Origin of the sequence: Microbacterium sp. EYE_78 (assembly GCF_023149035.1) — a bacterium.
In the GTDB taxonomy this organism is placed as follows: Bacteria; Actinomycetota; Actinomycetes; order Actinomycetales; family Microbacteriaceae; genus Microbacterium.
This window is the reverse complement of the sequence record NZ_JAHXMY010000002.1, coordinates 396,726-1,303,761: the sequence shown is the minus strand read 5'-3', so window position 1 is coordinate 1,303,761 and position 907,036 is coordinate 396,726. Positions and strand designations below refer to the sequence as shown.

The following is a 907,036-nucleotide window of genomic DNA, read 5'->3' as shown; positions in this document are numbered from 1 at the left end:
TCTCACGCATCCCCAGTACCTCGTCATGCTCGCGCTCTGGGAGCGGGCGCCGCAATCGCTGCGCGAGCTGGCCACCGCCCTCGCCGTGGAGGCGCCCTCGCTCTCGCCGACCATCAAGCGGCTCGAGGCGCAGGGGCTCGTCACCCGTCGTCGACGCTCATCCGACGAGCGCGTCCTCGACATCGCGCTCACGGAGGAGGGGACCGCGCTCCGCGCGAGAGCCCTCGATGTGCCGGGTCAGGTGATGGCGCGTGTGGGGCTGGACGTCGCTGCGGTGGAACGGCTCCGCGACGGTCTGCAGCCGTTCGCGGGCACCCGTCCGCCTGTCGACTGATCGCCCGGAGCGAAGGCCGGAGCCCATGTCGGTGGCCCGACCTAGGATTGTCCGGTGCCCATCGTCCCCGTTCCCTCCGCGTCCAAGCTCAGTGTCCGTGGCGCCCGCGTCCACAACCTGAAGAACGTCGACCTCGAGATCCCGCGCGATGCGCTCGTCGTCTTCACCGGCCTTTCCGGGTCCGGCAAATCGAGCCTCGCCTTCGACACGATCTTCGCCGAAGGGCAGCGCCGGTACATCGAGTCGCTCAGCTCCTACGCCCGCCAGTTCCTCGGCCAGGTCGACCGACCCGACGTCGACTTCATCGAGGGGCTCAGCCCGGCCGTGTCGATCGACCAGAAGTCGACCAACCGCAACCCCCGCTCGACCGTCGGAACGATCACCGAGATCAACGACTACATGCGCCTCCTGTGGGCCCGCATCGGGGTGCCCCATTGCCCGGAGTGCGGCGAGCGCATCCAGCGTCAAACCGTGCAGCAGATCGCCGATCAGCTCATGGAGCTGCCGGAGCGGACGCGCTATCAGATCGTCGCGCCCGTCGTCTCGCAGAAGAAGGGCGAGTTCGTCGACCTCTTCAAGGAGCTCTCAGCCAAGGGGTACGCGCGCGCCATCGTCGACGGGGAGGTCGCGCAGCTGGCTGAACCGCCGGTGCTGAAGAAGAGCTACAAGCACGACATCGCCGTCGTCGTCGACCGGCTGGTCGCCGGCCCCGACATCCTGAGCCGCGTGACCGATTCGGTCGAGACCGCCCTGGGGCTCGCGGGCGGCATCCTGCAGGTCAACTTCGTGGACGAGGAGGGCGACGCAGCCTGGCAGAGCTACAGCGAAAAGCTCGCCTGCCCGAACGGCCACGCGCTGCAGCTCACCGAGATCGAGCCGCGCACGTTCTCGTTCAACGCCCCCTTCGGTGCGTGTCCGGCGTGCTCGGGCCTCGGCACGCGCATGTCGGTCGACACCGAGCTGCTGCTCGGCGACGAGGAGCTCTCGATCGCGGAAGGCGTGATCATCCCGTGGACGACCCAGGGCAAAGGACTGTTCCAGTACTACGAGCGGCTGCTCGTCGGGCTCGCCGACGACCTGGGCTTCTCGCTGAACACCCCCTGGAAGAGGCTGCCGCAGGACGTGCAGGATGCGGTCCTCAGCGGCGAGAACTACAAAGTCACGGTCAAGTGGAAAAACCGCTACGGGCGGGAGATGCGCTACGCCTCGGGCTTCGAGGGCGTCATCCCGTACATCGAGCGACAGTTCACGCAGGCGGAGAGCGACACCCAGCGACAGCGCTGGTCGGAGTTCCTGCGCGAGGTCCCCTGCCCGGTCTGCAACGGCGACCGCCTCAAGCCCGAGGTCCTGTCGGTGCTCGTGCACGGACATTCCATCGCGGATGCCTCGCGTCTCAGCCTGGGCGAAGCCCAGGAATACTTCGCGAAGCTCTCGCTGACCGACCGTGAGGCGACGATCGCGGCTGCCGTGCTGCGTGAGATCCGCGCCCGCCTCGACTTCCTCATCCAGGTCGGCCTGAACTATCTGAGCCTCAGTCGCTCCGCGGGATCGCTGTCGGGCGGCGAAGCGCAGCGCATCCGCCTCGCGACGCAGATCGGGTCGGGGCTCACCGGCGTCCTGTACGTCCTGGACGAGCCGTCGATCGGTCTGCACCAGCGTGACAACCGGCGACTGATCGAGACGCTCGTGCGTCTGAAGAACCTCGGCAACACCCTGGTCGTCGTCGAGCACGACGAGGAGACCATCCACGCATCGGACTGGGTCGTCGACATCGGTCCGCGCGCCGGAGTCGAAGGCGGCAACGTCGTCCACTCCGGGCCGGTCGACGCGCTGCTGACAGACGAGCAGTCCATCACCGGCGCGTACCTGAGCGGCCGTCGCGAGATCACGCGACCGAAGAAGCGTCGCAAGATCGACAAGGGGCGCCAGCTCCGAGTCGTCGGTGCGCGCGCGAACAACCTGCAGAACGTGACGGTGGATTTCCCGCTCGGCGTCCTCACCTCGGTGACCGGCGTGAGCGGGTCGGGCAAGTCGTCGCTCGTGAACGGCATCCTCTACGAGGTCCTCGCCACGCGCCTGAACGGCGCGCGTCGCGTCGCGGGCAAGCACACCCGCGTCACCGGACTCGAACACCTCGACAAGGTGGTCCACGTCGACCAGGCGCCGATCGGACGGACGCCCCGCTCCAACCCGGCGACCTACACCGGTGTCTTCGACCGCATCCGTTCGCTGTTCGCCGAGACGACCGAGGCCAAGGCGCGCGGCTACCAGCCCGGCCGGTTCAGCTTCAATGTGAAGGGCGGCCGGTGCGAGGCGTGCTCGGGTGACGGCACCATCAAGATCGAGATGAACTTCCTGCCCGACGTCTACGTCGACTGCGAGGTCTGCCACGGTCAGCGGTACAACCGCGACACCCTCGCCGTGCACTACAAGGGCAAGAACATCGCCGAGGTGCTCAACATGCCGATCTCCGAGGCGGCCGAGTTCTTCGAGCCGATCCAGGCGATCCACCGCTATCTGCGCACCCTCGTCGACGTCGGGCTGGGATACGTCCGCCTCGGGCAGTCGGCGACCACGCTGTCCGGAGGAGAGGCGCAGCGCGTGAAGCTCGCCACCGAGCTCCAGCGCCGCTCGAACGGTCGCACCATCTACGTCCTCGACGAGCCGACCACCGGTCTCCACTTCGAAGACGTGCAGCGCCTGCTCGACGTCCTGAACAGCTTGGTGGACAAGGGCAACTCCGTTCTCGTGATCGAGCACAACCTCGACGTCATCAAGTCGTCGGACTGGGTGATCGACCTCGGCCCCGAAGGCGGCTCAGGCGGCGGCACGGTCGTCGCGACGGGCACACCGGAGCAGATCGCCACCGTCGCCGAGAGCCACACCGGCCAGTTCCTCGCCGAGATCCTGGAAGTGGCTCCGGCGCGCAAGGCGGGCTGACGTGGCATCCACCCTCTCCTACCGCCCAAAACCGGGCGAGATCCCCACGAACCCGGGGGTGTACCGCTTCCTCGACTCGGACGGCCGCATCCTCTACGTGGGTAAGGCGAAGAACCTGCGCGCGCGGCTGTCGAACTACTTCGCGCCGCTGCACACCCTGCACGAGCGCACGCGGCGAATGGTGACGACCGCGGCCAAGGTGGAGTGGACGGTCGTGAAGACCGACATCGATTCGCTGCAGCTCGAGTACACCTGGATCCAGGAGTACTCGCCGCCGTTCAACGTCCGGTACAAGGACGACAAGTCCTACCCGTATATGGCGGTGACCCTCGGCGACGAGGCACCGCGCGTCATCGTCACCCGGAACCGCCGCATCAAGGGCGCCAAATACTTCGGGCCGTACCCGAAGGTCTGGGCCGTCCACGACACGATCGATCAGCTGATCAAGGTCTTCCCGATCCGGACGTGCAGCGACTCGTCCTACAAGAAGGCGATGACCTCCGGGCGGCCGTGCTTCCCGGGGCAGATCGGACGCTGCGGCGGTCCATGCTCGATGAAGGTCACGATCGAGGAGCATCGCGCGATCGTCGACGACTTCGTCGCGTTCATGTCGGGCAGCGACAAACGCTTCATCAAGCGTCTCGAGGCGCGGATGCGCGAAGCCGCGGCCGCGATGGACTACGAGTCCGCCGCAGGCTACCGCGACAAGCTGCAGGCGCTCGATGCCGTGTTGAACCGCAGTGCGCTCGTGCTCACCGAGGACACCGATGCCGACCTCTTCGGTGTCGCTGAGGACGAGCTGTCGGCGGCCGTGCAGCACTTCATCGTTCGCGGCGGCCGCGTGCGGGGCGTCCGGGCGACCACGATCGACAAGGAACTCGACATCTCGGGGCCGGAGCTGATCGACCAGATCCTGCAGCGTGCCTATGGATCCGCCCTTCCCGACGACATCCCCCGGCAGGTCCTCGTCCCCTCCCTCCCCGAGGACTCCGCCGAGCTGGAGGAGTGGCTGCACGCACGCCGCGGCAAGCGGGTCAGCCTGCAGGTCGCCCAGCGGGGCCAGAAGGCGGACCTCCTCCGCACGGCGACGCTGAACGCCCAGCAGGCGCTCATGCTCCACAAGACCCGGCGCACGAGCGACTACACCGCGCGGACGAAAGCGCTCACCGACCTTCAGGAGGCACTCGGCCTCACCGAAGCGCCGCTGCGCATCGAGTGCTACGACGTGTCCCACCTGGGCGGAACGAACGTCGTCGCGTCGATGGTGGTCTTCGAGGACGGGCTGCCGCGCAAGGATCAGTACCGCTCGTTCTCCGTGACCGAGACGACCGACGACACCGACTCGATGTACCAGGTGCTGACCCGGCGTCTCGCCCACATCGATCGCGACGAGGCGGCCGAGGAGGCGGTGGACCCCCTGGCCGAGGGAGAGGTGGAGACCTCACGCAAGCGGCCGCGCTTCGCCTACCGCCCGCAGCTGCTCCTCGTCGACGGCGGCAAGCCGCAGGTCGAGGCGGCCGCGCGAGCGCTGCGCGACGCGGGGCACGAGGAGATCGCCCTCTGCGGCATCGCGAAGAGGCTCGAGGAGGTGTGGCTCCCCGGCGACGACTTCCCCGTCATCCTGCCGCGATCCTCCGAGGCGCTGTACCTGCTGCAGCGGCTCCGCGACGAGGCCCACCGGTTCGCCATCACGCACCAGCGGAAGAAGCGCAAACGGGACATCTCGACGGTCCTCTCCGAGGTCCCGGGTCTCGGCAGTTCCCGCATCCGGGCGCTGCTCCGGCACTTCGGATCGGTCTCGGCGCTCAAGCAGGCGACGCCGGAGCAGATCCAGGAGCTGCCCGGCATCGGCCCGCGCCTGGCCGCGAGCGTGCACGCGCACCTCGCCACCGGTACGGAGTCGGACTCGTCCGACGGATAGGCTGGACGCCGAGACGGGGAGAGGTGGGCATCGTGACGGACGGCCAGGCGTCGGGCGAGGTCCTGATCGTCACCGGCATGTCCGGGGCGGGGCGCACCACGGCCGCGAACGCCCTCGAGGACCTCGACTGGTACGTCGTCGACAACCTGCCGCCCCAGATGCTGTCGCACCTGCTGGAGCTGACCGCGCTGGCCGCTGAGGCGCTCCCCAAGGTCGCCGCCGTCGTCGACGTCCGGGGCCGCCAGCTGTTCAGCGAGCTGCCCGCCGTGACCCGCGCGCTGCGCGACGGGCGGCACCTCCGCATCCTGTTCCTGGATGCCGCGGACGACGTCCTCGTGCGCCGGTTCGAGGCGGTGCGCCGCCCCCACCCGCTGCAGGGGGAGGGGACGATCCTCGACGGCATCCGGCGGGAGCGCGACCGTCTCGCCGCGATCCGCGAAGCGGCCGACGTCATCGTCGACACGAGCAGCCTCAACATCCACCAGCTCGCGAACCGCATCGTCGACCTGTTCAGCAGCGACGGCGACGCGCGGCACACCGTCACGGTCATGAGCTTCGGCTTCAAGTACGGGCTGCCGCCGGACGTCGACCTCGTCGCCGACATGCGGTTCCTCCCGAACCCGTATTGGGAGCCCGCCCTGCGCGCGCTGACGGGGGAGGACGACACCGTCCGGGACTTCGTGCTCCGCCAGGAGGGGGCGACCGAGTTCATCGATGCCTACGCGCAGGCGCTCCATCCCGTCCTGCAGGGCTATCAGCGCGAGAACAAGCGTCACTCCGTCATCGCGGTGGGATGCACGGGAGGCAAGCACCGCTCGGTCGTGACCGTCCGCGAGCTCGCGGAACGGCTGTCGGACGAGCACGGGGTCGCGGTCCGCGTCACGCATCGGGACCTGGGTCGCGAGTAAGCTGATCCTTCGTCCCCGCCAGCCCACCCGAAGGATCGACGTGCCTCTGACTGCTGATGTGAAGACGGAGCTCACCTCGGTCCGCGACCCCCGACCGACGGCGCGAGTCGCCGAGCTCACGACGATCCTCCGCTTCTCGGGCGGCCTCCACTCGATCGCCGGACGGGTCGCCGTCGAGGCCGAGCTCGAGACCGATCTCCTCGCACGCCGTGTCGCGCGCGACCTCGTCGAGATCTACGGCGTCCGCCCCGAACTCGCACACGTGCAGTCGTCCGCCGGTCGCACCGGCAACCTCGTCGCCGTCCGCGTCATCGAAGGGGGCGAGACCCTCGCCCGTCAGACGGGGCTCCTCGACAGCCGTCGGCGTCCCGTCCGCGGGCTGCCGAACAAGCTCACCACCGGCGCCCGCCCCGACCTCGCCGCCGTCTGGCGGGGTGCCTTCCTCGCGACCGGCACCCTGTCCGACCCCGGCCGCTCCGCCGCGCTCGAGGTGTCGTGCCCGTCTGGCGAGGCCGCGATGGCGCTCGTCGGGGCAGCGCACCGTCTCGGAATCGCCGCCAAGGCGCGCGAGGTCCGGGGCATCCCGCGGGTCGTCGTCCGCGACGGTGAGGCGATCCGCGCCGCCCTGCAGATGATGGGAGCGCAGAAGACGGCGGCCGCCTGGGAGGAGATGCGCCAGCGCCGCGAAGTCCGCGCCGGCGTCAACCGCCTCGTGAACTTCGACGACGCCAACCTGCGGCGGTCGGCGCAGGCAGCCGTGGCCGCCTGCGCGCGGGTCGAGCGTGCCCTCGAGATCCTCGGCGACACCGTGCCCGACCACCTCAAGCAGGCCGGCGACCTCCGCCTCGCGCACCGTGACGCGAGCCTCGACGAGCTGGGCCACCACGCCGATCCGCCGCTGACGAAGGATGCCGTGGCCGGCCGCATCCGGCGCCTGCTCGCCATGGCCGACAAGAAGGCCGCGCAGGACGGCGTGCCCGACACGGACTCGGCCGTTCCCGCCGGTCTCGAGGACTGACGGGTACATCGGCGCTTCTCGGGAAGCAACCGGGTGTCGGGTGGGTTGGCCCTCAATAGGATGAATCCGACCGGCCGCGCTCCGGCGCGGCACCGACAGAAGGAAGAGGACATGGCGAAGTACACGCTGCCTGAGCTCCCGTACGACTACTCCGCGCTCGAGCCGAGCATCAGCGGCAAGATCATGGAGCTTCACCACTCGAAGCACCACCAGGCGTACGTCACGGGAGCGAACACCGCTCTCGAGCAGCTCGCCGAGGCGCGGGAGACCGGCAACCTCGCGAACGTGAACAAGCTCGAGAAGGACCTCGCCTTCAACCTGGGCGGGCACGTCAACCACTCGATCTTCTGGACCAACCTCGCTCCCGCCTCGCAGGGCGGCGGCGGCGAGCCCGAGGGTGAGCTCCGCGCGGCGATCGACGAGTTCTTCGGCGGGTTCGACAAGTTCCAGGCCCACTTCACCGCGGCTGCCACCGGCATCCAGGGCTCGGGCTGGGCCGTCCTCAGCTGGGACCCGATCGGTCAGCAGCTGATCATCCAGCAGCTGTTCGACCAGCAGTCGAACACGGCGCAGGGCACCGTCCCGATCTTCCAGCTCGACATGTGGGAGCACGCCTTCTACCTCGACTACCTCAACGTCAAGGCGGACTACGTGAAGGCGGCGTGGAACATCGCGAACTGGCAGAACGTCGCACAGCGTCTCGACGCGGCACGCGAGAAGACGGCCGGCCTGCTCTAGTAGTAGGGTCATAGACAGGTGAGGATGCCGGGCTCCTCCCGGCGACGGGAGCCGAGTCCCGGCATCCTCTTCCATTTCCAGCACATCGCACGCGGGCCCCACCCGGGGGTTCCGTGCGACGAGAAACGGGAGACATCGTGTCTGTCAAGATCGGCATCAACGGCTTCGGCCGCATCGGACGCAACTACCTCCGCGCGGCACTCGCGCAGGGCGCGGACCTCGACATCGTGGCGGTGAACGACCTCACCGACAACAAGACCCTCGCGCACCTCCTCAAGTACGACTCGATCCTCGGGCGCCTCGACGCCGAGGTCTCGTACACCGGTGACTCGATCACCGTGGGCGACAAGACCATCAAGGTCTTCGAGGAGCGCGACCCCGCGAACCTGCCCTGGGGCGAGCTCGGCGTCGACATCGTCATCGAGTCGACCGGCCGGTTCACCAAGGCGGAGGATGCCGGCAAGCACATCGCCGGTGGCGCCAAGAAGGTCCTCATCTCCGCTCCCGCTTCGGGCGAGGACGGCACGTTCGTCATCGGTGCGAACGAGGAGACCTACGACCCGGCGAACCACCACATCATCTCGAACGCCTCCTGCACGACGAACTGCCTCGCGCCCCTGGCGAAGGTCCTCAACGACGAGTTCGGCATCGTCAAGGGCCTGATGACGACGGTCCACGCTTACACCGCCGACCAGAACCTCCAGGACGGCCCCCACAGCGACCTGCGTCGCGCTCGCGCGGCCGCGCTCAACATCGTCCCGACCTCGACCGGTGCCGCCAAGGCCATCGGCCTGGTGCTCCCCGAGCTCAAGGGCAAGCTCGACGGCTTCGCGCTCCGTGTCCCGGTGCCCACCGGCTCCGCCACCGACCTGACGGTCGAGCTCGACCGCGAGGTCACCGTCGACGAGATCAAGGCCGCGTACAAGGCTGCCGCCGAGGGTCCCCTCAAGGGCATCCTCAAGTACACCGAGGACGAGATCGTCTCCAGCGACATCGTCACCGACGACCACTCGTGCATCTTCGACGCCGGTCTCACGCGCGTCATCGGCAACCAGGTCAAGGTCGTCGGCTGGTACGACAACGAGTGGGGCTACTCGAACCGCCTCGTGGACCTCACCGAGCTCGTCGCCAGCAAGCTCTGACGATGGCTCTGCGCACCCTCGATTCGCTGGGTTCGCTCGCAGGCAAGCGCGTCATCGTCCGTGTCGACTTCAACGTCCCCCTGAAGGACGGCGTCATCACGGACGATGGCCGCGTGCGTGCGGCCATCCCCACGCTTCGCGCGTTGGTCGAGCAGGGGGCGCGCGTCATCGCGGTGTCCCACCTCGGCCGCCCCGACGGCGCGCCGGACGCGAAGTACAGCCTCGCGCCCGTCGCGACCCGGCTGTCCGAGCTGCTCGGCCAGGACGTCGCCTTCGCGACGGACACGGTCGGCGACTCCGCTCGTGACACCGTCGCGGCGCTCGAGGACGGCCAGGTCGCCGTGCTCGAGAACCTGCGGTTCAACGCGGGCGAGACGGCGAAGGACGACGCCACCCGTCGCGCCTTCGCCGAGCAGCTCGCCGCGCACGGCGACGCGCTCGTCTCCGACGGATTCGGTGTCGTGCACCGCAAGCAGGCGTCGGTCTACGACCTCGCCGAGCTGCTGCCGTCGGCTGCGGGTCTGCTCATCGAGAAGGAGGTCGACGTCCTCGACCGCCTCACCGAGCGTCCCGAGCGCCCCTACGCCGTCGTCCTCGGCGGGTCGAAGGTCAGCGACAAGCTCGGCGTCATCGAGCACCTCCTGCCCCGCGTGGACAAGATCCTCGTCGGCGGCGGCATGCTCTTCACCTTCCTCGCGGCCCAGGGCCACAAGGTCGGCAAGAGCCTGCTCGAACTCGATCAGCTCGACACCGTCCGTGGCTACATGGAGACGGCGGGCGAGCGCGGCGTGGAGCTCATCCTCCCCGTCGACGCCGTGATGGCGTCCGGCTTCGCCGCGGACGCAGACCACGTCGTGGCATCCGCCGACGCGCTCGAGGACACCGACTTCGGTGCCGACGGCATGGGCCTCGACATCGGTCCGAGGACGGCGGAATTGTTCGCCGATGCGATCCGCGGTGCGAAGACGGTGTTCTGGAACGGCCCCATGGGCGTGTTCGAGATGGACGCCTTCGCCGCCGGGACGAAGACGGTCGCGCAGGCGCTCACCGAGGTCGACGGTCTGTCCGTCGTCGGCGGTGGCGACTCGGCGGCCGCGGTGCGGCAGCTCGGGTTCGACGACGACCAGTTCGGTCACATCTCCACCGGTGGTGGAGCCAGCCTCGAGTTCCTCGAGGGTAAGAAGCTGCCCGGATTGGAGATCCTCGGATGGGAAGCGTGACCCGCAAGCCCCTCATCGCCGGCAACTGGAAGATGAACCTCGACCACCTGCAGGCGGTCGCGTTCGTCCAGAAGCTGCACTGGACGCTGAAGGATGCCGCGCACGAGACCGACTCGGTCGAGGTCGCGGTGTTCCCGCCGTTCACCGACATCCGCACGGTGCAGACGCTCATCGACGCCGACAAGATCCCGTTCGCACTCGGGGCGCAGGACCTGTCGACGAAGGACTCGGGCGCCTACACCGGTGAGGTTTCCGGCGCGTTCCTCAAGAAGCTCGACGTCGACTACGTGATCATCGGGCACTCCGAGCGTCGTGAATACCATGCCGAGTCGGACGCGGTTGTCGCGGCGAAGGTCCAGGCCGCGCTGAAGCACGGTCTGATCCCCGTCATCTGCGTGGGCGAGACGCTGGAGCAGCGCGAGGAGTCCGGCCCCACGGCCGTCTCGGTCGCGCAGCTCCGCGCGGCGCTCGAGGGCGTCTCAGCGGACGCGGATGTGGTCGTCGCCTACGAGCCCGTGTGGGCCATCGGCACCGGCCAGGTCGCATCCCCGGAGCAGGCGCAGGACGTGTGCGCCGCCCTGCGCGCCGTCGTCGCCGAGAGCCTGGGGGATGCCGCGGCGGACCGCACCCGCATCCTCTACGGCGGATCGGTCAAGTCCGGCAACATCGCGAGCTTCATGCGCGAGCCCGATGTCGACGGCGCCCTGGTCGGTGGAGCGAGCCTGCTCGCCGACGAGTTCGCCGCGATCATCCGCTACCAGAAGCACGTCGGCGTGTGACCTGTGCGGTGCGGCGCCTCCGGGCGCCGCACCGCACAGCCGGTATACTCGTGCGAGCGCTGAGCGACTCGGCGACCCGAAAGGCTTTCAACGACTGTGGACATCCTCCAGCTTGTGCTGCAGGTGCTGCTGGGACTCACCAGCCTCCTGCTCACGCTCCTGATCCTTCTGCACAAAGGCCGCGGTGGCGGCCTCTCCGACATGTTCGGCGGCGGCATGAGCTCGGCGATGGGGTCCTCGGGCCTCGCCGAGCGGAACCTCAACCGCTTCACGGTCGTCCTCGCACTCGTCTGGTTCGTCGCAATCGTCGCGCTCGGCCTGATCACGAAGTTCCAGAGCATCTGATGGCGACCGGGGGCAACGCCATCCGCGGCACCCGCGTCGGCGCGGGACCGATGGGGGAGCAGGACCACGGCCACCACGCGGATCGCGTCGCGGTCTCGTACTGGGACGCGCTCGGCAACGAGACCGTCCGCTACTTCGCGGCGGGCATCGCCGAGGAGGAGATCCCCGAGACGATCGACTCTCCGCACTCCGGGCTGCCCGCCGGTCGCGACAAGGCGAACCCGCCCGCAGTCGCCAAGACAGAGCCCTACAAGACGCACCTCGCGTACGTGAAGGAGCGCCGTTCGGACGACGAGGCGGAGTCGATCCTCGATGACGCGCTCAAGCAGCTGCGCGAGCGGCGCGGTCAGGACTGACCGGCCTCGCAGACGCCGATACGACCCCGGGTTCGATCAGAACTCGGGGTCGATCAGTTCTTCCGGCACGCCTTCTGCTGCCGCCTGGTCGACGAAGAAGACGGTCTGCTTCCGACCCTTCGCGCCCGCGGCCGGGACCGAGTGGTAGCTTGCGCCCGCGAGGGCGAGACCGAGCGCGGATGCCTTGTCGACGCCGGGCAGCACCAGCCAGACCCGCCGCGACGAGTTGATGACGGGGCGGGTGAGGGTGATCCGGTCCTCCGGGGGGACCGGGGAATCCCGCACCGGGAGGACGGCGTGCTCTGTGTCGGCGATCTCGCTGCGATCGGGGAAGAGCGAGGCGATGTGCCCGTCGGGACCGACGCCGAGGAACGCCACCGTGAAGACGGGCCACGCGTGAGCGTTGCCGGCGAAGCGGGCGAGCTCCTCGGCGTACGCGCGCGCGGCGCCGTCATGGTCGAGTCCCGCGTCGGATGCCGCGATCGGATGGATGTTGGCCTCCGGCACGTCGATCCGTGACAGGAACGCCTCCGTCGCCGCCGCCTGGTTCCGCTCGGGGTCGGCGGCGGGGACGAAGCGCTCATCGCCCCACCAGAAGTGGACGAGCGACCAGTCGATGCCCTCCCGGGCGGCACTCGCACCCGCCGCGCGCAGCACCGCCGCGCTGGCGCTTCCACCCGAGAGGAGGATGTGCGTCGTCTTCCCGGAGGCCGTCCGCCGGGAGATCCGCTGGAAGAGCCGTCGGGCGACGCCCTCTGCGAGCTTCTCGGCATCGGGACTGACGACGACGCGCTTCTCCGCGCGGAACTCCGACATGCGACTCCTACCTCGTGGGAGGGTCGAGGAGCTCCCACCCTTCGGTGATGACTCGACCATACAAGAGGTCGGGATCCAGTCGGCGCAGCTCCTCCGCGAGGCACTCACGCAGCGAACGCCTCGGCAGGACGATGTCGTGCGTGGGCTGACCGGGCTGCGTCAGGGTCGCATCCGTCTCGTTGGACCGTTCGAGGACGATGTCGCCGGACGGGCGGGACAGCGTGACGGAGCGGATGCCGTGCGCCCACTCCTCGGCCGAGGCGTAGTGCCAGTCCACGGCGACGTCCAGCTTCATCCGCAGCCACGCAGCGAGCAGTCCCGTCGAGGGGGAGCTGCCGGCGCCGACGACGCGGACGGCCGCGACCTCTTCGAAAGGTGGCTGATCCAGGACGGCCGCGAGCTGCTCCCGCCAATGCGTGAGGCGGGTCCACGCGAGATCCGTGTCGCCGGGCGCGTAGACCGAGCCGAGCTGCGAGAGACGGTCGTGCGCCACCGGCTTCGTCGAGGCATCCGTGATCCGTCGCTGCGCCATCCGCCCGATGGGCGACTGCGCGGGGTCTGCGGGCGGGTCGTCCGGCCACCAGGCCACGACCGGGGCGTCGGGCAGGAGGAGCCCGTTGACGAGGCTCTCCTGGTTGCCGGCGGCCTCGCCGCGTGCGCGCAGCACGACGACCTCACTCGCGCCCGCGTCGCCGCCGACACGGATCTGTGCGTCGAGTCCGGTCGGGCCGTCCGGCTCGACCACGAGGACGATGACCCGCATGGGGTGTTCGCGAGAGGCCGCGTTGGCGGCCTCGATGGCCTCCTCGTCGAACCCGCCGGTCGAGACGATGACGAGGGTCAGGACTCGTCCGAGGGCGACGGCGCCACCCTCTTCGCGAACGCTCACGAGCTTCTTCGCGATGGTCGACACCGTGGTGTCAGGAAGATCGACGATCACGGGCGCCTCCAGACGCGGCCGTCACGGGCCAGGAGTTCATCGGCGGACGGGGGTCCCCAGGAACCGGGGGAGTACTGTTCGAGCGGTTCGTCCTGCTCCGCCCAGTACTGCTCGACGGGGTCAAGGATCCGCCAGGAGAGCTCGACCTCTTCGTGGCGTGGGAACAGCGGCGGGTCGCCGAGGAGCACATCGAGGATGAGCCGCTCGTACGCCTCCGGGCTCGACTCGGTGAACGCGTGCCCGTAGCCGAAGTCCATCGTCACGTCGCGCACTTCGTTGCCGGCACCCGGCACCTTCGAGCCGAAGCGGAGGGTCACGCCCTCATCGGGCTGGATGCGGATGACGAGCGCGTTCTGCCCGAGCTGGAGCGCCTGGCTGCGCAGGAAGAGCAGCGGCGGCGTGTGCTTGAAGACCACGGCGATCTCCGTGACGCGGCGCCCGAGGCGCTTGCCGGTGCGCAGGTAGAAGGGGACTCCGTTCCAGCGTCGGGTCGCGATCTCCAGCTTGATGGCGGCGTAGGTCTCGGTCGTCGACTCGGGGTTCATCCCGTCCTCGTCGAGGAAGCCGGTCACGTGCTCACCGCCCTGCCATCCACCGGCGTACTGCCCGCGGGCGGTCGCGGTCGACAGGTCGTCGGGCAGCTTGACGGCGGCGAGGACCTTCTCCTTCTCGGCACGCAGGTGCTCCGCGTCCAGCGAGATCGGCTCCTCCATCGCCGTGAGGGCGAGGAGCTGGAGGAGGTGGTTCTGGATCACGTCGCGGGCGGCGCCGATTCCGTCGTAGTACCCCGCGCGTCCGCCGACGCCGATGTCCTCCGCCATCGTGATCTGCACGTGGTCGACGTAGTTGGCGTTCCACAGCGGCTCGTACAGCTCGTTCGCGAAGCGCAGCGCCAGGATGTTCTGGACCGTCTCCTTGCCGAGGTAGTGGTCGATCCGGAAGATCGCATCGGCCGGGAAGGCGACCTCGAGCGCCTCGTTCAGCTCACGCGCGGTCTGCAGGTCGCTGCCGAACGGCTTCTCGATGACCACCCGGCGCCAGTTGTCGCTGTCGGCCGTGTCGTCCACCAGCCCCGAGTCGCGCAGCTGACGCGCGACGATCGGGAAGTCCTTCGGCGGTATCGACAGGTAGTAGGCGTGGTTGCCCATCGTCCCGCGATCGGAGTCGAGTCGCTCGACCGTCTCCCGAAGACGGGCGAAGGATGCCGCGTCGTCGAACTCGCCCTGGACGAAACGGATGCCCTGCAGCAGCTGCTTCCAGGTCTCCTCGCGGAAGGGCGTGCGCGCGTGCTGACGCACGGCCTCGTAGACGACCTGCGCGAAGTCCTGGTCCTCCCAGTCGCGACGGGCGAACCCGACGAGCGCGAATCCGGGCGGCAGGAGTCCGCGGTTGGCGAGGTCGTACACCGCCGGCATCAGCTTCTTCCGCGACAGGTCTCCTGTGACGCCGAAGATGACGAGTGCGCTCGGACCCGCGATGCGGTTGAGGCGACGATCGTCGGGGTCGCGCAGCGGATTGTGTCCGCGTGAGATCTCCGCGGCCATCGTCAGTGCGCGGACTCGAGCGCCGTGCGCACCGTTCCCTGGAGGTCGTGCCAGGAGACGATGAACTTCTCGACACCCTCGTCCTCGAGGACCTGGGTGACATCGACGAGGTCGACGCCGGCCTCGGCCAGCTCGTCGAAGACGCGGTGCGCGTCGTCGTACGAACCGGTCACCGTGTCACCGGTCACCGCGCCGTGGTCGAACGTGGCCTCGAGCGTCTTCTCAGGCATGGTGTTGACCGTGCCCGGTGCGACAAGCTCCGTGACGTAGAGCGTGTCGGGGAGCGCCGGGTCCTTGACGCCGGTGGAGGCCCAGAGCGGTCGCTGCACGGTGGCGCCGGCCTCGATCAGCTCGGCGGCACCGGGGGCGGCGAAGGCCTTCTCGAACAGCTCGTACGCAAGGCGGGCGTTCGCGACACCCGCCTTGCCCTTCAGGGAGCTCGCGGCGTCCGTCCCGATCGCTTCGAGGCGCTTGTCGACCTCGGTGTCGACGCGCGACACGAAGAACGAGGCGACCGAGTGGATCGCGGCGATGTCGTGTCCGTTCGCCTTGGCCTGGCGGATGCCCTCGAGGTAGGCCTCGATGACCGCCGCGTAGCGCTCCAGGCTGAAGATCAGCGTCACGTTCACCGAGATGCCCTCAGCGAGGACCGCCGTGATGGCCGGGAGCCCCGCGAGGGTCGCGGGGATCTTGATGAGGGTGTTCGGACGGTCGACCTTGGCCCACAGCTCCTTCGCCTGCGCGACCGTCGCGTCGGTGTCGTGCGCGAGGTCGGGGGAGACCTCGATCGACACCCGGCCGTCGACGCCGCCCGTGCGGTCGAAGACCGGACGGAAGATGTCGGCCGCATCGCGGACGTCGGTGGTGGTGATCTCGAAGATCGCGGTGTCGACGTCGGCGCCCTCGGCTGCGAGCTTCTGCAGCGGCGCGTCGTAGGAGTCGTCCTCCTTGTTGCCGATGGCGGCCTGGAAGATCGACGGGTTCGTCGTGACGCCGACAACGTCGCGCGTCTCGATCAGCTGTGCGAGGTTGCCGCTGTCGATGCGCGCACGGGAGAGGTCGTCGAGCCAGATGCTGACGCCGGCTGCGGACAGGTCTTCGGTGGGGGTGCTCATGCGTTCTCCTCAACGGTTGCGCGGGCCGCCTCGACGACCGCCTCGGCGGTGACGCCGAACTTCTGGAACAGGGTCTTGTAGTCGGCCGATGCGCCGAAGTGGTCGATGCCGACCGTGCGGCCGGTGTCGCCGACGATGCCGCGCCACAGTCCGGTGGCACCCGCCTCGACCGAGACCCGGGCCTTCAGGCCGGCGGGGATGACGGACTCGCGGTACGCGGCATCCTGCTCCGCGAACCACTCGAGGCTGGGTGCCGACACGACGCGCGCGCCGATGCCCTCGGCCGCCAGCGTCTCGCGGGCGGCGACGGCAAGCTGGACCTCGGAGCCGGTGGCGATGAGGACGACGTCGGGCGTGCCCTCGGGCGCGTCCAGCAGGACGTAGGCGCCCTTGGCGACTCCCTCGGTGGTGGCGTAGCCGTTCTCACCCCGCGGGAAGACCGCGATGTTCTGACGGGTCAGCGCGATGCCGGTGGGACCGTCCTGACGACGGAGGATCTCGAGCCACGCCGCCGCGGTCTCGTTCGCGTCGGCGGGCCGCACCACGGTGAAATTGGGGATGAGCCGCAGCGTGGCGAGCTGCTCGATCGGCTGGTGCGTCGGGCCGTCCTCGCCGAGGGCGACGGAGTCGTGCGTCCAGACGAACACCGAGGGGATGTTCATCAGGGCTGCGAGGCGGACGGCGGGCCGCATGTAGTCGCTGAAGATCAGGAACGTGCCGCCGAACGGCCGCGTCGGGCCGTGCAGCTTGATGCCGTTGACGATCGCGCCCATCGCGTGCTCACGGATGCCGAAGTGCAGCACCCGGCCGTAGGGGTCGCCCGACCACTCGTGCGTCGACCACTCCGCGGGGATGAAGCTCTTGGCATCCTTGATCGTCGTCAGGTTCGACTCGGCCAGATCGGCGGATCCGCCCCAGAGCTCGGGGAGCTCGGCGGCGAGGGCGTTGAGGACGACGCCGGATGCCGCCCGGGTGGAGACATCCTTGCCGGCCTCGAACGTCGGCAGCGCGTCATCGATGCCCTCGGGGAGCGTGGCGGCCTCGAGTCGGTCGAGGAGGGCCTTGCGGTCCGGGTTCGCGGTGGCCCACGCGTCGAAGGTCTCCTGCCACGCGGCGCGCTCGGTCGCGGCGCGCTCGGCGAGGGACCGGGTGTGCGCGATCACGTCGTCGGCGACGACGAAGCTCTGCTCGGGGTCGAACCCGAGGACCTTCTTCGTGGCGGCGAGCTCGTCGGCGCCGAGCGCGGACCCGTGGATCTTGCCGGTGTTCTGCTTGCCCGGGGCGGGCCAGCCGATGATCGTCTTCAAGACGATGAGGGACGGCTTCGAGGTCTCGGCCTTCGCGGCCTCGATGGCCGCGTGCAGGGCAGCGACGTCCTCGACGTACTCGCCGGTCTGCTTCCAGTCGACCGTCTGCACCTGCCAGCCGTACGCCTCGTAGCGCTGCTGCACGTCCTCGGTGAAGGCGACGTTCGTGTCGTCCTCGATCGAGATCTGGTTCGAGTCGTAGATCGCGATGAGGTTGCCGAGCTGCTGGTGGCCCGCAAGCGAACCCGCCTCGGCGGTCACGCCCTCCTGCAGGTCGCCGTCGCCGGCGATGACGAACACGTGGTGGTCGAAGGGCGACGTGCCCGCTTCCGCCTCGGGGTCGAACAGGCCCCGCTCATACCGTGCGGCGTAGGCGAAGCCGACTGCCGACGCGAGGCCCTGGCCCAGCGGGCCGGTGGTGATCTCGACACCCTTGGTGTGGCCGTACTCGGGGTGGCCCGGCGTCAGCGAGCCCCAGGTGCGAAGGGCCTTGAGGTCATCGAGTTCGAGACCGAATCCGCCCAGGTACAGCTGGACGTACTGCGTGAGGGAGGAGTGTCCCGCCGAGAGGATGAAGCGGTCGCGGCCCAGCCAGTGGGTGTCGGCCGGATCGTGGCGCAGGACACGCTGGTACAGGAGGTACGCCGCGGGAGCCAGGCTCATCGCCGTGCCGGGGTGCCCGTTGCCCACCTTCTCCACGGCGTCCGCCGCCAGCACGCGCGCGGTGTCCACCGCTCGCCGATCGATCTCGTCCCATGCCAGCTCAGACACCTGGTCGCCTTTCGTCGGGGAATCGGCGCGGACGACCGCTGTAGGAGATAGAGGGGTCCGTCCCGCGTCGGGATTTTCAGCATATCCATCCGGCACCCCCTGCACGGGCCGCTCGACGTTGTGTGACGGTGCGCTGTGAGCGAAGTCGCACCGGCGCCCGCAGGAAGCCGGGTCCGCACGATGGCGTAGACTCGTAGAGACGATCTACAGCGGCAGGGGCGATGGCAATCACGGACACCGGCGCGCGCGTATCCGCGCCCGCTCGACAGTCTCTCGGCCGCACCGTCCGCGCCTACGTCCAGCTGACGAAGCCTCGCGTCCTCGAGCTGCTGCTGGTCACCACGATTCCGGTGATGTTCCTGGCGGCGGACGGATTGCCCGATCTCTGGCTGATCCTCGCGACCGTCGTCGGAGGCGCCATGAGCGCCGGCTCCGCGGCATCCTTCAACATGTACCTGGACCGCGACATCGATGCGCACATGAAGCGCACGAAGAACCGCCCGCTGGTCACGGGCGAGGTCACGCCCCGCGGCGCGCTGACGTTCTCGTGGACGCTCGCCGTCCTGTCGACCATCTGGCTCTGGGTCTTCACGAACTGGGTGGCGGCCGCGTTGAGTGCCGGCGCCATCTTCTTCTATGTCGTCATCTACACGATGCTGCTCAAGCGCCGCACCGAGCAGAACATCGTGTGGGGCGGGATCGCCGGATGCTTCCCCGTCATCATCGGATGGTCGGCGGTCACCGGATCGCTCACCTGGACCCCCTTCATCCTCTTCCTGCTCGTCTTCCTGTGGACGCCGCCGCACTACTGGCCGCTGTCCATGAAGTACAAGGGGGACTACGAGGAGGTCGACGTCCCCATGCTGGGCGCGACCCGCAACGGGGTGCAGGTCGGGCTGCAGGTCATCCTCTACGCGTGGGCGACCGTCGCCAGTTCGCTCCTGCTCATCCCGGTGGGCGAGATGGGCCTCGTCTACACCGTCTCGGCACTCGTCTTCGGCGGATGGTTCGTGTTCGAGTCGCACGTGCTCTACGCCCGCGCGGTCCGCGGCGAGCAGGTCAAGCCGATGCGCGTCTTCCACGCGTCGATCACCTACCTGACCCTGCTGTTCGTCGCGATCGCGATCGACCCGCTGCTGCCCTTCTGACGCGCAGCGGGCCGACCGGTCGGTGTCAGCGCGCGGCGGTCTCGAGCGTCGAACGCTCGGTGGGGTCGCTCTCGCCGAGGTCGAGGTCCGACGCGGTGTCGACCGCGTCGCGCTCCGATGGGGCCTCGAGCTCCGCCGCTTCGTCCACGTGAGCAGGCGACTCGACTGCGGCGGGCGCGTACGCCCGGAGCGCCGCCAACCCGAACGCCAGGAGCAGGCCGACGACGCCGGCGCCCACGAGGATCGCCCCGAGGACGCCCCAGATCTGGCCGACGTAGACCTCCACGCCGGTCGCCGTGCCGCTGGTGAGGGCGGCGCTCATGACGCCGAGCTTGTCCACGAGCAGGAAGGCACCTGCACCGGCCGATGCGAGGGAGCCGCCCACGAGCAGCCAGAACGGGATGCTGCGGGTCAGGCGGGGTCGGGTGTTCATCGAATCTCCTCCGGGTAGGGACCGTTCGGTTCCGAACGGCCCGGGACACTGTTCCCGACAGACCCGGGCGGAGTCGATGCGGATCCTATGAGGCGGCAGTGTGCGCGGCGACCGCCACAGGCGCCACGGCGTCCGCCGCGGCGGGCTGCTTCAGGCGCAGGACGACCACCGTCATCGTCGCCGCGGCCAGCGCGGCGAGGACCATGTGGACGCCGACGGCGAGTTCGGGCAGTCCGTTGCGCGCCTGGTAGAGACCGACGGCGATTTGGACGAGCTCGACGGCGAGGAGAGTGCTCACCCACGCGCGAGGGCGGAGGTCCGAACGCCACGCGGCGACGACGAGCACGAGGGTCAGCGCGAAGAGGATGTACCCCGGCCACGCGTGGATGTGCTCGAGCACCTCGGCGTTGAAGCCGTTCCTCCCCGCGGCGGCATCACCGGAGTGCGGACCCGCACCCGTGGTGAGGACGCCGAACGCGATCGTGAACGCCATCGCGAGCGTCGTCACGTGTGCGAGGACCGCGTACCAGGCGGGGACGGCGCGGACCCGTGGGCCGGACGCCTCGTCCATGCGGGTCAGGAAGGCAGCGCAGACGCAGACGAGCAGCAGGGACACGACGTAGTGGAACCCGACGATGAAGGGGTTCAAGCCCGTCAGCACGGTGATGCCGCCGACGATCGCCTGCGCGACGACGCCGCCGAGGACCACCAGCGAGAGCGCGAGGAGGTCGCGTCGGCTGCGTCGCAGCCAGAGCACCAGGACGACCACGGCGAGGGCCAGGATGCCGACGAGACCGGTCAGAGTCCGGTTGCCGAACTCGATCACGCCGTGGATGCCCATCTCAGGGGTGTTCACGAGCGATTCGGCGGTGCACGTCGGCCAGGTGGGGCATCCCAGTCCCGACCCGGTCAGCCGCACCGCGCCGCCCGTCGCGATGATCAGCGTCTCCGCGAGGAAGGACAGCCAGGCGACGACGCGCAGCAGTCGGGGTGCTCGCGTCGCCGGCGCGGACGTCGGCATCGACTCGGTCATGAGCATGGGTCGCCTCCCGGCGCGGGTCCGGCACGCCGCGGGGGATGGCCGTGCCTGTAGAATGGAGCAGTCGGCGAGTGCGATCTCCATCGCGTCTCGCACAACGATTCTAGGCGCGGTATCGCGTCATCAGAGCGGCCAGCAGCGGCATCCCCCTCGTGCACTCCTCTCGGGGACGGGAATGCCGGAACGGATGACACCGTTGCCGCCCGTAGGGAGGAAAAGTCATGTCGGATGTGCTCATCGACCGTCCCGAACTCGAAGGCCTGGGGGTGTACGAGTTCGGCTGGCACGACACGGATGCCGCCGGCGCCGTCGCCCAGCGCGGGATCAACGAGGACGTCGTCCGCGGCATCTCGTCCCTGAAGAGCGAGCCCGAATGGATGCTGAAAACCCGCCTCAAGGGCTACCAGCTCTTCGGCCGCAAGCCGATGCCCACGTGGGGTGCCGACCTGTCGGACATCGACTTCGACAACATCAAATACTTCGTGCGCTCCACCGAGAAGCAGGCGCAGACGTGGGAGGACCTCCCGGAGGAGATTCGGAGCACCTACGAGAAGCTCGGCATCCCCGAGGCGGAGCGCCAGCGACTGGTCGCGGGTGTCGCCGCGCAGTACGAGTCCGAGGTCGTCTATCACCAGATCCGCGAGGACCTGGAGGAGCAGGGCGTCATCTTCATGGACACCGACACCGCCCTGCGCGAGCACCCCGAGTTCTTCGAGGAATACTTCGGCACCGTCATCCCCGCCGGAGACAACAAGTTCGCCGCGCTGAACACGGCCGTCTGGTCGGGCGGGTCGTTCGTCTACGTCCCGAAGGGCGTCCACGTCGAGATCCCGCTGCAGGCCTACTTCCGCATCAACACCGAGAACATGGGTCAGTTCGAGCGGACGCTCATCATCGCCGACGAGGACAGCTACGTCCACTACATCGAGGGCTGCACCGCCCCGATCTACAAGAGCGACTCGCTGCACTCGGCGGTCGTCGAGATCATCGTGAAGAAGAACGCCCGCGTGCGGTACACGACGATCCAGAACTGGTCGAACAACGTCTACAACCTCGTCACCAAGCGCGCCGTCGCCCACGAGGGCGCGACCATGGAGTGGGTCGACGGCAACATCGGCTCGAAGGTCACGATGAAGTACCCGTCGATCTACCTGATGGGCGAGCACGCGAAGGGCGAGACCCTGTCGGTCGCCTTCGCAGGTCCCGGCCAGCACCAGGACGCCGGCGCGAAGATGATCCACATGGCGCCGTACACGCAGTCCTCGATCGTCTCGAAGTCGATCGCCCGCGGCGGCGGCCGGGCGGGATACCGCGGCGAGGTCCGGGTGGACGCGAACGCGCACCACTCCGCCAACACCGTGCGCTGCGACGCCCTGCTGGTCGACACCATTTCGCGGTCGGACACCTACCCGGCGATCGACATCCGCGTCGACGACGTCCAGCTCGGCCACGAGGCCACGGTCTCGAAGGTCAGCGAGGAGCAGCTGTTCTACCTCATGAGCCGCGGCATGCCCGAGGACGAGGCGATGGCGATGATCGTGCGCGGCTTCATCGAGCCGATCGCGCGCGAACTGCCCATGGAGTACGCCCTCGAGCTGAACAAGCTCATCGAGATGGGCATGGAAGGATCCGTCGGCTGATGACGACAGCGACTCAGGCCCCCGCATCCGCTGCGAAGGGCCACATCGACCCTGCGGCCGAACTGACCGGGACCGCCGTCGTGCCGGTGCAGACGCGCTCCGAGCGCCCCTGGTCATACGACCCCGCCGACTTCGGCGCACCCACCGGTCGCGAGGTCAACTGGAAGCACACACCCCTCGACCGGCTGAAGGCGCTGCTGGTCGACGAACCCGCACCGCACGACGTCATCGGCGTCGAGGTGACCGGACCGGATGCCGTCGAGCACCGCCGCCTGCAGAAGGACGAAGCGCCCCGCGGCGAGGTGTTCCGCCCCGAGGACGTCGTCAGCGCCATCGCGTGGGCCCAGGAGCCCGAGGCGCCGCTCATCTCGATCCCGGCCGACACGGAGCTCGACGAGCCCGTGACGGTGACGCTCACCGGTCGGGGCGGCGTGGCGCACGCGCACGTCGTCATCGAGGCGCAGCCGCATTCCCGCGGCACCGTCATCCTGCGGCACGAGGGCAGTGCCCAGCAGGCGCAGAACGTCGAGATCATCGTCCGCGACGGCGCATCGCTCACCGTGGTCTCCGTCCAGCGCTGGGACGACGACGCCGTGCACCTCGCTTCGCACCAGGCCCGCGTCGACCGCGACGCATCCCTCACCCACATCGTCGCCACCCTCGGTGGCGGGGTCGTCCGGGTGAACCCGTCCGTCGAGCTCGCAGGCGCCGGCGCGCAGGGCAAGCTCTACGGCCTCTCGTTCGCCGACTCGGGGCAGCACCTCGAGTCGCAGGTGTACCTGCACCACAAGGGCGCCCACACCACGGGTGACGTCCTCTACAAGGGCGCGCTGCAGGGCGAGAGCGCGCGCAGCGTCTGGATCGGCGACGTCCTCATCGGACCGGATGCCGTCGGCACCGACTCCTACGAAGCCAACCGGAATCTCGTGCTCACCGACGGTGCGCGCGCCGACTCGATCCCGAACCTCGAGATCGAGACCGGCGACATCGTGGGGGCGGGTCACGCGAGCGCGACGGGTCGTTTCGACGACGAGCAGCTCTTCTACCTGCAGGCGCGCGGCATCGACGAGGAAGAGGCACGGCGACTCGTCGTCCTCGGCTTCCTCATCGAGATCGTCCAGAAGATGGGGATCCCCTCGCTGGAGGAGGAGTTCACGGCCGCCATCGAGGCCGAGCTGGCGGGGGAGGCCTCCGCATGAGCGCAGAAAAGGTGCTGCAACTCAGCGAGCTGACGCAGGACACCGCCGTGCGCGTCGAGGTCGGCGGGGTCGCCATCGCGGTCGTCCTGGACGGCCAGGGTGAGGTGCACGCGATCGGCGACACGTGCACGCACGGCGACATCTCGCTCGCCGACGGTTTCGTCGAGGGCGAGTCCCTCGAATGCTGGGCGCACGGCTCGGCGTTCTCGCTGCGCACCGGTCGCCCCCTCAATCTTCCGGCCTACGAGCCGGTGCCCGTCTACGAGGTCACGATCGACGGGGACGACATCCTCATCGATCCCGCCGTGACCAAAGAAGTGAACTGAAGGAAGTAGCTGACACATGTCTGTCCTCGAGATCCGCGACCTCCACGTGACGGTCGAGACCGAAGCCGGCGAGACCCCGATCCTCAACGGCGTCACGCTCACCGTGCGCACCGGCGAGACCCACGCCATCATGGGCCCGAACGGCTCGGGCAAGTCCACCCTCGCGTACACGATCGCCGGACACCCCAAGTACACCGTCACCGGGGGCACCATCACGCTGGACGGTGAGGACGTGCTCGCGATGTCCGTCGACGAGCGTGCGCGCGCCGGCCTCTTCCTCGCGATGCAGTACCCCGTCGAGATCCCCGGCGTCACCGTCACGAACTTCCTCCGCACCGCGAAGACCGCGATCGACGGCGAGGCTCCCTCCATCCGCGCATGGACGAAGGACGTCAAGGGCGCCATGCAGAATCTCCGCATGGACCCGAAGTTCGCCGCGCGCAACGTCAACGAGGGCTTCTCGGGCGGCGAGAAGAAGCGCCACGAGATCCTGCAGCTCGAGCTCTTGAAGCCTCGGATCGCGGTGCTGGACGAGACCGACTCCGGACTGGATGTCGACGCACTGAAGGTCGTCTCCGAGGGCGTGAACCGGGCGAAGGAGCAGACCGACATGGGCGTGCTCCTGATCACGCACTACACGCGCATCCTCCGGTACATCCAGCCCGACTTCGTCCACGTCCTCGTGAACGGCCGCGTCGCCGAGGAGGGCGGACCCGAGCTCGCCGCACGCCTCGAGGACGAGGGCTACGACCGCTTCCTGGCCCCCGCGGCCGAGCAGGCCTAGGATCTTCGCATGCCCGAGACGCTCGCACCCGAGAAATACGACGAGGTGACCGAAGCCCTGAAGGACGTCATGGACCCCGAACTGGGGATCAACGTCGTCGACCTGGGACTCATCTACGACCTCGGCTGGGACGACGAGAACGACGCGCTCGTCATCCACATGACGCTCACCTCCGCCGGCTGCCCGCTGACCGATGTGCTCGAGGAGCAGACCGGCCAGGCACTGGACGGCGTGGTCGACCGGTTCCGCATCAACTGGGTGTGGATGCCGCCGTGGGGTCCCGAGCGGATCACCGATGACGGCCGCGACATGATGCGGGCGCTCGGCTTCGCCATCTGACCACGGCGCACCGCGCACCGTCACGGAGTGTCACGCGGAGAGGGTTCCGCCGACGCCTGCATAGGCTCGGACGATGACCGTCGCTCCGCTGGATGCTTTACCGCTGCACGTCCTCCGCCGACGGTCGAGCACCAAATGGCGCTCGTATCCCGAGGACGTCATCCCCATGTTCGTCGCGGAGACGGACTTCGCCCTGGCGCCGCCCATCACCGACGCCCTCCGCGCAGCGGTCGAGATCGGCGACACCGGCTACACGCCGCCGCGCCCCGGCGTCGCGGACGCCTTCGTCGGCTTCGCGGGGCGTCGCTGGGGCTGGGAGATCGACCCCGCACGCGTCCGATGGACCGGCGACGTCATGATGGGCGTCGTCGAACTCCTGCGTGCGGCCGTGGCGCCGGGCGCCCGGGTGGTCGTCACCCCGCCGGTCTACCCGCCGTTCTTCGACACGGTGCGAGAGGCAGGGGTCGTCGTCGAGGAGGTCCCGCTCGAGGACACCGGGTCTGGCTGGCGTCTGGACCTCCCCGGGATCGATGCGGCGCTGCGCAGCGGCGCGCGGGCCGTGCTGCTGTGCAACCCGCACAACCCCACCGGGACGGCCCACTCCGCGTCCGATCTCGCGGAACTCGCCCGCATCGCAGCCCGCCACGCGGCTGTCGTCATCAGCGACGAGATCCATGGCCCGCTGACCCGACCGGACATCGCGTTCACCCCCTTCCTCACGGCGTCCCCCGACGCCGCCGAGGTGGGTTTCGCCGTGACGAGCGCTTCGAAGACGTTCAACCTCGCGGGCCTGAAGTGCGCGGTCATGGTCGCGGGCTCCGACGCGCACGCCGAGGTGCTGCGGGGGTTGCCGTGGGAGGTCGAGTGGCGCACCGGGCTGTTCGGTGCCTTGGCGCACAATGCGGCGTTCTCACCGGCATCCGACGACTGGCTCGACCGACTGCTGGCGCGTCTCGACGAGAACCGCGCCCTCCTCGTCGACCTCGTGGCGAGCCACCTTCCCCGGGCACGGTTCCGGGTGCCCGATGCGGGCTTCCTCGCGTGGCTCGACGTGTCGGCGTACGGGTGGGGGGACGACCCGGCGGTCACCGTCCGTCGCGATGCGCGCGTCGCGCTCCATCACGGGCCGTACTTCGGGCCGCAGGGCGTCGGGCACGTCCGGTTGAACTTCGGGTGCGGCCCCGACCTCCTGCGAGAGGCGATCGAGCGCATCGGGCGCCTCGCCGCACGATGACGGGGGTCAGTTCTCCGAACGGCCCAGGCGCCAGTAGCCCATGAACGCCACCGCGCGACGGTCCACGCCGACCTCGCCGACCAGATGGCGCCGCAGCGCCTTGATGGCGGATGCCTCACCTGCGAGCCACGCGTAGAGCGGAGCGCGCTTCAGCGCCGCGCCGCCCTTGGCGGTCCGCGGCACCTCCCACAGGATGTCGGTGTCGACGTCGATCTCCTCGACCTCGGCGCCGATCCCCGCCGGGGCGAGTCGTCGCGCGACGTCCTCGACCGCGGCGATGAGGTGACCGTGCCGCTCGCCCTCGTTGTCGCGGGCAGCCGTGATCAGTTCGAACCCGGGGTGCCGGGGGAGGTACGTGACGTCCTCGGGGTGCGGCACCTCGAGGACCACGACGCCCCGGGCATCGGCGGGAAGCTGTTCGAGGATGCGGGCGATCGCGGGGGCCGCGGTCTCGTCACCGGCGAGGAGGATCGCGTCCGTGCGCGCGGGCGGGACGAAATCGATGCCGTAGCTGACACCGGTGTGCTCGACGGTGGGGGCGAGGATCAGGACTTCGTCTCCCACCTGCGCGTCGGCGATCCAGGCCGATGCCGGTCCGAGCACATCGTGGGCGACCATGTCGATGTCGACCTCGTTCGCGGACGTGCGCACCGCCCGCGTCGTGTACGTGCGCATGACGGGACGCGCCTCGTCGGGCATGGCCCGCCAGCGGTCGTACCAGTCGGCATCCGTCGGCATCGCATCCAGCGTCGCCGTCTTCGTCGGGAACATGATCTTGACGCGCTGATCGAAGCCGGGGTCACCGTACGCGCCGAGCGCGTCGTCGCGGAAGGTGAAGCGGCGGAAGCTCGGCGTCAGATCGGTGACGGCGGCGACCGGCGCGCGGAAGAAGTTCATGGTGTTCAGCGACATGCGTCCCTCGGGTTGGGTCTGCGGCTCAGATGCCGGCGGGTACGTGGTGGCGGCCGATGGGCAGGACCATCGGGCGGCCGGTGAGCGGGTCGGGGATCACGCGACTGTCCATCCCGAAGACGTCCTTCACCGTCTCGGCGGTGAGCACATCGCCCGGGTCTCCGGCCGCGTGGAGGCGTCCCGCGGCCATCGCCACGAGATGGTCGGCGTATCGCGCCGCGAGATTGAGGTCGTGGAGGACCATGACGATCGTGGTGCCGCTGCGCCGGTTCAGATCTGTCAACAGGTCCAGCACGTCGATCTGGTGGCTGACGTCGAGGAACGTCGTGGGCTCGTCGAGGAGCAGGACGTCCGTCTGCTGCGCGAGCGCCATGGCGATCCAGACGCGCTGTCGCTGGCCGCCCGAGAGCTCGTCGACGGCGCGGTCGGCGAGCGATGCGGTGTCGGTCGCGTCGAGTGCAGCGGCCACGGCCTCGTCGTCGGCGCGGGTCCAGCGCGAGAGCGGCCCGTGGTGCGGGGTGCGGCCGCGTCCGACCAGGTCGGAGACGACGATGCCCTCCGGCGCGATGGGGGACTGCGGCAGCAGTCCGAGGTTCCTGGCCACCTGCTTGGTCGGGAGCTTGTGGATGTCCTTGCCGTCGAGCAGCACCTGGCCCTCGCGCGGGCCGAGCAGGCGCGCCATCGATTTCAGGATGGTCGACTTGCCGCAGGCGTTCGCGCCGACGATGGCCGTGATCCGCCCCGGCGGGACGATGAGATCGAGGTGGTCGACGATGACGCGGTCGCCGTAGGCGAGCCGCAGTCCCGAAGCCTGGAGCGTGCGGTCCGCGGTCATAGGGAGCCTCCTGAGCGGCTGCTGCGGATGAGCAGGAAGATGAGGTAGGGGGCGCCGAGGACGCCGGTGACGACGCCGACCGGCAGACGCATCCCCAGCAGGTACTGCCCGGTGAGGTCGGCGAGCAGGACGAGGAACGAGCCGAACAGGCCTGCCACGAGGATGGGCGATCCGACGGGGCCGAGCATCCGCGCGGCGATGGGACCAGAAAGGAACGCGACGAACGAGATCGGGCCGACGGCGGCGGTGGCGAACGCGAGCAGCGCCACGGCGGCGATGATGAGGAGGATGCGTCGGCGCTCGACCGGCACGCCCAGCCCGGCCGCCGTGTCGTCGCCCAGCCGCATGAGCTCGAGATCGCGGGTCAGCCACAGCAGCACCGGCACGACGACGATCATCGCGCCTGCCAGGGGCACGACGTCGTCCCAGGATGCGCCGTTCAGGTTGCCGGTGATCCATCGCATCGCGGCCTGCAGATCCCACTCCGCCGCCCGCGACAGGACGTACGCGACGACGCTGTTGAAGATCGCCGCGACGCCGATCCCGATCAGGATGAACCGTGCCCCTGCACCGCCGTCCTTGAACGCGAGCAGGTAGATCATCAGCGCGGTGGCCACCGCGGCGACGGTCGCGAGCAGGGAGACCGCCGTCCCCGAGAGGGACAGGAAGACGATGCCGACGACGGCGGCTGCGCTCGCCCCGGCGTTGATGCCGATGATGTCGGGGCTTGCGAGCGGGTTGCGCAGCATCGTCTGGAAGACGGCGCCGCCCATCCCGAAGCAGAGTCCCGTGAGCAGGGCGACCGTGGAGCGGGGGAGTCGGAGCTCGCCGACGGTGAATGATGCCCCGGGCACGGTGTGCCCCGTCATGACGGCCCACACCTCGGCCGGTGTGTAGAAGGTCTGGCCGACCATCAGCGAGACGAGGTAGGCGACGAGGACGCCGACGAGCAGTGCGCCCGTGACGAGGACGCGTCGGCGCGCGCGGCGGGCCCGGCCGGCTGCGACGGCGGAGAGCGTGGCGGGGGTGGCGGTGAGGGTGCTCACAGTGCCCGCATCCTCTGACGTCGGACGATGGCGATGAAGAAGGGTGCGCCGATCAGGGCGGTGACGACACCGACCTCGACCTCTTGCGGCCGTGCGATCACGCGTCCGACGACATCGGCGATGGTCAGGAGGCCGCCGCCGACCAGCGCCGACACCGGCAGCAGCCACCGGTGGTCGGGTCCCACGATGAGGCGGCAGATGTGGGGCACGATGAGGCCGACGAATCCGATGGGACCTGCGACAGCGGTCGCGGCTCCGCAGAGGATGACGGCGCCGAGGGCGGAGAACAGGCGAGCGGTCCGCACCTTCTCTCCCAGTCCCGTCGCGAGCTCGTCGCCGAGTGCGAGCGCGTTGAGCGCCCCGGAGGATGCGAGGCAGATGACGAAGCCGACGACGATGAAGGGGATGACCAGGAGGATGTTGTCGACCGTGGCACCGCCGACCCCTCCGATCTGCCAGAACCGGAAGACGCTCATGACGTCGATGCGGGGCAGGAGGATGGCGCTGATCAGCGACGAGACCGCCACGGCGGTCGCCGCCCCCGCGAGTGCGAGCTTGAGCGGGCTGGCGCCGCCGCGTCCCAGCGACCCGATCGTGTAGACGAACAGGGCGGCGAGGGCGGCCCCCAGCATGGCGAGCCAGATGTACCCGACGGCGCTCGTGACGCCGAAGAAGGCGAGTCCGGTCACCACGGCGAGTGAGGCGCCGCCGTTGATGCCGAGGATCTGGGGGTCGGCGAGGGGGTTCCGCGTGACTCCCTGCATGACGGCGCCGGAGACCGCGAGGGCCGCGCCGACCAGCAGGGCCAGGATCGTCCGCGGGACACGTCGGGCGACGGCCGCGGCGTTGTTCGACTCGATGTCGCCGGTGAGTCCCGCGACGATGTCGGGGAGGCTCACGGTCCGATTGCCGAAGGTCACCGACATGACGCAGACGACGGCGACGACGGCGATGAGGACGATCAGCCAGACGACCCGTCGCCGACCCGACCGACGTCGGGAGGACGCGGTCGAGGCGGCGACGGGAGTCGAGGCGAGGGTGGTCATGGGAAGAGGTGACGGATGCTTCCGGTCAGTCGGCGACCTTGGCCGCCGCTTCGCCCAGGAGGTCGACGTACTCCGCCGTCAGCGGGTTGGGGATCGACAGGGGGCTGGGGTTGACGGCCGCCGACAGCGGAGCGTTGGCGATGGGCAGCACCACGACGGACCCGTTCGCGACGGCGGGGATCCGCGAGAGTAGCGGGTCGGCCTGCATCGTCGCGAGGGTGGTGTCGTCGCCGTAGGTCACGAGCACGTCGAGGTCGCTGAAGCGCTCGACCTCTTCGGTGCTGTTGGTGATCCAGAACTGGTCGGTGTTCTCGGACTGCTCGGTCACGGTCGCGGCGGGCGCCATGCCGAGGTCCTGCAGGAAGAGCTGGCGCGGGTCCTGCAGCGAGTAGAAGCCGATCTCGGCGAGGTTCGTGGCGTCGAACGAGCTGAACATCGTGGTCTTGCCGGCGATGTCGGGCTGCGCGGCGGTCAGCTCGCCGAGCTGATCGGTCAGGTCGGCCACCAGCGCCTCGGCCTCGTCCTTCAGGCCGAGCGCGGTCCCGTTGATCGTGGTGAGCTCCTGCCAGGTGGTGCCCCAGGCCACATCGGGGTAGGCCACGACGGGGGCGATCTTGCTCAGCGTGTCGTAGTCCTCCTGGGTGAGGCCGGAGTAGGCGGCGAGGATCACGTCCGGCTGGGTGTCCGCGACGCCCTCGAAGTCGATGCCTTCCGCCTCGTCGAACAGGACAGGCGTCTCGGCGCCCAGCTCCTCGAGCTTGTCCTCGACCCACGGCAGCACGCCGTCGCCGTTGTCATCGCCCCACGTGACGGCGGGCATGCCGACGGGGACGACGCCGAGCGCAAGGGCCGCCTCCTGGTTTGCCCACGAGACCGTGGCGACGCGCTCGGGCTTGCTCTCGATCGTGGTCTCGCCGAACGCGTGCTCGATCGTGACCGGGAAGGCGGTGTCGTCGGCTGCAGCCTCGGACGGGGCGCCGCCTGCGGTCTGGGTCGACGCGGTCGCGCAGCCGGTGAGCAGGAGCAGGGATGCCGCCGCGAGGGCGGCGACGGAGCGGATGCGGGGCACGGGTTCTCCTGTGCTGGAAGGGGAGGGGATTGACCGCTATTAGGGTCGCCTAACCTTACAACGGGATGCGACCCGGATGGAAACCGCCCACCCCGCCGGGCGTCGGGACGCGGCACCGTATACTGGGGATTTGGCCACTCGGCCGCATCCCCGCAGAAGAACGGACGTCCGCTGTGCTCGCCGTGCACGATCTCGAGATCCGCGTGGGCGCCCGCACCCTCATGTCGGACGTCGCCTTCCGCGTGTCACCCGGTGACAAGATCGGGCTGGTCGGCCGCAACGGCGCCGGCAAGACCACGCTGACGAAGGTCCTCGCCGGCGACCTCCTGCCGGCCGAGGGCCGGGTCGACCGCTCGGGCGAGCTCGGCTACCTCCCGCAGGACCCTCGTTCGGGCGATCCCGAGATGCTCGCCCGCACCCGCATCCTCGACGCTCGCGGTCTCGGCACCCTCGCCCTCGGCATGCGCGAGAACGCGGAGCGGATGGCCTCCGAGGATCCCGCGGTGGCGGACCGCGCGATGCGCAAGTACGCCTCGCTGACCGAGCGCTTCGAGGCCCTGGGCGGCTACGCGGCCGAAGCCGAGGCCGCCTCGATCGCCCACAACCTGTCGCTCCCCGATCGCATCCTGGATCAACCGCTCAAGACGCTGTCCGGCGGCCAGCGTCGACGCATCGAGCTGGCGCGCATCCTGTTCTCGGACGCGCAGACGATGATCCTCGACGAGCCGACCAACCACCTCGACGCCGACAGCGTCGTCTGGTTGCGCGAATTCCTCAAGGGGTACAAGGGCGGGCTCATCGTCATCAGCCACGACATCGAGCTCGTGGGCGAGACGGTCAACCGCGTCTTCTACCTCGACGCGATGCGACAGGTCATCGACGTCTACAACATGAACTGGAAGAACTACCAGCGTCAGCGCGTGGCGGACGAGGAACGCCGCAAGAAGGAGCGGGCGAACGCGGAGAAGAAGGCCACGGCGCTGCAGCAGCAGGCCGCGCGCTTCGGCGCCAAGGCGAGCAAGGCCGCCGCCGCGCACCAGATGGTCGCCCGCGCCGAGAAGCTCCTGGCCGGGCTCGACGACGTGCGCCAGGAGGATCGGGTCGCGAAGCTGCGGTTCCCCAAGCCTGCGCCCTGCGGCAAGACGCCGCTCATGGCCAAGGACCTCTCCAAGTCCTACGGCTCGCTGGAGATCTTCGCGGGGGTCGACCTCGCGATCGACCGAGGGTCCCGCGTGGTCGTCCTGGGCCTGAACGGCGCCGGCAAGACGACGCTCCTTCGCATCCTGGCCGGCGTCGACAAGGCTGACACCGGCGTCATCGAACCCGGGCACGGGCTGAAGATCGGCTACTACGCGCAGGAGCACGAGAACCTCGATGTGAGCCGCTCCGTCCTCGACAACATGATGTCCGCAGCGCCGGACATCACGGCGACGGAGGCGCGGAAGGTGCTCGGCTCGTTCCTCTTCACCGGAGACGATGTCCTGAAACCCGCCGGCGTCCTCTCCGGCGGCGAGAAGACCCGCCTGTCATTGGCGACGCTCGTCGTGTCCTCGGCGAACATGCTGCTGCTCGACGAGCCCACGAACAACCTCGACCCGGCCTCGCGCGAGGAGATCCTCGGCGCCCTGGCCCACTACGAGGGGGCGGTCGTCCTCGTCTCGCACGACGAAGGAGCGGTCGAGGCGCTGAATCCCGAGCGCGTCCTCATCCTGCCGGACGGCGTGGAGGACATCTGGGGACGCGACTACATCGATCTGATCACCCTCGCCTGACGCGCCTGCTCGGCGCGATCCTGTGCGTCGGCGTCAGCGGGCGTCGAGGAGCTCGTCCTCGGCCTCCATGTCACGATCACGCCGTCGCGAACCGCGCTGAGCCGGTGTGCGGATCCCGGCCTCGATCTCCTCGTCCTCGCGGCGGTGACGGATCTCGGTCCGGATCATGTACCAGATGAACGCGAAACCCATGACGGCGAAGAGGATCCACTGGATCGCGTACGACAGGTGCGGGCCCGGATCCTCCGACGGGGACTCAAGGGCCCGCGGACGCTCGGCTGGTGCGGGATCCTCGCTCGTCATCAGGACGTAGGCCGAATCGATGAGGTCACCGCTTCCGACGCGCTCGCCGATCAGGGGCAGGTCGATTGTCGGGACCTGGCCCTCGGGCGCGGATCGCCCATCGCGCGCGGACATCTCGCCCGGCTGCAGCCTTCCCTGCACGGTCACCTCGCCTGCGGGCGGAGCCGGGATCGCGTCGGGCTCCGGCCGATCCCGACCGGGCGGCACCCAGCCGCGGTCCACCACGACGACACGGCCGTCGTCGGTGCGGAACGGGACGAGGACCTCGAACGCGCTGGTGCCGCCGTGCGGGCGGTTCCGCACGAGGAGCGCCTCGTCCTCGAGGTACTCGCCGCGGAGGAGCACCGGGCGCCATTCGTCCGAGGGGTCGAAACGGTCCTCGCCCGGGATGAGCTCGGCGAGGGGGACGGGTGCCTGCTCGTAATTGTCGGCGACGAGGGCCAACTCGGCGTCGCGCTCGGCGCTGCGGGCGAACTGCCAGTTCGACAGCATCGCGCAGGCGAGCGCGAACAGCACAGCGACGGCGACGTACCCGCTCCACCGCAGCGCGGTGCCGCGGTTCACGACGCGTCTGCCGAGGCGAAGGCGGCCACCTCGACGGGGAAGGAACGGGATGCCAGGTAGTCGCGGAGGAAGTCGACATGCTCGCCGCATGCCGCCCACACCTTCCGCCGATCAGCGGGATGGATGCGGGGGTTCCGCCAGACGACCTGCCACGCGGCGTCACCGCGGCATCCCGCACGGGAGCACTGCGGTGCGTTCATCCCTGATCCTTCGGGGGTGTCTCCCGGATCCGGATGACTCCGTCATCAGGGTCGCCGGGGGTGGTCGGTGCGGCGGGCGCCGCCTCGATCTCACGGGCGGGTCGCTGCGCCATCACGACCTCGTCCCCGCTGCCGACATTGGCCACGACGACCGCGAGGTAGGGGAGCACGGCGGCGCCGGCGGCGAAGATCCACGTCTGCCATCCGTACGGCGTCACGGTCACCATGAGGATGAAGCACGCCACGCGGACCGTCATCATGATGACGTATTTCCTCGTGCGGTTGCGTGCGTCGACCTCGGGAGCGGTCGCGAGCGATGTCGCGGACTGTGCGGGATCGTGCTTGGTGCGGCGGGACGTGATGCGCCTCCTAGGACGGATAGCTGCCGTAGCTTGCGCCTGCGGCCGCGAGCCCGATGAAGAAGAGGACGGCGATGATGATGCCCAGTACCCACAGGCCGAGGCTGACCCACCCGACGATGGTGCCGCCGAGGGCGAGCCCGCGCCCGTTCTCGCCGGTCCGCTCGATCTGCTTGAGGGACATGTGACCGGTGATCACTGCGGCGATCGAACCGAGGAACGGGATGAGCGACAGCCCCGCGATCGCGGAGATGAGCGAGATGATCGCCAGGACGTTCGTGGGGCGGGGGGCCGCGTAGCCGTAGCCTCCCTGCGGGTAGCCCTGCTGACCGTAGCCCTGGGGTGCGGAGGCGGGGTAGGTCGGAGGCGTGTAGGCGGGCTGCTGCGACGCCGCCGGAGGCGGCGGGTAGGAGCCCTCGTACGAGGGCGCGGCGGGCGGCGTCGGCACGACCGGGCGGTCGGGCTGCGGCGGGGTGTTCGTGGCGTCGGTCACGTCCGTCTCCTTCTGGCGCGTTGCCTCCAGCGTACCCGTCGTGCGCGCGGCTAGGCTGGTGCGGTTCACCCCGCATCCGAGCAAGGAGCAGCATGTCCCGCGAACGCGTCGTCCTCGTCACCGGTGGCAATCGCGGCATCGGCCGCGCCATCGCCGAGCGCTTCGTCGCCGACGGCTACTCGGTCGCCGTGACCGCGCGGTCCGGAGAGGGCCCCGCGGGCACACTGACCGTCCGGGCCGACGTCACGGACGGTGCCGCACTCGACGCCGCCTACAGCGAGGTCGAGCAGAAGCTGGGCCCCATCGGGATCGTCGTGGCCAACGCCGGCATCACGAAGGACACGCTGTTGCTCCGCATGAGCGAGGACGACTTCGACAGCGTGGTGTCGACCAATCTGGGCGGGGCCTTCCGCGTCGTCAAGCGCGCCGCGAAGGGCATGCTGCGCGCCAAGTGGGGACGCGTCATCCTCATCTCGTCGGTCGTCGGTCTGTACGGTTCGGCGGGGCAGATCAACTACTCGTCGTCGAAGAGTGCGCTCGTCGGATTCGCCCGTTCCCTCACGCGCGAACTCGGCTCGCGAGGCATCACGGCGAACGTGGTCGCCCCCGGGTTCATCGAGACGGACATGACCGCTGCCCTTCCCGACGAGACTCAGGCCGATTACAAGAAGAACATCCCGGCCGCGCGCTTCGGCTCCGCCGAAGAGGTCGCGGCGGCGGTGGCCTGGCTCGCTTCGGACGACGCCGCCTACATCTCGGGCGCGGTCATCCCCGTGGATGGCGGCCTCGGGATGGGGCACTGACGACGCGCGTCAGCCCACGGCGCTGAGGATCTCGCGCGACAGCAGCGCCGGGTCCGAGAACTGCGGCCAGTGGCCGGTGCCGAGGCGCACCACCCGCGCGTCGCGGATCGCCTCGAACTCTCGCGCGAACGCTCCCCAGTTCTGCACCTCGGAGCGGAACGCGGCCTCGTCCATGCCGCCCATGAGCAGCGTGACGGGCACACCGTGGCGCCGCACCCCGGTCAGCTCGACGCCATCGGCAGGCACATGCTCGGGGACGGCGCGGGTCATCGGCGCCGTCCGCTCGCGCGTCGCCGCGTCGAGGTCGCGTGTGTCATCCTCGTCGAAGAAGTCCCATCCGGGGAAGGGGATGACCCCGTCCGTCACCGGGAACTCTGAGATCGAGGCGCCAGGAGGCGGCGGCGTCGTGTCCACGAAGACGACGCGCGCGACGCGGTCGGCGCGCTCCTCCGCCGCCGCCCAGGCGACGTTGCCGCCTCCGCTGTGCCCCACGAGCACGACGGGCCCGTCGATCCGATCGATCTCGGCGACGACGGATGCGACCCAGTCCGCCAGACGGACCGGCGGGACGGATGCCGCGGACCCGACGCCGGGGAGGGTGAGGGGATGCGGGGTGTGCCCCGCGTCGGTCAGGGCAGGGACCACGTCGTCCCACGAGGGTGCGTCGAGCCAGAGGCCGGGGATCAGGATGATGTCCATGCCGCGAGGGTACGCGCGACCCCCGACATCCCCGGGTGCGGTCAGGGGAGTAGGGGCACGACCTGTGCGAGGTCGACGGCTTCGACGACGAGGTCCGCCCGGCGCCGCACCGCGGGCTTGGCGTTGAACGCGATGCCGAGGCCCGCGGCATCCATCATCAGGAGGTCGTTCGCGCCGTCGCCGATGGCGATGGTGCGGTGCAGCGGGATGCCGCGCGCCGCCGCCCACTCGCGCAGCGCCGCGGCCTTGCCCGCCGCGTCGACGATGGGGCCGTCGACGACGCCGGTGAGCGTCCCGGCCGCGGAGGCGAGCCGGTTGGCGCGCCACACGTCGATCCCGAGACCGGGGGCGACGGTGTCGAGGATCTCGTGGAAGCCTCCGGAGACGACCGCCGCGACGCCGCCGCGTGCGTGGATCGACGCGATGAGCTCGCGGACGCCGGGCGTGGGCTCGATGCGCGACAGCACACTGGCGAACGCGGTGATCGGAACGCCCGACAGTGCGGTGACCCGCGAGCGGAGACTCGTGGCGAAGTCGACCTCACCGCGCATCGCCGCCTCGGTCGCCGCGGCGACCTCGGGCCCGCGGCCCGCCTCGTCGGCGATCAGCTCGATGACCTCATTGCGGATGAGCGTGGAGTCGGCGTCGAAGACGACGAGGAACCGGGCGTCGGGCACCCGTCCACGTTATCGGAGGCGAAGGCGGCCGACCGACGGACGGTCGGCGGGCGTCACGGGGTGATGCGGACGTTCTTCCCGACGACGGTCAGCCCGCTGTCGGTGACCGTGAAGCCCCGCGACAGGTCGAGTTCGCGGTCGACGCCGACCGTGGCCCCCGGCTCGAGGACGACGTTCTTGTCGAGGATCGCCCGATGCACCCGGGCTCCCGCGCCGACGCTGACGTGATCGAAGAGGACCGAGTCGGTGATGGTCGAGCCGCCGCCCGACAGCGTCCAGGGTCCCAGCACGCTCCGTTCGAGGTGCGTGCCCGAGAGCACGCAGCCGAGGGAGACGATCGAGTCGATCGCGTTGCCGATGCGCCCGACCCCGTCGCGCACGAACTTCGCCGGCGGCGAGTTCACCGACTGCGAACGGATCGGCCAGTCCATGTTGTACAGGTTGAAGACCGGCAGGGCGGAGATGAGATCCATGTGCGCGTCGAAGAACGAGTCGATCGTCCCCACGTCCCGCCAGTAGTCGCGGTCGCGATCCGTCGAGCCCGGGACGTCGTTGCGCTTGAAGTCGTACACCGCCGCCTCGCCGCGCGAGACGAAGTAGGGGATGATGTCGCCGCCCATGTCGTGGTTGGACGTCGGCAGCTCGCCGTCCGCCTCGACCGCCTCGATGAGGGCGTCGGTGTCGAAGACGTAGTTGCCCATCGACGCCAGCACCTCGCCGGGGCTGTCGGTGAGGCCGGTCGGGTTCTGCGGCTTCTCGAGGAAGTCGCGGATGGTGACGCCGTCGGCCGGGTCGACGTCGATGACGCCGAACTGGTTCGCGAGACCGATGGGCTGACGGATGCCGGCGACCGAGGCGCGTGCGCCCGAGGCGATGTGCGCGTCGATCATCTGCTGGAAGTCCATGCGGTAGACGTGATCGGCGCCGATGACCGCGACGATGTCGGGCTTCTCGTCGTGGATGAGGTTCAGCGACTGGAGGATCGCGTCCGCCGACCCCGAGAACCACCGCTTGCCGAGTCGCTGCTGCGCCGGCACCGACGTCACGTAGGCACCGAGGAGCGCCGACATGCGCCAGGTCTGCGAGACGTGCCGGTCGAGGCTGTGCGACTTGTACTGCGTCAGGACGACGATCTGCCGCAGCTCCGAGTTGATCAGATTCGAGATGGCGAAGTCGATCAGCCGATATTGACCGCCGAAGGGGACGGCCGGCTTGGCGCGGTCCTGGGTCAGCGGCATCAGCCGCTTCCCCTCGCCGCCGGCGAGGACGATCCCGAGGACCTTGGGTGATGCTGGCATGTGCCCACACTATGGGGGATCGAGACCGCGCGACCAGGACTGTGTCGACGTGTCACGGTGCCCTAGAGTTCGGTCCATGCGCGTCGACATCGTCACGAAGGAATATCCGCCGGAGATCTACGGCGGAGCCGGTGTCCACGTCACGGAACTCGTGAAGTCGCTGCGTTCGCGGATCGAGGTCCAGGTGCGGGCGTTCGGCGGCGAACGCGACGAGGCGGACACGACCTCCTACGCGGTGCCGGACGGACTGTCGACCGCCAACGCCGCCGTGCAGACCCTCGGGACCGACCTCGAGATCGTCGGCGACGTCGCCGGCGCCGACGTCGTCCACAGCCACACCTGGTACGCGAACTACGCCGGCTTCCTCGCCTCGATGCTGCACGGCATCCCGCACGTCGTGACCGCCCACTCGCTCGAGCCGCTGCGTCCGTGGAAGGCCGAGCAGCTCGGCGGCGGCTACGCCGTCTCGAGCTATGTCGAGAAGACGGCCTACGAGCATGCGGCGGCCGTCGTCGCGGTCAGCGACGGGATGCGGCGGGACATCCTCCGCAGCTATCCCGCGCTCGACCCCGCCAAGGTGCGCGTCATCTACAACGGCATCGACGTCGACGCGTGGCAGCCGCGCGAGGACCCTGCCCTGCTCGAGCGGTGGGGCATCGATCCGGCCCGACCCTCGGTCGTCTTCGTGGGTCGCATCACCCGGCAGAAGGGCCTGCCGTACTTCCTGCGCGCCGCCGAGCAGCTGCCGCCCGAGGTGCAACTGGTGCTGTGCGCCGGGGCTCCGGACACCCCGGAGATCATGGCGGAGGTCCAGGGGCTCGTGCGTGATCTGCAGCGCACCCGAGACGGTGTCGTCTGGATCGAGGAGTTCCTGCCGCGCCCCGACCTCTGCGCGATCCTCACCTCCGCGACCACGTTCGTCTGCCCGTCGATCTACGAGCCGCTCGGCATCGTGAACCTCGAGGCGATGGCCTGCGGGGCCGCGGTCGTGGGGACGGCGACGGGCGGCATCCCCGAGGTCGTCATCGACGGTGTGACGGGGCGTCTCGTCGAGATCGAGCAGGTCGAGGACGGCACGGGCACGCCCGTCGACCCCGATCGCTTCGTCGCGGACCTCGCGGCGACCCTGACCGAGGTGGTCGCCGATCCCGAGCGCGCACGCGAGTACGGGCGTGCGGGGCGCGAGCGTGCGGCGTCCGCCTTCAGCTGGGAGGCCATCGCGGACGCGACCGCTGCGCTCTACCGCGAGGTCGCCGCGTCCGCGCGGTAGGCGACCCGCCGCTCGATAGGCTGGGGGCATGCCTCAGGTCCTCGAGCTCGCCGACGTCGTCGTCCGCCGCAACGCCCGCAACATCGTCGACGGGATCGACTGGACCGTGGAGTCCGACCAGCGGTGGGTCGTGCTCGGGCCCAACGGCGCCGGCAAGACGACGGTGCTGCAGCTCGCGGCGACCCTCATCCACCCGACCTCGGGCGAGGTGACCGTCCTCGACGAGACGCTCGGGCGCACCGACGTGTTCGACCTGCGTCCCCGCATCGGCTTCGCGTCGTCGGCGATGGCCAAGCGCGTGCCCCAGGACGAGACGGTCCTCGACGTCGTCCTCACGGCCGCCTACTCGGTGCTCGGCCGCTGGCGCGAGGACTACGAGGCGATCGACGAGCGTCGAGCGAGGCGTGTGCTGGGGGAGTGGAGCCTGGCGCACCTCGCGGACCGCACCTTCGGGACGCTGTCGGACGGCGAGCAGAAGCGCGTCCAGATCGCCCGCGCCGTCATGACCGACCCCGAGGTGCTGCTCCTCGACGAGCCCACCGCGAGCCTCGACCTCGGCGCGCGGGAGGAGCTCCTGAGCCTGCTCGGCGGGTACGCGCAGGAGGAGTCGACGCCCGCGATGATCATTGTCACGCACCACGTCGAGGAGATCCCGGTCGGGTTCACGCACGTCCTGCTGCTGCGCGACGGCAAGATCGTCGCGCAGGGTCCGATCGCCGAGACGCTCACCGCGGACGCGCTCACGGAGGCGTTCGGTCTGCCGATCACGCTGACGGCCGAGGGCGGACGGTTCGCCGCGCGCGCCGCATCCTGATAAGATCTTCCTTTGGCGCGGTCGCGCCGCAGACTTCCACCCGCATCTGGCAAAATCCAGGGCACTTCGTGAGGAACCCAATGAAGACTGACATCCACCCCGAGTACCGCGCCGTCGTGTTCCGCGACCTCGGCTCCGGCGAGACCTTCCTGACCCGTTCGACGGTCTCCAGTGACAAGACGATCGAGCTGGACGGCGAGACCTACCCGGTCATCGACGTCGAGATCTCGTCCGCCTCGCACCCGTTCTACACGGGCAAGCAGCGCATCATGGACTCGGCTGGTCGCGTCGAGAAGTTCAACCAGCGCTTCAAGAACTTCGGCAGCAAGTAAGCAGCCCGCATCGAAGGCCCCGCTCCGGCGGGGCCTTCGTCGTTGTCGGGCGACGCCCGGGCGCTCAGCGGATGGGCCAGCTGCCGTCGACCTCGGCATCGAGCCGCCCGATGCGTACGAAGTACGCGCCGAGGCTCTCGGCCTGCGCGCGCGCCCACCCGATCTGCTGCGCATGCAGTTCGTCCGCTGAGAGCTCGAGGGTGAATCGGGCGGCGATGGCCTGTGCGACGCGACCCGCTGCGATGGCGTCCGCTGCGGCGTCGTGCGCGCCCTCCAGCGGGACGGCGTAGTGCGCGGCGACGACCTCCAGGGTGCGCTTGCCGCGTCGGTACCGGTCGTACGTCTTGTCCACGACGAGTGGGTCGATGACCGGCGACGGGGCCGCGATCGGCTCGACACCGTGACGGATGCCCTCGTACTTCAGCAGGGAGAAGTCGAACGGGGCGTTGTAGGCGACCACCGGGATGCCGGCGGCGAAGAGGTCGCGGAGCGTCGCGGTGACCTCTGCGACGACCTCGGCCGCGGGTCGGCCCTCCGCGCGGGCTCGTTCCGTCGTGATGCCGTGGACGGCCGTCGCACCGTCGGGGATCTCGACGCCCGGATCCGCGAGCCACGTGCGCGCGTCGATCACGGCGCCGGAGGCGTCGAGCACGCCGACGTGCGCGGTCACGATCCGATCGGAGCGGACGTCGACGCCCGTGGTCTCGAGGTCGAACACCCCGAGGGGACCGGTACAGGGTCCGGCGGAGACGACGGCGGGGATGACGGCGGGCGCCGGTTCGGCGACGACGAGCACTATCGGCTCCGGCGGAACGACGGCAGGCGTGCTGCCCTGCGCGCCGAGGTCGTTCCACGTGTCGTCATCCCACAGCGGAACTTCCTGCCACGCGCCCATGCGTCGACGCTACGGTCGACGGCCGACATCGAGGCGGACGACGCGCCGCCGGTGGGGAGGTGGACGCCGCGCTCGTAGACTCGACAGGGTGACCGTCGCCCATCCGTACGCCGAGCGTCTCGCGAGCATCCCCGTCGATCGGCGCGAGGTGACCGTCGCGGGAACGCGGACCGCGTACTGGGTGTACGGTCCGGAGGACGCCGAGACGACGATCCTGGCCGTCCACGGATTCCGCGGCGAGCATCACGGGCTCGAACCGATCGTCGCGTTCCTGGGCGCCGTCCGCGTCGTCTCGCCCGACCTCCCCGGCTTCGGCGAGACCCCGCGCCTCCCGGGCCGTCACGACCTCGACGGCTACGCCTCGTGGCTCACGGCGTTCGCCGCGGCCGTCGCGCCGGACGCCGTCGTCCTCGGTCACTCCTTCGGGTCGATCGTCGCCTCCGCCGCGGTCGCCCGCGGCCTGTCCGCGCCGCGACTGATCCTCGTGAACCCGATCGGCGCGCCGGCGCTCGAGGGACCCCGCGGCATCCTCACCCGCCTCGCGATCTTCTACTACTGGGCCGGTGCCCGGCTGCCCCGGCCGCTCGGTGACGCGCTCCTGCGCAACCGTCTCATCGTCCGGGTGACGAGCGTCGCGATGGCCAAGACCACGGACCGTGGCCTCCGCGCCTTCATCCACGACCAGCACGACACCTACTTCTCGCGGTTCGCCGACCGCGACACCCTGCACGAGGCGTTCGTCACCTCCGTCTCGCACGACGTCCGCGAGGCTGCCGGGCGCATCCACGTCCCGACGCTGCTCATTGCGGCGGAGAAGGACGACATCACCCCGGTTTCGGCGCAGCACGAGCTGCAGCGACTGTTCCCCGACGCCGAGCTCGAGGTGATCCCCGAGGTCGGGCACCTCATCCATTACGAGACGCCGCGGGCAGCGGCATCCGCGATCACGCGCTTTCTTCGGCCTTCCGCCGGCGATACGCGTTGACGTTCATGCGGTTGCCGCAGTTGCCGGTGTCGCAGTAGCGCTTCGAGCCGTTCTTCGAGTAGTCGATGTAGACCGCGTCGCAGTCGTCCGCGGAGCAGACGCGCACGCGGTCGAAGTGATCCGACCGGATGACGTCGACGAAGGCCATCGCGACCTCGACCGTGATGCGCGTCGCGAGCGGCGCCGCGTCGTCCGTTGCGTGGATGTGCCAGTCATACGCGTCGTGGATGACGAGCTGGGGGAGTGCCTTCCCCTCCCGGAGCATCGCGTTCACGATGGGGACGGCCGCCTCCCGATCGCCGGTCCAGAGGGTCCGGAGGCGTGCGCGCGCGGCGCGGAGTTCGGACAGCTCGACGTCGTCGCGGCGGATCACCCCGCTGTAGGGGAATTCCCGCAAGAACGCCGCCAGGTCCTCGAGCGTCGCGAGGCGGTCGATGCCGTCGTCGTCGATCGCCGGCAGCGAGTTGACCAGTGCGGTCGCCGCGCGCAGCGATGTCTCCGTGTCACGAATGAACATGTCATTGACTCCTGACGCTGTCGAGCGTTACGGTCACCAGTGTAAAGACCTTTCGGTCATGACATCTCGGATCCGCGCAGGATCCCACGCGCCTCGAGGAGGACCGATGGTCACGACGGCATCCGCCCCCGCGACGGGCTCCGTCCGTCTGCCGTCCATCCGGTCGCGCGGACTGGTCCTCGCCGTGACGAGCGCGCTCGCGTTCTCGATCAGCGGCCCGATCGCGAAGCCGCTCCTCGAGGGCGGATGGTCGCTCGCCGCGGTCCTCGCGGTGCGCATGGGCGTGGCCGGTCTCGTCCTGTCGCCGGCGCTCGTCCGCACGCTGGTGCAGCACCGCGGGTTCCTGCGCACTCATTGGCTCTCCCTCGTGGCATTCGGGCTGATCCCGGTGGCCGGATGCCAGCTGTTCTACTTCTCGGCGCTGCAGCGGATGCCGGTGGGCATCGCCCTGCTGATCCAGTACCTCGCGCCCGTCATGCTGGTCCTGTTCGTCTGGGCGCGCACGCGTCGCGCGCCGTCCCGCGTGGTCCTGGCGGGTTCGGTCGTCGCGATGGTCGGGCTCGTCCTCGTCGTCGACATCGCGGGCGCTCGCGTCGACCCGCTGGGCATCGCCTTCGCCCTGCTCGCCGCCGTGTGCGCGTGCTTCTACTTCGTCATGAGCGAGCGCACCGGCGCGGATCTGCCGCCGCTCGCGCTCGCGTCCGGGGGCCTGCTCATCGGCACGGCGACCGTGCTCGGGCTGGCGCTCGTCGGCATCCTCCCGCTCGCGGCCCCGCCGCTGGAGATCCTCGTGGGCGACATGGTGCTGACGCCGATCGCGCCGCTGCTGCTCATCGGATGCTGCACGGCCCTCGGCTACGCGTTCGGGGTGATGGCGGTGCCGCGCATCGGCTCGCGGCTGGCATCGTTCGTCGGGCTCGCCGAGGTCCTGTTCGCGCTGATGTTCGCGTGGCTGCTGCTCGGAGAGGCGCCCGCCGGCATCCAATTCGTCGGGGGAGCGCTCATCCTCGCGGGCGTCGTCCTCGTCCGCGCCGACGAGCGCACCGCCGCCGATGTCAGCTCTCCCGTCGAGCCGCTGCCAGGAGAGGTCGGACCCGGTACCCGATGACCTCGCCCATCGCGAGTGAGGTCTCGGTCCGCTCGACCCCGTCGATCGCGAGGATGCGGGCATCGACGTCGAACAGGTGCTTCGTGTCGCGCGCGGCCACCCGGACGAGCAGATCCACGGGTCCGCTGAGGCCATGGCACTGCACCACCTCCGGGATCTCCTCGAGCTCCACGGTGATGCGCGGCAGGTCGGCCTGACGCACCTGCACGTGCAGGATCGCGTCGATCGTGTACCCCAGGGCGGCGGGTGACATCGCCCGCTCGAAGGACAGGAAGACCCCGGACCGCTCGAGCTTGGCCATCCGCGCCTGCACCGTGTTCCGCGAGAGGCCGAGGCGCTCGGCCAGAGCGACGACGGTGGCGCGATGATCCTCGGCGAGGGCGTTCAGCAGCTCGAGATCGACATGGTCCAGGGCGCTCATAGTGCCACACCATAGCAGGAGCATCGGCGTTCGCTTACGCATCCTGCTCAACATGTCGATCGATGCTTGAGCGAGGTGCGATGTCGGCATAGTCTCGCGACATCCGGCGATGATGCCGGTGTTCTGCGCAGGTCGGTCGTTCACGAGACGTCCGGCCGCGATCAGAGAGGGACGAAGATGACCGACACTCTGACCCCAGCCCGCGACGTGTCCACCGACACGGAGGGCGTCGCCCGGCTGCTCGACCACGAAGGTCGTCGCGTGCACGACGAGCGGCTGGAGCCGTGGGCCGCCGACATCGATGCGGCGATGCTCCGCCAGGTCTATCGCGACATGTTCCTCACCCGCCGGCTCGACGCCGAGGGCGTGGCACTGCAGCGCCAGGGCCACGTGGCGCTGTGGGCGCCGGCGCAGGGGCAGGAGGCGGTGCAGGTGGGCACGGCGTGGGGGAGCCACGACGACGACTTCCTCTTCCCGAGCTATCGCGAGATCGGCATCGAGGTCGTCCGCGGCGTGCAGCCGCGCGACTTCGTCATCGTCTGGCACGGCGCGCAGCACTCGAGCTGGGACCCCTTCGACGTTCACGTCGCGAACCCGCAGATCATCATCGGGGCGCAGACCCTCCACGCCGTCGGCTACGCGATGGGCATCCAGCGCGACGGCGGCGACCAGGTCGCCGTCGCCTACTTCGGCGACGGCGCGACGAGCCAGGGCGACGTCAACGAGGCCATGATCTTCGGCGCGTCCTTCGGCGTTCCGGTGGTCTTCGTCTGCTCCAACAACCACTGGGCGATCTCCGAGCCCGTGGGCCTGCAGGCCCGCATCCCCATCGCCGACCGGGCGCCGGGCTTCGGCATCCCGAGCCTGCGCATCGACGGCAACGACGTGCTCGCGTGCATCGCCGCGATGCGATGGGCGGCTGATCACGCGCGCAGCGGCCGGGGACCGGCCTACATCGAGGCGGTCACCTACCGGATCGGCCCGCACACCACCTCGGACGACCCGACCCGCTACCGCGACCCGGCCGAGGTGGCGCACTGGCGCGAGCGCGACCCGCTGGCCCGTGTCGAGGCGCACCTCCGCGCGGCGGGCGCGTTCGACGACGCCTTCCGCGACTCGCTGACCGCCGACGCGGACCGCTTCACGACCGCGATGCGCAGCGCCGTCATTGGGCTCGCACCGCCCGAGCCGATGCGTGTGTTCGACAACGTCTACGCCGAGCCGCACAGCGGCATCGACGAGCAGCGAACCCGCTTCGCCGCCTACCTCGACGGCTTCGGCGAGGGGGGTGCCCGATGACCGAGATGACCATGGGCAAGGCGCTGAACGCCGCCCTCCGCGACACCCTCGCCGCCGACGACCGCGTCCTCATCATGGGCGAGGACATCGGCAAGCTCGGCGGCGTCTTCCGCATCACCGACGGCCTGCAGAAGGAGTTCGGGCCGCGACGCGTCGTCGACACGCCGCTGGCCGAGTCCGGCATCGTCGGGACCGCCGTCGGGCTGGCCTTCCGCGGCTTCCGCCCCGTCGTCGAGATCCAGTTCGACGGCTTCGTGTACCCCGCCTTCGACCAGATCGTCAGCCAGGTCGCGAAGCTGCACTACCGCACGCAGGGGCGCGTGAAGATGCCGATCACCATCCGCATCCCCTGGGCCGGGGGCGTGGGGGCGGCCGAGCACCACTCCGAGTCACCCGAGGCGTACTTCGTGCACACGGCGGGCCTGCGCGTGGTCGCGGTGTCGAATCCGCAGGACGCCTACACGATGCTCCGTCAGGCGATCGCGTCCGACGACCCCGTCGTGTTCTTCGAGCCCAAGCGGCTCTATCACTCGAAGGGCGAGGTCGACCTCGACGGCGATGTCGCCGACGCGGCACCGCTGGGCCTCGCCAGAGTCGTCCGTGAGGGGACGGACGTCACGGTGCTCACCTACGGCGCGCAGGTGACGACGGCGATGGATGCCGCGATCGCCGCCGAGGACGAGGGCGTCTCGCTCGAGGTCATCGATCTCCGCTCGATCTCGCCCGTCGACTACGCCACCGTCGCGGCGTCGGTCCGCCGGACCGGCCGCGTCGTGGTCACCCATGAGGCCTCGCGCGAAGGCGGCGTGGCGGCGGAGGTGATCGCGAGCGTCACCGAGAAGTGCTTCCACTACCTCGAGGCGCCGCCGCTGCGGGTCACGGGGCACGACGTGCCGTACCCGCCGTCCAAGCTGGAGCATCACCATCTGCCCGATCTCGACCGCATCCTGGATGCCGTCGACCAGGTCATGGGCCGGCCGTCGAGCTACTCGGAGGTGACCGCGTGAGCACGGACTTCCTGCTCCCGGACCTGGGCGAGGGGCTCGTCGAGGCCGAGATCGTGCAGTGGCACGTCGCGGAGGGCGATGTCGTCACGCTGAACCAGACGATCGCCGAGGTCGAGACGGCGAAGGCCGTCGTCGAACTCCCGTCCCCGTTCGCCGGGACGGTCGCGGCGCTGCGTCACGCCGAGGGCGATGTCGTCCCGGTCGGGGAGGTGCTGATCTCGTTCGACGTCGACGGCGGCGAGACCCCCGGGCCGACCCCTGCGGCGACCGAGGAGAAGCGCGAGCCGAACCTCGTCGGATACGGTGCGGCTCCCCGCGCCGCGGCCCGCCCGCAGCGCCGTGCCCGGTCTGCGTCGTCCGCAGGCACCGTGGACACGGCCGTGCGCGAGGCGGCCCCGCACGACGCGATCGTCGATGCCCCACCCGAGCGAGAGCTCCGCGACCGCCCGCGGTCGACGCCCCCGGTGCGCAAGTTCGCGAAGGACCTCGGCGTGGACCTCGACCTCGTTGCCGCATCCGGCGTCACCGGGATCATCACCCGCGAGGACGTCGAGGCGTACGCGTCGCAGACCGAGCCCGCCGCCGTCGCCCCGGTGACGACGATGCGCGCGGCCCACACCCCGGAGGACGAACGCATCCCGATCCGGGGCGTCCGCAAGCACACGGCCGAGGCCATGGTGCGATCGGCGTTCACCGCACCGCATGCGTCGACGTTCCTGACGGTCGACGTGACGGCATCCGTCGCCCTCGTCGATGGCCTGCGCGCAGACCGTCGCTTCGCAGAGCACCGCATCGGGATCATGGCCGTCGCGGCCAAGGCGGTCTGCCTCGCACTGCGACGCTCTCCCGAGCTCAATGCGCGGTGGGATGACGCGGCCGGGGAGATCATCCGGTTCGGACGCGTCAACCTCGGGATCGCGGCGGCCACCGACCGCGGACTGGTCGTGCCGTCGGTGAAGGATGCCGGCAGTATGTCGCTCGTCGAGCTGTCGGACGCCATCCGCGGCGTCGCCGAGACGGCGCGCGCCGGCAAGGCCACGCCCGCTGACCTCTCGGGCGGCACGTTCTCCATCACGAACTACGGCGTCTTCGGCGTCGACGCCGGAACGCCCATCCTCGTTCCCGGCGAGGCCGGCATCCTGGGGCTCGGCGCCGTCCAGCGTCGGCCCTGGGAGCACGAGGGGCAGGTCGCCCTGCGCGACGTGATGACCCTCAGCCTGTCGTTCGACCACCGGCTCGTGGACGGTGCCGAGGCGGCTCGCTTCGTGACGGACGTCGCCGATGTCCTCCGCGAGCCGGGACGGGCGATGGTGCTCGCATGACTCTGTCGCTGCACGGATACGACCTCAGCGAGGAGCAGGTCGAGCTCGCCGGGCTGGTACGCTCGTTCGCCGACGAGGTCGTCGCTCCGGTCTCGTACGAGGCGGACCGCACCAAGACGCTGCCGTTGGACATCGTCGCGCAGATGGGCGACATGGGACTGTTCGGACTCCCGTTCCCCGACGAGGTGGGCGGTCAGGGCGGCGACTACACCACCCTGGGCCTCGCCATCGAGGCGCTCGCCCGGGTCGACCAGTCCATCGCGATCACGCTGGAGGCGGGTGTCAGCCTCGGCGCGATGCCGATCTTCCGCTTCGGCACCGACGCGCAGCGCGAGGAGCATCTGCCCGACCTCCTCGCCGGACGCGCGCTCGCCGGCTTCGGTCTGACCGAGCCCGAGGCGGGATCGGATGCCGGGGCCACCCGCACGACCGCGCGCCTCGACGGCGACGAGTGGGTGATCGACGGTGCGAAGCAGTTCATCACGAACTCCGGCACCGCGATCACCCGGTTCGTGACGGTCACGGCCGTCACGAGCGATCCTGGCGCGGAGCGCCGCGAGGTCTCGACGATCATCGTCCCGAACGGCACCCCCGGGTTCACGGTGGGGCCGGCGTACGACAAGGTGGGCTGGCACGCCAGCGACACGCATCCGCTGTCCTTCCAGGGCGTCCGCGTCCCCGAGGCGAACCTCCTGGGCGAGCGAGGTCGCGGGTTCGCGGGCTTCCTGCACATCCTCGACGAGGGCCGCATCGCGATCGCGGCGCTCGCCACCGGTGCGGCAGAGGGATGCCTCGAGGCGGCGATCGACTACGCGAACAGCCGGGTCGTGTTCGGCGAGACGCTCGGCAGCCGCCAGAGCATCCAGTTCATGATCGCGCGGATGCAGCAGCGCGTGCATGTGTCGCGGCTCGCGTGGCTGCACGCGGCCCGGCTGCGCGATGCGGGGCGCCCGTTCAAGACCGAGGCGGCGATCGCGAAGATGACCTCGAGCGATGCCGCGATGGACAACGCCCGCGACGCGACCCAGATCTTCGGAGGCAACGGGTTCATCAACGAGTACCCCGTGGCGCGGCACTACCGCGACTCGAAGATCCTCGAGGTGGGTGAGGGGACGACCGAGGTGCAGCTGCTGCTGATCGCGCGGTCGCTCGGGCTCGCCTGAGTCAGACGGGGAGGGCTGACGAGGTCAGCAGCGACAGCCGGTCGCGCTCGAACCGGAAGGTGTGCGCCGAGCCGTTGGCGAGCTTGTGGCCCGGCTCCGGGAACTCGCCGGCAGTCGCGTGGGAGATGACCATCCGGATGAGCGCGCCGTGCGCGACGGCGATCACCTGCGCAGACGCGGGCGAGGTCAGACGGCGCGCGTCCGCGACGGCCTCGCGGATGCCGCTGAGCGCCCGCGCGGTGACATCAGGCCAGGGCTCGGCTCCGGGCACCTCGGCCGTGTGCCACGGTCCCCAGCGGTCGAAGAACTCGACGTCGGTCAGCCCCTCGGCATCCCCGTATCCGCGCTCCCGCAGCGCGGGATAGGTGACCGGCTCTGCGAGATCCAACACCTCGGCGATGATGCGTGCCGTCTCGTGCGCCCGGGCGAGGTCGCTCGAGGCGATCACGGTGGGCGCGTGCGGATCGAGGGTGTCGGCGAGCTCGAGGCCGGCGGCACGAGCCTGCGCGCGTCCGGTGTCGTTCAGGGGGATGTCGCTGGAGCCCTGGATGCGTCGGTGCAGGTTCCAGTCGGTCTCGCCGTGGCGCACGAGGGTGAGGATCGTCACCCGTCGAGCCTACGTGGGGCGCGTCGACCGGGCGTTCAGCTGCGGCCGGCCAGCGCTGCCGCGAGGGTCGTCAGGACCTCCGAGGTGCCGGCGTCGATCTTGACGGTGGCGCGCGCGTCGCCCCGTGTCTCGCCGCGGTTGACGATGACCACCGGCAGCTTGCGCCTGCGGGCGCGGTCGAGCAGGCGGATGCCGGAGTTCACGACGAGCGAGGACCCCGCGATGAGCAGCGCCGTGCTCCCGCGGACGAGCTGCTCCGCCTCACGGAACTTCTCGACGGGGATGAACTCGCCGAAGAAGACGACCTCGGGCTTCAGGACGCCTCCGCACACCGAGCACGCGGGCACCACGAAGTCGTCGCCGGCAGAGGGGAGGACGTCGCCATCGGGGCCCAGCTCGACGTTCTCCGGCACGGTGATCCACGGGTTGTCGCGTTCGATGCGCTCCGCGAGGTCGCGACGGTCGAACACCTGGCCGCAGTGCAGACACGTCACCCGACGCATCGTGCCGTGCAGCTCGACGACCCGTCGGCTGCCGGCGCGCAGATGCAGGCCGTCGACGTTCTGGGTGATGACGCCGCTGGCGACTCCTGCTCGCTCCAGGTCGGCGATCGCCCGGTGACCGTCGTTGGGTGCGGCTGCCGCGAAGGTCCGCCAGCCCAGATGGCTGCCGACCCAGTACCGGCGCCGGGATGCATCGTCGGCGAGGAATTGCTGCGCGGTCATCGGGGTGCGCACCGGCGCACCTTTGCCGCGGTAGTCCGGGATGCCGGAGTCCGTCGAGACGCCTGCGCCGGTAAGCACCGCGACGCGGTGACCGGCGAGGGCATCGACCGCGCGGTCGACCGCCGCCGCGGCGTCGACGTCCAGCACGGTCATGGCTCCTCCTCGACGTTCGAGCCTACGCCGTCCCGGTTTCGCGGGCGTCACAGCGTGGTCGTGCCAGCATGAAGGCATGCGCATCGTTCGGATCGACGACCCCGCCGATCCGCGGCTGCACGACTACCGCGACCTGACCGACACGGCGCTCCGGCGAGCGCTCGAACCGGAGGGCGGCCTGTACATCGCCGAGTCGGCGAAGGTGATCGCGCGGGCGGTCGCGGCGGGCCACCGCCCGCGGTCCGTCCTCGTGCAGGAGAAGTGGGTCGCGGATGCTGCGCCGCTGGCGGGGGATGCGCCCGTGTACGTCGTCCCCGACGGGGTTGCCGAGGCGCTCACCGGCTTCGCCGTGCACCGGGGTGCGATGGCGGCGATGCACCGGCCCGTGCTGCCGGCGGCATCCGACCTCCTCGCGGGTGCGCGGACGGTGGTCGTCCTCGAGGACATCGTCGATCACACGAACGTCGGTGCCGCCTTCCGCGCCGCGGCCGCCCTGGGGGCCGACGCGGTGCTCGTGACGCCGCGGTCCGGAGACCCGCTCTATCGCCGGAGCGTCCGCGTCAGCATGGGGACGGTCTTCCAGGTGCCGTGGGCCCGACTGCCCGAATGGGATGCCGCGGCCCCGCTGTTCGCGCGGGCCGGCATCCATCTCGCCGCGATGGCGCTCGCCGCCGACGCCGTGCCCCTGGACGCGTTCGCTGCGAGGCGTCCCGAGCGATTGGCGGTCATGCTCGGTTCGGAGGGCGACGGGCTGTCGGCGGCAGCGCTCGCCGCCGCCGACACGATCGTCACCATCCCGATGGCGGGCGGCGTGGACTCGCTGAACGTCGCCTCGGCGTCGGCCGTCGCGCTCTGGGCGCTCCGGTAGGGCGGCCTACGACTCCACGCGGTTCGAGAACGGAAGCGCGTCGGGGCGCTTGGCGGTGATGTGATCACCGGAGGACTGGTGGCGCAGGCGCCGCAGCACCCACGGCACGAAGTACTCGCGAGCCCAGACGAGGTCGTTCGCGCGGGCGGCGCGCCAGGTCATGGGCGGGAGGGTGTCGGGCTGCATGGGGTGCAGCTCGTTCGGCACGTTCAGCGCGCGGAGCACCATGCGCGCGACCTCGTGGTGTCCGAGGCTGTTGTAGTGCAGGCGGTCGTCGTCGAAGAAGCGCATGTCCTGCACCTCCTTGAGCGCCCACTGGTCGGCGACGATGCAGTCGTACCGGTCGGCGATTGCACGGATGTTCTCGTTGTAGATCGCGACGCGTCCGCGGATGCCGCGGAACACGGGCGTGAACTCGGTGTCGATCGCGGTGAAGACGAGGAGCGTCGCACCCTGCGACGACAGGCGCGCGACGGCATCCTCGAAGAGTTCGGCGACGGCGTCGGGGTCGCCGCCGGGACGGATCACGTCGTTGCCGCCGGCGGAGAAGGTGATGAGGTCGGGTCGCAGCGCGAGGGCGGGCTCGATCTGCGTCTGCACGATCTGCCGGATGAGCTTGCCGCGGACGGCGAGGTTCGCGTACGCGAAGTCCTCGACCTGCGCCGAGAGCACTTCCGCCACCCGGTCCGCCCAGCCGCGGTGCCCGCCCTCACGGGACGGTTCGGGGTCGCCGATGCCCTCGGTGAAGGAATCGCCGATCGACACCATGCGCCGCCAGGGGTGCGCGGTCGCGTTGGGGACGTAGGGCGAACGGTGGTCAGCCGGATCAGGCTCGGTCTCGCTCATGGCACCTCCGCGTCGAGGGTACCCGGACCGTCCGCGGAGCCGACAGTCGGTGGGAGCGCCTATGGTGGATCGACGTGACAGGCGAGACGGCGATGGAGGAGGGCATCATCGACCAGGAAGCCCACTTCGGAAGCTTCGCCGCCGAGCACCTCTCGCCCGCCTTCCCGCAGCGTGCTCCCTGGGGCACGGCCCAGAACCTCCGAGCCTGGCAGGCCGAGGCGCTCGAGCAGTACTTCGAGTCCGATGGGCCCGACGGCGTCGGCGGCGGCCCCCGGGACTTCCTCGCCGCGGCGACCCCCGGCGCCGGCAAGACGACATTCGCCCTCCGCCTCGCCAGCGAGCTGATGCGACGTCGCATCATCGACCGCATCATCGTCGTCGCCCCGACCGAGCACCTGAAGACCCAGTGGGCGGATGCCGCGGCAAGGGTCTCGCTCCGTCTCGACCCGCGGTTCAGCAACAAGCACTTCTCCCCGGCCCGTCACTACCACGGGGTCGCGGTGACGTATGCGCAGGTGGCGGTGAAGGCATCCGTCCACGAACGTCTCGTGCTGGACTCGCGGGCCCTCGTCATCCTGGACGAGGTGCACCACGGCGGCGACGCCCTCAGCTGGGGCGACGCGCTCCGCGAGGCCTACGGGCGGGCGACGCGCCGGCTGCTCCTGTCCGGCACGCCGTTCCGCAGCGACACGGCGCCCATCCCCTTCGTCGAGTACCACCCGAACGACAAGGGCATCCGCCTCTCCCGCACCGACTACAACTACGGCTATGGGCGTGCGCTCGCCGACGGCGTCGTCCGCCCCGTCCTCTTCCACGTCTACGCGGGCCAGATGAAATGGCGCACCAAGGCGGGTGACGAATACGAGGCCCACCTCGGGCAGGACAACACGAAGGACATCAACTCGCAGGCCTGGCGAACCGCGCTGAATCCCGAGGGCGAGTGGATCTCGGCCGTCCTCCGCTCCGCCGACCGCCGTCTCACCGAGGTGCGTCAGGACGTGCCGGATGCCGGGGGCCTCGTCATCGCGACGGATCAGACCGCGGCGCGCGCCTACGCGGCGATCCTCCGCGACATCACCGGCGAACCCACGACGGTCGTCCTGTCCGACGACAAGGCGGCGTCGGGACGCATCGAGACCTTCTCCCAGTCCACCAGCCGGTGGATGGTCGCCGTCCGCATGGTGTCCGAGGGCGTCGACGTCCCCCGGCTCGCCGTCGGCGTCTACGCGACCAGTGCGTCGACCCCGCTGTTCTTCGCGCAGGCGATCGGCCGCTTCGTCCGCGCCCGCCGCCGGGGCGAGGCGGCATCCGTCTTCCTGCCGAACGTCCCGCCGCTGCTCGCCCTCGCGAACGAGATGGAGCGCGAGCGCGACCACGCACTCGACCGGGAGTCGGACGGCGAGGACGGTCTCGATGACTCTCTCCTCGAGGAGGCAGAGCGCGAGGACAAGGCCTCGGACGCACTCGTCGAGGAGGGCAGCTTCCAGGCCCTCGGCTCGTCGGCCCACTTCGATCGCGTCCTCTACGACGGCAAGGAATTCGGCCAACTCGCCGTCCCCGGCACGCTCGAGGAGGAGGAGTTCCTCGGCATCCCGGGGCTGCTCGAGCCCGAACACGTGCACGAATTGCTGATGCAGCGGCAGTCGCGGCAGACGCGGCACCGTCACGCGCGCGAAGCGCAGGAGAAGACCACGCGGGAGGCGACGGGGGAGCCTGAGCACACGCTGCCCCCCGCGTTGCACCGCACCCTGCGCGAGCAGCGTCAGCTGTTGAACAGTCTGGTCGGACTGTATGCGCGGCAGAGCGGCGAGCCGCACGGGGCCGTGCACGCGGAGCTCCGGCGCGTGTGCGGCGGTCCTGAGGTGGCCCGTGCCACGGTCGCCCAGCTGCAGGCGCGGATCGAGGTCCTGCGACGCCGCGTGCATTCCTGAGGCGGCGTGTTCGGATCCCCGAAATGCTGGCAGTTCCGGCATTCGGGCATGCCGGCCCGCTCGCGCTGGCTAGCGTGAAGAGGTCATGAGCACGGTGAACACGACCCCCGTCCCCGACGCGACCCCTCGAGACCGGCGGAGGTGGGCCGGGTACCTCGTCGACGAGCGTGCCGAGGCGCGGGTCTACCGCGAGCTCGCCGCGCGGAAGACGGGGGAGGAGCGCGACATCCTCGTCGCACTCGCAGACGCGGAGGGGCGCCACGAAGCCCACTGGCTCGCGCTGCTGGGCGGCGAGCCGCACCGCCCTCCGCGCGCCTCGATCCGCACCCGCATGCTGGCGGCGATGGCGCGGCGGTTCGGTTCGATCTTCGTGCTCGCCCTCGCGCAGAACGCCGAGAACCGCTCGCCGTACGACGACGACCCGCACGCGACGCCCGCGATGCGAGCGGACGAGAAGATCCACGGCGAAGTCGTGCGGGGCCTCGCGGCCCGCGGGCGGATGCGGCTGTCGGGGACGTTCCGCGCGGCGGTGTTCGGCGCGAACGACGGACTCGTCTCCAACCTCGCCCTCGTCATGGGGATCGGGGCCACCGGGGTCGCGCCGCAATTCGTCCTCTTCAGCGGGATCGCGGGCCTGCTCGCCGGTGCGCTCTCGATGGCGGCCGGGGAGTTCGTCTCGGTCCGGTCGCAGCGCGAGCTCATCGAGGCGACGCATCCGAACAACGACACCGACCATGTGCTGCCCGACCTCGATCTCGACGCCAACGAGCTCGCACTCGTCTACCGGGCGAGGGGTTTGGACGAGGAGGCCGCACTCGAGCGCGCCCGGAGCGTCATCGGCGCAGCGCAGGCGAGCGACCGGGCCGTGCCGTACCGGCGGGCTGCCGAGCCGCCCGCAGATCTGGAGTCGGTCGGGTCGGCATTCGGCGCGGCCGCCTCGAGCTTCGCCTTCTTCGCCTCGGGTGCCGTCATCCCGGTGCTGCCGTGGATCCTCGGCCTGTCCGGGCTCGCCGCGGTCGCGCTCGCGCTCGCGCTGGTCGGTCTGGCGCTGCTCCTCACCGGCGCGACCGTCGGGCTGCTCTCGGGCGCTCCGCCGCTGCGACGCGGACTGCGCCAGCTCCTCATCGGGTTCGGGGCCGCCGCCGTGACCTATCTGCTCGGTCTGCTGTTCGGCGTCTCCGCCGCGTGAGCCGGCCCGATTCTTCACATCGCCGGGAACGTGCTAGTCTCGATCCTCGGTTGCGAAACCGAAAATCCCGGCCGAAAGCCGGGGAAAACTCTGCGCGGGTGGCGGAATAGGTAGACGCGCTAGCTTGAGGTGCTAGTGCCCGAATAGGGCGTGGGGGTTCAAGTCCCCCCTCGCGCACAGAGTCAGAATGGGTCCCGGAAACGGGGCCCATTCGTCGTTTTCGGTCGCAGTCCGAGCCGCCGTCACGAGCGCCGCTAGCGTGGGGGGATGTCCGCTCACGACGATCTGCCCGAGGTCGCGCGCGTCGCGCGCGACCTGATCCGATTCGACACGACGAACTACGGGGAGGGCCGCGCGCACGGCGAGCGGGAGGCGGCGGAGTACGTCGGCGCCTACCTGGAGTCCCTCGGCCTCACCCCGGAGTACTACGAGCCGGTCCCTCGTCGCACCAACGTGACGGCGCGCATCCCGGGCCGCGACCGCGACAAGCCCGCGCTGATCCTGCACGGTCACCTCGACGTCGTCCCCGCCGTGGCCGACGACTGGAGCGTCGACCCGTTCGCCGGCGTGGTGAAGGACGGCATGCTCTGGGGACGCGGCGCCGTCGACATGAAGGACATGGACGCCATGATCCTCACCTCGGTGGCCGACATCCTCCGCGCCGGCGAGCAGCCCGAGCGCGACCTCATCGTCACGTTCTTCGCCGACGAGGAGAACGGCGGCGTCGAGGGATCGCAGCTCGTCGTGAAGGACCGCGCGGAGTGGTTCGCGGGCGCGACCGAGGCGATCAGCGAGGTCGGCGGCTACTCGATCGCCGTCGGCGACACGCGCGCCTACCTGCTGCAGGTGGGGGAGAAGGCGCTCATCTGGATCCGGCTGCATGCCAAGGGGCTCGCAGGCCACGGCAGCCGTCATCACCCCGACAACGCGGTCACCCGCCTCGCCGAAGCCGTCGCCGCCCTCGGCCGCACGGGGTGGCCGATCGAGCTGACCTCGACCACCCGCCAGCTCGTCGGGTCGCTCGCCGACATCTCCGGGACTCCGGCCGATGACCCCGACACCGTCGCGGACGCGGCGGGCCCGGCATCCGCCTTCCTCCGATCCACCTTCCGCACCACCACCAACCCCACGGGCCTGACCGCCGGCTACAAGCACAACGTGATCCCGGATGCGGCAACCGCCGCGATCGACGTCCGCACCCTGCCTGGGCACGAGGACGCCGTCATCGCCCAGGTCCAGCGCATCGTCGGCGACGACATCGTCATCGAGGTCGTGCACCGGGACATCGGACTCGAGGTCCCCTTCGCCGGGGATCTCGTGGACGCGATGGTCGGCGCGCTGGGGCGGCATGATCCCGGAATCCCGGTGATCCCGTACCTTATGGGGGGAGGGACCGACAACAAGGCCCTCGCCGAACTCGGCATCGCGGGGTTCGGCTTCGCACCGCTGCGACTGCCCGCCGACCTGGACTTCACCGGCATGTTCCACGGTGTCGACGAGCGCGTCCCCATCGACGCGCTGGTCTTCGGGCAGCGCGTGCTCACCGATCTGCTCCGTACGTACTGAAAGGCCCCCGCATGCAGTTCATCGAGGCGATCATCCTCGGCATCGTCCAGGGCCTGACCGAGTTCCTGCCGATCTCCTCGAGCGCACACCTGCGCATCGTGGGGGAGTTCCTCCCGTCGGCCGAGGACCCGGGTGCCACGTTCACCGCGATCACGCAGATCGGGACCGAGCTCGCCGTCCTCGTCTACTTCTGGAACCGCATCGTTCGGATCATCGCGGCGTGGGCGAAATCGCTCACGGGCCGAATCCCGCGGAACGACCCCGATGCCCGCATGGGCTGGATCGTCATCATCGGCACCCTCCCGATCGGCGTGCTGGGCTTCCTCTTCCAGGACGTCATCCGCGACACGTTCCGGAACCTCTGGCTCGTCGCGATCGTCCTGATCGTCTTCGGTGTGATCCTCGGCGTCGCCGACGCCTTGGGCCGACGGGTGCGCACCGAGAAGGACCTGACGATGGGGCACGGTCTCACGCTCGGCTTCGCGCAGGCACTCGCCCTGATCCCGGGCGTCTCGCGCTCGGGCGCCACCACGACGGCCGGACTCGCGCTCGGGTACACGCGGCCGGCGGCCGCCGAGGTGGCCTTCCTCCTCGCCGTCCCCGCCGTCTTCGGCAGCGGGCTCTACGAGCTCGTCCAGGCGATCCGCGAACCCGGCGAGTCGGTGTTCAGCCTCGGCGAGACCGCCGTCGCGACAGTGGTCTCCTTCGGTGTCGGGCTCGCCGTCATCGCCTACCTGATGCGCTACCTGAAGAAGGGCAGCTTCCTGCCCTTCGTCGTCTACCGGGTCGTCCTCGGCGCGGTGCTGATCGTGCTGCTCGCGACCGGAGCGCTGCAGGCGTACTGATCCGCCGCGTCAGCGCCGGGGGTCGTCCTTCGGCCCGCGCGGTCCGTCGCCGCGGCGGCGCAGGTACTGCTCGAACTCCTGGGCGATCGCGTCGCCGGATGCCTCCGGGGAGTCCCAGGCGTCCCGGGTGCTCTCCAGCTGCTTGATGTACTCCGTCATCTCCTCGTCGTCTGCGGCGGCCGCGTCGATCGAGGCCTCCCACGCGAGAGCGTCGGCCGGCAGGACACCGCGTTCGATGACGGCCCCGGTGATCTCCGACAGCTTGTCCAGCAGGGCCAGCGTGGCCTTGGGGGAGGGCGTGTGGCCCGCGACGTAGTGCGGCACACTCGCCCAGAGCCCGGCGGTCGGGATGCCGGCGGCCTCACCGGCCGCGGCGAGCGCGGAGAGGATGCCGACGGGGCCTTCGTACGTCGAGCGCTCGAGCTCGAGCGCACTGCGGAGCTCTTCGTTCTCCGACCCGGCGAAGACCGAGATCGGTCGCGTGTGGGGGACATCGCTCATCATCGACCCGAGGGCGACGATGCCGGTGATGTCCTCGCGCAGCGCGGCGTCGACGAACTCCGCAGCGAACGCCTGCCACGCCCGCGCCGGCTCCGTGCCGGTCAGCAGCCAGAGGTCGACGCCCTCGGGGTGCCGGGCGGCCGGGCGCCACAGCGTGGCATCGGGCCACACGAGTCGGCGAGCGCCGTCGGGATCGAGACGCATCTGCGGCCGCGTGTACTGGTAGTCGAAATAGAGCTCGGGATCGACCCCGAAGACCTTCTCGAACTCACCCGAGGAACGCAGCTGGGATGCCGCGGCCGTCGCCGCCTCTCCGGCGTCGTTCCAGCCGTCGAAGGCGATCACGAGCACCCGCTGTCCCAGTCCCTGCACGGACGTCCTCTCTGTCGGTACCCCCACGATACGCCCGCGCTCACAGGGGCGGGCAGAGGTGCTCGCATACGATTGACCGGTGACTTCCCCCCTTCCCGCCGCGGTCCTCTGGGACATGGACGGCACCCTCGTCGACACCGAGCCGTACTGGATGGCCGCCGAGACCCCGCTCGTCGAGCGCTTCGGCGGCTCCTGGACCCACGAGCAGGCGCTCGGCATGGTCGGTCTGGGGCTCGAGGACGCCGCCCGCATCCTCCAGGGCGCGGGCGTCCGGCTGGAGGTCGATGAGATCGTCGCGCATCTGACCGACGAGGTGCTGCGCCAGCTGCGTGAGCTCGGCGTCCCGTTCCGTCCGGGTGCACGGGAGCTGCTGCGCGAGCTGCGCGCCGCGGGCGTCCCCACGGCGCTCGTGACCATGTCGATGAGCAGGATGGCCCGCGAGATCGTCGACCTCATCGACTTCGATGCGTTCGACCTCGTCATCGGCGGCGACGACGTGGCCCGGCCGAAGCCCCACCCCGACCCGTACCTGCAGGCGTGCGAGGCGCTGGGCGTCGCGCCCGCCGACACGGTGGCGTTCGAGGACTCGGTCAACGGCGCCCGCTCGGCGATCGCATCGGGCGCGGTGACCGTCGGCATCCCGCACATGATCCCGCTCGGCGAGGTCGGGGCGCACGCGCTATGGGACACGCTCGAGGGTCGCAGCGTCGCGGACGTCGCCGCCGTCTTCGCCTCCGCGCGGGCGGAGGTGGACGCGTGAGCGCCGATCTGCGCCCCAGCGGACCGTTCCGTCTCGGCGACCGGGTGCAGCTGACGGGCCCCAAAGGTCGCCTGCACACGATCACCCTGCGCGAGGGCGGTGAGCTGCACACCCACCACGGCGTGCTCCGCCACGAGGGCATCATCGGCCAGCCCGACGGCTCGGTGGTCGTGGGCAGCGGCGGCCACGAATACCTGGCGCTCCGTCCGCTGCTGCGCGACTTCGTGATGTCCATGCCGCGCGGGGCGGCGATCGTCTACCCGAAGGACGCCGCCCAGATCCTCGCCGCCGCGGACATCTTCCCGGGCGCGACCGTCGTCGAGGCGGGCGTCGGCTCGGGTGCGCTGTCGCTGTGGCTGCTGCGGGCCATCGGCACCTCCGGCAGACTCCACTCGTTCGAACGCCGGGAGGAGTTCTCCCAGGTCGCCGAGGCCAACGTGGAGACCTTCCTCGGCCACTACCCCGATGCATGGAACGTGGTCGTCGGCGACCTCGTCGAGGAGCTCCCTCGCGTCGCCGATCCCGGAACGGTCGACCGGGTCGTCCTCGACATGCTGGCGCCCTGGGAGTGCATCGACGCGGTCGCCGAGGCGCTGACCCCCGGTGGCGTCGTGCTCTGCTACATCGCGACGGCGACCCAGCTCAGCCGGGTCGCCGAGTACATCCGCCACTCGGGCCTGTTCACCGAGCCCGAGGCGACCGAGACCATGGTGCGCGGCTGGCACGTCGAAGGACTGGCGGTGCGCCCGGATCACCGCATGGTCGCGCACACCGGGTTCCTGCTCACGGCGCGACGGCTGGCACCGGGCGCCATGCCGCCCGACGTCCGCAAGCGGGCGCTCAAGAAGCCGTCCTATGCGGACGCGGACGTCGAGGCCTGGACCCCGGGCGCCGTCGGTGATCGCGAGATCACCGACAAGAATCTGCGCAAGCGGGTCCGCGACGCCCAGCGCGCGGTCGAGGGAGCCCGTCAGGCGTCCGGAGACCGGTCGGACGACACCGTAGACTGAGCGAATGCGTCGAATTCCCGCTGCCGTGGCCGCGCTCGGCCTCACCGCGCTCGCACTGGTCGGCTGCGCACCCGGCGGATCCGCCGCGGCCGCGTGCGACCGCACGACATCGGACGCGTCCTCGCTCGCGCTCGTGGATGTGACGGGCGAGCAGGGTCAGCCCGCCGCCACGACGACTGCGCCCGTCTACGTGACGAAGACCGCGTTCACCGATCTGGCGGAGGGATCGGGCACGCCGATCACGACCTCGGCACAGGACGTCCAGGTCGGGATCGCGGTCCTGAACGGGGCGACCGGTCAGACCGTCCTCGCCGCGCCCACGACCGTGGTGTCCGTCGCCACGCTCGACGACACCTTCACCGGGGTCGCGGACATGCTGCAGTGCGCCCGTCCGGGCTCCCGCACGGTCGGCGCGATCCCGGCATCCGATCTCCCCGCCGAGGTCGTGTCGCAGATCGGCATCGACGAGGATCAGTCCGCGGTCGTCGTCCTCGACCTCAACACGGTGTTCCTCGCCGCCGCGAACGGGACGCCGCAGTACGTCGACGGCAGCGGCATCCCGACGGTCGTCCTGGCCCCCGACGGCACGCCCGGGATCGTCGTTCCGGACGCCGCGCCGCCGGCAGACCTCGTGGTCAAGACCCTCAAGAAGGGTGACGGTGCGGTCATCGACGCCGACTCGCGCCCGCGGGTGCACTACACCGGCGTCCTCTGGGAGACCGGAGAGGTGTTCGATTCCTCGTGGCAGAACGGCTCCCCGCAGACGTTCTCGCTCGACGGTGTCGTCGACGGGTTCGCCCAGGCGATCGAGGGCCAGACCGTCGGCTCCCAGGTGCTGGTCGTCATCCCGCCGGAGCTCGGCTACGGCGACGAGGACTCCGGCACTATCCCGGGCGGTTCGACCCTCGTCTTCGTGATCGACATCCTCGGCATCGACGACATCACGACCGAGCAGCCCGCCCCGACACAGTGAGGGTCCGCCCCGACGCAGGGGCCGGCAGTGCCTAGGATTGCAGGGTGCCCACCGAACCGATCCGCAGCGCGCCCGAGGAACGTCTCGTCAACCTCGTCGTCGCGCTGCTCGCGACGGAACAAGGACTGACGAAGGACGCCATCCTCTCGTCCGTGTCGGGCTATCGCGAGCAGTCCGATGCCGGTGCGTCGAAGGACGCACTCGAGAAGATGTTCGAACGCGACAAGGAGAGCCTCCGCTCCCTGGGCGTCCCGATCGAGACGATCGGCGACTACGCGGACCCCGACGACCTCCGCGAGGCGCGCTACCGCATCCCGACCGCGGAGTACTCCCTCCCGGTCGACATCGACTTCACCCCCGCCGAGATCGCCGTCCTCAACCTCGCGAGCGGCGTGTGGGGCGAGACGTCAATGTCGGCGTCCGCGCGCAGCGGGCTCCGCAAGATCCGGGCCCTCGGCATCGACGTGGACGCGCCCATCATCGGCTACGCACCCCGCATCAGCCTGCGCGAGCCCTCCTTCGCGCCGCTTCAGCGAGCGATCGAGCAGGGGCGGGTGGTCGAGTTCGACTACATCAAGGGCGGGTCGGATGCCGCCCATCGCCGCCGCGTGCAGCCGTTGGCGCTCATCGACTACGAGGGGCGCTGGCACGTGTACGGCTTCGATCTCGGTCAGGGCGCGGAGCGGACCTTCCTGCTCACCCGCATCTCCTCCGCGGTCGTCGTGACCCGCACGCCGTTCGACCTCTCACTCCGCGACGGTGCCGGTGAGCAGGCGCTGGCGGGTCTGGCCGCCGTCGCGGAGCGGCAGCGCGCGCTGCTCGAGGTCGAACCCGGCACCGAGGCCGCGCTGCGGCTCCTGCGCCGCGCCGTCTCGAGCGACGCCGAGCAGGGCATCCGCGTGCCGTACGTCGACGCGCAGGTCTTCGCCGACGAGCTCGCCTCGTACGGTCCCGAGGTCCGGGTGGTCGAACCCGCCGCTCTCCGGCGGGACGTGATCGAGCGGTTGCGCCGGGCATCCGATGTACACGGCGGGATGCCGGGAGGTGCAGCCTCGTGAGTCCGCTGCCCCTGGTCGCGACCGACCGCGCATCGCTCATCCTGCAGCTCGTTCCGTACCTCATCGCGAAGGGGGAGGTCTCGCTCGCCGACGCCGCTGCTGATTTCGACGTCGCGCCCGAGGAGATGCGGGAGATGGTCGAGAAGCTCACGGTCATCGGCCTTCCGGGCGAGGGCGGCTTCTGGCAGATGGCCAACGACCTCTTCGACATCGACTGGGATCTGCTCGACGAGCAGGACCGCATCTCCCTCACCAACTCCGTGGGGCTCGAGCGGACGCCGCGCCTGACCGCGCGCGAGGCGGCGGCGCTGCTGGCCGGCTTGCAGCTCGCGGCCTCGCTCCCGGGTGTCGGGGACAGCGGTGTGGTGCAGGGACTGCTCGCCAAGCTGGCACGAGGCGCCTCGAGTTCGCCCGCCGAGGTGATCGTCGCGACGCCGGCCGTGGACGGCGTGCGCACCGCGGTCGCCGAGGCGCTCTCGCGCGGTGTGGCGGTCTCGTTCACCTACCAGGCGCCGGATGCCGCGCCGACCACGCGCACGGTCGACCCCGTCAAGGTGCACATCGCCGACGGCCAGTGGTACCTGCAGGGCTGGTGTCACCTGCGCGAGGCGGTGCGCACCTTCCATCTGGACCGGGTCTCGGACGTCGAGGTGACCGGCATCCCGAGTCTGCACGGCGCCGACGCCGTGCCGGGGCTGTTCCAGCCGGCGGACTCCGACCCGCTCGTCGAGCTGCGCTGCCGCGCCGACGTCGTTCCGCTCCTCGGGGACTTCGTCGCGCAGGCCGCGGTCTCGGGCTCGGGTGAGTTCCGCAGGATCCGCGTCCGCGTCGCGGACGAGCGCAGCCTGAAGCGGATCGCGACGCGTCTCGGCGGGGACGTCGAGATCGTCGCCCCGCCGTCCGCCAGGGCCGCCGCGGCCGAGTGGGCGGATGCCGGGCTCGCCCACTATCGCTGAGGCCGCCCTCCGCGAGGCCGGTTAGACTGGCGTGAGACCCCGACCTGAGGAGCTTTCATGGGCTTGCAAGGATGGCACCTGCTCATCGTCCTGGCGGTGATCCTGCTTCTGTTCGGTGCGGCGAAGCTGCCCGCGCTCGCGAAGAGCGTCGGCCAGTCGGCTCGCGTCTTCAAGGGCGAGATGAAGGCGATGAAGGAGGAGGACGGTCCCGCCGAGACGCCGAACCACCAGGCGCCGCATGCACCGTCATCCGTCACGCCGCTGACCCCGCCGCCTGCGCAGGGCCCATCGCAGGGTCCCACGTCCTGACCCGGTGACCACCACCGAGAGGGACGCGAAGAGCGACGACGTCCCTTACCGCGACAAGCGGATGACGCTCGGCGATCATCTGCGAGAGTTCCGCAAACGCGTGCTCATCGCTGCCGCGGCCCTCGTCGTCGGCATGATCGTCTCGTTCATCCTCACCGACGGCATCATCTGGGCGATGACCGAACCCATCCGCGTCGTCGCCGAACGCCGCGGTGACGAGGGGGCGGTGACCCTCATGTTCGCCACCGTCACGTCGGCCTTCGACCTCCGCATCCGCATCGCGTTCGCGGTCGGTCTCCTGCTCTCGGCGCCTGTCTGGCTCTGGCAGATCTGGGCGTTCCTCATGCCGGGTCTCACGCGGAAGGAGGTCCGGTACACCGTCGGCTTCGTCGCCGCGGCCGTCCCCCTCTTCTTCAGCGGTGCCTTCTTCGGGTGGATCATGCTGCCGCACCTCGTCGAGTTGATGGCGGGGTTCACACCCACCGGCGCGTCGAACTTCTACGACGCGAAGTACTACTACGACTTCACCTTCAAGCTGCTCCTCGTCGTCGGCGTCTCGTTCGTCACGCCGGTGTTCCTCGTCGCGCTGAACCTGGCGGGCGTGATGACGGGACGCGAGATCATGAAGGGCTGGCGTGTCGCGATCGTGATCGCCACGGTCTTCGCGGGTGCGGCCACCCCCGCAGCCGACGTCGTGAGCATGCTCGTGCTCGCCGTCATCCTCACCATCCTCTTCTTCGCAGCGGCGGGACTCTCGATGCTGTTCGACCGCCGACGAGGCAAGCGGGAAGCGGCCCTGCTCGGATCGGCCGCGTGAGCGACCCCGCGTCGCGGTTCGCGCGGGCCCAGGCCGACCGCGTCCACCCCGTCACCGCGTTCTTCGCCTCGCTGCAGCGGTTCGAGCTGGACCCGTTCCAGATCGCCGGGTGTCACGCGCTGGAGGAGGGACGGAGCGTCCTGGTCGCCGCGCCCACCGGCGCCGGCAAGACGATCGTCGGCGAGTTCGCCGTGCACATGGCGATGCGCGAGCCCGGGGACAAGGCGTTCTACACGACGCCGATGAAGGCGCTGTCGAACCAGAAGTTCCGCGAGCTGCAGGAGGTCTACGGCGAGAGCGAGGTCGGCCTCCTCACCGGCGACACCAACATCAACGGGAACGCCCGCGTGGTCGTCATGACCACCGAGGTGCTCCGCAACATGCTCTACGCGGACTCCCCGGCGCTGCGAGGACTCCGGTACGTCGTCATGGACGAGGTGCACTACCTCGCCGACCGGTTCCGGGGACCCGTGTGGGAGGAGGTCATCCTGCACCTCCCGCCGTCCGTCCGACTCGTCTCCCTCTCGGCCACCGTGTCCAACGCCGAGGAGTTCGGCGATTGGCTCGACACCGTCCGGGGTGACACGGCGGTCGTCGTCTCCGAGACGCGCCCCGTGCCGCTGGAGCAGCACGTCCTCGTCCGCGGCGACCTGCTCCCGCTGTTCGACGACCGTGCCGGCGTCGCCACGGCGCAGGTCAATCAGGAGCTCACCCGCATCCGCTCGCCGAAGGGCGCCGCCTACGAGAACAATCGGCGTGCCATGGAGCACCGCTCGCACGGGGGCCGCGAGGGCCGTCGTCCGCACCGGGGCGGCACGCGTCCCGTGCGGCCGTCCACGGCGGCGCGGATCGAGCGGATGGACCGTCCCCAGGTCGTCGAGATGCTCGGTCGGGCGAACCTCCTGCCGGCCATCTTCTTCATCTTCAGCCGCGTCGGATGCGACGCCGCCGTCCAGCAGGTCCGCCGGGCCGGGGTGCGTCTGACCAGCACGCCCGAACGCGACGAGATCCGCTGGATCATCGACGAGCGGATGCGTGCGCTGCAGGACGAGGACCTCGCCGTCCTCGGCTACTGGGAGTGGCGCGACAATCTGGAGCGCGGGATCGCCTCCCACCACGCGGGGCTGCTCCCGGCCTTCAAGGAGGTCGTCGAGGAGCTCTTCCAGCGCAAGCTCGTGAAGGTGGTCTTCGCCACCGAGACGCTGGCGCTCGGCATCAACATGCCCGCCCGCACGGTCGTGCTCGAGAAGCTCGAGAAGTTCAACGGCGAGGCGCGGGTCGCCATCACGTCGGGGGAGTACACCCAGCTGACCGGCCGCGCGGGGCGTCGCGGGATCGACGTCGAGGGGCACGCCGTGGTCCAGTGGACCGAGGGGCTGGACCCGCAGGCGGTCGCCGCGCTCGCCTCGCGCCGCACCTACCCGCTGAACTCCAGCTTCCGGCCCACCTACAACATGGCCGTGAACCTCATCGATCAGTTCGGGCGCGACCGCGCACGCGAGATCCTCGAATCCTCCTTCGCCCAGTTCCAGGCCGACCGCGCGGTCGTCGGGCTGGCTCGGCAGGTGAAGGATGCCGAGGCATCCCTCGCCGGCTACGAGAAATCCATGACCTGCGATCGCGGGGACTACGCCGAGTACTCGGGGATCCGCCGCGACCTGAGCGACGCGGAGAAGCTGAACCGGGCCGACCGGACGGCGCCAGCCCGCATCCGACAGCAGCGGCAGAACGAGATCCAGTCGCTGCGTCGTCGCATGCAGCGGCATCCCTGCCACTCGTGCCCCGATCGCGAGAACCACGCCCGGTGGGCGGAGCGGTACTGGAAGCTCCGTCGGAAGACCGATCGGATGCGGCGCGACATCGAGACCCGCACGGGCACGGTGGCGCGCATCTTCGACCGCATCATCGACGTCCTGGCCGAGCTCGACTACGTCGCCTTCGACGCGGACGGCGCCGCCTCGCTGACGGCGGAGGGGCGCACGATGCGCCGCATCTACGGCGAACGCGATCTGCTGGTCGCCGAATCGCTCCGACGCGGACTGTGGCGCGACCTCGATCCCGCCGGGCTCGCTGCCCTGGCCTGCTGTCTCGTGTACGAGCCGCGACGGGACGAGGCCGGCGAATACCGACTGCCGCGCGGGCCGTTCCGCGAGGCCCTGCACCGGACGCAGGACCTGTGGAGCCGTCTCGACGACCTCGAGCAGGAGCACCACCTTCCCGGCACCGAAGCCGTGGCCACCGGGCTCGCGCAGGCGATGAACTCCTGGGCGCGCGGCGCATCCCTCGACCTGGTCCTTCAGGAGGCCGACATGGCCGCCGGCGACTTCGTCCGCTGGTCGAAGCAGACGATCGACCTGCTCGACCAGCTCTCCATCGTTGCGGACGCGGACGTCGCGGGCACCGCCCGGAAGGCGCTGGATGCCGTGCGCCGCGGCATCGTCGCGTACAGCTCCGTCTGACCGGAACGATGAAGCCCCGACCCACCGGCGGTGGATCGGGGCTGATGGAGGGGGCGACGGGAATCGAACCCGCGCCACCAGTTTGGAAGACTGGAGCTCTACCATTGAGCTACGCCCCCGCGGCTGCCCGCGGCATCCTGAAGAGTCTACAGGTCCGCGTCGGCTAGACTGACCAACGGCCGTTTTTCGGCGCTCGCCAGCGTGCGCGCCCGGGGCGTAGCTCAGCTTGGTAGAGCGCCCGCTTTGGGAGCGGGAGGTCGCAGGTTCAAATCCTGTCGCCCCGACAACACGGCCCCACGAACCCAGACCACCCAAAACGGACGCGCGTGTGTGCGGCCGGACAAGGAGAACGACAGGCATGGTCACCAGCACCGTCGAGCAGCTCAACCCGACCCGGGTGAAGCTCCACATCACGGTCACCCCCGAAGAGCTCAAGCCGAGCATCGCCCACGCGTACGAGCACATCGCGCGCGACGTGCAGATCCCGGGCTTCCGCAAGGGCAAGGTCCCCGCCCCGATCATCGACCAGCGCATCGGGCGCGAGGCCGTCCTCGAGCACGCGGTGAGCGAAGGACTCGACGAGTTCTACCGCCAGGCGGTCAGCGCGAACGAGGTCCGCATCGTCGGCCGCCCCGCGGCGGAGATCGTCGAGTGGCCGAGCACGAAGGACTTCTCGGGCGACCTCAAGGTCGAGGTCGAGGTCGACGTCCGACCGGAGTTCGAGCTGCCGTCCTACGACGACATCACCATCGAGGTCGACGCCGTCGAGACCGACGAGGCCGCCGTCGACGAGGAGCTCGACAAGCTCCGCAGCCGCTTCGGCACGCTCGTCACGGTCGACCGACCGGCCAAGGCCGGCGACTTCGTCGAGCTGGACCTCGTCGCCACGATCGACGGCAACGAGATCGACCGTGCCGAGGGCGTGTCGTACGAGGTCGGCTCGGGAGAGCTCCTCGAGGGCATCGACGAGGCCGTCGAGTCGCTCACCGCCGGTGAGGACACCACCTTCCGCTCGAAGCTCGTCGGCGGCGACCACGCCGGCGAAGAGGCTGAGGTCGCCGTGACCATCAAGGCGGTCAAGGAGCGCGAGCTCCCCGAGGCCGACGACGACTTCGCGCAGGTCGCTTCCGAGTTCGACACCATCGCCGAGCTCCGCGAGAGCCTCGTCGAGCGCGTCTCGCAGCAGGCCGTCTTCACGCAGGGTTCCGCGGCGCGGGACAAGCTCATCGAGGTCCTGATCGAGAAGTCGGACATCCCCGTCCCGCCGAAGCTCGTCGAGGACGAGGTCCACGCCCACCTCGAGAACGAGGGGCGTCTGGAGGACGACGTGCACCGCGCCGAGGTCGCCGAGGCGAGCGAGAAGCAGTTCCGCACCCAGATGGTCCTCGACAAGATCGCCGAGAAGCACGAGGTGCAGGTGTCGCAGGACGAGCTGACGCAGTACCTCATCCAGTCGTCGTCGCAGTACGGCATGTCGCCGCAGGACTTCGTCAACGCGCTCCAGGAGGGCAACCAGATCCCCCTCATGGTCGGCGAGGTCGCCCGCAACAAGGCCCTCGCGGTCGCGCTCGGCAAGGTGACCGTCGTCGACACCGCCGGCAAGAAGGTCGACCTGACCGGCTTCGCCGCGGATGAGGACGAGGCTGCGGACGACGCCGCCGAGACCGCGGACGAGAAGCCCGCCGCGAAGAAGGCTCCCGCCAAGAAGGCTCCCGCCAAGAAGGCTCCCGCCAAGAAGGCTCCCGCCAAGAAGGCTCCCGCCGAGAAGGCGCCGGCCAAGAAGCCCGCCGCGAAGGAGGCCGACGCCGCCGACGCTGCGGACGAGAAGCCCGCCGCGAGGAAGGCTCCCGCGAAGAAGCCGGCCGCCAAGAAGGCCGACGCGGATGCCGCTGAGGAGCCCGCGAAGAAGGCTCCCGCCAAGCGCACGACCAAGAAGGCCGCCGACAGCGAGTGACCCTCACCGACGGGCGGTGGGTGCCTTCGGGCCCCACCGCCCGTCGTCGTTTCCGGGCGCCGGAGGCAGTCGATGCCGCCCCTGGTATGCCCATGGCGAACACGGGCGAGACGCTCGGAACGCGCCACTAGATTCGAAGCACGAACACGAATCCAGGAGAGCATCCATGGCTGAACCCCTTATGGCGACCAGTGTCTTCGACCGGCTGCTGAAGGACCGAATCATCTGGCTCGGTTCCGAGGTGCGCGACGAGAACGCGAACGAGATCTGCGCCAAGATCCTGCTGCTCGCGGCCGAGGATTCCGAGAAGGACATCTACCTCTACATCAACTCGCCCGGTGGCTCGATCACCGCGGGTATGGCGATCTACGACACGATGCAGTTCGTGCCGAACGACATCGTCACCGTCGGTATCGGCATGGCCGCCTCGATGGGCCAGCTGCTGCTGACCAGCGGCACGAAGGGCAAGCGCTACATCACGCCCAACGCCCGCGTCCTGCTGCACCAGCCCCACGGCGGGTTCGGCGGCACCGCGAGCGACATCCAGACCCAGGCGCAGCTCATCATCTCGATGAAGAACCGTCTCGCCGAGATCACCTCCGCCCAGACCGGCAAGTCGGTCGAGCAGATCAACGCCGACGGTGACCGCGACCGCTGGTTCACCGCCGAGGAAGCCCTCGAGTACGGCTTCGTCGACCACATCCGCGAGCACGCTGCCGACGTCGCCGGCGGCGGTGGGACCGAGAACTGAGCGTCGGAGGACAACGCATGAACACCCCTATCTTCGGTCGCGTGCAGAGCGACATGATGCCCTCGAGCCGGTACATCCTGCCGCAGTTCGAGGAGCGCACCGCCTACGGCTACAAGCGTCAGGACCCGTACAACAAGCTGTTCGAAGACCGCGTGATCTTCCTCGGCGTGCAGGTCGACGACGCGTCCGCCGATGACGTGATGGCGCAGCTCCTGGTCCTCGAGTCGATGGACCCCGACCGCGACATCATCATGTACATCAACTCGCCCGGTGGCTCGTTCACCGCGATGACGGCGATCTACGACACGATGCAGTACATCTCGCCTCAGGTCTCGACGGTCGTCCTCGGCCAGGCGGCCTCGGCGGCGTCCGTGCTGCTCGCCGCCGGCGCCACCGGCAAGCGACTCGCGCTTCCCAACGCCCGCATCCTGATGCACCAGCCTGCGGTCGGCGAGTCCGGGCACGGGCAGGCGTCCGACATCGAGATCCAGGCGGCGGAGATCCTCCGCATGCGCACCTGGCTCGAGGAGACGATGGCCCGCCACACCAACCGTTCTGTGGAGCAGGTCAACAAGGACATCGACCGCGACAAGATCCTCTCGGCGCAGGAAGCGCTCGAGTACGGCATCGTCGACCAGGTCCTGACCTCGCGCAAGCGGACCCCGGCCGCCATCACGGCCTGACCGCTGGACCCGACGCCCCGCCGATCCGTCGGCGGGGCGTCGTCGTCCACACTCGCGTCGCAATCCACCCCGTGTCGGATTCTGCGATTAGGCTCATCATCACCACCACGAATCCTGAGGGGGAGCACATGGCACGCATCGGTGAGAGCGCCGACCTGTTCAAGTGCTCGTTCTGCGGGAAGAGCCAGAAGCAGGTGCAGCAGCTGATCGCCGGTCCCGGCGTCTACATCTGCGACGAGTGCGTCGAGCTGTGCAACGAGATCATCGAGGAGCGGATGGCGGAGTCCGGCGACGGGGAGGTCGCCGAGTTCGACCTGCCGAAGCCGCGCGAGATCTTCAGCTTCCTCGAGGAGTACGTCGTCGGTCAGGACCCTGCGAAACGGGCGCTGGCCGTCGCGGTCTACAACCACTACAAGCGCGTCCGCGCACGCGGCACCATCCAGTCCGCCGAGCAGCGCGCGGACGAGGTCGAGATCGCGAAGAGCAACATCCTGCTGCTCGGCCCGACCGGGTGCGGCAAGACCTACCTCGCGCAGACGCTCGCGAAGCGTCTCAACGTCCCCTTCGCGGTCGCGGACGCGACCGCGCTGACCGAGGCCGGCTACGTGGGTGAGGACGTCGAGAACATCCTCCTCAAGCTCCTGCAGGCCGCCGACTTCGACGTCAAGCGCGCGGAGACCGGCATCATCTACATCGACGAGGTCGACAAGATCGCCCGAAAGGCCGAGAACCCGTCGATCACGAGGGACGTCTCGGGCGAGGGCGTGCAGCAGGCGCTGCTGAAGATCCTCGAGGGAACCGTCGCGTCGGTCCCGCCGCAGGGCGGCCGAAAGCATCCGCACCAGGAGTTCATCCAGATCGACACGACGAACGTCCTGTTCATCGTCGCGGGTGCGTTCGCCGGTCTCGAGGACATCATCTCGTCCCGCGTGGGAAAGCACGGCGTCGGGTTCGGGGCTCCGCTGCAGGACAAGGAGCAGGAGCTCGACGTCTTCCGCGACGTCCAGCCCGAGGACCTGCACAAGTTCGGGCTCATCCCCGAGTTCATCGGTCGCCTGCCCGTCGTCACCACCGTGTCGCCGCTGGATCAGACGGCGCTCATCGAGATCCTCACCGGTCCGAAGAACGCCTTCGTGAAGCAGTATCAGCGGATGTTCGAGCTGGACGGCGTCGAGCTCGAGTTCGAGGACGAGGCGCTGCGAGCGATCGCCGATCTGGCGGTGGCGCGCAAGACCGGCGCGCGCGGGCTCCGTGCGATCCTCGAGGACGTGCTCGGACCGATCATGTTCGAGATCCCGTCGGCCGAGGACGTCGACAAGGTCATCGTCACCCGTGCGGCCGTCGACGACGGCGCTCCGCCGACGCTCGTCCTGCGTCAGAAGCGCAAGAGCGCCTGACCCGGGACCGCCGCGATGTCGGCGGTCGCCGGTAGCGTCGCGGCCATGGGACGCATCCTCTTCGACACCGCCACCTCGGTCAACGGCTTCATCGCGGACGCTCAGAACTCGCTCGCCTGGCTGTTCGCCGTCGAGAACGGCGAGACTCCCGACGACACCCTTCTCCCGCACGGGGCGACCGTGCTCGTCGAGGGCTCGACCACCTACGAGTGGGTGCTCGCCGAGTCGGACATCCTCGCGAACCCGGAACGGTGGCGCGAGTTCCACGGCGACCGTCCGACGTTCGTCTTCACGACCCGCGACCTGCCGGCCCCGGAGGGCGCCGATGTGACCTTCGTGCGGGGGGACGTGGCATCCGTTCTGCCGCGGTTGCGTGAGGCCGCGGGTGACGGGGACATCTGGGTCGTGGGGGGCGGGGACCTCGCCGGTCAGTTCCTGGATGTCGGCGCGCTCGATGAGATCGCGGTCTCGGTCGCGCCGGTGTTCCTCGACGGGGGCGCGCCGCTGCTGCCGCGACGCATCGAATCGGACCGTCTGCGGCTCAGGTCGGCCGACGCGGTCGGACAGTTCGCACGACTCGTGTACGAGGTGCGCGGCTGACCGGTGTCAGCCGGTGAGTCCGCGTCGCTCGAGCAACGGCTCGATGCGGGCATCCCGGCCGCGGAAGTCGCGGTACGCCTCGAGCGGATCCTTCGATCCGCCGACGCCCAGCAGGCGCTGCCGGAAGCGGTCGCCGTTCGCTCTGGTCAGCCCGCCGTTCTCGCGGAACCACTCGACGGTGTCGGCGTCGAGCACCTCGCTCCAGATGTAGGAGTAATAGCCGGCGCTGTACCCACCCGAGAAGATGTGCGCGAAGTACGTCGAGGAGTAGCGAGTGGGGACGGCGGGGTTGTCGAGGCCGATGTCGGCCAGCGCCGTCGCCTCGAAACCGTCGACGTCCATCTCCGACGCCGCCTCGTCGGCGTCGAGGCTGTGCCATGCCTGGTCGATCCACGACGCGGCGAGGTACTCGCTCGTCGCGAACCCCTGGTTGAAGGACTCCGAGGCGCGCAAGCGATCGACCACGTCGGCGGGGAGCGGCTCGTCGGTGTCGACGTGCCGGGCGTAGGCGGTGAGGATCTCGGGCCAGAAGATCCACATCTCGTTCACCTGGCTCGGGAACTCGACGAAGTCGCGGAAGACCGCGGTTCCGGCGAAGTGCGGGTAGGTGACCGTTGCGAACAACCCGTGCAGCGCATGCCCGAATTCGTGGAAGAGCGTCGTCACCTCGTCGAGTGTCAGCAGGGTGGGGCTGCCGGGGGCCGGCTGCGGCACATTCAGGTTGTTGACGACGATCGGCGCCGTGCCGCGGAGGGCTGATTGCGACACGATCGAGTTCATCCACGCGCCGCCGCGCTTCGAATCGCGGGTGTAGAGATCGAGGATGTACAGGCCCAGGTGCGAACCGTCCTCGTTGCGAACCTCGAACACCCGGGCGCCGGAGTGGTAGGCCGGCAGGTCCGGGCGCTCGACGAAGGTAATGCCGTAGAGCTCGGTCGCGGCGCGGAAGACGCCGTCCGTGAGCACCCGCTCGGCCTCGAACCACGGCCGGAGCGCCGTGCGGTCCAGGTCGTAGCGTGCGGCACGGACGCGTTCGGTGTAGAAGGCCCAGTCGTGGGCCTCGAGTGCGAACCCGTCACCGTCGCCGTCGATGATCGCCTGCAGCGCCGCCTGCTCGTGACTGGCGTTCTCCGCCGCGGGTACGGCGAGACGGCGGAGCAGCTCGTGCACCGCTTCGGGTGAACCCGCGGTCTCGTCGGCGGTCACATACGCCGAGTGCGATTCGTAGCCGAGGACGCGCGCGCGTTCGGAGCGCAGGCGGACGATCTCGGTGAGCACATCGCGGTTGTCGTTGTCGTTGCCGCGTCTGCCGCGGCTGCGGGACGCGTCCATGAGGCGCTTCCTGCTGTCGCGCGAGGTGAGCGATGAGAGATAGGGATGCCCGGTGAACAGCGTCAGCGTGATGACGAACTTCCCGTCGAGGCCGCGGTCGGCGGCGTTGCGTGCGGCCGCGGAGAGCTCACCCTCGGTCAGCCCGTCGAGGTCCGCAGCGTCGTCGAAGACGACGGCGAGGTCGTTGGTGTCGGCCAGCAGGTTCTTCTCGAAGGTCGTGGTGAGGACGGACAGCTGCTGGTTGAGCTCGGTGAGGACGGTCTTGTCGGCGTCGTCCAGTCCGGCCCCGGCGTTGGTCATCTCGCGGTAGGTGCGTTCGACCAGGTGCAGATCCTCGCCCGTGAGGCCGAGTCGCTCCCGCTCCGCGTACACCTCGGCGACGCGCGCATACAGGCGCGAGTCGAGCGTCACGGCGTCCTGGTGCGCGGACATCAGGGGAGCGAGATGCTCGTCGATCTCCTGGATCTCGGATGTCGCGTCGGCGGAGGAGACCGTATAGAAGGTACGAGCGATCTGACCCAGCAGCTCACCGGAGCGCTCCAGCGCGACGAGGGTGTTCTCGAAACTCGGCCGGTCGGCGGAGGTCGCGATCGCGTCGATCTCAGCGCGGTGCACCGCGAAGGCGTGCTCGAACGCAGGGAGGTAGTGGGCGGGCCGGATGGACGGGTAGTCCGGCAGCGAGAACGGGAGGGGGGAGGGCGAGAGGAGCGGGTTCGCAGCGGCATCCGTCATCGTCCCAGCGTACGTCCCGGGCGCGGCGCTGCCGTCTTCGCGTTGGATGCAAAGACATCCTTGCAAAGATTCTTCTGCAAAGGTACCTTTGCACTGTGACCGAACAGACCACCGTCCGCGAAGACCGCAAGCTGGATGCCGGAGCGCTCCGCGCGCTCGCGCACCCGCTGCGGGTGCAGCTGTTCGACATCCTGTCGCAGTACGGCCCGCAGACGGCGAGCTCGCTGGCCGAGCGGACAGGTGAGTCGTCCGGATCGACGAGCTACCACCTGCGGGCACTGGCCAAGCAGGAGCTCATCCGCGAGATCCCCGAGCGCGGGTCGGCGCGGGAGCGCTGGTGGGAACGCTCCGACAAAAGCGTGTCCTTCGACAGTCCCGAGGCGCTCGCGTCGCCGGGCATTCGGTCGGCGACGCAGCTGATCATGACGGAGTTCCTCGGACGCCGCCAGCAGCAGCTCATGCGCCACGTGAGCGAGAGCATCGCGGCTCCCGACAAGGATGACGACGGGTCAGCGATGATCTCCACCGCCAACATCCACCTCACGCGAGCGCAAGCGCGGGACATGATCGTGCGTCTCTCGGCGATCGTCGACGAGGTGGCCGCGGGTGCGCGCGGGCACGAGGAGGACCCCGATCGATTGCCGTTCACCGTGCGGGTGGACGTGTTCGCACTGCCCGAGGACGGAGACGGACGATGACCACCATCACGATCCCGGCGTTCGACGCCGCCGCGCGCCCGACCCGCCTCGAGGCCGCGTTGCTCGCGGGTGCGGCGGCGGTGCAGCGGACGATCGGGGCCCGGATGCTGCGGCGCGCCGAGCGGTCGATCGCTCGATCAGCGGCGGACCGGCACGCCGAGCAGACGCGCGAGCACGCGCTCACGCACCTCGCACGTCACCCTCGCGTGTGAGCGCCGGTCAGGACATCCCGTCGTCGTCGATGTGCCCGACGACGACCTCGCCCTCGCGGTCGACCCGCACCACGACGCCGTTCTCGAGCTCCGCGACGGGGCGGCCTTCGAGCCACGTCAGGGTCCACCGCGGTCGAGGCTGCCCCAGCGGGTCCTGATCGACCGCGGTGTCGACTGCGGCGATCTGCTCGCGCAGGATCTCCGGCACGGCACGGGGCGGCTCGTCGCCGCTGGTCCACCTGGTTCCGAGCTGCATGGTCAGACCTCCTGCGTGGTCAGGACGATGTCGCCGACCGACACCGTGTCACCGGACGCGTACGAGACCTGCGCGATGCGTCCCACTGCGGCGAGGTCGCCCTCAGCGGAGCGGATGGCGTCGAGTGCGGCATCCGGACCCGTGATGGTGAGGGAATCGACGGGCGTCTTCTGCGAGGCCTTGGCCTCGGTCTTCGCACGACGCACGCTGATCAGCGCCTCGCCGACGGTCTTGAGCACGGCGGGGTCGCCCTCGATGCCGAGCGTCTCGGGCCAGGACGCGGTGTGCACCGAGCCCTCCTCGAACCAGGACCACGCCTCCTCGGCGGCGAACGACAGCACGGGGGCGAGCAGGCGCAGCAGCGTCGACAGCGCCGTGCGCAGCGCGAGGGCGGCCGATGCCTGGCCGGCGTCGGCCTGGTTGTAGGCGCGCTCCTTCACGAGCTCGAGGTAGTCGTCGCAGAACGTCCAGAAGAACGCCTCGGTGATCTCCAGCGCCCGGGCGTGATCGAAGGCGTCGAAGGCCTTCGTGGCATCCCGGACGACCTGGTCGAGGGTCGCGAGCATCGACGCGTCGAGCGCGTGGGTGATGCGGGCGTCCTCGGGGACGGGGAACGACAGCACGAACTTGGCCGCGTTCAGCACCTTGATCGCGAGGCGGCGGCCGATCTTCACCTGCGTCGGGTTCTGGGGGTCGAACGCCGCGTCGGCGCCGAGGCGGCTGGAGGCCGCCCAGTAGCGGACCGCGTCGGTCCCGTGCGCGTCGAGGATGTCCGCGGGCGTCACGACGTTGCCCTTCGACTTCGACATCTTCTTGCGGTCGGGGTCGACGATGAAGCCGGAGATGGCGGCATCCGTCCACGGCGCGCGGCCGTCCTCGAGCACGGAGCGCACCATCGTGGAGAACAGCCATGTGCGGATGATGTCCTGACCCTGCGGGCGGACGTCGAACGGTGCCACGAGGTCCCAGAGCTCGGGGTCGCGCTCCCACCCGCCCGCGAGCTGCGGGGTGAGGGAGGACGTCGCCCAGGTGTCGAAGATGTCGCGCTCGGCGTCGAAGCCGCCGGGCACGCCGCGCTGGTCCTCGGTGTAGCCGTCCGGCACGTCCGTGGTCGGGTCGACCGGCAGACGCGAGAGATCGGGGGTCAGCACGCGGTCGTAGTCCCGCTCGCCGTTCTCGTCGAGGCCGTACCAGACCGGGATCGGCACGCCGAAGAAGCGCTGCCGCGAGACGAGCCAGTCGCCGGTGAGGCCGTTCGTCCAGTTCTCGTAGCGCACACGCATGAAGTCCGGGTGCCAGCCCATGCCGCGGCCCATGTCGATGAGCTTGTCGCGCAGCTCCCCGTCGCGGGCGCCGTTGCGGAGGTACCACTGGCGCGTCGAGACGATCTCGAGAGGGCGGTCGCCCTTCTCGTAGAATTTCACCGGGTGCGTGAACGGCTTCGAGACCTCGAGCAGCTCACCGGATTCCTGCAGGAGCTCCACGATGCGCTTCTTGGCGCTGAACACGGTCTTGCCGGCGAGCTCGGCATAGGCGGCCTTCGCGGCATCCGTCACGAGCACGTCGGGGGCCTCGTCGATGATGCGGCCGTCGCGACCGAGGATCGTGCGGTTCGGCAGGTCGAGCTCGCGCCACCAGATGATGTCGGTCACGTCGCCGAACGTGCAGATCATCGCGATGCCGGTGCCCTTGTCCTTCACCGCGAGCGGGTGGGGGAGGATCGGCACCTCGACGTCGAACAGCGGGGTGCGCACCGTCGAGCCGAAGTACGGCTGGTAGCGCTCGTCGTCGGGGTTCGCCACGAGCGCCACGCAGGCGGGAAGCAGCTCGGGCCGCGTCGTCTCGATGTGGATGTCGCCCGAACCATCGCTCTTGTGGAAGGCGACGCGGTGATACGACGCCTGCTGGTCGCGGTCCTCGAGCTCGGCCTGCGCGATGGCGGAGCGGAAGTCGATGTCCCACAGGGTGGGCGCCATGGCCTGGTAGGCCTCGCCGCGGTCGAGGTTCCGCAGGAACGCGAGCTGGCTGGTGCGGATCGTGTCGTCCGAGATGGTGCGGTACGTCTGCGTCCAGTCCACCGACAGACCGAGCTTGCGGAACAGGTCCTCGAACTGCTTCTCGTCCTCGATCGTCAGCTCCTCGCAGAGCTCGATGAAGTTGCGACGGCTGATCGGCACCTGGTCGGCCGGCTTCAGGCTCTTCGCGTCACCGTGGAAGGGCGGGGTGAAGTCCGGGTCGTAGGGGAGCGAGGTGTCGCAGCGCACGCCGTAGTAGTTCTGCACGCGACGCTCGGTCGGCAGACCGTTGTCGTCCCAGCCCATCGGGTAGAACACGGTCTTGCCGCGCATGCGCTCGTAGCGCACCTTGACGTCGGTGTGCGTGTAGCTGAACACGTGCCCGATGTGGAGCGAGCCGGATGCCGTCGGGGGAGGCGTGTCGATCGAGAAGACGCCCGCGCGCCCCTTGGCCTTCGCCGCGTCGCGGTCGAACAGGTACGTGCCGGCGCCGGACCACGCGGCATCCCACTTCTGCTCGAGGCCTTCCAGGGCGGGCTTGTCGGGAATGTGCGCGTTCGTCATGGTGAGGCTCCTCGAGCGATATGTGCGGCACTGTGTGAGCGTGCCTGAGTGTGGGTTGCCGCTCAGTCTACCGCCGGGTCGCATGCGGGACCGTGGGGATGCGCGGCTTCGCGAGGAGATGCGGGTTCCCGAGGAGCGGATGCCGGGATCCGGCCCTCGGGACGCGTCATCTCCTCGCGAAGCGACGCGCGAGGGCTCCTCCCGAGCTCGCCGCACATGCGATCCCTGCACAGACAGTGCCGAGGCTCCAAGGCAAGACGGCACACGGCGGATCCTCGGGGCATGAGGGTGACGGATGCCGTGGCGCAGCGCGGCGGTATCGTCCGCGCGGCGCAGGTGCGGCGGCTGGGATTCGGTGACCGTGCGGTGAGCGGAGCGGTGCGGGAGGGCGAATTGGTGCGCCCGAGGAGGGGGTGGCTGGCGACGCCGTCGAGCGATCCGCTGCTGCGAGCGGCCGCGCAGGCGGGAGTGGTCATCTCGTGCGTGACGCAGGCGCAGCGACTCGGGCTGTGGGTGCTGCGCGCGGATGCGGCGCACGTGGCGGCATCCGCTCATTCGGGCTCGGTGCGGATCGAGGATCCCAGCACCGTCGTCCACTGGGCGGAGCCGATCGTGCCGCGCGCGCCGGACGCGCTCGTCGACCCGATCGAGAACGTCCTCGCCCTCACCGCGGCCTGCCTGCCGTTCGAAGAGGCGCTCGCGATCTGGGAGTCGGCTCTCGAACGGGGACTCGTCTCCCTGCCGGCGCTGCGCCGGCTGCCATTCCGGGGGCGCGCACGCGAGGTCCTCGGCACCGCGTCGCCGTTCTCAGGCTCTGGAGTCGAGTCCTTCATCCCGCCCCGGCTGGCCTGGCTGCGGGTGCCGATCGTGCCGCAGGCGTGGATCGCCGGTCATCGGGTGGACTTCCTGATCGGCGATCGTCTCGTCCTGCAGATCGACGGCGGCACGCACATCGGAGCGCAGCGCGACGGCGACAACGCGCACGACGCCGAGCTCCTGCTCCTCGGGTACCACGTCGTCCGCGTCGGCTACGCGCAGGTCGTGCACCGCTGGCACGTCGTGCAGGACACGATCGCCCAAGCGGTGGCGCAGGGACTCCACCTCGTCGATCGGTGACGCTTCGCGAGGAGATGCGGGTTCCCGAGGAGCGGATGCCGGGATCCGGCCCTCGGGACGCGTCATCTCCTCGCGAAGCGACGCGCGACGAAGCGACGCGCGAGCAAGCGACGCGCGAGCAGTCTCAGAACGCGGTCTCGATCGTCTCGTTGCCGTCGATGATCTCGCGCACCGGGTCGCTCGTGAAGGCGTCGACGAGCGCGTCGGTGGACGCGGCATCCTTCTCCTCGTCCGGGACGACGAGCTGCAGGGCGAATCGGTCGTCGAGCTCGGTGATGAGGCCGTCGTCCTGGGGGGTGAGACCCAGGGCGGCGATGTGCGAGGGCCACTGGAAGACGAGGTCGGCCTCGTCGTAGGCCGTGTTGAGCTGGTTGATCTGCAGTTCGAGGAACTCGAGGCCCTTCGGGTTCTCGGCGATGTCGTCGACCGTCGCGGCGTACGGGTCCACCCCCTCGGCGAGCGTGACGACGCCTTCGTCGGCGAGCAGCTTCAACGCGCGGCCGGTGTTCGAGGCGTCGTTGGGGATCGCGACCGTCGCACCCTGGGGCAGATCCTCGATGTCGTCGACCGTCTTGGAGTAGAACGCGATCGTGAAGTTGTAGATCGGCTGCACGGCCACGAGCGACGCGTCGTTGGCCGCGTTGAACTCCTGCATGTAGGGCTCGTGCTGCGAGAAGTTGGCGTCGATGTCGCCGGCGGCGAGCATCTGGTTGATGGTGACGTAGTCGGCGACCTCGACGAGCTCGATCTCGTAGCCGTCCTCGATCTCGTCGGCGGCGGCCTCGACGATGTCGGTCATCGGCGAGGTGACGGCGCCGACGCGGAGGGTCTGGACGTCGTCGCCGCTGCCGGAGGATGCCGGGGCGCAGCCGGCGAGGACGGCGACGGCTGCGGCGGTGAGGGCTGCGGCGAGGGTGAGGCGGCGCGGGGACATGGTGCTCCTTGTGGGATAGGGGTGTCAGCGGTGGTCGAGGCGAACGGAGATCCGCTGCCCGATCGCCTGGATGACGAGGACGATGGCGAGGATGACGAGGATCGTGAAGTACATGAGCACGTCGTCGTACTCCTGGTAGCCGTAGCGGAGCGCGAAGTCGCCGATCCCGCCGCCGCCGACGACCCCGAGGACGGTCGAATACGACAGCAGGCTGATGCTCGCCGAGGTCAGGGCGTACACGAGCCCCGGCACGGCCTCGGGCAGCAGGAACCGCACCACGGTCTGCGGCACCGTCGCGCCGAGGGTCTGCGCGACCCGGGGGATGCCGGGGCTCACCTCACGGAGGATCTGCTCGACGAGACGGCCGTACACGGCGACGGCGACGACGCACAGCGAGAAGGTCGCCGCGGGTGTGCCGAACGTCGTGCCGTAGACCGCGCGTGTCACCGGCACGAGGAACACGACCAGCAGGAGGAACGGGAACGAGCGGATGACGTTGATCAGGGTGTCCGCGACCGCGAAGACGGCGCGGTTCGACACGATCCCCCCGGGTCGGGTGAGGTAGACGGCGGTGCCGAGCGGGAGGCCCAGGAGGACGGCGGCGGCGAGGGAGACGCCGAGCATGTACGCCGTCTCGCCGAGTGCCTCGACGAGGTCGTCCCCGCGTTCGGCGAGCGATGCGCCGAGCGAGGCGAGGATGTCGTCGGGGCCGCTCACGCGCCGAGCTCCCGCCGGGCGCGATCGAGGTAGGTCTCGGGTTCGAGGCGTCCGGTGCGTCGGACGGGCAGCACGTCGGCGAGCGCACCGCCGTCGAAGAGCGCGACGCGGTCGCAGACCGCCCGCACGACGTCGAGGTCGTGCGTGACGATGAGAACGGTCGCCCCGAACCGGTCGCGCGCGTCGCGGATGAGGTCGAGCACCTCGCCCGCGGTCGCGGCGTCGAGCGCAGACGTCGGCTCGTCGCAGAGCAGCAGGCGCGGGCGCGTCACGAGGGCGCGAGCGATGCCCACGCGCTGGCGCTGTCCGCCGCTGAGCTGGGCGGGGAAGGCGTCCGCCCGGTGGTCGAGACCCACGAACCGCAGCACCTCGTCCACGGCCGCGGTGTCGCGCTCGCGTCGGGGGCGGAGCGTGAGCGGAGCCGCGACGTTCTGCCGCACGGTTCGATTGGCGAGCAGGTGGACGCCTTGGAACACGACGCCGATCTCGCGTCGCAACACCCGGAGTGCCGCGCGGTCGAGCGCGGCGACGTCCTGCCCGAGGACCGACACCGCACCGGCGGTGGCGGTGGTCTCGCCCGTCAGGAGGTTCAGGAGCGTGCTCTTACCGGCGCCGCTCTCGCCGATGACGCCGAGGATCTCACCGGCACGCACGGTGAGTTCGACGGAGCCGAGCCCGCGGACGCCGTTCGGGTACGTCACACCCGCAGCGGTGAGTTCGACCGGGGGAGCGGACAGCACGACGAGACCTCGAAACGATTGTTGGATGCCGTCCAACTATAGTTCTGCCATGAGCACCAGGTACCGGACCGAGGCGATCAACGACGACGGCGGCACCGCTGTGAGCCGGGTCGTCGGCGGCCTCGAGGTCGCGGTGATGAACCCGCTCAGTACCGACGCGGACCTCACGCGGAGCAATCCCGAGCAGCTCCTCGCCCTCGCATGGGCGACGTGCCTGGACGCGACGCTCCAGGCGATCGTCAAGGGCGCGCATCGCACGCGGGTGCGGGTCGAGGTGGAGCTCCACGACTCTCCCGCGCGCGGCGGCTACGAATTCCACGTCACGGCCTTCGTGTCGGCACACGGGCGCACACTGGGGGAGACCGAGGAACTCGTCGGCGCGGCACACGATCGATGCCCGATCTCCCGTCTGCTGCAGGATGCGGCGACCGTCGGCATCCGTGCCGAGGAGTGGGCCGACGAACGGTCCACGGCGAACCCGAGGTGCGGCATGTCGACGCCTCGGTAGTGCGTGACGAAGCGGCGACGCACGGTCATCCCCAGGCGGATGGCGACGTGCATCGACGCGATGTTCGTGTCCCGGACCTTCGCCCACACGGTCGGCGCGTCCAACTCGCGGAATGCCCAGTCGCGCGACGCCGCAGCGGCCTCCGTCGCGTACCCCCGGTGCCAGTGCGCCCGGCGGAACAGATACCCGACCTCGAGGACCTCGTCGTCGTCGATGCGCTGCCGCGTGATGCCGCACTGCCCGATCATCTCGCCCGGGGCGTCGGCGAGTTCGACGGCCCACAGCCCGAACCCGTCCTCCGTGTAGCGCTGGAGGTTGCGCTCGAGCCACGCCCGGCACTCGGCCTCGGTGAAGGCGCCCTCGTACGCGGTCATCGCGACCGGGTCGGTGAGGATCGCCCGGAGCGCCGGCAGGTCGTCCTCGCTCATGTCGCGGAGGACCAGCCGAGCCGTCCGCAGCGTCACTCGTCCGTTCGCACGTCGATGCCGAGGGATACCGCGAACGCGAGTGCGTGCGAGGTCGCCTGGTCGCCGGTCAAGGTGACGCCCCGCAGCATCCGGACGTCCGTGAAGGACAGCACCTCGGCTCCCCGCAGGTCGACGTCGCCCGCTTGCCACTCCCGGACGTCCATCTCGTCCACCGTCGATCCGGTGATCCGCACCCGCTCGAGGCGGGCGCCGGGAAGGTCGAGGGTGCCGATGCGGCATCCGGTCACGTCGATGTCGCGGAGCGTCGCGCCGCCCGCCGTCAGGTAGTCGACGCGCACGCCGTCCAGGACGAGGCCGTCGCAGCGCGCGCGCGACAGATCGAGCGTCCCGATCCGTCCCCCGCGGACGACGACGGTCCGCCACGTCCCCTCGCGGGCGAGCAGCTCGGCTGTCGACACGGCGTCGAGGACGACGTCCGTGAGGATCGCGCCGGTCAGATCGAGGGTCTGGACGGATGCCGGGGCCACGACGCTCTCGCTGATGCGGGTGTGCGCGGCATCCGTCGCCCCGGGGTCGAGATCGATGCGCGCTTCGGACGTCTCGCCCGACCGGCGCAGCGTCGCGGGCGTCAGCTCGCGCGGGAGATCCGGGTCCGGGATGCGGGGAGGCTCGGGGCGGATGCGGGGGCGGGCCATGACGCCAGGCTATGCCGACGGTATGATTGTGCCCATCAGCACCGATCCGGCCATCACCGGGGAGCTCTCGGAAGAACAGCGGTCCGCCGCCCAGTAGAACCGAGCGGGGCAGGCCCGTCATCGCCGCAGGTGAGTGGGTGCATCCGGAACCGGGTCGCGCCAAGCGGGGTGGTACCGCGGTCTCCGGATCGTCCTCGCAGGAGCAGACCTGCAGGAGTGACATGACCTACCCCCGACCTTCCGCCTTCGGCCCCGCCGCCGATGCGCCCGCGGCCGTCGTCCCGAGCCCGCGTTTTCCCGACCTCGAGCGCGAGGTCCTCGCGTTCTGGGAGCAGGACGACACGTTCCGCGCGTCGATCGCGCAGCGCGATGGCGCCGACGAGTGGGTGTTCTACGACGGCCCGCCGTTCGCCAACGGCCTGCCGCACTACGGCCACCTCCTGACCGGCTACGCGAAGGACCTCTTCCCGCGGTTCCAGACGATGCGCGGCAAGAAGGTCGACCGCGTCTTCGGATGGGACACGCACGGCCTGCCCGCCGAACTGGAGGCCATGAAGCAGCTCGGCATCACCGAGAAGAGCGAGATCGAGGAGATGGGGATCGCCGCCTTCAACGCGAAGGCGCGGTCATCCGTCCTCGAGTACACGCAGGAGTGGGAGAACTACGTCACCCGCCAGGCGCGCTGGGTCGACTTCGAGCGCGGCTACAAGACCCTGGACACCGGGTACATGGAGTCGGTGCTGTGGGCGTTCAAGGAGCTCTACGACAAGGACCTCGCCTACGAGGGCCACCGCGTGCTGCCGTACTGCTGGCGCGACGAGACGCCGCTGTCGAACCACGAGCTGCGCATGGACGACGACGTCTACAAGATGCGTCAGGACCCGTCCGTGACGGTCACCTTCCCGCTCGTCGGTGCGAAGGCCGAAGCCCTCGGCCTGACCGCCGTCCGCGCGCTCGCCTGGACCACGACCCCGTGGACCCTCCCGACCAACCTCGCGCTCGCCGTCGGCCCCGACATCGAGTACGTCGTCCTGCCGGGCGGCCCGGCAGGCGCCGCCGACATCCACGAGGACGCCCTCGAGGGGCAGTCGCATCGCTACCTGCTCGCCGCCGACCTGCTCGCGAACTATGCCAAGGACCTCGGATACGCGTCCGCCGATGAGGCCCGCGACGCGGTCGACCAGACCGTCCGCGGTGCCGACCTCGCCGACGTCGCCTACGACCGGCTCTTCGACTACTACGCCGACAAGGAGACCTGGGGCACCCAGCACGCCTGGCGCATCCTCGTCGACGACTACGTCACCACGACCGACGGGACGGGCATCGTCCACCAGGCCCCGGCCTACGGCGAGGACGACCAGCGTGTGACGGGGGCCGCCGGCATCCCGCTCATCATGAGCCTCGACGACGGCGGCCGCTTCCTGCCCCAGGTGACCGACGTCGCGGGCGAACTGTGGATGGACGCCAACCGTCCGCTCATCCGCCTGCTGAAGGCCGAGGGACGTCTGCTGCGCGAGGCGTCGTACGAGCACTCGTACCCGCACTGCTGGCGCTGCCGGAACCCCCTCATCTACAAGGCGGTCTCGAGCTGGTTCGTCCGGGTCACCTCGATCAAGGACCGCCTCGTCGAGCTCAACGAGCAGATCACGTGGGCGCCCGAGAACGTCAAGCACGGCCAGTTCGGCAAGTGGCTCGAGGGCGCGCGCGACTGGTCGATCAGCCGCAACCGGTTCTGGGGTTCGCCGATCCCGGTGTGGAAGAGCGACGATCCCGAGTACCCGCGCGTCGACGTGTACGGCTCGCTCGAGGACCTCGAGCGCGACTTCGGCCGGCTGCCGGTCAACGAGGCGAACGAGGTCGACCTGCACCGCCCGTTCATCGACGACCTCACGCGTCCGAACCCCGACGACCCGACGGGGAACTCCACGATGCGCCGCATCGAGGACGTCTTCGACGTGTGGTTCGACTCCGGCTCGATGCCGTACGCGCAGGTGCACTACCCGTTCGAGAACCGCGACTGGTTCGATGAGCACGCCCCCGCCGACTTCATCGTCGAGTACATCGGTCAGACCCGTGGCTGGTTCTACGTCATGCACGTCCTGTCGGGCGCGCTGTTCGACCGCCCGGCGTTCTCGGGCGTCGCCTGCCACGGCATCGTGCTCGGCAGCGATGGGCAGAAGATGTCGAAGTCGCTCCGGAACTACCCCGACGTCAGCGAGGTGTTCGACCGCGACGGATCCGACGCGATGCGGTGGTTCCTCATGAGCTCGTCGGTCCTGCGCGGCGGCAACCTCGTCGTCACCGAGGAGGGCATCCGCTCCGGCGTCCGCGAGTTCCTGCTGCCGCTGTGGAACGCGTGGTACTTCTTCTCGACGTACGCGAACGCCGCGGGCGGCCCCGATGGTGTCGGCTACGAGGCCCGTCGCCGCACGGACTCGACGAACGTCCTCGACCGCCACATCCTGGCGCTCACGGGTGACCTCGTCCGGGGCGTCGCCGCAGACCTCGAGGCGCTCGACTCGACGATGGCGGCCGCGAAGCTCCGCGAGTTCGCGGAAGCGCTGACCAACTGGTACATCCGTCGATCGCGAGACCGCTTCTGGGTGGGGGTGGATGCCGCCGACCCGACCACGACGGAGGCGTTCGACACGCTGTTCACGGTGCTCGAGACGCTCACTCGCGTCGCAGCCCCCCTCATCCCGCTCGTCTCGGAGCGCGTCTGGCGGGGACTCACCGGGGGGCGCAGCGTCCACCTCGAGGACTGGCCCGACGCCGACGAGTTCGCCCCGGCATCCGACATCCGCGAGGCGATGGACACCGTCCGCGAGGTGTCGTCCGTCGCGAACGCCCTCCGCAAGAAGGAGGGCAAGCGCGTGCGTCTGCCGCTCGCGAACCTCACCGTCGCGGTGGGCGGTGCCGACGCGCTCGCGCAGTTCGAGGACATCGTGCGCGACGAGCTCAACGTCAAGGCCGTCGAGGTCGTCGAGCTCACCGAGGGCCTCGCCGAGCAGTACGGCATCAGCCAGCGCCTCGCCGTCAACGCGCGCGCGGCCGGTCCGCGCCTCGGCAAGCAGGTGCAGCACGTCATCAAGGGCGCCAAAGCAGGCCTGTGGAGCGAGGAGGACGGCGTGGTCGTCGTCGACGGCATCGCGCTCGAGCCGGGGGAGTACGACCTCACGCTCGAGGCGGGCGGCGTCGCCGAGGGCACCGCGATCGCGCTCCTGCCGCGCGGCGGGTTCGTGCTGCTCGACACCACGACGACGCCCGAGCTCGAGGCCGAGGGCCTCGCGCGCGACGTCATCCGCGCCGTGCAGGACGCCCGCAAGGCGGCCGGCTTCGAGGTGAGCGACCGCATCGCGCTGCAGCTCACCTTCGACGACACCGGCGACGCCGAGGCGGTCGCCGCCGCATTCGACGTGGCCGACGTCGCGGGGGAGACCCTGTCGGTCGCCGACCTCGTCGCCACCGCCGATGGCACCGCCCTGCGCGGTGAGGCGCTGCGCTCCACGCCGGAGCACACGGCATCCGTCCCCGCCGGCACGTACGCGAACGCCGGTTCCTTCACGATCGGCGTGCGCCGGATCGGAGCGACCTCATGAGCGACCGGACACGAGCGGACGCCGTCTACGCGGCGCTCCTGGAACGGCAGGGCGAGCGCTGGGTCGAACCCCGTGTCGAGCGCACGCGCCGTGTGCTCGAACTGCTCGACGACCCGCAGCGCACGTACCGCGTGGTGCACATCACCGGCACGAACGGCAAGACCTCGACGAGCCGCATCATCGAATCGATCGTGCGCGCGCACGGGCTCCGCACAGGGCTCTTCACGAGCCCTCACCTCGAGCGGTTCACCGAGCGGATCACGGTCGACGGCCAGCCGATCGAGGACGGCGCCGTCGCGGACGCGTGGGACGAGATCTCACCCATCGTCGACCTCGTCGACGCCGAGCTCGACGGTCGGGGGGAGCCGCCGCTGACGTTCTTCGAGCTGCTCACGGTCCTCGCCTTCGTCGCGTTCGCCGATGCGCCCGTGGACGTCGCGGTGATCGAGGTCGGGATGGGCGGGTCGTGGGATGCCACGAACACCGCCGACGGGGATGTCGCCGTCTTCGCTCCGATCGACATCGACCACGCGGACAAGCTCGGCGACACGATCGCGGAGATCGCGACGGTGAAGGCCGGGATCATCAAGGATCGCGCGGCCGCCGTGTCTGCGGCTCAGGACCCGGCCGCGGCCGGTGTGCTCACCGCCGCGGCCCGCGCGAAGGAGGCGTCGCTCGCTTTCGAGGGCGAGCAGTTCGGTCTCCTCGACCAGAAGCTCGCCGTCGGCGGGCAGCTGCTCACCGTCCGCGGCCTCGCGGCGACCTACGACGAGCTCTACCTGCCCCTCTACGGTGCCCACCAGGGGAGGAACGCGGCCCTCGCCGTCGCCGCCGTCGAGTCGCTCATCGGCGGCGCGACCCAGCCGCTCGCCGCCGACGTCCTCGCGGACGGGTTCGCGACCGCGACCTCGCCCGGGCGCCTGCAGCTCATCGGCATCGCACCGACCGTGCTCGTCGACAGTGCGCACAATCCCCACGGCGCCCGGTCGCTGGTGTCGGCACTCGGGGAGTCGTTCGACTTCGACGAGTGGGGCCTCGTGCTCGGCGCCTTCGCGGACAAGGACGTCGACGGGATCGTCCAGACGCTCGCTCCGGCCGTGGCGCAGGTGTTCGCGACCGCACCGGAATCCGACCGTGCCGAGGAGCCCGACCGGATCGCCGACATCGTGGAGGAGGTCGGGACGCCCGTGACCGTGCACCGCGACCTCGCCGAGGCGGCGGAGGCCGCTCGGGCGTGGGCCGCGGCATCCGATCGACGGGCGGTCGTCATCGCGGGCAGCGTCGTGCTGGCCGGCGAGGCCGTCGTCTTGGCGGAGGCCGAGGGGTGGAAGTCGGGGTACGACGCGTGAGCCCGCGAGTGCGTCGACAGCGCGGCGCACGTGAGTCGCTCCTGTCGGTGATCCTCGGATTCGAATCGATCGTCGCGTTCCTCGCGGGCCTCTCCGTCTACGGACTGAAGGCGTTGCCTGCGGGGATCGAGCCGTGGTGGGGAATCGTCGGGGGAGCCGTCCTGGGCGTCCTGATGATCGCCCTCGCGGGGTTCACCCGGCACACGTGGGCGGTCGTCGCGGGCGGTGCACTGCAGGTCGTCATCGCGCTCGGCGCCTTCTTCGTGCCGGCCCTGCTGATCGCCGCCGCGGTTTTCGGCGGGCTGTACGTGTATGCCACCATCAAGGGCGGCGCGCTCGATCAGCGCAACGCCTCACTCGCCGCAGACGCGGACCAGAACGGAGACTGACATGGCCACCGAACAGACCCTCGTCCTCGTGAAGCCCGACGGGGTCGCCCGTGGACTCACCGGAGCGATCCTCGCCCGCATCGAGGCGAAGGGCTACGCGCTCGTCGACATCCGCCTCGTGGAGCCGGACCGCGCCCGCCTGGAGCAGCACTACGCCGAGCACGAAGGCAAGCCGTTCTACGAGCCGCTGCTGGAGTTCATGATGTCGGGTCCCTCCGTGGCGATCCGCCTTGCGGGCAACCGCGTCATCGAGGGATTCCGCTCGCTCGCCGGCACCACCGACCCCACGACCGCGGCCCCCGGCACCATCCGCGGGGACTTCGGGCGCGACTGGGGCCTGGCCGTCCAGCAGAACCTCGTCCACGGCAGCGACAGCACCGAGTCCGCCGCGCGCGAGCTCGGCATCTGGTTCGCCTGAGCCGAGACCCACGACGATGCCCCCGCTCTTCACGGAGCGGGGCATCGTCGTGTCAGCGGGTGAACTCCGCGATCCAATCCAGCTGCAGCTGCGCGAGCAGACCGACGACCGCGAACGTGACGATCGCCATGAGCGGCACCCAGGCCATCAGCCTGCCCGCGCCGCGACGAGCCGACGCGGATGCCGGGATCGCCCCGATCCGCACGAGGTGCACGACGACGGCGTAGAACGAGGGGATCGTCACCAGCCACGTCACCATGCACCACGGGCAGAGGGTGCCGAGCACGTACACGCTCTGCGAGATCAGCCACAGCACGAACCCGAACGCGAAGGTCATACCGAGGCCGAAGACGAGCCAGAACCAGCGAGCGAACCTCGCGCCGGCGAGCAGAGCGGCCCCGACGACGGCAGGCGCCATCCACCCGGTCAGACCCAGGACGGGGTTCGGGAACCCGAACACCGAGCCCTGCGCCGACTGGAGATTCGCGCCGCACTGCACCAGGAGACTGATGTCGCAGGCCGCAGTGGCGTTCGGGTCGGCCAACAGACGAAGTCGTTCCACGGTGAGTTCGAACGCGGCGAACCATCCCACGGCACCTGCCAGGATCAGCCAGACGGCGAGGCCGAGGGGGCGTGGGGAGCCGGTCCGGGAGGTCATGCGGGCGATTATCGCACCGCCGGTCATGGGTGCCCTGGAGGCCTCGGCCGTGCATAACCCACCGATCGGTCATGGAATCGCCCCGGAAAGTGGGATACTGGGAGTCGACGTCCCCGCGGCCGCGCCGCCCGGACGTCACCAGGAGACTTCGGGCGATGACCGCCCGCGCAGCGTCACCTCGCCCAGAGAGCGAGGATCGGCTGCAGACCGAGAGAGTTCGCGGCCCCTCCGAGAACGGAGCGGCGCCGCCAGAGTTACGCCGGACGGCGCGCGGAGCCGTCGGCTGGGAGTACGCCAGAGATGGCCGATGACAACAACGAAGCAACCACGCCGGACCAGGACGAGGCGCTGACCTCCGCCCCTGAGCAGGAGACGGCCACGCCGACGCCGGAGGCGCCCGCTGAGCCCGAGGCGCCCGCTGAGCCCGAGGCGCCTGCCGAGCCCGAGGCGCCCGCTGAGCCCGAGGCGCCCGCCGAGCCCACGGCACCCGCTGAGCCTGAGGAATCTGCTGAGCCCGAGACGCCCGCCGAGCCGCAGACGCCCGCCGAGCAGGAAGCGTCGGCTGGGCCTGCGGCGTCGGCTGAGCCTGCGGGGTCGGCTGAGCCTGCGGGGTCGGCTGAGCCTGCCGAACCCGAGGTGCCCGTCGCGCCGGAGACTCCGACCGCGATCAGCCTGGGGCTCATCCCCGAGCAGTTCGTGTCGGCGGTGTCGACGGCGCTGCACTTCTACGCGCCCGAGATCACGCCTCTCCCGGCGCTGCAGCGGGACGATCGTGACGAGCGCGAGGACGGTGCGTCCGACTCGCCGTCGAGCTCGCGACGCCGCAACCGCCGTCGAGGCGGCAACGGGGGCGAGTCGCAGGACGAGCCTGCGCCGCGCCGCCGGGCGGTCGAAGTCATCACCGAGCCGCAGCGCATCAAGGGGTCCACGCGGCTCGAGGCGAAGAAACAGCGCCGCCGCGACGGTCGCGAGGCCGGTCGCCGCCGCCCCGTCGTCACCGAGGCCGAGTTCCTCGCCCGTCGCGAGTCGGTCGACCGCGACATGATCGTGCGCTCCAAGAGCGGTCGGATCCAGATCGCCGTGCTGGAGGACAACGTCCTCGTCGAGCACTACGTCGCCCGCAACCAGGACGCTTCACTCATCGGCAACGTCTACCTCGGCCGCGTGCAGAACGTGCTCCCCAGCATGGAGGCCGCGTTCGTGGACATCGGTCGCGGCCGCAACGCCGTGCTGTACTCCGGCGAGGTGGACTGGGATGCCGTCGAGACCGGCAACCAGCCGCGCCGCATCGAACTCGCGCTCAAGTCCGGCGACCGGGTGCTCGTGCAGGTCACGAAGGACCCGGTGGGGCACAAGGGCGCCCGTCTGACCAGCCAGATCTCGCTGCCCGGCCGGTACCTCGTGTACGTCCCCGGTGGCGCGATGAACGGCATCTCGAGGAAGCTCCCCGACACCGAGCGTGCCCGGCTGAAGAAGATCCTCAAGGAGGTGCTGCCGGAATCCTCGGGCGTCATCGTGCGCACCGCGGCGGAGGGCGCCACCGAGGAGCAGCTCACGCGGGACGTGCAGCGCCTCACCTCGCAGTGGGAGCACATCAGCACCCAGGCCCAGTCGGGCCAGGCACCCGCCCTGCTGCACTCCGAGCCCGATCTCCTCGTGAAGATCGTGCGCGACGTCTTCAACGAGGACTTCCGCAAGATGCTCATCCAGGGCGACGAGGCGTACCAGACCATCACCTCGTACCTCACGGGAGTCGCTCCGGATCTGCTGGAGCGGATCGAGAAGTACGACGGCGACCACGACCCGTTCGATGAATTCCGCGTCACGGAGCAGATCGAGAAGGCCCTCGATCGCAAGGTCTGGCTGCCCTCGGGCGGTTCGCTCGTCATCGACCGCACCGAGGCCATGACGGTCGTCGACGTGAACACGGGCAAGTTCGTCGGCACCGGGGGCAACCTCGAGGAGACCGTCACGAAGAACAACCTCGAGGCGGCTGAGGAGATCGTGCGCCAGCTGCGGCTGCGCGACATCGGCGGCATCATCGTCGTCGACTTCATCGACATGGTCCTCGAGTCCAACCGGGACCTCGTCCTGCGCCGCCTCGTCGAATGCCTGAGCCGCGACCGCACCAAGCATCAGGTCGCCGAGGTGACGTCGCTCGGACTCGTGCAGATGACCCGCAAGAAGATCGGCCTCGGGCTGCTCGAGACCTTCAGCGAGGCGTGCGAGGTCTGCGCCGGGCGTGGCGTCATCGTCCACCACGACCCGGTCGTGAAGCACCGCGCGAACGGCAGCGGCACCGGTGGGAACGGCGGCAACGGCGGTGGGCGCCGCTCGCGTCAGAACGGCGCCTCGCCGCAGCAGTCGGCGGCCGCGACGCCGACGGGCGGCACCCACGTCATCACCGAAGGTGTGAAGTCCGCACTCGCGCAGATCGCCGCCTCCACGATGAAGCCGCACGAGGAGCAGGTGGCCGTCGAGCCCGAGGCGGAGGCGCCGGTCGAGGCGCAGCCGCGCGCCGAACGCGCGAAGCGCCCGCGCCGCAAGAAGGCGGACGCTGCCCCGAAGTCGGACGCCGAGCGCATGCTCGACTCGGTCCTCGAGGCGCTGCCCGAGCCGAAGGCACCCGGGCAGGGCCGCGCACGCCGCCGGGTGACGACCGCCGCGCTGACCGGCACGCCGGTGTCGACCTCGCCGGAAGAGGACTGACCCTCAGGTCACCGTCCGCGCCGCTCGCGGGCGGTGACCCGCAGCCCCGAAGCGATGAGCCGGCGGACGAGCTCATGTGCGCTGACTCGCTCCGCGCCGCCGGCGACCAACCGGTCGAGGGCGTCGGCGGGGACGTCGTAGTGATCACGGTCGAACGCGCGTGGCGGGATGCCGTGGGCCGCCGCGAATGCATGCAGCTCGGACAGGTCGCTGTCCGAGACCATGTGGGCCCAGAGCCGGCCGTGCGCGGGCCACATCGCGGAGTCGACCAGGATCGCCATCCGCCGATCATAGGCACGGGGAGGTCGCGGGGCACCCGTGCCGACACGGCCCCGAGCGCTTTTGCCCTCTCCGCGGGGATCGGGTATTCTGGACCCTTGGTGCGTCACGTGTCGCAGGACGATGCGACCCAGAGCCTGGCTTCCGCACCACGACTTCCAGTCTCATCAGACAATCGGAGCCGAGCGCTCCACAGAAGAAACAAGGTGTGAAGTGGTTTACGCAGTTGTGCGCGCCGGTGGCCGTCAGGAGAAGGTCCAGGTCGGCACCATCGTCGTCCTCGACCGTCAGGCGGCGAAGGTCGGCGACAAGATCGAGCTCCCGGCCGTCCTCTTCGTCGACGGCGACGCCGTGACGACCGACGCCGACAAGCTCGCGAAGGTCAAGGTCACCGCCGAGGTCCTCGGCGAGGAGCGCGGTCCGAAGATCGTGATCCAGAAGTTCAAGAACAAGACCGGCTACAAGAAGCGCCAGGGCCACCGTCAGGACCTCACGCGCGTCAAGATCACCGGCATCAAGTAAGCAGCCGAGAGGACACGAGAGATGGCACATAAAAAGGGCGCAAGCTCCACCCGTAACGGTCGTGACTCCAACGCACAGCGCCTCGGCGTGAAGCGTTTCGGCGGCCAGCAGGTCCTCGCCGGCGAGATCATCGTCCGTCAGCGCGGCACCCACTTCCACCCGGGCGCCGGTGTCGGCCGCGGTGGCGACGACACGCTGTTCGCGCTTGCCGCGGGTGCGGTCGAGTTCGGCACGAAGGGCGGCCGCAAGGTCGTCAACATCGTGTCGGCCGCTGAGTGATCAGACAACATTCTCGATGAGGGGCGGGCTGCGGCCCGCCCCTCATTCTTTCCCCCGCCGGCCCCGGTCGGCTTCCCGTCAGGAGACACCGCATGGTGACGTTCGTCGATCGCGTGACGCTGCACTTGAGCGCAGGCAAGGGCGGCAACGGCTGTGTCTCGGTCAAGCGAGAGAAGTTCAAGCCCCTCGCCGGCCCTGACGGCGGGAACGGCGGACACGGTGGCGACATCATCCTCGTATCCGACCCGCAGGTCACCACGCTGCTGTCCTACCACCACTCACCGCATCGTTCCGCCGGTAATGGCGGCTTCGGCATGGGCGATCACCGCTCCGGCGCCCAGGGCGAGCCGCTGGAGCTCCCGGTCCCGGTCGGGACGGTCGTGAAGGACGAGGACGGCGAGACGCTCGTCGACATGGCGACGCCCGGCATCCGCTTCGTCGTCGCACCCGGTGGGCAGGGAGGGCTCGGCAACGCCTCGCTCGCGAACCCGAAGCGCAAGGCGCCCGGCTTCGCCCTCCTCGGCACCCCGGGGTGGGAGGGCGATGTCCAGCTCGAGCTGAAGACCGTCGCCGATGTGGCCCTCGTCGGCTACCCGTCGGCGGGCAAGTCCAGCCTCATCGCCGCCATCTCGGCCGCACGGCCGAAGATCGCCGACTACCCCTTCACGACGCTGCACCCGAACCTCGGCGTCGTGCAGGCGGGCGAGGCCCGCTACACGGTCGCCGACGTGCCGGGGCTCATCGAGGGTGCGAGCGAGGGCAAGGGACTCGGGCTCGAGTTCCTCCGCCACGTCGAACGCTGCACGGCCCTCGTCCACGTCCTCGACTGCGCGACCCTCGACCCGGGTCGCGACCCCATCAGCGATCTCGACGTCATCCTCGCGGAGCTGGCGGCCTATCCCGTCCCCGACGGCCAGGTCCCGCTGCTCGAGCGTCCGCAGCTCGTCGCGTTGAACAAGCTGGACGTCCCCGAGGCGAAGGATCTCGCCGACCTCGTCCGCCCCGACCTCGAGGCCCGCGGCTTCCGGGTGTTCGACATCTCCACGGTCAGCCGTGACGGCCTGCGACAGTTGACGTTCGCGCTCGGCGAGATCGTGGAGGAGCATCGGGCGGCCGCTGCGGCGGCGCCCGCGCCCGAGCGGATCGTCATCCGTCCGCAGGGGTCGGAGAAGGACTTCGAGATCCGTGTCGAAGGCGGCACCTACGGCAACATCTACCGCATCCTCGGCGACAAGCCCGTGCGCTGGGTGCAGCAGACCGACTTCCAGAACGAGGAGGCCGTCGGGTTCCTCGCCGACCGCCTCGAGAAGCTGGGCGTCGAGGATGGGCTCTACCGCGCCGGGGCCGAGGCGGGCTCGACCGTCGTGATCGGCAAGGGCGACGGCATCGTCTTCGACTGGCACCCGTCGCTCGGTTCCGCCGCCGAGCTGATGACCGCGCCGCGCGGCACCGATCCGCGCCTCGACCTGAACCCGCGTCGCACCACCTCCCAGCGTCGCGACCGCTACCACGAGCGCATGGACGCCAAGGCCGAGGCGCGTGCCGAGCTCGAATCCGAACGCCTCGCCGCGCGCGGCGACGGCTGGGGGGACGAGAGCGAGTCGTGACGCTGCAGGATCGCGCGGGAATCGCGGGGGCGCGTCGCGTCGTCGTCAAAGTCGGCTCGTCGTCCATCAGCGGTGAGAACGCCGAGAAGATCGGCCCGATCGTCGACGCTCTCGCCGAGGCGCACGCACGCGGCACCGAGGTCGTCCTCGTCTCGTCCGGTGCCATCGCGACCGGCATGCCGTTCCTGCTGCTCGATTCCCGGCCGAGTGATCTCGCCACCCAGCAGGCCGCGGCCGCGGTGGGGCAGAACGTCCTCATCTACCGGTACCAAGAAGCCCTCCGGCCTTTCGAGATCGTGGCCGGCCAGGTGCTGCTCACGGCGGGCGACCTCGAGAACCCCACCCACCGGTCGAACGCACGTCGCGCCATGGAACGTCTGTTGGGGCTTCGGATCCTGCCCATCGTCAATGAGAACGACACCGTCGCGACGCACGAGATCCGCTTCGGCGACAACGACCGGCTGGCTGCACTCGTGGCGCAGCTGATCGGCGCCGATGCGCTCGTGCTGCTCAGCGACATCGAAAGCCTGTACACCCGCCCGCCTGGGGAGCCCGGCGCCCGCCCGATCGACGAGGTCGCGTTCGGTGACGATCTCTCGGGCTACGAATTCGGGTCCGTGGTCGTCAACAGCGTCGGAACCGGAGGGGCTGCCACCAAGGCCTCGGCCGCCCGTCTTGCCTCCGCGGCGGGGGTCGCCGTGCTCGTCACGAGCGCCGACCTCGTGCACGCGGCGCTGCGAGGGGATCGCGTCGGCACGTGGTTCGCTCCGGACCCGAACCCCGCGGTGCCGGCGGGGACCGCGCCCGTGCGTGTTCCTGCGGAATGACCGCGTCCCGCACAGCCGTAGACTGACGAGATGACCACGACCGTCCTCAGCCCGCTCGAGCGCATGCGATCCGCGCGGGAGGCATCCCGGTCCGTCGGTCTCCTGACGGATGCCGCGAAGGTCGACCTGCTCCGGGGCATCGCCGATGCGATCGAGGCCGACGTGCCCCGCATCGTCGCGGCGAATGCCGAAGACCTCGCCCGCGGCGAGTCGAACGGCCTCACGCCCGGGCTCATCGATCGGCTGAGACTCGACGAGCCGCGCGTGCGCGCGCTGGCGGCGGCCGTCCGCGAGGTCGCAGTGCTGCCCGACCCGGTGGGGCGTGTGCTCGACGATCGCACGCTGGAGAACGGCATCCGTCTGCAGAAGGTCTCGGTGCCGTTCGGTGTCGTCGGTTCGATCTACGAAGCCCGGCCGAACGTCACGGTCGACATCACCGCGCTCGCCCTGCGGTCGGGTAACGCGGTGGTCCTCCGCGGCGGCAGCGCGGCCCAGTCCTCGAACGCCGCCCTCGTCGCGGTGATGCGGGGCGCCCTCTCCGCGGCGGGTGTCGACCCGGAAGCGATCCAGACGGTCGACGATTTCGGCCGTGACGGCGCGAACGCGCTGATGCGCGCACGCGGACTCGTCGACGTGCTGGTTCCGCGGGGCAGTGCGCAGCTCATCGAGACCGTCGTCACCGAGTCGACGGTGCCCGTCATCGAGACGGGGGCCGGCGTCGTCCACATCGTCCTGGACGCGTCCGCGCCGCTCGAGTGGGCCACCGACATCGTCGTCAACGCGAAGGTCCAGCGGCCGAGCGTCTGCAACTCGGTGGAGACGGTCCTCGTCCATCGCGATGCGGCGCAGCGGGTCGTCGCCCCGATCGTCGCGACACTGCAGGAGCGCGGCGTGACCGTCCACGGCGACGACGAGACGCGCCGACTCGCCGGCGGGGTCGTCCCCGCTGTCGAGGCCGACTGGTCGACGGAGCACATGAGCCTGGACGTCTCGTTCCGCATCGTCGACGACCTCGACGAAGCCCTCGCGCACATCCGGACGTATTCGACCCAGCACACGGAGTCGATCATCACGGCCGACGAGTCGGCCGCGGAGCGTTTCCTGGCCGAGGTCGACTCCGCCGTCGTGATGGTGAACACCTCGACCCGGTTCACGGACGGCGGCGAGTTCGGGTTCGGCGCCGAGGTCGGCATCTCGACCCAGAAGCTGCACGCGCGCGGTCCGATGGGGCTCGCCGAGCTCACGACGACGAAGTGGCTGGCGCGGGGCGCCGGGCAGATCCGACCCTGACCGCCTAAACTGTCACTGCACGCGTCCCCTCGAACGGAGCCTGAATGAACCTCGCGACGACCCTCGCCCTCGCCGCAGCCGAGACCGAGCACCACGGCAACGTGATGGCGGAGACCTTCATCTTCGGAGTCATCGCATTCATCCTCTTCCTCGCGCTCGGCTTCGTGGTGCTGTCGTACCGCAACGTCGCCAACCGTCACTCGCACAAGGCCGAGGCCTACGCCGCCAAGAACCCCGTGCAGCAGCAGGCGGGCCACGGCAAGCACTGAGGCTGCGTCGATGGCAACCGCGCGGGCGCAGCGAATCGGTGTGATGGGTGGCACCTTCGACCCCATCCATCATGGACACCTGGTCGCCGCCAGCGAGGTCGCGCAATCGTTCGACCTCGACGAGGTGGTCTTCGTCCCGACCGGTCAGCCCTGGCAGAAGTCGGGTGTCTCGTCGGCGGAGCACCGGTACCTGATGACCGTCATCGCGACGGCATCCAACCCGATGTTCACGGTCAGTCGTGTCGATGTCGACAGGCGCGGCGCGACCTACACGATCGACACCCTGCGCGACCTGAAGGAGCAGCGGCCGGACGCGGAGCTGTTCTTCATCACGGGCGCCGACGCAATCGCACAGATCCTGAGCTGGCGTGACGTCAGTGAGCTGTGGGACCTCGCGCACTTCGTCGCCGTCTCGCGCCCCGGACACACGCTCAGCGTGGAGGGACTCCCGTCCGACGACGTGAGTGTGCTCGAGATCCCCGCACTGTCGATCTCCTCGACCGACTGCCGTGCGCGCGTGCGTCGCGGACACCCCGTCTGGTACCTCGTCCCCGACGGCGTGGTCCAATACATTGCGAAGCACCACCTGTATCGGAGCAAGGCATGAGCACACCAGACCAGCCGAGCCCACCGCTGACCCGGCGGCAGCTGCGCGAGCTGCGCAACACGGCATCCACCCCGATCATCACCTCGGAGGAGGCGGAAGCCGCCGCCGAGGAGGCAGCCAAGACGACCGCCCCGTCGGCTCCGCTGCCGCGCGCCGCCGAGCCCGTGCAGCTGCCCGAGGCGCCCGATCCCGACGTCGACCTCGACGAGCATCCGTTCACCCGTCGGCGGGCGCGTCAGCAGGCGAAGCTGCGGACCGCGTCGATCGATGTCATCCCGGCCGGCTCCGACGAGGCGCCCGCTCCGGCGGATGTCGAGCCGGACGCGGAGATCGAGGATGCCTCGCGCGAGGAGGAGTCGCCCGCCGTTGGAGAGGGCACCGTCGAGCAGGATGCCGAGACGGAACCGACCGGTGACGAGGCGGCGCCTGTCGAGGCGGAGCCCGACGCCGAGCCCGAGGACTTCGAGCCCGAGGAGGGGGAGCCCGAGGAGGCGGAGCCCGTCGAGTCGGAGCCCGCGGGATCCGACCCTGAGGTCGTCGACGAACCGGACGCGGAGGTCGAGCCGGACACCGAACCCGAGAACGGCGACGCCGAGTTCGAGCAGGGTGACGCGGAATCCGAAGCGGACACCGCCGAGTCCACGCAGGACGACGCCGAGTCTGACGGTGGCGCCGCGCTCGAAGAGGACGTCCTGATCGAGGACGATGCCGAGGAGCACGCGGACGCGGAGTCCCGCACCGACACCGAGCTTGACCGCGAGGACGCGCCGGTCATCGCCCCCGCGCTCGGCGCGCAGCTGCTCGAGGGCGGTGCCGCCGACATCGAGCTGCCGCCGTCGTTCGATCAGCTGCTGACGCGCGGTGGCAGCGGATCGTCCTCTGCGCCGAACGCGCTCATCCTCTCCCAGACCCCTGACACCGATTCGCTGTCGGTGCCGATCCTGGGAACCGGCGAGCTCATCATCACCGGCAGCTACAACCTCCCGGAGAACTACGGGTCGACCGGCACCGCACCGGGCACGTCCGACGGCAAGGACATCGACGCGGCACTCATCGACGGCGAGCTCCCCCCAGCATCCTCACCCACCCCCATCGCCGCGTCGTCGGCGATCAGCACGATCAAGAGCGCGGACGAGATCATCCGCCCGCCGGCGCCCGAGAAGGGCAGCCGGCTCATCATGACCCTCGCGATCTGTGCCGGTGCGCTCGGCCTGGCACTCGCAACGGTCCTCATCCTCGCCGTCACGAACGGAGTCTTCTGAATGGTCGCCGCACCGCACACCCACGAACTCGTCCAGGTGGCAGCCGCTGCCGCCGACAGCAAGGGCGGTGAGGACCTGGTCGCCTTCGACGTCTCCGAGCCGTTGCCGCTCGTCGATGCGTTCCTCCTCGTGACGGGGAGCAGCGAGCGCAACGTCGCGGCGATCGCCGACGAGGTCGAGGAGAAGATGCTCGAAGCCGGCCAGAAGCGGTTGCGCCGCGAGGGTCGCGAGGAGTCCCGGTGGATCCTGCTGGACTTCGGCGACCTCGTCGTGCACGTCTTCCACGAGCAGGAGCGCGTGTTCTACGGCCTCGAACGGCTGTGGAAGGACTGCCCGGTCATCGCCGTCAGCCTTCCCGAGCACACGCCGGGCGACAACTGACGGCGGCCGTGGTTCGGACCACAGTTCGGCGTGTAGTAAACTGAATGAGTTGCCGCGAGCGGCGACGAAGGGCCTGTGGCGCAGCTGGTAGCGCACCTGCATGGCATGCAGGGGGTCAGGGGTTCGAGTCCCCTCAGGTCCACCAAACACCCCGGTTCGCCGGGGGTTTTGTGTCTCTGCGGCGAGAGCCGCGGTCGGGTCCGCTCGATATCGAACGGAGACCATCGTCCTCCGATCCGCTCGCTACGCTGATCCCGTGCGCCGCAGCCTCCTCATCCTCCCGGCCATCGCCGGCATCGTCGTCTTGCTGAGCGGCTGCATGCCGGGTCGGACCGATGGTGGCCTCATCGGGATCGAGTCCGAGTCGCCTGCGGCAGAGGTGTCGAGGACTCCTGTGCCGACTCCGGCAGCCACGGCCGAACCGGACGCGTCACCGACCGCAGCGCCGTCGCCGGCCTCGCTCGTCGCGCCTGAGTGCGACGCGATCGCGAGCCTCGACTGGATGCATCAGAACCTCGACGACGAGATCGACGAGCCCGTTGAGAACGTCGACGAGTTCAGCCCCGAGAGCCTGCCGGGACCCGCCGCGCAGCGGGCTGCCGCCGGCTCCGACCCCCTCGGCAGCTGCACCTGGGGCATTCCCGGCTCCGACGGTGCGTTCACCGTGTCATTCCTCGCCATCCCGCCGAACGAGCGGACGACCCTCATCACCGCACTGGAGTCCTCGCCGACGTACACGCGCCGTGAGGACGGCTACGTCGCCGACGACGGCCGGCCCGCACCCACGTACTCCCATCTGTTCGAAGAAGGCATCGGCTACGGCCTGGCCTACTCGTTCCACGGCGGGTTCTGGGTCTCCGTCGCAGGCACCATGATCAGCCCCGACGACGCGGTCGAGCTGTCGAGTATGGCGCTCGACGCTGCGATCTCGGACAGCTGACGGGTGACGTCAGTCCTCGCCGTCTGACTCCGGCATCCGCTCATCGGGCACGGTGTCACGATCGACCTCGAGGCGGCCGCCTTCGGGGGCGACGAAGCGCTCCTCGGGCGACGCGGTGCCGGCACCGTCCGGCGCGCCTTCGGGTGCCGGAGGAAGTCCTTCCTGCTCGCCGCCGACGAAGCGGTCGAGGTCGGGGGAGTGCGAGGTGCTGTCGGCGTTCACGGCGATCCTTTCGACGCCCCCAGCCTCCCCGTTGCAACGCCGGAGGTCGAGGCCCTTGACGTCACCGCCGCGTGCCATCAGCGCGCCTCTGTCGTGGGGACGCCGGGCTGAGTAGCCTCGTGGCTGGCCCCATCCCCTGGGAGCCGGGAACGGAGAGACGATGAAGTTCTTCCAGAGGCTCGGCAGGTCGCTCATGCTGCCGGTCGCCGTCCTTCCGGTCGCAGCGATCCTGTCGGGCATCGGCTACTGGATCAAGAACGCGAACGGTGGGTCCGACAACATCGGGTCGGCGTTCCTCAGCGCGGCCGGCGGTGCGCTGCTGAACAACCTCGCGCTCCTGTTCGCGGTCGGTGTGTCCATCGGCATGGCGAAGAAGTCGGACGGGACGTCCGCCCTTGCGGGCCTCGTCTCCTGGCTGACCGTGACGACGATGCTGAGTCCGGCGACCATGTCGGCACTCACCGGCGTCGACGTCGAGGCCGTCGATCCCGCCTTCACAAAGGTCCAGAACGTCTTCGTGGGCATCATCTGCGGCCTCATCGGCGCCTGGTGTTACAACCGGTTCAAGGACACGAAGCTCCCTGACGCCCTCTCGTTCTTCTCGGGAAAGCGTTCCGTCGCCATCGTCACGGCGGGCCTGTCGCTCATCGTCGCGATCGTCCTCGTGTTCCTGTGGCCGCTGGTCTACGGCGGACTCGTCAGCTTCGGCGAATGGATCGTCACCCTCGGACCGGTCGGTGCCGGACTCTACGGATTCTTCAACCGCCTGCTGATCCCCCTCGGCCTGCACCACGCCTTGAACTCGGTGTTCTGGTTCGATGTCGCGGGCATCAACGATCTGAACAACTTCCTGCAGGGCTCCGCGGGCGACGGGGTCGCCGGTGAGACGGGTCAGTACATGACCGGTTTCTTCCCCGTCATGATGTTCGGGCTCCCGGGAGCCGCGCTGGCGATGTACGTGACCGCGAAGACCACGCGTCGCAAGGTGGCCGCCGGCATCCTGCTGTCCGGTGCCATCTCGTCGTTCTTCGTCGGTGTCACCGAGCCGCTCGAGTTCTCGTTCATGTTCCTCGCGCCGTGGCTCTATCTCGTCCACGCCGTGTTCATGGGCATCTCGCTCTTCGTCTCCGCGCTGCTGCCCGTGCGGATGGGATTCGGCTTCTCAGGCGGATTCATCGATCTCGTTCTGGGCTGGGTGAACCCTTTGGCGCAGAACCCATGGATCATCCTCATCATGGGTCCGATCTGGTTCGTGATCTACTTCGTCGTCTTCCGGTGGATCATCCGACGGTTCGATCTGAAGACACCCGGACGCGAAGACGACGAGGCCATGGACGACGAGGAGACGGATGCCGCGCCGCGAGGCGACTTCCACACAACGGCGGAGCGGTTCGTCGATGCGCTGGGCGGGAAGGACAACATCGTCGAACTCGACAACTGCGCCACGCGCCTCCGTATGGAGATCGCGGACGTCTCGCGCGTGGACGAGTCCGCCCTCCGGAGAGCCGGCGCGGCGGGCACGATCAAGCCGGGGGGACGGTCGGTTCAGGTGGTCTACGGGCTCAACGTCCAATTCGTGAAGGACGCGATGGAGGATGTCATCGCCGGGCGCAGCGCCTCGAGCCGCGTCCCCGCGGCCGCTGGAGTCGCCATCGAGACGCAGGCGCCCGCGGTGGTCCGACTCACCGCGCCCGTCGCCGGCCGCATCCTCGCCCTCTCCGACGTGCCGGACGCCATGTTCTCGGACGGCACGATGGGGCCGGGCATCGCGATCGACCCCTCTGATGAGGTCGTCACCGCCCCGGCGGACGGGATGGTGGAGAGTGTCTTCCCGACAGGTCACGCCGTCGGGCTGAGGCTGGACGACGGCACGGAGCTGCTCATCCACATCGGGATCGACACCGTCGAGATGCAGGGGGACGGCTTCCGCACGCTCGTCTCCGCAGGCCAACGAGTGAAGACGGGCGATCCGCTGGTGCGATTCGATCGTCAGCGCATCGTCGCCGCGGGCCACTCGCCCGTCACGCCGGTGGTCATCCTGAACAATCCCGACGCGCGCATCGATCTGGTGTGAGGTCGACCGGGCTCAGTCGATCAGGGCGAGGAGGCTCGTGCGGATCGGCTGGGCCCGATCGGTGAACCCCCGCTGCGCCGAGACGTATGCGGACTTGCCCGCGGGCGTCTCGACGGCCACGGGCGCGTAGCCCCAGTCGCGCAGGTCGTACGGGGACGCGCGCATATCGAGTTCGCGGATGTCGCGGGCGAGTTCGAACGCGTCGAGGAGGAGCTCGCCCGGCACCAGAGGCCCCAGTTTGACCGCCCACTTGTAGAGGTCCATCCCCGTATGCAGGCAGCCGGGCTGCTCGGTGGCCGCCTGCGTCTCGCGCGTCGGAGCGAAGCGGTTGCGGGGAACGGCCTCGTCGGTGAAGAACCGGAAGGCGTCGATGTGCGTGCAGCGGAGGTCGTGCGACTCGACCACCGCGTCGGTGGCGTCCGGCCCGAGTCGGAGCGGGACGGGATGCCGCGTGGCACGATCCCGGTACACCATGGCCCACTCGTGCATGCCGAAGCAGCCGAACGATCCGGTGCGGGCGAGCGTGCTCGAGAGGATGCCTCGGATCGCCCGGACCAGCGGTTGCTTGTCGGACAGGAAACCCTCCGCATCGGCGACCACGACGGCACCGTCGGACCGATACCACCGCCATCCCGCGTGCGGAGCATCCGCCGCGTCTCCAAGGGCCGTCCCGCGGCCGGGATGCCAGCGCCGCAGCAACGACGGCTTGTACGAGTAGTACGTGTAGAGGAAGTCGTCCACCGGGTGGGTCTCACCGCGCTCGGCACGCCTCCGACGTCCCGCGGTGAGTGCGTCCGCGCGACCGGCGTGGGCCCGCATCCGCTCGGCCCAGTCGGACCGTTCGAGGATGGGGGAGTGCCGCGTGCCCACGCGGGCCTCAGACCGGGTCGATGAGCGCGGGCGAGTCGTTGCGCACATTGCCGACAGCGGCATCCACCACATGGTCGGTGAGCCCCTCGACGACGTGCGGCGCTGCGTCGACGGCGGCGTCGAGCAGATCGCCGACGTTGTCGACGTCGGTGTCGAGCCAGGCATCGGCGAAGTCTGCGTCGAGGAACAGCGGCATCCGGTCATGGATCGATCCGAGCGGAGCCACCGCGTCGCGGGTGAGGATCGTGAACGACAGCACCCACCGGGTCGGGTCGTCATCCGCCTTCTGCGGATCCTTCCACCACTCGTAGAGGCCGGCGAACAGCAACGGCGACCCGTCGGCGGGATGGATGAAGTAGGGCGTCTTCCCCTCGTCGGTGCTCTGCCATTCGTAGTAGCCGGTGGCAGGGACGACGGCTCGGCGCTTGATGAGCGCCTGGCGGAACATCGGCTTGTCCTCGAGCTCCTCGGAGCGGGCGTTGAACGCGCGCGCGCCGACCTTGAGATCCTTCGCCCATCCGGGGACGAGGCCCCACCGAGCGGACTCGAGACGCCGCGTCGGCGGGTCGGTCTTCGCGGAATCGAGCACGATGCCGACCTGCGCGGTCGGGGCGACGTTGTACGACGGGGCGGGCAGGTCGTCACCCTCGACGTCGACCCGGAGGACACCGACGAGCTCGGAGGCGACGTTCGCGACGACGAAGCGACCACACATGCGATCAGCCTAGGAGGGGTCGGGGACATCGCGGACGACCGCGACGTCGGTGAGACGCTCGAGCAGATCCGCGCCGTCGTCACCGGTCACCCACGGCACGCCTGCGGCCGTGTGGTCGTCGACGGTCGTCCGTCCACCGGCGAGGATCGCCTCGGCGGGGGTGAGGCGTCGGATCGCGACGGCGGCGACCTGGTCGGGGTGCTCCACGGTGAACGCCGTGTAGATGGCGTCATCGTGCTGACCGTCGTCGCCCACCAGGAGCCAGTCGATCTGCGGGAACTCGCGCGCGAGGCGCCGCAGGTTCTCCGTCTTGTGGTCCTTGCCGCTGCGGAACCATCGGTCGTGCGTGGGGCCCCAGTCGGTGAGCAGGAGCGCGCCCGAGGGGAACAGATGACGGCGTTGGAACCTGACCAGCGTCGGCGCCACGTTCCAGGCGCCCGTGGACAGGTAGAGGATCGGTGCGCCGGGGTTGTCTCGCATGAGTCGCTCCAGGAGCACCGCCATTCCGGGCACCGGCTGACGCGCGTGCTCGTTCAGGACGAACGAGTTCCACGCGGCGAGGAACGGGCGGGGGAGCGCCGTCACCATGACGGTGTCGTCGATGTCGGAGATGACCCCGAAGCGCACGTCGTCGGCCACGATGAACACCCGCGCTTCGACGGGTTCGCTGCCCTCGACGCTCATGGTGACGGTCTGCCACCCCGCGGGGAGCGACGCGGGGAGGACGATGTCGACGACGCCGCCTCGATCGGCGGCGACCTCGTGCGAGACCCCGTCGACCTCGACGGTCACGGAGGCGTGGGCGACGGGGACGGACGCGAAGCTCCGCCAGCCGCGCACGCCCGCGTAGTCACCGCGTTCGCGGGTCTTCTGCTTGGGCGGGATCAGGACGCGTCCGAGGACCCGGACCCACTCGGTGCTGCCGTACCCGGGGAAGGCCGCGACGGTCGGGCGGCGCCCACGCGCACGGGCGCGATTCTCGCGCCAGGCGTGGAACCGGTACTCGAGGCGCGCCAGCCAGAGCACCTTGGTCTCGCGCGGTGAGGGTGTAGCCACCGATTCAGTCTTTCACGTCCTCCGCACCCGGTTCGGACTCCGGAGCGAGATGCCGTGCCTCCCGCGCGCCGATGATGCGCTTGACGACGTAGACCGCGATCAGGAAGACGACGATCGCCCCGACGAACAGGTACCCGGCGTAGTGCAGGCTGTCCGAGATCTCGCGGTACCCCTCCGCCGCCACCGCGGTGACGGACACGTACGCGATGGACCAGAGGGCGCAGGCGGGTGTCGTCCATGCGAGGAAACGCCGATAGGCGAACCCGCTCATCCCCACCGTCAGGGGCACGAGCGAGTGGAGGACGGGAAGGAAGCGCGAGAGGAAGATCGCGGGTCCTCCGCGGCGGCGGAGGTACAGCTCCGCCCGGGTCCAGTTGTGCTCGCCGATCAGGCGGCCGACGCGGGAGAACCGGATGCGGGGCCCCAGCCACCTGCCCAGGGCGTACCCGATGCTCTCCCCGACGAGCGCTCCGACCAGGACTGCGAGAACGAGCCAGGCGCCTTCGGCCAGGCTGTCGACAGCCGTGCCCGCCACGATGACGATCGTGTCACCCGGCACGATGAGCCCCACGAGCACACTGGTCTCGAGCATCACCGCGACTCCGGCGACCAGCGTGCGAACGACGGGGTCGACGGCCTGCACGGTCTCGAGCAGCCAGTCGAGGATGTCGTTCACGTGCTCAGAGTATCCGCGCTGCCGTCCGTCTACCCTGAGGAGGTGTCCAGCGTCCTCGTCGCCCGAGCGATCTCCGGCTGGAACGACCCGGCGGCGCTGTACGCGGCGCTGTCGGCGGACGCGGAGCACTCCTTCTGGCTCGATGCCGGCCCCGCGGCGACGGACGGCTGGAGCTGGCTCGGGACGGGGCTCCCGGCATCCGCCGCGACCGAGGTGGTGTGCGCCGGCGCACCGGACGCGGCCGTGGGGCCCTTCCGCGGCGGATGGGTCGGCTGGTCCGGCTACGACGCGGCGGCGGCGCGGGCGGGAGCGCCCTCCGCACACGATGACGCGCCGCCGGAGCGCTGGCTGCGGGTGGAGCGGCTCGTCGCCGTGGACCACGCCGCGCGGCGGATGATCGCGTTCGCGCACGCGGACGGGCTCGCTGCGTGGTGCGCAGAGGTCGAGGCGCAGATCTCCGCGGCGCACCCGCGCGAGGTGCCGGTCGCGGACGCGGTCCGCATCCGCGGGCGACACACGCCCGACCGCTATGCCGCGCTCATCGAGGAGTGTCGCGACGAGATCCGGGAGGGGAACGCGTATCAGCTGTGCCTGACGACGCGGTTCGAGACCGAGGCATCCATCGATCCCGTCGACGCCTACCTCCGCCTCCGCGAGGCGACGCCGTCGCACCACGGGGGTGTCATCCGGAGCGGACCGCACGCGCTCGTCAGCGCGTCGCCCGAGCAGTTCGTCACCGTCGGCGGCGGTGTCATCCGCACGAAGCCCATCAAGGGGACGAGGCCGCGGGGCACGGATGCCGCGACGGATGCCGCGCTCGCCGCCGAGCTGCGCGGGAGCGAGAAGGAGCAGGCGGAGAACGTCATGATCGTCGACCTCATGCGGAACGACCTGCAGCGGGTCTGCATCCCCGGGTCGGTGACGGTCGAGAAGCTCCTCGAGGTCGAGTCCTACCCGGCGGTGCACCAGCTCGTGAGCACGGTGGCGGGACGGCTGCGCCCGCAGACGACGATCGGCGATGTCCTCGACGCGACGTTCCCGGCGGGGAGCATGACCGGCGCCCCGAAGCTGTCGGCGATGCAGATCCTGCACCGTCTGGAGCAGGAGCCGAGGGGCGTGTACTCGGGATGCTTCGGGTGGATCGGCGACGACGGCGGAGCGGACCTCGCGATGGTCATCCGCTCGGTGGTGATCCACCCTCGAGGCGCGTTCGTCGGGGCGGGCGGCGGCATCACCTGGGGCTCGGTCGCGGCGGACGAGGTCGCGGAGGTCGGGATCAAGGCGCGAGGACCGCTCGCCGCGATCGGCGGGGCACTGCCTCCGGGCTGGTGAAACGGCCGTTCCGCTAGTCTGGACGGGCGCTTTCGCGCGCCCTCCCGACTTGCACGATTGGTTCACCGTGTCCTCCAGCACCTCCCACGACGCCGCTGCCTCCGAGCAGACGAGCTTCGACCCCCGCGCCATCCAGACCAAGTGGCAGGCCCGCTGGGCCGAAGCGGACCCGTTCAAAGCGGGAGGCGACGACGACACGAGGCCTCGCAAGTACGTGCTCGGGATGTTCCCGTATCCCTCCGGCGATCTGCACATGGGTCACGCCGAGAACTACGCGTACGTCGACGCGGTCGCGCGCTTCTGGCGCCACCGCGGGTACAACGTGCTGAACCCCATCGGATGGGACTCGTTCGGCCTCCCCGCCGAGAACGCCGCCATCAAGGGTGGCGCCGGTTCGGACCCGCGCGAGTGGACGTACAACAACATCGACCAGCACAAGGTCAGCTTCCGAGCCTTCGGCTCGTCCTACGACTGGAGCCGTGTGCTCCACACGAGCGACCCGGAGTACTACCGCTGGAACCAGTGGCTGTTCCAGCGTCTCTTCGAGCGCGGGCTCGCCTACCGCAAGCAGAGCGCCGTCAACTGGTGCCCGAACGATCAGACGGTGCTCGCGAACGAGCAGGTCGTCGACGGTCACTGCGAGCGGTGCGGCTTCGAGGTCGTGAAGAAGAAGCTGACGCAGTGGTACTTCAAGATCACCGAGTACGCGGACCGTCTGCTCGATGACCTGAACCAGCTCGAGGGCTTCTGGCCGCACAAGGTGCTGCAGATGCAGCGCAACTGGATCGGCCGCTCCATCGGCGCCGACATCGATTTCGAGATCGAGGGTCGTGCCGAGAAGATCACGGTCTTCTCAACGCGCCCCGACACGCTCCACGGCGCGACCTTCATGGTCGTCGCCCCCGACTCCGACCTCGCCGCCGAGCTCGTCGGGGGGTCGTCGTCGGAGGTGCAGCAGCGGTTCCGCGACTATCTCGACACGGTGCAGAAGACGAGCGAGATCGAGCGTCAAACGGCAGACCGGCCCAAGACCGGCGTCTTCCTCGACCGTTTCGCGATCAACCCGATCAACGGCGAGCGTCTGCCGATCTGGGCGGCGGACTACGTCCTGGCCGACTACGGGCACGGTGCGGTCATGGCCGTTCCCGCGCACGATCAGCGCGACCTCGACTTCGCTCGTGCCTTCGACCTGCCCGTGAAGGTCGTCGTCGACACGACGGCACCCGTGACCGGTGCGATCCCGGTGATCGAGGTCGACGAGGACGGTGTCCCGATCGACGATGACCTCGAGTCGATCGATCCCGTGCGTACGGGTGTCGCGTTGACGGGCGAAGGGCGCCTCATCAACTCGGGATCGCTGAACGGGCTGTCGAAGCGGAATGCGATCGCTCGTGCCATCGAGGAGCTCACCGCCTCCGGCAACGGGCGCGCCGCGAAGACCTACCGCCTCCGCGACTGGCTCATCTCGCGTCAGCGCTTCTGGGGTACGCCGATCCCGATGATCCACACCGAGGACGGGCGCATCGTCCCCGTTCCCGACGAGCAGCTGCCCGTCATCCTGCCCGACGCGAAGGGACTCGACCTCAAGCCCAAGGGCACGTCTCCGCTGGGCGGTGCGACGGACTGGATGTCGACGGTCGACCCCGAGACCGGGGAGCCCGCTCTTCGCGACGCGGACACGATGGACACCTTCGTCGACAGCTCGTGGTACTTCCTGCGCTTCCTGGCCCCGAACGGGGCGACCGAGCCGTTCCCGACGGCGGAGGCATCCAAGTGGGCGCCGGTCGACTCGTACATCGGCGGCGTCGAGCACGCCATCCTCCACCTGCTGTACGCGCGCTTCATCACCAAGGTCCTCTTCGACATGGGCCTCGTCGACTTCACGGAGCCGTTCACGAGCCTGATCAACCAGGGCATGGTGCTCCTCGACGGATCGAAGATGTCGAAGTCGAAGGGCAATCTCGTCGAGTTCGCCTCGAGCATGGACGACCCGGGCGCCGACGCCGTCCGCGTCGCGATCGCCTTCGCCGGCCCCGTCGAGGACGACATCAACTGGGAGGACGTCTCGACGACCGGCGCGCAGAAGTTCCTCTCGCGTGCCCTCCGCGTGGCAGCCGACGTCGCGTGCCCGACCGATGTGGTGTGGGCGGAGGGCGACACATCGCTCCGACGGATCACGCACCGCCTGTGGGCGGATGTGGTGGGCCTGGTCGAACAGTCCAAGTTCAACGTGGTCGTGGCACGCCTCATGGAGCTCGTCAACGCGACGCGCAAGACGATCGACTCCGGCGCCGGCGCGTCCGACGCGGCCGTCCGTGAGGCGGCGGAGGCGGTTGCGATGGTGCTCGACCTGTTCGCGCCGCACACCGCGGAGGAGATGTGGGAGATCCTCGGCTACGAGCCGTTCGTCGGCGTGACGCCCTGGCGTCAGCCGGACCCCACGCTCCTCGTCGAGGAGTCGGTCACCGCTGTCGTGCAGATCAACGGCAAGGTGCGCGGCACCCTGTCGGTTCCGGCGAAGATCTCGAGCGAAGAGCTCGAGAAGGTGGCGCTGGCGGATGAGAAGGTTCGTCGCGCGATCGGCGACATGGAGATCACGCGCGCCGTCGTCCGGGCTCCGAAGGTCGTCAGCTTCACCGTCGCATGACCTCGAGCGGTCTCGACCACGCGATCTCGTGATTGAGCTTGCCGGTTCGTCGGAAGAGTGCGACCTGGTGGGTGTTCGAAAGACGGTGCGCCAGCTCGTCGCGGTCGGCGGGCTGAAAGCCGAGACGCTGCCAGAACGGCCCTGATCGCCTGCTGAACAGCCACGCAGTGCGCGCGCCGTCCGCTGTCGCGCGGGCCAGCGCCGCGCGGGCCAGCATCGTCCCTCGACCCTCGCGGCGGCCGGACGGGTCGACGGCGACGCTGCGGATGAGCGCGTGGCGCCGGTCGTCGCTCAGCTCGTACCCGGTCGTGCCGCGGATGGCGCCGTCATCGCCGCGGTCGATCCAGATCCGGATGCCGACCCCGTCCAGACCGCTCAGCGTCAGATCGACGCGAGTGAGGAACCGGATGAGGTCCGCCTCGTCCTCGCGTCGGTAGGGGAGCAGCTCCATCCCGCCAGTGAAGCACGCGGCTCCGCCGCGTGCCGCTCAGAACGGTGCGGGGTCGGATGGCGCGGGGCCGTTCTCGGGACCCGGTGGTGTGGCAGGGGTGAAGGCGACGGCTGGGGTGGGTGCGTCTTCTCTGTAGGTCCTGCCTGCGGGTGAGGTCCATTCCAGGACGCCACCCGACAGTTGTCGGACCCGCCACCGCGTGCATTGCTTCGCCCGGTCGGAAGCGATCAGTCGGCCGACGCGTGGGTGGAACTGACGAAGAGGACGGGATCGAGGTGCCCTCTGGAGCGGAGGAAAGACTCGGGCGCGATCGCGTCGGTGTAGACGATGCGCACCGGCGGCTGCGCGCCCCGAGCGCTGTCCACCGCTCGCCGAACCGCATCATTCATCTCACGACCCCCTCCCGAACTGGTCGGAGAAGCCGCTCCCGACTGCGGCTCTCCGTCTCCCGCCCAGTTCCCTTCTCCATGGTGACGCCGATCGGCGTTCTTGTCCACCATTTGGGGGACAAAAGCCCTCAGAGGCACGTCCGACGACTTCTCCACGACGCCGCGCCGGATGCGTCTGTCCACCGCCGAAGAGGCTCAGTGCGTCGCTTCGGCCGCCGCGCAGCACCATCGATCCATGGGTGCGCAGACGGTGCCGGGGTCGCGACGCCGTCTCGGCATCGGGGCCGCGATCGTCTTGGTCGTCGTGGTTGCGGCGGTCACCATCTGCATCGGCATCGTCCGCACCGGGGCACAGGCGGCGATCGAGACCGTCCCGGACGCCGGTCCCCGTGCGACCGTCGAACCCGCGACGGTGTACGTGCATGTGTCGGGCGAGGTGCGAGCGCCCGGTCTGTACCGACTCGACCACTCAGCCCGCGTGGTCGACGCCGTCTCCGCTGCGGGCGGCTTCACCGACGGCGCAGCCCGCGAAGGGGTCAATCTCGCGCGACCCGTCACCGACGGGGAGCAGTTGGTCGTCCCCGCGGTGGGTGATGAAAGCGTCGAGGTCGCCGAGCAGAGCCCGGACGACGGGCGCGTGAACCTGAACACCGCAGACGTCGCGGAGCTCGACACCCTGCCGCGCATCGGCCCGGCGATCGCGCAGCGGATCCTCGATTGGCGCGAGTCCAACGGTCGTTTTACGAGCGTCGACGATCTGATGGCTGTTCCCGGGATCGGCGAGAAGATGCTCGCTTCGCTTCGCGATCTGGTGACGGTGTGAGCAGACGCACCGCGCGACGGCGCGACCTCCGCCTCCTCCCCATTGCCGCGGTCGCGTGGGCCGGCACCGGCGTCGCGATCCTCGCGCCGGACGCCGCGTCCACCCTCGCGCTCGTGCTGTGGCCGACGTCGGCTCTCACGCTCCTGCTCGCACGCCGACTGCGGTGGACGACCACCCTGGCGGTCGCAGCCGTCGCTCTCGCCGTGGCGGCTGCGGCCGCCTCGCATGTCGCGATCGGTCAGCCCGCCCGCGCGGCCCTCGCGGACCTCCCGGTCGACGGCGGACGGAGCGTCACCTTCGCCGTGGACGTGGTCGGCAAGGTCGAGCGATCTGCGACCGGCTATCGCTTCGACGCCGTGACGCGGTCGGTGAGGATCGGCTCCGAGACACGGCACGCCGCCGCCCCGGTGCTCGTCCGCATCGGCGACCGTCCGCACGGCCTGGATCTCGGATCGACGCTGGAGGTGACCGGGACGGCGTTCGAGGCGGATGCCGGGGACCGGGCGGTCCTCGTCGTGGAGGGCGCCTCGACCGACCGCATCCGCGCACCGACGGGTGCCCTCGCGGTCGCCGCGTCGCTCCGTCAAGGTCTCGTCGTCGCAGTCGAGGGGCTGCCCGCGCCCGCAGCGGGGCTCGTTCCGGGGCTCGCTGTCGGGGACACCTCCGCGGTCGGCGACGATCTCGACGCGCAGATGAAGGCGGCATCCTTGTCACACCTCACGGCGGTGTCCGGGGCGAACTGTGCGCTGGTCGTCGGCATCGCCTTCGGCATCGCGGCGTGGTGCGGTGCTCGACGATCCGTCCGGGTCGCTGCGGGACTGCTGACCCTCGTGGCCTTCGTCGTCCTGGTCTCGCCCGAGCCGAGCGTGGTCCGGGCGGCGACCATGGCGGCGATCGCGATGCTGGGCGTGCTGCTCGGACGCATCGGCGCAGGGGTCTCGGTGCTCGCTGTCTCCGTCTGCGTTCTGCTGATCCTCGACCCGTGGATCGCCGCCTCGCTCGGCTTCGCACTCTCGACCGTCGCGACGGCGTCGCTGCTCCTGTTCGCGGGACCGCTGGCCGATGGGCTGTCGAGATGGATGCCGTCGCCCGCCGCGCTCGCGCTGTCCGTCCCGCTCGCCGCACAGCTGGCCTGCGGACCGCTCATCGTCCTGATCGAGCCCACCGTGCCCGTGTTCGGCGTTCTCGCGAATCTGCTCGCGGGTCCGGCCGCACCGGCGGCGACCGTGCTGGGACTCCTGGCCTGCGTGGCGCTGCCGGTGCCCGTCCTCGCGCAGGGGCTGGCGGCGATCGCGTGGCTCCCGGCGGCGTGGATCGCGGGCACCGCTCAGCTGTTCTCCGCGCTGCCGGGGACGTCGCTCGCGTGGCTCGAGGGCCTTCCGGGGCTTCTCGCCCTCGCCGCCGGCGGCGCGGCGCTCGGGGTGGTCGTCGGCGTCCGGCACGCCGCTGCGAGGCGATGGGCGTCGGCCGTGCTCGCCGGCATCCTCGTCGTCGCGGTGGCAGCGGGACCCGCTCGTGTGCTGTGGGACCGCGCGCGCGTACCCCCGGACTGGACCATCGCCGCCTGCGAGGTCGGCCAGGGGGACGCCGTGCTCGTGCGCAGCGCAGGCGAGACCATGCTCATCGACACGGGGCCGGACCCAGCAGCGCTGCACGGATGCCTCGAGCGCTTCTCCGTCGACCGGCTCGACATCGTCGTGCTGACGCATTTCGACCTCGATCACAAGGGCGGAGCAGACGCGGTCCTCGAGCGATCGGACGTGCTCCTGCACGGACCGATCGCCGCGCCGGAGGACGCCAGTCTGGTGGCTGCCTTCGCCGACGCGGGGGCCGAGACCGAACAGGTGTCGGCAGGGCAGCGCGGTCGCCTGGGTCGATGCGCCTGGTCGGTGCTGTGGCCGAAGCGGGACGACCCGGTGTACCCGTCGGGCAACGACGCGAGCGTCATCGTCGAGATGACGGGCTGCGAGACGCCGGACGCGCTGTTCCTCGGCGACCTGTCGGCGCAGGCTCAGCGGTCGCTCGCCGCAACCGGGGCGCTGCCCGGGTCCGCCGATGTCGTCAAGGTCGCCCATCACGGCAGCGCCGACCAGGATCCCGTGCTGTACGAGCAGCTCGATGCGGCCCTCGCGCTCGTGACGGTCGGTGAGAACACCTACGGTCATCCGCGCGACGAGATCCTGGATCTGCTCCGAACCGAGGATGCGACCATCGCGCGCACGGATCTCTCCGGCGACATCGCACTGTGGCGCGACGGCGAACATTTGCGGGTGTGGCGCTCCCGCGACGGCGCGAGATGACGGCGTGTCCGCCGCCGTCGGTAGGCTGGAGCCATGCCGAGTCCGCGTCGTCCTGCTGCCAAGGCGACGAAGTCGGTCATCCCGCAGATCTCCTGGCGCGCCCCGCAGCCGGCACCCGTCGTGCTCATCTCCGGACCCGAGGAGATCTGCGCGGAGCGGGCGACCGCCGGCATCCGGGATTACCTGCGCGCCGAGGATCCGAGCCTCGAGGTCACCGATGTCCGCGCCGACGACTACGCGCCGGGCACCCTCCTCGCCGTTTCGTCGCCGTCGCTGTTCGGCGAGCCGCGTCTGGTGCGTGTCTCGGGTGTCGAGAAGTGCTCGGACGCGTTCCTCATGGAGGCGATCTCCTATCTCCAGAACCCGCAGGACGGTGCGACCGTCGTCCTCCGTCACACGGGTGCGAGCGTCCGGGGCAAGAAGCTGCTCGACGCGATCCGTTCCGGCAGTGGCGGCGGCGTGGAGATCGCGTGTCCCGCCGTCAAACGGGACTCGGATCGGTTCGACTTCGCAGCGGGGGAGTTCCAGGCGGCGAAGCGCCGGATCGCTCCGGCGGCGCTGCGGGCCCTCGTCTCCGCGTTCTCCGATGACCTGACCGAGCTCGCGGCTGCCTGTCAGCAGCTCATCTCCGACGTCGAGGGCGACATCGGCGAGCAGGTCGTCACCCGTTACTACGGCGGCCGGGTCGAGACGACGGCGTTCGCCGTGGCCGACACCGCGATCGCGGGCCGCTACGGCGACGCCCTCATCGCCCTGCGGCATGCGCTGGCGTCCGGGGCCGACCCCGTTCCGATGGTCGCGGCGATCGCATCGAAGCTGCGCACCATGGCGCGGGTCGCGGGCACACGCGAGCCCTCGGCGAAGCTCGCCGCGCGCATCGGGATGAAGGACTGGCAGGTCGACCGTGCCCGGCGCGACCTGGCCGGGTGGACGGAGTCCTCGCTCGGTGTCGCCATCCAGGCCGCCGCGCGCGCCGACGCCGAGGTGAAGGGCGCGTCGCGCGATGCCGTCTTCGCCGTCGAGCGGCTCGTGACCGTCGTCGCCACGCGGGCACCCTACGGCGCCTGACTCCGCACGCCGGTCCTCGGAACGACGAAGGCCCGCCCCTTGCGGGACGGGCCTTCGGAAGCGTTGCGGCTCAGAGAGCGGCGACCTGCTTGGCGATCGAGGACTTGCGGTTCGCAGCCTGGTTCTCGTGGATGACGCCCTTGCTGACGGCCTTGTCGAGCTTCTTGGTGGCCTTGAGCAGCGCGGTCTCGGCAGCGGCCTTGTCGCCGGCGGCGATGGCCTCGCGCGCCTGACGGACGACCGTCTTCAGCTGGCTCTTGACAGCCTTGTTGCGCTCGCGCGCCTTCTCGTTGGTCTTGTTGCGCTTGATCTGCGACTTGATGTTCGCCACGTTCGACGTATCTTTCGTTCGGAGTTATCGGATGAGTGTGCCGAGCGACAGAAGAGGGCTGTCACGCGGCGGTCGTGTGAGGGAGATACCCACACGCAAGCCAAAAACCGAGTCTACCAGGCGACGCGCGGATCCCGAACTCCGGATCACTGCTCGGCGTCGACGGTCGCGAGGGCGAGGTCGAGGACCGCGTTGAACACGCGGGGTCGCATCGCCGTCACGAGGTGCGAGGTCCGCGGGACGACGATGAGCTCCGCCTCGGGGACGAGTGAGGCGAAGAGCCGCTCGTTGCGCCGCAGCTGATCCCACTGACCGTTGACGAACCACATCGGGATGCGGATGCGGCGCAGTGCCGCGACGAGGTCGAGCACCGACAGGCTGCGCAGCGCCACGTCCTGCGCGTCGTATGCGTAGCCTCCGGCACCGAAATCCGCCCGGGTCTCGGCCGGCAGGGTCCGGTCGAGCACGATGTCCGTGAACCATTGACCCCGCCGGGGGAGGCGATCGAAACCACGCGCGAGCGCCCGGTAGATCGCGAGTCCTGCGCCGCGCGGGATCGAGGTGCACCCCGCCGCGATGAACGCGGCGACCGGGGGCGGTTGCTCGGCGCCGACGTACTCGATCGCCACGAGCCCACCCATCGAGTGGGCCACGAGGACGACCGGACCTCGGGTCGCGGCATCCCGCACGGCGGCGTCGATCGTCTCGAACGCGCCGTCGAGCGTGAACGTCTCCGCCATCCGGGTGCCGTGGCCGGGTAGGTCGACCGCCACGCACGGAACGCCGAGCGACTCCAGGTGCTCGACCTGCGCGCGCCACATCGTCGCGGAGGTGCGGATGCCGTGGACGAACACCACCTGAGCCGTCATGGGTCCAGCCTACGAACGCAGGCCGGTCCACGCGCAGCGGGGCGGGTCGGAAGACCCACCCCGCTGCGGCGATGCCATGCCTCAGAAGAGGACGCGCACCCGCACAGGCGAGCTCTGCGATCCTGCGGCCGCGGCGGGGTCGGCCGGGACGAAGGTCGCGGTGTACACGTGCGACCCCTTCGAGAGACGGGGGAGTCGTGCGGTTGCGACGCCCCGCTTCACCTCGACCGAGGCGACGACCGTCGATCCCTCGCGGAACTCCACGACGCCGTCGGGACGGCCGCCGTCCTGGGCCACATACGCGAACAGCGTCGCGTGGAGGAGACCGTTGATCTGCACCGGCGGCAGCGCGATCAGGCTCGTCGTGGTGCTCGCGGCGGGCTCCGCCGGCGCCTCCACCGTCAGCGGCACGCGGACGACGGTCCCGCTCGGCGCGGCCGTGAGGGTGAGCGTGGCTGCACCGGCCGCGGTGTCCGCGGGCAGCGCGACGTTGACCGATGCCGCGCCGTCCGTGACGGGCACGGTGCCGAGCGTCTGCTCGCCCAGTGCGACGGTCAGCTCGGTGTTGGCGGGCGATCCTTGGCTGGTCAGGTTCAGGCCGGCGACCTCGAACGAGACGGTCTCACCCGCCGCCGCAGTCTCGGGCGCCCCCGACACCTGGACGGCTCGCTTCGCGAACGAGGACGCGATCGGCGAGTTCTCCGCGATGTAGTCGACCCATGCCTCGTAGTCCACGAGTCCGGTGTCGACGTAGTCGTCGCCCTCGGTGAAGGCGCGGAAGTTGTCGCCTCCGGCTGCGAGGAACGAGAACGTGCCGATCCGATACGTGCCCTGGGGGTCGATCGGCTGGCCGTCGACGGTCACCGAGGTGATCCGCTCGCCCTCGGGGAGTGCCGGGTCGTAGGTGTACGACACGTTGTCCGAAAGCCCCAGCTGCAGATACGGGCGCTGCGGGACGTTGCCCTGGGCGTCGCGCTGCCACTGCTGCTCGAGCAGCGTCGTGAACTCCTCGCCCGTCAGGGTGACGAGCGCCAGCGTGTTGTTGAACGGCAGGACCGCGTTCGCCTGGCTGAACGAGAGCGACCCGTCCGCAAGGCCCGCGACGGCGTTCGCGCCGAACTCCGCCTGCGTGTCCCAGAGATCCGCGCGCAGACCGCCCGGGTTGGTGACGCCGATGACCGCGCCGTTCGGGAGGTCGGCCAGGCTGTCGCGCAGCATGTCGGCCACCGTGTTGCCGAGCGTCGACTCCGCTGCGCGGTTGTCGCGGGATCCGCCCGCGTACACGCCGTCGACGTAGGACCCACCGGTGAACGCCGTCGTGATGTCGTCCTCGATCTGACCGACCTCGGTGTTGCCGACGGCGGCCGCGTTGGCCACCGCCGCCTGCACGATGCGGTCGACCTCGGCGACCCTCGGGTACTCGGAGATCAGGTCGGCGGCAGGGGTGGCCGTCCGTGCGACGTTGCGCTCGGTGTGGGCCGAGACGTCGCCGGTGGCCGGGTCGACCGTCAGCGTGATCTCACCGATCTTGGCGCCGTACGACCCGGTCTGGACGACGGGACGCGTCCGGTCGGTGCCGGGGATCGGCGCGGACCACGCGTACTCCTTGTGCGTGTGGCCGGTGAAGATGGCATCGATCTCGGCCGAGGTGTCCTCGATGATCGCGCCGAAGGCTCCGCCCGCGGCGACCTCTTCTTCGAGCGTGGCGCCGTCCGGTGTCCCCGCCCCGGCACCCTCGTGGTACAGCGCGACGAGCACGTCGGCCTCGCCGTTCGCGGCGTCGCCGTCGCTGAGCTGCGCCGCGACGCGGTTCACCGCCGCGACGGGGTCGCTGAAGTCGACCGTCTCGATGCCGGTCGGCGTCACGAGCGTCGGGGTCTCCTCCGTCACGGCGCCGATCACGCCGAGCGTCAGCCCGTCGACGTCGATGAGGGCGTACTCGTCGAGGGCGGGGGTGTCCGTCCCCTTCTCGTACACGTTCGCGCCGAGCTGCGGTGCATCGGAGGCGTCGGAGACGCGACCCTCGAGGTCGGCGAAACCGCGGTCGAACTCGTGGTTGCCCACGGCGCTCGCCTCGAGGCCCATCGCGTTCAGCACGTCGATCGTGGGCTTGTCCTGCGCGACCGAGGACGCGAACAGCGAGGCCCCGATGTTGTCGCCGGCCGAGAGGAACACGGTGGGGCCGGATGCCGCATCCCGCAGCTCCTCGACGGTTCCTGCGAAGGCGACCGTGTTGCCGTCGATGCGACCGTGGAAGTCGTTGATGCCGAGCAGCGTCAGCTGCACCGGGGCGGCGTCCGCCTGCATCCCGACGACGACCGGGTCGTGGTCGCTGGAGCGGAACGGGTCGGCTGAGTAGAACTCCGTGCCGTGCGACCGGAAGCGGCTGTACTCGAGGGCGATGGACTCCCCGGAGTTGATGTTCCAGATGTCGGCGTCCGTGGCGCGAGCCAGCGCGGACTCGTTCAGCAGGACGTGGTCGAGCGAACCCGACAGTCCCGAGAAGCTGTACGACGATGAATCGACCTCGAAGGCGGTCTCGGCGTCGCTGTAGCCCGCGTCGTACAGGACCTGCAGCGGGTCCTCCTGACCGTAGGAGTTGAAGTCGCCGGCGAGCGCGACGGCGTCGACCTCACCCTTGATGCCGTCGATCCAGTCGCGGAGGGCGGTGGCCTGCCGCACACGGGACTCGTTCGACGATCCCTGGCCGTCGCCGTTGTCGGCATCGCCGGGCCACGGACCCGCCGACCCCTTGGACTTGAAGTGGTTCACGGCGAACAGGAGCGGTGCGCCGCCGCCCGTGGGCTCGAACACCTGCGCGATGGGCTCACGGGCGTTGCCGAATGCCTCGTCGTCGCCGCTCTGGTCGCCGAGGGCGCGCGCGGCGCCGACGGGGGAGACCTCGGCCGGCTGGTAGATGATCGCGTTGGTGATGACGTCCTGCTCGGATGCCGGGGGCAGGTCCGCCGACGAGGGGACGAACGCCCACGTGCCCGCCCCGGCCTCGGCGTTGAGCGCGGCGACGAGCGTGGCGGTCGCCTCGTCGGTCGCCTCGCCGAGCGCGGCGGAGTTCTCGATCTCCATCAGTCCGACCACTGAGGCATCGACCGTGGTGATGGCCTCGACGAGCTTGGCCTGCTGGCGCTCGAGATCCGCGGCATCCCACGCCCCGCGCTGGTCGCAGCCCTCGCGGACCGTGACGCCGTCGCCGAAGCGGTCGGTGTAGGCGACGCACGAGGCGTCGTCGGTGCCCAAGGTGGTGAAGTAGTTGAGGACGTTGAACGACGCGAGCGTCAGGTCGCCTCCGACCGCCTCGGGCGCCGACGTGCGGACGTTCTCGAACGTGACGCCGTCGGCACCGGTGCCGTCGCCGACGAGGGGCTCGAGGGGATTCAGCTTCCAGGCGCCGTTGCGGTAGTCGACGACCAGCGGCTCGGTGAAGGAGACCGAGGCTCCGACCGTGATGGGCTCGGTGAGCGAGACGTAGGCCGGCGTCAGGCCGGAGTTCGCCCGGCTGCTGAAGTCGGTGCTGCCGCCGTCGTCCAGGCGGACGCCGCGTGCGGCGTTGTCGGCTGCGACGGCCTTTGCGGCATCGCTGCCGGGACGCGCGACGTCGGTCGGCTGGCGCAGCGGCTCGGTGCCGGTGGCGAGTCCCACGTCTCCGAATCGGTTGGTGCTGTAGGTGTCGCTGACCGTGAACCCGCCCTCGGGTGCGATGAGCATCGACTCGAGGGACTCGCGCTGCGCGTCCGTCTCGGGCCAGCCGACGGCTGCGGGTCGGGGCGCCTCGGCGTCTGCCACGACCTCCGCGTCGCCCGCATCGACGGTGATCTCGGTGAGGCCCTCGTACTCCGAGACCGAGCCGGTGACGGTCACGGTGTCGCCGAGCGCGACGTCGTCCACGGCACCCGGCGCGTAGACGAAGACCGCGTCCGACGCGGTGTGCGCCGACAGGTCGAGGTCGCCGCCGGTGCCGGGCGTCTGGATGACGTACCCGTCGTATCCGCGGGTGGGGTAGTGCGCGGTGACGACGCCGGTCGTCGTGACCGTCCGTCCGGCCAGGGGCGATGCGTCGCTCGTCCCCTGCACCTCGGCGATCGTGGCGACCTGCGGCTCCGGGTCGGGTTCGGGCTCGGGGTCCACCGCACCGAGACCGACGGGGGTCGGGGTGACCGCGTCGAAGTCCGCAGCGTTGTCGGCGGTGTTCGAGAAGTCGGCGTCACGGGACACGCTGGTGCCGTTGCCGGTCCCGGGGGCGGGGCCGCTGCCGGCGAAGCTGTTGGTCGTGGCGCCCCACCCGACGAGGTCGACGACTTGGTCGAGGGCGGCGATGCCGGTGCTGCCGGCGAGCGCGGTCTCGGAGGAGACGAGGGCGACCTTGGCACCGGACCCGCTCATCGCGATCGTGCCCTCCACGTCCGCGTCGAAGCCGGGGAGTGCGGTGTTCGATCCCGTCGCCTGGCCGACGAGCAGCTGCTGACCCGCGGGGAGGTCGACGTCGCCGAGCTTCGTGACCTGCCAGGACACGCCGGTCGCCGACGCGTACTGCACGCTGTAGCCGCTGAGGTCGATCGTGGTGTCGCCGGTGTTGGCGAGCTCCACGAAGTCCCGGTTGAACGCGGCGCCGCTGTTGCCGCCGCCTCCGTACACCTCCGAGATGACCAGCGGCGAATCGGCGTCGACCGCTGCGGACGCCGCACTCGGCACGAGCGCCAGGCCGCCGGCCGTGACGACTACGGCGGTCAGGGCGGCGCAGGAACGACGGAACGTCGACCGCGTGAAAGAAGGGGGAACGGGTGGCTGCGACACGGTGGGGTCTCCCGAGGCGGCTCGGGCACGGGGCTTTTCGCGCAGGAACCGGCCGCCACATTGAGCATCTGTTCGGTTTCCCGCCCCCACAAGTGGCAGATCGGTTAACTCTTTCTCATCGGTGGGGTTGCTGGCGTGTCGTCGCGGCGTCGGGTTACAGTGCGGCACTCGCGGCAGCCGGCGGGAGGTCGCGGCGCCCGTCGCCGGTAGACTCCTCTCGTCATGTCACCCCGCGCCCTTGAGCCCCTGCAGCCTGCGGCCACGCCGCCCGCGCAGCTCCGCAACTTCTGCATCATCGCCCACATCGACCACGGCAAGTCCACCCTGGCCGACCGCATGCTGCAGATCACCGGCGTGGTCTCGGACCGCGACATGCGCGCCCAGTACCTCGACCGCATGGACATCGAGCGCGAGCGCGGGATCACGATCAAGAGCCAGGCGGTGCGGATGCCGTGGGCCACCGCCGACGGCACGTTCGCCCTCAACATGATCGACACCCCCGGCCACGTCGACTTCACGTACGAGGTCAGCCGGTCGCTCGCTGCGTGCGAGGGCGCCATCCTGCTCGTCGACGCCGCACAGGGCATCGAGGCGCAGACCCTCGCGAATCTGTACCTGGCGCTCGAGAACGACCTCGAGATCATCCCGGTCCTCAACAAGATCGATCTGCCCGCCGCCGACCCTGAGAAGTACGCGGCCGAGCTCGCGAACCTCATCGGCGGCGACCCCGCCGACGTCCTGAAGGTCAGCGGCAAGACCGGCATCGGCGTCGAGGAGCTGCTCGACCGGATCGTCGAGCGGATCCCCGCCCCGGTGGGGGATGCCGACGCCCCCGCGCGCGCCATGATCTTCGACTCGGTCTACGACGCCTACCGCGGGGTCGTGACCTACGTCCGGATGGTCGACGGCAAGCTGGAGCCGCGCGAGCGCATCCAGATGATGTCGTCCCGGGCTGCGCACGACCTGCTCGAGATCGGGGTCTCGAGCCCGGAGCCGGTGCCCACGAAGGGACTCGGCGTCGGCGAGGTCGGCTACCTCATCACCGGCGTGAAGGACGTGCGGCAGTCGAAGGTCGGCGACACGATCACGAACCACCGCAAGCCCGCCGCCGACGCCCTCGCCGGGTACACCGATCCGAAGCCCATGGTCTTCTCCGGCATCTACCCGATCGACGGCAGTGACTACGCGGAGCTCCGCGAGGCGCTCGACAAGCTGAAGCTGTCGGACGCGTCCCTGCAGTACGAGCCCGAGACCTCGGTCGCGCTCGGCTTCGGCTTCCGATGCGGCTTCCTGGGCCTCCTCCACCTCGAGATCATCACCGAGCGCCTCTCGCGCGAATTCGGACTCGACCTCATCACCACCGCCCCCTCCGTGACCTACACAGTCACGACCGACACGGGGGAGACGGTCACCGTCACGAACCCGAGCGAATACCCCGACGGGCGCGTCGCCGAGGTGTCCGAGCCGGTCGTCAAGGTCGGCATCCTGCTGCCGAAGGACTACGTGGGCACCGTCATGGAGCTCTGCCAGTCCCGCCGCGGGTCGCTGCTCGGCATGGACTACCTCAGCGAGGACCGGGTCGAGCTGCGCTACAACATGCCGCTCGGTGAGATCGTCTTCGACTTCTTCGACCACCTCAAGTCGAAGACGCAGGGCTACGCGAGCCTGGACTACGAGCCCGCCGGGTCGCAGACCGCCGACCTCGTGAAGGTCGACATCCTCCTGCAGGGCGAGAAGGTCGACGCGTTCAGCTCGATCGTCCACCGCGACAAGGCCTACGGCTACGGCACGATGATGACCGAGCGTCTCCGCAAGCTCATCCCCCGTCAGCAGTTCGAGGTGCCGATCCAGGCAGCGATCGGCGCCCGCATCATCGCCCGCGAGAACATCCGCGCCATCCGCAAGGACGTCCTCGCGAAGTGTTACGGCGGCGACATCACCCGCAAGCGCAAGCTGCTCGAGAAGCAGAAGGAGGGCAAGAAGCGCATGAAGATGGTCGGCCGCGTCGAGGTCCCCCAAGAGGCGTTCATCGCCGCGTTGTCGGGAGACGTCGAGGGCAAGGACAAGAAGTAACGGGAGGCTGGGACGATGCGCCGCGGAAACTTCCAGGCAGGGACCGTCGACTACGCCGCCGTCGGAGCCACGCAGGCTCCGGACCTCATGGGCTATCCGCCGAAGGGGACCATCCCCGCGGAGGCCTCGTGGCGGCTCGGCAGCGGTCAGGACCGTTTCACCAGCTCGAGTGAGACCCTCCTCGGGTGGGGGGCGCAGCGTGGAGCGGGGTTGCTCGTGCGCGACGTGCACCCGGCACCCGGTCCCATGTACTCCGGCGTCGGCTTCGACGCCGACGGCAACGCGATCCAGCCGAGCCGCCTCGACGACGAGCAGCGCTTCGACGCCGACGGCACGCCCTTCGTCAGCGCGGGTGCGAGCGCGCACGTGAAGGGGCGGGTCGGCGGGATGCGCGCCGACGCCGAGCTGCGGGTCATCTCGGTCACCGACGAGACGCGACGGGTGGGCTTCGTCCTCGGGACGGTCGGCGGCTCCGTCGTCAGCGGCGAGGAGTCGTTCCTGCTGGAGTGGCGCGACGACGACGAAGTCTGGTTCACCGTCCGCGCCTTCGACCGGCCGACGGGATTCCTCTACCGCGTCTGGCGACCGCTGATGAAGCGCCGCCGGCGGGCGCTGTTCCAGGGTTACCACCAGGCGCTGTCGCCGATGTACGCGACCGGCTCCTGATGGGGGCCGCGCTTCCCCTCGGAGATCCCGCACCCCCCGACGGCGCCCTGCCGACCGACGTGTCGATCGACGACCGCGTCGACTTCGGCGTGTACCTTCACGTCCCGTTCTGCCGGGTGCGCTGCGGCTACTGCGACTTCAACACCTACACGGCGACCGAGCTGCGCGGAGCCCGTCAGGACGCGTACGCCGACGAGGTGCTCCGCGAGATCGACATGTCCCGTCGCGTCCTCGGCGACCGCGGGGCCCTCCGTGCCGCGCAGACGGTCTTCTTCGGAGGCGGGACGCCGACGCTCCTGCCACCGGGCGACCTGGATCGGATGCTCGCGGGCGTCCGCGATGCATTCGGACTCGCCGACGCCGCGGAGGTCACCGTCGAGGCGAACCCCGACACGATGACGGATGCCGTCGCCCAGACCCTCGCCGACGCCGGGGTCACGCGCCTGTCCATCGGCATGCAGTCCGCCGTGCCCCATGTGCTCGCGGCGCTCGACCGCACGCACGATCCGGCGAACGTCGAGACCGCCGTCACGGCGGCCCGACGCGCCGGACTGGACGTCAGCCTCGACCTCATCTACGGCGCGCCGGGGGAGTCGCTCGCGGATTGGCGCACGTCGCTCGAGACCGCGGTCGCGCTGCGCCCCGACCACGTGTCCGCCTACGCGCTCATCGTCGAGGACGGCACGAAGCTCGAGCGGCAGATCCGTCGCGGCGAGGTGCCGGCACCCGACGACGACCTGCAGGCCGACATGTACGAGCTCGCCGATGAGACCCTCGCCGCGGCCGGGTACGGATGGTACGAGGTCTCGAACTGGTCGACCTCGGCCTCGCAGCGATCGCGCCACAACCTCTCGTACTGGACGGGGCAGGACTGGTGGGGCTACGGGCCCGGTGCCCACAGCCACATCGGGGGGCTCCGCTGGTGGAACGTCAAGCATCCGGCCGCCTACGCGCAGCGCCTGGCCGCGGCGGAATCGCCGGCTGCGGGTCGTGAGCTGCCGGATGCCGAGGCTCGCCGCCTCGAGGACATCCTGCTGCGATCGCGCATCGTCGACGGCGTCGCCGTGTCCGAGGCGACGGATGCCGGGCGCCGGGCCGTGGCATCCCTCATCGCCGACGGGCTGATCGACGGGGCGTCCGCCATCGGCGGTCGGGTCGTGCTCACACGCCGAGGTCGCCTGCTCGCCGACGCCGTCGTCCGCGCCCTCACCGCGTGATCCGCGCGGATCGCTCGACGCGCGGTAGAATTGGCACTCAGACTTCGAGAGTGCCAGCGGAGGAGGGGTGATGGTCTCGGAACGCGGACTGCAGGTGCTGCGGGCGATCGTCCAGGACTACGTGGACACGCGCGAGCCCGTCGGCAGCAAGGCGATCGTCGATCGGCATCAGTTCGGCGTGTCCGCCGCCACGATCCGCAACGACATGGCGCTGCTGGAGGACGAGGAGCTCATCGCCGCACCCCACACGTCGTCCGGTCGCGTGCCCACGGACAAGGGGTACCGCGTCTTCGTGGACCACCTGGCGGAGGTGCGTCCGCTGACCTCCGCGCAGCGCTCCGCGATCGGCTCGTTCCTCGAGGACACCGGTGACCTCGACGATCTGCTCGTACGCACCGTCCGGACCCTCACGCGCCTGACGGGGCAGGTCGCGATCGTGCAGTACCCGTCGTTCGCGCGCGCGAACATCTCGCACGTCGAGGTCGTCCACCTCGGCGGCACGCGGGTCGTCATCATCGTCGTGACCGACACCGGCAGGGTCTCGCAGCGCGTCGCCTTCCTCACCACGGAGCCCGACGTCGAGGAGGCGGGGCAGCTCAAGCTCGCGATGGCGGCCCTGCTGACCGGCAAGAGCGTGCGGGACGGCGCCGCCGCGATCGCCCGGATGCTCGAGGACCCGCCCGCCGGCGGGCGCGAGGACAACGCCCGGATCGTCCTCCGGGCGATCGGCGAGGAACTGGACGAATTCCGGCACGACCGCATGGTGATGGCGGGATCGGCGACGCTCGCTCGCCGCGAATCCGACTTCCGAGGCAGCATCTACCCACTGCTCGAGGCGATCGAGGAGCAGGTGACGCTCCTCCGCCTGATGGGCGAGATGGTCGCGGACGACCGTGGGCTGGCGACCAGCATCGGTCGCGAGAACGAGCCGTTCGGCTTGGCCGAGGCATCCGTCGTCGCGGGGGACTACGACGCCGGCGGGTCGCAGGCCCGGCTCGGCGTCCTCGGCCCGACCCGCATGGACTATCCCAGCAACCTGGCGGCCGTCCGCGCCGTCGCGCACTACTTGACGCGCCTGCTCGAAGAAGACGAGAAGGCGCGCTGATCGATCGGCCCTCGGGCCGGAGAGGTGATTGTGGCAGACCACTACGAGGTCCTGGGTGTCGCGCGCGACGCGAGCCCGGAGGAGATCAAGAAGGCGTACCGTCGTCTCGCGCGGCAGCTGCACCCGGACGTGAACCCGGGTGAGGATGCCGCCGAGCGGTTCAAGCTCGTGACGCACGCCTACGACGTCCTCAGCGACCCCGATCAGCGCCAGCGGTACGACATCGGCGGCGACGGGGGAGGCTTCGGCGGTGGCGGCGCCGGGTTCGGCGGGTTCAGCGACATCTTCGAGACCTTCTTCGGCGGGGGCGGGGGCGGGACCCGTGCGGGACGCCCGCGCTCCCGGCGCGAACGGGGTCAGGACGCCCTCGTCCGCGTCGACCTGACCCTCGGTGACGTGGTCTTCGGTGTCCACCGCGACATCGAGGTCGACACGGCGATCCTGTGCGAGACGTGCCAGGGGTCGTGCTGCCAGCCGGGCACCCAGCCCGTGACGTGCGACATCTGCCACGGCTCGGGACAGGTGCAGCGCACGGTTCGGAGCCTGCTCGGCAACGTCGTCACCTCGCAGCCGTGCACCACCTGCCAGGGGTACGGGACGACCATCCCCTACCCGTGCTCGACGTGTCAGGGGCAGGGCCGCGTGCGCTCGCGCCGCACCGTCTCGATCGACATCCCCGCGGGCGTCGAGACCGGGCTGCGACTGCAGCTCCCGGGCTCCGGCGAGGTCGGGCCCGCAGGCGGACCGAACGGCGACCTGTACCTCGAGGTCACCGTCGCGCCGCACGACGTGTTCAGCCGCGACGGCGACGATCTCCTCGCGACCCTCGAGGTCTCGATGATCGACGCCATCCTCGGCACGAGCGTCACGATCGACTCCCTCGACGGCAAGGTCGACCTCGAGCTGCGCTCGGGGGTCCAGGCGGGCGACGAGCTCACGATCCGCGGGCGAGGCATCACGCCGCTGCGCGGCGACCAGCGCGGCGACCTCCGCGTGGGGGTCCAGGTGGTCACGCCTTCGCACCTCGACCCGAAGGCCAAGGCGCTGGTCCAGGAGCTCGCCAAGCGGACGAAGCCCGCACCCCCGCACCTGGCCGAGTTCCACCCGGGCCTGTTCTCCAAGCTCCGCGGCAAGTTCAAGCGCTGATCATGGCGCTGCACTTCCTCACCGGCGATGCGACCGCCGCCCGGCCGGGCGACACGGTCACTCTCACGGGCGCCGAGGCGCACCACGCCGCGGCGGTCCGCCGCATCCGCGTCGGTGAGGACGTGACCGTCGGCGACGGTCGCGGCGCGTGGCTGAGTGGCACGGTCGCATCCGTCGCGCCGAAGGAGGTCACCCTCGAGGTCACCTCACGTGCGGACGTCCCCGCGCCCTCGCCGCGCACCGTCCTCGTCCAGGCGCTCGCGAAGGGCGATCGGGACGAGCTCGCGGTCCAGGCGGCGACCGAGCTCGGCGTGGACGCGATCGTGCCGTGGCAGTCCGGCCGCAGTGTCTCGCGGTGGGACGGCCCGAAGGTCGCGAAAGGTGTGGCGCGGTGGGAGACCATCGCGCGGGAGGCGGCGAAGCAGGCCCACCGAGCCTGGCTCGCCGACATCGAGCAGCCCTCGAGCACGCGGGACCTGGCGGCGAGGGCGGGGAGCGCCCGGATGCTGGTGCTCGAACCGACGGCATCCCTCGCCCTCACGGCGGTCGACCTGGATCCTGCCGACGACCGGGACGTCGTGCTCGTGGTCGGCCCCGAGGGCGGCATCGCGCCCGAGGAGCTCGACGCGCTTGGCGCGGCGGGGGCGACCCTCGTCCGTCTCGGCGACACAGTCCTGCGCACCTCCACGGCGGGACCGGTCGCGCTCGCCCTCGTGAACGCCGCCCTCTCGCGCTGGTAGGCGGACAGGCCCGGCTCGCTGCGGGACCCGCTGACTAGACTGAAGGGATGAGCGACGCATCGGTGTTCACCCGCATCCTCCGGGGTGAGATCCCCTCCGAGATCATCGCCGAGACCGACAGCGCGTTCGCGATCCGCGACATCGCCCCGAAGGCGCCGGTCCACCTGCTCGTCATCCCCAAGACCGAGCAGTACCGCAACGTCGTCGAGCTCGCCGCGGGGGACCCCGACCTGCTCGCCGAGGTCGTGGGACTCGCGAACTCCGTCGCCGCCGAGCACGCGGGCGGCGACTTCAGACTCATCTTCAACACCGGCCCCGGGGCGGGCCAGACCGTCTTTCACGTGCACGCGCACGTGCTCGGCGGCGGACTCACGGAAGGAAGCCTCGGTGACTGACGAACGCGAACCCACCGTCGCCCGCATCTACGCAGACGGCGTCGCGATGGTGCAGCTGCTCGGGCCGCAGGACCGTCTCCTGCGAACGGTCGAGCGCGAGCACCCCGAGGTCCAGGTGCACGTCCGCGGCAACGAGATCACCCTCACCGGCGAGCAGGACGCCGTCGGCCGTGCGAAGGAACTGGTCGACGAGCTCATCGGGATGGCGCGCGCGGGGCAGGGGCTCGACCCGAGCGATGTGACCCAATCGAGCCGCATCCTCCGCGACAACAGCGGGATGCGGCCCTCCGAGGTGCTCGGTGAGGCCATCCTCTCGTCGCGCGGCAAGGTCATCCGGCCCAAGACGCTCGGTCAGAAGGAGTACGTCGACGCGATCGAGGAGAACACGATCGTCTTCGGCATCGGACCCGCGGGCACCGGCAAGACGTACCTCGCGATGGCCAAGGCCGTGCAGGCGCTGCAGCGCAAGGAGGTCAGCCGCATCATCCTGACCCGCCCCGCCGTGGAGGCGGGGGAGCGGCTGGGATTCCTTCCCGGGACGCTGACGGACAAGATCGATCCGTACCTGCGTCCGCTCTACGACGCCCTGAACGAGATGATGGACCCCGAACTCGTGCCCAAGCTCATGGCGTCGGGGACGATCGAGGTCGCCCCGCTGGCGTACATGCGCGGCCGGACGCTCAACGACTCGTTCGTCGTCCTCGACGAGGCGCAGAACACGACACCCGAGCAGATGAAGATGTTCCTGACGCGTCTCGGGTTCGGCACCCGGATGGTGGTGACGGGCGACATCACGCAGGTCGACCTCCCGCAGGGGGCGTCGGGCCTGCGACTGGTCACCCGGGTCCTGAAGGACATCGACGACATCCATTTCTCCCGCTTGACCAGCGACGACGTCGTCCGGCACACGCTCGTCGGCCGGATCGTCGACGCGTACAGCGCCTACGACGAGGAGAAGCTGGTCGCCCGCCGCGAGCGCGACGAGGCCAGCGAGTTCGCCAACCGCGCGGAGCGACGAGCGGGGCTTCGCCCCGCCGGCCCCCGCGACCGCCAGCCCAAGCGAGGACGTTCATGACCATCGAGATCACCAACGAGTCGGGTGTCGACGTCGACGAGACGGTGCTCCTGCGCCTGACCGAGCACAACCTGGCCGAGCTGCACGTGAGCCCCGATGCCGACCTCGCGATCCTCCTGGTCGACGAGGGCGCCATGGAGGCGCTCCACGTGCAGTGGATGGACGAGCCCGGGCCCACGGACGTGCTGAGCTTCCCGATGGACGAACTGCGTCCGGGAACCGACGAATCGCCGACCCCCGCCGGCCTCCTCGGCGACATCGTGCTGTGCCCGCAGGTCGCCGAGACCCAGGCGCAGGCGGCGAACCATCCGACGGTCGACGAGCTCATCCTCCTGACCACCCACGGCCTGCTCCACCTCCTCGGCTTCGATCACGCCGAGCCCGAGGAGGAGAAGGAGATGTTCGGGCTGCAGAAGGAGCTCATCGCCTCGTTCCGCGCGAGCGAGCGCCGCCGGCGCGCATGACCGAGATCCTCCTCCTCGTCGCGGCGGTCCTGCTCGTCGCGCTCGGCGGGTTGATGGCCTCGCTCGAGGCGGCACTCGACGTCACGTCGCGTGCCGACCTCGCGGACCTCGCCGACGAGGCGCGCTCGGGTGGTTCGCTCCGGCGCATCGCGGCGGATCCGGATGCCCACCGCACCGCGGTGGTCTTCATCCGCATCCTGATCGAGACGGCCGCCGCCGTGCTGGTGACGGTCGCGTTCATGCTGTTCTTCGACAACATCTGGTGGGCCATGCTCGCCGCCGTCGTCGTCATGACCGTCGCGTCCTTCGTGCTCGTCGGCGCGTCCCCCCGCGCCGTCGGTCGTCAGCACTCCAAAGGCTTCCTGCGCGTCTGCGCTCCCCTCATCCGGGCGGCACGCGTCGTGCTCGGCCCTCTCGCGCATCTGCTCGTGGTCATCGGCGATCGCCTCACCCCCGGCATCCACCGCGGTGCGTCGTTCGCGTCCGAGGAGCAGCTGCTCAGCATGGTCGACGAGGCGGCGTCGCAGGACCTGATCGAGGCCGACGACCGCGACCTCATCCACTCGGTGTTCGATTTCACCGACCGTTTCGTGCGCGCGGTGATGGTGCCCCGGACCGACATGGTGACGATGGATGCCGCGGCCACCACGCAGCAGGCCATGACGCTCTTCCTCGACAAGGGGGTGTCCCGGATCCCCGTCGCCGACGGCGAAGCCGACGACATCACCGGCGTCGTGTACCTGAAGGACCTCGTGCAGTTCGCCTACCGCGACGAGACCGCGTGGCGGGGCGTCCCCGTCGCGCAGATCGCACGGCCGGCCGTCTTCGTCCCGGAGTCGATGCGGGCCGAGACCCTGCTGCAGCAGATGAAGCGAGAGGCCGTGCACGTCTGCATGGTCGTCGACGAGTACGGCGGTGTCTCTGGGCTCGTGACCCTCGAGGACCTCATCGAGGAGCTCGTGGGCGAGATCGCCGACGAGTACGACCTGCGCTCGAGCGAGGTGTCGGACCTGGGCGGCGGCCGGTTCCGTGTGAGCACGCGACTGGCCCTGGACGAGGTCGGCGACCTGTTCGGCATCGAGCTCGAGGACGATGACGTCGACTCGATCGGCGGGCTGTTCGGCAAGGTGCTGGGCAGCGTCCCTGTGCCCGGTGCACGCGTCGAGCACAGCGGGCTCGTGCTCACCGGCGGTACCTCCCTCGGGCGGGGCCGCGGGCTGGCCACCGTGTTCGTCGAGCGTGCCGAGAGCCTCGAGGCGCTCGAGCGCGCATTCCCCGCCACCACCGGAGAGATCCGCGTCTCGCGGGGATCGGAGTGACCATGACCGACCGTTCCGGATTCGTGACGTTCGTCGGACGCCCCAACGTGGGCAAGTCCACGCTGACCAACGCCCTCGTCGGCGAGAAGGTCGCCATCACCAGCGACAAGCCGCAGACGACGCGCCGTGCGATCCGCGGCATCGTGAACCGCTCGGGCGGTCAGCTCGTGATCGTCGACACCCCCGGCATCCACAAGCCGCGGACCCTGCTGGGTCAGCGGCTGAACGACCTCGTCGAGCAGGTGCTCGGCGACGTCGACGCGATCGGGTTCCTGGTCCCGGCGACCGAGAAGGTCGGGCCCGGCGACCGCCGCATCGCGGCGTCGCTGGACGGCTACGGCCGCGCGAAGAAGATCGCGATCGTCACGAAGGTCGACATCGCGAGCCGCGACGAGATCACCGAGCGACTCATGGAGGTCGACGCGCTTCGTGAGGACTGGGACGCCGTCATCCCGCTGTCGGCGGTGACCGATGACCAGCTCGACGTCCTCGCGGACGAGCTCCTGAAGCTCATGCCGGAGGGTCCCGCGCTCTACCCCGAGGGCGTCGTCACCGACGAGAGCCTCGAGGACCGCATCGCGGAGATCATCCGCGAAGCCGCGCTCGACGGGGTGCGCGACGAGCTGCCCCACTCGATCGCCGTGACCGTCGAGGACATCAGCGCCCGGGAGGACAGCGACCTCACCGACGTCTACGCGAACATCGTGGTCGAGCGGGACAGCCAGAAGGCCATCATCATCGGCCGCAAGGGCTCCCGCCTGGCGGACGTCGGTGCCCGATCACGCGCGGGCATCGAGCCTCTCGTGGGCGGCCGGGTGTACCTCTCGCTCCATGTCCGGGTGGCCAAGGAGTGGCAGCGCGACCCGAAGCAGTTGGGCCGCCTCGGATTCTGACGGCGACGACGCCGACACGACAGGAAGGACGACGCATGGCACAGGCATGGTTCGCGACGGGGCCCGGCGGCATCGCGGAGTGGGAATTCCGCGAGGTCGAGGCGCCGGCTCCGGTCGCGGGCGAGATCACGATCCGCGTGCACGCGGCGGGCATGAACCCGGCCGACGTCAAGCACAGCGCCCGCCCGGGGGCGGAGTTCCCGGTGCCGCTCGGGTACGAGGTGTCGGGGGAGATCGCCGCGATCGGACCCGACACGGTCATCGGCTCGGGCGCTGCCTCCGTCGGCGACGAGGTCGTCGCGTTCCGGGTCACCGGCGGCTACACGACCGAGCTGACGATCCCCGCCGACAAGGCGTTCGCCAAGCCGTCGACGCTCACCCACCCCGAGGCGGCGAACCTGCTGCTCGCGGGAGCGACCGCCGCGGAGCTGCTCGAGCGGAGCGGGGCGCAGCGGGGCGACACCGTTCTCTTCCACGCCGCGTCCGGCGCCGTGGGGGTCAGCTTCCTGCAGCAGGCGGCCGTGCGGGGCATCCGGGTCGTCGGGACCGCCGGTGCGCGCAATCTCGACACCGTCCGTCGCTACGGCGGCGTCGCGATCGAGTACGGCGACGGTCTCGTGGAGCGGGCGAGGGATGCCGCAGCCGGCGCGCCGTTCGTCGCCGCGCTCGACGGCGTGGGCACCGACGAGGCCATCGCCTCGTCGCTCGAACTCGTCGAGGACCGCGCGCGGATCATCACGATCGTCCGGGCCGACCTCGTCGAGGCTGAGGGGATCGTCATGATCGGCGGGATGAAAAAGGCGAGCGCCGTCTTCCGCGACGGTGTGCGCGCGGACCTCGTCGATCTCGCAGCCCGGGGCCGCCTCGAGGTCCCCGTCGCTCGGACCTACCCGATGACCGAGGCGAAAGCCGCCGCCGACCTCCTCATGAGCGGTCACCCCGGCGGAAAGCTCGCGCTGCTGCCCTGACGTCGGTCAGTCGCCGCGGGTGCCGTGAGCGCATGCCGGGGTGTAACGTGGACGCATGCGCTCCGGCACGCTTCTCCTTCTTAGCTGCCGCGACGAGACCTCGTAGGAACAGGGCCACTCTCGTCGCGGAGCTTTCCGTGGGCCCGAAACCACGTCGACGAGAGAAGAAGCACCATCATGCGAAACACCCAGAAGCCCTCGGGCGCCCCGATCCACAAGTACCGTCCGTACCACGAGCAGATCCGGGTCGACCTGCCCGACCGCACGTGGCCGAGCAACCGCATCGAGGTCGCGCCCCGTTGGTGCGCCGTCGATCTGCGTGACGGCAACCAGGCGCTGATCGACCCGATGAGCCCCGAGCGCAAGCGGATCATGTTCGAGCTGCTCGTGAAGATGGGCTACAAGGAGATCGAGGTCGGCTTCCCGAGCGCGAGCCAGACCGACTTCGACTTCGTCCGGCAGTTGATCGACGAGGACCTCATCCCCGAGGACGTCACCATCCAGGTCCTGACGCAGGCCCGCGACCACCTGATCAAGCGCACGTACGAGTCCATCGCCGGCGCCAAGCAGGCGATCGTGCACCTGTACAACTCGACGAGCGTGCTGCAGCGCGAGGTCGTCTTCCGCACCGACCGGCAGGGCATCATCGACATCGCCCTCGAGGGTGCCCGGCTGTGCCGCGAGTACGAGAAGACGGTCCCCGAGACGACGGTCTACTACGAGTACTCGCCCGAGAGCTACACCGGCACCGAGCTCGAGTTCGCCGTCGACGTCTGCAACCAGGTGATCGAGGTCTTCGAGCCGACGCCCGAGCGCAAGGTCATCATCAACCTGCCGGCGACCGTCGAGATGGCGACGCCGAACGTCTACGCCGACTCCATCGAGTGGATGAGCCGTCACCTGGCGCACCGCGAGAACGTCATCCTGTCGCTGCACCCCCACAACGACCGCGGCACCGCGATCGCCGCGGCGGAACTCGGCTACATGGCCGGTGCCGACCGTATCGAAGGATGCCTGTTCGGCAACGGCGAGCGCACCGGCAACGTCGACCTGGTCGCCCTGGGGATCAACCTGCTGACGCAGGGCATCGATCCGCAGATCGACTTCAGCGACATCGACCACGTCAAGCGGACCGCGGAGTACTGCAACCAGCTGCCCGTCCCCGAGCGCAGCCCGTGGGCCGGCGATCTGGTGTTCACCGCGTTCAGCGGCTCGCACCAGGACGCCATCAAGAAGGGCTTCGAGGCGATGGAGGCGCGGGCGACGGCATCCGGCGTCACCGTCGACGAGATCGAGTGGGCCGTCCCGTACCTGCCGATCGACCCGAAGGACCTGGGGCGGTCGTACGAGGCGGTCATCCGCGTCAACTCGCAGTCCGGCAAGGGCGGCGTCGCCTATCTCTTGAAGTCCGACCACGCCCTGGATCTGCCGCGGAAGCTCCAGATCGAGTTCTCCGGCGTCGTGCAGGCCAAGACGGATGCCGAGGGGGGCGAGGTCTCGAGCGGCCAGATCTGGTCGATCTTCTCCGACGAGTACCTGCCCGCGGCGGCGGCCGACGAGAAGTGGGGCCGCTTCGAACTGCTCTCCACCCGCACGCAGAGCGACATGTCGGGTGACATCGCGCTCGACGTGTCGCTGCGCGACGGCGACGAGCGTGTCACAGCGACGGGATCGGGCAACGGCCCCATCGCGGCGTTCCTGCGTGTGCTCGGCGAGCGCGGCTTCGACATCTCGTTGTACGACTACGTGGAGCACACCCTCGGCGCCGGCGGCGACGCGCACGCAGCCGCCTACGTCGAGCTGCAGGTCGAGGACCAGCGCCTGTGGGGCGTCGGCATCGACGGCGACATCTCGACCGCGAGCCTCAAAGCGATCGTCTCTGCGGTGAACCGCGCCATCCGCAGCCGCGCACGCACGGGCGAGCTCGCCGGAGTCTGATCCGGCAGGGTCGCCGTCAGGGCTTGATGATCGGGATCGTCGAGGTCTCGACGGCGACCTTGCGTCGGTAGAGCGCTCGCTGTTCGGGCAGGGAGATGTCGAAGACGACGGCGAGCACGCGGATGACGGCGGTCACCGCGATGCAGGTGATCGCCGCCGGGACCGCCGCCCCGCCGATGAGGCTCATGACGGCGAGCACGGCGCATCCGACGGCGGCGGCGACGGCGTAGAGCGAGCCGACGTGCATCATGGCGACCGGCAGGCCCATGAAGACGTCGCGGAGCAGACCGCCTCCGACGGCGGCGCACGCGCCGACGAACACGGACGGGATGAGCGGCAGGCCGAGCGCCAGTGCCTTCGTCGTGCCGAGCGCGCCGAACATGCCGATGGCCACTGCGTCGAGCGCGACGATCACCGCGTTCATGCGTCGGAAGAGGTTCGCAAGCAGCATCCCGACGAGCGCTGCGGCCGTCACGGTGATGAGGTATGCGTCGCTCTGGAGGGCCACGGGCGTCGTGTTCAGCAGCAGGTCGCGGATCATGCCGCCGCCGAGCCCCATGACGACGCCGATGATTGCGACACCGAGCAGATCGAGGCGCCGCTGACCCTGGAATCCTGAGGCGAACAGCGCGCCCTGCACGCCGCCCAGGCCGACGGCGGTGAGGTCGGCCCAGAGGGGGATGAGGAACTGCGGCTCGGTCACGCCTTCATTGTGCCCGGTCGCGGGATAATCGAAGGGTGCCCACTTACCGCGACGAGGTCGTGGTCCTGCGCACCCACAAGCTGGGGGAGGCGGACCGCATCGTGACGATGCTCAGCCGCCGTCACGGCAAGGTGCGCGCCGTGGCGAAGGGCGTGCGCCGGACCTCGTCGAAGTTCGGTGCCCGGCTCGAGCCGTTCATGGTGGCCGACGTGCAGCTCTACAAGGGCCGCTCGCTCGACATCGTGCAGCAGGCGGAGTCCATCGGCGCCTACGGCGCGGACATCGCGACGGACTACGACCGGTACACCGCGGCATCCGCCATGTCAGAGACGGCGGACCGGCTGAACGAGGCCGAGACGACGCCGCAGCAGTATCTGCTGCTCGTCGGCGGGCTCCGCGCCCTGGCGCGCGGCGATCACGCCGCCCGCTCCGTGCTCGACTCGTACCTCCTGCGCGTCATGTCCCTGTCGGGATGGGCGCCGTCGCTCCGCGAGTGCGCCCGCTGCGGGGCCCCCGGTCCGCACGACTGGTTCGTGGCGCAGCTCGGCGGGATCGTCTGCGGTGCGTGCGCGCCGGCGGGCTCCCCCCGCGTCAGTCCCGAGACCGGCGACCTGCTGCGCGCCCTGCTGGCGGGCGAATGGGACGTGGTGGATGCCGCGTCGCACGGCGCGACCGCGGCATCCTCCGGTCTCATCGCCGCCTACGCGCAGTGGCACACCGAGCGCGGCATCCGTTCCCTGTCCCATCTGGAGGCGCCTCGGTGAGTCCGAAGCCGTACACGCATCGCGACGCGGTGCCCTACCGTCCGCTCGACTGGACCGGCGTGTACCCGCCGGAGTACCCGAAGGGGGCCGTGCCCGAACACGTCGCGATCGTCATGGACGGCAACGGCCGCTGGGCCAACCGGCGCGGACTCACGCGCATCGAGGGACACCGTGCGGGCGAGGAGGTCCTCCTCGACGTGGTCGCCGGCGCGATCCAGGCGGGCGTGAAGCATCTGAGCGTCTACGCCTTCTCGACCGAGAACTGGGCGCGCTCGCCCGAAGAGGTCCGCTTCCTCATGGGGTACAACCGCGACGTCCTCCACCGGCGCCGCGATCAGCTGAACGAGTGGGACGTCCGCATCCGGTGGGCGGGACGCAAGCCCCGGCTGTGGGGATCGGTCATCAAGGAGCTCCAGTACGCCGAGGAGCTCACGCGCGCCAACCGCGGCCTGACCCTGACGATGTGCGTCAACTACGGGGGACGCCACGAGATCGTCGACGCGATGCGGGCGATGGGCGAGGAGATCGCACGGGGCCGACTGAAGCCCTCGGCCATCACCGAGAAGACGCTCCGCCGCCACCTGTACGTCCCCGACATGCCCGACGTCGACCTCTTCGTCCGCTCCAGCGGCGAGCAGCGGACCTCGAACTTCCTGCTGTGGGAGGCGGCGTACGCCGAGATGGTCTTCCTCGACACCCTGTGGCCCGACTTCTCGCGCAGCGACCTGTGGGCTGCGATCGACCTCTACCTCTCCCGCGATCGCCGCTTCGGCGGTGCGAAGGACGCCCCGACCGCCTCCTGAATCACGGGGCGACCTCGGCGGCGGGACCCGCGAGCCACCGGTCGACGTCCCGCGCACGGGTGAGGCGCACGACGGGGAGATCGTAGTCGGCGCTGACGCGCGGCATCCGTTCCCGCCAGGTGCCGTGGGTCCGCATCTCCCACCGGAGGATGTGATCGGGGTCGCGGAAGACCGTCCACAGCGGGGGCTCCGTGTTGCCGTTCCACAGCGGCTCCCGGCGGATGCGGCGGCGCACCGTCCGGCGCAGCAGACGGGTCCGCGCGACCCGGCGAGGCAGATCCAGCCACACCGCGAGGTCAGCGCGCTCGCCGAGCAGCTGCCCGCCGCCCGCGCCGAAGTAGTTCCATTCGGACACCCAACGTTCGCCGCTCGCGACGCGTCGCACGTCGTCGAGGAACTCCGGTCGAGGCGTCCAGCCGGGGCCGTGGAACAGCGAGTCGAGCTCGGTGTGCTCGAGGTCCCACAGTCGCGCGAGCCGTCGCGCCAGTGTCGTCTTGCCGACCCCGGTCGTGCCTGCCACCACGACGCGGTGCGGAGAGAACCCCAGCGGATCGTCGGCCGACAGCATCCGATCAGCGTAGAGCGGATGCGGGGGAATAGACCACGGCACCCGCGGCGTTGCACGGGGTGTGACGGACGCTATCAAGATCGACGTGTGGAGTGACATCGCCTGCCCCTGGTGCTACATCGGCAAGCGGAACCTGGAGACGGGACTGGGCGAGACGGCGACGGATGCCGACGCCCCCCGTGTGGAGGTGACCTACCACTCGTACGAACTGTCGCCCGACACCCCGGTCGACTTCGACGGCACCGAGATCGAGTTCCTCTCGGAGTACAAGGGGATGCCCGCGGACCAGGTCCAGCAGATGCTCGATCGCGTCACCGGCGTCGCCGCCGACGCGGGCCTGGGGTACCGATTCGACATCCTCAAGCACACGAACACCGTGAAGGCGCACGAGCTGCTGCACTTCGCGAAGGAGCAGGGCCTGCAGAAGGAGACCACGGAGCGTCTCATGTCGGCCTACTTCACCGAAGGTCGCCACGTGGGCCGCGTCGACGACCTCGTCGACCTCGCCGCCGAGGCGGGACTCGACCGCGACGCCGCCCGCGAGGCGCTGGAGACCGGCCGCTACCTCGATGCGGTCCGCGCCGACCAGGCGCAGGCGCAGGCCTACGGCATCCAGGGCGTCCCGTTCTTCGTCATCGACGGCAAGTACGGCGTCAGCGGCGCCCAGCCCGCTGCCGCCTTCGCGCAGATCGCCCGGCAGGTGTGGTCTGAGCGCGCCGAGGCACCCGCCGCGAGCTGACGTCGTCGCAGACACGAAGGCCGCATCCCCGTTTCGGGATGCGGCCTTCGTCATCGCGGCGGGTCAGGCCAGCGCCCCCTCGATGGCGGCGATGACCTCGGGCTCGTTCGGCTTGGTCTGCGGGCGGAACCGGTGCAGCTCCCCGTCCCGGGTGACGAGGAACTTCTCGAAGTTCCACATGACGGGTCCCTTGGCGCGCTCGACGTTGGCGGTCTTCTTCAGCGCCTTGTACAGGGGGGCCGCGTGCGAGCCGTTCACGCGCACCTTGTCCATGATCGGGAACGTGATGCCCCAGTTGACGGCGCAGTAGTCGAGGATCTCCTCCATCGACCCGGGCTCCTGACCCATGAACTGGTTGCACGGGAACCCGATGACCTGCAGTCCCTGATCGCCGTACTGCTTCTGCAGCTCCTCGAGCTGCTCGTACTGGGGAGCCAGCCCGCACTTGGACGCCACGTTGACGATCAGGAACGCCTTGTCGCCGAAGTCGCCGAGTGTCGCCTCCTTCCCGTCTGCCGTCGTGAACGGGATCTCGTGCAGGGAGGGGGTCTCGGTCATGTCTCCACGATAGGACGCGCGCCGATGCCCGAAGCGCTCGCCGTCTGGGAGAATGGGAAGGATATGTCCACGACCCTCGCTCCGCCCGCGCCGCTGCGCATCGGGCCCATCACCCTCGATGCGCCCGTCGTGCTGGCGCCGATGGCGGGCATCACCAACACCGCCTTCCGACGCCTGTGCCGCGAATACGGTGCCGGCCTCTACGTGAGCGAGATGATCACGACTCGCGCGCTCGTGGAGCGGAACGCCACGACCATGCGCCTGATCCGCCACCACGAGTCCGAGACCCCGCGGTCGATCCAGCTGTACGGTGTCGACCCCGCGACGGTCGAGGCCGCCGTCCGCATCATCGTCGAAGAGGACCACGCGGATCACGTGGACCTCAACTTCGGCTGCCCGGTCCCGAAGGTGACCCGCAAGGGCGGGGGAGCGGCCCTGCCCTGGAAGACCGAGCTCTTCCGGGAGATCGTCGAGCGCGCCGCGACGGCCGCGGGGTCGGTCCCGCTGACGGTGAAGATGCGCAAGGGCATCGACTCGGACCACCTCACGTACCTCGAGGCCGGCCGGATCGCCGAGGGCGCCGGTGTCGCCGCCGTCGCGCTGCACGCGCGGACGGCGTCGGAGTTCTACTCGGGGCACGCCGACTGGTCCGCGATCGCGAAGCTGAAGGAGACGGTGACGAGCGTCCCCGTCCTCGGCAACGGCGACATCTGGTCTGCGGAGGACGCCCGCCGCATGATGGCCGACACCGGCTGCGACGGGGTCGTCGTCGGACGGGGATGCCTCGGCCGCCCCTGGCTCTTCGGTGACCTCGCGCGCGAGCTCGGCACCGGGCACGCGGCCGACCCCGTCGACGCGACCCTCGGATTCGTCGCCGCGGCGTTCCGTCGCCATGCGGAACTCCTGGTGGAGTTCTTCGAGAGCGAGGACCGCGGCTGCCGCGACATCCGCAAGCACGTGGCGTGGTACTTCAAGGGGTATCCCGTGGGCGGCGATCTCCGCGCCAAGCTCGCGACGGTCTCGAGTCTCGACGAGATCGACGGGCTGCTCGCGACCCTCGACCTCGACGCGCCCTACCCCGGTGCCGCGGCCGAGGGTCAGCGCGGCCGCGCCGGCACACCCAAGCGGCCCGCCCTGCCCGACGGGTGGCTGGATTCCCGGGAGATCGGCCAAGCGGCATCCACCGCCCTCGCCGATGCGGAGCTCGACACCAGTGGCGGCTGAGTCGGCGGCCGCGGTCGGTGTCGCCTCCGGACGACCGACCGGTTACGACGACCACGACGCGGAGCGCTTCCACCCCGAACGGCACCGGTCGCTGCGCGACGGCTTCGCCCGCGACCGTGCCCGCGTGCTGCACTCGGCCGCCTTCCGGCGGCTCGCCGCCAAGACGCAGGTCCTGAGCCCCGCCAGCCCGGCGGACTTCGCCCGCAACCGCCTGACGCATTCGCTGGAGGTCGCGCAGGTGGGTCGCGAGCTCGCGATCTCGCTGCAGCTGTCGCCGGACGTCGTCGACACGGCCTGCCTCAGTCACGACCTCGGACACCCGCCCTTCGGACACAACGGCGAGCGCGCGCTCAACGACTGGGCCGAGGACATCGGCGGCTTCGAAGGCAACGCGCAATCGTTGCGCATCCTGGCCCGGCTCGAGCCGAAGGTGGTCGACGACGACGGCGAGAGGTTCGGGCTCAATCTGACGCGCGCAAGTCTCGATGCCACCTGCAAGTACCCGTGGGCCGAGGAGCACGCGATCCCGGACCCCGGCGGCCGTCAGAAGTTCGGCGTCTACGCCGAGGACGAGGCGGTCTTCCGGTGGATGCGACAGGGCGCGCCGGGTCGCGTCCGCTGCATCGAAGCCGAGGTCATGGACCTCTCCGACGACATCGCGTACTCGGTGCACGACTTCGAGGACGCCGTGCTCAACGGCTACCTCGACCCCCGCCGGCTCGCGGACGCTCGGGAGCGGGAATCGCTCCTGACGGCGATCCAGTCCTGGGTCGGCCTCGGGTTCAGCCGCGACGAGCTCGCCGACGCGCTGTACCGTCTCGTGCGACTGCCGGAGTGGATGACCGAGTACGACGGGACCCGGGCGTCGGTCGCGCGCCTCAAGAACCTGACGTCGGACTTCATCGGCCGCTTCGCGCGGGCCGCGACCGCCGCCACGCGCGAGCACTACGACTCGCCGGCGCTCACCCGTTACCGCGGGCGCATGATCGTCCCTCGCGTGATCGAGGCCGAGATGGCCGTCCTCAAGGGCACGATCGGCGCGTTCGTCGTGTCGATCGACGGTCGGAAGGGGCTCTACAAGGAGCAGCGGCGCGTCCTCAAGCGGCTCGCATCGGCGCTGATGGACAGGCCGGAGCACCTCGACCGGATCCACGCGGTCGATTTCGCCGCAGCGCAGACGGATGCTGAGCGCAAGCGCGTCGTCGTCGACCAGGTGGCGACGCTGACCGACCGATTCGCGATCGAGTGGCACTCCGCGCTCGTCGGCCCCGTCGATCTGCGCGAGCTGGGGCTGTGGCCTGCGGGATCGCGGGTCGTCGCGAACCCCGGCTACGCGTTGCCCGAACCCATCGAGGGGCTCTGATGGCCCGCATCCGTCAGGCAGACGTCGACGAGGTGAAGGCCCGCACCAACATCGTCGACATCGTCGGCGAGCGGGTGGCGCTGAAGTCCGCCGGCGTGGGATCGATGAAGGGGCTGTGTCCCTTCCACGACGAGCGGAGCCCGAGCTTCAACGTCCGCGCGCAGGCCGGGTACTACCACTGCTTCGGATGCGGCGAGTCCGGCGACGTCTACTCCTTCCTCCGCGCGATGGACCACCTGACCTTCACCGAGGCCGTCGAGCGCCTCGCCGCCCGCATCGGCTACCAGCTCCACTACGAGGACGGCGGGGCGGCGCCCGAGACGAGCGGCCGCACCCGGCTCTACCAGGCGAACACCGCGGCCGCCGAGTTCTACCGCTCGCAGCTCGCGAGTCCCGAAGCCGAGGCGGGGCGCCGCTTCCTGGGCGAGCGCGGCTTCGATGCCGGCGCCGCCGCGCACTTCGGCGTCGGCTACGCGCCGAAGGGGTGGAACAACCTCCGCGACGCACTGCGGTCGCAGGGCTTCACCGACGAGGAACTCTCGAACGCGGGCCTCGTCTCGCAGGGGCAGCGCGGCGTCTACGACCGGTTCCGTGGTCGCGTGGTGTGGCCGATCCGCGATCTCACCGGGCAGACGATCGGCTTCGGCGCGCGGAAGCTGTACGACGACGACCAGGGGCCGAAGTACCTCAACACACCGGAGACCGTCATCTACAAGAAGGCGCAGGTCCTCTACGGCCTCGACCTCGCGAAGAAGGACGTCTCGCGGTCCCACCGCGTCGTGGTCGTCGAGGGGTACACCGACGTGATGGCCTGCCATCTGGCGGGGGTCACGACGGCGATCGCCACATGCGGCACCGCATTCGGCTCCGATCACATCACCGTGCTCCGGCGGGTGATGGGCGACGACAGCGCATCGGGTGAGGTGATCTTCACGTTCGATCCGGATGCCGCCGGGCAGAAGGCCGCGCTCCGCGCCTTCTCGGAGGAGAAGCGCTTCGCAGCCCAGACCTACGTCGCGGTCGCGCCCGACGGGCTCGATCCGTGCGACCTGCGGCTGAACAGGGGCGACGGCGCCGTCCGGTCGCTGATGGACGCGAAGGCGCCGATGTTCGAGTTCGTCATCGATCAGAAGCTCGCGGGCTTCGACCTGGCCAGCGTCGAAGGCCGGGTGGGTGCGCTCCGCGCCGCGGCGCCGATCGTCGCCGAGATCCGCGATCCGTCACTGCGCCCGGGGTACACCCGTGTCCTCGCACGCAAGCTCGGCATGGACCTCGGCGAGGTGACCCCGGCCGTCGAGCGCGCCGCCCGCGGCAGTCGGACCTCCCGCGACAACGCCTCGCCGCCCGTCGAGGTGCCGGGGGCGGCATCAGATCAGGCGCCCACGGTCCGCGTCACGATCGCGACCCTGCCGCGCGACGCGTCCGTCGTCCTCGAGCGCGACGCGCTCATGGGGATCCTCCAGTACGGGCACGTCATCGACGCCGCCGAGGTGGATGCCGCCCTCGCACTGCCCATGCAGCATCCCGCCCTGGAGGCCGTGCGGCAGGCGATCACCGGCCAGCCCGACCGCTCCCGGGTCGGATGGTCCACCGCAGCCGTCGATGCCACGCGCGAGCCCTACCGGGGTCTCGCGGCCGAACTCCTGACGGCGACGTTCCCGGCGCTGACCGAGGCCGAGGCGAAGGCGTCGGCGTTCGCGATGTGCCGTCGGCTGCGCCTGCGGGCGATCGACCGTGAGAAGGCGGAACTCCTCGGGGCGGTGCAGCGGGTCCCCGCCGACTCGGAGGAGGGACGCGCGGTGCGCGTCGCGCTGCGGGATCTCGATCAGCGCCGTCGTGCCCTGGCCGACCTCGACTAGCGTCCGTCCGGTGCAGCGGGGAGGATGGAACGCGTGCCCCGCCTGATCGACTCCGATGCCGCCATCAGCTGCGACGACCTGTCGGTCGCCCGCTCGACAGCCGAGACGAGGGTGGTCGACGGGGTCGGGTTCCGGTTGCAGGCGGGGGAGGTCCTCGCCGTGATGGGCGCGACGGGATCCGGCAAGTCGAGCCTCGCCGCGTGCCTCGCGGGTGCGGACCCGCGGAGTCTGCGCGTCGTCGGCGGCACCGCCGAGGTCGCAGGCATCTCCCTGCGCGCGCGCGGCAAGGCGCGCCGCATCCGGTCGTACCGGACCGGGTACCTCGCGCAGGGCAGCAATTCCGCCCTCCCGTCGCGGCTGACGATCGCCGAGATCGTCGCCGAACCGATCACGGCTCGTGACCGGAAGGTGAACGACCGAGCGCTCGCGCTGCGGGTGGCGTCGCTCCTGGACGAGCTCCAGCTGCCGATCGGGGCGTCGGAGAAGTATCCGTACGAGTTGAGCTCGGGCATGCGGCAGCGGGTCGCCATCGCCCGCAGCCTCGTGCTCGACCCGGTCGTGATGATCGCCGACGAACCGTATGCGAACCTCGACGTCGATGTCCGACCTGCCGTCGCGGCGGCCCTCGGGCGGCGCGTCGCGGACGGCATGGCCCTGCTGGTCGTGACCAACGAACGCGACCTCGTCGAGGAGCTCGGCGCCCGCGTGCTCGTGCTCAGGGACGGGCATCCGATCGGCATCGGTCCGAGCCTGGATGCCCTGCTCTGGACACCTGACGAGGCGACACGCATCGGCGGCTGATGTCACGAACACCCCCGAGGCTTTGCTACGATTGTGGGGTTGCCCGCTCGCGGGGAACGGATGATCCTCGGTAGCTCAATTGGCAGAGCAATCGGCTGTTAACCGATAGGTTCTTGGTTCGAGTCCAAGCCGGGGAGCCAGCGATACGACGAAGCCCCCGGTGCACCCGGGGGCTTCGTCGTTCTCGGGATGCCGATGCCCTGCACTCAGTCTGTGAACGCCGATGCCTGCGCCGCGAATGCGTCGGCGTACCAGCCCCCGAGACGGAGCAGCTCCTCGTGCGTCCCTTCTCGGGCGCGGGAGGGCGACGTCACCTCGACGATGCGCGCGGCGCGGCGTGCCCACTGCATCCGGTGGGTGACGAGGATGACCGTCTTCCCCACCAGCAGCTGCATGACGCGGTCGAGCAGTTCGATCTCGCTGAGGGCGTCGAGGGCCGCCGTCGGTTCGTCGAGGACGACGATGTCAGCCGTGCGGGCGCGCAGGAGCAGGCGCGCGACCGCGAGCCGCTGCCACTGACCGCCGGACAGCTCCGTGGCCGTGTCGGTGCTGTCCCGGTGGAGCGGAGCGTCCAGCCCCGAGGGGAGCGAGCGCACCTTGTCGGACAGGCCGACCACGTCGAGCACCTCCCAGACGTCCGCGTCGTCATGGTTCCTCCCCGCCGTCACGTTCTCGCGCACCGAGAACGGGAACCGGGCGAAGTCCTGATGCATCACGGCGCGCTGACCGCGCGTGCCCAGCGAGACCGATCCGCGGTCGGGCTCCGACGTCTCGTCCAGGAGTCGGATCAGGGTGGATTTGCCGGCGCCGTTGGGCCCGACGACCACGTTGAGCGCGCGGGGTTCGAACCGACAGGTGAGGCGGTCGAGCGACGGAGCTGCGGCGCCCGGATAGGTGTAGACGGCCTCCCTCGTCCCCATCCACGACGCCTCGGCCGCGTCGAGCGGGGACTCCTCCTCGTGCGTCACGAACGCGAGGTAGGCCTGCAGGGGGCGCGTCACCTGCGCGAGGTCGCCGGCCGCCTGCACGAGCACAGCGAGCGAGGTGGTGACCTGGAGCAGCAGTCCGATCAGGATCACGAGATCGGCCGGGGAGGACTCCGCGGGGACGAGGGCGAAGAGCGCCGCTATGAGGATTCCGGTGCCCACGAGCGACCAGGCCGTCACGTGCACGGTCGTCCTGCGTCGGACAGCGCCGACCTCGCGGAGCAGTCGCGTCTGCGTCGCGAGCCACGAGCGACTCACCCACGGCGCGAGCTCGAACGAGCGGAGATCGCTCGCCGCCCGGGCGTCCGTGGCCGCATCCGCCAGACCTTCGCCGCGGAGCACGAGCGGCAGCCGCACCGATCTCGCATCCCAGGCGCGTCGGTACAGGGCGGACAGCCCGAACGCCAAGGGGAGGCCGCCGGCGACAGCGGCGAGTACGATCCACGGGCTGATGGACACCGCCGCGCCGGCCACCGGCGCGATGCCCGCAAGCGACGCCGTGATCAGGCCGAGGAGGACGGGGACGTTGACGAGCGCGGCGATCGCGCGCTCCGCCTCGGATCGGAGCCTGACGAGTTCCGGCTCCTCGAAGACCCGCAGCGTCCGCCAGAACGCGACCTTCGTCATCCAGCGGCGCCGCAGGACCATCGACGTCCGATCGCCGATCTGGCTCCGGAGTCCCGGGGAGACGGCGTCCGCGATGGTTCCGATCAGCAGGATCCCGCCCAGCCATGCCACGAGGACGGGCACCGGCGGCGGAGACGGGCCGACGGCCGTCGCGGTCAGGAGGATCAGACCTGCGGGCGCGAATCCGAACGCGATCTGCAGCACCAGGTAGATCGGCACGCTCGGGCCGAGCTCGGCCGCAAGGGAAGCGATCTCACGACGCCTGCTCGGATGCCCCGCCATCTCCTCATCCTGGTGCAGATCGACGGAGCCCGGCGGGGTTGTCCACGGGTCCGGGGGATCGATGATCGTCCTCCCGGACGATGGCGCCGGACCACACCCAGCAGCGCCGCTCCCGACCGCCGATGCGGAACCTGATCGCGGCGGCGCGATCGGTCCACATGCACAGCTCGGCCTCGACGATCGCCGGCTCGGGACCGAACCTCACCCATGCCCGCACCCGCGCCGGCCGCGGGTCGGTCGTCACCGGCGCGCGGTCGAGTCCGAGTTCCTCCGCGGTCAGGGATTGCAGGGTGCCGCGCGACGCGAGCCGCTCGAGAATGCGGTCGTCCATCCGCGCGTCGATGCTGGCCGCGTAGCGCCTGTTCGAACCCAACCGGCATCCCTCTCTCCGGCCGACGCTGTGATGGTACGCACGACCGCCGACACCGCCGTCACGCGTTCAGCTGCGCGAGGATCTCGGCATCGCCGGACCCGCTGGATGCCACGACCCTCCCGCCGTCGACGCGCAGGAAGACGAACTCCGCGACGTTGACGTGTCTGCGGGTGGGTGGGATGCCGCGCCACGGACCCGTGTGCGTCCCCCCGCCGCGGAGGTGTGCGGCGATGCGATCGTCTTCGGCCACGAGCTGGATCGCCTTCCAGCGCCAGTCGGGGAACCCGTGGAACAGGTCGGCGAGATCGTCCAGCCAGGCGTCCGCGCCGGCGGGCAGGTGCGCCCGCCGCACCGCGGGGTCGAGGAGATCCCGGATGGCACCCAGGTCGTGCCGGTTGCAGGCGTCGAGGTAGTCCTCGAACCACCCGTGCAGTTCCCACGGCTCCATGCCGCGCGACTCAGGCGTCGAGGTCGTCGACGCCCGGCATCCAGCTCTGTCCGGGCTTGCCCCAGCCGCGCTTGCGGGCGATCTTCTGGGTCGTCTTCCAGTCCGAGTCGTCGAGCCGGTCGATGTAGAGGATGCCGTTCAGGTGATCGAACTCGTGCTGCATGATGCGTGCGCGCCAGCCGTCCACGCGGATGTCGACCGGCGCGCCCTCGAGGTCGGTGCCCGTCACGCGCACCTCGTCGGAGCGGCGCAGTGCGAACCGCTCGCCGGGGAACGACAGGCATCCCTCCGACTCGTCGTCCGGGTCGGGGGAGCCGGGCTCGGGCGGGGTCATCCAGAGCTCGGGGTTCAAGATGACGCCGCGCCAGGGCGCACCGTCGTCGTCCTGGTAGGAGTACGTGAAGACCCGCAGGCCGACGCCGACCTGCGGAGCCGCGAGGCCGACGCCGGGCGCGGTGTCCATGGTCTCGAACATGTCCGCCACGAGCGTGCGGATCTCGTCGGTGACCTCGCCTACGGGCGAGGCGACGGAATGGAGGACGGGATCGCCCATGATGCGAATCGGAAGTACGGCCACGTCAGAAGCCTAACGACGCGGTCGGCCGGTATGGTCGAGGCGTGATGCTCCCCGGGACGCCGATCGACGACCTGACCGACGAGCTCGTCGGGGTGTTCGGCAACCCGGCGATCCTGATCGGGATCCCGCTCGCCGTCCTCGGTGCGGTCTTCATGTCCTTCGGGGCCCAATACCAGCACCGCGGTGTCCAGAAGGTCGAGCGTCTGACGGCGCAGGCCGGCGTGTCGGGCCTGACCGGCGGGCAGCTGCTGCGCCTGCTGCGTCGGCCGTCGTGGGTCCTCGGCACCGTCATGCTCGGTCTCGCCATCGTGTGCCAGCTCGCGGCGCTCTCCTTCGCGCCGCTCATCCTGGTCCAGCCCATCGGCGCGATCTCGCTGGTCATCACGACCCTGCTCAACGCTCGCGTCAGCGGCCACAAGCCGACGAGGCGCTCGATCACGTCGATCGCGCTGTGCGTGGGCGGCATCTTCATCTTCGTCACCGTCGCCGCGCTCTACGCGACCGAGCGTCCCATCAGCGACCCGCAGCTGCTGACCGTCCTGTGGATCCTCCTTGGCGTCGTCGTCGTCCTGGGGGTGCTGTGGGTGACGCTCCGCAAGCGGATGCGGGCGCTGTTCTACATCGTCGCCGCCGGCATCGTGTACGGCTTCGTCGCGACGCTCGCGAAGGTCGTCATCAACCGCATCTCGAACGGCGACTTCGAGTGGCTCACGGTGCTCTGCATCGTCGCGCTCCTGGCCGGCACCGCGATGGGCGCGTACTTCGTTCAGACGGCCTACTCGTCGGGTCCTCCGGACCTCGTGATCGCAGGGCTGACGGTGATCGACCCGATCGTCGCGATCGTCATCGGCCTGACCGTGCTGCAAGAGGCCAGCGGCGCGCCCGTCTGGGCGTACATCGGCTTCGTCTTCGCCGGTGCCCTCGCCATCGTGGGTGTGTTCCAGCTCGCGCGCTACCACCCGCAGGTGATCAGCGACAGCCAGGAAATCCCGATCGCGCGGGGCAGCGCGGAGTTCACCGACGGCAAGAGGCAGACCACGGGTTCCATCCGCCTCACCGAGACCGTGTCGAAGGTGTGGCCCGAGCCGCCGGTGAAGGACGAGGAACGACCGAAACGCTAGGCTCGTTCCCACAGGGGGCGGTGGCCAAGCTGGTCAAGGCAGCGGGCTCATAACCCGACGATCGTGGGTTCAAGTCCCACCCGCCCTACCGATCGCGGTGCTGCACCGCGTCGTACGACGGCTGCCGCAGTGCGCTGACCCAGGGATACATCCGTGCACCGGGGATGAGCCGACGACCGGCATCCGCTCGCATCGTGTCCGCCGCGTCAGTGCTTCGCAGGCGCAGGAGGGCGAAGGGATGCCACGCGCCTGACGGCGTCGCGTGGGCGAGCTCGAGCCACCACGAATCCCGCCGGAGCGCCGCTCCGAGCGCACGGAGTCCCGCCGGCAGCGGTGGGCCGACCGGATGTGCGCGCAGGAGCACGCCGCCCTGCTCGCCTCGGTAGGGCAGCAGGATGCCGAATGGACCGCTCGAGGGACGCCGGCGGGGGAGCAGCGCGAACCGCAGCGGGACGGTGGATCCGGTGGAGGCGAGTTCGATGTCCGCAGCGCCGGCCGCCGTCTGCACGCGGAGCGCGAGGCCGAGGACGTCGGGGAGGACATCGGGCAGACCGAGCGAGCGCGAGAATCGCGCCTCGACGTCATGTCGTTCCCCCGCCACCGGATCATCGATCCAGCGGATACCGGCTGTCTCGTCTCGGGGCAGCCAGTGGAGCGATCCCGCCAGCGCGAGCCCGCGGGAGTGGATCGGTCGGGGAGGGCGCACGCGCTGAAGGCCGACGAAGAAGGCGCGGAGGGCGAGACCGACAGAGGTCGCAGGAGAGCGGAGCACGCGGTCATCCGACCCCACGGATCGCATGCGGCGAACGGGGTTGCGGATGAGGACACCGCTGTGTCTCGAAACGTCAGGTCTTGGCGTCCTGAGCCGGGATGAACACCTGACGGACGATGAGCAGCAGCGACGCCGTCACCGGAATCGCCACGAGTGCGCCGAGGAGTCCCAGCAGCGTGCCGCCGACGAGCGCCCCGATGACGACGAGCGCACCGGGAACGGCGATGGTCCGGTTCATCACGCGCGGCGTCAGGAGGTACGCCTCGATCTGGATGTAGACGAGGTAGACGACCGCGAAGACGAGTGCAGGCGTGAACCCGTCGAGCAGCGCGAGCCCGGATGCGACGATCCAGAAGAGCACCGAGCCGATGAGCGGGATGAGGGTGAGGCAGAACGCGACGACCGCCATCAGCTGCGGGAACGGCAGACCGAGCAGCAGCTGGATGATGAACACGACGACCGCGTTGATGGCCGCGAGGATCACCATCCCGGCGAGGTACCCGCCCACGGACGCGGTGATCTGATCGGTGAGATCGCGGACGCTGGTGCGGCTGCGAGCCGGAGCGAGACGGACGAACCCCTCCTTCATCGCGGGGACCGACGCGATGAAGTACAGGCTGAGGACGATCACGATGATCACACCCGACACGCCCGTCGCGAGCGTCGTACCGACCTGGAGCAGGCCGCCGCCGATCGAGGCCAGATTCGCCGGATCCGACAGGAACCGCTGCAGCTCGGTGAGGAGGTCGTCGACGCGGTCGCCGAACGACCGCTCGATGAAGGCAGCGAACTCCGATGTGCGGAAGTCGTCGATCAGCGTCGGGAGGGATGTGACGAAGCCCGTCACCTGGTCGGTCACGGTCGGCGAGACCAGGACGACCACGAGACCGATCGCGGCGACGAAGGCGACGCAGACGATCACGATGGCCCACGCGCGTGCGATGCCTCGCTGCTCAAGACGCCCGACGACCGGCTCGAGACCGAGCGCGATGAAGAGGGCGCACGCCACGTAGATGAGGACGAGCGAGAGACTCGTGATCGCCAACCCGAGCGCCAGCGCGGCGAGACCGCCGAGCGTGACGAGGAACCCGGTGCCGAAGGGGCGGCGAAGCAGCGCCGCCCGTGCAGGCTCCCGCTCGTCCGAGACCGGCGCAGGCTGACCGTTCGACTTCCTCATTCCTGCCACTGTAGGGCTCCCGGGAATTTCCTTCCGGGACCCGCGTCACGGATGCGTGATCGCCGGGCCCTGCGGGAACGGCTCGTCGCCGCCCCGATCACGGTCGCCGTCCCCTGCGCGGGCGGCGTCCTCCTTCACCTCGTCGCTGGCTGCGTCCGTCGGAGGCGCGTCGTCCGCGTGAGCGTCGTCGGCGTCGCGGTGGTGGGGGGTCTTGTCGTTCATGGGGTTCCTTCCGTTCGTGTGTCCACACTCGCCCGGCGAGGGGCATCGGCACACGGGCTTGACGGATGATCGATGCCCGGGCACGGGGGCGCATGACACGGTTGTGATTCGAGGGCATCCTGGGCGATAATGGCGGCACAACCGGATATCCGGCCAGCACTCTCCATCAGGTCGTAGGGGAAGACGTACCTGAACGAAACGGAGAGATCGATGGCCACACCTCAGGCGCGCGGAGTGATCTACATCCACTCCGCGCCACGCGCGCTGTGCCCCCACCTCGAGTGGGCGGCCGGGCGCGCCCTCGGGCATGCCGTCAACTTCGAGTGGGCCGAGCAGCCCGTCCTCGACGGCAGTCGCAGAGCCGAGTTCTACTGGGAGGGTCCCGCCGGCACCGGCGCCGCCCTGGCCACCGCGATGCGCGGGTGGGAGCACCTCCGGTACGAGGTGAGCGAAGACCCCACCCCCCGCAGCGACGGTGGCCGGTGGCTCCACACCCCGAGCCTCGGCATCCACTACGCGCAGACCGACTCGGCCGGCAACGTCGTCATCGGCGAGGACAGGCTGCGGTACGCCATGGAGATCGCGGCCGGCGACATCCACGAACTCCAGCGCGAGCTCGACGTCGCTCTCGGCGCAGCCTGGGACGACGAGCTCGAACCGTTCCGGCACGCGAGCGACGACGCGCCGGTCGTCTGGCTCCACAAGGTCGGCTGAGACGATCCCGCCCGGCCCGACACTTCACAACAGCACAGACCTTCAGGCGGGCGACCCGCAGCAGCGGCGACGTCATGACCGGCTCCGGACAGCTTCCCGGGGACCGGGGGGACGTCGGCCCGCCTGATACACGACAGACGCCCCCGGTGGCTTCCCGGGGGCGTCTGTCGTGTGTCGGTCAGACCGAGCGGAACGCCACGACCGCGTTGTGCCCGCCGAAGCCGAACGAGTTGCTGATCGCGAGCTGATCGCCCTCCCCGAGCGAGACGCCCTCGCCCGACAGGCGGAACGGGACCGCCGGGTCCGGCTCGGTGATGTTGATCGTGGGCGGCGCGACACGGTCTCGGATCGCGAGGACGGTGAACATCGCCTCGAGCGCACCGGTGCCGCCGAGGAGGTGGCCGGTGGCGGCCTTGGTCGCCGAGACCGGCATCTCATCGATGCGGTCGCCGAAGACGGACTTCAGCGCGACGTACTCGTTCGGGTCGCCCACGGGGGTCGAGGTCGCGTGGGCGTTGACGTGGGTGACGTCGGCGGGTGAGGCATCCGCCATGTCGAGCGCGAGGCGCACGGCGCGAGCGGCGCCCGTCCCCTCGGGGTCGTTGGCGGTGATGTGGTACGAGTCCGCCGTCACGCCGCCGCCGACGAGTTCGGCGTAGATCTTCGCGCCGCGGGCCTTCGCGTGCTCCTCGGTCTCGAGGATGAGGACGGCGGCACCCTCGCCCATGACGAAGCCGTCGCGGTCGATGCTGCCGGGGCGGGATGCCGTCTCGGGCGAGTCGTTGCGTCGCGAGAGCGCCTGCATCGACGCGAACGACGCGATCGTGATCGGGTGGATGGCCGACTCCGTACCGCCGGCGATCACGATGTCGGCGAGCCCGGCGCGCATGTGCTCGAGGGCGTTGACGAGCGACTCCGTGCTCGACGCGCAGGCGCTGGCGAAGGTACGGGCGTACGCGCGTGCGCCGAAGTGCAGCGACAGGTTGCCCGCGGCGGCGTTCGGCATGAGCATGGGCACGGTCATCGGCATGACCCGCCGCGGCCCCTTCTCGCGCAGCGTGTCCCAGGCGTCGAGCAGCGTCCAGACGCCGCCGATGCCGGTGGCGAACTCGACGCCCAGACGCTCGGGATCCACCTCGGGTGCGCCGGCGTCCTCCCAGGCCTCCTTCGCGGCGACCATCGCCAGCTGCGACGACGGATCGAGGCGCTTGGCGATGGGGCGCTCCAGCACCGTGTCCGGGCGCACCTTGGCCTCGGCGGCGAAGGTGACGGGCAGCTGATACTGCTCGACCCAGTCGTGCTCGAGCGTGCGGGCGCCCGACTCTCCGGCGAGGAGGGCGTCCCAGCTCTCGCCGGCGGTGCCGCCGATGGGGGAGGTCGCACCGATGCCGGTGACGAAGATTCGCGTGTTGCTCATGGTTCCCTCGTGCTGCTCCGGTGGGGGCGCACCCCCACCGGACGCGCGGATCAGGCCTGGTTGGACGAGATGTAGGTGACGGCGTCGCCGACGGTCTTGAGGTTCTTGACCTCGTCGTCGGGAATGGTGACGCCGAACTTCTCCTCGGCGTTGACGACGATCGTCATCATCGAGATCGAGTCGATGTCGAGGTCGTCCGTGAAGGACTTCTCGAGCGCGACCTCGTCGGCCGAGATGCCGGTCTCGTCGGTGATGAGCTCGGCCAGGCCGGCGAGGACCTCGTCGTTCGTGAATGCCATGGGATTTCTCCTTCTGTGGGGGTCGGGCCCAGCCGGGCCGGTTGTCAGTTTAGGTGCGGGTCGGGCGTGGTCACGGGAGGACGACGACCTGGGCGCCGAACACGAGTCCCGCGCCGAAGCCGATCTGCAGCGCGAGTCCGCCGCTGAGCTCGGGGTGCTCTTCGAGCAGACGGTGCGTGGCGAGCGGGATGGATGCCGCCGAGGTGTTGCCCGTGGTCTCGATGTCACGCCCGATCACCACGGTGTCGGGCAGCTTCAGCTGCTTCGCGAACTCGTCGATGATGCGCATGTTCGCCTGGTGAGGCACGAAGGCGGCGAGGTCGTCGGGTGTGATGCCCGCGGCCTCGATCGCCTGGCGGGCGACCTTCACCATCTCCCAGACGGCCCAGCGGAAGACCGTCGGGCCCTCCTGTCGGAGCGTCGGCCAGGGCGCCGCGCCGTCGCGGAACTCGGTCAGCGTGTGGTTCATGCCCACGGCATCCGCCTTCGATCCGTCCGATCCCCAGACGGTCGGGCCGATGCCGGGTGCGTCGCTCGGGCCGATGACGACGGCGCCCGCGCCGTCACCGAGGAGGAACGAGATCGAGCGATCGGTCGGATCGACGACGTCGCTGAGCTTCTCGGTGCCGATGACGACGGCGTACGTCGCGGCGCCTGCGCGGATGAGCGCGTCGGCCTGCGCGACGCCGTAGGCGAAGCCCGCGCACGCGGCGTTCAGGTCGTAGGCGGCCGCCGGGTTCGCGCCCACGCGGTCGGCGACGATCGCCGACACCGAAGGCGTCTGCTTCGGGTTGGAGATCGTCGCCACGATGACGGCGTCGACCTGCTCGGGGGAGATGCCCGACCGCTCGATCGCTTCGGCCGCCGCGTCCGTGGCGAGGTCGATCGCGTCGGTGCCCGCGTTCGCGCGCACGCGGGTGACGATGCCGGTGCGCTGGCGGATCCACTCGTCGCTCGAGTCGATGGGACCGATGAGGTCCTCATTGGGGACGGCGTTCTCGCCCCGCGCCGCGCCGTACGAGTAGATGCGGGTGTGGGCGGGCCCGGTGGGCTGGACGAGCTGGGGGGTCATGCGTTCTCTCCGGTCAGCAGCCCGGCCGCGGCCGGAAGGTCGTCGGGTGTCTTCACGGCGACCGACGGTACCCCGCGAAGACCGCGTTTGGCGAGTCCGACGAGCGTGCCCGCGGGGGCCAGTTCGACGATGCCGGTGACACCGGCCGCGGCGAACGACGACATGCAGAGGTCCCAGCGGACGGGGTTCGCGACCTGCGCGACGAGCAGGTCGACCGCGGCGCGACCGTCGGTCACGACGCCGCCGTCGCGGTTGCTCCAGAGGGTGAGGGCGGGGGCGGATGCCTCGACGTCGGCGGCGGCCGTGCGGAGGATCTCGACAGCGGGAGCCATGAATCGCGTGTGGAACGCACCCGCCACCTGCAGTGGGATCACGCGGGTGCCTCGCGGCGCGTCTGCCGCGAGCTCGCCGAGCGCGGGCAGCGACCCGGCGGCGACGATCTGCCCGCCGCCGTTGTAGTTCGCCGGCGTGAGGTCCAGCGCCTCGAGCCGCTCGAGGACGACGGCCTCGTCACCGCCGAGGACGGCGCTCATCCCGGTCGCCTCCAGGCCGGCAGCCTCCGCCATGGCGCGGCCTCGGATGCCGACCAGACGCATGCCGTCGGCGGCCGTCAGCACGCCCGCGGCCACGAGTGCGGCGATCTCGCCGACGGAGTGTCCGGCGACGCCCGCCGGCGTCGTACCCGACTCGGTGAGCGCCTGCCAGGACAGCAGGCTCGCCGCGACGATGAGGGGCTGGGCGACCTGGGTGTCGCGGATGCGGTCGGCATCCCATGCCGTTCCGGCGGCGATGAGGTCGACTCCGGCGTACTCGGAATACTCCTCGAGGAGGGCGCGGGAGCCCTCGCGGTCGAGCCACGGCGTGAGGAAGCCCGGGGTCTGCGAACCCTGGCCGGGGAAGACGGCGATGATCACGATGTCCATCCTTGCAAGTCCGGTGGCGGCCCCGCTGTCGGAGGCCGCACAAGAAACCTCGCACCCTTTGTGCGCGGCGTACAGAACGGTGGGGGAGCTGTGCTCAGCCTCGCCGTCCACCGACCGAGCGACGCCGCGTGACGTCGCCGCCGATCGACCCCAGGATCAATGCGGTCTGGAGGATGAGCGCCTCGCGCGGTCCGGTTGCGTCCCACCCGATCACGTCCGAGACGCGCTTCAGTCGGTACCGCACCGTGTTCGGGTGGACGAACAGCTCGCGGGCGGTCGCTTCGAGGGATCGTCCGTTGTCGAGGTAACTCCAGAGCGTCGTCACCAGATCGGTCGAGTGCGCCTGCAGCGGGCGGTAGATGCGCTCGATCAGGGTCGCCTTCGCGAGGGGGTCGCCCGCGAGCGCGCGCTCGGGCAGCAGATCGTCCGCGTCGACGGGGCGGGGGGCGTGCCGCCAGGACTTCGCGACCGCGAAACCCGCCAGTGCCCCGCGGGCGCTCAGCCCCGCGTCGAGCAGGGCAGGCGCTGTGGGGCCGAGGACGAGATGACCGTTGCCGAACCCTGGTTCGAGGCGGGTGGCGATCTCCGAGAACGCGAGCTCCTCGGCATCCTCCCGCCCGCTCTGATCGGCTCGTCCGATGACGAGGACCAGACGCGACCCCTGCACGCCGATCAGGACGTCGACGCCGAGTTTGCGTGCCGTCCGACGGAGCTGGTCCACGTCCAGCTGCGGAGGCGTGGTGCCCACGAGGACGGCGACCTCCCCGTGACCGTGCCAGCCGAGCGCCGCGATGCGGCTGGGAAGCTCCTCGTCGGCCTCTCCGGTGAGGATCGAGTCCACGACGAGCGCCTCGAGCCGGGCATCCCACAGGCCGCGCGCCTCAGCGGCGCGGGCATAGACGTCCGCCGCGGCGAAGGCGACCTCGCGGGAGTACAGCAGGATGCTCTCCCGCAGGCCGTTGCCGCGCCCCGCGACCCGCTGCTCGGTCGTCTCGACCGTCACGCGGATGAGCTGCAGTGTCTGCGTCAGGCTGATGCTGCGCAGCAGCTCCCGCGGTGCGGACGCGAAGATGTCCGCAGCGATCCACGGCGTCGAGTTCGGGTCGTCGTACCAGTCGATGAACGACGAGATCCCCGACTGCGCGACGAGACCGACCGCCGACCGCCGCCCCGGAGGCATCTCGCCGTACCAGGGCAGCGAGTCCTCGAGGCGTCGGAGGGTCGTGGTCGCCAGATCCCCCGAGATGCGGCGGAGCCACGCGAGTGTCTCCGCCTTCTCCTGGGCGGTCGGTCGATCGGTCATCGGCGGTGTCAGGCCTCGCCGCCCGCGTTGCCGGAGGTGCCGGCGTTGACGTCGTGCAAGCGGTACTTCTCGATCGCCTGCGCCGACAGGGACCGGTCGATCACACCTTCCTCAGCCAGTGACTGCAGCGTGCGCACCACGATCGACGGTCCGTCGATCTTGAACTGACGGCGTGCCGCGGCACGGGTGTCGGAGAAGCCGAACCCGTCGGCGCCCAGGGTCGCGTAGCGACGCGGCATCCACTGACGGATCTGGTCCTGGACGGCGTGCATGAAGTCGCTCACGGCCACGATGGGGCCCTCCGAGTCGCGCAGCTTCTCGGTGATGTACGCGGTCCAGGGCTCCTCGGTGGGGTGGAGGAAGTTGTGCTCGTCCGCGGCCAGGCCGTCGCGACGGAGCTCGGTCCAGCTCGTGACCGACCACACGTCGGCGACGACGCCCCAGTCTTCCCTCAGCAGTTTCTGCGCCTCGTGCGCCCATGCGAGACCGACACCCGACGAGAGGATCTGGGCGCGGTGGCCCTCGCCCTCACCGACGGAGACGCGGTGGATGCCGCGGACGATGCCGTCCACATCCACGTCCTCGGGCTCCTTCGGCTGCACGATCGGCTCGTTGTAGACCGTGATGTAGTACATGACGTTCGGGTCGGGGTGCTCGCCGCCGTACATGCGCTCGAGTCCGGACTGCACGATGTGCGCGATCTCGTAGCCGTAGGCCGGGTCGTACGACACGGTCGCGGGGTTGGTCGAGGCGAGCAGGTGCGAATGGCCGTCGGCGTGCTGCAGGCCTTCACCGGTGAGCGTCGTGCGACCGGCGGTCGCGCCGATGATGAAACCGCGCGCCATCTGGTCGCCGGCGGCCCACTGCGCGTCGCCCGTGCGCTGGAACCCGAACATCGAGTAGAAGACGTAGACCGGGATGAGCGGCTCGCCGTGCGTCGCGTAGGACGTGCCGACGCCAGTGAACGCGGCGAGGGCGCCGGCCTCGTTGATGCCGACGTGCATGATCTGGCCCTGCGGGCTCTCCTTGTAGGCGAGCAGCAGCTCCCGGTCGACCGACGTGTAGTTCTGGCCGTTCGGGTTGTAGATCTTCGCCGTCGGGAAATACGCGTCCATGCCGAACGTGCGTGCCTCATCGGGGATGATCGGCACGATGCGGTGGCCGAAGTCCTTCGCGCGCAGCAGGTCCTTGAGCAGGCGCACGAAGGCCATCGTGGTGGCGACCTCCTGCGTACCGGATCCCTTCTTCGGCAGCGCGTAGACGCTGTCGTCCGGGAGCGACAGCGAGGTGTGCGTGCTGCGGCGCTGGGGGAGCGTCCCGCCCAGGGCGCGACGACGCTCGACCATGTACTTGATGGTCTCGTCCTCGGCACCCGGGTGGTAGTACGGCGGCTCGTAGGGGTTCTCCTCGAGCTGGGCGTCCGTCAGCGGGATGTGCATCTGGTCGCGGAACAGCTTGAGGTCGTCGAGGGTCATCTTCTTCATCTGGTGCGTCGCGTTGCGCCCCTCGAAGTGCGGACCGAGACCGTACCCCTTGACCGTCTTCGCGAGGATGACGGTGGGCTGGCCCTTGTGCTCGACGGCCGCCTTGTATGCGGCGTAGACCTTGCGGTAGTCGTGGCCGCCGCGCTTGAGGTTCCAGATCTGCTCGTCCGAGTAGTCCTTCACGAGGGCCGCAGCGCGCTCGTCGCGACCGAAGAAGTGCTCGCGGACGAAGGCGCCGTTCTCGGCCTTGTAGGTCTGGAAGTCGCCGTCGGGGGTGACGTTCATCAGGTTGCGGAGGGCGCCGTCGCTGTCGCGGGCGAGGAGGTCGTCCCACTCGCGGCCCCACACGACCTTGATGACGTTCCACCCCGCGCCGCGGAAGAAGCTCTCGAGCTCCTGGACGATCTTGCCGTTGCCTCGGACGGGGCCGTCCAGACGCTGGAGGTTGCAGTTGACGACGAAGGTCAGGTTGTCGAGTCCCTCGTTGGCGGCAACCTGGAGCTGGCCGCGGCTCTCGACCTCGTCCATCTCGCCGTCGCCGAGGAAGGCCCAGACGTGGGAGTCCGAGACGTCCTTGATGCCGCGGTTCGTCAGGTACTTGTTGGTCATCGCCTGGTAGATCGCGTTGATCGGACCGAGGCCCATCGAGACCGTGGGGAACTGCCAGTAGTCCTGCATGAGCCGCGGGTGCGGGTAGGACGGCAGTCCGTTCGGGGCGGCGGACGCCTCCTGGCGGAAGCCGTCGAGCTGCTCGCTGGTGAGCCCGCCCTCGAGGAACGACCGCGCGTACATGCCGGGGGAGGCGTGACCCTGGAAGAAGATCTGGTCGCCGCCGCTCTCGTGCTCGGGGCCGCGGAAGAAGTGGTTGAAGCCCACCTCGTAGAGCGCAGCGGAGGACGCGTAGGTCGAGATGTGACCGCCGACGCCGATGCCGGGGCGCTGCGCGCGGTGGACGGTGATCGCCGCGTTCCAGCGGATCCAGCTGCGGTAGCGGCGCTCGATCTCCTCGTCGCCGGGGAAGTCGGGCTCGCTGTCGGGCGCGATCGTGTTGATGTAGTCCGTCGTGGGGACCTGGGGGACGTTCAGGTGGAGCTCGCGGGAACGCTGCAGGAGGCTCAGCATGACCTCGCGGCCGCGGCCGGCGCCCCGGGCGTCGACGAGCTGCTGCAGGGATTCCTGCCACTCCGACGTCTCTTCCGGGTCGCTGTCCTGCGGGCCCTGCGAGTACGGATCCTGATCGTTGACAGTCACAAGAGGCCTTTCGTCGCCTGGCAGATCGTGCCAGGAAGGAGGGATCGGGCGGATGTGGGCTTGTTCGCCTCGCACAACTCGCTTGTCCTCAGCCTACCCATTCCGCCGCGGGGCGTTCGCCGCTGCGGGCGGGCTCGTGGGTCGACCCGGGACGGATACCGGTGGTGGGCCCTGCCGGGATCGAACCGACGACATCCACGGTGTAAACGTGGCGCTCTACCAGCTGAGCTAAAGGCCCTGACCCGTCGAGTCTACGGGCCTGCCGAGGCGCGAGTTGCGACGGGAGAACGCGAAGTAGATGACGAATCCGATGGCGAGCCAAATGAGGAACCGCAGCCAGGTCTCGACCGTGAGGTTCAGCATCAGGTACACGCAGACGACCGCCGACAGGGCGGGGAGCCACGGGTTCAACGGCACGCGGAAGCCCCGCGGAAGGTCGGGGCGGCGCCGTCGGAGCACGATCACCCCGATCGAGACGAGGACGAACGCCGACAGGGTCCCGATGTTGACCATCTCCTCCAGCACCCCGATCGGGGTGAAGCCGGCGACGACCGCGACGATCACGGTGACGATGGCGGAGATGAGCCAGGGCGTGCGGAACCGGGGGTGAACCCTGGCCAGGCGCCGCGGCAGGAGCGCGTCGCGCGACATCGCGAAGATGATGCGCGTCGCGCCGATCATCAGCGTCAGGACGACCGTGGTGAGTCCGGCGACGGCGCCTGCTGAGATGACGGTCGCCATCCACGTCTGCCCGTGGAACGCGAAGGCGTTCGCGAAGGCGGCCGCCGGGTCGAGCTCCTGGTACGGCACCATGCCGGTGACCACCAGGGCGACGGCGCCGTAGAGGACGGTGCAGATGACGAGCGACGCGATGATGCCGATCGGGAGGTCGCGCTGCGGCCGCTTCGTCTCCTCCGCCGTCGTGGCGACGACGTCGAAGCCGATGTAGGCGAAGAACACGAGCGCGGCGCCGGCGAAGATGCCGCCGACGCCGAAGGCCGTCGGCTCGATGCCGGAGAAGAACTGCAGCAACGGTTGCGTCAGCCCCGTCGCGGTCTCGCGCGGGGTGGGATCTGGCACGAACGGCGAGTAGTTCGCGGGGTTGACGAACAGCAGGCCCGCGATGATGACGAAGAGGACGATGAAGAGCTTCACGGCGACGAGGACGAGGTTGACGCGCAGCGACTCCCGGATGCCGACGGTGATCAGCCCTCCGAGGACCAGCACCAGGAGGACCGCCATGAGGTCGACCGTGCCGCCGTACCCGATGGCCTCGGGGATCGGCGCCCCGAGCTGCTCCATGAGCGTCCCGAGGTAGGCGCTCCAGCCCTGCGCCACGACGCTCGCGCCGAGGAACATCTCGAGGATGAGATCCCACCCGATGATCCAGGCGAAGAGCTCGCCGAGGGAGGCGTAGGAGAAGGTGTAGGCCGAACCCGAGACGGGGACGGTCGAGGCGAATTCGGCATAGCACATCGCGGCGAGGCCGCACGCGATGGCCGCGACGACGAAGCTGATGACGACGGCCGGGCCGGCGACCTCGTGCGCGGCGCGCCCGGTGAGGGTGAAGATGCCCGCGCCGATGACGACACCGACGCCGAAGACGGTGAGGTCGAGGGCGGAGAGGGACTTCTTGAGCCGGAACTCCGGTTCTTCGGTGTCGGCGATCGACTGCTCGACCGACTTGGTGCGCAGCACGCTCATGATGGGTCTCCTCCCGCGCTGTTCCGGCACGTCATGGTAGTGCCCGCAGGCTCCCGCCCGGAACCGCAGGAGCCGGATCGCGATCGCGCCCGCGGGGTAGGTTGGAGGGCGTGAAAGCCAGCCCCGCCGACCAGCGCCGCCTCCTCGATCTCGCCGACGCGGACCTCGCCGTCCGCCAGGCCGACAATGCGCGCCGCAATCCCGAGCAGGCGGGCCGCGTCAAGGAGCTCCTCGCCGATCGCGCCACGCACTCCGCGGAGCTGACCCGGCGCCTCGGCGCACGGGACGACGCGAAGGCGGAGCTCGCCCGGATCGAGTCGGACGTCGAGGTGGTCGATGCGCGGACCGCCCGTGACAACGAGCGCCTCGCGGCCACCACGAGCGCGAAGGACGCGCAGGGTCTCGAGCACGAGATCGCCTCCCTCGCCAAGCGCAAATCGGACCTCGAGGACGCCGAGCTGGAGGTCATGGAACGACTGGACGCTGCGGAGGCCGCCGTCGCCGAACAGGAAGCGCTGATCGCCTCGGTGAACGAGGAGGGTACCCGCCTGAGCGCGGCCGCGAAGGAGTCCGTCGCCGACGCGACCTCGCGCCACGAGTCTGCATCGCGCGACCGCGCCGCCATCGCATCGTCACTGCCTGCGGACCTCGTCGGGATGTACGAGCGGCTCGCCGCGCGTGGCAACGGTGCGGGTCTGCTGCAGCGTCGCACCTGCGGCGGCTGCCACATGGTCCTCTCGGGCACGGACCTGAACGTCCTCCGGGCCGCCGCCGAGGACGACGTCGTCACCTGCCCCGAGTGCGGCTGCATCCTCGTCCGCGGCGAGGACTCCGGGCTCTGACCGACACGGATCGTCGCGGCGTCGAGGTGTCGGCCCCAGGCATCCCCTGGACCGTCGTCGGAACGGCGGGCGTCGATCGTGTCGCGCTGCACCCGATCTCGGCCGACGGCGTCGTCGGCGAGGCGACGATCGCCGCGCGGTCGGACCTCGGCCGGCACATCGCCGAGTCGGCGCCGACGACGCGATGGGTCTGGAGCGACACCGCCCACTGGTACCCCGACCTCGTCGCGGCAGGGGTCCGGACGTCGCGGTGTCACGACCTGAGACTGGTCCACGCCATCCTGCGCGACAGCGCCGTCGTCGTCGGCGCCGAGGGCGTGCGTGCAGCGACGGAGTGGGATGCCGCGGCATCCGCGACGGGCGCCGCAACGACCGCGCTCTTCGATCTCGAGGGCGGCTCGCGGGAGGTACCGCACGACGCCGACGCCGCGCTCGCGGAGTTCGTCCGCCAGCACGCCGTGATCGAGGCGAGTCCCGCGTCGCTGCGCCTGCTCGTCGCCGCGGAGTCGGTCGGAGCGCTGGTCGCCGTGGAGATGCACGCGGCTGGGGTGCCGTGGGACGGTGACGTCCACGACGGCATCCTGACCGACATGCTGGGGGAGCGCGCCGTGAGCGGACGGCTGCCCGCACGGCTCGAGGCGCTCGCTGCGGAGATCCGGGCGCTGCTCGGCGACGCCGCGGCGAGCCTCGATTCGCAGCCGAAGCTGCTCCGCTCCCTGCATCGCGTGGGTGTCGCCGCGACGTCGACCAGCAAGTGGGAGCTGCGCGAGTACGACCATCCGGTGATCGGCCCCCTGCTCGAGTACAAGCGGCTGATGCGACTCCTCTCGGCGAACGGCTGGGCGTGGCGGGACGAGTGGGCGCCGGAGGGTCGCTTCCGTCCCGTGTACGTCCCCGGCGGAGTGGTCACGGGCCGGTGGGCCTCATCGGGCGGGGGCGCGCTGCAGCTGCCCCGCCAGCTGCGCCCGGCCGTGCGTGCCGACGACGGCTGGACCCTCGTGGTCGCCGACGTCGCCCAGCTCGAGCCGCGCGTCCTGGCGGCGATGTCACGGGATGCCGCACTGGCCGACAGCGCGCGGGGCGCCGATCTCTACGAGGGGATCGTGGCACGCGGGGTCGTGACCACGCGTTCCGAGGCGAAGTTCGCGCTCCTGGGCGCGATGTACGGGGCCACCACCGGCGACAGCGGCAGGCTCGTGCCGGCACTGCGGCGGGCCTACCCGCGCGCCATGGGTCTCGTCGACGACGCGGCGCGGACGGGCGAGGAGGGCGGCGTCGTCTCGACGTGGCTCGGGCGGTCGAGCCCGCCGCCGTCGCGGGGATGGCACGAGCTCCAAGCGCGGGCGGGCGACCCGGACGCGACGGACAGCGACCGCACGAGGGCGCGGCGCGCTGCACGCGATCGCGGACGCTTCACCCGCAACTTCGTCGTCCAGGGCACCGCCGCCGAATGGGCGCTCGCATGGCTCGGCGAGCTGCGGGCGCGCCTGGCGTCATTGCCCGAGGTCGACACCGCCTCGGAGGCATCCCGGTCCGGAACGCTGCAGGCCAGGCGGGCCCACCTCGCGTTCTTCCTGCACGACGAGGTCATCGTCCACACGCCCGTCGCGCAGGCCGATGCGGCGGCCGGAGCGGTGCAGCAGGCGGCTGACGCGGCCACGCGACTGCTGTTCGGGGACATCCCGCTCGACTTCCGACTCGACCTGCAGGTGCGGGTCGACGCCGCAAAGGACTGACCGCGCGGCCGACTAGACTCGACCGCGCGAATGGGTCGGCTGGACGGTCGCGTGGCGCGAGAGCGCACCGAGGAACGTCCGGGCTCCACAGGGCAGGGCGGTGGGTAACACCCACCCGGAGTGATCCGCGAGACAGTGCCACAGAGAGCAGACCGCCCCGGTTCCGACCGGGGTAAGGGTGAAAGGGTGGTGTAAGAGACCACCGGGGCCGTGGTGACACGGCCCGCACGGTAAACCTCGCCCGGAGCAAGGTCAGACAGGGGATGCCGACGCGGCCCGCCGAGTCCCCGGGTAGACCGCTGGAGCGGCACGGCAACGTGTCGCCGAGAGAGATGACCGTCCACGGGGCCTCGCGCCCCCGGACAGAACCCGGCGTACAGGCCGGCCCATTCGCCCTCTCGAGAAGCGTCAGCGTGCGGTCGTGCCGGCGAGGTCTGCGCCCTCGTCGGCTGAGACGCCGGATCCGTCCCCCGCTAGGGCGAGCGCCGCCGCGCCGATGATGCCCGCGTTGTTGCGGTGCACGGCGGGGACGATCTCGGTCTGCAGGTCGAGCAGCGGCAAGAACTTCTCCGAGTGCTTCGACACCCCGCCGCCGACGACGAAGAGGTCGGGTGTGAACAGGAACTCGAGGTGGCTGTAGTACTGCTGCAGGCGGCCGGCCCAGGCATCCCACTCGAGCTCTTCGCGCTCCATCGCCGAATAGGCGGCGAAGTGCTCGAAGTCCTTCTTGTGCCCCGCGCGGTTGAGGTGCCCCAGCTCGCTGTTGGGGACGAGGACGCCGTTGTAGATCATGGCGGTGCCGATGCCGGTGCCGAGCGTCGTCAGGATCACCAGCCCGTCGCGCCCCTTCGCTGCGCCGTACCGCAGCTCGGCGACACCGGCGACATCGGCGTCGTTGGCGAAGTGGATGGCGCGACCGAGCCCCTGCTCGAAGAACGCCTCCGCCTCGAAGCCGATCCAGGTCTCCGCGACGTTCGCGGCCGAGAGCGTCCGACCGTTCTTCACGATCGCGGGGAACGCGACGCCGAGCGGCACATCCGCGTCCGTCACCTCGAGGCGGTCGAGCACCTCGGTGACGGCCTTCAGCACGTCATCCGGCTCGGCGCCCTTGGGTGTCGGGACCTTGATGCGGTCCGTCAGCAGCGATCCCTCGGCGAGGTCGACGAGGGCACCCTTGATGCCCGTCCCCCCGATGTCGATCCCGACGGCGGTGGTGGCGCTCGAAGTCATGGTTCCGAGCCTAGTCCGAGCGGGGCATCCGATCCGTAGGATGAAGGCGTCCACGAGCCGAGGAGGGCGCGATGAGCGACACCGAGCAGTACTGGTACAACCTGAACACCGGCGAGGTCGAGCGCGGATTCGAGTCGCCGGCCGTCGACCGGGCGGGCCCGTTCGCGACCGCCGAGGAGGCGTCGCGCGCCCCCGAGCTCCTCAAGCGCCGCTCGCAGGCGTGGGCGGAGGAGGAAGCCCGCGAGGACGACTGGGGGAGCCGTCCGGGATCGGAATCGACGGGCTCGTCGGACCGATAGTCTGACAGTCGGCTCGGCACCGGGAAGGATGCGATGGACAAGCAGCGTGACTTCGTTCTGAGGACGATCGAGGAACGGGGGGTGAAGTTCATCCGGCTGTGGTTCACCGATGTGACGGGGACCCTCAAGTCGGTGGCGATCGCCCCCGCCGAGGTGGAGGGCGCGTTCGCCGAAGGCCTCGGCTTCGACGGATCGGCGATCGAGGGCCTCACGCGCTCCTACGAGTCCGACCTGCTCGCGCACCCGGACCCGTCGACGTTCCAGGTGCTGCCGTGGCGGGGGGAGATCGACCCCACCGCCCGGATGTTCTGCGACATCACGACGCCCGACGGCCAGCCCGCCGTCGCCGACCCCCGCAACGTGCTCAAGCGCGCCCTCGCCAAGGCGAGCGACGCGGGCTTCACGTTCTACACGCACCCCGAGATCGAGTTCTACCTGCTGAAGTCGTCGTCCTTCGGCCCCGAGGGCCCGCAGCCGGTCGACTCGGCCGGATACTTCGACAATGTCCCCGGCGGCACTGCCCACGACTTCCGCCGCCGCTCCGTGCGCATGCTCGAGGACCTCGGCATCTCGGTGGAGTTCAGCCACCACGAGGGTGGTCCGGGTCAGAACGAGATCGACCTGCGCTACGCCGACGCTCTGGCCACCGCCGACAACATCATGACCTTCCGCACGGTCGTGAAGGAGGTCGCGATCGAGCAGGGCGTCTACGCGACGTTCATGCCGAAGCCGCTCAGCGGCCAGCCCGGCAGCGGGATGCACACCCACATGTCGCTCTTCGAGGGCGATGTGAACGCGTTCTACGAGGAGGGCGCGCAGTACCAGCTCTCCAAGGTCGGCCGCCACTTCATCGCGGGGCTCCTCCGTCACGCCAACGAGATCTCGGCCGTGACGAACCAGTTCGTCAACTCCTACAAGCGCCTCTGGGGCGGCGACGAGGCGCCCAGCTTCGTCTGCTGGGGGCACAACAACCGCTCCGCCCTCGTCCGCGTTCCGATGTACAAGCCGAAGAAGGGCGGTTCGACGCGGGTCGAGTACCGCGCCCTCGACTCCGCGGCGAACCCCTACCTCGCCTACGCCCTCATGCTCGCCGCCGGCCTCAAGGGCATCGAGGAAGAGTACGAGCTCCCCGCCGAGGCCGAGGACAACGTGTGGTCGTTGACGGATGCCGAGCGCCGGGCCCTCGGCTACGGCCCGCTGCCGTCGAGCCTCGACCACGCGCTCGAGTACATGGAGGAGTCCGAACTCGTCGCCGAGACGCTCGGCGAGCAGGTGTTCAACTATGTCCTGCTCAACAAGCGTCGGGAGTGGCGGGAGTACCGCGCCCAGGTGACGCCGTTCGAGCTGCAGAAGAACCTCGAGATGCTCTGAGGCCATGGCCTCCACCGAGCGCAGGGCGGCGCTCACCGACCTCGCGCGGGCGGGCTTCGCCGACCTCACGTCGTCGTCCGCCGCGCTCGACGAGCTCAGCGAGCTCGTCGAGGTCGCGCGGGATGACCTCGTCGAACGTGCGCGTCGGGCGGCCGATCCTGACGGCGCGGTGCAGGCGTGCCTGCGGATCGCCCGGCGGGACGCCGCCGCGCTCGTCCGCGCGCTGACGGACGCGGGCGACGTCCTCTGGCTGCTGTTGGGGGCGTCCTCTGGGTTGGCCGACTTCTTCTTCCGGCATCCCGAGGAGCTGGCGGAGCTCCGCGGATCGGGACACGCCCTCCCGGCACCCGAGGAGATGCGCGCCACGCTCCTCGAGGCGGTCGGCGCCGATGCCGAGGGCTTCGCGTCGGCATCCGACGAGACCGCGTGGAACGCGCTCCGGGTGCGGTACCGGCGGATCGTCGCGCGGATCGCCGCGTACGACCTCTCGGCGGCGGACGCGACCGCGGTCCTGCCCGATGTCGCGGCCGCGCTCGCGGACGCGGCCGGTGCCGCCTTGGACGCCTCACTGTGCGCTGCCCGGACCCGTGCGGCGCAGGCCATGTTCCCTCGAGAGCAGGTCGCGGCGACCAGACTCGCCGTGATCGGCATGGGCAAGACCGGCGCGCGCGAGCTCAACTACGTGAGCGACGTGGACGTGATCTTCGTCGGGGGAGCCGTCGAGGACGCCGAGCTCTCGGAGGGTAGGGCGATCGACATCGCGACGCGGCTGGCGACCCTCACGATGCGCGGCATCTCGGACGTCGAGATCGAGCCGGCGCTGTGGGAGGTCGACCCGAACCTGCGTCCTGAGGGCAAGCAGGGCGCCCTCGTCCGCACGCTCGAGTCGCACCTCTCCTACTACGACCGATGGGCCAAGAGCTGGGAGTTCCAGGCCCTCCTGAAAGCCCGTCCGCTGGCGGGAGACCTCGCGCTCGGCGGTGAGTACTGCGCGGCGGTGCAGCCGAAGGTGTGGACGAGCAGCGCGCGGGAGAACTTCGTCGACAGCGTCCAGCGGATGCGCGAACGCGTCACCGAGCACATCCCGGCCTCCGAGGTGCCGCGCCAGCTGAAGCTGGGGCCCGGCGGCATCCGCGACATCGAGTTCACCGTGCAGCTGCTGCAGCTCGTCCACGGCCTGTCGGACGACGGCATCCGTCAGCAGAGCACCCTTGCGGCGCTGGTCGCCCTCGTCAGCGAGGGGTACATCGGTCGAACGGATGCGGCGGCCTTCGGCCAGCACTACCGCACCCTGCGGGTGCTCGAGCACCGCCTGCAGCTGCGCCGCCTGCAGCGGACGCACCTCATGCCGACCACCGACGACGAGCTCCGAACCCTCGCCCGCGCCAGTGGGTTGGCGGCGAACGCCGCCGGCATCGCGGCCGTGTGGGAGGACGTGAAGCAGCGGGTCCGCGAGATCCACGTCCGGCTCTTCTACCGGCCGCTCCTGTCGGCGGTCGCCGCTCTGCCGGCCGATGAGCAGACGCTCTCGTCCGCGCAGGCGCATGACCGCCTCGCGGCGATCGGCTTCCGCGATCCCGCCGGCACCCTGCGGCACATCGGGGCGCTGACCAGTGGCCTCAGCCGCAAGGCGACGATCCAGCGGCACCTCATGCCGGTGATGATCCGATGGTTCGCGGACGGGGTCGACCCGGACTACGGGATGGTGTCCTTCCGCCGCATCAGCGAGCGTCTGGGTGACACGCCGTGGTTCCTCCGGATGCTCCGCGACTCGTCCGGTGCGGCGGAGCGGCTCACCCGCGTCCTGTCGGGGTCGCGCTACGCGGCGGATCTCATGGAGTGGATCCCGGAGGCGGCCGCGTGGCTGGATTCGCCGGAGCAGCTGCGACCGCGCTCGGGCTTCGCCCTGCAGCAGGAGGCCCGGGCGATCCAGGGCAGGCATCAGTCGATCGGCGATGCGATGCGCTCGGTCCGGGCGCTGCGTCGCCGCGAGCTGCTGCGCCTCGCGCTCGGCGCACTGCTCGGCGAACTCACGATCGCCGAGCTCGCCGAGGGGCTGAGTTCCATCAGCGAGGTGACCATCCAGGCGACGTTGCGGGCGGTGTGGCGGGAGGTCGTGCCGCCGGAGGACGAGGCGCTCGACTTCGCGGTCATCGCGATGGGCAGGTTCGGGGGCGCAGAACTCGGGTTCGGCTCGGATGCCGACGTCATGTACGTGTACGACCCGAACGGGGTGCCGCCGCAGCGCGCGCAGGAGCTCGCGCTGAAGATCGTCCAGGGGCTGCGCACGCACTCCGAGGACCATCGGGCGCCGTTCGAGCTGGACGCCGGGCTCCGGCCCGAGGGGCGCAACGGGCCGATGGCACGGTCGATCGACGCCTACGCCGAGTACTACCGGCGCTGGTCGTTGTCGTGGGAGGCGCAAGCGCTGCTGCGCGCGCGAGGCGTCGCGGGCAGCGTCAAGCTCATCGCGCGGTTCATGGCGCTCGCAGACGACCTGCGGTACCCGGTGGACCCCGACCCGCAGGGACTGCGGGAGATCAAACGCATCAAGGCCCGGGTCGAGAACGAGCGCCTGCCGCAGGGCGTGGACCGCAGTCGCCACCTGAAGCTGGGACCGGGGGGACTCAGCGACGTCGAGTGGCTCGTCCAGCTCCTCCAGCTCCAGCACGCCGCAGACGTCGAGGGGCTGCGGACGACGTCCACCACCGCTGCGCTCCACGCCGCGCGCGGCGCGGGCCTCCTCCCCGAGGCCGCCGCCGAGCGCCTCGAGGCGGCCTGGTGGCTGGCGAGCCGTCTGCGCTCCGCCAACACGCTGCTGTCCGGCCAGACGAGCGACGTGCTCCCCAGCGACCGCGGCAAGCTCGACGGGATCGGCCGACTCCTCGAGTACGCGCCCCGCTCCGCCACGCAGGTGGAGGAGGATTGGCTGCGCACCGCGCGCCGCGCGCGCCGCGCGTTCGAGAACCTGTTCTACGGCTGATCGCCGCATCCGTCCGGAAAGGACCCCCATGTCCGTTGGTCTGTTGGCCGTCGTCGACGACATCCTGAGCGCCGCATTGAAGGCATCCTCGAAGACGGCAGGTGTCGTCATCGACGATGCGGCGGTGACACCGCAGTACGTCCAGGGCGTGACACCGGCGCGGGAACTGCCGATCGTGGGGAAGATCGCCCTCGGATCGCTCGTCAACAAGTTCCTCATCATCATCCCGATCGCGCTCGTCCTCACGGCGTTCGCGCCGCAGGTGCTGCCGTTCCTCCTCATCCTCGGTGGACTGTTCCTGTGCTTCGAAGGGGCGGAGAAGGTGCTCGAATGGGTCGGCTTCCACCTGCACCACGAGGAGGAGGGGCCGCGTGACGAGAAGAAGCTCGTCCTCGGCGCGGTCCGCACCGACCTGATCCTCTCCAGCGAGATCATGCTGATCTCGCTCGACAGCCTCGAGGACGGTCTCGACGTCTGGACGACCCTGGCGATCCTCGCCGTGATCGCCCTGCTCATGACGGGGGTGGTCTACGGCGCGGTCGCTCTGCTCGTGAAGATCGACGACATCGGCTTGAAGATGGCCAAGAGCCCCGTCCGTCGCGTTCGTCACAACGGTGCTCGGATCGTCCGGTCGATGCCGGCCGTGTTCCGCGGCATCAGCATCCTCGGCACCGTGGCGATGCTCTGGGTCGGCGGCCATCTGGTGCTCGAGAACGTCGGCAAGGTCGGCTGGCACTGGACGACCGACCTGCTCCATGGCGTCGAGCACCTGCTCGAGGCGCTGGGTCCGGTCGTCGTCTGGTTCGGCGAGACCCTGGTCTCGGCCATCGCCGGACTCGCCCTCGGGCTCGTCATCGTCGGGGTGATCGTCCTCGTCGAGCGGCTGCGCACCGGAAACCGTGCTCGCACCGACGCGTCCGCGGGGCACTGAGGCTGTCAAGGGGGCCGATGGTCCGGCGACGTCGGCGTAGCGTCCGAGCATGACGAGCGATCACCAGACCCCGGCGGACGAGACCCGGACCGGCGAGCCCACCCCAGCGACGGACACGCCGCACTCCCAGACCGACCAGGTCGATCAGGACACGGCCTACAGTCCCGGGAGCGAGACCGAGACGCAGCAGAAGCAGGACGAGCACGTCTCCGACGAGGTGCGCGGCGACGTGGATGAGGACCAGGTGCAGGTCGCGCCCGGCACTGGAGGACCGGACGACGTCGGTGACGTCGAGGTCGACCCGAAGGACATCAACCTGCCGGGCTTCTGAATGGCGGGCGTCCGTCCCGACCTCGCCTCCCTCGATCTCCGAGCGATCGCCGCGCGAGCGGGGGAGCATGACGGGGGAGCGGTGAATAGCAGCATCCCGGCCCTCGCAGCGGCGGACCCGGGCATGCTCGGCATCGCACTCGTCGGGATCGACGGCGCCCTGCGGTCGACGGGTGATGCTGACGTCGCCTTCAGTCTCCAATCGGCGGTCAAGCCGTTTCTCTTCGCGCTCGCCCTCGCCGACACGCACGGCGAAGCGCTCGACCGGGTGGGGATCGAGCCGACCGGTGAGGCCTTCGACGCCGTGAAGCTCGAGAGTGGAACCGGGCGACCACCGAATCCGATGGTGAACGCGGGGGCGATCCTGACCGCGTCGCTGGTCGACGGCGACTCGGTCGACGAACGGCGGGGTCGGATCCTGCAGGGGTTGTCATCATTCGCCGGGCGTCAACTCGCCGTCGACGAGGAGATCGCCGAGGACGAGCACCTGCGCGGCGATCGCAATCACGCGCTGGCGCATCTGATGCGCTCCGAAGGCACGCTCGCCGAGACAGCCGACGACGCGGTCGCCGTCTACGCCGCCGCCTGCGCGGTGATGGTCGATGTCGGCGGCCTCGCAGTCATGGGCGCGACGCTCGCGAACAACGGGGCGAATCCGGTCACGGGCGAACAGGTGGTCTCGCCTCGCATCGCGCGAGACGTGGTGTCGGTGATGGCGACGTGCGGCGTGTACGACGGTTCCGGCAGATGGATGCGGAGCGTCGGCATCCCCGCCAAGTCGAGCGTCTCCGGTGCGCTGGTGCTCTCATCGCCCGGCGTTCTGGGTGCAGGTGTGATCAGTCCGCCGCTCGACGAGCAGGGCACGAGTGTCCGCGGACACGTCGTCGCCGACATCCTGAGCGCCGAACTCGGGCTGCACGCGTTCGGGCGCTGCTGACGCGGGCAACGCGGAAGGCCCGCCGGCAGGTCGCCGGCGGGCCTTCGCGGTACGGGGAGATCAGACCCCGAAGTACAGCTCGTACTCGAACGGGTGCGGACGGGCCGCGATCGGCTTGATCTCGTTCTCGATCTTGTACTCGATCCACGTCTCGATGAGCTCAGGCGTGAACACGTTGCCGCGGGTGAGGAATTCGTGGTCGGCACGCAGCGCCTCGAGCGAGTCGAGGAGCGAGTTGGGGACCTGCGGGATGTTCTTCGCTTCCTCGGGCGGCAGCTCGTACAGGTCCTTGTCGACCGGCTCGTGCGGCTCGATGCGGTTGATGATGCCGTCGAGGCCGGCCATCATCTGCGCCGCGAAGGCGAGGTACGGGTTTCCGGAGGCATCCGGAGCGCGGAACTCGATGCGCTTGGCCTTCGGGTTCGAGCCGGTGATCGGGATGCGGATCGCAGCCGAACGGTTGCCGGCGGAGTACACCAGGTTGACGGGGGCCTCGTAGCCCTTGACCAGGCGCTTGTACGAGTTGATCGTCGGGTTGGTGAAGGCGAGCACCGCGGGGGCGTGCGCGAGCAGGCCGCCGATGTACCAGCGGGCAGTGTCCGAAAGCCCGCCGTAGCCCTTCTCGTCGTAGAAGAGGGGCTTGCCCTCCAGCCACAGCGACTGGTGCGTGTGCATGCCGGAACCATTGTCGCCGAAGAGGGGCTTCGGCATGAAGGTCGCGACCTTGCCCCACTCCTCAGCCGTGTTCTTGACGATGTACTTGAACTTCAGGATGTCGTCCGCCGAGTGCACCATGGTGTCGAAGCGGTAGTTGATCTCCTGCTGGCCGCCGGTGCCCACCTCGTGGTGCGAGCGCTCGAGCACGAAGCCGGACTCGATCAGCTTGAGGGTGATGTCGTCGCGCAGGTCAGCCGTCTTGTCGACCGGGCTGACGGGGAAGTAGCCACCCTTGTACGGGGTCTTGTTGGCGAGGTTTCCGCCCTCTTCGACGCGGCCGGTGTTCCAGGCGCCTTCCTCGGAATCGACGGAGTAGAAGCTCGAGTTCTGCTTCACCTCGTAGCGCACGTCGTCGAAGATGTAGAACTCCGCCTCAGGGGCGAAGAACGCGGTGTCGGCGATGCCGGTCGAGGCGAGGTACTTCTCCGCCTTCTTGGCGACCTGGCGCGGGTCCTTGTGGTAGATCTCGCCGGTGCGCGGGTTGTAGATGTCGAAGATCATGACGAGCGTCTTCGCCTCGCGGAACTGGTCCAGGTAGGCCGTCGTGACATCCGGGATCAACTGCATGTCCGACTCGTGGATGTTCGCGAAGCCGCGGATCGACGAGCCGTCGAAGAGCTGGCCGACCGTGAAGAACTCCTCGTCGACGGTCGAGGCCGGGATGTTGAAGTGCTGCTGCACACCAGGGAGGTCCGTGAAACGGATGTCGAGGAACTTGACGTCCTCGTCCTTGATGAACGCGAGCACCTCGGAAGAATCTTTGAACATGGAGTCTCCAAGATCGGTGCGTTGTCGACGCCTGTCGGATCAGGCGCCCCTCGAACCTATCCGGAGCCGGTTGCTCGCCAGTATCCCCTGTGTTTCGAGGATGTTACGCGGCGCCGATTAGGCTGGTCTGGTGTCCGCTACCGCTTCCGACTACCCCGGCGAGCGGCTCGGCCGTCCCGTCTCCGGCAGGGGCAGCATCGGCCGTCCCGGCCGCCGCATCGGTGCCCTCTTCATCGACTATGCCGCTGCCACCATCCTCGCGACCGCGTTCCTCGGATACGACCAGTTCGCGCTGCCCGAGCAGGCCGGCTGGACGCTCTTCTCACCGATGATCGTCTTCGCGGCGCTGCAGATCCTGTTCATCCCCACCCTGGGCGGCAGCCCGGGGCACCGCATCGTCGGCATGCGCGTCGAGCGTGTGACCGGCGGCTGGGCAGGGCTGTGGCGACCCGTCGTCCGCACGGCGCTGCTCGTCGTCGTCCTGCCGGCCGTCATCTGGGATGCCGACCAGCGGGGGTTGCACGACAAGGTGTCGGGACTGATCCTCGTCCGCAGCTGAGCCGAGCCGGATCAGCGGGGCCGCTGCGCCCGAGCGCGCATCGGGTCGACGCCCTTCGGGATCGGCAGCGAGGTGACCGACTGCGACACCGAGTCGATGCGCTTGACGACGGCCGCGAGCGTCGCCCGGTCGACGGTCTTCGGGAGCGCCTTGATCGTCTTGGCGAGCTGTGAGATCGGGACGGCGCCCTCTTCGTGGCCCACGTAGATGACCTCGACGTTGACGCCGGACGCCACGCGGGAGACCTTCTTGCGCTCGTCGCTGACGAGGCGGGTGAGCCGTCCGCGCGCGCCCTCGCCGATGATGACGACGCCGCCGCGACCGACGGCGCGGTAGACGGCGTCCTGGGTGCGCGGGTTGACGCCTACCGGCATGTCGGACGTGACCCAGCGGCGGCCGAGGCCCGTGGAGAGCACGTGGCCGGTGGCCCCCGGCATGCCGTCGAGCTTCTTGTACATGACGCGGGTCGACAGGCGGGTGAGCAGGATCATCGCGAACAGGATGCCGAGGAGGATGCCGCTCACCCCCCAGAGGATGATGCTCCAGAGCTGGAGGGGCGGGATGAGGAACCCGATGCCCACGCCGATGGCGATGCCCAGGACGAGCGCGCCCGCCAGCGCCCACGGGAGCCAGCGGAACTCGCTGTGCGTGAAGGTGTAGAGCGAGCGGATCTGCGAGAAGAAGCCGGGACGCTTCTCGGGCGCGGTACTGCGGGATGCCATGGTGCTCAGCCTACCTTCGCGGCGCCTCGACTTCTCCCCACCGGCGCGCTCGCAGCGCTCGTCCACCGCGTGCTCCCCGGTGCGCATTTCGGGTCGCCCTCGAGGGAGGGTGATGGACATGGAGCCCATCGCCGTCGACCGTCCTCCCGCCCTCCGCGAGCTCGGTCCCGGAGATGCGCCGTTTCCGGGGACCCTCCGCGGAGGCGAGGTCCCGACGGTGTGGGTGGATGCCGCGGCGTTCGAGTCGTCGCCCGCGTGGCGAGCGGCGGATGCGGAGCACGTCCTGCGTCCGCTCGACCTCGCGCAGGGGGAGGACGGGCTGCAGGTGCTCCTGCCGCACTGCCCGGTGCGGGTCGAGGCGATCCTCGGCCCGGAGGAGCTGTCCGACGGCGCGGCCGTCACCTTCGCCGTCAGCGCGCTCCGGGGGGCGCTCGAGGCGGACCGACTCGATGCGCCGATCGGGTCGTGGTGGGTCACGTCGGACGGGCGGCCCGTGCTCGCCCTGACGGGGTCGACGCCGTGGCGGGACGAGACGGTCGCGATGATCCACGAAGTCGCAGACCACACCGGGCCGCAGCTCGCCGACATCCTGCACCGGACCGCCGCGACGATCTCGGATCCGCGCCTCCTCGTTCGAGAATCGGCGGACATCGAGGGCGAGCTGTTCGGCGTCGCCGCGGCGGAGCCGCTCCCCACGGCGGCGGTGTCGGCGGAGGTCGCATCGGTCGCTGGGCGTCGACCCTCGCCTCCGCGCGACGTCGGGGGAGCTCGGGGGCGACTGCTGCACGAGGTCGTCGCTCGATTCGTCGATCGGGAACTCGCGCGGCGTCTCCGCGCGACTGTCGTCCCAGTCCGGCGGCGCGGACGAAGAGGACGTTCGGCGAGCCCTCGACCTGCGGCGACCGCTCGAAGCCGGAGACGTCTGTGGATCCCGGCGGCCGCTGCCGCGGTCGCCGTCATGGCCGTGGGGCTGTCCTGGCCGACGGACGGAGAGGCGCCGGCAGAGGCATCCGACACGCGCACCGCCTCCGCCTCCGACGCAGGGAAGCGCGTCGAGTCGGACGGAACCGGCACCTCGGAGTCGAGCGTGACGCCGGCAGCGTCCGCGGACGTCGGACCACCGGAGCTCATCGCCGCGACCCGCGCGCTGTTGGACGATGGGGCGACCTGCGAGGACCGTTGCGACGCCGTGTGGGAGGACGCCGGCGCGTGGCGACCAGTGGAGGCGGCTGCGGGCGCCTATCGCCTCGAGATCGTCGATGAGTACGGCGGTGTCGCCGCCGTTCGGGTCTCGGGCGCGGAGCGGACGCAGGTCGTGGTCGTCGTCGAATCCGACGAGCGGTGGCTCATCAGGGACGTCTACGACGTCGCGCAGGAACCCTGACACGCAGCCGGTGAGAGCGGACTGCCAGGGCAGGCCGAATAGAATCGACGCCCGTGAACACCCGAACGAGCGAGCTGCCGATCGTCACCGACGGCCGTCGTACGCGCGGACGGCACGTCCCGAGCCTGTTCCGGAGCGACATCCAGGCCCTCCGCGCGATCGCCGTCCTGCTCGTCGTCGTCTACCACCTCCGGCCCGAGCGGCTGACAGGTGGCTACATCGGTGTCGACGTCTTCTTCGTGATCTCCGGCTTCTTGATCACGAGTCACCTGCTCCGCGAGGCAACGCGTTCGGGACGCGTCCGACTCGGCGCGTTCTGGGCAGCTCGCGCGCGGCGCATCCTCCCCGCGAGCCTCGTCGCGATCGCGGCCACGGTCCTGGTCTCCCTGCTCGTCGTCCCGGTCACTGCGTTGGCGAACCTGCAGACGCAGGCGCTCGCGTCGATCTTCTACGTGCAGAACTGGGTGCTGGCGAGCGACTCCGTCGATTACTCGGCGGCGGAGAACGACGCGACCGCATTCCAGCACTTCTGGTCGCTCTCGGTCGAGGAGCAGTTCTATCTGTTCTGGCCGCTCATCGTCGTGCTCGCGCTCTGGGTCGTGGCTCGTCGATCGCGGGTGTCCGACGCCGGGCGCGGGGGTGAGTTCGCGCTCCGCCGCAATCTGCTCCTCATGTTCGGCGTCGTCGTCGCCGGCTCATTCGTCTACTCCCTCGTCATGGTGCTGGACGGCAGGGCTGACGCGTACTTCGTGACCACCACCCGGGTGTGGGAGCTCGGCGCGGGCGGACTCCTCGCAGTGATCTCACTGCGGCGGGTGTCCCACCTGTGGCGCCACATCCTCGCCTATGGCGGGCTGGCCGCTATCGGACTGTCCGCTCTCGTCTTGACCAACGAGACGCCGTTCCCGGGAGCGGCCGCGCTCCCGGTCATCCTCGGCACCATGGCGGTCATCCTGGCCGGGACGCGAGGTGAGGACGAGGGTCCGGTGACGCTGCCGCGGTGGGACCCCTGGCTCTGGGCCTCGCGACTGCGTGTGACGCAGTGGATCGGCGATCGCTCCTACTCGCTGTACCTCTGGCACTTCCCGGTCATCGTCCTGTGGCCCATCGCCTCGCAGCGCAGCATCGGCTACGTCGATCTCGTCGGCATGACGGTCGTCTCATTCGTGCTCGCGCACTTCAGCTACCAGTGGATCGAGCAACCGGTCCGCCGAGCTCAGTACTTCGCGACGTCCACGAAGCGATCCCTCCTCGGCGCCGGGGTCAGCATGCTTCTCGTGGCCGCGCTCACCTTCGCCTATCCCGTGGCGACGGCTGCGACGGCGGGGCAGTGGCGTGCGCTCGCTCAGCAGGCCCAGGGCGTCGAACGGCTGGGCGCGGCAGCCGCATCCGATCCCGCCCTGCCCGCGTTCGAGGACGGTCTCGTTGCGTTGACGCCCAGCCCCCTCGACGCCGGGAAGGACCGGAACATCGCGTTCAGCGACGCCGAGTGTGTGTCGAAGCAGCGCGACCCCGACACCGTCTCCTGCACGGCAGGTCCCGCCGAGGCGGAGATGTCCGTGACGCTCGTGGGTGATTCGCACGCTCGCATGTACTCGACGGTGCTGGCCGACATGGCCGAGGAGGGAGGGTGGGGCCTGCGCACGTACCTGCACAACGCCTGCCCGTTCAGCCCCACACCACGGGTGGAGGAGGCGGCGAACCAGACGGTCTGCACGGCGCCGAACGCCGACGTGATGGATCAGATCCTGGCGGACCGGCCCGACCTCGTCATCACGACCTGGTCGGCCGCGTCGACATTCGTGGATGACGGGAGCGATGACCAGAACGGCGCTGTGGGTCTTGCGACCTACTGGAATCGACTGGAGGAGGCCGGGATCCAAGTGCTGGTGCTGCGTGACGTGCCGCGGATGCAGCGGAACATCCCCAACTGCGTCGCAACGGATTACGACAAGCCGGAGCGGTGCTCGGTGAGCCGCGAGAACGGGCTCAAAGGCGTGGAGATCACCGCCGAGGCGGCGCGGCTCGCGCCGGAGGTCACCCTGGCGGACTTCACGGACACCTTCTGCACCGAATCCAGATGCAAAGGCGTCCTCGGCAACGTCATCGTCTACTCCGACGACCACCACCTCACAGACACGTTCGCCCGGACGATGATCCCGCAGCTGCAGGATGCCATGGACACGGCTGCCGCCTCCGGCTGATCCTCTTCTGAAGGCTCCGACGACGAAAGGGCCGGTCCGCAGGTGCGGACCGGCCCTTTCGTCGTCAGGTGATCAGGCGCCGAGCTGACCCTCGAACTGCGCAGCCTCGAGACGCGTCTTCACGGCGCTCAGGAAGCGCGCGGCGTCCGCACCGTCGATGACGCGGTGGTCGTAGGACAGCGCCAGGTAGACGTAGGAGCGGATGCCGATGGCATCCTTGCCGTCAACCGAGACCAGTCCGGGGCGCTTGACGACGACGCCGGTGCCGAGGATCGCCGACTGCGGCAGGAACACGACCGGCGTGTCGAACAGTGCACCGCGAGACCCGGTGTTGGTGAGGGTGAAGGTGCCGCCGGCGAGCTCGTCGGGCTTCAGCTTGTTGTTGCGCGTGCGGTCGGCGAGGTCGGCGATCTCGTGAGCGATCTGGGCGATGTTCTTGTCGCCCGCATCGCGGAGCACCGGTGTCAGCAGGCCGCGCTCGGTGTCGACCGCGATCGAGAGGTTCTCGCTCGCGGGGTAGACGATCTGGTCGCCGTCCACCGTCGCGTTGATGATCGGGAAGGCCTTCAGCGCTTCGGCCGCGGCGAGGGCGAAGAAGGGCAGGAACGACAGCTTGTCGCCGGTCTTCTCCTGGAAGGACACCTTGACGCTGTCGCGGTAGTTCGCGAGCTTCGTGACGTCCACCTCGACGACGGTGGTGAGCTGCGCCGTCTGCTGCATCGACTCGACGGCGCGGCTCGCCAGGACCTTGCGCAGGCGCGACATCGCCTGGGTCGTGCCGCGCAGCGGAGAGGCCTCGACGGGTGCCGGTGCAGCGGCGGCGGGCGCCTCGGCGGCGGGTGCAGACTTCGCACCCTCCGCCGCCTTCAGCACGTCCTCCTTGCGGATGCGGCCGCCGACACCGCTGCCGGTGACGGAGGCGAGGTCGACACCGTGCTGCTGCGCGAGCTTGCGGACCAGGGGAGTGACGTAGGTCACGCCGTCCTCCGCCGCACCGTCCTGCGGTGCCGGAGCGGGGGCGGACTTCTCCTCCGCCGCCGGGGCGGGGGAGGCGGCAGGCTTCGACTCGGCCGGGGCCGCCTCGGCGGGCTTCTCCGCGGCGGGCTCGGGGGCCTGCTCCTGGGCAGGCTCAGGTGCCTTCTCCGCAGCGGGAGCAGGCGCTGCCGGCGCGTCCTGCGCGGGCGCACCGGAACCGACGCGGGCGAGCACAGCGCCGACCTCGACGGTCTCGTCCTCCTGGACGAGGATCTCTGTCAGCGTGCCGGCCACCGGCGAGGGGATCTCGGTGTCGACCTTGTCCGTGGAGATCTCGAGCAGCGGCTCGTCGACCGCGACGTCGTCGCCGACGGCCTTCAGCCACCGGGTGACGGTGCCCTCTGTCACGCTCTCGCCGAGCTCGGGGAGGACGACGTCTTTCGCGTCGCCGGACGCTGCAGGCGCGGATGCGGCCGGAGCCGACTCCTCCGCCGGCGCCTCGGCCTGAGCGGGCTCGGGAGCGGACTCCTCGGCGGGAGCGGACTGCTCAGCCGACGCGGACTCTTCCGCCGGTGCCTCCGCCGGAGCGGACGAGCCGTCCCCGATCTTGGCGAGGACGGCGCCGACCTCGACGGTCTCGTCCTCCTCCACGAGGATCTCCTCGATCACGCCGCTCACGGGCGACGGGATCTCCGTGTCGACCTTGTCGGTCGAGATCTCGAGCAGACCCTCGTCGGCCTGGATCGAATCACCGACCTTCTTGAGCCAGCGGGTGACCGTTCCCTCGGTCACGCTCTCGCCGAGCGCAGGGAGGACCACGGATGTGCTCATGGGGATGTCTCCTTCAAGAAAGTTCGATGTCGTGTCTAGCTTAGTGTCGCCCGTGCGACGGGGTCAGATGGTATGGAGGGGCTTGCCCGCAAGGGCGAGGAACGCCTCGCCGAGCGCTTCGCTCTGCGTGGGGTGCGCGTGCACCAGGGGAGCGATGTCCTCCGGATGCGCCTCCCACCCGATGACGAGCTGCGCCTCGGTGATGAGCTCGCCCACGCGGTCTCCGACGAGGTGGACGCCGACGACCGGCCCGTCCGCGATCCTGACGACCTTCGCGACGCCGGCCGTGCCGAGGATCTCGCTCTTCGCGTTGCCCGCGAGGTTGTACTCGTAGGCGGCGACCGCGTCACCGTGGATCGCTCGCGCCTGATCCTCCGTGAGCCCCACCGAGGCGACCTCGGGGTGTGAATAGGCCACCCGCGGGATCCCCGACTCCGGTACGGGGACGGGGGACATGCCCGCGATCTGCTCGGCGACGAAGATGCCCTGCTGGAACGAGCGGTGCGCGAGCTGCAGTCCCGGGACGATGTCCCCGACGGCCCACACGTGCGGGACGCTGCTCTGCAGGCGTTCGTCGACGGTGACGAACCCGCGGTCCATGGCGACGCCCGCCTCCGCGAAGCCGAGGCCGTCGGTGACGGGGCCTCTGCCCACGGCGACCAGGACGTAGTCCGCCTCGACGACGGTCCCGTTCGAGAGCGCGACGCTCACCCCGGCATCCGTCGACGTGACGCCCTCGCAGCGGGTGCTGAGTGCCGTGTCGATGCCGCGCTTGCGGTAGGCGCGCTCCAGTGCCTTGCGCGAGGTCGCGTCCTCGGCCGGGAGGAGGTGATCGAGGGCTTCGACGATCAGGACCTCGGCGCCGAGGGAACGCCAGGCGCTCGCGAACTCGACGCCGATCACGCCGCCGCCGAGCACGACGACTCGTCCGGGTACCTCGTCGAGCGTGAGTGCGGTCTCGCTCGTGAGCACCCGCCCGCCGATCTCGATGCCGGGCAGCGTGCGCGTGTACGACCCCGTCGCCAGCACGACGTCGGCGCCCGTGTAGACGTCGTCGCCGACCGCGACCGCGTGGTCAGCAGTCAGGGTGCCTGCACCCGCGACGACGGTGATCCCTCGCCCGGCGACGAGGCTCTGCAGGCCCCGGTACTTCTTCGCCACGATGCCCTCGCGGTAGGCGGTCATCCGCGCTGGATCGATCCCCGAGAGCGTCGCGTCCACGCCGACCTCGGCGGCCTGCCTGACGTGGTCGGCGATCTCCGCGGTGTGCAGCAGTGCCTTGGTCGGCACGCACCCGCGGTGCAGACAGGTGCCTCCGAGCTTGTCCTTCTCGATGACGGCGACGCTCTTGCCGAGCTCGGCTGCGCGCAGCGCTGCCGCATATCCGCCGCTCCCGCCGCCCAGGACGACGACGTCGAACGAGAACGCGGTCATCGCGCCTGCTCCTGCAGGAGGGCGATCAGCGGCCGGACCGCCGCCGCCGTGGGCCCCTTGTCGGTCGGCCCGAACGGCGCCGACTTGTTCTCGCCGCTTCCGGCGATGTCGAGGTGGATCCAGGGGATGCGGGGGGAGTCCGCGTCGTCGCCGGTTCGGCCGACGAAGCGCTGCAGGAAGAGCCCGGCGAACATCGTCCCGCCGGCGGGGTCGCCGACCTTCGCGTTGCGCAGATCGGCGATCGGCGAGTCGAGTTCGTCCTCCATGTGGGCGGGAAGGGGGAGCTGCCAGGCGAGCTCTCCGGTCGAGGAGGACGCAGCGAGGTACTCGGCCACCGCGTCGTCGTCGCCCATCACGCCGGTATGGCGGTTGCCGAGCGCGACGATGACGGCACCCGTCAGCGTCGCGACGTCGACGATCAGGTCGGGCGATGTGCGGCTCGCCGCGACCAGTCCGTCGGCCATGACGAGGCGACCTTCGGCATCCGTGTTGAGGACCTCGACCGAGGTGCCGTCCAGCATCCGCAGGACGTCGCCCGGGCGGGTCGCGCGTCCGGACGGCATGTTGTCGGCGATGCAGAGCCAGGCGCTCACGGCGATGGGGAGCTCGAGCTGCGCGGCGGCGCGCACGACGGCGAGGGCGGTCGCCGCTCCCGCCATGTCGAACTTCATGCCGACCATGGATGCCGGTGGCTTCAGCGACAGCCCGCCGGTGTCGAATGTGATGCCCTTTCCGACGATCGCCACGTGTCGCGCGGAGCCCTCGGGTGCGTAGGTCAGGTGCACGAGGCGTGGCGGCCTGTCCGAGCCCTTGCCGACCCCCAGGATGCCCCCGTACCCCTGCGCTGCGAGGTCGGACTCGTCGAGCACCTCGACGTCCACCGGCAGGCCCGCGACCGCCTCGATGGCCCTCTCGGCGAGGTCGGCGGGGCCGAGCCATTCGGCCGGGATGTGCACGAGATCCTTCACGAGCGCGACAGCGGAGCCGATGGCGCCGACGGCGCGCAGATCCGCATCGTCCGGCGCCGACGACAGGTGCAGGGTCACGCGCGAGGCGCGGGATTTGCCGGCATCCGTCTTCTTGTATCCCGCGAAGCGATAGCCGCCGAGCACCGCTCCTTCCGCTGCGGCACGCCAGTGGTCCTCCGCGCCGGGGATCGCGACGGCGAGGTGCTCGTACCCGGTGGTGGTCCGCACCGCGGCGCCCACGGCATCCCGGACGGTGTCGGGCGTCGGCGACGGGCCCGTGCCGACGACGAACAGGGCGCCGTCGCGGGCCTCCGGCGCGAAGACGCGCACGCTGGTGCCCTTCGCTCCGGTGAAGTCGAGTCCTCGGAGGACGGCGTCGACGCCGGGCCAGGACGCGAGCGCGTCGCCGGCATCGTCCAAGGGGGGCAGCGCCAGGATGACGGCGTCTGCCTCGCCGTCGTGAACAGGGGTGGTGGACACGGTCAGCTCGGGGTACGGCATGGACTCCATCCTATGGAGCGGGCGTTCGCTGAGAGCGGGACGTGGCCGAGCCGAGCCCTCCGACGGGCCTCGTACAGTGGAGGCATGCCCCTGTCTGGCCCCCTCTACGAGCGCATCACCACTGCACCCGCCGTCCCGGCGGGTCTGCCCATGGTCGTCGCGCTGACCGGTTTCACCGACGCCGGTTCCGCGGTGTCGCGCCTGGTGGACCACATCCGCACCGAACACGAGCCGAACCCGGTCGTCGCCTTCAACGCCGACGTCCTCTTCGACTACCGCGCGCGACGGCCGCTCATCACGTTCGACGGTGACCACCTCGTGGATTACCAGCCGCCGCGGCTCGACCTCTCGCTCGTGCGCGATTCGCTCGGCCAGCCCTTCGTGCTCCTCTCCGGGTACGAGCCCGACTTCTCCTGGGATGCGTTCACCGACACCGTGGTGGGCCTCGCCGAGGGCCTCGAGGTCCGTTCCATCACGTGGGTCCACGCAATCCCGATGCCGGTCCCGCACACGCGTCCCCTCGGCACGACCGTGAGCGGCACCCGCTCCGACCTCACCGAGGCGCACTCGGTGTGGAAGCCTCACACGCAGGTGCCCTCGACCGCGGGTCACCTGTTGGAGTACCGACTGGCGGATGCGGGGATGTCGGTCGCCGGCTTCGCGCTGCTGATCCCGCACTACCTCGCCGAGACCGATTTCCCGGCCGCGGCCATCGCGGCGCTGGACAGCATCTCGATCGCGACGGGGCTCGTGTTCGACAGCGACACGCTCCGCGAGGAGAACCGCGAATACCTCGAGAAGGTCGACGACCAGGTCTCGGGGAGCGACGAGCTCACGACGATGCTGCACAACCTCGAGAACCGGTACGACGCCTACATGGCGGGATCGACGCAGGCGCAGCCGATCATCCACACCGGCGACCTGCCCTCCGCGGATGAGCTGGCGGCCGAACTCGAGCGCTTCCTGGCCAACCGGCCTTCGGGCGACGAGGACCGGCGTCCGGGGCTCGGCTGACCCGTCGCCGACAGGGAATGCGCTCACCCGATTCGGTGTTGACACGGGTACGTCCTTCATGCATCCGAGACGTATGAGAGAATGGACGAAACGACCCGTTGCCAGGGCTGATCGAGTGCAGGTGTTTCGCGCTGTTCGGACTTGACAAGGGTCTTACTAGTGTCCGAAACCCGGCGGAGGGCCGTCGGTGAAAGGCGAGACGTGACTTCGAGCACGAGGACCACCCGTACACGACCGGCCGAAGAGGTCGAAGAGGCGGAAGCCCCGGCCACGGCGACCGCCGCAAAGAAGGCCCCTGCCCGCAAGACCGCCGCGAAGAAGTCGACGACGAAGGCGTCGCCGGCCAAGGCGCGCGCCTCCAAGAAGTCCGACGAGGACGAGGAGGACGACGTCGAGGTCGACGAGGTCGAGGTCGACATCGACGCATCCGACGATGCGGACGACGTCGCCGACGAGGCGAAGAAGGACGGCGAAGCCGGCGACGGCGACGACGAAGAGGGGACGGCGAAGCCCGTCGCATCCGAGCCGCTGCCCACCGGCGCGATCGTCATCACGTCCTCCGATGACGACGAGGTCCCCGTCTACTCGACGCAGATCACCGGCGCGACCGCCGACCCGGTCAAGGACTACCTGAAGCAGATCGGCAAGGTCCCGCTGCTGAACGCCGCGGAAGAGGTCGAGCTCGCGATGCGCATCGAGGCGGGCCTGTTCGCCGAGGAGAAGCTGTCGCACATGACGGCTGCCGAGAAGTCGTCGCAGCTCGGGCTCGACCTGCAGTGGGTGGCCCGTGACGGCCAGCGCGCGAAGAGCCACCTGCTCGGCGCGAACCTGCGCCTGGTCGTGTCGCTCGCGAAGCGCTACACGGGTCGCGGCATGCAGTTCCTCGACCTCATCCAGGAGGGCAACCTCGGCCTCATCCGCGCGGTCGAGAAGTTCGACTACACCAAGGGCTTCAAGTTCTCGACGTACGCGACCTGGTGGATCCGTCAGGCCATCACGCGCGCCATGGCCGACCAGGCGCGGACGATCCGCATCCCGGTCCACATGGTCGAGGTCATCAACAAGCTCGCCCGCGTGCAGCGTCAGATGCTCCAGGACCTGGGACGCGAGCCCACGCCCGAGGAGCTCAGCCGCGAGCTGGACATGACCCCCGAGAAGGTCATCGAGGTGCAGAAGTACGGGCGCGAGCCCATCTCGCTGCACACCCCGCTCGGCGAGGACGGCGACAGCGAGTTCGGCGACCTGATCGAGGACACCGAGGCCGTGGTCCCGGCGGACGCCGTCGGCTTCACGATGCTGCAGCGCCAGCTGGAGTCCCTCCTCGACTCGCTGAGCGAGCGCGAGGCGGGCGTCATCCGGATGCGCTTCGGTCTCGGCGACGGCCAGCCCAAGACGCTCGACCAGATCGGCGACACCTTCGGCGTGACCCGCGAGCGCATCCGTCAGATCGAGTCCAAGACGATGGCGAAGCTGCGGCACCCGTCGCGTTCGCAGTCGCTGCGGGACTACCTCGAATGAGCGGCGCCGCGAACGAGGGCAAGGAACTCACGCGGGCGGTCGACGGGGCCTCGTACGCCCGGATTCCGATCCGCACCCACGTCGTCATGCCCGGCGAGGACATCGACGCGATCGTCGAGCAGTACGCGGCGTCCGAGCTGCAGCCGGGCGACCTGCTGTTCGTGACGGAGAAGATCGTCGCGATCACGCAGGGTCGCTCGTACCTGGTCGAGGACATCAACCCGCGCCCGCTGGCCCGCTTCCTCTCGCGCTACGTCGTGAAGACGAAGTACGGCATCGGCCTCGGCATGCCGGAGACGATGGAGATGGCGCTCCGCGAGTGCGGGACGCCCCGCATCGTGTTCGCGGCAGCCGTCGCCGCCGTCACGAAGCTCTTCGGGCGGCGCGGCGACTTCTATCGGATCGCCGGCGATAAGGCCCGGTCCATCGACGGACCCACGCCGCACACGATCCCGCCCTACAACAAGGCGGTCGTGCTCGGTCCCAAGGAGCCGTCCGCGGTCGCAGCGCGACTGAAGGCGCGACTCGGCGGCTCCAACGAGGTCGCCGTGGTCGACATCAACGACATCGGCGGCAACATCCTCGGATCGACGCTGGACAAGGCGGGGGAGCAGCGGCTCGTCCGCATCCTGTCGGACAACCCGCTCGGTCAGGGCCACCAGTCCACGCCCCTCGGCATCATCCGCACGACCGGGGCCTGATCGTGGGTGCCCTGCACAGGCTCTACCGGCGCGCCCGATTCTTCGTGCGACGCATCGTGAACTTCGACGGCGACCGGGTCCTCCAGTTCGCACGCCAGTCGTCAGCGCTCTCGAAGGCGCCGCTGTGGTGGGTCGTCGCGGACATGATCTGGTGTTCGGTCCGCTACGAGACGACGTTCGAGAACTACTCGGAGTGGGACTTCCGGATCCTGAAGGGTCGCGAGCGCAAGACCTACATGACCGACCCCAAGTCGTTCCACCTGTCGCGACGGCTCAACGACAACGCGCAGCGTGCGATCTTCGACGACAAGCTGCAGTTCGCCACCCGTTTCGGCGGCGAGCTCGGCCGCGAGTGGATCGACCTCGACAAGACGGATGCCGCGACCTTCGCCGACTTCGTCGGTCGACACGCCCGCATCATCGCGAAGAACCCGGGTGGCGTCGGCGGCAACGGGATCAGCCTCGTGGACTCGGTCGAGATCGCCGATCCGACCGCGTTCAGAGAGCGGCTGCTCGCCGACGGGCAGACGCTCGTCGAGGAGGTGCTCGTCCAGCATCCCGAGATGGCGGCGCTGTATCCGGGCAGCGTCAACTCGCTGCGCATGGTGTCGTACATCGATCCGGACGGTGAGGTGCACGTGCTCGCCGGTGTGCTGAAGATCGGCAACGGCGGCGTCATCGACAACTTCAGCAACGGCGGGATGTACACGATGCTCGATGAGCAGGGGCGTGCGCTCCACGCCGCGAGCGACGAGGAGGGGCATCCGTTCGCGGTCCATCCCGCCACGGGCGTCCCGATCACGGGATTCCAGGTGCCGCTCTACGACGAGGTCCTCGGCCTCGTCGATCGTCTCGCGCGACGCGTGCCGGCTTTCCCCTACATCGGCTGGGACATCGCCATCACGCCGACCGGTCCCGTCGTGATCGAGGGCAACCACAACTCGGGCGTCTTCCAGTCCAAGCCGTCGGTCTCGGGCATCCGCCGAGGGCTGCTGCCCCGGTATCGCGCCGCGATGCGATTCTGACCGATTCGAACACCGGAGGGAACGCCATGCGCCGCATCCGCGTCCGCCTGCAGTACCTGATCCGACGGGCGCGCAAGCTCCGTCCCGGCAACCTCGTCGAGTTCGCTCGGACCGTGCAGCAGGTGTCGAAGGCGCCGCTGCCCATCATCATCGCGGACATGCTGTGGTGTTCCGTCCGGTACGACATGGCGTTCCGCGACTACGCCGTCTGGGACATCCGCCTGCTCAGCGCGAGCGAGCGGAAGACGTGGATGACGCATCCCAAGTCGTTCCGCATCACGAAGATGTACAACACGCCCGAGGGCCGTTCGAAGCTCGAGGACAAGCGTCGTTTCGCGCGGGAGTACGCCGACCTGCTGGGTCGGGAGACGATCGATCTCCGCGACGTCGACGACGTGCAGCTGGGGGAGTTCCTCGCGCGGCACCCGAAGGTGCTCGCCAAGCCGAACGAGGGCCACGGCGGCGGCGGCATCGATCTCCACGAGGTCGGTGCGGGAACGGATGCCGCGGGATTCCGCGCGGCGGTCACCGCGAAGGGTCAGACCGTGCTCGACGAGTTCATCGTGCAGCACCTGGAGATGTCGGCGCTCTACCCGGACGCGGTGAACACCGTCCGCCTCATCACCTTCCTCGACGGTGAGGACCGCGTGCATCTCCTGGCCGCCGTCCTCCGGATCGGCAACGGCGACGTGATCGACAACTTCGCCTCGGGCGGGATGTTCACCATGCTCGACGACGAGGGCGTCGCCCTCTATCCCGGTGTCGACAAGAACAGCAATGTGTACCGCGAGCACCCGGTGACGGGCACCGCGATCGTCGGCTTCCGCGTTCCCCAGTACGACCGCGTCCTGGACCTGGTGGCCGCGCTCGCGCGCCGCACGCCCGAGGCTCCGTACGTCGGCTGGGACATCGCGATCACGCCCAGCGGCCCGGTCGTCATCGAGGGCAACCACAACTCGAGTGTCTTCCAGCCCAAGCCGTCCGCGTCAGGTGTGCGGACCGGGCTGCTCCCGGTCTACCAGGCGGCCGTCGGCTTCTGATCCATCCACACGTCGAAGGCCCCCTGCGATGCAGGGGGCCTTCGACGTGATCGGGCTGCCGCGCTTCAGACGCTCTCGGAGAGTCGCGCGGTCTCGTCGTGCCAGGAGGTCGCGACGGCGCGGAGCTTCTCTTCGTACTTGCGGCCATGGTGCGCGCAGAACAGCAGCTCGCTGCCGTTGACCTCAGCCGCGATGTACGCCTGCGCTCCGCAGGAGTCGCAGCGGTCCATGGCGGTGAGACGGTGCTCGAGGACGGCTCCAGGCTCGGTGGTGGTCGACGTGCTCATGTCAGGTGCCTCCTCGTACTGCTCAAGACGGTGAACTGTCATGACATACAACCACGGGGATGTTGCAGGTATGCCGCCATTGCGCGACATTTCGCTGTGCGCGTACGGTGTGCGTCCGCATCCCCATGACGGGTCGGTCACACCGCGTGTGTCGAGCCGCCGGTGTCGGCCGCCGCGCATACGATGGGAGATCGTGACAGCCGAGTACTCAGCCCACCACCTCCAGGTCCTCGAGGGACTCGAAGCCGTCCGCAAGCGACCGGGCATGTACATCGGCTCGACCGATTCGCGCGGCCTCATGCACTGCCTCTGGGAGATCATCGACAACTCCGTCGACGAGGCGCTCGGCGGGCACGGATCGCGCATCGACATCCTGCTGCACGCGGACGGGAGCGTCGAGGTGCGCGACCGGGCCCGCGGCATCCCCGTCGACGTGGAGCCCCGGACCGGTCTCACCGGTGTCGAGGTCGTGTTCACGAAGCTGCACGCCGGGGGCAAGTTCGGCGGTGGGTCGTACGCGGCCTCCGGTGGACTCCACGGCGTGGGCGCCTCGGTCGTGAACGCCCTGTCCGAGCGGCTCGACGTCGAGGTCGACCGGGCGGGCAAGACGTACGCCATGTCGTTCCACCGTGGTGAGCCGGGGCGCTTCGACGGCGATTCGCCGGCATCCGGGTTCCGGCCGTTCGAGAAGTCGAGCGAACTCCGTGTCGTCGGCAAGGCCGCCAAGGGGGCCACCGGCACCCGCATCCGCTACTGGGCCGATCGTCAGATCTTCACGAAGGACGCCGCGTTCGACCTCGGCGAGCTCGAACAGCGCGCCCGCCAGACCGCGTTCCTCGTGCCGGGCCTCGAGATCGTCATCGTCGACCAGCGCGCCGAGGAGCCGATCGAGACCAGCTACCGCTTCGACGGCGGCATCTCGGAGTTCGCCGAGTTCCTCGCACCGGATGCCCCGATCACCGACACGTGGCGACTCAGCGGCACAGGGACCTTCACCGAGACGGTTCCCGTCCTGCAGGCCTCGGGGGCGATGGTGCCGACCGATGTGCAGCGTGAATGCGAGGTCGACGTCGCACTGCGGTGGGGGACGGGGTACGAAACGGTCTCGCGGTCGTTCGTCAACATCATCGCCACGCCGAAGGGCGGCACTCATCAGCAGGGGTTCGAGCAGGGCCTCATGAAGACCATCCGCGGCCAGATCGAGACCAACGCACGCAAGCTCAAGGTCGGCGCCAGCGAGAAGATCGAGAAGGACGACATCCTCGCCGGTCTCTCGGCCGTGCTGACGGTCCGCCTGCCCGAGCCGCAGTTCGAGGGTCAGACGAAGGAGATCCTCGGGACACCGGCGGTCCGCAACATCGTGACCTCGGTCGTCTCCAAGGAGCTCGCGGCGAAGTTCGCCTCGACGAAGCGCGACGACAAGGCGCAGACCGCTCAGCTGCTCGAGAAGGTCGTCTCCGAGATGAAGGCGCGCATCTCGGCGCGGACCCACAAGGAGACCCAGCGTCGGAAGAACGCGCTGGAGTCCTCGTCCCTCCCCACCAAGCTCGCCGACTGCCGGACCAACGACGTCGCGGAGTCGGAGCTGTTCATCGTCGAGGGGGATTCGGCGCTCGGTACGGCCAAGCACGCCCGCAACAGCGAGTATCAGGCGCTGCTGCCCATCCGGGGCAAGATCCTCAACGTCCAGAAGGCGTCGATCAGCGACATGCTCTCGAACGCCGAGTGCGCCGCCATCATCCAGGTCATCGGCGCCGGCTCCGGTCGCTCGTTCGACCTCGACGCGGCGCGGTACGGCAAGATCATCCTGATGAGCGATGCGGACGTCGACGGCGCCCACATCCGGACGCTGCTGCTGACGCTGTTCTTCCGCTACATGCGACCGCTCATCGAAGAGGGCAGAGTCTATGCGGCCGTCCCACCGCTGCACCGCGTCGTGGTCGTCAATCCCGGCTCCAAGCCCAATGACACCACCTACACCTACAGCGAGCAGGAGCTGCACGCACTGTTGGCCAAGCTCACGAAATCGGGGAAGCGCTGGCAGGAGCCGGTGCAGCGATACAAGGGCCTCGGAGAGATGGATGCCGACCAGCTGGCGACGACGACGATGGATCGGGCGGGTCGCACGCTCCGCCGGGTCCGGGTGCAGGACGCGGAGTCCGCGTCCACCGTCTTCGAGCTCCTGATGGGCTCCGAGGTGGCGCCGCGCCGCGACTTCATCGTCACCTCCAGCGAGCGGCTCGATCGCGAGCGCATCGACGCCTGACCCGCGGCGCGATCGACGGTAGCCTCCCGAATATGAGCTCGCACCGCGTGACCGCACCCGTCCTCGCCCCAGGGGACAAGCCCCAAGGTCCTGCCTCGTACTTCCCGAGCATCGAGAAGACCTACGGGCAGCCCGTCCAGCACTGGCTCGACATCGCCGCCGACGCGCTGGACACCCGCACGCACATGGAGGCGGTGTCGCTGCTGAAGGACGCGCACGGCCTCGGGCACGGCCACGCCAACGCGATCGTCGCCTACGTCAAGGCGAAGCTCGCCGGCTGAGTCAGCCGACGACGGTGCCGATGGCACCGATCGCCGCATCGAGCGGCTGTCCCGAGGCATCCCGCTTCGCTCCGGTGGCAGGCAGCGGGCGGACCGCGCCATCGACCCCGACCGCGCGCGGATCGTCACCGACCCACGCGATCAGGAGTGCGTCCTCCCACCGCAGGAAGCGCTGCGCGCGCACCCCGCCGGTGGCGCGTCCCTTCGGCGGGAACTCCGCCAACAGCGATACCTTCGCCGAACCCGGGTCGGTCCCGGGCAGGGCCGCGGAGGAACCCGCAACCGTCGCGACGACCGTGTCCTCGCCCGCCTGGACGGCGGCGAAGGCGATGACGCGGGCCCCGTCGGCGAGGCGTATGCCGGCCATGCCTCCCGCAGAGCGGCCCTGGGGGCGCACCGACGCGGCGTCGAAGCGCAGCAGCTGCGCGTCGCTCGACACGAAGACGAGTTCGCTTCCGTCACCGGCGAGGGCCGCGCCGACGACTGTGTCACCGGGCTTGAGCGCGATCACCTCGACCTCGGGCTTGCCCGCCGGCAGTTCTGAGGCCGCGACGCGCTTCACGACGCCCTGCGCGGTGCCGAGGGCGATCGGGGCATCCGCGTCGAGCGGCACGATCGCCACGACGTGCTCACCTGAGGCGAGCCCCAGATACTGGTCGGCGCGGGTCCCGGCGCCGAGCTGAACCGAGTTCGCCGGCACCGAGGGCAGGTCGACCGGCGTGAACCGGACGAGTCGGCCTGCGGTCGTCACCGCGCCGAGGTCGCCGCGCGTCGTGGCGTCGACGGCGGACCGGATCGCGTCGTGCTTCGACCGGCGCGCGGGTGCGACGACGCCACCGCGCGGCGCGTCGGCGACCAGCTCCGCCCGCACCATGCGGCCGGAGGCGGAGAGGAAGACGCGGCAGGGCGCATCCGCGATCTGGAGGTCGGCCGGTGAGGCCGCGCGCCCCCGCGGGGTGACGGGGCCGCCGTTGAGCAGCAGCGTGCGGCGTGGCGTGCCGTGGGCCTCGGCCGCGGCATCCAGTTCCAGCGCGACCTGACGACGCAGCAGCACGTCGCTGCCGAGGAGCTCTTCGAGGCTCGCGATCTCGCTCTTCAGGGTGTCGCGCTCCGCCTCGAGCTCGACCCGGGAGAACTTCGTCAGCCGTCGCAGGCGGAGTTCGAGGATGTACTCGGCCTGGAGCTGCGTCAGATCGAAGACGTCCATCAGGCGCGTGCGGGCCTGCTCGCTGTCGTCCGAGGTGCGGATGACCTGGATGACCTCGTCGATGTCGAGGATCGCGATGAGGAGTCCCTCGACGAGGTGCAGTCGCTCCTGCTTGCGCGCGAGCCGGTAGCGGCTGCGTCGCGTGACGACCTGGATCCGATGATCGAGGTAGACCCGCAGGAGTTCCTTGAGCCCGAGCGTCTGCGGCTGCCCGCGGACGAGTGCGACGTTGTTGATGCCGAAGGAGTCCTCGAGCGGGGTGAGGCGGTACAGCTGCTCGAGGACGGCGCTCGGGTCGAAGCCCGTCTTGACGCCGATCACCAGGCGCAGACCGTGGTTGCGGTCCGTGAGGTCCGTGAGGTCCGAGATGCCGGTGAGCTTCTTCGACGAGACGGCGTCGCGGATCTTCTCCATGACGCGTTCCGGGCCCACCATGTAGGGCAGCTCCGTGACGACGATGCCGGTGCGTCGCGGTCCGAGCGACTCGATGGAGGTCTTCGCCCGGGTGCGGAAGGTGCCGCGGCCGCTCTCGTAGGCCTCTTTGATGCCGTCGAGGCCGACGATGACGCCGCCGCCGGGCAGGTCCGGACCCGGGACGAACTCCATGAGCTCCTCGAGCGTGGCCTCGGGGTGCTCGAGCAGATGGATGGCGGCGGAGACGACCTCGATGAGGTTGTGGGGCGCCATGTTGGTCGCCATGCCGACGGCGATACCCGTCGCACCGTTCACGAGCAGGTTCGGGAACGCCGCCGACAGGACCTCGGGCTGCTGGAACTGGCCGTCGTAGTTCGGGATGAAGTCGACGACGTCCTCGTCGAGGTGCTCGGTGAGGGCCAGTGCGGATGCCGCGAGTCGAGCCTCCGTGTATCGCGCGGCGGCGGGGCCGTCATCGAGCGAGCCGAAGTTCCCGTGGCCGTCGACGAGCGGCACACGGAGCGCGAAGTCCTGCGCCAGGCGGACGAGCGCGTCGTAGATCGCGGAGTCGCCGTGGGGGTGCAGCTTCCCCATGACCTCGCCGACGACGCGCGCGCTCTTGACGTGTCCGCGGTCGGGGCGCAGCCCCATCTCGGCCATCTGGAAGAGGATGCGACGCTGCACCGGCTTCAAGCCGTCACGGGCGTCGGGGAGGGCACGCGAGTAGATCACCGAGTAGGCGTACTCGAGGAACGATCCCTGCATCTCGTCGGCGAGGTCGACGTCCTCGATGCGCTCGACGGCGGGCTGCGGGGGAGGGGTGCGGGATGCGGCCATGTCCTCGATCGGTCTTCGTGCTGCAGTCGGGTGTGCTGCCGGAGCGTGTCCGGAGGGCGCGGGAATCCGTGTGGGAGACTGGCCCGGATGTCTCTCAGCCTACCCGCGGACCCGCCGACGGCCCGGAGCCTCACCGGTGTCGTGCCGCAGATCCTCTCCTCGCTCGAGGGTCGTGGCGACTGGTTCCCACCGGCCCGCTCGGCCGTCGTCCTCGTCGTCGACGGCCTCGGTCGCGCGAACCTCTCGGCGCGTGCGGGTCACGCCCGATTCCTGGCGCAGCGGATGACGAAACGAGATGCCGCGCGCACCGTCTTCCCCGCCACGACCGCCTCGGCGCTCACCAGCCTCCTCACCGGCGAGGCGCCCGGGCGTCACGGACTCGTGGGGTACCGGGTCCGCATCCCGGGCACCGATCGCGCCCCGAATCAGCTCAAGGGATGGGAGACCGACGGACTCGACCCGCTCACGTGGCAGCGCGCCGAGCCGATCCTCGAGCGCGAGGCCGCCGGCGGTCGTCCGTGCTTCGTGGTCTCCAAGCCGATGTATGCGGAGACGGGCTTCACCGCGGCCCTCCAGCGAGGGGCACGGTTCGTCGGGGCGGCGACGATCGCCGAGCGCGTCGACGTCTCGGCGGAGCTCGCCCTGCGACACCCCGGCGCGCTCGTCTACACGTACGTGCCCGAGCTCGACACCATCGCCCACGCCCGGGGCTGGGAGAGCGACGAGTGGTCCGCTGGGCTCGAGGTCGTCGATGCCGCGGCGCGGCGGCTCGACGCCGCCATGGGCACCACGGCGGGAGCCGTCGTCACGGCCGACCACGGCATCGTCGACGTTCCCCGGCACCGCCACCTGCTCTTCGGCGACGGCGACGCGCTGGTCGACGGGGTGCGCCTCGTCGGCGGAGAGCCGCGCATGCTGCACCTCTACGCAGAGGACGGTGCCGCGGAGGACGTCCTCCGCACCTGGCGGGATGCCGAGTCCCGCCGGGCCTGGGTGATGTCGAGGAGCGAGGCGGTCGATGCCGGCCTGTTCGGTGCCGAGGTGGATCCCGAGGTCACCCCTCGGATCGGCGACGTCCTGGTCGCCGCTCGCGCCTCAGTGGCGTACTACGACGACCGCGAGCGGGACAAGAAGCCGCAGAACATGGTCGGACAGCACGGGTCGCTGACCGATGAGGAACGCGTCGTGCCGTTGCTGCGCCTCGGCGCCTTCGCCTGAGGGACTCAGCCGTCCTCGGTCCGGGCGCCGAACACGATCTCGTCCCATGACGGCATCGAGGTGCGGCCGCGGCGTCGCGTCTGCTCCGCCGGTGCCTCCGGCGACGGTTCCGGCTCGTCGGCGGATGCCTCGGGCTCGGCGGGCGTCTCGTACCCGGGCTCGAGCGCATCGAACAGGGCGACCGGCGACGAGGCGCGCTCGTCCTTGCGCGGCTCGGCCTCGCCGGGCATCGGCTCCCGCTGTCCCCGCCGGCGGCGGAGCGCCTCGAGCAGATCGGCGGTCTCGGCGGACGTCACCGGCGCGTCGGGTGCGCGCTTGATCGCCGCTTGCTGCACCGCGGGGGACGATGAGGTCCGCACCTCCGGTGCGTCGGTCGTCGCGTCGGCGTCGGGCACGGCGCGCGGTCCGAACGCGCCGCTGTCGAAGCGCGAGGCATCCTTCTGGGTCGAGGAATCGAGCGCGCGGAGCCGGGGGATGAGCCCCTCCGGCAGCGAGCCCTGACGCGACAGCTGGACGGCGTCCGAGTTCTGCGGGGCGAGGGAGGATCGGCGCGGATCGAAGGACCACCGCGCGTCGTGGTCGACGTCGCCGACGGTGAACTCGAGCTTGACGGTCCAGCCGTTCTGATCCTTCCAGCTCGTCCACCGTTCGCCGGTGGCGCCGGCCTCGGTGAGCTTCGCGCGGACGGCGTTGCCGAAGGTGGGCTGTGCGCCCGGGTCGAGTTCCCCGCCGATCAGGACGGTGACGGCGAGCGCCTGTCCGACGACGTGCTCGCGCTCGGCGAGCACGGGTCCCTCGAACCGCTGCACGTCCTCCACTCGGACCCCGAGGAGTTCGGCGACGTCCTCGGCCGACATGCCCGCGCGGATGTGCGATTGGATGTCGCGCGGATTCGCCCGCGTCGTGCGCGGCTCCGTGTCGCGCTGCAGTCTGCGAAGCTGCGCGCGCAGCGACTCGTCGACAGCCAGCGAGAAACGGTCGCCCGCCTCGGTCGCGAGCATGAGTCGACCGTCCTCGGTGCCGATCACCTTGAGCTGTTCCATGCGGACGTCCTCCAGATCCAGCGTGTGCGCCCATGGTGTCACGCGCCACCCCCGTCCTCGGGAATATCCGGGGCGTGCCGCGAGTTTGCGGTGAGGCCCCTCCGAAAGGCGGCGGCGGCCCGGCGGTTCATTTGCGATTCACCGACTGGTGATGCAAACTATCGCCGCCCTGATCGGGCCGCACCCACAGCAACACCCCGAAAGTTGAGACGTTCTCGCATGGCCACGGATTACGACGCCCCCCGGAAGACCGAAGACGACAGCAGCGAGTCGATCGAGGCCCTCAAGGAGCGCGTCCCCGACAAGCTCTCAGGTTCGGTGGACGTCGAGGACTCCGACAACCCCACCGGGTTTGAGCTCCCCGGCGCCGACCTCTCCGATGTCGACCTCGACGTCGTCGTCCTGCCTCCGCAGGAGGACGAGTTCACCTGCGTCGAGTGCTTCCTCGTGAAGCACCGCACCCAGATCGATCACCAGACCTCCATCGGTGCCATCTGCACCGAGTGCGCCGCCTGAGGTCGCTCCGACTCACAGACCCCGCTGTGCGCGGGTGATCATCGCCGCCACCCGGTCGGGTGTGCGGGACGAGAACACCCAGCGTGCGGTGGGGTCTTCCGCATCCACGACCGGGACGCGCACCACGCCGTCGATCCCACCGCGGAGCAGATGCCAGTCGGCGCGCCCCAACTCGGCCCCGCGGGCGGTCCTTGCGGCGTCTGCGGTCAGGACCTCGGGCGCACCCAGATCGCTCACAGGGATGTGCGCGCGTCCTACCCGGAGCACGCCGCCTTCGACACTCACCCGGGGCGCGGCGACGATGAGGGCGCCGACGAGCAGCACGCCGACCGCCAGTCCGACCACGAGCGCGAGGGTCGTGTCGATCGGTGAGAAGACGACGGCGGCCATGGGCGCGCACACGGCGGCGCTCACGAGCAGCCACAGCGAGGGGCTCAGGCGTTCTCGATAGGAGACGGGCGCGGTGCGGTCGACGTTGTGCATTAGCCTCGGGGAGTGATGGATACCGTGGACGTTCCCATTATCTCGGCACATGTCCCCGTCTACGCCCACCCCGGCGATGCGGGAGCGGACCTCGTCTCGACCGAACAGGTACGCCTGGAGCCCGGGCGCCGTGCACTCGTGGGCACGGGTGTGCGCATCGCGCTGCCCGAGGGGTACGTCGCCTTCGTGGTCCCCCGCAGCGGACTGGCCGCGCGCCACGGCATCACGGTCGTCAACGCGCCCGGTACCGTCGATGCGGGATACCGCGGCGAGATCAAGGTCTCCCTGCTCAACACCGACCCCGATGAGGCCTTCGACGTCGCTCCCGGCGACCGCATCGCGCAGCTCATCGTCATGCCCGTTCCGCGGGTCACCTTCATCCCCGTCGAGACCCTGCCCGAGAGTGTTCGCGGCGAGGGCGGTTTCGGCTCCACCGGCTACACGACAGGACCATCCGCATGAGCGATGAGCTCGCCCCGAAGTCGGCTCCGCTCGACCGCGCCGAGAACGGCCCGTTCGACGAGACCGAGGCGAACCCGGTTCGCCCCTACATCGACCTCGGGGGAGTGAAGGTCCTGCCTCGGGAGGGCCTCAACCTCCGACTCGAAGTCGAAGAGCAGACCAAGCGCATCGTGGCCGTCGGCCTCGACTACGCGGGGTCCACCCTGCAGGTTCAGCCCTTCGCCGCTCCGCGATCGAGCGGCCTGTGGGAGGAGACCCGCGAGCAGATCCGGCAGCAGGTGCGGCAGCAGGGCGGACGCGTGGAGGAGCGGGAGGGGCCGCTCGGACCCGAATTGCTCGCCGAGGTCCCCGTCGCCGGTGCCGAGGGCGCCTCGGGCAAGCGGCTGGCACGGTTCGTCGGCATCGACGGTCCGCGATGGTTCCTGCGCGGTGTGATCGGCGGCGCCGCAGCGAGCGATCTGGATGCGGCGGCACAGGTGGAGGACCTCTTCCGATCGCTGGTCGTCGTGCGCGGCGGCACCCCGATGCCCCCGCGAGACCTCATCCCGCTGAAGATGCCCGCCTCTCCCGGCAGCGCATGACCTCGCCGCAGGATCGTTCCGACCCGCCCGAGCCGATGCGGAGGCCCTCGGATCTCGAGCCACCGGCGGCAGCGGAGCCCACGGCATCCGGTCTCATCGGTCAGGCGCTCGGCGGGGCCGCGCAGCGGGCGGGGCTTGACCCGACGCAGGACGCGACGACGGGGCACGTCGTCTGGCGTGCGATGGGCGGATGGCGGGGCATCGTCGAATCGGTGCTGCCGGGTCTCGTCTTCGTGGTCCTCTTCACGGTGACGGGGCAGGATCTCGTCCTGTCGCTGGCCGCCTCGGTCGGCCTGGCCGCAGTCTTCACCGTCGTCCGGCTGCTGCAGCGGTCCCCGGCGGCCGCAGCCTTCGGCGGTCTGATCGCGACCGGTGTCGCCGCCGCCTTGGCGCTGTTCACGGGACGCGGTGAAGACAACTTCGTCCCCGGTCTGATCACCAACGCCGCATACGGCACGGCCTTCCTCGTCTCGGCCCTCATCGGGTGGTCGCTCATCGGACTGGCGGTCGGCGTCCTCATGAACGAGGGCGTCGCGTGGCGTTCGGATCGCCGCAAGCGACGGGTCTTCTTCTGGTTGGCGATCGCATGGGCCGCGCTGTTCTTCGTCAGGCTGGCGGTCCAGTTGCCGCTCTACCTGGCGGGCGAGGTCGCCGCCTTGGGCACGCTGAAGCTCGTCATGGGACTGCCGCTGTTCGCCCCGATGGTCGCCGTCACGTGGCTCGCCGTGCGAGCGCTGTACCCGCGCCGGGCCGGCTGACGCGGCATCCCGTTCTCACCCCGGATGCACGGCCGGGGCCGCGCGAGGACTGCTTCACTGGGACACATGGATGCCGTCCCGATGTTCCCGCTCGGAAGCGTGCTCTTCCCGCACACGCCGCTGGTCCTGCGCATCTTCGAACCGCGCTACCTCACCATGATTGGTCGCCTGCTCGAGGAGGAGGAGCCCGCGTTCGGCGTGGTCCTCATCGAACGCGGACTCGAGTCGGGCGGCGGGGAGGAGCGGTCCTCGTTCGGCACGATGGCCCGCATCGTACGGGTCGAACCGGCGGCGGAGGACATCTACGTGGTCGCCGTGGGCGGTGAGCGGGTCTCCGTCGATCGGTGGGGTGCCGACGACCCGCATCCGATCGCGGACCTCACCCCGCTGCCGCCGCTCGAATGGGATGACGGCCTCGAGCCCCTGCGCCGTGAGGCCGAGCGGATCGTCCGTCGCGTGGCCACCCTCGCGGCGGTCCTGGAGGAAGCGCGGTGGGATCCGGATGCCGAGCTGTCGGACGACCCGGTCGAGGCATCGTGGCAGCTCGCTGCGATCGCGCCGCTGAGTGAGTACGACCGCTTCCGTCTGCTGCGATCGGCGGATCTCGGCGCACTCCTGGGCTCGCTGATCGACATGTGCCTGGAGGAGGAGCCCGTCCTCGTCGCTCGGGTCGCCGACGCGACGCGCGATGATGAGGGCACGGTCTGAACGGCAGTCGGGACGGGAGTGAGGTATCTTGATATCAAGATATATTTCGCTCCGCCGCAGTAAGGCGAACCTCACTAGCCGCTGGGACCCGGCGGGGCGAAGATGGGAGGGCCGGCTCACGCCGCGCCCGCCGACGAAGGAGAGCACACGTGTCCACTGTTGACAGCTTCGGTGCGAAGAGCACACTCACGGTCGGCGACACCGACTACGAGATCTTCCGAATCGACACCGTTCCCGGCTACGAGAAGCTTCCGTACAGCCTCAAGATCCTCCTCGAGAACCTGCTGCGCACCGAGGACGGTGCCAACGTCACCAAGGAGCAGATCGAGGCTCTCGGCAACTGGCAGCCCGACGCGGAGCCGAACACCGAGATCCAGTTCACACCCGCACGCGTCGTGATGCAGGACTTCACGGGTGTCCCCTGCATCGTCGACCTCGCGACCATGCGCGAGGCGGTCACGGCCCTCGGCGGCGACCCCAGCAAGATCAACCCGCTGTCGCCGGCCGAGATGGTCATCGACCACTCCGTCATCGCCGACCTCTTCGGCAGTGAGAACGCCCTCGAGCGCAACGTCGAGATCGAGTACGAGCGCAACGGTGAGCGCTACCAGTTCCTCCGGTGGGGCCAGACGGCGTTCGATGACTTCAAGGTCGTCCCGCCGGGCACCGGCATCGTCCACCAGGTCAACATCGAGCACCTCGCCAAGGTGGTCTACGACCGCACCGTCGACGGCGTGCTGCGCGCCTACCCCGACACCTGCGTCGGCACCGACTCGCACACCACGATGGTGAACGGCCTCGGCGTCCTCGGTTGGGGCGTCGGCGGCATCGAGGCCGAGGCGGCCATGCTCGGCCAGCCCGTCTCCATGCTCATCCCGCGCGTGGTCGGCTTCAAGCTGACCGGCGAGATCCCCGCGGGCGTGACCGCGACCGACGTCGTCCTCACCATCACGGACATGCTCCGCAAGCACGGCGTCGTCGGCAAGTTCGTCGAGTTCTACGGCGAGGGCGTCGCCCAGGTGCCCCTCGCCAACCGCGCCACGATCGGCAACATGAGCCCCGAGTTCGGCTCGACGGCAGCGATGTTCCCCGTCGACGACGTCACGCTGGACTACCTGCGCCTCACCGGCCGCGACGAGCAGACCGTCGCCCTCGTCGAGGCCTACGCGAAGGCGCAGTCGCTCTGGCACGACCCGGCCCGCGACCTCAGCTTCAGCGAGTTCATGGAGCTCGACCTCTCCACCGTCGTCCCCTCCATCGCCGGCCCGAAGCGTCCGCAGGACCGCATCCTGTTGTCCGAGGCGAAGAACCAGTTCGAGAAGGACATCCTCAACTACGCGGATGCCGCCGAGGAGGACTCCGTCGAGATCGAGGGGACGTTCCCGGCGTCCGACCCGGGCACCGCTCCCGGTGTCGAGCACGAGACGGTGTCGGCAGAGGGTGTCTCGCACCAGCACGAGCACGAGCACGTGCCCTCGATGATCTCGAGCGGCCCGCGCCACGCGGCATCCAAGCCGGTCAAGGTCACGACGCCCGATGGGCAGTCCTACATGCTCGACAACGGCGCGGTGACACTCGCCGCCATCACGTCGTGCACGAACACGTCGAACCCGTCGGTCATGATCGCCGCGGGCCTTCTCGCGAAGAAGGCGACCGACAAGGGCCTGAAGCGCAAGCCCTGGGTGAAGACCACGCTCGGCCCGGGCTCGAAGGTCGTCACCGACTACTACGAGAAGTCCGGCCTCGACAAGGCACTCGAGGCCCTCGACTTCTACACCGTCGGGTACGGCTGCACGATCTGCATCGGCAACTCCGGTCCGCTCATCGACGAGGTCTCGGCGGCCATCAACGAGAACGACCTCGCGGTCACCGCGGTCCTCTCGGGCAACCGCAACTTCGAGGGCCGCATCAGCCCCGACGTGAAGATGAACTACCTCGCGTCGCCGCCGCTGGTCGTCGCCTACGCCCTCGCCGGCTCGATGAACTTCGACTTCGAGACCGATGCGCTCGGCAAGGACGCGAACGGCGACGACGTGTTCCTGAAGGACATCTGGCCCTCGCCCGACGAGGTCCAGGAAGTCATCGACCACTCGATCTCGCGCGAGCAGTTCATCAAGCAGTACTCGACCGTCTTCGACGGCGACGAGCGCTGGAAGAACCTCCCAACGCCTACCGGACCCGTCTTCGAATGGGACGAGGACTCGACGTACGTCCGTAAGGCGCCGTACTTCGACGGCATGGAGCGCACCCCGGCCCCCGTCACCGACATCTCGGGTGCGCGCGTGATGGCGACCCTCGGCGACTCGGTCACCACCGACCACATCAGCCCGGCTGGGAACATCAAGGCGGGCACCCCCGCCGCGCAGTACCTCACCGAGCACGGCGTCGCGCAGAAGGACTTCAACTCCTACGGCTCGCGCCGCGGGAACCACGAGGTCATGATCCGCGGGACGTTCGCCAACATCCGGCTCAAGAACGAGATCGTGGCGGCGGTCAACGACGGCAAGGTCGTCGAGGGTGGGTTCACCCGCGATTTCACGCAGCCCGGCGGCCCGCAGTCCTACATCTACGACGCGAGCCAGAACTACCAGGCGCAGGGCACCCCGCTCGTCGTCTTCGGTGGCAAGGAGTACGGCTCGGGGTCGTCGCGTGACTGGGCGGCCAAGGGCACGAGCCTGCTGGGCGTCAAGGCGGTCATCACCGAGAGCTTCGAGCGCATCCACCGGTCGAATTTGATCGGCATGGGTGTCGTCCCGCTCCAGTTCCCCGCCGGGGAGAGCTGGGCCTCGCTCGGCCTCGACGGGACCGAGATCGTGTCGATCACCGGCCTTGAGCAGCTGAACGAGGGCGTCACCCCGAAGACGGTCAAGGTCGTCGCGGAGCCCAGCGAGTTCTCGCCCGAGGGCAAGGAGACCGTCGAGTTCGACGCGGTCGTGCGCATCGACACCCCCGGTGAGGCGGACTACTACCGCAACGGCGGCATCCTGCAGTACGTGCTGCGTTCGCTGGTCTGACGCGCGCTGTCAAGAGGACCCCGGCTCCGTGCGGAGTCGGGGTCCTCTGCGTCTGCGCCACGTAGACTCTGGACATGGGACTTCTCGAGAGCATTTCCGGTCCGCGCGACCTCGATCGCCTCTCGAGCGAGGAGCTGCACACCCTCGCCGATGAGGTTCGCGCGTTCCTCGTCGAGAACGTCGCGCGAACGGGCGGGCACCTGGGGCCGAACCTCGGCGTCGTCGAGCTCACGATCGCGCTGCACCGGGTGTTCGACTCACCGAACGACCCGTTCATCTTCGACACGGGCCACCAGTCCTACGTCCACAAGCTCCTCACCGGTCGGCAGGACTTCTCCCGGCTCCGCTCCCGCGGCGGTCTCGCCGGCTACCCGCAGCGGTCCGAGAGCCCGCACGACGTCGTGGAGTCCTCCCACGCCTCGAGCTCGCTGAGCTGGGCGGACGGGGTCTCCCGCGCCCTCACGCGCACCGGGCGAAAGGATCGCCACGTCGTCGCCGTCGTGGGCGACGGCTCGTTGACGGGTGGGATGACGTGGGAGGCGCTCAACAACATCTCGGACGACAACGACCGCAACCTCGTCATCGTCGTCAACGACAACGGCCGGTCGTACGCGCCGACGATCGGCGGCATGGCCCGCTACCTGAACCGCGTCCGCACGGCGGACACGTACCAGACGCTGCGGCGCGGCTCGGCGAGCGTGTCCCACTGGCTCGGTCCGATCGGACGGGCCGTCTACCGCGGCGTCCGAGGCGGCACGCACGGCTTCCTGTCGCGGTTCACGAACAACGGGGCGCTCTACTCGAACCTCGACATCAAGTACCTGGGCCCCGTCGACGGTCACGACTTGGACGCGCTGGAAGAGACGCTGCGACTGGCGAAGGAGTACGGCGCGCCGGTCATCGTCCACGCGATCACCGACAAGGGACGCGGGTACGAGCCGGCGCGGCGCGACGAGGCCGATCAGTTCCACGCGGTCGGCAAAATCGATCCGGTGACCGGCGAGCCGATCGCATCCTCGGATGCCGTCGCTTGGACGGACGTGTTCTCCGAGGCGCTCGTGGCTGCTGGGGAGCGACGCGACGACGTCATCGCGATGACAGCGGCGATGCTCCGTCCGACGGGCCTCCAGCCCTTCGCGCAGCGTTTCCCGGAGCGGGTCTACGACGTCGGCATCGCGGAGCAGCACGCCGTGGCCTCCGCCGCCGGCCTCGCCTTCGGCGGGCTGCACCCTGTCGTCGCGATCTACGCGACCTTCATGAACCGCGCCTTCGACCAGGTGATGATGGACGTGGCGCTGCACAAGGCGGGTGTCACCTTCGTCCTGGACCGCTCCGGCGTCACGGGACCCGACGGACCCAGCCACCACGGGATCTGGGATCTGGCCATGCTCCAGCTCGTCCCGGGCATCCGCATCGCGGCCCCGCGTGACGGCGAGCGGCTGCGCGAGCTGTTCGACGAAGCCGTCGAGATCGAGGATGCCCCGACCGTCGTCCGGTTCCCGAAGGGGTCTGTGCCGACGCCCTTAGACGCCGTCGAGCGCCTGGCCGACGGCACCGATGTGCTCTTCCGCAGCGGCGCCGAGGACGTCCTCCTCGTCGGGATCGGGCCGATGGCGCACACCGCGGTCGACGTGGCTCAGCGCCTGCGCGCGCAGGGGATCGGTGCGACGGTGATCGACCCCCGCTGGGCGGTACCGATCCGCCCGGCCGTGGTGGATCTCGCCGCCAGTCACCGCCTCGTGATCACGATGGAGGACGGCATCCGCGTGGGCGGCGTCGGCACGCGCGTCCGGCAGGTCCTCCGGGAGGCGGGTGTGTCGACCGCCGTCGACGAGCTGGGGCTGCCCGACGAGTTCATCGATCACGCATCGCGCGAGCAGATCCTCGAGGACGCCGGGCTCACGGCGGCGAAGATCGCACAGGACGTCGTCGCGCAGGTGCTCGGCACGAGGGTGCCGGTCGCTCGACAGAGCGCGGATGACGACGTCTGGACGTCGTCGCAGGTCCAGCTCGGCGGGCCTTCGGAGGGTCGCTCCGAGTGATCGCGTCGGGGCTGCGTGACAGCATGGAGGAATGCGAACCGAGCAGCCCACAGGCGACCCGAATCTGAGCCGAGCGGATGCCGCCGCACGCGCATCCGCCCTCGTCCTCGACACGATCGAGGTGGACCTCGACCTCCGGAGCGCGCCGGATCAGGGCAGCACGTCCTTCGTGACGCAGAGCACGCTGGTGTTCGAGGCGAGCGCCGCCGAGACGTGGGTCGACTTCCTGGGAGAAGCCGTCGACGCGGTCGAGGTCGACGGTGCGGAGGTCGCCGTCGACTGGGACGGCGCCCGCATCCGACTCGCGGGTCTGCGTCCTGGACGACGCACGGTCCGCATCACGGCGCGCGGGCACTACAGCCGCTCGGGGGAGGGACTCCACCGGTTCGTCGATCCCGTCGACGGCGCCGTCTACCTCTACACCCAGTACGAACCCGCCGACAGCCGCCGGGTCTATCCCTGCTTCGAGCAGCCCGACCTCAAGGCCCGCTGGACCTTCCACGTCACCGCCGCAGCCGACTGGCGAGTCCTCTCCGGCATGCCGGAGCGGCACCGCGAGCTCGTCGAGGGCGGGGTCCGCGTCTCGTTCCACCCGACGCCGCCCCTGTCCAGCTACGTCACGGCGATTGCCGCGGGCCCGTACCACCGAGTCGACGGCCGGTGGGACGGCGAGCGGCAGTCGGTCGACCTCGGCGTGCTCTGCCGCGCCTCACTGGCCTCGCACCTCGAAGCCGAACAGATCCTCGACGTCACCCGCCGCGGCCTGGACTTCTTCACCACGGCATTCGCGCAGGACTACCCGTGGGGCAAGTACGACCAGATCTTCGTCCCCGAGTACAACCTCGGCGCCATGGAGAACCCCGGCCTCGTCACGTTCACCGAGGCCTACGTCTTCCGGGGAGCCGCGACGGCGGCGCAGCGCGAAGCGCGTGCGAACACGATCCTGCACGAGATGGCGCACATGTGGTTCGGCGACCTCGTCACCATGCGCTGGTGGGATGACCTCTGGCTCAAAGAATCCTTCGCCGACTACATGGGGTCGCACGCCGCGGCGGCGGTCGGTGGATTCCCGGATGCCTGGGTCACGTTCGCGAGCCGTCGGAAGGGGTGGGCGTACACCCAGGACCAGCTGCCGACGACCCATCCGGTCGTGGCGGACATCGTCGACCTCGAAGCGGCGAAGCTAAACTTCGACGGCATCACCTACGCGAAGGGCGCGTCCGTCCTGAAGCAGCTCGTCGGATACGTCGGCCAGGACGCGTTCTTCCGCGGTGCGCAGCGCTACTTCGCCGACCACGCATTCGGCAACACCACCCTCGAGGACCTCCTGTCGGCACTCGAACGCGCATCAGGCCGCGACCTGCGGGCGTGGAGTGCAGCGTGGCTCGAGACGACGGGTGTTCCCACGGTCGCCGTCGAGCGCGACCCGCTGGCGATCGTGCAGGAGCCGGCGCGCCCGCACCGACTGACGCTCGGACTGCTCGGGTGGGAAGGTCCGCAACTGGTGCCCCGTGCCGAGGTCGCCGTCGACGTCGCATCGGAGCGGACAGCGGTCACCGCGCCGACATTGCCGGATGCGGACCTCATCATCGCGAACGTCGACGATCGCTCCTACGCGAAGGTCCGGCTGGACGACCGGTCCACCGCCGCAGTGTCGCAGGGGCTTTCCACCATCGAGGACGCCGTCACCCGTGGTGTGCTGTGGGCAGCGCTGTGGAACGCGACGCGCGACGGCGAGCTGGCGGCATCCCGCTACCTCGCCATCGCGTCGACGCATGCCCCCGTCGAGTCGAACCCGGCCCTCCTGGCCGACGTCCTCGCGCACGCCGCGGTCGCGCTCCGTCACTACGTGGCGGACGCCGAGGCGTCGGCGGCCCGGACGAGGTGGCTCGAAACTGCTTGGCGGGCGATGCACGACGCCGCTCCGGGTTCCGATGCGCAGCTGTCGTGGGCGCGAGCGGTCGGTGCGGCTGCCGAGATCGCACCCGACCGGGGGGAGGAGATGATCGGGATGCTGGCAGGCGCACGTCCCGTCCCCGCGGGACTCGCCCTCGACCCCGAGCTGCGTTGGTCGTGGCTGTTCGCGTTGTCGGCCGCCGGTGCGGTGACTGCCGCGGACCTCGCCGCCGAGCTCGAGCGGGACGCGACGGCATCCGGTCGGACGGCGTACATAGCGGCGATGCACGCTCGTCCGGATTCGGACGTCCGCGGCGACGCCTGGCGTGCGGTGTGGGAGGACGAGACCCTCACGAACGACCACCTCGACGCCACGATCCGCGGGGCGCGGGCGGGTGGGCGCCGTGATCTGCTCGCACCCCTCGACGCCGACTACTACTCGCGCATCCTGCCGACCTGGCGGAGCCGCAGCATCGAGATCGCGGCGCGCGCGGTGCGTGGGCTGTTCCCGGCATCCTCTGAGACCCGGGATGCCGACGCATGGCTCGATGCGCACCCGGACGCACCGGGTGCCCTCCGCCGCATCGTGATCGAGCAGCGTGACCACCTCGCTCGCGATCTGCGGGTACGGGCTGCGCAGGAGCGTCTCGCGCGATCCTGAACGCGACGCGCAGAACGCCCCCGGTACCGGGCCGGGGGCGTTCACGTCGCGACGTCAGGCGATGCCGCGGATGGGCGGGTGGTGGAACGTGTCGCCGAAGACGCGTTCGCTCGCGCCTTCGCGATCGAGATAGGGCGTCGCGCCGCCGTCGATGAACGGCCAGCCGGCACCGAGGATGAGGCAGAGATCGATGTCCTCGACCTCGGGGACCACGTCCTCGTCGAGCATGATCCGGATCTCCTGGGCGAGCCCCTCCTGCACACGGCGCAGGATCTCGTCGCGTGAGGTGGGCGAGGAGCCCGCGGCCTTCTTGACGATCTTCTCCGCCGTCTTGGTGAAACCGGTGACCCGACCTCCCTTGTCCTTCTCCACGACCTCGGAGAGCGCCGCCAGCTCGTGGAAGTTCTCGTTGGCGTAGAACCGGTCCGGGAACGCGCGCACCATCGTGTCCTGCACGTGCGCCGCGACCTTCCACCCGACGAGATCGATGAGCTGGAAGGGTCCCATCGGCAGACCGAGCGGTGCGAAGGCCTTCTCGACCTCGCTGACCGGCGTGCCTTCGTAGACGGCGCGGGCCGCTTCGCCCATGACCTTCGCGAGCAGCCGGTTGACGACGAAGCCCGGGGCATCCGCGGTGAGCACCGCGTTCTTGCCGAGCCCCTTCGCGACGACGAACGCCGTCGACAGGGCGGCGTCGGACGTGTGCGGCGTCTTCACGACCTCGATCAGCGGCATCACCGCGACGGGGTTGAAGAAGTGGAAGCCCACGAGGCGCTCGGGGTGCGCGAGCTTCGCGCCGATCTCCTCGACCGAGAGCGAGGAGGTGTTCGTCGCGAGGATCGCGTCCTCCGCCACGACGGACTCGATCTCCGCGAAGACGGACTGCTTCACGCCGACCTCCTCGAACACGGCTTCGATGACGAAGTCGCAGTCCGCGTAGGCGGCCTTGTCGGTCGTCCCGGTCACGAGTGCCCGGAGCTTGTTCGCAGTGTCGCCATCGAGGCGGCCCTTGGCCTCGAGCGTGCCGATCTCGTCGTGGATGTAGGCGACACCCTTGTCCACGCGTGCCTGGTCGAGGTCGGTGATCAGCACGGGCACCTGGAGCTTCCGAACGAACAGCAGCGCGAACTGGCTGGCCATCAGGCCGGCACCGATGATGCCCACCTTGGTGACCTTCTTCGCGAGCGCCTTGTCGGGTGCGCCCACCGGACGCTTGGCTCGTTTCTGGACGAGGTCGAACGCGTACATGGATGCCGCGAACTGGTCACCCGTCACGAGGTCGGCGAGCGCCTCGTCCTCGCGGGCGAATCCCTCCTCCTTCGAGCCGCTCTTCGCCTTGTCGAGCAGCTCCAGCGCGACATACGGCGAACGGGGGACGGTGCCGATCTTCGACTCCAGCATGCCGCGTGCGACCTTGATCGCGATCGGCCACTTGGTGAGGCGCTCGATCTTGCCGGGTTCGTTCTTGCGCTCCACTTTCACGGTTCCGGACAGCACGCCGTCCGCCCAGCGGAGCGAGTCCTCGAGGTAGGTGGAGGCGGGGAAGATCGCGTCCATGATCCCGAGCTCGAACGCCTGCGCCGGCTTCAGCACCCGATTCTGCTTCAGCGGGTTGGAGACGACCACCTCGAGGGCGTTCTCGATGCCGATCAGGTTCGGGAGGAGGTACGCGCCGCCCCACCCGGGGATGATGCCGAGGAAGACCTCGGGCAGAGCGACGGCGGCGGCGGAGGCATCCACCGTCCGGTAGGTGGAGTTCAGCGCGATTTCAAGGCCGCCGCCGAGGGCGAGCCCGTTCACGAACGCGAACGAGGGCACACCGAGCGTCGACAGCTTGCCGAGCACGTGATGCCCCAGCTGCGCGATCATCCGGGCGTTGTCCTTCGATCCGACGCTGCTCACCTCGCTCAGGTCGGCGCCGGCGGCGAGGATGTACTGCTTGCCGGTGACCGCGACGGCGGCGATGTCACCCGCGTCCGCGCGAGCGCGGAGCGCGTCGAGCGTCGTGCCGAGCTCGGTGAGGGTCGCCGGTCCGAGTGTGTTCGGACGCGTGTGGTCCCGCCCGTTGTCGAGCGTGATGAGCGCGAGCACCTTGCCGCTCGGCAGAGGCACATCGCGCACGCGCGAGTGGGTGACGACCTCGTCGTCGGACAGTGCGAGAAGGGGACTGAAGTCGATCTGCTCGTAGTTCGTCATGTGCGCGCGCTCACTTCTTCTTCTTGCCGTTGTAGTGCGGGTTCTCCCAGATGACCGAGCCGCCCTGGCCGAGGCCGACGCACATCGCGGTGAGCCCGTAGCGGACGTCGGGTCGCTCGGCGAAGTGCGCCGCGAGCTGGATCATGAGCCGGACGCCTGACGCCGCGAGCGGGTGCCCGAGCGCGATGGCACCACCCCAGGGGTTGACTCGGGGATCGTCGTCGGCGATGCCGAAGTGGTCGAGCAGGGAGATGACCTGCACCGCGAAGGCCTCGTTCAGCTCGAAGAGACCGATGTCGTCGATCGTCAGTCCGGCCTTCTCGAGTGCCTTCTCGGTCGATGGGATCGGGCCGATCCCCATGATCTCGGGCTGGACGCCCGCGAAGGCGAACGAGACCAGACGCATCTTCGGCGAGAGGCCCAGCTCCTTCACCGCGCGCCCACCGGCGAGCAGCGACATCGTCGCCCCGTCCGTGAGGGGCGACGACGTTCCAGCGGTCACGCGACCGTGCGGTCGGAAGGGCGTCTTGAGCGCCGCGAGGTCGGCCATCGTGGTCTGCGGACGGCGGCCTTCGTCCTCGGTCGCGAGGCCCCAGGCCCCCTCCGCGTCCTTCACGGCGACGGACACGAGGTCGGGCTGGAAGCGGCCGGCCTCGTACGCCGCCTGCGCTTTGTGCTGGCTGAGCATCCCGAACCGGTCGGAACGCTCTTTCGTGAGCTGCGGGAAGCGGTCGAAGATGCGCTCCGCGGTCACGCCCATGTTCAGCGCGCCGGGGTCGACCATCTTCTCCGCGACGAACCGCGGGTTCGGGTCGGCATTGCCGCCGATCGGATAGTGGCCCATGTGCTCGACGCCCCCTGCGAGGGCCACGTCGTACATGCCGACGCCGATCGATGCCGCCATCGTGGTCACGCTCGTCATCGCTCCCGCGCACATGCGGTCGATGGCGAATCCGGGAACCGTCTGGGGGAGACCCGCCAGGATCGCGACCGAGCGGCCGAGGGTCAGGCCCTGCTCGCCGGTCTGGCTGGTGGCGGCGATCGCGACGTCATCGACGCGGTCGGCCGGCACCCCCTGATTCCGCTCCATCAGACCGATCGTCGCCTTGACGGCGAGGTCGTCGGCCCGGGTGTTCCAGTACATGCCCTTCTCGCCGGCGCGCCCGAACGGGGTGCGCATGCCGTCGACGAAGAAGACGTCCGAAATCTCGGCCACACTGCCTCCAAAGGTTGGTTTCCTTCAGCCTAGGGAGGCGCGGATCGCGGAAAAATCGGTTGGGTCGAACCTACGAAGCAGCGTCGGCGGCCGACTCGGCCTCGTGCACGGAATCGACAAAGGCGGTCGCGATCGGCTGTGCGGTCTGTGCAACCTGCCACGGTCGCGCCCCCAGCGCCGACAGCGCTGCGCCGACGGATGCCGCCGTCACCTCGCCGGGGGGATTCCACGCGACGCGGCGCAGCATGTCCGGAGTCAGAAGGTTCTCCGTGGGCATGCGGAGTTCCTCCGCGAGCGCCTCGACGATGGGTCGTGCGGCCTTCAGACGCGCATCGGCGGCGGGGTTGCGGTCGGCCCAGGCGCGAGGCGGCGGCATCCCGTCCCCGCTGCCGCGCTCGGTGGGGAGGGCCGGATCAGCGCGACCCGCTTCGATCGCGGCCCACCAGCGGTCGAGCTGGCTGCGGCTGGCGCGTCCGGTGAAGTCCTTCACGCGGGCGAGGTCCTGCTTGGTCTCGGGGTTCGCGGCCACAGCGGCGACCAGGGACCGGTCGGGGACGAGGCGACCCGGCGAGACGTCCTCCTCGCGCGCGTACTCCTCGCGCGCCGTCCACAGCGCGCGCGCGATGGCCAGGGCGCGTCGCCCGCGCACGGTGTGCAGACCGCTCAGGCGACGCCAGGGCTCCTCGCGAGGCGGTTTCGGCGCCCGGGTGCGGACGGCTTCGAACTCCTCCTCGGCGAACGCGGCCTTCCCCTGATCCTGGAGTTCGGCGGCCAGCGCGTCGCGCACATCGATGAGATGGAGGACGTCGAGCGCAGCGTATTCGAGCCAGTTCTGCGGGAGGGGACGAGTGGACCAGTCGGCGGCGGAGTGCGCCTTGGCCAGCGTGATGCCGAGGGTGTCCTCGACCACCGCGCCGAGACCGACCCGCTCGTGACCGAGCAGACGCGCGGCGAGCTCGGTGTCGAAGATCACGGGAGGCTCGAGTCCGGCCTCGCGCAGCGAGGGGAGGTCCTGGCTCGCCGCGTGCAGGACCCACTCGGCGTCGCCGATCGCGGCCTGCAGCGCGGAGAGGTCGCCGATGGCGGGCGGGTCGAAGAGGAAGACCTCGCTGCCGCGCCGATAGACCTGGATCAGGTAGGCCCGCTGCGAGTAGCGGAAGCCCGACGCGCGCTCGACGTCGACGGCGACCGGCCCGGTCCCCTCGGCGAGGCGCGCCGCCGCGGCCGCCGCCGCATCCCGATCGGCGATGACCTGATATTCACCCACGTGCACTCCGCTGTCCGCCGAACACGGCGATGTTCTCCGAGCCCGGGGGAAGACCGGCCAACATGCAGACCAGTTCGCCCCAAGCATCCATATGACTGGCCGGATCGCCGTCCGGCGACCACGAGGCACGCAGTTCGATCTGCGCGCCGTCACCCTCGGCGGCCAGCGTCCCGAACCCCTTCGACAGGGTCTTGGTCGCTGTGCCGGATGCCGCGTGGAAACCGGCTCCACGGGCGGCGAGAGCATCGACCAGCCAGGACCAGGCTACGTCGGCCAGCAGCGGATCGGTGCCGATCTCGGGTTCGAGGGGGGCTTGCGCGAAGCACACGATGCGCCATGGGCCGCCCCAGGCATCCGGCTCCTCCGGGTCGTGGAGGATGACGATGCGGCCGGTCCCGTACGGCGAGTCGCCGTCCTCGTCCGGGCGGACATCACCCGCGAAGGCGATCGCCTCGGGCGCGAGTGCGGCTGGCGCGGCGATCTCACGGACGACGAAGTCGGCGCGGAAGCGCAGCGCGCGCAGGGCCTCACTGACGGCGAGGAACTCCGGCGTCCCGGTCGGGGGTTCGGTCACGGCGACAGACTAGAGTGGGCGCACCATGAAGGCTTCCAGGCGCGCCGTGCCCGACGACGCCGGCGACGCCACGGTCGTGGCCGTCCGGAGCGTCGTCGTGGCACTCACCACGGCGCTCGTCAGTGTGACCGGCCTGCTCGCGCTCCTGGCGGGGCGGGTCGCACGTCGTGTCGTGACGCCGGCCTCCCGCGTCCCGGACACGCGCATCGTCGACGTCGACACCGCCGCGCAGACGGTGACCCTCTCGCGGTCCGCCGACACGGTCCTCGCGGGGCGCTACGGGTTGTTCACCCGAGGGACCCAGGAGTACCTGAAGCTCGGGACGGTGCTGACCAGCGACCGCGACACCGTCGTCCGGAAACTGCTCACCGAGATCGACCGCGGCGACACGATCGCGCCCGACGCGGCGTTCAGCGGGTGGTACTTCGCCGGGCCCGAAGAGCTGCACCTCCCGTTCGAGCGGATCACCGTCCCGACCTCCCTCGGACACTGCCCGGCGTGGCTGTTCCCGGCGGCGGGCGACACCGATGTGTGGGCCGTGCACGTGCATGGACGCGGTACGACCCGCGCCGAGAGCCTGCGCGCTGTGCCGGTGTTCCACTCGGCCGGCATCACGTCGCTGCTCGTGTCGTATCGCAACGACCCCGACGCACCTCGCAGCCGCGGCGGCACGTACGCCCTGGGTGCGACCGAATGGCGCGACGTCGACCGCGCGGTGGGCCTCGCCCGACGCGCCGGAGCCCGGCGGATCGTGCTCGTGGGCTGGTCGATGGGCGGTGCCATCGCGCTGCAGGTCGCGCTCAACTCGGCCCACCGCGATCGGATCGTCGGCGTCGTCCTCGATTCACCGGTCGTCGACTGGCGGCAGGTGCTGCGCCATCAGGCCGCGCGCACCGGAGTGCCGAAGACACTCACGCGGCTGGCGCTCGGTGCGCTCACCCGGTCCTGGGCCGGACGACTGACCGGGTCTGCCGACGTCATCCCGTTCGACCGGCTCGATCTGGTGGCGCGTGCGTCCGAACTGACCTCGCCGGTGCTCATCCTCCACAGCTCCGGGGACGATTTCGTTCCGGTGGAGGCGTCACGCGCGCTCCGGGAACGCCGCCCCGACCTCGTCGACCTGGAGGAGTTCTCCGAGGCGCGACACACGAAGCTGTGGAACTACGACGAGGAGCGGTGGAACGGACGCATCCGCGCGTGGCTCGCGGAGCACGACGTCATGCCGGCTGCAGGCGCAGGTAACTGAACCCCGCCTCGTCGACGAGCACGCCGACCGGTCGGGTGGGGACGGGTTCCGCAACGGGGAGGAACGGGCCCGGCGCGGGCACGAGCGTGGGCGCGGAGGTGACGCAGTACTCGTCGACGACACCTGCCGCGGCGAACTGCGCCGCGAGGGACGGCCCGCCCTCGCACACCAGGCGGTGCAGGCCCCGTTCGGCCAGGAGGTGGAGGATGCCGCCGACCGGCATCCTCCCGTCGATCACGGGGAGGCGCAGGACCGTCGCTCCGTGGATCGGCGCGGGTTCGCGGGCATCGGCGCCGAGGACGTGGATTACCTGGTCGGGCGGGCCGTCCGGGTCGGGTCGCAGGCGGTGACCGGTGAGGTCGCCCGACGCGGAGACGACGACCAGACGGGAGCGCCGGGGGAGGACGTAGCCCTCAGCCCGCACGGTCTGCGCACCGACGACGACGGCGTCCGCGTCCGCGCGGATGGCGCCGAGGATCGCGCGGTCGACGCGATTGGTGAGGGTGTCACTCGTCCCGTCCGAGCCGACGGCGGAGCCGGTGAGCGAGGTGATCATGTTCAGCCGCACCCAGCGGCCGTCCGGTGCGGCGTAGCGGTCGGCCAGCCACGCGCGAGCCTCCGCGGTCGAGGCATCCACGCGTTCGCCGGTCGACGGCAGCACCTCGGTCACCCACACGTCGTCATCCTCGCATGCGGCGGCAGCGACGGCAGGGGGTGCGCGCCCGCGGACTAGGGTTGGAGGGTGCCTCTCACGTCTGCCGGAACCACGCATCTGAGCGACCGCGATCCGCAGGTCAGCGGCGCCGAGATGGTGGCTGCGCTGGTGCCGCCGCCGCAGTTCGACGAGGCGACGTTCGACACGTACCGTGCTGATGCCGACTACCCGTCCCAGCAGGAGGCGAAGGATCTCCTCGAGCGCTTCGCCGGGGCCCGGGGCTCGACCCCGGCGCGCGGGGGCTTCTTCCGTCGTGCGAAGCGCGAGCCCGAGATGCAGCCGGGCGTGTATCTCGACGGTGGGTTCGGCGTCGGCAAGACGCACCTCCTGGCGGCGATCTACCACGCGATGCCGGCTCGCCGGAAGTACTTCGGCTCGTTCATCGAGTACACCGCCCTCGTCGGCGCCCTCGGTTACCAGAAGACCGTGGAGCTCTTCCGGGGTGCCGATCTGCTCTGCATCGATGAGTTCGAGCTCGACGATCCGGGCGACACGATGGTGATGACGCGTCTCATCGCCGAACTCGTGCCGACCGGCACCAAGCTCGCCGCGACCTCGAACACGCCGCCGAACGCCCTCGGCGAGGGGCGTTTCGCCGCACAGGACTTCCTCCGCGAGATCCACGCGATGGCTGAGCACTTCCAGACCATCCGGATCGACGGCACCGACTACCGCCAGCGCGCCGTCGACGGGCACGCCGTCGTCCTCGACGACGCCGCGTACCGCACGACGATGACGGATGCCGCGGCATCCACCCTGGTCTCGGACGACGACTTCGGCTCGTTCATCCGCCACCTCGCCTCGGTGCATCCGTCGCGATACATCCGGCTGATCGAGGGGGTGGGGGCCATCGGACTCCGCGACGTCGCGGGGTTCGACGACCAGTCGGCGGCGTTGCGATTCGTCGCGTTCGTCGACAGGGCCTACGACGCGCAGATCCCGATCCGGGCGACCGGCACGGCGCTGGACCAGGTGTTCCGCGAGGACATGCTGAACGGCGGCTACCGGAAGAAGTACCTGCGGGCCATCTCGCGGCTCGTCGCTCTCACGCACTCCTGAGCGGTGGCATCGGGTGTTCGCCGCCTCGCGAAACCTGATGTTTACCTTCACGCTGCTGTCGTAACCACCGCGAAACACGGGCACGACGCCGGGCGAAACCGGCGACCTCGACACTGGGGACACCCGACGCTACACCTGCGTCCCTGCAGAGAGGTTCCCTTTCGAGATGGATCAAGGCAACACCGCATTCATACTCATCGCGGCCGCATTCGTCCTGCTGATGACCCCCGGGCTGGCGTTCTTCTACGGCGGTCTCGTCAAGGCGAAGAGCGTCATCAGCATGATGATGATGTCCTTCGGCGCGCTCGGCCTCATCGGCGTCCTCTGGGTCGTCTTCGGCTACGCGATCGCCTTCCCGGGTGCTGAGGGCACCCTGTTCCCGTGGGCGATCGACTGGAGCGCGATCGGGCTCGAGAGCCTGCTTGAGACCCCCGAAGGTGCGGCGTTCCCGCCGCTGGCCTTCGTGTGCTTCCAGGCGACCTTCGCCATCCTGACCGTCGCCCTCGTCTCGGGTGCGATCGCGGACCGCGCCAAGTTCGGCGCGTGGATGATCTTCGCCGGTGTGTGGGCGACCGTCGTCTACTTCCCGGTCGCCAGCTGGGTCTTCAACTTCGGTCTCGCCGACGACGGTTCGTTCGCCTATGGGGGCTGGATCACCCACGGCCTCCAGGAGACATTCGGCGTCGGCGCGATCGACTTCGCCGGTGGCACCGCGGTCCACATCAACGCCGGTGCCGCAGCCCTCGCCCTCGCGCTCGTCCTCGGCAAGCGCGTCGGTTTCCAGAAGGGCGTCCACGTCCCGCACAACCCGCCGTTCGTGCTGCTCGGCGCGGGCCTCCTGTGGTTCGGCTGGTTCGGCTTCAACGCCGGTTCGGAGCTGGCGGCTGACAACACCGCAGCGGTCGCGTTCATCAACACGATCGCCGCCCCCGCCGCGGCGCTGCTGGCCTGGCTCGTCGTCGAGAAGATCAAGGACGGCAAGCCCACCTCCGTCGGTGCCGCCTCGGGCGCCGTCGCCGGCCTCGTCGCGATCACGCCGGCCTGCGCCTCCGTCGACCCGATCTGGGCGATCGTCCTCGGCATCATCGCCGGCGCGGTCTGCGCCCTGGCCATCGAGCTGAAGTTCAAGCTGGGCTTCGACGACTCGCTCGACGTGGTCGGCATCCACCTGGTCGGCGGTCTCATCGGCACGCTGTACCTCGGCTTCTTCGCCAACGGCACCGGCTTGTTCATGGGTGGGGACGCCACCCAGCTGCTGGTGCAGGCGATCGCCGCCTTCACGGTGCTCATCTACTCCTTCGTGCTGGCCTTCGTCATCGGTTTCGCGATCGAGAAGACGATCGGGTTCCGCGTGAAGAACGAGGACGAGATCGCGGGCATCGACACGGTCGTGCACGGCGAGGCCGGCTACACCCTGGCGGACGCCAAGGTCTGACACCGGCACGTCGTCCGAAGGGCGTCGCGGGTTCTCCGCGGCGCCCTTCGGCGTGCCTGCCCTTCGGTGTGGGAGCGCCTTCCTCCCGGTGTCAAGCCCCTCGGGCGCGGTCCGCGCCGTTCGTACCGTGCGGGGCATGTCAGCCGTGGACCAGACGACCGAGGCGAAGCGGCCCGGGCCGGACCTGCCACGCGTCCTCCGCCTGGCGGAGCTCGCGGCACTCGTGCGGGCGACGCCGGGGCTGCACGTCAGGTGGTCGGAAGGCCCCGACCGGGACGCGGCCCGGACCAGCATCGACACCGAGAGCGGTCTGCGGCTGCCCGGGCTGTCGGTGAATCCGTTGGACCCCGAGGCGTGGTGGACGCGGCCCTGGGAGGACTGGCTGGCTCGCCAACTGTCCCAGTACCGCCACCTGGGCGACGAGAACCCGGATCGGTACGCGTGGGTGCTCCGCGGCGAGCTCGTCGGGCGAGGGCCGGACTGCGAGCCGCTCCTGAGTGACGTCGAACCCGTCGCACTCCTGAGCGGTGAGCTCCTCCGCGAGGCGGAGGAGCGCTATCGCGGTGCGTTCGACGCCGGCCGTGGACCGGAGGATTGAGCAGTGCGCGCGACAGCCTGGAGCGAGGATCGGCCCGGATTCTTCCGACTCACTGTGGCCGACACGAACTGCTACCTCGTCCGCACCGCGGACGGCGCGACCCTCGTCGATGCCGGCCTGCCGGCCACGGGCAGGGCATTGGATGCGCTGCTGCGACATCTGGGGATGCGGCGGACGGACATCGACGCCGTCATCCTGACCCATGGTCACTTCGACCACGTCGGGATGGCACGGTCGCTGCACGCCGCGGATGTCCCGGTGCTCGTGCACGAGCGGGACCAGCGACTCGCGAGGCATCCGTACAGCTACCGGCCTGCGCGTGCGCGGGTTCCCTACCTGATCTCTCACCCTGGCGGCATCCCGGTCATCGGGCGGATGGCACTGGCGGGCGCCCTCGCCGTCCGGGGCGTAGCGGCGCGTGCCGACGCCGTCGACGGCGTCCGTGTCGACGCGCCGGGACGGCCGATGACGATCCACACCCCCGGGCACACGGACGGTCACTGCGCGTACGTGTTCCCGGATGCCGGGGTTCTGGTCTCCGGCGACGCTCTGGTGACCCTGGACCCGTACACCGGTCGCCGGGGCCCTCAGATCGTGGCCGACGCGGCGACGTCGGATGCGGGGGTCGCCCTCCGCTCGCTCGAGCGGCTGGCGGAGACCGGCGCCGACCTCGTGCTGCCCGGTCACGGCGAGCCGTGGTCGGGAGGAATTTCCCGCGCGGTCGCCTCAGCGTTGCGCGTGGGTCGCCATTGAAATGGAACAGCCCCGGCGGGTGGGAACCTGCCGGGGCTGTCTTCTGTGGGCGATGCCGGACTCGAACCGACGACCTCTTCCGTGTGAAGGAAGCGCGCTACCAACTGCGCCAATCGCCCGGGTGTGACAAGCGGGCCGGTGATCGAGCATACCGGATCGAGACGCCGCCGCCGTACCGGCGCGGACGGCGTGGACGAGACACGCGCGGGGCGCCGCCGGTTTTGCGCTCGGCCCGGAATCGTCTAATGTTTAACGAGTGCCGGAGAGATCCGGAACGGAATGCGGATGTAGCGCAGTGGTAGCGCATCACCTTGCCAAGGTGAGGGTCGCGAGTTCGAATCTCGTCATCCGCTCGAGTGTGGGGATTTTCCTCCGGGGAGATCGCGTCACGTGGGTCGAACCACACACGGTGGCGTGGCCGAGTGGCTAGGCAGCGGCCTGCAAAGCCGTCCACACGGGTTCGAATCCCGTCGCCACCTCCACTCACAACTCAACAGCCCTCGGGCGCGATTGGCGCAGCGGTAGCGCGCTTCCCTGACACGGAAGAGGTCACTGGTTCGATCCCAGTATCGCGCACAGACAAAACCCCCGGTCATCCGGGGGTTTTTTTCGTTCGCGCCGCACGTGAGGGCGCCGGGCACACCGAACCGCGCAGCGCAAGACACAGCCGCGACTTTCTCCATCCGCTAGTGTGAAGCAACGGATCTGGGCAGGCGGGGGAGTCATGTCTGAGTGGAAGTGGCGCGAGCGCGCGGATCACCGTCGGAGACTGATCCGAACGGCGATCATCGCGGTCGGCGCGGGCATCACCCTGGCGCTCACGACACTGGCGAGCCCGGTCCTGGCCCTGCTGTAGGCGGAGCGCCCTCAGCCGGCGGCCTCAGCGGCTTCCGGCTCTGGGAGCTCGTGCAACCCTTGAGGCGAGTTGGCCGCCGACATCAGCCGCGCGATCCATTCCGGATTGATCGGGATGCGGGTGTCCCACCTCCGGCGGAAGACGAGCCGCGCACCGCGACTGATCCATACCGTCGTCCGCCCCGAGCCCTCGCCCGCGGCGCGGTTCCAGGTGAACAGGAATGGCTCGCCGCGGCGGAGCTTGGCGTAGACGACGGCTTCGACGTGCGCGATCGTTCGATCGTCGATCTCGAAGCGCGTCGAGTTGTTGTAGGTGAGGAGTCCCATGAGGCCGACCCGGGTGTGAAACGAACGGACAGAACGTCGGAGCTGCGGCCTCCGGATTCGATCATCGCACCCCAGCCCGGTGGGGGGCGGCATCCGACCGTCGTGTCATCTGCCCGACACGCCCCGGTGTCAGACTGGCGATCATGACCACCGCCCGGATCATCGTCCTGTTCGCCCTGGCAGCCGTCGCCGAGATCGGCGGCGCGTGGCTCATCTGGCAGGCGGTCCGCGAGAACCGGGGGTGGTGGCTCGCGCTGCTGGGCATCGTCGCGCTGGGCGCGTACGGCTTCGTGGCGGCACTGCAGCCCGACGCGAACTTCGGTCGCGTGCTCGCGGCGTACGGCGGCGTGTTCGTTGCCGGGTCGCTCGCATGGGGCGTCATCGTCGACGGCTTCCGGCCGACCACGTGGGATTACGTCGGATCCGCTGTCGCGCTGCTCGGGGCCGCGATCATCATCTTCGCGCCGGTCGCCACCGACGTCGCGGAGCTATGACCGCAGCCCCCCCCCGATCGTCAGGGGACGATGACCGCCCTGCCGCGGACCGTTCCCGCCGCGAGCGCCTCATAGGCCTTCGGACCGTCGTCGAGCGAGTACCGCTGCACCTCGACGCCGACCTGACCGGTGCGGGCGAGCTCGAGCACTTCGATCAGCTCGCTGCGCGTCCCCCAATACGGAATGCGCAGGGCGGCGTCGTACGGGATCGTGCCGAAGCCGACGTGCGCGGTGCCGCCGCCGATTCCGACGATCGTGATGTCGGCCTCCGTCGCCGCCGCTGCGACCGCCGTGGCGATCGTCGGTTCTGCGCCGACGAAGTCGAAGACGGCGTCCGCACCCAGGCCGCCGGTCAGGTCCCGGATCACGTCGGCGGCGTTCGCGTCGCTGAGGACGGCGTGGTGCGCGCCGACCTCTCGTGCGAGTGCCAGTTTCTCGTCGTTCACATCGAGTGCGACGACGGTCGCGGCGGAGACGGCGCGGAGGATCTGGATCGCGACGTGCCCGAGGCCGCCGGTGCCGATGACGACGGCGGTGGAGCCGGCGCCGAGCTTCGGCAGGGACGTCTTGATCGCGTGATACGGCGTCAGGCCGGCATCTGTGAGCGACACGTTCTCCACGGGGTCGAGGTCGCCGAGGGGGACGAGGTGACGGGCGCTGTCGACCACCATGTACTCGGCCATCGAGCCGGGTGATCCGAGTCCGGGAGGCATGATCCCCTCAGCCTGCGCGTTCGTGCAGTAGTTCTCCTTCCCCTGCGCGCAGTTGCGGCACCGTCCGCAGCCCCACGGGCCGTACACGGCGACAGCGTCGCCGACCTGCAGGTGCTCGACACCCTCGCCGAGCTCCTCCACGATGCCGGCGCCCTCGTGCCCGAGGGTGAGCGGCAGCGGGTATCCGGCCGCGAGGTACTCCTCTTCGCCCAGCCCCATGACGAACTCGTCGGAGTGGCAGACGCCCGCCGCGGTCACCTTCAGGAGCACCTGGCCAGGGCCCGGCGTGGGCTTGTCGATATCGACGACTTCGGGATGCGAGCCGATTCGTGTGTATTGGAGTGCCTTCATGCCGTGCACGCTACGCCGGACGCGCGCGGCGACGCAGGGCCCTGCGTCCGCGCGGGTCGACCGATAGGATCCCGCCATGGCCCACCTCGTGCTCACCGTGGTCGGCGACGACCGCCCCGGACTCGTCAACGCCCTCGCCGAGCAGGTCGCCGCCCACGGCGGCAACTGGGAGCGCAGCGAACTGGCCGAACTCGCCGGGGCGTTCGCGGGCATCGTGCTCGTCTCGGTCCCCGACGACCGGCAGGCCGCCTTCACGGATGCCCTCCAGAGCTTGGACGGGATGCTGCGCGTCACGGCCCACGGCGGCGGCTCCACCGCCGAGACCGTCGCCGGGGAGCGCGCGCTCGAGGTGACCGTCCTCGGCAACGACCGTCCGGGGATCGTCCGCGACGTCACCGCGGCGATCGCCCGGCACGCACTCAGCATCGACACCTTCCGCAGCCGCACGCTCGAGGCCCCGATGGCGGGAGGCACGCTGTTCGAAGCGGTCGTGGTGTTCCGCGTTCCGCAGGACGCCGACGCGGGCACGGTGACCACGGCGCTCGAGCAGCTCGCGGGCGAGATCCAGGTGGATCTGACCGTGGCCTGACGTGGACCGCGTCGAGCTGATCCGCGCGCACCTCCGCGAGGTCGCTGACCCGGCGCGCGCGACGGGACAGCAGGCGTACATGAAGTCCGACATGCCCTTTCTCGGGGTCCGCGTGCCCGACGCCCGGCGCATCGCGCGGGCGGCGGTCGGGGACGAGCGCGATCCGCTGCGCATCCTCGACGATGCGCGGAGACTGTGGGATGCGGCATCCCATCGTGAGGAGCGATCGGCCGCGATGATGCTGCTCGCCGTCGCCCCGGCCCGCGGGGACCTCCGCATCGTCCCCCTCATCGAGCACATGGTGCGCACGGGGCGGTGGTGGGACGTCACCGACGAGCTCGCCGGGCGGGTGCGGGAGCTGCTCGACGCGCACCCGCGAGACGGCGAGTCGCTCGTGCGCGGCTGGTGCCTCAGCGAGGAGCTGTGGCTCCGCCGTCTCGCGATCCTCAGCCAACTGGGCCGTCGCGACCGCGCGGATCTGCGCCTGCTCGCCGACGTGCTGGAGCCGAATCTCCGCGAACCCGAGTTCTTCATCCGCAAGGCCGTCGGATGGGCGCTCCGCGACGCCGCGCGCGCCTTCCCCGAGTGGGTGAGCGCATACGCATCCGCGCACGCACTCAGCCCCCTCAGCCGTCGCGAGGCGCTGAAGCACCTCTGACGGCGGTCAGCGCAGCAGGAAGGGGAGCGTGGCGGCGCTCACCACCAGGGGAGCGGCGAGGAGCCCGAGGAGGCAGAAGCGGCGCCAGGAGAGCTCCACGCCGGCAGCGACGAGCCGCTGATGCCACAGCAGGGTGGCGAGCGATGCCCACGGGGTGATGAGCGGTCCGGCGTTCACGCCGATGAGGAGTGCGGCCAGGCGTTCGGGCGAGTCTGCGGTCGACTCCAGCAGCAGGTATGCGGGGAGGTTGTCGAGGGTGTTCGCCGTGGCCATCCCGGTCCCGGCGAGGCGGAGGAGGTCGGCGGGACCGTCGCCGGTTCCCGCGATCGCTGCGGCGACGGCGCCGGATCCCCACGCCTCGAGGGCGGCGACGGCGGCGAACAGCCCCGCGGCGAAGATCAGGAGCGACCACGGCACGAGACGCCAGCCGAGGGCCTTGGGTGACCGCCAGGCGAAGAGGACCAGCAGCACGATCGCCGCAGCGGTCGCGGGGACCCACGGCTCCACGCCGCTCACGAGCAGCGGGAGCAGGGCGACGACGACGACCGCGGCCACTCGCAGCTGCGTCGCGTCGGCAACCCGCGGAGGGGTGGCGACGTCGAAGCGTCCCCGCAGCTCGCGGCGGTGGACCGCCCAGAGCAGCACGACAGTGATCACGACGGCGACCGCGGCCGACGGCCCCAGGAGGCGCAGGAAGGATGCCGGATCGCCGCCGCCCGGCATCCGGGACACCGCCAGCAGGTTCGTGAGGTTCGACACCGGAAGCAGCAGGGATGCGGTGTTGGCGAGCCAGACCGTCGTGAAGGCGAAGGGCAGGGCGGGTAGGCCGTTCGCACGCGCGACGGCGATCACGACGGGGGTGAGGAGCACCGCCGTGGTGTCGAGCGAAAGGAAGGCCGTCGTCGCCGTCGCGAGAGCGACCACCAGCAGCCACAGGGCCGCCGTGCGTCCCCGAGACATCCGCGCGAGCCATGATGCGGCCACGTCGAAGACGCCCGCCTTCGCACCCAGCTCGGCGACGATCGTCACGGCGACGACGAATCCGAGGATGGGGGCGACGCGCTCGGCGACCACGACGAGCGACGAGAGGGGGAGCACCCCGAGCAGGACGGCCGCGACGGCCCCCGCGAGCAGGAGGACTCCCGCGAGAGCGAGCTTCACGGCATCCATCATCGCGCCTGCGGAGCGCCCAGTAGACTCGCAGGATGCTGAACGGCTGGTTCCTCGTCACCGCCGCCACGCGAACGCCGATGGCCTGAGCGGGCGGAGCGCGGTGCGCGCTCGAAGCTGAGTAGCCATGAACCGAGCCACTTTCTGGAGATCTCCCCTTGACTGATGTGATCGCGCCGGCGGATGTCGCCCTTCCCGCCGATGGATTCGCCCTGTTCCCCGACCGCTCCGTGGTCGCCCTCCGCGTGGACGGCGAGCTGAAAGACCTCGCGACCGTCGTCGACCGGCTCGACGGCGTCGAGGCGGTCACGGTGTCCAGTCCCGACGGCCTGAACATCCTGCGCCACTCCACGGCGCACATCCTCGCGCAGGCCGTGCAGCGCGTGCGCCCTCAGTCGAACCTGGGCATCGGGCCGCCCGTGACCGACGGCTTCTACTACGACTTCGGCGTCGATGAGCCTTTCACCCCCGAGGACCTGAAGTTGATCAAGAAAGAGATGGAGCGCATCGTCCGAGAGGGGCAGCGCTTCGTCCGTCGCGTCGTCACGGATGAGGAGGCGCGCGCGGAACTCGTCGACGAGCCGTTCAAGCTCGAGCTGATCGGACTCAAGGGCGGCTCGAAGGAGGCGGCCGAAGGAGCATCCGTCGAGGTCGGGGCCGGCGAGCTGACGATCTACGACAACGTCACCCGCGACGGCGAGACCGCGTGGAAGGACCTCTGCCGCGGACCGCACGTTCCGAACACCCGCATGGTGGGCAACGGCTGGGACCTGACCCGCATCGCCGGCGCCTACTGGCGCGGCAGCGAGAAGAACCCGCAACTGCAGCGCATCTACGGCACCGCCTGGCCGTCGAAGGACGAGCTGCGCGCCTACCAGCACCGCCTCGAAGAGGCCGCCAAGCGCGACCACCGCAAACTCGGCAAGGAGCTCGACCTCTTCTCGTTCCCCGACGAGATCGGCTCGGGCCTGAGCGTCTGGCACCCGCGCGGCGGCATCGTCCGCGGCGAGATGGAGCAGCACGCGCGCCGTCGGCACATCGAGGGCGGCTACACCTACGTGTACACGCCGCACATCTCGAAGGAGGACCTGTTCCTCACGTCCAACCACCTCGTCACCTACCGCGACGGCATGTTCCCGCCGATCGTCATGGATGAAGAGCGGGATGCCGACGGCAACGTCACCAAGCAGGGTCAGGACTACTACCTGAAGCCGATGAACTGCCCGATGCACATCCTCATCTACAAGGAGCGCGCACGCAGCTACCGGGACCTGCCCCTCCGGTTCGCCGAGAACGGCACCGTGTACCGGAACGAACTGTCGGGTGCACTGCACGGGCTCACCCGCGTGCGCGGCTTCACCCAGGACGACTCCCACCTCTTCGTGACCCCGGACCAGCTCGAGGCGGAGGCGACCCGCGTCCTCGAGTTCGTGATCTCCATGCTCCGCGACTTCGGCCTCGAGGACTTCGAGCTCGAGCTGTCGATGCGCGACGACGAGAAGGAGAAGTGGATCGGCTCCGAGGAGTTCTGGCAGTACTCGACGGATGCCCTGCGCAATGTCGCCGTCGCCAGCGGTCTGAAGCTGACGGAGGTGCCCGGCGAGGCCGCGTTCTACGGCCCCAAGATCGACCTGAAGACGAAGGACGCCATCGGCCGGACGTGGCAGCTGTCCACCGTGCAGGTCGACCCGAACCTGCCCGAGCGCTTCGGCCTGGAGTACACCGGCGCCGACGGCGAGAAGCACCGACCGATCATGATCCACCGGGCGCTGTTCGGGTCGATCGAGCGCTTCTTCGCCATCCTCCTCGAGCACTACGCCGGAGCGTTCCCGGTATGGCTCTCACCCGTGCAGGTGGTCGGCATCCCCGTCGCCGAGCAGTACGGCGACTACCTGGACGACATCGTCGCGCGCCTGCGGGCGCGGGGCGTGCGCGCGGAGGTCGATCACAGCGACGACCGCATGCAGAAGAAGATCCGCACCCACACCACGCAGAAGGTCCCCCTCCAGCTGATCGCGGGGGAGCAGGACCGCTCGGGCGGCACCGTGTCGTTCCGGTTCCGGGACGGGTCGCAGACCAACGGCATCCCCGTGGACCAGGCGATCGACACGATCGTCGCGGCGATCGAGAGCCGCGCCCTCGTGAACACGGCCGGGGACCTCGCATGAGCGAGGGCTCGGGCCGCCGCGTCGAGGATGCCGCGGAGCTCGCAGGCGTCCCGGACGAGTTCCAGCGGCTGTGGACGCCGCATCGCATGGCGTACATCCAGGCGGGACCGGAGCCGCTCAAGCACGACTGCCCGTTCTGTGCGGCACCGGACAAGTCCGATGAAGAGGGCCTCATCGTCGCCCGCGGCGAGACCGCCTACGTGCTGCTGAACCTCTTCCCCTACAACTCGGGCCACCTGCTGGTGTGTCCGTACCGCCACTTCGCGACGTACGACGAGGCCACGCCCGAGGAGGTCGCCGAGATCGGCGCCCTCACGCAGGTCGCGATGCGCGTGCTCCGCCGCGTGGCGAACTGCGACGGGTTCAACCTCGGCATGAACCAGGGTGCGGTGGCAGGCGCCGGCGTCGCGGAGCACCTGCACCAGCACGTCGTGCCGCGCTGGGCGACGGACGCGAACTTCTTCCCGATCATCGCGAAGACCAAGGCGCTGCCCCAGCTGCTCGGCGAGGTTCGCCAGGCCGTCGCCGACGGGTGGCCCGTCATCTGACGAACCGGGCCGTCGGCGTGGCTCAGCGGACCTGCGTCACCTCGAACTGCTCGCGCGGGCTCGCGTAGAACTCCTGCGACTCGATGAGCTGCAGCTCCCGCGAACCCGCGTCGTAGGTCGTCTGCAGCAGGTCGAAGACACTCGAGGTCGTCTTGGCGAGGGATGCGGCGGCGTCCCCGCTGCGCGTGTAGTGCGCGGTGAAGAGGGCGGCCGTCACGTCGCCGGACCCGTTGGCCTTCATCGGGATGCGCGGGGTGCGGACGATCCACGCGCCCTGGTCGGTGACGGCGAGCATCTCGATCGTCCCCTCCGGCGCGTCCGGGCGCTCGACGCTCGTGACGAGGACGGTCGACGGCCCCATCGCCCGGGCCGCGTCGGCGGCGGCGAGCGTGGATTCGAGGTCGGCCGGGTCGGTCTCCGTCAGGAAACCGAGCTCGAACTGGTTCGGCGTGATGATGTCGGCAGCAGGCACGACGCGCTCGCGCAGCAGCACGGGGATGGCGGGGGCGACGAAGCATCCGCTCTTCGCGTTCCCCATCACCGGATCGCAGGCGTACACCGCTGCCGGGTTCGCCGCCTTCACGCGGGCGACCGCGTCGAGGATGACGTCGGCGATCCCCTCGCCGCCCTGATACCCCGAGAGGACGACGTCGATGTCGGCGAACGCACCCCGCTCCTCGATGCCCGTGATGACGTCGGCCACGTCCTGCGGGCTGATGAGCGGACCACGCCATGCGCCGTAGCCCGTGTGATTCGAGAAGTTCACCGTGTACACGGGGTGCACCTCGACGCCGATGCGCTGCAGCGGGAACACGGCGGCCGAGTTGCCGACGTGGCCGTAGGCGACGGCGGATTGGATGGAGAGGATCTTCACGGGGCGGTGCTCGCTTTCGGGTGAGGCGCGACGGATCGCGCTGCGGCGGCGACGTCGGCGGCCAGGCGCGCGGCGTCGGAGTCGGACAGGTCGTGCACGGTGAGACGGAGGCGGTCGGATGCGTCGCCCCCGTCGAGCTGGAACTCGTCGCCGGCCCGGGCGAGCCAGCCGCGGCGCATGAGCTGCTCGGCGACCGCCCGCGCGGGGGAGGGGACACGGACCCAGAGGCTGAGTCCGTCGCCGGCGGCTGTCGGGACGCCTTCGGCTGTCAGGAGATGCGCGAACGCGTCGTTCCGGGCGCGGTAGTGATCGCCGGCTCGGTCGACGAATGCCATCAGGGCCGGATCGGAGACGAGGGCGACGACGAGACGTTGCAGCAGATGGCTGACCCAGGTCGAGCCGGGGCTGAGGCGTCGCGCGAGGCGATTGGCGGTGTCGGCATCGCTCGCGGTGACCGCGAGGCACATGTCGGGACCCAGGAACTTGGAGACCGAGCGGATCAGGGCCCAGCGCCGGTGGCCTTCCCCGATGATCGAGTGGTACCGCTCGCGGGACAGCATCGAGAAGTGGTCGTCCTCGATCACGAGGACGTAGGGATGCGTCGCGAGGACGGCACGCAACTGCGCCGCCCGCTCGGCTGTCAGGCTCACCCCGGTGGGGTTCTGCGCGCGCGGCGTGCACACGATGGCGCGAACGCCCGCCTCGAGCGCGGCACGGAGGCCGTCGACGGTCATCCCCTCGTCGTCGACGGGGATCGCCACGGGACGGTAGCCGCCGATGCGGACGGTGCGGAGCGCGGACAGGAAGCACGGGTCCTCGAGGCCGACGAGATCGTCGCGCGTCAGTGCGTCGGCGAAGAGGCGTTCCAGGGCGTCCACCGCCCCGCCCGTGATGGTGACCCGCAGGTCCTCGCGCGCGGAGAGGTCCGCACGCACCCAGTCCGTCGCCCATGCTTCCAGAGCCGGATCGATGGTGGGCTCGCCGTAGAGCACCGGGCGTCCCGCGAGTGTCGCCAGCGCGGGCCCCGGATCGGGGATGCGCGACGGATCGGGGTTGCCGGTGGCGACGTCGCGGAGGACGGTGTCCGAGGCGAACCCCTCCTGGGCCACGACGGCGCCCGCGCTCACACGGGTGCCCGCCCTCCCGGCGGTCTCGACGACGCCGGCGCCCGCGAGGTGGCGGTACGCGGACACGACAGTGTTGCGATTGACGCCGATGGACTCCGCGAGCGCGCGGACCGGGGGGAGGGGGTCGCCGGGGCCGAGCTCGCCACGGTCGATGAGCGCCCGGACGCTGTCTGCGATCTCGGCGGCGGTCTCGCCGCCGATCTCCAGGACCACGTTCGTCATACGGTCAAGTCTATGTCCAAGCCATGATAGCTTTTGGCCTATGTCAAACACCGTCACGGGAACCGGTCGCGTGAAGCGCGGCCTCGCGGAGATGCTCAAGGGCGGCGTCATCATGGACGTCGTCACGGCCGACCAGGCGAAGATCGCCGAGGATGCCGGCGCGGTCGCCGTGATGGCGCTGGAGCGCGTTCCCGCCGACATCCGCTCCCAGGGCGGTGTCGCGCGGATGAGCGACCCCGACCTCATCGACGACATCATCGCGTCGGTGTCCATCCCCGTCATGGCGAAGGCCCGCATCGGGCACTTCGTCGAGGCGCAGGTGCTGCAGGAGCTTGGTGTCGATTACATCGACGAGTCCGAGGTCCTCTCCCCGGCGGACTACGTGAACCACATCGACAAGTGGGGGTTCACCGTCCCCTTCGTGTGCGGGGCGACCAACCTGGGCGAAGCCCTGCGCCGCATCACGGAAGGGGCGGCGATGATCCGCTCCAAGGGTGAGGCGGGCACCGGCGACGTCTCAGAGGCGATGAAGCACATCCGCAAGATCCGGGGCGAGATCGCCGCGCTCGCCGCGCTCCCGAAGGACGAGCTGTACGTCGCGGCCAAGGAGCTGCAGGCCCCGTACGAGCTGGTGGCCGAGATCGCCGAGACCGGGGTCCTGCCGGTGGTCCTCTTCGTCGCCGGCGGCGTCGCCACTCCCGCTGACGCGGCGATGATGATGCAGCTGGGCGCCGATGGCGTCTTCGTCGGCTCGGGCATCTTCAAGAGCGGCAACCCGGCCGAGCGGGCCGCGGCCATCGTGAGGGCGACGACGTTCTTCGACGACCCGAAGGTCATCGCCGATGTCTCGCGCGGTCTCGGCGAGGCGATGGTGGGGATCAACGTGTCGGATCTGCCGGCGCCGCACCGCCTCGCCGAGCGGGGCTGGTGACCGCTCCCGTCGTCGGCGTCCTCGCCCTGCAGGGCGACGTGCGCGAGCACGCGCGCGTCCTCACGGGACTCGGCGCCGAGGTGGTGCTCGTCCGGCGACCGGAGGAGCTGGCGCGGGTGCGGGGCCTCGTCCTTCCCGGCGGTGAGTCGAGCGTCATCGACAAGCTGTCGCGGTCGTTCGGGATGCGCGACCCGATCCGGTCCGCGATCCGGGGCGGGATGCCGGTGTACGGCACGTGCGCCGGGCTCATCCTCCTCGCGGACCGGCTCACGAACGCCATCGACGGGCAGCAGACCTTCGGCGGGCTCGACGTGACGGTCGAGCGGAACGCCTTCGGCTCCCAGACCGAGTCGTTCGAAGCGCTCCTGCAGGTCCCCGCCGTCGGCGACCCGCCGGTGCGGGCGACGTTCATCCGGGCACCCGTGGTGGTGGCGACCGGGCCCACGGTCGACGTGCTCGCCCGGCTCGACGACGGGCGGATCGTCGCCGTCCGCCACGGGCGGGTCCTGGCGACGTCGTTCCACCCCGAGCTGAACGGCGACACCCGGTTCCACCGGCTCTTCCTCGACACGGTCGGGGCCGCGGTGTCCTGAACCTACGCCGGCACGAGTGAGCGCACGGCGTCGAGGGTCCGGCGGACGTCGTCCGCGGTCGTGGCCCAGGAGGACACGGAGCACCGGATCACCGCGCGCCCCGCCCACTCTGCGCCGGTCATCGCCGAGGTCCCGTCTCGGAGGACGGCCGCACCCAGCTCGCGCGTCGCCGCGTCGTCGTCGAGGCGGAACATCACCTGCGTGTACTCGACGTCGTTCACCACGCTCACCCCGGCCATCTCGCGCAGACCGTCGGCGAGTCGCCGGGCGTTCGCGCACATCCCCTCGACGAGGGATGCCACGCCCGAGCGTCCGAGCGATCGCAGCGCCGCCCAGGCGGGAACGCCACGTCCGCGCCTCGACAACTCGGGCGTGACGTCCCACGGATCCAACCGGGAGTACATGAGGTAGTCGCCGCCGGTGCGGAACATCGCGATCGAATCGGCGGGGTCGCGCACGATTGCCATCCCGCAGTCGTACGGCACGTTGAGGGTCTTATGGCCGTCCGTCGTCCACGAATCAGCGCCGCCGACACCCGCCACGAGGTGCCGCAACCGCGGCGACGCCCCGGCCCACAGGCCGAACGCCCCGTCGACGTGCACCCAGGCGCCGCTGCGCCGCGCGATCGGGATCAGCTCCTCGAACGGGTCGAAGGCGCCGGTGTGGACCTCGCCCGCCTGCAGGCACACGATGGAAGGACGGCCCGCCAGCGCGGCCATCGCCTCGGCGAGGGCGTCGACCCGCATCCGTCCCTGATCGTCGCTCGGCACGACGACGAGCTCCTCGGACCCCCACCCGCAGAATCGAGCTGCGCGATCGATCGACGCGTGACGGTGCGCGCCGACGACGAGCGCGACCGGCGGTGCGCCCCGCAGGCCTTGCCGGACCTGGTCCCAGCCCGCCCGCCGCAGGACGGCGTGCTGCGCGGTCGCGAGGCACACGGTGTTCGACACCTGCGCACCGGTGACGAACCCGACGGATGCGGTCTCGGGCAGACCGAGCAGGTCGCAGACCCACCGGCCCGCGGTGCGCTCGACCGCTGCGACCGCGGTGGTCATCGTCGTCGATCCGCTGTTCTGATCCCACGCCGAGACCAGCCAGTCGGCTGCAAGCGCGGCCGGGAGGGTGCCTCCGATGACGAAGCCGAAGAAGCGGCCGCCGGGGATCCCGACGAGACCGGGGTCGGCGTCGCGCGCGAGCGACTCGACGACGTCGCCCGGGTCGAGGCCGTCGTCGGGCAGGGGGCCACCGAAGACGGCATCCATGTCGTCCACGCCTGCGCGTGGCCAGACGGGCCTGTCCTCGAGCGAGCCGAGGAACCGCAGTGCCTCACGATGCGCCACCTCGAGCGCGCGTTCCCGAGCGTCCATGCCCAGGAGTGTCCTCCTGCCGGCGGGGGCGCACAACGCCCCTCCCGCGGCCACGCTCGTGACGGTCGTAGACTGGTACCCGCGCTTTTTCGGAGAGGAGTCCCGTGAGCGGACATTCCAAGTGGGCCACCACGAAGCACAAGAAGGCCGTCGTCGACGCCCGACGGGCCAAGTCGTGGGCGAAGCTCATCAAGAACATCGAGGTCGCGGCCAAGCTCGGCGGCCCCGACCTGCAGGGCAACCCGACGCTCTTCGACGCCGTCCTGAAGGCGAAGAAGACCTCGGTCCCGAAGGACAACATCGACCGCGCGGTCAAGCGCGGCGCCGGCATCGGCGGCGAATCGGTCGAGTACACGTCGATCATGTACGAGGCGTACGGACCGAGCGGCGTCGCACTCATGGTCGAGTGTCTGACCGACAACAAGAACCGTGCCGCCGCAGAGGTGCGCACCGCGCTCACCCGCAACGGCGGGACGCTCGCCGACCCTGGCTCGGTCGCCTACAACTTCAGCCGGAAGGGCGTCATCGTCGTCTCGGGCGAGGGGACGACCGAGGACGACGTCATGATGGCGGCGCTGGAGGCTGGGGCCGAGGAGATCGAGCCCCGAGCGGAGGGCTTCGAGGTCGTCACCGAGGCGTCGGACCTCGTCGCCGTGCGCTCCGCGCTCACCGAGGCCGGGATCGACTACGACTCCGCCGACGTCGAGTTCGTGCCGAACCTCAAGGTCGAGATCGACGCCGACACCGCCCGCAAGATCTTCCGCCTCATCGACGCCCTCGAGGACAGCGACGACGTGCAGAACGTGTACGCCAACTTCGACCTGACCGCCGAGGTGCAGGCCGAGTTGGAGACCGACGACGAGGACTGAGTCCCTCCGCGCGTCCCGAGCGGATGCCGCATCCCACCCGTCTAGCGTGGGGGATGTGGCATCCGCTCTTCGCGTCCTCGGCATCGACCCGGGCCTCACCCGCTGCGGTGTGGGCGTCGTCGACGTCGGCCGGGACAGACGGGCCTCGCTGGTGCACGTCGGGGTCGTGCGCTCCGCCCCGGACGCGCCGATCGAGCGGCGTCTGGCGACCATCGCGGCGGGAATCCGCGCGGTCCTCGCCGAGCACAGTCCCGACGTCGTCGCGGTGGAGCGCGTGTTCGCGCAGCACAACCGCAGCACCGTGATGGGCACCGCGCAGGCCAGCGGCATCGCCCTCATGCTCGCGGCGGAGCACGGCCTTCCCGCCGCGACCCACACGCCGTCGGAGGTGAAGGCGGCGGTCACCGGATACGGGAGTGCGGACAAGCTGCAGGTGCAGACGATGGTCGCGCGCGTGCTGCGCTTGGACGCGCTCCCGCAACCCGCCGACGCGGCCGACGCCCTGGCCCTGGCTCTCTGCCACGCGTGGCGGCGGAATGCCTCGACATCGACGTCCGACGGTGCGTCGACCCCCGCGCAGCGGGCGTGGGCGGCTGCCGAGCGGGCGACGCGCCGCTGAGCGTGTCGCTCGAACATAGGTCCGAAGCCTCGCGTAGGGTCGGAGCATGATCTCCTCGCTGCGCGGACGCGTCGTCCACCTCGAACCGGAGTCCATCGTGCTCGACGTGCACGGTGTGGGCTACGCCGTCGCGGTCACCTCGCAGCACGCGCGACGCCTGCACCTCGGGGACGAGGTCTTCGTGCACACGTCGCTGATCGTCCGCGAGGACGCGATGTCGCTGTTCGGGTTCGAGTCGCGGTCCGAGCTCGATGTCTTCGGGCACCTCCTGAGCGTGTCCGGCGTCGGACCGAAGTCCGCACTGGGCGTGCTCTCGTCGCTCACCGTCGACCAGATCGCCGGTGCCGTCGCGGGCGAGGACGACGCCCCGTTCCGGCGCGTGTCGGGCATCGGGCCGAAGACCGCGAAGCTCATCGTCGTGCAGCTCGCCGGCAAGCTCACCGCCCCCGCCACGGCAGCCACCGCGTCCGTCCCCCCGGCCGGTCTGGGCGATCAGGTGGTCGCCGCCCTCGTCGCCCTGGGATGGAGCGAGCGGATCGCGACCGAAGCCGCCGCAGCCGTCGTCGACGACGCGCCAGCGGGCGCGACCGTTCCCGCGCTGCTGAAGCTCGCGCTCGCGCAGCTGGGCCCTGCCCGCAAGGAACGCACGGGTGTCTGACGCGCGCGATCAGGACCGTCCCGCGGACGAGACCGAGCTCGCCGTCGAAGGTGCCCTTCGGCCCTCGTCGCTGGCGGAGTTCGTCGGACAGACGAAGGTGCGGGGACAGCTGCAGCTGCTGCTGGATGCCGCACGCATCCAACTGCGTCCACCCGACCACATCCTGCTGTCGGGCCCGCCCGGACTCGGCAAGACCACCCTCGCGATGATCGTCGCGCACGAGAGCGAGCGGCCGCTGCGGCTCTCGAGCGGGCCTGCGATCCAGCACGCCGGCGACCTCGCCGCGCTCCTGTCGAGCCTCGTCCCCGGCGAGGTCCTCTTCATCGACGAGATCCACCGGATGGCGCGGTCGGCGGAGGAGATGCTGTACCTCGCGATGGAGGACTTCCGCATCGACATCATGGTCGGGAAGGGCGCGGGGGCCACCAGCATCCCGCTCGATCTCGCCCCGTTCACCCTGGTCGGCGCGACGACCCGATCGGGCCTGCTGCCCAACCCGCTGCGCGACCGCTTCGGGTTCACGGCGCACCTCGAATACTACGAACCCGGTGAACTCGAGCAGGTGATCGCCCGATCCGCCGTCATGCTCGACGTCGACCTGCCTGCGGCGTCCCGATCGGAGATCGCCCGCCGCTCGCGGGGCACACCGCGCATCGCCAATCGGCTGCTGCGTCGTGTCCGGGACTACGTGGTCGTCCACGGCGGCACGTCGACCGTCGCGACGACGCAGGACGTCGCCGACGCGCTCGACCTGTACGACGTCGACGACCTCGGCCTCGACCGCCTCGACCGCGCCGTCCTCGACGCGCTGATCCGCCGGTTCCGCGGCGGGCCGGTGGGACTCAACACGCTCGCCGTCGCGGTCGGGGAGGAGTCGGACACGATCGAGTCGGTCGTCGAGCCGTACCTGGTGCGCATCGGCTTCATGGGGCGCACGCCGCGCGGCCGCGTCGCCACCCCCGAGGCGTACGCGCACCTCGGCGTGCCGCGGCGCGACGGGGCGCTGACGCTCGATGACCTATAATCCTTGAAGGCTCCGGCCTCCCACCCTCTTCCGCGTCGCTGCGGCGTGCCCACTCGAAAGGCGGACACTCGTCCATGTTCCTTCTCACCCAGCAGAACACCCAGCAGGCCACCGGAGGGAACTTCCTCATGGACTACGGCCTGCTCATCCTGCTGGCGGGCCTCCTGGTGTTCATGTTCATCAGCTCGCGCCGTCGCACGAAGCGGATGAAGGAGGAGCAGGAGAAGAAGGCCCAGCAGATGGTGCCCGGCGTGAAGGTCCTGCTGCAGGGCGGGCTGTACGGCACCATCGTCGAGTACGACGGCGACGACCTGTCGAAGGCGGCGCACGTCGAGCTCGCCCCCGGCGTCGTCGTCGAGGTGCACAGCCAGGCGATCCTCCGCATCGTCGAGGATGAGGCCGTCATCGAGGAGCCCGCTGCCGACGCTCAGGTGGCCGGCGACGACGTGATCGTCTCGCGCGACGAGGCCGTCCTCGAGCGCCCGGTCGCCGACGCCCCCGTCGACACGACCCCCGACGCGGACGACAAGCCCAAGGCCTGACCCGACCGCCCCCGCGGTCTCCCGACGAAAGCACTCCTGTGGCCTCTTCGACCCCTGTCCGCCGTGCCTGGCGCGCCCTCATCGGCCTGCTGGCGATCACCGCGGTCCTCTTCGGCGTGAACGCCCTCGGCGTCTACGCCTTCGAGCGCAGCTCGTGGCTGCCCGAGCTCGCCCTGGACCTCCAGGGCGGCACGCAGATCATCCTCCAGGCGCAGACGGAGGACGGCGCGCAGCCGTCCGACGACCAGATGCAGCAGGCGGTGTCGATCATCCGACAGCGCGTGGATGCCTCGGGCATCGGTGAGACGGACATCACGACGCAGGCGGGCAACCAGATCGTCGTCCAGCTCCCCGGGCAGGCCGACGAGGAGACACGAGATCGCATCGAGCGCTCGGCCCAGATGCAGCTCCGCGCCGTGCTGTTCACCTCCGCTCCGTCCAACACCTTCGTCGGTGAGGACGGCGAAGAGACGCCGTATCCGACGCCGGACCCGACGCTGAACGCCACGCCGACCCCGTCTCCGACGAACGGGAGCGACATCGCCTGGGCGACGGACGCCCTGCAGGCGGAGTTCCTCGCGTACGACTGCGCGGACGACGCCAACAATCCCGCCGAGGAACCGGCCGACCAGCCGCTCATCACCTGCGACGCGGACGGGTCGGCGAAGTTCCTGCTCGGCCCCGTCGAACTCGACGGCTCGGCCATCAGCGATGCCACGAACGGCATCAACCAGCAGAACGGCCAGTGGGCGGTCAACATCGTCTTCGACAGCGCCGGCGCCGACACCTTCGGCGACATCAGCCAGCGCCTGTTCAACCTGCAGCCGCCGCAGAACCAGTTCGCGTTCGTGCTCGACGGCGAGGTCATCTCGGCCCCGTCGATGAACGCGGTCATCACCGACGGCCGTCCGCAGATCACGGGGAACTTCGATCAGGACACGTCGAAGGTCCTCGCCGACCAGCTGAAGTACGGCGCACTGCCCCTCAGCTTCGAGGTCCAGAGCAGCAACTCGATCTCCGCGACGCTCGGCTCGCAGCAGCTCACCATCGGCCTCGTCGCGGGCCTCATCGGGCTCGCGCTCGTCGCGGTCTACTCGCTGACGGTCTACCGCGCGCTCGGCTCGGTCATCATCGCGTCGCTCGCGGTCATGGCGATCCTGACCTACATCACGCTCTGCATCCTCGCGTGGCGCATGGGCTTCCGACTGTCGTTGGCCGGTGTCGCGGGCCTGATCGTCACGATCGGATTCACGGCGGACTCTTTCATCGTCTACTTCGAACGCATCAGGGACGAGCTCCGGGACGGCAAGTCGATCACGAGTGCCGTGGAGGACGGCTGGGCGCGTGCCAAGCGGACGATCTACATCTCGAAGTCGATCAACATCCTGGCCGCCGTGGTCCTCTACATCCTTGCGGACGCCACCGTGAAGGGCTTCGCGTTCACGCTGGGCCTGACGACCGTCATCGACATCCTGATCTTCATCCTGTTCACCCACCCGGTGCTCCAGCTGCTGGCGCGCACGCGCTTCTTCGGGGGCGGTCACCGCCTCTCGGGTCTCGACCCCGAGGCGCTGGGCGCCGTGTACCGGGGCCGCGCGCAGTTCCGGGCCCCCGCAGCGGCCGGTGGCCGCACACAGGCCGAGAAGCGCTCGTCCCGTTCGCGCGGCGAAGCGGCGAAGCGGCAGACCATCGCCGAGCGGAAGCTCGCTCAGCAATCGAGTGATATGCGCTCCGCGGGGGAGGGGAACGACTGATGCGCTCCATGAACGAGTTCGGCAACGACCTCTACACGGGAAAGGTCTCCTTCCCGTTCGTCGGACGCCGGCGCCTGTGGTTCATCATCGCGGCCGTGCTCGTGATTGGCTCGGCGCTCGTCCCGCTGTTCCGCCCCATCCAGTTCTCCATCGAGTTCACCGGCGGTTCGCAGTTCACCGTCAACAGCGTGAGCGCCCCCGACCAGCTCCTCGCGAGCGAAGCCGTCGAGTCCGTCGTCCCGGGGGCGGCGACCCGCGTGGCGACGATCGGCGAGGACTCGCTCCGCGTCCAGACCGATCAGATGACCGACGTGGAGACGCGCGAGGTGACGGCGGCCCTGGCCGAGGCGTACGACGTGGAGCCGTCCCGGGTCAGCTCGTCCTTCATCGGCCCGAGCTGGGGAGAGAGCGTCACGCGGCAGTCGTTGTGGGGCCTCGGGATCTTCCTCGTGCTGACCTTCCTCATCCTCGCCCTCTACTTCCGCACGTGGAAGATGTCCGTCGCGGCGATGATCGGCCTGGTCGACGTCCTCGTCGTCACGGTCGGCGTCTACGCGCTGTTCGGCTTCGAGATCTCGCCGGCCGCCGTGATCGGGTTCCTGACGATCCTGTCGTACTCGCTGTACGACACGACGGTCGTCTTCGACAAGATTCGAGAGAACACGTACGAGGACGGCGAGAAATCGGGACGCACCTTCGGCGAGTCCGTGAACCTGGCGACGAACCAGACCCTCGTCCGTTCGATCAACACCACCGTCGTGGCGGTGCTCCCCACCGGGGCGATCCTGTTCATCGGCGCGCTGTGGCTCGGTGCCCAGACCCTCACCGACATCTCGCTGTCGATCTTCGTCGGGACCATCGTCGCGGCGTACTCCACGCTGTTCGTCGCTGCGCCGCTGTACTCGCTGCTGCGTGAGAACGAGCCCGAGCTGAAGGCCCGCGATGCCCGCGCGCTGGAGGCCCGTTCGGCGGCTGTCGCCACGGTCTGACGCGTGTGCGGGCGGGCGTAGGATTGACCAGATCCAGACGCGCACGCGGAGAGACCGGAGGTGGTCGCATGGCAGAGGCGGTCACCCCGACGGGGTCCGCGTCGAGCGGACAGTCGCTGCGCCGCCTCGTGCCTCGGATCTTCTCGCGTGCTCCCTCGCGCGATGCCCTCGAAGAGCTCATGCGCACCGTGCGCATGCACCATCCGAAGGGCGACATCGCGATCGTCGAACGTGCGTACCGCGTCGCTGCGAAGGCGCACTCGTCGCAGAAGCGGCAGAGCGGTGAGCCGTACATCACGCATCCGCTCGCTGTCGCACAGATCCTCGCCGAGCTCGGCCTCGGACCGCGGGCGATCGCGGCCGCTCTCCTCCACGACACCGTCGAGGACACGGATTATTCGCTGAGCCAGCTCACCGACGAGTTCGGCGACGAGGTCGCGATGCTCGTGGACGGGGTCACCAAGCTCGACAAGGTCAAGTACGGCGACGCCGCGCAGGCCGAGACGGTGCGGAAGATGATCGTCGCGATGTCGAAGGACATCCGCGTCCTGCTGATCAAGCTCGCCGACCGCCTGCACAATGCGCGCACGTGGGGCTTCGTCCCGCCGGAGAAGGCGGCCAAGAAGGCCCGCGAGACCCTCGAGATCTACGCACCGCTGGCCCACCGTCTCGGCATCCAGACCGCGAAGAGCGAGCTCGAGGACCTGTCGTTCGCGGTGCTGCACCCGAAGCTGTACGCCGAGATCGACTCGCTCGTGAAGCAGCGGACGCCGCAGCGCGAGCAGTATGTGCACACCGTCATCGACAACGTCGAGTCGGACCTCCGCGATCTCAAGATCCGCGGGCGCGTCATGGGCCGTCCCAAGCAGCTGTACTCCGTGTACCAGAAGATGGTCGTCCGCGGTCGCGAGTTCGACGACATCTACGACCTCATCGGCATCCGGATCATGGTCGGCACGGTGCGCGATTGCTACGCCGTCCTCGGCGCGATCCACGCCCGATGGACGCCGATCCCGGGACGGTTCAAGGACTACATCGCGACGCCGAAGTTCAACCTGTACCAGTCGCTCCACACCACCGTGATCGGGCCGGGCGGTCGGACGGTCGAGATCCAGATCCGCACGCACGAGATGCACCAGCAGGCGGAGTACGGCGTCGCGGCGCACTGGAAGTACAAGGAGCAGGTCGCCGGCGGCAAGAGCGACTCGAAGGCGCTCGACCAGGACATGGCGTGGCTCGCCCACATCTCGGACTGGCAGGCCGAGACGGCCGACCCCAGCGAGTTCCTCGACTCGCTGCGCTTCGAGATCGGTGCCAAAGAGGTCTACGTCTTCACGCCGAAGGGCCGCGTGGTCGGTCTACCCGCGGGGGCGACGCCCGTCGATTTCGCGTACGCCGTGCACACCGAGATCGGCCATCGGACGATGGGCGCCAAGGTCAACGGGCGACTCGTGCCGCTCGAGTCCGAGCTCCATTCGGGCGACGTGGTCGAGGTCTTCACCTCGAAGAACCCGGATGCCGGGCCGAGCCAGGACTGGCTGGCATTCGTCAAGAGCACCCGCGCACGCAACAAGATCCGCGGGTGGTTCACCAAGGAGCGCCGCGACGAGGCGGTCGAGCAGGGCAAGGACGCGATCGCGCGCGCGATGCGCCGGCAGAACCTGCCGCTGCAGCGGCTGATGAGCCAGGATTCGTTCACCGCAGTCGCGCACCAGCTGCGCTACGAGGACGTCACGGCGCTGTACGCCGCCGTCGGCGAGGGGCACGTCTCGACCCAGTCGGTCATCGAGAAGGTCACGGCCCTCGTCCGATCGGAGGAGGAGGACACCTCCACCGGACCGATCGATCTCCCGGCCGTCGGCCGGTCCCGGGCTCCGCGCGGCGGTGACTCGGGAGTCCTCGTCCGAGGAGCCGGCGACATCCTCGTGAAGCTCGCGAAGTGCTGCACCCCCGTCCCGGGTGACCAGATCGTCGGGTTCGTGACCCGCGGCAGCGGCGTATCCGTCCACCGAGCCGACTGCACCAACGTGCAGTCGTTGCACGATCAGCCGGACCGGATGATCGACGTGTCGTGGGCGCCGACCTCGAAGAGCGTGTTCCTCGTCCACATCCAGGTCGAGGCGCTCGATCGATCTGGTCTGCTCAGCGACATCACCCGCGTCCTCAGCGAGCATCACGTCAACATCCTGTCGGCATCGGTGCAGACGACGAATGACCGACTGGCGCTCAGCCGCTACGTGTTCGAGATGGGCGACACCGTCCACCTCGATCGCGTCCTGAACGCCGTCCGCCGCATCGACGCGGTCTACGACGTGTACCGCGTCACGTCCTCCTGACGGCTCCGCAACTCCGCGTACGCCGCGCGCTTGTGATGGACCGGGCCCGAGGTCTCCATCCAGCGGAGCGCGTCCGCCACAAGCGCGGGGCGCCAGGCGAGCATCTCGTCGACATGCGCCCGCGGTCCCGCGCCGGCAACCGCGTCCCGGACGAGATCGACCAGCGTCCGGACGGGCGTGGTCACCGCCACGCCGCTGATGGACAGCAGGTCGGCCGCGGGGATCCGCACGTCCCGGAACCGGATGCGTCCGTCCACCGGGACCGCCGCGCGCCTGTCCGACGCGCGCTGCAGGGTGTGCACCGCCGGCGGCGCGGCGAGCGCGCCGTGGATCCACGCGGCGCTCCCGTGAGTGACGGCCCGCTGGCTGCCCGCCGCGAGACGGAAGGATGCGGCGCGGAGCTCCCGCGTCTCCACGGCGTCGGCAGGCATGAACGCGTCGCCGATCTCGACGAGGTCGCCGTCGAGCCGGGCGGCCGTCAGCTCCGCCGTGGAGAGGCGGTCGTCGACGAAGTAGAGGAACGGCCACATGGGGGCAGTCTCCTCCGCCGGCGGGGGGAGCACCGGCATCCGGCGCCGGTTGTGGAGAACACCGCCCCCGAACCGGCGCCGGAGGAGGGCGTCAGCCGCCGAGCGCCCGCAACCAACCCTTCCGGGCTTCGAGCGCGTCCTTCGCCTTCGCGATCGCGGCCTTGTCCTTCGACGCCTCCGCCGCGGCGAGGTCCTCTTCGAGCTTGGTGATCGCGTCCTGGAGCTGGCTCGTCATGTCGTTCTGACGCGCCTTGGTCTCGGGGTTGTTGCGCTTCCAGTCCTCGTCCTCGCGGGACTTCAGGGCGTTCTCGATCTTCCGGAGCTGGTCGTCGAGTCCGCGCTCAGCGTCGCGCGGGAAGATCCGACCGATCTCGTCCCAGCGGCGCTGGATGGCCGTCAGCAGTTGGCGGGCCTTCGCGTTGTCCTTCTCGCGTCCGACGGCGGCGGCCTCGTCGAGCAGCGCCCGCTTGGCGTCGATCTTCTCCTTCGACGCCTCGGCGTCGGCGTGCTCGCGGTCCACGCGGGCGGCGTAGAGGACGTCGCCCGCGGCCTTGAACCGCGCCCAGAGCGCGTCGTCGGCCTTCCGGCCGGCACGACCGGAGGACTTCCACTGATCGAGCAGGGCGCGATACGCGGGGATGCCGTCCTCGCCCTGCGAGGAGAGGGCCTCCGCACGCTCGACCAGCCTGCTCTTCGCATCGCGGGCACTCTTGTGCTGCTCGTCGAGGCCGGAATAGAACTCGCGGCGGTGCTTGTCGATGACGGACCGTGCGTCGCGGAATCGCTTCCACAGCTGCTGGCCGGCCGTCTTGGGCAGGCGGGGGCCGGTGCTCTGGTGCTCCTGCCAGCGGGCGAAGAGCGCGGTGACGTCCGCAGTCGTCTGCTTCCACTGGATGGAACGGGGGTCCTTCGCGGCGATCGCCTCGATCTCGGTGACGATGCCCTCGCGCTCCGCGATCGCGGCATCCACCGCGGCTCGCTGCGCCTTCGTCTCCTCGGCGCTGGCCTCGGAGAGGGCGCCTTCGAGGGCGGTGACCCGCGCCTCCAGCGACGCCAGGTCGCCGACCGCCGCCGCGCCGTCGAGACGCTCGCGGATGGTTCGCGCCGTGCCCCGGAGATCGGATGCCGACGCTCCGCCGCGGCGGTGACGCACCTCGAGGAGGGTCACCTCCGAGGCGAGGTCGGAGAACTTCCGCTCGAAGTAGGCGAGCGCTTCCTCCGGGGTGCCGTCGGGGTACTGACCGACGACACGCCACTGGTCGCCCTCGCGGACGGAGACGGTGCCGTCGTCATCGACGCGGCCCCAGGGCTGGGTCTCGGGGGATTCGGGGGTGGCGGAACTCACGGGGGTCACCTCGTCGGCGGCATGCGCCGCATGGGGGTCGGATTCGGCACTCAGCCTAGTACGGCCGCGGTCACGGGGTCGGGGTCGAGGTGGCCGTTTCGGACGGAGACGGCGCCACCGACGGCGACGGCGACACGACGGGCGACGGCGAGACCGACGGCGACGGGGACACGGCCGGTACCGGCTCCGGTGCTCCCGGCCCGAGCGTGTAGTACGCGATCTGCCCGCCGAGGACGGCGAGGATCAGCGCCCCGCCGATCGCGCCGGCGAGGACGTTGTCGCGGCGACGCCGGGCGATGACCGATTCGTGGAAGCGTCGTCGCGCCTCGTACAGCCGCGCGCGCGCCTGCTGCTGACCGCTGTCGCGTCCTCTGCCGGATCTGCCCATGGCCACGCCGCTCCCTCCTCGGCCGCGCTCGAGCGCACGACCACCTGCAGGGTATGCAGGCGGCATCCGGGGCGCCAATCCGGGGACGCCGCCATGTCGGCGCCGACGGATAGCCTTGAGGGATGGCCCAGGGAGACGCGCTGTTCCGCGGAGCGACGCCCCTCGCCGTCCGCATGCGACCGGCATCCCTCGACGAAGTCGCCGGACAGTCCCATCTGCTCCGTCCGGGGTCGCCGCTGGTGGCCCTCGCCGATCCCGGCAGGGCGACGACCGGCGCGGTGTCGGTGATCCTCTGGGGGCCTCCCGGCACCGGCAAGACCACGCTGGCGCAGGCCATCGCCCGCACCTCGGGACGCCGGTTCGTGGAGCTGTCCGCCGTCACTGCCGGGGTGAAGGACGTCCGCGAGGTGATGCAGGAGGCGATGACCCAGCGGGATCTGTACGGAGCGTCGACCATCCTGTTCCTCGACGAGATCCACCGGTTCACGAAGGCGCAGCAGGACGCCCTGCTGCCCGGCGTCGAGAACGGGTGGGTCATCCTCATCGCGGCGACGACCGAGAATCCGTCGTTCTCGGTCATCTCTCCGCTCCTGTCCCGATCGCTGCTGCTGACGCTGCAGCCACTCACGGACGACGACCTCGGCATCCTCATCGACCGCGCCGTCTCGGACGCCCGAGGCCTGGCGGACGCGGTTCGGCTCGCCCCCGAGGCGCGGGCCGCCCTGATCCACCTGGCTTCCGGAGACGCGCGACGGGCCCTGACCTCCCTCGAGGCGGCTGCAGCGATGCCGGACGCGCCGGACGACGGCGAGAGCCCGCTCGTGACAGCGGACCACGTCGCCCAGGCCGTCGACCGCGCGCTGCTGCGCTACGACCGACAGGGGGATGAGCATTACGACGTCATCAGCGCGTTCATCAAGTCGATCCGCGGGTCCGATGCGGACGCGGCGATGCACTACCTCGCCCGGATGATCGAGGCCGGCGAGGACCCCCGCTTCATCGCGCGACGGCTCGTCATCTCGGCGGCGGAGGACATCGGGCTCGCCGACCCCCAGGCGCTGCAGATCGCCGTCGCCGCAGCCGATGCGGTGGCCTTCATCGGGATGCCGGAGGGCCGCATCCCGCTCGCAGAGGCGACCGCCTACCTCGCGACCACGGCGAAGTCGAATGCGGCCTACAACGCGATCAACGCCGCGATCGCCGACGTCCGAGCCGGCGGATTCGGGCGCGTCCCCGTGCACCTCCGCGACGCGCACTACGCGGGCGCGAAGCGCCTCGGCCACGGCAAGGGGTACGTCTACCCGCACGACCTCGACGTCGGCGTCGCGACGCAGCAGTACCTGCCCGACGAACTCCGCGGACGCCGGTACTACACGCCGACATCGCGGGGCGTCGAGCGCGACATCTCCGCTCGGGTGGAAAAGATCCGGAGGATCCTCGGTGACTGAACACGGGTGGGTCCGCGAGTCGAGCGGCGTCGTGTACGACGGGTTCACTCGCATCCGCCGCGACGTCTACCGGTCCGCGGACGGCGAATCGAGCGAGTGGGACGTCCTCGATCAGGGCGACACGGTCGCCGTCATCGCCTTCACACCCCGCGACACCGTCGTCCTCTTCGATCAGTTCCGGGTCGGACCGCGGCGCGTCATCGCCGAGCTCCCGGGAGGGGCCGTCGACGAGGGGGAGGGGCCGGTGGATGCCGGCATCCGGGAACTGGCGGAGGAGACGGGTTATCGGCCCGGAGCGGTCTTCCACGCGGGATCCGAGTGGGGTGGCGCGAATTCGACGCGGCGCAAGCACGTCCTCATCGCCGCGGAGTGCGACCGTGCCGGTCCGCCGACGTGGGGCCGCTTCGAGAGCGGTGTCGTGCGCGAACTCCCGGTCGACTCGCTCGTGTCGCATCTCGTCTCGGGCGACCTCAGCGACGCCGGTGTCGCCCTCCGCGGCCTGCACGCGTTCATGCGAGCCACGGAGCTCGACGGCCCGCTCGTCCCGCTGCAGCACCCGGTCAGGAAGATCCTCGCGAGCGGCGCAACCGGCGACGTCGATCCCGGGGACCAACGGGAGCAGCGCATCGCCGACGTCTGGGCATCCGCGGACGATGCCCGTCCCGATGCGCTCCGCGCCGCGATGGACGGGGCGCTCGGGCCCGAGGCGACGGACGATGCGCGCGCGCTGTTCGAACGCGCCTCGGTCGAGGACTTCCTGGGGGAGGAGGCGGCGGCGATCCCGCTGTACCGGGCGGCGCTCGACGCGGGCCTCACCTCGCCGTTGCGGAGCCAGGCCATCATTCAACTCGCGAGCTCGCTGCGGAACGTGGGGGATGCGTCCGGCGCGATTGCCGTGCTGCGGCGGATGCCGGCGGGAGACGCCCTGGCGGGTGCCGCCGGAGGGTTCCGCGCGCTCGCGCTCTACGACGACGACAAGCCCGCCCGCGCCCTGCGGACGGCACTCGACGCGCTGGCCGGCGAGGTGCCGATGTACTCCCGCGCGCTCCGCGCGTATGCCGAGGACGTGCGATCGCGACCGCGCATCCGGGTCATCGCCGTCGCCGTCCTCGTCCGCGACGGACACGTCCTCGCGGAGGAGTACCCGGCGACGGCCGCCCGCGGTGCGTTCCTGCGTGCGCCCGGCGGGGGAGTGCAGCCGGGAGAGACCGTGGATGCGGCCGTCCGCCGGGAGCTCGCGGAAGAACTCGGCGCCACCGTCACCGAGGCGACGCTGCTGGGGGTCCTCGAGAACATCTTCGACAACGAGGGGCGCCCCGGGCACGAGATCGTGCACGTGTTCGGGGTGCGCAGTCCCGAGCTGGAGGCGCTCCCGGTCAGGAGCCGGCTGTCGGTCCTCGACGGGGACACGTCCGTCGGCTGGTACCCCCTCGACCGGATCGACGCCGTCCGTCTCCCCTTCCACCCGCCGGGCGCGCTGGACCTCGCCCGCACCGGGGAGTGATCCGGCCCGTCTGTTAGACTGGACCGGCTCGAAACCGTGTTTTCGGGCATCCCCGTCTCTCTTTCCCACCTTCCGGCGTGCCCCGGCGTGCAGTCCGGAAGGGCGAGAGGCGGCGATACGCCCGTGAGCCGCGAGAGACGCGGCCACGTCATGGAAGGAAGATTTCGTGGCAACGAAGTCCCAGGACCGCCGCAAGGTCCGTCTCTCCCGCGCCCTCGGCGTCGCACTGACCCCGAAGGCCGCCCGTTACCTCGAGAAGCGTCCCTACGCTCCCGGTGAGCACGGTCGCACCAAGCGCAAGCAGGACAGCGACTACGCCGTCCGCCTCCGCGAGAAGCAGCGTCTGCGCGAGCAGTACGGCATCCGCGAGAAGCAGATGCGCAACACCTTCAACGAGGCGCGTCGTACCGAGGGTCTGACCGGTGAGAACCTGGTCGAGCTCCTCGAGATGCGTCTGGACGCCCTCGTGCTGCGTTCGGGCTTCGCCCGCACCACCGCGCAGGCGCGCCAGCTCGTCGTGCACCGTCACATCCTCGTCGACGGCCAGCTCGTCGACCGCCCGTCGTTCCGGGTGAAGCCGGGCCAGACCATCGGCGTCAAGGCCAAGAGCGAGGGCACCGAGCCGTTCCAGGTCGCAGCCGCCGGCGGTCACGCTGAGGTCCTGCCCCCGGTTCCGGCTTACCTCTCCGTCGAGCTCGACAAGCTGCAGGCCCGTCTCGAGCGTCGCCCCAAGCGCGCCGAGGTCCCGGTGACCTGTGAGGTCCAGCTCGTGGTCGAGTACTACGCCGCGCGCTGAGCGAGGCGTAGCCGCTCGGTATGCGGTTCGAAGGGGCGTCGGGTTCACCCGGCGCCCCTTCTGCTTTGCACCTAACATGGATCCCATGAAGAACGTGCTCTGGTTCCTGCTGGGCATCGCCGGCGGGTTCGTCGCCGCGCACCTGGTGAACAAGGACCCGCGGGGGCAGGAGCTTCTCGCCGAGGTCGACGCACGCATCTCGGAGTTCACCGACCGGATGGCCGACGCGTATCACGCGCAGGAGGCGAAGATCGACGGCATCGTCGCCGATGCGAAGAGCGTGGCCGCCGACGTCGCGGACGACGTGAAGGACGCCGCATCCGACCTCGCCGACGGCGTCGCCGCAGCCGGTCGGTCGGCTGCCGCGAAGCACGACGACTGACCAACCCCCATCTCCCGGTCGCGGCCTCCCGGTCGCGACCGATCCCGCATGCAGTTTGAGGACACACGATGAAGACCGCTGAGATCGCCCGGCGCTACCTGGACTACTTCGAGAAGCGCGGGCACACGATCGTGCCCTCGGCATCCCTGGTCAGCGACGACCCGGCGCTGCTGTTCACGGTCGCCGGCATGGTCCCCTTCATCCCGTACCTCTCGGGCGACGTGCCGGCGCCGTACGCGCGGGCCGCGGACAACCAGAAGTGCATCCGCACCAACGACATCGAGGAGGTCGGCAAGACCCCGCGCCACGGCACGTTCTTCCAGATGCTCGGCAACTGGTCGTTCGGCGACTACTTCAAGAAGGACGCGATCCGGTACGCCTGGGAGCTCCTCACCACGCCCGACGAAGACGGTGGACTCGGCTTCGACCCGAAGGACCTCTGGGTCACGGTCTACGAGGAGGATGACGAGGCCATCCAGCTCTGGCTCGAGCACTCGACCCTCCCCGAGGAGCGCATCCAGCGCCTGGGCAGGGACACGAACTACTGGACCACGGGGCTTCCCGGTCCCGCCGGCCCGTGCTCCGAGATCTTCTTCGACCGCGGTCCCGAATACGGCGTCGACGGCGGACCCGCCACGGACGACGACCGCTACGTCGAGATCTGGAACCTCGTGTTCATGCAGTACGAGATCACGAACGTCCGCTCGAAGTACGAGTTCGACATCTTCGGCGACCTGCCGGCGCAGAACATCGACACCGGCATGGGTCTCGAGCGTGTCGCCTTCATCAAGCAGGGCGTGGACAACATGTACGAGACGGACCAGGTGCGTCCCGTCCTCGACAAGGCCGTGGAGCTCTCGGGCAAGCGGTACGGCGAGCACCACGACGACGACGTGCGCTTCCGCGTGGTGGCCGACCACATCCGCTCCTCGCTCATGCTGCTCTCGGACGGCGTCACCCCCGCCAACGACGGACGCGGCTACATCCTGCGTCGCCTGATGCGCCGCGCCATCCGCTCGATGCGCCTGCTCGGCGTGGACGGCCCGACCTTCGCCGAGCTGTTCGCGGTGTCCCGCGACGCGATGAAAGAGGCCTACCCGATCGTCGAGACGGACTACGCGCGTCTGTCGCAGTACGCGCTTGCCGAGGAGGCGACCTTCCTCCGCACACTCGCGAGCGGGTCCGAGATCCTCGACACCTCGATCGAGGCGGCGAAGTCCTCACAGTCGACGTCGCTGAGCGGATCGCAGGCGTTCCTCCTGCACGACACGTACGGATTCCCCATCGACCTCACGCTCGAGATCGCCGAGGAGGCCGGTCTCAGCGTGGATCGTGCGTCCTTCGACACCCTCATGAAGGAGCAGCGCGATCGCGCCAAGGCGGACGCGCGCTCCCGCAAGGGTCAGCTGGCGGACACGAGCGTCTACCGCGACTTCCGAGCCCTCGGCGAGACGGTCTTCACGGGGTACACCGATCTCGAGACCGAGTCGCGCGTGCTCGGCATCCTCGTCGACGGCGCACCCGCCGACCGCGCCTCGCAGGGCCAGATCGCCGAGGTCATCACCGCGGAGACCGCGCTCTACGCCGAGTCCGGCGGGCAGGTCGCCGACAAGGGTGTCATCGTCGGTCCCGGCTACGAGCTCGAGGTCCTCGACGTGCAGAAGCCCGTCCCGGGGCTCATCAGCCACACGGTGGAGGTGACCACGGGTGAGGTCGCCGTCGGTCACGCCGCGACGACGGTGGTGGATGCCGCGAACCGCCGCGCCGCGGCGCAGGCCCACTCGGCCACCCACCTCGTGCACGCGGCCCTCCGCGACACGCTCGGCAGGAGTGCAACGCAAGCGGGCTCGCTCAACCGGGCCGGATACCTCCGGTTCGACTTCTCGTGGGGCCAGGCGCTCTCGCCCGAGACCCGCAGCGAGATCGAGGAGATCGCCAACACCGCGGTCCGCGACGACCTCGAGGTGACGACCCGCGTGATGTCCCTCGACGACGCGAAGGCCGCGGGGGCCATGGCCCTGTTCGGCGAGAAGTACGGCGACACCGTGCGCATGGTCGACATCGGCGGTCCGTGGTCGCGCGAGCTCTGCGCGGGCACGCACGTCGCCTCCAGCGCGCAGGTGGGCCTCATCAACCTCGTGGGCGAGTCGTCGGTGGGCGCCTCCAACCGCCGCGTCGAGGCGCTCGTCGGCCAGGACGCCTTCCGCGAGCTCGCTGCCGAGCGTGCCATCGTGTCGCAGCTGACGTCGGGCTTGAAGATCCCGCGCGACCAGCTGCCCGCGCGCATCGCCGAACTCCAGGCGAGCCTGAAGGCGGCCGAGAAGAAGATCGCCCAGTTCGAGGCGAAGGCGCTCGGCGAGCGTGTACCGGCCTTGGCCGGGTCGGCCGAGCGGGCGGGCGCGCACGCGGTCGTCGCGCAGTCGCTCGGCACCGTCGGATCGGCCGACGACCTCCGCTCGCTCGCACTGCAGGTGCGGGACCGGCTGGGGTCGGATGCCGCAGTCGTCGCGCTCGGCGCAGAGGTGAACGGGCGACCGGTCGTGATCGTCGCCACCAACGACGCAGCCCGCTCGGCCGGCGCGAAGGCGGGTGCGCTCGCGAAGGGCGCCGCTGCGGCGCTCGGCGGTGGCGGCGGTGGCAGGGACGACGTCGCCCAGGGCGGCGGAACGGATGCGTCGGCGCTGCCCGCCGCGCTGCTGGGCGTCGTCGACGCGTTGCGAGGCGCGGCCGCGTGAGCGGATTCCGTCGCGGCATCCGACTCGGTGTCGATGTGGGCAAGGCGCGCGTCGGCGTCGCGCGCTGCGACCCGGACGGCCTGCTCGCCGTGCCCGTCGAGACCGTGCCGCGCGGCGATGCGTCGGTGTCGCGGATCGCCGAGCTGGCCGGGGAGTACGACGCGATGGAGGTCCTCGTCGGTCTGCCGATCAGCCTGAGCGGCAACGAGACGTCCTCGACGGCCGACGCGCGGGACTTCGCCGCCGAACTGGCCGCCGCCCTCACGGTGCCGGTCCGACTCGTCGACGAGCGCCTCAGTACGGTGTCCGCGAACGCCATGCTCCGCGACAACGGGCGTTCTCAGAAGTCATCTCGTAGGATTGTCGACCAGGTCGCCGCTGTGGTCCTCCTCCAGCAGGCGATCGACGTCGAGAAGAGCACCGGTAACCCGGCCGGCATGCCGCTGTAGAAGACGCAGGAGCCCCGATGCCCGACTATCCGCTGCGCGGCGATCAGCCCGACGAAGCGCGCGCTCCCGGGACGGACGAAGCCCCGACCTCCCGGCGTGCCGCGCGTCGCGCCCGACAGACCGAGCCGGCTCTGGCGCCATCGGACGAGGCCACCCGATCCACGCCGGCCGAGGCACGCGAGCCGGTCCTCGCGTCGTCGCCGCCGCGCGGAGAGGGGACGGCGGAGGCGCCCCGTCGCCAGGCATCCGTTCCCGCGTCGTCGACGGCACCCCTCGACGCCCTCTTCGAGGAGCGCGGGATGTCGGCTCCGAGCGCGCCGGCGCGTCACGATCGCGACCGGCGGAAGAGCCGTGCCGCGGCGTGGGGCGTGTTCGTCGTGATCCTCGCCCTGATCGGCGGCGTGGCGGCCGGCGGGCTGTGGGTCTGGAACACCTACGAGGACCAGATCCGCGCCGTCATGGGGTGGGAGGAGCCGAAGGACTTCGAGCCCGGGCTCGCGGAGGGGGAGGCGACGGTCACCGTCCTCGACGGCGACACCGGAGCCGACGTCTCGAAGACGCTGTTCGACGCAGGGGTGATCAAGACCTCAGGCGCACTGTACGACTACCTCATCTCGACGGGGCAGCAGCCCGCGTTCATCCCCGGCGTCTTCCAGCTGCAGCAGAAGATGACGTCCGAGGCCGCCTATGAGGCGCTCACGAACGCGGAGAACAAGCTCGAGTCGACCGCGCAGCTGCGCGAGGGCCTCACCGTCGCCCAGTCGATCCCGCGGATCGCGGAAGGCGTCGGACTGCCCGAGGACGAGGTGCGCGCTGCCGTGCAGGACCCGAGCGCGTATGGGGTAGAGCAGGACAGCCTGGAGGGGTGGCTGTTCCCGGCCACCTACACGTTCGACCCCGGCGTGACCGCCCAGCAGGTCATTCAGCGGATGGTCGATCGCACCGTCGAGGCGCTCGACAACGCCGGCGTGCCCACGGAGCGGCGCGAGGAGATCCTCACGATCGCGTCGATCATCGAGAAGGAGGCGCGCTACGAGGACGACTTCTACAAGGTCTCCCGCGTCATCCAGAACCGCATGGACCCGGAGATCAGCGAGACCGGCGGGCTTCTGCAGATGGATTCGACCGCGCAGTACTTCTTCGATGAGCGCGAGGGCGGCACCAGCTCCAACGACGAAGAGCTGAACGACGAGAACCTCTGGAACACGTACGTGCACCCGGGCTTGCCCGCGGGCCCGATCGCGAACCCTGGCGACACCGCTATCGACGCCGCCATGAACCCGGTCGACGGCTCATGGCAGTACTTCGTCACGGTGAACCTCGACACCGGCGAGACGGTCTTCACCGACACCTTCGCCCAGCACGAGCAGGAAGTGGCGAAGTACCAGCAGTGGTGCCGTGACAACCCCGATGGAGGCTGCTGACCGATGCCGGCGACCGCCCTGGAGGTGTGGGGCGACCCGATCGACCACAGCCTGTCGCCCGTCATGCATCGCGCCGCCTACGCGGTGCTGGGTTGGGGCTGGCGCTACGACCGTCGACGCGTGGACGAGGCCGCCTTCGCAGCGCAGCTCGCGTCGCTGGGCGCCGAGTACCGCGGACTGTCGCTCACGATGCCGCTCAAGCGCGTCGCGTGGGAGGCGGCATCCCGGCGGGACGACCGTGCCGTCCTGACGGGAGCCGCCAACACCCTGGTCCGGTCCGCCGGCGGCTGGCGTGCCTTCAACACCGACGTCGGCGGCATCGTCGCGGCCCTCGGCGAGCAGGGGGTGACCGCCGTCGCCCGGGCCCGCATCGTGGGCGCCGGTGCGACCGCGGCATCCGCGCTCGTGGCGCTGAGCGAGCTCGGAGGGGACCGCGTCGAGGTGGTCGCGCGCAGAGCCGCTGCCGTCGACCCGCTCATCGCCCTGGGAGCGTCGCTCGGTGTGCACGTCACGGCGGCGGGCTTCGCCGAGGTCGATCCGGAGCCGCAGGACGTCACGATCGCGACCCTGCCCGGTGGCGCGAACCTTCCTGAGGCGGCCGCGGACGCGCTGGCGGATGCCGGCGGCCCCCTCCTGGACGTCGTGTACGGTCACTGGCCGACCGACCTCTCCAGGGCGTGGGAGCGCGCGGGGCTGCCGGCGCAGAACGGCGCCGCCATGCTCCTCCATCAGGCCGTCCTGCAGATCCGCGCCTTCGCGACCGGCGATGTGATCGAGCCGCTGCCGCGCGAGACCGAGGTCGTGGCCGTCATGCGCCGCGCGCTCGTGGGAGACTAGAGCAATGCTCCGCGTGCTCACGGCCGGCGAATCCCACGGCCCCGAACTCGTCGCCGTCATGGAGGGTCTGCCCTCCGGCGTCCCCGTCTCCCTCGACGCCATCCGCGCCGACCTCGCTCGCCGCAAGCTCGGCTACGGGCGCGGGTCGCGGATGAAGTTCGAGGAGGACGAACTGACGCTGTCGGGCGGTGTCCGTCACGGCCTTTCGCTCGGGAGCCCGATCGCGCTGCGGATCGGCAACACCGAATGGCCGAAGTGGATCGAGGTCATGAACCCCGAGCCCACCGAGCTCAGCGACCGCTCGCGCGGGCGCGGCGCCGCCCTCACGCGGCCGCGTCCCGGTCACGCCGACCTCGTCGGCATGCAGAAATACGACTTCGACGAGGCCCGCCCCATCCTCGAACGGGCCAGCGCCCGCGAGACCGCGGCACGCGTCGCGCTCGGCGCGATCGCGCGGTCGTTCCTGTCGGAGCTCGGCATCCGTCTCGTGAGCCACACGCTCTCGATCGGACCGGTGCAGGCACCCGAGGGGAGCCCGCTGCCGACCCCCGACGACGTCGACGCCCTCGACGCGGATCCGCTGCGGTGCTTCGACGCTGCGACCTCGGAGCGCATGGTCGCCGAGGTCGACGCGGCGAAGAAGGACGGCGACACCCTCGGCGGCATCGTCGAGGTGCTCGCCTACGGCCTTCCGCCCGGCGTCGGTTCGCACGTGCACTGGGACCGCCGCCTCGACGGCAAGCTCGCGCAGGCGCTCATGAGCGTCCAGGCGATCAAGGGCGTCGAGGTCGGCGACGGCTTCGAGACCACGCGTCGCCGCGGATCCGCAGCCCACGACGAGCTCTTCGTGACCGACGACGGCATCAGCCGCGCGTCCGACCGCGCCGGCGGCACCGAGGGCGGCATGTCGACCGGGACCGTGCTCCGCGTCCGCGCCGGCATGAAGCCCATCGCGACGGTGCCCCGCGCGCTCCGCACGGTCGACGTCGCGACGGGCGACACCGCGGCAGCGCACCACCAGCGGTCCGACGTGTGCGCCGTGCCGGCCGCGGGTGTCGTGGCGGAGGCGATGGTCGCCATCGTGCTCGCCGACGCCGTGCTCGAGAAGTTCGGCGGCGACAGCATCCGCGAGACCCGCCGCAACCTCGAGTCGTACCTCGCCGCCATCCCGGAGGCGCTCAAGACGACGCCCGCGTCGGAGGCGGCTCTGCTCGAGCATGACCTCGCCTGATCCGCGCGCACTCGTGCTCATCGGTCCGATGGGGGCCGGGAAGACGAGCATCGGCAAGCGGGTCGCGAAGCGACTCGATCGAACCTTCACCGACACGGACGCCGTGATCGTCCGCGCCCACGGCTCGATCGCCGAGCTGTTCCAGGCGCACGGCGAGCCCCACTTCCGACGGCTCGAGCGCGAGGCGGTCGCCGCCGCGCTGGACGGCGGCGGCGTCGTGGCGCTCGGCGGGGGAGCAGTGCTCGACGAGTCCACTCGCGAGCGACTGCGCGCCCACCGCGTGGCCCTGCTCACGGTGTCGCCGCGCGTCGTCGCGCGGCGCATCGGCGACGGCGCGAAGCGGCCCCTCCTGGGAGCGGACGATGAGACGCCGCTCGCACGTTGGGAGCGCATCTACGCCGAGCGACGCCCGATCTACGACGCCGTCGCAGACGCGACGTTCGACACCTCCTCCGGCCCCCTCGACCACGTCGTCACGGCGATCGTCGACTGGGCCGAACTCCCGGCATCCTCAACCGAAGGCAGCGCATGACCTCCTCGACCATCAGCGTCACCGGTACCACCCCGTACGACATCCACGTGGGTCGAGGGTTGCTCGCCGGGATCCGCGAGCACCTCGCCCCGACGGTGAAGAAGGTCCTCGTCGTCCACACGCCGCGGCTGGGCGCGAAGGCGGCGGCGCTGCGGGAGCAGCTGCTGGAGGACGGCACCCTCGAGGTCCTGACCGCCGAGGTCCCCGACGCCGAGGACGGCAAGCGCATCGAGGTCGCGGCGTTCTGCTGGCAGGTGATGGGGCAGGCCGACTTCACCCGCACCGACGCCGTCATCGGCTTCGGCGGCGGCGCCGTGACCGACCTGGCCGGCTTCGTCGCGGCATCCTGGCTGCGCGGGGTGCAGGTCGTCCAGGTGCCGACGACGGTGCTCGGGATGGTGGATGCCGCGGTCGGCGGCAAGACGGGTGTCAACACCGCCGAGGGCAAGAACCTCGTGGGCGCGTTCTGGGCGCCGCGCTCGGTGATCTGCGACCTCGACGTCCTCGACACCCTGCCGCGGAACGAGATCGTGGCGGGCTTCGCCGAGGTCGTCAAAGCAGGGTTCATCTGGTTCCCCGAGATCCTCGACATCGTCGAGCGCGACCCCGAGGCCGCCGTGGACCCCGCCAGCGACGAGTTCCGTCGCTGCATCGAGCTCGCCATCGAGATGAAGGCTCGGGTGGTGAGCGAGGACTTCCGCGAGGCGGGACTGCGCGAAGTGCTCAACTACGGGCACACCCTGGGGCACGCCATCGAGCACGCCGAGCGCTACCGCTGGCGCCACGGGGCGGCGATCTCGATCGGCATGATGTACGCCGCCGAGCTCTCGCGACTGGCGGGTCGCCTGTCGGACGACGACGTCGCGCGGCACCGTCGGATCCTCGACCTGCTCGGTCTCCCGACGAGCTACCGGATGGACGGGTGGCAGCACCTGCTCGGCGTGATGCAGCGCGACAAGAAAGCGCGTGCGGGCATGCTCCGCTTCATCGTGCTCGACGCGATCGGCAAGCCGACGGTGATGCAGGCGCCCGACGAGTCGCTGCTGTTCGCGGCGTACCAGGAGATCGCCGGGTGAACGACGGCCCGGTCGACTCGCCGGGTCACCGTGTCAGCATCCGGCGGGTCCGCCTCCACGAATGGCGCGAGGTGCGGGAGCTGCGCATCCGCGCGGTGAGCGACCCCGCGGCATCCATCGCGTTCCTCGCCTCCCTCGAGGACGAGATCGCGCGCGAGGACGCGTTCTGGCAGTCCCGCACGGCCGACGCGGCGCTGGGGGAGAACGCCGCACAATTCATCGCGGAGGCGGACGGCCGCTGGATCGGCACCGCGACGGTGCTCGTCCGGAGCGCGGGGGAGCGCGACACCCTCGGCCGGGTGGTGCCTATGTCCCAAGCCGACCTGGTGGGCGTCTTCGTGGATGCCGCGAACCGGGGCGCCGGCATCCTCGGTGAGCTCGTCGCGGCAGCCGATGCCTGGGCGCGCGGGGCGGTCGGTGCGGTCGGACTCACGCTCGACGTCCATGCCGAGAACCTCAGGGCGCAGGCCGCCTATCGCAAGCTCGGCTTCGAGCCGACCGGTCTCGTCCTCGAGACGGTGAGCGGCTCGGAGATCCAGATGATCCGGGCGGCCGGGTAGGGTGCTCAGGTGCCCACACCCCGCCGCCTGCTCCTGGTCAACGGCCCGAACCTGAACCTGCTCGGCATCCGCGAGCCGGACGTGTACGGACACGACACCCTGGCCGATGTGGTCTCGTTGGTCGAGCGGACCGCGGCGGAATCCGGCGTCGAGGTCCGCGCGGTGCAGAGCAATCACGAGGGTGTCCTGATCGATGCGATCCACGAGGCACGGACGGATTGCGTCGGCATCGTCATCAACCCCGGCGGCCTCTCCCACACCTCGGTGGTCCTCCGCGACGCCCTCACCGGCGTCGCCCTTCCGGTGGCCGAGGTCCACATCTCCGACGTGTACGCGCGCGAATCCTTTCGGCACCACTCCTACGTCACCGACGTCGCCGTCGTGCACGTCACAGGCAAGGGGGTCGCGGGCTACGCCGAGGCGGTCCGCCTGCTGCTCGACACGATCGGGACCTGACCCCCGCCAAGGGCGGATGCCCCGGCATCCCGTAGAATCGATCCTCGGCCGCTCCGGCCGCGAACTCCACCGAACGGAAACCCGACCTCTCATGGCATCCACCGCAGACATCAAGAACGGCGTCGTCCTGTCGATCGACGGGCAGCTCTGGAACGTCGTGGAGTTCCAGCACGTCAAGCCCGGCAAGGGCGGCGCATTCGTGCGCACCAAGCTCAAGAACGTCGTCTCGGGCAAGGTCGTCGACCGCACCTACAACGCCGGCGCGAAGATCGAGATCGAGAACGTCGACCGCCGCGACTTCACCTACCTCTACAACGACGGCGACAGCTACGTCTTCATGGACGTCGCCGACTACGACCAGCTGAGCGTCTCCGCTACGGTCGTCGGCGACGCGGCCAACTACCTGCTCGAGAACCAGCAGGTCCAGATCGCCCTGAACAACGGCAACCCGCTGTACGTCGAGATGCCCGCCTCGGTCGTGCTCGAGATCACCTACACCGAGCCGGGCCTGCAGGGTGACCGCTCGTCGGCGGGGACGAAGTCCGCGACGCTGGAGACCGGCTACGAGATCCAGGTGCCGCTCTTCGTCGAGCAGGGCACGAAGGTCAAGGTCGACACGCGCACCGGGGACTACCTCGGCCGCGTGAACTGACCCCCCGATGAGCGCACGGAGCAAGGCGCGCAAGCGCGCCCTCGACATCCTGTACCAGTCGGACATCCGCGGCGACGACCTCGCCGTCACGCTCGCCGCCGAGGCGAAGCGCGCCGCGAACGAGCCGGCCCGCGAGGCGTCCTGGCTCTACGCCCGCGAGATCGTCGACGGCATCGTCGACACCCGCGACGAGATCGACGAGCAGATCATCACGCACGCGCGGGATTGGAAGCTCGAGCGGATGCCGGCGGTCGACCGCGCGATCCTCCGCATCGGGGTGTGGGAGATCCTGCACAACGATCAGGTCCCCACCGCCGTCGCGATCGACGAGGCGGTCGAGCTCGCCAAGGAGTTCTCGACCGACGACTCCGGATCGTTCGTCCACGGGGTGCTTGCCCGCATCGCCCGCGCCTGACGGCGGCGCCCTTCCTGGCCGCGCCGACGCTGCCGTCCAGCGGAGATCCGCCGGCCCGCGGGGATCCGCTGTCCAGCGGACGGTTCGGCAGTCGTTCGTCCGCTGGAGTGCGGATCTCCGCTCGACGGCGGCTCACTCATGCGAGGTGCAGCCCCTGCGCCAGCGCGCGGAGGATCCGATCCTGCACCTCGGGCCACCGGCCCATCACGTCGGCGTAGCCGACACGAGTCACCGTGTAGCCATGCAGGGCGAGAACGGTGTCGTGCGCGTTGTCGGCCTCGCGCTGTGCCCCAACGTGATGGCGTCCGTCGATCTGGAGCACGAGCCGTGCCCCGATGAGAAAGTCGACCCGGTGACCGTGCAGGTGCACCTGCGGGTGGACGGTGGCCGGAATCCAGCGGAGCCGGACCGAGACAAACGTCTCGAGACCGGAGTCGAGGTGGGCGCATGCGTGCTCGAGCACGCGCCTCGCCGCGGGTCGAAGGTCGAACCTGCGCATGAGCTCTGCGGAAGCCTGCCCCTGTCGGAACGCGGAATCCCAGACGGCGAGGGCCTCCTCGAACGGTCGGCACTCGGCGACGATCGCGAGGACGTTCTCGACGGGGTCCTCCAGAGCACCCGGCACTCGTGCGATCAGCGGCGCGCTCCAGTGCACCCGCGCCCCGCGAGCCGAGACGGCACCGGATGCCGGTGGCGCGCCCACGTGCGCATGCCGCGGATCGTCCACGGTCCAGAGGCCGAGTCGCCGCGCCTGCGTGACGCATGTGAGGACCACGCCGGTGCGTGCCGCGCTGCGCAGGAGCGGATCCGCTTCCTGCGCGGCGACCCAGCCGCGGCGCGGCCGTTCCAGGCCCGCCGCGCCGATTCGATGCCGGGAGAACCCGGCATCCCGAAGGTCTGAGGTCCGCACCACGCCGCCGTGGTGCCGCACCCATTCGCGCACGTCCATCCATCGAGGGTGGCGCGCCCGCCACCTGCGGTTGTGCGTGCGGGCGTCGGTGTGGGCGAGGGTCGCCGCGCACCGGATGTGGAGAGACCCGGGTGTCGGCGCGGCGCTCGCGCGGAGATCCGCCGTCCAGCGGACGATCCGGCCGACGTTCGTCCGTTGGAGCGCGGATGTCAGCGGATAGCGCGGGATGCCTCGCGTCGCGCGACGCCCTTCGCTCCCGCGCGAGCGAGCAATCCTGCGCCGACCCCCACCGCCAGGCAGAAGGCGACGGAGCTCACCCCGGCGAGGACGAGCCACACCTCGGAGTCTGCGCCGAGCACGGGGAACGCGTCGCCGAGGTCGCCCAGGGACATCCCCACGCCGAACGCCAGAGCGAAGTACACCGGGAGCCCGCCGGCCAGCAGGGCGAGGTAGGCGAAGGCGACCCACACCGAGTCGAACGCCGGGATCGTGATGGCGGTGACGAGGACGGCCGATGCGAGCGCGACCCCGACGAGCGGCAGGACGACGGCGAGCGGCGTGAAGACGGGCTCGCCGGCGGCCTCCGCCACCGCGGCGATCCGGCCGAGGGTCGCCCCGGGGACCGTGGACAGCGGCGTGAGGATCTGCGTGACGACGTACATCAACTGCGCGTAGAGGACGACCAGGACCGTGCCGGCCACCACGACGGTCTCGCGCACAGGTCCCATGTCTTCCCCCGGGCCCATCCTGACACGGAGCGCGTGCGCGTCGCCCGACCGGCTAAGCTGGGTCCGAACCACAGCAACCTTTAACACCGTCCTGTGAGGCGGAGAAGGGAGCGGCGGATGACCTCGCGCATCGTTCTGCACGACGCCGACATCGCCCGCGCACTCACGCGCATCTCGCACGAGATCCTCGAGTCGAACAAGGGCCCCGACGGGCTCGTGCTCCTCGGGATCCCCACCCGCGGCGTCACCCTCGCCGAGCGGATCGCCGCGCTCATCGCGTCCTTCACCGGCGCCACCGTCCCGGTCGGCGCGCTTGATGTGACGATGTACCGCGACGACCTGCACCGCAACCCGACGCGGACGCCCCGCCCGACGGAGATCCCCGCCGGCGGGATCGACGCGAAGACGGTCGTCCTGGTCGACGACGTGCTGTTCTCGGGGCGCTCGATCCGCGCGGCGCTCGATGCGCTGCAGGACATCGGCCGCCCCGCGGCGGTTCGGCTGGCGATCCTCGTCGACCGGGGCCACCGAGAGCTGCCGATCCGGCCCGACTTCGTCGGCAAGAACCTGCCGAGCTCACGCGACGAACGCGTCAACGTCCGACTCGCGGACATCGACGGCGCCGAAGAGGTGACGATCGCATCGTGAGGCACCTCCTCGACACCCGGACCCTCGCCCGCGAGGACGCCCTCCGCATCCTCGACGTCGCCGAGGACATGCGCGACACGCAGTCGCGCGAGATCAAGAAGCTCCCGACGCTTCGCGGCAAGACCGTCGTCAACCTCTTCTTCGAGGACTCGACCCGCACCCGCATCTCGTTCGAAGCCGCAGCCAAGCGGCTGTCCGCGGACGTCATCAACTTCTCCGCGAAGGGGTCGTCGGTCTCGAAGGGCGAATCGCTCCAGGACACCGCCCAGACCCTGCAGGCCATGGGTGCGGATGCCGTCGTCATCCGCCACGGTGCCTCCGGCGCCCCGCACACGCTCGCGACGAGCGGCTGGATCTCGGCGGGGGTCCTGAACGCAGGCGACGGCACCCATGAGCACCCGACACAGGCACTCCTGGACGCCTTCACCATCCGCAAGCGTGTCTTCGGCGACGCCAGCCGCGGCAGGGACCTGGCGGGGCTCCACGTCGCGATCGTGGGGGACATCCTCCACTCGCGGGTCGCGCGCTCGAACGTCTGGCTGCTCACGACGCTCGGCGCTCGCGTGACCCTGGTCGCGCCGCCGACGCTCGTACCGCAGGACGTCTCGGCCTGGCCCGTGACCGTCGTCTACGACCTCGACCAGGCGATCGCCGACGCCCCTGACGCGCTCATGATGCTCCGCATCCAGCTCGAACGCATGAACGCCGCCTATTTCCCGACTGAGCGGGAGTATTCGCGGCGGTGGGGGCTCGACGCCGCGCGGATGGCGGCCCTCCCGACCGATAGCATTGTCATGCATCCCGGACCCATGAACCGGGGTCTGGAGATCTCCGCCGACGCCGCCGATTCGCCACGGTCGACCGTTCTCGAACAGGTCGCGAACGGGGTGTCGGTGCGCATGGCGGCGCTCTACCTGCTCCTCGCGGGGGAGCGGCCCACCACGAACGCAGAGGAGGACGTCCGATGAGCGAAGCCATCCTCATCCGCGGAGCACGCATCCAGGGCGGCGAGGCCGCCGACATCCTCATCGAGGACGGCGTCATCGCCGCGCTCGGATCCGACGCCTCCCGCGCCGGGGCACGCGTGGTGGATGCCGCGGGCCTGATCGCGCTCCCGGGTCTCGTCGACCTCCACACCCACCTCCGCGAGCCCGGCTATGAGGCTTCCGAGACGATCCTCACCGGCTCCCGCGCCGCCGCCGCCGGCGGGTACGCCACCGTTTTCGCGATGCCGAACACCTCGCCGGTGGCCGACACGGCGGGCGTCGTCGAGCAGGAGCTGGCGCTGGGCGAGGCGGCGGGGTACGTCCACGTCCAGCCGATCGGCGCGGTGACCGTCGGGCAGAAGGGCGAGCGGCTCGCCGAGCTCGGTGCGATGGCCGCCTCGCGCGCCCGGGTCCGGGTCTTCAGCGACGACGGATTCTGCGTCTTCGACCCGCTCATCATGCGGCGCGCCCTCGAGTACGTGAAGTCGTTCGGCGGCGTCGTCGCGCAGCACGCGCAGGACCCGCGACTGACCGAGGGCGCCCAGATGAACGAGGGCACGGTGTCGGCAGAGCTCGGTCTCACCGGCTGGCCCGCCGTCGCCGAGGAGTCGATCATCGCCCGCGACGTGCTCCTCGCCGAGCACGTCGGTTCGCGCCTGCACGTGTGCCACCTGTCGACGGCCGGCTCGGTGGACCTGATCCGGTGGGCGAAGAAGCGCGGCATCGCGGTCACCGCCGAGGTCACCCCGCACCACCTGCTGCTGACCGAGGAGCTCGTGCGGGGCTACGACCCGCGCTTCAAGGTCAACCCGCCGCTCCGCCGCGATGAGGACGTGCGCGCGGTCCGCGAGGGCCTCGCCGACGGCACCATCGACATCGTCGCGACCGACCACGCACCGCACCCCGCCGAGGCGAAGAACTGCGAGTGGCAGGCGGCTGCGAACGGCATGGTGGGCCTCGAGTCGGCCCTCCGCGTGGTCCACGCCGCGATGGTCGACACCGGCCTCCTCGATTGGGACGACGTGGCCCGGGTCATGTCGTCCGCCCCGGCTCGGATCGGTGGTCTGGATGCCGCCGGCGCACCCCTCGCGGTCGGCGCCCCGGCATCCCTCGCCCTCTACGACCCCGCGCCGGCCCGCGCGTTCTCCACCGCAGACCTCCGCGGTCGGAGTGTCAACTCGCCCTACCTCGGACGGGAGCTGCCGGGAGAGGTGCGCCACACCTTCTACCGTGGCCGCGCGACGGTGGTCGATGGAGCCGTCGTCGACGAGGTCGCCTCGTGACCCGCGAGGGCGCGGCGCTCGTGATGGCCGCGGTCGCCGCCCTGCTGATCACGGCCGGACTCATCGCGTGGTTCCGACGATCGCGGCGCGACGCCGCCATCGCGGCGCCGGTCGGTGAGATCCCGGACGGCGCGCGCGAGACGCTCCGGTCCGAGGGGCTGTACGTCGCCACGACGCGTCACGACGAACCCCTCGAGCGCCTCGCGATCCGCGGTCTCGCGTTCCGTTCCCGCGCGGACGTGACCGTCACGGACCGTGGCGTGGCGCTCGACCTGACGGGTCAGCCGCGCGTGTTCCTGGCGGCATCCGCCATCGGCTCCGTCGGGCAGGCCACCGTCGCCATCGACCGCGTGGTCGAGCGCGACGGCCTCGTCCGGCTGGTCTGGACCGCGCCCGGCGGGCAGACCGTCGACAGTTACCTCCGCCCTCAGGACGTGTCGGCCCGCCGCCTCGCGGACACCATTCAGGCCGTCCTCCCCTCTCCCTCCTCTCCCCAGCAGACCCCCGGAAGCGACGCATGAGCACCCAGAGATTCCAGGCTCCCGAACCCGCCGTCCTCGTCCTCGAGGACGGCACCCGACACCCCGGGCACGCCTACGGCGCCCGCGGCACCACCCTCGGCGAGGTCGTCTTCGCCACGGCGATGACCGGCTACCAGGAGACGATCACCGACCCCTCCTACGCGGGTCAGATCGTGCTGCAGACCGCCCCGCACATCGGCAACACCGGCATGAACGGCGAGGACCACGAGTCCCGCCGCATCTGGGTGTCGGGGTACGTCGTGCGCGACCCCTCGCGCATCGTCTCCAACTGGCGCGCCGACCACTCGCTCGAGGACGCGCTCGTCCGCGACGGCATCGTCGGCATCAGCGGCATCGACACGCGCGCGGTCACCCGGGTGCTGCGATCGGCGGGCTCCATGCGGGGCGGGGTGTTCTCAGGGGATGCCGCGGCGCTCAGCGACGACGAGCAGCTGCGCATCGTGCGCGAGGCGCCCGAGATGAGCGGGCAGAACCTGTCCGCCGACGTCTCGGTGCCCGCCGCGCAGGTGACCCCTGCGATCGGCGAGAAGATCGGCAACCTCGCGATCCTCGACCTCGGCGTGAAGCAGGCGACGGTGAACAACCTCGCCGCCCGCGGCTTCGAGGTCCACGTCCTGCCGCAGACGATCTCGTTCGCCGACATCCAGGCCGTCGACCCCGTCGCCGTCTTCTACTCGAACGGCCCCGGCGACCCCGCGGCATCCGATCGTCACGTCGCGCTCCTGCGCGAGGTCCTCGATGCCCGACTGCCGTTCTTCGGCATCTGCTTCGGCAACCAGCTGTTCGGCAGGGCCCTCGGGTTCGGCACCTACAAGCTGCCGTTCGGGCACCGCGGCATCAACCAGCCGGTCCTCGACAAGACCACGGGCCGCGTCGAGATCACCGCCCACAACCACGGCTTCGCCGTCGACGCGCCCATCGAGGGCGTCATCGACAGCCCGAACGGCTACGGCCGTGTCGAGGTGAGCCACGTGGGCCTCAACGACAACGTGGTCGAGGGGCTCCGCGCCCTCGACCTCCCGGCGTTCAGCGTGCAGTACCACCCCGAGGCCGCCGCCGGCCCGCACGACGCCAACTACCTGTTCGACCGCTTCCGCGACCTCGTGGTCGCCACCCAGGAGACGAAGAATGCCTAAGCGCGACGACATCCAGAGCGTCCTCGTCATCGGATCGGGCCCGATCGTCATCGGTCAGGCCTGCGAGTTCGACTACTCGGGCACCCAGGCGTGCCGCGTGCTCCGCGAGGAGGGCGTGCGCGTCATCCTCGTGAACTCGAACCCGGCCACGATCATGACCGACCCCGACTTCGCCGACGCGACCTACGTCGAACCGATCACCCCCGAGGTGATCGAGACCATCATCGCCAAGGAGAAGCCCGACGCGATCCTGCCGACCCTCGGCGGCCAGACGGCGCTCAACGCCGCGATGGCGCTCCACGACCGCGGCATCCTCGAGAAGTACGGCGTCGAGCTCATCGGAGCCAAGGTCGACGCGATCCGCAAGGGCGAGGACCGCCAGGTCTTCAAGGAACTCGTCCTGGAGTCCGGGGCCGACGTCGCGCGCAGCGTCATCGCCCACACCATGGACGACCTGCTCGCCGGTGCCGAGGAGCTCGGCTACCCGCTCGTGGTCCGTCCGTCATTCACGATGGGCGGCCTCGGGTCCGGCTTCGCGTACGACGAGGAGGACCTCCGCCGCATCGGCGGCGCGGGCCTGCGCGACTCGCCCACGACCGAGGTGCTCCTCGAGGAGTCGATCCTCGGGTGGAAGGAGTACGAGCTCGAGCTCATGCGCGACACCGCCGACAACACGGTCGTCGTGTGCTCGATCGAGAACGTCGACCCCGTCGGTGTCCACACCGGCGACTCGATCACGGTCGCGCCCGCGCTGACGCTGACCGACCGCGAGTACCAGAAGCTCCGCGACATCGGCATCGACATCATCCGCGCCGTCGGCGTCGACACCGGCGGGTGCAACATCCAGTTCGCCGTCGACCCGGCGACCGGCCGCATCATCGTCATCGAGATGAACCCCCGCGTCTCGCGCTCGTCCGCCCTCGCGTCGAAGGCGACGGGCTTCCCGATCGCCAAGCTCGCCGCGAAGCTCGCGATCGGCTACCGCCTCGACGAGGTGCCGAACGACATCACGAAGGCGACGCCGGCGAGCTTCGAGCCGACGCTGGACTACGTCGTCGTCAAGGTGCCGCGCTTCAACTTCGAGAAGTTCCCCGCCGCCGACACGACCCTCACGACCACCATGAAGTCGGTCGGCGAGGCGATGGCGATCGGCCGCAACTACACGACCGCCCTCCAGAAGGCGCTCCGCTCGCTCGAGAAGCGCGGCTCCAGCTTCCACTGGGGAGCCGAGGATCGCTCCGCCGAGGAGCTCCTCGAGATCTCCAGGACGCCCACCGACGGTCGGATCGTGGTGCTGCAGCAGGCGCTCCGCAAGGGCGCCACCCTCGAGCAGGCGTTCGACGCGACGGCGATCGACCCCTGGTTCCTCGACCAGATGATCCTCATCAACGAGGTCGCCGAGCACATCCGCGAGGCGGACGAGCTGACCGAGGACATCCTGCGCCTCGCGAAGGATCACGGATTCAGCGACGCGCAGATCGCGGAGCTGCGCGACCTCGACGAGGCCGCTGTCCGCAGCATCCGTCACGGCTTCGGCCTGCGGCCCGTCTACAAGACGGTCGACACCTGTGCGGGCGAGTTCCCGGCCCTGACCCCGTACCACTACTCGTCCTACGACCGCGAGACCGAGGTGACCCCCAGCGACCGGCGCAAGGTCGTCATCATCGGCTCGGGCCCCAACCGCATCGGCCAGGGTGTCGAGTTCGACTACTCCTGCGTGCATGCGTCGTTCGCGCTGGCGGATGCCGGCTTCGAGACGATCATGGTCAACTGCAACCCCGAGACCGTCTCCACCGACTACGACACGAGCGACCGCCTCTACTTCGAGCCGCTCACTCTGGAGGACGTCCTCGAGGTGCTGCACGCCGAGGCGCAGTCGGGCGAGATCGTCGGCGTCATCTGCCAGCTCGGCGGGCAGACGCCGCTGGGCCTCGCGAAGGGCATCGAGGCGGCCGGCTACACCATTCTGGGCACGAAGCCCGCCGCGATCGACATCGCGGAGGAGCGCGAACTCTTCTCGCAGCTGCTCGACCGCGCGGGACTCACGGCGCCGCGTCACGGCACCGCCACCGATGAGGCCGGCGCCATCGCGATCGCCGAGGAGATCGGCTACCCGGTGCTCGTCCGCCCCAGCTTCGTGCTCGGCGGGCGCGGCATGGAGATCGTCTACGACACCGAGAGCCTGCGGGACTACTTCGTCCGTATCGCCGACCAGGCGATCATCCGCGACGACGCACCGCTTCTGGTCGACCGCTTCCTCGACGACGCGGTGGAGATCGACGTCGACGCCCTCTTCGACGGCGAGCAGCTCTACATCGGCGGCGTGATGGAGCACCTCGAGGAGGCCGGCATCCACTCCGGCGACTCGTCGTGCACCCTGCCGCCCATGTCGCTGGGTCGGAATGAGATCGACCGCGTCCGCGAGGCGACCCGCGCCATCGCGGAGGGCGTCGGCGTCCGCGGCCTGCTGAACGTGCAGTTCGCGGTGTCCGCCGGCGTGCTGTACGTCATCGAGGCGAACCCCCGCGCGTCGCGCACCGTCCCGTTCGTGTCCAAGGCCCTGGGCATCCCCATGGCCAAGGCCGCCAGCCGTGTCATGGCGGGCGCATCCATCGCCGAGCTGATCGCCGAGGGTCTCCTGCCCGAGCAGGACGGTTCGCGGGTGCCGCTGGACGCACCGGTCGCCGTCAAGGAGGCCGTGCTGCCGTTCAAGCGGTTCCGGACCGCGGACGGTCGCACCGTGGACTCGGTCCTCGGCCCCGAGATGCGCTCGACGGGAGAGGTCATGGGCATCGACCGCGACTTCCCGACGGCCTTCGCGAAGAGTCAGGCCGCAGCGTACGGCGGGATGCCGACCTCGGGCACCGTGTTCCTCTCGGTCGCCGACGACGACAAGCGCGCCGTCATCCTGCCCGCCCACCGCCTGCAGGAGCTCGGATTCCGCCTCATCGCCACCGAGGGCACGGCCGAGATCCTCGCACGCAACGGGATCTCCGTCGACGTCGTCTCGAAGTACTCCGAGACGCAGGGCTCGGGCGAGCAGAACGTCGTCGACCTCATCAACGCCGGCGAGATCGACATCGTCGTCAACACCCCCTCGGGGGGCATCGCACGCGCGGACGGGTACGAGATCCGCGCCGCCGCGGTCGCCGCCGACAAGGCGCTGTTCACGACGATGGCGGTCCTCGGGGCGGCGGTGTCGGCCATGCCGGTGCTGCGCGAGGGCTTCGCCGTCCGCAGCCTGCAGGAGTTCGCCGCCGATCGGAAGGCGATGGTGTGACCTCATTCGGTGCGCGGCTGGCCGCGGCGATGGACGCCCGCGGTCCGTTGTGCGTCGGCATCGATCCTCACGCGGGCCTGCTCGCGGACTGGGGTCTGAATGCCTCGGCAGCGGCCGCCCGCGAGTTCGGGCTGCGCGTGGTCGAGGCTGCCGCGGGCCGCGTGGGCGTCGTGAAACCGCAGGTCGCGTTCTTCGAGCGCTTCGGCTCGGCCGGCTTCTCGGCGCTGGAGGACGTCATCGTCGCGGCGCGGAGCGCCGGTCTGCTCGTCATCGCTGACGCCAAGCGCGGCGACATCGGCAGCACGATGGATGGGTACGCCGAGGCGTGGCTGGGGGAGGGCTCGCCGCTCGAGTCCGATGCCGTCACGGTCAGCCCGTACCTCGGGCCCGATTCGCTCCGCGGCGTGATCGGCGCCGCGGTGCGCGGCGGGAAGGGCGTCTACGTCCTCGCCGCGACGAGCAACCCCGAGGCCGCCGGCCTGCAGTCGGCGGAGGTCACGACGGTCGACGCCGAGCGCGGACAGACGGTGGCCGATTGGGTGGCGCAGCGTGCGGGTGCGGCCAACGCGTCGGCGGTCGTCGGCGACGACCGATTCGGTCCGGTGGGCTTCGTCGTGGGGGCTACAGTGGAGCGCGCGGATCTCGGGATGACCGACGCATCGCTCCGGCGGGCGTCGATCCTCGCACCCGGCTTCGGCGCGCAGGGTGCCCGCCTGCGCGAGCTTCCCGCCCGCTTCGGTCCGCTTGCGCCGCAGGTGCTCGCGAGCGCCAGCCGCAGCATCCTCTCCGCCGGTCCTCAGGGGCTTGCGGACGCCATCGATCGACACAACTCCGAACTGCAGGACCCGTCACATGCCTGATTCCCGTACCCCTCCCGAGGTCGACCGCGCCGCCGCGTCGCGACGCGCGGTCGCCGCGCGTCGCGAGCGAGCAGCCCTCAAGCGCGACGTCTCGACCCGGGTGATCAGCCCGCAGGACCTGCTGCGGCGCGCGTGGGCGGAGCCGGATTCCGCGGCCGCCGCCATGCGGGTGACGGAGTTCCTGACGGCGATCCCCGCGATCGGCGAGGGCAAGCGCGACCGCATCCTCGCGGACCTGCAGATCGCACCGGTGAAGAAGATCGGCGGTCTGGGCGTCCGCCAGCGACAGGTGCTGGGGGACTACCTCGACCGTCGGCTGCCCGAGCCGAAGGCGCGCGGCGGACGCAGTCGCCTCATCGTCCTCGCCGGTCCCACCGCGGTCGGCAAGGGCACGGTGGCAGCGCACATCAAGGAGCACCACCCCGAGATCCTGCTCTCCGTCTCGGCCACCACCCGGCCGCCTCGTCCCGGCGAGGTCGAAGGCGAGCATTACTTCTTCGTCGACGACGGCGAGTTCGACCGGCTCGTGCGCGACGGGGAACTCCTCGAGCACGCGACGGTGCACAACGCCTACCGGTACGGCACCCCCCGGCGTCCGATCGACGCGGCCCTCGACGAGGGGCGCACCGTCCTCCTCGAGATCGATCTGCAGGGTGCGCGCCAGGTCCGGGCCGCGGCTCCCGACGCGACGCTCGTCTTCCTCCTGCCGCCCAGCTGGGACGAACTCGTGAATCGACTGGTCGGACGCGGGACCGAGGGGGCCGAGGAGCGCGCGCGCCGGTTGAAGACGGCCCGTGTCGAGCTGGCGTCGCAGGGGGAGTTCGACTACCGCGTCGTGAACGACGACGTCTCCCGCGCCGCCGCCGAGGTCGCTTCGCTCGCGAGCTGACGCCCGCCGCCGGGCGGATCCTGCCGCGTTTCGTCCCGTTACAGCCGATGGGGCGTTCGCGCCCGGGCCCGGGATGCTGGAGGAATGTCCACTCCCTCCGTCGCCGGTCGCACCGTCGCCTCCCGCGGCGCCGTCACCGTCTCGGCCGTCGGCCGGACGTTCGGAGCGGCATCCGGGTCGACGACCGTCCTCCGCGACATCGACCTCACCGTCGCACCGGGCGAGATCGTCTCGGTGATCGGCCCGTCGGGCTGCGGCAAGTCGACCCTCCTCCGACTCCTCGCGGGACTCGACGCTCCGACGACCGGTGAGGTGCGACTCGACGGCACCCCGCTGCGGGACACCGACGACCGGACCGCGGTCGCCTTCCAGGAACCGCGCCTGCTGCCGTGGCGGACGATCGCCGAGAACGTGGCGCTCGGGATGCCGCGCGGCGCGGCGCGATCGGACGTCGCACGCCGCGTCGGCGAGCTGCTCGCTCTCGTCGGCCTGACCGCCGCCGCGCACCTCCGCCCGAGCCAGGTGTCCGGCGGCATGGCGCAGCGCGCATCGTTGGCCCGCGCCCTCGCCCGCGGACCCGAGGTGCTCCTGCTCGACGAGCCGTTCGGAGCGCTCGACGCGCTCACGCGGCTGCGGATGCAGGACCTCCTCCTCGAGATCCACGCCGCCGAGCCCACGACGGTCGTCCTCGTGACGCACGACGTCGAGGAGGCGCTCTATCTCGCCGACCGTGTGCTGCAGCTGCAGACGCTCGGCAGCGACCCCGGGACGCGGTCGATCGCGCGCGTGATCGACGTCCCCGGCATCCGACCCCGCGACCGTGCCGATCACGGATTCGCGGACCTGCGCGCCGAGCTCCTCGACGGACTCGGCGTCGCCACCCACCGATCGAGCCTTCAGGAGACCCGATGAGCACCGTCATCCGCCGCACCGCCCCCGTCCTCGCCCTGGGCACCGCGGTCATGCTCATGGCGACCGGATGCCTCGCGGGCGAGAACGCCAGCTCGTCCGGCGACGACGGCGCGACCGCCGGGGAGTGGTCGACCGACACCCTGTCGATCGACTTCGCCACGTACAACCCGCTGAGCCTCGTCGTGAAGGACCAGGGCCTCATCGAGAAGGCCCTCGGCGACGACGTGGACGTGGAGTGGACGCAGTCCGCCGGGTCGAACAAGGCGAACGAGCTGCTGCGCGCGGGCTCGCTCGACGTGGGATCGACGGCGGGGTCGGCGGCGCTGCTCGCCCGCGCGAACGGCTCGCCCATCAAGGTCATCGACATCTACTCGCAGCCCGAGTGGTCGGCCCTGGTCGTCGGACCCGACAGCGACATCACGTCCGTCGCGGACCTCGAGGGCAAGACGATCGCCGCCACCACCGGCACGGACCCGTACTTCTTCCTGCTGCAGGCCCTCGAGACCGCGGGGCTCAGCGTGTCGGACGTCGAGGTGCAGAACCTGCAGCACGCCGACGGCCGGACCGCGCTCGACGGCGGCTCGGTCGACGCGTGGGCGGGGCTCGACCCCATCATGGGCGCCGCGGAGGTGGAGTCCGGCGACGAGCTGCTGTACCGGAACGTCGACTTCAACTCCTACGGCTTCCTGAACGCGACCGAGGAGTTCATCACCGAGCACGCGGACCTCGCGCAGGTCGTCGTGGACGCGTACGAGCAGGCGCGGCAGTGGGCACTGGAGAACCCGGCCGAGACCGCGGCGCTGCTCGCGGAGGTCGCGGGCATCGACACCGAGGTGGCCGACACGGTCATCTCGGAGCGCTCGAACCTCGACGTCAGCGGCATCCCCGGTGACGACCAGCTCGCCGTCCTCGAGAAGATCGCCCCGGTGCTCGTCGAGTCCGACGCCGTGACCGGCGGCGAGGCCGCAGTCGAGGACGCCCTCGCCACGATCGTCGAGCCCTCGTTCGCCGAGAAGGCCGCGGGCTGAGGATGACGGCCACCGCACCGCCACCCACCGCCGCCCCGTCCTCGGACGCGGCGGCGGTCCGGCCGTTCTGGTCGCGCACCGGCGTCCGCGTCGCGGGCGGGTTCGTCGTGCCCGTCGCACTGTTCGCGGTCTGGCAGGCCGTCACAGGTCTCGGGCTCGTCCCCACCTATCGGCTGCCGGCGCCCGTGGACGTCGTCTCCGCCGCCGCCCAGCTCGCCGACGACGGAGCGCTCTGGCTGTACATCGCGATCTCGGTGCAGCGCGTCATCCTCGGATTCGCCATCGGCTCGGCGGTGGGCCTCGCGGTGGCGGCGGTGGTGGGTCTCACCCGTTCCGGTGACGTCCTCCTCAGCCCCATCCTGGCGGCGTTCCGCGCCATCCCGTCGCTCGCGCTCGTCCCGCTGCTGCTGCTGTGGCTCGGCGCCGGCGAGGAGTCCAAGGTCACGCTCGTGGCGATCGGCGCGTTCTTCCCGGTGTTCACGACCGTCGCCGGTGCCCTGCGTCACGTCGATCCCCACCTGGTCGAGATGGGCCGATCCTTCGGACTGCGCGGCTGGCAGCTCTTCCGCTCCGTGCAGCTGCCCGCGACGATCCCGTCGTTCATCTCGGGGCTGCGTCTCGCCCTCGCGCAGTCGTGGCTCTTCCTCGTGGCCGCCGAGCTGCTCGGCGCCTCGATGGGGCTCGGATTCCTCCTCGACGAGTCCCGGCAGACCGGCCGGGTGGATCGCATCTTCCTGGCCATCGTCATCCTCGCGGTGCTGGGCGCCGTGTCCAACGCGCTCGTCACCCTCGTGCAGCGGCGCCTCCTGCGGCGGTGGGCCTGAGCCATGTCGGACCTGCGTGCACCCGTGACCGAGCCGTCGGCGGAGGAAGTCCGACTCGTCGAGGCGCGGCAGTTCCCGCCCCCCGCCGCCTTCGCCGCCCAGGCGAACCTCGGCGCGGAGGCGTACGACCGCGCGGCTGCCGATCCCCTCGCCTTCTGGGAGGAGGCCGCCGAGCGACTGGATTGGGCCGCCCGGTGGCACACCGCGCTGCACTGGCGCCCGCCGGTCCGGGAGGCCGACGGCGAGCTGACGATCCCCGCCGCACGCTGGTTCGACGGGGGAACGCTCAACGTGGCGGTGAACTGCGTCGACCGCCACGTCGACGCGGGGCGAGGCGACAAGGTCGCGCTCCACTTCGAGGGTGAGCCCGGCGACCGGGTCGCGGTGACCTACGCCGACCTGCAGGCTCGCGTCGCGCGCGCGGCGAACGCCCTGACCTCCCTCGGCATCGTGCCCGGCGACCGCGTCGTCGTCTACCTCCCGGTCCTCGTCGAGACCGTCGTCATCGCGCTCGCCTGCGCTCGGATCGGTGCGGTGCACTCGCTCGTGTTCGGCGGTTTCTCAGCCGAGGCGGTGCGCTTCCGTCTCGAGGACACCGGCGCCAAGCTGCTCGTGACCAGTGACGGCCAGTTCCGTCGTGGCGGCGCCGTCGAGGTCAAGTCGACGGCGGATGCCGCAGCCGCGGGGGTCGCGTCCGTGGAACACGTCCTCGTCGTCCGGCGCACGGGACACGATGTGCCGTGGACTGCGGGCCGCGACGTCTGGTGGCACGAGGTCGTCGACACGGCCGCGTCGGTGCACGAGGCGACGGCGTTCGACGCGGAGCATCCGCTGTTCATCATCTACACGTCGGGGACCACGGGGAAGCCGAAGGGTCTCGTCCACAGCTCGGGCGGATACCTGACGCATGCGAGCTGGGCCCACTGGGCGCACTTCGACGCGAAGCCGGACGACGTGCACTGGTGCACGGCCGACCTCGCCTGGGTGACGGCGCACACGTACGAGATCTACGGCCCGCTGTCGAACGGGCTGACCCAGGTGATCTACGAGGGCACGCCGGATGCCCCGCACCGCGAGCGCCATCTCGAGATCATCGAGCGGTACGGCGTGACCGTCTACTACACGGCGCCCACCCTCATCCGCACCTTCATGACCTGGTTCGGCGACGACCTCCCGGCCGGACACGATCTGTCGAGCATCCGCCTGCTCGGCACGGTGGGGGAGGCGATCAACCCGGCCGCGTGGGTGTGGTTCCGGCGGAACTTCGGGCGCGACGACGTGCCCGTCGTGGACACCTGGTGGCAGTCCGAGACGGGGGCTGCGATGGTGGCACCCCTGCCGGGCGTCACGACGCTCACACCGGGATCTGCGACCGTTCCCCTCCCGGGCATCGACGCCGCCGTGGTGGATGAGGACGGCCGGGAGGTCGAGCCCGGACGATCGGGCACGCTGGTGGTCCGCCGCCCCTGGCCCGGGATGGCGCGCACGGTGTGGGGGAACCCCGAGCGCTACCGCGACTCGTACTGGTCTGCCTATTGCGGCCACGGCGTGCACGGCGGGTACTACGTGGCAGGTGACGGGGCGACGCGCGACGCCGCGGGCAACATCTTCATCCTGGGGCGACTGGACGACGTGGTGAACGTCTCCGGTCACCGACTGTCGACGATCGAGATCGAGTCCGCCCTCGTGGCGCACCGCTCGGTCGGCGAGGCGGGCACCACTGCCGTCGTCGATCCGGTGACGGGGCATGCGGTCGCCGCCTTCGTCGTGCCCTCCGGCGTCGGAGCGCCGGATGCCGCGACCCTGCGCGCGCACGTCGCGCACCAGATCGGTCCGGTGGCGAAGCCGAGACACGTCGTCGTCGTCCCGGACCTGCCCAAGACGCGGTCGGGCAAGATCCTGCGTCGCCTGCTCGCCCAGCTCTGGGAGGCTGAGCAGGACCGCCGCGCCGGGCGCCGACCCGCGCCCCTCGGCGACACGACATCCCTGCAGAACCCCGAGGCGGTCGCACAGATCGCCGCCGCGCTGGCTGCAGCGTGACCGAACCGCAGCACCGTTCCGGAGAGAGAACCTCATGACCGAAGACCGCCGATTCGGCTTCCGCACGCGTGCGCTCCACGCCGGAGGAACCCCGGATGCCGCGACCGGCGCCCGCGCCGTCCCGATCTATCAGACCTCGTCGTTCGTCTTCGACGATGCGACGGATGCCGCGAACCTCTTCGCGCTGCAGAAGTACGGCAACATCTACTCGCGCATCGGCAACCCGACGGTCGCCGCGCTCGAGGAGCGGCTGGCCGCACTCGAGGGCGGCATCGGCGCCGTCGCCACCGCCTCGGGGATGAGCGCCGAGTTCATCACCTTCGCCGCGCTCGTCGGCGTCGGCGACCACGTGGTCGCGTCGGCGCAGCTCTACGGCGGCACCGTCACGCAGCTCGACGTCACCCTGCGCCGCTTCGGCGTCGACACGACGTTCGTCCGCTCCAGCGACCCCGCCGACTTCGCGGCGGCGATCCGACCCGAGACGAAGGTGCTGTACGTCGAGACGATCGGCAACCCCTCCGGCGAGATCGCCGACATCGAAGGGCTCGCGGAGGTCGCGCACGCCGCCGGCATCCCCCTCGTCGTCGACTCGACGCTCGCGACGCCGTACCTCGCGCGGCCCCTCGAGCACGGCGCCGACATCGTCATCCACTCCGTCACGAAGTTCCTCGGCGGTCACGGCACGACCCTGGGCGGTGTCGTCGTCGAGAAGGGGACCTTCGACTGGGGCAACGGCAAGTTCCCGCAGATGACGGAGCCGGTGTCGTCGTACGGCGGCATCCGGTGGTGGGACAACTTCGGCGAGTACGGCTTCCTCACCAAACTCCGCAGCGAGCAGCTGCGGGACATCGGCGCCGCCCTGAGCCCGCACTCCGCGTTCCTGCTGCTGCAGGGCGTCGAGACGCTGCCGCAGCGCATCGACGCGCACCTGGAGGGCGCGCGCATCGTGGCGGAGTGGCTCGCCACCGACCCGCGGGTGTCCTTCGTGACCTGGGCGGGGCTTCCGGACCACCCCCACCACGAGCGCGCGGCGAAGTACCTTCCGCTCGGGCCCGGATCGGTCTTCGCCTTCGGCGTGAAGGCGGGCGACGACGCCGCGACCGACGAGGAGCGCGTCGCGGCGGGGCGCCGCGCGGGGGAGGCCGTCATCGACGCCCTGCGCCTGGCATCCCATCTCGCCAACATCGGCGACGCGCGGACGCTCGTGATCCATCCGGCCTCGACGACCCACCAGCAGCTCACGCCCTCGCAGCTCGAGGCGGCGGGGGTGCCGGCGGACCTCATCCGCATCTCGGTCGGCCTCGAAGATCCGGAGGACATCCTGTGGGACCTGGATCAGGCGCTCACCGCGGCGACGGGAGCGAGCCGATGAGCGACGCGATCGCGTGCGCCCTGCCCACTGCGCCGGCCGCTCATCCGGAGCGCACCCGCACCCCGGCGAGCGCACAGGAGCGCTTCGAGATCCTGCGCCGCGCCAGATCGGTCGCGATCGTCGGGGCATCCGACAACCCCGCGCGGGCGAGCTACTTCGTCGCCACCTACCTCCTCGGCAGCACGCCGTACGACGTGTACTTCGTGAACCCGCGCGCGACCGAGATCCTCGGGCGGCCCGCCTACGCGTCCCTCGCCGATCTGCCGGTCGTGCCCGACATCGTCGACGTGTTCCGTCGGCACGACGACCTGCCGGGCGTCGCGCAGGAGGCCGTCGATGTCGGGGCATCGACGCTGTGGCTGCAGCTCGGTTCGTGGCACGAGGGCGCTGCGGAGCTCGCCGCGGACGCCGGGCTGTCGGTCGTCATGGACCGCTGCGTGAAGATCGAGCACGCGCGGTTCCACGGCGGGTTGCACCTCGCGGGCTTCGACACCGGCGTCATCAGCGCCAAGCGTCAGCTGCTGAGCCGCTGACGACGCCGCGCCGCGCTCGGGTGGTGCGGGCTGTAGACTGGGGGGATGCCGCATCCGCCCAGCAGGCGGTGCGCCGAGACTTCCCACCTCATGGATCCAGGAGGACCCCCATGGCCAATCGTGACCAGGGCATCATCGACCCGCCCATCGACGCGCTGCTCGAGAAGGTCGACTCGAAGTACCAGCTCGTGATCTACGCATCCAAGCGCGCGCGTCAGATCAACGACTACTACTCCGATCTGCACGAGGGCAACCTCTTCGACAACGTCGGCCCGCTCGTCGACTCGAACGTCGAGGACAAGCCCCTCACGATCGCGCTGCACGAGATCCACGAGGACAAGCTGCGCCTTCGCGCCGCCGAGTGATCTCGACACGACCCTGACGCCATCCGGCGTCATCATCATGCCCGTGTGTCCCCGATGTCGGGGACCGCGGGCATGATGGTGTCACACCCCGATCCCCGTCCTGGAGGACCGATGACCTCGCTGCGCCTGTTCACATCGGAGTCGGTGACCGAAGGTCACCCCGACAAGATCTGCGACCAGATCTCCGACAGCATCCTCGACGCCCTCCTGGCGGTCGACCGGGGGAGCCGCGTCGCGGTCGAGACCCTCGTGACGACCGGACTCGTCCACGTCGCCGGCGAGGTGCGCACCGACGGCTACGTCGACATCCCCGGGATCGTCCGCCGCGTCGTGAACCGCATCGGCTACACCTCATCCGAGACCGGCTTCGACGGCGACTCGTGCGGCGTCACCGTCTCGATCGGCGAGCAGTCCGGCGACATCGCCGCCGGTGTCGACAACGCCCTCGAGCACCGCGAGGGCGGGTCGGTCGACGCGCTCGACGCGCTGGGAGCCGGCGACCAGGGGATCATGTTCGGCTACGCGACCAACGAGACGCCGCAGCTCATGCCCACGGCGATCTGGACGGCGCACCGGCTCGCCGAGCGCTTGACCGAGGCCCGCCGCAGCGGCTCCCTGCCGTTCCTGCGTCCCGACGGCAAGACGCAGGTCACGCTCGGCTACGACGGCAGCACGCCGCGGACGGTCGACACCGTCGTCTTGTCGACGCAGCACAACCCCGACATCTCGCTGCCCGCGCTCCGCGCCGCAGTGCAGGCCGAGGTCATCGACCCCGTGCTCGCGCAGACCGGCCTCGACGTCTCGGACGTCCGCTACGTCATCAACCCCGCGGGGCCCTTCGTCGTCGGCGGCCCGAAGGGCGACGCCGGTCTCACCGGCCGCAAGATCATCATCGACACGTACGGCGGCGCCGCCCGGCACGGCGGTGGCGCCTTCAGCGGCAAGGACCCGTCCAAGGTCGATCGCTCCGCCGCCTACGCGATGCGGTGGGTCGCGAAGAACGCCGTCGCAGCGGGGCTCGCCGACCGGCTCGAGGTGCAGGTCGCCTACGCCATCGGTCGCGCCGCTCCGGTCGGGCTGTACGTCGAGACGTTCGGCACCGGCCACGTGTCAGATGAGGTCATCACCGCGGCCATCCGCGACGTCTTCGACCTCCGGCCGCAGGCGATCATCGACGACCTCGACCTGCTGCGGCCGATCTACGCGCAGACGGCGGCGTACGGGCACTTCGGTCGCGAGCTCTCCGAATTCACGTGGGAGCGCACCGACCGCGTCGACGCGTTGCGGACCGCCGCCGGTCTCTGACCCGCCGTGCTGTCCGTCGCACGCGTCCTCCTCGACTCGCCCCTGCCGCAGCTCGACCGGCTGTTCGACTACGCGATCCCCGAGTCCATGCGCGAGTCTGCGCAGCCCGGGGTGCGCGTGAAGGCGCCGCTGCGCAGCGCGGGGCGGATGGTGGAGGGGTGGCTCATCGCCCTCGGCGAGGCCGAGCCCGGCGGCCGCCCGCTGTCGGAGCTCGCGTCCGTCGTCTCGCCGGTCGCGGCACTGCCGGCATCCCTCTACGAGCTCTCCCGCCGGGTGGCCGACCGTGCAGCCGGGTCGGCGAACGACGTCCTGCGTCTCGCCGTGCCCAAGCGGATGGTCCGCGCGGAGAAGTCGTGGCTGGCGTCCGAACCTCCGCCCACCCCGGTGGTGTCCCCGGATGCCGCGGCGCGCGCAGCCGAGGTGGCGTCCGCCTTTCCCGGGCTCGCCGACGCCGTGGGAGCCGGGGAGCGGTTGGTCGTGGATGCCCCGCCCCACCCGTCGCCGGGCGCGACCCGCGGGGCGTGGGCGGACCTCGTCGCGGCGCTCGCGACCCTGACCCTCGCGCAGGGCCGGAGCGCGCTCGTCGTCGTGCCCGATCACCGGGATCAGACGCAGGTGCTCGAGGCCCTCGACGCCCTCGCTCCGGCGGATGCCGTCGTGCGCGACGATGCGCGCCGATCGGGTCCCGAGCGGTACGCGACGTACCTGAGGATGCTGACGCCCGTGCCGTGCATCGTCGTCGGCAACCGCTCGACGGTGTACGCGCCCGCGCACGAGACGGGCCTGGTCATCGTCTGGGACGACGGCGATCCGCTCCTTGCGGAGCCGCTCAGCCCCGGTGTCCACGCGCGGGACGCCGCGCTGGTCCGCCAGGAGCTGGAGCACTCGGCGCTCGTGTTCGCCGGGCACACCCGGACGACCGACGTCGAGCGCCTCGTCCAGATCGGATGGGTGCGGGAGGTGCCCGCGAGCAGGCGGCAGAGTCCGCGCGTCGTGCTGTCGGCGACCCACGAGGCGGAGCACCGCGGCGCCCGGGTGCCGTCGGCGGCCTTCGCCGCCGCCCGCGACGGGCTGCAGCACGGACCCGTCCTCGTCCAGGTCGCCCGACCGGGATACTCGCCCGTGCTGGTCTGCGCCGACTGCCGGACGCCGGCGCGGTGCCGGCACTGCAGCGGCCCGCTGCGGGCTCGCCGCCCGGGCGCGACGCCGGACTGCGGGTGGTGCGGCCGCTCCGCGCCGAACTGGTCGTGCGCGAAGTGCTCGGGTACGCGATTCCGGATGGCGTCGTCGGGCAGCGAACGTACCGCCGACGAGCTGGGTCGCGCATTCGCCGGGATCCGGGTCATCGTCGCCGACGGCGAGCACCCGGTCGCCGCGGTCGACGAGCGTCCCGCACTCGTCGTCGCCACCCGGGGTGCCGAGCCACCCGCCGTCGGCGGTTATCAGGCCGTGATCCTGCTCGACGGCGATCGGATGCTGATGGCCGAGCAGCTGCGGATCGGTGAGTCCGCGCTCCGCTGGTGGTCGCATGCGGCGACCCTCGCCGCGCCCGGTGCGCCCGTCCATCTGGTGGGCGTGGCAGGGCCCGTGGCCCGGGCGCTCGCGACGTGGACGCAGGCGGCCTACGCCCGGGCCGAGCTGGCCGACAGGGCGCCGCTGCTCATGCCGCCGACCGTGCGGGTCGCCGCCGTCGAGGGCACCGCGACGGCCGTCGATCGGGCCCTCGCCGACGTGCGCGCCGATGTGCCGGGGCTCTCCCCGCTCGCGATCCTCGGGCCGGTCCCGACCGACGACGGGGTCCGCGCGCTCGTGCGCATCGACTACGCACACGGACGCGCCGTCGCGGAGCACCTGCGGGCCTCCGTCGTCGCCGAAGCGGTACGAGGCCGGAAGAGGGGTCCAGGGCCCCGGACTACACTCAGAGTCCGGCTCGATGTGCCCGAGCTCGATCTGTGAGGAAGTCCATGCGCGTCGTCTTCGCCGGTACCCCTGCACCGGCCGTCCCCTCGCTGCGCGCGCTCGCGGCCTCCCACCACGAGCTCGTCGGCGTCGTCACCCGGCGGGACGCACCCCTGGGACGCAAGCGCGTCCTCACCCCGTCACCGGTCGCCGCAGCCGCCGACGAGCTCGGCGTTCCGACCATCAAGGCGGACCGGCTGGACGCCGACGCGACGGCTGCGATCGCCGCGCTGGACGCCGAGCTGGGGGTCATCGTCGCCTACGGCGGACTCGTGCGCGAGCCGCTGCTGTCGATGCCCGCGCACGGCTGGATCAACCTGCACTTCTCGCTGCTCCCGCGCTGGCGTGGCGCCGCACCGGTGCAGCACGCCCTCATCGCGGGCGACCGGACGACGGGCGCCGCAGTCTTCCGACTCGTCCCGGCGCTGGACGCGGGCGACGTGTTCGCGGAGTCGCGCTACGACGTCCCGCGCGGAGCGACCGCCGGAGACGTCCTCGGCCACCTCGCCGAGACGGGTGCGGAGCTGCTGACCCGCGTCGTGGACGGGATCGCCGACGGCACTGCGCGCGCGGTGCCGCAGGTCGGTGAGGCGACCCTCGCGCCCAAGCTCACGCTCGTCGACGGGGCGCTCGACGCCGCACAGCCTGCCGACCGCGTCGTCGACCGGTTCCGGGGGACGACGCCGGAGCCCGGTGCGCACGTGAGCATCGAGGGCCAGCGGCTCAAGGTGCTCGCCGCCCACCGTGGCCCCGACGCGGCGCTCGAACCCGGACGGATCGCCCTCGTCGGCAAGGACGTCCTCCTCGGAGCCGCTGACGGGACGGTGCTGCTGCGGACGGTGCAGCCCGCCGGGCGCGGGGCGATGCCGGCGGCCGACTGGTGGCGCGGACAGCGCGCCGACGATCTGCGCGTCGACCTGCCCGAGGCATCCTCGTGACGACGTCCCGGGAGGTCGCCTACACCGTCCTCCGCGCCGTGCACGAGGACGACGCCTACGCCAACCTCCTGCTGCCCCGCGAACTCGCGCGGACCCGGCTCGGGCAAGCCGATGCGGCACTCGCGACCGAGCTCACCTACGGGACGCTCCGCCGACTCGGCACGTACGACGCGATCATCGCCGTCGCGGCGTCGCGCGACGTCGACGGCATCGATCCCGCCGTCCTCGACGCCCTCCGACTCGGCACGCATCAGCTGCTCGCGACCCGCGTCCCCGCCCATGCCGCCGTGCACGAGAGCGTCGATCTCGTGCGACGCGCGGTCGGCGCACGCGCCACCGGGTTCGCGAACGCGGTCCTGCGCCGTGTGTCCGAGCGCGACGAGGATGCCTGGCTGTCGACGATCGAGGCGGCGGCGCGCTCCGACGACGAACGACTCGCAGTGCGGTTCGCGCACCCGGTGTGGGTGATCCGTGCGCTCCGCCGGGCACTCGGCGCAGAGGGACGCGCTGACGAACTGCTCGACCTTCTCGCGGCGGACAACGCCGCGCCGACCGTGACGATGGCGGCCCTTCCGGGCGTCGGCGAACCACCCGTGGACGCGGTCCGCACGCCGCAGTCGCCGATCGGTTTCCGGCTCGCGGGCGGCGACCCCGAGGCGCTCATCCGCGGGTCGGGAGGAGCGCTGCGGGTGCAGGACGAGGGGTCGCAGCTCGCCGCACTCGCCTTGACGAGGGCGGTCCCCGTGCGCGCGGGGGAGCGCTGGCTCGACCTGTGCGCCGCGCCGGGAGGCAAGACCGCGGTCCTCGCCGCCGAAGCCGCCACGGCGGGTGCCTCGGTCGAGGCGAACGAGATCTCCGCCGCGCGTGCGCGGCTCGTCCGCCGGTCGGTGGCGGCCGTCCCGATCGACGTGCCCGTGTCCGAGGAGGATGGGCGCACGCGGGCGGGCCGCTCGAGCTACGACCGGATCCTGGTCGACGCGCCGTGCACCGGGCTCGGTGCGCTCCGGCGTCGACCGGAGGCGCGGTGGCGGAAGACCGCTGCCGACGTGCCCCAGCTGAGCCTCCTGCAGGCCGAGCTGCTCGACGCGGCGGTGGGCGCCCTCGCGCCGGGCGGCATCGTCGCCTACGTGACCTGCTCGCCCCACCTGGCCGAGACCGCGGGGGTGGTCGCAGAGATCGAGCGTCGCCACGAGGGACGGATCGAGCAGCTCGATGCGCGAGCCGTGGTCGCGTCCATCAGCCGGACGCCGATCGACCTCCCGCCGCAGGCGGACGGCTCCGGCCGTGCGCAGCTCTGGCCGCACCGGCACGGCACCGACGCGATGTCCATCTCGCTGCTGCGCCGCGTGTGATCGGCCGTCCTGCCCGTCACCGGGATAATGGCTGACGTGGCCGACTCCGACGTGCGCATCAACCCCAGCATCCTCGCCGCCGACTTCGTGAACATGCAGGCCGAGCTCGCTCGCATCGCGACGGCCGACTTCGTCCACGTCGACGTCATGGACAACCACTTCGTGCCGAACCTCACCTTCGGCACGCAGATGGTCGAGCGCATCCAGGCGACGAGCCCCGTGCCGCTCGACGTCCACCTCATGATCAGCGACGCCGATCGGTGGGCGCCCGGCTATGCGGAGCTCGGCGCGGCATCCGTCACCTTCCACCTCGAGGCCGCAGCGGAACCCGTGACCCTCGCTCGCCGGTTGCGGCAGATCGGCGCACGAGCGGGCGTCGCGGTGAAGCCGGCGACCCCCGTCGAGCAGCTGTTCGACGTCCTCGACGAGTTCGACCAGATCCTCGTGATGACCGTCGAGCCGGGGTTCGGCGGGCAGAGCTTCATGGCCGATCAGATGCCCAAGCTGCGGCGCCTGGCCGACGAGGCGCGTCGGCGCGGCTCCCAGGTGTGGCTGCAGGTCGACGGCGGCATCGGCGAGTCGACGATCGCGCAGGCGGCGGATGCCGGTGCCGACACGTTCGTGGCGGGGTCGGCCGTCTTCGGCGCCGAGGACCCCGGTGCGGCGATCACCGCGCTCCGTTCGGCCGCGGCATCCGCCCACCGGCACTGACGCGGGCGTCACGAGCACCGGCCCGTCGCGGCGGCCCGGTACCCTGGAAGGTGTGAAGACCTTCGACGGACTGTTCTCCGAGCTGACTGAGACGGCGTCCACCCGTCCCGAGGGATCCGGCACCGTCGCGCAGCTCGACCGCGGCGTGCACGCCATCGGCAAGAAGATCGTCGAAGAAGCCGCCGAGGTCTGGATGGCCGCCGAGTACCAGTCCGATGCGGAGACCGCCGAGGAGATCTCGCAGCTGCTGTACCACCTGCAGGTGCTGATGCTCGCGAAGGGACTGACGCTCGAGGACGTGTACCGACATCTCTGATCGGTTCGTCCCGCCGTCCCGCCACCTCCACACCGAAAGACGCTCCATGCTGCGCATCGCCGTCCCGAACAAGGGCATGCTCGCCGAGACCACGGCGGGGATGCTCGCCGAAGCCGGGTACACCGGCCGACGCGACCCCAAGGACCTCCACGTCATCGACCCGGTCAACGACGTCGAGTTCTTCTACCTCCGGCCGAAGGACATCGCGACCTACGTCGGATCCGGTGCGCTCCACGTGGGCATCACCGGCCGCGACCTGCTCTTGGATGCCCGGATGCCGGGTGCCCGCGAGATCGAGCAGCTCGGCTTCGGCGGCTCGACGTTCCGCTTCGCCGGCCCTCCGGGACGCTTCACCGAACTCGCCGACCTCGACGGCCTGCGCGTCGCGACCGCCTATCCAGGGCTCGTCGACGCCTACCTCGACGACCACGGCGTCGCCGTCGACCTGGTGCCGCTGGACGGTGCCGTCGAGTCCGCGGTGCAGCTCGGCGTGGCGGACGCCGTCGCCGACGTCGTCTCGACGGGCACCACCCTGCGCCAGGCGGGGCTCGAGATCTTCGGGCCCGTCCTGCTGGAGTCCGAGGCGGTCCTCATCGGCGCGCCGACCGAGGCCGACGGCACCGAGACCCTGCTCCGACGCCTCCGCGGCGTCATGGTCGCCCGCCGGTACGTCCTGATCGACTACGACCTGCCGGCGCACCTCGTCGACCAGGCGGTCGCGCTGACGCCCGGCATCGAGTCGCCGACGATCTCGCCGCTGCGCGACCCGGAGTGGGTCGCGGTGCGCGTGATGAGCCCGCGGAAGACCGCGAACCAGGTCATGGATGCGCTGTACGAGATGGGCGCCCGCGCGATCCTCGTCACCGCGATCCACAACGCGAGGCTCTGACGTGTCGCTCGTCTGCCGCGTGATCCCGTGCCTCGACGTCGCAGCCGGCAAGGTCGTCAAGGGGGTCAACTTCGAGAATCTCCGCGAGATGGGCGACCCGGTCGAGCTGGCGCGCCGGTACTACGAGCAGGGCGCGGACGAGATCACCTTCCTCGACGTCACCGCGACCGTCGACGCCCGCGACACGACCTACGACGTCGTGCAACGCACCGCGGAGCAGGTCTTCATCCCGCTGACGGTGGGGGGTGGCGTCCGCTCCGTCGAGGACGTCGCCCGTCTGCTGGGCGTCGGTGCCGACAAGGTCGGCGTCAACTCGGCGGCCATCGCGCGACCGGCGCTTCTCGGCGAGATCGCCGACCGTTTCGGTGCCCAGGTGCTCGTCTTGTCGCTCGACGTGAAGCGCGCCGCCGGCACCCCCTCCGGTTTCGCCGTGACCACCCACGGCGGCCGGACCGTCACCGACATCGACGCCCTCGCCTGGGCGCGCGAGGCGGTCGAGCGCGGCGCGGGCGAGCTCCTCGTCAACTCGATCGACGCGGACGGCACGAAGGACGGGTTCGACCTCGAGCTCGTCTCGGCGATGCGCGAGGTCGCATCGGTTCCCGTGATCGCCTCCGGCGGGGCGGGGGATGCCGCGCACTTCGGCCCCGCGATCGCCGCCGGTGCCGACGCGGTGCTCGCGGCATCCGTCTTCCACTCGGGACAGCTGACCGTCGGCGACGTGAAGGACGCCCTCGTGGCGGATGGCGTGGAGGTGCGGCGATGACCCGATCGATCGAGGAGCGCCTGGCCCGCGTGGTCTACAACGCCGACGGCCTCGTGCCGGCGATCGTGCAGCAGCACGACACCGGCGAAGTGCTGATGCTGGCGTGGATGGATGCCGAATCGCTTCGTCGCACGCTCACCGAGGGGCGGGTCACCTTCTGGTCGCGTTCGCGGCAGGAGTACTGGCGAAAGGGCGACACGTCCGGGCACGCGCAGTACGTGAAGGGCGTGCGGCTGGACTGCGACGGCGACACCGTCCTCGTCACCGTCGACCAGGTCGGCGGGGCGTGCCACACCGGCGACCGCACCTGCTTCGACGCCGACGACCTCGATCCCGTCGTGGGCGAGTTCCGGTGACACCGAGACGGATGCGGCTCGCCGCCGTGCTGGCGATCCTGCTCGGCGGGATCGTGGGGATCATCGGCTCGACGCAGACCTGGCTCGACGTGACCCTCAGTGACGGCGCACAGCAGTCGGTCGCCGTGCCCGGCGCGGACGCGCTCTCCGTGCTCGCACCGCTGAGCCTCGCCGCACTCGCCCTCGGGCTCGCTCTGACGATCGTGGGACGCGTGCTGCGGTACGTGTTCGGCGCCGTCGGTGCCGCCCTCGGCGCCGGGCTCGCGTGGGGGGCCGCGCGGATCGCGCTGGAGCAGCCGATCGACAGCGTCGCCGGGCCCGTCACCGATGCGACGGGCCTCAGCGGGGTCGACGGGATCTCCCGCATCGTGTCGGAGATCACCTCGACGCCGTGGCCCACCGTCACGATCGCCGCCGGCGTGCTCATCCTGGTCGGATCCCTCACGGCGCTGCTCACCGCGCATCGATGGAGCGCGACGGGGCGCAAGTACCGCACCGAACGCACCGCGGCGTCGGGCCCGCGCGATGCCGTCGACTCGTGGGACGAGCTCTCACGGGGTGAGGACCCGACGACGTGACACCGGGCGGGGGAGCGCGCTCGCCCCGCTAGACTTGAGCGTGCGGCTTCGGTCGCCCCCAGACCCGCGCTTCGCGCACATCCGCGCTTCGCATCCGAAGGAGAACTATGAGCGGCATCGAGGACCCCGGCCACGGACACTCCCCGGCGGCCTGGACGACTGTCGTGATCATGCTCGTCGCGATCTCGTTCGGCACGCTGTTCTTCTTCCTCGAGATGCCGCTGCTCGTCTGGCTCTCCGTCGTCCTCCTGGTCATCGGCCTCGTCGTGGGCTTCATCATGACCAAGGCGGGGTACGGCGTCGGAGGATCCAAGACCGTCACGAAGCAGCACTGACGTGCTCGCCGACCTGACGGCCGGCGCGGTGGAGGATGCTCGGGAGCGCGAGACCGCGCGCCCGCTGCAGGTGGTCGAGAAGCTCGCGCTCGCGCAGGCTCCGGCGATCGACGCCCTCGCTGCGCTGGCACCTGCCGACCGCGTCAAGATCATCGCCGAGGTGAAGCGGGCGAGCCCCTCACGGGGCCATCTCGCAGAGATCCCCGATCCCGCGCTGCAGGCCCGCCGGTACGAGGAGGGCGGCGCGTCCGCGATCTCGGTCCTGACCGAGGGTCGCCGGTTCAAAGGCACGCTCGCCGACCTCGAGGCCGTCCGGGCGGCCGTCACGCTGCCGGTCCTGCGCAAGGACTTCATCGCCACGCCGTATCAGGTGCTCGAAGCCCGCGCCGCCGGTGCGGACCTCGTGCTCCTCATCGTCGCGGGGCTCGAGCAGTCGCTGCTGGCGGAGCTGCACCGGCTCGTGATCGAGCTCGGCATGACGCCGCTGGTCGAGACCCACTCATACGACGAGGTGCTGCGCGCGAACGACATCGGCGCACGGCTGGTCGGGGTGAACGCCCGCGACCTCTCGACCTTCGAGCTCGACCGCGACCTGTTCGGCCGGCTCGCCCCGCATCTCCCGGACGGCGTCGTGAAGATCGCCGAGTCCGCGGTGCTCTCACCCGACGACGTCGCGCACTACCGGGCCGCCGGCGCGGACGTCGTCCTCATCGGCGAGGCGCTGGTCACGAACGACCCCGTCGCCACGCTCGCCGCATTCCTGGAGGCAGGTTCATGAGTCTTCGCGAGGTCGCCGGTCCCTTCTTCGGGGAATTCGGTGGACGCTACATGCCCGAGTCGCTCATCGCGGCGATTGACGAGCTGACCGAGGTGTACGAGGCCTCGAAGGCCGACCCCGCCTTCGCCGCCGAGTTCTCCCGGCTGCTGAACGTGTACGCGGGGCGTCCCTCCGCCCTCACCGAGGTGCCGCGTTTCGCCGAGCACGCCGGCGGCGCCCGCGTCTTCCTCAAGCGTGAGGATCTGAACCACACCGGCTCGCACAAGATCAACAACGTGCTCGGTCAGGCCCTGCTCACGCAGCGCCTCGGCAAGACCCGCGTCATCGCCGAGACGGGCGCCGGTCAGCACGGCGTCGCGACGGCGACGGCAGCGGCCCTGTTCGGCTTCGAGTGCACGATCTACATGGGCGAGGTCGACACCGAGCGGCAAGCCCTCAACGTTGCGCGGATGCGGCTGCTCGGCGCCGAGGTCGTGCCGGTCACGACCGGGTCCCGCACGCTGAAGGATGCGATCAACGAGGCGTATCGCGACTGGGTCGCCTCCGTCGAGACGACCAACTACATCTTCGGCACGGCCGCGGGTCCGCACCCGTTCCCCGCCATGGTCCGCGACTTCCAGAAGATCATCAGCGAGGAGGCGCGCCAGCAGCTCCTCGACGAGACCGGACGCCTCCCCGACGCCGTCATCGCGTGCGTGGGCGGCGGCTCGAACGCGATCGGCATGTTCGACGCGTTCCTCGACGACGAGGGCGTCGCTCTCTACGGCGTCGAAGCGGCAGGTGACGGCGTCGACACGCCCAAGCACGCGGCATCCATCGAGCGGGGTCGTCCCGGCATCCTCCACGGCGCCAAGACCTTCGTCCTGCAGGACGAGGACGGGCAGACCGTCGAGTCGCACTCCATCTCGGCGGGCCTCGACTATCCGGGCGTCGGGCCCGAGCACGCGTGGCTCTCGAGCATCGGCCGCGCGCAGTACATCCCCGCGACCGACACCGAGGCGATGGAGGCGCTGCGCCTGCTCAGTCGCACGGAGGGCATCATCCCCGCGATCGAATCCGCCCACGCCCTGGCCGGTGCACTCCGCATCGGTCGCGAGCTGGGTCCCGACGCGATCCTCGCGATCAACCTCTCGGGGCGCGGCGACAAGGACATGGACACGGCGGCCCGCTGGTTCGACCTGTACGACGCCGGCGCCGAGCCGGTGAACGCGCCGGAGGATCCCGAGCCCGGCAGCGGCGAAGGAGTCGAGCTGTGAGCTCCCGTGTCACCGCAGCGATGAACGCTGCCAAGGCGGAGGGGCGCGGCGCGTTCGTCGGTTACCTCCCGATCGGCTACCCCGACCTGCAGACGAGCATCGAGGCGGCCGTCGCCCTCGCCGAGAACGGCGCGGACATCCTCGAACTCGGCCCGCCCTACTCCGATCCCGTCATGGACGGCGTCGTCATCCAGGAGGCGACGCAGGCAGCCCTCGCAGCCGGGTTCCGCCTGCGCGACACGTTCACCGCGGTCGCCGCGATCGCCGAGCGGGTGGATGTCCCGATCGTCGTGATGACCTACTGGAACCCGGTGTTCCAGTACGGCGTCGACCGGTTCGCGGACGATCTGGCGGCAGCGGGCGGTGCAGGACTCATCACGCCCGACATCACACCCGATGCGGCTTCGGAATGGATTGCAGCCTCCGAGCGCACCGGGCTCGACCGGATCTTCCTCGCCGCGCCGACTTCCACCGATGAGCGCCTCGCGATGATCGCCGAGCAGTCCACCGGGTTCGTCTACACAGTCTCGACGATGGGCATCACCGGCGAACGCGCAGAAGTGGATGCCGCGGCGCGCAGCCTCGTCGCACGGCTGCGTGCGCACGGCGTCGAGAACGCCTGCGTCGGCATCGGCATCTCGACCGCGGACCAGGTCACCGGGGTCCTCGATTACGCAGACGGCGCGATCGTCGGCACGGCGCTCGTGCGGGCGCTGCGCGACGGGGGACTGGAGGGCTTGGCGGCGGAGACCCGCGAGCTGTCTGCGGGCACCCGGTCCGCAGGGGCCACGGCCTGACGGACACGGACGCCCGGCGCGGCGAAGTAGACTCGCCGTCGTGACTTCCGCAGCCCTCTCCGTCGTGGCGAGCCTTCCCAGCCCGCCGATCAGCTCGTTCCAGGTCGGTCCGCTGACGATCCACTTCTACGCCCTGTGCATCCTGACCGGGATCGTCGTGGCCACGTTCTGGACGAACCGCCGGCTCACCAAGCGCGGTGCGGAGCCCTGGGTCGTCATCGACATCGCGCTGCTCGCGGTGCCGCTTGCCATCATCGGCGCGCGCATCTTCCACGTCGTCACCCACCCGGGGTTCTACTTCGGCGAGGACAAGGACATCTGGGCGATCTTCCGGATCTGGGAGGGGGGCATCGCGATCTTCGGCGCCCTCATCGGCGGTGCGATCGGTGCCTGGCTCGGCTGCAAGTGGAGCGGCATCCGGTTCTGGACCTTCGCCGACGCGCTCGCGCCGGGCCTGCTGCTCGCCCAGGCGCTCGGCCGGTTCGGCAACTGGTTCAACCAGGAGCTGTTCGGTCTTCCCACCGATCTGCCGTGGGGCCTCGAGATCGATTACCCCAACGCCGCGTGGCCCGCCGGTCTCCCCGAGGACACGCTCTTCCACCCGACCTTCCTGTACGAGGTCATCTGGAACGTCATGGGCGTCATCATCATCGCCGCGGCGGGCCGCCGCTTCCACCTGCAGTGGGGTCGCCTGTTCGGGCTCTACCTCGTCTGGTACTCCGCCGGTCGCATCGTGTGGGAATCCATCCGCATCGATCCGAGCGAAGTGTTCCTGGGCCTGCGCACGAACGTCTGGGCATCGATCCTCGGTGTCGCGGTGGGTCTTGCCATCATGATCGTCCAGCAGCGACGGCACCCCGGCTACGAGCCGTCGCCGTACCAGCCGGGTCGCGAATGGACTGCTCCGGGCGCTGTACAATCGCAAGCATCCGATGACTTCGTGGACGTGAGCGCACCCCCCGCGTCCGAAGAATCCTCCGACGGGGCCACAAGCTCAGTCACCACCCGATAGCACCGCAGGGCCGACGTCGTCCCAGGTCGAGCACCAATGTGAGGACGGTAGGCATGCCCTCGAGCTCCCGTCACGAAGACACCCTGTCCGCTGTGCAGGGGACCGCGCCCGGTGGGTCGTTCCCTGCGAAGCAGGGCATGTACAACCCCGCCTTCGAGAAGGACGCGTGTGGCCTGGCCATGGTCGCGACCCTCCGTGGCGAGGCCGGACACGACATCGTCGACCTCGCGTTGACGGCGCTGCGCAACCTCGAGCACCGAGGTGCGATCGGCTCGGATGCCGGAACCGGCGACGGCGCCGGCATCCTGACCCAGATGCCCGACGCATTCCTGCGCGCGGTGGTCGACTTCGACCTGCCGCCGGCGGGGGAGTACGCGGTCGGCCTCGCCTTCCTGCCGATCGATCACGACGAGCGCACGGCCCAGAAGGCGGCTGTGGAGAAGATCGCGCTGAGCGAGGGTCTCTCCGTGCTCGGCTGGCGCGACGTGCCGACCGCTGACGAGCACCTCGGCAAGCTCGCCTTCAACGCGCGACCCGCGTTCGAGCAGCTGTTCGTCTCGCGCCCTGCCGTCGGTGACGCGCCGGCACTGTCGGGCATCGCCCTGGACCGCCGCACCTACCGACTCCGCAAACGCGCGCAGCACGAGCTCGACGCCTACTTCGTGTCGCTGTCCAGCCGCACCCTCGGCTACAAGGGCATGGTCACGACCCTGCAGCTGGAGCCCTTCTACCCCGACCTGCAGGACGAGCGCTTCGCGACCGAGCTCGCGGTCGTGCACTCGCGGTACTCCACGAACACCTTCCCGTCGTGGCCGCTCGCCCAGCCGCTGCGCATGCTCGCGCACAACGGCGAGATCAACACGGTGAACGGCAACCGCAACTGGATGCGGGCACGCCAGTCGCAGCTCGAGTCCGAAGTGCTCGGCGACATCCGTCCGCTGCTGCCGATCTGCAGCCCCGGCCAGAGCGACTCCGCATCGTTCGACGAGGTGCTCGAGCTCCTCACCTTGACCGGGCGCAGCCTGCCGCACGCAATCATGATGATGGTCCCCGAGGCCTACGAGAAGCAGGCGGACATCCCGGCCGACCTCCGTGCGTTCTACGAGTACCACTCGATGCAGATGGAGCCGTGGGACGGGCCCGCCGCCCTCATCTTCACCGACGGCTCCCTGGTCGGCGCGACGCTCGACCGCAACGGCCTGCGTCCGGGGCGCTGGACCGAGACCACCGACGGCCTCGTCGTCATCGGCAGCGAGACGGGCGTGCTCGACTTCGCGCCGGAGCGCATCAAGCGCCGGGGTCGGCTGCGGCCGGGCCGCATGTTCGTCGTCGACACCGCCCAGGGGCGGATCGTCGAGGACGACGAGATCAAGCGCGACCTCGCGAACCTGCACCCGTGGCAGCAGTGGCTCGACGAGGGCCGTGTGCGGCTGAAGGACCTCCCCGAGCGGGAGCACATCGTCCACCCGATCGCATCGATCACCCGCCGCCAGCGCACCTTCGGGTACACCGAGGAGGAGGTCCGCATCCTCCTGACCCCGATGGGGCAGGCGGGGGCGGAACCGCTGGGCGCCATGGGGTCCGACACACCGATCGCCGTCCTCAGCGAGCGGCCGCGACTCCTGTTCGACTACTTCGTCCAGCAGTTCGCACAGGTGACGAACCCGCCGCTCGACTCGATCCGCGAGGAGGTCGTCACCTCCCTCGGCCTCGGTCTCGGTCCCGAGCGCAACCTGCTCTCGTCGGGTGCCGACCACACCCGTGTCATCACGCTGGACTTCCCGGTGATCGACAACGACGAGCTCGCCAAACTGCAGAACATCGACCGTGCGCTGCCGGGTCGTCGCTCGATCACGATCCGGGGGCTCTACCGGGCCGACGCGGGCTCGGGGTCGATGCGTCGACGGCTCGACGAGATCTGCGCCGAGGTGGATGCCGCGATCGCCGACGGCGTCGAGTTCATCATCCTCAGCGACCGCGACTCGACGAAGGACCTCGTCCCGATCCCGTCGCTGCTGACGCTCTCCGCCGTGCACCACCACCTCATCCGCAACGAGAACCGCATGAAGGTCGGTCTCGTCGTCGAGGCAGGTGACGTGCGCGAGGTCCACCATGTCGCGACGCTCATCGGTTACGGCGCGTCCGCGGTCAACCCGTACCTCGCGATGGAGACGGCGGAGTACCTCGTCCGTGCGGGCTACATCACCGGCGTCTCGCAGGAGAAGGCGGTCAAGAACCTGATCTACGCCCTCGGCAAGGGCGTGCTGAAGATCATGTCCAAGATGGGCATCTCGACGGTGTCGTCCTACGCAGGTGCCCAGGTCTTCGAGGCCGTCGGTCTGTCGCAGGAGTTCATCGACACGTACTTCACCGGCACCGAGACGAAGCTCGGCGGCATCGGCATCGATGAGATCGCCCGCGAGAACCAGGCGCGGCACGACTTCGCCTACCCCTCGGATCAGGCCGTGCGTGCGCACGAGCGGCTCTGGACGGGCGGCGAGTACCAGTGGCGCCGCGACGGTGCCCCGCACCTGTTCAACCCCGACACGGTGTTCCGCCTGCAGCACGCCACGCGGACGCGTCGGTACGACATCTTCCGCGAGTACACGCACATGGTCGACGAGCAGGCGTCCGAGCTCAAGACCCTCCGTGGGCTGTTCCGACTGAAGACGGGCGTGCGTCCGGCCGTGCCGATCGACGAGGTCGAGCCGGTGTCGTCCATCGTCAAGCGCTTCTCGACGGGCGCGATGAGCTACGGGTCGATCTCGAAGGAGGCGCACGAGACCCTCGCGATCGCGATGAACCGCCTCGGCGCCAAGTCGAACACCGGTGAGGGCGGCGAAGACGTCGACCGGCTGCTCGATCCTGAGCGGCGCAGCGCGATCAAGCAGGTCGCGTCGGGTCGGTTCGGCGTCACGAGCATGTACCTCACCCACGCGGACGACATCCAGATCAAGCTCGCCCAGGGTGCCAAGCCCGGCGAGGGCGGACAGCTGCCGCCGGGCAAGGTCTATCCCTGGATCGCCCGCACCCGCGGGGGGACGCCCGGCGTCGGGCTCATCTCCCCGCCGCCGCACCACGACATCTACTCCATCGAGGACCTCAAGCAGCTCATCTTCGACGTCAAGCGCGCCAACCCGTCGGCGCGCGTCCACGTCAAGCTGGTGAGCCAGTCGGGCATCGGTGCGGTCGCCGCCGGGACCGCGAAGGCCCTCGCCGACGTCATCCTGGTCTCGGGCCACGACGGCGGAACCGGAGCGAGTCCGCTGAACTCGCTGAAGCACGCGGGCACCCCGTGGGAGCTCGGGCTCGCCGAGACGCAGCAGACGCTCATGATCAACGACATGCGCGGGCGCGTGGTCGTGCAGGCCGACGGGCAGCTCAAGTCGGGCCGTGACGTCCTCATCGCCGCGCTCCTGGGCGCCGAGGAGTTCGGGTTCGCCACGAGCGCGCTCGTCGTCGAGGGCTGCATCATGATGCGCGTCTGCCACCTCGACACCTGCCCCGTCGGTGTCGCGACCCAGAACCCCGAGTTGCGCAGGCGCTTCACGGGCAAGGCCGAGTACGTCGTGAACTTCATGGAGTTCATCGCCCAGGAGGTGCGGGAGTACCTCGCAGAGCTCGGCTTCCGCTCCATCGAAGAGGCCGTGGGCCACACCGAGGTCCTCGACGTGCAGCCCGCCGTCGACCACTGGAAGGCGTACGGGCTCGACCTCTCGCCGATCCTGCACGGCCCGGCCTTCGGAGCCGACGCACCTCGCCACCGTGTCATCGAGCAGGAGCACGAGCTCGAGAACCACTTCGATGTGGCGCTGCTCGAGAGTGCCCGCGATGTCGTCGCGCACGGCGGGCACATCGCCATCGATCTCCCGGTGCGCAACACCGAGCGCGCGGTGGGCACGATGCTCGGCCACCACGTCACCAAGGCGCACGGGGCGAACGGACTCCCCGCGGGGACGATCGAGGTGAACCTCACCGGCTCGGCGGGACAGTCCTTCGGCGCCTTCCTGCCGTCGGGCATCACGCTGCGGCTCGAGGGGGACTCGAACGACTACGTGGGCAAGGGGCTCTCGGGTGGCGAGATCGTCGTCCGCCCGCCGCGTGGGGCAACCTTCGACGCCTCGAAGAACGTCATCGCCGGCAACGTGATCGGCTACGGCGCGACCCAGGGCTCCATGTTCCTGCGGGGCGTGGTCGGTGAGCGCTTCCTCGTCCGCAACTCGGGGGCGACGGCCGTCGTCGAGGGGGTGGGGGACCACGCGCTCGAGTACATGACGGGTGGTCTGGCGGTGATCCTCGGCGCCACCGGTCGCAACCTCGGTGCGGGCATGTCCGGCGGCTCCGCGTACATCTACCAGCTCGACCGCGCGCTCATCAACCGCGAGGCGCTGGCCACGGGCGAGCTCGAGCTCACCGAGCTCGGGTCGGGTGACGTCGAGATCCTCCGCGACCTCCTGACCCGTCACGTCGAGGAGACCGGCTCCGACCTCGCCGAGCGGCTGCTCGCCGACCTGGAGACGGAAGCCGCGAACTTCACCCGTGTCCTGCCGCGCGATTACGCGGCCGTCCTGAAAACCCGCCAGGAGGCGATCGACGAGGGGCTCGACCCCGACAGCGACGTCGTCTGGACCCGCATCCTGGAGGTGACCGGTGGCTGATCCCAAGGGCTTCCTCAAAGTCACCGAGCGCGAGCTCCCGCCGCGCCGGCCCGTTCCCGTCCGCATCATGGACTGGAAGGAGGTGTACGAGCAGGGCGACCAGGCCGTGCTCCGACGCCAGGCCGGCCGGTGCATGGACTGCGGCATCCCGTTCTGCCATCAGGGGTGCCCGCTGGGCAACCTGATCCCGGAGTGGAACGACCTCACCTGGCGCGGTGAGGGGCGTGCGGCGATCGAACGCCTGCACGCCACGAACAACTTCCCGGAGTTCACGGGCCGACTGTGCCCGGCGCCCTGCGAGAGCTCGTGCGTACTGGGCATCAACCAGCCTGCGGTCACGATCAAGCAGATCGAGGTCTCGACGATCGACGAGGCGTTCGCGAACGGCTGGGTCGAGGCCGAGCCTCCCGGGCGACTCACGGGCAAGACCGTCGCCGTCGTGGGCTCGGGGCCTGCGGGTCTCGCCGCCGCACAGCAGCTGACGCGCGCCGGCCACACGGTCGCCGTGTACGAGCGCGACGACCGCATCGGCGGTCTGCTGCGCTACGGCATCCCCGATTTCAAGATGGAGAAGCGCCACCTCGAGACCCGGCTGCGTCAGATGCGCGACGAGGGCACCCGCTTCCGGGCGGGCGTCGAGATCGGCAAGGACCTGTCGTGGGCGGACCTGCGTGCCCGCTACGACGCGGTCGTCATCGCGACCGGCGCGACTGAGCCGCGCGACCTCGCCATCCCCGGCCGCGACCTCGCCGGCGTGCACTTCGCGATGGAGTACCTCGTCGAGTCGAACAAGGCGGTCGCGGGCGATCAGGTGCCGCACCAGATCCACGCCGAGGGGAAGCACGTCGTCGTCATCGGCGGCGGCGACACGGGCGCCGACTGCATCGGCACGGCGCACCGGCAGGGCGCGCTGAGCGTCACCAACCTCGCCATCGGCACGCAGCCGCCCGAGGCGCGACCGGACCACCAGCCGTGGCCGATGATGCCGACGCTCTTCGAGGTCGCATCGGCCCATGAAGAGGGCGGCGAGCGGTCCTACCTCGCCTCGACCGTCGAGTTCCTCTCGAACGAGGTCGGCGAGGTCCGCGCGCTGCGCGTGGCCGAGACGGAGTTCGTCGACGGTCGACGCGTCCCCAAGAGCGGGACCGAGCGGGAGATCCCGGCGGACCTCGTCCTCATCGCCATGGGCTTCACGGGACCCGAGCGTCCCGCGCTCGAGCAGCAGCTCGGGGCGGTGTTCACCGATCGCGGCAACGTCGAGCGGGCCGACGACTGGCAGTCGACCGCACCGGGCGTCTTCGTGGCGGGGGATGCCGGGCGCGGCCAGTCCCTCATCGTGTGGGCCATCGCTGAGGGGCGAGCCGCGGCATCCGCCGTCGACGAGTACCTCATGGGCGCCACCGACCTCCCGGCGCCGGTCCGACCGACCGACGTCGCGATCGGGCTCCAGCACGCCTAGGCTGAGACCGTTCACAACCTCCCCTCATCACTACCCGACGGAGTCATTTCTGTGAGACGCGCGAAGATCGTCGCCACTCTGGGTCCCGCCACCGAAAGCTACGAGATGGTCCGTGCCATCATCGACGCCGGTGTCGACGTGACCCGATTCAACCTCAGCCACGGCGACTACGCCGATCACGATGCCCGCTTGGCGAACGTCCGGAAGGCGGCAGAGGATGCCGGCCGTGCCGTCGCCGTCCTCGTCGACCTGCAGGGCCCGAAGATCCGCCTCGGACGCTTCGCGGCCGGTCCGCACGAGCTCGCCGTCGGCGACGTGTTCAAGATCACGACCGACGACATCCCCGGCACCAAGGAGATCGTCTCGACGACCTTCAAGGGCCTGCCGAACGACGTGAAGCCCGGGGACTACCTGCTCATCGACGACGGCAAGGTGCGCGTGCAGGTCACCTCGGTCGACGGCCCGGTCGTGACCACCGAGGTCATCGTCGCCGGACCGGTGTCGAACAACAAGGGCATCAACCTGCCCGGTGTCGCAGTCAACGTGCCGGCCCTGTCGGAGAAGGACGAGGCCGACCTCCGTTGGGGTCTCCAGGCCGGCGCCGACATCATCGCGCTGTCGTTCGTGCGCAACGCCGCCGACGTCACCCGTGTGCACGAGATCATGGCGGAGGAGGGCCGCAAGGTCCCCGTCATCGCCAAGATCGAGAAGCCCCAGGCCGTGGACGCCCTCGAGGAGATCATCGACGCCTTCGACGGCATCATGGTCGCCCGAGGCGACCTCGGCGTCGAGCTGCCGCTCGAGGCGGTGCCGATCGTGCAGAAGCGCGCCGTCGAGCTCTGCCGTCGCATGGCCAAGCCCGTCATCGTCGCGACGCAGATGCTCGAGACGATGATCGAGAACCCGGTGCCGACCCGCGCCGAGACGAGCGACGTCGCCAACGCCGTCCTCGACGGCGCGGACGCGGTCATGCTCTCGGGCGAGACCAGCGTCGGCAAGCACCCGGTCGGCGTCGTCGAGACGATGGCCCGCATCATCGACGCGACCGAGACCCACGGCCTCGAGCGCATCCCCCCGCTGACGGCCAAGCCCCGTACGCAGGGCGGCATCATCACCCTCGCCGCCAACGAGGTCGCGGAGTTCGTCGAGGCGAAGTACATCTGCCTCTTCACCGAGTCGGGCGACACGGCGCGGCGCATGTCGCGCCTGCGCTCGGGCATCCCCATCATGGCGTTCACGATCGAACCGGCGATCCGTCGTCGCATGGCGGTGACCTGGGGCGTCCAGTCCACGCTCGTCGAGCACGTCGCGCACACCGACCTCATGTTCCTGCAGGTCGACGACTACTTCCTCTCCCGCGGCCTGCTGCAGGAAGGGGACAAGGTGGTCGTCATCTCCGGATCCCCTCCCGGGATCATCGGGGCGACCAACGACATCCGCATCCACAAGATCGGCGACGCGGTCAACGGCAAGGCGCCCATCTACAAGGCCGAGGGCTGACCCCGAGCCGTTCCGCGAGAGGCGGGCATCCCTTCGGGGTGCCCGCCTCTAGCACTGTCGGGGGAGCGGGGGAAGGCCTGCCGCCGGGGGCTCCGCGAGGCGTACCTTCACGCCACAGGTATCCGTTTCCCGGCCACAGGAGGTCATCATGGGGTTCATCGGTTTTCTGATTCTGGGGCTCATCGCCGGCGCGATCGCGAAGCTGATCCTTCCGGGCAAGCAGGGCGGCGGCTGGTTCATCACCCTGATCCTGGGCGTGGTGGGAGCGCTGTTGGGCGGCTGGCTCGGCAGCGTGCTCTTCAACCGCCCGCTCGAGGAGTTCTTCAGCATCCAGACATGGCTGCTCGCCATCGGCGGCTCGCTGATCGTGCTGCTGATCTACGGCCTCATCGTCGGCCGCCGTCGGACGACCTGACCGCGGACGGAGACGGGAACGGCGCCCCCTCGGGGGCGCCGCTCTGCTGGTGCCGGTGGTGGGAGTCGAACCCACACGCCCTTTCGGGCAACCGAGTTTGAGTCGGTCGCGTCTGCCATTCCGCCACACCGGCGCGCGCCTGATCGACCCTACCGCAGGAAGCATGCACGGCCTGGCCTAGGATGGACGACGTGACTGAGCAGGAACCCACCTCCGCCCCCCAGGCAGCTCCCGCTCCCCGACGCGTCGTCGTCGCGGAGGATGAGTCGCTGATCCGCCTCGACATCGTCGAGATCCTGCGCGACAGCGGCTTCGACGTGGTCGGCGAGGCGGGCGACGGTGAGACCGCCGTGCAGCTCGCGACGGAGCTGCGTCCGGACCTCGTCATCATGGACGTGAAGATGCCCGTCCTCGACGGCATCAGTGCGGCAGAGAAGCTGAGCAAGAACCACGTGGCGCCGGTCGTCCTCCTGACGGCCTTCAGCCAGAAGGAGCTCGTCGAGCGCGCGAGTGAAGCAGGCGCCCTCGCCTACGTCGTCAAGCCGTTCACGCCGAACGACCTGCTCCCGGCGATCGAGATCGCGCTCGCACGCTACGAGCAGATCATCACGCTCGAGGCCGAGGTCGCCGACATGGTCGAGCGCTTCGAGACCCGCAAGCTCGTCGACCGCGCCAAGGGCCTGCTCAACGAGAAGATGGGCCTGTCCGAGCCCGAGGCGTTCCGCTGGATCCAGAAGGCGTCGATGGATCGTCGCCTCACGATGCAGGACGTCGCCAAGGCGATCATCGAGCAGCTCGCGCCCAAGAAGTCCTGACACCCCGGTCGTGATCGACGAGCTCGATCTCCCGGTCCTCCTCGCATCGCGAGAGGGACCGGTCCGGCTGCGGGGCGCGATGCGGGACGACGTCGATGCGATCATCGCGCTGCTCTCGGATGACCCGGTCAGCGCCGGGCGCGGCGACGTGGCTGCGGCGGAGGACCGTGGCCTGTACCAGCGGGGCCTGGTGCGCATCCTGGCCTCGGAGAGCAACGACCTCCTGGTGGTGGAGAGCGATGACCTCGTCGTCGCGACGATGCAGCTGACCGTGATCCCCGGGATGGCGCGACGCGGCAGCACGCGGCTCCTGGTCGAAGCGGTCCGGGTCGCGCAGGCATGGCGATCACAGGGCGTCGGCTCCGCCATTATGCGCTGGGTGGCGGACGTCGCCGCGCCGTCGGTCGGCGCGACGGTCGTCCAACTGACCTCGGATGCCGCACGGACCGACGCGCACCGGTTCTACACGCGACTGGGGTTCGTCGACTCCCACGTCGGCTTCAAACTCGTCCTCCCGAGTTGAGAAGGCGCGAGCCTCAGGATGCCGGCTGGTCGCGCACCATGTTGGTGATCCGCACCGTCGAGCACCGCCTGCCCTGATCGTCGGTGACGACGATCTCGTGGACGGTCATGCTCCGGCCGAGGTGGATCGGCGTGCAGACGCCGGTGACCCACCCCTCCGTCGCCGATCGGGTGTGGGTCGCGTTGATGTCGATGCCGACCGCCAGTCGCCCCTCGCCCGCGTGCAGGTTGGCGTGCATCGATCCCAGCGACTCGCCGAGCACGACATACGCGCCGCCGTGCAGGAGCCCGACGGGCTGCGTGTTGCCGGCCACCGGCATCCGGGCCACCGCCCGTTCCGGGGTGAACTCGACGAACTCGATCCCCATCTTCTCGGCCAGGGCGCCCATGCCGCGGCCGGCGGCCCAGTCGAGGGCGTCGGCGGGGGAGGAGGCGGTCTCGGGCATGGCGCATCACCTTCGGTTCGGGTGGTGCCGACCCGGCACCGGTGCGGGGAAGTCGGTGTCGCATGCCCGAACTAGGCTGGTCGGGTGAGCGACTCCGGAAAGCCTACTCTGCTCGTCGTCGACGGCCACTCGTTGGCCTACCGGGCCTTCTTCGCCCTCCCGGTCGACAATTTCTCGACGAAGGACGGCCAGCACACCAACGGCATCTACGGGTTCCTGTCGATGTTCGTGAACCTCGTCAAGGCCGAGCAGCCGACCCACCTCGCGGTCGCCTTCGACACCTCGCGGCAGTCGTTCCGCACGCGTGTCTACGAGGAGTACAAGGCGAACCGCTCGGAGTCCCCGTCGGAGTTCAAGGGCCAGATCCCGCTCTTGCAGGAGTGCCTCGCAGCCATGGGCGTGCCCGTCCTCGCCAAGGAGGACATCGAGGCCGACGACATCCTCGCGACCCTGGCGACGCAGGGCGTGGAGCGCGGCTTCGACGTCCTCGTCTGCTCCGGCGACCGCGACACCATCCAGCTGGTGACCGATGAGGTCACCCTCCTGTACCCGAGCGTCCAGGGCGTCTCGCAGCTCAAGCGCTACACGCCCGAGGCGGTCGTGGAGAAGTACGGTCTGCCTCCGCAGAACTACCCGGACATCGCAGCGCTGGTCGGCGAGACGAGCGACAACCTGCCGGGTGTGCCGAAGGTCGGCGAGAAGACCGCGGTCAAGTGGCTCACGCAGTTCGGCACCCTGGACGAGCTGCTCTCCCGCGCCGGTGAGATCAAGGGGGTCGTCGGCGGCAACCTCCGAGACCACATCGAGGACGTCCGCCGCAATCGTCAGTTGAACACGCTGCTGCGCGACGTCGAGCTCCCGGTCGCACCCGACGACCTGGCTGTGCAGCCGCTCGACGCGCAGGCGGTGCGCGAGATCTTCGCGCGGCTGGAGTTCCGCACGCTCCTGCCCCGGGTCTTCGAAGCGATGGGTGCCGAGCCCGAGCCCGTGACCCCCGAGGTCGAGGCCCCCGTCGCGCACGAGACGGATGCCGCGACCCTTGCCGAGTGGCTCGCATCGCGCGAGGGTGATGTCGCCGTCACGCTCACCGTCGCAGGCGGTCTGCCGACACGCGTGGGCGTCGCCACGATCGAGGAGGCCCACGAGACGGCATGGGACGACAGCGCCCGGTCGGCCCTGACGCCATGGCTCGAGAGCGATGCGCCCAAGGTGCTGGCGGACGCCAAGTCTCAGGTGAAAGCGCTCCGTCGGGGCGGCGTCCGGCTGGGTGGCCTGGCGTTCGACGTCATGCTCGCGGGCTGGCTGCTGCGCCCGAGTCTGCCCGACAAGAACCTCGCCGATCTGGTCGACCGTCACCTCGACGAGAAGCTGCCCGAGGCGGATCCGTCGCAGCTGGTGCCCGAGACCGAGGGCGCGACCCCCGGACAGCTCGCCTGGTTCATCCTGCGGGTCGCCGCCGCGCAGCGTGATGAGCTCGCCGACTCGGTTGCTCGGGTGCTCACCGAGATCGAACTGCCCACCCTCGACGCCCTCGCCGACATGGAGCTCGCCGGCGTCTCGGTCTCGCGCGAGAAGCTGTCGGGCTTCTCCGGCGAGCTCGCCGAGCGAGCTGACGGCATCGCGCAGGAGGCCTACGCCATCATCGGGCGGGAGGTGAACCTCGGGTCGCCGAAGCAGCTGCAGGAGGTGCTGTTCGACCAGCTCGAGTTGCCCAAGACCCGCAAGACCAAGACCGGGTACTCGACGGATGCCGCAGTGCTCGCCGATCTGCAGGAGTCGAACCCGCATCCCTTCCTCGGTCTGCTGCTGCAGCATCGAGAGGCGACGAAGCTCCGTCAGATCATCGAGTCGCTGACGGTCGGGATCGCCGACGACGGCCGCATCCACACCACGTACGTGCAGACCGGCAGCCAGACCGGCCGACTCTCGAGCACCGATCCCAACCTGCAGAACATCCCCATCCGGAACGAGGAATCCCGCCGCATCCGCGCGGCCTTCGAGGTCGGCGCCGGGTACGAGACGCTCCTCACCGCCGACTACTCCCAGATCGAGATGCGCATCATGGCGCATCTGTCGGGCGACCCCGGCCTCATCGAGGCGTTCAACTCGGGCGAGGACCTCCACCGCTTCGTCGGTGCACGCGTCTTCGGCGTCGAGCCGGCGGAGGTGACCTCCGCCATGCGCACCAAGGTGAAGGCGATGTCGTACGGTCTCGTCTACGGGCTCAGCGCCTTCGGCCTGTCGAAGCAGCTGCGGATCGAGCAGTCTGAGGCCAAGCAGCTCATGCTCGAGTACTTCGCCCGCTTCGGCGCCGTGCGGGACTACCTGCGCTCATCGGTCGAGCAGGCGCGCATTGACGGCTACACCGAGACCATCTTCGGCCGTCGCCGCCCGTTCCCCGACCTGACGAGCCCGAACCGCGTCCTGCGGGAGAACGCCGAGCGCGCCGCGCTCAACGCGCCCATCCAGGGCAGTGCGGCCGACATCATGAAGATCGCGCTGTACGAGATCCACAGCGATCTCCGCGAGCGGGAGCTGGCGTCGCGGGTGCTGCTGCAGATCCACGACGAACTCGTCGTCGAGGTGGCGACGGGTGAGTGGGACGCGGTCGAGGAGATCGTCCGGCTCCGGATGGGCGACGCCGCCGACCTGTCCGTTCCGCTCGATGTCCAGATCGGCCGCGGCGGCGACTGGGACGAAGCCGCGCACTGACCCGGACGGCGGCCCGGTCTACGCTCGGACCATGACCGACGAACAACGCACTCCCACGCGCATCGACACGATCGCGGACGCCTGGGTGGACACTCTCGCCGAGCTTTCGCCGAGCCTCGCGACCTATATCGGCCGTTTCGAGCACAACGGGCGTCTCGACGACCTCTCGCCGGAAGGGACCGAACGGGCGGCGACAGCCGCTGCGACAACCCTCCGCGACCTCGAGGCCGCCGAGGCCGCCGACGAGGTCGACGAGGTCACGAAGATGGACCTCTCATCGGAGCTCTCCCTGCAGCTCGCGCTCCACGAGGCGGGGGCGCACCTTCGCGACGTGAACGTGATCGCCTCGCCCGCGCAGGACCTCCGCGCGGTCTTCGACCTGATGCCGACCGACACGGTCGAGGACTGGGCCGTCATCGCGGAGCGCCTGGGCGCGGTGCCCGCCGCCATCACCGGCTACATCGAGACGCTGCGCAGCGGCATCGCGCAGGGCGTCGTCCCTGCTCGCCGTCAGGTCACCGAGGTCGTCACCCAGATCGCCCGCTACACCGGCGACGCCGGCTTCTTCGCCACCTTCGCAGGCGGTGCGGCGTCGTCCGAGGGGGAGCTCCCGGCATCCCTCACCCGCGACCTCGCGGAAGGCTCCGGCGCCGCTCGGGTCGCCTACGACCAGCTGGCCGCGTTCCTGTCCGACGAGCTCGCGCCCGCGTCCGGCGACGTGGACGCCGTGGGCCGCGAGTTGTACGCGCTGCATTCCCGACGGTTCCTCGGCGCGACCATCGACCTGGACGAGACCTACGAGTGGGGTGTCGAGGAGCTCGCCCGCATGGTCGCCGAGCAGGAGTCGATCGCCGACGAGATCAAGGCGGGGGCCTCGGTCGAGGAGGCGGTCGCGTTCCTCGAGCAGGACGAGAGCCGCAAGCTCCGCAGCACGGACGCTCTGCAGCGGTGGATGCAGGAGACCAGCGACCGGGCGGTCGATGAGCTCGGGCGCACCCACTTCGACATCCCCGAGCCCATCCGCCGTCTGGAGTGCATGATCGCGCCCACGAACGAGGGTGGGATCTACTACACGGGTCCGACCGACGACTTCTCCCGACCCGGGCGCATGTGGTGGTCGGTGCCGGAGGGGGTCGACTCGTTCGACACGTGGCGCGAGCTGACGACGGTCTACCACGAGGGCGTTCCCGGTCATCACCTGCAGATCGCCCAGGCCGTCTACAACCGCACCGAGCTGAACTCGTGGCGACGCCTACTCGCGGGATCGAGCGGACACGCCGAGGGCTGGGCCCTCTATGCGGAGCGACTGATGGAGCAGCTCGGCTACCTCGACGACCCGGCGGACCGGCTGGGGATGCTCGACGGTCAGCGGATGCGGGCCGCCCGGGTCGTCCTGGACATCGGCGTGCACCTCGGCAAGCAGCGCCCGGACGGCGGCGGTGTCTGGGACGCCGACTATGCGCTGGAATTCATGCGCCGCAACGTGAACATGTCGGACGAGTTCATCCGGTTCGAGGTGAACCGGTACCTGGGCTGGCCAGGACAGGCACCGTCGTACAAGGTCGGCCAGCGGATCTGGGAGCAGATCCGCGACGACGCGCAGCAGCGCGAGGGAGCGGATTTCGACGTCAAGCGCTTCCACATGCGCGCGCTGCGTCTGGGCGGCGTCGGGCTCGACACGCTCCGGGCCGCCCTCGCGAAGGGCTGACGGGCCGCGGTCGGGGGGCGTCGGGAATACCCGGCGCCCTCCGTCGTTCTCCTTCCTCGCAGGTTCATGCATCTGAATGAAAGGGGCCGACGTGGCCGCAGTGGAACTGGGACTCGACACCTTCGGTGACATCACGCTGGATGCCGACGGTCAGCGCGTCTCGCACGCGCAGGCGATCCGCAACCTCGTCGACCAGGCAGCCCTCGCCGACGCCGTGGGCGTCGACTTCATCGGGGTCGGGGAGCATCACCGCCGCGAGTACGCCGTCTCGAGTCCCGAGATCGTGCTGGCCGCGATCGCCGCCCGGACCGAGCGCATCCGACTCGGCACGGCCGTCACCGTGCTCTCGAGCGACGACCCGGTCCGCGTCTACGAGCGCTTCGCGACGCTCGACGCCGTCTCGAACGGACGCGCGGAGGTCATCCTCGGCCGCGGCTCGTTCATCGAGTCCTTCCCGCTGTTCGGCTATGACCTGTCGGACTACGAGGCCCTCTTCGAGGAGAAGCTCGAGCTGTTCTCGATCCTCCGGGAGGAGAAGCCCGTCACGTGGCAGGGGACGATGCGCGCGTCGCTCTCGCAGGCCGATGTGTTCCCGAAGACTGAGAACGGGATCCGTGCGTGGGTCGGCGTCGGGGGATCGCCGGAGTCCGTCATCCGCACCGCCCGGTACGGCTACGGTCTGATGCTCGCCATCATCGGCGGCCCCGCGGCCCGGTTCCGCCCTTACGTCGACCTGTATCACCGCGCGGTCGACGAGCTCGGCACCCCGGCCCTGCCCATCGGCATCCACTCGCCGGGACACATCGCCGAGACCGACGAGCAAGCGTGGGAGGAGGCGTACCCGGGCTTCGAGGCGCAGAACAACACCATCGGCGCCGAACGCGGGTGGCCGCCGTACAGCCGGATGCGGTTCCAGCAGGAGGTGGGACCGGGAGGATCCATCTACGCGGGGTCGCCGGAGACGGTCGCGCGGAAGATCGCGGACACTGTGCAGACGCTCGGGGCCGGCCGGTTCGACCTGAAGTACGCCAACGGGACCTTGGGTCACGACAAGCTCATGCGATCGGTCGAGCTCTACGGCACGAGGGTGATCCCGCTCGTCCGGGAGATGCTGGGGAAGTGAGGCGACGCCGGGCATCCCGTCGCACTCGTACGATGCAGGGATGACCGAAACGACGACGGCGCCCCCCGGGGCGAGACTCGACCGTCTGCCCTTCACCTGCACGCACCTCCGGGTGCTCACGGGGTCGGGCACCGGCTGGGCGCTCGACGCGATGGACGTCGGGCTGATCTCCTTCGTCATCGCGGCCCTCGTCGCGGAATGGCAGCTGACCACGGCGGCGTCGTCGTGGATCGCCTCGGCGGGATTCGCCGGCATGGCCGTCGGGGCGACCCTCGGCGGGCTGCTGGCCGACCGCATCGGTCGGCGTTCCGTCTTCGCGCTCACGCTGCTCATCTACGGGCTCGCGACGGGGGCGAGCGCCCTGGCGGGCGGGCTCGCCGCGCTCATCGCCCTGCGGTTCGTGGTGGGGCTGGGCCTCGGCGCCGAACTGCCGGTGGCCAGCACCTACGTGAGCGAGTTCGCACCGGCCCGCATGCGGGGCCGGGTCATCGTCGTCCTCGAAGCCTTCTGGGCCGTCGGCTGGACCGCGTCGGCACTCATCGGGTACCTCGTCATCCCGAATGTCGAAGATGGGTGGCGGTGGGCGCTGGCGATCGGCGCGATCCCGGCGGTGTACGCCATCGTCGTGCGGTGGGGACTCCCTGAGTCGCCGCGATGGCTCGCCTCGAGAGGTCGCGCCGCCGAGGCGGAGCGGGTCGTCGCCGACATAGAGCGTTCCCCCGCGCTCTTCGGCACCCGGCGTGTGGAGGGTGCCGCGACGGCCCCTGCGTCCGCCGTCGCCGCGAGCACCGTCGGGGAGCGGCTGCGGGCGCTCTGGGCATCGCGGCTGCGGCGACGCACGGCATCCCTGTGGGTCGTCTGGTTCTGCGTCAACTTCGCCTACTACGGCGCCTTCATCTGGATCCCCACCCTGCTGTACACGCAGGGGTACGACCTGGTGCGGACCTTCGGGTTCACGCTCGTCATCACCCTGGCTCAGCTTCCGGGGTACGCCGTCGCCGCGTGGCTCATCGAGCGATGGGGTCGTCGGGCGACCCTGTCGGTGTTCCTGGCCGGGTCTGCGGTCGCCGCGCTGCTGTTCGGGCAGGCCACGACCGTGCCGATGATCCTCGCGACGGGCATGGCGCTTTCGTTCTTCAACCTCGGCGCCTGGGGTGCGCTCTACGCGGTCACGCCCGAGTCCTATCCGACCTCCCTTCGCGGGACGGGGGCGGGCTGGGCCGCGGGTGTCGGGCGGATCGCGTCAATCCTGGCGCCGCCGGCTGTTCCCCTGTTGCAGGGTGTCGGCGGTGTCCCGCTCGTGTTCGTCGTGCTGGGCGCGTTCTTCGTCGTCGCGGCGGCGGCGACCTGGGGGCTCGCGGATGCCCGGGGTCGGAGCCTCGAGGAGTGACCGGCGTGGACGGCCCCGTCTAGGCTTGCCGGGTGCAGGAGATCCGCTACGTCGCCATCGGGGATTCGTTCACGGAGGGCGTCGGCGATGAACTGCCCGATGGGACCGTGCGAGGGTGGGCCGACCTCGTCGCGCAGGGCTGGGCCGATTCGCGCGGCGCCGCGATCTCGTACGCGAACCTCGCCATCCGCGGCAAGCTGATCCAGCCGATCGTCGACGAGCAACTGGAGCGCGCACTGGCGTTGCGGCCGACCCACCTCTCGTTCAACGGCGGCGGCAACGACATGCTCCGCCCTCGGACGCCGATCTCGCGGACCGCCGACGCCTTCTCGCACGTGCTGCGCCGTTGCGACGAGGAGGGGGTGACGATGATCGTGCTGTCGGGGGCGAACCCGTCGGCGCAGCTGCCCCTGCCACGCCTCATCCAACGGCGCGGCGATGCACTGTCCCACGCCGTCGTCGACCGCATCGCCGACCGCGACGACCTCGTGGTGGCCCTCAACTGGCCCGACCGCGAGCTCTCGGACCCGTCGTTCTGGTCCGTGGACCGCCTGCACATGAACTCGCGTGGTCATCACCGGGTCGCGGCACGGGTGCTGGACGCACTCGGTCAACAGGTGCCCGCCGGGTGGTGGCGGCTGGAAGGTCTCGACGAGACCGTGCGCCTCGGCCGATCGCGATACCTCCGCGAGCATCTGGGGCCCTGGGTGAAACGGCGTCTGACCGGGACGTCGTCCGGCGACGGGCGATCGGCGAAGTTCGCCGACTGGTTGCGCGTCGAGCCGCGCGGCTAGGCACAGTCGTCCGGAGGGTGTCAAGACGGTGCCGGGCGCGGTCGGCATCCGCCATCATCGGGAGCACCATCCTGGAAAGGGAGTGCTCTCATGAGTATCGGAACCGGCATCGTGCTGTTCGTGATCGGGGCGATCCTGGTCTTCGCGGTGAACGTCGACGTGGAGGCCGTCAACCTCGACATGATCGGCTACATCCTGATGGGTGCGGGAGCGCTGGTGTTCATCATCGGTCTCGCACTGATGTTCAAGCGGCGTTCCAGCGAATCGACCGTCCGCACCGTCGACCCCGTCGCGGGGGAGCGGGTCACCCGCTCCGAGACCCGCACGTCGGGAGACGGCACCATCTGACCCCCGAACATCGACACGACGAAGGGCCCGGTCGCCGAGACCGAGCCCTTCGTCGTGTGTCAGCGTCGCGGCTGACGCGGCTGATCCCAGCCGAGGTGGATGCGGGTGCGCCTGCGTTCGACCGAGATGAAGATCGCGCCGAGCAGCCACAGCGGCAGTTGCGTGAGGAACGCCACCCGGAACGCGTCGAGCCGGTAGGTGTCGGGCGTCCCGGCACCCTGGAGGTCGAGCGCGAGGCCGATCGCGAAGACCGCGACGAGGGCCGCCAGGAACCCGCCCGCGTTCGTGACGCCGGTGGCGGTGCTGAGCCGGTGGGTGGGGTTGTGCGTGCGCGCGTGGTCGAAGGCGATCATCGAGGCGGGGCCGCCCATCGACAGCGCCACCATCAGGGCGATGAGCACCCACAGCGGCGCGGGACCAGGCCAGACGATGACCACCATCCAGGCGACGAACTGGACGCCCACTGCGGGAAGGACCAGCGCTCGGGAGCGCATGTGGGGGATGCGGCGGGAGAGATCGCCGAGGACGGGACCCAGCGCCATTCCGGCGAAGACGTAGAGCGACATCAGCGTGGTCGCCTCGGCGAGCGTGCGGCCCTCGCCGGCCGTGAGGAACGGGACGCCCCACAGCAGGATGAAGGCGGTGCCCGCGAACGGGGTGGTGAAGTGCGACCAGAACGCCAGTCGCGTCCCGGGGTGCGCCCACGCCGCCCGGATGCCGACCCCGGTGTCGATGCTCGAGGTCACCACGCGGATGGCGCCGGTGTCGGTGTTCACGCTGACGTCTCGCGTCGCCTCCGGCGGGCGGTTGCGCACGAGGGCGAACACCAGGACGGCGAACAGGACGCACAGCCCGGCGATGCCGCCGAAGGTGATCGTCCAGTCGGTCGCGTGCAGGACGGCGGCGATGGGGACGACGGCGACGAGCTGACCCGCTTGGCCGAGGATGCCGGTCAGCTGCACCATGAGCGGGCCACGCTGCGCGGGGAACCAGGTCGCGACCAACCGGAGCACCGCGGGGAAGACCGCGGCGTCGCCCGCGCCGAGCAGCATGCGTGCGACGATGGCCACGCCCACGCTGGGTGAGAGGGCCATCACCAGCTGCCCGGCGGCCATGAGCAGCATCCCGATCGTCATGATGGGGCGTGAGCCGAAGCGGTCGAGCAGCACGCCGACGGGGATCTGCATGCCGCCGTACACCGCGAGCTGGACGACCGCGAAGAGCGACAGGGTTGCAGCGTCCGCCTGGAACCGCTCCGCGGCGTCGACCCCGACAGTCGACAGCGACGTCCGGTTGGTGACCGCGAGGACGTACGCCGCGACGCCGGTGCCCCAGATGAGCCATGCGCGCCACCCCGGCCCGGAGCCGGCCACCCGCGAGACGTCGGCCGTCACGAGCGCGGCCCGCGGATCGGCTCGGGGAGGGGTGTGGGCACTCGACAACGCTACCCCTGCGATACCGCGTCCCCCCGCGAGGCTGTTCCCTGTCGGGGGCCGGGTCTACCCTGAGCGCAGGCGGCGCACCGTCGCCGTCTCGGCGAGAGGACAGCACATGAAGGCCACCATCGGCGACACCGTCATCGCGGAGGCATCCGACGACGAGATCATCCGCATCGAGGGGAACCCGTACTTCCCGCCGTCCTCGATCGCAGACGGTGTGCTCGTCGAGAGCCCCACGCCGTACACCTGTCCGTGGAAAGGCGTCTGCCAGTACTTCCACATCGAGGCGGGCGATGACTCGCTGAAGGATGGGGCGTGGTCGTACCCCGACCCGTACCCGACGGCGTTCGACCGGGTCGGCAAGGACTTCTCCGGCTACGTCGCCTTCTCACCGGGCGTGACGGTCTCGTCGTGAGCGAGGCGCGGGCTGCCACCCTCGAGGCGATCCGCGGGCTCGTGGCGGACCTGCATCCGGTGGAGAAGTCGATGTTCGGCTGCATCGCCCTCATGGTCGACGACGAGATGCTTCTGGCGGTCAATAGGGACGGCAGCCTGCTCGTGCGTGTCGACCGTCACGAGGATGCCGTCCTGCGACAGGAGTCCGACCGCGAGCGTGCCGTGATGGGCCCCCGTCGACGCGACATGGGTGAGGGATGGCTCCGAGCCGATGTCTCGCAGGATGAGACCGGGGAACGGCCGGCGTTCTGGGTGGCCGCGGCACGCCGCCGGCGCGAGCCTGCACGGAGCGGAGCATGAGCGGTCTGTACGCGCAGGTGCCCTACCGGGATGCCCCCGCGATGCTCGAGTGGCTGCGGCGCGCGTTCGGCGTGACGGTGGTGACGCAATGGCCCGACGAGGACGGCGGCGTCATGCACGCGGAGGTGCGGCTGGGAGACGCGGTGTTCACCGTGTTCAGCGATCGGGCGGGCTACTCCCGGCCGGAACCGCGCGGCGAGTCGGTAGGACTGGGCCTCGTCATCGTGCGCGACGATGCCGCGGAGGTGGATGCCGCATTCCGCACGGCCGTCGCCGCCGGCGCGGAGGTCGTCATCGAGCCGACGGACACGGAGTGGGGCAACTATCGGTTCCGGGTGCGCGACCCCGAGGGGTACGAGTGGACCTTCGGCACGTACATGCCCGGCGAGCCGCAGGAGTGGTCCGAGGAGGAGTACGCGTCGCCGACCTGATCCGGCGTCGCGCTCACACGGATGCCGGTGGCAGCAGGCCGTCGATGGCGAGGGTCACGACGTCGTGGCCGAGGCGGGAGCCGTCGATGGGGCCATCCGGCCGGTACCACTCGACGAGCGAGTTGATCATGCCGAAGATGAGACGTGCTGCGACGGCGGCATCCACGTCGTCGCGGATGTCGCCGTCCCGCTGGGCCTCGGCGACGAGCGCTGTCACGCGCTGGTCGAAGGTGCGCCGGCGCGACAGGGCGCGCTGCTCGACCTCCCCGTTGCCGCGGACGCGCAGCAGCAGGGTGACGTAGGGCAGGTTCGCGACGAGCGCGTCCGTCGCGCCGCGGAAGACGTCGCGCAGCTCTTCGAGGGCGGTGCGCTCCCCGCGGGGTCGGTCGAGGGTCGCCTCGAGGCTGTCCAGCGCGCGACCGAGAGCGATGTCGAGCACGGCTTCCTTCGACGGGAAGTGGTGGTACAGCGCGGACTTCGTCACTCCCAGCCGCCCGGCGACGTCCGCCACCGACGTCGCGTCGTAGCCGCGCTCGTTGAAGAGTGCGACGGCAGCGTCGAGCACGCCTTCCCGATCGTGACCGGGGCGACCTCGTCGCGCGGTGGCGGGTGCGGTGTCCATCCGGTCAGTCTGTCATCGTCGACGTGGGTCAGGCATCGACGATGAGATTCGTGATCCGAGCGGTGGCGACCAGGCCGCCGGCCCCGTCCGCCACGCGGATATCGTAGGTCGCCGTCCGCCGACCGCGGTGGAGCGCCGTCGCCGTCGCGGTCACGGTGTCGCCGCGGGGGCCCCGATGGTGGGTGATGTTGAGGTCCACCCCGACGCAGACCTTGCCCATCGTGCTGGCATGGATCATCGCCGCCCAGGAGCCCGTGGCCTCGGCGAGCGCCGCGGTGGCGCCGCCGTGCAGGCGCCCGAGGGACTGCGTGTTGCCGGCGACCGGCATCCGCGTCACCACCTGGTCGGCGGACTGCGACAGCAGCTCGATGCCGAGCTTGTCGTCCAGCGCGCCGGGGGAGATGGACCACAGTTCGTTCGTCACGTCTCATCCTCTGCTCGAGTTGTCCTCCACGTCCACGTCTGACACTATTACTGAACGAACGGTCTGCAAATAGTCCGCAGTCCCGGAGCACTGGCGCTCATGGAGGATGACGATGTCCGAGGCATACCTGGTGGGTGGTGTCCGCACCCCGGTGGGCCGCTACGGGGGAGCTCTCGCCGACGTGCGTCCCGACGATCTCGCCGCACTCGTCGTCCGCGAAGCGATAGCCCGATCGGGCCTCCCCGACGGGGCGCTCGACGAGGTGTACCTCGGCGCCGCGAACCAGGCGGGGGAGGACAATCGCAACGTCGCCCGGATGGCCGTGCTGCTGGCGGGTCTGCCCGACACGGTCCCGGGTTTGACCGTCAACCGACTCTGCGCGTCGGGGATGTCCGCCATCGCGCTGGCGTCGCAGGCGATCCGAGCGGGGGATGCCGACGCGATCGTCGCGGGCGGGGTGGAATCCATGACGCGAGCCCCCTGGGTGCAGGCGAAGCCGCCCCGGGCCTGGTCGAAGCCGGGGGAGTCGTTCGACACCTCGATCGGCTGGCGGTTCACGAACCCGCGACTCGCCGGGCGGGCGAAGGTGACGTTCACGATGCCGGAGACCGCCGAGGAGGTCGCCCGGGTCGACGGCATCTCTCGTGAGGACGCCGACGCCTTCGCCCTCCGCAGCCACCGGCGCGCAGTCGACGCGATCGATGCCGGTCGGTTCGCGGCCGAGATCGTGGCGGTCCCGACGCGGCGCGGTCGGGTCGACGCCGACGAGGGGCCTCGGCGCGATACGTCGGCGGAGGTGCTGGCGGGGCTCCGGCCGGTCGTCGCGGGAGGTTCGGTCGTGACGGCGGGCAACTCGAGTTCGCTGAACGACGGGGCATCCGCCGTCGTCGTCGCCAGCGCTGCGGCGGTTGATCGGCACGGTCTGCGGCCCCGTGCGCGGATCGTCGCCTCCGCGACGGCCGCCCTCGCCCCCGAGATCATGGGACTCGGTCCCGTGCCGGCGACGGAGCGGGCGCTCGCAAGGGCCGGTCTGACCACCGACGACCTCGACGCCGTCGAGCTGAACGAAGCCTTCGCCTCGCAGTCCCTGGCCTGCGTCCGCCGCCTGGGATTCGACCCCGAGATCGTCAACGCCGACGGGGGCGCGATCGCGCTCGGGCATCCGCTCGGTTCCAGCGGCTCGCGTCTGCTGGTCACCCTGCTCGGCCGCCTCGAACGTGGCGGTGGGCGATACGGCCTCGCGACGATGTGCGTCGGCGTCGGCCAGGGGACCGCGATGATCGTGGAGCGGATCGATGGCTGACGCGCTCACGGTCGAGCGTGCGTCCGATCGCACGGTCGTCACCCTGTCCCGTCCGGAGAAGAAGAACGCGATCGATCAGCAGATGATCGACGCGCTCCACGCCGTCTGCGACGAGCTCGAGGCGCATCCGCGGGTCCTCATCCTGCACGGTGCGGGCGGCGTCTTCGCCGCGGGTGCCGACATCGCGCAGCTGCGGGAGCGCCGCGCAGAGGATGCCCGCCGCGGCATCAACACCCACGCGTTCCGGCGCGTGCGCGCGCTGCCGATGCCGGTGATCGCCGCGATCGACGGGTGGGCCCTCGGGGGCGGCGCCGAGCTCGCGTACGCGGCCGACATCCGCATCGGCACGCCGTCCGCGCGCATCGGGAACCCGGAGACCGGGCTCGGAATCATCGCCGCCGCCGGTGCGACGTGGCGTCTTCCCGAAATCGTCGGCCATGCGCGCGCGAGCGAGATGCTCCTCACCGGGCGCATCCTCCGCGCGGAGGAAGCGCTCGCCTGGGGACTCCTCTCGTCGCTGCACGAGTCCGGCGAGGTCCTCGCGGCCGCGCACGCGATCGCCGATCGCATCGCGGCGAACGACGCCCTCGCCACGCGACACACCAAGACGGCGCTGCTCGCGGTGGCCGACCAGCATCCCGCGATCGAACTCGACCTGCAGGCCGAGCTCTTCGAGCGTCCCGAGAAGGAGCAGCGCATGACCCGATTCCTCGCGCGGAAGGCGGACCGGTGACCGCCGCGTCGGCCGGAGCGCCGGGCGTGGTGGGCGTCATCGGCGGCGGCAGGATGGGGGCCGGCATCGCGCACGCGTTCGTCCTCGCCGGCTCCCGCGTCGTGGTCGTCGAGCGCGACGCGGACGCGGCGGATGCAGCGGATGCCCGCATCCAGCGCAGCCTCGCGATCTCCGTCGACCGCGGCGCCACGACGGCGTCGCTCGACGACCTGCGGGCATTCGTCGAGGCGGTCGTCGATCCGACCGCACTGGCCGATGCCGACCTCGTGATCGAAGCGGTGCCCGAGGACCGGCAGCTGAAGGTCGAGGCGCTCCGGCGCGCGGCATCCGCCGTCCGCACCGATGCCGCCCTCGCCACCAACACCTCCTCGATCTCCATCGACGACCTCGCCGGTGCGTTGGAGCGGCCCGCCGACTTCATCGGCCTGCACTTCTTCAACCCCGTTCCCGCGTCGGGTCTCGTCGAGGTCGTGGTCGGCGCGCGGACCGCCGACACCCTCCGCGAGGCCGCGGTCGGCTGGGTGCAGGCGCTCGGGAAGACGCCGGTCGTCGTCCGCGATGCCCCGGGCTTCGCGTCGAGCCGGCTGGGTGTCGCCCTGGCCCTCGAAGCCATCCGGATGGTCGAGGAGGGCGTGGCGGATGTCGCGGCCATCGACGCCGCGATGGAGCTCGGCTACCGGCATCCCACCGGTCCGCTGCGCACCACCGACATCGTCGGGCTCGACGTCCGCCTCGGGATCGCGGAGGAGCTCGCCGCGAAGCTCGGCCCGCGGTTCGAGCCCCCGCGCCTGCTGCGCGAGATGGTCGAGGACGGTCGCCTCGGGCGCAAGAGCGGCATCGGATTCTACGAATGGAGTGACTCGTGAGCAGCATCCTTCCCAGCTACGTGCGCGACGGCTGGTGGACGCCGCCGGCATTGGGCGACGTGACCGAGGTGCAGGATGCGTCGACCGGCGCCGTCGTCGCGCGCGTCAGCACGGCGGGCATCGACGTGCCGGGCGTCCTCGATCACGGGCGGACGGTCGGGCAGCGCTCACTCGGAGCGCTCACCTTCCACGAACGAGCGATGCTCCTCAAGCAGTTCGCGCTCGCGCTGTCGGGCCGCAAGGAGGAGCTGTACGCCCTCTCGATGCACAGCGGCTCGACGAGGCGGGATTCCTTGAGCGATGTCGACGGGGGCATCGGTGTGCTGTTCACCTACTCGTCGAAAGGGCGCCGCGAACTGCCGAACGCGCGGGTCGTCGTCGACGGCCCGGTCGAGCCGCTCTCGAAGGACGGCTCCTTCCTCGGCGAGCACGTGTTCACCCGCCTCCCCGGCGTCGCCGTGCAGATCAACGCGTTCAACTTCCCGATGTGGGGCGCGCTCGAGAAGTTCGCCCCGGCGTTCCTCGCGGGCGTCCCGACCATCGTCAAGCCCGCGACGCCCACGGTCTACGTCGCCGAGGCGTGGGTCCGCATCCTCGTCGAGACGGGCCTGCTGCCGGACGGATCATTGCAGCTGGTCAGCGGCCGGTTCGGCGACGTGCTCGACCACCTGCGCCTGGGCGACCTCGTGGGTTTCACGGGCAGCGCATCGACGGCGGCCCGGCTTCGAGACCATCCGCGCATCGAGTCCGGCGAGGTGCGGTTCACGAGTGAGACGGACTCCATCAACGCGTCCGTCCTCGGCCCGGATGCGCGTCCGGGCACGCCGGAGTTCGACGCCTTCGTCAGCCAGCTGATGGTCGAGCTCACGACCAAAGCCGGGCAGAAGTGCACGGCGATCCGCCGCGCCATCGTCCCCGCCGGCGTCGCGGGCGACGTCGCCGACGCACTCCGCACCAAGATCGAATCGCGCGTCGTCATCGGCGATCCGCGGGCCGACGGCGTCACCATGGGGCCGCTCGTCTCGCTCGCACAGCGGGACGACGTCCTGCGACAGGTCGCGAAGCTGCAGGATGCCGGTGGACACCTTCTCGTGGGCTCGACCGACGCACCGCAGACCGTCCGCGCCGACGGCACGGTGGGCGTGACCGACGACGGCGCGTTCCTCGCTCCCATGCTCCTCGCCTTCGCCGACCCGACGGCGCCCGCCGCCCACGAGGTCGAGGCGTTCGGCCCGGTCGCGAGCATCCTCGAGTACGACTCGATCGCGGATGCCGCCGACCTCGTCGCGCGCGGTGGCGGCTCGCTCGTCACGAGCGTCGTGACGCACGACCAGGACGTCGCCGTCGAGCTCCTCACCCGCATCGGCGCCTTCAACGGTCGGGTGCTCTTCCTGAGCCGTGAGAACGCGCGCACCTCGACCGGGCACGGCGCCCCCGTGCCGCACCTCGTGCACGGGGGACCCGGTCGCGCCGGCGGGGGAGAGGAGCTCGGCGGCATCCGGGCGGTCCTGCACCACATGCAGCGCACCGCGATCCAGGGCTCGCCCGACATGCTGACCGCCATCACGGGCGTGTGGCATGCCGGCGCCGCGCACCGCGTCGACGGGACGCATCCGTTCCGGAAGTCGTTGGCAGACCTGCGGATCGGCGACGGCATCGAGTCCGTCGCCCGCACGGTGAGCCTCGCCGACATCGAGACGTTCGCGGAGTTCACCGGTGACACGTTCTACGCGCACATGGACGAGGAGTCGGCCGCGGCGAACCCCTTCTTCCCCGGGCGGGTGGCCCACGGCTACCTGCTGGTCTCGTGGGCGGCCGGGCTCTTCGTCGACCCGGATCCCGGGCCGGTGCTGGCCAACTACGGACTGGAGAACCTCCGGTTCATCACACCGGTGTCACCGGGCGACGAGATCCGGGTCGCGCTGACGGCGAAGCAGATCACACCGCGCGAGACCGACGAGTACGGCGAGGTCCGTTGGGATGCCGTCATCCGCAACCAGCAGGACGAGATCGTCGCCACCTACGACGTCCTCACGCTGGTCGCCAAGACCGACGCCGAGCCCCGACCCGAGGTGGTGAGCGCCCGATGAGCGGGACCGAGCTCCGCGAGATGATGCAGCACGACCTCGCGTCCGCCTCGCTCGGGATGATCGTCGAACGCGATGAGCCCGGTGAATCCGTCGTGTCGATGACCGTCCGCGAGGACATGACGAACGGGTTCCGGATCACGCACGGGGGATTCGTGTTCACCCTCGCCGACACCGCGTTCGCCCTCGCATGCAACGAGGACGATGCCGTCACCGTCGCTGCCGGCGCAGACATCGTCTTCGTGAAGTCGACGCGCGCCGGTGCCGTCCTCACCGCGCACGCGAGGCGACGCTCCCGTTCGGGTCGGGCCGGCGTCTACGACGTCACCGTGACCGACGCGACCGGCGACACGGTCGCCGAGTTCCGCGGCCGATCCCTCACCACCCGCCGTCCGACCTGAACCCGCCGTCCGACCTGAACCCGCCGTCCGAACCGCGCCGGCCCGTCGGACTGGACCCGAACGAGAAGGAGACGCGATGTCGAAGACGACCACCGCTGCCCCCGTCCGCGCTGCGACGGCGCCGGAGGCGATCTCGCGCGCCGAGCTCGAAGCGCTGCAGCTCGAGCGACTGCAATGGACGGTCCACCATGCGTGGGAGCACGTGCCGCTGTACCGCCGGAAGTTCGCCGATGCCGGCGTCACGCCCGACGACATCCGCTCGCTCGACGACGTCCGTCGGCTGCCCTTCACCACGAAGGAGGACCTGCGGGAGACCTACCCGTTCGGCATGTTCGCCGTGCCGATGGAACAGGTCCGGCGCATCCACGCGTCGTCCGGGACGACGGGTCGTCCGACGGTCGTCGGGTACACCGAGGGCGACCTCTCCCGGTGGGCCTCGCTCGTCGCGCGATCGCTGGGTGCGGCCGGCATCACCGCCGGGATGCGGGTGCACAACGCGTACGGCTACGGGCTCTTCACGGGCGGACTCGGCGCGCACGCGGGCATCGAGGCGCTCGGTGCCACCGTCATCCCGATGTCGGGCGGACAGACCGCCCGGCAGGTGCAGCTGATCCGCGACTTCGAACCGGCCGCGATCCTCTGCACGCCCAGCTATCTGCTGACCATCGCGGATGCGATCGAAGCGGCCGGCATGGATCCTCGCGCGACGTCGCTGCGCGTCGCGGTGCTCGGGGCCGAGCCGTGGACGAATGAGATGCGGTCCGAGATCGAGCGCCGGCTGGCGATCGACGCCGTCGACATCTACGGCCTGAGCGAGGTCATGGGTCCCGGTGTCGCGAGCGAGAGCGTGCTGACGAAGGACGGTCCGCACATCTGGGAGGACCACTTCCTGCCGGAGGCGATCGACGGGGCGACGGGGGAGCGGGTCGCGGACGGCGAGCTCGGCGAGCTCGTCTTCACCTCGCTCACGAAGGAGGCGTTCCCCGTCATCCGCTATCGCACGCGTGATCTCACTCGGCTCCTGCCCGGCACCGCGTACCCCGCCATGCGGCGGATGGAGAAGATCACCGGCCGCAACGACGACATGATCATCCTCCGCGGCGTCAATCTCTTCCCCACGCAGATCGAGGAGCTCGTGATGGGGATCGAGACCCTGACGCCGCATTTCGTCCTCGAGCTGACGAAACACGGCCGGATGGACTGCATGACGGTGCGCATCGAGCGCCACCCGGCGCTCGAACGGTCGGTCTGTGAGGCGGCGGCGAAGGTGCTGCAGCAGCGGATCAAGGTGCACATCGGCACGACCGTCGACGTCGAGCTCGAGGAGCCCGGCGCGCTGCCTCGCAGCGAGGGCAAGTACAAGCGCGTCTACGACAACCGCTGACCCATTGCCGCCGCGAGCGGCCGACGCTAAACTTACTGAACGATCGTTCTGGAAAGGATCGATGATGACTCCTTCGCCCGAGCTCACCGTCGTGACCGACGATGCCGACGAGCAGTCGCACTTCGACGGGCTCATCGCCGCCGAGCAGCGGATCGAGCCTCGGGACTGGATGCCGGCGGCGTACCGCAAGACGCTCATCCGCCAGATCTCGCAGCACGGTCACTCCGAGATCATCGGCATGCAGCCCGAGGGCAACTGGATCAGCCGCGCACCGAGCCTCAAGCGCAAGGCGATCCTCATGGCGAAGGTCCAAGACGAAGCGGGTCACGGGCTCTACCTGTACTCCGCGGCCCAGACGCTCGGCATCACGCGCGACGAGATGACGCAGCAGCTCATCGACGGCAAGGCCAAGTACTCGTCGATCTTCAACTACCCGACGCCGACATGGGCCGACATGGGGGCGATCGGCTGGCTGGTGGACGGCGCCGCGATCGCGAACCAGGTGCCCCTGTGCCGGGCGTCCTACGGTCCGTACGGCCGCGCGATGGTGCGGATCTGCAAGGAGGAGTCGTTCCACCAGCGTCAGGGGTTCGAGATCCTGCTCACGCTCATGCAGGGCACGCAGGCTCAGCGTGACATGGCGCAGGACGCGGTGGACCGGTGGTACTGGCCGAGCCTCATGATGTTCGGTCCGCCCGACGACCAGTCGCCGAACTCCGCGCAGTCGATGGCGTGGAAGATCAAGCGGTTCTCGAACGACGAACTGCGGCAGCGGTTCATCGGGATGCTGGTGCCCCAGGCCGAGATCCTCGGGGTGACCCTGCCGGATCCCGAGCTCCGCTACGACGCGGATGCCGGGCGCTGGCACACGAGCGAAATCGACTGGACCGAGTTCCACGAGATCCTCGCCGGCCGCGGGCCGATGAACGCGGTGCGTCTCCAGAACCGCCGCCGTGCCCACGAGGACGGCGCGTGGGTCCGCGAGGCTGCGGCCGAGTATGCGCGCAAGCGCGCCGAGCGTGCGGCGGAGGTGGCCTGATGGCGACGCCGGGAGCGACCTCGGGGGAGACCTGGCCGCTGTGGGAGGTGTTCGTCCGCGCGGGCCGCGGCCTCAGCCACGTCCACGTCGGTTCGTTGCACGCGCCCGACGCGGAGCTGGCGCTGCGGAACGCACGCGACCTGTACACCCGTCGGAACGAGGGCGTCTCGATCTGGGTCGTGCCGTCCGAGGCGGTCACCACGAGTGACCCCGACGCGAAGGGCGCCTTCTTCGAAAGCCCTGCGGGCAAGAACTACCGCCACGCCGTGTACTACACGGCGACCGAAGGGGTGCCGCACCTGTGAGCGGGGCCGACGACGTGCACGGCGACGTGACGGTCGACACGATCGACCTCGCGTCCGAGCTGAGCGGCGCGGAGGGTCGCGCGAGCTCCGCCGACCTCGCGGAGTACGCCCTCCGCCTCGGCGACGACGCGCTCATCCTCGCGCAGCAGCTCTCGGGCTGGATCGCCCGGGCGCCCGAGCTCGAGGAAGACGTCGCCCTCGCCAACATCGCCCTGGATCTGCTCGGGCACGCGCGATCGCTGCTGCGGTTCGCCGGCACCTGGGACGGGCGCAGCGAGGACGACCTCGCATACCTCCGCGACGAGGTCGAGTTCCGCTCCGCCTGGCTGTTCGAGCAGCCGAACGGGGACTTCGCGCACACGATCGCGCGCCAGCTGGCCGCATCCGTCTACATGTTCGAGCTCTACTCGGCACTGTCGGCCTCGTCCGATCCGACGATCGCCGCCGTGGCGGCGAAAGCGGTGAAGGAGGTCGATTACCACCGTGATCACGCCGTGCAGTGGACGCTCCGGCTCGGTGACGGAACGGACGAGTCGCACCGACGGATGGCCGTCGCCGTGCAGGACGTGTGGCCGTACGTGGCGGAGCTCTTCGAGGACGACGAGCTGATCGACCGCCTCGGCACCGCCGCCGTCCGGCCGTCCACGCTCCGCCCTCGCTTCGACGAGGTGATCGACGAGGTGCTGCGCGAGGCGACACTGGAGGTCCCCGATGTGCCGCCGGCCATGGGTCGGGGCCGCACGGGCGGGCACTTCCCGACGCTCGGCTACCTCCTCGCCGAGATGCAGGTGCTCGCTCGTCAGCACCCGGGGGCGACGTGGTGACGGCGACGGCCGACGCGTGGCGCATCGCGGCATCCGTCCACGACCCCGAGGTGCCGGTCCTCACCATCGAGGACCTCGGCATCCTGCGGGACGTGCGCGAGGACGCCGGGCAGGTGACGGTGACGGTCACGCCGACCTACTCGGGGTGCCCCGCGATGGACACGATCCGGCAGGATCTCGAGCTCGCGTTCTCAGCAGCCGGATACGACCGGATCCACGTCACCACCGTGCTGTCGCCTGCGTGGACCACCGACTGGATGACCGACCAGGGCAAGCGCAAGCTCGAGGCGTACGGCATCGCGCCGCCGACGGGCACGGCCGCAGCCGCCACGGGACCGATCCGGGTCGCGCTCGCGGTGAAGTGCCCGCAGTGCGGGTCGCTTCGCACCCGCGAGGTGTCGCGCTTCGGATCGACCTCCTGCAAGGCGCTCTTCGAGTGCCTCGCCTGCCTCGAACCCTTCGATCACTTCAAGGTGCACTGACATGACGGATGCGTCGACGATGACGGACCCTGCAGCGATCGCGGACGCGCTGGTGTCGAGCGCGGTCGGCGGCGCGCGTGGACCCCGCGCCCGAGCCCGATTCCACACGCTCGCGGTGAGCGACATCCGGCCCCTCACGGCCGACGCCGTGGAGGTGACCTTCGAGATCCCGGAGCGTCTCGTCGACGAGTACCGGTACCTGCCGGGGCAGTACGTGGCTCTGCGCACCACCCTGGACGGCGAGGACGCCCGACGCTCCTACTCGCTCTGCCGGCCCCCGAGCCGGACATCCATCAGCGTCGCGATCAAACGCGACCACGGGGGTCGCTTCTCGACCTGGGCGCAGGAGGGACTGCGGGTCGGCGACGAACTCGAGGTCATGAGCCCGCAGGGCGGATTCACGTCGAGCATCGATGATCTCGCGGCGGTGCACGTGGCCGGTATCGCCGCGGGCTCGGGCATCACCCCGCTCATGTCGCTCGCGACGACCGTCCTGGCACGCTCGGCGACCGCGCGTTTCAGCCTGGTCTACACCAACCGCTCCACGAAGGACGTCATGTTCCTCGAGGAACTCGCCGACCTCAAGGACCGGTACCCGACGCGGTTCGCGCTGCACCACGTGCTCTCACGCGAGCAGCGGGCGGCGCCGGTGCTGTCCGGGCGGATCGACGAGGAGCGGCTCGGACGCATCCTCGACGGCCTGGTCCGGCCCGAGACGGTCGATGAGTGGTTCCTCTGCGGACCCCTCGAGCTCGTCCAGCTCTGCCGCGAGACCCTCCGCGTCCGGAGCGTGGAGGACGAGCGGGTGCGCTTCGAGCTGTTCTCGACGGGGGAGGAGAGACGAGGACCCCGGCCACCCGTCGTCGTCCGCGACGATGCGCCGACCGTGACGATCGAGTTCACGCTCGACGGCCAATCCGCGACGGTCGACAGTCCCGTCGACGCGAACGAGTCGATCCTGGATGCCGCGCTCCGCGTCCGCCCGGACGTGCCCTTCGCGTGCGCCGGGGGAGTGTGCGGCACCTGTCGGGCCCGGGTGCTCGCAGGATCCGTGCACATGACCGACAACTACGCCCTCGAGCCCGACGAGCTCGACCGCGGCTACGTGCTCACTTGTCAGTCCCACCCGACCACCGACCGCGTCACGGTCGACTACGACAGCTGAGGCATCCGTGATCGATCTCCAGATCCAGGGCGACGTCGCCCACATCCGCCTCGACAATCCCGCGCGGCTCAACGCTCTCGACGAGCAGGCCGTGCGCGATCTCCACGAGGCGTACCGGGCAGCGGGCCGTGAAGGGGTGCGCGCGCTGACGCTGACGGGGGAGGGGCGGTCCTTCTGCGCCGGACGCGACATCTCCGGCGTCGATCCCCGCGACGACGACGTGCTCGGCTACCTCGAAGGTCTGGTCGCGCCCCTCATGCGGACGATGGCGGAGTTCCCCGCGCCGACCTTCGCCGTGGCGCAGGGCGCGGCGCTGGGGGTCGGACTCGGCCTCCTCATCGCAACCGACGTCGTCTACGTCGCAGACGACGCGAAAATCGGGTCGCCCTTCGCCGCCCTCGGGGCCACGCTCGACTCCGGCGGCCACGCGCTGTTCTTCGAGCGCCTCGGCGCGCACCGGGCGCTCGACCTCATCTACACCGGCAGGCTGATGTCCGGGGAGGAGGCGGTGCATGCCGGTCTCTTCTCACGGTGCTATCCCGCCGCCGAGCTCGAGCAGGCGGTCCAGGATGCCGCGACCACCGCGGCTGCGGGTGCGACGCAGGCGTTCGTCGCGAGCAAGCGTCTGATCGCGCAGCTGCGCGCGCATCGAGTCGGACTGTGGGACGCGATCTCCGCGGAGAACCGCGCGCAGGCTGCGCTCTGCGACACCGCCGACTACCGCGAGGGGTTCGCGGCGTTCCAGGAGAAGCGGCGTCCAGAGTTCCGAGGTCGCTGACCTTCACACGTCCCCGCGGGAGGGCCCGTCCCGTACGTCACCTCGAACGATGGAGTTCACATGGCAACCGATACGTCCGCTCGGCCCCGCACGGGGGCCGCCACGACACGAGAAGAACGAAGGGTGCTCGCCGGCACCCTCGTCGGCACGTCGATCGAGTGGTACGACTTCTTCATCTATGCGCAGGCGGCGGGGCTCGTCCTCGCGCCGCTGTTCCTCGCCCCGCTGGCCGAGTCGAACCCCGGCGCTGCACAGGTGCTCTCGTTCGCGACGATCGGCATCTCGTTCCTGTTCCGACCGCTGGGCGCCGTCGTGGCCGGGTGGCTGGGCGACCGGATCGGGCGCAAGAAGCTCCTCGTCTTCACCCTCATCATGATGGGCGTCTCGACCTCTCTGATCGGTGTGCTCCCGACCTACGAGGCGATCGGCATCGCCGCGCCGATCCTCCTCATCACCCTGCGCATCCTGCAGGGGTTCTCGGCGGGAGGGGAGTGGGGCGGTGCCGCGCTCCTGTCCGTCGAGCATGCGCCGAAGGGGCGCCGCGGCTTCTTCGGTGCCTTCCCGCAGATCGGCGTCCCAGTCGGGATGATCCTCGCGACGGGGACGCTGTGGATCCTCACGTCGTCGATGACGCCGGAGGCGTTCCTGGCGTGGGGCTGGCGAGTGCCGTTCCTGCTGTCGATCGTCCTCATCGTCGTCGGATACATCATCCGTCGCGCCGTGGAGGAGAGCCCCGTCTTCGAGGACCTGCTGCGCCGTCGCAAGGAGTCGTCCGCGCCGCTCGGCCAGCTGTTCCGGGGGAACTGGCGCGAGGTCGCGCTGACCGCGGTCGTGTTCATCGGCAACAACGCGGCCGGGTACCTGCTCATCGCCTTCTTCTCGACCTATGCGGTGGCGGCGCTCGGGATGGATCGGCCCACGGTCCTGCTGGCCACGGCGCTCGCATCGTTCGGCTGGCTCGCGTTCACACTCTGGGGCGGCCGGCTCTCGGACCGTCTGGGCAGGGTCCGGACCTTCCAGATCGGCTACATCGTCCTGGCGCTGTGGGCAGTGCCCATGTGGTTCCTCATCGACACCGCGAACATCCTCTGGTACTTCGTGGCACTCTTCGTGATGACGTTCGGGCTGGGACTGTCCTACGGCCCGCAGGCCGCCCTGTACGCCGAGCTGTTCCCGGCGAACGTGCGCTACTCGGGCGTCTCGATCGGCTACGCACTGGGGGCGATCCTGGGTGGGGCGTTCGCACCGATGATCGCCGAGGCGCTGCTGAACGCAACCGGGATGTCCTGGACGATCGGCGTCTACATCGCGGTCGTCGCACTCATCTCGCTCGTCGGCGTCTCGCTCATCAAGGAACCGAAGGACGTCGACCTGCACGCCTGAGCGCCGCGCGCACGGTGGTCCACCCGGCACGACGACGGGTGGACCACCGTGCAGCAGGGGACGGCACTCGTCAGCGACCTGACATAATGTGCATTATCGGATATCCCTCATTCCATCTCAATCCCGCGAAACTGCAGTCGCGCGTCGAGACAGCGGGGTGACGCCGCAGTCTCGACGCCCACGTGCTGTCTCGCGGGCGTGCGGGCGCGCGAGGACGTTCAGTCCGCGCCCGGCTCCCACCGCAGGAGGTCGCCCGGTTGGCAGTCCAGTGCTTCGCACAGCGCATCGAGCGTCGTGAATCGCACGGCCTTCGCGCGCCCGTTCTTCAGCACCGCGAGGTTCGCGGGCGTGATGCCGATACGCGTCGACAGCTCGCCGACAGACATCTTCCGACGCGCGAGCATGACGTCGATGTCGACGACGATGGGCATCAGACGACCTCGTCGAGCTCGGTGCGCATGGCGATCGCCTTCCGCAGCAACGACTTCATGACCACGACGACGAGGGCCACACCGCCCGTCGCCAATGCCGCCCCGAACACGAGGGCGACGACGCCCGGCGGGGCCTCACCCGGTACCAGCATGCTCGCCAGGGCTGCCGTCAGCACAGCGGCGACGGCGATCGCGCCGATGACGACGTCGACGAATCGGAACGCGCGTGACGTGAAGACCGCGCCGGCCGCCGCCATCGACACGAGGCGCCAGATGCACAGCGCCACGACCTGGAGGCAGACGATCCAGAGGACGATGATGCTCACGGCGGCGACTCGCACGCCCGCCGGCGCATCGACCAGATCCGCCCAGATGGTCGGCACGATGAGGAGCTGCACCGCAAGCGAGCCGACGAGCGAGAGGGCGAGGATGATGCGGAGGACCATGATCGTGATCGGATGCACGTGATCTCCATTCGATAGGTATCTCTCGAAAAACGATAGTCACTCCCCCGATGCGAAGCAAGCACTGGCAGTCGTTCTAGGCTCGGAGCGTGCTCGAGGTGCTCACGGGATTCGTCGTCATCGGTGTGGCGATCCTCGTCGGCTGGATCATCGGGCGGATCGACCTGCTCGGCCCGACCGGCGGCCAGGTCCTCAGCAGACTGACGTTCTTCGTCCTCAGCCCGTTCCTCCTCTTCGTCGTGCTCTCGCAGGCAGACGTCGCGACCCTGTTCTCCGCACTGCTCCCGGTGTCCGCCATCACGGCATTCGTGGTCTTCGCCCTCTTCACCGTCGTGTCGCGGTTCGTCTGGCGGCGCCCCGCCGGAGAGGTGCTCATCGGTGCGCTGTCCGCGGGTCAGGTGAACTCGAACAACATCGGCATCCCGCTCTCGCTGTACCTGCTCGGCAGTGCGGCGTTCCCCGCCCCCGTCATCCTGTTCCAGCTGCTCGTGCTCACACCGATCACCATGGCGATCTTCGAGGCGCTGACCTCCCCCACCGGGCGGCGACCCTGGCCGATCATCCGTCGCACGGTGTCGAACCCGATCGTCATCGGCTCGGTGCTCGGCACGGTGGTGTCGGCGACCGGCATCCCGCTCCCGGCAATCGTCATCGATCCGCTGGAACTGGTCGCGAACGCCGCCGTCCCCGTCCTGCTCATCAGCTACGGCATCTCCCTCAACGGGCAGCGCGTGCTCGGAACGTCGGGTCGGCGACGCGACATCCTCCTCGCGAGCGGCCTGAAGCTCTTCGCGATGCCGCTCATCGCCTGGGCGATCGCCGCATTCGCGTTCCGCCTCTCCCCCGCCGAGATCCTCGTCGTGACCGTGCTGGCGGCGCTCCCGACCGCACAGAACGTCTTCAACTACGCGCAGCGGTACGCGACGGGTCAGACCCTCGCGAGGGATACCGTCTTCGTCACGACGATCGGATGCGTCCCGGTGCTGTTCCTCGTCGTGATCCTGCTCGGCCCTGCGGCCGGTTGACCGTCAGCCCTCGAACGAGCTGACGTCGCCGATGAGGCGTGTGTTGTCGGCCGGGATCGGCTCGAGGGCCGCTCGAGCGACCTCGGCGGCGAACTCCGACACGTTGTAGAGCTTGCCCGCGCTCTCGCGGCGGGCCTCGATGGCGCCGGGGTTCGCACGTTCGAGGAGCGTCGCCGTGATCGTGCCCTCGATCATGTCGCCGGAGACGACCACGAACTCGACGCCCTGCTCGGTGAGCGCCGGGATGCGCTCGCGGAGTGCGTCCTCACCGGCACGCTTCGACCTCGCGACGGGTTCGTACTCCGGCATGGTCGGGGTCGTGTGGATGAAGTGAGCCTGGTGGCTCGTGACGAAGACCACTCGTCCGCCTTCGGGGATCAACGGCAGTGCTGCCTCGAGGGCACCGACCTGCGCGTCGCGGTTGAGAGTGAGGGCGTAGTCCTCCGCCATCCCGCCCTCCATTCCGCCAGAGGCGTTGAGGACGAGGATGTCGAGGGATCCGAAGCGCTCCCGGACCGCTCGGAACATCTCGGCGACGGATGCCGCATCCGTCAGGTCCGCACCGACGGTGAGCACCTCGACACCGAGCCCGCGCAGCTCCGTCGCGAGCTTCTCCGCGCGGGGCGCCTTGTTGCGGAAGTTGATGACGACGTTCGCGCCCGCCTGTGCGAGGTAGCGAGCGGTGTCGGCACCGATGCCGCGTGAGGATCCGGTGACCAGGGCGGTCTTGCCGGTCAGGGATGCGGCGGGAAGGGGCTGCGACATGGGGCTCTCCTGCGAGGTGCTCGGCGGATGGCGCGAGACGGACGGGGCATCGACGAGCCTATCAATCACGCCCGTTCCGTCCTGCCGGAGACCCCGGCCTGTATGGTTCGAGGAGACGGTGACGGAAGGAGCCGCCGATGATGTTCCCGGACCTCGTCCAGTACCTGTGGATCGCGTGGTTGGTGCTCGCGGTGCTCTTCGTGATCATCGAACTGCTCACGCTGGAGTTCACGTTCTTGATGCTCGCGTCCGGGACGCTCATCGGCGGGCTCGGGGTGAACCTCCTGGGCGGGACGTGGTGGCTGCAGGTGCTCGCCGCAGCGGCGGTCTCGGCGCTGCTGCTGTTCACCATCCGCCCGCTGCTCCTGCGAGCGCTCCACCGCTCCAGCCAGCACATCCCCACGAACGTCGACGCTCTGACCGGGATGTCGGCGCGCGTCGTCGGCGCGTTCACCGATGGCGACGGATCGGTGAAGCTCGACAACGGTGAGACCTGGACCGCCCGCCTCGCCGACGCCTCCGCATCCGTCGCACCCGGTCAACGCGTGACCGTCACCGCCGTCCGCGGCGCCACCGTCGTGGTCGCGCCCGAAGAAGGGACCCCCGCATGACCCTCCCCCTCAGCGTGAACGTCGGCGCCTTCGTCGGCCAGATCTTCGTGGTGGTCCTCCTCGTCGTCGTGGCGATCTTCGTCGTCGTCGTCCTGTTCCGCGCGATCCGGATCATCCCGCAGGCCTACTCGGGGGTCGTGGAACGGCTCGGCCGCTACCAGCGCACGCTCTCCCCCGGTCTGAACATCCTGATCCCGTTCATCGACCGCCTGCTGCCGCTCGTCGACATGCGCGAGCAGGTGGTGTCGTTCCCGCCGCAGCCGGTCATCACCGAGGACAACCTCGTCGTCTCGATCGACACCGTCGTCTATTTCCAGGTCACCGACGCCCGCGCGGCCACGTACGAGATCAATAACTACCTCGGCGCCGTCGAGCAGCTCACCACCACCAACCTCCGCAACGTCGTCGGCGGCCTCAACCTCGAGGAGGCGCTGACCAGCCGGGACAACATCAACACGCAGCTTCGCGTGGTGCTCGATGAAGCGACCGGCAAGTGGGGCATCCGCGTCTCACGCGTCGAGCTGAAGGCCATCGACCCGCCCGTGTCGATCCAGGACTCGATGGAGAAGCAGATGCGCGCCGAGCGGGACCGCCGCGCCGCGATCCTCACCGCCGAGGGTTCCAAGCAGTCGCAGATCCTCGAGGCCGAAGGCCGCCGCCAGGCGGAGATCCTCCGCGCGGAGGGCGACAAGCAGGCCGCGGTCCTGCGTGCCCAGGGCGAGGCGGAAGCGATCCAGTCGGTGTTCGACGCCATCCACAAGGGCAACCCCGACGAGAAGCTACTCGCCTACCAGTACCTGCAGACGCTGCCGAAGATCAGCGAAAGCTCGTCGAGCAAGCTCTGGATCATCCCCAGCGAGTTCACCGACGCGCTGAAGTCCTTCAGCACGGCGTTCGGCGGCGACAAGCACGTCGAGGGGACGACGCCGGCTCCATGACGCACCCGTGGTTCCGCGGCGAGGAGACACCCCGCACCCTCGCCCACCGGGGCTTCGTGCCGCCCGATTCCGAACACGTCGTCGAGAACTCCGTCGCTGCACTCGCCGCGGGGCGCGCAGCCGGCACCGTCTACCTCGAGTCGGACTGCCATCTGACGGCGGACGGCGACGTGGTCCTGTTCCACGACGACGACCTGCGCCGCGTGACCGGCGACGCGAGACTCGTCGCCGACGTGCGGACGCGTGAGCTCGTCGAGATCATGTCGACACGCGGTGGCCTCGCGCTCCTTCGCGACGTGCTCGACGCGTTCCCCGACGCGCGATTCAATCTGGATGTGAAGGCGGATGCCGCGGCTGAGGCCGTCGGTGAGGCCGTCGCGCGCGAGGCGCACCGCGTGTTGCTCACGAGCTTCTCGGACGACCGGCGTCAGGCGGCGCTCGCGGCTGCGGCGGCTCGAGGCGGGACGCCGGCGACGTCGGCGGGATCGCGGACACTGGGCCGGGTCGTCGCGGCCCTCGCCGCGAGGCTCCCCCGGCTCGCGGCGAGACACCTCACCGGCCTCGATGCGCTGCAGGTCCCGGAACGGCACCGCGGGCTGCGTATCGTCTCACCCCGGCTGATCGACGCCGCGCACCGGGCGGGCGTCGAGGTGCACGTGTGGACGGTCAACGACGTCGAGACGATGACACGCCTCATCGGTATGGGCGTCGACGGGATCGTCACCGATCGCGCCGACCTCGCCCGGGCCGTGGTCTCGGATCGCGGCGTATAACCCGCGGCCCTGGAGATCGGCTGTGAATAGCACATCTCCTGAGGTCTTCTCGGATGATCCGCACAGGTGGGTTCGTTATACCTGAGGACGACGAGAGGACCACACAATGGCAGATCGCAGCCTGCGCGGCATGCGACTCGGCGCTTCGAGCCTACAGAGCGAAGAAGGCGTCGTGTTCGTGGAGCGCACCAACCACACCTACGTCTGCACGCAGTGCGAGCGCGAGACCGTTCTGACGTTCGCTGCCGATGCAGAGGTTCCCGAGGCCTGGGAGTGCCGCACCTGCGGCGCAGAGGCGCTTCGACGGATCGGCGACACGGTCGCCGAGGTCGACCACTCCGGTGACAAGGCGGCCCGTACCCACTGGGACATGCTCCTGGAGCGCCGCACCATCCCCGAGCTCGAGGAGCTCCTCGAGGAGCGCCTCGGCCTGCTCCGCGCTCGCCGTGGCGAGGACGCGGGCAAGCTGAGCGCCTGACCCTCACACTTCAGCGGCGCCGTCCTTCGCGGGCGGCGCCGCTTTCGTGCGCCTGCGGACCAGGAGACCCAGGACGAGCAGCGCCGGCAGGGCGGACCAGCCGAGGATCCACCGGACCGCTGGGCCGATGATGACGGCGGGCGTGAGCCCGGTGCGCAGCGGGACGTCCACGAGCAGGTGACCGGCGGTGTCGGCCGCGAGCCCGTCGATGACCGTGCCGTCCGGGGCGATGACCTGGCTGGTGCCGACGGTCGAGATGTTGACGACGGCGCGTCCGGTCTCGATCGCCCGCATGCGGGCGAAGCCCAGCTGCTGCAGGTTCTCGTCGGTTCCTCGGAAGTCGGCGTTGTTCGTCTGGAACATGTAGACCTCGGCGCCGTCCTGCGCGCCATCCCAGATGACGTCGTCGTAGATGACGTCGAAGCAGATCGCCAAGCCCACACCGACGCCGTTCACATCGAAGAAGGGCGGATTGGACCCCGGGGTGTACTCGCGCTGGATCAGCCCGATGAGGTCGGGCACGATCGCCTCGAAGAACCAGCGGTCGGGGACGTACTCCCCCATCGGCACGGGGTTGGCCTTGTCGTGGATGTCGAGCGGATTCTCCGCGCCGGCCTGCCAGAGCATCGAGCTGTTGTACACGTGGTCACCGCGCTCGGTGGCGGCGTTCACGATGAGTGGGGCGTCGACGTCGAGCGAGAGCTGATCAAGCGCCGCGGCGATCGAGTCGTTGCCCAGGGGGTCCGCGTCGACCCCTCCTTCGGGCCACAGCAGCACATCGATGTCCTGGCCGAAGAGGGGACGGGATGCCTCGAGCTGGGCGCGGTAGACGTCGTACGCCTCACGCCGGTCGAAGTAGCCCGACGGGCCGTTGCCCTGGACCGCGCCGACGCGCATCGTCCCCGCATCCGTCGTCGGGAACTGCGGGACGAGGAGAAGGACCAGGGCGCCGGTCACGGCCGGGATCGCGAGCGGGAGCCGCCGCCACACCCGCAGGCGCACCGCTTCGATCGCGGCCGCGACGACGAACGTCATCGCGAAGGTCAGGCCGCTCACCCCCACCCACGACGCGAGTTCGGCGAGCGGACTCGCCGCCTGGCTCATCCCGAGCCGGCCCCAGGGGAACCCGGTGTAGGGCCACGAACCGAGGAACTGCTCGCGTGCGGTCCACGCCGCGGCGACCAGGGCGGGAAGCACGATGACGCGCGCCCATGCGCCCGGCAGCAGGCGCGGAAGCCACCGGTAGGACAGCGTGATGAGCACGGCACCCGCCGCGCTGAGCACCGTCTCGACCCCGGCCAGTCCGAACCACGGGATCGGACCGAGGTACCGGGTGATCCACACGATGTGGATGAGGGTGAAGGATGCTGCGAAGGCCGCGCCGACGGCGACCGACCCCCACAGCGATCGTCCGATCAGCGTGACGAGCGAGACCGCGACGCCGACGAACGCGAGCGGCCAGATGCCGACGTCCGGATACGCCAGGTCGAGGACCGCGCCACCGGCGACCGCGACGGGAAGAGCGAGCCAGAGCGGGAGCAGCGGGCGCACGTGCACCGTCGAAGCCTAGGCGAGCCCGGCTATGCCGGGGCTGAGGATGCCCCGCCGTGGCGCGCGGCGTGCGCGAGGTACACCTCGGCGTTCCGGCGGAGCCCCGCGCGCTCGTCCTCGGTCAGCTCGCGCCGCACCTTCGCCGGCACGCCGGCGACCAGTGACCCGTCGGGCACGACGGTGCCCTCGAGCACGACGGCTCCTCCGGCGACGAGGCATCCTGCGCCGATGGCCGCGCCCGAGAGGACGACGGCGCCCATGCCGATCAACGAGCCGTCACCGATCCGGCAGCCGTGCACGACGGCGTTGTGCCCGATCGAGACGTCCTCGCCGATCTCGACCGGGTGCGTCGCGTCCACATGGACGGAGACGTTGTCCTGCACGTTGCTGCGCGCGCCGACCGTGATGTCGGCGCTGTCGCCTCGGAGGACCGCGTTGTACCAGACGCTGGATTCGGACCCGAGGGTGACCGAGCCCACCACGCGGGCTCCGGCGGCGACGAACGCGTCTGCGGCGAGGGCGGGCTCGGCGCCCGGGAGGGCGACGACGGATGCATCGCGTGACACGGTCATGAGCTGTCCTCTCAGACGGCGATGTGGGTGAGGCGGCCCGCGATCAGCGTCGCCGCCACCGTCGTGCCGCGGAGCGCGCGGTCGTCGGCGGTCAGCGGATCGCGGTCGATGAGCGCGAGGTCGGCTGTGGAGCCGGGCTCGAGGGCGCTGCCTGCGTGCGACCCGCCCGAGGTCGATGCCGCCAGTGCGGTTGCGGCATCGAGCGCCTGATCCGGATGCCACGGCTCTCGACCGTCGCGGGTCCGGTGCACGGCAGCCGCCATCGCCGCCCACGGGTCGAGGGGTGAGACCGGTGCGTCGGATCCGAACAGCAGGTTGGCCCCGGATGCCGCCAGGGCGCGGAGCGGATAGGGCAGCGCGGTCTGCGACGCCCACACCGAATCGGTGAGATCCCGATCGTCGACGGCGTGTTCGGGCTGCACGCTCGCAGCGACGCCCAGTCGGGCGAATCGAGGGATGTCCGCGTGGGCCACGAGCTGAGCGTGCTCGATCGTTCCCGTCGCGCCCGACACGGCGAAGGCGTCGAGCGCGTGGGAGTTCGCGACGTCGCCGATCGCGTGGATCGCGCATGACAGTCCTGCCCCGGTCGCCCGGGTCATGAGGTCGAGGAGGTCGTCCGGCGGAACGGTGAGCACACCGAAGTTCGCCGGATCGCCGGGATAGTGATGCGAGCATGCCGCGGTGCGCGTCCCGAGGGAGCCGTCGGTGATGGCCTTCAACGATCCCATGCGGACGAGCCCGGCGGGATCGAGGGCATCGCCCGTCTCGAGACCCTCGGCGATCGTCCGATCGAGCAGCGCGGGATAGACCCCGAAGGACACCCGCATGCCGTCGAAGCCGGCATCCAGCCGCCGCGACCAGGAGCCCGCGTTCCACGCCATGTCGAGGTCGACGATGCCCGTGACGCCCTTCGCCGCGGCGCGCCGCAGGGCGTCCGCCACGAGGCGGTCGGCGACGGCGGGATCGACGTCGTTGAGGCGGCGCGAGACCTCGAATGCCGGCTCCTCACGGAGGATCCCGTCGTCGGTGGGGGTCATGGACTCGCGACGGAACGCGGCGGAATTGAGCCACACGCTGTGGACGTCGGCGTTGATGAGGTACGTCGGCACGTCGCCGGTGGCGGCGTCGAGGAGCGCACGAGTCGGCTCGTCCGTCCAGAACGCGTCGCGGAAGCCGGTGCCGATGCGTCGCCCGTCGGCCAGGATCGGTGCGGCGCCCATGACCGATGCCGCCTCCGCTGCACTGTCGACGTCGCCCAGCTCGACCCGCTGGGTCACCAGGGCCCACTGCACCGTGTGGACGTGGTGGTCCCAGAGCCCGGGCACGAGCCAACCCCCCGTCCCGTCGATCACGAGACCGCGGGTCGCGAGCGCGCCGGCCGGCGCGATGTCGGCGATGATGCCGTCCCGCAGATGCACGTCCACCGGATCATCGCCGAAGGGGTCCGTCCGGCCCGCTCCGGTGAGCCGCACGCCGGTGATGACCCCGACCCGCTCGCCGCGCGCGGCGCTCACGCGCCGGTCCCCCGGGCCGCGCGCATCGCGTCGTGTGCGCGGCGCATCTCGGCAGCGAGTGCGGGATCGGCATACGGACTCGCCCCGGCATCCAACCGGTCAATGATCGTGTCGACCACGTCGTCGGGCTTGTTCTGACTGAGCTTGCGTTTCGCGGTCACGTTCGTCGGGGTCAGGCGGAAGCCGACGGTCCCTCGCTCCAGGCGCCGGATGAAGTCGGGATCGTTCGGCGCCTGCCACATGCGGCGGGGCTCCGGCATCCCGTCCTCGAAGCGGTCGACGAGTCGCTCGAGGACCGCGAGGTTGTCCTCCGCCGGGAGGATCTCCGGGACGCCGCGCAGGTGCACGGAGACGAAGTTCCACGTCGGGACCCCGGGACCGTCGCCGTACCAGCCCGGCGAGACGTAGCCGTGCGGCCCCTGCACGACGACCAGGATCTCCCGCTCCCCCAGTCCGTGCAGCAGGTCGTCGGGACGACCGACGTGCCCGACGATCGTCAGGTCGTCGCGCTCCTCATCCAGGAGGACCGCGTAGTGCGAGGCCACGAGTCCGCCGTCGGTGTCGCTGACGATCGTGACCCACGGATGCCGGTCGATGACCCGCCTGATCTCGGCGACGTCCGTGAAGGCGAAGCTCGGATTCTGTCTCATCGGTGTCCCTCGGTCAGGCCTGGCACCTGGGGCACCAGTAGAGCTTGCGGGTCGCCATCTCCTCGAGGACGATCTCGGTGCCGCACACGCGACACGGCAGACCCGCGCGGTGGTACACCCAGTGCCGGTCGTCGCGATGGGCCATCGCCCGCCGATACGCCTCCGGGTCGAGGTCGTCCATCGTCATCATCTGGCCGGTCTCCACACCGATCGCCAGGAGCCGCACCCAGTCACGCCACAGCGCTCGGACGGTCTCCTCGGGGACGTCGCGTCCCGGCGTGTGCGGATTCAGGTTCGCGCGGAAGAGCATCTCGGCGCGGTAGACGTTGCCGATGCCGCTGACCACCTTCTGGTCCATGAGCAGCTGACCGATCGGCGTCGGCTTCTTCCGGACCGCGGCGACAAAGCGCTCCTCCCCCTCCGCGACGTCGTCGACGAGGGGGTCTGGGCCCAGCGACGCTACGGTCGCGAGCATCTCGTCGACTGTCTGGAGCTGGCACGCCGTCGGTCCGCGAAGATCCGCGCACGTCGCATTCGTGAGCAGACGCAGCCGCACCTGGCCCACGATCGGCGGCGGCCACTCCTGGTCGTCCGCCGCCGCGAGATCCTTCGTCTGCTCGCTCATCCGCACGGCCCCGCGCGCTCGCCTGGGAGCGCCGATCGATGAGAGCGAGTTCTCCCCGGCGGTGTCGAAGACGGGGTCGACACCGCGCTGGTTGGTCTGGCCCATGCGTCCGTTCGCGGAGGCGATCGTCGGATCGAGCAGCACGTCGCCCGCGAAGTCCCAGGCACCGTAGATCCCGAGGTGGACGCGCAGCCACACATCGGCGTCGAACTCCAGGAACATCTGCTTGCCGACGGCTCGCACCTGCGTCGGGACGCTTCCGTCGAGGACCGCCGCCCCATCGGCGAACCGGCCCTGCGGACTGGATGCCGCGACCCGCCGCCCGACGAAGTTCCGATCGAACTGCCGGGCGATGCGATGGACGGAATGCCCCTCCGGCATCAGCCTGCTTCCGGATCGAAGGTGTCGGACGCGTCGAGGACGTCGGCCGTCGCCGATCGCGGGTCGGGCTCGAGCGATCCGTCTGTTTCGTAGGCGGCGAGCTGCGCGATCCGGCGGGCGTGACGCTCCTCCCCCGAGAACGGGGTCGCGATGAAGCGGTCGATGAAGCCGGCGGCCTCGTCGAAGGTGTGCTGGCGTGCGCCGATCGCGATCACGTTCGCATCGTTGTGCTCGCGGGCGAGCTCCGCGGTGGCCAGGCTCCAGACGAGGGCGGCACGCACGCCCCGCACCTTGTTCGCCGCGATCTGCTCGCCGTTGCCCGATCCGCCGAAGACGACGCCGAGCGTCTCGACGCCGGCCGCCTGATCGCGGACGACCGCCTGGGCGGCGCGGATGCAGAACGACGGGTAGTCATCGAGCGGGTCGTAGTCCACCGGACCGTGGTCCACGACGTCGTGGCCGGCTTCGGCGAGGTGGTGCTGCAGGCGGGTGGAGAACTCCAGGCCCGCGTGATCGGTCGCGATGTGGATGCGCATGTGACGATTCTAGGGAGCACGCTCCCCCGTACCGGCGGCCTGTCGGCGTAGGCTGGACCGGTTGCCACCGGCGCCAGCAGCGCCCGTCCGCGGCATCCACCCTCACCCCTGGGAGACACGCACGTGCCTGGAGAGAACCTCACCCGCATCGAAGCGCAGGAGCGCCGCGCGATCGTCGAGACGCAGTCGTACGACATCGCGCTCGATCTCACCACCGGCGACGAGGTCTTCGCGTCGCGCAGCACGGTCCGCTTCACGGCGACCGAGGGCGCAGCGACGTTCATCGACCTCATCGCGCGCGAGGTGCGCGAGATCACCCTCAACGGTCGTCGGATCGATCCGGCGGCGGCCTTCGCCGACTCGCGCATCGCACTCGACGGACTCGCCGCCGACAACGAGCTGACGATCGTCGCCGACTGCGAGTACACGAACACCGGCGAGGGCCTGCACCGTTTCGTCGACCCGGTCGACGGCGAGGTCTACCTGTACTCGCAGTTCGAGGTCCCCGACTCCCGTCGCGTGTACGCGGTCTTCGAGCAGCCCGACCTGAAGGCGACGTTCCGCTTCACCGTCACTGCGCCGAGCAGGTGGAAGGTCGTCTCCAACTCCCCGACGCCCGAACCGCAGCTCGCCGGCGACGGCTCCGCGACCTGGTCGTTCGAGCCGACCCCGCGCATCTCGTCGTACATCACCGCCCTCGTCGCCGGCCCCTACGAGCAGGTGTTCTCCGAGCTGACGAGCGCCGACGGCCGTGTCATCCCGCTGGGCGTCTACGCACGGAAGAGCCTGTGGCAGTACCTCGACGCGGACTACATCTTCGAGAAGACCCGGCAGGGCTTCGCCTACTTCGAGGACAAGTTCGGCGTCCCCTACCCCTTCGAGAAGTACGACCAGCTCTTCGTGCCCGAGTTCAACGCGGGCGCGATGGAGAACGCCGGAGCGGTGACGTTCACCGAGACCTACGTCTTCCGCTCGAAGGTGACGGACGCCGTCAAGGAGCGTCGCGTCGTCACCATCCTGCACGAGCTGGCGCACATGTGGTTCGGCGACCTCGTCACGATGAAGTGGTGGAACGACCTGTGGCTGAACGAGTCGTTCGCCGAGTGGGCGTCGACGATCGCGACCGCCGAGGCGACGGAGTGGACCGAGGCCTGGACGACGTTCAACGCCATGGAGAAGACCTGGGCCTACCGCCAGGATCAGCTGCCCTCGACCCACCCCGTCTTCGCCGCCATCAACGACCTCGAAGACGTCCAGGTGAACTTCGACGGCATCACGTACGCGAAGGGCGGCTCGGTCCTGAAGCAGCTCGCCGCATGGGTGGGCATCGACGCCTTCTTCGGTGGCGTATCGGCCTACTTCCAGAAGCACGCCTGGGGCAACACCGAGCTGAGCGACCTGCTGGTCGAGCTCGAGGCCACGAGCGGTCGCGAGCTGACGTCGTGGTCGAAGAAGTGGCTCGAGACCGCGGGCGTGAACACGCTCGCCCCCGAGATCCGGACCGACGGCGACGGCGTCATCACGCGCTTCGCGATCGTGCAGACGGCCCCAGCGGACTACCCGACCATCCGCCCCCACCGTCTCGGCGTGGGCTTCTACTCCCTCGACGGCGACGCATTGGTGCGCACCCATCACGTCGAGCTCGACGTCGACGGCGACCTCACCGAGGTCCCGGAGCTGAAGGGCCACCGTCAGCCCGACCTCGTGCTGCTCAACGACGACGACCTGGCCTACGCGAAGATCCGGCTCGACGAGCGGTCGCTGCGCACCGCCACGGCGCACCTCAGCAGCATCAGCGACCCGCTCGCACGGTCGCTGGTGTGGGGTGCGGCGTGGGACCAGACGCGCGACGCCGAGGCATCCGCCAGCGAGTACCTCGACCTCGTCCTCCAGAACATCGCGAGCGAGACCGAGTCCACCACCGTCCGCACGACGCTGGCGCAGCTGCAGCTCGCGGCGAACTCGTACGTCGCCCCGGGCTCCCGCGACGCCGCCCGCGAACGCGTCGCGGACGGTCTGTGGGAGCTGGCCCAGGCGGCCGAGCCGGGCAGCGACAGCCAGCTGCAGTTCGTGTCCGCCTTCGCATCCGCGGCCGCCACGCCGTCGCAGTGGGACCGCGTCGCCCGGCTGCGCTCGGGCGAGTCGACCCTCCCGGGTCTCGACGTGGACGCGGACCTCTCCTGGGCGCTGCTCGTCTCCCTTGCTGCCGGCGGCGTCGTCGATGCGTCGGACATCGACGCCGCGCTCGAGGCCGACAACACCGCGAAGGGCGGCGAGTTCGCCGCCCAGGCCCGCGCTGCGCTGCCGACGATCGACGCCAAGCGGGCGGCGTGGGCGTCGCTCGTGGACAGCGCCGACCTGCCGAACACGGTCGTCCGCTCGGTGGCCGCCGGCTTCGTGCACCCCGCCGGCACGGCGGTGCTGGGCGAGTTCGTCGATGCGTACTTCGCCATGCTGCTGCCGGTCTGGGAGTCGCGCACCTATCAGATCGCCCAGTATCTGATCGTCGGGCTCTACCCCGCACCGCTCGCGGACGTCGCGCTGCGCGACGCCACGCGCCGGTGGCTCGCGGAGCACAAGGATGCTCCCGCGGCACTGCGGCGGCTCGTGAACGAGAACCTGGCGGGCGTCGAGCGCGCACTCTCGGTCCAGGACCGCGACCAGCAGGACTGAGGTCCCGCATCCGTGAGGGGGCGTCGTACCACGGTAGGACGCCCCCTCACGCATATCGGTCTCACGGGGGACGCGCGGGGCCGCCGGGCTCCGTAGCGTCGGAGTCATGATCGTTGCAGAAGGCCTCACCAAGAGGTACGGAGACAAGACCGCCGTCGACGGGATCGACTTCGCCGTCCAGCCGGGCAAGGTGACCGGATTCCTCGGCCCGAACGGCGCGGGGAAGTCGACCACGATGCGCATGATCGTGGGGCTCGATCGGCCGACGGCCGGGCGGGTGACCCTCGACGGCCGCGAGTACCGGGCGATGCGGTCCCCGCTCACCGAAGTCGGGATCCTGCTCGACGCGAAGGCGGTCCACACGGGGCGGAGTGCCCGGAACCACCTGCGCGCGATGGCCGCGACCCACGGCATCCCGCGGTCGAGGGTCGATGAGGTCATCGAGATCACCGGACTCCAGAGCGTCGCCGGCAAGCGCGCGGGCGGATTCTCGCTCGGCATGGGACAGCGGCTCGGCATCGCTGCCGCTCTGCTCGGCGACCCGCGCATCCTGATCCTCGACGAGCCGGTCAACGGACTCGACCCCGAGGGCGTCCGCTGGGTCCGTCAGTTCGTCCGCGCCCAGGCCGCCGAGGGGCGGACGGTGCTGCTCTCCAGTCACCTCATGAGCGAGATGGCGCAGACCGCCGACCACGTCATCGTCCTCGGAAAGGGCCGGGTCCTGGCGGATGCCGGCATCGACGAGATCGTCCGCGCCTGGACGAGCACGACCGTCGCGGTCAGATCCCCGCGCGCGGACGAGCTCGGAGCCCTGCTCGCCGGTCCAGATGTCACGGTGACGTCGGTCGAGTCGGGCCTGCTCGAGGTGACAGGAGTCGCCGCGTCGACGATCGGCGACACGGCGGCGAACGCCGGCATCGCACTGCACGAACTGACCCCCCGCAGCGGATCGCTCGAGGACGCCTACCTGGCCCTCACCGAAGGCGCCGTCGAGTACCACACGAAGGAGGTCGGCCGATGACCACGACCATCGACACCGCACGCCCGCTCCCGTCCGCGACCGGCACAGGGGTCCGTCCCGCCCACCTGTCGTTCTCCCGGCTCGTGCGCAGCGAGACGCTCAAGCTCCTCACACTCCGCTCGACCTGGTGGTCCCTCGGCGTGACTGCGGCGCTGGCCGTCGGCCTCGCCATCCTCATCGCCGCCGCCTCATCGAGCTTCGGCGGCGGGATGAACGCCGTGACGACGATCGTCGCCCCGACCCAGTTCACGATGCTGGTCGCCGGCATTCTCGGCGCGATGGCCATCACCGGTGAGTACTCGACCGGCATGATCCGCTCGACGCTGACGGCCGAGCCGCGCCGGGGCGCCGTGCTCCTCGCCAAGGCCGTCGTCGTCTCCCTCGTCCTGGCGGTCCTCACGATCGCGACGATCCTCGTCGCGTCCGTCGCGGTCCTGCCGATCATCGGTGCAGATGCGTTCGCCGTCGACGACGCCGCCGCGTTCTGGTGGCCGCTCGCGCTGAGCGTCGTCTCCATGGTCACCTTCGGGCTGCTGGGCCTCGGATGGGGGTTCCTCATCCGGAACGGCGCGGGTGCGATCGCGGCGACCGTCGGGATCCTGTTCGTCCTCCCCATCGTCGTCAGCCTGTTCATGATCGGCGGCGAGTCGTGGCAGTGGCTGGTGGACCTCGGTCGCTGGCTGCCGTCCAACGCGTCCGCGCTCGTGACGACCGACACCGGCAGCGACGACTTCGTCCCCTCGCTCGTGGCGATGCTCGCCTGGCCGGCGGTCGCGCTGCTCGCCGGCTGGACGGTGCTGCGCTCGCGCGACGCGTAAGGTCGTGGCGTGACGAACGGCGACCGCGGCTCCTCCTCGTCCGAGGCGGAGCCGCGGCTGCCGCGTCCGCCGGGCCTGCTGCGACGGTTCTGGTCGCGGCACCCGCTGTTCGCCGACATCCTCATCGCGGGCGTCTGCCTCGTCATCTCCGCAGGACCCGTCATCGTGGCCCGCCGCTTCCCGGAGGGCGCCCAGCCGGCCGCTGAGGACTGGGACCGGGCCTGGCCGGTGATCGCGACGGTCGTCGTGCTGGGATGCTTCGCTCTGCTCGTGCGTCGACGGTTCCCCGTCGCGGTGTTCGCGGCATCCATGGCGGTGGCGCTCTGCTACCTCCTCGCGCCGGTGTCCCTCGGCGGTCCCCTGCTCGGCGTCGCGACGTACACCCTCGCCGTCTACCGCGGGACGCGCACGTGGCTCCTCGCCGTGGGGTTCGGACTGTCGACCCTCGCCCTCATCGCGGGCTCGCTCGGAGCTGCCGGACTCATCCGTCCCGACATCGCCTGGAACTCCATCATCGGCGAGGGCATCACCATGCTCATCGGCGGCCTCATCGGGTCGAACGTCGGCGGCAGGAAGCGATACGTCGAGGCGCTGATCGCGCACTCCCAGCGGCTCCTCGTCGAGCGCGACCAGCAGGCCCAGCTCGCCGCCGCCGCTGAGCGGGAGCGCATCGCCCGTGAGCTGCACGACATCGTGGCGCACTCGCTGACGGTGATGGTGGCGCTGGCCGAGGGGGTCGCCGCCTCGCAGGACGTCGACCGGACCCGTCCCGGCGCGGAGGCGATCGCCGCCACAGGGCGGGACGCTCTCCGCGACATGCGGGCGACCCTCGGCGTGCTCCGCGACGCGTCGCCCGTCCCATTCGCGCCGATCGTCCGCGATTCGACCGCGGACACGGTGGCGTCGGCGCGCGCCGCAGGGTACGACACCCGACTGACGGTGACCGGGGACGCGAGTACCGCTCCGGCCGGGACGCAGCTGGCGGTGTCGCGCATCGTTCAGGAGGCGGTGACCAATGTCATCCGACATGCGGTTGCGGCCACCCGCATCGACGTCGACGTGACGCACTCGGAGGACGGCGTGACCGTGACCGTCGTCGACGACGGCCGTCCTGTCACGGCACCGTCTCACTCCCCCGGCTTCGGTCTGCAGGGCGTGCGCGAGCGGGTCGAACTCGCCGGCGGCAGCGTGAGCGCGGGCCCGGGAGAACGACGGGGCTGGGCGGTCCGCGCACGGCTACCCCGACGAAGCGAGGACGATGAACGCTGACGCACCCATCCGGGTCCTGATCGCCGACGACCAGCCGCTCATCCGGCTCGGCTTCCGCATGGTGCTCGAGGCGGCTGACGGGATCGAGGTGATCGGAGAGGCGGCGGACGGGGCCGAGGCGGTCACGCGAGTGGCCGAGACCGCGCCAGACGTCGTCCTGATGGACGTGAGGATGCCGGGGGTCGACGGGATCGAGGCCACTGCGCGCATCGCGCGTCACCACCCCGCGACGCGCGTGCTGGTGCTCACCACCTTCGACCTCGACGAGTACGCGTTCGGCGCCCTCCGCGCCGGCGCCGGCGGGTTCCTCCTGAAGGATGCGGAGCGCGACGACCTCGTGGACGCGGTCCGGGCCGTCGCCGCCGGCGAAGCGACCCTCGCACCACGCATCACGAAGCGGATGATCGAGCTCGTGACGGCGGAGGGTCGACCCACGCCGGTGCCTGCGCGGCTGGACGCGCTCACCGCCCGCGAGCACGAGGTGCTGGACGCGATGGCGCGCGGGATGACCAACCTCGAGATCGCCGGGACCCTGTTCCTCGGCGAGTCCACCGTGAAGACCCACGTGGGCCGGATCCTCGCGAAGCTCCCCGCCCGGGATCGGGTGCACGCCGTCCTCATCGCCCACGGCCTGGCCGAGCCGGGGGTCGCGTGACGCCGCCGCGGACACCCAGGGCCGCGGCATCCGTCTCGGTAGAATCGATCCGATGAACTCGAACGATCCGCTGGACTGGCAGACCATCCGCGACGGCTTCCTGACATTCCTGGTGCAGGCAGGCTGGAACATCCTCTGGGTCGCCGTCACCGTCGTCATCGCGCTCGCCCTCTCGTGGCTGATGCGGCGACTCATCGCACGCGTGGTCGACCGCATCGTCACCGGTGCGAAGTCGCGGGCAGCCGCCGAGGACACCCGTGCGATCGACATGTCGCCGCTGGCGCAGGTCCGCGTCGTCCAGCGCACCCGGACGCTCGGGGCGATCCTCACGAACATCGTCAACGTCGCGATCGTCATCGTCACCGTCCTCACGATCGTCTCGATCATCAACGCCGGCGTCCTCGGCTCGTTCGCCCTCCTGTCCGCCGCCATCGGCGCGGGACTCGGCTTCGGTGCGCAGAACATCGTGAAGGACGTCCTGAACGGCATCTTCATCGTCGCGGAGGATCAGGTCGGCATCGGCGACGTGGTCGACCTCGGTCTGGCCACGGGGATCGTGGAGTACGTCAGCGTCCGCGTGACGCATGTCCGCGACGTCAACGGCACCCTCTGGTATGTCCGCAACGGCGAGATCACCCGGATCGGGAACATGTCGCAGGGCTGGTCGCGGGTGGTCGTCGACGTCGGCGTCCCCGTCGACACCGACATCGACGCGGCGGAGGACGCGATGCTGACCGCTGCGAAGGACCTCGTCCGCGAGCCGAAGTGGCGCACGCGGATCGTGGAGAAGCCCGAGCTGTGGGGCCTCGAGTCGATCGACGGCGAGACGCTGGTCCTGCGCCTCGTGCTGAAGACGCGGCCGAATGCGAAGGATGACGTCGCCCGAGCTCTCCGGCTGCGGATCAAGCGCGCCCTGGATGCGATCGGGGTGGCGGTGCCGCAGCTCACGTCGCCGCAGCTCGAGGGCGCCGAGGCAGTGCAGAGCATCCGAGGCGCGAACCCGCCGAAGACCAAGCCGCAGCCGGTCGCACCGGTCGCAGGTCCCGCGGCGCGGCTGACGTGGCGGCCGAAGAAGAAGTCCCGGCCCGCCGACGAGGGGCCGACCGACGCGGACGGCGGGACGCCGAGGACGGGGACGCCGTGAGCGAGCCCCTGAGCTTCTACGACGAGGTGGGCGGGCACGACTTCTTCCGCCGGCTGGTGGACGTCTTCTATCGTGAGGTCGCGTCGGACGACGTGCTCCGGCCGATGTACCCCGAGGAAGACCTCGGTCCCGCGGCGGAGCGGCTGACGCTCTTCCTGGAACAGTACTGGGGCGGCCCGACGACCTACAGCGAGCGGCGAGGTCACCCACGGCTGCGGATGCGGCACATGCCGTTCCACGTGAACCCGGACGCGCGCGACCGGTGGCTGCGGGCGATGCGGATCGCCGTCGACGAGTCCGGCGTCCCGCCGCTGCACGAGGCCACCCTGTGGGACTACCTCCAGCGGGCCGCGCACGCCATGGTCAACACCTTCGAGCCGACGGGGATCGGTCCCGCCCGGGGCGGCGCCGCGGGGTCGACGCTGCCGCTGCACCCGGAGCGCTGAGGGTCAGAGGCCGCCGGTCGTCCGGACCGCGGTCAACCCGGTCGGGTTGCCGGCGCGCACGAGCACGTGACCGCGCTCCAGACTGACACGGGTCCAGGTGCCGCTGCGCCGGACGGCTGCCGCGCCCGCGCCGTCGGCGGTGAGGAACCCGAGGGCATCGGCTGCGAACGCCACACCAGCGATGAGTCCGTCCAGCGACGCCTCCGGCCGGCCCCAGACCGCCGAACGGACCGTCCGGACGACGTCCTCCCCCGGGCTGGCCGGCAGCGCGGCCGCGACATCCGCGACGCCACGACGGACGACCTCGCGGAGCGCGGCCTCCGGCACCTCGGCCCCCGGCATCCAGCCCGAGCGTGGCGGCGAGATGCCCGCCCAGGCCGCGGACACACCGCTGTCGGGCAGCATGATGCGGTCGGCGCCGACCGGATCGGCGCGAAGCGTCCCCGCGTCGACGACCAGATCGCAGGACAGGTCCGGATCGCTCCGCAGGAAGCGCATCGCGAGCACGGTGGGTGTGTCATCCCCGAAGCCGCGGGGCGACAACGGTGCCGCTGAGACCGCCATCGTGCCCTGCGCGGCACGCAGCCGGACGATCGGGTCCCCGAGGCGCACAACACGCGAGGCGAAGGTGAGGAGGTCGGCCGCCGAGCGCGGATCGGGGAACACGAGCTGGGGAGCCATCCCACCTAGACTATCGAGCGGGCGGCTCGACGCGCCCCGGAGCGGAGTGGTGCAGTGAGTGAAGCCGGCCACGTCGACGGGCTGCTCGCGGTGCTCGACCTCGCCTCGAGCGATGCGCGCACGACCGAGGACATCTTCACCGGCGTCTCGCAGTCGATGCCGCTCGGACGCGTCTTCGGCGGCCAGGTCCTCGCGCAGGCGATCGTCGCAGCGGAGCGGACGGTCGGCGACGACCGTGCGGCGCACTCGATGCACGGCTACTTCCTGCGGCCCGGCGATTCGACCCGCGGCATGACCTTCTCGGTCGACCGGATCCACGACGGCCGCTCGTTCTCGACGCGGCGCACCCAGGCATACCAGGACGGCGTCCCGATCTTCTCCATGATCGCCTCGTTCGAGACGGATGCCGCCGGCCTCGAGCACCAGGACGAGATGCCGCACGACATCCCCGATCCCGAGACGCTCTCGGATCAGGCGGTCCTCGAAGGGCTGCATCCGATGAGTCGGCGGCACTTCGACAGGAGCCCCGTCGATGTACGACACGTCGAGGCTCCGATCTACGCGAGCGTCGAGGGCGCCCATGTGCCCCGACAGGCGGTGTGGGTCCGCACGCGCGGCGCAGTGCCCGATGATGCCCGGCTGCATCGGGCTGCGCTGGCGTACATGAGCGACCTCACCATCCAGGAGTCGGTGCTGCGCGCGCACGGCGCTTCGTGGTCGACGCCCGGGCTGAAGGTGGCGAGCCTCGACCACGCGATGTGGTGGCACCGGCCGGCGCGGGTGGACGACTGGCTGCTCTACGTGCAGCAGTCCCCCAGCGCCCAGGGCGGTCGCGGCCTCGCGACGGGCCGCATCTTCTCGCGGGACGGGCAGCTCGTTGCATCCGTCGCCCAGGAGATCATGATCCGCGTTCCCCAGGACTGAGGGGGGCGCCACCGGCCGAGGCGTCGGGTCAGCGTCGCCCGAGTGGTGGGAGCGGGTCTCCGAGGTAGGGCTCCCAGGCGGCGCGGGTCTCCGGGGTCAGCCGGATCGGCCGCCCGGAGACGGCGTCGACCTGGACGATGACCGTCGAGGCTCGGGCGTAGAGGACCCGCGGCTCGACGGTCTCAGGGCTGAAGACCTCGTAGTGGACCTCGGCGCTCGAACCGCCGATCTTGCCGAACCACATCTGCACGTCGATCGGATCGCGCTGGTACGGGACGGGCGCGAGGTACTCGATCTCCTGGCGGGCGATGAGGGTCAGCTGCGCCGCCCCGTGGCTGGCGTCGATCACGGCCGTCGGCACCGCGCGCTCGGTGGCGCCGGGGATCCAGAACGCGCGCACCCGTGCTTCCTCGAGGAGTTTGAGCATCGAGGCGTTGTTCACATGGTTGTACGCGTCCAGATCGCCCCACCGCAGGTGGATGGGGACCCGGATCCGCACCTCAGTCACGCGTGAGCTTGCGATAGGTCGACTTGGCGGGGTTCGCTGCGTCGGCCCCCAGTCGCTCGACCTTGTTGGCCTCGTACGCCTCGAAGTTGCCCTCGAACCAGTACCACTTGTCGGGGTCCTCCGGGGTGCCCTCGTACGCGAGGATGTGCGTGGCGATGCGGTCGAGGAACCACCGGTCGTGGGTGATGACGACGGCGCAGCCGGGGAACTCCAGCAGCGCGTTCTCGAGCGAGGACAGGGTCTCGACGTCGAGGTCGTTGGTCGGCTCGTCGAGGAGCAGCAGGTTGCCGCCCTCCTTGAGGGTGAGCGCGAGGTTCAGGCGGTTCCGCTCACCGCCGGAGAGCACGCCGGCCTTCTTCTGCTGGTCCGGGCCCTTGAAGCCGAACTTCGACACGTACGCGCGCGAGGGGATCTCGGTCTTGCCGACGGTGATGATGTCCAGACCGTCGGAGACGACCTCCCACAGCGTCTTGTTCGGGTCGATGTTCGAGCGGGACTGGTCGACGTAGCTGATCTTGACCGTCTCGCCGATCTTGAGGTCGCCGCCGTCGAGGGGTTCGAGGCCGACGATCGTCTTGAACAGCGTCGTCTTGCCGACGCCGTTCGGGCCGATGACGCCGACGATGCCGTTCGGCGGCAGGCTGAAGCTCAGCCCGTCGATGAGGGACCGGGAATCGAATCCCTTCTGCAGCTTCTTCGCCTCGATGACGACGCTGCCCAGGCGCGGCCCCGGCGGGATCGTGATCTCTTCGAAGTCCAGCTTCCGCGTCCGGTCCGCTTCGGCGGCCATCTCCTCGTAGCGCGCCAGGCGGGCCTTCGACTTCGTCTGGCGTCCCTTGGCGCTGGAGCGGACCCATTCGAGCTCGTCCTTCAGACGCTTGGCGAGCTTGGCGTCCTTCTTGCCCTGGATGTCGAGGCGCTCGGCCTTCTTCTCCAGGTACGTCGAGTAGTTGCCCTCGTAGCCGATGAGGCGCCCTCGGTCGACCTCCGCGATCCACTGCGCGACGTTGTCGAGGAAGTACCGATCGTGGGTGATGGCGATGACCGCACCCTTGTACGCCTGCAGGTGTTGCTCGAGCCAGAGCACGCTCTCGGCGTCGAGGTGGTTGGTGGGCTCGTCGAGCAGCAGGAGGTCAGGCTTCTGCAGCAGCAGCTTGGCGAGTGCGACGCGGCGCTTCTCACCTCCGGACAGCGGACCGACGGCGGCGTCGGCCGGGGGTGTGCGCAGTGCGTCCATCGCCTGCCCGAGCTGCGAGTCGAGGTCCCAGCCGTCTGCGGCGTCGATCTCCTCCTGCAGCGTGCCCATCTCGGCCAGCAGCGCGTCGAAGTCGGCGTCGGGGTCGGCCATCAAGGCAGAGATCTCGTTGAAGCGGTCGAGCTTGGGCTTGATCGCGACGCCGTCCTCGATGTTCTCGAGCACGGTCTTCGACTCGTCGAGCTCGGGCTCCTGCATGAGGATGCCAACCGAGAAGCCGGGCGAGAGCTTTGCCTCGCCGTTGGAGGGGGTGTCGAGACCCGCCATGATCTTGAGGATGGTCGACTTTCCGGCCCCGTTCGGGCCGACCATGCCGATCTTCGCGCCGGGCAGGAACGCCATCGTGACGTCGTCGAGGATGAGCTTTTCGCCGACCGCCTTGCGGGCGCGGACCATGGAGTAGATGTATTCGGCCATAACGGCCCAAGTCTACGCGGGACGCCTCGGGCCGGGCGACACGTCGGCGGTCGCGTCGCCGGTTCTCACCAGTCGATCGGCCGGGTCTCCCCCAACAGGCACGTGCCATCAGACAGGCCGGGCATGACGAGCGCCGTCGGGCGACTGACCGAAGGACCCACCTGACCGATGAGGCAGTCGTCCGCCACGCGGACGGCGAATTGGATGCTGTCGGCGGGATCGCCGACGGAGGTCTCATCGAAGGTCACCTGCATGTCGTCCTTCGCGAATCCCGCGGCGATGAGCGCGTCGACGTAGTCGCGACCGGCGACCGACCGGGAGTCGTCCCACACCGACTGCACGGTGGCTCGGAAGTCCGCCAGGCGCCCGTCGGCGCCGCTCGCGGTGGCGGTGGGAGTGGGAGAGGCAACCGGCGCCGACGCGGCGGGGGTCGCTGCGGACGCGGTGGCGCTCGCAGCAGGTGCCGGGTCACCGGCAGGTGCGCAGCCGGCGACGGCGATTGTGAACGTCGTCGCCACCGCGACGACGACGAGGCGGGTGGCCCGGAGGGGTTGCTGTCGACGCACGGGCGCGAGTCTAGGGGCTGCAACCTTCGGATTGCCTCCGGGCCGTGCGTTCGTCAGAACGGCGTCGGGACCGGTTCCGCGGCCCACTCGTCCTCTCTGGAGGCATCCTCGGCCGGCTCCCCCTCCGCCCGCTCGACGGTCACGACCCTCGGTCGCGCCTCCGGGGTGAAGACCGTCGTCCCGAAGGCGAGGTCGTGCCCCACCGCGACCGCATCGATCTCGGCATCCGTGCCGCTCTTGTCCCCCGCCTCCCATCGCTTGATCGTCAGCGTGCCGTGGACGACGACGCGCTGACCCTTGCGAACCGAGGCCGCGACGTGTTCGCCGAGGGTACGGAACACCGAGACGCGGTACCAGCTGGTGGGGCCGTCGACCCACGCGCCGGCCTTCGCATCGAAGCGGCGCTCGGTGCTGGCCAGGCGCAGCGATGAGACGGGGGTGCCGTCCGGCAGACGGCGGAACTCGGGGTCCGCTCCGACGTTGCCCACCACGGTGATGTGATCCTTCATGTCGACTCCAGTCGTCGGGGCACAGGTCAGCTCGTGCTCCGACCCCCGCGTGCCCGGCGGGAGTCGGAGCTGCTCCAGCGTCGTGGCTCCCCCGGGCGCGTGAACGGCTCGGCCCCCGACCGGGGGAACCCGATCGAGGGCCGAGCCGTTGTGGAGGAGGCTCAGGCGCGGGCGTACTCCGCGAACCGTGCGCGAACCTTGTTGACCTTGGGGACGGCGACCGCGAGGCAGTAGCCCTGACCGGGGTTCTTCGCGAAGAAGTCCTGGTGGTAGTCCTCGGCCGGGTACCACTCCGAGAGCGGCTCCACCGTCGTCACGAGCCCGCCGCCCCACCAGTCCGAGGCGCGCTCCGCCGCGCGGGCGAAATCGGCGCGTTGGGCGTCGTCGGCGGGGAACATCGCCGACCGGTACTGCGTGCCCACATCGTTGCCCTGGCGGTTCAGCTGACGCGGATCGTGCATCGTGAAGAAGGCGTCGAGGATGACGTCCCCCGGGATCACCTCTTCGTCGAAGGTCACCTTGACGGCTTCCGCGTGACCCGTCGTGCCCGTGCACACCTGCTCGTAGGTGGGTGCGGGGACGCTGCCACCGACGTAGCCGGACTCCACTTCGACGACACCGTCGAGCGCGCGGTAGGCGGCGTCGAGGCACCAGAAGCAGCCACCAGCGAGTACATAGGTCTGCATTCGAGACCATCCTTTCCATCACTTCGTCATCCGGTGCAACGCGTGGAGTGTCCCCGCTGTTCCGCCGTGCGGGCGGACGGAGAGGGTGTCGGAGGCCGAGCGTACCCTGCCGGCAGGGAGAGGAGACAGGGTGGGAACGGATACGGCAGCAGCGCGATCGGTCGCCGCTGGGTACCGCCTCGTCCAGGCCGCAGCGCACCTCCATCGCGTGGTCGACCCGAGCGGGCGCGTCATCGGCCACGTCGCCGACCACGAGGTGGACGGCGTCCGTCGGGTCATCGCGCGACGCTTCCACGCCGCCACGGGCGCCTTCGTCGACGTCGGCGCCTTCTGGGATGTCGACGACGCCGTCACCGCGCTGCACCACTCCCGGTGATTCAGACGATGGCCGCGGTCGCCTCCCGCTCGTCGGCGGTCGCCGCACCGGACCCGGCGACGACATCGGGCCAGAGAGCGGCGAGCACCGACACGGCCCGACGGATCTCCTCCGGAGGGGCGGTGAAAGGGATGCGCAGGTAGCCGTCATATCCCCCGTCGAGTCCGAATCTCGGTCCCGACGAGAGGAGCACCCCACGCCTGCGTGCCGCCAGCACCAGCGAGCCGCTGAGCGGCGCGTCCAGACCCACCCAGAGGCAGAGTCCGCCGTCGACGCTCGGGACCCGCCACGAGGGGAACGCCTCGGCGAGGGCGCTGACGGTCGCATCATGGCCGGACCGGAGCAGCTCCGCACGCTGCGGCTGGATGAGCGGCAGCATCCGGACCAATCGTGCGGCGATCGCCTGCTCCAGCTCGGGGGTGCCCAGGTCGCGACGCGGGCGCAGTTCGACGAGCCGTCGCACCAGGTTCCGATCCGCGCGCACCCATCCGACCCGCAGGCCACCCCAGACGGATTTGCCGAGGGATCCGATGCGGACCGCACTCGGACCGAAGTCCAGTTCGTGGGGCGCGGCACCGGAGAAGGAGAGGTCTGCGGTCGTCTCGTCGATCACGAGGGTCGCGTCGGCGCGTTCCGCGGCCGCACGCATCGTGACGGCGTCGCCGGGCGTCATGGAGCGACCGGTCGGGTTCTGGAACCAGGGCATGAGGTAGGCGAGGGCGGGACGGGCCCGGCGGAACGCCTGGACAGCACGATCGAGATCCCAACCGGCGTCGGTCGTCACGGGGATGCCCGTCGGCCGCGCCCCGGTGGACCGCACCGCCTCCGCGGCGTGCGGGTAGGTCGGCGTCTCGAGCAGCGCGGTGCTCCGAGGAGTCAGCAGCGCGGTCGTGACCAGGTGGATGGCGTGCTGGGCGCCGTTGGTCACCAGGATCTCGTCCGGGTCCGTCGGCAGACCGCGCGCGGTGTACCGATCCGCGAGCGCGACGCGGAGATCCAGACTGCCGACGATGTCGAACCCCGGCCGACCGACGAGGGATGCCGCATCCGCCGCGACGTCGGAGATGACGCCGGCGAGGCCGGGCCACGCCGCCGGGCTGGCCTGCTGGAGGTCGATCCCCGCTCCGCCGTCGAAGATCCGGCTCGTGCCCCGCGGCGGTTGCGGGAGGGTGACGCTCCCCGAACCCCGGAGGCTCTCGATGTGGCCGCTCGCGCGAAGACTGCGGTACGCGGCCGCGACGGTCGCCCGGCTCAGGCTCAGCGCCGCAGCCAGCTCGCGCTCAGCCGGGAGGGCGGTGTGCGCGGCGAGCCGGTTGTCGAGGCAGAGGAGGCGGATGCCGTCTGCCAAGGCCTCGTACGTCGGGTTCCGTGTGCGCCAGCCGCCGAGCGAGACGGAGAGCGCGCGTGCGCTGATGCGTGAGTCCATGGAGCCACCGATCGAGGATTGGACTGTCCTGTCAGGTCCAATCATAGGGTGAAATAGTGGACATGACCGTTCGCCTGCTCCGCCTCCTCGTCGGCCTCGCCCTCTTCGGTGTCGGTTGCGCCCTCCTGGTGCAGGCGGGGGTCGGGCTCGACCCCTGGACCGTGCTGGCAGAGGGCCTGTCGACCCAGACCGGCATCGGGATCGGGTGGATCGTCGTCATCACCGGAGCCCTCGTGCTGCTGGCATGGATCCCGTTGCGCCAACGCCCGGGGATCGGCACCATCGCCAACATCCTCGTCGTCGGCACCGTGATGCAGGGAGCCCTCGCGGTCATCCCGCCCGTCGAGGGCTTCTTCTGGGGCGTGCTCGTCTTCCTCCTCGGTATCGCGGTGATCGCCGGCGGCTCGGGGGTCTACCTCGGCACCGATCTCGGCCCGGGGCCGCGTGACGGGCTGATGACGGGGCTCCACGCCAGATTCGGCTGGCCGATCTGGCTCTGCCGATTCCTCGTCGAAGGCTCGGTGCTCGTCGTGGGGTGGTTGCTGGGCGGGACCGCGGGCCTCGGGACGGTCCTCTTCGCGGTCCTGATCGGTCCGAGCGTCCACGTCGCGATGGGCCTGTCCGACCGTTGGGCAGCTCGCAGGGCGACCCGACGGGCGGCCTCCGCACGCGTCGTCGTCTGAGCGGTAGCCTGAAGGGGAGCATCCTTCCCTCCATAGCTCAGTGGATAGAGCGAGCGGTTTCTACCCGCCAGGTCGGGGGTTCGAATCCTCCTGGAGGGGCTCGGGTCGTCCCGACGGGACGGACCCCCCGTGTGAGGAGACCCTGTGTCAGCCGCTGAGAACGACCGCCTCGTCTGGATCGACTGCGAGATGACGGGCCTCGATCTGTCCGTCGACGAACTCGTGGAGGTCGCGGTGGTCATCACCGACTTCGAGCTCCGCGTGCTCGACCCGGGCTTCCAGATCGTCATCAAACCCGACGACTCCGCCCTGGCGCACATGAACGACTTCGTCACGAAGATGCACGAGAGCTCGGGTCTGCTGGAGGAGATCCCGCACGGCGTGAGCCTCGCCGACGCGGAGTTCCAGGTGCTGGAGTACATCCAGCGGTTCGTCCCGGAAGGGAAGGCGCCGCTGGCGGGCAACACGATCGGCACGGATCGCATGTTCCTCGCGCGGTACATGCCCCGCGTCGACCGCTGGCTGCACTACCGCAACGTCGACGTGTCGAGCGTCAAGGAGCTCGCCCGCCGCTGGTACCCGCGTGCGTACTTCAACGCACCGACGAAGGACGGCGGCCACCGGGCGCTGGCCGACATCCGCGAGAGCGTCCGCGAACTGGCGTACTACCGAGAGACGGTCTTCGTGCCGGCGCCGGGCCCCACCAGCGACGACGCGAGAAACGCCGCGGCGACCGCCGTGTCGTCGTTCGCCTCCGGGCTGTAATACACTTGGGGGGTTGCCCGCTCGCGGGCACATGGTGGGTATAGCTCAGTTGGTAGAGCACCTGGTTGTGGTCCAGGGGGTCGCGGGTTCGAGTCCCGTTACTCACCCCAATTCTTCCCTCATGAGACGTGGTCATGATCGAGATGGATGCCGAGGCGTTCGAGGCCCTGGTCGCGTCCGAGCTCGACGCGCTGCCCGATGAGATGGTGGACGGACTCGACAACGTCGTCCTCGTCGTCGAGGACCGACCCGAAGACGGCAGTATGGACCTCTTCGGTCTGTACGACGGACTCGCGATCACCGAGCGCGGCCGTTACGGGCTGGGCGAGCTCCCGGACCGCATCATGATCTACCGTGAGCCGCACCTCCACGCGTGCGATGACCTCGACGAGCTGCGAGACGAGGTCCACACGACACTCGTCCACGAGATCGCGCACTACTACGGGATCGACGACCAGCGGCTGCATGAACTGGGGTGGGCGTGATGAGCACCGCGATGCCCCTCGAGGACGTCGCCCTGGACCTGCGGGCGTCGACATCGGGTCCGTGGGAGACGGTCGTCTGGAACGACCCGGTGAACCTGATGAGCTATGTCGTGCACGTCTTCCGCGAGTACTTCGGCTACCCGCGTGAGCAGGCTGAGCGCCTCATGCTCGCGGTGCACCACGACGGCCACGCGGTCGTGTCCGAAGGCTCGCGCGAGCAGATGGAGCTGCACGCGCAGGCGATGCACGATTACGGCCTGTGGGCCACGGTCCGCGAGGTCGGGACGTGAGCAGTACGCGGATGACGATGCGGATGACCCTCCTCGAGGCCGCGCATCTGAGCGACCTCGTCGGGCAGCTCCAGGAACTCCTGGCTGCCGGCGCGGGCTCCGACCCGGCGGTCCGACGCCTCGTCCCGGATGCATACCGTGATGACCCTGAGGCGTCCGCCGAGTTCCGGGGTCTCACACAGGCTGACCTCCTCGCCCGCCGAGCCGCCGATGCGGGAACGGTGCGCGCCTCGCTCCGGCACGACGGCGGCGACCTCGTCGCCGCGGAGCTCGATCGCACGCAGGCGGAGGACGTCCTCGAGGTGGAGCTCGACCGCGAGGTGTCGGATGCATGGTTGCGGACACTCGCGGCGCTGCGTCTCGTGATGGCCGAGCGCCTCGGGGTCACCGACGAGGAACACCGTGACGATGATCCGCGGTTCGGCGTCTACGAGTGGCTCGGCTACCGCCTCGAAGGACTGCTGCAGGCGCTCGACCAGGAGTGAGCTCAGGGGAGATCGAGGACGACGTCCGCCAGATCGCGGGGACCGTGCGCCCGGAGGTGATCCTCCTCCTGCGCAGCCCAGCGCTCCCAGTGCGGACGGTACGCGTCGCCGTCTCGCCGCAACGCCCGCTCGCGCCGCGTTCGAGCCGGCGCATCGAGCCACACGCGCACGTCGGCCACCGCTGCGGACGCCGGGGTCAGCACACCCGCGCCTTCGACGATGAGCACGGGCGCGGGGCCGACGACACGACGTCGGCCGGAAGGGATGCCTCGGGCCCAATCCCAGGTCTCCCACTCGCCCGCTCGGCCCGCAAGCACCGGCCGGATGACCTGCGTCAGTGCTGTGTCCGCCCCCTGGCGGAGCCCGTCCCAGCCCGGGTAGATCTCGTCGAGCGCGACCAGCGCCGCCTCATCGAAGGACGCCGCGAGCATCGCGGCGAAGGTCGACTTCCCCGCTCCTGATCGGCCGTCGACGAGGATCACCGTCGGCACCGACCCGAGGCTCGACGCTCTCCGCAGCGCGGAGGCGACGCCGTCCGAGAGGAGGCGCTGGAGCGCTGGGTCGCCGTCAGCGCTTGAGGGCACGGATGATGCGGCTGAGCGCACGCCCCGCGACCCACACGAAAGGGATGCCGACGGCGAGCAACGACACGAGGTTCGGCTCGAAGCGCAGGTCGTCACCCTTGCGGATGTACGCCCCGACGGGGATCGCCGCACCGCCGCCACCACCACCCGCTCCGCCCGCGGTGTCCTCGCCGGCACCGAACCCCGACCAGGTCAGCGCGACCGGGATGAGACGGATGCCGTCGACGTCCTGCTGCTCGCCGTAGACGGTCGAGGCTCCGAGGGAGGCGAACTGCTTGCCGAGTTCGAGAGGGAGATTGGCCATGGGTCAACGGTATCGGCTGGACTCCGCGAACACAGGGGGTTGCGAAGACGCGGCGGTTGCGGGAGCACGGGGCACCGTCATTCCCGCGGCGGCCGGGGATTCGTCGGGAGGGCGCCCGTATCGCGCCGGGGGCCGAGCGTGCTGGCCCTCGTGACCGCTCCGCGGCCGAATCGCGTTCGTGCGTCGTCGAGCGCCGCGTCCACTCGCCGCCATTCCGCATCGTCGTCCCAGAGTGCCAGGCCCCCCAGTCCGTCGGTGGTGAGCTTCTCCCCGCGGACTCCGATGAGACGAACGGGCTGGACGAGGTCGATCTTCCCGAACAGCTCGAGCGCGACGTCCCCGATGCGCTGGCCCACATTCGTCGGTTCGGGGACGCTCACCGAGCGGGAGAGCGTGGTGAAGTCGGAGAAGCGGACCTTGATGGCGATCGTCCGGGCCTCCCACCCGCCGGCTCGGAGCCGGGAGGCGACCCGATCCGCGAGCCGCCGGAACTCGCTGCGCAGCATCCCCACGTCGGAGAGGTCCTCCAGGAAGGTCTCCTCGTGGCCGACGCTCTTCTCCGTGTGCTCGGTCTGCACCGACCGCGGGTCGATCCCCCGCGCGAGCTGCGACACCCGCGCGCCCATCGCGGGGCCCAGCGCCCGATCGAGCACGCCGCGCGGGGTGTGCAGGATGTCGGATACCATCCGGATGCCGCGGGCCTCCAGCGCTTCGGCGGCTTTCGGACCCACCCCCCAGAGTGCACCGACGGGGCGTGCCGCGAGGAAGGCCTGCGTGTCGGGTTCGCTCACGACGAGCAGCCCGTCGGGCTTGGAGACCGTCGAGGCGATCTTGGCGACGTGCTTGGTCGCGGCCACGCCGATGCTGCAGGTCAGGCCGGTCTCCTCCAGGACGCGCCGCCTGACCATCCGCCCGATCTCGCCCGGACTCCCCCACAACCGGCGTGCGCCGCTCACATCGAGGAAGGCCTCGTCGATCGAGAGGGGTTCGACGAGCGGGGTGACGTCGCGGAAGATCGCCATGACCTTCTTCGACAGCTCCGAGTAACGCTCGAAACGCGGCATGACGACGACCGCGTGCGGGCACAGCTGCAGCGCCTTGCCGACCGACATCGCCGAGCGGACGCCGAATCGACGGGCTTCGTAGGAGGCGCTCGAGACGACGCCTCGGCCTTCCATCCCGCCCACGATCAGCGGCTTGCCCGCGAGTGATGGGTCGTAGAGGACCTCGACGGACGCATAGAAGGCGTCCATGTCGACATGGAGGATGCGCGTGCCGGTGTCGTCGGCGTCGTCGGGCGAGACGATCCGTCCCGTCCCGTCGCCGCGTCCCATGTCTCCATTGTCGACGATGCCGCCGACACCGAGCCCGGACGGGGCTCCGGCGCGGCGGCACCGTGGACGGAGCGTCAGGCCTGGCCGGCACGCTCCAGGATGAGCTCCCGGACGCGAGCGGCATCCGCCTGGCCCTTCATCGCCTTCATGACGGCCCCGATCACGGCACCGGCGGCCTGCACCTTGCCGTCCTGGATCTTCGCCAGGACGTCGGGTTGCGCGGCGAGGGCGTCATCGATGGCGGCGATCAGCGCACCGTCGTCCGAGACGACCGCGAGCCCGCGGGCGTCGACGACCTCCTGGGGAGTCCCCTCCCCAGCCATGACGCCCTCGAGGACCTGACGAGCGAGCTTGTCGGTGAGGGTGCCGGCATCCACGAGCCGCTGCAGCTCCGCAACGGACTCGGCCGACACGAGCGCAGCGGGCTCTGCGCCCTTTGCGTTCGCGACCCGGGTGATCTCGCCGGTCCACCACTTGCGGGCGGATGCCGGTGAGGCGCCGGCGGCGATCGTCGCCTCGACCTCCGCGAGCAGACCGCCGTTGGCGACGTCCTGGAACTCGAGATCGGTGAAACCCCACTCGCTCTTCAGGCGGCGTCGGTGGACCGACGGCGCCTCCGGGAGTGCGGCGCGCAACTCCTCGATGAGCTCCTCCGACGGCTCGACGGGCAGGAGGTCGGGCTCGGGGAAGTAGCGGTAGTCGTCGGCATCCGACTTCGGACGGCCGGGCGAGGTGCGTCCCGTGTCCTCGTGCCAGTGCCGCGTCTCCTGCGTGATCGAGCCGCCGGCGGCGAGGATCGCCGCCTGGCGCTGGATCTCGTAGCGGACAGCCCGCTCGACCGAGCGCATCGAGTTGACGTTCTTCGTCTCGGTGCGCGTCCCGAGCTTCTCCTGTCCGCGGGGACGGAGCGAGACGTTCGCGTCGCAACGGAGGTTGCCGCGCTCCATCCGAGCCTCCGAGATCCCCAGCGACCGCACGATGTCGCGGATCGCTGCGACGTAGGCCTTGGCGACCTCGGGCGCGCGGTGCTCGGTGCCGAAGATGGGCTTCGTGACGATCTCGACGAGCGGCACGCCGGCGCGGTTGTAGTCGACGAGCGAGTACTCCGCGCCCTGGATGCGGCCGGTCGCGCCGCCCATGTGGGTGAGCTTGCCCGCATCCTCCTCCATGTGCGCGCGCTCGATGGGGACGACGACGACATCGCCGCCCTCGAGCTCGATCTCGACGCTGCCCTCGAACGCGATGGGCTCGTCGTACTGCGAGATCTGATAGTTCTTCCCGAGATCCGGGTAGAAGTAGTTCTTCCGCGCGAACCGGCTCGACGGCGCGATCGAGCAGCCGAGGGCCAGCCCCAGGCTGATCGAGGAGCGCACAGCGGTCTCGTTGACGACGGGGAGCGAACCCGGGAGGCCCATGTCCACCGGGGCGACGAGCGTGTTGGGCGCGGCGTCATGGTTGGCGGCATGGGCGGGGTTGCCGGCCGGCGAGAACATCTTGGTCTCGGTGTTGAGCTCGACGTGGACCTCGAAGCCGAGCACGGGCTCGAACAGCTCGAGCGCCTTGTCGAAGTCCATCAGCGCATCCTTGGCCATCAGCGGGCTCCTCCGAGGATCGGGGCGCGGTCCAGGATCGGACCGCCCCAGCTGTCGACGAGCAGCGCCTCGAGCGCCGCACCGACGCGATAGAGGCGAGCGTCCTCGCGGGCGGGTGCGACGAACTGGATGCCGACGGGCAGCCCGTCCTCCGCTGCGAGTCCCGAGGGGATCGAGATGCCGGGGACGCCGGCGAGGTTGACCGGGATGGTCGTCACGTCGTTGAGGTACATCTGCAGCGGGTCGTCGAGCTGCTCGCCGAGGCGGAAGGCCGTCGTCGGTGCCGACGGCGTCGCGATGACGTCCACCTGCGCGAACGCCTCGTCGAAGTCACGCTGGATGAGGGTGCGGACCTTCTGGGCGCTGCCGTAATAGGCGTCGTAGTACCCGGCCGACAGGGCGTAGGTGCCGAGGATGACGCGCCGCTTGACCTCGTCACCGAAGCCCGCGTCGCGGGTCGCGGCCATGACGTCCTCGACCGTCCCGCCCGGGACGTTCACGCGCATGCCGAAGCGCACGGAGTCGAACTTGGCGAGATTGCTGGACGCCTCGGCGGGGAGGATCAGGTAGTAGGCGGCCACGCCGTACTCGAAGTGCGGTGCGCTGACCTCGACGATCTCGGCGCCGGCGGCCTCCATGGCGGCGAGCGATGCTCGGAACGACTCCGAGACGCCGGCCTGGAAGCCGGAGTCGTCGAGTTCGCGGATGACGCCGACCTTCAGGCCCTTGAGGACCTCGCCGGTCGCGCCCTCGCGGGCCGCGCCGGCGAACGACGGCCAGGCGTCGGTGAGCGAGGTCGCGTCGTGCGGATCGTGCCCGCCGATGACGTCGTGGAGGAGCGCGGAGTCGAGGACGGTCCGCGAGACGGGGCCGACCTGGTCGAGGCTCGACGCGAGCGCGATGGCGCCGTACCGGCTGACGCCGCCGTACGTCGGCTTCATGCCGACGGTGCCCGTCACGTGCGCGGGCTGACGGATCGAGCCGCCCGTGTCCGATCCGAGCGCCAGGGGCGCCTCGAATGCGGCGACGGCGGCAGCGGAGCCACCGCCCGAGCCGCCGGGGATCCGGTCGAGGTCCCACGGGTTGTGCGTCGGGCCGTACGCGGAGTGCTCGGTCGACGACCCCATCGCGAACTCGTCCATGTTCGTCTTCCCCAGCGGCACGAGGCCGGCGGCGCGGGAGCGCGCCACGACGGTCGCGTCGTAGGGCGACATGTAACCCTCGAGGATCTTCGATCCGCTGGTCGAGGGCATGTCGGTCGTCACGAGGACGTCCTTGATGGCGAGCGGCACGCCGGCCAGTTCGCCGAGCTCCTCGCCCGCGGCGCGGCGCCGGTCGACGTCCTGGGCGACCTCGACCGCGTGATCGGAGACGTGCAGGAACGCGTGGACGTCGCCGTCGACGGCGGCGATGCGGTCGAGGTGGGCCTGCGTGGCCTCGACGCTCGACAGTTCACCGGAACGGAGCTTCGCCGACAGGTCGGCGGCGGTCAGCTTCAGGATGTCGCTCACTGCTCCTCCCCGAGGATCGCGGTCACGCGGAAGCGGCCGTCAGCGGCATCCGGTGCGTTCTGCAGCACCTCGTCGCGGGTGAGCATGTCGCCGGGGACGTCGGGACGGAACACGTTGCTGAGCGGGATCGGGTGGCTCGTCGCGGCGACCTCGGGGGTGGCGACCTCGGAGACCTTGGCGATGTTGTCGACGATGGCGTCGAGCTGGCCGGTGAGACGTTCCACCTCCTCGTCGCTCAGCTGGATCCGGGCGAGCACGCCGAGATGGCGCACGAGATCGGGGGTGATTTCAGACACTCCCCCAGTCTAGTTCGGGCCGCTCGCGCTCCCGAGCGGTCGCCCTAGGCTGGGGTCGTGACCGATTCGCCCTCCGCCGATCGCCCATGGCTCTCGTCCTACGGCGAGGGCGTCCCCCTCGACCTGCCTCCGGTGACCGGTTCGCTGATGGACCTGCTCGATGAGTCTGCGCGTGACTACCCGGACGCGCCGGCGCTGCAGTTCTTCGGCCGGGAGACGACGTATCGCGCCCTGGACGACGCGGTCTCCCGCGCGGCGGCCGGGCTGCGCGATCTCGGCGTGAAGAAGGGCGACCGCGTCGCGATCGTGCTCCCCAACTGTCCGCAGCACATCATCGCGTTCTACGCGGTGCTGCGGCTCGGCGCCGTCGTCGTCGAGCACAACCCGCTCTACACCCCGCGCGAACTCCGGACCCAGTTCCAAGATCACGGCGCGCGTCACGCCATCGTCTGGAGCAAGGTGGCCGGGACCGTGCAGGAGTTCCCCGCCGACCTCCGCGTCGAAGCGATCATCTCCGTGGACATCACCACCGCGCTCCCCCTGCGGACGCGACTCGCGCTGCGCCTCCCTGTGAAGAAGGCGCGCGAGTCCCGCGACGCGCTGACCTCCCCGGTGAAGGGCGCGCTGTCGTGGGACGACCTCGTCCGCACCGCCCCCCTGCCGGCATCCCATCCCCGCCCTGGCACCGGCGATCTCGCCGTGCTCCAGTACACGTCGGGGACGACCGGGACGCCGAAGGGCGCGATGCTCACGCACCGGAACCTGCTCGCCAACGCCCGGCAGAGCCAGGCGTTCATCCCCGCGGTGACCAGGGGCGATGGATGCGTCTTCTACGCGGTGCTGCCGATGTTCCACGCGTACGGGCTCACGCTCTGCCTCACGTTCGCCATGTCGATGGGTGCCCGCCTCGTGCTGTTCCCGAAGTTCGACGCCGACATGGTGATCGACGCGATCAAGAAGCATCCGCCGACCGTCCTCCCGCTCGTCCCGCCGATCGCCGAGCGGCTGCTGGCCAGGGCGCGGGAGCGCGGTGCCTCGATCCGCGGCATCCGGATCGGCGTGTCGGGTGCGATGGCGCTCTCCGCTGCGCTCGTCGAGCCGTTCGAGGAGGCCAGCGGCGGGTACCTCATCGAGGGGTACGGACTCAGCGAGTGCTCGCCGGTGCTCATGGTCAACCCGCCCGCGGACAATCGCAAAGCGGGGACCATCGGCATCCCGATCCCCGGCACCGATGCCCGTGTGGTCGACCCGGAGGACCCGTCGCGGATCCTGGGCGCCGGTGAGCCGGGTGAGCTCGTCGTGCGTGGTCCGCAGGTGTTCTCGGGCTACTACGGCAAGCCCGAGGAGACCGAGAAGGTGCTCATCGACGGGTGGTTCCGCACCGGCGACATCGTCGAACGGGACGACGACGGCTTCTTCCGCGTCGTCGACCGGCTCAAGGAGCTCATCGTGACCGGAGGCTTCAACGTCTCGCCCTCGGAGGTCGAGGCCACCCTGCGCCAGCACCCGCAGGTGGCGGATGCCGCCGTGGTCGGCCTCCCCGATCCGCACAGCGGCGAACAGGTGGTCGCCGCGATCATCCCCGCCCCCGGTGTCGACGCGCTCGACGTGGACGACATCCGTGCGTTCGCGCGGACGCGCCTGACGCCCTACAAGGTGCCGCGGCGGGTCGAGGTCGTCGACGAACTGCCCCGGTCGCTCATCGGCAAGGTCCTTCGTCGACAGGTGCGCGACACCCTCCTCGCGGAGGACGCGTGAGCGTCACTCCGCGGCGGGCGGGTCGCCGAGGGCGTCCGGTCCCTCGGTGACGAGGATGTGGAACTGCGCAGCGTCGATGATCCGCAGACCCAGCGCCTCGGCCTTGGCCAGTTTGGAGCCCGCGCCGGGACCGGCCGCGACGAAATCCGTCTTCTTCGACACGCTCGACGCAGCTTTGCCGCCGGCCTGCATGATGGCCTCCTGCGCGCCTTCGCGCGTGTAGCCCTCGAGAGATCCGGTCGCAACGACGGTGACGCCCTCGAGGACACCGCCGGCGGCGGCAGCTGCGCCGGGTCCAGGATGCCCCGGCGTCGACAGCCGGGCACCGGCGGCCACCCATCGATCGACGATCTCGACGTGCCAATCGACGGCGAACCAGTCGGTCAGGGCGTCGGCGATGATCCCGCCGACGCCGTCGACGGCAGCCAGCTCGTCACGCGACGCGGCTCGAATCGCATCGAGCGAACCGAAGTACTGTGCCAGTGCGCGTGCGGCGACCGGACCGACGTGGCGGATGCTGAGCGCGACGAGGAAGCGCCACAGGTCCTTGGTCTTCGCCTTCTCGAGCTCGTCGATCAGCGTCAACGCCTGCGCGGACGGCTGGGGGCCGGTGCGCCCCTCCTTCTTCTCCGCTGGGCTCGGATTGCGGCGGAACGGGGCGCGACGGACGACCTCGCCGGTCCTCTCGTCGATGCGCGCTTCCCCGGTCTCCGAGTCGCGCACGATCACCTCGATGGGGACGAGTCGATCCACGGTGAGATCGAACAGGCCCGCCTCGGTCTCCAGCGCCGGGCGCTGCGGATCGAGCGGCTGCGTGAGCGCTGCCGCAGTGACCTCGCCGAGGGCTTCGATGTCGAGCGCGCCGCGTGAGCCGATGTGCTCCACCCGTCCTCGCACCTGGGCGGGGCACCCGCGCGTGTTGGGACACCGGAGATCGATGTCCCCCTCCTTCGCCGGCGCGAGCGGCGAGCCGCATTCGGGGCAGTCGGCCGGCATGACGAAGGCGCGTTCGGAGCCGTCGCGCAGCTCGGCGACGGGCCCCAGGACCTCGGGGATCACATCCCCCGCCTTCCGGAGCATGATCATGTCGCCGATGAGCACACCCTTCGCCTTGACGACCTCCTGATTGTGCAGGGTCGCCTGGCGGACGACGCTGCCGGCCACGTGCGCCGGAGCCATCTGCGCGTACGGTGTGGCTCGACCCGTCCGCCCGACCGACACGATGATGTCGAGCAGCCGCGTCTGCACCTCCTCCGGCGGGTACTTGTAGGCGATCGCCCACCGCGGGGCGCGGCTCGTCGTCCCGAGCTCGTCGTGCAGCGACAGTTCGTCGACCTTCACGACGATGCCGTCGAGCTCGTGCGCGACCGAATGCCGCTTCTCGCCGTACTCGGCCACGAAGGCGAGGACGCCGTCCACCTCGTCGAAGGTCCGCGGATAGGGGCTGACCGGAAGCCCCCACCCGGCGAGCAGCTCGTAGACCTCGCTCTGGGCGGCGACAGGCGGGTCGGGCCAGGCCCCGATGCCGTGGACGTACATCCGGAGCGACGCCAGCCGCGCCTCGCCGGCTTCGAGTTCCAGACCCGACTTCTTGTCGAGTTGCTGACGGAGGCCCCCGCTCGCGGCGTTGCGCGGATTCGCGAAGGCCGGGAACCGGCGGGCGGCGCTCTTCTGCGCCCGCTCTTCGTCGAATCGGGGGCGGGCGGCCGCATCGGAGACGACGCGATCGCGCAGGCGCGCCTGCAGTGCGTTGAGCTCCTCGAAGGCGGCGACGGGGATGAAGACCTCACCGCGGACCTCGACCAATGCCGGGTGGCCCTCCCCCGAGAGCCGTTCCGGGATGCCCGCGACGCGCACCGCGTTCACGGTGACGTCCTCCCCGATCCGGCCGTCGCCTCGCGTCGCAGCCGAGGTCAACACGCCGCGCTCGTAGCGGAGCGAGATCGCGAGACCGTCGATCTTGAGCTCGGTGAGCCACCGCACGCGCCGTCCCGCGGCGGCCTCCGCCTTCGCGCACCACTCCCGCAGCTCCTCCGGGGAGAACACGTTGTCGAGGCTCAGCATCCGTTCGGCGTGCTCGACCGGTGCGAACATCGACGACTCGGCCGCTCCGACCGTCTGCGTCGGCGAGTCCTGACCCTGGAGTTCGGGATGGGCCCGCTCGATGGCCTCGAGCTGATGCATCCATCCGTCGTACGTCGCGTCGTCCACGAGACCGACGTCTCCGCCGTAATAGGCCTCGCGCGCGCCGAGGATCTGATCCGTGAGGTGCTGCGCCTGTGCTCGAGCGTCGTCGAGGGTCAGGTCGGGGAGTTCTCGGTCAGCCACATCGACAGTGTAGGGAGGGCCGGGGACACCGTCGCGGCGCTATCGCCCGCCGGGACGATGCGATAGACGAACGACCCCGAATACCGGAAGACCTCGCCGAGCAGCAGCATCCGCAGACGGACGTCGACCCGCTGGCGCCCCGCATCGGACGGGTCCCGCGTCTCGTGGACCTCGACCCGTGCGACGGGTGGGAGGGCGATGCGGACGCCCCGCAGACGCAGGGCGAGCGAGCGTGACCGCAGCAGCATCCCGCCATCCCGGATGACGGGGCGAAGACGCACCTCGAGACCGCCGCGCCTACCGAGGCGCTCGACGAGCTCATCGCCGTCGACGCGGATGACGTCCCGCATCACGCGCACCCGGCCGGGGAAGCCGAACCACCGTGCGCCGTGCAGCGCGCCGTCCGCGTCCGGGGTGTTCTCGACGACGAAGGGGACGTGGCGACCCGCCTCGGGGAAGAGCACCGACCGCCGCGCCGCCCAGTGCAGCAGCGGCTCACCCAGACGCCGGTACCGGGAGCCCACGACGTCGTAGACGCCTTCGCCGACCCCGACGCGGCCGGCGGGCACGGGACCGAAGTACCGCTGCAGCACCGGATCGAGCCGCGCGAACCGCGCACCGAGCGCGCGCTGATAGATCGACGCGGATGCGTCGTCCGAGGTCATGCCGCGAATCTACTAGCGTCGGAGCCATGCCGATCTCCCGCCCCCGGGCCGTCGTCGCCGGCGCCGGCGGCTTCATCGGCGAGGCGCTCGTCGCCGCGCTCACCGAAGACGGATACGACGTCACCCCGGTCGGGCGGACGGGTGCCGTCCGGTGGGGCGACACCGCCGCGCTGGCAGCCGCCGTCGACGGCGCAGCGCTGCTCGTGAACCTCGCGGGCACGTCCGTCGACTGCCGGTACACCGATGCGAACCGGGATGAGATCCTCCGGTCGCGGGTCGAGACGACCGCGCAGCTCCGCTCCGCCGTCGCCGCCGCGACCACCCCGCCACCCGTGTGGCTCAACTCGTCGACCGCGACGATCTACCGGCACGCGATGGACCGCGCGAACACCGAGCGTGGCGGCGAGCTGGGTACCGGGTTCTCCGTCGACGTCGCCCGGTCGTGGGAGCGGGAGTTCTTCTCGGGCGAGCTGCCGGCGACGCGGCGTGTCGCGCTGCGACTGGCGATCGTCGTGGGCGATGGACCCGCGACGCGGATGCTGCTCACCCTCGCACGGACCGGACTCGGCGGGCCGCAGCACGACGGCTGGACCCCGCCGCACCACCGGTACCGCGGCATCGGCGACGACCCGACCGGGACCCGCCCGCCCTGGCACCGCACCCGTGGGCGGCAGCGCTTCAGCTGGGTGCACATCGACGACGTCCTGGACGTCGTCCGCTTCCTGATCGCCCACGATGCCATCTCGGGCGTGGTGAACGTCGCCGTCCCCGACGCCACGGACAACCGGACCCTCATGCGAACGCTTCGACGTGTGGTCGGGATGCCGATCGGTCTGCCGTCGATGAGGTGGATGCTCGAGCTGGCGATGTGGGTCCTGCGGACCGAACCCGAGTTGATCCTCAAGAGCCGCTGGGTCGTGCCCGAGCGGCTGACCGAGGCAGGCTTCCGCTTCCGACGGACAGACCTGGAGACCGCGCTGCGCGACGTGCACGCGGCCCCGGCGCTCAGGCGCCGACGGGGACCGCGGACACCGTCCGCGCGATCGTGAACTGACCCACCACGCGGGTCCCGTCGTAGAGCACGGCGGTCTGTCCCGGCGCGACGCCGTCGAAGGGCTCATCGGGGACGACGGTCACGGTCCCGCCCTGCCAGGTCGCGGTCGCCGGGACGGGCTCCGCGTGCGCACGGATCTGGGCGTGGCACGCGAACGCGCCGGTGTCGGGAGCCCGGCCCGCCCAGCTGTGCCGCTCCCCCGAGATCTCGGCCGTCGCGAGTGCCTCCTTCGGGCCCACGACGACGGTGTTGGTGACGGGGCGCACCTCCAGGACGAACCTCGGCTTGCCGTCCGGAGCCGGGACGCCGAGTTGCAGGCCGCGACGCTGGCCGACCGTGAAGGCGTGAGCGCCCTCGTGGCGCCCGACGACGGCACCGTCGCGGTCGAGGATCTGTCCCTGCTCCGCCCCGACCTTCTCCGTCAGCCACCCTCGCGTGTCGCCGTCGGGGATGAAGCAGATGTCGTGACTGTCGGGCTTCTGGGCCACGGTCAGCCCGCGCTCCGCCGCCTCGGCGCGGACGACCGCCTTCGAGGGGGTCGTCCCCAAGGGGAAGTACGTGTGCGTCAGCTGCTCGGCTGTCAGCACCCCGAGCACGTAGGACTGGTCCTTCGCCTCGTCTGACGCGCGGTGCAGCTCGCGGCCGTCGGGACCGTCGACGAGCGTCGCATAGTGACCGGTGCAGACGGCGTCGAATCCGAGTTCCAGCGCGCGCTCCAGGAGCGCGGCGAACTTGATCTTCTCGTTGCAGCGCATGCAGGGATTGGGGGTGCGCCCGGCGCGGTACTCGCTGATGAAGTCGTCGATGACGTCGTCACGGAACCGCTCCGAGAAGTCCCAGACGTAGAACGGGATGCCGAGGAGATCCGCCGCGCGTCGCGCGTCCATCGCGTCCTCGATGGTGCAGCACCCCCGGCTGCCGGTGCGGAGGGTGCCGCCCGCGCGCGACAGCGCGAGGTGCACGCCCACGACATCGTGCCCCTCGTCCACGGCTCGGGCGGCGGCGACGGCCGAGTCCACTCCGCCGCTCATGGCTGCCAGGATGCGCATCGGACCAGTCTACGAGCGCGCCGCCGCACGGGCGCTGGACGCCGCCGCGCGGGCGTGTGCCTCGGGGAGCGCGGCGAGGAAGGCGTCCACGTCGGCCGCGGCGGTCGTACGACCCAGTGAGATCCGGAGCACCGATCTGGCTTCGCGCGCCCCGTAGCCGAGGGCGAGGACCACGTGACTGGGCTCGGCGATGCCCGCCTGGCAGGCCGACCCCGTCGACACCTGCACCCCCGCCTGGTCGAGCAGGAACAGCAGCGTCTCACCGAGGGCGTCGGGGAACAGGACGTGGATGTGGCCGGGAAGCCGCGACGCCGGGGCTCCCAAGAAGGTCGCGGTGGGGACGAGCGAGCGGATGCCGTCGCGCATCCGTGCCGCGAGCGCGGCGAGCCGGTCGGACTCGGCGGCTCTGTCGCGTGCGGTCGCCTCGAGCGCGGCTGCGAGGGCGGCGGCGCCGGCGACGTCCTGGGTGCCGGAGCGGAGACCCCGCTGCTGTCCGCCGCCGTGGACCACCGCCTCGAGACGCGCATGCCGCGAGACGACGAGTGCCCCCGTCCCGACGGGAGCGCCCACCTTGTGCCCCGACATGCTGAGAGCGACGAGGCCGCCCGCTGCCGAACCGCCGCCGCGGAGGCCCGCGAAATCGACCGCGAGGTGCGGGAGGGCGCCCACCGCATCGATGTGGAGGGGCACCGCCGCATCCATCGCCGCCGCAGCGAGCTCCTGCACCGCCGAGACCGTGCCCACCTCGTTGTTCGCGGCGAGTGCGGTCGCGACGGCAGCGCCCGGCAGCGCGGCGGCGAACGCGTCGACGTCGACCCCGCCGTCGGCCGTCAGGGGCACGTGCCGCACCTGCGCCGCTTGTGCGGAGGCGAGCCACTCGACCGTGTCGAGGGTGGCGTGGTGCTCGCCGTCCGGGAGGACGATCACGCCTGCGGCAGCGGCATCCCTCGCCCACCACAGGCCTTTGATCGCGAGGTTCGCCGACTCGGTGCCCCCGGAGGTCAGGATCACCTCGATCGGATCGCAGCCGAGCACGGCAGCGATGCGTTCGCGGGAGTCCTCGAGCAGCCGCCGCAGCGCTTGCCCCGCCGCATGGACGGACGACGCGTTGCCGGTCAGCTCGGACGCGGCGAGCCACGCATCGCGGGCCTCCGCCCGCAGCGGGGTGGATGCGGCGTGATCGAGGTAGACCGTCATGCACCGGCCTCTCATCGTCGCCATAACCGTCCTCACTACTGTAGAACTCATGTCTTCCGCCGAGGCCGGCCCGATGCCCGCGGCGACCGGTTCCCCCGGTCTGCTCTCCCCCGCCTTCGATGACCTCGGTGTCCGGGTCCGGGACGGGGTGGGGACCCTGCGCGTCTGGTCCGCTCACGCGAGCGCCGTCGAGCTCGTCGTGTTCGATCAGGACGACCTCGACTGGATCGTCGAGACCGTGCCGCTGGCCGAGGTGGGGGGCGGTGTCTGGGAAGCGACCACACCGTCCCTGCGTCCTGGCAGCCGCTACAGCGTCCGCGTCGACGGACCGCACGGCCCCGGCATGACCTTCAACCCTGCGACGCTGCTCATCGACCCCTACGCGCGCGGGCTGGTGAGCCCGTCGGCGCATTCCTGGCGGTCCGTCGTCGTCGACGACGGGTTCGATTGGGGCGGCGTCCCCAAGCCCGCCACGTCCCTGGACCGCACCGTCATCTACGAGGCGCATGTGAAGGGACTGACGAAGCGGCACCCGGGCGTTCCCGCCGCCCTGCACGGCACGTACGCGGGCGTGGCCCACCCCGCGATGATCGACCACTACCGGCGTCTGGGCGTCACGGCGGTCGAATTGCTGCCGGTGCACGCCTTCGCCAGCGAGCCCCGCCTGCTCCACCTCGGCCTCACGAACTACTGGGGATACAACAGCGTCGGCTTCTTCGCCCCGCATGCGGCGTACGCGACCGCCGCCGCGCAGGCCGAGGGTCCGGGCGCGGTCCTCCGCGAGTTCAAGGGCATGGTGAAGCTCCTCCACGAGGCGGGGATCGAGGTCATCCTCGACGTCGTCTACAACCACACGGTCGAGCAGGGTCTCGGCGAGCCCCGCTCCGGCTTCCGCGGCATCGACAACCGCTCGTACTACCGCCAGCAGGACGACGGCACCTACATCGACGTGACGGGGTGCGGCAACAGCGTCGACACGTCGACGGATGCCGTCGCCCGCCTCATCCTGGACTCCCTCCGATACTGGGCCCGTGAGGTCCAGGTCGACGGCTTCCGCTTCGACCTCGCGCCGGTGCTGGGGCGGGATGCCGCGCACGGCTTCGACGCCGATCACCCGCTTCTGCGCGCCATCACGACGGACCCCGCGCTGACCGACGTGAAGATGATCGCCGAACCGTGGGACGTCGGCATGGGTGGCTGGCAGACCGGCGCTTTCGGCGCGGGCTGGAGCGAGTGGAACGACCGCTACCGCGACCGGGTGCGCAACTTCTGGTTGAGCGACATCGATTACGACCGTCGCGCCGAGGTGACGCCCGTCGGCATCGGCGGCTTCGCCAGCCGCCTGGCGGGGTCGGCCAACACGTTCACCGCCGAGCGAGGGCCGCTGGCCGGCATCAATTTCGTGACCGCGCATGACGGCTTCACCCTGCACGACCTGGTGTCGTACGACAGCAAGCGCAACGCCGCGAACGGCGAGCACGGCCGCGACGGCGCGGACACGAACCGGTCGTTCAACCACGGCGCGGAAGGTCCCACGGACGACAGGGGCGTACTGGCCGTCCGCCGGAAGGCGATGCGGAACCTCCTCGGCACGCTCCTGCTCTCGGCAGGCGTGCCGATGCTCACCGCCGGCGACGAGTCCGGCCGCACCCAGGACGGCAACAACAACGCGTACTGCCACGACTCCCCTCTCACCTGGCTCGACTGGGAGCATGCGGACTGGCAGCGGGAGCTCGTCGATCATGTCGCCGCCCTCACCCGCATCCGGCGCGAGAACCCTGCCCTGCGTCCCGTCCGATTCGCTGACGCCGACCGCGTCGTGCCGAGCGCGTCGGTCATCGACTGGTACGACGAGCATGGGGAGACGATGTCCATCGATCGCTGGACGGATCCCTCGCACCGCACCCTCCAGTACGTCGCGCGATCGACACCCGAGCTGGAGGCGCCGAACCGCACGCTCCTGGTCGTCCACGGCAGGGAGCGCCCGATCGACGTGACGCTGCCCGATCTCGCGGGCGTCTCGCAGTACACACCGCTGTGGACGAGCACGACGGACGACCCCGCACCGGCCGGCCCCGTGCTCCGCTCCGGGGAGGGGTTCCGCGCCGAGGGCACGTCAATGTACCTGTTCCGCGCGGACTGATCCAGGCCCGTTCCGGGCGGATGGCCGCACCGGTAGGTTCGGAGCGTGGCAACTCCGATCTCCTCCGCTTCCGTCCGCAGTTCCGCAGAGATCCCGGCCCGGCCGATCAAGCCGACCCGGAAAGACCCGGGCGTCCGCAATGGCCGCATTCCGATCGGAGGCTTCCGACCGAGCGTCCCGGGCGGGAGGTTCGCGCCGTCCGCCTTCGTCGGCGAAGCCGTCCCGTTCACCGTCGCCGCCTTCCGCGAGGGCCACGACCGCATCGGCGTCCACCTCCGGCTCACGTCGCCGTCGGGCGAGACGACCCTGCACCGCCTGTCGCCCCTGGGCGACGGCTTCGACCGCTGGTCGGTGACCGTCGCGCCGCTGGAGCAGGGCAGCTGGAAGTTCCGCTTCGAGACCTTCGCGGACGAGTACGCGACGTGGCAGCACGCCGCGGCGCTGAAGATCGAGGCCGGCGTGGACCCGATCCTCATGCGCGAGATGGGAGCCCGGCTCCTCGAGACCGCCGCGGGCGAGCGGACGCGGCCCGCCGAGCAGAAGACCGCCCTGCTGTCCGCATCCCGCTCGCTCCGGGACGAGTCCGTCGACGACGACGGCGCCCTCATCGTGGTCCGTGACCCCGGGATCGCGGCGTTCTTCCGCGACCGGCCCCTCGCCTCGCTGGTGACGGCGCACGAGGAGCAGACCCTGCTCGTCGAACGCGAGCGCGCGGGTGTCGGCGCCTGGTACGAATTCTTCCCCCGTTCGGAGGGAGCGGTCCGCGAAGAGGACGGGACCGTCCGGAGCGGCACCTTCCGCACCGCTGCGAACCGGCTTCCGGCAGTGGCGGCCATGGGATTCGACGTCGTCTACCTGCCGCCGATCCACCCCATCGGCGAGGTCAACCGCAAGGGCCCGAACAACACGCTCGACGCAGGGCCCGGGGACCCCGGATCGCCGTGGGCGATCGGGTCCGCTGCCGGTGGCCATGATGCCGTGCACCCCGACCTCGGGACCCTCGAGGACTTCCGCGCCTTCGTCGACGCGGCATCCGCTCAGGGCCTCGAGATCGCGTTGGACCTCGCCCTGCAGGCGGCGCCGGACCACCCCTGGGTCACCGAGCACCCGGAGTGGTTCACGACCCTGCCCGACGGGTCGATCGCGTACGCCGAGAACCCGCCGAAGAAGTACCAGGACATCTACCCCGTCAACTTCGACAACGACCCCCAGGGCATCCGGGCGGAGGTCCTCCGCGTCGTCCATCACTGGATCCGACAGGGCGTGAAGATCTTCCGCGTCGACAACCCCCACACGAAGCCGCTGCAGTTCTGGGAGTGGCTCATCCGCACGGTCAACGCCGAGCACCCCGACGTGGTCTTCCTCGCCGAGGCGTTCACCCGCCCCGCCCCGCTCCAGGCACTCGCCCAGAGCGGGTTCCAGCAGAGCTACTCGTACTTCACCTGGCGCAACACGAAGAGTGAGCTCGAGGAGTTCTTCTCGTGGATCTCCGACGAGACGGCCGATTACATGCGGCCGAACCTCTTCGTCAACACCCCGGACATCCTCACGGAGTACCTGCAGTTCGGCGGACGTCCCGCGTACAAGGTCCGCGCGGCGCTGGCGGCGACCGCAGGTGCCAGCTACGGCGTGTACGCGGGTTACGAGCTGTTCGAGAACGTCGCGCGCCCGGGCTCCGAGGAGAACATCGACAACGAGAAGTACGAGTACAAGTTCCGGGACTGGGCCGGCGCCGAGGCCGCCGGCGACTCGCTGGCGCCCTACCTCCGGCGATTGAACGAGATCCGGCGCGCGCACCCCGCGCTGCGTCAGCTGCGCGGTCTCCACCTGCAGTGGAGCGACGACGACGCGATCCTCGCGTACGTGAAGCACCTGCCGGCATCCCTCTCGTCCAGCGGCGAAGCGGACACGATCATCGTCGTCGTCAACGTCGACCCCCATTCCGCGCGCGAGACGACGGTCCACATCGACTCCGCCGTCTGGGGACTGCCGCGAGGCCACGACTACGACGTCGAGGACCTGCTCACCGGTGGTCACTGGACCTGGAACGAGCACAACTTCGTCCGTCTCGACGCGTTCGCCGAACCCGTCCACATCCTCCACGTGAAGGCACGATCATGAACCGACCCGACGACGCGATCCTCGACGCCGTGGGCGAGGGCCGCCACCACGCGCCCCACGACGTCCTCGGCGCCCACCGGACCGAGGACGGCTGGGTGATCCGTGCGCGGCGTCCGTTCGCGCAGACCGTGACCGCCGTCCTGGCCGACGGGGGCCGGGTCGAGCTGCGCCACGTCCGCAGCGGCGTGTGGGAGGGCGATGCAGCGGCGCAGCCGGCCGCCTACGACATCGTCGCGACGTACGAAGGCGCGCCCGACTACCGCGTGGACGACCCCTACCGGCACCTCCCCACGCTCGGCGAGGTCGACCTCCACCTGATCCGCGAGGGCCGCCACGAGCAGCTCTGGACGGTCCTGGGTGCGCACGTGCGCTCGTACGGACCGGTCAGCGGCGTGTCGTTCGCCGTGTGGGCGCCGAATGCGCGCGCTGTGCGCGTGGTCGGCGACCTGAACGGCTGGGACGGCACACAGCACGCCATGCGTTCGCTCGGCTCGAGCGGCGTCTGGGAGCTGTTCGTCCCCGGAATCGGCGTCGGGTCGGCGTACAAGTTCGAGATCCTCACCCCGCACGGGGAGTGGGTCATGAAGGCCGACCCCATGGCGCGCCGCGCGGAAGTGCCGCCGGCGACGGCATCCGTCGTCACGCACAGCGAGTACACGTGGGGCGACGACGACTGGATCGCGGAGCGCTCCGCCGGATCCACGCACGACAAGCCGATGTCCACGTACGAGCTGCACCTGGGGTCGTGGCGCCCCGGACTCGGCTACGTCGAGGTCGCCGACGAGCTCGTCGCCTACGTCACCGAGCAGGGATTCACCCACGTCGAGTTCCTTCCGCTCGCGGAGCACCCCTTCGGCGGGTCCTGGGGCTACCAGGTCACCGGCTACTACGCCCCCACCAGCCGCTTCGGCACGCCCGACCAGCTGCGCCACCTCATCGACCGTCTGCATCAGGCCGGCATCGGCGTCATCATGGACTGGGTGCCGGGGCACTTCCCGAAGGATGCCTTCGCCCTCGCACGCTTCGACGGCCTGCCCCTCTACGAGCACCCCGATCCGCGCCGCGGCGAGCACCGCGACTGGGGGACGTACATCTTCGACTACGGCCGCAACGAGGTCCGGAACTTCCTCGTCGCGAACGCGCTCTACTGGTTCGAGGAGTTCCACGTCGACGGGCTGCGCGTCGACGCCGTGGCGTCGATGCTCTACCTCGACTACTCCCGCGAGGAGGGGCAGTGGGAGCCGAACGTCCACGGCGGCCGCGAGAACCTCGAGGCGATCCGCTTCCTGCAGGAGGTCAACGCCACGGCCTACAAGCGGCATCCCGGTGTCGCGATGATCGCGGAGGAGTCGACGAGCTTCCCCGGCGTCACCGCCCCCACCGATCAGGGCGGCCTCGGCTTCGGCTTCAAGTGGAACATGGGCTGGATGAACGACTCGCTCGTCTACATCGGCCGCGACCCGCTGTACCGGGCGCACCACGAGGGTGAGCTCTCCTTCTCCTTCGTCTACGCCTTCAGTGAGAATTTCGTCCTCCCGATCAGTCACGACGAGGTCGTGCACGGCAAGGGGTCCCTGTTCACGCGGATGCCGGGCGACCACTGGCAGCAACTGGCGAACATGCGTGCGTTCCTCGCGTACATGTGGGGACACCCGGGCAAGCAGCTGCTGTTCATGGGCCAGGAGTTCGGGCAGATGTCCGAATGGTCCGAAGGACGCGGTCTCGACTGGTGGATGCTGGACCAGCCGGCCCACCAGCAGCTGCAGCGCTTCGTCGGCGCCCTCAACCACACGTACCGCGCCGAAGCCCCGCTCTGGTCTCGGGACACCGACGGCGCCGCGTTCTCGCGCGTCTGGCCGCACCGACCCAACAGCAACGTCCTGGGCTTCGCGCGGCGGGACCACGACGGCGGCACCGTCGTCGTGCTGTGCAACTTCGGCGGCGACCCCGTGCACGACGTCGACATCACGCTCCCCGCACCGGGCGCGTGGTCCGAGATCCTCAACAGTGATGCGCAGGAGTTCGGCGGTTCGGGCGTGGGCAACTTCGGCGCCATCACGACGGATGCCGGGGGCAACGCCCGTCTCGTCCTCCCCCCGCTCGGGGTGCTGTGGCTCCGCCACCGTGCGGAGGACTGACACTCCCCCACGATGCACGAAGCCCCCGGCCGCGGCCGGGGGCTTCGTGGTGTCAGGACGAGGTCGTCAGAACAGGAGACTCGCGAGCCGCCCTCGCGCGCGGAGCACCCGCGGGTCGGCGTCGCCGACGATCCCGAACAGCTCCAGCAGTCGCTCCCGGACGGGGGCGCGCTCGTCCGCAGGAAGTGCGGAGAACAGCTCGAGGAGACGGTCGAACGCGTCGTCGACGTGACCGCCCGCAAGGTCGAGGTCCGCGACGTCGAACTGGGCGGCGATGTCGCGCGGCGACGCCGCCGCGGCAGCACGTGCTGCCTGCAGATCGAGATGCTGCACGCGTCCGAGCAGACGGACCTGCCCAAGGCCTGCGCGCGCGTCCTCGTCGCGCGGGTTCTCCGCGAGCGCGCGCTCATAGGCGTCGGCGGCGGCGTTGTAGTCGCCGGCCTCGATCGCGTCGTACGCGGCCTGGTGCAGCGGCGGGAGCTCCGGCTCACCGCCGTCCGCCTCGGTCTCCGACGCCGCTCCGGTCGGTACCGACCCGGTGACGCCGTTGTTGGCCGCGAGCTGCAGCAGCTGCGTCAGGACCTCACGGACCTGCGCCTCCGGAACGGCTCCGGTGAACAGCTGCACGGGTTGGCCGGCCACGAGACCGACGACGAGCGGGATCGACTGCGCCCGGAAGCTCTGGGCGAGCTGCGGGTTCGCGTCGACGTCGACCTTCGCGAGGACGAGGCGTCCGCCGAACTCGACGATCAGCTTCTCGAGCACGGGGCTGAGCTGCTTGCACGGGCCGCACCACTCCGCCCACAGATCGACCACGACGGGGACGGTGCGCGAGAGCTCGAGCACCTGGCCGAAATCGGCATCGGTGACGTCGAACACGAGGCGGCTGACGTCGCCTGTGACGGGTGGGGCCGCGGCCTCCGCCGGCGAGGGACGGTTGCGCAGCGATGACAGGTCGACGGCACCGCGCATGACGGCGCCGGGAGCGGGGGTGCTCACTCTTCTTCAACCACCTTGGAATCGAGGATGTTCGAGCGGGATGCGAGCAGCTGGATCTTCTCGTTGGATCCCTGCGCGGGCACGAAGAAGTAGAGCTGATCGGTGTAACGGGTCCGGAATCCGGTGCTCGACTGGCTCACGCCGGTGAGCGCCTTCACCACGACATTCTTGCCGAGTTTGATGACTGCGTCGTCGTCCGTGGGCACGATGGTCTCGTTCTCGGTGACCGTCACCGCGACGATCGCCCCACTGTCGAGGGTCACGAGCGAGAGCGGTTCGGTACCGCCCGGGGTCGCCCGGAACGACACCCTCCCGGTCTCCTCACCGGTCTCGTTGAAGTTCTTCAGCAGCGAGGCGCGGTTCTCCGCCACGAGCGGCCGGAAGGTGTCGGTCGTCTCATCGAACGCGCCGGCGAACTCGCTCTTGTCCCCCTTGTCGAGGATGTCCGCGTAGGCGGCGGCGAGGTCCTCAGGTGGCATCACGAGGAACGGGGAGTTCGGTTCGACGGCGACGGCGCCCACGTAGTCCGCCGCGAGATTCATGCTTGCGTCAGCCCGCAGGCTCGAGATGTAGGCGATCTTGTAGTCCGCCCAGGGGTCTTCCTGCGTCGCGGTCATCACCGTCGCCGCGCCGTCCGCGTCTTCGACGACGGCCAGGAACATCCGAGGCCAGCCGTCCTTCGCCTGCGGGAGGAAGGCGGTCATGTCGCCGGTGGGGATGGCCGGCAGCGGAGCCTGGTCGTCGAGTTCCGCGCGGAGCTTGTAGTTGGTCTTCCGCTCGGTGAGGGCCGGTCCGGTGAGGCGGGATTCGGCGGCCTTGGCATCGGCGGCCTCGTCGGCATCCTTCACCTGGGCGGCGATGCGGGCGAGGATGCGCTCGGCCTGCGTCTCGGTCACCGCAGGCGACCCCTGCCCTTCGGGCACGATCACGGTGGGAGTGGCCGACGGCGTGCCGCTCGGCTGGAGGTCGGGCCACGCGTCGGGAGAACAGCCGCTGAAGGCCAGCGCCCCGGCGACCGCGGCTGAGACGGCGATCAGCGCGCGCCGCCCGCGGGGAAGGCGGCGCCGCGGCGGCGTCGACGAGATGACCCCCTTCTCCCCGGCGTCCACTGAGACGTCGATGGGCTGGGTGGCATCCATGGGCAACCCCTTCCGGCGCGGTCCGCGCGAGCGCCGCACGTGACGCAGCGCCAGGACGTACAGGACGAGGCCGAGCACGAGCATCGCCGCCCCGGCAGCCAGCAGCGGTCCCGCCCACGGCGTCGTCGCCCCGGTCGGCCAGCTGACGCTCATGCGGCTCGGTGCCGCCGCCGTTCCGTCCGAGGCGACCAGCACGCTCATGTCGTCAGGCAATCGCAGCGTCGTCGCGAGGCGACCTTCCTGCGTGAACTCGTCGAGCCACAGGTCCGACCCGGCGGGATCCATCGCGGGCGGGTCCTCGCCGTCCGCGGCCGGCGCCTCGGGCTCGACCACCTCCGTCCGAGGCGCGCCCGCACCGTTCAGCGTGACGCGCTCGTACTCGGTGGGCGCCAGCCAGGCGGTGAGATCGGCCGTACGTGCGTACGCGGCGAACACGTCGCCGTCGCCGTCGATCCGCAGGGACTGCGCCCCCGGACGACTGGCCAGGACCGACCCGTCGATCAGCACGAACGGCGCGTCTCCAGCAGTCGTGATCCGCGCGGTCTCCGTCGCCGGCGCCTGGAAGACGGTGCGCTGCGCGATGCCCGCACCGATCATGAGCGTGGCCAGCACGAAGGCGATGATCGCCCACACGAATCTCACGTACCGCTGCCTTTCTCCGGCCGGCATCCGGGCACCAGCCGACAAACTCGACATCCGAGCCTAGCGAAGGGTCCTGTCAATCGCGTGGGAGGGCGTGGTGCCCCGCTCCCGGAGCCCACGCGGAATAGGGTGAGTGCACACCTCCCGAAGGGCCCCCGTGAAGATCCAGCATCCGTTCCGCACCGCGCTCGTCGCCACACTCGGCGTCGGGGTGGGCATCCTCGTCATCACGGGCGTCCAGACGCTGTCGACGGTGCTGCTCTACATCGGCACCGCACTGTTCCTCGCGTTGGGGCTGGACCCCGTCGTCTCGTTCTTCGAACGCCGCGGGCTCCCGCGCTGGGGCGCCTTGCTGGCGACGTTCGCCGGGCTGCTGGCCGTCGGGACGGCACTCGTCCTGATGGTCGTACCCATCCTGGTCGACCAGATCAATCAGCTCGTGCAGCAGACGCAGAAGCTCGTCGAGAGTGCAGTCAAAGGCGAGTGGAATCCGATCACCGTCGTCAGCGACTGGCTGTCGAACACCTTCCCGCTCCTGCAGGTGGACATGGTGCTCGACTACGTGAACGACTGGTGGAACGGCCTGGACTTCGCCGACATCGGCGCAGCGCTCGGCACCGGGCTCATCTCCTTCGGTGCCGGCATCGTCGCCTTCATCACGGGCACGATCATCGTCCTCATCCTGACGATCTACTTCACGGCGTCGATGCGATCGCTGAAGCGTTCCGTGTACCAACTGGTCGCCGCCTCGAAGCGCGAGCGGTTCATCGGGCTCTCCGAGCAGATCACCGCCTCGGTGGGCTACTACGTCATGGGCCAGGTCGTGCTCGGCGCGATCAACGGCATCCTGAGCGCGATCTTCCTCTCCATCATCGGAGCGCCCTTCCCCGCCGTTCTTGCCGTGATCGCGTTCTTCTTCTCGCTGATCCCGCTGGTCGGAACCCTCACCGGGTCCGCGATCATCGTCCTCGCATGTCTGGGGCTGGCCTCGCCGCTCACCGCGCTCGTCGCGCTCATCTACTACCTCATCTACATGCAGCTCGAGGCCTACTTCCTCTCCCCCCGCATCATGAGCCGCGCCGTGTCCGTCCCGGGCGCCGTGGTCGTCATCGCCGCGCTCGCGGGCGGATCCCTCCTGGGGCTGCTCGGGGCCCTGATCGCCATCCCGGTCGCCGCCAGCGTCCTGATCATCTACCGCCAGGTGCTGATCCCCCGCCAGAACGAGCTCTGATCAGGCGATCCGCCAGCAGGCGCTGTGCCAGTGGCGTCGGGCCGCCAGGTCGGCGGCATCGCCCAGGACGCCGTCCGCCCGCCACACGACCACGTGCGCCGTTCCCGGGGGAACGGACCGCCCGCATCCCGGGCACACGTACTCCTTCTGCGCCTGGACCACCGAGACCGGCTGGACCGTCCACTCGACACCGCGGCGCGTCTCAGAGCGCTTCCACCCGGCGAGCAGGCGATCGAAGGACTCATCGGGACCGCTCGGCCGGCGACGGTTCGACCTCGGCACGGGTCAGTACCAGCCCGAGCGCTGCGACTTCGCCCACGCGCCGCACGGCGTGCCGTACCGGCCTTGGATGTACCCGAGCCCCCAGGCGATCTGGGTGGCCGGGTTCGTCTCCCAATCGGATCCGACGGAGGCCATCTTGCTGCCGGGGAGCGCCTGCGGGATGCCGTACGCGCCGCTCGAGGCGTTGTACGCGTTCACGCGCCAGCCCGATTCCTTCTTCCACAGGGCGACGAGACACGCGAACTCCGAATCGCCCCAGCCACGCGCCACGACCATGTCGTAGGCGGTCGCCTGCGCGCTGCCCGGATCCGGGCTGACGAACGGCGGGCTCCAGGACGAGGACGAGGAGGAGGAGGAGGACGAGGAGGACGCCGTGGACGACTCCGCGGTCGGGGTCGGGGTCGGGGTCGGTGTGGGCGTCACGTAGACCGAGTACTCGCTCTGCCGCTCCAGGCCCGCGACCTCGACGTCGCCGGTCTGGTATCGCTGGGCGTCCTCGATCGCCGTGGCGTACAGCGACATCGGGTCGAGTTCCGTCGCCTCGGCGACGCTCGGTACGGTGACGAGCGGGACGAGGGATGCCGCGACGAACCCCGCGGTCGCCAGTCCGGCGAAGGCGGCCATCACGCCGCGACGGCGCGACCACCGAGTGCGCTGCGGCACCCTGCGGCGGTGCGCCGCGCCCGCGGGCACCGCGACATCTGCGCGGTGTCGGAGGATCTGGGAGCCGGAAGTCACAGTGGTCCGATCATAACGGCGGGTGTGCACGCCTGCCACGTTCAGCCGACGGACTGCATCACGTCGACGACGGCGTCGAGGACTGCATCGACCTGCGCCTCGTCGTATCCCCCGAGCTGCATCCGGAAGGCGACGGTCCGCACCTGGTCGATCGTGAGACCCTCACCGGATTCCAGGTAGCGCGCCATCCGCGCCGCGACCAGATCGACCTCGTCGACCCGGTAGCCGAACCGGAAGGGAGACACCCGGGCGAAGCGACGCTTGGACGGTCGCGACAGGCGGTCGAGCACCTCCTGCGCGAGCGCACGGGACGCGCCGACCCAGGCGCGAGCGCCCCGCTGCGACAGCGCAGTGGCCCGCTCGCGTTGTGCGAAGGCGTCCTCGATCCTCCCGAGGGCGGCGTCCACCGCCCGGATCTCGTACCCCTCCCGCACCAACGGGAATGCCGCCGCCCGGATGTCGTCGGACGTCAGCGCGTCGGAGGACTGCTCGAACGCCGTCCGGGCCGACGCGAGGAACGCGTCCACCGCGGCACGCTCATACCCCTTGCGGCGTCCGCCGGAACGGGGGAAGACGGACGGGGAGGTCAGGTCGGTCATGTCAGTGCACTCAAGGGGCTCAGGAGGAAGAAGAGGGCGACGCCGGGGACCATCGAGGGCAGGATCGAGTCGAGTCGGTCGAGGACGCCCCCGTGGCCGGGCAGGAAGGAGCTCATGTCCTTGATGCCGAGATCGCGCTTGATGAGGGACTCCCCGAGATCGCCGACGGTGGCGGACACCAGGATCGCCGCGCCGAAGACGAGACCCGCCCAGACGGGCAGCTGCAGCATGAAGACACCGATGAGACCTCCGGCGACGGCGCTCGCGACGGCGGCACCGGCGAACCCTTCCCAGGTCTTGTTGGGACTGATCCTCGGCGCCATCGGATGCGCGCCGAAGGCGACGCCGCTGGCGTAGGCGCCCGTGTCGACCGATACGGCGACGACGAGCACCGCGAGCACCCACAACTCGCCGTGGTCCTGGCGGAGGATCACGAGTGCGAGGCTGCCGTGGAACGCGACGTACAGCGGCACCAGCGAGCTCGACAGCGTGTCGGAGAGGACGTCGCCGTACTGTCGTCCGTCGCGCGACGCCATCTGGGCGACGAGCCGCCAGACGATCACGAGGACCACGGCGGCGAAGGTGACCAGCCAATGGGTGAGGAAGCCGACGAACGCCGAGGCGAGGATGACCGTCGCCGCCGTGAACTGCGCGGGCAGGTCGATGCGCCGCCCGGAGGCCTGCAGCGCACGCGAGAACTCGAAGACACCGAGCAGGCACAGCGGAACGGCGAACGCGATGAACGCCCACTTCCAGAACAGGAGCGACCCCAGCACCACTGCGCCGATGGCGAGACCGATCAGCGTCGCGACGATCAGGTTGCGGCCCGACCGGGCGTTGATGCGGTCGTTCGCCTCCTCGAACTCCACGCGCGCGCGTTCGATCTGACTCTCGAACTCACTGCGCGCCGCGCGCACATGCGCGTGGAACGAGGACGGATCGACCGGGAGGTCGCCGGCCCGGCGTGCGGCCGAGCGCGTCACCGGCGCATCCCGCCCCCCGTCGTCCCCCGAAGCGTCGTCGGACATGTCGGTGCTCAGACCTCGAGGAGCTCTGCCTCTTTGCGCTTCAACGCCTCGTCGATGAGCTCGACGTGCGTCTTGGTCACACCGTCGAGCTCCTTCTCGGCGCGCGCGAGGTCGTCATCGCTGACTTCGCCCTTGAGCGCATCCAGCTCGTCCTTCGACTTGCGGCGGATGCCGCGGACGTGGACCTTCGCATCCTCCGCCTTGCTCTTGACGAGCTTGACGTACTCCTTGCGACGGTCCGCCGTGAGCTCGGGCATCGTCACACGGACGATGTTGCCGTCGTTGGTCGGGTTCGCGCCGAGGTTCGGCATGTCGCGGACCGCCTGCTCGATCGCCTTGAGCGCCGACTTGTCGTACGGCGTGATGACGAGCGTGCGCGCTTCCGGGGCGTTCAGCGACGCCAGCTGCGCGAGCGGCGTCGGAGTGCCGTAGTACTCCACCTGGACCTTCTGGAAGAGCTGCGGGTTCGCGCGCCCGGTCCGGACGGTCGCGAAGTCCTCCTTGGCTGCCTCCACCGCACGGTCCATGCGGGTCTTCGTGTCGGCCAGGATGTCGGCGATCACGGCATCTCCATTCGTCGGTACGTCCTCATCAGTCTAGTCGGCGAGGGGGCGAGCCCTCAGACGCTGACGAGCGTGCCGATGGATTCGCCGAGCAATGCCCGGGTGACGTTGCCGGCAGGCTCCATGCCGAACACGCGCATGTCCATCCCGTTGTCCATGCACAGGCTGAACGCTGTCGAGTCGACGACCTTCAGGCCGCGCTGGAGCGCGTCGCGGTAGGTGATGTTGTCGAGCTTCTCCGCAGAGGCATCCTTCTTCGGATCAGCGGTGTAGACACCGTCGACACCGTTCTTCGCGACGAGGACCTCCACCGCACCGATCTCGAGTGCGCGCTGCGCGGCGACGGTGTCGGTGGAGAAGTAGGGCAGACCCGCACCGGCGCCGAAGATGACGACGCGACCCTTCTCGAGGTGACGCTCCGCGCGACGCGGGATGTAGGGCTCGGCCACCTGCGTCATCGAGATCGCGGACTGCACGCGGGTGGCGGCACCGGCCTGCTCGAGGAAGTCCTGGAGCGCGAGCGCGTTCATGACCGTTCCGAGCATGCCCATGTAGTCCGCACGTCCTCGGTCCATGCCGCGCTGGCTCAGCTCGGCACCGCGGAAGAAGTTCCCGCCGCCGACGACCACCGCGACCTCGACGCGGTCGACCGCGGCGGCGATCTCCTGCGCGATCTGACTGACCACATCGGGGTTGACACCCAGCTGGCCCGCGCCGAACGCTTCGCCGGACAGTTTCAGGAGGACGCGACGGCGTCCGGTGTTCTCGTCGATCACGGAGTGATCCTCTCGTCGTAGGGAGACTATCGAACGGCATGGAAAAGGGGTTCGCATCGAGCGATGCGAACCCCTTTTCGGATGACTTACGCGCCGACCTTGAAGCGGGCGAAGCCGGTGACCGTGATGCCGGCGTCGGCCGCGACCTTGGCGACGGACAGCTTGTTGTCCTTCGCGTAGTCCTGGTCGAGCAGGGCGACCTGCTTGAAGAACGCGTTCACGCGGCCCTCGACGATCTTCGGGAGGGCGGCCTCGGGCTTGCCCTCGTTCCGGGAGATCTCGGTGACGATCTCGCGCTCCTTCTCGACATCGGCCTCGGGGACCTCGTTGCGGGAGAGGTACGACGGGTTCGCGAACGAGATGTGCTGCGCGATCGAGCGAGCGGTCTCGGCGTCGTCACCCGAGTAGGCGACGACGACCCCGACCTGCGGGGGCAGGTCCTTGCTGGTCTTGTGCAGGTAGACCTGGAACGCGTCGCCGGCGAGGGTGCGGACGCGGCGCAGTTCGACCTTCTCGCCGATGATGGCGGCCTCGTCTGAGATCAGATCGGCGACCGTCTTGCCGCCGGCGTCGGCCGCGAGGGCAGCCTCCGCGGAGTCCGCACCGGCTGCAGCAGCGGCGTCGAGGACCTTCTCGGACAGAGCGATGAACCGCTCGTTCTTGGCGACGAAGTCGGTCTCGGTGTTCAGCTCGATGAGCGTCACCTTGCCGTCCTGCTCGCGCGCGGCGATGAGGCCCTCGCTCGTGGAGCGGTCGGCGCGCTTCGCGTTGCCCTTCGCGCCCTTGAGGCGGAGGATCTCGACGGCCTTCTCGAGGTTGCCGTCGGCCTCCTCGAGCGCCTTCTTCGTGTCGACCATTCCCGTGCCGAGCTGCTCGCGCAGCGCCTTGATGTCGGCGATGGTGAAGTTTGCCATGGGTGGCGGCTCCTCAGTTGTTCGGTGTGGGTTTCCGGACGCCTGCGCCCCGCGGATCGCGGGGCGCAGGCGGGAAGATCACTCGGCGGTCTTCGCCTCGGTGGCCTCGGCCTCGGCGGGAGCCTCGGTCGACTCGGTCTCAGCGGGAGCCTCGGTCGACTCGGCCTCAGCGGGAGCCTCGGTCGACTCGGCCTCGGCCTCCGCCGGCGCGGACTCGAGGAGCTCGCGCTCCCAATCGGCCAGCGGCTCGGCCTCGGCCGACTCGTCGGTCGGGTTGTGGCGCTGGATGAGGCCCTCGGCGGCCGCGTCGGCGATGATGCGCGTCAGCAGGCTGACCGACCGGATCGCGTCGTCGTTGCCCGGAATGGGGAACTGGAACTCGTCCGGGTCCGCATTCGTGTCGAGGATGCCGATCACGGGGATGCCGAGCTTCTTGGCCTCGTCGATGGCCAGGTGCTCGCGCTTGGCGTCGACGACCCAGATCGCCGACGGCGTCTTCTGCAGGTTGCGGATACCACCGAGCGACTTGTGCAGCTTGTCGAGCTCGCGCTTCTTGAGGAGGAGCTCCTTCTTGGTGAAGCCGCTCTCCGCCGGGTTCTCGAAGTCGAGCTCCTCGAGCTCCTTCATGCGAGCGAGGCGCTTGGAGACCGTCGAGAAGTTGGTGAGGAGGCCGCCCAGCCAGCGCTGGTTGACGAAGGGCTGGCCGACGCGCGTCGCCTGCTCGGCGATGATCTCCTGCGCCTGCTTCTTGGTGCCGACGAAGAGGACCGTGCCACCGTGGGCGACGGTCTCGCGGACGTACTCGTACGCCTTGTCGATGTACCCCAGCGACTGCTGCAGGTCGATGATGTGGATGCCGCTGCGCTCGGTGAGGATGAAGCGCTTGACCTTCGGGTTCCACCGACGGGTCTGGTGTCCGAAGTGCACGCCGCTGTCGAGCAGCTGGCGAATGGTGACGACGGCCATGGCCGTGCTCCTGTTCTGTTGGGTTGATTCGCGCCGGACCGGAAGTCGCGGCGAGCCTGGTGCCCGACACACACCCGCCCCGGGAAGGGGACCGCTGGGTGGGATGCCGCGTCCGGCGGATCCGCCGACGCTCTGGGCACGCGTAGTCACCCCGACGAGCAGGGTGCCGTCCCAGTGTAGCAAGAAGACTGCCTCCTCCCCCGCCGCCGCCCGTGACGCTCCGTCCACCGATGGCGCGCGTCACCATGTGCCGCCTTCGCGCGAGCTCAGGCTGAGTGCATGGCCCTCCGCTCGCGTGTCCCGGTCCTCGTCCTGCTCGCGGTGATCGGCGCGGCGGCACTCGCCCCCGCGACCGGCATGCCGGAGTGGGATCTCCCCCTGGAGGGTGCGACGGTGGTTGCGCCCTTCCGAGCGCCTGCGCACGACTACGGGCCGGGCCACCGAGGCATCGACCTCGCTCCCGCGGGCACGGACGATGCCGTCACGGCCCCGGCCTCGGGGACGGTGCTCTTCGCCGGTGTGGTCGTCGACCGCGGCGTCGTGACGATCGATCACGGAGACGGGTGGGTGACGAGTGTCGAGCCAGTCGAGCCGTCCGTGGTCGCCGGCGAACAGGTCGCAGCAGGGGACGTCGTCGGCGCACTCTCACGAGGCGGCCACGCGGCGGCGGGGACGCTGCACGTGGGCGTCCGTCACCACGGGAAGTACGTGAACCCGCTGATCCTCCTCGGGCGTGTACCGCGCGCCGTCCTGCTCCCGTGTTGCTGACGGTCGGGGCGATGCGGCGCTCAGCCAGGTGTCTCCGGCCCGCGTCGCTCCATGACGACGATCGTCATGCCCGAGGGTGCGCCTGCCGGTAAGCGGCTGTCAGACGCTCCGTCGAGACGTGGGTGTAGATCTGCGTGGTGCCGAGACTGGCGTGCCCCAGCATCTCCTGGACGGCCCGCAGGTCCGCACCACCGTCGAGGAGATGCGTCGCTGCGGAGTGGCGGAGCGTATGGGGACCGACGGCATCCGTTCCGATGACGGGGCCGAGCGTGCGTCGGACCACCTCGTAGGCGCTGCGGACCCCGAGGCGTCCTCCCCGCCGACCCACGAACAGGGCCGTCGTCGACGACCCGTCGGCCAGCGCCGGCCTGCCACGCACGAGGTACGCGTCGAGCGCCCGCGCGGCGGGCCCTCCGAACGGGACGGTGCGCTCCTTCGCGCCTTTGCCGAGGACGCGGATGGTCGCCGCGCCCTGATCGATCGCGCCGACGTCCGCGGCGCACGCCTCGGACACCCGGATCGCGGCGCCGTACAGGAGCTCCATGAGCGCGACATCCCGGAGAGCGACGGCGTCGCCCGACTCGTCGGCCGTCGCCCGCAATCCGTCGAGGAGCGCGGCGACGCCGGGCGCAGAGGCGACCGGCGGCAGCGTCCGCCCGCGTTTCGGGGTGACGAGTCGCAGCGCGGGGTCGGGGTCGACGAGCCCTTCCTGCGCGGCCCAGGCGAAGAAGCCCCGGGCGGCCGCGGTGCGACGGGCGATGGTGGCACGAGCCAGACCGCGCTGAACCGAGGACCACAGCCATTCGCGCAGCACCTCGACGTCGACCTCCCCCATCTCCGGGTCCGAGGTCTCCCGGGCCAGATCGGAGAGATCCGCCTGATAGCCGCGAGCGGTCGTCGGTGCGAGGCGGCGAACGCGCAGCACGTGCTCCACGTATCGCTCGACGGCCTGCGTCATCCTCACATCGCAAGGATGCCGTGTCTCCGCTCCGGTTCGGGTCAGGCCCGCCGCCAACCCTCGGGCGCGCGTCGAACGAGTCCCTCGAGCTCCATGAGAGCCAAATGCGCCTGGGCGTCGCCGACCGCGAAGCCGCCTCGACGGGCGATGTCCTCGATGTCGCGGGGGGTGCGATGGCTCACCGCGTCCAGGATCCGGGTGGAATCATCCGTCCGGGCTCCCGACCCCCGTGGTTCGCGCGGATCGACCTCGTCGCCGAGCAGTTCGACGACGTCGTCGACCGAGGTGATGCATCGCGCGTCGTACTCGCGAAGCAGGCGGTGGCACCCCGCCGAGGCCGCGCTCGTGATCGGTCCCGGGACGGCCCCGAGCGGACGGCCCATCGCGGCGGCGTGCCCGGCGGTGTTGAGCGAGCCACTGCGCCACCCTGCTTCGACCACGACCGTCGCGGTGCCCTGCGCAGCGATCAGCCTGTTCCGCTGCAGGAAGCGCCACTTCGTCGGACTCGTCCCGCACGGCACCTCCGCTGCGACCGCACCACCGTCGCGCGTGATGCGGGCGAGCAGGTCCGCGTGGCCCGACGGATACGCTCGGTCGACCCCGCCCGCGAGGAAGGCCACGGTCGATCCGGCTGCGCCGAGTGCCGCGCGATGCGCCATGCCGTCGATGCCGTAGGCACCGCCGCTGACGATGACGACGCCCCGTCGAGCGAGGTGCGTCGCCAGTTCTCCGGTGACGTGCTCGCCATAGCCGGTCGCCGCGCGCGCACCCACCAGCGACACGGACCGGGCGTGACGGGTCAAGACCGCCGGGTCCCCGCGCACCCAGAGGCAGTGGGGTGCGTGCGGGCCGAGATCGCTGAGCGACCGCGGCCACGCGGCATCGTCGGGGGTGATCAGGCGCACTCGCGCGCGACGCGCGGAGTCGAACGCATCGTCGACCGCGGCCCGCCGTGGACGCCACCGCGCCAGTCCGGCGCGAAGGGTCGGATCGTCGGCTGCATCACCCGAGTCGATGACGCGCAGGGCCTCGCGCACGCCTCGCTCGGCGACGAGGGCACCGGCCGTGCCGTCCCCGGGTTCCGTCAGACACGACCATGCGGCGAAGGCGTAAGCGCGCCCGAGGGCATCGGCGTCGCCGAGGACGTCGTCCGTCACCAGCCCGCTCAGACTCGCACGCTGCGTGGAGAGGGAGACGCCGGTCATGCCGCCACACCCCGCTTCAGGAAGAGCGCTCCGCCGACGTCCGTCGCCGACAGGCGGTCCCGCTCGCCGAGGTCCGCGAGCGACCACGCGACCCGCAGCACGCGGTCGTAGCCACGGAGGGTGATCGATCCCCGCTCGAGCGCGTCGTCGAGCGGGCGGGTGATGGTCCGTTCGGGCCGGAACGGACCGTTGCGCAGCCACGGCCCGTCGACCTCGCCGTTGGAGCGCCACGGCGTGTCGCGGAGCCGGCGGCGGGCTCGTTGCCGCGCATCGATCACCCGGGCCCGGGCGTCGGCGGTGGTCACTCGGTCGACCGCTGCGGCTGACGCGACCGAGATGCGCTGCAACCCGAGCTCGATGTCGATCCGGTCCAGCAGCGGTCCCGACAGCCTGCCCAGGTAGCGTCGAATGGCCAACGACGGGCATGCGCACGCACCCCCGGCCACCCCGTAGTTGCCGCATGGGCAAGGATTGGTCGCCACGACGAGCTGGAACCGGGCCGGCAGGACTGCACGGAACCCGACCCGATGGATCTCGATCCGCCCCGCTTCGAGCGGTTGCCGGAGCGCGTCCAGGGCGTGCCCGCTGAACTCACCCGCTTCATCGAGGAACAGGACTCCCCCACTGGCGCGGGCGATGGCCCCCGGCTGCAGGACGCGGCTGCCACCTCCGACCAGTGCGGTCGCGGACGCGGTGTGATGCGGCGCCTCGAAGGGTGGTGTCCGCCGCAATGAGCGGACCGGCAGTCCGCTCAGCGAGCGGATGGAGGCCACCTGCAGCGCGGCCTCGTCGTCGAGGTCGGGCAGCAGTCCGGGGAGGCGCCTCGCGAGCATGGTCTTGCCCGCTCCGGGCGGTCCGCTCATCAGGAGATGGTGCCCGCCGGCGGCGGCGGCGATCAGCGCCTCAACCGCCGCACGCTGGCCGATCACGTCGGCGAGGTCCGGGACGGTGTCGGTCTGGGGGCGCGTTTCGGCGGCTCCGGCGACGGGCTCGAGATCGACGTCGGGGACATCGAGCCCGTGTGCGCGGGCGACGTCTCGCAGGCTCACCGCTCCCCGCACCTCGATGCCCTCGACGAGCTCCGCCTCCGGGAGGTTCGCGTGCGGCACGATGACGCGACGGAAGCCCGCGCGCGCCGCTGCGAGCACGGCGGGCAGGATGCCGGTCACGGGTCGCAATCGCCCGTCGAGGCCGAGTTCCCCCAGATGGACGGTGGCCTCCAGTGAGGCCCGGTCGACGGGCGCCTCGGTCGCCACCGCGGCGATGGCGACCGCCACGTCGAGCGCCGAGCCGCGCTTGGGGAGGTTCGCGGGCGACAGGTTGACCGTCACGTGCCGCCGTGGGAGTGGCAGGTCGCTGTTCGCGCAGGCGTTGTGCACGCGCTGCTGGGCCTCTCCGATGGCCTTGTCGGCGAGGCCGATGATCGAGAAGCCGGGGATCTGATTGGAGAGGTCCGCCTCGACCTCCACGAGGTCGCCCGTGAGGCCGGAGAGGACGACGGACCACGTCCGTCCGAGCGTCATCGGAGGTCCTCGAGATGCTCGAGGATCGCGGTCGACGGTTCAGGCCCCGTCACACCGATGAGATCGAGCCTCAGCCGGCGACCACGCGCGGCATCCGGATGCGCCACGATCCAGGCAGCCGCAAGCCGCCACAGCCGATCGCGCTTGCGCGCCTGGACCGCTGCGAACGGGTGCCCGAACCACTCGCTGCGCCGCGTCTTGACCTCCACGACCACGAGCTCGTCGCGTCGGGTGGCGACGATGTCGATCTCGCCGGTGTGCGTCCGCCAGTTGCGGTCGAGGATGCGGTACCCGGATGCCTCGAGGTGACGCGCGGCGCGTTCCTCCCCGGCGCGGCCGAGGTCGTCCTTTGCTGCCATACGACCACTGTCGGCGAAGGCAGCGGCGACGACGTCACGCTCGAGCGGCCTCGTGGAGAGGCGTCGTCCGGGTGGAGATGTGGAGGAGGATCAGCCGTCGAGTGAGAGCTCGTCGGGGAGCTGGAAGTCCCGTCGCTGCAGCTCCTCGACGTTGACGTCCTTGAACGTCAACACCCGCACGGACTTCACGAATCGGTCGGCGCGGTAGATGTCCCACACCCACACATCGTTCATCGAGATCTCGAAGTAGAAATCGTGCTCGGTGTCGCGCCGGACGACGTTGACCTCGTTGGCGAGGTAGAACCGGCGCTCGGTCTCGATCACGTACTGGAACTGCCCCACGACGTCGCGGTACTCCTTGTAGAGCGCCAGCTCGAGTTCGCGGTCGTAGTCCTCGAAGACTTCGTCATCCATGGTGATCCCATCCTAGGCGCGCGTGTCGTCGCCGCCGGACCTCCCGTCCACGGCGCGACGTCAGAACAGCGTCGGGGCGGAGGCGATCGACCAGGACGCGCGGTGGTGTCCGCTCAGTCCGTGCGCATCGATCGCGGCGCGGTGCTCCAGGCTCGCATATCCCTTGTTGCGCGCCCACTGGTAATGCGGGTGCTCGTCGTGCAGCGTGGTCATCACCGCGTCCCGCTCGACCTTCGCGATGACGGATGCGGCGGACGCCGACGCGCAGTCGCGATCCGCCTTGACGATCGGCGTGACACCACGTCCGACTCGCGCGATCGGGGTGATGTAGTCGTGGTTGCCGTCGAGGATCACCAGGGCGGAGTCCACGTCGACCCCCTGCGAGCGGAGCCCCTCGATCGCGCGGACCGCCGCGAGCCCGAGGGCGCGGATGATCCCCACCTCGTCGACCTCGGCGGCGCTCGACCACCCCACGGCGTTCGCCGGGACCCAGGATCGCGCGCGTGCTGCGATCGCGGCGCGCCGGCTCTCGACGATGAGCTTCGAATCGCGGAGCCCCTCCGGCACCCGGCGACGACTCAGCGCAGGGTCCGCCAGGACCGCACCGACGGCGACGGGACCCGCGAGGGCGCCCCGCCCGACCTCATCGCATGCGATGAGGAGGGCGTGCTCGCGCAGCAGGCGTCGTTCGACGGTCAGCTTCGGCGCGACGACGCTCATGGCGCCGGCACCCCACGGAAGACCTCGTGGTGGAAGTCGATGAGACCGAACCGATCGACGGGCCAGGTGATGAGGAACGCGCGACCGACGATGTTGTCGATGGGTACGAAGCCGTCACCGGGCTGATCCTGTTGGTAGCGGGAGTCCTGCGAATTGTCGCGGTTGTCACCCAGCACCCACACCGAACCGTCCGGGACCGTGACGTCGTAATCGACCTCCTGCGGCGCCGTCTGCGAGTCGTTCAGCGACAGGTAAGGCGTCTCGTCGATGGGCACGTCGTTCACGGTGACCTGTCCGAGCGCATTGCAGCAGACCACGTGGTCTCCGGGCATCCCGACGATCCGCTTGATGAGGTGATCCTCGCTGTCGGACGTGCTGAGACCGACGAGCGAACCGAGCCAGTCCAGTGCCGCGGTGAGGGGAGGCTGCTGCGGCGCGTAGGCGACCGGGAGCCATCCGCCCGGATCCTTGAACACGACGACGTCGCCCCGGTCGTACCCACCGAACCTCGGGGTGAGTTCGTCGACCAGGATGCGGTCGCCCTCGAGGAGGGTGCGCTCCATCGACGCGGACGGGATGTAAAAGGCCCGCACCAGGAACGTCTTGACGAGGAACGAGACGAGGATCGCGACGAGCAGGATCACGAGCACGTCGCGGATGAAGGGCCACGGACCACGCCGCGGACGGGTCCGAGGCGTGGAGTCGGCCGTGTGCGACGACGGGGAGTCGGTGGTCATGCTGTCCTTCACCGGCGCCGGGGTTCGGCAACCAGCATCCAGGGTCGCACATCGATCCCCGAGCGAACGCCGAAAACGCCTCGAAACGACGGATGCCCCGGGACCGGGTCCCGGGGCATCCGTCGTGAAGCGCTCAGCGGTCGCGCTTCTCCTTGATCTTGGCCTTCTTTCCGCGCAGGTTGCGGAGGTAGTAGAGCTTCGCACGACGCACGTCACCGCGCGTGACGACCTCGATGTGGTCGATCACCGGGCTGTGGACCGGGAAGGTACGCTCGACGCCCACCTGGAAGCTGATCTTGCGGACGGTGAACGTCTCGCGGACACCGTCGCCGGAACGACCGATGACGACGCCCTGGAACACCTGGATACGCGAACGGTTGCCTTCGGTGATGTTGACGTGCACCTTGACGGTGTCACCGGCGTTGAAGGCGGGGATGTCGGAGCGCAGCGAGGCCGCGTCGACAGAATCGAGGATCTGCATGATCGTCACTTCCTGCGACCGCCACAGGTCGATCGCGAGAGTATGAGGGAAAGAGGATGCGGTGCCCTCGACGCCGAACCGGCGTCGTACTCCCCTGAGGCAGAGCGTGTTCAGGGCACGAGGATCCATTCTGCCATGGAACGCTCCCCCGTTCCAACACCCGCGTCAGGGTTCGCGCCGCTCCTCCACGACCACGACACCCGATGTCGCCTGATCGGCGGGCGCCGTGTAGCGCCGGAGGACGGCCGACGGTCGCGCCTCCTGCAGCAGTTGACGCACGGAGGACCAGAACACGGCGAGGTAGACCACCACCGCCGCGACGAGGAGGGGCCAGAACCACACTTCGCTGAAGAACCCGACGCCGATGGTCAGGACGTGCCACAGACCGATGCCCGCGACATCCCACCACGACACCGTCCTGCTGTGTCGCACCGTGCCCCGGGAGCGCACGAGCAGCGTCACCGCGAGTTGACCGACGAGAACCGAGGGGATCGCGATGATGAGGATCCACGCCAGGGCCCAGCCGCCGGCGTCCGCGATGATCCACCCCGCGATCAACCAGGCGGGCAGGACCGCTGCGCTCGGGAGGAGCCAATGGAAGAAGCCACGACGGACCAGTATGAGGCGATCGTACGCCGCCGTCCGGGGTGTCCGCCGAGAACCGGCATCCCTCGCTCAGCTCTCATCGGACGGGCCGAGCAGGTCCGGGCGGCGAGCCCGGGTCCGCTCGATCTGCTGCTCCCGCCGCCACTGCGCGACACGCGCGTGGTGCCCGCTCAGGAGCACGTCGGGCACGTCGCGTCCGCGCCAGGACGCGGGCTTCGTGTACGAGGGGTACTCGAGGAGGCCATCCTCGTGCGACTCCTCGACGAGACTCGCCGGGTTCCCGACGACGCCCGGCACCAGGCGGCCGACCGCCTCGATCATGGCCATCGCCGCGACCTCGCCGCCGTTGAGCACGTAGTCCCCCAGGCTGACCAGCCGGACCCGGCCGAGCGTGTTCGCGTAGTCGAACACGCGCTCGTCGATGCCTTCGTAGCGCCCGCAGCCGAAGACGAGGTGCTGCTCGTCAGCCCACCCACGAGCCGTGCGCTGCGTGAACACCTCACCCGCCGGGGAGGGGAAGACGAAGACCGGGTCGGAGGACGGCGGATCGTCCGCGACGACGGCGTCGAGGGCCTGCGCCCACGGTTCCGGCTTCATGACCATGCCGGCCCCGCCGCCGTACGGCGTGTCATCGACGGTGCGATGGCGATCCGTGGCGTGGTCGCGGAGGTCGTGGACGCGGATGTCCAGGAGGCCGGCGCCGCGCGCACGCCCCAGGAGGGAGACCTCGAGGACGTCGAAGAACGCGGGGAAGATCGAAACGACGTCGATGCGCACGTCAGGCCTCGTCGTCGGCCTCGTCGCGAACGGCGTCGACCGACTCAGCGGGCTGCTCATCGCCAGGCAGGTCCTCGAAAAGGCCCGCCGGCGGTGTGACGATCACTCGACCCGACGCCATGTCGACCTCCGGAACGATCGCTTTCACGAACGGCACGAGCACGTCTCGGCCGTCAGCCAGCGTCACGGCGAGCAGATCCTGGGCCGGGAAGTGGTCGACACGGGCGACCCGGCCGATGACGTCGCCGTCGCGCACGACGTCGAGTCCCACGAGCTGGTGGTCGTACCAGGCATCCTCTTCGGTGACGACAGCGGACGCGTCCTGGTCGACCCAGAGGATGGCACGGACGATGGACTCGGCCGCGGTGCGGTCCTCGATCCCGTCGAGGAAGACCACCGGATGCGAGTTCATCCATTTGAACTCGCGCACCGTGACGTTCTTCCCGTGCCAGGGAGAGGACTCGGGGACCTGCAGGGTGAAGACGGCACCGGGGACGAATCGCCCGTCCGGGTCGTCGGTGTACAGCTCGACCTTCAGCGCACCCTTGAGGCCGTGCGCCTTGACGAGACGCCCGACGCGAAGCTGCGTGCGGGCGGATCCTGTCGAGGCCACGGTCAGTCGTCCGCGACGTCGACGCGGACGCGCTTGCCGTCGGCGAGTGCCGAGACGAGGGTCCGCAGGGCTTTGGCCGTGCGTCCGCCGCGCCCGATCACGCGACCCCGGTCGTCGGGGTGCACGCGGACCTCCAGGACGTCGCCTCGCGGCGAGGTGCTGGAGCGGATGTCCACGTCGTCCGGGTGATCCACGATCCCCTTGACGATGTGCTCGAGCGCAGCGGCAAGCAACGGATTACTCCGAGTCGGTCGACTCGGCCGTGTCGGCCTCGGCGGCGGGCGCGTCGGCCTTCTTCTCGGCCTTGGGCTTGATGACGGACTTCTTGGACGAGTCGGCGACGAACTCCTCCTTGGCGGCCGCGGTCTTCACGGTCGACACGGCGTCCTTGTCGCCCTTGAACTTGCCCCAGTCGCCCGTGAGCTTGAGGATCGCCGCGACCTGCTCGGTCGGCTGCGCGCCGACGGAGAGCCAGTACTGCGCGCGCTCCGAGTCGACCTCGATGAACGAGGGCTCCTCGGTCGGGTGGTACTTGCCGATCTCCTCGATGACGCGACCGTCGCGCTTGGTGCGCGAGTCGGCGACGACGATGCGGTAGTAGGGCGCACGGATCTTGCCGAGACGCTTGAGACGGATCTTGACAGCCACAATTCTCCTGAATGGTGTTGTGAATGGTGATGAACGTCGCCTGGAGCGTGGGGTGCACACCCGGCGGGAGCTCTGGGTGGACCTCCGAGCCGGATAGAGGGTCGAGCAAGGCGGTCCAACCGTCCATTCTGCCAGATGACGGGGGATGCCGCGAACCGCCGAACCGCCGTGTCACACTGGGCGCATGACGGTGACCTTCGCGACATCCGCCCGCTCGACGGTCGGAATCGAGTGGGAGATCATGCTCGCGGACAGGGCAACCGGCGACCTGGTCCCGCGCGCCCCCGAGATCCTGGATCAGATCGAGGAGCAGACCCGTCACGAGCGCCACACCGTCACGGGCGAGCTGCTGACGAACACGATCGAGGTCACGAGCGGAGTGGGCGACACCGTCGCAGCCGCCGTCGACGACATCGGCGACGCCATCGACCTGATCCGGACCGTCACGGATCCCCAGGACATCGAACTGCTCTGCGCGGGGAGCCACCCGTTCGCGCGCTGGTACGACCAGCAGGTCACCGACAAGACCCGCTATCACAAGCTCATCGAGCGGACCCAGTGGTGGGGTCGCAACATGATGATCTGGGGCATCCATGTCCACGTCGGCGTCGAGGACGTCCGCAAGGTGTTCCCCATGATCAACGCCCTCTCGGCGTATCTCCCCCACCTGCAGGCGCTGTCGGCGTCGAGCCCGTACTGGGCCGGCGATCGGACCGGCTACGCCTCGAACCGATCACTCGTCTTCCAGCAGCTTCCCACCGCCGGTCTGCCGTGGCCGCTCGAGTCGTGGGCCGAGTACGAGGGGTACCTCGAAGACATGGTGCGCACCGGCGTCATGGAGGACGCGACAGAGGTCCGATGGGACATCCGTCCCGCGCCGCGGTGGGGCACGATCGAGATCCGGGCGTGCGACGGCATGTCCACCCTCCCGGAACTCGCAGCCGTCGCGGCGTTGGTCCAGGTCCTCGCCGAGCACTTCTCCCGGATGCTCGACGACGGCCGGACCCTTCCGACCATTCAGCCGTGGTTCGTCCGCGAGAACAAGTGGCGCGCTGCCAGGTACGGCCTCGATGCCAAGGTCATCGTCGACCGCGACGGTGGTGAACGGCTGGTGTCCGAGCACCTCAGGGAGATCGTCGAGGACCTCGCACCGCTCGCCGCCGAACTCCACTGCGCGAAGGAGTTCGCGGGAGTCACGTCGATCCTCGACCAGGGCGCCAGCTATGCACGGCAGATCCGTGTCGCCGACGCGGCGGACGGCGACCTCCGCGCAGTCGTCCACCACCTGATCAGCGAATTCCGCGGCGGCCCCTCACTGCGCGAGGTCGTCTCGGTCGGCTGAGGATCAGCCCTTCCCGAAGAGCTTCTGGATCTCCGCCAGGTCCTGCTCCGTGGGCTGAGGAGCCGCCCCCAGACCGAAGCCCGATCCGGTCGGCGCCGCAGGCGACGCCGCGAGACCGGCGTTCTCCGCCGCGCGCTTCGCGGGGTTGCCCGAGCGGGAGCCCCCGCTGCTCTTCTGCTTCTTGCCGCGTTTGCTCGACGCTCCCGGCTTGCCGCCCATCGGTCCCATGCCGGGGACGCTGGGCACACCGCCGCGCGCGACCGTCTTCATCATCTTCGCGGCCTGATCGAAGCGCTGCACGAGTTGGTTCACATCGGTGACGGTCATCCCGGATCCCCGCGCGATGCGGAGGCGGCGTGAGCCGTTGAGCACCTTCGGGTTCCGTCGCTCGACCGGCGTCATCGAGCGGATGATCGCTTCCGTCCGGTCGATCTCGCGCTCATCGAAGTTCTCGATCTGCTGCTTCATCTGTCCCATGCCGGGCAGCATCCCCAGCATCTTCTTCATCGAGCCCATCTTGCGGACCTGCTGGAGCTGCTCCAGGAAGTCCTCCAGCGTGAACTGCTCGTTCGCGAGCTTCTCGGCGACACGCTGCGCTTCTTCCTCGTCGAAGGCCTGCTGAGCCTGCTCGATGAGGGTGAGGATGTCGCCGAGGTCGAGGATCCGGCTCGCCATGCGGTCGGGATGGAAAGCCTCGAGGTCGTCGAGGCCTTCACCGGTCGACGCGTAGATGATCGGGCGGCCGGTCACCGACGCGACCGACAGCGCCGCTCCACCGCGCGCGTCGCCGTCCAGCTTCGACAGCACGACACCCGTGAAGTCCACGCCGTCCTGGAACGCCTTGGCGGTGTTCACGGCATCCTGACCGATCATCGCGTCGATGACGAACAGCACCTCGTCCGGGTCGGTGACCTTCCGGATGTTCCCCGCCTGCTTCATGAGCTCGGCGTCGACACCCAGACGCCCCGCCGTGTCGATGATGACGGTGTCGTGCTGCTGACGGCGGGCGTACTCGACGCCGTCCCGAGCGACCCTGACGGGATCGCCGACGCCGTTGCCCGGCTCGGGCGCGTAGATGGCGGCGCCCGCCCGCTCGGCGACGACGGTGAGCTGGTTCACTGCGTTCGGTCGCTGGAGGTCGCAGGCGACCAGGAGCGGGGTGTGCCCCTCCTTCTCGAGCTGCTTGGCGAGCTTGCCGGCGAAGGTGGTCTTCCCCGAGCCCTGCAGCCCGGCCAACATGATGACCGTCGGTGGCTGCTTGGCGAACTGCAGGCGACGCTGCTGTCCGCCGAGGATCGCCACGAGTTCCTCGTTCACGATCTGCACGACCTGCTGGGCGGGGTTGAGCGCACGGTTCACCTCGTCGCCGAGCGCACGCTCGCGGATCCTGCCGGTGAACTCCTTGACGACCTGCAGCGCGACGTCCGCGTCGAGCAGGGCGCGTCGGATCTCGCGGACCGTCCCGTCGATGTCCGCGGGCGTGAGCTTGCCCTTGGTCCTGAGGTTGCGGAAGGTCTCGGTGAGACGATCGGAGAGCGTGCCGAAGGTAGCCATGATGCTCCGAGTTTAGACGAGCGACGGTCGGTGCTCGGGCCCCTCAGGGCAGGGTGACGGAGGCGATCGTCAGCGCCGTCTCCAGCTCGTCCGACAGCGGCGTCCGTCCCGGCCCGGCCAGGGCCCAGCGCTCGATCGACGTCAGCACCGCTGCGGCGTGGGCGCCGCCGGCCACCGCGGCGGCGACGGCACCCGACCCGGCGGCGATCAGTGCGTCCGCCACCGCACGTGCGATGCGCGCCTGCCGCCAGGCCGCGGCACGCTCGAGGTCGGCGCGGAGTCCCATCGCATCGGCGTGCATGAGGGCGAGGGCGAGGCTGTCGGGCCGGAACCCCGTTCCGAGCCCGCGCAGGGCCGCCGCGGTGCCGCGCGCCGCCATCGCTGCGGGCAACTCGGCGATTCGATCGTCCAGCGCGGACCAGAGGATCGCGTCCTTCGAGTCGAAGTAGTTGAAGAAGCTCGACCGGCTCACCCCCGCGCGGGCGGCGATGTCGCCGATCGAGGTCGCATCGAACCCCCGCTCGAGGAACAGCTCGCACGCCGCCTCGGACAGCGCAGAGCGCGACGAGGACCGGGGCCTGCCTGATGACATGCGAACACTGTACTGAGGTCGTATTGTTGTACTCGGTTCAGAAACTCGAAGCGAGGAGACAGCGTGCTCGACGTGCAGACGATGGGGCTGTCGCCTCGTCTCATCCCGTACCCGGAGGCCTGGGCCCGGCAGCGCGCCGTCCACGCAGACGTCCTGGACGGTTCCCGAGGGGACACCCTGCTGCTCATGGAACACGCGCCCGTCTTCACTGCCGGCGCGCGCACGGCGCGTCACGAGCGCCCGACGGACGGGACACCGGTCATCGACGTGGACAGAGGCGGGAAGATCACCTGGCACGGCCCCGGACAGCTGGTGGGCTACCCCATCGTCCGTTTGGGCGAGCCGGTCGACGTCGTGGCGTACGTCCGTCGACTGGAGGGCATCCTCATCGATGTCCTGCGCGCGTGGGACGTCACCGGTGTGCGTGTCGACGGTCGCAGCGGTGTCTGGATCCGTCGGCCGCTCTCGGAGGACAAGATCGCCGCGATCGGCGTCCGCGTGCAGCGAGGCGTCACCATGCACGGTTTCGCACTGAACTGCGACAACTCCCTCGCCCCGTTCTCGCAGATCATCCCCTGCGGGATATCGGATGCCGGGGTCACGACCATGAGCGAGGTACGAGGCGACGACGTCTCCCCCGCTGACGTCGTGGAGACGGTGGCTGCCGCGTTCACGCACGCCTTCTCGGCGGAGGCCGTCGCGTGAGCGCGTGCGGGTCGCCGGCGCACGCAGGCGCGAACGCTGCAGCGCCGAGCGGTCGCAAGCTCCTCCGTCTCGAGGTGCGCAACGCGCAGACCCCGATCGAACGGAAGCCGGAATGGATCCGGACCAAGGCGAGGATGGGGCCGGAGTACCGGGAGCTGCAGGGTCTCGTGAAGCACGAGGGTCTGCACACGGTCTGTCAGGAGGCCGGCTGTCCCAACATCTTCGAGTGCTGGGAGGACCGAGAGGCGACGTTCCTGATCGGCGGCTCGCAGTGCACGCGGCGGTGCGACTTCTGCCAGATCGACACTGGCCGCCCCGCCGCGTACGACACCGACGAGCCGCGACGCGTCGCCGACAGCGTCCGACGGATGCGGCTGCGGTACGCCACGGTCACGTGCGTCGCGCGGGACGACCTCGCCGATGGCGGCGCCTGGTTGAACGCCGAGACCGTGCGGCGGATCCATGCCGACAACCCGGGGACCGGCGTCGAGCTCCTCGCGACCGATTTCAACGGCGACCCCGCGCTGCTCGACGAGGTCTTCGCCTCCCGTCCCGAGGTGTTCGCGCACAACGTCGAGACCGTTCCGAGGATCTTCAAGCGGATCCGCCCGGCCTTCCGCTACGAGCGCTCGCTCGGTGTGCTCACGCGAGCGCGGGATGCGGGTCTCATCACCAAGTCCAACCTCATCCTCGGCATGGGCGAGGAGATCGGCGAAGTGGAACAGGCCCTCCGCGACCTCCACGATGCGGGCACCGACATCATAACGCTCACGCAGTACCTGCGGCCCAGCCCCCGACACCTGCCGGTGGCCAGGTGGGTGGCACCCCAGGAATTCGTCGAGCTGAAGGCGCTCGCGGAATCGATCGGGTTCCTCGGCGTCCTCGCCGGCCCGCTCGTGCGTTCGTCGTATCGAGCCGGCCGGCTGTGGGCGGCCTCCATGGTCTCGAAGGGGAGGACGATCCCCGACTCGCTCGCCCACCTCGCCCGTGAGGCGCAGACCTCGGGGTTCGCCCAGGCGGTCTGAGGACTCCTCCACATCGGCGGGCGCCCACCGCCCCTCCTCCGGGGCTCGGTGGGCTCGGTCGAGGGGTACCGCACGCTCCTACGGTCGGGGTGTCGGGACGGTCCCGACGGACCGAGGAGGTCCCCCTTGCGCACATCGATCACCGCCGCTGCTGCGGTCGGAACAGCAGTCCTGCTCTCCCTGCTCCTTCCGGCGGCGAGTCACGGAGCGGACACCGTGCCCCCGCCGGACGACACGATCGTGTCGGTGACGGGCGACGCGGCGAACGGGTTCGAGATCCAGTACTACGACGGAACCGCGCTCTATCCGCCCACGGACTCCGAAGCGATGGCGGAGTGCTCGGAGCACGACACGCGCGTCGAGCGGGTGCGCTGCCGCACCGAGGTCCGGACGTGGTACCGCGACCTGAGCGATCTCGCGCAGGCACTCGACTGGGCCCACGCGCAGGCGGGCTGAGGTGTCAGTCGGCGCTCGTCACCGACTGCACGGCACCGGCGACGTCGAGGTTCACGAGCAGCACGTCATCGGTGGAGTCCGGGTCGAGGGCGTACTCGAGCACGGCGAACGGATCCTTCCCGCCGTGCTCGTCCGCGAGGATCGTCATGCTCATGAGCTGCAGTGAGCGGATGACGTCCATGTGGGTGTCCCCCGAGACGTCGACCAGGAGGTCCTCGAGATCCTCCCCCAGCATCTCCTGCTGTTGGAGGATGAACTCCGTCACCTCGCTCGTTCTATCGTCGAGTTCGGACACCATCGCGTTCCGGGCTCGGAGATCGATCGCCTCCAGGGCCGCGATCATGGCGGCGGCGACGTCCAGGGCATCGATCGAGACGTCGTCCTGATCGGGCGCGGTCAGATCGACCGTCACGCGCTGGTCACCGAAGTCGACGACCTCGGACCAGAAGATCGACCCGTCGGGTCCGGACTCGAGGAGTCCGAAATAGTCGTGCTCGATCGCCATGGGTCAATGAAACCAGCGTTGCGGTCCGAGCGCGAGCCGCAGCGTCAATCGACCAGCGCCGACGCGAAGACGTGGGGGGTGAAGCCGGTCAGGTCGCCGATCCCCTCACCCTGCCCGAGCAGCTTGACGGGGATGCCGGTGCGCTCCTGCACGGCGAGGACGAAACCACCGCGCGCGGACCCGTCGAGTTTCGTGAGCACGAGGCCGGTCACACCGGCGTGCTGCAGGAACGCCTCGGCCTGCATCACACCGTTCTGGCCGGTGGTGGCATCCAGAACGAGGAGGACTTCACTGATGGGCGCTTGCTTCTCCACGACGCGCCGGATCTTCGTGAGCTCGTCCATCAGACCGTTCTTCGTGTGCAGCCGGCCTGCAGTGTCGACGAGGACGATCTCCGTCCCGGTACGGATCGCGTGGTCGATCGTCTGGAAGGCGACGGATGCCGGATCCTGTCCCTCGTGCTGTGGCCGCACGATCGACGCGCCTCCGCGCTCTGCCCAGGTGGCCAGCTGATCGACGGCGGCCGCCCGGAAGGTGTCAGCCGCGCCGACGACGACGGTCCGGCCGAAGCGCCGCAGGTAGTGGGCGAACTTCCCGATCGTCGTCGTCTTGCCCACACCGTTGACGCCGACGACGAGTACGACCGCCGGACGCTCGGTGAGCCGGAGCGTCGTGTCGAACGCCGCGAAGTGCTCCTCGAGCGTCTCGCGCAGCATCCGCTGCAGGTCCTTCGGGTCGGTGGTCCGGTATCGGTCGACCTTCTCCCGCAGTTCGTCGATGATCCGCTCGGTGATGTCCGGCCCGAAGTCGGCCGTCAAGAGCGCGGTCTCGAGGTCGTCCCAGGTGCTGTCGTCGATCGTGGGCTTCACGAACATGCCGCGCAGGGCGCGACCGAGGGACCAAGAGCTCTCCGCCATGCTTCCCAGGCTAGTGCGCCGGGGTCAGCCCTTCTCGCAGGCGATCCCGTCCTTATCGCGGTCCATCTTCTGGTTCGCCTTGTACAGCGGTGTCGACACCGTCGGCTTCACGGTGAACGGCTTCTTCTTGCCCTTCACCATGTTCCCGGTGACGCCCGCTTTGGCGACACTGCCTCTGTGCACCTTGTTCAACTCCGTGCAGTTCTTGAAGGTCTTCACCACCGGCTTCTTCTGCACCACGGATGCGTGCGTCTGCGTTCGTTCCATCGTCGGCGCAGCGACGGCCGCAGATCCCATCATCGGCGCGAAGACCAGCACAGCCGCAACCGCCGTCGCGAGCGCCGCGCGCCGTCCACCAGAAACGATCATCGCGTTCCTCTCCCCCGTTCCCGACGACTGACGCTACAGGTTCGCGGGTCAGACCGCGGCGGTCTCGCGCACGCGCTGGCCGACGACCGCCGACACGCCGTCCTGGCGCATCGATACGCCGTAGAGCGCGTCCGCGATCTCCATCGTCCGCTTCTGATGGGTGATCACGATGAGCTGACTCGACTCACGCAACTGCTCGAAGACGCCCAGCAGCCGGCCGAGGTTCGCGTCATCGAGCGCCGCTTCGACCTCGTCGAGGATGTAGAACGGGCTCGGCCGCGCCTTGAAGATCGCCGTCAGCAACGCGACCGCTGCGAGCGAGCGCTCACCTCCGGAGAGCAGCGAGAGCCGTTCGATCTTCTTTCCCACCGGTCGCACGGACACCTCGATCCCCGTCGTCAGGGGGTTGTCCGGGTCGGTGAGCGAGATGCTGCCGGTGCCGCCGGGGAACAGGATGGGGAAGACCTCGCCGAACGCCTGCCGCGTGTCCTCGAACGCCGCGACGAAGATGGTCTGCATCCGTTCGTCGAGCTCTTCGATGATCGTGAGCAGGTCCTTGCGGGTCTGCACGAGGTCGTCCAGCTGCTCGGTCAGGAATGCGTGCCGCTGCTCCAGCGCCGCGAACTCCTCGAGCGCGAGCGGGTTCACTCGCCCCAGCTGTGCGAGCTTGCGCTCTGCATCCTCCAGACGCCTGCGCTGCGCGGGGCGATCGAACCCCGACGTCGCACCACCGTCGCTCTCCTCGACATCCGGGCCGTATTCCGCAAGGAGAATATCCTCGCTCAAGCTCAGCTCGGAGCCGACACGATCGATCAGGCTCGTGACATGCAATCGCTTCTCGTGCATCTGCAGTTCGATCCCGTGCACCGACTCGGTGAGTCGTCCGAGGCGCTCGCGCACGGTGGCGTCCTGTTGGCGGAGCTCGGCGAGTTCCGCCGTGAGCGCCGTCCGCACCTGCTCAGCCCGCTCCAACTCGACGCGCGCCTGCGCCATCGACCGGTCGACCGAGTCCAGCAGAGGCGGCAACGCCGAGGCGACATCGGCGGCGACCGCTCGTTGGGCTCGTCGGACGACCGCGCGACGCGCGGCCTGTTCGGCTGCAGCGCGCTCGCGCTCGCGCTGACGTTCGAGTTGCTCGACGCGTGCCTCCGCCGCGCGGACCCGTTCTCGAAGTGTTTCGACGTCGAGCCGCGACCCCATCTCGGCCGTCCGGGCGGTCTCGAGGGCGTCGAGGAGCCCCTCTCGAGCCGACGCGTCGAGGATCGGGCGGGGCGCCGCCTCCGCAGCTGCGAGCGCGGACGCAGCCGACCGGGCGGCGCCGTCGGCGTCTCCGGCAGCCGACTCGGCCTGGCGCAGCGAGGCGTCGAGCCGCTCGCATTCCGCAGTCACCGCTTCCAGGCGCACCGTCGCCCGGTTGTGCTGTTCCGCGTGGGCGGCAAGCGCCGAATCGTGCTCGCGCAGCGCCGTGAGCGTGTCGCGGGTGCGCTGACGCGCCGCATCCCAGGCCGCCTGCGCGTCCGTGAGCGCCTCGCGCAGGGAGTCAGCGACGACGGTGACGTCACTCAGCCGTGACGCCGCGGCATCGCGCTCCGCCGCGAGTTCGAGGCGTGACCTCGCCTGACCGGAGCCTGCCCGGATGGTCGTCGCGGTCACGTGCTCGCCGCGCCGCGTCACCACCGTGAGCCCCATGCCGTGCTCGGATGCCTCGCGCGCAGCGGCGTGCGCAGACGTCAGGTCGTCGGCGACGGCGACGGCGGCGAGGATCGATCGGATCCCGTCAGGACCCGCGACGACGTCGAGCGCGGCCACGGTTCCCGCGTATGCGGACGACGGCGAGGCGACCCTGCCCTCCACGAGGGCGATGTCGATCACGCCGAGATCGTCGCCCCGGACCGCGTCGACGACGCTCTCGGCCGCTGCCAGATCGTCGACCAGGACGCCCTCGGCCAGTCCGCCCAGCGCGGCGGCGATCGCCGCCTCATAGCCCGGAGACACCCGGATGCTGTCGCCGACGATTCCGCGCACACCGTCCGCGCCGCGTTCGACGAGGGCCGCAGCGGCATTGCGGATGTCCAGCGCGCGTCCGAGCGCCGCCGTCTCCGCCAGCAGCGACTCGCGCTCCCGCTCAGCCGCGTGCAGACGCTCGCGGATCGAACCGACCTCACCCTCGGCGTCGGTCGCGTCCCGCTGGGCTCGTTCGTACTCCGCGGCGTGCTGAGCGCTCGATTCCCCGGGGCCGTCCTCGGTGGGAGCGACGGCGGCCAGTGCGGCCTCCGCGTCGGTCCGCCGCGCAACGGCGGCGTCGAGCGCGCGCTGCTGCCGGTCCACGGCCGCCCGGAGGGCGTCGGCCTTCGACGTCGCCGCTTCGGCGGCGCCGCGCAGCGCCGCCAGGCGCATGTCGTGCTCGGAGACGAGGGCGCTCTGCGCGGCGATGTCGGCGTCCAGCGCATCGAGTTCCGCTCGGGATCGGATGACCTCGCGGGCGGCAGCCGCCGCCGCATCCTGGGCTGCGCCGAGCCCGGAACCGATGTCGTCGATCTCGGCGCGCGCCTCGTCGATGACCGCCTGGGTCACCGCCGTCGTCACCGCCGCCGGCTCGTCCCCGTCATCGAGAAGAGCGAGACGCTGTCCGGCGAGCGAATACAACCCGCGAAGGCGCTCCTGCACCCGCTCGAGCTCGAACGCGACGGCGCGGGCGCGGTCGACGGCCTCGGCGCGCTGGTCGTTCTCGAGTTCGTCGATGCGGTGTCTCACCTGATCCGCCCGGTCCTGCAGGACGATCCGCTCCGCGTGCCGCTCCTGTTCGGTCCGCGCGTGCGCGGAGAGCTCCGCGCGCAGGCGGGCGAGCTCATCCGCGTACAGCCGGGCCTTCGCATCCCGTACGACGGCGGCGATCGTCGCGGCCTCCCTCGCGATCTCGGCTTGCTTCCCCAGCGGCTTCAGCTGTCGACGCAGTTCGCCGGCGAGGTCGCTCAGGCGCGTGAGGTTCGCCTCCATCGCGTCGAGTTTCCGGAGCGTCTTCTCCTTGCGTCGACGGTGCTTGAGGATGCCGGCGGCCTCCTCGATGAAGCCGCGACGATCATCCGGACTCGCCTGCAGGACGGCGTCGAGGCGGCCCTGCCCGACGATGACGTGCATCTCCCTCCCGAGGCCGGAGTCGCTCAGGAGCTCCTGCACGTCGAGGAGCCGACAGGTCTGTCCGTTGATCGCGTACTCGCTCGCGCCGTTCCGGAACAGCGTTCGGCTGATCGTGACTTCGCTGTAGTCGATCGGGAGCGCGCCGTCGGCGTTGTCGATGGTCAGCTGGACCTCGGCGCGGCCGAGCGGGCCCCGGGTCGAGGTCCCGGCGAAGATGACGTCCTCCATCTTGCCGCCGCGCAGCGTCTTGGCGCCCTGCTCCCCCATGACCCAGGCGAGAGCATCGACCACGTTCGACTTCCCCGAGCCGTTCGGACCGACGATGCACGTCACTCCTGGCTCGAGGGCGAAGGTCGTCGGCTGCGCGAAGGACTTGAAGCCCTTGAGCGTCACGCTCTTCAGGTGCATGAAGGTCCTCCGGTCGATGTCGCGACCCCACGCTAGCGGACGACGCGCCGACCGCACTTGACGCCGCGCGCACGGCGGGTCTATTGTCAGTGCTCGCGTCACGACGTCGAGAAAGGAGGTCCCCGACATGATCACCGACATCATCACCGCCCCCGGAGCAGCGTTCTCCGCGTTCCGCCGCGGTGCGGGGACCGGCTCCTTCGTGACCCGTATGAACTCGCTCGTTCACACCGGCCTCTGATCTTCGCAGGGGTGGACTCCGTCTTCTGACGGTCCAGCGACGTTCTCCGACTCGTTCCTCGAGCCCGTCGCCGTCCCGCGCCTTCCTGCGCATCCGCGACCTTCCGTGCTGCGGCACGATCCCCGCTGCCTCCGGCGGCATCCCTGTCCCATCCACTGAGACGAGAAACACTCATGTCCACGCTCCACGCGCCGCAGCGCACCTCGGCGGTCCTCGCCGCGCTGCAGCATCCCGCCTCGACGGACCGTCCGGTGCGTCAGACCGTCCTCGATCGGCTCGCCATGCGGCTGGCGCTCGCGCTCCTCCTCTGGAGCACGCGGCCGCGAGCCGATCGCGCCGAGATCGAGCTCCGCCGTCGCGCACGGTGCGAGCGCGATGCCCGCGAGCAGGAGTGGGAGCGCCGCCGCGCGCTCCTGGCCCCTCGCCGATGATCACCCCGCCGGGGACCGCGACTGCTCGCGGTCCCCGGCTCCACCCCATTCCCACCCGGAGGATCGCTGATGACCACCCCGACCGCGCTGCATCACGAACTGCGCCCCCTCACCGTCCCCGCATCACTCGACGCAGCGGACGCTGCCGACTTCATCGCGATGATCGCCGTACGCAACGAGATCTATCGCGAAATCAGTCACAACGATGACGAAGCGGCCACGCCGGAGCAGCTGCTCCCCCACTTCGCACCCGATCCCGACAACGAGAAGCTCAGCTGGATCGTGGTCGTCGACGGCCACGTCGTCGGGCGTGCGATCCTCGACGTGCCGCAGGAGGAGGGTTCGATCGTCGCCTACTGGATCATCGAGCTCCTCGAACGCGTACAGGGCCAGGGCATCGGCAGCGCCGTCCACTCGACCATCCAGGCCGCGGCGCGCTCACGGGGACGCCGGATCCTGCAGTCCTGGGCGGAGCATCCAGAGCCCCGGCCGGGATCCGGGATTCGGCGGCTGGCCGCGCCGACCGGGTTCGGCGAGATCCCCGAGGACCGCCCGGCACGCTTCTACCTGCGCCACGGGTACGCACTCGAGCAGGTCGACCGAAAGAGCGTGCTCGACGTCGAGGCATCCCTCCCGCGTGTGCGACAGCTGTCGGCCGAGGCCCGAGCGCACGCGGAGGGGTACCGCGTCGAGCAGTGGTCGCTCCCGACGCCGACGCCCTATCAGGAGAGCTTCGCGTGGGCGAAGAGCCGCATGTCGACCGACGCCCCCGCTGCGGGTCTCGATTTCGATGAGGAGACGTGGGACGTCGAGCGTCTCGCGCGACACGATGCGCGAATGGTCGAAGGCGGCCAGACCGTCCTGGTCACGGCCGCGATCCACGAGGCGACCGGCGCCGTCGTCGCCTTCAACGAGCTCTGCTCGGGCGTCGATGAGACGGCGACGACGCAGCAGATGGACACCCTCGTCCTCCGGGAGCACCGCGGGCACCGGCTCGGGCAGCTCATCAAGTGTGCAGGCATCCTGCGCTGGCACGAGATGCTGCCCGAGTCGACGCGCATCCTGACCTTCAACGCGGAGGAGAACCGGCCGATGCTCGACATCAACGAGCGTCTCGGGTTCGAGCCGGGGGCCTACATCGGAGCGTGGAAGAAGGGCCTGTCGTGACGCGCGGGTCCGGGCGGCCACCCCACCGACCGCCCGGACTCAGCGACGCTGACAGCGCGGGCAGTAGTGACTGGAGCGGTTGGTGAAGCTCACCCGCACGATCGGGGTCCCGCACCGGGAGCAGGGCGCGCCGGTACGCCCGTACGCCTGCAGGGAATGCGCGAAATAGCCGGCCTGACCGTTGACGTTCACGTACTGCGCGTCGAAACTCGTCCCGCCCTCGGCGAGGGCTCGTTGCAGGACCGCCCGCACCTCCACCAGTAGTCGGCCGACTGCACGGGACGCCAGTTCGGATGCCGGCCGCTCGGGGTGCAGCCGCGACGCCCACAGCGCCTCGTCGGCGTAGATGTTGCCGATGCCGCTCACCACCGTCTGATCGAGCAGCACCCGCTTGATCGCAGAACGCGTCCGGCCCAGCGACGACCGGAACGCGCGCTCGTCGAATGCGGGGTCGAGCGGATCGCGCGCGATGTGTGCGACCTGGCTCGGTACCGTCGCCGCTGCGCTTCCCCACCCTCCGGCCGCGCCGTCGGGCGTCGCCTCGAGGCTGTCGAGGGCGAGTGAACCGAAGGTCCGCTGGTCGGCGAAGACGACGGCGAGGTCGCCGTGGGTCGGATGCCGGATGTCCAGACGGATGCGCTCGTGTCGTTCGGGCGGCGCTCCGGACGCCCGCAGCAGCATCTGTCCGCTCATGCCCAGGTGGCCGACCACGGCGTCGGTCCCCCCGTCGAGGGGCATCCAGAGGAATTTGCCACGGCGGACGACGGCGCTTACGGTGCGCTGGGTCAGCCGATCCTCGAAGCCCGCGGCATCTCCGACGTGGCGGGTCAGTGCGCGGGGATCGTGGACGGTGACCGCGTCGATCACCGCGTCGGTGAGCGCAGGCGCCAGTCCGGCGCGCACGACTTCGACTTCGGGGAGTTCGGGCATGCGTGCGTCAAGACTGCGACGACAGATGCCGCCAGACCGAGAGCGCCGCTGCCATCTCGGCCTGCTTCTTGCTCGATCCGGTGCCCTGCTGGGACACCGCTCCCACCGTGACCGTCGCCGTGAACGTGCGGTGATGATCAGGGCCGTCGGCCTCGACGGCGTACGACGGCGCTGTGAGACCCTGCCGAGCGGCGAGCTCCTGCAGTGCGGTCTTGGGGTCCATCGCCGCGCCGTAGCGCTCGGGGTCGGCCATCAGCGGAGAGACCAGACGCAGGACGAGCGCGGTCGCCTCGTCGATGCCCGACGAGAGGTAGGTCGCGCCGATCAGGGCCTCGGTCGTGTCCGCGAGGATCGAATCCTTGTCACGACCACCGGTCTGGTCCTCGCCTCGGCCGAGCCGCAGGTACGCGCCGAGACCGATGCTGCGTGCCACCTCCGCCAGCGCGACGGTCGACACGACACTGGCCCGTCGCTTCGCGAGCGAGCCCTCGTCGAGGTCGGGATGCGTGCGGTAAAGGTGCACGGTGACCGCCAAGCCCAGGATGGAGTCGCCGAGGAACTCGAGGCGTTCGTTGTGCGCGATCCCCCCGTGCTCGTAGGCGTACGAGCGGTGGGTGAGCGCAAGCGAAAGGAGCTCGGGGTCGATGTCGACCCCGAGCTCATCGGTGAGCACCGCGTGCTCGGTCCCCGCGTCGGTCACGACGCGCCGATCAGATGTCGGCGACCTTGCGGCCCTTGTACTCGAGGAACAGCTCGGTGCCCTGCGAGTCGGTGACGACCTTCGCCTGGTGCGGGCGGCTGTAGACGACCTTGCCGTTCTCGATGGTCTTGACGAGCGTGGGGGCCTCGGCCTTCCACTGCGCGCGACGCGAACGGGTGTTGGAGCGGGAGACCTTCCGCTTCGGGGGGTTACCTGCCATGGTCAGCTCTTCTCTGTGTCGTCGGCGGCGGGGCGCGATGCCTCGTCGTCGTGGTCTGGGGTTCGGGCCGACAAGGCGGCCAGCGCATTCCAGCGCGGGTCGATCTGGGCATCCGGAGCCGGCGCTTCGGTCAGCTTCTCGCCCGTGGACGGATCGAGTCCGGGGCAGTCCGGCTGACACACCGGCTGGAATGGAAGCGACAGGACGATCGCATCCCTGACCGGAGTTTCAAGATCCACGTGGTCGTCTTGAACCTCGAAGTCAGTCGCTTCGTCCCCAGGATACCCGAAGAGCTCCTGAAACTCGACTTCGAGGGGGTGTGTCAGGTCCGTCAGGCACCTGCTGCACTGGCCCTCGTACGTCGTCGCGATCTCGGCCGACACGAGGATCCCCTCGTGCACCGACTCGAGGCGGACCCGCACGTCGACCGGTTCGTGCTCGGGGATCCAGGCGAGCCCCTCGCCCCACTTGACCGGGGCGGGGACCTCCAGATCGAACTCGCGCATCTCACCGGGCTTGCGCGAGATGTCGCGGACGGGCAGGACGAACGGACCGCTCACATGCTTTCTGACCACGGTCGTCCATCGTACGCGGGGTCGGCGGCCCCGGGGCCGCACCGCGGGGTGCGCGCCGTCAGATGTCTCCGGCGCCGGTGTCGAGGAAGCGGGCGACGGGTGCCGGAACGAACGGGGACACGTCTCCCCCGAGCGACGCGACCTGACGGACCAGAGAGCTCGACACCAGGGCGTGGGAGGGGTCGGGCAGCAGGAACACCGTCTCCACGTGCGCGAGGTGACGATTCACGATCGCCATCGGCGTCTCGTACGCGACGTCGACCTGCGACCGGATGCCCTTGACGAGCACTCCTGCTCCCACGTCGGTGGCGTAGTCGACGAGGAGTCCCATACTCCAGGCCGCGACCACGACATCGCCGGCGATCTCGCTCTCGCGGATGGATTCCTCGAGGAGGGTGAGTCGCTGAGCGATGGGCAGCATCGCCTGCTTCGCCGGATTGTGGACGACGAGGACGTGGAGCTGGTCGTAGAGGGCCGCCGCGCGACGGATCACGTCGAGGTGTCCCAGGGTCGGCGGGTCGAAGGAGCCGGGGACGACGGCGATCCGGTTGCTCATGCGGATGAGCCTAACGAGTGCCGCTTCCCGGTGCCGACTCCGCTCTCAGTTCTTCGCCAGGGCGGCCCGCTCCTGCTGGCCGACGCGCCCCGCGATCGAGGCGGCCAGTCCCGGGTGGTGCTCGAGAGCGGGGTCTTCGTCGAGCACGCGCTCGGCCTCGGCACGGGCCTCGGCGATGAGGTCGGCGTCCGCGACGACCCGCAGCAGCCGAAGGGAGGAGCGGACCCCGGACTGCGCGTCGCCGAGGACGTCGCCCTCGCCCCTGAGCTCGAGGTCGACCTCCGCCAGGTCGAACCCGTCCGTCGTCGCGGCGACGGCCTCCACCCGCTGCCGAGCGGGCGTGCCGGGATCGCTCTCGGTGACCAGGAGGCACAGTCCGGGGATGCTGCCGCGCCCGACCCGACCTCGCAGCTGATGGAGTTGGGACACGCCGAATCGGTCGGCCTCGAGGATGACCATCGTCGAGGCGTTCGGCACGTCCACGCCGACCTCGACGACCGTGGTCGCCACCAGGACGTCGATGTCCCCGCGCGCGAACGCCTGCATGACGGCATCCTTCTCGTCGCCTGGCATCTTGCCGTGGAGGATCTCGACGCGCACATCCGCGAACGCGGGGTGCGCCTCGAGGAGGGCGGCGGCCTGGACGACTCCCCAACGCGTCCGCCCCGGCTCGTCGCCCTCCGCCGACTCCTCGTCACCCGAGTCGGTTGCGGCGTCGATCGCCGGACAGACGACGAAGGCCTGACGCCCGAGGGCGACCTCCTCGGCGACGCGCTCCCAGACGCGCGCGAACCACGCGGGCTTCTCGCCGACCGGCGCCACGAAGCTCGAGATCCCGGCCCGCCCGCCGGGGAGCGTCCGTATCGTCGAGACGTCCAGGTCACCGAAGACGGTCATCGCGACGGTGCGCGGGATCGGAGTCGCCGTCAGGACGAGGACGTGCGGCGCCGCGCCCTTCGCCCGAAGGGTCTCGCGCTGATCGACGCCGAATCGGTGCTGCTCGTCGACCACGACGAGGCCGAGGTCGGCGAACGTCGTCGACTCACTCAGGAGGGCGTGCGTCCCCACGACGATGAGCGCCTGTCCCGACGCGACGCGGAGTGCCGCCTTGCGCCTGTCGGCGGCGCCCATCTGCCCGGTGAGGAGCGTCGGCATGAGCTCGGGCGACAGTGCCGGGCCGAGCATCCGCGCGATCGAGCGGACGTGCTGCGACGCGAGCACCTCCGTCGGCGCGATGAGCGCGGACTGCCCTCCGGACTGCGCGACCTGCAGCATCGCGCGCAGGGCGACCAGGGTCTTGCCCGAGCCGACCTCGCCCTGCACGAGTCGGTTCATCGGCCAGGCGCCGACGAGATCCGCGGAGATCCGATCACCGACCGCGACCTGATCCGAGGTGCGCTCGAACGGGAGGGCGTCGTCGAATCGCTCCAGCAGGGCGCCCGCCGGCCGAGCAGTCGCGGACATCATGCGGACGAGCTGCCGCTGCTGCAGGAGTGCGGCTTGGAGCACGAGCGCCTCGTGCATCCGCAGCGTCTCACGCGCGGGGGCGACCTGATCGGGGAACTCGGGCGCGTGCAGGCGGACCAGTGCGGTCCGCGCCCCCAGCAGGCCGTGCCGGCGGCGGAACTCGTCGGGGAGCGGGTCGGGGACATCGCCCAGCCCGGGGAGCACCTGATCGACGCACCGTTTGATCTGCCAGCTGGCGACGGTGCTCGTTGCCGGGTAGATGGGGATCGGCACGTTCCGAAGGGCCTCGGCGTTCATCCGCGCGGCGCCCTCATCATCGAAGAGCTCGTAGTCGGGATGCGTGAGCTGCTTCTGCCCCCGATACTCGCCGACCTTCCCGGAGAAGGTCCCCTGCCGCCCCGCCCGCAGCTCCTTCAGCCGCCAGGCCTGTCCGAAGAAGGTGAGCGAGAGCGTCCCCCGGCCGTCGCTGATCACCGCCTCGACGAGGTCGCCGCGGCGCCCGCGCATCTGCCGGACGCTCGCCGAGCGCACTTCGGCGACGATCGTCACGAGCTCACCGACCGGGAGCGCGTCGATGGGGGTGAGTTCTCCGCGCTGCGCGTAGCGGCGCGGATAGTGCGCGAGCAGGTCGCCGACCGTCAGCATCCCGAAGGCCCGCTTCAGGGCTTTGCTGGCCGTCTCGCCCACCGTGGGCCCGAGGGGCGTGTCCAAGGTGTGCGGCGGCATGAGTCGAGTCTAGGAGCGGCCGCGGACGCGGCTATCGTGGCGGGGTGACGAGGATCATCGCGGGCGACGCCGGGTCGCTGCCGCTGTCCGTGCCGGACGCCGGTACCCGACCCACGAGCGAGCGGGTGCGCGAGTCGATGTTCGGCGCGCTCGATGCGGCGGGCCTGCTGCCGGATGCCGCGGTGCTCGACCTGTTCGCCGGCTCGGGAGCGCTCGGGCTCGAGGCGGTCAGTCGCGGCGCGGCATCCGCCGACCTGGTCGAGAAGTCGGCCAAGGCGGCCGGCGTCGTCGAACGGAACGTCCGATCGGTCACCCGCAGCCTGCCGGGCCGGCGGCTCACGGTGCACCGGGCTGCGGCCGACACCTACCTGCGCTCAGCCTCGGTCTCGTGGGACCTCGTGTTCGTCGACCCGCCGTACGACATGCCGGATGCCGAGGTCGCGGCCACGCTCGCGCTCCTCACCGCGCGACTGTCCCCGCACGCCGTCGTGGTGCTGGAACGGGCGAGCCGGTCGGGTGAGCCGGCGCTGCCGCCGGGGCTCGTCGTGGAGCGGTCGAAGCGGTACGGGGACACGTGCGTGTGGTGGCTCTCTCCGGACGGTCAGCCCCTGCCGGCGTCCCAGTCCCGGTAAGGATCCCACCCTCGGGGACCCTCCGGCGGAACCCCGCCGACGAGCACCGCGTGCCCGCCCCGCGGGAGTGCGCGACCGATCGGATCGAAGCCGGACGCCACCCGGCCCGGAGGGAAGGCCGCGAGGAGGGCGTGATCCTCGCCGCCGCGGAGGGCGGCGGCATCCATCTCCCTGTCGATCGACACCGTGATCCGCGACGCGTCGGCCAGCCGTGTCGCGTCGAGGAGGAGGCCGTCGGAGACGTCCATCATCGCCGTCGCGCCCGCTCGAGCCGCCGCGGGCCCCAGCTCGAGCGGAGGACGCGGCCGCAGCTGCGCCGCCACGTCGCGTCGCTCGACGTCCGTCAGTGACGCGTCGTCCACGGGCACGGGCGCCCCGTCGGAGCCTCGGAACCGCGCGAAGAGGATGTCGAGTCCCCTGGCGGCCGCGCCGAGGACGCCCGCGACCGCGATGGTGTCCCCGGGCCTCGCACCCGATCGGAGGACCGGACGATCGTCGAGGACGCCCAGCGCGGTGACCGCGACGGTGAGGGTGTCCGAGACCGTCAGGTCGCCGCCCTCGACGGCGCAGCCGGGGGCCAGGTCGCCGATCGCCTCTGCGAAGCCGGTCGCGAGACCGTCGACGAAGGTCACCGGCAGGGTGTCGGGCAGGGCGAGGGCCACCAGCAGGGCTGTGGGACGTGCCCCCATCGCCGCGACGTCGGCCAGGTTCACCGCCGCCGCCTTCCAGCCGAGGTCGCGCGGCGACGTCCATGCGAGCCGGAAATCCGGACCGTGGACGAGCGTGTCGGTCGTTGCAACCACGCGTCCCCCCGGGACGGCGATCACCGCGGCATCGTCACCCGGACCGACCTCGGCCGTCGAGAGGGGGCCGAGGACGGCCATGATGCGGGCCAGGATCTCGCGCTCCGACACGTCGCGCACGCAGGGCTCGCTCATGCCTCCACGGTAGCCTGAAGGGATGCCGCGCGACCGTTCCACCCTCCGGCCTCGAGTCGCTCTGGGCGCTGTGCTGGCCCTCGGCGCGGCGCTCCTCGCGGGGTGCTCGTCCACCGTCGCGCTGCAATCGCCGCCCGCGTCGGACGATCCGCGCTGCGCCGAGCTCATGGTGCGACTGCCGGCCGCCTTCGACGACCAGGACCGGCGCTGGACGGATGCGCAGTCGACGGCGGCCTGGGGAGACCCGACCACGGTGCAGCTGGCGTGCGGCGTCACCCCTCCCGGTCCGACCGAGCTCCCGTGCCAGAGCGTGTCGGGGGTCGATTGGATCGTCGACGACTCGCAGGCCCCGCTGTACCGCATCACGACGTACGGACGGGTCCCGGCCGTCGAGCTGATCATCGACTACGACGCCGTCTCGTCGCGCGGCCCCGTCGACGCGGTGAGTCGCGTGATCGTGGACCGATTCGAGACGGATGCCGCCTGCGTCGCCGCGTCGGAGGTCACCCCCGACGCCGAGGCGCCGTGACGTCCGACGGGATCAGCGCGCGAGGTCGATCAGTTCGCTGATGAGATCCGGGTAGCTGAGTCCGCTCTCGATCCAGCAGGTCGGGAACATGGAGATCGGCGTGAAGCCGGGCATCGTGTTGACCTCGTTCACGAAGAACTCGGTCCCGGTGTAGAAGAAGTCCACGCGCGAGAGCCCTTGCCCGCCGACCGCCTCGAACGCGCGCGCAGCGATCCGCTGCATCTCTCGGAGCTCGCCGTCGTGGAGCTCCGCAGGGCAGACGAGGTCGATCCCGGGGGCACCGAGGTACTTCGCCGCGAAGTCGTAGAAGTCTCGTCCGCTGACGACGATCTCTCCGGCGACGCTCACGCGCGGGTCGCCGCCGTCCCTCCCCTGCAGCACACCGCACTCGACCTCACGACCGACCACGGCCTGCTCCACGAGGATCGTGTCGTCCTCGGCGAACGCGGCGTCGAGCGCGGCATCCAGCTGGTCCCACTCGGAGACCTTCGAGACGCCGACGCTGGACCCCGCCCGTGCGGGCTTCACGAAGGCGGGCAGGCCGAGGGCGCGGACCCTGCGGTGCCAGAGGTCCGGGTCACGGTCGAGCGCCGGGCGGGTGAGCGTCACCCAGGGGACGACGGGGACGCCGGCGGCCTGGAGGATGCTCTTCGTCGTGTGCTTGTCCATGCCGATGGCCGACATGAGCAGACCCGCGCCGACGTAGGGCAGGTCGAGGAGTTCGAGGAAGCCCTGGACGGTGCCGTCCTCTCCGAAGCGTCCGTGCAGGATCGGGAAGACCACGTCGACGTCGCCGAGCGATTCGACGGTGCCGTCCGCCCGTCGCACCGACAGCTCCCTGCTGCGGGTCGAATCGGGCCACACCACGCGCGTGCCGTTGTCGACGACCTCCGGCAGACGGTCCGGGTTCAGCGCGAACTTGTCGGGGTCGTCGTCCTCGAGGACGAACGCGCCGTCGCGGGTGATGCCGACCGGGATGACCCGGAAGCGCTCACGATCGATCGCGCGCAGCACCCCGCCCGCCGTCGCGGAACTGATCGAGTGCTCGCTGGAACGCCCGCCGAAGAGCAGAACCACTGCCGCCTGAACCATTCGAAGTCCTCTCCCCCATGGGCTCGTCGTCGTCGGTCGTGAGATGCGGGGCGATGTCCCGCGGATCCATCGTGCCGTCGAGCACCATCTTGACCTGTTCCACGATCGGCATCTGCACGCCCGCCTGCCGCGCCAGCTGCAGGATCGGGGCGACCGACGCGAGGCCTTCCGCCGTCTGGTCCATCTGCTTCACGACCTCCGTGAAGCTGTACCCCTGCCCGAGCAGACGCCCGGCCGTGTTGTTGCGACTGAGCGGCGACTGGCAGGTGGCGATGAGGTCGCCGAGGCCCGCGAGGCCCTGCAGCGTCTCGGGCTGTGCGCCCTGCGCGACGGCGAAGTCGGTCATCTCGACCAGCCCGCGGGTGATGATCGACGCCTTCGTGTTCTCGCCGTAGCCGACGCCGTCGACGATGCCGATCGCGACCGCGATGAGGTTCTTGAGGACGCCCCCGAACTCCGTGCCGATGACGTCGGTGTTGACGAAGGTGCGGAAGTATCGGTTGCGCGACAGGCGGGCGACCGCGTCGGCCGTGTCCTGGCTCGACGACGAGATCACCGCGGCGGTCGGATGCTGCCGGGCGATCTCGAGCGCGAGGTTCGGCCCCGATGCCACCGCGATACGGTCGGGGTCGCACCGCAGCTCCTGCTCGAGGACCTGACTCATCCGCAGCCCGGTCTTCTTCTCGACGCCCTTCATGAGCGACACGATCGGCGCGTCGCTTGACGCGAGGAGTGGCCTGACGCCCTTGAGGTTCTGACGCAGCGCCTGGCTCGAGATCGCGATGTAGACCTGGGTGGCGCCGTCGAGGGCTTCCGCGAGGTGGTGCGTCGCTCCGAGGCTGCGCGGCAGGTTGATGCCCGGCAGGTACTGCGAGTTGCGCTTGCCCTCCCGGATCTCGTGGGCGAGTTCGGCGCGGCGCGCCCACATCATGACGTCGGCGCCGCCGTCGGCGAGCACCTTGCCGAACGTGGTGCCCCAGCTCCCGGACCCGAGCACGGCGACGCGCGGCGCGGCGACGGAGGACCGCGCGGCTTCCTTAGGAGTCAAGACGCCCCGTCTCCTTCTGTCCGTGCTGCGAGGGGTTCCACCGCTCCGCCGGCGGGTCTTCGTCTCGGAGGCGCCCGAGCAGGACGGAGATGTCGCGCATGACGGCGTCGGTCGCGGCGACGAGCGTGGACGGCGTCGTGTCCGTGTAGGCGGACAGGTCGACGGGCGGGCCGAGGAGGACCCGTACGCGCCGGCGCGGCGGCCAGAACCGCAGCTTGCCGTATCGCGGCAGGATCTGCTGAACGCCCCACGTCGCCACGGGGATGACGGGAAGGGGCTCGGATGCCGCGAGTGCCAGACGCATGGCGCCCGTCTTGCCGCGCATGGGCCACATGTCCGGGTCGCGCGTCAGCGACCCCTCGGGGTACACGATGACCCCGCGCCCGGCAGCGACGAGGGCATTGGACGCCGCGAGGGTCTGCTTCGCGGCGGCCGACGTGGATGCCCGTGCCACCGGGACCATGCCGGTCGCCCGGAGCAGCCAGCCCAGCACGGGCACCCTGAACAGGCTCTCCTTCGCCATGAACCGCGGCGCGCGGCCGAGCCGCCAGGTCGCGACGGCGATGATGATCGGATCGAACTCGCTGTAGTGGTTGGGCGCGAGGACGTAGGAGCCCTCCTGCGGCAGGTGTTCCCCGCCCTCGATCTCGATCCGGGCGAACCACCCGGTGGCGGGCACGACGATGGCTGCGGCCGGCCAGAAGACGCTCGGCGTCCTCTTCTCGGCCGAGGCGCGGCGACGAGCGCTCACGCGGTCACTCCGTGACGTCGAAGTCGGCGCCGAGGTCCGTCAGCTTCTCGAGGAACTTCTCGTAGCCCCGACGGATGATCCCGATGTTGCGCACCGTCGACTCGCCCTCCGCGGCCAACGCCGCGATGACGTACGAGTAGCCGCCGCGGAGATCGGGGACCACGACGTCTGCACCACGGAGGGGTGTCGGACCGTTGATGACGGCGGCCTGCTCGAGCTCGCGTCGCGGGACGCGTCGGTCGGAGCTCGCGATGCCCTCGGGGTGGACGACGATGTCGGCGCCCATCTGCACGAGCGCGCGGGTGAAGCCGAGTCGGTTCTCGTACACGGTCTCGTGGACGATGGACTCGCCCTCGGCCTGGGTGAGGGCGACGATCAGCGGCTGCTGCCAGTCGGTCATGAAGCCCGGGTGGACGTCGGTCTCGACCATGACCGGCTTGAGTGCGCCGCCCCGGCGGAAGCGGATGCCGTCCTCCGCGATGTCGAAATCGCCGCCCACCTTGCGGAAGACGTTGAGGAACGTGAGCATCTCCTGCTGCTTGGCTCCCCCGACGAAGATGTCGCCGTCGGTCGCCAGCGCCGCGGCGGCCCACGAGGCGGCCTCGTTGCGGTCGAAGATCGCGCGGTGGTCGTACCCGCGCAGCGAGTCGACACCCTCGATGAAGATCACCCGGTTGGGCTCGTAGGAGATGATCGCGCCCATTTTCTGCAGCACCGCGATGAGATCCATGATCTCGGGCTCGATGGCGGCGTTCCGGAGCTCCGTCGTGCCCTTCGCGCGGACTGCCGTCAGCAGGACCTGCTCGGTCGCGCCCACGCTCGGATACGGCAGCTCGATGTTCGCGCCGTGCAGTCCGCGCGGTGCCGACAGGCGGATGCCGCTCGGCAGCTTGTCGACGATGGCCCCGAACGAGCGGAGCGCGTCGAGGTGGAAGTCGATCGGGCGGTCGCCGATGCGGCATCCGCCGAGATCGGGGATGAACGCCTGGCCGAGCAGGTGCAGCAGGGGGCCGCAGAAGAGGATCGGGATGCGGGACGCTCCCGCGTGCGCGTCGATCTCCTCCATGTGCGCCGAGACGGCGCCGCTCGGGTCGAGCCGGAGGACGCCGTCCTCGAGGTCCTCGACGTGCACGCCGTGGACCTCGAGGAGCGAACGCACGACGTGCACGTCGCTGATGTCGGGCACATCCCGGAGGACACTCGCCGTCTCGCCGAGGAGGGCCGCCACCATCGCCTTGGTGGCGAGGTTCTTCGCGCCCTTGACCTCGACGCGTCCCCGCAGCGGACGCCCACCGCGGATGACGAGGGTCTGGCCGTTCGCACCGCTGCGGGCGGGCGTCGACGCGGAGTCGCTCAGGAGTGTGTTCATCGGATGGGACCTCACCAGTGTGTCGAGGAATCGCAGGACGGCCCCGTTGTGCGGGGCGCGATCCGGCTAGAGGACGGGAATCGTCCGCGGCCGCCACGCCTCGCGGCGCGCCTCGAACTGCGCGATCTTGTCTTCGTTGCGCAGCGTGAGCCCGATGTCGTCGAGCCCTTCGAGAAGCCGCCACCTAGTGTAATCGTCGATCTCGAAGGAGGCCTGGACGTCGCCGACCCGTGCGGTGCGTGTCTCGAGGTCGACCGTCATCTCGCGGCCCGGCTGCGCTTCGATGGCGGCCCAGATCGCCTCGAGGTCGTCCTCCGAGACGACCCCCGTGACCAGGCCCTGCTTGCCCGCGTTGCCCCGGAAAATGTCGGCGAACTTCGTGGAGAGGACGACCCGGAAGCCGTAGTCGCGCAGCGCCCAGACGGCGTGCTCGCGGCTGGACCCGGTGCCGAAGTCGGGACCGGCGATGAGGACGGATGCCAGGCGGTAGGCATCCTGGTTGAGGATGAACTCCGGATCCTGGCGCCAGTTGGCGAACAGCGCGTCGTCGAACCCGGTCTTCGTCACCCGCTTGAGGTAGACAGCGGGGATGATCTGGTCGGTGTCGACCGCCGAGCGCCGCAGCGGCGCGGCGACGCCCGTGTGGGTGGTGAACGCATCCATGTCAGGCCTCCGTCATCGCCATCGCATCGAGATCGCTCGGACTCGCGAGGCGGCCGAGCACGGCGGTCGCCGCGGCGACCTGCGGCGAGACGAGGTGGGTGCGCCCGCCCTTGCCCTGCCGCCCCTCGAAGTTGCGGTTGCTCGTCGATGCGCACCGCTCCCCCGGCGCGAGCTGGTCGGGATTCATCCCGAGGCACATCGAGCAGCCCGCGAAGCGCCATTCGGCACCGAACGCGGTGATGATGCGGTCGAGGCCCTCGGCCTCGGCCTCCAGGCGCACGCGAGCCGAGCCGGGGACGACCATGACGCGCACGCCGTCCGCCTTCGTGCGTCCCTCGATGAGCGAGGCGAACTGGCGGAGGTCCTCGATGCGGCTGTTCGTGCAGGAGCCCATGAAGACGGCATCCACCGCGACGTCCTTCAGGCGGGTGCCGGGGGCGAGGTCCATGTACTCGAGGGCCCGCTGCGCCGCGGCCTGCTCGTTCGGGTCGGTCATCGTCGCCGGGTCCGGCACGACACCGCTGAGCGAGACGCCCTGACCGGGGTTCGTCCCCCAGGTCACGAAGGGCTCCAGCTCGTCGGCGTCGAGGAAGACCTCGGCGTCGTAGACCGCTCCCTCGTCGGAGGGCAGGGTGCGCCAGTACTCGACCGCGGCGTCCCAATCGGCCCCCTGCGGCGCGTGCGGCTTGTCCTTCACGTACGCGAACGTGGTGTTGTCGGGGGCGATCATGCCCGCGCGGGCGCCCGCCTCGATCGACATGTTGCAGATCGTCATCCGCCCCTCCATCGAGAGGGAGCGGATCGCCGATCCGCGGAACTCGAGCACGTAGCCCTGGCCGCCGTTCGCACCGATCTTGGCGATGATCGCGAGGATGATGTCCTTCGCGCTCACGCCGGGTTTCAGCGTCCCCTCGACAGTGATGGCCATCGTCTTGAACGGTTTCAGCGGCAGCGTCTGCGTGGCCAGGACGTGTTCGACCTCGCTGGTGCCGATGCCGAAGGCCATCGCCCCGAAGGCACCGTGCGTGGAGGTGTGCGAATCACCGCACACGACCGTGATGCCGGGCATCGTGAGACCCAGCTGCGGGCCCACGACGTGGACAATGCCCTGCTCCTTGTCGCCCAGGGAATGCAGCCGGACGCCGAACTCCTCGGCGTTGCGGCGCAGCGTCTCGATCTGGGTTCGACTGGTCAGGTCGGCGATCGGCTTGTCGATGTCGAGCGTCGGGGTGTTGTGGTCCTCCGTCGCGATGGTGAGGTCGAGCCGCCGGACCGGACGACCCTCCGCACGCAGGCCGTCGAACGCCTGAGGGCTCGTCACCTCGTGGACGAGGTGGAGGTCGATGTAGATGAGGTCGGGTTGGCCGCCCTCACCCTTCACGACGAGGTGGTCGTCCCACACCTTCTCGGCGAGGGTGCGGGGACGGTCGGGAATCGTGCTCATGGTGTCTCCTGATGTCGGATGGCGCCCGCGACGGCCTCCGCGACGAGAGAGGGCTCAGAACGAGATCTCGCCGCGGCCGATAAGGAGTCGAGCGGTCCGCACGGCGCCAGACTACCACCGGCATCCGGTCGTCCGGTCCGGCCCCCGCCCGTAACACCGCGTCGCACGACTCCGGGCGGGACGCCTCGCGTGGCACGCTGTGGTGCCTGAGGACAGGAGACGCCCATGACCCGAGTGCCCGAGCGCGGGTTCGCGACCCGACAGGTCCACGTGGGTGGGGATGCCGCGCACGCAACCCCGCGAGCCACGCCCATCCATCTGACGGCCGGTTTCACGTTCGACGCGTTCGAGGACGCGGCCGTGCACTTCGGCGCGGGGGACGGCTGGGGCTACACCCGCACCGGGAACCCCACCGTGGACGCCGTGGAGCGCAAGCTCGCCTCGCTCGAGGGCGGGACCGACGCGATCCTCCTCGCATCCGGTCAGGCGGCCATCACGGTCGCCCTGCTGGGTCTCCTCGATGCCGGATCGCACATCGTGTGCTCGAACCACATCTACGAGGGAACGCGCGGCCTGCTCGTCGACAACCTGTCACGCCTGGGCATCGAGACGACGTTTGTCGACGACATCGCCGACCCGTCGGCCTGGCGCGCCGCCATCCGACCGGAGACCCGGGTGCTCTTCGGCGAGTCGATCGCCAATGCGCGCAACGACGTCCTCGACATCGCGGCGATCGCGGCGGTCGGCGACGAGACCGGCATCCCCCTCGTCGTCGACAACACCTTCGCCACGCCGTATCTCGTGCGGCCCCTGGAGCACGGGGCGGCGATCGTCGTGCACTCCGCGAGCAAATTCCTCGCCGGGCAGGGCGCCGTCCTCGGCGGCGTCATCGTGGACGACGGCGCATTCGACGCGGCACGCGCGGGGGCGCTGTTCCCCCACCTCGTCGCCCGCGACAGGGACGGGAGTGCCGGCCTATGGGAGCGGCACGGCGGGCGGGCGCGCGTGGCGCACCTCCGCGACGGTGTCGCACCGCGGTTCGGACCGACGCCGTCACCGCTGAACGCCTTCCTCATCGGGCAGGGCGCCGAGACCCTCTCGCTCCGCGTTGAGCGGCAATCGGCGAACGCCCTCGCCGTCGCCCGCTGGCTGAGCGACCGCCCCGAGGTGCTGTCGGTCGATCACGCCGGACTGCCGACGCATCCGACCCACCACCTCGCGAAGCGGTACCTCCGCGGCGGGTACGGGTCGGTGTTCACACTCACGCTTCGCGGCGGACTCCCCGCCGCGAAGGCGTTCGTCGAGGCGCTGCAGGTCGTCGTCCACATGACGCACCTCGGCGACGTCCGCTCCCTCGTCCTGCACCCGGGGACGACCAGTCACGCGGGCCGCTCCGCGCAGGAGCGCGCCGCCGCTGGCGTGCACCCCGGCACACTCCGACTGTCGATCGGGATCGAGGACGTCGACGACCTCATCGCCGACCTCGCCGGCGCCCTCGCCGCCGCAGCGACGGTCGACACGGATTCGCTCGCGGTGGACGTGGTCGCATGACGAGACCGCAGCACTTCGGGTGGTTCCTGGCTCGGGGGTTCGGTCCGCACGGCTGGGGCCACCCGTACCTCGAGTGGGACTACGACTGGACGTCCCCCGCGCTCTATCAGCAGGCCGTCCGGACGCTCGAGCAGGCGGGCTTCGACCTCCTCATCATCGAGGACGCCCCATCCCTCGGATCGCCGTCGACGATCGACCTGCGGGTCCGTCAGGCGTTCGGCGGTCCCAAGCTCGATCCCCTCCTGCTCGCCCCGTATCTGTTCGCCGCGACCGAGCACATCGGCATCGTCCCCACGGTCAATCCCGCCGCCACGCTCCCGTACACCGCGGCCCGGCAGTTCGCGACCCTGCAGCACCTGAGCGGTCACCGCCTCGGCCTCAACGTCGTCACCGACACGGGCAGCGCCCGCCACTTCGGCGCTGCGCCCCAGTTGGGGCACGACGCCGCGTACGACCGGGCCGAGGAGTGGATGCGCGGCGTCCGCGACCTCTGGCGCAGCTGGCCGGACGGCGCCCTCATCGCCGATCCGGCCGCGGGGCGGTACGCCGACGGCACGCTGCTGCAGCCGACCGTGCATCGCGGGGAGTACTACTCCTTCGACGGTCCCTTGAACGCGGTCCCCTTCACCGACGGCGAGCCGGTGATCGTCTCACCCGGCGGCTCGCCTCGCGGACTGGGCTTCGCAGGCGCCAACTCGGACGTCCAACTCGTACTCGCACCGATGGACGAGGCGTCTGTCCGCGCGTATCGCGGAAGGATCCACGATGCGGCGACCGCGGCGGGGCGGACTCCCGAGGACATCACCATCCTCTTCGCGATCCAGCCGGCCGTGGTGTCGTCGTCCGAAGAGGCCGACCGGATCGTCGCCGCGTCGCGGCATCCCGACGACGCCACCCTCCGGCGGATCGCCGAGAAACAGTCGAGCGACCTGGAGACCGACCTGACCGCGCTCGATCTCGAGCGCCCGCTGGACAGGTCTGTCTTCGGCGACCACGTCAGCCACGGAAGCATCCGCCGTCTCGTCGGGGACCACGACGAGGACGCTCCCCTCCGCGCGATCCTCTCGGCGCACGCCCGCCTCGGTCGCCTGCATGACGGCTCGGGATGGGTCGGCACGGCGGGCGAACTCGCGGATCGCATCGAGGAGTTCGGCACCTGGGGCAACGACGGCGTCCTGCTGTGGGGCGATCTCCATCCCGTGACGCTGCACCGCACACTCGACGAGCTGGTGCCGATCCTGCGTCGGCGGGGCATCCTGCGTCGCGACTACGAGGCGGGCCTGCGCGCCAATCTCCGCCCGTTCTGACCGGGCCGCCCGCGCTGGAGCGGTCGCCGTCGTCGCGGCCTCAGCGGTCGCCGTCGTTCGGGCGGGGGTCGACTGCGCGCGGCGTGCCTTTCTCGTCCGCGACGTCCTCGGCGTGACCGGTGGGCGTCGGACCCGTCGCCGGCACGGGCTCGCGCAGGCCGTCCCGGCGCGCCGCGATGAGACTCGCGATCGTCGCGACCGCCATCGACGCGACGATGACACCGAGCGACATCCACGTCGAGATCTCCGGGGCCCACTCGATGTGCTCGCCGCCGTTGATGAACGGCAGCTCGTTCTCGTGCATCGCGTGGAGCACGAGCTTGACCCCGATGAAGGCCAGGATGAAGGCGATGCCGTAATGGAGGTACTTCAGGCGGTCGAGGAGCCCGCCCAGCAGGAAGTACAACTGGCGGAGCCCCATGAGCGCGAAGATGTTCGCCGTGAAGACGATGAAGGCGCTCTGCGTGATGCCGAAGATCGCGGGGATGGAATCGATCGCGAAGAGCAGGTCCGTCATGCCGAGGGCCGCGAAGACGATGATCATCGGCGTGAAGACCTTCTTGCCGTCGATCCGGGTGCGGACCTTGGCGCCGTCGTACTCATCGCTGATCGCGATCCGCTTGCGGAGCAGACGGACGACGAAGCTCTCCTTCTTCTCCTCGTCCTCGTGGTCCTCGCCGGGGAACGCCTGACGCCACGCGGTGTAGATGAGGAACGCACCGAAGACGTAGAAGACCCAGCTGAACTGCTCGATGATCGCGGCGCCCAGCAGGATGAAGATCCCGCGCAGCACGAGGGCGATGATGATCCCGACCATCAGCACCTTCTGCTGCGCGGCGCGAGGCACCGAGAACTGACTCATGATCAGGACGAAGACGAAGAGGTTGTCGACCGAGAGGCTGTACTCGGTGAGCCAGCCGGCGACGAACTGCCCCGCGTACTCCCCACCCGCGACCTGGAGCATCACGAGCGCGAAGACGAGCGCCAACCCCACGTAGAAGGCCACCCACAGGGCGGACTCCTTCGTCGAGGGGACGTGCGGCCGCTTGATGATCAGCAGGAGGTCGGCGAGCAGGACGAGCGAGAGCACGACCAGCGAACCGACCTCGAACCAGACGGGGAGCTCCATGCGGACCTTTCGAGGGGGGACGACCTCAAGGGTACCTTTCAGGAAGGGTGAGACGATCCCCCTCATCGCGACACTCATCCGTCGAGAGAACGAACGAGGATGCCATGGGCGAACCGCTCGCGAAGACCGACGCGGAGCTGGTGGCCGCCGCCGCCGGCGGCAGCCAGTCAGCCTTCCGGGCGCTGTACCGCGCCTACGCCCGTCCGGTCTTCTGGCTGGCGCACGGCCTCCTCGGCGATACGGCGGATGCGGAGGACGTGATGCAGGAGACCTTCCTCGTCGCGTGGCGACGCCTCCCGCAGCTCGACCTCGCAAGCGACTCGCTGCTCCCCTGGCTGGTGACGATCTGCCGCTTTCAGAGCGCGAACCGGATGCGGCGGCAGCGCCGCGATCGTGAGCACACGGCGGCGGCGATGACCGAGACCATCCCCGCGGCCGTCGACGTCGAGGAGCAGGTCATCGGCTCGGCGCTCGCAGAACGGGTGCTGGCGGAGGTGGGCACGCTGTCGCCCCTCGACCAGCAGATCTTCCGCCTCTGCGCCACGGAGGGGTATGCATACCAGGCGGCCGCCGCCGAACTCGGGGTCTCTCACGCCGTGGTGCGCAATCGTCTCTCCCGCGTCCGGACGAGACTGCGCACCGTCATCGGATCGGAGGGATCGTGACCGTGGACCAGATCGAGCTCCCTGAGCTCAGTCCCGAACGACAGGACGAGATAGAGCGAGCGGTCTTCGCTCGGATCGACGCCGAGCGCGCCGGTGCTGCAACCGCCGCGCACCGCCGCCGCCGGAACGGGTGGCTCGTCGCGGGCGCAGCCGCCGCGGTCGTGCTCGTCGCCGGATTCCTCGGTCCCGCGCTCAGCAACTCCGGTGTCGGGTTCGGGGTCGCCGGTTCCGCGGGGAGCGCGGAGGAATCGTCGGACGCCGAACTGTGGTCGCACCCCGACGCCCCCCGCGATCTGGCGGACGAAGACATGGATGCCGGGGGCGGCGAGGGCGCGGACGCCGGAGGGGACGACGGGTCGGGCGGTGACGCCGGCCAGGCGGCGCGCGAGGTGATCGCCCGCGCATACGTCTCACTGACCGCGGAGGACCCCGCTGCGGCAGCGGACGAGGTCGGAACGGCGGCGGAGCGTGCAGGCGGCTACGTCGAGTCGATGAGCGTGGCCGGTCGGACGGGAACCGAACCTGAGGCCCCCGCGGAGGGATCCGATGCACCGTCGTCGAACGGCGGCTCCTGGATCACCGTGCGGGTGCCGGCCTCCGACCTGACCGCCTTCCTCGACGGGCTCCGAGCGGTCGGCGACGTCGTGTCGTCGGAGATCTCGCGAGACGATGTGACGGCGCAGTCGACGGACCTCCGGGCCCGCACCGAGGCGCTGCAGGCGTCGGTCGATCGACTGCAGGAACTGATCGCCGACGCCGGCTCCACCGCGGACCTCCTTGCGGCAGAGGGCGCGCTCGCCGACCGACAGGCCGAGCTGGACTCGCTTCGGGCGCAGCTGGAGGCACTCGACGACCAGGTCGCGCTCTCGAGCGTGGAGGTCGCGGTCTCGGCGCCCCAGGAGAGGGTCGTCGCCGATCCGCAGGGATTCGGGGACGGGCTCAGCACCGGGTGGAATGCGCTCGTGACGACGCTCAACGGCATCGTGATCGGCCTCGGGTTCCTGCTCCCCTGGCTCGTGATCGCCGGCGTCGTCGTGCTCGTCGTCCGCGTGGCCCGGAGAGCCATCCGGCGCCGTCGTGCCGGTCGGGCCGACACGACCGGCTGATCGGACGATCGTCGCAGGAACGACGAAGCCCCGGACCTGCGTGGTCCGGGGCTTCGTCACTGTGGTGACCCCAGCGGGATTCGAACCCGCGTTACCGCCGTGAGAGGGCGGCGTACTAGGCCGCTATACGATGGGGCCGTACTGTGTTGTTTTCTCCGGAGCTCCGGAGGCAACCGTTCAATTATGCATGAGGTTCCGCGGCGCGCAAAATCCGTGCCGTGGATGCCCCGATGACGGTCGACGCTTGCTCCGTCGGGAGCGGATGGGTTGACTGAGGCGATGCGCGTAACCAAGCACGAACATGCCTGCCTCCGCCTCGAGAACGAGGGACGCACACTCCTGATCGATCCCGGCAGCTTCACCCTGCCGCTCGATCTGAGCGATCTCGTCGGCGTCGTCATCACCCATGAGCACCCCGATCACTGGACCGCGCAGCAGCTCGACGCCATCCTCAGCCTTGCGCCCGGCGTGCCGATCTTCGGCCCGGCGGGCGTCGTCGCTGCGGCATCCGGCTACGACGTGACGGAGGTGGGCGTCGGCGACAGCATCACTGTCGGTCCGTTCGAGCTCCGCTTCTTCGGAGGCGAGCACGCGGTCATCCATGCGTCGATCCCCGTCATCGACAACCTCGGCGTCCTCGTGAACGACGGCTTCTACTACCCGGGGGACTCCTACGCCGTGCCGAAGGACGTCGACGTCGCCCTGTTGGCCGCGCCGATCGGTGCGCCGTGGCTCAAGATCGGCGAGGCGATCGACTACGTCCTCGCGGTCGCACCGCGCCGGGCGTTCGGAACCCACGACATGACTCTCTCCCGAGCCGGGCTCGGCATGCATCGCGACCGACTCCGCTGGGCGACCGAGCAGCACGGCGGCGAGTTCGTGGAGCTCGAGCCGGGCGAGAGCACCGACCTCTGAGCCCCGCCTCGACGAACGACGGATGCCGCGGGCTCTCGCTCCGCGGCATCCGTCGTTCGTGCTGATCGAGGCCTATTCGGCGTCGTGGTCCGTCTCGATGAACGCGACGAGCGTGTCGAGCGCTGCTTCGGCGCCCTCGCCCTCCGCCTTCAGGGTCACGACCGTGCCCTGCGTGGCTCCGAGGCCCATGAGCGTCAGGATGCTGCCGGCGTTCTGGTCGGGTCCGCCGGGGACGGCGATGGTCACGGGGACCCCCGTCTCCTTGACGGCCTGCACGAAGAGCTTCGCGGGACGGGCGTGCAGTCCGGAGCTGCTTGCGACGGTGGCGGTCCGTTCGGCCATGGTGATTCTTCCTCCTTGGGTCGGTGCTACGAGACTATGCGGTGACGGCGGCCGCGGGCACGTCCGCGTCCACGGGGCGGCGGCGGGCGAAGCGCTTGAGGAGCACCACGGCCACCGCGCTGATGACGGTTCCGACCGCGATCGACAGCAGCCACAGCCAGAAGTTGTCGATGGCGAAGAACACGAACACGCCGCCGTGCGGAGCGCGGGACGTGACGGCGAAGAACATCGAGAGCGCACCTGTGACCGCTCCGCCGAGCATGGCGGCCGGGATGACCCGGAAGACGTCGGCGGCAGCGAACGGGATCGCACCCTCCGAGATGAACGCGGCGCCGAGCAGCCATGCAGCCTTCCCGTTCTCGCGCTCCGGAGCGGTGAAGAGCCGTCGACCGAGCACCGTCGAGGCGAGCGCCATCGCGAGCGGCGGCACCATGCCGGCGGCCATCACGGCGGCCATGATCTGCAGGTAGCGCTCGTCTCCGGCGATGCCGGCGGCGAGGTTCGCGGTCGCGAAGCCGTAGGCGACCTTGTTGACCGGTCCGCCGAGGTCGAAGCACATCATGAGGCCGAGGATCACGCCGAGGAGCACGACACCGGCGCCGGTGAGACCCGCGAGCCAGTCGTTCAGCACGACGGTCAGCGCGGCGATCGGCCCACCGAAGACCATCAGCATCAGCCCCGACGCGAAGATCGAGCCGAGGAGCGGGATGATCACGACCGGCATGAGTCCGCGGAGCCAGCGCGGCACCTCGAGGCGGTTCAGCCACCAGGCCGCGAGTCCGGCGAGCAGACCGCCGACGATCGCACCGATGAAGCCCGCGCCCATGAAGGTCGCGACCGCACCGGCGACGAAGCCGGGGGCAATGCCGGGCCGGTCGGCGATGCCGTACGCGATGTAGCCGGCCAGCGCGGGGACGAGGAACCCGAAGGACAGTCCGCCGATCTGGAAGGCGACAGCGCCGAGGTAGTAGAGCAGGCCCTCCGGCGGCAGGTTCCACAGGGTGAAGTTCTGCAGCGCGTAGACGGCGTTGTTGACGTTCGAATCAGGGTGGCCCGAGGCGATCTCGTAGCCCGCCAGCGCGAAGCCGAGCGCGATCAGCAGACCGCCGCCGGCGACGAACGGGATCATGTAGCTGACGCCGGTGAGGAGCGCTCGCTTGACGGTGCCGCCGAACGACGTCGGTGCCGCAGCGCTGGACGTCGAGGACGACGCCGCTCCGCTCACCCGCGCCGCGTTGGGGTTCTTCGCCGCCGCAATCGCCTCGGCGATGAGCTGCGCAGGCTGCTCGATGCCGCGCTTCACCCCGGAGCGGACCACCGGCTTGCCGGCGAAGCGCGCCTGCTCGCGCACGTCGACGTCCACGGCGAAGATCACGGCGTCGGCGTCATCGATGATCTTCTGATCGATCGCCTTGTACCCGCTGGAGCCCTGGGGCTCGACGACGAGGTCCACCCCCTCCTTCTGGCCCGTGGCGCTCAGCGCGTCCGCGGCCATGAAGGTGTGGGCGATACCCGTGGCGCATGCCGTGACTGCGACGATGCGCGCAGGGCGACCGTCGATGGTCACCGCATCGTCCGTGGCGGGAGCGGCGTGAGGCGCGGCCGCCGTCGACGCGGCGGGAGGCGCATCGGAGATCGCATCCCGGACGATGGCGACGACCTCGTCGGCCGATGACGCCGCGCGGAGCCCTGCGGTGAAGTCGTCGCGCATCAGGCTGCGCGCGAGCTTCGACAGCACTGCCAGGTGCTCCTCGGCGGCGGTGTCCGGCGCGGCGATGAGGAAGACGAGGTCGGCGCCGCCATCCTCGGCTCCGAAGTCGACCCCGGGGTTCAGCCGTGCGAACGCGAGGGATGCCTGCGACACCGCGGCGCTCTTGGCATGCGGGATCGCGATCCCACCGGGGAGTCCGGTCTCGTCCTTCTCCTCGCGGGCCCAGGCGTCGGCCGCCAGGCGCGCGCCGTCGCTCGCCCTGCCCTGCGCTGCGACGCGCTGGGCGAGCGCGTCGATGACGGCGCGCTTGTCGCCGCCGAGCGGTTCGTCGATGCTGACGAGCTCCGCGGTGATGATCTCAGTCACGGTGACCTCCAGTGGTCGGGTTGTGCTTCTGCGTGAACCGCCGAACCGGCACGTCGCCGGTCGGCAGGTCGTTCGGGGTGGGGGGCTGGGTGCCGGGGAGTGCGGCGGCCGCCGAGCCGTATCGGATGCCGGATCGCAGCCGCTCCTCCTCGGATGCGCCGTCGGTCTCGGCGAGCAGGTAGCCGGCGAGTGAGCTGTCGCCCGCACCCACGGTGCTGCGCACCTGCGTGGGCGGCGGAGTGCCGTGCCAGGCGCCGTCGGCCGTCACCAGCACCGCTCCGTCGCCACCGAGGGTGATCAGCGCGGCGTCCACCCGGGACGGGACGAGGTCCGCCGCTGCGACGGCGACCGCCTCGGCGAGAGGAAGTCGCGCATCGAGGGGGTGACCGATGAGCTCGGCGAGCTCTTCGTCGTTCGGCTTGATCAGCGCCGGCGTCGCCGCCTCGACGACCGCCGCGAGCGCGGGACCGGACGTGTCGACGGCGATCCGGGGCGCGAGCGCACCCCAGCGCTCCCTGACCGCGTCGATCACTCGGACGTAGAAGTCGGCGGGCAGCCCCGGAGCCAGCGAGCCTGCGAGCACGAGCCAGGTGGCGCCCTCGGAGGCGTCGACGACGGCCGCTTGCAGGGCCGCGGCATCGATGGCGCTCAGCGCGGCTCCCGGGAGGTTGACCTTCGTCGTCACGCCGTCCGGGTCCACGACGGTGAGGTTGGCACGCGTCGCACCGTCGTGATGCACGGCGCGGACCGGGACGTCGGTCTGCCGCAGCGCGGCGGCGAACGGATCGGCCTCGTCGAGCGGCAGGACCGCGAGGGTCGGGCGGGATGCCGCGGCCACGACCCGCGCGACGTTGATGCCCTTGCCTCCAGCATCCTCCCGGACACCGTCCGCACCCTGCACCTCGCCGACGCGCAACGGCGCCGCGAGCGTCACCGTCCGGTCGAGCGACGGGTTCGTCGTCAGCGTCACGATCATGCGACCTGCACCTCCACACCGGCGTCCTCGAGCGCTGCCCCGAGGCCCCCGCCGGGCACCGAATCGGTCACGAGCACATCGACCGCGGACAGCGGCGCGAAGGACACGAGCAACTCGGCGTCGAACTTGTCCGCGTCTGCGACGACGACGACGCGGCGCGCCGCGGCGACGATCGCGCGCTTGACCGCGGCTTCGTCGGGGTCGGGGGTGCTCAGGCCGAACCCGGCGGCCAACCCGTTGGTGCCGATGAAGGCGATGTCGGGGCGAAGGCGCTGCACGGATTCGACGGTCTGCGCTCCGACGGCCGCGGCGGTGAGTCCGCGCACCCGCCCGCCGATGACGGACAGCCCGATGCCGGGGGCGCCGGCGAGGATCTGCGCCACGCCCATGGAGTGCGTGACCACTTCGACCTCCCCCGCCGGGTGCGGTCCGTTCGCAAGGATCGCGGCGATCGAGGCCGTGGTCGTTCCCGCGTCGAGGTAGAGGGCGCCGTCCAGTCGGTCCCCGAGCAGGTCGACGGCAGCCCTCGCGATCGACTGCTTCGCCGTCGCGCGTCGCGACGTACGTTCTGCGACCGACGCCTCCGCCGTGCTCGCGCGTCCGCGCTGCACCGCTCCGCCGTGCACACGCCGGACTGCACCCGCCCGCTCCAGGGCGGCCAGGTCCCGGCGCACCGTCTCGGTCGTCACACGGAAGCGATCTGCGAGATCGACGACGGCGACGCGACCGTCTGCAGCGATGAGCTGCTCGATCAGCTGCTGGCGCTCCGTTGCGTACATCGTGTCCTCCTCGAACAAGCCACACGTTACAACACAAAGCCACACGAAACAACAGTCTGGAGTGGAGACCACCCAACCTTCCGCGGGGTTGTCGAACACCCACAGAAACCGAAGCTCACTTTGGATGGGACTTGGTCTCATTCCTCAGACTCTGCGGGCGGTCCCGGGCGGCGTGGATCCGCGCTGCTAGCGTCGAGCCGCTCTCGACCCCACCGCCGCGTATCGACGCCGATCCGCGGGACCCGAACAACGAGTGCCGATCCGGCGGACTCCCCGCGGGATCGTCCACACGCCCGCGCGCGGGCGCGCACCCTGGAGATGTCAATGACGAGATCCCACATCCACGAGCACGGCCGCGGAATGACCGTCGCCGTGGTCATCCTCGCCCTGCTCCTGCTCACGATGACGACCTTGTATCTGCTGACGGCGGCGAAGCTGGACGATGGTGCCGGCCGACTGGACGACGGCGCCGCGCTCGCCCGCGCGGGCTCTCAGGACGTCGCCGAAGGCGCCGGTTCGCTGGCCGAGGGCACCGAGCGCCTCGCCACAGGAGCGGACCAGCTCGCCGCGGGCGCGCAGACGGCATCCGACGGCGCGGCACGACTCGCACAGGGCGCAGGCTCCGCGGCGAGCGGCGCCGACGACCTCGCTGCCGGCGCCTCCAAGCTGTCGACGGGTTCCCAGACGCTCGCCGACGGAGCGGCAGCGGGTCGTGACGGCGCGGTGCGGCTCAACGCCGGCGCGTCACGCGCAGCATCCGGATCCGTCCTGCTCGCCGACGGCGCGAAGGACCTCTCCCAGGGCATCGATAAGGCGAAGGCAGGGATCGAGCGGGTCGAGAGCGGGGCCGGCGAGCTGGCCGCAGGCGCCACGAAGGCGGATGCCGGCGCCGCAGCGCTCTCGAGCGGACTGACCCGCGCGTCGACCGGTGCCGGCGAGCTCGCCTCGGGACTCGGCAGGATCTCGGGCGGCGCGGGCCAGCTCCACGACGGGGTCGCTCGACTCTCGACCGGCGCGGATGCGCTCGCCGCCGGTGCCGCCAAGGCCGCCGCGGGCGGTATCTCGGTGAATACAGGCGCCGCCACCCTCTCCACGGGTGCAGCGAAGCTGTCCGCCGGGGTGGAGACGCTCGCCGCCGCATCGAAGGATGCCGCCTCGAAGACCGCGGGGGTGCCCGGGGGCGCCAAAGCGGTCGCGTCAGGCGCGTCCGGTCTGCAGTCGTCGCTCTCCGCACTCGCGGCGTCCGTCGGCGACCCGACCCTGCGGGCGCAGCTCGAGGGCCTCGCGGCCGGTGCGCAGCAGGTCTCCAGCGGCGCGGCAGCCGTGTCGGAGGGGGTCGCCGGCATGCACGGCGCGCTCACCACGATCTCGACGAAGCTGTCCGAGGTGTCCGGCGGGGCGGCGAGCGTCGCCGACGGTGCGGCAACGCTGTCGGCGGGGACGTCGGCCCTGTCGACCGGGCTGGGCGGCCTGGAGACCGGCTCGGCAACCCTCGCCGAGGGTCTCACGACCGCGTCGACCAAGGCCGGTGAGCTCGCGGCTGGTGCCGGGACCGCAGCCTCGCGCTCGGACGAGCTCGCCGCCGGGGTCCAGCGGGCCTCGGACGGGTCGCGGGACCTGGCCGACGGCGCGGACAGGCTCACTGCCGGCGCGCAGCAGCTCTCCGACGGCGCCAGCGCCCTGGATGCTCGGACCGACGCGCTGGTCGCCGGCGGTGGCCGACTCGCCGAGAAGTCCGGCGACCTGCGCGACGGGCTGGGCGACCTGCAGTCCGGCACGGTGCGCCTCGTCGACGGCTCGACCCGCCTGCAGTCCGGAGCCCGGAGTCTCGCTGCCGGGGCCGGGACGCTCTCGTCCGGCGCGGGTGCGCTCGCGGACGGCACGGCCGCACTCTCCGAGGGCGCCGGCAGCCTGTCCTCCGGAGCCCGTGCGCTGGCCACCGGAGCCGACGAGCTCGCCGCGGGCTCCGTCACGCTCGACGACGGAGCGCACGCGCTCGCCGACGGAACGATCGACCTGAGCGACGGCAACGCCCGACTGGCCGACGGGACCACGGAGCTCGCTGCGGGGACTTCCGGGATCACCCCCGGCATCCTCCCCTGGATCGTCGGGACCGCGATCGCGGGGCTCATCGCGGCGATGCTGTGGCTCGGTCACCGCATCGCACACCGACGACGCATCAGCGGTCACTGACACACCAGACGACGGACGCCCCCGGTCATCGCGACCGGGGGCGTCCGTCGTTGCGGGTGCGGAGGCTCAGGCCTCGCTCATCGCGAGCACCTCGCGCTGACCGCGGGCCGCGAGCGCTGCGGCACGGGCGGCGATGCGACGCTCCTGCTCCGCCTGGGCGGCGTCGATCGTCTCCTGGTCGAGGGGAACGCTCTCGACCTTGTTCACGCCGTTGTACTTCTCGAGGTAGGCGTCGAGCTCCGGGCCGGACTCCCACGACGTGATGAGGCAGTAGCGCGGCTCGTCACCCGGGTGGTAGGCAGCGTGCCACAGACGCTGCGTGTCGATGACCAGCTGTGCGCCGGCGGGCAGCGCGATGCGGGTCTCCTCGCTCGGGTCGGTGCGGTTCTCGCGGAGCACGAAGAAGCTGTCCTTGTCGTCCGTGAGGTTGAAGAAGCCGCGGACGACCCAGCCGGTGCCGTCGGGGTTCAGTCGGTTGTTGTCGTCCTGGTGCAGGTTGTACAGGGCGTCGGCGTAGGTGTTCGGCTGCAGCTCGATGATGCGGCAGCGGCCGACGTTCGCACCCGGTTCGAGCGCACGCTCGGTGAGGGTCGGCGCCTTCTCCGTCTGGGACGGGATCCAGACGCCGTCCTTGTCGGTGCGCGGCGGCTGGTGGTTCCAGAAGCCATTGCACTCGATGTCGCCCTTGGCGGACGCGAGCGGCGCGAAGCGCGTGTCGCCGGAGGACTTCCAGTCGACGTACTCGATGTCGAGCCATTCCTTGGGATCGATTTCCTTGCCGTACATGTCGAGGACGACGTAACCCGTCTCCTCCAGAGCGGCGCTCTTGATGTAACCCATGCGGGATCTGACCTTTCCGTCGGGCGAGCGAAGTTTTTACAGGCCCGACTAAGGTCAGCCTACCTAGGCCTTCTGAGAGCGTCAGTAGACTCGACCGGGGTTTTCGAGGAGCGATTCGGAGAACATGAGCACCGCTGTGAACGTCGAGGCGACCGCCGTCAACACGATCGAATGGCTCTCCGCCTCGGAGACGACGATCGTCGTGCCGGTCTACCAACGGCAGTACCGGTGGGACATCGGCGGGTGCGAGCAGCTCCTCGGCGACGTGCGGGCGGTCGCCGCCGACGACGTCGCCCAGACCCACTTCATCGGGTCGATCCTGTCCACGGCGAGCACCTCCCCCGACGACGACGCCCACCTGGTGCTGATCGACGGCCAGCAGCGGATCACGACGCTCATGCTCCTGATCGCCGCCCTGCACCACACGCTCCAGGACGACGATCCGGCGCTCGCGGCAGAGCTCGAGGCCGTCCTCGTCCGCGCAGGCGACCCCGCGCGGACGAAGCTGCGTCCTCACCGCGCATGGGCGGACGTCTTCGAGCGCGTCGTCCTCGACCTGCCCGCCCCGAACGATCCCGACCGCGCGTCCCGCTTCGACGACAACTACGCCTTCTTCCGCAGCCAGATCCGGCCCGATGAGGCCGCGGACATCTGGCGGGGACTCCGCAAGCTCGAGCACGTCTCCATCACCCTCGGCGCGCATGCGAACGCGCAGCAGATCTTCGAGAGCCTCAACTCGACCGGCGAGCCCCTCCGCGATCACGAGCTCATCCACAACTACGTCCTCATGGGCCTCTCGCACGCCGAACAGAGCGCGATCGAGCACGAGTACTGGCTCCCCATCGAGGAGAACACCGGCGAGCAAATCGGTGCCTTCTGGCGCGACTACCTCGTCATGCTCACCGGCCGCGAGGTGCTCGTCGAGGGCGAGCGCGGTGTGTACGACGCGTTCCGACACGAGTTCCCGCGTCTCGACCGTGAGACCCTCCGCGCCCACGCGCAGGAGTGGCGTGAGATGTCGGAGATCTACCGCCTCCTCCTCGAACCGGCCATGGCGGATGCCGGTGTCGCCCGCCACTTCGGAGCGATCAACACCCTGGGTCGCGGCATGTACCCCCTGGCGATGCGGCTGTACCGGGACCACCGCCACGGGGAGGTGTCGGCATCCGATCTCTCACTCACCCTCACCCATGTGGAGTCCCTCCTGCTCCGGCGGACGGTGGTGGGGCTGCCGATCGACCGACTCGTCGCCCGGTTCTGCCGTGCCGCCGATGAGGGGATGGAGGCGCTCGTGCTCGCCATCGCCCGCATCACGCCCTCCGACGAGCGCACCCGGGTCGGCCTGCGCTACGGCGGACTCCCCCACGCGGGCTTCGTCCTCTCCCGCCTCGCGGGCGTCGACGCCGACGCCGACGTCGTGCTCGATCACGTGCTGCCTGCGGCCCCTTCCGACGACTGGACAGGCGACGGCACTCGGCGGTGGGCGGACCTCAGCGACGATGAGCAGAACGCGCACCGCGCGCTGATCGACACCCTCGGCAACCTGACGCTCCTCGAGGAGCGGGCCGCGGACCGCGTGTTCGACGCCTCCTTCCCCGAGAAGCGGTCCGAATACGCCGCCAGCGCCGTGGAGATGACCCGGCGGATCGCGGATGCCGACACGTGGTCGACCGCCCGGATCGCCGAGCGGACGGAACAGCTCACGGCACGCTTCATGGAGACCTGGCGCCGCCCGGCGGTCGTCGGTATCGACGACGACAACCTCACCCCGATCCTCGATGCGAAGAAGCGCCGCGGGTGGCCCCGTGGCTGGCAGCGGGAGTTCGACTACGTCGAGTACCGGGGCGAGCACTGGGACGTCCGCGACGTCCGCTACCTGTTCAACCGTGTCTTCGCCCGGCTGTGGGCCGATTCGCGCCAGAGCGTCATCGATTACAGCGCGCGTCAGGGCGGCCCCGTCTACCCAGCGATGGCGTGGAACGGCCAGTGGGACCAGCTCGACGAGGGACGGTACCTCTACCTCGGGTGGGACTCGAAGTACATGCTGTCCGCCGTGCAGGGCGTCCTCGACGAGGCCGGGTGGGCGTCGGAGGTCTTCGTCAAGTACTCCTACATCGGCGACGCGATGCGCTGAGCCTCAGTCTCCGTCACCACCGTCGGCACCGTCCGACGTGCCGACGGTCTCGACCGGGATCTCGATCCACGTCGCCGTCACCGGTGCGTCGCCGAGGAGATCCGGCGCCCAACCCCCCAATTGCGGGCCCTCTCCGAGTCGTTCAATGGGCGATCGCGGCTCCCACGGCTCGGAGGGCAGCCCCGCCCATTCCGATGGCTCTTCCGGTCGCTGAGTGAACAGTCCCATGAGGCCATTGTGCTCCTGTGCAGCCGGTCTCGCACACATCGGCGTCGCAAGGCAAAACCCCCGCCGGAGCGGGGGTTTTCATCTTGCTGGGGTACCTGGACTCGAACCAAGAACAACTGAACCAGAATCAGCCGTGTTGCCAATTACACCATACCCCAAGGGCGTTCGACCGAAGTCTCACCGAGGATCAAGCTTAGCCCACGGCGGGCCTCCGGCCAAACCAGCGGCGTGTCAGGCCCGCTCCACGCGCAGCTTCTCGAGGCGGCGCAGCGTCTCGGCCTTACCGAGGAGTTCCATGGACTCGAACAGCGGTGGCGACACGCGCCGCCCGCTGAGGGCGACGCGGGCAGGACCGTACGCGACGCGCGGCTTGAGGCCGAGCCCGTCGATGAGCGATGCCGCCAGGGCCGACTGGATCGCGTCGGCGGTGAACGACTCCTCCGGTACGGCATCGAGCGCTTCCGCCGACGCGCCGAGCACCTCGGCGGTGTTCGCCGGCAGTCCCTTGAGCGCGTCGTCGTCGTACGACTCGACGTCGCGGAAGAGGAAGCCGAGGAGTCCGGGCGCGTCGCCCAGCATCTGCATCCGCTCCTGCACCAGGGGGGCCGCCTTCGAGAGCATCTCCCGCTGCGCGTCCGTCGGCGGGGTGCTCACCACGCCCGCGCCGACGAGGTAGGGCACCAGGCGCGACGCGAACTCGGCGGGCTCCAGCATCCGGATGTGGTCGCCGTTGATCGACTCCGCCTTCTTCTGGTCGAAGCGGGCGGGGTTGGGGTTCACGTCGACGATGTCGAACGCCTCGATGAGCTCCTGTCGCGAGAACACGTCGCGGTCGGCGGCGATGGACCACCCGAGGAGTGCGAGGTAGTTGAGCAGGCCCTCGTGGATGAAGCCCTTCTCCCGCTGCAGGAAGAGGTCGGCCTTCGGGTCGCGCTTGGAGAGCTTCTTCGTGCCCTCCTCCCCCAGCACCAGCGGCATGTGTGCGAACCGAGGCACGAACGAGGTCACGCCGGCGTCGATGAGCGCGCCGTACAGGGCGAGCTGTCGCGCGGTGGAGGGCATGAGGTCCTCGCCGCGCAGGACGTGGGTGATGCCCATGAGCGCATCGTCGACGGGATTGGTGAAGGTGTACAGCGGGATGCCGCCGGCCCGGACGATCACGAAGTCGGGGAAGGAACCCGCAGGGAACGTCACCTCGCCGCGGATGAGGTCGACGTAGGTGACGTCCTCATCCGGAACGCGCAGACGCCAGGCCGGCTCCCGCCCCTCGGCGCGGAACGCGGCCTTCTGCTCATCGGTCAGCGTGCGGTCGTAGTTGTCGTAGCCGAGCTGCTTGGCGCGACCGGCTGCGGCGTTCCTGGCGTCGATCTCTTCTGCGCTCGAGTAGGACTCGTACACGGCGCCGCTGGCGATCAGCGTGTCGAGCACTTCGCGGTAGACGTCGTGACGCTGGGACTGGCGGTAGGGCTCGTGCGGGCCGCCCTTCTCGACGCCCTCGTCCCAATCGATCTCGAGCCAGGTCAACGCGTCGACGAGCTGGCGGTAGCTCTCCTCGCTGTCACGCGCGGCGTCGGTGTCCTCGACGCGGAAGATCATCTTGCCGCCGGTGTGGCGGGCGTACGCCCAGTTGAACAGGGCCGTCCGGACCATTCCGACATGCGGAAGGCCGGTCGGCGAGGGGCAGAAGCGGACGCGGACGTCTGATCCGGAGGCGGTCGTGGTGAGGGGGTGCGGTGCAGTCGACATCGCCCTCCAGTCTACGGCCGCACCGCCTGCGCCACCGGTCGTGCGCGTCGCCTCAACGGCGCGCGTACGGAGACAGGACGGTGATGGCGATGACCACGGCGAGGGCGACGAGCGCCAGCCCCCCGTAGCCGATGAGACCGAGGATGCCGCCCGCCAGGACGGATCCGATGGCCGCGGACAGCGTCATCGCGGTGTCGCTGCGTCCCTGGCGTCGTGGACGCAGCTCCGTCGGCGTCGCCTCGGTGAGCAGAGCGCCGCCGCCGACGGTCGCCGCACTCCAGCCGAGACCCAGCAGCAGCAGCGCGACGAGGACGGCAGTGGGCGAGTCCGGCGCGACGGCAGCCGTCACGAGCGAGGCGGCGAGGATCGCCTGCCCCAGCAGGATGGTCCGGAGCCTCCCCCAGCGGTCGGCGAGGATGCCGAAGACGGGCGACAGTCCATACATCCCGAACACGTGCAGCGCGATCGTGACACCGACGATCGTCGTGACGTTGCGCGGGTCCAGATGCGAGAGGTGCACAGGCGTCATGGCCATGACCGAGGCCATCACGACGTGCGAGCCCGCGACGGCGAACACGGCATAGCGAGCAACCACGGGCCGGTCGAGCTCGGCGACGCGCTGCGCTCCGGCGTCCCGTGATCGCGCGAGCTGCTGCGCGACCTTCAGGGGGTCGGGGCGCAGCGCGACGAGGTACAGGACGAGGGCGAGGGTCTGCGCGACGATCGAGAACGCGTAGGACCCGGTGAGGGGCGGCATCCCGAGCCACTCCCCCACGCGCTCGCCGGGAGTGAGCATGAGGGGACCGAGCACCCCGCCGACGGTCGTCGCCCAGACGACCGTACCGAGGTCCCGTCCGCGGCGACCCTGCGCGGACAGATCGGTCGCCGCGAAGCGGGACTGCAGGTTGCCGGCGTTGCCCGCGCCGATGAGGATCACGCCGACCAGCAGCAGCGGGAACAGCCGCATCGCCGCCGAGGTGACGACGACGGCGATGCCGACCAGCGCGAGCAGGTTGCCGAGGGTCAGCGCGCGCCGACGCCCCTGCGCGGCCGCCAGCCGTGCGAGCGGGATGGCGCAGAGCGCAGCGCCGAGGGTCACGGATGCCGTCGCGAACCCCGAGAGCGATTCCTCGCCCGACAGGTCCGCCGCCAGGAGCGCGCCCAGCGAGACCGTCGCACCGAAGGCGACCCCGCCCAGGACCTGCCCGGCAGCGAGGACGCCGACGGTACGGCGCTGGATGCGTGCGACGTCCGGCGTCGCGATGGGGAGTCGGTCGGCCTCAGGCATTCCGCGCCGTGTTGCGCAGGATGCCGAGCCCGGTGATCTCGACCTCGAGGACGTCTCCGGCGTGGAACTCGCCGATGCCGGCGGGCGTCCCCGTGAGGATGACGTCGCCCGGCAGCAGCGTGAACGCGGCCGACGCGTATGCGATGATCTCGGGCACCGAGTGCACCATGTCCGAGATCGGGCCGTCCTGACGGGTCTCCCCGTTGACGCGCGACACGATGCGCGCACCGCCGTCGAGGTCGAACTCCGTCTCGATGATCGGGCCGAGCGGGCAGAACGTGTCGAAGCCCTTGGCGCGGGACCATTGACCGTCCGAACGCTGCAGGTCGCGCGCCGTGATGTCGTTGCCGATGGTGTAGCCGAAGACGTAGTCGAGCGCGTCCGAGGCGGACACGTTCTTGGCGACCCGACCGATCACGACGGCGAGCTCGCCCTCGTAGTCGGTGCGCTGCGACTGCGGCGGACGGACGACGGCGTCGTCGGGACCCACCACGGACGTGTTCGGCTTCAGGAACAGCAGCGGCTCGGCGGGTGCCTCGCCGCCCATCTCCGCCGCATGGTCGCGGTAGTTCTTGCCCACGCAGACGATCTTCGATCGAGGGATCGAGGGTGCGAGGAGCGTGATCTCGGCGAGCGGGATACGCTCGCCCGTCGTCTCGAACCCGGCGAACATCGGGTCGCCGGCGAGTTCGACGACCTCCTTCTCATCGATGATGCCGAAGCGGATGGCGTCGTTGCGGCTGTACCGGACGATCCGCACGGGTCAGCCGTCCAGCCGGGTCAGCCAGCCGTGGGTGTCCTCGGCGCGGCCGTACTGGATGTCGGTGAGGTGCTGCCGCAGTTCCAGCGCGAGCGTCCCCGTCGGCTGCGCGTCCTCGAACCCCGACGCCTTGAGCACGCCGATGGGGGTGAGCACGGCCGCGGTGCCGCACGCGAACACCTCCACGATCTCGCCCGAGGCGACCCCATCCCGCCACTCCTCCAGCGAGACCGCGCGACGCTCCACGCGGTGCCCGCGGTCCTCGGCGAGCTGCAGGATCGAGTCGCGCGTGATGCCGGCGAGGATCGACTCCGACTGCGGGGTGACGAGCGTCCCGTCCTTCTTCACGAAGACGACGTTCATGCCGCCCAACTCCTCCACGTTGCCGTCCTCGTCGAGGAAGACGACCTGGTCGCAGCCCTGTGCGGCGGCCTCCGCCTGCGGGAGCAGGCTGGCGGCGTAGTTGCCGCCCGTCTTCGCCGCCCCGGTGCCGCCCTTGCCGGCGCGCGCATAGTCCTCGCTCAGCCAGATCCTCACGGGCGTCACGCCGCCCTTGAAATAGGCGCCCGCAGGGCTGGCGATCAGGTAATACGCGACCTTCTGGGCGGGACGCACGCCGAGGAACGCCTCCTTCGCGAACATGAACGGGCGGAGGTACAGGCTCTGGTCGGCACCGGAGGGCACCCACTCCCCGTCGACGGCGATGAGCTCGCGGAGCGACTGCAGGAAGTACTCCTCGGGGAGCTCGGGGAGCGCCATGCGTCGCGCGGACCGCTGCAGACGACGTGCGTTCTCCTCCGGGCGGAAGGTGTGGATCGACCCGTCGGCGTGGCGGTACGCCTTGATGCCTTCGAAGATCTCCTGCCCGTAGTGCAGCACGGCCGCCGCGGGAGAGAGCGAGATGGGTCCGTAGGGCGAGACGCGCGGACGGTGCCAGCCGCCCTTCGACGACCAGCAGATGTCGACCATGTGGTCGGTGAAGTTGGTGCCGAAGCCGGGGTTGGCGAGGATCTCCTCGCGCGCGGCGGGTGACACCGCAGCCAGATTCTTCGTCACCGAGAAGGTGAGGGGGGCTGCGGTCGAGTCGGTGAGGGTCATGTCAGTCCTGTTCCTCGCGCGGCGTCTGCGCGGCGCGCATCCACTCAGATTACGCCCGGAGGCGTGCGGTGATGGCGTCGCCGACCTGCGCGGTCGTGCGTGCGGAGCCGTCCCGCGCTTCGATGTCCTCTCGGGCCGCGCGGGTGACGCGCTCGGCCTCGTCACCCAGCCCGAGGTGGTCGAGCAGCAGGGCGACGGAGAGGATCGCAGCGGTGGGATCGGCGATCTGCTGTCCGGCGATGTCGGGCGCGGAACCGTGCACGGGCTCGAACATCGACGGGAACGCGCCGTCGGGGTTGATGTTCCCCGAAGCGGCGAGGCCGATGCCTCCGGTGACGGCGCCGGCCAAGTCGGTCAGGATGTCGCCGAAGAGGTTGTCGGTGACGATCACGTCGAAGCGGCCCGGGTTCGTGACCAGGAAGATCGTCGCCGCGTCGACGTGCAGATAGTCTACGGCGACGTCCGGGTACTCCTGCGCCACCTCATCGACGATCCGCTTCCACATGCCGCCGGCGTGCACGAGGACGTTCGTCTTGTGCACCAGGGTGAGCGTCTTCCGGCGGCTGCCGGCCTGCGCGAACGCGAACCGGACGACCCGCTCGATCCCGTAGGCCGTGTTGACCGACGTCTCGTTCGCGACCTCGTGCGGCGTGCCCGTGCGGATGGAACCGCCGTTGCCGACGTAGGGGCCTTCGGTCCCCTCGCGCACCACGACGAAGTCGATCTCGCCGGGCTCCGCGAGCGGACCTGCGGCACCCGGGTACAGCACCGACGGGCGGAGGTTCACGTAGTGGTCGAGCGCGAACCGGAGCTTCAGGAGGAGGCCCCGCTCGATGTTCGCGTCCTTCAGACGGGGGTCGCCCGGCATCCCGCCGACGGCGCCGAGGAGGATCGCGTCATGGGTGGCGATGGCCGCGAGGTCGTCGTCGGTCAGGGTGTCGCCGGTCTCGAGGAAGCGGGCGGCTCCGAGCGAGAAGCGGGTCTTCTCGAACACGACCGCGGACCCTACGGTGACCGCGTCGAGGACCTTCTCGGCCTCGGCGACCACCTCGGGTCCGATGCCGTCTCCGGGGATGAGTGCCAGCTTCACGACGCGCGACATCGCTCTCCTCGTGCTCAGGGGTTCGCAGCGCGCGATCAGTGGTCGACGCGCTCGGTGCGGGACCCCTTCAGCGTAGTGGCCGCCACGACGGCTGCGCAGACGACCAGCGCGGCACCGATGAGCGAGGTCACGCCGACGCCGGCGTCGAACGCGGCCGCTGCCGCGTCGGCCACGCGGGCTCCGAGCTCGGCGGGCAGCTCCGCAGCCACGTTCGCCGCGCCAGCGAGGGTTTCGCGCGCGGCCTCGGCGGCCCCCGTCGGCAGCTCCGCCGGAAGGCTGATGCCGGCACGGTAGAGGGCGGTGAGGATGCCGCCGAGCACCGCCGTGCCGAGGACGGCGCCCAGTTCGTACGCGGTCTCCGACACCGCGCTGGCGGCGCCTGCCTTGGCGGGCGGCGCGCTCGCCAGGATGAGCTCGTTCGAGACGGTCTCCGCTGCACCGATGCCGATGCCGAGGAGCGCGAACGCTGCGATGAGGGTGCCGAGGGCCGCGGCATCCGTCGACAGCGCGATCATGACGTACCCCGCCACCGACAGCGTCAGCGCGACGGGGACGACGATCCTCGGTGACACTCGGCGCGAGATCGGCACGACCCCGAGGCCTGCCACGATCATCAGCGCGAGGCCGGGGACCAGCGCGAGTCCAGCTTGGAGCGGCGACAGACCGACGATCAGCTGCAGATGCTGCGTCACGAAGTAGAGGAAGCCGACGAGCGCGACGACGCTCAGGAGGTTCACGAGCAGGGCGCCCGTGAACGTCCCCTGCGCGAAGAGGCGCATGTCGAGCATCGGCGCGCGCGATCGCAGCTGACGCCTGACGAACAGCCAGCCGAACACGATGCCGACGGCGACGAGTGCGATCGGGAGCAGACCCGGGCCGTGCACCGCGAATTCCTTGATGGCGTACACGACGGGGACCATCGTCGCCATGCTCAGCACGATGCTCGCCGGGTCGATGCGGCCGGGGTTCGGGTCGCGGCTCTCCGGGACGAGGATGGGCGCGAGCACGAGCAGCGGGATGAGCACGGGGACGGCCATCAGGAAGACTGAACCCCACGAGAAGTGCTCGAGCAGGATGCCGCCGACGATCGGGCCGAGCGCCGAACCAGCGGAGAACATCGACGCCCAGACCGCGATCGCGAGGCGCCGCTGATCGCGATCGGTGAAGATGCTGCGCAGGAGCGAAAGCGTCGAGGGCATCAGCATGGCGCCGAACACGCCCATGGCGGCGCGCGCGACGATGAGGAGACCCGCGGAGGGGGCGAACGCCGCGAGCGCCGAGACGAGCGCGAAGCCCGTTGCGCCGATCATCAGCAGCCGACGTCGCCCGAACCGGTCGCCGAGGGAGCCCATCGTCACGAGCAGGCCCGCGAGCACCAGCGGGTACGCGTCGATGATCCACAGCTGCTGCGCGCTCGTGGGCCCGAGGTCTCGTGCGATCTCGGGCAGCGCGAAGCTCAGCACCGTGTTGTCCACCGACACCAGCAGCACCGGCAGCATGAGCACGACCAGCGCCGCCCATCCGCGCCAGCCCTGCCGCGTCGCACCGCGGTCAGCCACTCGGAGTTCTTCCGTCAACGTCATCATTTCTACACCGTCCAGCCGGTATAGTAACAGATCCAGACCGTCGATCGCGAGAGGATCGAAGCATGAGCAGACCCCCGCGCGCCCGAGAGAGCGTCCTCGACGCGTTCGAGGCGGCCCTCATCGACGGCGGCGCCCGGAGCGCCACGATGGACGCGGTCGCCGCCGCCGCCGGCGTCTCCAAGGGCGGCCTCCTCTACCACTACGCCTCGAAGGACGCCCTCGAGTCCGCGCTGCTCGAGCGGATGCGGCAGCTGGTGGACGCCGACGTCGCGGACATGGTGGCTGCTCCCGGCGGCGTGGTGGCCGCGTTCGTCCGCACGTCCGTACAGACGGACACACCGCTCGATCGCGCGATCGTCGCGGCGTCCCGACTGGCGCAGGCCGGGCACGCCGAGGCATCCGCCGCGCTGCGCGACGTCCGCGACGTCTGGGAGCGGTCGCTCCGTCCGCACACCCGCGACGAGACCGCGCTGCAACTCGTCCTGCTCGTCAGCGACGGCCTGTACTTCAACAGCGCCTTGACTGCGGGCGCACTGCCCGGCCCGATCCCGAGGGGTGCCGAGCTGGACGCGCTGGTCGACCTGGTCGAACGCGCGGTGCGCTGAGGCGCTCCCCCGTCACGAACGACGCCGACGCGCGGCGCGGCGCGACAGGGAACCACGGATGCGGGGCGTCAGACCTCGGTGAGCTCGATCTGACGGAACAGGTCGGCGGCGACCGCCTCGCGGAGCTCGTCGAGCATCGCGTCGGGGATCGGCGAGTCGACCGTCAGCACGGAGAGGGCGCGGCCGCTCGCGTCGGGACGCGCCACCTGGAGCCCGGCGATGTTGATGCCGGCCTCACCCAGCTTCTGCCCGTAGATCGCGACGATGCCGGGGCGATCGGCGTAGCGCATGACGACGTGGTACCGGTTGATCGGCACCTCGACCTCGTAGCCGTTGATGCCGACGACCTTGGGCACCATCCGGGTGCCGGCGAGGGTCCCCTCCACGGTCAGGACCGTGCCGTCGGCCAGCGTGCCGCGGAGGATCGTGATGTTGCGGTAGAGGGGGCTCTCGGACTCGACGATCAGGCGGGTCTCGATGCCGCGCTGCTCGGCGAACAGCGGAGCGTTCACGTACGACACGTTCTCGCTCACGATGTTCGTGAAGATGCCCTTCAGCGCCGCGAGGCGGTAGACGCTCACGTCGTAATCGGCGAGCTCGCCGCGGACCTCGATGTCGAGGCTCGTGAGCGCGCTGGGGGCGAGCCCGGTGAAGATCTGGCCGAGCTGCTCGACGAGCGCGATGCCCGGACGCACGAACGGGTCGATGACGCCGCCGGCGACGTTCACGGCATCCGGGACGAGGTCACCCTCGAGCGCGAGCTTGACGGACTTCGCGACCGAGACGCCGGCCTTCTCCTGGGCCTCGTCGGTCGACGCGCCGAGGTGCGGGGTGACGATGACGTTCGGCAGGGCGAGCAGCGGGAAGGCCGTGCCGTCCTCCTTGGGCGGCTCGCTGGTGAAGACGTCGAGACCGGCACCCGCGATCTGCCCCGTGGTCAGCGCGGTGAGGAGCGCCTCCTCGTCGATGAGACCGCCTCGCGCGACGTTCACGACGTAGGCCGAGTCCTTCATGATCTCGAACTGGGCGGCGCCGATCATGCCGGTCGTCTCGGGCGTCTTCGGCATGTGGATCGTGACGAAGTCACTGGTCCGCAGCAGCTCGTCGAGGGTGAGGAGCTGGACGCCGAGCTGCTGCGCGCGCGTCGGGGTCACGTACGGGTCGTACGCGACGACCGTCACGCCGAAGGCCTGCAGGCGCGCGGCGATGAGGGCACCGATGCGGCCGAGGCCGATGATGCCGACGGTCTTCTCGAACAGCTCGGTGCCGGTGAAGGACGAGCGCTTCCACGCGCCGGCGGCGAGCGAGGCGTGCGCGGCGGGGATGTGGCGCGCGAGGCTGAGGATGTGGCCGACCGTGAGCTCGGCGGCGGAGATGATGTTGGAGGTGGGCGCGTTGACGACCATCACGCCCGCGCTCGTGGCGGACTTGATGTCCACGTTGTCGAGGCCGACGCCCGCACGCGCGATGACCTTGAGCGACGGCGCGGCGGCGATCGCCTCGGCATCCATCCTCGTGGCGGAGCGGATGAGGACGGCGTGCGCGTCCGCGAGCGCCGGGAGCAGCGCAGCCCGGTCGGCACCGTCGACGGATCGGACGTCGAAGTCGGGGCCCAGGGCCTCGATCGTGGCGGGAGAGAGTTCTTCGGCGATGAGGACGACAGGCTTGGGCACGGCAGACCTTCGGGTACGCGGGGGTGGATCGCCACGGATCGGCCGGGCTGTGACCGACGACGGTCCGCGGCACGGCAAGCCTAGCGAATGCGACCGCCCCGACCCGACCGTGTGACGCGGATCACGCGCCGATGAGCGAGTTCCCGTTCGTGATGGCGTAGGCGAGGATGTTCAGCCAGAACACCGCGACGAGGCCGACACCGACGAGCAGGACGACCGCGAGCTGCACGACGGACCGTCGGCGAGCAATGATCACGGCGGCGACGAAGACGATGATCGGGAACACCACGGCGAAGAGCAGAACGGCCCAGCCCGCACCGTTCAGGCCTTCGACGCCGGTCGCCTGCGCGAGGAGGAAGGCGACAGCGGTCCAGACGGCGTAGGCGTAGAAGAGGCCGAAGGCGCCGGCGACGGCGGCGGGCAGCCACGAGGGTCCGCGGCGCGGGGGTGCGGTCGGGGTCGTCACGGTGTCACACTCCGATCACGAAGGGCCACGGGAGCAGGAGGAACGCGCCGCCGATGAGCCAGGCGAAGCGAAGCCATGTCGCGCTCCCCCGGGTCAGCAGCAGCGTCGCACCGAACCAGAGGGCCGGGGCCGCGACGGACATCCAGATCGCCGGGACGACCGCGGCGGGCTCGAGCCAGAACGTGGTGGCGTCGGACAGCCGCGCGCCGCCGAGCACCCAGCCGACGGTGTAGAGGAGGTAGACACCCCCGAGCAGCCCCAGGCTGACGAGTGCCACGTTCCCCAGGGGTGTGCTGATGGGCGCCACGGTCGCATCGCCGGGATCGGACGTGGCCCTCGGCGGGGGCGGTGCGCCCGCGGCATCCCCACTCCCCCGCCCGACGGCTCGCCAGCCCTCCGGCAGGGCGGCGTCGGTACGCTCCGGGCGCGGTGGGCGAGTCGGCGAATCGTCGCCCTCCCAGCGGAGGGCGTCCTCGTCGTCGTGGGGGTCGGATGGCACGAGCCGAGTCTACCGACGCCGAAGGCCCGACCCCTTGTAAGGGTCGGGCCTCCGTGGCTCATGTCAAGCCGGTCCCGGCGGATGCGCCGAGGGCTGGATGCCGAAGGTCAGCGCGCTGCGGAGCCCTCCGCACTCTGCGCGCCGTCGGCGCGGTCGGTCAGCGCGCAGCGCTTCCCTCGGTGTAGTCCGAGTCCTGCTGCTTCCACGCGAAGAGCGCGCGCAGGTCCTTGCCGACGGCCTCGATCGGGTGCGAGGCGGCCTTCGCGCGGAGCTCCTGGAACTCGGCGGCGCCGTTGTCCTGGTCGTCGATGAAGCGCTTTGCGAACGCACCGGACTGGATGTCCGCGAGGACGGCGCCCATGTTCTCCTTGACGCGCGGGTCGATGACACGCGGTCCCGAGACGTAGTCGCCGTACTCGGCGGTGTCGGAGACCGACCAGCGCTGCTTGGCGATGCCGCCCTCCCACATGAGGTCGACGATGAGCTTCAGTTCGTGGAGCACCTCGAAGTAGGCGATCTCGGGCTGGTAGCCGGCCTCGGACAGGGTCTCGAAGCCGTACTGCACGAGCTGCGACACACCGCCGCAGAGGACGGCCTGCTCGCCGAACAGATCGGTCTCGGTCTCCTCGGTGAAGGTCGTCTTGATGACGCCGGCACGGGTGCCTCCAATGGCCTTCGCGTACGAGAGCGCGACGTCCCAGGCGTGACCCGAGGCATCCTTCTCGACGGCGATGATGTCCGGGATCCCGCGCCCTGCGACGAACTCGCGACGCACCGTGTGGCCCGGGGCCTTCGGGGCGACGAGGATGACATCGACGTCGTCGGGGACCTCGATGTAGCCGAAGCGGACGTTGAAGCCGTGGGCGAAGGCGAGGGTCTTGCCCGCCGCGAGGTGGGGCTTGATCTCGTCGTTGAAGATGCCGCGCTGGTGCTGGTCCGGCGCGAGGATCATGATGAGGTCGGCCCACTCGGCGGCATCCGCGACGGACTTCACCTCGAAGCCGTCCTCCTCCGCCTTGGGCGCGGACTTCGAGCCGTCCTTGAGGGCGATGACGACCTCGACGCCGGAGTCGCGGAGGTTCTGGGCGTGGGCGTGGCCCTGCGAGCCGTACCCGACGATGGCGACCTTCTTGCCCTGGATGAGCGAGATGTCGGCGTCGGCGTCGTAGAGGATCTCAGCCATGTTCGTGTGTGTCTCCTTGTAGATGTCGGTAGAGAAGTTGTGGGGTCAGCCGCGCAGGACGCGCTCGGTGATGCTCTTGCCGCCTCGGCCGATGGCGACCATGCCGGACTGCGCGAGCTCCTTCACGCCGAAGGGTTCGAGCGCCTTGAGGAAGGCGTCGACCTTGCCGCGATCACCGGTCACCTCGACCACGAGCGCGTCGGTCGCGTAATCCACGACCGAGGCGCGGAAGAGGTTCACGACCTCGATCACGTTCGAGCGGGTCTGGTTGTCGGCGCGGACCTTCACGAGCATGTGCTCGCGCTGCACCGACGACGCGTAGTCGAGCTCGACGATCTTGATGACGTTGACCAGCTTGTTGAGCTGCTTCGTCACCTGCTCGAGCGGCAGCTCCTCCACGTCGACGACGACCGTGATGCGGGACAGCCCGGGCACCTCGGTCACCCCCACGGCGAGGGAGTCGATGTTGAAGCCGCGACGGGCGAAGAGGCCGGCGACGCGGGTCAGCAGACCGGGCTTGTCCTCCACGAGGAGGCTCAGGACGTGCTTGCTCATCGTCAGTCCCCCTGCTCGAATGCCGGCGCGTGCTCACGCGCGTACTGGACGTAGCTGTTGCTGACGCCCTGCGGCACCATCGGCCACACCATCGCGTCGGCGCTCACCACGAAGTCGATGACGACCGGGCGGTCGTTCGTCTCGAGCGCGGTCGTGATCGCGGCATCCACGTCCTCGGCCTTCTCGACGCGGATGCCGAGGCATCCGTAGGCGTCCGCGAGCTTGACGAAGTCCGGGATGCGGATGGTGTCGTGGCCCGTGTTCAGGTCGGTGTTGGAGTGACGGCCGTCGTAGAACAGCGTCTGCCACTGCCGCACCATGCCGAGCGACGAGTTGTTGATGATCGCGACCTTGATCGGGATGTTGTTGATGACGCAGGTGGCGAGCTCCTGGTTGGTCATCTGGAAGCAGCCGTCGCCGTCGATCGCCCACACCGCACGGTCCGGCTCGGCGACCTTCGCACCCATCGCTGCGGGGACGGCGTAACCCATCGTCCCCGCGCCGCCGGAGTTCAGCCATGCGTTGGGACGTTCGTAGCCGATGAACTGCGCGGCCCACATCTGGTGCTGCCCCACGCCCGAGGCGAAGACGCCCTCGGGACCGGTGAGCTCGCCGATCCGCTGGATGACGTGCTGCGGCGAGAGCAGCCCGTCGCTGGTCGGCGCGTAGCCGAGCGGGAACTCCGCGCGGAGGCCCTCGAGGTAGGACCACCACTCGGAGATGTCGGGCGTGTCCACGCCGGCGAAGGCCGCGTCGAGGTCGACGAGGACGTCTTTCAGGTCGCCGACGATGGGGACGTCGGCGGCACGGATCTTCGAGATCTCCGCCGGGTCGATGTCGACGTGGACGACCTTCGCGTGCGGCGCGAACAGCGCCGCCTTCCCGGTCACGCGGTCATCGAAGCGAGCGCCGAGCGCCACCAGGAGATCCGCCTCCTGCAGCGCGAGCACGGCGGGCACGGTGCCGTGCATGCCGGGCATGCCGAGCTGCTGCGGGTGCGAGTCCGGGAACGCGCCGCGGGCCATGAGCGTCGTCACCACCGGTGCTCCGGTCGCCTCGGCGAGGCGACGCAGTTCCGCCGCGGCGCCGGCGCGCACGACGCCGCCGCCGACGTAGAGGACGGGCTTCTTGGCCTCGGAGATGAGCTGCGCGGCAGCCTGGATCTGCTTGCCGTGAGCCTTCGTCACCGGACGGTATCCGGGGAGGTCGATCTTCGGGGGCCAGACGAACGGCGCCTTGGCCTGCTGGGCGTCCTTCGTGATGTCGACGAGGACGGGGCCCGGTCGTCCGGTCGAGGCGATCTCGAACGCCGCGGCGATCGCAGCCGGGATCTCGGCCGGGTCCTTCACCAGGAAGGAGTGCTTCGTGATCGGCATGGTGATGCCGACGATGTCAGCCTCCTGGAAGGCATCCGTCCCCATCAGGGTGGAGTACACCTGCCCCGTGATGCAGACGATCGGCATCGAGTCCATGTACGCGTCCGCGATGGCGGTCACGAGGTTGGTCGCGCCGGGGCCGGACGTCGCGATGGCGACGCCCACCCGACCGGATGCCGCGGCGTAGCCTTCCGCGGCGTGCCCTGCGCCCTGCTCGTGCCGGACCAGGATGTGCCGCAGCTCCGTGGAGTCCATCAGCGGGTCGTAGACCTCGATGATCGCTCCGCCCGGAAGCCCGAAGACGTCGGTGACGCCGAGGAGCTCGAGCGAGCGGACGACGGCCTGCGCTCCGGTGAGCATGGGCGTGGACGAACCTCCGGCCGGTGGCCGGGGCACAGCGGCGACGGTGTCAGAAGACATGAGTGGGACCTCTGCGTGATGGATGACGGTGTGTGTGGGGGCCTAGCCCGTCGTCGCGCCCTCCGCAGCGGAGCGCACGAGTTTCGAGTACTTGGCCAGCACGCCACGGGTATAGCGCGGGGGAAGGGGCTCCCAGCCTTCGCGGCGGGAGTTCAGCTCATCCTCATCGACGAGTAGGTCGAGAGAGCGAGCCGCGATATCGACCCGTATCAGATCACCATCGCGCACGAAGGCGATGGGACCAGCGTCCACCGCTTCGGGTGCTATGTGGCCGATGCACAGGCCGGTTGTGCCGCCTGAGAATCGTCCGTCCGTCAAGAGTAGTACATCTTTTCCGAGGCCCGCGCCCTTGATGGCGGCCGTTACGGCGAGCATCTCGCGCATGCCGGGGCCGCCCTTCGGGCCCTCGTATCGGATGACGACGACGTCGCCGGCGGCGATGCGTCCCTCCTCCAGCGCGTCCATGGCGGCACGCTCGCGCTCGAAGACACGGGCGGGTCCTTCGAAGACCGCGGCGTCGAATCCGGCGGTCTTGACGACGGCCCCCTCGGGCGCCATCGAGCCGTGCAGGATCGTGATGCCGCCGGTCGCGTGGATCGGGTCGTCGAAGGTGTGGATGACGGTGCCGTCGATCGAGTCCGGGTCGAGGTCGCGGAGGTTCTCGGCGAGGGTCTTGCCGGTCACGGTGAGCGCGTCGCCGTGCAGGAGGCCCTCATCGAGCATCGCCTTCATGATGACCGGGATGCCGCCGTGCCGATCGACGTCGTTCATGACGTACTTGCCGAACGGCTTCATGTCGGCGACGTGCGGGACCTTGTCGCCGATGCGGTTGAAGTCGTGCAGAGTCAGGTCCACATCGGCCTCGCGGGCGATCGCGAGCAGGTGCAGGACGACGTTGGTCGAGCCGCCGAGCGCCATCGCGAGTGCGATCGCGTTCTCGAACGACTCCTTGGTGAGGATGTCGCGCGTCGTGATGCCCTGGCGGAGCAGGTTCACGACAGCCTCGCCCGAGCGGTGCGCGTAGTAGTCGCGGCGACGGTCGGCGGAGGGCGGTGCCGCCGAGCCCGGCAGGCTGAGCCCCAGGGCCTCCGCGACCGACGCCATCGTGTTGGCGGTGTACATGCCGCCGCACGCGCCCTCGCCGGGAGCGATGGCGCACTCGATGCGCTTGAGGTCCGCCTCGCTCATCTTGCCCGCGAGGCACGCGCCGACCGCCTCGAACGAGTCGATGATCGTGACGTCCTTCTCGGTGCCGTCGCTGAGCTTGACCCACCCGGGCGCGATGGAACCGGCGTAGAGGAAGACGCTCGAGAGGTCGAGACGGGCCGAGGCCATCAGCATGCCCGGGATCGACTTGTCGCAGCCTGCCAGCAGGACGGAGCCGTCGAGGCGCTCGGCCATCATGACGGTCTCGACGGAGTCGGCGATGACCTCGCGGCTCACGAGGGAGAAGTGCATCCCCTCGTGGCCCATCGAGATGCCGTCCGAGACCGAGATGGTGCCGAACTGGAGCGGGTACCCGCCGCCGGCGTGCACCCCCTCCTTCGCACCCTGCGCGAGGCGGTCGAGGCTGAGGTTGCAGGGCGTGATCTCGTTCCAGCTCGAGGCGATGCCGATCTGGGGCTTGTCCCAGTCCTCGTCGCCCATGCCCACGGCACGGAGCATGCCGCGCGACGTGGTGGCTTCGATGCCGTCGGTGACCGCGCGGCTGCGGGGCTTGATGTCGATGATCTCGTCGGGTGAGGGCATTCTCGAAGTCTATTGCCGAGCCGCGGCGCGCTCGCGCGCGATGGTCGTCAAGAGTTCTGCCAGTTCATTGGTGTCCGCCACACGCACCGACGCGGCGGTCTCCCCCGGTCCCACTCGGATGCCGAGGTCGCCGGGTTCGAGCGAGCGAAGCGCGTCCTCATCCGTCACGTCGTCCCCGGCGAAGACCACCGCCGTCGCTGCCGTCTCGGCGCGCAGGCGCGCCACCGCCGCATCCTTGCCTTCGGTGCGGAAGGCGTACTCGACCAGGTTGTGCCCCTGACGACGGCGCCAGGAGGGCGCCTCCCGCGCGACGAGCTCATCCACCTGCGCGTGCAGCCGCGCCGCGGCATCCGACTCCCGGACGGTGCGCGTGTGGACGCCGAATCCGAAGCTCTTCGGCTCGATCCATGACCCCGGGACGTCGGCGCCGAGGGCCTCGGCCTCGCCGCGGAGACGGTCGCGGAGGGTGAGATCGGCAGCGGACGCCACCTCGTCCGCGGGGTGGCCGGGAATCCAGAACTCGGCGCCGTGGGACGCCGCGAGGAGGATGCGGGAATCGTCGCCGTGCTCGGAGATGACGCGCAGGTCTCCGAGCGACCGTCCGGACACGAGGGCGACGACGGTGTCGGGCGCGGACAGGAGGGCGTCGACGGCCTCGCGGGCCGGCGCGCTCATGCGAGCGGACATCGGGTCGTCCACGAGGGCGGACAGCGTGCCGTCGAAATCGAGTGCGACCAAGAGGCGCGCAGTCCCTGCGACCGCCCCCGGCCCCGTCACGGGTGCGCCTTCCGCGCGGCGCTGAGATCCGTCAGGAACCGCTGGGACCATCGCGCCACATCGTTCTCGCGCACACGGCGTCGCAGCGCCCGCATCCGCCGATCCTTCTCCTTGTCCGGCATGTCGATCGCCTGGATGATGGCGTCCTTCAGGCCGGCGATGTCGTGCGGATTGACCTTGATCGCCTGCGTGAGCTCGTCCGCCGCACCGGTGAACTCGCTGAGCACGAGGGCACCGCCGAGGTCGACGCGACTTGCGACGTACTCCTTGGCGACGAGGTTCATCCCGTCCCGCAGGGCCGTGACGAGCATCACGTCTGCTGCGAGGTACAGTGCGACCATCTCCTCGCGTGGGTAGGAGTGGTGCAGGTACTGGATCGCGCTGTATCCGAGTTCGTCCGCATCGCCGTTGATGCGACCGACCGTCAGCTCGATCTCATCGCGCAACTCCATGTACGTCTGCACCCGCTCGCGGCTGGGGCTGGCCACCTGGACGAGGATCACGTCGTGGACGGAGAGCCTGCCGTCGGCGAGAAGCTCGCCGTATGCCTTGAGCCGGTGGCGGATGCCCTTGGTGTAGTCCAAGCGGTCCACGCCGAGGAGGATCGCCTTCGGATTGCCGAGGCTCGTGCGGATCTCCTCAGCCCGGGCGCGGATGTCGGGCCGCTGCGCGAGCTCCTCGTACTCGGACGAGTCGATCGAGATCGGGTACGCCTTGGCGACGGCCGTGCGGACGCCGCCGTCCTCGGTCGGGACGGCGATGGACCCGGCCTTGGTGTCGAATCCGAGCTGCCGCCGCACGGCGCGCGCGAAGTTGCCCGCGTCCGCGACGCGCTGGAAGCCGATCACGTCGGCGCCGAGCAGGCCCTCGAGCACCTGCTTCCGCCACGGCAGCTGCGCATACAGGCCGTATGCGGGGAAAGGAATGTGGTGGAAATAGCCGATCGTGAGGTCGGGGCGCAGCTCGCGCAGCATGCGGGGCACCAGCTGCAGCTGATAGTCGTGCACCCACACCGTCGCGCCGTCCGCGGCGATCGCGGACGCGGCTTCCGCGAACCGGCGGTTGACCCTCGCGTAGGCGTCCCACCACGTGCGGTGATAGGTGGGGGTCGCGATCACGTCGTGGTACAGCGGCCAGATGGTGTCGTTCGAGAAGCCCTCGTAGTAGAGCTGCATGTCCTCCGCGGACAGCGCGACGGGGACCAGGTGCAGTCCGTCGAACTCGAAGGGCTCGACCTCGACATCGGCCTGCCCCGGCCAGCCCACCCATGCGCCGTTGTTGCGACGCATCACGGGGTCGAGCGCGGTGACGAGGCCACCCGGAGAGCGCCGCCAGGGCTCGTGCTCGTCGTCCGTTCGGTCGACCGGAAGACGGTTCGACACGACGACGAAGTCTGAAGCCTCAGCCACGGTGCTCCTCTCGATGGGTGTGTTCAGGCTAACAACCGCCGACGCGGTGACGGAGCGCACTAGCGTGGGTGCTATGCGCAAATACCTGTTCGGAACCGGACTCCTGTCGGCCATCACAGGTGGCGTGACCCTGCTGCGCTCGGCGCGCAGCGACGAGCCCTTCACGTGGCGCACCGCGCTCGCCTGGCTGAGCTGGGGCATCACCCTGGCGCTCGCGATCGGCTCGGTCGTCGACACGCGTCGCGCCCGGCGCGGAAAGCTCATCCCGCTCGACTCGCCGCGCGACGGCGAGCAGGCGAAGCTGCTCCGGCGACGCCTCTCGCGCTGACGGCCGCGGGCTTCAGCGGGTGAGGATGAGCGCCTCGCCCTGACCGCCGCCCCCGCACAGCGCGACGGCTGCCGCGCCGCTGCCGCGTCGCGCCAGCTCGTGCACGGCGTGGACGACCAGCCGCGCGCCGGACGCGCCGATCGGGTGCCCAATGGCGATGCCGCCGCCGTGGATGTTGACGATCGCCTCGTCGACGCCGAGCTCGCGTCGCGACTGCGCCACGACGGCGCCGAAGGCTTCGTTGATCTCGATGAGATCGAGTTCGGCGGGGGCCATCCCCTGACGTTCGAGCGCCTGCGCGATGGCGCGCGACGGCTGCGAGTGCAGGGAGTTGTCCGGGCCGGCGACCTGGCCCGCCGAGCCCAGGGTCGCGAGGACCGTCCAGCCCTCGGCATCCGCTCTCGTCCGCGTGGTGACGACGACGGCGGCGGCACCGTCCGAGATCGGCGACGCATTCCCGGCGGTGATGTCACCATCGTCAGAGAAGGCCGGGCGCAGACGGCCGAGCGTCTCGACCGTCGTCTCAGGACGGATGCCTTCGTCCCGCGTCACGCGGATCGGATCGCCCCGGCGCTGCGGGACCTCGATGGGGACGATCTCGTCCTCGAACACCCCGCGGTCCGTCGCGGCAGCCGCTCGCTGGTGCGACAGTGCGGCGACGTGATCCTGGTCGGCGCGGGAGAGGCCGAGACCCGGATTGCGACGCTCCGTCGACAAGCCCATCGAGACGCCGTCGTACGCATCGGTGAGACCATCGACGGCCATGTGGTCCAGCACCTCGACCGAACCGTACGCCCATCCGTCGCGAGAGCCCATCAGCAGATGCGGCGCTCGGGACATCGACTCCATGCCGCCCGCGACGACGACGGATGCGTCGCCGGAGGCGATCATCCGCTTCGCGTCGATGATCGCGGTGAGCCCCGACAGGCAGACCTTGTTCACGGACGTGGCGTGCACGCCCCATCCCAGCCCGGCTCCGACCGCCGCCTGACGCGCGGGGTTCTGCCCGGAGCCTGCCGCCAACACCTGCCCCATGACGACCGCATCGACCGCTGCGGGGTCGACACCGCCCCGGTCGAGGGCTCCCCGGATCGCGAACGCGCCGAGCTCCGGAGCGGTGAAGCCCGACAGCTGCCCGCGCAGCTTGCCCTGCGGCGTGCGAGCCGCCGCGACGATGACGATCTCCTCGCTCATGCGTCCACCTTCGCACCGTCGGCGACGGTGAGCGTCGGCTCGGTCGCGGCGATGACGTCGCGCACCGTGACGCCGGGCGCGGTCTCGGTGAGGACGAGCCCGGTGGGCGTCACGTCGATGACGGCGAGATCGGTGATGATCCGGTCCACCACGCGCCGGCCTGTCAACGGCAGCGAGCACTCGGAGACGATCTTCGGCGATCCGTCCCGGGCGGTGTGCTCCATGAGCACGATGACCCGCGAGGCGCCGTGGACGAGGTCCATCGCTCCGCCCGGGCCTTTCACCATCTTTCCGGGGATCATCCAGTTCGCGAGGTCCCCGGTTGCGGACACCTGCATCGCTCCGAGGATCGCCGCGTCGATCTTGCCGCTGCGGATCATGCCGAAACTCAACGCCGAGTCGAAGAACGCCGCGCCGGGAAGGGTGGTGACGGTCTCCTTCCCCGCGTTGATCAGATCAGGGTCGACCCGGTCCTCGGTGGGATAGGGACCGACGCCGAGGATGCCGTTCTCCGACTGCAGCACGAGTTCGATCCCGTTGGGGACGTGGTTCGGAACGAGGGTCGGCAGTCCGATGCCGAGATTCACGTACGAGCCGTCCCTCAGCTCAGCGGCCGCACGAGCTGCCATCTGCGTTCTGGTCAGTGCCATCTCACTCCTCCTCGGACGCGACGGTGCGCCGCTCGATGCGCTTCTCGATCGCCGACCCGACCTTCACGATCCGGTGGACGAAGACGCCCGGCAGGTGCACGGCGTCGGGATCCAACCGACCGGGCTCGACGAGCTCCTCCACCTGCGCGATGCAGACGCGTCCGGCCATCGCGGCGAGCGGGTTGAAGTTGCGGGCCGCCTTGTTGAACACGAGGTTGCCGTGCCGATCTCCGCGGAGCGCATGCACCAGCGCGAAGTCGGTGACGATCGCCTCCTCGAGCACGAACTGCCGTTCCTCACCGCCGGGGGCGAAGGTCCGGACATCCTTCGGAGGTGATGCGACGGCGATGCCACCGGCCCCGTCGTACCTCCGCGGCAACCCGCCCTCAGCCACCTGGGTCCCCACGCCGGTCTGGGTGAAGAATGCGGCGATGCCCGCTCCCCCGGCTCGCAGCTTCTCTGCGAGCGTGCCCTGCGGCGTGAGCTCGAGCTCGAGCTCACCGGAGAGGAACTGCCGTTCGAACTCCTTGTTCTCGCCGACGTAGGACGAGGTCATCTTCCGGATGCGGTGCGCATGGAGGAGGACGCCCAGTCCCCAGTCGTCGACCCCGCAGTTGTTCGAGACGACGGAGAGATCGGTCGTGCCCTGTGCGAGCAGCGCCTCGATCAGGGCGATCGGGTTGCCGGACAGTCCGAACCCCCCGACGGCGATGCTCGCACCGTCGGGGATGTCGGAGACCGCGTCGGCCGCGGATGGAAAGGTCTTGTCGATCACGCGCACTCCTTCGTGTGTCGCCTCAGCATCGCCCTCGGACGGATACCGCGGCCAGACCGCGATTGCGATGTGGTGCACCGAACGCCTAGCGTCCATATCGTGGAACGCCCTGCGCAGTCGGTGCCCGGCGCTCAGGCGATCGCCAGGGCGGCGCATCTGCTGCGCCTGGTCAGCGCCGCGGGCATGGAGGGGAAGGGCGTCCGCGAGCTGGCCGCGGAGGCATCCCTGTCCCGATCGACCACCCACCGCCTGCTCAGCGCACTCCGCGCTGAGGGCCTGGTCGATCAGGACGAGCGGACGTCGAGATGGCTTGCGGGACCGGAGCTGTTCCTCATGGGGGCGGCCGCCGCACCGCGGTACGACATCACGCACGTCGCGGGCGACATCGTCCGATCCCTGGCCGTCAAGACGGAGGAGAGCGCGTTCCTCTCGGTGCGACGCGGCGACGAGACCGTCTGCCTCATGCGCGAGGAGGGGTCGTTCCCGATCCGGTCATTCGTCCTCAGCGAGGGCGTGAGGTTCCCCCTTGGGGTGGCGTCGGCGGGACTCGCGATCCTGTCGTTCCTGCCTCCATCGGAGGTGGATGCCTACCTCGACCGCCACCCGGAGCTCGCCGACCGGTGGGGCGGTGCCCATGATGCGGACGCCCTGCGCGCCCGTATCGGAGACACCCGCGACCGCGGCTATGCCGTCAACCCCGGTCTCATCGTCGCGGGTTCGTGGGGCCTCGGTGCCGCCGTCTTCGACCGCGACGGAGCGCCTGCGTGGGCCCTCAGCCTCACCGGCGTGGAGTTCCGGTTCGATCGCGACCGCCTGCCGCAGCTGGGGCGCCTGCTCCTCGCGCATGCGCATCAGCTGACGACCCGCATCCAGTCCGTCCGTCGGCGATGAGGCGGACGCTCCCCCTCAGAGGCCGGCCGTCTCGAGCCAGCGCAGCCAGACTTCACTGACCGTCGGATAGGCCGGCACCGCGTGCCAGAGTCGGTGCAGCGGCACCTCTCCGACGATCGCGATCGTCGCGGCGTGCAGCAGCTCCGCCACGTCGGGACCGACGAAGGTCGCCCCGACCAGGACGCCTCGTTCCGCATCGATGACGGCGCGCGAGCGCCCCTCGTACCGGTCGGACTGCGTGCTCGCGCCGGCGACCCATGAGAGGTCGTAGTCGACGATCTTGACCTGGATGCCGGCGGCGCGAGCGGATGCCTCGGTGTGACCGACGGCGGCGATCTCGGGCTCGGTGAAGACGACCTGCGGGACGGCGGAGTGATCGGCGGTCGCGGCGAGCGGGCTCCACGGCGACGTGTCGACATCGGTGGACGTCGCGCGCCGGGCGATGACGTCACCGGCGACCCGCGCCTGGTACTTCCCCTGGTGCGTCAGCAGGGCGCGGTGGTTCACGTCTCCGGCGGCGTACAGCCACTCGCTCCCGGGCACCCGCATCGAGTCGTCGACGTCGATCCAGGAGCCGGGATCGATCCCGACGACGTCGAGTCCGACGTCCTGCGTCCGTGGGACGCGGCCCGTCGCGACGAGGATCTCTGCGGCGCGCACCTCCCCACCGTCGTCGAGGCTGATCACCACCTCCCCGTCCGCGGACCGCTCGACGCGCTCGACGTCGGCGCCCGTGCGCACGTCCGCGCCGGCGGAGACGAGGGCGTCCCGCACCGCTGCACCGGCGAATTCCTCCAGTCCGCCGAGGAGCCGCGACCGGGCGATGACGGTCACACGCGAACCGAGTGCCACGAACGCGGTGGCCATCTCGAGCCCGACGACACCTCCGCCGAGGATCGCCAACGAGGCCGGGACGGTACGGACGCCCGTCGCCTCGCGGCTCGTCCACGGCGCCGCATCGGCGAGGCCCGGGATGTCGGGGAGCAGTGCCGCCGAGCCGGTGCAGACAGCCACGGCCTGCCGGGCGCGCAGGACCGTCGCGGACCCGTCCGCCGACTCGACCGTGACCTCCCTCTCCCCCGACAGTCGACCGTGTCCGCGGACCAGATCGATGCCGGCGCTCTGCAGCCACTCCACCTGCGACGTGTCCTGGTACTCGTGCACGATGCGGTCGCGTCGGGCGAGCACGGCGTGCACATCGAGGTCGCCTGTGACGGCTTCGGCAGCACCGGCCACGTCGCGCGCGGCACGCAGCGCAGCAGGCGCCCGCAGCAGAGCCTTCGATGGCATGCACGCCCAGTAGGAGCACTCTCCGCCGACCAGCTCGCTCTCGACGATCGCGGCAGTCAATCCGCCGCGCACCGCACGATCGGCGACATTCTCTCCGACGGGTCCCGCTCCGATCACGATGAGGTCGTACTCGCGTGTGCTCATGTCCTCACCGTAGTGAGCGCGGCCCCACCGACCGCCGGTTTGACACCCGGCGTTTGCACACCTCGCATGTGACGTCAATAGACGCGGCGCACTCCCGACATGTCGGAGGTCTGTGGTTGGCTGAGTCACCGGCCGAAAGGACCCCCATGGCGATCGAGTTCCGATCCGTCACGAAGCGATTCGGCGACGGCCCCGCCGCCGTCGACGACGTCAGCATCGTCATGCCGGCACGACAGACCACGGTCCTCGTCGGTTCGTCCGGATGCGGCAAGACGACGCTGCTGCGGATGATCAACCGGCTGATCGAACCGACCTCGGGCGACATCACCATCGACGGGGAATCCATCCGCTCCCGCGACGCCGTGCAATTGCGGCGGAGCATCGGATACGTCCTGCAGAACGCCGGACTGCTGCCCCATTACACCGTTGCCGACAACATCGCCACCGTCCCCGTCCTGACCGGCGCCTCGCGCAGCGCGGCACGCACCCGTGCGCTGGAGCTGATGGAGGTCGTGGGCCTCGACACGGCGTTCGCCGACCGATATCCCGCGCAACTCTCAGGCGGACAGCAGCAGCGGGTGGGGGTCGCGCGGGCGCTCGCGGCCGACCCCAACATCCTGCTCATGGACGAGCCGTTCGGCGCCGTCGACCCGATCGTGCGGAAGGAGCTCCAAGCCGAGGTCATCCGCCTGCAGCGGGAGCTCGACAAGACGATCGTCTTCGTCACACACGACATCGACGAAGCCTTCCTCCTCGGCGACCAGGTGGTGATCCTGCAGAAGGGTGCCCGCATCGCCCAGCGGGGCACGCCGTCCGAGATCATCGAGGCACCGGCCGACGAGTTCGTCGCGAGCTTCATCGGCACCGACCGCGGCGCGCGGGCGCTGCGCGCGAAACGCACCGATCGCGGCACGGTATTGGTCGACGACTCGGGTCGCACGCAGGGCGTCCTCGTCGACGGTGACCCCGGCACCGGACGGTGACGATCCCGTGAACTGGGTGCTCGACAATCTCGATCTCATCGGGCGGCTCACCGTCGCCCACCTGCGGCAGAGCGCGGTGGCGATCGTCCTCGGGTTCGTGATCGCGATCCCGATCGGCTGGGCGGCGTTCCGCTTCACCCGCCTCCGCGGGACGGTGCTCGGCGCCGTCAGCATCCTCTACACGATCCCGTCGTTCGGACTCTTCGCCCTGATCAGCGCGACGACCGGGATCGGCCTCCTCTCCGAGACGAACCTCGTCGTCGCCCTCACCATCTACGCGGTCGCGATCATGACCCGCTCGGTGACCGACGGCCTCGCATCCGTGGAGACGTCCGTGCGGGCGGCCGCGGTGGCGGTGGGCTTCGGCTCGTGGCGACGCTTCTGGACGGTCGATTTCCCCCTGGCCGGACCGGTCATGCTCGCGGGCCTCCGCGTCACGGCGGTGTCGACCATCTCCCTGGCCACCGTCGGTGCGCTGATCGGGGTCCAGAACCTCGGCTACCTCTTCACGAACGGGTCGCAGCGGCGCATCATCCCCGAAGTCCTCGCGGGCGTCCTCGCCGTCGTCGTCATCGCCCTGCTCATCGATCTGATCCTGGTCCTCGCGGGCCGCGCGCTGATGCCGTGGACGCGACGCACCCGCGCCCCGCGAGAGCGTCCGATCGCCCGGGAGGTGACGGCGTGAACGTCTTCTTCGAGGCCTTCGCCTGGATCTTCTCCCCCGACCGCACCACCGGCTATCTGCCGCTGTGGGAGGCCGTCCTGCAGCATCTGGGGTACACGTTCGGCTCGGTCGCGATCGCGGCCGCCGTCGCGATCCCCGCCGGCTGGGCGATCGGCCACACCGGCCGCGGCCGAGAAGTAGCCGTCTTCCTGTCCGGGGCGGCTCGTGCGTTGCCATCGCTGGGACTCGTCGTCCTGCTCTACCTGCTGATCGGCGTCAATTTCAAGGAGCAGGCAGCCGTCGTCGCGTTCGTCCTCCTGGCGATCCCCTCGATCCTCGCCGGAGCGTACGCCGGGATCGAAGCGGTCGGACGCACGACGATCGAGGCGGGACGCGCGGTCGGCATGACGCCGATGCAGGTGCTGTGGAAGATCGAGGTCCCCCTCGGGCTCCCCCTCCTCATCGGCGGCATCCGCTCTGCCGTCCTCCAGGTCGTCGCGACCGTGACCATCGCCGCCTATGTCGGGCTCGGCGGCCTCGGCTTCGCGCTCATCCAGGGCATCCAGACCCGCAACTCGGCGCAGATCCTCGGCGCGTCGATCGTCGTCGTCGTGCTCGCCCTCGTCCTGGATGCCGTCTTCGCGCTCCTGCAGCGCGTCCTCGTCCCGCGCGGCGTCACCGTGCAGAACCAGTCCCGTTCGTCCCGCCGCGCGAAGCGGGCGGCCGTCCCGTCCACCTGACCACAGCAACCCGACCACCACCCCACCCGGAGGCAACCATGTCCATCTCACGCACCCGTGTCCTGCCCGCCCTCGGCCTCGCCGCTGTTGCCGCGTTCGCCCTCTCCGCCTGCGGATCGAGCGACTCCCTCGAAGGCGGCAGCCCCAGCGGAGGCGGCGGCGGGAACGGCGGAGACTCCTCGACGATCGTCATCGGCTCGCAGCAGTACCCGTCGAACGAGATCATCGCCGAGATCTACGCGCAGGCCCTCGAGAACGCCGACTTCACCGTCGAGCGGAACTTCTCCATCGGTCAGCGAGACGCCTACATGCCCTCGCTCGAGGACGGATCCATCAACCTGTTCCCCGAGTACACGGGCAACCTGCTGCAGTACTTCGACGCCGACGCCACCGCCACCACGGCGGACGACGTCTACGCCGCCCTGCAGGAGGCGCTGCCCGACGGGCTCACGGCCCTCGACTACTCGCCCGCAACCGACCAGGACTCGTACAACGTCACGGCGGCCTTCGCCGAGGAGAACGACCTGACCGAGATCGGCGACCTCGCCGGCATCGAGGGGCTCACGCTCGGCGGCGCGCCGGAGCTCGAGACGCGTCCCTACGGCCCCGAGGGCCTGAAGTCGGTCTACGACGTCGACGTGCAGTTCGAAGCCACCGCCGACACGACGGTCGACGAGCTGGTCGCGGGCAACATCCAGATCGCCAACGTCTACAGCGCAGACCCGCGCATCGAGACCGAGGACCTTGTGACCCTCGAAGACCCGGAGGGGCTCTTCCTCGCCTCCAACGTCGTCCCGATCGCGAGCTCGGACGTCGCCGACGAGATCGCGGATGTCATCAACGCCGTGAGCGCAGCCATGACACCGGAGGAGCTCGTCGCGATGAACGTGCAGTCCTCCGTCGACCAGCGCTCCACCGAGGACATCGCCGCCGAGTGGATCGCAGCGAACCTCGACTGACCGCATGCACCACGAGGGCCCGCAGCTCGCCACCGCAGCCGTGTCCGTCGTCATCCCCGTGAAGGACGACGCGGACGGGTTGCGGCGGTGCCTGCGGGCCCTCGCGCTGCAGACGAGGCCGGCCGACGAGATCATCGTGGTCGACAACGGCTCGACGGATGCCTCGGCGTCGGTCGCGCGGGACGGCGGCGCCGTCGTGGTGGTCTGCCATGAGCCGGGGATCCCGGCGGCAGCGGCGGCCGGCTACGATGCGGCGCAAGGGGACCTGATCCTCCGTCTGGACGCGGACTGCATCCCCGCCGCGAGTTGGGTCGACGCGATGACATCCGCGGCGCACCGGATGCCCGAGGTCGCCGTCTTCGCCGGCGGTGCGCGGTTCATCGACGGTCCGCGATGGCTCAGGTCGTCGCTAGCCCTCTGCTACCTCGGGGCGTATGCGGCGGTCCTCACCCCGACCCTCGGCCACGTCCCCGTCTTCGGCTCGAACTTCGCCATCCGTCGCACGGCGTGGCGGGCCGTGAGCCCGCACGTCCACCGACTCGATCCCGAGCTGCACGACGACCTCGACCTCGCGTTCCACGTGGGTGGTCGGCATCGGGTCCGCCCGATCACGGGTGCCGCGATGGGGATGTCGATGCGGCCGTTCGCATCCGCTCGCGCGTTCCGGCGTCGGATCGCGCGAGGCGTCCGCACCGTCGTCCGTCACTGGCCGCACGAGTTCCCCCCGGTGCGGTGGGTGCGCCTGGCCGCCAGCCACCGTGACGCGGTGCACCCTCCCGCCGCGACGGGGGTCGCCGCGTGAGGACCGTCCTCGGGGCGGTCGATCCGCCGCTCATACACATCGCAACGGCCAACATCCGCCGCCCGGTCCCCCGCCTCCTGACGAGGGCCGCGGATCGGTGGGAGCGTCGCGGTCCGGCCCTGGCGCGCAGGCTGGAGCGGGAACGTCCGACGGTCCTCGGCGCCCAGGAGGTCTTCCCCGGCCCGGCGGAGATGATGCTCGCCGCGCTCGGCTCCTCCTATGCGCGCGTCGGCGAGGGCAGACAGCGCGGGCGCCGCGGTGAAGGATGCCCCGTCTTCTACGACCGAGACCGGCTCGAGCTGCTGGAGAGTCGGCAGCTGGCCTTGTCCGATGCGCCCGAGGTCGCCGGCTCGATGTCGTGGGGCAATCCGATGCCTCGCGTGATGGTCGTCGCGGCGTTCCGCGAGCGGTTCGACGGGAGACGGTTCTCCGTGGTGAACACCCACCTCGATCCGTTCTCCCCACGATCACGCGTCCGTTCCTCGGAGGCGATCCGGGCAACGGTGCGCGCGGCGGGAGCGCCGGCGGTGGTCCTCGGCGACATGAACGCCGCCGCCGGGTCCACGGCGCTCCGAGCCCTGCAACGGGGCGACCTGCTCGTCGACGCGTGGGGCGCGGCGGCGGAGCGCGTCACCCCCGCGTGGGGCACCTTTGCGGGCTATCGGGCGCCGACGCGCGGCGGGGCCCGCATCGATTGGATCCTGACGACCCCCGACATCACCGTCGAACGCATCGCGATCGACGGCCGGCCGGAGGACGGCATCGCACCCTCGGACCACCTCCCCCTGCATGCGGCGATCGAGGTGCCGCGATGAGGGCGCACTTCCTCCGACCGCCCGAGACGCTCTGGGAATGGGTTGCCGACGGCATCCGCGTCATCGGTCTGCTCAGCGTGATCGCCGCCTTCGCCTGGTGGACGGTGACGGATGCCGGCATCCTCGCGCTGGCGCTGCCGGCGCTCCTCGTGCCGAGACTGCTCGGATCGACGGCCGGATTCGATGTCGTCTACGGCGTCACCGTCCTCGTCGCGGCCTGGAGCAACGTGATCGACCTGTACCGCTCGGTCGCCTGGTGGGACATCCTCGTGCACGTCGTCGCGACCGGACTCATCGCCGCCGCCCTGCACCTCGCGTTCCAGCGGTTCCGCATCGCTCCGGGCCCCGACGCGCCCCGTCGCGCGACCGTCGTACTGGTGACGATCATCGGCCTCGCCATCAGCGCGGTCTGGGAGATGATCGAGTGGCTCGGCAAGACCTTCCTCGCCCCCGACATCTTCGTGACCTATCAGGACACGATCGGCGACATGGCGGTCGGCGGCCTCGGTTCGCTGCTCGTCGGCATCCTCCTCACCCGGATCACCATCGGCCGAGCCGCGACCCCCGCGGCGGACAGAAAGGAATCGACATGGCAGACCTGAAGAAGGGCGACCACGTCAGCTGGAACACCTCGCAGGGGCGGACCCGCGGCAAGATCACCGAGCGCAAAACGAGCGACTTCACCTTCGACGGCCAGGACTTCACGGCGTCCGACGACGAGCCGTCGTTCATCGTGGAGTCGGAGAAGACCGGCGCGAAGGCGGCGCACAAAGGATCGGCGCTCACGAAGCTGAAGTCGTGACCGAACCGGACATGGGGAGAGCTCCCCATGTCCACCGCGCGTCTCGCTTTGTACGCTCGCACCGGGAGGTGGCGCGATGGGCATGATGTTGCCGAACGAGCTGGTCTGGGTGATGGAGAAGCTCGGCTTCGATTGGCCTGACATCGACGAGGACGAGGTGCGCAAGGGCGCCGACCTCCTCCGCGGCTACGGATCCGACCTCGAGTCGGTGATCCAGGCGGTCGATCGGAAGGTCACGGGCGACATCGGGACCGCCATCCAGGGGCAGACGGGTCCCGCCACCCTCGGGGCGTGGACGGCGAACCGCTCGCAGAACCTGCAGAAGCTCATCGATCTCATGCCGCCCGCGGCGACCGCGATGGACATCGGCGCCGAGGCGATCTTCGCGCTGAAGATGAAGGTCGTCATCGACGTCACCTCGACGCTGATCACCCTGGTGGCGATGCTCACCAATCCGATCAGCGCTGCCGGCGCGGGTCCGATGCTCCTCATCAAGAAGAAGCTGCTGAACGCCGCGGTGGACATCGCCGTCGAGCAGCTCATCATGCAGCTGGCTCCCGCCGTCATCGAGCCGATGGCCGACCAGCTGCCGGCCATCGTCGACGCGGTTCTGGACGCTCCGCTCGTCGAAGGCACCGCGGGCGACTCGGACGAGTTCCACGCGGATCTGGCGGCGCTCGAATCAGCGCGGTCCGACATGAAACTCCACGGCGCGGACATCCAGACCATCACGTCCACGTTCTTCGCGGAGTTCTCCGCGCTCGACTTCGGAGGCGACGCCTGATGAGCGGATTGAAGCCGGTATTCCGAGAGGCCCGCGAGGCCGTCGTCACCGGGGCCGGCCGGATGAAGGACAGACTGCACCAGCTCGCGGACAACATGGACGGGCACCTCGACACGATCGTCCGCCGCGTCCGAGACGAGGACGACTTCAACGACGCCGTCATCACCACGCGCGGCGGCAACGCGAAGGTCACCGTCTACGACCCGAGCACGGGGCGCCCGATCACCGAGTACGGTCACATTCGGGACGACTTCGGCGGCTCCGCCCGCGGGGACAACGCGACCGATATCGGACGACTCGGCGAGGGCGGATACGACGGCGGTCACCTCGGTGCGCACCGGTTCTTCGGCGACACCGCCGACCCCGGCATCGTGCCCCAGATGGCCAATCTCAACCGCGGTCCCTGGCGGACGATGGAGAACGAGTGGGCCGACTGGAGCCGTCAGGGCTACCACGTGGATTACACGGTCGACGTCTACCCGCCCGGCGCGACCGTCCCTGATACGTTCGAGGTCGTCTACACCGTGACGGACCCGGCGACGGGTCAGATCCGCTACCAGAACACTCCGCACTTCTACAACCAACCCGGGCAGATCTTCGACCGCGTCCCTCCCGCGGACATCACCGGCCGATGATCGTCTCGAAGGAGCGACATGTCCACCGACCCCACCGCTGACCTCGTCCGCGCCATCGTCACGAACATGATGGGGGCGCGGGAGGACTGGAAATCCCTCTCCATGGTCATCAGCCTCGGCGGCGGGCGGTTGAGCGCCATCTCCGGCTTTGCCTACTCGCCGGGCGGTGAGGTGTCGGCCATCACCGCGCGCCCCTCACTGCTGATCCCGTCGGTCGAGGCGTACCTCGCCGACCGGTACCCCGACGGCCAGCCCCTCCCGGTGAAGTTCCTCGTCCAGTTCGATCGCGACGTGAAGGCGTACGAGATCACCTTCGAAGACTCGGATGCCTCCCGCTGGCAGGTGACGCCCGCCACCATCGACGCCGTCGAGGCGGAACTGCGCCCCACGCTCGGCTGAGCTGACCACGGCGCGGCGCGGCGCCGCATCCGTCCGCTGCCTCGGGCAGAGAATCGATCGTGCCCATCGTCGACAACGCCGTGTATGTGGACGGCCGCCGCATCGAGAACCCGTCGAGTCTCAGCGAGACGTTCGAACACACCCGCAGGCATCACGGGATGGCGTGGATCGGCCTGTTCCGACCGACCGAGGACGAAGTGGCTGCGGTCGCGGACGAGTTCTCGCTGCATCCACTCGCAGTGGAGGACGCCCTGGCCGGACATCAGCGCGCGAAACTCGAGCGCTACGGCGACGTGCTGTTCGTGGTGCTGCGTCCCGCGCGCTACGACGACCGGACGGAGTCGGTGTCGTTCGGAGAGCTGCACGTCTTCGTGGGGCCCGACTTCGTGGTCACCGTCCGCCACGCCGACTCCCCCGACCTCTCGCAGGTGCGATCCCGCATGGAGGAGCAGCCCGATCTGCTGCGCATGGGTCCCGAAGCGGTCCTGTACGCGATCCTCGATCAGGTCGTCGACGAGTACTCCCCCGTCGCCTCAGGGGTGGAGGACGACATCGACGAGATCGAGGAAGCACTGTTCAGCGGCGCCGACGGCTCACTGTCGCAACGCATCTATGCGCTCGCCCGAGAGGTCATCGGGCTCCACAAATCCACGCTCCCGCTGACCGACATGCTCGACCGACTCCTGCAGGGGTCGGACAAGTACGGGGTCGACATCGAGCTGCAGCGTTCCCTCCGAGACGTGCAGGATCACGCGATCCGACTCAACGAGCGCATCGTCGCGTTCCGATCGATCCTCGACAACGCGTTGACGGTGCACTCCACCCTCGTGACGCAACGTCAGACGGACACATCGCTGGAGCAGAACGAGCAGGTGAAGAAGATCTCGGGCTGGGCGGCGATCCTCTTCGGACCTACCCTCGTGGGCACGATCTACGGCATGAACTTCGACAACATGCCCGAGCTGCACTGGGCGTTCGGCTACCCCATGGCCCTCGGCATGATGGTGGCGAGCTCAGCCGTCCTGTACGCGGTGTTCAAGCGCAAGCGGTGGCTCTGACCCGGGCCTGGCTCGGGAATGAAGAAGGCCCCCGAACCGCTGGCGAGAGCGGATCGGGGGCCGTCCGTGCACCCCCTGGGACTCGAACCCAGAACCCACTGATTAAGAGTCAGTTGCTCTGCCGATTGAGCTAGAGGTGCGTGATCCGAAGAACTCGAACCGAGGGTCAACACTAGCATCACGATCAGAGGGAACGCGAATCGGGGCAGCCGTCGCGCTCGGTCCGCACCGAGGCGTCGCGACTATCCTGTGGGGGTGACTTCCGCCGCCTCGCCGACACCGTGGACCGCACCCTCCTCCGGGGGGCGCGCCGACGAGGAGCTCGGTGCCGATCTCGAGCTCGCACTCCGGATCGCCGACGCAGCCGACGCCGCCTCGATGGCACGGTTCGACGCCCCCGATCTCGACGTGCGCACCAAGGCGGACGCGACGCACGTGACGGAGGCGGACCTCGCGACGGAGCGGGCGATCCGGGGGATCCTCGCCGCTGAGCGCCCCGAGGACGGGGTCTTCGGGGAGGAGTACGGCGTGTCGGGGAGCGGCTCGAGGCAGTGGATCATCGATCCGATCGACGGCACCGCGAACTACCTGAAGGGCATCCCGATGTGGGCGACCCTCATCGCGCTGACCGTCGACGGCATCCCGCGGGTCGGGGTCGTGAGTCAGCCCGCGATCGGCCGGCGCTGGTGGGCGGCCACAGGCCACGGCGCGTGGACACGGACGTCCGCGGGCCGGGAGCGGCGCATCGCCACGAGCGACGTCTCCACGCTGGACCGCGCCAGCGTGAGCTTCCAGAGCATCGGACAGTGGGATGCCGCAGGCCGGACGGACGATCTGCTGCGACTCACCCGGGCGGTGTGGCGCGACCGTGGGTACGGCGACGCCTGGCCGTACATGCTGCTCGCGGAGGGACGGCTCGAGGTCGTGGCGGAGTTCGACGTCCGCGAGTACGACATCGCCGCCCACGTCCCGATCGTGCTCGAGGCGGGCGGCCGCTTCACCGACATCGACGGTATCGAGACCCTGTCCGCCCGGTCCTCGCTGGCGTCCAACGGACTGTTGCACGAGACCGTCCTCGAGACCCTCCGCGCGTGAGGCCGACGCGACGCGCCGCGCGCAGCGGCATCCTCCTCGCGATCGTCGTGGGCACGCTCGGGGCAGCAGGATGCGCGCCGGCGGCGACCCCGCCCGCGGGGCCGGATCCGACCGCGCCGCAGCCGACGGCATCCGCCCCCGTCCCGGCACCGACCATCGCGCCCGAGGACGTCACCTGCGAGAACATGCTCGAGGACGCCACGGTCGACTCGTTCCAGGCCACCGGCTGGACCGTGCGTGAAGACCCCTTCGTCATCCTCGACCTCGAGCTCCCGACCGGGACCGCGTGCACCTGGGGCGACTTCTCGTCTCCGACGAACGACGATCTCGTGCTGTTCGGCTGGGCTCCCATCACGACCGCCGACGCCGCGGAGATCCAGGCCGCACTCGTGTCGGAGGGGTGGCTCCGCGAGGAGACGGGCACGGGAGTGATGGTCACGGAGGACCCGGCGTTCGCGCTGCGGCTCGATGACGAGGGCTACGGCATGACCTACCTCTTCGGCGACGGCTGGGTCGAGGTGTCCGACACCCGACAGGGCCTCGACCTCATCGATCTGGGCTGAAACGCACAAGAGCCCCCGGTCGGGATGATCGGAGGCTCTGGTGCGGCGACAACGGTTCGTGGAGATGGGGGGAATCGAACCCCCGTCCATCGCTGGGAGACGGCGTCTTCTCCGGGCGCAGTCTGTAGAAGGCGTTCTGCTCGGCCCCGACATTCAGTACAGACACATAAGTCGACGGGCCCAGCCTGAGAAAAGTCCCGAGTGACGCTCAGGCGACGTCACTCAGCAAGATCCCTTAGATGACGCCAGGAACCGTGACGGGATCAGTCACGGACTGACGGACTCGGGCTCGCTGCTCAGGCAGCGAGGGCGAAGTCAGACTGCTTCTTATCGGCAGTTATTGGTTCGCAGAGATCGTTAACGAGATAACCCTGCATCCTCGGCCCGCTTCCCGCAGAGTCACAGGCGATGTCGAAACCGATCATCCCCGTGGCGCCTGTCGGCGTGTGGACCGTTGTCGCACTGTGGAGTTGTCATATCCCGAGGCTCTCGCACCCGAGCATCTCAGACTACAACGGATGAGGAGGCCGCGCCATTCCGCGGCGCCGGACGCGAAGAGGCGGTCGGTGCGGGCGCTGCTCCCCCGCACCGACCGCCGGTCTGTCACGACTGGACGTTGTCCTTCGCGTCCTGGGCGCGGTCGGTGACCGTCTGCGCGGAATCCGTCGCCTCCGCCTTCACGTGCTGGGCGGCGTCCTGCGCGGTGTCCTTCACGGCCGCGGCAGCATCCTGAGCCGGCTCCTTCAGATGCTCCCCGACGTCCTTCACGACGGACTGCGCCTCGTCCACGAGCGGCTGCGCCGCATCCTTGACCTGGTCAGCGAGTTCGCGTTCCTTCGTCGACGCCGGGATGAGGGATGCCGCGAGGAGCCCGGCACCGAAGGCGATCAGTCCGACCGCGAGAGGGTTGCCCTCGGCCTTGCGCACCACCGTGTGTCCGGCGTCGGCGACGTGGTGCGCGGCAGAGGAGGCCGCGCCCGACACCGAGCCACCTGCGTCGTCGGCTGCGCCCATGACCTTCTCACGCGCGGAGCGGAATGCGCCTGTCACCTTGGACGTCTGCCGGTGCACCGCCTTCGACGGATTCACCTTGTCGGCGAGGGCGTCGACGTCGGAGCCGAGCTCGCCGCGGGTGCGCTCGATCTCGGCGCGGATCTGTTCGGGGGTCTGGTCGCTCATCGGTTCTCCTCGTTTCTCTTCACCGCATCGGGGATGCGCTTGAGGGTGTCCACCGTCTGCGGGGCACCCTCGACCTTCTGCAACTGCTTCTTGCCGACCACGAAGAGGACCGCGCCGATCACTCCCCACAGGACGGCCACGATGACCGCGGACCATCCGAGGCCCACGAGCTGACCGAGCGCCCACCACAGCGCGACGGACAGGAAGAACACCGCCATGAGCGCCGCATACCCCGCGCCGCCCAGCATCCCGGCGCCCTTGCCCGCGTTGGTCGCGGACTGCTTCAGCTCCGCCCGCGCGAGCGCGAGCTCCTGTCGCATGAGCGTCGACAGGTCACCTGTCACCTCGCTGAGCAGATCGCCCAGGGACGCGGACGCCGCCCGCTGCTCGGACGGCGTCGGGTGATCAGAACGCGTCGCGTCGGTCATCGTCGCCTCCCGGGATGAACGGTGCGCCGTCGCGTTCCGCCTGCGTTCGGTCGTACACCGGCGCGACCCCCGCCGGCGCCACCTGGCCACCGCCCACGGGCGGGATGGCGGGGGGAACGTAGCCGGCACGCTCCTGCACCGGCGTGGCATGGTCCTGCACAGGAGCGGAGGCTGCTCCCGTCGCCGCCGGGGATGCGCCGGCGCGGCCTGTCGCAGTGTCGCCTGCCGTGGGCGCGCCCTGCGCGAGCGCGCGGGTCAAGCGTCCGGCGGCGAGGCCCGCCAGTGCGGCGACGCCGATGAACACACCGGGCTTCCGACGCGCGAAGGACTTCACGTCGCTGAGCAGGGTTCCCGGGTCGCGGTCGCCGAGCCAGTGCCCGACGTCGCCGGCTCGAGCCGACACCTGACGGACCAGGTCCGTCGCCACACCCTGCTGGTCGGCCCCGTCCGCCATCGACCCGAGCTGACTGGCCAATGCCTGGAGGCCGGACGCGACGCGCTCCTGCTGACGCGCGGCCTGCTCGCGGAGCTCGCCCTGCGTCTGGTGATAGAGCTCTCGGGCCTGGCCGGCGACCTCGTGTGCGACGGCGCCCGCCTCGTCCTTCGCGGTGGCGGCGACGCGCCCCGCCTCGTGCCCGGCCGTGGATGCCACGTCCCGCGCCTCGTGCGCCGCGGTCGACGCGGTGCCGCCCGCATCCGATCCGCGCGTCTCGCTGACGTCACCTGATGTGATGTCCGACATGTTGCTCCTCTCGACAGCCGACCGGTGTCAGCCGGTGGAGCACAGGTCTACGACCGGACCTCACCCCGCCTGAGGGGGTTGACGGTCACGATGCGCTGTGCCATCGCGCACCGGAGGATCGGTCTGGCGGATCTCACACGGTGAGGAAGAACCGCCGGGCGAGCGGCGCGATGTCGAGGACCTCAGCGTCCTCGGCGGAGGCCCATCGGAGTTCCGCGATCTCGGCGGCGATCCGAGGCTCCTGCGAACCGAGCTCCGCGTCGAAGACCGCGGCGACGACGTCGTGGCCCGCTTCGTTGGCCGCAGCCGCCCGGAAGGTGCCGACACTCCGGAGCGACGCCGGCGCGATCCGCAGTCCCAGCTCCTCCTCGAGTTCACGCGACAAGGTCTCCGCTGCACTCTCACCGGGCTCGGGCTTGCCGCCCGGCTGCATGAAGGCAGTCGTGCCGGCCTTGCGCACCAGGAGCAGCCGCCCGTGCCGATCGCGGATGACCGCTGCGGAGACTTCGATGACGGGCCGCGTCGCCGCGTCGGGAGGACGGTATCCCGCGGCATCCGGCGTCGTCACCTCAGCACGCTAACAGGCTCACAGGCGATCCGACGTAGAATTCCGTGTGCTTCCCGACACCGCGCCCGCGCCCTCTGACGCCCTCGGGATCGATCCCGACGATCTGGCGGTGACCCTCCGCGTCCTGGCGGTCGCGCCCACGCTGCCCTCGGACCACCCCGACATCCTCCTCCTGCGCAACGCATCGGCGGCGATGGTGAAGGCCGCGCGTCGCCAGCGACGTCGCGAGATCCGAGACAGCGAGGCGGCCGCCGACCGCGCCGTGATCGCTGCGACCGCCACCGGCGCCCCCGACCGCATCGACGACGAGACGCGCGGCATCCCCATCGCGGCGCGGATCACGGCACCGTCCGCGGGCACACTGCGGCGGGCTCGCGACTGCTACATATGCAAGCAGCCGTATACACGCGTCGATGCCTTCTATCATCAGCTCTGCCCCGATTGCGCGGCCCTCAGTCACGCCAAGCGCGACGCCCGCACGGACCTCACCGGTCGGCGCGCCCTGCTCACCGGGGGGCGCGCGAAGATCGGCATGTACATCGCGTTGCGGCTGTTGCGTGACGGCGCCGAGACGACGATCACGACGCGCTTCCCGCGCGACGCCGCCCGCCGCTTCCAGAGCCTTCCGGACGCGTCGGAGTGGATGCACCGGCTCACCGTCGTCGGCATCGACCTGCGCGACCCCGCCCAGGTCGTGGCGCTCGCCGACGACGTCGCGGCGGCCGGTCCGCTCGACATCCTCATCAACAACGCGACGCAGACGGTGCGCCGATCGCCGCGGGCGTACCAGCCCCTCGTCGACGCCGAGGCGGAGCCCCTCCCCGACGGCATCCTCCCCGCACTGCGGACGTACGGACACAGCGCGGAACGGCACCCTCGTGCCCTGAGCGGGTCGTTCGCGCCCCACCCCCTGCTGGACGCACCGACGGCGCCGGTCGGACGACTCGTCCGCGAGGCCCTCGCGCCGGGCGCGAGTTCACTCGAACGCCTCGCAGCAGGCACCGCCATCGACGCGGGTGGCCTGCTCCCCGACACCGCGGACACCAACTCCTGGGTGCAGCGCGTCGAACAGGTCGATCCGCTCGAGATGCTCGAGGTGCAGCTCGCCAACACCACGGCGCCCTTCCTCCTCGTCTCACGTCTGCGCGCCGCGCTGGCAGCAAGCTCCGCCCGCCGCACCTACGTCGTCAACGTGAGCGCGATGGAGGGTGTGTTCGGCCGCGGCTATAAGGGCGCGGGGCATCCGCACACGAACATGGCGAAAGCCGCCGTCAACATGCTGACCCGGACCAGCGCCCGCGAGATGTTCGAGACCGACGGGATCCTGATGACGAGCGTCGACACCGGATGGATCACCGACGAGCGTCCGCACCCGACCAAGATCCGCCTCGCGGAGGAAGGCTTCCACGCCCCGCTCGACCTCGTCGACGGCGCCGCGCGGGTGTACGACCCGATCGTCCGAGGCGAAGCGGGTGAGGACCTCTTCGGTGTCTTCCTGAAGAACTACGCCCCCGGTCGATGGTGAGGCAGCTTCCCGAGCCGGGCCGACGGGTCGTGATCCGGTACATCCTGCCGTCCGGGCAGGCGACGGACGCGCTGGGAGAGCTGCTGTCGGTCGACGCGGTCGACGCGGTCGTGGACGGCAAGCGCGGGATCGAGCGGATCCCCCGAGGTGCGGTCATCGCCGCCCGAGAGGTGCCCCCACCGCCGGCACCGCGTAGCGTTCGACCATGACCGAACTGATCATCACCGTCCGTGGCACGAGCCGCAGCGAGCACCGACCGGAGCGGGCGACCGTCAGCGTGTCGGCCGTGGCGGACGGACCGGAGCGGGTCGACGTCGTGGCGACCGCGACGACGGCCGCCGCGTCGCTGCGGGCATCCCTCGAGGCTCTCCGAGACCGCGGCGTCGTCGAGGAGTGGTCCGCGGGCGACGCGACCGTCTGGTCCGATCGGCCGTGGACGGATGCCGGGCCGTCCTCGAGCCTCGTCCACCACGCCGAGATCCGGGTGGCGGCGGTCTTCGCAGATCCGGGAGCGGTCTCGGGCTGGCTCGACGCCGTCGCAGCGGACGAGCGTCACCGCATCCATTCGGTGCAGTGGGATCTGCGGGCAGAGACCCGCTCGCACGCGGAGCGCGAGGCCGCGACGTCGGCCATCGGCGACGCGTGGGAGCGCGCCACCGGATACGCGGGAGCCGCCGGCAGGGCGGCCGTGGAGCCGATCGAGATCGCCGACGCAGGGCTGCTGGCGGGGACCGAGCCGGGCGCGCAGAGCGAGCGCCTCTTCGCGAAGGCGGCGATGGATGCGTCGCCGGCGGGGTTCGCATTCGCCCCCGCCCCGGTCGTCATCGCCGCGTCGGTCGACGTCCGCTTCCGCGCGTCCTGAGCCTCAGTCGCCGAGCCGGTTTCGGCTGCGCATGGCACGCTCCGCCTCGCGCTTGTCCTCGCGCTCGCGGATCGTCTGACGCTTCTCGTACTCGCGCTTGCCCTTGGCCACTGCGATCTCGACCTTGGCCCGTCCGTCCGAGAAGTAGAGCTTCATCGGGATGAGGGTGTATCCCCCGGCCGACACGGCGTGCGAGAGCTTGACGATCTCCTCCTTGTGCAGGAGCAGCTTGCGGGTGCGCTTGGCGGCATGGTTGGTCCAGTGGCCCTGCGAGTACTCGGGGATGTGCACGGCGTCGAGCCACGCCTGACCGCCGTCGATGAAGGCATACCCGTCGGTGAGGTTCGCACGCCCCTGCCGGAGCGATTTCACCTCGGTCCCGGTGAGGACGAGACCGGCCTCATAGGTCTTCTCGATCGCGTAGTCGTGCCGCGCGCGACGATTCGTCGCGACGACCTGCTCCCCGCGTTCCCTGGGCATGATGACTCCTCCACCGGACCGCGCCCTCTGCGCAGCCAGCCTGTCAGTCTAGACCAGGTCGGGCGTCAGGTCCGCAGCCATCGTCGGATCGCGAAGCTCGCCGACAGCGCCGCGAGCACCAGGCCGAGCCCGACGATCACGGGGATCACGACGAGCGCGTCGGACGCGTCGATCCACGTGGTCACGAAATCGATCTGGTCGGTCAGATACCCCTGCACCCCGAACCGGACCCCGAGCCAGATCGCGACGCTCGCCAGCGCAGAACCCAGCAGCGCAGCGAAGACGCCCTCGAGGATGAACGGGGTCTGGATGAAGCGGTTCGATGCGCCGACGAGGCGCATGATCCCGAGCTCGCGACGTCGGGCGTACGCCGAGAGGCGGATCGTCGTCGCGATCAGGAGGACGGCGGCGACGAGCATGAGACCTGCGATGCCGACCGCGATGTAGGTGGCGATCGTGAGCGCCGAGAACAGCGGGTCGAGGTACTCCATCTGGTCGGTGACCTCCTCGACCCCCTCGACGCCGGTGAAACCCTCGGTGATCACATCCGTCTGCGAAGGGTCGACCAGGTTCACCCAGAACGTCTCGTTGAGCTGCTCGGGCGTGATGAACGAGGCGTAGTCCTCGCCCATCAGGTCGAGGACGTTCTGATATGCCTCGTCGCGCGTCTCGAAGCGAACGCTCCGGACGACGCCGTCCAGCGCGGGGCCCTCCAGACGCTCCGCCACGGCGGCGACCTGCTCCTCGGTGGCGACACCGTCGCCGCAGGTCGTCGCATCCGAATCGTCACGGCACATGAAGACGGCGACCTGGGCCCGCTCGGCCCAGTAGCCCTGCATCTTCACGATCTGCATCTGCATGAGGATGGCCGCCCCTACGAACGTGAGGGACACGAAGGTCACGAGGACCACCGAGATCACCATCGAGGCGTTGCGGCGGAGGCCAGTCAGGGCCTCACCCAGCACGAGTCTGACTCTCATGCCGTCGGCCCCACTTCTTCGTCCTCATCGCGGCGCCGCAGTCCGAGGCGGTCGGCCGCCCCCAACCCGTCGATGGTCGCGAGGTCGATCTCCGGAGCGACGATCGGGATGCCGCGCGTCCCCGTATCGGATTCCGCGGCGGTCGCGGCGCGGTCGCCACCGTCCACGGGTCCGGTCTCCGCCCGCGGGGCATCCGCCACGACCGGCACCGCCGGGAGGACCTGGTCCGGCTCCGGCGCGGGAGGCTCGACGGGCGCCGCGGGCACCACCGGCTCGGGGAAGCCCGCGACGGGTCCCGTCCCTCCCGAGGCGATCTGCTTCTGCAGTTCGAGGACGGCGGTGAGCGCCGCGGTGGCCGCTGCGCCCTTCTCCGTGGCGGGAGCGAGGACGGGAAGACCCGACGTGTCGCCGTACCCGCCGTGGCGCTCGTCACGGACCACGACCCCGGCGCGCAGCTCGATCACGCGTCGCTGCATCTGATCGACGAAGCCGGCCTCGTGGGTGGCCATGACGATCGTCGTCCCGCCCGCGTTGATCCGCGCGAGCAGTTGCATGATGTCGATCGACGTCCCCGGGTCGAGGTTGCCGGTGGGCTCGTCGGCGAGCAGGATCTGCGGGCGGTTGACGATCGCGCGGGCGATGGCCACGCGCTGCTGCTCGCCGCCGGAGAGCTCGTGGGGCAGGCGCTTCTGCTTGCCGTCCAGCCCGACGAGGGCGAGGGCCTCGGGCACCGACTGCTGGATGAACGCGCGGCTCGAGCCGATCACCTGCAGGCTGAAGGCGACGTTCTGGAAGACGGTCTTGCCGGGCAGGAGGCGGAAGTCCTGGAACACCGAGCCGATGTGCCGACGGAAATAGGGAACCTTGCGCGTCGACAGGCTGCGGCTGTCGCGTCCGAGGACGACGACACGTCCCTCCGACGGCACCTCCTCACGGAGGACGAGCCGGAGGCAGGTGGATTTGCCGGAACCGGAGGCCCCGACGAGGAAGACGAACTCCCCGCGCTGCACGTCGAACTCGACGTCGCTCAGCGCCGGCTTGCTGGTCCCGCGGTAGTGCTTGGAGACGTTCTCGAACCGGATCATGGCCTCACAAGGCTAAGCGCCGGGGTCGCCGCATCCGTCAGCGACACTCCCCCGCGCTCAGCCCGCCGAGAGCGTGCCGCGGACGATGGAATCGCCGGAGTGGGCCGCGTCGCCGTCGTCCGCCTCCTGCGAGATGTCGACGACGCTGAACCGCTCGACGTCGACGTCGTCGGGGACGTCGAAGGTCCCCGACGAACCCTCCAGGACGCCGAGGCTCACGAGATCCGATGCGTCTGCGGTCAGCAGCCAGACCTCGCGGTGACCGTTGGACGGCACGGACGCATCGAGGTCCACGACGACCCGGTTGTGCCCGTCGATGCGCTCGAGGACCGCATCCCCGCTCGCACCCTGCCACGCGGGGAAGCCGTCGAGCCGCGCCTCGGCCACGATGTCGGTGCGTGGGACGATGCCGCCGACGGCCCAGACACCCGCGACGAGGGCGACGACCGCGGCGACCGACCCGGCCAAGACGAAGAAGACGGGCCTGCGGCTGACGCGTCGCCGGCGCGCTGCGTGATGAGCCGGATGCCGATCGGCGGCATCCGTCCCGCCGGGCGTCGCTTCCGGCGCGGCGGCGGTGGGCTCGTCGCCCGCATCGGCGAGGGCGAGCTCGGACCTGATCGACTCCCACACGCGATCGGGGGGTGTGAGGAGGGTGTCACCCTCGCGCGTCGCGCGTCCGGCCAGGACGGCGCGCTCGAACGAGGCGACCTCCGCGGCGCACTCGGCGCATTCCTCCACGTGCCGCTGCGCGTCCGCCCCGGCATCCTCGCCCAGGGCGAGGAGGGCGGCGACCTCGGGGTCAAGATGTGACACGCTGCGCCTCCAATCGGGTCCGCAGGCGGGTGAGACTTCGTCGGATGTGGCTCTTCACGGTTCCCAGGGGCATCCGGAGCCGTTCGGAGATCTGCTGGTGGGTGAGGTCCTCGTAGAACGCCAGGGCGAGCACGGCGCGCGCATCGGGTTCGAGCTGTGCGACCTCGTCCGCCACCAGCATCGCATCCGACAGGTCCGTGTCGACCGATGCGTCGGGCACAGTGGCCCTCAGCGCCTCCTCGATGCGCGCCGCTCGTGCCCGGGCCTCGTGCGCGTCGGCGATGCGACGACGGGCGATGGTGACCAGCCAGGCGCCCAGCGGTGCCTCACCGGGGCGGAAGGTCGACCTCGAGGTCCAGGCCGACACGAACGTGCGCTGGGTGACGTCCTCGGCCTCGGCCGGATCCCCGAGCGAGCGGACGGCGAGCGTGTAGACGATCCGCGACCAGCGGTCGTACATCGTCTTCATCGCGGACTCGTCCCCCGTTGCGAAGCGACGTGCGAGATCGATGTCGTCGTCGACGGCGTGCTCCTTCCGTGCAGCGAGCCGTGGCTCGGCGAGCGTGCTCATGACCGGGCCTGCGCGATGAGGACCACGTTATCGCTGTAGGTCCTCGTCTGCTCGTCGAACCTCCCCCCGCAGGTGATGAGGGCGAGCGAACGCGGGCCGGTCCGCGTGAAGAGGTCGTCCACCGGCAACTGCGCGCGCGGGATGGAGGTGACGGACTCGGTGACGTACTGCGTCGTCGTACCGTCGGCATCCGTCACAGACACCACGTCCCCTGCCGTCGCGTCGCGCAGCTTCGCGAGGGGCCCGACGCCGTACTCGTGATCGTCGACGTGCGCGGCGAGCACGGTGGTCCCTTCAGGGTCCCCCGGCGCCGGGCCGTACTCGTACCACCCCGCGATCTGCGGCCGCTCGGGGATCTCCATGCTGCCGTCCTCCTGGACGCCCACCGCGGAGACGGGCATGTCGACGCCCAGCGATGCGATGGTCAGGCGCTCGGGCACGGGAGCCTGCTCGATCGGAGCCGGCGTCGCCGGGGCGACCGGCACGGAGACCTGCGGCGTGGGCGCCGAGGGCGGCGCAGACGCGCCGGGGCCGATCCCGGAGGCTTCGGGGGGCGAGCCAGCCTCCGAGATCGGCGTGCAGGCCGCCAGCAGCACAGCCGTCAGGGCGACGGCGATGAGCGACGGGCGGCGCAAGAGCGTGCCTCAGCGACGAGCGCTCGCGGCGCGGGTTGCGAGGACGGCGGCAGCGACGAGGCCGGCGATCAGCGCGGCGCCGCCGACGACGAGCCAGCCGCCTGCCCCGTTCTCAGCGACCAGGCCGGCCGATCCGGTGTTGACCCCGTCCGGCCCCGAGTGGAGCCCGTCGATGGTCTGCGTCGCCAGGGCGAGGTTGCCGTCCTCAGCGCTGCCCCAGGCGTAGACGATCGTCAGCACGCCCTCCTGGACCTCGACGTCAGCCGGACCGATCACCGGGTCCGTGGTGCCCTCGAGAGCCACCGCGGCGCTCACCGTGCCTGCCGGCAGGTCGAGCGACTCCTCGTTCGGGTTGGTCAGCCCGGTGATGACGGCCTCGCCGCCTGCCAGGACGTCGACCGCGGGCGCGGCGGCCACGTGACGCACCGTCAGCCGCCCCTCGCCCGCTGCAGTCTCCGCCGTGTCGTTGGTGAAGAGGTTGGCCGCGGGGGCGCCCTCGGCGTCGAGGTGCGCGACGGCCGTGTAGCTCATCCCGGCGTCGAGCGTCAGATCGATCGGGCCCAGCACGGGTTCTGAATCGTCCGCCGCATCCGCAGCCGTCAGCGCGACGGAGTACGTGCCTCCGGGCAGTTCGAGCGGACCGCCCAGGTCGCCGGGCTGGAAGTCGTCGATCGTCAGCTCGCCGTCGACGTAGACGTCGACCGGGGTGTCGGGGATGGCGTGCAGGACTGCCAGGTCGGCCGTCTCGGAGGTCGAGGCCGAGGCGGGGGCGAGTGCGGTCAATGCCACCGCAGCACCGAGGGCGATGCCCGCAGAGAGCGTCTTGCGCATGGGGTACTCCTTCTGGTTCGGCGCGACCTGTTGCGCGCGTTCACAGAGGTATTCCCCGGCGCACCCCTCTTTGGATGCAGGTGGATGAGAAAAGCTCGGAGCCGACCCGCGACCGGGTCAGCCGTCGTCGTCTTTCCGCTTGCGCCAGCGGATGCCGGCGGCGATGAAACCGTCGAGGTCGCCGTCGAACACCACGGTCGGGTTGCCGACCTCGTGCCCGGTCCGCAGGTCCTTCACCAACTGCTGCCCGTAGAGGAAGTAGGAGCGCATCTGGTCGCCCCAGCTCGCCGTGATCGTGCCGGCGAGCTCCTTCTTCTTCGCGGCCTCCTCCTCCTTCTGCAGGAGCATGAGGCGGGTCTGCAGCACGCGCATGGCGGCGGCGCGGTTCTGGATCTGGCTCTTCTCGTTCTGCATCGACACGACGATGCCCGTCGGGAGGTGGGTCAGGCGCACCGCGGAGTCGGTCGTGTTGACCGACTGGCCGCCCGGACCGGAGGACCGGAACACGTCGACACGGATGTCGCCCTCGGGGATGTCGACCTCCTGCGCCTCCTCCATCACGGGGATGACCTCGACCGCCGCGAAGCTGGTCTGGCGCTTGTCGGCGGAACCGAACGGGCTGATACGGGCGAGACGGTGCGTTCCGGCCTCGACCGACAGCGTGCCGTACGCGTAGGGGGCGTCGACCTCGAATGTGGCTGACTTGATGCCCGCGCCTTCGGCGAAGGAGGTGTCCATCACCTTGACGGAGTACTTGTGGCGCTCGGCCCACCGCAGATACATGCGCATGAGCATCTCCGCGAAGTCGGTGGCGTCGTCGCCGCCGGCACCCGAGCGGATCGTCACGACCGCGCCGCGGTCATCGTACTCGCCGTCGAGGAGCGTCTGCACCTCGAGCTGGCTGATGACCTTCTCGAGGTCGACGATCTCGCGGCGCGCCTCCTCCGCGGACTCCTCGTCCTCCATCTCCTGAGCGAGCTCGACGAGCACTTCGAGGTCGTCGAGCCGCTGCTCGACCTCGGTGACCCGCTTGAGCTCGGCCTGGCGGTGGCTGAGGGCGCTGGTGACCTTCTGCGCCTTCTCGACGTCGTCCCAGAGATCGGGGGCGCCCGCCTCCTCGGACAGTCGCGCGATCTCGGCGTGCAAGGCGTCGACGTCGACGACCGCCTTGATCTCACCGAAGGTGGAACGGAGGGCCTGGATGTCGGCAGACGGATCGAATTCGAGCATGACACTCCAGAGTAACGTGGATGGCGATGTCCGACCGCCCCGACTCCCCCCGCGCACGGGAGGTGCTCTGGCGGTTCGGGCCGATGGTCTACGCCCCGACCGTGCTCTTCGCGGTCGGGGAAGGCGCCGTGCTGCCCCTCATCCCGATCCTGGCAGGCGCCCTGGGGGCCGACGTCGCCCTCTCCGCGCTCATCGCATCGATGCTCGTCGTCGGTCAGCTCGTGGGCAATCTGCCTGCGGGCTGGGCCGTCGCGCGCGTCGGCGAGCGGATCACCATGATCGCCGCCGGTTCCCTCGCCCTCGCCGTCTCCGTGACGGCAGCACTCCTGCCCGTGCTCCCGGTCTTCGCCGCCGCGGTGTTCCTCATCGGATTCTGCGCGGCCGCATTCGGGCTGGCGCGCCACTCGTTCATGACCACCCGCGTGCCCGTCCTGTTCCGAGCGCGCGCGCTGTCACTGCTCGGCGGCACCTTCCGCCTCGGCATGTTCGCAGGGCCCTTCATCGCCGCAGCGCTCATCGGCGTGTTCGGCGACGAACGGTCGACGATCTGGTTCTTCGCGGTCTGCCTCGTCGCGCTGATCGTCCTCGTCGCGCTCGGACCGGATCCCGAGACGCAATTCCACCCCGATGTCGGCGTCCGCCCGCTCGACGCCGAGGATTCCGGAGAAGCCGTCACCGGCTCCCTCCCCGTCGCCGAGCGTCTCGGGGTCTTCCGGACGATGTGGCAGCATCGCCGCGTCCTGTCGAGGGTGGGGATGGCCGCCGCCTGCCTCTCGGCGGTCCGCTCCGCCCGCCAGGTGGTCCTTCCGCTGTGGGGCGTGTCCATCGGGCTCGACGCGCAGACGATCGCGCTCGTCATCGGCGTCTCCGGAGCGCTCGACTTCGCGCTGTTCTACGCGAGCGGGCAGGTGATGGACCGCTTCGGCCGGCTGTGGGCAGCGCTGCCCGCCATGACGCTCATGGGCAGCGGTTTCCTCGCCCTCTCGGTCAGCCATGACGTCGCCGAGCCCGCGATGTGGTTCGCCATGTTCGCCGCCGTCCTCGGCGTCGGGAACGGCCTGTCCAGCGGCATCCTGCTGACCATCGGGGCCGATATGGCACCGAAGGACGACCCCGCGCCGTTCCTCGGCTCCTGGCGGACGTTGACGGATGCCGGTGGCGCCACGACCCCGCTCATCGTCACCGGCATCACGGCGGTGTCCTCCCTGTCGTTCGCCGCCGGTGCGGTGGGGCTCATCGGGCTGCTGGGCGCCGTGGCCTTCATCCGGTGGCTCCCCCGATTCGTCCCTCACGTCCGCGACTGAGCACGCTCACTGCGTCGACGGCGGCGCGCAATGGGGCGTTCTCCCCATGGCACGTCGGAGGGCCCGCACCGTAGAGTCCTTGGCTGGAGGTGCTGCGGTGGGAATGATGTTGCCGAACGAGCTCGTCTGGGTGATGGAGAAGCTCGGTTTCGACTGGCCCGACATCGACGAGGACGAGGTGCGCAAGGGCGCCGAGCTGGTGCGCAACCTCGGGAACGACCTCGAGGGTGTCATCCAAGCCGTCGACAACAAGATGAACGGCGACGTCGCGGCGGCGATGCGCGGCCAGGCCGGCCCGGCGACCACGAGCGCCTGGAACACGAACCGGTCCACCAACCTGCAGAAGCTCGTCGACCTCATGCCGCCCGCAGCCACCGCCATGGATGTGGGCGCGGCCGGCATCACCGCGCTGAAGATCAAAGTCATCGTCGACGTCACGTCGACGATGATCGCGCTGGTGGCGATGCTGACGAATCCCATCACCGCGGTGGGGGCGGGCCCGATGCTGCTCATCAAGAAGAAGCTGCTCAACGCCGCCGTCGACATCGCCGTCGAGCAATTGATGAACCAACTCCTGCCGATGGCGATCGAACCGATGGCGGAGCAGCTGCCCGCGATCGTGGACGCCATCCTCGACGCCCCCGTCGTCGAGGGCGCGGCCGGCGACTCGGACGAGTTCTACGCCGATCTGGAGGCCCTCGAGGCCGCGCGGAGCGACGTGAAGCTCCGGGGCGGCGACATCCAGACCATCACGTCGACGTTCTTCTCGGAGTTCTCGGCACTCGATTTCGGAGGTGACGCCTGATGTCCGGGATGAAGGGGCTGTTCCGATCACTGAAGGAGGCGGTCCTCGGCGGGATGGGGCACAGCAAAGAGCGTCTGCACCAGGTGGCGGACAACCTCGACGGTCATTTCGACACGGTGATCCGCCGCGTCCGCGACAGGGACACGTTCGACGCTCCCCCCTCGCTCACCGGCAACAGCGTCAACCGCATCGACCGCACCACGCGCGAGCCCCTGTACCGCTCCGACAACAGGCCGCCCGAGGTCATCTTCGACGAGGGCTTCGAGGTCCGGAATCCCGACAACAACAACTACGAGGATTTCGTCCGCTTCAACACGCACTCGAACTTCATCAGCACCACCAGAGACCCTGACCTCTACAAGCACTGGCCGTCGGACTACCGGTACACGGTCGACGCGCCCGGCGGCATCGATGCCGACCTCACCATTCCGGACAACCCCTTCGGCCCGAGCTCGCCGAAGCCCGAATCCGAGATCTCCTTCCAGGGCGGGATCACGCCGGACCGCATCGTCGGCGCCCATCCGGTGAAGCCCGACAACACGCTCGGCGAGTGGATTCCGAACCCGGGATATGGTGGCAATGACCGAGCATGATGAGGATGACAGGGGTTCGCAGATGACGTCGCAGATCTCGCCGCCTCCGATCACCGACGCGCTCCGCGCGCAGGCGCGGCAGCGCCCGGGCGAGTGGGTCTACGCGGTCGATCCGGAATTCGAGGGCTCCGATCGCGTTCCGCCCGAGGGCATCATCGGCGCCTGGCGCTCCGACGAGCGCGGCGAGGTGACCGGCGACTTCACGCCCAATCCGCGCTACGTCCCCTCGCCGACTGCACGAGGCTGGGCGCAGCCGACGTCGCGCCTCGAGCGGGTACTGCAGCTGGTCCGAGCCGGACACGCCCCCGGCGTCGACCTCGATCGCGAGTTCGCAGCCGCGGACGTCCTCGTCTACAGCCGACCCGAGGGGGGACTGTTCGTTGCGCGGGACGGCGATGCGGGGGTGATCTACGCCTTCTCGGATGCCGCCAAGGCCACCACGTCGGGGTACGACCAGTTCACGACGATGACGGGGCGCGAGCTCGCAGCCGCGCTGCCGTCCGGTGTGCGGATCGCCCTCAATCCCGGTGCCGATGTCGGCGTCGCGATCGAACCCGCCGACGTCCTCGCCGCGGGATGAGCACGGACTCGCGAAGGATCACCGTCGCGCGCGGAGATGAGCGCGTCGACGCGACCATCGCGTGGCGGCGGGACGGCTGGCGGTACGCCGTGACGATCTCGTCGGACGCCTTCGCGACCGTCGAAGAGGTCGCGGACGACGCGTTCGAGGCGCTCTCCCTCGTCCGTGAGCATCTCGAACCGGCAGGGTGGCGGATCGGCGTCGTGGGCGCCCAGGCGGACGTCTGGCCCAGCGGCATGGCCCGCGACCAGGGCGGCGGCCTGCGGGCGTACCGCCTGACCGAGACGCAGGTGGGCGACCTGGTGGACGTCTTCGAACCCGCCGATCCGGCCAGTGCGACCACGGTCGCGGCCCAGCGGGCCGAGAGCGACCGGCTCTACGACCTCATCCGGACCGCGAACCGACGAGGCTGACAGCGAGGTCGTTCGAGCGCGCTAGTCGAGCGCGGTGCGGCTCGTGGCCGTCGCCTCGAGGGACACCCCCTCCGGAACGAAGAGAGTCGCGATCGGCGGACGCCAGGTGCGGACGACGGTGACCCGCGCGGACACGCCGTCCGGTGTGCGCGCCGACGCGACGGCGGCACCGCTGTCGGCGGCGACGATCGCTTCCGCCTGGGCGCGCACCTCGTCGGCGGTGAGTTCTGCACGAGGCGCACCGTCGACCACCTCGAGGACGAACCCGTCGGCGGCGGCCAAGGCCGCGGCATCCGCCGTCGCCTGCGTGCGCTTCTGGGCGAGGTAGAGGCTCGTCGCGTCCACCGACACGAAGACGAGGACGAGGGCCAGCAGGGCGTAGCCGATCGTCAGCAGCAGGACGCTGCCGTCCTCGTCTCGCCTCATGACCCGTCCCGCCAGTAGCGCGACACCTTCTGCACCGAGGAGGCCTCGACGCCGATCCGGGTGGCGTCCTGCAGCCCGAAGACAGGCGGCACGAGGGGCAGACCCGCCGAGGCGACGACGGTGACACGGATGGTTGCACCCGCCGCAGGACACGATGACGGAGGACCGACGCAGGTGAGCTCCACCCCGACCTCGTCGCGGTCGAGCTCGTACTCCCGCGCGATGGCGTCGAGCACGGCAGCCGCCCGGGCGTCCGCGTCGTCGGCCCCCTCCGCCGACGCCACGGCGCGCGCGACATGGCGCGCCGCCGACTCCACACCCAGCGCGTGGGACTGCACGATGCCGAGAGTGACGATGAGGTAGACGACGGGGACCAGGAGCACCACGCCGCCGAAGATGAACTCGAGCGCCGCGGAGCCGCGCTCGTCCCCGACGATGTCAGTCGAACGTCTCCACCGGCGCATGCACGGTCACCTCCCAACCTTGAGAGATGCCGAGGAGGCCGATCAGAGGAAGTCGTGTCGTCAGCGTGACGGACACTGTGTCGTACCCGAGCTTGGACGACTCCCAGGCCGCAGCACCTTCCACGAACCCATCGCCGACGGCGCGCTCGACCGTCTCACGGGCCCGCAGCGCGCCCGCCGCCGTCTCCACGTCGGCGAGCGCCGCGTAGTAGGCGCCCTCGACGGCCGCGTCGTGCACCACGTTCCGGACGTAGACGGCCAGCGCCAGCTGCAGCACCCCGAGGGTGAGCACGGTCAGCAGCACGCCCACCAGCACGAACTCGACGGGAGTCGAGCCGCGATCGTCACGGAGGAGATGCCGCATCCGTGTCAGGCCTCAGAAACTCGACACCTGGTCGATGGCCTGCTCGAACAGCTGCGCCAGCGCCGGACCCGCGAGCGCCCAGATGACGACCACGAGCCCCGCCGTCATGAGGGTGATGAGTACCCAGCCGGGAACGTCGCCCTGCTCGTCGCGTCGGACGTCGGCGACGACGGACCCCCAGGCGGTGCGCAGGTGCGCGAGAGTGTGTCGGATCATCGATCTCTCCTTTCAGTCAGGTCAGCCCACACCGAGACGCAGCATGACGATCCCGGGGAAGACGGCGAAGATGACGCTCATCGGGAGAAGGAGGAAGACGATTGGCTGGAACATCTCCTTTAGGCTTCCTAACGTGATGGCGACCAGTACCCTTAACCGCACCGCCGTGATCTATGCACGCATCAGCCTGGACCGGACCGGCGAGGGAGCCGGTGTCGATCGCCAAGAGAGCGAATGCCATCAGCTCGCAGCTCGCCTCGGGCTCGACGTCTCGCGCGTGTACGTGGACAACGACATCAGCGCCACGTCCGGCGCAGAGCGCCCGCAGTTCAAGCGAATGCTGGCCGACCGTCCCGCCGCGATTATCACCTGGGCGCAGGACCGCCTCTTGCGGCTCTCAGCCGACCTCGAGAAGGTCATCACGCTGAACATCCCCGTTCATATGGTCACGCAGGGAACACTGGACCTCGCGACGCCCGCCGGGCGTGCTGTTGCCCGCACTGTCGCTGCCTGGTCAACTTTCGAGACCGAGCAGAAGGGGCTCCGCCAGCTCGCCGCAAACGATCAGCGCGCCGCAAAGGGGCAGCCGACGGTGCGCCCTGGCTACGGCTACCGTCGAGTCGACGGGCGTGACGTGGTGGAGGCCAATGAGGCCGCGATCATCCAGGAGGTCGCGAGTCGTATCCTCGCCGGGGAGCCGTTGAGGGCCGTCGCCCGCGACCTGAACTCCCGTCAGGTCCCCTCCCCCGGCGGCGCGCCTTGGCAGGGCGTCACCTTGCGGCAGCTCGTCACTCGGCCCTCGCTCGCGGGCCTTCGCACGCACCGCGGCCGGGTGGTCAGCGCGTTCGATGCCGAACTGCACCCTGCGATCCTGGAGCGGGATACTCACGACCGCCTGATCGCGCTCGTGCGAGACCCTGCGCGAACTGTTAGCGGTGTGGGCCGCCCGCCCCAGCACCTTCTGAGCGGGATCGCCATATGCGGCAAGTGTGGCGCAAAGATGCGGCGGATGCCGGGCCGGATGACGACCACCAAGCGCGGCGGGGCGAAGCGACAGCCTCCCGCGTATGGCTGTCCCGTCTGTTACGGCGTGCGCCGGAAGCAGTCCGATGTCGAGGCGTTCGTTGTCGCGGTGCTGCTTCGCCGCCTGGAGAGCCCTGACGCGCTCGACCTCGTAGGGACGACTGACCCTGCCGGCGCAGCTGCGGCGCGCGATGCCGTTGCCGCGATCGACGCGCGCCTGAGCAGCGCCGCCGATGCCTACGCGGCGGGGGCGATCGAGCTCTCCCAGCTCACGCGGATCACCACGCAGCTCCGAGCCGATCGGGACGCCCATGCCGCCGCCCTGACCGCCGCGCTGCCCTCATCCCTACCCGCTGACCTGGCCGGGCCCCGCGTTAAGGAGCGGTGGGCAACGCTCGGCATTGAAGCCAGGCGCGCGGTGCTCAGCGCGCTGCTGCGGATCACAGTGCAGCCGTCTGGCCCGGGGCGCGATTTCAATCCTGAGCTGATCCGGATCGACTGGCTTACGGATACCGCGTCCGCGGAAGTTTGACGGCAGCCGCCGTTATGGAAGCACCCCCGCGACTGACTCGGCGGGGCAATGATCGAAGGAACCCAACATGGAAGCCAGCGCAAACACGACAGAGACGATCGAGCGCCACGCCTTTCTTGCGGGCGTCGAGCTGCTGACTGTCGACTGGCCGGACGGCCGTCACGCGGCGACGCTCGTGCTGGAGCGCGATGCAGACGTTTCGGCTGGGGAACTGCGAGCGCTTGCGGAGGCGTTCGAGGCGTTCCCGGCGTGGCTCCGTGCCCGCGCCGACGAGCAGGACGCCCGCGCATGACCGACCCTACGGGCCATTTCGCGGGCGATTCCGAGCTCGACCAGGTCATCCTCGATGGCCGCCTCTATCAACGGCATGGCTCCTCAACCCCGGTCCCGTGGGCGCGTTCCGGTACGCCGGTCGGGTGGACAATTACTGTCCGGTGCGCCGCCGCCACACACTCCGCGGAGGCACGGCCCGTCGTGATGATCGCGCGCTGCGTCAGCGACGGCGTAGGAAGGCCTCCGTGGTCGTTTGAGCTGCGCGGGCGCTCGGAATGGGCGGCACTCGACGGGTTCCGTGGGCAGGGGCTCGTGGAACGCGTCTCGCCCGCCGACTGGGCGAGCGTTGCCCCGGCCCGAATGGCATACCGGCTCCGATGCCCGAGTTGCCCTGAGGACTTGCCCGTCGGTGACGAGTTCATCCTCTACTCGCTTATGGAGGAACGCGCTGCGGACCGAAAGCACGGGGATACCCTGCAGCGCATCCGCGCGTCGCGTTCGTAAGCACGAGTCGGCATGGGCTAACGTAACGGGAGTCGGCGCTCGCGTCCGGCCTACATCGTCACCTCCCAGCGGAGGGGCATATCGCCCCTTCCCACTGGGAGGTTTCTTTGTCTACCTCAACCCCCGTAGCTCCCGCCCTCAACGGCTGGGCGAGCATCGCCGATGCGGCCACCGCCCTCGGAATCAGCCGCGACACCGTCCGTCGCATGATCAGTCGCGGCGAAGCGCGCGCGGAACGGGTCGGCCCCCGGTTGATCCGCGTCGACCTGTCCAGCATCCAGCGGCAGCCCGTCGGCCCGCGCGTCGGGCCTGACTACGAGGCAGTGCGGGAGCGTCTGCTCGCGCAGCTCCCGGTCGAGATGATCGACCCCAACGTGCTCACACAGCTCGACCGCCTGATTAATGAGGCTAAGCGGTCCAACGCCCACGCCAATCTGCGACGCGACCGCGCCGTTGACGAGCGGATCGCTGCGGGGGACGACGAGTGACCGCCGCGACCGGGCCTGAGGCACGTCCCTCACTCTCGGATGACACCCGCCTCTACATCGAGCGTCTCGTCGCCGCCGCTCCCCCGCTGTCGCCGGGCCAGAGATCACGACTCGCGGTGCTGCTGAACGGCGGCGTCTCGTGAATGTCGAACGCCGCCCCGGTGGGACGGCGAGGGCGAGTGCTGGCAGGCAGTCGTCGTCGATCGTATTCCGCCGCCCCGACGTCACCGCGTGTGTGCGGGTGGACCTCACCGAACCCGCGAACGGCGACCGCTTTGAGTCCGGCGAGGTAGCACGGCGGGTGCACCGCGCCGTCGTCGGTACGCCCGCGGGCGTCACGCTGAAACTCGTGGTCAGCGCCGAGACCCCTGACTACGCGCCGATCATCCCCGACGGTGCCCGCGTACAGATCGACGCACCGGACGGCATCACTGCCGCGCGGTGGCTCGGGCTGCTGAGCGGAGGCCCCGAGTGACCTGGGCACCGCTCGACCTCTCCGGCATCATCGACGCCGTCGCAAACGGCCTCGACGCCGACAACGCGCCGTCCGTGGTGCGCCGCACTGACGGCCCCGGACTGTTCTACTCGGGCGAGGTCAACGGCATCCACGGCGCATCCGGGTCCGGGAAAACCTGGTTTCTCTTGCACGGGTGCGCGCAGGAGGTGCTCGACGGTCGCCACGTCGTCTATGTCGACCATGAGGGCAATCCGCGCGGTGTGGTCCGTCGGTTGCTCGATCTCGGCCTGACCGCGGACGAGATCGGCGGCCACTTCCACTACGTGCAGCCCGAGGTCGCCTTCCACGAGGGCGGCAAGGCGTTGCTGACGTTCGTCGAGGACTGGCGTCCGTCCCTCGTCGTTATCGACTCCACGGGCGAAGGGCTTGCGTTGCACGGCGCGAACCCGAACGCCGATGACGAGGTCGCTCGATGGTTCCAGCAGGTTCCTCGCAGAATCTCTGCTCTCGGCCCGGCCGTGGGCCTGATCGACCACGGCGCAAAAGCGTCCGGAGGTGAGCTTTGGCCTATCGGGTCTCAGAGGAAGCTCGCGGCCGTCACCGGTGCTCAGTTCTACGTCGAGACGCTGACCGAGTTCTCTCGCGAGAAGGCTGGGGCGCTCCGGGCCATCTGCGCCAAGGACCGCGGGGGCCACTTCACTGTCGGCCGGACGGTCGCTGTGCTGCACGTGACGCCGGAGGACGACGGGCGGCTCAGTGTCTCTCTGACGGCCCCGAATCCCGAGGACCGGCGCACGGCCCCCGAGTCGCGTGGCGAGGCCGTACAGCGCGAGCTGGCGGCCCGAATCGTGGCCCTCCTCGGCGACGGGGAGCCGAAGTCTGGGCGGGCGGTTGAGGACGGGATCGGCGGGAACCGCGCGGCCGTGAAGTCTGCACTCGACCGCCTCGTTAGCGACGGCACCGTGACTCGCAGCATCGGTGCTCGCGGCGCTCACATGCATCAGCTCCGCAAGGTGCCCGGTGACCTCCCCTCCTCCCCCGCCCTTAAGGGCAGGGGGGAGGTGAGGGAGGTACCTCCCCGCTCCCCTGGGGGAGGTCGGGGGAAGTCGGGGGAGGCGGCGGAGTAATGCGCCGCGAACATCGCACCGACGAAGTGCTGGGACGCCGACGGGCCGCACGTGAGCGCATCGATCTGGACGCCGAAGCCACCGAACGACTGAACAAAGCCCGGGAAGCTCTCGGCCTGAACACGAAGGAGACACCTTGACCATGCGGAAACGCACCCGCCAGACCCCGCTGCAGCGCCTCGCGCGGTTGCTGCGCTTCACCTACGACGTCGGGACCGATCGCGTGAGCATCCACGTCGGAGCTGCTGCCGCTGAGCCGGCCTTATGGGTCAGACGCCACGACCTCCGCTCGCTCTGCGACCTGCTCCACGACTACGCCGACGAACTCGACCGGAAGGACCGCGCATGACCCGCACCAGCAACCACCCCCGCAGGGGGAAGGGCCTTCGAATCGCTAGGACCGAAGCCGCTGACCATTCCACCGGCAGTGATCTTTCTCTCCCCGGCGCGCATCCCCATCACGCACGCGCGCGCGAGGAGGCCGCCGATGTCTGACACGAAGCAGATCGCGGGCCAGCTGATCCTCGTCACAGCAGACCATGACACGCAGGGTCTCCTCGACGCCCTGCGTGGCTTCCCTCGCGAGCGAAACCTGGACCTGATAGTCGCCCTCGCCGACACCGCGGCTGCTGCGCTGGAGGCGCTGCATGGTGAGACATGGCGGGAGGCACTGTCGTTCGCAATGCTCGATGCTCAGCTCGACCAGGGGGTGACGGATGCCGACTCGTGAGGACGACGACCTCGCGCGTGGTCACCGTCCGCGTCGCGGCGACGGCGAGGCGGCGTGGCGTGCTTACGCGATGAGATTGCAGGCACGGATGGGTGAGGCTCGCGCCGCTCGCGCCTCGGCGGAGATCGCCTGGGCAGAAGCGGAACGACGTGTGGCGAAAGCCGAAGAGCGGCAGCTCGCTCTCCGGGCGCGGGGCGACGACTTCCTACGGATGCTCCAGCGCGAGGAGAACGCCCTTCGTCATGAGCGGCGGGACATCGCTGCTGTCGAGGAACTGCTTGACGCGGGTGACGTCGCGGGCGCTGTCCTCGCCCTCAGCGCGCGGAGGGCACGCATCGACCGCAAGACACGCCGCTCGCGCGACAAGCCCGTGGGGTAGGTAACGGTTAGGCTCGGCACACGCTTGCGCACCGCCGGGTGATTCAGCGAGGGCCCCAAGGGTCAAGCTGAGCACCCGGCGGCGCAGGCCAGTGAAAGGCCGTCGGTCAAGCCGACCCCCGCGACGAGGACATTGGTCAAGTCGCAGGAGAGTCCGCGTCAGCCCGTCCGTCCGAGCGAAAGCGCACCAGCGCACCGGATACCCCTCAGGGGTCTCCCGGTCGTCTCTGTGGTGCCGCTCCACCATTCACGTACTCGGCCGCAGTGCCGGGACCCACACGAGGAGAATCCCGTGAACCCGAAAGAACGACTCGCCGCCCTGCTCGGCGAGATGCGAACGATCGTCACCAACGCCAAGAGTGCGCACCGCGACCTTTCCCCCGGCGAGGTTGCCGACCTCGAAGCGAAGAACGCTGAGGTCGATCGCCTGAAAGCTCAGATCGAGCGAGGCAACGAGTCAGCCGCGCTGATGGACCGCATCGGCGGCCTGCGCGACAGCGGCGAACAGCCGACCTCTCACGCGCCGAAGGCCGCTCAGACTGCGTCGTGGGCACGAAAGGCTGTCGACGGACTCGCTACGCTCGCCTCCCGTGCCCCGGGCGGCGCAAAGGCTCTCACATCCGGCACAGTCTCCGTTCCGGCACTGGTGGGCGGCGTCTCAATCGACAGCTCAGCACGCACGCTCCTCGACCTCGTCACCGTCCTCCCCGCTCGCGACGGAGGCGAGACCGACAGCGACTCGGGAGAACTCGACTTCGTCGGCCGCGGTGGACACGTGGGCAACGTCTTCTCGTTCGTACGCCAGACCGCCCGGCAGAGCAACGCCCGCGCCGTCCCGGACGGTGCGGAAAAGCCCACTTCCACATACACTTTCGGACAGGTCGACGACACCTACCGGGTCTACGCGAACAAGACCGAGGACCTCGCCTGGCGCTACCTCGCCGACTTCGAAGGTCTGATGCAGATCATCAGCACCCAGCTCCGCGACGACACGCTGTCCGCCATCGAGCGGGACGTCCTCTCGGGCGACGGCGAAGACGACCGCTTCACCGGCATCGACCACACGGAAGGTGTGCAGGTTCAGGCGTTCGAGGGCGACCTCCTCACGACGCTGTCCGCGGCCAAGTACAAGCTGCTCGCGCAGGACCGGCAGCTCACCGGATGGGCAATGAACCCCCTCGATCTGCAGTCACTCGAAATGCTCCGCGAGAACGGCACGACCGGCGCATTCCTGTTCAAGTCACGCTCCGAGATCGAAGGCTTCCTCGGCGCGCCCGTCGTGACCTCTCTCGGCCTCTCAGTCGGATCAGCGATCGCCGCAGACTGGAGCCAGGCCGAACTCCTTCCCGTCGGCGACGACGAGCTCGTCTTCGACGGCAAGAACCGGACTGAGAACAACACGTTCCGCCTCATGTACGAGGGTCGGTATGGGTTCCGCGTGAAGAGGCCCTTCGACTTCGTGCAGGTTCAGGTCACGGAAGCCTAACCCTTCGGTGCGCGTTCTCGAGCGGCAACGGAACGCGCACCGTAGGCCTTATCGAGTCTGCTTTATGCCCCGGGATGCTCTCCAAAGAGTGTGCTCCCGAGAGATCGCTTCCTCAGCTTGACCCACGAATGCCGCCCAAGTGTCTTCAGAGGTCACGCCGTCGAGCTGATCAATCACGGACGCAAGTTCTTGGCTCGTCACACCATATGCGTTCGCAAGGGTTTGATACTGGCGAGCCTGAGCCCAAGCAGTGAAGGCAGCGGCCAACGCCGAGAGGACGCCCAGGGCATCGAAGGCGATGGCACCCGACACGAGCATCACCGCCGCAAGTAGGCCCGCGAACTCGAGCCCTATGGTCACAAGAGTCCAGACGTCGAAGCGATTCCCGTTGAACCTCGCTTTGGATGCATACCAGGCTCGCTGATCTTCTAGACGCTCCCTACGGTAGAGAGCCTTCCGCTCATCGAAGCTTCCGGAGCGAGCCTCGCGCATGAGCTCTGTGATCTGCGCGTGCTGGTCAGCGGGAGGGACGTGATCGAGATTTGTGAGGAGAGCTTTGATCTCCCGCGCAAACACGGCGTCGACATCACCGTCGGTCTCGAACTTCTCCCCGCGAACCATGTATCGCCAGGCGAGAGTTTTTGCGGACTCGGCGGCCGCTCGACCTTCGTACCAGCCGCGGTCCGGACGGACCTTGAGGTTATAAAACTCTGCTGCGATCGCTACCACCAGAGCGATGGTTGCCAGCCAAGCTCCGAATGGTAGGAAACCCTGGAGCCCCGCGAGTGCTCCTCCGCCCGCCGCCACAAGAAGACCGCCAAGGCGGATGCGCATCACCCAAAGAAACCGCCGCTGCGAGGCCAAGGACGCCTGGTCGGCGGCCCGATAGAACGCCGGGAAGTCATCGTCGCCAGGCTTGCGCACTTCAGCCAATCTCCCTAACGATGTCGTCGATCTTCCAGTCGACGATCTTCGCTCGTGCCTCTGTCAGAGCACCAGGAATCAGCACGCCGGCCTTCAACCGCACGCCGATCACCTTCTTGCCGAGTTCCACACTCTTCTTGATCTCCCAGGCTACCCAGTCGCTCTTCCAGGTGTGCGTGCCTATCAAGACGATCGTGACCGACGATGCCTTGATCTTCTCCGTGATCTTCGAACGAATGTACGTCGCGCTCGTGCTGTTGTACGGCACCTTCACTGAATAGTCATCGAAAGCGAGCGCGCTGTTTTTGTTTCGAGCCTGCCCCCTGAACAGCCGCACAGTCTCCAGGTCCTCTTCCACGAACGACAAAAAGATGTGTTTGGTCATGATCTCCCCCAGCTAGCTGACTGATGATGGCAAAAGTAGAGCTTGTGTGCGAGAAACCCGACTGGGACACGCCGCCGCATCGCGGCGAGGCGTCAGACATCGGCAGCTCGGTGCTTGCCTGCGCCTCTCAGCAAAACACGCGAGCACGACAAGTCGATAGTCTCCCGGAATGCCCCCTTCGACGAAGAAGCCAACTTGCTTTATCGCCATGCCCATTACCACTCACGATGACGAGAGCAAGCTCTACGGAGACCTCGAACACTGGACTCACGTGATCGAGCACCTGTTCATCCCAGCTGTAGAAGCGGCAGGTTTTCGCCCGATTCGTCCGACGGCGAGCGGGACGAGCATGATCCATGGGCGGATCGTCAAGCACCTTGCTGAGGCAGACATGGTTCTCTGCGACCTGAGCCAAAATAATCCCAACGTCTTCTTCGAGCTAGGCGTTCGGACCTCGTTGAACAAGCCAATCGCCCTTGTCCGGGACGAGCACCTCATCATCCCGTTCGACACGGCGGGGCTGAACACCCATGCTTACTCCTCGACTCTGGACGTCTGGACGCTGAAGAACGAGGTCGCGGCTCTCGCAGACCATATCTCAGCTAGCGAGAAAGAGTGCGCTGGAACGAACCCGATGTGGCGTCACTTCGGCGTCGCCATCTCCGCCGCCAAGCCCTCAGAAGAGCTGACTCCTGCTGAGGCCCGCATCGAACTCCTCACGGACAGGCTCGGCACGCTCGAGGAGCGACTGGACAATGGTGTCGGTCGTGCTGCTCATGCCTATCCGGTTCGCGATAGCTCTCTTTCTTCGAGCCTCATTGATGTCGATGGAGTTCGTTCGGTGGAGATCTCGAGAGCCACAAAGAGCCAGCTGCAGCGGGTCAAACTGGCAACCGTGAAATCCGAGCCTGACGATCAGATAATGCGGGCGGGCGTTGTGGCGAACGTTGCCAGAGAGCTCGGCTTGGCCGTGTCGGTGGATCATACGACGCCGGAGCTGATTGAGCTTCGGATGACGCCACTCCAACGCGCGGAGCATTATTGGTGAGGCAACGGTAGTAGCGATTTCGTACGTTGCGCGGGAACAGCATCGCGATCTCCTTCTTCCCGGCCTGTTCGATCAGGGAGCGCTTGGCGTCCTCGCGGGCGTCGGCGGCTTGGGCCTGCAGGACGCCGGCGAGCGGTGCACCACGATCGATGGCCGCCACCAGGTGCTCGAGCGCCCGTGACAGGGGCGGGACGTCGAGGCGTCGACCGAGGTCGACCAACGCGTCCGAGAGGTTCGAGCCGGTCCCGCTGTCGAGGACGGCCCGACGCACCTCGACGGTCAGCTCGCCGGAGCCGATCTCCCCCACCCGGTGCAGCGCGTCGCGGAGTCCCTCCCCCGCGGCCAGGCAGAGGGAGAGGAACTCCAGCAGCGTGGGCAGCTCGTCCTCCACCCTGGCTCGTCGCCTGCGGGCTGCGGAGGTCAACCGGAAGTCGTACAGGGCGGCTGCGGAGAGACCCGTGACCGCCGGAAGCACGACCGCAGCCGGCACGGCGCGGCCGACCAGCACCAAGCCGACCACGACGAGAGCTCCGACGGCGACTCCGATGACCACCCAAGTGAGCTGACGGGCACGGAAGACGGCCGCATCCAGCGTCCACCCCGCCTGCCGGAGCCGCCGCTCGATGCGGGCGGCTCCTCCCAGCGCGCCGATGAGGCGGTCCCGACGCGACCGCCAGTCGATCGGGGCCGGTGCGAGCGGGGTGAGCCCCCGGGGGTCGGCGATGTCGCGCAGATACGGCGCGACGCGCCGGGACAACGTGGGCGCCGACACACGCGGGACCCGTGTCGAGACCAGCACGACGCCGCAGGCGAACGCAGCCCCGAGCACGATCGCGATCGCGAACTCCGTCACGCCGCTCACGCGAACCACCGCCGCGGCTCGGGGAGCCGACCGATGCCGAGCATCAGGCGGAACGCGACGAAGGACACGGCCGCGCCGAGCAGGATGACGGTCGCCCCTTCGGGACTCCTGTAGGCCGTCGCCCCTTCGGGCCGGAGCGCGAGGAGCCCGAGGATGACCCATGGCGCCACCACACCCAGGACGGCAGCGCCGCGGATCCAGGACTGTCGTGCCTCGATCTCCGCCCGCAGCGCCGCCTCGGCGCGAACCGAGGCCGACAGCGCGCGCAGGACCGTCGTGAGTTCGGTTCCCCCGACCTGACGCGCCATCCGCAGCGCCTCCACGATCCGATCCGCGACGGGGTCCGCCAGCCGCGCCTTCAGCCGGAGCGCACCGGAGTCGAAATGCCCGGATGCCGCGACATCGGCGGCGAACGCGGCGAACGCGGGTCGCAGCGGCGGTGGACCGACCTCGCCGAGTGCGGAGACCGCGTCGGGCAGCGACATGCCCGACCTGACGGACGCAACCAGGAGGTCGCACACATCGGGCCACAGCTGACGTCGAGACTTCTGCAGTCGTCGCGCCCTGCCCCGTAACCACGCGATCGGGGCCACGAGCCCGGCCGCGGCGGCCACCGCCGCGAAGGCGACCAGCCCGCTGACGAGCCAGACCACCGCGCCCGCCAGGGTCCCCGCCACGACGCACACGGCAGCGAGATGACCGGGCGAGACGTGCCCGAAGCCGGCTGCCTGGAGGAGCAGGGCGGATGCGCCCCGGCGGCGAATCGGCCGCGACCCGCCCCCTGCCGGCCAGAGCCAGGGAGAGAAGGCGAGCAGCATGCCGGCGGCGAGGCAGACGCCGAGGACGGTCGTCATGGCCTCGCCCCCGCGAAGACCACGCGGGTCTCGACCGCAGCGTCCGTGATCCGGCCTGTGGGAGCGACGATTTCCGCGACGTGCCGACGACCGAGCTCGTCCCGGCGGCAGTGCACAACGAGGCCCACCGAGGCGGCGATCGCCGGAAGGAGGAAGTCGCGGTCGATGTTACGGCCGGCGAGCAGCGGCAGCGACGCGAGCTTGCGCAGGGCGTCGCCGGCGGAGTTCGCGTGGATCGTCGCCGCACCCGGCACCCCGGTGTTCAGCGCCAGCAGCAGGTCGAGCGCTTCGGCATCGCGGACCTCACCGATCACGAGGCGATCGGGCCGCATACGCAGCGCCTCCTTCACGAGACGGCGGAGACTCACCTCCCCCGTGCCTTCGAGGCTCGGCTGGCGCCCCTGCAGCGCCACGAGATCGGCCGCCTGGGCGTTGAGCTCGAACGTCTCCTCCACGGTGACGATCCGGTGCTCGCTCGGCGCCGCCGCGATCAGCGCTCCCAGCAGGGTGGTCTTGCCGGCGTGGGTGGCCCCGGAGACGATCACGCTGGTGCCGTCGCGCATCGCTCGGCGCAGCACGGCGGCGGCCTCCGGTGCGACCGAGCCCGCGCCGACCAAGTCGTCGATGGTCCGGAACCGGGTGAGGAACTTCCGGATGTTCACGGCCCAGTGGCGTCGGGTGATGTCCGGGATCACGACGTGGAGCCGGGACCCGTCGGGCAGTGAAGCGTCGACGAACGGCTGGCTGAGGTCGACACGTCGGCCGGTGGCGTGCAGCATCCGCTCGACGAGGTCACGGACGGCGGTGTCGCTGAGGACGATCGGGGCGCGCTCGTTGCGACCCTCCCGCGCGATGTAGACGCGGTCGGGCGCGTTGATCCAGATCTCCTCGACCTCGGGGTCGTCGAGCAGGGCCTGGAGCGGGCCGTATCCGGCCACGGTGGACAGGATGTCCCTGACGGATGCCGCCTCGTCCTCGATGACGTCGACGCCGCGCGCGAGGGCGAAGTCGTTGTGCCGGCGGACCTCACTCCGCGCGATCATCGTCGCCCGCTCGGGGTCGCGGGCCGGGTCGACCTGCTCGCTCCGGAGTCGCTGGCGCACCCGCTCCGCGACCGCGGTGAGGCCTCGGTGCGCGGCGATGGGGGACGCGATGCTCATGGCCTGGGATCCTCGCAATCGGACGGACATCCGCGAGGGAGTTATCCACACGGTTCTCGGGGGTCATCCCTCCCAGGTCGCGCACACCCGTCGCCCTAGACTGAACACACCCGCGGGAGTGGTGAAATCGGCAGACACGCAGGATTTAGGTTCCTGTGCCTTCGGGCGTGGGGGTTCAAGTCCCCCCTTCCGCACGAGGTACCCGTGTGCCTCATCCTTTGCACCCACCGACCTGCGACCCCTCGTCGCTCCGATCTCGAGGAAGCCCGTGCACCCCTTCGCTCTGATTCCGTGGCTGGATCCCGAGACCATCATCAACGCGGCGGGTCCCTGGGCCCTCGTCGTGGTCTGCTTCATCGTGTTCGCCGAAACCGGCCTGCTCGTCGGCTTCCTGTTGCCGGGCGACACGCTGCTCATCATGGCGGGACTGCTGTCGAACCCCGTCACGCACGCTCCCAACGGCGTCTTCGGGGTGAACGTCTGGATCGTCGGTCTCCTGATCGGTCTCTCGGCCTTCGTCGGCGGCGAAGTCGGCTATCTCATCGGACGCAAGGGCGGTCCCGCCGTCTTCGAGCGGAAGGAATCAGGGCTCTTCAGTCGCAGCAACGTCGAGCGCACGAACGCCTTCTTCGAGCGGTACGGCGGGGTGACGGTCATCCTCGCGCGATTCGTGCCGATCGTCCGCACCTTCGCGCCGGTCGCCGCGGGCGTCGGCAAGATGGCCTGGCACAAGTACTCGCTCTACAACCTGATCGGCGCCGTCATCTGGGGCTTCGGTCTGACGGTGCTCGGCTACCTCGTCAGCCTCATCCCGGGCGTCGGGGAGTTCGTCGCCGAGTACATCGACGTCATCCTGCTGGTCGCGGTCGCTGGAACGGTGATCTTCATCGTCTGGCACTACTTCGCCGAGAAGCGGAAGGTGAAGCGCGAAATGGCGGCGGGAGCCGACGGCGTCACCGACAGCGCCGAGGCGCAGGAGCTCATCCTCGAGCCGGAGGCCTTTGACGACCAGCCTGAGGCGCGGCGGGGAGACGGGTCGACTCGCTGATCAGGAGGCCTTCTTCTTCGCGGGCTTCTTCTTCGCCGGCGCCGGCTTCTCGTCGGCGTCATCCTTCCGGGTTGCGTCCTTCCCGGAGCGTGCGGCGCGGCTCTTCTCGACGCTGGCCCGGAGGGCCGCCATCAGGTCGATGACCTCGCCGCCCTCGGCATCGGCCTTCTCGCCGAAGGTCTCGGCGGTGTCGAACGCGTCACCCTTCTCGAGCTTGGCCTCGATGAGCGTCCGCAGTTCCTGCTGATACTCGTCGGCGAACTCGGTCGGGTCGAAATCGCTCGAGAAGCTGTCGACGAGGGATGCCGACAGCTCGAGTTCCTTGCCCGAGATCTTCACGGGCTCGTCGAGGACCGGGAAGGACGCCTCTCGCACCTCATCGGCCCAGAGGAGCGTCTGGAGGACGAGCACATCGCCCCGCACCCGGAGCGCCGCGAGGCGGGTCTTCTGCCGCAGCGCGAAGCGGACGATGGCGGTGCGGTCGGTCTGCTCGAGCGTCTGCCGCAGCAGCACATAGGCCTTCGGGGACTTCGAGTCCGGCTCGAGGTAGTAGGCCTTGTCGAGGGTGAGCAGGTCGATCTGCTCGGTGGGGACGAATTCGACGACCTCGATCTCGCGGCTGCGCTCGCTCGGCAGCGCAGCGAAGTCGTCGGAGGTGAGCACGACGGTCCGTTCGCCGTCGTCGTAGGCCTTGTCGATGTCGGCGTAGGGGACGACCTCGCCGTCGATCTCGCAGATGCGCTGATACCGGATGCGTCCGCCGTCGGCCGCGTGCACCTGGTGCAGGGACACATCGTGATCCTCGGTGGCGGAGTACACCTTCACCGGGACGTTGACGAGGCCGAAGGTCAGGGCGCCTTTCCAGATCGCTCTCATCACACCAGTACACACCCGCCACACCCCGGTGCCATAGGGGTTGCGCACTACTCTGGGCCCATGCCAGCCGCGCCGCAGGAGGTCGTCGTCGACGGACGCCGGCTTCGGCTGACCAACCTCGACAAGGTCATGTACCCCGCGACGGGGACCACGAAGGGCGAGGTCATCGACTATCTCACCCGCATCGCCCCGGTGATCCTCCCCCACCTCGAGGGTCGTCCGGTCACCCGCATCCGCTGGCCCGACGGCACGGACGAGGGATCGTTCTTCGCGAAGCACCTCGAGGCCGGCGCGCCGTCGTGGGTGACGCGACGCCCGATCGAGCATTCCACCGGCGCGAAGGACTACCCCCTCGTCGACGGCGTACCCACCCTCGTGTACCTCGCCCAGGTCGCCTCCATCGAACTGCACGTGCCGCAGTGGCGCTTCGACCCGGACGGCACGAGGCGCGGTCCCGACCGCCTCGTCCTCGACCTCGATCCCGGGCCGGGTGTCGGCCTCGCCGAGTGTGCGGGCGTGGCGCGCTGGGCGCGCGCGATCCTCACGGATCTGGGTATGGAACCGGTCCCCGTGACGAGCGGGAGCAAGGGCATCCACCTCTACGCTCCGCTGGACGGTTCGCGCACGAGCGATGAGATCAGTGCATTCGCCAAGGAACTCGCTCGTCTGCTCGAAGCCGACCACCCGGATCTCGTCGTCAGCCAGATGTCGAAGGCCGTGCGACCGGGGAAGGTCTTCATCGACTGGAGCCAGAACAACGGCAAGAAGACGACCATCGCGCCGTATTCGCTGCGGGGACGAGACCGCCCGACCGTCGCGGCACCCCGCTCCTGGGACGAACTCGAGCGTCCTGACCTGCGCCACCTGTTGTTCGACGAGGTGCTCGCGCGCGTAGCCGAGCGCGGCGACGTCTTCGCCTCCCTCGCACCCGCCGGAGCCGGCCCGCTGACGTCCTACATCGCGAAGCGCTCACCCGAGCGGACGCCGGAGCCGGTGCCGGCCTCACCCGCCGGAGCCGCACAGCCGGACGCAGCCCGGTTCGTGATCCAGGAGCACCACGCCCGGCGACTGCACTACGACCTCCGACTGGAGCGCGAGGGGGTCCTCGTCAGCTGGGCGGTGCCGCGGGGCATCCCGCAGTCGCCGGCCAAGAACCACCTCGCAGTCATGACCGAGCCGCACCCCATGGAATACCTCGACTTCGCCGGGGACATCCCGGCCGGCGAATATGGGGCCGGGTCGATGTCGATCTGGGACTCCGGCACGTTCGCGCTGGAGAAGTGGCGTGACGACGAGGTGATCTTCACGCTGACCGGGCGGGAGGACGGGCCCCTCGGGCACGTGCGCCTCGCACTCATCCGGACGAGCGGCGACGGCGAGAAGTCGCAGTGGCTGCTGCATCGCATGAAGACGGATGCCGAGACTCCCCCGGCGGTCGGCGGTCGCGCTCCGGCGGCGACGCCAGCCACCGCACCGGCACCAGCACCGGCACCGGCACCGGCACCGGCACCGGCACCGGCACCGGCACCGATGCTCGCAACCTCGTCGAGCCCGTCCCTGGCCCGCCACGCCGCCGATCGCTGGGGACCGTGGGTCGAGTTCAAATGGGACGGTGTCCGCGCCCTGGGCATCTGGGACGGTCGGCGTCTGCACCTGCGCGCGCGCAGCGGCACGGACATCACCGCACGGTATCCGGAGCTCACGACCGGCGACGCGGGCCTCGGTTCCGGGCCGTGCGTCATCGACGGCGAGATCGTTGCGCTCGATGACCGCAGCCGTCCGAGCTTCTCCCTGCTGCAGCACCGGATGCATCTCACGAAACCGGGCGAGATCGACCGTGAGGCGCGACGCATCCCCGTGCGGTTCATGCTCTTCGACCTGCTCGAAGTCGACGGGATGGATGCCGCGCCGCTCCCCCTGTCGCAGCGTCGTGAACTGCTCGAGGGCATCGCCGCCGACGCGATCGATGCGATCGCCGTGCCGCCCGTCGCCGATGACGTCGACGACGGGCTGGCGACCGCCCGCGAGCTCGCCCTGGAAGGCGTGGTGGTGAAGGACCCGTCCTCGACCTACCGCCGCGGTGCGCGCAGCGAGCAATGGCTGAAGGTGAAGCTGACGCGCATGCAGGAGGTCGTGATCGGCGGCATCCGTCCCGGCAGAGGCGGGCGCACCGGCGCCATCGGATCGCTGCTGATGGGCATCCCGAGCGCGGCCGGCCTGCGGTATGTCGGACGCGTGGGATCCGGTTTCAGCAACGCGATCCTGTCCAGGCTGGATGCCGCGCTGACGCCGCTGCGCACCGACACGAACCCGTTCATCGACATCGGTCGCGCCGAGGCATCCGATGCGCTGTGGCTGCGGCCGGAGCTGGTCGGCGAGGTCGAGTATGCCGAGGCGACGCCGAACGGCACGCTGCGCCACGCTCGCTGGCGGGGCCTCAGGCCCGACAAGACCCCGGACGAGGTGCGGACGGAGACGGACGTCTGAGCCGCGCGCTCGTCAGGCGTTCTGGATCAGGTTCAGCTGCGTGCCGTCGAGGTCGACGAGGAACGCGACCCGCCCACCCCACGGTTCGATGCGGGCCGGATGCAGGCGGGGGTGGCCGTCGGCGGTCTCCGGGACCCCGGAGGCGGCGATCTGCTGATAGAGCCCGTCGAGATCATCGACACGCACACTGCAGACAGCCGACCCCGTCGCGGGGTCGAGATCGGGGAACGGGAAGAACTCCAGCTCGAGCGCGCCGCGGCGCAGGATGAGCCATTCCGCTCCGCGGTACGTGACGGCGAACCCGAACGCCCCGTAGAAGGCGACGGTCGCGTCGAGATCACGCGAGGGCAGGACGGGGACGGTGCGGTCGGTCATCCGCCCACCGTAGCGATCGGCCGGTCGACGGTCAGGCGTGGGCGTCGTGCTCGACGTGTCCGGCGGGCTCGAGCTGGAACGTCGAGTGCTCGACGTCGAAGTGCCTCGAGAGGCAGGACTGCAGCTGCGACAGCAGCGCGCCGGCACGATCGTCCGCGAAGAGGGCCGGCGCGACGACGACATGCGCCGTGAAGACGGGCGCACCGCGCGTCAGCTGCCACACGTGGACGTCGTGCACGTCCACCACGCCGTCGGTGCCGAGGATGTGCTGCCTGATGTCCGCGACCCGTGTCCCGACCGGTGCCCGTTCCCCCAGGACGGCGAACACCTCGCGCAGCAGGGTGACCGCGCGCGGGACGATGAGCGCGGCGATCACCAGCGACGCGACGGCGTCCGCCGGCATCCATCCGGTCAGCCAGATGACTCCCGCCGCGACGAGCACGACCACCGACCCCAGGAGGTCCCCGAGGACCTCGAGGTAGGCGCCGCGCACGTTGATGCTCGTCCGCTGCGCCGCGCCCAGGACGTAGAGCGAGACCGCGTTGGCGACCAACCCGATCAGTGCGACGACAAGCATCGGGAGGCCCTGCACCTCGCCGTCCGACGGATCGATCAGGCGGCGCACCGCCTCGACGGCGATCCACGCGCCGAGCGCGATGAGGATGACGGCGTTCAGCAGTGCGCCGAACACCTCTGCCCGCTGATATCCGTACGTCTGCCGCTCGTCCGCGGGGCGCGCGGCGACCGACGCCGCGACCAGGGCGATGACGAGTCCGGAGCTGTCGGTGAACATGTGCCCGGCGTCGGCGAGCAGTGCAAGGGACCCTGTCAGCACGGCCCCGACCACCTGCACGACCAGGACCGTCGCCGTGATCGCCAACGAGATCGTCAGCAGGCGACGCGGATGCCCGGCGCGGATGCCGGTGGGCGCGTGGTCGTGCATGGTTCGAGGCTACGGCCGCCCGTGTCCCACGATCGCCGGATCCGGCAACTCGGGAATGAGTCCGATTCTCAGCCTCAGTGGACGGTCAGAGCGCCGTCAGCAACGGCCCCAGTGACGTGAAGGCGCGAGCGCGGTGCGACGTCGCGTTCTTCTCCGTGGGTGTGAGCTCCGCCGCCGTCCGACCGTCGGCGTCGTCGGGGACGAAGACCGGGTCGTAGCCGAAGCCGTTCGCCCCGGCGGGCGCGGTCGCGAGACGGCCCGGCCACACGCCTTCGACCACGTGCTCGTCGCCGCCGGGCACCACCAGGGCGATCGTCGACACGAACTGCGCCGACCGGTGCGGGTCGGCGATGTCGGAGAGCTGATCGAGCAGGAGCTCATAGTTCGCGACGCCGTCCTTGCGGTGTCCCGCCCAGTAGGCGGAGAAGACGCCGGGCGAGCCGCCCAGGACGTCCACACTGATCCCGGAGTCGTCGGCCATGGCCGGCAGGCCCGTGTGCGCGGCGGCCGCCCGCGCCTTGATCAGCGCGTTCTGCGCGAAGGTGACGCCGTCTTCGACCGGCTCGGGACCGTCGTAGCCGACCACCTCGAGGTCGGGACGCGTCGCAGCGACGATCGCGCCGAACTCCTCGACCTTGTGCGCGTTGTGGGTGGCCAGAACGATCCGTCGACGCTCGGTCACGGGCGCTCCTCGGCGAGGGCGGCCAGCTGTGTCTCGCGAAGATCGTCGCAGCCGGCCACCCCGAGATCCAGCAGCGCGTCGAGCTCCCGCTTGTCGAAGGGGGCTCCCTCGGCGGTGCCCTGCACCTCGACGAACAGGCCGCGACCGGTGACGACGACGTTCATGTCGGTCTCTGCGCGGACATCCTCGACATAGGCGAGGTCGAGCATCGGCTCGCCGTCGATGATGCCCACCGAGACCGCCGAGACGGAGTCGAGGAGCGCCTTCGCGTTCTTGCCGACGAAGCCCTTCGCCCGTCCCCACTCGATGGCGTCGGCGAGGGCGACGTAGGCGCCGGTGATCGCGGCGGTGCGGGTGCCGCCGTCCGCCTGCAGGACGTCGCAGTCGATCACGATCGTGTTCTCTCCGAGCGCCTTGGTGTCGACGACGGCGCGCAGCGCGCGTCCGATGAGGCGCGAGATCTCATGCGTGCGTCCGCCGACCTTGCCCTTGATCGACTCGCGGTCGTTGCGGGAGTTCGTCGCGCGGGGCAGCATCGCGTATTCGGCGGTCACCCATCCTTTGCCCTTGCCCGTCAGCCACCGCGGCACGCCGTTGGTGAAGGATGCCGTGCACAGCACCTTGGTGCCCCCGAAGGAGACGAGGGCCGACCCTTCCGCGTGCGCGTTCCACCCTCGTTCGATGGTGACGGGGCGGAGCTGGTCGACGGAGCGGCCGTCGGCGCGGGTCGTGTCGGTCATGAGTGTCCCTTCGGTAGGTCGATGGCGCCGGTCTGCACGAGTCGGACGGCGCTGACGCCGCGCCCCATCAGTCGATCGGCGAGGACGAGGAAGTCATCGGCGGAGTCGCCCGTGGCCTCGTACACGTGGGTGGTGCGGGCGTCGGGACCCGCGAGCAGATCGCGGGAGACCAGCTGTCGGTAGACGTCCTTCGCGGTCTCGGTGTCGCTTGAGACGAGCGACACGTCGGGGCCCATCACATAACTGATGGCGCCCTCGAGGAAGGGGTAGTGGGTGCAGCCGAGGACGACGGTGTCGACGCCGGCATGCCGCAGCGGCGCGAGATACTCCTCGGCGACCCGCAGGACGTCGGGGGTGTCGGTGATCCCCGCCTCGACGAACTCCACGAAGCGCGGACAGGCCTGGGCGAAGACGGTCAGTCGCTCGTCCACGCCCAGCATGTCCTGATAGACGCCGGAGCCGATCGTCCCCGCGGTTCCGATGACGCCGATGCGGCCGTTTCGAGTCGTCGAGATGGCCGTACGGACTGCCGGTCCGATGACCTCGACGACCGGGACGTCGTAGCGCTCCCTGGCATCGCGCAACAGCGCGGCGGACGCGGTGTTGCAGGCGATCACGAGCATCTTCACACCCTGATCGACCAGCGTGTCCAAGACCTCGAGCCCATAACGGCGGACGTCGGCGATGGGCTTCGGGCCGTACGGGGAGTGCGCCGTGTCGCCGATGTAGAGGACGGATTCCCGCGGCAGCAGCTGCGAGACCGCTCGCGCCACCGTGAGCCCGCCGACACCGGAGTCGAAGATCCCGATGGGTGCGTCCGTCACGATCATCCAGCCTAGTCGCGCGGCGATAGGGTGACCGAATGGGCACCTCCACGGCGTTGCTGACCGATCGCTACGAGCTCACGATGCTGGATGCGGCACTCCAGGACGGCACCGCAGCTCGCCGCTGCGTGTTCGAGCTGTTCGGGCGGCGTCTGCCGGGTGGGCGGCGGTTCGGCGTCGTCGCGGGCACGGGCCGCTTCCTCGCTCAGCTGCGCGACTTCCGTTTCGAGGAATCCGAGCTCGCGTTCCTCCGCGACAACCGGATCGTCAGCGCCGAGACGGTCCGCTTCCTCGAGGGGTACCGATTCCGGGGCACGGTCACCGGATACCGCGAAGGAGAGGTCTACTTCCCGGGCTCCCCCATCCTGACCATCGAGGGCACGTTCGCCGAGGCCGTCGTGCTCGAGACGCTCGCCCTCAGCATCCTGAACCATGACTCGGCCGTGGCCACCGCCGCAGCCCGCATGAGCATCGCGGCCGGTGATCGACCGCTGGCAGAGATGGGTTCGCGCAGAGCGGCCGAGCGCTCGGCCGTCGCGGCCGCGCGCGCCGCCTACATCGCGGGCTTCTCGGCGACGAGCAACCTCGAGGCCGGCCGGACGTGGGGCATCCCGACGATGGGCACTGCGGCGCACGCGTGGACGCTCCTGCACGACTCCGAGGAGGACGCGTTCCGCAGTCAGATCGCCGCCTTCGGAACGGCAACGACCCTGCTCGTCGACACCTACGACATCCGCCGGGGCGTCGAGACCGCGATCGCCGTCGCCGGCACGGGGCTCGGGGGCGTCCGACTCGACTCCGGCGACCTGCCGACTGTGGCCGCGTCCGTCCGCGCGCAACTCGACGAGCTCGGGGCCACCTCGACGAAGATCACCGTCACGAGCGATCTCGACGAGTTCGCCATCGCCGCGCTCGCGGCATCCCCGGTGGATTCCTACGGAGTCGGGACCTCAGTCGTCACCGGATCCGGCACGCCGACGGCGGGCATGGTCTACAAGCTCGTGGCCCGACAGGACTCCGCGGGTGGCTGGGTGGCCGTGGCCAAGGCGTCGACGTCGAAGGCGTCCGTCGGCGGGCGCAAGGCGGCGTTCCGCACCTTGCGGAACGGCGTGGCCACGTCGGAGCTGGTCGTCGTCGCCGACGGGTTCGAGGAGTTGCCGACGCCCGGCAGCCGAGCGGACGCGCGTGAACTCCAGACGATCCTGGTCCAGGATGGTGAGCTGGATGTCGCATATCTGGGCGCCGACGGGGTGTCGGCGTCGCGCGAACACCACTTGACCGTGCGGGAGGAGCTCCCCGTCTCGGCCCTCGCACTCAGCCGCGCCGACCCGGCGCTGCAGACGGTCTACGAGGTCAGCGAGGCGTAGATCTCTTTGCACGTCGGGCAGACCGGGAACTTCTCCGGGTCACGTCCGGGCGTCCACTTCTTGCCGCACAGCGCACGGACCGGCTTGCCGGTGATCGCGGACTCGAGGATCTTGTCCTTCTTCACGTAGTGCGAGAATCGCTCATGATCACCGGGCTCGATGGTCTCCTCGCGGATGAGCTCCTCGAGTTCGCGGTCGAGTGTGGCGAGGCCGCCCTGATCCGGGCTGTCGATCGGCGTGCTCATTCCCCCGAGTGTACTGCGCGGACGGGGTCCGTGGACGGGTGCGCGGCGCGTCCCCGGTCACAGGGTCTCGGCGAACTCCATGATCCGACTCGAGCGCCGCACGAAGGCGACGCCGCCGATGAAGACTCCGATCAGCAGGGTCATCCCACCGATGACGATCCCCGCCCAGAAGGACTGCCACACCGCCGATGGGTCGCCGGTCAGGGCCTGCCAGCCCCACCACAGGCTCGGGACGGACAGGACGACCGCCCCGAGCAGCACAGCCGCCTGAGCGAGCGTGCCGCCGGTGCGCTGGGGCTGCTCGAAGGGGCCCTCCCCCGGGCGCGAGACGGCGTACGGCGCGACCACGGACGAGATCGAGCTGAGCCCCAGACCGCTCAGGAACAGCGCGATGCACACGCCGACCATGGCGGGGAGGATCGCCCACCGGTCGTGCAACCAGACCGAGACGGTGATGGCGACGGCGAGGAGCGGGACCCCCACGAAGACGACCGGCACGAGACGACCCACCCGGTCGGCCACCCCGCGGACGCCTGCGGAGATGTGCAGCCAGACGCCGGTGGAGTCGTAGGCGAGGTCGTTGTGCGCGAGCCACCCCAGGAAGAGTGCGAGGACGGGCGCCGGGATGAGCGCGACCGTCTGCACGGGGACCCCGACGATCAGCAGCGGGACCACGATCAGCACCGACGCGATGGGGACGATGACGAGGTTGGCGAGATGACGAGGATCGCCGAACCAATACACGATGCTCCGCGCGGCGATCGCGCCCCCGGGAAGCCCCGGCATGACGGCGAACCAGCCGAGTCCCCGACGCTCCCGCACGGGTACGGGCCGCTCGGTCGCGGTCATCATCCGGCGGACGAGCAGCATCCAGATCCCGAGGAGCCCGAGAACGGTTGCCGCACCCACCAGGGCCGATGCGACCCCGGCCGCGCCGCCCCGCAGCGCGAGAGCGGAGGAGGCACCCAGGGGGGTGAGCGCGAGCACGTCCGCCGCCTCCGTCAGCTGCGACGGGACGCCCTCCGACCATTCGAGGGAGACGAGGAAGACGGCGGCCGGGAAGACGACGATGCCCGCCGCGGTGATCATGAGCCCCGTCAGCTGCGGCGACCGGCGGTCGCGGAGTGCGACCGCGGCGACCGCCATTGCGCAGCGCGCTCCGACGACGCAGGTGACCGTGAACAGGATGGCGCCGAGGACGGCGAGCACGACGGGGGCGCCGTGACCGACCCACGCGACCGCCATGGCGACGGCGACCGCGGCCGTGGCGAGGGCGGGAACGGACGCGAACGACGCGACGACCGCGGAGAGGGCGACTGAGCGCGGGTCGGATCCGGTGACGAGGAATCTCCGGGGATCGAGAGGGTCGTCGGCTCCGATGAACAACGGAACCAGCAGGAACCCGATGACGATCGCACTGCCGAGCACGGTCGTCAGCGTCGCGGCGACGTCGTCGGAGACGCGGTCGAGACGGACGACGGCGATGCAGACCGCCGCGACGGCGACCGCCAGGACCGTAAATCCGGCGAAGCGGCGGACCAGGACGGCAGGGCGGGCGTTCAGGGATCCGACCAGGAGGGCGAGCCTCAGTCGGAGTACGTGTGCAACCACTCGAGCCCCTCGACATCGCTCAGCCCGCCCGAAAGCTGGACGAACCGCTCCGCCAGCGTGTGATCGCCCTTCACCTCATCGACGGTGCCTCGGGCCAGGACCTGCCCGGCGACGATGACCGCGACGCCGTCGCACACGCGCTCGACGAGGTCCATCCCGTGGCTCGAGAGGACGACGGTGCCGCCGCGCGCGACGTACGCCGACAGGATGTCGAGGATGACGGCGCTGGAGACCGGGTCAACCGATTCGAACGGCTCGTCGAGGACGAGCAGGCGCGGCGCGTGGATCATCGCGCCGGCAAGCATGATCTTCTTCGTCATGCCGGCGGAGTAGTCCGACACCGGCCGGGTGAGTGCGGCTGTGAGGTCGAAGGCCCGCGCCAGGTCGGCGGTGCGTTCCGCCACGACGGCCGGTCGGAGCCCGCGAAGGACTCCGTAATAGTGGAGGAGCTGCCGCCCGGTCAGCCGGTCGAATGTCCGAAGCCGGTCGGGGAGGACGCCCATGAGCGACTTCGCCGTTCGCGGATCGGCCCGCAGATCGATGCCGGCGATGCGGATCTCGCCCGCGTCCGGACGCAGCAGCCCCGCGATCATGGAGAGCGTCGTCGTCTTACCGGCGCCGTTGGGACCCACAATTCCGTAGAAGGTCCCGGCGGGGATCTCGAGGTCCACGCTGTCGACGGCGCGCGTCTGGCCGAAGGACTTCGACACACCCGTCAGCGTCAGCGCGGACGGACCGACCTCAACGACTGCCGCGGGCTCACGGGCGTCCTCGTTCGGCACCACGGCGGCGAACACCGCGGTGGCGTCATCGGCGGACCGCGATTCGAGAACCGGCTCGGGCCCGGGCCCAGGCAGCGGCTCGGGCTCGGTTTCGGGCTCGAGCTCGACGATCTCGGGCTCGGACTCGAATCCTGACTCGGGCTCGGAATCCGGCTCGGACTCGACCTCAGGCTCGACAATCTCGGGCTCGGGCTCGGGCTCGGGCTCGACGACAGCCTGGGGCTCGGGCTCGGGCTCGACGACAGCCTGGGGCTCGGGCTCGGGCTCGACGACAGCCTCGGGCTCGGGTTCGGTGATTTCGGGCTCGATTTCCCGTTCTGCCTGCAACTCGGGCTCGGGCTCGACGACAGCCACGGGCTCGAGCTCGGGCATCACGGCCGTCTCGGGCTCCGGCTCACGGGCCTCGTCCGGGTCGACGACCGGCTCCGACTCGACGACCGGCTCCGACTCGACGACCGGCTCCAGCTCGACGACCGGCTCCGGCTCCGGTTCGACGACCGGAATCGGGTCGGCAGCGACGGGGTACGCCCGGGTGGCGGTGTCCGCGGTCGGCACCGCGTCGAACCGTGCGGCGGCGACTGCCGCGGGGAGCTCCGGCCGCGGTGGCACGGCATCCGCGCTCGGCTCGGCGGGCGCGGGCTTCTTCGACTTCTTCGGCTTCCGGGCCGGTCGCGGCGGCCGCTGCTGCTCGGGCGCGCTCCCGGCATTCCCGACCTTCGGGTCCTCGACGCTCAGGGCCGCCGCCGCGAGACGAGCGGCCAGTTCGGCGGCCGGGACCGAGGGGGGAGGAGGAGGCTGGACGCCCTCGCCGCCGGACGCTGACGCCGGCTGGCGGGGCGGGCGTGTCGGCGAAGGTGTCACCCGACAAACCTAGCAAGGCGCGTTGCGGCATCCTGCGGTGTCCCCCATCGGACCCCGCATCACGAATCGGCAACGGGGTCGCCCGGTTCGGGGGCTTTTCAGGTGTGATCGGTACCATGGGGTGGGCACGAAGATGTGTCTTTCCGATGAACGGACAGTGACCACATCGTCAGGAGCAGCCCGTGACCCCCAAGATCGTCATCCTCGCAGCCGGAATGGGCTCGCGCCTCGGCAGGAGCCTGCCCAAGCCCCTCACGACGCTCGGTGACGGCCGCACCATCATGGGCCAGCAGCACGACAACATCCGGGCGGCGTTCGGCCCGGCAGCGAAGATCACCACCGTCGTCGGGTACCGCGCGGAGACGGTCGTCGACGCGTTCCCCGACGTCGACTACGTCTACAACGACCGCTACGACCAGACCAACACGTCGAAGAGCCTCCTCCGTGCCCTGAAGGCGACGGGTAAGTCGGGCGTGCTGTGGATGAACGGCGACGTCGTCTTCGACCCCCGCGTCCTCGGCCGTGCCCTTGCGCTGGTCGAGAGCGAGACCTCCTTCGTCACGGTCAACACGGCCAAGGTCAGCGACGAAGAGGTGAAGTACACCGTCGACGCGACCGGTCACATCGCGGAACTGTCGAAGACCGTCGTCGGCGGACTCGGCGAAGCGGTCGGCATCAACTTCATCTCCCGGGCGGACAAGCCCGCCCTCATCGCTCAGCTCGCGCGCGTCGGCGACCAGGACTACTTCGAGCGCGGCCTCGAACTCGCCATCGCCGAGAACGGCGTGCGCGTGCAGCCGCTCGACATCTCGGACCTCTACGCCGTCGAGGTGGACTTCGCCGAGGATCTGGAGCGGGCCAACCTCTACGTGTGACCGGCTGACCCCGGGACGCCGGCGCAGACGTAGGCTCGAGTCGACATGACCGAGGTCCACCGCATCCATTCCCTCCCGGACGACGCCCCCTGGTCAGGGGGCCTGCCGCCCGAGGGATCCCCCGAGCACCCCCTGGCGATCCGCGCGCTCGACAGGGTCCTCTCCGTGCAGCGCCCCGTGGTGGTGGCGCACCTCCGCGGGATCCGTGCCCGTCACCCCGAGGCATCCACCGCGGACATCGCGAGGATGCTGGAGCGACGGTATCTCGCAGCGGTGACCACCGGCGGCGCCGCGGTCGGGGCCACCGCCGTGGTGCCGGGGATCGGCACCGGTGTGACCCTGGCCCTCAGCGGCGTCGAGACCGTCGGGTTCCTCGAGGCGACGGCGCTCTTCGCCCAGTCGCTCGCCGAACTGCACGGGATCCGCGTGGAGGACCCCGACCGCGCCCGGGCGCTCGTGCTGACGCTCATGGTCGGCAAAGAGGGCGTCGACCTCGTGTCGCAGTTCGCGCGTCAGGCGAGCGGGAAGGGACCGGCACGATCCGCCTACTGGGGCGACATGGTCACGCGCTCACTCCCCCGCGCCGTCGTCGGGCCGCTCGTCGACCGCCTGAAATCCACTTTCCTGCGCCGCTTCGCCGCGCAAGGCGGGGCGTCGGTCCTGGGCAAGGCGCTGCCGTTCGGGGTGGGCGCCGTCATCGGCGGCGCCGGCAACCACATCCTCGGACGCCGCGTCGTCGTGGGCGCTCGCCGAGGATTCGGGATGCCTCCGGCCGCCTACCCGGCTGAGCTCGAACCGCGCGAACGGGCGCCCCGTTCCCGCCCGCGGACGCCGCGGATGCTCTCCCGTCGGGCTCGCGGCGGCGAGGACGGGGAGTCGTCCGAGTGACTCCCTTCCTCGCAGTCCTCCTTCTGGTGAACGCGGCGTTCAACGTGCTCGTCTGGCCGAGCTTCTTCCGTCGCGTCGCGAAGGATCCGCGGGCCAGGGATGCCGGGGGTCGTCCCACGCGCTTCCTGACGGTGCACGCCGTCCTCGTCGGCGCCGCCCTGCTGCTCGCGGCCGTGTCGGCGATCGTTGGCGTCCTCGCCCTCCGCGAGGTGTAACCCGGAGTCAGTCGTCCTCGACCTCGTCGTCGTCCTCATCGAGGACCTCGACGGTGACCGCGTGCCACCGCTCCCACTCCACCATCAGCCTGGCGATCGCGTCGTGGAACCGAGCCGACGATGCACCGGGGGTGGTGTCGCCGAAATAATGGCGCACCCAGTGCTCCAGGCGTGAGACAGCGGTCGGATCCGTCCGCACCCGTTCGATGTCCACGAGCATCCGAGCGGACTCACCCGCGTCGAGCCACTCGGCATCCGACAGGTAGCCTCCGGTGTCGACGGTCGCCTCCGCCGCGACGGGCCGTGTGACGAGGAGGGGCTTGCCGGTCGCGAGGCGGTCGTAGACCATCGCGGAGATGTCCAGGATCGCGACGTCGGAGGCGGACAGCTGCCAGCCGAGGTCCGGCCCGTCGTCGAAGACATGCTGGGCGGAGCGGTCCGCGGCGTTCGCCGCAGCGATGGCCGCGACGATCCGGCGATGTGCGGCGCCGTACTCGGCGTCGACGACCCCCGACCGGGGATGCGGGCGGTAGATGAGACGGTGCGCCGGAGAGGCCAGGATCGCTTCGGCCAACGCGACCCCGTGCGAGCGGATTGAGCCGTACAGCGCCGACGGGCGGTCCCCCTCCCATGTCGGCGCGTAGAGCACGACGATCCGCTCGTCCGGGACGTAGGGCAGGTCGCCGGTGAAGTGGTCGGCCTGCGGACGGCCGATGGCGATCGTCCTACTGTCCAGGTCGTACGACCAGAGGACCCGCGACAGACGTGCTCGCGCGGCATCCCCTGCGATGAGGGCGTAGTCGTAGGCCTTGAACTGATTTGTCGTCATGTACATCTTGTCGGACTCGCCGTGGTTGATGAACACGTGCCACCGGTGCCCGTAGCGGAACATCTGGAAGTTCCGGGTGTTCTGATTCACGTAGAGGACGACGCGGATGTCCTGCTCGGCGACGTAGCGCTCGAGATCTGCCACGGTCGGCACGAAGGCGACCGGAAGCGCACCGTCATCCATGATCGCCCGCGCACCGGTGGGGTTCCGACTCAGCACCACGACGGGCCACGACTCCGCGATGCGCTGCAGCGGCCGGTACCACTGACGCACCTGATACATGTTGACGTCGCCGTCGGCGAAGTAGAGCGCGATGCGGTAGTGGTGGCGCCCGGCGAGCGGCACCGACGGGCGCCTCCGGCGGACCTCTCCCACCGCCCGACGGTTGTCGACGACCTTCCGGACGAGGGCGAGCACCTTCCGGGCGTCGGCGATCGCGATCATCCCGCCAGTTTACCGAGCGTTCACCTGGCGGCCGGCCCGGGCCCGGCGGCACCGGCGTGGCATGATCGACGAGTGCATGACCATCACCCCGCCGCCAGGGACGCGCCCGTCCCACCGCCGGGGGTCACCTTCGTCATGCCCGTCCTGAACGAACGCGAGTACCTTCAGCGCGCCGTCGACACCGTCTTGGCGCAGCGGCTGGACGATCCGGTCGAGCTCATCCTCGCCCTGGGGCCGTCTCGCGACGGCACGTCCGAGCTCGCACAGCGCATGGCCGAGGACGACCCGCGCATCCGGCTGGTCGACAATCCCGCGGCCGACATCCCGGTCGGACTCAATCTGGCCATCCGCGAGGCCAGACATCCCACCATCGTCCGGGTGGACGCCCATTCCGAGCTCGATCCCGACTACACCGCCCGCGCGGTCGCGACACTGGCCCGCACTCGCGCCGCGAACGTCGGTGGGGTCATGCGCGCGGACGGCCGCACCCCGTTCCAGCGAGCGGTCGCCCGCGCGTACAACTCGCGTGTCGGGCTCGGCGGCGGCGCGTACCACGGAGGCGGGACCGAGGGTCCCGCCGAATCGGCCTACCTCGGGGTGATCCGTCGCAGCGTGCTGGACGAGGTCGGCATGTTCGATGAGACGATCCGGCGTGGCGAGGACTGGGAGCTGAACCTCCGCATCCGTCGTGCGGGGTACCGCGTGTGGTTCGACCCCTCGCTCGCCGTCACCTACTGGCCGCGCGCGAGTTGGATGCGGCTGCTCCGACAGTTCGTCGCGACAGGCACCTGGCGGGGCGAGCTCGTCCGACGCTTCGGCCGACAGAACTCCCTCCGGTTCTTCGCTCCGCCCGCTCTGGTGCTCGCTGCGGTCCTGAGCGCGGCCGCGGCCGTGGTCCAGGTGACCGGGGTTCTGCCCTTCCCGTGGTCCGCGCTGGTCTCGGCCGTCCACGCGCCCGTCGCGGTCTACGCCCTCGGCGTGCTCGCGTTCGCGGCGTTCTCGCCCGCCGGGTCGCTCCGGGAGCGAGGCTGGCTCGCCGCCGTCGTCCCCACGATGCACCTCGCCTGGGGTGTGGGATTCCTCGTCGGCCTCGTCCGCGGCGCGAAAGACACGGTCGACACGTCGCGCCTCGACCGCAACACGCCGCTCCCCTGAACGGCGGCGGGCTCAGCCGCGCTCGACGAACCCCTGGTCCAGCAGGCGGGCGACCACCCGCTCGGCGGCGCGACCGTCGTCCCGCGCGTTGAACCGGGCAGCCCACGCGGCATACCGGTCGGCGAAGCGCTCGGACGTGCCGGGATCCAGGAGGGCTGCGGTGAGGTCCTCCTGCGTGGCGGTCACCGGTCCCGGGGCGCGACCAGCGAGATTGAAGTAGAACCCCCGCAGGCGCCCGCGGTAGTGCTCCAGGTCGGGGGTGAAGAAGTACACCGGCTTGCCGGTCGCGGTGAAGTCGAACATGACGGACGAGTAGTCGGTCACCAACGCGTCCGCCGCCAGGAGCAGCTCGGAGATGTCGGGGTATCCCGTGACGTCCACGACCCGTGAACCCGCACGGTCGCTGCCCGGGATGAGCGTGCGGGAATGCCCGCGCACGAGGACGACCGCCCCGGCATCCCGCGCGAGCCGCTCGGCGTCGAGGAAGTCGACCATCTGCTCGCGGTCGTCACGCCACGTCGGCGCATACAGGATCGCCCGGTCGCCCTCCGACAGACCGAGCGAGGCGCGGGCTGCCGCACGGTCCCCGGTGCGCAGGACATCGTTCCGCGGATAGCCCTCGACCCACACGGGCCGGCCGACGAAGGCGTACGCCTTCGCCAGGATGCGCGCTGCATACGGGTTCTGCGCGAGGAGCACATCCCACCGTCTGCTCTCGCGGAGCACCGCCAACGCCCGACGCGGATCGAATCCCGGCCGGTGCAGTGCGAGGCGCTTCAGCGGCGTGCCGTGCCAGGTCTGCAGCACCCGCTGGCCGGGACGCCGCACGAACCGCCGACGGAGCCAGTCGTTGACGATGAGCAGTCGGGCGCTCCCCCGCGCCCGCCACCACTCGGGCGATCCCTCGACCACCGCCGTCGCGCCGCCCGGCACCTCGACGGACAGGTCGACGACGCTCCAGTAGCGCGTCACCCCCGGGGCCGTCCGGGCCAGTTCCGCGTCGATCGCCCGAGGATTGCAGCTGGCGTTGCGTCCGTAGAAGCTCTCGAAGAAGACGGCGTTCTCAAGTGCCTCGCCGCCGGCCGCGTACGCACGCTCGAGGACCGCCTGCCCGGCGGCGTCCGCGTGCGCGTCAGCGAGCGGCGGCCCGACCACGAGCGTCCCGTCCGACAGCGTCGCAGCGAGGGTGGTTCCGACGGTGCGCGGCATCCCGACGCCGGAGAGCATCGCGCCGTCCAGCCGCAGCTCGTAGCCGCCGCTCGGAAGGGCCCGCACTGCGCCGCCCCATCGCGCGATCCGCAGCGGAAGCTCCGCGCGCCAGCGACCCCGCGTCGTGTCGATCGTCGCGGCTGTCCGCGCGCGTCGCCCCCGCGCGTCGAGCTGCTCCGGCGCAGTCCCGTCGCCCTCGACGACGAGGACGTCGTCCTCGGTGCGCAATGCGACGCGGATCATGGGGCCCCCTCGGATGGCGGTCGCGCGTCGAGTGCGCGTCGGATGGCGCGGTGGACGCGCTCGGCGTTGCGCCCGTCCCGGTGGGCGTGGACGCGCGCGCTGAGCTCCGCTGCCCGCGTCGCGCGGCGGGCACGCTCGCGGTCGTCGCGCAACACGAGGTCGAGCTGCTCGCTCGTCGTCCGCCAGTCGTCGGCCACGTCCTCCCCCGCGACGTCGCGGTAGCGGCCGTAGAACCCGCGGCTGCGCGCATAGGCGTGTTCGTCCGGCGCGAAGCACAGGACCGGGACGGGTACCAGGGCGCTGTCGTAGATCAGCGAGGAGTAGTCCGTGATGAGCACATCGACTCCGGGCAGGACGGGCGTGACGTCGGCGAGGACGTCGGCGCCCAGCATCCGGACCCGCGTCGTCGACGTCGGCGGCGCGTACTCCCCCGCACCGAGCGGGTGCGACCGCACGAAGAGGACGGCGTCGTTCGCGGTCAGGACATCGACGAGTCTCGTCCAGTCCTGTGCCGAGGGGATGCCGGGGTCGGGCGCCCCGTCGCGCCACGTCGGTGCATAGAGGACCACCCGACGGGAGCCGAGATCACCGGTGGATGCCTCGATCGTCCGGCGCGCCGCGTCGCGCCGCGCGGACGCCGTGCCGCTTGAGAGCACGTCGACACGCGGTTCGCCCGTGATCGGCACACGCTCGTCGGGCAGTCCGAAGGCTGATTCCAGCCGACCGCGGACGAGGTGCGAGGCCGCGGGCAGCAGGCGGATGCGGCGCTGCGTGCGCGCGTACGCGATGCGCAGGATCCGGGTGAGCCCCGGAACGTTCCGCGGTGCGCGGACGGTGACCGCGGAGTCGAGCCCCAGTCGCTTCAGCGGGATGCCGTGCCACAGCTGCACGAGGAACGACCCGCGAGTCGCGTAGCGGTTCACATCTCCCGCACCGTGCGTCACGACGACGACGCGTGCGCGAGCCGTCAGCCAGAAGCCGCGCACTGACCGCTTGCGCGCCGTGGGGATGCCTGCAGCCGCAGCGGCCGCAGCCTCGGCGTCGGACGCGACGAGCCACGTCGCATCCTCACCTGCAGCGGACGCGACGTGCCAGAGCGCCAGCGCGCCGTCCGCGATCCCGACGGCGCACCCGAAGACCCAGCGGCTCCGGCTGCGCGGGATCAGGAACGTCGCCAGCGACCCGGCGACGTGCAGGGGGATCCGAAGCACCTGGGCGGCATTGCCGGATGCGAACGAGAACGACCCCACCCCGCGAGCCTAGCGCGGGGTGGGGTCGTTCTCGGTGGGACTGCCGCGACCTCAGTCGGTCAGCTCGCCGAGGGTCACGTCGGCGGTGCGGGTCTGCCCGTCTCGCACGTAGACCAGGGAGGCTTCGGCTCCGCCGGCGAGGGCCCGGACCTGCGCCGTCAGATCAGTCGCGTCGCGGACGGGCACCCCGTTGAACTCGGTGACGATGTCACCGGCACGCAGGCCCGCGGCCGCCGCGGCTCCCCCGCCGGTGGTCTCGCTGATGAGGGCTCCCGCGATCGTGCTGTCCTCCGCGTCCGCGGCGTTGCCGACCATCGCGCCCAGCAGACCGTGCGTCGCGCTGCCGTCCTCGATGAGCTGTTCGGTCACGCGCTTGACGATGTCGCTCGGGATCGAGAAGCCGACGCCGATGGACCCGGCCTCACTCGAAGACGACCCGCCGCCGGCCGTCGCGATGGCGACGTTCACGCCGATGAGCTTGCCCTCGTCGTCGACGAGGGCGCCGCCGGAGTTGCCGGGGTTGATCGCGGCATCGGTCTGGATCACTGCGATCGAGATCGTGCCGGATCCGCCGCCCTGCTGCTGCTGGCCCTGGCCGAAGTCGAACTGGAACGGCGATTCGCCGCCCTGGCCCTGGTCCTCCTGCTGCTCACCGGAATCCGGGACCGCCGACGACGCGATCTGGATCGACCGGTTGAGCGCGCTGACGATACCGGTGGTCACGGTGTTCGACAGCCCGAGGGGAGCGCCGACGGCGACCGTCGTGTCCCCGACGTTGAGCTTGCTCGAGTCGGCGAACTCGATCGGAGTGAGTCCGGAGGCATCCGTCAATTTGATGACCGCGAGGTCGTACAGCGGGTCTGTCCCGACGATCTCCGCGTCGTACACCTTGCCGTCCGAGGTCGTCACCCGCAGCGCCGCATCGCCGGTGGCCCCGTCGAGGGTGACCACGTGGGTGTTCGTGACGACGTACCCGTCCTCGCTCAGCACGACGCCCGAGCCCGTCCCACCGCCGTTCGACGAGGTCGCACTGATCGTGACGACGCTCGGCAGCGTCTTCGCCGCGATGCCCGTGGTCTGGTTGACGTTGTCGGGGTCGTTCACGGTCACCTGCGTCGCGCCGCCCTGCACGACGGTGTTGCTGCCGCTGCGGAACACGTCCGACCCGATGGCCGCACCGCCCAGCCCGGAGACGGCGCCGACGATGGCGGCGGCGACGAGCACGGCGACGATCTTGCCCGATCCCACCTTCGCCTCCCCGCCGCTGTGGTGCGGCGCCGGCGTGGGCTGGACGTACCCCAGCGGCACGGTCGAGGCCCGCGGGGACAGCTGCGGTCCGGGACCGGAGGACGGCGAGGAGCCGTGCGACCACCCCTGAGGCGCCGGCTGCGCGCCCGCAGTGGGAGTCGACTCCGGCATCGGCGGGCGCGGGGGGAGGTCGGCGTCGGGGGTGTTCGGTTCGCTCATGGGAATGCTCCTTCTTCGAGGCCTCTCCAGAGTGCGCCCGCAGTCTGTGGAACGGCTATGTCGACCCTCCGATCAGCCTATGGGACCGGTGGGGTCGAGGATCCGTGACAGCACGCTCCTCCGGCACCCGGCGATACGCTGAGCCGGTGCTGCACATCTCCGGTGCCTGGCAACGCGCGGCGCGCGGTGCCGGCCTCCTCGCGTCCGACGGCTCGCTCGCGCCCACGATCTTCGCTGAGATCAGCGCCGCTGCTGTCAGGCACGACGCGGTGAACCTGGGTCAGGGGTTCCCCGACGAGGACGGCCCGGCCGACGTCCTGGATGCTGCGACCCGCGCCATCCGCGACGGCGTCAACCAGTACTCCCCCGGCCGCGGGCACCCCGACCTGCTCGCCGCCGTGGCGGAGCACCAACAGCGCTTCTACGGCATCACCCTCGACGCGGGCCGGGAGATCCTCGTCACCGCCGGGGCGACCGAAGCGCTGAGCGCAGCGCTGCTGGGCCTGCTGGACGGACCCGACGACGAGGTGGTCGTCTTCGAGCCGTATTACGACTCGTACGCCGCCGCGATCGCGCTCGCGGGTGCGCGCCTGGTGCCCGTCCCCTTGCGCTGGCCGTCGCTCGAACCCGACCTCGACGACCTCCGCCGCGCAGTCGGCGACCGGACGCGGATCATCCTCGTGAACGATCCGCACAACCCGACCGGAACGGTCTTCTCGCGCGAGGTGACGGACGAGATCGTGCGCCTCGCCCACCGTCACGACGCGCTGATCCTGACCGACGAGGTGTACGAGCACCTCGTCATGGACGGCCGCCACGTCCCGATCGCGACGCTCCCGGGTGCCGCCGAGCGCACCCTGTCCATCTCCTCAGGCGGCAAGACGTTCCGGACCACCGGCTGGAAGATCGGCTGGATCACGGGGCCCGCCGACCTCATCGACGCGGTTCTGGCGGTCAAGCAGTACCTCACCTTCGTCAACGGCGCCCCCTTCCAGCCCGCCATCGCGGCCGGACTCCGGCTAGGCGACGCGTTCTTCGACGGGCTCGCTGCGACCCAGCGCGAACGACGCGATCTGCTCGGTGAGGGATTGCGGGCCGCGGGCTACGCCGTGTCGACGCCGGCGGGCTCCTACTTCACTGTGGCGGACGCCCGAGGCATCCTCCCGCCGGGCCAGGATGCCGCCGACTTCTGCCGCACGCTCCCGGAGCGGGTCGGCGTGGCCGCGATCCCGCTGACCGCCTTCGTGTCGGCAGCGCACCGCCGGGACTACGCCAGCCTCATCCGGTTCGCGGCGTGCAAACGGACCGAGGTCATCGCGGAGGCCGCGCGGCGACTCGCCGCATCCGGTCGCTGACGCCAGACGGATCAGCCTCTCGGGGAGACCTCGTAGCGCCGCAGGCGGAGTGCGGGGTTGACCCTGCGCACCCGCTCGACCGCGCCGACGTCGATGTGCGCGACGGCGACGTCGGTGGACGTCCCGATGCTCGCCACCTGCACGCCCTGCGGGTCGATGATGAGGGAGTGTCCGACCCCGAGCGGCGGCGGGTGGTCGGCGCCGGCCAGCCACAAGGTGTTCTCGATCGCGCGGGCGTGCATCAGCGTGCGCCAGTGGTGCTCCTTCAGCGGCCCGCGCACCCATTCCGCCGCGACCAGGATGACGTGCGCGCCGGTGTCGGCGAGGACCCGCGCCACCTCTGGGAATCGCAGGTCGTAACAAGTCATGAGCGCGAAGCGCACACCCGCGACGTCGAAGGTCTGCGGGTCGCCCAGGTCTCCGGCCTCCACCCAGTCCGACTCGCGCTGACCGAAGGCGTCGTACAAGTGGAGCTTGCGATAGTGCGCGACGAGGCCCTCGGGACCGACCGCGACGACCGTGTTGCGCACGCGTCCCGCCGTCGTCGAGCGCTCCAGCAGTCCCGCCACGATGTGGATGCCCCGGCGTGCCGCCATCGCGGTGAGCGCAGCGACGAACGGCCCGTCGAGGTTCTGCGCATGCACAGACAGCGACTCGTCGAACGGATCGATGAAGTAGCTCGAGTACTCCGGGAACACGATCACGGCCGCGCCGCGGTCGGCGGCTCTGTCGACGAGCTCGTCGATGGTCTCGAGGTTCGCCGCCTCGTCGGCGGCGGGCGCGAACTGGGCGACGGCGACACCGATCGATCCGGTCATGGGTTCCTTCCGGCGCGGGTGCGGACGGCGGCGGGGATCGCGACCCACAGCACGACGATCGTGAGCGAGAGCGCACCGCCTGAGATCCAGGATGCCGCACCGCCCACGACGACGTCGAACACGAACGCGACGACGCCCACGAGGAGCGTCGACACGAGCAGGAGCGCTGCGATCATGCACACGTGCCCGAACCGGACGATCGTCGGTTTCGCGCGCTGCGCGAAGAGGATGCGGTGCAGCGCGACGGGCGCGAGGGCGACGACCGCGCTGAGGGCGGAGAGGACGATCAGTGCGAGGTAGACGATCCGCTGATGGGAACCGAGGTCGTCGAAGGTCGGTTGGAACGCCAGCGCGAGGAGGAACCCGGTCAGGATCTGCGTGCCGGTCTGCAGCACGCGCAGCTCCTGCAGGACCTCACTCCAGTTGCGGTCGGCGCGCTCGTTGCGCGTCTCGTCGCGGCCGTCCGCGGCTGCGTCCGCCGTCGGGTCGTCGGTCCGGGTGCCCATGCGCCCATCCTCCCCGAGGGCGGATGATCCGCCACCGATTCGCGTGACCCCGAAACCCGTGCTAGTGTTTTCTCTTGTGCCGCGGGGTGGAGCAGCTCGGTAGCTCGCTGGGCTCATAACCCAGAGGTCGCAGGTTCAAATCCTGTCCCCGCAACAAAAAGAAGAAGGCGTTCCCTCTCCGGAGGGGGCGCCTTCTTCGATTTCCGGAGGCGTGCCGCTCACCGCGGCAGCATCGCCGACTCCATGTCGGACAGGAAGCGGACGACGGCTCGCAGCTCATCGTCGGTGTAGCCGACCATCGCCTCCCGCATCGCCTTCAGCCGCTGACCGAAGTGTCGGTGGAACTCGTGCCGGGCCGCCTCGGTGAGGGCGACGATCCGTGCGCGGCGATCCGTCGGGTGCGGTTTGCGCGTGAGGTATCCCGCTTCGGTGAGCCGATCCAGGAGCTTCGTCGTCGAGGCGGTGGAGATCGCGAGGTGCGTGGCGAGGTCGTGCGGCTTGACGACGTCGCCGTTCTGCTCCCGGATGATGAGCATCCGCAGCGCCGCGAGGTCCGTCGTGTTCATGTCCATGTCACCGCGCATGCCCGCGTACATTCGGTCCATGGAGTCCGAGAAGGCGCGGACCGCCTCGAGAGCGGACAGGACGACGGCGTCGCGCTGTGTCTTCGGAATCCACGGTTTCTCCACCGTTGGACACCTCCCCTGTCGTTCTGTACCATGTCGAATGTTTGCTAGATAATCTAGCAAAGTAGGGAGTGATCGTGTCAGCAATCGAGTACGTGGTCCTGGTGGACGACGAGGGTCGCGAGATCGGCACGGCTCCCAAGGCGAGTGTCCACGGTACCGATACTGCACTGCACCTCGCCTTCTCCTGCCATGTGTACAACAGTCGCGGCGAGATCCTGGTCACCCGGCGAGCCCTTGACAAGACGGCATGGCCGGGCGTCTGGACCAATTCCTTCTGCGGACACCCCGCCCCCGCAGAACCCGTGATCGACGCGGTCAAGCGGCGCGCGGCATATGAGGTGGGCCTGACCCTGCGCGACATCTCCCTCGTGCTCCCCCTGTTCCGCTACCGCGCCACCGACGCTTCGGGCATCGTCGAGCACGAGATCTGCCCGGTCTACATGGCGTACACCGACGACGAGCCGGACCTGAACCCGCGCGAGGTCGCGGAGGCCCGGTGGGTGGATCCCGCCGACCTCGACGCGTCCCTCGGCACCACGCCCTGGGCCTTCAGCCCGTGGCTGGTCCTGCAGTCCCAGCAGCTGGACCTGTTCGCACCCGAGCAACATCGGAGAGCCTCGTGATCGGCCTCTCCGACGTCGCCCGCCGCGAGATCGACGACACCCTCGACCTGGCACTGGGCCGCCTCCGAGCTCGCTCGGCGGCACTCGGTGATGCCTCGGCGGCGCTCGGCGAGGCGACCGCTGCCGGCGCGTCCGGCGGCAAGCGACTTCGACCCGCCCTCGTGGTCGCCGCCTTCGAGGCGTTCGGCGGAGACATTGCCCGGGCACCCGGACTCTGGCGCGTCGCCGCCGCCTTCGAACTGCTGCACGCGGCCTTCGTCGTCCACGACGACCTCATCGACGGCGACGTCGAGCGTCGCGGCATCCCGAACGTCGTCGGCCGCTTCCGCGACCGGGCCCGGGCTCGCGGCGGCAACGAGGACGAGGCGCAGCTGCTCGGCACGGCTGCAGCGGTCCTGGCCGGCGACCTGCTGCTGTTCGAGGCCACCCGGTTGATCGCGACCGCGCCGGTCACCGCGCCGCAGCGGGCGGCGCTGTTCGTCCTCCTGGACGACGCCCTGCTCGTCTCGGCCGCCGGCGAGCTGGCCGATGTGGAGCAGACCATCGGCGCCGACCTGCCTCCCGCGGCATCCCTGCTGCGCACCGCCCGCGACAAGACCGCCTTCTACTCGTTCCAGGCACCGCTCGCCGCGGGGGCGCTCCTCGCGGGCGCATCGGAGGACGAGCGATCGGCGCTGGAGGCCGCCGGGTCCGAGATCGGCGTGGCCTTCCAGCTCGCAGACGACCTCATCGGCACCTTCGGCACGCGCGACGAAGCCGGTCGGGAGCCCGGCGCCGACCTGCGGGCGTCCAAGCGCACGCCGCTCATCGCAATGGCAGCCGAGACCGAGGCGTGGCCGCAGGTGGCCAACGCCCTCGCACTCGCCCCGACCGGCCCGATCGCCATCGCGGAGGCACAGCGCGAGCTCGCCGCCAGCGGTGCCCGGGAGCGCACCGTCGCGCTCATCTCCCACACCCTGCGATCCGCGCGGACGCGCGCGGCCGACGCCGCTCTCCCCCGCGACGCCGTCGTCCTGCTCGCGGCCCTCGCCGCCGCGGTGGAGGACCGCATCCCCCGATGACGACGACGCTCTACGATTCGACCGCCGCTGCAGCGGCCGCATCCGTCATCCGCGCCTACTCCACCTCGTTCGGCCTCGCCACGCGGCTGTTCGGACCCCGGGTCCGGGGGCACATCCGCAACGTCTACGCGCTCGTGAGGATCGCTGACGAGGTCGTCGACGGCGCCGCTGAAGCCGCGGGTGTGGATGCCGCCGAGCAGCGCCGCGTCCTCGACGACCTCGAGGTCGAGACCTTCGCCGCCATGGGGCGGGGCTTCAGCTCGAATCTGGTCGTCCACGCGTTCGCGCTGACGGCGCGCGAATGCGGGATCAGCCGGCGGCATGTCGAGCCGTTCTTCGCATCCATGCGCACCGACCTCGACCGCACCGAGCACGACGACGCCTCGCACGACGACTACGTCTACGGCTCCGCCGAGGTCGTCGGCCTCATGTGCCTGCAGGTCTTCGTCAACGCGGGAGCGGCGGCGCCCGCCGAGCCGGATCCCGACCTCGTGACCGGAGCGCGGCGACTGGGGGCCGCCTTCCAGGACATCAACTTCCTCCGGGATCACGCCGACGACGCCGGCCGACTCGGGCGCGACTACCTTCGCGTGGGCGATGAGACGCGCCGCCGCGACGTCCTCGACCGCATCGATGCCGACCTCGCCGTCGCCGCCGCGACGATCCCCCGGCTCCCGGCCGACTGCAGGACGGCCGTGGCCACGGCACACGGTCTCTTCGCATCGCTCGCGGACCGGCTGCGGAGGGCCGAGGACCCCGACACCCGCGTGCGGGTGCCGAATCCCGTGAAGGCCGGCATCGCCCTCCGCGCAGCTGTCTCGCACCGTTCCCCCCGTCCCCCTCGAACGCTCCGGAGGCCCTCCGCATGACCCGCCGCATCGCGATCGTCGGAGGCGGGATCACCGGTCTCGCCACCGCCGCCCTCCTCGCCGACCGAGGGGACCAGGTCACGGTCCTCGAGGCGCAGGACGAGCTCGGCGGACGGGCCGGCTCGTGGGAGAAGGACGGGTTCCGGTTCGACACGGGTCCCAGCTGGTACCTGATGCCCGAGGTGTTCGACCACTTCTTCGAGCTCCTCGGCACGACCGCCGCGGAGCAGCTCGACCTCGTGCGACTCGACCCGGCGTACCGCGTCTACCGCGAAGGAGAATCCGCTCCCTTCGACGTGGTGTCGGGACGGGATGCCGCGGTCGCGGCCTTCGAGGCTCGAGAGCCCGGCGCCGGCGCCGAGCTGGCCCGCTATCTGGACTCCGCCGGCGAGATCTACGACCTCGCCGTCGACAGATTCCTCTACGACCCGTACGTGTCCCTCAAGGGGCTCGTGCACCCCGAGGTGCTCCGGAAGCTCACCACACTGGCGCCACTGCTGTTGCGCCCCCTGTCGGCGTACGTCGAGAAGCGGTTCGACGATCCCCTTCTGCGGCAGGTCCTCGAATACCCCGCGGTGTTCCTCGGCGGGTCGCCGTACGACGCGCCCAGCCTGTACCACCTCATGAGCCACCTCGACCTCGACGACGGCGTGCTCTATCCGCGCGGCGGGTTCAGCGAGATCATCCGTGCGATCGCCCGTCTCGCCGAGGCGCGCGGGGCCGAGATCCGCACCGGCGCCCGCGTCGAACGCATCCTGACGAGCGGTCGCACCGCGACCGGCGTCCGACTCGCCGACGGCACGGTCCTCGCGGCGGACCACGTCGTGTCCACGGCCGACATGCACCACACCGAGACGGCCCTGCTCGACCCGTCGCTCCGCTCCCGCAGCGACTCGTGGTGGGACAAGCGAGTGCCCTCGTTCGGCGCTCTCCTGGTGCTCCTCGGCGTCGAGGGGGAACTTCCCGAACTGGCGCATCACACGCTCTTGTTCACGAAGGACTGGAAGACGAACTTCGACGTCATCGCCGAAGGAGCCGGCGCGGCGGCGCCCCGCATCCCGGACCCGGCGTCCCTCTACGTCTGCCGTCCCAGTGCGACGGACGAGGGGGTCGCGCCCGAGGGGCACGAGAACCTGTTCGTGCTCGTGCCGATGCCCGCGGCGCCGGTGCTCGGGCGCGGCGGCGTCGACGGCGCCGGCGATCCCGTGATCGAGGCCGCTGCCGACGCGGTCATCGCGCAGATCGCCGAGTGGACCGGCGCCCCGGATCTCGCCGACCGCGTCCGTGTCCGCCGGACGATCTCCCCCGGCGACTTCGCCGCCGATTTCGGCTCCTTCAAGGGCGGCGCCCTGGGCCTGGCGCACACGCTCGGCCAGTCGGCGATGTTCCGGCCCGGACTCCGGTCGCAGGTGGACGGGCTGCTCTACGCGGGACAGACCGTCCTGCCCGGCGTGGGTCTCCCGATGTGCCTCATCTCGGCGGAACTCGTCGTGAAGCTGTTGGACGGCGACACGTCGACCGGGAAGCTGCCCGTCGAGGCGACTGCGGGGCGCTAGTCGGATGCCGGGTCTGTACCTGCTCGCGATCCTGGCGTCGGCGGCGGGCGTGGCCGCGCTCGACGTCCGCTTCCGGCTCGCCGCACCGGTCGCCCCGGTCAGGACCGCCGTCGGCGTCGCGATCGGCACCGCCTTCTTCCTCGCCTGGGACATCGCGGGCATCACCGCAGGCGTCTTCGTGCGCGGCGACAGCCCGCTCTTCGTCGGCGTCGACCTCGCCCCGCACCTTCCGCTCGAAGAGGTCTTCTTCCTCGCCTTCCTCAGCTACCTGTCCCTCGTGCTGCACGCCGCCGGGATGAGGGCCGTGTCGAGGGCGGATGCCGCGGAGGACCGCGCGGCATGACGTACACCCTCCTGGTCATCCCGTTCCTGCTCATCACGGCGGCGGCGGTCCTGGCGACGATCCGACGTCCCCGGTTCGGTCGTCGCATGGTCGCGTCGGCGATCGCGGGCGGCGTGCTGGTCGCCCTCACCACGGTCTTCGACTCGGTGATGATCGCGGCGGATCTGTTCACCTACCCGGAGCACCTCATCAGCGGCATCCGCATCGGTCTCGCGCCCATCGAGGACTTCGCCTATCCGCTCTGCGCGGCGTTCCTGCTGCCGGCGATCCTCACCCTCCTCACCCCGCGCGGGGAACGACCGTGACGTCTCTCGGCTTCGTCCGTCAGCTGTTCGTGTCCTCACGGCCGATCAGCTGGATCAACACGGCGTACCCGTTCGCAGCCGCCTACCTGCTCAGCGCGCGCGAGATCGACATCGTCCTCGTCGTGGGGACCCTCTTCTTCCTGATCCCGTACAACGTCGCCATGTACGGGATCAACGACGTCTTCGACTACGAATCCGACCTGCGCAACCCGAGGAAGGGCGGGGCACACGGCGCGATCCTGGCGAAGGAGTTGCACGCACCCACGCTCTGGGCCGCCGCGCTCCTCGGCGCCCCCTTCGTCGTCTTCCTCGTCGTCGTGGGGCCGCCGCTGTCGTGGCTCGTCCTCGCCCTCAGCCTGCTCGCCGTCGTCTTCTACAGCGCACCACCGCTGCGGCTGAAGGAGCGGCCGTTCGCCGATTCGGTGACCAGCAGCATCCACTTCTTCTCACCCGCCGTGTACGGCCTCGTGCTCGCGGGCACCGCATGGACCCCGCAGCTTGCGCTCATCCTCATCGCGTTCGCCCTGTGGGGAGTCGCGTCGCACGCGTTCGGCGCTGTCCAGGACGTCGTCGCCGACCGGGAGGCCGGCATCTCGTCCATCGCGACCGAGCGCGGTGCAGCGTGGACCGTCCGATTCGCCCTCGTGTCCTACACCGCCGCCGGCGTGGCCGTCCTCCCCACCGATTGGCCGGGGCCTCTCGCGGCGCTCGTCGTCGTCCCCTACCTCGCGACCGTGTGGCCGTACCGGTCGGTCCGCGATGCGGACGCGGCCCGCGCCACGCGCGGGTGGGACCGCTTCCTCTGGCTCAACCAGCTCGCCGGCTTCCTGGTGACGCTGCTGCTGATCTGGTGGTGGCTGCTCGTCCCGTGAGCAGCCACCACCTCGATCGGTCCCGAATCATCGGCACCCGATGACTTACTGGCCTTCGAGCTCGATCAGTCGCGAGACGATGTTCGTCAGCTGCTCGTCGAGCTCGCCGTAGGTCGTCCAGTCCCCGGCCTGCAGGGCGGCATCGCGGTCCTGGATGACCTGCTGCGCCTGCTGCAGCAGACGATCGAACTCGTCGCCCGCACCGGGCGTGCTCGGCGGGTCGCTCGGCTCCGGCGACGGCGTGGCGCCCGGCGTCGGTGTCGCCGACGGTCCGGGAGTCGGCGTCGTCCCCTCGTCGCCGGCGGTGGCGCCGGAGTCGCCGCCGAACAGCGCGTCGAGCGCCTCCTGCAGCGTGTCCTCGAAGGCGACCTCGTCGCCGAAGGCGACCAGGATCTTCCGCAGCTGCGGGAGCTGCGTGCCGCTCGAGGCCTGGACGAAGATCGGCTGCACGTACAGCAGGCCGCCACCGACGGGGACCGTCAGCAGGTTGCCGTTACGGACCTCGGACTGCCCCTGCCGCAGCAGGTTGACTTCCGGCGCGATGCGCTCGTCGTTGCTGAAGCGGTTCTGCACCTGACCCGGCCCGGGGACGGACACGTCAGCGCTCACCTCCAGCATCCGGAGCTTGCCGTACCCGGTCGCCTTCTCACCCTTCACGTCGCCGGCATTCGCGTCCACCGCGAGGTAGCCGGTGAGGACGTTGCGCTCGGCGTCGCCCTCGGCCGCGGGGATGAACGACGAGAACATCGAATAGGTGGGGTCGTCCTGGCCGGGCATCTGCATCGTCAGGTAGTACGGCGGCTGCAGGCTGCTCTGGTTCTGCGGATCCTGCGGCGTGCGCCAGGCGTTGTCACGGCGGATGAAGGACTCCGCGTCGTCGACGTGGTACGTGCCCAGCATGGCGCGCTGCACCTTGAAGAGGTCGGTCGGGTACCGCACGTGGCTCATGAGGTCGGCCGACATGTCGCTGATCGGCTTCAGCGTCGAGGGGTAGACCTTCTGCCATGCCTGGAGCAGCGGGTCCTCCTCGTCCCAGGCGTACAGCGTGACGGAACCGTCGTAGGCGTCGACGGTCGCCTTCACGGAGTTGCGCATGTAGTTGATGTCGTCGAGCGCGACCCGCGGCTGCGTGTTGGTGGTGTCCGAGATCGCCTCGCGGAGGCTCACGCTCGTCGAGTAGGGGTAGTTGTTCGTGAGCGTGTAGCCGTCGAGGATCCAGACGACTCGTCCGTCGACGACGCTGGGGTAGGGATCGCTGTCGAGCTCGAGGTACGGCGCGGCCTTCTGGACGCGGTCGCGGGGGTTGCGGTCGTAGAGGATCTGCGACTCGTCGTTGATGCCGTCCGAGAACAGGATGTCGGTCGACTGGAACTTGAGCGCGTACAGCAGGCGGTTGAACGGATTGCCCACGTCGGGACCGCCGTCACCCTCGAAGGTGGTGCGGGTCTGGCCGGCACCGTCCTCGCCGCGCGGGTAGTCGAGCTCAACAGGGCTCGATCCCTCGGGAGCGCCGACGATCGAGTACGGCGGCGACGACTCGCCGAAGTAGATCCGCGGCTCGTAGCTCGCACCGGAGGTGAGGTCGCCCGCCGTCGGGATGCCCCGCTCGAGGAACACCGGGTTGCCGTCGTCGGTGCGCGCGTTGCCCTTCGCGGCGACCATGCCGTAGCCGTGGGTGTAGACCAGCGTGTTGTTGTACCAGGACTGGGCGCTGCCGAGCTGGTCGAGGTTGAGCTCTCGGACCGAGACGACCGCATCCTGCGTCTCGCCGTCGATCGTGTACCGGTCGACGTCGAGCGGGTTCTGGAACTGGTAGTACGAGCGGTACTGCTCGAGCTGGCGCACCGTCGGGCCGATGATGGCCGGGTCCATGATGCGCAGCGACGCGGTCGTGTCCGCGTCGGCGCGCAGCTGGCCCTTCTCGGCGGTCGTGACGGCTTCGAACTCGTTCTTCTCCAAACCGTCGATGCCGTAGGCGAATTTCGTCGCGGCCAGGTTGTGCTCGACGTAGGGCGCCTCGTAGGTCTCGAGGTTCGGCGTCACCTGGAACTGGGTCACGGCCCACGGGTAGGCGACCCCCACGACGAGGGACGACACGATCAGCAGCGCCGTGCCGATGAGCGGGAAGCGCCACCGGCCGATGATCGCGGTCACGACGAACAGCGCGGCGACGATCGCCGCGGCGACCGCGAGGATCGCCAGCCCCGGGATGACCGCGTTGTCGTCGACGTAGCTGACACCGGTGAAGCGGTCGCCCTGCGTGGTGAGCGTCTTGTAGCGGTCGAGCCAGAGACTCACCGCCTGGACGGCGAGGTAGAGGCCGGCGGTGGCGGCGAGCTGGATGCGCGCGGACTTCGAGATGCGCAGCTCGCGCTGCCCGACGCGCACCGACCCGTAGAGGTAGGCGACGACCGCGGTGACCAGGAGGCAGATGAGCAGGACTGCCGACAAGAACCCGAGGGCGGCGCTGTAGAACGGCAGCTGGAACAGGTAGAAGCCGGTGTCGAGACCGAACTGCGGGTCGGTCTGTCCCGTCGACACGCCGTTCATCCACAGCCAGACGGTCTCCCACTGCGCCGACGCGGCGAAGCCGGCGAAGAACCCGAAGAAGACGGGGATGCCCCACATCGCCAGGCGCCGGAGCGGCTCGACGACCTCCTGGTAGTGATCGAGCTGCGAGCTCAGTCGCGCGTACACCGGCCGGAGCCGGTAGGCGAGCTGGATGGCTGCGAACACCGGGGCAGCCATGGCGACGAAGCCGACCAGGAACATGACCACGCGGGCGGTCCACTGCGTCACCAGGACGCCGTCGAAGCCCAGCTGCCGGTACCACTGCCAGTCCGTGTACAGGCTCGCGAACGCGAAGAACGCGATCACCAGCACAACGAGCACACCGACGGTGATCGCGATGGTGCGGCGGACGGGGTTCGGGGGCGTGGACGTGGCCGGGCCTGCAGGTGTCGAGGTCACCCCTTCATCCTAGGCGGGGCATATCGGGCGGGCGGCGACCCGGCGATGCGCTCAAGGCGTAATCGCAGGACCCGCACTCGAGGTCAGCCCGCGCTGCAGGACGGCAGGTCCGCCAGCTTGTCCCCGGTGCTGATGGCCTCGAGCGCGGCGAGGGAATCGTCGAGCGTCTCGACCGACACGACGCGCAGGTCGCCGGGCACATGCCCCACCACCTCGTCGCAGTTGTCCGCGGGGGCGAGGAACCAGTCGGCACCGGCATCCCGCGCACCGTAGAGCTTCTGACGGATGCCGCCGATCGGCCCGATGGCGCCGGAGGCGTCGATCGTCCCGGTGCCGGCCACGTTCTCGCCGCCGTTGAGCTCCCCCGGGGTCAACGTGTCGATGATGCCGAGGGCGAACATCTGACCGGCGCTCGGGCCACCGATGCGGTCGAGCTGGATGGTGACGTCGATCGGGAAATCGTAGTCGTGCGCGGTGGTCACCCCGATGAGCCAGACGGGCCCGTCGGCGGAGTCCTGCTGCACGGGCGTCACCGTCTCGGTGCGCTCGTCGCCGTCACGACGGACCACGAGGTCGATCGGCGCGCCCTCCAGCGCGCCGATCGCTGCGCGGAGCTGCTCGGTCGTCTCGATGGCCCGCCCGTCGGCCGAGACGATCTCGTCGCCTTCTTCGAGGATGCCCTCGGCGGGAGAGTCCTCGGCGAAGCCGTAGACGCTGACGTGGGGGCGCACGTCGTAGCCGAGCTCCGCCAGTGCGGCTGCGGTCGCCTCCTTCTGCGAGTCCACCATGAGTGCGGCGCTCTCCTGATTGCGCTCCTCTGTGGTGGTCCCGGCGGGGAAGATGCGGTCCAGCGGCAGCACGGCCTCGGCGGGGTCGAACCACGCGAGGGCGAGCTGGAACCAGCTCGGCGTCTGCTCACGGTTGCCCTGGATCTGCACGGTGGTCAGGTCGAGGGCACCACCGGTGGGATAGGTCTCCGCCCCGTCGACCGAGATGAGCGGCACATCCTCGCCGTCGGCGTTCTCGGCGGTCCCCAGGGTGTTCACGACGGGACCCTGTCGCTGGATCACGAACCCGGTGGGGAGGAAGGTCAGGATGAGGAGGGCGACGAGCGCGACGGCCAGCGCCCACACCCCGAACGGCACGGCGGTGAACCGGTCACGGGGCCGGCGGCGGGCCCGCTCGTCGGGGGCGAGCGGGCCGGCGGTGTCCTCGAACAGCGACACGCGAGTCCTTCCTCCGGCGCTCGTTCGCGGCCGGCGTACACGGGACGTCTCCCGTCCGGACCGGGCGGAGGAAACCTGCGACTAGCGTAGGACAGAGACGTCTCCCCCCTGCTGAAAGGCGCCTGACATGACGGACGACGACCGCCCCGGCGACGATGATTTCGCCGAGATGCTCCGACGGATGCTGAGCGGTCAGGGCGGGATCGATCCGGAGCAGCTGCGGCAGTTCTCGGGGATGAACATCGACCCCGCGATGATGCAGGCCATCATGCGCCAGCTGCAGTCGGCGATGGCCGACACCGGCGGGGACGAGGGCATCGACTGGTCCGCCGCGAAGACACAGGCCCTGCACATCGCCAACCGCGACGGGCTCGGGATATCCGCCGGCGCTCGTACGGAGTTCGACCAGGCATTCGCCCTCGCCTCCCTCTGGCTCGGTGAGGCCACCGCCATCGCGGAGCTCCCGGCGCCGCCGCGCGCCATCACGCGGGGACAGTGGGTCGAAGCGACCCTGCCGGTGTGGCAGGAACTCGCCGAGCCCGTCGCGTCGAGCATCAGCGACGCCCTCATGGCCGCCCTGGAGTCGCAGACGCCCGAGGAGATGCGGGCCGCGATCGAGGGAGCCGGGCGTCTGATGCGCCGAGTCGGAGGAGCGCTGTTCGCCAGCCAGCTGGGCGCCGTCATCGGCCGCCTGTCGCTGGAGGTCGTGAGCGGCGGCGATGTCGGCATCCCCCTCATGCCCGACGGCGAGGCCACGATCCTGCCGCAGAACTTCGCCGACTTCGGCCGGGATCTCGAGATCGAAGAGGACCAGCTCGCCCTGGCGCTCGCCACCCGCGAACTCGCCCACGCGCGGCTCTTCCGCCACGCCCGGTGGCTGCGTCTGCACGTGATCTCTCAGATCACCGACTTCGCCCGCGGCGTCCACGTCGACACGGATGCCCTCGAAGAGCTCGCGTCGCGCTTCGACCCCTCCTCCCCCGACGAGCTGCGGGCGGCGATCGAGAGCGGCGCCCTCCTGCCGCAGCGATCCGAGGCGCAGGTGGCGGCCCTCACCCGCCTCGAGAACCTGCTCGCGACCATCGAGGGCTGGGTGGACGTCGTGACGGCGGACGCGACCAGTCGCCTGCCCGCGGCCGATCGCATCGCGGAGGCCGTCCGTCGACGCCGCGCGGTGGGCGGACCCGGCGAGCAGGCGATGGCCTCGCTCGTGGGCCTGGAGCTGCGACCGCGGCGCCTGCGCGAAGCGGCCGCGATGTGGCGGGCGGTCACCGACGCCGTGGGCCCGGCGGCCCGCGACTCGCTCTGGGACTACCCCGACCTGATGCCGACGGCGGAGGACATCGACGACCCGGCGTCCCTGGTCGCTCGCCTGCAGGCACGTGCCCGCGGTGAAGAGCCCACGCGCGATGCCTTCGACGACGCCCTCGCCGCGCTCCTCGACGAGGAGTCCGGCAGCGGTGGGGACACCGCCGCGGACGGCCCCGACGACGGTCCGTCGGGTCCCCGCCCGGTCTGACCGGAGGTTCCTCCACAGGCCCCGCCGTGAGCGCCTCGCCGGCACGCACTGTGGAAGACCGACGACGACGGCGTGCCGGCTCACGAGAATCGCCTCATGCTGCGACTCGCCCCCTCCCGGACACCGCTGTGGCGAACTCCGTCGAGCCTGCAGCTCGGCGATGAGGACGGTCACCGCCTGCGCGGATTGGACCCGTGGCAGGAGCGTCTGCTCGATGAACTCGTCACCGGCATCGCCGACGCGCGGCTGATCCCCCTCGCGCGCGAGCTGGGCGCCTCGGGTGAGGACGCCGAGCGCTTCGTACAGACCATCGCGGACGCGCTCGCGGGGGATGCCACGCCGGCACCCGCCCTGCGCGTGGAACTGCCCGCCGACATCGGCCCGGCCGACGAAGCCGCCCTCCTCGCGGGTCTCTGCGCAGCCGGTGTCGACGTCGTCGACGTCGCCCGATGGAAGCTCCCCGACCACGGCGCGCCCATCCTGCTCGTGAGCTCGCGACTGGTCGATCCGCACCGGGCGGCACGCCTGGTGGCAGGTGACGTCACCCACCTGCCGGTGGAACTCTCGGGCGATCGCGTCGTGGTCGGTCCGCTTGTGCGCCCAGGCAGGACAGCGTGCATCGCATGCGTGCACGCCGCCCGTCGCGACCTCGACCCCGACTGGCCGCTCTTGGCCGCACAGCTGCTCGCACGGCGGACGCCCGCTACCGAGCCCGTCCTGCTGGTCGAGGCCGCCGCGCTGGCCGCTCGGATGCTCCGTGCCGAGGAGGAGGACGGCCGGTCGGTCGTGCTCAGCGACGCTGACGCGGAGCGCGTGTGGCGCGCGCATCCGCCGCACGAAGCGTGCCTGTGCCGATCTCCTGCAGGAAACGCGAGCGCTGACGCTCGCGGTGGCCGGACATCCGCGCCCACGACAGCGAGAGCGTTCGCGCGGCCCGCGTGATGCCGACGTACGCGAGGCGGCGTTCTTCATCGACCTGCTCGAACGTGGTGGCGTACGAGATCGGCAGCAGCCCCTCGCTGAGGCCCATGAGATGCACGTGGTCCCACTCGAGCCCCTTCGCGGCGTGCAGCGTCGCGAGGGTGACCGTCCGCAGCGCGGGCTCGTGCTGCGCCTTGGCGCGTGTCGTGAGCTCGTCGGTGAAGGCGCGCAGGGTCATCTCCGCCGGGGCCTCCTCGGCCAGCCGCAGCACGGCCGCGCGGGCCTCCCACGCGTCTCGGAGAGCGCCCCCCGCCGGCGGCGCCTCGTCGGTGAGACCGAGGGAACGGAGGATGTCGCGCACCGTGGCGAGGAACGACCCGGACAGCGGCGCCACCGACGCACCGCGCAGCGCCAGGAGCGCCTGCCGCACCTCGGGCAGATCCCAGAAGCGCTTGCCGCCGAGGACCGTCGCGGGGATTCCCCGCGAGGACAGGGCGGCCAGGAGCGGCGCCGACTGGGCGTTCAGCCGGTAGAGCACGGCGATCGCGGCGGGGTCGGTGCCCGCGGCGAGCTGCGCGGCGACGCGATCGGCGACGCCGTCGGCTTCGGCGGCGTCCTCGTCGTACGCCGTGACCTCGGGGATCGGCCCGGCCGGTGTCGGCGTGGTGAGCTGGAGGGCCCCGGGCCGACCGCGCATCAACTCGTTCGCGACGGCGAGGATGGCGGCATCCGATCGATAGTTCCGCTCGAGGCGGATGACCTGGGCGTCCTCGTGCCGCCGGTCGAACTCGAGCAGGAAGCGCGGGTCGGCGCCCGCGAAGGAGTAGACGGTCTGACTCGCGTCGCCCACGACGCAGATGTCGTGGCGGTCCCCCAGCCACAGCTCCAGCAGTCGCTGCTGGACGGGCGAGACGTCCTGGTACTCGTCGACGGTGAAATGCCGGTACTGCTCGCGGACGGCGGTCGCGACGCGCGGCTCGGACTCGATCATCCCGGCACAGGCGAGGAGCACGTCCTCGAAGTCGAGCTGGCGTCGCTCGTCCTTCAGCTTCTCGTACGCGTGCTGCAGTCCGACGAGGGCGTCGAGGGACAGCCCGGGGATGCCGCTCGGCCGATCCCGGGCGTACTGCTCGACCGAGCGCATCGTGACCTTCCGCCACTCGATCTGCGACGCGGCGTCGCGCAGCGTGCCGGCATCCAGCCGCATCCCGATCGAATCGGCCGCGTGCGAGAGGAGCCGCACCTTGCTGTCGACGATCGCCGGCGCGGTGTCGCCTGCGACCTGTGGCCAGAAGAAGTTCAGCTGCGCGAGTGCCGCGGCGTGGAAGGTCCGGGCTGCGACGCCCTCGACACCGAGGCCTCGCAGCCGCCCCCGCAGTTCGCCCGCGGCCTTCGTCGTGAAGGTCACGGCCATCACGCGCTGCGGCGAGTACGCCCCGGTGTCGACGCCGTGGGCGATGCGGTGGGTGATGACGCGGGTCTTCCCGGTGCCCGCACCGGCGAGGACGCACACCGGTCCGCGGAGCGTGCGTGCGGCGTCGCGCTGGCGGTCGTCGAGGGAGGCGAGGGGCCCCTCGCTCACCCCTGCACCCACCGGGTGATCAGACTCCTGGCGATGGAGGCGCGTCCCGGCAGTCGCACGTCACCCGCGCCGTCCAGCGCCGCGCGGATCTCATCCCGCGTGAACCAGCGGACGTCGAGGATCTCCTCGCCGTCGGGCCGGGCCTCCTCGTCCGACACCGCCCGGGCGGTGAAGCCGAGCATGAGCGAGCGCGGGTAGGGCCAGGCCTGCGAGCCGCGGTAGACGATGTGATCGAGGCGCACCCCGGCCTCCTCCGCGATCTCGCGGTCGACGGTGGTCTCGAGCGACTCCCCCGCCTCGACGAATCCCGCGAACGTGGAGTACATCGGCACGTCGCCCCACGCGGCGTTCCGGCCGAGCAGGAGCCGCTGGTCATCGGCGCTCGCGACGGCGACGATGACGGCGGGATCCGTCCGGGGGAAGTGCTGGCGACCGCACTGCGGGCACACACGCGACCAGCCGGACTGCTGGACGTCGGTGCGCGCACCGCACGCGGGGCAGAACGGCGCGTCGATGAGCCATCGGCCGATGCTGAGCGCCTGCACGAAGCGGCCGGCATCGTCGGCGTCGAGGTCGCCGCCGACCGCGCGGAGGCCACCCCACTCCGCGTCCCCCACCGGCGGCTCCGCTGCCGACGCGGGGACGGCGGCGACGAGCATCGCGCGATCACCCGCATCCCGTCCGAGGAACGCCCACTCCGCGCCCTCGGGCGCATCCGCCGGGGCGGACCATCGAAGCCTGTCGCGACCCTCCAGCGGTGCGCGGTCGCCGTGCACGAGCAGCACGCGCGTCTGCTCATCGGCGCGGGCGCGGGCGAGCAGACCGTCGTCGAGCCGCTCCTGCGCCGCACGGTCGATGACCGCGCGAGCCAGAGGCGGCGGGACGTCCTTCGTCGTCATCGAGGACCTCTCTTGCGGGCGTGGCGCCGGTGCGCCGGTGGGTGGCCGACCTACCCTGGGGGGCATGGCACGCTCTCCTCTCACTCTAGCCGCGGCTGCCACCGCGGCTCTCGCGCAGGCCTCGGGTGTGCAGACGGGCATCTCGGGCGTCTCGACGCTGACCGAGGATGCGGCCGGGCGGTACGACAGCGCGCTCGTCCGCCTCGACGACGGGAGCCGCCTCGTCGTGCGGGTGGCGACCACGGCCGACGCCGAGTCCGACGCCGTCAGCGAGGCGACGGCCCTCGCCGCCCTCACCGCCGGCGTGCGGGCGATGCTCCCCTTCGCCGCCCCGGAGCCGGTCGGGCAGGCGCGTCTGGCGGGCGGCGTCGCCCGCGTGCAGACCTTCCTGCCCGGATGGCGCGTCGACGGCGCCCACATCCCGCCCGGCAGGGGCGTGGCCACCGGCCTCGCCGAGGCGATCGCCGGCATCCACGACCTCCCCAGCTCGGTCGTGACGGGCGCCGGCCTGCCGAGTCGCACGGCGGCACAGGTGCGGACGGAGACGGAGCAGCTCCTCGACCGTGCCGAGGCGACGGGCCGACTGCCCTTCGGGCTGCTGCGCCGGTGGAGCCGTGCGATCGCGCTCGACGCGCTGTGGCGGTTCGAGCCGACCGTCGTCCTGGGCGGTGTCGATCCGGCGTCGTTCACCTTCACGGACGTCGACGGCGTCCCGACCGTGTCGGGCCTGTTGACCTGGGCGGGACTCAGCGTCGGCGACCCGGCGGAGGACCTGCGGTGGATCGCCGGCGCGCCCGACGCCGCGAGCGATGCGATCGCGGCCTACGGCGCAGCCTCGGGCCGCTCCCCCGACGCGCTGCTCGCGGACCGCGCGCGCCTGCACGCCGAGCTCGAGTTCGCGAAGTGGCTCGTCCACGGCCACGACACGGGCTCGGAGTCGGTGATGTCGGATGCCGTGGCGCTGCTCACCTCGCTGGACGACAGCGTCCGCGACGAGGCCCCGATCGGATCGGGGTCGGTGAGCGTCGACGAGGCCATCGCCGCGCTCGGCCGGGTACCCGTGGCGGCCACGGATGCCGTCGACACCTCGATGCACACAGACGCGTACGACCCGGGGTCGATGGACCCCTTCGACGACGCGGATCCGTCCGACCCGCCCTCGCGGGAGGAGCTCGGCGACGAGACCGAACCGATCGAGTTCTCCGACTGGTCGCCGGACGCCGCCGATGCGCGCGACGGCGACGACGACCGCGACCCCGACGACGCCGCGCGCAACGCCCTGCGCCGCTGGACCGGCACCGCCTGACCGCGCCGCGACACGCCGCGGTCAGGCGCGCAGCACGACCCCGTCGCCGACGTAGAACAGCGTGACGTCGATGGCGTCCACCGGGATGCCGTGCTTCACGTGGTAGGCGCGGCGGTAGAGGTCCAGCTGCAGCATCCGCTCCGCACGCTCCGCGTCCGTGCGCGGCGGGCGTCCCGTCTTCCAGTCGACGATCTCGATCCGGTCGCCGCGGCGGTACACCGCGTCGAGTTTGCAGATGATGATGTGGGCGTTCCCGTCGCCGAAGGGGTCGGGGTCGGTGAAGTCGATCTCCGTCTCGACCTCGATCGGCTGCAGCTGCGCCCACTCGGAGGCGAGGAACGCCGCGCGTAGCCGTTCGAGCTCGGCTGCGTCGGCGGCGGAGACTCCCGCGTCGTCCTCGTCCCAGAGGACGTCGTCTGCCGACCGGGCCCGCCCGACGAGGCCCGAGCGCTGCTCCACCCAGGCGTGGAAGAGCGTGCCGAGCCGGGTCTGCCGGTAGGGCCGCTCCGGCATCGGGCGGGACACGGCGGTGGCCGCGGCGCGGTAGTCGGCGGCGAACTCCTTGAAGCGCGACGCCGGGATGCGGGTCGGGGCCGAGGCGCCCTGTCCGGCCGCCCGCGCCTCGCGTTCAGCGAGCAGCAGCCGCAGGTCCGTGCTCGGGTTCGGCGGTTCGGCTCGCATCGCCGTCCGCACCCGTTCGGCGGCGGCGGTGACCCGCCCGGCGCGCCCGCCCAACGGATCGATCGGCCACTGCAGGGTGGCGCGCGCGCCGTCGTACGGGTTCTCGGCGTCGAGAGTCTCGTCATCGGGGACCGGCGCGGCCACCTCGTCCGCGATCTCGCGGACGAACCGGCTGACCGCTCGAGGCCGTTTGGTTCCCGCCCACGGCGACGCGGAGATCAGCAGGTGGTCCCGCGCACGGGTGACCGCGACGTACGCGAGCCGTCGCTCCTCCTCGAGGTGACGCTGTCGGATGCCCTCCCCGTAGGCGGCGAAGGCGGCCTTCAGATCCTGCTGACTCTCGGCCTCGTGCGCGCGCCAGCCGAGTCCGGGGAGCCAGTCGCGGTCGCCCCGGAAGGGATACGGCAGGACTCCGAAGCCGAGCCATCCCTTCCCGTCCTGCAGGCGCGCGGGCAGCTCGTCCTCGACGCCCCGCACCACCGCGACGGCATCCCACTCGAGTCCCTTCGAGCCGTGGATCGTGAGGAGCTGGACCACGTCGTCCTCAGGCGGCTCGGTCCGCGGGGCGAACTCGTCGGCCCGCTCGGCGCGGTCGAGCCACGCGAGCAGACTCGTGAGCGACCCGCGTTCGTCGGTCTGCAGGAACCCGTGGAGTTCGTCGACGAATGCGCGCAGCTGGGACGACGCCGTCCTGGCCGGGCCCCGTGACTCGTTCGCCGCGAGTTCGACGTCGAGGCGCAGCTCCGCCTCGATCAGACGCACGAGCTCGGGGACCGGGAGCCCGGCGGCACGGCGAAGACCGGCGAACACCGAACCCGCCTCCCGCAGGCGATCCCGCGCGTCGGCGGTGAACCCGGCCAGCCAACCGTGGTCGCTCCGCTGCCGCGAGACGAAGTCCAGGGCCGCGACGATCGAACCTCCCTCGTCACCCGCCGACGACCGGAGGATCTCCGCGAGCTCCGGGGCGAGCGGCTGCAGCGCCGTGTCGTGCCTGGCCAGACGCGCGGCGACCAGCGCGAGCTCGCGGAGGTCGGCGAGGCCGATCGCCCACCGGGGACCGGCGAGCAGACGGATCAGCGCCGATCCCGCCCGCGGATCGCTGATCACGCGCAGGGCCGAGACGACGTCGACGACTTCGGGGGTGGACAGCAGCCCCCCGAGCCCCAGGATGCGGTGCGGGATGCCGCGCGCCCCCAGTGCGTCGGCGAAGCGCACCATGTGCTTCTTGCTTCGGAACAGCACGGCACCCGTGGTGGGACTCCCCGTCCGCGCGCGCTCGTCCCGGACGCGTGCGAACCATTCCGCGACCCGGTCCGCTTCCGCATCCACATCCTGTTCGACGACGATCTCGACACTGCCGGCGGGGGCGGCGGGCCGGGGCCGGAGCGTGCCGACCTCGACTGGGGCGCGCAGCGGCGCGAGGACGGCGGCAGCGGCGCGCAGGACGTCGCCGCTGTTGCGCCAACTGGTGAGCAGCGAGAACCGGCGGGCGACGGCATCCCCGCCGAAGGTCCGTGCGAAGTCGCCGAGATTGCCCGCGCTCGCTCCCCGCCAGCCGTAGATCGACTGGTGCGGATCCCCCACGGCCATCACGCCCGTGCCGCGGAAGAGCGTGGCGAGCAGGTCCGTCTGGACCACCGACGTGTCCTGGTACTCGTCGAGGAGCACCACCCGGTACCGGGCGCGGAGGTCGGCTGCGACCGCGGCATGCTCCGACACGACGCGCAGCGCTCCCGCCACCTGGTCGGAGAAGTCGATGAGGCCACGCCGCCGCTTCTCCGCGTCGTAGTCCCGGGCGAGCCCGACGAGCACACCCAGTCCGGACACCTTCTCGGCTGCGGTCCGCACCTCGGCGTAGACCGTCGTGGCCGCGCGTTCGCTGGGACGGTCGAGCACGTCCTGGAACGCGTCGGCGAACGCGACGAGCTCGTCGTGATCGACGAGGTTGTCGACGGCGTCCCGCGCGATCCGCAGGGCCGCGTCGATGATGGTCGACGGTCGCTCGATGCGCTCGGGCAGCCGCTCGTCCTCGCTCGAGAGCACGATCCGTCGCATCAGCAGCCAGGCCGCGGATTCGCTCAGGACGACGGCGTCGGCGTCGCGCCCGATGCGCACCGCGTTCTCGCGGACGATCGCGTCGGCGAAGCTGTTGTACGTCGACACCGTCGGCCGCTCGAGCAGCGCGTCGGCCGCACCCGCATCCGGTCGGGTCGGGGCCAACCGATCGAGCTCCGCCCGCCGGGCCGCCTCGCCCGCACCGCTGCGCTCGATCTCCGCGAACACGTCGAGCCTGCCCTCGGCGTGGAGCTGCGGGAGCCGTGGGAGCAGGCCGCGCGCCTCGAACTCGCTCAACCGCTGCAGCCGACGTCCGATCCGCTCCGCGAGCTCCCCCGCGGCCTTCCTGGTGAACGTCAGCCCGAGCACCTCGTCGCGACGCACCAGACCGTTGGCGACCAGCCACACCACGCGTCCCGCCATCGTCTCGGTCTTGCCGCTGCCGGCGCCCGCGACGACGAGCGCGGGCTCCAACGGTGCGGCGATGACGGCCGACTGCTCGGCGGTCGGCGGGAACTGCCCGAGGGCCGCGGCGACCGTCTCGGGGCTGATCATCTCAGCGGTCACGCGGAGCTCACCGGTCCGATCGTGTGGATGCGGCACAGCCCGCGGGTGTGATCGTCCCGGCAGTGCTCCTCGTAGGGTGCCGTGAAGCTCGTGCCGCGCATGACCTCGACGGCCGCGTCGATGCGGGCGAGGAAGGCGGCCCTGCGCTCGTCGTCGAACGGGGCCTGACGCGGCTGCGCGTACGGGGCATTCCGCGTCCCCTTGAGCACCAGGAGCTTCGCGCCCCCGGGGGCGGCGCCCGCGGCTGCGGGGATGGCGCCCCGCTCGAACGCGAGCTGGTAGGCGGCGAGCTGCGGATTGTCGACGGCCGACCGATCGGAGGTGGCCTCGCTCCGCCCGGTCTTCAGGTCGACGATGACGACGCGGCCGTCGGCCGTCCGCTCCACGCGGTCGATGTACCCGGAGAGGATCGCCGGATGCGCGGCATCCGGAACCTCGACCGGCACCTCGAAGTGCGGTTCCGCGCCGACGAGCGTCGTGCCCTCGCGCGCCGTGTCCCGCAGATACGCGGCGAGGCGTGCCACGAGATCGCGTGCGCGACGCCGCTCGGCCTCATCGATCCACGCCGCCTCGAACTCCAGCTGCGTCCAGCCGTCCTCCACGAAGCGCCACAGCGCCGCGTCGTCCCCGCCCTCCGCATGCTCGAGCGCCGCATGCAGCAGAGTGCCGAGACCCGCGGTCGCGCCGCCGGGGTCGCCGCCGAGGTCGCCGATCACCCAATCGAGCTGGCATTCCTCGAGCGCGTGGATGCGCGACGGCGAGACCCGGAGCGGAGCGGCGTCGAGGTCGCGCACCGGCCCGACGGAGGTCGGCGCGGCAAGCCCGTACCACTGCGCGGGGTCCGCGCCGGGGACGCCGGCCCGCGCGAGCAGCGCGAGCTGGCCCGCGGCCTCATCGCGGGAGGCCTCGGGGCTGCGCGGGTCGGTGAGCGTACGGCGATGCAGCGCGACGAGACCCCGCAGGGTCAGCGGATGCTCGACGGAGCGCGGGGCCGGCTGCGCCGGAGGAAGCATCTCGAACAGGACGCTCGGACCGGTGTCGTCATCGGCGACGGCGGTGACGACCAGTCGCGCACGCGCGCGCGAGGCGGCTCGGGCGAACAGGCGCAGCTCGTCGTGCAGCACCGCGCGACGGCGGTCGAGGGCATCCGGCTCGTCGTCGGGCTCGCCGAGCGATGCGGTCTCGAGCAGGCTCCCCCGCACCCGCAGGTTGGGCCAGACGCCGTCCTGGAGCCCGGCGATGACGACGGTGTCGAACTCGAGGCCGACCGCCGCCGCCGGCGTGGAGATCTGCACGCCGCGCGTCGCGGAGGTCGTCCGCAGCCGGTCCTCGGCGACCTCCGAGTGCAGGAGCGCGCGGAGGTGGTCGAGCGGGGAGGTCCCGTCCTCCCGCTCGCCGTGGCGCTTCGCGGCGTCGAACAGGGCGACGACGGCGTCGAGGTCGCGTCGAGCCTGGTCCGCGAGCGGGCCCTGACCGTCGGCCGCGGTCTGCAGCTGCCGCTCGAGCCCGCGCTGCTCCCAGACCGTCCAGAGCAGCTCGTGGGCGGTCGCGCCCGTCCGAAGCTGCTGGGCGAGGGTGTCGAGGGTCCGAGCCAGGCGTGCGGCCCGTCGCGCCTCCGGGGTGTCGACGAGATCGAACCCGACCGGATGACGGATCCCGTCCGCGAGGAGCTCGCGCGCAGACCGCTCACCACCCGATCGCAGCTCCTGATGGCGCAGTGCCGCCCGCAGCCGGCGCAGCTCGACGGGATCCAGTCCGCCGCCGACGAGCACGTCGAGCACGTCGTCGTCGGTCCGGTCATCCGGATCGACCGCGGCGAGGTCGACCGTCCGGAGCAGGTCGCGCACGATTGGCGTCTCGGCGAGGGCCTGCGAGGGGCCGACGGCGGTCGTGGGGACGTCGCGGGCGGAGAGCTCGGCTTCGAGGGCGTTCACCTGACGGGAGTCGTGGGCGATCACGGCGCACTCCTCCCACGGGACGCCGTCGTGGACGTGCCGCTCCCGCAGCAGCCGCGCGATCGTGTCGAACTCCTCCGCGCCCGAGCGAAGCACGTGCGCGACGACGCTCCCGTCGGGGTCGACCCCGCGGGGTGGATGCCGGTGCTCGACGAGCCCGGCCGCGCCGATGCGCTGGGTCACCAGGGCCACGAGGTCCCGCTGGGCGGCCGTCCCGCGATGCGCCGCGTTCAGCACGTGGACCCGGGTGGCGAGGCGCGCGAAGTTCTCGGGGCGCGCGCCGCGGAAGGACCCCGAGCCCACGTCGGGATCACCGAAGGCCAGCACGGCGACCCCCCGTGCCCGGCACGCCTCCAGCAGCTCGACGGCGCCGAGCGTCACTTCCTGCGCATCGTCGACGAGCACCGCGCGGAGCCCTGCCACCGCGCCGAGGGCCGGCGATCCGGCGGGCAGCTCGCGGAGGAGCCCCACCGCCTCCCGCACGAGCCCGGCGGCGTCCCGGTGCGCGCCGCGCATCCGACCCCGGACGGCGTCGTACTCCGCGGCGAAGGACGCCATCGACACCCACACGGCCCGGTCGGTGCGTCGGCCGCGCTCCGCGAGGGCACCGGGATCGATCCCCAGCGTGGTCATCTCGGCCAGGAACGCCCGGATCTCGGCACGCATGCCGGCCGCGGCCCGGATGTCCGGCGTCAGCCATTCGGGCCAGCGCGACGGCGCGGACGCCTCGTCCTCCGCGTCGCCCGTGAGCAGGTCGCCGATGATGCGGTCCTCGTCCGGTCCCGTCAGCAACTGCGGCGGTTCGTCTCCGCGATGGACCGCGTGGGCGCGGACGACCTGATAGGCGAACGCCGCCACCGACCGCGCGAGGGGTCCTGCCGTGGCGACGCCCACTCCCAGCGCGAGGCGGTCGCGCAACGCCGTGGCGGCCGGGCGGGTCGGGGTGAGCACCAGGATCTGCTCGGGACGCAGGCCGCGCTCGATCAGGGAGACCACGCGACGCACGATGGTGGCGGTCTTGCCCGAGCCGGGCGCCCCGATCACCACCCCAGACGCATCCACCGGGAGGTCGATCACCGCGCGCTGCGCCGGATCGGGCACGACGGAGGGTTCGACCGAGGGCATGCCTCCACGCTAATCGGCGGCACGGACACCCTCCCGAGGACGCGCCCGTGCCGATGCGCAGCGCCGCGTTCGCCGACAGCGAGCGCACCCCCGCATCCCGGCTCCGACGGGTGCCGTAGGCTCGGATGGCGCCCGGACCGCCGGGCCGGGAAGGCAGGCATCACCGTGGAGATCCGCATCGGAATCGCGAACTCGCGCGAGCTCGGCTTCGAGTCGGCCGAGACCGCCGACGCCGTCAAGCAGACCATCGCGAACGCACTGGACTCCGGCGCCGCCTACGTGACCCTCGCCGATGCGAAGGGCGCCACCTACCTCATCCCGACCGCGGGCATCGCCTTCGTCGAGGTCGGCACCGACCAATCGCGGCGCGTGGGCTTCGTCGCCTGAGATGCTCATCGTCCTGGGCCTCGTCTTCGGCGCCCTGCTCGGCGCCGGGGCCCACTTCGCCCTTCCCCACCGACAGACGCGCGGCGTGGCCGTGGGTCCGATGCTCGGAGCGCTCGTAGGGACGGCGACGTGGACGGCGCTGACCTGGGCGGGCACGGGCCCCGACCAGTTCTGGATCTGGGCTGCCGCGATCGTGGTGCCGGCCGTCGTGACGGCGGCGGCGATCGTCCTCCTCAGCCGCGCCCGAATCGCACGGGACGCCGCTGAGCGCGCTCGTCTCGGCATCGCCTGAGACGCAGTCGCCTGCCGGGTCGGGCGCCTACGCGTCCAGACCGATCGTGGTCATGCGGCGCGAGTGCGCGCCCAGGAGCTGGGTGAACACCGGCTCGACCTGCTTCTCGTCGTCGAGGTCCAGCGCGCCGGGTCGGTCGAGCGTCCCCGGCCGCAGGGCGCCGCGGGCCACGAGCAGCGTGTCGCCGACCAGGCGGCGACCCCACAGACTCAGGAGCGACCGCATCTCGGGGTCCCCCTCAGTGGCGTCGGTGATGATCCCGACGAGCGAGGACCGGTCGGCATCGGCCCGGAGGATCGCCGCGGCTCGGCGCCCGGCATCCCCGTAGCTGCCCGACAGCGAGAGGTAGAAGTCGTCGAGCAGACCGGCCGTCAGGTGGACCGAGAGCATCGTCTCCAACGGGCGGGCGCCGTGGGTCGCACGGCGGAACGCGTCGAGCGGCTCGCGGAACGGGAGCATCAGCTCGAGCGGGTCGTCGCCCCGGTCGCGGATCAGCGCCACCAGCGCCTGGTGCTTGAACAGCGCCGCACCGGCCGCGCGCGACAGCGACTCCTTGTGCGAGAGCTCCGCGTCGCGCTCGATGAGCCCGCTGAGCGTCTCGACGTACCCGAGCTGCAGGTACGCGGCCTGGCCGAGGTAGGTCGCGACGTCGGGGGCGAGCTGCTCGAAGTCGACGCGACGGACATCGCTCGCCTCGTCGCGGGATCGCAGACGAAGGATGCGACCGGGCGGCCTGCGCCGCTGCCAGAACCACCTCACCACCAGGCCAGCCTACGGGTCGCGAGGCCCCTCTCCGGTAGGGTGGGTCCGTCCCGGCGTCGGATCGGGACCCCGCGCCTGGGGCTGAGTGAAGGGCGTGGACCCTCATCACGGCGGCATCTCACCGCCAGACAGGCACGGAAAGCATGACCACGTTCGCAGAGCTCGGCGTCGACCAGGACATCGTCGACACCCTCGCCGCCAAGGGGATCGTCGACACGTTCCCGATCCAGGAGCAGACGATCCCGCTGGGTCTTCCCGGCCAGGACATCATCGGCCAGGCGAAGACCGGCACCGGCAAGACCTTCGGCTTCGGCATCCCGGTCGTCCAGCGCCTCGGGTTGAACCCCGAGCCGGGCGTCAAGGCCCTCATCGTCGTCCCGACCCGCGAGCTCGCCGTGCAGGTCTACGAGGACATGGACATGCTGACCTCGGGTCGCGCGACGAGCGTCGTCGCCATCTACGGCGGAAAAGCCTACGAGGGACAGATCGACCAGCTGAAGGCCGGCGCGCAGATCGTCGTCGGCACCCCGGGCCGGCTCATCGACCTCAACAACCAGCGGCTCCTCGACCTCTCGCACGCGACCGAGGTCGTCCTCGACGAGGCCGACAAGATGCTCGACCTCGGCTTCCTCCCCGACATCGAGAAGATCTTCCAGAAGGTCGCGCCCGTCCGTCACACGATGCTCTACTCGGCCACCATGCCGGGGCCGATCGTCGCCCTCGCGCGCCGGTTCATGTCCAACCCCATCCACATCCGGGCGAGCGACCCCGACGAGGGACTCACGCAGGCGAACATCAAGCACCTCGTCTACCGCGCGCACTCCCTCGACAAGGACGAGGTCATCGCGCGCATCCTGCAGGCCGAGGGTCGCGGCAAGACCGTCATCTTCACGCGCACCAAGCGCGCCGCGCAGCGCCTCGTCGACGAGCTCAGCGACCGCGGGTTCAGCGCCGGCGCCGTCCACGGCGACATGAGCCAGGAGGCGCGCGAGCGCTCGATGGCCGCCTTCAAGGCCGGCAAGCGCGACGTGCTCATCGCGACCGACGTCGCGGCCCGCGGCATCGACGTCGACGACGTCACCCACGTCATCAACCACACGATCCCCGACGACGAGCAGACCTACCTGCACCGCGCCGGTCGCACGGGCCGCGCCGGCAAGACCGGCATCGCGGTGACGTTCGTCGACTGGGACGACCTGCACAAGTGGGCGCTCATCAACCGCGCGCTCGACTTCGGTCAGCCCGAGCCGCTCGAGACCTACTCGTCGAGCCCGCACCTGTTCGAGGACCTCGACATCCCCGCAGGCACGAAGGGCCGCATCGCCTCGGCGCCCAAGACGGCCCCCGCCCGCACCGCCGCGCCGGCTCGCGCTGCGGACGCGGCCGCCGAAGGCACCGCCGAGAGCGGCACCCGTCGCCGGCGTCGCCGTCGCGGCGGCTCGGGTGAGGCGCGTGTCGGAGCGACCTTCGCCGAGGGTGCAGACGCCGACACCTCCGCCGCGCAGGGCGGCGACGCCGCCGCGGCCGACCGCAGCGCGGACGGCGCCGGCACCCACGACGGCGCCGGCAAGGAGCACCACGACGGCAAGCCCGCCCCCGCGCGCCGCCGCCGCCGCCGTCGCGGCGGGTCGGGTGCGGGAGCAGGCGCCCCGGCCGCGGGAGCCTGAAGCGCTGACCGCGGCCCGGGCTACGGCGTGATGAGCGCCGTGCCCGTCCCCCGGTCGACGATCCGGCGGATCATCTCGATCGACGTGGTGTGCTCGCCCGGGAGGTTGGGCTTGCCGCGTCCGTGATAATCGCTCGAACCGGTCTCGATGAGGTCGTGCCGCGCCACGAGGGATCGCAGTGCGCCGAGCGCCGGCTCGACGTTCTCGCGGTGACCGAGTTCGAAGCCGGCGAGCCCGGCATCCAGCATCCGTCGGATGACGCTCTGCGGGAGGAGTCCCGCACGACCGGCCGGGTGCGCGATGATCGGCACGCCGCCGGCGCCGGTCACGGCGGCCACCGCGGTCACGGGGTCCGGGGCGTACAGGGCGACGTAGTAGTCGCTGGCGGGACTCAGGATGCCGCCGAAGGCCTCGCCGCGGTCGCGCACGAACCCGCGGGCGACGAGTGCGTCGGCGATGTGGGGACGGCCCACCGTCGCGCCGGCGGTCGTCTGCTCGACGATGTCGTCCCACGTCAGGTCGTAGTCCCGTCCGATGCGGTCCGCCATCGTGCGGGCCCGTGTGAGCCTCGACTCGCGGATGCGATCGGTCAGTGCGCGAAGCGTCGCGTCGTCGGGGTCGAAGAGGTAGGCGAGGACGTGGATGCTCCGCCACTCGTGGCGCGAGGACAGCTCCATGCCGGGCAGGAACGACATCCCGAGCGAGACCGCGGCATCGGCTGCCTCCGCCCATCCGGACGTCGTGTCGTGGTCGGTGAGCGCGGCCGTGCGGATCCCATGACGGTGCGCGGCGGCCATCACGGCGGCCGGGGACTCCGTTCCGTCGGAGAGGTCGGAATGCAGGTGCAGGTCACCGGGTCCCGCGGGGACCGCCGGACGGGATGATCCGGCTGGCATGACTCGAGCGTAGCGCGCAGAAACTCCCCAGCCTCCCCGCCTATCGTCGAGGTGTGCTGCGACTGATCGGGATCCTCCTCACGATCGCCGCCGCAATCGGCGCGGCCATCGTGACGTGGCCGCAGTTCTTCCGCCTGGAGCAGACGTTCCCGATCGCCCAGCTGGTCTCCCTCCGTCCCATGCTGGCGATCGGCTTCGCCGGCCTCGCGCTCATCGGCCTGCTCTTCTGCCTCTCGCGCCGCACACGAGGCTTCGGCGCGGGCATCGCGATGGTCGCCGTCGCCGCGTGCGTCGCCAACGTCGCCATCGTGGCCGTCCGCGGACTGGGCGACGCGGAACTGCCCGAGCCGACGGCAGACAGCATCCGGGTGATGACGTGGAACACCGCAGGCCCCGCGACCGACGTCGACGCGGTCGTGAAGACCGCCATCGCGATGGACGTCGACATCGTCGCGCTGCCCGAGACCAACGACGACACCGGCGAGGCGATCGCCGTCGCGATGCGCGAGCGCGGCAACCCGATGTGGGTGCACGAGGAGAACTACCAGGGGTGGGACGCCACCTACACGACGCTGCTGATCTCGCCGGAACTGGGCGATTACGCCGTCGTCGAGTCGGAGTCGGCCGGCACGAGCAACACCTCGATCGTCCCGAGCGTGGTGGCGATGCCGGTCGAGGGCGACGGACCCATCGTCGTCGCCGTCCACGCCGTCGCACCGCGGCAGAACCACATGGACGACTGGCGGGCCGACCTGCGCTGGGTCGCCGACCAGTGCGCCAGTGCGAACGTCATCATGGCGGGCGATTTCAACGCGACCGTCGACCACATGGATCGCCTCGGCACCGACGGCGGGACGCTCGGACGCTGCCACGACGCCGCCGGCAGCACCGGCAACGGGGGCGTCGGCACGTGGGACACGGCCTGGCCCGCGATCCTGGGTGCGCCGATCGACCATGTCATGGCGACGGATGCCTGGACCGCCACCGGGTCCGTCGTGGTCACCTCCCTCGACGGGTCCGGCGGCGACCACCGCCCCGTGATCGTCCAGCTCGAGCCGTCCCGCTGACGCTCCGCGAGCGGCCTGCCCGTGCGCACCGACCACGACGGTGGAAGACTGGAGCGATGACCACCGACGAGCGCGACACGATCGCCGAGACGACCACCGAGACCCCCGCCGCTGCCACATCCAACCGCAAGGCGCCGTTCCCGACGGGCTTCCTCGAGACCATCTCCACCGGGTGGGCCGAACGCCCCGAATCGCTGCCGGAGCAGCGCGCCCAGGCGCCGTACGCCGCGGCACGCCGGGCGGCGGTGTCGGCCGCGTTCCCGGGCAAGCGACTCGTCATCCCGGCCGGGGCGTTCAAGCAGCGCTCCAACGACACGGACTACCCCTTCCGTGCGCACTCCGCCTTCGCGCACCTGACCGGCTGGGGTGCCGACGCCGTCCCGGACTCCGTCCTCGTCTTCGAGCCGACCGATGCCGGCCACGACGTCACGCTGCATCTGCGGGAGCGGGCCGACCGCACGACGACGGAGTTCTACGCGGATGCCTCGATCGGCGAGTTCTGGATCGGCCCTCGTCCGTCGCTGGCGGGCGTCGCCGCCGACCTCGGCGTGGCCACGGCGCACATCGACGCGTTCGCGGCGACGGACGACGACCTCGTGGTCGATGAGGACGACGATCTGACCCGCTTCGTCTCGGAGCTCCGCCTGATCAAGGACCCGTACGAGATCGCGCAGATGCGCCTCGCCGTCGAGACCACGGCGCGCGGCTTCGACGACATCGTCGGCGAGCTGCCCCGCATCATCGAGACCCCCCGGGGAGAGCGGGCCATCGAGGGCGTGTTCCATCTGCGCGCACGCACCGACGGCAACGGCGAGGGCTACGACACCATCGCGGCCTCCGGCCCGCACGCCTGCTATCTGCACTGGACCCGCAACGACGGCGCGGTGCTGCCGGGAGACCTGGTGCTGATCGATGCCGGCGTCGAGGTCGACAGTCTGTACACCGCCGACATCACCCGCACCCTGCCGGTCTCGGGCACCTTCACCCCCATCCAGCGGACGATCTACGAGACCGTGCGCGAAGCGGCGGACGCCGCGTTCGCCGCCGCGCGACCGGGCGTGAGGTTCCGCACCCTCCACGAGGCGGCCATGGCCGTCATCGCGGAGCGGGTCGCGGAATGGGGCCTGCTTCCGGTGAGCGCCGAGGAGGCGCTGCACGCCGACCGCGGCGGCCAGCACCGCCGGTACATGGTCCACGGGACCAGCCACCACCTCGGGATCGACGTGCACGACTGCGCCCAGGCGCGACGGGAGATGTACTACGACGGCGAGCTCGAGCCGGGAATGGTCTTCACGATCGAGCCCGGGCTCTACTTCCAGATCGATGACCTCACCGTGCCGGAGGAGTACCGGGGCATCGGCGTGCGGATCGAGGACGACATCCTGATGACCGAATCCGGGCCGGTGAACCTGTCCGCGGACATCCCCCGCACCGCCGACGAGGTCGAGGCGTGGATCGCACGATCCCGCCGATGACCATTCGATGACGGCGTTCACTCCCCCGGCCGACTTCACCACGAGGCCCCTGCTGCGTGGCTCGTTCGGGATGGCGGCCTCGACCCACGCGACGGCGACGGCCGTCGCGCAGGCCGTGCTCGAGCGAGGCGGCAACGCGTTCGACGCCGTCTGCGCGGGCGGATTCGTCCTCCACATCGTCGAGCCGCACCTGAACGGACCGGGCGGTGACCTCGTCGGCCTGTTCCGGCCGGCGGATGGTGACGTAACCGTGCTCATGGGGCAGGGCCCGGCGCCCGCGGGCGCGACCGCCGAGCACGTCCGCGGCGAGGGCCTCGATCTGGTCCCGGGCGCGGGCGGACTGGCCGCGGCCGTACCGGGGGCGGTGGACGCGTGGCTGCTGCTGCTGCGCGACCACGGCACGTGGGAACTCGCCGACGTGCTCTCGTTCGCGATCGGCTATGCGCACGACGGCCACCATCTGCTGCCCGCCGCGGCAGCGACGATCTGTCGGGTCCAGGACCTCTTCCGGGATCACTGGCCGGCGTCGGCGGACCTGTGGCTGCCGAGGGGCGACGTCCCCGCTGCCGGTTCCGTGCACCGCAACCCCGCGTACGCCGCGCTCCTGCGCAGACTCGCCGGAATCGGCGGGGGTGACCGCCGGTCGCGCATCGACGCCGCGCGGACGCTGTGGCGGGCCGCCCTCGGCGCGGCGTGCGACGTCCTCGCGCGCCCTCACCGGCACTCCGACGGACGGGACCACGCCGGGGTGATCACGCGCCGCGACATCGATGAGTTCGAGGCGGGATACGAGCGCCCCGTCCGCGCCGGCTTCCGGGGGCGGACGGTGGTGAAGGCGGGCGCATGGTCGCAGGGTCCGGCGCTCCTGGAGGCGCTGCGGATCCTGGAACCGTTCGACGACGCCGATCTCGACCCGTCGACCGTCCGCGGCGCACACCTCGTCGTCGAGACCCTCAAGCTCGTGCTGGCAGACCGCGACGCCTACTTCGGCGACGGCGCCGACGCCGCTTCCCTGCTCACCGACGACGTCGTCGCCGAGCGGCGCGGGGACATCGCGGAACAGGCATCGACGACCTGGCGTCCCGCGTCGCTCCCGGGGCGAGAACCGTGGCGACCCCCGCTGCGCGATATCGGGGCACCGCGCCACGCCGCGACGGGTGAGCCGACGGTCGCGCGCAGCGGTGAGACGCGCGGCGACACGTGCCACATCGACGTCGTCGACCGGTGGGGCAACATCGTGTCGGTCACACCGTCCGGTGGATGGCTGCAGTCCTCCCCCACGATCCCGGAGCTCGGATTCTGCTTGGGCACGCGGCTGCAGATGTGCTGGCTGGACGAGTCGTCCCCCTCCGCACTGCGCGCCGGCAGCCGGCCGCGCACCACCCTCTCGCCGACCCTCGTCGAGGACGGCGACACGATCATCGCGATGGGGACTCCCGGCGGCGATCAGCAGGACCAGTGGCAGCTGCCGATGCTCCTCCGGATGCTGGTGGGCGGCTACTCCGCACAGCAGGCGATCGACGCACCCACGCTGCACACGACGGCGATGATCGACTCGTTCTGGCCCCGCACCTGGACACCGGCGGGCGTCGTCGTGGAGGACCGGCTCGGCGACCACGTCCTCGACGGCCTGACGGCGCGCGGGCACGAGGTCACTCGCGCCGGCGCGTGGACGCTCGGACGCCTCTCGGCGGTCGGCGTGGATCGGCGCACCGGCGAGGTCTGGGCCGCCGCGAACGCCCGCGGCATGCAGGGCTACGCCGCCGGGCGCTGAAGGCGGGCGGTCAGCCACGGCAGGACGGATGCCGCGACCTCCGCGCCGCCGTCGGCGGCATCCTTCTTCGTGCCGGGCACCTCGAAGGAATGACCGCCGCCCGGCACCCACAGGATCTCCGCATCACGGCACGCCGCCACGGCCCCGGTGAACTGGTCGAGGGGCTGGAGGAAGGGGTCCCGCGCGCCGGCGACGAACAGCTGCGGCGCCGTCACGGCCGGCAGGTGCTCGGCCCGCGGCTTGTCGGGTCGCCCCGGGGGATGCAGGGGGTAGCCGAGGTAGACGAGGGCCTCGGCGGCGAGGAGATCCTCCGCGGCCGCCATGGACGCCATCCTCCCGCCGTAGGACTTGCCGGCCGCGACGAACGGGAGGCCGGGTGCGAGGTCGCGGCAGAACGCCTCCACCGCCGTCCACGTCGCGACGGCGTGCGCGGCGGGACCCGGCATCCGCCTGCCCGCCTGCCGGTAGGGGAAATCGAACCGGACGGTGGTCACACCCGCAGCAGCCCAGGCAGCGCCCGCGCCGACGAGGAACGGGTGGTCGCGGCCGGCGCCCGCGCCCGGTGCGAGCGCGAGGACCGCCCAGGGGTCGGCGGCGGCATCCACACTCGCGTCGACGGCGTCGACGGGAAGTCGTGCCCCGCTCGGCGGCGGGGCGACCGGGATCATCGCGGAGCGTCGGGCTTCGGCGGCAGCGTCGGCTGCTCGGGCACCTGCGGTCCCGCCTGCGGCGGCTGCGCGGGCGGTGCTGGTGCGGGGTCCACCGTCTCCCCGCCGGCCGCGGGCGGCGCGGGCGTCGGATCGACGCGCTCCCCGTACCGCGGCGGCTCCGCGGGGTCGACCCGCTCTCCACCGGCAGGCACCGGCGCCGGGTCGACCCGCTCCCCGGGCTGGACGGGCGGCGCGGCGGGGTCGATGCGCTCGCCGTACCGCGGCGGCGACGAGAGGTCCACCGGTGCCGCGGCCGCCGGTGGAGACGACGGACCGAGCAGCTCCTTCGCACGGCCGAAGCTGCGCGGGAGCACGGTCACGTCGTAGTGGTCGGCGATCACCTGGGTGACCGAGGTGAAGTCGCGGCGACGCCGGAGGATGGAATAGCTGATGATGCTCATGAGCATGCCGAGCGCGATGCCGACCAGCATGACGCCCACGAAGAGCTGCAACGCGGCCCCCGGGCTGCCGAGGACGAAGATCGCCGCGAACAGCAGACCGAGCAGGACGCCGTTGATGGCACCCGATCGCGCGGCGGTGGCGTACCCCAGCCGACCGGTGACCCGCTCGACCGAGCGCAGGCCGCGACCCACGATGGCGATGTCCTGCGCCGGAACGTCGGACGCGATGAGCGTCGACACCGACTTCTGCGCCGCTTCGTACGAGGAGTACTCGGCGACGGTCGCGCCGTGCTCCTTGGGGGCTCCGCCCATCATGCTCATCGCCCCAGTCTGACACGCGCACCTGCGCGCGGGCGGAGGACCCGCAAGGGATCGGCCGACTACGCTGGACGGGTGAGTACGCAGCGGGTGTTCGTCGCGCGCCTGACCGGGTGCGCCGTCTTCGACCCCGCGGGCGACCGCCTCGGCAGAGTCCGCGACGTGGTCGTGATCTACCGGAAGGACGACCCCCCGCGGGTGGTCGGACTCGTGGTCGAGATCCCCGGCAGGCGGAACGTCTTCCTCTCGATCGGGCGGGTGACCTCCTTCGCCAGCGGGCAGGTCATCACGACCGGGCTGATCAACGTGCGCCGGTTCGAGCAGCGCGGCGGCGAGGTGCGTGTCATGACCGAGCTCATCGGCCGCAGCGTGCACCTGACGGACGGTTCCGGATCCGCTGTGATCGAGGACGTCGCCATCGAGCGCGACCGTCTCGGCGACTGGCAGGTCGGGCAGCTCTTCCTCCGCCGGCCGAAGACCAGCGCATCGCCCTTCGCCAAGGGACCGACCACGTTCGCGCAGTGGAACGACGTCCGCGACGAGCAGGTGGCCGGGCAGACGCAGTCCGCCGAGCTCCTCGTCGCCTCGTACTCGGAGCTGAAGCCCGCCGACCTCGCGAACACGCTGCTCGATCTGCCGGAGGAGCGCCTCCTCGAGGTCGCGGAAGAGCTCCCCGACGACCGACTCGCCGACGCGCTCGAAGAGATGCCCGAGGACGAGCAGGTCCACATCCTCGAGGCCCTGGGCGACGAGCGCGCCGCCGACATCCTCGACGCGATGGAGCCGGACGACGCGGCCGACGTCCTCGGTGCGCTCAGCGACGTGCGTGCCGAGCAGCTGCTCGACCTCATGGAGCCCGAAGAGGCCGAGGACGTCCGCGCCCTCCTCGAGCACGGTCCCGACACGGCGGGTGGTCTCATGACCAACGAACCCATCGTCCTGTCCGCCGACGCGACCGTCGCGGAGGCCCTGGCGCTCATCCGCCGGCATGAGCTCCACCCGGCCCTGGCGGCAGCGGTCTACGTCACGCTCCCGCCCTACGAGACGCCCACGGGGCGGCTGCTGGGGGTCGTGCACTTCCAGCGGATGCTGCGGTATCCCCCGCACGAGCGGCTCGGCGCGATCATCGACGACAGCGTCGAACCCGTCACCGTGTCCGCCAGTGCCGCCGAGGTCGCGCGGCTGCTCGCCAGCTACAACCTGGTCTCGCTGCCGGTCGTCGATCACGCCCGCCACCTCGTCGGCACGGTCACGGTCGACGACGTGCTCGACTATCTGCTGCCCGACGACTGGCGCTCGCAGGACGCCGAGGACCGCGTCGCACCCGCGGCCGCCTCGACGCGCGGGGTGCGGCGGTGATGGCGCGCGCCCCCAAGTCGGGGTTCGAGGCGCCGCGCGGTCGCCGCGCCGGCGTCCTCAGCCGTTCGCCGCAGCCCTCGCGCGACCGGTTCGGACGGTTCACCGAATGGATCGCCCGCGCCATGGGGACCCCGGCGTTCCTCCTGATCCTCACGCTCTTCTGCGTCGCCTGGATCGTGTGGAACACCGCGGCACCCGAAGGTCTGCGCTTCGACGATGCGGCGCTGGGATTCACGGCGCTGACGCTCATGCTCTCGCTGCAGGCGTCGTATGCGGCCCCCCTCATCCTGCTGGCGCAGAACCGTCAGGACGACCGCGACCGCGTGCAGATCGAGCAGGACCGCCAGCGCGCCGAACGGAACCTCGCCGACACCGAGTACCTCGCACGCGAGGTGGTCGCGCTGCGCATGGCGCTGACCGACATGCAGAACGAGGTCGTCACCCGCGACGTCCTCCGCCAGGAGCTCCGGACGCTCCTCGACCGCCTCGACGAGCGCGAGCGCGACGAGGACGAGGGCCGGTCCGCGTGAACAGGTGCGCCCGGTGACGGATGCCTCCGCCGTGCGCCGTGCGGTCGGCGCCGTCATCGACCCCGAGCTGCGACTGCCACTGGCCGACCTCGACATGGTGCGGGACGTCCGGCTCGACGGTGGCACCGCGACCGTCGCCATCGATCTGACCATCGTGGGGTGTCCCGCCGCGGACCGGATCGAAGCCGATGTGCGGCGGGCAGCGGCATCCGTCGACGGCGTCGCCGAGGTCGCGGTCGAGGTCGGGGTCATGTCCCCCGCACAGCGGACCGCGCTCGTCGAACGGATCCGCGGCACGCGCCGCATGCCGTTCACGCCCGACAGCCTCACGAGGGTGCTGGCGGTGACCAGCGGCAAGGGGGGTGTCGGCAAGTCCACGCTCACCGCCAACCTCGCCGTCGCACTGGCCGCCCGCGGGCTCGCCGTCGGCCTCATCGACGCGGATGTGCACGGCTTCTCGATCCCCGGCCTTCTCGGTCTCGTCGGCCCCGACGGCCGCCCGCCGCAGCCGACTCGCATCGACGACCTGATGCTGCCTCCCGTCGCGCACGGGGTGAAGGTCATCTCGATCGGCATGTTCCTGCCGCCGGATGCGCCGGCCGCCGTCGCGTGGCGCGGCCCCATGCTGCACCGGACGGTCCAGCAGTTCCTGACCGACGTCCACTTCGGCGACCTCGACGTCCTCGTCATCGACATGCCCCCGGGAACGGGGGACGTGGCCATCTCCGTCGGCCAGCTGCTCCCGCACGCGGACGTCCTGGTGGTCACCACGCCGCAGGCTGCGGCCGCCGACGTCGCCGTCCGCAGCGGACTCGTCGCACGTCAGACCGGGCAGCGCCCGGTCGGCGTCGTGGAGAACATGTCGGCGCTCACCCTCCCCGACGGGACGGTCCTGGACCTCTTCGGCTCGGGCGGCGGCGCGGCCGTCGCGGCGGCGCTCCAAGCCGACGGCGACGCCGTCCCGCTCCTGGGATCCGTGCCGCTCAGCCCGGCGCTGCGGGCGGGCGGCGACACCGGTGTCCCGGTGGTGATCGGCGCGCCCGACGACCCCGCAGCGCGGGCGATCGGCGAGATCGCCGACGCCCTGCGCGCGCAGCGTCCGTCACTGGCCGGTCGCGGACTGCCGTTCTCCCGGACCTGACACCGCGTCCCCGAACCGCCTCCTGCGGCTCAGGTGGCCTCGCTGTCGTACGGCACCCCGGCCGGCGAAGCGGCGATCGTGTCGGGCACCGCTGCCGCAGGGGCTGCAGGGGTCGCAGCGACGAGCGGCGTCGCCGGCTTGACCGGGGCATCCTCGATCAGCGCCTCGCGGATGATCCGCCGGGGATCGTACTGGCGCGGATCGAGCTTGCGCCACTCGATCTCGTCGAAGTCGTCGCCCATCTCCTCCTTCACCCGGGACCGGGCGCCGTCGACCCAGTCGCGGACGCGACGGGTGAAGCGGGCGAGCGCGGCCGCATAGCCCGGCAATCGCTCCGGTCCGAGCAGGAGTGCCGCGATGAGGGCGATGAGGAGGATCTTCTCCAGATCGAGCCCGTTCGACATGCTTCCCAGGTTACCCGTGCGCCTGAGGGTTCCGCGCGTCTGCGCCGCTTAGGCTGGCGACGGAGGTGCGCACACATGGGCGATCACGAGGCGGTACGACGGTTCGCGGCCGAGGCGACGGTGGAGCCGGACGCCATCGCGCGGGCACGGGCGCACGCGCTGGAGATCGGCGCCGCGCCCGTGAGCGCCGAGGTCGGCGCGCAGATCGCGGTCATCGCGGCGGCGACCCGCGCCTTGAACATCGTCGAGATCGGGACGGGCGGGGGCGTGTCCGGCCTGTGGCTGCTGCACGGCGCCCCGCGCGCGACCCTCACCACCATCGACAAGGAGCCGGAGCATCTCGCCGTCGCGCGACAGGCCTTCATCGACGCGCGGGTCCCGACGGCCCGCGCGCGCTTCATCACCGGCCGGGCGTCCGACGTCCTGCCCCGCATGAACGAGGCTTCCTACGACATCGTCGTCGTCGATGCGGATGCGGACGGCGTCATCGAGTACGTCGAGCACGGGCTGCGCCTGGTGCGCGCCGGCGGCACGGTCCTCATCCCCCGGGTCCTCGCAGGCGGCGCGGTCGCCGACCCCGTCAAGCGCGGTCCCGTCGAGTCGGCGTACCGCTCGCTCATCCACGAGACGCAATCCTCGCCCGCCGTCCTCGGCGCACTGTCCATCGTCGGCGAGGGACTCCTGCAGCTGACGACCGTCCAGACCGAGGACCGCTGAGCCGAGGCCGCACCGTCCTCGCGGATACACGACGGAAGGCCGGTCCGCAGCGGACCGGCCTTCCGTCGTCGAGCAGGAGTCAGGCGGCGCCGACGACTCCGCTCAGGACGCTGTGGAGTTCCTTCGCCTCGTCATCGTTCACCGAGACGACAAGTCGACCGCCCCCCTCGAGCGGGACACGCACGATGATGAGACGGCCCTCCTTGACGGCCTCCATAGGTCCGTCTCCGGTGCGCGGCTTCATGGCTGCCATTGTGGGGCTCCCTCTTCTTTTCGGCCTACCCCTTTAGTCTACCCAATGGGCTGTACGCCTTCGGCGCGCAGAGCGCTCAGCGGACCCATATCGTCACGGAATCCGGAAGAACGTGTCGCCCCTGGCCAGCATCTCGTGGATCCACAGCCACTGGCCGCCGAGGCACACCGCGAGGATCATGACGCGCCACCACAGAGGCCTCGGCACCGCGACGGCGGCGGCGACCGGGGTGAGCGGGAGGAGCAGGCGGAAGATGCTCGACTGCGGGAAGAAGACGGCGAGCAGATAGATGAGATAGCTCGCACCCCAGAGGCGCACCTCCGGTCCGAGCGCGCGGACCTGCGGCAGGCGGACCATCGCCACGACGACCGCGACGACGAGCACGACGAGTGCGACCGGGCCGAGCCAGGTGGGCAGTCCCCACAGCCCGAACCAGACGATGGATGCCCGGACGAAGCCGCTGACCGGGAAGAAGCCCTCCTCGGCGCCGACCCAGCTGCGCCGCCAGGCGAGCTCGGTCTCGAGGTAGGCGGTCGGGTCCCCGGCGACGATCCCCGCGATCACCTGCCAGGAGAATCCGACGGCGGTCGCAAGGGCGCCGAGCGCGACGATGTGGACGATCTGCGAGACGGGGAGCGCATCACGGTGCCGACGCAGCCACCGGTGGATCCCGTACAGGCCGAGGAACAGCGCGAACGCGAGGACCCCGGGTCGGGTGAAGCCCATGAGGACGACGAGCGGATACAGCCACCAGAACGACCGACGCGCGACTGCGAGGATCGCGAGCAAGAGCCAGAGCAGGAAGAGCGACTCGGCGTAGCCCATCTGGAACAGCGCCGCGAGCGGTCCGCTGGCGAAGAAGACGACCGCCCAGAGCGCCGCGCCGTCGCCGATCCGCTCCCGCAGGAGTGCGAAGAGCGCCAGGGATGCGGCATACCCGGCCACCACCGCCACGGTGACCGCCGCGATCGGGTATCCGCCGAGGAGGGTGCCGAGCGCATTCGAGATCCACGGGTAGAGCGGCATGAACGCCCACGCGTTCTCGGCGACCTGGCCGGTCTCGTTCAACGGCAGCTCGCTCGGGTACCCGTTCGCCGCGATCAGCCAATACCACTGCGCGTCCCACCCCATCGCGAGCGATCCGATGGTCGCATCCGCTCCGAAACGCGAGCTGGGTCCGGAGAGCTCCGCTGCGAACCAGAAGAACAGGGTCGTGACCAGGCGACCGGTCACGTAGACGAGGGCGACGGTGCCCGCGACGGATGCGGCGGACCTCAGGCGCCGCTCAGCCATGCCCGCAGGCCCCGCTCGACATCCTCGATCTGGGACAGCGGGACGCGCTCCTCGTCGTGATGCGCGAGATGCGGGTCGCCCGGTCCGTAGTTGACGGCGGGAACGCCGAGGGCCGAGAAGCGGGCGACGTCCGTCCAGCCGTACTTCGGCTTCGGCACCGCGCCGACAGCCGCGACGAACTCCTGCGCGAGCGGCGCGTCGAGGCCGGGGCGCGCGCCCTCGGACAGGTCCACGATCTCGATCTCGAACCCCGCCAGGACGTCGCGCACGTGCGCCTCGGCGGCCGCGGCATCCTTGCTCGGCGCGAAGCGGTAGTTGACGTCGACTTCGCACGCGTCGGGGATGACGTTGCCTGCGATGCCGCCGCGGATCGCGACGGCGTTGAGCCCTTCGCGGTACAGCAGCCCGTCGACCTCGATCTCGCGAGGTCGGTACTCCGCGAGGCGGCTGAGGATCGGCGCCGCCTTGTGGATCGCGTTCTCGCCGATCCACGCGCGGGCGCTGTGGGCGCGGACACCCGAGGTCCGGACGACGGCGCGGAGGGTACCGTTGCACCCGCCCTCGACCTGCCCGTTCGAGGGCTCTCCGAGGATCGCGAAGTCGGCCGCGAACAGGTCGGGACGGCTCGCTGCGAGACGGTTCAGTCCGTTGAGGTCGGCCGCGACCTCCTCGTGGTCGTACCACATCCACGTGATGTCGACCCGCGGGTCGATCAGCTCCGCCGCGAGCTTCAACTGGACGGCGACGCCCGCCTTCATGTCCACGGTCCCCCGTCCCCAGAGGTGCGGCACACCGTCGACCTCGACGTCCCGTGTCGGCACGTTGTCGTTGATGGGGACCGTGTCGATGTGGCCCGCGATCGCGACCCGCTGGGCGCGACCCAGGTTCGTTCGGGCGACGATCGTGTCGCCGTCCCGGTGGACCTCGAGGTGCGCAAGGCCGCCGATCGCCTCGTGGATCGCGTCGGCGAGGGTCGTCTCGTCGTCGGAGACGCTCGGGATGTCGCAGATGGTGCGGGTGAGGTCGACGGACGAGGAGCGGAGGTCGAGCCGAGGCATGACGTCGAGTCTAACGAGCGCCCGGTAGCCTGGAACGATGAGCGAATCGCGGTGGGTCTGGGGTGTCGGTCTGGCGACGAGGAGTGCAGACGGCACCGTCCTCGACACCTGGTACCCCACCCCTGCCACCGGTCGCGCGCCGTCGGACGCCGACACCTCCGCACTCGACGAGCACGCCGGCGCCGACGCGCGGCGGGGGGTGACGCTCGAGGTCGTCGTCGTCGAGGTGGATCTGGATGCCGCCCCCGCGGACACGTCGGATGCCTACCTCCGACTGCACGCACTGTCGCACCGTCTCGTCGAGCCCAATGGACTCGACCTGACCGGCATCTTCGGCCACCTGCCGAACGTGGCGTGGACGAATGCCGGCCCGGTGCACCCCGACGACCTTGTCCGGCTCCGTCCCGGGCTGCAGCACGCCGGCATCCAGGTGCAGGGGCTCGACAAGTTCCCGCGCCTCACGGACTACGTCGTCCCGCCGGGCGTGCGTGTCGCGGACGCATCGCGCGTGAGACTCGGGGCCTACCTCTCCCCCGGGACCACCGTCATGCACGAGGGCTTCGTGAACTTCAACGCGGGGACGCTCGGCGCCTCGATGGTCGAGGGCCGCATCTCCCAGGGCGTCGTCGTCGGCGACGGCAGCGACATCGGCGGCGGCGCATCGATCATGGGCACCCTGTCGGGCGGCGGCACCCACCGGGTCTCCGTCGGCGCGCGGACGCTGCTGGGCGCCAACGCGGGCATCGGCATCTCACTCGGCGACGACTGCATCGTCGAGGCGGGGCTCTACGTCACCGGCGGCACGAAGGTCGTCCTCGTCGGCGAGGCCCCCTCCCACGACGGCACGAGCCCGACCGTGAAGGCGGCCCAGCTCTCGGGGCAGCACAGCATCCTGTTCCGCCGCAATTCCGTGACCGGCGCGGTCGAAGCCGTCCGACGGGGCGGCGCCGGCGTCACCCTGAACGCCGACCTGCACGCCTGACGGCACCTCCGCACGACACGACGAAGCCCGCCCTCGATGCGAGGGCGGGCTTCGTCGTCGGTGGGTCAGCCGTGGACGGGGTAGTCCCGCTCGGTGGCTCCGATGTACAGCTGCTGCGGACGACCGATCTTCGTCTGCGGGTCGTTCTGCATCTCGCGCCAGTGCGCGAGCCATCCCGGCAAGCGACCGATCGCGAACAGCGGGGTGAACATCCGGGTGGGGAAGCCCATCGCCTTGTAGATCACGCCGGTGTAGAAGTCGACGTTCGGGTACAGGCGACGCTCCTTGAAGTAGTCGTCGTTGAGCGCGATCTCCTCGAGCTCGTTCGCGAGGGCGAGGAGCGGATCCTCGACGCCGAGTTCGCGCAGCACCTCGTCGGCCGACTCCTTCACGAGCTTCGCCCGCGGGTCGTAGTTCTTGTAGACGCGGTGACCGAAGCCCATGAGCTTCACACCGTCCTCCTTGTTCTTCACCCGCTCGACGAAGCGCTGGACGCTCTCGCCGGAATCGCGGATGCGGGCCAGCATGTCGAGGACGGCCTCGTTGGCGCCGCCGTGGAGCGGTCCGTAGAGGGCGTTGATGCCGGCGGAGATCGAGGAGAACTGGTTCGCACCGGTCGAGCCGACCAGACGCACCGTCGAGGTCGAGGCGTTCTGCTCGTGATCCTCGTGGAGGATCAGCAGCCGCTCGAGCGCCCGGGACATGACCGGGTTGATCTCGTAGCGCTCGGCGTTGTTGCCGAAGTTCAGCTTCAGGAAGTTGTCGACGAAGCTCAGCGAGTTGTCGGGGTAGAGGAACGCGTGTCCGATGCTCTTCTTGTGCGCGTAGGCGGCGATGACCGGGAGCTTCGCGAGCATTCGGATCGTGTTCAGCTCCACGTGCTCGGGGTTCTGCGGGTCGCTCTGTCCCTCGTAGTAGGTCGATAGCGCCGCGGTGGCCGCCGAGAGCACGGACATCGGGTGCGCGGTGTGCGGCAGCGCCGAGAAGAAGTGCTTCAGGTCCTCGTGCAGCAGGGTGTGGCGACGGATCTTCTCGTCCCACTCCCCGAGCTCGTCGGCGGTGGGGAGCTCGCCGTACAGCAGGAGCCACGCGACCTCGAGGTAGCTCGAGTGCTTCGCGAGCTGCTCGATGGGGTATCCGCGGTAGCGGAGGATGCCCTGATCACCGTCGATGTAGGTGATCGCGGACTTCGTGGACGCCGTGTTGACGAAGCCGTAGTCGAGCGAGGTGTGGCCGGTCTGCTTCGTGAAGGTCGAGAAGTCGACGCTCGGCACCCCTTCGCTGCCGGCGACGAGCGGAAGCTCCGCGGTCTTGTCGCCTACGGTCACGGTGGCGATCTGGGGGGTGTCCGCGTTGGTCACGAAGCCTCCTTGCGGTCGTCGGGAGCGGTCTTTACAGCCTAACGGTGAGTTTGCGCTTGTCCTGACGCGCCCAATGGAAGCCGGGAACCGTCAGAGGATTCCTACGAATCCCCCGATGCCGACAAACGCCGTGCGGCCTCGGCGATGCGCTCGTCGGTCGCCGTCAACGAGAAGCGCACGTGCTGCGGGTAGTGGGCACCGTAGAAGTGCCCCGGACCGGCGAGGATGCCGAGGTCCGCCAGCCGGTCGAGGGACCGCCAGGCATCCTCCCCCGCCGTCGCCCACAGGTAAAGTCCGCCCTCACTGCGATCGATGCGGAACCCGGTCGCCTCGACGGCGGGCTTCAGCGTGTCGCGCCGGCGACGATAGGTCAGGCGCTGCTGCTCGACGTGCGCATCGTCCTCGAGCGCGGCGATCATGGCCGCCTGCACCGGCCCGGGCACCATGAGCCCGAGGTGCTTCCGGGCGGTGAGCAGCGACGCGACGACGCGCGGGTCCCCCGCGAGGAACGCCGCGCGGTAGCCGGCGAGGTTCGACTGCTTGCTCAGCGAGTAGACCGAGAGGATGCCGGTCACGTCGCCGTCCGTGACGCGGGGATCGAGCGCGCTCGGAACCGCGGCATCCGCCCACGGCCCGTCCCAGCCGAGCTCGGCGTAGCACTCGTCGGACGCGATCACCGCCCCCAGCTCGCGGGCACGGGCGACCGCGGCCTGGAGTGCCGGCACGTCCAGCACACGACCGTCGGGGTTCCCCGGCGTGTTCAGCCAGACCAGTCGCGTGGTCTCCGGCCACTCGGCCGGCTCGTCGGAGGCGAGCGGGGTGGCACCCACCAGGCGCGCACCGACCTCGTACGACGGATAGGCGGCGCGGGGGTGGACGACGGTGTCGCCGGCGCCGAGGCCGAGCAGCAGCGGCAGCAGCGCGACGAGCTCCTTCGAGCCGACCGTCGGGAGGACGTGCGCGGGGGTCAAACCGGGCACGCCGCGACGGCGCGCGTACCAGCGCACGATCGCTTCGCGCAGCGCGGGCGTGCCGACGGTCTGCGGGTACGCGTGCGCATCGGTCGCCCGAGCGATGGCATCGGCCACGACGGCGGGTGTCGGATCGACCGGCGAGCCGACCGAGAGGTCGACGATGCCGCCCGGGTGCCGCCGGGCACGCTCGGCGTACGGCGCGACTGCGTCCCAGGGGTAGTCCGCGAGGTCGTGGACGCTCATGCGGGCGCGTTCAGTGGGCCTGGGGCGGCAGGGCGGAGATGACGGGGTGGTCCTTCGCGATGACTCCGACCTTGGCGGCGCCGCCGGGCGAGCCGATGTCCTCGAAGAACTCGACGTTCGCGGTGTAGTAGTCCTGCCACTCGGACGGGAGGTCGTCCTCGTAGTAGATCGCCTCGACGGGGCAGACCGGTTCGCAGGCACCGCAGTCGACGCACTCGTCCGGGTGGATGTACAGCGAACGCTCGCCTTCGTAGATGCAGTCGACGGGACATTCGTCGATGCAGGCACGGTCCTTCACATCCACGCACGGGAGAGCGATCACATACGTCACGGATCGAGTCTAGTTCGTCGTTCGAGAGGCGGATGCCGAGGGCCACGCCACGACGAGGGCGGCGACCAGCGGCACCACGAACGTCCAGATGAGCCCCGGTGTGATCGTCGCGCCCTCCGGCGGCGCGGGGACGACGACCGATCCGCCCGGTCCCTCGTTGGCGAACACCAGCGTGGCGATGAGCGCACCGAGCCCCGCCGCGAGGGCCGAGGTCCGCTCCCCCGTCAGCGAGCGGACGGCGACCAGGAGCGCGATGAACCCGATGGATGCCACCACGAGCCCCACCGGGACGGGCCCCCACAGGGCCGCGTGGCCGATGGTGCCGGCGACACCGTAGACGCCGCCGATCACCGCGGCGAGCACCCAGGTGGCGATGCGGGCGAGGACGGCGTTCACCACCACAGTCTAGGCGCGGGTCCTTCTCGGCACGGCCGCGCTCACGCCGCCCAGCCGGCGAGGCGCAGGACGGCGGCGACTCCTGCAGCGACCGCGACGACGACGAGGAAGGGTGCGCGCGCGGCGAGCAGTCCCGCCGCGACCAGGATCGCGGGGAGACGGGCGTCGACGACGATGGCCTGTCCAGCGCCGAAGGTCTGCACGACGACCAGCGCGGCCAGCAGCGCGACCGTGAGCAGGTCGATCGTCCGACTCGATCGGGCACCCTCGAACCACCTGGGCGGCACGAGGTAGCCCACCGTCTTCAGGGCGACGCACACGATCGCGGCGACGAGGATGGCGTGCCAGAGGGTCACGGCGTCGCCTCCGTCCCGGCCACGCCCGACGACCGGTCGCCGAACCAGTTCGTCCAGCCGACGACGTGGGCCACGAGTGCCGCGACCAGCACGGGCAGACCCGGCATGAGGACGGGTGTGGTCAGCGCTGCGACGACGGCGGCGGCCGCCCCGACCGCGATCGCCTGGCGCCGGCGGATGCGCGGCCACAGCAGCGCGAGGAACGCCGCCGCTGCGGCGGCATCGAGACCGTAGGCACGGACGTCACCCAGGACGTCGCCGAGCAGCGCGCCCCCGAGGGTCGTCAGGTTCCATCCGATGTAGACCCCGACACCGGTGACCCAGAACCCGATTCGGCGGGCGCCGGCATCCTTCTGCGCCAACGCCACGGCCGTCGACTCGTCGATGGTGAACATGGACGCCGCGGCACGACGCCAGAACCCGGTGCCGACGACCGAGGACATCCGCAGGCCGTAGGCGACGTTCCGGACGCCGAGGAGGCCTGCCGAGGCGATCGCGGCGCCTGCGACGCCTCCCCCGCCGATGACACCGACGAACGCGAACTGCGATCCCCCGGTGAACATGAGCAGGCTCAGCACGCAGGTCTGCCAGACGTCGAGCCCGGAGGTCACCGCGAGCGCGCCGAACGACACGCCGTAGGCGCTGGTCGCGAGCACGACACCGAGGGCCTGACGCCACGCGGCGCGCTGCGGCGACTCCCCCTCGGTCACCGTCGCAGCGGTCAGGCGTTCGCGTCCTGACGCTTCAGACGCGCAGTCGCACGACCGCGCTCCGTCGCGTCGAGGACGACCTTGCGGATGCGCACCTTCTCCGGCGTGACCTCGACGCATTCGTCGTCACGGGCGAACTCGAGGCTCTCCTCGAGGGTGAGCACGCGCGGCGGCGTCATGGATTCAAAGGAGTCGGACGTCGACGAACGCATGTTCGTGAGCTTCTTCTCCTTCGTGATGTTCACGTCCATGTCGTCGGCGCGCGAGTTCTCGCCGATGACCATGCCCTCGTAGACCTCTTCGGTCGGCTGCACGAAGAAGCTCATGCGCTCCTGCAGCGCGATCATCGCGAACGGGGTCACGACGCCGGAGCGGTCGGCGACGATCGAGCCGTTCTGACGCGTGGAGATCGCACCGGCCCACTCGTCGTAGCCGTGCGAGATCGCGTTGGCGATACCGGTGCCGCGCGTGATCGTGAGGAACTCGCTCCGGAAGCCGATGAGGCCGCGGGACGGGACGATGAACTCCATGCGCACCCAGCCGGTGCCGTGGTTGGTCATCGTCTCCATGCGGCCCTTGCGGCCGGCCATGAGCTGCGTGATAGCGCCGAGGTGCTCCTCGGGGGCATCGATCGTGAGGTGCTCGAACGGCTCGGTCAGCTTGCCGTTCTCGTCGCGGCGGGTGACGACCTGCGGCTTGCCGACGGTCAGCTCGAAGCCCTCACGGCGCATGTTCTCGACGAGGATGGCCAGCGCCAGCTCACCGCGGCCCTGCACCTCCCACGCGTCGGGCTTGCCGATGTCGACGACCTTCAGCGAGACGTTGCCGATGAGTTCGCGGTCGAGGCGGTCCTTCACCATGCGGGCCGTGAGCTTGTGCCCCTTCACCTTGCCCATGAGGGGCGAGGTGTTCGTGCCGATCGTCATCGAGATGGCGGGGTCGTCGACGGTGATGGCGGGCAGCGGCCGGACGTCCTCGGGGTCGGCGATCGTCTCGCCGATCGTGATCTGCTCGATGCCGGCGATGGCGACGATGTCGCCGGGGCCCGCCGACTCGGCCGGGAAGCGCTCGAGCGCCTGCGTCTTCAGGAGCTCCGTGATGCGGGCGTTGGTGTGCGTGCCGTCGTGGCGCACCCAGGCGACGGTCTGGCCCTTCTTCAGCGTGCCGTTGAAGACACGCAGGAGCGCGAGACGTCCGAGGAACGGCGACGAGTCGAGGTTCGTGACCCAGGCCTGCAGCGGCGCCTCGTCATCGTACGAGGGGGCCGGGACGTGCTCGAGGATCGCCTCGAACAGCGGCTCGAGGTCGTCGTTGTCGGGCAGCGAGCCGTTGTCGGGCCGGGTACGCGAGGCGGCGCCGGCGCGCCCCGAGGCGTAGACCACCGGGACGTCGAGCAGGGCGTCGACGTCGAGGTCGGGGACGTCGTCCTGCAGGTCGGAGGCGAGGCCCAGCAGCAGGTCGTGCGCCTCCTCCTCGACCTCGGCGATGCGCGCGTCGGGACGGTCGGTCTTGTTGACGAGCAGGATGACCGGCAGCTTCGCCTCGAGCGCCTTGCGCAGGACGAACCGGGTCTGCGGGAGCGGGCCCTCGGAGGCATCCACCAGGAGGACGACCCCGTCGACCATCGACAGCCCGCGCTCGACCTCTCCGCCGAAGTCGGCGTGGCCGGGGGTGTCGATCACGTTGATCGTGATCGGCTGGTCGGTGTGGGCACCGTTGTAGGTGATCGCCGTGTTCTTGGCGAGGATCGTGATGCCCTTCTCGCGCTCGAGGTCGTTCGAGTCCATCGCGCGCTCTTCGACGTGCGCGTGCTCGCCGAACGAGCCGGTCTGGCGAAGCATGGCGTCGACGAGCGTCGTCTTGCCGTGGTCGACGTGCGCGACGATCGCGACGTTGCGGAGGTCAGGACGAAGGGCGTGCGCCATGAAGGGGGTTCCTTGCAGAGAGGGTGGTGCCGGGATGCCGACACCCCACTTTACCGCAGCCGCCGACACGCCGACGGGGCGAGGACCGTCCGGTCCCCGCCCCGCCGTCTCACGCGAGTGGGCTGCTTACTCGGCGGCCCAGCCGACGTTGGCCCAGTCGATCGTCTCGAACTGCGTCGCACCCCAGTTCACGAGGCCGTCCTTGACCGCGTAGACGTTCGGGAGCGGAGCGATCGGGAACATCGGGACGTAGTCCCAGATCACGTCGTTGATCTCCTTGGCGATCTCGATGCGCGCATCGGCGTCGAGCTCGGCGTTGGACTGGTCGTACAGGTCGCCCAGTCGGTCATCCGTCGTGCCGGTGAAGTTCGACTCCGAGTCGATCGGGTAGTACAGCGCCTCCGACGACGAGATCGGGAACGCCGTGCCGACCCACGAGAACGACACCATCTCGAAGTTGCCCGGGATGACGTAGTCGCTGAAGTAGGTCGCCGCGGGGACGGTCACGAGCTCGACGGGGATGCCGAAGTCCTCGAGGTCGGCCTGGACCTGCTCGGAGCGCTGGATGTTCGTCGCGGTGTCGGCGGGAACGGTGACGGTCAGCTCGAGGGCCTCGCCGTCCTTCGTCCAGCCGTCCTCGGCGCTGCCCTCGTACCCGGCCTCTTCGAGGAAGGACGTCGCGGCTTCGGGGTCCACGGGCAGGCCCTTGTCCTCGTAGCCGTTCTGTCCGGGCATGAAGATGTAGTCGCCCTGGGTGATGGGCGGCGCACCGACGGGCGTGTTCGCCGATGCGGCGATCTGCTCGCGGTTGACGACCGAGGCGACGGCCTTGCGGACGTTGACGTCGGCCAGCGGGCCTTCCTTGGCGTTCATCGTGACGTGCGTCCACGTGGTGCCGCCCGAGGTCTGGATCTCGGCGTCCTCGCGGGTCTGCGCCGTCTGGTACAGGTCGGCGTTCGCCGAGATGTACAGTGCGTCGATCTCCGAGTTGGCGAACGAGGCACCCTGCTGGTCCTGGCTGACCGCACGGTGCAGCACGCGCTCGAGCTTCGGGGTCTCGCCCCACCACTCGGGGTTTCGCTCGAGCGTGACGACCTGGCCCGTGGTGTCGATGTCGGTGATGCGGAAGGGTCCCGACGAGGGCACCGCCTTGGTGCGGTAGCCGTCGTTGTACGCAGCCGGGTCCTCCGAGATCGCCGCGGGCAGCAGGCCGCCCGTGAACAGGCCCTGCCAGTCGGCGTAGACGCTCGAGAAGGTGATGACCATATGGAACTCGTCATCGCCCTGCTCGATCGAGGAGATGTCCTCCCAGCCGGCGGTCGACGCCGGGATGTAGGCGTCGTTCGAGCCGTTCTGGGCCTCCCAGAACGCGATCCAGTCGGCGACCGTGATCGGCGAGCCGTCCTCCCACTTGGCGTCGGGGTTCAGCTTGATGTCGACGACCTGCGGGTCGTCGCTGGTGACCTCGGCCGAGCTCGCGTAGTTCTCGTCGACGACGGGGGTGCCGTCCTCTTCGATCTTGAACGGGCCGCCGGTGGTCGCCTCGACGATGTCGACGGTGTCCGCCTCGTTGCCGTCGACCTGGTTGATGTTGAACTGCACCGGAAGGGAGCTGACGGCGAGGGTCAGCGTCCCGCCGTCCTGGACGTCGGCCGCATCGGCGCGGACCCACGCCGTAGCCGGGAGCTCCGGACCCGCCGACTCGGTCTGGGTGGGCGCACCGGTGTTGCCGGCGGCGCATCCCGAGACCACGAGTGCGGCGGCGCCGAGCAGCGCCAAGGATCCGAACGGCTTCGCACCGCGAATCTTCATGTGATTGTTCCTCTCGTCTTCCTTCAAGGGACCACTGGCGGAATGGTGCCTCCGCCGGCGGGGTTCAGGGGGCCGCCGCCAGGGCAGCGGCATCCACCAGCGTCGACTCGTCGACGTGGTGGCAGGCGACACGGGCAAGCCCGCGCGGTTCGAGCTCGGGGTCGACGGAGCGGCAGCGTTCCTGCTGCTCCTCCCCTACGAGCTTGTACAGCGGGCAGCGGGTGCGGAATCGGCATCCGCTGATCTCCTGCGTCGGACTCGGCAGGTCGCCCTGCAGCAGGACCCGGGTGCGCCCGCGCTCGATGCGCGGATCGGGGATCGGGGCAGCCGAGATCAGCGCCTTCGTGTACGGATGCCGGGGGTTGTCGAACACCTCGGCGATGGGACCCTGCTCGACGACCGACCCCAGGTACATCACGGCCACGTCATCGGCGATCTGCCGCACCACGGCGAGGTCGTGGGCCACGAACAGGTAGGACAGACCCAATTGGACCTTGAGATCCTCGAGGAGGTTGATGACACCGGCCTGGATCGACACGTCGAGCGCCGAGACCGGCTCGTCGAGCACGATGACCGAGGGGTTGGTGGCGAGGGCACGCGCGATGCCGATCCGCTGACGCTGACCGCCGGAGAACTCGTGCGGATACCGATCGGCCATCGACTCGTCCAGACCGACGAGATCGAGCAGCTCCAGCGCCCGGCGGTCGCGCTCGGCCTTCGAGGCGCCGAGCGCCCAGAGCGGTTCGGTGATGACCTCGCCGATCGGCAGGCGCGGATCGATGGCGCCCATCGGGTCCTGGAAGACGATCTGCAGATCCTTCCGGAGGGCGAGACGCTCGCGCTTGCTGAGGGATGCCACGTCCTTCCCGTTGATCCGGACCGATCCGCTCTGCGGCGCCGTCATCTCCATGATCTCGAGGATGGTCGTCGTCTTCCCGCATCCGGATTCGCCGACCAGGCCCATCGTCCGTCCGGGCTTCAACGAGAACGAGACGCCGTCCACGGCGCGGACCGTGCCGACGCGACGGGCGAAGACGCCGCCCCGCATCAGCGGGAAGTGCCGTTGCAGGTCGGTGACCTCGACCACGGGCGGTGCGCCGTCGTCGACCCGCTTCGCGTCGACGATCGGCTCGGCGACCGGGAACACCTCGCCGCGAGGCAGCTCGCCCCGGACGATCTCATCGCCGCGGATGCAGGCCGCGACGTGATCGGGACCCGACACCGGATCGTGGGCGATGAGCCCCGGTTCGACCTCACGGCAGGCGTCGACCGCGATCGGGCAGCGCGCCGCGAAGGGGCATCCCTGGGGCAGCGCGGCCAGGGACGGCGGGCGGCCCTCGAGCGGCACGAGCCGGTGCGTCCCCGCCGTCAGCATGTTCGGCACCGAGCGGAGCAGGCCGATGGAGTACGGCATCTGCGGCTCGTGGAACACCTGGTCGGTGGTCCCGAGTTCGACGAGCTTGCCGGCGTACATGACGCCGACGCGATCGGCGTGCCCCGCCACGACACCGAGGTCGTGGGTGATGAGTACGACGGCAGCACCCGTGATCTCCTTGGCCTTCTCGAGGACTTCGAGGATCTGCGCCTGGATGGTCACATCGAGCGCCGTCGTCGGTTCGTCGGCGATGATGACGTTCGGGTCGTTGGCGATCGCCATCGCGATCATGGCCCGCTGCCGCATCCCGCCGGAGAACTCGTGCGGATACGCCTTGGCCCGCCGCTGCGGGTCGGGGATGCCGACGGTCTTGAGCAGCTCGACCGCGCGCGCGCCGGCCGCCTGCGCCGAGAGGCGCGAGTCGTGGAGGCGGAGCGCTTCGGAGATCTGGTCGCCGACGGTGTAGACGGGCGTCAGCGCGGACAGCGGATCCTGGAACACCATGGCGAGCTTCTTGCCGCGGATGCGGGACAGCTGTTTGTCGTCCATGCCGAGGAGCGACTGCCCCTCGAACTCGATGGATCCCTCGATGCGCGCGTTCGAGGGCAGCAACCCCATCACGGCGAGCGACGAGACCGACTTGCCCGAACCGGACTCGCCGACGATGCCGAGGAACTCGCCCGGGTGGACGTCGTACGAGATCCCTCGGACGGCCTGCACGTCGGACGAGCCGCGCTGCGGGAAGGTGACGGTGAGATCGCGGACCGACAGGATCGGCGAGGACCCCCCGGCACGGGATGAGCTGGAGGTGAGGAGGGGTTCAGGCACGGTTTGCTCCGGAGGTGGGGTCGATCGCGTCGCGGAGCGCGTCGCCGATGAGGCTGATCGCGAACAGCAGTGCGATGAGCACCGCCGCCGGGAAGACGAACAGCCAGGGGCGGGTGAGCGCCGCGGACGTGCCGTCGGCGAGGAGCGTCCCGAGCGAGACGTCGGGCTTCATGACGCCGAAGCCGAAGTAGCTGAGGGACGTCTCGGACATGATCGCCGCGACGATGCCGAGGGTCGCGTCGATGATCAGCAGCGAGGCGATGTTCGGGATGATGTGACGACCCAGGATCTTACGCGTCGGGAGCCCCATGTAGCGGGCCGCCCGGACGAAGTCCCTGTTGCGCAGGGAGCGCGTCTGGTTGCGGACCACCTGCGCCATGATCATCCAGCTGAAGATCGCGAGGAAGAACGTCAGCGCGATCCACGAGAGGCTGCGGAAGAGGGGGCTCAGCAGGACCAGGATGAAGAACGACGGGATCACGAGCATGAGGTGCGTGATCCAGCTGATGATCTTGTCCGTCGCGCCGCCGACGTAGCCCGCGACGGATCCGATGATCGCAGCGAGCAGGGTGCCGAGGACGCCCGCGACCAAGCCGATGATGAGCGACTTCTGCAGCCCCGCGACGGTCTGCGCGAAGATGTCCTGCCCGATGGCGTTCGTCCCGAACCAGTGCCGGAGCGTCGGCCCCATCCCCATGTTGAACGCATCGCGGTCGGTGATGGACCACGGCGTGAGGAACGGGCCGACGATCGACAGCAGCACGATGAGCGCGAAGGCGACGGCACCGACCCAGAAGCGGGGCATCGCCCGCAGGCGGCGCCACACCAGCGCATTCCGCGACAGCGGCTTGCGGCTGTGGGTGATCGACTTGTCTTCGTCGAGCGAGGCCTCGACGGCCTCCTGCTGAGCGATGACCATGTCAGCTCCTCACTCGGGGGTCGAGGGCGGCGTAGAGGATCTCGGACGCGGTCGAGGAAAGCAGGACCAGGACGGCGATGAAGAGCGTGGAACCGGCGGCGGCGTTGACATCATTGGTCGTGACGGCCTGGAGGGTGAACTGTCCCATGCCCCGCCAGCTGAAGACGATCTCGAGCATCGCGGACCCGGCGATCAACGTGCCGAAGCCGTAGGCGAAGAACGTCGACATCGGGATGAGTGCGATGCGGACTCCGTGACGGAAGAGCGCCGGCCCGCGCTCCAGGCCCTTGGACCGCGCGGTGCGGATGTAGTCCGCGCCGAGGACGTCGAGCATGACGCTGCGCTGGTAGCGCGAATCGGTCGCCGCAGTCATGAGGACCAGCGCGATCGTCGGGAGGAGGAGATGGATGCCGCGATCGAGCGTCAGATCCCACCAACTGCCGCTGATGCCTGCGCTGTATTCCCCGGTGAAGGTGATCAGCTGACTGCCCACCGCGTTGTTGAGCGCGGTCGCCGCGATCATGAGGAGCACGCCGATGACGAAGGTGGGCGTCGCGAAGATGAGGAACGACGAGTAGGTGACGATCTGATCGCTCGCCCGGTACTGGCGCACCGCACCCCACACGCCGAGCAGGACGCCGATCACGGCGCCGAGGATCGAGCCGATCAGCAGCAGACGCAGGCTGGCGCCGGAGCGCGCGACGATCTCGTCCATGACCGGCTGGCCGCCGACCGTGATGCCGAGGGAGCCCTGCGTGAACAGGCCCACCAGCCAGTGCCACAGCCGCACGATGACCGGGACGTCGGGGCTCTGACCGAGCGCGGCGAGCGACGCGTCGATGGACTCCTGCGGCGGGCGGGGGTTCATGCCGTAATAGCGATCGCCGGGCTTGAAGATCGAGCTCGCGAGCACGTACGCGATGCACGTGGCGATGAGGCTCAGGATCGCGTAGTTGACGAACCGGCGGAGGACGTACAGCGTCACCGGGCGGACCAGGTGGCTCGGGTCGCGGGCAGAGTCATGGTGGTGCTCTTTCTCGGGCTTACGCGCTCTTGCGTTGCGTCAGTACAGCCGGAACCGGGTCCGACGTGTCGACCCTAACTCGGTCATCAACGCTGACAGGACCGTGTGGAGAACTCTTTGTATGAACGTAACATTGCGTGACCTGCTCGCAAAATGCCTGTGAACACGCCGCAAAATCACCAGTCCGCTCAGCTGAAGCCGTTCGAGATGATCACGGCGCCCAGCACCCAGAGGACGAGCACACCGAGTGCGATGACCGCGGGGACGTCCCAGGATCGCGTGACGGCGCCCTCTCGGGAACCGGTCTCGGTCGCGTGCTCCCATTGCTCCCGGATGAGCGCCAGGTCGCGCAGAGCGGGTGGCTGACGATGCCGCGGATCCGGCGCGCCGCGGAGCCCCGGCCGCGTGGGACGGCCCGCCACGGGGCCGCCGAAGGCGCCGACGGGCTTTCCTTCGTCGAGGACGAATCGCACCTGGTAGCGGAACGCCACATCCGTGACACGGCGCCAGGGGATTCGGATGCGTCGGAGGCCGTTCTGCACCGTCGCGCCCTCGCCGTCGATGGCGACGTGGGAGAGGTAGGTCGAGACGTAGATGACCCAGAGGACGATGAGCAGCCACGGTGCGATGAGGAACGTCTGCGCCCAGCCCGCGCGGACGACCGCGTCGATCAGCAGCAGCAGCGTCACGATGCCGCCGACGATGAGCGCGACCGTGCCGGAGGCGGCACGGAAGACGCGAGGACGGACGGGGCGGGCAGGATGACCGCCCCGTCCGTCGCGGGGTGCGTCCGTCACGCACGCCCTCCGAGCGGGATGTCGGCGCCGGGGATGGCGTCCAGCAGTCGCCGGGTGTACTCCTCGGCCGGCGACGCGAAGATCTCGTCGACGGTCCCCTGCTCGACGACCCGTCCCTGCTCCATGACGCAGACCAGATCGGCCGCGACGCGGACGACGGCGAGGTCGTGGGTGATGAACAGGTAGGTGAGATCGAGCTCGGACTGCAGGTCGGCGAGCAGGCGCAGGATCTGGTCCTGCACGAGCACGTCGAGGGCCGACACCGCCTCGTCGAGGACGACGATCGACGGCTTCAGTGCGAGCGCGCGGGCGATCGCGACGCGCTGACGCTGCCCTCCCGAGAGCTCGTTCGGATAGCGCCATGCAACCTCACGGGGCAGTGAGACCTGCTCGAGCAGTTCGAACACCCGGGCTTCGCGCGACGTCACGTCACCCACGTTGTGGACGCGCAGCGGTTCGGAGATCAGCGCGCCGATGCTGCGGAGCGGATCCAGCGACCCGTACGGGTCCTGGAACACCGGCTGCATGCGGCTGCGGAGGCCGAACACCTCCTTGCGGCTCATGGCCGAGGTGTCGGCGCCGTCGACGAGCACGGCGCCGCTCGTCGGCTGCTCCAGCTGCAGGACCATCTTCGCGACGGTGGACTTGCCCGACCCGGACTCCCCCACGAGGGCGAGCGTCTTGCCCTTCGGGATCTGGAACGAGACGCCGTCGACCGCACGGAACGGTTCGCTGCGGAACCCGCCGGAGCGGATCTTGTACTCCTTGACGAGATCGCGGACCTCGACGACGGGCTTCTGGTCCACGACCTCCGCGAGGTGCTCGACGCCGCGATCCTCGACGACCGCCTGGATGCGCTGCGACGCCAGGCTGGGTGCCGCGGCGACCAGACGCTGCGTGTAGGGGTGCTGCGGGTTCTCCAGGATGATGCGGCTCGGACCGGCCTCGACGATCTCACCCTGGTTCATGACGACGATGCGGTCCGCGCGCTCCGCGGCGAGCCCGAGGTCGTGCGTGATGAACAGCACCGAGGTGCCCTTCTCCCGCGTGAGAGAGGCGAGGTGGTCGAGGATGACCCGCTGCACCGTCACATCCAGGGCGCTGGTGGGCTCGTCCGCGATCAGGAGCTTCGGATCGGCGGCGAGGCCGATGCCGATGAGGGCGCGCTGCCGCATCCCGCCCGAGAACTGGTGCGGGAACTGATGCATCCGTCGCTCCGCGTCCGCGAGGCCCGCCTGCTTCAGCACCTCGATCGCGCGGGCGCGGGCCTCCCGCTTGGTCGAGGCGAGCCCGTTCGCGCGAACGGCCTCCTCGACCTGGAAGCCGATGGACCACACCGGGTTGAGGTTCGACATCGGGTCCTGCGGGACGTAGCCGATGTCACGACCGCGGATGGCCTCCATCTCGCGGCGGCCGGCCTTCGTGAGGTCGACGCCGTCGAGCATGATCGATCCGCCCGTGACCTTGCCCGTCCCGGGCAGCAGATCGATGACCGCGGCGGCCGTCGTCGACTTGCCGGAGCCGGACTCGCCCACGATCGCGACGGTCTCACCGGGGAAGACATCGAGGTCGACGCCGTGGAGGACCTCGCGCTCCTTCTTGCCCGTCGCGAACGCGACCTTCAGGTCGCGGATCTGCAGCAGCGGTTGCGTCACGACGCTCTCCCTCTGGGCGCCGCGCAGGGTCGCGCGGCTCGTCTGGTTCTCGGTGGTGTCGGTCATCGCTGTGCCCTCGACTTCGGGTCGACGGCGTCGCGGAGCAGCTCGCCCAGCGTGATGAACGCGAGGACGGAGACGGTCAGAGCCAGCGAGGGCCAGAACAGCGACAACGGAGCCGTCCGGATGGACTGCTGCGCGTTGCTGATGTCCGCACCCCACGACACCCCGCCGAGGCCGAGACCGAGGAAGGACAGCGTGGACTCGGCGACGATCGCGGTGCCCAGACCCAGGGTCGTGACGACGATGACCGGTGCCATGGCGTTCGGAATGACGTGGGAGAGCATCGTGCGGAACCGCGAGAGACCGATCGAGATGGATGCCGTCACGTAGTCGGATTGCTTGACGCGCAGCACTTCGGCGCGAGCGATGCGTGCCGTGCTCGCCCAGGAGAAGCCACCGATCGCCAGCGCGAGGATGAACGCGTTCTTGTACTCCGCGAGGACGGACATGACGACGACCGCGGCGACGATGTACGGGATGGTGAAGAAGATGTCGCCCACACGCGACAGCAGCGAGTCGAGGAAGCCGCCGTAGAAGCCCGCAAGAGCGCCCATGATCAGCCCGATCACGGTCGAGATGGCCGTCGCCATGACGCCGACGGACATCGAGACGCTCGTGCCGTGGACCACCCGCGACCAGATGTCGCAGCCCAGGAAGGTGTAGCCCAACGGGTGCCCCGCTTCCGGGCCGCCGTTGCTCTTCGCCAGGTCGCAGGCGCCCCCGGAGGGCGCGACGGAGGTGAACAGGTTCGGAGCGATCGCCATCACGACGATCAGGAGGCAGAACGCGACGGACACCCAGAACATCGGACGGCGACGCAGGTCTCGCCAGGCATCCAGCCAGAGGTTGCTCTTCTTCTCTGAGAGGCGGACCTGATCGACGACGACCTCGTCGGACGCGACCGGTGCGACGTAGTGCGTGGTGTTACTTGACATAGCGGATCCTCGGGTCGAGCAGGCCGTACAGAAGGTCGACCACCAGGTTCACCAAGACGTAGATGACGACGAAGATGGTGACGAACGAGACGACCGTCGGCGTCTCGTGGCGGATGATCGCGTTGAAGAGGGTGTTGCCGACACCCGGCACGTTGAAGATGCCCTCGGTCACGGTGGCGCCGACCATGAGGACGCCGAACTGCGTCGCGGTGTCGGTGACCATCGGGATCATCGAGTTGCGCAGCACGTGGACGGGGATCACACGACGACGGGAGAGTCCCTTGGAGTACGCGGTGCGGACCCAGTCCTGCCCGAGGGACTCGATCATCGACGCTCGGGTCAGACGCATGCTGGACGCGTAGATGCTGAACCCCAGCACGATGGCCGGCAGCCACAGGTCGCCCCAGTCGTTCTGCCCGCCGACGGTGGGCTTGAACCATCCGAGCTGAACGCCGAGGAAGTACTGCGCGAGGAAGCAGAGGACGAAGATCGGGATGGCGATGAACACGAGCGCGGTGACGAGGGCACCGTGGTCGAAGAGCGAGCCCTTCCAGATGGCGGACAGCGCGCCGATGACGATCGCGAGGACGAAGGCGATGGCGACGGACATGATCGCCAGACGCATCGTCACGGGGACCGTCCGTGCGAGCACGTCGTTCACACTCTGACCCGAGAACGTCGTCCCGAAGTCGAGTCGCAGGATGCCGCCGAGGTAGTTGGCGTACTGCACGATGAACGGCTCGTTCAGCTTGTACTGGTCGCGGATCGCGTCGATCACTGCTTGCGGCGGTTGCTTGTCGCCGAACAGGGCGGCGACGGGGTCACCGGGCAGCCCGAAGACCATGTAGTAGATCAGCAGAGTCGCACCGATGAAGACCGGAATGACCTGAAGGATCCGTCGGAGGATGTAATAGGCCACCCTCGGCCCCCTTCCAGGGAAGACGTTCTCTGTGCACGCGCACGAAGAAGGGCCCCGCTCAGCGGTGCCCCTTGATGTTCCATCCTCCGCCCCGAGTCTGGGAGAACGGTGGGATGGTCGGGTCACGCCACGAGGCGGTGACGGGTGACCGTCACCGCCTCGTGTGAGGTGATGCTGTGTGCGGGATTACTTGGTGATCGCGGAGTACAGCGGCACGGAGTTCCAGCCGAACTCGACGTTCTGCACGCCGTCCGCCCAGCCGCCGTTGACGTTCGAGTACCAGAGCGGGATCGCCGGGAGGTCCTCGAAGAGGACCGACTGCGCCTCGAGGAGGGTGGCGTTCCGAGCGTCCTCCTCGGTCTCGCTGATGCCCTCGGAGAGGAGCTGGTCGAAGCGCTCGTCGGAGTACTTGCCGTCGTTCGAGCCGGCGCCGGTCGCGTAGAGCGGGCCGAGGAAGTTGTACAGACCGGGGTAGTCGGCCTGCCAACCGGCACGGAACGCGCCGACCTGCTCGTTGTCACGGGCGTCGAGGTAGGTGGCGAAGTCCGGGAAGGGCTCGCCGACCGCGGTGATGTCCAGCGCACCGGAGATGGAGTTCGCGACCGCGTCGACCCAGGTCTGGTGACCGCCATCGGCGTTGTACGCGATGGTGAAGTCCTCGCCGCTGTACGGCGCGATCTCGTTAGCTTGGTCCCACAGCTCCTTGGCGAGCTCCGGGTCGTAGTCCAGGACCTCGTTGCCGGGGACCGAGTCGCTCCAGCCGTCGATGACGGGCGAGGTGTAGTCGGATGCCGGGGTACGGGTGCCCTTGAAGACGACGTCGGTGATCTGGTCGCGGTTGATGGCGTGCGAGATCGCGGCGCGGCGGAGCTTGCCCTCTTCGTCGGTCTGGAAGCCGTCGAGCCACTCGGGGATCGTCAGCGACTGGAAGATCGCGGCGGGCTGGTTGACCGAGCGGCCGTCGAGGTCGGTCTCGTAGGTCTCCAGCGCGCTGTCGGGGATCGCGTCGAGGACGTCGAGGTTGCCGGCCTGCAGGTCCTGGTACGCAGCATCCTGGGTCGCGTAGAAGACGATGTCGAGACCGCCGTTCTGCGGCGCACGCGGGCCGTCGTAGTCCTCGTTCGGGACGAGGTCGATCCGCACGTCGTGCTGCCACGCGCCCTCTTCGGCCAGCTTGTACGGGCCGTTGCCGATCGGGTTCTCGCCGAAGGCGTCCATGTCCTCGAAGGCCGCGTCGGGGAGCGGGTAGAACGCCGAGTAGCCGAGGCGCTGCGCGAAGTCGGCCGCGGGCTTGTTCAGCGTGATGGTGAAGGTGTAGTCGTCGACCTGCTCGAGACCCGTGAGCTCGGAGTCCTCGTCGTAGCTGAAGCCCTCGATGTCCTCGAAGAAGTACGACGCGTTCTGCGCGTTCGAGAGCAGTGCGCCGTAGTTCCAGGCCTTGATGAAGTTGTCAACAGTGACCTCTTCACCGTCGGTGAACGTGAGACCCTCGCGGATCTTGACGGTGAGCTCGGTGGGCGAGTCGACCGTGATCTCCTCGGCGACGTCGTTGACGACCGAGCCGTCGGCCTCGTAGGAGATCAGGCCCGCGAAGATCGAGTCGACGACCTTGCCACCACCGGTCTCGTTGGTGTTGGTCGGGATGAGCGGGTTCTGGGGCTCCGAGCCGTTGGTCGTGATGACCGCATCGGTCGGCTCGCCGCCGCCGTTGCCGCCTTCGTTGCCGCCGCCGCCGCTGGCGCAGCCCGCGAGCACGAGGCTGGTGGCGCCCAGCAGGGCGAGGCCCGCCACGCCGATCTTGTTGCGCTTCAAGGTGTCCTCCAAAGAGACCGAATGAAAGCCCGGGTCGTGGCTTCCGCGACCCAGGCGTGATGAACAGCACACTAAGCACCTTGAGCGCAATGCGACAAATCTCTCGCGATACCGTTACACAGGCTTTACTTGCAGGCGCGTCGATCGAGCAGTCTGATCTGTGCGTCCCGGATGACACGGACGCATGGCTGAACGTGGCATCCTGACCGGATGGCCGCATCCGACGCCCTCTCCCCTCCGGCGCACCTGCACAGTCGCGCTCGCCTCTGGTGGGAGATCGGCATCGTCCTCGCCCTGTCCCTGGGGCGCTCGGCCGTGTTCTCGGTGCTCGCGCTCATCGAGGCGCTGACCCGCGCACCGCTCGGCGAACAGCAGACGTCCATCAACCCGGGCGCGGCGCCGTCCGAGGGTTGGGACGTCGCGCAGCAGCTGCTGTCCGCGGTCTTCGCCTTCGCACCGGTCGCCTTGGCGATCTACTTCCTCTGGGAGCCGGCGCGATCCGGCTTCGCGAAGATCGGCCTCACTTTCGATCGCTTCGGCCGGAACGTCGGCGGTGGACTGCTGCTCGTCCTCGTGATCGGCGTGCCCGGTCTCGGGCTCTACGCGCTCGGCCGCACGCTCGGGATCACGGTGCAGGTGGATGCCTCGCCGCTCGACTCGTCGTGGTGGACGGTCCCGCTCCTCCTGCTGGCGGCGCTCAGGGCCGGCCTGCTCGAGGAGGTCGTCATGGTCGGCTATCTCTTCGACCGGCTGCGCCTGCTCGGGTGGAGCACGTGGACCATCATCATCTCGACGGCTGCGCTGCGCGGCTCATACCACGCCTACCAAGGCTTCGGACCTCTGGTCGGCAACATGGCCATGGGCGTCGTGTTCGGGTGGGTCTACGCGCGCTGGGGCCGGGTGATGCCGCTGGTCGTCGCGCACGTCGTCATCGACATCGTCGCGTTCGTCGGCTACCCGCTCGCCGCCGCCTGGTGGCCCGGGGTGTTCGCCCCGCCGGCCTGACGCGCGGCGGCGCTCGCGCGGGCGCACCGGCACGGGGGCGCGTGGGTCCGACGCCTTCGCCCGCGAGACTGCACGCCCATGGCGAGACTGCGGCCTCGCGCCGCAGTCTCGCCGCCCGCGTGCAGTCTCGCGGACATGGGCGACGTCTTCTCCACGGCGCTCGGTGCGAGCGCGGGTGTCCACGGGGCGCGTCGCGGCGGGACGCAGCCGGGCGTCATGCGGCGAGGGTACTGGTCATGCCCGCGATCCTCCGACCGACGCCCGTTGCCTGCCCCGTCCCCCTCCTGCGGGCGCGAGACGTGCCGAGGGCGGCCCGCGCCGCCGCTCGCGGCGACCTCGTGTCCGTCGTGCGCGGCGTGTACGCACCGACGTCCCTGTGGCGACTGCTCCCGCCGTGGCTGCGCTACCTGACCCGCATCCATGCCACGGTCCTGCAGCATCCCGGACTCGTCCTCAGCCACGAGTCGGCCGCTGCGATCTGGGGGATGCCCGTCCTCGGCGATCCGGTGATCGTCCACGCGCTGGGCGACCCCACCCGCACCTCGCGCCTGCACGCCGGCCTTCGCATCCACACGACCACGGGCGCACGGGACGTCGTGGACCTCGGCGGGTTCGCAGCCGTCTCGCCGTCGGACTGCGCCGTCGACCTCGCTCGTGCGCGGCATGCCGTCGTGGGGCTCATCGCCGCCGATGCCGCGCTGCGCCTCGACGCGGCCGCATCCGTCGAATCCCTGGTCGAGCAGAACGAGCAGCGTCCGAGCTCTCGGGGACGCCGGGTCGCGCGGTGGGCACTGGGGCGCGCTCGCGCGGAGGCGGAGTCGACACTCGAGTCAGCGAGCCGGGCGATCATCGAGCTGCTGGGCTACGAGGAGCCCGAGTTGCAGGTCGAGTGGCGCCACCGTTCCACCGCCGACCGCACCGACTTCTGGTGGCCCGCTGCGGGCATCGCAGGCGAGGCGGACGGCGACCTGAAGTACGACGGCCGCTTCGGCGACCCCGTGTCCTTGCTGCGCGCGCGCCGCGAGCGCGACCACCGGCTCCGGACGCACGGCATCCGCTCCGTCCTGCACTGGGGCTGGTCAGACCTCGTCGATCCGGACGCGCTCGACGGCATCCTGCGCGGCGCCGGGCTCCACCGCGTCGCGACCCCCGACCCGTACCGCCTCGCGACGGCCCGGGTCGCCCTCGACGCCCGCCCCTCCTCCGCGAGACTGCACGGTCGCGGCGAGACCGCGGTCTGAAGCCGCAGTCTCGGCGGCCACGTGCAGTCTCGCGGGAGGGAGGCGGGGCGGAAGGGAGGCGGAGCGGGCGGGGCGGGGGGCCGCGTCAGGCGAACGCCTCGATCGGAGGGCAGGCGCAGACGAGGTTGCGGTCGCCGTAGGCGTTGTCGATACGGCGGACGGGCGGCCAGTACTTCGTGCGCACGATGCCGGGCACGGGGTACACGGCGATCTCGCGGGGGTACGGGTGCGCCCACTCGCTGGTGATGACGGATGCCGCGGAGTGCGGCGCGTTCACCAGCGGGTTGTCGTTCGCCGGCCACTCCCCCGCCGCGACCGCGTCGGCTTCGCTGCGGATGGCGATCATGGCCTCGACGAAGCGGTCGAGCTCGGCGAGGTCCTCGGACTCCGTCGGCTCCACCATGAGCGTCCCGGCGACCGGGAACGACATCGTCGGGGCGTGGAAGCCGTAGTCGATGAGCCGCTTCGCGACGTCGTCGACCGTGATGCCGGTGGCCTCTTTGAGCGGACGCAGGTCGAGGATGCACTCGTGCGCGACGAGTCCGCCCTCCCCCGCGTACAGCACCGGGTAGTGGCCCTGGAGGCGGCGGGCGACGTAGTTCGCCGCGAGCACCGCCGCGGCGGTCGCCTGCCGGAGGCCGTCGGCGCCCATCATCCGCACGTACGCCCACGAGATCGGCAGGATCGACGCCGAGCCGTACGGAGCGGCCGACACCGGTCCACCGTCGAAGACATGGCCACCGGCGTGCTCGGCGCGCTGCGCCATCGGGTGCGACGGCAGGAACGGCGCGAGGTGCGCCTTCGCCGCGACGGGACCCACACCGGGTCCGCCACCGCCGTGCGGGATCGCGAACGTCTTGTGCAGGTTGAGGTGCGACACGTCGCCGCCCAGGTCGCCGAAGCGGGCGAACCCGAGCAGGGCGTTCAGGTTCGCACCGTCGACGTACACCTGGCCGCCGGCTTCATGCACCGCGCCGGTGATGTCCATGACGTCGTGCTCGTAGACGCCGTGCGTCGACGGATACGTGATCATGAGGGCCGCCAGGTTGTCGGCGTGCGCAGCCACCTTGGCGCGCAGATCAGACAGGTCGACGTTGCCGGCCTCGTCGCACGCGACGACGACGACCCGCATCCCGGCGAGGACGGCCGATGCCGCGTTGGTGCCGTGCGCGGACGACGGGATGAGGCAGACGTCGCGGTGCACGTCGCCTCGCGAGTGGTGGTAGCCGCGGATGGCGAGCAGGCCCGCGAGTTCGCCCTGCGAACCGGCGTTCGGCTGCAGCGACACCGCGTCGTACCCGGTCACCTCGGCGAGCCACGCCTCGAGCTGCTCGATCATCACGAGGTAGCCTGCGACGTCCTCGGCCGGCGCGAACGGGTGCACGCGCGCGAACTCCGGCCACGACACCGCCGCCATCTCCGTCGCCGCGTTGAGCTTCATCGTGCACGAGCCGAGCGGGATCATGCCGCGGTCGAGCGCGTAGTCGCGGTCGGCGAGCTGCTTCAGGTACCGCATCATGGCGGTCTCGGAGCGGTGCGTGTTGAAGACGGGATGCGTCAGGTACTCGTCCGTGCGACGGAGCGACTCGGGCAGGTGGGCGTTCCGGTCCCGCAGCGGTACGAACACCTTCGACGAGTCGACGCCGAAGACGGATGCCACGGCCTGCAGGTCCGCGACGGTCGTCGTCTCGTCGACCGAGATCCCGACCGAGTCGCTGTCGCGGAACCACAGCTGGTATCCGCGCCGTCGCGCGTCGGCGATCGTGTCCTCCGCGCGACCCGGCGTGCGGACGACGAGCGTGTCGAAGAACGCCTCGTGCATCACGTCCGCCCCGGAGCCGACGAGCCAATCGCGGAGGAGCGACGCCTTCGCGGTGGTCTCCTCAGCGATCCGGCGCAGGCCGTCGGGACCGTGGTAGACGGCGTACATCGCGGCCATGACGGCCAGCAGCACCTGGGCGGTGCAGATGTTCGAGGTCGCCTTCTCACGGCGGATGTGCTGTTCGCGGGTCTGCAGCGACAGGCGGTAGGCGGGCTGGCCCGCGGCATCCATCGACACTCCGACGAGGCGCCCCGGCAGCTGACGCTCGAGACCGGCGCGGACGGCCATGTAGCCGGCGTGCGGTCCGCCGAAGCCCATCGGCACGCCGAAGCGCTGCGTCGTCCCGACGGCGACGTCGGCGCCCATCGACCCCGGCGAGCGGAGGAGGGTGAGGGCGAGGAGGTCCGCCGCGACGACGACGAGGCCCTTCTGCGCCTGCACGGCGGCGATGACCTCGGAGGGGTCCCAGACCCGTCCGGTCGCGCCGGGGTACTGCACGAAGGCGCCGAACGCCTCGGGGACCTCGGCGAAGTCGGTCTCGCGGATCTCCACGCCGACCGCGGCGGCGCGATGGTGCAGCAGCGCCTTCGTCTGCGGCATCGCGTCCGCGTCGATGAGGAACACGTTCGACGCCGACTTCGAGGCGCGGCGGGCGACCAGCATCCCCTCGACGACGGCGGTGCACTCGTCGAGCATCGACGCATTCGCCGTCGCGAGCCCGGTGAGGTCGGTCACCATCGTCTGGAAGTTGATGAGCGCCTCGAGGCGGCCCTGCGAGATCTCGGGCTGGTACGGCGTGTAGGCCGTGTACCAGGACGGGTTCTCGAGGACGTTGCGCTGGATGACCGACGGCGTCAGCGTGTCGTAGTAGCCGAGGCCGATCATCGCGCGCGCCGAACGGTTCTGCGATGCGAGGTCACGGAGCTCGGCGAGCGCCTCGGCCTCGGTCGCCGCGGGCGGGATGATGCTCTCGCGCTCGGCGACGTGGATCGCGTCGGGGACGGCCGTGTTGACGAGCGCCTCGACGGAATCGCGCCCGAGGACGCGGAGCATCTCGGCCTGCGCGGCCGCGTCTGTGCCGATGTGGCGGCCCTGGAAGGCCGAGCTCACGCGTCGCCGCCCGTCAGCGCGACGTAGGCGTCGCGGTCGAGGAGGTCGCCCGAGGGCGAGCCGTCGGTCTTGATCTTCACGAGCCACGCGTCGAACGCGCCGGCGTTGACCGACGAGGGGTCGTCGACGACGGCGTCGTTGATCTCGACGACCTCGCCGGTCAGCGGCGCGTAGAGCTCGCCGACGGACTTGGTCGATTCGATCTCACCGCAGGTGTCGCCTGCGGTGACGGCAGTACCCACGGCGGGGAGCTCGACGAAGACGACGTCACCGAGCTTCTCGGCGGCGTAGTCGGTGATGCCGACGGTCGCGACGTCGCCGTCGAAGGCGATCCACTCGTGCTCGGCGGTGTAGGAGAGGGCGGCGAGGTCGGTCATTTCTGTCTCCGGTAGAAGGGCAGGGCGGTGACGGTCGCGGGGATGCGGGTCCCCCGGACGTCGATGGTCAGTTCGGTGCCCTCAGCGGATGCCGAGGGGTGGACGAGGGCCATCGCGATGGGATGGCCGAGGGTCGGGCTGAGGGCTCCCGAGGTGATCTCGCCGACGGTGTCGTCGCCGGCCAGCACGGCGTACCCGGCGCGACCGGCGCGGCGGCCCTCCGCGACGAGCCCCACGAGGACCGGAGCGCCGTCGAGGTCGCGGGCGGCGAGGCCGTCCTTGCCGACGAACTCCTCCTTGTCCGTGACGACGACGCGGCCGAGGCCCGCCTGGGCGGGCGCGATGTCGCGCGAGAGCTCGTGGCCGTAGAGCGGCATCCCGGCCTCGAGGCGGAGCGTGTCGCGCGCGGCGAGCCCGGCGGGCACGAGCCCGTGCCCGGCGCCCGCCTCGGTGACGGCCTCCCAGAGGGCGGCGGCGGTCTCGTTCGGGACCATGAGCTCGAACCCGTCCTCGCCGGTGTACCCGGTGCGGGCGACGAACAGGCTCCGGCCGTGGAACGAGCCGAGCGCCCAGGAGTAGTAGGTCATGTCGGCGAGGGCGGGGGCGACGTCCGCGATCCCGGCGGTCGACTCGAGGATGCCGCGGGCTGCGGGGCCCTGCACGGCGATGAGCGACATCCGGTCCGTCAGGTCCTGGATGCGGGCATCGCCCGGGTCGACGGCCGCGAAGGCGGCTGCGACGTCCGCGCGATTGCCGGCGTTCGAGATGACGATGAACTCGTCGTCCGTGATCCGGTACACGATGACGTCGTCGACGATGCCGCCGTCCGCGGCGAGGACGAGGGAGTATTTCGCCTTCCCCACCTCCATCGAGGAGATCCGTCCGGCCAGCGCCCGGTCGAGGTACCCGGCGGCATCCGTCCCTTCGATGCGGAACTCCGCCATGTGCGAGATGTCGAAGATCCCGGCGGCGCTGCGCACCGCGTGGTGCTCGGCGAGGTCCGACGTGTAGCGGACGGGCATCAGCCAGCCGCCGAAGTCGGTGAAGGATGCGCCGAGCCGCTCGTGCAGCTCGTGCAACGGCGATCGCCGCGGCTCGGTCGTGGTCTCGGTCATGCCGTCTCCGCTCAACATTCCACGACGCTGACCGCGAGGCCGCCGAGCGCCGTCTCCTTGTACTTGCTGCTCATGTCGCGTCCCGTCTCGCGCATCGTCACGATGACCTCGTCGAGCGACACACGATGGGTGCCGTCGCCCCACAGCGCCATCTTGGCGGCGTTGATCGCCTTCGCCGCCGCGATCGCGTTCCGTTCGATGCACGGGATCTGGACGAGCCCCCCGATCGGGTCGCACGTGAGGCCGAGGTTGTGCTCCATCGCGATCTCGGCGGCGTTCTCGACCTGCCGGACGGTCCCGCCGAGCACCTCGGCGAGCCCGGCCGCCGCCATCGAGGACGCCGAGCCGACCTCGCCCTGGCAGCCCACCTCGGCGCCCGAGATCGACGCGCGCGCCTTGTAGAGGACGCCGATCGCCGCGGCGGTCAGCAGGTAGGGCACGACGATGTCCCGGCGCGCACGCCCTCGCGCGGCGTAGTGGGTGGCGTAGTGCAGGACGGCGGGGATGATGCCGGCCGCCCCGTTGGTGGGCGCCGTGACGATCCGTCCACCCGAGGCGTTCTCCTCGTTGACGGCGAGCGCGACGAAGTTGACCCACTCCTGCCAGAGGGCGGGGTCCTCCCCCGAGGGATCATCGTGCACGAGTCGGTCGTGCCACGCCGGTGCGCGTCGCGGCACCCGCAGCCCGCCCGGCAGCATCCCCTCACGGGACGCGCCGGAGGCCACGCTGGCCTCCATGACGTCGGCGAGATGCAGGATGCCGGCGGTGACGTCGTCGTCGCTGCGGGAGGCGCACTCGTTGCGGCGTTGGATCTCGGCCATCGAGACGCCCTCGCGGTCGCAGTGCGCCAGCAGGTCCGCGGCCGTCTCGAACGGGAAGGGCACGGCGGCCCGCACGTCGCCCGCGGCATCCTCGCCGTCGCGCACGATGAAGCCGCCGCCGGTGGAGTAGTAGGTCGCGTCATCGATGAGGGTGTCGTCGGAACCCCACGCACGCAGCCGGAGACCGTTGCTGTGCCGCGGCAGCACCGTCAGCGGATGCAGCACGATGTCGTCCTCGCAGAGGGAGACCTCGCCGCGCCCGCCGAGTCGGACACGACGGTCCGCACGGATCGCCGCCGTGCGCTCGTCGACCTCGTCGGGCAGCACCGCTTCGGGTCGGAGCCCTTCGAGCCCGAGCAGGACCGCCGGGAGCGTGCCGTGACCCCGCCCGGTCGCTGCGAGCGAGCCGTAGAGGTCGACCTGGACGCGCGCCGCGCGGAGCGGATCGATCCGCGAGACGAAGTCGCAGGCGGCGCGCATCGGCCCGACCGTGTGGGAGCTCGACGGACCGATGCCCACGGTGAACAGGTCGAAGACGCCGACGGTCACGGACATCGCGGGACCGGGGACGGTGTGGCGGATGTGAGGGACAACGGAACTCCTGACGGCGCAGCGGGATGCGGGCGAGTTCCTCCCCCTCTGTCATCGGCCTGAGAGATTGACGGGTGGTGCCCGCTTGCCCCGTCGGCGGGCACCGTGCGGTGCCGCTTTTCAGAGTGACCGTGTCGCCTCGGTACGGGGGCCTGAGAGATTCCGGGGAGGGATTGCTCCTTCGGCAGCCGCGAGCGGCTTCTCCCGAGACGACGTGATGGTCCGGTCTTCGATTTGTCGTGAGCCTACCATCGGGCTCGCAGGTGCGGAACGGCGATCAGCCGGTGCAGGCGCCCGACGACACGGTCTCCGCGTCCGGCGACACCTCGAGAGCGGGTCGGAGCTCCGTCGTGGTCATCGCATACCCGCGGGTGTCGTCGTCCTCGCCGCGGGCGAAGACGACGCCGGTGACCTCGCCGGCCTCGGTCAGCAGCGGACCCCCCGAATTGCCGGGCCGGACGTTCGCCTCGAGGGCGTAGATCTCCCGCGGCTGCGCACCGTCGTCGTAGATGTCGGCCACGACGGCGCTGCCGACGGACAGGACGTAGGCGGCGCCGCTGGTGAACGGCCCTCCCAGCGGATACCCCTGCACCGCCACCGGCGTCCCCGCCTCCACCGGATCGACGATCGGGAGCGGATCCGCAGCGAGGCCGGGGACGCTGATGACGGCGAGGTCGTCCACGGGATCGAAGTACACGATGCGCCCCTCCGCCGCGTCGCGGCCCGGGAGCTCGACGAGCGGCTCGTCGACCCCGGCGACGACGTGGGCGTTCGTGACCACCAGGTCCTCCGCCGCGACGAACCCCGAACCGGTGAGCGACGCACCGCACGCGTACGCGTTGCCGCTGATGCGGGCGACGGATGCCGCGGCATCCTGCAGCTGGGGATCGTCCAGCGACACCGGCGGCGCGGTCGGCTCGACCTCGGGGGCCAGCAGCTCGCCGACCCGCGGGATCCCCTCGTCGACGATGAACCCGCGGAACTCCGCCAGCGCCGAGTCCATCTGCGGCGGGGTGAGCGCGTCGATGACGCCCAGCACGCGCGAGGACGCGACCGCGGGGGCGACGCCCGGCATCCCGGATCCCACGATCGCGCCGCTCGCCAGCAGGAGGACGATCGCCGCCGCCGCGGTGTTCACGACGCCGCCGAGGACGCGGTCCAGCGGCGCCAACCGGGCGCGGTCGACGCCGCGACGGAGCCTGCGGCCGACCGCCGTGCCGATCGAGGCGAGGATCACCACGATGGCGAGGGCGATGAGTCCGAGGACCAGACTGCGGTACTCCCATCCCGAGAAGGTGGGGGCGATGACGGGGGTCAGCCAGACGGCGACGACCGCGCCGAGGACGATGCCGACGAGGGTCCCGGCAGTGGCCACGAGGCCACGCAGCAGCCCTCCGAACAATGCCGCGATCAGCACGAGCACGACGACGATGTCGACGATCAGCACGACGGGCCTCCCTCATGAGGCCGCGTCCGGGAACACGACGGGTCCTCTGGGATCAGGGTAGGACGACGCACCTGGGAACGCCCCATGTTGCTCTTCGAGTCACGATGACCCTAAGATCGATGGCGAGGTTATGGTCATCATGACAAGAACAGCTCCCCCGAACGCCATCGGCGTCGCCGTGTCGACGGTGATCTTCCGCCTGCGCCGTGACGCCGACGACGCGCGGATCGAGCTGCCGCTCGTCCGTCGGACCCGCGATCCGCATGAAGGCCAGTGGGCGCTCCCGGGAGGGTGGGTGGACCCGGCCGAGCACATCGAAGCAACGGCATCCCGCACCCTCGGTGAGACGACCGGCCTCGCGCCCAGCTACCTGGAGCAGCTCTACGCCTTCGGCGACGTGGGGCGCTCGCCCGGGCGCGTCGTGTCGATCGTCTACTGGGCGCTCGTGCGCGAGGACGTCGCCGAGACGACCGAGCAGCACAACGTGCGGTGGTTCGATGCGACCGCCCTGCCCCCGCTCGCCTTCGACCACAACCACATCGTGGAGTACGCCCTCTGGCGACTGCGCAACAAGGTCGGGTACAGCCGCATCGCGCACGGCTTCCTTCCCGACCGCTTCACCCTCGCCGAACTCCGCGAGGTGTACGAGGCCATCCTCGGTCGCCGACTCGACCCTGCGAACTTCCGCCGCCAGGTCGAGAACTCGGGGACCCTCATCCCCACCGACGGCTTCCGCACCGGCAGCCACCGGCCCGCGCGGCTCTACCGCTACAACCAGGATGTCGAGCTGGCCGACCGCGGCCCGCTCCCGCAGTGAAGGACCCGAGATGATGACCACCCCCCTCACCCTGCAGCCGCGCCCGGTCGACCCGAGCGTCGACCACGAGATCCAGGCGATCGTCGCCGGCGACCTCACCACCGAGACGTGCAACACCGACCTCGCCGCGGGGCCCTGGACCTTCGACACCCGTCCCGGGTACGGGCCGGGGTCATCCATGGGCGACGTGATCCCGGCCGGCGCGCCGCGCCAGGGCCAGCTGCCCGCCGAATACCGCGAGGCCGGCGAGGCCGAGCTCGCCGCGCGGATCGTCGCCGCGAAGGCGACCCTCGGCGACCGTGTCGTGGTGCTCGGCCACTTCTACCAGCGCGAGGAGGTCGTCACGCACGCCGACTACGTCGGCGACTCGTTCCAACTCGCCAACGCGGCGCTGGAACACCCCGACGCGGAGGCGATCGTCTTCTGCGGCGTCCACTTCATGGCCGAGACCGCGGACCTGCTCTCACGCCCCGAACAGGCCGTCATCCTGCCGAACCTCGCCGCCGGGTGCTCGATGGCCGACATGGCCGACATCGACCAGGTCGAGGAATGCTGGGAGCAGCTCGCCGACGTCTACGGCGACATGGAAACGCCGGATGCCGAGGGCATGCTCCCGGTCATCCCGGTGACCTACATGAACTCCTCCGCGGCCATCAAAGGCTTCGTCGGACGGCACGGCGGGATCGTCTGCACCTCCTCGAACGCGCGGACGGTGCTCGAATGGGCCTTCGCCCGTGGCCGTCGCGTCCTGTTCTTCCCCGACCAGCACCTCGGCCGCAACACGGCGAAGGCCATGGGCGTCCCCCTCGAGCAGATGCCGATGTGGAACCCGCGAAAGCCCCTGGGCGGGTCGAGCGAGGAGGAGCTCGCCGACGCCCGCGTCATCCTCTGGCATGGCTTCTGCTCGGTGCACCGGCGGTTCACGGTCGACCAGATCACCGCGGCGCGGACGGAGCACCCCGGCGTGCGGGTGATCGTCCACCCCGAATGCCCGATGGACGTCGTCGATGCGGCGGATGAGGCGGGCTCGACGGACTACATCCGGAAGGCCATCGCGGCAGCGACCGAGCCGACGACGTTCGCGATCGGCACCGAGATCAACCTCGTGCAGCGGCTCGCCGCGCAGTTCCCGCAGCACGAGATCTTCTGTCTCGACCCGGTCGTCTGCCCGTGCTCGACCATGTACCGGATCCACCCCGGATACCTCGCATGGGTGCTGGAGGGCCTCGTGGCGGGTGAGGTGCGCAACCGCATCCAGGTGCCCGGCGACGTCGCGGACCCGGCGCGCGTCGCCCTCGAGCGGATGCTGGCGGCCAAGCCGTGACCGAGGTCGTCGTCATCGGGTCGGGGATCGCGGGCCTGACCGCGGCCCTGCACGCCCGTGACGCGGGATGCCGCGTCACGCTCCTCACGAAGAGCGCCCTGGAGGAGGCGAACACGCGATACGCGCAGGGCGGCATCGCCGGGGCGCTGTCGCCCGACGACCGGGTGGCCGACCACGCCCGGGACACCCTCGCCGCCGGAGCCGGGCTCGCCGACCCCGAGGCCGTGGCCGTGCTCGTGGGCGAAGGTCCGGGTCGCATCCGCGACCTGATCTCGGCGGGGGTCGCCTTCGATCGGGATGCCGCAGGGCAACTGCGCGCGGGACTGGAGGGCGCGCATTCGTTCGCCCGCATCTTCCACGCCGGGGGCGACGCCACCGGCGCCGAGATCGAGCGGGCACTGGTCGCACAGGTCCGCGCCGGCGACGTGCGGGTGCGCGAGCACGCCTTCGTCTGCGACCTCGTCGTGAGCGCCGGTCGGGTGGTCGGCGTCGATCTCCTCGGGGGTGGGCGGGTCTCCGCCGACGCCGTCGTCCTGGCCACCGGCGGCGCCGGCGAGCTGTTCGCGCATTCGACGAACCCCGCCGTCGCGACCGGAGACGGCATCGCCGCGGCCGTGCGGGCGGGCGCCGCCGTCCGAGACCTCGAGTTCGTCCAGTTCCATCCCACCGTCCTCGCCGTCGGCGACGCGTTCCTCGTCTCGGAGGCCGTCCGAGGCGAGGGCGCGATGCTCCGCGACGAACGGGGGCGCCGATTCGCTCGCGACGCCGATCCGGCCGGCGAGCTCGCCCCCCGCGACGTGGTCGCCCGCGCGATCGCGGCGGCGATGACCCGGCAGGGCGGCCGGCCGGTGCTGCTCGACGCGACGGGCGTGCACAGCGCGGATCCGCTGGAGCGCGCAGCATTCCTCGCCGAACGCTTCCCCACCATCGACGCCGCCGTCCGGGACCGCGGGCTCGACTGGGCGCGCGAACCGGTCCCCGTCACCCCTGCGGCGCACTACCTCATGGGAGGCGTCGTCACCGATCTCGACGGACGGACCGATGTGCCCGGACTGTACGCCGTCGGCGAAGTCGCGCGCACGGGGGTCCACGGCGCGAACCGCCTCGCGTCGAACTCGCTCCTCGAGGGCGCGGTCTTCGGTGCCCGCGCCGGCCGGGCAGCCGGCGCCGACGCCGATCGGCCCTGGCCGGTCGCGCCCGCCGCGCGGGTGACGACCGCACCGCTCGTCGACGCGGCTGCCGCACCGCACGCCCCCTTCACGCGCCGCGCACTGCAGGAGCTGATGTGGGCCGACGCCGGCGTCGTCCGCACCGGCGAGGGGCTGACCCACGCCGCGCGCACGCTCGCGGCGTGGCGCGCCGAGGCGCGTGCCCCTCGCAGTCTCGGCGAGTGGGAGGACGCGAACCTCCTCACGGTGGCCCAGCTCATGGTGGAGGCCGCACTCGCGCGGACCGCCTCGGTGGGTTCGCATCATCGCGCCGACGATCCGGCCACGACCCAGGAGTGGGAGGGCGCGGCGTGATGCTCTCCCGCGCGACCATCGACGCCGCCGTCGGTGCGGCCCTCGCCGAGGATGCGCCGTGGGGAGACCTCACGAGCGAGGCCCTCATCCCGGCATCCGCCACCGCCACCGCCGAACTGACCGCGCGCGAGGCCGGCGTCTTCAGCGGCGGCGAGGTCTTCGCAGCCGCCTTCGCCCTGACCGACGAACGCGTCGACGTCGACCTGCGATTCGCCGACGGCGACGCCTTCTCGGCGGGCGACGTGCTCGCGGTCGCCTCGGGTCCTGCCCGGGCGATCCTGACCGCCGAGCGCATCGGGCTCAACTTCGCGCAGCGGATGTCCGGGATCGCGACGGTCACCGCGCGGTACGTCGCGGCGGTCGCCGGTACGGGGGTGCGGATCGCCGACACCCGGAAGACGACGCCGGGGCTCCGCGCCTTCGAACGTCACGCGGTCCGCAGCGGCGGGGGCGCCAACCATCGGTTCTCGCTGTCCGACGCGGTCATGGCGAAGGACAACCACCTCGCCGTGCTGCTGCGGTCCGGGCTCTCGGTGACCGAGGCGCTCCTCGACGCGAAGACGCGCCTTCCGCACACGGCCCACATCGAGGTGGAGGTCGACCGCCTGGAGCAGATCGAGCCGGTGCTCGCTGCCGGGATCGGGACCATCATGCTCGACAACTTCACGCTCGACGACCTGCGGACCGGGGTCGCTCGGGTCGACGGTCGTGCGACCGTCGAGGCGTCGGGCGGGGTGACGCTCGAGACCGTGCGGGCGATCGCCGAGACCGGCGTCGACGTCATCTCGGTCGGCGCGCTCACGCACTCCGCTCGAGCGCTCGACCTGGGGCTCGACGTCCGCATCGACGAGACCTGACGTGCGCTACCTCGATCATGCCGCGACCGGCCCCGTGCGTCCCGAGGTCCGCGAGGCGATGCTGCCGTTCTTCGGCGAGCGGTTCGGGAACCCCTCGAGCCATCACACGGTCGGAGAGGACGCCGCGGCGGCCTTGGACGACGCCCGCCGCCGCGTCGCGGCGGTCGTCGGCATGCGTCCGGGGGACATCGTGTTCACCTCCGGCGCGACCGAGGCCAACAACCTCGCGCTCAAGGGGGTCGCGATCGCGGCGCTCGTGCGGACCGGGCGCGCCGGGCACCTCGTGACCACCGCGATCGAACACGAGTCGGTGCTCGCGTCGGCGGCGTACCTCGAGCGGGTGCACGGCGTCGCCGTGACGCGCCTCGTCCCGGACGGCGACGGCATCGTCTCCCCCGCGGCGCTGTCCGACGTCCTCCGCGACGACACGGTCCTCGTCTCGGTCGGCTACGCCAACAACGAGGTCGGCACGGTGCAGGATGCCGCCGGGCTCGCCGCGGCGACCGGCCGCATCCCCCTGCACCTCGACGCGGTGCAGGCGGCGGGCTGGCTGCCGCTGGCGGGGACCGGCGCGGACGCGCTGTCGCTCGCCGGCCACAAGATCGGCGCGCCGCAGGGCATCGGCGTCCTCGCGATCCGCGGACGCATCCCCCTCGAGCCCGTCCTCCACGGCGGCGGCCAGGAACGGGACCGCCGCAGCGGCACCCAGAACGTCGCCGGCGCCGTCGGCTTCGCCCTGGCGCTGGAGCTCGCCGAGGCCGAGCGCGCCGACGCGCGTACCCGGGTCGGCCGCCTGCGCGACGCGTTCATCGGCCGGGTGCTCGAGCTCGTCCCCGAGGCGCGCCTCACCGGACATCCGGTCCGCCGGCTGCCGGGCACGGCGAGCTTCACCTTCGCCGGCGTGAGCGGCGAAGCCGTGCTGCTGGAGCTCGAGCGTCGCGGTGTCGTGTCCTCCAGCGGATCGGCGTGCGCGGCCGGGAGCGATGAACCGTCTCACGTCCTGGTGGCCCTCGGCATCCCTCCGCAGGTCGCGCAGACAGCCGTGCGGTTCAGCTTCGGCCATCACGCGGCCGGTGATCCTGCGGGTGTCGCGGACGCGGTCGCCGCGTCCGTGGCGGCGGTACGATCGCGGTGATGCCCACCCCGTCCGTCACCGTCATCGTGCCCGGCCGCGACGTCGGCACCTTCGCCTCGGAGGCGCTCGACTCCCTCCGCGCGCAGCGCTTCACCTCGTGGCGGGCGATCCTCGTCGACGACGCGTCCCAGGATGCGACCGCGACCGTCTTCGCGGCGGCAGCCCGCGACGACGACCGCTTCACCCTCATCCGCCACGACGTGGCCCGCGGACTCGGGGCCAGTCGCAACGAGGCCCTGGCACACGTCGAGACGCCGTTCGTCGGCTTCTTCGACGCCGACGACGTCATGACCCCCGGGGCGCTCGGCCTGCTGGTGGGCAGCCTCGAGGCGTCGGGCAGCGACGTCGCGGTGGGTGCCTACGTCCGGCTCCGAGCGGATGCCTCCGGCCGCTACTCCCCCGGTACCGTGCAGCCCTGGGTCGCGGCTTCCACCTCGCCCGCCCGCACGCGGACGACCCTCGCCGAGCATCCCGACGTGTCGGGCAACATCGTCGCCTGGTCGAAGGTCAGCCGTACCGAGCTCTGGGGCTCGGGCGGTCTCCGCTTCGCGGAGGGGAAGGCGTACGAGGACCAGATCGTCGCGCAGCGCCTCTACGCCCAGGCACGAGCGATCGACGTGATCCCCGACGTCGTCGTCCACTGGCGCGAACGCGCCGACGGCACGTCGATCACGCAGCGACGCCACGCGCTCCCGGTGCTGCAGGACTACCTCGACGGGATGCGGGGCGGGATCGACGTCCTCGACGCCGCCGGTCACCCTGCCGCCGCGCGGGCGCGGGTCCGGCTCATCCTCGACATGGACGTCCCCGCCCTGATCCGCGTCGCCGAGCACCACCCGGATGATGCGTACCGTCGGATCCTCGGCGAGTTCACGCGAGACCTGACCGAGCGCGCGTCGCGCGAGGATGTCGGGCTGGACCCGGCATCCCGGCCCCTGCTCGCGGCCGCGCGGCAGTGGTGAGGGGCGGAGGAGCAGCTCAGCCGAGGCCGTCGATGCGCCCGGCAGCGAGCTGCTGCGCGGCGAGGGTCGCGTAGAGCCCGCCGCGACCGAGGAGCTCGACGTGGGTGCCGGACTCCACGATCCGACCGCCGTCGACGACGTGGATGACGTCCGCGCCGACCACGGTCGACAGCCGATGCGCGATCGACAGGGTCGTCCGACCGCGCGACGCCGCGTCGATCGCCTCCTGCACGACCCGCTCGGACACCGTGTCGAGGGCGGAGGTCGCCTCGTCCAACAGCAGGATGGGCGGGTCCTTCAGCAGCACGCGCGCGATGGCGATCCGCTGCTTCTCCCCGCCCGAGAGGCGATAGCCCCGCTCGCCCACCGTCGTGTCGTAACCGTCCTCGAACCCTGAGATCACGTGATGGATGTTCGCCGCGACGCAAGCGGCCTCGATCTCCGCGTCGGTGGCGTCCGGCCGCGCGTAGCGGAGGTTGTCTCGGATCGACGCGTGGAAGAGGTAGGTCTCCTGGGACACGATGCCGATGTCGTCGATGATCGACGCGTGCGCGAGGGTGCGGACGTCCGCACCCGCGAACAGGACGGCGCCGGCCGTCGGTTCGTACAGCCGGGGAGCCAGGTACAGGATGGTGGTCTTGCCCGCCCCGGAGGGACCGACGAACGCGATGTGCTGCCCGGGCTCGGCGATGAACGTCACGCCGTCCAGGGTCGCGGGGCTCTCGGCACCCGCGTCGGGGTAGCGGAAGGACACGTCGCGGAACTCGATCCGGCCGACCGGCCCGGGCGCCGCCGAGACGGGCACGGCGCGCGGCGCATCGGCGATGGCGGGGGTCAGATCGAGGTACTCGAAGATGCGCGCGAACAGGGCGCGCGAGGTCTGCAGGTCCAGGGCCACCCGCATCAGTCCCATGAGCGGCATGAGCAGGCGCGCCTGCACCGTCGTGAAGGCGACGACCGCCCCCGCGGTGATGGGCGCCGCGTCGCCTGAGATGAAGAAGCCCGCGACGAGGTAGATGACGGCGGGGACCGACGACATGATGACCTGGACGACCGCGAAGAACCCCTGACCGCTCATCGCCTGCCGCACCTGCAGCCCGATCTGGGTGCGGTTCTCAGCGGCGTAACGATCCGACTCCGCACGCTGGCGGTTGAAGGACTTCGACAGCAGGATGCCGGACACGCTCAGCGTCTCCTGCGTGATCGCGCTCAGCTCCGACAGCGACTCCTGCGTCTGACCTGCGATGCGCGCCCGCACCTGTCCGACCCGGCGCTGCACGACGATGAGGATCGGCATCATGACGACGGCGATGAGCGTGAGCCGCCAGTCGATGAGGAGCATCGCGACGAGCGCCGAGACCACCGTGACCGTGTTGCCGAGGATGCTCGTCACGGTGTTCGTGAGGACCCCGGACACACCGCCGACGTCGTTCTGCAGACGGGACTGGATGACCCCGGTCTTGGTCCGCGTGAAGAATCCGAGGTCCATCGCCTGCAGGTGATCGAACATCCGGATCCGCAGGTCGCCGGTCACCCGGTTGCCGACCGTCGAGGTGAGCCAGGTCTGTCCGATCCCGATGCCCGCGCCGGCGACGAACAGCCCGATCATCGACCCGACGAGCACCGCCAGGAGGTCCAGCCGCGGCGGGGACCCGTCGAGCGGGAACAGGGCGTCGTCGAAGATGCGCTCGACCAGCAGCGGCGGGATCACGCCCACCGCGGCGCCCACGACGACGAGTGCGCAGGTCACCGCGAGCCGTCCGCGGTACGGCCGGAAGAGCGCAGCCACCCGGCGTCCGAGTTCGGGGATGCGCGGCGCCGCCGCGTTCGCCCGACGCTGCGCATCCTCATCGACGGCGCGGAACCCGCCTTTGCCGGCTCCGGGCCCGCGCATACTCATCCGGCCACCATAACGCCGCCGTGCACCGGGGCGGCGTTCACGGGAATGCCCGGCACACGGCATCCGTTACGCTGAACGCCTCGCGTGGCCCGCGCGATCCCGCCGCACGCCGCGCGCCCTTCTGCCAGGAGCCCCATCCGATGACCGATACCGCACGCGCCACCGCCGCGCCGCTGCTGCGCCCGGAGGAGAGCCGCGTCGTCTGGCTGCTGCTCGCCGCCGCGTTCGTGGCGATCCTCAACGAGACGACGATGGGCGTCGCGATCCCGCACGTCTCCGATGACTTCGGCATCAGCGACATCGACGCGCAGTGGCTCACCACCGCGTTCATGCTGACGATGGCCGTCGTCATCCCCACGACCGGCTTCCTGCTGCGTCGCTTCACGACACGTCAGGTGTTCGTGGCGGCGATGTCGCTGTTCTCGCTCGGCACGATCACCGCATCCCTGGCCCCCGCGTTCCCCGTGCTGCTGACGGCGCGCGTCGTGCAGGCATCCGGCACCGCGATCATGATGCCGCTCCTGATGACGACCCTCATGACCGTCGTACCTGCGCACGCGCGCGGCCGCATGATGGGCCGCGTCTCGATCGTCATCTCGCTGGCGCCGGCCATCGGCCCGGTCATGTCGGGCGTCATCAGCGAGGCGGCGAACTGGCGATGGACCTTCGCGGCCGTGGTCCCCATCGCGCTGATCTCGCTCGGCGTCGGCGCGCGATGGATCGCGAACCTCGGCGAGACCACCCGCGCGCCGATCGACATCCTCTCTGTTGTGCTGTCGGCGTTCGGCTTCGGTGGGCTCGTCTACGGGCTGAGCCAGATCGGCGGGGCCGCAGCGCACGGCGGCGACGGCGGGTCGGAGGCCCCGGCATCCACCCTTCCGCTGATCGTCTCGCTCGTGATCGGCGTCGCAGGCCTCGCCCTCTTCGTCTGGCGTCAGCTGCTCCTGCAGCGCACCGACCGCCCCCTCCTCGATCTGCGGGTCTTCCGGGGCCGCAACTTCACGCTGGCGATCCTGCAGATGACGCTCCTGTCGATGGCGTTCTTCGGCACGATCATCGTCCTCCCCCTCTACATGCAGGACGTCCTGGGGATGACGGCCAGCGAAGCGGGACTCGCCGTGCTGCCCGGTGCGCTGCTCATGGGCCTCGCCGGGCCGATCGTCGGCCGCATCTACGACGCCCGCGGCACCCGCGTCCTGCTCGTCCCTGGTGCGGCGGTGGCCGTCGGGATGCTGTGGGTCCTCACGACCTTCGACGAGAACACCGAGATCTGGGCGATCGTCGCGGCGCAGACCGTGCTCTCGCTGGGCCTCGCCGTCTCGTTCACCCCGCTCTTCACGGCTGCCCTGGGGTCGCTCGAGCCGCGGTTCATGTCGTACGGATCGGCGATCGTCAGCACCGTCCAGCAGGTGGCGGGTGCCGCGGGCATCGCGGTGATGGTCACCGTCATGACGTCGGTCACCGCCTCGACCCTCGCAGCGGGCGCCGGGGAGGCGGAGGCAGGCGGTGCCGGCACCCACTCCGCTTTCCTCATCGCCGCGGTGATCTCCCTGCCCCTGCTGGTGGGGGCGTTCCTCATCCGCAAACCTGCCGACGCGCCGCAGGGAGCCCCGGTGGGCCACTGAGCCACCCGGGAACGACGACGACCCGCTCCGTCAGGAGCGGGTCGTTCCGTCTCAGCGCGTCAGTTGGTGCTGCAGCACCCGCCGCCGCAGCAGGACGCGCCCTCGTCGACGACCTCGATGAGGTTCTTATCGTCGGTGGGGACCGGCTGCAGGGTCGGGGTCGGGAGGTTCGAAGTGGACATCGCACCATGCTACGCCCGCTAACGCCGCCCGGCGCCGGGGTCAAGGGCCTGCGACCCGCTCTGCGACGGACCTACCGTCGCTGTCATGAGCACACTCAGCGGAAAGCGCGTCGCGTTCCTCGCGACGGATGGATTTGAGGACAGTGAACTGACCTCGCCGTGGCAGGCGGTCACGGATGCCGGTGCGACGGCCGTGATGGTCGCGCCGGCGAGCGGTGCGATCACCGGCAAGAACGGACACGAACAGCCGGTCGAGCTCACCACGGACACCGCGGATGCGGCGGACTTCGACGCGCTGGTGCTGCCCGGCGGCGTGGTGAACGCCGACGACCTGCGGGTCGACGAGGCAGCGGTCCGCTTCACCCGGGACTTCTTCGCGCAGCACAAGCCGGTCGGCGCGATCTGCCACGCCGCATGGATCCTGGCTGAGGCCGACGTCCTCGGCGGACGCACCCTGACCAGCTACCCGAGCCTCCGGACCGATCTCGTCAATGCGGGCGCGGTCTGGCAGGACGCGGAGGTCGTCGTCGACCAAGGGCTCGTGTCGAGCCGCACCCCCGACGATCTGCCGGCCTTCAACGCCAAGGTGGTCGAGGAGATCGCCGAAGGCCCCCACTCCGGGCAGACGGTCTGACGCCACGGCACGACGGAGCCCCCGGTCGGAGAGACCGGGGGCTCCGTCGTGTCGTGGCTCAGAGCGGTTTGCCGCCTGTGACGGGCAGGACCGCAGCCGATGTGAACGACGCCGCCTCCGACGCGAGGTAGACATACGCACCGGCCAGTTCGACGGGCTGGCCGGCACGGCCGAGAGCCGTGTCGTCGCCGAACGTCGCCAGGCGCTCCTCGTCCCACCCCGTCGCGGGGATGAGCGGCGTCCACACCGGGCCCGGCGCGACCGCGTTCACCCGGATGCCGCGCGGCCCGAGCTCCTCGGCCAGCGCCTTCACGAACGCCACCTGCGCGGCCTTCGTCATGGCGTAGTCGATGAGCCCCGGCGACGGTGAGAACGCCTGCACCGACGACGTCACGATGATGGACGCCCCCTGCTGCAGATGCGGCACCGCCGCACGTGTGGTCCAGAGCATGGCGTACAGGTTCGTCCGGAAGACCCGGTCGAACTCGTCCGTCGGCAGATGCTCGATGCCGTCGCGGTCCTTCTGGTACGCCGCATTCAGGACGAGGATGTCGATGCCGCCGAGCTCCGCGACCGCATCCGCGACGATGCCGGTGGCGAACTCCTCCTCTCGGAGATCCCCGGTGAACGCGACGCCGCGGCGCCCGGCATCCCTCACGAGTCGCACCGTGTCGTCGGCGTCGGACTGCTCCTCCGGCATCGCGACCACCGCCACGTCCGCACCCTCCCGTGCGTAGGCGATCGCGACCGCCCGTCCGATGCCCGAATCGCCCCCGGTGATCAGTGCCCGCCGACCGGCCAGCACCCCCGAGCCGCGGTACCGCTCTTCGCCGTGGTCAGGATCGGGACGGGTCTGATCGAGCAGCCCGGGCTGACTCTGCTCCTGGGCTGGGAACCCGTCGTCGTGGTGCTTCGTGCGCGGGTCGTCCGTCGAATCGGTCATGCGTCCTCCTTCGTCGAGCCAGCCACGCTACGAAGGGCCGGCGCGCCGACGGAGGGGGTTGACGCCCGCCGGCCCCTACCCTCGGCGCTGCGCCGTGCGGCGGCGCACGACGAGGACGCCGATGACGATCGCCGCCGCCGCCACGACGACCGCCGCCACGACGACGGGGAGCGCCGACGCCTCAGACGTGTCCGTGTCCGCGGCGGGGACCACGTCGGAAGGATCGACGGGTGCGCCGTCGCCGATCCTGAACGGGACCGACCCGCTGATGGGGTGGCCGTCGCTCGAGACCACACGCCACTCCACGACGTAGCCGGCGTCGGGAAGCCCTTCGGCGAGCAGGACCGTCAGCGTGTTCGTGTCGATCACGTGCTCCCCCGCCGTCCAGTCGCGGCCGTCGGCATCCAGCACCGCGACGATCGCCCCCTGGGTCTCGATCGCCGCGGAGTAGGTCAGGACGACCTCGGTCGGCGCCGCGTCGAGTTTCTGGCCCGACCCGGGGGTGCTGCCGACCAGCTCGTCGTGTGCGGCGGCGGGGGACGCCAGCGCGAGGGTGGCGAGCACGGCGAGGGCCATCCCCGCCAGGGTCGCACGGACGGCGGAGAGGATGGGGACTGCAGGCATGCCGCCAGTCTGCATCGCATTCTTATGCATACGATCCACGGCCCGGCTAGCGCGGCTCGAGTCCGTGCGCAAGGCGGGCCGCGTGCGTCGCGCGCTCGAATAGCGTGCGGGAATCCCCTCGAGTGAAGGAGCAGAGATGAGTGACGAGACAGCGAAGCCCAGCCAGGCTGAAGGAGAGGACCCGGCGCGTCCCGGTTCGGGCGACGCACCCGAGACCGCTGGTCACCCGTCGCAGGCTGAGGGCGAGGACACAGACGGCGACGGACACGGGGTCGAAGGTCCCGAGGACCGGGGCGCTCCGAGCGCCGAGTACGACATCGAGGTCAGTGAACGCGAGGGTGTCACCCGCGTGGACATCGCCGACGACGCCGTCGCGCGCCCCGGCCCGGGACCGGGCCAGCCCGAGGCCGACGTCGAGTGACGGCCGGGAGCGGACCCCTACAGGCCGAGCAGGTCCGCGGGGCGAGTGCCGTAGATCTGCAGATGATGACGGGTGAGTTCTCGTGGGGTGAAGCCCCAGCGAGCGGCGACGGCGCGCACCGTGAGGCCGGCGTCGATCGATGACCCGACCATCTCGGTGTGCGCCGCGTCGAGCCGGACGGCGAGGAGGTGCTCCTTCGGCGTCCGCCCCGGAACGGAATGCGTGCGGAAGGCGCGATCGAGTGCGGCAGTGCTCACGCCCGCGGCGGAGGCCGCGTCGTCGATGGTGATCGGCAGCGAGGCGTGCTGCTCGAAGAACGCGACCGCCCGGCGGTAGGCACCCTGCTGCTGCGCGACGGACTCGGCGCGCTCCCGGCGGTCGCCGACGGTGGCGAACGTCTCGAGTGTGGTGACGGCGAGGGACCGGAAGGCGGCCGCGCGGATCAGGTCGCTGTCGAAGGCCCCTTCGCTCTCGAAGGCGAGGGATGCCGCCGACTGCCACGCGCGCGCCAGGGAGGGGCTGACCGGGTGCGCGCCTGCGAACGACACGTCGATCGCGTCGTCGTTGTAGACCGTTCGCGCCAGGTCGGTGAGGACTTCCAGCGGGAATCCCACCACCCGCACGCGGGTGTCCTGCAACCGGCACGCGAGCGCGCTCCCCGGTTGGAAGAGGACGGGCGCCGTGGCCGTGCCCCGCTCGCCGGCGACCTCCCACTCGTAGTCGCTGTCGCTCTGGACGACGATCACCGCGTCGAGGTCGCATTCGGCGCTGTAGCCGCCCTCCACGCTGAGCCGCCGGAGCGCGAAGCGCTCGTCGCCCACGCTCGCCTCCTCGAAGACGAGATCCTCGGCGTCGAGGTCGACGTTGCCGTAGCTGCGCTGGATGTAGGACTCGGCCTCGCCCAGATCGGCGGAGCGAAAGTGCTCGCGGAGCACAGTCATGGTGAATCTCCTCACACCGGTGCCCGTTCTCCTCGATTGTACGGGCCGGGCGCACCCATCGGCGGGTGCACCGCGGAATGCGCAATACGGATGAGAGTGCGCATAATGGATACCGCCGACCGCAGAAGGAGCACCGTGGGAAAGTTCGTCTACAACGACCGCATCCGAGTCGATTTCGAGGACCGCGTCCTCGCGCACCTCCAGCTCGTCATCACGACGAAGCTCCGTCGAGGCGAGGCGTTCACCTTCATGTGGCGCAACGACCAGAGCCTCGGCGACGGACGGCAGGTCGTGTGGCTGCATCCGGGCGCGGATCTCAACTGGCAGTACTACGGCAGCCGGCAGCCTGCCCTCAACCCCGCCTGGCTCGACGCCCTCAGCTACGTCGCCAACTCGCCGTCGGGGCTGTACCTCGTTCCCGAGCCGCAGGGTTCGGCGACCACGTCGGCCGGGGCCGCGAGCGAGAGAATCGGCTGATGGGCCGCCTCCGGTGCGGGAGGATGAACCGTGGCCAATGACCGAGCGACCGTCGTCGTCGACGAGAGCTTCGTCGCGGACGACGTGGCAGCGGCTGAGCAACTGCTCGCGCGGGTGTCGACTCGGGCCGTGATCCGCGAGGGCCGGGACCCCTTCGACTTCCGCCAGCGGACCGTCGGCGACGGGCGCCTGACGATGACCTCCTTCGAGATCTCGTCGTTCCTGCACGTCGAGGTCGACATCGAGGGCGCCGTCGGCGTGGGCCGTCGCCGCGGCGGACGTCTGCGGACGCGGTCGAACGGCGAGGACGTCGACGCGTCGCACCCGTTCCTGCTGCGTCCGGGACGCGCCGAAGCATGGTCGACCGCCCTCGAAGCCGATGTGGTCGGACTCGACCTCCCCGCCCTGGGCGCCTTCGTCGGAAGCGGCGACACGAGCCTCCGATCCGCCGGCACGGGCGCGCTGACCCCCGAGCTGCAACGCCACTGGGATCTGACGGTCAGTCATGTCCAGCAGGTCTTCGCGGAGCCGGACCTGCTGCACAACGACCTCATCCGTCAGGCGGCGATCGACGCCGTCTTCGCGGCGACGCTGAGCACCTTCGGCATCGAGGCCGAGCACGATCGCGACCAGGCCGCAGGACCGGATGCCGTGCGCCGGGCGACGTCGTACATCGACGACCATCTGGGTGAGCCGCTCAGCGTCGGCGACATCGCCCGCGCGGCGCGCCTGAGCGTGCGCGGTCTGCAGAGCGCCTTCGCCCGTTCACTCGGAACCACCCCGGCGGCGTACGTCCGTCGGGCGCGCCTGTCGGCGGTCCGATCGGACCTCCTCGGCGCCGACGCCGAGGAGGCGACGGTCAGCACGGTCGCCCGACGATGGGGGTTCGCCCACCTGCCGCGCTTTGCGCAGCACTACCGGGCCGCCTTCGGCGAGCAGCCCAGCGAGACCCTCCGAAGTCGGGGCGGTCAGTCCCAGCCGAGGTAGTCCTCGATCTGGAATGCGGTCTCGCCGGGGTGCGTCATCGGGAACAGGTGGCCTGCGCCGGGGATGCGGACGACGCTCGCACGATCGGTCGCGGTCGCTTGCAGGTCGTCGCCGTTCGCCGGCACCGTCACGACGTCCTCACCGCCCTGGATGATCAGGATCGGGAGGGATGCCGCCAGCGTCGCCCATTCCGTCACCGGTGTCGAGGCGAGCGCGGCGCTCTGCAGCTCCTCGACCTCGAGGTCCCGGGACCCCGCGAAGACGTGCCACGCCTGATCGAGGTCGATCCCCGCACCCACGAGCGCGCGGATCGCCCGCTCGTCGGGAAGGTCGGCCGGCGCCGAGAAGGCGCCCTTCAGTGCGAGCGCAGCGTCGTCCTCCAGCGCACGGGTGGCCTCGACGCCGAGCAGCAGGACGCCGCTCGCCCGCCCCGCGTGATCGAGCGCGACGGTCCGGGCGACGGCGCCGCCGAAGGCGTGACCGCCGATCCACGCGGCCGGCACGCCCACGTGATCGAGCACGTCGATGACGTCCTGAGCGAGGTCGTGCATCGTGACCGCCCCATCGGCCGGACGCCTCGACCCGATCCGGACGATGCGGAAGCCCTCCTCCTCGAGGATGCTGGCGAGGCCGCCGAGGTAGGCGATGTCCAGACCCTGCGCGGGGATGAGGACGATGGTGGGGCCGTCGCCTTCATCGATGACGGGGATCGCGCGACCCTCCGGGTCGAACGTCTGACGCTGGATCTGGGACATGACTTCCTTCCGGCGGGCGGGACACGGCGGGCGTCCGGGCTCGACAGCCCGACTGACGAGTCTAGACCGGCGTCAGTTGTTGAATCGGAACTCGACGACGTCGCCGTCCTGCATCACATAATCCTTGCCTTCGAGGCGGGCCTTGCCCTTCGCCCGAGCCTCCTGCACCGATCCGGTCTCGACCAGATCGTCGAAGGAGATGACCTCCGCCTTGATGAAGCCCTTCTCGAAATCGGTGTGGATGACGCCCGCGGCCTGCGGCGCCTTCCATCCCTTCCCGATGGTCCACGCCCGCGACTCCTTCGGACCGGCCGTCAGGTAGGTCTGCAAGCCGAGGGTGTCGAAGCCGACCCGCGCGAGCTGGTCCAGACCCGACTCGTCCTGCCCGGTGGAGGCGAGGAGCTCGGCGGCGTCCTCCGGGTCGAGGTCGATGAGCTCGGACTCGATCTTCGCGTCGAGGAACACGGCCTGCGCCGGAGCGACGAGCGCTGCGAGCTCCGCCTTGCGAGCCGCATCCGTCAGCACCGCCTCATCGACGTTGAAGACGAAGATGAACGGCTTGGAGCTCAGCAGACCGAGCTCGCGGATGGGTGCGAGGTCGAGTCCGGATGCCGACAGCAGCTCTCCGCGTTGGAGCGCGTCCTGCGCGGCCTTCGCCCTCTCGAGCACCGACGGGTCGAGCTTCTTGCCCCGCACCTCCTTCTCGTACCGCACGATCGCCCTCTCGAGCGTCTCGAGGTCGGCCAGCTGGAGCTCGGCGTTGATGGTCTCCATGTCGTTCTTCGGGTCGACCGCGCCGTCGACGTGGACGACGTCGTCGTCGGCGAAGCCGCGCACCACCTGTGCGATGGCGTCGGCCTCGCGGATGTTGGCGAGGAACTTGTTGCCGAGCCCTTCCCCCTCGCTCGCGCCCCGCACGATGCCGGCGATGTCGACGAACGACACGGTCGCGGGGATGATCCGCTCGGACGAGAAGATCCCGGCGAGCGTCGTCAGACGGGGATCGGGGAGATTCACGACACCGACGTTCGGCTCGATCGTCGCGAAGGGGTAGTTCGCGGCGAGCACGTCGTTCTTGGTCAGTGCGTTGAAGAGGGTGGACTTGCCGACATTGGGCAGTCCGACGATTCCGATGGTGAGAGCCACGGGCATCCACTCTACGCGGCGACGGCGGCGCGCCTGCGCGGGGACGGCTCGAGCACGGGCGATGGTGGGCACATGGGACTGGACTTCACCGCGATCGATTTCGAGACGGCGAACTCCTCCAGCGCCTCCGCGTGCGCGGTGGGCCTCGCCAAGGTCCGGGACGGTCGGGTGGTCGCCTCCGAGAGCTGGCTGATCCGTCCGCCCGCCGGGCACGACCGGTTCTTCGAGATCAATGTGGGCATCCACGGCATCCGCGAGACCGACGTCGCCGACGCCCCGACGTGGAGCGAGCAGCTGCCGCGGCTCGCCGCCTTCGTCGGCGACGACGTCCTCGTGGCCCACAACGCAGGCTTCGACATGCGCGTGCTCCGCAGCGCGTGCGAGGTCACGGCCACGACGCCTCCCCCGGCCCGGTACCTCTGCAGCGTGCACGTGGCACGCAAGACGTACGATCTGCCGTCCTACCGGCTCCCGGCCGTCGCAGCGGCGGTCGGCCACCTCGACTTCGCGCACCACGACGCCGGGGCGGACGCGCTGGCCTGCGCGCACATCGTGATCGACGCGGGTCTGCGCGCCGGCGCCGTCGATGTCGTCGAGCTCGCCATGCTGCTCGGCGTGCGCATCCCGCAGATCGCTGTCCCCGTGGCGGCCCCCGCCGTCTGACCCGCGCGCCGGCGGGCGATGTCGGCCGTCTGCGGGACGATGGGCGCATGGACCTCGCCTTCGCCCTCCTGCTCGCGCTGCTCTGCCTCGCCGTCGGTGTCGTCATCGGCGCTGCGGTCTCGGCGGCGCGCACCGGCGTCGCCCGACAGCACCTCGCTGCGCGTGCGGCCGCAGCCGAGTCGGCGCGCGATGCGCTGCAGGCCCAGCTCGATCAGCAGCGCGCACTGCAGCGCGAGCTGACCGAACGTGCACACGCCGATCAGGCTGCCCGCGACGAGCGGGAGCGACGCGAGCAGGCGGTGCTGCGCGCGCTCGCGCCGGTGCAGGAGTCGCTCAGCGCGATGCAGCAGAAGGTCGAGCACCTCGAGCGCGATCGACAGGAGCAGTTCGGCTCGGTCGCGACGCAGCTGCGGCGGGCGCAGGAGTCGGACGAGGCGCTGCGTGCGACGACGGAGTCCCTGGCGGGCGCGCTGCGGAGCACGACCGCACGGGGGGTCTGGGGTGAGACCCAGCTGCGACGGATCGTGGAGTCGGCGGGCCTCACGAGATACGTCGACTTCGACACCCAGACCTCGGTCCGCAGTGACGCCGGTGCCGGACGCCCCGACATGGTCGTGCGCCTCCCTGGAGACAAGGCGCTTGCCGTGGATGCGAAGGCACCGCTCGACGCCTATCTCGAGGCGAGCGCGATCCCGCTCACGGCGCAGGGTGAGGACGCCGCGCGGCGCAAACGTCTGCTGGCGGGGCACGTCAAGGCGGTCCGCGCGCACATCGATGCCCTCGCCAAGAAGCGGTACTGGGAGGGACTGCCCACGAGCCCGGAGTTCGTGGTCTGCTTCATCCCGAGCGAGTCGCTGCTCGCCGCTGCGCTCGACGAGGATCCCTCACTGCTCGACTACGCCTTCAGTCGACGCGTCGCGCTGGCATCACCGGTCAATCTGTGGGCCGTCCTGAAGACCGTCGCGTACGCCTGGACCCAGCAGGACGTCTCCGACGAAGCGCGTCGGCTCTTCGATCTGGGGAACGAGCTCTACCAGCGACTCGGTGCGCTCGCAGGTCACGCGGACGATCTGCGTCGCGCGATCGAGCGCACGGTCGACAGTTACAACCGCTTCGTGGGCTCGCTCGAGTCGCGAGTCCTCGTCACAGCCCGCCGCTTCCCCGGAATCGATGACACGAGACTCGAGTCACTGGCAGCGCCGGCAGCTGTCGACGCGACGACCCGACGGATGACTGCACCGGAACTTCTGAGCGACCTCGACGCCGAGGGCGGAACAACGGGCGCCGATCTCGGGGACCTGCGGACCCGGCTGACGGAGGAGACCGTCAGGCCGGGAAGAACGTCATGAGGCCGACCACGCCGAGCGAGACGGCGACGAACGCGCCGATCATCCACCACGCGCTGATCTCGTGCCCCGGGGGCATCCGGCGTCGCAGCAGGACGTCGGGACGACGCGCAGGGTCGTTGACCACCGAGATCTGCCCCGTCACCGGGCGCACGCCGCCCGCCGCCTGACCGGCGATGGGGATCTGGCCCGTCGGGGTCACGGGGATCTGTCCCGTCAACGAGAGCTGGCCCGTGCGGGGATCACTGGATGCAGTGGACATGAGACTCCTGGAGGGGCGGTGGCGAGTGCCGGGGACCGCTGACACCACGGCCATTGTGCCAGAGGCCTGCGCTCCGATCCTGGGTTGACGCCGTCAGCGCGTGTCCCTTGACATCGACGTCTCGCGTCCGCGCGCGGTCACAGCCACTTGGACGTGAGGTGCTCCGAGGAGATCCGACGCAGCGTGCCCGATGCGCCGCGGAGCACGACGCTCTCGGTGTAGACGAAGTCGCCGGCGCGCCGCACGCCGCCCACCAGTTCGCCGTTCGTGACACCGGTCGCGACGAAGAGCGTGTTGTTGCCGCGCACCAGGTCGTCGGCCTCGTAGACGTGGTCGTCGAGCTTCAGTCCGGCGTCGATGCCGCGCTGCTTCTCGTCGTCGTCGCGAGCCCAGAGCCGCCCCTGGATGTGACCGCCGAGCGCCTTGATGGCACAGGCCGTCACGATGCCCTCGGGGCTGCCGCCGACGCCGACGCACATGTCGGTGCGCGCATTGTGTCGGGCGGCGTTGATGCCACCGGCCACGTCGCCGTCGCTCATCAGTCGGGTCCCCGCACCCGCCTCGCGGATCTCGTCGATCAGCTGCGCGTGCCGAGGCCGGTTCAGGACCGACACGACGAGCTCGTCGACGGGCTTGTCGAGCGCCGCAGCGAGACGCCGGATGTTCTCCCCGACGGGCAGCCGGATGTCGACGACGCCCACGCCGGCGGGGCCGGTGACGATCTTGTCCATGTAGAACACCGTCGACGCGTCGAGCATGGCGCCCCGGTCCGCCACGGCGATCACGGACAGCGCGTTGTTGCGGCCCTCGGCCGTCAGCGTCGTGCCGTCGATGGGATCGACCGCGATGTCGCACTGCGGCCCGCGACCCGTGCCGACCCGCTCGCCGTTGAAGAGCATCGGGGCGTTGTCCTTCTCGCCCTCGCCGATGACGATCACACCGTCGAAGTTGACCGTCGTCAGGAAGGCCCGCATCGCGTCCACCGCCGCGCCGTCGGCGAGCTCCTTCTTGCCGCGCCCGATGAACGGCACGGAACGGATCGCGGCGGCCTCGGTCGCGCGGACGAGCTCCAGCGCGAGGTTCCGGTCGGGGTGCAGAGGGCTCATGTCGGCAGTCAGGCTCACCATGGTGTCAGCCTAGGACCGCCCCGGCGCCGCGCCGCACGATTCGTGCCCGGGAGGCACGAAGGATTCGAGGTTCTTTCCGCCACGGCAGAGATCGATGCTCCGGCACCCCCGGACGGGGACGGATGCCGCAGGGCCCCCTTCGCTAGAGTTGGCCTGTCCCACTCACGTCCCGAGGAGCTCAGATGCCCGTCGCATCCCCCGACCAGTACGCCGACATGCTGGACCGCGCGAAGGCAGGCGGCTTCGCCTACCCCGCGATCAACGTGTCGAGCTCGCAGACCATCAACGCCGTGCTGCAGGGCCTGACCGAGGCCGGCTCCGACGGCATCCTCCAGGTCACGACCGGCGGTGCGGACTACTTCGCCGGTCACACCGTGAAGGGTCGCGCCACCGGCGCCCTCGCCTTCGCGAAGTACGTCACGGAGGTCGCGAAGAATTACCCGATCACCGTCGCGCTGCACACCGACCACTGCCCGAAGGACGCGCTCCCCGGATTCGTGCTGCCCCTCATCGAGGCATCCGAGGAAGAGGTCAAGGCGGGCCGCAACCCGATCTTCCAGTCGCACATGTGGGACGGCTCCGCTGTGCCGCTCGATGAGAACATCGAGATCGCGAAGGATCTGCTCCCCCGGATGAAGAACATCAACGCCATCCTCGAGATCGAGGTCGGCGTCGTGGGCGGCGAAGAGGACGGCGTCCAGCACGAGGGCTCCAACGACGCGCTGTACACCACCGTCGCCGACGTCACGAAGGCCGTCGAGGCGCTCGGCCTGGGTGAGAACGGCCGCTACATCTCGGCCCTCACCTTCGGCAACGTCCACGGCGTCTACAAGCCCGGTGGCGTGAAGCTCCGCCCTGAGCTCCTCGGCGAGATCCAGGAGGGCATCGCCGCGCACTTCGGCACGGGACCGAAGCCCCTCGACCTGGTCTTCCACGGCGGCAGCGGCTCGACCGACGACGAGATCGCCACGGCGGTCGGCAACGGCGTCGTGAAGATGAACATCGACACCGACACCCAGTACGCCTTCACCCGCTCCATCGCGGGCTTCATGTTCCAGAACTACGAAGGCGTCCTCAAGGTCGACGGCGAGGTCGGCAACAAGAAGCAGTACGACCCCCGCGCCTGGGGCAAGATCGCCGAGTCCGCGATGGCCCAGCGCGTCGTCGAGGCGACCCAGCAGCTCGGCTCGGCCGGCAAGTCGCTCGGCGTCTGATCCCACCGGCAACGGCAGAGGCCCCGATCCGAGATCGGGGCCTCTGCCGTTTCGTCCTCTGGATCAGTAGGACGCAGTGCCCAGCACGTCGCGCGGGTAGAGCGCGTACCGTTCGCCGTCCACGGTGAACGCGGTGTGCAGATGCGGCCCGGTCGAGCATCCCGTCGAACCCACCGACCCGATGCGCTGGCCTGCCTTGACGGTCTGCCCCGTCTTGACCGAGAACGCGCTCAGGTGCGCGTACACCTGCACGAACCGTGTGCCGTCGATGGTGGAGGTGATGACGACCTCCTTCTGCTTCGTCCGGTTCGGCGCCCACGAGGGACAGCCGGACGTGATCCAGATCTCACGGACGCTTACGGTTCCGCCCCGCATCGCGTAGACGGGCGTCCCCGTCGGCGCGGCGATGTCGTCGCCGCTGTGGCCGGCGTACGTGGTGAATGACCCATTCGGGCGGATCGGATATGCCCAGCCGTAGCGCCCGGGGACGGATGCGGCGGCCGCGGTGGACTCGACGGCGGACTCCATGAGGTCGCTCGTCCAGATCTCGCCGCCTTCATGGTCGAGGAGGCGCAGGACACCGTCGTCGCCGAGGGTGAGCGCTGTCGCGCCGAGGCCGGCCGTCCTGGTGGACCAGACGGAGGCGTCGTCCTCATCGAGCAGCACGAGCTCTCCGTCGCCGGTGAACTGAAGGAGTCCGTCCAGCTTGCCGGTCGTCCTCGACGTGCGGACGAGACGCTGCTGCTGCGTCAGCGCCACGTTGCCGTCGCCGAGCAGGCCGAACGCGTGCCGACCGTCGGGCGAGGTGATCGTCACCCCGGCGCGCAACGACGTGCCGGGGAGGACGGAGGTCCCGAGTGACCACGAGATGCGCAGAGGCGCAGTCGTTCTCGTCACCGACCGATAGTCCTTCTGCGTGGCGGTCACGGTGAAGGTGACCGAGCGGCCGGCGGCCCAGGTCGGAACCTCCCATGTGGTCCCGACGGCGCCCGCGACGGGCGCGCCGTCCACCCGCCACTGTGTACGCAGGTTCGCCGATGTCGGCTTCCACGACCCGACCTTCGCGGTGAGGACACGCCCGGCCTGAGCGGTGCCCGAGAGGGTCGGGACGGGTGACGACGTGAACGCGTAGAGCACGCCGACAGCCGACGAGGTGCGGGACACCGTCGTGTACCCCGTTTTCCGTCCCGTCACCCGGACGGACACATCTGCGAGGGCGTCCGATGTGACGAGCCGATAGGTCCGAGCGGTCGCTCCGGCGATCGCCTTCCCGTCACGCAGCCACTGGTAGGACATCGCGACGTCGCCGGGACCCCAGGTGCCGGGAGCCGCGGTCAAGGTCGCGCCCACGGAGGCGGTACCCGTCAGAGCCACCTTGGCCGGAACGGACAGCACACGGGGGACGGAGACCGGGACGCTCGTCCGCTGGACGGTCGTGTAGCTGCGTTTGGACCCGGACACGCGCACGGCGATCTTCGCGCCGCCGTCCGCCGGGGTGAGGAGGTACGTGGGCTTGGTGGCTCCGCTGATCGGACGGCCGCCGCGAAGCCATTGGTACCGGAGGTCGACCGGCGCCGGCGTCCAGGCGCCGGCGGTTGCGCGGAGGGTCTTCCCGACGGCGGCGGTCCCCGAGACGGTGGGGACGGGCGCCCCGGTGAGGGGCAGCCCGACGGAGAACGACTTCGAACGCAGCCGGACGGTGGTGTAGCCGGCTTTGAGCACCGCTACCCGGACCGAGAGCGCCTTGCCGAGGTCCGTGCCGGTCGGGATGTACGTCGCCCCTTTGGCTCCGGGAATGGCGACGCCACTGCGAAGCCAGGTGTACCGGAGCTCGACGGGCGAGGGGGCCCATCCGGTCACCTTCACGGTCAGCTTCTGGCCGATCGTGCGTTCGCCCGCGATCGACCAGGAACCGCGACGGAGTGTGGATGCCGCCACGGCCGCCGTGGGTGTCGAGGTGGTGTGGGTCGTCGCGTACCCACTGCGTGCGCCTGTCACGGTGACGGTGACCCGGTGGCCGACGGCCGATGCCGGCAATCGCCATGTCCGGGAGGTGGCTCCCTGGACGGCGGCACCGTTGACACGCCATTGGTACGTGAGGCTCGCGGCTGGCTTCCACGTCCCCGGCACCGCTGTCAGCGTCTTCCCGAACCCCGGGGTGCCGGCGATGGTGGGTCGCGGAACGGTCGTGAAGCGCAGCGGCACCGTGGGCGACGGCGCAGGACTGGGCGACGCGGTCACGGTCGGCGACGGGGTGGCCGTCGGGGTCGGGGTCGGAGTCGCCGTCGACGCGCCCGCCGGCGTCGTCGCTGACGGCGTGGGTGTCGCGGCCACCGCGGGCATGGCGACACCGCTCAGGATCAGCGCGATCGCTGAGACGAACGATGCGATCTGCACACGACGAGCGGATGATGAGCGCGGCACGTGGTCCCTCTCCGAAGACGCGCGCGAGGGATCTCCGCGCAACAGCGCCAAAATACCAGGTGAGAGATCCCTCATCCAACAACCGTGTCGGGCGGAGCCTCAGCCTCCCGCGCCGAAGTGGGCGGCCACGCCGGGATCGCCGACCAGCGGGACGACGAGGCAGAAGCTGGCGATCAGGAAGGTCACGATCGCGCCGACGAGGGGGATCCACCACGTCAGGCGTCGCCGCGACAGCGACCACCACGACAGCGCGGCCGTCAGGAGCCATCCCCCGGCGAAGACCGCCGCGCCGATGCCGCCCCAGAGCCGTCCCTGCGCCGTGTTGGTGAACGTGCCGTCGATCCCTGCCACCCGCATCCAGTCCTCCGCGAACGCGGAGAAGTCGATGAGCTGCGGGATGGCGCCCACGACCGTGACGAGGCCATAGGCCAGGAGGGCAACGGTGATGATGCGGTCCGCCAGGCGCGTCGGCCGAGCGGCCACCGTGGTCGCCGGCGCGGTCGGCGGGTGCGGGTGTTCGACGGATGCCGTCGGTGCCGGCTCGGGCGAGGGCTGCCGGATCGCGGCTCGCTGCTGCTCGGGGGTGGCGTACTCCCCGTACTGCGGCTGCGGCCGAGGATCGTTCACGAGCGCGACCGCCCCCCGAGCGCACGATCGTCGCGGCGGCCCGAGATGTCCTGGCGCAGCTCCTTCGGAAGGGAGAACATCAGGTCCTCCTCGGCCGTCTTCACCTCGGCGACGTCTGCGTAGCCGGCCCCCGCGAGATCGGCGAGGACCTCTTGGACGAGCACCTCCGGAACGGACGCACCGGAGGTGACCCCCACGGTCTCCACCCCGTCGAGCCACTCCTGCTGGATCTCGTAGGCGTAGTCCACCCGGTAGGCCGCCTTGGCACCGTACTCGAGGGCGACCTCGACGAGGCGGACGCTGTTGGACGAGTTCGCCGAGCCCACGACGATGACGAGGTCGGCATCCTTCGCGACCTTCTTGATCGCCACCTGACGGTTCTGGGTCGCGTAGCAGATGTCGTCCGACGGCGGATCCTGCAGGTTCGGGAACCGCTCGCGGAGGCGGCGGACGGTGTCCATCGTCTCGTCGACGGACAGGGTCGTCTGCGACAGCCACACCACCTTGTCGGGATCCTTCACCTCGACGGTGTCCGCCTCCTCGGGCGAGTTGACCACCGTCACGTGATCGGGGGCCTCACCGGCAGTCCCCTCGACCTCTTCGTGTCCGTCGTGACCGATCAGGAGGATCTCGAAGTCGTCGCGTGCGAATCGGACGGCCTCGCGGTGCACCTTCGTCACGAGCGGGCAGGTCGCGTCGATCGCCTGCAGCCCGCGGTCGGCGGCGGCGTTCACGACGGCCGGCGAGACGCCGTGCGCGCTGAAGACGACGTGCGCCCCCTCGGGGACCTCGTCCACCTCCTCGACGAAGATCGCACCCTGGGCTTCGAGCTCGGTCACGACGTGGATGTTGTGGACGATCTGCTTGCGCACGTAGACCGGCGCACCGTAGCGCTCGAGCGCCTTCTCCACGGCGACCACCGCACGATCGACGCCCGCGCAGTAGCCCCGCGGGGCCGCCACCAGGACGCGCTTGGAACCCTGGACGGGACGGTCGACGAGGCGCGCGCGGGCACCCGGGATCCGGGGCATCGGCAGCGAGACGGCAGGTGAGGTCACCCCTCGATTCTAGGAAGCCTCGCCTGGGTGTGGGACGTATGGACGAAGATGGGTGTCCGTGACGAGTTTCCAGACGGCCCCCGGCGCCACACCACCCCCGGACGCCGTGCATCCGCGTGACTCCTCGCCCGACACGCCGACCTCGGTGTCGCGGCTGAACGACACCATCCGCGACTTCGTCCAGAAATGGGGGTCGGTGTGGGTGGAGGGCGAGATCACCGCCTGGAATCTCCGCGGCGGCCACGTCTTCGGACGCCTGAAGGATGCCGGGGGCGACGGCATGCTGTCGTTCCGCATGTGGTCGTCGACGCTCCAGCGGACACCTGACGATCTGAAGGTCGGCGACCGCGTCGTCGCCTGCGTGAAGGCCGACTACTTCGTCAAGACGGGCGATTTCACCTTCACCGTCTCGGCGATGCGGCACACCGGTCTCGGCGACCAGCTGGAGCGCCTCGAGCGTCTGCGCGCGACCCTGCGGGCGGAGGGACTGTTCGACCCGTCGCGGAAGAAGCCCATCCCCTTCCTGCCGCACGCCATCGGGTTGATCACCGGTGAGCGCAGCGACGCCGAGAAGGACGTGCACCGCAACGCCGAGCTGCGGTGGCCGCACGTGCGGTTCCGGACCATCAACGCCGCCGTCCAGGGCGATCGATGCGTCCCGGAGACGATCGCCGCGCTGCGCACCCTCGACGCGGATCCGGAGGTCGATGTGATCATCATCGCCCGCGGCGGCGGCGACCCCCAGACGCTCCTCGGGTTCAGTGACGAGCGGCTGCTGCGCGCGGTGGCCGCGGCATCCACCCCCGTCGTCTCGGCGATCGGGCACGAGAACGATCACCCGCTGCTCGACGACGTGGCAGACCTCCGCGCCTCGACCCCCACCGATGCCGCCAAACGCGTCGTCCCGGATGTGTCCGAGCAGCGGGCCCTGGTGCAGCAGCTGCGCAGTCGCGCGCGCACCCGCCTGACGCAGCGCGTGGCCCACGACATCGCGAACCTCGACCAGCTCCGCTCGCGGCCGGTGCTGCGCGACCCCGAGGCGCTGCTGACCGGGCGGGCGCAGGAGGTGTGGACCCTCGCGTCGCGGGGACGGGAGATCGTGCGGAGACGCTGGGATGCCGCGGCACGGACGACGGCGGAGCTGCGGGCCTCGCTGCGCGCCCTCTCCCCCGGCGCGACCCTCGACCGCGGGTACGCCATCGCGCATCTGCCGGGCGGCACCATCGTGCGCGACGCCGCGCAGGCGGGACCCGGCGCGGAGGTCGTCGTCACCGTGGCCCGGGGCTCGTTCGCGGCCCGCTCGGAAGGAGTGCTCGCCGAGTCCGCGGACCCGCATCCGGGGACGGATGCCGTCGCCGACCCGAACTAGGATGGACGCCATGAGCAGCGACACGGGCGACCTGTCGACCCTCACGTTCGAACAGGCCCGCGACGAGCTCGTCCAGGTGGTCGCGAAACTCGAGCAGGGGTCCCCCACCCTCGAGGAGTCGCTGGCGCTGTGGACCCGAGGCGAGGCCCTCGCCGCCAGGTGCGAAGAATGGCTGCTGGGCGCCAAGCGCCGCCTCGACGACGCGCGCGGCGCAGAGACGACCGCGTCCTGATGGCGCGTCACCAGCGGGTCGTCGCCGAGCTCGGTCGACCGGAGACGCCCGAGGAGACGGCCGCGCGGAAAGCGGAGTCATCGCAGCGGTATCGCTCGAGCAAGACGTTCCGCAACCTGATCGCGGCGATGATCGTCTGCGTCGGCATCGTCGCCGTCATCTACCTGGGCGTGCCGCGCGGGACACCCGCCGACACCCCCGAGGCCGACATCCCGGCGGCGGCCGCTGCCGCGGCGGAGACCGCGGGGCACGCCGTCATCGTCCCCGAGACGCCGGAATCGTGGCGCGCGAACTCCGCGCAGGTGGACGGCGGCGAGTGGCGGGTCGTGTTCGCTCCCGCGCAGGGCTACGTCGAGATCACGCAGACCTTCGACGCACCCGACGGATGGGCATCCCGCCAGCTGGGCGGGTACGCCCCCACCGGCACCACCGAGATCGACGGCGTCGAATGGGACGTCTACGACCTCGCCCGCCCGGCCGACACGATCGACTACGCGCTCTCGACGACGATCGGAGACGACGTCGTCATCATCGCGCTGTCCGAGTCGACGTCGCGAAGCGCCGCCGACACCGTCGCCGAGGACCTCGGCGACCAGATCCGCACCCTGCGAGAGGAGCTCCGTTGAGCGCGACCCCGACCCCCGCCGACGTCTGGACTTCGATGTTGGAGGGGAATCGGCGTTTCGTCGCCGGCGAGCCCCGTCACCCCCGTCAGGACGCGGAGCGCCGCCACGAGCTCGCGCACGCGCAGCGCCCGACGGCCGCACTGTTCGGCTGCTCGGATTCGCGTCTGGCGGCGGAGATCATCTTCGACGAGGGCCTCGGCGACCTCTTCGTCATCCGCAACGCCGGTCAGGTCGTGTCCGATTCGGTCATCGGCAGCCTCGAATACGCGGTCGCAGTGCTGAACGTGCCGCTCATCGTCGTGCTCGGCCACGACGAATGCGGCGCGGTGCGCGCCGCCATCGACTCCACCGGAGCCGATGCCCCCGCGCTGCCGGCGAACATCTGGCGCCAGGTCGCGCCCATCGTCCCGGCCGTCCGACGGGTCCTCAAGGGCAACCAGGGTGCCTCCTCGGCGACCGTCGACGCCGAGGAGGTCGGTCGCGAGCACCTGCGCGACACGGTCGCGGGCATCCTCCGCGCCTCCGAGCTGATCAGCGAGGCCGTGGCCGACGGTCGCGTCGCGATCGTCGGCGCCAATTACCGTCTCGCCGACGGCACCGCGATCGCCGACGTCGTCGTCGGCGACGCATCCTGAGTCACCATCGAAACCGCAAGACAGTCACCTGGAACGAGGACGTGAACGAACATGACTGAGCCGACCGAGTACCGCATCGAGCACGACACGATGGGCGAGGTGCGCGTGCCGAAGGACGCGCTGTACGCCGCGCAGACCCAGCGCGCCGTCGAGAACTTCCCCATCTCGGGCTCGGGCCTGGAATCGACGCAGATCGCCGCGCTCGCCCGCATCAAGAAGGCTGCAGCGCTCGCGAACAAGGACCTGGGCACCCTCGACGGCGACGTCGCGGACGCGATCGCCTGGGCCGCGGACGAGGTCGCCACCGGCGCCTACGACGTCCACTTCCCGGTCGACACCTACCAGACCGGCTCGGGCACCTCCTCGAACATGAACATGAACGAGGTGCTCGCGACCCTCGCGACGCGCAAGCTCGGAGCCACCGTGCACCCGAACGACCACGTCAACGCATCGCAGTCCTCGAACGACGTCTTCCCCACCTCGGTGCACATCGCCGTCACGCAGGCGCTGATCGACGACCTGATCCCCGCCCTCGACCACCTCGCCGTGGCCCTCGAGGAGAAGGCGGACGCGTGGAAGAGCGTCGTCAAGAGCGGCCGCACCCACCTGATGGATGCCACTCCGGTCACCCTGGGACAGGAGTTCGGCGGCTACGCCCGGCAGATCCGCCTCGGCATCGAGCGCGTCCAGTCGGTCCTCCCCCGCGTGGGCGAGGTGCCCCTCGGCGGCACCGCGGTCGGCACCGGCATCAACACGCCGCTCGGCTTCCCGCAGAAGGTGATCGAGATCCTCGCCTCCGAGACCGAGCTCCCCATCACCGAGGCGAAGGACCACTTCGAGGCGCAGGCGAACCGCGACGGCCTCGTCGAGGCATCCGGAGCCCTCCGCACCATCGCCGTCTCGCTCACCAAGATCAACAACGACATCCGCTGGATGGGCTCGGGGCCGAACACCGGACTCGGAGAGCTGCACATCCCCGACCTGCAGCCGGGATCCTCGATCATGCCCGGCAAGGTGAACCCGGTCGTCCCGGAGGCGACCCTCATGGTCGCCGCCCGCGTAATCGGCAACGACGCGACCGTCGCATGGGCCGGCGCATCCGGCTCGTTCGAGCTCAACGTCGCGATCCCCGTCATGGGCACGGCGCTGCTGGAGTCCATCCGCCTGCTCTCGAACGCGATGCGCGTGCTCGCCGACAAGACGGTGTCGGGACTCGAGGCCAACGTCGAGCGCGCCGCCGCGTACGCCGGGATGTCCCCGTCGATCGTGACGCCCCTCAACAAGCTCATCGGCTACGAGGCCGCCGCCAAGATCGCCAAGCACTCGGTGGCCAAGGGCATCACCGTGCGCGATGCCGTCATCGACCTCGGCTACGTCGAACGCGGCGAGCTGACCGAGCAGCAGCTCGACGAGAAGCTCGACCTCCTCTCGATGACCCACCCTGGTTGATAATCGGAGCGTGAACAGCGCCGCCGCACCACCGCGACGGGGCACGCCGGGCCTGGGGATCCTCCTCGTGGTCACCGCGGCGGGCCTCGTCGGCGTCGGTGCGGCGGCGCTCGTCGTCGTGCTCCTGGGCGCTCCCGATCTGGCGGGATGGATGCTGCTGGTCTGGGTCCTCGCCGCCGCCGTGACGCTCACGAGCGTCGGCGTGGTCGGGTGGGCCCTGCTGGAGCGTCGGGGCTCCGCCGACCGCCGCGTCCGCGACGTCGCCGAAGGCGCCTACGAGAACCAGCGCCGGCTGCTCGACGACGTCCGTCACGAGCTGAAGACGCCGATCACGATCGTGCGTGGTCATCTCGAGATGATGGATGCCGCCGATCCGACCGACGTCGACGCGATCCGGAGCCTCGGGATGGCCGAGCTCGATCGGATGACACGGCTGATCGGCGACATCGACGTGCTCGCGGCGGTCGAGGGAGGGCAGCTCTCGTACGCGGACGTCGACACCGCCGCGCTCACGCAGCGGGTGGCCGAGATGGTCGCGGTCATCGGCGACCATGCGTGGCGCATCGAGCAGTCCGCCGACGCGGTGATCCGAGCGGATGGAGACCGTTTGCTGCAGGCCTGGGTCCAGCTCGCCGACAACGCGGCGAAGTACTCCCCCGCCGGGACGGCGATCGAGATCGGCAGCGCCGTGCACGCGGCCGGTGCGCAGCTCTGGGTGCGCGACCACGGCCCCGGCATCCCCCCGTCGGTGCGCCACCGCATCTTCCGCCGCTTCGATCGCGGCACGGGGAAACGACACGTGGGCGGGTCGGGACTGGGGCTCGCGATCGTGGACGCGATCGCCAAGGCGCACGGCGGACACTGCGCCGTCGCGGACACCCCCGGCGGCGGTGCTACGTTCACCCTGGAGATACCGATCGGCACCCGGGGGGCACTGCCGTCCCCGATCCGCGCCGGCGACGTGCTCCTCCAGCGAGAGGCCACTGAATGACCCGCATCCTGATCGTCGACGACGAGCCGCACATCGTGTCGCTCGTCTCGCGCGCCGTCCATGCCGAGGGCTACGACGCGGTCGGCGCCGACGACGGCCCCGAGGCCCTCGCGCTGGCGCTCGCGGGCGACATCGACCTCATCGTGCTCGACGTCGGTCTGCCCACGATGGACGGCTTCGAGGTGCTGCGCGAGCTCCGCGGGTCCGGCGACACCACCCCGGTGATCATGCTGACGGCCCGCAGCGGCACGAGCGACACGATCGAAGGCCTGGATGCCGGAGCGAGCGACTACGTCCCGAAGCCCTTCGCCGTGGCAGAGCTCATGGCGCGCGTGCGTTCGCGCCTGCGTGACAGCGCCGCCAGCGCACCCACCGTCCTCAGCCGGGGCCCCGTGACCCTCGACATCCTGGCCCGGCGCGCGACGGTCGACGGTCGCGACGTCGACCTGTCCGCGCGGGAGTTCACCCTCGCCGAGCAGTTCCTCCGCCACGCCGGTGAAGTGCTGACGCGCGAGGTCCTCCTCAGCCGCGTCTGGGGGCTCGACTTCGACCCGGGGTCGAACGTCGTCGACGTGTACGTGCGCTACCTGCGCTCCAAGCTCGGTCCCGACCGCATCGCCACCGTGCGCGGCGAGGGCTATCGCTGGGACTGAACGCGAACAGCGACGCCCCCGGCCATGGCGGCCGGGGGCGTCGGACTATTGCCTGACTCAGCTGAGCTCGCCCGCCTCCAGCAGGTCGGTGACGAGGGCGGCGATGGCGGAGCGCTCGGACCGGACCAACGTGACGTGACCGAAGAGGTCGTGCCCCTTCAGCGTCTCGATCACCGACGCGATGCCGTCGTGCCGGCCGACGCGGAGGTTGTCGCGCTGGCCGACGTCGTGGGTGAGCACGACGCGGGAGTTCTGACCGATGCGGCTGAGGACGGTGAGGAGGACGTTCCGCTCGAGCGACTGCGCTTCATCGACGATCACGAAGGCGTCGTGGAGCGAACGACCGCGGATGTGCGTGAGCGGCATGACCTCGAGCATCCCCCGCGCGACGACCTCCTCGAGGACGTTCGACGAGACGACCGATCCGAGGGTGTCGAAGACCGCCTGCCCCCAGGGGTTCATCTTCTCCTGCTGGTCACCGGGCAGATAGCCGAGCTCCTGCCCGCCGACGGCGAACAGCGGGCGGAAGACGATGATCTTCTTCTGCTGTTGCTGCTCGAGCACCGACTGCAGGCCGGCGCATAGGGCGAGCGCCGACTTACCGGTGCCGGCGCGGCCGCCGAGCGACACGATCCCGACCTCGGGGTCGAGCAGGAGGTCGATGGCGATCCGCTGCTCGGCGGACCGTCCGTGCAGACCGAAGACGTCTCGGTCACCGCGGACGAGCTTGTACGACCCGTCGCCGGTGACCCGACCGAGCGCCGATCCCCGCTCGGAGTGGATGACGAGACCCGTGTTGACGGGCAGCCCCCGGACGTCCTCGCTGAGCCCGATCTCACTGTCGTAGAGGTCGCTGACCTCGTCGCCGGAGAGGTCCACGGATGCGATGCCGGTCCACCCCGAGTCGACGGCCTGCTCGGCGAGGTACTCCTCGGCGTGCAGGCCGAGGGAGGCGGCTTTCACGCGCATCGGCAGATCCTTCGACACGACCGTGACCGCCTGACCCTCCTGGCTGAGGTGCATCGCGACGGCGAGGATGCGGGTGTCGTTGTCACCCAGCCGCATGCCGGCAGGCAGCACGGTGGGGTCGGTGTTCGTGAGCTCGACGCGCAGGGTTCCGTCTGAGCCGACGGGGACGGGGAAGTCGAGACGACCGTGCTCGATGCGGAGCTCATCGAGGTGGCGCAGCGCCTGGCGCGCGAAGTAGCCGATCTCCGGGTCGTGACGCTTGCGTTCCAGCTCGGTGACGACGACGACCGGCAGCACGACGGAATGCTCCGCGAACCGGAAGAGGGCCCGCGGATCGCTCAGCAGGACGGAGGTGTCCAGCACGTACGTGCGCAGATCCTGGTCCTCGGCCGCCTCCGCGGACTTGCCGATGTGACGCTGCTTCTCAGGTGCTCGTGTGGCCACGATCCACTCCCGCCCCGGGTGCACCCACCCGGCGGTCACGAGTCGACCTGGGGTCACGAGTCGTGAGAGGCCGACTCGAACGGGCGCTCTGCCCGTTGGGTCGAACGTAGGGTGCTCATCCGACCGGTGGCGCCTTCGACACGCCGCGGGATGTGTCCGGCGCGTGAACTCTCGGAATCAGTCGGCCAGGCCGAGCGGACCCGTCGCCGTGCCGGGGTGGACGGGCATCCGGGCGACCGCCTCCGCCAGCGCGTCGCCGAGCAGGCCGAGGGTGTCCTCACGGGTCCCGGCGTGCGGCGCGACCCGCACCAGGCCCGAGCGCACGGTCACGGTGACACCGGCGTTGGCGAGGGCGACCCCGATGGCCGTCGCGAGCTGGGGGTCGGGGGCGAGCGTGACGATCCCGGCGTGCCGCTCGCGATCGGTGAGGACGGGGATGCCGTGGGCATCGGCGATCTCCATGACGCGGGCCGCATTCGCGGCGACGGCTGCGGCGACGGTCGCGACACCGGCATCCGTCACCTCCCGCACGGCGACGGCGAGCCGACCCGCAGCCAGGGCGTCGGGACGCGACACGCTGAACGCCTCGGCACCGCTGCGGGGTCCCGAGACGACGATGTCGCCCAGTTCGCCCTCGGACCCCTCGACGCCCGACAGGACGGGCTCGAGACGGTCGAGTGCGCGGGCGGAGAACCTGGCGAAGCCGGTTCCGCGGCCTGCCCGCAGCCACTTGTAGCCGTTGCCGACCACGACATCCGCGGCATCCCACGCGGCGTCGACGACACCGATGCCCTGAATGCCGTCGACGATCAGGAGGCGATCGCCGATGACGCCGCGGATGGCTTCCAGGTCGGCGACGTAGCCGGTGCGGTAGTCGACGAGACTGACCGCCACGGCGTTCACCTCGTCGTCGAGGGCCTCGCGCACCGCCTCCGCGGTCACGGCAGGCAGCGCGGGATCGAGTTCGCGGATCGCGAGGCGCCCGAGGGCGTCGGCGGCCCGCCTCGCGGACACCGTCAGCGAGGGATACTCCTGCGGAGAGAGCAGGACGGTTCCCGACATCGCGAAGAACGTGTGGAGCAGGCCCTGGCCGGTCGACGGCTGCAGGACGATCTCCGCGGCATCGGCGCCGAGCAGCTCGGCGACCGCGTCCCGCGCCGATGAGACGTGCGCGTCGACGAGGTCGAGGCCTCCCGTGCGTCCCGTCGCCAGCAGCTCGCCGTCGGCGCGGGCCTCTTCGCGCACCGCTGACGAGAGCGGACCGAAGGACGCCCAGTTCAGATAGCCGGCTTCCGCATCGAAGGAGGCGAGGTAGGCGTCGAGGTCATCCACCGATCCATCCTCCCACGCCGGGTCGCCCGAGCGGGATGGGGCTCAGCTGCCGAATCGGCGATCGCGGTCGCCGAAATCGCGGATCGCGCGGAGGAAGTCGACCTCGCGCAGATCCGGACCGAGCGCCTCGACGAAGTAGAACTCGCTGTGCGCGGACTGCCACAGCAGGAAGTCGCTCAGCCGCTGCTCGCCCGACGTGCGGATGACCAGATCGGGGTCGGGCTGGCCACCCGTGTACAGGTGCTCGCCGATCTGCTCGGGCGTCAAGCTCTCGGCGAGCTCTTCGAGCGTGCCGCCGCTCTCCCGCTGCTTGGAGATGATCCGCCGCACCGCATCGACGATCTCGCCTCGACCGCCGTATCCCACCGCGAGGTTCACGTGCAGTCCGGCGTTCTCGCGGGTGCGCTCCTGGACGGTCCGCAGACTCATGGCCAGCTCGGGGGGGAGGATGTCCTGGCGACCGACGTGCTGCACGCGCCATCCCGGCTCGCGGGCGAGCGTCTGCGCCAGGTCGGCGATGATCTCGATCAGGTCCTCGAGCTCCTGGGAGTCGCGCTTGGTGAGGTTGTCGGTCGAGAGCAGGTAGAGCGAGACGACCTGGATGCCGAGCTCGTCGCACCAGCGCAGGAACTCGTGCATCTTCGCCGCGCCCGCACGGTGACCGTGCGACACCGTCGAGTAGCCGAGCTGTCGGGCCCAGCGGCGGTTGCCGTCGATCATCATCGCGACGTGGTGCGGCACGGTGCGCGCCTCGATCTCGCGACGCAGCCGGGAGCTGTAGAGCCGGTACAGCAGGCCCCGTCCCGGGGCGGCGGAGGCGCGGATCACGGACCTACGCTACCCCGCTCCCCCACCAGCCACACCGGCACGCCGTATGTGTCGCCAGGTATGGCCCGCCGCGTAGGCTCGACCCGTGACCCGTGACCCCGCACCCGACGGCTCGGAGATGCCCCAGCTGCCGCTCCTCGAGGCCGCGGCCGTCGATGCGCGCGCGGCCGAGATCAGGCCGACATGGCGCGGCTGGATCCACGCCGGCACGTTCCCCGTCGCCATCGCCGCGGGTGTCGTGCTGATCCTCCTCGCCGAGGGCACGCCGGGCAAGTGGGCGGCGGCCGTCTTCATGGCCACCTCGCTGCTGCTGTTCGGGAACTCCGCGCTGTACCACCGCTTCGACTGGGGGCCGCGGACGAAGATCGTGCTCAAGCGCATCGATCACGCCAACATCCTGCTGCTGATCGCCGGTACGTACACCCCGATCGCGACGCTCGCCCTCGACCCGGGCAAGGGCATGCTCCTGTTGATCCTCGTCTGGTCGGGGGCGCTGCTCGGCATCCTCTTCCGCGTCTTCTGGATCAATGCGCCGCGCTGGCTCTACGTCGCCCTGTACCTGCTGCTCGGGTGGGCGGCCGTCATGTACCTCGGCGACCTGCTGCGTGCGAGCGTCGCCATGATGGTGCTCGTCATCGTCGGCGGCCTGCTGTACACCGCCGGGGCGGTCATCTATGCGCTGAAGCGCCCCAACCCGTGGCCGGGCCACTTCGGATTCCACGAGATCTTCCACGTCTGCACGGTGCTGGCGTTCCTCTGCCACTGGACCGCGTGTCTGCTGATCTCGCTGCAGCCGCTCAGCCCCTCGTTGGGGATCCCGGGCTGAGGTCTCCGGCGGCGCCGTCGTCGGGCCCGGACTTCCCCGGTCCGTCGCCTTCGCGGCCCGCACGCTCTTCCTCGTCGAGCTGTTCGTTGACGTCGACGCGGTACTGCGCACGGCGGATGCGACGCAGCATGTCGAGGGCGAGCAGCACCACCACGACCGCGACGACGGCGATCCCGATGAAGCCCGCGATGCCAGGGGTCACGCTCTCCGGCGGCGGCGCCGTGGGCGTCGGCGTCGGGGTGACGGCGAGCCATCGCAGATCGGGCATGTGACCTCATTCCTCAGCCGAAGCGCATAGCCTGGAACTCCAGCCTAGATCGGATGCCGCATGACCCTGACCGACGTCGACCGCAAGCTCGCGGAGCGGTACGGCCGCAGTCGTCGCACCGGTCGTCGGATGCTCGGCTGGGTGGTCGTGGGCGTCCTCGCCGTGGGTGCCGTCGCCCTCCTCGGGTGGTCGACCCTCGCGAACGCGCTCAACTCCGTCGACGCCGACACGACGGCCTTCGCCCTGGTCGACGAGCGTGCTGTCGAGGTCACCTTCCAGGTGTCGGTGACCCCCGACACCGACATCGCCTGCGCGCTCGAGGCGCAGGATGCCGAGCACGGCATCGTCGGCTGGAAGGTCGTCGAGATCGCCGCATCCGCGGACCACACGCGCTCGCTGACGGAGCGGATCCCGACCGTCGCCGAAGCGACCACGGGTTTGGTCCGCTCCTGCTGGATCCCGTAGTCTGAGGGCTTCGCCCCGGTGCATCGCCGGGGCGTTCGGCTTATCCATCGACCGAACCCGGGAGATCACGTGTCCGAGACGTTCCTGACCCAGGAGGCCTACGACCGCCTCGCCGCCGAGCTCGAGGAGCTCTCGACGACGGGCCGCGAGGAGATCGCGAAGCGCATCGAGGCGGCTCGCGAAGAGGGCGACCTGAAGGAGAACGGCGGGTATCACGCCGCGAAGGACGAGCAGGGCAAGCAGGAGGCCCGCATCCGCACCCTCCAGCAGCTTCTCAAGGAGGCCAAGGTCAGCGAAGCCCCCGAGTCCGACGGCACCGTGCGGCCGGGGACCGTGGTCACCGCCACCGTCGCGGGGGGCGAGGAGCGGTTCCTGCTCGGCAACCGCGAGATCGGTGCGAACAGCGAGCTCGACGTCTACAGCGAGGCGTCCCCGCTCGGCGAGGCGATCATCGGTCTGCGCGAGGGCGCGACGACGACCTACACCGCGCCGAACGGACGCGAGATCTCCGTCGAGGTCATCAAGGTCGAGACCTACACCGGCCAGTAAAGAGCAGGCCGGTCAGCAAAGAGCAGGCCGGTCAATCCGGGAGCACGTGCGGTGCGTAGCCGGCCTCCTGCAGGATCTGCAGCACCTGCGCCCGGTGCTCCTCGCCCCGCGTCTCCACGCTGAGCTGCAGGATCACCTCGCTGATCTGCAGCCCCTGGCCGTGCCGGGTGTGGAGCACCTCGATGACGTTCGCGCCGACGACCGACAGCAGCTCCGAGACGCGTGCGAGCTGACCCGGACGATCCGGCAGCGGGATCTGCAGGGTCATGTAGCGGCCGGATGCCGCGAGCCCGTGGGCGATCACGCGCTGCAGCAGCAGCGGGTCGATGTTCCCTCCCGACAGGATCGCCGCAGTCGGACCGGACGAGCGCACCTTCCCCGTGAGGATCGCCGCGACGCCCACGGCGCCGGCCGGTTCGACGACCTGCTTGGCGCGTTCGATGAGCGTCAGGATGGCACGGGCGATGTCGTCGTCGCTCACGGTCACGACCTCGTCGAGGAGGTCGCGGATGATGGCGAACGGCACGGCCCCCGGCCGCTTCACGGCGATGCCGTCGGCGATCGTCGGCGTGGTGTCGGCATCCATCGGATGCCCCGCGGCGAGCGAGGGCGGATAGCCGGCCGAATTCTCGGCCTGGACACCGATCACCCTGACCGTGCGGCCCTCGGCGGCGGCGCGCGCCTTGACGGCAGCGGCCACGCCGGCGGCCAGTCCCCCGCCGCCGATGCCGACGACCACCGTCTCGAGTCCCGGGATCTGGTCCATCAGCTCGAGGCCGAGGGTGCCCTGCCCGATGACCACGTCGTGGTGGTCGTACGGCGGGATGAAGACCGCGCCGGTCCGCTCGGCGAACTCCTGGGCGAGGCGCAGCGGCGTCTCGAAGGTCGCACCCTCGAGGACGACGTCCGCGCCGTACCCGCGCGTCGCGAGGAGCTTGGGCACGGGCACACCCAGCGGCATGAAGATGGTCGCAGGGATGCCGAGGGTCTGCGCCCCCAGGGCGACGCCCTGTGCGTGGTTCCCGGCCGAGGCCGCCACGACGCCGCGGGCGCGTTCCTCCGCCGTCAACCGGGACAGGCGGTAGGTCGCCCCGCGGATCTTGAACGATCCTGTGCGCTGCAGGTTCTCGAGCTTCAGGTGCACCGGCGCGCCGAGGACTCCGGAGAGGAAGTCCGAGTCCTCCACGGGCGTCCGGGCGGCCACATCCGCCAACAATGCCGCGGCCCCCTCGAACTCGGCGAGCGTCGGGTGCACCGTCATCGTCTCCTCCGTCACGAGCGTCCCTTCCTGGTGCGAGGCACCGTGCTCCAGATGAGGTCGGCAGGGCCGGCATCCATCGGCTGCTCCCACCCCCGCCTGGACAGATACAGCCAGACGACGTTGACGAACGCCGCCAACGGCACCGCGAAGACGGCGCCGGCGATCCCCGCGACCATCGCCCCGCCGGCGACGACGAGGACGACGCCCAGCGGGTGGACCTTGACCGCGGAACCCATGAGCAGCGGCTGCAGGATGTGCCCTTCGACCTGCTGGACGGCCAGGACGATGATGAGCATCCACAGCGCGATGAACGGGCCGTTGTAGACGAGGGCGAGGAAGACCGCGAGTGCGCCCGTCAGCACCGCGCCGACGAACGGCACGAAGGCGCCGAGGAACACCAGCACGCCGATGGGCGCGGCGAGTGGGACGCCGAGCAGGAACGCGCCGAGCCCGATGCCGACGGCGTCGATCGTCGCCACGAGCAGCTGGGTCCGCGCGTAGTTCACGACCGTGCGCCATCCCGCACGGCCGGCGCCGTCGACGGCGTGACGCGCGCGCGTGGGGAACAGACGGACCGTCCATCGCCAGATGCCACCGCCGTCGGCCAGCGTGCAGATGAGGATGAAGAGGGTGAGCAGGATGCCGGTCGCGACGTGCCCGAGCGTCGAGCCGATCGCGAGCGCACCCGACCAGAGCAGCTGCGCCTGCTCCTGCAGGATGTCGAAGACCTGGTCGATCGCCGAGTCGATCTGGCCGCCGGTGAGATGCAGGGGACCCTGGATGAGGTAGTCGCGGAACTCTTGCAGCGCGGCGACGGTGCGATCCCGCACGGAGGCCGCCTGGAGGCTGATCTGCCAGATAGCGAGCCAGAGCAGACCACCGGCGATCACGAGCGTGAGGACGATGGACAGCAGCACGGCGACCCAGCGCGGCACCCGCCCGCGCAGCAGCAGACTGAAGAAGGGCCAGACGAGTGCGGTGACGAGGATCGCGGCCAGCAAGGGGATGATCAGCAGCTTGAGCTGTATCACCACCCAGACGAGGACGGCGATGGCTGCGGCGACCACGAGGAACCGCCACGCGTAGGCCGTCGCGATCCGAAGGCCCCTCGGCACGACCGCGGAGCCCTCTGTCGAGACGGTCCGCTGTCGGAGCGCATCGAGGAAGCCGCCGCGTGCGCGCTCCCCGCCCCCGCCCGCTGACTCGTTCAGAACTGGATCCGCGGCGGCTCGGCGATGGCCGCGCCGTCGACGACCTCGAAGAACTCCCGCTCGCTGAACCCGAGACGGCGGGCGAAGAGGTTGTTCGGGAAGACCTTGATCTTCGTGTTCAGTTCGCGCACGCCGCCGTTGTAGAACCGGCGGGATGCCTGGATCTTGTCCTCGGTGTCGACCACCGCCTGCTGCAGCTGGAGGAAGTTCTGGCTCGCCTGCAGTTGCGGGTATGCCTCCGCGACTGCGAAGAGGGACTTCAGGGCCTGTTGCATGTGGCCTTCGGCGACGCCGGCATCGGCGGGCGTCGAGGCGTTCAGGGTCTCGGCCCTCGCCTGCGTGACGTTCTCGAACACGGCCTTCTCATGCGCGGCGTATCCCTTCACCGTCTCGATGAGATTCGGCAGCAGGTCGGCCCGTCGCTTGAGCTGCACCGTGATGTCGCTCCACGCCTCGTCGACGCGCACAGCGAGGGAGACGAGCGAGTTGTAGGTGGCCCAGAGGTACACGCCGACGACGACCAACAGGGCGACGACGATCAGGACCGGGATGAGATATTCCATGACACTCCGATCGATAACCTGATCATCCTAACGATGCGGCCCCGTCCCGCGACGACCTCGGCGCAGTGTTCCCAGACGCCTCACACCGCGCGCAGTCCTACCGTCACGCAGATGTCGCCGCAAGCCCCCTCGACGCGACCCGTCGACGTCGCACACTGCCTCCTCGGCGCCGTCTCGCGCACGCTGCCGATCGCACGCGACCACTGTGGAGGACCCATGACCGCACCTGCACCCGCCGGCGACGACCCCCGCGGCGTGGCACCCGATGTGACGGCGATGCGCCGCGCCAAGCGGCCGAAGAGCGTCGTCGCCGGACCGTTCGGTCATCCGTTCCACGCGGTGGCGGTGACGATCCCGATCGGGGCGTGGTCTGCAGGGCTCGTCTTCGACCTGATCTCCTTCTTCGTGCCCGATCCAGAGCCCTACGTCGTGGGGGCCCGCGTGCTCGTCGTGATCGGCATCGTGGGAGCGATCGCGGCATCCGTCCTCGGGTTCCTCGACTTCCTGACGCTCGCGAAGGGCACGCGCGCGCGACGGACCGCCCTCGCGCACATGACGTGCAACACGGCGGCGCTCGTCCTGTTCGTCGTGAGCGCGGCGCTGCGGTTCGCGACGCCGAGCGAGGTGAACGTCGCCGCATTCGTGATCGGCGTAGTCGCCTTCGCGGGCGTCGGCGTGTCGGGGTGGCTGGGCGGCGAACTGGCGTACCGGTTCGGCGTCCGCGTCGCTGACGAAAGCGTGCAGGTCGAGGCGTTCCGCTGAGTGTCCGCAGGCGGGCGTAGGGTCGCGGTGTGACGGGTCTGCGCACGCACCGATACCTCCGCCTCGCGCTCGTGGGCGTCGTGCTCGCGCTGGCGGTCTCGATCCTCACCGAGGTCATCCGCTCGGGCGGGGTCGTCCTGCCCTCCCTCAGTGACTACTACTACACCCCCGCACGCGGGGTCTTCGTCGGGTCGCTGACGGCGGCGGGCGTTGCGCTGCTGGCGCTGTCGGGGCGCGACGCCGAATCCGTGTTCCTCGACATCGCCGCCGTGTTCGCCCCGCTGGTCGCGATCGTCCCGACCGGGTTCTCGGGCGCCGAGCGCATCCCGGTCGACGACCTCGCCGGTGTCCGCAACGGCGTCAGCGTCTACACCGCGGTCGTCGCCGTCCTGGTCGTCCTGGGCATCGTGCTCGCAGCATCCGGTCAGGTGCCGTGGCGGCGTCTGGCCGTGGTGGGCGGCATCGCCTCCGTCACCGCCACGACGCTGGCCGTCCTCGCCTTCTCGCCGGGGTCCGCAGGCGACTTCCCCTTCGTCGGCGGGTGGGATCTGCACTTCGTCGTCACCGTGGCGTTCTTCGCTGCCTTTGCGGCGGTGCCGGCAGTGACCGCGCTCCGCCGAGAGGGCGACGACCCCGGGAGTCGGATGATGCGGACGGTCCAACGTGTCGTGCCGGTCGTCATCGCGCTCGCACTGGCCGTCACGATCGTAGGCGCCGTCGCCGCGCGCGAATCGACGGTGGTCCTCATCGGGGAGAGCGTCGCGCTGACCTCGTTCGGCGCGTACTGGCTCGCGCAGACCATCGAACGCTGGGACGACGCGGACCCGCCCAGCATCATCGCACGGTGATCGCGGTGCCCCCACTGGGATTCGAACCCAGACTGAAGCGATTTTAAGTCGCCTGCCTCTGCCGTTGGGCTATGGGGGCGCGCCGGAGGCGCGCCCCCACGCTATGCCACGAGCTGGATCAGCTGGGGATGTCGACCTTGTTCGGCAGCTTCGGCGCGGGCGCCGGCTCTTCGACCGGGGCCGCCGGCCGCGGGCGTGCGGCGAACTCCTCGAACACGTACCGGGGGTTCTGCACGGTCTCCATCGAAACGTTGTCACGCCCGAGCCAGAAGTTCTGCCACCAGTCGCCGACGACGCGGAACTTGCGCTCGAAAGTCGGCATGGCGAGGCCGTGGTATCCGCGGTGGGCGATCCAGGCGAAGAAGCCCTTGATCGCCAGCTTGCCCGACTGGAACACACCGTTGTACAGACCGAGCCCGGCGACCGCGCCGAGGTTCTTGTGGAAGTACTCCTTCGGCTCCTCGCCGCGCAGGACGGCGACGACGTTCTTCGCGAGCAGCTTGCCCTGCCGGACCGCGTGCTGCGCGTTCGGGACGCAGAAGCCGCCGACGCCACCGCCGGTGAGGTCGGGGACGGCCGCGACGTCGCCGGCAGCCCAGGCGCCCTCGACGAATTCCTCGGGCGTGCCGACACGGAGGTCGGGACGGGCGCGCAGACGACCGCGCTCCTCGACGGGGAGGTCGCTCCCGCGCACCACCGTCGGGTTGGCCATGACGCCCGCCGTCCAGATGATGAGGTCGGTGGGGATCACCTGACCCGTCGAGAGCTCGACGTTGCCGTCGACCGCACCCTTGACCTGCGTGTCGAGGTGCACGAGGGCGCCGCGCTTGGCGAGGTCCTTCAGCACCCACTCGCTCGTCTTCAGCGACACCTCGGGCATGATGCGGCCCATCGCCTCGATGAGGTGGAAGTGGGTCTCGTCGAACGAGATGTTCTGGTAGTTCTTCAGCAGGGCGCTGGCGAAGGCCCGCGTCTCGGCGAAGACCTCGATGCCGGCGAAGCCGCCGCCGACGACGACGACGGTCAGGAGACGCTCGCGCTCGGGGCCGGCGGGCAGGTTCGCGGCGCGGTCGAAGTTGGTGAGGATGCGGTCGCGGATCGCGACGGCCTCTTCGATCGTCTTGAGACCGATGGCGTTGTCGGCGATGCCGGGGATCGGGAAGGTGCGCGAGACGGCGCCGGCGGTGACGACGATCTGGTCGTATTCCTCCTGCCAGGGCTCGCCGACCTCGGGGGTGATCGTCGCGGTCCGGGCGGCGTGGTCGATGCCGGTCACCTTGGCGATGACGACGCGCGTGCGCTTCAGGTGACGGCGGAGACCGACGACGACGTGACGCGCCTCGATCTCGCCCGCCGCGACCTCGGGGAGGAACGGCTGGTAGGTCATGTACGGCAGCGGGTCGACGATGGTGACCTCGGCCTCGCCGCGACGGAGGTGCTTCTCGAGCTTCCACGCCGTGTAGAAGCCGGCGTAGCCCCCTCCGACGACCAGGATCTTGGGCACAGTGGTAGTCACGGTCGGAAGAACTCCTTGATTCAACGGCTCGGCGGTCGCGGGGTGCGCGCCGATCGGATGCGCCGGGCAGCAGCGGTGACCCCGAGCACGATCAGTATAGTCCCCAGGCTCAGGACCACGAGCGGCACCGTACCGTATCGCAGCGTCTCGGGACTCGGGAGGAGGGCGGATTGCCCGCCGCTCGGCGGTTCGGCCTCGGGCAGAGGCGCCACCGTGACCGGTGTCGGCGTGGGACTCGGGGCCGGCGTGGACTCCGCGCGTCGATACAGGCGTATCCACTCCCGCAGATCGCCCATCGGGTTCTCCTCGACGATCGCGACCGGGCGGGTCACGGCGGCGGCGGCATCGACCAGGCCGTACCCGTAGAGCACATCCGGCGTGGACTTCGCGCGTGCGGGCTTCGTCGCCGTCGAGACGATCCGGTTGATGACATTCGCGGCATCCAGGTCGGGATGTGCCGCCCTGACCAGCGCGGCGATCCCGGCGACGATGGGCGCGGCGCCGCTCGTGCCCTCCCAGACGACCAGGTCGCCGTTCGCGGACACGCCCAGGAGTTCCTCGCTGGGCGCGGAGACGCCGATCGTGATGCCCTGGGTCGACGCCGAGTTGCTGGCACGCCGGTCGCGGTCGACGCCGCCCACCGTGAGGACGCCCGGAATCGTGGCGGGTGCGCCGACTTCTTCGGTGCCACTCTCGCGATTGCCCGCGGCGACGATCACCACCGCATCGTGATCGAAGGCGTAGAGGAAGGCGTCGTCCCAGGACCGATCCCAATCCAGCGTGTTGGTGGTGAACGAGAGGTTGATGACGTCGGCGCCGTGATCCACCGCCCAGCGGATCGCTTCGGCGACCTGATCGACGAACGGGACGGTGGCATCCTTCCCGAACCCGATGGACAGGGAGAGCAGATCCGCTTCAGGCGCGACACCCACCATCCCCTTCCCGGAGCCGGTCCCCCGCCCGGCGGCGAGGGATGCGACCCATGAGCCGTGATCGGCGTCGCCGTCGCCGATCGGGGTGCGCCCGTCCGGGGTGCCGACACCCGAGAAGTCCGCACCGCCGACGACCGCCCCATCGAGCTCGCGAGGGCCGCGGCCGACCCCGGTGTCGATGACCGCGATGGTCGTCCCCTCGCCCTTCGTGGTCTTCCAGGCGTCGGTGACCCCGTACTCGTCGAGCCAGTACTCCATGTTGCGGACGGGGTCGACCGCGGGCGCGGAAGGCGCCGGCGTCGCCGCGGACAGCAGCGCGCTCGCGGTGATGAGCGCCGCCGCCACAGCCCCGCGGGCGGGTCTCATCCGCGGGACCCCGGATCCGCGCACGTGCAGCGCTCGGGCGACCAGTCACCGCGGCGCAGGGCGAGGTCGCCGATCGGGTTGACGCCTGGCCCTGCCGCGAGCGAGTGGGCCGCGAGCGCGTGGAGGCACTTCACGCGCGTCGGCATGCCGCCCGCCGAGATGCCTGCGATCTCGGCGACCTCGCCGTGGACCTCCCGGTCGTCGAGGTAGGCGCGGTGCGCCTCGGCGTACTGCGCAGCGACCTCCTCATCGGTCTCCAGCAGCTCGGCGAATTCGCGCATCACCTGGGTGGCTTCCAGCGCCGACATCGCGGCCGTCGCACCGGGATGGGTGAGGTAATAGAACGTGGGGAAGGGCGTGCCGTCCGGCAGCCGCGGCTCGGTCGCCACGACGGTCGGGTTGCCGCACACGCAGCGGGCCGCGATCCCGATGACGCCGCGCATCGGCCGCCCGAGCTGCGCACGCATGGTGTCGTGGTCGGCAGGGGTGGCGGGCGTGAGTGTCGGGTGGGGCACCGCTCAAGGGTACCGGCCGCATCCGCGCCGGTCTGGACGTCAGCCGGGTGAGACCGTCCGCGCGAGGCCCGCCTCGGTCACGGAGCGCAGCAGTTGCGTCATCCAGTCGGTGCGGGTCTCCTGGACGTCCTTGCTGACCGGTCGATCCTCGGGCGTGATCGTGTCCGCGGGGAGGTCGTCGGCGACCAGATAGACGACCTCACCGGGCTTGCGGTAGTAGAGCCGCTCGCGAGCCTGCGCGACGATGTACGCCTCATCGCGCCACTGCTCCCGCTCCGTCGTCAGCGCGTCGATCTCCTCCTGCGTGGCCTGCACGTCGTGCTGCAGTGCGGCGATCTGCTGGCGCTGTTCGACGTAGGTCCCGACCGTCGGCACCAGCACGAAGGCGGCGAGGACCACGAGTCCGAGCATGATCCCCATGAACCCACTCAGCCGCACGCCCCCGACCCAGTCGCTGACGTCGACCCGCCGGTGACCGGATGCCGCGGCGTCCGAAGAGCGGGAACGAGAAGGGGGAGCCGTCGGTCGGTCCACGGCTCCCCCTCTCGTTCGTCGATCTGCGTGCGGTGCGCGCTCCGGCCTCAGGCGCCGAAGCGCGGGAACGCGGCGGCGCCGATGAACTCGGCTGCCTCGCCCAGGTCTTCCTCGATGCGCAGAAGCTGATTGTACTTCGCGACGCGCTCGCTCCGAGCGGGCGCGCCCGACTTGATCTGACCCGAGTTGACGGCGACGGCGAGATCGGCGATCGTCGTGTCCTCGGTCTCACCGGAGCGGTGCGACAGCATCGTGGTGTACCCGGCGCGGTGCGCGACGTCGATCGCGTCGAGCGTCTCGCTGAGCGTGCCGATCTGGTTCACCTTGACGAGGAGCGAGTTCGCCGCACCCCGCTTGATGCCGTCCGACAGACGCTGGGGGTTGGTGACGAAGAGGTCATCGCCGACGAGCTGCACCTTCTTGCCGAGACGCTCGGTCAGTGCGGTCCAGTTCTCCCAGTCGTCCTCGGCGAGCGCGTCCTCGATCGTGACGATCGGGAACGAGTCGACGAGGTCGGCGTAGTAGTCGACCAGCTGCTCGGCGGTCCAGTCCTTGTTCTCGAGGCGGTAGACGCCGTCGGAGAAGAACTCGGTCGCAGCGACGTCGAGGCCCAGCGCGATCTGCGAACCGGGGGTGAAGCCGGCCTTCTCGATCGCCTTGACGAGGAAGTCGAGGCCCTCGCGGTTGCTGGGGAGGTCGGGGGCGAAGCCGCCCTCGTCGCCGAGCCCGGTGGCGTAGCCGGCGGCCTGCAGTTCCTTCTTCAGGACCTGGTAGACCTCGGCGCCCCAGCGCAGCGACTCGGAGAAGGTCTCGGCGCCGATGGGTGCGAGGAAGAACTCCTGCATGTCGATGCCGTTGTCGGCGTGCTCGCCGCCGTTGATGACGTTGAACAGCGGCACGGGCAGGACGCGCGCGTTGGGTCCGCCGAGGTAGCGGTAGAGCGGGAGGTCGGCGCTGTCGGCGGCGGCCTTGGCGACCGCGAGCGAGACGCCGAGGATGGCGTTCGCGCCGGTGCGCGACTTGTTCTCGGTGCCGTCGGTCTGGATGAGGACCTCATCGATGAGACGCTGCTCGCTGGCCTCGAGGCCCTCGATGGCGGGGCCGAGCTCGTCGATGACGGCGTTCACGGCCTTCAGGACGCCCTTGCCGCCGTAGCGGCTCTTGTCGCCGTCGCGGAGCTCGTACGCCTCGAAGGCGCCGGTGGACGCGCCGGAGGGGACGGCTGCGCGCTGGACGATGCCGTCGTCGAGCAGAACCTCCACCTCGACGGTCGGGTTGCCGCGCGAGTCCAGGATCTCGCGTGCGCCTACTGCCTCGATCAATGCCACGGGGGTGTCTCCTTGCTTGTGGAGGATGGAACGGGAGCGTCGTCGGTCCGCCTCAGAGTCTAGTGAGGCGAGGGATGCCGCACAGGACGCCGCGTCAGACGACGAGCGCGAGGGCGATGCCGTCCCACCCCTTGCGGTCGAGCGTCTGCAGCGCGGTCGCCTCGAATCGGGGGTCGTCGCGCAGCATCGCGAGCCCTGCGCGCACGCCGTCGACCTGCGCCCCGGCATCCGTTTCCACGACCTTGCCCGAGCGGACGACGTTGTCGACGACGACCAGGGTGCCGGGGCGCCCGAGACGAGCAGCCCAGTCGAGGTAGAGCGTGTTCGACTCCTTGTCGGCGTCGATGAAGACCAGGTCGAACGGCTCCCCAGCCTCGAGCGACGGCAGCACGTGCTCGCCCCGCCCCTCCCGGACGTCGACCCTCTCGCTCAGCCCGGCGCGATCGAGGTTCCGACGGGCGACGGCGGCGTTGTGCGGTTCGGCTTCGATCGTGACGACGCGGCCGTCGACGGGCAGGGCGCGTGCGAGCCAGATGGTCGAGTAGGCCCCGAGCGTACCGATCTCGAGCACGCGGCGCGCTCCGACGAGTCGGGCGAGGAGGTGGAGGAGTTTGCCGTTCAGCGGCGCGACCTCGATCTCGGGAAGCCCCTCCGAGGCAAGCGAGGCGATGGAGGCATGCAGCGCGTCGTCCTGCGCCACGAGCGTGTCGGTGAGGTAGTCGTCGACGGCGCGCCAGCGCTCGGGTGTCGGGTGGTCCATTCGGCCACTCAATCGCGTGCCGCGCCGGGCGTCAACGCCGCGTAGGCGCACAGGAGGCCCGCCGCCGTGGCCGCGTCATCGACCGTCACCGTCACGGATCGGCCGTCGCGCCGGCGCACGAGCAGCCCCTCGCCCGCCCGGAGGACGACACCGAAGCGGCCGTCGGGGCCCCAGCGCAGTCCCCAGCCGCCGAACTCGGCCATCGGGGCGACCTGGACGACCTCTGCCGAGGCCACCTCGGCGAGGGGCACGTGCACGCGAGGCCACCCCAGTGCGGAGGTGACGAGCAGGCCGTCCGGGTCCACCCGGACGTGGAAACGGGTGTTCGCCAGCACCGACAGGGCGAGCACCGCGGTGGCCGCGACACCGATCCAGGTGGCGACGGCGCTCCCCGTGGTGAGCAGCGCGACCACGGTCAGCGCCGTGAGCGCAACCGTGCTGAGCAGGAGGATCCGACCGGAGCGGGCGAGGACGGCCCGCTGCATCCACACGACGCGCTCACCCGGTGTGATCGGCACCGTCGGCACGACTGCGGACGGCGTGGGTCGCCACGGGACGTGCGGCTGGAATCCCCACCCGCCGATGCCCGCCAGCGTCGCCGCACCCAGGAGCGCCGGGATCAGCAGCGTCGGGAGCGCGCTCTGGGACGCGTCGGTGGAGCCGGTCTGCAACGCGATGGTCGTCGCACCGAGGGACGCGACCAGCACGGCGACCCCGAGCGCGACGCCGCCGAGGACACGGAAGGTCGACCCGTGGTCGCCCCGGCGGAGCGCACCGATGCACGTCGCGAACAGGAGCACCGGCAGACCGAGGCCCAGCAGGGTCGTGGCCAGCGGGACGGTCCAGGCCGGGCTGAAGCCGTCGGCGACGCCGTCCCAGGACCAGTGGGTGGCGACGACGGCGGGGACCCGCGGCAGGAGCACCACCTGCAGCAGGACGGATGCCGCGACGATCGCGGCGGGCAGGAGCAGCCCTGCGACGGTGAAACGCCGACGGACGGTTCGCAGGATGTCAGTGGTCACGGGCGGCCTCCTTGACGAGGGCGGAGAGGGTGTCGGGCGAGATGCCGGCGGCGCGCGCGGCGCGGACGAGGCGGTCGATGTCGGCGCGCAGGTGGGCCAGCGCCCCGCCGGCGGCGGTGACGACGGCGCCGCGGCCCCGCCGCAGATCGACGAGACCTTCGTCGCGGAGATCCTGGTAGGCGTGGAGGACGGTGTGGAGATTCACCCGTAGCGCCTCGGCGACGTCTCGGGCAGCCGGCAGTCGTTCGCCTTCGACGACGCGACCGGCGATGATCTCCGCACGTACCGCACCGGCGATCTGCGCGAACAGCGGTTGCGCGCTCTGGGAGTCGACACGGATGAGCATGCAGTAATTATAGCGCAACTATAACTATGGAATTACGGCGTTTTCCTCCGTGCGTTAGCCTTCCGGCCGTGACCTCCCCCGCTCTGTCCCGCCGGCTCGGACTCCGGGATGCCGTCGCCATCGGACTTGCCGCGATGATCGGGGCCGGGGTGTTCTCCGCCTTCGCCCCGGCGGCGGCAGCGGCGGGCTCGGGCATCGTCGTCGCCCTGCTCCTCGCCGGTATCGTCGCCCTCGGCAACGCGACGTCGACGGCGCAGCTCGCCGCCGTGCATCCGACCTCGGGCGGTGTCTACGCCTACGGCCGCTCGGAGCTCGGACCGTGGTGGGGTTTCCTGGCGGGGTGGGGATTCGTCATCGGCAAAACGGCCAGCTGTGCCGCGATGGCGCTCACGGTCGCCGCCTATATCGCGCCGGCCGGGTGGGAACGCCCCACCGCGATCGTCGCCGTCCTGCTGCTCGGAACGGTGAACCTCTTCGGCATCACGCGGACCGCTCGGCTGGCCCGGATCCTGCTCCTGGTCACCTTGCTCGCGCTGACCGTGGTCGCCGTCGCCGGCGCCACGGCGTTCGATCCGGACCGCATCTGGGGCGACGGCATCCTCGCCCACGGGCCGCTCGGCGTCCTCCAGGCGGCGGGCCTGCTGTTCTTCGCCTTCGCCGGCTACGCGCGCATCGCCACGCTCGGCGAGGAGGTGCGCGACCCCGCTCGCACCATCCCGCGAGCGATCGTCATCGCTTTCTCCATCGCCTTCGCGGTCTACGCGATCCTCGGCGTGCTCGCCCTCGCCGCGCTGGGCCCCGGCGGCCTGGCCGCGTCGGACGCCCCCCTGGCGGCGACCGTGCAGGCCGCGGGATGGGATGCCGCCGTCCCCGTGGTCCGCATCGGGGCGGCAGCGGCATCCCTCGGCGCCCTCCTCGCCCTGATCGCGGGCATCGGTCGCACCGTGTTCGCGATGGCACGCGAAGGCGACCTCCCCCGCCCGCTCGCTGCGGTGCATCCGCGTCGGCAGGTGCCGCACCGCGCCGAGATCGTCGTCGTCGGCGTCGTGGTCGTCGTCTGCGCGCTCGGCGACATCCGCGGCGCCATCGGGTTCTCGTCGTTCGGCGTCCTGCTGTACTACCTCGTCGCGAACATCGCGGCCTTCCGGCAGCGCGGGTCGGCGCGGCGGTATCCGCGCTGGCTGCAGATCGTCGGAGGGGTGGGCTGCGCAGCGCTGATCGTCACCCTGCCGTGGCCGTCGGTGCCGGCGGGTGTCGGTGTGCTCCTGGTCGGCGCGGGCTACCGGGCGCTGCGGCGTCGCCGCGACCGTCGCTGAGCGCGTCGACCACCGCAGGAAGGAGCGCTTCGGCCGTCCGCCGGTAGCCCAGTGCGCTCGGGTGGAACCGGTCGAGGCTGAACATGCCGTCCGGATCGATGTGGAAGAACGGTCCGACCGCGCGCCGGAGCGACACCACGCGCGCACCCGCCTGCGACGCCTGCGCAGCCTGCGCCTCGGCCAGCTGCCGCGACAGACGCGACCCGATGCCCCGCAGCGGCTGCGGGACCGCGCGGAGCGCGCCCAGATCCGGGCAGGTGCCGACGACGACCGCTGCGCCGACGCCCCGCATCCGATCGATCGCCGCACGCAGCGCCGCCGTCGCGGCGGCGACGGGCACGCGATGCGTCACATCGTTGCCGCCGACGATGATGACCACCACGTCGGGGCGGTAGTCCCGAGGCAGTCCGTCCAGCTGCGCCGCGAGGTCCGACGACTCCGCGCCCACGACGGCTGCGGTCCGCAGACGCACCGGCCGGCCGAGGTGCCCGGCGAGGGCTTTCGCGAGGCGGCCGCCGAGCGTGTCCTTCCGCCGCGTCGCACCCAGACCCGCAGCGATCGAGTCGCCGACCAGCAGGAGGTCCACAGGATCGCCCGGCTGCCCCGCACGCCAGACCCGGTCGGCGTCGACGGCGTCCTCGCCGAGCGGCTTGCCGATGCGTCGACGTGCGATCGCCGCCTGCCGGTCGAGCCCGGCGCGCGCACCCGCGATCGCGAGGCCCGCCGCGACGGCGGTCAGCAGGAGCGGGCGGGTGATGGCGCGGTTCGGCATGGCACCACCCGACACCGATCCGGTGAACAGCCGGTGACGCCCGTCAGTTGGTCGCCGGGGCCCGGAGTGCGTCGACCGCGGCGGCGATGCGCTTCTCCCGCGTCTCGGGACGCTTCGCGTCGGCGACCGACCGCGCCATCTCCTTGCGCCGGGACGGCGCGAGCGCGTCGAATGCTGCGCGCACCTGCGGCTCGGCGTCCAGCGCGACCGCGAGATCGTTCGGCACGTCGACAGCGCGCTCGTCGACATCCAGCTCGATCGCGGCGTCGACCTCGTCCCCGATCTCGACGCCGAGCTCGGCTCGGGCGGCCTTGGACATCCCGATGAGGTTTTTCCCCGCCATCACGCCGAGACGCAGGCGCGCCGTGCGTCCGGCGATCGTCACGCGGAGGGCCGCGCGCTTGCCGCCGCCGAGCTCCTCGACCTGCTCGTCGGTCAGCTCGATCGCGGTCGCGGGCCCGTTCCGGGGCAGCACCGTGTGCACGTGGAGCGTCATGATGCTCGCACGCTAGCAGCGGCGCGCGGGGTCACGACAGAGGACGCGGCTCGAGCGAGTCGGCGGTCGTCTCCGCCGTCACGGTCGCGAAGGACGTGTACCCGTCCGCGGCGGACCGCTCCAGCAGCCCCTTCAGGTTCTTCGTCCGCTGCTCCAGCCGCACGCGCGCCCCCCGCGCCACGAGTGCCGCCTTGAGGCCGGCGAGCTGCGCGACGCTGACATCGCGGTCGGCGATGAGGACGACGGCGGATGCCGCGGCATCCGTCTGCGCGTCGACGAGGTCCACGAGCCGCTCGAAGCCGATCGAGAAGCCGGCCGCAGGGACGTCCTGCCCCAGGAACCGACCGATCATGCCGTCGTAGCGGCCGCCGCCGCCCAGCGAGTACGGCACGGACGGGTGCGCGAGCTCGTAGATCGTCCCGGTGTAGTACCCCATCCCCCGGACCAGGAACGGGTCGAAGCGCAGCGGGACGTCCGTGGTCGCTCGCGCTGCCGCGACCGCGTCCCCGATCCCGGCCAGGTCGGCGACGACCTCGTCGGGGATGCCGTCGGGCAGGGCCTTGCGGATGTGCGCCTCGCCGAAGGGCAGGTATTCCTTCGTCTGCGGGCGCGTCAGGTACCTCTCGAACGCCTCGACGGCGCGCTTGTCGGCGCCCCGCTCCCGGAGCTCGGCGACGACCCCGGCCGGCCCCACCTTGTCGAGCTTGTCGATCGTGATGAGGACCCCGGCGCGGTCCGCCTCGGCGAAACCGAAGACGGCGAGCATCGCATCCAGGGCGCGCCGGTCGTTGATGCGGATCGTCCCGCCCTCGAGGCCCAGCGCGTCGAGCACGTCGAGGCTCGCGACGAGCAGCTCGACCTCGGCACGCGAGGTCGCGTCGCCGATGATGTCGATGTCGCACTGCACGAATTGGCGGTAGCGCCCCTTCTGCGGGCGCTCGGCGCGCCACACGGGAGCGATCTGGATGGCGCGGAACACCGAGGGGAGCTGGCCGCGGTTGGTCGCGTAGAAGCGGGCCAGCGGGACGGTCAGGTCGTAGCGCAAGCCGAGGTCCGACAGCGCGGCCGGGTCGTCCGCGGCATCCCGGATCGCGTCCGCGTCGAGCCCGCGGCGCAGGACGTTGAAGGCGAGCTTCTCGTTGTCGCCGCCGATGCCCGCGTGCAGGCGCTCGTAGTCTTCGACGACGGGCGTCTCGATCTCGTCGAATCCGTGCGCGCGGTAGCGGTCGCGGATGACGGCGAGCACACGCTCACGGCGGGCCTTGTCGGCGGGGAGGAAGTCGCGCATGCCGCGCGGCGGGTTCACGGAGGGCACGGTCCCAGTCTCGCAGACCTGCGCCGTCGCCCCGGGGCGCTCCCGCCCCGGGGCGGCGGCGCCCCGACGGTCAGCCCGCCTCGGCGGCGTGCACCTCTGCGGTGCGGATCTCGGCGGCGAGCGCTCGCAGTCGGAGCCGCAGCGCACGCTCGGCGTCCCACCCCTCCGCCCGCGCGCGGACGACGAGCTCCAGCAGCGCATCGCCGAGCTCCGCCTCGTTCGCGAGGGTGTCTGCGGCCGGCGGCGTCACCCCGACCTGCGCCGCCTTGCCGACCATCTTCTGCGCGAGCGCGAGCGAGGGCATGTGCATCGACACGCCGTCGAGCACGCTCGTGCGGGCGCGCTTCTCGGCCGCCTTCGCCGCGTTCCAGTGGACCAGCACCTCGTCGGGCGTCGTCGCGACGGCGTCGCCGAACACGTGCGGATGACGGCGCACCATCTTCTCGGCGAGCCCCTCGGCGACGTCGTCGATGTCGAACGGATCGACCTCGGCGCGCGAGGCGATCTCGGCGTGGAACAGCACCTGCCACAGCAGGTCGCCGAGCTCCTCGCGGAGGTCCGCACGCGTCCCCGCCTCGATCGCGTCGACGAGCTCGGCCGCCTCCTCCTGCAGGTACGGCACGAGGTCGGCATGCTCGATCTGCTGCGTCCAGACGCACCGGTCGCGCACGGCGCGCATCGTCTGCACCGCGTCGCGGAGGTGGTCGGGACGCGGGGGCACAGGCTGGTCCGTCATGACGGACACGATACGAGGGATGCCGCCCGCCGGCGTCCGAGCTGATGCCGACGTGCGTTCAGCCCGCCGGCCGATCGCGCGCGTGGCGGGCCAGCGCCGATCCGTAGCGCTCCGTGAGCTGGACCATCAGGTCCGGGGTGTCCCGGTCCAGACCGAAGACGAACCCCGGGAAGTCCAGGTCGTGCTGCAGCTCCCAGATGCGGTCGTGGCGTTCCGGCGGAAGGATCTCGGCCGGGTCCCCCACAGCCACCCACCCGATCGGCACGACCGACTCCTCGGGGAGCACCGTCCGCAGGTGCACGACGCCGTTCACCCGCACCTCGCTCCGGGCCCCGATGCGGGCGCCGTTGAACGTGCGGGTGCCCGTGGCGAGGAACACCTCGTCGGCGATCGTGGCGCCCGCGACGCTCGCCAACGGCCCGACGAGCACGTGCGAACCGATGCGGACCGGGTGTGCGCCGCTCGCGCGGACGAGCGCGTTCTCCATCACGATCACGTGGTCGCCGAGCGTGACCGGGCCGCCCTCCGCGGTGATGACGGCGCCGTGGAGCACCTGGCATCCGTCGCCGATCGTCACGTCCCCCGAGATGACGGCGGACGGCGCCACGACCGCACCGGGATGGATCCGGGGCGAGGCGCCCAGGTGCTCGTACAGCATGGACGGGCCTCCTGCCGGCTGCCGCCGGGACGGTCCCGGCGTCGGGTTTCGGCCGAGCATAGGGTAGGACGGTGACCCCCGCCACCACTGCACCGGGTCCCGCCGCGCCAGCGAGCGCCGCCCGTGTCTCCACCCTGACCCTCGCCACCTTCGTCATCGGTTCGATGGTCGGTGCGGGCGTGTTCTCGCTCCCGTCGACCTTCGCCGCATCCACCGGTGTCGCAGGAACGCTCGTCGCCTGGGCGGTCGCCGGCACCGGGATGCTGATGCTCGCCCTCGTCTTCCACCGGCTGGCGATCCGGCGTCCCGATCTCGACGCCGGCATCTTCAGCTACGCCAAGGCGGGCTTCGGGAACTACGTCGGGTTCTTCGCAGCGTTCGGCTACTGGGCGAGCGCCTGCGTCGGCAACGTCTTCTACTGGGTGTTCATCACCGGGACCCTCGGCCAGGTGTTCCCTCCCTTGGGTGAGGGCAACACACCGCTCGCCGTCGGGATCTCCTCCATCGGGATCTGGCTCTTCACCGCCCTCATCCGCCGCGGCGTCCGTGAGGCCGCGGCGATCAATCGGATCGTCACGATCGCCAAGACGCTGCCCATCGTCGTCTTCGTCGTCCTGTGCCTCACCGTCTTCGACCCGGCCGTCTTCGCCGCCAACTGGGCAGGCGACGCGTCCACCGGCCTCGGCGAGCAGATCCGGACGACGATGCTCGTGACGGTCTTCGTCTTCATCGGGATCGAGGGGGCGAGCGTCAATTCGCGGCACGCACGCCGACGCTCCGATGTCGGTCGAGCCACCGTGCTCGGGTTCCTCAGCGTGCTCGCCGTCTTCGCCTCGGTGACCGTGGTCTCCTACGGCGTGCTCCCGCGCGCCGAGATCGCCGCGCTCCGTCAGCCCTCGATGGGCGGCGTCCTCGAGGCAGCGGTCGGCGGCTGGGGCGCCACGTTCGTCGGCGTCGGGCTCATCGTCGCGGTCCTCGGCGCCTACCTCGCGTGGACCCTCATGGCGGCCGAGGTCCTGCTGTCGGCGGCTCGGGCAGGCGACCTGCCCGCATTCCTGCGTCGCACGAACGCGCGGGACACTCCCACCGGCGCCCTGACGATGTCGTCGGTGCTCGCGCAGGTCATGCTCCTCGTCGTCCTCTTCGCCGAGAACGCCTTCGACGCCGCGCTCGAACTCACCAGCGCCCTCGCCCTGATCCCGTTCTTCCTCTCGGCCGCCTACGCCCTGAAGCTCGCGATCCAGGACGGGCGCGCAACCCGCCCGGGCGACGCGGTCATCGCCCTCCTCGCCTCGGTCTACACGCTCTACCTGCTGTGGGCGGCCGGCGCGACGTACCTGCTGCTGTGCCTGGTCATCATCGTCCCGGGGACCATCCTGTTCGCGATCGGTCGACGACAGCAGCGCAGCCGCGTCTTCGCACCGCTCGAGTGGGTGCTGTTCGCCGTCGCCGCCGCGGGAGCCGTCACCGCCGTCGTCCTGATCGCGACGGGTGCGATCGCCCTGTGACGCCGCGCGCGGGGCGTCATGTGGAAAGGAGGCCCCGCCAGACTCGCTAACGTGAAACGGTGCACGAACCGACCCCCACCGAAGCCATCGATCTCGTCGGCCGGTACGAGGCTGAGCAGGAGATCCCCGAGCGGATGCGCGCCGACGTGCGCACCCTCGGCGCCCTGCTCGGGCGCGTCCTCCGCGAGAGCGGCTCCCCCGGCCTGTTCGAGGACGTCGAGCGCCTGCGCGTCGCGACGATCCAGGCCTACACCGATCCGACCGCCGAGGCCTTCGCCCGCGCCGCATCCATCGCCGACGCCTTCACGCTCGAGCGCGCGGACGAGGTGGCCCGGGCGTTCACCTGCTACTTCCACCTCGTGAACCTGGCCGAGGAGCATCAGCGGGTGCGCATTCTGCGCGAGCGGAGCGGTGGAGCCGGTTCCTCCGACGCCGGGGATTCCCTTACGGCCGCCTACCGGCAGCTCTCGGACGAGATCGGCGATGACTCCGCGCTCGCGCGCCTCCAGGGTCTGCGCTTCCACCCCGTGTTCACGGCCCACCCGACCGAGGCCCGTCGACGTGCGGTGTCCTCGAGCATCCGTCGCCTCGCCGACCTGCTGCGTGAACGCGACGCCTCCGACGCCGAGAGCGCCGATCGCAGGCGCGCCGAGCGCCGCATGCTCGAAGAGGTCGACACCCTGTGGCGCACCGCGCCGCTGCGCCCCGAGAAGCCGTCCCCCACCGACGAGGTCCGCACCGTCATGGGGATCTTCGACGAGACGCTCTACACCTCGATCCCGCACGTCTACCGCCGCATCGACGACGCGCTGCAGGGCGAGGATGCCGGTGCTCGCCCGCCGCTCGTGCGACCGTTCGTGCGCATCGGCTCCTGGGTCGGCGGCGACCGCGACGGCAACCCGTTCGTCACGGCCAAGACCACGCGCAAGGCCGCGGCCATCGCGAGCGAGCACATCCTCCTCGGCCTGGAGCGCACCGCGAACCGTGTCGGCCGCACGCTCACCCTCGACGCCGAGTCGACGCCGCCGAGCAGTGAGCTGCTCGGGCTCTGGCACCGTTTGAAGGATGCCGACGAGGACGCGGCGGCGGAGATCGCCAAGCGCTCGCCCAACGAGCCGTACCGCCGGATCGTCCTGCTGCTGGCGCGGAAGATCGCGGCCACCCGCACCCGCAACGCGGACCTCGCCTACCGGGACCCCGAGCACCTGCTCGCCGACCTGCGGGTCCTGCAGGACTCGCTCGTCGCCGCGCACGCACCCCGGCAGGCCTACGGGCACCTGCAGCAGCTCATCTGGCAGGTGGAGACCTTCGGCTTCCACCTGGCCGAGCTCGAGGTGCGACAGCACTCCGCCGTGCACGCCAAGGTGCTCGCCGAGCTGGAGGCCGGCGGCGGCCGTTCCGAGCTCGCCGACGAAGTCCTCGAGGTGTTCCGGACGATCGCCTTCCTCCAGGAGCGCTACGGCCCTCGCGCCGCCGGACGCTACATCGTCTCGTTCACCCAGTCCGCGGGCGACCTCGCCGCCGTCCACGCGCTCGCCCGGCACGCGGTCGGTCCCGACGGCACGCCGCCGGTCCTCGACGTCATCCCGCTGTTCGAGACCTTCGCCGACCTGCAGGCCGCCCCCGGCATCCTCGCCGAGATCGTCGACCACCCGGCGTTCGCGTCCCGACTGGATGCCACCGGCCGCCGCCTGGAGGTCATGCTCGGCTACTCCGACTCGTCGAAGGACGTGGGCCCCGTCGCCGCGAACCTCGCGCTCTACGAGGCGCAGGCCCAGATCTCGGCGTGGGCCGTGCGGCAGGGCATCGAGCTGACCCTCTTCCACGGCCGCGGAGGCGCGCTCGGGCGCGGCGGCGGACCCGCGAACTCGGCGATCCTGGCGCAGCCGCCGCATTCGGTCGACGGCCGGTTCAAGCTCACCGAGCAGGGCGAGGTCATCTTCGCGCGGTACGGCGACCCCGCGATCGCGATGCGGCACATCGACCAGGTCGCCGCGGCGACCCTGCTCGCGTCCGCACCGTCGATCGAGGAGCGCAACCGCTCGGCCGCCGAGCGGTTCGCGGAGGTCGCCGGTGTCATGGACGCGGCGTCGCGGGAGCGGTTCTTCTCCCTCGTGAAGGCTCCCGGGTTCGCGCCGTGGTTCGCCCAGGTGACGCCGATGGAGGAGATCGGCCTGCTCGCCCTCGGGTCGCGTCCGGCGCGCCGCGGCCTCTCCGTCGAGTCGCTGGAGGACCTCCGGGCGATCCCGTGGGTCTTCGCCTGGACGCAGGCGCGCATCAACCTGGCCGGCTGGTTCGGGTTGGGGACCGCGCTCGACGCCGTCGGCGACGAGGCGACGCTGCGGCGCGCCTACGACGAGTGGCCGCTGTTCCGGACCCTCATCGACAACGTCGCGATGAGCCTCGCGAAGACCGACGATCGGATCGCCCGGCACTACCTCGAACTCGGCGACCGCGACGACCTCGCTGCGCTCGTGCGCGACGAGATGGCCCTCACGCGCGACTGGGTGGTCCGCCTCACGGGCGGCACGGAGCTGCTCGCGAACCGTCCGGTACTCGGCCGCGCGGTCAAGATGCGGAGCCCGTACGTCGACGCCCTGTCGCTGCTGCAGCTGCGGGCGCTCCGCGGCATCCGCGAGACGCAGGCGGGCGGTCAGGTCGACCCCGACCTGCAGCGTCTGCTGCTGCTGTCGGTCTCGGGTGTGGCTGCGGGACTGCAGAACACCGGCTGACACCCGGCATCCGTCCGCACGGAGCGCCCCGCACCCGGTCGTCGGAGGCGGGGCGCTTCGTTCAGGCGTCCGCAGCCTCCTTCGCGGGCAGCGGGAAGATCTGATCGAGCAACTGCCCGGTCCACGCGATGAGGTCTGCGTCGGCGAGGGCCTGTCCCGCGGCGCTCGGCAGCGGGACGACCATCGCGTCGCCGTTCTGCACGATCTTCGCCTTCGGGTGCAGACGCTGGAGCCGGACGCGGATGGAGTCCGGGATGTGCGCGGGGGCGATCCGCAGGTTCGGCCCCATCGCGACCACGTCGGACAGACCCGACCGGGCAGCGCGGCGCCGGAGGCGGGCGATCGCGATGAGCCCCTTGACCTCGGCGGGCGGGGCGCCGTAGCGGTCGGTCAGCTCCTCGAGGACCAGGTCGATCGCGTCGTCGACCGCGGTGACCGACGCCGCGGCCGAGAGCTTCTGGTAGGCCTCGAGGCGCAGCCGCTCGCTGTCGATGTAGGACTCGGGGATCCGCGCCTGGACGGGCAGCTCGAGCCTGAGCTCGGTCGGACCCTCGGTGTCCTCGCCGCGGAAGGTCGCGACCGCCTCGCCGATCATGCGCAGGTAGAGGTCGAATCCGACGCCGGCGATGTGGCCGGCCTGTTCCGCCCCGAGGAGATTTCCCGCGCCGCGGATCTCGAGGTCCTTGAGCGCCACCTGCATGCCGGAGCCGAGGTCGTTGTTGACGGCGATCGTCTCGAGACGATCGGCGGCGGTCTCGCTGAGCGGCTTGTTCTCGTCATACAGGAAGTACGCGTACGCACGCTCGCGGGCGCGACCGACGCGGCCGCGCAGCTGGTGCAGCTGAGAGAGGCCGTACTTGTCGGCGCGGTCGATGATCATCGTGTTCGCGTTGGCGATGTCGAGACCGGTTTCGATGATCGTGGTCGAGACGAGCACGTCCGCCCGGCGCTCCCAGAAGTCGTCGACGACCTGCTCGAGCGCGTGCTCGCCCATCTGCCCGTGGGCGACGGCGATGCGCGCCTCGGGCACGAGCTCGGCCAGTTGCGCGGCCACCCGCTGGATCGAGGAGACGCGGTTGTGCACGAAGAACACCTGTCCCTCGCGCAGGAGTTCGCGTCGGATCGCCGCGGCGATCTGCTTGTCGCTGCGCGGTCCGACGTAGGTGAGGATCGGATGCCGCTCCTCGGGCGGCGTCGCGAGGGTCGACATCTCGCGGATGCCGGTGACCGCCATCTCGAGCGTCCGCGGGATGGGGGTGGCACTCATCGCGAGGATGTCGACGTTCGTCTTGAGCTTCTTGAGGGCGTCCTTGTGCTCGACGCCGAACCGCTGCTCCTCGTCGATGATCATGAGCCCGAGATCCTTGAACGCGACCTTCTCGGTGAGGATGCGATGGGTCCCGATGACCATGTCGACGGATCCGTCGGTGATGCCGGCGAGCGTCTCGCGAGCCTCCTTGTCGCTCTGGAAGCGCGAGAGCGGCCGCACCTTGACGGGGAACCCGGCGAAGCGCTCGGCGAAGGTCTCGAGGTGCTGCTTGACCAGGAGGGTCGTGGGGACCAGCATCGCCACCTGCTTGCCCTCCTGGATCGCCTTGAAGGCGGCGCGCACGGCGACCTCGGTCTTGCCGAACCCGACATCGCCCGAGAGGAGCCGGTCCATCGGGATCGGCTTCTCCATGTCGGCCTTGATCTCGTCGATCGTCTGGAGCTGGTCGGGGGTCTCCGCGAACGGGAACGCCTCCTCGAGCTCCCGCTGCCAGGGTGTGTCGGGTCCGAACGCGTAGCCCTTCGACGCCATCCGCGCCGAGTACAGCTTCACGAGCTCGACCGCGATGTCGCGGACGGCCTTCCGCGCCTTGCCCTTGGCCGCAGCCCAGTCCGAGCCGCCCATCTTCGACAGCTGCGGCGCCTCGCCGCCGACGTAGCGCGAGAGCAGGTCGAGCTGGTCGGTGGGGACGAACAGCTTGTCGCCGGGGTGCCCGCGCTTGGACGGCGCGTACTCGAGGACGAGGTACTCGCGCGTGCTCTTCACCGGGTTGCGCCCGCCCGAGGAGACCTCGCGCTGGACGAGCTCGACGAATCGGCCGATGCCGTGCGTGGAGTGCACGACGTGGTCGCCGGGCTGCAGCTGCAGCGGATCGACGACGTTGCGCCGGCGCGAGGCGAGCTTCTTCACGACGCGGTTGTCGCCGCCGATCGTGCGTCCGTAGAAATCGCTCTCGGTGAAGACGGCGAGCCCGGCCTCCTCGATCTGGAAGCCGGCCTCCAGGGTGGCGATCGTCGACACGGCGACCCCGGCGTCGGGGATGCCGATGACGGCGTCCGCTGCGCGGGCGGCGAGTCCCCGTTCGGAGAGCACGTCGCGCGAGCGGTCGACGAGCCCGGAGCCGGATGCCGCGATGACCACCCGCCAACCCTCGCCGAGGAGGTCGGCGATGTGCGCCGTCGCTCCCTCGACGTTGCCGTGGAAAGACGGAACCGCCGTGGCAGACACCCGGACCGCCGCATCCGACCGGTCGACGAGTCCTTCGGCCGCGGCGTCCGCGGCGCCGGAGTCGAACGCACTGAGGGACCACCACACGCCGCCGCGGGCCTTCGCCGCCGCGCGGAGCTCGGGCAGGGTCAGGAAGTCGCCGGAGCCCAGGTGGACCGGGCTGTCGGCGCCCGCGGTCGCGGCGCTCCACGCCGCCTCGAGGAACTCGCGGTTGGTGTCGGCGAGGGTCATCGCGCGCGTCACCGCGCGCTCGGGGTCGACCACGGCGATCGCGGAGCCCTCGGGCAGATAGTCCACGAGGGGGACGACCGCGTCGGCGACGGCAGGCAGCAGCGACTCCATGCCCTCGACGGGGATGCCCTCGCTCATCTTCTCGAGCATGGTGCCGAGACCCGGCATCCGGTCGCGCAGCTGAGCCGCCCGTTCGCGCACCGAGTCCGTCAGGAGGAGTTCCCGGCTCGGGAGGAGGGTCACGCCGCGGACCTCGCCGGGCAGGGAGCGCTGATCGGCGACCGAGAAGGCCCTGATCTGATCGATCTCATCGCCGAAGAAGTCCACGCGATAGGGATGGTCCGCGACCGGGGGGAAGACATCGAGGATGCCGCCGCGCACCGCGAACTCGCCGCGCCGCGAGACCATGTCGACGCGATGGTAGGCGAGCTCGACGAGGCGATGGACGACGTCGTCGAGTTCGTGGCCGCGCGAGCCCAGGTCGAGCTGGACGACGCCCGCGTCGGTGAGGCCGGCGGCGATCGGCTGCAGCGCGCCTCGGACCGACGCGGTGATGACCAGCGGCGTGCGACCGTCCCACTCGGCGGCCTCGCGGAGGACGCTGAGGCGGCGGCCGACCGTCTCGGCGCTGGGGCTGAGCCGCTCGTGCGGCAGGGTCTCCCAGGCGGGCAGGTGGCGCACGATCGCGGTCGGCAGCAGGCACTGCAGCGCCGCGCCGATGCTCTCGGCTCGCCGACCGGTGGGCGCGACCAGGAGCAGGACGGGCGGGCGGCCCTGCGCAACGCGCCGTTCGAGGAGACCGGCGAGCAGTGGCGCGTCGATCCCGGTCACCGCCGAGAAGTCGGCATCCAAGGCTGCGCTGTCCAGCGCCTCCCGGAAACTGTCAGCCTGCTCGAGGGCGCGCACGATCCCGGGAATTGTCACCGGAAGAGTCTACGCGGGGCCGCGGACGCCGGGCCGCCGTCGGGCGATGGCCGGCCGTGTCGCCCGGGACGGCGCTCTGCTCCGCCGCGCGTCATCGGATTCGGAGGATGTCGTCGGATTCGGAGCTGTCGGAGCGCTCTCATCCGAATCAGGTGCACATCTCCGAATCCGGTGACTGCGAGGCGGTGAGGGTGACAGTGTCTGGATCACGCGCGCGGTGCGTGATGCCGCTGCTGCGCGGCGAGCAGACCCTCGTCGATCAGTTGCTCCACCGCGTCTGCGGCCTCGCCGATCGCGATCGGAAGGGTCTTCCGCTCCGCCGCCCCGAACGGGTCCAGCACCCAGTCGGCCGGGTCCTGACGTCCGGGCGGGCGTCCGACCCCGACGCGCACGCGGGGGAACTCCGGCGTTCCGAGCGCCTTCGCCACGTCCCTGACGCCGTTGTGACCGCCGTGACCGCCGCCCGTCTTCAGCTTCAGGGTGTCGAAGGGGATGTCGAGCTCGTCGTGCACCACGACGACCCGCCCCGCCGGCACGCCGTAGAACTGCGCGAGGGCGGAGACCGGGCCGCCCGACACGTTCATGAACGAGTTCGGCTTCGCCAGCACCAGGCGGGCGGCGCCGGGTCGAAGCCACGTCTCCGCGACGCGCGCGTTCGCCTTGTGCGAGCGCAGTGTTTCGGACCGGCGCCGTGCCAGCTCGTCGATCACCATCTGTCCGACGTTGTGACGGGTCGCCTCGTAACGGGGTCCGGGATTCCCCAACCCGACGATGAGCCAGGTGTCGGCCATGCTCGGTCCTTTCGACGACGAAGCCCGCCGCGGCGGGGCCGGCGACGGGCTTCGTTCGGAGATGTCTTACGCGTTCGAGTCCTCGGCGGGAGCGTCCTCGGACGCCGCCTCGCCTGCGCCGTCCTCGGTCTCCTCGTCGCCCTCGGTCTCCTCGTCCTCGACCGGAGCGGGCGGGAACGCGACGACGACGACGATCGACTCGGGGTCGGCCTGCAGCGACGCGCCGCGCGGCAGGGTCAGGTCGGCCGCCGTGATCTGCGCGCCGTCCTCGAGACCCTCGACCGAGACCTCGACGTTCTGCGGGATGTGGGTCGCCTCGACCTCGAGGGCCACCGTGGTGTTCTCGAGCGTCGCGATGGTGCCGGAGAACGGCTCGCCGGTCACGACGACGGGGACGTCGACGAGGACCTTCTCGCCCTTCTTCACGACCAGGAGGTCGATGTGCTCGATGATCTGGTGCACGGGGTCCTTCTGGACGTCCTTGACCAGCGTGAGCTGCTGCTTGCCGTTGATCTCGAGCTCGAGGACGGCGTTGGCGCGACGGACGAGCAGGAAGACCTGGTGTCCCGGAAGCGCGACGTGCACGGGGTCCGTGCCGTGGCCGTAGATGACGGCGGGGATCTTGCCGGCGGCGCGCAGACGGCGGGCGAAGCCCTTGCCGAACTGCTCGCGCAGCTCGGCGACGACCTTGGTGTCGGTCTCAGTCGACATGAGTGTTTCTCCTTGCGGGCCTCCCGCCCCGACGGATCGGAACGGTTGGGACCCAGTGTTGAGTCAGGGCCGGTGCGGCCCAGAACGTGTGGTCTGTGGTTCGACTCGAACGCATGCGCGTGAGGAAAGCCGCGAAGCCTGCTCCACCGCGTCGATCACGGACGCGCAAGACGCATCCCTCGCCGAAGTTCGTCCCGAGTCTACCAGCGCGCCGGATACGATGAAATCCCGCCCTGAACAGACGGAGGAACCCCATGGATTACGGCTGGATGTCGCACGCACTGCTCTGGTTCGTCGGCGCACTCACCACCGCGACGGCGATCTGCACCGTCGGCGCCTTCTTCTCCATGGGGCGCACCTACAAGGATTGAGCGGGCTCCCGTCACACGACGGACCCGCGCCGACGGAGCCGATACCCTTGGCTCTGGCGCGGCCCCGGCTGCGCGGTGGGCCGGCTCGGCCGGCATCCACCCCTCGCTCGCATTTCACACAGACCTGGAGCCACGTATGTCGTCGACCCCCTCTCCCACCGGCCCCTCGACGGACCAGGACCAGGCACCGCACGAGGCGACGCAGCAGCACGAGGGGGCTCCCCAGCCCGAAGAGGTCGACCGCCCCACCGCTCCTGAGGCAGCGTCCACCGGGACTGCGTCAGGCCCCGCCAACATCGGCGTGGTCGGCCTCGCCGTCATGGGCTCGAACCTCGCCCGCAACCTCGCCTCGCGCGAGGGCAACACGGTCGCGGTCTTCAACCGCTCCCGCTCGAAGACCGACGAGCTGATCGAGGCGCACCCCGAGGCCGAGTTCGTCCCCGCCTTCACCTACGAGGAGTTCGCAGCGTCGCTGCAGAAGCCGCGCACCGCGATCATCATGGTCAAGGCCGGCAAGCCGACGGATGCCGTCATCGACGAGCTGATGCGGGTGTTCGAGCCGGGCGACATCATCATCGACGGCGGCAACAGCCTCTTCACCGACACGATCCGCCGCGAGAAGGCTGTCTCCGAGGCGGGATACAACTTCGTCGGCATGGGTGTCTCCGGCGGCGAAGAGGGCGCATTGAACGGGCCGTCCCTCATGCCCGGCGGCCCCGACGAGGCGTGGGTCACCCTCGGCCCCATCCTGAAGTCGATCGCCGCGGTCGCCGAGGGCGAGCCCTGCGTCACCCACGTCGGTCACGACGGCGCCGGACACTTCGTGAAGATGGTCCACAACGGCATCGAGTACGCGGACATGCAGCTCATCGCCGAGGCCTACGACCTCATCCGCCGCGGTACGGGCAAGTCGCCCGCCGAGATCGCCGACATCTTCGCCGAGTGGAACCGCGGCGAGCTCGAGTCATACCTGATCGAGATCACCGCCGAGGTCCTCCGCCAGACGGATGCCGCCACCGGCAAGCCCCTCGTGGACGTCATCGTCGACCAGGCCGGCGCGAAGGGCACCGGCGCCTGGACCGTGCAGACCGCCCTCGACCTCGGCGTCCCCGTCTCCGGCATCGCCGAGGCGACCTTCGCCCGCTCGCTGTCGAGCCACCGCGAGCAGCGCGACGTCGCGGGAGAGCTGCCCGGCCCCTCCCCCGAGTCGTTCTCGGTCGAGGACGCCGATGCCTTCGTCGAGCAGGTCCGGCTCGCGCTCTACGCCTCGAAGATCGTCGCGTACAGCCAGGGCTTCGACGAGATCCGCGCCGGCGCCGCCCAGTACGAGTGGAGCATCGACCTGGGCGCCGTAAGCAAGATCTGGCGCGGCGGCTGCATCATCCGCGCGCAGTTCCTCAACCGCATCGCCGATGCGTACGACGCCGAAGCCGACCTCCCGGTCCTGCTCACCGCCCCGTACTTCGTCGAGGCGCTCGGCCGCACACAGGACGCGTGGCGCGAGGTCGTCCGGATCTCGGCGTCCGCCGGCATCCCCGCCCCCGCCTTCAGCTCGTCGCTGGCGTACTACGACGGTCTGCGCGCCGACCGGCTGCCCGCCGCCCTGATCCAGGGGCAGCGCGACTTCTTCGGCGCCCACACCTACAAGCGCATCGACAAGGACGGCACCTTCCACACGGTGTGGTCGGGCGACCGCTCCGAGGTCGAGGCCGAGGACACCCACTGAGCACCGAATACGCCGTGAGCGCCCGGCCCGCGGCCGGGCGCAGCGACACCGCGCTCCGGGTCCACCGCGCCGCGGCGCGCGTCGTCCTCGCGATCCTCACTGGGATCTACGCGTGGCTCGTGGCCTGGATCACCCTGCGCGCCGCGCCGTACGGGTCCGACATCGGTTCCGCGCTCGACCGGCTCCTCGCGTGGTTCGCGGAGCGTGAGTCCACGGCGTGGATCACGTTCGACCGCGTCGAGTTCGGCGCGAACGTGGCGATGTTCGTCCCGCTCGGCGTGATCGCCGTCCTGTGGTTCGGCGTGCGGGGATGGTGGGCTGCTCCCATCATCGGCGCGCTGGCGAGCGCCGCGATCGAGGCCCTGCAGGCCGTGCTGATCGACACGCGGGTCGCTGATGTCCGCGACCTCGTGGCCAATACGCTGGGCTCGGTGGTGGGCATGTCGCTCATGCTGCTGCTCGCATTCCTGCTCTCGCCACCTCATCCGCGCCGGCCGAGCGCGACGTCCTGAGCGTCGGCGAAGCACAGGCATAGCGGGCTCATAGGTCCGTCATGACAATGGAGGCATGACCATGCCTGCCCCCGCCCTGCAACGTCCCGACGGCTCCCCCCTGCGCGTCCTCGTGGTCGACGATGAGCAGATGCTCACGGACCTGCTCTCGATGGCGCTGCGGATGGAGGGCTGGGAGGTGCGGACGGCGGCGTCGGGCTTCGACGCGCTGGCGGCGGCGCGCGAGTTCGCACCGGACGCCATGGTGCTCGACATCATGATGCCGGACCTCGACGGCATGGCGGTGCTGCAGCGGCTCCGGCAGGGCGGTGACGACGTGCCGGTGCTCTTCCTCACCGCGAAGGATGCCGTGAGCGACCGCGTCGCAGGGCTCACCGCCGGGGGCGACGACTACGTCACCAAACCGTTCAGCCTCGAGGAGGTCGTGGCCCGGCTGCGGGGCCTCATGCGCCGCGCAGGCGCGTCCGCGGGAACGGCGGATCCCATCCTCCGTGTGGGCGACCTCAGCCTGAACGAGGACTCGCACGAGGTCTTCCGTGGCGACGACGAGATCGAACTGACCGCCACCGAGTTCGAGCTGCTGCGATACCTCATGCGCAACCAGCGTCGCGTCCTCTCCAAGGCGCAGATCCTCGACCGCGTGTGGAACTACGACTTCGGTGGCCGATCGAGTGTCGTCGAGCTGTACATCTCCTACCTGCGCAAGAAGATCGACGCGGGCAAGGAGCCGCTCATCCACACCATCCGAGGCGTGGGCTACATGATCAAAGCCGCGCAGTGACCGACCCCGACGAGTCCGGGGCGGAGGCGGGCAGACCACCTCGTCGTCGCAGGCACCATCGGTGGAGCCTGCAGGCGCGCCTGATCACCGCCGTCATCTCGTTCGTGTCGGTGATCCTCATCACGGTGGGGCTCGGGACCGGGACGGTGCTCGAATCGGTGCTGCGCGAGAATCTGGACGCGAAGGTGACCCGCGCGCAGGACGCGATCGCCGTGAAGCTGCGGCTCGATCAGCGGGCCGAGGACATCCTGTCCACCACCTACCAGGAGCGCGGCACACTGCTCTACGTCGCGAACTTCGCCGGCGAGTCCGCGGCGTACGTCGCCGACGACGGCGATGTCCGGTCCATCGACGTCGACGACATCCGGACCGGGCAGGCGGATGCCGGCGCCTGGGCCGACGCGCACGTCGACGGTCTCGGCGACTATCGCGTGCACGCCGTCGCGTACCCGAACGTCAGCTACTCGTTCGTCACCGGCATGCCCACCTCCGAGGTCACGAGCGTGAGCGCGCGCATCGTCACCACCGTCGCCCTGCTCACCACCGGCGGACTCCTCATCCTCGCCGCCCTCATCGCGCTGCTCATCCGGAGCGCCCTCGCGCCGCTGCGATCGGTCGCGGCCACCGCGACCCGGGTGGCCGCGCAGCCCCTGGCCGAGGGCGACGTCTCGATCACCGAGCGGGTGCCCGAGGACGACATCGACGACCACACCGAGGTCGGCCGCGTGGGCCTGGCCCTGAACACCCTGCTCGACCACGTCGACAGCTCGCTCGCCGCGCGCCAGCGGAACGAGGAGCGGATGCGCGCCTTCGTCGCGGACGCGAGCCACGAGCTGCGGACGCCGCTGGCCTCGATCCGCGGCTACTCCGAGCTGTCGCTGCGCGGCATCCGTCACGCGGAGCAAGCGGGTCTCACGACGGGCGGTGTCGTCGCGGAGACGACCCGGGAATCGCTCGAGCGCATCCAGGCGCAGTCCCTGCGGATGACGGCCCTCGTCGAGGACCTGCTGCTGCTCGCACGCCTCGACGAGGGCACCGAGCTCGTCTACAGCGCCGTCGACCTGACGAGGCTCGCCGTCGAAGCGGTCACGGACGCCCGCGTCGCAGGCACCGATCACGACTGGGTCCTCGACGTCGGCGACGAGCCCGTCGTCGTCGCCGGAGACGCCGGGCGGCTGCATCAGGTGGCAGCGAACCTGCTCGCCAACGCACGGCTGCACACGCCTGCGGGCACCCGGGTCACGACCGCCGTCTCGAACGACGACGGCGACGCGGTCCTGCGCATCCACGACGACGGTCCCGGCATCGACCCGTCCATCGTCGACGAGCTGTTCGAGCGGTTCACCCGCGCCGACTCGTCCCGTGCCCGGCAGACAGGCGGCACGGGACTCGGGCTCTCGATCGTGAAGGCCATCGTCGACGGGCACGGCGGTCGCATCCTCGTCGCCTCGGAGCCCGGCTCCACGACGTTCGAAGTGCGTCTGCCCGCCCGCCCCGACTCCCCCGCCGAGGCGGGCGCCGCTCAGTAACCGGCGAACGCGTCGGTCGTGATCGACTTCGCGCGCTCGAGGGCGGGTGTGAGCGACGCGATCAGCGCGGGCGGCCCGGAGACGTACGCGTGCCGTGCGGCGATGTCGGGCACCAGCCGGACCAGCGCGTCGGCGTCCAGGCGCGCACCCCCGGCCCAGGTCCATCCCGTCGGCAGCTCGGCGGGTTCGTCGCGCGTGACGACGACGACCGGCACGCCCGCGTCCTCGAGGTCCGCGCGGAACGCGAGCTCGTCGCTCGTCGAGGCCACGTAGACGAACACGACGTCGCGGGCCTCGCCCGTCAGGCGCAGGTGCCGCAGTTGCGAGACGAACGGTGTGACACCGATGCCCGCCGCCACCATGAGGACCGGCTCCGAGGTGCGTCGGGGCAGGACGAAGTCGCCCCAGATCCCGGTGATCGCCAGCTCGTCACCGGGTTCGACCGTCGCAAGGGCCTTCTTGTAGCTCGACTGCGACCCGTCGCGCATCGCGATCTTCACGAGCGGGAGCTCGGCCGGGGAGGACAGGATGCTGAACTCGCGCCGCGTGCCGCGGGAATCGGGGTGCGCGTGCGGCACCTCGAGCTCGAGGTACTGGCCCGGAGCGAAGGAGACGGGTCGTTCCGCCCGGAAGCTCAGTTCGCGGACGGTCGGGGTGAGCGCCACCCGGTCGACGATCGTGAGCCGCACCGCGGTGCGCATCGCGAACAGGAACGCGACGAGGTTGCCGATCAGGAGCGCCCGCTCCTGTCCGAGCGTGACCGCACCGAGCGAGATCGGCCAGCCGGCCAGGACGCCGACGAGAGCCGCGACCAGGTACTGCTGCCAGCGGCGCGGCGGGAGGGTCAGGGGCTCCGACAGCATGAAGGCACCGAGGAAGAGGAACGGCGAGGACAGGACGACGTTCGAGAGCGTCATCCCCAGGTCGAACGGCAGCCCTGCGCCGCCGACCTGCACGGCGGTCCGGAGGATGCCGACGGCGACGGCGACGAGGAGGAACAGGCCCACGACGCGGACCTTCTCGGTGCGGGTCAGGACGAGCAGCCCCAGGATGAGGACCGGCAGCGCCAGCAGCGGTGAGCCCACCCACCACCACGACGAGCCCAGGTCCGGCACCCAGATGCTCACGATCGTCAGCGCCGAGGCGCCGACCGCGGCCGGGTTGAAGATGTGGCGGCCCTGCCAGGCCAGGAGGTATTTGGATGCCGATGCGAACACACCGGCCAGGGCGATGCCGAGCAGCGGCAGCGGCTCGACCGTCGGCCGCAGCACGAACACCAGGATGAGCGCGGTGATGAGCGCCGACTCGATGCGCCATGGCCGGCGCACGATGCGCTGGGCGACGGCATCCACCACCAGGATCGAAACGGCGAGCACGGCGAACGTCGCCACGATGCCGAGCGGGTCGGCCGAGACCTCGCCCGTGAACGAGATCGCGAGGGCGACGACCGCGAGCGCGACGAGCGCGAACAGGACCAGACGGTACATCGAGAGCCTGCCGAGCACGCCCAGCAGACGGCTCCAGAAAGAGCTCAGGGTGGAGATCACGAGAACAACTCCGCATCGCATCGGGGGGACCATTCGACGGAGCCGTCGGTGCGCATGCGCACCCAGGCGACTCCCCATTCTGCTGCCAGCCGCGGCCCGCCGTCGAAGAACAGCGCGGTCGCGACCGCATCCGCCGTCATCGCATCGGGCGCGACGGCCCACGTGGCGGCGTACGCCCGCACCGGCTCACCCGTGCGGGCGTCGAGCACGTGGTGCAGGCCCTCGCCCCACGCCCGGCGATTCACGGCCGAGGCGCAGAGCGCGGCATCCGTCACCGTCCAGACCCCGATCGCGCGCGTCGGGTCGAAGGGGTGCTCGAGGGCGATGCGCTGGGTCGTGCCGCTGACGGCGATGTCGCCGCCGGCGTCGACGACCACCCAGGCACCGCCGGCGCTGTCGAGCTCGTCCACGACACGGTCGACGAGCCGCCCCTTCCCGAGTGCGCCGACGTCGATCGTCGCGGCCGCCTCGAGGCGGAGCCGGTCGTCCGACCATCGCAGCAGGTCGCGCCAGGTCGCGGGTGCGGCGCTCGCACCGCGGTCGAGCAGTGTGTACCGCGCGTCGTATCCCCGCCGCGCGAGACTGTCGCCGACGAGCGGATTGACGGCGCCGCCCGTGGCGTCGTCGAGGGCGACGTACGCGTCGAGCATGGCGCTGGCGTCGAGGGGTGCGTCGACCTCGCCGCCCTCATGACTCAGGCGGGTGACGGTCGAGTCCGGCCGGAATCGCGACCAGTCCCGGTCGAACTCCGCGATGACCTGACGGACCGCACCTCGTTCGGCCGGCGCCAGCGGCCGCTCGGTGTCGAGCGTCCAGACGGTGCCGATCGCCTCGAACGTCCAGGTCGAGGCGATCGGCGACAGCGAGGTCATGACGCGGCTTCGTCGCGGATCTTCTCGAGGGCCTGGTTGAACCCGCCGCTCGTGAGCGAGGATCCGCCGACGCGGTCGACCTGGATGTCGTCGATGTTCTTGCCGACGACCTCGTCGGCGATGCCGCCGATGAACTCGCCCTGGTACTGCTGGCTCTCCCGCGCCTGCGGGTCGCCGGTCACCTCCACGTCCGTCACGACGTCGGACTCCAGGGTGATGGTGACGCTGATGGTCTCGACCGACTCGGGGGTCTGGTACGACCCGTCCGCGGTGTAGGTGCCGTCGGTGTATCCCCCGCCGGCCGACGCGTCCTGCGAGGTCGAGCCGGAGCCTGCCGGCTCGTCCGACGGGCTGGTCGTCGTCTGTCCGGCGCATCCGGCGAGGAGTGCGAGTCCGGCGACGGATGCCGCGGCGGCGCCGACGCGGACGGTTCGGGGTACGGCGGTGGTGCGGATCATGGGAGGTCCTCCTTCTGTCGTGCCCCCGGCGGGGTCGGTCATCTCAAGTCAGCCGGACCATCCCATGCGACCCCACTCGGATTCCTATGCGTTTGCACGGAACCCGCGCCGACTGCCACCGACGGGTCAGGCGGCGCCGTCGAACATGCTCGTGACGGAGCCGTCCTCGAAGACCTCCTTGATCGCGCGAGCCAGCAGCGGCGCGATCGGGAGGATCGTGAGCCCGTCGAACCGCTTCTCGGCCGGCAAGGGGACGGTGTCGGTCACGACGACCTCATCGATGGACGGGTCCTGCAGCCGCGTGGCGGCCGGGTCGCTGAAGATCGCGTGGGTCGCCGCGACGATGACCCGCTCGGCGCCGTTCGCCTTCAGCGCCTGCGCGGCCTTCACGATGGTGCCGCCGGTGTCGATCATGTCGTCGACGAGGAGGCAGACACGCCCCTCGACGTGGCCGACGATCTCGTTGACCGTCACCTGGTTCGCGACATTGGGGTCGCGACGCTTGTGGATGATCGCCAGCGGCGCGTCGAGACTGTCGGACCAGGTGTCGGCGACGCGGACGCGGCCGGTGTCCGGAGAGACGACGGTGAGTTTCGCACGGTCCTCGGGCGAAAGGGTGCGCTCGAAGTGCTCGAGGAGCACCGGCTTCGCGAAGAGGTGGTCCACAGGCCCGTCGAAGAAGCCCTGGATCTGCGCGGCGTGCAGGTCGACGCTCATGACCCGGTCGGCGCCGGCCGTCTTGAACAGGTCGGCGACGAGGCGGGCACTGATGGGCTCGCGGCCCCGGCCCTTCTTGTCCTGCCGCGAATACGGGAAGTAGGGCGCCACGACGGTGATCCGCTTCGCGGACGCGCGCTTGGCGGCATCCAGCATGATGAGGGTCTCCATCAGCCACTCGTTGACCGGCGGCCCGAAGCTCTGCACGAGGAAGAAGTCGCACCCGCGGATCGAGACCTCGAACCGGGTGAGGATCTCCCCCGAGGCGAAGGTGCGGTGCTCAGTGGGGACCAACTGCGTCCCGAGCGCGGAGGCCACCTCTGCCGAGAGCGCCTCGTGGGAACGGCCCGAAGCGACGACGAGACGCTTCTTGGTCTTCGCGACCAGACCCGGCGCGATCCCGCGCTCGGTGTCCAGATCAACCGTGTTCTTCTTGCGACCCATCGCCCGCTTCCTGTGCGGACCGGGCCCGTGCGGCGGCTTCCGCCGCGCCGGTTCCCGGTCGGTTGTTCTCGACCCACCCCTCGACGTTGCGCTGGGGGGCGACGCTGAGGGCGAGGGCACCGGGCGGCACATCCTTGCGGATCACGGCACCGGCGCCTGTCTTCGCGCCATCACCGATCCTAACCGGCGCGACGAACACGTTGTGCGAGCCGGAGTGCACCTCGTCGCCGATCTCGGTGCGGTGCTTGGCGACGTCGTCGTAGTTCGCCGTGATCGCACCGGCACCGAGGTTGACCCGCCGCCCGATCGTCGTGTCGCCGATGTAGGACAGGTGCGGCACCTTGCTTCCGGCGCCGATGGTCGAGTTCTTCGTCTCGACGAAGGTGCCGATCTTGCCGCGCTCGCCGAGCTGGGTGCCGGGGCGCAGGTACGCGAACGGGCCGACGGTCGCGCCGGCGCCGATGACGGCGAGAGTCGCATCGGTGCGGGTGACGGTCGCCCCCTCGCCGACCTCGCAGTCCACCAGGCTCGTGTCGGGGCCGACCGTGGCGCCCTCGCCGACCACCGTCGCCCGGAGGATGTGCGTGTTCGGGAGCACCGTCACATCGGGCGCGAGCGTCGCGGTCACGTCGATCCATGTGGTGGCGGGGTCGAGGATGGTCGCGCCCGCGAGCTGCCAGCGGCGCACCGTCCGGGCGTTGAGGAGCCGGCCGACCTCCGACAGCTGCACCCGGTCGTTCACGCCGGAGGTGACGGAGACGTCGGCGGCGACGGATGCCGCCACCCGCCCGCCCGCCTGACGCACGAGTGCGACGATGTCGGTGAGGTACTTCTCCGCCTGCGCGTTGGCCGTGCCGATGGCGGGAAGGTGGGTGCGCAGGGATGCCGCCGCGAACACGTAGATGCCGGCGTTCACCTCGGCGACGGCCGCTTCCTCCGCCGAGGCATCCTTCTGCTCGACGATCCGGGCGACGGAGCCGTCGCTCTCGCGGATGACGCGGCCGTATCCGGCGGGGTCGCCGAGCACCGCCGTCATGAGGGTCGCACCTGCGGATGCCGCGCGGTGCTCGGCGACGAAGGCGGCGAGCGTGTCGGCGTCGAGGAGCGGGACGTCGCCGCTGAGGACCAGCACGTCGCCGTCGAAGTCCGGCAGCGCATCGAGCGCCACCTCGACCGCGCGGCCGGTGCCGGGGATCTCGTCCTGATCGACCACGACGACCTCGGGAGAGATGCCGAGCACGGCGTCCGCCACCTGGTCGCGCTCGTGGCGGACCACCACGACGACGTGGGAGGGCGCCAGGTCGCGGGCGACGTCGAGGACGTGACCGACGAGCGGGCGCCCGCCGATGCGATGGAGCACCTTCGGGACCTGGGACTTCATCCGGGTGCCCTGGCCCGCCGCCAGGATGACGACGGCGAGGCGGGGGTCGAGCGCGTTCTCGGTCATGCTCCGCCGCCAGGACTCGAACCTAGACCTCACAGCTCCAAAGGCTGTCGTGCTGCCATTACACCACGGCGGACCGCGCCGGCCCTCCGGCCGCGCGCCCGACAAGTCTGCCACGAAGGGACAGCCCTGCCGGGCGCGTCGGGTGCGCGGAGAGGTCAGCGCAGGACGGTCACCGTGACCGGCTTGCCGGCCGTGACGCCGGCGTCGTTCACGAACTCGACGACGTAGACGTGGCCGCCGCGCGGCATCCCGGATGCCCGGTACGTCACCTTCTGCGCCTTCGGGGTCTGCGCGACGAGCGCTCCCTCGGCGACGACCGCGCCATCCTGCCGCACACGGTAGGAGGTCGCGTTCGTGCCCCACCACAGGTTCGCCGTCACCGTGTAGGTGCCGTCGCCGTCGTGGTTGTCGTGGCTGAGGACGGGGACGCCGGGCTTCGCGGCATCCACCACCACATCCATCGCGGCAGTCGTCGTCTCGCCCTTCGTGTTCGCGAGCACAGCGGTGTACCGGTACGTGCCGTCCTTGCGGCCCGAGACCGGCACGGCCACCGACTGCGCGCGCTGGCCGCGGTATTCGACGGGCACGACCTCAACCAGGCGGCCGTTCTCGTAGAGCCGCACCGAGGACGCGTTCTCACCCCACCAGAGGTTGACGGTCACCGTGTAGGCGCCGTCCTTCAGACCCGTGTCCCAGCCGTTGTCGTTCGACAGCACACCCGTGCCGGGCGCGGCGACCGCGGCGTCGGCGCCGGTCCGCACCAGGGCGGCCTTCGCATCGACGACGAGGGTCCGCGCCGCCGCCACCTGCGCCGCGGTCGGCCAGTCCGCGCCGAGCACGATGCGCGCCTTCTCAAGCGCTGCGGACACGCGGGCGAAGGACCACGTCGTGTACGCCGCGCCGTCGAGGGCGGCGAGCGCAGTGACGTCGGCCCGGAGCGCCGCGGTGTCGGTCTTCTCGCCGGCGCGGACGACGCGGATCGAGTCCACGGTGCCCCACGCCTCAGCGGGGAGATCCGCCGAGACCCCGACGGTGAGGACGCCGTCCGCCCCGACGGTGACCACCGGCGTCGTGCCGGTGCGGAACTGCTGCCACCCCTCGAGTGCGATCGGTGCGCTCTGCGCGCCGGATGCCGTCGCCGCCGTCACCCGGACGGAGCCGCTGCCCTCGCCGTCGCCCTGTCCGACGGCCGAGACGGCATACGTGCCCGGGGTGACACCGGTGATGCGCTGCGTCACCGCGAAGGTGTACGGGGAGCCCGACCAGAACGCCACGGCACGCGAGCCGGCCGCGGCATCCGAGGAGCCGCCGATCGTCGCGCCGGTGCCCCGGACGTCCCACATCGAGACGTCCGACGATTCGAACCCGCCGTTTCGCACCCACGTCGCCGCCGTGACGGTGACCTTCGCGGTGGTCGCGATGCCGCCGACGCGGCCGCTGACCGTGTAGGTGCCGGGACCCGAGATCCACGATGCCGCATCGGACCACGTCGCCTCGCGTTCGACGACCGCACCGTTCCAGGTCCGGACCGAGGCGCGTGCGGGCAGCGTGACGGCGGCGCCTTCTTCGACCGTGACCGCGACGGGCACCACCACCGGCGCCGGCTCTGGTCCACTCAGCACGAGGCCCTCGAGCGCAGTCAGGAGGAGCGTCTCCGCCCGATCGACCCGGTCGGCCGTCGGCGCGGATGACGCGAGGACGAGGCCTGCGACGCGGGCGGCGTCATCGAGCGGAGCGAGGGATGCCGCGGTCGCGACCTTGCGGTCGATGCCCTCCGCACGGGCCACGAGTGCCTTCAGGTCCGCGGTGTCGACCACCTCGGACGCCCGCGTGAGGACGAGATCGTCGAGCGACCCCCACGCGCCGGCGGGGAGGGTCGCGGTGACGGTGACCGTCGCCGATCCCCCTGCGGCCACGGTGATCGGGTCGGTCGCGGGGGCCGACCAGTTGCGCCAGCCGTCGAGCGCGAAGGGCGCCGATGCGTTCGACGACCCCGCCGAGACCGCGATCCGGACCGAGCCGTCCGCACCCTCGCCGTCACCCTGGAGCGAGCCCGAGGCGGTGTACCGACCCGCCGGCAGTCCGGTGACGGTCTGGGTGAGCTGGAACGTGTACGCGGACCCGGAGTAGAAGTGCGCGGACCGCGACCCGGACCGCGGGTCGTCGGTGGCCCGCAGGGTGAGCGCCGACCCGGTGCGGGTCCACATCGACAGGTCCGCGTCCTCGAAGCCGGGGTTGCGGAGCGCATTCACCGGCCGGATGACGACGGTCGCCGTGGTGCGCTCGCCGGAGGTCGTCTCGCCGGTGACCCGGTACGTCCCGGGACCGCCGATCCACTCGGCGTCATCCGACCACGTGACGGCCTCCTCGGCCGTGGAGCGGTCGTTGTAGGTGACGGTCACCGTCGCCGGGAGGTCGATCGCGTCGCCGTCGGTGAGCGTCACGGTCGGGTCCTCGACGTCGACGACCGCGAGCGGTGCGACCGCTCCGGTGCGTGCGTAGGAGAAGACGCGCAGCGACTCGAGGGGCGTGCCGTCGGCGGCGAACAGCGCCTGGTTGTCCCACGCGGAGCCGCCGTAGTACTCGCCCGCATCCTCCGGGTCGTACTCGCCGGCGAAGCTCGACGCCCAGCCCGAGCCGTCACGTTCCCACAGCACCGAGTTCTGTGCGAGCTGGTCGGGCGGACCGACGGGCAGCCAGGCCGGCTCCCAGTAGAAGACGCCGATGCCGGCGTCGCCGACGTCCACGACCGCCTCGATGACGTCGCGGACCGCGGTGGCCTGTCCCTGCACCGAGATCGGGTACTGCGTGGCCTCCGAGGCCAGGTCGATGACGTTGCCGTGGCCGTCCGCGTCCCCGAGCGTGTGCGCCCACGAGGTCTCGGCGACCATGACCTTCTTGTCATACGTGTCGGCCACCTGGCGGAGGACCGAGGTCAGATTCGCTGTGCTGCCGTGCCAGTACGGGTAGTAGGACGAGGCGAAGACGTCGTAGTCGACCCCGCGGGCGTCGAGTTCGGCGGCGTAGCCGGCGTACCGCCCCGCGCTCTCGGGGTTCGTGAAGTGCACGGCGACCAGCGCGTCGGGGTAGACCTCGCGGACGGCCGCCGATCCGGCGGAGAAGATCTTCGCCATCCCAGGCCAGCCCGTCACGCCCGCGACGCCGTTGTTCGTCTCGTTGCCCACCTGCACCATGCGGACGTCGACGCCGGCGGCTTCGAACTGCTCGAGCGCCGCGGCGGTGTATTGGCGGGTCTCGGTCGCCTTCTCGTCGACCGTCAGCGACGTCCACGCCTTCGGCGACTGCTGCTTGGCGGGGTCGGCCCAGAAGTCGGAGTAGTGGAAGTCGACGAGCAGGCCGAGCCCTGCCGCCGTCGCGCGCTCTCCGATCTCGACGGCGCGGTCGACATCGACATCACCGCCGCCGTAGCCGTTGCCGTCCGCGTCGAAGGGGTCGTTCCACACCCGGACGCGGACGTCGGTCACATCGTGGTCAGCGAGGACCTCGAACAGGTCCGCAGGACGGCCCTGATCGTCGCGGAAGATCACGCCGGAGTCCTCGAGCGCCAGCGCCGACGAGACGTCGACGCCGTTGATGAAGTCGGTGGGCATGCCGTCGACCTTGTCCACGACGATCCCGGCCTCCACCGGTCCGTCCGCCGCCGCGGCCGGGCCTGCGGCGAGAGCGCCGAGCATGCCCAGCGTCAGCGCGGTGGCGGTGGAGGCGGCCGTCAGCCGCTGCGTTCTCGATGCTCGCATCGCGTTTCGATCCTCTTCGATCCGGCGGGGTCGTCCGTCGACACCCGAACCTGTTACCGGTCACAGTAGCAACCGGCGCGGCATCTGCACCACCCTCGAGTCGCGATGCGACGGCGCTCTGCGATGATGAGGGAATGGCTCCGGAACACGATGAGGTCGATCGCATCGTGGAGGCGTGGGTGGCCCAGCGGCCCGATCTGGACTTCTCCCCCCTCGAGGTGCTCTCTCGCGTGGACCGCCTCTCGCGCCACCTCGATCGGGCGCGTCGCGAGGCCTTCCACCGCAGCGACCTCGAGCCGTGGGAATGGGACGTCCTGTCCGCGCTCCGGCGCGCCGGCGAGCCCTACACGCTCAGCCCCAAGCAGCTCCTGCAGCAGACGCTCGTCTCGAGCGGGACGATGACCAACCGCATCGACCGTCTGGTCGAGCGCCGCCTCGTCGTCCGCGCCGCCGATCCCGGCGACGGCCGGGGCGTGCTGGTGACGATGACCGAGTCCGGTCGCAACCGGGTGGATGCCGCGATCACGCGACTCGTCGATGCGGAGGCGGAGCTGCTCTCGCAGCTCTCGCGGGCCGACCGGGAGCGTTTGGCCGGCCTGCTGCGCAAGCTCAGCCTCGGCTTCGACGTCTGAGTCCGCCGTGGCGATGCGCGCTCCGCTCCCTGTCCGCGACGGCGTCGGCCCCACGCGACTGCGTGTGCCGCGGACGGGCCCGTGGCAGACCATCGCGGCGTACGTGACGAGCCGGTTCGACCACATCGATCCGGACGTGCTGCTCAGCCGGTTCGACCGCGGCGAGGTCGTCGCGTTCGACGGCTCGCAGCTCACGCGGGAGACGCCGCTGGGCGCCGAGGACTTCATCTGGTACTACCGGGAGCCGCCCGACGAGCCGGACATCCCGGCCGACGTCGTGGTGCGCCACATCGACGGCGACCTCCTCGTGGTGGACAAGCCGCATTTCCTGCCGACGACCCCGGGCGGCGGCTTCCTGATGAACTCCGCCCTCGTGCGGCTGCGCCGGCGGTTCGACAACCCGGATCTGACGCCGATCCACAGACTCGACCGGGCGACCGCCGGTCTCGTGATGTTCTCCGTCCGCCCGGCGACCCGCGGCGCGTACCAGACCCTGTTCGCCGACCGCGCCGTCGAGAAGGTCTACGAAGCGGTGACGACGGTCCCGGCGAGTGGGATGCCGACACTCCCCCTCGTCGTCCGTTCCCACCTCACGAGCACTCGCGGGAGCCTCCGGGCGGTCGTGCACGACGACCGGGAGCCGAACGCCGAGACGCTCGTCGAGGCGATCCGCATCGGCGAGACCACCGCCCACCTCCGCCTGCATCCGCGGACGGGCCGGATGCACCAGCTGCGTTCCCACCTCGCCGGGATCGGTCTCGGCATCCTGGGCGACCGGTTCTACCCCGACCTGCTCGACGAGGCGCCCGACGACCCCGAGCACCCGTTGCAGCTGCTGGCCCGCCAACTGCGCTTCGTCGATCCGCTGACCGGCGAAGCGCGCGAGTTCACGACCGGCCTCACGCTGCGCGAAGCGGGTCGCGTCTGATCAGCCCAGCTGCTCGCTGAGTTCGAACCACCGCTCCTCCGCGTCGGCGACCTCGGTCTCCATCGCGGTGATCTGCTGCATCTTCTCGCCGAGACCGACGTAGTCGCCCTGGTCGTGATCGGCGAGTGCCGTCCGCGCCTTCGTGATCTGGTCGGAGAGTTTGGCGATCCTGCGCTCGAGGCTCGTGACCTCCTTCTCGGCGGTGCGACGGTCTGCACCTGAGAGGGCGGATGCCGTCGGTGCCGCGGCATCCATCTTCGGGACGCCGGCGGGCGTCGCACCCGTCGCCTGCGGATGGCCGGCCCGCAGGCGCAGATACTCTTCGATGCCGCCCGGGAGGTGACGGAGCCCGCCGCCCATGACGGCGTACTGCTGGTCGGTCACGCGCTCCATGAAGTAGCGGTCGTGGGACACGACGATGAGGGTGCCGGCCCAGGAGTCGAGGAGGTCCTCGATGGCCGCGAGCATGTCGGTGTCGAGGTCGTTCGTCGGTTCGTCGAGGATGAGCACGTTCGGCTGGTCGAGGAGGATCAGCAGCAGCTGCAAGCGCCGCTTCTGGCCGCCGGAGAGGTCTTTCACGGGGGTGGAGAGCTGCGCCGAGGCGAAGCCCATGCGCTCGAGCAGCTGCCCGGGCGTGAGTTCCTGTGCCTTCGATCCCGCCCCGAAGGTGTAGGTCGTCCGAAGGCCGGAGATGACAACCCGGACCGGCTCCCCGAGGTGCGGGTCGAGTTCGTCCATCCGCTGCGTGAGCGTCGCGACCTTCACGGTCTTGCCGTGCTTCACGCGCCCGCTCGTGGGCTGCACGGCACCGGAGATGAGACCGAGCAGGGTCGACTTGCCTGCGCCGTTGACGCCCAGGATGCCGGTGCGCTCCCCCGGCGCGATGCGCCACTCGACCCCGCGCAGGATGTCACGGCCGTCGTACGCGACGCCCGTGTCGAGCAGATCGACGACGTCCTTGCCCAGGCGAGCGACGGCGAGGGATTGGAGGGACACCCGATCGCGGATCTCGGGGACGTCGGCGATGAGCTCGTTGGCCGCGTCGATGCGGAACTTCGGCTTGCTCGTGCGGGCGGGGGCACCGCGGCGGAGCCAGGCGAGTTCCTTGCGTGCGAGATTCTGGCGCCGCGCCTCGATCGACGCCGCCTGGCGGTCGCGCTCGACGCGCTGCAGGATGTACGCGGCATAGCCGCCGTCGAACGGTTCGACGATGCGGTCGTGCACCTCCCACGTCTTCGTGCAGACCTCGTCGAGGAACCACCGGTCGTGGGTCACGACCATGAGGGCGCCGGAGGAGGCCGACCAGCGACGTTTCAGGTGCTGCGCCAGCCAGGCGATGCCCTCGACGTCGAGGTGGTTCGTGGGCTCGTCCAGCGCGAGCACGTCCCAGTCCCCCGTCAGCAGTTGCGCCAGGGCGACACGGCGACGCTGACCGCCCGAGAGCGTACCGATGGCGGCATCCCAGTCGAGGTCGGACAGCAGGCCCGCGATGACGTCGCGAACCCTCGCGTCGCCCGCCCATTCGTGTTCGGGCCCGTCGCCGACGACGGCGCGCCCCACGGTGAGGTCGTCGGGGAGGACGTCGCTCTGTTCGAGCACCCCGATCGTCACGCCGCCGCGGACGGTCACCCGGCCGGAGTCGGGTTCGCGACTGCCCGCGAGCATCGCCATGAGACTCGACTTCCCGTCGCCGTTCCGGCCGACGATGCCGATGCGGTCGCCTTCGTCGACGCCGAGCGAGACGCCGTCGAAGACGACCTTGGTCGGGTATTCCAGGTGCAGGGCCTCGGCCCCGAGAAGATGTGCCATCGCCTCCAGGCTACGCGGGGCCGGATGGGCGTCCGGTCAGTACCAGAAGCTGAGTCGCGGCGTGGTCGTCGAGGAGAAGACCCGCGCGACGCGGTGGGAGTCGTCCGTCTCGATGCGGCCCGCTCGGGCGAGCGTCACCGGTGAGACCCCGCCGAGCAGGATCGCGGACAGCTCCGCGACGCCGAGCCGGACGAGGGGCACCCCGAGGGGCGGATCGTCGACGACGTCGACGCCCGGTTCCTCGCCCGCGGACAGCACGAACGTCCCCGCGGCGATCTCGAGCGGGTCGCTCACCTCGAGCGCGATGACGTCGTCGACGTCGTAGGTGCGGGCCTGCAGGGTGGCGGGGACGTCGAGGATCCGGAGGTACTGGTGGTCCTGGATGCGGATGCGGGCGGCCCGCTGATCGGCGATCATCCACCACAGCGGCTCGTCCACCGACAGCTCGCTCGCGCGCACCGTGCCGATGAGATCCAGCGACAGCAGGAACCGCCAGAGGCCGGCGTACGCGGCATCCGTGGCCGCCAGGAGGAGGACGACGTTCGCCGTCGACGCGGCCCAGTCGTCCTCGTTCTCGCTGACGCTGTACAGGGCGACCCCGTCGACCTCGCCGTCGGGCGAGCGGTACTGCACGGCCCGCAGCTTCTCGGCCTTCTCCGCGTCGGGACGGGTGCCGAAGAAGCGGTCCCAGTGCCCGCCGGGCATGTCGATCTCGCCGGGCGATGCGAGCCGCGTGCGCTCATGGAGGCGCGCGGCGGCGTCGCGCCCCTGCTCCCTCGTCACGTAGTCGAGGCGACCCGGCGCCTCGGGTCCGATCCAGCGGGCGCGGCGTGTGGCGATCTCCCACGTTGCCGCGGCAGCCGCGGGGGCGAAGCCGAACCGTCCGTAGATGCCCGACTCGCTGACGGTGAGACCGGCGATCGGGAACCCTTGGGCGACCGCCGTCCGCAGCTCCCCCCGCATCACCCGGCTCAGGATGCCGCGCCGACGGTGGGTCGGCGCGACGGTGACCGAGCTGACCGCGCACATCGGCACGGTGGCGCCGCCCGGCAGCGTCAGGTCTGCGCCCCACGACGCGAACGTGGCGACCGGCTCATCGGGCTGCACGGACTGAGGGTCGTAGACGCCGACCTTGCGTCGGTAGCGGCTGCGAGCGAACGATTCGGCCCGCTGGGAGTCGTTGCGCTCCCCGTCGAGGAATCCGCGCGACATCGCGTCGAGCCAGCGGTCGGCCGCCGCGCGGTCGTCGTCGCCGACGCGCGAGACCTGCAGCCCTTGCGATTCGAGACCCGAGCGGAGGTCGTCGTCGAGCGGGGCGGAGTGGAACGAGTCGGCGAGGGAGCTCATGATCTCCAGGCTAGGGGGATGCCCCGACACGCGCCGTTCAGACGGATCGCGCGCCGGCGACCGGACCCGTGACGGCGTGCGCGACGTGCCCTTCGCCGGTCAGCCGATCCGCGACGCGCGCTGCGTGCGAGGCATCCTCCGCGAGGAGCGCGATCGTCGGCCCCGACCCCGAGATGATGCCGCCGAGCGCGCCGGCGGCGAGCCCCGCGTCGAGCGTGGCCGCGAGGTCCGGACGCAGGTGCACCGCGGCGAGCTGCAGGTCGTTGCGGATCGCTGCCGCCAGGGCCGCGGCATCCCCCGACCGCAGTGCCCGCAGGACCGCCGGGTCGACCGAGGGCGTCGCCCGGTCGGGCGCGATGTCCGCCTCGGATCGCAGCCGGTCGAGCGTGCCGTAGACCTCGGGCGTCGAGAGGCCCCCACCGTCGGCGACGAGCACCCACGCGAAGCGGCCCCGACCCAGCGCCGGCGCGAGTTCATCCCCGCGCCCGGTGCCGACCGCGGTGCCGCCGAGCAGGGCGAACGGGACGTCCGCCCCGAGCTGCGCGCCGAGCGCGTGGAGGTCCGCGGCGGTCAACCCCCCGTCGACCAGGTCGTTCACCGCCACCAGCGCGGCCGCGGCGTCCGCCGACCCGCCGCCCATGCCACCGGCGACGGGGACCCCCTTGTGGATCTCGAGGCGGATGCCGCCCTCCCACCCCACGGCGTCCGTCACCAGGCGTGCGGCGCGCATCGCGAGGTTGCGGTCGTCCAGCGGCACACCCGAGACGTCGACGTCGCCACTCACCGAGATGCCGAACTCGTCGGCGTGCGAGGCCCAGACGTCCTCGAACAGCGACACGGCCTGATAGACCGACGCGACGTCGTGGTAGCCGTCGTCGCCGACGGGACCGACCTCGAAGAACAGGTTGATCTTGCCCGGCGCGCGCACGTGCACGCGCCGAGCGCGATCGGAGATCAGACTCACGCGTTCGCCGAGTCTGCCCAGAGATCGACGTCGATGGAGCCGGCGAGCTCGTCGATGCGGGCGAGCTCCGTGTCGTCGAAGGGCGCGCCCTCCACGGCCGCGAGGTTCTGGTCGAGCTGCTCGGGGCGCGACGCGCCGATGAGGGCGGAGGTCACCACCTCGTCGCGCAGGACCCACTGGATCGCCATCTGCGCGAGGGTCTGTCCGCGCTCCCGGGCGAGACCGTTGAGCTCGCGGAGCGTGGCGAGGGCCTTCTCGTTCAGGCGGCCGTCGGGCAGCGAGAAGCGGCTCTGCGCACGATCGGCCGTGCCGTCGCCGAGGTACTTGTCGGTGAGCAGCCCCTGCGCGAGCGGGGTGAAGGCGATGGCGCCCATCCCTGCGGCGCGGAGCGAGTCGGTCAGGCCGTCCTCGACCCAGCGGTTGAGGATCGAGTACGAGGGCTGGTGGATGACGAGCGGGGTCCCCAGGTCCTTCGCGACGGCGACGGCCTCCTCGGTCCGTTCGGCGCTGTAGGACGAGATGCCCACATAGAGGGCCTTGCCCTGACGCACCAGCGTGTCGAGCGCGCCGACCGTCTCCTCGATCGGCGTCACCGGGTCGGCGCGGTGCGAGTAGAAGACGTCGACGTAGTCGACGCCCATCCGGCGCAGCGACTGCTCGGCGCTCGCGATGAGGTACTTGCGGGAGCCGTTGTTGCCGTACGGGCCCGGCCACATGTCGTACCCGGCCTTGGACGAGATGAGGATCTCGTCGCGGTAGGGCGCGAAGTCCTCGCGCATCATGCGCCCGAAGTTGGTCTCCGCCGACCCGAACGGCGGACCGTAGTTGTTCGCCAGGTCGAAGTGGGTGACGCCCCGGTCGAATGCGTGGCGGAGGAGGGTACGCTGGTTGTCGAAGGGGATGTTGTCCCCGAAGTTCCACCAGAGTCCCAGCGAGATCGCCGGCAGATACAGGCCGCTCGAGCCGACCTGGCGGAAGGCCCCCGCATCGTAGCGGGTGGATGCCGCCTGATAGGGGCGGTGAGTGTCGCCGTTGCGCGACGGAGGGAAGCGGTCCGCGTAGTCGGTCATCCCCCCAGGCTAGCGACCACCCACACACGAAACGTCGGCGAAACGACCGACGCATACGCTGACGCGATCGAGAACTGAGGAGAACAGATGGCGCGACTGACTGCACTGCCGTCCGAGGGCGGGTCCTGGACCGGACTGCTCGACCGCGAGGACATCGTCCTGATCGGTGGCATGCTGCATCTGCGCCATGACGACATCACGCCCGAACAGGCGCGTATCGCGGATCTGCTCCTCGTCTCCGACACCCTGGGCGACGCGGGTGTGCCGCACCTGCTGATCCGCCACTCCCACGGCATCCCGGGGCTCGCCGTCGACCTCGACCACCGTGACCGCGCCGTCGCCGCCCTCGCGCAGCGCGCGGTGACCGAGCCCGTCTACGCCAAGGCGAAGGGCGGCGCCTCCGTCCCGCTCGCCGAGTTCCGGTCGGCGGCGACCGGTCCGTCGTCCGTCCGCCTGTTCCGCCCGCGCGTCGTGGGCGAGCTCCGCTACGGCGCGGGCCACGGGATCCGTCTCGAGTTCTGGCGCTTCGGCGAGGAGCTGGTCGAGGCGCCGCACGCCAACGACCTCAGCCGGCGCCTGTTCGCCGCCGAGGACGTCGAGCCCACGACCGTCGACCGGTACGGCCGCACCTGGCAGACCCTGCACGGCATGTTCGACCCGCACCCCGCCGACGTCACCCACGACATCGACATGGTCTTCTCCTGGGTCGACGGCTCGTCGACCGACTTCCAGCGGCAGCGGGCGGCGCAGCTCTCCGAATACGTCGTCGGCGAGGGCGACGACGGTCCGGCGCGCTACCGGCACGTCGACGAGCTGCGCTACGCGCTGCGGAGCGTGCACATGTACGCGCCGTGGGTGCGTCGCATCTTCATCGCGACCGACTCCCCCGCCCCGGCGTGGCTGCTCGACCACCCCAAGGTGACGATCGTACGCAGCGAGGAGTTCTTCGAGGACACCTCGGTCCTTCCGACCCACAACTCGCACGCGGTCGAGGCTCAGCTGCACCGCATCGAGGGCCTGTCGGAGCACTTCCTCTACTCCAACGACGACATGTTCTTCGGCCGGCCCGTGCGCCCCGACCTCTTCTTCTCCCCCGCGGGTATCTCGTCATTCGTCGAGTGCGAGGTCCGGATCGGGACGGGACCGCGGCGGACGGCGCGCAGCGGCCACGACAACGCGCTGCGACTGAATCGCGAGCTGCTGCGCGAGCGGTTCGGCCGCACCATCGTCCGCGACCTCGAGCACTGCGCCGCGCCGCTGCGCCGATCGATCGCGTACGAGCTCGAGCGCGAGTTCCCCGAGGAGATCCGCCGCACCGCGGCATCCCGCTTCCGCTCCGCGACCGACGTCTCGGTCACGAACTGCCTCTACCACTACTACGCCGCGTTCACGGGTCGCGCGATCGCATCGTCGGCACCGCGTGTGCGCTACTTCCAGACGACGCAGGCGGCATCACTCCGGCAGATGGAGAAGCTCACCGAGCGGTCCGATGTGGACATGTTCTGCCTCAACGACGGCGGCGACCACGAAGTCCCCGAGGCCGTGCGGGTGCGTGCGGTCACGGAGCTGCTCGAGCGGCTGTTCCCCGTGCGCGCGCCATGGGAGGACCCGGCCGTCAGTGCAGCGCCGGCACGCCCGCTCGAGCGGCACGCGTGACAGCACCCGTGACACCCGCCTGAAGGAGTCTGCGCTGCGCCTCGTCGGGGTCGATGTACTCCAACGGGCGGGGCACGTCGATGGGGACCACCGAGTGCACCACCGTGTCGTCGTACACGTGCACGAGGTTGTACGCCTGCGCGCCGTCCTGCGGGCGTGAGCCGCCGACCGGGACCGTGAGGTCCTGTGCGTAGCAGGTGGACGAGGCGACCGAGACCGGGATGCCTGCGAAGGTCGCGAACGTCGAGTAGTGCAGGTGCCCCGCGATGATCGCCCGGACGTCGGAGTCCCGCAGGACGGCGGCGAGGCGGCGCTGATCGCGCAGTTCGACGCTCGACGCGAGCGGGAGGACGCTCGGCACCGGCGGATGGTGCATCGCCAGGACCGTGCCGAGCGGCGCGGGCGTCGCGAGGACGTCGGCGAGCCAGGCGAGCTGCGCATCCGAGACCTCGCCGTGGTGGTGCCCCGGCACGCTCGTGTCGAGGGTGACGATACGCAGGCCGTCGAGCTCGTCGACGCGGTCGTAGGGTGCCGTGGGGTCCGCGGGATGCTGGTCGAGCAGCTCCGCTCGGAACGCGCCCCGGTCGTCGTGGTTGCCCATGACCCAGAGCAGGCGCGCGCCCAGTCGATCGGCGAAGGGTTCGACGAGACCGCGAAGGGTCTCATAGGCCGCGGCCTCGCCGAGGTCGACGAGGTCGCCCGTGAAGACGATCGCGTCGGGGGCGATGCCGCTGGACTCGATCGCATCGAGGGCCGCGGTGAGGGAGGATTCTCCGTCGACGCTGCCGAACAGCTGGGGTCCGGGAGCGCGGAGGTGGGTGTCGCTGAGGTGGAGCAGGATCCGGTCGGCAGCCGGATGCTCGGCGCGGCGCATGAGAGTCTCTTCCGTCGGTGCGGGGACTCGGGTCACCCCCGCCGTGCCCCGAATGTTACCGGCATGTTTCGGGAACGCGCGGTGAATGACGCGCGAAGACCCGGAGAACGACCCCGGATGCGTCGGTTCGGGAGGAGATGACGGATGCCGAGGGCCGGCACCCGGCATCCGATCCTCGGGACGCGTCATCTCCTCGCGAAGCTGCGCGCGAGTGCCCGGCGGTGGGATGCCGCAGGCTCAGGCGCGCGCGATGCGGACGAAGTCCTCGATCGTGAGTTCCTCGCCGCGTGCGGTCGCGGCCACCCCGGCGCGCTCGAGGACCTCGCTCGCCGCGGCGGACGAACCGCCGAGCACGTTCGACAGGGCCTGGCGGAGCATCTTGCGCCGCTGCTGGAACGCCGCGTCGACGATCGCGAAGGTGCGCAGGCGCTCCTCTTCCGTGCCGCGGGGCTCGGCATCCCGTTCGAAGCCGACGAGCACGCTGTCGACGTTCGGGACGGGCCAGAACACCTGGCGCGAGACGGTGCCGGCGAGGCGCCAGGTGCCGTACCAGGCCGCCTTGACGCTCGGGGCGCCGTAGACCTTCGAGCCGGAGGGCGCAGCCAGTCGCTCGCCGACCTCGGCCTGGACCATGACGACGCCGCGCTGGATGGTCGGGAAGTGCTCCATGAAGTGCAGGAGCACCGGCACACTGACGTTGTAGGGGAGGTTGGCGACCAGGACGTCGGGGTCGCCGGGGAGCTCGCTCACCCGCAGAGCGTCCTGCGCGACAACGGTCAGGGCCCCGTCGGGCACGCCGTGTGCGGCAGCTGTGGCGGGCAGGCGCTCGGCGAGACGGTGGTCGATCTCGACGGCGGTGACCGGGGCGCCGCTCTCGAGGATCGCGAGGGTCAGCGAGCCGAGCCCGGGACCGACCTCGACGACGCGGTCTGCGGCGGTCACCCGAGCCGCGGCGACGATCTTGCGGACCGTGTTGGCGTCGACGACGAAGTTCTGCCCGAGCTTCTTGGTCGGGGTGACGTCGAGGTCGGCGGCCAGAGCGCGGATCTCGGCGGCTCCAAGGAGGGTGACGGGCATGGGTTCCAGCCTAGTTGCCGGCTGCTCAGCCACCCTCGCCACCTGTGTCGATAGGAGCGCCGTCCCCGTCCTCAGGAAGGTCGCCGCGTTCGACGGGGCCGTTGCGCTCGGCCCGCTGCTCCAGCTCGGCGAACATCCGATCGACCTCGGCGACCGTCGGGGTCCGCAGACCCGCGGCGGCGTTTCTCAGATCCTCCGGAGGTGCGCCGAAGCCGTCGCCGCCGATGACGAACACCGTGCGGCCGTCCTCGACGACGGCGTATTCATCGATGCCCTCGGCCTCCCGGTGCCACGTCGTCCCGTCCTGTGTGCACGTGGCCTCACCGCCGCCCCACATCTGCAGACCGGCGCAGCCCGCGGCATCCATCTCCCCTGGCTCGGTGCGAACCGTGATCGTGTCGCCCGTGCCGGGCTTCGCCCAGGTCGCGGTCACGCCACCCTCGTCCGTCTCATTCACGGACTGCGGCGCCAGGTCGTACCCCTCGATCGTGGTCGTCACCACGAGTGCAGGGTCGACGCCGAGGTGCGACACGCGCTCGGCGACGTCGGCGGGTGTGGCCGCGGCCGCCGTCGCGCAGCCCGAGAGCCCGATCGCCAGGGCGGCCGCGGGCAGGGCGAGCAGCAGGCGACGAGGCATGCGGCTCACCCTAGCCACGGCGTCCTCAGCCGCGCGCGGCCTTCGCGGCGGCGGGCAGGGCGTCGACGATGCGGCCGATGGCCGCATCGTCGTGCGCCGCCGTGACGAACCACGCCTCGAAGGCCGACGGCGGCAGCGAGACGCCGCCCTCGAGCATCGCGTGGAAGAACCGGCCGTAGGCGTCGGCGTCCTGCGAGGTGGCCGTCGCGTAGTCGGGCACGCCGTGCACGACGGACTCGCCGAAGAAGATGCTGAACAGCGTCCCCGCCCACTGCACGACGTGCGGCACCCCGGCATCCGTCAGCGCAGCGGATGCCGCGTCCGCGACCGCGTGCGCGACGGCATCGAGCGTGCGGTACACCGCGTCGTCGGCGTGCGTGAGGGTCGCGAGGCCCGCGGCGACGGCGACCGGGTTCCCCGACAGCGTGCCGGCCTGGTAGACGGGACCGGTCGGCGCGAGGAGGTCCATGATGTCGGCCCGCCCGGCGACGGCGGCGACGGGGAGCCCGCCGCCGATGACCTTGCCGAACGCGATGAGGTCGGGGACGACCTCCTCCCCCGCCGCCGCCAGCACCCCGGCGTAGCCCGAGCGGGACGACCGGAACCCGGTGAGGACCTCGTCGCTGATGAGGAGCGCCCCGTTCCGGTGGGCGATCTCGGAGAGGAACGCCGTGAAGCCGGATGTCGGGGGCACGACGCCCATGTTGGCGCCGGCAGCCTCGGTGATGATCGCGGCGATCCGGCCCTCGTGAGCGCGGAACACCTCCTCGACGGCGGCGCGGTCGTTGTAGCCGATGACGAGGGTCTGCGCCGCGATCGGAGCCGGGACGCCCGCCGAGCCGGGCAGGGCGAGGGTCGCGAGGCCCGAGCCCGCCTGCGCGAGCAGGCCGTCGGAGTGCCCGTGGTAGTGCCCGGCGAACTTGATGAGCAGGTCGCGGCCGGTCGCGGCGCGCGCGAGACGGATCGCGGTCATGGTCGCCTCGGTGCCGGTCGAGACGAGGCGGATCCGCTCGGCTGCGGGGACGCGCGAGCGGATCTCCTCGGCGAGCTCCGTCTCGGCGGCCGTCGGCGCACCGAAGGAGAGGCCGCGGCGGGCGGCGGCGACCACCGCGTCCACGACAGCGGGGTGCGAGTGCCCGAGGAGCGCGGGCCCCCAACTGGCGACGAGGTCGACGTAGTCGCGGCCGTCGGCATCCGTCACGTAGGCGCCCTGCGCCGACACCATGAACCGCGGCGTTCCGCCGACGGACCCGTAGGCCCGGACGGGCGAGTCGACACCGCCGGGGATCACCCCGCGAGCCCGGTCGAACAGCTCCTGGTTGCGGCTCATGCGAGTTCCTTCCCGGCGCGCAGCCAGTGCGCGACCTCGACGGCCCAGTAGGTGAGGATGACGTCGGCGCCCGCGCGGCGGATGCCGAGCAGGCTCTCGCCGATGGCGCGCTCACGGTCGATGAGACCGGCCGCGGCAGCGTGCTCGATCATCGCGTACTCCCCCGAGACCTGGTACGCCCACACCGGCACGGTCGAGCGGTCCGAGACGCGGGCGAGCACGTCGAGGTACGGCATCGCAGGCTTGACCATGACGACGTCGGCGCCCTCGGCGATGTCGACGGAGGCCTCCTCGACACCCTCCCGGGCGTTCGCGGGGTCCATCTGGTAGGTGCGGCGGTCGCCCTGCAGCGTCGACTCGACGGCGTCGCGGAAGGGACCGTAGAAGGCGGAGGCGTACTTCGCGGAGTAGGCGAGGATCGCGACGTGCGCGAAGCCCGCGGCATCCAATCCAGCGCGGACCGCGGCGACCTGGCCGTCCATCATCCCGGAAAGGCCGAGCACGTCGGCGCCGGCGCGGGCCTGCGCGACGCCCATCTCGGCGTAGACCTCGAGGGTCGCGTCGTTGTCGACCGAGCCGTCGGCGGCCAGCAGACCGCAGTGACCGTGGTCGGTGAACTCGTCGAGGCACAGGTCGGCCTGCACCGTGAGGCGACCCGCGGCGGCGCGCGTCGCGACGGCGATCGCGCGGTTGAGGATGCCGTCGGGGTCGGTCGCTCCACTGCCGACCGCGTCGCGGACGGCGGGGACGCCGAAGAGCATGATCCCGCCGATGCCCGCGACCGCGGCCTCGTCGACGACGTCGGCGATCGCATCGAGCGGATGCTGCGACACCCCCGGCATGCTCGCGATGGGCTGCGAGGCGGTGATCCCCTCCTTCACGAACACCGGCAGGACGAGCTGCGACGGCACGAGGTGGTGCTCGGCGGCGAGGCGGCGCAGGGCGGGCGTGCCGCGGAGGCGGCGGAGGCGGCGGGTGGGGAACGAGGTCATGAGGACTCCTTGACGGGGACGAGCGCGTCGAGCTCGGCGATCAGCGCGTCGATGCTCTGCGTGCCCGCGGTGTGCCCGACGCGGAAGCCGAGCGCTTCGGCGTCGCGGGTCGTGCCGGGACCGATGGACGCGACGAGGGTGGATGCCGGGAGGGGCCCGACCTGCCGCCGGAGCTCCCGTCCGACGCTGAGCGAGGTGAGGAGCACGACGTCGATCCCGCCGGTGCGGAGCCCGTCGGCGACGTCCTCGGCGAGGTCGATCCCGACGGTGCGGTAGGCGATGCAGACGTCGACGGCGAAGCCTCGGACCTCGAGCTCGTCGCTGACGACGGCCTGCGCGAGATCGCTTCGCACCACGAGGGCCCGACCGGTCGATTCCGGTGACCGGGCCGCGCACCACTGCGTGATGAGGGCGGATGCCGACGCCTGCCCCGCGGGGACGAAGTCGACCTCCCAGCCGGCATCGGCCACGGCGCGCGCGGTCGCACGGCCGACGGCGGCGATCCGCGTCGTGGCGGGCACCTCGACGCCGTGCGCCCGCAGCTGCTCGATGCTGGCGGCACTCGTGACGAACAGCCACGCGTACTCGCCCGCCGCGAGCGCGGCGAAGGCGCGCTCGCGCGCGGCCGGGTTGCGGGGCGGCGCCGATCCGATGAGGGGGGCGAGGACGGCGTCCGCTCCTCTGGCACGCAGGTCCGCGCGCACGCGTTCGCCCCACGCACCCGCACGGGGTACGAGGACGCGGGCGCCGCGGAGACGGCCGGACGGTGCGGTCATCGCGAGGTGCCGGCCAGGTCGGCGAGGTCGGCGGCACCCCCGTCGAGCAGTTCGGCGACGACGTCCGCCGCGGCGACGTCGGGGTCGGCGTACGGCTCGAGGCGGCGACGGGCGGCGACCGACCGTGCGCCGTCCTCGGCGTACACGTGTGCGACGAGGCTGACGACGTCGCCCTCGCGGACCGCATCGATCGCGACGGGAGCAGCGCAGCCCGCCTCGAGTCGCCGCAGCACCGCCCGCTCGAGGTGGGCCGCGAGCGCGGTGTCGGCGTGCTCGATGAGCGCGACCGCCTCGGCCACATCGGCGTCGCCGTCACGGACCTCGACCGCGAGGGCCCCTTGCGCGGCGGAGGTCGGCCAGTCGAGCACCTCGGTGATCGCGGCATCCCGACCGATCCGGCGAAGGCCCGCCTCGGCGAGGACGATGGCGTCGTACTGTCCGTCGGCGACCTTGCGGAGGCGACTGTCGACGTTGCCGCGGATGCCCTCGACGACGAGGTCGGGGCGACGGGCGAGCACTTGGGCCACTCGACGCGGGGAGCCGGTGCCGACACGGGAACCGGCGGGCAGCGCGTCGAGGGTCAGGCCGTCACGGGAGTGCAGGATGTCGCGCTGCGAGGCGCGTACCGGAACAGCACCCACGACGATGCCGGGGTACGGCGCCGTCGGCAGGTCCTTCATCGAGTGCACGAGGAAGTCGCACTCGTCCCGCAGGAGGGCATCGCGAAGCGCCGTCGCGAAGACGCCGGTGCCGCCCATCTGCGCGAGCGGACCGGTGAGGACGTCGCCCTCGCTCGTGATCGGCACGAGTTCGACATCGCGACCGGATGCCGCGGCCACGGCATCCGCCACGTGCTGCGACTGGGTCGTCGCGAGCAGACTCGCCCGCGTACCGAGGCGCAGGGTGCCGGTCACGGCGCGACCCCCGCCAGCGCCGGCTGGAAGCCGAGGCGCTTGTTCTCGCAGCAGCCGGGACGACACACGTCGTACCAGGGACCGAGGTCCGTCACCGCGGGGCGCTCGGCTGCGGGCGTGCCCTGCAGCCGCTCCTCGACGAGGTCGACGAGCCCCGAGACGTAGTCGGGATGCGTGCTGGGGGTCGCGGTGCGCACGGCGACGAGGCCGAGCTCCTCCGCGGTCTCCATCGCCTCGGTGTCGAGGTCCCACATGACCTCCATGTGGTCGCTCACGAAGCCGAGGGGCACGATGAGGACCGCCTTCCGGCCGCGGCCGGGCAGCTCCTGCATCGCGTCGTTGATGTCGGGCTCGAGCCACGGCACCTGCGGCGGGCCGGAGCGGCTCTGGAAGACGAGCTGCCACGCGCCGGGGAAGCCGAGGCGCGAGATGATCTCCTCGCCGACGGCGAGGTGCTGCGCGACGTAGGCGCCGCCGGGGCCGAATCCGCGCTCGGGCGGGCCGGAGCGATCGGCGTCGGAGGTCGGGATGGAGTGGGTCGAGAAGAGGATCTCGACCTCGTTCGCAAGATCGGTGGTGCCGCGCTCGGCGAGCTCGGCGATGCCCGCACGGATGCCGTCGACGAAGGGCGCCACGAAGCCGGGGTGGTCAAAGAATTGCCGGACCTTGTCGATCTGCACGTCGGTCTGGTGGCCGGTGGCCTCGACGGCGTCGGCGAGGTCTTCGCGGTACTGACGGCACGACGAGTACGAGCTGTACGCGCTCGTCGCGATGGCGAGGAGCGTTCGCCGCCCGTCCGCGACGGCGGCGTCGATCGCGTCGGTGACGTACGGCATCCAGTTGCGGTTGCCCCAGTAGACGGGCAGGTCGAGTCCGCGGGATGCGAGTTCGGCGTCGAGGGCCGCCTTCAGCTCGCGGTTGTGCTCGTTGATGGGCGACACGCCGCCGAAGTGCCGGTAGTGGTGCGCGACCTCCTCGAGGCGTTCGTCCGGGATGCCGCGGCCCGCGGTGACGTTCCGGAGGAACGGGATGACGTCGTCCTGCCCTTCGGGACCGCCGAAGCCGAGGAGGAGGATGCCGTCGTACGCCACGGGGGTCGTCGCGTGCGGATCGCCCGCGCAGGCACCCTCGGTCGCGTTCGGGATGACGCATCCGTCGGCGACGACGGTGCCCGAGGCACGCGGCGGCTTCGGACGGAATTCCGCGTTCACGGACCCGATGTTCTGTGCGCTCACGAGAGCACCTCCGCGAGCTCGTCGATCTCGACGCGGCGCCCGGTGTAGAACGGCACTTCTTCGCGGACGTGACGACGGGCGTCGGTGGCCCGGAGCTCCCGCATCATGTCCACGAGGCTGATCGGGTCGTCGCACTCGAGCGGCAGCAGCCACTCGTAGTCGCTGAGCCCGAAGGCCGACACCGTGTTCGCGACGACGTCGCGGAACGCGGCGCCCTTGCGTCCGTGCTCGGCGAGCATGCGCGAACGCTCGTCCTCGGGCAGCAGATACCACTCGTAGCTGCGGACGAACGGGTAGAGGCACAGCCAGCCCCGGGCATGCTCGCCGCGCAGGTAGCCGGGCACGTGTCGCTTGTTGAACTCTGCCTCGCGGTGCACGCCCATCGCGCTCCACACGTTGGTGAAGGAGGCGAGCACGGCCGTGCGCCGCAGCTCCCGCAGGGCCCGCTGCAGGGCCGCCGGGTCCTCGCCGTGCAGCCACACCATGAGGTCGGCCTCGGCCCGCATCCCGGTGACGTCGTACAGACCGCGCAGCGTCACCTCGCTGCCGGCGAATCCGTCGACGACGGCGCGCAGGTCGCGCAGCTCGTCCGCCGAGGCGGCGCTGCGCGGACGTGGTCCGGCGAGGATCGCGAAGAGTGTGTAGCCGAGGCCGGGGGCTGACAGGTCGTCAGCGGACATGACGTCCTCCTTCGGAGGGTGTGGGGTGGGACAGCAGACGCGACGCGAGGGCGCGGGCGTGGGGGATGACGGAGGCGAGGCCGGTGCCGGCGGCGACCGCACCGATGACGTGGATGCCGCGGGCCGACGCCGCTGCGGCGACGGACTCCTTCACGGCGGGGGTGACGACGGCATCGGACCAGCTGACCGGGGTCACGCTGCGGACGTCAGCGGGGCCTACATGGACGCCGGCCAGCTTCCGCACGGCGGCGGCGACCTCGGTCGGCGTCGCGAGCCCTCCCGCGGCGGCGTCCCGCGCCGAGAGGCGGACGACGTGCACACCGGCCGGCAGCGCCGCGGCGGCCCACTCCCATTTCGCGTCGACGTGGGTGAGCGCCTTCGCCGCGCTGGGAACGTCCGGGGCGGCGATGACACCCGACCCCACCGGGTACCCGCGGAGAGCGTCGGAGGCGACCTCCGCCACGACGAGCCCGACGGGCGACGCGGACGACGCCGGCACCCCGAGCAGCGATGCGGCCGCGGCCGGGCCGGTGGCCAGGACGACCTCGCGTGCCGAGATCGTCTCACCGTCGAGCACGACGTCGGTACCGAGGGCCCCGGGACGGACGGAGCGCACCGGCGCACCGGTGCGGACGACGGCGCCGGCCCGCAGCGCCGCGATCTCGAGCTCCGCGGCGAGGCGCCACAGCCCGCCCTCGACCCCGCGCACGGCGGATCCCGCCCGGGCATCCGGTGCGAGCTCGTCGACCGCGGCGGCCAGGGAGCCCCGCTGGAGGAAGCGCTGCCAGAGCACCGGGTGCAGCGCCGACAGCCTCACCGACGTGGCGCGCTGCGAGTACACGCTGGCGCAGAGGGGCTCGACCAGCCGCGCGGTCACACGGTGACCGAACCGCGCGGTGGCGAGGTCCGCCAGCGACGGCTCGTCGCCGCCCTCGAACGCCGTGTCGACCGGCAGCTGCCGCTCCTGGGCGGCGCGACGCGCGCCGGCACGACCCAGGATGCGGACGACGTCCGGTGCGGATGGGTCGGCGGGCATGCCGAGGAGGGCGCGGCGCGGGAGCGGCGCGCGGCCCACGCGTCCGAGTCCACGCCGGAACGCGACGTGCGCGCCGCCGGCGCGCGGCTCCACGAACTGGACGGCCAGTCGCGCGTCGGCGACCAGGTCGACGACGCCCGTGGTGCGGGTGGCGAAGGATTCCGCACCGAGGTCGAGCTCGGTGCCGGCGACGGTGCCGCGGCGCAGCATCCCGCCCGTGGCCTCGCCCGCCTCGAGCACGACGACGTCGCGTCCGGCGCGGGCGAGTTCCCACGCCGCCGTCAGCGCGGCGACGCCGCCGCCGACGATGACGACGTCGTGGCTCCGGGAGGCAGCGGTCACTGCGCCCGCCACTCGTGGACCGTCCGGACCACCGCCGAGATGGCGTCGGGGTCGGCCTCCATCGGGACGCCGTGTCCGAGGTTGAACACATGGGCGCGGGCGGCGCGCCCGGACTCGAGCACGCGCTGGACCCCGGCGGTGCGGACCTCCTCGGGCGCGAACAGCAGCGCGGGGTCGAGGTTCCCCTGCAGCGTGAGGTCCCGGCCGATCCGGCGATGCGCCTCATCGAGCGGCACGCGGTAGTCGACCCCCAGCGCGTCGATGTCGGGGGTCGCCATGTCGGCGAGGATCTCGCCCGTTCCGACGCCGAAGTGCACGAGCGGCAGACGGTCCACCCCCTCGGGGAGCGGCAGCGAACGAGCGTGGCCGAGTGCGGCGACGGATGCCGGGAGCACCGACGCGCGGTAGTCGTCCGGGTGCAGGCCACCCGCCCACGAGTCGAAGAGCTGCCCGACGCTGGCACCGGCTTCGATCTGGAGGGCGAGGAACCGGCCCGTCACCTGCGCGAGCCACATCGTCAGCTCGCGCCACGCGACCGGGTCCTCGTGGATCAGCCGTCGCGCCGCGAGGTGGTCCTTCGACGGTCCGCCCTCGACGAGGTAGGCCGCGAGGGTGAAGGGCGCGCCGGCGAAGCCGATGAGCGGCAGCGGCTCGCCGCGCTCCTCGGACAGCTCGGCGAGCATCGCCGTCGTCCGGCCCACGGCATCCGCGATGGCCTCCCCCCGCTCGTGGACGAGCGCCGGGTCGATCGCGACGGCGCGCGAGATGTCGGCGGGGGTGCGAAGCGGCTGCGAGAACACCGGACCGCGTCCCGCGGCGATCTCCACGTCGATCCCGAGGAGCGCGAGCGGCACGATGATGTCGCTGAAGAAGATGGCGGCATCCACCCCGTGCCGGCGCACCGGCTGCATCGTGATCTCGCTCGCCAGCGCCGGGTCGAGGCACGCCTCGAGCATCGTGCCCTGCGACCGCAGCGCACGGTATTCGGGCAGCGAACGACCGGCCTGGCGCATGAACCAGACCGGGGTGATGTCGGGGCGGTCGCCGAGCAGTGCCCGGACGAGACGGGACTGCCGCGTGTTCGACGCGACGAGGGGGTGGCTGAGGGCCGGAATGATGAACTCCTCGAATCGGTTAATCGATATACTAGTCCCGATCCGAGGGGGTTCTTCTCACTGTGCTCGTCTGTCTGACCGCCCACCAGCGCTCCACACCGTTCGATTCGCTCGAGCGGCTGTCGACGGTGGGCGACGACCTCGCCGAACGCCTCTCGGGCGTCCACGATTCGGTCCGGGGCGCCGTGGTCCTCGCCACCTGCAACCGCTTCGAGGCGTATTTCGACCTCGCCGAGGACCGCGACCTCGCCTCGCCGATCCCGGCGATGGATGCCGCCATGGAGGCGATCTCCGCCGCCGCCGACATGCCCTACCGGGACCTCCGCGAGAACGTCGACTTCGCCCATGGCAACCAGGTCGCCCATCACCTGTTCACAGTGGCCTCGGGACTCGACTCGGTCGCCGTCGGCGAGGACGAGATCGCGGGACAGGTCCGTCGCGCGCTCGAAGCCGCCCGCGAGCGCGGCCTCACGACCGCGCCCCTCGAGCACCTCTTCCAGCGCGCGACGGAGACCTCCCGGACCGTGAAGAACACCACGCGGCTGGGAGAGTCGGGCCGCTCGCTCGTGCGCCTCGCCGTCGACCTCGTCACCCCGCGTCTCGACGACTGGGCGAGCGCCCGGGTGCTGCTGGTCGGCACCGGCCGGTACGCCGCCGCGGCGCTCGCCGCGCTGCGGGCGGTCGGCGCACAGGACATCCGGGTGCACTCGCGCTCGGGGCGTCAGAAGTTCGCGAACCGGGAGCACCTCGTCCACGTCGCACGCGAGGACTATGCCGCCGAGGCGGCGATCGCCGACGTGATCGTCACCTGCACCGCCACCACCGACGTCTTCGCCCTCGACGGTGCCGCGCACGCCGAGGCCCGCGGCGGCCGCACCGTCCCGCAGGTCGTCATCGATCTCGGCCTCCCCCGCAACGTCGACCCCGAGGTCGCCCTCCTGCCGGGCGTCGACCTCCTCGACCTCGAGACCATCCGTCTGCACGCGCCCGTCGACGAGGCCGCCACCGTCGGCCACGCCCGCGAGATCGTCCAGGCCGCGGCCCAGCGTCACGCTGCGGCGCGTCGCGTGCACGAGGTCGCGCCGTCGGTCGTCGACCTGCGGCACTTCGTCCAGGGCCTCCTCGACGAGGAGCTCACCCGTGCCCGGCGCCGAGGGGACTCCCCCGAGGTCGAGACCGCCCTGCGGCACTTCTCCGGCGTCGTGATGCACCACCTCATCGCTCGCGGTCACACGCTCGCGTCCTCCGGTGCCGGTGCCGCCTGGGCCGACGCCGTGCGGACGGTGCTCCCGGGCTCCTCCCCCACCACCTCCCCCGACGAGGGCGAGCAGTCGTGAGCCCGAGCGTCACGCTGAAGGACATCGCGCGCGCCGCAGGCGTGTCGACGGCGGCCATCAGCCAGGCGCTCAACGACCGCGGCAGCATGCGTCCCGAGACGCGGGAGCGCATCAAGACGCTCGCCGCCGAACTCGGCTACGTCCCCAACCGACACGCGACCGCCCTGCGCAGCGGCCGCACGATGACGGTGGGCTTCGTCATGGGCGACGATCCCGAGCCCGATCGGCGGATCCCGGACCGGCGCATCGAGGTGCAGCGGACCCGCAAACTCACCTCGCTCGTCCGCGCCGCCGCCGAGCACGGCTTCACCGTCACCGTCCTGCCGCAGTCGAACCCCGGTCTCATCGCCGGGACGACGCTGGATGCGCTCTACGTCCCCGACGCCCGCGGCAGCCAGCAGCTCCTGCAGGCGGCGATCGCCCGCGGCATCCCGATCGTGGCGGACGACCAGTTCGTGGACGGATCCCGGGGTCTCAGCATCCGGACGGGCTACGACACCGCCGTCCGCGCAGGGCTCGACGTCCTCGAGCGCTCGGGGGCGCAGCGCATCGCGTACCTCACCGACGAACCGGCGGCGGGCGGGTCCTCGCCGCGTGATGAGATCGGCCGCGCGGCGTACGAGATCTGGAGCTCGGTGCGGGGGCGGGAGTCCGTCGTCCGCACGATCGACCCCGCCCGTCGCACGCTCCCCCGCGTCCTCACCGAGGTGCTGGCGGGCGGCGCGGACGCCGTCTTCGCAGGGGCGGAGGACGGCCCGGACGTCTACCTGCAGCTCGAGGAGATGCGCCTCGTGATCCCGCGCGACGTGCAGCTGGTCGCGCTGTGCACGAGCGACTGCGCGGTCAACCGCCGGCTCGGCGTCACGCACGTCTGCATCCGACCGGACCTGGCCGCGGACGTCATGTTCGAGACGCTCCCCGCAGCCCTCCTGAGCGACGGCCCCCGCGTCGTCGACCTCCCGTGGGAGCTCGTCACGGGCGCGACGACGCGGCCGTCGCTGGCCGCCGTGGGTCAGTCGGCGAAGGCCCCGTAGACCTCGAGGGTGTTCTGCGCGAGCTGCGCGCACAGCTCGTCGACCTCGACGCCGAGCTCGGCCGCCATGAAGCGGACGGTGGCGGGGACGAGGTAGGGCGCGTTCGGCCGCCCGCGATGCGGCACGGGCGTGAGGAACGGGGCGTCCGTCTCGACGAGGATGCGCTCGCGCGGCGTGACCGCGAGCGCGTCGCGCAGGTTCTGCGCGTTCTTGAACGTGACGTTGCCGGCGAAGCTCAGCCAGTAGCCGCGCTCGGCGCTGTACCGTGCCATGTCCGCGTCGCCCGAGAAGCAGTGGAACACCGTCCGCTCCGGTGCGCCGACGCGCTCGAGGGTCTCGAGCACCGCCTCGTGGGCGTCGCGGTCGTGGATCTGCATCGCGATGCCGTGACGCTTGGCGATGTCGATGTGGGCTTCGAAGCTCTCGACCTGCGCCGGGATGCCGTCCGCCTCCGTGCGGAAGAAATCGAGCCCCGTCTCGCCGACGGCCCGCACGCGCGGTTGCGCCGCGAGCTCGTCGATGACGGCGACGGCCTCGTCCAGCCGCCCGGCGGCCTTGTACGCCGGGGCCTCGTTCGGATGGATCGCGACGGCGGCGAGGACCGAGGGGTGGGATGCCGCGGCCCAGGCCGACCAGCGGGACGACTCGATGTCGCCGCCGGCCTGCACGACGCCGATCACGCCGACGTCGGCCGCGCGCGAGAGCTGCTCGTCGAGTCCACGCGGCTCGTCGCCGTCCTCGATCTCGAGGTGGGCGTGGTTGTCGTAGACCGGCACCGCGAGCGGCTCGGGGGCCTCCGGCCACCGCACGTCGCGAGCCGACTGCGCGCGCTGCCGGACGTACCCGCTCGGGTCGTCCGTCATGCCGTCTGCTCGACGCGCGGGAAGAGCGGGGTCAGCGTGGTCACGGTCGCGCCGGCGGGGAGGACGCCCCAGATCCCCGCCTCCCGCAGCGGCTGCGCGGCGAGCTCGCCGGGGGCGCCCAGGGCGTCCCAGAGCTTCGCCGTCGAGCTCGGCATCACCGGCGACAGCAGGACCGCGAGGGCGCGCAGTCCCTCCGCCGCCGTGTAGAGCACCGTCGACAGGCGCTCTCGCTGGGACTCGTCCTTCGCGAGCGCCCACGGCTCGTTCGCGGTGATGTAGCCGTTGAGCTCGTCCACGATCCGCCAGATGGCCGCGATCGCCTCGTCGGGACGGAAGGCGGTCATCGCCGCATCCGCCGCGGCCGCGGCATCCGCCACGGTGCGCTGGATCCGCAGATCGATCTCCTGCGCGTCACCGGGGGTGGGGACGACGCCGCCGAAGTAGCGCTCGATCATCGCGACGGTGCGCGAGGCGAGGTTGCCGAAGCCGTTGGCGAGCTCAGCCTGGTAGCGGGCGGACAGGTCCTCCCATGAGAACGATCCGTCCTGACCGAACGCGATCGCCGACAGGAAGTAGAACCGGTAGGCGTCCGATCCGAACACGTCGGTGATCTCGGTCGGGGCGATCCCGGTGAGCTTCGACTTCGACATCTTCTCGCCGCCGACGAGCAGCCAGCCGTGTGCGAAGATCCCCTTCGGCACCTCCAGCCCCGCGGCCATCAGCATCGCCGGCCAGATCACCGCGTGGAAACGCAGGATGTCCTTGCCGACGACGTGGTAGGCGGGCCACCGGCGGTCGAACTGCTCGGGGTCCTCGCCGTAGCCGACCGCGGTCGCATAGTTGAGCAGGGCATCGACCCACACGTAGATGACGTGCGAGTCGTCCCACGGCACGCGGATGCCCCAGTCGAAGGCCGAACGCGAGATCGACAGGTCCTTGAGGCCCGAGCGCACGAACGACACGACCTCGTTGCGGGCCGAGTCCGGGCGGACGAAGTCGGGCTGGGTCTTGTAGAGCTCGAGCAGGCGGTCCTGGAACTCGCTGAGCTTGAAGAAGTAGTTCTTCTCCTGCAGCAGCTCGAGCGGCTTGGAGTGGATCGCGCAGACCTTGAGGCCCTCGAACGGACCGGTGCCGTCGACGATCTCGGCCTCGGGCTTGAACTCCTCGCATCCGACGCAGTACAGCGCCTCGTACTCACCCGCGTAGATGTAGCCGCTGTCGTAGAGGGCCTGCACGAACTTCTTGACACGCTCCTCGTGGCGGGGCTGCGTCGTGCGGATGAAGTCGTCGTTGGCGACGTCGAGGGTCTTCAGCAGCGGGAACCAGGACTCCTCGACGAGCTTGTCGACCCACTCCTGCGGCGTGACGCCGTTGGCGGTCGCGGCGCGGAGCATCTTCTGCCCGTGCTCGTCGGTGCCGGTGAGCATCCAGGTGTCGTCGCCCGCCTGACGATGCCAGCGCGCGAGGGTGTCCACCGCCACCGTCGTGTACCCGTGCCCGATGTGGGGCAGATCGCTCGGGTAGTAGATCGGGGTGGTGATGTAGAAGGAGCCGCCGGAAGTCACCAGGAGATTCTACGGGCGGGCAGGCGGCCTCCGTCGTTCATGACGGCGTCCGGGACGGCGTGGTGCTAGGCGCTCGCCCGCGCCACGAGCGTGGTCGGGAGGACGACCGATTCCCCTTCGCCGCCGGCGATCACCTCGAGGAGCACGTCGACCATACGGGTCGAGATCTCGGACCACGGCTGGCGCATGGTCGTGAGCGGCGGATCCGTGGTCGCGGCGAGCCCCGAGTCGTCGAATCCCGCGACCGCCACGTCCTCGGGGACCCGGCGCCCGGCCTTGCGCAGGGCGGCGATGGCGCCGACGGCCATGATGTCGGATGCCGCGAACACCGCATCGATGTCGGGTGCGCGCTCGAGCAGACGCGTCATCGCCGCCTCCCCCGCCTCGCTCGAGTAGACGTCCTGCTCGACGAGGTCCGGATCGAAGAGGTCACCCATCTCCTCGCGGAAGCCGACGAGTCGGTACCGGCCGCCGGGGGTGTCGTTCGGGCCGGTGATGACGGCGATGCGGCGGTAGCCCCGGCCCAGCAGATGCCGTGTCATCTCCCGCGCCGAGCCCTGCTCGTCGACGGAGACCGTCGGCACGTGCGCGCGGTCGCCCAGAGGCACACCGGTGCAGACCGTCGGAACGCCCGCCGCCGTGAGCGACGCGAGGATCGGATTCGACTCGTGCGAGGAGATGAGCAGCACGCCGTCGACGTGCCCGGCCCGGACGTAGCGCTCGATGTTCGCGTACTGGGAGGGGTGCTCGGCGATCAGCAGCACGACCGTCATGTCCCGCGCGGCGAGCGCCTCGGTGGCGCCGCGCAGCAGGAGCGCGAAGGTCGGGTCGGCGAACAGCAGGTGCTGCGGCTCGGTCAGCAGGAACGCGATCGAGCTCGCCCTCCCTGTGGCCAGCGCACGCGCCGCGTGACTGACGGTGTAGCCCGTGGTGCGGATCGCTTCCTCGACCGCGGCACGCGCGTCCTCCGAGACCCAGCGTCCGCCGTTGATCACCCGCGAGACGGTGCCGTGGGAGACGCCCGCCACCTCGGCGACGTCGCGGATGGTGGGTCGTCTGCGCTCGGAGGGGAGGACCACCCGCCGACTCTATACCCGCGCCCGCGCTGGCTGTGCGCAGCGGTGGGACCGGTCACAGTTCGATAACGGCAGCCGGTCCGCGTCCCCTCCCGCGCATAGACTGCGTTCGAACCTGTTACCGGTCCCAGCCACCCGAGGCGGACCGGACCCGCTCCTGTCGATGAGGATGGCACCCCAGCATGACGACCCCCGCCTGGCCGCACCTGGACGGCATCGCGTACGGCGGTGACTACAACCCGGAGCAGTGGCCGCGCGAGGTCTGGGACGAGGATGTGCGCCTCATGCGCGAGGCGGGGGTGAACCTCGTCAGCATCGGCATCTTCTCGTGGGGACTGCTCGAGATCCGCGAGGGCGAGTTCGACTTCGCATGGCTCGACGACGTCATCGACCTGCTGCACGCCAACGGCATCGCCGTCGACCTCGGCACCCCCACTGCCTCTCCCCCGGCCTGGTTCTTCGCGCAGTACCCGGACGCCCGCGCCGTGACCAAGGACGGAGTCGCGATGGGCTTCGGTGCGCGCGGCATGGTCTCGCACTCCGCTCCCGAGTACCGATCGGCGATCGCGCGCATCGCGGGTGCGCTCGCCGAGCGCTACGCCGATCACCCGGCCGTGGTCCTGTGGCACATCCACAACGAGTACGGCGTCCCGGTCGGCGAGGACTTCTCGCCCCACGCCGTCGGCGCCTGGCGCCAGTGGCTTCGGGAGAAGTACGGCTCCATCGCGGGGCTCAACACCGCGTGGGGCACCGCGTTCTGGGGCCAGCACTACGAGGAGTGGGAGCACGTCGGCGCCCCCGCCGCCGCCCCCTCGACCATCAATCCCGCGCAGAAGCTCGACTGGGCGCGCTTCACCGACGACAAGCTCCGCGAGTGCTTCTTCATCGAGAAGGCCGCCATCCGCGAGGTCGCGACCCAGCCGATCACCACGAACTTCATGGCGAACCAGCACCACGGGGTCGACCTGTGGGCCTGGGCGCGCGAGGTCGACATCGTGTCGGACGACCACTACCTGTGGGCCGCCGACGAAGAGGGCGAGATCGGCCTCGCCATCGCCGCCGACCTCAGCCGGTCGGTCGGCGGCGGCGCACCGTGGATCCTCATGGAGCACTCCACGTCCGCCGTCAACTGGCAGCCGCGCAACGTCGCGAAACGGCCCGGCGAGATGGCCCGCAACTCGCTCACCCACTTCGGGAGGGGGGCCGACGGCATCCTCTTCTTCCAGTGGCGCGCCGGCCGCTCCGGAGCGGAGAAGTTCCACTCCGCGATGCTGCCCCACGCCGGCACCGAGTCGCGCGTGTTCCGCGAGGTCGTCGACCTCGGTGCGAAGCTCGATCGCCTCGCCGAGGTACGCGGCTCGCGCGTCCACGCGGACGTCGCGATGCTCTGGGACTTCCAGAGCTTCTGGGCGCAGGACCTCGAGTGGCGGCCGTCCGAGGACGTGAGCCACGACGAGCGCATCCGCGCGTACTACGAGCGCCTCTGGCGCGACGACATCACCGTCGATTTCGCCCTGCCCGGCCACGACCTGTCGCGCTACCGCCTCGTCGTCGTCCCCGCGCAGTACATGCTGAGCGCCGCGGATGCCGAGAACCTCACCGCCTACGTCGCCCAGGGCGGCACCCTCGTGGTGTCGTTCTTCTCCGGCGTGGTCGACGAGAACGACGCCGTCCACCCGGGCGGCTACGGCGCGCCGCTCGCAGCGGCCCTCGGCGTGCGCGTCGAGGAGCACCTGCCCCTGCGCGCCGGCGACGCGGCCGAGATCGAGTTCGGCGGTGCGCGCTTCTCCGCCGACGTCTGGCAGGAGGATCTCGTCGTCGGGACGGCTGAGGTCCGGGCCACGTACGTCGACGGCCCGGCGGCGACGCGCGCCGCGGTGACCCGAAACGTGCACGGAGCAGGCACCGCCTGGTACGTGAGCACGCGACCGGATGCCGAGGGCCTCCGCGCCATCATGGCCGAGGTGTACGCGGACGCCGGCGTGACGCCGCCCGCCACCCCCGCAGGCGTCGAGACGATCCTGCGCCGCGGCGACACGGCCGACTACCTCGTCGCCGTCAACCACGGCGCGGACGAGGCGCACCTGAAGACGACCGGGACCGACCTGCTGACACAGGCCGAGATCCGGGACATGCTGGTGCTGGCAGGAGGCGACGTGGCCGTCGTCCGCCTGCCGCACACAGCCGACACGGAGCGATCGATGGCCGATCGCTCCTCGACGGGAGACCGTCGGACGCACTGAGAGAAACCGTCGCGGCCACCCGGTCGCGGCGATCACATCCGGTCGTGAGGGCGCGACCTCATCCGAGGCCCGCTCGAGCGACCACATCCGGAAGGAAGATCCATGCGCAAGATGGGCATCGGCGTCGCCGCACTGGCGGCCGGCTCCCTGCTGCTGGCCGGCTGCGCGAGCGGCGGCGGCACCACCACCCCGGCTCCCGCGGAGTCCGAGGCTCCGATCGACGCGAGCGGCGTGACCCTCACCGTCTGGACCGACGAGAACCGTCAGCCCGCCATCGAGGCCGCCGCGGCGACCTTCGAGGAGGAGACCGGCGCCACCGTCGAGCTCGTCCAGAAGAACTTCGAGGACATCCGCAACGACTTCACCAACCAGGTCCCCACCGGCGAGGGCCCCGACATCACGATCGGCGCGCACGACTGGCTGGGCAGCCTCGTCCAGGCCGGTGTCGTCGCGACGGTGGACCTCGGCGAGTCCGCAGCGAACTTCGAGAAGGTCGCCACGGACGCGTTCACCTACGACGGTCAGACCTACGCGCTGCCGTACTCGCTCGAGACGATCGCGCTGATCCAGAACACCGACCTCGTCGGCGAGGACGCCCCCGCCACGTGGGACGACATGATCGCCGCGGGTAGCGACTCCGACGCGGAGCGCCCCTTCGTCATCAACACGGCGGGCCAGACCGGTGACGCCTACACGATGTACGGCCTGCAGACCTCGTTCGGTGCGCCGGTCTTCGTCCAGGACGAGTCGGGCTCCTACACGAGCGAGGTCGGCATGGGCGGCGACGCGGGCAACGCGTTCGCGACCTGGCTGGGCGAGCACGGCGAGAAGGGCTCGGGCGAGATCTCGACCACGATCGACTACGACACCAACAACGAGCTGTTCGCCTCCGGCAAGGCCGCCTACACGATCCAGGGACCCTGGGCCGTCGAGACGCTGACCGCGCAGGGCGCGAACATCAAGGTCAACCCGATCCCCTCGGCCGGCGGCGAGACCGCATCGCCGTTCGTGGGCGTGCAGGGCTTCTACATCAGCGCCGAGAGCCAGAACGCCCTCGTCGCCCAGGAGTTCCTCACGAAGTACCTCGCCACCTACGACGCGCAGAAGGCGCTGTACGAGGCGGACCCGCGCATCCCGGCGTGGTCCGACCTGGCCGAAGAGGTCTCGTCCGACCCCGTGATCGCGGGCTTCGTCGCCTCGTCGCAGAACGGCGTGCCGATGCCGAACATCCCCGAGATGGGCTCGGTCTGGGACCTCTGGAACGCCGCCCAGGTCCAGATCATCAAGGGCGCCGACGCTGAGGGGACGTGGACCAAGATGGTCTCCGACCTCGAGGGCACCATCGGCTGACGTACTTCCGGGGGTGGGGCGGCGTGTCCGCCCCACCCCCGGAGACCACCTTCTCGGATAGGGAGATGACATGACGGCTCTCGAGAGCACCGTCGCGCCGGAGCAGGCACCGCCGCCGGCCGAACCCCACGCCCGCCGCTGGTCGGGCCTCGGCTGGGGATTCCTGGTCAAGCTGCTCATCATGGGCGTCGTCAACGCGCTCGGCCTCATGGGCATCGTCGCGGCCTTCCAGGCCCAGTCGTGGCTCGTGTTCGCCATCGCGCTCGCGCTGCTGATCGCAGCCGACGTGATCTACTTCACCAAGCGCGCGCTCCCCCTGAAGTACCTGTTGCCGGGACTGTCGTTCCTGCTGGTGTTCCAGGTCTTCATCTTCCTCTACACGGGCTACATCGCCTTCACGAACTACGGCGCGGGCCACGTCGGCTCGCAGGACCAGGCGGTCGCCGCTGCACTGGCGCAGGGCGAACGCCGCGTCGAGGGCGCGCCGACCCTCCCCCTGACCGTCGTCGAGCGCGGCGGCGAACTCGGCTTCGCGGTGGTGCAGGACGGCGAGCTCCTCGCCGGCACCGCGGACGAGCCGCTCAGCGTCGTCGGGGCCGCGCCGGCATCCGGCGCCGCCACCGAGGTGCCCGGGTTCACCGTGGTGCCCCGCAACGACATCATCGGCGACCAGGCCACCCAGCAGGCGGTCGTCGACCTGCGGGTCCCGGTCTCCGACGACCCGAACGACGGCTCCATCCGCACGCGCGACGGGTCCAGCGGCTCGGTCTACCTCTCCACGATGACGTGGGATGCGCAGGCGCAGACGATCACCGACAGCGCGACCGGCCTCGTCTACAGCGCGAGCCCCACCGGCAACTTCGTCGCCGAGGACGGCACCGCGCTCCCGACCGGATGGGTCGTGAACGTCGGCTTCGACAACTTCGTGCAGCTGTTCACGAACCCCGACATCGTGCAGCCCCTGCTGCTCGTCTCGGGATGGACGTTCGTGTGGGCGATCCTCTCGGTGCTCATCCCGTTCGCGATGGGCCTCGTCTTCGCGCTCATCTTCAACGATCCACGGGTCCGTGGCCGCAAGGTGCTGCGGACGCTGTTCATCCTCCCGTACGCCTTCCCGGCATTCATGTCGGCGCTGCTGTTCCGCGGCATGTTCAACGCCGAGTTCGGGGTCATCAACGAGTTCTTCTTCGGCGGCGCGAACATCGACTGGCTCGGCGACCCGTGGCTCGCCCGCGGCGCGGTGCTGTTCGTCAACGTGTGGCTGACCTACCCCTATTACTTCCTCGTGTGCACGGGTGCGCTGCAGGCGCTCCCGCAGGACGCCCTCGAAGCGGCCTCGATCGACGGCGCCGGCCGATTCCGTCAGCTGCGGGCGATCATCCTGCCGCTGGTCCTCGTGTCGACGGCGCCGCTGCTGATCTCGTCCTTCGCGTTCAGCTTCAACAACTTCACGATCATCTACATGTTCAACAACGGCGGTCCGTCGATCCCCGGCGCGCCCTACGCGCTCGGGTACACCGACATCCTCATCTCGGCGATCTACGACATCTCCGGGGTCTCGGGCGGCGCGGCCGACTACGGCCTCGCGAGCGCGCTGTCGATCCTCGTGTTCATCGTCGTGGGCGTCATCTCCGCGCTCGCGTTCCGTCAGACCAAGAAGCTCGAGGAGTACCAGTGATGTCCGCTCCCACCACCGCGACGATCACGACCGGAACGCAGCGCCCCCGCGGGCGCGCCACCACGGCCGCGCCCCTGCGCCCCGCGCAGCGGCGACGCTGGGTGCTCGAGGTCGGCTGGAAGTACCTGGTCGCCGCCGGCATCCTCTTCTACGCGATGTTCCCGCTCGTGTACGTCCTCTCGGCCTCCTTCAACCCGAACGGCACGCTCTCGGCGGCGAACGCCCTGTTCTCCGTCGTCGACGTCGGGAACTACGCCGCCCTCAGCAGCACGAGTTACTGGGCGTGGTACGGCAACACGCTCCTCGTCGGCGGCGCCTCGGCGCTGGGCGCCGTCATCATGGGCGCGGCCGCCGCGTACGCGTTCTCGCGGTTCCGCTTCACGGGGCGCCGCATCAGCCTCACCGCGCTGCTCATCGTCCAGATGTTCCCGCAGGCGCTCGCGTTCGTCGCGATCTTCCTCATGCTCCTGACCCTCGGCGAGGTCTTCCCCGTCCTCGGGCTGAACTCCAAGATCGCCCTGATCTGCGTCTACCTCGGCGGCGCGCTCGGGGTGAACACGTTCCTCATGTACGGGTTCTTCAACACGATCCCGATGGAGATCGACGAGTCGGCGAAGATCGACGGCGCGACGCACGCCCAGATCTTCTGGCGCCTCATCATGCCGCTGGTCACGCCGATCCTCGCCGTCGTGGGGCTCCTGGCCTTCATCGCCGCCTTCGGCGACTACATCATCGCGAAGATCGTGCTCGTCTCGGAGGACAACTGGACCCTCGCGGTGGGCATGTTCCAGTGGGTATCGAACCAGCTCGCCAGCAACTGGGGCCTGTTCGCGGCCGGCGCGATCCTCGCCTCGGTGCCCGTGCTCGCACTGTTCCTGTCGCTGCAGCGGTACATCGTCGGCGGCCTGACCGCCGGTTCCGTCAAGGGCTGATGTCGGATGCCGCCCGGGGCCGCGCCCCGGGCGGACGCCTTCCCCTGGTGATCACACCCAGGCGGTCATCCCCGGGCGGCGACGGCGGCGCGGTACAGATCGCGCGAGGCGAGTCCCGTCTCGCGCGAGACCTCGCCCGCGGCATCCTTCAGTCGCATCCCGCCCGCGACGAGGCGCAGCACCTGCGCGAGGGCGTCGTCGGCGCTCACCGCTCGAACCGGCGCACCCTCCACGACGACGACGATCTCGCCGCGCACTCCCGCCGACACCCAGGCGACGAGCTCGGCGAGCGACCCCCGGGCGACCTCTTCGTGGAGCTTGGTGAGCTCGCGGCAGACGGCGGCACGTCGATCCTCGCCGAACGCCTCCGCCATGGCGACGAGGGTGTCGGACAGCCGCGACGGCGCCTCGAAGAACACCATCGTCCGCGGCTCCGAGGCGAGTGCGCCGAAGACGGTGCGTCGCTCCCCCGCCTTCCGCGGCGCGAACCCCTCGAAGGTGAACCGGTCGGTGGGGAGCCCTGCGAGCGCGAGCGCGGTGATCACGGCGCTCGGTCCAGGGAGGGCGGTGACGTCCACGCCCCGCGCCGCCGCCTCGGCGACGACGGCGTAGCCCGGGTCGCTGACCGTCGGCATCCCCGCGTCGCTCAGCAGCAGCACGTCGTCCTCGGCCGCGAGAGCCACGAGCTCCGCGGCCCGCTGCTTCTCGTTGTGGTCGTGGAGCGCGATCAGGCGCGGCCGATTCGCGATCTTCAGCGCCTGCAGCAGCCGCTGCGTCGTCCGGGTGTCCTCGGCTGCGACCACCGTCGCCTCCTCGAGCGCGGTCCGCAGGCGATCCGACGCGTCGCCGAGGTTTCCGATCGGGGTCGCGGCGAGGATCAGCACCGCCCCAGCATAGGCTGGTCGCCGTGAGCCAGGCCCTGCGACCGCTGCCGTCGGCGGGGTCCCGTGGCGGCCGGCTCGACGCCTGGCGGGACCGCCTCGCCGCCGAACCGGCGCTGCACCGGCGATGGTCGTGGATCGCGCCGATCGCCGTCACGCTGCTGGCCGGCATCCTGCGGTTCTGGAACCTCGGTCACCCCCACGCCATCGTCTTCGACGAGACCTACTACGTGAAGGACGCGTGGAGTCAGTGGAGCCTCGGCTACGCCGCCACCTGGCCCGAGGGGGCCGACGAGCGGTTCGCGGCCGGTGAGACCGACATCTTCACGACGGACGCGAGCTTCGCCGTCCACCCTCCGCTCGGGAAGTATCTGATCGGCGCCGGGATGGCGCTGTTCGGCGCGCAGTCGAGCGTCGGCTGGCGCGTCGCGGTCGCCCTCGCCGGCACGCTCGCGGTCCTCGTGCTCTATCTCATCGCCTGGCAGCTCTCGCGGTCGATCGTGTTCGCCACGATCGCTTCCGGCCTCTTCGCGATCGACGGGCTCGCGATCGTCATGAGCCGCGTCGCGATCCTCGACATCCTCCTCACGCTCTTCGTGCTGCTGGCCGTGCTCTTCGTCCTCCTCGACCGGCGTCGGCATCTCGACGCGCTCGCCGCCGCGACGCGGGCACGGGATGCCGCGGGTCGCGCGATGTGGTGGGGCCCGGTGCTGTGGAACCGCCCCTGGCTGATCGCCGCGGGGATCGCCGGCGGTGCGGCGTGTGGCGTGAAATGGTCGGGTGCGTGGGTCCTCGCCGCCCTCGGCCTGTACGCCGTGGTCAGCGACGCCCTCGCACGACGCCGGCTCGGGATCGGCTTCTGGCCGTTGGATGCCGTCCGCCAGGGCGCGGTCGCGTTCGTGCTGCTCGTCCCGGTCGCCGTGCTCGTCTACGTCGCGACCTGGATCGGCTGGCTCACCACCGACGGCGGGTACGAGCGGCACAGCGTGGACGCGTCGCCTGCCCGCGGGGTCTGGGGATGGGTCCCGCTGGCGCTGCAGAACCTCTGGCGATACCACCAGACGATCTACACCGCGACCGCCGACATCACCTCGGAGCACCCCTACGCGAGCCCCGCGTGGCAGTGGCCGCTCCTGCTGCGCCCGACGGCCATGTACTCGCAGAACACCCCCGACGGCGTCGACGGCTGCGCGAGTGCCCGAGGGTGCATCGAGATCCTCTACAGCCAGCCGAATCCGCTCGTCTGGTGGGGCGGCGTCCTCGCGACGCTGTGGCTGCTGTACCGCTGGGTCAGGACGCACGACTGGCGCTTCGCGGTCGTGCTCGTCGGGGTCGCCGCGACCTATCTGCCCTGGCTCTTCTACCCCGAGCGGACGATCTTCCAGTTCTACACGGTGCTGATCCTCCCCTTCCTCCTCCTCGCGGTGGCCTTCGCGCTGCGGGACGTCGCCGGGCCGCCGCACGCCCCGGCGGCACGTCGTGCGGCCGGGAGGCGCACCGTGGGCGTCGTGCTCGTCGCCGTCGCCCTCGTCTCGGTGTTCTGGTACCCGCTCTGGTCGGCGATGCGGGTGCCGTGGGAGTTCTACTGGATCCACAACTGGCTGCCCGGTTGGGTCTGACGGCACGCGCGCCGCGACGGAGCGCCGCACCGCCGCTCAGTAGGCTGTGACCGTGTTCCGTTACCCCACGCCCTCCGTCCCCCGGGAGGCCGGGTACGCGATCGCCGGTGACCGGTTCGCCATCCTGGTCGCCGCGCACGTCGGCGACGGCGTCGTGGCACGCCTGTGGAACGCGGCCGCGGCCGAGACCGCCGTCCTCGAGGACGTGCTGAGCGTCCTCGTCGCCGGCGGCATCCACTCCCTGCCCGACTTCGCCGTCGCCGAGTTCCCCGAGTCCGGTCCGGAACCCCTGCGCGTCGCCGTCCGCGGCTCGGCGGTCGTCGAGACGTCCGCGCACGCGCGGATCGTCGGAGCGGATGCCCGCACGTGGGTCGAGACGGCCGTCGCGGGGGCCGACGGCATCCGCTTGGCGCTCGCGGGCGCACCCGCGGGCCACGATCTCCTGCCGCTCGGCCTGGGCGTCGCGCGCGCAGACGAGCTGTCGTGGGGCCGACCCTTCGCCGCCGGGCACGCGGAGGACCCTGCGGCGCCCGGCGTGGTCGAACCCCTCACCGAGGCGATCGTGCTGCCCACGACCCCGCCCGCGCCGCCGCTGCGCGGTGAGGAGCCCGACGTGCTGCAGACGATCTCGATCGACCGCAGTCTGTTCGCCCGACCGCTCGACGAGGAGGACGACCTTCCGGACTTCCTCCGCGACGCACCCGACGACCGCACCCTGCTCGGGTCGCGGGCGGCGGCGCCGGCACCCGCCCGGGCGGCCGCAATGGTGCTGATCCTCAGCGGCGGCGGCGTCGTGCCGCTCGACCGACCCGTGGTCCTCGGCCGGGCGCCGCGCCCGGGCCGTCACACCGGCGCGCGGATCGAGCGCGTCCCCTCCCCCCGCAAGGAGGTCTCGGGCACGCACCTCGAGGCCACCCTCGACGGCGAGACGCTCATCGTCCGCGACCTCGATTCGACCAACGGCACGATCGTCCGCCCGCCGACCGGCGCGGCCGCGCTGCTGCGGGGCGGCGCCGCATCCCGAGTCGTCCGCGGCACCGAGCTCGATCTGGGTGACGGCGTCACGGTGCTCTTCGACGTCCAGCCGTGACCGTGGGGAGCCGGTGTTCCCTCACTACGGGGCGTATGTTAGAAAACCTTCACGAAGGTGACGACGGGCTGCGCGGCGCGCCCGCGGCGATGACGGTGGGGTGAGCGACGGCGTGTCCAGCAGGCTCCCCTCCACGCCCCCCGGGCTCTCCGGATTCACCTACGTGCGACCGCTCGGCGCCGGCGGCTTCGCCGACGTCTTCCTCTTCGAGCAGAACCTCCCCCGGCGACCGGTCGCCGTCAAGGTGCTGCTCGAGGACGTCGTCGACGACAACGTGCTGCGCATGTTCAACGCCGAGGCGGATGTGATGGCGCGGTTGAGCGCCCACCCGTCCATCCTCACGATCCACGAGGCGTCCATCTCGTCCGACGGCAGGCCGTACCTCGTCATGGAGTACTGTCCGACGTCCCTGACGCACCGTTACCGGCGCGAGGAGATCCCCGTCGCCGAAGTCCTCCAGCTCGGCGTCAAGATCGGATCGGCCCTCGAGACCGCCCACCGGGCGGGGCTCCTCCACCGCGACATCAAGCCCTCCAACATCCTCGTCACCGCCTTCGGATCGCCTGTCCTGTCCGACTTCGGCATCGCGGCCGCGGTCGAGAGCCGCCCGGGCGCGGAGGAGGTCTTCGCGATGTCGGTGCCGTGGTCGGCGCCCGAGGTGGTCGACGAGCGGGTGTCCGGGTCGGTGGCCGCCGAGGTGTGGAGCCTGGGGGCGACCGTCTACTCGCTGCTGGCCGGACGGAGTCCCTTCGAGCGGTCGGGTCGGGGGCAGAACACCCGCGACCAGCTGAAGGCTCGCATCCGCAAAGCGGTCTACACGCCGGTCGGGCGCGGCGACGTGCCGGCCGAGCTCGACGCGGTCCTCGCCCGCGCGCTCAGCCGCGATCCGGCTGCACGCCACACGTCGGCGGCCGCCTTCGCGCACGACCTGCAGGTGATCCAGCACCGCCTGGGTCTGCCCCACACGCCGCTGGAGGTCGCCGTCGACGAATGGGCCTCGGCGGGTTCGCCCGTGGATTTCGACGACGACAGGGCACGGGGGCCCGTGCGATCCGCCGTCGCCTACGAGACGCGCCGGCCGGCACGCCAGCGCGTGAGCGTCGCGCGACGCCCGGATGAGGGCACCATCCTGGCGGGCGCCGAACCGCGACGACGCCCGCCGGTCGCGATGATCGTCGCGCTGAGTGTCGGCGCGCTCGTCGTCGCCGGCGGCGGCACCCTCGCCGCGATCCTGCTCCTGGGCGGGGCGGGCTGAATGGCGCCCAGCGGGCAGGAGCGACCCCGCGTGCGCCGATCGACGTGGATCGGCGCCGCGGCCGCGACGACGATCGCCGCGGTCGCCGTGACCCTCGCCGTCGTCTGGCCCGGGTACGACGCGCAGCAGACCCCCCTCGACGACCCGACGGTGTGGGCGCTGCAGAACGGCGCCGGAAGCGGCTACGCCCGCGTCAATCTCGATCTGGGCGAGGTCGACACCGTCAAGCAGGTGGAGAACGGCACGCAGCTGGCGCAGACCGCCGACCGGCTCTTCGTCTACAGCGACGGCGGGTCCTCGTTCTCCGACGTGGACCTCGCCGCTCCCGCGGACCTCACCTCCGAAGCGGACGACCTCTTCACCCCGACCCCGCCCGGCACGATCGAGATCCTCTCCGCGGGGGACGCGATCGTCTACCGGACGGAGGGCGGCGGCGTCTTCGGCGCGACCCTCTCCGGCGGCGGTGCCGCTGCACCGATCGATCCCTACGCGGGGGTGGAGCGCGACGCCGACGCGCCGAGGTTCGCGGCATCCGCCGTCGCCGTGGACGCTGAGGGCATCGTCTACGCGTACTCGGCGGCGGAGAGCGTCGTCGTGCGTGCCGACGCCGCGACCGGCCGCATCCTCGGCCAGGACGACACCCCCATCTCCCCCGCGGACGCCCAGCTGACCGCCGTGTCCGGGACGTGGGTGCTGTACGACGTCGCGACGGGCGAGGTCGCCGTGCGGGGGCGCGACGACCTCATCACCACGGATCCCGTCTCGGCGCCGACCCTGCAGCGCGCGGCGACCGCGGGGACGGATGCCTACATCGCCGATCCGACGGGCCTCACCCGCGTGCCGCTCGAGTCGGGACCGGCGGAGCGCGTGCTCGACGACCCGGCCCTCGGCATCCCCGCAGCGCCGGTGCCTGCCGGAACCGACGTCCACGCGGCGTGGCTCCGGGACGGTTCCTCCGGCGGCACCCTGTGGTCCAGTGGCCGTCCGGGCGACCGCGTGGAGCTCGACTACGCCGGTGCGGACATCGGCGACAGCGCGGACCCGGTGTTCATCGGCAACGGCTCGCGCACGGCGCTCAACGACCGCAGCTCGGGGTGGGTGTGGGAGGTGCCGTCGGGGACCCTCGTCCCCTCGTCGCAGCAGTGGCGGATCGAGGACACCACCGAGGCGGAACAGGAGAGCGAGGAGACCTCCGAGCGGGTCCTGGACCCGAAGCCCCCCGTCGCCGTCGACGACGCCTTCGGGGTGCGCGCCGGGTCGGTCGCGCTCCTGCCCGTGCTCCTCAACGACCACGATCCCAACGAAGACGTCCTCAGCATCGACCCGGCGTCTCTCGAGGGTCTCGACCCCGCATTCGGCACGGCGTCGATCACCGGTGCGGAGCAGCAGGTCGCCGTGACCGTCGCGCCCGACGCGACCGGGTCCACGACCTTCCGCTACCGCGTCACGGACGGCACCGCCGACGGCGGGCTCTTCTCCGAGACCGCCACGGTCACCCTGCGAGTCGTGCCGGAGGACGAGAACACGGCGCCGGTGTGGTGCGGTGTCGACGGATGCCTCGAGACCTGGCCCTCGCTGTCGGTGGCGCCCGGCGGCACCGTCACCGCGGACCTGCTGAAGGGCTGGGTCGACCCCGACGGCGATCCGCTGTACCTCTCGGGCATCGAGGCCCCACCCGCCGTCGGGAGCGCGACGACCTCCCCCGAGGGCGAGTTCACCTACCAGCACCCCGATCCGAGCGCCACCGAGGGCGCCGACGTCCAGATCGGGATCGTCGTCGCCGATGCATTCGGCGCGTCGACCACGCAACCGCTGTCGATCGAGATCACGCCCGCCCCGGAGCTGCGCGCCGAGTCCTTCGCCGTGACGGGCGTCGTCGGCGAGCCGGTCGACGTGTCGATCGCTCCGTACGTGACGGGCGCATCGGGACCGCCCGCGCTCAGCTCCGTGGTCTCGCTCGACACGTCCCGGACCACCGCGACCCCGAACCCGTCCGCACTGGGGCTGACCTTCACCGCAAGCGAAGCGGGGTCGTACGTCGTGCAGTATTCGGTCCGGGACCGGGTGGGCGAGGCATCCGCCCTCGTCCGGGTCACCGTCCGCGACCCGCAGGACGTGACGGTCTCGACGCCGCCGCTGACGGCCTTCGTCCGGCCGAGCGAGGACGCCACGATCGACGTCGCGAGCGCCGCCGCGAACCCCGCGGGGCTGGTGCTGCTGCTGGAGGACATCCGTCCCGACAGCGACCCGACGGCGTCGCTCAGCGTCGATCTCGTGGGCCAGAGCCTGCTGCGCGTGAGCGGGTCGACCGACGACGGCGGGCCTGGCCGGCTCGGGGTCGTCCGCTACCGCCTGACCGATGGTCGGGACGACGATGCCATCGGCGCGACGGGCGAGCTGACCGTCATCCTGTTGCCGGCGGGGTCGGCCGAGCCGCCGATCGCGGTCGACGACGCGGTGACCGTGCGCGCGGGTGCGCAGGTCGACATCCCCGTCCTGGAGAACGATCGCGCCCCCGCCGGCGCGCAGATCGCCATCGACCCCTCCTCGGTGGTGAATGAGACCGGGGGCGGTCTGGCGTTCGCGTCCGGACGGCTGCTGCGCTACCTCGCGCCGCGCACGGCCGGCACGTACGCCCTCACCTACACCGTCTCGCGTCTCGGCTTCCCCGAGGTCGTCGACACCGCCCGGGTGACCGTGACGGTGACCGCCGGCGACGAGAACCGCGCCCCCGTCCCCCGGACGCTCGTGGGGCGGGTCGTCGCGGGTCAGGCGGTCACGATCCCGTTCGACGCGTTCGCCGTCGACCCCGACGGCGACGAGGTCACACTGGACGCCATCACCCAGCAGCCGGCCGAGGGTGCCGCCGCGATCTCGGCGGACGGCCGATCGATCGTCTACACGAGCCGCGAGGGCTCGAGCGGGCAGGTGCGCTTCGCGTACCAGGTGCGCGACGCCCGCGGCGAGACCGGACGCGCCGACGTCCGGGTCGGGGTGATCGACCGCCAGAGCGACCCGAGCCCGGTGACCTTCAGCGACTACGTCCAGGTGCAGGCGGGCGAGGGCAGCGAGGTCATCGTCCGCCCCGCCGACAACGACCTCGATCCGTTCGACAGCCCGCTCGAGGTCGCGGACATCACTCCGAACGCGCCCGCGGGCTCGCCGGAGTTCGACGCCCTCACCGAACGGATCGTCCGGAACACGGGCGGAGCCGTCACGATCGCGGCCGGCACCGCCCTCGGGACCTTCTCCTACAGCTACACGGTCGTCAACGCCGACGGCGACAGCGCCATCGGGCTCGTCGTGGTGAAGGTCGTCCGCGACCCGGTGCCGGATCACCCCGTCGTCCGCGACACGGTGCTCACGCTCGAGGACCGCGACCGATTCCCGGGCGGCGTGGACGTGCTGAGCGGCATGGTCTCGTGGAGCGGTGGAGACCCCTCGGCGCTCCGGCTCTCGCTGTGGGGCTCGCCGGACGATCTGACCGTCGACGGGTGGGAGATCTCCGGCGACCTCCCCGAGCGCTCGCGGCTCATCCCCTTCGAGGTGACGGGAACGGCCTTCGACGGGGCGGAGGTGACGTCCTACGGATTCCTCCGCGTGCCGGGGACGGCCGATCTGCGGCTGTCGCTGCGTGCCGGTCTGCCGCCGTTGCAGGTCGCCGAGAACGCATCCGTCGACCTCGACCTGTCGGATGCCGTCGTGCTGCCCGACGGGGAACGACTGCTGCTCGACGCCGGCTCGGTCAAAGCCGGCGGGGCACGGGCCGAGGCGGACTGCAGCGTCGTCTCCGGAACGCGCATCCGGTATTCCGCGGGACGCGGTGCGCCGTGGTCCGACTCCTGCATCGTCGGGGCGCGACTCACCGGACAGGAGCAGGCGACCTTCCTCGCGATCCGCGTCGAGGTCGAAGCGGAGACGCCCCAGCCGACACTGCGCAGCGCGTCGCTCGGGGTCCGGCCGGGAGAGACGCAGACGTACGACCTCGGTCGGATGGTGCGCTGGGCGGGCGTCGCCGACGACGCCGCCCTCCGCTTCGCCGCGGACTACTCGGGCGACCAGTTCGAGGTGGTGGCCGAGGGCGACCGGCTGACGGTCACCGCCGCCGACGACGCCCGTCCGGGCCGCGAGGAGCAGGTCGTCGTGAGCCTGCCGAGCCATCCCGAGACGCCGTCGGCCGCGGTCGTGCTGACCGTCGGCCCGTCGCCGTCGACGCTTCCGCGCGGCGGGTCGGCCACCCGGACCTGCTCGCAGTCCGACGGCAGCACGTCCTGCACGATCGAGGTGATCGGCGCCGCGGGCGAGGTGAACCCGCTGCCGGGGACGGCCCTGCGGGTCGTCGCCGCCTCAAGCGCAGGCAACTGCGACGGCGTGCGCTTCTCCCCCGCCGGCGAGCGCGCCGTCCGTGCGAGCTGGTCCTCCGACGCCGAGGGCGCCGCCCGCTGCATCGGCTCGTTCGTGGTCGAGGATGCGCAGGGACGGCAGTCGAGCGGGGATCGCAACGGCTCGGTCACCCTGGACCTGCGCGGGCTGCCGGCGGATCCGACCCGCGTGGAATGGACTGCGTACGGCCCCGACTCGGTGACGCTGCGCGTCGTCTCGGATGCCGGGTCCTACCCGGGCGTGGACCGGTACCGCATCACGACGGGCGGCCGCGAGGTCGCGTCCTGCGCGGCGTCGGGCGTGTGCGGCCCGATCGACGCGCCCGTCGGCGAGAAGCGCGTCTACGAGGCGCGCGCGGTGAACGAGGTCGGCGCGTCGCGCGGAACGGTCCGCACCGAGGCGTGGGCCTACCGGTCGCCGGCGCAGCCGACCGGGTCTCGCTTCGACCCCGTCCCCAACGGCAACGACGGCGGGGTCGCGACGGTCACGATCACCGGACTCGACGACACGACCGGCAGCGTCCGGCTGTCCGGGGGCGTCGCGGGGAGTGCGACGCAGTCCGTCAGCGGCGGGACCGCCACATTCGCGGGGTACGCGATCGGCGCGAACGACCCGACGACGCTCATCGCGACACCGCTGACCGAGTTCGACCTCCCCCCGATCGCCGGCGGCTCGAGCGAGGGCGGCGAACTCCGACTCGAGGCGCACGGCGTCGGTGCACCCCGCATCGAGCTCTCCCAGACCACGACGTCCGATTCGATGACCGTCACGGTGCGCGTGCTCTCGCAGAGCGCGGGCACCCAGATGCTGTTCGGGTACAGCGAGCGGTCGGCTGCGCAGTGCACGCCCGACACGACGCAGTCGAGCAGGACCTTCCCGGCGGAGACGTTCCGCTCGAAGACGATCCACGTGTGCGCGACGAGCACGTTCCGCGGCGCGGCGGGGTTCGGGACGGCGGCAGCGGAGATCACCGCCCGTCCCACCGGCAGCGTGGGTGCTCCCCAGGAGATGACCTACACGGTCGAGCCGCGACCGAGCGGCGATCAGTCCAGCGGTTTCACCTACGGCATCTCGCGACGTCCCGACGCGGGACGACCGCCGTTCGAGGATGCCCGGCTCCGGTACTTCCTGAACGGGACACCTCAGGATGCGTTCGAACCCCGCCTGAATCAGCCCGGCGACAGATGGACCGCAGCGTGGTGCGACACGTTCCTCGGCGTCGACGGCCGGTGCTCCGACGCCACCCCCATCAACCCCGCGGCGAACAGCGCGGACTACCCGATCTTCGTCTCGACCGCCGACGTCCCCTCGTGCCGTTCCGATGCTGCGGCGCCCGACTGGCGCCCAGCCGGATTCGGCGCGGACGTCGCGACCGTCGAGAAGAGCGTCCGCAGCAGCGCCCTCGGGCCGGAGCGGGTGACGTACACCGTCGATTGGATCGGCGCACTCGACGGCCTCGACGAGGTCTCGGTCAGCGTCGACTGCGAGCAGATCGCGCCGCCCCCACCCGACCCCGAACCCACGCCCACGCCGACCGAGACCCCCGTCGGCTGATGGCGACCGCAGCCTCCCCGCATCCGAGAGGAACACGATGACGATCACCCAGGAGCAGAGCACCTGGTTCTCCGAGACCTTCGCGACACTGGTCGAGAACGTCGAGCAGGTGGTGCTCGGCAAGCGTCACGTCATCGAACTCGCGTTCACGACGATGATCGCCGAGGGGCACCTCCTCCTGGAGGACTACCCCGGCACGGGCAAGACCTCGCTCGCACGCGCCATGGGGCGTTCCGTCCAGGGGTCGAGTTCCCGCATCCAGTTCACGCCGGACCTCCTCCCGGGGGATGTGACCGGCATCACCGTGTACGACCAGCGGCGGGGCGAGTTCGAGTTCCATCAGGGACCGATCTTCGCCAACGTCGTCCTGGCGGACGAGATCAACCGCGCCTCGCCGAAGACCCAGTCGGCGCTGCTCGAAGTCATGGAGGAGGGACACGTCACCGTCGACGGCATCACCCGCCCGGTGGGGCTCCCGTTCCTCGTCGTCGCGACTCAGAACCCCGTCGAGCAGGCGGGGACCTACCGTCTCCCCGAGGCCCAGCTCGACCGATTCCTGATGAAGACCTCGCTCGGCTATCCCGACCACGCAGCGACCATCCGCATCCTCGAGGGGTCGAGCGAGAGCCGCCGCGACGTCGAGCCGGTCATCACCCCGCAGGGTGTGGTGAGCCTCGCCGACATCGCGCGCGGCGGCTACCTGCATCCGCTCGTCCTCGACTACATCGCCCGCATCGTCGACGCCACGCGGCTGGCTCGGGAGGTCCGGCTGGGCGTGAGCGTCCGCGGCGCCCTGGCCCTCACCAAGGCCGCACGCACGTGGGCTCTCGCCCACGGACGCACCTACGTCACCCCGGACGACGTGAAGGCGCTCGCCGGACCGGTGCTCGCACACCGCCTGATCCTCGACCCCGAGGCGGAGTTCGACGGCGTCACGGCGGAGGCCGTCGTGGGGCAGATCCTCCTCGACGTCGTCCCGCCCAGCCAGCGCGACGACCTCGGCGGTGACGCGGCGGCGCGCAGCGGCGACCGGCTCCGCAGCCGCGGGCAGAGAGAGAGTGTGTGAGCTCCTCCACCGATCCGCGACTGACCCGGACCCCGTCCGACACCGGGTACACGCGCACCGCCTTCGGCACCGCGAGATCGACGACCGTCCTCGCGGCCCGCGGCGTGCGGTCCTGGCGTCGGGTGCGGCGCGCCGTGCGCGTCGCGTCCGGGTGGGTCGCCGAGACGGTGTCGGCGGCCGGATGGGTGGTCCTCGGCGCCGCGACGCTCGGCCTGTGGGCCGGAGTTGCCCTCGGCGTGCTCGAGTTCGCCGTCGCGGGCGCCGCAGCGCTCGTACTCATCCTCCTCGCCGTCCCGTTCCTGTTCAGCGCGCGCTCCTACGACGTCGCCCTGCTCCTCGAACACGATCGGGTCGTCGCCGGAACGCCGGTCGAGGGCCGTCTGGTCGTCACGAACGTCGGCCGGTCGGTCGCCCTGCCCGGACGGGTGGACGTGCCCGTCGGGGACGGTCTGGTCGACGTGCACGTGCCACTGCTGCGGCCCCGACACGACTTCTCCGATGCGGTGGTCATCCCGACGCAGCGCCGCGGTGTGGTGACCGTGGGCCCCGCTCGCACCGTCCGGGGCGATCCGCTCGGCATCCTCACCCGCGAGGCCGTGTGGCAGGACACGCACACGCTGTACGTGCATCCGGTGACCACGGCCCTGCGCAGCACCGCCGCCGGGCTGATCCGCGACCTCGAGGGCAGCGCGTCGCGCACCGTGGTGGACGCGGACTTCTCGTTCCACGCGCTGCGGCCCTACGTCCCCGGTGACTCCCCCCGCCAGATCCACTGGAAGTCGACCGCCAAGACCGGCGACCTGATGGTCCGCCAGTACGAGGAGACGAGGCGTTCGCGCATGGTGGTCGGGCTCTGCCTCGGCGACGCCGAGTACGCCGACGAGGACGAGTTCGAGCTGGCGGTCAGCGCGGCCGCATCCATCGGTGTGCGAGGCATCCGCGACGGTCGCGACGTCGACCTGGTCGTGGGCGTCGAGACACCCGAGTTCGCCCGGGCGGCTCCCCGCAGTGTCCGCGAGCTCGCGACGGTGTCCGCGCGGACGCTCCTCGACGACCTGGCCGGCGTCGAGCGCGCAGAGCGGGTCGGGGCGCTGCGCGAGGTCACCGCAGTCACCGCATCGGCGCATCCCGACGTCTCCGTGGCGTTCCTCGTGTGCGGCTCACCCCTCACCCCCGCCGAGCTGCAGACCGCCGCACTCGCCTTCGGTGCCGAGGTCGCCGTCGTCGCCGTCGTGTGCGCGCCCGCGTCGGAAGCGGGCATCCGGCGCCTCGGGACGATGACGGTGATCTCGATCGGCCTGCTCGACGACCTCCGCCAGCTGCTCGCCAGGGGGGCGCAGTCGTGAGCGCGACGTCGCGACGCGCCGCACGCGTCGGTCGGGAGCGGACTTCACGCGCCCGTTTCATCGTGACGCAGGCGATCCTCGTCGACCTCGTGCTGGCCGTCGGGGTCGTCGCCGTGTGGCCGATCTACCGCAGCACCGCCGTCGTCGTGACGGCCGCCGTCGGCATCGCGGTGGGTCACCTGGTCGCTGCAGCGGGCACGCGGTGGCGGTGGTCGGGGTGGTGGGTCGCGCTGGCGGCGCTCGCCGCGTACATCGTGACGGGTGTGCCGGCAGCCGCCCCCGGATCGTTCGGGTCGACCGATGCGCTCCTGCGCTCGCTGGTCGGCGTGGTGACCGCTCCCGTGACCGGGTGGAAGGACCTCCTCACCCTCGAGCTCCCGCTCGGCAGCTACCAGACCACGCTCGCTCCGGTCCTCTTCGTCTTCGTCGCGGCGACCACGGCCGCGCTGAGTCTCGCGTGGCGAGCCGCTCGGCTGTGGACCCTCGCCGCGCCCGCGTCGCTCGTCCCCGCCGTCGTCGGCGTCGTCTTCGGTGCCCGGACCCTGTCCGCTCCGATCCCCCTCGGTCCGGTCCGGGTGCAGCCCGAGGCGATCGTGGGCGTCGCCGGTCTCGTCGCCGCCCTCCTCGTAGTGGTCTGGCGCACCCGGTTCGAGCGGCGCCGTGCGCTGGCGACGGCAGCAGCGGCATCCGGTGTCCGCACGACCGGTCCCGTCCGGCGAGGGCTGCTCGGCCGGACGGCGTCGGCGGTCGCGATGGTCGCCGTCGCCGTGACCGCCGCCGCCCTCTGGGCCCCGTGGGCGCTCGAGGACCGGCCGCGCGCGGTCGCGCGGACCTCGATCGCGCCGGTGCTCGAGATCGAACGCGCGCCGAGCCCGCTCGGACAGTACCGTGCCTCGTTCGCCGACGACGCCTACGACGAGGAGCTCTTCCGCGTCGACGCCCCGGCCGGCGTCGACCGCATCCGGCTCGCGACCCTGTCCTTCTTCGACGGGCGCGCCGCGCGAGCACTGGACCCCCAGGCGGGGCCCAGCGATCCGACCACCGCGTACACGCGGGTGCCGTCGCGGATCGACGGCATCGACGGAGGGACGGTCGAGGCGACGGTCGAGATCGCCGGATGGCGCGGCATCTGGATGCCGACGGTCGGCCGGCTGCGCGCCGTCGCATTCGAGGGCGCCCGCGCAGCGGACCTCGACGACGGCTTCTTCCACAACGCGGCCACGGGCGCCGCCGTCGAGATCGCCGACCCGGGGTTCACATCGGGCGACCGGTACCGGCTGACCGCCGTCGACGGCACGGACGACGCGGACCTGCGCTCGCTCACCCCCGCGCGGACCGGGTCCGGGCTGCCCGACTCGATCGTCCCCGACAGCCTCGGCGAGTGGGTCGAGGCGCAGGGTGCCCCCGCCGGCGGGCAGGGATTGGCGCTCCTGATCGACCGTCTCCGCGCCCGGGGATACCTCAGTCACACGCTGCTGGTCCCCGAAGGCCGCACGCCGCGCTGGGCCGCGGAGCTCGGTCAGGTCGACGTCCAGCCCTCGCGCGCGGGCCATTCCACCGATCGCATCGGCGACCTCTTCCGCCAGCTGCTGGACCGCCAGCGCGAGGTGGGCGATGCCGGCGATGCGGCGCTCGTCGCAGGCATCGGCGACGATGAGCAGTTCGCCGTCGCCGGGATGCTGCTGGCCGACCACCTCGGCTTCGATGCGCGCATCGTGGTGGGGACGCGTCTCGCGTCGTCGGAGGAGCTGCCCGTCTGCGACGACGGCGTGTGCCGCGGCGGCGACCTCGCGGCGTGGATCGAGGTCCGAGGCGCCGCGGGCGACTGGGTGTCCGTGGACGTGACGCCCCAGTCGGCCGCCTTCCCCGATCCCGATCTCGAGGAACGCCGCGATCCGGAGAATCCGACCGAGGTCCGCCGCGATCAGGCCGAACCCGTGCTGCCCGCCGAGGCCGATCCCGCCGACGGCGCGGAGCAAGACGATCGCGAGGCGGAGTCGGGCGTCGATCTGGGGGTCCTGTGGACCGTGCTCCGCGTGGGCGGGGTGTCGGGGGGGCTCGTCCTGCTGCTGTTCGGGCCGCTGGCGCTCATCGCTGCGGCCAAGGCGATCCGCCGCCGCCGTCGACGGCGGTCGCCGGTCACCGACGAGCGGTTCGCGGGGGGCTGGGAGGAGTACGTCGACACGGCGGTCGACCACGGCTACGACGCGCCTGCCAGCGCGACGCGCCTGGAACTCGCCGCGCTGTGGTCGAGGGCCGCCGAGGACGCATCCGGCACCGACGGCGAACGCCTGGCGCGGTGGGCGGACCGCGCCGTGTTCGACGCGAGCCCCCTCCCGGATGACGAGGGCGACCGGTTCTGGGAGATCGTCGAGCAGGAGCGATCACGGTTCGCGTCGGAGAAGGGCTTCTGGGCGCGGTGGCGGGCGCGCCTGTCGCTGCGATCGCTGCGACGTGCTCGGCCACGGCCGCGCGGAGGGCGCGGCTAAGGTGTGCGATGCAGGACCTACGGTGAGGGAGAACGAGGACACATGGGTGTTGGTGCGGCAGATGCGGACGGGGCCGTCGCCGTGGTCTCGGCGGTGACGGCCGTCGGAGGCGGCGCTGTCGGCGCGTCCCTCGGCCTGACGGTCCTGCAGCTGGCGCTGTTCGCCGGGGTCTACGTGTGGACGGCGCTCGCGCTCCGCGCGGTCTTCGCCAAGGTCGGTCAGCCGGCGTGGAAGGCCTGGACACCCGTCGTGAACCTCTGGACGCTGTTCGAACTGGCGGGGATGAAGGGCTGGTGGGCCGTGGTCCAGGTCGCCGCCGGGGTGATTGTCACGATCGTCGCGTCGATCACGGGTGCGCTGTTCCTCGCGGCGGCACAGGATGCCGCGTTCAGTGGCAGCAGCGCCAGCGCGGCCGGCGCACTCGCCGGCGCGGCAGCTGTGCCGCTCATCCTGTATTCGCTGTTCGGCGTCGGCGTCCTCATCCTGCAGGTGCGGATGATGCGGCCGCTGAACCGCGGGTTCGGTCTCGGCCCCGGGTACGTCGCCCTCGGCACGCTCGTCCTCCCGCTCTGGGCCAGCATCGTCGGCTGGGGGGCGGCGACGTGGCGCGGTGTGCCGAAGCCCGGCATCCCTCCGACGCCGTTCGCCGCGGCCTCCCCGGTCGCACCGGCAACGGTCGACACCTCGTCCTTCGCTCCCCCGGCTCCCTCGGCCGCCGTCTCGACGCCCTCGCCTGCTGTCTCAGCGGCTCCGGCCGCTGTCTCGGCGGCTCCGGTCCCTGCCCCGGCGCCCCCGGCGCCGTGGGGACCGCCGGCCGCACCGCCCCGCGTCGGGGCGTTCGCTGATCCGCCCGCGGTCGACGGCGCCGACGGCGTCGACGAGCACACTGTCCTGGCCGCCCACCGGCGAGCGTCGCCCGCGCTGCGACTGCCGGACGGCACCACCGTGCCTCTGACCGGCGGCGACGCGGTCCTCGGTCGCAATCCCATCGCCCCTGGCGAGGCCCCGGACGCGCAGCGCGTCGCGATCGACGACGTCACCAGGACGGTGTCCAAGACGCACGCGCTGCTCCGGCGCAGCGCGGCGGGATGGACGATCACCGACCTGTCCTCGACGAACGGGGTTGTCGTCGGCGAGGGGGACGACGAGATCCCGGTCGCCGTGCCGACGCCGGTGACCGGCCGCTTCCTGCTCGGCGATGCCGAGTTCTCGCTCGACCCGGGGACACGATGACCACCCGTCCCGACCCGGCGCCCCGGCACCTCGAGGTGATCAGCGGCGCACGCACCGACCCCGGACTGCGGCGAAGAGTGAACGAGGACGCCTACCTGGCGAGCTTCCCCGTCTTCGTGGTCGCGGACGGCATGGGCGGTCATGAAGCCGGTGATCTGGCGGCGGCGGCGGTCGTCGACGCCTTCCGCCCGTTCGTCGGACGCAGCGACCTCACCCCCGAGGAGGTCGCCGACGCGGTGCGTCGCGCCCACCGGGCGGTCGGGGTGATCGCCCAGGGCACCACGCGCGGCGCGGGGTCGACCCTGAGCGGGATCGTCGCCGTGCGGCAGGACGGCGAGCAGCGCTGGCTCGTGCTGAACGTCGGGGACTCGCGCGTCTACCGCCTGCTCTCGGAGCGTCTCGAGCAGCTCACGGTCGACCATTCCGTCGCGCAGGAGATGGTGGATGCCGGCCGCCTCACCCGCGACGAGATGTCGAGCTTCGAGGGGCGGAACGTCATCACCCGCGCCGTCGGCGGCGTGCACAGCCCGGCCGACTACTGGCTGCTGCCGGTCGTGACCGGGGAGCGGCTGCTCGTCTGCTCCGACGGACTGTCGGGTGAGATCTCCGACGAGGCGATCCGGGCGGGCCTCCTCGTCGGCGGCTCGCCCCTGCAGACCACCGGCGCGCTGATCGCCCAGGCGTTGGCTCACGGCGGACGCGACAACGTCACCGCCATCGTGGTCGACGTGGTGGGGGGCGGCATCCACCCCCGCTTCGACGACACCACCGGCGGGCTTGCCAGCGGCACGCCCGCCACGGGCACCATCGAGGCGGCGACCGTTCCCTCCCGGCGGCGGCGACGTGGCTGAGCCCGAGGAGGAGCACACGCGACTGTCCGCACGACGGCTCGCCGACGAGACCCGGATCGCGGGTCGCCGCGACGCGGACGACACGGTGCTGTCCGAGCGGCGCACCCCGGACGAGACACGCCTGTCCGAGCGGCGTGCCCCGGACGAGACACGCCTGTCCGAGCGGCGGTCGGGCGACGACACCCGCCGATCGACCGGCGAGGTGCGCCCGTCCGAGGAATCCTCCGACGCCACCGCGGCGACGGAGACGATCGTCCAGCGTCCCGCAGCGCAGGCGCGGATCGCGCACGGGCGCGCCGACACCCCGCGCGCGGCCGCGGCTCCCGGCATCCGCGCGGCGCACGCGGTGTACGCGCCCCGCGGCGGCGATCCCGCGCCGGCGGTGACGCGCGCACCGGTGACGCCGCCGCGCGCCACCGGACGCCCGGCACCGCCGCCGAGACGGCGGGCCGGTCGGGGACTGATCGCCGGCCTGATCGTCGGCGGACTCCTGATCGGGGCGGTCGGCGCCCTGCTCATCGCACTGTCCATCGGAGGGGGAATGTCATGACGGAGGACGTGGAGACCACGGCCGAGACCACGACGCGGGAACTGGGGATCGAGTTCTGCGGCGAATGGTTCCATCCCACCCCCGACCGGGGGTACTCGATCGGCCGCGACGCGGACCTCGTCGTCGACACCAACCCGTATCTGCACCGTCGGCTCCTCGAGGTGCAGTGGACGCAGGACCTGTGGTGGCTCGCCAACACGGGCAGGTCCATCTCCGTCGCCCTCGCCACGGCCGACGGCGCCTATCAGGCGATGCTCGGCCCGGGCACCCGTGTGCCGCTCGTCTTCCCCGAATTGATCGTGATGTTCACGGCCGGTGCCTATACGTACGAGCTCACCATCCACAACGAGGCCGCACGGTTCACCGGGCGCGACGCCTTCGCGGGCGACGAAACGACCGACGGCGGCACCACGATCGGTGCGCTCCCGCTGACCTCGAGCCAGCGGCTGCTCCTCATCGCGCTGTGCGAGCCGATCCTGCGCGGCGGGATGATGGGCTCGAGCCAGATCCCCAGTTCCGCAGCCGCGGCCGAACGTCTCGGCTGGCCGTTGACGACCTTCAACCGCAAGCTCGACAACGTGTGCGACAAGCTCGACCGCGAGGGCGTGCAGGGGCTCCGGGGCGGCGCGGGCAAGCTCGCCACGAACCGGCGCGCCCGCCTGGTGGAGCACGCGGTCCTCTCGCGGATCGTCACTGCGGCCGACCTCCCGCTGCTCGACGCCGAGGGGGCCTCGGACCGCTGAGGCGCACCGCCCACGCGCAGAGCGACCGCCGGCATCCGCCCGCGCGATAGCATCGAAGGCTGTGTCCGCACCCGCACCCGTCCTCTCGTATCCCCCGGAGCTGCCCGTCAGCGCCGCACGGGACGAGATCACGCGCGCCATCGCGGAGCACCAGGTCGTCATCGTCGCCGGGGCGACCGGGTCGGGCAAGACGACGCAGCTGCCGAAGATGTGCCTCGAGCTCGGCCGCACGCGCATCGCGCACACCCAGCCTCGGCGCATCGCGGCGCGGTCGATCGCCGAGCGCCTCGCGCACGAGGTGCAGGTGCCGCTCGGGGGCGCGATCGGCTACAAGGTCCGCTTCACCGACGAGGTGACCGATGCCACGCAGGTCACGCTGATGACCGACGGCATCCTGCTCAACGAGATCCACCGGGACCGACTGCTGCACCGCTACGACACGATCATCGTCGACGAAGCCCACGAGCGGTCCCTCAACGTCGACTTCCTGCTGGGCTACCTCGCCCGCATCCTGCCCGAGCGTCCCGACCTGAAGGTGATCATCACGTCGGCGACGATCGACCCGGAGAGCTTCGCGGCGCACTTCGCCGGGGCGGCGCCGGACGGCGAGCGCGTCCCGGCCCCGATCATCGAGGTCTCGGGCCGCACCTACCCCGTGGAGATCCGCTACCGCGCGCACGACGAGGAGACGGAGGACGACGTCGACGGTCTGCTCGCGGCGCTCCGCGAACTCGATCGGGAGCCCGACGGCGACGTGCTCGTCTTCCTGCCGGGCGAGGCCGAGATCCGCGACGCGATGGATGCCGTCCGCGGCCTGTACGCGAAGGACGCCCGTCCGACCGAGGTGCTGCCGCTGTTCGGACGGCTCTCGTCCGCCGAGCAGCACCGTGTCTTCGAACCGTCCGCGGTCGCCGGCGTCCGGCGACGGGTCATCCTCGCCACGAACGTCGCCGAGACGAGCCTCACGGTCCCCGGCATCCGGTACGTCGTCGACACCGGCACGGCGCGCATCTCGCGCTACAGCGTGCGGTCGAAGATCCAGCGACTGCCGATCGAGGCGATCTCGCAGGCCTCGGCGCAGCAGCGCTCCGGCCGCGCCGGGCGCACGTCGGCGGGCATCGCGATCCGCCTGTACGGCGAAGACGACTTCGCGGCGCGTCCCGAGTTCACCGAGCCCGAGATCCTGCGGACCTCGCTCGCGTCGGTCATCCTGCAGATGCTGTCGCTCGGTTTCGGGGACGTCACCGAGTTCCCGTTCCTCACCAAGCCCGACAGCCGCGGGGTGAAGGCGGCCGTCGAGCTGCTGACCGAGCTCCGCGCCGTCGCAGGGCGCACCGGCGCGATGCGGCTCACGGGCCTCGGTCGCCGCATCGCGCGCCTGCCGATCGACCCGAGGTTCGCGCGGATGCTGCTCGAGGCCGAGACGCTCGGCGTCTCGCGCGACGTCCTCGCGATCGTGTCGGGGCTGTCCATCCAGGACGTCCGCGAGCGTCCCGAGGAGCGCCGCGAGGAGGCCGACCGCCTGCACGCGCGGTTCGTCGACCCGACGAGCGACTTCCTCACCCTGCTGAACCTCTGGAACCACCTGCGCGAGCAGCGGCGCGAGCTCGGCTCGAGCGCGTTCCGGCGTCTCTGCCGCAGCGAGCACCTGAACTACGTGCGTGTCCGCGAATGGTTCGACGTGCACCGGCAGCTCTCGACGCTCTCCCGTTCGGGTTCGCCGAAGGATGCCCCGCGTCAGGCCGCGGGCGCCGCCGATCCCGACGCGCTCCACCGGGCGATCCTGTCGGGGCTCCTCTCGCACATCGGCATCCTCGACACCCGCTCGGTGACCACCGATCCCGCGAAGAAGAACGCCCGGAAGCCTCTGCCGCAGTACCGCGGCGCGCGCGGCGCCTCGTTCTCGGTGTTCCCCGGCTCGGGCCTCCGCAAGGCCTCCCCCGACGCCGTCATGGCCGCCGAGCTGGTCGAGACCTCGCGTCTGTTCGGCCGCACGGTCGCCGCGATCGACCCAGCGTGGGCCGAGGACCTCGCCGGCGACCTCGCGCACCGGAGCCTCAGCGACCCGCACTGGTCGAAGGATGCCGGCGCTGCCGTCGCGGCCGAGAAGGTGACGCTCTTCGGCGTCGAGATCATCCCGCGCCGCCGGGTGCAGCTCGCCCGCCGCGACCGCGACCTCGCCCGGGAGCTGTTCCTGCGCCACGCGCTCGTCGAGGGCGAGTGGAACAGCCAGCACCTCGACAAGCGGCTCACCGCGTTCGAGCGCCGCAACGGCGAGCTGCGGCGTCAGCTCGAACGCATCGAGGAGCGCGAGCGCCGCCGCGACATCCTCGTCGGCGACGAAGCGGTGTACGCCTTCTACGACGCCCGCGTGCCGCACGACGTGTTCGACGTCCGCTCGTTCGAGGCGTGGTGGCGCGAGACGCAGCCCGCCGCCCCGAAGCTCCTCGACATGACCGAGGCCGACCTCCTCGGCGAGTCCGCCCGCACCGACGAGCGCGACTTCCCGACGCGCTGGCGTCAGGGCGACCAGGTGCTCTCGCTCGCCTACCGCTTCGAGCCCGGCGCACCCGACGACGGCGTCAGCGTCGTCGTGCCCCTCGCCCTGCTCGCCCAGCTGCGCCCCGACGGGTTCGACTGGCAGGTCCCCGGCATGCGCGACGAGCTCGTCACCGGGCTCATCAAGGCGCTCCCGAAGGCGATCCGTCGGCACGTCGTGCCTGCGGCGGACTGGGCGAGCACCCTCGGCGACGAGCTGCGCGGGTCGGGCCCAGAGGACACCGACGGACTCCCGGCATCCACGCTCCGTGCGGCCCTCGCCGCGCGCATCCAGCGCGTCGCGCACCAGCCGGTCACCGAGCGCGACTTCGACCTCGAGCGCGTCCCCGCCCACCTGGGTGTCTCGTTCCGCGCCGTCGACCAGCGCGGGCGCACCGTCGGGTCGTCCCGCGACCTGCGCGAGCTGCAGGACCGTCTCGCCGGCCGTGCCCGCGAATCGGTCGCCCGCTCGCTCGCGCCGAAGCGCGGCCCGCAGCCGGCGGCATCCCCCGCCGCGACCGTCGCCGCCGCGAGCGCCCCCATCGAGCGCACCGGCATCACGACGTGGGACGTCGGTGACCTGCCCGAGGTCGTCGACACGAAGGTCGCCGGCGGCGTGGTCCGCGGGTACCCGGCGCTCGTCGACGGGAAGGACGGGGTGTCGCTGCGCATCGAGGCGACCGCCGAACGCGCCGCCGAGCTCACGCGCGCCGGCGCCCGGCGGCTGCTGCTCCTCGCCGTCCCCTCGCCCACCGCCTACGTCATGGACCACCTGACGGCGCCCGAGAAGCTCGCCCTGGCGGCCTCGCCCTATCCGTCGGCGAAGGCGCTCATCGAAGACGCCCGGGTCGCCGTCGCCGACGCCGTCATGGGGGATGCGGTCATCCGGACCGAGGCCGCGTTCACCGCCGCCCGCGACGCGTTCTCGGCGCGCATCGTCGACGAGCTCTTCCGCACGGTCTCGCTGGCCGCCCGCATCCTCACCCTGCAGCGCGACGTCGAGCGCGCGGTGAAGCACCAGAACTCGATGACCCTGCTCGCGGCGCTCGGCGACGTGAAGGCGCAGCTCGCGGGGCTCATCCATCCGGGGTTCCTCTCCCGCACCGGCGTGACGCGGCTCGCGCACCTCCCCCGCTACCTGCAGGGGGCGAAGGAACGCGTCGACGCCCTCTCGGACAACCCCGGGCGCGACCGGCAGCGGATGACCGAGTACGAGCGCGCCGCAGCCCTGTTCACGGATGCCGGGGGCGCGCTCCCGCTCCCCGCGGACGCACCGGCGCACCTGGTGCACGCGCGCTGGCTGCTCGAGGAGTTCCGCGTGAGCCTGTTCGCGCAGCGGCTGGGCACGGCCGAACCGGTCTCGCTGCAGCGGATCTCGAAGGCGCTCGCGGGGACGGGCTGAGTCAGCTCGCCCGCAGGAGGTCGCGGTAGAACTCGATGCCGCGCAACCAGGACGCGACGCGGATCCGCTCGTCGTGGGAGTGCAGCGCCTCGCGTTCACCCCGCGTGAGGTGGAACGGGGTGAACCGGTAGACGTGGTCGCTGATCTCGGTGAACCAGCGGCTGTCGCTCGCGCCGAGCTGGATGTAGGGCGTCGCGACGATCTCCGAGCCGAGGGCCGACGCCGTCGCGGCGGCCAGCCGGTCCCACGCCGGTCCCGACCAGGGCGACACCGGCGACGGATCGGACGCGGCGGCGACCTCGACCTCGACGAGGGGGTCGCGGACGACCGAGCGGATGCGGGCGACCGCCGACGCGGCCGTGTCGCCGGGGAGGAGCCGCACGTTCACGCTCGCCCGGGCCGAGGTGGCGAGGACGTTCGCCCCCGTCGCCCCGGAGAGCTCGGTGACGACCGCCGTCGTCCGGACCAGCGCGTTGAGCTCGGGGCCGAGGCGCGGGAAGACCTTCACGAGCAGCCGGCCGCTCACGCCGATGTTCGCGAACACGCGACGGAGCGGTCCCCGCGTGTGCGGGGCGACGGTCTCGAACATGGCGCGGACCGGTGCGACGAGCCGTGTCGGGAACGGGCGGCGGTGCAGGCGGAGCACGGCCCGCGCGAGCCGCGCGGTGGCCGGGTCTCGCGGCGGCGTCGACGCGTGCCCGCCGAGCTCGCGGGCGGTCAGGTGCACCGTCATGACCCCGCGCTCGGCGACGCCGATCATCGCGGTGGGCACCGCCACCGCCGGGAGCACGCCCTCGACCACGGCGCCGCCCTCGTCGAGGACGAGTGAGGGACGGATGCCGCGGTCCCGCAATGCCGTCGCGATGTCGCGGGCGCCGTCGCCGGCGACCTCCTCGTTGTGGCCGAATGCGAGGTACACGTCGCGGGCGGGGGTCGCCCCCGCGACGATGAGGGATTCCACGGCCTCGAGGATGGCGACGAGGGCGCCCTTGTCGTCCACGGCGCCGCGGGCGTGGATCTCCTCGTCCTCGCCCGTGCCGACGAGCTCGGCCGCGAACGGCGGATGCGTCCACTCCGCCGGCACCACCGGGACGACGTCCTGGTGGGCCATGAGGACGAGGGGGCGCTCGGCATCCGCCCCGCGCCAGCGGTACAGCAGCGAGTGGCCCGCGATGGTCTCGAGCTCGAGCGTCCGGTGGGCCGCCGGGTAGAGGCGGGCGAGGGCATCCCGGAACGCCACGAAGGCGGTGTCGTCAGGTGCTTCCCCTCCGTCGACGGCCATCGAGACGGTCGGGATGCGCAGAAGCTCGCGGAAGCGGGCGATCGCGTCGCGCTGCTCGGTGCCGGGGGTCACGCGACGACTCTACGACCGGGTCGGCCCCGCGCCGAGGATAGGCTCGGGGCCATGACGGCACTCCGATGGGGAATCCTGGCCACCGGCGGCATCGCGCATGCCTTCACCTCCGACCTGCGGACCGCCGGGCTCACGGTCACCGCCGTGGGGTCACGACGCCTCGAGGCCGCGCAGGCGTTCGCGGAGCAGTACGCCATCCCGAGCGCGTACGGGTCGTACGAGGAGCTCGTGGCCGCGCCCGACGTCGACATCGTCTACATCGCGACGCCCCACAGCCACCACCGCGACAACGCGCTGCTCGCGCTCGAGAACGGCACCCACGTGCTCATCGAGAAGCCGCTCACCCTCGACGCGGCGCAGGCTGCGGAGATCCGCGACGCCGCCGCCGCCCGCGGCCTGCTCGCGATGGAGGCCATGTGGACGCGCTACCTGCCGCACATGGTCCGCCTGCGGGAGCTGCTCGCGTCGGGGGCGATCGGCGAGGTGCGGGCCCTGAGCGCAGACCACACCCAGAACCTCCCCACCGACCCGACGCATCGACTGAACGCGCTCGAGCTCGGCGGCGGGGCGTTGCTCGACCTCGGCATCTACCCGATCTCGTTCGCGTGGGACGTGCTCGGACGCCCCACAGCCGTGAGCGCCCTCGGTCGTCTCGGTGACACCGGGGCGGACACCGAAGCCGCGATCTCGCTCGTCCACGGTTCGGGGGCCGTATCGTCGCTCCTCACCTCGATGCGCGGGGCGGGCGCGAACGTGGCCCAGATCATCGGCACGGAGGGCCGCATCGTCATCGACTCGGTCTGGTACACGCCGACCTCCTTCCGCGTCCACGACCGCGACGGCGCGGTCCGCGAGGAGTTCCACTCCGAGGTCGACGGGCGCGGCATGCAGTATCAGGCGCTCCACGCCGAGCAGCTCATCCGGGAGGGCCGCACCGACAGCGAGCTCCTCGGCATGGACGAGAGCGTCGCCATCATGGGGACGCTCGACGAGATCCGCGCGCAGCTCGGCGTGGTCTACCCGCAGTCCTGAGGCTCAGGCGGGCTCGCCCTGCTGATCGCGTCGCCGACGCGCGAGCTCGGCGCGCAGGCGCTCCTCTTCGATCTCCCGTTCGAGGTCGGCGAGCTGCTGCTCGGTGGAGCGGGACTCGCGCGGCCGCGGCGCAGCGGGCTCCGTGGCCCACGGCGCGAATTGCGGCGGCCGTGACGCCTCTCGGCGCGGATACTCACGGCCGATCGCGAACCACAGCACCGTGCCGAGGAACGGCAGCAGGATGACGACGAACAGCCAGACCGTCTTCGGCATGTGCTTCACCTGGCTCTGATCCCGCGTGATGATGTCCACGAGCGCGAAGATCATGCCGGCGAGCACGACGAGCGAGATCAGAGAGGGCATGGCCCGGAGTCTATGAGGACGCTGGACGCGCCGCATCCCTTTCCCCAGCCGGGACTGACAGACTGAACGGATGCCGGATTCCTCGAGCCCACGGGTTGCGGTCTACCTCGACTTCGACAACATCGTCATGAGCTGGTACGACCGCGTGCACGGTCGCAACAGCTTCTCGCGCGATCGTCAGCGCATCACCGCGGACCCGGACGAGCCCGAGATCGCCGCACGCCTCGCCGCCGCGACGATCGACGTCGGCGCGATCATGGACTACGCGGCGTCCTTCGGCACGCTGGTGCTCACCCGCGCATATGCGGACTGGTCCTCGCCCGTCAATGCGCTCTACCGACAGCAGCTCGTCTCGCGTGCCGTCGACCTCGTGCAGCTGTTCCCGGCCGCGGCCTACGCCAAGAACGGCGCCGACATCCGCCTCGCCGTCGACACGGTGGAGGATCTGTTCCGCCTCGAGGACCTCTCGCACGTCGTCATCGTCGCCGGCGACAGCGATTACGTTCCTCTGGCCCAGCGCTGCAAGCGGCTCGGTCGATTCGTGGTCGCCGTCGGCGTCGCCGGATCGACCGCGAAGTCGCTCGCAGCCGCCTGCGACCAGTTCGACGCCTACGACACACTGCCCGGCGTGGCGAACCCGGTGCCCACCCCCGAGCCGGAGTCGGCGCCCGCCACCGCCCGCCGCCGGCGCAAGGCGGTCGACGCGACCGAGCAGCTGCTCTCGCGCGCGCTGCGCCTCGAATACGAGCGCACCGATGAAGAGTGGGCGCACCTGTCCGCCGTCAAGAACCTGCTGAAGCGGATGGATCCCTCCTTCAGTGAGAAGTCCCTCGGTCACAAGTCCTTCTCAGACTTCGTGAAGGCGCACCCGAAGGTCGCCGAGCTCGACGAATCGACGAACATCGTGAGGGTCCGCGCGGTCGACGCCGCCTGAGCATGCGGGGCCACGGTATGGTTGCCCCGTGGCTCGCCGGTCAACTCCGCCCGGCTCGCAGTCGTCACTGCGAGAAGCGAATCGTGCACGTCTGCTCGATTCGCTCAAGCGGCATGGCCGGCTGACGCAGATCGAGCTGTCGGGAGCGACCGGCCTCTCCCCCGCGACCGTCTCCAACATCGTCAAAGAGCTCACCGCCACCGGGGTGCTGCACACCTCGTTCACGTCCCGGAGCGGACGTCGAGCGACCCTCGTCTCGCTCGCGCGCCAGGTCGGTCTCGTCGCCGGGGCGCACTTCTCGCCGCGCAAACTGCACGTCGCCATCGCGGACGCCACCCGCACCGTCGTCGCGGAATCGTCCCTGCCGCTCGCACCGGACCACCGCCATGACGCCGAGCTCGACCGTCTCAGTCTGCTGCTCGGCGACATGGTCGACGGACTCGGCGGGTCGCTCAGCGACCTCTCGGCGGTGGGCCTCGCGCTCCCGGCCCCGGTCGACCCGCGGACATCCGTGATCTCCACACCGGGGCTCCTGCCCGGCTGGGACGGCGTCGACATCGCGCGCAGCCTGACTGCCCGCATCGGCAGACCCGTGCACGTCGACAGCGAGGCGAACCTGGGCGCACTGGCCGAGGCGCGGGAAGGTGCCGCCCGCGGCGCGTCATCGTCCGTCTACCTCCGCGTCGGGCACTCGATCAGCGCCGGCCTCCTCGTCGACGGCGAGCTGTTCCGCGGGATGAGCGGCCGCACGGGGCAGATCGGTCACATGACGATCGACGAGAAGGGCGCCCTCTGCCGCTGCGGCAACCGCGGGTGCCTCGAGACGGTCGCAGCCGGACCGGCGCTCCTGGCCGGCTTCACGGAGGACGACGGCATCCACCGCCTCCGCGACCTCGTGACGGCAGCCGGCGACGGCGTCGCGTCCGCGCAGCGCGCGATCGCCGACGCCGGGCGCCACATCGGCATCGCGGCGGCGAGCCTATGCAATCTCATCGACCCGGAGCGGATCGTCGTCGGCGGCGAGCTGGCGCTCGCGGGCGAGATCCTCCTCGCGCCGCTCCGGCATTCGCTGGAACGGTCGATCCTCGGCGGTGGTGTCCCTGAGATCGTCGCCTCGTCCTTCGCGGAGTGGGCCGAGACCCGCGGCGCGATCGTCCTCGCACTCGACCACGTCACCGTCGACGCCGAACTGGTGGCGTTCCCCGCATGAGGCGGGTGATCGCCGCCCTCCTCGTCGTCGTGGTCGCGGGCGCCGCGCTGTCGGGCTGCGCTCTGCCCGACAACGGTTCGGGCGAGGCCACGATCGCCCTCCTGCTGCCCGACAAGAAGACCGCCCGCTACGAGACGTTCGACCGTCCCGTCTTCGAGGCGCGCGTCGCCGAGCTGGGTGACGTCGAGGTCCTCTACACGAACGCGGATCAGGATGCCGCGCGTCAGCAGCAGCAGGCGGAGTCGGCCCTCGCCGCGGGTGCCCGGGTGCTCGTCCTCGATCCGGTCGACGGGCGGGCCGCGGCCTCCATCCTGGCGTCCGCGACCGCGGAAGGCGTCCCGGTGATCGCCTACGACCGGATGATCGTCGGCGGCGGCACCCCCGCGTTCTACGTGTCCTTCGACAACGAGCGCGTGGGCGAGCTCCAGGCGGAGGCGCTCGTCGATGAGCTCACCGCTCGCGGCGAGGAGGACGGCGGCATCCTGATGGTCCACGGCGCACCCACCGACAGCAATGCGGGGCAGTTCCGCGAGGGGGCGCGTCGGGTCGTCGCCGAGGCGGGCCTGCGCGTGCTCGCTGAGTACGACACGCCCGACTGGAGCCCCGACAAGGCGCAGGCGTGGGTCGCCGGGCAGCTCGCCCAGTACGGCGACGAGGTGGTCGGCGTCTACGCGGCGAACGACGGGACCGCCAGCGGTGCGGTCGCCGCCCTGCGCGCCGCAGACGTCACCCCCTTCCCCGTCGTCACCGGCCAGGATGCCGAGCTCAGCGCGCTGCAGCGCATCGTCTCGGGCGATCAGTACATGACGGTCTACAAGGCGCTGCGCGCGCAGGCGACGATCGCCGCGGATGCCGCCGTGGCGCTGCTGAACGGGGACGACGTCGACGCGGCGACGACCATCGACGGCATCCCCGCCACGCTCCTCGAGCCTGTCGCGGTGACGGTGGACGACATCGCCGAGACGGTCGTGGCCGACGGATTCTGGACCGTCGCCGACATCTGCACGCCCGCGTACGCCGAGGCCTGCGCAGCCGCAGGGCTGGAATGAGAGAGGACCGCGTGAGCGTCTCGTCCCGCCGAACCGGCGACCACGTCCTGTCGATGCGCGGCATCGACAAGCGCTTCGGTGCCGTCCGCGCCCTGAGCGGCGTCGACTTCCGCGTCCGCGAGGGCGAGGTCGTCGCGCTCGTGGGCGACAACGGAGCGGGCAAGTCGACCCTCGTGAAGATCCTCGCCGGGGTCCACCCGCCCGACGAGGGCACGATCGAGCTGGACGGGGAGCGGGTCCACATCGGCAGCCCCGCAGACGCCCAGGACCTGGGGGTGGCCACGGTCTTCCAGGACCTCGCCCTGTGCGAGAACCTCGACGTCGTCGCGAATCTGTGGCTCGGCCGCGAGCTCACCGAGCAGGGCAGGCTCGACGAGGTCGGCATGGAGGAGCGCACCTGGATGCTGCTGCGTGAACTCGCAGCCAAGATCCCGTCCGTGCGGGTCCCGGTGTCGGCGCTCTCGGGCGGCCAGCGACAGACGGTGGCCATCGCCCGGTCCCTGATCGGCGAACCGCGGATCGTCATCCTCGACGAGCCGACGGCCGCGCTCGGCGTGGCGCAGACCGCGGAAGTGCTGAACCTCATCGAACGCCTTCGGGACCGCGGCCACGGTGTCGTGCTCATCAGCCACAACCTCACCGACGTCCTCGCGGTGGCCGACCGCATCGTCGTCCTCCGCCTCGGACGCAACAACGGGGAGTTCGACGGCGAAGAAGCGACGACCGAGATCCTCATCGCCGCGATCACCGGGGCCCTCGATCCGTCGCGTCCCCTCGCACCGCCCGAGACCCCGACCACGGACGAGGGCGATTCGCATGCTCCGGTGATCCCCCTCCGCCGGCTCGAGGACGGGTCATGAGCCCCGAGGGCGGTGTGATCGACCGTGTGGTGGCGCGTGTGCGGGCCGGCGACGTCGGTCGGATGCCGGTGGTCGCCTCGTTGGTCGTCATCGCGATCGTCTTCCAGGCGCTCAACCCGGTGTTCCTCACCAGCAGGCATCTGAGCGATCTGCTGATGCAGTGCGCGGCGATCGGGACGATCTCCCTCGGCATCGTCCTCGTGCTCCTCATCGGCGAGATCGACCTCTCGGTGGGGTCGATGTCGGGCGTCGCGGCGGCCATCCTGGCGGTGGCCGGGGTGCAGCAGGGCTGGCCGATCGCGCTCGCCGTCGTCGCGGCGATCGCCGCGGGGTGCGTGGTCGGCGCCGTCTTCGGCTTCCTTCGGACGACGCTCGGCCTGCCGAGCTTCGTCGTCACGCTCGCGGGCCTGCTCGGTCTTCTCGGCGTCCAGTTGTGGATCCTCGGCGACGCCGGGTCGGTGAACATCCCCTTCGATTCCTGGATCGTCCAGTTCGCCCAGCAGGCGTACCTCCCCGACTGGCTCGCCTACGTCCTGGCGGTCCTGACCGCGGTCGCCTACACCGCGACGCTGCTGCGACGCGCGCAGCGGCGTGCCGCGGCCGATCTCGAGAGCAGCGGCGCCATCCCCATCCTGATCCGCGGCTCCCTGCTGCTCATCGGCCTCGTCGGCGGATGCTGGTACCTCGGGCTGTCTCGAGGCGTCGGGGTGATGTTCGCCCTGTTCGTCGTCTTCGTGGTGATCGCCCACCTGGCACTCACGCGGACCCGCTGGGGGCGCTCGGTGTACGCCGTCGGAGGGTCGATCGAAGCGGCCCGACGGGCCGGCATCCGCGTCGACCGTGTCGTCGTCTCGGTGTTCATGCTCTGCTCCGCGTTGGCGGCGACCGGCGGCGTCCTGGCGGCCGCGAAGCTCGGTGCGGCCAACCAGAGCTCGGGCGCAGCCGACGCGAATCTCAACGCCATCGCCGCGGCGATCATCGGCGGCGCGTCGCTCTTCGGTGGGCGTGGTTCGGCGTTCGCCGCCCTCCTCGGAGTGGTGGTCATCCAGGCGATCTCCGCGGGGCTGACGCTCGTCAACCTGAGCTCCGCCGTCCAGTTCATGGTGACCGGAGGGGTGCTGCTGTTCGCCGTCGCCCTGGATGCCCTGACGCGCCGCACACGCGCGACGTCGGGTCGGGCGTAGACCGCCAGGGCGCGCGCGGCGGCGCCTCTTCGCCGCTCGGATGTCGGGAGGTCGGCGGTGACGAAAGCGTTATGTTCACATCTTGACTTCAATTCGTGAACACATCAAGATCATCGTCAAGCGCGATGTCGCGCCCGCTCGATTTTCACTGTCGAAAGGCGAACGATGAAGAAGTCCCTGTCCGCTGCAGCTGCCCTCGCGGGTGCCGCTGCGCTCCTGCTCGCCGGCTGTGCCAGCTCGGGCACGCCCGCTCCCGGCGGCACCGGCGGAGGTGAGGAACCGGCTGCGGCCGGCCGCGCCTGCGTCATCCTGCCCGACGCTGCGTCCTCCCCCCGCTGGGAGAACTTCGACCGCAAGTACCTCCAGGAAGGCCTCGAAGGTGCGGGGTTCGAGGTCGACATCCAGAACGCGCAGGGCGACACGTCGAAGTACACGACGATCGCCGACCAGCAGCTCACGCAGGGCTGCGGCGTCATGCTGCTCGTCGACTACAACGGCGCCGCGGCCGGCGTCGCCACCAAGGCGAAGGGCCAGGGCATCCCGGTCATCGCGTACGACCGTCCGTTCGAGGGCGCGGACTACTACGTCTCGTTCGACAACGTCGAGGTCGGCCGCCTCGAGGGCCAGACGGTCCTCGACGGTCTCGAGAAGGCCGGCAAGGACCCCAAGACCGCAGCCGTCTTCTACATGGGCGGCGACCCGACCGACGGCAATGCCGCGATGTTCCGCTCCGGGGCGGTGGAGGTCATGGAGGCCGCCGGCGTCAAGCCGGTCGCCGAGCCTCCGGGGGTGTGGGACGGCGCGAAGAGCCAGACCAACTTCGAGCAGGCCCTCACCGCCAACGGCGGCACCGTCGACGGCGTGTGGGCTGCCAACGACACCAACGCCGACGGCGTCATCAAGGTGCTGCAGGACCGCGGCATCGAGGGCGTCGCGGTCTCGGGCCAGGACGCGAACGTCGAGGGCCTCCGCAACATCCTCGCCGGCTGGCAGACCGCGACGGTCTACAAGCCCGTGAAGGACGAGGCGGATGCCGCCGTCGAGGTCGCCACTGCACTGCTGAGCGGTGACACCCCGTCGGCCGACCAGGAGCTGGAGGACGGCACCCCCTACATCGCGGTGACGCCGCAGCTGGTGGGCCCGGAGCAGGTCAAGGATGTCGTCGCCGCCGGTGACGCCTCCGCCGACGACATCTGCTCGGGCGACATCGACGGCGTGAGCCTCGCCGACAAGTGCTCCGAGTTCGGCGTCGAGTGATCTGAGCGGGGAGGGGATGCCGCGCCGCGGCATCCCCTCCCCTTCCTCCCGCCATCTTCGACCTCCCAGGAGACCCGCATGAGCGAACCCATCATCCAGTTGCGCCGCGTCACGAAGTCCTTCGGCCCCGTCAGCGTCCTCAAGGGCGTCGACCTGCTCGTCCGTCCGGGCACGGTGACGGCCCTCGTCGGCGACAACGGCGCCGGCAAGTCCACCCTCATCAAGGGCCTCGCCGGCGTGCAGCCCTACGACAGCGGGGAGGTGCTCGTCGATGGCGAGGAGCACGCCCTGCGCACACCGCGCGAGGCCGCGGCGCTCGGCATCGAGGTCGTTTACCAGGACCTGGCCCTGTGCGACAACCTCGACATCGTCCAGAACATGTTCCTCGGCCGCGAGGAGGTGACGGCGGGGACCTTCAATGAGGGCCTGATGGAGCGGGAGGCATCCGACACGCTCCGCTCGCTCTCGGTCCGCACCGTGAAGAGCGTGCGACAGAAGGTCTCGAGTCTCTCCGGGGGCCAGCGCCAGACGGTCGCGATCGCGCGCGCAGTCCTGAAGAAGGCTCGGGTCGTCATCCTGGACGAACCGACCGCCGCACTCGGCGTGGCGCAGACCGAGCAGGTGCTCAACCTCGTTCGCCGCCTCGCGGACCAGGGCGTCGCGGTGGTCCTCATCAGCCACAACCTCGTCGACGTCTTCGCGGTCGCCGACGACATCGCGGTCCTCTACCTCGGCCAGATGGTGGCTCAGGTCCCCACCGCCGAGACCACCCGCGACGACATCGTCGGCTACATCACCGGCACCAAGGTGCCTCCCGGCGTCGAACTCGTCGGCACGTCCACCATCCCCGTCGGAGGAGACGCATGAGCGCCAGCACCAGCACCCGGACAGCGGCTGCGCCCGACCCGGTCTCGAGCGACCTGATCGGCAGCGGCGTCGAGGGTGGCGTCGGAGATCAGATCAATGCGTGGCTGCAGCGCGTCCGCAGCGGCGACATGGGCGCGCTCCCTGCCGTCGGCGGTCTCGTCCTGCTCGCCGTGCTGTTCGGGGCGCTGAGCCCCTACTTCTTCACGGCGGTCAACTTCGCGAACCTCATGAACCAGGCAGCCTCCCTGGTGGTCCTCGGCATGGCACTCGTGTTCGTGCTGCTGCTGGGCGAGATCGATCTGTCTGCGGGTGTCACGGGCGGCGTCGGGATGGCGGCGTTCGTCGTCCTCAACGTCCGCTTCGACATCCCCTGGCCGATCGCGCTGGCCGCGGGCTTCGGGGTGGGCCTGCTCACCGGCGCCCTCATCGGCTTCCTGGTGGCTCGCGTCGGCATCCCGTCCTTCGTCGTCACCCTCGGCCTGTTCCTCGGCTACCAGGGCCTGACCCTCATGATCATCGGCGCCGGCGGCCTCTACCCGATCCAGGCACCGGAGATCATCGCGCTCCAGAACGGTCGCCTGCCGGTCTGGGGCGGCTGGGTCATGCTGGCGGTCATGCTGCTCATCTCCGGAGGCATGTCCTTCTGGGATCGCGCGCGTCGTCGGCGGGCGGGCGTCCCGAACCGACCGATCGCACTCGTGTGGGCGAAGCTCGCGGTGATCGCCGTCCTCGGCGGCATCGCCGTCCTCGTGCTGAACCTCAATCGGTCGCAGTCGGTCATCCCCGTCGAGGGTGTGCCGATCATCGTCCCGGTCGTGCTCGCCGTGCTGTTCGTCGGCACCTTCGTCCTCGACCGCACGAAGTTCGGTCGCTACGTGTACGCGATCGGCGGCAACGCCGAGGCTGCTCGACGCGCCGGCATCAAGGTGCGATGGGTGAAGTGGTGGTGCTTCGTCATCGCGTCGGGACTCGCCGTCCTGTCGCTGCTGTTCGCCCAGGCGCGCATCGGCTCGGTCGACGGGGCTGTCGGCCGGGACATCGTGCTCTCCGGAGTCGCGGCGGCCGTGGTCGGCGGCGTCAGCCTCTTCGGCGGACGCGGCCGGCTCGTCCACGCCGCCATCGGCGCGCTCGTCATCGCCGTCATCATCAACGGTCTCGGCCTGTTGCGGATGGATGCCGGTGTGAACCTGCTCGTCACCGGCGGCGTCCTGATCCTCGCCGCCACCGTCGATGCGCTGTCCCGCCTGCGCGCCGGCGGCGTTCGGAGCTGACCACGGCGACGAACGGACGACGGAGCCCCCGCCTCTCGAGGCGGGGGCTCCGTCGTCCCGCGTCGACCCCTACTCCCGCGTCGACCCCTCCTCCCGCGTCGACCCCTACTCTCGCGTCGACCACAGCGCCCAGGCGACGAGCACCGGCTGGAACAGCAGCCGGCCCCACCTGGCCTTCGCGCTGTCGAGGCCGAAACCGTCCTTCTCGCCGAGCGCCTGTCCGATGTTGCCGGGGAAGATGGCGATGAAGAAGGCGGCGAGGATGACCCCCACCCTGCGCCGTTCCTCGGGCAGCGCGACGAGCGCGGCACCCAGCATCATCTCGACCGCACCGGATGCGACCACGACCCCGTCCTTGTCGATCGGCAGGACGTCCGTCACGAGGTCGGGCACCTGCGCCTGAAACTCCTTGCGCGCCCAGAAGAGGTGGCTGAGTCCTGCGAACACCATGGCACCGGCGAGGGTCCAGCGAGCGAGTGTCTTCATGGCCCGAGTATGCCCGCGTCGCGCCCGGCGCAGTCCGGTCTTGACAGCAGGGCAGCCCGGCCGTGACAGCACACCGCACCCCGGCATGACGAGCGGGCTCGCCTACGCTGGACGGGTGCGCAGCCCCTTCCCGTTCGACCGGCTCTCGCGCCGGCCCGACGTCGAAGGTCTCGGCCTCGTGGCGTCGGATGCCGCGGACAGGCTCATCCTCGACGAGTCGGCCGCCGTCCGTGCGTGTGCACCGGACGGTTCGGTCGTCGTCCTCGGCGACGCGTACGGCGCGTTGACCCTCGCGGCGGCCTTCGACGGCGCCCGGGGGGTCCGGGTCCACCAGGACGCCCTGGCAGGTGAGCGGGCCATCGCCGCCAACGCGTCGGCACTGGGCCTCGCCGAGGCGATCGACGTCGTCGCGCTCGACTCCGCAGCCGTCCGCGGGGCGCACGTCGTGCTCCTTCGACTCCCCCGGTCCCTCGACGCGCTGCGCGACGTCGCGGCCCTCATCGCCGCGCACGCATCGCCCGACGTCGTCGTGGTCGCGGGTGGCCGACTGAAGCACATGACGACGGCGATGAACGACGTCCTCCGCGAGTCCTTCGCGAGGCTCGACGTCTCGCTCGCGCGGCAGAAATCGCGCGTCCTCATCGCCCGAGAACCCCATGACGGCCACGACCTCGCGCCCGCTGCGGGCAGCGAGGACGGCCTCGAGATCCGCGCCTTCGGCGGAGCGTTCGCGGGTGCCCGACTCGATGTCGGCACCCGTCTGCTGCTGGCACACCTCCCCGCCTCGCCCGCGGGCGGTACCCCGGACGATCCCTACATCGACTTCGCCTGCGGGACCGGTGTCGTCGCCGCCCACCTCGCCCTGCGGCATCCGGAGGCGAGCGTCCACGCGTCCGATCAATCGGCGGCAGCGGTGGCGTCGGCGCGCGCGACCGCCGCGGCGAACGGCGTCTCCGACCGTGTGGACGTGGTCCGCGACGATCTGCTCGCGGGGCGGGCGACGGCATCCGCGTCGTTCATCGCCCTGAACCCGCCGTTCCACAGCGGAGCCGCGGTCACCGACCGGCTGGCCCCGCGTCTGTTCGCCGATGCCGCTCGGGTGTTGCGCCCCGGCGGCGAGCTGTGGTGCGTCTGGAACTCGGGGATGCGCTATCGCGCCGACCTCGAGCGGCTCGTCGGCGCCACGCGCCAGGTCGCCCGGAACGCGAAGTTCACCGTCACCGTCTCGACGCGGCGCTGAGTCACCGCCCGGGCGGTCCGACGATCAACAGGACGACGTAGAGGGCCACCACGGCGACCACGATGAGTGCGACCAGGAGGGTCGCGTGCCGCAGGAACCACCGGAGAAGGCGATCGATCGGCCGCCGGTCCCGCGGGTCCGCCGTCTCCTCCCGTCGCCACTCCCCCTCGAGTCGGCCGGAGCGGCGCAGCCAGATCTCGGTCGGCAGGGTCGCATACGGGATGACCGCCGAGCCGACGGCGAGCACGGAAGCCCCGAGTCCCCACCGGTTGTTCAGCGCGACCAGCAGCGCCGTCGCGCCGTAGGAGAGGAAGACGAAGCCGTGGATGCCGCCGCCGACGGTGACCGCGAGGGCCGGACCGCCGACGGCGCGGACGATGATGCCGCCGATGAGCAGCGTCCAGGAGAAGACCTCGGCGACGGCGAGGATGCGGAAGATCGAAGCGGGGGTGCGGAACACGCCTTCAACCTAACTGAAGGATGCTGTGCGTGGGCTCAACGGCGCGTCGACCAGATCGCCCACGCGACCAGCACCGGCTGGAGGAAGAGCCTGGCGAATCGCTTGGCGTCGGAATCCATCCCGGGGACGTCGCGGCGCGTGCGCCAATGGTGGATGTTGCCGGGGAACACTGCGACGAACAGCGCCGCCACCGCCGCGCCCACGCGGCGTCGCTCGCGCGGCAGCGCGACCAAGGCCGCACCCAACGCCGCCTCGACGACTCCGGACACGACCACGATCGTGTCCTTATCGGTCCGCAGCAGCCGGGTCGCCCACTCCGGCACCGCGATGCGGAACCCCCGGCGCAGCACGGTGAGATGGCCGACGCCCGCGGCGACCAGCAGGAGCGCGAGCGCCCACCGCGCGACCGCGCGCACGGGCGCACCCCGGTCGGGCGTCCGGCGCGCGGTCATTCGATCACGCCGGCGCGGATGCCGTCGAGCGAGTCCGCGACGCGCGGGAGCGCCCTCGACAGCGCCTCGTCCAACCGCTCGAGCCGATCCTGCGCATCTCGGAGCACCTGCGCACCGCGCGCCGTGACGCTGAGATCGCTCGCCGCGCCGGCCTGCGCGGTGGCGTCGGCGACCAGGCCGTCGTCGACCAGAGCGTGCACCGCGGCATGCGCGGATTGGACCGTGATGCGGGAGCGACGGGCGAGTTCCGAGAACGAGATCCCGGGCTCCGCCCCGATGTGCCCCAGGAGGCCGAATTTGCGGGTGGAGATGCCCAGGTCGCGCAGCTCGGCGGCGAGCTGCGCCTCCCATGAGGCCGACACGGCGAGCAGCGCGATGACAGGACTGAAACGCGGGGCCTCGTCTGCGGGGGTATCTGCCACGGCAGAAGTCTATGAGGGCCGCCCGCGCGGGGTCAGCAGCGACGTCGCCCAATTTCGGCTCACCGTTCGAGAGAAGGATGGCAAGAGATGAAGGACTTCTCATCCGCGAAACGTTCCGGCTCCCGGGACCCTCTATTATCGGCGGTATGATGCGCGCGATCGCCCATCCGACCGCAGCGCTGGCCGCCGCGGTGATGGCGTTCGCCCTGATGGATGCTGCGCCCCTCGCCGCGCAGGCGTCGATCACCCCGGGGCCCGCCCGAGTCTCGGCGGTGGCGGCCGCCGCGCCCATCGCGCTCGACGACATCGCCGCGCTCTCCGCCACCGATCTGCGTTCCCTCGAGGGCGACGCGGGCGGCGCGCTCCGGTCCCTGGCGGACGACACCTCACCGGCGGAAGCGGCGCGATGGTGGGCCGACACCGACGTCGCCGCGCGCGGCGCGCTGATCGACGAGGTCCCCGACCTCATCGGCCGCCTCGACGGTATCGACGCCGCCGATCGGGTCGCGGCGAACCGGATCGGCGCGCGCGACCGGCTGCGACGGATCGACCGGCGGCTCGCCGCCCTGGCCGAGAGCGACCCGGCGTCCGACCCGGCCGCGCACAGCGCCGAGCGAGACGCCCTCCATCTCGAGCGCGACTACCTCTCCCGCGTCGCGCGCGGGCTCGTCCAGCTCTACCTGTACGCCCCGGATCGTGGCGCGCTCGTCGAGATGGCCGGCGACCCGTCGGCGGCCACCAGCATCCTCTTCGTCGTCCCCGGGACCAACGCCAGCCTCGCCAGCTTCATGGTCGACGACCCGGTCACCTCGTTCGCGGACTGGCAGGTGGCGAATGCGGATGCCGCGGCCCCGGTCCTCGCGTTCACGGTGCTCGCGGCGCCCATGCCGCAGATCTCGATGAATCTCGCCGGCGGCCCGCAGAACAACACCATCGCCACAGCCGCGGGTGCCGACTACGCTCGCATCGTGAGGGGAATCGATGTCGCCTTCCCGGGCCTTCCGACGCTGAGCTACGAGCACAGCGCCGGCTCTGCGGTCGGCAGCGCGGCGGAGATGGACGGGGCGCGATTCGACGCCCGGTTCCTGGCCGCGGGCGTCGGCGCGACCGACGGCTACACCCCGATCGCGGGGACGTCGTACTACGCTGCGCAGGCGAAAGAGGATGTGAACCGGTACTACGCCGGGTTCCAGGTGGGCGACATCGGGTACGGCATCGGGCCGGAGGAGTTCCCCGGCATCACGATCGTCGATCCCGGGTTCCGCGAGCCAGCAGGAGGGGGCACGGTCACCGCGATGCTCGCGCAGGGACTCGACCTGCACAATCGGCTCTTCAGCGGCGACGGCACAGCGAACGGCACGGTCTTGAAGGACGTGCGGCTCCTCCTGGCCTCGCTCGCGCACGAGAGCAGCGGCTGATGCGGACGCGGTTCGGCGCGGCAACGATGCTCGTCGGAACCCTCCTCGCCACCACAGGATGCGCCCCCGCAACGGGTCCGTCCTACGCGGACGTCCGCGCGCAGGCGGAGGCGGCGGTGGCGGAGATCGTGGCGGCCCTCCCCGACGGCGCCGAGTTCACCCCAGACGGCGACGCGCGGTCGACGCCATGCGACTCGGAGGTCGCGCCGGTCGACGGCCCCGAGGGCACGGCGTTCGCGACCGTGCACGGCCGGGCGTCCCTCCCGCGGGACGTCGGACCCGCCACGGCGGTCGAGGACCTGCCCGCATCGCTCGGCGACGGTTGGGCGCTCGAGCCCGTCGGCATCGAGGTCGACCTCGCCGCAGTGCGACTCAGTCAGGCGCGGACGGGCGTGTCGGTCGATGTGACGGAGACCTCCCTCGAGGGCTCCCCCGGGCTCGACATCCTCGCGGTGTCGGAGTGCGGGCGAGCGGAGTGAGCGAGCCGCGAGCGTCCGACCACGCGCGTGTGCCCGGCTCGCCGGTGCGCCTGGATGTCGGTCGCCTGACGGCGCTCGTCGATCGTGTCATCCCCGCGGACGAGTTCCCGTCGGCGTCCGAGTCGGGCGGCGTCGGGTTCATCCTGTCCCTGCTGGAGGAGCGACCGGACTGGACGGTCCGCGTCGCGGAGGTCCTCGATCGCGAGGACGCGAGCGAGCACTGGGATTGGTTCGCTGAGACGGTCGCGGCGGGCTACTACGCCGATCCCGGCAACGGCGGCAACCTGGGAGCGGCGTCGTGGTCGATGGTGGGCTGGCGACCCTGGCCTGTCGGCGCGGGGACCGCGCCCATCGCGCCGGGGATGTCACCCGCCGTGGCGAGCCCTGATCACCTCGCCGCCCGCTACGACGCGATCGTCGTGGGTTCGGGCGCAGGCGGCGGTGTCGCAGCCTGCGGACTGACCGAATCGGGTCGGCGCGTGCTCGTGGTCGAGGCGGGCGCTTGGCCGTCGACGCCCGAGCTGAGCCGGGACCACCTGCGCAATCCCCGCTCGGACTGGGGGCTGCTCCCCCGCTCCGGCCCCACGGACGCGCGCGACGTGCGCGTCGTCGACGAGGGCGGGCGCAGGCTGACGCTCCGACCGACCGATGGCGCGTGGAGCAACAACGCGATGACCGTCGGCGGCGGGACGCGCGTGTACGGAGCGCAGGCCTGGCGGTTCGCTCCCCGCGACTTCCGGATGGCCTCCACGTACGGCGTCCCCGACGGCTCCGCGCTTGCGGACTGGCCGATCTCGTACGACGATCTCGCGCCGTACTACGAGCGCGCGGAGTGGGAGGTCGGGGTGAGCGGGGGCGACGACGGGACGTGGGCGGGCCCGCGTCGACGTCCTCTGCCGATGCCGCCGTTGCCCGCGGGGGCGACGCGCCGGCGCCTGGCCGATGCGGCATCCGCTCTCGGCTTCTCGACCGTGCCGGTGCCCCTCCTCATCAACTCGCGGCCCCACCTCGGCCGCGCCGCGTGCGTCCAGTGCGCGCAGTGCGTGGGCTTCGCCTGCCCCGTCGACGCTAAGGCGGGCTCGCAGAACACGATGCTGACCCGCGCGTTCGCGACCGGTCTCGTCGAGATCGTCCTCGAGACGCGGGCCGCGGCGATCCGCACCGACGCCGCAGGCAGGGTCGTCGGTCTGACGCTCGTCGGCACCCACGAGGGGCGGCCGTGGCGGCGGGACGTCGACGCGGACGAGATCGTCGTCGCGGCGGGGGCCGTCGAGTCGGCGCGGCTGCTGCTGAACAGTCGGTCGGACCGCGAACCCAACGGCCTGGGGAACAACGCGGATCAGGTCGGGCGTCATCTGCAGGGCCACGTCTACGGCGGCGCGATGGGCGTCTTCGACGACATCGTGGAAAACCTCGTGGGCCCCGGCCCCTCCATCGCGACCACCGATTTCCGCCATGGCGACGGGGACGTGATCGGCGGTGGGATCATCGCGAACGAGTTCGTCGCCACCCCTTCGAACACGTACCGCTACCTGGTCGGGTGCGGCTTCATCCCGCGGGCGGGCATCGAGAGCAAAGAGGGGATGCGGCGGCTCGTCCGGCGGAGCCTGCGACTGATGGGTCCTATCCAGGAGGTCACCTCGGCCGACTCACGGGTCCGCGTCGATGAGGGCGTCCGGGATCCCTGGGGCATCCCGGTGGCGCGGTTGAGCGGCGGCGTCCACCCCGAGGACCTGCGCGCGCGGGACGCCACCAGCCGGACGAGCGCGGCGTGGTTGCGTGCGGCGGGTGCGACCGACGTGTTCGCCTTCCACCACCCCCAGCGCGGCCCGTCGGCGGGACAGCACCAGGCGGGGACGCTGCGGATGGGGTCCGACCCCGCGTCATCCGTCGTCGACGAGTTCGGCCGCGTCTGGGGACACGACAACCTCCGAGTCATGGACGGGTCGGTGCACACCACCAACGGCGGCGTCAATCCGGTGCTGACGATCTTCGCGACCGCGATGCGGAGTGTGGAGCACATGACGGGGTCCTGGCGGGAACCTGCCGAGACCTCGTCGCGCTCGTGAGAAACGCCCCTGCGAGTCAAGGGCACCGCGGCATCCTGCGCGGACTGCTTGACTGCCGTGGTGAGGACCTGGGACGAGACAGTCATGTGGTGGCACGTGTACCCGTTGGGGTTCACGGGCGCCCCGATCCGGCCGGAGGCCGAGACGACGACGGTGACGCACCGCCTGCCGCAGATCGAGGGATGGCTCGACCACCTCGTCGGTCTCGGCCTGAACGGTCTGCTCCTCGGCCCCGTCTTCGCGTCCGAGACGCACGGGTACGACACCGTCGACCATTTCCGCATCGACCCGCGACTCGGTGATGACGCCGACATCGACGCGTTGCTCTCGGCAGCGCGGGCGCGCGGCATCCGCGTCCTGTTCGACGGCGTCTTCAACCACGTCGGACGTGCCCACCCGGCGTTCCGCGCCCTCGAGGAGCAGGGCCCGTCGGCACCGACCGCATCGCTCTTCCGTGCCCGGTGGGAGGGATGGACGCCCGGAGCCCGCGTCGACGCCGACGTGTTCGAAGGCCACGACGCGCTGGTCGCCCTGGATCACTCCTCCCCCGCCGCCGAGGACCTGGTCGCCCGGGTGATGACGTACTGGTTGGACCGAGGCATCGACGGCTGGCGACTGGATGCCGCCTATGCCGTCCCATCGTCGTTCTGGGCGCGCGTGCTCCCCCGCGTCCGCAGCGCCCACCCCGACGCGTGGTTCGTCGGCGAGGTGATCCACGGCGACGCGGCGCGGATCGTGAGCGAGGCGACGGTGGATTCCCTGACCCAATACGAGCTGTGGCAGGGCATCTGGCACGCGATTGCCGACCGGAACCTGTTCGAGCTCGAGCACGCCATCGTGCGGCACAACGACCTGTTGTCCGTGTTCGCGCCGCAGACCTTCGTCGGCAACCACGACGTGACGCGGATCGCGACGGCGATCGGGGCGGACCTCGTGCCGCACGCCCTCGCCGTGCTGTTCACCGTGGCGGGAGTCCCCTCGGTCTATGCCGGGGACGAGTACGGCTACGAGGGCGTCAAGGAGGACCGCGTCGGCGGCGACGACGCCGTTCGGCCGGCGTTCCCCGCGACTCCCCCGAGCGCTGCGTCGCTGTCGGGCGCTGCGAGCGGCATCCTCAGCGCGCACCAGCAGCTGATCGCCCTCCGCCGGCAGCACCCTTGGCTGCACCGGGCGCACACCGATGTCATCCACCGTGACAACACGTCGATCGTGCTGCGGACGGCGACGTCCGACGCTGCCGTCCTCACCGCGCTGAACATCGCCGACGAGGCGATCGAGGTGCCGGTGGCGGATGCCGCGCATCTCGCCGTCGGTGATGCGGAACACCGTGGGGCCACGGCGGTCCTTCCCGCACGGGGCTTCGCCGTCTTCACCGGTTGACGACGGGGTCGTCGCGTCAGGTGCCGCAGAACGTGGTGTACGCGCCGCCGCCCGCGGGGGCGTCCGCGTAGCGCTCGAGCCCGGGCCGCGCGACATACGGATCGGTCACCGCGTCGAGCAGTCCGTGGAGGGGTGCGATGTCGCCGGCTTCGGCCGCCGTCAGCGCCTCTTCGACGAGGGCGTTGCGTGGGATGTAGACGGGGTTCGTGCGCTCGATCAGCGCGGCATCCGGCGCCAGGTCCCGCCACCGCGCGACCCACGGGGCGAGGGCGAGGGAATCGACGACGGTCGGAGGGCGGAACTCGCCCCGGGCCACCGCCGCCAACGCCCGGAAGGACGAGGTGTAGTCCGCCTGCTGCGCTTCGAGCAGTCCCAGGAACCCGGATGCCACCGCCGAGACCGTCGCAGCGTCGACCGACGCCGGGAGGCCGAGCTTCGCGCGCATCCCCTCACGCCAGGTCGCCTGATAGCGCTCCGTGTACTCCGCGGTGAGCACGAGCTCGGCCGCTTCGATCGCGCGCGTGCTGTCGGCGTCGATCAGGGGCAGCAGCGCCTCTGCCAGACGCGCGAGGTTCCACTGGCCGATGCCCGGCTGGTTGCCGAACGCGTAGCGGCCGCCGCGGTCGATCGAGCTGAACGACGTCGACGGATCGAAGACGTCCAGGAACGCGCACGGGCCGTAATCGATCGCCTCCCCCGAGATGGTCATGTTGTCGGTGTTCATGACACCGTGGACGAACCCGACCAGCACCCAGCGCGCGATGAGCTCGGCCTGCGCGGCCGTGACCGCCTGCAGCAGTGCGAGCGCGGGGTTCTCGGCGTCGGCCGCCTCAGGATGGTGGCGGCGGATGGCGACGTCCGCGAGGCGCCCGACCAGCTGCGGGTCGTCTGAGAGCCGCGCATAGGTGAAGCTGCCGACGCGCAGGTGGCTCCGCGCGACGCGCGTCAGGACGGCCCCCGGGAGCGGCTCGTCGCGCTGGACGGTGCGCCCGGTGGCGACGACGGCGAGCGAGCGCGTCGTGGGGATGCCGAGCGCGTGCATCGCTTCGCTGATGACGTATTCGCGGAGCATGGGCCCGACAGCGGCGAATCCGTCGCCGGCGCGGGCGAAGGGCGTGGGCCCGGACCCCTTCAGATGGATGTCGCGGAGCTCACCCTGCGGGGTCGTCACCTCGCCGAGGAGCAGCGCACGGCCGTCCCCGAGGCGCGGGGACAGCCCGCCGAACTGGTGCCCCGCGTATGCCTGCGCGACGGGGACGGCCCCCTCGGGCAGCGCCGCGCCGGTGAGGAAGCCGAGCCCGGCCTCGGTGCGGAGGAAGTCGGGGTCGATGCCGAGCTCCCGCGCCAGGGGGTCGTTGCGCACGAGGATCCGTGCGTCGGGGAACCGCTCCGCCTGCCACGGCACCGCGAGCTCGGGCAGATCGTGCGCGAACCGGGCGTGCAGGCGGACTCCTGTCCGTGTGGGAGCGCTCATGGTCCCAGGCTAGGAGCCGTGCACCCACCCGAGGGCCGCGCACCGACCTCCGGCGTCATGCGGAGCGGCCCGATCGTCTGGGACGACGAAGCCCCCGGCACGGTGCTCGCAATGAGCAGCCGATCCGGGGGCGTCGCGTCAGACGCTCAGAAGTCCCAGTCGTCGTCCTCGGTGGCGACGGCCTTGCCGATGACGTACGACGAGCCCGACCCGCTGAAGAAGTCGTGGTTCTCGTCGGCGTTGGGCGACAGGGCCGACAGGATCGCGGGGTTCACGTTGGTGACCGTCGCCGGGAACATGGCCTCGTAGCCGAGGTTCATGAGCGCCTTGTTGGCGTTGTAGTGCAGGAACTTCTTGACGTCCTCGGTCTGGCCGATGCCGTCGTAGAGGTCCTGCGTGTACTGGATCTCGTTGTCGTAGAGCTCGTAGAGCAGCGAGAACGTGTAGTCCTTCAGCTCGTCGCGCTCGGCCTGACCGAGGGTCTCGAGCCCGCGCTGGAACTTGTAACCGATGTAGTAGCCGTGCACGGCCTCATCACGGATGATGAGGCGGATGATGTCGGCCGTGTTCGTCAGCTTCGCCTTCGACGACCAGTACAGCGGCAGGTAGAACCCGGAGTAGAAGAGGAACGACTCGAGCAGGGTCGAGGCGACCTTGCGCTTGAGGGGCTCGTCGCCACGGTAGTAGTCCATGACGATGCGGGCCTTCTTCTGAAGGTTCTCGTTCTCGATCGACCAGCGGAACGCGTCGTCGATCTCGGGCGTCGAGGCGAGCGTCGAGAAGATCGACGAGTAGCTCTTCGCGTGCACCGACTCCATGAACGCGATGTTCGTGTAGACGGCCTCCTCGTGCGGGGTGATCGCATCGGGGATGAGCGAGACGGCGCCGACGGTGCCCTGGATGGTGTCCAGGAGCGTCAGGCCGGTGAACACGCGCATCGTCGTCTGCTGCTCCTCGGGGGTGAGCGTCGCCCACGACTGGATGTCGTTGGACAGCGGCACCTTCTCGGGCAGCCAGAAGTTGTTGACGAGGCGGTTCCACACCTCGAGGTCCTTGTCGTCCTGGATGCGGTTCCAGTTGATCGCCTGGACCGAGCCGAGGAGCTTCAGCGGTTCGGGGGTCATTGTCGTTTCTCTCTCGAATCTCGGCCGGTCAGAGCATGCAGGAGACGCACTCGGTCATGTCGGTGCCCTCGAGCGCCATCTGACGGAGACGGATGTAGTAGATCGTCTTGATGCCCTTGCGCCAGGCGTAGATCTGGGCCTTGTTGATGTCGCGCGTGGTGGCGGTGTCCTTGAAGAACAGCGTCAGCGACAGGCCCTGGTCGACGTGCTGCGTGGCGGCGGCGTACGTGTCGATGACCTTCTCGTAGCCGATCTCGTACGCGTCCTCGTAGTACTCGAGGTTGTCGTTCGACATGAACGGCGCCGGGTAGTAGACGCGGCCGATCTTGCCTTCCTTGCGGATCTCGATCTTCGAGGCGATCGGGTGGATCGAGCTCGTCGAGTTGTTGATGTACGAGATCGAGCCGGTCGGCGGGACCGCCTGCAGGTTCTGGTTGTAGATGCCGTACTGCTGGATGGATGCCTTCAGCTCGAGCCAGTCCTGCTGCGTCGGGATGTGGATGCCCTCGAAGAGCTCCTCGACGCGGGCCGTCGCCGGCTTCCACTCCTGCTCGGTGTACTTGTCGAAGAACTCGCCGCTGGCGTAGGTCGAGTCCCAGAAGCCGTCGAAGACCTGACCGCGCTCGATGGCGATCGTGTTCGAGGCCTGCAGCGCGTGGAACAGCACGGTGTAGAAGTAGATGTTCGTGAAGTCGACACCCTCCTCCGAGCCGTAGTGGACGTGCTCGCGGGCGAGGTAGCCGTGCAGGTTCATCTGACCGAGGCCGATGGCGTGCGACTTGTCGTTGCCGTCCTCGATCGAGCGGACCGAGCGGATGTGGCTCTGGTCGCTGACGGCGCTGAGGGCGCGGATGCTGGTCTCCACCGTGCCGGCGAGGTTGCGGCCGTCCATCGCGAGCGCGATGTTCATCGAGCCCAGGTTGCAGGAGATGTCCTTGCCGATCTGGCTGTAGGAAAGGTCCTCGTTGTACGTGGTCGGCGTGTTGACCTGGAGGATCTCCGAGCACAGGTTCGACATGTTGATCCGGCCCTTGATGGGGTTCGCCCGGTTCACCGTGTCCTCGAACATGATGTACGGGTAGCCCGACTCGAACTGGATCTCGGCGAGGGTCTGGAAGAACTCGCGGGCGTTGATCTTGGTCTTCTTGATGCGCGCGTCGTCGACCATCTCGCGGTACTTCTCGGTGACCGAGATGTCACCGAAGGGCACGCCGTAGACCTTCTCGACGTCGTAGGGCGAGAAGAGGTACATGTCCTCGTCGTTGCGCGCGAGCTCGAAGGTGATGTCGGGCACGACGACACCCAGCGACAGCGTCTTGATGCGGATCTTCTCGTCCGCGTTCTCGCGCTTGGTGTCGAGGAACTTCATGATGTCGGGGTGGTGGGCCGAGAGGTAGACGGCACCTGCGCCCTGACGCGCACCCAGCTGGTTGGCGTAGCTGAAGCTGTCTTCGAGCAGCTTCATGACGGGGATGATGCCCGAGGACTGGTTCTCGATCTGCTTGATGGGCGCGCCCGCCTCGCGGATGTTCGAGAGCAGCAGGGCGACGCCGCCGCCGCGCTTGGACAGCTGCAGCGCGGAGTTGATGCCGCGGGCGATCGACTCCATGTTGTCCTCGATGCGCAGCAGGAAGCAAGACACGAGCTCGCCGCGCTGCGCCTTGCCGGCGTTGAGGAAGGTGGGGGTGGCGGGCTGGAAGCGGCCCGAGAGGATCTCGTCGACGAGCTTGTTCGCGAGGTCCTGGTCGCCGGCGGCGAGGGCGAGGGCGGTCATGACGACGCGGTCCTCGAAGCGTTCGAGGTAGCGCTTGCCGTCGAACGTCTTCAGCGTGTAGCTCGTGTAGTACTTGAACGCACCGAGGAAGGTGTCGAAGCGGAACTTCTTCGCGTACGCGCGGTCGTTGAGCTGCTGGATGAACTCGAAGGGGTACGCCTCGATGACGGCGCCCTCGTAGTACTCCTTCTCGACCAGGTAGTCGAGCTTCTCCTTCAGGGAGTGGAAGAAGACCGTGTTCTGGTTCACGTGCTGCAGGAAGTACTCCCGTGCGGCGCGCTTGTCGGCGTCGAACTGGATCTTCCCGTCCGCGCCGTACAGGTTGAGCATCGCGTTCAGGGCGTGGTAGTCCATGCCCTCGAAGCGAGCCTCGGTCTTGAAGGCCATGTCGGTCACTGCAGCTTCCACCAGTCTTCCAATCCGCCGCTCACGCGGTCGACGTCCTCGGGCGTGCCGAATACTTCGAGCCGATACAAGTGCGGCACATGACACTTGCGGCTGATGATGTCGCCGGCGAGGCAGAACGCCTCGCCGAAATTGCTGTTGCCGGCGGAGATGACTCCGCGCAGCAGGCTCCGGTTGCCCTCGTCGTTGAGGAAGCGGATGACCTGCTTGGGGACCGCGCCCTTCTCCTCCCCCTTGCCCTGGCCGCCCCCGTAGGTGGGGGTGACCAGGACGAACGGCTCATCGATGCGGAGAGCCGGTTCGGTGGAGTGGAGCGGGATGCGACGAGCCGGCATCCCGAGCTTCTCGATGAATCGCGCCGTGTTGCCCGATACGCTCGAGAAGTAGACGAGCAGCGGCACGTTCGTCATGACGGCCGCGCTCATCGGTCAGACCAGGCGCGAGGCGAGCTCGTCGATCTTGTCGGGACGGAAGCCCGACCAGTGGTCCTCGTCGGTGACGACGACCGGCGCCTGCAGGTAGCCGAGCGACTTGACGTGCTCGAGCGCCGCCGGGTCCTCGGAGAGGTCGAGGACCTCGTATTCGATGCCCTTGGAGTCCAACGCGCGGTACGTCGCGTTGCACTGCACGCAGGACGGCTTCGTGTACACAGTGATCGCCATCTGTCGACCCTCTCCTTGTCCGTTGCACCCGTGCCCGCACGGGGTCGTTCTCGTCGTGAAATCCGTCTGCGGGATCCGGCGGTCCTCCGCCCGGATCACCGGTTCCGAGGGGTGGGAGCCCGCCGGGAGCTCAATACTACATATGGGTACCGACACCGGGAAGCACCACAAGGGGTAGTAGTTACATCCGTGTAGTTTTTCCGCATCCCTCCACAGGTACAACACAACTTGTCCACTGATTCATCCCCAATCAGGCGGTCCCGATCGGGGTTCGAAAAGGCCAGGATTCCGGCCCATTCGTCGCGGCGGCGACCTCGTTCTCCACAGGTCGGACGCTATGCCGGGCCACCGACATCGGATCGCGGGGAAATCGGTGCGTCGGGCGTGTCGCGGCGTGTCGCGGTCCGGCCACGGGGCGGCATCCGGAGCGTCCGCCGCCCGCAGTACGGTGGAGGGGTGGCGGGATACTCGGAGCTCCTGCGCGCACCGGGGGTCGCGCGCATCATCGCGGCACAGTTGACGGCGCGGTTCCCCAGCGGCATGACGAGCCTGGCGGTCCTGCTGCACGTCGAGCAGTCGACGGGGTCGTACGGCGCCGCCGGCATCGTGCTCGCGGCCGTCTCGATCGGCCAGGCGATCTCGGGCCCGGTCACCAGCCGCTGGATGGGGATCTGGGGGATGCGGCGCGTCCTCACCCTGACCGCCGCCGTGTGCGCCGCGGCCGTGTTCGCCCTCGCGGTGAACCCGTTCGGCATGGCCGGCTTCATCGTCTTCGGCTTCATCGCCGGCATCGCCAATCCCCCGGTGCAGCCGGCGGTGCGCACGATCTACCCGAAGATCGTCACCTCGCGGCAGCTGACGCCCCTGTTCTCGCTCGACGCGAGCCTGCAGGAGATCATCTGGATCTTCGCGCCGGTCGTCATCACCCTCGTCGCGACGCAGATCGGCACCGTCCCCGCGCTCTTCCTCATCGTCGTCATCCTCATCGGCGGATGCGCGTGGTTCATCGCCTCCCCCGAGGTCGGCAGGGTCCGCATCCCGCGCAGCCGCCGCGGATTCGGGCGCGTGCTCGGCAAGCCGGTCGTCCTGCTGTCGACGGTGACCGGCTTCCTCCTGATCGGCGCCTGCGCCGCGGTCGAGGCCGGCGTCGTCGCGACGTTCGGCCACGACGGACTCGAGGCCGGCATCGTCCTCGCCGTCTTCGCCGTCGGCAGCCTCGCCGGCGGGCTCGGCTTCGGGCACATCCCCATCGGACGGTGGGCGATGGCGCGGCGTCTGGCGATCGTCACCGTCGGCGTCAGCCTCGTCGTGATCAGCCTCAACGCGTGGTGGATGGGGGCGTCCCTCTTCATCGCGGGCCTCGGCATCGCCCCGGCCCTCGCGGTGATGTTCGCCATCACGAGCGCGAGCGTCCGCTTCAGCGAGACGGCAGAGGCCTACGGCTGGATCGGCACCGGTCAGCTCATCGGCGCGGCGGCGGGCTCCGCGGTCGCGGGGTTCCTCATCGACGGCACGGGTCCGGTGGGCGCCTTCGTCGCGGCGTCGGGCTTCGCGCTGGCGGGGACGCTCGTCGCCGCGGTGTTCGTCCGCGGCTTCCCCGACCTGCGCGGCCGGGACGCGAGCCCGATCCCCGACACCGAACCGGTGCCGCTGGTCACCTGACCGGGCGGATCACCCCGACCGAGCCGATCACCCTGACCAAGCCGATCACTGGGCGCGGCGCAGGAGGAACAGCACCGCCTGCCCGTAGGCGTCGGACGGCTCGGGATGCCGGAACCGGTGCGGCGCGGCATCCACCTCGATCTCGACCTCGTGGATGTCGGGCAGCCGCCGCAGCGACCGGAAGGCGCCACGAAGCATCTCGCGCAGCTGCGCCTCGGACGGCAGCCACAGCGCGTCCTCGAGCGCGACGGAATCCAGCGCCCACTCGGTGGTCCCGTTGAAGGCGAGCAGGTCGCCGGTCGGGTAGCTGCGCGCCTCGACGGTCATCTCGCTGACGGTGTAGACGTCGGCCTCGAACTCGGGTTCGTCGAGCTGGAAGCGATCACCGGAGCGGGGGCGCCAGAGCAGGCCGCTCGCGCGCAGCTCGCGTGCCAGGTCGGTGGAGATCATCACCCCATCCTGGCGCGGCTGTGCGGGGTGGGGCCCGTCCTAGGCTGAGAGCATGCCGTCACCCGTCACCCTCCCCCGGCTGAGCTGGGGCGACCCGCGCGCCGAACATCACGCCCTCCTCGTCCACGGGCTCGGGTCGAGCGGCGCGCTCATGTGGCGCTACGCCGTCGCCCTGGCGGACGCCGGCTGGCGGGTGGATGCCGTGGACCTCCGGGGCCATGGCGCCGCGCCCCGCACCCTCGACTACGGCATCGACGCCTACGCCGCCGACCTCCGTCACACCGGCCCGTCGGACGACGAGCCGTGGGACCTCGTCCTCGGCCATTCCCTCGGCGGCGCGGCGGCCACGGTGGCGAGCGCTGACACCCCGGCGTGGACCCGGCACCTCGTGCTCGTCGACCCCGCCATCCACCTCGCCGACGCCGATCGCGACGTCGTCCGGGCCAGTCAGGAGCAGGCGTTCGCCGACACCTCCGCCACCGCGGTCCGCGCGGCGCACCCCGACTGGCTCGATCTCGACGTCGAGCTGAAGGCGGTCGCCGCCGCCCAGGCCAGCCGGTACGCGGTGGAGCAGACGAGCGAGCAGAACACCCCCTGGGACGTGCGCGACGCGGCATCCCGCCTGTCCGTTCCGACCCACGTGATCGGCGGCGATCCCGCGGTCTACTCCATCTTCACGGGGGGCCTCGCCGAAGAGGTGCGGCGGAACCCGGTCGTCACGATGTCGGTCGTCCCGGGCACAGGGCACTCGCCGCATCGGGATGATCCGGATGCCGCCGCCGCGGCACTCCTTCACACGCTCACCACCTGGGGGCTGCCGTCATGACCTTCGATCCCGGCGCCCATCTGCCGGACGACCTGCTCGAGCGCATCCGCTCGCGCGCCGCCGCCGTCGATGCCGCGAACGTCTTCCCCGAGGAGGACCTCGCCGACCTCCGCGCCGCCGGCTACCTCGCGATCCTCGTTCCCGCCGGGCTCGGCGGCGCGGGACTGGGCCTGCGCGAGGCATCCGTCCTGCAGCAGCGGCTCGCGGGCGCCGCCCCCGCAACCGCGCTCGCGATCAACATGCACCTCGTCTGGACGGGCGTCGCGAAGGTGATGGCGGACCGCGGCGACGACGCGCTCCGCTTCGTGCAGGAGGGCGCCGCGGCCGGCGAGGTCTTCGCATTCGGCATCAGCGAAGCGGGCAACGACCTCGTGCTGTTCGGCAGCGACACGGATGCCGCGCCCCGGCCGGGCGGCTCGTACGCCTTCACGGGCACCAAGATCTTCACGTCGCTCGCACCGGTGTGGACGCACCTGGGGCTCCACGGCCTCGACACATCCGATCCGGACGACCCGCGACTGGTGTTCGCGTTCGTCCCCCGGAGCGACGCCGTCGTGACCCGCGACGACTGGGACACCCTCGGCATGCGCGGAACGCAGTCCCGGACGACCGAGCTGCACGGCGCCGTCGCCCCGGCGGACCGGATCGTCCGCCGCCTGCCGGTGGGTCCGAGCCCCGACCCGCTCGTCTTCGGGATCTTCAGCGCCTTCGAGATCCTGCTGGCCTCCGTCTACACGGGGATCGCCCGCCGCGCGCTCGACCTGGCAGTGGAGACCGCCCGCTCGCGCACCTCGAAGAAGACGGGCCGCACCTACAGTCAGGATCCCGACATCCGGTGGCGCGTGGCCGACATGGCCCTCGCGTACGACGCCCTGCCGGTGCAGGTCGAGACCCTCGCAGCCGACGTCGACGGGCTCGTCGACCACGGTGCGATGTGGTTCCCGAAGCTGTCCGCGATCAAGCACCACGCGGTCACGGCGGCGAAGCAGGTCGTCGACGAGGCGATGCTCGTGGCGGGCGGCTCCTCGTTCTTCACCCGGAACGAGCTCAGCCGGCTCTACCGCGACGTCCTCGCCGGCATGTTCCACCCCTCCGATCCCGAGTCGGTCCACAGCGCGCTCGCGAACGCCTGGTTGGGTCCGATCGAGCCGTGAGTCTCCCCGGTGCCTGAGAGGCGCCGTGGCAGGATGGCCGAATGGCCCGCATCCCGTACGACTCGCTGAGCGCCGCCGACCAGCAGCGCTCCCGCGGGCTCCGCACCATGAAGGCCGTCGCGCTCGGTGCCCTCGTCTTCATGGCGATCGTCTTCGTCATCGCCTTCATCCTCGAGAAGGACATCTCGGGCTGGGGGTACGTGCGCGCCGCCGCCGAGGGCGGCATGGTCGGTGCGCTCGCGGACTGGTTCGCGGTGACGGCGCTGTTCCGGCATCCGCTCGGCATCAAGATCCCCCACACGGCGATCATCCCGAGGCGCAAGGACGAGATCGGGCGCACACTCGGCGAATTCGTCGAGACGAACTTCCTCGAGGGCGGTGTCGTCCGCCAGAAGCTCGAGTCGACGAACATCGCCCGCACCGCAGGCACCTGGCTGCAGGACCCCGCGCATGCGAAGACCGTGGCGGCGGAGGCCTCGACGATGGCCACCGGCATCCTCACCGCCCTCAGCGACGACGAGGTGCAGGACCTCATCAGCGACCTCGCGCACGAGCACCTGCTGTCGCCGTCCTGGGGTCCCTCGCTCGGCACCTGGCTGTCGCGGGTGGTGGATGCCGACGCCCACCGCGGCGCGGTCGACCTGGGCGTCGACAGCATCGCCCGCTGGCTCGACGCGAACCGCGAGGCCTTCGACGGACTCGTCTCGCGGCGTCTGCCGTCGTGGGTGCCGTCGGTCGCCATGCGCCTCGTCGACGACACCGTCTACCACGAGGCCACGAAGTTCGTCGCGGCCGTGCAGCGCGACCCCGACCACCCGGCCCGGAAGGCGCTCGACCAGTACCTCGAACGCCTCGCCGACAACCTGCAGCACGACCCCGAGACCATCGGCCGGCTCGAGGGTGCGAAGAGCGCCGTCTTCGACAGCCCGCGCGTGCGCGCCCTCGCCGCCGACGCCTGGAACACCGCGAAGGCCGGGCTTCTGCGCTCGCTCGCCGACGAGGACAGTCCGCTGCGTCGGCGCGTCACCGCCGCCCTCGGCGACCTGGGCGACCGCCTGGCGAGCGACACGGCGCTGCAGCAGCGCGTCGACAAGCGCATCGCCGACGCCGCCGTCTTCCTCGTCGACCGCTACCGACACGACATCGCCTCGATCATCACCGACACCGTCGAGCGTTGGGACGCCGATGAGACGAGCCAGAAGATCGAGCTGCAGGTCGGCCGCGACCTGCAGTACATCCGCCTGAACGGCACGATCGTCGGCGCCCTCGCGGGACTCGCGATCTTCACCGTCGCCCACCTGCTGCTGCCCTGACCATGGCGCTCTCGACCGACCCTCCCCTCTCCGCAGACCCACTCTGGCCCCGCGCCGGCGACTGGCCCGCACCCGACGGACGGATGGATGCCGTCCTGCTCGGCCTCCCCGCCTTCCGCACGTCGCTGTCGCCCACAGGTGCGCACGCGACGCCGACCGCGGTCCGTGAGGCGCTCCGCCGGTTCAGCCCGACGCTGCTCGGCCCTCCCCCGGTCGACCTGACCGAGGCGCTGCGCGTCGCGGACGCCGGTGACGTCGACGACCCGGATGGCCCCGAGGGCGAGGCCCGGGTGCGCGACCGCGTCCGCGAGCTGCGTGCCGACGGCGCGGGCCTCGTGATCGCGCTCGGCGGCGACAACTCGGTGACCTATGCGACCGCGCAGGGCGCCGGCGTGTCGGGGCTGATCACGCTGGATGCCCACTTCGACCTGCGCGACGGCGTCTCGAACGGTTCGCCCGTCCGCCGCCTCGTCGAGGACGGCCTCGACCCGCGGCGGATCGTGCAGATCGGCATCGCCGACTTCGCCAACTCGGTCGCGTACGCGCAGCGAGCCGCCGACCTCGGCATCACCGTCATCACCCTCGACGAGGTCCGCCGACGCGGCGCCGAGGACGTCATGATCCAGGCCCTGTCGATCGCCGGTGCCGCCGGCGACGTGCACCTCGACATCGACGTGGACGTGTGCGACCGCTCCGTCGCGCCGGGGTGCCCGGCATCCGTCCCCGGCGGCCTCGAGGCGTGGGAGCTGCGCGCCCTCGTCCGCGCGGCGACCGGCGACCGGCGCGTCGTGAGCGCCGACGTCGTCGAGGTCGACGCGACCGCGGATGCCCCGGACGGCCGCACCGTCAGACTCGCCGCGCTCTGCGTCCTGGAACTCCTCGCCGGAAGGGCTCTCGCATGATCACCCTCATCCTCGTCCGTCACGCCAAGAGCGACTGGGGCACCGGTCAGGACGACCACGAGCGTCCCCTGAACGACCGCGGTCGCCGCGACGCGCCGGTGATGGCGCGACGGCTCGCGACGACCGGGGTGCGACCCGCCCGCATCCTGTCGTCGACCGCCGTCCGGGCGCGCACGACGGCGCAGGCGTTCGCCGACGCGCTCGGGCTCGACGTCGAGACCGACGAGGGACTCTACGGTGCGCCCGGCGCGCGTCTGCTCGCATCAGCCGCGGCGAGCGGCGTGACCGACGTGGTCGTCGTCGCGCACGACCCGGGAATGACGGTGCTCGCCGAGCAGCTGTCGGACGGCGGCATCGGTGCGATGCCCACGTGCGCGGTGGCCACGTTCATCTGGGACACCGACGACTGGGACGTCGCAACATCCGTGCCGCCGGCTCGGTGGAGCGTCGACACCCCGCGGGACGTCAGCGCGGACTGAGCTCCTCGCCGCCGCGATAGACGCGGTGCACGAGCGGTACGCCCGGGCGATAGGCGAGGTGGCGCCTGCTCGGGGCATCCAGCACCACCAGATCGGCACGCGCCCCCACGCCGAGGTGGCCGACGTCGCTGCGGCGCAGCGCCCTCGCTCCCCCGGCGGTCGCCGCCCACACGGCTTCGCCGACCGTCATGCCCATCTCGCGCACCGCGAGGGCGATCATGAGCGGCATCGAGCTCGTGAAGCACGACCCCGGGTTGCAGTCGCTCGCGAGCGCCACGGTCACACCGGCGTCGATGAGGCGACGTGCGTCGGGGTACGGCTGCCGCGTCGAGAACTCGACACCGGGCAGCAGGGTGGCGACGGTGTCCGATCCCGCGAGGGCCGCGATGTCGGCATCCGTCAGGTGGGTGCAGTGGTCGACGGATGCCGCGCCCAGCCGCACCGCCAGCTGCACGCCAGGGCCCTCGCCCAACTGGTTGCCGTGCACGCGGACGCCGAGCCCGGCATCCACTCCCGCGCGGAGGATGCGCTCACTCTCGGCCTCGGTGAACGCGCCGCGCTCGCAGAACACGTCGACCCAGCGGACGTGCGGCCTGGCGGCTGCGAGCATGCCGTCGCACACGAGGTCGACGTACGCCGCACGCTCCGCACCCTCGGGCACGACGTGCGCGCCGAGGTAGGTCACCTCGTCGGTGACCTCAGCCGCGAGTCGCGCGAGCCGCGCCTCGCCGTCGACGGTGAGGTCGTAGCCCGTCTTCACCTCGAACGTCGTCGTCCCCTGCGCACGCAGTTCGGCGACGAGCGCGGCGAGCCGCACGCGCAGTTCGTCGTCCGTCGCCTCTCGCGTCGCGGCGACGGTGCGACGGATGCCGCCCGCGGCATACGGCACGCCGGTCATCCGCGCCTCGAACTCGTCGGCCCGGTCGCCGGCGAACACGAGGTGCGTGTGACTGTCGACGAACCCCGGGATCACGGCGCGGCCGCCGAGATCGACGCGCGTGACCCCGGCCTCCGACCGCGAGACTGCACCCACAGCTCGAGACTGCGGCAACAGACCGCTGTCTCGGGCTCCGAGTGCAGTCTCGGCGTCAGCGGCCGCACCCGACCACGCGACCCGGCCCTCGTCGACGAGGAGGGCGGCGTCGGCGATCGTCGCGGTCGGGGCCGCGGCATCCGCGTTCGTCGTCAGTTCGGCGATGCCCGTGAACAGCGTCGCCACGTCATGCGTCCAGCATGGGGATGGTGAGGCCGCGTTCGCGGGCGACCTCCTTCGCGCGGTCGTACCCGGCGTCGACGTGGCGCATGACGCCGGTCCCGGGATCGTTCACGAGCACCCGCGCGAGCTTCTCGGCGGCGAGCGGGGTGCCGTCGGCGACGGTGACCTGACCGGCGTGGATGGAGCGGCCGATGCCGACCCCGCCGCCGTGGTGGATCGACACCCAGGCGGCGCCCGATGCCGTGTTCAGCAGCGCGTTCAGCAGCGGCCAGTCGGCGATCGCGTCGGAGCCGTCGGCCATCGCCTCGGTCTCGCGGTACGGGCTCGCGACGGAGCCCGCGTCGAGGTGGTCGCGGCCGATGACGATGGGCCCAGACAGCTCGCCCGACGCGACCATCTCGTTGAACTTGAGCCCCGCGAGATGGCGCTCCTTGTACCCGAGCCAGCAGATGCGGGCGGGGAGGCCCTCGACCTGCACCTTGTCGGCCGCCTTCTCGAGCCAACGGTGCAGGGGGGCGTCGTCGGGGAAAAGCTCCGCGACGGCGCGGTCGGTCTTCGCGATGTCCTCGGGGTCGCCCGACAGCGCCACCCAGCGGAACGGCCCCTTGCCCTCCGCGAACAGCGGCCGAATGTAGGCGGGCACGAACCCGGGGAAGGCGAACGCGCGGTCGTAACCGCCGAGTTCGGCCTCGCGGCGGATCGAGTTGCCGTAGTCGAAGACCGCGGCACCGGCATCCTGGAACCCGACCATCGCCTCGACGTGCCGCGCCATGGAGACCCGCGAGCGCTCGGTGAACCCCTCGGGGTCGGCGGCCGCCTCGGCCTTCCAATCCTCGAATGCGACGCCCGAGGGCAGGTACGCGAGCGGGTCGTGCGCGCTCGTCTGGTCCGTGACGATGTCGATCGGGATGCCGCGGGCCAGGAGCTCCGGGAAGACGTCGGCCGCGTTCCCCACGACGCCGATGGAGCGCGCCTCGCCGGCGTCCTTGGCGGCCACGGCGCGCTGGATCGCGGCGTCGAGGTCGGCGGTGTGCTCGTCGAGGTAGCCGTGCTCGACACGGCGACGCAGGCGCGACTCGTCGACGTCGACGACGAGGACCGCTCCCCCGTTTATCGTGACGGCGAGCGGCTGCGCGCCGCCCATGCCGCCCGCGCCGCCGGTCAGGGTGAGCGTGCCCGCGAGCGAGTCGCGGCCGAGCGAGCGCGCGACGGCGGCGAACGTCTCGTACGTGCCTTGCAGGATGCCCTGCGTCCCGATGTAGATCCAGGAGCCCGCGGTCATCTGTCCGTACATCGTCAGACCGAGGTGCTCGAGGCGGCGGAACTCGGGCCACGTCGCCCAGTCACCGACGAGGTTCGAGTTCGCGATGAGCACGCGGGGCGCCCACTCGTGCGTGCGGAACACGCCGACCGGCTTGCCGGATTGCACGAGCAGCGTCTCGTCGGGCTCGAGCTCGTCGAGGGTGCGGACGATCGCGTCGTACGCCTCCCACGTGCGGGCCGCCTTGCCGGTGCCGCCGTAGACGACGAGGTCCTCCGGGTGCTCGGCGACGTCGGGGTCGAGGTTGTTCATCAGCATCCGCTTCGCCGCCTCGGCGCCCCAGCTCTTCGCTGTCCTCTCGGCGCCTCGCTCCGCTCGGACGGTGCGGGTCAGGGCTGTCCTCTCGGCGCCGCGGTCGGCGCGGACGGTGCGGGTCGTGGTGGTGTCGGTCATGCCTGTTCTCCTTCGAACGGTGCGGCGCTCGAGCGGAGATCTGCGCTCGAGCGGACGGATTCAGGGCGATTCGTCCTCGCGGCGGCGGATGTCCGCTCGCTGGCGGGTGCGAACGCGGCGCGGGCGACCTCGCCCGAGACGACGAGCTGCGTCGCGGCCTCGAGGTCAGGGGCGACGAAGCGGTCGGGCCCGGGCCCCTCGACGACCGTGCGGACCAGGTCGCGGACGGCCCCGGTGACCGGCGCGGGCCGCAGCGGGGCGCGCAGGTCGAGGGCGCGGCATCCCGTCACCACCTCGATCGCGATCACGCGGGCGAGGCCGTCGATCGCGCGGCGGAGCTTGCGCGCGGCGGCCCAGCCCATCGAGACGTGGTCCTCCTGCATCGCCGACGACGGGATCGAGTCGACGGATGCCGGCACGGCGAGGCGTTTGAGCTCCGAGACGATGCCCGCGGCGGCGTACTGGGCGATCATGAGGCCGCTGTCGACGCCGACCTCGTCAGCGAGGAACGGCGGCAGCCCGTTGCTGCGCGTGCGGTCGAGTGCGCGGTCGGTGCGGCGCTCCGAGATCGAGGCGACGTCGGCGACCGCGATCGCGAGGAAATCCAAGACGTACGCGACCGGCGCGCCGTGGAAGTTGCCGTTCGACTCGACGCGCCCGTCGGGGGTCACAACCGGGTTGTCGACGGCAGACGCGAGCTCGCGCTCGGCGACCATGCGGGCGTGGTCGAGGGTGTCGCGCGCGGCGCCGTGCACCTGCGGCGAGCAGCGGAGCGAGTAGGCGTCCTGCACGCGGGTGCAGACGGCCGGGTCGCGGTGGCTCGCGACGATCGGCGAATCGGCGAGCGCGTGGCGCAGGTTCGCGGCCGACACGGCCTGCCCCGACTGCGGGCGGAGTCCCATGAGGTCCGCGGCGAAGACCGCATCGGTGCCGAGCTGACTCTCGACCGACAGCGCGGCGGCCAGGTCGGCGGTCGCGAGGAGGGTGTCGAGGTCCGCGAGGGCGAGCGACAGCATCCCGAGCATGCCGTCGGTGCCGTTGATGAGGGCGAGCCCCTCCTTCTCCTCGAGGACGAGGGGGCGGATGCCGGCGGCCGCCAGCGCCTCGGCGGCGTCGACCTTCGTGCCGTCCGCCGTGCGGACCGGCCCCTCGCCGAGCGCGGCGAGCGCGATGTGCGAGAGGGGGGCGAGGTCGCCGGAGCAGCCGAGCGAGCCGTACTCGTGCACGATCGGGGTGATCCCGGCGTTGAGCATCGCGGCGTACGTCTCGACGACCACGGGACGCACGCCGGTGCGGCCGGTCGCGAGGGTCTGCAGGCGCAGCAGGTGCAGCGCGCGGACCACCTCCCGCTCGACCTCGGGTCCGGTCCCGGCGGCGTGCGAGCGGATGAGGCTCGCCTGCAGCTGACGGCGCCGGTCGGGCGCGATGAACGTCGTCGCGAGGGCCCCGAAGCCGGTCGAGATGCCGTAGTGCGGCTGGGGATCGTCGGCGAGTCGCTCGATGAGCGCGCGGGTCTCGGCGGTGCGGGCGAGCGCCGCGTCCGAGACGACGACGTGCGCGTCATGGCGGGCGACGGCGACGACCTCGGCCGGGGTGAGCGGGGCGTCCCCGAGGGTGACGGCGGTGAGGACGGGCATGCGTCGATTCCAGCGCGCGGCGACGGTCCGCGGGAGGCGGTCGTGGCATCCTGTGTCTGTGATCCCAGACAGGCAACGGGCGCCGATCCCAGACGGGCCGCGGGCGCCGATCCCCGACAGGCCTAAGGTCCCCGCGGCGGACCACACCCTCCGCATCCTCACCCTCCTCGCCCGCCAGCGGGGACCGGTCGCGGCGCAGACGATCGCGACGCAGCTCGACCTTCCGCGCTCGAGCGTCTACCACCTGCTCGCCGCGATGGAGGCCCACGGGTTCGTCGTCCACCTCGAAGGCGACCGGCGGTGGGGACTCGGCACCGCGGCCTTCGAGCTCGCCGGCGGCTACGCGCGGCAGGAACCGCTCGCACGGCTCGGACGCCCCATCGTCGCGCAACTCGCCGACCGCGCCGGCGAGAGCGCGCACCTCGCCGTCATGACGGGGCGCGACGTCCTGTACATCGTCGAGGAGCGAGCCCCGCGACGCCCCGCCCTCATCACCGACGTCGGCGTCCGGCTGCCCGCGCACCTGACCGCGACGGGCCGCGCGATGCTGGCGGCGCTCCCCCGCGAGCAGGTGCGGGCGCTGTATCCGGATGCCGGCGCGTTCACCGCCCGCACCGATCGTGGCCCGCAGCGCCCGAGCGAGCTGCGCGAGCTGCTCCGCCAGGCGCGCGCGGACGGACACGCGAGCGAGGATGGTGAGGTGACCCTCGGATTCCGCTCGGTCGGCGTCGCCGTCCGCGACCACGCCGACTGGCCCGCAGCCGCCCTCGCCGTCACCTGGCCGGAGGACGCCGACGTCGACCCGGCGCGTCTGGTGGACCTTGCCGGCGACGCCGCGGCCGAGCTGTCGCGCCGCATCGGGCGGCGCTGAGGCCCGGCATCCGCCGACGTTCCAGCGCAGATCTGCAGCAACGAGGACGCATCCGGCGCTGATCACCCGCGCGAACGCAGATCTCCGTTCGAATGCATACCCTGCCCGACGACGCTCAGCGGATGACGAGCCTCGGCTGGACGAGCACGTGCGCGACGCCGCTCCCCGCGGCGCGCCGCTCGATGCGGGTGCCGCCCGCCATCAGCAGGTCGAGGGTCCCCGCGGCGACGAGCTCGGGGAGCTGCTCGACGCTCGGCAGGCCCAGCGCCTCGACGGCGGGGGTGTTGTCGAAGCCGATGATCACGAGGTCGGAGTGGTGCGCCGCCACCGCGGCGACGTGGGCGCCGACGGCGAGGGTGTCACTGGCGCACACGATCGCGTCGACGTCCGCCGCCCCGAGCAGCTCGACGACCCGGTCACGCGCGTCGGCGACGCGCTCCTCGGCCGACAGTCGCAGATCCGGGCTCGCCCCGGCATCCATCATCGCCTCGCGCCAGCCGCGCTCGCGGTCGTCACCGGTCGGCGATCCGGCCGGCCACCCCAGGAACGCCACCCTCGGCCCGACCGACAGCGCGTGCTCGGTCGCGGCCCGAGTGCCGGAGGCGCCGTCGACGTCGACCCACAGGTGCGCGGCGTCATCGTGGGGCGACGCATCCCAGGGTCGGCCGAAGGAGACGAAGGGCACCCCTCGCTCGGTGAGCCATGCGATGCGTCGATCGCCGTAGCGCGTGCCGGTGACGACGACCGCCTCGACGTCGCCGGCGTCGACGAGCTCCGACATCCGGCGGATCTCCTCGTCCTCATCGGATGCCGCATAGACGAGCACCCGCAGCCCGCGGTCGCCCGCGCTCTCGGTGAGCGCGTGGACGAAGCGGTCGAGCACGACGCCCGAGATGCCGCCCGCATAGGGATCGAGATGGATGCCGATCGTGGCGCTCCGCCGGGTGCGGAGGCGGCGCGCCGACGCGTGCGGCGCATAACCGAGCTTCGCGATCGCGTCCTGCACCCGCTCGCGCGTCGTCGCCTTGACGATGGCGGGCGTGTTGAGCACGTTGCTGACCGTCTGACGCGAGACGCCGGCCGCCTGCGCCACGTCCTCGATCGTTATCGACTTTTCACCCATCGGCGCACCCCCGCCTCTTGACAGTGATGGGACCACCCTCTTACGTTGGTCAGCATTCCACAATTTGATCGTTCAAAGTCGACCGAGATCAGCACGGTCGGAACGATCGCAGCACCGGGATCGAAGGAGATGCGGACATGCGACAGAGCAGACGACTGATGGCCCTCGGCGGGATCGGCCTCGCCACGACACTCGCGCTGGCAGGCTGCGGCGGATCTGGTTTCGACGACGGACCCGCCGCGTCCGGCGGACCCGACGGCGGCGGTGAGCTCACGTCGTCGGATGACGCGCTCACCGTGATGATCGGCTCGTCCGGCGACGCCGAGACCGCGGCGGTCAACGATGCCGTCGCCGCGTGGTCGGAGGAGTCCGGCATCGACGTCGAGGTCATCGCCGCGACCGACCTGACGCAGCAGCTCTCGCAGGGCTTCGCCGGTGGCAACCCGCCGGACCTCTTCTACCTCGCGACCGAGCTCCTCGCCGGCTACGCCGACAACGGCTCCGTCATCGCCTACGGCGACATGCTCGAGAACAAGGACGACTTCTACCCGTCGCTCGTGCAGAACTTCACCTACGACGACCAGTTCTACTGCGCCCCGAAGGACTTCTCGACGCTCCAGCTCATCATCAACAAGAACCTGTGGGATGCAGCGGGGCTGACCGACGCCGACATCCCGACCGATTGGGACTCCCTCGCGGCCGCCGCGGAGAAGCTCACCACCGGCGACACCACCGGCCTGGTCTTCAGCGGCGAGTATCAGCGTGTCGGGGCGTTCATGGCGCAAGCGGGCGGCCGGCTCGTCTCCGAGGACGGCACTGAGGCCGTCGCGGACAGCCCTGAGAACACCGAGGCACTGACCTACGTCAAGGAGCACCTGACCGACGGTACGTTCGCGTACGCTGCGGACGTCGGGGCCGGCTGGGGTGGCGAAGCGCTGGGCAAGCAGCTCGGCGCGATGACCATCGAGGGCAACTGGATCACCGGCGCCCTGGGCGACTTCCCCGATGTCGACCCCCTCGTCGTCGAGCTGCCCGCGGGACCTGCGGGGCAGGGCACGCTGCAGTTCACGAACTGCTGGGGCATGGCTGCCGACAGCCCCAACCAGCAGGGCGCGCTCGACCTCGTCCAGTACCTGACCAGCGCCGAGCAGCAGCTCGCGTTCTCCGAGGCGTTCGGTCCGATGCCGTCCGTGCAGTCCGCCGCCGACCAGTGGACGGCCGACAACCCTGACCTGCAGGCATTCCTCGCCGGCGCGGACTACGCCCAGGGCGTGCCGACCAACGACGGCGTGTCCGACGTGTTCACTGACCTCAACGCGCAGCTTGCGACGCTGAAGGACGCCGACCCGGCCACCATCCTGCAGAGCACCCAGTCCAACCTCGAGGCGATCGTCGGCTGACATGTCGACGCCCGTCGTGAAGGACCGGGCAGGCCTGGAGTCCCCTCGCCGCGACCGCCGCACCAGCGGCATCCGTCGCGGCGAGGGGACCGCCGGCTGGCTCTTCGTCCTCCCCGTGGTCGTGATCCTCGGGGTGTTCCTCTTCCTCCCCGTGCTGATGGCGCTGTGGGTGAGCTTCTCGGACTGGAGCGGGCGCGGCAGTCCGCTCTCCCCCACCGTGGGCTTCGTCGGGCTCGACAACTACGCCGAGCTCACCTCCGGCCAAGGGCTCCGGAGCCGGGACTTCGGCACGGCGCTGCGGAACAACGCCTGGTACGTGGTCCTCGTCGTCCCCCTGCAGACGGCGCTGTCGCTGTTCCTCGCCGTGCTGGTCAGCCGCCGGATGATGTGGGCGCGCGGCTTCTTCCGCACCGCCTTCTACTTCCCGTCGGTGACGAGTTCGGTCGCCATCACCGTCCTCTGGCTGTTCCTGTTCAGTGCGGCCGGCCCGGTCAACGCCGTCATCGCTGCGATCACCGGCGGCGAGGGCCCGAACTGGTTCAACGACGCGCGAGGGATCGTGCACCTGTTCCTCGGTGTCTTCGGCGTCGACGCCGCCCCCGCAGCCTTGTCGACGCCCGGCTTCCTCGGCCTGTCGGGGTGGGACTGGCTCGCCGGGCCCTCCATCGCGATGAGTGCCCTCATCCTCATGGCCGTGTTCACGACCAGCGGCACCTTCATGCTGCTGTTCATCGCCGCGCTCCAGAACGTCGGATACGAGCTCACCGAGGCCGGGATGATGGACGGCGCGAGCGCGTGGCAGCGCTTCTGGCGGATCACCCTGCCCCAGCTGCGCCCGACCCTGTTCACCGTGATCACGCTCGGACTCATCGGCTGCTGGCAGGTGTTCGACCAGATCTACACCGGCACGAAGGGACAGCCCGGCAAGACCACCATCACCCCCGCGTACCTGTCCTACACGTCCGCGTTCAGCAACCAGGACTGGGGCATCGGCGCGGCGATCGCCTTCATCCTCTTCCTCATCATCATCGCCTTCACGCTCTTCCAACGGTGGATCCTGCGTGAGCGCCCCGTCTCCCGACGCCGCATCCGTGCGTACACACCGAAGGGAGCGAAGCCGTGACCGACAGCAGAACGCTCGCCCGAACCGCGACACTCACCGACACCCCGATCGACGACGCTCCGCCCCGACGGCGGCGCGTCACCCGCACCTCCGTCGCGGGACAGGTGCTCCTGTACGCGATGCTCGCTGTCCTGGCGATCGTGTACATCTATCCGTTCCTCGTGCAGGTCGCGACCTCGTTCAAGAGCGAGCAGGAGGCGGCGTCCAGCCCCATCTCCCTGCTGCCGCAGACCTTCACGACAGCGGCGTACGAGCGCCTCTTCCTCAACAGCGACTTCCCGTTGTGGTTCGCGAACTCCGCTGTCGTGACGATCCTCGTCACCTTGGGCCGCGTCTTCTTCGTCTCGCTCGCCGGCTACGCGCTGGCCCGGCTGACCTTCCGCGGGCGCGGTGTCATCTTCGCCCTGGTCGTCGCCGTGATGGCGGTGCCCGCGGTCGTCCTGCTCATCCCCCGGTTCCTGGTCCTCAACCAGCTCGGCATGTACGACTCCTACGCGGGCATGGTGCTGCCACTGCTCGTCGACGCCGCGGGCGTGTTCATCATGAAGAACTTCTTCGAGTCGATCCCGCCGTCCGTCGAGGAGCAGGCGCGCATCGACGGTGCGAGCACCTTCCGCGTGTTCTGGTCGGTGGTCCTGCCGATGGCGCGCCCCGCCCTCATCACGATCGTGATCCTGTCGTTTCAGGGCTCCTGGAACGAACTCACCCACTTCATCGTCTCGACCCAATCCCCCGAACTCACGACGCTGACGAAAGGCGTGGCGAGCCTGGCGTCCGGTCAACTGAGTCAGGGCACGCAGTATCCGCTCAAGCTCGCCGCGGCGGCGCTCATGACGATCCCCGTCGCCGTCGTGTTCTTCATCTTCCAGAAGCGCATCATGAACACCTCCGAAGGAGCAGTCAAGGGATGACCGCAGGCCTCCAGCCCTTCCTGTCCGACGCCGTCGTGGCGCTCCGCGCCCCCACCCAGGTGTGGTCCCGCGACGACGGCGAGCTGGGCGACGGTGCGATCGACGGCGTTTTCCACGGCGACACCCGGTTCGTCCGCGCGACCCGCATCCGTTACGGAGCGGATGCCGCGACGCACGACCCCGAGTGGGTGTCGCGCTCGGCCGCCTCGGCGTCGGAGGTGCGGTTCGAGGCCGTCCTGCGGCGGGTGGACGACGACACGCCCGACCCCAAGGTGCGCCTCACGCGTCGCCGGATCGTGCTCGACGGCCGAGTCGTCGAGGAGCTGACGGTGCGCTCGCACCTGACCGAGCCGACCTCCGTCGTGCTGGAGGTCGCCGTCACCCCCGACGCGACCCCGATGCAGGAGGTCAAGTCCGGCCTTCCCGCGCCGGCGTCGACCGAGCGGACCGTCGTCGGAGACGCCGTCACCGTCACCGCCGGGACGGCGTCGATGCACCTCTCGGCGCCGCGCGCGGAGATCGCGGCATCGAGCGGCGACATCGTCCTCACGTGGCGGCTGGAGTGCCCCCCGAGAGCGACGGCGACGGTCTCGTGGCAGGTCGAGCTCGACGACCCGACGCTCGTCGTCCGCGGCACCGAGCGACCCGTGTCCTGGGCCGCGAGCGCACCCGAGACGACCGATCCGCGGCTGCGACGCTGGCTGCGGCAGGCCCTCGACGACCTCGACGCGCTGCGCTTGCGGCTGCCCGAGAACCCCGATGAGTTCTTCGCCGCCGGAGCACCGTGGTTCTTCACGCTCTTCGGCCGCGACTCGCTGTGGGCGGCGCGCCTGTTCCTCCCCGTCGACCCGGGCATGGCGGCATCCACCCTCCGCGTCCTCGGCCGCCTGCAGGGCGCCGGCACCGACCCCGCGACCGCCGAGCAGCCCGGCAAGATCGCCCACGAGCTGCGCGCGGGCACGTTCACGATGCCCGGCGAGGGCATCACCCTGCCGCCCCTCTACTACGGCACGGTCGACGCGACGCCCCTCTGGGTGACCCTCCTCGCCGAGGCGCACGCCGCCGGGATGCCGGAGGCCGAGGTGCGCGACCTCCTCCCGACCATGCACGACGCCCTCGACTGGGTGATGTCGTCGGCGAACGCCGACGGCTTCCTCGACTACGTCGACGAGACCGGGCACGGCCTGTCGAATCAGGGCTGGAAGGACTCCGGCGACTCGATCCAGTGGCGCGACGGCACCCTCGCCGACGGTCCGATCGCCCTCTCGGAGGTGCAGGGCTACGCCTACGAGGCGGCCGTCCGAGCCGCCGACCTCCTCGACGCGCTCGAGGAGGAGGGCGCCGAGCGCCTGCGCGCCTGGGCGGCGGAGCTCCGCACGCGCTTCCGCGACCGGTTCTGGGTCGAGACGCCCGAGGGCCGGTACCCGGCGATCGCGCTCGACCGCGATGGTCGCGCGGTCGACACGCTGACCTCCAACGCCGGACACCTGCTGGGCACCGGCATCCTCGATCCGGACGAGGAGCTCGCCGTCGCAGACCTGCTCGTCTCGCCGTCGATGTCGTCGGGCTTCGGTCTTCGGACGATGTCGACGGATGCCGGTGGCTACTGGCCGCTCAGTTATCACGGCGGCAGCGTCTGGGCGCACGACACGGCGATCGTCGCCCGCGGCATGGCGCACGCCGGTCTCGATCGGCACGCGGGTGTGCTCGTGGACGGAATGCTGGCAGCCGCGGAGGCGTTCGCCTATCGCATGCCGGAGCTCCACGCCGGCGACGCCGCCGGCGACGTCGCCGTGCCGGCCCCCTATCCCGCGGCCTGCCGGCCGCAGGCGTGGTCGGCGGCCGCCGCGGTCGTCTGTCACGAGATCGTCACGCACATCCGCTGACAGATCCGGCGCGGGGGTGGAGACTGGCATCCGACTCGACCCCCTCGGAGGATGCATGCCGCGGAAACTCGCCTCGATCGCGGACCAGATCGGACGGATGGGACGCACCCGTCTGGGGGCGCTGCTCCTCCTGATCGCGACGGCTGCCGCCATCGTCTGGGCGAACGTCTCGTCGGGGACCTATCACGGGTTCTGGGAGACGCACATGACGATCGGGCTCGGCGACCTTCAGCTCGATTTCACCCTGCACGCCCTCGTCAACGACGCGCTGATGGCGATCTTCTTCTTCACCGTCGGTCTCGAGGTGCGCCGCGAGTTCGCGATCGGCGAGTTGACCAGCTGGTCGCGCGCCGTGGTCCCGGTCGTCGCCGCCGTCGCCGGTCTCGCCCTCCCCGCGCTGCTGTTCGTCCTCATCGCCGGGCCCTCCGGGAACGCGGATGCCTGGGGCGTCGTGATCTCGACCGACACCGCGTTCCTCGTCGGAGCCCTCGCCCTCATCGGCCCGCGCGGCTCCGGTCGCCTGCGGGTGTTCCTGCTCGCCCTCGCGGTGGTCGACGACATCGGGGCGCTGAGCATCATCGCGCTCGTCTACACCGACACCTTCACGCCGATGCCGCTCCTCGTCGCCGCGGCGGGTCTGGTCGGCATCTACCTCGTCCGCTACCTGCGCGGCGGCCGAGGCCCGATCTACGCGACCCTCGCGATCATCGTCTGGCTGGCGTTCCTCGCGTCGGGCGTCCACCCGACGCTCGCGGGTGTCGCGATCGCCCTCCTCGTCCCGGTCTACCGGCCCGATCGCCGAGACGTGGAGCACGCGCTCGAGCTCGCCCGCACCTTCCGCCAGTCGCCGAGCACCGAGTATGCACGCGCCGCGGCGAACAGCCTGCGGGAGTCGATCTCGATCAACGAGCGGCTGCAGACGGCGTACGCGCCCTACGTCGCCTACGTCATCCTGCCGCTGTTCGCCCTGGCCAACGCCGGCGTGACGCTGAGCCCGGAAATCCTCGCGGCGGCCGCGATGTCACCGCTCACCTGGGGCATCGTCGTCGGCCTCGTCGCCGGCAAGCTCATCGGCATCTGGGGGTCCACGGCGATCCTCAAAGCGCTCCGCATCGGCGACTTCGGCCCGGGCCTCTCGCTCGACCGGATCGGCGGCGGCGCGGCGCTCGCGGGCATCGGCTTCACAATCTCGCTGTTCATCATCGACCTCGCGATCGACGACCCCGACGCGCAGAACGAGGCGCGCGTGGGGGTGCTCGCGGCATCCGTCATCGCGCTCGCCCTCGGCGCGCTCCTGTTCCGCATCTCGGACGCGCGCCACCCCGAGGAGGAGGTGGGCCAGACCCTCGTGCGGCCCGTCGACCCGCGCCGCGACCACGTCTACGGGCCGGCCGACGCGCCGTTCGAGATCGTCGAGTACGGCGACTTCCAGTGCGGCTTCTGCCTGAAGGCGTCCGGGTCGATCCAGGAGGTGATGGCCGAGCTCGGGCCGAACCTGCGGTACGTCTGGCGGCACGCGCCCCTCACGCAGCAGCATCCGAACGCACTCGCCGGCGCCGAGGCGTCCGAGGCGGCGGCGCGTCAGGGAAAGTTCTTCGAGTTCGAGCGCGGGCTGTTCGCCGATCAGGACAACCAGCTGCCGTCGGACATCGTCCGCCTCGCGGGCACGCTGGGGCTCGATGTGGCGCGGTTCGAGCGCGACCTCACGTCGCCCGAGGTCGCGAGCCGCGTGCGCGACGACATGTTCGACGCCGAGGCGATGAACATCCACTCGGTGCCGACGTTCTTCGTGAACGGACGTCGCCACACCGGTCCCTACGACGCGCAGTCCCTCATCCGCGCGCTGCAGTCCGATTCCGACGCCCCGGTCGCACCCGCGGGTCGGTAGGTTGGGCCGCATGACGGACGAGAACGCTCCCACGGCGATCGACGCGATGATGACGCCGGATCTCACGGACGAGCACTCGCAGCGGCTGATGGCCGCCGCGGTGGCCCAGGACGTCGAGGTCGGCGACTACGTCTTCCGCACCGGCGACGCCGGCTACGACCTGATCTTCGTCGAGACCGGCGAAGTCGAGATCGTCCGCGACGCCCTGCGCTGGGTCGGTGAGGCGGTCATCACGACCGTCGGCCCCGGGCGCTTCGCCGGAGAGCTCGGCATCCTGAACGGCCAGAGCGCGTTCCTGTCCGCGCGCGTCACGAAGCCGGGACGCGTGCACCGCCTCTCGCGTGCCGCCCTGCGAGAGATCATGAGTGAGGACGACGAGCTCTGCGACCTGATCCTCCACGCCCTGTGGGCCCGGCGCGAGTCGCTGCGGAAGGGTCCGGCAGCGATGACGCTCAAGTTCGTCGGGACGACCACATCGAACGACTTCCTCTCGCTCCGCCGGTTCGCCGAGCGGCTCGACCTCGTCCACAAGGCCGTCGCCCTGCCGGCCGAGGACCTCGCCACGCTCGACGCCCACGAGGTCACCGCCGACGACCTCCCCGTCGCGTACATCCAGGGAGAACCGATCCGCAACGCGACACCGGGGATGGTCGCCGAACGCCTCGGGCTCAGCTACGAGGCCGACGCGGACGCCATCGTCGACCTCGTCGTCGTCGGCGGCGGTCCCGCGGGTCTCGCGGCCGCGATCTACGGCGCCTCCGAGGGACTGAGCACCGTCCTCCTCGACGCGGTCGCGCCGGGCGGCCAGGCGGCGTCGACCTCTCGCATCGAGAACTTCCTCGGCTTCCCGTTCGGCGTGAGCGGCGGAGACCTTATCGGCCAGGCCGTCCTGCAGGCGCTGAAGTTCGGGGTCCGCGTCTACGCGCCCTGCGAGGCGACCGCGCTCACCCAGGTCGGCAGCGACCTGCTGGATGTGACGCTCGCCGACGGTCGCATCATCCGCGCACGCAGCGCGATCGTCACCTCGGGTGCCGCGTACCGCCGGCTGCAGCTCGACCGCTGGGAGGACTTCGAGCGCTCCGGCGTGTACTACGCCGCGACACCGCTCGAGCTGCGACAGGTGCAGAGCAAGCCGGTGGTCGTGGTCGGCGGCGCGAACTCCGCGGGGCAGGCTGCGCTCTACCTCGCCGCGCACGGCTCCCCCGTCCATCTCGTGGTCCGGGGGCGCGATTTGCGCACGCGCATGTCGAGCTACCTGGCCGACAGGCTCGCCGAGGATCCGCGGGTGCGGGTGCACACGGCATCCCAGATCACGGGTCTCGACGGCAACGGCACGCTCGAGTCCGTCACGATCGACTCGGCGGGAGCGGTCGACGCACGCGGACTCTTCTGTTTCATCGGCGCGGATCCGGCGACCTCGTGGCTGCCGACGCTCGACCGGGATGCGGACGGCTTCATCCGCACCGGCGCCGACGTCGCGGTGCAGTCGATCACGCAGTGGCGGGATCTCGGCCGGGAGCCGCTGCCGTTCGAGACATCGGCGCCGCGGGTGTTCGCGGCGGGCGACGTGCGGCGCGGGTCGATGAAACGGGTCGCCGCCGCCGTCGGCGAGGGCTCGAGCGCGGTCGCCTCGGTCCACCGGGCCCTCGCCTACTGACACGGAAGGACGTCATGAGCTCAGACATCGACACCAACGCGGCCCCCTCGGGCAACGGATGCCGCGCCTGCGACGAGCAGGACGGCTTCTGGGTGCACCTGCGCCGGTGCGCGTCGTGCGGCAACATCGGATGCTGCGACACGTCGCCCGGGCAGCACGCCACCGCGCACTTCCGCGAGACCGGGCATCGACTCGTGCAGAGCTTCGAGCCCGGCGAGGACTGGTACTGGGACTACGCCGACGAGGCGATGTTCGAGGGCCCCGAACTCGCCGAGCCGACGAGTCACCCCGCCGACCAGCCCTCCCCCGGGCCCCGCGGTCGCGTGCCGCTGAACTGGCGCGAGCTCATCCACACCTGAGCGCGCGCGGCAACTCCTCAGATCCGCGCGCGCAGCCGCCACCGAGCGCCGATTCGGGCCGCCGGCGCATGCTATCCGAGGAGTACGCGCGCGCCGGTGTCAGGCGACCGAGACGACGCGGCCGCCCGTGAGCCGCACGAGCTCGTCGAAGGTCATCGGGAAGACCGTGTGCGGCGTCCCGCCGGCGGCCCAGATCTGCGGGTAGCGGGCGAGGTCCTCGTCGATGAGCGTCTCGAGCGGCGCGGGGTGCCCGGTCGGCGCCACCCCGCCGATGGCCTGCCCGGTCGCCGCGCGCACCTGTTGGGGCGTCGCGCGGCCGATCCTGCCGCGGCCGATCCGCGCTGCGAGCGCTGTGGTGTCGACGCGATGCGCGCCGCTGGTCATCACGAGCAGCGGCGCGCCGTCGCACTGGAACACCAGGCTGTTGGCGATCGCACCCACCTCGACGCCCAGCGCCTCGGCCGCGAGGATCGCGGTCGAGGCGGCATCAGGCAGCACGACGATCTCGCCGGGGATGCCGGCCGCCCGCATCGCGTCGTGGACGAGCCGGCTGCGCGGGCTCAGACCCTCCGCCACCGTCAGCCCCGCGCCAGGATCTCGCCGTGCGGCATCAGCAGCCAGCCGTCGGACGACGCCGCCCACTCCCGCCATCCCTCGGCGATCCGCTCGAGATCCGCGCGGTCGGCGATCCCCTGCTCGAGCGCGTGCTCGGCATAGCTGGAGTGGAGCGCGCGGTCGGCCCAGGACCCGCCCCACCAGGCTCGCTGCTCATCGGACTCGAACAGCCAGGTCGATGCGCTCACGGTGACGTCGGCGAAACCGGCCTCGCGAGCCCACGTCTTGAGACGGCGCCCCGCGGCCGGTTCGCCGCCATTGTTACGGCCCATGCGCAGGAGCAGGTCGAGCCAGTCGTCGAGTGCCGGGATGTGCGGGTGGATGATGATGCCGGCGTAATCGACCTCGCGTGCCGCGACGAGACCGTCCGGCCCCGCGACCCGCCGGAACTCCCGCAGCGCGTCCACCGGCTTCGCGAGGTGCTGCAGCAGCTGATGCGTGTGCACGATGTCGAACGAATCGTCCGCGGCATCCAGGTCGTAGGCGTTCGCGGCCCTGAACGACACGTTCGTGACACCCTCGGCCACGGCGTGGGCGCGGGCCTGGGCGATGACCTCCTCGGAGGCGTCCACCCCGAGGACCTGGCCGGGCGCGAGCCGCCGGGCGAGGTCGACGGTGATCGTGCCGGGGCCGCAGCCGATGTCGAGGAGCGACGCTCCGGGCCGCAGATGCGGCAGCAGGTACGCGACCGAGTTCTCCGCCGTCCGCCAGGTGTGCGCGCGGAGGACGCTCTCGTGGTGGCCGTGGGAATACCGCTCGATCTGCATGGTGCACAGCCTAGGCGTCGAGCGTAATGCGAGGCAGAATGATGACGGATGCCGCAGATCGGCGGCATCCGTTCCGCAGCGCCCACAAGGCCCGCCGAGAAGGACTGCAATGTCGCACACCCTGCCCCTGCCCGATTTCGCCCACGAGCGCGTGGAGGTGATGACGGGTCGCCGCAGCGGTCTGATCGTCACCGTCGCCCTGCACTCCTCGGCCCTCGGCTCCGCCCTCGGCGGCGCGCGCCTGTGGCGCTATCCGCACTGGTCCGACGGGATGGGCGACGCGCTGCGGCTGTCCGCGGCCATGACGCTGAAGAACGCGACGGCCGGACTGGATGCCGGGGGCGGCAAGTCGGTCATCGCGCTGGGCCTCGACGACACCCTCGACGCCGACCGGCGCCGGGCCGCGTTCCTCGACCTCGGCGACGCGGTCGAGTCGTTCGGAGGGTCCTACCGCACCGCGGAGGACGTCGGCTCGACGACCGAGGACATGCTCGTCGTCAGCGAGCGCACGTCGCACGTCGTGGGCCTCCCCGACTCCGTCGGCGGCTCGGGTGAGCCGGCCGGCCCCACGAGCCGCGGCGTGTACGCCGCGATCCGCGCGACGCTCGAGCGGGTGACGGGGTCCTCCGAGATCGCCGGCCGCCGCATCACGATCTCGGGCCTCGGTCAGGTGGGCAGCCGTCTCGCCGTCCGCCTCTCGGGAGAGGGCGCGAGACTCACCGTCACCGACGTCAACCCCGCGAAGATGTCGGTGGCCGCGGAGCTCGGCGCAACCTGGGTCGAGCCCGGCACCGAGCACGTCATCCCGGCCGACGTGTTCGTCCCGGCAGGGATCGGCGGCGTCCTCGACGACCAGGTCATCGACTCACTCGCGGCGCTGTCGGTCTGCGGACCCGCCAACAACCCGCTCGCCGACCGCTCGGGCGCGGAACGCCTGGCGGGGCGCGGCATCCTCTACGCACCCGACTTCGTCGCGAACGCCGGCGGCGTGATCTACCTCGACGTCGAGGCGAAGCACCCCGGCCACAAGGCCGAGATCGCCTCGCGCATCGACGGCATCGGCGACACGCTGCGCCGCCTCTTCGACGACGCCGCCGAGCGCGGCGTCACGCCGCTGGACGCGGCCGAGGCGTACGCCGCCGAACGGCTCGCCGCAGGACGCCGCCAGCCTGCGGGCGTCTGAGCAGGCCCCACGCCGCAGAAAAGCCCCCGCTCAGCGGGGGCTTTTCGGTGGTGGACCTGAGGGGATTCGAACCCCTGACCTCTTCATTGCGAACGAAGCGCGCTACCAACTGCGCCACAGGCCCAAGAGCCTCAACATTATCACGCTCGCGCGGTCGGCCCGAACGCGCGGCGACTCATGCGCCCGACGCGCGACGGGCCAGGAGGTCGCGGACGTGGGCTTCGATGCGCTCGTCGTCGGCGGGTCCGGCGAAGGCGACCTCCTGCTCGCGCACGCGTCGTGCGGTGTCGATCGAGGGCGGTGCGGCCTGCGCTGCGCGCTCGCGCAGCGCCTCGTCGACAGCGGCTCGCCGCAGCGCATCCTGGGCCTCGGACGCATCGAGGACGGCGGCGGCCCGAGAGCCGGTCGACGCGGTGAGGGGCCGCGGGAGCGACCGCGGGGTCCACTCGGCGCGGTCGGAGTCGAGCGCGACGTCCTGCAGATCCCCAGCGACCCGCTCCACCGGTAGCGCGACGGACCGGGATGCCGCGCGGCGGGCGACCGCGTTGATGCGGCCGAGCACGGTCACGCCGACGAGGAACACCGAGGCGGCGAGGAGGGCGATCGTGGCGCCCGCTCCGCTGATGGTCAGGAAGACGCCCCAGCCGAGCCCTGCGAGGGAGGCGGCGACGAACGTCGTCGCGGTCAGGCGCAGACGGCGACGGGCGCGGGCGCGTCGGACGGCGGGCGCGTTCCGCGCCGCATCCGCCTCGGCGAGCAGCTGCTCGCGCGCCGCGGCAGCCTCGGCACGTGCCTTCTCGCGGGCGGCCTCGGCGTCGGCGACCGCCCGGCGGCGCTCGGCCTTGGCGAGATCGCGATCCAGCGCGGCGCGAGCCTTCGCGGCGGCCAGTTCGGCGCGGGCGGTCTCGAGTTCGACGCTCTCCTGCTCGGCCTGCGCGCGGCGGGCGAGCTTCTGCTGGGCGAGGGCGGTCCGGGCGGTCAGCTCGAGGCGCACCTCGGTCGGAGTCTCGCTCGTCTGCGCCAGCACGCGCAGCGCCTGGTTGAGCCGCACGGCGTTGCGCTCGGCGGCCTGGTACTGATGACGCCCGTACCAGGACGGCAAGAGGTAGACCAACCACAAGACCACGGCGACGAGGACGACCACACCGCCGCCCATGACCTGCTCACCCATGCGCCAACGGTACGTTCCCGACGCGGCATGTCACCGCATCCTCGGGGCGTGTCTGACGTTCTTGTTGAAGGTGAGGGGTTCCGCCGTCGCCTCAGCCGTCGCGACGGTCGGCGGGAGGGATGGATGCCGCGTCCGGCGGCACGCGACCGCCGGTCCAGCGGTTCAGCACGCCCTCGGGCACGTCTTCGCGGACGAGCGCGAAGGCGTAGTGGTCGCGCCAGTCCCCGTCGATGTGGATGTAGCGCCGACGCAGGCCCTCGTAACGGAACCCGAGCTTCTCGACCACGCGCAGACTCTTCGTGTTCTCCGGCCGGATGCAGATCTCCATCCGGTGCAGCCGCAGCTCCTCGAAGCACACGTCCGTCGCCATGGCCACCGATGTCGGCGTGATGCCCCGGCCCGCGAAGCGTTCGCTCACCCAGTAGCCGATCGTCGCCGAGGCGAGCGACCCGCGGGCGATCCCCCACACGTTCAGCTGGCCGGCGACCTCGCCGTCGTACTCCATGACGAAGGGCACACCGGTGCCGTCGCGGTACTGCTGCAGGAGCCTGCGCACACCGCTGCGCATGTCCATCGACACCGGGCCGTCGGGGCTGGTCGCCTCCCAGCGCCGCAGCCAACCCCGGTTGTCCATCAGCTCCGTCTGGAGTGCCTTCGCGTCGCGCGGGCGCACGAGCCGGATCGAGACCGGACCGTGCGCCCGCACGATCGTCCCGTCCATGCCCATCAGCGCGTCACCGGGCTCACAGGCCGGATGCGAAGTCCTTCAGCCAGGGCCGGAGCTCGGTGCCGAGGTCGTCGCGGTCGACGGCGAGCTGGACGATCGCCTTGATGTAGTCCGCGCGGTCACCGGTGTCGTAGCGACGGCCCCGGAACACCACGCCGAGCACGCCCTCGGTCGAGGAGAGCTCCTGCAGCGCGTCCGTCAGCTGGATCTCGCCGCCCTTGCCCGGTTCGGTGCGCTCGAGGATGTCGAAGACGCCCGGGGTGAGGACGTAGCGACCGATGACGGCGTAGTTGGAGGGCGCATCCTCCTTCTTCGGCTTCTCGACGAGGCCCGTGACCTTGACGACGTCCGGGTCATCGGTCGCCTCGACCGCGGCCGCCCCGTACATGTGGATCTGGTCCGGGGAGACCTCCATGAGCGCGATCACGGTCAGGCCCGTGCTCTGGTTCTGCTCGAGCATCTTCTCGAGCAGGACGTCGCGCGCGTCGATCAGGTCGTCGCCGAGGAGGACCGCGAAGGTGCTGTCGCCGACGTGCGAGCGGGCACGGAGCACGGCGTGGCCGAGGCCCTTCGGCTCGCCCTGGCGGACGAAGTGGATGTCGGCCATGTCCGACGAGTCCTGCACCCGCTTGAGCTTCTCGTGGTCGCCCTTCTTGGCGAGGTTCGTCTCGAGCTCGGGGACCGAGTCGAAGTGGTTCGAGATGTTGTTCTTGTTGCGCCCCAGGATGATGAGGACGTCGTCGATGCCGGCCGAGACCGCCTCTTCCACGACGTACTGGATCGCCGGCTTGTCGACGACCGGCAGCATTTCCTTCGGCATGGCTTTGGTGGCGGGGAGGAAGCGGGTCCCGAGACCCGCGGCAGGGATGACGGCCTTGATGCGCTGAGACATGATGCTCACCATACCGATGACGCGTGTCCTGCAGATGACGCGACCGGCCGGGTGGCCGCGTCCCTTTACAATCGGACCATGAACGGCACCCTCGACTCCGAGAAGCGTGCCCTTCGCGCCGAACTCCGCGAACGTCGACAGCAGCGTTCCGCCGCATCGCTCGAAGAGGCCGCTGCCGGCGTGCAGGCGCAGCTCGACCGGCTGGTGCATGAGCACGCCGTGCGCTCGATGTCCTGCTTCCTGTCGACGACGACCGAGCCCGGCACGCGGGAGTTCATCGCCGCCGCGGTGGCGCGCGGCATCCGGGTCCTTCTGCCGGTCACACGTGCGGACGGGCTGCTCGACTGGGCGGTCGCCGAGGACGAGGGCCTCACCGCGGAGGGGATGTTCGGACTCCCCGAGCCCGTCGGCGAGCTGTTGAGCCCCGTCGCGGTGAACGACGTCGACCTGCTCGTCATCCCCGCCGCCGCCGTCGACCGGACCGGGATGCGGTTGGGCTGGGGCCGCGGTTACTTCGACAAGACGATCGGGTCGATGGAGAAGTGCCCCCCGGTCTACGCCGTCATCTTCGACTCCGAACTGCTCGACGAGGTCCCGCGCGACCTGCACGATCAGCCCGTCTCGGGGGTCGTGACCCCCACCCGCACGCTCACCCTTCCCGCTCGCTGATCCATCGAGGTCCCATGCCCACCTACGCCTATGCCTGCACGCAGTGCGGCCACCGTTTCGACGCCGTCCAGTCCTTCTCCGACGCCGCGCTCACCGAGTGCCCCGAATGCGGCGGTGCGATCCGCAAGCAGTATGGCTCGATCGGTGTGACGTTCAACGGCTCCGGCTTCTACCGCACGGATTCACGCGGCACCAGCGGTGGCTCCTCCTCTGGCGAGAGCTCGGGTTCTTCGACATCATCGAAGAAATCCGAAGCGTCCGCTTCGCCCGCCTCCGCGGGATAGCGTCCGGCCGCGTGCCGGCAGAGGAAGGAGCAGCCGTGATCCAGGGCTTCAAAGACTTCATCATGCGGGGCAACGTCATCGACCTCGCGGTCGCGGTCGTCATCGGCGGCGCGTTCACGGCGATCGTCACCGCGATCGTCGACAGCCTCATCACTCCGCTGATCGGCCTGTTCTACATCCCGAACGAAAACGGCGAGTCCGGACCGACGTTGACCGGCATCTACGGCCAGGAGGTCACCTTCCCGCTGAGCGGTCTGCTCACCGCGATCATCAGCTTCTTCGCGGTCGCACTGGTCGTCTACTTCGCATTCGTCATGCCGATGAACAAATGGAAGGAACGCCAGGCTGCACGCGCGGGCGTGGCCGAAGAGCCCGAGGCGAAGCTCCCGACCGAGGCGGAGCTGCTGGTCCAGATCCGCGACCTCCTCGAGAGCCAGCGCCCGACGAACACGCCGTCGCCCACGACGCCGCCGTCGCCGTCCATCTGACGCGGGTCAGTAGTGCGGCGGGACGTCGTTCCGCAGGCGATCGTCGTTCGGGCCGGATGCCGGGGCCTCCCCCGCGTCCGGCCCATTCGCCGTCTCCGGGGACGGATCCGTCCCGGGGACGGGCGTCAGGCGCGCCCGCCGCGACCCGGGCACGCGCTCGATGCGCTGACGCTCAGTCGACATCGATGGGCTGCGTCGACCCGTGGGCGGATGGCGTCTCGGGCTGGATGCCGATGATCCCCGCGATCCGCGATGCGACACCGGCGGGGTCGTTGTAGACGTCGAACGCGTGGACGCGGGCGTAGTGCCAGCCGAGGCGCCGCAGCAGCTGCGGCCGGCGGCGGAGGGTCTCGCGGAGACTCTCGTGCCCGCTCTCGGGGTCGAGGTCGGCGACGACGGCCTTGCCCTTGTACTGCGCCACGAGGGGCAGTTGGCCGCCGCGGTAGTGCACGTCGACCGAGACGCCGAGGCTCCGCAGGTGCTGGGCGAGCACGAGTGTCAGCGGGTCGGCGAGGTCCTCGAGTCGCGCATCGCGCCCGCGCGCGGCGATGCGACCCAGGATCGACATGAGCGTCGCCGCACCGTGCGTGAGTCGTCCCTCGTCGAACGCCGACGGACGGATGGACGAGACGATCACCATGGATCGGCGCGCTCGGGTCATGCCGACCGTCAGCAGTCGTTCGCCGTCGGGGGTCGACAGGTCGCCGAAGTCGCTCAGCACCCTGCCGTGACGGGTCAGACCGAACCCGAGCGAGAAGATCACACGGTCGCGGCTCTCGGCGACGGATTCCTCGAGTCCGAGGACGGCGAAGGGCTCCGCGGTCTCGCGACCCACGAAGTCGGCGACGTCCGAACGACCGGCGAACGCGGCTGCGACCGCGGCGCGGATCCGCTCGGCATGCCGGGTCGAGGCGGTCACGACCATGAGCGATTCGGCGGGTCGGTTGATGGCGTGCTCGACGACGAGCGTCACGACCCGAGCCACCTCGGCGTCGGGACTCTCGACGGCGCCCGTGTCGGGATCGGGTGCGCCCATGCCGCCCTCGACGTAGTCGACGCTCAGGCTGCCGCGTCCGAGGTACGAGCCCGCCCAGGGCAGCGACGAGATGGCGCCGCCGTAGAAGGCGTCGTTCACGAGCTCGGCCAGGTCCTCGCCGCCGGCGCGATAGCTGCGGGTGAGCGTCTCGACGGGGATGAGTTCGCTGAGGCGCTCGAAGAGGCTCGTCTCATCGAACGGGAGGGCCGGTTCCTCCTCGTCCGGGCCGCGACCCGACCACAGTCGGAACGGCGTGGGCTTCTGCGTCACCGGGTCGCCGACGAGCACGACCTGCCGCGCGCGGCGCAGCGCGGGCGTCGCCTCGGCGAGGCAGAGCGCCGCGGCATCCGCGACCACGACGACGTCGAACTCGGGGTGGTCGGGGATGTGAGGCACCTCGTAGGGCGACGCGAGCCACACCGGGGCCAGCACGCGCAGCAGCGTCGGCGCCGAGGCGACGAGCTCCTCGGCCGAGGCGGTGCCGGCGCGCAGGGCGGACTTGAGCGCCGCGGCCTCACGCGGTTCGTCGACGATCGCGATGCGCCACCGCTTCGCGAGCTCCGATGCGAGCAGGGGCCCCGCCGACGCCGCGTGCGCTTCGTCGACGAGGCGGAAATCGCGCTCGAGTCGGTCGAGGATGGTCGTGTTCGCGCCGAGCAGGGCGCGGTCGGAGCGCAGCATCGCCTCGAGGGCCGACCGCCACCACGCGTACTCGAACTCGATCTTGACGTCGGATTCGGGGACGTGTCGGGTCGACAGCTCTGTCAGCAGCGGCTCGAGGCCGAGCTGGGCGAGCTCGCTGCGCAGCGACGCACGCTCGACGAGGTTGTCGAAGACGTCGGATGCCGCGGCAAGACCCGCGAGCGTGCGCAGGAGCTGCGGGATCGGGAGCGACGCGAGGGGCTCCGTGCGTCCGAGCGCGCGGTCGAGCTCGGAGAGATCGGCGTTCGCGCGCTGCCAGGCGGCGGCGACGTCGTCGAGTCCGATGGGGATCTCGGGGGTGACGCCGGCTTCGACGAGGCGCTGCCACTCCGTCCGCTGGCTCTGCACGTTCACGAGCGCCTCGTGCATGTCGGTCACGTGCATGCCGGGGCGGACGTACTCCTTCGACAGGCGACGCAGCCGTCGGCGGTTCGCGCTGGTCATGGCCGCGGAGTCGCGCCGCGACGAGTGCGCCGCGATGAGGTCGGTGAGCGGGCGCTCGAACACCGTGGGGCTGAACCGGTCGAGCGAGGCGCGGATGCCCTGCAGCAGGCGGACGTACGCGCCCATCTCGGCGACGGTGGCGAAGGGGCGCATCCGCGTCTGCCCGATGAGCTCGTACCCGCGTTCGAAGAGCCCCGGCACCTCGGTGCGGTGGAGGCGGCCGGCGAGGGCGTGCGCGGCGCGCGCCTCGTCGGTCGTCGAGAAGACGACGCCGTACCAGGGCGAGTCGTCCGGTCCGATGCGGAATTCGCCCAGGCGCGCAGAGGCGGCGAGCGCGTCCGCGGCCTCGACCCGTCGGGTCGCGAGCCGCTGCACCGTGGCGAGGTCGAAGCGCGTCGTCGCCGTCGGCTGCGGCTCGTGCTCGGCGATGCGGGTGAGTTCGCGAAGCGCCTCGAGGGGCGAGATCCCCACGTTCGCGTGGCGCTGCGTGAGCGCCGAGCGGTAGTCGCGCAGGACCGTGCGCAGGCGCACGAGCGCGTCGTCGACCTCGGCGACCTTGGGCGCCTCGGCCTTCTCGTTGCGCGCGATCGCCCGGATGAGGTCGCGGTGCAGCCTCGAGGGCGAGACGGCGAGGCCGGGCAGGCCGATCCCCGCGAGGCGGTGGCGGACGCCGTCGAGTGTCGAACGTCGCGCGCTCACCACGAGCACGCGCTTGCCCGAGCGGACCAGTTCGCCGACGGCGTTGATGACGGTCTGGGTGCCCCCGGTCCCCGGCAGGGTGTGCACCGCGAGCGACTGCCCCTCGGTGATCCGCGCGAGGACGGCTTCCTGCTCGGCGTCGGCGTCGAGCAGCAGACGGTCCGACGCCGGGGTGCGGTCGTCGGGACCGACGGCGTCGGGCTGCGGGCGCACGAACGAGACCCGCTCCCGGTCGGCGGGGTGACCGGCGAGCGCGTTGAGCACGGGATGGTCGAGGTCGACGGCATCCCGTTCCATGTCGGAGGCGACGTCGGCGAAGGTCGAGACGATCAGGCGCGGCAGGACGGTGAATGAGGGGATGTGCGCGGTGAGCGCACGGAGGCGGTCGATCACCGGCTGCGGCTGGAAGACGCCGCCGTCGTAGGCGAGCTCGGCGAGCGCTCCGCCGTGGAGGTCGATCCCGAAGTGCAGGCGCGCGGCGGTGACGAGTTCGCGGTTGACGACGAACTGCCCGTGGAGGCGGAGATCGAAGTCGGCATGGTGACGGCGGATCGTCAGCGGTCGCAGCAGGACCGGGGCCATGCAGCTGACCCCGCCCATCCGCCACGAAGCCATCCCGATCGCCAGGTGCACGGTGTCGAGGCCCCGGGCGGTGCGCAGCTCGACGTCCTTCGAGGTGATCCGCTCGGCGGCCAGGCGCGCTGTGCGAAGCGCTACCTCGTCGCGGAACATGTTGGACAGGAGCGTCGGACGCCCGGTGATGAACTGCGGCAGGCTGCCGGGGTGGGCCTTCGTGATGTCGATGCCGGCGTCGCCCTCATCGCGGTAGTGCAACAGGGTCGACGGCCCGCCCAGCTGCGCCGCCTCCTCCCGCAGGCGCTTGCGCTCGGGGACGGCTGCGTGCATCACGAGCACCTCCGGGTCGGAGAGCGTCACGTCCGCCGGGGTCACCGCGGACACCTGCCCGGGATTCTCGCCGCGCACAGCACCGCTCTCTGCTCGCCACACACGAAGAACATTAGGCGCGTCGGTCCCGGAAAGCGGGATCGACGGCCGAGTTTCGCGGATCGGCGACGTGCCCGGCCGCGTTTCCTCCACAGCGGGGGTCGGATGCTGCTTCTCCCCTTGTCCCCTCCCCCGCGTCCGTGGGCCGCGAGGCCCCCGCCATGATGAGGTCATGACGATCGCAACGTACTCGGTGCACCCGACACCGATCGGCGAGGCCCTTCTGGTGACGACCGCGGAGGGTCTCGTCGCGCTCTCCGTCCTCGACGGCCCCGCCTACGCCGAGGTGGCACGCCTCAGCATCCTGCTGCAGTCCGTCCCCACGCCGGACGCTGCTCCGTCGGCGGCCGCGGCGGCCGAACTCGACGAGTACTTCGCAGGTACCCGCCGGACCTTCACGGTGCCGTTGGACTGGCGACTCACGAGCGGGTTCACCAAGCGGGCCCTCGAGGAGATCATCGCCGTCCCGTACGGCGAGACCGCCTCGTACGCCGAGGTCGCGATCGCCGCCGGCGCGCCGCGAGCGCATCGCGCGGTGGGGACCGCGTGCGCCCGGACGCCCTGGTCGATCGTCCTGCCCGCCCACCGTGTGATCCGCAGCGACGGGTCGCTGGGCGAGTACGGCGGCCACCCCGAGCACAAGCGGTTCCTCCTCGACCTCGAGGAGCGGGTCGCCGGCCGCGCATGACGGAGGCGGGAGCGGACGTGTAGGCCGTCCGCTCCCGCCTCGTTCCGGTATCCGTCTCCCGACGGCTCCGTGGTCGACCGCCCCGTGGTCGAATGCTTAGTGGTCGACCGCCTTCTCGGCGCCGTAGCCGGTGAGTGAGCGGACCTCCATCTCCGCCGCCTTCTTCGCGTCCTCCGCCTTGCGGGAGGTCACGGATCCGAGCCAGCCGAGCAGGAAGCCCACCGGGATCGAGACGATGCCGGGGTTGTTCAGCGGCCAGATCGCGGTGCCGACGTTCTTGAAGACGCTCGTCTCGGTGCCCCAGAAGACCGGGGACAGCACGATGAGGACGATCGCCGTCGCGAGGCCGCCGTACATGCTCCACACCGCGCCGCGCGTGGTGAACTTCCGCCAGAAGAGCGAGTACAGGATGGTCGGCAGGTTCGCGGATGCCGCGACGGCGAAGGCGAGTGCGACGAGGAACGCCACGTTCTGCCCCTGCACGCCGATGCCGCCCAGGATCGCCAGGACGCCGATCACGATGACCGTCCGACGCGCGACCTTGACCTCGCCGTCCGGCGGGACGTTCCCCTTCTTCACGACGTTCGCGTAGATGTCGTGCGCGAAGGAGGCCGCAGCCGTGATCGTCAGACCCGCGACCACGGCGAGGATCGTCGCGAAGGCGACCGCCGAGATGAACCCGAGCAGCACGGGTCCGCCGAGCGCCGCCGCCAGCAGCGGGGCGGCGGAGTTCACACCGCCTGGGGCGGCCTTGATCGTCTCCGACCCGACGATCGCTCCCGCGCCGTAGCCGAGGACGAGCGTCAGCAGGTAGAACAGGCCGATCAGCCAGATCGCCCAGACCACCGAGCGACGCGCCTCCTTCGCGGTGGGCACCGTGTAGAAGCGCATCAGCACGTGCGGCAGGCCGGCGGTGCCGAGGACCAGGGCGATCGCGAGGGAGATGAAGTCCCACGGGTTCGCGCCGTACTGCAGACCCGGGCCCAGGATCGCATCCTGGGGGTCGGTCGTCGACTTCTGCACGGCCGCCTCGAGGAGGGAGTCGAGGCTGAAGCCGTTGATCGCGAGCACCCAGATGGTCATCACGATGGCGCCGCCGATGAGCAGGAACGCCTTCACGATCTGCACCCAGGTCGTCCCCTTCATGCCGCCGATGAGGACGTAGACGATCATCAGCACGCCGACGACGGCGACGACGATCGACTGCCCGATCTGCTCGGTGATGCCGAGCAGCAGCGAGACGAGTCCTCCGGCACCGGCCATCTGCGCGAGCAGGTAGAAGAAGCAGACGGCGAGCGTCGTGATCGCCGCGGCCAGACGCACGGGGCGCTGCTTCAGGCGGAACGAGAGCACGTCGGCCATCGTGAACTTGCCGGTGTTGCGCATGAGCTCGGCGACCAGCAGCAGCGCAACGAGCCAGGCGACGAGGAAGCCGATCGAGTAGAGGAAGCCGTCGTACCCGTTGATCGCGATCGCGCCGACGATGCCGAGGAAGGATGCCGCCGACAGGTAGTCGCCGGCGATGGCGAAGCCGTTCTGTGGCCCCGTGAACGAGCGGCCGGCCGCGTAGTAGTCGGCTGCGGTCTTGTTGTTGCGGCTCGCGCGGATGACGATGAACAGCGTCACCGCGACGAACGCGCCGAAGATCGAGATGTTGAGGACCGGATTGTTCTCGGCGGCGCCCGCGGGCGCGGCGGCGAGCATGATCGGGCTCATCGGGCTTCCTGCCTCTCGAGGTCGGCGCGGATCTCGGACGAGATCGGGTCGAGGCGGCGGTTCGCGAAGGCGACGTAGCCCATCGTGATCGCGAAGGTGGTGACGAACTGACCGAGCCCGAGGAGCAGGCCGATGGTGATGTGACCGAACACCTCCTGCGCCATGAAGTCGGGGGCGAAGGACGACAGCAGGACGTAGACGAAGTACCAGACGAGGAAGAGCACGGCGAGCGGGAAGACCACGCTCCGGTGCTTCTTCTTCAGTTCCACGAAGCGGGGCGATTCCTCGACCGCGACGTAGTCGATGGCACTTCCTCCCGCGCCATCCTGGGGTGGGTGCGACATGTGGCCTCCTTGCCTCATGGGGTGAGCGACGGTGCTCTTCACGGCTGTCTCTCAGAAACGGCCGCGTGGTAGGTTCGACCGTACGAAGGCGGCAGAGGGGCCGTCACCCCCGGAAGTAGGTACGCGTGGGATCGTCGGGTCAGAGCGATGCGGACACGCAGCTCGTGTCCCGAGCTGTGTCCGACCTGGCACGCCAGACGCGATTCCCCGTCGTCTTCGGCGGACTCGAGCACGACGGCGCCGTCCACGTGACCGCGATCGCAGGCACCCGCACCCGCAGCATCGACGGTCTGGTCGTCCGATCGGGACGCGGACTCGGGGGCGCCGCGATGGTCGAGAAGCGGCCCCGGCTCGCACTCGACTACCGCACCGCGCGGACCATCACGCACGACTACGACCGCGCGATCCTGGGCGAGGGCATCTCGACGCTGCTCGCCGTCCCCGTCGTGGTGACCGGCCGCCCTCGCGGGATCGTCTACTGCGGCTCGTGGACGCCCGGGCCGGTGGGTGACCTGGTGAGCCGGCCCGCGTTCCGAGCGGCGGACATGATCGCCACCGAGCTTCGGGTGCGCGACGAGGTCGATCGCCGCCTGGCGGCGCTCGCTCCGGCGGAGCCTGCGCTGCCGCCCGCAGCGCAGGAGGACCTCCGTGAGAGCTACGCGGAGCTGCGGAGCATCGCGGCATCGGTCACCGATGCGCGCCTGCGCGACCGCATCGCGGCCGTCGAGCGACGCCTGGCGGGCATCTCCCGCGATGCCTCGACCGACGCATCCCTCGACGTGACGCTCTCCCCTCGCGAACTCGACGTCCTGGCCTGCTGCGCACTCGGGTCGACCAACGCCGAGATCGGCGCGACCCTCGCCCTCAAGGAGGGCACGGTGAAGTCCTATCTGCAGGCGGCGATGGCGAAGCTGGATGCCTCGACGCGCCACGCGGCCGTCGCCAAGGCGCGCCGGGCCGGGTTGCTGCCGTAGCGCCGTGCCGCACCACTAGGCTTCGGCCATGGCCCGGAAAATCGTGCATCAGCTCGTCGACGACCTGGACGGCACCGTCCTCGAGGTCGGTGACGGCGAGACCGTCCTGTTCTCCCTCGACGGCACCGCCTACGAGATCGACCTCACCCACGGCAACGCGGAGGCTCTCCGCGACGCGCTGGCGCCCTATATCGATGCCGCCCGGCGCGTGTCGTCGCGGACCGCGGCTGCTCGTCCGGCAGCGGGCGGCGGTTCGGGCCGCAAGCAGAAGCGCTCGGGCCAGCGCGACTACGGTCCGGTGCGCGAGTGGGCGGCGAAGAACGGCTACCAGCTCTCCGAGCGCGGGCGGATCCCCGCCCAGGTGCTCGAGGCGTACGACGCCGCGAACTGACGGCGTCGTCCCCGGCGTCAGCCGAGGACGAGCCCTGCGGCGATGATCACCATCACCACGGCGATACCGCCGTCGAGGATGCGCCAGGCGCGTTCGGTGCGCAGCAGCGGCGCCAGGTATCGCGCGCCGTAGCCGAACACCACGAACCACAGCGTGCTCGCCGCGATGCCGCCGGCGAGGAACCACCATCGGGCGTCGCCGTGCGTCCCCGCGACCGAGCCGAGGACGACGGTCGTCTCCACCAGCGCATGCGGGTTCAGCCAGGTGACGGCGAGGATCGTGAGCAGCGTCGCGGTCCGGGTCGCCGTCCGCGGCTTCGTGAGGACCGCGCCCGGTGCGCCGGCCGGGGCGTCGGCGTCGTCCGCGGCCGCCTCGAGGCTGCCGCCGCCGCGCCACGCGCGCCGCGCGCTCACGAACGCGAACCCGACGATGAACGCGGCGCCCGCCCACCGGGCGAGGGTCTCGAGCCAGGGGTGGGCGGTCACGATCGTCGCGATGCCGGCCACACCGATCGTCTGCAGGATCGCGTCGCTGACGACGCAGACCAGCACGACGAGCCCCACGTGCTCGCGGCGCAGTCCCTGGCGCAGCACGATCGCGTTCTGCGCGCCGATCGAGACGATGAGGCCGAGGCAGAGGCCGAGTCCGGACAGGAGGGCGAGGAGTTCGGGGGTCACACGTCGACGGTACGGCGACAGGTGAATGCAGTACAGCGAATGATTCTGCACCATCTGAAGCATCGCTTCATAGACTGCAGTCATGGACCTGCCGCTCGAGCACCTGCGCACCCTCGCTGCCGTCATCGACGCGGGAACGCTCGATCGCGCCGCGGCGACGCTCGGCATCACGCCCAGCGCGGTGAGCCAACGCATCCGCGTCATCGAGCAGCGCGTCGGCCGTGTGGTGCTGCGACGTACGAAACCCGTCACGGCGACCGAGGCCGGCGAGCCGCTCGTGCGTCTCGCGCGTCAGCTCGACCTCCTCGAGCACGACGCGCGCTCCGCACTCGGCGCAGACGCGGGTGCGGCGCACGTCCCGCTGGCGGTCAACGCGGATTCCCTCATCACGTGGTTCCTGCCGGCGCTGACAGCGGTCACCGCCGCGCACGCCGTCACGTTCGAGCTGCACCGGGAGGACCAGGAACGCACGGCGCAGCTGCTCGCCGCCGGAACGGTGATGGCGGCGGTCACGTCGCAGCGCGAACCTGTCGCGGGATGCGTGGCGTCGCCGCTCGGTCGGATGCGTTACACCGCCGTCGCCGAACGCGACTTCGCGGACCGCTGGTTCGCAGACGGGCTCGATCGCGCAGCGCTCGAGCAGGCTCCCCTCGTCGACTTCGACCGGCACGACACCCTGCAGTCCTCGTTCGCGCGGCGACACGGCGCCCGGCGCGATGCGCCCCGGCACATCATCAGCGCGTCGGCCGAGTTCGCAGAAGCGGTCCGGATGGGCCTCGGGTGGGGGATGCTGCTGCCCGGCCAGTTCGAGTCCGGCCTGGCGGACGGATCGCTCGTCGTCCTCGCCGACGACACCGTCGACATCCCGCTCTACTGGCAGCGCTGGAACCTGTCGTCGACGCTCCTCGACACGGTCACCGACGCGGTCCGGCGCACCGCGGCATCCTCCCCCGCCCTCGTCTGACGCGAGCGGTAGCGGGCCGACGCAGCCGCGTCAATCCCCTGCTCCCTTCTCACTCGCCGGGCGAAGGTGGGTCCACTGGGTGCATTGGCTGGGTGGCGCGGGACGAGGTGCGGGATGTATGTCGAGTCTGAGATGGTGAAGACCGAGTCCGTCGCGCCGGTGTCCGTGGACGTCGATGCCCTCCGTGCGCTGCCCGCCCGGCGTCCTGCCGAGCCGTCCGCCCGAGCGTCGCGCATCCAGTGGGATCTCATCGCAGCCGATCGGTACGAGGTGCGCATCGCCGGCGAGACCGTGGGGTTCATCGACGTCGTCGGCGCCGTCTACGTCGTGCTGTCGGGTCGGCGCTACGACCGCGCCGAGGAGATCGCGCAGACCCTCGTCTGGTCGACGGCGACGACAGCACTCGATCAGTTCCGCGCCCGCGGCTGATCAAGGCTCCGCGCGGTCGGCAGCCTTCCTCGCCTGACTCGCGTCCTGACGTGCGCTCGTGCGTCGGGAGCCCAGGTCCTCGACGTCGTCACGGGCTCGGTCGGCGTCCGCGTCGAGCCGCTCCCGCTCGAGGTCGAGCGCGGCGATCCGCTCCTCCAGATCCGCGAGCCGCTGCTGCGCCGCACGCCATTCCTCCTCGACCCGGCGCAACTCGCGTTCGGCGCTCTCCGCATGCCGACGAGCCTCGGCCGCCGCGCGTGCAGCCTCGCGCTTCGCGCGCCTGTCCGCGAGATCATCGGTCGGCGCAGGTGCCGCTGCCACCGGGTCGAACGGCCCGGAGACGGCGCCGTCGAGATCCGGCGGCTCCATTCCGCTCGCCTCGATGGGTCGCAGCAGACGCGCGGTCGCGACCGCCGCGGCCGCGTCGGGATCGCGGAGCGCCGCGTCGAGCGTCTTCTCCACGCCGCCACGGGCGGCCGGCCCGACCTCGACGTCATGACGGGATGCCGCGTCCATCGCCGCGGCGACGAGCTGTCGCAGGATGTCCCGTCGGCGCGCGGTGAGCCTGGCGAGGGCCGCGCCGTCTCCGGCATCCACCGCCTCGCGGAACTCGTCCGCGAGCGCGGTGGCCGGAGCCAGCGCGTCGGCATCGGTGGAGGCGAGCACGTTGACGACCCACGCGGCGAGGACGGGCTTGCGGAGCTTCTTGACGGCGGCGGCCAAGGCGCGGTCGCCGGTCTCTGCCGCGGCCGCGGTGCGCGCGGTGACGAACGCATCCGGCGGCAGGGCGCTGAGTCGCGCCGCGATCTCGATCAGCCGCGCGTCGTCGCTGTCCACGGCTGAACGCCCGTCAGAGACCCTGGGCGACGGCGGCGGCGGCCCGCATCCACGCATCCTTCGTGCGCGACTGCAGTGCGTCGTAGCGGATGCGTCCCGCCTTCAGGGCGTCGTCGAAGGGGATGATCTCCACAGCACGGACGTGTCCCTCGAAGCCCGCGGCGATGCGCTGCGCCGCGCCGATGCCGGACCGCTCGGACTGGCCGACGACGACCACGGCGCCGTCGGCGAGTCGGCGCGAGTGCTCGTCCCGCGAGCGGAGCGCGTCGAGCAGGAGCGCAGCGGACTCCGCCGACTCGGGCGCCGCGAGGGTGGGGACGACGAGCTGATGCGCCGAGTCGATCATGCGCAGCCACCGGTCCGCGGACTCGTCGTTGCCGGAGTCGAAGATGACCATGCGGTAGTAGCGGGCCGCGACCTGGGCGAGCAGGTCGAAATCGGCGGTGGTGATGCGCTGGTCGGCGGCGAGGAGCTCGGGGTTCGAGCGCAGCACGTCGTATCGATCCACCGACTGGTGGTGCACGAACCGCGAGATGTCCGACACGGATGCCGTTGCCTCGAGCAGCCCCGGCGCCTCGGGCAGGAGGTCGCGGATCGTCGTGTCGTAATCCCCCTGCTCGGTCCGCCAGCCCAGCGTGCCGCGCGTGTCGTTGTTGTCCCACGCGAGCACGTTGCCGCCGCCGTGGCGGGCGAAGACCGCGGACAGGACGGCGGTCGTCATCGTCTTGCCGACGCCGCCCTTGCCGTTGGCGACGGCGATGGCGCGGCATCCGGCCCACTGGCGGGAGACCGCCTTCTCGCGCTCGGCGCGTTCGATCTCGGCCCGCGAGGGGCGCACCGGGATGCCGAGCCGGACGAAGAACGAGCGCCAACCGGCGACCTTGGCCGGGTGCTCGGCGGGCGGCTCGATGAACGACGGGCGGGGTCCGCGGACGGCGGCGACGGCCGCGGTGACGGATGCCTCGAACGCCGTGTCGGCTGCCGGCAGGCCCTCGGCCGGGCGGGCGGCGTCGGCGTGGTCGGCTGCCGCGTCGTCATCCGAACCACCTAGGAGTGCGTCATCCGCGGGCGCATCATCCGTGACACCTGCGGGGGCATCGTCCGCGGGTGCGGATGCGGGTGCGGGTTCGGAGGCGTCTGCGTCGACGTCGTGATCGTCCGACGCCACCGCGTCCCCTGCGCCGACAGCGACGGGGATCTCCGTCGCCCGCGCCGGGGCCCAGGCCGCATCCCTCGTCTCGTCCAGGTCCTCATCCATCTCGTCCTCGTCCGGCTCCTCGTCGCGGTCGTCCGTGGCCTCGCCCGCGGGAACGGGCGGGGCGGCGGTCGCGGGCGGGAAGAAGCGAGGCACCTCGTCGACGACGGTCTCGGGGGCGGATGGTTCGACAGCCTGCAGGGCCTCTTCCTCGTCCTCCGGCGCAGGTTCGGGATCGGTCGTCCACCACGCCTGCTGACGCAGCTCACCCCGAGTGACGGTCCGCTCGTCGAGCTCGACGTCGATGTCGCCGTCCGGCGCGACCACGAGGTGGTGATCGCCACGGTCGCCCGACGTGAAGAGATTCAGGGGCGCGTCGGCGGCAGAGGCATCCGCCCGTGCTCGCTCGATCACGTGCGCCCGCAGGGTGTCGACGTCGTCGGCCTCGAAGGTGACGGCGCTCCCGTCCGCCGCGGTGAACCGCGCGGTCTCGCCGGTCAGGTGCGCGTACGCGGGGGCCGGCTCACTGCTGATCGTCATGGGTTCCTTTCGGGGACCGGCCGCGTGGGCAGACCGGTCCGGGGGTTCGGCAGCGGCAGGCGCGGCCGCAGGGACGACCGGACACCGCGCGCCGACGGAGGACGCGCTCCCACGCTATCGCGCGGGGCGCCGAAATCCCCGGTCGACGGGCATACCCGGCCTCGTCAGGTCCGCTTCTGCGTCGCCATCTCGACCAGGGCGGCGTTGCGGGAGCGGATGAGCCGTCGCAGGTACGGGCGCAGCAGCAGAGCTTCGACGACCGGGCCGAGCAGCGGCGAGCGCAGCGTCACGAGGTCGGTCATGCGCGTGCCGGCACCGTCCGCATCGAAGACGTGCTCGTGCCGGAACGACCGGAACGGCCCGGCGACCTGCTGGTCGACGAAGCGGTGCGGGCGGTCGAGCGCGGTGATCCGCGAGGTCATGGTCCACACCACACCGGAGTGCCGCGCGCGCCACGTGACGCTCTCGCCGAGGCCGATGATGCCCGACGTCACCCCGCCGACGGCACGCTCACCAGAACGCCGCATCGAGGCGAGGTGCGCGTCGATCGACAGCGACAGGTCGAACAGCACCTCGGGCGGGCAGGCCACCCACGTCACCTCCGTGAAGGTCGCCGTCATCCCGCCAACCTAGCTCGGTTCGGAGCGTGCGGCTCGGTTCGGAGCGTGCGGCCGGTTCGGAGCGTGCGGCCCGGTCCGGGCATGCCTCGATGTCCCGTGCCTCACCGCAGCAGGCGGCTGACGAGGGCGTCGATCGCCTCGTCGAGCTCGACCCCGTCGTCGAGGGGCTGCGTGAGGCGGTCGAAGACGAGGCCGTCGACCGCGAAGTGGAGCAGCGCGATCTCCAGGCGACCGCCGGGCAGGCCCTCGCCCACGGTGAACGCGAGGTCGTCGGCGAACCCCCGGTCCCGCCACGCACCGATCGCGGCGGCGACGGCGGGACGCCGGGATGCCTCGAGACGCAGCTCGAACAGCGCGAGGGTCGCATGCGGGTCCGCCGTCAGCCGGCGCACGATGTCGCGCACGTACGCGCCGAACACCTCCGGGCCGGGCCGGCGCTGTCGGAGCGCCTCCGCGACCCCGGGGTCGGGCGCGAGACGCTCGCCGATGCGGTCGACGAGCGCCGAGATGAGATCCTCACGCCGGGCGAAGTAGTTCGACGCCGTCCCGCGAGGGGTTCCCGCGGCATCATCCACGGCTCGGTGCGTGAGCCCGCGCGCGCCCTCATCGGCCAGCACACGGATGCCGGCATCCGTCAGCGCGGTGCGTCGTGCCGCATTCCGGACCATGAGGCGACCCTAGCGGAACCACGACATATGTCGTAACGTAACCACGACACACGTCGTGATTGGAGCATCATGCGAGACCTCGTCTACTACGTCGCCGTCAGCCTCGACGGCTTCATCGCCGGCCCCGACGGCGAGTTCGACGCCTTCCTCGCCGAGGGGGATCATGCGCCCGTGCTGTTCGACGAGTACGCCGACACCGTGCCTGCTCACGTGGCGCGCGCCCTCGGCCTGCCCCCGGGTCCCGGCCGGTTCGACACCGTGCTGATGGGCCGCAAGACCCTCGCCCCGGCGCTGGCCGCCGGCATCCCCAGCCCCTATCCGCACCTCGCGCAGATCGTGGCGACGCGCTCCGAGACGAACCTCGACCCCGCCATCACCCCGACGTCCGACCCCCTGGAGACGGTGCGACAGCTCAAGCGCGAGCCCGGGAAGGACATCTGGCTGTGCGGCGGCGGCGAACTCGCGGGTGCGCTCCTCCCCGAGATCGACCGGCTCGTCCTCAAGCGCAATCCGTTCGCATTCGGCTCCGGTGTGCCGCTGTTCGGCCGCGCGCCGTACCGAGCGCACCGATTCGACCTGACCCGCACACGGAGCTTCGAGTCCGGCGTCGTCATCGAGGAGTACGCCTCCCCCGCCCGGTGACCCTCACCCCGCCAGCAGGTAGCGCGTGCTCGGGCGACCCGCCGTCGCGTAGTCCATCGTCCGGCGGGCGGCGCCCTCGTCGGCGAGGTGCTCCAGGTAGCGCCGGCAGCTCACCCGCGACAGCCCGAGCTCGCCGGCGACGTCGGCCGCCGTGCCGCCGTCCAGGCGGACGAGCGCCGCGTGGACGAGGTCCAGCGTCTCGCGGGTCAGTCCCTTGGGGAGCGACCGCCGGGCGGCCGGACGCATGACCGCGTCGATGCGCGACTGGTCGAGGTGCCCTCCGGATGCCGCGGCTCCCCGCTCGGCGATGACGTCGTCGATCCGGTCGTGAAGCTCGTGGGCGGTGAACGGCTTCACGAGGTAGTGCCGCACCCCCATGAGCCGAGCATCGCGGACGGTGTCCACGTCGCGCGCCGCGGTGACGGCGACGACCTCGGGTTGGGTGATCGAGGCATCCGCCCGCACGGCGCGAAGCGCCTCGATCCCCGAGAAGCCGGGCAGGTGCACGTCCAGGAGCACGAGGTCCGGCGAGAGCGCCCGGATCGCGGCGACCGCGTCCGGGCCGGACGCGGCGGTGCCCACGAGCTCGCAGGCCGCGTGCGCGCTCACGAACATGCCGTGCAGCTGCGCGACGGCCGGTGCGTCGTCGACGACGAGGACGCGGAGGCTCACGACACCCTCGCCTCGACCGGGAGGACGACGGCGAAGCGCGCCCCGCCCAGTGGCGAGCGCTCGAGCCGCACGTCACCCGACCGCCGACGCGCGATGCGGCGGACGAGGGCGAGTCCGACGCCGCGGGTGCGCGCGCTCGGATCCTTCGTGCTGACGCCCTCGTCGAACACCCGTGCCGCGACCGCGGGGTCGACGCCGGGGCCGCTGTCGTCGACGGTCACGCGGACGCCGTCCGCCCCGCTGCGGACGGCGACGGCGAGCGCATCGCCCGACCGGCACGCATCGAGGGCGTTGTCGACGAGGTTGCCGACGACCGTGACGAGGTCTCCGAAGGCGTCGGCGGGGACGACGCCCTCGGCGTCGACCGACATCGCGATACCGAGCTCCTTCGCACGCGCGAACTTCGCCGACAGGAGCGCGGCGACCTCGGGGCCCAGCTGCTCGCTGGCGGTGCCGATGTCGAGCGATCCGCCCGGCTGCATCCGCGCGATGAAGTCGCGGGCGTCGTCCCAGGCGCCGAGTTCGAGCAGGCCGGAGACGACGTGCATCGAGTTCGCGAACTCGTGCGCCTGCGCGCGGAGGCCGTCAGTGAGCGACTGCTGGCCGTCCATCTCGCGCACCGCCTGGTGCAGCTCGGTGTGGTCGCGCAGCAGCAGCGTGCCGCCGACCGGGCGGCCGTCATCGTCGCGGAGGCCCGTCGCGCGGGCGATGAGCGGGCGCTCCCCCGCGAGGACGAGGCGCCCTTCGCGCTCACCGTGCTCGAGCACGTCGAGGATCGGACCCTCGAGGACGTCCGCCGCCCGTTCGCCGACGAGCGCCCCCGCCCCGAGCAGGCGCACGGCGGCGTCGTTGGCGCTCGCGACGACGCCGTCGCGGTCGACCCGGACGACGCCCTCCGACAGGCGGTGCAGCATCGTCTCGCGTTCGCCCACGAGCTCGGCGATCTGCTCGGGCTCGAGGCCGAGGATGCGGCGTCGGATGAGCGCTGCGACCCCGGCTGCGCCGAACACGCCGACGACGGCCGACCCGCCGAGTGCGAGCAGCAGCCATGGGAGCCGCGACTGCACGTCGGCCGCGAGCTCGGACTCGAGGACGCCGACCGAGACGGACCCGATGACCTCGCCGGACTCGCCGCCGCCGGCGTACAGCGGGACCTTCACGCGGTAGGACTCCCCGAGGGTCCCCGTCTCGGTGCCCGACCACACCTGACCCGACAGCGGCGCCGACGGGTCGGTCGAGACGGATTCGCCGATGCGGTCCTCGTTGGGGTGCGAGTAGCGGATGCCGTCGGCATCCGTCACGACGACGTAGGTGAGGTCGGATGCCTCGCGGATGACCTCGGCGAGCGGCTGTATCGTCGCGCTCGGGTCGGGATCGTCGAAGGCCTCGACGATCGTGGGCAGGCGACTGATCGAGAGCGCCACGCCCACCATCCGCTCCCGGTAGGAGTCGCGGATGGAGCGCTCCTGCAGCGTGATGGCGACGATCCCGGCGAGGACGATGACGACGCAGACGATGAAGGCTTGCAGCAGCAGCAGCTGCCATCTCAGCGACATCGCTCGGGGCACCCGCCCATTGTCCTCCGCGCCGCCCATCGAGGACCACCCGGAGCGCGACCAATAGTTACCGAAGTCGCACTTAGTTCCGCAAGCGAGACAGCGGATGCCGCGATGCCTAGCGTCACTCCCACGGAAGCCGGGGCGAGGATGCCCCGGCGGAACTCGAAGGAGAGTCCCCATGCGCAAGTCCCTCGCGATCGTCGCCCTCGCCGGTGTCGCCGCCCTCGCCCTGGCCGGCTGCAACCCGCGCGGCGCCGCCGTCGGCGGCAGCGGCACGGAACCCGATGCGGCCGCCGAGGTCGACGACGTCAGCATCATCGTCCCCGCAGACCCGGGCGGCGGCTGGGACCAGACCGGTCGCGCCGTCTCGGCCGTCCTCACCGACGAGGACATGGTCGGCACCGCCGCGGTCACCAACATCGGCGGCGCAGGCGGCACCGTGGGACTGGCGAGCCTCGCCAACGAGAAGGACCCGTTCACCCTCATGGTCACCGGCCTCGTGATGGTCGGCGCGGTCGAGACGAACGCCGCCGAGAACCGGATGGAGGACACGACGCCCATCGCCCGCCTCACCGAGGAGCCGCTCGTCGTCGTCGTCCCCGCCGACAGCGAGTACCAGACGCTCGGCGACCTCGTCGACGCGGTCGTCGCCGACGGCCAGTCCGTCACCATCACCGGCGGCTCGGCGGGCGGCGCGGACCACATCCTCGCGGGCCTCCTGCTCGAGGAGGCGGGACTCGACGGCGCAGGCATCACCGAGAAGCTGAACTACATCCCGAACGCCGGCGGCGGTGAGGCCGTGTCGCTCCTGCTCGGCAACAACGCCGCGGCGGGCATCTCGGGCGTCGGCGAGTTCGCCGAGTACGTCGAATCCGGCGACCTGCGGGCCCTCGCCGTCTCCAGCGACGAGCCGGCGCAGCTGCTGCCCGACGCGCCGACGATGATCGACGAGGGCTACGACATCACGTACACGAACTGGCGCGGCCTGCTCGCCCCCGGCGGCATCGACGACGCGGATGCCCAGGGCCTGGTCGACCTCGTCACCGAGATGCACGAGTCCGACGCCTGGCAGCAGACCCTCGAGGAGAACGGCTGGACCGACGCCTTCCTCACCGGCGAGGAGTTCACCACGTTCCTGGACGGCAACGTGACCGAGGTCACCGACACGCTGCGGAACATCGGTCTCGTGTCATGAGCGAGCGCGCTCCGGGCCGGGCTGCGGAGGCGACTCCGCGGCCCGGCTGGGGGGCGGACCGCGTGGGCAACGTGATCTTCGCGGGCGTCATCGTGGCGCTCGGCGTTTTCGCCCTCGTCGGTGCGTTCTCCATCCGCATCCCGGCCGGGCAGGTGATCGGCCCGCAGGGCTTCCCCTTCCTCGTCTCGGCGATCCTCCTCGCCTCCGGCGTCTTCCTCCTCGTCGCGGCCCTCCGCGGCAAGGTGGCCGCCGCCGACGAGGGCGAGGACATCGACCCGAACGCGACGACCGACTGGTGGACGATCCTGAAGCTCGTCGGGCTCGTCGTCGGGGTCATCGTCCTGCTCGAGATCCTCGGCTGGTGGATGGTCGCCGCCCTCCTGTTCGGCGGCGCCGCATGGACCCTCGGCGCGAAGAAGCCCTGGATCGCCTTCCTCGTCGGGCTCGGGCTCGGCATCGGCACGCAGCTGCTGTTCGGCGAAGGCCTCGGCCTGTCGCTGCCCCGCGGCATGGCCTTCGACTGGTGGTACGGCCCCGGTCCCCTGTTCGGCTGATCGGAAGAGATCATGGACGCACTGAACTCCCTCATGGAGGGCTTCGCGACGGCGCTGCAGCCCGAGTACCTCCTCTTCGCCTTCATCGGCGTGCTCGTCGGCACCGCCGTCGGCGTGCTCCCCGGCATCGGCCCCGCGATGACGGTGGCGCTGCTCCTGCCGCTCACCTACTCCCTGTCGCCGACGGCGGCGATCATCACGTTCGCGGGCATCTACTACGGCGGCATGTACGGCGGGTCGACCACCAGCATCCTGCTGAACACCCCCGGTGAATCGGCGTCGGTGATCACCGCCATCGAGGGCAACAAGATGGCCAAGCTCGGTCGCGGCGCGGCAGCGCTCGCGACCGCGGCCATCGGCTCCTTCGTCGCCGGCACGATCGCCACCGCCCTGCTGACGCTGTTCGCGCCGCTCATCGCCCGCTTCGCCGTGAACCTCGCACCGGCCGACTTCGTCGCGCTGATCGTCGTGGCCTTCATCACCGTCGGCGCGCTCCTCGGCTCGTCCCCCGCACGAGGGCTCGCCTCGCTCGGCATCGGCCTCCTCATCGGGCTCATCGGCACCGAGGTCACGACCGGACAGGCGCGGTACACCCTCGGCATCCTGGCCCTGTCGGACGGCATCAGCGTGGTGCTCGTCGCGGTCGGCCTGTTCGCCATCGGCGAGGCGTTCTACGTCGCGGCGCGGCTGCGGCACGGACCGATCCCGGTGATCCCGGTGACCCGCGGGTGGCGCAACTGGATGACGCGCGAGGACTGGAAGCGGTCGTGGAAGCCGTGGCTGCGCGGCACGTTCATCGGCTTCCCGGTGGGGACGATCCCCGCCGGCGGCGCGGACGTCGCGACCTTCCTCTCGTACGCGAGCGAGAAGAGCCTGTCGAAGAACAAGAGCCAGTTCGGCCGCGGCGCCATCGAAGGCGTCGCAGGGCCCGAGGCGGCCAACAACGCGGCGGCGGCGGGCGTGCTCGTCCCCCTGCTGACCCTGGGCCTGCCGACGACGGCGACGGCCGCGATCATCATCACGGCCTTCCAGTCCTACGGCATCCAGCCCGGTCCGCAGCTGTTCCAGAACCAGGGCGACCTGGTGTGGGCGCTCATCGCGAGCCTGTACATCGGCAACGTGCTGCTCATCGTGCTCAACCTGCCGCTCGCGGGCATCTGGGTGAAGCTGCTGCAGATCCCCCGCCCCTACCTCTACGCCGGGATCATCATGTTCGCGGTGCTCGGCGCGTACGCCGTGAGCTTCTCGACGCTCGACATCGCGATCCTCCTCGTCGTCGGCGCGCTCGGGTACTTCATGCGGCGGTTCGGCTTCCCGATCGCACCGCTCATCGTCGGCCTCATCCTCGGGCCCATGGGCGAGCAGCAGCTCCGCAAGGCGCTGCAGCTGAGCCAGGGCGACCTCGCCGACCTCGTGCTGCACCCGTTCGCGGCGGTCGCGTACTCCGTGCTCATCGTGATGCTCGTCGCGGGCCTCTGGCTCAAGCGCCGGCAGAGCCGGTACGAGCGGGCGCTCGAGGCATCCCTCGCCGCCGACGAGGGCCACCCGCAGGCCGCCGTCGACCGGATGTGGGATGCCGGTGCCCGCCCCACCGACGTCCGCACCGACACGATCCGGGCCGAGCTGGCCGCGGCCGCCGCGAAGCGCGAGGCGAAGGAGCGTCAGGGACGCCGGGGCACCGGCGACTCGGGCGGCGGGGCCGGCTGAGCCCCGCATCCGCGGTCATCACTCGCACCGTCCCACCGACGCGGCCCCCGACGCTACGGTGGGACGGTGCGAGCGATGGTCGGGCTGACGTGGCGCCTGCTCGCGCGCCACTGGCCGGCCCTGCTGGCGTGGTATCTCGCCGGCACGCTCGGCCGCTACATCGGCCTCGAGGTGGCGGGCTACGTCGGCGGCTACACGGCGCTCGGTGGCATGCTGCTGCTCCCGCTGGCGATCCTCGCCAAGCTCATCAGCATCGTCGCGATGTTCCTGACCCTGCGGGACGGGATGGTGCGGCTCGGAGCGATCGCGCCGCCGCCGACCGATCCGCTCGCGCGCCGGCGCGCGTTCAGCGATGCGCTGCTGTCGTCGATCCTGCCGTTCATGGCGGTGTACGCCGCACTCGGGTTCATGCGCGACGACGTCGCGACCTACCTCGACACGGCGCTCCAGGTCCAATCGGGACGCTCGATCTACGGCTCCATCGTGGAGCGCACCACCGTCGACATCTCCGGCTCCGTCGACCAGTTGACGTGGGAGCCGTGGACCCTCGCGGTGGTCGTGCTCGCGTTCGCGGGCCGGTGGGCGTGGGGGCGGTGGCGCGCGGCGCTGCCTCGATGGACGGCCGTCCCCGCGACCTACCTCGAGGGACTGTGGGTCTTCCTCGCCACCTACTTCGTCGGCGAAGCGCTCGGCGAGATCACGACCTGGGTGCAGTCGCGGCGCGCGATCGCCTGGCTCGGGGACATCCGCGCGACGGTCGGCGAGTGGTTCGCACCGGTCGGCTGGGCGTGGGATGCGATCGGCGCGATCCTCGGCGAGATCGGCGGCCTCATCGGCGAGCCGCTGGCCTGGCTCACGATCGCCGGTGTCGTCTACGGTCAGGCGGTCGCCCCGCAAGGTGTGCAGTTCCAGGGCGCGCTCGTGCGCCGCGCCCGCGAGCGGTACGGTGCGGTTCCGCAGCGGCTGCGGCGACGACTCGCCGACCTCGGGTCGGGCGTGGGGTCGAGGTTCCAGCCGATCTGGCGCGCCCTCGTCCTGATGTGGCGGGGCGGTCCCATCCTCATCGGCGGCTACGTCCTGGCGTACGTCCTGCTGATGCTCCTGCAGGAACTGCTGCGGATTGCCGTGTTCCGCGCGGTCGGCCCGCAGGACGTGTACGAGTTCTGGCGAGCCGCGGGCGGAGCGCTGCTCCTAATCGCACCCCTGGTGATCGAGCCCATCCGGACCGCGTTGGTGGCCGGTGCGTATGACGCCACCGTCGGCGCGCTCATCGGAGCTCCCGTTGTCGCCTCAGGGCGCGACGACGAGTCGGACGTAGCGCGGCAGCTCGTTCGCGACCGTGAACTCGACGCCGAGCGGACCGACGACGTCGTCGGGGACGACGTACGGCACCTCGATCGTGAAGGGCCCGTCCGGGAATGACTCGTCCTCCGGGTCGGACGGACAGAACGCGAAGCCCGCAGACTTCCAGGTGACCGTCGTCGCGTCATCGCCCCACGTGCGGCCCTCGCCGTGCAGTTCGTGCAGGAGTGGCCTGGAGCACGGGGTCGCCCCGCCGTCGCGGTCGACGGTCACGCTGACCGAGACGACCTTCGTGCCGGGCGGCAACTCCTCGCCTGGAATCGAGATCTCCCGCGCCGCAGCGGGACCGAAGCTGATGCCGGCGAGCTCGACCGTCTCGCCCGCAGCGGCCGTCACGGGGAAGACCGTGTCGCCCTGTGCTCGCTTCCACCACTCCCAGCCGCCGACGACCCCTGCTGTCAGCGGCAGCAGGATGACCAGGGCGACGAGAGCGACGCGATTCCGGCGCCACCAGTCGTTCATACGCCCCCTCCCGTCCGCGGCTGCAGCTCGCGGGTCGACACGACCTCGAGTGCGGTGAGGTCGATCGGCACCTCGGCGACGGAATCGACGCGCAGGTCCACGAGGTTCGCGGCGAAGCGCAGCACCGCCGGACCGGCGCGGCGGCCGGGCGGGAGTTCGAACGCGACGCTGCCGCGTGTCGGCACGTCCACCTGGAGGGTGGTGCCGAGCATGCTGGTCGGGCGCTCGCTCGCCCGGAACGCCACGCCGTCGATGACGAGCTCAGCCGTCCGCAGCGCGGCGGTCACCTCGGTGCCGCGGGCAGCCGCCGAGAGATCGACGACCACCCACGTGCCGTCCGCGGCCCACCCGCGGGAATCCTCGACGCGGTCGGCGGCGACCACCTCGTCCACCGTCACCGACAGCTCCCGGCCGACGGCCGTCTCGCCGATCGCGACCGTCTGCGTGAACGGCGCCTCGGCCACCTCCTCGCCCGGAGTCAGCTGGGTGACGCCCCACGCGGCCGTCAGCAGGACGAGGCCGGTGCCCCACACGGCCCAGGGCCTCATCCGGCGTCTCCGCTCTCGGCGTCGGCTCCGGCGCCGACGTCGGTCACCTCGAGTTCGACGAACGCGGTCGTGACCGGATCCTCCCAGGACTCACCCGACGTGATGAACTGCCCCGACGTGAGCCTGTAGTCGCGGATGTCGAGTCGCACCGCGTCGCCGTCGGCGAGGGCGTCGGCCGGCACCATCCAGGTCACCACCACCTGCACCGGCAGGTCCGGCTGCAGCCAGGGACTCTGGGTCGTGTCGTCGAAGCGGGCGATCGACTCGGGCTCGCCCGAACCGAGGTCGCGCGCGCGGAAGGTCCCATCCAACGCGCTCCGGTCGGTGCTGGCCACCGCCCGGTCCCACCGGTTCTCGGCGGTGACGACGACGGCGAGCACCCGCATCCCCTCTTCCTCGTACGCGCCCGCCTCGGGCAGCGCGTCGATGAGCACGGCGCGCTCGACGGTCAGCTCGAACGCGTCGTTCCGATGGGTCTGTCCCGGTTCGAGCTCGGCGACCGGAGGAGCAGCGACCGCCTCCAGCCCACCGAAGGCGCCGGCGACGGCCAGGAAGGCGGCGATCGCGGCCCCCGAGAACCACGTCGTGGGCACACGGTCGGTCATCGCGTGCAACCACTGCGTCCGCTGACGCGTCGGAGCATCCTGCAGTGGGGCTCCGGGCTCGGTCACGGCCACATCCTAACGAGGCGGCGACGCCGGCTCAGGCCGAGAGGGCGAACTCGTCCGCAGGCTGCTGACGCTCCCGCATGCGCGGCAGGCTCAGCGAGATCGTCGTCCCCACTCCGGGTGCGCTCTCGACGTCGATCGAGCCGTCGTGCGCGAGGACGATCGACTTCACGATCGAGAGACCGACGCCGATCCCCTGCACCGCGTTCTTGCGGACCGTGGTCGAGCGGTAGAAGCGGTCGAACACGCGCCGCTTCTCGTCGGCGGTCATGCCGATGCCGTCGTCGGCGATGACGACGAGGACGTCGTCGTCATCTCCGTGGCGCACCTGCACGGAGATGTCGCCGCCGCGATCGGTGAACTTCACGGCGTTGGTGAGGAGGTTCTCGACGGCCTGCCGGATGCGGCGGGCGTCGAGTTCGGCGATCACATCGGGCTCCCCCGTCACGGTCACGCTGATCCCGGCGTGCCGTGCGGCGGGCAGGATCGCCTCGACGGTCTCGTCGACGATCTCACCGACATCGACCACGGTCGGGGTGAGCACCAGCTTCTTGTTCCCCGCCGTCAGCAGCTGCGACACGCGCTCGAGGAGGATCTCGCCGTTGCGCGTGATCGCGCCGAGTCCGGCGGCGACGCCCAGGCGCTCCGCCTCGTCGCCGAGGATGTCGGTCACCTCGTCGGCGTACCCGATCACCGAGGTGAGCGGCGTCCGGAGCTCGTGCGAGACGGTCGTGAGGAACTCCTCGCGGATCTCGATCGCATCGGCGAGGTCGGTGACGTCGTGGGCGACGACGACGGTGCCCAGCAGCTCGCCACTCGTGCGCTCCACGCGGCGCGAGGAGACGAGCACGGCGATGCGGTCACCTGGCGGCCCGACCCATTCGAGGTGGCTCGGGACGACCTCGCCCCGCAGCGCGCGGGGGACGATCTGGTCCTCGAACGGGATCGGCGTCGAGCGGTCGGCGGCGAAGACGTTCTCGCCCGCATACGGCGGCGCGTCCAGACGGAGTCCCGCGATGCCGACGAACCGCTCCGCGACTGCGTTGGCCAGCACGAGGCGACCGTCCGCGTCGTAGAACGCGACCGCGGCGTTGACGGTGTCGAGGACGGCGCGCAGGACGGTCTGATCGTCGCGGGATGCCGCGAGGGCCCCCTGTGCCCGCGTGGTCGCCGCCTCGACGCGCTCGCGCCCGCGACGGAAGCTGCGGGCGGCGATGTGCACCCCGACGGAGATGCCGGTCGCGATGAGCGGCAGCGTCACGACGTTCAGCACGTCCAGCAGCGACGTCAGCGGGTCGCCTCCGAGGACGAACGGCAGGCCGGCGACGACGATGCCGCCGCCGAAGACGAGGAGGAGGCCCTGCCAGGGGAAGCGGAAGGCGATCCATGCGAACGGGAGGAGGCACAGCATCCCGACCGCCGGCAGGTACGGATACAGCGCCGCGCGCACGAAGCCGATCGCGACGATGTCGAGGACCGGGACGGTGATCGCCCACGGCGAGTGCATCCACCGGTGGCGCTGGACGGCGAAGACGACCGATGCGACACCCGCGACGGCGAGGCCGACCCCGAGCGGCACCGAGGCGCGGAGGGCGGGGACCGCGGCGGCGGTCGCTCCCGAGACGAGGACGAGCGCCGCGAGGAACGGCAGCTGCAGACGGGTGAACAGCTGGCCTGCGGACAGCGCGGTCCACAGCAATCGGTTCGGCACGTGCACTCCTCGCTGTCACCCGCGGAAGGATTACCCGCCTGGCCGGATAGGTGTCAGAGTACGTCCATGGCGATCTCGGTGCTGGTGGTTGACGACGATGACGACATCGCTATGCTCCTCGTCTCGAGCCTCGAGCGCGCCGGCATCTCGGCCGCCCGCGCGGGCGACGGCCGCGAGGGTCTCTCGCGCGTCCGCGCCGATCAGCCGTGCGTCGTCCTGATGGACTGGATGATGCCCGTGAAGGACGGCATCCAGGCTTCCACCGAGATCCGCGGGATCGCCGACATCGCGCAGCCCCACATCATCATGCTCACCGCGCGCGCGCACGCCGCGGACCAGGAGCAGGCGCTCAGCGCCGGCGTGGACGAGGTCATCGCGAAGCCCTTCCGGCCTCGCGATGTCGTCGGCCACGTCCGGGAGCTCCTCGCGCTCGCCTGCTGACGCCCCGGCGCCGGGTCCCGGTCGCTACGCCGTCAGCGGACATCCTCCCGCAGGGGGAGGCGGATGTCGGCGGTCGGTGGCACGCTGATCTTCATGCTCGGAACCCTTCTGGTCCGCTACCTGCGGACCTACCGATGGCTCGTGGTCGGCGTGCTGCTCTTCCAGTTCGCGTCCGCCATGGCAGCGCTGTACCTCCCTCGCCTGAACGCCGACATCATCGACAACGGCGTCACCCAGGGCGACATCGCCTACATCTGGTCGCACGGCGTCCTCATGCTCGCGATCGCGCTCGGGCAGATCGTCGCATCCGTCATCGCCACCTACTTCGCCGCCCGCGCCGCCATGGCCGTCGGCCGGGACATCCGACGGGATGTGTTCGAGCGCGTGAGCAGCTTCTCGGAGCGCGAGGTGACCCAGTTCGGCGCCGGCTCGCTCATCACGCGCAACACCAACGACGTCCAGCAGGTGCAGATGCTCGCGATGATGGGCGCGACGATGCTCGTCACCGCGCCGCTGCTCGCGATCGGCGGCATCATCATGGCGCTCCAGCAGGACGTGGGGCTCAGCTGGCTGATCGGCGTCTCGGTCCCGACGCTGCTGATCGTCGGCATCCTGATCATCAGCCGGATGGTCCCCCTCTTCCGCAGCTATCAGAAGAAGCTCGACGCTGTGAACCGCATCATGCGCGAGCAGCTCACCGGTGTCCGGGTCGTGCGCGCCTTCGTCCGCGAACGCATCGAGGAGGAGCGGTTCCGCGGCGCCAACACCGACATCATGGTGGTCGGTCGCAAGGTCGGCTCGCTCTTCGTCCTGATGTTCCCGCTCGCGATGCTGGTGCTGAACGTCACCGTGGTCGGCGTCATCTGGTTCGGCGGGATCGAGGTGAACGAGGGCGACGTGCAGATCGGCACCCTCTTCGCGTTCATGCAGTACATCGGCCAGATCCTGATGGGCGTGCTCATGGCGACGTTCATCACGATCATGATCCCGCGCGCCGCGGTGTCTGCCGACCGGATCGGCGAGGTGCTCGCGGTCGAGGGCGGGCTCGCCAAGCCCGCGTCACCGGTGACCGACTTCCCCGCGCCCGGCGCGGTGGAGTTCGACGACGTCACCTTCACCTACCCGGGCGCCGACGAGCCGGTGCTCTCGGGCGTGAGCTTCACCGCCGCGCCGGGCGAGACGGTCGCCGTCGTCGGGTCGACGGGGTCGGGCAAGACGACACTCGTCTCCCTCATCCCGCGCCTGTTCGACGTCACGAGCGGCACCGTGCGCGTCGCCGGCGTCGACGTGCGCGAAGCCGATCTCGACCTGTTGTGGAAGGGCATCGGGCTCGTCCCGCAGCGGCCCTTCCTGTTCACCGGGACGGTCGCCTCGAATCTGCGGTTCGGGCGCGAGGAGGCGACGGATGCCGACCTCTGGCACGCGCTCGAGATCGCCCAGGGCCGCGACTTCGTCGAGGAGATGGACGCGCAGCTGGACGGTCGCATCTCGCAGGGCGGCACGAACGTGTCGGGCGGGCAGCGGCAGCGCCTGTCGATCGCACGGGCGATCGTGCATCAGCCCGACATCCTCGTCTTCGACGACTCGTTCTCGGCGCTCGACCTTTCGACGGACGCCAGGTTGCGACAAGCCTTGTGGCGGGAGCTGCCGCACGTGACGAAGATCGTCGTCGCGCAGCGCGTGTCGACGATCACCGACGCCGACCGCATCGTCGTCCTCGACGGCGGCCGGATGGTCGGACTCGGAACCCACGACGAACTACTCGCGTCGAACGACACCTACCGCGAGATCGTCGAGTCGCAGCTCGGAGTGGACGCATGAGCACGGATGGACGCGTGAAGACGCAGGAGACGCAGCTCACCGACGAGGAGAAGCTCGAGGCGGAGCTCGCCGAGCAGGCGCGGCTGAACAGCGGCGACTGGGACTCCGTCGCGCCCGGCAAGGCGTCGCGGTTCGGGCCGAGCTTCCTTCGGATGATCGGCCTGCTCGCGCCGTACAAGTGGGTGTTCGGACTCGTCACCCTCGCCGGCGCTGCGAGCGTCGTGCTCGCGGTCATCGCCCCGAAGGTGCTCGGCGAGGCGACGAACATCGTGTTCGAGGGCTTCCTGTCGAACTTCCTCGGCGAGAACCCCGCCCTGCGAGGACTCACGCAGGATCAGGCCGTCGACGCGCTGCGCTCCCAGGGCCAGGACGACTTCGCCAACATCGTGTCGGCGATGCAGAACTACGCCCCCGGCGCCGGCGTCGACTTCGACGCCCTCCGGGTCGTCATCACGTGGGTGCTCGTCATCTACGTCGTCTCGGCGGTCCTCGGCTGGATGCAGGGCTACGTGATCAACGTCATCATGGTGCGGACCATGTGGCGTCTGCGCGAGCAGGTCGAGGCGAAGATCAACCGCCTGCCCCTCTCGCACTTCGACCGCGTGCAGCGCGGCGAGCTCATCTCCCGCGTCACGAACGACATCGACAACATCACGCAGACCATGCAGCAGTCGCTGTCCGGCGCGCTCACGGCGATCCTCACGGTCGTCGGCGTGCTCATCATGATGTTCTCGATCTCGTGGCAGCTCGCGATCGTCGCGCTCATCGCCCTGCCGCTCATGGCGGTCATCTTCGGGATCATCGGACCGAAGTCGCAGAAGGCCTTCGGCGTGCAGTGGAAGAAGGTCGGACGCCTGAACGCCCGCGTCGAGGAGTCCTTCTCGGGTCACTCGCTGGTGCGGGTCTTCGGTCGTGAGGCCGATGCGCAGGAGAAGTTCCGCGAGGAGAACGAGGAGCTGTATCAGGCGGCGTTCAAGGCGCAGTTCCTCTCGGGCATGATCATGCCGTCGATGACCTTCGTCGGCAGCCTGACCTATGTGGGCATCGCCGTGCTCGGTGGGCTGCAGGTCGCGAGCGGTCAGCTGCGCCTGGGCGATGTGCAGGCCTTCATCCAGTACTCGCAGCAGTTCACGCAGCCGCTGTCCGAGCTCGGCGGCATGGCTGCGGTCGTGCAGTCCGGCACCGCGTCGGCCGAGCGGGTGTTCGAGCTGCTGGACGCCGACGAGCAGGAGCCCGACGCCGATGACGCCCCTGTGCGGGGCGGCGGTCGCGGCGTGATCGAGTTCGAGCACGTGAAGTTCTCCTACGCCCCCGAGCACCCGCTGATCACCGACCTGTCGTTCCGGGTAGAGCCCGGCCAGACGGTCGCGATCGTCGGCCCGACGGGCGCGGGCAAGACGACGCTCGTGAACCTCCTCATGCGCTTCTACGAGCTCGACGGCGGCCGAATCCTGCTGGACGGGCAGGACATCGCGGAGCTGAGCCGCGACGACGTGCGCTCCCGCACGGGCATGGTGCTGCAGGACCCGTGGCTGTTCGCCGGGACGATCCGCGAGAACATCCGCTACGGACGGGAGTCCGCGACGGACGACGAGATCGTGGATGCCGCCGTCGCGACGCGCGTCGACCGGTTCGTCCGCTCGCTTCCCGACGGCTACGACACGATGCTCGACGAGGACGCGTCGAACGTGTCCGCCGGCGAGAAGCAGCTGATCACGATCGCGCGTGCGTTCGTCGCGCAGCCGGCGGTGCTCATCCTCGACGAGGCGACGTCCTCGGTCGACACACGGACCGAGCTGCTGCTGCAGCACGCGATGGCGGCACTCCGGCAGGGACGCACGTCCTTCGTCATCGCGCACCGGCTGTCGACCATCCGCGACGCGGACCTCATCCTCGTGATGGAGCACGGCGACATCGTCGAGAAGGGCACCCACGAGGAGCTCATCGGAGCGGAGGGCGCGTACTACCGGCTCTACCGGTCGCAGTTCGAGCAGGCGCACGATGATCTCGTCGACGCGGGCGGGTCGGAGAACGCTTCCGAAGAGGCTCCGACCGCGGAATAAGCCCGTGGCCCCGACGCGTTCGTCCTCAGCATGAGCCTGTACGAATCCGCCGTCTTCGGTGATCTCGACCTGTCCAACCGCGTCGTCATGGCGCCGCTGACCCGGACCCGCTCCGGCGACGACGGTGTGCCGACCGAGACGATGGTGGAGTACTACCGGCAGCGGGCGGGCGTCGGCCTGATCGTCACCGAGGGCACCTGGCCTGTGCGGGAGGGGATGTCCTACCTGGGGCAGCCGGGCATCGAGACGCCCGAACAGGTCGAGGGTTGGCGCCGCGTCGCCGACGCGGTGCACGCCGAGGGCGGCACCATCGTCATGCAGCTGATGCACGGCGGCCGCGTTTCGCACCCCGCCGTGTCGGGCGTCGACCGCGTCGTCGGCCCGAGCGCGGTCGCCTCACCCGGTGATGCCCGCACGCGGGGCGGCAAGGTCGCCCTGCCGGTGCCGCACGCGATCGCGACCGACGAGATCGCGGGGGTCGTGGCGCAGTTCGTGCAGGCCGCGCGCAACGCGATCGCCGCAGGTTTCGACGGTGTCGAGGTGCACGGCGCGAACAGCTACCTGGTGCACCAGTTCCTCTCCCCCGAGTCGAACGTCCGCGACGACGTCTACGGCGGTTCGCCGGAGAACCGCGCGCGCTTCGCGGTCGAGGTGACGCGCGCGGTGGCCGAGGCGGTCGGGGCGGGGCGCACCGGCATCCGACTCTCGCCGCAGCATCAGATCCCGGGCGTCCTCGAGACCGACGACGCCGACGCGCGCGCGACCTACACCGCACTTGCCGAAGGGCTCGCGCCCCTGGGGCTCGCGTTCGTCGACATCCTGCACGCCGACCCGAAGAGCGATCTCGTACAGCACATCCGTCACGTCGCGGCGGCGCCGGTGATCCTGAACTCCGGCTTCGGAACCCCGACCACGCGCGAAGAGGCCGAGGAGCTGGTCCTCGAGGGCTGGGCGGATGCCGTGGCCGCAGGCCGCCCGGTCATCGCCAACCCGGACCTCGTCGCACGGTGGGAGCAGCGCGCCGAGCTGAACGAGCCCCGCCCCGAGCTGTTCTACGGCGACGGCGCGGAGGGCTACACCGATTACCCGTCGCTCGCAGAGGTGCGCGCGGAGCGCTGAGCTCAGTCGCCCGCGACGAAGTCGTACTCCTGGAACGCGCGGACCTCGTTCTGCCAGCGTCCCTGGACGAAGGCGACGTGGTCGGGGTGCTCGTTGTAGGCGTCGTAGGCGGCCTGGTCGTCGAAGAGCATCGTGAATTGCCACCGGAGGTCGCTCTGCGGGCTGACCTGCTTGTTGACACGGAACTGCTGGACCCCGGGGACGGCGGGCAGGACGCGCTGCGCCTCGGCGAGGAACTCGGACTCTTCCGCGGACCCCTCGTCGTGGTGCAGTGCGAAGACGACGGTGTGCTGAATGGTCATGAAGACCACGGTAGTCCCCGCGCCTGGCGGCGGTCAGCGGGCGGCGATCTGGCGACGCACCTCGTCGATGGTCGCCATGACCGACACGACGTCGTCGTGCGAGTGCAGCGGCGACTCGACGAGGCCGGCGCCGACGTACGAGGCGAACGCCGTCGCCTGGTAGCCGAGACCGTCGTGGATCTGCGGCAGGGCGTCGTCGCGCCACTCCTCGGCGGTGCCGTCGGGCAGGGTGAGGCGGATGCCGCTCGGCCCGAAGAACGGGCTCAGCACGTCGATGCGCCCCCGCGAACCGAAGATCGACGCCTCGATCGGCGTGACGGCCCGGAAGCCGGCGGTGAGCGCGGCCTGGGCACCGGCATCCGTCCGCAGGGCGATCGTGGCGCTGTCGTCGACGCCCGTGGGCGCCAGCGTGCCCACCGCGCGGACGACGCTCGGAGCGCCGATGATCGACGCCGCGAACGAGACGGGGTAGACGCCGAGGTCGAGCATCGCGCCGCCGCCGAGCGCCGGATCGAACATGCGGCTGGTGGCGTCGAACTCGACGAGCGAGCCGAAATCCGCGCGGACGAGGGCGACCTCGCCGATCGTCCCGGCGTCGAGCAGCTGCGCGATGACGTCGGCCTGCGGGAGGTAGCGCGTCCACATCGCCTCCATGACGAGGACGCCCGCGGCGCGGCCCGCGTCGAGGATCTCGCGCGCGTCGGCGGCTGACATCGCGATGGGCTTCTCGACGAGCACGTGCTTGCCGGCGGCGATCGCGGCGAGCGCGAGCTCGCGGTGGAGGGGATGCGGCGTCGCGACGTAGACGACGTCGACGTCGGCGTCGGACAGCAGCTGCTCGACGGTGTCGTGGACGCGGTCGACACCGTGCTCGCGGGCGAAGGCAGCGGTCTTCTCGCGGTCGCGGGCCGTGACGGCGACGGCGCGCTGGCCGGTGTGCGCGTGGATCGCGTGGACGAAGCGCGCCGCGATGCCGGTACCGATGACACCCCATCGGAGGGCGGGGACGGATGCGGGGTCGATGAGGCGCGGAGCGGGGAGTGGAGGCATCCCGCCAGTCTTTCGGATGACGATGCTCGCGGTCGAGGGCTTCTGCGTTCGATGACGGCCGGTCATGCTGTGCAGATGCGGGTCGTGGTGAGCGGAGCGGGCCTCGGCGGCCTCGTGCTCGCCCACGCCCTGCGTGACCACGCCGAGGTCGTCGTCGTGGAGCGCGATGCGAGCGCCCTCGACACGGGCGGCTACCGGATCGCCCTGACTCCCGAGGCGGTCGCCGTGATGCGGCGGCACGTTCCGGCAGCCACCATGGACCGCATCCAGTGGGTGTCCGACGGCTCGGGGACGTTCTCGCAGTTCACCATCGCGAACGCGCGGCTGCGGCCCCTCGTCGTCGCGCCCGAGCCCGCGGGGCAGGAGCGGATGCTCTGCCAGCGGAGGGCGCTGCGCAGCATCCTCGCCGAGGGTCTCGAGGGCGTGGTCCGGTTCGGCGCCGAGGTGACGGGAGCGCAGCGCACTGCGGGCGGCGCAGCGCTGACGCTCGCGGACGGCTCGACGGTGGCGGGCGACCTGGTCGTGGCGGCGGACGGCGCGGACTCGCCCGTCGTGCGCGCGCTCGGCGCGACGACGAGCAGCGACACCGGTCTCGTCGGGATCGCGGGGTCCACGCCGCTCGCACCCGGCGGACGGTATCCGAGCTTCCTCCGCCGGGGACCCGGGCTCGCGCTGGATCGGCGGGGGCTCGGAATGTTCCTGTCGCTTGCCTCGGTCGGCATCGGCGAGGTGCCGCGGGACCTCCGCGAGGCGGTGGGGCCGCCGTCCGTCGTCTGGGGGCTCATCGCACGGCGGACGAGCGTGCCCGAGACCCGCGGCGCGACGGCGGCGAACCTCATCGAGACGTCCCTCGCCGCCACCCGGCGATGGCACCCGTGGCTCGCCGACACGATCGCGGCATCCGACCCCGGCTGCACGGCGGCGTTCGGCTTCCGCACCGCCTCGCTCACGGGGCCGCGGTTCCCGTGGCGGGCGCCGCGCATCACCGCGATCGGCGACGCCGTGCACGCGATGCCGCCGACCGGCGGCAGGGCGGGCTCGACGGCCATCCGCTCGGCCGGTGCGCTGGCCGACGAGGTGATCCGCGGGTCGCACCTGGACGAAGCGGTCGCGCGGTACCAGACGGCGGTCGACGACTGGGCGGTGCCGGCGATCCGCGAGTCGCTCGGTCCGGTGACCGCGATCCGCGCGCTGGCGAATCCTTTCGCGCAGGCGGTCGCCGGCCCGGCGCTATCGGTCGCCGGAGCGGTCGGAGCGCTCCGGTACGGCCGAGTGCTGCGGGACTAGCCCGGCAGCAGCTCGTCGCGGACGACGACGACTTTGCCGATGGTGCGGCCCGACTCCACGTGCGCGAGCGCGGCGCGCGCGTCCGACAGCGCGAAGACCCGCTCGATGTGCGGCGTGAGTCTTCCGGCCGCGGCGAGCGAGACGAGCTCGGCGGTGGTGCGCGAGCGGACGACGGAGGCGACGGGACGGAACCGGCCGCGGGTGACGGTGCTCCGCAGCATCCGACCGAACGGTCCGAAGACCTCGTGACCGTCGCCGCCAACGAGCGCGACGGTGCCGCGGGGTGCGAGCAGGTCGTGGAGGACGGTCAGCGGCGGTTCGCCGGCGATGTCGACGATCGCGTCGAAGGATGCCGGGGGCAGCGCCGCGAGGTCCGTGACCCGGTAGTCGAACGTCCGGCTCGCGCCGAGGCGCTCGAGCACCGGCTGCGCACGGGCGCCGCAGGTGGCCCAGACCTCGGCGCCGCGGTCGGCGGCGAGCTGGACGACGGCGGTGCCGACTCCCCCGCCGGCCCCGACGACGAGGACCCGAGACCCCGACGAGACGCGGGCGATCCGCAGGGCATCGAGCGCGGTGTTGCCTGCCACCGGGAGCGTCGCGGCGACGACCGGGTCGACGCCGGCCGACAACGGGATGAGCCGCGCCGCGGGCACGAGGACGTGGTCCGCGAGCGTCTCGCGCCACGCGCCGACGGCGGCGTCGCCGACCGTCCACCCCTCGACGTCCGCGCCGACGGCTGCGACCGTGCCGGCGACGTCCATGCCGCGGCCTCGCACGCGCGGTCCGCGGCGGCCCACGAACGCGCGCACCATGCGGGGTTCGCCGCGCATGAGGTGGATGTCGCCGGAGTTCAGCGAGACGGCATCCGTTCGCAGCAGGACCTGACCGCGGGACGGGACGGGCACCGGCACGGTCTCGGGGTGCACGCCGTCGGCTGAGCCGTAGGCGTTTTGCCGCCAGACGGTCATGGTCTCGGTCATGGTCAGGCCTCCGGGTACTGGAAGACGTCGTCGAACGGGACGCCCAAGGTGCGGACGATCTGGAAGGCCCTCTCGAGCGACGGCGAGTACTTGCCCTGCTCGATGGCGATGAGGGTCTGTCGGGTGACGCCGACCGCCGCGGCGAGCTCGGCCTGCGTGAGGCCGCGGTCGCTGCGCAGGGCTCGGATGTCGTTGGTGACGCGGGTGGGCTTGACCATCAGACGAGCCCGCGGCGGTACGCGGTGACGCGCGCGACACCGCCGATGATGGAGGACAGCGCGAAGCCGGCGTAGAGCGTGTTGGCGATCCAGAAGGGTGCGGCGTCGAGCGCGCAGAGGGCGATACCGCCGACACCGCCGAGCACGAGGAACGCGACGCCGACCCGGTCGCCCATGCGGGTGATCTCGCGGTCGCGCTCGTCGGCGGCGTTCTCACCCCGCAGCGAGCCGCCCTCGGCGACGACACCCCAGATGATCGTGACGACGATCGAGACGACGATTCCGCCGATGATCGTCCAGAGCATCGGCGTCAGCCAGTCGACGCTGTCGACGGCGTCGGATGCCGTGCGCCCGGCGATCACGGCGGCGTAGACGGCCACCGCGATCACCGAGACGATGAGACCGACCCATGCGGCGCGTTCCTCACGGGCCATGGTGCACCTCCGATGTCAGGAATCTTTAACATGGGAAGCGTGGCACGGTCACGTGTGTGTGTCAAGGATTCTTTACACGCCAGAGCTCGGCCCACTGTGTCGGTGCGAGGTCACGAGGCAGCGCGTCGGGCGCGACGCGCGCGTCGGCGAGCCGTCGCCTGGCCTCGCCCTTCGGCATCCGCATCACCGCGGAGGCGATCGCCGCCATCCCGCGACCCCGGGCCGAGAACACGTCGCCGACGAACCGCTCGTACGCCCGGCGGTCGCCGAGCGGCACGAGCGGCGAGCCTCGCCTCGTGATCGAGAGGATGCCGCCGTCCACACTCGGCGCCGGCCGGAACGCGTGCGCCGGCACCCGGCCGTGCAGCGCGAACTCGAACCACGGCGCGGCCTGCGCGGTGAGGAGGGTGCCACCGCCGACGCCTGCACGCTTGCGGGCGACCTCCCACTGGGTGAGGAGGATCGCGTGCCGCCACGCCGAACGCTGCAGCAGGCGTCGCAGGATCGGTGTCGTCAGGTGGAACGGGATGTTCCCGGCGATGACCGGGGCGTCGAGCGGATGCCGCAGCGCGTCCGCGTGCTCGATCCGCACCGCCGGGTGGGCGCGGCGCAGCGCGGCGATGCGGCGCTCGTCGACGTCGATCGCGGTGAGGGCGCGGCCGAGGCCGGCGAGGCCTGCGGTCAGCGCGCCGCCACCGGCGCCGATCTCGAGGATCGCGCCGTCGGTGGCGCCGACGAGCCCGACGAGTCGGTCGATGGTGGGCGGGTGGACGAGGAAGTTCTGGCCGAGTTCGTGTCGGCCGCCGTGCACGGAACGGGTACGCATGAGCGCTCCAAAGGAAGGTTCGGAGCACCCCGACCAGCGGGTACGCAGAGCGACGCGCTGCCGGGGTGCGGGGACATCCCGGAAGACGGCGCGATACGCGTGATCAGCGAGGCGCCGTCAGGAGCGGCGGTCGCGGATCGAGAAGAAGAACGCCGTCATCGGCGCTGCGTCTATCGTTCCCATGCGGTCGAGTCTACGCACCGCCTCACCGAGGCGCGAGCAGGCCCCTCGCGTCGAGCGCCTGCCGCAGCGCCGGGGCGATGTGCTCGGCGAACTCGACGGTCAGGTGCGTCTGGTCGTACTTGGTGGGGACGGTGCCGGCGAACGGCGGGCAGACGTCGCCCGCGCAGGTGAAGGGCAGCGACGACAGGGCGTGGTCGCCGTGCTCGTCCGCGGCCTTCTCGGACAGCGCCTCCATCGTCCGCCAGGTGCCGTCGACCGCGCTGTCGCACGACTTCGGCGACGACGTCGGGGCATAGCAGGCGGCGAGGCTGACGCCCTGCGGCGGCGGGGCGAGGTGCAGCATCCGATCGCCCATCTCGTAGGTCGCGGCCTCCCGCCGCTGCCCCTCGATCAGCGCGTCAGCGGACAGATCGCGTCCGTCGACGGTGTGACCGAGCGTGTACGCGTTCGACATGACGACGAGGTCGGGCCGGTCGGCGAGGATCATCCCGCGGACGGCCGCTTTGCGCTTCTGGCACCCCGCCATCACCTGTGGGTCGTCGTTCTCGACGAGGACGTCGGTGAAGCGGCATCCGTACATCCCGATGGCGGTGACGCGGATGCCGCCGGCACTGTCGTCCGCGATGCGCCGGAACGCGGGGGCGTAGGCCATCGCGGTCGAGTCGCCGACGACGTAGACGTGCACGGGCGCGTCGCCGCTCCCCCACGCGCACGGCGACGCGGGTCCCGGCGCGAAGCATCCGTGCGCGGGGTTGGCGCCCGACGACGACGCCATCACGCGATCGAGTGACGGGCTGAGGCTGGGCCATGCGTCGGCGGTCACGGCGGCGGCGAGCTCGGCCTGCAGGTCCGCGCCGGGGTCGCCAGAGGCGACGGGGGCGGACGCCGCGGGCGCGAGCTCGGGCAGCGCGATGCGCGGGCCGTGCCCCGAAGCCGTGCCCCACAGGGCGCCGGCGAGGGCGATGATCACGAGCCCCGCCGTCGCGAGGAACACCTGCGGGGCGAAGCGTTCGCGCCATGCCGATGTGCGGTCGTCTGCAGCCGGCACGACGGCGACGGCGACGAGGTTCGGCTCGGCGGTCACGACCGGCGCAACGACGGGCGCTGGTGGCGGCGTCGCGGACGCCGGCCGTGACATCCCCGGGTAGTACCGGGTTCCGGGCGTCCAGCCCGCCGGTCGAGTCGTCGCAACGGCCGGTGCGGGCTCCGGCGCGACCACTGGTGCGGGCGCCGGCGAATCATCACTCACCGGCGCGGCGACCGGCGGCATCCCACCGAGGAACGGGGCGTGCCGCAGCGGCTGTTCGACGATGAGGTACGACGCGAGGCCCAGCACGAGGGTCGCCCCGAGGACGATCCACAGGCGCAGGTCGGATGCCGGGAGCAGCACGACGGCGAAGACGACCACCGGGAAGTGCCAGAGATACAGCGAGTACGACGCGTCGCCGAGGAAGACGGCGACGGGGTTCGACAGCGGGAAGAGGTGCCGTCGCCGCGCTTCGCCGCCGACGCCGCCCGCGAGGACGAGCGCGGTCGCAGCGACCGGCACCGCGGCCCACGGCGCGGGGAACCCGGCGGAGGTCGGATCAATCAGCAACAGCGATGCGATAACGCCGGCCAGGCCCACCCACTGGAGTGCCGCGCCGAGCGGGGTCGGGATACGGCGGAGCAGCGGCACGAGCGCGGCGACGACGGCGCCCGCGGCGAGCTCCCACGCGCGCGTCAGGGTGGAGAAGTAGGCGACCGTCGCCTGCGCGTCGCTCTGCACGGTGGCCCAGGCGAAGGAGGCGACGACGATGGCGACGGCCGCGACGCCGACGACGATGCGCACGCGTCGCAGCCCCGCGAACGCCAAGAGCAGGAGGATCGCCGCGGGCCAGACGAGGGTGAACTGCTCCTCGACCGAGAGCGACCAGAAGTGCTGCAGCGGCGAGACCGCGCCGGTGTCGGCGAAGTAGTCCGTGCCCTGAGCGGCGAAGCGCCAGTTCGACGCGAAGGCCGCGGCCCAGAGGGCGTCCCACAGGGTCTCCTCGCCGCGCGCGCGGGGCAGGAGGAACCAGGACGCGACCGACACCGCGGCGAGGACGACGAGCGCGGCCGGCAGCAGGCGACGTGCGCGCCGCGCGTAGAACGAGCCGAGCGAGACGCGGCCGGTGTCCCGCAGTTCGCGGAGCAGCATCCCTGTGATCAGGAAGCCGGAGATGACGAAGAAGACGTCGACGCCGAGCGCTCCCCCGGCCGGCCACCCGGCGGCGTGCGCGCCGATGACCGCGACGACGGCGAGGGCGCGGAGTCCCTGGATGTCGCGTCGCGGTGCGGAGGTGGTCGGGGTGTCGGTGCGCATGCGGAAGGCCGACGGCGAGTCTATGGGATCGCTCCCACTGCGCGGCGGGTCCGGCCGCACCATGCTCGCAACGCGACGCCCGTGATGAACCTGTGAGGCGCACATCTGCGGGGCGTAACGTCCGATCATGAACGCACAACAGCACGATGGCGACGTACGCACCGCGAGCCTCGGGCTCACCTCGGTCCTCGTCGGCTCTCTTCCGGCCGAGCTCATGACCGACAAGGCCCCCGAGCGGTACACGGTGGAGGCCGTCTTCACGCGGCGCCCCGGCAAAGAAGAGGTGCTTGAGGTGGTCGGGCCGCAGACACGCGATGCCCTCGGCAGGGCCGGATACCCCGACGTCACGCTGACCGTCTCGGATCGACGGCTCGAGATCGGCAACACGACGCTGGAGGAGCTCCGCGACGGGCTCGGCGCAGTGATCGCCGCTCGTCTCGCCGACATCACCGTCGGTGTCCAGGACGAGCAGAACGCGGCGGCCTCGCGAGCTCGCGACGTCGCCGCAACGGAGCACGATCGCGCCGAGGCCGTCGCAGCGCTGGCGCACTCCGTGACGTTCGCGACTGCCGCGGGCGACGACGCCACCCGGTGAGCACCGGCGAGCACCGTTCCACCCCACCCCACGCTGCCATCGTCTACCACCCCGGCAAAGCCCCGGTCGAGCGCATCGGATCCGCCGTGCGGGAGCAGGAGACGTCCCGATCGTGGCGTCCGTCCCGGTGGTACGAGACGGATCCGGCGGATGCGGGGATCGCCGCCGTGGAGCAGGCATTGCGCGACGGACCCGCAGTCGTCATCGTCGCGGGTGGCGATGGGACGGTTCGTGTCGCCACTGAGATCATGGCGGGCAGTGGCATCCCACTCGCCCTCGTCCCGGCTGGCACGGGAAACCTCCTCGCCCGCGACCTGGGGGTGTCGCTGACGGACGTCGAGGCGTCGGTCGCTGCAGCGTTCTCGGGTCGCGAGCGGCGCATCGACGTCGGGCGCGTGGATCTCGAGGAGGAGGGAGGCGCGAGGCGGTCGCACGCGTTCGTCGTGATGGCCGGCATCGGCCTCGACGCAGATATGGCCGCGGGCACGAACGCCGTGGCCAAGCGGCACCTCGGCTGGTTCGCGTACGTCGCCCCGATCGCGAGGTCCGTCTTGGCGAACCGGCTCTTCCACCTCCACTATCGCGTGAACGGCGGACGCAGGAAGTCCGCGCGCGCACACACCGTCATCGTCGGCAACTGCGGGACGCTCGCCGGGAACCTCTTGTTGCTGCCGCACGCGGTGGTCGACGACGGCCTGCTCGACGTCGTGATGATGCGCCCGAAGGGCCGCTTCGGCTGGGCGGGTATCGGCTCGCGCCTCACGGCGCAGGGCGTGGCGCGGACCTCGCGCCTGACGAGGCGGTGGATGGCTCGAGCGCCGGAGCTGCACGCGCTCGCGTACGCGCAGGGTCGGCGGTTCGAGGCGCGTTTCGACGTACCCCACCTGATCCAACTGGACGGCGATCCGTTCGGTCAGGTCGTGGGCGTGCGGATCGCGGTGGAGCCCGGAGCGCTGCGCGTCGCGCAGCCGGATGCCCTCAACTGATCGGCAGGCGGCGGTGACGTGTCATCCCGCCTCGACGACGACCTCGTCCCCCACGCGCACGACACCACCGGCGGTCGCGGGGAGCAGCAGGATGCCGAGCGTCGGTTCATCCTGAGCGAATTCCGTCGTCAGCACTCGGAGCAGGCGGGCGTCCCGCTCACCGGTGTCGGGGTTCGCGGCGACGGCGGCGCATCGCCCGATCGGGCGCTGCACCTCGAACGCGACGTCTCCGATGCGCACGCGGCCCGACCAGTTCAGCTCAGCCCACGGGGCGACGCCCGAGACGACGATGTTCGAGCGGAACCGTCGGCTGTCGACCGGCGCGGGCGTGACGGCGGCCACCGCCTCCACGGAGGCGGTGCCGTGCAGCGAGACGTACCCGCGGGCGCGGTCCTGGAAGCGCGATGTGACACCGTCGCCGACGAGCCGAAGCGGCAGGACGCCCGGACGCTGCAGCAGCCGCGCGTCCGAGGAGCGCTCGACGAAGGCGGTGATGGCGGCTTCGAGCTGTTGCCGACCCGCGTCGTCGAGCGCAGCGTCCGCGAGCACGCGGTTGCCCTCGCTCATCCTGACGCTGCTGGTGTCCGCGTCGAAGACCAGCTGCACGCGGGCGAGGGAGGGGAAGTCCATCAGCGCCAGGCCGCGGCTCTTCGGCCACGAGTCGAGCCCATCGGCATCCTCCGGGTCCGTCGCGTCCGCGAACCGGAATGCGAGAACACGGTCGCCGGCGATTCGCCCGTCGTCCTGCACGACGAGCTCCGATCGGGGCTCGGGAGTGAACCCCTTGACGGGATAACGGAAGAGCGAGGAGACGACGGCCACCCGTCCACCCTGCACCACCGGGGCGGATGGCGCCGGATCAGGCCCGCTTCTTGGCGGCGCTGCGCCGGATGAGACCGAAGATGATGGTGCCGACGAAGAGCACGATTCCGATGAGGCCCAGCCAGAAAAGGCCCTCGAACACGAATCCGACGATCGACAGCACCACCCAAGCGACGAGCAAGATGATGAGCACTGTCCACATGTGCCTCACCGTACGCGCGATCGGATCGAGAAGATACTGTCACGCCTGCAGATAGTGCCGGACCCGCTCGTCGCGCTCGATGAGGAAGGCGTCATCCTCGGGATAGAAGACCGCGCGCTCGATGTCGTCGCCTGCGAAGGCCGCGATGACGGCGAGGTTCTCCCATCGCGACACCGTGGTGATCTCGGTGCGACCATCGCCGAGGTCGCGGGTCAGCAGCCACGCGCCGAGGTTGCCGGGCGTCGCGCGGTACGCACGCATGCCGGTGCGCTCGACGTAGGCGGCGTAACCGTCGCGGTCCTCGGTGCGGACCACGCCCGACCACATGCGAACGACGGGTGCGTTCATTCGGCCGTGTCCGTCCAGCTCGCGATGTCGACGCCGTGGTTGTCGGGCGAGGCGAGCGTCCACCAGGCGGGAGCGTGCGAGTCGTCGACGAGTCGGCCGCCGGCGGCGAGCGCGGCATCCACCCGTCGCTGGGCCTGGTCGGCCGGGACGAAGACATCGAGGTGGGTGCGGCCTCGGCCCGCGGCATCCCCCGTCAGCGGGTTGAACGCCAGCGGGGGCCCGGCGCGCAGCGGGTCGGCGGCGTCGGTATCGCCGACAGCGTCGTACCCGAGCGCCGCGAGGAAGAACGGGCGCACGTCCGCGCCCGAGTGCTCGGCGACGTAGATGCCAACGGTCTGCACGCGCGCCGGGTCGGCGGCGAGCCCGAGCGCCGCCGCCCCCTCCGTCACCGCTCGCGCGAAGTCGCGGGCCGCTCCCGGGATGCCCTCCTCGTCGCTCGGAACGCGGACGACGACCGCTTCGGGGCGGAGGTCGACGTCGGGACGGATGCCGTGGCGCGCCCCCGCGGCGACGACGACGGGCACGAGCCGGGCGGCTTCTGCGAAGGATGCCGCCGCGAAGACCGCCTGCGGACCGGTCGCGGTCACGCGCCAGTCGCCGACGCCGTCAGCGCGGTGGAATTCTGCGGGCGTGAGACTCGTCACCCGCCCACCCTGGCAGAGGGCGGGCGGGTGACGCGAGGGGGTCAGCTGCCGAGCTTCGAGAGCTCCGTGAACTCCTCGTCGGTCAATTCGATGACGGCGCCCTGCAGGTTGTCCTCGAGGTGCGCGACGCTCGAGGTGCCGGGGATCGGGAGCATGACCGGCGAGCGCTTCAGCAGCCACGCGAGGGCGACCTGCGCGGGGGTCGCGTGCTTGCGCTCAGCGATGTCCGTGAGGGGCGAATCGGGGCCGGTGAGGCCGCCGGTGGCCAGCGGGAACCACGGGATGAAGCCGATGCCCTGCTCCTCCGACCAGTCGAGGAGGGCCTCGGCGTCGCGGTGCTGCAGGTTGTAGAGGTTCTGCACCGTGACGATCTCGGCGATCTCCTGTGCGGCCCTGACCTCGTCGATCGAGACCTCGGACAGGCCGATGTGGCGGATCTTGCCCTCGTCCTGCAGCGCCTTCAGCTCGCCGACCTGGTCCTCGAGCGGGACCTTCGGGTCGATGCGGTGCAGCTGGAACAGGTCGATGCGCTCGAGGCCGAGGCGCCGGAGGCTCATCTCCGCGCCCTGGCGCAGGAACTCGGGGCGTCCGAGCGGGGGCCACACGTTCGGGCCGGTGCGGGTGAGGCCGGACTTCGTCGCGATGATGACATCGTCGGCGTACGGGTGCAGCGCCTCCTTGAGGAGCTCCTCGGCGACGTACGGGCCGTAGGACTCTGCGGTGTCGAAGAAATTCACGCCGAGCTCGACGTTGCGCCGGAGGACGCGGATGGCCTCATCGTGGTCCTTCGGCGGACCCCAGACGCCAGGGCCGGTGAGCTGCATGGTGCCGTAGCCGAGGCGGTTGACCTCGAGGTCTCCGCCGATGCGGAAGGTGCCGGACGACTGTGCAGGCTTCGTGTTGTTCGTCATGGGTGGTTCCAGCGCCCGGGGGCGCCGGAACATTCCCTCACGCGCCGATCGCGCGCAGCCCCGTCGGCGATTCGATGAGCAGCTCGAGGTCGCCGGGCACCGGCCAGTCTCCGAGCTCGCCGAGGTCGTGACCGGATTCGTACCAGGCGTCGCGCTGGTCGGGCGTCCAGTCGGCACCCTCGTCGACGACGACGCTCGTGAGCGCGCCGTTCACGACCATCAGTCGGACGTCGAAGCTGAGGTCGCCGAACGCGTGGAAGCGACCGGCGACCGGGAAGGTCGCGTGCGCCGGCACGGCCCGCGGCAGCTCATCGGGGACCTCGAGCTGCGCGTCGGGCCAGAACTCGCCGTCGCTGTCGTCGAAGACGAGTCGCTGTGCATCGGCGAGCTGGGCTCGCAATTCCGGCGCGCCGAAGTCGTCGGTTGCGGTGAGGAGGTGCGCGGCGAGGGCGCGGACGTCCTCGGGCAGGTCAACGGCGACCTGCTGCGCCTCGGGGGTGTCCTCCGGAGTCTCGAGGGCACGGCTCAGCCACCACGAGCCGAGGGCGAACACGGCTGCTCCGGCTGCCAGCCAGCGGCGGGGATGCCGGGCGCCGGTCCGCGCGATCGCGTCGTGGACTCGGGCATCCACCGCTTCGCCCGCTTCGGCGAACCCGAGGGTCGCACCGGCGGTGCCTGCGACGAGAGCGGCGCGTCCCATCGGTGGGACGGCACCGCTCGGGTCGGCGCCACGGAACCCGATGCCGACGAACCAGGCGGCGAGCCCTGCGTTCGCCAGCCGGTAGACGGCGCGCTGCCCGACGGTGAGCCGGCGCGGGTCGATCAGGGTGAGCGCGGCGACGACGCCGGACGACACCACGCCGTGGGTGATCGAGGTCGGGTCGTTCAGGGCACGGAGGGCGGAACGGAAAGGCATACGGCGAGCGTAACGAACGCCTGCGCCGTCCCTTCGGCCGTGCGATCTGCGAGCATCGACGTATGCACTCCATCACGACGGCGCAGCTGGCCGAGGCATCCCCCGCCAACCTCATCGACGTACGCGAGCCCGACGAGTTCGCGTCGGGCCACGTGCCCGGCGCACGCAACATCCCCCTGATGGCGGTGCCCGACCACGTCGACGAGCTGCGGGGGCTCGACGACCTGCACCTCATCTGCCAGGCGGGCGTCCGCAGCGCGAAGGCGGCAGCGTTCCTCGAGCACCAGGGACTCGAGACGACGAACGTCGAGGGCGGCACGGGCGCGTGGATCGCGGAGGGTCGCGACGTCGAACGCTGACCCCCTGGGGACAGGACCCGGCCCGTTCGCGCCGACCCTCTAGGGTCGAGCCCATGGGCACGACGGCGTCTGCGTACCTCACCGGCTTCGGCAGCTACCTGCCCGGCGACCCCGTCGACAACGACGGCATCGTGAGCCGCCTCGGCGGCGACGATGCGGTGACCGCCCGCATCCGTCGCCGCGTCCTCGACGCGAACGGCATCCGGCAGCGCCACTATGCGCTCGACGAGCAGGGCGAGCCGACCGAGCTCAACGAACAGCTCGCCGTGAAGGCGCTCACCGCGGCGCTCGACGACCGCGGCATCGACGCCGGCGACCTGAAGATGCTCGCGACGGCGACGACGATCGGCGACGTGCTCGTGCCGGGGTTCGCCTCGATGGTGCACGGGCGCCTCGGCGGCGGGCCGATGCAGTTGCTGTCGGCGTCGGGCGTCTGCGCGTCGAGCCTTGCCGCACTGGATGCCGCGGTGGCCAAGATCAAACTCGGCGACCATCCGCGAGCCGCGGTGGTCGGCTCGGAGCTCGCGAGCCGGAGCCTCCGCCAGCGGCGGTACGACGGCATCCGCGCCGGCATGGACTCGCACTTCCTGCGGTGGATGCTGTCGGACGGGGCCGGTGCGGTCGTCGTCGAGTTCCAGCCGCATCCGACCCGCATCTCGCTGCGCGTGGATTGGGTGCGGCACGTGTCGCTCGCGCACGAGCACGACGTCTGCATGCGTGCGGGCATGGACGGCCCGGAGCCGGTCGTCGGCTCGACCTGGCAGGACCTGCCGGTGGGCGACGCTGCCGCCGCCGGGATGTTCCTGCTGCGGCAGGACGTCAGCATGCTCGACGACCTCGCCGGCGCCGGCCTCGCGCAATTCGAGGAGCTCGTCGACATCGGTCTCGTCGACGTCAGCCACCTCGACCACGTCGTCTGCCACTACAGCACCAACGCGTTCCGCGATCTCGCGTTCGACGGACTGCGCAAGCGCGTGCCGACGCTCGACACCGACCGCTGGTTCTCCAACCTCGAGACCCGCGGCAACACGGGCGCCGCGAGCATCTTCATCGCCCTCGAGGAGGCGTTCCGCACGGGGCGCTTCTCCCCCGGCGAGACGATCCTCCTCGCCGTGCCCGAGTCGGGCCGGTTCTCGTTCGCATTCGCCCATCTGACCGTCGTCGCCCCGCAGACCCCGCCCGCCCCGGAGCAAGGAGCACCGTCATGACCGACACCCTCGCCGTCGACTCGCTCGCCGACCGCCTCGCCGCGGTGTGGGACGAGCTCGAGGATCACCTCTCCCGCATCCCGGTCCTGCAGCGATTGGATGCCGGCACCGTCACCCTGCACGACTACGAGCGGCTGCTGTTCAACCTGCGGCAGCAGGTGGTGGACGGGTCGCCGTGGATCTCGCGGGCGGCATCCAACTTCGACATCGCCCACTTCGACCTGCGGGCCGCCGCGATCAAGCACGCCGAGGAGGAGCACCGGGACTACCTGATGCTCGAGCGCGACTACGTGGCGATCGGGGGCACGCTGCCGGAGCTGCGCGCGGGCCGCAAGAACCTCGGGTCCGAGGCACTGTCGGGGTACATGTTCACGTACGCCGACCGGCCGAACCCGACCGGGCTGCTGGGGGCGATGTTCATCATCGAAGGGCTGGGCGCGCAGCGCGCGGCGGGCTGGGCGAAGCGGTTCCAGGAGGTGCTGGGCCTCGCCGACAACCAGGTGAACTTCATGCGGTACCACGAGGTCGCCGACGGCAACCACACCGGCGACCTCGAGGCGATCCTCACGTCGGGGATCATCACCGACGAGGACGCCGACGAGATCGTCCGGTGCGCGCAGGTCGTCGCGCGGCTGTACGCGCTGCAGCTCGAAGAGCTGGATCGCTGATGGCGAAGCGGCCACCACTGCCGGTCGTGCCGGAGTTCGTGAAGAGCGACCCGAGCATGTGGGAGGCGATCTACGCCGACCCGTCGGTGCCGCTCGACCGGGCGGTGGTGCGGCAGATCATCAACGATCAGCGGCGGCTGTCGCGCCGGTGGTTGTACCCGGTCGCGCGGGTGTTCTCGCGGGTCGTGGTGGGGGTCGTGTCGGTCGTGAAGCGGGTACTGCCGTTCCGGTGGATGCCGCTGCCCGTCATGGACGCGCTCTGCGTCTGGTTCCTGCGGCACTTCGTGTCGCCGAGTGCGGTGGACCTGCTGATCCGCCATTTCGTCATCGAGACGAACCTCGTGAACTTCATCATCCGGAACACGCCGGTCGACATCGCGCCGGTGACGCTGCGGCCGACGGCGCTGTCGGGACTGGGCGACTCGGCGGTCGTCGAGCACGACGTGAACGTGTACGACGTGCTGATCGCGCTCGACAAGGTGAGGGTGACGCAGCGCGAGGAACTCGACTTCCAGCAGCTCGACATCCCGCGTCTGGATGCCGAGCGGCACGTCCGTCGGGTGATCCGTCTCGACATCCAGACGGCGTTGTGTCTCATGAACATCCCGTTCTCGATCGCGCTCACGGTCGAGGAGTACCGCCGAGCGGTGCACTCGATGAAGTTCGACGACTCGTTCCTCGAGATCCTGACGACGATCACCGGCGACGACACGTTCCGCGCGTGGAAGGTGGGGGCGCTGAGCCTCTGGATGGACTCGAACGTCGACGTGCCGCAGATGGTCTACCGGCACGCGCTGATCTGCGAGTACGCGCACGCGCACCTCGTGAAGCTGGCGGGCGGCACGTACCCGCGCGACACGCCTGCGGCGTTGGACTGAGCGTCAGCTGCGCTGCATGAGCAGTTCGGGCGTCGGGTAGCGCGTGAAGCCGAACTTCTCGTAGAGGCCGTGCGCGTCCTGCGTCGCGAGGAGGATGCGCTTCAGGTGCAACGGCTCGAGCGACTCGACGACGGCGCCCGCGAGCGCCTGGCCGACTCCCCTGCCGCGCGCCTCGGGCGAGACGTAGACGTCGCAGAGCCACGCGAAGGTCGCCTGGTCGGTGACGACGCGCGCGTAGCCGACGAGGCTGCCGTCGTCGTCGAGCGCGCCGAAGTTGAGCGAGCCCTGTGCCGCGCGTTCGACGACGTCGCGGCTGCGGCCGAGCGCCCAGTACGCGTCTTCGGAGAGCCAGCGGTGGACGGTGTCGAGGTCGATCTCGGCGAGGTCGGTCGTGACGTTCATGCCGGGTCCGCCGCAGTACGCGCAGTGACCGGCCATTCCGCGGATGCCGCCGGCCACCGTGCGGTGCGGAGCTCGGCGAGCGCATCGCGCTGGCGCTGCACGGCGTCGAGCGAGTCGGTCCGGAACGCGGTCGCGATCATGACCTCGCGCCAGTACTCGTCCCAGCTGCCGTAGGTGGCGAAGGCCTTGTCGGCGAGCGGCTCGAGGAGGGCCCAGGTCTCGTCGGCGGTGAGGTAGCCGCTGACGTAGGCGTAGCGGATGCCGCCGACGCCGCGCTCGATGTCGGCGGCCAGCAGCAGGCGCGCCGGTCGCTCGTCGGTGCCGCGAGCGAGGTCCTGGATGTCGAAGACCGGGACGCCCGTGAGCGCGGCGACGCGCGACATCATGTGCTCGGCGCCATCGCTGTGCATGACCTCGGCGAAGCGCTGCGAGTTGAGGCCGAGGGTGAGGGTGTCGGCGACGAGCATCTCGGCGTCGGCCTTCGACACGATCTTGAATTGCTCGTCGAGGGCGCCGCGCAGCTGCTTGAGCGGCGTCATCGGCAGGGCGAACCACGGCCAGCGCTCCTCGCCGTCGCGCGCCTTCGCGCGGATGTCCTGCGGGAGCTCGGCGTACGTCGGCGTGAAGGCGAGCGAGGAGTTCCAGCCGCGGACGGCGACGTCGCTGGCGGCGTCGAGCGCGAGGATCTGCTGCTGGCGCGGCGTGAGCGGGGTGGTGCCGGCCGCGGCGAGATAGGCGAGCTGTGCGCGGCGGGGGGCGGAGGCATCCCGCACGGCCATGACGATCGACGCGATGAGCAGGCCGAAGCACATGCCGATGAGGAAGGCGAAGAGCTGCAGGCCGAACTCGTCGACGTCGAGGGCTGTCGCGGCAATGAAGGCGGCGATGCCGAACGGCGCGGCGATGAGGGTGACGGGGATGGCGCGTCGACGCATCTCGATCGGGTCGGCTTTGCGCCGCGCGTCGAGCTGCTGGGTGTAGCGGCGTCGCGATCGGACGGGATACTCGAGGTCGCCGGGGTGGTTCTGGAGGGCGTTCAGGGCTTCGGCCACCGGACCATCCTGGCAGTGCGGCGGTCAGGATGTGGCGGATGCCTCGTCGGCGACGATCTCGGCTTTGACGCCGGCGGTGTTCTCGAGCCAGCCGGCGTAGTGGTCGGGTCCGCCGGCGTGCGGGTAGCGGTCGTGGTAGAGCGGTCGCCAGCCGTGGCCCGGCGCAGCGGCCATGATGGCGTCGACGTGCGCGCGGGCGCCGGCGGTGAATGCGAGGTGGTTGACGCCGGGGGCGCGTCGGTCGTGCACGGTCGTCGAGAGTGTGGGCGATGTCGTGAGGGTGAGGTAGGCGCCACCGGCAGCCCAGGACTCGCCTTCGGCCCAGGTGCTCCCGCGGACGAAGCCGATCTCGCCGAGCAACCAGCCCCACTGCGCGCGGGCCTCGGTGAGGTCGACGACCCAGAGTTCGACGTGGTGGAAGCCGGGCATCCGGCCAGTCTGGCAGGCGGCGACGATCATCGCCGGCCTCCGGCTCGTCAGAACGGCGCGGGCTCCCCCGCCGCGGTGCTCGATCCGGCGACGGGCGGTCGCTCGGCGGGGGTGAACGCGACGGCCGGGGTCGGTGCGTCTTCGCGGTACGTCCTGCCGAGGGGTGAGGTCCATTCCAGGACACCACCCCCGAGTTGTCGGACCCTCCACGCGGTGAACTGCTTCATCGAATGGTGCCGTTGACACAAGTGGGCCAGGTTCCCGACCTCAGTCGGCCCGCCGAGGGCGTGATCGCGCGTGTGATCGACCTCGCAGCGGATGGCGGCAAGGCGGCATCCGGGGAACCTGCAGTGCTGATCGCGCGCCTGCAGGTGCCGGCGCAGCGCGAGCGGCACCCGGTAGGTGTCGGTCGCGAGGACCGTCCCGGTCACGGGGTCGGTGACCAGCCGCTCCCACGACGGCGTGTCACCGGCGAGGCGACGCGCCGTGTCGGCGTCGATCGGCGAGCGCCCGACGAGGTCGCACGGCACGCCGTGGCCCGCGAACGCGAGCGCGGGCACCACGACCTGCGCCCGCGCCCGGATCGCGCCGAGCGGACCGGCGGACGTGTCACGTGTGTCGTCGAGCGCCGGCGTTCCCGCGAGCAGCAGGTCTGCCAGCACGTCGGCGCGCACCTGGTCGGTGGTCCGCTCGTCGGTCGCGACGACCTCGGAGCCCGACCGCTCACCGCTGGTGTCGACGATGGCGCGCGCCTGCCGCGTCAGCCGGTCGTGGATGCCTTCGGCGAGAACCGTGGGCAGCGTCGCGACGAGGTCGCTCATCCCGTCGCGGCCGGGCACGATGCGCACGGCGCGGCCGGCAGCGGCATCCTGGTGTCGTTCGGTGAAGGAGCGCGGGTGCATCTGCTGCGCGAGGATCTCGACCTCCGCGCGCACCCTGTTCGGCGTGTCGTGACGGCACCGCTCGACCGCCACCGCCTCGAAGGCGGGGCGCACGTCGGCCGGGAGGTTCGCCCCGGCATCCACGATCACGCGGACGTGACCCCGCGTGATGCGGCCGAGTTCCCAGGCCTTCAGCGCGGCCGGATAGTCCTCGACGATCGTGCGGGCCTCGCCGATGCGGCGCTGCATCGCGCGGTCGGACGTCTGCACCGCTCCTCCGAGCTCGGCCGCGATCGCTCGGAGCGCCATGTCATGCTCGAGCACGCGTCCGCCCGGGCCGTTCGCCTCGGCCAGCGCGCCGGCTCGCGCGAGGACCTTCACCCGCACGACCTCGAAGTGCGACAGCAGCCGCTCGACGCTGACCGCGTCGTGGACGACGCCGGCGAGGAGCGCGAGATGCTCCTCGATGTCGGCGAGTCCGGTGCTGGTCATGCTCCTATTCTTGCGAGGGCCTCCGACATCGCCCCCGCGTCGAACGCGCCCCTCAGGCCGGCACGACGAGCGTGTTCAGCGAGTCCGCCGGCAGGGTCACCTCGAGCGCCCGACCGTCGATGAAGAATGACATCGTCGACTCCTCCCCGAGGTCGTTCTGCACGACGATGACGAGGCTGCCGTCGGGATTGCGGAAGGCGAGCTGGTTCTCGTGGCCGGTGTAGCTGATGGTCGGGATGCGGCGCGCCCCCGCGGCCACGAGGTGCGACACGTGCTTGAGCACGTACAGCTCGTGGTTGAACTCGTACGAGCGCGACTCGGCGTCGACGGTCACCAGCGAGTTCTGCGCCCAGCCCCACCGGCTGACGCCGCCGCGCAGCAGTGACATGTTCCAGTACATGTAGGCGGTGGCGCCGTGCAGCAGGAAGTGGCGCATGAGCGACCACGCGTGCCGCGCGAGGCGCCAGTCGTTGCGGCCGTCGCCGCACTCCTGCTCGGTCTGGTAGATGGTCAGCTCGGGGTGGTGGCGGTGCAGGTACGGCACCGCGCCCTTGCCCGCCCACTGCGCGCCGATCCCGCTGATGTAGCCCACCGCCGTGTCGTCCGCGAGCACCCGCTCGACGAGGCCGTCGTCGGCGCGTTCGAGCGTGCCGAGGAACACCGCGACGTCGCGCGCGGCCATCTCGGGTCCGAGGTGTCGGACGAAGGCGGCGAGCCCCTCAGGCGTCCACGTGCAGCTCGGGAACACTTGCGCCGAGTTGAACTCGTTCTGCGGCATGACCATCGTGATCGGGATTCCGAGCTCGACATACGCGTCGACGAACCGCCCGAAGTAGGCGGCGTACGCGGCGAGCGTGTCGTCGTCCACGCGCATCATGTCAGTGCCCTCGGCGCCGAGCTGGTCGTCGCGGATGCCGTTGTCGATGTCGGGGTTCAGCAGGTTCGCCCTCGCGCCCGCGTAGTGTCCGTTCGCCTTCATCCACGTCGGTGGGCTCCACGGCGAGGCCCACAGCGTCAGCGCCGGCTGGTGGCGCTGCGCGGCTCGGATGAACGGGACGAGCGCCTCGTGGTCGTGCGCAATCGAGAAGTCGGCGAGCGCGAGGTCGCCCGGCGTCTCGTCGTAGCTGTACCAGTCGGTGGAGAAGTCGTTGGCGCCCACCGGCATCCTGCATCTGGTGAGGTTCAGGCCGGTGCCGGGTTCGAAGAGCTCGCGCAGGACGGCGTCGCGGTCGTCGTCGGTGAGGTGGGCGAGCGAGGTCCAGCCGAGCTCGTTGAACGAGGCGCCGAAGCCCTCGATCGTCTGCTGCGGGTCGTCGGTCTGCAGGAACACCGACGGCATGCTGCGCACCTCGCCGAGCGCAGGCGCGTCGAGCTCCTGCCAGGGCTGGTGCTGGGTGGTGCTGATCCAGCGGATGGGTGCGGATGCCGACGTCGCCATGTGCTCTCCCGTGAGTCGTGTGCGTCCACGGTAACGCAAATTCCAACGCACGTTGCACTTTCGCAGGTAGACTGGAGGCATGGCGACTTCGACCAAGCGCGGCCCGTACGCGAAGACGGCGGCGCGGCAGCGGGAGATCCTCGACGCCGCCGGCGAGGTGTTCGCGACGCACGGTTATCGCGCAGGGTCGCTCAAGGAGATCGGCGATCGGGTCGGCATCGATGCGTCGACGATCCTGCATCACTTCGCGAACAAGAGCGTGCTGCTGCAGCGGGTGCTCGAGGACCGCGACACCCGCAGTCTCGGGGATGCTGCGCCCGAGCCGGCCGCGGGCCCAGCCGACACTCCCGCGGCGTTCCTGCGGCTCGCGCGGGCGAACGAGAAGATCCCCGGCATCGTCGAGCTGTACACGCTGCTGGCCGCGGAGTCGGCGACGCCGGAGCATCCGTCGAACGAGTACTTCCGCGAGCGCTACGCGCGGGTGCGCGGCGAGTTCACCGCCGCGTTCCGCGAGATGGCGGATGCCGGGCTGCTGCGCCCGGGCATCGAACCCGAGTTCGCGGCGACGTCGACCCTCGCGGTGTGGGACGGCGCGCAGCTGCAGTGGATGCACGACGCCGACGCGGTCGACGTGACCGAGACGCTGCGCCGGCACCTCGAGCTGCTGACGACGGTGGAGCTCGGCGAGGCGTGAGCCCGCTGTCTGCAGCGTCCGGCTCCTTGCCTCAAGGCGCCCTGGCGTCCGAGGTCAATCGGTCCTAACATCCGGCCATGAACTGGGGAGATTTGGGGACTTGGGACTGGGTGATCATCGCGAACATCGCGGGCGCGGTGGCCGCTGCTGCAACTGTCCTGACGGCACTTGCGCAGGCGGTTCGTTCGGGAGCCGCGTTCGCTCGTTATGAACGTTGGTCCCGGATCCGCCAAGACGCGACGGTCTTCTGGGAGAAACAACATGCGGAGGAGCGACGCCGGGTCTTCCTGGTCGAGTTCGTGGCTGCGTCTGATTCGCGTCCAGACCGAATGAGATACGTATTCGACAGCCTCTGCGGGATAGCCGGGCTTGCCCTCGCCATGTTCCTGAGCCAGATTCTCCTTCCCGAAAGCGTGAACGTGTGGGTGAACTTGCTCCTGATCGCTGTCATCCTGCTGACCGCTGTAAGCGTCTACTCGGTGCCGAAGAAGATCTTGGACGAGAAGCGCGAAGCAGTAAGAAGGGCAATGGGCTTCGACGTGGTGGCGCCGGCGAAGAAAGACGCTCCCACGCCTGCAGAGTTGGCCCGAGAGCTACGTCAGAACGACAACGGGAAGGCGATCTATGCGTTCCTTCAACTGAACTACCCCGACCACAAGCGTGGATCGCGCTGGAACCTTGCGCCCGAACAAGTCCGTCGCGTGAGAGAGGCATTCACCCCGAAGTGACGGGCGGCGAGTCGTGTTGAGTTGCCTGCCGCACGACTCCGACGTGGTCGACGTGACCGAGACGCTGCGGCGGCACCTCGAGCTGCTGACGACGGTGGAGCTCGGCGAGGCGTGAGCCCGCGGTAGCGTGATCCCGAACACGGACGGGGGAACCATGTCAGACGATGGGCAGTCGACTCGACCCGAGAGCGCCCCGCGCCAGTGGGACGGCGAGAAGTGGGTGCGTGTGCCGCAGCCGAAGGCGCCGGCGGGCGGACTGTCGATCGCGGCGCTCGTCGTGGGGATCGCCGCGTTCGTGACCGGCCTCATCCCGTGGGTCGGCCTGCTGCTCGGCCTGACCGCGTTCTCGCTCGGCGTCTACGCGCTGACGCGCAAGCAGTCGAAGGTCCTCTCCCTCATCGGTGGCTCGCTCGGTGCGGTGGCCGCGGTCACCGGCCTGATCACGACGATCGCGCTGACCACGTGGATCATGGGCGGCGGCACCGCTTGAGGCTTCTCGCCGCGGCATCCACCCCGCTACGGTGACGGCATGAGCGATGCTGCTGAGGGTTGGTACGACGACGGTTCGGGCACGATGCGGTGGTGGGACGGCACCGCGTGGACGGAGCGGACGCAGTCGCCTCCTCCCCCGCAGTCCGGGCTTTCGGGGTACATCGCGCAGGCGCAGGCCGATGCGGCCTCGGGTGGGCAGCCGCGGCAGGCGCCGGCCGGCATGAGCTACGTCGTGCTGCAGGTGGTGCTCAAGGAGCGGATGTGGGGCAGCGGGTCGAACAACCTCATCGAGCTCGAGGCCGCGATCAACAACCAGGCGGCGCTCGGCTACCGGCTGCACACCATCTCGACGTCGTCGTCGACGAGCACCGGCTTCGGCGGCGGCGACCGCATCCAGGCGACGATGGTGTTCGAGAAGCTGGTCTGACCTAGACGAGCTCGCCAGCGGGCATCGCGAGCTCGCCGTAGCCCATCGCGATGCAGAACGAGAGCACCGCGAGCACGATCGTGACGGGGACCATCGTGAACCGCTCGGGTCGGCTGCGCGAGATGGCGTTCATGAGGATGCCGAGCACGAAGTACGCGAAGACGACCCACATGCCGACCACGGCGACACCGTCGGGGACGACGTCGATGGCGCGGACGCGGTCCCACGCGAGGACCGCGATAAGTGCGTAGATGACGATCGAGAGGAGGCTGCCGATGCGCAGCCGCGCCGGCAGCACCCGGTGCTGACCGCCCCACGCGAAGTGCCCCAGCGGGGCGCCGAGGGCGAGGGCGATCTGGAGAACCGCGATGAGTGCGAGGACGATGGTGAGCGCGAGCGCGAAGGGCACGCGCTCAGGCTAGCGGGGCGGATGCCGGTGGCTCAGGCGAGCGCGACCATCTCGGCGCTGCGGTCCCACAGCTCGCGCGCGAGTCGCTCGTCGGTGCCGAGCTTGTGTGTCTTCGTGACGCGGTCGTTCTCGTAGTAGGCGCCGGGCAGCCAGTCGGTGCCGGGGGTGCCGTCGGCGAGGAACACGAGCCGCTTGCCGCCCTCGTCGGTCGTCGTGAGCAGCCACTTCGCGAGGGGGTTGTGGTACATCCAGCGAAACGGCCCGGTGGTGTTGCCGGCGAACCCGGTCGCGACGACGCCCGGGTGGAACGCCGCCGCGGAGATGCCCTCGCCGCCCCAGCGGCGCTGCAGTTCGCGCGTGAAGAGCACGTTCGCGAGCTTCGCGTTGCCGTAGGCGACGCGGCCGGAGTAGCGGCCCGCACCATTGAGATCGGCGATGTCGAAGCGCGAGAAGATGCGTGCGGCCGCGCTGGAGGTCTGGATGACGGATGCCTCACTCTCGACCAGCCGCTCGTGCAGCAGATTCGTCAGCAGGAACGGCCCGAGGTGGTTGACCTGGAACGTCTGCTCGAACCCGTCGGTGGTGAGCTTTCGGGGTCCGAAGATGCCGCCGGCGTTGTTCGCGAGCACGTCGATGCGCGGGTAGGCCGTGAGCAGTTCGTCAGCGAGGCGGCGCACCTGCGCGAGGTCCGCGAAGTCGGCGAGGTGGTGCGGCATCCCGAGCTCGTCGGCGACGGCGCGCGTCTTCTCGGGCGAGCGTCCGACGAGGACGACGCGGTGGCCTTTGGCGACGAGCTGGCGGGATGCCGCGGCGCCGATCCCGTCGCTGGCGCCGGTGATGACGATGGTTCGCATCAGGCGAGTGTCACACCGTTCGCGGTGTCCGTGCGGGCTCTTGACGACTGTGTCGTGGTGTGGCCGCGGGATCCTGGCGTCGGCGACCCGAACCCGTAACACGCCGCGTAACATCCCGGTGCCAAGATGATCCGGTGGTTGCAGAACGATCGAGCGCAGACAAGAGCGCGCTCGCAAGCTTCCTCCGCGCGCGTCGCGCCGGTCTGACGCCGGATGCCGTCGGCATCCCTCCTGAACCGCGTCGACGCGTGCGCGGACTGCGGCGCGAAGAGGTCGCGCGGCTGGCGGGCATCAGTGCCGAGTACTACCGGCGGCTCGAGCAGGGCAGCGGACACCAGATGTCGCTGCAGGTCTGCAACTCGCTGGCCCGCGCGCTGCGCCTCGACCGTGCCGGCACGGCGTATCTGCAGCGTCTCGCGCTGCCCGATTCGGAGGCGCCGTTCGAGGTGCATCGCGGTGAGGATCCGCCGGTCGACCTCGTGCAGCTGATCACGCACTGGGATCACACGGCCGCGTACATCATCGACCGCAACCAGGACATCGTGGTCGTCAACGACCTCATCCGCGCGGTGGCGCCGGGGTACATGGAGGTCGGCAACAACCTGGTGCTCATGCAGTTCGAGGCGCCGCCCGAGCTACGTGCGCTGGCGTCGTGGCAGGAGGGCGCACGCTCCTCGGTGTCGCGGGTGCGCTACTACGGCAATCCGTCGGATCCGCGCTGGCAGGAGATCACCGGACTCCTGCTCGACGACGACGATTTCCGCGACCTGTGGGAGCAGCACGAGGCGCTGCCGCTGACCTCGGGCGTCGCGCCGAACTACTTTCCCGAGCACGGCTGGGTCGACACGAAGTGGCAAATCCTCGAGGCGCATCCGGGCCTCTACACCGTCATCTGCTACGGCGTGCCGGGCAGTGTCGGCGAGCGCGCCCTAATCAACCTGCAGACCGCGCTGCGGAGCGGCACGATGACGCTCCCGGGTGCCGAGACGTCGACACCGACGTCCGCGAGCAGGCTGGCGCGGTACCGCGGCACGGGTCCCGGTGGCGCCGCGCGTGAGCGGATGCCGGTGGACGCCGTGGCCCCCACGACAGCGGCGTAGCCGGGTACTGAGAGGGCCACGACGCCGGCAGGGAACGCGCTTAGCGTGGGGGCATCCACTCCGCCTCACGACTCTGGAGACACACCCATGCCCTTCATCACCACCGACGACGGCGCCGAGATCTACTTCAGGGACTGGGGCGACAAGAACGCCCAGCCGATCGTCTTCCACCACGGGTGGCCGCTGTCGTCCGACGACTGGGACGCGCAGATGCTGTACTTCCTCGGCAAGGGGTTCCGCGTCGTGGCGAGTGACCGCCGCGGTCACGGCCGGTCGTCGCAGATCGGCACCGGGCACGACATGGACCACTACGCGAGCGACGTGAGCGCGGTCGTCGAGCACCTCGACCTGCAGAACGCGATCCACATCGGGCACTCGACCGGCGGTGGGCAGGTCGCCCGGTACGTCGCGAAGTACGGCGAGCCGCAGGGTCGCGTGGCGAAGGCGGTGCTGGTCGCCGCGGTGCCGCCGCTCATGCTGCAGACCGACTGGAACACCGAGGGGACGCCGCTGTCGGTGTTCGACGGGTTCCGTGAGGCGCTCGCGGCGAATCGTGCCGAGTTCTTCGAGGCCGTGGCATCCGGTCCGTTCTACGGGTTCAACCGCGAGGGCGTCGAGCCGTCGCAGCCGGTGATCGACAACTGGTGGCGGCAGGGAATGACGGGCAGCGCGCTGGCGCACTACGAGGGCATCACGGCGTTCAGCGAGACGGATCAGCGCGAGGACCTCGCGGCGATCACGGTGCCGGTGCTCGTGATCCAGGGCGATGACGACCAGGTGGTGCCGTACAAGGCGGCGGCGCTGCAGCAGGCCGAGCTGCTGCAGAACGCGACGCTGAAGATCTACGAGGGCCTCCCCCACGGCATGCTGACGACCCACGCGGATGCGCTGAACCCCGACATCCTGGCGTTCATCCAGAGCTGACGGATGCCGCGCGGCGTGGCCCTGGGGGTGGTCACGCCGCGTGCGGCCCCGGCGCTACAGCCCGAGCCGCCGCAGGCGCAGCCGCGCCATGTCCTGCGCGCGCGGCCCGGACCCCAGCGCCCGCTCGGTCACGCGCAGGATGAGCCGGGTCGCCGTCTTCACCGGCAGCCACGAGCGGCGCAGCCCCAGCATCCGTCGTATCCGCGGCGGGAAGGTCGCGACCGCTGCGGCGAACAGCACGCGGTAGGCGACGCCCATCATCCCGGTGAACGGCGGCTTCTTGAGGAACCGGACGACGTCGTCGACGCGCTCGTCGCGGCGCAGCTCGCCGCGGTCGAGGAAGCCGTCGATCTCGGCGCGCAGGGCAGCTTCGGTCGTCGGCGGGTCGGGCACACGCATGAGGCGCCCGGCGGTGGCCCAGTCGGCGACGTATGCGTCCGGTCCGCCGGGGATCGCGCCGCCGTACGCCTGGTGGCTGCGCAGGAACGCGTCGGTGAAGGCGAGGTGCACCCAGCGCACGAGGTCGGTCTGCTCGGCGGTGTAGGTGCGGGCGGAGCCGTCGCCGGCGACGTACTCGCCCTGCACGCGGCGGTGGAAGCGGCCGACGCGGGCCGTCTCGGCATCCGCTTGTTCGGTTGAGCCGTAGGTGAGGGTGATGACCCAGCGGACGGTGCCGGTGAGGCGGCCGATCGGGTCGTCGCGGTAGCGCGACCAGTCGTGCACGCCGGCGAGGGCGCCCGGGTGGAGGGCCTGCAGGAGCAGGGCGCGAATGCCGGCGACGAGGGTTCCCATGCCGGCGTGGACGGTCCAGGCGGGGCCGTTCTCGGCGAAGTGTCCGGCGTCGTCGCCGTCGGCGAGCGCGCGGACGTAGGGAGCCATCCCGGTCGGGTCGCCGGCGAGGGCGGTGAGCACGCGGGCACGGACGCGGGACACGAACGAGCCTGGTGCGGACATCACCCTTCCAGCGTGCCACCGCCCCGGCGGGACGGGGCCGATCAGCGGACCCCGGAGGGCGAGGACGCGGCATCCATCCTGCAGGTCGGAATGCGGGGTGGGTCGCGCCGCGTTCGTCTGGGAGCATCGACGACATCGGGAGAGGACGATTCATGTCTGAGGGACTGACGCTGGACCTGAGCGGCAAGACCGCGGTGGTGACCGGCTCGACGCAGGGCATCGGGCTCGCGATCGCGAAGCGCCTGGCCGAGGCGGGCGCGGACGTGGTGATCAACGGCCGCAACGACGAGCGCGTGTCGCAGGCCGTCGAGTCGCTGCGCGGGCTCGCGGTGCGGGGCGTCGCCGCGGACGTGACGACCGCCGAGGGTGCGCAGGCGCTGGTGGATGCCGCGGGTGCCGTCGACATCCTCGTCAACAACCTCGGCGTGTTCGGTTCGACGCCGGCGCTCGAGATCAGCGATGAGGAGTGGCGGCGGTTCTTCGAGGTGAACGTGCTGAGCGCGGCGCGGCTGACGCGGCTCGTGCTGCCCGAGATGACGGACCGCGGCTGGGGTCGCGTGCTGAACATCGCGAGCGATTCAGCGATCGTCATCCCCGAGGAGATGATCCACTACGGCGCATCGAAGAGCGCGCTGCTCGCGGTGTCGCGGGGGTTCGCGAAGGCTGCAGCGGGGACGGGCGTGACGGTGAACGCCGTGATCGCCGGGCCGACGCACACCGAGGGCGTCGAGGACTTCGTCTACGAGATGGTCGACCGGTCGCTCGACTGGGATGCCGCGCAGCGCGAGTTCATGCGCACTGCGCGTCCGCAGTCGCTGATCGGCCGGCTTATCGAGCCCGAGGAGATCGCGAACATGGTCGTGTACCTCGCGTCGCCGCTGGCGTCGGCGACGACCGGGGGCGCGCTGCGAGTCGACGGCGGGTACGTGGACAGCATCCTGCCCTGAGGCCCGACGTTGCGCGGGTGCTAACGCCGCGATCTGACTCGATCGATGGCGATCTCCACCAGGATCGTGATCGCGGTGCCGATCAGCACGCCCGCCATGAGCAACAGGCCCTGGAGCCATGCCCGGCTGTCAGGATCCACCCATCTCGCGAACCCCGGCGAGATCCCGTCCCGGGCGCCGAAACCTGCTGCCCCGGTGTCCAGTTGGGAAAAGACCGTCCCTCCGTACTCCGACGCCCCGAGCTGAAGCAACGGCTGGACTGTGAACGAGTTCGGCTCTGCATCTTCGGGTCGCTCGACCGGTCCGTCAGTGCGCCCCTGCGGATGCACATACGCTATCTCCTCCTTCGGGCCGGCATCCATCGATACGCGTAGACGCGACGCGGTACCGATTCGTTCGCTGCCCGGGATGCCGAGTTCGTACGGAAAGTCCGGTCTCGACAGCGACATCTGCGGAGTGTTCGCGACATGTTCGCCCGCCTGCGTGGTGGACCACAGACCGACCGTCGGGCCGAAATGGGCTGCAACGCCACCCGCACTTGTGTCTTCGCCTGTTCGGAATCGCAAGACATCCGTAGCGACGTCGGGAGTTGGCGATTCCGCGTCGCAAGCGCTCTCCAGTCCCGTCTGCGCGATCAGATCCACGCGATCGTTCGAGTAATTCGCGAATCGCGCGTCGCATGACAGCGCGACGTAGATGTCGGCCACGTCGCTGATGACGTCCTCATCGGCACCTGCGCGCACCCGCAGTACGACTTCACCTGAGGTCTGCACCCTCCAGTCGATGCTCACCCGTACGTCTGGTTCAGCGATCCACGCGTATACGGTCGACGTGTAGTCGATCCCTTTGCCAGACGGGACGGCAGTGGCAGCCCGCGCGCACCACACGCCGGCGCACATCAATACGGCAGCAATCAAGAACACCGTGACCGTCCCCGATCGTGACAGTGCGCCGGCGGCCATCCGAGTCCCCGTTCACCACGGAGCCCTTGCCCCAATGCTCAGGCTCGCTCAATTCGTAGCACCTGTGAGGCGCCCTGACCATACGCAGGCGGCGCGGCGTCGGCGACGGAGATGCCGTCAGCTCGCTGCGTGGTCGACCGTCTCGGCGCGCGTACTGCACAGTGCCCGATAAGGCCTCCGTCACGCCCGCTCCAAATCGTGCCCCGCTCCCTCGACCGCGAAAGCTCGGAACGGCGAAGCTCAGAACGGCGCCGGATCGTGGGTGTGCGGTTCCCGCGTGGCAGGGGTGAAGGCGACGGCCGGTGTGGGTGCGTCTTCGCGGTAGATCCTGCCGAGGGGTGAGGTCCATTCCAGGACACCACCCCCGAGTTGTCGGACCCTCCAAGCCGTGAATTGCTTCATCGAATGATGCCGCTGGCACAGGTGGGCCAGGTTCGACCGCTCGGTGCGCCCGCCGAGGGCGCGGTCGTGCGTGTGGTCGATCTCGGAGCGGATCGCGGCGACGCGGCATCCGGGGAATCGGCAGTGCTGGTCGCGGGCGCGCAGGTGACGCCGCAGCGGATGCGGCACCCGGTAGGTGTCGACGGCGAGCACCGTGTCGGTGATGGGGTCGGTAACGAGGCGCTCCCATGAGGGCGTGTCGCCGGCGAGGCGCCTGGCGGTGGCCGCGTCGATCGGCGTACGCCCGACGAGGTCGCAGGGCACCTCGGCGCCAGCGAGCGCGAGTGCGGGGACGACGACCTGCACGTGGGCCCGGATCGCACCGAGCGGGCCGGCGGTGGTGTCGCGGGTGTCGTCGAGGGCCGGGGTGCCGGCGAGCAGGAGGTCGGCGAACACGTCGGCGCGGACCTGGTCGGTGGTGCGGCCGTCGGTGTCGACGATCTCACTGGAGCGCTCGGTCCGCGTGTCGATGATGGCGCGGGCCTGGCGGGTGAGCCGGTCGTGGATCCCCTCGGCGATGACAGTGGGGAGCGTCGCGACGAGGTCGCTCATGCCGTCGCGCCCGGGGATGAGGTGCACGGCGCGGCGGGCCGCGGCATCCTGGTGTCGTTCGGTGAAGGTGCGCGGGTGCATCCGCAACGCGAGCATCTCGATCTCGGCGCGCACGCGGTTGGGGGTGTCGCGACGGCAGCGCTGGATCGCGACGGCCTCGAACGGGAGGCGGATGTCAGCAGGGAGGTCGGCGCCCGCCTCGACGATGAGGTCGACGTGGCCGCGCGTGATGATCCCGGCGCGCCAGGCCTCGAGAGAGGCGGCGTAGTCCTCGACGATGGTGCGCGCCTGGGTGATGCGGCGCTGCACGGTGCGGTCGGTGAGCCGCATCACGCCGCCCAGTTCGGCCGCGATCGCGCGCAGAGCCATGTCGTGCGCCTGTACACGCGCGGGCGAATCAGCGGCCTGCTTCTCGGCGAGCTCGCCCGCGCGGGCGAGGACCTGCAGCTGCACGATCTGCGCCTGGGTGAGGAGCTTCTCGGCCATGACCGCCTCGTGCGCGATGTCGGCGAGGGGCGCGAGTCGCTCCCGCGTGCCGATCGTGCCGTGCCAGCTGGTCATACCCCCATTCTGGTGAGGGCCTCCGACATCGGTTCGGATGCCGGGTCAACAACGGGCGAGCGAGATCAGGACGCACCGAGCGTCACTCCGCGAGCGCCTCCGCGAACGGCCGCGGCTCGCGGCCCTTCGGCTGGGTCGGGCGCTCCCCCGGGTCCGGCAGCGGCGGTGTCGGCATCGTCACGTCTGCGCCGGACGTCAGCTCCACCGGCTCGCCGAAGTGCCGGATCGTCAGCGGCGCGCCGGCGCTGATGCGATAGGTCGTGGCATCCGACGTGATCTCGAGACGCAGGGTCCGGCCGTGCCGGCGGATGCCGAACGCGAGACCGGTCAGCTGCTCCGGCAGCCGAGGGGCGAACCGCAGTCCGTCGGCCGTGTCGCGCATGCCGCCGAAGCCGGCGACGAGCGCCGTCCAGATGCCGCCGAGCGACGCGATGTGCAGGCCGTCCTCGGCGTTGCCGTGCAGGTCGTCGAGGTCGATCGTCGCGGCTTCGGCGAGGTAGTCGGCGGCGAGCCCGAGGTGCCCGACCTCGGCGGCGACCACCGCCTGGATCGCCGCCGACAGCGACGAGTCACGCACGGTCAGCGCCTCGTAGTAGCGGAACGCCCGCGCCTTCTCGTCTGCCGTGAACGCGTCGGTGCAGAAGAACAGGGCGAGCACGAGGTCGGCCTGCTTGAGCACCTGTTTGCGGTAGAGCTGCACGTACGGGTAGCGCTCCTGCAGCAGCTCGTCGCCGGGGGTGTCGGTCTCGAAGTCCCACCGTTCCAGTTCGGTGAACCGCGCCGCCTGCGGGTGCACGCCGCGTTCCTCGTCGTAGGGCACGTGCATCGCGCCCGCGGTGCGCACCCACTCGCCGATCTCGCCGTCGTCGACCCCGAGAGTGCGAGCGAGATCCGGATGCCGGCGCGCGGCATCCGCGGCGGCGTCGAGGTTCGCGCGCGCCATGAGGTTCGTGAAGACGTTGTCGTCGTAGAGGGCGGTGTACTCGTCGGGGCCGGTGACGCCGTCGATGTGGAAACGACCGTCGGCGTCGGTGCGGCCGAGCGACTGCCAGAGGCGGGCTGTCTCGACGAGGATCTCCAGGCCGGCGTCGCGTTCGAAATCGACGTCGCCGGTGGCGCGGACGTAGTGGACGACGGCGGCCGCGATGTCGGCGTTGATGTGGAACGCGGCGGTGCTGGCGGGCCAGTAGCCCGACGACTCGCGTCCGTCGATGGTGCGCCACGCGAACGCCGCACCCTGCAGGTGCAGCTGGCGCGCGCGGTCGCGGGCGTGGTCGAGGGTGGTGTGGCGCCAGCGGAGCGCTTCCCTCGCGGCATCCGGTGCGGTCGCGGTGAGGACAGGCAGAACGTAGGCCTCGACATCCCAGAACGTGTGGCCCGCGTAGCCGGCGCCGGTGAGCCCCTTGCCGGGGACGGAGCGCTGCTCGGTACGCGCGGCGGCCTGGAACACCGAGAACAGCGCGAACCGCACCGCCTGCTGCAGGCGGGGCTGCCCGTCGATGCGGACGTCGGCGCAGGTCCAGAAGTCGTCGAGCCGTTCGCGCTGCGCGGCGGCGAGGCCCTCCCAGCCGTCCCGCATCGCGTCGGCGACGGCGGCTTCGGCGCGGTCGCGCAGCGCAGGCGCCGAGATCCCGAGGGCCCATGCATGCCCGACGACCTTGACGACCTCGACTCGTTCGCCGGGGGCGAGGCGGGCGCGGATGGTGGTGCGGGCGAGGTCGTCGGATGCCGCGGTGCGCACCTCGGCGTTCGCGCCCGACACGAGGTGATCCATGCTGACGGCGACGCCGATCCCGCTGCTGCGAGTCTCGTGGACGAGGGTCGCGGCGCTGCCGAAGACGAAGCTGCCCGCGCTGTGCAGCGGGGTCTCGAGGATGTCCTGCACGCGCGGATCGGGGTGCGGCTCGGGCAGCGGTTCATTCGCGACCAGCTCGGACTGGACGGTGATCGCGACCGGGCCGTCGACGGCTTCAACCTCGTACCGGACGGCGGCGACCGAGCGGTGGGCGAGCGATACGAGGCGGGTCGAGCGGATGCGGACGGTGCTGCCTGCGGGCGAAGTCCAGGTGAGCGTGCGCTCGAGGATGCCGGCGCGGAAGTCGAGGTGCTGTTCGTGGTCGTGGAGGGTGCCTTCGCGGATGTCGAGGGGTTCGTCGCCGACGGTGAGGCGGATGACCTGGCCGTTGGGCACGTTGATGACGCTCTGCCCCGACTCGGGGTACCCATAGCCGCCTTCGGCGTAGGGCATCGGATGCTCCTCGAAGACGCCGTTGAGGTAGCTGCCCGGCACGCCGTGGGGCTCCCCCTCGTCGAGCAGCCCGCGCCACCCGATGTGCCCGTTGGAGAGGGCGAAGACGGACTCGCGGTGCGGCAGGCGATCGACATCGACGCCGGTGAGGCCGATACCCCAAGGCGTGACGTCGAAGGGCAGAGGGCGGGTCATGATGTCACGGTAGGGCACGGTGTCTTTTCGCCTCGAAGGGTTGCAGCGGGCGACCGTGGACGTATGCTCGCCGGCCCCTACCGCGGCTTCTTCACCAGGGGCGCCCCGGGTAGCGTCGTCGCATGGCCAGCGATGACATCGACCCCACCGAGACGCCGCTCGCAGAATGGGTGAACCGTCTCGCCCAGGCGAAGGGTGCGCCGGGCGGCGGGGCCGCCTGTGGCGTGATGACGGGCATCGCCGCGGGGCTGCTGGGGATGGTGGCGGCCTATACCGCCAACGACGTCGAGGCTCGACAGGCTGAGCAGCGACTGAGCCGCACGCGGCGCCAGGCGATGAAGGTCGCCGAGGAGGACGGCGTCCGGTCCACGGCTTTCGGGGCGGCTCTCGCGATGGACCAGGGTCCCGACCGCGAGCGGGCGGTCCGGGAGGCGACGGTCGATGCCGTCGCGTCGGCACTGGACGTCGGCCGGGTCGCGGCATCCCTTCTGGAGGAGGTCCGACTGCTGTCCGACATCGGCAATCCGCACGTCGAGGCGGATCTGCGCGTTGCGGTGGAGGCTCTGCGGGCGGCGCTCGAGGGTACGAACCACACGGCGCGAGCCAATCTCGACCTCTTGGCCAAGCATCGGACAGCCGACGACCAGCTCGACCCGAAGGTCGCGGCTTTCGAACGGGACCTCGTCGACCTCGCCGCGAAGCGAGCGGAGTGCACTTTCATCGCGGCGGGCTGGTCATCCGAGTGAACCAGTAGCCGGGGTGCGACGACCCGACGACCAATCCTGCGCGGGATAGTTTCGTCCTGACGCGCACCGCTCCTGCGCAGCGACGCCGTCCAGTTGATCAAGGGAGAAAACAGGTGGGCAAAGCAGAGAAGCTAGTAGAGCAGGCCCGAGCGCATCTAGAGCCCGGCGAGCAAATCGCCGCCGCTGTCATGGGCGCCTACGAAGTCAAGATCATGGGCAACGACAGCATTCGCAATGGCGTCCTCATTGCAACCGACCGGCGAATCGTCTTCTACGCGAAACGACTTGGTGGGTTCGACTTGGTGGGTTCGACTTGGAGTCGTTCCCATACGGCAACATCTCGTCCTTCGAGCATGGGAAGACGATGATGGGGCACCACGTCAACCTCTTCGCGTCCGGAAACAACGTTCACGTGAAGTGGCTGCAGCCGGCGGAGGATTTTACGAGGGTGATCGACCACGTGAAGCGAGCTATGAGCAGCAAACACCAGCCGTTCCCGCCGCAAGCTCCCGAAACCGGTCACAACGCACCTCGTGTGCCCGCGCAACCTAACGACGCCCTCGAGACCCTTCGAAAGCTCGGCGAACTCCGCGACGCGGGGGTCGTCACTCCGGCGGAGTTCGAACTGAAGAAGGCGGAGCTCCTCGCCCGGTTGTGACGGATGGACCGCGCCGATCATGCGCTCCGCTCTACTGCTCACCCGTACACCCGTCTGCGCACCAACCGCTGCCCTAGCGTCCATGTCACCGTCGTCAGCCGGTAGATCCCCGCCGCGAGCGGTACGAACAGCGCCACGACCGCGGTTATGAACTGCATTGCTCGGAGCATCGCCACCGGAACGCCCGGCATCCCCTCGACGGGCGTGATCCGAAACGCCCGCCGTGTGATCTCCCCCACCGCCGCAATCGCGAGCACGAGGCATCCGATCACCAGCCCGGTCGCGAGGCCGGCGGTGCCGGTCGTGACGGCGTGGAGCAGGCTCGTGCCGAGCGGAACGCCGAGCGGAACGCCGAGCGGGGTCTGCGACAGCAGCTCGTTGGTGTGCCCGGCGAGGTTCGGGTGGATGAACACGGAGTACAGCAGGCCGACGATCGGCGCCTGGATGTGGATCGGCAGATCGCGAACATGGTCGTATACCTCGCGTCACCGCCGGCGTCAGCGACGACCGGTGGCGCGCTGCGGGTTGACGGCCGGTATATGGACCGCATCTTGCCGTGAGGCAGGAGCCTGGTTGCGGTTGCGCGGTCTGATCCTCGGAGGCGCGCAGAGGACATCGATCGCAGGTGGATATGGCATCGCAGACTTGGCTAGGTTGTCCCCAGGGGCACACACGCCGGACCAAAGATGGATGCTGGTGATCTTCGATTATGTGTGCACGGGGGAATATGACAAACGCAACACCACGGACCGATTCGCTTCATTCGCTTGCCAGGTCAGGCGATCTCATCACCGTCCGAGAGCTAATTTCGTTATGGGGAGCAAAGGGCCGTGGATCCGCGGTCCGGGAGGAAGTATCAACTTCCATACGTTCTCTCGGCCTCGCAACTGAGCCGCCATTCACCTACGGCACACTCGACACCCTTGTAAGGATTGTGAGTTTGGAAGATGCGCAGGCTGCGCGGCAGAGGACCGCAGAGTCCGAGCGACCGAGCGCCACGAAGGAATCCTCGCTGGCAGAAGATGAGGTCGACACGCTTCACGTCGGACAGATCCCGTCCGCACTAGCGGGCATCACATCGGTTGAGCCTGGGACGCCAATCGAGCATGCTCAGACTTTGATGATCAAGCACGACTACTCACAGCTCCCCGTTATGAAGGAGACGTTGGTAGGTGTCGTCAGCTGGGAGAGCATTGCCCAGGCCTCGCTCCAAAAGAAGGTCTCTTCCGTTGATGACTGCATGGTCACACCGGTGACCGTTGCCCAGGACGCCGATCTTCTCGCGAGCATTGAACTGATCGTCAGTGCTGATTACGTCATAGTCCTCGGCCCGGATGCCGCACCGACGGGAATCGTCACCACGGCCGACCTGGCCGGGCAATTCGACCGGGTTGCGAGGCCGTTCCTGACGATCGGCGAATGCGAGCGAGAACTCCGGCGACTCCTTGATCGCCACTTCGATAAGGACACGCTCCATGCCGCGACCAAATACAAGAAGAAGGAGAAACGTGGCGCAGCCGCCATGACAATCGGCGACATCAAACACTTCGTAGATCGCGCTGAGAACTGGAAAGCACTCGGCCTGAGACTTTCGAGGGAAGCGTTCGTGGAATGGGTAGATCTAGTGCGTCAGCTCCGGAACGAGATTGCCCATTTCAATCAAGACGAAGACTCGATGATGATGCTTGATCAAGTAAGCAACCTGACCAAGTTCCTTCGCACCTTGAAGCCCGTTAGCTGAGGCAACAGCAACGAGCGCATACTCACGAGCAGCCAGCCCTCGTCGAGCAGTCAGCAGCCGTCTCACCCGTAAACCCGCCTGAGCACGAGCCGCTGCCCCAGCGTCCACGTCACCGTCGTCAGCAGGTAGATCCCCGCCGCGAGCGGCACGAACACCGCCACCACCGCGGTCATGAACTGCAGAGCCCCGAGCATCGCCACCGGAACCCCCGGCACCCTTTCCGCCGGCGTGATCCGAAACGCCCGCCGTGTGATCTCCCCCACCGTCGCGATCGCGAGCACGAGGCATCCGATCACCAGCCAGGTCGCGAGGCCGGCGGTTCCGGTCGACACGGCGTGGACCAGGCTCGTCCCGAGCGGAACGCCGAGCAGCGTCTGCGACAGCAGCTCGTTGGCGTGCCCGGCGAGGTTCGGGTGGATGAACACGGAGTACAGCAGGCCGACGATCGGCGCCTGGACGAGGATCGGCAGGCAGCTGGCGAACGGCGACACGTTCTCGGAGCGGTAGAGCTCCATCGTCTCGCGTTGCAGGCGTTCCCGGTCGCCGCGGTATCGGGTCTGGATCTCGCGCAGCCGCGGCGCGAGCCGCATCCGTGCCTGGTCTGCTCTGGCTTGAGCGATGCCGGCGGGGATCAGCGCTGCCCGCACCACGAGGGTCACGAGCACGATGGCGAGCGCGCCGGCGAACGCTCCCGTCCAGGGGGTGAGGAGCGAGGTCAGGCCGAGGAGGCCGCGGGAGGTGAGGTCGAGCAGGGTGGAGATGACAGGCAGGGTGGTGATGTCCACGGGGTTCCGTTCGTCGGAGCGATCAGGGTCGGCTGATCGGCCGCGAAGGGATGCCGGGGCACACGGTGCCCGGACGGTTCGACGCTACGCGGCCGCAGTCACCTGACCGGGCCCGCGACGGCGGACGTGTCCCGTCGCATCGGGGTCGCTCTGCGCGAGCGGCGCCGTGAGTTCGATACGGCGGGTGGGATGCGGGGTGGAGCCGCGGGTGGCTGCGTGGCGCGTGGTCGCGAGGAGCGCGAGTGTGAGGACGGCAAGCGCGAGCAGTGCGACGGTGAGAGCGGCTCCGCTCATCGAGGGATCGACGACGAGTCCGAGGACCTCGAGCACGACATGCAAGAAGTCTTGGATCATGCTCGCCTCCCCTGCTCGTCGCGCCGTGTGAATGTCAGGCTAATGGATGCCGCGTCTCAGCCGAGCTTGACCAAGTTGACACTACGGTTCCACAGCACGCGACGGTGGAAGCTTTCGGAGAGGCCTTCGTGCCTGGCCGCCCCGAAGATAGAGCGCCCGCGAGCGCGGGCCCCCCGATCGGGATCTAGAGGGAAGTGGTGGGGGTTCGATGGCGCTCGCCCCCATGCGCCCGTGTGTGATGGAAGTCGAAAGACCCCGATTCGCGCCATGGCTGCTACATCAGTATACGGATTGTGCCGACTTTAGTAGCAGCCGCTCGTAGTAGTTCTCGCTTGCGTTCCAGGAGAACATTGAGGGATCGCGTCGACTCCGCGTCATGCGACGAACCGCATCTCTCGAATAGCCATCACCCATCGCTTTAGCGATCTGCGCTGGGGTCGCACCGGGGAACGTTGGCAAGCTGAGTAGCAGTAATGCGCGAGCCGTCTCTCCGTCGCGGCTTTGCATCCCGTACTCGATCAGCCTTTGGGCGCGGTCCAGGAGCTGAGTCTTCATTGGGCTCAGACTCTCAGGATCCATGAATCGGCGCAGCATGGTGAGAACCCCAAACGCGTCCAGATCCTCAATGCTCCGCCCCCGTCGCTCTAGTAGCGATAGCAAGATCGTTTCCGGTATCTCAGGCTCCACAAAGAGTAGGCAGTCAATCAGGAGCAGAGTGTGCGCCCCGAATGATGCTTCATCGTGAACGGCCGTCAGCTGGGCGACGAGTTCGCGTCGGACGCGATCCCGGAACTGAAGCTTGTCGAGCGCTCCAAACCCTCCGACTTCGAGTTCTCCCATCGAAGCCGCCACCATACGAGTCAGCTTGACGCTGTGCGACACCGACGGTGCACCTGAGTAGATGAAGAGGCCCACGTCGAGAACCGCGATGAGGTAGTTGACGAACTGGCGTCGAGCTGCATCGATGACGCCCGGGTCTTCATTCCGGATAGCTTCGTCCAGTTGCTTCCGAAACCGCCGAACCGTCTTGTCTCGTCGTCGTCCAAGCTCGTAAAGGTAGGAGTTAGCGAGCTCGCCGTGCTCGAGACCTGTGTCAATCAACAGCGCCTTGTAATCCAGGATGGCCTTGCGCGATGAAAAAAAGAGGGTCCCCGCAGCCTGCGGAACCTGGCCAGCGCTCTCGTAGACAGTGCGACGCTTGAGATCCTCACGGATACGCACCTTGGCGACAGACATATGCGATTGGAGGGGTGTATCAAAGTGGCGCTGCTTCTGTTCATTGAGATGCAACTTGAACGAAGCCAGTTGAGTTGCGATGATCTCCTCCGCTACGAGCGCCTTGTGGGGGTCGGCCAAGAACACGAAGTAGTCATCCACATACCGCATGATTTCGTAATGCGAGCCCCGAACGAGATCTACGTTTGCCATCTCTCTTTCTACTCGAACATCTACCTCTTGAAGAATTATTTCGGCGAACACGCGGGACAATTCAGGGCCGATGATTATCCCGCTTGTCTCCGCATAATTCAGGTACTGCATCAAATGGTCGAACCGGCCACCGAAAGTATTCTTTGTCTCGCGCTGCATATGCTTACTTGCGTATATTCCGTTAGTTACCCAGGAGACCGTGTGGGTGTAAACGCTGTCAAAGCACTTTGCCACATCAGCCCGCATGAGATGCGGAAACTTGCGCTCGCAAGCTTGGAACTCAGGCGACGAGTAGAAGCGGTTGATGTTGTTGTACTTGCGATAACTGAAGTACGAAGACACGTGTTCGTACTCGAGATCTGACTGCTCGAACCCGTACGATTCGCGATCCCAGGGACCATCGAACACTGACTCGGGTCTTACTTGAACGCGAGCGACCCTGTGCGGATGCCGAATAGAGAAGCCGCTGCGATTTGTGTAATACAGGATGGAATCGCGGTTTTCGTGGACGAAAGATGCCATCTGCAGCATCGAGTGCGGGTGGGGCACCGACAGAACGCGAGACTTCCCATTGTTCCTCCGCGACCGGAACTTGAACGGATACCGCAGATCGCACTTCGTCCCGCCGTCAGTGAGTCGGAATTCTCGGCGACCGCCGCGGAGTGTGCCGGCACCGAGTTTGATCGGATCAAAGATGAGCGCAAGCCACTGCTTTTCCGCCAGTCCCAATCGGGAATCAAGAACAGAGAACTGATGAGCCCCTATCCACGTGAACTTGAGACCCCGCAGAAACCTATACAGTCGCGTCACGTCGAAAGGTATCGGCACCTCGTAAGGCAGGATCTCCGATGTAAGGGCGCGGAGGGGATCCCGGGTTGCCCTCGAATGACCCATCAGGATACCCCGTCCCACACACTAACGATTTGTTCCACTCGCTTCTGAGAGAAGCGCAGGAACGGCCGGCTCGTAAACATATTCACAAACGAGATCTCCCCCATCCTCTCACGCATCCTGGCAGGCATCTTGGACGCATGCTGAACCATAAAGGCCTCTAGGAATTGGTCCAGTTCAACGAGTTCCGCACCGCCGTCGTCGAGCGCGCTGTTCGAGAAATAGAGTCCGATCGCCACGTTGCTCTTCGAGTTGAGGAGCCTGGTGTTTCCTGCGAGGTAACGAATGCGATCGAGAAGCATCCCGTTGTGCCCGTGGTTCGGCCAAACCGCGTTCGGAGCCGATGCCAACCACGCCTCCAGCGCGAGTTCGAGCCGCCGTACGCGCCGAGCTTTTCGCCTATCCGTGAGCCCCGTGCGAAGTTTCCCGTCGATCCTCGCGAACGTGTACCCCAGATACTCCACAACCGTCCCGGTTGGGTAGTCACCCTTCCCATCAGCGACGACGTTGTACGTCTTCGTCGTATTTGGTTTCAGTTGGAGACCCGTCAGCGTCCTCAGCACCGAATCCTTGACCTGCGAGAGAGCCTGAGCGCTGTCGGTCACGATGACGACGTCGTCCACGTATCTCGCGTAGAACAGCACGCCAGGGTGAGTTTTGAGGATCGAGTCGAAGTCGGTCATGTACAACTCGGCGAGGTGGGAACTCATCCCTACCCCGCGCGGCAGTCCCGACTTCACCCCGGTCACTGCTTCGAACTCAACGAGCAACTGTCGCGTGAGACCCATGCTCACGCTGTCGAGGTTCGAGAACCTCGACAGCCGTTCTAGAAGAGCCGAGTGAGGAATTGACTCGAAGAAGGCCTCGATATCGAGCTTCATCACCGCGTGTTCGTACGACTTTTCGAGAGCTGACTGGAGCGCGCGGACGATGCTGTTGCGACTTGAAACGGTGACAGATGCCGTGGCCCGGATTGATTCCGCTGCCTGCTTCGCTGGGTAGAAGACGTCAAGAGACCGGTCAATTTGATAGGTGGCTTTGCCTCCCACAACTGGACCAACTGTGAGCCCGAACCTGAACTCGTCGCGCGTGAGCTTCTCTTCGAACGAGACAAGCGCACCTCGCAAGGCAGACTCAACTGCTTGATCGCGGCTGGCTCTCAACTGCAGTCTCAACGCGCGATACTCGTCGCGAAGCGTGACGCGGGCGGGATCCGCACGGTCATGATTCGCGGCCGCCGCAAAAAACTGCTTGCGTGCTATCCGCATCGCTCGCGTCGCACGTCCGACTGCGGGATCCAGCCGGCTGATGTCCTTGCCTCGTCGGTTCTCCCGCTCGGCAAGCTGAACGAAGCTGCGAAGTGTATAAGGTGCCGCGTCCACGCTGTTGTTCAACTCCGTATCGCGCTGAGCCGACCGGCCAGCTCCCGTGATCGAGGCGCCCGCTAAGCAACCGGCACACCCAGGTTCGTAACAAAACAGTAGCCGCACCGAGCAGCAGGATTCGTTTGCCACTGCCGCTGGCGCGGACTCGAACATCGACTGCCAGACGTCGGCTTATTTGCGGCCTTGAACTCGACCTATAGACAAAAGCTAGCGAGAATCACGGCAGCGAGGAAGCGAGCAAAATTCGCCTGGGCGAGTACGAGTGCGCGGCTGCGCGCGGCGCGGCAAGCGATATGCCGCAGTCTCGCCCCGGGGACCGAGAGCTAGATCGATGGAGCACTCGGACCGACCTCTTCGAGGACTATCTGGACGACGTCGCGACGCGACCAAACCACGCCATGCCGTTGGTTGCGCTGCCGCCTGGATCTCAGACGCGGTAGGCCCGACCTCAGTACTGGTGAGCAGATTGATCGAAGCTTCCGCTGTGCCCGAAACTCGCTACCCGTCGCGCCATGACGCTCGACCAAGCCGCCTGAAGGTCACATAACGCCGACAAAAACCCCATTTGCCTGATCGCGCCTAGACAAGTTCTTGGTCAGACCAATCCAGAGTGCCCCTGGAGGGACTCGAACCCCCAACCGTTTCCTTAGGACGGAACTGCTCTTCCATTGAGCTACAGAGGCTGGCCCGTCGAGTCTACCGATCCCCCGGCGTCCGATAGGTTCGCGACATGACCGTCCGGCGCGCACTTCCCCTGCTCGCCTCGACCGCGTTGCTCCTCACCGGATGCGCCGGCCAGTCGCAGCCTCCGCACGACCCGCCCGCCGGACCGCAGCTGCCGCCCGTCGGCGCCCAGCTCGACTATCAGCTCGGCGGCGCCTACGACCCAACCAAAGGTGTCGAGATCGTGGCTCGCGACCGGACCGCAGCATCCGTCAATGACCTCTACTCCGTCTGCTACGTCAACGGCTTCCAGACGCAGCCGGGCGAGCTCGACACCTGGCCCGACGACCTCCTGCTCCGCGATGACGACGACGAGCCGGTCATCGACCCGGACTGGCCGGACGAGGTCATCCTCGACACCCGCAAGGCGGACGAGATCGCGAAGATCGTCGGGCCGTGGATCCGCGATTGCGCATCCGACGGGTTCGACGCCGTCGAGTTCGACAACCTCGACACCTACACCCGCACCGACGGCGCCCTCAGCCGCGACGACGCGCTCAACCTCGCGACCTTGCTCGTCGACACCGCGCACGACGTCGGACTCGCGGCCGGGCAGAAGAACGCCGCCGAGGATGCCTCCCTCCTTCACTCGCGCGCCGGCTTCGACTTCGCCGTCGTCGAGGAGTGCGCGGCCTACGAGGAGTGCTCCGCCTACACCGAGGTCTACGGAGATCACGTCCTCGCCATCGAGTACGCCGACAACCTCCCCCGCCCGTGGGACGAGGTCTGCGCCGACCCGGACACACCGGCATCCGTTGTGCTGCGTGATCGGGATCTCGTCACGCCGGACGATCCGGCGTATGTGTTCGAGACCTGCGAGTGAGAGACGACCGCCCGGTCACTCGCTGACAGGCATGTGCGCCCTCAGATACTCGCGCAGGGCCGGGTCGCAGACGTAGATGTACGTTCCGAGGATCCCGCGCGTGAGCAGGACCCCGTAGATGTTGCGGATGAACGTCAGCAGGTCGTCATCGGAGTAGACGACGCCGAGCTGCTTGTTGTTCTCCTTGCCTTTGGTGTCGTGATACGACGCGCGATCAACGACAAGCCGTCCGCTCACCGTGTCGAACCGAAGGTCGGGACCGATGATCACACCCGCATAGTTCAGGTCGTAACCCTGCACCGTGTGGATGGAGCCGACCTCGTTAACTGATGTCGGCTGGTTGATCCAGTCCTTGTCGGTGCTGTTCCACCGCAGTTGGACGTCGTCAATCTCGATGTCGAACGCAGATCGGTCCTTTCGGCTCCGCCACTTCCACGCGTATCCGGCGAGAAGTCGGGCGAGGCCGTGCTCCTCGTTCCTGGCATGGATCTGGCGACGCATCTCGCCGAGGTCGTCGAAGAAGCGCAGGTCGTAGTCTCCGAGACCACGCAACCCACCCGGCGACGGCTCGCCACGAAGCAGAGCACGGATGCCCGCTACGTAGTCCGATCCCGCGGCGACCCGCATCTGGGTCATCAAGTGAAAAGCCCGGTTGTCCGCTCTCGCGCGCTCGAGGATCCCGCGAAGTGTGGCAAGCGGTAGATCAGCAGGCCGCACCGTCTGCTCAGCATCAAGCAAGAAGATCTGATGGCGGCTCTTCGCGCGTACCCAGTCGAGCTGAGTCTTCGACAGATCGTCCGCGCCGAACAGGTCCTGGTTGATGATCGAGAACCGCTTGTTGTTCACCCCAGACGACTGGTTCGCACGCTGGTTGAGCCGGTGCGTTTCGTCGACGAGCAGGATGTCCCACTCCTCAGCCGACGCCCCTACATCGAACGGCGTGAGCACCTGCGCCTGGCTTAGCTTCGGCGTCTTCCGGAAGACCCGCTTGATCGACTCACGAAGCGACTGCTGCGGCACAACGATCCCGATGCGAAGGTCACGGAGCAATTCTCGGTTCTCGGGAACGAAGTGCTCGGCGAATACCGAATCGGGCTCGAAGTCGACCGCAGAGTCGTAGTCGCGAATGTCTGCCAGAAGCTTCATGAGATAGATCGCGACGATCGTCTTGCCCGTGCCGGGGTGTCCTTCGATCACACTCGTCGAGGTCCCTCCGACAGCGAGGTCCTGGAAAAGACCCTCGAGGATGTTCTCTACGGCGCTGGCCTGCTCAGGAGTGAGCACCTTGAACGGCGACAGCTTGAAGAGGTCGCTGTTCTCGATCTCGGGGATGGTCTGGCGGAATAAGCCCTCGGAGCGGAGCTGCTCGAAGATGTCGGCAAAGCTCTCGCGATAGATCTCGCGCTCGTAGTAGCGAGCGTCGACGATCCCCTCGTTGCCGTTCGCGACTTCGAACTGACCGTCGCCGGCCAGCCATCTGATCAGATGCGATTCGAGGTCGAGGCACGCGGACTTGTTGAACGTCTCATCGAAGACCACCCGTACCTGGCGGAAGTTCGCTTTCGAGGGACTCGCGAGGTGTTGCCGCATCCGGGATCCTGCATTGACGGTCTCACCCACATACACCGAGGAGGTACCGGCCTTACCCGCACCATCGAGCACATAAACGACCGGCCAGTTGCGTCGACGCTCGTCGGCTTGCGCCCACGCATCCGCAGCGCTTTTCGTGAACGGGAGGCGCTCGATCTCAAAGGGCGTCATATTTGGCGCTGGTCCCCTTCGCGCGGTCTACGGGATACTTCTGTGCTGTCGTTCGAAGCTTCTCGAGCACGATCTCGTCGAGATCGAGACCGAGCTTTTCGGCGAGGAGGATGCAGTACGTCACGACGTCAGCGAGTTCCTCTCGGACCCGATCGGCATCGGCGTCATCACTCCACTGGAAGCATTCGAGGAGCTCAGCCGCCTCGATCGACACGCTCTTCGCCAGGTTGGCCGGCGAGTGGAACTGTGCCCAGTCGCGCTCCTCAACGAACTCCTGCAGCGCACGTCTGACCTGCTCACTCGTCACAGGACCGACGCTATCAGCGCGTTCGGCGAGGGTCAGCGGTACCGGACGACGGCCTCGCGAATCGCATGCGCGAACTTGAAGATTCGTCGAACGTCCTGATCGTGTGCCGCGTCGGTCTTTGATTCGTTTGCAGGAAAAGGATCCCATCCTCAGCCGACGAAACGATTGCTCTTACCCAGATTGCAGGACTGGCAGAGAACCTGCAGGTTGGACATCTCGGTCAGCCCGCCGCGCGAAACAGGGATGATGTGGTCGATGTGAAGCGTCGCATCGTCGGCGGTGGCACCACAAGCGCGACATCGCCGTCCATCTCGCTGGAGCACGTCGATGCGCATCTTCGGCGTCAGGAGGGATCGCTCGCGATCGCGGAGGAATTGCGTTGTCGAGCGCCTATCCCGATCCTCTCGGGCAAGGCCCAGCTCCTGGCGCAGATCGTCGAACCCCCATGCGTGCGACTTCTCATACGAGTTGCGTCCCTGCGGGCTGGTGTAGCGCGCCACTCCGACGATCCGCGCCTGAGGAGTCGGCCGCTCGAGGAGTGTCTCCGTGAAGAGCCGTTCCTCAACCGCGTCGAAGCGCGTCTTCGCGACATCAGCCCGCTCGCTTCGACCGAGTCGTGGCAGCGCCTCGGCGCCCACTCGCGCTTCGTAGTCCAGGTGATGGCGGAGGACCTGACGTCGAACATCCATCTGCTCAACGATGGCCTGCTCACGTTCGAGCACTTCTTCACGAAACCGACGGCCGAGATCGAAGGCGTCGAACTTCGGCTTCGAATCGAGCCGCACCTCGAACGAGAACGAGATCGGCGGCAGGGGCGCAACAGCTTCTTCGAAACGGTGATTCAAGCGCCCGAGCATCTCAAGAGCTGCGCTGGACTCGGCGACCCGTCGGCGTGTCCGTCGTCGCAGAGCGGCACGAGCGCCCGCGATAACCCCGACCACGAGCAAGACCGCAGCGACCACAGCTAGCAGCCAGAGTGCGACTGCCCAGATATCGAAAGGCGCCGTCGACAAAACAACCATCAGATCCCCCGCTGTGAAGAGCTCATCCGATACGAGGATCAGCAGCTCACCTTATCCAGCCGCCACCTTCTTGCATCCGCGCATCGGCCATCGACGTTACGTTGGAGAGACGACGCGCCCGGAGGCACATCCAATCCGGGCCGCTCACCCACGACCACACCGGCGGACGCACCTCGCCACCAGGAGGCCACCCCACCATGAGCACGGACCTCACCCCCGCGGCATCCGCCCCCACCACTCCGGACATGCGCGGCACCACCACCGTCCCCTGGATCGCCGTCATCGCGTTCACGGTCCTCGCGTGCGGCCTCGCGTGGCTGGTCACGATCCCCCTTTGGATGGGTGACGGCCTCGCCACCCCGATCGCGCCGCTGATCCTGCCGGTGATGATGTTCACGCCGGCTGTCGCCGCACTCATCGTCACGCTGTTTCTGCGGCGCTCAGCCGGACGGCGTGCCTGGCGCATGCTCGCCCTCGTCCCGATCAAGCCGTTGGGGCGCTTCTTCGGCATGCTCGGCATTGCCGTGGGCATCTCGATCCTCGTGCCGGTGCTCGCCACGTTCATCGCCGCCGCGACGGGAGCGCTGCAGCTCGACCTCGTGAACTTCTCGGGCTTCGCCGCGGCTCTCCAGGCTCAGCTCGACGCCGCCGGTGCGCCGAACATCGCGCTCCCGGTCGGCGTCCTCGTCGTCATCCAGCTTGTCTCCATCCCCGTCGGCGCGGTGATTAACTCGTTTCTCGCGTTCGGTGAAGAGCTCGGCTGGCGCGGCTGGTTGTTCTCCGCCCTGCGCCCGCTCGGCATCTGGCCGACACTCCTCATCGCCGGAGTCATCTGGGGGCTCTGGCACTCGCCGATCATCCTGCTCGGCTACAACTTCGCCGAGCCCAACCTCTTCGGCGTCGCCCTCATGGTGGTCGGATGCCTCAGCTTCGGCATCCTGCTCGGCTGGCTGCGCCTGCGGTCCGACAACGTGTGGCCCGCCGTCCTCGGTCACGGCGCGTTCAACGCCGCCGCGGGGTTCGCGTTCCTCGTCTCGACGCCCGACCTGCAGCCGCTCGCCGCGTCCCCGCTGAGCTGGCCCGGCTGGCTCGCATGCGCCGCGGTCATCCTCCTGCTGCTGGCGCTCGGCCAGTTCAAAAAGTCGCGACTGCCGCAGACCGGCGCCTGACACGCTCAGGCGTCGGGCGACGTCCCCGACGGCGGCTCGTCGCTCTTGGGCTTGGTGCCCCAACCCGTTTCGCGGCGCAACTGTACGAAGCCGGTGACGATCAGTACCAGCGCCACAAGGATGAAGAGCACCCGCACCCACGCATGCAGGCCCGGGAACAACAGGTTCGGGAGCGCACCCGCGAAGGTCGCACCGATGAAGTACCAGACCGCGACCGGTGTCTCGTTCTTCGATTCCGTCACCGCGTGCTCCTTTTGTCCTCATCGACGGTAAGCCGCAGGCTCTGCGGCACGCCTCCCTCTTGCGGCGGAGATCGCTACTCCGCGAGCCTCTGCTCGGTGTGGGCGATGCGATCTCGGCGCCACGCCGACGACGACACGTGCAGATCACTGACGGATGCCTGGAACACCTCGTGAGCTCCGGCCGAGTCCACCCCGAGCCGCGCCTGAATCGCGGCTAGCGCCTCGTCTTCGGTCGCCGTGCCGTCGATGGCGGCGGTGATGTCGGGGAGGCGCGATGTGGCATCCAGAATCACCCTCTGGCGACGAAGGTCCTGTTCCATCGCCCGCCGTTGGCGATCACTGTTCCGTGAATCCTCCGCCATCCTGGCCGCCTCGATTGTCTGCGCCGACACCTCGATCCGCACCGGCTCGCTCCGCACCCTCAGCGGCACGAGGAGCGCGTGGAGATCGTACGCGCCGGGCGTCAGCCCTGCCCACGATGACTCTGCGATCTGCACCGGCACGCGTGCGTACTCGCCCGGGTCGAGAGGTACCGCGCGCGGCCCACCCATCGTGGCCCAGCCGATGTAGACCTCGTCTTTGCCCAGCGGGGCCACTGCGCCGACGACGGAGAAGGAGTCCCCATCCGGCTCCCACCGCACCTCACCGGTGTTCACGATGTCGATGGCGAAACCATCCGGAGCCGAGTCCGGCCGGACCACCGCCGGCCACCGCAATGTGAGCCCGCGACGCCGCTCTGCGAAGCTCGCGCGCAGCGGTTCCGGCTTGTCGAGGAACCACACCTCGTCGCCCGGGCCTATCGAGGCGAGATGTCACAGCCACCGTTCGGCGTCGAGCGGGGCACCGATCTCGACGGCCTGGCCGCGTTCCTTGAGCACGCGCCAGCCGTTCGGCTGCGCCACGGAGAACGGCTCGCCGCCGTGGCGGGCCACCAGATCAGCGAACGGTTCCCCCTCCTCGGCGAGCGCCGCAGGATCGATCGCCTGACCGTGCAGGCGCGGGAGCTCGTCGTCCGGGTGCATCCGGCCATGCTCGCACGGACGGCGCTCACTGCCGAGCGCTCACCGCGGTCGTCGCCCGCACGCCTTCGGCGGGTTCGCGAGCGGTGCATCACGTGATCGGCGGAGGCTGCTTGCAGATCGGCAAGTAGTGACCTAGCGTGGCCGGACGAACGAAGACAGGAGGACGAATGGATGGCACCCGTCGGGCAACCCTCGCAGATCTGCCCTCAGCCCCGGCCTGGCAGTGGACCGCCTCGGAGATCACCCTCATCGTCGGCATCCCGCTGATCGCGTACATCGGCGGCGTCGCCGCGGCAGTCGGCTCGATTCCCGGTTTCGCACTCGTCTGCTTCGCAGCCGTGGGAATGGTGACGTTCCAAGCGTTGCGGGTGATCCGCCGCAACCAGCCACGCGTCCCTGCGTACACCGCCCCTATCGCCGTCTTCGTCGCTGTCGTCACGATCGTGACGGGCTGGAATCTCTTTCAGTTCGCCCCGCACACAGCGCTCACGACCTGGCTGTGGCCGGCCGTACCGGTCGTCCTCTTCGTCGTCGTTGTTGCGCTGATCCGGTGGGGTCGCCGATGACCGAAGCCGCGACGGAGCGGGAGCTGCTCGTCCTGCCGCGGTTCAAAGTCCTCGGATTCCTGTGCCAGGTCGACGAATCCGACTATCGGTCGCTCGAAGAGTTCACCGGCCTGAGCATCCCCGACATCTCCAAGGCGGTCGGATTCCTCGACGACCGCGAACTCGTCCAGGTCCGCAAGGAACGGAACGGCCGGTACGCGCACACCATCGTGCGGGCGACACCACTCGGCGTGCAGACCTTCCGGAACCTGTTGAACGGTCTCCGCAAGTACGGGATGGGCTGATCAAAACCTAAAGGGTGTAGGTTAACCCTTCGTGCCCCGCGCGAACCTCTCCCCCGACGCCCTCACCCGGTCAGCACTCGACCTCATCGACGCCGACGGACCCGACGCGCTCTCGATGTCGGCGCTCGCCCGCCGCGTCGGCGTGCAGACCGCCAGCCTCTACGCCCACGTCCGCGACCTCGCCGCGCTCCGCAGCGCAGTCCAGGCCGCCGTCTTCCACGAACTCGCCGACACGATCGGCGATGGGCCTACCCTCCGCGACCTCGCGAACGCGCAACGCTCCTACGCCTTCACACGCCCGGCGCGCTGGGCGATGATCTCTCAGCCGGTCGAGCGCAACGAGATCACCGAGCCCGCGGCATCCCGCATCTCGGCGCTCGTCGTCGGCTCGCTCGACGACTACGCGCTGCCCTCGAGCGAGACCGTCCACGCGGTCCGCTTCGCGAGCGCCACGATAGCCGGCTACCTCGCCCTCGAATCCGCGTCGTCGTTCGCCCACCGCGACGAAGCCACCGACACCTCCTGGAACCGCGCCCTCGACGCGCTCGACCGCGCCCTCCGCACCTGGACTCCGAAGGACCCCGCATGATCGACATCACCCTCGACACCACGACCATCCGCGGACTCGCCGAACTCGAACCCTCCGAGCGCGGCCTGCGCCTGCACCGCCTGCCCGCCTGGGTCCGCACCCAGTACCCCGAGCCGCAGCTGCTCGGCGTCGAGGCGCAGCCCGCCGGCGCGCGCATCGCGGTGCGGACCGCGGCATCCCGTCTCGAACTCGACCTCCACGCGACGCGCGCCACCCTGCGCGGACTCACCCGCCCGCGCGGACGCGTCGACGTCCGCATCGACGGCGACCTGCACGACAGCGTCGAGCTCGACGGCGGCGACACCCTCGACACCGACCCGGCCACCGGCATCCGTCAGCTCATCGAAGGGCCGGTGCAGCGCATCACCGTCGACGGGCTCGACCCGCGTGACAAGCTCGTCGAGCTCTGGCTGCCGCACAACGAGACGATCGAGCTCATCGCGCTGCGCGCCGACGCTCTCGCCTCCCCCGACACGACCGAGCGCCCGCGCTGGGTGCACCACGGCAGCTCGATCAGCCAGGGCTCCAACGCGACGCAGCCGAGCTCGACGTGGGTCTCGCTGGCCGCCCGCCGCGCCGCACTTGACCTCCGCAACCTCGGCGTCGGCGGCAGCGCGCAGGCCGACCCGTTCATGGCGCGCGTCATCCGCGACACCCCCGCCGACGTCATCAGCGTCGCGCTCGGCATCAACGTCGTCAACGCCGACGCGATGCGGCTGCGCGCGTTCGTCCCCGCGGTCCACGGCTTCCTCGACACGATCCGCGACGGCCACCCCGACACGCCCCTGCACCTCATCACGCCCATCTGGTGCGGCATCCACGAGCAGACCCCCGGCCCCGGCACCATCGACCCCGAGTCCTTCGCCACCGGCACGCTGCTCTTCGGCGCGGCCGGCACCCCCGGCGACACCGCCGGCGGACGCCTCACCCTCGAGGTTATCCGCGACGCCCTCGCCGACGTCTTCGCACACCGCGACGACCCGAACCTGCACCTCGTCGACGGCCTCGCCCTCTACGGCGAAGCGGATGCCGCGACCCACCCGCTGCCCGATCGACTCCACCCGAGCCCCGAGGCGCACCGCCTCATCGGCGAGCGCTTCGCGAGCGCGGTGTTCGGGATCGTCTGAGAACTGGCGTCGCGACGGCCGACCTGGATAGCGTGCGGAGTATGCGCGCCGCTCCGACCACCGTCCGGCGCTCCGCGCCTGCTCGAGCCGCTGTCGCGCTGACCGTCGCCATCGCGGGCCTGACGCTGCTCGCCGGCTGCACGGTCGACACGTCGGAGCCGGCGGCGGTCGAGTCGTCGGCCGCTCCCACGCCGCGCGAGACGTCGAGCTCGTCTGATGCCACCGGCGAGCAGCGCGCGGAAGAGCAGAAGGTCCGAGAGACCTGCGCGTCATCGCCCGAGCGCGCCGACACCGGGCACCGCGACGGAGCCGACGGCGCGGTCTACGAACGCGACGACGAGGGGCTCGCAACGATCTACGTCCTCGCCGAGCGGGACAACCTGCAGAGCATCGCCGACCGGTTCTGCCTCGACCTCGTCGAGCTGCAGGAGACGTATGCGCCCGACACCGTGCTTTACGTGGGCGAGCACCTCGCGCTGCTGAAGGAGTCCTACGCCGACGCCCGCCGCGCGTCGGGCTACCTCTTCCCCGCCTGCCCCACTGACGCGAACGGCAACCCGACCGTCGCGTCGGCGAGCTGGCAGCCCATCGAGTACAACTCGCCGGTCTCGCGCGCCACCATCTCCGGCAAGCCGATCGACACCGGTGAGGCGTACGGCGCGAAGGGCAGTGCGACGACGGATGCCGATGGCGCACTCGTCGACTACACCGTCGCCGCGAACGACAACTGGCGCAGCATCCGCGACCGGTTCTGCTTCGACCGCTACTTCATGTCGACGCTGACGGGAGACTGGCTCGGCGGCGACTCCGTCATCCACCCCGGCGACGTCATCCCGCTGCAGCCGACGCACCTCGAGCTCGACGATCGGGACGCGCCCGCCGAGTGAGGTCGCCCGCGCACCGAATCACCGCTCGAATGCCGAATCACCGCTCGAATGCTGGCACCTCGCTGGTGACTCGGCAATCGGGTGGTGATTCGGCAGAGGATGCCCGGACCCCCCACGCTCCCGAGCCTCAGCTAGCGAACGCCGCGATCTGCAGCAGGTTGCCGACCGTGTCGCTCAGCACGGCGGTCGTCACCGGGCCGTGGTCCATCGGCGGCTGCGTGAACTCGACCCCCAGGCCCTGCAGGCGCTCGTACTCGGCCCGCACGTCGTCGACACCGAGGACGAAGAACGGGATGCCGTCCTCGAGCAGCGCGTCGGTGAACGGCGACACCGCGGGGTGACCCTTCGGCTCGAGCGACAGCTGCGTGCCCTCCGGCGACGTCGGGTCGACCACCGTCAGCCAGCGGTGCTCCCCCATCGGCACGTCGGCCGCGACGGCGAAGCCGAGCTTCTCGGTGTAGAACTCGAGCGCGCGCTGCTGGTCGTCGACGAACACGCTCACGGTCTGGATCTTCATGACTCTCCTCGGGGCACGGGCCAGCGGTCGGCGATCTGCGCGAGCGGCCGGGTGTCGATCGTGTGGAACTTGAACTTGCCGCGACGCTCGCTGTGTACGAGGCCCGCCTCTTCGAGAACGGCCAGGTGCTGCGACACCGCCTGCCGGCTGTGCGTCACGCCGCGATTGGCGAGGCGCACGCACAGCTCGAACAGCGTCTGCTCGTCGCGCTCGGCGAGGTCGTCGAGGATCATCCGACGGGTCTCGTCGGCGAGCGCCTTGAAGACATCACCCATGCGGCGAGCATCGGCAAGCTGACACTTGCCTATCAAGATCTCAGCCGACCGGATAGTCGACGTACGCGAACCGCGACCCGTCCGGCGTCCAGCTGTTCACGTTGATCGTCCCCTGCCCGCCGAACAGCGTCGCGACCGTCTCCGGATGCCGCCAGCCGCCGTCGCGCACGAGCCGCAGCTCGACCTCGACGTCGGCCGGGTGCCCGACCGTGCCGGGCGGGTAGCTGAGGTAGACCGTTGCGCGGCCGTTCGGCGCGGGGTGCGGAAACCAGTTGACCCGCTCGTCGAACGTGAGCTGCTCGATGCCCGACCGATCCCGGCGCAGGCGCGCGATCTGCGCGTGGCCGGGCGTCTCGGAGAACTGCTCGGTGTTCAAGTAGATCCACCCGCCGTCGGGCGACCACTCGCTGCCGTCGACGATCTGCCCGGTCGTGAACGGGGTGTCGTCGGTTCCGTCGATGCGCGCGACGCGCAGGTCTGCCGAGCGCACCCGACCGTCCTCGAGGGCGAGCGCGGTGTAGGCGATCCACGCGGCATCCGGACTCACCCCGTGCAGGAAGTGCAAGAACGGGTCCGCCGGATCCGTGATCCGGGTCGCCTCGCCTCCGCCCCGCGGCGCCCGGTAGATCTGCCCGTCGTTCGCCGAGAGCAGGAGGTCGTCCGACCCGGGCACGAGTACGTGATCGTTGTTGATGGGTGGGATGCCGGTGAACGGCACCTCGACGATGTCGGCACCACCGGCATCCGGGTCGAGCAGCCACAGCAGCCCGCCGCCGTTCAGCAGCAGCCCCTCGTCGCACCAGTTCGGCGCCTCGAGCAGCACCTCGTCGGTCTCGAACACGATCCGGTCGGAGCCGGTCACGACATCGAACACGTGGACGCGGCACCGCTGCCCGTCGAGGGCGAAGTCACGGGCCGGGAAGATGTCGGGCATGTCCTCACCGTAGCGAGGCGGCGCGTCAGTGGTCGTGGTCCTCGTCGAAGCCCTCGTTGTGTGTGCGCTGGTGCTCGATGTACTCGTCGGTCACATCCGCCGCGGGCGTGCCCTGCGTCAGCGACCACTCCGGAGCAGCGAGGGTGCCGCCGAGGATGCACTCCTGGTAGTACTGGCCGAACTCGTTCTCGGCGAGGATCGTGACGTACCAGCGCGGCGAGACCGTCCGCTCGTACACCGTCGGGTCGCCGATTTGGGTGTCCCCGGCGCTCTGGCCGCCCCGGTGCTCCTCGGCGCACAGCGCTCCGGCCTGCGCGTCGGTCATGCCGCCGGCATCCGGCGTCGGCGACTCGACCGGTCGCGTCGCCGGCGGTCCGGTGGGCGCGGGGGTGGCACTCGGGGTCGGGGTGGGAGTGGGGGTCGCTGTGTCTTCGGGTGTCGACGACGGCGTCGGCGACTCGCTCACCGAGGCACTCGGCGACGGGCCCGGCTCCGGCGCGCAGCCCGAAGCGAGCAGCAACACCGCGACCATCGCGCCGATCCAGCCGGCGCGCACCGTCATCCGCCCCACGGCAGCCTCCCCCTCGATGAGAAGAGAAGTCTCTCACCTGCCGGGCCAGCCGCCCGGCAGGTCAGCGCGCGGAGTACTCCGCGTCGGTCACGTGCTCGCCCCACACTGCCGACGGCTGCCCGGGCAGCTCGTCCCAGACCGCGACGTGCGCCATGAAGCTGTCGGGCGATGCTCCGTGCCAGTGCTCCTCGTCGGGCGGGCACACCACCGTATGACCCGCCGGCACCTCCGCGATCTCACCGCCGCGAGCCTGCACGTACGCAACACCCTCGATGACGTGCAGCGTCTGCCCGCCGGGGTGCGAGTGCCATGCAGTCCGCGCGCCGGGCGCGAACCGGACGATGCCCGCGTTCGCCTGCTGCCCGTCGCTCTGCGGCGTCGCGACCGGGTCGAGCCAGACGTCACCCGTGAACCACTCCGGCGGGTTCTTGACCGTCGGTCGGCGTTCGATCTGCATGGTTCCTCCTCACGATCAGACGGACTCGGCGGGCGCCTGCTGCGCCGCCCACGACGCGAGCAGCCGCAGCCGCTCGGCCGACGGCGAACCCGGCTCGGCCGTGTAGATGAGCATCGTCAGGCCGGGTTCGGCAGTGAGGGTCAGCTCCTCGTACACGAGGGTGAGCTCGCCCACCACCGGATGCCGGAAGCGCTTCGTGCCCGCACCGTGAATGCGCACGTCGTGCGCACCCCACAGCTGCCGAAAGACGTCGCTGCGCGTCGACAGCTCGCCCACGAGGTCCTGCATCTCGCGGTTGTGGGGGTCGCGCCCCGCCTCGGCGCGCATCGTGCCGACGCACATCGACGCGAACAGCTCCCAGTCGGGGTAGAACTCGTGCGACGCGGGGTCGAGGAACTGGAACCGCGCCATGTTCGGCGTCCGCCCGCCGTCGCCGATCATCGGCGAATAGAAGGCGCGCGCAAGCGTGTTCGTCGCCAGCAGGTCCATCTGCGCGTTCCGCACGAACGCGATGCCGTCGGTCATCGACTCGAGCGCCCACTGCAGCGACGGCCGCGACGCCGCCTGCTTCGACACGCGCGCACGGGCACGACCCGACAGTGGGATGCCGTCGGCCGCCCGCGCGAGGTCGGCCAGGTGCGTGCGCTCGGCGTCGTTCAGCTGCAGCGCCGTCCCGATCGCGTCCAGCACCGCGGCCGACGCGCCTCGGATGTCGCCGCGCTCGAGCTTCGCGTAGTACTCCACGCTCACGCCGGCGAGCATCGCCACCTCGCTGCGGCGGAGCCCCGGGACCTTGCGGATGCCGCCGGCCGGGAGGCCCGCGGCATCCGGCGTCACCTTCGCCCGGCGCGACGTGAGGAACTCGCGCACCTCGGCCTTGTTGTCCATGACCACCGAGCGTAGGCGTGCCCCGGCCGCGATGGGATGCCCTGCTGGTACACCTCACGGCAGGGACTCCCTGCGCGAGCGCAACCCGAGTTGCATGGATGCCGCGCACCGCCCCACACCCCCGACGGCGAGCGCACGAAGGAGCAGACATGCGTGCAGTGATGATGTACGGACCCGGCGACGTCCGGGTCGAAGAGCGCGAGAAGTCGCGCATCGAAGAGCCCACCGACGCGGTCATCCGCGTGACCGCCGCCTGCATCTGCGGCTCCGACCTCTGGCCCTACCGCGGCGCGGAGCCGCTCGGCACCACCCCGCAGCCCATGGGCCACGAGTACATCGGCATCGTCGAGGAGGTCGGATCGGAGGTCACCACCCTGCAGCCCGGCGACTACGTCGTGGGGTCGTTCGTGGCATCCGACAACACCTGCGAGATCTGCCGCGCCGGCTACCAGTCACGCTGCGTGCACAACGTGATGATGGGCGCGATCGGCACGCAGGCCGAGTACGCCCGCATCCCGCTGGCCGACGGCACGCTCGTCAAGACCCCCGGCGAGCCGACGCCCGACCTCATCCCGTCGCTGCTGGCGGCGTCCGACGTGCTCGGCACCGGCTGGTTCGCTGCCGTCGCCGCCGAGGCCGGTCCCGGCAAGACGGTCGCAGTCGTCGGCGACGGCGCGGTGGGCCTGCTCGGCATCCTCGCCGCGAAGCAGCTCGGCGCCGAGCGGATCATCGCCATGTCGCGCCACGCCGACCGCCAGGCGCTCGCGAAGAGGTTCGGCGCGACCGACATCGTCGAAGAGCGCGGCGAGGCCGGCGTCGCGAAGATCAAGGAGCTGACGGACGGCCTCGGCGCGCACAGCGTCATCGAGGCCGTCGGCACGCAGGAGGCGATGGACCAGGCTCGGCAGGCCACCCGCATGGGCGGCCACGTCGGCTTCGTCGGCGTCTCGCACGACGTCGAGATCGACGGGCTCGAGCTGTTCTTCTCGAGCATCCACCTGCACGGCGGCCCCGCCCCCGTGCGCCAGTACCTCGAGCACCTCATCGAGCTCATCTGGAACCGCGAGATCGACCCGGGCGCCGTCTTCGACCTGACGCTCCCGTTCGACGAGGCGGCCGAGGGCTACCGGGCGATGGACGAGCGCCGCGCCACCAAGGTGCTGCTCGAGTTCTGACGGCACATGACCACACTCACCACGCCGACGACGAGCCCGGGATCGCGCACACGCCTGCCTGTCGCGATCCTCGCCCTCACCGCGGGCACGTTCCTCATGGGCACGAGCGAGTTCGTGCTCGCTGGACTGCTCACGGGCATCGCCACCGACTTCGACACCTCCGTCGCCTACGCTGGTCTGACGATCACGGTCTTCGCGGTCGGGATGATCGTCGGCGCGCCGTCGATGGCGCTGCTCACACTGCGGATGCCGCGGCGCGTCACGCTGACGCTCGCCCTCGCCGTGTTCGGCGCGGGGCACCTCGCCGCCGCGCTGACCGAGTCCTTCGCGATGCTCCTCGCCGCCCGATTCGTCACCGCCGTCGCGACCGGAGCGTTCTGGGCGGTCGCCTCGGTCGTCGCGGCGGCGATCGCGGGACCGGCAGGGCGTGCACGGGCGCTGGGGGTCGTCCTCGCCGGCGGCATGCTGTCGAACGTGCTGGGTGTGCCGCTCGGTGCGTTCGCCGGGCAGCTCGTCGGCTGGCGCGGAGCGTTCTGGGGCCTCACTGTCGCCGCCGTCGTCATGGCCGTCGTCACGTTCTCGGTGGTCGACGAGCCTGCGCGTCCGTCGGCACCGTCGGTGCGGGCCGAGCTGCGAGCGCTGCGCTCACTCCGGCTCTGGCTCGCGCTCGCGACGTGCGCGCTCGTCACCGGCAGTGTGCTCGCGGTGTACAGCTATGTCGACCCGCTCCTCACGCACGCCGCCGGGCTCCCGGCGGACATCGTGCCTGTCGCGCTCCTCGTCTTCGGTGCAGGATCGCTCATCGGCACCCTGGTCTGCGGCCGCCTCGGCGACGCGCGACCGTATCGGACGGCGCTCATGACCGCTGCGGCGACCTCGGTGGCCATGGTGGGGCTCCTGACGACCGCCGGCACGCCCTTCGGGGCGATCGTCTTCCTCGCCGCGCTCGGCCTCGTGGGCCTGTCGTCCAACCCGATCCTGGTCGCCCTCGCGGCACGATTCGGCGGGGCCGCACCGGTGCTCGCGACGGCGCTCCCGACGGCGATCTTCAACCTGGGAACCGCGATCGGGACGGGGGTCGCGGCATCCGCACTCGCGCAGGTCGGACCGCTCGGTCCCGTCGTGGTCGGCACGGTGGTGTCCGTCTTCACCCTCGTCCCCCTCGGTGTGCTGGCCTGGGTCGATCGGCGCGCGCCGCTGGAGCGATGACGCTCAGAGGTCGTCGGGCGTCTGCCCCTCCTCCGTCGCGCTGAACCAGCCGAGCCAGCCGGTGTCGGTCGCGACCACTTCGTAGGGACCGCAGGCGAGCACCGTCGTCGGCAGCGGCTCGCCGAGGCTGCCGAAGCGGCTGTCGAACGGCAGCGCGCGACGCTCCGCCTGCTCGCAGCCTCGCGGCTCGCCGCCACCGTCGACCGCGATGACGGCGTTCGTCTCGTTCGTCGACGCGACGTTGCGGATCGTCCCGGCGTCGTCGGGGATCCACGCCGGCATCGTCACCCCGACCCAGCCGTCCTCGGCGGCGGCGCGGTCGGCGAACTCCTCGGCGTGCACCTTCGACAGCGCGTCCATCGGATTGCAGGCCGCGAGCGTGAGCACGAGCGCGGGAGCGAGGACTCCCGCGGCCGCAAGGAGTCGCAGCGGACGGGAGGCGGTGTGATGCGTCATGATCCGAGTCAAGCCGCCGCGCCCGCTGCCCGAATCGGCCCGCATGATGATCCGACGTACGCCGCGGGGATGATCCCGAAACCTCCGTAACACGTGTGAGTGCCCGGTCAACGTGTGTCTCAGGTTGCGACCCCCGCGGATTCTCGGCATCGTGGCCGACTCACGCAACGCAATCCACGGAAGGGGAGCGCCATGCTCACACTCACCGAGAACGCCAGCAGTGCCGTCAAGAACCTCGCATCGCAGATCCCCACCGAGACCGGTGGCCTCCGCATCGCCGAGGCATCCAACCCCGAGAACGGCTACGCCCTCTCGCTCGCCCCCGCTCCCGCGGACGGCGACACCGTCGTCGAAAGCGACGGCGCCCGAGTCTTCGTCGACGAGCCGACCCGCGTCGCGCTCGACGACCGCATCCTCGACGCTCGCGTCGAGGAGGACGGATCCGTCGGATTCGCCCTCGCGCAGGCGGTCTGACGCCGCACACATCGAGAGCCCCGGGCCGTGAGGTCCGGGGCTCTCGTGCGTTCAGCGTGCGTCCTCAGGCGCCGATCCACCGCAGCACGGTGCGAGCGCGGACCGCGGGCAGCGTCCACTCGCCCACGCCGCCGTCCCACTCGATCCGGAAGACCTCGGCGCGCTGATCAATCTCGTCGAGATACGACATACGCAACGGCAGCGCGCCGACGACGACACCCCTCAGCCGCACGTCGCCCAGCGTGATGCGGCGCACCGAGACGGTCGCCTCGCCGCCGACCTCCTCGCCGAGCGTCAGCCCTTCGCCCTGACCGTCGACGAGTCGGCTGCGGCAGAACACCCGCCGCGGACCGCCCGCCGACGAGAGCACCGCACCGAACACCTCTGCGACTGCGCTGACGATCTCCCCCACCATGCCGCCATCATGTCAGCACGGCACGGGAGCGGGGTGCGACTCAGCGCAGCGCTTCGACCCGGTCCATCGCCTTCGCGGGACGGATGAGCGCGCGCACCGACTCGGCGATGCATCCGACGCTGACGAGCGCCGTGACGACGGCGCCGAGCAGCAGCAGCACGCCGAGCACGACCACCGGCATCGGAATCGTGATGAACAGCACCCCGAGGATCGCGAAGCCCGCGGCGACCACCAGGAACACCAGGCTCATGATGATGCCGACGAACGCGCCAGACCCCATCTGCTTGCGCTGGACCGCGGCATTGCGCTGCGCGTAGTTCGTCATGGTGTCCTCCGAGCGTCGATCTTGGCCTCACGCTACGTGCGCCGGCCGGTTTCGGCCCAGGGGTTGCGCTCCGCCGCGGAACGCTCCTGCCACAATGGATCTGTGCGTCCGTCCCGTCTCTCCCGCGTCGTGCGCGGTGGGATCGCGGCATCCGTCGCCACCTTCGCCGCGTTGCTGTCGCACGTCGCCGCGGGCGGGGACGTGCCCGGCTGGCTCGGCATCGCCGTGCCGCTCGTCCTCTCGGTCTTCGTCTGCACCGCCCTCACCGGGCGCCGCCTCTCGCTCGTGCGGCTCGCGCTTGCGGTGACGCTCAGCCAGCTGCTGTTCCACACGCTCTTCGTCGTCGGCGCGGTGACGCCCTCCGGCCTCACCCACGTGCACCACATGCACCTGCCGATGGATGCCGGGGCCACCACGGTGGCCATCGGCGCCGACCCGCTCATGTGGGCGATGCACGGCCTCGCCGCGCTCGTCACCGTCATCGCGGTGCACCGCGGCGAGCACGCCGCGCGGCGCCTGCTCGCGATCGCCGCGGACGTCGCCCGCTGGGCGCGCCGCCGCATCCTCGCCGCCGTCCTCGCGCTCGGCGCACTCGACCGACCGGTGCTGCCGTCGGTCTCGGCCGCCGCTCCCGTGCTGCGCTCGGTCGTCCTCCGGGTCGCCGCCGGCCGCGCTCCCCCGCGCGCGCTCACGATCTGACGCGCGCCGACGCTTCGCTCCCGATGAGGGATGCCTCGGCGCGCCGCGCGCCGTCACCCTCGGCGCGCGCATCCGCCGCATCCCCTCCTCTTGAAAGCGATCATGACCGCCACTCTGTCCTCCCCTCCCGCTCCCCCTCGACCCGCACGACGACCCGGCTGGTTCGGGGCGTTCCTCGTGCGTCTGCACTTCTACGCCGGCATCCTCGTCGGGCCGTTCATCCTCGTCGCCGCGCTCAGCGGCGCCCTCTACGCCATCGCGCCGACGATCGAGCAGGCCGTCTACGCGCGGCAGCTGCACGCGCCGGCGACCGACACGCAGCTCACGCTCGGCGAGCAGGTCGAGATCGCCGAGGCGCACGTCGCCGGCGACGCGACCCTCTCAGCGGTGCGCCCCGCCCCCGCGCCGGGCGACACCACGCGCGTGATGTTCGCGCAGGACGGCCTCGGCGCGAGCGAGTCGCGCGCCGTGTTCATCGACCCCGGCACCGGCGAGGTCCGCGGCGACGAGACCGTCTACGGCACGAGCGGATCGCTGCCGCTGCGCACCGCCATCAGCACGCTGCACCGCAACCTCGGGCTCGGCGAGCCCGGCCGCCTCTACAGCGAGCTCGCCGCGTCGTGGCTCGGGGTCGTCGTCGTCGCGGGCGTGGCGCTCTGGATCATCCGCATCCGCACGGCGCGCACGAAGAAGGACTTCGTCCGCCCGTCGCGGAGGTACACGGGCTACCGCCGCGTCTTCAGCTGGCACACCTCCGTCGGCATCTGGGTCGCGCTCGGCGCGGTGTTCCTGTCGGCGACCGGCATCACGTGGTCGACCTACGGCGGGCAGCACGTGTCGAACCTGCGTGCGGCGCTCGACTGGACGACGCCCGCCGTCTCGACGAGCCTCAGCGGCGACACGGGCGGCGGCGACGCGCACGCCGGGCACGGCGCGGCATCCGCTGCCCTCGAGGTCGAGCCGGGCACGTTCGACGACGTCCTCGCGGTGGCGCAGAGCGTGAACATCGACACGGGGCTCATCCAGATCACGCCGCCGTCCGAGCCGGGGGTCGCGTGGGTCGTGCAGGAGATCGACCGGGGGTCGCCCACGCACGCCGACGCGGTGGCCGCCGACGGCGACTCGCTCGAGCCCGTCGACCGGGTGGACTTCGCGGACTTCTCGCTGCCGGCGAAGCTCGCGACGTGGGGCGTCTCGATCCACATGGGCACGATGTTCGGCCTCGCGAACCAGGTCGTCATGTTCCTGCTCGCCGTCGGCATCGCCGGCATGGTCGTGCTCGGCTACGCGATGTGGGTGCGGCGCCGCCCGACGAAGACCGCTCGGGTCGGGATGCCGCCGCGCCGGGGCGTCCTCGACGGCGCGCCGTGGTGGGGCGTCGCCGCCGTCGTCGCGGGCGGAGTGCTGCTCGGTCTCGCGCTGCCCCTCGTCGGATGGACGCTCGCCGCGTTCGTCGTGGTCGATGTGGTCGTCGACGCGGTGCAGCGCCGGCGCGCGGGGGCGGCTGCGGCGGGCTGAGGCGGGCGGGGGCTGCGTGCTGAGGCGGGCGGGCGGGCGCGTCGGCTCTGGGCTCAGGCGGCGTGCTGAGGCGGGCGGGCGGGCGCGTCGGCTCTCCTCGCCGAATCACCATCGTGCTGCCGAATCACCATTCGATTCCACGGAACTCGGTGGTGATTCGGCACGCGAATGGTGATTCGGCGCGACGGGCGATGACGCGGCGCGGCGGGCTGCCCTACGATCGCCCGCATGAGCGACGTTCCCGCCGACATCCGCGCGTATCACGACCGCCTCGATGCCGAGGCGCGACCGATCTGCGACATCCTGCTGAGCCTCATCGACGAGGGCCTGCCCGACGCCGACCGCAAGGTGTGGCACGCGCACCCGGTGTGGTTCTTCGACGGCAACCCCGTCGTCGGGTACGACCGCCTCACGGCGTCGGTGCGGCTGATGTTCTGGAGCGGCCGCGCCTTCGACGAGCCAGGCCTGTCTCCCGAGGGCAGCTTCGAGGCGGCCGAGGTCCGCTACACGGCGCCCGAGCAGATCGACGACGACGCGGTGCGGCGCTGGCTGGGCGAGGCGCGGGAGAAGCAGTGGAACTACCGTGACATCCGCACGAATCGCGGTCTCGTCCCGCTGCGCGGCGTCGGCTGACCGCGTTCATCGGAAGTCCCGCGACCGGTGCTGCACCCCGACCCGCAGGTCGTCGAACCCGTCGGCGACGAGGTTCGTCACACCCTCCGGGGACCGCTCCAGCATGCCGCGAGCGATCAGGGCGGGACTGTCGCGCAGGATGCGGCGGTACCTGTTCCACACCCCGACCGAGCAGATGACGTTCATGACGCCGTGCTCGTCCTCGAGGTTGAGGAACGTGATCCCGGATGCCGTCGCCGGCCGCTGCCGATGCGTCACCAGACCTGCGACCTCGATGCGCCGCCCGACCTCGTGCTCGCGCATCCCGCGTGAGGTGATCACCCCGCGCGCATCGAGCTGCGACCGGTAGTGCGTCAGCGGATGATCGTCGGCGGACACCCCCGTCGCCCACAGGTCCGCGGCGAGCACGTCGTAGCTCGACTGGTCGGGGAACAGCGGCGGCTGCACCGACACCAGCGACCCCGCGAGGAACTCCTGCCGGTCCTGCGCGGCATCCCCCGCCAGCCAGATACCCTCGCGCCGCGTGATCCCGAGGCACTCGAACGCGCCCGCCGTCGCGAGCGCCTCCAGCTGCGCCGCCGTCGCGCCCGTCCTTCGCACGAGGTCGCGCAGGTCCCGATACGGACCGGATGCCTCCCGCTCCGCCACGATCTTCGTCGCCAACGGCACCCCGATGCCCGTGATCGAGGCAAGCCCCAGCCGCACCGCGAAGTGTCCGTCGCGCCGGTGCGCCGCGGACTCGTCCGGCAGCGACCGATCGAACTCCGGCACAGGCGGCTGGATGCGGTCGGCGCACGAGTCCCGGCCCGTCGGCGCGCGGCGGTGCGCTGCCTCGGAGGCATCGCCCGAACCGGGACCCCCGGCATCCGCCCCCGTCGAGAACCGAGGAGATGACGCTTCCCGAGGAGCGAAACCTCGGAAACCCTCCTCGGGAACCCCCATCTCCTCGCGAACCGACGCCCGAACCGACACCGGCTCGAGCCCCGCGTCCACTCCCGAGGCGTGCAGGTCCGGCCGGCGTACCTCGACCCCGTGCCGCCGCGCGTCGGCGGTGAGGGTCGCGGGCGAGTAGAACCCCATCGGCTGCGCGCGCAGCAGCGCCGCGAGGAACGCCGCCGGATAGTGCAGCTTCAGCCACGACGACGCGTACACGAGCAGCCCGAACGACAGCGAGTGGCTCTCGGCGAAGCCGAAGTTCGCGAACGCCTGGATCTTCACGTAGATGTCGTCGGCGGCTTTGCCGGTCAGGTTATTGCGCGCCATCCCCTCGTACAGCTTCTTCTTCAGCGAGTCGATCCGCTCGATGCCGCGCTTGGACCCCATTGCGCGGCGCAGCAGGTCGGCATCCTCTCCCGACAGGTCCCCGACGGCCATGCCCATCTGCATGAGCTGCTCCTGGAACACCGGGATGCCGAGCGTCCGCTCCAGCACCGGCTCGAGCTTCGGGTGCGCGTAGGTGATGGGCTCCTCGCGGAGCTTGCGCCGCACGAACGGGTGCACCGCCCCACCCTGGATCGGCCCCGGACGGATGAGGGCGATCTCGACCACGAGGTCGTAGAACTTCCGCGGCTGCAGGCGGGGCAACAGGCCCATCTGCGCGCGGGACTCGACCTGGAACACCCCGATCGAATCGGCCCGGCACAGCATGTCGTAGACCGCGGCCTCCTCCTTCGGCATCGTGTCGAGCGACCACTGCTCCCCCGTCGCCGCCGCGATCATGTCGAAGCAGTACTGCAAGGCGGCGAGCATCCCGAGTCCCAGCAGGTCGAACTTCACGAGCCCCATCCACGCGGCGTCGTCCTTGTCCCACTGGATGACGGTGCGGTCCTCCATGCGCGCGTGCTCGATCGGCACGACCTCGCCGACCGGACGGTCCGTCAGCACCATGCCGCCGGAGTGGATGCCGAGGTGCCGGGGCGCCTTCAGCAGCTCACCCGCGTACTCGACCACCCGCTCCGGGATGTCGTGGTCGGGCGGGGTGTCGAGCACGGCACCCCAGCGCTCGACCTGCTTCGACCAGGCATCCTGCTGCCCCGGCGAGTGCCCGAGCGCCTTCGCCATGTCGCGGACGGCGTTCTTCGGCCGGTACTGGATGACGTTCGCGACCTGCGCCGCCCGCTCGCGCCCGTACGTCTCGTAGACCCACTGGATGATCTCCTCGCGCCGGTCCGAGTCGAAGTCGACGTCGATGTCGGGCTCCTCGTCGCGCAGCGCCGACAGGAACCGCTCGAACGGCAGATCGTAGAAGATCGAGTCGATCGCGGTAATGTCGAGCAGGTAGCAGACGGCACTGTTCGCGGCGGATCCGCGTCCCTGACACAGGATGCCGCGGCGCCGCGCCTCCTGCACAATGCCGTGCACGATGAGGAAGTACCCCGGGAAGTCCTTCTGCTCGATGACCCCGAGCTCCTTCTCGATGCGCGCACGGTTCGCGTCGGTGGCATCCGGGTACTTGCGGGGCACTGCCTCCCACACGAGGTGCCGCAGCCACGTCATCGGCGTGTGCCCCTCGGGCACCTGCATCTTCGGCAGCGCGGGCTTCGCGCGCCGCAGCGGGAACGCGAGCGCATCGGCGAGCTCGACCGTGCGCTCGACCGCGCCCGGGTACCGCCGGAACCGCCGCGCCATCTCGGCGCCCGACCGCAGGTGGGCGCTCGCGTGCGACGGCAGCCACCCGTCGAGCTCGTCGAGCCCGCGGTTCGCCCGCACCGCCGCGACCGCCGCCGCGAGGTGCACCTTCTCGGGCACGGCGTAGTGCACGTTGTTCGATGCGACGACCGGCAGGCCTCGCTCGGCGGCGAGCGCGGCGAGCACGTCGTTGTCACGCGAGTCGGTCGGCGCCCCCTGGTCGATGAGCTCGACGTCGACCCGCTCGGGCCCGAACAGGTCGATGAGCCGGTCGAGCTCGTACGCCGCGGCGGCCGGGCCGTCGGCGGCGAGCGCCTGCCGGACGGCGCCCTTGCGGCATCCGGTCAGCACCTGCCAGTGCCCGCCCGCTCGATCGGCGAGGTCGTGCAGGTCGTAGACCGGGCGCCCCTTCTCGCCGCCCGACAGCTGCGCGTGCGTGATCGCGGCGGCGAGCCGGTGATACCCCTCCTCACCGCGGGCGAGGACGAGCAGATGACTGCCGTGCGGGTCGGGCTCGCCGTTCTGCGGACCGGGCAGCCCCAGCGACAGCTCCGCGCCGAAGACGGTCTGCAGCTGCAGGTGCTCGGCCGCCTCGGCGAACCGGACGATGCCGTAGAACCCGTCGTGGTCGGTGATCGCGAGCGCGTGCAGGCCGAGCCGCTCCGCCTCTTCGACGAGGTCCTCGGGCGAGGACGCCCCGTCGAGGAACGAGAACGACGAGTGCGCGTGCAGCTCGGCGTACGGCACGGCGTCGAGCGGCCGTTCGATCTCGGGCGCGCGGTACTTGCCGCGCTTGTGCGACCACGCCGGACTGTCGCCGCCGTCGGTGCCCGCAGGTGCCCCGTCGGGGCGGCGCCGATCGCTGAGGATCCGCTCCATCTCCGACCACGAGACCGACGGGTTGTTGCCCCACCCCATCAGTCGTACCTGCCCTCGGCATGCCAGACGCCCTCTTCGCACACGAGCAGCCACGCGGTCTCGGCCTCGTCGACGACCTGGAACCGGTGCGCGCGACGGGCGCGTGCGGCATCCCACCCCCGCTCCATGACGGGCCACGGTCCCGCCCACGACCCGATGCGACGCGGATGCCGGGGCCTCCGCGCCCCCGACGCGTCCGGCGCTCCGGGGAGGATCAGCGCGACCGGCTCGGCCGTCAGCTCGCCGCGGCCGTCGACGGCGACCATGTCGTCGTCGCGGTCGATGACGGCGACGGGCACCGGCTCGGGGAACACGGTCGCCGGCAGCGGGTCGGGCAGGCTCCCCGGCCACGGCCGCGCCCGCTCGGCGATCACGGCACGATCGCCCCACGGCACGAGCACCTGCCGCTCGGCGAGCCACCGGCCGCCGCCGACCTGCGGGGTGACGACGCCGGTGTGCCCGAGCATCGCCTGCACGCGCGAGAGCGCCGAGTGCACGCGCTCCTCCGGCCCCGAGCCGAACAGGCCTTTCACGTGATGGGATGCCGCGTCCACCCGCTCGGGCGCGATCCGCACCTTCGCGACCGCGCTCCGGAGCCCGCGCTCGGCGAGCTGCCAGCGCACCCGGTCGACGACGGCTGCAGCGTCGAACGCGCCCGGATGCAGCCACACCCGCTCGCTGTGGTCGCCGCGGTCGCCCGTCAGCGCGACGCGCAGCTCGGTGCAGACCAGGTCGACGGCGCCGAGCCCCGAGATGAACTGCTCCGCCGCGAGCCGGATGCCGAACGCCACCTGATCTGCGATCTCGAGCGGCGGCTCGAAGCTGACCTCGCGCTCGAGCTCGGGCGGCGGCGTGCGCGGCTGCACCGGCTGCGAATCGAGCCCCGACGCGAGGGCGTGCAGCCGCGCGCCGCGGGGGCCGAGGCGTTCGACGAGTCGCGCGGGCGGCAGCGCGGCGAGCTGACCGAGGGTGTGGATGCCGAGTCGTGCGAACAGGCTCGCGACCGCCTCGTCCTCGAGCGCCGTCACCGGCAGGGGCGAGAGGAACGCGGCCGCCGCGCCCGGCGGCACGATCCGCATCGGCGCGTCCGGGCCGGTGGTGCGGGCGGCCTGCTCCGCCGTGAACGGACCGTCGCCCACACCCGCACGCACGTCGTGCAGGCCGAGTTCGGCGAGCGCGCCGGTGAGCGCCGTCGCCGCGCCCGCCTCGCCGCCGTAGAACCGGGCCGGCCCCTTCACCCGCAGCGCGCACAGCCCCGGCTCGCGCAGCTGCACACCGGGGGCGATCTCCTCGAGTCGGGCGATGAGCGGCGCGAACGTGCGGTGGTCGCGCGCCTCGTCGGCGTCGACGACCTGCAGCTGCGGACACTGCGCCTGCGCGTCGCGGCGCCGCATCCCCCGGCGCACCCCGTCGGCGCGCGCGGCCGGCGAGGTCGCGGAGACCATCCCCTTCGCGAAGACGGCGATCGGCCCCTCGGCCTCGGCGAGCCCCTCGCGGGCGAGCGCGACGACCGGCCAGTCGGGCACCCACACGACGAGGCTCCGGACCGGCTCGGTGCCGGTGTCGACGAGTGCGGGATCCATCAGCTCACCGCCCGCATCGGCAGGTCGACCAGGGGGGCGACAGGTTGCTCGCGCACCGCGATCGCCCCGTCTGGGGCGGGCAGCAGCATCCGCGACGACCTCGGCACCGGAAAGCGCCGGCTCGTCACGGTGACGGTCAGCTCGCGCCCCTCGAGCACGCCGTACCCGTCGCCGAGGCCCGACCAGCGGGCATCGGTCACGTCGATCATCGCCTCGGTCTGCGGCCATGGCCCCTGCACGAGCAGCACCACGCCGCGCTCGCGCATGCGCGCCGCGAGCCGCGAGATCTCGGCATCCTTCGCTCTGCTCGGCGGCCGCACCGCGACGACCGGCAGCACGTCCGCGATCGTCGCGGTGACCGCGAGCCAGCGCGGCCCCGGTTCGGGGATCAGCACGAGGTGCGACAGGTCGACGCCCGCCTTCTCGGCCGCTTCGGCGCCGAACCCCGGCATCCCGACCACCCCGCACCAGCTGCCGGTCTGCGATGGCTGGGCGAGCAGACCGAACAGCAGCGACATCGAACCGCCGATCGCGTACGACGATCCGGGGCGCAGTCCCCCGCCCGGCAGCAGCTCAGCCAAGGCAGGATGAGTAGGGAGGGGCGGCGCATCGAGCTTGCGCCCTTGGATCTGGGCCATCTGCGCACGCAGCCGCTGCACCTCTTGGGCAGTGGCGGTGGTGCGCACGATGGATCTCACCTCGACATGGTAGAAGCTTTGTTCGAGTGACTCAAGCGGTCGAGTTCGAAGATACGCACGGCTTCCGACATCGAGCCTGCGCCGACGCCGAGACGCGGTCGCGCCTCATCAGGCCCGTTCTCGAATTCGGAGATCCGCGTCGGATTCGGATCACCACCCGCATTCCGATCCGAATCCGGCGACATCCTCCGAATCCGACGACACCCCGAACCCGCCGGCAGCGCGCCCCTCAGCCCGCCGCGCGCGCGACCGCCCCGGGCGCGACGCCGAACCGGCGCCGGAACGCCCGCGCGAAGGTGCCCGGGTCGCGGAAGCCCGCGGCGTACCCGGCGGCGGCCACCGGCATCCCGTCGCGCAGCAGCACCTCCGCAGACGCCAGTCGGTGCTCGCGGATGAGCGCGGCGGGACTCTCCCCCGCTCGGCCCAGCACGGCCTGCACCGTGCGCACCGACACGTGGGCGTCGCGCGCGAGCACGTCGACGCCGAACTCCGGGTCGCGGTGGCGCGCCGCGATCTGCGCGCGTAGAGCGGATGCCGTGGGCACACCCCTCGCGACCGGCACACCCGGCTGCGCGGCGAACGACAGCAGCCGGTGCTCCGGCAGCGGCAGCTCGGCCACCCGCCAGGCGACGTCGACCGGCCGGCCCGCGCTCGTGACGAAGACCTCGAACCCGCGCGGATCGCCGCCGTGCGCGGACGCGTGGACGATCGGGCATTCGTGCGCGGGATAGGCGGAGCCGTCGGGGCGGCAGGCGTGCAGCGCCTCGTGGCTCGGCCCGCCGACGAGTCCACGGGCGTCGGCGTAGCCGAGCAGGCGGCCCGCGGCGGCGTTCACGTGGGCGACGGCCCCACCGGGTCCGATCACCCACAGCGGCTGCGGCACAGCATCCACCACCGCGTGCATCCACTCCTCCACCGCCGCCATGCGCCCACGCTAGACACCCCGCTTTGCCCCGCCGCGTCGCGCGCGTTTCGACCGTGTCACGCGTGCGCGGAACGCCGGCATCCGTGCGCGTTCTTCCTGTCAGGCCACCCGCCGCGACTGGTCCGATGGGACGAACCCCGACGAGAGGACGTCCCATGGCACTCCCCCAGATCATCAGCAAGCAGACCGCCAGCGCACTGATCGACGAGGCGCGACGCACGAGCGGCCTCTCGTGGGACGCCGTCAGCGAGCTCATCGGACGTCCGCCGGTGTGGACCGCCGCCGCCGTCCTCGGCATGCACGCACTGTCCGACGTCGAAGCCGAACGCCTCGGCGATGCCCTGGGCCTCGACGAGGCGATCGTCCACGCCCTCACCCGCCAGCCGAATCGTGCGGCCGAGGCCGACCTGTCGAGCGACCCCACGATCTACCGCTTCCACGAGCTCGTGCAGGTCTACGGCCCCGCGCTCAAGGCGCTCATCCACGACCGGTTCGGCGACGGCATCATGAGCGCCATCAACTGCAGCATCTCGCTCGACCGCGTCCCGCACCCCGACGGGGACCGCGTCGTCATCACGATCGACGGCAAGTTCCTGCCGTACGCGTGGGTCGAATCCGGCAGCTGATCAGCCGATCACCCGGCGCACCGCGTCGGCGGCCGTCCCGACCGGCGGCGCCTCGATGTCGAGGGCGCGGTGGATCGTCAGCCCCTCGATCAGGGCGTCCAGGATGCGGGCGGTCGCCGCGTCGAAGTGCGCCTCGAGGGCCGCTCGACTCCGCGCCATCCACGCGTTCGTCAGCGAACGGTAGCCGGGATCGTGCGCGGCGAGCGTGTAGAGCTCGTGTGTGAGGACGAGCTCGCCGCGGTCGGCCAGCACGTCGAACTCGATGAGTTCGACGATGGCCGTCGCCGCGGCATCCCTCGTCTGCGCCTCGGCCATGCGCGCGACGAACCGGTCGCTGACGGTCTCGCTGAACCGGGTGAACGCCTCGCGCAGCAGGGCGTCCATCGTCACGAAGTGATACGTCACCGACCCGAGCGGCACGTCCGCCGCGGCGGCGATGCGTCTCGCGGACGCTCCCGCCACCCCGGATTCCGCGATCACCTCGAGGCATGCGTCGACGATGCGGTCGCGGCGCTCGGGATCCATCCGGCGCGGCCGGGGATCAGCCGCGGTCGTCATCGCCGATCTCACGGATCACGCGGGCGGGGTTGCCGACCGCGACGACGTTCGCGGGGATGTCTCGCGTCACGACCGATCCCGCCCCGATCACGGAGTTGTCGCCGATCGTCACGCCCGGGCACACGATGACCCCGCCGCCGAGCCACACGTTGTCGCCGAGCGTGATCGGCTTCGCCGCCTCGAGCTTGTCGCGTCGCGGCTGCGGGGCGATCGGGTGCGTCGGCGTGAGCAGCTGCACGTTCGGACCGAGCTGGCAGTCCTCCCCGATCACGATCGGGGCGACGTCGAGCGCGGTCAGGTTGTAGTTGACGAACGTCCGCGCGCCGACGTGGATGTTCTCGCCGTAGTCGACGAACAGCGGCGGCTTGATCTCCACATCCGGCCCGAGGGTGCCGACGAGGTCGCTCAGGATGCCCCGCGCCCCCTCGTCCCCTGCGACGACCGCGCGGTGGTAGGCGTCGCTGAGCACCACGGCCTTGCGGGCGATGCGGGCACTCTCGGGGTCGTCGGCGATGTACAGCTCGCCCGCCAGCATCCGTTCGCGGTTCGTACGCGGATCTCCCGCGAAGTAGTCGGTCGACATGCGTCCTCCGTTCCTTGCGTACGATCGTACACACGACGTGTACGATCGTACGCATGCCCACCGTCGTCCCTCCCGAGGTCCGTCGCGCCCGCTTCGCGGTCTCCGCCCTCTTCCTCACCAACGGCGCCCTCTTCGCGAACATCGTCCCGCGGCTGCCGGAGATCAAAGAGACGCTCGGCGTCGACACCGCCGTCTACGGCCTGCTGCTCGCGGCGTGGCCGCTCGGCTCGTTCGTCCTGGGCCTGCTGGCCGCTCCCCTCATGCGCCGCTTCGGCTCGGCGCCCGTCGCCGCCGTCGGCACCGTCCTCATCGCGATCGCCCTGCTGTCTGCGGGCTTCGCGCCGACCGCGATCCTGTTCGCGATCCCGATGTTCCTCGGCGGTGCGCTCGACGCCATCGTCGACGTCGGACAGAACACCCACGGCCTCGAGGTGCAGCGCCGGTTCGGCCGCTCCATCATCAACTCCCTCCACGCGATCTGGTCCGTCGGCGCCGTCCTCGGCGGCGCGATGGCCGCCGGCGCCATCGCCCTTGGGGTCCCGGTGCCCGTGCACCTCGCGATCGCAGGCGTGGTGTTCTCGGCATCCGCCCTCATCGCGTGGCGGTTCTGCCTGCCGCGCACCGGCGAGCGCTCCCTCGATGACACGACCGGCGCGGCTCCCGTCGTCCCGACGGTGCGACCCGGCATCCGCGCGATCGCGCTGCTGGCAGCGCTCGTCGTCATCGCGATCGCGGGCGCGATGGTCGAGGACCTCGGCAGTTCGTGGTCGACGCTCTACCTCTCCGATTCCCTCGGCGCGATCGGTGCGATCGCCGCGACGGGGTACATCGCCCTCATCGGCGCGCAGTTCGTCGGACGGATGCTCGGCGACCGCTTCACCGACCGCTTCGGTGCTGTGGCCGTGGCACGGGCAGGCGGCATCCTGATCGCGCTCGGCCTCGGCCTCGCACTCGCCTTCCCGACCATCCCCGGCACGATCATCGGGCTCGCGGCAGCCGGCTTCGGGTCGGCGACGATCGTGCCCGCTGCGATGCACGCCGCGGACGAGATGCCGGGCCTGCGCGCAGGGTCGGGACTCACGTTCCTCGCCTGGCTCATGCGCCTCGGCTTCCTCTTCGCGCCGCCCGCCGTCGGCCTGCTCGCCGAGCAGACCGACCTGCGGACCGCGCTGATCGTCTACCCGATCGCCGGCGCCATCGTCGTGCTGCTGGCGTTCACCCTGCGTCCCCGCCGCGCTGTGCAGGACCGCGCGAGGCACTGAGGCCGCGAGGCGGCACGCACCGCTACGCCGCGAGGGCCAGGTACGGCTCCCAGGCGGGGTCGGTGCGCTCGGTGCCGCGCACGCGCCAACCGGCGCCGTGCGGCGGCAGCGGCATCCATCGCAGCTCCCAGCGCATCTCCTGCGGCGTGCGATCGCCCTTCATGTTGTTGCAGCGCAGGCACGCCGCGACGAGGTTCTCCCATGAGTCCGCTCCCCCGCGCGAGCGCGGCATGACGTGGTCGATCGTCGTGGCGCTCTTGCCGCAGTACGCGCAGCGGTGCCCGTCGCGGCGCAGCACGCCCCGCCGGGTCACCGGCACCCGGCGGCCGGCCGGGATGCGCACGTACCGGGTGAGCAGGATCACCGCCGGGCGGTCGAACACGTCGTGGGCGGCCCAGACGGGATCCTCCTCGACGCGCTCGATGATGGTGGCCTTCTCGGTCATGACGAGCACGAGGGCCCGCTTGAAGGAGATGACGGCCAGGGGTTCGTAACCTGCGTTCAGCACCAAGGTGCGCATGGGAGTGTCCTCTCGAACTGCCGTGACGGCTTCAGCGGCTTTCCGGTTCTGCGAAGCGACGCGGTGCGGGCGAGAGGGTGCGGGCACGAAAAAAGACGCCGTCATAGTGACAGCGCCTTGATCGCACGACCGAAGTCGTGGTGATGGTGGTGCACGTGATGCCGCAGCACATGGCGACCTAGCGCATTCCGGTTGCGAATGCGGGGTTCGATGTCCATACGGCTTCCCCTCGGCTCACACGAGCGTCGGGGTCAGAGTAATGCACCCCGGTGGACCCGGGGGTGAACAGCAGGAGAACGGATGCGTCGTGTCGTCAGCCGGCGTTGGCCTGCAGCCACGACTCGGCGTTCGTGTAGCCGTTGTTCACGCGGATCTCGAGGTGCAGGTGGGTGCCGTTGGCGCGGCCGGTGTCGCCGACCTGGCCGATCAGCTGACCAGCCGAGACCCGGTCTCCGACCGACACGCGACGCGTGCCCCAGTCCATGTGCGCGTAGAGCGACGTGACGTTGGTGCCGCCGACGTTGTGCGAGATCTTCACGTACACGCCCCAGCCGGGGCCCGACTCGGACGAGGCGACGACGGTGCCGTCGGCGACCGAGTAAATCGGCTCGCCGCGACCGACCATGTAGTCCGTGCCCTTGTGTCCGGCATACGGGCGGCCGAAGTTGTCGAAGCGGGCGAGCGGACGGCGGACCGTGCCGGAGCCGGGGGCGACGAGGGGAACGGACGACGAGTAGCTCGACGACTGCCCGTCGCCGGAGCTGCTGCTCGCGGCGCTGGCGGCGGCAAGGCGCGCGGCGAGCGCAGCCTTGGCGGCCTTCGCGGCGGCCTCCTTCTCCTTCTTCTCCTGGATCTCCTCGGGCGTGGTCGCGGAGTACCCTCCGCGCTCGAGGGTCTCGGGAGTGCCCTCCGACGCGACGACGAGCGACTGCGCGTCGTCGGCGGAGACCTGCTGCAGCGTGACGGCCTCGGCGACGTCGCCTCGATCCGCCGCTGCGAAGGCGGGGATGGCCACGGTCGCGACCATGCCGGCGACTGCGGCCAGGGTCACGAAGCTGCGGACGGGGTGGGTCTTGCCGGTCGCTGACCGGACAGCCGGCGTCTTCGCCGGCGTGCGACGGATCAGGCGACCTTTTCGGGGGGCCGTCGACGCCTCAGAAATCTCGTTCGACGGGTGGAACTCTTCAGCCAAGCTATCCTCCGGCGCCTCCGCATCCAGGGGGGTTCGGATGCTGGTTCGTCGGCACTCAGTGTCGGGCACAGATGTACGGGGCACTCCGCGAACGACGAACCGATGAGGCAACTCGAGGAGCGGTCCGTGGCGGGCTTCTCGCCGTTGGACCCTCCGAGGCTACCCGAAGGTAACGAATAAGTCACGCTCGAGCGGGCGGATGCCCCGGCTCGCGGCGGATGCTCAGGCGGCGCGGGCGTCGACGATGAAGATGTGCGAGGCGACTTCGACGGGGAGTTCGAGGGCCTCGTCGACGTCGTCCATCTCGACGAGGACGTACCCCTCGCTGAACCGGAACGAGCCGGTCCGGCCGGGCACGACACCCGCGTCGCGCAGCTGCGACAGCAGTTCGGGGTCGACCTGGATGGGCTCGGCCAGGCGGCGGATGCTGGCGCTCACCGGGCCGTCGGCATCGTTCAGATGACGGACGAGTCCGACCACACCGCTGTCGAAGGCGTTCGCCGGCACGTCGCCCAGCTGGTCGAGCCCCGGGATCGGGTTGCCGTACGGCGATTCCGTCGGGTGGTCGAGCAGTTCGATGAGACGTCGCTCGACGAGCTCGCTCATCACGTGCTCCCAGCGGCAGGCCTCCTCGTGCACGTACGCCCAGTCCAGGCCGATCACGTCCGAGAGCAGGCGCTCGGCGAGGCGGTGCTTGCGCATGACGTCGACGGCCTTCTGGCGCCCCGAGCCGGTGAGCTCGAGCTTCCGGTCCTCCGACACGACGACGAGGCCGTCGCGCTCCATGCGCCCGATGGTCTGCGAGACGGTCGGACCGGAGTGCCCGAGGCGCTCCGAGATGCGGGCGCGCAGCGGCGTGATGCCCTCCTCCTCGAGCTCGAGGATGGTGCGCAGATACATCTCGGTGGTGTCGATGAGATCGGTCATCAGGGGCCTTTTCGCGCGGGGTGACAGTGCCTCTCCAGCCTATCCGGCGCCGGGTCACCGGGGCGTCACACGGCGGGGCGCACCGGGGCCCGCGCTTTAGACTCTCGGCATGGCGACTGTGACCCTTCCCCGTGAGATCCTCCCCGTCGACGGACGCTTCGGCTGCGGCCCCTCAAAGGTGCGCGCCGAGCAGCTCGAGGCGCTCGTCACGCAGGGGGCGTCGCTGCTGGGCACTTCGCACCGCCAGGCGCCCGTGAAGGACCTCGTCGGTCGCACGCGGTCCGGCCTCGCGGAGCTGTTCCGCCTTCCCGACGGCTACGAGATCCTCCTCGGCAACGGCGGCTCGACCGCGTTCTGGGACGCGGCGTCCTTCGGTCTCATCGAGAAGCGCGCCCAGAACCTCGTGTTCGGCGAGTTCGGCGGCAAGTTCGCGAAAGCGGCGGGTGCTCCGTGGCTCGAGGCGCCGGATGTCCGCAAGGCCGAGCCCGGCTCGAGTGCCGCGCCCGAGGCCGTCGAAGGCGTCGACGTCTACGCATGGCCGCACAACGAGACCTCCACGGGCGTCTCGACGGCGATCTCGCGTGTGCATGGCGACGCCGGCGCGCTGACGGTCGTCGACGCGACGAGCGCGGCGGGCGGCATCGACCTCGACATCGCCCAGACGGACGTCTACTACTTCGCTCCGCAGAAGAACCTCGGCTCGGACGGCGGCCTCTGGTACGCCGCGGTGTCGCCGGCCGCGATCGAGCGGATCGAGCGGGTCGCGGCATCCGGTCGGTACATCCCCGAGTTCCTGAGCCTCAAGAACGCGCTCGACAACTCGCGCCTGGAGCAGACGCTCAACACCCCGGCCATCGCGACCCTGCAGCTCCTGGACACGCAGCTGCAGTGGATCAACGGCAACGGCGGCCTCGCCTGGGCGGGGGCCCGCACCGCGGAGTCCTCGGGCGCCCTGTACGAATGGGCGGATGCCGCATCCTTCGCGACGCCGTTCGTCGCCGACCCGGCCGACCGCTCCCCCGTCGTCGTCACGATCGACTTCGACGAGTCCGTCGACGCGGCCGCGATCGCGAAGAGCCTCCGCGCGAACGGCATCGTCGACACCGAGCCGTACCGCAAGCTCGGACGCAACCAGCTGCGCGTCGCGACCTTCGTCTCCATCGAGCCCGCCGACGTGCGGCAGCTCATCGCGGCGATCGACTACACGGTCGAGCACCTCGCGGACTGACCCCCGACGCGGAACGGCCCCGTGGGTGTCCACCCTCGGGGCCGTTCTCGTCTCGCGTCGGCACGGATGCCGCGACGCTCAGTACTCGCGCAGCGATTCGCCGTCGTCCGAGTCGTCGTCCTCGTCGGAGTCATCCTCGTCCGAATCGTCGTCCTCGTCGGCGTCATCCTCGTCCGAGTCGTCATCCTCGTCGGCGTCATCCTCGTCCGAGTCGTCATCCTCGTCCGAGTCATCCTCGTCGTCCGAGTCATCCTCTTCGTCGGAGTCGTCGTCCTCGTCCGAGTCATCCTCGTCGTCGGAGTCGTCCTCGGAGTCGTCCTCCTCGTCGAGCTCGTCGATGTCGACGCCGTCGACGTCGCCCGCGTGGAGGATCGGCGACCCGTCGCTGTCGAAGTCCGCACCGTCGAGATCGTCGACGTCCTCGTCATCGGCTGCCTCGTCGTCATCGAGGTCGTCGTCCGACTCGTCGTCCTCGGCGTCGGTCGCTGCCGCCTGCGCCGCCTGGTACTCGGCGAGCCGCTCGGCCCACGGCAGCCATTCCGGAGCAAGCAATGCGCCGTCGCCGGGAAGCAGCTCGACCTCGAGCACAGTGGGCTCCGCGTCCTCGACGACCGCGACGCTCACCGTCCAGAACCAGCCGGGGTAGCCGGCGAGCCGGTTCGCGAACCGCAGCGAGACAACGCCGCCGTCCTCGACGACGGAGTCGGCCGCAGCGCCGATCGACGACTCCGGAGTGACCTCGAGCAGTGCGGCGCGGGCGAGCTCGTGCGCCTCGAACAGTCGCGGATCGATCTGCGTCGGCTCGGCGGGCTCCGAGGACTGTCCGTCGGTCCCCGCCTTGGTCTCGGCCGAGTCGTCCGCCTGCGGCGACGCGTCGGTCTCCGCGGCCGCCGACTCGTCGGCGATCTCGATCAGTGATTCGCCGACGTCGCCCGAGGCGGCCTCGTCCGCCGCCGCGTTGCGGGCTGCGGCATCCGCGATCTCGTCCTCGGCGGCGACGTCGACGATGGGCTCGACGTCCGCGGGACGCTGTTCGTCGGACTCAGGCATCGAGGTCTTCGGCGACCTTGCGGAGGACGGCGGCGACCTTCTTGCCGTGCGATCCGCTCGGGTACCGCCCGTGGCGCAGATCCCCGCCGATGCCGTCGAGCAGCTTCACGAGGTCCTCGATGATGACCGCCATGTCGTCGGCGGGCTTGCGATTGCGCTTGCTGAGGCTGACGGGTGCGTCCAAGACCCGGACGGCGAGCGCCTGCAGACCGCGACGACCGTCGGCGACACCGAACTCGAGTCGCGTGCCGGGCTTCATCGTCTCGGTCCCGGCGGGAAGCGCCGTCGCGTGCAGGAAGACGTCCTGGCCGTCATCGGTGGTGATGAAGCCGAAGCCCTTCGCCTCGTCGTAGAACCTGACCTTGCCGGTGGGCATGTGTCTGACCTCGCTGTTCGAGCCCGCGCGCGGGCATGGAAAAGTGGGACCGTCTCAGCCCCCCTCCCAGCCTACGACACGACGGCGAGCCGCTACTCTGATCGGATGAGCACTCAGCCCCCGGCCGGCGATCTGCCCGTCCGCCGCGTCGACCGCATCCTCGCGTTCATGTCGCTGGGGCTGCTGATCCTGTCGGTCGTGTGCTTCTTCTCGATCATCATCGCGAGCGGCCCCCTCGGCCTCGAGCAGTCCGACTTCGCCGGCGGCGCCTGGCCGGTCGTGACGCTCGTCGTCTACATCGCCCCGCCGATCGCGTTCGCCCTGCTGCTGACGCTGCTGATCATGACCTTCGTTAGAAGGGGCCGGGCGAACAAGGGCCGCTGATCGTGACCGCCTCCGACGCTCGCGCGCTCGCGACCCGCCTCGCGACCCTCGACCCGGATGCCCTCGCGATCATCTTCGACCTGCGCCGGGTGAACCCCGCCGTCACCTGGACCGACTTCTTCGACGCCGCCGACGCCCTCCTCGACCCCGCCGCCGTCGGGCGCGCGGTCGCCGAGCTCGCCGACCGCGATGCCGCCGCTCTGCGGACCGCGATCGACCACGGTGGCCCGGTCGCAGCACCGCTCCGAGACGCCCTGCGCGACGCTGCCCTCGTGGGCGACGACGGACGCCCGTACGACGCGGTCGCCGCCGCCCTGGCCGCAGCCGAGCCCGTCGACGCCCCCGCACTGTTCGGCGGCGCCCCGGAATCCCCCGCGGCCGCGGCCGAGCGCGCCTTCGACGCGGTCGCCTCACTCGCCGACATCCTGCACGCGGCCGCCCGCGCCCCGCTCGCCCGCATCGGCTCCGGCGCGCTCAGCGCCAACGATCGGCGTCGCCTCGTCGAGATCGGCGCCGCCACGACCTCCGCCGACGCCGATGCGCTCGTCGGGATCGCAGTCGAGACCGGCCTGCTGGCGGGCTCGGAGCGGTCGTGGCTCGTGACCGAGGCAGGCACGTCCTGGCTCGGTACCCGCACCCTCGCGCGTTGGCTCGAGGTCGCCGGACGCCTGCGCGACCGGATGCCGCGAGCCCTCCGCTCGAGCGACGGCGGCTGGCGGCCCGCGTCGGAGTGGGCGTCTGCGCACCCGTTCGACCCGGTGTGGCCCGAGCGCGTCACCGCCCTCGCGACCATGTTCGTGCAGTGGGCCGCGCTCGGCCCCGACGGCGTGCCGCCGGAGTGGGCGGCGGGTCTCGCGGACGGCCGGGATGCCGACGCCGACGCCCTGCGCGCGCTGCTCCCCCACGAGGTCGACAAGGTCTACCTGCAGAACGACCTGACCGCCATCGCGCCGGGTCCCCTCGAGCCACGCCTCGACCAGCGGCTGCGCACGGCCGCGCGGCGCGAATCGCGTGCGCAGGCGGCGACCTACCGGTTCACCGCCGACACGATCGGTGCCGCCTTCGCCGCCGGCGAGACCGCGGCATCCCTCACCTCGTTCCTCAGCGAACTGTCGCTCACGGGGTTGCCGCAGCCCCTGGCGTACGAGATCGAGCGTGCCGCGACGAGGCACGGCGCGCTGCGCGTCGGTCCCGATGCACAGGGCTTCACCCGGGTCACCGGCGACCGCGACCTGCTCGAGGCGCTGAACGTCGACCAGGCGCTGCGCCCGCTGGGTCTCGTGCTCGACCGCGACGCACTCCTCACACGCACGGGAGCCGACACGACGTTCTGGATGCTCGCCGACGCCCGCTACCCTGTGCTGGCGGTGGATGCCGCCGGTGCCCCGCGCGCGCTGGATCGTCATCAGACCGCCGACACCGACGCCCCGGTCGCCTCGGCGGGTGAGCGCTACGCGACCCTCATCGGCGCACTGCGGGACAGCCTCTCGGAGGACGCGGATGCCGCCTGGCTCGAACGTGAACTCGAGCAGGCGGTCCGCACCCGCGCGACCATCGACATCGTCGTGCGGATGCCCGACGGCACCGAACGCGCGGTCACCCTCGAGGCCGCGGGCCTCGGCGGCGGGCGGCTGCGCGGTCGGGACCGGGCCGCCGACGTCGAGCGCACCCTGCCCCTGTCGAGCATCGTCAGCGTGCGCCCCGCCTGACACCGGCAACGAACCGCCTCGCATGGTCGCGACGGCAGATCGGAGACGACCGTCTGCGACGGGCCGACGCGAAAGCGCCCCGAGGGCGACGGATGCCGGGCGACGCCGCCCCGCGACGGCCCCGGTAGACTTGTCCGCTATGGCTGACGGCCCCCTCATCGTCCAGAGCGACCGCACGGTGCTGCTCGAAGTGGCGCACCCCGACGCGGAGAACGCTCGGCACGAACTCGCGATCTTCGCCGAGCTCGAACGCGCCCCCGAGCACATCCACACCTACCGGATCACCCGGCTGGGGCTCTGGAACGCGCGGGCCGCCGGCCACGACGCCGAGGACATGCTCGCGACGCTCGAGAAGTGGGCGAAGTTCCCCGTCCCCCCGTCGGTGTCCATCGACCTCCGCGAGACGGTGGGCCGCTACGGCCGCCTGGTGATCGAGCGGGATGCCGAGGGCGTGCTGATCCTGCGCTCCACCGACAAGGCCGTCCTGGCCGAGATCGCGCGGAACCGCCGCATCCAGCCCCTCCTCATCGCCCACCCGACGCCCGACACCTACGTCATCGACGCGTGGGCGCGCGGGCAGATCAAGCAGGAGCTGCTGAAGATCGGCTGGCCCGCCGAGGACCACGCGGGCTTCACGCCCGGCACCCCGCACGAGATCGAGCTGCACGAGGACGGCTGGTCCCTGCGCCCGTACCAGCGCAAGGCCGTCGACATCTTCAGCGAGGGCGGGTCGGGTGTCGTCGTCCTCCCCTGCGGCGCGGGCAAGACGCTCGTGGGCGCCGCGGCGATGGCCGACACGAAGACGACGACCCTCATCCTCGTGACCAACACCGTGAGCGCCCGCCAGTGGCGCGACGAACTGCTCAAGCGCACCTCGCTCACGCCCGAGGAGATCGGCGAGTACTCCGGCCAGTCCAAGGAGGTCAAGCCGGTCACCATCGCGACGTACCAGATCCTCACGGCGAAGCGGAAGGGCGAGTACGCGCACCTCGCGCTGCTCGATGCGCTCGACTGGGGACTCATCGTGTACGACGAGGTGCATCTGCTCCCCGCCCCCGTCTTCAAGCTGACCGCCGACCTGCAGGCACGTCGCCGGCTCGGCCTCACCGCGACGCTCGTGCGCGAGGACGGCCGCGAGGGCGACGTCTTCAGCCTCATCGGCCCCAAGCGCTTCGACGCCCCGTGGAAGGAGATCGAGGCGCAGGGCTTCATCTCCCCCGCCGTCTGCTACGAGGTGCGCATCGACCTGCCGGCGTCCGATCGCCTCGAGTACGCGGCCTCCGCCGACGACGAGCGCTACCGCCTCGCGGCGACCGCGCACGCGAAGATCGACGTCGTCCGCGACCTCGTCGCGAAGCACGAGGGCGAGCAGATCCTCGTGATCGGCCAGTACCTCGACCAGATCGACATCCTCTCCGAGGAGCTCGGCGCGCCGAAGATCACCGGCTCCACACCCGTCGACGAGCGCGAGGTGCTCTTCGACGACTTCCGGCACGCCCGCATCCCTGTGCTCGTGGTGTCGAAGGTCGCGAACTTCTCCATCGACCTGCCCGACGCGTCAGTCGCGATCCAGGTGTCCGGCTCGTTCGGCTCCCGCCAGGAAGAGGCGCAACGACTCGGCCGACTGCTGCGGCCGAAGTCCAACGGACACAAGGCGAGCTTCTACACGCTCATCGCCCGCGACACCGTCGACCAGGACTTCGCGCAGAACCGGCAGCGATTCCTCGCCGAGCAGGGGTACAGCTACACGATCCTCGACGCCGACCGGCTGACCGCGGCGTGAGCCGTCGGGGTCAGTCCGCGGACGACCCCGACCCGCCGCCGGAGGAGCCGGCATCCGTCCCGCCTGCACCGCCGCCGTCGGAAGAGCCCGGCGACGGGCTGGCCGGCGCGTCGGGCGAAGGCGAGGCGTCCGGAGTGGGCGCATACTCCCCCCAGCGCGGTGCCTGGTTCGGTGCGAGCGGCGGCCCGTCGTACGGCGCCGGGATCGGCGGCCCGTCGACCGGCGGCTGCCCGTACACCGGGGGCTGCCCGTAGACCGGGGACTGCCCGTACACCGGCGGCTGCCCATACACCGGCGACTGCCCGTACACCGGCGGCTGCCCGTACACCGGCGGCTGCCCGTACACCGGCGGCTGCCCGTACACCGGCGGCTGGCCGTATGCGCTTGCGAAGACGGGGGCCGCGTACACCGGCTCGGGCGCGGGCGTGAGGCGCAGGGTCCGACGGCCGTCGCCGCGGCGCCACAGCCATTCGACGACTCCCACGAACGCGGCGATCATGACGGTGGACGACACCAGGCTCGCGAGGCTCGTCTCCGTCGCCGCCGCGTCGCTGAGCCCGAAGACGGAGAAGCCGAACGCGACGAGGTTGTTGACGACGTGCAGGGCGATGGCCGCCTCGAGCCCGCCGGTGCGCCACGTCAGCCAGCCGGCCGCGATCGCGAACACCCCGACGCTCGCCTGCCCCATCCAGTCGTAGAGGTGCCCCAGCACGAACAGCGGGACCGGGAGCAGGATCGCCCACGCGGGATGCTTCAACCAACGCCCGACGGTCTGCATGAGGTATCCGCGGAAGATGTACTCCTCCGCCGTCGCCTGGAAGGGCACGAGGAGCAGGACGATCAACAGCGACGCGACGAAGGCGGGGTTGTCCTCGGGCGCGACCAGGGTGCCGGCCGCCTCCTCGGCGGGGAGGAGGAACGTGAGCCCGGACACCACGATGTAGACGACGACGGCCGCACCCGCGCAGAGGAGGAGCCACTTCCAGCGGAGCGCTCCGGCCACGGACGAGATGAGTCCGACGCGGCGGCCGTTCACGATCCAGGACGAGAGCAGGTAGATCGGCCACAGGATCGCCAGCGAGAGCAGGATGACGGCGAGCCCCACCGGGTCCGTCACGTCGATCGTCAGCATCCGGTCCAGCATCGCGGTCGGGCTGGCGAGCGGGTCCGACACGACGACGGACACCGCGAAGACCGCACCGATGACGGTCGAGACGATGAGGTAGATCGTGATGCCGATGGCACCCGTCGCCAGCGGCGTCCACCACCCTCGACGGCGACGCGCGAAGAGCAGTCGGTGGAAGGCGAGGCCCGGCCCTGTGGCGTCTGCGGGCAGCGCCGGGGCGGGTCGGTGCGGGGCAGGGACGGGCGTCGGGACGGTCACCGTCCCATCCTGACGCACACTGCCCGGGGATAGTACCGCGAGGGCCCGCAGGACCGGAATGTCCAGCAAACCGATCGATTCCGGTGCCAGTATGGGCCTATGACCGCACCGCGCATCCTCGTCGTCGACGACGAGCCGAACATCCGGGACCTGCTGGTCACGAGCCTCCGGTTCGCCGGCTACCAGGTCCGCGCCGTCGCGAACGGCGCGCAGACGATCTCCGCCGTCCTCGAGGAAGAACCCGACCTCATCATCCTCGACGTGATGCTCCCCGACATGAACGGGTTCTCCGTGACCAAGCGCCTGCGCGGCGCCGGCTACACGGCTCCCATCCTCTTCCTCACCGCGAAGGATGCCACCGAGGACAAGATCGAGGGCCTCAACGTCGGCGGCGACGACTACGTCACGAAGCCCTTCAGCCTCGACGAGATCGTCGCGCGCATCCAGGCGATCCTGCGCCGCACGATGCAGGCCGATGAGGACTCGATCATCAAGGCCGGCGAGATCACCATGGATCAGGACACGCACGACGTCCAGGTCGGCGACGCATCGATCGATCTCTCCCCCACCGAGTTCAAGCTCCTCCGCTACCTGATGCTCAACCCCAACCGGGTGCTCAGCAAGGCGCAGATCCTCGACCACGTCTGGGAGTACGACTTCAACGGCGATGCCGGGATCGTCGAGAGCTACATCTCCTACCTCCGCCGGAAGATCGACCCGCACTCCTCCGAGCCGCTGATCCAGACCAAGCGCGGCTTCGGCTACATGCTGAAGGCCGACCGCACCTCCTGATCGGAGGCTCGACCTGAGCCGCTCGGACTCGCACGACCGCGTCACACGATGGTGGCGCGGCATCAGCCTGCGCGCGAAGGTCACCGGTGTCACGGTGAGCGTCCTCGCGTTCGGGCTGATCGGCGCCGGCGTCGGCACGATGATCTTCCTCCGCAACGCCCAGCTCGCCTCGGTCGATCAGTCGCTCACGCAGACGGTGACGACCGACATCGCGAGCAACCTCATGAACATCACCGTCGAGGACGGCGAGGCGACGTTCACGCCGATCGCGGCCGCACCGACCGACTTCTTCGTCGCGGTGTACAGCGGCAAGGGCGACGGGGAACGCGTCGCCGTCGCGGGCGGTCAGTCCGGCGTCTCGCCACCGGAGTTCCCGTCGTCCTTCCCCCTCGACGACACGGTGCTCTACGGCACGACCCCGTTCGACCTGGCCTCCGCCGACGGGACGATCCGCTACCGGGCCAGCGTCGACACCCTCCCGCTCGAAGGCTCCCGCGACTACTACACCCAGCTCGTCGCCCTGCCGCTCAGCGATGTGAACCGCACGGTCGGCAACTACATCGGCATCTACACGATCCTCGCCCTCTTCGTCATCCTGTGCAGCGCCGTGCTCACGCGCGGGCTCGTCACGCTCGCCTTCCGCGGGCTGGGGCAGGTCGAATCGACGGCCATGACGATCGCGAGCGGCGATTTCAGCCAGCGCATGACCGACGTCGCCCCCGGCACCGAGGTGGGCCGTCTGAAGACCGCCGTCAATGTGATGCTCGACCGGATCGACGAGGCGCTCGGCGAGCGCGACTCGACGGTCGACCGGATGCGGCGGTTCATCGGCGACGCGAGCCACGAACTGCGGACCCCCCTCGTCACCGTGCGGGGATACGCCGAGCTCTACCGGATGGGCGCCATCCAGGGGCACGAGGCCACAGCGCAGGCGATGGAGCGCATCGAGAAGGAGGCGATCAGGATGGGCGCCCTGGTCGAGGACCTCCTCGCCCTGGCTCGTCTGGACGAGCAGCGCGACTTCGCCGTGGTCCCCGTCGACCTCCGCCCGATCGCACGGGATGCCGCCCTCGACGCCCGCGCCGCCGCACCAGACCGCGAGGTCACCTTCACCGGGCAGACCCCGACCGCCGCCATCCCCCTGGCGGTGCTGACGGAGCCGGATGCTGCGCCGAAGCGCCCGCGCACCTCCATCGCAGGCGCCACGCGCCTGCTGCGGCGACGCCCCCGGCAGGCGGAGAAGACGGACGCCGCACCGCCGACAGCTCTCGAGACGGGTCCGATCGCCCGCCGGCTGCCGGTGCAGCCGGTCCCGATCGTCCTCGGCGACGAGAACCGCATCCGTCAGGTCGTGGCGAACCTGCTGGGCAACGCGCGCCGGTACACGCCCGAGGGGACCCCGATCGAGCTCTCCGTCGGCGTGGACCTCGACGCCGAGCGAGGATGGATCGCCGTGTCCGACCACGGCGAGGGTGTCCCGGAGCAGATCCGCGACAAGATCTTCCAGCGCTTCTGGCGCGCGGACTCGTCCCGCACCCGCGAGACCGGCGGCTCGGGCCTCGGCCTCTCGATCGTCGCGTCGATCGTCGCCGCGCTGCAGGGCAGCATCCGCGTCACCGACACCCCCGGCGGCGGGGCGACCTTCATCGTCTCGTTCCCCCTCGCGGTCGACCGCGCCACGGCCGGTCCCTACCTCGACCTCGCGACGCAGCCGCTCCCCCGGACGCCCGGAGCCGAGGACTGAGCCTCCTCCCCAACCGCCGCGGACCCGGACTCATCCCCGGGCGAACCCCGGTCTGCGGCGGCGCGGGCGCGCGCGCCTAGCGTGGCGGCATCCCTCCAGAAAGGAACCGCCATGACCGCCTTCACCGTCGACAGCGACGCCGTCCTCGCAGCGACCGCCACCATCCGGGCCACGGGAGATCGGGTGCAGGCCGAGACCGCGTCGATGCTCGGCCAGTTGACCCAGCTGCAGGGATCCTGGTCCGGCAGCGCGTCGATCGCCTTCCAGTCCGTCGTCGAGCGGTGGCGCGCCGCACAGCGCGAGTTGGATGCCGCGCTCGGCGACATCAGCATGGCGCTCGGCGCCGCCGGGCAGCAGTATGCGCAGACCGAACTCGCCGCCGCCGGGATGTTCCGCTGACCGACGGCCCGACGCCCCCGCCCCGAGACGACGAAAGGCCCCTCCCGGAGGAGGGGCCTTTCGGTCGATCAGGACTGGATCAGAAGTCCATGCCACCGGTCGGGTCGCCGGCCGGGGCCGCGACCTTCTCGGGCTTGTCGGCGACGACGGCCTCGGTCGTGAGGAACAGGCCGGCGATCGACGCGGCGTTCTGCAGCGCCGAGCGCGTCACCTTGGCCGGGTCGATGATGCCCGCGGCGAACATGTCGACGTACTCGCCCGTCGCAGCGTTCAGGCCCTGGCCCGCGGGGAGCTCGGCGACCTTGTTCGACACGACACCGGGCTCGAGACCCGCGTTGAGGGCGATCTGCTTCAGCGGAGCCTGGATGGCGACCTTGACGATGTTCGCACCGGTCGCCTCGTCACCGACGAGCTCAAGCTTGGCGAATGCCTTCTCGCCCGCCTGGATGAGCGCGACGCCACCACCGGGGACGATGCCCTCCTCGACGGCCGCCTTCGCGTTGCGGACGGCGTCCTCGATGCGGTGCTTGCGCTCCTTGAGCTCGACCTCGGTCGCAGCGCCCGCCTTGATGACGGCGACGCCACCGGCGAGCTTCGCCAGGCGCTCCTGCAGCTTCTCGCGGTCGTAGTCGCTGTCGGTGTTCTCGATCTCGCGGCGGATCTGGGTCACGCGACCCTCGATCTGCGATGCGTCACCGGCACCCTCGACGATGGTGGTCTCGTCCTTCGTGATGATGACCTTGCGAGCACGGCCGAGCAGGTCGAGGGTGGCGTTCTCGAGCTTGAGACCGACCTCCTCGGTGATGACCTGGCCGCCCGTGAGGATGGCGATGTCCTGCAGCTGGGCCTTGCGGCGGTCGCCGAAGCCGGGAGCCTTGACGGCGGCCGACTTGAAGATGCCGCGGATCTTGTTCAGCACGAGCGTCGCGAGCGCCTCGCCCTCGACGTCTTCGGCGATGATCAGGAGCTCCTTGCCGTCCTGGATCACCTTGTCGACGACGGGGAGAAGATCTTTGATGTTCGAGATCTTCTGGTTCGCGATCAGGATGTAGGGGTCCTCGAAGACCGCTTCCTGGCGCTCTGCGTCGGTGACGAAGTAGGGGTTGATGTAACCCTTGTCGAAGCGCATGCCCTCGGTGAGCTCGAGCTCGGTGCCGAAGGTGTTCGACTCCTCGACGGTGACGACGCCCTCCTTGCCGACCTTGTCGATGGCCTCGGCGATGAGCTCGCCGATCTCGGGGTCGGCGGCGGAGATCGACGCGGTCGCAGCGATCTGGTCCTTGGTCTCGATCTCCTTGGCGCCGGCGAGCAGCTCGTCGGAGAGCGCCTTGACGGCCTTCTCGATGCCCTTCTTGAGCGAGATCGGGTCGGCACCGGCCGCGACGTTGCGCAGACCCTCGCGGACGAGCGCCTGGGCGAGGACGGTGGCCGTCGTCGTGCCGTCACCGGCGACGTCGTCGGTCTTCTTCGCGACCTCCTTGACGAGCTCCGCGCCGATCTTCTCGTACGGGTCGTCGAGCTCGATCTCCTTGGCGATCGACACGCCGTCGTTCGTGATCGTGGGGGCTCCCCACTTCTTCTCGAGCACGACGTTGCGGCCGCGGGGGCCGAGCGTCACCTTGACGGCGTCGGCCAGGGTGTTGAGGCCGCGCTCGAGGCCGCGGCGGGCCTCCTCGTCGAAAGCGATGATCTTTGCCATAAGTGTGTCGTCCCTCCCGGACGTGAGGTTCAGTACCGTGCCCCCAGGGACTGGGAGCGGGATAGTTCTGGCACTCAGGATGAGTGAGTGCTAAATCATTCTGGCACTCGACCCTAGGGAGTGCAAGCCGCCGCGACACCGCGCTCGGCCGGGACGGATGCCGGTACGCGACCGGTCAGAGGACGGCCACGCTCCCCGCCTCGGGGACGAGCTCGATCCACGTGTTGCCCACGGCGAGCTGCACCTCGCTGCCGGCGGCGTTGCGCAGGACGATCGGGGCATCGCGCGAGGCCTTCGTCCAGGTCACGGGCAGCGCCGACCCACCGCTGGAGAGGACCCCGGTGCCCGTGCCGACGAGCACCGTCTTCGGGACGTCGCCGTAGCGGTCGTCGATCGCGACCCGGAGCACGAGGACGTTCGCCGCGCTGATCCGGCCGCCGCCGGCGGCGGTGTCGGGGCGCCCGTCCTGGGAACGGAGGTAGGCCCCGGACCGCGCATCCCACCGCCACGAGCGTGGGGACACCGCTGAGAATCGCAGGTCGAGGCCCGCTGACTCCTCCCCGAACAGCGGAGCCCAGCCCGACGACGAATAGCGGAACTGCGCGGCGGGGGCGTCGAGGTCGCTGTACTCCGCCGCGATCTGCGGCGCTCGGAGGATGACGTTGTGCGGTGCCCGGCGTTCGGTGGTGCGGAACATGAAGCGATCGTCGGCACCGCCGTGGATCGCGTTGTGGACGGGCGCCTCCTGCATCATCTCGACGAAGCGTGCTCGACCTCCCGAGTACGCGATGATGCCGCCGAACGGCGAGACGATGTCTGGGTCCATGGGGCGGATGCTGCGCACCGGACCGACCCGGTCGGGGAGGTCCGACTGCCAGACGGCCAGGTAGCGCGTGAGTCCGCCCTCGACCAGCTCCTCGACGACGACGTCTGCGCGGTCGATCCCCCACTGCGGACGCGCGTCCCAGTGATTGTCGATCTTGGCCGACACCGCCGGTCGCTGCGCGGCCTCGATCGGGATCACGGATCCCCGCAGCGGGGCGACTGCGGTCGTCGGTCGGGTGGGCGGCGGGGGCGTGAACGTCGAGCGCGGCGCGGGCGAGGTTGCGGTGGGCGACGAGGCGGCGGGGACCGTGCCCACTGGAGCGCAGGCGGTGAGCAGGCAGGCGATCAGGACGGCACCGAACACCACGGAGCGGGCTGACACGGCGCGGGGCACCGTGCGGGGAGAGGTCACGGGTGCAGGATAGCCGGACGCGGTGTCCGGCTGCAGGTCATGCGACGACGCGGACCGCCTCGGCCTGCGGGCCCTTCTGACCGCTGCCGACGGTGAACTCCACCGACTGCCCTTCCTCCAGGACGCGGAACCCGGACATCTCGATGTTCGAGTAGTGGACGAAGACGTCCTGCCCGTCCACGAGGGTGATGAAGCCGAAGCCCTTCTCGGCGTTGAACCACTTGACGGTTCCCTGGGTCATGCGAATCTCCTGAAGCTGTGGGACATCGAAATGCTAGCCACGCGCCCAGAGCCGACGGAGCCGTTCGGGGCAATGCTTACACGAGTGAACCGAACTGTTTACGGCCGCGAAACACGGCCTGCCGCATCGCGGCGGACGACGATCACTCGGTGCGGAAATCCAGACCGACGATGACCACGAGCTGCGACCGCGCGTCCGCGTCGCCGGACTCCTCAGACGGCGCCGTGACCACCTGATAGGTGTCGTCCAGCTCGACGTCCGCTCCGCCGATCACATCGGCCAGACCCCTCGCCGCAGCCTCGTCGGCTTCGGCGCCGTAGTACACGGTGGTGGTCGGGAAGTCGTTCGCGCTCGCGTTGCTCGCCTCGACGTCCGCCTCGGCCCAGCCCGCCTCGAGCAGCTGCTGCCGCACGGTCTCGCCGAGCCCCGACTCATCGGTCGCGTTCAGCACCAGGACCGGATAGGAGGTGTCCACCGCCGGGGCGACCACCTGCGACGTCGCGGTGGGCGCCGCCCCGGTGCCGCCGAGGCGGCCGGTGACGCTCAGGGTGGCGACGATGCCGACGGACACGATGACGACGACTGCGATCACGGACCACAAGAGGATGAGCCCCCCGCGCAGGCGCGGCTGCTCGGCGCGGTGCGCTCCGACGCGGCGCCGATCGGCGGGCAGGTCATCGAACCGATCACGCGGGAACGCGGTCGACGTCTCGGGCGAAGGCGTGTCGGAGGGCATCCGAGAATGCTATCTGGCGGAGGCGGGGAGAACCCTGGTGCGGCCGCGCCTGGAGGCCTGGCGGGACGCCTCGACACGACGGAGCCGGTGGATCAGCACGGGGTCGTGGGCGACGGCATCCGGTGAATCCATCAGCCGACCCAGCAACTGGTAGTACCGCGCCGGCGTCAGGTCCAGCTGCGCTCGGAGCGCCTCCTCCTTCTCGCCGGAGTGCGACGGCCAGCGGGACTCGAAGTCGAGCAGGGCGCGGTCGCGGTCGGAGAGGGGCACGTGTCCACGGTAGGCGCGAGCGCGGCCCTCATCCCGGAACAACGGGGCGATTCGTCCGGTTGAATAGTGCGAGGGAAGGAAACACATGAGCTATCGCGTGGAGAAGACCGACGAGCAGTGGCGTGAGGAGCTCTCGCCCGAGCAGTACGCCGTGCTGCGGCAGGCCGGGACGGAGCGAGCGTGGACCGGTGAACTGCTCGACGAAGAGCGCGCCGGACTGTATGCGTGCGCAGCCTGCGGCGCCGAGCTGTTCAAGAGCGGGACGAAGTTCGACTCGCACTGCGGGTGGCCGAGCTTCTACGAGTCGGTGCGACCCGAGGCGGTCGAGCTGATCGAGGACCGGAGCCACGGCATGGTGCGCACCGAGGTCCGCTGTGCGAACTGCGGGTCGCACCTGGGTCACGTGTTCCCGGACGGATTCGGCACGCCGACCGGTGACCGGTACTGCATGAACTCGCTGTCGCTGTCGTTCACGCCCGAGCAGGGCTGAGCGGGCTTGCAGGCCGCGTCGATGCCGTCAAGGCCGGTGTCGACGCGGCGCCGAGGGGATAGCGTCATGGAACACTGCGCGGCGACACGCGCCGCCGTCGGAGGATGATCATGCCCGACCCCACCGGCTCCGCGGACCGCGTCCTCGGCGGGCGCTACCGTCTCGGCGACACGCTCGGCCGCGGCGGCATGGCCGACGTCTTCCGTGCCGACGACCTGCTGCTCGGCCGCGAGGTCGCGGTGAAGCTCGTCCGAGCCGCCGACGGCGTCGCCACCGACGATCGCGCGCGCGGCGAGGTCACCATCCTCGCGGCACTCAACCACCCGTCGCTCGTCACGCTGTACGACGCGCACCTCGATGCCGATCCGGCGTTCCTCGTGATGGAGCTCGTCGAAGGCCCCACGCTGAGCACGCGTCTGCGCGACGCACCGCTCGGCCCGGCGACAGCGGCCACGATGGCCGCCGAGCTCGGTGAAGCGCTGCACGTGGCGCACTCGGCGGGGATCGTGCACCGCGACGTCAAGCCGTCGAACGTCCTGCTCGCGCCCTCGCACCTCCCCGATCACGAGTTCCGGGCGAAGCTCGCCGATTTCGGCATCGCCTACCTGGTCGACACGGCGCGCGTCACCAATCCCGGCGAGGTCATCGGCACCGCCGCCTACCTCGCGCCGGAGCAGGTGCGCGGAGTCGAGCCGGCTCCCCCGGCCGATGTCTACGCCCTGGGTCTCGTCCTCCTCGAGTCGCTGACCGGCCGGAGAGCCTTTCCCGAGGCTGCCGGGGTCGCCACCGCGATCGCCCGTCTCGACCACGCACCGGAGATCCCCGAGTCCGTCGACGAGCGATGGCGGGAACTCCTCCGCCAGATGACGGCCATCGCCCCCGAGGAACGCCCGACTGCGTTGGATGTCGCGGTGCGGACTCGCGGGTGGGCGGCAGGACCGGCCGCCGCCACCGCCGCCCTCGCAGTGGCGCCCGAGCCGCCCAGCGCTCCCTCCCCCGCCGTCTACAGGGACGCACCGACACCGTCGACCGCGCCGACCGCCGTCTTCGCCGCGGGTCCGGCGCTCGTCGCGGCCTCCGCCGCCGCATCGACGGGATCGGACGCCGCAGGCAGCCCGGCAGCCGCAGCGGGCGGATCGGCGGCGGACGCGACGCAGGTGATGGATGCCGCGAGCCCCCCGCCCGCGACGGCCCCGATCCCGTCGCATGGGAGCACTTCGACCCGCTCGCCCGGCACCAGCGACGACCCACCGGCGTCACGTCGGCCATCCCGGCGACGGCGCGGGGTGTGGATCGCAGCGGCCGCGACCGCGGCGATCGTGGCCGGATCAGCCGGGGTCCTCGCGCTGACCACGGGCGGCGACCCGGCGCGGACCGACGACCCGGCGCCGGTGACCGAGCCGTCGCCGCGCGCGACCGATGACGCGCCCGCCCCGGACGCACCGGCGGAGACCGACGACACCGATCTCGTCAGCACCGACGACTCGACCACGGACGACGCCCCCGCGGAACCGGACCAGCCGGCTGAGCCCGACGAGCAGCCCACTCAGCCGGGCGACGACGCCCCGCCCCCCGCGGATGGGAGCACCGACCCGGGCGATCCTGCGGAGGACACGGGCGACGGCGACCCCGCGACGCCGGCGGAGCCGGTCGACCCCTCCCCGGCGCCGGACCCGGTCGAGACGACCGCCCCCGAGCCGCCCGCGACACCCGACGCACCCGCGCCGAGCCCCGCCCCCACCGGCTGATCGGGCCTCAGCGCCGCACTCGCCAGAACGCGGCCACGAAGACGGAACACAGCGCGATCGCGACGGTGATCACCTCGACGGCGAGCCCCGGACCGGCGGGCGCCGGCCAGACGGCATCCAGAACGAGGGATGCCACGAGCTGCCCCGACACCGCGCCGAGGCCGAAGAGCAGGACGCCGGTCCGGGCGACCAGCGCCGCCGACATCACGATGTAGGCGACCCCGAGCGCACCGCCGGCGTAGAGCCACGGGTCCGCCGGAAGCGGGCGCGGCGGACCGTCCACCAGAGTCACGACGACCGCGGCGGCGCCGAGCAGTGTCGTCCCGACCACGAAGTTGACGAAGGTCGCGGCCAGCGGCGTGCCGAGACGCGCGCGAAGCCGGCCGTTCGTCGCCTGCTGCCAAGAGAGGGCGACGCCGACCAGGAGCGGGAGCGCCAGCATCCAGATCGGGACCTCCGAGATGCCGTCCCCCGCAGCGAGCATCACCGTCACCGACACGAGCGCCAGCACCCCACCGACCAGGCGCGGCACGGTGATCGGCACGACACCTGCCGGACCGTAGCCGACGCGATCGAGCACCAGACCGCCGACGGCCTGCCCCGCGACGAGGCCCACCGTGAAGAGCGAGACACCCACGATGCCGACGGCGATGCTCTGCGTCGCGACCGTGAACGCTCCTCCGGCGCCCCCGATGAGCATCCACCAGGGGATGTCCGGGGCGCCAAGGCCCCGGCCCAGTGCGCGGAGGCCCCGGCGGCCCGAGGGGGTCGCGAGGCACACGAGGGTGATGAGGAGCAACCCGCTGCCGAAGGAGATGACGGCGGCGGTCATGGCGTGGTCGAGCCGCACGCCCAGCTGCCCGTTGATGCGCGCCTGCACCGCCGTCAGGACGCCCACGGACACGGCGCCGAGGAGCGGCGGTGCGAGCGACGAACGGGCGGGCGGCACGGGTGAGGTCATTCCGCGCCGTCCATGTCAGCCGAAGAGGGCGGCGGCCTCTTCGTAGCGGTGCAGCGGGACGGTGTTCAGCTCGCCGAGCGCCTCTGCGAAGGGCACGCGGACGATCTCGGTGCCCTGCATCGCGACCATCTGTCCCCAGGCGCCGTCGACGATGGCGTCGGCCGCGTGGAGGCCGAGGCGCGTGGCCAGCACACGGTCGAACCCCGAGGGCGACCCACCGCGCTGGATGTGGCCGAGAACGGTCGAACGGGTCTCGATCCCGGTGATGCGCTCGATCTCGGGGGCGAGGATCTCACCGATGCCGCCGAGGCGCGGACGGTTGAACGCGTCGAGCCCCTTGTCGCTGAAGGCCTCCTCCATGCCGGTCAGCTTGAAGCCCTCCGAGACGACGACGAGCGGCGCGCGGCCGCGGTCGTGGGCCTTCGTGACCTGCTCGGCGACCTCGTCGATCGACATCGGGACCTCGGGGATGCAGATGACATGCGCACCCGCCGCGATACCGGAGTGCAGGGCGATCCAGCCGACGTGGCGACCCATGACCTCAGCCACCATGCAGCGCTGGTGCGAGTCACCGGTCGTGCGCAGGCGGTCCATCGCCTCCGTCGCGATGTTGACCGCGGTGTCGAAGCCGAACGAGTAATCGGTCGCGTGCAGATCGTTGTCGATCGTCTTCGGCACGCCGAGGACGTTGATGCCGTCCTTGTGCAGCCGGTCGGCCGCCGCGAGCGTCCCCTCGCCGCCGATCGCGACGATGCCGTCGAGGCGGTGGCCGTACATCGTCTTGGAGATGTTCTCGGCGCCGCCGCGGGGGCCCTCATAGGGATTCGTGCGACTCGTGCCGAGGATCGTGCCGCCCACCTTCGACAGCCCCTTCACCTCGTGTCGGGTCAGCGGGAAGAAGTCGCCGTCGACGACGCCGCGCCAGCCGTCGCGGATGCCGACGAACTCGATGTCGTACGTCGTCGTGCCCTTGAGCACGATTCCGCGGATGACGGCGTTCAGTCCAGGACAGTCGCCGCCGCTCGTGAGGATGCCGATCTTCATGAGGGTCCTTTGGTGGTTCGGGTTGGTGCCGGGGCGACGCTGCCTCACCCCGACACTATCGTTCCCGCGGGTCGCGCGTCAGGCGGCGCCCAGCGCCTGCCGCAGCAGGTGCATGAGGGCCGACAGCTGCACCGAGTCGCTCGAGGTCGGATCGACCGCGTCGCCGTCGAGGGCCCGCTGTGCCAGACCCTGCTTGCTGTCGATGAGCTCGGCGATCTTCGTGTCGATCGTGTGCGCGGCGATGATTCGCCACGCCGTCACGGGCTCGTCCTGGCCGATGCGGTGCACGCGGTCGATCGCCTGGGTCTGCTCGGCGGCGGTCCAGCTGAGTTCGGCGAGCACGACGTTCGACGCCGCCTGCAGGTTCAGGCCGACGCCGGCGGCCGTCAGCGAACACACCGCGATCGCGACATCCGGGTCGCCGTTGAAGGCGTCGATCGCCTGCTGACGCACCGGCGTGGTCTGATCGCCGCGGATCGACACGGTGCGCAGGCCCGCCGACGCGAAGTGCGCCTCAGCGGCATCCATCACATCGATGTGCTTCGCGAAGAACACGACCTTGCCGACCGAGCGCTGCAGCTGGACGGCGTAGTCCGCCGCGAGCTGCGCCTTGGCCTGACCGATGCGGCGGACCATCGTGAAGACGTTCTCCGAGCCGCTGCCGGACGCCTTGGACTCCTCGAGCTCGCCGTGGGCGACCAGGCGCACGATGTCGTCGTCCACCTCGCCGCGGACGACCCGGTCGCCGCGCGCCTCGATGATGCGTCGGTACTTGGCCGCGAGCCGTTCCCCCAGCTCGCGCTCGGCGGCGCGGATCGAGCGGCCGTACTCGTCGTCGAGCTCCACGGGGAGGTCGGCGACGAGCTTGTCGGGCAGGTCGGCGGCGACGTCCTTCTTCTTCCGCCGGACGATGCCCATCGAGATGACCGCCGCGCGCGCCTCGGGATAGAACGACTTGTCGGCCGGCGTCAGCCCGGTCTCGTCGAGGCGGCTCATGAGCTCCGGGCCGGGCTTCTCGCCGTTGGTCCAGCCGAGGAAGCGCCAGATGGCGTCGAAGTCCTCGACGTCGTTGATGAGCGGCGTCCCCGTGAGGGCGAGCAGCAGCGGGTCGCGGACCTGCTCGCGGATGCGGGAGGCCAGCGCCAGCACGTTGCGCGAGCGCTGCGAGGTGAGGTTCTTGATGAAGTGCGCCTCGTCGACGACCATGCCCTGCAGCCCGATCGAGCTGAGCCACGACAGGTGGCGGTCGAGGATCTCGTAGTTGACGATGAAGACGTCGGCGAAGGCGTCCATGGTCTCGCCGTCGCCCTGGACGACCGTCGCGCGCCGCTGCGGCGTCCAGCGCTCGACCTCGCGGGCCCAGTTCATCTTGACGACGTTGGGGACGACGACCAGCAGCGGGTAGGCGTCGGCGACGGATGCCGCGAGCACCGACTGCGCCGTCTTGCCGAGACCCGGCTCATCGGCCAGCAGGAAGCTGCGGTGTCCGCCTCGGACCGCCTCAAGGAACCGCGACTGGTGCGCCATGACGTCGAGGCCGCGCGGCGAGAGCCGGTCGAACTCGGGGACGGGGGGCAGGTCCATCGTCGCGGATCCGCCGCCGGCGCCCATCTCGAACGCCTTGTACAGCGGGCCCATCAGTTCCCAGCCGTCGAGGCGGCGGCGCGGGGTCGAGACGGGAGCGCGAAGGAGCACGTCGGGTGCGAGGAAGGGGTTGGACTCCTTCCGCGCCTCGATCTGCGGCGGGACGACCTGGCGGTCGGCGATCGCGTCGGGGACGACGGGCGCCTGCACCGGCTTGACGTCGGTGATGATGAGCTCGTCCTCGGGGAGCTCGGCCCCCGACTCCAGCAGCCAGTCGCGGCGCATGCGCCGCGCCACCGGCGAGGTCGCCTGGTCGACCTCGAGGAGCTGGATGAGCGAGGTGTCGCGGGCCGCCGTCTTCGCGAGGATCGTGGCCACGCCGTCGAGCCGCTTGAGCAGTTCGGCGCGGGCGCCGTCGGCGATGTCGGTGGCCGACTTCACCCGAGCGCGCTCCTCGCGCACGAGGAAGGCGATCACCTGGAACTTGACGCGGTTCGTCGGGCCGAGCTTGCCGCGCTGGGCCTTGGCCTCGACCTCGCGCACCTTGCGGGCGAGGATCGGGATGAGGGGTGCGTCGTCATCGCGACGCGACGATGAGCCCTTGCGACGCCGAGCGGCGGTCTTCGGGGCGGTGGCTGCCGTGGTCGGCATGCTCCTCCTGAGCGTGACACCGGCGGATGCCGGTGATCGTCGTCCGAGACGACGTTCTGCGGGACCGCGATGGTCGGTCGCGGCGAGGGTGTGGTTCCCCGGGTCGTCTCGGCTGCGGGCACTCGCTTCTGCGAGCTGCGGCGACGAGACGGACCCTTCGAGGCCAGTCTAGCGCGTCGCGGGCCCCGACGCGGAGCCCGGAGCCGAGGCGTGCCGAGCCGCCGCGTACGCTGTATCCATGCCCACCGAACGCGAACTCGCCGCCACCATCGACCACGCGATCCTGAAGCCGGAGCTCACGCGCGCCGACGTCGACGCAGAGCTCGACATCGCCGCCGAATGGCGGGTCTTCAGCGTGTGCGTGCGTCCGAGCGACATCGCCTACGCAGTGGCGCGACTGGAGGGCACCGGCGTTGCCGTCGGGACCGTGATCGGGTTCCCGCACGGGACGACCTCGACCGCCGCCAAGGTCGCCGAGACGCGTCAGGCGATCGCCGACGGCGCCACCGAGGTCGACATGGTCGTGAACATCGGCGCACTGCGCTCGGGCTTCGACGACGTGGTCGAGGCCGACATCCGCGCCGTCGTGGAGGCGGCCGACGGCCGCGTCACCAAGGTCATCCTCGAGACGGCACTGCTCGACGAGGAGCAGATCGAACGCGGCAGCCGCCTCACCGAGGCGGGCGGGGCGCACTTCGTGAAGACCTCCACCGGGTTCGCCGGCGGCGGCGCGACGATCCCCCACGTGCAGCTCATGCGCCGCACCGTCGGTGCGGGCGTCGAGGTCAAGGCCTCCGGCGGGGTGCGCAGCCACGCCGATGCGCTCGCGATGCTCGAGGCCGGCGCCACGCGCCTCGGCACGAGCGGCAGCGCCGTCATCCTGGGCGAAGCGCGTCGCATCGACGCGGGCGAGCAGGCGACCGGCGACGTCGACGCTACGTCGTACTGACCAGCGGAGCCGCAGGGCTCTTCAGGCGCCGGGGCGCAGGGCTCTTCAGGCGCCGGGGCGCAGGGCTCTTCAGGCGCCGGGGCGCAGGGCTGCCCGGACCTCGGCGACGTCGGCGTCCATGCGGGCGATGAGCGCCTCGATCCCCTCGAAGCGGACCATACCGCGGATGCGGGCCGTGAACTGCACCTGCACGGTGTGACCGTAGAGGTCGAGGTCGGTCTCGTCGAGGACGTAGGCCTCGATCTGGCGGACCGGGACGTCGTCGAAGGTCGGATTCGTCCCGACCGAGATCGCGGCCGGGTAGCGCGTCGCGGGCCGGACGCCCCCGGCATCCGTCCCCTCGTCGACGAGCCACCCGGCGTAGACGCCGTCCGCAGGGACGAAGCCCTCGGCGTCAGGGGCGAGATTGGCGGTCGGATAGCCGAGTTCGCGGCCACGTTTCAGGCCGTGCACGACCTCCGCGCGGACGGCATGGGGGCGGCCGAGCAGACGCGCGGCGTCTTCGACCTGACCGGCGTCCAGCAGCTCCCGGACCCAGGTCGACGAGACCCGCCGGCCGCCGCCCTGCACGTCGCCGACGACGTCGACGGTGAAGCCGCGCGTTTCGCCGAACGAGGTGAGGAACGCAGGGTCGCCCGCTCCCCCGCGCCCGAACCGGAAGTCGACGCCGACCATGACGCAGACGGCGCCGAGTGCGTCGACGAGGATCCGCTGCGCGAACTCCTCGGGGGCGAGGGCTGCGAGCGTTTCGTCGAAGCGGAGCACGAGCACCGCGTCGACACCGGAG

General features: G+C 70.5%; 880 protein-coding genes, 23 tRNA genes, 2 other RNA genes, 1 pseudogene and 2 riboswitches (2 of these 908 only partly in view). Of the genes and pseudogenes, 475 read left to right on the top strand and 431 right to left on the bottom strand.

Annotated features, from left to right (window positions below; translation table 11 throughout):
* From KZX17_RS13475 to KZX17_RS13425, 11 genes are all read left to right on the top strand, one after another.
* A protein-coding gene (locus KZX17_RS13475) for a MarR family winged helix-turn-helix transcriptional regulator (protein WP_248174529.1) crosses the window boundary here: on the top strand, positions 1-334 show its 3' portion. It extends 107 nt beyond the left edge of the window; only the last 334 of its 441 coding nucleotides appear in the window; the start codon falls outside the window, past its left edge; the stop codon is at positions 332-334.
* 54 nt (positions 335-388) lie between these two features.
* Positions 389-3,274 carry an excinuclease ABC subunit UvrA gene (gene uvrA / locus KZX17_RS13470; protein ID WP_248174528.1) on the top strand — a complete coding sequence of 962 codons (2,886 nt, stop codon included), beginning with the start codon at positions 389-391 and terminating at the stop codon, positions 3,272-3,274.
* 1 nt (position 3,275) lies between these two features.
* Positions 3,276-5,195 carry an excinuclease ABC subunit UvrC gene (gene uvrC, locus KZX17_RS13465; RefSeq protein ID WP_248174527.1) on the top strand — a complete coding sequence of 640 codons (1,920 nt, stop codon included), beginning with the start codon at positions 3,276-3,278 and terminating at the stop codon, positions 5,193-5,195.
* Positions 5,196-5,227: 32 nt separating this feature from the next.
* The gene (rapZ, locus tag KZX17_RS13460) at positions 5,228-6,103 is read left to right on the top strand and encodes an RNase adapter RapZ (RefSeq protein ID WP_308194622.1); all 876 of its coding nucleotides are present in this window, start codon (positions 5,228-5,230) and stop codon (positions 6,101-6,103) included.
* 40 nt (positions 6,104-6,143) lie between these two features.
* On the top strand, positions 6,144-7,121 hold the full coding sequence (gene whiA, locus KZX17_RS13455; protein WP_248174526.1) for a DNA-binding protein WhiA: 978 nt from the start codon (positions 6,144-6,146) through the stop codon (positions 7,119-7,121).
* 111 nt (positions 7,122-7,232) lie between these two features.
* The gene (locus KZX17_RS13450; RefSeq protein WP_065570773.1) at positions 7,233-7,859 is read left to right on the top strand and encodes a superoxide dismutase; all 627 of its coding nucleotides are present in this window, start codon (positions 7,233-7,235) and stop codon (positions 7,857-7,859) included.
* A 137-nt stretch (positions 7,860-7,996) separates the two neighbouring features.
* A complete protein-coding gene (gene gap / locus KZX17_RS13445) occupies positions 7,997-9,001 on the top strand; it encodes a type I glyceraldehyde-3-phosphate dehydrogenase (RefSeq protein WP_248174524.1) in 1,005 nt (334 codons plus the stop codon).
* Positions 9,002-9,003: 2 nt separating this feature from the next.
* Positions 9,004-10,221 (top strand): phosphoglycerate kinase, encoded by a 1,218-nt coding sequence (gene pgk / locus KZX17_RS13440; RefSeq protein WP_248174522.1) that lies wholly within the window; start codon positions 9,004-9,006, stop codon positions 10,219-10,221.
* The gene (gene tpiA, locus KZX17_RS13435) at positions 10,209-11,000 is read left to right on the top strand and encodes a triose-phosphate isomerase (RefSeq protein WP_248174520.1); all 792 of its coding nucleotides are present in this window, start codon (positions 10,209-10,211) and stop codon (positions 10,998-11,000) included. The genes pgk and tpiA overlap by 13 nt, the downstream gene beginning before the upstream one ends.
* Positions 11,001-11,096: 96 nt before the next feature.
* Positions 11,097-11,345, top strand: a complete 249-nt coding sequence (gene secG / locus KZX17_RS13430; RefSeq protein ID WP_064002293.1) for a preprotein translocase subunit SecG — start codon at positions 11,097-11,099, stop codon at positions 11,343-11,345.
* Positions 11,345-11,701, top strand: coding sequence for an RNA polymerase-binding protein RbpA (locus tag KZX17_RS13425; RefSeq protein WP_248174519.1), 357 nt, complete (start codon positions 11,345-11,347; stop codon positions 11,699-11,701). The genes secG and KZX17_RS13425 overlap by 1 nt, the downstream gene beginning before the upstream one ends.
* 36 nt (positions 11,702-11,737) lie before the next feature.
* Here KZX17_RS13425 and pgl read toward each other — a convergent pair whose 3' ends face one another.
* From pgl to tkt, 5 genes are read right to left on the bottom strand one after another with little or no spacing between them, the layout of a single operon-like run.
* Positions 11,738-12,517, bottom strand: a complete 780-nt coding sequence (gene pgl, locus KZX17_RS13420) for a 6-phosphogluconolactonase (protein WP_248174518.1) — start codon at positions 12,515-12,517, stop codon at positions 11,738-11,740.
* Positions 12,518-12,524: 7 nt separating this feature from the next.
* The gene (locus tag KZX17_RS13415) at positions 12,525-13,457 is read right to left on the bottom strand and encodes a glucose-6-phosphate dehydrogenase assembly protein OpcA (RefSeq protein ID WP_248174517.1); all 933 of its coding nucleotides are present in this window, start codon (positions 13,455-13,457) and stop codon (positions 12,525-12,527) included.
* Positions 13,454-15,001 carry a glucose-6-phosphate dehydrogenase gene (gene zwf / locus KZX17_RS13410; RefSeq protein WP_248174516.1) on the bottom strand — a complete coding sequence of 516 codons (1,548 nt, stop codon included), beginning with the start codon at positions 14,999-15,001 and terminating at the stop codon, positions 13,454-13,456. The genes KZX17_RS13415 and zwf overlap by 4 nt, the downstream gene beginning before the upstream one ends.
* A 2-nt stretch (positions 15,002-15,003) precedes the next feature.
* A complete protein-coding gene (tal, locus tag KZX17_RS13405) occupies positions 15,004-16,116 on the bottom strand; it encodes a transaldolase (protein WP_248174515.1) in 1,113 nt (370 codons plus the stop codon).
* Entirely contained in the window at positions 16,113-18,194 is a 2,082-nt protein-coding gene (gene tkt, locus KZX17_RS13400) for a transketolase (RefSeq protein ID WP_248174514.1), read from the bottom strand. The genes tal and tkt overlap by 4 nt, the downstream gene beginning before the upstream one ends.
* Positions 18,195-18,415: 221 nt before the next feature.
* Here tkt and KZX17_RS13395 point away from each other — a divergent pair, with 221 nt between their 5' ends.
* Complete coding sequence (locus KZX17_RS13395; RefSeq protein ID WP_248174513.1) at positions 18,416-19,342, top strand: heme o synthase; 927 nt, start codon at positions 18,416-18,418, stop codon at positions 19,340-19,342.
* Positions 19,343-19,367: 25 nt separating this feature from the next.
* Here KZX17_RS13395 and KZX17_RS13390 read toward each other — a convergent pair whose 3' ends face one another.
* Together KZX17_RS13390 and KZX17_RS13385 are read right to left on the bottom strand one after the other, a co-directional pair.
* Positions 19,368-19,775: a dinucleotide-utilizing enzyme gene (locus KZX17_RS13390; protein WP_248174511.1), complete on the bottom strand. Its 408-nt coding sequence runs from the start codon at positions 19,773-19,775 to the stop codon at positions 19,368-19,370.
* Between the two features lie 85 nt (positions 19,776-19,860).
* Positions 19,861-20,814 carry a heme A synthase gene (locus KZX17_RS13385; RefSeq protein ID WP_248174509.1) on the bottom strand — a complete coding sequence of 318 codons (954 nt, stop codon included), beginning with the start codon at positions 20,812-20,814 and terminating at the stop codon, positions 19,861-19,863.
* A 221-nt stretch (positions 20,815-21,035) separates the two neighbouring features.
* Between KZX17_RS13385 and sufB the strand changes: the two genes are divergently transcribed.
* The 6 genes from sufB to KZX17_RS13355 all read left to right on the top strand — a co-directional run bounded on the left by sufB (position 21,036) and on the right by KZX17_RS13355 (position 26,336).
* Positions 21,036-22,454 (top strand): Fe-S cluster assembly protein SufB, encoded by a 1,419-nt coding sequence (sufB, locus tag KZX17_RS13380; RefSeq protein WP_248174507.1) that lies wholly within the window; start codon positions 21,036-21,038, stop codon positions 22,452-22,454.
* Positions 22,454-23,653: a Fe-S cluster assembly protein SufD gene (sufD, locus tag KZX17_RS13375; RefSeq protein ID WP_248174505.1), complete on the top strand. Its 1,200-nt coding sequence runs from the start codon at positions 22,454-22,456 to the stop codon at positions 23,651-23,653. Before sufB ends, sufD begins: the two co-directional genes overlap by 1 nt.
* Positions 23,650-23,979, top strand: a complete 330-nt coding sequence (locus KZX17_RS13370) for a non-heme iron oxygenase ferredoxin subunit (RefSeq protein WP_248174503.1) — start codon at positions 23,650-23,652, stop codon at positions 23,977-23,979. Before sufD ends, KZX17_RS13370 begins: the two co-directional genes overlap by 4 nt.
* A gap of 16 nt (positions 23,980-23,995) precedes the next feature.
* Positions 23,996-24,763, top strand: a complete 768-nt coding sequence (sufC, locus tag KZX17_RS13365) for a Fe-S cluster assembly ATPase SufC (protein WP_248174501.1) — start codon at positions 23,996-23,998, stop codon at positions 24,761-24,763.
* A 9-nt stretch (positions 24,764-24,772) separates the two neighbouring features.
* The gene (locus KZX17_RS13360; protein WP_248174499.1) at positions 24,773-25,102 is read left to right on the top strand and encodes a metal-sulfur cluster assembly factor; all 330 of its coding nucleotides are present in this window, start codon (positions 24,773-24,775) and stop codon (positions 25,100-25,102) included.
* 73 nt (positions 25,103-25,175) lie between these two features.
* Entirely contained in the window at positions 25,176-26,336 is a 1,161-nt protein-coding gene (locus KZX17_RS13355) for a MalY/PatB family protein (protein ID WP_248174497.1), read from the top strand.
* A gap of 6 nt (positions 26,337-26,342) precedes the next feature.
* On the opposite strand, the gene KZX17_RS13350 is transcribed toward KZX17_RS13355, so the two are convergent.
* The 5 genes from KZX17_RS13350 to KZX17_RS13330 are packed head-to-tail and all read right to left on the bottom strand — an operon-like array spanning position 26,343 to position 31,244.
* Complete coding sequence (locus tag KZX17_RS13350) at positions 26,343-27,248, bottom strand: siderophore-interacting protein (protein ID WP_248174487.1); 906 nt, start codon at positions 27,246-27,248, stop codon at positions 26,343-26,345.
* Between the two features lie 25 nt (positions 27,249-27,273).
* Positions 27,274-28,083 (bottom strand): ABC transporter ATP-binding protein, encoded by an 810-nt coding sequence (locus tag KZX17_RS13345; protein WP_248174485.1) that lies wholly within the window; start codon positions 28,081-28,083, stop codon positions 27,274-27,276.
* Positions 28,080-29,129 carry an iron chelate uptake ABC transporter family permease subunit gene (locus tag KZX17_RS13340; protein ID WP_248174483.1) on the bottom strand — a complete coding sequence of 350 codons (1,050 nt, stop codon included), beginning with the start codon at positions 29,127-29,129 and terminating at the stop codon, positions 28,080-28,082. Before KZX17_RS13340 ends, KZX17_RS13345 begins: the two co-directional genes overlap by 4 nt.
* Entirely contained in the window at positions 29,126-30,175 is a 1,050-nt protein-coding gene (locus KZX17_RS13335; protein WP_248174481.1) for an iron ABC transporter permease, read from the bottom strand. The genes KZX17_RS13340 and KZX17_RS13335 overlap by 4 nt, the downstream gene beginning before the upstream one ends.
* Positions 30,176-30,200: 25 nt before the next feature.
* Complete coding sequence (locus KZX17_RS13330) at positions 30,201-31,244, bottom strand: iron-siderophore ABC transporter substrate-binding protein (protein WP_248174479.1); 1,044 nt, start codon at positions 31,242-31,244, stop codon at positions 30,201-30,203.
* Positions 31,245-31,417: 173 nt separating this feature from the next.
* Here KZX17_RS13330 and KZX17_RS13325 point away from each other — a divergent pair, with 173 nt between their 5' ends.
* Positions 31,418-33,016, top strand: coding sequence for an ABC-F family ATP-binding cassette domain-containing protein (locus KZX17_RS13325; RefSeq protein WP_248174477.1), 1,599 nt, complete (start codon positions 31,418-31,420; stop codon positions 33,014-33,016).
* Between the two features lie 33 nt (positions 33,017-33,049).
* Here the strand turns inward: KZX17_RS13325 and KZX17_RS13320 are convergent, their stop codons facing one another.
* From KZX17_RS13320 to KZX17_RS13305, 4 genes are read right to left on the bottom strand one after another with little or no spacing between them, the layout of a single operon-like run.
* A complete protein-coding gene (locus tag KZX17_RS13320) occupies positions 33,050-33,883 on the bottom strand; it encodes an SURF1 family protein (protein WP_248174475.1) in 834 nt (277 codons plus the stop codon).
* On the bottom strand, positions 33,880-34,083 hold the full coding sequence (locus tag KZX17_RS13315) for a hypothetical protein (protein ID WP_248174473.1): 204 nt from the start codon (positions 34,081-34,083) through the stop codon (positions 33,880-33,882). Before KZX17_RS13315 ends, KZX17_RS13320 begins: the two co-directional genes overlap by 4 nt.
* Entirely contained in the window at positions 34,080-34,445 is a 366-nt protein-coding gene (locus tag KZX17_RS13310) for a DUF3099 domain-containing protein (RefSeq protein WP_308194633.1), read from the bottom strand. Before KZX17_RS13310 ends, KZX17_RS13315 begins: the two co-directional genes overlap by 4 nt.
* 7 nt (positions 34,446-34,452) lie before the next feature.
* Positions 34,453-34,935 (bottom strand): DUF4190 domain-containing protein, encoded by a 483-nt coding sequence (locus KZX17_RS13305; protein ID WP_248174463.1) that lies wholly within the window; start codon positions 34,933-34,935, stop codon positions 34,453-34,455.
* Between the two features lie 92 nt (positions 34,936-35,027).
* On the opposite strand from KZX17_RS13305, the gene fabG reads away from it, so the two are divergent.
* Positions 35,028-35,738: a 3-oxoacyl-ACP reductase FabG gene (gene fabG / locus KZX17_RS13300; RefSeq protein WP_248174461.1), complete on the top strand. Its 711-nt coding sequence runs from the start codon at positions 35,028-35,030 to the stop codon at positions 35,736-35,738.
* Positions 35,739-35,747: 9 nt separating this feature from the next.
* Here the strand turns inward: fabG and KZX17_RS13295 are convergent, their stop codons facing one another.
* From KZX17_RS13295 to glgC, 3 genes are read right to left on the bottom strand one after another with little or no spacing between them, the layout of a single operon-like run.
* Positions 35,748-36,437, bottom strand: a complete 690-nt coding sequence (locus tag KZX17_RS13295; protein ID WP_248174459.1) for an alpha/beta fold hydrolase — start codon at positions 36,435-36,437, stop codon at positions 35,748-35,750.
* Positions 36,438-36,478: 41 nt separating this feature from the next.
* Positions 36,479-37,114 (bottom strand): phosphoserine phosphatase SerB, encoded by a 636-nt coding sequence (serB, locus tag KZX17_RS13290; protein WP_248174457.1) that lies wholly within the window; start codon positions 37,112-37,114, stop codon positions 36,479-36,481.
* A 53-nt stretch (positions 37,115-37,167) separates the two neighbouring features.
* Positions 37,168-38,412, bottom strand: a complete 1,245-nt coding sequence (gene glgC, locus KZX17_RS13285; RefSeq protein ID WP_248174449.1) for a glucose-1-phosphate adenylyltransferase — start codon at positions 38,410-38,412, stop codon at positions 37,168-37,170.
* 76 nt (positions 38,413-38,488) lie between these two features.
* Here glgC and glgA point away from each other — a divergent pair, with 76 nt between their 5' ends.
* The 3 genes from glgA to KZX17_RS13270 all read left to right on the top strand — a co-directional run bounded on the left by glgA (position 38,489) and on the right by KZX17_RS13270 (position 40,828).
* Complete coding sequence (gene glgA, locus KZX17_RS13280) at positions 38,489-39,682, top strand: glycogen synthase (RefSeq protein ID WP_248174447.1); 1,194 nt, start codon at positions 38,489-38,491, stop codon at positions 39,680-39,682.
* 28 nt (positions 39,683-39,710) lie between these two features.
* Positions 39,711-40,496, top strand: a complete 786-nt coding sequence (locus tag KZX17_RS13275) for an ABC transporter ATP-binding protein (protein ID WP_248174445.1) — start codon at positions 39,711-39,713, stop codon at positions 40,494-40,496.
* Between the two features lie 80 nt (positions 40,497-40,576).
* Positions 40,577-40,828 (top strand): type B 50S ribosomal protein L31, encoded by a 252-nt coding sequence (locus KZX17_RS13270; protein ID WP_018186539.1) that lies wholly within the window; start codon positions 40,577-40,579, stop codon positions 40,826-40,828.
* Positions 40,829-40,892: 64 nt separating this feature from the next.
* Here the strand turns inward: KZX17_RS13270 and KZX17_RS13265 are convergent, their stop codons facing one another.
* Entirely contained in the window at positions 40,893-41,723 is an 831-nt protein-coding gene (locus KZX17_RS13265; RefSeq protein WP_248174443.1) for an exonuclease domain-containing protein, read from the bottom strand.
* Between the two features lie 88 nt (positions 41,724-41,811).
* On the opposite strand from KZX17_RS13265, the gene KZX17_RS13260 reads away from it, so the two are divergent.
* On the top strand, positions 41,812-42,708 hold the full coding sequence (locus KZX17_RS13260; RefSeq protein WP_248174441.1) for an alpha/beta fold hydrolase: 897 nt from the start codon (positions 41,812-41,814) through the stop codon (positions 42,706-42,708).
* Here the strand turns inward: KZX17_RS13260 and KZX17_RS13255 are convergent.
* Positions 42,668-43,225 (bottom strand): CGNR zinc finger domain-containing protein, encoded by a 558-nt coding sequence (locus tag KZX17_RS13255; RefSeq protein ID WP_248174439.1) that lies wholly within the window; start codon positions 43,223-43,225, stop codon positions 42,668-42,670. The genes KZX17_RS13260 and KZX17_RS13255 overlap by 41 nt on opposite strands.
* A 106-nt stretch (positions 43,226-43,331) precedes the next feature.
* On the opposite strand from KZX17_RS13255, the gene KZX17_RS13250 reads away from it, so the two are divergent.
* Positions 43,332-44,333 carry a DMT family transporter gene (locus tag KZX17_RS13250; RefSeq protein ID WP_248174437.1) on the top strand — a complete coding sequence of 334 codons (1,002 nt, stop codon included), beginning with the start codon at positions 43,332-43,334 and terminating at the stop codon, positions 44,331-44,333.
* Here KZX17_RS13250 and KZX17_RS13245 read toward each other — a convergent pair.
* Positions 44,281-44,754, bottom strand: coding sequence for an Lrp/AsnC family transcriptional regulator (locus KZX17_RS13245; RefSeq protein ID WP_248174435.1), 474 nt, complete (start codon positions 44,752-44,754; stop codon positions 44,281-44,283). The genes KZX17_RS13250 and KZX17_RS13245 overlap by 53 nt on opposite strands.
* Positions 44,755-44,931: 177 nt before the next feature.
* Here KZX17_RS13245 and KZX17_RS13240 point away from each other — a divergent pair, with 177 nt between their 5' ends.
* From KZX17_RS13240 to KZX17_RS13225, 4 genes are read left to right on the top strand one after another with little or no spacing between them, the layout of a single operon-like run.
* Positions 44,932-46,053 (top strand): thiamine pyrophosphate-dependent dehydrogenase E1 component subunit alpha, encoded by a 1,122-nt coding sequence (locus KZX17_RS13240; protein WP_248174433.1) that lies wholly within the window; start codon positions 44,932-44,934, stop codon positions 46,051-46,053.
* Positions 46,050-47,060 (top strand): alpha-ketoacid dehydrogenase subunit beta, encoded by a 1,011-nt coding sequence (locus KZX17_RS13235; RefSeq protein WP_248174431.1) that lies wholly within the window; start codon positions 46,050-46,052, stop codon positions 47,058-47,060. The genes KZX17_RS13240 and KZX17_RS13235 overlap by 4 nt, the downstream gene beginning before the upstream one ends.
* Positions 47,057-48,382, top strand: coding sequence for a dihydrolipoamide acetyltransferase family protein (locus KZX17_RS13230; protein WP_248174429.1), 1,326 nt, complete (start codon positions 47,057-47,059; stop codon positions 48,380-48,382). The genes KZX17_RS13235 and KZX17_RS13230 overlap by 4 nt, the downstream gene beginning before the upstream one ends.
* Positions 48,379-49,545 carry an acyl-CoA dehydrogenase family protein gene (locus KZX17_RS13225; RefSeq protein ID WP_248174426.1) on the top strand — a complete coding sequence of 389 codons (1,167 nt, stop codon included), beginning with the start codon at positions 48,379-48,381 and terminating at the stop codon, positions 49,543-49,545. The genes KZX17_RS13230 and KZX17_RS13225 overlap by 4 nt, the downstream gene beginning before the upstream one ends.
* Before the next feature lies 1 nt (position 49,546).
* Here the strand turns inward: KZX17_RS13225 and KZX17_RS13220 are convergent, their stop codons facing one another.
* Together KZX17_RS13220 and KZX17_RS13215 are read right to left on the bottom strand one after the other, a co-directional pair.
* Positions 49,547-50,152, bottom strand: coding sequence for a histidine phosphatase family protein (locus KZX17_RS13220; RefSeq protein WP_248174424.1), 606 nt, complete (start codon positions 50,150-50,152; stop codon positions 49,547-49,549).
* Between the two features lie 35 nt (positions 50,153-50,187).
* Positions 50,188-51,030 (bottom strand): Sir2 family NAD-dependent protein deacetylase, encoded by an 843-nt coding sequence (locus KZX17_RS13215; protein ID WP_248174422.1) that lies wholly within the window; start codon positions 51,028-51,030, stop codon positions 50,188-50,190.
* Between the two features lie 76 nt (positions 51,031-51,106).
* Here KZX17_RS13215 and KZX17_RS13210 point away from each other — a divergent pair, with 76 nt between their 5' ends.
* A complete protein-coding gene (locus KZX17_RS13210) occupies positions 51,107-51,898 on the top strand; it encodes an RNA methyltransferase (protein ID WP_248174420.1) in 792 nt (263 codons plus the stop codon).
* Positions 51,899-51,904: 6 nt separating this feature from the next.
* On the opposite strand, the gene KZX17_RS13205 is transcribed toward KZX17_RS13210, so the two are convergent.
* Complete coding sequence (locus KZX17_RS13205; protein ID WP_248174418.1) at positions 51,905-52,744, bottom strand: SGNH/GDSL hydrolase family protein; 840 nt, start codon at positions 52,742-52,744, stop codon at positions 51,905-51,907.
* A gap of 92 nt (positions 52,745-52,836) precedes the next feature.
* On the opposite strand from KZX17_RS13205, the gene KZX17_RS13200 reads away from it, so the two are divergent.
* The 5 genes from KZX17_RS13200 to KZX17_RS13180 all read left to right on the top strand — a co-directional run bounded on the left by KZX17_RS13200 (position 52,837) and on the right by KZX17_RS13180 (position 58,275).
* Complete coding sequence (locus KZX17_RS13200) at positions 52,837-54,675, top strand: DEAD/DEAH box helicase (RefSeq protein WP_248174856.1); 1,839 nt, start codon at positions 52,837-52,839, stop codon at positions 54,673-54,675.
* 85 nt (positions 54,676-54,760) lie between these two features.
* The gene (locus KZX17_RS13195) at positions 54,761-55,864 is read left to right on the top strand and encodes a VIT1/CCC1 family protein (protein ID WP_248174416.1); all 1,104 of its coding nucleotides are present in this window, start codon (positions 54,761-54,763) and stop codon (positions 55,862-55,864) included.
* Between the two features lie 92 nt (positions 55,865-55,956).
* Positions 55,957-56,041 (top strand) — tRNA-Leu (locus KZX17_RS13190).
* Between the two features lie 90 nt (positions 56,042-56,131).
* Complete coding sequence (locus tag KZX17_RS13185; RefSeq protein ID WP_248174414.1) at positions 56,132-57,430, top strand: M20/M25/M40 family metallo-hydrolase; 1,299 nt, start codon at positions 56,132-56,134, stop codon at positions 57,428-57,430.
* Between the two features lie 11 nt (positions 57,431-57,441).
* Positions 57,442-58,275, top strand: a complete 834-nt coding sequence (locus KZX17_RS13180) for an undecaprenyl-diphosphate phosphatase (RefSeq protein ID WP_248174412.1) — start codon at positions 57,442-57,444, stop codon at positions 58,273-58,275.
* A gap of 9 nt (positions 58,276-58,284) precedes the next feature.
* Here the strand turns inward: KZX17_RS13180 and KZX17_RS13175 are convergent, their stop codons facing one another.
* Entirely contained in the window at positions 58,285-59,148 is an 864-nt protein-coding gene (locus KZX17_RS13175; protein WP_248174410.1) for a PAC2 family protein, read from the bottom strand.
* 79 nt (positions 59,149-59,227) lie between these two features.
* On the opposite strand from KZX17_RS13175, the gene KZX17_RS13170 reads away from it, so the two are divergent.
* The 8 genes from KZX17_RS13170 (at position 59,228) to KZX17_RS13135 (ending at position 67,490) form a co-directional block, all read left to right on the top strand.
* Positions 59,228-59,908 (top strand): HAD family phosphatase, encoded by a 681-nt coding sequence (locus tag KZX17_RS13170; RefSeq protein ID WP_248174408.1) that lies wholly within the window; start codon positions 59,228-59,230, stop codon positions 59,906-59,908.
* Positions 59,905-60,918 carry a tRNA (adenine-N1)-methyltransferase gene (locus KZX17_RS13165; RefSeq protein WP_248174406.1) on the top strand — a complete coding sequence of 338 codons (1,014 nt, stop codon included), beginning with the start codon at positions 59,905-59,907 and terminating at the stop codon, positions 60,916-60,918. The genes KZX17_RS13170 and KZX17_RS13165 overlap by 4 nt, the downstream gene beginning before the upstream one ends.
* Before the next feature lie 4 nt (positions 60,919-60,922).
* Complete coding sequence (locus KZX17_RS13160; RefSeq protein ID WP_248174404.1) at positions 60,923-61,891, top strand: FKBP-type peptidyl-prolyl cis-trans isomerase; 969 nt, start codon at positions 60,923-60,925, stop codon at positions 61,889-61,891.
* Positions 61,892-61,935: 44 nt separating this feature from the next.
* Entirely contained in the window at positions 61,936-62,949 is a 1,014-nt protein-coding gene (locus KZX17_RS13155) for a YafY family protein (RefSeq protein WP_248174402.1), read from the top strand.
* Complete coding sequence (locus KZX17_RS13150) at positions 62,946-63,905, top strand: WYL domain-containing protein (protein ID WP_248174400.1); 960 nt, start codon at positions 62,946-62,948, stop codon at positions 63,903-63,905. Before KZX17_RS13155 ends, KZX17_RS13150 begins: the two co-directional genes overlap by 4 nt.
* A gap of 57 nt (positions 63,906-63,962) precedes the next feature.
* The gene (gene tatA, locus KZX17_RS13145; protein WP_248174398.1) at positions 63,963-64,214 is read left to right on the top strand and encodes a twin-arginine translocase TatA/TatE family subunit; all 252 of its coding nucleotides are present in this window, start codon (positions 63,963-63,965) and stop codon (positions 64,212-64,214) included.
* A 61-nt stretch (positions 64,215-64,275) separates the two neighbouring features.
* The gene (gene tatC / locus KZX17_RS13140) at positions 64,276-65,031 is read left to right on the top strand and encodes a twin-arginine translocase subunit TatC (RefSeq protein ID WP_248174854.1); all 756 of its coding nucleotides are present in this window, start codon (positions 64,276-64,278) and stop codon (positions 65,029-65,031) included.
* Positions 65,028-67,490: an RNA helicase gene (locus KZX17_RS13135; RefSeq protein ID WP_248174396.1), complete on the top strand. Its 2,463-nt coding sequence runs from the start codon at positions 65,028-65,030 to the stop codon at positions 67,488-67,490. Before tatC ends, KZX17_RS13135 begins: the two co-directional genes overlap by 4 nt.
* A 45-nt stretch (positions 67,491-67,535) precedes the next feature.
* Here KZX17_RS13135 and KZX17_RS13130 read toward each other — a convergent pair.
* Positions 67,536-67,609 (bottom strand) — tRNA-Gly (locus KZX17_RS13130).
* A 91-nt stretch (positions 67,610-67,700) separates the two neighbouring features.
* Here KZX17_RS13130 and KZX17_RS13125 point away from each other — a divergent pair.
* The 6 genes from KZX17_RS13125 to KZX17_RS13100 all read left to right on the top strand — a co-directional run bounded on the left by KZX17_RS13125 (position 67,701) and on the right by KZX17_RS13100 (position 72,875).
* Positions 67,701-67,774, top strand: a tRNA-Pro gene (locus tag KZX17_RS13125).
* A 74-nt stretch (positions 67,775-67,848) separates the two neighbouring features.
* The gene (tig, locus tag KZX17_RS13120; RefSeq protein WP_248174388.1) at positions 67,849-69,444 is read left to right on the top strand and encodes a trigger factor; all 1,596 of its coding nucleotides are present in this window, start codon (positions 67,849-67,851) and stop codon (positions 69,442-69,444) included.
* Positions 69,374-70,195: an ATP-dependent Clp protease proteolytic subunit gene (locus KZX17_RS13115; protein WP_282443621.1), complete on the top strand. Its 822-nt coding sequence runs from the start codon at positions 69,374-69,376 to the stop codon at positions 70,193-70,195. The genes tig and KZX17_RS13115 overlap by 71 nt, the downstream gene beginning before the upstream one ends.
* Before the next feature lie 17 nt (positions 70,196-70,212).
* On the top strand, positions 70,213-70,878 hold the full coding sequence (locus tag KZX17_RS13110) for an ATP-dependent Clp protease proteolytic subunit (protein WP_248174386.1): 666 nt from the start codon (positions 70,213-70,215) through the stop codon (positions 70,876-70,878).
* A gap of 128 nt (positions 70,879-71,006) precedes the next feature.
* A complete protein-coding gene (clpX, locus tag KZX17_RS13105) occupies positions 71,007-72,275 on the top strand; it encodes an ATP-dependent Clp protease ATP-binding subunit ClpX (protein ID WP_248174384.1) in 1,269 nt (422 codons plus the stop codon).
* Between the two features lie 45 nt (positions 72,276-72,320).
* On the top strand, positions 72,321-72,875 hold the full coding sequence (locus tag KZX17_RS13100) for a dihydrofolate reductase family protein (RefSeq protein ID WP_248174382.1): 555 nt from the start codon (positions 72,321-72,323) through the stop codon (positions 72,873-72,875).
* Between the two features lie 6 nt (positions 72,876-72,881).
* Here KZX17_RS13100 and KZX17_RS13095 read toward each other — a convergent pair whose 3' ends face one another.
* Positions 72,882-74,939 carry a M3 family metallopeptidase gene (locus tag KZX17_RS13095; RefSeq protein WP_248174380.1) on the bottom strand — a complete coding sequence of 686 codons (2,058 nt, stop codon included), beginning with the start codon at positions 74,937-74,939 and terminating at the stop codon, positions 72,882-72,884.
* Positions 74,940-75,034: 95 nt separating this feature from the next.
* Here KZX17_RS13095 and KZX17_RS13090 point away from each other — a divergent pair, with 95 nt between their 5' ends.
* Together KZX17_RS13090 and KZX17_RS13085 are read left to right on the top strand one after the other, a co-directional pair.
* Entirely contained in the window at positions 75,035-75,637 is a 603-nt protein-coding gene (locus KZX17_RS13090; RefSeq protein WP_248174378.1) for a helix-turn-helix domain-containing protein, read from the top strand.
* Entirely contained in the window at positions 75,634-75,849 is a 216-nt protein-coding gene (locus KZX17_RS13085) for a hypothetical protein (protein WP_248174376.1), read from the top strand. The genes KZX17_RS13090 and KZX17_RS13085 overlap by 4 nt, the downstream gene beginning before the upstream one ends.
* A gap of 7 nt (positions 75,850-75,856) precedes the next feature.
* Here KZX17_RS13085 and KZX17_RS13080 read toward each other — a convergent pair whose 3' ends face one another.
* Positions 75,857-76,105, bottom strand: coding sequence for a hypothetical protein (locus tag KZX17_RS13080; protein ID WP_248174374.1), 249 nt, complete (start codon positions 76,103-76,105; stop codon positions 75,857-75,859).
* A gap of 2 nt (positions 76,106-76,107) precedes the next feature.
* Positions 76,108-78,684: a valine--tRNA ligase gene (gene valS, locus KZX17_RS13075; protein ID WP_248174372.1), complete on the bottom strand. Its 2,577-nt coding sequence runs from the start codon at positions 78,682-78,684 to the stop codon at positions 76,108-76,110.
* 282 nt (positions 78,685-78,966) lie between these two features.
* On the opposite strand from valS, the gene KZX17_RS13070 reads away from it, so the two are divergent.
* A complete protein-coding gene (locus tag KZX17_RS13070; RefSeq protein WP_248174370.1) occupies positions 78,967-79,800 on the top strand; it encodes a type IV toxin-antitoxin system AbiEi family antitoxin domain-containing protein in 834 nt (277 codons plus the stop codon).
* A gap of 124 nt (positions 79,801-79,924) precedes the next feature.
* Here the strand turns inward: KZX17_RS13070 and KZX17_RS13065 are convergent, their stop codons facing one another.
* The 3 genes from KZX17_RS13065 to KZX17_RS13055 are packed head-to-tail and all read right to left on the bottom strand — an operon-like array spanning position 79,925 to position 82,191.
* On the bottom strand, positions 79,925-80,734 hold the full coding sequence (locus KZX17_RS13065) for a MetQ/NlpA family ABC transporter substrate-binding protein (RefSeq protein WP_248174368.1): 810 nt from the start codon (positions 80,732-80,734) through the stop codon (positions 79,925-79,927).
* 24 nt (positions 80,735-80,758) lie between these two features.
* Positions 80,759-81,451, bottom strand: a complete 693-nt coding sequence (locus KZX17_RS13060; RefSeq protein WP_248174366.1) for an ABC transporter permease subunit — start codon at positions 81,449-81,451, stop codon at positions 80,759-80,761.
* A complete protein-coding gene (locus KZX17_RS13055; RefSeq protein WP_248174364.1) occupies positions 81,448-82,191 on the bottom strand; it encodes an ATP-binding cassette domain-containing protein in 744 nt (247 codons plus the stop codon). The genes KZX17_RS13060 and KZX17_RS13055 overlap by 4 nt, the downstream gene beginning before the upstream one ends.
* Here KZX17_RS13055 and KZX17_RS15225 point away from each other — a divergent pair.
* A pseudogene (locus tag KZX17_RS15225) lies at positions 82,076-82,567 on the top strand (OsmC family protein); the annotation flags it as partial. The gene KZX17_RS13055 and the pseudogene KZX17_RS15225 sit on opposite strands and share 116 nt — an antisense overlap.
* Here KZX17_RS15225 and KZX17_RS13045 read toward each other — a convergent pair.
* Together KZX17_RS13045 and KZX17_RS13040 are read right to left on the bottom strand one after the other, a co-directional pair.
* Positions 82,498-83,163 carry a GNAT family N-acetyltransferase gene (locus KZX17_RS13045; RefSeq protein WP_308194620.1) on the bottom strand — a complete coding sequence of 222 codons (666 nt, stop codon included), beginning with the start codon at positions 83,161-83,163 and terminating at the stop codon, positions 82,498-82,500. The pseudogene KZX17_RS15225 and the gene KZX17_RS13045 overlap by 70 nt on opposite strands.
* Positions 83,160-83,822 carry a hypothetical protein gene (locus KZX17_RS13040; RefSeq protein ID WP_248174360.1) on the bottom strand — a complete coding sequence of 221 codons (663 nt, stop codon included), beginning with the start codon at positions 83,820-83,822 and terminating at the stop codon, positions 83,160-83,162. The genes KZX17_RS13045 and KZX17_RS13040 overlap by 4 nt, the downstream gene beginning before the upstream one ends.
* Positions 83,823-84,043: 221 nt before the next feature.
* Between KZX17_RS13040 and ileS the strand changes: the two genes are divergently transcribed.
* Genes ileS through ndk form a run of 4 tightly spaced genes read left to right on the top strand, consistent with a single transcriptional unit; the run spans position 84,044 to position 89,577 of the window.
* Positions 84,044-87,421: an isoleucine--tRNA ligase gene (gene ileS, locus KZX17_RS13035; protein WP_248174358.1), complete on the top strand. Its 3,378-nt coding sequence runs from the start codon at positions 84,044-84,046 to the stop codon at positions 87,419-87,421.
* Entirely contained in the window at positions 87,418-88,770 is a 1,353-nt protein-coding gene (locus tag KZX17_RS13030) for a folylpolyglutamate synthase/dihydrofolate synthase family protein (RefSeq protein WP_248174356.1), read from the top strand. Before ileS ends, KZX17_RS13030 begins: the two co-directional genes overlap by 4 nt.
* A complete protein-coding gene (locus tag KZX17_RS13025; protein WP_248174354.1) occupies positions 88,767-89,159 on the top strand; it encodes a DUF4233 domain-containing protein in 393 nt (130 codons plus the stop codon). Before KZX17_RS13030 ends, KZX17_RS13025 begins: the two co-directional genes overlap by 4 nt.
* A gap of 1 nt (position 89,160) precedes the next feature.
* A complete protein-coding gene (gene ndk / locus KZX17_RS13020) occupies positions 89,161-89,577 on the top strand; it encodes a nucleoside-diphosphate kinase (protein ID WP_248174352.1) in 417 nt (138 codons plus the stop codon).
* A 52-nt stretch (positions 89,578-89,629) separates the two neighbouring features.
* On the opposite strand, the gene KZX17_RS13015 is transcribed toward ndk, so the two are convergent.
* Positions 89,630-90,235 carry a vitamin K epoxide reductase family protein gene (locus tag KZX17_RS13015; RefSeq protein WP_248174350.1) on the bottom strand — a complete coding sequence of 202 codons (606 nt, stop codon included), beginning with the start codon at positions 90,233-90,235 and terminating at the stop codon, positions 89,630-89,632.
* A 300-nt stretch (positions 90,236-90,535) separates the two neighbouring features.
* Between KZX17_RS13015 and KZX17_RS13010 the strand changes: the two genes are divergently transcribed.
* Positions 90,536-92,944 (top strand): Rne/Rng family ribonuclease, encoded by a 2,409-nt coding sequence (locus KZX17_RS13010; RefSeq protein ID WP_248174348.1) that lies wholly within the window; start codon positions 90,536-90,538, stop codon positions 92,942-92,944.
* Between the two features lie 8 nt (positions 92,945-92,952).
* Here KZX17_RS13010 and KZX17_RS13005 read toward each other — a convergent pair whose 3' ends face one another.
* Entirely contained in the window at positions 92,953-93,225 is a 273-nt protein-coding gene (locus KZX17_RS13005) for a DUF4031 domain-containing protein (RefSeq protein ID WP_248174346.1), read from the bottom strand.
* Between the two features lie 211 nt (positions 93,226-93,436).
* Between KZX17_RS13005 and rplU the strand changes: the two genes are divergently transcribed.
* The 11 genes from rplU to KZX17_RS12950 all read left to right on the top strand — a co-directional run bounded on the left by rplU (position 93,437) and on the right by KZX17_RS12950 (position 101,207).
* Positions 93,437-93,745 carry a 50S ribosomal protein L21 gene (gene rplU / locus KZX17_RS13000; protein ID WP_064002215.1) on the top strand — a complete coding sequence of 103 codons (309 nt, stop codon included), beginning with the start codon at positions 93,437-93,439 and terminating at the stop codon, positions 93,743-93,745.
* A 21-nt stretch (positions 93,746-93,766) separates the two neighbouring features.
* Complete coding sequence (rpmA, locus tag KZX17_RS12995; RefSeq protein WP_065570691.1) at positions 93,767-94,024, top strand: 50S ribosomal protein L27; 258 nt, start codon at positions 93,767-93,769, stop codon at positions 94,022-94,024.
* 92 nt (positions 94,025-94,116) lie between these two features.
* On the top strand, positions 94,117-95,631 hold the full coding sequence (gene obgE / locus KZX17_RS12990; protein WP_248174345.1) for a GTPase ObgE: 1,515 nt from the start codon (positions 94,117-94,119) through the stop codon (positions 95,629-95,631).
* On the top strand, positions 95,628-96,458 hold the full coding sequence (proB, locus tag KZX17_RS12985; RefSeq protein ID WP_248174344.1) for a glutamate 5-kinase: 831 nt from the start codon (positions 95,628-95,630) through the stop codon (positions 96,456-96,458). The genes obgE and proB overlap by 4 nt, the downstream gene beginning before the upstream one ends.
* A 30-nt stretch (positions 96,459-96,488) precedes the next feature.
* Positions 96,489-97,748: a glutamate-5-semialdehyde dehydrogenase gene (locus KZX17_RS12980; RefSeq protein WP_248174343.1), complete on the top strand. Its 1,260-nt coding sequence runs from the start codon at positions 96,489-96,491 to the stop codon at positions 97,746-97,748.
* A gap of 44 nt (positions 97,749-97,792) precedes the next feature.
* The gene (locus tag KZX17_RS12975; RefSeq protein WP_248174342.1) at positions 97,793-98,017 is read left to right on the top strand and encodes a hypothetical protein; all 225 of its coding nucleotides are present in this window, start codon (positions 97,793-97,795) and stop codon (positions 98,015-98,017) included.
* Between the two features lie 10 nt (positions 98,018-98,027).
* Positions 98,028-98,624, top strand: coding sequence for a nicotinate-nucleotide adenylyltransferase (gene nadD, locus KZX17_RS12970; protein ID WP_248174341.1), 597 nt, complete (start codon positions 98,028-98,030; stop codon positions 98,622-98,624).
* The gene (locus KZX17_RS12965) at positions 98,621-99,886 is read left to right on the top strand and encodes a hypothetical protein (RefSeq protein WP_248174340.1); all 1,266 of its coding nucleotides are present in this window, start codon (positions 98,621-98,623) and stop codon (positions 99,884-99,886) included. Before nadD ends, KZX17_RS12965 begins: the two co-directional genes overlap by 4 nt.
* The gene (gene rsfS, locus KZX17_RS12960; RefSeq protein ID WP_248174338.1) at positions 99,887-100,267 is read left to right on the top strand and encodes a ribosome silencing factor; all 381 of its coding nucleotides are present in this window, start codon (positions 99,887-99,889) and stop codon (positions 100,265-100,267) included.
* Between the two features lie 69 nt (positions 100,268-100,336).
* Positions 100,337-100,412 (top strand) — tRNA-Ala (locus KZX17_RS12955).
* A 111-nt stretch (positions 100,413-100,523) separates the two neighbouring features.
* Positions 100,524-101,207: a hypothetical protein gene (locus KZX17_RS12950; RefSeq protein WP_248174336.1), complete on the top strand. Its 684-nt coding sequence runs from the start codon at positions 100,524-100,526 to the stop codon at positions 101,205-101,207.
* A 9-nt stretch (positions 101,208-101,216) separates the two neighbouring features.
* On the opposite strand, the gene KZX17_RS12945 is transcribed toward KZX17_RS12950, so the two are convergent.
* Entirely contained in the window at positions 101,217-101,507 is a 291-nt protein-coding gene (locus KZX17_RS12945; RefSeq protein WP_248174334.1) for a hypothetical protein, read from the bottom strand.
* A gap of 82 nt (positions 101,508-101,589) precedes the next feature.
* Here KZX17_RS12945 and nagE point away from each other — a divergent pair, with 82 nt between their 5' ends.
* Positions 101,590-103,503: an N-acetylglucosamine-specific PTS transporter subunit IIBC gene (gene nagE / locus KZX17_RS12940; RefSeq protein WP_248174332.1), complete on the top strand. Its 1,914-nt coding sequence runs from the start codon at positions 101,590-101,592 to the stop codon at positions 103,501-103,503.
* 12 nt (positions 103,504-103,515) lie between these two features.
* On the opposite strand, the gene KZX17_RS12935 is transcribed toward nagE, so the two are convergent.
* The 4 genes from KZX17_RS12935 to KZX17_RS12920 are packed head-to-tail and all read right to left on the bottom strand — an operon-like array spanning position 103,516 to position 106,820.
* A complete protein-coding gene (locus KZX17_RS12935) occupies positions 103,516-104,322 on the bottom strand; it encodes a 3-methyladenine DNA glycosylase (RefSeq protein WP_248174852.1) in 807 nt (268 codons plus the stop codon).
* Between the two features lie 58 nt (positions 104,323-104,380).
* Entirely contained in the window at positions 104,381-105,088 is a 708-nt protein-coding gene (locus KZX17_RS12930; protein WP_248174330.1) for an SOS response-associated peptidase, read from the bottom strand.
* Positions 105,089-105,097: 9 nt separating this feature from the next.
* Positions 105,098-106,144: an App1 family protein gene (locus KZX17_RS12925; protein ID WP_248174328.1), complete on the bottom strand. Its 1,047-nt coding sequence runs from the start codon at positions 106,142-106,144 to the stop codon at positions 105,098-105,100.
* Between the two features lie 4 nt (positions 106,145-106,148).
* Positions 106,149-106,820 (bottom strand): DedA family protein, encoded by a 672-nt coding sequence (locus tag KZX17_RS12920; RefSeq protein ID WP_248174326.1) that lies wholly within the window; start codon positions 106,818-106,820, stop codon positions 106,149-106,151.
* 42 nt (positions 106,821-106,862) lie between these two features.
* Here KZX17_RS12920 and pabB point away from each other — a divergent pair, with 42 nt between their 5' ends.
* Entirely contained in the window at positions 106,863-108,152 is a 1,290-nt protein-coding gene (gene pabB / locus KZX17_RS12915) for an aminodeoxychorismate synthase component I (RefSeq protein ID WP_248174324.1), read from the top strand.
* A gap of 67 nt (positions 108,153-108,219) precedes the next feature.
* Complete coding sequence (gene leuS, locus KZX17_RS12910) at positions 108,220-110,799, top strand: leucine--tRNA ligase (protein WP_248174322.1); 2,580 nt, start codon at positions 108,220-108,222, stop codon at positions 110,797-110,799.
* On the opposite strand, the gene KZX17_RS12905 is transcribed toward leuS, so the two are convergent.
* The gene (locus KZX17_RS12905) at positions 110,786-111,250 is read right to left on the bottom strand and encodes a GNAT family N-acetyltransferase (protein WP_248174320.1); all 465 of its coding nucleotides are present in this window, start codon (positions 111,248-111,250) and stop codon (positions 110,786-110,788) included. The genes leuS and KZX17_RS12905 overlap by 14 nt on opposite strands.
* A 227-nt stretch (positions 111,251-111,477) precedes the next feature.
* On the bottom strand, positions 111,478-111,615 hold the full coding sequence (locus KZX17_RS12900; protein ID WP_248177366.1) for a hypothetical protein: 138 nt from the start codon (positions 111,613-111,615) through the stop codon (positions 111,478-111,480).
* Between the two features lie 259 nt (positions 111,616-111,874).
* Between KZX17_RS12900 and KZX17_RS12895 the strand changes: the two genes are divergently transcribed.
* The 3 genes from KZX17_RS12895 to holA are packed head-to-tail and all read left to right on the top strand — an operon-like array spanning position 111,875 to position 115,830.
* Entirely contained in the window at positions 111,875-112,462 is a 588-nt protein-coding gene (locus KZX17_RS12895; protein WP_248174316.1) for a ComEA family DNA-binding protein, read from the top strand.
* Positions 112,459-114,762, top strand: a complete 2,304-nt coding sequence (locus KZX17_RS12890; protein WP_248174314.1) for a ComEC/Rec2 family competence protein — start codon at positions 112,459-112,461, stop codon at positions 114,760-114,762. The genes KZX17_RS12895 and KZX17_RS12890 overlap by 4 nt, the downstream gene beginning before the upstream one ends.
* A 33-nt stretch (positions 114,763-114,795) precedes the next feature.
* Positions 114,796-115,830, top strand: coding sequence for a DNA polymerase III subunit delta (holA, locus tag KZX17_RS12885; protein ID WP_248174312.1), 1,035 nt, complete (start codon positions 114,796-114,798; stop codon positions 115,828-115,830).
* 70 nt (positions 115,831-115,900) lie between these two features.
* Here the strand turns inward: holA and rpsT are convergent, their stop codons facing one another.
* From rpsT to KZX17_RS12870, 3 genes are all read right to left on the bottom strand, one after another.
* Positions 115,901-116,161 (bottom strand): 30S ribosomal protein S20, encoded by a 261-nt coding sequence (gene rpsT / locus KZX17_RS12880; protein ID WP_248174310.1) that lies wholly within the window; start codon positions 116,159-116,161, stop codon positions 115,901-115,903.
* A gap of 146 nt (positions 116,162-116,307) precedes the next feature.
* A complete protein-coding gene (locus KZX17_RS12875) occupies positions 116,308-117,030 on the bottom strand; it encodes an alpha/beta fold hydrolase (protein ID WP_248174308.1) in 723 nt (240 codons plus the stop codon).
* A gap of 81 nt (positions 117,031-117,111) precedes the next feature.
* The gene (locus KZX17_RS12870; protein WP_248174306.1) at positions 117,112-121,839 is read right to left on the bottom strand and encodes an ExeM/NucH family extracellular endonuclease; all 4,728 of its coding nucleotides are present in this window, start codon (positions 121,837-121,839) and stop codon (positions 117,112-117,114) included.
* Between the two features lie 222 nt (positions 121,840-122,061).
* Here KZX17_RS12870 and lepA point away from each other — a divergent pair, with 222 nt between their 5' ends.
* From lepA to leuA, 13 genes are all read left to right on the top strand, one after another.
* Positions 122,062-123,912 carry a translation elongation factor 4 gene (gene lepA, locus KZX17_RS12865; RefSeq protein WP_248174304.1) on the top strand — a complete coding sequence of 617 codons (1,851 nt, stop codon included), beginning with the start codon at positions 122,062-122,064 and terminating at the stop codon, positions 123,910-123,912.
* 15 nt (positions 123,913-123,927) lie between these two features.
* The gene (locus tag KZX17_RS12860; protein WP_248174302.1) at positions 123,928-124,578 is read left to right on the top strand and encodes a DUF1990 family protein; all 651 of its coding nucleotides are present in this window, start codon (positions 123,928-123,930) and stop codon (positions 124,576-124,578) included.
* Entirely contained in the window at positions 124,578-125,795 is a 1,218-nt protein-coding gene (hemW, locus tag KZX17_RS12855; RefSeq protein WP_248174300.1) for a radical SAM family heme chaperone HemW, read from the top strand. The genes KZX17_RS12860 and hemW overlap by 1 nt, the downstream gene beginning before the upstream one ends.
* 70 nt (positions 125,796-125,865) lie before the next feature.
* Positions 125,866-126,900, top strand: a complete 1,035-nt coding sequence (gene hrcA / locus KZX17_RS12850) for a heat-inducible transcriptional repressor HrcA (RefSeq protein WP_248174298.1) — start codon at positions 125,866-125,868, stop codon at positions 126,898-126,900.
* 30 nt (positions 126,901-126,930) lie between these two features.
* Positions 126,931-128,046 (top strand): molecular chaperone DnaJ, encoded by a 1,116-nt coding sequence (gene dnaJ / locus KZX17_RS12845; protein WP_308194616.1) that lies wholly within the window; start codon positions 126,931-126,933, stop codon positions 128,044-128,046.
* A gap of 2 nt (positions 128,047-128,048) precedes the next feature.
* Complete coding sequence (locus KZX17_RS12840) at positions 128,049-128,786, top strand: 16S rRNA (uracil(1498)-N(3))-methyltransferase (protein ID WP_248174294.1); 738 nt, start codon at positions 128,049-128,051, stop codon at positions 128,784-128,786.
* Between the two features lie 47 nt (positions 128,787-128,833).
* Positions 128,834-129,181: an HIT domain-containing protein gene (locus KZX17_RS12835; RefSeq protein WP_248174292.1), complete on the top strand. Its 348-nt coding sequence runs from the start codon at positions 128,834-128,836 to the stop codon at positions 129,179-129,181.
* 46 nt (positions 129,182-129,227) lie between these two features.
* Complete coding sequence (locus KZX17_RS12830; protein ID WP_248174850.1) at positions 129,228-130,256, top strand: PhoH family protein; 1,029 nt, start codon at positions 129,228-129,230, stop codon at positions 130,254-130,256.
* Positions 130,253-130,720 (top strand): rRNA maturation RNase YbeY, encoded by a 468-nt coding sequence (gene ybeY / locus KZX17_RS12825; RefSeq protein ID WP_248174290.1) that lies wholly within the window; start codon positions 130,253-130,255, stop codon positions 130,718-130,720. Before KZX17_RS12830 ends, ybeY begins: the two co-directional genes overlap by 4 nt.
* Positions 130,717-132,039 carry a hemolysin family protein gene (locus tag KZX17_RS12820; RefSeq protein WP_248174273.1) on the top strand — a complete coding sequence of 441 codons (1,323 nt, stop codon included), beginning with the start codon at positions 130,717-130,719 and terminating at the stop codon, positions 132,037-132,039. Before ybeY ends, KZX17_RS12820 begins: the two co-directional genes overlap by 4 nt.
* 2 nt (positions 132,040-132,041) lie before the next feature.
* On the top strand, positions 132,042-132,932 hold the full coding sequence (gene era, locus KZX17_RS12815) for a GTPase Era (protein ID WP_248174271.1): 891 nt from the start codon (positions 132,042-132,044) through the stop codon (positions 132,930-132,932).
* 35 nt (positions 132,933-132,967) lie between these two features.
* Complete coding sequence (locus KZX17_RS12810; RefSeq protein WP_248174269.1) at positions 132,968-133,900, top strand: NADP-dependent oxidoreductase; 933 nt, start codon at positions 132,968-132,970, stop codon at positions 133,898-133,900.
* A 177-nt stretch (positions 133,901-134,077) separates the two neighbouring features.
* Positions 134,078-135,838 carry a 2-isopropylmalate synthase gene (gene leuA, locus KZX17_RS12805; RefSeq protein ID WP_248174267.1) on the top strand — a complete coding sequence of 587 codons (1,761 nt, stop codon included), beginning with the start codon at positions 134,078-134,080 and terminating at the stop codon, positions 135,836-135,838.
* Positions 135,839-135,854: 16 nt separating this feature from the next.
* Here the strand turns inward: leuA and KZX17_RS12800 are convergent, their stop codons facing one another.
* Entirely contained in the window at positions 135,855-136,541 is a 687-nt protein-coding gene (locus KZX17_RS12800) for a TRIC cation channel family protein (protein WP_248174265.1), read from the bottom strand.
* Between the two features lie 35 nt (positions 136,542-136,576).
* On the opposite strand from KZX17_RS12800, the gene recO reads away from it, so the two are divergent.
* Entirely contained in the window at positions 136,577-137,305 is a 729-nt protein-coding gene (gene recO / locus KZX17_RS12795; RefSeq protein ID WP_248174257.1) for a DNA repair protein RecO, read from the top strand.
* The gene (locus KZX17_RS12790) at positions 137,302-138,108 is read left to right on the top strand and encodes an isoprenyl transferase (RefSeq protein WP_248174255.1); all 807 of its coding nucleotides are present in this window, start codon (positions 137,302-137,304) and stop codon (positions 138,106-138,108) included. Before recO ends, KZX17_RS12790 begins: the two co-directional genes overlap by 4 nt.
* 1 nt (position 138,109) lies before the next feature.
* Here KZX17_RS12790 and KZX17_RS12785 read toward each other — a convergent pair whose 3' ends face one another.
* A complete protein-coding gene (locus tag KZX17_RS12785) occupies positions 138,110-138,676 on the bottom strand; it encodes an AAA family ATPase (protein ID WP_248174253.1) in 567 nt (188 codons plus the stop codon).
* 61 nt (positions 138,677-138,737) lie between these two features.
* Here KZX17_RS12785 and KZX17_RS12780 point away from each other — a divergent pair, with 61 nt between their 5' ends.
* On the top strand, positions 138,738-139,415 hold the full coding sequence (locus tag KZX17_RS12780; RefSeq protein ID WP_248174251.1) for a DsbA family oxidoreductase: 678 nt from the start codon (positions 138,738-138,740) through the stop codon (positions 139,413-139,415).
* Between the two features lie 63 nt (positions 139,416-139,478).
* Here the strand turns inward: KZX17_RS12780 and KZX17_RS12775 are convergent, their stop codons facing one another.
* A complete protein-coding gene (locus KZX17_RS12775; protein WP_248174249.1) occupies positions 139,479-139,973 on the bottom strand; it encodes a glutathione peroxidase in 495 nt (164 codons plus the stop codon).
* 63 nt (positions 139,974-140,036) lie between these two features.
* On the opposite strand from KZX17_RS12775, the gene dusB reads away from it, so the two are divergent.
* The 5 genes from dusB (at position 140,037) to KZX17_RS12750 (ending at position 145,360) form a co-directional block, all read left to right on the top strand.
* A complete protein-coding gene (gene dusB, locus KZX17_RS12770; RefSeq protein WP_248174247.1) occupies positions 140,037-141,197 on the top strand; it encodes a tRNA dihydrouridine synthase DusB in 1,161 nt (386 codons plus the stop codon).
* Positions 141,169-142,560 (top strand): deoxyguanosinetriphosphate triphosphohydrolase, encoded by a 1,392-nt coding sequence (locus KZX17_RS12765; RefSeq protein WP_248174245.1) that lies wholly within the window; start codon positions 141,169-141,171, stop codon positions 142,558-142,560. Before dusB ends, KZX17_RS12765 begins: the two co-directional genes overlap by 29 nt.
* Positions 142,560-144,419 (top strand): DNA primase, encoded by a 1,860-nt coding sequence (gene dnaG, locus KZX17_RS12760; protein WP_248174243.1) that lies wholly within the window; start codon positions 142,560-142,562, stop codon positions 144,417-144,419. Before KZX17_RS12765 ends, dnaG begins: the two co-directional genes overlap by 1 nt.
* Positions 144,420-144,461: 42 nt before the next feature.
* Positions 144,462-145,220, top strand: coding sequence for an ATP-binding cassette domain-containing protein (locus KZX17_RS12755; RefSeq protein ID WP_282443711.1), 759 nt, complete (start codon positions 144,462-144,464; stop codon positions 145,218-145,220).
* A gap of 64 nt (positions 145,221-145,284) precedes the next feature.
* Positions 145,285-145,360 (top strand) — tRNA-Asn (locus tag KZX17_RS12750).
* Positions 145,361-145,426: 66 nt separating this feature from the next.
* On the opposite strand, the gene KZX17_RS12745 is transcribed toward KZX17_RS12750, so the two are convergent.
* The 4 genes from KZX17_RS12745 to def form a co-directional block, all read right to left on the bottom strand.
* On the bottom strand, positions 145,427-147,115 hold the full coding sequence (locus KZX17_RS12745) for an ABC transporter ATP-binding protein (protein WP_248174239.1): 1,689 nt from the start codon (positions 147,113-147,115) through the stop codon (positions 145,427-145,429).
* A 4-nt stretch (positions 147,116-147,119) separates the two neighbouring features.
* The gene (locus KZX17_RS12740; RefSeq protein ID WP_248175569.1) at positions 147,120-147,446 is read right to left on the bottom strand and encodes a hypothetical protein; all 327 of its coding nucleotides are present in this window, start codon (positions 147,444-147,446) and stop codon (positions 147,120-147,122) included.
* Between the two features lie 100 nt (positions 147,447-147,546).
* Positions 147,547-147,936, bottom strand: a complete 390-nt coding sequence (locus KZX17_RS12735) for an ester cyclase (RefSeq protein WP_248174235.1) — start codon at positions 147,934-147,936, stop codon at positions 147,547-147,549.
* A gap of 10 nt (positions 147,937-147,946) precedes the next feature.
* Positions 147,947-148,513 (bottom strand): peptide deformylase, encoded by a 567-nt coding sequence (gene def, locus KZX17_RS12730; RefSeq protein ID WP_248174233.1) that lies wholly within the window; start codon positions 148,511-148,513, stop codon positions 147,947-147,949.
* Between the two features lie 44 nt (positions 148,514-148,557).
* On the opposite strand from def, the gene KZX17_RS12725 reads away from it, so the two are divergent.
* A complete protein-coding gene (locus KZX17_RS12725) occupies positions 148,558-149,634 on the top strand; it encodes a DMT family transporter (RefSeq protein ID WP_248174849.1) in 1,077 nt (358 codons plus the stop codon).
* A gap of 14 nt (positions 149,635-149,648) precedes the next feature.
* Positions 149,649-149,722, top strand: a tRNA-Ile gene (locus KZX17_RS12720).
* Here the strand turns inward: KZX17_RS12720 and KZX17_RS12715 are convergent.
* The 3 genes from KZX17_RS12715 to KZX17_RS12705 all read right to left on the bottom strand — a co-directional run bounded on the left by KZX17_RS12715 (position 149,720) and on the right by KZX17_RS12705 (position 151,805).
* On the bottom strand, positions 149,720-150,406 hold the full coding sequence (locus tag KZX17_RS12715) for a hypothetical protein (RefSeq protein ID WP_248174231.1): 687 nt from the start codon (positions 150,404-150,406) through the stop codon (positions 149,720-149,722). The two genes, KZX17_RS12720 and KZX17_RS12715, sit on opposite strands and share 3 nt — an antisense overlap.
* Positions 150,407-150,479: 73 nt before the next feature.
* Positions 150,480-151,583, bottom strand: a complete 1,104-nt coding sequence (locus KZX17_RS12710; RefSeq protein ID WP_248174229.1) for an AI-2E family transporter — start codon at positions 151,581-151,583, stop codon at positions 150,480-150,482.
* Between the two features lie 45 nt (positions 151,584-151,628).
* Positions 151,629-151,805, bottom strand: coding sequence for a hypothetical protein (locus KZX17_RS12705; RefSeq protein ID WP_248174227.1), 177 nt, complete (start codon positions 151,803-151,805; stop codon positions 151,629-151,631).
* 210 nt (positions 151,806-152,015) lie between these two features.
* On the opposite strand from KZX17_RS12705, the gene KZX17_RS12700 reads away from it, so the two are divergent.
* On the top strand, positions 152,016-152,519 hold the full coding sequence (locus KZX17_RS12700; RefSeq protein WP_248174225.1) for a DUF3145 domain-containing protein: 504 nt from the start codon (positions 152,016-152,018) through the stop codon (positions 152,517-152,519).
* Positions 152,520-152,697: 178 nt separating this feature from the next.
* Here KZX17_RS12700 and KZX17_RS12695 read toward each other — a convergent pair whose 3' ends face one another.
* From KZX17_RS12695 to KZX17_RS12660, 8 genes are all read right to left on the bottom strand, one after another.
* Complete coding sequence (locus tag KZX17_RS12695; RefSeq protein ID WP_248174223.1) at positions 152,698-153,936, bottom strand: beta-ketoacyl synthase; 1,239 nt, start codon at positions 153,934-153,936, stop codon at positions 152,698-152,700.
* Between the two features lie 50 nt (positions 153,937-153,986).
* The gene (locus tag KZX17_RS12690) at positions 153,987-154,235 is read right to left on the bottom strand and encodes an acyl carrier protein (protein WP_065570643.1); all 249 of its coding nucleotides are present in this window, start codon (positions 154,233-154,235) and stop codon (positions 153,987-153,989) included.
* A 70-nt stretch (positions 154,236-154,305) separates the two neighbouring features.
* The gene (locus tag KZX17_RS12685; RefSeq protein ID WP_248174221.1) at positions 154,306-155,307 is read right to left on the bottom strand and encodes a beta-ketoacyl-ACP synthase III; all 1,002 of its coding nucleotides are present in this window, start codon (positions 155,305-155,307) and stop codon (positions 154,306-154,308) included.
* Positions 155,304-156,221: an ACP S-malonyltransferase gene (locus KZX17_RS12680; protein ID WP_248174219.1), complete on the bottom strand. Its 918-nt coding sequence runs from the start codon at positions 156,219-156,221 to the stop codon at positions 155,304-155,306. The genes KZX17_RS12685 and KZX17_RS12680 overlap by 4 nt, the downstream gene beginning before the upstream one ends.
* Positions 156,222-156,324: 103 nt before the next feature.
* Positions 156,325-157,533, bottom strand: coding sequence for a CdaR family transcriptional regulator (locus tag KZX17_RS12675; protein WP_248174217.1), 1,209 nt, complete (start codon positions 157,531-157,533; stop codon positions 156,325-156,327).
* Positions 157,534-157,541: 8 nt separating this feature from the next.
* A complete protein-coding gene (gene aceE, locus KZX17_RS12670) occupies positions 157,542-160,268 on the bottom strand; it encodes a pyruvate dehydrogenase (acetyl-transferring), homodimeric type (protein WP_248174215.1) in 2,727 nt (908 codons plus the stop codon).
* Positions 160,269-160,430: 162 nt separating this feature from the next.
* A tRNA-Val gene (locus KZX17_RS12665) sits at positions 160,431-160,506 on the bottom strand.
* Positions 160,497-161,972, bottom strand: coding sequence for an amino acid permease (locus tag KZX17_RS12660; protein ID WP_248174213.1), 1,476 nt, complete (start codon positions 161,970-161,972; stop codon positions 160,497-160,499). The genes KZX17_RS12665 and KZX17_RS12660 overlap by 10 nt, the downstream gene beginning before the upstream one ends.
* Positions 161,973-162,082: 110 nt before the next feature.
* Between KZX17_RS12660 and KZX17_RS12655 the strand changes: the two genes are divergently transcribed.
* From KZX17_RS12655 to rnpB, 3 genes are all read left to right on the top strand, one after another.
* Positions 162,083-162,814, top strand: coding sequence for a zinc ribbon domain-containing protein (locus tag KZX17_RS12655; protein WP_248174211.1), 732 nt, complete (start codon positions 162,083-162,085; stop codon positions 162,812-162,814).
* A 26-nt stretch (positions 162,815-162,840) separates the two neighbouring features.
* Positions 162,841-164,550, top strand: coding sequence for a bifunctional 3'-5' exonuclease/DNA polymerase (locus tag KZX17_RS12650; protein WP_374107936.1), 1,710 nt, complete (start codon positions 162,841-162,843; stop codon positions 164,548-164,550).
* 31 nt (positions 164,551-164,581) lie between these two features.
* Positions 164,582-164,943, top strand: an RNA gene (gene rnpB / locus KZX17_RS12645) — RNase P RNA component class A.
* Positions 164,944-164,958: 15 nt separating this feature from the next.
* On the opposite strand, the gene ppgK is transcribed toward rnpB, so the two are convergent.
* Complete coding sequence (gene ppgK, locus KZX17_RS12640; protein WP_248174206.1) at positions 164,959-165,780, bottom strand: polyphosphate--glucose phosphotransferase; 822 nt, start codon at positions 165,778-165,780, stop codon at positions 164,959-164,961.
* Positions 165,781-165,851: 71 nt separating this feature from the next.
* Between ppgK and KZX17_RS12635 the strand changes: the two genes are divergently transcribed.
* The 6 genes from KZX17_RS12635 to glsA are packed head-to-tail and all read left to right on the top strand — an operon-like array spanning position 165,852 to position 172,631.
* Positions 165,852-166,079: an SPOR domain-containing protein gene (locus KZX17_RS12635; protein ID WP_248174204.1), complete on the top strand. Its 228-nt coding sequence runs from the start codon at positions 165,852-165,854 to the stop codon at positions 166,077-166,079.
* A 33-nt stretch (positions 166,080-166,112) separates the two neighbouring features.
* A complete protein-coding gene (glnA, locus tag KZX17_RS12630; RefSeq protein WP_248174202.1) occupies positions 166,113-167,450 on the top strand; it encodes a type I glutamate--ammonia ligase in 1,338 nt (445 codons plus the stop codon).
* A 4-nt stretch (positions 167,451-167,454) separates the two neighbouring features.
* Positions 167,455-170,433 carry a bifunctional [glutamine synthetase] adenylyltransferase/[glutamine synthetase]-adenylyl-L-tyrosine phosphorylase gene (locus tag KZX17_RS12625; protein WP_248174199.1) on the top strand — a complete coding sequence of 993 codons (2,979 nt, stop codon included), beginning with the start codon at positions 167,455-167,457 and terminating at the stop codon, positions 170,431-170,433.
* Positions 170,434-170,461: 28 nt separating this feature from the next.
* Complete coding sequence (locus tag KZX17_RS12620; protein WP_248174197.1) at positions 170,462-171,364, top strand: DUF808 family protein; 903 nt, start codon at positions 170,462-170,464, stop codon at positions 171,362-171,364.
* Positions 171,365-171,413: 49 nt separating this feature from the next.
* Entirely contained in the window at positions 171,414-171,695 is a 282-nt protein-coding gene (locus KZX17_RS12615) for a hypothetical protein (protein WP_248174195.1), read from the top strand.
* Positions 171,696-172,631, top strand: a complete 936-nt coding sequence (gene glsA, locus KZX17_RS12610; protein WP_248174194.1) for a glutaminase A — start codon at positions 171,696-171,698, stop codon at positions 172,629-172,631. It abuts the gene before it with no gap.
* Positions 172,632-172,691: 60 nt separating this feature from the next.
* Here the strand turns inward: glsA and glnA (KZX17_RS12605) are convergent, their stop codons facing one another.
* A complete protein-coding gene (glnA, locus tag KZX17_RS12605) occupies positions 172,692-174,116 on the bottom strand; it encodes a type I glutamate--ammonia ligase (RefSeq protein WP_248174191.1) in 1,425 nt (474 codons plus the stop codon).
* 130 nt (positions 174,117-174,246) lie between these two features.
* Between glnA (KZX17_RS12605) and KZX17_RS12600 the strand changes: the two genes are divergently transcribed.
* Positions 174,247-174,675 carry an RDD family protein gene (locus KZX17_RS12600; protein WP_248174190.1) on the top strand — a complete coding sequence of 143 codons (429 nt, stop codon included), beginning with the start codon at positions 174,247-174,249 and terminating at the stop codon, positions 174,673-174,675.
* Positions 174,676-174,686: 11 nt separating this feature from the next.
* On the opposite strand, the gene KZX17_RS12595 is transcribed toward KZX17_RS12600, so the two are convergent.
* Positions 174,687-175,397, bottom strand: coding sequence for a DUF4191 domain-containing protein (locus KZX17_RS12595; RefSeq protein ID WP_248174188.1), 711 nt, complete (start codon positions 175,395-175,397; stop codon positions 174,687-174,689).
* Between the two features lie 118 nt (positions 175,398-175,515).
* On the opposite strand from KZX17_RS12595, the gene KZX17_RS12590 reads away from it, so the two are divergent.
* A complete protein-coding gene (locus tag KZX17_RS12590; RefSeq protein WP_248174186.1) occupies positions 175,516-176,781 on the top strand; it encodes a hypothetical protein in 1,266 nt (421 codons plus the stop codon).
* 53 nt (positions 176,782-176,834) lie between these two features.
* Complete coding sequence (locus KZX17_RS12585; RefSeq protein ID WP_248174184.1) at positions 176,835-178,985, top strand: acyltransferase family protein; 2,151 nt, start codon at positions 176,835-176,837, stop codon at positions 178,983-178,985.
* Positions 178,986-179,057: 72 nt separating this feature from the next.
* Here the strand turns inward: KZX17_RS12585 and sucB are convergent, their stop codons facing one another.
* The 3 genes from sucB to KZX17_RS12570 form a co-directional block, all read right to left on the bottom strand.
* Positions 179,058-180,791 carry a 2-oxoglutarate dehydrogenase, E2 component, dihydrolipoamide succinyltransferase gene (gene sucB / locus KZX17_RS12580; RefSeq protein ID WP_248174182.1) on the bottom strand — a complete coding sequence of 578 codons (1,734 nt, stop codon included), beginning with the start codon at positions 180,789-180,791 and terminating at the stop codon, positions 179,058-179,060.
* A gap of 63 nt (positions 180,792-180,854) precedes the next feature.
* Positions 180,855-182,225, bottom strand: coding sequence for a dihydrolipoyl dehydrogenase (lpdA, locus tag KZX17_RS12575; protein ID WP_248174179.1), 1,371 nt, complete (start codon positions 182,223-182,225; stop codon positions 180,855-180,857).
* Positions 182,222-183,694, bottom strand: a complete 1,473-nt coding sequence (locus KZX17_RS12570) for a leucyl aminopeptidase (protein WP_248174177.1) — start codon at positions 183,692-183,694, stop codon at positions 182,222-182,224. Before KZX17_RS12570 ends, lpdA begins: the two co-directional genes overlap by 4 nt.
* Positions 183,695-183,778: 84 nt before the next feature.
* Here KZX17_RS12570 and KZX17_RS12565 point away from each other — a divergent pair, with 84 nt between their 5' ends.
* The 5 genes from KZX17_RS12565 to KZX17_RS12545 all read left to right on the top strand — a co-directional run bounded on the left by KZX17_RS12565 (position 183,779) and on the right by KZX17_RS12545 (position 188,992).
* Positions 183,779-184,708 carry a proteasome assembly chaperone family protein gene (locus KZX17_RS12565; RefSeq protein WP_248174175.1) on the top strand — a complete coding sequence of 310 codons (930 nt, stop codon included), beginning with the start codon at positions 183,779-183,781 and terminating at the stop codon, positions 184,706-184,708.
* Positions 184,709-184,909: 201 nt separating this feature from the next.
* The gene (locus KZX17_RS12560) at positions 184,910-186,226 is read left to right on the top strand and encodes an RNA polymerase sigma factor (protein WP_248174173.1); all 1,317 of its coding nucleotides are present in this window, start codon (positions 184,910-184,912) and stop codon (positions 186,224-186,226) included.
* Positions 186,223-186,927 (top strand): coenzyme F420-0:L-glutamate ligase, encoded by a 705-nt coding sequence (locus KZX17_RS12555; protein ID WP_248174171.1) that lies wholly within the window; start codon positions 186,223-186,225, stop codon positions 186,925-186,927. Before KZX17_RS12560 ends, KZX17_RS12555 begins: the two co-directional genes overlap by 4 nt.
* A 44-nt stretch (positions 186,928-186,971) precedes the next feature.
* The gene (locus KZX17_RS12550; protein ID WP_248175571.1) at positions 186,972-187,952 is read left to right on the top strand and encodes a sugar-transfer associated ATP-grasp domain-containing protein; all 981 of its coding nucleotides are present in this window, start codon (positions 186,972-186,974) and stop codon (positions 187,950-187,952) included.
* Positions 187,953-187,978: 26 nt separating this feature from the next.
* Complete coding sequence (locus KZX17_RS12545; RefSeq protein WP_248174167.1) at positions 187,979-188,992, top strand: sugar-transfer associated ATP-grasp domain-containing protein; 1,014 nt, start codon at positions 187,979-187,981, stop codon at positions 188,990-188,992.
* Positions 188,993-189,057: 65 nt separating this feature from the next.
* Here KZX17_RS12545 and KZX17_RS12540 read toward each other — a convergent pair whose 3' ends face one another.
* Entirely contained in the window at positions 189,058-189,279 is a 222-nt protein-coding gene (locus KZX17_RS12540; protein WP_248174164.1) for a hypothetical protein, read from the bottom strand.
* 193 nt (positions 189,280-189,472) lie between these two features.
* Between KZX17_RS12540 and KZX17_RS12535 the strand changes: the two genes are divergently transcribed.
* Together KZX17_RS12535 and KZX17_RS12530 are read left to right on the top strand one after the other, a co-directional pair.
* Positions 189,473-191,545, top strand: a complete 2,073-nt coding sequence (locus KZX17_RS12535; protein WP_374107937.1) for a type IIA DNA topoisomerase subunit B — start codon at positions 189,473-189,475, stop codon at positions 191,543-191,545.
* A 32-nt stretch (positions 191,546-191,577) separates the two neighbouring features.
* Positions 191,578-191,826: a DUF4287 domain-containing protein gene (locus KZX17_RS12530; RefSeq protein ID WP_248174161.1), complete on the top strand. Its 249-nt coding sequence runs from the start codon at positions 191,578-191,580 to the stop codon at positions 191,824-191,826.
* A gap of 1 nt (position 191,827) precedes the next feature.
* Here the strand turns inward: KZX17_RS12530 and KZX17_RS12525 are convergent, their stop codons facing one another.
* A complete protein-coding gene (locus tag KZX17_RS12525) occupies positions 191,828-194,284 on the bottom strand; it encodes a DNA topoisomerase (ATP-hydrolyzing) subunit A (protein ID WP_248174158.1) in 2,457 nt (818 codons plus the stop codon).
* Positions 194,285-194,371: 87 nt separating this feature from the next.
* On the opposite strand from KZX17_RS12525, the gene KZX17_RS12520 reads away from it, so the two are divergent.
* Positions 194,372-195,502: an alkaline phosphatase family protein gene (locus KZX17_RS12520; protein WP_248174156.1), complete on the top strand. Its 1,131-nt coding sequence runs from the start codon at positions 194,372-194,374 to the stop codon at positions 195,500-195,502.
* 5 nt (positions 195,503-195,507) lie between these two features.
* Here KZX17_RS12520 and sepH read toward each other — a convergent pair whose 3' ends face one another.
* A complete protein-coding gene (gene sepH, locus KZX17_RS12515) occupies positions 195,508-196,545 on the bottom strand; it encodes a septation protein SepH (protein WP_248174153.1) in 1,038 nt (345 codons plus the stop codon).
* A gap of 219 nt (positions 196,546-196,764) precedes the next feature.
* On the opposite strand from sepH, the gene KZX17_RS12510 reads away from it, so the two are divergent.
* Complete coding sequence (locus tag KZX17_RS12510; RefSeq protein ID WP_248174149.1) at positions 196,765-197,061, top strand: DUF4193 domain-containing protein; 297 nt, start codon at positions 196,765-196,767, stop codon at positions 197,059-197,061.
* A gap of 12 nt (positions 197,062-197,073) precedes the next feature.
* On the opposite strand, the gene KZX17_RS12505 is transcribed toward KZX17_RS12510, so the two are convergent.
* Complete coding sequence (locus KZX17_RS12505) at positions 197,074-197,544, bottom strand: DUF3093 domain-containing protein (protein ID WP_248174146.1); 471 nt, start codon at positions 197,542-197,544, stop codon at positions 197,074-197,076.
* Between the two features lie 12 nt (positions 197,545-197,556).
* Between KZX17_RS12505 and dut the strand changes: the two genes are divergently transcribed.
* From dut to pepN (KZX17_RS12470), 7 genes are all read left to right on the top strand, one after another.
* Positions 197,557-198,006, top strand: a complete 450-nt coding sequence (gene dut, locus KZX17_RS12500; protein ID WP_248174142.1) for a dUTP diphosphatase — start codon at positions 197,557-197,559, stop codon at positions 198,004-198,006.
* Complete coding sequence (locus KZX17_RS12495) at positions 198,003-198,587, top strand: DUF3710 domain-containing protein (RefSeq protein WP_248174139.1); 585 nt, start codon at positions 198,003-198,005, stop codon at positions 198,585-198,587. The genes dut and KZX17_RS12495 overlap by 4 nt, the downstream gene beginning before the upstream one ends.
* Positions 198,588-198,622: 35 nt before the next feature.
* Positions 198,623-199,345 carry a DUF3159 domain-containing protein gene (locus tag KZX17_RS12490; protein ID WP_248174845.1) on the top strand — a complete coding sequence of 241 codons (723 nt, stop codon included), beginning with the start codon at positions 198,623-198,625 and terminating at the stop codon, positions 199,343-199,345.
* 66 nt (positions 199,346-199,411) lie between these two features.
* A complete protein-coding gene (locus tag KZX17_RS12485; RefSeq protein ID WP_248174136.1) occupies positions 199,412-200,053 on the top strand; it encodes an LON peptidase substrate-binding domain-containing protein in 642 nt (213 codons plus the stop codon).
* Between the two features lie 149 nt (positions 200,054-200,202).
* Entirely contained in the window at positions 200,203-203,067 is a 2,865-nt protein-coding gene (locus KZX17_RS12480) for an aconitate hydratase (protein WP_248174133.1), read from the top strand.
* Between the two features lie 74 nt (positions 203,068-203,141).
* On the top strand, positions 203,142-205,109 hold the full coding sequence (gene dxs / locus KZX17_RS12475) for a 1-deoxy-D-xylulose-5-phosphate synthase (protein WP_248174130.1): 1,968 nt from the start codon (positions 203,142-203,144) through the stop codon (positions 205,107-205,109).
* A gap of 31 nt (positions 205,110-205,140) precedes the next feature.
* A complete protein-coding gene (gene pepN / locus KZX17_RS12470) occupies positions 205,141-207,666 on the top strand; it encodes an aminopeptidase N (RefSeq protein ID WP_248174127.1) in 2,526 nt (841 codons plus the stop codon).
* 54 nt (positions 207,667-207,720) lie between these two features.
* Here pepN (KZX17_RS12470) and KZX17_RS12465 read toward each other — a convergent pair whose 3' ends face one another.
* The 4 genes from KZX17_RS12465 to KZX17_RS12450 form a co-directional block, all read right to left on the bottom strand.
* On the bottom strand, positions 207,721-209,862 hold the full coding sequence (locus KZX17_RS12465; RefSeq protein ID WP_248174118.1) for a 3-hydroxyacyl-CoA dehydrogenase NAD-binding domain-containing protein: 2,142 nt from the start codon (positions 209,860-209,862) through the stop codon (positions 207,721-207,723).
* A gap of 10 nt (positions 209,863-209,872) precedes the next feature.
* The gene (locus tag KZX17_RS12460; RefSeq protein WP_248174116.1) at positions 209,873-211,078 is read right to left on the bottom strand and encodes a thiolase family protein; all 1,206 of its coding nucleotides are present in this window, start codon (positions 211,076-211,078) and stop codon (positions 209,873-209,875) included.
* Between the two features lie 70 nt (positions 211,079-211,148).
* The gene (locus tag KZX17_RS12455; RefSeq protein WP_248174114.1) at positions 211,149-212,345 is read right to left on the bottom strand and encodes an HRDC domain-containing protein; all 1,197 of its coding nucleotides are present in this window, start codon (positions 212,343-212,345) and stop codon (positions 211,149-211,151) included.
* The gene (locus KZX17_RS12450) at positions 212,338-212,919 is read right to left on the bottom strand and encodes a DUF3000 family protein (RefSeq protein WP_248174112.1); all 582 of its coding nucleotides are present in this window, start codon (positions 212,917-212,919) and stop codon (positions 212,338-212,340) included. Before KZX17_RS12450 ends, KZX17_RS12455 begins: the two co-directional genes overlap by 8 nt.
* A 25-nt stretch (positions 212,920-212,944) precedes the next feature.
* Here KZX17_RS12450 and KZX17_RS12445 point away from each other — a divergent pair, with 25 nt between their 5' ends.
* Entirely contained in the window at positions 212,945-214,165 is a 1,221-nt protein-coding gene (locus KZX17_RS12445; RefSeq protein WP_248174110.1) for a S9 family peptidase, read from the top strand.
* On the opposite strand, the gene KZX17_RS12440 is transcribed toward KZX17_RS12445, so the two are convergent.
* Positions 214,137-214,841: a dihydrofolate reductase family protein gene (locus KZX17_RS12440; protein WP_248174108.1), complete on the bottom strand. Its 705-nt coding sequence runs from the start codon at positions 214,839-214,841 to the stop codon at positions 214,137-214,139. The genes KZX17_RS12445 and KZX17_RS12440 overlap by 29 nt on opposite strands.
* Before the next feature lie 66 nt (positions 214,842-214,907).
* Here KZX17_RS12440 and zapE point away from each other — a divergent pair, with 66 nt between their 5' ends.
* The 4 genes from zapE (at position 214,908) to KZX17_RS12420 (ending at position 218,725) form a co-directional block, all read left to right on the top strand.
* Entirely contained in the window at positions 214,908-215,939 is a 1,032-nt protein-coding gene (gene zapE, locus KZX17_RS12435; protein ID WP_248174106.1) for a cell division protein ZapE, read from the top strand.
* Between the two features lie 166 nt (positions 215,940-216,105).
* A complete protein-coding gene (locus KZX17_RS12430) occupies positions 216,106-217,374 on the top strand; it encodes an ammonium transporter (RefSeq protein WP_248174103.1) in 1,269 nt (422 codons plus the stop codon).
* A gap of 136 nt (positions 217,375-217,510) precedes the next feature.
* A complete protein-coding gene (locus KZX17_RS12425; RefSeq protein WP_248174100.1) occupies positions 217,511-217,972 on the top strand; it encodes a DUF6098 family protein in 462 nt (153 codons plus the stop codon).
* A gap of 3 nt (positions 217,973-217,975) precedes the next feature.
* Positions 217,976-218,725 (top strand): MBL fold metallo-hydrolase, encoded by a 750-nt coding sequence (locus KZX17_RS12420; RefSeq protein WP_248174097.1) that lies wholly within the window; start codon positions 217,976-217,978, stop codon positions 218,723-218,725.
* 46 nt (positions 218,726-218,771) lie between these two features.
* Here KZX17_RS12420 and KZX17_RS12415 read toward each other — a convergent pair.
* A tRNA-Val gene (locus KZX17_RS12415) sits at positions 218,772-218,844 on the bottom strand.
* 162 nt (positions 218,845-219,006) lie between these two features.
* Between KZX17_RS12415 and KZX17_RS12410 the strand changes: the two genes are divergently transcribed.
* From KZX17_RS12410 to KZX17_RS15130, 4 genes are all read left to right on the top strand, one after another.
* Positions 219,007-219,078 (top strand) — tRNA-Gly (locus KZX17_RS12410).
* Positions 219,079-219,133: 55 nt separating this feature from the next.
* Positions 219,134-219,207 (top strand) — tRNA-Cys (locus KZX17_RS12405).
* Between the two features lie 22 nt (positions 219,208-219,229).
* Positions 219,230-219,301: transfer RNA gene (locus KZX17_RS12400), tRNA-Val, on the top strand.
* A gap of 148 nt (positions 219,302-219,449) precedes the next feature.
* Positions 219,450-219,581 carry a hypothetical protein gene (locus KZX17_RS15130; protein WP_282443627.1) on the top strand — a complete coding sequence of 44 codons (132 nt, stop codon included), beginning with the start codon at positions 219,450-219,452 and terminating at the stop codon, positions 219,579-219,581.
* 11 nt (positions 219,582-219,592) lie between these two features.
* Here KZX17_RS15130 and KZX17_RS12395 read toward each other — a convergent pair whose 3' ends face one another.
* Entirely contained in the window at positions 219,593-219,907 is a 315-nt protein-coding gene (locus KZX17_RS12395; protein ID WP_248174094.1) for a hypothetical protein, read from the bottom strand.
* Positions 219,908-220,050: 143 nt separating this feature from the next.
* Between KZX17_RS12395 and KZX17_RS12390 the strand changes: the two genes are divergently transcribed.
* Complete coding sequence (locus tag KZX17_RS12390; protein ID WP_248174090.1) at positions 220,051-220,401, top strand: YnfA family protein; 351 nt, start codon at positions 220,051-220,053, stop codon at positions 220,399-220,401.
* A 20-nt stretch (positions 220,402-220,421) separates the two neighbouring features.
* Here KZX17_RS12390 and KZX17_RS12385 read toward each other — a convergent pair whose 3' ends face one another.
* Positions 220,422-221,465 (bottom strand): NAD(P)-dependent alcohol dehydrogenase, encoded by a 1,044-nt coding sequence (locus tag KZX17_RS12385; protein WP_248174087.1) that lies wholly within the window; start codon positions 221,463-221,465, stop codon positions 220,422-220,424.
* A 76-nt stretch (positions 221,466-221,541) separates the two neighbouring features.
* On the opposite strand from KZX17_RS12385, the gene KZX17_RS12380 reads away from it, so the two are divergent.
* Both KZX17_RS12380 and KZX17_RS12375 read left to right on the top strand, forming a co-directional pair.
* The gene (locus tag KZX17_RS12380) at positions 221,542-222,054 is read left to right on the top strand and encodes a glycine cleavage system protein R (RefSeq protein WP_248174084.1); all 513 of its coding nucleotides are present in this window, start codon (positions 221,542-221,544) and stop codon (positions 222,052-222,054) included.
* Between the two features lies 1 nt (position 222,055).
* Positions 222,056-222,712 carry a DNA alkylation repair protein gene (locus tag KZX17_RS12375; RefSeq protein ID WP_248174081.1) on the top strand — a complete coding sequence of 219 codons (657 nt, stop codon included), beginning with the start codon at positions 222,056-222,058 and terminating at the stop codon, positions 222,710-222,712.
* Between the two features lie 6 nt (positions 222,713-222,718).
* On the opposite strand, the gene KZX17_RS12370 is transcribed toward KZX17_RS12375, so the two are convergent.
* Entirely contained in the window at positions 222,719-223,882 is a 1,164-nt protein-coding gene (locus KZX17_RS12370) for an SLC13 family permease (protein ID WP_248174843.1), read from the bottom strand.
* A gap of 158 nt (positions 223,883-224,040) precedes the next feature.
* Between KZX17_RS12370 and thrS the strand changes: the two genes are divergently transcribed.
* The gene (gene thrS, locus KZX17_RS12365) at positions 224,041-226,050 is read left to right on the top strand and encodes a threonine--tRNA ligase (RefSeq protein ID WP_248174078.1); all 2,010 of its coding nucleotides are present in this window, start codon (positions 224,041-224,043) and stop codon (positions 226,048-226,050) included.
* On the top strand, positions 226,047-226,598 hold the full coding sequence (locus tag KZX17_RS12360) for an HIT domain-containing protein (RefSeq protein WP_248174075.1): 552 nt from the start codon (positions 226,047-226,049) through the stop codon (positions 226,596-226,598). The genes thrS and KZX17_RS12360 overlap by 4 nt, the downstream gene beginning before the upstream one ends.
* Positions 226,599-226,620: 22 nt before the next feature.
* On the opposite strand, the gene pdxY is transcribed toward KZX17_RS12360, so the two are convergent.
* A complete protein-coding gene (gene pdxY, locus KZX17_RS12355) occupies positions 226,621-227,472 on the bottom strand; it encodes a pyridoxal kinase PdxY (protein ID WP_248174072.1) in 852 nt (283 codons plus the stop codon).
* Positions 227,469-228,821, bottom strand: a complete 1,353-nt coding sequence (locus KZX17_RS12350) for an aminotransferase class I/II-fold pyridoxal phosphate-dependent enzyme (RefSeq protein ID WP_248174069.1) — start codon at positions 228,819-228,821, stop codon at positions 227,469-227,471. Before KZX17_RS12350 ends, pdxY begins: the two co-directional genes overlap by 4 nt.
* A gap of 40 nt (positions 228,822-228,861) precedes the next feature.
* Between KZX17_RS12350 and pdxS the strand changes: the two genes are divergently transcribed.
* A complete protein-coding gene (gene pdxS / locus KZX17_RS12345; RefSeq protein WP_248174066.1) occupies positions 228,862-229,752 on the top strand; it encodes a pyridoxal 5'-phosphate synthase lyase subunit PdxS in 891 nt (296 codons plus the stop codon).
* Positions 229,749-230,345 (top strand): pyridoxal 5'-phosphate synthase glutaminase subunit PdxT, encoded by a 597-nt coding sequence (gene pdxT, locus KZX17_RS12340; RefSeq protein ID WP_248174063.1) that lies wholly within the window; start codon positions 229,749-229,751, stop codon positions 230,343-230,345. The genes pdxS and pdxT overlap by 4 nt, the downstream gene beginning before the upstream one ends.
* A gap of 2 nt (positions 230,346-230,347) precedes the next feature.
* Here the strand turns inward: pdxT and KZX17_RS12335 are convergent, their stop codons facing one another.
* Positions 230,348-231,715 (bottom strand): aminotransferase class V-fold PLP-dependent enzyme, encoded by a 1,368-nt coding sequence (locus KZX17_RS12335; RefSeq protein ID WP_248174049.1) that lies wholly within the window; start codon positions 231,713-231,715, stop codon positions 230,348-230,350.
* 104 nt (positions 231,716-231,819) lie between these two features.
* Between KZX17_RS12335 and KZX17_RS12330 the strand changes: the two genes are divergently transcribed.
* The 8 genes from KZX17_RS12330 (at position 231,820) to KZX17_RS12295 (ending at position 240,506) form a co-directional block, all read left to right on the top strand.
* A complete protein-coding gene (locus tag KZX17_RS12330) occupies positions 231,820-232,584 on the top strand; it encodes a YebC/PmpR family DNA-binding transcriptional regulator (RefSeq protein ID WP_248174047.1) in 765 nt (254 codons plus the stop codon).
* Between the two features lie 55 nt (positions 232,585-232,639).
* On the top strand, positions 232,640-233,203 hold the full coding sequence (gene ruvC / locus KZX17_RS12325) for a crossover junction endodeoxyribonuclease RuvC (protein ID WP_248174044.1): 564 nt from the start codon (positions 232,640-232,642) through the stop codon (positions 233,201-233,203).
* A gap of 46 nt (positions 233,204-233,249) precedes the next feature.
* Positions 233,250-233,861, top strand: a complete 612-nt coding sequence (ruvA, locus tag KZX17_RS12320) for a Holliday junction branch migration protein RuvA (RefSeq protein ID WP_248174041.1) — start codon at positions 233,250-233,252, stop codon at positions 233,859-233,861.
* Complete coding sequence (gene ruvB / locus KZX17_RS12315; RefSeq protein WP_248174038.1) at positions 233,854-234,885, top strand: Holliday junction branch migration DNA helicase RuvB; 1,032 nt, start codon at positions 233,854-233,856, stop codon at positions 234,883-234,885. The genes ruvA and ruvB overlap by 8 nt, the downstream gene beginning before the upstream one ends.
* Before the next feature lie 74 nt (positions 234,886-234,959).
* Positions 234,960-235,427 carry a preprotein translocase subunit YajC gene (gene yajC, locus KZX17_RS12310; RefSeq protein WP_248174035.1) on the top strand — a complete coding sequence of 156 codons (468 nt, stop codon included), beginning with the start codon at positions 234,960-234,962 and terminating at the stop codon, positions 235,425-235,427.
* A gap of 38 nt (positions 235,428-235,465) precedes the next feature.
* The gene (gene secD / locus KZX17_RS12305; RefSeq protein ID WP_248174033.1) at positions 235,466-237,181 is read left to right on the top strand and encodes a protein translocase subunit SecD; all 1,716 of its coding nucleotides are present in this window, start codon (positions 235,466-235,468) and stop codon (positions 237,179-237,181) included.
* On the top strand, positions 237,181-238,170 hold the full coding sequence (gene secF / locus KZX17_RS12300; protein WP_248174030.1) for a protein translocase subunit SecF: 990 nt from the start codon (positions 237,181-237,183) through the stop codon (positions 238,168-238,170). The genes secD and secF overlap by 1 nt, the downstream gene beginning before the upstream one ends.
* Positions 238,171-238,238: 68 nt before the next feature.
* Positions 238,239-240,506, top strand: coding sequence for a bifunctional (p)ppGpp synthetase/guanosine-3',5'-bis(diphosphate) 3'-pyrophosphohydrolase (locus tag KZX17_RS12295; RefSeq protein ID WP_248174027.1), 2,268 nt, complete (start codon positions 238,239-238,241; stop codon positions 240,504-240,506).
* Here the strand turns inward: KZX17_RS12295 and KZX17_RS12290 are convergent.
* From KZX17_RS12290 to KZX17_RS12280, 3 genes are all read right to left on the bottom strand, one after another.
* Entirely contained in the window at positions 240,476-241,036 is a 561-nt protein-coding gene (locus tag KZX17_RS12290; RefSeq protein ID WP_248174024.1) for a type IV toxin-antitoxin system AbiEi family antitoxin, read from the bottom strand. The two genes, KZX17_RS12295 and KZX17_RS12290, sit on opposite strands and share 31 nt — an antisense overlap.
* 91 nt (positions 241,037-241,127) lie before the next feature.
* Positions 241,128-242,381 (bottom strand): DUF349 domain-containing protein, encoded by a 1,254-nt coding sequence (locus KZX17_RS12285; protein ID WP_248174021.1) that lies wholly within the window; start codon positions 242,379-242,381, stop codon positions 241,128-241,130.
* 70 nt (positions 242,382-242,451) lie between these two features.
* A complete protein-coding gene (locus KZX17_RS12280) occupies positions 242,452-242,769 on the bottom strand; it encodes a dioxygenase (protein WP_248174841.1) in 318 nt (105 codons plus the stop codon).
* 122 nt (positions 242,770-242,891) lie between these two features.
* Here KZX17_RS12280 and KZX17_RS12275 point away from each other — a divergent pair, with 122 nt between their 5' ends.
* The 15 genes from KZX17_RS12275 (at position 242,892) to nusB (ending at position 257,266) form a co-directional block, all read left to right on the top strand.
* Positions 242,892-244,217, top strand: a complete 1,326-nt coding sequence (locus KZX17_RS12275) for a replication-associated recombination protein A (RefSeq protein WP_248174018.1) — start codon at positions 242,892-242,894, stop codon at positions 244,215-244,217.
* The gene (locus KZX17_RS15220) at positions 244,210-245,721 is read left to right on the top strand and encodes a tetratricopeptide repeat protein (RefSeq protein WP_248174015.1); all 1,512 of its coding nucleotides are present in this window, start codon (positions 244,210-244,212) and stop codon (positions 245,719-245,721) included. Before KZX17_RS12275 ends, KZX17_RS15220 begins: the two co-directional genes overlap by 8 nt.
* A gap of 166 nt (positions 245,722-245,887) precedes the next feature.
* On the top strand, positions 245,888-246,517 hold the full coding sequence (gene rpsD, locus KZX17_RS12265) for a 30S ribosomal protein S4 (RefSeq protein WP_248174012.1): 630 nt from the start codon (positions 245,888-245,890) through the stop codon (positions 246,515-246,517).
* Positions 246,518-246,602: 85 nt separating this feature from the next.
* Positions 246,603-246,899 (top strand): ATPase, encoded by a 297-nt coding sequence (locus KZX17_RS12260; protein ID WP_248173997.1) that lies wholly within the window; start codon positions 246,603-246,605, stop codon positions 246,897-246,899.
* A 68-nt stretch (positions 246,900-246,967) separates the two neighbouring features.
* Complete coding sequence (gene alaS, locus KZX17_RS12255) at positions 246,968-249,634, top strand: alanine--tRNA ligase (protein ID WP_248173994.1); 2,667 nt, start codon at positions 246,968-246,970, stop codon at positions 249,632-249,634.
* Complete coding sequence (gene ruvX / locus KZX17_RS12250) at positions 249,631-250,083, top strand: Holliday junction resolvase RuvX (protein WP_248173991.1); 453 nt, start codon at positions 249,631-249,633, stop codon at positions 250,081-250,083. The genes alaS and ruvX overlap by 4 nt, the downstream gene beginning before the upstream one ends.
* Positions 250,084-250,100: 17 nt before the next feature.
* Positions 250,101-251,507 carry an endolytic transglycosylase MltG gene (mltG, locus tag KZX17_RS12245; protein ID WP_248173989.1) on the top strand — a complete coding sequence of 469 codons (1,407 nt, stop codon included), beginning with the start codon at positions 250,101-250,103 and terminating at the stop codon, positions 251,505-251,507.
* Positions 251,508-251,510: 3 nt separating this feature from the next.
* Positions 251,511-252,344 carry a shikimate dehydrogenase gene (locus KZX17_RS12240; RefSeq protein ID WP_248173986.1) on the top strand — a complete coding sequence of 278 codons (834 nt, stop codon included), beginning with the start codon at positions 251,511-251,513 and terminating at the stop codon, positions 252,342-252,344.
* 4 nt (positions 252,345-252,348) lie between these two features.
* Complete coding sequence (aroC, locus tag KZX17_RS12235) at positions 252,349-253,575, top strand: chorismate synthase (protein WP_248173984.1); 1,227 nt, start codon at positions 252,349-252,351, stop codon at positions 253,573-253,575.
* Positions 253,562-254,107 carry a shikimate kinase gene (locus tag KZX17_RS12230; RefSeq protein ID WP_248173981.1) on the top strand — a complete coding sequence of 182 codons (546 nt, stop codon included), beginning with the start codon at positions 253,562-253,564 and terminating at the stop codon, positions 254,105-254,107. The genes aroC and KZX17_RS12230 overlap by 14 nt, the downstream gene beginning before the upstream one ends.
* Complete coding sequence (gene aroB, locus KZX17_RS12225) at positions 254,104-255,183, top strand: 3-dehydroquinate synthase (protein WP_248173979.1); 1,080 nt, start codon at positions 254,104-254,106, stop codon at positions 255,181-255,183. The genes KZX17_RS12230 and aroB overlap by 4 nt, the downstream gene beginning before the upstream one ends.
* Complete coding sequence (locus KZX17_RS12220; RefSeq protein WP_248173976.1) at positions 255,180-255,743, top strand: GNAT family N-acetyltransferase; 564 nt, start codon at positions 255,180-255,182, stop codon at positions 255,741-255,743. Before aroB ends, KZX17_RS12220 begins: the two co-directional genes overlap by 4 nt.
* 9 nt (positions 255,744-255,752) lie before the next feature.
* Positions 255,753-256,199, top strand: a complete 447-nt coding sequence (aroQ, locus tag KZX17_RS12215; protein WP_248173963.1) for a type II 3-dehydroquinate dehydratase — start codon at positions 255,753-255,755, stop codon at positions 256,197-256,199.
* Between the two features lie 91 nt (positions 256,200-256,290).
* Entirely contained in the window at positions 256,291-256,851 is a 561-nt protein-coding gene (gene efp, locus KZX17_RS12210; protein WP_248173960.1) for an elongation factor P, read from the top strand.
* A gap of 7 nt (positions 256,852-256,858) precedes the next feature.
* The gene (gene nusB, locus KZX17_RS12205; RefSeq protein WP_248173957.1) at positions 256,859-257,266 is read left to right on the top strand and encodes a transcription antitermination factor NusB; all 408 of its coding nucleotides are present in this window, start codon (positions 256,859-256,861) and stop codon (positions 257,264-257,266) included.
* A gap of 136 nt (positions 257,267-257,402) precedes the next feature.
* Here nusB and KZX17_RS12200 read toward each other — a convergent pair whose 3' ends face one another.
* Both KZX17_RS12200 and KZX17_RS12195 read right to left on the bottom strand, forming a co-directional pair.
* Positions 257,403-258,215 carry an endonuclease domain-containing protein gene (locus KZX17_RS12200; RefSeq protein ID WP_248173954.1) on the bottom strand — a complete coding sequence of 271 codons (813 nt, stop codon included), beginning with the start codon at positions 258,213-258,215 and terminating at the stop codon, positions 257,403-257,405.
* A 170-nt stretch (positions 258,216-258,385) separates the two neighbouring features.
* Positions 258,386-258,904, bottom strand: coding sequence for a hypothetical protein (locus KZX17_RS12195; RefSeq protein ID WP_248173951.1), 519 nt, complete (start codon positions 258,902-258,904; stop codon positions 258,386-258,388).
* Positions 258,905-259,021: 117 nt separating this feature from the next.
* Here KZX17_RS12195 and pyrR point away from each other — a divergent pair, with 117 nt between their 5' ends.
* The 34 genes from pyrR to KZX17_RS12025 all read left to right on the top strand — a co-directional run bounded on the left by pyrR (position 259,022) and on the right by KZX17_RS12025 (position 296,982).
* Positions 259,022-259,552, top strand: a complete 531-nt coding sequence (pyrR, locus tag KZX17_RS12190; protein ID WP_248173948.1) for a bifunctional pyr operon transcriptional regulator/uracil phosphoribosyltransferase PyrR — start codon at positions 259,022-259,024, stop codon at positions 259,550-259,552.
* Entirely contained in the window at positions 259,549-260,520 is a 972-nt protein-coding gene (locus tag KZX17_RS12185) for an aspartate carbamoyltransferase catalytic subunit (protein ID WP_248173945.1), read from the top strand. The genes pyrR and KZX17_RS12185 overlap by 4 nt, the downstream gene beginning before the upstream one ends.
* Positions 260,517-261,821 carry a dihydroorotase gene (locus tag KZX17_RS12180; RefSeq protein WP_248173942.1) on the top strand — a complete coding sequence of 435 codons (1,305 nt, stop codon included), beginning with the start codon at positions 260,517-260,519 and terminating at the stop codon, positions 261,819-261,821. Before KZX17_RS12185 ends, KZX17_RS12180 begins: the two co-directional genes overlap by 4 nt.
* Complete coding sequence (locus KZX17_RS12175; protein WP_248173939.1) at positions 261,818-262,342, top strand: hypothetical protein; 525 nt, start codon at positions 261,818-261,820, stop codon at positions 262,340-262,342. The genes KZX17_RS12180 and KZX17_RS12175 overlap by 4 nt, the downstream gene beginning before the upstream one ends.
* Positions 262,339-263,499, top strand: a complete 1,161-nt coding sequence (gene carA / locus KZX17_RS12170; RefSeq protein ID WP_248173936.1) for a glutamine-hydrolyzing carbamoyl-phosphate synthase small subunit — start codon at positions 262,339-262,341, stop codon at positions 263,497-263,499. The genes KZX17_RS12175 and carA overlap by 4 nt, the downstream gene beginning before the upstream one ends.
* Entirely contained in the window at positions 263,492-266,779 is a 3,288-nt protein-coding gene (gene carB / locus KZX17_RS12165; protein ID WP_248173932.1) for a carbamoyl-phosphate synthase large subunit, read from the top strand. Before carA ends, carB begins: the two co-directional genes overlap by 8 nt.
* Positions 266,776-267,639 (top strand): orotidine-5'-phosphate decarboxylase, encoded by an 864-nt coding sequence (gene pyrF, locus KZX17_RS12160; RefSeq protein WP_248173917.1) that lies wholly within the window; start codon positions 266,776-266,778, stop codon positions 267,637-267,639. The genes carB and pyrF overlap by 4 nt, the downstream gene beginning before the upstream one ends.
* Positions 267,632-268,528, top strand: a complete 897-nt coding sequence (gene gmk / locus KZX17_RS12155; RefSeq protein ID WP_248173914.1) for a guanylate kinase — start codon at positions 267,632-267,634, stop codon at positions 268,526-268,528. The genes pyrF and gmk overlap by 8 nt, the downstream gene beginning before the upstream one ends.
* 84 nt (positions 268,529-268,612) lie before the next feature.
* Positions 268,613-269,440, top strand: a complete 828-nt coding sequence (locus KZX17_RS12150; protein WP_248173912.1) for an ABC transporter ATP-binding protein — start codon at positions 268,613-268,615, stop codon at positions 269,438-269,440.
* Positions 269,437-270,468 (top strand): aliphatic sulfonate ABC transporter substrate-binding protein, encoded by a 1,032-nt coding sequence (locus KZX17_RS12145; RefSeq protein ID WP_248173909.1) that lies wholly within the window; start codon positions 269,437-269,439, stop codon positions 270,466-270,468. Before KZX17_RS12150 ends, KZX17_RS12145 begins: the two co-directional genes overlap by 4 nt.
* A 2-nt stretch (positions 270,469-270,470) precedes the next feature.
* Positions 270,471-271,292 (top strand): ABC transporter permease, encoded by an 822-nt coding sequence (locus tag KZX17_RS12140; RefSeq protein WP_248173904.1) that lies wholly within the window; start codon positions 270,471-270,473, stop codon positions 271,290-271,292.
* 3 nt (positions 271,293-271,295) lie between these two features.
* Positions 271,296-273,332 (top strand): acetate--CoA ligase, encoded by a 2,037-nt coding sequence (gene acs / locus KZX17_RS12135; protein ID WP_248173901.1) that lies wholly within the window; start codon positions 271,296-271,298, stop codon positions 273,330-273,332.
* 34 nt (positions 273,333-273,366) lie between these two features.
* Positions 273,367-274,704 carry an O-acetylhomoserine aminocarboxypropyltransferase/cysteine synthase family protein gene (locus KZX17_RS12130; RefSeq protein WP_248173899.1) on the top strand — a complete coding sequence of 446 codons (1,338 nt, stop codon included), beginning with the start codon at positions 273,367-273,369 and terminating at the stop codon, positions 274,702-274,704.
* Entirely contained in the window at positions 274,701-275,237 is a 537-nt protein-coding gene (locus KZX17_RS12125) for a CoA-binding protein (RefSeq protein WP_248173896.1), read from the top strand. Before KZX17_RS12130 ends, KZX17_RS12125 begins: the two co-directional genes overlap by 4 nt.
* A 110-nt stretch (positions 275,238-275,347) precedes the next feature.
* Positions 275,348-275,602: a DNA-directed RNA polymerase subunit omega gene (gene rpoZ / locus KZX17_RS12120; protein WP_248173893.1), complete on the top strand. Its 255-nt coding sequence runs from the start codon at positions 275,348-275,350 to the stop codon at positions 275,600-275,602.
* A 111-nt stretch (positions 275,603-275,713) separates the two neighbouring features.
* On the top strand, positions 275,714-276,907 hold the full coding sequence (gene metK, locus KZX17_RS12115) for a methionine adenosyltransferase (protein WP_248173890.1): 1,194 nt from the start codon (positions 275,714-275,716) through the stop codon (positions 276,905-276,907).
* A 6-nt stretch (positions 276,908-276,913) separates the two neighbouring features.
* Positions 276,914-278,863 (top strand): primosomal protein N', encoded by a 1,950-nt coding sequence (locus KZX17_RS12110; RefSeq protein ID WP_248173888.1) that lies wholly within the window; start codon positions 276,914-276,916, stop codon positions 278,861-278,863.
* 8 nt (positions 278,864-278,871) lie between these two features.
* Positions 278,872-279,804, top strand: a complete 933-nt coding sequence (locus KZX17_RS12105) for a methionyl-tRNA formyltransferase (protein ID WP_248173872.1) — start codon at positions 278,872-278,874, stop codon at positions 279,802-279,804.
* Positions 279,801-281,156, top strand: coding sequence for a transcription antitermination factor NusB (locus KZX17_RS12100; RefSeq protein ID WP_248173869.1), 1,356 nt, complete (start codon positions 279,801-279,803; stop codon positions 281,154-281,156). The genes KZX17_RS12105 and KZX17_RS12100 overlap by 4 nt, the downstream gene beginning before the upstream one ends.
* Before the next feature lie 27 nt (positions 281,157-281,183).
* The gene (rpe, locus tag KZX17_RS12095) at positions 281,184-281,867 is read left to right on the top strand and encodes a ribulose-phosphate 3-epimerase (RefSeq protein ID WP_248173866.1); all 684 of its coding nucleotides are present in this window, start codon (positions 281,184-281,186) and stop codon (positions 281,865-281,867) included.
* A gap of 52 nt (positions 281,868-281,919) precedes the next feature.
* Positions 281,920-282,183: a phosphoribosyl-ATP diphosphatase gene (locus KZX17_RS12090; RefSeq protein ID WP_248173863.1), complete on the top strand. Its 264-nt coding sequence runs from the start codon at positions 281,920-281,922 to the stop codon at positions 282,181-282,183.
* A 46-nt stretch (positions 282,184-282,229) separates the two neighbouring features.
* The gene (gene hisG / locus KZX17_RS12085; RefSeq protein ID WP_248173861.1) at positions 282,230-283,072 is read left to right on the top strand and encodes an ATP phosphoribosyltransferase; all 843 of its coding nucleotides are present in this window, start codon (positions 282,230-282,232) and stop codon (positions 283,070-283,072) included.
* Between the two features lies 1 nt (position 283,073).
* Entirely contained in the window at positions 283,074-283,838 is a 765-nt protein-coding gene (hisF, locus tag KZX17_RS12080; RefSeq protein ID WP_248173858.1) for an imidazole glycerol phosphate synthase subunit HisF, read from the top strand.
* Positions 283,835-284,194, top strand: coding sequence for a phosphoribosyl-AMP cyclohydrolase (hisI, locus tag KZX17_RS12075; RefSeq protein WP_248173855.1), 360 nt, complete (start codon positions 283,835-283,837; stop codon positions 284,192-284,194). The genes hisF and hisI overlap by 4 nt, the downstream gene beginning before the upstream one ends.
* Positions 284,191-284,772 (top strand): Trp biosynthesis-associated membrane protein, encoded by a 582-nt coding sequence (locus tag KZX17_RS12070; protein WP_248191834.1) that lies wholly within the window; start codon positions 284,191-284,193, stop codon positions 284,770-284,772. The genes hisI and KZX17_RS12070 overlap by 4 nt, the downstream gene beginning before the upstream one ends.
* Positions 284,773-284,879: 107 nt before the next feature.
* Positions 284,880-285,107: a DUF6704 family protein gene (locus KZX17_RS12065; protein WP_248173849.1), complete on the top strand. Its 228-nt coding sequence runs from the start codon at positions 284,880-284,882 to the stop codon at positions 285,105-285,107.
* Position 285,108: 1 nt separating this feature from the next.
* Positions 285,109-285,885 carry an indole-3-glycerol phosphate synthase TrpC gene (gene trpC, locus KZX17_RS12060; protein ID WP_248173846.1) on the top strand — a complete coding sequence of 259 codons (777 nt, stop codon included), beginning with the start codon at positions 285,109-285,111 and terminating at the stop codon, positions 285,883-285,885.
* On the top strand, positions 285,882-287,141 hold the full coding sequence (gene trpB / locus KZX17_RS12055) for a tryptophan synthase subunit beta (protein WP_248173842.1): 1,260 nt from the start codon (positions 285,882-285,884) through the stop codon (positions 287,139-287,141). The genes trpC and trpB overlap by 4 nt, the downstream gene beginning before the upstream one ends.
* On the top strand, positions 287,138-287,938 hold the full coding sequence (gene trpA / locus KZX17_RS12050) for a tryptophan synthase subunit alpha (protein ID WP_248173839.1): 801 nt from the start codon (positions 287,138-287,140) through the stop codon (positions 287,936-287,938). Before trpB ends, trpA begins: the two co-directional genes overlap by 4 nt.
* Before the next feature lie 40 nt (positions 287,939-287,978).
* A complete protein-coding gene (lgt, locus tag KZX17_RS12045; protein WP_248173835.1) occupies positions 287,979-288,950 on the top strand; it encodes a prolipoprotein diacylglyceryl transferase in 972 nt (323 codons plus the stop codon).
* Positions 288,951-289,003: 53 nt separating this feature from the next.
* Positions 289,004-293,608: a glutamate synthase large subunit gene (gltB, locus tag KZX17_RS12040; protein WP_374107940.1), complete on the top strand. Its 4,605-nt coding sequence runs from the start codon at positions 289,004-289,006 to the stop codon at positions 293,606-293,608.
* Entirely contained in the window at positions 293,601-295,067 is a 1,467-nt protein-coding gene (locus tag KZX17_RS12035; RefSeq protein WP_248173832.1) for a glutamate synthase subunit beta, read from the top strand. The genes gltB and KZX17_RS12035 overlap by 8 nt, the downstream gene beginning before the upstream one ends.
* A gap of 51 nt (positions 295,068-295,118) precedes the next feature.
* Positions 295,119-296,567: a pyruvate kinase gene (pyk, locus tag KZX17_RS12030; protein WP_248173829.1), complete on the top strand. Its 1,449-nt coding sequence runs from the start codon at positions 295,119-295,121 to the stop codon at positions 296,565-296,567.
* Between the two features lie 148 nt (positions 296,568-296,715).
* The gene (locus KZX17_RS12025) at positions 296,716-296,982 is read left to right on the top strand and encodes a GlsB/YeaQ/YmgE family stress response membrane protein (RefSeq protein WP_248173826.1); all 267 of its coding nucleotides are present in this window, start codon (positions 296,716-296,718) and stop codon (positions 296,980-296,982) included.
* Between the two features lie 47 nt (positions 296,983-297,029).
* Here KZX17_RS12025 and KZX17_RS12020 read toward each other — a convergent pair.
* Positions 297,030-297,115, bottom strand: a tRNA-Leu gene (locus tag KZX17_RS12020).
* Positions 297,116-297,173: 58 nt separating this feature from the next.
* Between KZX17_RS12020 and KZX17_RS12015 the strand changes: the two genes are divergently transcribed.
* A complete protein-coding gene (locus KZX17_RS12015) occupies positions 297,174-297,797 on the top strand; it encodes an ANTAR domain-containing response regulator (protein WP_248173824.1) in 624 nt (207 codons plus the stop codon).
* Positions 297,798-297,807: 10 nt separating this feature from the next.
* Positions 297,808-298,320: a GNAT family N-acetyltransferase gene (locus KZX17_RS12010; protein WP_248173821.1), complete on the top strand. Its 513-nt coding sequence runs from the start codon at positions 297,808-297,810 to the stop codon at positions 298,318-298,320.
* 13 nt (positions 298,321-298,333) lie between these two features.
* Here the strand turns inward: KZX17_RS12010 and KZX17_RS12005 are convergent, their stop codons facing one another.
* Complete coding sequence (locus tag KZX17_RS12005) at positions 298,334-298,765, bottom strand: PaaI family thioesterase (protein ID WP_248173818.1); 432 nt, start codon at positions 298,763-298,765, stop codon at positions 298,334-298,336.
* Positions 298,766-298,849: 84 nt separating this feature from the next.
* Here KZX17_RS12005 and polA point away from each other — a divergent pair, with 84 nt between their 5' ends.
* From polA to KZX17_RS11975, 6 genes are all read left to right on the top strand, one after another.
* Positions 298,850-301,477, top strand: a complete 2,628-nt coding sequence (gene polA / locus KZX17_RS12000; RefSeq protein WP_248173815.1) for a DNA polymerase I — start codon at positions 298,850-298,852, stop codon at positions 301,475-301,477.
* A gap of 31 nt (positions 301,478-301,508) precedes the next feature.
* The gene (locus KZX17_RS11995) at positions 301,509-303,185 is read left to right on the top strand and encodes a DUF885 domain-containing protein (protein ID WP_248173812.1); all 1,677 of its coding nucleotides are present in this window, start codon (positions 301,509-301,511) and stop codon (positions 303,183-303,185) included.
* Positions 303,186-303,261: 76 nt separating this feature from the next.
* Positions 303,262-304,308, top strand: coding sequence for an LLM class flavin-dependent oxidoreductase (locus tag KZX17_RS11990; RefSeq protein WP_248173809.1), 1,047 nt, complete (start codon positions 303,262-303,264; stop codon positions 304,306-304,308).
* A 40-nt stretch (positions 304,309-304,348) separates the two neighbouring features.
* Complete coding sequence (locus KZX17_RS11985) at positions 304,349-305,698, top strand: MFS transporter (RefSeq protein ID WP_248173806.1); 1,350 nt, start codon at positions 304,349-304,351, stop codon at positions 305,696-305,698.
* 32 nt (positions 305,699-305,730) lie between these two features.
* Positions 305,731-306,492, top strand: coding sequence for an SGNH/GDSL hydrolase family protein (locus tag KZX17_RS11980; protein WP_248173803.1), 762 nt, complete (start codon positions 305,731-305,733; stop codon positions 306,490-306,492).
* A 90-nt stretch (positions 306,493-306,582) separates the two neighbouring features.
* A complete protein-coding gene (locus tag KZX17_RS11975) occupies positions 306,583-306,840 on the top strand; it encodes a DUF6458 family protein (RefSeq protein ID WP_248173801.1) in 258 nt (85 codons plus the stop codon).
* 59 nt (positions 306,841-306,899) lie between these two features.
* Here the strand turns inward: KZX17_RS11975 and KZX17_RS11970 are convergent, their stop codons facing one another.
* Entirely contained in the window at positions 306,900-308,213 is a 1,314-nt protein-coding gene (locus KZX17_RS11970) for an MFS transporter (protein ID WP_248174837.1), read from the bottom strand.
* Positions 308,214-308,391: 178 nt separating this feature from the next.
* On the opposite strand from KZX17_RS11970, the gene KZX17_RS11965 reads away from it, so the two are divergent.
* The 3 genes from KZX17_RS11965 to KZX17_RS11955 are packed head-to-tail and all read left to right on the top strand — an operon-like array spanning position 308,392 to position 309,466.
* Positions 308,392-308,694, top strand: a complete 303-nt coding sequence (locus KZX17_RS11965; protein WP_248173798.1) for a DUF427 domain-containing protein — start codon at positions 308,392-308,394, stop codon at positions 308,692-308,694.
* A complete protein-coding gene (locus KZX17_RS11960; RefSeq protein ID WP_248173795.1) occupies positions 308,691-309,035 on the top strand; it encodes a TfoX/Sxy family protein in 345 nt (114 codons plus the stop codon). Before KZX17_RS11965 ends, KZX17_RS11960 begins: the two co-directional genes overlap by 4 nt.
* On the top strand, positions 309,032-309,466 hold the full coding sequence (locus KZX17_RS11955; protein ID WP_248173792.1) for a VOC family protein: 435 nt from the start codon (positions 309,032-309,034) through the stop codon (positions 309,464-309,466). The genes KZX17_RS11960 and KZX17_RS11955 overlap by 4 nt, the downstream gene beginning before the upstream one ends.
* A 13-nt stretch (positions 309,467-309,479) precedes the next feature.
* Here the strand turns inward: KZX17_RS11955 and KZX17_RS11950 are convergent, their stop codons facing one another.
* Together KZX17_RS11950 and KZX17_RS11945 are read right to left on the bottom strand one after the other, a co-directional pair.
* Positions 309,480-310,088 carry a TetR/AcrR family transcriptional regulator gene (locus KZX17_RS11950; RefSeq protein ID WP_248173790.1) on the bottom strand — a complete coding sequence of 203 codons (609 nt, stop codon included), beginning with the start codon at positions 310,086-310,088 and terminating at the stop codon, positions 309,480-309,482.
* A 28-nt stretch (positions 310,089-310,116) separates the two neighbouring features.
* Complete coding sequence (locus tag KZX17_RS11945) at positions 310,117-310,512, bottom strand: PaaI family thioesterase (RefSeq protein WP_248173787.1); 396 nt, start codon at positions 310,510-310,512, stop codon at positions 310,117-310,119.
* Between the two features lie 112 nt (positions 310,513-310,624).
* Here KZX17_RS11945 and KZX17_RS11940 point away from each other — a divergent pair, with 112 nt between their 5' ends.
* From KZX17_RS11940 to KZX17_RS11880, 13 genes are all read left to right on the top strand, one after another.
* Complete coding sequence (locus KZX17_RS11940) at positions 310,625-311,815, top strand: acetyl-CoA C-acyltransferase (RefSeq protein WP_248173784.1); 1,191 nt, start codon at positions 310,625-310,627, stop codon at positions 311,813-311,815.
* Complete coding sequence (locus KZX17_RS11935; RefSeq protein WP_248173782.1) at positions 311,808-312,548, top strand: enoyl-CoA hydratase/isomerase family protein; 741 nt, start codon at positions 311,808-311,810, stop codon at positions 312,546-312,548. Before KZX17_RS11940 ends, KZX17_RS11935 begins: the two co-directional genes overlap by 8 nt.
* Positions 312,545-313,414, top strand: coding sequence for a 3-hydroxyacyl-CoA dehydrogenase family protein (locus tag KZX17_RS11930; protein ID WP_308194605.1), 870 nt, complete (start codon positions 312,545-312,547; stop codon positions 313,412-313,414). Before KZX17_RS11935 ends, KZX17_RS11930 begins: the two co-directional genes overlap by 4 nt.
* A complete protein-coding gene (gene paaZ, locus KZX17_RS11925; RefSeq protein ID WP_248173779.1) occupies positions 313,411-315,504 on the top strand; it encodes a phenylacetic acid degradation bifunctional protein PaaZ in 2,094 nt (697 codons plus the stop codon). The genes KZX17_RS11930 and paaZ overlap by 4 nt, the downstream gene beginning before the upstream one ends.
* Positions 315,501-315,902, top strand: a complete 402-nt coding sequence (gene paaI / locus KZX17_RS11920; protein ID WP_248173776.1) for a hydroxyphenylacetyl-CoA thioesterase PaaI — start codon at positions 315,501-315,503, stop codon at positions 315,900-315,902. Before paaZ ends, paaI begins: the two co-directional genes overlap by 4 nt.
* A gap of 76 nt (positions 315,903-315,978) precedes the next feature.
* On the top strand, positions 315,979-317,286 hold the full coding sequence (paaK, locus tag KZX17_RS11915; protein ID WP_248173773.1) for a phenylacetate--CoA ligase PaaK: 1,308 nt from the start codon (positions 315,979-315,981) through the stop codon (positions 317,284-317,286).
* 64 nt (positions 317,287-317,350) lie between these two features.
* Complete coding sequence (paaA, locus tag KZX17_RS11910) at positions 317,351-318,325, top strand: 1,2-phenylacetyl-CoA epoxidase subunit PaaA (protein WP_374107942.1); 975 nt, start codon at positions 317,351-317,353, stop codon at positions 318,323-318,325.
* Positions 318,325-318,630 (top strand): 1,2-phenylacetyl-CoA epoxidase subunit PaaB, encoded by a 306-nt coding sequence (paaB, locus tag KZX17_RS11905; RefSeq protein ID WP_248173767.1) that lies wholly within the window; start codon positions 318,325-318,327, stop codon positions 318,628-318,630. The genes paaA and paaB overlap by 1 nt, the downstream gene beginning before the upstream one ends.
* Entirely contained in the window at positions 318,627-319,454 is an 828-nt protein-coding gene (paaC, locus tag KZX17_RS11900) for a 1,2-phenylacetyl-CoA epoxidase subunit PaaC (protein ID WP_248173765.1), read from the top strand. Before paaB ends, paaC begins: the two co-directional genes overlap by 4 nt.
* Positions 319,451-319,936: a 1,2-phenylacetyl-CoA epoxidase subunit PaaD gene (gene paaD, locus KZX17_RS11895; RefSeq protein WP_248173763.1), complete on the top strand. Its 486-nt coding sequence runs from the start codon at positions 319,451-319,453 to the stop codon at positions 319,934-319,936. Before paaC ends, paaD begins: the two co-directional genes overlap by 4 nt.
* A gap of 19 nt (positions 319,937-319,955) precedes the next feature.
* Entirely contained in the window at positions 319,956-321,101 is a 1,146-nt protein-coding gene (gene paaE, locus KZX17_RS11890; RefSeq protein WP_248173760.1) for a 1,2-phenylacetyl-CoA epoxidase subunit PaaE, read from the top strand.
* Between the two features lie 7 nt (positions 321,102-321,108).
* Positions 321,109-321,879 (top strand): enoyl-CoA hydratase/isomerase family protein, encoded by a 771-nt coding sequence (locus KZX17_RS11885; RefSeq protein WP_248173757.1) that lies wholly within the window; start codon positions 321,109-321,111, stop codon positions 321,877-321,879.
* A 60-nt stretch (positions 321,880-321,939) separates the two neighbouring features.
* Positions 321,940-323,262: an MFS transporter gene (locus tag KZX17_RS11880; RefSeq protein WP_248173754.1), complete on the top strand. Its 1,323-nt coding sequence runs from the start codon at positions 321,940-321,942 to the stop codon at positions 323,260-323,262.
* Between the two features lie 218 nt (positions 323,263-323,480).
* On the opposite strand, the gene KZX17_RS11875 is transcribed toward KZX17_RS11880, so the two are convergent.
* Together KZX17_RS11875 and KZX17_RS11870 are read right to left on the bottom strand one after the other, a co-directional pair.
* Entirely contained in the window at positions 323,481-323,693 is a 213-nt protein-coding gene (locus KZX17_RS11875; protein ID WP_248173751.1) for a helix-turn-helix transcriptional regulator, read from the bottom strand.
* Positions 323,693-324,139, bottom strand: a complete 447-nt coding sequence (locus KZX17_RS11870; protein WP_282443629.1) for a DUF2975 domain-containing protein — start codon at positions 324,137-324,139, stop codon at positions 323,693-323,695. The genes KZX17_RS11875 and KZX17_RS11870 overlap by 1 nt, the downstream gene beginning before the upstream one ends.
* Positions 324,140-324,246: 107 nt before the next feature.
* Between KZX17_RS11870 and KZX17_RS15215 the strand changes: the two genes are divergently transcribed.
* Positions 324,247-325,182, top strand: coding sequence for an AEC family transporter (locus KZX17_RS15215; protein ID WP_248173747.1), 936 nt, complete (start codon positions 324,247-324,249; stop codon positions 325,180-325,182).
* 3 nt (positions 325,183-325,185) lie between these two features.
* On the opposite strand, the gene KZX17_RS11860 is transcribed toward KZX17_RS15215, so the two are convergent.
* Positions 325,186-325,947, bottom strand: a complete 762-nt coding sequence (locus tag KZX17_RS11860) for an SDR family oxidoreductase (protein ID WP_248173733.1) — start codon at positions 325,945-325,947, stop codon at positions 325,186-325,188.
* Positions 325,948-326,084: 137 nt separating this feature from the next.
* On the opposite strand from KZX17_RS11860, the gene KZX17_RS11855 reads away from it, so the two are divergent.
* The 4 genes from KZX17_RS11855 (at position 326,085) to KZX17_RS11840 (ending at position 328,747) form a co-directional block, all read left to right on the top strand.
* A complete protein-coding gene (locus KZX17_RS11855) occupies positions 326,085-326,558 on the top strand; it encodes an NfeD family protein (RefSeq protein WP_248173730.1) in 474 nt (157 codons plus the stop codon).
* Entirely contained in the window at positions 326,555-327,496 is a 942-nt protein-coding gene (locus KZX17_RS11850) for an SPFH domain-containing protein (RefSeq protein ID WP_248173727.1), read from the top strand. Before KZX17_RS11855 ends, KZX17_RS11850 begins: the two co-directional genes overlap by 4 nt.
* Positions 327,493-328,269 carry a glycerophosphodiester phosphodiesterase family protein gene (locus KZX17_RS11845; protein ID WP_248173724.1) on the top strand — a complete coding sequence of 259 codons (777 nt, stop codon included), beginning with the start codon at positions 327,493-327,495 and terminating at the stop codon, positions 328,267-328,269. Before KZX17_RS11850 ends, KZX17_RS11845 begins: the two co-directional genes overlap by 4 nt.
* Before the next feature lie 106 nt (positions 328,270-328,375).
* Positions 328,376-328,747, top strand: a complete 372-nt coding sequence (locus tag KZX17_RS11840) for an RNA polymerase-binding protein RbpA (protein ID WP_248173721.1) — start codon at positions 328,376-328,378, stop codon at positions 328,745-328,747.
* Positions 328,748-328,750: 3 nt separating this feature from the next.
* Here KZX17_RS11840 and lnt read toward each other — a convergent pair whose 3' ends face one another.
* Genes lnt through KZX17_RS11810 form a run of 6 tightly spaced genes read right to left on the bottom strand, consistent with a single transcriptional unit; the run spans position 328,751 to position 334,576 of the window.
* Positions 328,751-330,304: an apolipoprotein N-acyltransferase gene (lnt, locus tag KZX17_RS11835; RefSeq protein WP_248173718.1), complete on the bottom strand. Its 1,554-nt coding sequence runs from the start codon at positions 330,302-330,304 to the stop codon at positions 328,751-328,753.
* A gap of 23 nt (positions 330,305-330,327) precedes the next feature.
* Positions 330,328-330,870, bottom strand: a complete 543-nt coding sequence (locus KZX17_RS11830; RefSeq protein ID WP_248173715.1) for a gamma carbonic anhydrase family protein — start codon at positions 330,868-330,870, stop codon at positions 330,328-330,330.
* A gap of 11 nt (positions 330,871-330,881) precedes the next feature.
* The gene (locus KZX17_RS11825) at positions 330,882-332,384 is read right to left on the bottom strand and encodes an amidohydrolase family protein (protein ID WP_248173712.1); all 1,503 of its coding nucleotides are present in this window, start codon (positions 332,382-332,384) and stop codon (positions 330,882-330,884) included.
* A complete protein-coding gene (locus KZX17_RS11820) occupies positions 332,381-333,034 on the bottom strand; it encodes an FMN-binding negative transcriptional regulator (protein ID WP_248173709.1) in 654 nt (217 codons plus the stop codon). Before KZX17_RS11820 ends, KZX17_RS11825 begins: the two co-directional genes overlap by 4 nt.
* Before the next feature lie 13 nt (positions 333,035-333,047).
* Positions 333,048-334,040 (bottom strand): Fpg/Nei family DNA glycosylase, encoded by a 993-nt coding sequence (locus KZX17_RS11815; protein ID WP_248173706.1) that lies wholly within the window; start codon positions 334,038-334,040, stop codon positions 333,048-333,050.
* Positions 334,040-334,576, bottom strand: a complete 537-nt coding sequence (locus KZX17_RS11810) for a ribose-5-phosphate isomerase (RefSeq protein ID WP_248173704.1) — start codon at positions 334,574-334,576, stop codon at positions 334,040-334,042. The genes KZX17_RS11815 and KZX17_RS11810 overlap by 1 nt, the downstream gene beginning before the upstream one ends.
* 123 nt (positions 334,577-334,699) lie before the next feature.
* On the opposite strand from KZX17_RS11810, the gene pepN (KZX17_RS11805) reads away from it, so the two are divergent.
* The 7 genes from pepN (KZX17_RS11805) (at position 334,700) to KZX17_RS11775 (ending at position 342,602) form a co-directional block, all read left to right on the top strand.
* Positions 334,700-337,249: an aminopeptidase N gene (gene pepN, locus KZX17_RS11805; protein WP_248173702.1), complete on the top strand. Its 2,550-nt coding sequence runs from the start codon at positions 334,700-334,702 to the stop codon at positions 337,247-337,249.
* A gap of 106 nt (positions 337,250-337,355) precedes the next feature.
* Positions 337,356-338,270, top strand: coding sequence for an ABC transporter ATP-binding protein (locus KZX17_RS11800; RefSeq protein ID WP_248173700.1), 915 nt, complete (start codon positions 337,356-337,358; stop codon positions 338,268-338,270).
* Positions 338,267-339,088: an ABC transporter permease subunit gene (locus KZX17_RS11795; protein ID WP_248173698.1), complete on the top strand. Its 822-nt coding sequence runs from the start codon at positions 338,267-338,269 to the stop codon at positions 339,086-339,088. The genes KZX17_RS11800 and KZX17_RS11795 overlap by 4 nt, the downstream gene beginning before the upstream one ends.
* A 9-nt stretch (positions 339,089-339,097) precedes the next feature.
* A complete protein-coding gene (locus KZX17_RS11790; protein ID WP_248173696.1) occupies positions 339,098-340,357 on the top strand; it encodes a histidine kinase in 1,260 nt (419 codons plus the stop codon).
* Positions 340,347-341,012: a response regulator transcription factor gene (locus KZX17_RS11785; RefSeq protein ID WP_248173695.1), complete on the top strand. Its 666-nt coding sequence runs from the start codon at positions 340,347-340,349 to the stop codon at positions 341,010-341,012. Before KZX17_RS11790 ends, KZX17_RS11785 begins: the two co-directional genes overlap by 11 nt.
* Before the next feature lie 52 nt (positions 341,013-341,064).
* Positions 341,065-342,156 carry a mechanosensitive ion channel family protein gene (locus tag KZX17_RS11780; RefSeq protein ID WP_248173693.1) on the top strand — a complete coding sequence of 364 codons (1,092 nt, stop codon included), beginning with the start codon at positions 341,065-341,067 and terminating at the stop codon, positions 342,154-342,156.
* The gene (locus tag KZX17_RS11775) at positions 342,153-342,602 is read left to right on the top strand and encodes a globin (protein ID WP_248173691.1); all 450 of its coding nucleotides are present in this window, start codon (positions 342,153-342,155) and stop codon (positions 342,600-342,602) included. The genes KZX17_RS11780 and KZX17_RS11775 overlap by 4 nt, the downstream gene beginning before the upstream one ends.
* A gap of 3 nt (positions 342,603-342,605) precedes the next feature.
* Here KZX17_RS11775 and KZX17_RS11770 read toward each other — a convergent pair whose 3' ends face one another.
* A complete protein-coding gene (locus tag KZX17_RS11770; protein ID WP_248173688.1) occupies positions 342,606-343,283 on the bottom strand; it encodes a hypothetical protein in 678 nt (225 codons plus the stop codon).
* Between the two features lie 54 nt (positions 343,284-343,337).
* Here KZX17_RS11770 and KZX17_RS11765 point away from each other — a divergent pair, with 54 nt between their 5' ends.
* Positions 343,338-344,207: an acyl-CoA thioesterase II gene (locus tag KZX17_RS11765; RefSeq protein WP_248173685.1), complete on the top strand. Its 870-nt coding sequence runs from the start codon at positions 343,338-343,340 to the stop codon at positions 344,205-344,207.
* A gap of 28 nt (positions 344,208-344,235) precedes the next feature.
* Here KZX17_RS11765 and KZX17_RS11760 read toward each other — a convergent pair whose 3' ends face one another.
* The 5 genes from KZX17_RS11760 to msrA form a co-directional block, all read right to left on the bottom strand.
* Entirely contained in the window at positions 344,236-344,715 is a 480-nt protein-coding gene (locus tag KZX17_RS11760) for a thioesterase family protein (RefSeq protein WP_248173682.1), read from the bottom strand.
* A complete protein-coding gene (gene ettA / locus KZX17_RS11755; protein WP_248173677.1) occupies positions 344,708-346,387 on the bottom strand; it encodes an energy-dependent translational throttle protein EttA in 1,680 nt (559 codons plus the stop codon). The genes KZX17_RS11760 and ettA overlap by 8 nt, the downstream gene beginning before the upstream one ends.
* A gap of 65 nt (positions 346,388-346,452) precedes the next feature.
* Entirely contained in the window at positions 346,453-346,953 is a 501-nt protein-coding gene (locus KZX17_RS11750; RefSeq protein WP_248173674.1) for a hypothetical protein, read from the bottom strand.
* Between the two features lie 53 nt (positions 346,954-347,006).
* On the bottom strand, positions 347,007-347,462 hold the full coding sequence (locus KZX17_RS11745) for a single-stranded DNA-binding protein (RefSeq protein WP_248173670.1): 456 nt from the start codon (positions 347,460-347,462) through the stop codon (positions 347,007-347,009).
* A gap of 161 nt (positions 347,463-347,623) precedes the next feature.
* Positions 347,624-348,148, bottom strand: a complete 525-nt coding sequence (gene msrA, locus KZX17_RS11740) for a peptide-methionine (S)-S-oxide reductase MsrA (RefSeq protein ID WP_248173668.1) — start codon at positions 348,146-348,148, stop codon at positions 347,624-347,626.
* 130 nt (positions 348,149-348,278) lie between these two features.
* Here msrA and KZX17_RS11735 point away from each other — a divergent pair, with 130 nt between their 5' ends.
* Positions 348,279-348,524: a hypothetical protein gene (locus KZX17_RS11735; protein WP_248173665.1), complete on the top strand. Its 246-nt coding sequence runs from the start codon at positions 348,279-348,281 to the stop codon at positions 348,522-348,524.
* Position 348,525: 1 nt separating this feature from the next.
* Here KZX17_RS11735 and KZX17_RS11730 read toward each other — a convergent pair whose 3' ends face one another.
* Positions 348,526-349,950 carry a PLP-dependent aminotransferase family protein gene (locus KZX17_RS11730; protein WP_248173662.1) on the bottom strand — a complete coding sequence of 475 codons (1,425 nt, stop codon included), beginning with the start codon at positions 349,948-349,950 and terminating at the stop codon, positions 348,526-348,528.
* 62 nt (positions 349,951-350,012) lie between these two features.
* Here KZX17_RS11730 and KZX17_RS11725 point away from each other — a divergent pair, with 62 nt between their 5' ends.
* From KZX17_RS11725 to KZX17_RS11695, 7 genes are all read left to right on the top strand, one after another.
* The gene (locus KZX17_RS11725) at positions 350,013-350,633 is read left to right on the top strand and encodes a YitT family protein (protein ID WP_248173659.1); all 621 of its coding nucleotides are present in this window, start codon (positions 350,013-350,015) and stop codon (positions 350,631-350,633) included.
* A gap of 26 nt (positions 350,634-350,659) precedes the next feature.
* A tRNA-Arg gene (locus KZX17_RS11720) sits at positions 350,660-350,732 on the top strand.
* A 45-nt stretch (positions 350,733-350,777) separates the two neighbouring features.
* A complete protein-coding gene (orn, locus tag KZX17_RS11715) occupies positions 350,778-351,398 on the top strand; it encodes an oligoribonuclease (RefSeq protein ID WP_308194601.1) in 621 nt (206 codons plus the stop codon).
* Positions 351,399-351,432: 34 nt separating this feature from the next.
* Positions 351,433-351,508: transfer RNA gene (locus KZX17_RS11710), tRNA-His, on the top strand.
* Between the two features lie 24 nt (positions 351,509-351,532).
* Positions 351,533-351,883, top strand: coding sequence for a metallopeptidase family protein (locus KZX17_RS11705; RefSeq protein ID WP_248174831.1), 351 nt, complete (start codon positions 351,533-351,535; stop codon positions 351,881-351,883).
* Positions 351,883-352,173, top strand: coding sequence for an ATP-dependent Clp protease adapter ClpS (clpS, locus tag KZX17_RS11700; RefSeq protein ID WP_248173656.1), 291 nt, complete (start codon positions 351,883-351,885; stop codon positions 352,171-352,173). The genes KZX17_RS11705 and clpS overlap by 1 nt, the downstream gene beginning before the upstream one ends.
* A 23-nt stretch (positions 352,174-352,196) precedes the next feature.
* Positions 352,197-352,658 carry a DUF2017 family protein gene (locus KZX17_RS11695; protein WP_248173653.1) on the top strand — a complete coding sequence of 154 codons (462 nt, stop codon included), beginning with the start codon at positions 352,197-352,199 and terminating at the stop codon, positions 352,656-352,658.
* A 2-nt stretch (positions 352,659-352,660) separates the two neighbouring features.
* Here the strand turns inward: KZX17_RS11695 and KZX17_RS11690 are convergent, their stop codons facing one another.
* The 6 genes from KZX17_RS11690 to gatC all read right to left on the bottom strand — a co-directional run bounded on the left by KZX17_RS11690 (position 352,661) and on the right by gatC (position 358,279).
* Positions 352,661-353,242, bottom strand: a complete 582-nt coding sequence (locus KZX17_RS11690) for a hypothetical protein (protein WP_248173651.1) — start codon at positions 353,240-353,242, stop codon at positions 352,661-352,663.
* Positions 353,226-353,546, bottom strand: a complete 321-nt coding sequence (locus KZX17_RS11685; protein WP_248173648.1) for a hypothetical protein — start codon at positions 353,544-353,546, stop codon at positions 353,226-353,228. Before KZX17_RS11685 ends, KZX17_RS11690 begins: the two co-directional genes overlap by 17 nt.
* Positions 353,547-353,623: 77 nt before the next feature.
* Positions 353,624-354,880: a DNA polymerase IV gene (gene dinB, locus KZX17_RS11680; protein ID WP_248173645.1), complete on the bottom strand. Its 1,257-nt coding sequence runs from the start codon at positions 354,878-354,880 to the stop codon at positions 353,624-353,626.
* 74 nt (positions 354,881-354,954) lie between these two features.
* Positions 354,955-356,472 (bottom strand): Asp-tRNA(Asn)/Glu-tRNA(Gln) amidotransferase subunit GatB, encoded by a 1,518-nt coding sequence (gatB, locus tag KZX17_RS11675; RefSeq protein ID WP_248173643.1) that lies wholly within the window; start codon positions 356,470-356,472, stop codon positions 354,955-354,957.
* Entirely contained in the window at positions 356,472-357,983 is a 1,512-nt protein-coding gene (gene gatA / locus KZX17_RS11670) for an Asp-tRNA(Asn)/Glu-tRNA(Gln) amidotransferase subunit GatA (protein WP_248173640.1), read from the bottom strand. The genes gatB and gatA overlap by 1 nt, the downstream gene beginning before the upstream one ends.
* The gene (gene gatC / locus KZX17_RS11665) at positions 357,980-358,279 is read right to left on the bottom strand and encodes an Asp-tRNA(Asn)/Glu-tRNA(Gln) amidotransferase subunit GatC (RefSeq protein WP_248173637.1); all 300 of its coding nucleotides are present in this window, start codon (positions 358,277-358,279) and stop codon (positions 357,980-357,982) included. Before gatC ends, gatA begins: the two co-directional genes overlap by 4 nt.
* A gap of 57 nt (positions 358,280-358,336) precedes the next feature.
* On the opposite strand from gatC, the gene KZX17_RS11660 reads away from it, so the two are divergent.
* A complete protein-coding gene (locus KZX17_RS11660; RefSeq protein ID WP_248173634.1) occupies positions 358,337-360,037 on the top strand; it encodes a long-chain-fatty-acid--CoA ligase in 1,701 nt (566 codons plus the stop codon).
* 3 nt (positions 360,038-360,040) lie between these two features.
* Here the strand turns inward: KZX17_RS11660 and ligA are convergent, their stop codons facing one another.
* Positions 360,041-362,365 carry an NAD-dependent DNA ligase LigA gene (gene ligA, locus KZX17_RS11655; protein ID WP_248173632.1) on the bottom strand — a complete coding sequence of 775 codons (2,325 nt, stop codon included), beginning with the start codon at positions 362,363-362,365 and terminating at the stop codon, positions 360,041-360,043.
* A complete protein-coding gene (locus tag KZX17_RS11650) occupies positions 362,338-363,030 on the bottom strand; it encodes a DUF4166 domain-containing protein (protein ID WP_248173629.1) in 693 nt (230 codons plus the stop codon). Before KZX17_RS11650 ends, ligA begins: the two co-directional genes overlap by 28 nt.
* 26 nt (positions 363,031-363,056) lie before the next feature.
* Here KZX17_RS11650 and KZX17_RS11645 point away from each other — a divergent pair, with 26 nt between their 5' ends.
* Entirely contained in the window at positions 363,057-364,079 is a 1,023-nt protein-coding gene (locus KZX17_RS11645; RefSeq protein WP_248173627.1) for an epimerase, read from the top strand.
* Here the strand turns inward: KZX17_RS11645 and mnmA are convergent.
* Positions 364,036-365,133 carry a tRNA 2-thiouridine(34) synthase MnmA gene (gene mnmA, locus KZX17_RS11640; protein WP_248173624.1) on the bottom strand — a complete coding sequence of 366 codons (1,098 nt, stop codon included), beginning with the start codon at positions 365,131-365,133 and terminating at the stop codon, positions 364,036-364,038. The two genes, KZX17_RS11645 and mnmA, sit on opposite strands and share 44 nt — an antisense overlap.
* 9 nt (positions 365,134-365,142) lie before the next feature.
* Positions 365,143-366,330 carry a cysteine desulfurase family protein gene (locus tag KZX17_RS11635; RefSeq protein WP_248173621.1) on the bottom strand — a complete coding sequence of 396 codons (1,188 nt, stop codon included), beginning with the start codon at positions 366,328-366,330 and terminating at the stop codon, positions 365,143-365,145.
* Positions 366,331-366,379: 49 nt separating this feature from the next.
* Between KZX17_RS11635 and glgX the strand changes: the two genes are divergently transcribed.
* From glgX to glgB, 3 genes are read left to right on the top strand one after another with little or no spacing between them, the layout of a single operon-like run.
* Positions 366,380-368,473 (top strand): glycogen debranching protein GlgX, encoded by a 2,094-nt coding sequence (glgX, locus tag KZX17_RS11630; RefSeq protein ID WP_248173618.1) that lies wholly within the window; start codon positions 366,380-366,382, stop codon positions 368,471-368,473.
* Between the two features lie 45 nt (positions 368,474-368,518).
* Positions 368,519-370,594, top strand: a complete 2,076-nt coding sequence (locus tag KZX17_RS11625) for an alpha-1,4-glucan--maltose-1-phosphate maltosyltransferase (RefSeq protein WP_248173615.1) — start codon at positions 368,519-368,521, stop codon at positions 370,592-370,594.
* Entirely contained in the window at positions 370,591-372,732 is a 2,142-nt protein-coding gene (gene glgB / locus KZX17_RS11620) for a 1,4-alpha-glucan branching protein GlgB (protein WP_248173612.1), read from the top strand. The genes KZX17_RS11625 and glgB overlap by 4 nt, the downstream gene beginning before the upstream one ends.
* Positions 372,733-372,798: 66 nt before the next feature.
* On the opposite strand, the gene KZX17_RS11615 is transcribed toward glgB, so the two are convergent.
* Positions 372,799-373,731 carry a tetratricopeptide repeat protein gene (locus tag KZX17_RS11615; RefSeq protein ID WP_248173609.1) on the bottom strand — a complete coding sequence of 311 codons (933 nt, stop codon included), beginning with the start codon at positions 373,729-373,731 and terminating at the stop codon, positions 372,799-372,801.
* Positions 373,728-375,512, bottom strand: a complete 1,785-nt coding sequence (locus tag KZX17_RS11610; RefSeq protein ID WP_248173606.1) for a glycosyl transferase — start codon at positions 375,510-375,512, stop codon at positions 373,728-373,730. The genes KZX17_RS11615 and KZX17_RS11610 overlap by 4 nt, the downstream gene beginning before the upstream one ends.
* 157 nt (positions 375,513-375,669) lie before the next feature.
* Between KZX17_RS11610 and KZX17_RS11605 the strand changes: the two genes are divergently transcribed.
* On the top strand, positions 375,670-376,743 hold the full coding sequence (locus KZX17_RS11605) for an AI-2E family transporter (RefSeq protein WP_248173603.1): 1,074 nt from the start codon (positions 375,670-375,672) through the stop codon (positions 376,741-376,743).
* Here the strand turns inward: KZX17_RS11605 and KZX17_RS11600 are convergent, their stop codons facing one another.
* The 8 genes from KZX17_RS11600 to rpsB all read right to left on the bottom strand — a co-directional run bounded on the left by KZX17_RS11600 (position 376,744) and on the right by rpsB (position 382,609).
* Positions 376,744-377,025 (bottom strand): hypothetical protein, encoded by a 282-nt coding sequence (locus KZX17_RS11600; protein ID WP_248173601.1) that lies wholly within the window; start codon positions 377,023-377,025, stop codon positions 376,744-376,746.
* Positions 377,026-377,028: 3 nt separating this feature from the next.
* A complete protein-coding gene (locus KZX17_RS11595) occupies positions 377,029-377,763 on the bottom strand; it encodes a lytic transglycosylase domain-containing protein (RefSeq protein ID WP_248173599.1) in 735 nt (244 codons plus the stop codon).
* Positions 377,764-377,804: 41 nt separating this feature from the next.
* Positions 377,805-378,362: a DivIVA domain-containing protein gene (locus KZX17_RS11590; RefSeq protein ID WP_248173597.1), complete on the bottom strand. Its 558-nt coding sequence runs from the start codon at positions 378,360-378,362 to the stop codon at positions 377,805-377,807.
* Complete coding sequence (locus tag KZX17_RS11585; RefSeq protein WP_248173595.1) at positions 378,359-379,390, bottom strand: phosphatidate cytidylyltransferase; 1,032 nt, start codon at positions 379,388-379,390, stop codon at positions 378,359-378,361. The genes KZX17_RS11590 and KZX17_RS11585 overlap by 4 nt, the downstream gene beginning before the upstream one ends.
* Before the next feature lie 8 nt (positions 379,391-379,398).
* A complete protein-coding gene (frr, locus tag KZX17_RS11580; protein WP_248173593.1) occupies positions 379,399-379,953 on the bottom strand; it encodes a ribosome recycling factor in 555 nt (184 codons plus the stop codon).
* A 56-nt stretch (positions 379,954-380,009) separates the two neighbouring features.
* Positions 380,010-380,729: a UMP kinase gene (gene pyrH, locus KZX17_RS11575; protein WP_248173591.1), complete on the bottom strand. Its 720-nt coding sequence runs from the start codon at positions 380,727-380,729 to the stop codon at positions 380,010-380,012.
* Between the two features lie 86 nt (positions 380,730-380,815).
* The gene (gene tsf / locus KZX17_RS11570) at positions 380,816-381,643 is read right to left on the bottom strand and encodes a translation elongation factor Ts (protein WP_248173588.1); all 828 of its coding nucleotides are present in this window, start codon (positions 381,641-381,643) and stop codon (positions 380,816-380,818) included.
* A 78-nt stretch (positions 381,644-381,721) separates the two neighbouring features.
* Positions 381,722-382,609, bottom strand: coding sequence for a 30S ribosomal protein S2 (gene rpsB / locus KZX17_RS11565; RefSeq protein WP_248173585.1), 888 nt, complete (start codon positions 382,607-382,609; stop codon positions 381,722-381,724).
* 279 nt (positions 382,610-382,888) lie between these two features.
* Between rpsB and KZX17_RS11560 the strand changes: the two genes are divergently transcribed.
* Positions 382,889-383,377 carry a murein hydrolase activator EnvC gene (locus KZX17_RS11560; protein WP_248173582.1) on the top strand — a complete coding sequence of 163 codons (489 nt, stop codon included), beginning with the start codon at positions 382,889-382,891 and terminating at the stop codon, positions 383,375-383,377.
* Positions 383,378-383,441: 64 nt separating this feature from the next.
* Here the strand turns inward: KZX17_RS11560 and KZX17_RS11555 are convergent, their stop codons facing one another.
* The 13 genes from KZX17_RS11555 to rpsP form a co-directional block, all read right to left on the bottom strand.
* The gene (locus tag KZX17_RS11555; RefSeq protein ID WP_248173580.1) at positions 383,442-384,341 is read right to left on the bottom strand and encodes a tyrosine-type recombinase/integrase; all 900 of its coding nucleotides are present in this window, start codon (positions 384,339-384,341) and stop codon (positions 383,442-383,444) included.
* A gap of 35 nt (positions 384,342-384,376) precedes the next feature.
* Positions 384,377-385,540 carry a DNA-processing protein DprA gene (gene dprA / locus KZX17_RS11550; protein WP_248173578.1) on the bottom strand — a complete coding sequence of 388 codons (1,164 nt, stop codon included), beginning with the start codon at positions 385,538-385,540 and terminating at the stop codon, positions 384,377-384,379.
* A complete protein-coding gene (locus KZX17_RS11545; RefSeq protein ID WP_248173575.1) occupies positions 385,537-387,063 on the bottom strand; it encodes a YifB family Mg chelatase-like AAA ATPase in 1,527 nt (508 codons plus the stop codon). Before KZX17_RS11545 ends, dprA begins: the two co-directional genes overlap by 4 nt.
* Positions 387,060-387,422, bottom strand: coding sequence for a YraN family protein (locus KZX17_RS11540; protein WP_248173572.1), 363 nt, complete (start codon positions 387,420-387,422; stop codon positions 387,060-387,062). Before KZX17_RS11540 ends, KZX17_RS11545 begins: the two co-directional genes overlap by 4 nt.
* 90 nt (positions 387,423-387,512) lie before the next feature.
* Entirely contained in the window at positions 387,513-387,836 is a 324-nt protein-coding gene (locus tag KZX17_RS11535; RefSeq protein WP_248173569.1) for a DUF2469 family protein, read from the bottom strand.
* A gap of 60 nt (positions 387,837-387,896) precedes the next feature.
* A complete protein-coding gene (locus KZX17_RS11530; RefSeq protein WP_248173566.1) occupies positions 387,897-388,556 on the bottom strand; it encodes a ribonuclease HII in 660 nt (219 codons plus the stop codon).
* Positions 388,553-389,293 (bottom strand): signal peptidase I, encoded by a 741-nt coding sequence (lepB, locus tag KZX17_RS11525; RefSeq protein ID WP_248173563.1) that lies wholly within the window; start codon positions 389,291-389,293, stop codon positions 388,553-388,555. The genes KZX17_RS11530 and lepB overlap by 4 nt, the downstream gene beginning before the upstream one ends.
* Positions 389,294-389,426: 133 nt before the next feature.
* Positions 389,427-389,774 carry a 50S ribosomal protein L19 gene (rplS, locus tag KZX17_RS11520; protein ID WP_248173561.1) on the bottom strand — a complete coding sequence of 116 codons (348 nt, stop codon included), beginning with the start codon at positions 389,772-389,774 and terminating at the stop codon, positions 389,427-389,429.
* Positions 389,775-389,939: 165 nt separating this feature from the next.
* Positions 389,940-390,332: an MFS transporter permease gene (locus KZX17_RS11515; protein WP_248173557.1), complete on the bottom strand. Its 393-nt coding sequence runs from the start codon at positions 390,330-390,332 to the stop codon at positions 389,940-389,942.
* A gap of 117 nt (positions 390,333-390,449) precedes the next feature.
* Positions 390,450-391,157 carry a tRNA (guanosine(37)-N1)-methyltransferase TrmD gene (gene trmD / locus KZX17_RS11510; RefSeq protein ID WP_248173554.1) on the bottom strand — a complete coding sequence of 236 codons (708 nt, stop codon included), beginning with the start codon at positions 391,155-391,157 and terminating at the stop codon, positions 390,450-390,452.
* Position 391,158: 1 nt separating this feature from the next.
* Positions 391,159-391,770: a ribosome maturation factor RimM gene (gene rimM, locus KZX17_RS11505; RefSeq protein ID WP_248173552.1), complete on the bottom strand. Its 612-nt coding sequence runs from the start codon at positions 391,768-391,770 to the stop codon at positions 391,159-391,161.
* Between the two features lie 2 nt (positions 391,771-391,772).
* Positions 391,773-392,003, bottom strand: coding sequence for an RNA-binding protein (locus KZX17_RS11500; RefSeq protein WP_248173549.1), 231 nt, complete (start codon positions 392,001-392,003; stop codon positions 391,773-391,775).
* Positions 392,004-392,007: 4 nt separating this feature from the next.
* Positions 392,008-392,418 (bottom strand): 30S ribosomal protein S16, encoded by a 411-nt coding sequence (gene rpsP / locus KZX17_RS11495; protein ID WP_248173546.1) that lies wholly within the window; start codon positions 392,416-392,418, stop codon positions 392,008-392,010.
* 184 nt (positions 392,419-392,602) lie between these two features.
* Between rpsP and KZX17_RS11490 the strand changes: the two genes are divergently transcribed.
* Complete coding sequence (locus tag KZX17_RS11490) at positions 392,603-393,760, top strand: glutamate--cysteine ligase (protein WP_248173544.1); 1,158 nt, start codon at positions 392,603-392,605, stop codon at positions 393,758-393,760.
* 3 nt (positions 393,761-393,763) lie between these two features.
* Here the strand turns inward: KZX17_RS11490 and ffh are convergent, their stop codons facing one another.
* Together ffh and KZX17_RS11480 are read right to left on the bottom strand one after the other, a co-directional pair.
* Positions 393,764-395,314: a signal recognition particle protein gene (gene ffh, locus KZX17_RS11485; protein WP_248173541.1), complete on the bottom strand. Its 1,551-nt coding sequence runs from the start codon at positions 395,312-395,314 to the stop codon at positions 393,764-393,766.
* 43 nt (positions 395,315-395,357) lie between these two features.
* Positions 395,358-395,906: a helix-turn-helix domain-containing protein gene (locus tag KZX17_RS11480; RefSeq protein WP_248173539.1), complete on the bottom strand. Its 549-nt coding sequence runs from the start codon at positions 395,904-395,906 to the stop codon at positions 395,358-395,360.
* Between the two features lie 63 nt (positions 395,907-395,969).
* Between KZX17_RS11480 and lipB the strand changes: the two genes are divergently transcribed.
* The 3 genes from lipB to KZX17_RS11465 all read left to right on the top strand — a co-directional run bounded on the left by lipB (position 395,970) and on the right by KZX17_RS11465 (position 398,092).
* On the top strand, positions 395,970-396,611 hold the full coding sequence (gene lipB / locus KZX17_RS11475) for a lipoyl(octanoyl) transferase LipB (protein ID WP_248173536.1): 642 nt from the start codon (positions 395,970-395,972) through the stop codon (positions 396,609-396,611).
* Positions 396,608-397,636 (top strand): lipoyl synthase, encoded by a 1,029-nt coding sequence (gene lipA, locus KZX17_RS11470; protein WP_248173533.1) that lies wholly within the window; start codon positions 396,608-396,610, stop codon positions 397,634-397,636. Before lipB ends, lipA begins: the two co-directional genes overlap by 4 nt.
* A gap of 126 nt (positions 397,637-397,762) precedes the next feature.
* On the top strand, positions 397,763-398,092 hold the full coding sequence (locus KZX17_RS11465) for a hypothetical protein (protein WP_248173530.1): 330 nt from the start codon (positions 397,763-397,765) through the stop codon (positions 398,090-398,092).
* Positions 398,093-398,096: 4 nt separating this feature from the next.
* On the opposite strand, the gene KZX17_RS11460 is transcribed toward KZX17_RS11465, so the two are convergent.
* The 4 genes from KZX17_RS11460 to smc are packed head-to-tail and all read right to left on the bottom strand — an operon-like array spanning position 398,097 to position 403,429.
* Entirely contained in the window at positions 398,097-398,597 is a 501-nt protein-coding gene (locus tag KZX17_RS11460; protein ID WP_248173527.1) for a DUF2004 domain-containing protein, read from the bottom strand.
* A 44-nt stretch (positions 398,598-398,641) separates the two neighbouring features.
* On the bottom strand, positions 398,642-399,514 hold the full coding sequence (ftsY, locus tag KZX17_RS11455) for a signal recognition particle-docking protein FtsY (RefSeq protein ID WP_248173524.1): 873 nt from the start codon (positions 399,512-399,514) through the stop codon (positions 398,642-398,644).
* Positions 399,515-399,538: 24 nt separating this feature from the next.
* Complete coding sequence (locus KZX17_RS11450; RefSeq protein WP_248173521.1) at positions 399,539-399,883, bottom strand: excalibur calcium-binding domain-containing protein; 345 nt, start codon at positions 399,881-399,883, stop codon at positions 399,539-399,541.
* A gap of 48 nt (positions 399,884-399,931) precedes the next feature.
* A complete protein-coding gene (smc, locus tag KZX17_RS11445; protein ID WP_248173518.1) occupies positions 399,932-403,429 on the bottom strand; it encodes a chromosome segregation protein SMC in 3,498 nt (1,165 codons plus the stop codon).
* Positions 403,430-403,843: 414 nt separating this feature from the next.
* On the opposite strand from smc, the gene KZX17_RS11440 reads away from it, so the two are divergent.
* Positions 403,844-404,101, top strand: a complete 258-nt coding sequence (locus KZX17_RS11440; protein ID WP_248173515.1) for a hypothetical protein — start codon at positions 403,844-403,846, stop codon at positions 404,099-404,101.
* 69 nt (positions 404,102-404,170) lie between these two features.
* Complete coding sequence (locus tag KZX17_RS11435) at positions 404,171-405,268, top strand: GNAT family N-acetyltransferase (RefSeq protein ID WP_248173512.1); 1,098 nt, start codon at positions 404,171-404,173, stop codon at positions 405,266-405,268.
* A 39-nt stretch (positions 405,269-405,307) separates the two neighbouring features.
* Here KZX17_RS11435 and mutM read toward each other — a convergent pair whose 3' ends face one another.
* The 6 genes from mutM to KZX17_RS11405 form a co-directional block, all read right to left on the bottom strand.
* Positions 405,308-406,198, bottom strand: coding sequence for a bifunctional DNA-formamidopyrimidine glycosylase/DNA-(apurinic or apyrimidinic site) lyase (gene mutM, locus KZX17_RS11430; protein WP_248173507.1), 891 nt, complete (start codon positions 406,196-406,198; stop codon positions 405,308-405,310).
* 7 nt (positions 406,199-406,205) lie between these two features.
* Positions 406,206-406,898 carry a ribonuclease III gene (gene rnc / locus KZX17_RS11425; RefSeq protein WP_248173503.1) on the bottom strand — a complete coding sequence of 231 codons (693 nt, stop codon included), beginning with the start codon at positions 406,896-406,898 and terminating at the stop codon, positions 406,206-406,208.
* Between the two features lie 10 nt (positions 406,899-406,908).
* Positions 406,909-407,118: a 50S ribosomal protein L32 gene (gene rpmF / locus KZX17_RS11420; RefSeq protein WP_018188062.1), complete on the bottom strand. Its 210-nt coding sequence runs from the start codon at positions 407,116-407,118 to the stop codon at positions 406,909-406,911.
* A gap of 2 nt (positions 407,119-407,120) precedes the next feature.
* The gene (locus tag KZX17_RS11415; protein WP_248174829.1) at positions 407,121-407,678 is read right to left on the bottom strand and encodes a DUF177 domain-containing protein; all 558 of its coding nucleotides are present in this window, start codon (positions 407,676-407,678) and stop codon (positions 407,121-407,123) included.
* A 73-nt stretch (positions 407,679-407,751) separates the two neighbouring features.
* Positions 407,752-408,249, bottom strand: coding sequence for a pantetheine-phosphate adenylyltransferase (coaD, locus tag KZX17_RS11410; RefSeq protein WP_248173500.1), 498 nt, complete (start codon positions 408,247-408,249; stop codon positions 407,752-407,754).
* A 45-nt stretch (positions 408,250-408,294) separates the two neighbouring features.
* Positions 408,295-410,442 (bottom strand): ATP-dependent DNA helicase RecG, encoded by a 2,148-nt coding sequence (locus tag KZX17_RS11405; protein ID WP_248173497.1) that lies wholly within the window; start codon positions 410,440-410,442, stop codon positions 408,295-408,297.
* Between the two features lie 44 nt (positions 410,443-410,486).
* Here KZX17_RS11405 and KZX17_RS11400 point away from each other — a divergent pair, with 44 nt between their 5' ends.
* Positions 410,487-411,074, top strand: a complete 588-nt coding sequence (locus KZX17_RS11400; RefSeq protein WP_248173494.1) for an RsmD family RNA methyltransferase — start codon at positions 410,487-410,489, stop codon at positions 411,072-411,074.
* Here the strand turns inward: KZX17_RS11400 and thiL are convergent.
* A complete protein-coding gene (gene thiL / locus KZX17_RS11395; RefSeq protein ID WP_248173491.1) occupies positions 411,044-412,012 on the bottom strand; it encodes a thiamine-phosphate kinase in 969 nt (322 codons plus the stop codon). The genes KZX17_RS11400 and thiL overlap by 31 nt on opposite strands.
* Before the next feature lie 22 nt (positions 412,013-412,034).
* On the opposite strand from thiL, the gene KZX17_RS11390 reads away from it, so the two are divergent.
* Positions 412,035-412,541 (top strand): DUF3515 family protein, encoded by a 507-nt coding sequence (locus KZX17_RS11390; RefSeq protein WP_248173489.1) that lies wholly within the window; start codon positions 412,035-412,037, stop codon positions 412,539-412,541.
* Positions 412,542-412,553: 12 nt separating this feature from the next.
* Here KZX17_RS11390 and KZX17_RS11385 read toward each other — a convergent pair whose 3' ends face one another.
* The 6 genes from KZX17_RS11385 to leuC form a co-directional block, all read right to left on the bottom strand.
* Entirely contained in the window at positions 412,554-413,633 is a 1,080-nt protein-coding gene (locus KZX17_RS11385) for a D-alanine--D-alanine ligase family protein (RefSeq protein WP_248173486.1), read from the bottom strand.
* Entirely contained in the window at positions 413,533-414,681 is a 1,149-nt protein-coding gene (locus tag KZX17_RS11380) for an NAD(P)H-dependent glycerol-3-phosphate dehydrogenase (RefSeq protein WP_248173484.1), read from the bottom strand. Before KZX17_RS11380 ends, KZX17_RS11385 begins: the two co-directional genes overlap by 101 nt.
* Positions 414,671-415,432: a lysophospholipid acyltransferase family protein gene (locus KZX17_RS11375; RefSeq protein ID WP_248173481.1), complete on the bottom strand. Its 762-nt coding sequence runs from the start codon at positions 415,430-415,432 to the stop codon at positions 414,671-414,673. Before KZX17_RS11375 ends, KZX17_RS11380 begins: the two co-directional genes overlap by 11 nt.
* 4 nt (positions 415,433-415,436) lie before the next feature.
* Positions 415,437-416,801, bottom strand: a complete 1,365-nt coding sequence (gene murA, locus KZX17_RS11370) for a UDP-N-acetylglucosamine 1-carboxyvinyltransferase (protein WP_248173479.1) — start codon at positions 416,799-416,801, stop codon at positions 415,437-415,439.
* A 66-nt stretch (positions 416,802-416,867) separates the two neighbouring features.
* The gene (gene leuD, locus KZX17_RS11365) at positions 416,868-417,464 is read right to left on the bottom strand and encodes a 3-isopropylmalate dehydratase small subunit (RefSeq protein ID WP_248173477.1); all 597 of its coding nucleotides are present in this window, start codon (positions 417,462-417,464) and stop codon (positions 416,868-416,870) included.
* A 1-nt stretch (position 417,465) separates the two neighbouring features.
* Positions 417,466-418,908, bottom strand: a complete 1,443-nt coding sequence (gene leuC, locus KZX17_RS11360; protein WP_248173475.1) for a 3-isopropylmalate dehydratase large subunit — start codon at positions 418,906-418,908, stop codon at positions 417,466-417,468.
* A 225-nt stretch (positions 418,909-419,133) separates the two neighbouring features.
* Between leuC and KZX17_RS11355 the strand changes: the two genes are divergently transcribed.
* Together KZX17_RS11355 and KZX17_RS11350 are read left to right on the top strand one after the other, a co-directional pair.
* Positions 419,134-420,459, top strand: a complete 1,326-nt coding sequence (locus KZX17_RS11355) for an O-acetylhomoserine aminocarboxypropyltransferase/cysteine synthase family protein (protein ID WP_248173473.1) — start codon at positions 419,134-419,136, stop codon at positions 420,457-420,459.
* Positions 420,456-421,766, top strand: a complete 1,311-nt coding sequence (locus KZX17_RS11350) for an LLM class flavin-dependent oxidoreductase (protein ID WP_248173471.1) — start codon at positions 420,456-420,458, stop codon at positions 421,764-421,766. The genes KZX17_RS11355 and KZX17_RS11350 overlap by 4 nt, the downstream gene beginning before the upstream one ends.
* A 40-nt stretch (positions 421,767-421,806) precedes the next feature.
* Here KZX17_RS11350 and KZX17_RS11345 read toward each other — a convergent pair whose 3' ends face one another.
* Entirely contained in the window at positions 421,807-422,895 is a 1,089-nt protein-coding gene (locus tag KZX17_RS11345; protein ID WP_248173469.1) for a TerC family protein, read from the bottom strand.
* A 104-nt stretch (positions 422,896-422,999) separates the two neighbouring features.
* Between KZX17_RS11345 and KZX17_RS11340 the strand changes: the two genes are divergently transcribed.
* Positions 423,000-423,560: an RNA polymerase sigma factor gene (locus KZX17_RS11340; protein WP_248173465.1), complete on the top strand. Its 561-nt coding sequence runs from the start codon at positions 423,000-423,002 to the stop codon at positions 423,558-423,560.
* Positions 423,557-424,666 carry a DUF4349 domain-containing protein gene (locus tag KZX17_RS11335; protein ID WP_248175577.1) on the top strand — a complete coding sequence of 370 codons (1,110 nt, stop codon included), beginning with the start codon at positions 423,557-423,559 and terminating at the stop codon, positions 424,664-424,666. The genes KZX17_RS11340 and KZX17_RS11335 overlap by 4 nt, the downstream gene beginning before the upstream one ends.
* A 62-nt stretch (positions 424,667-424,728) precedes the next feature.
* Here KZX17_RS11335 and KZX17_RS11330 read toward each other — a convergent pair.
* A tRNA-Glu gene (locus KZX17_RS11330) sits at positions 424,729-424,804 on the bottom strand.
* A gap of 141 nt (positions 424,805-424,945) precedes the next feature.
* Between KZX17_RS11330 and KZX17_RS11325 the strand changes: the two genes are divergently transcribed.
* Positions 424,946-425,581, top strand: a complete 636-nt coding sequence (locus KZX17_RS11325; protein ID WP_248173459.1) for an MBL fold metallo-hydrolase — start codon at positions 424,946-424,948, stop codon at positions 425,579-425,581.
* Positions 425,582-425,653: 72 nt separating this feature from the next.
* Here KZX17_RS11325 and KZX17_RS11320 read toward each other — a convergent pair whose 3' ends face one another.
* The 4 genes from KZX17_RS11320 to KZX17_RS11305 are packed head-to-tail and all read right to left on the bottom strand — an operon-like array spanning position 425,654 to position 429,755.
* On the bottom strand, positions 425,654-425,923 hold the full coding sequence (locus KZX17_RS11320; protein ID WP_248173456.1) for an HPr family phosphocarrier protein: 270 nt from the start codon (positions 425,921-425,923) through the stop codon (positions 425,654-425,656).
* A 34-nt stretch (positions 425,924-425,957) separates the two neighbouring features.
* Positions 425,958-428,000 carry a fructose-specific PTS transporter subunit EIIC gene (locus KZX17_RS11315; RefSeq protein ID WP_248173453.1) on the bottom strand — a complete coding sequence of 681 codons (2,043 nt, stop codon included), beginning with the start codon at positions 427,998-428,000 and terminating at the stop codon, positions 425,958-425,960.
* Positions 427,993-428,976 (bottom strand): 1-phosphofructokinase family hexose kinase, encoded by a 984-nt coding sequence (locus tag KZX17_RS11310; protein ID WP_248173450.1) that lies wholly within the window; start codon positions 428,974-428,976, stop codon positions 427,993-427,995. Before KZX17_RS11310 ends, KZX17_RS11315 begins: the two co-directional genes overlap by 8 nt.
* Complete coding sequence (locus KZX17_RS11305; RefSeq protein ID WP_248173447.1) at positions 428,973-429,755, bottom strand: DeoR/GlpR family DNA-binding transcription regulator; 783 nt, start codon at positions 429,753-429,755, stop codon at positions 428,973-428,975. The genes KZX17_RS11310 and KZX17_RS11305 overlap by 4 nt, the downstream gene beginning before the upstream one ends.
* Before the next feature lie 324 nt (positions 429,756-430,079).
* On the opposite strand from KZX17_RS11305, the gene KZX17_RS11300 reads away from it, so the two are divergent.
* Complete coding sequence (locus KZX17_RS11300) at positions 430,080-431,948, top strand: hypothetical protein (RefSeq protein ID WP_248173444.1); 1,869 nt, start codon at positions 430,080-430,082, stop codon at positions 431,946-431,948.
* Between the two features lie 66 nt (positions 431,949-432,014).
* On the opposite strand, the gene KZX17_RS11295 is transcribed toward KZX17_RS11300, so the two are convergent.
* Positions 432,015-432,788, bottom strand: a complete 774-nt coding sequence (locus KZX17_RS11295) for a hypothetical protein (protein WP_248173441.1) — start codon at positions 432,786-432,788, stop codon at positions 432,015-432,017.
* A gap of 124 nt (positions 432,789-432,912) precedes the next feature.
* Between KZX17_RS11295 and KZX17_RS11290 the strand changes: the two genes are divergently transcribed.
* Positions 432,913-434,922, top strand: coding sequence for a DUF262 domain-containing protein (locus KZX17_RS11290; RefSeq protein ID WP_248173438.1), 2,010 nt, complete (start codon positions 432,913-432,915; stop codon positions 434,920-434,922).
* A 3-nt stretch (positions 434,923-434,925) separates the two neighbouring features.
* Here the strand turns inward: KZX17_RS11290 and KZX17_RS11285 are convergent, their stop codons facing one another.
* The 8 genes from KZX17_RS11285 to KZX17_RS11250 form a co-directional block, all read right to left on the bottom strand.
* Complete coding sequence (locus tag KZX17_RS11285; RefSeq protein ID WP_248173435.1) at positions 434,926-435,150, bottom strand: hypothetical protein; 225 nt, start codon at positions 435,148-435,150, stop codon at positions 434,926-434,928.
* A gap of 86 nt (positions 435,151-435,236) precedes the next feature.
* Positions 435,237-435,308 (bottom strand) — tRNA-Gln (locus KZX17_RS11280).
* Between the two features lie 73 nt (positions 435,309-435,381).
* Positions 435,382-436,896, bottom strand: a complete 1,515-nt coding sequence (gene gltX, locus KZX17_RS11275) for a glutamate--tRNA ligase (protein WP_248173432.1) — start codon at positions 436,894-436,896, stop codon at positions 435,382-435,384.
* A 52-nt stretch (positions 436,897-436,948) separates the two neighbouring features.
* Entirely contained in the window at positions 436,949-438,184 is a 1,236-nt protein-coding gene (locus KZX17_RS11270; RefSeq protein WP_248173430.1) for an MFS transporter, read from the bottom strand.
* Positions 438,177-438,944, bottom strand: a complete 768-nt coding sequence (locus KZX17_RS11265) for a fumarylacetoacetate hydrolase family protein (protein WP_248173428.1) — start codon at positions 438,942-438,944, stop codon at positions 438,177-438,179. The genes KZX17_RS11270 and KZX17_RS11265 overlap by 8 nt, the downstream gene beginning before the upstream one ends.
* 3 nt (positions 438,945-438,947) lie before the next feature.
* Positions 438,948-440,042, bottom strand: coding sequence for a branched-chain amino acid aminotransferase (locus KZX17_RS11260; protein WP_248173425.1), 1,095 nt, complete (start codon positions 440,040-440,042; stop codon positions 438,948-438,950).
* Between the two features lie 49 nt (positions 440,043-440,091).
* Complete coding sequence (locus KZX17_RS11255; protein WP_248173422.1) at positions 440,092-441,144, bottom strand: 3-isopropylmalate dehydrogenase; 1,053 nt, start codon at positions 441,142-441,144, stop codon at positions 440,092-440,094.
* A 35-nt stretch (positions 441,145-441,179) separates the two neighbouring features.
* The gene (locus tag KZX17_RS11250; RefSeq protein ID WP_248174827.1) at positions 441,180-442,727 is read right to left on the bottom strand and encodes an MFS transporter; all 1,548 of its coding nucleotides are present in this window, start codon (positions 442,725-442,727) and stop codon (positions 441,180-441,182) included.
* Between the two features lie 65 nt (positions 442,728-442,792).
* Between KZX17_RS11250 and KZX17_RS11245 the strand changes: the two genes are divergently transcribed.
* A complete protein-coding gene (locus KZX17_RS11245) occupies positions 442,793-443,335 on the top strand; it encodes a TetR/AcrR family transcriptional regulator (protein ID WP_248173419.1) in 543 nt (180 codons plus the stop codon).
* 68 nt (positions 443,336-443,403) lie between these two features.
* Here the strand turns inward: KZX17_RS11245 and serA are convergent, their stop codons facing one another.
* The 9 genes from serA to KZX17_RS11200 all read right to left on the bottom strand — a co-directional run bounded on the left by serA (position 443,404) and on the right by KZX17_RS11200 (position 453,442).
* The gene (gene serA, locus KZX17_RS11240) at positions 443,404-445,008 is read right to left on the bottom strand and encodes a phosphoglycerate dehydrogenase (RefSeq protein WP_248173416.1); all 1,605 of its coding nucleotides are present in this window, start codon (positions 445,006-445,008) and stop codon (positions 443,404-443,406) included.
* Between the two features lie 121 nt (positions 445,009-445,129).
* Positions 445,130-445,474, bottom strand: coding sequence for a hypothetical protein (locus tag KZX17_RS11235; protein WP_248173413.1), 345 nt, complete (start codon positions 445,472-445,474; stop codon positions 445,130-445,132).
* A 4-nt stretch (positions 445,475-445,478) separates the two neighbouring features.
* Complete coding sequence (locus KZX17_RS11230) at positions 445,479-445,973, bottom strand: hypothetical protein (RefSeq protein WP_248173410.1); 495 nt, start codon at positions 445,971-445,973, stop codon at positions 445,479-445,481.
* A 157-nt stretch (positions 445,974-446,130) separates the two neighbouring features.
* Positions 446,131-447,156 carry a ketol-acid reductoisomerase gene (ilvC, locus tag KZX17_RS11225; RefSeq protein ID WP_248173407.1) on the bottom strand — a complete coding sequence of 342 codons (1,026 nt, stop codon included), beginning with the start codon at positions 447,154-447,156 and terminating at the stop codon, positions 446,131-446,133.
* A 45-nt stretch (positions 447,157-447,201) separates the two neighbouring features.
* Positions 447,202-447,711, bottom strand: coding sequence for an acetolactate synthase small subunit (ilvN, locus tag KZX17_RS11220; protein WP_036309288.1), 510 nt, complete (start codon positions 447,709-447,711; stop codon positions 447,202-447,204).
* A 2-nt stretch (positions 447,712-447,713) separates the two neighbouring features.
* Complete coding sequence (locus KZX17_RS11215) at positions 447,714-449,507, bottom strand: acetolactate synthase large subunit (RefSeq protein ID WP_248173404.1); 1,794 nt, start codon at positions 449,505-449,507, stop codon at positions 447,714-447,716.
* Positions 449,508-449,549: 42 nt separating this feature from the next.
* Positions 449,550-451,256 carry a dihydroxy-acid dehydratase gene (ilvD, locus tag KZX17_RS11210; protein WP_248173401.1) on the bottom strand — a complete coding sequence of 569 codons (1,707 nt, stop codon included), beginning with the start codon at positions 451,254-451,256 and terminating at the stop codon, positions 449,550-449,552.
* A gap of 9 nt (positions 451,257-451,265) precedes the next feature.
* Complete coding sequence (gene otsB, locus KZX17_RS11205) at positions 451,266-452,033, bottom strand: trehalose-phosphatase (protein WP_248173396.1); 768 nt, start codon at positions 452,031-452,033, stop codon at positions 451,266-451,268.
* Entirely contained in the window at positions 452,030-453,442 is a 1,413-nt protein-coding gene (locus tag KZX17_RS11200; RefSeq protein WP_248173393.1) for a trehalose-6-phosphate synthase, read from the bottom strand. Before KZX17_RS11200 ends, otsB begins: the two co-directional genes overlap by 4 nt.
* Positions 453,443-453,515: 73 nt before the next feature.
* Between KZX17_RS11200 and KZX17_RS11195 the strand changes: the two genes are divergently transcribed.
* Positions 453,516-453,770: a hypothetical protein gene (locus tag KZX17_RS11195; protein ID WP_248173390.1), complete on the top strand. Its 255-nt coding sequence runs from the start codon at positions 453,516-453,518 to the stop codon at positions 453,768-453,770.
* Positions 453,771-453,782: 12 nt separating this feature from the next.
* Here KZX17_RS11195 and KZX17_RS11190 read toward each other — a convergent pair whose 3' ends face one another.
* The 3 genes from KZX17_RS11190 to KZX17_RS11180 are packed head-to-tail and all read right to left on the bottom strand — an operon-like array spanning position 453,783 to position 456,389.
* Positions 453,783-454,964, bottom strand: a complete 1,182-nt coding sequence (locus tag KZX17_RS11190; RefSeq protein WP_248173387.1) for an acetyl-CoA C-acetyltransferase — start codon at positions 454,962-454,964, stop codon at positions 453,783-453,785.
* Positions 454,961-455,614, bottom strand: a complete 654-nt coding sequence (locus KZX17_RS11185; RefSeq protein WP_248173385.1) for a CoA transferase subunit B — start codon at positions 455,612-455,614, stop codon at positions 454,961-454,963. The genes KZX17_RS11190 and KZX17_RS11185 overlap by 4 nt, the downstream gene beginning before the upstream one ends.
* A 1-nt stretch (position 455,615) precedes the next feature.
* Complete coding sequence (locus tag KZX17_RS11180; protein ID WP_248173382.1) at positions 455,616-456,389, bottom strand: CoA transferase subunit A; 774 nt, start codon at positions 456,387-456,389, stop codon at positions 455,616-455,618.
* 99 nt (positions 456,390-456,488) lie between these two features.
* Here KZX17_RS11180 and KZX17_RS11175 point away from each other — a divergent pair, with 99 nt between their 5' ends.
* Positions 456,489-457,280, top strand: coding sequence for an IclR family transcriptional regulator (locus KZX17_RS11175; protein ID WP_248173379.1), 792 nt, complete (start codon positions 456,489-456,491; stop codon positions 457,278-457,280).
* A 15-nt stretch (positions 457,281-457,295) separates the two neighbouring features.
* Here KZX17_RS11175 and KZX17_RS11170 read toward each other — a convergent pair whose 3' ends face one another.
* Positions 457,296-458,714 carry an NAD(P)/FAD-dependent oxidoreductase gene (locus tag KZX17_RS11170; protein ID WP_248173376.1) on the bottom strand — a complete coding sequence of 473 codons (1,419 nt, stop codon included), beginning with the start codon at positions 458,712-458,714 and terminating at the stop codon, positions 457,296-457,298.
* A 146-nt stretch (positions 458,715-458,860) separates the two neighbouring features.
* On the opposite strand from KZX17_RS11170, the gene KZX17_RS11165 reads away from it, so the two are divergent.
* From KZX17_RS11165 to corA, 12 genes are all read left to right on the top strand, one after another.
* Entirely contained in the window at positions 458,861-459,697 is an 837-nt protein-coding gene (locus KZX17_RS11165) for an ABC transporter ATP-binding protein (RefSeq protein WP_248173373.1), read from the top strand.
* A gap of 7 nt (positions 459,698-459,704) precedes the next feature.
* On the top strand, positions 459,705-460,382 hold the full coding sequence (locus KZX17_RS11160) for an ABC transporter permease (RefSeq protein ID WP_248173370.1): 678 nt from the start codon (positions 459,705-459,707) through the stop codon (positions 460,380-460,382).
* Positions 460,379-461,101 carry an ABC transporter permease subunit gene (locus KZX17_RS11155; RefSeq protein WP_248173367.1) on the top strand — a complete coding sequence of 241 codons (723 nt, stop codon included), beginning with the start codon at positions 460,379-460,381 and terminating at the stop codon, positions 461,099-461,101. Before KZX17_RS11160 ends, KZX17_RS11155 begins: the two co-directional genes overlap by 4 nt.
* Positions 461,102-461,139: 38 nt before the next feature.
* Positions 461,140-462,060: an ABC transporter substrate-binding protein gene (locus KZX17_RS11150; protein ID WP_248173364.1), complete on the top strand. Its 921-nt coding sequence runs from the start codon at positions 461,140-461,142 to the stop codon at positions 462,058-462,060.
* A gap of 4 nt (positions 462,061-462,064) precedes the next feature.
* Complete coding sequence (locus KZX17_RS11145) at positions 462,065-462,862, top strand: glycosyltransferase family A protein (protein WP_248173360.1); 798 nt, start codon at positions 462,065-462,067, stop codon at positions 462,860-462,862.
* The gene (locus KZX17_RS11140; RefSeq protein ID WP_248173357.1) at positions 462,859-463,677 is read left to right on the top strand and encodes an endonuclease/exonuclease/phosphatase family protein; all 819 of its coding nucleotides are present in this window, start codon (positions 462,859-462,861) and stop codon (positions 463,675-463,677) included. The genes KZX17_RS11145 and KZX17_RS11140 overlap by 4 nt, the downstream gene beginning before the upstream one ends.
* A complete protein-coding gene (locus tag KZX17_RS11135) occupies positions 463,674-464,279 on the top strand; it encodes a DUF2238 domain-containing protein (RefSeq protein ID WP_248173354.1) in 606 nt (201 codons plus the stop codon). The genes KZX17_RS11140 and KZX17_RS11135 overlap by 4 nt, the downstream gene beginning before the upstream one ends.
* Positions 464,267-464,479 carry a DUF2945 domain-containing protein gene (locus tag KZX17_RS11130; RefSeq protein WP_248173351.1) on the top strand — a complete coding sequence of 71 codons (213 nt, stop codon included), beginning with the start codon at positions 464,267-464,269 and terminating at the stop codon, positions 464,477-464,479. Before KZX17_RS11135 ends, KZX17_RS11130 begins: the two co-directional genes overlap by 13 nt.
* An 82-nt stretch (positions 464,480-464,561) precedes the next feature.
* Positions 464,562-465,263: a hypothetical protein gene (locus tag KZX17_RS11125; RefSeq protein ID WP_248173347.1), complete on the top strand. Its 702-nt coding sequence runs from the start codon at positions 464,562-464,564 to the stop codon at positions 465,261-465,263.
* Complete coding sequence (locus KZX17_RS11120; protein WP_248173338.1) at positions 465,263-465,898, top strand: DNA/RNA non-specific endonuclease; 636 nt, start codon at positions 465,263-465,265, stop codon at positions 465,896-465,898. The genes KZX17_RS11125 and KZX17_RS11120 overlap by 1 nt, the downstream gene beginning before the upstream one ends.
* 18 nt (positions 465,899-465,916) lie before the next feature.
* Positions 465,917-466,297 carry a hypothetical protein gene (locus tag KZX17_RS11115; protein WP_248173335.1) on the top strand — a complete coding sequence of 127 codons (381 nt, stop codon included), beginning with the start codon at positions 465,917-465,919 and terminating at the stop codon, positions 466,295-466,297.
* Positions 466,298-466,356: 59 nt separating this feature from the next.
* Entirely contained in the window at positions 466,357-467,355 is a 999-nt protein-coding gene (gene corA, locus KZX17_RS11110; RefSeq protein WP_248173332.1) for a magnesium/cobalt transporter CorA, read from the top strand.
* A 67-nt stretch (positions 467,356-467,422) separates the two neighbouring features.
* On the opposite strand, the gene KZX17_RS11105 is transcribed toward corA, so the two are convergent.
* A tRNA-Lys gene (locus KZX17_RS11105) sits at positions 467,423-467,495 on the bottom strand.
* A 115-nt stretch (positions 467,496-467,610) separates the two neighbouring features.
* Here KZX17_RS11105 and KZX17_RS11100 point away from each other — a divergent pair.
* Together KZX17_RS11100 and KZX17_RS11095 are read left to right on the top strand one after the other, a co-directional pair.
* Positions 467,611-468,450 (top strand): inositol monophosphatase, encoded by an 840-nt coding sequence (locus tag KZX17_RS11100; RefSeq protein ID WP_374107945.1) that lies wholly within the window; start codon positions 467,611-467,613, stop codon positions 468,448-468,450.
* Positions 468,447-469,013, top strand: a complete 567-nt coding sequence (locus KZX17_RS11095) for a hypothetical protein (RefSeq protein ID WP_248173329.1) — start codon at positions 468,447-468,449, stop codon at positions 469,011-469,013. The genes KZX17_RS11100 and KZX17_RS11095 overlap by 4 nt, the downstream gene beginning before the upstream one ends.
* Before the next feature lie 56 nt (positions 469,014-469,069).
* Here KZX17_RS11095 and ssrA read toward each other — a convergent pair.
* The 5 genes from ssrA to KZX17_RS11070 all read right to left on the bottom strand — a co-directional run bounded on the left by ssrA (position 469,070) and on the right by KZX17_RS11070 (position 471,930).
* Positions 469,070-469,442, bottom strand: a transfer-messenger RNA (tmRNA) gene (ssrA, locus tag KZX17_RS11090).
* Between the two features lie 174 nt (positions 469,443-469,616).
* Entirely contained in the window at positions 469,617-470,192 is a 576-nt protein-coding gene (locus KZX17_RS11085) for a DUF3618 domain-containing protein (protein WP_248173326.1), read from the bottom strand.
* A complete protein-coding gene (locus KZX17_RS11080; RefSeq protein ID WP_248173323.1) occupies positions 470,189-470,620 on the bottom strand; it encodes a phage holin family protein in 432 nt (143 codons plus the stop codon). The genes KZX17_RS11085 and KZX17_RS11080 overlap by 4 nt, the downstream gene beginning before the upstream one ends.
* Positions 470,598-471,362, bottom strand: coding sequence for a hypothetical protein (locus tag KZX17_RS11075; protein ID WP_248173320.1), 765 nt, complete (start codon positions 471,360-471,362; stop codon positions 470,598-470,600). Before KZX17_RS11075 ends, KZX17_RS11080 begins: the two co-directional genes overlap by 23 nt.
* 133 nt (positions 471,363-471,495) lie before the next feature.
* Positions 471,496-471,930 carry an NUDIX domain-containing protein gene (locus KZX17_RS11070; RefSeq protein ID WP_248173317.1) on the bottom strand — a complete coding sequence of 145 codons (435 nt, stop codon included), beginning with the start codon at positions 471,928-471,930 and terminating at the stop codon, positions 471,496-471,498.
* Between the two features lie 46 nt (positions 471,931-471,976).
* Here KZX17_RS11070 and KZX17_RS11065 point away from each other — a divergent pair, with 46 nt between their 5' ends.
* Positions 471,977-473,455 (top strand): SDR family NAD(P)-dependent oxidoreductase, encoded by a 1,479-nt coding sequence (locus KZX17_RS11065; protein ID WP_248173314.1) that lies wholly within the window; start codon positions 471,977-471,979, stop codon positions 473,453-473,455.
* Positions 473,456-473,660: 205 nt separating this feature from the next.
* Positions 473,661-474,317, top strand: a complete 657-nt coding sequence (locus KZX17_RS11060; protein WP_248173312.1) for an SIMPL domain-containing protein — start codon at positions 473,661-473,663, stop codon at positions 474,315-474,317.
* 3 nt (positions 474,318-474,320) lie between these two features.
* Here the strand turns inward: KZX17_RS11060 and smpB are convergent, their stop codons facing one another.
* From smpB to prfB, 8 genes are all read right to left on the bottom strand, one after another.
* Positions 474,321-474,797 (bottom strand): SsrA-binding protein SmpB, encoded by a 477-nt coding sequence (smpB, locus tag KZX17_RS11055; RefSeq protein ID WP_248173310.1) that lies wholly within the window; start codon positions 474,795-474,797, stop codon positions 474,321-474,323.
* Positions 474,798-474,862: 65 nt separating this feature from the next.
* A complete protein-coding gene (gene ftsX, locus KZX17_RS11050) occupies positions 474,863-475,777 on the bottom strand; it encodes a permease-like cell division protein FtsX (protein WP_248173307.1) in 915 nt (304 codons plus the stop codon).
* Positions 475,774-476,862: a cell division ATP-binding protein FtsE gene (ftsE, locus tag KZX17_RS11045; protein ID WP_248173304.1), complete on the bottom strand. Its 1,089-nt coding sequence runs from the start codon at positions 476,860-476,862 to the stop codon at positions 475,774-475,776. The genes ftsX and ftsE overlap by 4 nt, the downstream gene beginning before the upstream one ends.
* Before the next feature lie 57 nt (positions 476,863-476,919).
* Positions 476,920-477,678 (bottom strand): anti-sigma factor, encoded by a 759-nt coding sequence (locus KZX17_RS11040; RefSeq protein WP_248173302.1) that lies wholly within the window; start codon positions 477,676-477,678, stop codon positions 476,920-476,922.
* Positions 477,665-478,249, bottom strand: a complete 585-nt coding sequence (locus tag KZX17_RS11035) for an RNA polymerase sigma factor (protein WP_248173299.1) — start codon at positions 478,247-478,249, stop codon at positions 477,665-477,667. Before KZX17_RS11035 ends, KZX17_RS11040 begins: the two co-directional genes overlap by 14 nt.
* On the bottom strand, positions 478,246-478,884 hold the full coding sequence (locus tag KZX17_RS11030) for a class F sortase (RefSeq protein ID WP_248173296.1): 639 nt from the start codon (positions 478,882-478,884) through the stop codon (positions 478,246-478,248). The genes KZX17_RS11035 and KZX17_RS11030 overlap by 4 nt, the downstream gene beginning before the upstream one ends.
* 9 nt (positions 478,885-478,893) lie before the next feature.
* Positions 478,894-479,715: a DUF4397 domain-containing protein gene (locus KZX17_RS11025; protein ID WP_248173293.1), complete on the bottom strand. Its 822-nt coding sequence runs from the start codon at positions 479,713-479,715 to the stop codon at positions 478,894-478,896.
* A 117-nt stretch (positions 479,716-479,832) separates the two neighbouring features.
* A complete protein-coding gene (prfB, locus tag KZX17_RS11020) occupies positions 479,833-480,945 on the bottom strand; it encodes a peptide chain release factor 2 (RefSeq protein WP_248173290.1) in 1,113 nt (370 codons plus the stop codon).
* 26 nt (positions 480,946-480,971) lie between these two features.
* Here prfB and KZX17_RS11015 point away from each other — a divergent pair, with 26 nt between their 5' ends.
* The 5 genes from KZX17_RS11015 to KZX17_RS10995 all read left to right on the top strand — a co-directional run bounded on the left by KZX17_RS11015 (position 480,972) and on the right by KZX17_RS10995 (position 484,640).
* A complete protein-coding gene (locus tag KZX17_RS11015) occupies positions 480,972-482,249 on the top strand; it encodes an MFS transporter (RefSeq protein WP_248174823.1) in 1,278 nt (425 codons plus the stop codon).
* A gap of 103 nt (positions 482,250-482,352) precedes the next feature.
* Positions 482,353-483,054 (top strand): hypothetical protein, encoded by a 702-nt coding sequence (locus KZX17_RS11010; RefSeq protein WP_248173287.1) that lies wholly within the window; start codon positions 482,353-482,355, stop codon positions 483,052-483,054.
* The gene (locus KZX17_RS11005) at positions 483,054-483,647 is read left to right on the top strand and encodes a hypothetical protein (RefSeq protein WP_248173282.1); all 594 of its coding nucleotides are present in this window, start codon (positions 483,054-483,056) and stop codon (positions 483,645-483,647) included. Before KZX17_RS11010 ends, KZX17_RS11005 begins: the two co-directional genes overlap by 1 nt.
* Before the next feature lie 22 nt (positions 483,648-483,669).
* Positions 483,670-484,227 carry a type VII secretion system-associated protein gene (locus KZX17_RS11000; protein WP_248173279.1) on the top strand — a complete coding sequence of 186 codons (558 nt, stop codon included), beginning with the start codon at positions 483,670-483,672 and terminating at the stop codon, positions 484,225-484,227.
* Positions 484,224-484,640: a hypothetical protein gene (locus tag KZX17_RS10995; protein WP_248173276.1), complete on the top strand. Its 417-nt coding sequence runs from the start codon at positions 484,224-484,226 to the stop codon at positions 484,638-484,640. The genes KZX17_RS11000 and KZX17_RS10995 overlap by 4 nt, the downstream gene beginning before the upstream one ends.
* Before the next feature lie 21 nt (positions 484,641-484,661).
* On the opposite strand, the gene KZX17_RS10990 is transcribed toward KZX17_RS10995, so the two are convergent.
* The 4 genes from KZX17_RS10990 to KZX17_RS10975 are packed head-to-tail and all read right to left on the bottom strand — an operon-like array spanning position 484,662 to position 486,110.
* Positions 484,662-485,066, bottom strand: a complete 405-nt coding sequence (locus tag KZX17_RS10990; protein ID WP_248173273.1) for a pilus assembly protein TadG-related protein — start codon at positions 485,064-485,066, stop codon at positions 484,662-484,664.
* Positions 485,063-485,530, bottom strand: a complete 468-nt coding sequence (locus tag KZX17_RS10985) for a TadE family protein (protein ID WP_248173271.1) — start codon at positions 485,528-485,530, stop codon at positions 485,063-485,065. The genes KZX17_RS10990 and KZX17_RS10985 overlap by 4 nt, the downstream gene beginning before the upstream one ends.
* A complete protein-coding gene (locus KZX17_RS10980) occupies positions 485,505-485,894 on the bottom strand; it encodes a TadE/TadG family type IV pilus assembly protein (RefSeq protein WP_248173268.1) in 390 nt (129 codons plus the stop codon). Before KZX17_RS10980 ends, KZX17_RS10985 begins: the two co-directional genes overlap by 26 nt.
* A 12-nt stretch (positions 485,895-485,906) precedes the next feature.
* On the bottom strand, positions 485,907-486,110 hold the full coding sequence (locus tag KZX17_RS10975; RefSeq protein WP_248173265.1) for a hypothetical protein: 204 nt from the start codon (positions 486,108-486,110) through the stop codon (positions 485,907-485,909).
* A gap of 136 nt (positions 486,111-486,246) precedes the next feature.
* Here KZX17_RS10975 and KZX17_RS10970 point away from each other — a divergent pair, with 136 nt between their 5' ends.
* From KZX17_RS10970 to KZX17_RS10925, 10 genes are all read left to right on the top strand, one after another.
* On the top strand, positions 486,247-487,665 hold the full coding sequence (locus KZX17_RS10970) for a recombinase family protein (protein ID WP_248174822.1): 1,419 nt from the start codon (positions 486,247-486,249) through the stop codon (positions 487,663-487,665).
* Between the two features lie 67 nt (positions 487,666-487,732).
* Positions 487,733-487,957 (top strand): hypothetical protein, encoded by a 225-nt coding sequence (locus tag KZX17_RS10965; RefSeq protein WP_248173262.1) that lies wholly within the window; start codon positions 487,733-487,735, stop codon positions 487,955-487,957.
* Between the two features lie 592 nt (positions 487,958-488,549).
* Positions 488,550-488,930, top strand: a complete 381-nt coding sequence (locus KZX17_RS10960) for a helix-turn-helix domain-containing protein (protein WP_248173248.1) — start codon at positions 488,550-488,552, stop codon at positions 488,928-488,930.
* Positions 488,927-489,073 (top strand): hypothetical protein, encoded by a 147-nt coding sequence (locus KZX17_RS10955; protein WP_248173245.1) that lies wholly within the window; start codon positions 488,927-488,929, stop codon positions 489,071-489,073. Before KZX17_RS10960 ends, KZX17_RS10955 begins: the two co-directional genes overlap by 4 nt.
* A 98-nt stretch (positions 489,074-489,171) precedes the next feature.
* Positions 489,172-489,405 (top strand): hypothetical protein, encoded by a 234-nt coding sequence (locus tag KZX17_RS10950; protein ID WP_248173242.1) that lies wholly within the window; start codon positions 489,172-489,174, stop codon positions 489,403-489,405.
* Entirely contained in the window at positions 489,402-490,514 is a 1,113-nt protein-coding gene (locus tag KZX17_RS10945) for an AAA family ATPase (protein WP_248173239.1), read from the top strand. Before KZX17_RS10950 ends, KZX17_RS10945 begins: the two co-directional genes overlap by 4 nt.
* 142 nt (positions 490,515-490,656) lie before the next feature.
* Positions 490,657-490,863 carry a hypothetical protein gene (locus tag KZX17_RS10940; protein WP_248175580.1) on the top strand — a complete coding sequence of 69 codons (207 nt, stop codon included), beginning with the start codon at positions 490,657-490,659 and terminating at the stop codon, positions 490,861-490,863.
* A 138-nt stretch (positions 490,864-491,001) separates the two neighbouring features.
* Positions 491,002-491,244: a hypothetical protein gene (locus tag KZX17_RS10935; RefSeq protein WP_248173234.1), complete on the top strand. Its 243-nt coding sequence runs from the start codon at positions 491,002-491,004 to the stop codon at positions 491,242-491,244.
* Positions 491,245-491,332: 88 nt separating this feature from the next.
* On the top strand, positions 491,333-491,623 hold the full coding sequence (locus KZX17_RS10930; protein WP_248175582.1) for a hypothetical protein: 291 nt from the start codon (positions 491,333-491,335) through the stop codon (positions 491,621-491,623).
* Between the two features lie 228 nt (positions 491,624-491,851).
* Positions 491,852-493,108 carry a phage major capsid protein gene (locus KZX17_RS10925; RefSeq protein ID WP_248173230.1) on the top strand — a complete coding sequence of 419 codons (1,257 nt, stop codon included), beginning with the start codon at positions 491,852-491,854 and terminating at the stop codon, positions 493,106-493,108.
* Positions 493,109-493,156: 48 nt separating this feature from the next.
* Here KZX17_RS10925 and KZX17_RS10920 read toward each other — a convergent pair whose 3' ends face one another.
* From KZX17_RS10920 to KZX17_RS10900, 5 genes are all read right to left on the bottom strand, one after another.
* Positions 493,157-494,032 carry a DUF4231 domain-containing protein gene (locus tag KZX17_RS10920; RefSeq protein WP_248173228.1) on the bottom strand — a complete coding sequence of 292 codons (876 nt, stop codon included), beginning with the start codon at positions 494,030-494,032 and terminating at the stop codon, positions 493,157-493,159.
* Position 494,033: 1 nt separating this feature from the next.
* A complete protein-coding gene (locus KZX17_RS10915) occupies positions 494,034-494,417 on the bottom strand; it encodes a TIR domain-containing protein (RefSeq protein WP_248173226.1) in 384 nt (127 codons plus the stop codon).
* Positions 494,418-495,298: 881 nt separating this feature from the next.
* Entirely contained in the window at positions 495,299-496,327 is a 1,029-nt protein-coding gene (locus KZX17_RS15210; protein WP_248173214.1) for a type II secretion system F family protein, read from the bottom strand.
* Positions 496,324-497,181 (bottom strand): type II secretion system F family protein, encoded by an 858-nt coding sequence (locus tag KZX17_RS10905; RefSeq protein WP_248173211.1) that lies wholly within the window; start codon positions 497,179-497,181, stop codon positions 496,324-496,326. Before KZX17_RS10905 ends, KZX17_RS15210 begins: the two co-directional genes overlap by 4 nt.
* Positions 497,178-498,341, bottom strand: a complete 1,164-nt coding sequence (locus KZX17_RS10900; protein WP_248173208.1) for a CpaF family protein — start codon at positions 498,339-498,341, stop codon at positions 497,178-497,180. Before KZX17_RS10900 ends, KZX17_RS10905 begins: the two co-directional genes overlap by 4 nt.
* Positions 498,342-498,453: 112 nt before the next feature.
* On the opposite strand from KZX17_RS10900, the gene KZX17_RS10895 reads away from it, so the two are divergent.
* Positions 498,454-498,535, top strand: a tRNA-Leu gene (locus KZX17_RS10895).
* Between the two features lie 74 nt (positions 498,536-498,609).
* Entirely contained in the window at positions 498,610-499,389 is a 780-nt protein-coding gene (locus KZX17_RS10890; RefSeq protein ID WP_248173205.1) for a VTT domain-containing protein, read from the top strand.
* On the opposite strand, the gene KZX17_RS10885 is transcribed toward KZX17_RS10890, so the two are convergent.
* Positions 499,390-500,265, bottom strand: a complete 876-nt coding sequence (locus tag KZX17_RS10885) for a Ku protein (protein ID WP_248173201.1) — start codon at positions 500,263-500,265, stop codon at positions 499,390-499,392. It lies immediately after the preceding gene.
* Between the two features lie 60 nt (positions 500,266-500,325).
* Between KZX17_RS10885 and KZX17_RS10880 the strand changes: the two genes are divergently transcribed.
* Positions 500,326-502,752: an ATP-dependent DNA ligase gene (locus KZX17_RS10880; protein ID WP_248173198.1), complete on the top strand. Its 2,427-nt coding sequence runs from the start codon at positions 500,326-500,328 to the stop codon at positions 502,750-502,752.
* A 12-nt stretch (positions 502,753-502,764) separates the two neighbouring features.
* On the opposite strand, the gene KZX17_RS10875 is transcribed toward KZX17_RS10880, so the two are convergent.
* The 5 genes from KZX17_RS10875 to murI all read right to left on the bottom strand — a co-directional run bounded on the left by KZX17_RS10875 (position 502,765) and on the right by murI (position 506,316).
* Positions 502,765-503,127 carry a bleomycin resistance protein gene (locus tag KZX17_RS10875; protein ID WP_248173195.1) on the bottom strand — a complete coding sequence of 121 codons (363 nt, stop codon included), beginning with the start codon at positions 503,125-503,127 and terminating at the stop codon, positions 502,765-502,767.
* A gap of 31 nt (positions 503,128-503,158) precedes the next feature.
* A complete protein-coding gene (locus KZX17_RS10870; protein WP_248173192.1) occupies positions 503,159-504,070 on the bottom strand; it encodes a cation diffusion facilitator family transporter in 912 nt (303 codons plus the stop codon).
* An 85-nt stretch (positions 504,071-504,155) separates the two neighbouring features.
* On the bottom strand, positions 504,156-504,752 hold the full coding sequence (gene rdgB, locus KZX17_RS10865) for an RdgB/HAM1 family non-canonical purine NTP pyrophosphatase (protein ID WP_248173178.1): 597 nt from the start codon (positions 504,750-504,752) through the stop codon (positions 504,156-504,158).
* The gene (rph, locus tag KZX17_RS10860) at positions 504,749-505,492 is read right to left on the bottom strand and encodes a ribonuclease PH (RefSeq protein ID WP_248173176.1); all 744 of its coding nucleotides are present in this window, start codon (positions 505,490-505,492) and stop codon (positions 504,749-504,751) included. Before rph ends, rdgB begins: the two co-directional genes overlap by 4 nt.
* The gene (gene murI / locus KZX17_RS10855; protein ID WP_248173173.1) at positions 505,489-506,316 is read right to left on the bottom strand and encodes a glutamate racemase; all 828 of its coding nucleotides are present in this window, start codon (positions 506,314-506,316) and stop codon (positions 505,489-505,491) included. The genes rph and murI overlap by 4 nt, the downstream gene beginning before the upstream one ends.
* A gap of 38 nt (positions 506,317-506,354) precedes the next feature.
* Here murI and KZX17_RS10850 point away from each other — a divergent pair, with 38 nt between their 5' ends.
* Positions 506,355-507,683: a nicotinate phosphoribosyltransferase gene (locus KZX17_RS10850; RefSeq protein WP_248173170.1), complete on the top strand. Its 1,329-nt coding sequence runs from the start codon at positions 506,355-506,357 to the stop codon at positions 507,681-507,683.
* Here the strand turns inward: KZX17_RS10850 and KZX17_RS10845 are convergent.
* Genes KZX17_RS10845 through KZX17_RS10835 form a run of 3 tightly spaced genes read right to left on the bottom strand, consistent with a single transcriptional unit; the run spans position 507,662 to position 511,182 of the window.
* Positions 507,662-507,928, bottom strand: coding sequence for a DUF3039 domain-containing protein (locus KZX17_RS10845; protein WP_248173167.1), 267 nt, complete (start codon positions 507,926-507,928; stop codon positions 507,662-507,664). The two genes, KZX17_RS10850 and KZX17_RS10845, sit on opposite strands and share 22 nt — an antisense overlap.
* Before the next feature lie 57 nt (positions 507,929-507,985).
* Entirely contained in the window at positions 507,986-509,539 is a 1,554-nt protein-coding gene (locus KZX17_RS10840; RefSeq protein WP_248173164.1) for a hypothetical protein, read from the bottom strand.
* Positions 509,515-511,182: an ATP-binding cassette domain-containing protein gene (locus KZX17_RS10835; protein WP_248173161.1), complete on the bottom strand. Its 1,668-nt coding sequence runs from the start codon at positions 511,180-511,182 to the stop codon at positions 509,515-509,517. Before KZX17_RS10835 ends, KZX17_RS10840 begins: the two co-directional genes overlap by 25 nt.
* A gap of 182 nt (positions 511,183-511,364) precedes the next feature.
* Here KZX17_RS10835 and KZX17_RS10830 point away from each other — a divergent pair, with 182 nt between their 5' ends.
* Genes KZX17_RS10830 through KZX17_RS10820 form a run of 3 tightly spaced genes read left to right on the top strand, consistent with a single transcriptional unit; the run spans position 511,365 to position 513,160 of the window.
* Positions 511,365-512,057 carry a phosphocholine cytidylyltransferase family protein gene (locus KZX17_RS10830; protein WP_248173159.1) on the top strand — a complete coding sequence of 231 codons (693 nt, stop codon included), beginning with the start codon at positions 511,365-511,367 and terminating at the stop codon, positions 512,055-512,057.
* Positions 512,058-512,102: 45 nt separating this feature from the next.
* On the top strand, positions 512,103-512,945 hold the full coding sequence (locus KZX17_RS10825; RefSeq protein WP_248173156.1) for a hypothetical protein: 843 nt from the start codon (positions 512,103-512,105) through the stop codon (positions 512,943-512,945).
* Positions 512,942-513,160, top strand: a complete 219-nt coding sequence (locus KZX17_RS10820) for an SCO4848 family membrane protein (protein ID WP_248173153.1) — start codon at positions 512,942-512,944, stop codon at positions 513,158-513,160. Before KZX17_RS10825 ends, KZX17_RS10820 begins: the two co-directional genes overlap by 4 nt.
* Positions 513,161-513,167: 7 nt before the next feature.
* Here the strand turns inward: KZX17_RS10820 and KZX17_RS10815 are convergent, their stop codons facing one another.
* Positions 513,168-514,433 carry a hypothetical protein gene (locus KZX17_RS10815; protein ID WP_248173150.1) on the bottom strand — a complete coding sequence of 422 codons (1,266 nt, stop codon included), beginning with the start codon at positions 514,431-514,433 and terminating at the stop codon, positions 513,168-513,170.
* A 72-nt stretch (positions 514,434-514,505) separates the two neighbouring features.
* On the opposite strand from KZX17_RS10815, the gene KZX17_RS10810 reads away from it, so the two are divergent.
* Positions 514,506-515,588 carry a glycosyltransferase family 2 protein gene (locus tag KZX17_RS10810; RefSeq protein ID WP_308194587.1) on the top strand — a complete coding sequence of 361 codons (1,083 nt, stop codon included), beginning with the start codon at positions 514,506-514,508 and terminating at the stop codon, positions 515,586-515,588.
* A 12-nt stretch (positions 515,589-515,600) separates the two neighbouring features.
* Here KZX17_RS10810 and KZX17_RS10805 read toward each other — a convergent pair whose 3' ends face one another.
* The 3 genes from KZX17_RS10805 to KZX17_RS10795 are packed head-to-tail and all read right to left on the bottom strand — an operon-like array spanning position 515,601 to position 519,757.
* Complete coding sequence (locus KZX17_RS10805; protein ID WP_248173144.1) at positions 515,601-517,040, bottom strand: CDP-glycerol glycerophosphotransferase family protein; 1,440 nt, start codon at positions 517,038-517,040, stop codon at positions 515,601-515,603.
* On the bottom strand, positions 517,037-518,290 hold the full coding sequence (locus KZX17_RS10800) for a CDP-glycerol glycerophosphotransferase family protein (protein WP_248173141.1): 1,254 nt from the start codon (positions 518,288-518,290) through the stop codon (positions 517,037-517,039). The genes KZX17_RS10805 and KZX17_RS10800 overlap by 4 nt, the downstream gene beginning before the upstream one ends.
* 51 nt (positions 518,291-518,341) lie before the next feature.
* Positions 518,342-519,757: a S1C family serine protease gene (locus KZX17_RS10795; RefSeq protein WP_248173138.1), complete on the bottom strand. Its 1,416-nt coding sequence runs from the start codon at positions 519,755-519,757 to the stop codon at positions 518,342-518,344.
* 146 nt (positions 519,758-519,903) lie between these two features.
* Between KZX17_RS10795 and KZX17_RS10790 the strand changes: the two genes are divergently transcribed.
* Positions 519,904-521,112, top strand: a complete 1,209-nt coding sequence (locus KZX17_RS10790; RefSeq protein WP_248173136.1) for an aminotransferase class I/II-fold pyridoxal phosphate-dependent enzyme — start codon at positions 519,904-519,906, stop codon at positions 521,110-521,112.
* Positions 521,113-521,123: 11 nt separating this feature from the next.
* On the opposite strand, the gene KZX17_RS10785 is transcribed toward KZX17_RS10790, so the two are convergent.
* Together KZX17_RS10785 and KZX17_RS10780 are read right to left on the bottom strand one after the other, a co-directional pair.
* The gene (locus tag KZX17_RS10785; protein ID WP_248173134.1) at positions 521,124-521,930 is read right to left on the bottom strand and encodes a carbon-nitrogen hydrolase family protein; all 807 of its coding nucleotides are present in this window, start codon (positions 521,928-521,930) and stop codon (positions 521,124-521,126) included.
* Positions 521,927-522,436, bottom strand: coding sequence for a DUF6328 family protein (locus KZX17_RS10780; RefSeq protein WP_248173131.1), 510 nt, complete (start codon positions 522,434-522,436; stop codon positions 521,927-521,929). Before KZX17_RS10780 ends, KZX17_RS10785 begins: the two co-directional genes overlap by 4 nt.
* Positions 522,437-522,516: 80 nt before the next feature.
* On the opposite strand from KZX17_RS10780, the gene KZX17_RS10775 reads away from it, so the two are divergent.
* Positions 522,517-522,590: transfer RNA gene (locus tag KZX17_RS10775), tRNA-Met, on the top strand.
* A gap of 64 nt (positions 522,591-522,654) precedes the next feature.
* Here the strand turns inward: KZX17_RS10775 and KZX17_RS10770 are convergent.
* The gene (locus tag KZX17_RS10770) at positions 522,655-523,125 is read right to left on the bottom strand and encodes a MarR family transcriptional regulator (protein WP_248173126.1); all 471 of its coding nucleotides are present in this window, start codon (positions 523,123-523,125) and stop codon (positions 522,655-522,657) included.
* Positions 523,126-523,199: 74 nt separating this feature from the next.
* Here KZX17_RS10770 and idi point away from each other — a divergent pair, with 74 nt between their 5' ends.
* The 7 genes from idi to KZX17_RS10735 are packed head-to-tail and all read left to right on the top strand — an operon-like array spanning position 523,200 to position 528,754.
* A complete protein-coding gene (idi, locus tag KZX17_RS10765; RefSeq protein ID WP_248173123.1) occupies positions 523,200-523,748 on the top strand; it encodes an isopentenyl-diphosphate Delta-isomerase in 549 nt (182 codons plus the stop codon).
* Positions 523,745-524,809, top strand: a complete 1,065-nt coding sequence (locus tag KZX17_RS10760) for a polyprenyl synthetase family protein (protein WP_248173120.1) — start codon at positions 523,745-523,747, stop codon at positions 524,807-524,809. Before idi ends, KZX17_RS10760 begins: the two co-directional genes overlap by 4 nt.
* The gene (locus KZX17_RS10755; protein ID WP_248173117.1) at positions 524,806-525,678 is read left to right on the top strand and encodes a squalene/phytoene synthase family protein; all 873 of its coding nucleotides are present in this window, start codon (positions 524,806-524,808) and stop codon (positions 525,676-525,678) included. The genes KZX17_RS10760 and KZX17_RS10755 overlap by 4 nt, the downstream gene beginning before the upstream one ends.
* Positions 525,675-527,234 (top strand): phytoene desaturase family protein, encoded by a 1,560-nt coding sequence (gene crtI, locus KZX17_RS10750; protein WP_248173114.1) that lies wholly within the window; start codon positions 525,675-525,677, stop codon positions 527,232-527,234. The genes KZX17_RS10755 and crtI overlap by 4 nt, the downstream gene beginning before the upstream one ends.
* Positions 527,235-527,238: 4 nt before the next feature.
* Positions 527,239-527,577: a lycopene cyclase domain-containing protein gene (locus KZX17_RS10745; RefSeq protein WP_248173111.1), complete on the top strand. Its 339-nt coding sequence runs from the start codon at positions 527,239-527,241 to the stop codon at positions 527,575-527,577.
* On the top strand, positions 527,574-527,882 hold the full coding sequence (locus tag KZX17_RS10740) for a lycopene cyclase domain-containing protein (protein WP_248173107.1): 309 nt from the start codon (positions 527,574-527,576) through the stop codon (positions 527,880-527,882). The genes KZX17_RS10745 and KZX17_RS10740 overlap by 4 nt, the downstream gene beginning before the upstream one ends.
* Complete coding sequence (locus tag KZX17_RS10735) at positions 527,879-528,754, top strand: prenyltransferase (RefSeq protein ID WP_248173105.1); 876 nt, start codon at positions 527,879-527,881, stop codon at positions 528,752-528,754. The genes KZX17_RS10740 and KZX17_RS10735 overlap by 4 nt, the downstream gene beginning before the upstream one ends.
* 45 nt (positions 528,755-528,799) lie before the next feature.
* Here KZX17_RS10735 and KZX17_RS10730 read toward each other — a convergent pair whose 3' ends face one another.
* A complete protein-coding gene (locus KZX17_RS10730; RefSeq protein WP_248173102.1) occupies positions 528,800-531,724 on the bottom strand; it encodes a UPF0182 family protein in 2,925 nt (974 codons plus the stop codon).
* Positions 531,725-531,807: 83 nt separating this feature from the next.
* On the bottom strand, positions 531,808-532,950 hold the full coding sequence (locus KZX17_RS10725; protein WP_308194586.1) for a S16 family serine protease: 1,143 nt from the start codon (positions 532,948-532,950) through the stop codon (positions 531,808-531,810).
* Between the two features lie 127 nt (positions 532,951-533,077).
* Here KZX17_RS10725 and KZX17_RS10720 point away from each other — a divergent pair, with 127 nt between their 5' ends.
* Positions 533,078-534,469 (top strand): zinc-dependent metalloprotease, encoded by a 1,392-nt coding sequence (locus tag KZX17_RS10720; protein ID WP_248173099.1) that lies wholly within the window; start codon positions 533,078-533,080, stop codon positions 534,467-534,469.
* Between the two features lie 790 nt (positions 534,470-535,259).
* On the opposite strand, the gene KZX17_RS10715 is transcribed toward KZX17_RS10720, so the two are convergent.
* Together KZX17_RS10715 and nudC are read right to left on the bottom strand one after the other, a co-directional pair.
* A complete protein-coding gene (locus KZX17_RS10715; protein WP_248173096.1) occupies positions 535,260-536,972 on the bottom strand; it encodes an ATP-dependent helicase in 1,713 nt (570 codons plus the stop codon).
* Positions 536,969-537,871, bottom strand: coding sequence for an NAD(+) diphosphatase (nudC, locus tag KZX17_RS10710; RefSeq protein ID WP_248173093.1), 903 nt, complete (start codon positions 537,869-537,871; stop codon positions 536,969-536,971). Before nudC ends, KZX17_RS10715 begins: the two co-directional genes overlap by 4 nt.
* Positions 537,872-537,935: 64 nt before the next feature.
* Between nudC and KZX17_RS10705 the strand changes: the two genes are divergently transcribed.
* Positions 537,936-539,177 carry a phosphotransferase gene (locus KZX17_RS10705; protein WP_248173091.1) on the top strand — a complete coding sequence of 414 codons (1,242 nt, stop codon included), beginning with the start codon at positions 537,936-537,938 and terminating at the stop codon, positions 539,175-539,177.
* 21 nt (positions 539,178-539,198) lie between these two features.
* Here KZX17_RS10705 and KZX17_RS10700 read toward each other — a convergent pair whose 3' ends face one another.
* Positions 539,199-542,468, bottom strand: coding sequence for an ATP-dependent DNA helicase (locus KZX17_RS10700; RefSeq protein ID WP_282443776.1), 3,270 nt, complete (start codon positions 542,466-542,468; stop codon positions 539,199-539,201).
* A gap of 8 nt (positions 542,469-542,476) precedes the next feature.
* Complete coding sequence (locus tag KZX17_RS10695; RefSeq protein ID WP_248173086.1) at positions 542,477-545,560, bottom strand: ATP-dependent DNA helicase; 3,084 nt, start codon at positions 545,558-545,560, stop codon at positions 542,477-542,479.
* A 165-nt stretch (positions 545,561-545,725) separates the two neighbouring features.
* On the opposite strand from KZX17_RS10695, the gene KZX17_RS10690 reads away from it, so the two are divergent.
* Together KZX17_RS10690 and KZX17_RS10685 are read left to right on the top strand one after the other, a co-directional pair.
* Positions 545,726-545,947 (top strand): DUF3107 domain-containing protein, encoded by a 222-nt coding sequence (locus KZX17_RS10690; RefSeq protein WP_248173083.1) that lies wholly within the window; start codon positions 545,726-545,728, stop codon positions 545,945-545,947.
* Position 545,948: 1 nt separating this feature from the next.
* Positions 545,949-546,239, top strand: coding sequence for a hypothetical protein (locus KZX17_RS10685; protein WP_248173080.1), 291 nt, complete (start codon positions 545,949-545,951; stop codon positions 546,237-546,239).
* A gap of 27 nt (positions 546,240-546,266) precedes the next feature.
* Here KZX17_RS10685 and KZX17_RS10680 read toward each other — a convergent pair whose 3' ends face one another.
* On the bottom strand, positions 546,267-547,001 hold the full coding sequence (locus KZX17_RS10680) for a ferritin-like fold-containing protein (protein WP_248173077.1): 735 nt from the start codon (positions 546,999-547,001) through the stop codon (positions 546,267-546,269).
* A gap of 143 nt (positions 547,002-547,144) precedes the next feature.
* Here KZX17_RS10680 and KZX17_RS10675 point away from each other — a divergent pair, with 143 nt between their 5' ends.
* The gene (locus KZX17_RS10675) at positions 547,145-548,668 is read left to right on the top strand and encodes a DEAD/DEAH box helicase (protein ID WP_248173075.1); all 1,524 of its coding nucleotides are present in this window, start codon (positions 547,145-547,147) and stop codon (positions 548,666-548,668) included.
* Between the two features lie 20 nt (positions 548,669-548,688).
* On the opposite strand, the gene KZX17_RS10670 is transcribed toward KZX17_RS10675, so the two are convergent.
* Positions 548,689-549,564: a PHP domain-containing protein gene (locus tag KZX17_RS10670; RefSeq protein ID WP_248173072.1), complete on the bottom strand. Its 876-nt coding sequence runs from the start codon at positions 549,562-549,564 to the stop codon at positions 548,689-548,691.
* A 53-nt stretch (positions 549,565-549,617) separates the two neighbouring features.
* On the opposite strand from KZX17_RS10670, the gene KZX17_RS10665 reads away from it, so the two are divergent.
* The 3 genes from KZX17_RS10665 to KZX17_RS10655 are packed head-to-tail and all read left to right on the top strand — an operon-like array spanning position 549,618 to position 553,880.
* A complete protein-coding gene (locus KZX17_RS10665) occupies positions 549,618-550,631 on the top strand; it encodes an endonuclease/exonuclease/phosphatase family protein (RefSeq protein ID WP_248173069.1) in 1,014 nt (337 codons plus the stop codon).
* 56 nt (positions 550,632-550,687) lie between these two features.
* Positions 550,688-552,106: an aminopeptidase P family protein gene (locus KZX17_RS10660; protein WP_248173064.1), complete on the top strand. Its 1,419-nt coding sequence runs from the start codon at positions 550,688-550,690 to the stop codon at positions 552,104-552,106.
* A 7-nt stretch (positions 552,107-552,113) separates the two neighbouring features.
* Positions 552,114-553,880: a gamma-glutamyltransferase family protein gene (locus KZX17_RS10655; RefSeq protein WP_248173061.1), complete on the top strand. Its 1,767-nt coding sequence runs from the start codon at positions 552,114-552,116 to the stop codon at positions 553,878-553,880.
* Here KZX17_RS10655 and KZX17_RS10650 read toward each other — a convergent pair.
* Entirely contained in the window at positions 553,862-554,548 is a 687-nt protein-coding gene (locus KZX17_RS10650; protein WP_248173058.1) for an alpha/beta family hydrolase, read from the bottom strand. The two genes, KZX17_RS10655 and KZX17_RS10650, sit on opposite strands and share 19 nt — an antisense overlap.
* Positions 554,545-555,312, bottom strand: a complete 768-nt coding sequence (locus KZX17_RS10645) for a general stress protein (RefSeq protein ID WP_248173055.1) — start codon at positions 555,310-555,312, stop codon at positions 554,545-554,547. Before KZX17_RS10645 ends, KZX17_RS10650 begins: the two co-directional genes overlap by 4 nt.
* Positions 555,313-555,384: 72 nt before the next feature.
* Between KZX17_RS10645 and KZX17_RS10640 the strand changes: the two genes are divergently transcribed.
* The 3 genes from KZX17_RS10640 to KZX17_RS10630 are packed head-to-tail and all read left to right on the top strand — an operon-like array spanning position 555,385 to position 558,339.
* Positions 555,385-556,668: a magnesium transporter MgtE N-terminal domain-containing protein gene (locus KZX17_RS10640; protein WP_248173052.1), complete on the top strand. Its 1,284-nt coding sequence runs from the start codon at positions 555,385-555,387 to the stop codon at positions 556,666-556,668.
* On the top strand, positions 556,668-557,198 hold the full coding sequence (locus tag KZX17_RS10635; RefSeq protein ID WP_248173042.1) for a DUF1003 domain-containing protein: 531 nt from the start codon (positions 556,668-556,670) through the stop codon (positions 557,196-557,198). Before KZX17_RS10640 ends, KZX17_RS10635 begins: the two co-directional genes overlap by 1 nt.
* A 13-nt stretch (positions 557,199-557,211) precedes the next feature.
* The gene (locus tag KZX17_RS10630) at positions 557,212-558,339 is read left to right on the top strand and encodes an Mrp/NBP35 family ATP-binding protein (RefSeq protein WP_248173039.1); all 1,128 of its coding nucleotides are present in this window, start codon (positions 557,212-557,214) and stop codon (positions 558,337-558,339) included.
* 29 nt (positions 558,340-558,368) lie between these two features.
* Here KZX17_RS10630 and KZX17_RS10625 read toward each other — a convergent pair whose 3' ends face one another.
* Entirely contained in the window at positions 558,369-558,743 is a 375-nt protein-coding gene (locus KZX17_RS10625) for a Sec-independent protein translocase TatB (RefSeq protein WP_248173037.1), read from the bottom strand.
* Between the two features lie 75 nt (positions 558,744-558,818).
* On the opposite strand from KZX17_RS10625, the gene KZX17_RS10620 reads away from it, so the two are divergent.
* Positions 558,819-559,460, top strand: coding sequence for an O-methyltransferase (locus tag KZX17_RS10620; RefSeq protein ID WP_248173034.1), 642 nt, complete (start codon positions 558,819-558,821; stop codon positions 559,458-559,460).
* Between the two features lie 79 nt (positions 559,461-559,539).
* On the opposite strand, the gene KZX17_RS10615 is transcribed toward KZX17_RS10620, so the two are convergent.
* The 3 genes from KZX17_RS10615 to dapE form a co-directional block, all read right to left on the bottom strand.
* Positions 559,540-559,713, bottom strand: coding sequence for a DUF3117 domain-containing protein (locus tag KZX17_RS10615; protein WP_064506455.1), 174 nt, complete (start codon positions 559,711-559,713; stop codon positions 559,540-559,542).
* Positions 559,714-559,806: 93 nt separating this feature from the next.
* Positions 559,807-561,006: a hypothetical protein gene (locus KZX17_RS10610; RefSeq protein WP_248173031.1), complete on the bottom strand. Its 1,200-nt coding sequence runs from the start codon at positions 561,004-561,006 to the stop codon at positions 559,807-559,809.
* Entirely contained in the window at positions 560,988-562,064 is a 1,077-nt protein-coding gene (gene dapE, locus KZX17_RS10605) for a succinyl-diaminopimelate desuccinylase (protein WP_248173029.1), read from the bottom strand. The genes KZX17_RS10610 and dapE overlap by 19 nt, the downstream gene beginning before the upstream one ends.
* Before the next feature lie 37 nt (positions 562,065-562,101).
* Here dapE and dapD point away from each other — a divergent pair, with 37 nt between their 5' ends.
* Complete coding sequence (gene dapD, locus KZX17_RS10600) at positions 562,102-563,046, top strand: 2,3,4,5-tetrahydropyridine-2,6-dicarboxylate N-succinyltransferase (RefSeq protein WP_248173027.1); 945 nt, start codon at positions 562,102-562,104, stop codon at positions 563,044-563,046.
* Positions 563,047-563,111: 65 nt separating this feature from the next.
* Here the strand turns inward: dapD and KZX17_RS10595 are convergent, their stop codons facing one another.
* The 16 genes from KZX17_RS10595 to KZX17_RS10520 all read right to left on the bottom strand — a co-directional run bounded on the left by KZX17_RS10595 (position 563,112) and on the right by KZX17_RS10520 (position 581,481).
* On the bottom strand, positions 563,112-564,407 hold the full coding sequence (locus KZX17_RS10595) for a citrate synthase (RefSeq protein ID WP_248173025.1): 1,296 nt from the start codon (positions 564,405-564,407) through the stop codon (positions 563,112-563,114).
* Positions 564,408-564,508: 101 nt separating this feature from the next.
* Entirely contained in the window at positions 564,509-565,624 is a 1,116-nt protein-coding gene (gene dapC / locus KZX17_RS10590) for a succinyldiaminopimelate transaminase (RefSeq protein ID WP_248173023.1), read from the bottom strand.
* 10 nt (positions 565,625-565,634) lie between these two features.
* The gene (gene fdxA / locus KZX17_RS10585) at positions 565,635-565,955 is read right to left on the bottom strand and encodes a ferredoxin (RefSeq protein WP_248173021.1); all 321 of its coding nucleotides are present in this window, start codon (positions 565,953-565,955) and stop codon (positions 565,635-565,637) included.
* Between the two features lie 9 nt (positions 565,956-565,964).
* Positions 565,965-566,351 (bottom strand): histidinol dehydrogenase, encoded by a 387-nt coding sequence (locus KZX17_RS10580; protein ID WP_248173019.1) that lies wholly within the window; start codon positions 566,349-566,351, stop codon positions 565,965-565,967.
* 41 nt (positions 566,352-566,392) lie between these two features.
* Positions 566,393-566,707, bottom strand: coding sequence for an AzlD domain-containing protein (locus tag KZX17_RS10575; RefSeq protein ID WP_248173017.1), 315 nt, complete (start codon positions 566,705-566,707; stop codon positions 566,393-566,395).
* Positions 566,704-567,417, bottom strand: a complete 714-nt coding sequence (locus KZX17_RS10570) for an AzlC family ABC transporter permease (RefSeq protein WP_248173015.1) — start codon at positions 567,415-567,417, stop codon at positions 566,704-566,706. Before KZX17_RS10570 ends, KZX17_RS10575 begins: the two co-directional genes overlap by 4 nt.
* 11 nt (positions 567,418-567,428) lie before the next feature.
* On the bottom strand, positions 567,429-569,342 hold the full coding sequence (gene typA / locus KZX17_RS10565; protein ID WP_248173001.1) for a translational GTPase TypA: 1,914 nt from the start codon (positions 569,340-569,342) through the stop codon (positions 567,429-567,431).
* Between the two features lie 126 nt (positions 569,343-569,468).
* Positions 569,469-571,154 carry an ABC transporter family substrate-binding protein gene (locus KZX17_RS10560; RefSeq protein WP_248172997.1) on the bottom strand — a complete coding sequence of 562 codons (1,686 nt, stop codon included), beginning with the start codon at positions 571,152-571,154 and terminating at the stop codon, positions 569,469-569,471.
* Positions 571,155-571,218: 64 nt separating this feature from the next.
* Positions 571,219-573,357, bottom strand: coding sequence for a dipeptide ABC transporter ATP-binding protein (locus tag KZX17_RS10555; RefSeq protein ID WP_248172994.1), 2,139 nt, complete (start codon positions 573,355-573,357; stop codon positions 571,219-571,221).
* Positions 573,350-574,276, bottom strand: a complete 927-nt coding sequence (locus KZX17_RS10550) for an ABC transporter permease (RefSeq protein WP_248172991.1) — start codon at positions 574,274-574,276, stop codon at positions 573,350-573,352. The genes KZX17_RS10555 and KZX17_RS10550 overlap by 8 nt, the downstream gene beginning before the upstream one ends.
* 1 nt (position 574,277) lies before the next feature.
* Positions 574,278-575,261, bottom strand: a complete 984-nt coding sequence (locus KZX17_RS10545) for an ABC transporter permease (RefSeq protein ID WP_248172988.1) — start codon at positions 575,259-575,261, stop codon at positions 574,278-574,280.
* A gap of 227 nt (positions 575,262-575,488) precedes the next feature.
* A complete protein-coding gene (locus tag KZX17_RS10540; protein ID WP_248172985.1) occupies positions 575,489-576,097 on the bottom strand; it encodes a PH domain-containing protein in 609 nt (202 codons plus the stop codon).
* Positions 576,094-577,818: an ABC transporter ATP-binding protein gene (locus tag KZX17_RS10535; protein WP_248172982.1), complete on the bottom strand. Its 1,725-nt coding sequence runs from the start codon at positions 577,816-577,818 to the stop codon at positions 576,094-576,096. The genes KZX17_RS10540 and KZX17_RS10535 overlap by 4 nt, the downstream gene beginning before the upstream one ends.
* On the bottom strand, positions 577,815-578,750 hold the full coding sequence (locus tag KZX17_RS10530; protein WP_248172979.1) for an ABC transporter permease: 936 nt from the start codon (positions 578,748-578,750) through the stop codon (positions 577,815-577,817). The genes KZX17_RS10535 and KZX17_RS10530 overlap by 4 nt, the downstream gene beginning before the upstream one ends.
* Entirely contained in the window at positions 578,740-579,669 is a 930-nt protein-coding gene (locus tag KZX17_RS10525) for an ABC transporter permease (RefSeq protein WP_248172976.1), read from the bottom strand. Before KZX17_RS10525 ends, KZX17_RS10530 begins: the two co-directional genes overlap by 11 nt.
* Before the next feature lie 186 nt (positions 579,670-579,855).
* Complete coding sequence (locus KZX17_RS10520; RefSeq protein ID WP_248172973.1) at positions 579,856-581,481, bottom strand: ABC transporter substrate-binding protein; 1,626 nt, start codon at positions 581,479-581,481, stop codon at positions 579,856-579,858.
* Between the two features lie 210 nt (positions 581,482-581,691).
* Here KZX17_RS10520 and KZX17_RS10515 point away from each other — a divergent pair, with 210 nt between their 5' ends.
* Both KZX17_RS10515 and KZX17_RS10510 read left to right on the top strand, forming a co-directional pair.
* Positions 581,692-582,486, top strand: coding sequence for a CPBP family intramembrane glutamic endopeptidase (locus KZX17_RS10515; RefSeq protein WP_248172970.1), 795 nt, complete (start codon positions 581,692-581,694; stop codon positions 582,484-582,486).
* 236 nt (positions 582,487-582,722) lie between these two features.
* Positions 582,723-583,727 (top strand): hypothetical protein, encoded by a 1,005-nt coding sequence (locus KZX17_RS10510; protein WP_248172967.1) that lies wholly within the window; start codon positions 582,723-582,725, stop codon positions 583,725-583,727.
* Positions 583,728-583,812: 85 nt separating this feature from the next.
* Here KZX17_RS10510 and gcvP read toward each other — a convergent pair whose 3' ends face one another.
* The 5 genes from gcvP to KZX17_RS10485 all read right to left on the bottom strand — a co-directional run bounded on the left by gcvP (position 583,813) and on the right by KZX17_RS10485 (position 591,010).
* Positions 583,813-586,602, bottom strand: a complete 2,790-nt coding sequence (gene gcvP / locus KZX17_RS10505) for an aminomethyl-transferring glycine dehydrogenase (protein WP_248174818.1) — start codon at positions 586,600-586,602, stop codon at positions 583,813-583,815.
* A gap of 53 nt (positions 586,603-586,655) precedes the next feature.
* Positions 586,656-587,036 carry a glycine cleavage system protein GcvH gene (gene gcvH, locus KZX17_RS10500; protein WP_248172964.1) on the bottom strand — a complete coding sequence of 127 codons (381 nt, stop codon included), beginning with the start codon at positions 587,034-587,036 and terminating at the stop codon, positions 586,656-586,658.
* A complete protein-coding gene (gene gcvT / locus KZX17_RS10495) occupies positions 587,033-588,151 on the bottom strand; it encodes a glycine cleavage system aminomethyltransferase GcvT (protein WP_248172961.1) in 1,119 nt (372 codons plus the stop codon). Before gcvT ends, gcvH begins: the two co-directional genes overlap by 4 nt.
* Before the next feature lie 11 nt (positions 588,152-588,162).
* Entirely contained in the window at positions 588,163-589,527 is a 1,365-nt protein-coding gene (locus tag KZX17_RS10490) for an L-serine ammonia-lyase (RefSeq protein WP_248172958.1), read from the bottom strand.
* Positions 589,528-589,601: 74 nt separating this feature from the next.
* Positions 589,602-589,693: riboswitch (glycine riboswitch) on the bottom strand.
* Positions 589,694-589,780, bottom strand: a riboswitch (glycine riboswitch). It lies immediately after the preceding riboswitch.
* 60 nt (positions 589,781-589,840) lie between these two features.
* Complete coding sequence (locus KZX17_RS10485; protein ID WP_248172955.1) at positions 589,841-591,010, bottom strand: MarP family serine protease; 1,170 nt, start codon at positions 591,008-591,010, stop codon at positions 589,841-589,843.
* Positions 591,011-591,149: 139 nt separating this feature from the next.
* Here KZX17_RS10485 and KZX17_RS10480 point away from each other — a divergent pair, with 139 nt between their 5' ends.
* The 6 genes from KZX17_RS10480 to KZX17_RS10455 are packed head-to-tail and all read left to right on the top strand — an operon-like array spanning position 591,150 to position 597,628.
* Positions 591,150-591,827 (top strand): NUDIX domain-containing protein, encoded by a 678-nt coding sequence (locus KZX17_RS10480; protein WP_248172952.1) that lies wholly within the window; start codon positions 591,150-591,152, stop codon positions 591,825-591,827.
* Positions 591,828-591,837: 10 nt separating this feature from the next.
* The gene (gene nadA / locus KZX17_RS10475; protein ID WP_248172949.1) at positions 591,838-593,151 is read left to right on the top strand and encodes a quinolinate synthase NadA; all 1,314 of its coding nucleotides are present in this window, start codon (positions 591,838-591,840) and stop codon (positions 593,149-593,151) included.
* The gene (nadB, locus tag KZX17_RS10470; protein WP_248172945.1) at positions 593,148-594,674 is read left to right on the top strand and encodes an L-aspartate oxidase; all 1,527 of its coding nucleotides are present in this window, start codon (positions 593,148-593,150) and stop codon (positions 594,672-594,674) included. Before nadA ends, nadB begins: the two co-directional genes overlap by 4 nt.
* Positions 594,674-595,531: a carboxylating nicotinate-nucleotide diphosphorylase gene (gene nadC / locus KZX17_RS10465; RefSeq protein ID WP_248174816.1), complete on the top strand. Its 858-nt coding sequence runs from the start codon at positions 594,674-594,676 to the stop codon at positions 595,529-595,531. The genes nadB and nadC overlap by 1 nt, the downstream gene beginning before the upstream one ends.
* Position 595,532: 1 nt before the next feature.
* Positions 595,533-596,666: a cysteine desulfurase family protein gene (locus tag KZX17_RS10460; protein ID WP_248172941.1), complete on the top strand. Its 1,134-nt coding sequence runs from the start codon at positions 595,533-595,535 to the stop codon at positions 596,664-596,666.
* Positions 596,666-597,628, top strand: coding sequence for a glycosyltransferase family 2 protein (locus KZX17_RS10455; protein ID WP_248172938.1), 963 nt, complete (start codon positions 596,666-596,668; stop codon positions 597,626-597,628). Before KZX17_RS10460 ends, KZX17_RS10455 begins: the two co-directional genes overlap by 1 nt.
* 16 nt (positions 597,629-597,644) lie before the next feature.
* Here KZX17_RS10455 and KZX17_RS10450 read toward each other — a convergent pair whose 3' ends face one another.
* Positions 597,645-599,528, bottom strand: coding sequence for an ABC transporter ATP-binding protein (locus KZX17_RS10450; protein WP_374107948.1), 1,884 nt, complete (start codon positions 599,526-599,528; stop codon positions 597,645-597,647).
* A gap of 140 nt (positions 599,529-599,668) precedes the next feature.
* Here KZX17_RS10450 and KZX17_RS10445 point away from each other — a divergent pair, with 140 nt between their 5' ends.
* The gene (locus KZX17_RS10445; RefSeq protein ID WP_248172935.1) at positions 599,669-601,153 is read left to right on the top strand and encodes an MDR family MFS transporter; all 1,485 of its coding nucleotides are present in this window, start codon (positions 599,669-599,671) and stop codon (positions 601,151-601,153) included.
* 59 nt (positions 601,154-601,212) lie between these two features.
* Here the strand turns inward: KZX17_RS10445 and KZX17_RS15095 are convergent, their stop codons facing one another.
* Positions 601,213-601,335: a hypothetical protein gene (locus KZX17_RS15095; protein WP_282443638.1), complete on the bottom strand. Its 123-nt coding sequence runs from the start codon at positions 601,333-601,335 to the stop codon at positions 601,213-601,215.
* Positions 601,336-601,420: 85 nt separating this feature from the next.
* Between KZX17_RS15095 and KZX17_RS10440 the strand changes: the two genes are divergently transcribed.
* The gene (locus tag KZX17_RS10440) at positions 601,421-601,969 is read left to right on the top strand and encodes a type 1 glutamine amidotransferase domain-containing protein (protein WP_248172934.1); all 549 of its coding nucleotides are present in this window, start codon (positions 601,421-601,423) and stop codon (positions 601,967-601,969) included.
* A 58-nt stretch (positions 601,970-602,027) separates the two neighbouring features.
* Here KZX17_RS10440 and KZX17_RS10435 read toward each other — a convergent pair whose 3' ends face one another.
* Together KZX17_RS10435 and KZX17_RS10430 are read right to left on the bottom strand one after the other, a co-directional pair.
* Positions 602,028-602,912, bottom strand: a complete 885-nt coding sequence (locus tag KZX17_RS10435; RefSeq protein ID WP_248172932.1) for an SDR family oxidoreductase — start codon at positions 602,910-602,912, stop codon at positions 602,028-602,030.
* A 75-nt stretch (positions 602,913-602,987) separates the two neighbouring features.
* Complete coding sequence (locus KZX17_RS10430; protein WP_248172930.1) at positions 602,988-603,536, bottom strand: copper resistance CopC family protein; 549 nt, start codon at positions 603,534-603,536, stop codon at positions 602,988-602,990.
* A 136-nt stretch (positions 603,537-603,672) separates the two neighbouring features.
* Between KZX17_RS10430 and KZX17_RS10425 the strand changes: the two genes are divergently transcribed.
* Positions 603,673-603,957 carry a hypothetical protein gene (locus KZX17_RS10425; protein ID WP_248172928.1) on the top strand — a complete coding sequence of 95 codons (285 nt, stop codon included), beginning with the start codon at positions 603,673-603,675 and terminating at the stop codon, positions 603,955-603,957.
* A gap of 17 nt (positions 603,958-603,974) precedes the next feature.
* On the opposite strand, the gene KZX17_RS10420 is transcribed toward KZX17_RS10425, so the two are convergent.
* Positions 603,975-604,898 carry a helix-turn-helix domain-containing protein gene (locus tag KZX17_RS10420; RefSeq protein ID WP_248172926.1) on the bottom strand — a complete coding sequence of 308 codons (924 nt, stop codon included), beginning with the start codon at positions 604,896-604,898 and terminating at the stop codon, positions 603,975-603,977.
* A 135-nt stretch (positions 604,899-605,033) separates the two neighbouring features.
* Here KZX17_RS10420 and KZX17_RS10415 point away from each other — a divergent pair, with 135 nt between their 5' ends.
* Both KZX17_RS10415 and KZX17_RS10410 read left to right on the top strand, forming a co-directional pair.
* On the top strand, positions 605,034-605,375 hold the full coding sequence (locus tag KZX17_RS10415) for an ATP-dependent DNA ligase (protein WP_248172923.1): 342 nt from the start codon (positions 605,034-605,036) through the stop codon (positions 605,373-605,375).
* Between the two features lie 30 nt (positions 605,376-605,405).
* Positions 605,406-606,362, top strand: coding sequence for a helix-turn-helix domain-containing protein (locus tag KZX17_RS10410; RefSeq protein ID WP_248172921.1), 957 nt, complete (start codon positions 605,406-605,408; stop codon positions 606,360-606,362).
* Here KZX17_RS10410 and KZX17_RS10405 read toward each other — a convergent pair.
* Both KZX17_RS10405 and ychF read right to left on the bottom strand, forming a co-directional pair.
* Entirely contained in the window at positions 606,344-607,117 is a 774-nt protein-coding gene (locus KZX17_RS10405; RefSeq protein WP_248172919.1) for an alpha/beta fold hydrolase, read from the bottom strand. The genes KZX17_RS10410 and KZX17_RS10405 overlap by 19 nt on opposite strands.
* A 72-nt stretch (positions 607,118-607,189) precedes the next feature.
* Entirely contained in the window at positions 607,190-608,263 is a 1,074-nt protein-coding gene (gene ychF, locus KZX17_RS10400) for a redox-regulated ATPase YchF (protein ID WP_248172917.1), read from the bottom strand.
* A gap of 72 nt (positions 608,264-608,335) precedes the next feature.
* Here ychF and KZX17_RS10395 point away from each other — a divergent pair, with 72 nt between their 5' ends.
* Both KZX17_RS10395 and KZX17_RS10390 read left to right on the top strand, forming a co-directional pair.
* Entirely contained in the window at positions 608,336-608,926 is a 591-nt protein-coding gene (locus tag KZX17_RS10395) for a 3'-5' exonuclease (protein ID WP_248172906.1), read from the top strand.
* A 47-nt stretch (positions 608,927-608,973) separates the two neighbouring features.
* Positions 608,974-610,275 (top strand): DNA recombination protein RmuC, encoded by a 1,302-nt coding sequence (locus KZX17_RS10390; RefSeq protein WP_248172903.1) that lies wholly within the window; start codon positions 608,974-608,976, stop codon positions 610,273-610,275.
* Here the strand turns inward: KZX17_RS10390 and KZX17_RS10385 are convergent.
* The gene (locus KZX17_RS10385; protein ID WP_248172901.1) at positions 610,253-610,534 is read right to left on the bottom strand and encodes a hypothetical protein; all 282 of its coding nucleotides are present in this window, start codon (positions 610,532-610,534) and stop codon (positions 610,253-610,255) included. The genes KZX17_RS10390 and KZX17_RS10385 overlap by 23 nt on opposite strands.
* A gap of 137 nt (positions 610,535-610,671) precedes the next feature.
* Positions 610,672-611,661 carry a class II fructose-bisphosphatase gene (glpX, locus tag KZX17_RS10380; protein WP_248172898.1) on the bottom strand — a complete coding sequence of 330 codons (990 nt, stop codon included), beginning with the start codon at positions 611,659-611,661 and terminating at the stop codon, positions 610,672-610,674.
* 182 nt (positions 611,662-611,843) lie between these two features.
* Here glpX and fbaA point away from each other — a divergent pair, with 182 nt between their 5' ends.
* Entirely contained in the window at positions 611,844-612,875 is a 1,032-nt protein-coding gene (fbaA, locus tag KZX17_RS10375; RefSeq protein WP_248172896.1) for a class II fructose-bisphosphate aldolase, read from the top strand.
* A 63-nt stretch (positions 612,876-612,938) separates the two neighbouring features.
* Here the strand turns inward: fbaA and KZX17_RS15205 are convergent, their stop codons facing one another.
* The 3 genes from KZX17_RS15205 to KZX17_RS10360 form a co-directional block, all read right to left on the bottom strand.
* Positions 612,939-615,272, bottom strand: coding sequence for a peptidoglycan DD-metalloendopeptidase family protein (locus KZX17_RS15205; protein WP_308194580.1), 2,334 nt, complete (start codon positions 615,270-615,272; stop codon positions 612,939-612,941).
* Positions 615,273-615,398: 126 nt separating this feature from the next.
* Positions 615,399-615,926, bottom strand: a complete 528-nt coding sequence (locus tag KZX17_RS10365) for a DUF6264 family protein (protein ID WP_248172895.1) — start codon at positions 615,924-615,926, stop codon at positions 615,399-615,401.
* Positions 615,923-616,957: a 4-hydroxy-3-methylbut-2-enyl diphosphate reductase gene (locus KZX17_RS10360; protein ID WP_248174812.1), complete on the bottom strand. Its 1,035-nt coding sequence runs from the start codon at positions 616,955-616,957 to the stop codon at positions 615,923-615,925. The genes KZX17_RS10365 and KZX17_RS10360 overlap by 4 nt, the downstream gene beginning before the upstream one ends.
* A gap of 85 nt (positions 616,958-617,042) precedes the next feature.
* On the opposite strand from KZX17_RS10360, the gene xseA reads away from it, so the two are divergent.
* Genes xseA through KZX17_RS10325 form a run of 7 tightly spaced genes read left to right on the top strand, consistent with a single transcriptional unit; the run spans position 617,043 to position 622,939 of the window.
* Positions 617,043-618,353 (top strand): exodeoxyribonuclease VII large subunit, encoded by a 1,311-nt coding sequence (gene xseA, locus KZX17_RS10355; RefSeq protein WP_248172892.1) that lies wholly within the window; start codon positions 617,043-617,045, stop codon positions 618,351-618,353.
* Between the two features lies 1 nt (position 618,354).
* Positions 618,355-618,585, top strand: a complete 231-nt coding sequence (locus tag KZX17_RS10350) for an exodeoxyribonuclease VII small subunit (RefSeq protein ID WP_248172889.1) — start codon at positions 618,355-618,357, stop codon at positions 618,583-618,585.
* Positions 618,585-619,211 (top strand): DUF4245 family protein, encoded by a 627-nt coding sequence (locus KZX17_RS10345; protein ID WP_248172888.1) that lies wholly within the window; start codon positions 618,585-618,587, stop codon positions 619,209-619,211. The genes KZX17_RS10350 and KZX17_RS10345 overlap by 1 nt, the downstream gene beginning before the upstream one ends.
* On the top strand, positions 619,208-619,846 hold the full coding sequence (locus KZX17_RS10340; protein WP_282443640.1) for a carbonic anhydrase: 639 nt from the start codon (positions 619,208-619,210) through the stop codon (positions 619,844-619,846). Before KZX17_RS10345 ends, KZX17_RS10340 begins: the two co-directional genes overlap by 4 nt.
* A 51-nt stretch (positions 619,847-619,897) precedes the next feature.
* The gene (locus tag KZX17_RS10335; protein ID WP_248172886.1) at positions 619,898-621,295 is read left to right on the top strand and encodes an aspartate ammonia-lyase; all 1,398 of its coding nucleotides are present in this window, start codon (positions 619,898-619,900) and stop codon (positions 621,293-621,295) included.
* Between the two features lie 10 nt (positions 621,296-621,305).
* The gene (locus KZX17_RS10330) at positions 621,306-622,286 is read left to right on the top strand and encodes a HAMP domain-containing sensor histidine kinase (RefSeq protein ID WP_248172885.1); all 981 of its coding nucleotides are present in this window, start codon (positions 621,306-621,308) and stop codon (positions 622,284-622,286) included.
* Positions 622,283-622,939: a response regulator transcription factor gene (locus KZX17_RS10325; protein WP_248172884.1), complete on the top strand. Its 657-nt coding sequence runs from the start codon at positions 622,283-622,285 to the stop codon at positions 622,937-622,939. The genes KZX17_RS10330 and KZX17_RS10325 overlap by 4 nt, the downstream gene beginning before the upstream one ends.
* Positions 622,940-622,996: 57 nt before the next feature.
* On the opposite strand, the gene KZX17_RS10320 is transcribed toward KZX17_RS10325, so the two are convergent.
* From KZX17_RS10320 to KZX17_RS10310, 3 genes are all read right to left on the bottom strand, one after another.
* The gene (locus KZX17_RS10320; protein ID WP_248172883.1) at positions 622,997-624,352 is read right to left on the bottom strand and encodes a PhoH family protein; all 1,356 of its coding nucleotides are present in this window, start codon (positions 624,350-624,352) and stop codon (positions 622,997-622,999) included.
* 177 nt (positions 624,353-624,529) lie between these two features.
* Positions 624,530-625,684: an aminotransferase class V-fold PLP-dependent enzyme gene (locus KZX17_RS10315; RefSeq protein ID WP_248172882.1), complete on the bottom strand. Its 1,155-nt coding sequence runs from the start codon at positions 625,682-625,684 to the stop codon at positions 624,530-624,532.
* Between the two features lie 42 nt (positions 625,685-625,726).
* Positions 625,727-626,512, bottom strand: coding sequence for an isoprenyl transferase (locus KZX17_RS10310; RefSeq protein ID WP_248172881.1), 786 nt, complete (start codon positions 626,510-626,512; stop codon positions 625,727-625,729).
* 118 nt (positions 626,513-626,630) lie between these two features.
* On the opposite strand from KZX17_RS10310, the gene KZX17_RS10305 reads away from it, so the two are divergent.
* Entirely contained in the window at positions 626,631-627,338 is a 708-nt protein-coding gene (locus tag KZX17_RS10305) for a hemolysin III family protein (protein WP_248174808.1), read from the top strand.
* On the opposite strand, the gene KZX17_RS10300 is transcribed toward KZX17_RS10305, so the two are convergent.
* Positions 627,310-627,606 (bottom strand): hypothetical protein, encoded by a 297-nt coding sequence (locus KZX17_RS10300; RefSeq protein ID WP_248172880.1) that lies wholly within the window; start codon positions 627,604-627,606, stop codon positions 627,310-627,312. The two genes, KZX17_RS10305 and KZX17_RS10300, sit on opposite strands and share 29 nt — an antisense overlap.
* 60 nt (positions 627,607-627,666) lie before the next feature.
* Here KZX17_RS10300 and KZX17_RS10295 point away from each other — a divergent pair, with 60 nt between their 5' ends.
* Together KZX17_RS10295 and greA are read left to right on the top strand one after the other, a co-directional pair.
* Complete coding sequence (locus tag KZX17_RS10295; RefSeq protein ID WP_248172879.1) at positions 627,667-628,071, top strand: DUF4307 domain-containing protein; 405 nt, start codon at positions 627,667-627,669, stop codon at positions 628,069-628,071.
* Between the two features lie 69 nt (positions 628,072-628,140).
* The gene (gene greA, locus KZX17_RS10290; RefSeq protein WP_248172878.1) at positions 628,141-628,620 is read left to right on the top strand and encodes a transcription elongation factor GreA; all 480 of its coding nucleotides are present in this window, start codon (positions 628,141-628,143) and stop codon (positions 628,618-628,620) included.
* A 31-nt stretch (positions 628,621-628,651) separates the two neighbouring features.
* Here the strand turns inward: greA and ilvA are convergent, their stop codons facing one another.
* The 3 genes from ilvA to KZX17_RS10275 are packed head-to-tail and all read right to left on the bottom strand — an operon-like array spanning position 628,652 to position 631,655.
* A complete protein-coding gene (ilvA, locus tag KZX17_RS10285; protein WP_248174805.1) occupies positions 628,652-629,881 on the bottom strand; it encodes a threonine ammonia-lyase in 1,230 nt (409 codons plus the stop codon).
* A gap of 11 nt (positions 629,882-629,892) precedes the next feature.
* Positions 629,893-631,092: an AI-2E family transporter gene (locus KZX17_RS10280; RefSeq protein WP_248174803.1), complete on the bottom strand. Its 1,200-nt coding sequence runs from the start codon at positions 631,090-631,092 to the stop codon at positions 629,893-629,895.
* Positions 631,089-631,655: a LemA family protein gene (locus tag KZX17_RS10275; protein ID WP_248172876.1), complete on the bottom strand. Its 567-nt coding sequence runs from the start codon at positions 631,653-631,655 to the stop codon at positions 631,089-631,091. Before KZX17_RS10275 ends, KZX17_RS10280 begins: the two co-directional genes overlap by 4 nt.
* A 216-nt stretch (positions 631,656-631,871) precedes the next feature.
* On the opposite strand from KZX17_RS10275, the gene KZX17_RS10270 reads away from it, so the two are divergent.
* Positions 631,872-632,417, top strand: a complete 546-nt coding sequence (locus tag KZX17_RS10270) for a DUF2231 domain-containing protein (RefSeq protein WP_248172875.1) — start codon at positions 631,872-631,874, stop codon at positions 632,415-632,417.
* Between the two features lie 29 nt (positions 632,418-632,446).
* Complete coding sequence (locus KZX17_RS10265) at positions 632,447-633,265, top strand: hypothetical protein (protein ID WP_248172873.1); 819 nt, start codon at positions 632,447-632,449, stop codon at positions 633,263-633,265.
* 6 nt (positions 633,266-633,271) lie between these two features.
* On the opposite strand, the gene KZX17_RS10260 is transcribed toward KZX17_RS10265, so the two are convergent.
* The 9 genes from KZX17_RS10260 to KZX17_RS10220 all read right to left on the bottom strand — a co-directional run bounded on the left by KZX17_RS10260 (position 633,272) and on the right by KZX17_RS10220 (position 640,584).
* Positions 633,272-633,344, bottom strand: a tRNA-Leu gene (locus KZX17_RS10260).
* A 39-nt stretch (positions 633,345-633,383) separates the two neighbouring features.
* Positions 633,384-634,769: an FAD-dependent oxidoreductase gene (locus tag KZX17_RS10255; RefSeq protein ID WP_248172871.1), complete on the bottom strand. Its 1,386-nt coding sequence runs from the start codon at positions 634,767-634,769 to the stop codon at positions 633,384-633,386.
* A gap of 32 nt (positions 634,770-634,801) precedes the next feature.
* Positions 634,802-636,079, bottom strand: a complete 1,278-nt coding sequence (locus tag KZX17_RS10250) for a S8 family serine peptidase (protein WP_248172867.1) — start codon at positions 636,077-636,079, stop codon at positions 634,802-634,804.
* Positions 636,076-636,546 (bottom strand): DUF501 domain-containing protein, encoded by a 471-nt coding sequence (locus tag KZX17_RS10245; protein ID WP_248174801.1) that lies wholly within the window; start codon positions 636,544-636,546, stop codon positions 636,076-636,078. The genes KZX17_RS10250 and KZX17_RS10245 overlap by 4 nt, the downstream gene beginning before the upstream one ends.
* Positions 636,547-636,633: 87 nt before the next feature.
* On the bottom strand, positions 636,634-637,128 hold the full coding sequence (locus tag KZX17_RS10240) for a septum formation initiator family protein (RefSeq protein WP_248172865.1): 495 nt from the start codon (positions 637,126-637,128) through the stop codon (positions 636,634-636,636).
* A 47-nt stretch (positions 637,129-637,175) separates the two neighbouring features.
* The gene (gene eno, locus KZX17_RS10235) at positions 637,176-638,456 is read right to left on the bottom strand and encodes a phosphopyruvate hydratase (RefSeq protein WP_248172862.1); all 1,281 of its coding nucleotides are present in this window, start codon (positions 638,454-638,456) and stop codon (positions 637,176-637,178) included.
* Positions 638,457-638,550: 94 nt separating this feature from the next.
* The gene (locus KZX17_RS10230) at positions 638,551-639,216 is read right to left on the bottom strand and encodes an O-methyltransferase (RefSeq protein WP_248172860.1); all 666 of its coding nucleotides are present in this window, start codon (positions 639,214-639,216) and stop codon (positions 638,551-638,553) included.
* An 8-nt stretch (positions 639,217-639,224) separates the two neighbouring features.
* Positions 639,225-640,238, bottom strand: a complete 1,014-nt coding sequence (locus tag KZX17_RS10225; RefSeq protein ID WP_248172857.1) for a DUF1648 domain-containing protein — start codon at positions 640,236-640,238, stop codon at positions 639,225-639,227.
* Positions 640,228-640,584 (bottom strand): GntR family transcriptional regulator, encoded by a 357-nt coding sequence (locus KZX17_RS10220; protein ID WP_248172854.1) that lies wholly within the window; start codon positions 640,582-640,584, stop codon positions 640,228-640,230. Before KZX17_RS10220 ends, KZX17_RS10225 begins: the two co-directional genes overlap by 11 nt.
* Before the next feature lie 68 nt (positions 640,585-640,652).
* Here KZX17_RS10220 and KZX17_RS10215 point away from each other — a divergent pair, with 68 nt between their 5' ends.
* Positions 640,653-641,900, top strand: a complete 1,248-nt coding sequence (locus tag KZX17_RS10215) for an APC family permease (RefSeq protein ID WP_374107949.1) — start codon at positions 640,653-640,655, stop codon at positions 641,898-641,900.
* Here KZX17_RS10215 and KZX17_RS10210 read toward each other — a convergent pair.
* The 5 genes from KZX17_RS10210 to KZX17_RS10190 form a co-directional block, all read right to left on the bottom strand.
* Positions 641,806-642,672 (bottom strand): SGNH/GDSL hydrolase family protein, encoded by an 867-nt coding sequence (locus tag KZX17_RS10210; protein WP_248172844.1) that lies wholly within the window; start codon positions 642,670-642,672, stop codon positions 641,806-641,808. The two genes, KZX17_RS10215 and KZX17_RS10210, sit on opposite strands and share 95 nt — an antisense overlap.
* A 43-nt stretch (positions 642,673-642,715) precedes the next feature.
* A complete protein-coding gene (locus tag KZX17_RS10205) occupies positions 642,716-643,168 on the bottom strand; it encodes a YdeI/OmpD-associated family protein (RefSeq protein WP_248172842.1) in 453 nt (150 codons plus the stop codon).
* Between the two features lie 31 nt (positions 643,169-643,199).
* Positions 643,200-644,456 carry a HisS family protein gene (locus KZX17_RS10200; RefSeq protein WP_248174799.1) on the bottom strand — a complete coding sequence of 419 codons (1,257 nt, stop codon included), beginning with the start codon at positions 644,454-644,456 and terminating at the stop codon, positions 643,200-643,202.
* Between the two features lie 97 nt (positions 644,457-644,553).
* Complete coding sequence (locus tag KZX17_RS10195) at positions 644,554-645,219, bottom strand: MazG family protein (RefSeq protein ID WP_248172840.1); 666 nt, start codon at positions 645,217-645,219, stop codon at positions 644,554-644,556.
* A gap of 58 nt (positions 645,220-645,277) precedes the next feature.
* Entirely contained in the window at positions 645,278-645,877 is a 600-nt protein-coding gene (locus KZX17_RS10190; RefSeq protein WP_248172838.1) for a gamma carbonic anhydrase family protein, read from the bottom strand.
* Positions 645,878-645,948: 71 nt separating this feature from the next.
* Between KZX17_RS10190 and KZX17_RS10185 the strand changes: the two genes are divergently transcribed.
* Both KZX17_RS10185 and KZX17_RS10180 read left to right on the top strand, forming a co-directional pair.
* On the top strand, positions 645,949-647,385 hold the full coding sequence (locus KZX17_RS10185; protein WP_308194577.1) for a basic amino acid/polyamine antiporter: 1,437 nt from the start codon (positions 645,949-645,951) through the stop codon (positions 647,383-647,385).
* Between the two features lie 59 nt (positions 647,386-647,444).
* Positions 647,445-650,117, top strand: coding sequence for a phosphoenolpyruvate carboxylase (locus KZX17_RS10180; RefSeq protein ID WP_248172836.1), 2,673 nt, complete (start codon positions 647,445-647,447; stop codon positions 650,115-650,117).
* A gap of 61 nt (positions 650,118-650,178) precedes the next feature.
* Here KZX17_RS10180 and mfd read toward each other — a convergent pair whose 3' ends face one another.
* The 3 genes from mfd to KZX17_RS10165 all read right to left on the bottom strand — a co-directional run bounded on the left by mfd (position 650,179) and on the right by KZX17_RS10165 (position 655,271).
* Positions 650,179-653,769: a transcription-repair coupling factor gene (mfd, locus tag KZX17_RS10175; RefSeq protein WP_248172834.1), complete on the bottom strand. Its 3,591-nt coding sequence runs from the start codon at positions 653,767-653,769 to the stop codon at positions 650,179-650,181.
* A gap of 206 nt (positions 653,770-653,975) precedes the next feature.
* On the bottom strand, positions 653,976-654,560 hold the full coding sequence (gene pth, locus KZX17_RS10170; RefSeq protein WP_248172831.1) for an aminoacyl-tRNA hydrolase: 585 nt from the start codon (positions 654,558-654,560) through the stop codon (positions 653,976-653,978).
* 66 nt (positions 654,561-654,626) lie between these two features.
* On the bottom strand, positions 654,627-655,271 hold the full coding sequence (locus tag KZX17_RS10165; protein WP_248172827.1) for a 50S ribosomal protein L25/general stress protein Ctc: 645 nt from the start codon (positions 655,269-655,271) through the stop codon (positions 654,627-654,629).
* A gap of 507 nt (positions 655,272-655,778) precedes the next feature.
* On the opposite strand from KZX17_RS10165, the gene gndA reads away from it, so the two are divergent.
* From gndA to KZX17_RS10145, 4 genes are read left to right on the top strand one after another with little or no spacing between them, the layout of a single operon-like run.
* Positions 655,779-657,368: an NADP-dependent phosphogluconate dehydrogenase gene (gene gndA, locus KZX17_RS10160; RefSeq protein WP_248172824.1), complete on the top strand. Its 1,590-nt coding sequence runs from the start codon at positions 655,779-655,781 to the stop codon at positions 657,366-657,368.
* 14 nt (positions 657,369-657,382) lie between these two features.
* Entirely contained in the window at positions 657,383-657,880 is a 498-nt protein-coding gene (locus tag KZX17_RS10155) for a VanZ family protein (protein ID WP_248172821.1), read from the top strand.
* Positions 657,881-657,935: 55 nt separating this feature from the next.
* Complete coding sequence (locus tag KZX17_RS10150) at positions 657,936-658,661, top strand: response regulator transcription factor (protein ID WP_248172819.1); 726 nt, start codon at positions 657,936-657,938, stop codon at positions 658,659-658,661.
* A complete protein-coding gene (locus KZX17_RS10145; RefSeq protein WP_248172818.1) occupies positions 658,658-660,190 on the top strand; it encodes an ATP-binding protein in 1,533 nt (510 codons plus the stop codon). Before KZX17_RS10150 ends, KZX17_RS10145 begins: the two co-directional genes overlap by 4 nt.
* Here KZX17_RS10145 and KZX17_RS10140 read toward each other — a convergent pair.
* From KZX17_RS10140 to KZX17_RS15085, 7 genes are all read right to left on the bottom strand, one after another.
* A complete protein-coding gene (locus tag KZX17_RS10140; protein WP_248172815.1) occupies positions 660,184-661,737 on the bottom strand; it encodes a flavodoxin reductase in 1,554 nt (517 codons plus the stop codon). The genes KZX17_RS10145 and KZX17_RS10140 overlap by 7 nt on opposite strands.
* The gene (locus KZX17_RS10135) at positions 661,734-662,609 is read right to left on the bottom strand and encodes an FAD:protein FMN transferase (protein WP_248172812.1); all 876 of its coding nucleotides are present in this window, start codon (positions 662,607-662,609) and stop codon (positions 661,734-661,736) included. The genes KZX17_RS10140 and KZX17_RS10135 overlap by 4 nt, the downstream gene beginning before the upstream one ends.
* The gene (locus tag KZX17_RS10130) at positions 662,606-663,067 is read right to left on the bottom strand and encodes an FMN-binding protein (protein ID WP_248172809.1); all 462 of its coding nucleotides are present in this window, start codon (positions 663,065-663,067) and stop codon (positions 662,606-662,608) included. Before KZX17_RS10130 ends, KZX17_RS10135 begins: the two co-directional genes overlap by 4 nt.
* A 126-nt stretch (positions 663,068-663,193) precedes the next feature.
* The gene (locus KZX17_RS10125) at positions 663,194-664,228 is read right to left on the bottom strand and encodes a ribose-phosphate diphosphokinase (protein ID WP_248172806.1); all 1,035 of its coding nucleotides are present in this window, start codon (positions 664,226-664,228) and stop codon (positions 663,194-663,196) included.
* Positions 664,203-665,675: a bifunctional UDP-N-acetylglucosamine diphosphorylase/glucosamine-1-phosphate N-acetyltransferase GlmU gene (glmU, locus tag KZX17_RS10120; protein WP_248172793.1), complete on the bottom strand. Its 1,473-nt coding sequence runs from the start codon at positions 665,673-665,675 to the stop codon at positions 664,203-664,205. The genes KZX17_RS10125 and glmU overlap by 26 nt, the downstream gene beginning before the upstream one ends.
* Position 665,676: 1 nt before the next feature.
* Positions 665,677-665,748, bottom strand: a tRNA-Gln gene (locus KZX17_RS10115).
* 82 nt (positions 665,749-665,830) lie between these two features.
* The gene (locus tag KZX17_RS15085) at positions 665,831-669,433 is read right to left on the bottom strand and encodes a glycosyl hydrolase 53 family protein (RefSeq protein WP_282443643.1); all 3,603 of its coding nucleotides are present in this window, start codon (positions 669,431-669,433) and stop codon (positions 665,831-665,833) included.
* Positions 669,434-669,567: 134 nt separating this feature from the next.
* Here KZX17_RS15085 and KZX17_RS10100 point away from each other — a divergent pair, with 134 nt between their 5' ends.
* Both KZX17_RS10100 and KZX17_RS10095 read left to right on the top strand, forming a co-directional pair.
* A complete protein-coding gene (locus KZX17_RS10100) occupies positions 669,568-670,065 on the top strand; it encodes a MarR family winged helix-turn-helix transcriptional regulator (RefSeq protein ID WP_248172791.1) in 498 nt (165 codons plus the stop codon).
* A 13-nt stretch (positions 670,066-670,078) separates the two neighbouring features.
* A complete protein-coding gene (locus KZX17_RS10095; protein WP_248174792.1) occupies positions 670,079-670,993 on the top strand; it encodes a pseudouridine synthase in 915 nt (304 codons plus the stop codon).
* On the opposite strand, the gene KZX17_RS10090 is transcribed toward KZX17_RS10095, so the two are convergent.
* From KZX17_RS10090 to KZX17_RS10075, 4 genes are read right to left on the bottom strand one after another with little or no spacing between them, the layout of a single operon-like run.
* On the bottom strand, positions 670,994-672,802 hold the full coding sequence (locus tag KZX17_RS10090; protein WP_248172789.1) for an ABC-F family ATP-binding cassette domain-containing protein: 1,809 nt from the start codon (positions 672,800-672,802) through the stop codon (positions 670,994-670,996). It lies immediately after the preceding gene.
* 36 nt (positions 672,803-672,838) lie between these two features.
* Positions 672,839-674,149 carry a GNAT family N-acetyltransferase gene (locus tag KZX17_RS10085; protein ID WP_248172788.1) on the bottom strand — a complete coding sequence of 437 codons (1,311 nt, stop codon included), beginning with the start codon at positions 674,147-674,149 and terminating at the stop codon, positions 672,839-672,841.
* Between the two features lie 37 nt (positions 674,150-674,186).
* On the bottom strand, positions 674,187-675,113 hold the full coding sequence (locus KZX17_RS10080) for a 4-(cytidine 5'-diphospho)-2-C-methyl-D-erythritol kinase (RefSeq protein WP_248172783.1): 927 nt from the start codon (positions 675,111-675,113) through the stop codon (positions 674,187-674,189).
* The gene (locus KZX17_RS10075) at positions 675,110-676,183 is read right to left on the bottom strand and encodes an aldo/keto reductase (protein WP_248172780.1); all 1,074 of its coding nucleotides are present in this window, start codon (positions 676,181-676,183) and stop codon (positions 675,110-675,112) included. Before KZX17_RS10075 ends, KZX17_RS10080 begins: the two co-directional genes overlap by 4 nt.
* A gap of 87 nt (positions 676,184-676,270) precedes the next feature.
* Here KZX17_RS10075 and KZX17_RS10070 point away from each other — a divergent pair, with 87 nt between their 5' ends.
* A complete protein-coding gene (locus KZX17_RS10070; RefSeq protein ID WP_248172777.1) occupies positions 676,271-677,839 on the top strand; it encodes a stealth conserved region 3 domain-containing protein in 1,569 nt (522 codons plus the stop codon).
* On the opposite strand, the gene KZX17_RS10065 is transcribed toward KZX17_RS10070, so the two are convergent.
* From KZX17_RS10065 to hemE, 11 genes are all read right to left on the bottom strand, one after another.
* Positions 677,799-678,713: a phosphodiesterase gene (locus tag KZX17_RS10065; RefSeq protein ID WP_248172774.1), complete on the bottom strand. Its 915-nt coding sequence runs from the start codon at positions 678,711-678,713 to the stop codon at positions 677,799-677,801. The two genes, KZX17_RS10070 and KZX17_RS10065, sit on opposite strands and share 41 nt — an antisense overlap.
* A gap of 237 nt (positions 678,714-678,950) precedes the next feature.
* Complete coding sequence (gene rsmA / locus KZX17_RS10060) at positions 678,951-679,790, bottom strand: 16S rRNA (adenine(1518)-N(6)/adenine(1519)-N(6))-dimethyltransferase RsmA (protein WP_248172771.1); 840 nt, start codon at positions 679,788-679,790, stop codon at positions 678,951-678,953.
* A gap of 25 nt (positions 679,791-679,815) precedes the next feature.
* Entirely contained in the window at positions 679,816-680,427 is a 612-nt protein-coding gene (locus KZX17_RS10055) for a hypothetical protein (protein ID WP_248172768.1), read from the bottom strand.
* A gap of 25 nt (positions 680,428-680,452) precedes the next feature.
* Entirely contained in the window at positions 680,453-681,757 is a 1,305-nt protein-coding gene (hemL, locus tag KZX17_RS10050; RefSeq protein ID WP_248172765.1) for a glutamate-1-semialdehyde 2,1-aminomutase, read from the bottom strand.
* Positions 681,754-682,749, bottom strand: coding sequence for a porphobilinogen synthase (gene hemB, locus KZX17_RS10045; RefSeq protein WP_248172764.1), 996 nt, complete (start codon positions 682,747-682,749; stop codon positions 681,754-681,756). The genes hemL and hemB overlap by 4 nt, the downstream gene beginning before the upstream one ends.
* Positions 682,746-683,525 (bottom strand): uroporphyrinogen-III synthase, encoded by a 780-nt coding sequence (locus tag KZX17_RS10040; protein WP_248172761.1) that lies wholly within the window; start codon positions 683,523-683,525, stop codon positions 682,746-682,748. The genes hemB and KZX17_RS10040 overlap by 4 nt, the downstream gene beginning before the upstream one ends.
* Positions 683,522-684,427, bottom strand: a complete 906-nt coding sequence (hemC, locus tag KZX17_RS10035) for a hydroxymethylbilane synthase (RefSeq protein WP_282443803.1) — start codon at positions 684,425-684,427, stop codon at positions 683,522-683,524. Before hemC ends, KZX17_RS10040 begins: the two co-directional genes overlap by 4 nt.
* Before the next feature lie 8 nt (positions 684,428-684,435).
* The gene (locus KZX17_RS10030; RefSeq protein ID WP_374107950.1) at positions 684,436-685,674 is read right to left on the bottom strand and encodes a ferrochelatase; all 1,239 of its coding nucleotides are present in this window, start codon (positions 685,672-685,674) and stop codon (positions 684,436-684,438) included.
* Complete coding sequence (gene hemQ / locus KZX17_RS10025) at positions 685,671-686,354, bottom strand: hydrogen peroxide-dependent heme synthase (RefSeq protein WP_248172758.1); 684 nt, start codon at positions 686,352-686,354, stop codon at positions 685,671-685,673. Before hemQ ends, KZX17_RS10030 begins: the two co-directional genes overlap by 4 nt.
* Positions 686,344-687,732, bottom strand: coding sequence for an FAD-dependent oxidoreductase (locus KZX17_RS10020; RefSeq protein WP_248172755.1), 1,389 nt, complete (start codon positions 687,730-687,732; stop codon positions 686,344-686,346). The genes hemQ and KZX17_RS10020 overlap by 11 nt, the downstream gene beginning before the upstream one ends.
* Entirely contained in the window at positions 687,729-688,850 is a 1,122-nt protein-coding gene (gene hemE, locus KZX17_RS10015) for a uroporphyrinogen decarboxylase (RefSeq protein ID WP_374107961.1), read from the bottom strand. The genes KZX17_RS10020 and hemE overlap by 4 nt, the downstream gene beginning before the upstream one ends.
* A gap of 59 nt (positions 688,851-688,909) precedes the next feature.
* Here hemE and KZX17_RS10010 point away from each other — a divergent pair, with 59 nt between their 5' ends.
* Complete coding sequence (locus KZX17_RS10010) at positions 688,910-690,184, top strand: glutamyl-tRNA reductase (RefSeq protein WP_248172753.1); 1,275 nt, start codon at positions 688,910-688,912, stop codon at positions 690,182-690,184.
* On the top strand, positions 690,181-691,218 hold the full coding sequence (locus KZX17_RS10005; RefSeq protein WP_248172750.1) for a LacI family DNA-binding transcriptional regulator: 1,038 nt from the start codon (positions 690,181-690,183) through the stop codon (positions 691,216-691,218). The genes KZX17_RS10010 and KZX17_RS10005 overlap by 4 nt, the downstream gene beginning before the upstream one ends.
* On the opposite strand, the gene KZX17_RS10000 is transcribed toward KZX17_RS10005, so the two are convergent.
* The 3 genes from KZX17_RS10000 to KZX17_RS09990 all read right to left on the bottom strand — a co-directional run bounded on the left by KZX17_RS10000 (position 691,197) and on the right by KZX17_RS09990 (position 694,725).
* Positions 691,197-692,081, bottom strand: a complete 885-nt coding sequence (locus KZX17_RS10000; protein ID WP_248172749.1) for a TatD family hydrolase — start codon at positions 692,079-692,081, stop codon at positions 691,197-691,199. The two genes, KZX17_RS10005 and KZX17_RS10000, sit on opposite strands and share 22 nt — an antisense overlap.
* Entirely contained in the window at positions 692,078-693,646 is a 1,569-nt protein-coding gene (gene metG / locus KZX17_RS09995) for a methionine--tRNA ligase (RefSeq protein WP_248172747.1), read from the bottom strand. Before metG ends, KZX17_RS10000 begins: the two co-directional genes overlap by 4 nt.
* Before the next feature lie 65 nt (positions 693,647-693,711).
* Complete coding sequence (locus KZX17_RS09990) at positions 693,712-694,725, bottom strand: LacI family DNA-binding transcriptional regulator (protein WP_248172745.1); 1,014 nt, start codon at positions 694,723-694,725, stop codon at positions 693,712-693,714.
* Positions 694,726-694,904: 179 nt separating this feature from the next.
* Between KZX17_RS09990 and KZX17_RS09985 the strand changes: the two genes are divergently transcribed.
* The 4 genes from KZX17_RS09985 (at position 694,905) to KZX17_RS09970 (ending at position 700,925) form a co-directional block, all read left to right on the top strand.
* Positions 694,905-696,965: a beta-galactosidase gene (locus KZX17_RS09985; protein ID WP_248172743.1), complete on the top strand. Its 2,061-nt coding sequence runs from the start codon at positions 694,905-694,907 to the stop codon at positions 696,963-696,965.
* 102 nt (positions 696,966-697,067) lie between these two features.
* Positions 697,068-698,315: an extracellular solute-binding protein gene (locus KZX17_RS09980; RefSeq protein ID WP_248172741.1), complete on the top strand. Its 1,248-nt coding sequence runs from the start codon at positions 697,068-697,070 to the stop codon at positions 698,313-698,315.
* A gap of 70 nt (positions 698,316-698,385) precedes the next feature.
* Positions 698,386-699,993, top strand: a complete 1,608-nt coding sequence (locus tag KZX17_RS09975) for an ABC transporter permease subunit (RefSeq protein WP_248172739.1) — start codon at positions 698,386-698,388, stop codon at positions 699,991-699,993.
* Positions 699,993-700,925 carry a sugar ABC transporter permease gene (locus KZX17_RS09970; RefSeq protein ID WP_248172736.1) on the top strand — a complete coding sequence of 311 codons (933 nt, stop codon included), beginning with the start codon at positions 699,993-699,995 and terminating at the stop codon, positions 700,923-700,925. Before KZX17_RS09975 ends, KZX17_RS09970 begins: the two co-directional genes overlap by 1 nt.
* A gap of 65 nt (positions 700,926-700,990) precedes the next feature.
* On the opposite strand, the gene rsmI is transcribed toward KZX17_RS09970, so the two are convergent.
* The gene (rsmI, locus tag KZX17_RS09965; RefSeq protein ID WP_248172733.1) at positions 700,991-701,809 is read right to left on the bottom strand and encodes a 16S rRNA (cytidine(1402)-2'-O)-methyltransferase; all 819 of its coding nucleotides are present in this window, start codon (positions 701,807-701,809) and stop codon (positions 700,991-700,993) included.
* Between the two features lie 23 nt (positions 701,810-701,832).
* Here rsmI and KZX17_RS09960 point away from each other — a divergent pair, with 23 nt between their 5' ends.
* The 12 genes from KZX17_RS09960 (at position 701,833) to hrpA (ending at position 723,925) form a co-directional block, all read left to right on the top strand.
* A complete protein-coding gene (locus tag KZX17_RS09960) occupies positions 701,833-703,425 on the top strand; it encodes a phospholipid carrier-dependent glycosyltransferase (protein ID WP_248172730.1) in 1,593 nt (530 codons plus the stop codon).
* Positions 703,426-703,477: 52 nt separating this feature from the next.
* Positions 703,478-704,515 (top strand): FHA domain-containing protein, encoded by a 1,038-nt coding sequence (locus tag KZX17_RS09955; RefSeq protein WP_248172720.1) that lies wholly within the window; start codon positions 703,478-703,480, stop codon positions 704,513-704,515.
* 100 nt (positions 704,516-704,615) lie between these two features.
* A complete protein-coding gene (locus tag KZX17_RS09950) occupies positions 704,616-705,770 on the top strand; it encodes a serine/threonine-protein kinase (protein ID WP_248172717.1) in 1,155 nt (384 codons plus the stop codon).
* Between the two features lie 30 nt (positions 705,771-705,800).
* Entirely contained in the window at positions 705,801-711,707 is a 5,907-nt protein-coding gene (locus KZX17_RS09945; protein ID WP_248172714.1) for an Ig-like domain-containing protein, read from the top strand.
* A 37-nt stretch (positions 711,708-711,744) separates the two neighbouring features.
* The gene (locus KZX17_RS09940) at positions 711,745-712,773 is read left to right on the top strand and encodes a MoxR family ATPase (protein WP_248172699.1); all 1,029 of its coding nucleotides are present in this window, start codon (positions 711,745-711,747) and stop codon (positions 712,771-712,773) included.
* Positions 712,770-714,119, top strand: a complete 1,350-nt coding sequence (locus KZX17_RS09935; protein WP_248172696.1) for a DUF58 domain-containing protein — start codon at positions 712,770-712,772, stop codon at positions 714,117-714,119. Before KZX17_RS09940 ends, KZX17_RS09935 begins: the two co-directional genes overlap by 4 nt.
* Complete coding sequence (locus KZX17_RS15200) at positions 714,116-716,608, top strand: transglutaminase-like domain-containing protein (RefSeq protein WP_248172693.1); 2,493 nt, start codon at positions 714,116-714,118, stop codon at positions 716,606-716,608. The genes KZX17_RS09935 and KZX17_RS15200 overlap by 4 nt, the downstream gene beginning before the upstream one ends.
* Positions 716,609-716,650: 42 nt before the next feature.
* Positions 716,651-717,841: an FHA domain-containing protein gene (locus tag KZX17_RS09925; protein WP_248172690.1), complete on the top strand. Its 1,191-nt coding sequence runs from the start codon at positions 716,651-716,653 to the stop codon at positions 717,839-717,841.
* Positions 717,838-718,692, top strand: a complete 855-nt coding sequence (locus tag KZX17_RS09920) for a PP2C family serine/threonine-protein phosphatase (protein ID WP_248172674.1) — start codon at positions 717,838-717,840, stop codon at positions 718,690-718,692. The genes KZX17_RS09925 and KZX17_RS09920 overlap by 4 nt, the downstream gene beginning before the upstream one ends.
* Positions 718,685-719,242: a hypothetical protein gene (locus KZX17_RS09915; protein WP_248172670.1), complete on the top strand. Its 558-nt coding sequence runs from the start codon at positions 718,685-718,687 to the stop codon at positions 719,240-719,242. Before KZX17_RS09920 ends, KZX17_RS09915 begins: the two co-directional genes overlap by 8 nt.
* Positions 719,239-719,985, top strand: coding sequence for a hypothetical protein (locus tag KZX17_RS09910; RefSeq protein ID WP_248172667.1), 747 nt, complete (start codon positions 719,239-719,241; stop codon positions 719,983-719,985). The genes KZX17_RS09915 and KZX17_RS09910 overlap by 4 nt, the downstream gene beginning before the upstream one ends.
* A 61-nt stretch (positions 719,986-720,046) precedes the next feature.
* Positions 720,047-723,925, top strand: a complete 3,879-nt coding sequence (gene hrpA, locus KZX17_RS09905) for an ATP-dependent RNA helicase HrpA (RefSeq protein ID WP_248172664.1) — start codon at positions 720,047-720,049, stop codon at positions 723,923-723,925.
* Position 723,926: 1 nt separating this feature from the next.
* Here hrpA and KZX17_RS09900 read toward each other — a convergent pair whose 3' ends face one another.
* Entirely contained in the window at positions 723,927-725,279 is a 1,353-nt protein-coding gene (locus tag KZX17_RS09900; RefSeq protein ID WP_248172662.1) for a M20/M25/M40 family metallo-hydrolase, read from the bottom strand.
* 51 nt (positions 725,280-725,330) lie between these two features.
* On the opposite strand from KZX17_RS09900, the gene KZX17_RS09895 reads away from it, so the two are divergent.
* A complete protein-coding gene (locus KZX17_RS09895; RefSeq protein WP_248172659.1) occupies positions 725,331-726,311 on the top strand; it encodes a Gfo/Idh/MocA family protein in 981 nt (326 codons plus the stop codon).
* Positions 726,312-726,314: 3 nt separating this feature from the next.
* Here the strand turns inward: KZX17_RS09895 and KZX17_RS09890 are convergent, their stop codons facing one another.
* Complete coding sequence (locus tag KZX17_RS09890; RefSeq protein WP_248172656.1) at positions 726,315-726,674, bottom strand: PLD nuclease N-terminal domain-containing protein; 360 nt, start codon at positions 726,672-726,674, stop codon at positions 726,315-726,317.
* Positions 726,675-726,744: 70 nt separating this feature from the next.
* Between KZX17_RS09890 and KZX17_RS09885 the strand changes: the two genes are divergently transcribed.
* The 8 genes from KZX17_RS09885 to KZX17_RS09850 all read left to right on the top strand — a co-directional run bounded on the left by KZX17_RS09885 (position 726,745) and on the right by KZX17_RS09850 (position 735,306).
* Positions 726,745-727,608 (top strand): NYN domain-containing protein, encoded by an 864-nt coding sequence (locus KZX17_RS09885; RefSeq protein WP_248172653.1) that lies wholly within the window; start codon positions 726,745-726,747, stop codon positions 727,606-727,608.
* A gap of 28 nt (positions 727,609-727,636) precedes the next feature.
* A complete protein-coding gene (locus KZX17_RS09880; protein ID WP_248172650.1) occupies positions 727,637-728,818 on the top strand; it encodes an ROK family transcriptional regulator in 1,182 nt (393 codons plus the stop codon).
* Positions 728,815-729,867: a substrate-binding domain-containing protein gene (locus KZX17_RS09875; RefSeq protein ID WP_248172647.1), complete on the top strand. Its 1,053-nt coding sequence runs from the start codon at positions 728,815-728,817 to the stop codon at positions 729,865-729,867. The genes KZX17_RS09880 and KZX17_RS09875 overlap by 4 nt, the downstream gene beginning before the upstream one ends.
* 11 nt (positions 729,868-729,878) lie before the next feature.
* On the top strand, positions 729,879-730,727 hold the full coding sequence (locus KZX17_RS09870) for an ATP-binding cassette domain-containing protein (protein WP_248172644.1): 849 nt from the start codon (positions 729,879-729,881) through the stop codon (positions 730,725-730,727).
* The gene (locus KZX17_RS09865) at positions 730,724-731,911 is read left to right on the top strand and encodes a sugar ABC transporter permease (protein ID WP_248172641.1); all 1,188 of its coding nucleotides are present in this window, start codon (positions 730,724-730,726) and stop codon (positions 731,909-731,911) included. The genes KZX17_RS09870 and KZX17_RS09865 overlap by 4 nt, the downstream gene beginning before the upstream one ends.
* Positions 731,912-732,076: 165 nt before the next feature.
* A complete protein-coding gene (locus KZX17_RS09860; protein WP_248172638.1) occupies positions 732,077-733,168 on the top strand; it encodes a sugar ABC transporter substrate-binding protein in 1,092 nt (363 codons plus the stop codon).
* Positions 733,169-733,246: 78 nt separating this feature from the next.
* Entirely contained in the window at positions 733,247-734,035 is a 789-nt protein-coding gene (locus KZX17_RS09855; protein ID WP_248172635.1) for an ATP-binding cassette domain-containing protein, read from the top strand.
* Positions 734,032-735,306 carry a sugar ABC transporter permease gene (locus tag KZX17_RS09850; RefSeq protein WP_248172632.1) on the top strand — a complete coding sequence of 425 codons (1,275 nt, stop codon included), beginning with the start codon at positions 734,032-734,034 and terminating at the stop codon, positions 735,304-735,306. The genes KZX17_RS09855 and KZX17_RS09850 overlap by 4 nt, the downstream gene beginning before the upstream one ends.
* A 105-nt stretch (positions 735,307-735,411) precedes the next feature.
* Here KZX17_RS09850 and KZX17_RS09845 read toward each other — a convergent pair whose 3' ends face one another.
* Positions 735,412-735,792 (bottom strand): hypothetical protein, encoded by a 381-nt coding sequence (locus tag KZX17_RS09845; RefSeq protein ID WP_248172630.1) that lies wholly within the window; start codon positions 735,790-735,792, stop codon positions 735,412-735,414.
* A 115-nt stretch (positions 735,793-735,907) separates the two neighbouring features.
* Between KZX17_RS09845 and KZX17_RS09840 the strand changes: the two genes are divergently transcribed.
* Entirely contained in the window at positions 735,908-737,032 is a 1,125-nt protein-coding gene (locus KZX17_RS09840; RefSeq protein ID WP_248172628.1) for a methyltransferase, read from the top strand.
* Between the two features lies 1 nt (position 737,033).
* Here the strand turns inward: KZX17_RS09840 and KZX17_RS09835 are convergent, their stop codons facing one another.
* Genes KZX17_RS09835 through KZX17_RS09825 form a run of 3 tightly spaced genes read right to left on the bottom strand, consistent with a single transcriptional unit; the run spans position 737,034 to position 738,366 of the window.
* Positions 737,034-737,492 (bottom strand): DUF3817 domain-containing protein, encoded by a 459-nt coding sequence (locus tag KZX17_RS09835; RefSeq protein ID WP_248172626.1) that lies wholly within the window; start codon positions 737,490-737,492, stop codon positions 737,034-737,036.
* 35 nt (positions 737,493-737,527) lie between these two features.
* A complete protein-coding gene (locus KZX17_RS09830; protein ID WP_248172623.1) occupies positions 737,528-737,944 on the bottom strand; it encodes a hypothetical protein in 417 nt (138 codons plus the stop codon).
* A complete protein-coding gene (locus KZX17_RS09825; protein WP_248172621.1) occupies positions 737,941-738,366 on the bottom strand; it encodes a helix-turn-helix domain-containing protein in 426 nt (141 codons plus the stop codon). The genes KZX17_RS09830 and KZX17_RS09825 overlap by 4 nt, the downstream gene beginning before the upstream one ends.
* A 146-nt stretch (positions 738,367-738,512) precedes the next feature.
* Here KZX17_RS09825 and KZX17_RS09820 point away from each other — a divergent pair, with 146 nt between their 5' ends.
* The 4 genes from KZX17_RS09820 (at position 738,513) to KZX17_RS09805 (ending at position 743,712) form a co-directional block, all read left to right on the top strand.
* Positions 738,513-739,784, top strand: a complete 1,272-nt coding sequence (locus KZX17_RS09820; protein WP_248172618.1) for a hypothetical protein — start codon at positions 738,513-738,515, stop codon at positions 739,782-739,784.
* Positions 739,784-740,263: a hypothetical protein gene (locus KZX17_RS09815; RefSeq protein ID WP_248172615.1), complete on the top strand. Its 480-nt coding sequence runs from the start codon at positions 739,784-739,786 to the stop codon at positions 740,261-740,263. The genes KZX17_RS09820 and KZX17_RS09815 overlap by 1 nt, the downstream gene beginning before the upstream one ends.
* On the top strand, positions 740,260-742,332 hold the full coding sequence (locus tag KZX17_RS09810) for a GMC family oxidoreductase (protein ID WP_248172613.1): 2,073 nt from the start codon (positions 740,260-740,262) through the stop codon (positions 742,330-742,332). Before KZX17_RS09815 ends, KZX17_RS09810 begins: the two co-directional genes overlap by 4 nt.
* Positions 742,333-742,416: 84 nt before the next feature.
* A complete protein-coding gene (locus KZX17_RS09805) occupies positions 742,417-743,712 on the top strand; it encodes an alpha-amylase family glycosyl hydrolase (RefSeq protein WP_248172611.1) in 1,296 nt (431 codons plus the stop codon).
* A gap of 16 nt (positions 743,713-743,728) precedes the next feature.
* On the opposite strand, the gene KZX17_RS09800 is transcribed toward KZX17_RS09805, so the two are convergent.
* From KZX17_RS09800 to nrdH, 5 genes are all read right to left on the bottom strand, one after another.
* A complete protein-coding gene (locus tag KZX17_RS09800; protein ID WP_248172610.1) occupies positions 743,729-745,186 on the bottom strand; it encodes a YdiU family protein in 1,458 nt (485 codons plus the stop codon).
* Positions 745,187-745,332: 146 nt separating this feature from the next.
* Positions 745,333-746,310, bottom strand: a complete 978-nt coding sequence (gene nrdF / locus KZX17_RS09795; RefSeq protein WP_248172608.1) for a class 1b ribonucleoside-diphosphate reductase subunit beta — start codon at positions 746,308-746,310, stop codon at positions 745,333-745,335.
* 28 nt (positions 746,311-746,338) lie between these two features.
* A complete protein-coding gene (gene nrdE / locus KZX17_RS09790; RefSeq protein ID WP_248174787.1) occupies positions 746,339-748,471 on the bottom strand; it encodes a class 1b ribonucleoside-diphosphate reductase subunit alpha in 2,133 nt (710 codons plus the stop codon).
* Between the two features lie 5 nt (positions 748,472-748,476).
* A complete protein-coding gene (gene nrdI, locus KZX17_RS09785; protein ID WP_248172605.1) occupies positions 748,477-748,914 on the bottom strand; it encodes a class Ib ribonucleoside-diphosphate reductase assembly flavoprotein NrdI in 438 nt (145 codons plus the stop codon).
* Positions 748,915-748,917: 3 nt separating this feature from the next.
* Positions 748,918-749,151 carry a glutaredoxin-like protein NrdH gene (gene nrdH / locus KZX17_RS09780; protein ID WP_248172602.1) on the bottom strand — a complete coding sequence of 78 codons (234 nt, stop codon included), beginning with the start codon at positions 749,149-749,151 and terminating at the stop codon, positions 748,918-748,920.
* A 456-nt stretch (positions 749,152-749,607) separates the two neighbouring features.
* Here nrdH and KZX17_RS09775 point away from each other — a divergent pair, with 456 nt between their 5' ends.
* A complete protein-coding gene (locus KZX17_RS09775) occupies positions 749,608-750,813 on the top strand; it encodes an MFS transporter (protein WP_248172599.1) in 1,206 nt (401 codons plus the stop codon).
* Between the two features lie 45 nt (positions 750,814-750,858).
* Here the strand turns inward: KZX17_RS09775 and KZX17_RS09770 are convergent, their stop codons facing one another.
* Complete coding sequence (locus tag KZX17_RS09770; protein ID WP_248172596.1) at positions 750,859-751,263, bottom strand: pilus assembly protein CpaE; 405 nt, start codon at positions 751,261-751,263, stop codon at positions 750,859-750,861.
* Between the two features lie 52 nt (positions 751,264-751,315).
* Between KZX17_RS09770 and KZX17_RS09765 the strand changes: the two genes are divergently transcribed.
* From KZX17_RS09765 to KZX17_RS09745, 5 genes are all read left to right on the top strand, one after another.
* Positions 751,316-752,089, top strand: a complete 774-nt coding sequence (locus tag KZX17_RS09765) for an alpha/beta fold hydrolase (protein ID WP_248172593.1) — start codon at positions 751,316-751,318, stop codon at positions 752,087-752,089.
* On the top strand, positions 752,086-753,243 hold the full coding sequence (locus KZX17_RS09760; RefSeq protein WP_248172590.1) for an acyl-CoA dehydrogenase family protein: 1,158 nt from the start codon (positions 752,086-752,088) through the stop codon (positions 753,241-753,243). Before KZX17_RS09765 ends, KZX17_RS09760 begins: the two co-directional genes overlap by 4 nt.
* Positions 753,244-753,284: 41 nt before the next feature.
* On the top strand, positions 753,285-754,556 hold the full coding sequence (locus KZX17_RS09755) for a DUF445 domain-containing protein (protein WP_248172587.1): 1,272 nt from the start codon (positions 753,285-753,287) through the stop codon (positions 754,554-754,556).
* Positions 754,557-754,639: 83 nt separating this feature from the next.
* Positions 754,640-755,458 carry an arginase family protein gene (locus KZX17_RS09750; RefSeq protein ID WP_248174785.1) on the top strand — a complete coding sequence of 273 codons (819 nt, stop codon included), beginning with the start codon at positions 754,640-754,642 and terminating at the stop codon, positions 755,456-755,458.
* Positions 755,455-755,937 (top strand): histidine phosphatase family protein, encoded by a 483-nt coding sequence (locus KZX17_RS09745; protein ID WP_248172584.1) that lies wholly within the window; start codon positions 755,455-755,457, stop codon positions 755,935-755,937. The genes KZX17_RS09750 and KZX17_RS09745 overlap by 4 nt, the downstream gene beginning before the upstream one ends.
* Here KZX17_RS09745 and hutI read toward each other — a convergent pair.
* Genes hutI through hutH form a run of 3 tightly spaced genes read right to left on the bottom strand, consistent with a single transcriptional unit; the run spans position 755,924 to position 760,504 of the window.
* A complete protein-coding gene (gene hutI / locus KZX17_RS09740) occupies positions 755,924-757,156 on the bottom strand; it encodes an imidazolonepropionase (protein WP_248172581.1) in 1,233 nt (410 codons plus the stop codon). The two genes, KZX17_RS09745 and hutI, sit on opposite strands and share 14 nt — an antisense overlap.
* A 1-nt stretch (position 757,157) precedes the next feature.
* Positions 757,158-758,867: a urocanate hydratase gene (hutU, locus tag KZX17_RS09735; protein WP_248172578.1), complete on the bottom strand. Its 1,710-nt coding sequence runs from the start codon at positions 758,865-758,867 to the stop codon at positions 757,158-757,160.
* The gene (gene hutH / locus KZX17_RS09730; protein WP_248172576.1) at positions 758,864-760,504 is read right to left on the bottom strand and encodes a histidine ammonia-lyase; all 1,641 of its coding nucleotides are present in this window, start codon (positions 760,502-760,504) and stop codon (positions 758,864-758,866) included. The genes hutU and hutH overlap by 4 nt, the downstream gene beginning before the upstream one ends.
* Positions 760,505-760,556: 52 nt before the next feature.
* Here hutH and KZX17_RS09725 point away from each other — a divergent pair, with 52 nt between their 5' ends.
* Positions 760,557-761,375 carry an IclR family transcriptional regulator gene (locus KZX17_RS09725; protein ID WP_374107951.1) on the top strand — a complete coding sequence of 273 codons (819 nt, stop codon included), beginning with the start codon at positions 760,557-760,559 and terminating at the stop codon, positions 761,373-761,375.
* A 115-nt stretch (positions 761,376-761,490) separates the two neighbouring features.
* Here the strand turns inward: KZX17_RS09725 and KZX17_RS09720 are convergent, their stop codons facing one another.
* Complete coding sequence (locus KZX17_RS09720) at positions 761,491-762,498, bottom strand: LacI family DNA-binding transcriptional regulator (RefSeq protein WP_248172574.1); 1,008 nt, start codon at positions 762,496-762,498, stop codon at positions 761,491-761,493.
* Between the two features lie 137 nt (positions 762,499-762,635).
* Here KZX17_RS09720 and KZX17_RS09715 point away from each other — a divergent pair, with 137 nt between their 5' ends.
* The 7 genes from KZX17_RS09715 to KZX17_RS09685 are packed head-to-tail and all read left to right on the top strand — an operon-like array spanning position 762,636 to position 771,722.
* A complete protein-coding gene (locus KZX17_RS09715; RefSeq protein ID WP_248172572.1) occupies positions 762,636-763,898 on the top strand; it encodes an extracellular solute-binding protein in 1,263 nt (420 codons plus the stop codon).
* A 1-nt stretch (position 763,899) separates the two neighbouring features.
* Complete coding sequence (locus KZX17_RS09710) at positions 763,900-765,021, top strand: carbohydrate ABC transporter permease (protein ID WP_248172570.1); 1,122 nt, start codon at positions 763,900-763,902, stop codon at positions 765,019-765,021.
* Positions 765,018-765,932, top strand: coding sequence for a carbohydrate ABC transporter permease (locus tag KZX17_RS09705; protein ID WP_248172568.1), 915 nt, complete (start codon positions 765,018-765,020; stop codon positions 765,930-765,932). The genes KZX17_RS09710 and KZX17_RS09705 overlap by 4 nt, the downstream gene beginning before the upstream one ends.
* Positions 765,929-767,818, top strand: coding sequence for a glycogen debranching N-terminal domain-containing protein (locus tag KZX17_RS09700; RefSeq protein WP_248172566.1), 1,890 nt, complete (start codon positions 765,929-765,931; stop codon positions 767,816-767,818). The genes KZX17_RS09705 and KZX17_RS09700 overlap by 4 nt, the downstream gene beginning before the upstream one ends.
* A gap of 55 nt (positions 767,819-767,873) precedes the next feature.
* Positions 767,874-769,706: a Na+/H+ antiporter NhaA gene (nhaA, locus tag KZX17_RS09695; protein ID WP_248172565.1), complete on the top strand. Its 1,833-nt coding sequence runs from the start codon at positions 767,874-767,876 to the stop codon at positions 769,704-769,706.
* Positions 769,707-769,716: 10 nt separating this feature from the next.
* The gene (locus tag KZX17_RS09690; RefSeq protein ID WP_248172562.1) at positions 769,717-771,363 is read left to right on the top strand and encodes a cyclic nucleotide-binding domain-containing thioredoxin-disulfide reductase; all 1,647 of its coding nucleotides are present in this window, start codon (positions 769,717-769,719) and stop codon (positions 771,361-771,363) included.
* A gap of 14 nt (positions 771,364-771,377) precedes the next feature.
* Entirely contained in the window at positions 771,378-771,722 is a 345-nt protein-coding gene (locus tag KZX17_RS09685) for a UBP-type zinc finger domain-containing protein (protein ID WP_248172559.1), read from the top strand.
* Between the two features lie 99 nt (positions 771,723-771,821).
* Here KZX17_RS09685 and KZX17_RS09680 read toward each other — a convergent pair whose 3' ends face one another.
* A complete protein-coding gene (locus KZX17_RS09680) occupies positions 771,822-772,298 on the bottom strand; it encodes a YbaK/EbsC family protein (RefSeq protein ID WP_248172556.1) in 477 nt (158 codons plus the stop codon).
* A 2-nt stretch (positions 772,299-772,300) separates the two neighbouring features.
* Positions 772,301-773,104: a methyltransferase domain-containing protein gene (locus KZX17_RS09675; RefSeq protein WP_248172554.1), complete on the bottom strand. Its 804-nt coding sequence runs from the start codon at positions 773,102-773,104 to the stop codon at positions 772,301-772,303.
* Between the two features lie 109 nt (positions 773,105-773,213).
* Here KZX17_RS09675 and KZX17_RS09670 point away from each other — a divergent pair, with 109 nt between their 5' ends.
* Entirely contained in the window at positions 773,214-774,287 is a 1,074-nt protein-coding gene (locus KZX17_RS09670; protein WP_248172551.1) for a Glu/Leu/Phe/Val dehydrogenase family protein, read from the top strand.
* Between the two features lie 48 nt (positions 774,288-774,335).
* Here KZX17_RS09670 and KZX17_RS09665 read toward each other — a convergent pair.
* The 4 genes from KZX17_RS09665 to galU all read right to left on the bottom strand — a co-directional run bounded on the left by KZX17_RS09665 (position 774,336) and on the right by galU (position 777,077).
* Positions 774,336-774,411, bottom strand: a tRNA-Ala gene (locus KZX17_RS09665).
* A 51-nt stretch (positions 774,412-774,462) separates the two neighbouring features.
* A complete protein-coding gene (locus KZX17_RS09660; protein ID WP_248172548.1) occupies positions 774,463-775,458 on the bottom strand; it encodes a large exoprotein in 996 nt (331 codons plus the stop codon).
* 91 nt (positions 775,459-775,549) lie between these two features.
* Entirely contained in the window at positions 775,550-776,179 is a 630-nt protein-coding gene (locus KZX17_RS09655) for a GNAT family N-acetyltransferase (RefSeq protein WP_248172545.1), read from the bottom strand.
* A 22-nt stretch (positions 776,180-776,201) separates the two neighbouring features.
* The gene (galU, locus tag KZX17_RS09650) at positions 776,202-777,077 is read right to left on the bottom strand and encodes a UTP--glucose-1-phosphate uridylyltransferase GalU (RefSeq protein WP_248172542.1); all 876 of its coding nucleotides are present in this window, start codon (positions 777,075-777,077) and stop codon (positions 776,202-776,204) included.
* Positions 777,078-777,155: 78 nt separating this feature from the next.
* Here galU and KZX17_RS09645 point away from each other — a divergent pair, with 78 nt between their 5' ends.
* Genes KZX17_RS09645 through mscL form a run of 3 tightly spaced genes read left to right on the top strand, consistent with a single transcriptional unit; the run spans position 777,156 to position 778,518 of the window.
* Positions 777,156-777,746, top strand: a complete 591-nt coding sequence (locus tag KZX17_RS09645; protein ID WP_248172540.1) for a 5-formyltetrahydrofolate cyclo-ligase — start codon at positions 777,156-777,158, stop codon at positions 777,744-777,746.
* A gap of 14 nt (positions 777,747-777,760) precedes the next feature.
* Entirely contained in the window at positions 777,761-778,030 is a 270-nt protein-coding gene (locus KZX17_RS09640; protein WP_248172537.1) for an FmdB family zinc ribbon protein, read from the top strand.
* A 35-nt stretch (positions 778,031-778,065) separates the two neighbouring features.
* Entirely contained in the window at positions 778,066-778,518 is a 453-nt protein-coding gene (mscL, locus tag KZX17_RS09635) for a large conductance mechanosensitive channel protein MscL (protein WP_248174781.1), read from the top strand.
* Positions 778,519-778,524: 6 nt separating this feature from the next.
* Here mscL and KZX17_RS09630 read toward each other — a convergent pair whose 3' ends face one another.
* Together KZX17_RS09630 and KZX17_RS09625 are read right to left on the bottom strand one after the other, a co-directional pair.
* Entirely contained in the window at positions 778,525-778,701 is a 177-nt protein-coding gene (locus KZX17_RS09630; protein ID WP_248172534.1) for a hypothetical protein, read from the bottom strand.
* Positions 778,691-782,305, bottom strand: coding sequence for an AAA family ATPase (locus KZX17_RS09625; protein ID WP_282443820.1), 3,615 nt, complete (start codon positions 782,303-782,305; stop codon positions 778,691-778,693). The genes KZX17_RS09630 and KZX17_RS09625 overlap by 11 nt, the downstream gene beginning before the upstream one ends.
* Before the next feature lie 271 nt (positions 782,306-782,576).
* Between KZX17_RS09625 and KZX17_RS09620 the strand changes: the two genes are divergently transcribed.
* Positions 782,577-783,092, top strand: a complete 516-nt coding sequence (locus KZX17_RS09620; RefSeq protein ID WP_248172528.1) for a methylated-DNA--[protein]-cysteine S-methyltransferase — start codon at positions 782,577-782,579, stop codon at positions 783,090-783,092.
* 96 nt (positions 783,093-783,188) lie between these two features.
* On the opposite strand, the gene KZX17_RS09615 is transcribed toward KZX17_RS09620, so the two are convergent.
* A complete protein-coding gene (locus KZX17_RS09615; RefSeq protein WP_248172525.1) occupies positions 783,189-784,808 on the bottom strand; it encodes a cation acetate symporter in 1,620 nt (539 codons plus the stop codon).
* Entirely contained in the window at positions 784,805-785,152 is a 348-nt protein-coding gene (locus KZX17_RS09610; RefSeq protein WP_248172522.1) for a DUF485 domain-containing protein, read from the bottom strand. The genes KZX17_RS09615 and KZX17_RS09610 overlap by 4 nt, the downstream gene beginning before the upstream one ends.
* A gap of 125 nt (positions 785,153-785,277) precedes the next feature.
* Here KZX17_RS09610 and KZX17_RS09605 point away from each other — a divergent pair, with 125 nt between their 5' ends.
* Complete coding sequence (locus KZX17_RS09605) at positions 785,278-786,126, top strand: LuxR C-terminal-related transcriptional regulator (protein WP_248172521.1); 849 nt, start codon at positions 785,278-785,280, stop codon at positions 786,124-786,126.
* A 28-nt stretch (positions 786,127-786,154) separates the two neighbouring features.
* Positions 786,155-786,517, top strand: coding sequence for an Lsr2 family protein (locus KZX17_RS09600; protein ID WP_248172520.1), 363 nt, complete (start codon positions 786,155-786,157; stop codon positions 786,515-786,517).
* A gap of 17 nt (positions 786,518-786,534) precedes the next feature.
* Here KZX17_RS09600 and KZX17_RS09595 read toward each other — a convergent pair whose 3' ends face one another.
* The gene (locus KZX17_RS09595) at positions 786,535-787,248 is read right to left on the bottom strand and encodes a LysE/ArgO family amino acid transporter (RefSeq protein ID WP_248174779.1); all 714 of its coding nucleotides are present in this window, start codon (positions 787,246-787,248) and stop codon (positions 786,535-786,537) included.
* Between the two features lie 28 nt (positions 787,249-787,276).
* Here KZX17_RS09595 and KZX17_RS09590 point away from each other — a divergent pair, with 28 nt between their 5' ends.
* Positions 787,277-788,158: a LysR family transcriptional regulator ArgP gene (locus KZX17_RS09590; RefSeq protein WP_248172518.1), complete on the top strand. Its 882-nt coding sequence runs from the start codon at positions 787,277-787,279 to the stop codon at positions 788,156-788,158.
* A gap of 114 nt (positions 788,159-788,272) precedes the next feature.
* Positions 788,273-788,587, top strand: a complete 315-nt coding sequence (locus KZX17_RS09585) for a hypothetical protein (RefSeq protein ID WP_248172516.1) — start codon at positions 788,273-788,275, stop codon at positions 788,585-788,587.
* Here KZX17_RS09585 and KZX17_RS09580 read toward each other — a convergent pair whose 3' ends face one another.
* The 4 genes from KZX17_RS09580 to KZX17_RS09565 form a co-directional block, all read right to left on the bottom strand.
* Positions 788,588-789,424, bottom strand: coding sequence for a hypothetical protein (locus KZX17_RS09580; protein ID WP_248172514.1), 837 nt, complete (start codon positions 789,422-789,424; stop codon positions 788,588-788,590).
* A 13-nt stretch (positions 789,425-789,437) separates the two neighbouring features.
* Positions 789,438-791,159 carry a ParA family protein gene (locus KZX17_RS09575; protein WP_248172512.1) on the bottom strand — a complete coding sequence of 574 codons (1,722 nt, stop codon included), beginning with the start codon at positions 791,157-791,159 and terminating at the stop codon, positions 789,438-789,440.
* Positions 791,160-791,323: 164 nt separating this feature from the next.
* The gene (locus tag KZX17_RS09570; RefSeq protein WP_248172510.1) at positions 791,324-791,779 is read right to left on the bottom strand and encodes an SRPBCC family protein; all 456 of its coding nucleotides are present in this window, start codon (positions 791,777-791,779) and stop codon (positions 791,324-791,326) included.
* Positions 791,780-791,880: 101 nt separating this feature from the next.
* Positions 791,881-792,447 (bottom strand): TetR/AcrR family transcriptional regulator, encoded by a 567-nt coding sequence (locus tag KZX17_RS09565; protein WP_248172508.1) that lies wholly within the window; start codon positions 792,445-792,447, stop codon positions 791,881-791,883.
* Between the two features lie 69 nt (positions 792,448-792,516).
* On the opposite strand from KZX17_RS09565, the gene KZX17_RS09560 reads away from it, so the two are divergent.
* Positions 792,517-793,089 (top strand): dihydrofolate reductase family protein, encoded by a 573-nt coding sequence (locus KZX17_RS09560; protein WP_248172506.1) that lies wholly within the window; start codon positions 792,517-792,519, stop codon positions 793,087-793,089.
* 3 nt (positions 793,090-793,092) lie between these two features.
* Here KZX17_RS09560 and KZX17_RS09555 read toward each other — a convergent pair whose 3' ends face one another.
* Both KZX17_RS09555 and KZX17_RS09550 read right to left on the bottom strand, forming a co-directional pair.
* A complete protein-coding gene (locus KZX17_RS09555; protein ID WP_248172505.1) occupies positions 793,093-793,761 on the bottom strand; it encodes a response regulator in 669 nt (222 codons plus the stop codon).
* Positions 793,758-795,329, bottom strand: coding sequence for a sensor histidine kinase (locus tag KZX17_RS09550; protein ID WP_248172503.1), 1,572 nt, complete (start codon positions 795,327-795,329; stop codon positions 793,758-793,760). The genes KZX17_RS09555 and KZX17_RS09550 overlap by 4 nt, the downstream gene beginning before the upstream one ends.
* 169 nt (positions 795,330-795,498) lie before the next feature.
* Between KZX17_RS09550 and KZX17_RS09545 the strand changes: the two genes are divergently transcribed.
* The 4 genes from KZX17_RS09545 (at position 795,499) to KZX17_RS09530 (ending at position 800,198) form a co-directional block, all read left to right on the top strand.
* Positions 795,499-796,515 (top strand): tripartite tricarboxylate transporter substrate binding protein, encoded by a 1,017-nt coding sequence (locus KZX17_RS09545; RefSeq protein WP_248172501.1) that lies wholly within the window; start codon positions 795,499-795,501, stop codon positions 796,513-796,515.
* The gene (locus tag KZX17_RS09540; protein ID WP_248172491.1) at positions 796,512-797,069 is read left to right on the top strand and encodes a tripartite tricarboxylate transporter TctB family protein; all 558 of its coding nucleotides are present in this window, start codon (positions 796,512-796,514) and stop codon (positions 797,067-797,069) included. The genes KZX17_RS09545 and KZX17_RS09540 overlap by 4 nt, the downstream gene beginning before the upstream one ends.
* A 12-nt stretch (positions 797,070-797,081) precedes the next feature.
* Positions 797,082-798,776, top strand: a complete 1,695-nt coding sequence (locus KZX17_RS09535; protein ID WP_248172484.1) for a tripartite tricarboxylate transporter permease — start codon at positions 797,082-797,084, stop codon at positions 798,774-798,776.
* A gap of 75 nt (positions 798,777-798,851) precedes the next feature.
* Positions 798,852-800,198: a hypothetical protein gene (locus KZX17_RS09530; RefSeq protein WP_248174777.1), complete on the top strand. Its 1,347-nt coding sequence runs from the start codon at positions 798,852-798,854 to the stop codon at positions 800,196-800,198.
* A gap of 398 nt (positions 800,199-800,596) precedes the next feature.
* Here the strand turns inward: KZX17_RS09530 and KZX17_RS09525 are convergent, their stop codons facing one another.
* The 3 genes from KZX17_RS09525 to KZX17_RS09515 are packed head-to-tail and all read right to left on the bottom strand — an operon-like array spanning position 800,597 to position 803,527.
* Positions 800,597-801,148 carry a DUF4352 domain-containing protein gene (locus KZX17_RS09525; RefSeq protein ID WP_248172482.1) on the bottom strand — a complete coding sequence of 184 codons (552 nt, stop codon included), beginning with the start codon at positions 801,146-801,148 and terminating at the stop codon, positions 800,597-800,599.
* The gene (locus tag KZX17_RS09520) at positions 801,145-801,819 is read right to left on the bottom strand and encodes a hypothetical protein (RefSeq protein ID WP_248172480.1); all 675 of its coding nucleotides are present in this window, start codon (positions 801,817-801,819) and stop codon (positions 801,145-801,147) included. Before KZX17_RS09520 ends, KZX17_RS09525 begins: the two co-directional genes overlap by 4 nt.
* A gap of 31 nt (positions 801,820-801,850) precedes the next feature.
* A complete protein-coding gene (locus KZX17_RS09515; protein ID WP_248172478.1) occupies positions 801,851-803,527 on the bottom strand; it encodes a PAS domain-containing sensor histidine kinase in 1,677 nt (558 codons plus the stop codon).
* 66 nt (positions 803,528-803,593) lie between these two features.
* Between KZX17_RS09515 and KZX17_RS09510 the strand changes: the two genes are divergently transcribed.
* From KZX17_RS09510 to KZX17_RS09495, 4 genes are all read left to right on the top strand, one after another.
* Positions 803,594-803,968, top strand: coding sequence for a response regulator (locus KZX17_RS09510; RefSeq protein ID WP_248172476.1), 375 nt, complete (start codon positions 803,594-803,596; stop codon positions 803,966-803,968).
* A gap of 93 nt (positions 803,969-804,061) precedes the next feature.
* The gene (locus KZX17_RS09505; RefSeq protein WP_248172474.1) at positions 804,062-805,789 is read left to right on the top strand and encodes an ABC transporter ATP-binding protein; all 1,728 of its coding nucleotides are present in this window, start codon (positions 804,062-804,064) and stop codon (positions 805,787-805,789) included.
* Positions 805,786-807,852 carry an ABC transporter ATP-binding protein gene (locus KZX17_RS09500; protein ID WP_248172472.1) on the top strand — a complete coding sequence of 689 codons (2,067 nt, stop codon included), beginning with the start codon at positions 805,786-805,788 and terminating at the stop codon, positions 807,850-807,852. Before KZX17_RS09505 ends, KZX17_RS09500 begins: the two co-directional genes overlap by 4 nt.
* A 30-nt stretch (positions 807,853-807,882) precedes the next feature.
* Positions 807,883-808,971, top strand: coding sequence for an alkene reductase (locus KZX17_RS09495; RefSeq protein WP_248172470.1), 1,089 nt, complete (start codon positions 807,883-807,885; stop codon positions 808,969-808,971).
* Positions 808,972-808,973: 2 nt separating this feature from the next.
* On the opposite strand, the gene KZX17_RS09490 is transcribed toward KZX17_RS09495, so the two are convergent.
* Positions 808,974-809,273 carry a Dabb family protein gene (locus tag KZX17_RS09490; RefSeq protein WP_248172468.1) on the bottom strand — a complete coding sequence of 100 codons (300 nt, stop codon included), beginning with the start codon at positions 809,271-809,273 and terminating at the stop codon, positions 808,974-808,976.
* 33 nt (positions 809,274-809,306) lie between these two features.
* Positions 809,307-810,323, bottom strand: a complete 1,017-nt coding sequence (locus tag KZX17_RS09485) for a Gfo/Idh/MocA family protein (protein ID WP_248172466.1) — start codon at positions 810,321-810,323, stop codon at positions 809,307-809,309.
* 75 nt (positions 810,324-810,398) lie between these two features.
* Here KZX17_RS09485 and KZX17_RS09480 point away from each other — a divergent pair, with 75 nt between their 5' ends.
* A complete protein-coding gene (locus tag KZX17_RS09480) occupies positions 810,399-811,610 on the top strand; it encodes an NAD(P)/FAD-dependent oxidoreductase (protein WP_248172464.1) in 1,212 nt (403 codons plus the stop codon).
* On the opposite strand, the gene KZX17_RS09475 is transcribed toward KZX17_RS09480, so the two are convergent.
* From KZX17_RS09475 to KZX17_RS09455, 5 genes are all read right to left on the bottom strand, one after another.
* Positions 811,607-812,590, bottom strand: a complete 984-nt coding sequence (locus tag KZX17_RS09475; protein ID WP_248172462.1) for an NAD(P)-dependent alcohol dehydrogenase — start codon at positions 812,588-812,590, stop codon at positions 811,607-811,609. The two genes, KZX17_RS09480 and KZX17_RS09475, sit on opposite strands and share 4 nt — an antisense overlap.
* Before the next feature lie 2 nt (positions 812,591-812,592).
* A complete protein-coding gene (locus KZX17_RS09470) occupies positions 812,593-812,808 on the bottom strand; it encodes a helix-turn-helix transcriptional regulator (protein ID WP_248172460.1) in 216 nt (71 codons plus the stop codon).
* Complete coding sequence (locus KZX17_RS09465; protein ID WP_248172453.1) at positions 812,808-813,242, bottom strand: hypothetical protein; 435 nt, start codon at positions 813,240-813,242, stop codon at positions 812,808-812,810. The genes KZX17_RS09470 and KZX17_RS09465 overlap by 1 nt, the downstream gene beginning before the upstream one ends.
* A gap of 61 nt (positions 813,243-813,303) precedes the next feature.
* The gene (gene erm / locus KZX17_RS09460) at positions 813,304-814,068 is read right to left on the bottom strand and encodes a 23S ribosomal RNA methyltransferase Erm (RefSeq protein WP_248172452.1); all 765 of its coding nucleotides are present in this window, start codon (positions 814,066-814,068) and stop codon (positions 813,304-813,306) included.
* Between the two features lie 205 nt (positions 814,069-814,273).
* The gene (locus tag KZX17_RS09455) at positions 814,274-816,595 is read right to left on the bottom strand and encodes an acyltransferase family protein (RefSeq protein WP_248172451.1); all 2,322 of its coding nucleotides are present in this window, start codon (positions 816,593-816,595) and stop codon (positions 814,274-814,276) included.
* A gap of 127 nt (positions 816,596-816,722) precedes the next feature.
* On the opposite strand from KZX17_RS09455, the gene KZX17_RS09450 reads away from it, so the two are divergent.
* Complete coding sequence (locus KZX17_RS09450) at positions 816,723-817,190, top strand: hypothetical protein (protein ID WP_248172449.1); 468 nt, start codon at positions 816,723-816,725, stop codon at positions 817,188-817,190.
* Entirely contained in the window at positions 817,187-818,176 is a 990-nt protein-coding gene (locus KZX17_RS15195) for a diacylglycerol kinase family protein (protein WP_248172447.1), read from the top strand. The genes KZX17_RS09450 and KZX17_RS15195 overlap by 4 nt, the downstream gene beginning before the upstream one ends.
* 21 nt (positions 818,177-818,197) lie before the next feature.
* On the opposite strand, the gene KZX17_RS09440 is transcribed toward KZX17_RS15195, so the two are convergent.
* Genes KZX17_RS09440 through KZX17_RS09415 form a run of 6 tightly spaced genes read right to left on the bottom strand, consistent with a single transcriptional unit; the run spans position 818,198 to position 822,019 of the window.
* Positions 818,198-818,998, bottom strand: coding sequence for an MOSC domain-containing protein (locus KZX17_RS09440; RefSeq protein ID WP_248172445.1), 801 nt, complete (start codon positions 818,996-818,998; stop codon positions 818,198-818,200).
* A 37-nt stretch (positions 818,999-819,035) separates the two neighbouring features.
* The gene (locus KZX17_RS09435) at positions 819,036-819,200 is read right to left on the bottom strand and encodes a hypothetical protein (protein WP_248172443.1); all 165 of its coding nucleotides are present in this window, start codon (positions 819,198-819,200) and stop codon (positions 819,036-819,038) included.
* A gap of 39 nt (positions 819,201-819,239) precedes the next feature.
* Positions 819,240-819,548 carry a hypothetical protein gene (locus KZX17_RS09430; protein WP_248172441.1) on the bottom strand — a complete coding sequence of 103 codons (309 nt, stop codon included), beginning with the start codon at positions 819,546-819,548 and terminating at the stop codon, positions 819,240-819,242.
* The gene (locus tag KZX17_RS09425; protein ID WP_248172433.1) at positions 819,545-820,192 is read right to left on the bottom strand and encodes a VOC family protein; all 648 of its coding nucleotides are present in this window, start codon (positions 820,190-820,192) and stop codon (positions 819,545-819,547) included. Before KZX17_RS09425 ends, KZX17_RS09430 begins: the two co-directional genes overlap by 4 nt.
* Positions 820,193-820,233: 41 nt before the next feature.
* Complete coding sequence (locus KZX17_RS09420) at positions 820,234-821,103, bottom strand: aldo/keto reductase (protein ID WP_248172431.1); 870 nt, start codon at positions 821,101-821,103, stop codon at positions 820,234-820,236.
* Positions 821,104-821,140: 37 nt separating this feature from the next.
* Positions 821,141-822,019: a hypothetical protein gene (locus tag KZX17_RS09415; RefSeq protein ID WP_248172429.1), complete on the bottom strand. Its 879-nt coding sequence runs from the start codon at positions 822,017-822,019 to the stop codon at positions 821,141-821,143.
* A 62-nt stretch (positions 822,020-822,081) separates the two neighbouring features.
* Between KZX17_RS09415 and KZX17_RS09410 the strand changes: the two genes are divergently transcribed.
* From KZX17_RS09410 to KZX17_RS09395, 4 genes are read left to right on the top strand one after another with little or no spacing between them, the layout of a single operon-like run.
* Entirely contained in the window at positions 822,082-822,378 is a 297-nt protein-coding gene (locus KZX17_RS09410; RefSeq protein WP_248172427.1) for a rhodanese-like domain-containing protein, read from the top strand.
* 53 nt (positions 822,379-822,431) lie between these two features.
* Positions 822,432-823,586 (top strand): 3-oxoacyl-[acyl-carrier-protein] synthase III C-terminal domain-containing protein, encoded by a 1,155-nt coding sequence (locus KZX17_RS09405; RefSeq protein WP_248172425.1) that lies wholly within the window; start codon positions 822,432-822,434, stop codon positions 823,584-823,586.
* Complete coding sequence (locus KZX17_RS09400; protein ID WP_248172423.1) at positions 823,583-824,254, top strand: iron-containing redox enzyme family protein; 672 nt, start codon at positions 823,583-823,585, stop codon at positions 824,252-824,254. The genes KZX17_RS09405 and KZX17_RS09400 overlap by 4 nt, the downstream gene beginning before the upstream one ends.
* Positions 824,254-825,132, top strand: coding sequence for a hypothetical protein (locus KZX17_RS09395; protein ID WP_248172421.1), 879 nt, complete (start codon positions 824,254-824,256; stop codon positions 825,130-825,132). The genes KZX17_RS09400 and KZX17_RS09395 overlap by 1 nt, the downstream gene beginning before the upstream one ends.
* Positions 825,133-825,135: 3 nt before the next feature.
* Here KZX17_RS09395 and KZX17_RS09390 read toward each other — a convergent pair whose 3' ends face one another.
* From KZX17_RS09390 to KZX17_RS09370, 5 genes are read right to left on the bottom strand one after another with little or no spacing between them, the layout of a single operon-like run.
* Entirely contained in the window at positions 825,136-825,534 is a 399-nt protein-coding gene (locus KZX17_RS09390) for a GNAT family N-acetyltransferase (protein WP_248172419.1), read from the bottom strand.
* Positions 825,531-826,586 (bottom strand): DUF1266 domain-containing protein, encoded by a 1,056-nt coding sequence (locus tag KZX17_RS09385; protein ID WP_248172417.1) that lies wholly within the window; start codon positions 826,584-826,586, stop codon positions 825,531-825,533. Before KZX17_RS09385 ends, KZX17_RS09390 begins: the two co-directional genes overlap by 4 nt.
* A gap of 24 nt (positions 826,587-826,610) precedes the next feature.
* Positions 826,611-827,015, bottom strand: a complete 405-nt coding sequence (locus tag KZX17_RS09380; protein ID WP_248172415.1) for a VOC family protein — start codon at positions 827,013-827,015, stop codon at positions 826,611-826,613.
* A 47-nt stretch (positions 827,016-827,062) separates the two neighbouring features.
* Positions 827,063-828,388 (bottom strand): HNH endonuclease signature motif containing protein, encoded by a 1,326-nt coding sequence (locus KZX17_RS09375; RefSeq protein WP_248172413.1) that lies wholly within the window; start codon positions 828,386-828,388, stop codon positions 827,063-827,065.
* Between the two features lie 52 nt (positions 828,389-828,440).
* On the bottom strand, positions 828,441-829,826 hold the full coding sequence (locus tag KZX17_RS09370; protein ID WP_248172411.1) for a glycoside hydrolase family 30 beta sandwich domain-containing protein: 1,386 nt from the start codon (positions 829,824-829,826) through the stop codon (positions 828,441-828,443).
* A gap of 79 nt (positions 829,827-829,905) precedes the next feature.
* Between KZX17_RS09370 and KZX17_RS09365 the strand changes: the two genes are divergently transcribed.
* From KZX17_RS09365 to KZX17_RS09350, 4 genes are all read left to right on the top strand, one after another.
* A complete protein-coding gene (locus KZX17_RS09365) occupies positions 829,906-830,520 on the top strand; it encodes a TetR/AcrR family transcriptional regulator (protein WP_248172409.1) in 615 nt (204 codons plus the stop codon).
* Between the two features lie 77 nt (positions 830,521-830,597).
* Complete coding sequence (locus KZX17_RS09360; protein ID WP_248172407.1) at positions 830,598-831,248, top strand: hypothetical protein; 651 nt, start codon at positions 830,598-830,600, stop codon at positions 831,246-831,248.
* Between the two features lie 154 nt (positions 831,249-831,402).
* Positions 831,403-831,738, top strand: coding sequence for a hypothetical protein (locus tag KZX17_RS09355; RefSeq protein ID WP_248172405.1), 336 nt, complete (start codon positions 831,403-831,405; stop codon positions 831,736-831,738).
* Positions 831,739-831,777: 39 nt separating this feature from the next.
* Positions 831,778-832,167 (top strand): DUF2510 domain-containing protein, encoded by a 390-nt coding sequence (locus tag KZX17_RS09350; RefSeq protein ID WP_248172403.1) that lies wholly within the window; start codon positions 831,778-831,780, stop codon positions 832,165-832,167.
* Between the two features lies 1 nt (position 832,168).
* On the opposite strand, the gene KZX17_RS09345 is transcribed toward KZX17_RS09350, so the two are convergent.
* On the bottom strand, positions 832,169-832,576 hold the full coding sequence (locus tag KZX17_RS09345) for a hypothetical protein (RefSeq protein ID WP_248172401.1): 408 nt from the start codon (positions 832,574-832,576) through the stop codon (positions 832,169-832,171).
* Between the two features lie 32 nt (positions 832,577-832,608).
* A complete protein-coding gene (locus tag KZX17_RS09340; RefSeq protein ID WP_248172399.1) occupies positions 832,609-833,430 on the bottom strand; it encodes an SDR family NAD(P)-dependent oxidoreductase in 822 nt (273 codons plus the stop codon).
* 134 nt (positions 833,431-833,564) lie between these two features.
* Here KZX17_RS09340 and KZX17_RS09335 point away from each other — a divergent pair, with 134 nt between their 5' ends.
* Both KZX17_RS09335 and KZX17_RS09330 read left to right on the top strand, forming a co-directional pair.
* The gene (locus KZX17_RS09335) at positions 833,565-834,530 is read left to right on the top strand and encodes a helix-turn-helix domain-containing protein (protein WP_248172397.1); all 966 of its coding nucleotides are present in this window, start codon (positions 833,565-833,567) and stop codon (positions 834,528-834,530) included.
* A gap of 87 nt (positions 834,531-834,617) precedes the next feature.
* A complete protein-coding gene (locus tag KZX17_RS09330) occupies positions 834,618-835,454 on the top strand; it encodes an alpha/beta fold hydrolase (RefSeq protein WP_248172395.1) in 837 nt (278 codons plus the stop codon).
* 54 nt (positions 835,455-835,508) lie between these two features.
* Here the strand turns inward: KZX17_RS09330 and KZX17_RS09325 are convergent, their stop codons facing one another.
* Positions 835,509-836,408 carry an oxygenase MpaB family protein gene (locus tag KZX17_RS09325; protein WP_248174775.1) on the bottom strand — a complete coding sequence of 300 codons (900 nt, stop codon included), beginning with the start codon at positions 836,406-836,408 and terminating at the stop codon, positions 835,509-835,511.
* 164 nt (positions 836,409-836,572) lie between these two features.
* On the opposite strand from KZX17_RS09325, the gene KZX17_RS09320 reads away from it, so the two are divergent.
* Positions 836,573-837,355 carry an SDR family NAD(P)-dependent oxidoreductase gene (locus KZX17_RS09320; RefSeq protein ID WP_248174773.1) on the top strand — a complete coding sequence of 261 codons (783 nt, stop codon included), beginning with the start codon at positions 836,573-836,575 and terminating at the stop codon, positions 837,353-837,355.
* A gap of 20 nt (positions 837,356-837,375) precedes the next feature.
* Here KZX17_RS09320 and KZX17_RS09315 read toward each other — a convergent pair whose 3' ends face one another.
* The 3 genes from KZX17_RS09315 to KZX17_RS09305 form a co-directional block, all read right to left on the bottom strand.
* Positions 837,376-838,317 carry a hypothetical protein gene (locus tag KZX17_RS09315; RefSeq protein WP_248172394.1) on the bottom strand — a complete coding sequence of 314 codons (942 nt, stop codon included), beginning with the start codon at positions 838,315-838,317 and terminating at the stop codon, positions 837,376-837,378.
* 240 nt (positions 838,318-838,557) lie between these two features.
* Complete coding sequence (locus KZX17_RS09310) at positions 838,558-839,871, bottom strand: HNH endonuclease signature motif containing protein (RefSeq protein WP_248172392.1); 1,314 nt, start codon at positions 839,869-839,871, stop codon at positions 838,558-838,560.
* Between the two features lie 82 nt (positions 839,872-839,953).
* Positions 839,954-842,314 (bottom strand): glycoside hydrolase family 65 protein, encoded by a 2,361-nt coding sequence (locus tag KZX17_RS09305; protein WP_248172390.1) that lies wholly within the window; start codon positions 842,312-842,314, stop codon positions 839,954-839,956.
* Between the two features lie 122 nt (positions 842,315-842,436).
* On the opposite strand from KZX17_RS09305, the gene KZX17_RS09300 reads away from it, so the two are divergent.
* Both KZX17_RS09300 and KZX17_RS09295 read left to right on the top strand, forming a co-directional pair.
* Complete coding sequence (locus KZX17_RS09300) at positions 842,437-843,060, top strand: cyclodeaminase/cyclohydrolase family protein (RefSeq protein WP_248172389.1); 624 nt, start codon at positions 842,437-842,439, stop codon at positions 843,058-843,060.
* 535 nt (positions 843,061-843,595) lie between these two features.
* Positions 843,596-843,718 carry an SHOCT domain-containing protein gene (locus KZX17_RS09295; RefSeq protein WP_248172387.1) on the top strand — a complete coding sequence of 41 codons (123 nt, stop codon included), beginning with the start codon at positions 843,596-843,598 and terminating at the stop codon, positions 843,716-843,718.
* A 38-nt stretch (positions 843,719-843,756) separates the two neighbouring features.
* Here the strand turns inward: KZX17_RS09295 and KZX17_RS09290 are convergent, their stop codons facing one another.
* Positions 843,757-844,131 carry a hypothetical protein gene (locus KZX17_RS09290; RefSeq protein ID WP_248172385.1) on the bottom strand — a complete coding sequence of 125 codons (375 nt, stop codon included), beginning with the start codon at positions 844,129-844,131 and terminating at the stop codon, positions 843,757-843,759.
* Positions 844,132-844,658: 527 nt separating this feature from the next.
* Here KZX17_RS09290 and KZX17_RS09280 point away from each other — a divergent pair.
* Positions 844,659-845,459, top strand: coding sequence for a CBS domain-containing protein (locus KZX17_RS09280; RefSeq protein ID WP_248172383.1), 801 nt, complete (start codon positions 844,659-844,661; stop codon positions 845,457-845,459).
* Positions 845,460-845,521: 62 nt separating this feature from the next.
* Here the strand turns inward: KZX17_RS09280 and KZX17_RS09275 are convergent, their stop codons facing one another.
* The 5 genes from KZX17_RS09275 to KZX17_RS09255 form a co-directional block, all read right to left on the bottom strand.
* Positions 845,522-846,244, bottom strand: coding sequence for a YidC/Oxa1 family membrane protein insertase (locus KZX17_RS09275; RefSeq protein WP_248172377.1), 723 nt, complete (start codon positions 846,242-846,244; stop codon positions 845,522-845,524).
* Between the two features lie 84 nt (positions 846,245-846,328).
* On the bottom strand, positions 846,329-846,598 hold the full coding sequence (locus KZX17_RS09270) for a DUF6412 domain-containing protein (RefSeq protein WP_248172375.1): 270 nt from the start codon (positions 846,596-846,598) through the stop codon (positions 846,329-846,331).
* Between the two features lie 279 nt (positions 846,599-846,877).
* Positions 846,878-848,938 (bottom strand): antiviral reverse transcriptase Drt3b, encoded by a 2,061-nt coding sequence (gene drt3b / locus KZX17_RS09265; protein ID WP_248172373.1) that lies wholly within the window; start codon positions 848,936-848,938, stop codon positions 846,878-846,880.
* The gene (gene drt3a, locus KZX17_RS09260; protein ID WP_248172371.1) at positions 848,920-850,299 is read right to left on the bottom strand and encodes an antiviral reverse transcriptase Drt3a; all 1,380 of its coding nucleotides are present in this window, start codon (positions 850,297-850,299) and stop codon (positions 848,920-848,922) included. Before drt3a ends, drt3b begins: the two co-directional genes overlap by 19 nt.
* Before the next feature lie 614 nt (positions 850,300-850,913).
* Positions 850,914-850,985, bottom strand: a tRNA-Arg gene (locus KZX17_RS09255).
* 47 nt (positions 850,986-851,032) lie between these two features.
* Here KZX17_RS09255 and KZX17_RS09250 point away from each other — a divergent pair.
* Complete coding sequence (locus KZX17_RS09250) at positions 851,033-851,848, top strand: endo alpha-1,4 polygalactosaminidase (RefSeq protein ID WP_248172368.1); 816 nt, start codon at positions 851,033-851,035, stop codon at positions 851,846-851,848.
* Between the two features lie 15 nt (positions 851,849-851,863).
* Here the strand turns inward: KZX17_RS09250 and KZX17_RS09245 are convergent, their stop codons facing one another.
* From KZX17_RS09245 to KZX17_RS09235, 3 genes are all read right to left on the bottom strand, one after another.
* Entirely contained in the window at positions 851,864-853,609 is a 1,746-nt protein-coding gene (locus KZX17_RS09245; protein ID WP_248172366.1) for a DUF2075 domain-containing protein, read from the bottom strand.
* Positions 853,596-853,916 carry a nucleotide pyrophosphohydrolase gene (locus KZX17_RS09240; RefSeq protein ID WP_248172365.1) on the bottom strand — a complete coding sequence of 107 codons (321 nt, stop codon included), beginning with the start codon at positions 853,914-853,916 and terminating at the stop codon, positions 853,596-853,598. Before KZX17_RS09240 ends, KZX17_RS09245 begins: the two co-directional genes overlap by 14 nt.
* Before the next feature lie 149 nt (positions 853,917-854,065).
* Positions 854,066-854,761, bottom strand: a complete 696-nt coding sequence (locus tag KZX17_RS09235; RefSeq protein ID WP_248172363.1) for an HNH endonuclease — start codon at positions 854,759-854,761, stop codon at positions 854,066-854,068.
* Positions 854,762-855,135: 374 nt separating this feature from the next.
* On the opposite strand from KZX17_RS09235, the gene KZX17_RS09230 reads away from it, so the two are divergent.
* A complete protein-coding gene (locus KZX17_RS09230; protein WP_248172361.1) occupies positions 855,136-856,107 on the top strand; it encodes a CPBP family intramembrane glutamic endopeptidase in 972 nt (323 codons plus the stop codon).
* A gap of 5 nt (positions 856,108-856,112) precedes the next feature.
* On the opposite strand, the gene KZX17_RS09225 is transcribed toward KZX17_RS09230, so the two are convergent.
* The 3 genes from KZX17_RS09225 to KZX17_RS09215 all read right to left on the bottom strand — a co-directional run bounded on the left by KZX17_RS09225 (position 856,113) and on the right by KZX17_RS09215 (position 857,371).
* Positions 856,113-856,349, bottom strand: coding sequence for a hypothetical protein (locus tag KZX17_RS09225; protein WP_248172359.1), 237 nt, complete (start codon positions 856,347-856,349; stop codon positions 856,113-856,115).
* Positions 856,350-856,423: 74 nt separating this feature from the next.
* The gene (locus KZX17_RS09220) at positions 856,424-857,131 is read right to left on the bottom strand and encodes a hypothetical protein (protein WP_248177359.1); all 708 of its coding nucleotides are present in this window, start codon (positions 857,129-857,131) and stop codon (positions 856,424-856,426) included.
* A gap of 30 nt (positions 857,132-857,161) precedes the next feature.
* Positions 857,162-857,371, bottom strand: a complete 210-nt coding sequence (locus KZX17_RS09215) for a hypothetical protein (RefSeq protein WP_248172355.1) — start codon at positions 857,369-857,371, stop codon at positions 857,162-857,164.
* Positions 857,372-857,538: 167 nt separating this feature from the next.
* Between KZX17_RS09215 and KZX17_RS09210 the strand changes: the two genes are divergently transcribed.
* From KZX17_RS09210 to KZX17_RS09190, 5 genes are read left to right on the top strand one after another with little or no spacing between them, the layout of a single operon-like run.
* Positions 857,539-857,937, top strand: coding sequence for a hypothetical protein (locus KZX17_RS09210; protein WP_248172353.1), 399 nt, complete (start codon positions 857,539-857,541; stop codon positions 857,935-857,937).
* Positions 857,934-858,221 (top strand): transcriptional regulator, encoded by a 288-nt coding sequence (locus KZX17_RS09205; RefSeq protein ID WP_248172351.1) that lies wholly within the window; start codon positions 857,934-857,936, stop codon positions 858,219-858,221. The genes KZX17_RS09210 and KZX17_RS09205 overlap by 4 nt, the downstream gene beginning before the upstream one ends.
* A gap of 31 nt (positions 858,222-858,252) precedes the next feature.
* A complete protein-coding gene (locus KZX17_RS09200) occupies positions 858,253-858,810 on the top strand; it encodes a TetR/AcrR family transcriptional regulator (RefSeq protein WP_248172349.1) in 558 nt (185 codons plus the stop codon).
* On the top strand, positions 858,807-859,937 hold the full coding sequence (locus tag KZX17_RS09195) for a GDSL-type esterase/lipase family protein (protein ID WP_248172347.1): 1,131 nt from the start codon (positions 858,807-858,809) through the stop codon (positions 859,935-859,937). Before KZX17_RS09200 ends, KZX17_RS09195 begins: the two co-directional genes overlap by 4 nt.
* 41 nt (positions 859,938-859,978) lie before the next feature.
* The gene (locus KZX17_RS09190) at positions 859,979-860,824 is read left to right on the top strand and encodes a hypothetical protein (RefSeq protein ID WP_248172345.1); all 846 of its coding nucleotides are present in this window, start codon (positions 859,979-859,981) and stop codon (positions 860,822-860,824) included.
* Positions 860,825-860,951: 127 nt separating this feature from the next.
* Here the strand turns inward: KZX17_RS09190 and KZX17_RS09185 are convergent, their stop codons facing one another.
* From KZX17_RS09185 to KZX17_RS09160, 6 genes are all read right to left on the bottom strand, one after another.
* A complete protein-coding gene (locus KZX17_RS09185; RefSeq protein ID WP_248172343.1) occupies positions 860,952-861,341 on the bottom strand; it encodes a VOC family protein in 390 nt (129 codons plus the stop codon).
* The gene (locus KZX17_RS09180; protein ID WP_248172342.1) at positions 861,338-861,616 is read right to left on the bottom strand and encodes a helix-turn-helix transcriptional regulator; all 279 of its coding nucleotides are present in this window, start codon (positions 861,614-861,616) and stop codon (positions 861,338-861,340) included. The genes KZX17_RS09185 and KZX17_RS09180 overlap by 4 nt, the downstream gene beginning before the upstream one ends.
* 40 nt (positions 861,617-861,656) lie before the next feature.
* The gene (locus KZX17_RS09175) at positions 861,657-862,550 is read right to left on the bottom strand and encodes a hypothetical protein (protein ID WP_248172340.1); all 894 of its coding nucleotides are present in this window, start codon (positions 862,548-862,550) and stop codon (positions 861,657-861,659) included.
* A 25-nt stretch (positions 862,551-862,575) separates the two neighbouring features.
* Positions 862,576-863,112: a hypothetical protein gene (locus tag KZX17_RS09170; RefSeq protein ID WP_248172338.1), complete on the bottom strand. Its 537-nt coding sequence runs from the start codon at positions 863,110-863,112 to the stop codon at positions 862,576-862,578.
* Positions 863,113-863,182: 70 nt separating this feature from the next.
* Entirely contained in the window at positions 863,183-863,578 is a 396-nt protein-coding gene (locus tag KZX17_RS09165; RefSeq protein ID WP_248172336.1) for a cupin domain-containing protein, read from the bottom strand.
* Positions 863,579-863,593: 15 nt separating this feature from the next.
* Positions 863,594-864,466, bottom strand: coding sequence for a helix-turn-helix domain-containing protein (locus KZX17_RS09160; RefSeq protein WP_248172334.1), 873 nt, complete (start codon positions 864,464-864,466; stop codon positions 863,594-863,596).
* A 149-nt stretch (positions 864,467-864,615) separates the two neighbouring features.
* Here KZX17_RS09160 and KZX17_RS09155 point away from each other — a divergent pair, with 149 nt between their 5' ends.
* On the top strand, positions 864,616-865,641 hold the full coding sequence (locus tag KZX17_RS09155; protein WP_248172332.1) for a zinc-dependent alcohol dehydrogenase family protein: 1,026 nt from the start codon (positions 864,616-864,618) through the stop codon (positions 865,639-865,641).
* A gap of 6 nt (positions 865,642-865,647) precedes the next feature.
* Positions 865,648-866,850, top strand: a complete 1,203-nt coding sequence (locus tag KZX17_RS09150; RefSeq protein ID WP_248172330.1) for an MFS transporter — start codon at positions 865,648-865,650, stop codon at positions 866,848-866,850.
* Positions 866,851-866,853: 3 nt separating this feature from the next.
* Here KZX17_RS09150 and KZX17_RS09145 read toward each other — a convergent pair whose 3' ends face one another.
* Positions 866,854-867,306 carry a hypothetical protein gene (locus tag KZX17_RS09145; protein ID WP_248172328.1) on the bottom strand — a complete coding sequence of 151 codons (453 nt, stop codon included), beginning with the start codon at positions 867,304-867,306 and terminating at the stop codon, positions 866,854-866,856.
* A gap of 192 nt (positions 867,307-867,498) precedes the next feature.
* On the opposite strand from KZX17_RS09145, the gene KZX17_RS09140 reads away from it, so the two are divergent.
* A complete protein-coding gene (locus tag KZX17_RS09140; protein WP_248172326.1) occupies positions 867,499-867,780 on the top strand; it encodes an iron-sulfur cluster assembly accessory protein in 282 nt (93 codons plus the stop codon).
* A 64-nt stretch (positions 867,781-867,844) separates the two neighbouring features.
* Here KZX17_RS09140 and KZX17_RS09135 read toward each other — a convergent pair whose 3' ends face one another.
* Positions 867,845-868,195 carry a hypothetical protein gene (locus KZX17_RS09135; protein WP_248172324.1) on the bottom strand — a complete coding sequence of 117 codons (351 nt, stop codon included), beginning with the start codon at positions 868,193-868,195 and terminating at the stop codon, positions 867,845-867,847.
* 40 nt (positions 868,196-868,235) lie between these two features.
* The gene (locus KZX17_RS09130; protein ID WP_248172322.1) at positions 868,236-868,520 is read right to left on the bottom strand and encodes a hypothetical protein; all 285 of its coding nucleotides are present in this window, start codon (positions 868,518-868,520) and stop codon (positions 868,236-868,238) included.
* Positions 868,521-868,622: 102 nt separating this feature from the next.
* Between KZX17_RS09130 and KZX17_RS09125 the strand changes: the two genes are divergently transcribed.
* The 3 genes from KZX17_RS09125 to KZX17_RS09115 all read left to right on the top strand — a co-directional run bounded on the left by KZX17_RS09125 (position 868,623) and on the right by KZX17_RS09115 (position 871,370).
* A complete protein-coding gene (locus KZX17_RS09125) occupies positions 868,623-869,219 on the top strand; it encodes a hypothetical protein (protein WP_248172320.1) in 597 nt (198 codons plus the stop codon).
* 102 nt (positions 869,220-869,321) lie between these two features.
* Positions 869,322-870,737 (top strand): PepSY domain-containing protein, encoded by a 1,416-nt coding sequence (locus KZX17_RS09120; protein ID WP_248172318.1) that lies wholly within the window; start codon positions 869,322-869,324, stop codon positions 870,735-870,737.
* Between the two features lie 228 nt (positions 870,738-870,965).
* Complete coding sequence (locus tag KZX17_RS09115; RefSeq protein WP_248172316.1) at positions 870,966-871,370, top strand: DUF1801 domain-containing protein; 405 nt, start codon at positions 870,966-870,968, stop codon at positions 871,368-871,370.
* 6 nt (positions 871,371-871,376) lie between these two features.
* Here the strand turns inward: KZX17_RS09115 and KZX17_RS09110 are convergent, their stop codons facing one another.
* From KZX17_RS09110 to KZX17_RS09095, 4 genes are all read right to left on the bottom strand, one after another.
* Positions 871,377-874,916 carry an error-prone DNA polymerase gene (locus tag KZX17_RS09110; RefSeq protein ID WP_248172314.1) on the bottom strand — a complete coding sequence of 1,180 codons (3,540 nt, stop codon included), beginning with the start codon at positions 874,914-874,916 and terminating at the stop codon, positions 871,377-871,379.
* Positions 874,916-876,499: a DNA polymerase Y family protein gene (locus KZX17_RS09105; protein WP_248172313.1), complete on the bottom strand. Its 1,584-nt coding sequence runs from the start codon at positions 876,497-876,499 to the stop codon at positions 874,916-874,918. Before KZX17_RS09105 ends, KZX17_RS09110 begins: the two co-directional genes overlap by 1 nt.
* Positions 876,499-877,185: a hypothetical protein gene (locus KZX17_RS09100; protein ID WP_248174771.1), complete on the bottom strand. Its 687-nt coding sequence runs from the start codon at positions 877,183-877,185 to the stop codon at positions 876,499-876,501. The genes KZX17_RS09105 and KZX17_RS09100 overlap by 1 nt, the downstream gene beginning before the upstream one ends.
* Before the next feature lie 241 nt (positions 877,186-877,426).
* The gene (locus KZX17_RS09095) at positions 877,427-878,122 is read right to left on the bottom strand and encodes an AraC family transcriptional regulator (protein WP_282443648.1); all 696 of its coding nucleotides are present in this window, start codon (positions 878,120-878,122) and stop codon (positions 877,427-877,429) included.
* A gap of 155 nt (positions 878,123-878,277) precedes the next feature.
* Here KZX17_RS09095 and cynS point away from each other — a divergent pair, with 155 nt between their 5' ends.
* A complete protein-coding gene (gene cynS, locus KZX17_RS09090) occupies positions 878,278-878,748 on the top strand; it encodes a cyanase (protein WP_248172311.1) in 471 nt (156 codons plus the stop codon).
* On the opposite strand, the gene KZX17_RS09085 is transcribed toward cynS, so the two are convergent.
* Positions 878,749-879,306 carry a TetR/AcrR family transcriptional regulator gene (locus KZX17_RS09085; protein ID WP_248172309.1) on the bottom strand — a complete coding sequence of 186 codons (558 nt, stop codon included), beginning with the start codon at positions 879,304-879,306 and terminating at the stop codon, positions 878,749-878,751. It abuts the gene before it with no gap.
* Positions 879,290-879,889 carry a sugar O-acetyltransferase gene (locus KZX17_RS09080; protein WP_248172307.1) on the bottom strand — a complete coding sequence of 200 codons (600 nt, stop codon included), beginning with the start codon at positions 879,887-879,889 and terminating at the stop codon, positions 879,290-879,292. Before KZX17_RS09080 ends, KZX17_RS09085 begins: the two co-directional genes overlap by 17 nt.
* 53 nt (positions 879,890-879,942) lie before the next feature.
* Between KZX17_RS09080 and KZX17_RS09075 the strand changes: the two genes are divergently transcribed.
* Complete coding sequence (locus KZX17_RS09075; protein WP_248172305.1) at positions 879,943-881,151, top strand: MFS transporter; 1,209 nt, start codon at positions 879,943-879,945, stop codon at positions 881,149-881,151.
* 22 nt (positions 881,152-881,173) lie between these two features.
* On the opposite strand, the gene KZX17_RS09070 is transcribed toward KZX17_RS09075, so the two are convergent.
* The 3 genes from KZX17_RS09070 to KZX17_RS09060 form a co-directional block, all read right to left on the bottom strand.
* A complete protein-coding gene (locus KZX17_RS09070; RefSeq protein WP_248172304.1) occupies positions 881,174-881,671 on the bottom strand; it encodes an HNH endonuclease in 498 nt (165 codons plus the stop codon).
* 313 nt (positions 881,672-881,984) lie between these two features.
* The gene (locus tag KZX17_RS09065) at positions 881,985-882,863 is read right to left on the bottom strand and encodes a M23 family metallopeptidase (protein ID WP_248172302.1); all 879 of its coding nucleotides are present in this window, start codon (positions 882,861-882,863) and stop codon (positions 881,985-881,987) included.
* Between the two features lie 222 nt (positions 882,864-883,085).
* Positions 883,086-883,790 (bottom strand): metal-dependent transcriptional regulator, encoded by a 705-nt coding sequence (locus KZX17_RS09060; protein ID WP_248172300.1) that lies wholly within the window; start codon positions 883,788-883,790, stop codon positions 883,086-883,088.
* Positions 883,791-883,899: 109 nt separating this feature from the next.
* Here KZX17_RS09060 and serC point away from each other — a divergent pair, with 109 nt between their 5' ends.
* Positions 883,900-885,018: a phosphoserine transaminase gene (serC, locus tag KZX17_RS09055; RefSeq protein WP_248172298.1), complete on the top strand. Its 1,119-nt coding sequence runs from the start codon at positions 883,900-883,902 to the stop codon at positions 885,016-885,018.
* A 78-nt stretch (positions 885,019-885,096) separates the two neighbouring features.
* Here the strand turns inward: serC and KZX17_RS09050 are convergent, their stop codons facing one another.
* Together KZX17_RS09050 and KZX17_RS09045 are read right to left on the bottom strand one after the other, a co-directional pair.
* Positions 885,097-886,068, bottom strand: a complete 972-nt coding sequence (locus tag KZX17_RS09050; protein WP_248172296.1) for a DUF3027 domain-containing protein — start codon at positions 886,066-886,068, stop codon at positions 885,097-885,099.
* Positions 886,061-886,444, bottom strand: a complete 384-nt coding sequence (locus tag KZX17_RS09045) for a cold-shock protein (RefSeq protein WP_248172294.1) — start codon at positions 886,442-886,444, stop codon at positions 886,061-886,063. Before KZX17_RS09045 ends, KZX17_RS09050 begins: the two co-directional genes overlap by 8 nt.
* Positions 886,445-886,549: 105 nt before the next feature.
* Here KZX17_RS09045 and KZX17_RS09040 point away from each other — a divergent pair, with 105 nt between their 5' ends.
* From KZX17_RS09040 to KZX17_RS09030, 3 genes are all read left to right on the top strand, one after another.
* On the top strand, positions 886,550-886,828 hold the full coding sequence (locus KZX17_RS09040; protein ID WP_248172292.1) for a multidrug ABC transporter ATPase: 279 nt from the start codon (positions 886,550-886,552) through the stop codon (positions 886,826-886,828).
* 2 nt (positions 886,829-886,830) lie between these two features.
* Positions 886,831-888,537, top strand: coding sequence for a helicase-associated domain-containing protein (locus KZX17_RS09035; protein ID WP_248172290.1), 1,707 nt, complete (start codon positions 886,831-886,833; stop codon positions 888,535-888,537).
* Positions 888,538-888,676: 139 nt separating this feature from the next.
* Positions 888,677-890,320 (top strand): DNA repair helicase XPB, encoded by a 1,644-nt coding sequence (locus tag KZX17_RS09030; RefSeq protein WP_248172288.1) that lies wholly within the window; start codon positions 888,677-888,679, stop codon positions 890,318-890,320.
* 10 nt (positions 890,321-890,330) lie between these two features.
* On the opposite strand, the gene KZX17_RS09025 is transcribed toward KZX17_RS09030, so the two are convergent.
* Positions 890,331-891,704 carry a type II CAAX endopeptidase family protein gene (locus KZX17_RS09025; protein WP_248172286.1) on the bottom strand — a complete coding sequence of 458 codons (1,374 nt, stop codon included), beginning with the start codon at positions 891,702-891,704 and terminating at the stop codon, positions 890,331-890,333.
* 99 nt (positions 891,705-891,803) lie between these two features.
* Here KZX17_RS09025 and KZX17_RS09020 point away from each other — a divergent pair, with 99 nt between their 5' ends.
* From KZX17_RS09020 to KZX17_RS09010, 3 genes are all read left to right on the top strand, one after another.
* Positions 891,804-892,496, top strand: a complete 693-nt coding sequence (locus tag KZX17_RS09020) for a response regulator transcription factor (RefSeq protein ID WP_248172278.1) — start codon at positions 891,804-891,806, stop codon at positions 892,494-892,496.
* Between the two features lie 139 nt (positions 892,497-892,635).
* Positions 892,636-894,240, top strand: a complete 1,605-nt coding sequence (locus KZX17_RS09015) for a cell wall metabolism sensor histidine kinase WalK (RefSeq protein ID WP_248174769.1) — start codon at positions 892,636-892,638, stop codon at positions 894,238-894,240.
* Positions 894,241-894,351: 111 nt separating this feature from the next.
* Positions 894,352-894,639, top strand: coding sequence for a WXG100 family type VII secretion target (locus KZX17_RS09010; protein ID WP_248172276.1), 288 nt, complete (start codon positions 894,352-894,354; stop codon positions 894,637-894,639).
* A 79-nt stretch (positions 894,640-894,718) separates the two neighbouring features.
* Here the strand turns inward: KZX17_RS09010 and groL are convergent, their stop codons facing one another.
* The 5 genes from groL to KZX17_RS08985 all read right to left on the bottom strand — a co-directional run bounded on the left by groL (position 894,719) and on the right by KZX17_RS08985 (position 898,822).
* Positions 894,719-896,338, bottom strand: a complete 1,620-nt coding sequence (gene groL, locus KZX17_RS09005) for a chaperonin GroEL (protein ID WP_248172274.1) — start codon at positions 896,336-896,338, stop codon at positions 894,719-894,721.
* Between the two features lie 175 nt (positions 896,339-896,513).
* On the bottom strand, positions 896,514-897,575 hold the full coding sequence (locus KZX17_RS09000) for a DUF3048 domain-containing protein (protein WP_248172272.1): 1,062 nt from the start codon (positions 897,573-897,575) through the stop codon (positions 896,514-896,516).
* A 37-nt stretch (positions 897,576-897,612) separates the two neighbouring features.
* A complete protein-coding gene (locus tag KZX17_RS08995; protein WP_248172270.1) occupies positions 897,613-897,816 on the bottom strand; it encodes a cold-shock protein in 204 nt (67 codons plus the stop codon).
* Between the two features lie 142 nt (positions 897,817-897,958).
* A complete protein-coding gene (locus KZX17_RS08990; protein ID WP_248172268.1) occupies positions 897,959-898,552 on the bottom strand; it encodes a LytR C-terminal domain-containing protein in 594 nt (197 codons plus the stop codon).
* Between the two features lie 9 nt (positions 898,553-898,561).
* Positions 898,562-898,822, bottom strand: a complete 261-nt coding sequence (locus KZX17_RS08985; RefSeq protein ID WP_248172266.1) for a DUF3263 domain-containing protein — start codon at positions 898,820-898,822, stop codon at positions 898,562-898,564.
* An 85-nt stretch (positions 898,823-898,907) separates the two neighbouring features.
* On the opposite strand from KZX17_RS08985, the gene msrB reads away from it, so the two are divergent.
* Together msrB and KZX17_RS08975 are read left to right on the top strand one after the other, a co-directional pair.
* Positions 898,908-899,312, top strand: a complete 405-nt coding sequence (gene msrB / locus KZX17_RS08980) for a peptide-methionine (R)-S-oxide reductase MsrB (protein ID WP_248172264.1) — start codon at positions 898,908-898,910, stop codon at positions 899,310-899,312.
* 110 nt (positions 899,313-899,422) lie between these two features.
* Positions 899,423-901,060: a serine/threonine-protein kinase gene (locus KZX17_RS08975; protein ID WP_248172262.1), complete on the top strand. Its 1,638-nt coding sequence runs from the start codon at positions 899,423-899,425 to the stop codon at positions 901,058-901,060.
* A 7-nt stretch (positions 901,061-901,067) separates the two neighbouring features.
* Here KZX17_RS08975 and KZX17_RS08970 read toward each other — a convergent pair whose 3' ends face one another.
* From KZX17_RS08970 to KZX17_RS08960, 3 genes are all read right to left on the bottom strand, one after another.
* Positions 901,068-902,021, bottom strand: coding sequence for a DMT family transporter (locus KZX17_RS08970; RefSeq protein WP_248172260.1), 954 nt, complete (start codon positions 902,019-902,021; stop codon positions 901,068-901,070).
* 15 nt (positions 902,022-902,036) lie between these two features.
* Positions 902,037-903,065, bottom strand: a complete 1,029-nt coding sequence (locus KZX17_RS08965) for a 6-phosphofructokinase (protein ID WP_248172252.1) — start codon at positions 903,063-903,065, stop codon at positions 902,037-902,039.
* A gap of 78 nt (positions 903,066-903,143) precedes the next feature.
* A complete protein-coding gene (locus tag KZX17_RS08960; RefSeq protein ID WP_248172251.1) occupies positions 903,144-905,300 on the bottom strand; it encodes a DEAD/DEAH box helicase in 2,157 nt (718 codons plus the stop codon).
* A 238-nt stretch (positions 905,301-905,538) separates the two neighbouring features.
* Here KZX17_RS08960 and deoC point away from each other — a divergent pair, with 238 nt between their 5' ends.
* Entirely contained in the window at positions 905,539-906,249 is a 711-nt protein-coding gene (gene deoC, locus KZX17_RS08955; RefSeq protein WP_248172249.1) for a deoxyribose-phosphate aldolase, read from the top strand.
* Between the two features lie 69 nt (positions 906,250-906,318).
* Here the strand turns inward: deoC and KZX17_RS08950 are convergent, their stop codons facing one another.
* Positions 906,319-907,036: the 3' portion of a bifunctional riboflavin kinase/FAD synthetase gene (locus KZX17_RS08950; RefSeq protein ID WP_248172247.1), read on the bottom strand. Its footprint extends 248 nt past the window's final position; only the last 718 of its 966 coding nucleotides appear in the window; its start codon lies beyond the right edge, outside the window; its stop codon occupies positions 906,319-906,321.

What these genes read in the sequence shown, in the direction of transcription:
- KZX17_RS13450 (WP_065570773.1), top strand. Translation starts at nt 7,233, where the DNA reads ATGGCGAAGTACACGCTGCCTGAGCTCCCGTACGACTACTCCGCGCTC.
- pgk (WP_248174522.1), top strand. Translation starts at nt 9,004, where the DNA reads ATGGCTCTGCGCACCCTCGATTCGCTGGGTTCGCTCGCAGGCAAGCGC.
- tpiA (WP_248174520.1), top strand. Translation starts at nt 10,209, where the DNA reads ATGGGAAGCGTGACCCGCAAGCCCCTCATCGCCGGCAACTGGAAGATG.
- KZX17_RS13425 (WP_248174519.1), top strand. Translation starts at nt 11,345, where the DNA reads ATGGCGACCGGGGGCAACGCCATCCGCGGCACCCGCGTCGGCGCGGGA.
- pgl (WP_248174518.1), bottom strand. Translation starts at nt 12,517, where the DNA reads ATGTCGGAGTTCCGCGCGGAGAAGCGCGTCGTCGTCAGTCCCGATGCC.
- zwf (WP_248174516.1), bottom strand. Translation starts at nt 15,001, where the DNA reads ATGGCCGCGGAGATCTCACGCGGACACAATCCGCTGCGCGACCCCGAC.
- tal (WP_248174515.1), bottom strand. Translation starts at nt 16,116, where the DNA reads ATGAGCACCCCCACCGAAGACCTGTCCGCAGCCGGCGTCAGCATCTGG.
- KZX17_RS13395 (WP_248174513.1), top strand. Translation starts at nt 18,416, where the DNA reads ATGGCAATCACGGACACCGGCGCGCGCGTATCCGCGCCCGCTCGACAG.
- KZX17_RS13390 (WP_248174511.1), bottom strand. Translation starts at nt 19,775, where the DNA reads ATGAACACCCGACCCCGCCTGACCCGCAGCATCCCGTTCTGGCTGCTC.
- KZX17_RS13385 (WP_248174509.1), bottom strand. Translation starts at nt 20,814, where the DNA reads ATGCTCATGACCGAGTCGATGCCGACGTCCGCGCCGGCGACGCGAGCA.
- sufB (WP_248174507.1), top strand. Translation starts at nt 21,036, where the DNA reads ATGTCGGATGTGCTCATCGACCGTCCCGAACTCGAAGGCCTGGGGGTG.
- sufD (WP_248174505.1), top strand. Translation starts at nt 22,454, where the DNA reads ATGACGACAGCGACTCAGGCCCCCGCATCCGCTGCGAAGGGCCACATC.
- KZX17_RS13370 (WP_248174503.1), top strand. Translation starts at nt 23,650, where the DNA reads ATGAGCGCAGAAAAGGTGCTGCAACTCAGCGAGCTGACGCAGGACACC.
- sufC (WP_248174501.1), top strand. Translation starts at nt 23,996, where the DNA reads ATGTCTGTCCTCGAGATCCGCGACCTCCACGTGACGGTCGAGACCGAA.
- KZX17_RS13360 (WP_248174499.1), top strand. Translation starts at nt 24,773, where the DNA reads ATGCCCGAGACGCTCGCACCCGAGAAATACGACGAGGTGACCGAAGCC.
- KZX17_RS13355 (WP_248174497.1), top strand. Translation starts at nt 25,176, where the DNA reads ATGACCGTCGCTCCGCTGGATGCTTTACCGCTGCACGTCCTCCGCCGA.
- KZX17_RS13350 (WP_248174487.1), bottom strand. Translation starts at nt 27,248, where the DNA reads ATGTCGCTGAACACCATGAACTTCTTCCGCGCGCCGGTCGCCGCCGTC.
- KZX17_RS13345 (WP_248174485.1), bottom strand. Translation starts at nt 28,083, where the DNA reads ATGACCGCGGACCGCACGCTCCAGGCTTCGGGACTGCGGCTCGCCTAC.
- KZX17_RS13335 (WP_248174481.1), bottom strand. Translation starts at nt 30,175, where the DNA reads ATGACCACCCTCGCCTCGACTCCCGTCGCCGCCTCGACCGCGTCCTCC.
- KZX17_RS13315 (WP_248174473.1), bottom strand. Translation starts at nt 34,083, where the DNA reads ATGAACGCACCGCAGTGCTCCCGTGCGGGATGCCGCGGTGACGCCGCG.
- fabG (WP_248174461.1), top strand. Translation starts at nt 35,028, where the DNA reads ATGTCCCGCGAACGCGTCGTCCTCGTCACCGGTGGCAATCGCGGCATC.
- KZX17_RS13295 (WP_248174459.1), bottom strand. Translation starts at nt 36,437, where the DNA reads ATGGACATCATCCTGATCCCCGGCCTCTGGCTCGACGCACCCTCGTGG.
- glgC (WP_248174449.1), bottom strand. Translation starts at nt 38,412, where the DNA reads ATGCCAGCATCACCCAAGGTCCTCGGGATCGTCCTCGCCGGCGGCGAG.
- glgA (WP_248174447.1), top strand. Translation starts at nt 38,489, where the DNA reads ATGCGCGTCGACATCGTCACGAAGGAATATCCGCCGGAGATCTACGGC.
- KZX17_RS13275 (WP_248174445.1), top strand. Translation starts at nt 39,711, where the DNA reads ATGCCTCAGGTCCTCGAGCTCGCCGACGTCGTCGTCCGCCGCAACGCC.
- KZX17_RS13270 (WP_018186539.1), top strand. Translation starts at nt 40,577, where the DNA reads ATGAAGACTGACATCCACCCCGAGTACCGCGCCGTCGTGTTCCGCGAC.
- KZX17_RS13265 (WP_248174443.1), bottom strand. Translation starts at nt 41,723, where the DNA reads ATGGGCGCGTGGCAGGAAGTTCCGCTGTGGGATGACGACACGTGGAAC.
- KZX17_RS13255 (WP_248174439.1), bottom strand. Translation starts at nt 43,225, where the DNA reads ATGTTCATTCGTGACACGGAGACATCGCTGCGCGCGGCGACCGCACTG.
- KZX17_RS13250 (WP_248174437.1), top strand. Translation starts at nt 43,332, where the DNA reads ATGGTCACGACGGCATCCGCCCCCGCGACGGGCTCCGTCCGTCTGCCG.
- KZX17_RS13245 (WP_248174435.1), bottom strand. Translation starts at nt 44,754, where the DNA reads ATGAGCGCCCTGGACCATGTCGATCTCGAGCTGCTGAACGCCCTCGCC.
- KZX17_RS13240 (WP_248174433.1), top strand. Translation starts at nt 44,932, where the DNA reads ATGACCGACACTCTGACCCCAGCCCGCGACGTGTCCACCGACACGGAG.
- KZX17_RS13235 (WP_248174431.1), top strand. Translation starts at nt 46,050, where the DNA reads ATGACCGAGATGACCATGGGCAAGGCGCTGAACGCCGCCCTCCGCGAC.
- KZX17_RS13225 (WP_248174426.1), top strand. Translation starts at nt 48,379, where the DNA reads ATGACTCTGTCGCTGCACGGATACGACCTCAGCGAGGAGCAGGTCGAG.
- KZX17_RS13215 (WP_248174422.1), bottom strand. Translation starts at nt 51,030, where the DNA reads ATGACCGTGCTGGACGTCGACGCCGCGGCGGCGGTCGACCGCGCGGTC.
- KZX17_RS13210 (WP_248174420.1), top strand. Translation starts at nt 51,107, where the DNA reads ATGCGCATCGTTCGGATCGACGACCCCGCCGATCCGCGGCTGCACGAC.
- KZX17_RS13205 (WP_248174418.1), bottom strand. Translation starts at nt 52,744, where the DNA reads ATGAGCGAGACCGAGCCTGATCCGGCTGACCACCGTTCGCCCTACGTC.
- KZX17_RS13200 (WP_248174856.1), top strand. Translation starts at nt 52,837, where the DNA reads ATGGAGGAGGGCATCATCGACCAGGAAGCCCACTTCGGAAGCTTCGCC.
- KZX17_RS13195 (WP_248174416.1), top strand. Translation starts at nt 54,761, where the DNA reads ATGAGCACGGTGAACACGACCCCCGTCCCCGACGCGACCCCTCGAGAC.
- KZX17_RS13185 (WP_248174414.1), top strand. Translation starts at nt 56,132, where the DNA reads ATGTCCGCTCACGACGATCTGCCCGAGGTCGCGCGCGTCGCGCGCGAC.
- KZX17_RS13180 (WP_248174412.1), top strand. Translation starts at nt 57,442, where the DNA reads ATGCAGTTCATCGAGGCGATCATCCTCGGCATCGTCCAGGGCCTGACC.
- KZX17_RS13160 (WP_248174404.1), top strand. Translation starts at nt 60,923, where the DNA reads ATGCGTCGAATTCCCGCTGCCGTGGCCGCGCTCGGCCTCACCGCGCTC.
- tatA (WP_248174398.1), top strand. Translation starts at nt 63,963, where the DNA reads ATGGGCTTGCAAGGATGGCACCTGCTCATCGTCCTGGCGGTGATCCTG.
- tatC (WP_248174854.1), top strand. Translation starts at nt 64,276, where the DNA reads ATGACGCTCGGCGATCATCTGCGAGAGTTCCGCAAACGCGTGCTCATC.
- tig (WP_248174388.1), top strand. Translation starts at nt 67,849, where the DNA reads ATGGTCACCAGCACCGTCGAGCAGCTCAACCCGACCCGGGTGAAGCTC.
- KZX17_RS13115 (WP_282443621.1), top strand. Translation starts at nt 69,374, where the DNA reads ATGCCGCTGAGGAGCCCGCGAAGAAGGCTCCCGCCAAGCGCACGACCA.
- KZX17_RS13110 (WP_248174386.1), top strand. Translation starts at nt 70,213, where the DNA reads ATGAACACCCCTATCTTCGGTCGCGTGCAGAGCGACATGATGCCCTCG.
- clpX (WP_248174384.1), top strand. Translation starts at nt 71,007, where the DNA reads ATGGCACGCATCGGTGAGAGCGCCGACCTGTTCAAGTGCTCGTTCTGC.
- KZX17_RS13100 (WP_248174382.1), top strand. Translation starts at nt 72,321, where the DNA reads ATGGGACGCATCCTCTTCGACACCGCCACCTCGGTCAACGGCTTCATC.
- KZX17_RS13095 (WP_248174380.1), bottom strand. Translation starts at nt 74,939, where the DNA reads ATGACGGATGCCGCTGCGAACCCGCTCCTCTCGCCCTCCCCCCTCCCG.
- KZX17_RS13085 (WP_248174376.1), top strand. Translation starts at nt 75,634, where the DNA reads ATGACCACCATCACGATCCCGGCGTTCGACGCCGCCGCGCGCCCGACC.
- KZX17_RS13080 (WP_248174374.1), bottom strand. Translation starts at nt 76,105, where the DNA reads ATGCAGCTCGGAACCAGGTGGACCAGCGGCGACGAGCCGCCCCGTGCC.
- valS (WP_248174372.1), bottom strand. Translation starts at nt 78,684, where the DNA reads ATGACGAACGCGCACATTCCCGACAAGCCCGCCCTGGAAGGCCTCGAG.
- KZX17_RS13070 (WP_248174370.1), top strand. Translation starts at nt 78,967, where the DNA reads ATGAGGGTGACGGATGCCGTGGCGCAGCGCGGCGGTATCGTCCGCGCG.
- KZX17_RS13065 (WP_248174368.1), bottom strand. Translation starts at nt 80,734, where the DNA reads ATGTCCCCGCGCCGCCTCACCCTCGCCGCAGCCCTCACCGCCGCAGCC.
- KZX17_RS13040 (WP_248174360.1), bottom strand. Translation starts at nt 83,822, where the DNA reads ATGGCCCGCCCCCGCATCCGCCCCGAGCCTCCCCGCATCCCGGACCCG.
- ileS (WP_248174358.1), top strand. Translation starts at nt 84,044, where the DNA reads ATGACCTACCCCCGACCTTCCGCCTTCGGCCCCGCCGCCGATGCGCCC.
- KZX17_RS13030 (WP_248174356.1), top strand. Translation starts at nt 87,418, where the DNA reads ATGAGCGACCGGACACGAGCGGACGCCGTCTACGCGGCGCTCCTGGAA.
- ndk (WP_248174352.1), top strand. Translation starts at nt 89,161, where the DNA reads ATGGCCACCGAACAGACCCTCGTCCTCGTGAAGCCCGACGGGGTCGCC.
- KZX17_RS13015 (WP_248174350.1), bottom strand. Translation starts at nt 90,235, where the DNA reads ATGACCTCCCGGACCGGCTCCCCACGCCCCCTCGGCCTCGCCGTCTGG.
- KZX17_RS13010 (WP_248174348.1), top strand. Translation starts at nt 90,536, where the DNA reads ATGGCCGATGACAACAACGAAGCAACCACGCCGGACCAGGACGAGGCG.
- KZX17_RS13005 (WP_248174346.1), bottom strand. Translation starts at nt 93,225, where the DNA reads ATGGCGATCCTGGTCGACTCCGCGATGTGGCCCGCGCACGGCCGGCTC.
- rpmA (WP_065570691.1), top strand. Translation starts at nt 93,767, where the DNA reads ATGGCACATAAAAAGGGCGCAAGCTCCACCCGTAACGGTCGTGACTCC.
- obgE (WP_248174345.1), top strand. Translation starts at nt 94,117, where the DNA reads ATGGTGACGTTCGTCGATCGCGTGACGCTGCACTTGAGCGCAGGCAAG.
- KZX17_RS12980 (WP_248174343.1), top strand. Translation starts at nt 96,489, where the DNA reads ATGACCACGACCGTCCTCAGCCCGCTCGAGCGCATGCGATCCGCGCGG.
- KZX17_RS12975 (WP_248174342.1), top strand. Translation starts at nt 97,793, where the DNA reads ATGAACCTCGCGACGACCCTCGCCCTCGCCGCAGCCGAGACCGAGCAC.
- nadD (WP_248174341.1), top strand. Translation starts at nt 98,028, where the DNA reads ATGGCAACCGCGCGGGCGCAGCGAATCGGTGTGATGGGTGGCACCTTC.
- KZX17_RS12965 (WP_248174340.1), top strand. Translation starts at nt 98,621, where the DNA reads ATGAGCACACCAGACCAGCCGAGCCCACCGCTGACCCGGCGGCAGCTG.
- rsfS (WP_248174338.1), top strand. Translation starts at nt 99,887, where the DNA reads ATGGTCGCCGCACCGCACACCCACGAACTCGTCCAGGTGGCAGCCGCT.
- KZX17_RS12945 (WP_248174334.1), bottom strand. Translation starts at nt 101,507, where the DNA reads ATGGCACGCGGCGGTGACGTCAAGGGCCTCGACCTCCGGCGTTGCAAC.
- nagE (WP_248174332.1), top strand. Translation starts at nt 101,590, where the DNA reads ATGAAGTTCTTCCAGAGGCTCGGCAGGTCGCTCATGCTGCCGGTCGCC.
- KZX17_RS12935 (WP_248174852.1), bottom strand. Translation starts at nt 104,322, where the DNA reads ATGCGGGCCCACGCCGGTCGCGCGGACGCACTCACCGCGGGACGTCGG.
- KZX17_RS12930 (WP_248174330.1), bottom strand. Translation starts at nt 105,088, where the DNA reads ATGTGTGGTCGCTTCGTCGTCGCGAACGTCGCCTCCGAGCTCGTCGGT.
- KZX17_RS12905 (WP_248174320.1), bottom strand. Translation starts at nt 111,250, where the DNA reads ATGGAGCTGCTCCCCTACCGACGCGAGGACGAGGCGGACCTCATCCGG.
- KZX17_RS12895 (WP_248174316.1), top strand. Translation starts at nt 111,875, where the DNA reads ATGGGTGCGCAGACGGTGCCGGGGTCGCGACGCCGTCTCGGCATCGGG.
- holA (WP_248174312.1), top strand. Translation starts at nt 114,796, where the DNA reads ATGCCGAGTCCGCGTCGTCCTGCTGCCAAGGCGACGAAGTCGGTCATC.
- KZX17_RS12875 (WP_248174308.1), bottom strand. Translation starts at nt 117,030, where the DNA reads ATGACGGCTCAGGTGGTGTTCGTCCACGGCATCCGCACCTCCGCGACG.
- lepA (WP_248174304.1), top strand. Translation starts at nt 122,062, where the DNA reads ATGTCACCCCGCGCCCTTGAGCCCCTGCAGCCTGCGGCCACGCCGCCC.
- KZX17_RS12860 (WP_248174302.1), top strand. Translation starts at nt 123,928, where the DNA reads ATGCGCCGCGGAAACTTCCAGGCAGGGACCGTCGACTACGCCGCCGTC.
- hemW (WP_248174300.1), top strand. Translation starts at nt 124,578, where the DNA reads ATGGGGGCCGCGCTTCCCCTCGGAGATCCCGCACCCCCCGACGGCGCC.
- hrcA (WP_248174298.1), top strand. Translation starts at nt 125,866, where the DNA reads ATGGTCTCGGAACGCGGACTGCAGGTGCTGCGGGCGATCGTCCAGGAC.
- KZX17_RS12840 (WP_248174294.1), top strand. Translation starts at nt 128,049, where the DNA reads ATGGCGCTGCACTTCCTCACCGGCGATGCGACCGCCGCCCGGCCGGGC.
- KZX17_RS12835 (WP_248174292.1), top strand. Translation starts at nt 128,834, where the DNA reads ATGAGCGACGCATCGGTGTTCACCCGCATCCTCCGGGGTGAGATCCCC.
- KZX17_RS12830 (WP_248174850.1), top strand. Translation starts at nt 129,228, where the DNA reads ATGGTGCAGCTGCTCGGGCCGCAGGACCGTCTCCTGCGAACGGTCGAG.
- ybeY (WP_248174290.1), top strand. Translation starts at nt 130,253, where the DNA reads ATGACCATCGAGATCACCAACGAGTCGGGTGTCGACGTCGACGAGACG.
- KZX17_RS12820 (WP_248174273.1), top strand. Translation starts at nt 130,717, where the DNA reads ATGACCGAGATCCTCCTCCTCGTCGCGGCGGTCCTGCTCGTCGCGCTC.
- era (WP_248174271.1), top strand. Translation starts at nt 132,042, where the DNA reads ATGACCGACCGTTCCGGATTCGTGACGTTCGTCGGACGCCCCAACGTG.
- KZX17_RS12810 (WP_248174269.1), top strand. Translation starts at nt 132,968, where the DNA reads ATGGCACAGGCATGGTTCGCGACGGGGCCCGGCGGCATCGCGGAGTGG.
- leuA (WP_248174267.1), top strand. Translation starts at nt 134,078, where the DNA reads ATGCGAAACACCCAGAAGCCCTCGGGCGCCCCGATCCACAAGTACCGT.
- KZX17_RS12785 (WP_248174253.1), bottom strand. Translation starts at nt 138,676, where the DNA reads ATGCTGTCGGCCGACGATCCGCTGGGGTTCTCTCCGCACCGCGTCGTG.
- KZX17_RS12775 (WP_248174249.1), bottom strand. Translation starts at nt 139,973, where the DNA reads ATGACCGAGACCCCCTCCCTGCACGAGATCCCGTTCACGACGGCAGAC.
- dusB (WP_248174247.1), top strand. Translation starts at nt 140,037, where the DNA reads ATGTCCACGACCCTCGCTCCGCCCGCGCCGCTGCGCATCGGGCCCATC.
- KZX17_RS12765 (WP_248174245.1), top strand. Translation starts at nt 141,169, where the DNA reads ATGCGGAGCTCGACACCAGTGGCGGCTGAGTCGGCGGCCGCGGTCGGT.
- dnaG (WP_248174243.1), top strand. Translation starts at nt 142,560, where the DNA reads ATGGCCCGCATCCGTCAGGCAGACGTCGACGAGGTGAAGGCCCGCACC.
- KZX17_RS12745 (WP_248174239.1), bottom strand. Translation starts at nt 147,115, where the DNA reads ATGGCGGGGCATCCGAGCAGGCGTCGTGAGATCGCTTCCCTTGCGGCC.
- KZX17_RS12740 (WP_248175569.1), bottom strand. Translation starts at nt 147,446, where the DNA reads ATGGACGACCGCATTCTCGAGCGGCTCGCGTCGCGCGGCACCCTGCAA.
- KZX17_RS12735 (WP_248174235.1), bottom strand. Translation starts at nt 147,936, where the DNA reads ATGGAGCCGTGGGAACTGCACGGGTGGTTCGAGGACTACCTCGACGCC.
- KZX17_RS12725 (WP_248174849.1), top strand. Translation starts at nt 148,558, where the DNA reads ATGCTCCCCGGGACGCCGATCGACGACCTGACCGACGAGCTCGTCGGG.
- KZX17_RS12710 (WP_248174229.1), bottom strand. Translation starts at nt 151,583, where the DNA reads ATGAGGAAGTCGAACGGTCAGCCTGCGCCGGTCTCGGACGAGCGGGAG.
- KZX17_RS12705 (WP_248174227.1), bottom strand. Translation starts at nt 151,805, where the DNA reads ATGAACGACAAGACCCCCCACCACCGCGACGCCGACGACGCTCACGCG.
- KZX17_RS12700 (WP_248174225.1), top strand. Translation starts at nt 152,016, where the DNA reads ATGGCCACACCTCAGGCGCGCGGAGTGATCTACATCCACTCCGCGCCA.
- KZX17_RS12695 (WP_248174223.1), bottom strand. Translation starts at nt 153,936, where the DNA reads ATGAGCAACACGCGAATCTTCGTCACCGGCATCGGTGCGACCTCCCCC.
- KZX17_RS12690 (WP_065570643.1), bottom strand. Translation starts at nt 154,235, where the DNA reads ATGGCATTCACGAACGACGAGGTCCTCGCCGGCCTGGCCGAGCTCATC.
- KZX17_RS12685 (WP_248174221.1), bottom strand. Translation starts at nt 155,307, where the DNA reads ATGACCCCCCAGCTCGTCCAGCCCACCGGGCCCGCCCACACCCGCATC.
- KZX17_RS12675 (WP_248174217.1), bottom strand. Translation starts at nt 157,533, where the DNA reads ATGACCGATCGACCGACCGCCCAGGAGAAGGCGGAGACACTCGCGTGG.
- KZX17_RS12660 (WP_248174213.1), bottom strand. Translation starts at nt 161,972, where the DNA reads ATGAGCGTGCTGCGCACCAAGTCGGTCGAGCAGTCGATCGCCGACACC.
- ppgK (WP_248174206.1), bottom strand. Translation starts at nt 165,780, where the DNA reads ATGACTTCGAGCGCCACCACCGCCGTCGGGATCGACATCGGGGGGACG.
- KZX17_RS12635 (WP_248174204.1), top strand. Translation starts at nt 165,852, where the DNA reads ATGAGCGACACCGAGCAGTACTGGTACAACCTGAACACCGGCGAGGTC.
- glnA (WP_248174202.1), top strand. Translation starts at nt 166,113, where the DNA reads ATGGACAAGCAGCGTGACTTCGTTCTGAGGACGATCGAGGAACGGGGG.
- KZX17_RS12625 (WP_248174199.1), top strand. Translation starts at nt 167,455, where the DNA reads ATGGCCTCCACCGAGCGCAGGGCGGCGCTCACCGACCTCGCGCGGGCG.
- KZX17_RS12620 (WP_248174197.1), top strand. Translation starts at nt 170,462, where the DNA reads ATGTCCGTTGGTCTGTTGGCCGTCGTCGACGACATCCTGAGCGCCGCA.
- KZX17_RS12615 (WP_248174195.1), top strand. Translation starts at nt 171,414, where the DNA reads ATGACGAGCGATCACCAGACCCCGGCGGACGAGACCCGGACCGGCGAG.
- glsA (WP_248174194.1), top strand. Translation starts at nt 171,696, where the DNA reads ATGGCGGGCGTCCGTCCCGACCTCGCCTCCCTCGATCTCCGAGCGATC.
- glnA (WP_248174191.1), bottom strand. Translation starts at nt 174,116, where the DNA reads ATGTTCAAAGATTCTTCCGAGGTGCTCGCGTTCATCAAGGACGAGGAC.
- KZX17_RS12595 (WP_248174188.1), bottom strand. Translation starts at nt 175,397, where the DNA reads ATGGCATCCCGCAGTACCGCGCCCGAGAAGCGTCCCGGCTTCTTCTCG.
- KZX17_RS12590 (WP_248174186.1), top strand. Translation starts at nt 175,516, where the DNA reads ATGGAGCCCATCGCCGTCGACCGTCCTCCCGCCCTCCGCGAGCTCGGT.
- sucB (WP_248174182.1), bottom strand. Translation starts at nt 180,791, where the DNA reads ATGAGCACATCCGTGGTCCTCCCTGCGCTCGGCGAGAGCGTGACCGAG.
- lpdA (WP_248174179.1), bottom strand. Translation starts at nt 182,225, where the DNA reads ATGACCGCGTTCTCGTTCGACGTCGTCGTCCTGGGCGGCGGGAGCGGC.
- KZX17_RS12570 (WP_248174177.1), bottom strand. Translation starts at nt 183,694, where the DNA reads ATGCCGTACCCCGAGCTGACCGTGTCCACCACCCCTGTTCACGACGGC.
- KZX17_RS12565 (WP_248174175.1), top strand. Translation starts at nt 183,779, where the DNA reads ATGCCCCTGTCTGGCCCCCTCTACGAGCGCATCACCACTGCACCCGCC.
- KZX17_RS12555 (WP_248174171.1), top strand. Translation starts at nt 186,223, where the DNA reads ATGAGCGGCGCCGCGAACGAGGGCAAGGAACTCACGCGGGCGGTCGAC.
- KZX17_RS12545 (WP_248174167.1), top strand. Translation starts at nt 187,979, where the DNA reads ATGCGCCGCATCCGCGTCCGCCTGCAGTACCTGATCCGACGGGCGCGC.
- KZX17_RS12540 (WP_248174164.1), bottom strand. Translation starts at nt 189,279, where the DNA reads ATGAGCACGTCGACCACCACCGAGCCTGGAGCCGTCCTCGAGCACCGT.
- KZX17_RS12530 (WP_248174161.1), top strand. Translation starts at nt 191,578, where the DNA reads ATGAGCTCGCACCGCGTGACCGCACCCGTCCTCGCCCCAGGGGACAAG.
- KZX17_RS12525 (WP_248174158.1), bottom strand. Translation starts at nt 194,284, where the DNA reads ATGGCCGCATCCCGCACCCCTCCCCCGCAGCCCGCCGTCGAGCGCATC.
- KZX17_RS12520 (WP_248174156.1), top strand. Translation starts at nt 194,372, where the DNA reads ATGTCTCTCAGCCTACCCGCGGACCCGCCGACGGCCCGGAGCCTCACC.
- sepH (WP_248174153.1), bottom strand. Translation starts at nt 196,545, where the DNA reads ATGGAACAGCTCAAGGTGATCGGCACCGAGGACGGTCGACTCATGCTC.
- KZX17_RS12510 (WP_248174149.1), top strand. Translation starts at nt 196,765, where the DNA reads ATGGCCACGGATTACGACGCCCCCCGGAAGACCGAAGACGACAGCAGC.
- KZX17_RS12505 (WP_248174146.1), bottom strand. Translation starts at nt 197,544, where the DNA reads ATGCACAACGTCGACCGCACCGCGCCCGTCTCCTATCGAGAACGCCTG.
- KZX17_RS12495 (WP_248174139.1), top strand. Translation starts at nt 198,003, where the DNA reads ATGAGCGATGAGCTCGCCCCGAAGTCGGCTCCGCTCGACCGCGCCGAG.
- KZX17_RS12490 (WP_248174845.1), top strand. Translation starts at nt 198,623, where the DNA reads ATGCGGAGGCCCTCGGATCTCGAGCCACCGGCGGCAGCGGAGCCCACG.
- KZX17_RS12485 (WP_248174136.1), top strand. Translation starts at nt 199,412, where the DNA reads ATGGATGCCGTCCCGATGTTCCCGCTCGGAAGCGTGCTCTTCCCGCAC.
- dxs (WP_248174130.1), top strand. Translation starts at nt 203,142, where the DNA reads ATGGGACTTCTCGAGAGCATTTCCGGTCCGCGCGACCTCGATCGCCTC.
- pepN (WP_248174127.1), top strand. Translation starts at nt 205,141, where the DNA reads ATGCGAACCGAGCAGCCCACAGGCGACCCGAATCTGAGCCGAGCGGAT.
- KZX17_RS12465 (WP_248174118.1), bottom strand. Translation starts at nt 209,862, where the DNA reads ATGACGAACTACGAGCAGATCGACTTCAGTCCCCTTCTCGCACTGTCC.
- KZX17_RS12445 (WP_248174110.1), top strand. Translation starts at nt 212,945, where the DNA reads ATGAAGGCTTCCAGGCGCGCCGTGCCCGACGACGCCGGCGACGCCACG.
- KZX17_RS12430 (WP_248174103.1), top strand. Translation starts at nt 216,106, where the DNA reads ATGGATCAAGGCAACACCGCATTCATACTCATCGCGGCCGCATTCGTC.
- KZX17_RS12425 (WP_248174100.1), top strand. Translation starts at nt 217,511, where the DNA reads ATGTCAGCCGTGGACCAGACGACCGAGGCGAAGCGGCCCGGGCCGGAC.
- KZX17_RS15130 (WP_282443627.1), top strand. Translation starts at nt 219,450, where the DNA reads ATGTCTGAGTGGAAGTGGCGCGAGCGCGCGGATCACCGTCGGAGACTG.
- KZX17_RS12395 (WP_248174094.1), bottom strand. Translation starts at nt 219,907, where the DNA reads ATGGGACTCCTCACCTACAACAACTCGACGCGCTTCGAGATCGACGAT.
- KZX17_RS12390 (WP_248174090.1), top strand. Translation starts at nt 220,051, where the DNA reads ATGACCACCGCCCGGATCATCGTCCTGTTCGCCCTGGCAGCCGTCGCC.
- KZX17_RS12385 (WP_248174087.1), bottom strand. Translation starts at nt 221,465, where the DNA reads ATGAAGGCACTCCAATACACACGAATCGGCTCGCATCCCGAAGTCGTC.
- KZX17_RS12380 (WP_248174084.1), top strand. Translation starts at nt 221,542, where the DNA reads ATGGCCCACCTCGTGCTCACCGTGGTCGGCGACGACCGCCCCGGACTC.
- KZX17_RS12370 (WP_248174843.1), bottom strand. Translation starts at nt 223,882, where the DNA reads ATGGATGCCGTGAAGCTCGCTCTCGCGGGAGTCCTCCTGCTCGCGGGG.
- KZX17_RS12360 (WP_248174075.1), top strand. Translation starts at nt 226,047, where the DNA reads ATGAGCGAGGGCTCGGGCCGCCGCGTCGAGGATGCCGCGGAGCTCGCA.
- KZX17_RS12350 (WP_248174069.1), bottom strand. Translation starts at nt 228,821, where the DNA reads ATGACGAACGTGGTCCTGGAGATCGGCGGCGAGACCGCCGCCGAGATC.
- pdxS (WP_248174066.1), top strand. Translation starts at nt 228,862, where the DNA reads ATGTCAAACACCGTCACGGGAACCGGTCGCGTGAAGCGCGGCCTCGCG.
- KZX17_RS12335 (WP_248174049.1), bottom strand. Translation starts at nt 231,715, where the DNA reads ATGGACGCTCGGGAACGCGCGCTCGAGGTGGCGCATCGTGAGGCACTG.
- ruvA (WP_248174041.1), top strand. Translation starts at nt 233,250, where the DNA reads ATGATCTCCTCGCTGCGCGGACGCGTCGTCCACCTCGAACCGGAGTCC.
- yajC (WP_248174035.1), top strand. Translation starts at nt 234,960, where the DNA reads ATGTTCCTTCTCACCCAGCAGAACACCCAGCAGGCCACCGGAGGGAAC.
- secF (WP_248174030.1), top strand. Translation starts at nt 237,181, where the DNA reads ATGCGCTCCATGAACGAGTTCGGCAACGACCTCTACACGGGAAAGGTC.
- KZX17_RS12295 (WP_248174027.1), top strand. Translation starts at nt 238,239, where the DNA reads ATGGCAGAGGCGGTCACCCCGACGGGGTCCGCGTCGAGCGGACAGTCG.
- KZX17_RS12290 (WP_248174024.1), bottom strand. Translation starts at nt 241,036, where the DNA reads ATGTGGCCGTTCCTCTACTTCGTCGACGACCGCCTCTCCACGGCGGAG.
- KZX17_RS12280 (WP_248174841.1), bottom strand. Translation starts at nt 242,769, where the DNA reads ATGGGCAGATCCGGCAGAGGACGCGACAGCGGTCAGCAGCAGGCGCGC.
- KZX17_RS12275 (WP_248174018.1), top strand. Translation starts at nt 242,892, where the DNA reads ATGGCCCAGGGAGACGCGCTGTTCCGCGGAGCGACGCCCCTCGCCGTC.
- KZX17_RS12260 (WP_248173997.1), top strand. Translation starts at nt 246,603, where the DNA reads ATGAAGAACGTGCTCTGGTTCCTGCTGGGCATCGCCGGCGGGTTCGTC.
- alaS (WP_248173994.1), top strand. Translation starts at nt 246,968, where the DNA reads ATGAAGACCGCTGAGATCGCCCGGCGCTACCTGGACTACTTCGAGAAG.
- mltG (WP_248173989.1), top strand. Translation starts at nt 250,101, where the DNA reads ATGCCCGACTATCCGCTGCGCGGCGATCAGCCCGACGAAGCGCGCGCT.
- KZX17_RS12240 (WP_248173986.1), top strand. Translation starts at nt 251,511, where the DNA reads ATGCCGGCGACCGCCCTGGAGGTGTGGGGCGACCCGATCGACCACAGC.
- aroC (WP_248173984.1), top strand. Translation starts at nt 252,349, where the DNA reads ATGCTCCGCGTGCTCACGGCCGGCGAATCCCACGGCCCCGAACTCGTC.
- KZX17_RS12230 (WP_248173981.1), top strand. Translation starts at nt 253,562, where the DNA reads ATGACCTCGCCTGATCCGCGCGCACTCGTGCTCATCGGTCCGATGGGG.
- aroB (WP_248173979.1), top strand. Translation starts at nt 254,104, where the DNA reads ATGACCTCCTCGACCATCAGCGTCACCGGTACCACCCCGTACGACATC.
- efp (WP_248173960.1), top strand. Translation starts at nt 256,291, where the DNA reads ATGGCATCCACCGCAGACATCAAGAACGGCGTCGTCCTGTCGATCGAC.
- nusB (WP_248173957.1), top strand. Translation starts at nt 256,859, where the DNA reads ATGAGCGCACGGAGCAAGGCGCGCAAGCGCGCCCTCGACATCCTGTAC.
- KZX17_RS12200 (WP_248173954.1), bottom strand. Translation starts at nt 258,215, where the DNA reads ATGGACGTGCGCGAATGGGTGCGGCACCACGGCGGCGTGGTGCGGACC.
- KZX17_RS12195 (WP_248173951.1), bottom strand. Translation starts at nt 258,904, where the DNA reads ATGGGACCTGTGCGCGAGACCGTCGTGGTGGCCGGCACGGTCCTGGTC.
- pyrR (WP_248173948.1), top strand. Translation starts at nt 259,022, where the DNA reads ATGACCTCGCGCATCGTTCTGCACGACGCCGACATCGCCCGCGCACTC.
- KZX17_RS12180 (WP_248173942.1), top strand. Translation starts at nt 260,517, where the DNA reads ATGAGCGAAGCCATCCTCATCCGCGGAGCACGCATCCAGGGCGGCGAG.
- carA (WP_248173936.1), top strand. Translation starts at nt 262,339, where the DNA reads ATGAGCACCCAGAGATTCCAGGCTCCCGAACCCGCCGTCCTCGTCCTC.
- carB (WP_248173932.1), top strand. Translation starts at nt 263,492, where the DNA reads ATGCCTAAGCGCGACGACATCCAGAGCGTCCTCGTCATCGGATCGGGC.
- gmk (WP_248173914.1), top strand. Translation starts at nt 267,632, where the DNA reads ATGCCTGATTCCCGTACCCCTCCCGAGGTCGACCGCGCCGCCGCGTCG.
- KZX17_RS12150 (WP_248173912.1), top strand. Translation starts at nt 268,613, where the DNA reads ATGTCCACTCCCTCCGTCGCCGGTCGCACCGTCGCCTCCCGCGGCGCC.
- KZX17_RS12145 (WP_248173909.1), top strand. Translation starts at nt 269,437, where the DNA reads ATGAGCACCGTCATCCGCCGCACCGCCCCCGTCCTCGCCCTGGGCACC.
- KZX17_RS12140 (WP_248173904.1), top strand. Translation starts at nt 270,471, where the DNA reads ATGACGGCCACCGCACCGCCACCCACCGCCGCCCCGTCCTCGGACGCG.
- acs (WP_248173901.1), top strand. Translation starts at nt 271,296, where the DNA reads ATGTCGGACCTGCGTGCACCCGTGACCGAGCCGTCGGCGGAGGAAGTC.
- KZX17_RS12130 (WP_248173899.1), top strand. Translation starts at nt 273,367, where the DNA reads ATGACCGAAGACCGCCGATTCGGCTTCCGCACGCGTGCGCTCCACGCC.
- KZX17_RS12125 (WP_248173896.1), top strand. Translation starts at nt 274,701, where the DNA reads ATGAGCGACGCGATCGCGTGCGCCCTGCCCACTGCGCCGGCCGCTCAT.
- rpoZ (WP_248173893.1), top strand. Translation starts at nt 275,348, where the DNA reads ATGGCCAATCGTGACCAGGGCATCATCGACCCGCCCATCGACGCGCTG.
- metK (WP_248173890.1), top strand. Translation starts at nt 275,714, where the DNA reads ATGACCTCGCTGCGCCTGTTCACATCGGAGTCGGTGACCGAAGGTCAC.
- KZX17_RS12105 (WP_248173872.1), top strand. Translation starts at nt 278,872, where the DNA reads ATGCGCGTCGTCTTCGCCGGTACCCCTGCACCGGCCGTCCCCTCGCTG.
- rpe (WP_248173866.1), top strand. Translation starts at nt 281,184, where the DNA reads ATGGCTGACGTGGCCGACTCCGACGTGCGCATCAACCCCAGCATCCTC.
- hisG (WP_248173861.1), top strand. Translation starts at nt 282,230, where the DNA reads ATGCTGCGCATCGCCGTCCCGAACAAGGGCATGCTCGCCGAGACCACG.
- hisI (WP_248173855.1), top strand. Translation starts at nt 283,835, where the DNA reads ATGACCCGATCGATCGAGGAGCGCCTGGCCCGCGTGGTCTACAACGCC.
- KZX17_RS12065 (WP_248173849.1), top strand. Translation starts at nt 284,880, where the DNA reads ATGAGCGGCATCGAGGACCCCGGCCACGGACACTCCCCGGCGGCCTGG.
- trpB (WP_248173842.1), top strand. Translation starts at nt 285,882, where the DNA reads ATGAGTCTTCGCGAGGTCGCCGGTCCCTTCTTCGGGGAATTCGGTGGA.
- gltB (WP_374107940.1), top strand. Translation starts at nt 289,004, where the DNA reads ATGCCCTCGAGCTCCCGTCACGAAGACACCCTGTCCGCTGTGCAGGGG.
- KZX17_RS12025 (WP_248173826.1), top strand. Translation starts at nt 296,716, where the DNA reads ATGGGGTTCATCGGTTTTCTGATTCTGGGGCTCATCGCCGGCGCGATC.
- KZX17_RS12005 (WP_248173818.1), bottom strand. Translation starts at nt 298,765, where the DNA reads ATGCCCGAGACCGCCTCCTCCCCCGCCGACGCCCTCGACTGGGCCGCC.
- KZX17_RS11995 (WP_248173812.1), top strand. Translation starts at nt 301,509, where the DNA reads ATGACCGACGAACAACGCACTCCCACGCGCATCGACACGATCGCGGAC.
- KZX17_RS11990 (WP_248173809.1), top strand. Translation starts at nt 303,262, where the DNA reads ATGAAAGGGGCCGACGTGGCCGCAGTGGAACTGGGACTCGACACCTTC.
- KZX17_RS11985 (WP_248173806.1), top strand. Translation starts at nt 304,349, where the DNA reads ATGACCGAAACGACGACGGCGCCCCCCGGGGCGAGACTCGACCGTCTG.
- KZX17_RS11975 (WP_248173801.1), top strand. Translation starts at nt 306,583, where the DNA reads ATGAGTATCGGAACCGGCATCGTGCTGTTCGTGATCGGGGCGATCCTG.
- KZX17_RS11965 (WP_248173798.1), top strand. Translation starts at nt 308,392, where the DNA reads ATGAAGGCCACCATCGGCGACACCGTCATCGCGGAGGCATCCGACGAC.
- KZX17_RS11955 (WP_248173792.1), top strand. Translation starts at nt 309,032, where the DNA reads ATGAGCGGTCTGTACGCGCAGGTGCCCTACCGGGATGCCCCCGCGATG.
- KZX17_RS11950 (WP_248173790.1), bottom strand. Translation starts at nt 310,088, where the DNA reads ATGGACACCGCACCCGCCACCGCGCGACGAGGTCGCCCCGGTCACGAT.
- KZX17_RS11940 (WP_248173784.1), top strand. Translation starts at nt 310,625, where the DNA reads ATGTCCGAGGCATACCTGGTGGGTGGTGTCCGCACCCCGGTGGGCCGC.
- KZX17_RS11935 (WP_248173782.1), top strand. Translation starts at nt 311,808, where the DNA reads ATGGCTGACGCGCTCACGGTCGAGCGTGCGTCCGATCGCACGGTCGTC.
- paaI (WP_248173776.1), top strand. Translation starts at nt 315,501, where the DNA reads ATGAGCGGGACCGAGCTCCGCGAGATGATGCAGCACGACCTCGCGTCC.
- paaK (WP_248173773.1), top strand. Translation starts at nt 315,979, where the DNA reads ATGTCGAAGACGACCACCGCTGCCCCCGTCCGCGCTGCGACGGCGCCG.
- paaA (WP_374107942.1), top strand. Translation starts at nt 317,351, where the DNA reads ATGACTCCTTCGCCCGAGCTCACCGTCGTGACCGACGATGCCGACGAG.
- paaB (WP_248173767.1), top strand. Translation starts at nt 318,325, where the DNA reads ATGGCGACGCCGGGAGCGACCTCGGGGGAGACCTGGCCGCTGTGGGAG.
- paaE (WP_248173760.1), top strand. Translation starts at nt 319,956, where the DNA reads ATGACGGACCCTGCAGCGATCGCGGACGCGCTGGTGTCGAGCGCGGTC.
- KZX17_RS11880 (WP_248173754.1), top strand. Translation starts at nt 321,940, where the DNA reads ATGGCAACCGATACGTCCGCTCGGCCCCGCACGGGGGCCGCCACGACA.
- KZX17_RS11875 (WP_248173751.1), bottom strand. Translation starts at nt 323,693, where the DNA reads ATGCCCATCGTCGTCGACATCGACGTCATGCTCGCGCGTCGGAAGATG.
- KZX17_RS11870 (WP_282443629.1), bottom strand. Translation starts at nt 324,139, where the DNA reads ATGGTCCTCCGCATCATCCTCGCCCTCTCGCTCGTCGGCTCGCTTGCG.
- KZX17_RS11860 (WP_248173733.1), bottom strand. Translation starts at nt 325,947, where the DNA reads ATGTCGCAGCCCCTTCCCGCCGCATCCCTGACCGGCAAGACCGCCCTG.
- KZX17_RS11855 (WP_248173730.1), top strand. Translation starts at nt 326,085, where the DNA reads ATGATGTTCCCGGACCTCGTCCAGTACCTGTGGATCGCGTGGTTGGTG.
- KZX17_RS11850 (WP_248173727.1), top strand. Translation starts at nt 326,555, where the DNA reads ATGACCCTCCCCCTCAGCGTGAACGTCGGCGCCTTCGTCGGCCAGATC.
- KZX17_RS11845 (WP_248173724.1), top strand. Translation starts at nt 327,493, where the DNA reads ATGACGCACCCGTGGTTCCGCGGCGAGGAGACACCCCGCACCCTCGCC.
- KZX17_RS11840 (WP_248173721.1), top strand. Translation starts at nt 328,376, where the DNA reads ATGGCAGATCGCAGCCTGCGCGGCATGCGACTCGGCGCTTCGAGCCTA.
- KZX17_RS11830 (WP_248173715.1), bottom strand. Translation starts at nt 330,870, where the DNA reads ATGACCGTGTCACGCGATGCATCCGTCGTCGCCCTCCCGGGCGCCGAG.
- KZX17_RS11820 (WP_248173709.1), bottom strand. Translation starts at nt 333,034, where the DNA reads ATGAGACAGAATCCGAGCTTCGCCTTCACGGACGTCGCCGAGATCAGG.
- KZX17_RS11815 (WP_248173706.1), bottom strand. Translation starts at nt 334,040, where the DNA reads ATGCCGGAGGGGCATTCCGTCCATCGCATCGCCCGGCAGTTCGATCGG.
- KZX17_RS11810 (WP_248173704.1), bottom strand. Translation starts at nt 334,576, where the DNA reads ATGCGCATCCACATCGCGACCGATCACGCGGGCCTGGAGTTCTCCACC.
- KZX17_RS11800 (WP_248173700.1), top strand. Translation starts at nt 337,356, where the DNA reads ATGATCGTTGCAGAAGGCCTCACCAAGAGGTACGGAGACAAGACCGCC.
- KZX17_RS11795 (WP_248173698.1), top strand. Translation starts at nt 338,267, where the DNA reads ATGACCACGACCATCGACACCGCACGCCCGCTCCCGTCCGCGACCGGC.
- KZX17_RS11785 (WP_248173695.1), top strand. Translation starts at nt 340,347, where the DNA reads ATGAACGCTGACGCACCCATCCGGGTCCTGATCGCCGACGACCAGCCG.
- KZX17_RS11780 (WP_248173693.1), top strand. Translation starts at nt 341,065, where the DNA reads ATGAACTCGAACGATCCGCTGGACTGGCAGACCATCCGCGACGGCTTC.
- KZX17_RS11770 (WP_248173688.1), bottom strand. Translation starts at nt 343,283, where the DNA reads ATGGCTCCCCAGCTCGTGTTCCCCGATCCGCGCTCGGCGGCCGACCTC.
- ettA (WP_248173677.1), bottom strand. Translation starts at nt 346,387, where the DNA reads ATGGCCGAATACATCTACTCCATGGTCCGCGCCCGCAAGGCGGTCGGC.
- KZX17_RS11745 (WP_248173670.1), bottom strand. Translation starts at nt 347,462, where the DNA reads ATGAAGGATCACATCACCGTGGTGGGCAACGTCGGAGCGGACCCCGAG.
- msrA (WP_248173668.1), bottom strand. Translation starts at nt 348,148, where the DNA reads ATGCAGACCTATGTACTCGCTGGTGGCTGCTTCTGGTGCCTCGACGCC.
- KZX17_RS11730 (WP_248173662.1), bottom strand. Translation starts at nt 349,950, where the DNA reads ATGGACTCACGCATCAGCGCACGCGCGCTCTCCGTCTCGCTCGGCGGC.
- KZX17_RS11725 (WP_248173659.1), top strand. Translation starts at nt 350,013, where the DNA reads ATGACCGTTCGCCTGCTCCGCCTCCTCGTCGGCCTCGCCCTCTTCGGT.
- KZX17_RS11705 (WP_248174831.1), top strand. Translation starts at nt 351,533, where the DNA reads ATGATCGAGATGGATGCCGAGGCGTTCGAGGCCCTGGTCGCGTCCGAG.
- clpS (WP_248173656.1), top strand. Translation starts at nt 351,883, where the DNA reads ATGAGCACCGCGATGCCCCTCGAGGACGTCGCCCTGGACCTGCGGGCG.
- KZX17_RS11695 (WP_248173653.1), top strand. Translation starts at nt 352,197, where the DNA reads ATGACCCTCCTCGAGGCCGCGCATCTGAGCGACCTCGTCGGGCAGCTC.
- KZX17_RS11685 (WP_248173648.1), bottom strand. Translation starts at nt 353,546, where the DNA reads ATGGCCAATCTCCCTCTCGAACTCGGCAAGCAGTTCGCCTCCCTCGGA.
- dinB (WP_248173645.1), bottom strand. Translation starts at nt 354,880, where the DNA reads ATGGGACGCGGCGACGGGACGGGACGGATCGTCTCGCCCGACGACGCC.
- gatB (WP_248173643.1), bottom strand. Translation starts at nt 356,472, where the DNA reads ATGGCCAAGGATGCGCTGATGGACTTCGACAAGGCGCTCGAGCTGTTC.
- KZX17_RS11650 (WP_248173629.1), bottom strand. Translation starts at nt 363,030, where the DNA reads ATGACCTCGGACGACGCATCCGCGTCGATCTATCAGCGCGCGCTCGGT.
- KZX17_RS11645 (WP_248173627.1), top strand. Translation starts at nt 363,057, where the DNA reads ATGCCGATCTCCCGCCCCCGGGCCGTCGTCGCCGGCGCCGGCGGCTTC.
- mnmA (WP_248173624.1), bottom strand. Translation starts at nt 365,133, where the DNA reads ATGCGCATCCTGGCAGCCATGAGCGGCGGAGTGGACTCGGCCGTCGCC.
- KZX17_RS11635 (WP_248173621.1), bottom strand. Translation starts at nt 366,330, where the DNA reads ATGACGGTCTACCTCGATCACGCCGCATCCACCCCGCTGCGGGCGGAG.
- glgX (WP_248173618.1), top strand. Translation starts at nt 366,380, where the DNA reads ATGTCTTCCGCCGAGGCCGGCCCGATGCCCGCGGCGACCGGTTCCCCC.
- glgB (WP_248173612.1), top strand. Translation starts at nt 370,591, where the DNA reads ATGAACCGACCCGACGACGCGATCCTCGACGCCGTGGGCGAGGGCCGC.
- KZX17_RS11590 (WP_248173597.1), bottom strand. Translation starts at nt 378,362, where the DNA reads ATGACCGACCTGACCTCCCCGTCCGTCTTCCCCCGTTCCGGCGGACGC.
- KZX17_RS11585 (WP_248173595.1), bottom strand. Translation starts at nt 379,390, where the DNA reads ATGTCCGACGACGCTTCGGGGGACGACGGGGGGCGGGATGCGCCGGTG.
- tsf (WP_248173588.1), bottom strand. Translation starts at nt 381,643, where the DNA reads ATGGCAAACTTCACCATCGCCGACATCAAGGCGCTGCGCGAGCAGCTC.
- rpsB (WP_248173585.1), bottom strand. Translation starts at nt 382,609, where the DNA reads ATGGCCGTCGTCACCATTCGCCAGCTGCTCGACAGCGGCGTGCACTTC.
- KZX17_RS11560 (WP_248173582.1), top strand. Translation starts at nt 382,889, where the DNA reads ATGGCCCTCCGCTCGCGTGTCCCGGTCCTCGTCCTGCTCGCGGTGATC.
- dprA (WP_248173578.1), bottom strand. Translation starts at nt 385,540, where the DNA reads ATGACCGGCGTCTCCCTCTCCACGCAGCGTGCGAGTCTGAGCGGGCTG.
- KZX17_RS11545 (WP_248173575.1), bottom strand. Translation starts at nt 387,063, where the DNA reads ATGACGCTCGGACGGACGTGGTCCGTCGTCCTCTCCGGCCTCACGGGC.
- KZX17_RS11540 (WP_248173572.1), bottom strand. Translation starts at nt 387,422, where the DNA reads ATGGCAGCAAAGGACGACCTCGGCCGCGCCGGGGAGGAACGCGCCGCG.
- KZX17_RS11535 (WP_248173569.1), bottom strand. Translation starts at nt 387,836, where the DNA reads ATGGATGACGAAGTCTTCGAGGACTACGACCGCGAACTCGAGCTGGCG.
- KZX17_RS11530 (WP_248173566.1), bottom strand. Translation starts at nt 388,556, where the DNA reads ATGAGCGTCGTCGCGCCGAAGCTGACCGTCGAACGACGCCTGCTGCGC.
- lepB (WP_248173563.1), bottom strand. Translation starts at nt 389,293, where the DNA reads ATGACCACCGACTCCCCGTCGTCGCACACGGCCGACTCCACGCCTCGG.
- rplS (WP_248173561.1), bottom strand. Translation starts at nt 389,774, where the DNA reads ATGCAGATCCTCGATTCTGTCGACGCGGCCTCGCTGCGCTCCGACATC.
- KZX17_RS11490 (WP_248173544.1), top strand. Translation starts at nt 392,603, where the DNA reads ATGACGGTGACCTTCGCGACATCCGCCCGCTCGACGGTCGGAATCGAG.
- ffh (WP_248173541.1), bottom strand. Translation starts at nt 395,314, where the DNA reads ATGGCTACCTTCGGCACGCTCTCCGATCGTCTCACCGAGACCTTCCGC.
- KZX17_RS11480 (WP_248173539.1), bottom strand. Translation starts at nt 395,906, where the DNA reads ATGTCATCAGGCAGGCCCCGGTCCTCGTCGCGCTCTGCGCTGTCCGAG.
- KZX17_RS11460 (WP_248173527.1), bottom strand. Translation starts at nt 398,597, where the DNA reads ATGGCGATCGAGCACGACTATTTCGGACTCCTCGAGTCCGGACCCGAC.
- ftsY (WP_248173524.1), bottom strand. Translation starts at nt 399,514, where the DNA reads ATGGCGGAGAGCTCTTGGTCCCTCGGTCGCGCCCTGCGCGGCATGTTC.
- KZX17_RS11450 (WP_248173521.1), bottom strand. Translation starts at nt 399,883, where the DNA reads ATGATCGTTTCTGGTGGACGGCGCGCGGCGCTCGCGACGGCGGTTGCG.
- smc (WP_248173518.1), bottom strand. Translation starts at nt 403,429, where the DNA reads ATGCACCTGAAGAGCGTGACGCTCAAGGGCTTCAAGTCCTTCGCGCAG.
- KZX17_RS11440 (WP_248173515.1), top strand. Translation starts at nt 403,844, where the DNA reads ATGTCCACGCTCCACGCGCCGCAGCGCACCTCGGCGGTCCTCGCCGCG.
- KZX17_RS11435 (WP_248173512.1), top strand. Translation starts at nt 404,171, where the DNA reads ATGACCACCCCGACCGCGCTGCATCACGAACTGCGCCCCCTCACCGTC.
- mutM (WP_248173507.1), bottom strand. Translation starts at nt 406,198, where the DNA reads ATGCCCGAACTCCCCGAAGTCGAAGTCGTGCGCGCCGGACTGGCGCCT.
- rpmF (WP_018188062.1), bottom strand. Translation starts at nt 407,118, where the DNA reads ATGGCAGGTAACCCCCCGAAGCGGAAGGTCTCCCGCTCCAACACCCGT.
- coaD (WP_248173500.1), bottom strand. Translation starts at nt 408,249, where the DNA reads ATGAGCAACCGGATCGCCGTCGTCCCCGGCTCCTTCGACCCGCCGACC.
- KZX17_RS11405 (WP_248173497.1), bottom strand. Translation starts at nt 410,442, where the DNA reads ATGCCGCCGCACACCTTGGACACGCCCCTCGGGCCCACGGTGGGCGAG.
- thiL (WP_248173491.1), bottom strand. Translation starts at nt 412,012, where the DNA reads ATGAGCGAGCCCTGCGTGCGCGACGTGTCGGAGCGCGAGATCCTGGCC.
- KZX17_RS11390 (WP_248173489.1), top strand. Translation starts at nt 412,035, where the DNA reads ATGCCGCGCGACCGTTCCACCCTCCGGCCTCGAGTCGCTCTGGGCGCT.
- KZX17_RS11385 (WP_248173486.1), bottom strand. Translation starts at nt 413,633, where the DNA reads ATGGTTCAGGCGGCAGTGGTTCTGCTCTTCGGCGGGCGTTCCAGCGAG.
- murA (WP_248173479.1), bottom strand. Translation starts at nt 416,801, where the DNA reads ATGAACACACTCCTGAGCGACTCCGCGTCGACGCCCGCCCGCAGCGGT.
- leuD (WP_248173477.1), bottom strand. Translation starts at nt 417,464, where the DNA reads ATGGATGCGTTCACCACCCACACGGGCGTCGCCGCGCCGCTGCGGCGC.
- leuC (WP_248173475.1), bottom strand. Translation starts at nt 418,908, where the DNA reads ATGAGCACGATTCCCGACCGTCCCCGCACCCTCGCCGAGAAGGTGTGG.
- KZX17_RS11355 (WP_248173473.1), top strand. Translation starts at nt 419,134, where the DNA reads ATGACCCGAGTGCCCGAGCGCGGGTTCGCGACCCGACAGGTCCACGTG.
- KZX17_RS11350 (WP_248173471.1), top strand. Translation starts at nt 420,456, where the DNA reads ATGACGAGACCGCAGCACTTCGGGTGGTTCCTGGCTCGGGGGTTCGGT.
- KZX17_RS11345 (WP_248173469.1), bottom strand. Translation starts at nt 422,895, where the DNA reads ATGGAGCTCCCCGTCTGGTTCGAGGTCGGTTCGCTGGTCGTGCTCTCG.
- KZX17_RS11340 (WP_248173465.1), top strand. Translation starts at nt 423,000, where the DNA reads ATGGGCGAACCGCTCGCGAAGACCGACGCGGAGCTGGTGGCCGCCGCC.
- KZX17_RS11325 (WP_248173459.1), top strand. Translation starts at nt 424,946, where the DNA reads ATGCGCGTAACCAAGCACGAACATGCCTGCCTCCGCCTCGAGAACGAG.
- KZX17_RS11320 (WP_248173456.1), bottom strand. Translation starts at nt 425,923, where the DNA reads ATGGCCGAACGGACCGCCACCGTCGCAAGCAGCTCCGGACTGCACGCC.
- KZX17_RS11310 (WP_248173450.1), bottom strand. Translation starts at nt 428,976, where the DNA reads ATGATCGTGACGCTGACGACGAACCCGTCGCTCGACCGGACGGTGACG.
- KZX17_RS11305 (WP_248173447.1), bottom strand. Translation starts at nt 429,755, where the DNA reads ATGTACGCAACGGAGCGCCAGCAGCTGATCGAGCAGCTCATCGCTGCA.
- KZX17_RS11300 (WP_248173444.1), top strand. Translation starts at nt 430,080, where the DNA reads ATGACGAGATCCCACATCCACGAGCACGGCCGCGGAATGACCGTCGCC.
- KZX17_RS11295 (WP_248173441.1), bottom strand. Translation starts at nt 432,788, where the DNA reads ATGGGTTACATCAAGAGCGCCGCTCTGGAGGAGACGGGTTACGTCGTC.
- KZX17_RS11290 (WP_248173438.1), top strand. Translation starts at nt 432,913, where the DNA reads ATGAGCACCGCTGTGAACGTCGAGGCGACCGCCGTCAACACGATCGAA.
- KZX17_RS11285 (WP_248173435.1), bottom strand. Translation starts at nt 435,150, where the DNA reads ATGGGACTGTTCACTCAGCGACCGGAAGAGCCATCGGAATGGGCGGGG.
- gltX (WP_248173432.1), bottom strand. Translation starts at nt 436,896, where the DNA reads ATGTCGACTGCACCGCACCCCCTCACCACGACCGCCTCCGGATCAGAC.
- KZX17_RS11270 (WP_248173430.1), bottom strand. Translation starts at nt 438,184, where the DNA reads ATGCCTGAGGCCGACCGACTCCCCATCGCGACGCCGGACGTCGCACGC.
- KZX17_RS11260 (WP_248173425.1), bottom strand. Translation starts at nt 440,042, where the DNA reads ATGACCCTCACCGACTCGACCGCAGCCCCCCTCACCTTCTCGGTGACG.
- KZX17_RS11255 (WP_248173422.1), bottom strand. Translation starts at nt 441,144, where the DNA reads ATGTCGCGCGTCGTGAAGCTGGCACTCATCCCCGGAGACGGCATCGGA.
- KZX17_RS11250 (WP_248174827.1), bottom strand. Translation starts at nt 442,727, where the DNA reads ATGACGTTGACGGAAGAACTCCGAGTGGCTGACCGCGGTGCGACGCGG.
- KZX17_RS11245 (WP_248173419.1), top strand. Translation starts at nt 442,793, where the DNA reads ATGAGCAGACCCCCGCGCGCCCGAGAGAGCGTCCTCGACGCGTTCGAG.
- ilvC (WP_248173407.1), bottom strand. Translation starts at nt 447,156, where the DNA reads ATGGCTGAGATCCTCTACGACGCCGACGCCGACATCTCGCTCATCCAG.
- ilvN (WP_036309288.1), bottom strand. Translation starts at nt 447,711, where the DNA reads ATGAGCAAGCACGTCCTGAGCCTCCTCGTGGAGGACAAGCCCGGTCTG.
- KZX17_RS11215 (WP_248173404.1), bottom strand. Translation starts at nt 449,507, where the DNA reads ATGTCTTCTGACACCGTCGCCGCTGTGCCCCGGCCACCGGCCGGAGGT.
- ilvD (WP_248173401.1), bottom strand. Translation starts at nt 451,256, where the DNA reads ATGCCCTCACCCGACGAGATCATCGACATCAAGCCCCGCAGCCGCGCG.
- KZX17_RS11195 (WP_248173390.1), top strand. Translation starts at nt 453,516, where the DNA reads ATGCGCAAATACCTGTTCGGAACCGGACTCCTGTCGGCCATCACAGGT.
- KZX17_RS11190 (WP_248173387.1), bottom strand. Translation starts at nt 454,964, where the DNA reads ATGAGCGAGGAGATCGTCATCGTCGCGGCGGCTCGCACGCCGCAGGGC.
- KZX17_RS11185 (WP_248173385.1), bottom strand. Translation starts at nt 455,614, where the DNA reads ATGGCACTGACCAGAACGCAGATGGCAGCTCGTGCGGCCGCTGAGCTG.
- KZX17_RS11170 (WP_248173376.1), bottom strand. Translation starts at nt 458,714, where the DNA reads ATGAGCACACGCGAGTACGACCTCATCGTGATCGGAGCGGGACCCGTC.
- KZX17_RS11165 (WP_248173373.1), top strand. Translation starts at nt 458,861, where the DNA reads ATGGCGATCGAGTTCCGATCCGTCACGAAGCGATTCGGCGACGGCCCC.
- KZX17_RS11150 (WP_248173364.1), top strand. Translation starts at nt 461,140, where the DNA reads ATGTCCATCTCACGCACCCGTGTCCTGCCCGCCCTCGGCCTCGCCGCT.
- KZX17_RS11145 (WP_248173360.1), top strand. Translation starts at nt 462,065, where the DNA reads ATGCACCACGAGGGCCCGCAGCTCGCCACCGCAGCCGTGTCCGTCGTC.
- KZX17_RS11135 (WP_248173354.1), top strand. Translation starts at nt 463,674, where the DNA reads ATGAGGGCGCACTTCCTCCGACCGCCCGAGACGCTCTGGGAATGGGTT.
- KZX17_RS11130 (WP_248173351.1), top strand. Translation starts at nt 464,267, where the DNA reads ATGGCAGACCTGAAGAAGGGCGACCACGTCAGCTGGAACACCTCGCAG.
- KZX17_RS11125 (WP_248173347.1), top strand. Translation starts at nt 464,562, where the DNA reads ATGATGTTGCCGAACGAGCTGGTCTGGGTGATGGAGAAGCTCGGCTTC.
- KZX17_RS11120 (WP_248173338.1), top strand. Translation starts at nt 465,263, where the DNA reads ATGAGCGGATTGAAGCCGGTATTCCGAGAGGCCCGCGAGGCCGTCGTC.
- KZX17_RS11115 (WP_248173335.1), top strand. Translation starts at nt 465,917, where the DNA reads ATGTCCACCGACCCCACCGCTGACCTCGTCCGCGCCATCGTCACGAAC.
- KZX17_RS11085 (WP_248173326.1), bottom strand. Translation starts at nt 470,192, where the DNA reads ATGAGCGACCAGACCCCCGAACAGATCCGCGCCGAGATCGAGCGCACC.
- KZX17_RS11080 (WP_248173323.1), bottom strand. Translation starts at nt 470,620, where the DNA reads ATGACCGACGCGACGCGTTCTGATCACCCGACGCCGTCCGAGCAGCGG.
- KZX17_RS11075 (WP_248173320.1), bottom strand. Translation starts at nt 471,362, where the DNA reads ATGTCGGACATCACATCAGGTGACGTCAGCGAGACGCGCGGATCGGAT.
- KZX17_RS11060 (WP_248173312.1), top strand. Translation starts at nt 473,661, where the DNA reads ATGACCGAACTGATCATCACCGTCCGTGGCACGAGCCGCAGCGAGCAC.
- smpB (WP_248173310.1), bottom strand. Translation starts at nt 474,797, where the DNA reads ATGCCCAGGGAACGCGGGGAGCAGGTCGTCGCGACGAATCGTCGCGCG.
- ftsX (WP_248173307.1), bottom strand. Translation starts at nt 475,777, where the DNA reads ATGAGAGTCAGACTCGTGCTGGGTGAGGCCCTGACTGGCCTCCGCCGC.
- ftsE (WP_248173304.1), bottom strand. Translation starts at nt 476,862, where the DNA reads ATGATCCGGTTCGAGAACGTCTCCAAGCACTACCGCGGGACCAGCAAG.
- KZX17_RS11035 (WP_248173299.1), bottom strand. Translation starts at nt 478,249, where the DNA reads ATGAGCACGCTCGCCGAGCCACGGCTCGCTGCACGGAAGGAGCACGCC.
- KZX17_RS11025 (WP_248173293.1), bottom strand. Translation starts at nt 479,715, where the DNA reads ATGCGCAAGACGCTCTCTGCGGGCATCGCCCTCGGTGCTGCGGTGGCA.
- prfB (WP_248173290.1), bottom strand. Translation starts at nt 480,945, where the DNA reads ATGCTCGAATTCGATCCGTCTGCCGACATCCAGGCCCTCCGTTCCACC.
- KZX17_RS11015 (WP_248174823.1), top strand. Translation starts at nt 480,972, where the DNA reads ATGTCCGACCGCCCCGACTCCCCCCGCGCACGGGAGGTGCTCTGGCGG.
- KZX17_RS11010 (WP_248173287.1), top strand. Translation starts at nt 482,353, where the DNA reads ATGATGTTGCCGAACGAGCTCGTCTGGGTGATGGAGAAGCTCGGTTTC.
- KZX17_RS11005 (WP_248173282.1), top strand. Translation starts at nt 483,054, where the DNA reads ATGTCCGGGATGAAGGGGCTGTTCCGATCACTGAAGGAGGCGGTCCTC.
- KZX17_RS11000 (WP_248173279.1), top strand. Translation starts at nt 483,670, where the DNA reads ATGACGTCGCAGATCTCGCCGCCTCCGATCACCGACGCGCTCCGCGCG.
- KZX17_RS10995 (WP_248173276.1), top strand. Translation starts at nt 484,224, where the DNA reads ATGAGCACGGACTCGCGAAGGATCACCGTCGCGCGCGGAGATGAGCGC.
- KZX17_RS10990 (WP_248173273.1), bottom strand. Translation starts at nt 485,066, where the DNA reads ATGAGGCGAGACGAGGACGGCAGCGTCCTGCTGCTGACGATCGGCTAC.
- KZX17_RS10985 (WP_248173271.1), bottom strand. Translation starts at nt 485,530, where the DNA reads ATGCGCCGGTGGAGACGTTCGACTGACATCGTCGGGGACGAGCGCGGC.
- KZX17_RS10980 (WP_248173268.1), bottom strand. Translation starts at nt 485,894, where the DNA reads ATGCGGCATCTCCTCCGTGACGATCGCGGCTCGACTCCCGTCGAGTTC.
- KZX17_RS10975 (WP_248173265.1), bottom strand. Translation starts at nt 486,110, where the DNA reads ATGATCCGACACACTCTCGCGCACCTGCGCACCGCCTGGGGGTCCGTC.
- KZX17_RS10970 (WP_248174822.1), top strand. Translation starts at nt 486,247, where the DNA reads ATGGCGACCAGTACCCTTAACCGCACCGCCGTGATCTATGCACGCATC.
- KZX17_RS10965 (WP_248173262.1), top strand. Translation starts at nt 487,733, where the DNA reads ATGGAAGCCAGCGCAAACACGACAGAGACGATCGAGCGCCACGCCTTT.
- KZX17_RS10940 (WP_248175580.1), top strand. Translation starts at nt 490,657, where the DNA reads ATGCGGAAACGCACCCGCCAGACCCCGCTGCAGCGCCTCGCGCGGTTG.
- KZX17_RS10935 (WP_248173234.1), top strand. Translation starts at nt 491,002, where the DNA reads ATGTCTGACACGAAGCAGATCGCGGGCCAGCTGATCCTCGTCACAGCA.
- KZX17_RS10930 (WP_248175582.1), top strand. Translation starts at nt 491,333, where the DNA reads ATGGGTGAGGCTCGCGCCGCTCGCGCCTCGGCGGAGATCGCCTGGGCA.
- KZX17_RS10915 (WP_248173226.1), bottom strand. Translation starts at nt 494,417, where the DNA reads ATGACCAAACACATCTTTTTGTCGTTCGTGGAAGAGGACCTGGAGACT.
- KZX17_RS10905 (WP_248173211.1), bottom strand. Translation starts at nt 497,181, where the DNA reads ATGACGACCGTCCTCGGCGTCTGCCTCGCCGCCGGCATGCTGCTCGCC.
- KZX17_RS10900 (WP_248173208.1), bottom strand. Translation starts at nt 498,341, where the DNA reads ATGAGCATCGCGTCCCCCATCGCCGCGCACCGAGGCCTCACCGCGGTC.
- KZX17_RS10885 (WP_248173201.1), bottom strand. Translation starts at nt 500,265, where the DNA reads ATGAGAGCGATCTGGAAAGGCGCCCTGACCTTCGGCCTCGTCAACGTC.
- KZX17_RS10880 (WP_248173198.1), top strand. Translation starts at nt 500,326, where the DNA reads ATGCCAGCCGCGCCGCAGGAGGTCGTCGTCGACGGACGCCGGCTTCGG.
- KZX17_RS10875 (WP_248173195.1), bottom strand. Translation starts at nt 503,127, where the DNA reads ATGACCGACCGCACCGTCCCCGTCCTGCCCTCGCGTGATCTCGACGCG.
- KZX17_RS10870 (WP_248173192.1), bottom strand. Translation starts at nt 504,070, where the DNA reads ATGCACGACCACGCGCCCACCGGCATCCGCGCCGGGCATCCGCGTCGC.
- rph (WP_248173176.1), bottom strand. Translation starts at nt 505,492, where the DNA reads ATGACCGACACGACCCGCGCCGACGGCCGCTCCGTCGACCAGCTCCGC.
- KZX17_RS10850 (WP_248173170.1), top strand. Translation starts at nt 506,355, where the DNA reads ATGGGCACCTCCACGGCGTTGCTGACCGATCGCTACGAGCTCACGATG.
- KZX17_RS10845 (WP_248173167.1), bottom strand. Translation starts at nt 507,928, where the DNA reads ATGAGCACGCCGATCGACAGCCCGGATCAGGGCGGCCTCGCCACACTC.
- KZX17_RS10825 (WP_248173156.1), top strand. Translation starts at nt 512,103, where the DNA reads ATGACCGAGGTCCACCGCATCCATTCCCTCCCGGACGACGCCCCCTGG.
- KZX17_RS10815 (WP_248173150.1), bottom strand. Translation starts at nt 514,433, where the DNA reads ATGATCGCGATCGCCGACGCCCGGAAGGTGCTCGCCCTCGTCCGGAAG.
- KZX17_RS10805 (WP_248173144.1), bottom strand. Translation starts at nt 517,040, where the DNA reads ATGATCCGCGTCGCATTGCGCACCGAGGACGACGTCCTCGTCGTCGAG.
- KZX17_RS10795 (WP_248173138.1), bottom strand. Translation starts at nt 519,757, where the DNA reads ATGAGCGAACCGAACACCCCCGACGCCGACCTCCCCCCGCGCCCGCCG.
- KZX17_RS10785 (WP_248173134.1), bottom strand. Translation starts at nt 521,930, where the DNA reads ATGACCGGATCGATCGGTGTCGCCGTCGCCCAGTTCGCGCCCGCCGCC.
- KZX17_RS10780 (WP_248173131.1), bottom strand. Translation starts at nt 522,436, where the DNA reads ATGGGCACCCGGACCGACGACCCGACGGCGGACGCAGCCGCGGACGGC.
- KZX17_RS10755 (WP_248173117.1), top strand. Translation starts at nt 524,806, where the DNA reads ATGACGACGACGCTCTACGATTCGACCGCCGCTGCAGCGGCCGCATCC.
- crtI (WP_248173114.1), top strand. Translation starts at nt 525,675, where the DNA reads ATGACCCGCCGCATCGCGATCGTCGGAGGCGGGATCACCGGTCTCGCC.
- KZX17_RS10745 (WP_248173111.1), top strand. Translation starts at nt 527,239, where the DNA reads ATGCCGGGTCTGTACCTGCTCGCGATCCTGGCGTCGGCGGCGGGCGTG.
- KZX17_RS10740 (WP_248173107.1), top strand. Translation starts at nt 527,574, where the DNA reads ATGACGTACACCCTCCTGGTCATCCCGTTCCTGCTCATCACGGCGGCG.
- KZX17_RS10720 (WP_248173099.1), top strand. Translation starts at nt 533,078, where the DNA reads ATGACGGACGACGACCGCCCCGGCGACGATGATTTCGCCGAGATGCTC.
- nudC (WP_248173093.1), bottom strand. Translation starts at nt 537,871, where the DNA reads ATGACGACGAAGGACGTCCCGCCGCCTCTGGCTCGCGCGGTCATCGAC.
- KZX17_RS10705 (WP_248173091.1), top strand. Translation starts at nt 537,936, where the DNA reads ATGGCACGCTCTCCTCTCACTCTAGCCGCGGCTGCCACCGCGGCTCTC.
- KZX17_RS10700 (WP_282443776.1), bottom strand. Translation starts at nt 542,468, where the DNA reads ATGATCAGCCCCGAGACGGTCGCCGCGGCCCTCGGGCAGTTCCCGCCG.
- KZX17_RS10695 (WP_248173086.1), bottom strand. Translation starts at nt 545,560, where the DNA reads ATGCCCTCGGTCGAACCCTCCGTCGTGCCCGATCCGGCGCAGCGCGCG.
- KZX17_RS10685 (WP_248173080.1), top strand. Translation starts at nt 545,949, where the DNA reads ATGCTCATCGTCCTGGGCCTCGTCTTCGGCGCCCTGCTCGGCGCCGGG.
- KZX17_RS10675 (WP_248173075.1), top strand. Translation starts at nt 547,145, where the DNA reads ATGACCACGTTCGCAGAGCTCGGCGTCGACCAGGACATCGTCGACACC.
- KZX17_RS10670 (WP_248173072.1), bottom strand. Translation starts at nt 549,564, where the DNA reads ATGCCAGCCGGATCATCCCGTCCGGCGGTCCCCGCGGGACCCGGTGAC.
- KZX17_RS10660 (WP_248173064.1), top strand. Translation starts at nt 550,688, where the DNA reads ATGACCACCGACGAGCGCGACACGATCGCCGAGACGACCACCGAGACC.
- KZX17_RS10655 (WP_248173061.1), top strand. Translation starts at nt 552,114, where the DNA reads ATGACGGCGTTCACTCCCCCGGCCGACTTCACCACGAGGCCCCTGCTG.
- KZX17_RS10650 (WP_248173058.1), bottom strand. Translation starts at nt 554,548, where the DNA reads ATGATCCCGGTCGCCCCGCCGCCGAGCGGGGCACGACTTCCCGTCGAC.
- KZX17_RS10645 (WP_248173055.1), bottom strand. Translation starts at nt 555,312, where the DNA reads ATGAGCATGATGGGCGGAGCCCCCAAGGAGCACGGCGCGACCGTCGCC.
- KZX17_RS10635 (WP_248173042.1), top strand. Translation starts at nt 556,668, where the DNA reads ATGGCGCGCGCCCCCAAGTCGGGGTTCGAGGCGCCGCGCGGTCGCCGC.
- KZX17_RS10625 (WP_248173037.1), bottom strand. Translation starts at nt 558,743, where the DNA reads ATGTCGAACGGGCTCGATCTGGAGAAGATCCTCCTCATCGCCCTCATC.
- KZX17_RS10620 (WP_248173034.1), top strand. Translation starts at nt 558,819, where the DNA reads ATGGGCGATCACGAGGCGGTACGACGGTTCGCGGCCGAGGCGACGGTG.
- KZX17_RS10615 (WP_064506455.1), bottom strand. Translation starts at nt 559,713, where the DNA reads ATGGCAGCCATGAAGCCGCGCACCGGAGACGGACCTATGGAGGCCGTC.
- KZX17_RS10610 (WP_248173031.1), bottom strand. Translation starts at nt 561,006, where the DNA reads ATGGCTGAGCGGCGCCTGAGGTCCGCCGCATCCGTCGCGGGCACCGTC.
- dapE (WP_248173029.1), bottom strand. Translation starts at nt 562,064, where the DNA reads ATGCCTCGGCTCGACCTCCGCTCCTCGTCCGTCGACCTCACCCGCACC.
- dapD (WP_248173027.1), top strand. Translation starts at nt 562,102, where the DNA reads ATGAGCGAATCGCGGTGGGTCTGGGGTGTCGGTCTGGCGACGAGGAGT.
- dapC (WP_248173023.1), bottom strand. Translation starts at nt 565,624, where the DNA reads ATGAGCGTCCACGACCTCGCGGACTACCCCTGGGACGCAGTCGCGCCG.
- typA (WP_248173001.1), bottom strand. Translation starts at nt 569,342, where the DNA reads ATGGCGCACGCCCTTCGTCCTGACCTCCGCAACGTCGCGATCGTCGCG.
- KZX17_RS10560 (WP_248172997.1), bottom strand. Translation starts at nt 571,154, where the DNA reads ATGAAGATTCGCGGTGCGAAGCCGTTCGGATCCTTGGCGCTGCTCGGC.
- KZX17_RS10550 (WP_248172991.1), bottom strand. Translation starts at nt 574,276, where the DNA reads ATGGTCATCGCTCAGCAGGAGGCCGTCGAGGCCTCGCTCGACGAAGAC.
- KZX17_RS10535 (WP_248172982.1), bottom strand. Translation starts at nt 577,818, where the DNA reads ATGACCGACACCACCGAGAACCAGACGAGCCGCGCGACCCTGCGCGGC.
- KZX17_RS10530 (WP_248172979.1), bottom strand. Translation starts at nt 578,750, where the DNA reads ATGTCAAGTAACACCACGCACTACGTCGCACCGGTCGCGTCCGACGAG.
- KZX17_RS10515 (WP_248172970.1), top strand. Translation starts at nt 581,692, where the DNA reads ATGGCCGCATCCGACGCCCTCTCCCCTCCGGCGCACCTGCACAGTCGC.
- KZX17_RS10510 (WP_248172967.1), top strand. Translation starts at nt 582,723, where the DNA reads ATGCCCGCGATCCTCCGACCGACGCCCGTTGCCTGCCCCGTCCCCCTC.
- gcvP (WP_248174818.1), bottom strand. Translation starts at nt 586,602, where the DNA reads ATGCTCCGCGTCCTCGGGCGCGATTCCGTCGAGGCGCTCGTCAACACG.
- gcvH (WP_248172964.1), bottom strand. Translation starts at nt 587,036, where the DNA reads ATGACCGACCTCGCCGCCCTCTCCTACACCGCCGAGCACGAGTGGATC.
- gcvT (WP_248172961.1), bottom strand. Translation starts at nt 588,151, where the DNA reads ATGACCGAGACCACGACCGAGCCGCGGCGATCGCCGTTGCACGAGCTG.
- KZX17_RS10490 (WP_248172958.1), bottom strand. Translation starts at nt 589,527, where the DNA reads ATGTCCGTGACCGTCGGCGTCTTCGACCTGTTCACCGTGGGCATCGGT.
- KZX17_RS10480 (WP_248172952.1), top strand. Translation starts at nt 591,150, where the DNA reads ATGACAAGAACAGCTCCCCCGAACGCCATCGGCGTCGCCGTGTCGACG.
- nadA (WP_248172949.1), top strand. Translation starts at nt 591,838, where the DNA reads ATGATGACCACCCCCCTCACCCTGCAGCCGCGCCCGGTCGACCCGAGC.
- nadC (WP_248174816.1), top strand. Translation starts at nt 594,674, where the DNA reads ATGCTCTCCCGCGCGACCATCGACGCCGCCGTCGGTGCGGCCCTCGCC.
- KZX17_RS10455 (WP_248172938.1), top strand. Translation starts at nt 596,666, where the DNA reads ATGCCCACCCCGTCCGTCACCGTCATCGTGCCCGGCCGCGACGTCGGC.
- KZX17_RS10450 (WP_374107948.1), bottom strand. Translation starts at nt 599,528, where the DNA reads ATGAGTATGCGCGGGCCCGGAGCCGGCAAAGGCGGGTTCCGCGCCGTC.
- KZX17_RS10445 (WP_248172935.1), top strand. Translation starts at nt 599,669, where the DNA reads ATGACCGATACCGCACGCGCCACCGCCGCGCCGCTGCTGCGCCCGGAG.
- KZX17_RS15095 (WP_282443638.1), bottom strand. Translation starts at nt 601,335, where the DNA reads ATGTCCACTTCGAACCTCCCGACCCCGACCCTGCAGCCGGTCCCCACC.
- KZX17_RS10440 (WP_248172934.1), top strand. Translation starts at nt 601,421, where the DNA reads ATGAGCACACTCAGCGGAAAGCGCGTCGCGTTCCTCGCGACGGATGGA.
- KZX17_RS10435 (WP_248172932.1), bottom strand. Translation starts at nt 602,912, where the DNA reads ATGACCGATTCGACGGACGACCCGCGCACGAAGCACCACGACGACGGG.
- KZX17_RS10430 (WP_248172930.1), bottom strand. Translation starts at nt 603,536, where the DNA reads ATGCCTGCAGTCCCCATCCTCTCCGCCGTCCGTGCGACCCTGGCGGGG.
- KZX17_RS10425 (WP_248172928.1), top strand. Translation starts at nt 603,673, where the DNA reads ATGAGTGACGAGACAGCGAAGCCCAGCCAGGCTGAAGGAGAGGACCCG.
- KZX17_RS10420 (WP_248172926.1), bottom strand. Translation starts at nt 604,898, where the DNA reads ATGACTGTGCTCCGCGAGCACTTTCGCTCCGCCGATCTGGGCGAGGCC.
- KZX17_RS10405 (WP_248172919.1), bottom strand. Translation starts at nt 607,117, where the DNA reads ATGTCCCAGATCCAGCGTCAGACGTTCGACCCGGAGGGTCGCGCGATC.
- KZX17_RS10395 (WP_248172906.1), top strand. Translation starts at nt 608,336, where the DNA reads ATGGGACTGGACTTCACCGCGATCGATTTCGAGACGGCGAACTCCTCC.
- KZX17_RS10390 (WP_248172903.1), top strand. Translation starts at nt 608,974, where the DNA reads ATGGACCTCGCCTTCGCCCTCCTGCTCGCGCTGCTCTGCCTCGCCGTC.
- KZX17_RS10385 (WP_248172901.1), bottom strand. Translation starts at nt 610,534, where the DNA reads ATGTCCACTGCATCCAGTGATCCCCGCACGGGCCAGCTCTCGTTGACG.
- glpX (WP_248172898.1), bottom strand. Translation starts at nt 611,661, where the DNA reads ATGGTGAGCCTGACTGCCGACATGAGCCCTCTGCACCCCGACCGGAAC.
- fbaA (WP_248172896.1), top strand. Translation starts at nt 611,844, where the DNA reads ATGCCCGTCGCATCCCCCGACCAGTACGCCGACATGCTGGACCGCGCG.
- KZX17_RS10360 (WP_248174812.1), bottom strand. Translation starts at nt 616,957, where the DNA reads ATGCCCCGGATCCCGGGTGCCCGCGCGCGCCTCGTCGACCGTCCCGTC.
- KZX17_RS10350 (WP_248172889.1), top strand. Translation starts at nt 618,355, where the DNA reads ATGGACGCCATGAGCAGCGACACGGGCGACCTGTCGACCCTCACGTTC.
- KZX17_RS10345 (WP_248172888.1), top strand. Translation starts at nt 618,585, where the DNA reads ATGGCGCGTCACCAGCGGGTCGTCGCCGAGCTCGGTCGACCGGAGACG.
- KZX17_RS10335 (WP_248172886.1), top strand. Translation starts at nt 619,898, where the DNA reads ATGACTGAGCCGACCGAGTACCGCATCGAGCACGACACGATGGGCGAG.
- KZX17_RS10325 (WP_248172884.1), top strand. Translation starts at nt 622,283, where the DNA reads ATGACCCGCATCCTGATCGTCGACGACGAGCCGCACATCGTGTCGCTC.
- KZX17_RS10305 (WP_248174808.1), top strand. Translation starts at nt 626,631, where the DNA reads ATGCCCCAGCTGCCGCTCCTCGAGGCCGCGGCCGTCGATGCGCGCGCG.
- KZX17_RS10300 (WP_248172880.1), bottom strand. Translation starts at nt 627,606, where the DNA reads ATGCCCGATCTGCGATGGCTCGCCGTCACCCCGACGCCGACGCCCACG.
- KZX17_RS10295 (WP_248172879.1), top strand. Translation starts at nt 627,667, where the DNA reads ATGACCCTGACCGACGTCGACCGCAAGCTCGCGGAGCGGTACGGCCGC.
- ilvA (WP_248174805.1), bottom strand. Translation starts at nt 629,881, where the DNA reads ATGACGGTGCACCCGACGCTCGCCGAGTTCGAGGGGGCCGCGGCATTG.
- KZX17_RS10275 (WP_248172876.1), bottom strand. Translation starts at nt 631,655, where the DNA reads ATGGAATATCTCATCCCGGTCCTGATCGTCGTCGCCCTGTTGGTCGTC.
- KZX17_RS10270 (WP_248172875.1), top strand. Translation starts at nt 631,872, where the DNA reads ATGACCGCACCTGCACCCGCCGGCGACGACCCCCGCGGCGTGGCACCC.
- KZX17_RS10250 (WP_248172867.1), bottom strand. Translation starts at nt 636,079, where the DNA reads ATGAGACCCGCCCGCGGGGCTGTGGCGGCGGCGCTCATCACCGCGAGC.
- KZX17_RS10245 (WP_248174801.1), bottom strand. Translation starts at nt 636,546, where the DNA reads ATGCGTGCGCAGCTCGGGCGGCCGATGCGCGGCGTCATCGGGATCGCG.
- KZX17_RS10230 (WP_248172860.1), bottom strand. Translation starts at nt 639,216, where the DNA reads ATGGACCACCCGACACCCGAGCGCTGGCGCGCCGTCGACGACTACCTC.
- KZX17_RS10220 (WP_248172854.1), bottom strand. Translation starts at nt 640,584, where the DNA reads ATGCTCATCCGTGTCGACTCCCAGAGCGCGCAACCGCTGTTCGCGCAG.
- KZX17_RS10210 (WP_248172844.1), bottom strand. Translation starts at nt 642,672, where the DNA reads ATGCCGAACCGCGCCATCACCCGCCCGCTCCTGCTGACCGCCGTCGCG.
- KZX17_RS10205 (WP_248172842.1), bottom strand. Translation starts at nt 643,168, where the DNA reads ATGACGCTCCACGTGCACACGGTGCTGCCCCGGAACGGGCCCGCGACC.
- KZX17_RS10200 (WP_248174799.1), bottom strand. Translation starts at nt 644,456, where the DNA reads ATGCGCGACTTCCTCCCCGCCGACAAGGCCCGCCGTGAGCGTGTGCTC.
- KZX17_RS10195 (WP_248172840.1), bottom strand. Translation starts at nt 645,219, where the DNA reads ATGACGGACCAGCCTGTGCCCCCGCGTCCCGACCACCTCCGCGACGCG.
- KZX17_RS10190 (WP_248172838.1), bottom strand. Translation starts at nt 645,877, where the DNA reads ATGCTGTACGAGCACCTGGGCGCCTCGCCCCGGATCCATCCCGGTGCG.
- pth (WP_248172831.1), bottom strand. Translation starts at nt 654,560, where the DNA reads ATGGCCGACACCTGGCTCATCGTCGGGTTGGGGAATCCCGGACCCCGT.
- KZX17_RS10165 (WP_248172827.1), bottom strand. Translation starts at nt 655,271, where the DNA reads ATGTCGACTGAGACCGACACCAAGGTCGTCGCCGAGCTGCGCGAGCAG.
- gndA (WP_248172824.1), top strand. Translation starts at nt 655,779, where the DNA reads ATGTCGTCGACCCCCTCTCCCACCGGCCCCTCGACGGACCAGGACCAG.
- KZX17_RS10150 (WP_248172819.1), top strand. Translation starts at nt 657,936, where the DNA reads ATGACCATGCCTGCCCCCGCCCTGCAACGTCCCGACGGCTCCCCCCTG.
- KZX17_RS10135 (WP_248172812.1), bottom strand. Translation starts at nt 662,609, where the DNA reads ATGACCTCGCTGTCGCCGATCGCCTCGACCTGGACGTTCGAGGCGATC.
- KZX17_RS10130 (WP_248172809.1), bottom strand. Translation starts at nt 663,067, where the DNA reads ATGATCCGCACCACCGCCGTACCCCGAACCGTCCGCGTCGGCGCCGCC.
- KZX17_RS10125 (WP_248172806.1), bottom strand. Translation starts at nt 664,228, where the DNA reads ATGGGTCGCAAGAAGAACACGGTTGATCTGGACACCGAGCGCGGGATC.
- glmU (WP_248172793.1), bottom strand. Translation starts at nt 665,675, where the DNA reads ATGACCGAGAACGCGCTCGACCCCCGCCTCGCCGTCGTCATCCTGGCG.
- KZX17_RS15085 (WP_282443643.1), bottom strand. Translation starts at nt 669,433, where the DNA reads ATGCGAGCATCGAGAACGCAGCGGCTGACGGCCGCCTCCACCGCCACC.
- KZX17_RS10100 (WP_248172791.1), top strand. Translation starts at nt 669,568, where the DNA reads ATGGCTCCGGAACACGATGAGGTCGATCGCATCGTGGAGGCGTGGGTG.
- KZX17_RS10095 (WP_248174792.1), top strand. Translation starts at nt 670,079, where the DNA reads ATGCGCGCTCCGCTCCCTGTCCGCGACGGCGTCGGCCCCACGCGACTG.
- KZX17_RS10090 (WP_248172789.1), bottom strand. Translation starts at nt 672,802, where the DNA reads ATGGCACATCTTCTCGGGGCCGAGGCCCTGCACCTGGAATACCCGACC.
- KZX17_RS10085 (WP_248172788.1), bottom strand. Translation starts at nt 674,149, where the DNA reads ATGAGCTCCCTCGCCGACTCGTTCCACTCCGCCCCGCTCGACGACGAC.
- KZX17_RS10075 (WP_248172780.1), bottom strand. Translation starts at nt 676,183, where the DNA reads ATGACCGACTACGCGGACCGCTTCCCTCCGTCGCGCAACGGCGACACT.
- KZX17_RS10070 (WP_248172777.1), top strand. Translation starts at nt 676,271, where the DNA reads ATGGCGCGACTGACTGCACTGCCGTCCGAGGGCGGGTCCTGGACCGGA.
- KZX17_RS10065 (WP_248172774.1), bottom strand. Translation starts at nt 678,713, where the DNA reads ATGCGCCGCGCCGAGCATCCGGCTGCCGACCGGATCCTGCTCCACCTC.
- rsmA (WP_248172771.1), bottom strand. Translation starts at nt 679,790, where the DNA reads ATGCCCGTCACCCTCCTTGGAGCCGCCGAGATCCGCGCTCTGGCCGCC.
- KZX17_RS10055 (WP_248172768.1), bottom strand. Translation starts at nt 680,427, where the DNA reads ATGCCTCGTCGCCTGCTGCTCGCCCTGCCCGCGGCCGCCCTGGCGATC.
- hemL (WP_248172765.1), bottom strand. Translation starts at nt 681,757, where the DNA reads ATGAGCCGCAACCAGGAGCTGTTCGACCGGGCTCGCGGGGTGATCCCC.
- hemB (WP_248172764.1), bottom strand. Translation starts at nt 682,749, where the DNA reads ATGACCTCGTTCCCCACCCGCCGCCTCCGCCGCCTCCGCGGCACGCCC.
- KZX17_RS10040 (WP_248172761.1), bottom strand. Translation starts at nt 683,525, where the DNA reads ATGACCGCACCGTCCGGCCGTCTCCGCGGCGCCCGCGTCCTCGTACCC.
- hemQ (WP_248172758.1), bottom strand. Translation starts at nt 686,354, where the DNA reads ATGTCCGCTGACGACCTGTCAGCCCCCGGCCTCGGCTACACACTCTTC.
- KZX17_RS10000 (WP_248172749.1), bottom strand. Translation starts at nt 692,081, where the DNA reads ATGACGGACGACCCGAGCGGGTACGTCCGGCAGCGCGCGCAGTCGGCT.
- KZX17_RS09985 (WP_248172743.1), top strand. Translation starts at nt 694,905, where the DNA reads ATGACGACCCCCGCCTGGCCGCACCTGGACGGCATCGCGTACGGCGGT.
- KZX17_RS09980 (WP_248172741.1), top strand. Translation starts at nt 697,068, where the DNA reads ATGCGCAAGATGGGCATCGGCGTCGCCGCACTGGCGGCCGGCTCCCTG.
- KZX17_RS09975 (WP_248172739.1), top strand. Translation starts at nt 698,386, where the DNA reads ATGACGGCTCTCGAGAGCACCGTCGCGCCGGAGCAGGCACCGCCGCCG.
- KZX17_RS09970 (WP_248172736.1), top strand. Translation starts at nt 699,993, where the DNA reads ATGTCCGCTCCCACCACCGCGACGATCACGACCGGAACGCAGCGCCCC.
- KZX17_RS09940 (WP_248172699.1), top strand. Translation starts at nt 711,745, where the DNA reads ATGACGATCACCCAGGAGCAGAGCACCTGGTTCTCCGAGACCTTCGCG.
- KZX17_RS09925 (WP_248172690.1), top strand. Translation starts at nt 716,651, where the DNA reads ATGGGTGTTGGTGCGGCAGATGCGGACGGGGCCGTCGCCGTGGTCTCG.
- KZX17_RS09920 (WP_248172674.1), top strand. Translation starts at nt 717,838, where the DNA reads ATGACCACCCGTCCCGACCCGGCGCCCCGGCACCTCGAGGTGATCAGC.
- KZX17_RS09910 (WP_248172667.1), top strand. Translation starts at nt 719,239, where the DNA reads ATGACGGAGGACGTGGAGACCACGGCCGAGACCACGACGCGGGAACTG.
- KZX17_RS09895 (WP_248172659.1), top strand. Translation starts at nt 725,331, where the DNA reads ATGACGGCACTCCGATGGGGAATCCTGGCCACCGGCGGCATCGCGCAT.
- KZX17_RS09890 (WP_248172656.1), bottom strand. Translation starts at nt 726,674, where the DNA reads ATGCCCTCTCTGATCTCGCTCGTCGTGCTCGCCGGCATGATCTTCGCG.
- KZX17_RS09885 (WP_248172653.1), top strand. Translation starts at nt 726,745, where the DNA reads ATGCCGGATTCCTCGAGCCCACGGGTTGCGGTCTACCTCGACTTCGAC.
- KZX17_RS09875 (WP_248172647.1), top strand. Translation starts at nt 728,815, where the DNA reads ATGAGGCGGGTGATCGCCGCCCTCCTCGTCGTCGTGGTCGCGGGCGCC.
- KZX17_RS09865 (WP_248172641.1), top strand. Translation starts at nt 730,724, where the DNA reads ATGAGCCCCGAGGGCGGTGTGATCGACCGTGTGGTGGCGCGTGTGCGG.
- KZX17_RS09860 (WP_248172638.1), top strand. Translation starts at nt 732,077, where the DNA reads ATGAAGAAGTCCCTGTCCGCTGCAGCTGCCCTCGCGGGTGCCGCTGCG.
- KZX17_RS09855 (WP_248172635.1), top strand. Translation starts at nt 733,247, where the DNA reads ATGAGCGAACCCATCATCCAGTTGCGCCGCGTCACGAAGTCCTTCGGC.
- KZX17_RS09850 (WP_248172632.1), top strand. Translation starts at nt 734,032, where the DNA reads ATGAGCGCCAGCACCAGCACCCGGACAGCGGCTGCGCCCGACCCGGTC.
- KZX17_RS09845 (WP_248172630.1), bottom strand. Translation starts at nt 735,792, where the DNA reads ATGAAGACACTCGCTCGCTGGACCCTCGCCGGTGCCATGGTGTTCGCA.
- KZX17_RS09830 (WP_248172623.1), bottom strand. Translation starts at nt 737,944, where the DNA reads ATGACCGCGCGCCGGACGCCCGACCGGGGTGCGCCCGTGCGCGCGGTC.
- KZX17_RS09820 (WP_248172618.1), top strand. Translation starts at nt 738,513, where the DNA reads ATGATGCGCGCGATCGCCCATCCGACCGCAGCGCTGGCCGCCGCGGTG.
- KZX17_RS09815 (WP_248172615.1), top strand. Translation starts at nt 739,784, where the DNA reads ATGCGGACGCGGTTCGGCGCGGCAACGATGCTCGTCGGAACCCTCCTC.
- KZX17_RS09805 (WP_248172611.1), top strand. Translation starts at nt 742,417, where the DNA reads ATGTGGTGGCACGTGTACCCGTTGGGGTTCACGGGCGCCCCGATCCGG.
- KZX17_RS09800 (WP_248172610.1), bottom strand. Translation starts at nt 745,186, where the DNA reads ATGAGCGCTCCCACACGGACAGGAGTCCGCCTGCACGCCCGGTTCGCG.
- nrdF (WP_248172608.1), bottom strand. Translation starts at nt 746,310, where the DNA reads ATGACCCCCGAACCGCTGAAGCTCCTCGGCTCGGTCCAGGCGATCAAC.
- nrdE (WP_248174787.1), bottom strand. Translation starts at nt 748,471, where the DNA reads ATGGCCTTCAAGACCGAGGCTCGCTTCGAGGGCATGGACTACCACGCC.
- nrdI (WP_248172605.1), bottom strand. Translation starts at nt 748,914, where the DNA reads ATGAGCGCGGCCGTCATGACGAACGTGCCGCTGCTCGTCTACTTCTCG.
- nrdH (WP_248172602.1), bottom strand. Translation starts at nt 749,151, where the DNA reads ATGGCGATCACTGTGTACACGAAGCCGTCCTGCGTGCAGTGCAACGCG.
- KZX17_RS09770 (WP_248172596.1), bottom strand. Translation starts at nt 751,263, where the DNA reads ATGATCTCCACCGACCTGGCACGCGAGCTGCGCGCGAGCGGCCTGCTC.
- KZX17_RS09765 (WP_248172593.1), top strand. Translation starts at nt 751,316, where the DNA reads ATGCCGTCACCCGTCACCCTCCCCCGGCTGAGCTGGGGCGACCCGCGC.
- KZX17_RS09760 (WP_248172590.1), top strand. Translation starts at nt 752,086, where the DNA reads ATGACCTTCGATCCCGGCGCCCATCTGCCGGACGACCTGCTCGAGCGC.
- KZX17_RS09755 (WP_248172587.1), top strand. Translation starts at nt 753,285, where the DNA reads ATGGCCCGCATCCCGTACGACTCGCTGAGCGCCGCCGACCAGCAGCGC.
- KZX17_RS09750 (WP_248174785.1), top strand. Translation starts at nt 754,640, where the DNA reads ATGGATGCCGTCCTGCTCGGCCTCCCCGCCTTCCGCACGTCGCTGTCG.
- KZX17_RS09745 (WP_248172584.1), top strand. Translation starts at nt 755,455, where the DNA reads ATGATCACCCTCATCCTCGTCCGTCACGCCAAGAGCGACTGGGGCACC.
- hutU (WP_248172578.1), bottom strand. Translation starts at nt 758,867, where the DNA reads ATGACCGACACCACCACGACCCGCACCGTCCGCGCCGACCGCGGCGCC.
- hutH (WP_248172576.1), bottom strand. Translation starts at nt 760,504, where the DNA reads ATGCCCGTCCTCACCGCCGTCACCCTCGGGGACGCCCCGCTCACCCCG.
- KZX17_RS09720 (WP_248172574.1), bottom strand. Translation starts at nt 762,498, where the DNA reads ATGGGTGAAAAGTCGATAACGATCGAGGACGTGGCGCAGGCGGCCGGC.
- KZX17_RS09715 (WP_248172572.1), top strand. Translation starts at nt 762,636, where the DNA reads ATGCGACAGAGCAGACGACTGATGGCCCTCGGCGGGATCGGCCTCGCC.
- KZX17_RS09710 (WP_248172570.1), top strand. Translation starts at nt 763,900, where the DNA reads ATGTCGACGCCCGTCGTGAAGGACCGGGCAGGCCTGGAGTCCCCTCGC.
- KZX17_RS09700 (WP_248172566.1), top strand. Translation starts at nt 765,929, where the DNA reads ATGACCGCAGGCCTCCAGCCCTTCCTGTCCGACGCCGTCGTGGCGCTC.
- nhaA (WP_248172565.1), top strand. Translation starts at nt 767,874, where the DNA reads ATGCCGCGGAAACTCGCCTCGATCGCGGACCAGATCGGACGGATGGGA.
- KZX17_RS09690 (WP_248172562.1), top strand. Translation starts at nt 769,717, where the DNA reads ATGACGGACGAGAACGCTCCCACGGCGATCGACGCGATGATGACGCCG.
- KZX17_RS09685 (WP_248172559.1), top strand. Translation starts at nt 771,378, where the DNA reads ATGAGCTCAGACATCGACACCAACGCGGCCCCCTCGGGCAACGGATGC.
- KZX17_RS09675 (WP_248172554.1), bottom strand. Translation starts at nt 773,104, where the DNA reads ATGCAGATCGAGCGGTATTCCCACGGCCACCACGAGAGCGTCCTCCGC.
- KZX17_RS09670 (WP_248172551.1), top strand. Translation starts at nt 773,214, where the DNA reads ATGTCGCACACCCTGCCCCTGCCCGATTTCGCCCACGAGCGCGTGGAG.
- KZX17_RS09660 (WP_248172548.1), bottom strand. Translation starts at nt 775,458, where the DNA reads ATGGGTGAGCAGGTCATGGGCGGCGGTGTGGTCGTCCTCGTCGCCGTG.
- KZX17_RS09655 (WP_248172545.1), bottom strand. Translation starts at nt 776,179, where the DNA reads ATGGACGGGACGATCGTGCGGGCGCACGGTCCGGTCTCGATCCGGCTC.
- galU (WP_248172542.1), bottom strand. Translation starts at nt 777,077, where the DNA reads ATGTCTCAGCGCATCAAGGCCGTCATCCCTGCCGCGGGTCTCGGGACC.
- KZX17_RS09645 (WP_248172540.1), top strand. Translation starts at nt 777,156, where the DNA reads ATGAACGGCACCCTCGACTCCGAGAAGCGTGCCCTTCGCGCCGAACTC.
- KZX17_RS09640 (WP_248172537.1), top strand. Translation starts at nt 777,761, where the DNA reads ATGCCCACCTACGCCTATGCCTGCACGCAGTGCGGCCACCGTTTCGAC.
- KZX17_RS09630 (WP_248172534.1), bottom strand. Translation starts at nt 778,701, where the DNA reads ATGTCGACTGAGCGTCAGCGCATCGAGCGCGTGCCCGGGTCGCGGCGG.
- KZX17_RS09625 (WP_282443820.1), bottom strand. Translation starts at nt 782,305, where the DNA reads ATGCACGCAGCCGTCCCCGAGCGCAAGCGCCTGCGGGAGGAGGCGGCG.
- KZX17_RS09620 (WP_248172528.1), top strand. Translation starts at nt 782,577, where the DNA reads ATGACGATCGCAACGTACTCGGTGCACCCGACACCGATCGGCGAGGCC.
- KZX17_RS09615 (WP_248172525.1), bottom strand. Translation starts at nt 784,808, where the DNA reads ATGAGCCCGATCATGCTCGCCGCCGCGCCCGCGGGCGCCGCCGAGAAC.
- KZX17_RS09610 (WP_248172522.1), bottom strand. Translation starts at nt 785,152, where the DNA reads ATGTCGCACCCACCCCAGGATGGCGCGGGAGGAAGTGCCATCGACTAC.
- KZX17_RS09600 (WP_248172520.1), top strand. Translation starts at nt 786,155, where the DNA reads ATGGCCCGGAAAATCGTGCATCAGCTCGTCGACGACCTGGACGGCACC.
- KZX17_RS09595 (WP_248174779.1), bottom strand. Translation starts at nt 787,248, where the DNA reads ATGGTGCAGAATCATTCGCTGTACTGCATTCACCTGTCGCCGTACCGT.
- KZX17_RS09590 (WP_248172518.1), top strand. Translation starts at nt 787,277, where the DNA reads ATGGACCTGCCGCTCGAGCACCTGCGCACCCTCGCTGCCGTCATCGAC.
- KZX17_RS09585 (WP_248172516.1), top strand. Translation starts at nt 788,273, where the DNA reads ATGTATGTCGAGTCTGAGATGGTGAAGACCGAGTCCGTCGCGCCGGTG.
- KZX17_RS09575 (WP_248172512.1), bottom strand. Translation starts at nt 791,159, where the DNA reads ATGACGATCAGCAGTGAGCCGGCCCCCGCGTACGCGCACCTGACCGGC.
- KZX17_RS09570 (WP_248172510.1), bottom strand. Translation starts at nt 791,779, where the DNA reads ATGACGGCGACCTTCACGGAGGTGACGTGGGTGGCCTGCCCGCCCGAG.
- KZX17_RS09565 (WP_248172508.1), bottom strand. Translation starts at nt 792,447, where the DNA reads ATGGTCCGGAATGCGGCACGACGCACCGCGCTGACGGATGCCGGCATC.
- KZX17_RS09560 (WP_248172506.1), top strand. Translation starts at nt 792,517, where the DNA reads ATGCGAGACCTCGTCTACTACGTCGCCGTCAGCCTCGACGGCTTCATC.
- KZX17_RS09545 (WP_248172501.1), top strand. Translation starts at nt 795,499, where the DNA reads ATGCGCAAGTCCCTCGCGATCGTCGCCCTCGCCGGTGTCGCCGCCCTC.
- KZX17_RS09540 (WP_248172491.1), top strand. Translation starts at nt 796,512, where the DNA reads ATGAGCGAGCGCGCTCCGGGCCGGGCTGCGGAGGCGACTCCGCGGCCC.
- KZX17_RS09535 (WP_248172484.1), top strand. Translation starts at nt 797,082, where the DNA reads ATGGACGCACTGAACTCCCTCATGGAGGGCTTCGCGACGGCGCTGCAG.
- KZX17_RS09530 (WP_248174777.1), top strand. Translation starts at nt 798,852, where the DNA reads ATGGTCGGGCTGACGTGGCGCCTGCTCGCGCGCCACTGGCCGGCCCTG.
- KZX17_RS09525 (WP_248172482.1), bottom strand. Translation starts at nt 801,148, where the DNA reads ATGAGGCCCTGGGCCGTGTGGGGCACCGGCCTCGTCCTGCTGACGGCC.
- KZX17_RS09510 (WP_248172476.1), top strand. Translation starts at nt 803,594, where the DNA reads ATGGCGATCTCGGTGCTGGTGGTTGACGACGATGACGACATCGCTATG.
- KZX17_RS09505 (WP_248172474.1), top strand. Translation starts at nt 804,062, where the DNA reads ATGCTCGGAACCCTTCTGGTCCGCTACCTGCGGACCTACCGATGGCTC.
- KZX17_RS09500 (WP_248172472.1), top strand. Translation starts at nt 805,786, where the DNA reads ATGAGCACGGATGGACGCGTGAAGACGCAGGAGACGCAGCTCACCGAC.
- KZX17_RS09495 (WP_248172470.1), top strand. Translation starts at nt 807,883, where the DNA reads ATGAGCCTGTACGAATCCGCCGTCTTCGGTGATCTCGACCTGTCCAAC.
- KZX17_RS09490 (WP_248172468.1), bottom strand. Translation starts at nt 809,273, where the DNA reads ATGACCATTCAGCACACCGTCGTCTTCGCACTGCACCACGACGAGGGG.
- KZX17_RS09485 (WP_248172466.1), bottom strand. Translation starts at nt 810,323, where the DNA reads ATGCCTCCACTCCCCGCTCCGCGCCTCATCGACCCCGCATCCGTCCCC.
- KZX17_RS09480 (WP_248172464.1), top strand. Translation starts at nt 810,399, where the DNA reads ATGCGGGTCGTGGTGAGCGGAGCGGGCCTCGGCGGCCTCGTGCTCGCC.
- KZX17_RS09475 (WP_248172462.1), bottom strand. Translation starts at nt 812,590, where the DNA reads ATGACCGAGACCATGACCGTCTGGCGGCAAAACGCCTACGGCTCAGCC.
- KZX17_RS09470 (WP_248172460.1), bottom strand. Translation starts at nt 812,808, where the DNA reads ATGGTCAAGCCCACCCGCGTCACCAACGACATCCGAGCCCTGCGCAGC.
- KZX17_RS09465 (WP_248172453.1), bottom strand. Translation starts at nt 813,242, where the DNA reads ATGGCCCGTGAGGAACGCGCCGCATGGGTCGGTCTCATCGTCTCGGTG.
- erm (WP_248172452.1), bottom strand. Translation starts at nt 814,068, where the DNA reads ATGCGTACCCGTTCCGTGCACGGCGGCCGACACGAACTCGGCCAGAAC.
- KZX17_RS09455 (WP_248172451.1), bottom strand. Translation starts at nt 816,595, where the DNA reads ATGCGCACCGACACCCCGACCACCTCCGCACCGCGACGCGACATCCAG.
- KZX17_RS09450 (WP_248172449.1), top strand. Translation starts at nt 816,723, where the DNA reads ATGAACGCACAACAGCACGATGGCGACGTACGCACCGCGAGCCTCGGG.
- KZX17_RS09435 (WP_248172443.1), bottom strand. Translation starts at nt 819,200, where the DNA reads ATGTGGACAGTGCTCATCATCTTGCTCGTCGCTTGGGTGGTGCTGTCG.
- KZX17_RS09430 (WP_248172441.1), bottom strand. Translation starts at nt 819,548, where the DNA reads ATGAACGCACCCGTCGTTCGCATGTGGTCGGGCGTGGTCCGCACCGAG.
- KZX17_RS09420 (WP_248172431.1), bottom strand. Translation starts at nt 821,103, where the DNA reads ATGACGAACAACACGAAGCCTGCACAGTCGTCCGGCACCTTCCGCATC.
- KZX17_RS09415 (WP_248172429.1), bottom strand. Translation starts at nt 822,019, where the DNA reads ATGCCTTTCCGTTCCGCCCTCCGTGCCCTGAACGACCCGACCTCGATC.
- KZX17_RS09410 (WP_248172427.1), top strand. Translation starts at nt 822,082, where the DNA reads ATGCACTCCATCACGACGGCGCAGCTGGCCGAGGCATCCCCCGCCAAC.
- KZX17_RS09405 (WP_248172425.1), top strand. Translation starts at nt 822,432, where the DNA reads ATGGGCACGACGGCGTCTGCGTACCTCACCGGCTTCGGCAGCTACCTG.
- KZX17_RS09400 (WP_248172423.1), top strand. Translation starts at nt 823,583, where the DNA reads ATGACCGACACCCTCGCCGTCGACTCGCTCGCCGACCGCCTCGCCGCG.
- KZX17_RS09395 (WP_248172421.1), top strand. Translation starts at nt 824,254, where the DNA reads ATGGCGAAGCGGCCACCACTGCCGGTCGTGCCGGAGTTCGTGAAGAGC.
- KZX17_RS09390 (WP_248172419.1), bottom strand. Translation starts at nt 825,534, where the DNA reads ATGAACGTCACGACCGACCTCGCCGAGATCGACCTCGACACCGTCCAC.
- KZX17_RS09380 (WP_248172415.1), bottom strand. Translation starts at nt 827,015, where the DNA reads ATGCCCGGCTTCCACCACGTCGAACTCTGGGTCGTCGACCTCACCGAG.
- KZX17_RS09375 (WP_248172413.1), bottom strand. Translation starts at nt 828,388, where the DNA reads ATGACCAGCACCGGACTCGCCGACATCGAGGAGCATCTCGCGCTCCTC.
- KZX17_RS09370 (WP_248172411.1), bottom strand. Translation starts at nt 829,826, where the DNA reads ATGGCGACGTCGGCATCCGCACCCATCCGCTGGATCAGCACCACCCAG.
- KZX17_RS09365 (WP_248172409.1), top strand. Translation starts at nt 829,906, where the DNA reads ATGGCGACTTCGACCAAGCGCGGCCCGTACGCGAAGACGGCGGCGCGG.
- KZX17_RS09360 (WP_248172407.1), top strand. Translation starts at nt 830,598, where the DNA reads ATGAACTGGGGAGATTTGGGGACTTGGGACTGGGTGATCATCGCGAAC.
- KZX17_RS09355 (WP_248172405.1), top strand. Translation starts at nt 831,403, where the DNA reads ATGTCAGACGATGGGCAGTCGACTCGACCCGAGAGCGCCCCGCGCCAG.
- KZX17_RS09350 (WP_248172403.1), top strand. Translation starts at nt 831,778, where the DNA reads ATGAGCGATGCTGCTGAGGGTTGGTACGACGACGGTTCGGGCACGATG.
- KZX17_RS09340 (WP_248172399.1), bottom strand. Translation starts at nt 833,430, where the DNA reads ATGCGAACCATCGTCATCACCGGCGCCAGCGACGGGATCGGCGCCGCG.
- KZX17_RS09330 (WP_248172395.1), top strand. Translation starts at nt 834,618, where the DNA reads ATGCCCTTCATCACCACCGACGACGGCGCCGAGATCTACTTCAGGGAC.
- KZX17_RS09325 (WP_248174775.1), bottom strand. Translation starts at nt 836,408, where the DNA reads ATGTCCGCACCAGGCTCGTTCGTGTCCCGCGTCCGTGCCCGCGTGCTC.
- KZX17_RS09315 (WP_248172394.1), bottom strand. Translation starts at nt 838,317, where the DNA reads ATGGCCGCCGGCGCACTGTCACGATCGGGGACGGTCACGGTGTTCTTG.
- KZX17_RS09310 (WP_248172392.1), bottom strand. Translation starts at nt 839,871, where the DNA reads ATGACCAGCTGGCACGGCACGATCGGCACGCGGGAGCGACTCGCGCCC.
- KZX17_RS09305 (WP_248172390.1), bottom strand. Translation starts at nt 842,314, where the DNA reads ATGACCCGCCCTCTGCCCTTCGACGTCACGCCTTGGGGTATCGGCCTC.
- KZX17_RS09300 (WP_248172389.1), top strand. Translation starts at nt 842,437, where the DNA reads ATGGCCAGCGATGACATCGACCCCACCGAGACGCCGCTCGCAGAATGG.
- KZX17_RS09270 (WP_248172375.1), bottom strand. Translation starts at nt 846,598, where the DNA reads ATGATCCAAGACTTCTTGCATGTCGTGCTCGAGGTCCTCGGACTCGTC.
- KZX17_RS09250 (WP_248172368.1), top strand. Translation starts at nt 851,033, where the DNA reads ATGACCGTCCGGCGCGCACTTCCCCTGCTCGCCTCGACCGCGTTGCTC.
- KZX17_RS09245 (WP_248172366.1), bottom strand. Translation starts at nt 853,609, where the DNA reads ATGACGCCCTTTGAGATCGAGCGCCTCCCGTTCACGAAAAGCGCTGCG.
- KZX17_RS09230 (WP_248172361.1), top strand. Translation starts at nt 855,136, where the DNA reads ATGAGCACGGACCTCACCCCCGCGGCATCCGCCCCCACCACTCCGGAC.
- KZX17_RS09215 (WP_248172355.1), bottom strand. Translation starts at nt 857,371, where the DNA reads ATGCACCCGGACGACGAGCTCCCGCGCCTGCACGGTCAGGCGATCGAT.
- KZX17_RS09210 (WP_248172353.1), top strand. Translation starts at nt 857,539, where the DNA reads ATGGATGGCACCCGTCGGGCAACCCTCGCAGATCTGCCCTCAGCCCCG.
- KZX17_RS09205 (WP_248172351.1), top strand. Translation starts at nt 857,934, where the DNA reads ATGACCGAAGCCGCGACGGAGCGGGAGCTGCTCGTCCTGCCGCGGTTC.
- KZX17_RS09195 (WP_248172347.1), top strand. Translation starts at nt 858,807, where the DNA reads ATGATCGACATCACCCTCGACACCACGACCATCCGCGGACTCGCCGAA.
- KZX17_RS09190 (WP_248172345.1), top strand. Translation starts at nt 859,979, where the DNA reads ATGCGCGCCGCTCCGACCACCGTCCGGCGCTCCGCGCCTGCTCGAGCC.
- KZX17_RS09185 (WP_248172343.1), bottom strand. Translation starts at nt 861,341, where the DNA reads ATGAAGATCCAGACCGTGAGCGTGTTCGTCGACGACCAGCAGCGCGCG.
- KZX17_RS09180 (WP_248172342.1), bottom strand. Translation starts at nt 861,616, where the DNA reads ATGGGTGATGTCTTCAAGGCGCTCGCCGACGAGACCCGTCGGATGATC.
- KZX17_RS09175 (WP_248172340.1), bottom strand. Translation starts at nt 862,550, where the DNA reads ATGCCCGACATCTTCCCGGCCCGTGACTTCGCCCTCGACGGGCAGCGG.
- KZX17_RS09170 (WP_248172338.1), bottom strand. Translation starts at nt 863,112, where the DNA reads ATGACGGTGCGCGCCGGCTGGATCGGCGCGATGGTCGCGGTGTTGCTG.
- KZX17_RS09165 (WP_248172336.1), bottom strand. Translation starts at nt 863,578, where the DNA reads ATGCAGATCGAACGCCGACCGACGGTCAAGAACCCGCCGGAGTGGTTC.
- KZX17_RS09160 (WP_248172334.1), bottom strand. Translation starts at nt 864,466, where the DNA reads ATGGACAACAAGGCCGAGGTGCGCGAGTTCCTCACGTCGCGCCGGGCG.
- KZX17_RS09155 (WP_248172332.1), top strand. Translation starts at nt 864,616, where the DNA reads ATGCGTGCAGTGATGATGTACGGACCCGGCGACGTCCGGGTCGAAGAG.
- KZX17_RS09150 (WP_248172330.1), top strand. Translation starts at nt 865,648, where the DNA reads ATGACCACACTCACCACGCCGACGACGAGCCCGGGATCGCGCACACGC.
- KZX17_RS09145 (WP_248172328.1), bottom strand. Translation starts at nt 867,306, where the DNA reads ATGACGCATCACACCGCCTCCCGTCCGCTGCGACTCCTTGCGGCCGCG.
- KZX17_RS09140 (WP_248172326.1), top strand. Translation starts at nt 867,499, where the DNA reads ATGCTCACACTCACCGAGAACGCCAGCAGTGCCGTCAAGAACCTCGCA.
- KZX17_RS09135 (WP_248172324.1), bottom strand. Translation starts at nt 868,195, where the DNA reads ATGGTGGGGGAGATCGTCAGCGCAGTCGCAGAGGTGTTCGGTGCGGTG.
- KZX17_RS09130 (WP_248172322.1), bottom strand. Translation starts at nt 868,520, where the DNA reads ATGACGAACTACGCGCAGCGCAATGCCGCGGTCCAGCGCAAGCAGATG.
- KZX17_RS09120 (WP_248172318.1), top strand. Translation starts at nt 869,322, where the DNA reads ATGACCGCCACTCTGTCCTCCCCTCCCGCTCCCCCTCGACCCGCACGA.
- KZX17_RS09115 (WP_248172316.1), top strand. Translation starts at nt 870,966, where the DNA reads ATGAGCGACGTTCCCGCCGACATCCGCGCGTATCACGACCGCCTCGAT.
- KZX17_RS09110 (WP_248172314.1), bottom strand. Translation starts at nt 874,916, where the DNA reads ATGGGGTGGGGCAACAACCCGTCGGTCTCGTGGTCGGAGATGGAGCGG.
- KZX17_RS09105 (WP_248172313.1), bottom strand. Translation starts at nt 876,499, where the DNA reads ATGGATCCCGCACTCGTCGACACCGGCACCGAGCCGGTCCGGAGCCTC.
- KZX17_RS09095 (WP_282443648.1), bottom strand. Translation starts at nt 878,122, where the DNA reads ATGGCGGCGGTGGAGGAGTGGATGCACGCGGTGGTGGATGCTGTGCCG.
- cynS (WP_248172311.1), top strand. Translation starts at nt 878,278, where the DNA reads ATGGCACTCCCCCAGATCATCAGCAAGCAGACCGCCAGCGCACTGATC.
- KZX17_RS09085 (WP_248172309.1), bottom strand. Translation starts at nt 879,306, where the DNA reads ATGACGACCGCGGCTGATCCCCGGCCGCGCCGGATGGATCCCGAGCGC.
- KZX17_RS09080 (WP_248172307.1), bottom strand. Translation starts at nt 879,889, where the DNA reads ATGTCGACCGACTACTTCGCGGGAGATCCGCGTACGAACCGCGAACGG.
- KZX17_RS09075 (WP_248172305.1), top strand. Translation starts at nt 879,943, where the DNA reads ATGCCCACCGTCGTCCCTCCCGAGGTCCGTCGCGCCCGCTTCGCGGTC.
- KZX17_RS09070 (WP_248172304.1), bottom strand. Translation starts at nt 881,671, where the DNA reads ATGCGCACCTTGGTGCTGAACGCAGGTTACGAACCCCTGGCCGTCATC.
- KZX17_RS09060 (WP_248172300.1), bottom strand. Translation starts at nt 883,790, where the DNA reads ATGACCGATCTCATCGACACCACCGAGATGTATCTGCGCACCATCCTC.
- serC (WP_248172298.1), top strand. Translation starts at nt 883,900, where the DNA reads ATGGCGACTGTGACCCTTCCCCGTGAGATCCTCCCCGTCGACGGACGC.
- KZX17_RS09050 (WP_248172296.1), bottom strand. Translation starts at nt 886,068, where the DNA reads ATGCCTGAGTCCGACGAACAGCGTCCCGCGGACGTCGAGCCCATCGTC.
- KZX17_RS09045 (WP_248172294.1), bottom strand. Translation starts at nt 886,444, where the DNA reads ATGCCCACCGGCAAGGTCAGGTTCTACGACGAGGCGAAGGGCTTCGGC.
- KZX17_RS09040 (WP_248172292.1), top strand. Translation starts at nt 886,550, where the DNA reads ATGAGCACTCAGCCCCCGGCCGGCGATCTGCCCGTCCGCCGCGTCGAC.
- KZX17_RS09030 (WP_248172288.1), top strand. Translation starts at nt 888,677, where the DNA reads ATGGCTGACGGCCCCCTCATCGTCCAGAGCGACCGCACGGTGCTGCTC.
- KZX17_RS09020 (WP_248172278.1), top strand. Translation starts at nt 891,804, where the DNA reads ATGACCGCACCGCGCATCCTCGTCGTCGACGACGAGCCGAACATCCGG.
- KZX17_RS09015 (WP_248174769.1), top strand. Translation starts at nt 892,636, where the DNA reads ATGATCTTCCTCCGCAACGCCCAGCTCGCCTCGGTCGATCAGTCGCTC.
- KZX17_RS09010 (WP_248172276.1), top strand. Translation starts at nt 894,352, where the DNA reads ATGACCGCCTTCACCGTCGACAGCGACGCCGTCCTCGCAGCGACCGCC.
- groL (WP_248172274.1), bottom strand. Translation starts at nt 896,338, where the DNA reads ATGGCAAAGATCATCGCTTTCGACGAGGAGGCCCGCCGCGGCCTCGAG.
- KZX17_RS08995 (WP_248172270.1), bottom strand. Translation starts at nt 897,816, where the DNA reads ATGACCCAGGGAACCGTCAAGTGGTTCAACGCCGAGAAGGGCTTCGGC.
- KZX17_RS08990 (WP_248172268.1), bottom strand. Translation starts at nt 898,552, where the DNA reads ATGCCCTCCGACACGCCTTCGCCCGAGACGTCGACCGCGTTCCCGCGT.
- msrB (WP_248172264.1), top strand. Translation starts at nt 898,908, where the DNA reads ATGAGCTATCGCGTGGAGAAGACCGACGAGCAGTGGCGTGAGGAGCTC.
- KZX17_RS08975 (WP_248172262.1), top strand. Translation starts at nt 899,423, where the DNA reads ATGCCCGACCCCACCGGCTCCGCGGACCGCGTCCTCGGCGGGCGCTAC.
- KZX17_RS08970 (WP_248172260.1), bottom strand. Translation starts at nt 902,021, where the DNA reads ATGACCTCACCCGTGCCGCCCGCCCGTTCGTCGCTCGCACCGCCGCTC.
- KZX17_RS08965 (WP_248172252.1), bottom strand. Translation starts at nt 903,065, where the DNA reads ATGAAGATCGGCATCCTCACGAGCGGCGGCGACTGTCCTGGACTGAAC.
- KZX17_RS08960 (WP_248172251.1), bottom strand. Translation starts at nt 905,300, where the DNA reads ATGCCGACCACGGCAGCCACCGCCCCGAAGACCGCCGCTCGGCGTCGC.
- deoC (WP_248172249.1), top strand. Translation starts at nt 905,539, where the DNA reads ATGCCCACCGAACGCGAACTCGCCGCCACCATCGACCACGCGATCCTG.